This is a genomic window from Comamonas koreensis (assembly GCF_014076495.1).
GTDB lineage: Bacteria > Pseudomonadota > Gammaproteobacteria > Burkholderiales > Burkholderiaceae_C > Comamonas > Comamonas squillarum.
Genome location: NZ_CP043575.1, coordinates 1,531,342 through 2,441,801 on the forward strand (window position 1 = coordinate 1,531,342; position 910,460 = coordinate 2,441,801).

776 protein-coding genes, 19 tRNA genes, 5 pseudogenes and 2 riboswitches (2 of these 802 only partly in view) are annotated in these 910,460 nt (G+C 64.1%); of the genes and pseudogenes, 429 read left to right on the forward strand and 371 right to left on the reverse strand.

Annotated features, from left to right (window positions below; translation table 11 throughout):
- The 8 genes from F0Q04_RS06900 to F0Q04_RS06935 all read left to right on the forward strand — a co-directional run.
- A protein-coding gene (locus tag F0Q04_RS06900) for an ABC transporter substrate-binding protein (protein ID WP_182345029.1) crosses the window boundary here: on the forward strand, positions 1–152 show its 3' portion. 1,429 nt of this gene lie to the left of the window's left edge; the window shows 152 of its 1,581 coding nt (coding positions 1,430–1,581); its start codon lies beyond the left edge, outside the window; its stop codon occupies positions 150–152.
- Between the two features lie 181 nt (positions 153–333).
- Positions 334–1,314: an ABC transporter permease gene (locus F0Q04_RS06905; RefSeq protein ID WP_116924570.1), complete on the forward strand. Its 981-nt coding sequence runs from the start codon at positions 334–336 to the stop codon at positions 1,312–1,314.
- Between the two features lies 1 nt (position 1,315).
- Positions 1,316–2,533, forward strand: a complete 1,218-nt coding sequence (locus tag F0Q04_RS06910) for a M20 aminoacylase family protein (protein WP_021025744.1) — start codon at positions 1,316–1,318, stop codon at positions 2,531–2,533.
- Positions 2,534–2,583: 50 nt separating this feature from the next.
- Positions 2,584–4,158: an ABC transporter substrate-binding protein gene (locus F0Q04_RS06915; protein ID WP_182345030.1), complete on the forward strand. Its 1,575-nt coding sequence runs from the start codon at positions 2,584–2,586 to the stop codon at positions 4,156–4,158.
- Positions 4,159–4,211: 53 nt separating this feature from the next.
- Positions 4,212–5,123 carry an ABC transporter permease gene (locus F0Q04_RS06920; protein ID WP_116924572.1) on the forward strand — a complete coding sequence of 304 codons (912 nt, stop codon included), beginning with the start codon at positions 4,212–4,214 and terminating at the stop codon, positions 5,121–5,123.
- Positions 5,124–5,158: 35 nt separating this feature from the next.
- Positions 5,159–6,157 (forward strand): ABC transporter ATP-binding protein, encoded by a 999-nt coding sequence (locus F0Q04_RS06925; RefSeq protein WP_182345031.1) that lies wholly within the window; start codon positions 5,159–5,161, stop codon positions 6,155–6,157.
- A 5-nt stretch (positions 6,158–6,162) separates the two neighbouring features.
- Positions 6,163–7,215, forward strand: a complete 1,053-nt coding sequence (locus F0Q04_RS06930) for an ABC transporter ATP-binding protein (RefSeq protein ID WP_232539649.1) — start codon at positions 6,163–6,165, stop codon at positions 7,213–7,215.
- A 213-nt stretch (positions 7,216–7,428) separates the two neighbouring features.
- Positions 7,429–9,309, forward strand: coding sequence for a bifunctional metallophosphatase/5'-nucleotidase (locus F0Q04_RS06935; RefSeq protein WP_232539650.1), 1,881 nt, complete (start codon positions 7,429–7,431; stop codon positions 9,307–9,309).
- Positions 9,310–9,380: 71 nt separating this feature from the next.
- On the opposite strand, the gene F0Q04_RS06940 is transcribed toward F0Q04_RS06935, so the two are convergent.
- Both F0Q04_RS06940 and zwf read right to left on the reverse strand, forming a co-directional pair.
- A complete protein-coding gene (locus tag F0Q04_RS06940) occupies positions 9,381–10,226 on the reverse strand; it encodes a MurR/RpiR family transcriptional regulator (protein ID WP_116924574.1) in 846 nt (281 codons plus the stop codon).
- A gap of 28 nt (positions 10,227–10,254) precedes the next feature.
- Positions 10,255–11,724 carry a glucose-6-phosphate dehydrogenase gene (gene zwf / locus F0Q04_RS06945; RefSeq protein ID WP_182345033.1) on the reverse strand — a complete coding sequence of 490 codons (1,470 nt, stop codon included), beginning with the start codon at positions 11,722–11,724 and terminating at the stop codon, positions 10,255–10,257.
- A 183-nt stretch (positions 11,725–11,907) separates the two neighbouring features.
- Between zwf and tal the strand changes: the two genes are divergently transcribed.
- The 8 genes from tal to F0Q04_RS06985 all read left to right on the forward strand — a co-directional run bounded on the left by tal (position 11,908) and on the right by F0Q04_RS06985 (position 22,914).
- A complete protein-coding gene (tal, locus tag F0Q04_RS06950) occupies positions 11,908–12,855 on the forward strand; it encodes a transaldolase (RefSeq protein WP_182345034.1) in 948 nt (315 codons plus the stop codon).
- 53 nt (positions 12,856–12,908) lie between these two features.
- Positions 12,909–14,516 carry a glucose-6-phosphate isomerase gene (gene pgi, locus F0Q04_RS06955; protein ID WP_182345035.1) on the forward strand — a complete coding sequence of 536 codons (1,608 nt, stop codon included), beginning with the start codon at positions 12,909–12,911 and terminating at the stop codon, positions 14,514–14,516.
- A 264-nt stretch (positions 14,517–14,780) separates the two neighbouring features.
- Positions 14,781–15,671: a transporter substrate-binding domain-containing protein gene (locus tag F0Q04_RS06960; protein ID WP_116924577.1), complete on the forward strand. Its 891-nt coding sequence runs from the start codon at positions 14,781–14,783 to the stop codon at positions 15,669–15,671.
- Positions 15,672–15,962: 291 nt separating this feature from the next.
- Positions 15,963–17,336, forward strand: coding sequence for a VOC family protein (locus F0Q04_RS06965; RefSeq protein ID WP_182345036.1), 1,374 nt, complete (start codon positions 15,963–15,965; stop codon positions 17,334–17,336).
- 3 nt (positions 17,337–17,339) lie between these two features.
- Positions 17,340–18,788 carry an FAD-binding oxidoreductase gene (locus tag F0Q04_RS06970; protein WP_116924579.1) on the forward strand — a complete coding sequence of 483 codons (1,449 nt, stop codon included), beginning with the start codon at positions 17,340–17,342 and terminating at the stop codon, positions 18,786–18,788.
- 69 nt (positions 18,789–18,857) lie between these two features.
- Entirely contained in the window at positions 18,858–20,066 is a 1,209-nt protein-coding gene (locus tag F0Q04_RS06975) for a PLP-dependent aminotransferase family protein (protein ID WP_116924580.1), read from the forward strand.
- Between the two features lie 292 nt (positions 20,067–20,358).
- Positions 20,359–21,330, forward strand: coding sequence for a Bug family tripartite tricarboxylate transporter substrate binding protein (locus F0Q04_RS06980; protein ID WP_165841114.1), 972 nt, complete (start codon positions 20,359–20,361; stop codon positions 21,328–21,330).
- An 87-nt stretch (positions 21,331–21,417) separates the two neighbouring features.
- Positions 21,418–22,914, forward strand: a complete 1,497-nt coding sequence (locus tag F0Q04_RS06985) for an N-acyl-D-amino-acid deacylase family protein (RefSeq protein ID WP_182345037.1) — start codon at positions 21,418–21,420, stop codon at positions 22,912–22,914.
- Positions 22,915–23,056: 142 nt separating this feature from the next.
- Here the strand turns inward: F0Q04_RS06985 and F0Q04_RS06990 are convergent, their stop codons facing one another.
- The 3 genes from F0Q04_RS06990 to F0Q04_RS07000 form a co-directional block, all read right to left on the reverse strand.
- Positions 23,057–25,462 (reverse strand): TonB-dependent siderophore receptor, encoded by a 2,406-nt coding sequence (locus F0Q04_RS06990; protein ID WP_182345038.1) that lies wholly within the window; start codon positions 25,460–25,462, stop codon positions 23,057–23,059.
- 113 nt (positions 25,463–25,575) lie between these two features.
- Positions 25,576–26,727, reverse strand: a complete 1,152-nt coding sequence (locus F0Q04_RS06995; protein WP_232539534.1) for a FecR family protein — start codon at positions 26,725–26,727, stop codon at positions 25,576–25,578.
- A 7-nt stretch (positions 26,728–26,734) separates the two neighbouring features.
- Complete coding sequence (locus tag F0Q04_RS07000; RefSeq protein ID WP_182345039.1) at positions 26,735–27,274, reverse strand: sigma-70 family RNA polymerase sigma factor; 540 nt, start codon at positions 27,272–27,274, stop codon at positions 26,735–26,737.
- A 656-nt stretch (positions 27,275–27,930) separates the two neighbouring features.
- Between F0Q04_RS07000 and F0Q04_RS07005 the strand changes: the two genes are divergently transcribed.
- The 5 genes from F0Q04_RS07005 (at position 27,931) to F0Q04_RS07025 (ending at position 35,073) form a co-directional block, all read left to right on the forward strand.
- Positions 27,931–29,292 (forward strand): NAD(P)-dependent oxidoreductase, encoded by a 1,362-nt coding sequence (locus F0Q04_RS07005; RefSeq protein ID WP_182345040.1) that lies wholly within the window; start codon positions 27,931–27,933, stop codon positions 29,290–29,292.
- A gap of 41 nt (positions 29,293–29,333) precedes the next feature.
- Positions 29,334–30,656, forward strand: coding sequence for an NAD-dependent dihydropyrimidine dehydrogenase subunit PreA (gene preA / locus F0Q04_RS07010; RefSeq protein ID WP_182345041.1), 1,323 nt, complete (start codon positions 29,334–29,336; stop codon positions 30,654–30,656).
- Between the two features lie 126 nt (positions 30,657–30,782).
- A complete protein-coding gene (locus F0Q04_RS07015) occupies positions 30,783–32,288 on the forward strand; it encodes an NCS1 family nucleobase:cation symporter-1 (protein ID WP_116924587.1) in 1,506 nt (501 codons plus the stop codon).
- Between the two features lie 45 nt (positions 32,289–32,333).
- Positions 32,334–33,800, forward strand: coding sequence for a dihydropyrimidinase (gene hydA, locus F0Q04_RS07020; RefSeq protein WP_182345042.1), 1,467 nt, complete (start codon positions 32,334–32,336; stop codon positions 33,798–33,800).
- Positions 33,801–33,816: 16 nt separating this feature from the next.
- The gene (locus F0Q04_RS07025) at positions 33,817–35,073 is read left to right on the forward strand and encodes a Zn-dependent hydrolase (protein WP_116924588.1); all 1,257 of its coding nucleotides are present in this window, start codon (positions 33,817–33,819) and stop codon (positions 35,071–35,073) included.
- A 186-nt stretch (positions 35,074–35,259) separates the two neighbouring features.
- Here F0Q04_RS07025 and groL read toward each other — a convergent pair whose 3' ends face one another.
- The 13 genes from groL to F0Q04_RS07090 form a co-directional block, all read right to left on the reverse strand.
- A complete protein-coding gene (gene groL, locus F0Q04_RS07030) occupies positions 35,260–36,903 on the reverse strand; it encodes a chaperonin GroEL (protein ID WP_116924589.1) in 1,644 nt (547 codons plus the stop codon).
- Positions 36,904–37,071: 168 nt separating this feature from the next.
- The gene (locus F0Q04_RS07035; protein WP_021025779.1) at positions 37,072–37,362 is read right to left on the reverse strand and encodes a co-chaperone GroES; all 291 of its coding nucleotides are present in this window, start codon (positions 37,360–37,362) and stop codon (positions 37,072–37,074) included.
- A 380-nt stretch (positions 37,363–37,742) separates the two neighbouring features.
- Positions 37,743–38,423, reverse strand: a complete 681-nt coding sequence (locus F0Q04_RS07040; protein ID WP_232539535.1) for a TetR family transcriptional regulator C-terminal domain-containing protein — start codon at positions 38,421–38,423, stop codon at positions 37,743–37,745.
- Positions 38,424–38,771: 348 nt separating this feature from the next.
- Entirely contained in the window at positions 38,772–39,650 is an 879-nt protein-coding gene (locus F0Q04_RS07045) for a hypothetical protein (protein ID WP_182345043.1), read from the reverse strand.
- A gap of 194 nt (positions 39,651–39,844) precedes the next feature.
- The gene (locus F0Q04_RS07050; RefSeq protein ID WP_182345044.1) at positions 39,845–40,972 is read right to left on the reverse strand and encodes a ribonucleotide-diphosphate reductase subunit beta; all 1,128 of its coding nucleotides are present in this window, start codon (positions 40,970–40,972) and stop codon (positions 39,845–39,847) included.
- Between the two features lie 58 nt (positions 40,973–41,030).
- Positions 41,031–43,934, reverse strand: coding sequence for a ribonucleoside-diphosphate reductase subunit alpha (locus tag F0Q04_RS07055; protein WP_182345045.1), 2,904 nt, complete (start codon positions 43,932–43,934; stop codon positions 41,031–41,033).
- Positions 43,935–44,466: 532 nt separating this feature from the next.
- Positions 44,467–45,105, reverse strand: a complete 639-nt coding sequence (gene ampD / locus F0Q04_RS07060) for a 1,6-anhydro-N-acetylmuramyl-L-alanine amidase AmpD (RefSeq protein ID WP_116924592.1) — start codon at positions 45,103–45,105, stop codon at positions 44,467–44,469.
- A 12-nt stretch (positions 45,106–45,117) separates the two neighbouring features.
- On the reverse strand, positions 45,118–46,632 hold the full coding sequence (locus F0Q04_RS07065; protein ID WP_116924593.1) for a sigma-54-dependent transcriptional regulator: 1,515 nt from the start codon (positions 46,630–46,632) through the stop codon (positions 45,118–45,120).
- Positions 46,629–48,326 (reverse strand): ATP-binding protein, encoded by a 1,698-nt coding sequence (locus F0Q04_RS07070; RefSeq protein ID WP_232539536.1) that lies wholly within the window; start codon positions 48,324–48,326, stop codon positions 46,629–46,631. Before F0Q04_RS07070 ends, F0Q04_RS07065 begins: the two co-directional genes overlap by 4 nt.
- A gap of 3 nt (positions 48,327–48,329) precedes the next feature.
- Positions 48,330–48,566, reverse strand: coding sequence for a PP0621 family protein (locus F0Q04_RS07075; RefSeq protein WP_116924594.1), 237 nt, complete (start codon positions 48,564–48,566; stop codon positions 48,330–48,332).
- Between the two features lie 6 nt (positions 48,567–48,572).
- On the reverse strand, positions 48,573–49,379 hold the full coding sequence (locus F0Q04_RS07080) for a cytochrome C assembly family protein (protein WP_116924595.1): 807 nt from the start codon (positions 49,377–49,379) through the stop codon (positions 48,573–48,575).
- 110 nt (positions 49,380–49,489) lie between these two features.
- Positions 49,490–50,416 (reverse strand): diguanylate cyclase, encoded by a 927-nt coding sequence (locus F0Q04_RS07085; protein ID WP_116924596.1) that lies wholly within the window; start codon positions 50,414–50,416, stop codon positions 49,490–49,492.
- A 43-nt stretch (positions 50,417–50,459) separates the two neighbouring features.
- The gene (locus F0Q04_RS07090; RefSeq protein ID WP_116924597.1) at positions 50,460–54,329 is read right to left on the reverse strand and encodes a response regulator; all 3,870 of its coding nucleotides are present in this window, start codon (positions 54,327–54,329) and stop codon (positions 50,460–50,462) included.
- 384 nt (positions 54,330–54,713) lie between these two features.
- Here F0Q04_RS07090 and ffh point away from each other — a divergent pair, with 384 nt between their 5' ends.
- Positions 54,714–56,093, forward strand: a complete 1,380-nt coding sequence (ffh, locus tag F0Q04_RS07095) for a signal recognition particle protein (protein WP_021026457.1) — start codon at positions 54,714–54,716, stop codon at positions 56,091–56,093.
- Between the two features lie 400 nt (positions 56,094–56,493).
- Here the strand turns inward: ffh and selD are convergent, their stop codons facing one another.
- Positions 56,494–57,561: a selenide, water dikinase SelD gene (selD, locus tag F0Q04_RS07100; protein WP_116924598.1), complete on the reverse strand. Its 1,068-nt coding sequence runs from the start codon at positions 57,559–57,561 to the stop codon at positions 56,494–56,496.
- Positions 57,562–57,853: 292 nt separating this feature from the next.
- Here selD and F0Q04_RS07105 point away from each other — a divergent pair, with 292 nt between their 5' ends.
- Positions 57,854–58,792, forward strand: coding sequence for an acyltransferase family protein (locus tag F0Q04_RS07105; protein ID WP_116924599.1), 939 nt, complete (start codon positions 57,854–57,856; stop codon positions 58,790–58,792).
- Positions 58,793–58,900: 108 nt separating this feature from the next.
- The gene (locus tag F0Q04_RS07110; RefSeq protein ID WP_116924600.1) at positions 58,901–60,025 is read left to right on the forward strand and encodes an acyltransferase family protein; all 1,125 of its coding nucleotides are present in this window, start codon (positions 58,901–58,903) and stop codon (positions 60,023–60,025) included.
- A 272-nt stretch (positions 60,026–60,297) separates the two neighbouring features.
- Here the strand turns inward: F0Q04_RS07110 and F0Q04_RS07115 are convergent.
- The 7 genes from F0Q04_RS07115 to fdnG form a co-directional block, all read right to left on the reverse strand.
- Positions 60,298–60,393: transfer RNA gene (locus F0Q04_RS07115), tRNA-Sec, on the reverse strand.
- Positions 60,394–60,482: 89 nt separating this feature from the next.
- Positions 60,483–62,408: a selenocysteine-specific translation elongation factor gene (gene selB, locus F0Q04_RS07120; protein ID WP_182345047.1), complete on the reverse strand. Its 1,926-nt coding sequence runs from the start codon at positions 62,406–62,408 to the stop codon at positions 60,483–60,485.
- Positions 62,405–63,832, reverse strand: coding sequence for an L-seryl-tRNA(Sec) selenium transferase (gene selA / locus F0Q04_RS07125; RefSeq protein ID WP_182345048.1), 1,428 nt, complete (start codon positions 63,830–63,832; stop codon positions 62,405–62,407). The genes selB and selA overlap by 4 nt, the downstream gene beginning before the upstream one ends.
- A 110-nt stretch (positions 63,833–63,942) precedes the next feature.
- Positions 63,943–64,908, reverse strand: coding sequence for a formate dehydrogenase accessory protein FdhE (gene fdhE / locus F0Q04_RS07130; protein ID WP_182345049.1), 966 nt, complete (start codon positions 64,906–64,908; stop codon positions 63,943–63,945).
- A 121-nt stretch (positions 64,909–65,029) separates the two neighbouring features.
- The gene (locus F0Q04_RS07135; RefSeq protein WP_116924604.1) at positions 65,030–65,692 is read right to left on the reverse strand and encodes a formate dehydrogenase subunit gamma; all 663 of its coding nucleotides are present in this window, start codon (positions 65,690–65,692) and stop codon (positions 65,030–65,032) included.
- On the reverse strand, positions 65,689–66,630 hold the full coding sequence (fdxH, locus tag F0Q04_RS07140) for a formate dehydrogenase subunit beta (RefSeq protein ID WP_116924605.1): 942 nt from the start codon (positions 66,628–66,630) through the stop codon (positions 65,689–65,691). Before fdxH ends, F0Q04_RS07135 begins: the two co-directional genes overlap by 4 nt.
- A 9-nt stretch (positions 66,631–66,639) precedes the next feature.
- Complete coding sequence (gene fdnG, locus F0Q04_RS07145; protein ID WP_182345050.1) at positions 66,640–69,702, reverse strand: formate dehydrogenase-N subunit alpha; 3,063 nt, start codon at positions 69,700–69,702, stop codon at positions 66,640–66,642.
- Between the two features lie 238 nt (positions 69,703–69,940).
- On the opposite strand from fdnG, the gene F0Q04_RS07150 reads away from it, so the two are divergent.
- Complete coding sequence (locus tag F0Q04_RS07150; protein WP_116924896.1) at positions 69,941–70,522, forward strand: C40 family peptidase; 582 nt, start codon at positions 69,941–69,943, stop codon at positions 70,520–70,522.
- A gap of 61 nt (positions 70,523–70,583) precedes the next feature.
- Here the strand turns inward: F0Q04_RS07150 and F0Q04_RS07155 are convergent, their stop codons facing one another.
- The 8 genes from F0Q04_RS07155 to F0Q04_RS07190 form a co-directional block, all read right to left on the reverse strand.
- Positions 70,584–71,249, reverse strand: a complete 666-nt coding sequence (locus F0Q04_RS07155; RefSeq protein WP_182345051.1) for a DUF1266 domain-containing protein — start codon at positions 71,247–71,249, stop codon at positions 70,584–70,586.
- Positions 71,246–72,403: a hypothetical protein gene (locus tag F0Q04_RS07160; RefSeq protein ID WP_182345052.1), complete on the reverse strand. Its 1,158-nt coding sequence runs from the start codon at positions 72,401–72,403 to the stop codon at positions 71,246–71,248. Before F0Q04_RS07160 ends, F0Q04_RS07155 begins: the two co-directional genes overlap by 4 nt.
- A gap of 8 nt (positions 72,404–72,411) precedes the next feature.
- A complete protein-coding gene (locus F0Q04_RS07165; RefSeq protein ID WP_182345053.1) occupies positions 72,412–74,709 on the reverse strand; it encodes a hypothetical protein in 2,298 nt (765 codons plus the stop codon).
- 167 nt (positions 74,710–74,876) lie between these two features.
- Positions 74,877–76,205 (reverse strand): tRNA (N6-isopentenyl adenosine(37)-C2)-methylthiotransferase MiaB, encoded by a 1,329-nt coding sequence (miaB, locus tag F0Q04_RS07170; protein ID WP_116924897.1) that lies wholly within the window; start codon positions 76,203–76,205, stop codon positions 74,877–74,879.
- Between the two features lie 171 nt (positions 76,206–76,376).
- A complete protein-coding gene (locus tag F0Q04_RS07175) occupies positions 76,377–76,817 on the reverse strand; it encodes a hypothetical protein (protein WP_116924610.1) in 441 nt (146 codons plus the stop codon).
- Between the two features lie 100 nt (positions 76,818–76,917).
- Positions 76,918–77,817 (reverse strand): DMT family transporter, encoded by a 900-nt coding sequence (locus F0Q04_RS07180; RefSeq protein WP_182345054.1) that lies wholly within the window; start codon positions 77,815–77,817, stop codon positions 76,918–76,920.
- 7 nt (positions 77,818–77,824) lie between these two features.
- The gene (locus F0Q04_RS07185; protein WP_182345055.1) at positions 77,825–78,808 is read right to left on the reverse strand and encodes a bifunctional helix-turn-helix transcriptional regulator/GNAT family N-acetyltransferase; all 984 of its coding nucleotides are present in this window, start codon (positions 78,806–78,808) and stop codon (positions 77,825–77,827) included.
- A gap of 94 nt (positions 78,809–78,902) precedes the next feature.
- Positions 78,903–79,745 carry a DODA-type extradiol aromatic ring-opening family dioxygenase gene (locus tag F0Q04_RS07190; RefSeq protein ID WP_116924613.1) on the reverse strand — a complete coding sequence of 281 codons (843 nt, stop codon included), beginning with the start codon at positions 79,743–79,745 and terminating at the stop codon, positions 78,903–78,905.
- A gap of 88 nt (positions 79,746–79,833) precedes the next feature.
- Here F0Q04_RS07190 and F0Q04_RS07195 point away from each other — a divergent pair, with 88 nt between their 5' ends.
- On the forward strand, positions 79,834–80,739 hold the full coding sequence (locus F0Q04_RS07195; protein ID WP_116924614.1) for a LysR family transcriptional regulator: 906 nt from the start codon (positions 79,834–79,836) through the stop codon (positions 80,737–80,739).
- Here F0Q04_RS07195 and alkB read toward each other — a convergent pair.
- The 7 genes from alkB to F0Q04_RS07230 form a co-directional block, all read right to left on the reverse strand.
- Positions 80,736–81,401 (reverse strand): DNA oxidative demethylase AlkB, encoded by a 666-nt coding sequence (gene alkB / locus F0Q04_RS07200; protein WP_116924615.1) that lies wholly within the window; start codon positions 81,399–81,401, stop codon positions 80,736–80,738. The genes F0Q04_RS07195 and alkB overlap by 4 nt on opposite strands.
- 66 nt (positions 81,402–81,467) lie before the next feature.
- A tRNA-Met gene (locus F0Q04_RS07205) sits at positions 81,468–81,544 on the reverse strand.
- 138 nt (positions 81,545–81,682) lie between these two features.
- Positions 81,683–81,759, reverse strand: a tRNA-Met gene (locus tag F0Q04_RS07210).
- Positions 81,760–81,892: 133 nt separating this feature from the next.
- Positions 81,893–82,672, reverse strand: coding sequence for an enoyl-CoA hydratase (locus tag F0Q04_RS07215; RefSeq protein WP_021025456.1), 780 nt, complete (start codon positions 82,670–82,672; stop codon positions 81,893–81,895).
- Positions 82,673–82,819: 147 nt separating this feature from the next.
- Entirely contained in the window at positions 82,820–84,655 is a 1,836-nt protein-coding gene (locus tag F0Q04_RS07220; RefSeq protein ID WP_116924616.1) for a M61 family metallopeptidase, read from the reverse strand.
- 110 nt (positions 84,656–84,765) lie between these two features.
- Positions 84,766–85,479, reverse strand: coding sequence for a DsbC family protein (locus tag F0Q04_RS07225; RefSeq protein ID WP_021027301.1), 714 nt, complete (start codon positions 85,477–85,479; stop codon positions 84,766–84,768).
- Between the two features lie 216 nt (positions 85,480–85,695).
- Positions 85,696–86,853, reverse strand: a complete 1,158-nt coding sequence (locus tag F0Q04_RS07230; protein ID WP_182345056.1) for an FAD-dependent monooxygenase — start codon at positions 86,851–86,853, stop codon at positions 85,696–85,698.
- Positions 86,854–87,018: 165 nt separating this feature from the next.
- Between F0Q04_RS07230 and F0Q04_RS07235 the strand changes: the two genes are divergently transcribed.
- The 5 genes from F0Q04_RS07235 to F0Q04_RS07255 all read left to right on the forward strand — a co-directional run bounded on the left by F0Q04_RS07235 (position 87,019) and on the right by F0Q04_RS07255 (position 92,384).
- Entirely contained in the window at positions 87,019–87,900 is an 882-nt protein-coding gene (locus tag F0Q04_RS07235; protein WP_182345057.1) for an MOSC domain-containing protein, read from the forward strand.
- A gap of 91 nt (positions 87,901–87,991) precedes the next feature.
- Complete coding sequence (gene ychF, locus F0Q04_RS07240) at positions 87,992–89,086, forward strand: redox-regulated ATPase YchF (protein WP_116924619.1); 1,095 nt, start codon at positions 87,992–87,994, stop codon at positions 89,084–89,086.
- 322 nt (positions 89,087–89,408) lie between these two features.
- A complete protein-coding gene (locus tag F0Q04_RS07245; RefSeq protein ID WP_232539653.1) occupies positions 89,409–90,320 on the forward strand; it encodes an NUDIX hydrolase in 912 nt (303 codons plus the stop codon).
- A 150-nt stretch (positions 90,321–90,470) separates the two neighbouring features.
- Positions 90,471–91,340, forward strand: coding sequence for a carboxylating nicotinate-nucleotide diphosphorylase (nadC, locus tag F0Q04_RS07250; protein ID WP_182345058.1), 870 nt, complete (start codon positions 90,471–90,473; stop codon positions 91,338–91,340).
- A 51-nt stretch (positions 91,341–91,391) separates the two neighbouring features.
- Complete coding sequence (locus F0Q04_RS07255) at positions 91,392–92,384, forward strand: tripartite tricarboxylate transporter substrate binding protein (protein ID WP_182345059.1); 993 nt, start codon at positions 91,392–91,394, stop codon at positions 92,382–92,384.
- A 34-nt stretch (positions 92,385–92,418) separates the two neighbouring features.
- On the opposite strand, the gene F0Q04_RS07260 is transcribed toward F0Q04_RS07255, so the two are convergent.
- The gene (locus tag F0Q04_RS07260) at positions 92,419–92,952 is read right to left on the reverse strand and encodes a YqaA family protein (protein ID WP_182345060.1); all 534 of its coding nucleotides are present in this window, start codon (positions 92,950–92,952) and stop codon (positions 92,419–92,421) included.
- A gap of 307 nt (positions 92,953–93,259) precedes the next feature.
- On the opposite strand from F0Q04_RS07260, the gene dusB reads away from it, so the two are divergent.
- The 5 genes from dusB (at position 93,260) to F0Q04_RS07285 (ending at position 97,692) form a co-directional block, all read left to right on the forward strand.
- On the forward strand, positions 93,260–94,333 hold the full coding sequence (gene dusB / locus F0Q04_RS07265; RefSeq protein ID WP_116924633.1) for a tRNA dihydrouridine synthase DusB: 1,074 nt from the start codon (positions 93,260–93,262) through the stop codon (positions 94,331–94,333).
- The gene (locus F0Q04_RS07270; protein ID WP_021027292.1) at positions 94,330–94,563 is read left to right on the forward strand and encodes a Fis family transcriptional regulator; all 234 of its coding nucleotides are present in this window, start codon (positions 94,330–94,332) and stop codon (positions 94,561–94,563) included. The genes dusB and F0Q04_RS07270 overlap by 4 nt, the downstream gene beginning before the upstream one ends.
- 78 nt (positions 94,564–94,641) lie before the next feature.
- Positions 94,642–96,240, forward strand: coding sequence for a bifunctional phosphoribosylaminoimidazolecarboxamide formyltransferase/IMP cyclohydrolase (purH, locus tag F0Q04_RS07275; RefSeq protein ID WP_116924903.1), 1,599 nt, complete (start codon positions 94,642–94,644; stop codon positions 96,238–96,240).
- Positions 96,241–96,345: 105 nt separating this feature from the next.
- Positions 96,346–96,834, forward strand: coding sequence for a c-type cytochrome (locus tag F0Q04_RS07280; protein ID WP_116924634.1), 489 nt, complete (start codon positions 96,346–96,348; stop codon positions 96,832–96,834).
- A gap of 147 nt (positions 96,835–96,981) precedes the next feature.
- Entirely contained in the window at positions 96,982–97,692 is a 711-nt protein-coding gene (locus F0Q04_RS07285) for a Bax inhibitor-1 family protein (RefSeq protein WP_116924635.1), read from the forward strand.
- 88 nt (positions 97,693–97,780) lie between these two features.
- Here F0Q04_RS07285 and hemL read toward each other — a convergent pair whose 3' ends face one another.
- Both hemL and thiD read right to left on the reverse strand, forming a co-directional pair.
- On the reverse strand, positions 97,781–99,079 hold the full coding sequence (hemL, locus tag F0Q04_RS07290; protein ID WP_116924636.1) for a glutamate-1-semialdehyde 2,1-aminomutase: 1,299 nt from the start codon (positions 99,077–99,079) through the stop codon (positions 97,781–97,783).
- 105 nt (positions 99,080–99,184) lie between these two features.
- Positions 99,185–100,099, reverse strand: a complete 915-nt coding sequence (thiD, locus tag F0Q04_RS07295; protein ID WP_232539537.1) for a bifunctional hydroxymethylpyrimidine kinase/phosphomethylpyrimidine kinase — start codon at positions 100,097–100,099, stop codon at positions 99,185–99,187.
- Between the two features lie 305 nt (positions 100,100–100,404).
- Here thiD and F0Q04_RS07300 point away from each other — a divergent pair, with 305 nt between their 5' ends.
- From F0Q04_RS07300 to F0Q04_RS07335, 8 genes are all read left to right on the forward strand, one after another.
- Positions 100,405–100,791, forward strand: a complete 387-nt coding sequence (locus F0Q04_RS07300) for a response regulator (RefSeq protein ID WP_021027286.1) — start codon at positions 100,405–100,407, stop codon at positions 100,789–100,791.
- Between the two features lie 9 nt (positions 100,792–100,800).
- Entirely contained in the window at positions 100,801–101,166 is a 366-nt protein-coding gene (locus tag F0Q04_RS07305; protein ID WP_021027285.1) for a response regulator, read from the forward strand.
- A gap of 3 nt (positions 101,167–101,169) precedes the next feature.
- Positions 101,170–101,697, forward strand: a complete 528-nt coding sequence (locus tag F0Q04_RS07310; RefSeq protein WP_021027284.1) for a chemotaxis protein CheW — start codon at positions 101,170–101,172, stop codon at positions 101,695–101,697.
- Between the two features lie 38 nt (positions 101,698–101,735).
- Positions 101,736–104,003 (forward strand): methyl-accepting chemotaxis protein, encoded by a 2,268-nt coding sequence (locus tag F0Q04_RS07315; protein ID WP_232539538.1) that lies wholly within the window; start codon positions 101,736–101,738, stop codon positions 104,001–104,003.
- Positions 104,004–104,049: 46 nt separating this feature from the next.
- Positions 104,050–110,457 carry an Hpt domain-containing protein gene (locus F0Q04_RS07320; protein ID WP_182345062.1) on the forward strand — a complete coding sequence of 2,136 codons (6,408 nt, stop codon included), beginning with the start codon at positions 104,050–104,052 and terminating at the stop codon, positions 110,455–110,457.
- Between the two features lie 123 nt (positions 110,458–110,580).
- Positions 110,581–111,189 carry a YqgE/AlgH family protein gene (locus F0Q04_RS07325; protein WP_116924639.1) on the forward strand — a complete coding sequence of 203 codons (609 nt, stop codon included), beginning with the start codon at positions 110,581–110,583 and terminating at the stop codon, positions 111,187–111,189.
- Positions 111,186–111,635, forward strand: coding sequence for a Holliday junction resolvase RuvX (gene ruvX, locus F0Q04_RS07330; protein ID WP_116924640.1), 450 nt, complete (start codon positions 111,186–111,188; stop codon positions 111,633–111,635). Before F0Q04_RS07325 ends, ruvX begins: the two co-directional genes overlap by 4 nt.
- Before the next feature lie 17 nt (positions 111,636–111,652).
- Positions 111,653–112,408 (forward strand): lysophospholipid acyltransferase family protein, encoded by a 756-nt coding sequence (locus F0Q04_RS07335; RefSeq protein WP_182345063.1) that lies wholly within the window; start codon positions 111,653–111,655, stop codon positions 112,406–112,408.
- Positions 112,409–112,472: 64 nt separating this feature from the next.
- Here F0Q04_RS07335 and F0Q04_RS07340 read toward each other — a convergent pair whose 3' ends face one another.
- On the reverse strand, positions 112,473–113,516 hold the full coding sequence (locus F0Q04_RS07340; protein WP_182345064.1) for an ABC transporter ATP-binding protein: 1,044 nt from the start codon (positions 113,514–113,516) through the stop codon (positions 112,473–112,475).
- A 253-nt stretch (positions 113,517–113,769) separates the two neighbouring features.
- Between F0Q04_RS07340 and F0Q04_RS07345 the strand changes: the two genes are divergently transcribed.
- The 5 genes from F0Q04_RS07345 (at position 113,770) to F0Q04_RS07365 (ending at position 119,431) form a co-directional block, all read left to right on the forward strand.
- Positions 113,770–115,404, forward strand: coding sequence for an ABC transporter permease (locus F0Q04_RS07345; protein ID WP_116924643.1), 1,635 nt, complete (start codon positions 113,770–113,772; stop codon positions 115,402–115,404).
- A gap of 349 nt (positions 115,405–115,753) precedes the next feature.
- Positions 115,754–117,139, forward strand: a complete 1,386-nt coding sequence (locus tag F0Q04_RS07350) for an ATP-binding cassette domain-containing protein (protein ID WP_232539540.1) — start codon at positions 115,754–115,756, stop codon at positions 117,137–117,139.
- A gap of 51 nt (positions 117,140–117,190) precedes the next feature.
- Positions 117,191–117,595, forward strand: a complete 405-nt coding sequence (locus F0Q04_RS07355) for a hypothetical protein (RefSeq protein ID WP_116924645.1) — start codon at positions 117,191–117,193, stop codon at positions 117,593–117,595.
- A 13-nt stretch (positions 117,596–117,608) separates the two neighbouring features.
- Positions 117,609–117,968 (forward strand): arsenate reductase (glutaredoxin), encoded by a 360-nt coding sequence (gene arsC / locus F0Q04_RS07360; protein ID WP_116924646.1) that lies wholly within the window; start codon positions 117,609–117,611, stop codon positions 117,966–117,968.
- Positions 117,969–118,027: 59 nt separating this feature from the next.
- The gene (locus tag F0Q04_RS07365) at positions 118,028–119,431 is read left to right on the forward strand and encodes a phospholipase D-like domain-containing protein (protein WP_182345067.1); all 1,404 of its coding nucleotides are present in this window, start codon (positions 118,028–118,030) and stop codon (positions 119,429–119,431) included.
- A 51-nt stretch (positions 119,432–119,482) separates the two neighbouring features.
- Here F0Q04_RS07365 and F0Q04_RS07370 read toward each other — a convergent pair whose 3' ends face one another.
- Positions 119,483–120,607 (reverse strand): IPTL-CTERM sorting domain-containing protein, encoded by a 1,125-nt coding sequence (locus tag F0Q04_RS07370; protein ID WP_182345068.1) that lies wholly within the window; start codon positions 120,605–120,607, stop codon positions 119,483–119,485.
- 358 nt (positions 120,608–120,965) lie between these two features.
- Here F0Q04_RS07370 and F0Q04_RS07375 point away from each other — a divergent pair, with 358 nt between their 5' ends.
- The 3 genes from F0Q04_RS07375 to F0Q04_RS07385 all read left to right on the forward strand — a co-directional run bounded on the left by F0Q04_RS07375 (position 120,966) and on the right by F0Q04_RS07385 (position 122,345).
- The gene (locus tag F0Q04_RS07375; RefSeq protein ID WP_133248063.1) at positions 120,966–121,376 is read left to right on the forward strand and encodes a hypothetical protein; all 411 of its coding nucleotides are present in this window, start codon (positions 120,966–120,968) and stop codon (positions 121,374–121,376) included.
- 1 nt (position 121,377) lies between these two features.
- Positions 121,378–121,596: a helix-turn-helix transcriptional regulator gene (locus F0Q04_RS07380; RefSeq protein WP_116924650.1), complete on the forward strand. Its 219-nt coding sequence runs from the start codon at positions 121,378–121,380 to the stop codon at positions 121,594–121,596.
- Positions 121,597–121,808: 212 nt separating this feature from the next.
- A complete protein-coding gene (locus F0Q04_RS07385) occupies positions 121,809–122,345 on the forward strand; it encodes a Dps family protein (protein ID WP_182345069.1) in 537 nt (178 codons plus the stop codon).
- Positions 122,346–122,391: 46 nt separating this feature from the next.
- On the opposite strand, the gene F0Q04_RS07390 is transcribed toward F0Q04_RS07385, so the two are convergent.
- Entirely contained in the window at positions 122,392–123,036 is a 645-nt protein-coding gene (locus F0Q04_RS07390) for an IPTL-CTERM sorting domain-containing protein (protein ID WP_182345070.1), read from the reverse strand.
- A gap of 210 nt (positions 123,037–123,246) precedes the next feature.
- On the opposite strand from F0Q04_RS07390, the gene F0Q04_RS07395 reads away from it, so the two are divergent.
- Positions 123,247–123,594, forward strand: a complete 348-nt coding sequence (locus F0Q04_RS07395; RefSeq protein ID WP_116924653.1) for a PRC-barrel domain-containing protein — start codon at positions 123,247–123,249, stop codon at positions 123,592–123,594.
- Positions 123,595–123,803: 209 nt separating this feature from the next.
- Here F0Q04_RS07395 and F0Q04_RS07400 read toward each other — a convergent pair whose 3' ends face one another.
- Together F0Q04_RS07400 and F0Q04_RS07405 are read right to left on the reverse strand one after the other, a co-directional pair.
- Positions 123,804–125,270, reverse strand: a complete 1,467-nt coding sequence (locus F0Q04_RS07400; protein ID WP_182345071.1) for an IPTL-CTERM sorting domain-containing protein — start codon at positions 125,268–125,270, stop codon at positions 123,804–123,806.
- Between the two features lie 805 nt (positions 125,271–126,075).
- Positions 126,076–127,440: a chloride channel protein gene (locus F0Q04_RS07405; protein ID WP_182345072.1), complete on the reverse strand. Its 1,365-nt coding sequence runs from the start codon at positions 127,438–127,440 to the stop codon at positions 126,076–126,078.
- A gap of 412 nt (positions 127,441–127,852) precedes the next feature.
- Between F0Q04_RS07405 and F0Q04_RS07410 the strand changes: the two genes are divergently transcribed.
- Positions 127,853–129,253: an IPTL-CTERM sorting domain-containing protein gene (locus tag F0Q04_RS07410; protein WP_182345073.1), complete on the forward strand. Its 1,401-nt coding sequence runs from the start codon at positions 127,853–127,855 to the stop codon at positions 129,251–129,253.
- A gap of 183 nt (positions 129,254–129,436) precedes the next feature.
- On the opposite strand, the gene F0Q04_RS07415 is transcribed toward F0Q04_RS07410, so the two are convergent.
- Both F0Q04_RS07415 and F0Q04_RS07420 read right to left on the reverse strand, forming a co-directional pair.
- A complete protein-coding gene (locus tag F0Q04_RS07415) occupies positions 129,437–129,814 on the reverse strand; it encodes a c-type cytochrome (RefSeq protein WP_116924657.1) in 378 nt (125 codons plus the stop codon).
- A 59-nt stretch (positions 129,815–129,873) separates the two neighbouring features.
- Positions 129,874–130,677 (reverse strand): AraC family transcriptional regulator, encoded by an 804-nt coding sequence (locus F0Q04_RS07420; protein ID WP_182345074.1) that lies wholly within the window; start codon positions 130,675–130,677, stop codon positions 129,874–129,876.
- Between the two features lie 105 nt (positions 130,678–130,782).
- On the opposite strand from F0Q04_RS07420, the gene F0Q04_RS07425 reads away from it, so the two are divergent.
- Positions 130,783–131,589 carry a sulfite exporter TauE/SafE family protein gene (locus tag F0Q04_RS07425; RefSeq protein ID WP_182345075.1) on the forward strand — a complete coding sequence of 269 codons (807 nt, stop codon included), beginning with the start codon at positions 130,783–130,785 and terminating at the stop codon, positions 131,587–131,589.
- A 157-nt stretch (positions 131,590–131,746) separates the two neighbouring features.
- Here the strand turns inward: F0Q04_RS07425 and F0Q04_RS24170 are convergent, their stop codons facing one another.
- Positions 131,747–132,916: a hypothetical protein gene (locus tag F0Q04_RS24170; protein ID WP_182345076.1), complete on the reverse strand. Its 1,170-nt coding sequence runs from the start codon at positions 132,914–132,916 to the stop codon at positions 131,747–131,749.
- Positions 132,917–133,122: 206 nt separating this feature from the next.
- Positions 133,123–134,352: a DUF6923 family protein gene (locus F0Q04_RS07435; RefSeq protein ID WP_420093977.1), complete on the reverse strand. Its 1,230-nt coding sequence runs from the start codon at positions 134,350–134,352 to the stop codon at positions 133,123–133,125.
- On the opposite strand from F0Q04_RS07435, the gene F0Q04_RS07440 reads away from it, so the two are divergent.
- Complete coding sequence (locus F0Q04_RS07440; RefSeq protein ID WP_182345078.1) at positions 134,249–134,503, forward strand: hypothetical protein; 255 nt, start codon at positions 134,249–134,251, stop codon at positions 134,501–134,503. The genes F0Q04_RS07435 and F0Q04_RS07440 overlap by 104 nt on opposite strands.
- 840 nt (positions 134,504–135,343) lie before the next feature.
- Here F0Q04_RS07440 and F0Q04_RS07445 read toward each other — a convergent pair.
- Positions 135,344–137,260 carry a DUF11 domain-containing protein gene (locus tag F0Q04_RS07445; protein ID WP_182345079.1) on the reverse strand — a complete coding sequence of 639 codons (1,917 nt, stop codon included), beginning with the start codon at positions 137,258–137,260 and terminating at the stop codon, positions 135,344–135,346.
- Positions 137,261–137,613: 353 nt separating this feature from the next.
- Between F0Q04_RS07445 and F0Q04_RS07450 the strand changes: the two genes are divergently transcribed.
- The 3 genes from F0Q04_RS07450 (at position 137,614) to F0Q04_RS07460 (ending at position 141,395) form a co-directional block, all read left to right on the forward strand.
- The gene (locus F0Q04_RS07450; RefSeq protein WP_269780261.1) at positions 137,614–139,197 is read left to right on the forward strand and encodes a THxN family PEP-CTERM protein; all 1,584 of its coding nucleotides are present in this window, start codon (positions 137,614–137,616) and stop codon (positions 139,195–139,197) included.
- A gap of 260 nt (positions 139,198–139,457) precedes the next feature.
- Complete coding sequence (locus F0Q04_RS07455; RefSeq protein ID WP_182345081.1) at positions 139,458–139,838, forward strand: hypothetical protein; 381 nt, start codon at positions 139,458–139,460, stop codon at positions 139,836–139,838.
- A 1,290-nt stretch (positions 139,839–141,128) separates the two neighbouring features.
- Positions 141,129–141,395, forward strand: a complete 267-nt coding sequence (locus tag F0Q04_RS07460) for a hypothetical protein (RefSeq protein ID WP_182345082.1) — start codon at positions 141,129–141,131, stop codon at positions 141,393–141,395.
- Positions 141,396–141,771: 376 nt separating this feature from the next.
- Here the strand turns inward: F0Q04_RS07460 and F0Q04_RS07465 are convergent, their stop codons facing one another.
- Together F0Q04_RS07465 and F0Q04_RS07470 are read right to left on the reverse strand one after the other, a co-directional pair.
- A complete protein-coding gene (locus tag F0Q04_RS07465; protein WP_182345083.1) occupies positions 141,772–143,427 on the reverse strand; it encodes a sensor histidine kinase in 1,656 nt (551 codons plus the stop codon).
- Between the two features lie 1,212 nt (positions 143,428–144,639).
- A tRNA-Arg gene (locus F0Q04_RS07470) sits at positions 144,640–144,714 on the reverse strand.
- 207 nt (positions 144,715–144,921) lie between these two features.
- Between F0Q04_RS07470 and F0Q04_RS07475 the strand changes: the two genes are divergently transcribed.
- Positions 144,922–145,623: an MOSC domain-containing protein gene (locus tag F0Q04_RS07475; protein WP_182345084.1), complete on the forward strand. Its 702-nt coding sequence runs from the start codon at positions 144,922–144,924 to the stop codon at positions 145,621–145,623.
- A gap of 129 nt (positions 145,624–145,752) precedes the next feature.
- Here the strand turns inward: F0Q04_RS07475 and F0Q04_RS07480 are convergent, their stop codons facing one another.
- Genes F0Q04_RS07480 through F0Q04_RS07490 form a run of 3 tightly spaced genes read right to left on the reverse strand, consistent with a single transcriptional unit; the run spans position 145,753 to position 153,230 of the window.
- Positions 145,753–150,150 (reverse strand): translocation/assembly module TamB domain-containing protein, encoded by a 4,398-nt coding sequence (locus F0Q04_RS07480; protein WP_182345085.1) that lies wholly within the window; start codon positions 150,148–150,150, stop codon positions 145,753–145,755.
- 3 nt (positions 150,151–150,153) lie between these two features.
- Complete coding sequence (locus tag F0Q04_RS07485; protein ID WP_182345086.1) at positions 150,154–152,040, reverse strand: autotransporter assembly complex protein TamA; 1,887 nt, start codon at positions 152,038–152,040, stop codon at positions 150,154–150,156.
- Between the two features lie 2 nt (positions 152,041–152,042).
- Entirely contained in the window at positions 152,043–153,230 is a 1,188-nt protein-coding gene (locus tag F0Q04_RS07490) for a vWA domain-containing protein (protein ID WP_021025348.1), read from the reverse strand.
- 73 nt (positions 153,231–153,303) lie between these two features.
- Here F0Q04_RS07490 and F0Q04_RS07495 point away from each other — a divergent pair, with 73 nt between their 5' ends.
- Positions 153,304–153,897 carry a hypothetical protein gene (locus F0Q04_RS07495; protein WP_182345087.1) on the forward strand — a complete coding sequence of 198 codons (594 nt, stop codon included), beginning with the start codon at positions 153,304–153,306 and terminating at the stop codon, positions 153,895–153,897.
- Between the two features lie 19 nt (positions 153,898–153,916).
- Here the strand turns inward: F0Q04_RS07495 and F0Q04_RS07500 are convergent, their stop codons facing one another.
- Genes F0Q04_RS07500 through F0Q04_RS07510 form a run of 3 tightly spaced genes read right to left on the reverse strand, consistent with a single transcriptional unit; the run spans position 153,917 to position 155,609 of the window.
- A complete protein-coding gene (locus tag F0Q04_RS07500; RefSeq protein ID WP_116924673.1) occupies positions 153,917–154,510 on the reverse strand; it encodes a GNAT family N-acetyltransferase in 594 nt (197 codons plus the stop codon).
- 9 nt (positions 154,511–154,519) lie between these two features.
- Complete coding sequence (locus F0Q04_RS07505; protein ID WP_021025345.1) at positions 154,520–154,747, reverse strand: hypothetical protein; 228 nt, start codon at positions 154,745–154,747, stop codon at positions 154,520–154,522.
- 7 nt (positions 154,748–154,754) lie between these two features.
- Complete coding sequence (locus F0Q04_RS07510; RefSeq protein ID WP_021025344.1) at positions 154,755–155,609, reverse strand: AAA family ATPase; 855 nt, start codon at positions 155,607–155,609, stop codon at positions 154,755–154,757.
- Between the two features lie 103 nt (positions 155,610–155,712).
- On the opposite strand from F0Q04_RS07510, the gene F0Q04_RS07515 reads away from it, so the two are divergent.
- Positions 155,713–156,393 (forward strand): c-type cytochrome, encoded by a 681-nt coding sequence (locus F0Q04_RS07515; RefSeq protein ID WP_182345088.1) that lies wholly within the window; start codon positions 155,713–155,715, stop codon positions 156,391–156,393.
- Between the two features lie 28 nt (positions 156,394–156,421).
- On the opposite strand, the gene F0Q04_RS07520 is transcribed toward F0Q04_RS07515, so the two are convergent.
- Together F0Q04_RS07520 and kefC are read right to left on the reverse strand one after the other, a co-directional pair.
- Positions 156,422–156,856 (reverse strand): DUF1841 family protein, encoded by a 435-nt coding sequence (locus F0Q04_RS07520; RefSeq protein ID WP_021025342.1) that lies wholly within the window; start codon positions 156,854–156,856, stop codon positions 156,422–156,424.
- A 73-nt stretch (positions 156,857–156,929) separates the two neighbouring features.
- Positions 156,930–158,804, reverse strand: a complete 1,875-nt coding sequence (kefC, locus tag F0Q04_RS07525) for a glutathione-regulated potassium-efflux system protein KefC (protein WP_182345089.1) — start codon at positions 158,802–158,804, stop codon at positions 156,930–156,932.
- A gap of 253 nt (positions 158,805–159,057) precedes the next feature.
- Here kefC and F0Q04_RS07530 point away from each other — a divergent pair, with 253 nt between their 5' ends.
- Entirely contained in the window at positions 159,058–159,696 is a 639-nt protein-coding gene (locus tag F0Q04_RS07530; RefSeq protein ID WP_116924678.1) for a LysE family transporter, read from the forward strand.
- Positions 159,697–160,006: 310 nt separating this feature from the next.
- Here the strand turns inward: F0Q04_RS07530 and trmL are convergent, their stop codons facing one another.
- Together trmL and F0Q04_RS07540 are read right to left on the reverse strand one after the other, a co-directional pair.
- Positions 160,007–160,492: a tRNA (uridine(34)/cytosine(34)/5-carboxymethylaminomethyluridine(34)-2'-O)-methyltransferase TrmL gene (gene trmL, locus F0Q04_RS07535; RefSeq protein ID WP_182345090.1), complete on the reverse strand. Its 486-nt coding sequence runs from the start codon at positions 160,490–160,492 to the stop codon at positions 160,007–160,009.
- 64 nt (positions 160,493–160,556) lie between these two features.
- Positions 160,557–161,324, reverse strand: a complete 768-nt coding sequence (locus F0Q04_RS07540; RefSeq protein ID WP_232539541.1) for a ComF family protein — start codon at positions 161,322–161,324, stop codon at positions 160,557–160,559.
- Positions 161,325–161,374: 50 nt separating this feature from the next.
- Between F0Q04_RS07540 and F0Q04_RS07545 the strand changes: the two genes are divergently transcribed.
- The 7 genes from F0Q04_RS07545 to F0Q04_RS07570 all read left to right on the forward strand — a co-directional run bounded on the left by F0Q04_RS07545 (position 161,375) and on the right by F0Q04_RS07570 (position 167,798).
- Positions 161,375–162,283, forward strand: coding sequence for a biotin synthase (locus F0Q04_RS07545; protein WP_182345091.1), 909 nt, complete (start codon positions 161,375–161,377; stop codon positions 162,281–162,283).
- Between the two features lie 310 nt (positions 162,284–162,593).
- Positions 162,594–164,213, forward strand: coding sequence for a cytochrome c oxidase subunit II (gene coxB / locus F0Q04_RS07550; RefSeq protein ID WP_182345092.1), 1,620 nt, complete (start codon positions 162,594–162,596; stop codon positions 164,211–164,213).
- A 39-nt stretch (positions 164,214–164,252) separates the two neighbouring features.
- Positions 164,253–165,899 (forward strand): cytochrome c oxidase subunit I, encoded by a 1,647-nt coding sequence (gene ctaD / locus F0Q04_RS07555; protein ID WP_116924682.1) that lies wholly within the window; start codon positions 164,253–164,255, stop codon positions 165,897–165,899.
- Complete coding sequence (locus tag F0Q04_RS24005; RefSeq protein ID WP_021026279.1) at positions 165,896–166,003, forward strand: cytochrome oxidase small assembly protein; 108 nt, start codon at positions 165,896–165,898, stop codon at positions 166,001–166,003. The genes ctaD and F0Q04_RS24005 overlap by 4 nt, the downstream gene beginning before the upstream one ends.
- Before the next feature lie 18 nt (positions 166,004–166,021).
- Entirely contained in the window at positions 166,022–166,648 is a 627-nt protein-coding gene (locus F0Q04_RS07560; RefSeq protein ID WP_116924683.1) for a cytochrome c oxidase assembly protein, read from the forward strand.
- Positions 166,648–166,860 carry a DUF2970 domain-containing protein gene (locus tag F0Q04_RS07565; protein ID WP_021026277.1) on the forward strand — a complete coding sequence of 71 codons (213 nt, stop codon included), beginning with the start codon at positions 166,648–166,650 and terminating at the stop codon, positions 166,858–166,860. The genes F0Q04_RS07560 and F0Q04_RS07565 overlap by 1 nt, the downstream gene beginning before the upstream one ends.
- A 56-nt stretch (positions 166,861–166,916) precedes the next feature.
- Positions 166,917–167,798, forward strand: a complete 882-nt coding sequence (locus F0Q04_RS07570) for a cytochrome c oxidase subunit 3 (RefSeq protein ID WP_182345093.1) — start codon at positions 166,917–166,919, stop codon at positions 167,796–167,798.
- A gap of 26 nt (positions 167,799–167,824) precedes the next feature.
- Here the strand turns inward: F0Q04_RS07570 and F0Q04_RS07575 are convergent, their stop codons facing one another.
- A complete protein-coding gene (locus F0Q04_RS07575) occupies positions 167,825–168,043 on the reverse strand; it encodes a DUF2909 domain-containing protein (protein ID WP_116924685.1) in 219 nt (72 codons plus the stop codon).
- Positions 168,044–168,246: 203 nt separating this feature from the next.
- On the opposite strand from F0Q04_RS07575, the gene F0Q04_RS07580 reads away from it, so the two are divergent.
- From F0Q04_RS07580 to F0Q04_RS07600, 5 genes are read left to right on the forward strand one after another with little or no spacing between them, the layout of a single operon-like run.
- Positions 168,247–169,071, forward strand: coding sequence for an SURF1 family protein (locus F0Q04_RS07580; protein ID WP_232539542.1), 825 nt, complete (start codon positions 168,247–168,249; stop codon positions 169,069–169,071).
- Entirely contained in the window at positions 169,004–169,744 is a 741-nt protein-coding gene (locus tag F0Q04_RS07585; RefSeq protein WP_182345094.1) for an SCO family protein, read from the forward strand. The genes F0Q04_RS07580 and F0Q04_RS07585 overlap by 68 nt, the downstream gene beginning before the upstream one ends.
- Before the next feature lie 12 nt (positions 169,745–169,756).
- Positions 169,757–170,887: a COX15/CtaA family protein gene (locus tag F0Q04_RS07590; RefSeq protein ID WP_116924687.1), complete on the forward strand. Its 1,131-nt coding sequence runs from the start codon at positions 169,757–169,759 to the stop codon at positions 170,885–170,887.
- A 33-nt stretch (positions 170,888–170,920) separates the two neighbouring features.
- Positions 170,921–171,820, forward strand: a complete 900-nt coding sequence (gene cyoE, locus F0Q04_RS07595; RefSeq protein ID WP_116924688.1) for a heme o synthase — start codon at positions 170,921–170,923, stop codon at positions 171,818–171,820.
- Between the two features lie 7 nt (positions 171,821–171,827).
- On the forward strand, positions 171,828–172,436 hold the full coding sequence (locus F0Q04_RS07600) for an SCO family protein (RefSeq protein WP_116924689.1): 609 nt from the start codon (positions 171,828–171,830) through the stop codon (positions 172,434–172,436).
- 38 nt (positions 172,437–172,474) lie between these two features.
- Here the strand turns inward: F0Q04_RS07600 and F0Q04_RS07605 are convergent, their stop codons facing one another.
- Positions 172,475–173,305: an urease accessory protein UreD gene (locus F0Q04_RS07605; RefSeq protein ID WP_116924690.1), complete on the reverse strand. Its 831-nt coding sequence runs from the start codon at positions 173,303–173,305 to the stop codon at positions 172,475–172,477.
- A 264-nt stretch (positions 173,306–173,569) separates the two neighbouring features.
- Between F0Q04_RS07605 and F0Q04_RS07610 the strand changes: the two genes are divergently transcribed.
- The 8 genes from F0Q04_RS07610 to ureG are packed head-to-tail and all read left to right on the forward strand — an operon-like array spanning position 173,570 to position 179,020.
- Positions 173,570–173,872, forward strand: a complete 303-nt coding sequence (locus F0Q04_RS07610) for an urease subunit gamma (RefSeq protein WP_116924691.1) — start codon at positions 173,570–173,572, stop codon at positions 173,870–173,872.
- Positions 173,873–173,903: 31 nt separating this feature from the next.
- Positions 173,904–174,512 (forward strand): HupE/UreJ family protein, encoded by a 609-nt coding sequence (locus F0Q04_RS07615; RefSeq protein ID WP_182345096.1) that lies wholly within the window; start codon positions 173,904–173,906, stop codon positions 174,510–174,512.
- A gap of 14 nt (positions 174,513–174,526) precedes the next feature.
- On the forward strand, positions 174,527–174,835 hold the full coding sequence (locus F0Q04_RS07620; RefSeq protein ID WP_116924693.1) for an urease subunit beta: 309 nt from the start codon (positions 174,527–174,529) through the stop codon (positions 174,833–174,835).
- A 43-nt stretch (positions 174,836–174,878) separates the two neighbouring features.
- Complete coding sequence (gene ureC / locus F0Q04_RS07625; protein WP_182345097.1) at positions 174,879–176,597, forward strand: urease subunit alpha; 1,719 nt, start codon at positions 174,879–174,881, stop codon at positions 176,595–176,597.
- 14 nt (positions 176,598–176,611) lie between these two features.
- Positions 176,612–177,094, forward strand: a complete 483-nt coding sequence (locus F0Q04_RS07630; RefSeq protein WP_182345098.1) for a GNAT family N-acetyltransferase — start codon at positions 176,612–176,614, stop codon at positions 177,092–177,094.
- Between the two features lie 11 nt (positions 177,095–177,105).
- Entirely contained in the window at positions 177,106–177,660 is a 555-nt protein-coding gene (gene ureE, locus F0Q04_RS07635; RefSeq protein WP_182345573.1) for an urease accessory protein UreE, read from the forward strand.
- A complete protein-coding gene (locus F0Q04_RS07640; protein ID WP_182345099.1) occupies positions 177,657–178,364 on the forward strand; it encodes an urease accessory protein UreF in 708 nt (235 codons plus the stop codon). Before ureE ends, F0Q04_RS07640 begins: the two co-directional genes overlap by 4 nt.
- Complete coding sequence (ureG, locus tag F0Q04_RS07645; protein ID WP_116924697.1) at positions 178,361–179,020, forward strand: urease accessory protein UreG; 660 nt, start codon at positions 178,361–178,363, stop codon at positions 179,018–179,020. Before F0Q04_RS07640 ends, ureG begins: the two co-directional genes overlap by 4 nt.
- A gap of 18 nt (positions 179,021–179,038) precedes the next feature.
- Here the strand turns inward: ureG and F0Q04_RS07650 are convergent, their stop codons facing one another.
- The 7 genes from F0Q04_RS07650 to rpoH form a co-directional block, all read right to left on the reverse strand.
- On the reverse strand, positions 179,039–179,542 hold the full coding sequence (locus F0Q04_RS07650) for a gamma-glutamylcyclotransferase family protein (RefSeq protein ID WP_182345100.1): 504 nt from the start codon (positions 179,540–179,542) through the stop codon (positions 179,039–179,041).
- Positions 179,543–179,564: 22 nt separating this feature from the next.
- The gene (locus F0Q04_RS07655; RefSeq protein ID WP_182345101.1) at positions 179,565–180,488 is read right to left on the reverse strand and encodes a DUF6999 family protein; all 924 of its coding nucleotides are present in this window, start codon (positions 180,486–180,488) and stop codon (positions 179,565–179,567) included.
- Entirely contained in the window at positions 180,485–182,428 is a 1,944-nt protein-coding gene (locus F0Q04_RS07660) for an iron-containing redox enzyme family protein (protein ID WP_182345102.1), read from the reverse strand. The genes F0Q04_RS07655 and F0Q04_RS07660 overlap by 4 nt, the downstream gene beginning before the upstream one ends.
- Positions 182,429–182,434: 6 nt before the next feature.
- Positions 182,435–183,298, reverse strand: a complete 864-nt coding sequence (locus F0Q04_RS07665; protein ID WP_182345574.1) for a fatty acid desaturase — start codon at positions 183,296–183,298, stop codon at positions 182,435–182,437.
- Positions 183,299–183,401: 103 nt separating this feature from the next.
- Positions 183,402–184,166, reverse strand: a complete 765-nt coding sequence (locus F0Q04_RS07670) for a sterol desaturase family protein (protein WP_182345103.1) — start codon at positions 184,164–184,166, stop codon at positions 183,402–183,404.
- Positions 184,163–185,134 carry a Bug family tripartite tricarboxylate transporter substrate binding protein gene (locus tag F0Q04_RS07675; protein WP_182345104.1) on the reverse strand — a complete coding sequence of 324 codons (972 nt, stop codon included), beginning with the start codon at positions 185,132–185,134 and terminating at the stop codon, positions 184,163–184,165. Before F0Q04_RS07675 ends, F0Q04_RS07670 begins: the two co-directional genes overlap by 4 nt.
- A gap of 172 nt (positions 185,135–185,306) precedes the next feature.
- A complete protein-coding gene (rpoH, locus tag F0Q04_RS07680) occupies positions 185,307–186,284 on the reverse strand; it encodes an RNA polymerase sigma factor RpoH (protein WP_052329887.1) in 978 nt (325 codons plus the stop codon).
- 336 nt (positions 186,285–186,620) lie between these two features.
- Between rpoH and cutA the strand changes: the two genes are divergently transcribed.
- On the forward strand, positions 186,621–186,983 hold the full coding sequence (cutA, locus tag F0Q04_RS07685; protein ID WP_232539545.1) for a divalent-cation tolerance protein CutA: 363 nt from the start codon (positions 186,621–186,623) through the stop codon (positions 186,981–186,983).
- Between the two features lie 26 nt (positions 186,984–187,009).
- On the opposite strand, the gene F0Q04_RS07690 is transcribed toward cutA, so the two are convergent.
- From F0Q04_RS07690 to ftsY, 3 genes are all read right to left on the reverse strand, one after another.
- Positions 187,010–187,789 (reverse strand): DeoR/GlpR family DNA-binding transcription regulator, encoded by a 780-nt coding sequence (locus tag F0Q04_RS07690; protein ID WP_116924703.1) that lies wholly within the window; start codon positions 187,787–187,789, stop codon positions 187,010–187,012.
- A 147-nt stretch (positions 187,790–187,936) separates the two neighbouring features.
- Positions 187,937–191,107 (reverse strand): metallophosphoesterase family protein, encoded by a 3,171-nt coding sequence (locus F0Q04_RS07695; protein WP_182345105.1) that lies wholly within the window; start codon positions 191,105–191,107, stop codon positions 187,937–187,939.
- Between the two features lie 154 nt (positions 191,108–191,261).
- Complete coding sequence (gene ftsY / locus F0Q04_RS07700; RefSeq protein ID WP_182345106.1) at positions 191,262–192,476, reverse strand: signal recognition particle-docking protein FtsY; 1,215 nt, start codon at positions 192,474–192,476, stop codon at positions 191,262–191,264.
- Positions 192,477–192,504: 28 nt separating this feature from the next.
- On the opposite strand from ftsY, the gene F0Q04_RS07705 reads away from it, so the two are divergent.
- From F0Q04_RS07705 to coaD, 4 genes are all read left to right on the forward strand, one after another.
- The gene (locus F0Q04_RS07705; protein WP_182345107.1) at positions 192,505–193,950 is read left to right on the forward strand and encodes a M16 family metallopeptidase; all 1,446 of its coding nucleotides are present in this window, start codon (positions 192,505–192,507) and stop codon (positions 193,948–193,950) included.
- A 101-nt stretch (positions 193,951–194,051) separates the two neighbouring features.
- Positions 194,052–195,395 (forward strand): M16 family metallopeptidase, encoded by a 1,344-nt coding sequence (locus F0Q04_RS07710; protein WP_182345108.1) that lies wholly within the window; start codon positions 194,052–194,054, stop codon positions 195,393–195,395.
- The gene (gene rsmD / locus F0Q04_RS07715; protein WP_182345109.1) at positions 195,395–196,108 is read left to right on the forward strand and encodes a 16S rRNA (guanine(966)-N(2))-methyltransferase RsmD; all 714 of its coding nucleotides are present in this window, start codon (positions 195,395–195,397) and stop codon (positions 196,106–196,108) included. Before F0Q04_RS07710 ends, rsmD begins: the two co-directional genes overlap by 1 nt.
- 104 nt (positions 196,109–196,212) lie before the next feature.
- Complete coding sequence (coaD, locus tag F0Q04_RS07720) at positions 196,213–196,710, forward strand: pantetheine-phosphate adenylyltransferase (RefSeq protein ID WP_043339436.1); 498 nt, start codon at positions 196,213–196,215, stop codon at positions 196,708–196,710.
- 18 nt (positions 196,711–196,728) lie between these two features.
- Here the strand turns inward: coaD and F0Q04_RS07725 are convergent, their stop codons facing one another.
- From F0Q04_RS07725 to F0Q04_RS07745, 5 genes are all read right to left on the reverse strand, one after another.
- Entirely contained in the window at positions 196,729–197,853 is a 1,125-nt protein-coding gene (locus F0Q04_RS07725; protein WP_116924708.1) for a zinc-binding metallopeptidase family protein, read from the reverse strand.
- Positions 197,854–197,981: 128 nt separating this feature from the next.
- On the reverse strand, positions 197,982–198,302 hold the full coding sequence (locus tag F0Q04_RS07730) for a BON domain-containing protein (protein ID WP_116924709.1): 321 nt from the start codon (positions 198,300–198,302) through the stop codon (positions 197,982–197,984).
- A gap of 93 nt (positions 198,303–198,395) precedes the next feature.
- Positions 198,396–198,782 carry a hypothetical protein gene (locus F0Q04_RS07735; RefSeq protein WP_021026245.1) on the reverse strand — a complete coding sequence of 129 codons (387 nt, stop codon included), beginning with the start codon at positions 198,780–198,782 and terminating at the stop codon, positions 198,396–198,398.
- Between the two features lie 111 nt (positions 198,783–198,893).
- On the reverse strand, positions 198,894–199,055 hold the full coding sequence (locus F0Q04_RS07740; RefSeq protein WP_021026244.1) for a DUF1328 domain-containing protein: 162 nt from the start codon (positions 199,053–199,055) through the stop codon (positions 198,894–198,896).
- Between the two features lie 265 nt (positions 199,056–199,320).
- Positions 199,321–200,658, reverse strand: a complete 1,338-nt coding sequence (locus F0Q04_RS07745) for a CHASE3 domain-containing protein (RefSeq protein ID WP_116924710.1) — start codon at positions 200,656–200,658, stop codon at positions 199,321–199,323.
- 109 nt (positions 200,659–200,767) lie between these two features.
- Between F0Q04_RS07745 and F0Q04_RS07750 the strand changes: the two genes are divergently transcribed.
- Positions 200,768–201,400, forward strand: coding sequence for a response regulator transcription factor (locus F0Q04_RS07750; protein ID WP_021026242.1), 633 nt, complete (start codon positions 200,768–200,770; stop codon positions 201,398–201,400).
- A gap of 88 nt (positions 201,401–201,488) precedes the next feature.
- Here the strand turns inward: F0Q04_RS07750 and F0Q04_RS07755 are convergent, their stop codons facing one another.
- The 4 genes from F0Q04_RS07755 to gpmA form a co-directional block, all read right to left on the reverse strand.
- The gene (locus F0Q04_RS07755) at positions 201,489–201,875 is read right to left on the reverse strand and encodes a response regulator (RefSeq protein WP_021026241.1); all 387 of its coding nucleotides are present in this window, start codon (positions 201,873–201,875) and stop codon (positions 201,489–201,491) included.
- A 153-nt stretch (positions 201,876–202,028) separates the two neighbouring features.
- Positions 202,029–202,784 (reverse strand): HesA/MoeB/ThiF family protein, encoded by a 756-nt coding sequence (locus F0Q04_RS07760; RefSeq protein WP_116924711.1) that lies wholly within the window; start codon positions 202,782–202,784, stop codon positions 202,029–202,031.
- A 97-nt stretch (positions 202,785–202,881) separates the two neighbouring features.
- Positions 202,882–204,396 carry a S41 family peptidase gene (locus F0Q04_RS07765; protein ID WP_116924712.1) on the reverse strand — a complete coding sequence of 505 codons (1,515 nt, stop codon included), beginning with the start codon at positions 204,394–204,396 and terminating at the stop codon, positions 202,882–202,884.
- Between the two features lie 334 nt (positions 204,397–204,730).
- Positions 204,731–205,471 carry a 2,3-diphosphoglycerate-dependent phosphoglycerate mutase gene (gene gpmA, locus F0Q04_RS07770; protein WP_116924713.1) on the reverse strand — a complete coding sequence of 247 codons (741 nt, stop codon included), beginning with the start codon at positions 205,469–205,471 and terminating at the stop codon, positions 204,731–204,733.
- A 250-nt stretch (positions 205,472–205,721) separates the two neighbouring features.
- Here gpmA and F0Q04_RS07775 point away from each other — a divergent pair, with 250 nt between their 5' ends.
- The 4 genes from F0Q04_RS07775 (at position 205,722) to F0Q04_RS07790 (ending at position 208,212) form a co-directional block, all read left to right on the forward strand.
- Positions 205,722–206,129 carry a rhodanese-like domain-containing protein gene (locus F0Q04_RS07775; protein WP_116924714.1) on the forward strand — a complete coding sequence of 136 codons (408 nt, stop codon included), beginning with the start codon at positions 205,722–205,724 and terminating at the stop codon, positions 206,127–206,129.
- An 89-nt stretch (positions 206,130–206,218) separates the two neighbouring features.
- Complete coding sequence (gene grxC / locus F0Q04_RS07780) at positions 206,219–206,476, forward strand: glutaredoxin 3 (protein WP_116924715.1); 258 nt, start codon at positions 206,219–206,221, stop codon at positions 206,474–206,476.
- 153 nt (positions 206,477–206,629) lie between these two features.
- Positions 206,630–207,091, forward strand: coding sequence for a protein-export chaperone SecB (gene secB / locus F0Q04_RS07785; protein ID WP_116924716.1), 462 nt, complete (start codon positions 206,630–206,632; stop codon positions 207,089–207,091).
- Positions 207,092–207,210: 119 nt separating this feature from the next.
- The gene (locus F0Q04_RS07790) at positions 207,211–208,212 is read left to right on the forward strand and encodes an NAD(P)H-dependent glycerol-3-phosphate dehydrogenase (protein WP_116924717.1); all 1,002 of its coding nucleotides are present in this window, start codon (positions 207,211–207,213) and stop codon (positions 208,210–208,212) included.
- Positions 208,213–208,234: 22 nt separating this feature from the next.
- Here the strand turns inward: F0Q04_RS07790 and F0Q04_RS07795 are convergent, their stop codons facing one another.
- Positions 208,235–209,131 carry an NAD(P)-dependent oxidoreductase gene (locus F0Q04_RS07795; protein ID WP_409935214.1) on the reverse strand — a complete coding sequence of 299 codons (897 nt, stop codon included), beginning with the start codon at positions 209,129–209,131 and terminating at the stop codon, positions 208,235–208,237.
- 117 nt (positions 209,132–209,248) lie between these two features.
- Positions 209,249–210,535: a hydroxymethylglutaryl-CoA reductase, degradative gene (locus F0Q04_RS07800; protein ID WP_116924718.1), complete on the reverse strand. Its 1,287-nt coding sequence runs from the start codon at positions 210,533–210,535 to the stop codon at positions 209,249–209,251.
- Positions 210,536–210,679: 144 nt separating this feature from the next.
- Between F0Q04_RS07800 and F0Q04_RS07805 the strand changes: the two genes are divergently transcribed.
- Positions 210,680–212,089, forward strand: coding sequence for a PLP-dependent aminotransferase family protein (locus tag F0Q04_RS07805; protein WP_182345110.1), 1,410 nt, complete (start codon positions 210,680–210,682; stop codon positions 212,087–212,089).
- Here the strand turns inward: F0Q04_RS07805 and lysA are convergent, their stop codons facing one another.
- Entirely contained in the window at positions 212,090–213,340 is a 1,251-nt protein-coding gene (lysA, locus tag F0Q04_RS07810; RefSeq protein ID WP_116924720.1) for a diaminopimelate decarboxylase, read from the reverse strand.
- Positions 213,341–213,473: 133 nt separating this feature from the next.
- Between lysA and F0Q04_RS07815 the strand changes: the two genes are divergently transcribed.
- The gene (locus tag F0Q04_RS07815) at positions 213,474–214,463 is read left to right on the forward strand and encodes a LysR family transcriptional regulator (RefSeq protein ID WP_116924721.1); all 990 of its coding nucleotides are present in this window, start codon (positions 213,474–213,476) and stop codon (positions 214,461–214,463) included.
- 33 nt (positions 214,464–214,496) lie between these two features.
- A complete protein-coding gene (locus F0Q04_RS07820; RefSeq protein ID WP_182345111.1) occupies positions 214,497–215,549 on the forward strand; it encodes a purine-nucleoside phosphorylase in 1,053 nt (350 codons plus the stop codon).
- Positions 215,550–215,640: 91 nt separating this feature from the next.
- Here F0Q04_RS07820 and F0Q04_RS07825 read toward each other — a convergent pair whose 3' ends face one another.
- Both F0Q04_RS07825 and F0Q04_RS07830 read right to left on the reverse strand, forming a co-directional pair.
- Positions 215,641–217,170: a M20/M25/M40 family metallo-hydrolase gene (locus F0Q04_RS07825; protein WP_182345112.1), complete on the reverse strand. Its 1,530-nt coding sequence runs from the start codon at positions 217,168–217,170 to the stop codon at positions 215,641–215,643.
- A 108-nt stretch (positions 217,171–217,278) separates the two neighbouring features.
- Positions 217,279–217,935 carry a tRNA-uridine aminocarboxypropyltransferase gene (locus F0Q04_RS07830; RefSeq protein ID WP_232539546.1) on the reverse strand — a complete coding sequence of 219 codons (657 nt, stop codon included), beginning with the start codon at positions 217,933–217,935 and terminating at the stop codon, positions 217,279–217,281.
- Positions 217,936–217,986: 51 nt separating this feature from the next.
- On the opposite strand from F0Q04_RS07830, the gene F0Q04_RS07835 reads away from it, so the two are divergent.
- Together F0Q04_RS07835 and F0Q04_RS07840 are read left to right on the forward strand one after the other, a co-directional pair.
- Positions 217,987–219,831 (forward strand): chorismate-binding protein, encoded by a 1,845-nt coding sequence (locus F0Q04_RS07835; protein WP_182345113.1) that lies wholly within the window; start codon positions 217,987–217,989, stop codon positions 219,829–219,831.
- Between the two features lie 243 nt (positions 219,832–220,074).
- Positions 220,075–221,643 (forward strand): TerC family protein, encoded by a 1,569-nt coding sequence (locus F0Q04_RS07840; RefSeq protein WP_116924912.1) that lies wholly within the window; start codon positions 220,075–220,077, stop codon positions 221,641–221,643.
- 117 nt (positions 221,644–221,760) lie between these two features.
- On the opposite strand, the gene F0Q04_RS07845 is transcribed toward F0Q04_RS07840, so the two are convergent.
- The 3 genes from F0Q04_RS07845 to F0Q04_RS07855 form a co-directional block, all read right to left on the reverse strand.
- Positions 221,761–222,123: a 5-carboxymethyl-2-hydroxymuconate Delta-isomerase gene (locus tag F0Q04_RS07845; RefSeq protein ID WP_116924726.1), complete on the reverse strand. Its 363-nt coding sequence runs from the start codon at positions 222,121–222,123 to the stop codon at positions 221,761–221,763.
- A gap of 70 nt (positions 222,124–222,193) precedes the next feature.
- Positions 222,194–223,057, reverse strand: coding sequence for a segregation and condensation protein A (locus F0Q04_RS07850; RefSeq protein ID WP_116924727.1), 864 nt, complete (start codon positions 223,055–223,057; stop codon positions 222,194–222,196).
- Between the two features lie 63 nt (positions 223,058–223,120).
- On the reverse strand, positions 223,121–223,327 hold the full coding sequence (locus F0Q04_RS07855) for a DUF3460 family protein (protein WP_021026491.1): 207 nt from the start codon (positions 223,325–223,327) through the stop codon (positions 223,121–223,123).
- Between the two features lie 44 nt (positions 223,328–223,371).
- Between F0Q04_RS07855 and F0Q04_RS07860 the strand changes: the two genes are divergently transcribed.
- Positions 223,372–223,866, forward strand: coding sequence for an outer membrane protein assembly factor BamE (locus F0Q04_RS07860; RefSeq protein WP_116924728.1), 495 nt, complete (start codon positions 223,372–223,374; stop codon positions 223,864–223,866).
- 162 nt (positions 223,867–224,028) lie between these two features.
- Entirely contained in the window at positions 224,029–224,703 is a 675-nt protein-coding gene (locus F0Q04_RS07865; protein WP_116924729.1) for a YitT family protein, read from the forward strand.
- 21 nt (positions 224,704–224,724) lie between these two features.
- Here F0Q04_RS07865 and F0Q04_RS07870 read toward each other — a convergent pair whose 3' ends face one another.
- The 4 genes from F0Q04_RS07870 to F0Q04_RS07885 form a co-directional block, all read right to left on the reverse strand.
- The gene (locus tag F0Q04_RS07870; protein ID WP_182345114.1) at positions 224,725–225,102 is read right to left on the reverse strand and encodes a hypothetical protein; all 378 of its coding nucleotides are present in this window, start codon (positions 225,100–225,102) and stop codon (positions 224,725–224,727) included.
- Between the two features lie 5 nt (positions 225,103–225,107).
- Positions 225,108–227,258, reverse strand: coding sequence for a methionine--tRNA ligase (gene metG, locus F0Q04_RS07875; RefSeq protein ID WP_182345115.1), 2,151 nt, complete (start codon positions 227,256–227,258; stop codon positions 225,108–225,110).
- 123 nt (positions 227,259–227,381) lie between these two features.
- Positions 227,382–228,647: a patatin-like phospholipase family protein gene (locus F0Q04_RS07880; protein ID WP_116924914.1), complete on the reverse strand. Its 1,266-nt coding sequence runs from the start codon at positions 228,645–228,647 to the stop codon at positions 227,382–227,384.
- A gap of 83 nt (positions 228,648–228,730) precedes the next feature.
- On the reverse strand, positions 228,731–229,309 hold the full coding sequence (locus F0Q04_RS07885; RefSeq protein ID WP_116924731.1) for a restriction endonuclease: 579 nt from the start codon (positions 229,307–229,309) through the stop codon (positions 228,731–228,733).
- A 109-nt stretch (positions 229,310–229,418) separates the two neighbouring features.
- Between F0Q04_RS07885 and apbC the strand changes: the two genes are divergently transcribed.
- The 4 genes from apbC to F0Q04_RS07905 all read left to right on the forward strand — a co-directional run bounded on the left by apbC (position 229,419) and on the right by F0Q04_RS07905 (position 234,178).
- Entirely contained in the window at positions 229,419–230,510 is a 1,092-nt protein-coding gene (gene apbC / locus F0Q04_RS07890) for an iron-sulfur cluster carrier protein ApbC (protein WP_116924732.1), read from the forward strand.
- Positions 230,510–231,481, forward strand: coding sequence for a LysR family transcriptional regulator (locus tag F0Q04_RS07895; protein ID WP_182345116.1), 972 nt, complete (start codon positions 230,510–230,512; stop codon positions 231,479–231,481). Before apbC ends, F0Q04_RS07895 begins: the two co-directional genes overlap by 1 nt.
- A gap of 118 nt (positions 231,482–231,599) precedes the next feature.
- Entirely contained in the window at positions 231,600–233,891 is a 2,292-nt protein-coding gene (locus F0Q04_RS07900) for an FdhF/YdeP family oxidoreductase (protein WP_182345117.1), read from the forward strand.
- Positions 233,891–234,178, forward strand: coding sequence for a hypothetical protein (locus F0Q04_RS07905; protein ID WP_133248069.1), 288 nt, complete (start codon positions 233,891–233,893; stop codon positions 234,176–234,178). Before F0Q04_RS07900 ends, F0Q04_RS07905 begins: the two co-directional genes overlap by 1 nt.
- 31 nt (positions 234,179–234,209) lie before the next feature.
- On the opposite strand, the gene F0Q04_RS07910 is transcribed toward F0Q04_RS07905, so the two are convergent.
- Complete coding sequence (locus F0Q04_RS07910) at positions 234,210–235,235, reverse strand: sensor domain-containing diguanylate cyclase (protein WP_116924736.1); 1,026 nt, start codon at positions 235,233–235,235, stop codon at positions 234,210–234,212.
- A 287-nt stretch (positions 235,236–235,522) separates the two neighbouring features.
- Between F0Q04_RS07910 and F0Q04_RS07915 the strand changes: the two genes are divergently transcribed.
- From F0Q04_RS07915 to F0Q04_RS07930, 4 genes are all read left to right on the forward strand, one after another.
- Positions 235,523–238,039, forward strand: coding sequence for an ABC transporter permease (locus tag F0Q04_RS07915; protein ID WP_116924737.1), 2,517 nt, complete (start codon positions 235,523–235,525; stop codon positions 238,037–238,039).
- A 108-nt stretch (positions 238,040–238,147) separates the two neighbouring features.
- Positions 238,148–238,546, forward strand: a complete 399-nt coding sequence (locus tag F0Q04_RS07920; protein ID WP_116924738.1) for a group II truncated hemoglobin — start codon at positions 238,148–238,150, stop codon at positions 238,544–238,546.
- A gap of 214 nt (positions 238,547–238,760) precedes the next feature.
- Positions 238,761–239,354, forward strand: coding sequence for a LemA family protein (locus tag F0Q04_RS07925; protein WP_116924739.1), 594 nt, complete (start codon positions 238,761–238,763; stop codon positions 239,352–239,354).
- Between the two features lie 66 nt (positions 239,355–239,420).
- Positions 239,421–240,536 (forward strand): M48 family metalloprotease, encoded by a 1,116-nt coding sequence (locus tag F0Q04_RS07930; RefSeq protein WP_182345118.1) that lies wholly within the window; start codon positions 239,421–239,423, stop codon positions 240,534–240,536.
- A 169-nt stretch (positions 240,537–240,705) separates the two neighbouring features.
- Here F0Q04_RS07930 and F0Q04_RS07935 read toward each other — a convergent pair.
- Positions 240,706–241,365 (reverse strand): annotated as a pseudogene (locus F0Q04_RS07935) (Smr/MutS family protein); the annotation flags it as partial.
- Positions 241,362–242,060, reverse strand: coding sequence for a RadC family protein (gene radC / locus F0Q04_RS07940; RefSeq protein WP_116924741.1), 699 nt, complete (start codon positions 242,058–242,060; stop codon positions 241,362–241,364). The gene radC and the pseudogene F0Q04_RS07935, both read right to left, overlap by 4 nt.
- A 277-nt stretch (positions 242,061–242,337) precedes the next feature.
- On the opposite strand from radC, the gene F0Q04_RS07945 reads away from it, so the two are divergent.
- The 3 genes from F0Q04_RS07945 to serS all read left to right on the forward strand — a co-directional run bounded on the left by F0Q04_RS07945 (position 242,338) and on the right by serS (position 245,242).
- Entirely contained in the window at positions 242,338–242,823 is a 486-nt protein-coding gene (locus tag F0Q04_RS07945) for an FKBP-type peptidyl-prolyl cis-trans isomerase (RefSeq protein ID WP_232539547.1), read from the forward strand.
- 2 nt (positions 242,824–242,825) lie between these two features.
- Positions 242,826–243,809 (forward strand): 4-hydroxy-3-methylbut-2-enyl diphosphate reductase, encoded by a 984-nt coding sequence (gene ispH, locus F0Q04_RS07950; RefSeq protein WP_021026409.1) that lies wholly within the window; start codon positions 242,826–242,828, stop codon positions 243,807–243,809.
- Positions 243,810–243,925: 116 nt separating this feature from the next.
- Positions 243,926–245,242 carry a serine--tRNA ligase gene (gene serS, locus F0Q04_RS07955; RefSeq protein ID WP_182345119.1) on the forward strand — a complete coding sequence of 439 codons (1,317 nt, stop codon included), beginning with the start codon at positions 243,926–243,928 and terminating at the stop codon, positions 245,240–245,242.
- 66 nt (positions 245,243–245,308) lie between these two features.
- On the opposite strand, the gene F0Q04_RS07960 is transcribed toward serS, so the two are convergent.
- Positions 245,309–246,058, reverse strand: coding sequence for a type 1 glutamine amidotransferase (locus F0Q04_RS07960; RefSeq protein ID WP_116924916.1), 750 nt, complete (start codon positions 246,056–246,058; stop codon positions 245,309–245,311).
- Between the two features lie 263 nt (positions 246,059–246,321).
- Between F0Q04_RS07960 and yghU the strand changes: the two genes are divergently transcribed.
- On the forward strand, positions 246,322–247,158 hold the full coding sequence (yghU, locus tag F0Q04_RS07965; protein WP_182345120.1) for a glutathione-dependent disulfide-bond oxidoreductase: 837 nt from the start codon (positions 246,322–246,324) through the stop codon (positions 247,156–247,158).
- 25 nt (positions 247,159–247,183) lie between these two features.
- On the opposite strand, the gene F0Q04_RS07970 is transcribed toward yghU, so the two are convergent.
- The 3 genes from F0Q04_RS07970 to F0Q04_RS07980 form a co-directional block, all read right to left on the reverse strand.
- A complete protein-coding gene (locus F0Q04_RS07970) occupies positions 247,184–247,669 on the reverse strand; it encodes a ribosomal protein L7/L12 (protein WP_182345121.1) in 486 nt (161 codons plus the stop codon).
- A gap of 100 nt (positions 247,670–247,769) precedes the next feature.
- Positions 247,770–248,684, reverse strand: coding sequence for an NAD(P)-dependent oxidoreductase (locus F0Q04_RS07975; RefSeq protein WP_116924917.1), 915 nt, complete (start codon positions 248,682–248,684; stop codon positions 247,770–247,772).
- A 70-nt stretch (positions 248,685–248,754) separates the two neighbouring features.
- Entirely contained in the window at positions 248,755–249,648 is an 894-nt protein-coding gene (locus F0Q04_RS07980; RefSeq protein ID WP_116924746.1) for a LysR family transcriptional regulator, read from the reverse strand.
- Between the two features lie 72 nt (positions 249,649–249,720).
- Here F0Q04_RS07980 and F0Q04_RS07985 point away from each other — a divergent pair, with 72 nt between their 5' ends.
- Positions 249,721–249,891, forward strand: a complete 171-nt coding sequence (locus F0Q04_RS07985) for a hypothetical protein (protein WP_165841120.1) — start codon at positions 249,721–249,723, stop codon at positions 249,889–249,891.
- Here F0Q04_RS07985 and F0Q04_RS07990 read toward each other — a convergent pair.
- From F0Q04_RS07990 to F0Q04_RS08000, 3 genes are all read right to left on the reverse strand, one after another.
- Complete coding sequence (locus F0Q04_RS07990; RefSeq protein WP_182345122.1) at positions 249,888–251,534, reverse strand: ABC-F family ATP-binding cassette domain-containing protein; 1,647 nt, start codon at positions 251,532–251,534, stop codon at positions 249,888–249,890. The two genes, F0Q04_RS07985 and F0Q04_RS07990, sit on opposite strands and share 4 nt — an antisense overlap.
- 226 nt (positions 251,535–251,760) lie before the next feature.
- Positions 251,761–252,369: a M17 family peptidase N-terminal domain-containing protein gene (locus F0Q04_RS07995; protein WP_165841121.1), complete on the reverse strand. Its 609-nt coding sequence runs from the start codon at positions 252,367–252,369 to the stop codon at positions 251,761–251,763.
- 72 nt (positions 252,370–252,441) lie between these two features.
- Complete coding sequence (locus F0Q04_RS08000; RefSeq protein WP_182345123.1) at positions 252,442–253,431, reverse strand: LysR family transcriptional regulator; 990 nt, start codon at positions 253,429–253,431, stop codon at positions 252,442–252,444.
- Between the two features lie 81 nt (positions 253,432–253,512).
- Here F0Q04_RS08000 and F0Q04_RS08005 point away from each other — a divergent pair, with 81 nt between their 5' ends.
- The 14 genes from F0Q04_RS08005 (at position 253,513) to F0Q04_RS08070 (ending at position 266,091) form a co-directional block, all read left to right on the forward strand.
- The gene (locus F0Q04_RS08005; protein ID WP_116924750.1) at positions 253,513–254,148 is read left to right on the forward strand and encodes a DsbA family protein; all 636 of its coding nucleotides are present in this window, start codon (positions 253,513–253,515) and stop codon (positions 254,146–254,148) included.
- 17 nt (positions 254,149–254,165) lie between these two features.
- Entirely contained in the window at positions 254,166–254,561 is a 396-nt protein-coding gene (locus F0Q04_RS08010) for a nuclear transport factor 2 family protein (protein ID WP_116924918.1), read from the forward strand.
- On the forward strand, positions 254,558–254,851 hold the full coding sequence (locus F0Q04_RS08015; RefSeq protein WP_232539548.1) for a hypothetical protein: 294 nt from the start codon (positions 254,558–254,560) through the stop codon (positions 254,849–254,851). Before F0Q04_RS08010 ends, F0Q04_RS08015 begins: the two co-directional genes overlap by 4 nt.
- A 66-nt stretch (positions 254,852–254,917) precedes the next feature.
- Positions 254,918–255,868 carry an MBL fold metallo-hydrolase gene (locus F0Q04_RS08020; protein ID WP_182345124.1) on the forward strand — a complete coding sequence of 317 codons (951 nt, stop codon included), beginning with the start codon at positions 254,918–254,920 and terminating at the stop codon, positions 255,866–255,868.
- Positions 255,869–256,024: 156 nt separating this feature from the next.
- The gene (lepA, locus tag F0Q04_RS08025) at positions 256,025–257,833 is read left to right on the forward strand and encodes a translation elongation factor 4 (RefSeq protein WP_021026425.1); all 1,809 of its coding nucleotides are present in this window, start codon (positions 256,025–256,027) and stop codon (positions 257,831–257,833) included.
- Positions 257,834–257,859: 26 nt separating this feature from the next.
- On the forward strand, positions 257,860–258,828 hold the full coding sequence (lepB, locus tag F0Q04_RS08030; RefSeq protein WP_182345125.1) for a signal peptidase I: 969 nt from the start codon (positions 257,860–257,862) through the stop codon (positions 258,826–258,828).
- A 25-nt stretch (positions 258,829–258,853) separates the two neighbouring features.
- Positions 258,854–259,222 carry a DUF4845 domain-containing protein gene (locus F0Q04_RS08035; protein WP_043339557.1) on the forward strand — a complete coding sequence of 123 codons (369 nt, stop codon included), beginning with the start codon at positions 258,854–258,856 and terminating at the stop codon, positions 259,220–259,222.
- A complete protein-coding gene (gene rnc, locus F0Q04_RS08040) occupies positions 259,223–259,906 on the forward strand; it encodes a ribonuclease III (RefSeq protein ID WP_116924753.1) in 684 nt (227 codons plus the stop codon).
- 100 nt (positions 259,907–260,006) lie between these two features.
- Complete coding sequence (era, locus tag F0Q04_RS08045; RefSeq protein ID WP_116924754.1) at positions 260,007–260,990, forward strand: GTPase Era; 984 nt, start codon at positions 260,007–260,009, stop codon at positions 260,988–260,990.
- 114 nt (positions 260,991–261,104) lie between these two features.
- Entirely contained in the window at positions 261,105–261,866 is a 762-nt protein-coding gene (gene recO, locus F0Q04_RS08050; protein ID WP_116924755.1) for a DNA repair protein RecO, read from the forward strand.
- Positions 261,863–262,633: a pyridoxine 5'-phosphate synthase gene (locus F0Q04_RS08055; RefSeq protein ID WP_027010795.1), complete on the forward strand. Its 771-nt coding sequence runs from the start codon at positions 261,863–261,865 to the stop codon at positions 262,631–262,633. Before recO ends, F0Q04_RS08055 begins: the two co-directional genes overlap by 4 nt.
- Positions 262,634–262,657: 24 nt before the next feature.
- Complete coding sequence (gene acpS, locus F0Q04_RS08060) at positions 262,658–263,050, forward strand: holo-ACP synthase (RefSeq protein WP_116924757.1); 393 nt, start codon at positions 262,658–262,660, stop codon at positions 263,048–263,050.
- Positions 263,051–263,105: 55 nt separating this feature from the next.
- Entirely contained in the window at positions 263,106–264,191 is a 1,086-nt protein-coding gene (nagZ, locus tag F0Q04_RS08065; RefSeq protein ID WP_182345126.1) for a beta-N-acetylhexosaminidase, read from the forward strand.
- Between the two features lie 142 nt (positions 264,192–264,333).
- Complete coding sequence (locus tag F0Q04_RS08070) at positions 264,334–266,091, forward strand: ABC transporter ATP-binding protein/permease (RefSeq protein ID WP_182345127.1); 1,758 nt, start codon at positions 264,334–264,336, stop codon at positions 266,089–266,091.
- A gap of 92 nt (positions 266,092–266,183) precedes the next feature.
- Here the strand turns inward: F0Q04_RS08070 and F0Q04_RS08075 are convergent, their stop codons facing one another.
- The 4 genes from F0Q04_RS08075 to lysS form a co-directional block, all read right to left on the reverse strand.
- Positions 266,184–266,357 carry a DUF1328 domain-containing protein gene (locus F0Q04_RS08075; protein ID WP_021026435.1) on the reverse strand — a complete coding sequence of 58 codons (174 nt, stop codon included), beginning with the start codon at positions 266,355–266,357 and terminating at the stop codon, positions 266,184–266,186.
- Positions 266,358–266,485: 128 nt separating this feature from the next.
- Entirely contained in the window at positions 266,486–267,109 is a 624-nt protein-coding gene (locus tag F0Q04_RS08080) for a mechanosensitive ion channel domain-containing protein (RefSeq protein WP_116924760.1), read from the reverse strand.
- A gap of 90 nt (positions 267,110–267,199) precedes the next feature.
- The gene (locus tag F0Q04_RS08085) at positions 267,200–268,213 is read right to left on the reverse strand and encodes a hypothetical protein (protein WP_182345128.1); all 1,014 of its coding nucleotides are present in this window, start codon (positions 268,211–268,213) and stop codon (positions 267,200–267,202) included.
- Positions 268,214–268,320: 107 nt separating this feature from the next.
- The gene (lysS, locus tag F0Q04_RS08090; protein WP_182345129.1) at positions 268,321–269,862 is read right to left on the reverse strand and encodes a lysine--tRNA ligase; all 1,542 of its coding nucleotides are present in this window, start codon (positions 269,860–269,862) and stop codon (positions 268,321–268,323) included.
- A gap of 266 nt (positions 269,863–270,128) precedes the next feature.
- Here lysS and F0Q04_RS08095 point away from each other — a divergent pair, with 266 nt between their 5' ends.
- Complete coding sequence (locus tag F0Q04_RS08095; RefSeq protein WP_116924762.1) at positions 270,129–270,686, forward strand: YggT family protein; 558 nt, start codon at positions 270,129–270,131, stop codon at positions 270,684–270,686.
- 103 nt (positions 270,687–270,789) lie between these two features.
- Here F0Q04_RS08095 and accD read toward each other — a convergent pair whose 3' ends face one another.
- From accD to F0Q04_RS08155, 12 genes are all read right to left on the reverse strand, one after another.
- The gene (accD, locus tag F0Q04_RS08100; RefSeq protein WP_021026440.1) at positions 270,790–271,662 is read right to left on the reverse strand and encodes an acetyl-CoA carboxylase, carboxyltransferase subunit beta; all 873 of its coding nucleotides are present in this window, start codon (positions 271,660–271,662) and stop codon (positions 270,790–270,792) included.
- Between the two features lie 60 nt (positions 271,663–271,722).
- The gene (trpA, locus tag F0Q04_RS08105; RefSeq protein WP_116924763.1) at positions 271,723–272,532 is read right to left on the reverse strand and encodes a tryptophan synthase subunit alpha; all 810 of its coding nucleotides are present in this window, start codon (positions 272,530–272,532) and stop codon (positions 271,723–271,725) included.
- Entirely contained in the window at positions 272,529–273,797 is a 1,269-nt protein-coding gene (gene trpB, locus F0Q04_RS08110; protein ID WP_021026442.1) for a tryptophan synthase subunit beta, read from the reverse strand. Before trpB ends, trpA begins: the two co-directional genes overlap by 4 nt.
- Positions 273,790–274,512, reverse strand: coding sequence for a phosphoribosylanthranilate isomerase (locus tag F0Q04_RS08115; RefSeq protein WP_116924921.1), 723 nt, complete (start codon positions 274,510–274,512; stop codon positions 273,790–273,792). Before F0Q04_RS08115 ends, trpB begins: the two co-directional genes overlap by 8 nt.
- A 22-nt stretch (positions 274,513–274,534) precedes the next feature.
- Entirely contained in the window at positions 274,535–275,353 is an 819-nt protein-coding gene (gene truA, locus F0Q04_RS08120) for a tRNA pseudouridine(38-40) synthase TruA (RefSeq protein WP_182345130.1), read from the reverse strand.
- Between the two features lie 81 nt (positions 275,354–275,434).
- Positions 275,435–278,212, reverse strand: a complete 2,778-nt coding sequence (locus F0Q04_RS08125) for a FimV/HubP family polar landmark protein (RefSeq protein WP_182345131.1) — start codon at positions 278,210–278,212, stop codon at positions 275,435–275,437.
- Between the two features lie 336 nt (positions 278,213–278,548).
- Positions 278,549–279,661, reverse strand: coding sequence for an aspartate-semialdehyde dehydrogenase (asd, locus tag F0Q04_RS08130; RefSeq protein WP_116924766.1), 1,113 nt, complete (start codon positions 279,659–279,661; stop codon positions 278,549–278,551).
- A 488-nt stretch (positions 279,662–280,149) separates the two neighbouring features.
- Positions 280,150–281,217 (reverse strand): 3-isopropylmalate dehydrogenase, encoded by a 1,068-nt coding sequence (gene leuB / locus F0Q04_RS08135; protein ID WP_116924767.1) that lies wholly within the window; start codon positions 281,215–281,217, stop codon positions 280,150–280,152.
- A 79-nt stretch (positions 281,218–281,296) separates the two neighbouring features.
- Complete coding sequence (gene leuD, locus F0Q04_RS08140; RefSeq protein WP_116924768.1) at positions 281,297–281,959, reverse strand: 3-isopropylmalate dehydratase small subunit; 663 nt, start codon at positions 281,957–281,959, stop codon at positions 281,297–281,299.
- Positions 281,960–282,022: 63 nt separating this feature from the next.
- Positions 282,023–282,148: an entericidin A/B family lipoprotein gene (locus F0Q04_RS08145; protein WP_182345132.1), complete on the reverse strand. Its 126-nt coding sequence runs from the start codon at positions 282,146–282,148 to the stop codon at positions 282,023–282,025.
- Between the two features lie 16 nt (positions 282,149–282,164).
- Complete coding sequence (leuC, locus tag F0Q04_RS08150) at positions 282,165–283,589, reverse strand: 3-isopropylmalate dehydratase large subunit (protein WP_182345133.1); 1,425 nt, start codon at positions 283,587–283,589, stop codon at positions 282,165–282,167.
- A gap of 50 nt (positions 283,590–283,639) precedes the next feature.
- Positions 283,640–284,638, reverse strand: coding sequence for a LysR family transcriptional regulator (locus F0Q04_RS08155; protein ID WP_182345134.1), 999 nt, complete (start codon positions 284,636–284,638; stop codon positions 283,640–283,642).
- 244 nt (positions 284,639–284,882) lie between these two features.
- Here F0Q04_RS08155 and F0Q04_RS08160 point away from each other — a divergent pair, with 244 nt between their 5' ends.
- A complete protein-coding gene (locus F0Q04_RS08160) occupies positions 284,883–285,872 on the forward strand; it encodes a DUF4349 domain-containing protein (RefSeq protein WP_182345135.1) in 990 nt (329 codons plus the stop codon).
- Positions 285,873–285,974: 102 nt separating this feature from the next.
- Here the strand turns inward: F0Q04_RS08160 and dnaJ are convergent, their stop codons facing one another.
- The 4 genes from dnaJ to grpE all read right to left on the reverse strand — a co-directional run bounded on the left by dnaJ (position 285,975) and on the right by grpE (position 290,204).
- Positions 285,975–287,105, reverse strand: a complete 1,131-nt coding sequence (gene dnaJ, locus F0Q04_RS08165; RefSeq protein ID WP_021028340.1) for a molecular chaperone DnaJ — start codon at positions 287,103–287,105, stop codon at positions 285,975–285,977.
- Positions 287,106–287,129: 24 nt separating this feature from the next.
- Positions 287,130–287,471 (reverse strand): DUF7709 family protein, encoded by a 342-nt coding sequence (locus tag F0Q04_RS08170; protein ID WP_116924773.1) that lies wholly within the window; start codon positions 287,469–287,471, stop codon positions 287,130–287,132.
- A 157-nt stretch (positions 287,472–287,628) separates the two neighbouring features.
- Positions 287,629–289,557, reverse strand: coding sequence for a molecular chaperone DnaK (gene dnaK / locus F0Q04_RS08175; RefSeq protein WP_182345136.1), 1,929 nt, complete (start codon positions 289,555–289,557; stop codon positions 287,629–287,631).
- A 110-nt stretch (positions 289,558–289,667) separates the two neighbouring features.
- The gene (gene grpE / locus F0Q04_RS08180) at positions 289,668–290,204 is read right to left on the reverse strand and encodes a nucleotide exchange factor GrpE (protein WP_116924775.1); all 537 of its coding nucleotides are present in this window, start codon (positions 290,202–290,204) and stop codon (positions 289,668–289,670) included.
- Between the two features lie 253 nt (positions 290,205–290,457).
- Between grpE and rpsF the strand changes: the two genes are divergently transcribed.
- The 5 genes from rpsF (at position 290,458) to dnaB (ending at position 293,476) form a co-directional block, all read left to right on the forward strand.
- The gene (gene rpsF, locus F0Q04_RS08185; protein ID WP_021028344.1) at positions 290,458–290,832 is read left to right on the forward strand and encodes a 30S ribosomal protein S6; all 375 of its coding nucleotides are present in this window, start codon (positions 290,458–290,460) and stop codon (positions 290,830–290,832) included.
- Positions 290,833–290,843: 11 nt separating this feature from the next.
- On the forward strand, positions 290,844–291,140 hold the full coding sequence (gene priB, locus F0Q04_RS08190) for a primosomal replication protein N (RefSeq protein WP_116924776.1): 297 nt from the start codon (positions 290,844–290,846) through the stop codon (positions 291,138–291,140).
- A gap of 11 nt (positions 291,141–291,151) precedes the next feature.
- Positions 291,152–291,433, forward strand: a complete 282-nt coding sequence (gene rpsR, locus F0Q04_RS08195; RefSeq protein ID WP_021028346.1) for a 30S ribosomal protein S18 — start codon at positions 291,152–291,154, stop codon at positions 291,431–291,433.
- Positions 291,434–291,444: 11 nt separating this feature from the next.
- A complete protein-coding gene (gene rplI, locus F0Q04_RS08200; RefSeq protein WP_116924777.1) occupies positions 291,445–291,897 on the forward strand; it encodes a 50S ribosomal protein L9 in 453 nt (150 codons plus the stop codon).
- Between the two features lie 166 nt (positions 291,898–292,063).
- A complete protein-coding gene (gene dnaB, locus F0Q04_RS08205) occupies positions 292,064–293,476 on the forward strand; it encodes a replicative DNA helicase (RefSeq protein WP_021028348.1) in 1,413 nt (470 codons plus the stop codon).
- Positions 293,477–293,509: 33 nt separating this feature from the next.
- Here dnaB and F0Q04_RS08210 read toward each other — a convergent pair whose 3' ends face one another.
- Positions 293,510–294,412: a LysR substrate-binding domain-containing protein gene (locus F0Q04_RS08210; RefSeq protein WP_021028349.1), complete on the reverse strand. Its 903-nt coding sequence runs from the start codon at positions 294,410–294,412 to the stop codon at positions 293,510–293,512.
- Positions 294,413–294,696: 284 nt separating this feature from the next.
- Here F0Q04_RS08210 and F0Q04_RS08215 point away from each other — a divergent pair, with 284 nt between their 5' ends.
- Complete coding sequence (locus F0Q04_RS08215; RefSeq protein ID WP_182345137.1) at positions 294,697–296,229, forward strand: aldehyde dehydrogenase family protein; 1,533 nt, start codon at positions 294,697–294,699, stop codon at positions 296,227–296,229.
- Positions 296,230–296,590: 361 nt separating this feature from the next.
- Positions 296,591–298,282 carry a thiamine pyrophosphate-binding protein gene (locus F0Q04_RS08220; RefSeq protein ID WP_182345138.1) on the forward strand — a complete coding sequence of 564 codons (1,692 nt, stop codon included), beginning with the start codon at positions 296,591–296,593 and terminating at the stop codon, positions 298,280–298,282.
- 107 nt (positions 298,283–298,389) lie between these two features.
- Here F0Q04_RS08220 and F0Q04_RS08225 read toward each other — a convergent pair whose 3' ends face one another.
- The 3 genes from F0Q04_RS08225 to F0Q04_RS08235 form a co-directional block, all read right to left on the reverse strand.
- Positions 298,390–300,171, reverse strand: a complete 1,782-nt coding sequence (locus tag F0Q04_RS08225) for a PhoH family protein (protein WP_182345139.1) — start codon at positions 300,169–300,171, stop codon at positions 298,390–298,392.
- Positions 300,172–300,460: 289 nt separating this feature from the next.
- Positions 300,461–300,949 carry a peroxiredoxin gene (locus F0Q04_RS08230; RefSeq protein ID WP_021025569.1) on the reverse strand — a complete coding sequence of 163 codons (489 nt, stop codon included), beginning with the start codon at positions 300,947–300,949 and terminating at the stop codon, positions 300,461–300,463.
- Positions 300,950–301,103: 154 nt separating this feature from the next.
- Positions 301,104–301,484, reverse strand: coding sequence for an Mth938-like domain-containing protein (locus tag F0Q04_RS08235; RefSeq protein ID WP_116924781.1), 381 nt, complete (start codon positions 301,482–301,484; stop codon positions 301,104–301,106).
- Between the two features lie 196 nt (positions 301,485–301,680).
- Between F0Q04_RS08235 and F0Q04_RS08240 the strand changes: the two genes are divergently transcribed.
- The 7 genes from F0Q04_RS08240 to F0Q04_RS08270 all read left to right on the forward strand — a co-directional run bounded on the left by F0Q04_RS08240 (position 301,681) and on the right by F0Q04_RS08270 (position 310,647).
- Positions 301,681–302,976 (forward strand): pyridoxal phosphate-dependent aminotransferase, encoded by a 1,296-nt coding sequence (locus F0Q04_RS08240; protein WP_116924782.1) that lies wholly within the window; start codon positions 301,681–301,683, stop codon positions 302,974–302,976.
- Positions 302,977–303,055: 79 nt separating this feature from the next.
- Positions 303,056–304,390 carry a homoserine dehydrogenase gene (locus tag F0Q04_RS08245; RefSeq protein WP_182345140.1) on the forward strand — a complete coding sequence of 445 codons (1,335 nt, stop codon included), beginning with the start codon at positions 303,056–303,058 and terminating at the stop codon, positions 304,388–304,390.
- A 244-nt stretch (positions 304,391–304,634) separates the two neighbouring features.
- Positions 304,635–306,815, forward strand: a complete 2,181-nt coding sequence (locus F0Q04_RS08250) for a M48 family metallopeptidase (RefSeq protein ID WP_182345141.1) — start codon at positions 304,635–304,637, stop codon at positions 306,813–306,815.
- Positions 306,816–307,022: 207 nt separating this feature from the next.
- Positions 307,023–308,447, forward strand: a complete 1,425-nt coding sequence (thrC, locus tag F0Q04_RS08255) for a threonine synthase (protein ID WP_182345142.1) — start codon at positions 307,023–307,025, stop codon at positions 308,445–308,447.
- Positions 308,448–308,519: 72 nt separating this feature from the next.
- Positions 308,520–309,080 carry a molybdopterin-guanine dinucleotide biosynthesis protein B gene (gene mobB / locus F0Q04_RS08260; protein ID WP_116924923.1) on the forward strand — a complete coding sequence of 187 codons (561 nt, stop codon included), beginning with the start codon at positions 308,520–308,522 and terminating at the stop codon, positions 309,078–309,080.
- Between the two features lie 60 nt (positions 309,081–309,140).
- Positions 309,141–310,373, forward strand: a complete 1,233-nt coding sequence (gene glp / locus F0Q04_RS08265) for a gephyrin-like molybdotransferase Glp (protein WP_116924924.1) — start codon at positions 309,141–309,143, stop codon at positions 310,371–310,373.
- A 13-nt stretch (positions 310,374–310,386) separates the two neighbouring features.
- Entirely contained in the window at positions 310,387–310,647 is a 261-nt protein-coding gene (locus tag F0Q04_RS08270; protein WP_409935135.1) for a MoaD/ThiS family protein, read from the forward strand.
- A 6-nt stretch (positions 310,648–310,653) separates the two neighbouring features.
- On the opposite strand, the gene F0Q04_RS08275 is transcribed toward F0Q04_RS08270, so the two are convergent.
- Both F0Q04_RS08275 and F0Q04_RS08280 read right to left on the reverse strand, forming a co-directional pair.
- Positions 310,654–310,992 carry a hypothetical protein gene (locus F0Q04_RS08275; RefSeq protein WP_116924786.1) on the reverse strand — a complete coding sequence of 113 codons (339 nt, stop codon included), beginning with the start codon at positions 310,990–310,992 and terminating at the stop codon, positions 310,654–310,656.
- Between the two features lie 26 nt (positions 310,993–311,018).
- Positions 311,019–311,270, reverse strand: a complete 252-nt coding sequence (locus F0Q04_RS08280; protein WP_182345144.1) for a hypothetical protein — start codon at positions 311,268–311,270, stop codon at positions 311,019–311,021.
- 199 nt (positions 311,271–311,469) lie between these two features.
- Here F0Q04_RS08280 and moaE point away from each other — a divergent pair, with 199 nt between their 5' ends.
- The 7 genes from moaE (at position 311,470) to F0Q04_RS08315 (ending at position 320,115) form a co-directional block, all read left to right on the forward strand.
- Positions 311,470–311,946 carry a molybdopterin synthase catalytic subunit MoaE gene (gene moaE / locus F0Q04_RS08285; RefSeq protein WP_116924788.1) on the forward strand — a complete coding sequence of 159 codons (477 nt, stop codon included), beginning with the start codon at positions 311,470–311,472 and terminating at the stop codon, positions 311,944–311,946.
- A gap of 235 nt (positions 311,947–312,181) precedes the next feature.
- Positions 312,182–314,788 carry an ATP-dependent chaperone ClpB gene (gene clpB, locus F0Q04_RS08290; protein ID WP_116924789.1) on the forward strand — a complete coding sequence of 869 codons (2,607 nt, stop codon included), beginning with the start codon at positions 312,182–312,184 and terminating at the stop codon, positions 314,786–314,788.
- Positions 314,789–314,938: 150 nt separating this feature from the next.
- Positions 314,939–315,280, forward strand: coding sequence for a hypothetical protein (locus F0Q04_RS08295; RefSeq protein WP_182345145.1), 342 nt, complete (start codon positions 314,939–314,941; stop codon positions 315,278–315,280).
- 46 nt (positions 315,281–315,326) lie between these two features.
- Positions 315,327–316,802 carry an aldehyde dehydrogenase family protein gene (locus F0Q04_RS08300; protein WP_260719002.1) on the forward strand — a complete coding sequence of 492 codons (1,476 nt, stop codon included), beginning with the start codon at positions 315,327–315,329 and terminating at the stop codon, positions 316,800–316,802.
- 386 nt (positions 316,803–317,188) lie between these two features.
- A complete protein-coding gene (locus F0Q04_RS08305; RefSeq protein ID WP_021025922.1) occupies positions 317,189–317,719 on the forward strand; it encodes a GNAT family N-acetyltransferase in 531 nt (176 codons plus the stop codon).
- Positions 317,720–317,858: 139 nt separating this feature from the next.
- Positions 317,859–319,079: a methyltransferase gene (locus F0Q04_RS08310; RefSeq protein WP_182345147.1), complete on the forward strand. Its 1,221-nt coding sequence runs from the start codon at positions 317,859–317,861 to the stop codon at positions 319,077–319,079.
- 28 nt (positions 319,080–319,107) lie between these two features.
- Entirely contained in the window at positions 319,108–320,115 is a 1,008-nt protein-coding gene (locus F0Q04_RS08315) for a tRNA dihydrouridine synthase (protein ID WP_182345148.1), read from the forward strand.
- Here the strand turns inward: F0Q04_RS08315 and F0Q04_RS08320 are convergent.
- Positions 320,112–321,947 (reverse strand): phospholipase D family protein, encoded by a 1,836-nt coding sequence (locus F0Q04_RS08320; RefSeq protein WP_182345149.1) that lies wholly within the window; start codon positions 321,945–321,947, stop codon positions 320,112–320,114. The two genes, F0Q04_RS08315 and F0Q04_RS08320, sit on opposite strands and share 4 nt — an antisense overlap.
- Before the next feature lie 247 nt (positions 321,948–322,194).
- On the opposite strand from F0Q04_RS08320, the gene F0Q04_RS08325 reads away from it, so the two are divergent.
- Entirely contained in the window at positions 322,195–322,446 is a 252-nt protein-coding gene (locus F0Q04_RS08325; protein ID WP_182345150.1) for a hypothetical protein, read from the forward strand.
- A 138-nt stretch (positions 322,447–322,584) separates the two neighbouring features.
- Here the strand turns inward: F0Q04_RS08325 and ribD are convergent, their stop codons facing one another.
- Positions 322,585–323,709: a bifunctional diaminohydroxyphosphoribosylaminopyrimidine deaminase/5-amino-6-(5-phosphoribosylamino)uracil reductase RibD gene (gene ribD / locus F0Q04_RS08330; RefSeq protein ID WP_182345151.1), complete on the reverse strand. Its 1,125-nt coding sequence runs from the start codon at positions 323,707–323,709 to the stop codon at positions 322,585–322,587.
- Between the two features lie 182 nt (positions 323,710–323,891).
- Between ribD and F0Q04_RS08335 the strand changes: the two genes are divergently transcribed.
- From F0Q04_RS08335 to F0Q04_RS08360, 6 genes are read left to right on the forward strand one after another with little or no spacing between them, the layout of a single operon-like run.
- Positions 323,892–324,470 carry a GspH/FimT family pseudopilin gene (locus tag F0Q04_RS08335; RefSeq protein WP_269780262.1) on the forward strand — a complete coding sequence of 193 codons (579 nt, stop codon included), beginning with the start codon at positions 323,892–323,894 and terminating at the stop codon, positions 324,468–324,470.
- A 3-nt stretch (positions 324,471–324,473) separates the two neighbouring features.
- Positions 324,474–325,169 carry a type IV pilus modification protein PilV gene (pilV, locus tag F0Q04_RS08340; RefSeq protein WP_232539549.1) on the forward strand — a complete coding sequence of 232 codons (696 nt, stop codon included), beginning with the start codon at positions 324,474–324,476 and terminating at the stop codon, positions 325,167–325,169.
- Position 325,170: 1 nt separating this feature from the next.
- The gene (locus F0Q04_RS08345; protein ID WP_232539550.1) at positions 325,171–326,070 is read left to right on the forward strand and encodes a PilW family protein; all 900 of its coding nucleotides are present in this window, start codon (positions 325,171–325,173) and stop codon (positions 326,068–326,070) included.
- Positions 326,067–326,858: a pilus assembly PilX family protein gene (locus F0Q04_RS08350; protein ID WP_232539551.1), complete on the forward strand. Its 792-nt coding sequence runs from the start codon at positions 326,067–326,069 to the stop codon at positions 326,856–326,858. Before F0Q04_RS08345 ends, F0Q04_RS08350 begins: the two co-directional genes overlap by 4 nt.
- Positions 326,859–326,867: 9 nt before the next feature.
- Complete coding sequence (locus F0Q04_RS08355; protein ID WP_182345152.1) at positions 326,868–330,527, forward strand: pilus assembly protein; 3,660 nt, start codon at positions 326,868–326,870, stop codon at positions 330,525–330,527.
- A gap of 11 nt (positions 330,528–330,538) precedes the next feature.
- Complete coding sequence (locus F0Q04_RS08360) at positions 330,539–330,967, forward strand: type IV pilin protein (RefSeq protein WP_182345153.1); 429 nt, start codon at positions 330,539–330,541, stop codon at positions 330,965–330,967.
- Positions 330,968–331,006: 39 nt separating this feature from the next.
- On the opposite strand, the gene F0Q04_RS08365 is transcribed toward F0Q04_RS08360, so the two are convergent.
- The 3 genes from F0Q04_RS08365 to F0Q04_RS08375 are packed head-to-tail and all read right to left on the reverse strand — an operon-like array spanning position 331,007 to position 333,576.
- Positions 331,007–331,453: an RNA-binding S4 domain-containing protein gene (locus F0Q04_RS08365; protein WP_116924799.1), complete on the reverse strand. Its 447-nt coding sequence runs from the start codon at positions 331,451–331,453 to the stop codon at positions 331,007–331,009.
- On the reverse strand, positions 331,419–332,888 hold the full coding sequence (locus F0Q04_RS08370; protein ID WP_182345154.1) for a sensor histidine kinase: 1,470 nt from the start codon (positions 332,886–332,888) through the stop codon (positions 331,419–331,421). The genes F0Q04_RS08365 and F0Q04_RS08370 overlap by 35 nt, the downstream gene beginning before the upstream one ends.
- The gene (locus tag F0Q04_RS08375; RefSeq protein ID WP_116924801.1) at positions 332,878–333,576 is read right to left on the reverse strand and encodes a response regulator transcription factor; all 699 of its coding nucleotides are present in this window, start codon (positions 333,574–333,576) and stop codon (positions 332,878–332,880) included. Before F0Q04_RS08375 ends, F0Q04_RS08370 begins: the two co-directional genes overlap by 11 nt.
- Positions 333,577–333,710: 134 nt before the next feature.
- Here F0Q04_RS08375 and F0Q04_RS08380 point away from each other — a divergent pair, with 134 nt between their 5' ends.
- The 4 genes from F0Q04_RS08380 to F0Q04_RS08395 all read left to right on the forward strand — a co-directional run bounded on the left by F0Q04_RS08380 (position 333,711) and on the right by F0Q04_RS08395 (position 338,060).
- A complete protein-coding gene (locus F0Q04_RS08380) occupies positions 333,711–334,670 on the forward strand; it encodes a Bug family tripartite tricarboxylate transporter substrate binding protein (RefSeq protein ID WP_182345155.1) in 960 nt (319 codons plus the stop codon).
- Positions 334,671–334,823: 153 nt separating this feature from the next.
- Positions 334,824–335,408: a tripartite tricarboxylate transporter TctB family protein gene (locus tag F0Q04_RS08385; protein WP_182345156.1), complete on the forward strand. Its 585-nt coding sequence runs from the start codon at positions 334,824–334,826 to the stop codon at positions 335,406–335,408.
- Positions 335,408–336,922: a tripartite tricarboxylate transporter permease gene (locus F0Q04_RS08390; protein ID WP_116924804.1), complete on the forward strand. Its 1,515-nt coding sequence runs from the start codon at positions 335,408–335,410 to the stop codon at positions 336,920–336,922. The genes F0Q04_RS08385 and F0Q04_RS08390 overlap by 1 nt, the downstream gene beginning before the upstream one ends.
- A 193-nt stretch (positions 336,923–337,115) precedes the next feature.
- Entirely contained in the window at positions 337,116–338,060 is a 945-nt protein-coding gene (locus F0Q04_RS08395) for a DedA family protein/thiosulfate sulfurtransferase GlpE (RefSeq protein ID WP_116924805.1), read from the forward strand.
- An 8-nt stretch (positions 338,061–338,068) separates the two neighbouring features.
- Here the strand turns inward: F0Q04_RS08395 and F0Q04_RS08400 are convergent, their stop codons facing one another.
- From F0Q04_RS08400 to F0Q04_RS08425, 6 genes are all read right to left on the reverse strand, one after another.
- Positions 338,069–339,316 carry a putative Na+/H+ antiporter gene (locus tag F0Q04_RS08400; RefSeq protein WP_182345157.1) on the reverse strand — a complete coding sequence of 416 codons (1,248 nt, stop codon included), beginning with the start codon at positions 339,314–339,316 and terminating at the stop codon, positions 338,069–338,071.
- Between the two features lie 230 nt (positions 339,317–339,546).
- Complete coding sequence (locus F0Q04_RS08405) at positions 339,547–340,590, reverse strand: transporter (RefSeq protein ID WP_232539552.1); 1,044 nt, start codon at positions 340,588–340,590, stop codon at positions 339,547–339,549.
- Between the two features lie 101 nt (positions 340,591–340,691).
- Positions 340,692–340,856 (reverse strand): hypothetical protein, encoded by a 165-nt coding sequence (locus F0Q04_RS08410; protein WP_021026986.1) that lies wholly within the window; start codon positions 340,854–340,856, stop codon positions 340,692–340,694.
- Positions 340,857–340,872: 16 nt separating this feature from the next.
- A complete protein-coding gene (locus tag F0Q04_RS08415) occupies positions 340,873–341,970 on the reverse strand; it encodes a YeeE/YedE thiosulfate transporter family protein (RefSeq protein WP_182345158.1) in 1,098 nt (365 codons plus the stop codon).
- An 83-nt stretch (positions 341,971–342,053) separates the two neighbouring features.
- Positions 342,054–343,013: a sulfurtransferase gene (locus tag F0Q04_RS08420; protein WP_116924808.1), complete on the reverse strand. Its 960-nt coding sequence runs from the start codon at positions 343,011–343,013 to the stop codon at positions 342,054–342,056.
- Positions 343,014–343,157: 144 nt separating this feature from the next.
- Positions 343,158–343,703, reverse strand: coding sequence for a DUF4256 domain-containing protein (locus tag F0Q04_RS08425; protein WP_182345159.1), 546 nt, complete (start codon positions 343,701–343,703; stop codon positions 343,158–343,160).
- A 106-nt stretch (positions 343,704–343,809) separates the two neighbouring features.
- On the opposite strand from F0Q04_RS08425, the gene F0Q04_RS08430 reads away from it, so the two are divergent.
- The gene (locus tag F0Q04_RS08430; protein WP_116924810.1) at positions 343,810–344,700 is read left to right on the forward strand and encodes a plasmid replication/partition related protein; all 891 of its coding nucleotides are present in this window, start codon (positions 343,810–343,812) and stop codon (positions 344,698–344,700) included.
- 12 nt (positions 344,701–344,712) lie between these two features.
- On the opposite strand, the gene F0Q04_RS08435 is transcribed toward F0Q04_RS08430, so the two are convergent.
- The 3 genes from F0Q04_RS08435 to hemH form a co-directional block, all read right to left on the reverse strand.
- Positions 344,713–347,520, reverse strand: coding sequence for an ATP-binding protein (locus F0Q04_RS08435; RefSeq protein ID WP_182345160.1), 2,808 nt, complete (start codon positions 347,518–347,520; stop codon positions 344,713–344,715).
- 92 nt (positions 347,521–347,612) lie between these two features.
- Positions 347,613–348,080, reverse strand: a complete 468-nt coding sequence (locus F0Q04_RS08440; protein ID WP_182345161.1) for a GNAT family N-acetyltransferase — start codon at positions 348,078–348,080, stop codon at positions 347,613–347,615.
- Between the two features lie 48 nt (positions 348,081–348,128).
- Entirely contained in the window at positions 348,129–349,178 is a 1,050-nt protein-coding gene (gene hemH, locus F0Q04_RS08445) for a ferrochelatase (protein WP_182345162.1), read from the reverse strand.
- A gap of 129 nt (positions 349,179–349,307) precedes the next feature.
- Here hemH and F0Q04_RS08450 point away from each other — a divergent pair, with 129 nt between their 5' ends.
- The 3 genes from F0Q04_RS08450 to F0Q04_RS08460 all read left to right on the forward strand — a co-directional run bounded on the left by F0Q04_RS08450 (position 349,308) and on the right by F0Q04_RS08460 (position 352,183).
- Positions 349,308–350,051 carry an HAD-IA family hydrolase gene (locus tag F0Q04_RS08450; RefSeq protein ID WP_182345163.1) on the forward strand — a complete coding sequence of 248 codons (744 nt, stop codon included), beginning with the start codon at positions 349,308–349,310 and terminating at the stop codon, positions 350,049–350,051.
- Positions 350,052–350,177: 126 nt separating this feature from the next.
- A complete protein-coding gene (locus F0Q04_RS08455; RefSeq protein ID WP_182345164.1) occupies positions 350,178–351,152 on the forward strand; it encodes a quinone oxidoreductase family protein in 975 nt (324 codons plus the stop codon).
- Positions 351,153–351,247: 95 nt separating this feature from the next.
- Positions 351,248–352,183: a LysR family transcriptional regulator gene (locus tag F0Q04_RS08460; RefSeq protein ID WP_116924815.1), complete on the forward strand. Its 936-nt coding sequence runs from the start codon at positions 351,248–351,250 to the stop codon at positions 352,181–352,183.
- A gap of 7 nt (positions 352,184–352,190) precedes the next feature.
- Here F0Q04_RS08460 and hpnE read toward each other — a convergent pair whose 3' ends face one another.
- Positions 352,191–353,507 (reverse strand): hydroxysqualene dehydroxylase HpnE, encoded by a 1,317-nt coding sequence (gene hpnE, locus F0Q04_RS08465; protein ID WP_269780263.1) that lies wholly within the window; start codon positions 353,505–353,507, stop codon positions 352,191–352,193.
- Positions 353,508–354,350, reverse strand: a complete 843-nt coding sequence (gene hpnD, locus F0Q04_RS08470) for a presqualene diphosphate synthase HpnD (protein ID WP_182345165.1) — start codon at positions 354,348–354,350, stop codon at positions 353,508–353,510.
- Positions 354,351–354,928: 578 nt separating this feature from the next.
- On the opposite strand from hpnD, the gene F0Q04_RS08475 reads away from it, so the two are divergent.
- The 5 genes from F0Q04_RS08475 (at position 354,929) to F0Q04_RS08495 (ending at position 361,342) form a co-directional block, all read left to right on the forward strand.
- Positions 354,929–355,612, forward strand: a complete 684-nt coding sequence (locus tag F0Q04_RS08475; RefSeq protein WP_116924932.1) for a response regulator transcription factor — start codon at positions 354,929–354,931, stop codon at positions 355,610–355,612.
- Complete coding sequence (locus F0Q04_RS08480; protein ID WP_232539553.1) at positions 355,609–356,946, forward strand: ATP-binding protein; 1,338 nt, start codon at positions 355,609–355,611, stop codon at positions 356,944–356,946. The genes F0Q04_RS08475 and F0Q04_RS08480 overlap by 4 nt, the downstream gene beginning before the upstream one ends.
- A gap of 130 nt (positions 356,947–357,076) precedes the next feature.
- Entirely contained in the window at positions 357,077–358,045 is a 969-nt protein-coding gene (locus tag F0Q04_RS08485) for a Bug family tripartite tricarboxylate transporter substrate binding protein (RefSeq protein WP_182345166.1), read from the forward strand.
- A gap of 7 nt (positions 358,046–358,052) precedes the next feature.
- Positions 358,053–359,702 carry a thiamine pyrophosphate-binding protein gene (locus F0Q04_RS08490; RefSeq protein WP_182345167.1) on the forward strand — a complete coding sequence of 550 codons (1,650 nt, stop codon included), beginning with the start codon at positions 358,053–358,055 and terminating at the stop codon, positions 359,700–359,702.
- Between the two features lie 92 nt (positions 359,703–359,794).
- Positions 359,795–361,342, forward strand: a complete 1,548-nt coding sequence (locus tag F0Q04_RS08495; RefSeq protein WP_116924819.1) for a DegQ family serine endoprotease — start codon at positions 359,795–359,797, stop codon at positions 361,340–361,342.
- A gap of 194 nt (positions 361,343–361,536) precedes the next feature.
- Here F0Q04_RS08495 and hpnC read toward each other — a convergent pair whose 3' ends face one another.
- Positions 361,537–362,421 carry a squalene synthase HpnC gene (hpnC, locus tag F0Q04_RS08500; RefSeq protein WP_232539554.1) on the reverse strand — a complete coding sequence of 295 codons (885 nt, stop codon included), beginning with the start codon at positions 362,419–362,421 and terminating at the stop codon, positions 361,537–361,539.
- A 207-nt stretch (positions 362,422–362,628) separates the two neighbouring features.
- On the opposite strand from hpnC, the gene F0Q04_RS08505 reads away from it, so the two are divergent.
- From F0Q04_RS08505 to F0Q04_RS08565, 13 genes are all read left to right on the forward strand, one after another.
- Positions 362,629–363,840, forward strand: a complete 1,212-nt coding sequence (locus F0Q04_RS08505; protein WP_182345168.1) for an efflux RND transporter periplasmic adaptor subunit — start codon at positions 362,629–362,631, stop codon at positions 363,838–363,840.
- Between the two features lie 9 nt (positions 363,841–363,849).
- Positions 363,850–367,095, forward strand: coding sequence for an efflux RND transporter permease subunit (locus F0Q04_RS08510; RefSeq protein WP_182345169.1), 3,246 nt, complete (start codon positions 363,850–363,852; stop codon positions 367,093–367,095).
- Between the two features lie 155 nt (positions 367,096–367,250).
- Positions 367,251–367,337, forward strand: a tRNA-Leu gene (locus F0Q04_RS08515).
- A gap of 490 nt (positions 367,338–367,827) precedes the next feature.
- On the forward strand, positions 367,828–369,141 hold the full coding sequence (gene tig / locus F0Q04_RS08520) for a trigger factor (protein ID WP_021027444.1): 1,314 nt from the start codon (positions 367,828–367,830) through the stop codon (positions 369,139–369,141).
- 155 nt (positions 369,142–369,296) lie between these two features.
- On the forward strand, positions 369,297–369,905 hold the full coding sequence (clpP, locus tag F0Q04_RS08525; protein WP_021027443.1) for an ATP-dependent Clp endopeptidase proteolytic subunit ClpP: 609 nt from the start codon (positions 369,297–369,299) through the stop codon (positions 369,903–369,905).
- A gap of 101 nt (positions 369,906–370,006) precedes the next feature.
- Positions 370,007–371,278 (forward strand): ATP-dependent Clp protease ATP-binding subunit ClpX, encoded by a 1,272-nt coding sequence (gene clpX, locus F0Q04_RS08530; protein ID WP_021027442.1) that lies wholly within the window; start codon positions 370,007–370,009, stop codon positions 371,276–371,278.
- Positions 371,279–371,472: 194 nt separating this feature from the next.
- Entirely contained in the window at positions 371,473–373,932 is a 2,460-nt protein-coding gene (gene lon / locus F0Q04_RS08535) for an endopeptidase La (protein ID WP_182345170.1), read from the forward strand.
- A 139-nt stretch (positions 373,933–374,071) separates the two neighbouring features.
- Positions 374,072–374,147 (forward strand) — tRNA-Gly (locus tag F0Q04_RS08540).
- A 40-nt stretch (positions 374,148–374,187) separates the two neighbouring features.
- Positions 374,188–374,261: transfer RNA gene (locus tag F0Q04_RS08545), tRNA-Cys, on the forward strand.
- A 50-nt stretch (positions 374,262–374,311) separates the two neighbouring features.
- A tRNA-Gly gene (locus F0Q04_RS08550) sits at positions 374,312–374,387 on the forward strand.
- 39 nt (positions 374,388–374,426) lie between these two features.
- Positions 374,427–374,502, forward strand: a tRNA-Gly gene (locus F0Q04_RS08555).
- Between the two features lie 39 nt (positions 374,503–374,541).
- Positions 374,542–374,617, forward strand: a tRNA-Gly gene (locus F0Q04_RS08560).
- Positions 374,618–374,921: 304 nt separating this feature from the next.
- A tRNA-Leu gene (locus F0Q04_RS08565) sits at positions 374,922–375,010 on the forward strand.
- Positions 375,011–375,152: 142 nt separating this feature from the next.
- On the opposite strand, the gene F0Q04_RS08570 is transcribed toward F0Q04_RS08565, so the two are convergent.
- Positions 375,153–375,635: a hypothetical protein gene (locus F0Q04_RS08570; RefSeq protein WP_182345171.1), complete on the reverse strand. Its 483-nt coding sequence runs from the start codon at positions 375,633–375,635 to the stop codon at positions 375,153–375,155.
- Positions 375,636–375,737: 102 nt separating this feature from the next.
- On the reverse strand, positions 375,738–376,838 hold the full coding sequence (locus F0Q04_RS08575) for a helix-turn-helix domain-containing protein (RefSeq protein WP_182345172.1): 1,101 nt from the start codon (positions 376,836–376,838) through the stop codon (positions 375,738–375,740).
- A 465-nt stretch (positions 376,839–377,303) separates the two neighbouring features.
- Here F0Q04_RS08575 and F0Q04_RS08580 point away from each other — a divergent pair, with 465 nt between their 5' ends.
- The 13 genes from F0Q04_RS08580 to F0Q04_RS08640 all read left to right on the forward strand — a co-directional run bounded on the left by F0Q04_RS08580 (position 377,304) and on the right by F0Q04_RS08640 (position 389,992).
- A complete protein-coding gene (locus F0Q04_RS08580) occupies positions 377,304–377,639 on the forward strand; it encodes a pilus assembly protein (protein WP_409935136.1) in 336 nt (111 codons plus the stop codon).
- Positions 377,640–377,972: 333 nt separating this feature from the next.
- Positions 377,973–379,772 (forward strand): hypothetical protein, encoded by a 1,800-nt coding sequence (locus F0Q04_RS08585; protein WP_116924826.1) that lies wholly within the window; start codon positions 377,973–377,975, stop codon positions 379,770–379,772.
- Positions 379,772–380,845: a hypothetical protein gene (locus F0Q04_RS08590; protein WP_133248072.1), complete on the forward strand. Its 1,074-nt coding sequence runs from the start codon at positions 379,772–379,774 to the stop codon at positions 380,843–380,845. Before F0Q04_RS08585 ends, F0Q04_RS08590 begins: the two co-directional genes overlap by 1 nt.
- On the forward strand, positions 380,842–381,624 hold the full coding sequence (locus F0Q04_RS08595; RefSeq protein WP_182345173.1) for a hypothetical protein: 783 nt from the start codon (positions 380,842–380,844) through the stop codon (positions 381,622–381,624). Before F0Q04_RS08590 ends, F0Q04_RS08595 begins: the two co-directional genes overlap by 4 nt.
- Before the next feature lie 72 nt (positions 381,625–381,696).
- Complete coding sequence (locus F0Q04_RS08600) at positions 381,697–381,846, forward strand: hypothetical protein (RefSeq protein WP_232539555.1); 150 nt, start codon at positions 381,697–381,699, stop codon at positions 381,844–381,846.
- Positions 381,840–382,856 carry a Flp pilus assembly protein CpaB gene (gene cpaB / locus F0Q04_RS08605; RefSeq protein WP_182345174.1) on the forward strand — a complete coding sequence of 339 codons (1,017 nt, stop codon included), beginning with the start codon at positions 381,840–381,842 and terminating at the stop codon, positions 382,854–382,856. Before F0Q04_RS08600 ends, cpaB begins: the two co-directional genes overlap by 7 nt.
- Positions 382,857–383,015: 159 nt before the next feature.
- On the forward strand, positions 383,016–384,608 hold the full coding sequence (locus F0Q04_RS08610) for a type II and III secretion system protein family protein (RefSeq protein ID WP_232539556.1): 1,593 nt from the start codon (positions 383,016–383,018) through the stop codon (positions 384,606–384,608).
- A gap of 30 nt (positions 384,609–384,638) precedes the next feature.
- Complete coding sequence (locus F0Q04_RS08615) at positions 384,639–386,306, forward strand: ATPase, T2SS/T4P/T4SS family (RefSeq protein ID WP_116924831.1); 1,668 nt, start codon at positions 384,639–384,641, stop codon at positions 386,304–386,306.
- On the forward strand, positions 386,303–387,160 hold the full coding sequence (locus F0Q04_RS08620; protein ID WP_116924832.1) for a type II secretion system F family protein: 858 nt from the start codon (positions 386,303–386,305) through the stop codon (positions 387,158–387,160). Before F0Q04_RS08615 ends, F0Q04_RS08620 begins: the two co-directional genes overlap by 4 nt.
- Before the next feature lie 3 nt (positions 387,161–387,163).
- A complete protein-coding gene (locus F0Q04_RS08625; protein WP_182345175.1) occupies positions 387,164–388,051 on the forward strand; it encodes a type II secretion system F family protein in 888 nt (295 codons plus the stop codon).
- 11 nt (positions 388,052–388,062) lie between these two features.
- On the forward strand, positions 388,063–388,371 hold the full coding sequence (locus F0Q04_RS08630) for a DUF192 domain-containing protein (RefSeq protein ID WP_232539557.1): 309 nt from the start codon (positions 388,063–388,065) through the stop codon (positions 388,369–388,371).
- Positions 388,372–388,383: 12 nt separating this feature from the next.
- Complete coding sequence (locus F0Q04_RS08635) at positions 388,384–389,553, forward strand: TadE/TadG family type IV pilus assembly protein (RefSeq protein ID WP_182345177.1); 1,170 nt, start codon at positions 388,384–388,386, stop codon at positions 389,551–389,553.
- A complete protein-coding gene (locus F0Q04_RS08640) occupies positions 389,522–389,992 on the forward strand; it encodes a hypothetical protein (protein ID WP_182345178.1) in 471 nt (156 codons plus the stop codon). The genes F0Q04_RS08635 and F0Q04_RS08640 overlap by 32 nt, the downstream gene beginning before the upstream one ends.
- Positions 389,993–389,997: 5 nt before the next feature.
- Here the strand turns inward: F0Q04_RS08640 and F0Q04_RS08645 are convergent, their stop codons facing one another.
- From F0Q04_RS08645 to F0Q04_RS08680, 8 genes are read right to left on the reverse strand one after another with little or no spacing between them, the layout of a single operon-like run.
- Positions 389,998–390,435 (reverse strand): hypothetical protein, encoded by a 438-nt coding sequence (locus F0Q04_RS08645; protein WP_182345179.1) that lies wholly within the window; start codon positions 390,433–390,435, stop codon positions 389,998–390,000.
- A 42-nt stretch (positions 390,436–390,477) separates the two neighbouring features.
- Complete coding sequence (locus F0Q04_RS08650) at positions 390,478–391,641, reverse strand: NADH:flavin oxidoreductase/NADH oxidase (RefSeq protein WP_182345180.1); 1,164 nt, start codon at positions 391,639–391,641, stop codon at positions 390,478–390,480.
- An 11-nt stretch (positions 391,642–391,652) separates the two neighbouring features.
- Positions 391,653–392,885, reverse strand: a complete 1,233-nt coding sequence (locus tag F0Q04_RS08655; protein ID WP_116924935.1) for an ABC transporter substrate-binding protein — start codon at positions 392,883–392,885, stop codon at positions 391,653–391,655.
- Positions 392,886–392,900: 15 nt separating this feature from the next.
- Complete coding sequence (locus F0Q04_RS08660; protein ID WP_182345181.1) at positions 392,901–393,926, reverse strand: Bug family tripartite tricarboxylate transporter substrate binding protein; 1,026 nt, start codon at positions 393,924–393,926, stop codon at positions 392,901–392,903.
- Between the two features lie 60 nt (positions 393,927–393,986).
- Complete coding sequence (locus tag F0Q04_RS08665; protein WP_182345182.1) at positions 393,987–394,724, reverse strand: SDR family oxidoreductase; 738 nt, start codon at positions 394,722–394,724, stop codon at positions 393,987–393,989.
- Positions 394,721–395,896 (reverse strand): acyl-CoA dehydrogenase family protein, encoded by a 1,176-nt coding sequence (locus F0Q04_RS08670; RefSeq protein ID WP_182345183.1) that lies wholly within the window; start codon positions 395,894–395,896, stop codon positions 394,721–394,723. Before F0Q04_RS08670 ends, F0Q04_RS08665 begins: the two co-directional genes overlap by 4 nt.
- Positions 395,893–397,590, reverse strand: coding sequence for an AMP-binding protein (locus F0Q04_RS08675; RefSeq protein ID WP_182345184.1), 1,698 nt, complete (start codon positions 397,588–397,590; stop codon positions 395,893–395,895). Before F0Q04_RS08675 ends, F0Q04_RS08670 begins: the two co-directional genes overlap by 4 nt.
- Before the next feature lie 10 nt (positions 397,591–397,600).
- Positions 397,601–398,683 (reverse strand): cyclase family protein, encoded by a 1,083-nt coding sequence (locus tag F0Q04_RS08680; protein WP_182345185.1) that lies wholly within the window; start codon positions 398,681–398,683, stop codon positions 397,601–397,603.
- 136 nt (positions 398,684–398,819) lie between these two features.
- Between F0Q04_RS08680 and F0Q04_RS08685 the strand changes: the two genes are divergently transcribed.
- The 6 genes from F0Q04_RS08685 to F0Q04_RS08710 all read left to right on the forward strand — a co-directional run bounded on the left by F0Q04_RS08685 (position 398,820) and on the right by F0Q04_RS08710 (position 415,440).
- Positions 398,820–399,611: an IclR family transcriptional regulator gene (locus tag F0Q04_RS08685; RefSeq protein WP_182345186.1), complete on the forward strand. Its 792-nt coding sequence runs from the start codon at positions 398,820–398,822 to the stop codon at positions 399,609–399,611.
- Between the two features lie 98 nt (positions 399,612–399,709).
- On the forward strand, positions 399,710–400,792 hold the full coding sequence (locus F0Q04_RS08690; RefSeq protein ID WP_116924845.1) for a TerB family tellurite resistance protein: 1,083 nt from the start codon (positions 399,710–399,712) through the stop codon (positions 400,790–400,792).
- 518 nt (positions 400,793–401,310) lie between these two features.
- A complete protein-coding gene (locus F0Q04_RS08695) occupies positions 401,311–409,380 on the forward strand; it encodes a hypothetical protein (RefSeq protein WP_182345187.1) in 8,070 nt (2,689 codons plus the stop codon).
- Between the two features lie 639 nt (positions 409,381–410,019).
- Positions 410,020–413,649 carry a choice-of-anchor P family protein gene (locus F0Q04_RS08700; protein ID WP_332839222.1) on the forward strand — a complete coding sequence of 1,210 codons (3,630 nt, stop codon included), beginning with the start codon at positions 410,020–410,022 and terminating at the stop codon, positions 413,647–413,649.
- Between the two features lie 518 nt (positions 413,650–414,167).
- Positions 414,168–414,806, forward strand: a complete 639-nt coding sequence (locus F0Q04_RS08705) for a DUF6806 family protein (protein WP_116924848.1) — start codon at positions 414,168–414,170, stop codon at positions 414,804–414,806.
- A gap of 85 nt (positions 414,807–414,891) precedes the next feature.
- Entirely contained in the window at positions 414,892–415,440 is a 549-nt protein-coding gene (locus F0Q04_RS08710; protein ID WP_182345189.1) for a YgjP-like metallopeptidase domain-containing protein, read from the forward strand.
- Here the strand turns inward: F0Q04_RS08710 and murI are convergent, their stop codons facing one another.
- Positions 415,441–416,292 carry a glutamate racemase gene (murI, locus tag F0Q04_RS08715; protein ID WP_116924849.1) on the reverse strand — a complete coding sequence of 284 codons (852 nt, stop codon included), beginning with the start codon at positions 416,290–416,292 and terminating at the stop codon, positions 415,441–415,443.
- A 66-nt stretch (positions 416,293–416,358) separates the two neighbouring features.
- Positions 416,359–416,733, reverse strand: coding sequence for a hypothetical protein (locus tag F0Q04_RS08720; protein ID WP_182345190.1), 375 nt, complete (start codon positions 416,731–416,733; stop codon positions 416,359–416,361).
- Positions 416,734–416,957: 224 nt separating this feature from the next.
- Between F0Q04_RS08720 and F0Q04_RS08725 the strand changes: the two genes are divergently transcribed.
- Positions 416,958–417,662, forward strand: coding sequence for a YebC/PmpR family DNA-binding transcriptional regulator (locus F0Q04_RS08725; protein ID WP_116924851.1), 705 nt, complete (start codon positions 416,958–416,960; stop codon positions 417,660–417,662).
- A 178-nt stretch (positions 417,663–417,840) separates the two neighbouring features.
- Positions 417,841–418,119 carry a PsiF family protein gene (locus F0Q04_RS08730; protein WP_021027750.1) on the forward strand — a complete coding sequence of 93 codons (279 nt, stop codon included), beginning with the start codon at positions 417,841–417,843 and terminating at the stop codon, positions 418,117–418,119.
- A 129-nt stretch (positions 418,120–418,248) separates the two neighbouring features.
- Here the strand turns inward: F0Q04_RS08730 and F0Q04_RS08735 are convergent, their stop codons facing one another.
- The gene (locus F0Q04_RS08735; protein WP_116924852.1) at positions 418,249–419,271 is read right to left on the reverse strand and encodes a porin; all 1,023 of its coding nucleotides are present in this window, start codon (positions 419,269–419,271) and stop codon (positions 418,249–418,251) included.
- Between the two features lie 293 nt (positions 419,272–419,564).
- Between F0Q04_RS08735 and F0Q04_RS08740 the strand changes: the two genes are divergently transcribed.
- From F0Q04_RS08740 to F0Q04_RS08785, 10 genes are all read left to right on the forward strand, one after another.
- A complete protein-coding gene (locus F0Q04_RS08740) occupies positions 419,565–420,182 on the forward strand; it encodes a Crp/Fnr family transcriptional regulator (protein WP_116924853.1) in 618 nt (205 codons plus the stop codon).
- Between the two features lie 217 nt (positions 420,183–420,399).
- Positions 420,400–422,466 carry a diguanylate cyclase domain-containing protein gene (locus tag F0Q04_RS08745; RefSeq protein WP_182345191.1) on the forward strand — a complete coding sequence of 689 codons (2,067 nt, stop codon included), beginning with the start codon at positions 420,400–420,402 and terminating at the stop codon, positions 422,464–422,466.
- 412 nt (positions 422,467–422,878) lie between these two features.
- Positions 422,879–423,826 carry a LysR family transcriptional regulator gene (locus F0Q04_RS08750; RefSeq protein WP_116924855.1) on the forward strand — a complete coding sequence of 316 codons (948 nt, stop codon included), beginning with the start codon at positions 422,879–422,881 and terminating at the stop codon, positions 423,824–423,826.
- Between the two features lie 62 nt (positions 423,827–423,888).
- On the forward strand, positions 423,889–425,481 hold the full coding sequence (locus F0Q04_RS08755; protein WP_116924856.1) for an ABC transporter ATP-binding protein: 1,593 nt from the start codon (positions 423,889–423,891) through the stop codon (positions 425,479–425,481).
- Positions 425,474–426,556 (forward strand): ABC transporter permease, encoded by a 1,083-nt coding sequence (locus F0Q04_RS08760; protein ID WP_021027744.1) that lies wholly within the window; start codon positions 425,474–425,476, stop codon positions 426,554–426,556. The genes F0Q04_RS08755 and F0Q04_RS08760 overlap by 8 nt, the downstream gene beginning before the upstream one ends.
- A complete protein-coding gene (locus F0Q04_RS08765; RefSeq protein WP_116924857.1) occupies positions 426,556–427,476 on the forward strand; it encodes an ABC transporter permease in 921 nt (306 codons plus the stop codon). The genes F0Q04_RS08760 and F0Q04_RS08765 overlap by 1 nt, the downstream gene beginning before the upstream one ends.
- A 78-nt stretch (positions 427,477–427,554) precedes the next feature.
- Positions 427,555–428,703, forward strand: a complete 1,149-nt coding sequence (locus F0Q04_RS08770; RefSeq protein WP_116924858.1) for a BMP family ABC transporter substrate-binding protein — start codon at positions 427,555–427,557, stop codon at positions 428,701–428,703.
- Between the two features lie 201 nt (positions 428,704–428,904).
- Positions 428,905–430,053 (forward strand): BMP family ABC transporter substrate-binding protein, encoded by a 1,149-nt coding sequence (locus tag F0Q04_RS08775; protein ID WP_182345192.1) that lies wholly within the window; start codon positions 428,905–428,907, stop codon positions 430,051–430,053.
- 149 nt (positions 430,054–430,202) lie between these two features.
- Positions 430,203–431,192, forward strand: a complete 990-nt coding sequence (locus tag F0Q04_RS08780; protein ID WP_182345193.1) for an aromatic ring-hydroxylating oxygenase subunit alpha — start codon at positions 430,203–430,205, stop codon at positions 431,190–431,192.
- 1 nt (position 431,193) lies between these two features.
- A complete protein-coding gene (locus F0Q04_RS08785; protein WP_182345194.1) occupies positions 431,194–432,237 on the forward strand; it encodes an adenosine deaminase in 1,044 nt (347 codons plus the stop codon).
- A gap of 65 nt (positions 432,238–432,302) precedes the next feature.
- Here F0Q04_RS08785 and F0Q04_RS08790 read toward each other — a convergent pair whose 3' ends face one another.
- Positions 432,303–432,773 carry an HIT family protein gene (locus tag F0Q04_RS08790; protein ID WP_116924937.1) on the reverse strand — a complete coding sequence of 157 codons (471 nt, stop codon included), beginning with the start codon at positions 432,771–432,773 and terminating at the stop codon, positions 432,303–432,305.
- A gap of 285 nt (positions 432,774–433,058) precedes the next feature.
- Here F0Q04_RS08790 and guaD point away from each other — a divergent pair, with 285 nt between their 5' ends.
- The 4 genes from guaD (at position 433,059) to F0Q04_RS08810 (ending at position 437,781) form a co-directional block, all read left to right on the forward strand.
- A complete protein-coding gene (guaD, locus tag F0Q04_RS08795; RefSeq protein ID WP_182345195.1) occupies positions 433,059–434,360 on the forward strand; it encodes a guanine deaminase in 1,302 nt (433 codons plus the stop codon).
- Positions 434,361–434,475: 115 nt separating this feature from the next.
- On the forward strand, positions 434,476–435,042 hold the full coding sequence (gene dcd / locus F0Q04_RS08800) for a dCTP deaminase (RefSeq protein ID WP_021027736.1): 567 nt from the start codon (positions 434,476–434,478) through the stop codon (positions 435,040–435,042).
- Between the two features lie 223 nt (positions 435,043–435,265).
- On the forward strand, positions 435,266–436,144 hold the full coding sequence (locus tag F0Q04_RS08805; RefSeq protein WP_116924863.1) for a neutral zinc metallopeptidase: 879 nt from the start codon (positions 435,266–435,268) through the stop codon (positions 436,142–436,144).
- Positions 436,145–436,329: 185 nt separating this feature from the next.
- A complete protein-coding gene (locus F0Q04_RS08810) occupies positions 436,330–437,781 on the forward strand; it encodes a DEAD/DEAH box helicase (RefSeq protein WP_116924864.1) in 1,452 nt (483 codons plus the stop codon).
- A gap of 60 nt (positions 437,782–437,841) precedes the next feature.
- Here the strand turns inward: F0Q04_RS08810 and F0Q04_RS08815 are convergent, their stop codons facing one another.
- Positions 437,842–438,684, reverse strand: a complete 843-nt coding sequence (locus F0Q04_RS08815) for a symmetrical bis(5'-nucleosyl)-tetraphosphatase (RefSeq protein WP_182345196.1) — start codon at positions 438,682–438,684, stop codon at positions 437,842–437,844.
- A 26-nt stretch (positions 438,685–438,710) separates the two neighbouring features.
- On the opposite strand from F0Q04_RS08815, the gene F0Q04_RS08820 reads away from it, so the two are divergent.
- The 5 genes from F0Q04_RS08820 (at position 438,711) to F0Q04_RS08840 (ending at position 448,163) form a co-directional block, all read left to right on the forward strand.
- On the forward strand, positions 438,711–440,018 hold the full coding sequence (locus F0Q04_RS08820; protein WP_269780264.1) for a hemolysin family protein: 1,308 nt from the start codon (positions 438,711–438,713) through the stop codon (positions 440,016–440,018).
- Between the two features lie 121 nt (positions 440,019–440,139).
- Complete coding sequence (locus tag F0Q04_RS08825; RefSeq protein ID WP_021027731.1) at positions 440,140–440,427, forward strand: H-NS family nucleoid-associated regulatory protein; 288 nt, start codon at positions 440,140–440,142, stop codon at positions 440,425–440,427.
- 487 nt (positions 440,428–440,914) lie between these two features.
- Complete coding sequence (locus tag F0Q04_RS08830) at positions 440,915–443,839, forward strand: aconitate hydratase (RefSeq protein WP_182345197.1); 2,925 nt, start codon at positions 440,915–440,917, stop codon at positions 443,837–443,839.
- A gap of 157 nt (positions 443,840–443,996) precedes the next feature.
- Complete coding sequence (locus F0Q04_RS08835) at positions 443,997–446,855, forward strand: putative bifunctional diguanylate cyclase/phosphodiesterase (protein WP_232539558.1); 2,859 nt, start codon at positions 443,997–443,999, stop codon at positions 446,853–446,855.
- Positions 446,856–446,954: 99 nt separating this feature from the next.
- Positions 446,955–448,163 carry an FAD-dependent monooxygenase gene (locus F0Q04_RS08840; RefSeq protein ID WP_116924868.1) on the forward strand — a complete coding sequence of 403 codons (1,209 nt, stop codon included), beginning with the start codon at positions 446,955–446,957 and terminating at the stop codon, positions 448,161–448,163.
- A gap of 46 nt (positions 448,164–448,209) precedes the next feature.
- Here F0Q04_RS08840 and F0Q04_RS08845 read toward each other — a convergent pair whose 3' ends face one another.
- Together F0Q04_RS08845 and kynA are read right to left on the reverse strand one after the other, a co-directional pair.
- Positions 448,210–449,481 (reverse strand): MFS transporter, encoded by a 1,272-nt coding sequence (locus F0Q04_RS08845; protein WP_182345198.1) that lies wholly within the window; start codon positions 449,479–449,481, stop codon positions 448,210–448,212.
- A gap of 307 nt (positions 449,482–449,788) precedes the next feature.
- The gene (gene kynA, locus F0Q04_RS08850; protein ID WP_182345199.1) at positions 449,789–450,649 is read right to left on the reverse strand and encodes a tryptophan 2,3-dioxygenase; all 861 of its coding nucleotides are present in this window, start codon (positions 450,647–450,649) and stop codon (positions 449,789–449,791) included.
- Positions 450,650–450,756: 107 nt separating this feature from the next.
- On the opposite strand from kynA, the gene ada reads away from it, so the two are divergent.
- The 3 genes from ada to F0Q04_RS08865 all read left to right on the forward strand — a co-directional run bounded on the left by ada (position 450,757) and on the right by F0Q04_RS08865 (position 453,754).
- Entirely contained in the window at positions 450,757–451,929 is a 1,173-nt protein-coding gene (gene ada / locus F0Q04_RS08855; protein ID WP_116924871.1) for a bifunctional DNA-binding transcriptional regulator/O6-methylguanine-DNA methyltransferase Ada, read from the forward strand.
- Positions 451,922–452,746, forward strand: a complete 825-nt coding sequence (locus F0Q04_RS08860; RefSeq protein ID WP_182345200.1) for a 2OG-Fe(II) oxygenase — start codon at positions 451,922–451,924, stop codon at positions 452,744–452,746. Before ada ends, F0Q04_RS08860 begins: the two co-directional genes overlap by 8 nt.
- 87 nt (positions 452,747–452,833) lie before the next feature.
- Positions 452,834–453,754, forward strand: coding sequence for a DNA-3-methyladenine glycosylase 2 (locus F0Q04_RS08865; RefSeq protein ID WP_182345201.1), 921 nt, complete (start codon positions 452,834–452,836; stop codon positions 453,752–453,754).
- Here the strand turns inward: F0Q04_RS08865 and F0Q04_RS08870 are convergent.
- Positions 453,748–455,280, reverse strand: coding sequence for an MFS transporter (locus F0Q04_RS08870; protein ID WP_198424350.1), 1,533 nt, complete (start codon positions 455,278–455,280; stop codon positions 453,748–453,750). The genes F0Q04_RS08865 and F0Q04_RS08870 overlap by 7 nt on opposite strands.
- 106 nt (positions 455,281–455,386) lie before the next feature.
- On the opposite strand from F0Q04_RS08870, the gene F0Q04_RS08875 reads away from it, so the two are divergent.
- On the forward strand, positions 455,387–456,295 hold the full coding sequence (locus tag F0Q04_RS08875; RefSeq protein ID WP_116924875.1) for a LysR family transcriptional regulator: 909 nt from the start codon (positions 455,387–455,389) through the stop codon (positions 456,293–456,295).
- Between the two features lie 27 nt (positions 456,296–456,322).
- Here the strand turns inward: F0Q04_RS08875 and F0Q04_RS08880 are convergent, their stop codons facing one another.
- Complete coding sequence (locus F0Q04_RS08880; RefSeq protein WP_182345202.1) at positions 456,323–456,904, reverse strand: helix-turn-helix domain-containing protein; 582 nt, start codon at positions 456,902–456,904, stop codon at positions 456,323–456,325.
- 66 nt (positions 456,905–456,970) lie between these two features.
- On the opposite strand from F0Q04_RS08880, the gene F0Q04_RS08885 reads away from it, so the two are divergent.
- A complete protein-coding gene (locus tag F0Q04_RS08885) occupies positions 456,971–458,404 on the forward strand; it encodes an L-lactate permease (protein ID WP_182345203.1) in 1,434 nt (477 codons plus the stop codon).
- Here the strand turns inward: F0Q04_RS08885 and F0Q04_RS08890 are convergent.
- From F0Q04_RS08890 to rtcR, 5 genes are all read right to left on the reverse strand, one after another.
- A complete protein-coding gene (locus F0Q04_RS08890) occupies positions 458,379–459,080 on the reverse strand; it encodes a PolC-type DNA polymerase III (protein WP_182345204.1) in 702 nt (233 codons plus the stop codon). The genes F0Q04_RS08885 and F0Q04_RS08890 overlap by 26 nt on opposite strands.
- 30 nt (positions 459,081–459,110) lie before the next feature.
- Positions 459,111–460,427, reverse strand: a complete 1,317-nt coding sequence (kynU, locus tag F0Q04_RS08895; RefSeq protein WP_116924879.1) for a kynureninase — start codon at positions 460,425–460,427, stop codon at positions 459,111–459,113.
- Positions 460,428–460,500: 73 nt separating this feature from the next.
- Positions 460,501–461,178, reverse strand: a complete 678-nt coding sequence (gene kynB, locus F0Q04_RS08900; RefSeq protein ID WP_182345205.1) for an arylformamidase — start codon at positions 461,176–461,178, stop codon at positions 460,501–460,503.
- Positions 461,179–461,192: 14 nt separating this feature from the next.
- Complete coding sequence (locus tag F0Q04_RS08905; RefSeq protein WP_021027717.1) at positions 461,193–462,560, reverse strand: amino acid permease; 1,368 nt, start codon at positions 462,558–462,560, stop codon at positions 461,193–461,195.
- Between the two features lie 850 nt (positions 462,561–463,410).
- Entirely contained in the window at positions 463,411–465,027 is a 1,617-nt protein-coding gene (rtcR, locus tag F0Q04_RS08910) for an RNA repair transcriptional activator RtcR (protein WP_116927230.1), read from the reverse strand.
- Positions 465,028–465,291: 264 nt separating this feature from the next.
- On the opposite strand from rtcR, the gene F0Q04_RS08915 reads away from it, so the two are divergent.
- The 4 genes from F0Q04_RS08915 (at position 465,292) to rtcA (ending at position 470,527) form a co-directional block, all read left to right on the forward strand.
- The gene (locus tag F0Q04_RS08915; protein WP_182345206.1) at positions 465,292–466,869 is read left to right on the forward strand and encodes a vWA domain-containing protein; all 1,578 of its coding nucleotides are present in this window, start codon (positions 465,292–465,294) and stop codon (positions 466,867–466,869) included.
- A 616-nt stretch (positions 466,870–467,485) separates the two neighbouring features.
- On the forward strand, positions 467,486–468,706 hold the full coding sequence (locus F0Q04_RS08920) for an RtcB family protein (RefSeq protein ID WP_182345207.1): 1,221 nt from the start codon (positions 467,486–467,488) through the stop codon (positions 468,704–468,706).
- Positions 468,707–468,748: 42 nt separating this feature from the next.
- On the forward strand, positions 468,749–469,405 hold the full coding sequence (locus tag F0Q04_RS08925; protein WP_182345208.1) for a zinc-ribbon domain containing protein: 657 nt from the start codon (positions 468,749–468,751) through the stop codon (positions 469,403–469,405).
- Between the two features lie 51 nt (positions 469,406–469,456).
- Positions 469,457–470,527: an RNA 3'-terminal phosphate cyclase gene (rtcA, locus tag F0Q04_RS08930; RefSeq protein WP_232539559.1), complete on the forward strand. Its 1,071-nt coding sequence runs from the start codon at positions 469,457–469,459 to the stop codon at positions 470,525–470,527.
- Between the two features lie 39 nt (positions 470,528–470,566).
- On the opposite strand, the gene F0Q04_RS08935 is transcribed toward rtcA, so the two are convergent.
- From F0Q04_RS08935 to F0Q04_RS08960, 6 genes are all read right to left on the reverse strand, one after another.
- The gene (locus tag F0Q04_RS08935) at positions 470,567–470,887 is read right to left on the reverse strand and encodes a YkgJ family cysteine cluster protein (protein WP_182345209.1); all 321 of its coding nucleotides are present in this window, start codon (positions 470,885–470,887) and stop codon (positions 470,567–470,569) included.
- A 104-nt stretch (positions 470,888–470,991) separates the two neighbouring features.
- Positions 470,992–472,005: a glycine betaine/L-proline ABC transporter substrate-binding protein ProX gene (gene proX / locus F0Q04_RS08940; protein ID WP_182345210.1), complete on the reverse strand. Its 1,014-nt coding sequence runs from the start codon at positions 472,003–472,005 to the stop codon at positions 470,992–470,994.
- A 234-nt stretch (positions 472,006–472,239) separates the two neighbouring features.
- Positions 472,240–473,295 carry a glycine betaine/L-proline ABC transporter substrate-binding protein ProX gene (gene proX, locus F0Q04_RS08945; protein ID WP_182345211.1) on the reverse strand — a complete coding sequence of 352 codons (1,056 nt, stop codon included), beginning with the start codon at positions 473,293–473,295 and terminating at the stop codon, positions 472,240–472,242.
- Between the two features lie 123 nt (positions 473,296–473,418).
- Positions 473,419–474,708, reverse strand: a complete 1,290-nt coding sequence (gene proW / locus F0Q04_RS08950; protein WP_116927238.1) for a glycine betaine/L-proline ABC transporter permease ProW — start codon at positions 474,706–474,708, stop codon at positions 473,419–473,421.
- Complete coding sequence (gene proV / locus F0Q04_RS08955; RefSeq protein WP_182345212.1) at positions 474,705–476,009, reverse strand: glycine betaine/L-proline ABC transporter ATP-binding protein ProV; 1,305 nt, start codon at positions 476,007–476,009, stop codon at positions 474,705–474,707. Before proV ends, proW begins: the two co-directional genes overlap by 4 nt.
- 850 nt (positions 476,010–476,859) lie before the next feature.
- Positions 476,860–477,462 (reverse strand): TIGR00645 family protein, encoded by a 603-nt coding sequence (locus F0Q04_RS08960; protein WP_027011086.1) that lies wholly within the window; start codon positions 477,460–477,462, stop codon positions 476,860–476,862.
- A 322-nt stretch (positions 477,463–477,784) separates the two neighbouring features.
- Between F0Q04_RS08960 and acs the strand changes: the two genes are divergently transcribed.
- Together acs and F0Q04_RS08970 are read left to right on the forward strand one after the other, a co-directional pair.
- On the forward strand, positions 477,785–479,785 hold the full coding sequence (gene acs, locus F0Q04_RS08965) for an acetate--CoA ligase (RefSeq protein ID WP_182345213.1): 2,001 nt from the start codon (positions 477,785–477,787) through the stop codon (positions 479,783–479,785).
- A 159-nt stretch (positions 479,786–479,944) separates the two neighbouring features.
- The gene (locus F0Q04_RS08970) at positions 479,945–480,409 is read left to right on the forward strand and encodes a LapA family protein (RefSeq protein WP_116927241.1); all 465 of its coding nucleotides are present in this window, start codon (positions 479,945–479,947) and stop codon (positions 480,407–480,409) included.
- A gap of 94 nt (positions 480,410–480,503) precedes the next feature.
- Here F0Q04_RS08970 and F0Q04_RS08975 read toward each other — a convergent pair whose 3' ends face one another.
- Positions 480,504–480,809: a c-type cytochrome gene (locus tag F0Q04_RS08975; protein ID WP_021027702.1), complete on the reverse strand. Its 306-nt coding sequence runs from the start codon at positions 480,807–480,809 to the stop codon at positions 480,504–480,506.
- 146 nt (positions 480,810–480,955) lie between these two features.
- Between F0Q04_RS08975 and F0Q04_RS08980 the strand changes: the two genes are divergently transcribed.
- A complete protein-coding gene (locus tag F0Q04_RS08980) occupies positions 480,956–481,198 on the forward strand; it encodes a TIGR04438 family Trp-rich protein (RefSeq protein ID WP_021027701.1) in 243 nt (80 codons plus the stop codon).
- Positions 481,199–481,443: 245 nt separating this feature from the next.
- The gene (gene ilvD, locus F0Q04_RS08985; protein ID WP_116927242.1) at positions 481,444–483,309 is read left to right on the forward strand and encodes a dihydroxy-acid dehydratase; all 1,866 of its coding nucleotides are present in this window, start codon (positions 481,444–481,446) and stop codon (positions 483,307–483,309) included.
- Between the two features lie 123 nt (positions 483,310–483,432).
- Here ilvD and F0Q04_RS08990 read toward each other — a convergent pair whose 3' ends face one another.
- The gene (locus F0Q04_RS08990) at positions 483,433–484,440 is read right to left on the reverse strand and encodes a zinc-dependent alcohol dehydrogenase family protein (protein WP_116927243.1); all 1,008 of its coding nucleotides are present in this window, start codon (positions 484,438–484,440) and stop codon (positions 483,433–483,435) included.
- 201 nt (positions 484,441–484,641) lie between these two features.
- Between F0Q04_RS08990 and F0Q04_RS08995 the strand changes: the two genes are divergently transcribed.
- The 5 genes from F0Q04_RS08995 to F0Q04_RS09015 all read left to right on the forward strand — a co-directional run bounded on the left by F0Q04_RS08995 (position 484,642) and on the right by F0Q04_RS09015 (position 490,242).
- Positions 484,642–485,010 (forward strand): winged helix-turn-helix transcriptional regulator, encoded by a 369-nt coding sequence (locus F0Q04_RS08995; protein ID WP_182345214.1) that lies wholly within the window; start codon positions 484,642–484,644, stop codon positions 485,008–485,010.
- Positions 485,011–485,071: 61 nt separating this feature from the next.
- The gene (locus tag F0Q04_RS09000; protein ID WP_182345215.1) at positions 485,072–486,082 is read left to right on the forward strand and encodes a Bug family tripartite tricarboxylate transporter substrate binding protein; all 1,011 of its coding nucleotides are present in this window, start codon (positions 485,072–485,074) and stop codon (positions 486,080–486,082) included.
- Between the two features lie 338 nt (positions 486,083–486,420).
- Positions 486,421–486,615 (forward strand): hypothetical protein, encoded by a 195-nt coding sequence (locus F0Q04_RS09005; protein WP_116927244.1) that lies wholly within the window; start codon positions 486,421–486,423, stop codon positions 486,613–486,615.
- A gap of 122 nt (positions 486,616–486,737) precedes the next feature.
- The gene (gene mgtA, locus F0Q04_RS09010) at positions 486,738–489,485 is read left to right on the forward strand and encodes a magnesium-translocating P-type ATPase (RefSeq protein WP_198424351.1); all 2,748 of its coding nucleotides are present in this window, start codon (positions 486,738–486,740) and stop codon (positions 489,483–489,485) included.
- A gap of 37 nt (positions 489,486–489,522) precedes the next feature.
- Complete coding sequence (locus tag F0Q04_RS09015) at positions 489,523–490,242, forward strand: MgtC/SapB family protein (protein WP_116927246.1); 720 nt, start codon at positions 489,523–489,525, stop codon at positions 490,240–490,242.
- Between the two features lie 9 nt (positions 490,243–490,251).
- Here F0Q04_RS09015 and F0Q04_RS09020 read toward each other — a convergent pair whose 3' ends face one another.
- The 6 genes from F0Q04_RS09020 to F0Q04_RS09045 all read right to left on the reverse strand — a co-directional run bounded on the left by F0Q04_RS09020 (position 490,252) and on the right by F0Q04_RS09045 (position 495,091).
- Complete coding sequence (locus F0Q04_RS09020) at positions 490,252–490,947, reverse strand: response regulator (RefSeq protein WP_182345217.1); 696 nt, start codon at positions 490,945–490,947, stop codon at positions 490,252–490,254.
- Positions 490,944–492,482, reverse strand: a complete 1,539-nt coding sequence (locus F0Q04_RS09025; protein WP_232539560.1) for an ATP-binding protein — start codon at positions 492,480–492,482, stop codon at positions 490,944–490,946. The genes F0Q04_RS09020 and F0Q04_RS09025 overlap by 4 nt, the downstream gene beginning before the upstream one ends.
- Before the next feature lie 133 nt (positions 492,483–492,615).
- Complete coding sequence (locus tag F0Q04_RS09030; protein WP_133248204.1) at positions 492,616–492,873, reverse strand: hypothetical protein; 258 nt, start codon at positions 492,871–492,873, stop codon at positions 492,616–492,618.
- 258 nt (positions 492,874–493,131) lie between these two features.
- A complete protein-coding gene (locus F0Q04_RS09035) occupies positions 493,132–493,677 on the reverse strand; it encodes a class I SAM-dependent methyltransferase (protein WP_182345218.1) in 546 nt (181 codons plus the stop codon).
- Positions 493,678–493,680: 3 nt separating this feature from the next.
- Entirely contained in the window at positions 493,681–493,854 is a 174-nt protein-coding gene (locus tag F0Q04_RS09040; protein WP_182345899.1) for a hypothetical protein, read from the reverse strand.
- Positions 493,855–493,867: 13 nt separating this feature from the next.
- Entirely contained in the window at positions 493,868–495,091 is a 1,224-nt protein-coding gene (locus tag F0Q04_RS09045; RefSeq protein ID WP_232539561.1) for an MFS transporter, read from the reverse strand.
- Positions 495,092–495,330: 239 nt separating this feature from the next.
- Here F0Q04_RS09045 and F0Q04_RS09050 point away from each other — a divergent pair, with 239 nt between their 5' ends.
- Positions 495,331–497,307, forward strand: coding sequence for a DNA topoisomerase IV subunit B (locus tag F0Q04_RS09050; protein WP_182345219.1), 1,977 nt, complete (start codon positions 495,331–495,333; stop codon positions 497,305–497,307).
- An 87-nt stretch (positions 497,308–497,394) separates the two neighbouring features.
- Positions 497,395–499,755: a DNA topoisomerase IV subunit A gene (gene parC / locus F0Q04_RS09055; RefSeq protein ID WP_182345220.1), complete on the forward strand. Its 2,361-nt coding sequence runs from the start codon at positions 497,395–497,397 to the stop codon at positions 499,753–499,755.
- Between the two features lie 79 nt (positions 499,756–499,834).
- Here parC and F0Q04_RS09060 read toward each other — a convergent pair whose 3' ends face one another.
- Positions 499,835–500,749, reverse strand: a complete 915-nt coding sequence (locus F0Q04_RS09060; protein ID WP_182345221.1) for a LysR family transcriptional regulator — start codon at positions 500,747–500,749, stop codon at positions 499,835–499,837.
- Between the two features lie 107 nt (positions 500,750–500,856).
- On the opposite strand from F0Q04_RS09060, the gene F0Q04_RS09065 reads away from it, so the two are divergent.
- Together F0Q04_RS09065 and F0Q04_RS09070 are read left to right on the forward strand one after the other, a co-directional pair.
- Positions 500,857–502,317, forward strand: coding sequence for an amidase (locus F0Q04_RS09065; RefSeq protein WP_182345222.1), 1,461 nt, complete (start codon positions 500,857–500,859; stop codon positions 502,315–502,317).
- 130 nt (positions 502,318–502,447) lie between these two features.
- The gene (locus F0Q04_RS09070) at positions 502,448–503,428 is read left to right on the forward strand and encodes a Bug family tripartite tricarboxylate transporter substrate binding protein (protein ID WP_182345223.1); all 981 of its coding nucleotides are present in this window, start codon (positions 502,448–502,450) and stop codon (positions 503,426–503,428) included.
- A gap of 39 nt (positions 503,429–503,467) precedes the next feature.
- Here the strand turns inward: F0Q04_RS09070 and F0Q04_RS09075 are convergent, their stop codons facing one another.
- The 3 genes from F0Q04_RS09075 to F0Q04_RS09085 form a co-directional block, all read right to left on the reverse strand.
- A complete protein-coding gene (locus F0Q04_RS09075; protein ID WP_116927255.1) occupies positions 503,468–504,616 on the reverse strand; it encodes an MBL fold metallo-hydrolase in 1,149 nt (382 codons plus the stop codon).
- Between the two features lie 124 nt (positions 504,617–504,740).
- Positions 504,741–505,202 (reverse strand): RidA family protein, encoded by a 462-nt coding sequence (locus F0Q04_RS09080; protein WP_116927256.1) that lies wholly within the window; start codon positions 505,200–505,202, stop codon positions 504,741–504,743.
- 124 nt (positions 505,203–505,326) lie between these two features.
- A complete protein-coding gene (locus F0Q04_RS09085; protein WP_021027680.1) occupies positions 505,327–505,788 on the reverse strand; it encodes a RidA family protein in 462 nt (153 codons plus the stop codon).
- 157 nt (positions 505,789–505,945) lie between these two features.
- On the opposite strand from F0Q04_RS09085, the gene F0Q04_RS09090 reads away from it, so the two are divergent.
- Genes F0Q04_RS09090 through F0Q04_RS09100 form a run of 3 tightly spaced genes read left to right on the forward strand, consistent with a single transcriptional unit; the run spans position 505,946 to position 511,206 of the window.
- A complete protein-coding gene (locus F0Q04_RS09090) occupies positions 505,946–508,630 on the forward strand; it encodes a DNA internalization-related competence protein ComEC/Rec2 (RefSeq protein WP_182345224.1) in 2,685 nt (894 codons plus the stop codon).
- A 59-nt stretch (positions 508,631–508,689) separates the two neighbouring features.
- Entirely contained in the window at positions 508,690–510,177 is a 1,488-nt protein-coding gene (locus F0Q04_RS09095) for a circularly permuted type 2 ATP-grasp protein (RefSeq protein WP_182345225.1), read from the forward strand.
- 54 nt (positions 510,178–510,231) lie between these two features.
- Positions 510,232–511,206 carry an alpha-E domain-containing protein gene (locus tag F0Q04_RS09100; RefSeq protein WP_021025531.1) on the forward strand — a complete coding sequence of 325 codons (975 nt, stop codon included), beginning with the start codon at positions 510,232–510,234 and terminating at the stop codon, positions 511,204–511,206.
- Positions 511,207–511,313: 107 nt separating this feature from the next.
- On the opposite strand, the gene F0Q04_RS09105 is transcribed toward F0Q04_RS09100, so the two are convergent.
- Together F0Q04_RS09105 and bfr (F0Q04_RS09110) are read right to left on the reverse strand one after the other, a co-directional pair.
- Entirely contained in the window at positions 511,314–513,449 is a 2,136-nt protein-coding gene (locus F0Q04_RS09105; RefSeq protein ID WP_116927258.1) for a TonB-dependent siderophore receptor, read from the reverse strand.
- Between the two features lie 435 nt (positions 513,450–513,884).
- Positions 513,885–514,361, reverse strand: a complete 477-nt coding sequence (gene bfr, locus F0Q04_RS09110) for a bacterioferritin (RefSeq protein ID WP_116927314.1) — start codon at positions 514,359–514,361, stop codon at positions 513,885–513,887.
- A gap of 409 nt (positions 514,362–514,770) precedes the next feature.
- Here bfr (F0Q04_RS09110) and ahpC point away from each other — a divergent pair, with 409 nt between their 5' ends.
- Both ahpC and ahpF read left to right on the forward strand, forming a co-directional pair.
- Positions 514,771–515,334: an alkyl hydroperoxide reductase subunit C gene (gene ahpC, locus F0Q04_RS09115; protein WP_021025534.1), complete on the forward strand. Its 564-nt coding sequence runs from the start codon at positions 514,771–514,773 to the stop codon at positions 515,332–515,334.
- 123 nt (positions 515,335–515,457) lie between these two features.
- Positions 515,458–517,029, forward strand: coding sequence for an alkyl hydroperoxide reductase subunit F (gene ahpF / locus F0Q04_RS09120; RefSeq protein ID WP_182345227.1), 1,572 nt, complete (start codon positions 515,458–515,460; stop codon positions 517,027–517,029).
- 120 nt (positions 517,030–517,149) lie between these two features.
- Here the strand turns inward: ahpF and argF are convergent, their stop codons facing one another.
- A complete protein-coding gene (argF, locus tag F0Q04_RS09125) occupies positions 517,150–518,070 on the reverse strand; it encodes an ornithine carbamoyltransferase (protein ID WP_182345228.1) in 921 nt (306 codons plus the stop codon).
- Positions 518,071–518,087: 17 nt separating this feature from the next.
- A complete protein-coding gene (locus F0Q04_RS09130; protein ID WP_182345229.1) occupies positions 518,088–519,290 on the reverse strand; it encodes an aspartate aminotransferase family protein in 1,203 nt (400 codons plus the stop codon).
- A 657-nt stretch (positions 519,291–519,947) separates the two neighbouring features.
- On the opposite strand from F0Q04_RS09130, the gene F0Q04_RS09135 reads away from it, so the two are divergent.
- Positions 519,948–520,319, forward strand: a complete 372-nt coding sequence (locus tag F0Q04_RS09135; protein ID WP_116927261.1) for a DUF3579 domain-containing protein — start codon at positions 519,948–519,950, stop codon at positions 520,317–520,319.
- Between the two features lie 254 nt (positions 520,320–520,573).
- Here the strand turns inward: F0Q04_RS09135 and rpsT are convergent, their stop codons facing one another.
- Positions 520,574–520,870: a 30S ribosomal protein S20 gene (gene rpsT / locus F0Q04_RS09140; protein ID WP_021025539.1), complete on the reverse strand. Its 297-nt coding sequence runs from the start codon at positions 520,868–520,870 to the stop codon at positions 520,574–520,576.
- 117 nt (positions 520,871–520,987) lie between these two features.
- Between rpsT and murJ the strand changes: the two genes are divergently transcribed.
- The 3 genes from murJ to ppk2 all read left to right on the forward strand — a co-directional run bounded on the left by murJ (position 520,988) and on the right by ppk2 (position 524,553).
- A complete protein-coding gene (gene murJ, locus F0Q04_RS09145) occupies positions 520,988–522,553 on the forward strand; it encodes a murein biosynthesis integral membrane protein MurJ (RefSeq protein ID WP_116927262.1) in 1,566 nt (521 codons plus the stop codon).
- An 88-nt stretch (positions 522,554–522,641) separates the two neighbouring features.
- Positions 522,642–523,562 carry a SirB1 family protein gene (locus F0Q04_RS09150; protein ID WP_232539562.1) on the forward strand — a complete coding sequence of 307 codons (921 nt, stop codon included), beginning with the start codon at positions 522,642–522,644 and terminating at the stop codon, positions 523,560–523,562.
- 82 nt (positions 523,563–523,644) lie between these two features.
- Positions 523,645–524,553 carry a polyphosphate kinase 2 gene (gene ppk2 / locus F0Q04_RS09155; RefSeq protein ID WP_021025542.1) on the forward strand — a complete coding sequence of 303 codons (909 nt, stop codon included), beginning with the start codon at positions 523,645–523,647 and terminating at the stop codon, positions 524,551–524,553.
- A gap of 465 nt (positions 524,554–525,018) precedes the next feature.
- Here ppk2 and F0Q04_RS09160 read toward each other — a convergent pair whose 3' ends face one another.
- Together F0Q04_RS09160 and purM are read right to left on the reverse strand one after the other, a co-directional pair.
- A complete protein-coding gene (locus tag F0Q04_RS09160; protein ID WP_116927264.1) occupies positions 525,019–526,137 on the reverse strand; it encodes an AI-2E family transporter in 1,119 nt (372 codons plus the stop codon).
- 95 nt (positions 526,138–526,232) lie between these two features.
- On the reverse strand, positions 526,233–527,282 hold the full coding sequence (gene purM / locus F0Q04_RS09165; RefSeq protein WP_116927265.1) for a phosphoribosylformylglycinamidine cyclo-ligase: 1,050 nt from the start codon (positions 527,280–527,282) through the stop codon (positions 526,233–526,235).
- A gap of 410 nt (positions 527,283–527,692) precedes the next feature.
- On the opposite strand from purM, the gene hda reads away from it, so the two are divergent.
- From hda to folK, 4 genes are read left to right on the forward strand one after another with little or no spacing between them, the layout of a single operon-like run.
- Positions 527,693–528,388 (forward strand): DnaA regulatory inactivator Hda, encoded by a 696-nt coding sequence (hda, locus tag F0Q04_RS09170; RefSeq protein ID WP_021025545.1) that lies wholly within the window; start codon positions 527,693–527,695, stop codon positions 528,386–528,388.
- Positions 528,389–528,420: 32 nt separating this feature from the next.
- Positions 528,421–529,119 (forward strand): HAD family hydrolase, encoded by a 699-nt coding sequence (locus F0Q04_RS09175; protein WP_182345230.1) that lies wholly within the window; start codon positions 528,421–528,423, stop codon positions 529,117–529,119.
- Entirely contained in the window at positions 529,116–530,732 is a 1,617-nt protein-coding gene (gene pcnB, locus F0Q04_RS09180) for a polynucleotide adenylyltransferase PcnB (RefSeq protein ID WP_116927267.1), read from the forward strand. The genes F0Q04_RS09175 and pcnB overlap by 4 nt, the downstream gene beginning before the upstream one ends.
- The gene (folK, locus tag F0Q04_RS09185; RefSeq protein WP_232539563.1) at positions 530,722–531,273 is read left to right on the forward strand and encodes a 2-amino-4-hydroxy-6-hydroxymethyldihydropteridine diphosphokinase; all 552 of its coding nucleotides are present in this window, start codon (positions 530,722–530,724) and stop codon (positions 531,271–531,273) included. The genes pcnB and folK overlap by 11 nt, the downstream gene beginning before the upstream one ends.
- Before the next feature lie 98 nt (positions 531,274–531,371).
- On the opposite strand, the gene F0Q04_RS09190 is transcribed toward folK, so the two are convergent.
- A complete protein-coding gene (locus F0Q04_RS09190) occupies positions 531,372–532,343 on the reverse strand; it encodes a Bug family tripartite tricarboxylate transporter substrate binding protein (protein ID WP_116927268.1) in 972 nt (323 codons plus the stop codon).
- 290 nt (positions 532,344–532,633) lie between these two features.
- Positions 532,634–533,689 carry a CDP-6-deoxy-delta-3,4-glucoseen reductase gene (locus F0Q04_RS09195; RefSeq protein WP_182345231.1) on the reverse strand — a complete coding sequence of 352 codons (1,056 nt, stop codon included), beginning with the start codon at positions 533,687–533,689 and terminating at the stop codon, positions 532,634–532,636.
- A gap of 195 nt (positions 533,690–533,884) precedes the next feature.
- Between F0Q04_RS09195 and F0Q04_RS09200 the strand changes: the two genes are divergently transcribed.
- Positions 533,885–534,895, forward strand: coding sequence for an NAD-dependent epimerase/dehydratase family protein (locus F0Q04_RS09200; protein WP_182345598.1), 1,011 nt, complete (start codon positions 533,885–533,887; stop codon positions 534,893–534,895).
- Positions 534,896–534,929: 34 nt separating this feature from the next.
- On the opposite strand, the gene F0Q04_RS09205 is transcribed toward F0Q04_RS09200, so the two are convergent.
- Genes F0Q04_RS09205 through F0Q04_RS09215 form a run of 3 tightly spaced genes read right to left on the reverse strand, consistent with a single transcriptional unit; the run spans position 534,930 to position 536,748 of the window.
- Positions 534,930–535,706, reverse strand: coding sequence for a DUF4124 domain-containing protein (locus F0Q04_RS09205; protein ID WP_182345232.1), 777 nt, complete (start codon positions 535,704–535,706; stop codon positions 534,930–534,932).
- Between the two features lie 39 nt (positions 535,707–535,745).
- A complete protein-coding gene (locus F0Q04_RS09210; RefSeq protein ID WP_182345233.1) occupies positions 535,746–536,198 on the reverse strand; it encodes a hypothetical protein in 453 nt (150 codons plus the stop codon).
- Positions 536,199–536,256: 58 nt separating this feature from the next.
- Positions 536,257–536,748: a hypothetical protein gene (locus F0Q04_RS09215; RefSeq protein WP_116927272.1), complete on the reverse strand. Its 492-nt coding sequence runs from the start codon at positions 536,746–536,748 to the stop codon at positions 536,257–536,259.
- A gap of 540 nt (positions 536,749–537,288) precedes the next feature.
- Between F0Q04_RS09215 and F0Q04_RS09220 the strand changes: the two genes are divergently transcribed.
- Positions 537,289–538,419, forward strand: a complete 1,131-nt coding sequence (locus F0Q04_RS09220; RefSeq protein WP_182345234.1) for a branched-chain amino acid ABC transporter substrate-binding protein — start codon at positions 537,289–537,291, stop codon at positions 538,417–538,419.
- A 56-nt stretch (positions 538,420–538,475) separates the two neighbouring features.
- Here the strand turns inward: F0Q04_RS09220 and F0Q04_RS09225 are convergent, their stop codons facing one another.
- A complete protein-coding gene (locus F0Q04_RS09225) occupies positions 538,476–539,009 on the reverse strand; it encodes a methylated-DNA--[protein]-cysteine S-methyltransferase (protein WP_116927274.1) in 534 nt (177 codons plus the stop codon).
- Between the two features lie 216 nt (positions 539,010–539,225).
- Positions 539,226–539,383, forward strand: a riboswitch (FMN riboswitch).
- Positions 539,384–539,473: 90 nt separating this feature from the next.
- Here F0Q04_RS09225 and F0Q04_RS09230 point away from each other — a divergent pair.
- Positions 539,474–539,995 carry a 6,7-dimethyl-8-ribityllumazine synthase gene (locus F0Q04_RS09230; RefSeq protein ID WP_182345235.1) on the forward strand — a complete coding sequence of 174 codons (522 nt, stop codon included), beginning with the start codon at positions 539,474–539,476 and terminating at the stop codon, positions 539,993–539,995.
- A 115-nt stretch (positions 539,996–540,110) separates the two neighbouring features.
- Entirely contained in the window at positions 540,111–541,325 is a 1,215-nt protein-coding gene (locus tag F0Q04_RS09235) for a sugar transporter (RefSeq protein WP_182345236.1), read from the forward strand.
- A 74-nt stretch (positions 541,326–541,399) separates the two neighbouring features.
- On the opposite strand, the gene F0Q04_RS09240 is transcribed toward F0Q04_RS09235, so the two are convergent.
- From F0Q04_RS09240 to F0Q04_RS09260, 5 genes are all read right to left on the reverse strand, one after another.
- Complete coding sequence (locus F0Q04_RS09240; RefSeq protein WP_182345237.1) at positions 541,400–542,788, reverse strand: PepSY-associated TM helix domain-containing protein; 1,389 nt, start codon at positions 542,786–542,788, stop codon at positions 541,400–541,402.
- Between the two features lie 12 nt (positions 542,789–542,800).
- A complete protein-coding gene (phnE, locus tag F0Q04_RS09245; protein ID WP_420093978.1) occupies positions 542,801–544,375 on the reverse strand; it encodes a phosphonate ABC transporter, permease protein PhnE in 1,575 nt (524 codons plus the stop codon).
- A complete protein-coding gene (locus F0Q04_RS09250) occupies positions 544,366–545,214 on the reverse strand; it encodes a phosphonate ABC transporter ATP-binding protein (protein WP_182345239.1) in 849 nt (282 codons plus the stop codon). The genes phnE and F0Q04_RS09250 overlap by 10 nt, the downstream gene beginning before the upstream one ends.
- 70 nt (positions 545,215–545,284) lie before the next feature.
- Positions 545,285–546,169, reverse strand: coding sequence for a putative selenate ABC transporter substrate-binding protein (locus tag F0Q04_RS09255; protein WP_021026973.1), 885 nt, complete (start codon positions 546,167–546,169; stop codon positions 545,285–545,287).
- Positions 546,170–546,744: 575 nt separating this feature from the next.
- Entirely contained in the window at positions 546,745–547,671 is a 927-nt protein-coding gene (locus F0Q04_RS09260) for a LysR family transcriptional regulator (RefSeq protein ID WP_182345240.1), read from the reverse strand.
- Between the two features lie 132 nt (positions 547,672–547,803).
- Here F0Q04_RS09260 and F0Q04_RS09265 point away from each other — a divergent pair, with 132 nt between their 5' ends.
- Entirely contained in the window at positions 547,804–548,463 is a 660-nt protein-coding gene (locus tag F0Q04_RS09265) for an NAD(P)-dependent oxidoreductase (protein ID WP_182345241.1), read from the forward strand.
- A 31-nt stretch (positions 548,464–548,494) separates the two neighbouring features.
- On the opposite strand, the gene F0Q04_RS09270 is transcribed toward F0Q04_RS09265, so the two are convergent.
- From F0Q04_RS09270 to F0Q04_RS09280, 3 genes are all read right to left on the reverse strand, one after another.
- Positions 548,495–549,301 (reverse strand): alpha/beta fold hydrolase, encoded by an 807-nt coding sequence (locus F0Q04_RS09270; RefSeq protein ID WP_182345242.1) that lies wholly within the window; start codon positions 549,299–549,301, stop codon positions 548,495–548,497.
- A gap of 50 nt (positions 549,302–549,351) precedes the next feature.
- Complete coding sequence (locus F0Q04_RS09275) at positions 549,352–550,884, reverse strand: glycosyltransferase family 39 protein (protein ID WP_182345243.1); 1,533 nt, start codon at positions 550,882–550,884, stop codon at positions 549,352–549,354.
- Positions 550,885–550,985: 101 nt separating this feature from the next.
- Entirely contained in the window at positions 550,986–551,471 is a 486-nt protein-coding gene (locus F0Q04_RS09280; RefSeq protein WP_116927282.1) for a nucleoside deaminase, read from the reverse strand.
- A gap of 139 nt (positions 551,472–551,610) precedes the next feature.
- On the opposite strand from F0Q04_RS09280, the gene F0Q04_RS09285 reads away from it, so the two are divergent.
- Entirely contained in the window at positions 551,611–552,348 is a 738-nt protein-coding gene (locus F0Q04_RS09285) for a methylated-DNA--[protein]-cysteine S-methyltransferase (RefSeq protein ID WP_182345244.1), read from the forward strand.
- 65 nt (positions 552,349–552,413) lie between these two features.
- Here F0Q04_RS09285 and F0Q04_RS09290 read toward each other — a convergent pair whose 3' ends face one another.
- Together F0Q04_RS09290 and F0Q04_RS09295 are read right to left on the reverse strand one after the other, a co-directional pair.
- Positions 552,414–553,652 (reverse strand): CaiB/BaiF CoA transferase family protein, encoded by a 1,239-nt coding sequence (locus F0Q04_RS09290; RefSeq protein ID WP_116927283.1) that lies wholly within the window; start codon positions 553,650–553,652, stop codon positions 552,414–552,416.
- Positions 553,653–553,884: 232 nt separating this feature from the next.
- Positions 553,885–555,075 carry an acyl-CoA dehydrogenase gene (locus F0Q04_RS09295; protein WP_021026966.1) on the reverse strand — a complete coding sequence of 397 codons (1,191 nt, stop codon included), beginning with the start codon at positions 555,073–555,075 and terminating at the stop codon, positions 553,885–553,887.
- Between the two features lie 216 nt (positions 555,076–555,291).
- Here F0Q04_RS09295 and F0Q04_RS09300 point away from each other — a divergent pair, with 216 nt between their 5' ends.
- The 5 genes from F0Q04_RS09300 to rimO all read left to right on the forward strand — a co-directional run bounded on the left by F0Q04_RS09300 (position 555,292) and on the right by rimO (position 561,090).
- On the forward strand, positions 555,292–556,224 hold the full coding sequence (locus tag F0Q04_RS09300; RefSeq protein WP_116927284.1) for a LysR substrate-binding domain-containing protein: 933 nt from the start codon (positions 555,292–555,294) through the stop codon (positions 556,222–556,224).
- Between the two features lie 149 nt (positions 556,225–556,373).
- Positions 556,374–556,916: a polyhydroxyalkanoate synthesis repressor PhaR gene (gene phaR, locus F0Q04_RS09305; RefSeq protein ID WP_021026964.1), complete on the forward strand. Its 543-nt coding sequence runs from the start codon at positions 556,374–556,376 to the stop codon at positions 556,914–556,916.
- A 440-nt stretch (positions 556,917–557,356) separates the two neighbouring features.
- Positions 557,357–558,307 (forward strand): RNA ligase family protein, encoded by a 951-nt coding sequence (locus F0Q04_RS09310; protein ID WP_182345245.1) that lies wholly within the window; start codon positions 557,357–557,359, stop codon positions 558,305–558,307.
- Positions 558,304–559,443: an AAA family ATPase gene (locus F0Q04_RS09315; protein ID WP_182345246.1), complete on the forward strand. Its 1,140-nt coding sequence runs from the start codon at positions 558,304–558,306 to the stop codon at positions 559,441–559,443. Before F0Q04_RS09310 ends, F0Q04_RS09315 begins: the two co-directional genes overlap by 4 nt.
- A 234-nt stretch (positions 559,444–559,677) precedes the next feature.
- The gene (gene rimO / locus F0Q04_RS09320) at positions 559,678–561,090 is read left to right on the forward strand and encodes a 30S ribosomal protein S12 methylthiotransferase RimO (protein WP_182345247.1); all 1,413 of its coding nucleotides are present in this window, start codon (positions 559,678–559,680) and stop codon (positions 561,088–561,090) included.
- An 83-nt stretch (positions 561,091–561,173) separates the two neighbouring features.
- Here rimO and F0Q04_RS09325 read toward each other — a convergent pair whose 3' ends face one another.
- From F0Q04_RS09325 to earP, 5 genes are all read right to left on the reverse strand, one after another.
- Positions 561,174–561,986 carry a PPK2 family polyphosphate kinase gene (locus tag F0Q04_RS09325; protein WP_182345248.1) on the reverse strand — a complete coding sequence of 271 codons (813 nt, stop codon included), beginning with the start codon at positions 561,984–561,986 and terminating at the stop codon, positions 561,174–561,176.
- A 98-nt stretch (positions 561,987–562,084) separates the two neighbouring features.
- Entirely contained in the window at positions 562,085–563,473 is a 1,389-nt protein-coding gene (locus F0Q04_RS09330; RefSeq protein WP_182345249.1) for an MATE family efflux transporter, read from the reverse strand.
- Positions 563,474–563,510: 37 nt separating this feature from the next.
- A complete protein-coding gene (locus F0Q04_RS09335) occupies positions 563,511–564,143 on the reverse strand; it encodes a DUF2239 family protein (protein ID WP_182345250.1) in 633 nt (210 codons plus the stop codon).
- Positions 564,144–564,362: 219 nt separating this feature from the next.
- Positions 564,363–564,917 carry an elongation factor P gene (efp, locus tag F0Q04_RS09340; RefSeq protein WP_021026959.1) on the reverse strand — a complete coding sequence of 185 codons (555 nt, stop codon included), beginning with the start codon at positions 564,915–564,917 and terminating at the stop codon, positions 564,363–564,365.
- Between the two features lie 166 nt (positions 564,918–565,083).
- On the reverse strand, positions 565,084–566,223 hold the full coding sequence (earP, locus tag F0Q04_RS09345; protein ID WP_182345251.1) for an elongation factor P maturation arginine rhamnosyltransferase EarP: 1,140 nt from the start codon (positions 566,221–566,223) through the stop codon (positions 565,084–565,086).
- Between the two features lie 94 nt (positions 566,224–566,317).
- On the opposite strand from earP, the gene F0Q04_RS09350 reads away from it, so the two are divergent.
- From F0Q04_RS09350 to F0Q04_RS09380, 7 genes are all read left to right on the forward strand, one after another.
- The gene (locus F0Q04_RS09350; RefSeq protein WP_182345252.1) at positions 566,318–567,532 is read left to right on the forward strand and encodes a CaiB/BaiF CoA transferase family protein; all 1,215 of its coding nucleotides are present in this window, start codon (positions 566,318–566,320) and stop codon (positions 567,530–567,532) included.
- 61 nt (positions 567,533–567,593) lie between these two features.
- Complete coding sequence (gene uvrC, locus F0Q04_RS09355) at positions 567,594–569,663, forward strand: excinuclease ABC subunit UvrC (protein WP_182345253.1); 2,070 nt, start codon at positions 567,594–567,596, stop codon at positions 569,661–569,663.
- 86 nt (positions 569,664–569,749) lie between these two features.
- Positions 569,750–570,316, forward strand: a complete 567-nt coding sequence (pgsA, locus tag F0Q04_RS09360; protein WP_116927291.1) for a CDP-diacylglycerol--glycerol-3-phosphate 3-phosphatidyltransferase — start codon at positions 569,750–569,752, stop codon at positions 570,314–570,316.
- 306 nt (positions 570,317–570,622) lie between these two features.
- A complete protein-coding gene (locus F0Q04_RS09365) occupies positions 570,623–570,895 on the forward strand; it encodes an HU family DNA-binding protein (protein WP_021026954.1) in 273 nt (90 codons plus the stop codon).
- A gap of 16 nt (positions 570,896–570,911) precedes the next feature.
- Positions 570,912–570,987, forward strand: a tRNA-Val gene (locus tag F0Q04_RS09370).
- 818 nt (positions 570,988–571,805) lie between these two features.
- On the forward strand, positions 571,806–573,719 hold the full coding sequence (locus F0Q04_RS09375) for a SurA N-terminal domain-containing protein (protein WP_182345254.1): 1,914 nt from the start codon (positions 571,806–571,808) through the stop codon (positions 573,717–573,719).
- Positions 573,720–573,779: 60 nt separating this feature from the next.
- Positions 573,780–573,855, forward strand: a tRNA-His gene (locus F0Q04_RS09380).
- Between the two features lie 510 nt (positions 573,856–574,365).
- Here F0Q04_RS09380 and F0Q04_RS09385 read toward each other — a convergent pair.
- Positions 574,366–574,800, reverse strand: a complete 435-nt coding sequence (locus F0Q04_RS09385; protein WP_232539565.1) for a hypothetical protein — start codon at positions 574,798–574,800, stop codon at positions 574,366–574,368.
- Positions 574,801–574,803: 3 nt separating this feature from the next.
- Positions 574,804–574,878, reverse strand: a pseudogene (locus tag F0Q04_RS24315) (zinc ribbon domain-containing protein); the annotation flags it as partial.
- A 685-nt stretch (positions 574,879–575,563) separates the two neighbouring features.
- Here F0Q04_RS24315 and F0Q04_RS09390 point away from each other — a divergent pair.
- On the forward strand, positions 575,564–575,887 hold the full coding sequence (locus tag F0Q04_RS09390; protein WP_116927294.1) for an FHA domain-containing protein: 324 nt from the start codon (positions 575,564–575,566) through the stop codon (positions 575,885–575,887).
- A 156-nt stretch (positions 575,888–576,043) separates the two neighbouring features.
- Entirely contained in the window at positions 576,044–576,529 is a 486-nt protein-coding gene (locus F0Q04_RS09395; RefSeq protein ID WP_116927295.1) for an acyl-CoA thioesterase, read from the forward strand.
- A gap of 194 nt (positions 576,530–576,723) precedes the next feature.
- Here the strand turns inward: F0Q04_RS09395 and F0Q04_RS09400 are convergent, their stop codons facing one another.
- From F0Q04_RS09400 to ybiB, 3 genes are all read right to left on the reverse strand, one after another.
- Complete coding sequence (locus F0Q04_RS09400) at positions 576,724–577,908, reverse strand: glycerophosphodiester phosphodiesterase family protein (RefSeq protein WP_182345255.1); 1,185 nt, start codon at positions 577,906–577,908, stop codon at positions 576,724–576,726.
- A 71-nt stretch (positions 577,909–577,979) separates the two neighbouring features.
- The gene (cobA, locus tag F0Q04_RS09405) at positions 577,980–578,876 is read right to left on the reverse strand and encodes a uroporphyrinogen-III C-methyltransferase (RefSeq protein ID WP_116927297.1); all 897 of its coding nucleotides are present in this window, start codon (positions 578,874–578,876) and stop codon (positions 577,980–577,982) included.
- A complete protein-coding gene (gene ybiB / locus F0Q04_RS09410) occupies positions 578,869–579,807 on the reverse strand; it encodes a DNA-binding protein YbiB (RefSeq protein ID WP_182345256.1) in 939 nt (312 codons plus the stop codon). Before ybiB ends, cobA begins: the two co-directional genes overlap by 8 nt.
- Positions 579,808–580,022: 215 nt before the next feature.
- On the opposite strand from ybiB, the gene F0Q04_RS09415 reads away from it, so the two are divergent.
- Together F0Q04_RS09415 and tsaD are read left to right on the forward strand one after the other, a co-directional pair.
- Positions 580,023–580,760, forward strand: coding sequence for a DUF937 domain-containing protein (locus F0Q04_RS09415; RefSeq protein WP_116927299.1), 738 nt, complete (start codon positions 580,023–580,025; stop codon positions 580,758–580,760).
- Between the two features lie 92 nt (positions 580,761–580,852).
- Positions 580,853–581,923: a tRNA (adenosine(37)-N6)-threonylcarbamoyltransferase complex transferase subunit TsaD gene (gene tsaD / locus F0Q04_RS09420; RefSeq protein WP_116927300.1), complete on the forward strand. Its 1,071-nt coding sequence runs from the start codon at positions 580,853–580,855 to the stop codon at positions 581,921–581,923.
- A 90-nt stretch (positions 581,924–582,013) separates the two neighbouring features.
- On the opposite strand, the gene F0Q04_RS09425 is transcribed toward tsaD, so the two are convergent.
- Positions 582,014–582,385, reverse strand: coding sequence for an Hsp20/alpha crystallin family protein (locus F0Q04_RS09425; protein WP_116927301.1), 372 nt, complete (start codon positions 582,383–582,385; stop codon positions 582,014–582,016).
- Here F0Q04_RS09425 and F0Q04_RS09430 point away from each other — a divergent pair.
- On the forward strand, positions 582,378–582,557 hold the full coding sequence (locus tag F0Q04_RS09430; RefSeq protein WP_133248206.1) for a hypothetical protein: 180 nt from the start codon (positions 582,378–582,380) through the stop codon (positions 582,555–582,557). The two genes, F0Q04_RS09425 and F0Q04_RS09430, sit on opposite strands and share 8 nt — an antisense overlap.
- On the opposite strand, the gene mltB is transcribed toward F0Q04_RS09430, so the two are convergent.
- The 4 genes from mltB to F0Q04_RS09450 all read right to left on the reverse strand — a co-directional run bounded on the left by mltB (position 582,544) and on the right by F0Q04_RS09450 (position 587,810).
- A complete protein-coding gene (mltB, locus tag F0Q04_RS09435) occupies positions 582,544–583,773 on the reverse strand; it encodes a lytic murein transglycosylase B (protein WP_116927302.1) in 1,230 nt (409 codons plus the stop codon). The two genes, F0Q04_RS09430 and mltB, sit on opposite strands and share 14 nt — an antisense overlap.
- 6 nt (positions 583,774–583,779) lie before the next feature.
- Complete coding sequence (locus F0Q04_RS09440; protein ID WP_182345257.1) at positions 583,780–585,864, reverse strand: transglutaminaseTgpA domain-containing protein; 2,085 nt, start codon at positions 585,862–585,864, stop codon at positions 583,780–583,782.
- A gap of 10 nt (positions 585,865–585,874) precedes the next feature.
- Positions 585,875–586,822 carry a DUF58 domain-containing protein gene (locus F0Q04_RS09445; protein ID WP_182345258.1) on the reverse strand — a complete coding sequence of 316 codons (948 nt, stop codon included), beginning with the start codon at positions 586,820–586,822 and terminating at the stop codon, positions 585,875–585,877.
- A 67-nt stretch (positions 586,823–586,889) separates the two neighbouring features.
- Entirely contained in the window at positions 586,890–587,810 is a 921-nt protein-coding gene (locus F0Q04_RS09450; protein WP_116927305.1) for an AAA family ATPase, read from the reverse strand.
- A gap of 43 nt (positions 587,811–587,853) precedes the next feature.
- Between F0Q04_RS09450 and F0Q04_RS09455 the strand changes: the two genes are divergently transcribed.
- The 8 genes from F0Q04_RS09455 (at position 587,854) to F0Q04_RS09490 (ending at position 596,748) form a co-directional block, all read left to right on the forward strand.
- Positions 587,854–588,807, forward strand: coding sequence for a histone deacetylase family protein (locus F0Q04_RS09455; RefSeq protein ID WP_232539566.1), 954 nt, complete (start codon positions 587,854–587,856; stop codon positions 588,805–588,807).
- 23 nt (positions 588,808–588,830) lie between these two features.
- Positions 588,831–589,610, forward strand: coding sequence for an enoyl-CoA hydratase (locus tag F0Q04_RS09460; protein ID WP_182345259.1), 780 nt, complete (start codon positions 588,831–588,833; stop codon positions 589,608–589,610).
- Between the two features lie 139 nt (positions 589,611–589,749).
- On the forward strand, positions 589,750–591,024 hold the full coding sequence (locus F0Q04_RS09465; RefSeq protein ID WP_182345260.1) for a mechanosensitive ion channel family protein: 1,275 nt from the start codon (positions 589,750–589,752) through the stop codon (positions 591,022–591,024).
- Positions 591,025–591,226: 202 nt separating this feature from the next.
- On the forward strand, positions 591,227–591,976 hold the full coding sequence (locus F0Q04_RS09470) for an electron transfer flavoprotein subunit beta/FixA family protein (RefSeq protein WP_116927872.1): 750 nt from the start codon (positions 591,227–591,229) through the stop codon (positions 591,974–591,976).
- Positions 591,977–592,019: 43 nt separating this feature from the next.
- Complete coding sequence (locus F0Q04_RS09475; RefSeq protein WP_182345261.1) at positions 592,020–592,952, forward strand: electron transfer flavoprotein subunit alpha/FixB family protein; 933 nt, start codon at positions 592,020–592,022, stop codon at positions 592,950–592,952.
- Positions 592,953–593,127: 175 nt separating this feature from the next.
- On the forward strand, positions 593,128–594,921 hold the full coding sequence (locus F0Q04_RS09480; protein ID WP_116924939.1) for an acyl-CoA dehydrogenase: 1,794 nt from the start codon (positions 593,128–593,130) through the stop codon (positions 594,919–594,921).
- A 106-nt stretch (positions 594,922–595,027) separates the two neighbouring features.
- Positions 595,028–596,017 carry an NAD(P)H-dependent flavin oxidoreductase gene (locus F0Q04_RS09485; protein ID WP_116924940.1) on the forward strand — a complete coding sequence of 330 codons (990 nt, stop codon included), beginning with the start codon at positions 595,028–595,030 and terminating at the stop codon, positions 596,015–596,017.
- Between the two features lie 86 nt (positions 596,018–596,103).
- On the forward strand, positions 596,104–596,748 hold the full coding sequence (locus tag F0Q04_RS09490) for a DUF1439 domain-containing protein (RefSeq protein WP_182345262.1): 645 nt from the start codon (positions 596,104–596,106) through the stop codon (positions 596,746–596,748).
- On the opposite strand, the gene F0Q04_RS09495 is transcribed toward F0Q04_RS09490, so the two are convergent.
- Together F0Q04_RS09495 and F0Q04_RS09500 are read right to left on the reverse strand one after the other, a co-directional pair.
- Complete coding sequence (locus F0Q04_RS09495) at positions 596,745–597,230, reverse strand: hypothetical protein (protein ID WP_182345263.1); 486 nt, start codon at positions 597,228–597,230, stop codon at positions 596,745–596,747. The two genes, F0Q04_RS09490 and F0Q04_RS09495, sit on opposite strands and share 4 nt — an antisense overlap.
- 1 nt (position 597,231) lies before the next feature.
- Positions 597,232–597,816 carry a GbsR/MarR family transcriptional regulator gene (locus tag F0Q04_RS09500; protein ID WP_182345264.1) on the reverse strand — a complete coding sequence of 195 codons (585 nt, stop codon included), beginning with the start codon at positions 597,814–597,816 and terminating at the stop codon, positions 597,232–597,234.
- A 209-nt stretch (positions 597,817–598,025) separates the two neighbouring features.
- Between F0Q04_RS09500 and F0Q04_RS09505 the strand changes: the two genes are divergently transcribed.
- On the forward strand, positions 598,026–599,210 hold the full coding sequence (locus F0Q04_RS09505) for an acyltransferase family protein (RefSeq protein WP_332839223.1): 1,185 nt from the start codon (positions 598,026–598,028) through the stop codon (positions 599,208–599,210).
- A 34-nt stretch (positions 599,211–599,244) separates the two neighbouring features.
- On the opposite strand, the gene rnk is transcribed toward F0Q04_RS09505, so the two are convergent.
- Entirely contained in the window at positions 599,245–599,658 is a 414-nt protein-coding gene (rnk, locus tag F0Q04_RS09510; protein WP_116924943.1) for a nucleoside diphosphate kinase regulator, read from the reverse strand.
- A gap of 275 nt (positions 599,659–599,933) precedes the next feature.
- On the opposite strand from rnk, the gene F0Q04_RS09515 reads away from it, so the two are divergent.
- Entirely contained in the window at positions 599,934–601,127 is a 1,194-nt protein-coding gene (locus F0Q04_RS09515) for a PA0069 family radical SAM protein (RefSeq protein ID WP_420093983.1), read from the forward strand.
- Here F0Q04_RS09515 and F0Q04_RS09520 read toward each other — a convergent pair.
- The 8 genes from F0Q04_RS09520 to F0Q04_RS09555 form a co-directional block, all read right to left on the reverse strand.
- On the reverse strand, positions 601,124–602,983 hold the full coding sequence (locus F0Q04_RS09520; RefSeq protein ID WP_182345267.1) for a phosphoethanolamine transferase: 1,860 nt from the start codon (positions 602,981–602,983) through the stop codon (positions 601,124–601,126). The two genes, F0Q04_RS09515 and F0Q04_RS09520, sit on opposite strands and share 4 nt — an antisense overlap.
- Before the next feature lie 123 nt (positions 602,984–603,106).
- Positions 603,107–604,417, reverse strand: a complete 1,311-nt coding sequence (locus tag F0Q04_RS09525) for a citrate synthase (RefSeq protein WP_182345268.1) — start codon at positions 604,415–604,417, stop codon at positions 603,107–603,109.
- 20 nt (positions 604,418–604,437) lie between these two features.
- Complete coding sequence (locus F0Q04_RS09530; RefSeq protein WP_116924947.1) at positions 604,438–604,731, reverse strand: succinate dehydrogenase assembly factor 2; 294 nt, start codon at positions 604,729–604,731, stop codon at positions 604,438–604,440.
- A 15-nt stretch (positions 604,732–604,746) separates the two neighbouring features.
- A complete protein-coding gene (locus F0Q04_RS09535) occupies positions 604,747–605,451 on the reverse strand; it encodes a succinate dehydrogenase iron-sulfur subunit (RefSeq protein WP_021026927.1) in 705 nt (234 codons plus the stop codon).
- Between the two features lie 31 nt (positions 605,452–605,482).
- Positions 605,483–607,288, reverse strand: coding sequence for a succinate dehydrogenase flavoprotein subunit (sdhA, locus tag F0Q04_RS09540; protein ID WP_182345269.1), 1,806 nt, complete (start codon positions 607,286–607,288; stop codon positions 605,483–605,485).
- A 22-nt stretch (positions 607,289–607,310) separates the two neighbouring features.
- Positions 607,311–607,676, reverse strand: coding sequence for a succinate dehydrogenase, hydrophobic membrane anchor protein (sdhD, locus tag F0Q04_RS09545; RefSeq protein WP_133858580.1), 366 nt, complete (start codon positions 607,674–607,676; stop codon positions 607,311–607,313).
- Positions 607,677–607,719: 43 nt separating this feature from the next.
- Entirely contained in the window at positions 607,720–608,154 is a 435-nt protein-coding gene (sdhC, locus tag F0Q04_RS09550; RefSeq protein ID WP_182345270.1) for a succinate dehydrogenase, cytochrome b556 subunit, read from the reverse strand.
- 135 nt (positions 608,155–608,289) lie between these two features.
- Positions 608,290–609,084 (reverse strand): GntR family transcriptional regulator, encoded by a 795-nt coding sequence (locus F0Q04_RS09555; protein WP_021026923.1) that lies wholly within the window; start codon positions 609,082–609,084, stop codon positions 608,290–608,292.
- Positions 609,085–609,361: 277 nt separating this feature from the next.
- Between F0Q04_RS09555 and F0Q04_RS09560 the strand changes: the two genes are divergently transcribed.
- From F0Q04_RS09560 to F0Q04_RS09585, 6 genes are all read left to right on the forward strand, one after another.
- The gene (locus tag F0Q04_RS09560) at positions 609,362–610,348 is read left to right on the forward strand and encodes a malate dehydrogenase (RefSeq protein WP_116924951.1); all 987 of its coding nucleotides are present in this window, start codon (positions 609,362–609,364) and stop codon (positions 610,346–610,348) included.
- Positions 610,349–610,364: 16 nt separating this feature from the next.
- Positions 610,365–611,153, forward strand: coding sequence for a trans-aconitate 2-methyltransferase (gene tam, locus F0Q04_RS09565; RefSeq protein WP_116924952.1), 789 nt, complete (start codon positions 610,365–610,367; stop codon positions 611,151–611,153).
- 12 nt (positions 611,154–611,165) lie between these two features.
- Positions 611,166–612,152 carry an HpcH/HpaI aldolase/citrate lyase family protein gene (locus tag F0Q04_RS09570; RefSeq protein WP_116924953.1) on the forward strand — a complete coding sequence of 329 codons (987 nt, stop codon included), beginning with the start codon at positions 611,166–611,168 and terminating at the stop codon, positions 612,150–612,152.
- 53 nt (positions 612,153–612,205) lie between these two features.
- Complete coding sequence (locus F0Q04_RS09575) at positions 612,206–612,799, forward strand: hypothetical protein (RefSeq protein WP_116924954.1); 594 nt, start codon at positions 612,206–612,208, stop codon at positions 612,797–612,799.
- A 70-nt stretch (positions 612,800–612,869) separates the two neighbouring features.
- Entirely contained in the window at positions 612,870–615,455 is a 2,586-nt protein-coding gene (acnB, locus tag F0Q04_RS09580) for a bifunctional aconitate hydratase 2/2-methylisocitrate dehydratase (RefSeq protein ID WP_182345271.1), read from the forward strand.
- A gap of 225 nt (positions 615,456–615,680) precedes the next feature.
- Positions 615,681–616,130, forward strand: coding sequence for a hypothetical protein (locus F0Q04_RS09585; RefSeq protein WP_182345272.1), 450 nt, complete (start codon positions 615,681–615,683; stop codon positions 616,128–616,130).
- A gap of 284 nt (positions 616,131–616,414) precedes the next feature.
- On the opposite strand, the gene F0Q04_RS09590 is transcribed toward F0Q04_RS09585, so the two are convergent.
- Entirely contained in the window at positions 616,415–616,708 is a 294-nt protein-coding gene (locus tag F0Q04_RS09590; RefSeq protein WP_182345273.1) for a hypothetical protein, read from the reverse strand.
- 269 nt (positions 616,709–616,977) lie between these two features.
- Here F0Q04_RS09590 and F0Q04_RS09595 point away from each other — a divergent pair, with 269 nt between their 5' ends.
- Positions 616,978–617,655 (forward strand): 7-cyano-7-deazaguanine/7-aminomethyl-7-deazaguanine transporter, encoded by a 678-nt coding sequence (locus tag F0Q04_RS09595; RefSeq protein WP_116924958.1) that lies wholly within the window; start codon positions 616,978–616,980, stop codon positions 617,653–617,655.
- Positions 617,656–618,097: 442 nt separating this feature from the next.
- Here the strand turns inward: F0Q04_RS09595 and bfr (F0Q04_RS09600) are convergent, their stop codons facing one another.
- A complete protein-coding gene (gene bfr / locus F0Q04_RS09600; RefSeq protein ID WP_116925234.1) occupies positions 618,098–618,562 on the reverse strand; it encodes a bacterioferritin in 465 nt (154 codons plus the stop codon).
- Positions 618,563–618,770: 208 nt separating this feature from the next.
- Here bfr (F0Q04_RS09600) and F0Q04_RS09605 point away from each other — a divergent pair, with 208 nt between their 5' ends.
- On the forward strand, positions 618,771–619,589 hold the full coding sequence (locus F0Q04_RS09605) for a nucleotidyltransferase domain-containing protein (protein WP_232539567.1): 819 nt from the start codon (positions 618,771–618,773) through the stop codon (positions 619,587–619,589).
- Here F0Q04_RS09605 and F0Q04_RS09610 read toward each other — a convergent pair whose 3' ends face one another.
- Complete coding sequence (locus F0Q04_RS09610) at positions 619,590–620,498, reverse strand: LysR family transcriptional regulator (RefSeq protein WP_182345275.1); 909 nt, start codon at positions 620,496–620,498, stop codon at positions 619,590–619,592.
- 180 nt (positions 620,499–620,678) lie between these two features.
- Between F0Q04_RS09610 and F0Q04_RS09615 the strand changes: the two genes are divergently transcribed.
- The 3 genes from F0Q04_RS09615 (at position 620,679) to F0Q04_RS09625 (ending at position 624,632) form a co-directional block, all read left to right on the forward strand.
- Entirely contained in the window at positions 620,679–622,385 is a 1,707-nt protein-coding gene (locus tag F0Q04_RS09615; RefSeq protein WP_116924961.1) for an acyl-CoA dehydrogenase family protein, read from the forward strand.
- An 82-nt stretch (positions 622,386–622,467) separates the two neighbouring features.
- The gene (locus F0Q04_RS09620) at positions 622,468–623,463 is read left to right on the forward strand and encodes a Bug family tripartite tricarboxylate transporter substrate binding protein (RefSeq protein WP_116924962.1); all 996 of its coding nucleotides are present in this window, start codon (positions 622,468–622,470) and stop codon (positions 623,461–623,463) included.
- Positions 623,464–623,489: 26 nt separating this feature from the next.
- On the forward strand, positions 623,490–624,632 hold the full coding sequence (locus F0Q04_RS09625; protein ID WP_182345276.1) for a CaiB/BaiF CoA transferase family protein: 1,143 nt from the start codon (positions 623,490–623,492) through the stop codon (positions 624,630–624,632).
- 75 nt (positions 624,633–624,707) lie between these two features.
- Here the strand turns inward: F0Q04_RS09625 and F0Q04_RS09630 are convergent, their stop codons facing one another.
- Both F0Q04_RS09630 and F0Q04_RS09635 read right to left on the reverse strand, forming a co-directional pair.
- On the reverse strand, positions 624,708–625,418 hold the full coding sequence (locus F0Q04_RS09630) for a DNA/RNA non-specific endonuclease (RefSeq protein WP_182345277.1): 711 nt from the start codon (positions 625,416–625,418) through the stop codon (positions 624,708–624,710).
- A 94-nt stretch (positions 625,419–625,512) separates the two neighbouring features.
- Complete coding sequence (locus F0Q04_RS09635) at positions 625,513–626,448, reverse strand: LysR family transcriptional regulator (RefSeq protein WP_182345278.1); 936 nt, start codon at positions 626,446–626,448, stop codon at positions 625,513–625,515.
- A 197-nt stretch (positions 626,449–626,645) separates the two neighbouring features.
- On the opposite strand from F0Q04_RS09635, the gene F0Q04_RS09640 reads away from it, so the two are divergent.
- Positions 626,646–627,446: an IclR family transcriptional regulator gene (locus F0Q04_RS09640; protein ID WP_021027677.1), complete on the forward strand. Its 801-nt coding sequence runs from the start codon at positions 626,646–626,648 to the stop codon at positions 627,444–627,446.
- A gap of 42 nt (positions 627,447–627,488) precedes the next feature.
- On the opposite strand, the gene F0Q04_RS09645 is transcribed toward F0Q04_RS09640, so the two are convergent.
- Together F0Q04_RS09645 and mutS are read right to left on the reverse strand one after the other, a co-directional pair.
- Positions 627,489–628,313 carry a proteasome-type protease gene (locus F0Q04_RS09645; RefSeq protein WP_116924966.1) on the reverse strand — a complete coding sequence of 275 codons (825 nt, stop codon included), beginning with the start codon at positions 628,311–628,313 and terminating at the stop codon, positions 627,489–627,491.
- Positions 628,310–630,901: a DNA mismatch repair protein MutS gene (mutS, locus tag F0Q04_RS09650; protein ID WP_182345279.1), complete on the reverse strand. Its 2,592-nt coding sequence runs from the start codon at positions 630,899–630,901 to the stop codon at positions 628,310–628,312. The genes F0Q04_RS09645 and mutS overlap by 4 nt, the downstream gene beginning before the upstream one ends.
- 539 nt (positions 630,902–631,440) lie before the next feature.
- Here mutS and F0Q04_RS09655 point away from each other — a divergent pair.
- A complete protein-coding gene (locus F0Q04_RS09655; RefSeq protein WP_116924967.1) occupies positions 631,441–631,833 on the forward strand; it encodes an RcnB family protein in 393 nt (130 codons plus the stop codon).
- Positions 631,834–631,916: 83 nt separating this feature from the next.
- Here F0Q04_RS09655 and F0Q04_RS09660 read toward each other — a convergent pair whose 3' ends face one another.
- The gene (locus F0Q04_RS09660; protein WP_116924968.1) at positions 631,917–632,828 is read right to left on the reverse strand and encodes an inositol monophosphatase family protein; all 912 of its coding nucleotides are present in this window, start codon (positions 632,826–632,828) and stop codon (positions 631,917–631,919) included.
- A 162-nt stretch (positions 632,829–632,990) separates the two neighbouring features.
- Between F0Q04_RS09660 and F0Q04_RS09665 the strand changes: the two genes are divergently transcribed.
- Both F0Q04_RS09665 and cysE read left to right on the forward strand, forming a co-directional pair.
- Entirely contained in the window at positions 632,991–633,803 is an 813-nt protein-coding gene (locus F0Q04_RS09665; RefSeq protein ID WP_182345280.1) for an RNA methyltransferase, read from the forward strand.
- Between the two features lie 39 nt (positions 633,804–633,842).
- Complete coding sequence (gene cysE / locus F0Q04_RS09670) at positions 633,843–634,622, forward strand: serine O-acetyltransferase (RefSeq protein WP_116924970.1); 780 nt, start codon at positions 633,843–633,845, stop codon at positions 634,620–634,622.
- 28 nt (positions 634,623–634,650) lie between these two features.
- On the opposite strand, the gene F0Q04_RS09675 is transcribed toward cysE, so the two are convergent.
- On the reverse strand, positions 634,651–635,082 hold the full coding sequence (locus F0Q04_RS09675; RefSeq protein ID WP_116924971.1) for a winged helix-turn-helix transcriptional regulator: 432 nt from the start codon (positions 635,080–635,082) through the stop codon (positions 634,651–634,653).
- Positions 635,083–635,177: 95 nt separating this feature from the next.
- Here F0Q04_RS09675 and F0Q04_RS09680 point away from each other — a divergent pair, with 95 nt between their 5' ends.
- Positions 635,178–636,440, forward strand: a complete 1,263-nt coding sequence (locus tag F0Q04_RS09680; protein ID WP_182345281.1) for an MFS transporter — start codon at positions 635,178–635,180, stop codon at positions 636,438–636,440.
- Here the strand turns inward: F0Q04_RS09680 and F0Q04_RS09685 are convergent.
- The 4 genes from F0Q04_RS09685 to gdhA all read right to left on the reverse strand — a co-directional run bounded on the left by F0Q04_RS09685 (position 636,437) and on the right by gdhA (position 641,529).
- On the reverse strand, positions 636,437–636,979 hold the full coding sequence (locus F0Q04_RS09685) for a DUF2867 domain-containing protein (RefSeq protein ID WP_116924973.1): 543 nt from the start codon (positions 636,977–636,979) through the stop codon (positions 636,437–636,439). The two genes, F0Q04_RS09680 and F0Q04_RS09685, sit on opposite strands and share 4 nt — an antisense overlap.
- A gap of 15 nt (positions 636,980–636,994) precedes the next feature.
- On the reverse strand, positions 636,995–638,020 hold the full coding sequence (gene miaA, locus F0Q04_RS09690; protein WP_182345282.1) for a tRNA (adenosine(37)-N6)-dimethylallyltransferase MiaA: 1,026 nt from the start codon (positions 638,018–638,020) through the stop codon (positions 636,995–636,997).
- Between the two features lie 159 nt (positions 638,021–638,179).
- Positions 638,180–640,051: a M48 family metallopeptidase gene (locus F0Q04_RS09695; protein WP_182345283.1), complete on the reverse strand. Its 1,872-nt coding sequence runs from the start codon at positions 640,049–640,051 to the stop codon at positions 638,180–638,182.
- A gap of 131 nt (positions 640,052–640,182) precedes the next feature.
- Positions 640,183–641,529: an NADP-specific glutamate dehydrogenase gene (gene gdhA / locus F0Q04_RS09700; protein WP_182345284.1), complete on the reverse strand. Its 1,347-nt coding sequence runs from the start codon at positions 641,527–641,529 to the stop codon at positions 640,183–640,185.
- 378 nt (positions 641,530–641,907) lie between these two features.
- Between gdhA and F0Q04_RS09705 the strand changes: the two genes are divergently transcribed.
- The 4 genes from F0Q04_RS09705 to F0Q04_RS09720 all read left to right on the forward strand — a co-directional run bounded on the left by F0Q04_RS09705 (position 641,908) and on the right by F0Q04_RS09720 (position 646,988).
- Positions 641,908–642,516, forward strand: a complete 609-nt coding sequence (locus F0Q04_RS09705; RefSeq protein ID WP_182345285.1) for a MarR family winged helix-turn-helix transcriptional regulator — start codon at positions 641,908–641,910, stop codon at positions 642,514–642,516.
- Entirely contained in the window at positions 642,513–644,057 is a 1,545-nt protein-coding gene (locus F0Q04_RS09710; RefSeq protein ID WP_182345286.1) for an efflux transporter outer membrane subunit, read from the forward strand. The genes F0Q04_RS09705 and F0Q04_RS09710 overlap by 4 nt, the downstream gene beginning before the upstream one ends.
- A gap of 80 nt (positions 644,058–644,137) precedes the next feature.
- On the forward strand, positions 644,138–645,376 hold the full coding sequence (locus F0Q04_RS09715; RefSeq protein WP_116924979.1) for an HlyD family efflux transporter periplasmic adaptor subunit: 1,239 nt from the start codon (positions 644,138–644,140) through the stop codon (positions 645,374–645,376).
- A gap of 43 nt (positions 645,377–645,419) precedes the next feature.
- Complete coding sequence (locus tag F0Q04_RS09720; protein ID WP_021027661.1) at positions 645,420–646,988, forward strand: DHA2 family efflux MFS transporter permease subunit; 1,569 nt, start codon at positions 645,420–645,422, stop codon at positions 646,986–646,988.
- A gap of 79 nt (positions 646,989–647,067) precedes the next feature.
- On the opposite strand, the gene mutL is transcribed toward F0Q04_RS09720, so the two are convergent.
- A complete protein-coding gene (gene mutL / locus F0Q04_RS09725) occupies positions 647,068–649,173 on the reverse strand; it encodes a DNA mismatch repair endonuclease MutL (protein WP_182345287.1) in 2,106 nt (701 codons plus the stop codon).
- Positions 649,174–649,365: 192 nt separating this feature from the next.
- Between mutL and F0Q04_RS09730 the strand changes: the two genes are divergently transcribed.
- A complete protein-coding gene (locus F0Q04_RS09730; protein WP_116925236.1) occupies positions 649,366–650,010 on the forward strand; it encodes a VTT domain-containing protein in 645 nt (214 codons plus the stop codon).
- A 72-nt stretch (positions 650,011–650,082) separates the two neighbouring features.
- Here F0Q04_RS09730 and F0Q04_RS09735 read toward each other — a convergent pair whose 3' ends face one another.
- Both F0Q04_RS09735 and tsaE read right to left on the reverse strand, forming a co-directional pair.
- Positions 650,083–651,591, reverse strand: a complete 1,509-nt coding sequence (locus F0Q04_RS09735; RefSeq protein ID WP_232539658.1) for an N-acetylmuramoyl-L-alanine amidase — start codon at positions 651,589–651,591, stop codon at positions 650,083–650,085.
- A gap of 89 nt (positions 651,592–651,680) precedes the next feature.
- Positions 651,681–652,172 carry a tRNA (adenosine(37)-N6)-threonylcarbamoyltransferase complex ATPase subunit type 1 TsaE gene (gene tsaE, locus F0Q04_RS09740; protein ID WP_420093979.1) on the reverse strand — a complete coding sequence of 164 codons (492 nt, stop codon included), beginning with the start codon at positions 652,170–652,172 and terminating at the stop codon, positions 651,681–651,683.
- Positions 652,173–652,256: 84 nt separating this feature from the next.
- Between tsaE and queG the strand changes: the two genes are divergently transcribed.
- Positions 652,257–653,330, forward strand: coding sequence for a tRNA epoxyqueuosine(34) reductase QueG (queG, locus tag F0Q04_RS09745; RefSeq protein WP_232539659.1), 1,074 nt, complete (start codon positions 652,257–652,259; stop codon positions 653,328–653,330).
- Positions 653,331–653,339: 9 nt separating this feature from the next.
- Here the strand turns inward: queG and F0Q04_RS09750 are convergent, their stop codons facing one another.
- Entirely contained in the window at positions 653,340–654,014 is a 675-nt protein-coding gene (locus tag F0Q04_RS09750; RefSeq protein WP_182345290.1) for a GDSL-type esterase/lipase family protein, read from the reverse strand.
- Between the two features lie 40 nt (positions 654,015–654,054).
- Complete coding sequence (locus F0Q04_RS09755; protein WP_182345291.1) at positions 654,055–654,984, reverse strand: AEC family transporter; 930 nt, start codon at positions 654,982–654,984, stop codon at positions 654,055–654,057.
- A gap of 503 nt (positions 654,985–655,487) precedes the next feature.
- Here F0Q04_RS09755 and F0Q04_RS09760 point away from each other — a divergent pair.
- The 3 genes from F0Q04_RS09760 (at position 655,488) to xerD (ending at position 658,681) form a co-directional block, all read left to right on the forward strand.
- Positions 655,488–656,453 carry a tripartite tricarboxylate transporter substrate binding protein BugE gene (locus tag F0Q04_RS09760; protein WP_182345603.1) on the forward strand — a complete coding sequence of 322 codons (966 nt, stop codon included), beginning with the start codon at positions 655,488–655,490 and terminating at the stop codon, positions 656,451–656,453.
- 217 nt (positions 656,454–656,670) lie between these two features.
- A complete protein-coding gene (locus tag F0Q04_RS09765; RefSeq protein WP_027011016.1) occupies positions 656,671–657,651 on the forward strand; it encodes a tripartite tricarboxylate transporter substrate binding protein BugE in 981 nt (326 codons plus the stop codon).
- Between the two features lie 67 nt (positions 657,652–657,718).
- Positions 657,719–658,681 carry a site-specific tyrosine recombinase XerD gene (gene xerD, locus F0Q04_RS09770; RefSeq protein WP_182345292.1) on the forward strand — a complete coding sequence of 321 codons (963 nt, stop codon included), beginning with the start codon at positions 657,719–657,721 and terminating at the stop codon, positions 658,679–658,681.
- A gap of 46 nt (positions 658,682–658,727) precedes the next feature.
- Here xerD and F0Q04_RS09775 read toward each other — a convergent pair whose 3' ends face one another.
- The 5 genes from F0Q04_RS09775 to mfd all read right to left on the reverse strand — a co-directional run bounded on the left by F0Q04_RS09775 (position 658,728) and on the right by mfd (position 666,366).
- Positions 658,728–659,750 carry a hypothetical protein gene (locus F0Q04_RS09775; RefSeq protein WP_182345293.1) on the reverse strand — a complete coding sequence of 341 codons (1,023 nt, stop codon included), beginning with the start codon at positions 659,748–659,750 and terminating at the stop codon, positions 658,728–658,730.
- A 100-nt stretch (positions 659,751–659,850) separates the two neighbouring features.
- Entirely contained in the window at positions 659,851–660,639 is a 789-nt protein-coding gene (locus F0Q04_RS09780; RefSeq protein ID WP_116925240.1) for an SOS response-associated peptidase, read from the reverse strand.
- 127 nt (positions 660,640–660,766) lie between these two features.
- On the reverse strand, positions 660,767–661,918 hold the full coding sequence (gene argE / locus F0Q04_RS09785; protein WP_116924986.1) for an acetylornithine deacetylase: 1,152 nt from the start codon (positions 661,916–661,918) through the stop codon (positions 660,767–660,769).
- Between the two features lie 185 nt (positions 661,919–662,103).
- Positions 662,104–662,817 (reverse strand): phosphoserine phosphatase SerB, encoded by a 714-nt coding sequence (gene serB, locus F0Q04_RS09790; RefSeq protein WP_182345294.1) that lies wholly within the window; start codon positions 662,815–662,817, stop codon positions 662,104–662,106.
- A 63-nt stretch (positions 662,818–662,880) separates the two neighbouring features.
- A complete protein-coding gene (gene mfd / locus F0Q04_RS09795) occupies positions 662,881–666,366 on the reverse strand; it encodes a transcription-repair coupling factor (RefSeq protein WP_182345295.1) in 3,486 nt (1,161 codons plus the stop codon).
- Between the two features lie 302 nt (positions 666,367–666,668).
- Here mfd and F0Q04_RS09800 point away from each other — a divergent pair, with 302 nt between their 5' ends.
- Together F0Q04_RS09800 and ispF are read left to right on the forward strand one after the other, a co-directional pair.
- The gene (locus F0Q04_RS09800; RefSeq protein WP_116925241.1) at positions 666,669–667,433 is read left to right on the forward strand and encodes an IspD/TarI family cytidylyltransferase; all 765 of its coding nucleotides are present in this window, start codon (positions 666,669–666,671) and stop codon (positions 667,431–667,433) included.
- 106 nt (positions 667,434–667,539) lie between these two features.
- On the forward strand, positions 667,540–668,025 hold the full coding sequence (ispF, locus tag F0Q04_RS09805) for a 2-C-methyl-D-erythritol 2,4-cyclodiphosphate synthase (RefSeq protein WP_116925242.1): 486 nt from the start codon (positions 667,540–667,542) through the stop codon (positions 668,023–668,025).
- 70 nt (positions 668,026–668,095) lie between these two features.
- Here ispF and F0Q04_RS09810 read toward each other — a convergent pair whose 3' ends face one another.
- The 4 genes from F0Q04_RS09810 to F0Q04_RS09825 form a co-directional block, all read right to left on the reverse strand.
- Positions 668,096–668,491 (reverse strand): GFA family protein, encoded by a 396-nt coding sequence (locus F0Q04_RS09810; protein ID WP_116924989.1) that lies wholly within the window; start codon positions 668,489–668,491, stop codon positions 668,096–668,098.
- 91 nt (positions 668,492–668,582) lie between these two features.
- Positions 668,583–670,100, reverse strand: coding sequence for a sensor histidine kinase (locus F0Q04_RS09815; protein ID WP_116924990.1), 1,518 nt, complete (start codon positions 670,098–670,100; stop codon positions 668,583–668,585).
- Positions 670,101–670,261: 161 nt separating this feature from the next.
- Positions 670,262–670,993, reverse strand: a complete 732-nt coding sequence (ompR, locus tag F0Q04_RS09820; RefSeq protein ID WP_021027409.1) for a two-component system response regulator OmpR — start codon at positions 670,991–670,993, stop codon at positions 670,262–670,264.
- A gap of 312 nt (positions 670,994–671,305) precedes the next feature.
- On the reverse strand, positions 671,306–672,094 hold the full coding sequence (locus F0Q04_RS09825; RefSeq protein ID WP_116924991.1) for a 3-hydroxybutyrate dehydrogenase: 789 nt from the start codon (positions 672,092–672,094) through the stop codon (positions 671,306–671,308).
- A 113-nt stretch (positions 672,095–672,207) separates the two neighbouring features.
- On the opposite strand from F0Q04_RS09825, the gene F0Q04_RS09830 reads away from it, so the two are divergent.
- The 3 genes from F0Q04_RS09830 (at position 672,208) to F0Q04_RS09840 (ending at position 675,580) form a co-directional block, all read left to right on the forward strand.
- Positions 672,208–673,143, forward strand: coding sequence for an alpha/beta fold hydrolase (locus F0Q04_RS09830; protein WP_232539569.1), 936 nt, complete (start codon positions 672,208–672,210; stop codon positions 673,141–673,143).
- Positions 673,144–673,179: 36 nt separating this feature from the next.
- Positions 673,180–675,420, forward strand: a complete 2,241-nt coding sequence (locus F0Q04_RS09835) for a RelA/SpoT family protein (protein WP_182345296.1) — start codon at positions 673,180–673,182, stop codon at positions 675,418–675,420.
- A gap of 83 nt (positions 675,421–675,503) precedes the next feature.
- Positions 675,504–675,580, forward strand: a tRNA-Val gene (locus F0Q04_RS09840).
- A gap of 162 nt (positions 675,581–675,742) precedes the next feature.
- Here the strand turns inward: F0Q04_RS09840 and F0Q04_RS09845 are convergent.
- The 4 genes from F0Q04_RS09845 to F0Q04_RS09860 all read right to left on the reverse strand — a co-directional run bounded on the left by F0Q04_RS09845 (position 675,743) and on the right by F0Q04_RS09860 (position 679,967).
- Entirely contained in the window at positions 675,743–677,083 is a 1,341-nt protein-coding gene (locus F0Q04_RS09845) for a serine hydrolase domain-containing protein (RefSeq protein ID WP_116924993.1), read from the reverse strand.
- A gap of 380 nt (positions 677,084–677,463) precedes the next feature.
- Positions 677,464–677,760 (reverse strand): DNA-directed RNA polymerase subunit alpha C-terminal domain-containing protein, encoded by a 297-nt coding sequence (locus tag F0Q04_RS09850; protein WP_165841128.1) that lies wholly within the window; start codon positions 677,758–677,760, stop codon positions 677,464–677,466.
- Between the two features lie 159 nt (positions 677,761–677,919).
- Positions 677,920–679,295 (reverse strand): IS3 family transposase gene (locus tag F0Q04_RS09855; protein ID WP_182345607.1). Its coding sequence is split into 2 segments (ribosomal slippage): positions 677,920–678,806 and positions 678,806–679,295, totalling 1,377 coding nucleotides; the frame shifts between segments, so codons are not numbered across the junction.
- A 447-nt stretch (positions 679,296–679,742) separates the two neighbouring features.
- Positions 679,743–679,967, reverse strand: coding sequence for a hypothetical protein (locus F0Q04_RS09860; RefSeq protein ID WP_182345297.1), 225 nt, complete (start codon positions 679,965–679,967; stop codon positions 679,743–679,745).
- A gap of 278 nt (positions 679,968–680,245) precedes the next feature.
- Here F0Q04_RS09860 and F0Q04_RS09865 point away from each other — a divergent pair, with 278 nt between their 5' ends.
- The 5 genes from F0Q04_RS09865 (at position 680,246) to F0Q04_RS09885 (ending at position 683,756) form a co-directional block, all read left to right on the forward strand.
- On the forward strand, positions 680,246–680,455 hold the full coding sequence (locus tag F0Q04_RS09865; RefSeq protein ID WP_116924995.1) for a CsbD family protein: 210 nt from the start codon (positions 680,246–680,248) through the stop codon (positions 680,453–680,455).
- A gap of 106 nt (positions 680,456–680,561) precedes the next feature.
- Positions 680,562–681,062 (forward strand): MgtC/SapB family protein, encoded by a 501-nt coding sequence (locus tag F0Q04_RS09870; RefSeq protein WP_116924996.1) that lies wholly within the window; start codon positions 680,562–680,564, stop codon positions 681,060–681,062.
- A 132-nt stretch (positions 681,063–681,194) separates the two neighbouring features.
- On the forward strand, positions 681,195–681,800 hold the full coding sequence (locus tag F0Q04_RS09875) for a lipocalin family protein (RefSeq protein ID WP_182345298.1): 606 nt from the start codon (positions 681,195–681,197) through the stop codon (positions 681,798–681,800).
- A gap of 257 nt (positions 681,801–682,057) precedes the next feature.
- Positions 682,058–682,915: a siderophore-interacting protein gene (locus F0Q04_RS09880; RefSeq protein WP_182345299.1), complete on the forward strand. Its 858-nt coding sequence runs from the start codon at positions 682,058–682,060 to the stop codon at positions 682,913–682,915.
- A gap of 193 nt (positions 682,916–683,108) precedes the next feature.
- Positions 683,109–683,756 (forward strand): LysE family translocator, encoded by a 648-nt coding sequence (locus tag F0Q04_RS09885; RefSeq protein ID WP_182345300.1) that lies wholly within the window; start codon positions 683,109–683,111, stop codon positions 683,754–683,756.
- 100 nt (positions 683,757–683,856) lie between these two features.
- Here F0Q04_RS09885 and F0Q04_RS09890 read toward each other — a convergent pair whose 3' ends face one another.
- The 5 genes from F0Q04_RS09890 to F0Q04_RS09910 form a co-directional block, all read right to left on the reverse strand.
- Positions 683,857–684,831, reverse strand: coding sequence for a hypothetical protein (locus tag F0Q04_RS09890; RefSeq protein ID WP_182345301.1), 975 nt, complete (start codon positions 684,829–684,831; stop codon positions 683,857–683,859).
- The gene (locus F0Q04_RS09895) at positions 684,828–685,400 is read right to left on the reverse strand and encodes a sigma-70 family RNA polymerase sigma factor (protein WP_232539570.1); all 573 of its coding nucleotides are present in this window, start codon (positions 685,398–685,400) and stop codon (positions 684,828–684,830) included. The genes F0Q04_RS09890 and F0Q04_RS09895 overlap by 4 nt, the downstream gene beginning before the upstream one ends.
- Before the next feature lie 91 nt (positions 685,401–685,491).
- The gene (locus F0Q04_RS09900; RefSeq protein WP_182345302.1) at positions 685,492–685,842 is read right to left on the reverse strand and encodes a hypothetical protein; all 351 of its coding nucleotides are present in this window, start codon (positions 685,840–685,842) and stop codon (positions 685,492–685,494) included.
- A 13-nt stretch (positions 685,843–685,855) separates the two neighbouring features.
- Positions 685,856–686,437: a hypothetical protein gene (locus tag F0Q04_RS09905; protein ID WP_182345303.1), complete on the reverse strand. Its 582-nt coding sequence runs from the start codon at positions 686,435–686,437 to the stop codon at positions 685,856–685,858.
- A 151-nt stretch (positions 686,438–686,588) separates the two neighbouring features.
- Complete coding sequence (locus F0Q04_RS09910; protein ID WP_027010617.1) at positions 686,589–687,800, reverse strand: ABC transporter substrate-binding protein; 1,212 nt, start codon at positions 687,798–687,800, stop codon at positions 686,589–686,591.
- Between the two features lie 212 nt (positions 687,801–688,012).
- Between F0Q04_RS09910 and F0Q04_RS09915 the strand changes: the two genes are divergently transcribed.
- Together F0Q04_RS09915 and F0Q04_RS09920 are read left to right on the forward strand one after the other, a co-directional pair.
- Positions 688,013–688,291, forward strand: coding sequence for a hypothetical protein (locus F0Q04_RS09915; protein ID WP_182345304.1), 279 nt, complete (start codon positions 688,013–688,015; stop codon positions 688,289–688,291).
- Positions 688,275–690,311: a VC_2705 family sodium/solute symporter gene (locus tag F0Q04_RS09920; RefSeq protein WP_182345305.1), complete on the forward strand. Its 2,037-nt coding sequence runs from the start codon at positions 688,275–688,277 to the stop codon at positions 690,309–690,311. The genes F0Q04_RS09915 and F0Q04_RS09920 overlap by 17 nt, the downstream gene beginning before the upstream one ends.
- A 100-nt stretch (positions 690,312–690,411) precedes the next feature.
- Here F0Q04_RS09920 and F0Q04_RS09925 read toward each other — a convergent pair whose 3' ends face one another.
- From F0Q04_RS09925 to dnaG, 5 genes are all read right to left on the reverse strand, one after another.
- Positions 690,412–690,765, reverse strand: coding sequence for an FKBP-type peptidyl-prolyl cis-trans isomerase (locus tag F0Q04_RS09925; RefSeq protein WP_116925004.1), 354 nt, complete (start codon positions 690,763–690,765; stop codon positions 690,412–690,414).
- A gap of 113 nt (positions 690,766–690,878) precedes the next feature.
- Positions 690,879–691,184, reverse strand: coding sequence for a winged helix-turn-helix transcriptional regulator (locus tag F0Q04_RS09930; RefSeq protein WP_027010615.1), 306 nt, complete (start codon positions 691,182–691,184; stop codon positions 690,879–690,881).
- Between the two features lie 318 nt (positions 691,185–691,502).
- Positions 691,503–692,333, reverse strand: a complete 831-nt coding sequence (gene fdhD / locus F0Q04_RS09935; RefSeq protein ID WP_182345306.1) for a formate dehydrogenase accessory sulfurtransferase FdhD — start codon at positions 692,331–692,333, stop codon at positions 691,503–691,505.
- 140 nt (positions 692,334–692,473) lie between these two features.
- Positions 692,474–694,939 carry an RNA polymerase sigma factor RpoD gene (gene rpoD / locus F0Q04_RS09940; protein WP_182345307.1) on the reverse strand — a complete coding sequence of 822 codons (2,466 nt, stop codon included), beginning with the start codon at positions 694,937–694,939 and terminating at the stop codon, positions 692,474–692,476.
- A gap of 351 nt (positions 694,940–695,290) precedes the next feature.
- The gene (gene dnaG, locus F0Q04_RS09945) at positions 695,291–697,354 is read right to left on the reverse strand and encodes a DNA primase (RefSeq protein WP_232539571.1); all 2,064 of its coding nucleotides are present in this window, start codon (positions 697,352–697,354) and stop codon (positions 695,291–695,293) included.
- A gap of 136 nt (positions 697,355–697,490) precedes the next feature.
- On the opposite strand from dnaG, the gene F0Q04_RS09950 reads away from it, so the two are divergent.
- Positions 697,491–699,137, forward strand: coding sequence for an acyl-CoA synthetase (locus F0Q04_RS09950; RefSeq protein ID WP_182345308.1), 1,647 nt, complete (start codon positions 697,491–697,493; stop codon positions 699,135–699,137).
- A gap of 77 nt (positions 699,138–699,214) precedes the next feature.
- Here the strand turns inward: F0Q04_RS09950 and F0Q04_RS09955 are convergent, their stop codons facing one another.
- Entirely contained in the window at positions 699,215–701,032 is a 1,818-nt protein-coding gene (locus tag F0Q04_RS09955) for a glutamine--tRNA ligase/YqeY domain fusion protein (RefSeq protein WP_182345309.1), read from the reverse strand.
- A gap of 207 nt (positions 701,033–701,239) precedes the next feature.
- Here F0Q04_RS09955 and F0Q04_RS09960 point away from each other — a divergent pair, with 207 nt between their 5' ends.
- The 8 genes from F0Q04_RS09960 to gsiD all read left to right on the forward strand — a co-directional run bounded on the left by F0Q04_RS09960 (position 701,240) and on the right by gsiD (position 709,937).
- The gene (locus tag F0Q04_RS09960) at positions 701,240–701,587 is read left to right on the forward strand and encodes a hypothetical protein (protein WP_232539573.1); all 348 of its coding nucleotides are present in this window, start codon (positions 701,240–701,242) and stop codon (positions 701,585–701,587) included.
- A gap of 156 nt (positions 701,588–701,743) precedes the next feature.
- Positions 701,744–702,205, forward strand: coding sequence for a type II 3-dehydroquinate dehydratase (aroQ, locus tag F0Q04_RS09965; protein WP_182345310.1), 462 nt, complete (start codon positions 701,744–701,746; stop codon positions 702,203–702,205).
- A gap of 8 nt (positions 702,206–702,213) precedes the next feature.
- Positions 702,214–703,095: an alpha/beta fold hydrolase gene (locus tag F0Q04_RS09970; protein ID WP_182345311.1), complete on the forward strand. Its 882-nt coding sequence runs from the start codon at positions 702,214–702,216 to the stop codon at positions 703,093–703,095.
- A gap of 53 nt (positions 703,096–703,148) precedes the next feature.
- Entirely contained in the window at positions 703,149–704,168 is a 1,020-nt protein-coding gene (locus tag F0Q04_RS09975) for an isoaspartyl peptidase/L-asparaginase family protein (RefSeq protein ID WP_182345312.1), read from the forward strand.
- Between the two features lie 328 nt (positions 704,169–704,496).
- The gene (locus F0Q04_RS09980; RefSeq protein ID WP_182345313.1) at positions 704,497–706,401 is read left to right on the forward strand and encodes a dipeptide ABC transporter ATP-binding protein; all 1,905 of its coding nucleotides are present in this window, start codon (positions 704,497–704,499) and stop codon (positions 706,399–706,401) included.
- 101 nt (positions 706,402–706,502) lie between these two features.
- Positions 706,503–708,035 (forward strand): glutathione ABC transporter substrate-binding protein GsiB, encoded by a 1,533-nt coding sequence (gsiB, locus tag F0Q04_RS09985; protein WP_182345314.1) that lies wholly within the window; start codon positions 706,503–706,505, stop codon positions 708,033–708,035.
- A gap of 3 nt (positions 708,036–708,038) precedes the next feature.
- Positions 708,039–708,959, forward strand: coding sequence for a glutathione ABC transporter permease GsiC (gsiC, locus tag F0Q04_RS09990; RefSeq protein WP_116925015.1), 921 nt, complete (start codon positions 708,039–708,041; stop codon positions 708,957–708,959).
- Between the two features lie 15 nt (positions 708,960–708,974).
- The gene (gene gsiD, locus F0Q04_RS09995; protein ID WP_182345315.1) at positions 708,975–709,937 is read left to right on the forward strand and encodes a glutathione ABC transporter permease GsiD; all 963 of its coding nucleotides are present in this window, start codon (positions 708,975–708,977) and stop codon (positions 709,935–709,937) included.
- Between the two features lie 103 nt (positions 709,938–710,040).
- Here the strand turns inward: gsiD and F0Q04_RS10000 are convergent, their stop codons facing one another.
- The 3 genes from F0Q04_RS10000 to gloB form a co-directional block, all read right to left on the reverse strand.
- Positions 710,041–710,364 (reverse strand): tetratricopeptide repeat protein, encoded by a 324-nt coding sequence (locus F0Q04_RS10000; protein WP_182345316.1) that lies wholly within the window; start codon positions 710,362–710,364, stop codon positions 710,041–710,043.
- Between the two features lie 113 nt (positions 710,365–710,477).
- Positions 710,478–712,025 carry a transglycosylase SLT domain-containing protein gene (locus F0Q04_RS10005; protein ID WP_116925018.1) on the reverse strand — a complete coding sequence of 516 codons (1,548 nt, stop codon included), beginning with the start codon at positions 712,023–712,025 and terminating at the stop codon, positions 710,478–710,480.
- On the reverse strand, positions 712,025–712,798 hold the full coding sequence (gene gloB, locus F0Q04_RS10010) for a hydroxyacylglutathione hydrolase (protein WP_116925019.1): 774 nt from the start codon (positions 712,796–712,798) through the stop codon (positions 712,025–712,027). The genes F0Q04_RS10005 and gloB overlap by 1 nt, the downstream gene beginning before the upstream one ends.
- Here gloB and F0Q04_RS10015 point away from each other — a divergent pair.
- Together F0Q04_RS10015 and rnhA are read left to right on the forward strand one after the other, a co-directional pair.
- The gene (locus tag F0Q04_RS10015) at positions 712,797–713,660 is read left to right on the forward strand and encodes a class I SAM-dependent methyltransferase (protein ID WP_182345317.1); all 864 of its coding nucleotides are present in this window, start codon (positions 712,797–712,799) and stop codon (positions 713,658–713,660) included. The genes gloB and F0Q04_RS10015 overlap by 2 nt on opposite strands.
- 106 nt (positions 713,661–713,766) lie before the next feature.
- The gene (gene rnhA, locus F0Q04_RS10020; protein WP_116925247.1) at positions 713,767–714,216 is read left to right on the forward strand and encodes a ribonuclease HI; all 450 of its coding nucleotides are present in this window, start codon (positions 713,767–713,769) and stop codon (positions 714,214–714,216) included.
- Between the two features lie 184 nt (positions 714,217–714,400).
- Here rnhA and F0Q04_RS10025 read toward each other — a convergent pair whose 3' ends face one another.
- From F0Q04_RS10025 to F0Q04_RS10035, 3 genes are all read right to left on the reverse strand, one after another.
- Entirely contained in the window at positions 714,401–715,114 is a 714-nt protein-coding gene (locus tag F0Q04_RS10025) for a Crp/Fnr family transcriptional regulator (protein WP_021025131.1), read from the reverse strand.
- 332 nt (positions 715,115–715,446) lie between these two features.
- Positions 715,447–716,325 (reverse strand): DMT family transporter, encoded by an 879-nt coding sequence (locus F0Q04_RS10030; protein ID WP_116925021.1) that lies wholly within the window; start codon positions 716,323–716,325, stop codon positions 715,447–715,449.
- 235 nt (positions 716,326–716,560) lie between these two features.
- Entirely contained in the window at positions 716,561–717,196 is a 636-nt protein-coding gene (locus tag F0Q04_RS10035; RefSeq protein WP_116925022.1) for an FMN-dependent NADH-azoreductase, read from the reverse strand.
- A gap of 191 nt (positions 717,197–717,387) precedes the next feature.
- Between F0Q04_RS10035 and F0Q04_RS10040 the strand changes: the two genes are divergently transcribed.
- Together F0Q04_RS10040 and F0Q04_RS10045 are read left to right on the forward strand one after the other, a co-directional pair.
- Complete coding sequence (locus F0Q04_RS10040) at positions 717,388–718,314, forward strand: LysR family transcriptional regulator (protein ID WP_021025134.1); 927 nt, start codon at positions 717,388–717,390, stop codon at positions 718,312–718,314.
- A 90-nt stretch (positions 718,315–718,404) separates the two neighbouring features.
- A complete protein-coding gene (locus F0Q04_RS10045) occupies positions 718,405–719,091 on the forward strand; it encodes an RBBP9/YdeN family alpha/beta hydrolase (protein ID WP_182345318.1) in 687 nt (228 codons plus the stop codon).
- A 249-nt stretch (positions 719,092–719,340) separates the two neighbouring features.
- Here F0Q04_RS10045 and F0Q04_RS10050 read toward each other — a convergent pair whose 3' ends face one another.
- The 3 genes from F0Q04_RS10050 to F0Q04_RS10060 form a co-directional block, all read right to left on the reverse strand.
- The gene (locus F0Q04_RS10050) at positions 719,341–719,538 is read right to left on the reverse strand and encodes a CsbD family protein (RefSeq protein WP_021025136.1); all 198 of its coding nucleotides are present in this window, start codon (positions 719,536–719,538) and stop codon (positions 719,341–719,343) included.
- 173 nt (positions 719,539–719,711) lie between these two features.
- Positions 719,712–720,938 carry a GNAT family N-acetyltransferase gene (locus tag F0Q04_RS10055; RefSeq protein WP_116925024.1) on the reverse strand — a complete coding sequence of 409 codons (1,227 nt, stop codon included), beginning with the start codon at positions 720,936–720,938 and terminating at the stop codon, positions 719,712–719,714.
- A 43-nt stretch (positions 720,939–720,981) separates the two neighbouring features.
- Positions 720,982–722,055 carry a threonine aldolase family protein gene (locus F0Q04_RS10060; protein ID WP_116925025.1) on the reverse strand — a complete coding sequence of 358 codons (1,074 nt, stop codon included), beginning with the start codon at positions 722,053–722,055 and terminating at the stop codon, positions 720,982–720,984.
- A gap of 195 nt (positions 722,056–722,250) precedes the next feature.
- Here F0Q04_RS10060 and F0Q04_RS10065 point away from each other — a divergent pair, with 195 nt between their 5' ends.
- From F0Q04_RS10065 to glnK, 4 genes are all read left to right on the forward strand, one after another.
- The gene (locus F0Q04_RS10065; RefSeq protein WP_116925026.1) at positions 722,251–723,906 is read left to right on the forward strand and encodes an NAD+ synthase; all 1,656 of its coding nucleotides are present in this window, start codon (positions 722,251–722,253) and stop codon (positions 723,904–723,906) included.
- A gap of 45 nt (positions 723,907–723,951) precedes the next feature.
- Positions 723,952–724,116 carry a hypothetical protein gene (locus tag F0Q04_RS10070; protein ID WP_182345319.1) on the forward strand — a complete coding sequence of 55 codons (165 nt, stop codon included), beginning with the start codon at positions 723,952–723,954 and terminating at the stop codon, positions 724,114–724,116.
- Between the two features lie 117 nt (positions 724,117–724,233).
- The gene (locus F0Q04_RS10075) at positions 724,234–725,691 is read left to right on the forward strand and encodes a SulP family inorganic anion transporter (protein ID WP_182345320.1); all 1,458 of its coding nucleotides are present in this window, start codon (positions 724,234–724,236) and stop codon (positions 725,689–725,691) included.
- Between the two features lie 144 nt (positions 725,692–725,835).
- On the forward strand, positions 725,836–726,174 hold the full coding sequence (gene glnK, locus F0Q04_RS10080) for a P-II family nitrogen regulator (RefSeq protein WP_116925027.1): 339 nt from the start codon (positions 725,836–725,838) through the stop codon (positions 726,172–726,174).
- Between the two features lie 84 nt (positions 726,175–726,258).
- Here the strand turns inward: glnK and F0Q04_RS10085 are convergent, their stop codons facing one another.
- Entirely contained in the window at positions 726,259–726,873 is a 615-nt protein-coding gene (locus F0Q04_RS10085) for a helix-turn-helix domain-containing protein (RefSeq protein WP_182345321.1), read from the reverse strand.
- 199 nt (positions 726,874–727,072) lie between these two features.
- On the opposite strand from F0Q04_RS10085, the gene F0Q04_RS10090 reads away from it, so the two are divergent.
- Positions 727,073–728,041: an ornithine cyclodeaminase family protein gene (locus tag F0Q04_RS10090; protein WP_182345322.1), complete on the forward strand. Its 969-nt coding sequence runs from the start codon at positions 727,073–727,075 to the stop codon at positions 728,039–728,041.
- Between the two features lie 73 nt (positions 728,042–728,114).
- Entirely contained in the window at positions 728,115–729,410 is a 1,296-nt protein-coding gene (locus F0Q04_RS10095) for an MFS transporter (protein ID WP_182345323.1), read from the forward strand.
- 113 nt (positions 729,411–729,523) lie between these two features.
- Here F0Q04_RS10095 and F0Q04_RS10100 read toward each other — a convergent pair whose 3' ends face one another.
- The 6 genes from F0Q04_RS10100 to F0Q04_RS10125 all read right to left on the reverse strand — a co-directional run bounded on the left by F0Q04_RS10100 (position 729,524) and on the right by F0Q04_RS10125 (position 733,197).
- Positions 729,524–730,120 (reverse strand): TIGR00730 family Rossman fold protein, encoded by a 597-nt coding sequence (locus F0Q04_RS10100; RefSeq protein WP_116925031.1) that lies wholly within the window; start codon positions 730,118–730,120, stop codon positions 729,524–729,526.
- The gene (locus F0Q04_RS10105) at positions 730,117–730,563 is read right to left on the reverse strand and encodes a diacylglycerol kinase (protein ID WP_116925032.1); all 447 of its coding nucleotides are present in this window, start codon (positions 730,561–730,563) and stop codon (positions 730,117–730,119) included. The genes F0Q04_RS10100 and F0Q04_RS10105 overlap by 4 nt, the downstream gene beginning before the upstream one ends.
- Before the next feature lie 127 nt (positions 730,564–730,690).
- Positions 730,691–731,260, reverse strand: coding sequence for an RDD family protein (locus F0Q04_RS10110; RefSeq protein WP_260719193.1), 570 nt, complete (start codon positions 731,258–731,260; stop codon positions 730,691–730,693).
- A gap of 10 nt (positions 731,261–731,270) precedes the next feature.
- A complete protein-coding gene (locus tag F0Q04_RS24175) occupies positions 731,271–732,206 on the reverse strand; it encodes a DUF3106 domain-containing protein (protein ID WP_182345324.1) in 936 nt (311 codons plus the stop codon).
- Positions 732,203–732,637 carry a DUF3619 family protein gene (locus tag F0Q04_RS10120; protein WP_021024894.1) on the reverse strand — a complete coding sequence of 145 codons (435 nt, stop codon included), beginning with the start codon at positions 732,635–732,637 and terminating at the stop codon, positions 732,203–732,205. Before F0Q04_RS10120 ends, F0Q04_RS24175 begins: the two co-directional genes overlap by 4 nt.
- Entirely contained in the window at positions 732,634–733,197 is a 564-nt protein-coding gene (locus tag F0Q04_RS10125) for an RNA polymerase sigma factor (protein ID WP_182345611.1), read from the reverse strand. Before F0Q04_RS10125 ends, F0Q04_RS10120 begins: the two co-directional genes overlap by 4 nt.
- Before the next feature lie 305 nt (positions 733,198–733,502).
- Here F0Q04_RS10125 and F0Q04_RS10130 point away from each other — a divergent pair, with 305 nt between their 5' ends.
- The 7 genes from F0Q04_RS10130 to F0Q04_RS10160 all read left to right on the forward strand — a co-directional run bounded on the left by F0Q04_RS10130 (position 733,503) and on the right by F0Q04_RS10160 (position 743,262).
- Positions 733,503–735,293 carry an acetolactate synthase 3 catalytic subunit gene (locus F0Q04_RS10130; RefSeq protein ID WP_182345325.1) on the forward strand — a complete coding sequence of 597 codons (1,791 nt, stop codon included), beginning with the start codon at positions 733,503–733,505 and terminating at the stop codon, positions 735,291–735,293.
- A 142-nt stretch (positions 735,294–735,435) separates the two neighbouring features.
- On the forward strand, positions 735,436–735,927 hold the full coding sequence (ilvN, locus tag F0Q04_RS10135) for an acetolactate synthase small subunit (RefSeq protein ID WP_182345326.1): 492 nt from the start codon (positions 735,436–735,438) through the stop codon (positions 735,925–735,927).
- A 353-nt stretch (positions 735,928–736,280) separates the two neighbouring features.
- On the forward strand, positions 736,281–737,297 hold the full coding sequence (ilvC, locus tag F0Q04_RS10140) for a ketol-acid reductoisomerase (RefSeq protein WP_116925035.1): 1,017 nt from the start codon (positions 736,281–736,283) through the stop codon (positions 737,295–737,297).
- 206 nt (positions 737,298–737,503) lie between these two features.
- Positions 737,504–738,391, forward strand: coding sequence for a CDP-diacylglycerol--serine O-phosphatidyltransferase (gene pssA / locus F0Q04_RS10145; RefSeq protein ID WP_116925036.1), 888 nt, complete (start codon positions 737,504–737,506; stop codon positions 738,389–738,391).
- Positions 738,392–738,613: 222 nt separating this feature from the next.
- Positions 738,614–740,338, forward strand: a complete 1,725-nt coding sequence (gene leuA, locus F0Q04_RS10150) for a 2-isopropylmalate synthase (RefSeq protein WP_116925037.1) — start codon at positions 738,614–738,616, stop codon at positions 740,336–740,338.
- A gap of 143 nt (positions 740,339–740,481) precedes the next feature.
- The gene (locus F0Q04_RS10155; RefSeq protein ID WP_182345327.1) at positions 740,482–742,020 is read left to right on the forward strand and encodes a 2-isopropylmalate synthase; all 1,539 of its coding nucleotides are present in this window, start codon (positions 740,482–740,484) and stop codon (positions 742,018–742,020) included.
- Between the two features lie 117 nt (positions 742,021–742,137).
- Entirely contained in the window at positions 742,138–743,262 is a 1,125-nt protein-coding gene (locus F0Q04_RS10160) for a serine hydrolase (protein WP_182345328.1), read from the forward strand.
- A 69-nt stretch (positions 743,263–743,331) separates the two neighbouring features.
- On the opposite strand, the gene F0Q04_RS10165 is transcribed toward F0Q04_RS10160, so the two are convergent.
- The 8 genes from F0Q04_RS10165 to F0Q04_RS10200 all read right to left on the reverse strand — a co-directional run bounded on the left by F0Q04_RS10165 (position 743,332) and on the right by F0Q04_RS10200 (position 746,830).
- Positions 743,332–744,129 carry an IclR family transcriptional regulator gene (locus F0Q04_RS10165; protein ID WP_182345329.1) on the reverse strand — a complete coding sequence of 266 codons (798 nt, stop codon included), beginning with the start codon at positions 744,127–744,129 and terminating at the stop codon, positions 743,332–743,334.
- A 54-nt stretch (positions 744,130–744,183) separates the two neighbouring features.
- On the reverse strand, positions 744,184–744,942 hold the full coding sequence (locus F0Q04_RS10170; RefSeq protein ID WP_182345330.1) for an arginyltransferase: 759 nt from the start codon (positions 744,940–744,942) through the stop codon (positions 744,184–744,186).
- Positions 744,935–745,735: a leucyl/phenylalanyl-tRNA--protein transferase gene (gene aat, locus F0Q04_RS10175; protein WP_409935143.1), complete on the reverse strand. Its 801-nt coding sequence runs from the start codon at positions 745,733–745,735 to the stop codon at positions 744,935–744,937. The genes F0Q04_RS10170 and aat overlap by 8 nt, the downstream gene beginning before the upstream one ends.
- Positions 745,736–745,866: 131 nt before the next feature.
- A tRNA-Asn gene (locus tag F0Q04_RS10180) sits at positions 745,867–745,942 on the reverse strand.
- Positions 745,943–745,990: 48 nt separating this feature from the next.
- Positions 745,991–746,066, reverse strand: a tRNA-Asn gene (locus F0Q04_RS10185).
- A gap of 47 nt (positions 746,067–746,113) precedes the next feature.
- Positions 746,114–746,189, reverse strand: a tRNA-Asn gene (locus F0Q04_RS10190).
- 46 nt (positions 746,190–746,235) lie between these two features.
- A tRNA-Asn gene (locus F0Q04_RS10195) sits at positions 746,236–746,311 on the reverse strand.
- A 75-nt stretch (positions 746,312–746,386) separates the two neighbouring features.
- A complete protein-coding gene (locus F0Q04_RS10200) occupies positions 746,387–746,830 on the reverse strand; it encodes a YbaN family protein (RefSeq protein WP_182345331.1) in 444 nt (147 codons plus the stop codon).
- A gap of 140 nt (positions 746,831–746,970) precedes the next feature.
- On the opposite strand from F0Q04_RS10200, the gene def reads away from it, so the two are divergent.
- On the forward strand, positions 746,971–747,510 hold the full coding sequence (gene def, locus F0Q04_RS10205; protein ID WP_116925040.1) for a peptide deformylase: 540 nt from the start codon (positions 746,971–746,973) through the stop codon (positions 747,508–747,510).
- A 19-nt stretch (positions 747,511–747,529) separates the two neighbouring features.
- On the opposite strand, the gene F0Q04_RS10210 is transcribed toward def, so the two are convergent.
- Positions 747,530–750,148: a [protein-PII] uridylyltransferase gene (locus tag F0Q04_RS10210; RefSeq protein ID WP_116925041.1), complete on the reverse strand. Its 2,619-nt coding sequence runs from the start codon at positions 750,146–750,148 to the stop codon at positions 747,530–747,532.
- A gap of 222 nt (positions 750,149–750,370) precedes the next feature.
- Positions 750,371–751,186: a type I methionyl aminopeptidase gene (gene map, locus F0Q04_RS10215; RefSeq protein ID WP_021024879.1), complete on the reverse strand. Its 816-nt coding sequence runs from the start codon at positions 751,184–751,186 to the stop codon at positions 750,371–750,373.
- Positions 751,187–751,368: 182 nt separating this feature from the next.
- Here map and purL point away from each other — a divergent pair, with 182 nt between their 5' ends.
- Positions 751,369–755,379 carry a phosphoribosylformylglycinamidine synthase gene (purL, locus tag F0Q04_RS10220; RefSeq protein ID WP_182345332.1) on the forward strand — a complete coding sequence of 1,337 codons (4,011 nt, stop codon included), beginning with the start codon at positions 751,369–751,371 and terminating at the stop codon, positions 755,377–755,379.
- Positions 755,380–755,447: 68 nt separating this feature from the next.
- Here purL and F0Q04_RS10225 read toward each other — a convergent pair whose 3' ends face one another.
- On the reverse strand, positions 755,448–756,149 hold the full coding sequence (locus F0Q04_RS10225; RefSeq protein WP_116925044.1) for a glutathione S-transferase family protein: 702 nt from the start codon (positions 756,147–756,149) through the stop codon (positions 755,448–755,450).
- A 3-nt stretch (positions 756,150–756,152) separates the two neighbouring features.
- Complete coding sequence (locus F0Q04_RS10230; protein ID WP_182345333.1) at positions 756,153–756,941, reverse strand: SDR family NAD(P)-dependent oxidoreductase; 789 nt, start codon at positions 756,939–756,941, stop codon at positions 756,153–756,155.
- Positions 756,942–757,283: 342 nt separating this feature from the next.
- Between F0Q04_RS10230 and F0Q04_RS10235 the strand changes: the two genes are divergently transcribed.
- The 13 genes from F0Q04_RS10235 to F0Q04_RS10295 all read left to right on the forward strand — a co-directional run bounded on the left by F0Q04_RS10235 (position 757,284) and on the right by F0Q04_RS10295 (position 774,100).
- Positions 757,284–757,859, forward strand: coding sequence for a sigma-70 family RNA polymerase sigma factor (locus F0Q04_RS10235; RefSeq protein WP_182345334.1), 576 nt, complete (start codon positions 757,284–757,286; stop codon positions 757,857–757,859).
- Positions 757,860–757,877: 18 nt separating this feature from the next.
- A complete protein-coding gene (locus F0Q04_RS10240) occupies positions 757,878–758,678 on the forward strand; it encodes an anti-sigma factor (protein WP_182345335.1) in 801 nt (266 codons plus the stop codon).
- A gap of 219 nt (positions 758,679–758,897) precedes the next feature.
- Positions 758,898–760,211, forward strand: coding sequence for a sigma-70 family RNA polymerase sigma factor (locus tag F0Q04_RS10245; protein ID WP_116925047.1), 1,314 nt, complete (start codon positions 758,898–758,900; stop codon positions 760,209–760,211).
- Between the two features lie 126 nt (positions 760,212–760,337).
- Positions 760,338–762,683: a TonB-dependent receptor gene (locus F0Q04_RS10250; RefSeq protein ID WP_232539576.1), complete on the forward strand. Its 2,346-nt coding sequence runs from the start codon at positions 760,338–760,340 to the stop codon at positions 762,681–762,683.
- Positions 762,684–762,800: 117 nt separating this feature from the next.
- On the forward strand, positions 762,801–763,529 hold the full coding sequence (locus F0Q04_RS10255) for a cobalt ABC transporter substrate-binding protein (RefSeq protein WP_182345336.1): 729 nt from the start codon (positions 762,801–762,803) through the stop codon (positions 763,527–763,529).
- Positions 763,526–763,852, forward strand: coding sequence for a DUF3649 domain-containing protein (locus F0Q04_RS10260; RefSeq protein ID WP_021027639.1), 327 nt, complete (start codon positions 763,526–763,528; stop codon positions 763,850–763,852). Before F0Q04_RS10255 ends, F0Q04_RS10260 begins: the two co-directional genes overlap by 4 nt.
- Positions 763,849–765,585, forward strand: coding sequence for a PepSY-associated TM helix domain-containing protein (locus F0Q04_RS10265; RefSeq protein WP_182345337.1), 1,737 nt, complete (start codon positions 763,849–763,851; stop codon positions 765,583–765,585). The genes F0Q04_RS10260 and F0Q04_RS10265 overlap by 4 nt, the downstream gene beginning before the upstream one ends.
- Positions 765,582–765,869, forward strand: a complete 288-nt coding sequence (locus tag F0Q04_RS10270) for a DUF3325 domain-containing protein (protein WP_116925050.1) — start codon at positions 765,582–765,584, stop codon at positions 765,867–765,869. Before F0Q04_RS10265 ends, F0Q04_RS10270 begins: the two co-directional genes overlap by 4 nt.
- 127 nt (positions 765,870–765,996) lie before the next feature.
- A complete protein-coding gene (locus tag F0Q04_RS10275) occupies positions 765,997–767,409 on the forward strand; it encodes an SWIM zinc finger family protein (RefSeq protein ID WP_182345338.1) in 1,413 nt (470 codons plus the stop codon).
- The gene (locus F0Q04_RS10280) at positions 767,406–769,127 is read left to right on the forward strand and encodes a DUF5691 domain-containing protein (protein ID WP_182345339.1); all 1,722 of its coding nucleotides are present in this window, start codon (positions 767,406–767,408) and stop codon (positions 769,125–769,127) included. The genes F0Q04_RS10275 and F0Q04_RS10280 overlap by 4 nt, the downstream gene beginning before the upstream one ends.
- 43 nt (positions 769,128–769,170) lie before the next feature.
- Positions 769,171–770,253, forward strand: coding sequence for an ATP-binding protein (locus tag F0Q04_RS10285; RefSeq protein ID WP_182345340.1), 1,083 nt, complete (start codon positions 769,171–769,173; stop codon positions 770,251–770,253).
- Positions 770,254–770,300: 47 nt separating this feature from the next.
- Positions 770,301–772,862 (forward strand): DUF5682 family protein, encoded by a 2,562-nt coding sequence (locus F0Q04_RS10290; RefSeq protein WP_182345341.1) that lies wholly within the window; start codon positions 770,301–770,303, stop codon positions 772,860–772,862.
- Positions 772,863–772,978: 116 nt separating this feature from the next.
- Positions 772,979–774,100, forward strand: coding sequence for a VWA domain-containing protein (locus tag F0Q04_RS10295; protein ID WP_232539663.1), 1,122 nt, complete (start codon positions 772,979–772,981; stop codon positions 774,098–774,100).
- A gap of 81 nt (positions 774,101–774,181) precedes the next feature.
- Here the strand turns inward: F0Q04_RS10295 and F0Q04_RS10300 are convergent, their stop codons facing one another.
- Entirely contained in the window at positions 774,182–774,916 is a 735-nt protein-coding gene (locus F0Q04_RS10300; RefSeq protein ID WP_021027627.1) for an aspartate/glutamate racemase family protein, read from the reverse strand.
- A gap of 15 nt (positions 774,917–774,931) precedes the next feature.
- Positions 774,932–776,464: an NCS1 family nucleobase:cation symporter-1 gene (locus F0Q04_RS10305; protein WP_182345342.1), complete on the reverse strand. Its 1,533-nt coding sequence runs from the start codon at positions 776,462–776,464 to the stop codon at positions 774,932–774,934.
- A gap of 421 nt (positions 776,465–776,885) precedes the next feature.
- Positions 776,886–777,048: riboswitch (yybP-ykoY riboswitch) on the forward strand.
- 20 nt (positions 777,049–777,068) lie between these two features.
- Between F0Q04_RS10305 and mntP the strand changes: the two genes are divergently transcribed.
- From mntP to F0Q04_RS10320, 3 genes are all read left to right on the forward strand, one after another.
- On the forward strand, positions 777,069–777,638 hold the full coding sequence (mntP, locus tag F0Q04_RS10310) for a manganese efflux pump MntP (protein WP_116925055.1): 570 nt from the start codon (positions 777,069–777,071) through the stop codon (positions 777,636–777,638).
- A 442-nt stretch (positions 777,639–778,080) separates the two neighbouring features.
- Positions 778,081–779,082, forward strand: a complete 1,002-nt coding sequence (locus tag F0Q04_RS10315; RefSeq protein WP_116925056.1) for a DUF808 domain-containing protein — start codon at positions 778,081–778,083, stop codon at positions 779,080–779,082.
- A gap of 235 nt (positions 779,083–779,317) precedes the next feature.
- Entirely contained in the window at positions 779,318–779,929 is a 612-nt protein-coding gene (locus F0Q04_RS10320; protein WP_182345343.1) for an OmpW/AlkL family protein, read from the forward strand.
- Positions 779,930–780,027: 98 nt separating this feature from the next.
- On the opposite strand, the gene F0Q04_RS10325 is transcribed toward F0Q04_RS10320, so the two are convergent.
- Together F0Q04_RS10325 and F0Q04_RS10330 are read right to left on the reverse strand one after the other, a co-directional pair.
- Positions 780,028–781,311 carry an O-acetylhomoserine aminocarboxypropyltransferase/cysteine synthase family protein gene (locus tag F0Q04_RS10325; protein ID WP_182345344.1) on the reverse strand — a complete coding sequence of 428 codons (1,284 nt, stop codon included), beginning with the start codon at positions 781,309–781,311 and terminating at the stop codon, positions 780,028–780,030.
- A gap of 118 nt (positions 781,312–781,429) precedes the next feature.
- Positions 781,430–782,521 (reverse strand): YeiH family protein, encoded by a 1,092-nt coding sequence (locus tag F0Q04_RS10330; RefSeq protein WP_182345345.1) that lies wholly within the window; start codon positions 782,519–782,521, stop codon positions 781,430–781,432.
- Between the two features lie 168 nt (positions 782,522–782,689).
- On the opposite strand from F0Q04_RS10330, the gene F0Q04_RS10335 reads away from it, so the two are divergent.
- Complete coding sequence (locus F0Q04_RS10335; protein ID WP_182345346.1) at positions 782,690–783,589, forward strand: LysR substrate-binding domain-containing protein; 900 nt, start codon at positions 782,690–782,692, stop codon at positions 783,587–783,589.
- Positions 783,590–783,607: 18 nt separating this feature from the next.
- On the opposite strand, the gene F0Q04_RS10340 is transcribed toward F0Q04_RS10335, so the two are convergent.
- The 7 genes from F0Q04_RS10340 to cyoA all read right to left on the reverse strand — a co-directional run bounded on the left by F0Q04_RS10340 (position 783,608) and on the right by cyoA (position 790,537).
- Positions 783,608–784,150 (reverse strand): response regulator transcription factor, encoded by a 543-nt coding sequence (locus tag F0Q04_RS10340; protein WP_021026719.1) that lies wholly within the window; start codon positions 784,148–784,150, stop codon positions 783,608–783,610.
- Entirely contained in the window at positions 784,113–785,471 is a 1,359-nt protein-coding gene (locus F0Q04_RS10345) for an ATP-binding protein (protein ID WP_232539577.1), read from the reverse strand. The genes F0Q04_RS10340 and F0Q04_RS10345 overlap by 38 nt, the downstream gene beginning before the upstream one ends.
- Before the next feature lie 106 nt (positions 785,472–785,577).
- Positions 785,578–786,333, reverse strand: a complete 756-nt coding sequence (locus tag F0Q04_RS10350) for an SURF1 family protein (RefSeq protein ID WP_116925059.1) — start codon at positions 786,331–786,333, stop codon at positions 785,578–785,580.
- A 69-nt stretch (positions 786,334–786,402) separates the two neighbouring features.
- Positions 786,403–786,831, reverse strand: a complete 429-nt coding sequence (gene cyoD / locus F0Q04_RS10355) for a cytochrome o ubiquinol oxidase subunit IV (RefSeq protein WP_116925060.1) — start codon at positions 786,829–786,831, stop codon at positions 786,403–786,405.
- Entirely contained in the window at positions 786,832–787,455 is a 624-nt protein-coding gene (cyoC, locus tag F0Q04_RS10360) for a cytochrome o ubiquinol oxidase subunit III (RefSeq protein WP_021026722.1), read from the reverse strand.
- On the reverse strand, positions 787,448–789,451 hold the full coding sequence (gene cyoB / locus F0Q04_RS10365) for a cytochrome o ubiquinol oxidase subunit I (protein WP_116925061.1): 2,004 nt from the start codon (positions 789,449–789,451) through the stop codon (positions 787,448–787,450). The genes cyoC and cyoB overlap by 8 nt, the downstream gene beginning before the upstream one ends.
- Before the next feature lie 30 nt (positions 789,452–789,481).
- The gene (gene cyoA / locus F0Q04_RS10370; RefSeq protein ID WP_116925062.1) at positions 789,482–790,537 is read right to left on the reverse strand and encodes a ubiquinol oxidase subunit II; all 1,056 of its coding nucleotides are present in this window, start codon (positions 790,535–790,537) and stop codon (positions 789,482–789,484) included.
- 187 nt (positions 790,538–790,724) lie between these two features.
- On the opposite strand from cyoA, the gene F0Q04_RS10375 reads away from it, so the two are divergent.
- Positions 790,725–792,077, forward strand: a complete 1,353-nt coding sequence (locus F0Q04_RS10375; RefSeq protein ID WP_182345347.1) for an MFS transporter — start codon at positions 790,725–790,727, stop codon at positions 792,075–792,077.
- Positions 792,078–792,211: 134 nt separating this feature from the next.
- Here the strand turns inward: F0Q04_RS10375 and F0Q04_RS10380 are convergent, their stop codons facing one another.
- Together F0Q04_RS10380 and F0Q04_RS10385 are read right to left on the reverse strand one after the other, a co-directional pair.
- Positions 792,212–794,215, reverse strand: a complete 2,004-nt coding sequence (locus F0Q04_RS10380) for a peptidase U32 family protein (protein ID WP_182345348.1) — start codon at positions 794,213–794,215, stop codon at positions 792,212–792,214.
- A gap of 115 nt (positions 794,216–794,330) precedes the next feature.
- A complete protein-coding gene (locus F0Q04_RS10385; protein WP_116925065.1) occupies positions 794,331–795,059 on the reverse strand; it encodes an NUDIX hydrolase in 729 nt (242 codons plus the stop codon).
- A gap of 139 nt (positions 795,060–795,198) precedes the next feature.
- On the opposite strand from F0Q04_RS10385, the gene F0Q04_RS10390 reads away from it, so the two are divergent.
- From F0Q04_RS10390 to F0Q04_RS10415, 6 genes are all read left to right on the forward strand, one after another.
- Positions 795,199–795,789 carry an RNA 2'-phosphotransferase gene (locus F0Q04_RS10390; protein ID WP_116925262.1) on the forward strand — a complete coding sequence of 197 codons (591 nt, stop codon included), beginning with the start codon at positions 795,199–795,201 and terminating at the stop codon, positions 795,787–795,789.
- A complete protein-coding gene (locus F0Q04_RS10395; RefSeq protein ID WP_182345349.1) occupies positions 795,786–796,400 on the forward strand; it encodes an HAD family hydrolase in 615 nt (204 codons plus the stop codon). The genes F0Q04_RS10390 and F0Q04_RS10395 overlap by 4 nt, the downstream gene beginning before the upstream one ends.
- 108 nt (positions 796,401–796,508) lie before the next feature.
- Positions 796,509–797,444, forward strand: coding sequence for an ADP-ribosylglycohydrolase family protein (locus F0Q04_RS10400; protein ID WP_182345350.1), 936 nt, complete (start codon positions 796,509–796,511; stop codon positions 797,442–797,444).
- A 32-nt stretch (positions 797,445–797,476) separates the two neighbouring features.
- Entirely contained in the window at positions 797,477–797,722 is a 246-nt protein-coding gene (locus F0Q04_RS10405; RefSeq protein WP_182345351.1) for a hypothetical protein, read from the forward strand.
- 5 nt (positions 797,723–797,727) lie between these two features.
- Positions 797,728–799,233: a tRNA adenosine(34) deaminase TadA gene (gene tadA / locus F0Q04_RS10410; protein ID WP_182345352.1), complete on the forward strand. Its 1,506-nt coding sequence runs from the start codon at positions 797,728–797,730 to the stop codon at positions 799,231–799,233.
- Between the two features lie 58 nt (positions 799,234–799,291).
- Positions 799,292–800,533: a PLP-dependent transferase gene (locus F0Q04_RS10415; RefSeq protein ID WP_116925069.1), complete on the forward strand. Its 1,242-nt coding sequence runs from the start codon at positions 799,292–799,294 to the stop codon at positions 800,531–800,533.
- A gap of 63 nt (positions 800,534–800,596) precedes the next feature.
- Here the strand turns inward: F0Q04_RS10415 and F0Q04_RS10420 are convergent, their stop codons facing one another.
- On the reverse strand, positions 800,597–801,214 hold the full coding sequence (locus F0Q04_RS10420; protein WP_116925070.1) for an arylesterase: 618 nt from the start codon (positions 801,212–801,214) through the stop codon (positions 800,597–800,599).
- Positions 801,215–801,290: 76 nt separating this feature from the next.
- Between F0Q04_RS10420 and F0Q04_RS10425 the strand changes: the two genes are divergently transcribed.
- From F0Q04_RS10425 to F0Q04_RS10445, 5 genes are all read left to right on the forward strand, one after another.
- Complete coding sequence (locus F0Q04_RS10425) at positions 801,291–802,004, forward strand: ABC transporter ATP-binding protein (RefSeq protein WP_116925071.1); 714 nt, start codon at positions 801,291–801,293, stop codon at positions 802,002–802,004.
- Positions 802,005–802,132: 128 nt separating this feature from the next.
- Positions 802,133–802,729, forward strand: coding sequence for a phosphatase PAP2 family protein (locus tag F0Q04_RS10430; RefSeq protein ID WP_182345353.1), 597 nt, complete (start codon positions 802,133–802,135; stop codon positions 802,727–802,729).
- 3 nt (positions 802,730–802,732) lie between these two features.
- Positions 802,733–804,349, forward strand: a complete 1,617-nt coding sequence (locus tag F0Q04_RS10435) for an ArnT family glycosyltransferase (RefSeq protein WP_116925073.1) — start codon at positions 802,733–802,735, stop codon at positions 804,347–804,349.
- Between the two features lie 114 nt (positions 804,350–804,463).
- A complete protein-coding gene (locus F0Q04_RS10440; protein ID WP_116925263.1) occupies positions 804,464–805,021 on the forward strand; it encodes an NADPH-dependent FMN reductase in 558 nt (185 codons plus the stop codon).
- A 131-nt stretch (positions 805,022–805,152) separates the two neighbouring features.
- Positions 805,153–805,821 carry an alpha/beta hydrolase gene (locus F0Q04_RS10445; RefSeq protein WP_182345354.1) on the forward strand — a complete coding sequence of 223 codons (669 nt, stop codon included), beginning with the start codon at positions 805,153–805,155 and terminating at the stop codon, positions 805,819–805,821.
- A 9-nt stretch (positions 805,822–805,830) separates the two neighbouring features.
- Here the strand turns inward: F0Q04_RS10445 and F0Q04_RS10450 are convergent, their stop codons facing one another.
- From F0Q04_RS10450 to F0Q04_RS10470, 5 genes are all read right to left on the reverse strand, one after another.
- The gene (locus F0Q04_RS10450) at positions 805,831–806,655 is read right to left on the reverse strand and encodes a zinc-dependent peptidase (RefSeq protein ID WP_116925075.1); all 825 of its coding nucleotides are present in this window, start codon (positions 806,653–806,655) and stop codon (positions 805,831–805,833) included.
- 4 nt (positions 806,656–806,659) lie between these two features.
- Positions 806,660–807,520, reverse strand: a complete 861-nt coding sequence (locus tag F0Q04_RS10455) for a UDP-2,3-diacylglucosamine diphosphatase (protein WP_182345355.1) — start codon at positions 807,518–807,520, stop codon at positions 806,660–806,662.
- A 17-nt stretch (positions 807,521–807,537) separates the two neighbouring features.
- Positions 807,538–808,044, reverse strand: coding sequence for a peptidylprolyl isomerase (locus F0Q04_RS10460; protein ID WP_182345356.1), 507 nt, complete (start codon positions 808,042–808,044; stop codon positions 807,538–807,540).
- Positions 808,045–808,112: 68 nt separating this feature from the next.
- Complete coding sequence (locus F0Q04_RS10465) at positions 808,113–808,697, reverse strand: peptidylprolyl isomerase (protein WP_116925078.1); 585 nt, start codon at positions 808,695–808,697, stop codon at positions 808,113–808,115.
- Between the two features lie 155 nt (positions 808,698–808,852).
- The gene (locus tag F0Q04_RS10470) at positions 808,853–809,419 is read right to left on the reverse strand and encodes a tetratricopeptide repeat protein (RefSeq protein WP_232539580.1); all 567 of its coding nucleotides are present in this window, start codon (positions 809,417–809,419) and stop codon (positions 808,853–808,855) included.
- A gap of 315 nt (positions 809,420–809,734) precedes the next feature.
- Between F0Q04_RS10470 and cysS the strand changes: the two genes are divergently transcribed.
- The 6 genes from cysS to F0Q04_RS10500 all read left to right on the forward strand — a co-directional run bounded on the left by cysS (position 809,735) and on the right by F0Q04_RS10500 (position 815,411).
- On the forward strand, positions 809,735–811,120 hold the full coding sequence (cysS, locus tag F0Q04_RS10475) for a cysteine--tRNA ligase (RefSeq protein ID WP_182345358.1): 1,386 nt from the start codon (positions 809,735–809,737) through the stop codon (positions 811,118–811,120).
- A 102-nt stretch (positions 811,121–811,222) separates the two neighbouring features.
- Positions 811,223–811,828: a DNA-3-methyladenine glycosylase family protein gene (locus F0Q04_RS10480; protein ID WP_232539581.1), complete on the forward strand. Its 606-nt coding sequence runs from the start codon at positions 811,223–811,225 to the stop codon at positions 811,826–811,828.
- Between the two features lie 77 nt (positions 811,829–811,905).
- A complete protein-coding gene (locus F0Q04_RS10485) occupies positions 811,906–812,880 on the forward strand; it encodes an acetyl-CoA carboxylase carboxyltransferase subunit alpha (protein ID WP_116925082.1) in 975 nt (324 codons plus the stop codon).
- 83 nt (positions 812,881–812,963) lie between these two features.
- Positions 812,964–813,935, forward strand: a complete 972-nt coding sequence (tilS, locus tag F0Q04_RS10490; RefSeq protein ID WP_182345359.1) for a tRNA lysidine(34) synthetase TilS — start codon at positions 812,964–812,966, stop codon at positions 813,933–813,935.
- A gap of 77 nt (positions 813,936–814,012) precedes the next feature.
- A complete protein-coding gene (locus F0Q04_RS10495; protein WP_116925084.1) occupies positions 814,013–815,293 on the forward strand; it encodes an aspartate kinase in 1,281 nt (426 codons plus the stop codon).
- Between the two features lie 25 nt (positions 815,294–815,318).
- A tRNA-Ser gene (locus F0Q04_RS10500) sits at positions 815,319–815,411 on the forward strand.
- 348 nt (positions 815,412–815,759) lie between these two features.
- Here the strand turns inward: F0Q04_RS10500 and F0Q04_RS10505 are convergent.
- Both F0Q04_RS10505 and proP read right to left on the reverse strand, forming a co-directional pair.
- Positions 815,760–816,728 carry a tripartite tricarboxylate transporter substrate binding protein gene (locus F0Q04_RS10505; protein ID WP_182345360.1) on the reverse strand — a complete coding sequence of 323 codons (969 nt, stop codon included), beginning with the start codon at positions 816,726–816,728 and terminating at the stop codon, positions 815,760–815,762.
- Between the two features lie 284 nt (positions 816,729–817,012).
- The gene (proP, locus tag F0Q04_RS10510; protein WP_182345361.1) at positions 817,013–818,584 is read right to left on the reverse strand and encodes a glycine betaine/L-proline transporter ProP; all 1,572 of its coding nucleotides are present in this window, start codon (positions 818,582–818,584) and stop codon (positions 817,013–817,015) included.
- 184 nt (positions 818,585–818,768) lie between these two features.
- Between proP and F0Q04_RS10515 the strand changes: the two are divergent.
- Positions 818,769–819,260, forward strand: a pseudogene (locus F0Q04_RS10515) (beta-ketoacyl synthase N-terminal-like domain-containing protein); the annotation flags it as partial.
- A gap of 129 nt (positions 819,261–819,389) precedes the next feature.
- On the opposite strand, the gene F0Q04_RS10520 reads toward F0Q04_RS10515, so the two are convergent.
- Entirely contained in the window at positions 819,390–819,758 is a 369-nt protein-coding gene (locus F0Q04_RS10520) for a VOC family protein (RefSeq protein WP_182345363.1), read from the reverse strand.
- A gap of 202 nt (positions 819,759–819,960) precedes the next feature.
- On the reverse strand, positions 819,961–820,884 hold the full coding sequence (locus F0Q04_RS10525; RefSeq protein WP_182345364.1) for a LysR family transcriptional regulator: 924 nt from the start codon (positions 820,882–820,884) through the stop codon (positions 819,961–819,963).
- Between the two features lie 493 nt (positions 820,885–821,377).
- Between F0Q04_RS10525 and F0Q04_RS10530 the strand changes: the two genes are divergently transcribed.
- Genes F0Q04_RS10530 through F0Q04_RS10540 form a run of 3 tightly spaced genes read left to right on the forward strand, consistent with a single transcriptional unit; the run spans position 821,378 to position 825,314 of the window.
- Entirely contained in the window at positions 821,378–822,130 is a 753-nt protein-coding gene (locus F0Q04_RS10530) for a 2Fe-2S iron-sulfur cluster-binding protein (RefSeq protein ID WP_198424367.1), read from the forward strand.
- Positions 822,117–823,109 (forward strand): FAD binding domain-containing protein, encoded by a 993-nt coding sequence (locus F0Q04_RS10535; protein WP_182345366.1) that lies wholly within the window; start codon positions 822,117–822,119, stop codon positions 823,107–823,109. Before F0Q04_RS10530 ends, F0Q04_RS10535 begins: the two co-directional genes overlap by 14 nt.
- 18 nt (positions 823,110–823,127) lie before the next feature.
- A complete protein-coding gene (locus F0Q04_RS10540; protein WP_182345367.1) occupies positions 823,128–825,314 on the forward strand; it encodes a xanthine dehydrogenase family protein molybdopterin-binding subunit in 2,187 nt (728 codons plus the stop codon).
- Positions 825,315–825,365: 51 nt separating this feature from the next.
- Here the strand turns inward: F0Q04_RS10540 and F0Q04_RS10545 are convergent, their stop codons facing one another.
- The 3 genes from F0Q04_RS10545 to F0Q04_RS10555 form a co-directional block, all read right to left on the reverse strand.
- Positions 825,366–826,337, reverse strand: a complete 972-nt coding sequence (locus tag F0Q04_RS10545; protein ID WP_182345368.1) for an XdhC family protein — start codon at positions 826,335–826,337, stop codon at positions 825,366–825,368.
- Positions 826,324–826,929: a nucleotidyltransferase family protein gene (locus F0Q04_RS10550; RefSeq protein ID WP_182345369.1), complete on the reverse strand. Its 606-nt coding sequence runs from the start codon at positions 826,927–826,929 to the stop codon at positions 826,324–826,326. Before F0Q04_RS10550 ends, F0Q04_RS10545 begins: the two co-directional genes overlap by 14 nt.
- A gap of 318 nt (positions 826,930–827,247) precedes the next feature.
- Positions 827,248–828,189 carry a LysR family transcriptional regulator gene (locus F0Q04_RS10555; protein WP_409935144.1) on the reverse strand — a complete coding sequence of 314 codons (942 nt, stop codon included), beginning with the start codon at positions 828,187–828,189 and terminating at the stop codon, positions 827,248–827,250.
- 104 nt (positions 828,190–828,293) lie between these two features.
- Between F0Q04_RS10555 and F0Q04_RS10560 the strand changes: the two genes are divergently transcribed.
- The 4 genes from F0Q04_RS10560 to F0Q04_RS10575 all read left to right on the forward strand — a co-directional run bounded on the left by F0Q04_RS10560 (position 828,294) and on the right by F0Q04_RS10575 (position 833,552).
- Positions 828,294–829,430, forward strand: a complete 1,137-nt coding sequence (locus F0Q04_RS10560; RefSeq protein WP_182345370.1) for an iron-containing alcohol dehydrogenase — start codon at positions 828,294–828,296, stop codon at positions 829,428–829,430.
- Between the two features lie 112 nt (positions 829,431–829,542).
- Entirely contained in the window at positions 829,543–830,874 is a 1,332-nt protein-coding gene (locus tag F0Q04_RS10565) for an MFS transporter (RefSeq protein WP_182345371.1), read from the forward strand.
- Between the two features lie 134 nt (positions 830,875–831,008).
- Complete coding sequence (locus F0Q04_RS10570) at positions 831,009–832,601, forward strand: aldehyde dehydrogenase (NADP(+)) (protein ID WP_182345372.1); 1,593 nt, start codon at positions 831,009–831,011, stop codon at positions 832,599–832,601.
- A gap of 465 nt (positions 832,602–833,066) precedes the next feature.
- Positions 833,067–833,552: an ASCH domain-containing protein gene (locus F0Q04_RS10575; protein ID WP_232539582.1), complete on the forward strand. Its 486-nt coding sequence runs from the start codon at positions 833,067–833,069 to the stop codon at positions 833,550–833,552.
- 314 nt (positions 833,553–833,866) lie between these two features.
- Here the strand turns inward: F0Q04_RS10575 and F0Q04_RS10580 are convergent, their stop codons facing one another.
- Both F0Q04_RS10580 and F0Q04_RS10585 read right to left on the reverse strand, forming a co-directional pair.
- Positions 833,867–834,358 (reverse strand): hypothetical protein, encoded by a 492-nt coding sequence (locus F0Q04_RS10580; RefSeq protein ID WP_182345373.1) that lies wholly within the window; start codon positions 834,356–834,358, stop codon positions 833,867–833,869.
- A 295-nt stretch (positions 834,359–834,653) separates the two neighbouring features.
- Positions 834,654–835,403: an SDR family oxidoreductase gene (locus F0Q04_RS10585; protein ID WP_182345374.1), complete on the reverse strand. Its 750-nt coding sequence runs from the start codon at positions 835,401–835,403 to the stop codon at positions 834,654–834,656.
- 130 nt (positions 835,404–835,533) lie between these two features.
- Between F0Q04_RS10585 and F0Q04_RS10590 the strand changes: the two genes are divergently transcribed.
- The gene (locus F0Q04_RS10590) at positions 835,534–836,451 is read left to right on the forward strand and encodes a LysR family transcriptional regulator (protein ID WP_182345375.1); all 918 of its coding nucleotides are present in this window, start codon (positions 835,534–835,536) and stop codon (positions 836,449–836,451) included.
- 85 nt (positions 836,452–836,536) lie between these two features.
- On the opposite strand, the gene F0Q04_RS10595 is transcribed toward F0Q04_RS10590, so the two are convergent.
- On the reverse strand, positions 836,537–836,833 hold the full coding sequence (locus F0Q04_RS10595) for a hypothetical protein (RefSeq protein WP_182345376.1): 297 nt from the start codon (positions 836,831–836,833) through the stop codon (positions 836,537–836,539).
- Between the two features lie 50 nt (positions 836,834–836,883).
- Between F0Q04_RS10595 and F0Q04_RS10600 the strand changes: the two genes are divergently transcribed.
- The 7 genes from F0Q04_RS10600 (at position 836,884) to F0Q04_RS10630 (ending at position 843,563) form a co-directional block, all read left to right on the forward strand.
- A complete protein-coding gene (locus F0Q04_RS10600; protein ID WP_182345377.1) occupies positions 836,884–837,195 on the forward strand; it encodes a hypothetical protein in 312 nt (103 codons plus the stop codon).
- A gap of 184 nt (positions 837,196–837,379) precedes the next feature.
- Positions 837,380–838,417 (forward strand): aliphatic amidase, encoded by a 1,038-nt coding sequence (locus F0Q04_RS10605; protein ID WP_182345378.1) that lies wholly within the window; start codon positions 837,380–837,382, stop codon positions 838,415–838,417.
- Positions 838,418–838,490: 73 nt separating this feature from the next.
- The gene (locus F0Q04_RS10610) at positions 838,491–838,973 is read left to right on the forward strand and encodes an AmiS/UreI family transporter (protein ID WP_021027504.1); all 483 of its coding nucleotides are present in this window, start codon (positions 838,491–838,493) and stop codon (positions 838,971–838,973) included.
- 5 nt (positions 838,974–838,978) lie between these two features.
- Positions 838,979–839,821 (forward strand): CbbQ/NirQ/NorQ/GpvN family protein, encoded by an 843-nt coding sequence (locus F0Q04_RS10615; RefSeq protein ID WP_269780265.1) that lies wholly within the window; start codon positions 838,979–838,981, stop codon positions 839,819–839,821.
- Between the two features lie 14 nt (positions 839,822–839,835).
- Positions 839,836–841,638, forward strand: a complete 1,803-nt coding sequence (locus tag F0Q04_RS10620; RefSeq protein ID WP_232539586.1) for a nitric oxide reductase activation protein NorD — start codon at positions 839,836–839,838, stop codon at positions 841,636–841,638.
- A 153-nt stretch (positions 841,639–841,791) separates the two neighbouring features.
- Positions 841,792–842,937: a transporter substrate-binding domain-containing protein gene (locus F0Q04_RS10625; protein WP_182345380.1), complete on the forward strand. Its 1,146-nt coding sequence runs from the start codon at positions 841,792–841,794 to the stop codon at positions 842,935–842,937.
- Between the two features lie 2 nt (positions 842,938–842,939).
- Positions 842,940–843,563 carry an ANTAR domain-containing response regulator gene (locus F0Q04_RS10630; RefSeq protein ID WP_232539590.1) on the forward strand — a complete coding sequence of 208 codons (624 nt, stop codon included), beginning with the start codon at positions 842,940–842,942 and terminating at the stop codon, positions 843,561–843,563.
- A 142-nt stretch (positions 843,564–843,705) separates the two neighbouring features.
- On the opposite strand, the gene F0Q04_RS10635 is transcribed toward F0Q04_RS10630, so the two are convergent.
- A complete protein-coding gene (locus tag F0Q04_RS10635) occupies positions 843,706–844,263 on the reverse strand; it encodes a GNAT family N-acetyltransferase (protein WP_182345381.1) in 558 nt (185 codons plus the stop codon).
- A 29-nt stretch (positions 844,264–844,292) separates the two neighbouring features.
- Positions 844,293–845,294 (reverse strand): LysR family transcriptional regulator, encoded by a 1,002-nt coding sequence (locus tag F0Q04_RS10640; protein WP_182345382.1) that lies wholly within the window; start codon positions 845,292–845,294, stop codon positions 844,293–844,295.
- Positions 845,295–845,690: 396 nt separating this feature from the next.
- Between F0Q04_RS10640 and F0Q04_RS10645 the strand changes: the two genes are divergently transcribed.
- From F0Q04_RS10645 to F0Q04_RS10700, 12 genes are all read left to right on the forward strand, one after another.
- Positions 845,691–846,629: a dihydrodipicolinate synthase family protein gene (locus F0Q04_RS10645; RefSeq protein ID WP_182345383.1), complete on the forward strand. Its 939-nt coding sequence runs from the start codon at positions 845,691–845,693 to the stop codon at positions 846,627–846,629.
- A gap of 315 nt (positions 846,630–846,944) precedes the next feature.
- On the forward strand, positions 846,945–847,919 hold the full coding sequence (locus F0Q04_RS10650; RefSeq protein ID WP_182345384.1) for a Bug family tripartite tricarboxylate transporter substrate binding protein: 975 nt from the start codon (positions 846,945–846,947) through the stop codon (positions 847,917–847,919).
- Positions 847,909–848,607 carry an SDR family NAD(P)-dependent oxidoreductase gene (locus F0Q04_RS10655; protein WP_116925117.1) on the forward strand — a complete coding sequence of 233 codons (699 nt, stop codon included), beginning with the start codon at positions 847,909–847,911 and terminating at the stop codon, positions 848,605–848,607. The genes F0Q04_RS10650 and F0Q04_RS10655 overlap by 11 nt, the downstream gene beginning before the upstream one ends.
- 35 nt (positions 848,608–848,642) lie before the next feature.
- Positions 848,643–849,809: a mandelate racemase/muconate lactonizing enzyme family protein gene (locus F0Q04_RS10660; protein ID WP_182345385.1), complete on the forward strand. Its 1,167-nt coding sequence runs from the start codon at positions 848,643–848,645 to the stop codon at positions 849,807–849,809.
- A gap of 448 nt (positions 849,810–850,257) precedes the next feature.
- Positions 850,258–851,481: an ABC transporter substrate-binding protein gene (locus F0Q04_RS10665; RefSeq protein ID WP_232539591.1), complete on the forward strand. Its 1,224-nt coding sequence runs from the start codon at positions 850,258–850,260 to the stop codon at positions 851,479–851,481.
- The gene (locus F0Q04_RS10670; RefSeq protein ID WP_198424353.1) at positions 851,481–852,311 is read left to right on the forward strand and encodes an SDR family NAD(P)-dependent oxidoreductase; all 831 of its coding nucleotides are present in this window, start codon (positions 851,481–851,483) and stop codon (positions 852,309–852,311) included. Before F0Q04_RS10665 ends, F0Q04_RS10670 begins: the two co-directional genes overlap by 1 nt.
- A gap of 52 nt (positions 852,312–852,363) precedes the next feature.
- Complete coding sequence (locus F0Q04_RS10675) at positions 852,364–853,347, forward strand: Bug family tripartite tricarboxylate transporter substrate binding protein (RefSeq protein ID WP_182345387.1); 984 nt, start codon at positions 852,364–852,366, stop codon at positions 853,345–853,347.
- 63 nt (positions 853,348–853,410) lie between these two features.
- Complete coding sequence (locus F0Q04_RS10680) at positions 853,411–854,589, forward strand: acyl-CoA dehydrogenase family protein (protein WP_182345388.1); 1,179 nt, start codon at positions 853,411–853,413, stop codon at positions 854,587–854,589.
- A 3-nt stretch (positions 854,590–854,592) separates the two neighbouring features.
- Complete coding sequence (locus tag F0Q04_RS10685) at positions 854,593–855,747, forward strand: acyl-CoA dehydrogenase family protein (protein WP_182345389.1); 1,155 nt, start codon at positions 854,593–854,595, stop codon at positions 855,745–855,747.
- An 11-nt stretch (positions 855,748–855,758) separates the two neighbouring features.
- Positions 855,759–857,885 carry an acetate--CoA ligase family protein gene (locus F0Q04_RS10690; RefSeq protein ID WP_182345390.1) on the forward strand — a complete coding sequence of 709 codons (2,127 nt, stop codon included), beginning with the start codon at positions 855,759–855,761 and terminating at the stop codon, positions 857,883–857,885.
- The gene (locus tag F0Q04_RS10695; RefSeq protein WP_182345391.1) at positions 857,882–858,457 is read left to right on the forward strand and encodes a nuclear transport factor 2 family protein; all 576 of its coding nucleotides are present in this window, start codon (positions 857,882–857,884) and stop codon (positions 858,455–858,457) included. The genes F0Q04_RS10690 and F0Q04_RS10695 overlap by 4 nt, the downstream gene beginning before the upstream one ends.
- Before the next feature lie 206 nt (positions 858,458–858,663).
- The gene (locus F0Q04_RS10700; protein WP_182345392.1) at positions 858,664–859,857 is read left to right on the forward strand and encodes a porin; all 1,194 of its coding nucleotides are present in this window, start codon (positions 858,664–858,666) and stop codon (positions 859,855–859,857) included.
- A 73-nt stretch (positions 859,858–859,930) separates the two neighbouring features.
- On the opposite strand, the gene F0Q04_RS10705 is transcribed toward F0Q04_RS10700, so the two are convergent.
- The 14 genes from F0Q04_RS10705 to F0Q04_RS10770 all read right to left on the reverse strand — a co-directional run bounded on the left by F0Q04_RS10705 (position 859,931) and on the right by F0Q04_RS10770 (position 877,897).
- Complete coding sequence (locus F0Q04_RS10705; RefSeq protein ID WP_021028140.1) at positions 859,931–860,578, reverse strand: TetR/AcrR family transcriptional regulator; 648 nt, start codon at positions 860,576–860,578, stop codon at positions 859,931–859,933.
- 588 nt (positions 860,579–861,166) lie between these two features.
- The gene (locus F0Q04_RS10710; protein ID WP_021028139.1) at positions 861,167–861,940 is read right to left on the reverse strand and encodes an enoyl-CoA hydratase/isomerase family protein; all 774 of its coding nucleotides are present in this window, start codon (positions 861,938–861,940) and stop codon (positions 861,167–861,169) included.
- 1,044 nt (positions 861,941–862,984) lie between these two features.
- On the reverse strand, positions 862,985–866,980 hold the full coding sequence (locus tag F0Q04_RS24015; RefSeq protein WP_182345393.1) for an RNA-directed DNA polymerase: 3,996 nt from the start codon (positions 866,978–866,980) through the stop codon (positions 862,985–862,987).
- Positions 866,981–867,101: 121 nt separating this feature from the next.
- Entirely contained in the window at positions 867,102–867,650 is a 549-nt protein-coding gene (locus F0Q04_RS10720; RefSeq protein WP_182345394.1) for an ATP-binding protein, read from the reverse strand.
- A complete protein-coding gene (locus tag F0Q04_RS10725) occupies positions 867,647–868,114 on the reverse strand; it encodes an ASCH domain-containing protein (protein ID WP_182345395.1) in 468 nt (155 codons plus the stop codon). Before F0Q04_RS10725 ends, F0Q04_RS10720 begins: the two co-directional genes overlap by 4 nt.
- Positions 868,074–869,423, reverse strand: a complete 1,350-nt coding sequence (locus F0Q04_RS10730) for an N-acetyltransferase (RefSeq protein WP_232539593.1) — start codon at positions 869,421–869,423, stop codon at positions 868,074–868,076. Before F0Q04_RS10730 ends, F0Q04_RS10725 begins: the two co-directional genes overlap by 41 nt.
- Before the next feature lie 657 nt (positions 869,424–870,080).
- On the reverse strand, positions 870,081–870,905 hold the full coding sequence (locus F0Q04_RS10735) for an SDR family NAD(P)-dependent oxidoreductase (RefSeq protein ID WP_182345397.1): 825 nt from the start codon (positions 870,903–870,905) through the stop codon (positions 870,081–870,083).
- Positions 870,906–870,907: 2 nt separating this feature from the next.
- Positions 870,908–871,918 carry a branched-chain amino acid ABC transporter permease gene (locus F0Q04_RS10740; protein ID WP_116925130.1) on the reverse strand — a complete coding sequence of 337 codons (1,011 nt, stop codon included), beginning with the start codon at positions 871,916–871,918 and terminating at the stop codon, positions 870,908–870,910.
- 64 nt (positions 871,919–871,982) lie between these two features.
- Complete coding sequence (locus tag F0Q04_RS10745) at positions 871,983–872,864, reverse strand: branched-chain amino acid ABC transporter permease (protein WP_021028133.1); 882 nt, start codon at positions 872,862–872,864, stop codon at positions 871,983–871,985.
- 17 nt (positions 872,865–872,881) lie between these two features.
- Complete coding sequence (locus F0Q04_RS10750; protein WP_182345631.1) at positions 872,882–873,574, reverse strand: ABC transporter ATP-binding protein; 693 nt, start codon at positions 873,572–873,574, stop codon at positions 872,882–872,884.
- Positions 873,575–873,629: 55 nt separating this feature from the next.
- On the reverse strand, positions 873,630–874,403 hold the full coding sequence (locus tag F0Q04_RS10755; RefSeq protein WP_116925133.1) for an ABC transporter ATP-binding protein: 774 nt from the start codon (positions 874,401–874,403) through the stop codon (positions 873,630–873,632).
- A 14-nt stretch (positions 874,404–874,417) separates the two neighbouring features.
- Positions 874,418–875,170, reverse strand: a complete 753-nt coding sequence (locus F0Q04_RS10760; protein WP_116925134.1) for an SDR family NAD(P)-dependent oxidoreductase — start codon at positions 875,168–875,170, stop codon at positions 874,418–874,420.
- 44 nt (positions 875,171–875,214) lie between these two features.
- Positions 875,215–876,135 carry an SMP-30/gluconolactonase/LRE family protein gene (locus F0Q04_RS10765; RefSeq protein ID WP_182345398.1) on the reverse strand — a complete coding sequence of 307 codons (921 nt, stop codon included), beginning with the start codon at positions 876,133–876,135 and terminating at the stop codon, positions 875,215–875,217.
- Between the two features lie 97 nt (positions 876,136–876,232).
- On the reverse strand, positions 876,233–877,897 hold the full coding sequence (locus F0Q04_RS10770) for a long-chain-fatty-acid--CoA ligase (RefSeq protein WP_182345399.1): 1,665 nt from the start codon (positions 877,895–877,897) through the stop codon (positions 876,233–876,235).
- Between the two features lie 254 nt (positions 877,898–878,151).
- On the opposite strand from F0Q04_RS10770, the gene F0Q04_RS10775 reads away from it, so the two are divergent.
- From F0Q04_RS10775 to F0Q04_RS10790, 4 genes are all read left to right on the forward strand, one after another.
- On the forward strand, positions 878,152–879,816 hold the full coding sequence (locus F0Q04_RS10775) for a flavin-containing monooxygenase (RefSeq protein ID WP_182345400.1): 1,665 nt from the start codon (positions 878,152–878,154) through the stop codon (positions 879,814–879,816).
- Positions 879,817–879,940: 124 nt separating this feature from the next.
- A complete protein-coding gene (locus tag F0Q04_RS10780) occupies positions 879,941–882,046 on the forward strand; it encodes a 3-hydroxyacyl-CoA dehydrogenase NAD-binding domain-containing protein (RefSeq protein WP_182345401.1) in 2,106 nt (701 codons plus the stop codon).
- Between the two features lie 42 nt (positions 882,047–882,088).
- Entirely contained in the window at positions 882,089–883,273 is a 1,185-nt protein-coding gene (locus F0Q04_RS10785; protein WP_182345402.1) for an acetyl-CoA C-acyltransferase, read from the forward strand.
- A 177-nt stretch (positions 883,274–883,450) separates the two neighbouring features.
- The gene (locus tag F0Q04_RS10790; protein WP_182345403.1) at positions 883,451–885,298 is read left to right on the forward strand and encodes an acyl-CoA dehydrogenase; all 1,848 of its coding nucleotides are present in this window, start codon (positions 883,451–883,453) and stop codon (positions 885,296–885,298) included.
- Between the two features lie 141 nt (positions 885,299–885,439).
- On the opposite strand, the gene F0Q04_RS10795 is transcribed toward F0Q04_RS10790, so the two are convergent.
- Positions 885,440–885,880, reverse strand: coding sequence for a hypothetical protein (locus F0Q04_RS10795; protein ID WP_116925141.1), 441 nt, complete (start codon positions 885,878–885,880; stop codon positions 885,440–885,442).
- A 172-nt stretch (positions 885,881–886,052) separates the two neighbouring features.
- Positions 886,053–886,247: a hypothetical protein gene (locus F0Q04_RS10800; RefSeq protein ID WP_182345404.1), complete on the reverse strand. Its 195-nt coding sequence runs from the start codon at positions 886,245–886,247 to the stop codon at positions 886,053–886,055.
- 560 nt (positions 886,248–886,807) lie between these two features.
- On the opposite strand from F0Q04_RS10800, the gene F0Q04_RS10805 reads away from it, so the two are divergent.
- The gene (locus F0Q04_RS10805) at positions 886,808–887,062 is read left to right on the forward strand and encodes a hypothetical protein (protein WP_133248085.1); all 255 of its coding nucleotides are present in this window, start codon (positions 886,808–886,810) and stop codon (positions 887,060–887,062) included.
- A gap of 91 nt (positions 887,063–887,153) precedes the next feature.
- Here F0Q04_RS10805 and proX (F0Q04_RS10810) read toward each other — a convergent pair whose 3' ends face one another.
- Positions 887,154–888,164: a glycine betaine/L-proline ABC transporter substrate-binding protein ProX gene (gene proX / locus F0Q04_RS10810; RefSeq protein WP_182345405.1), complete on the reverse strand. Its 1,011-nt coding sequence runs from the start codon at positions 888,162–888,164 to the stop codon at positions 887,154–887,156.
- Positions 888,165–888,786: 622 nt separating this feature from the next.
- On the opposite strand from proX (F0Q04_RS10810), the gene F0Q04_RS10815 reads away from it, so the two are divergent.
- Positions 888,787–889,977 carry an ankyrin repeat domain-containing protein gene (locus F0Q04_RS10815; RefSeq protein WP_182345406.1) on the forward strand — a complete coding sequence of 397 codons (1,191 nt, stop codon included), beginning with the start codon at positions 888,787–888,789 and terminating at the stop codon, positions 889,975–889,977.
- A 397-nt stretch (positions 889,978–890,374) separates the two neighbouring features.
- On the opposite strand, the gene F0Q04_RS10820 is transcribed toward F0Q04_RS10815, so the two are convergent.
- The 8 genes from F0Q04_RS10820 to F0Q04_RS10855 all read right to left on the reverse strand — a co-directional run bounded on the left by F0Q04_RS10820 (position 890,375) and on the right by F0Q04_RS10855 (position 899,834).
- Positions 890,375–891,391, reverse strand: coding sequence for a response regulator (locus F0Q04_RS10820; RefSeq protein WP_116925145.1), 1,017 nt, complete (start codon positions 891,389–891,391; stop codon positions 890,375–890,377).
- Positions 891,388–892,395 (reverse strand): chemotaxis-specific protein-glutamate methyltransferase CheB, encoded by a 1,008-nt coding sequence (gene cheB / locus F0Q04_RS10825; RefSeq protein WP_182345407.1) that lies wholly within the window; start codon positions 892,393–892,395, stop codon positions 891,388–891,390. The genes F0Q04_RS10820 and cheB overlap by 4 nt, the downstream gene beginning before the upstream one ends.
- Positions 892,392–894,614, reverse strand: a complete 2,223-nt coding sequence (locus tag F0Q04_RS10830; RefSeq protein ID WP_182345408.1) for a hybrid sensor histidine kinase/response regulator — start codon at positions 894,612–894,614, stop codon at positions 892,392–892,394. Before F0Q04_RS10830 ends, cheB begins: the two co-directional genes overlap by 4 nt.
- A 55-nt stretch (positions 894,615–894,669) precedes the next feature.
- Positions 894,670–895,356, reverse strand: coding sequence for a chemotaxis protein CheW (locus F0Q04_RS10835; protein WP_182345409.1), 687 nt, complete (start codon positions 895,354–895,356; stop codon positions 894,670–894,672).
- A complete protein-coding gene (locus F0Q04_RS10840) occupies positions 895,340–896,599 on the reverse strand; it encodes a CheR family methyltransferase (protein WP_182345410.1) in 1,260 nt (419 codons plus the stop codon). Before F0Q04_RS10840 ends, F0Q04_RS10835 begins: the two co-directional genes overlap by 17 nt.
- Positions 896,596–897,078: a chemotaxis protein CheW gene (locus F0Q04_RS10845; RefSeq protein ID WP_182345411.1), complete on the reverse strand. Its 483-nt coding sequence runs from the start codon at positions 897,076–897,078 to the stop codon at positions 896,596–896,598. Before F0Q04_RS10845 ends, F0Q04_RS10840 begins: the two co-directional genes overlap by 4 nt.
- A 2-nt stretch (positions 897,079–897,080) precedes the next feature.
- Entirely contained in the window at positions 897,081–898,718 is a 1,638-nt protein-coding gene (locus F0Q04_RS10850; RefSeq protein ID WP_182345412.1) for a methyl-accepting chemotaxis protein, read from the reverse strand.
- Positions 898,719–899,312: 594 nt separating this feature from the next.
- On the reverse strand, positions 899,313–899,834 hold the full coding sequence (locus tag F0Q04_RS10855) for a hypothetical protein (RefSeq protein WP_232539594.1): 522 nt from the start codon (positions 899,832–899,834) through the stop codon (positions 899,313–899,315).
- A 224-nt stretch (positions 899,835–900,058) separates the two neighbouring features.
- Here F0Q04_RS10855 and F0Q04_RS10860 point away from each other — a divergent pair.
- Positions 900,059–901,417: pseudogene (locus F0Q04_RS10860) on the forward strand (TonB-dependent siderophore receptor).
- A gap of 232 nt (positions 901,418–901,649) precedes the next feature.
- Here F0Q04_RS10860 and F0Q04_RS10865 read toward each other — a convergent pair.
- Entirely contained in the window at positions 901,650–901,982 is a 333-nt protein-coding gene (locus tag F0Q04_RS10865) for an excalibur calcium-binding domain-containing protein (protein WP_165841148.1), read from the reverse strand.
- Between the two features lie 1,006 nt (positions 901,983–902,988).
- On the opposite strand from F0Q04_RS10865, the pseudogene F0Q04_RS24320 reads away from it, so the two are divergent.
- Positions 902,989–903,342 (forward strand): annotated as a pseudogene (locus F0Q04_RS24320) (hypothetical protein); the annotation flags it as partial.
- Positions 903,343–906,138 (forward strand): DUF5979 domain-containing protein, encoded by a 2,796-nt coding sequence (locus F0Q04_RS10870; RefSeq protein WP_232539600.1) that lies wholly within the window; start codon positions 903,343–903,345, stop codon positions 906,136–906,138. It begins immediately after the preceding pseudogene.
- Positions 906,139–906,281: 143 nt separating this feature from the next.
- On the opposite strand, the gene F0Q04_RS10875 is transcribed toward F0Q04_RS10870, so the two are convergent.
- Positions 906,282–907,304, reverse strand: a complete 1,023-nt coding sequence (locus F0Q04_RS10875; protein WP_116925160.1) for a DNA topoisomerase IB — start codon at positions 907,302–907,304, stop codon at positions 906,282–906,284.
- Between the two features lie 1,092 nt (positions 907,305–908,396).
- Between F0Q04_RS10875 and F0Q04_RS10880 the strand changes: the two genes are divergently transcribed.
- Positions 908,397–910,460, forward strand: the 5' portion of a protein-coding gene (locus F0Q04_RS10880; RefSeq protein ID WP_182345415.1) for an IPTL-CTERM sorting domain-containing protein. It continues 1,881 nt past the right edge of the window; the window shows 2,064 of its 3,945 coding nt (coding positions 1–2,064); the start codon lies at positions 908,397–908,399; its stop codon lies beyond the right edge, outside the window.

The following is a 910,460-nucleotide window of genomic DNA, read 5'->3' on the forward strand; positions in this document are numbered from 1 at the left end:
GCATGCTGACCGAGGGTTTGCAGCTGTCCAACGACACGGTCTCGCACCTGCCGCTGTATGACCAGGTGATCCCCTGGGCGATGAAGAAGAACATCGACCTGGTGCACCGCGCAGACAACCGGGTGGACATCAAACTGGTGACGGTCCGTTAACCAACGGCGAGCGGTGCGCAGGCCGGCTGCCCGATGCGGCAGCCGGCCATTTCATAAAAAGCGAAAGAAGAATAGGCAGACAACACGGGTGCCAGGAACGCTCTGCAGAACCCTCACCAACTGGGTTTTGCAGAGAGTTCCTAGGGCACCTTCCCTCTGTTTGTCACGATGAGAGTCAGCCATGTTTGCATTCATATTGCGCCGATTGATACAGGCGGTGATCGTGATGATCGCCGTGGCGTTCATTTCCTTCATGTTGTTCCAGTATGTGGGTGACCCGGTCACCTTCTTGCTGGGCCAGGATGCCACCCCACAGCAGATTGCCGAGTTGCGCAGTGCGCTGGGGCTGGACAAACCGTTTTTCGTGCAGTTCTGGCACTTTTTGCTCAACGCTGCCCAGGGCGAATTCGGCATCAGCCTGCGCCAGGGTGCCAAGGTCTCGTCCCTGATTGCCGAGCGCTTCCCGGCGACCTTTGAGCTGGCTATGGTGGCTGCGTTGCTGGCCTTGGTCATCGGTGTGCCGATGGGCGTGTATGCCGCGCTGCGGCGCGGCAGCTTCATGAGCCAGGTGTTCATGACCTTGTCGCTGCTGGGTGTGTCCCTGCCCACCTTCCTGATCGGTATCTTGCTGATTTTGATCTTCTCGGTGCACCTGGGCTGGTTCCCGAGCTTTGGCCGTGGCACGACGATGCAGCTGGGCTTTTGGAGCACCGGCTTGCTGAGCGCCAAGGGCTGGCACCACATCATCTTGCCGGCCATCACCTTGGCCGTGTTCCAGCTCACGTTGATCATGCGCCTGGTGCGCGCCGAGATGCTGGAGGTGCTGCGCACCGACTACATCAAGTTCGCCAAGGCCCGGGGCCTGAGCAACCGTACGATCTACTTTGGCCACGCCCTCAAGAACACGCTGGTGCCGGTGATGACCATCACCGGTCTGCAGCTGGGCGGCCTGATTGCCTTTGCCATCATCACCGAGACGGTGTTCCAGTGGCCCGGCATGGGCCTGCTGTTCATCCAGGCGGTGACCTTTGCCGATATCCCGGTCATGGCCGCCTACCTGTGCCTGATTGCGCTGATTTTTGTGGTGATCAACCTGGTGGTCGATCTGTTGTATTTCGCTGTCGACCCGCGCCTGCGCGTCGAAAAATCGGGAGGGCACTGAGATGCCACGTCTGCCTTATAGCGCGAGCTCGCGCGCCTTTTCTCACCTGGCCCAGATCCATCCGGAGCTGACGGCCTTCCGCCGTGACCTGCATGCCAATCCGGAGCTGGGTTTTGAAGAAAAATACACCGCTGCTCGCGTGAGCGAGGCGTTGCGCCTGTGTGGTGTCGATGAGATCCACCAGGGCATCGGCAAGACCGGCGTGGTCGGTGTGATCCGTGGCCACAAGCACGGCAGCGGCCGCATGATCGGCCTGCGCGCCGATATGGATGCACTGCCGATCACCGAGCAGGGCAACTGCAGCTGGCGCTCGGGCAAGCAGGGGCTGATGCATGCCTGCGGCCATGATGGCCACACTGCGATGCTGGTGGGCGCGGCGCGCTATCTGGCCGAGACGCGCAATTTTGACGGCACCGCTGTGCTGATCTTCCAGCCCGGCGAGGAGGGCTATGCCGGCGCGCGCGAGATGATCCAGGATGGCCTGTTCGAGCGCTTCCCGGTCGATTCGGTCTATGCGATGCACAACTGGCCTGCGATGCGCCAGGGCATGATCGGCATCAACCCCGGCGCGATGATGGCCGCGGCCGACCGCATCCAGATCAATATCACGGGCAAGGGCGGCCACGGCGCCCATCCTTACCAGACCAATGATGTGGTGCTGGCGTCGGCACACCTGATTACGGCGATCCAGTCCATCGTCTCGCGCAATGTGCGTGCCATCGACTCGGCCGTCATCAGCATCTGCGCGCTGCAGTCGGGGGACCTGGCTGCGTTCAGCGTCACGCCGGGCTCGTCGACCTTGGTGGGCACGGTGCGCACCTTCAACCCCGATGTGCAGAACATGGTCGAGCGCCGCCTGGGCGAGCTGTGCCAGGCGCTGGGCCTGGCCTTTGGCGTGAACGCGCAGCTGCAGTACGAGCGCTCCTACCCGGCGACGATCAACACGGCCGAAGAAGCGGTGTTTGCCGGCGATGTGGCCTCTGACCTGGTGGGCGAAGCCCTGGTGGTGCGCAACATGGACCCGAGCATGGGCGCTGAGGATTTCTCCTTCATGCTGCAGCAAAAGCCCGGGGCCTATCTGCGCCTGGGCCAGGCCGTCGGTGACGACATCATTCCGCTGCACAACAACCGCTACGACTTCAATGACGATGTGCTGCCGCTGGGTGCGGCGCTGCACGCCGGCATTGTCGAGCGTGGCATGCCACTTGCTTTGGGCTAAAGCCTCCGCACCCGGCCCTTGCGGGCCGGACTTCAGAAAAGGGGAAAACGATGAAACACACGATGAGCAAGACCTTGTTGGTATCGATGTTGGCGGCCGCCTATGTTTGCGCCGGCGCGCAGACGGTGCGCATCGGTTCCCAGGGCGACGCCCTGTCCATGGATCCGCATTCCTTCAATGAGACGGTGCAGCTGAGTGTGACCGGCAATGTCTACGAGCCGCTGGCCGGCCGCAACAAGGACCTGAGCCTGCGCCCGGTGCTGGCCACCAAGTGGGAGCAGACCTCACCGACCGTCTGGCGCTTTACCTTGCGCAAGGGCGTGCAGTTCCATGATGGCACGCCGTTCACCGCCGATGATGTGGTGTTCTCGATGATGCGCACGCAGCTCGAAGGCTCGGACATGAAGTCCTACACCAACCCCATCAAGGAGACGCGCAAGGTCGATGACTACACGGTGGACATCGAGACCAAGGACCCGGCCCCGATCCTGCCGAGCATGATCTCGCAGGTCTACATCATGAGCAAGACCTGGTCCGAGGCCAACAATGCCGTCAACCCGGTGGACCGCCGCAAGGGCATCGAGAACACCGCCTCGTTCAAGGCCAATGGCACCGGCCCCTACCGCGTGCGCGAGCGCCAGCCCAATGTGCGCACCGTCTTCAACCGCAGCGCCAACTACTGGGACAAGGTCGAAGGCAATGTGCAGGAAGTGGTCTACACGCCAGTGGCCAATGATGCGACCCGTGTGGCCGCGCTGCTGTCGGGCCAGGTCGATGTGATCGACCCGGTGCCGGTGCAGGATCTGGACCGTGTCGCCAATACCGGCGGCACCCGTGTGGTGTCCGGGCCTGAGCTGCGCGCCATCTTCATGGGCATGGACCAAAAGCGCGATGAGCTGCTGAACTCCAGCGTCAAGGGCAAGAACCCGTTCAAGGACAAGCGCGTGCGCCAGGCCTTCTACCAGGCCATCGATATCGAGGGCCTGCACAAACAGGTGATGCGCGGGGCCTCGGGCAATCTGGCCACCTTGATCGGCAAGGGCGTCAACGGCTACACCGACGACATCAAGCGCCTGCCCTACGACCCGGCTGCGGCCAAGAAACTGCTGAGCGAAGCGGGCTACCCCGATGGTTTCTCGCTGACCTTGAACTGCTCGAACGACCGCTATATCAACGACAGCCGCATCTGCCAGGCGGTATCGGCCAACCTGGCCAAGATCGGCGTCAAGGTGCAGCTCAATGCCGAGACCAAGGGCACCTATTTCCCGCGCATCATGCGCCATGAAACGGCCTTTTACATCCTGGGCTGGACGCCGTCGACCTACGACGCCCACAACCCGCTGCTGGCCTTGATGAACTGCAATGACGGCAAGGGTGCTGGCGCGTTCAACTACGGCAACTACTGCAATCCCAAGGTCGATGCCTTGACCCGCCAGGTGCAGTCGGAGACCGACACCACCAAGCGCAACCAGGCGATCCATGAGGCGCTGCAGACCGTGGCCGACGATGTGGGGTACCTGCCGCTGCACCAGCAGTTCATGAACTGGGGGGTGAGCAAGAACGTCGAGCTGGTGCAGATGGCCGATGGCTTCATGCCCTTCAAGTGGATGACCGTGAAGAAGTAAATGCCCCGGGCCGCTGCGCTGCAGCGGCTGGCGACTAGAGAGAGAAGATGACGATGAAAAACCGAATCAGGCGCTGGATGGACAGCGATGTGGGCTACAGCTTTCGCAATTCGCCCACAGCCATCGTGGCCGCCCTCATTGCGGCGGTCTGCGTGTTTTGCGCGCTGTTTGCCGGCTGGGTGGCGCCGCACAACCCCTTTGACCTGACCACGCTGGAGCTGAGCGATGCGCGCATCCCGCCGGTGTGGAGCGAAGAGGGCGGCTGGAAGTACATCCTGGGCACCGATGACCAGGGCCGCGACATTCTGTCGGCGCTGATGTATGGCGCGCGCATTTCGCTGATCGTGGGACTGGCCTCAGTGGCCCTGTCCGTGGTCGTCGGGGTGGGTCTGGGCCTGCTGGCTGGCTTCAAGGGTGGCTGGATCGATTCGGTGCTGATGCGCCTGTGCGATGTGATGCTGTCCTTCCCGGCCATCCTGGTCGCCTTGCTGATCGCCGGTGTGGGCCGCGCGGTGTTTCCCAATGCCAATGAATCGCTGGCCTTTGGCGTGCTGATCATCTCGATCTCGCTCACCGGCTGGGTGCAGTACGCACGCACGGTGCGCGGCTCGACGATGGTCGAGCGCAACAAGGAATATGTGCAGGCCGCCCGCGTCACCGGCGTGGCGCCGCTGCGCATCATGGTCAAGCATGTGCTGCCCAATGTGCTGGGCCCGGTCATGGTGCTGGCCACCATCCAGGTGGCCACAGCCATCATCACCGAGGCGACCCTGTCTTTCCTCGGCGTGGGCGCGCCGCCCACGTCGCCCTCGCTGGGCACCCTGATCCGCGTGGGCAATGACTACCTGTTCTCCGGCGAATGGTGGATCACGATCTTCCCGGGCCTGATGCTGGTGCTGATCGCGCTGTCGGTCAACCTGCTGGGCGACTGGCTGCGCGATGCGCTCAACCCGCGCCTGCGTTGATGGTGCGGACACAAGACGAACAAGGAACAACCACGATGTCATTGTTGGAAGTTAAAAATCTGGTGGTCGAGTTTCCCAATCGCTATGGTGTGCTGCGGGCGCTGGACAACATCTCCTTTTCCATCGCCCCCGGCGAGATCCTGGGCGTGGTCGGTGAATCGGGCGCGGGCAAGTCGCTGACGGGCGCGTCCATCATCGGCCTGCTCGAGCCGCCAGGCCATGTGGCCTCGGGCGAGATCGTGCTCGAAGGCGAACGCATCGACAACCTGTCCGCCGACAAGATGCGCCATATCCGGGGCCGCCGCATTGGCGCGATCTTCCAGGACCCGCTCACGTCGCTGAACCCGCTCTACACCGTGGGGCGCCAGCTGATCGAGACCATCCAGACCCACCTCAAGCTCTCGGCCTCGGAGGCGCGCCAGCGCGCGATCGAACTGCTCAAGGACACCGGCATTCCGGCAGCCGAAGAGCGGATTGACCACTTTCCGCACCAGTTCTCCGGCGGCATGCGCCAGCGCGTGGTGATTGCGCTGGCCCTGGCGGCCGAGCCCAAGCTGATCGTGGCCGACGAGCCCACGACGGCGCTCGACGTATCGATCCAGGCGCAGATCATCAGCCTGCTCAAGAACATCTGCCGCACCCGGGGTGCGGCGGTGATGCTGATCACCCATGACATGGGCGTGATTGCCGAGACCTGTGACCGGGTCGCGGTGATGTACGCCGGCCGTGTTGCGGAAATCGGCCCGGTGCATGAGGTGATCAACCACCCCGCGCACCCCTACACACGCGGCCTGATGGCGTCCATCCCCGATATGGAAGCCGACCGTGAGCGCCTGAACCAGATCGACGGCGCCATGCCCCGGCTCAATGCCATCCCCAAGGGCTGCGCCTTCAACCCGCGCTGCCCCCAGGTGTTTGACCGCTGCATGGAGCAGCGCCCCGAGCTGATGGCCGCGGGCGCCACCCAGGCCGCCTGCTGGCTGCATGCAGCCGATTACCAGCCCCAAGTGGCTGCCACCGAGGACACGGTATGAGCGAGATGGCAACCATGACGAACAAGGACACAGCAGCGCTGCAAGGCGCGGGCGACAAGCAGCCCCTGGTGCAGGCGCGTGACCTGGCCAAGACCTTTGATGTGTCGGCGCCCTGGCTCAACCGGGTGCTGGAGCGCAAGCCGCGCAGCCTGCTGCGCGCCGTCGATGGCGTGAGCTTTGACATAGAAAAGGGCAAGACCCTGGCCTTGGTGGGCGAGTCCGGCTGCGGCAAGAGCACGGTGGCGCGCCTGTTGGTGGGCCTGTACGGCCCCACGCGCGGCACCTTCACCTTCGATGGCCAGGACGCGCATGCCGCATTCCGCGACCCGAATGCGCGTGCGATGCGCCGCCGCGTGCAGATGATCTTCCAGGATCCCTATGCCAGCCTGAACCCGCGCTGGTCGGTCGAGCAGATCATTGGCGAGCCGCTCAAGGAGCATGGCCTGATCACCAACACCGAGCAGCTCAAGGCGCGCGTGGCCGAGCTGCTGGTGCAGGTGGGCCTGGCGCCGATGGACATGATCAAGTACCCGCACCAGTTCTCGGGCGGGCAGCGCCAGCGCATCTCCATCGCCCGCGCACTGGCGACCGAGCCGGAGTTCCTGGTCTGCGACGAGCCCACCTCGGCGCTCGATGTGTCGGTGCAGGCCCAGGTGCTCAACATCATGAAGGACCTGCAGAAAAAGCGCGGTCTGACCTACCTGTTCATCTCGCACAACCTGGCCGTCGTGCGCCATGTCAGCGACCAGGTGGGGGTCATGTATCTGGGTAGGCTGGTAGAGCTGGCCGATAAGCAAACCCTGTTTGCCAAGCCGCGCCACCCCTACACGCGCATGCTGCTCGATGCCATCCCGAAGATGCACGACACCGGCAAGGCGCGCACCCCCGTGCAGGGCGAGGTGCCCAATCCACTGAACCCTCCCACCGGCTGCGCTTTCAACCCGCGCTGCCCGCTGGCCAATGAACGCTGCCGCAGCGAGCGTCCACAGCTGCTCGACGATGGCGGCGTGAAGGTGGCCTGCCATGCGGTGCAAGAGGGGCGCATCCCCGTTGTGTGATGCACTGGCGACCGCCTGCGCTGTGCGCGGGCAGCCCTCCAAACCGGCGTCCTGGACGCCGGTTTTTTCTTGGAGCGGATGCCTTGACAAGCCCCTTGGCTATTACAGAAAGTCACACCTACGTCATCTGGCGGACAAACCATAGAGCTCTTTGTCAAAACGGAGAGAGCAGAAATGGTTGCATTGTCAGTGCGAGAGGGTGCACGTCAGGTGATGGTTTGGACCGTGTGCGGCGTGGCAGCCGCCGTGTTGATGGCTTGCGGTGGAGGCGGCTCCAGCGACAACGACAGCGAAAAAGACGATGTGCTGACGATCCTGCACATCAACGACCACCATTCCACCTTGGCCAGCAAGACGGCGACGCTGCAGTTGCCGGTGGACGGCAAGACCACGGCCGTCACCGTGGACGCCGCAGGTTTCCCCCGCGTGACGGCCGCCATCGAAGCGATCGCTGCGCAGTCGACCCATGTGCTCAAGCTGCACGCCGGTGATGCGGTGACCGGTACCTTGTACTTCAACCGCGCAGGCGCCGATGGCGAGGCCGACATGGCCATGCTCAATACCGTGTGCTTTGATGCCTACACCTTGGGCAACCACGAGTTCGACAAGGGCGACACGGGCCTCAAGGGCATCCTCGATCGCCTCAAGAACGGCAAATGCACGACCCCGGTGCTGAGCGCGAACGTGCAGTTCGGTGCCAGCTCGGCGCTGAACCCCAGCCGCGCACCGAACATGGTCTCGCCCTCCACCGTGGTCGAGCGTGGCGGCCAGAAGATCGGCATCGTCGGCCTGACCATTGCGCAAAAGACCAAGGCCTCGTCCAGCCCGGACAAGGACACCTTGTTCGAAGACGAAGCCCTGGCGGCCCAGCGTGAGATCGACAAGCTGCAGGCCCAAGGCGTCAAGCGCATTGTGCTGCTCAGCCACATCGGCTACGACAACGACCGCACCCTCGCCAAAAAGCTGCGCGGTGTGGATGTGATCGTCGGCGGTGACTCGCACACGCTGCTGGGCCCGGATGCGATGAAGACCATTGGCGTGGGCACGCCAGGCGGCGCCTACCCCACCAACACCACCGACCTCGACGGCAAGCCCGTCTGTATCGTGCAGGCCTGGGAATACTCGCAGGTCGTCGGTGAGCTCAAGGTCAAGTTCGACAAGGACGGCGTGGTCAGCCAGTGCGAAGGCACGCCACACGTGCTGATCGGCGATGACTTCAAGATCGCAGGCACTGCCGCGACTGAAGCGCAGCGCACGTCCATCATCAGCAGCGTGAACGCCGCCGGCTTCCTGCGCATCACGTCGCCGTCTGCCCAGGCGGCCGCCGTGCTCAAGCCTTTCACCGAAAAGGTCGCCAGCTTCAACGTGACCAAGGTGGCCTATGCCCCGCAAGAGCTGTGCTCGCGCCGGGTGCCGGGCGGCGAAGGCAGCACCGACTACAGCCGCTCCAGCGCGGCCTGCAATGCCGAAGGCAGCGTCAGCCTGCGCGGTGGCGATATCCAGCAGCTGGTGGCCCAGTCCTACCTGGAAGTGGCCAACGCGCACTACGGCGGTGCCGACATCTCGCTGCAAAGCGGCGGTGGCGTGCGCATTCCGCTCAATGGTGAAGTGACCGCGGCCAATGCGATCCAGGTGCTGCCGTTTGGCAACATGCTGTTCCGCCTGGATGTGACCGGCGCGGAAGTCAAGGGCATGCTTGAAGACGGCCTGGAAGCTGTCTACGGCGCAGGCGGCTCGACGGGCCCTTACCCCTACACCGGCGGCATGCGCTTTGATGTGAATGCCAAGGCCGCCTTTGGCAGCCGTGTCACCGGCATCGAAGTGCGCGACACCACCAGCGGCCAATGGACTGCGCTGGACCAGGGCAAGACCTATCGCCTCTTTGTACTGAGCTTCAACGCCAACGGCGGTGACGGCTACAAGACCTTGGCCTCGGTGCCAGCAGCGCGCCGCCTCGATATCGGCGTGCTCGATGCCGATGTGTTCTTCAACTACATCGAATCGCAGCCCAAGGATGCCACCACCGGTCTGCCAGCGCTCAAGCGCCTGTCCACCGACCTGTACAGCACCAAGAGCTTTGTGGATGTGCGTTAAACACTGACGCCGCATGACGAAGGGGCAGCCTAGGCTGCCCCATTTTTCGTTCCGGCCAGGCAAAAACGCCGTCAGGTATAGCGCTTGGCGTGCAGGTTGTCCTTCATCTGCTGCAGCACCGGCTGCAGCGGCTCGCCGATGCGCAGCGCCACGCTGGTGGCCAGCACATCGAGAATCAAGAGGTGCAGCAGGCGCGAAACCATGGGGCTGTAGCGGTCATAGCCTTCGGGGTGGTCGGCGGCCAGGTGGATATTGGCCGCGCGTGCCAGCGGCGAGCCGCTGGCGGTGATGACAATCGTCGTGGCGCCATTGCGCTTGGCAATGTCGGTGGCATCCATCAGGTCGCGCGTGCGGCCGGAGTTGGAGATAACGATAGCGCAGTCGCCCGCACCCAGCATGGTGGCGCTCATCACCTGCATATGGCCGTCGCTGGTCGCCAAACTGGTAACGCCCAGGCGGAAAAACTTGTGCTGCCCATCCTGCGCGACGATGCCGGAATTGCCCACGCCATAGAACTCGATGCGCTTGCCCGCCTGCCAGGTCGCCACGATGGCGCTGGACGCGGCCTCCAGCGCCGTGGTGCTGGCAGCATTGCGGTAGGCCAGAAAGGCCGCGACCGAGTTGTCCACCACCTTGACCAGCACATCGCTGGTCTTGTCATCGGCATCGACACTGCGGTGGATAAAAGGCACGCCTTCGCTGACGCTGCCAGCGAGCTTGAGCTTGAAATCGGCCAGGCCGTCATAGCCCATGCTGCGGCAAAAGCGCACCACGGTGGGCTTGCTGACATGGGCGAGCTCGGCCAGCTCGCGCACCGGGCGCGAGGCAAAGGCGCGCGGGTCGGCCAGCACCAGGCGGGCCACGCGCTGCTCGGCCGGTGCCAGCGAGGGGAGAGAAGCGGTGATGCGGTCTAGCATGGGGATCCCTTGTGGGTGGTAGCGGTGCTCAAAACTCTTCCATCCAGCTGTGGCCGTCGCGCGCGACCAGTGCGCTGGCAGCGCCCGGGCCCCAATGTCCGGCCACATAGGGGCGCGGGCTTTCGCCGCGGGCATTGGCCTGCTGCCAGGTCTCCAGAATCGGCTCCACCCACTGCCAAGCGGCCTCCTGCTCGTCGGCACGCACAAACAGGTTCAGGCGCCCAGCGATCACGTCGAGCAGCAGGCGCTCGTAGGCGCCCACGCGCTCGGTGCCAAAGCGCTGGTCAAAGTCCAGATCCAGCGCGGCGGGCGACAAGGTCTGCACACCGCCGGTATCGGCCTGGCTTTGCGCAGCAGCCATCAGCTGCAGGGTCAGGCCATCCTTGGGCTGCAGGTGGATGGTGAGGCGATTGGCCGCGCCCAGCGGCGTGCGGTAGATGGCATGGGGCACCTGGCGGAAATGAACGACGATCGAGGCCTCGCGCCCGGCCAGGCGCTTGCCGGTGCGGATGAAAAAGGGCACACCGGCCCAGCGCCAGTTGCTGATCTCGGTGCGCAGCGCGACAAAGGTCTCGGTCTGGCTGGTGGGCGAGACGCCTTCTTCCTGGCGGTAGCCCGGCACCGGCTTGCCGGCAATCTGGCCTGCCGCGTACTGGCCGCGCACCACGTCGCGGCTCACCGTCTCCGGTGTCCAGCGCTTGAGTGACTGCAGCACCTTGAGCTTTTCATTGCGGATCGCATCGGCGTCAGCGCTGATGGGTGGCTCCATGCCAATCGCGCACAGCAGCTGCAGCGCATGGTTTTGCACCATGTCGCGCAGCGCGCCGGTACTTTCGTAGAACTCGCCGCGCTTTTCCACGCCCAGCTGCTCGGCCATCGTAATCTCGATGCTGGCAATGTTCTCGCGCCGCCACAGGGGCTCGAAGATGGCATTGCCAAAGCGCAGCGCCAGCAGGTTCTGGACCGAGGGCTTGCCCAGGTAGTGGTCGATGCGGAAGATCTGCGCCTCGGAAAACACCTCGCGCACCGCTGCATTGATCGCGCGGTTCGAGGGCAGGTCATGGCCCAGCGGCTTTTCCAGCACCACGCGGGTGCGCTCGGTGGCCAGGCCCGCTGCGCCCAGCTGCTCGCAAACGGTGGTGAACAGCGAGGGAGCGGTAGCCAGGTACATCACGACGGTGTCGGCATCGCGCGCCTGCAGCAGCTCGCGCAGCGCGGCATAGTCGGCCGGTTGCGACAGGTCCATGCGCAGGTAGTGCAGGTGCTGGGCAAAGCGGGCAAATTCCGCGTCGCTGGGCCGCTTGTCGGCCTCGACCTCGGCCAGCCGCTGGGCGATCAGCGCGCGGTACTCGTCGTCACTCATTGCCCCTCGGCCCACGCCGATGATGCGCCCGCCCGCAGGCAGGCTGCCGTGGCGGAAAGATTGAAACAGCGCGGGCAGCAATTTGCGCCAGGCCAGATCGCCGGTGCCGCCAAATAAAACCAGATCAAAACGCATGAAACTTCCTGAACATCAAGGCAGGGATTAATGTAACTCAGTTTCATGTTCGGGGAGAAGACGTAGAATGCATCCACCCCTCAACCGCACATAAGTTCGGTTAAGCTTGAGCGCCCCCCGTGTTGGCTGCAACGCGTAGGGGCAGACAAGCACGGCTAACCGGATATGGACCAAGAGCAGACCATGAACCAACTCGATGCACTCAAAGCGCTGACCACGGTGGTGGCAGATACCGGTGACTTTCACCAGCTGGCGCAGTTCCAGCCGCAAGACGCGACGACCAACCCGTCCCTGATCCTCAAGGCTGTGCAGAAGGCCGAATACGCGCCGCTGCTGACGGAGACCGTGCAAAAGTTCCGCGGCAAGCCGCTCGATGAGGTGATGGACCGCCTGCTGGTGCGCTTTGGCGCCGAGATCCTGTCCATCATCCCGGGCCGTGTGTCGACCGAGGTCGATGCCCGCCTGTCATTCGACACAGACGCGACAGTGGCCCGTGCCCAGCGCATCATCGCGCTGTACGAGGCCGAGGGCGTGCACATCGACCGCGTGCTGATCAAGATCGCCTCCACCTGGGAAGGCATCCAGGCGGCCAAGGAGCTGGAAGCGCAGGGCATCCACACCAACCTGACCTTGCTGTTCGCCCAGTGCCAGGCCATCGCCTGCGGCCAGGCCCAGGTGCAGCTGATCTCGCCGTTTGTCGGCCGTATCTACGACTGGTACAAAAAGCAGGCTGGCAGCAACTGGGACGAAGCTGCGATGGCCGGTGCCAACGACCCGGGTGTGAAATCGGTCAAGGCCATATTCGATTACTACAAGCATTTCGGCATCACGACCGAAGTGATGGGCGCGAGCTTCCGCAATATCGGCCAGGTCACCGCGCTGGCGGGCTGCGATCTGCTGACCATCTCGCCCGAGCTGCTGGCCCAGTTGGCCGCCGCTGACGCACCGCTGCAGCCCGCGCTGAACGCCGAAGCGGCCAAGGCGCTGTCGCTGGAGCATGTGCAGTATGACGAGGCGGGCTTTCGCTTTGCACTGAACGAAGACGCGATGGCCACCGAAAAGCTGGCCGAAGGCATCCGCGCTTTTGTCGCCGATGCCATCAAGCTCGACAAGTTGTTGCAATCGGCCTGATCGGGTGGCTGCCAGCCCGCCTGGCAGCCCCGTGCAGCCATTTACACTGCCCTATGAACCGAGAATGTGCGACACAGCGCAAGCGCTGCGATGAAACCCCCGCGTGGCAAGAACTGCAAAAATACTACGACGCTGAGGGCCGAGGCCAGGACCTGCGCGCGGCCTTTGCCGACGATGCGTCCCGACTGGACCAGTTCAGCCAGCAAGCGCCCCATCTGTTTGCCGACCTGTCCAAGAACCTGATCGACCGCCACAGCCAGCAGCTTTTGCTGCAGCTGGCGCGCGACTGTGACCTGGAGAAGGCGCGCGATGCGATGTTTGCTGGGGCAGAGGTCAATGCCTCCGAAGGCCGCGCCGCCATGCACTGGCTGCTGCGCCAGCCCGCCCAGGGCCTGGAGAACTGGCTACCGGGCAGCTCCGCCGAGGTGCATGCGGCGCTGGCCGATGTGCACAGCAGCCTGACCCAGATGCTGGCGTTGGCCGAGCAGGTGCGTGCCAACCCGCAGATCACCGACATCGTCAACATCGGCATTGGTGGCTCGGACCTGGGCCCGGCCATGGTGGTCAATGCGCTGGAGGACTGGCGCATTGCCGGCAAGCGCTTCCACTTTGTCTCGAATGTGGACGGGCATGAGCTGGGCCATGTGCTGGCGCAGACCCGGCCCGAGAGCACCTTGTTCCTGGTCGCATCCAAGTCTTTCACGACCCTGGAGACCATGGTCAACGCGCATTCGGCGCGCGACTGGTTCATTGCGCAAGGCGGCAGCGAGGACCGCAGCGCCGCGCTGTCGATCTCCAAGCACTTCTGGGCGCTGACCACCAACACCGAGGCGGCCGCTGCCTTTGGCATCGACACCACGCTGGGTTTCTGGGACTGGGTCGGCGGGCGCTATTCGCTGTGGTCGGTGATCGGCCTGCCGATTGCGATTGCGGTGGGGGCCGAGTCCTTCCGTGCGCTGCTGCAGGGCGCGCATGACATGGATGTGCACTTCAAGACCGCGCCGCTGGCGCAGAACCTGCCGGTGCGCCTGGGCCTGCTCGATGTCTGGTACCGCAACTTCCACGGCTTTGCCACACGCTGTGTAGCGCCCTACAGCCATGGTCTGCGCCGGCTGTCGGCCTATTTGCAGCAGCTGGAGATGGAGAGCAACGGCAAGGGCCGGGATGTAGACAACCAGCCGCTGCCCTATGCAACGTCGCCGGTGGTCTGGGGCGAGCCCGGCACCAATGGCCAGCACGCCTTTTTCCAGATGATCCACCAGGGCCGCGATGTGATCCCGGTGGAGTTCATCGCCGCGCGCGAGGGCGGCAAGAACCTGGCCAGCCACCAGAACAACCTGGTGATCAATGCGATTGCGCAGGCGCAGGCGCTGCTGGTGGGGCGCACCGAAGAGCAAGGCCCCAAGTACTGCCCGGGCAACCGCCCCAGCAGCTTCTTGCTGATGGACAAGCTCACCCCCACCTCGCTGGGCGCGCTGATTGCTTTGTACGAGCACCGCGTGTTTGTCAGCGGTGCCCTTTGGGGCATCAACAGCTTTGACCAGTGGGGCGTGGAGCTGGGCAAGCAACTGGCCAAGGACCTGTTTGCGCGCCGCGACCAGGGTGACTGGCAGGGCGTGGATCCCTCGACCGTGGCGCTGGTGAGCCGGCTGGCGCCCTGACGCTGCTCGCCAGGCACTGCCGTGTGGAGATACGGCAGTGCAGCACGGTGTTTCCAAAACAGCAACACATGCTTCTAAATACGCGCTAGGGATTGGCGCGACTCTCTGGAATACTCGGAGGCTGGATGCGCTGGCGCAAAACCGGCGCATCCTTTTTGTTTTAAAGCGCATGTGCAGCGCACCAAGACCAGCGCAATCGCAAAGCTGGTGAGGCATCTTGGCCCGGTGCCGGGATACCCGTTCGTTCATTCCAAGGAGTACACAATGACATTCAGCATCAAGATGGTGGCTGCGGCGGTGGCTTTTGCCGCAGGCGGCGCGGCGTTTGCGCAAAGCACCTTTGACAAGATCAACAGCACTGGCAAGGTGGTGGTGGGCGTGCGCGAGAGCTCGGCCCCGATGGCCTATGCGATTGGCTCCAACCAGACCTTTGGCGGCTACCACGTTGAGCTGTGCGAGCGCGTGCTCAAGGAAATCGCGCCCAAGGCCAAGATCGAATACATGGCGCTGACGGCGCAGAACACGATGCCGCTGGTGCAAAACGGCACCGTGGACATTGGCTGCGGCCCCACCACCAACAACCTGAGCCGCCAAAAGCAAGTGGCTTTTGCCGTGACCACCTATGTGAGCCAGGTGCGCGCAGCCGTCCGTGCCGATTCGAACATCACCAGCGTCAAGCAGCTCGATGGCAAGACGGTGGCGGCCTCGGCCGGTACCACCGCCGTGCAGCTGCTGCGCAAGTTCGCCAAGGACAACAGCATCAACCTGCCCACCACCTTGGGCAAGGACCATTTCGAGAGCTTCATGCTGCTCGAATCAGGCCGCGCTGACGCCTTTGTGCTCGACGACAACCTGCTCGCTGGTGTGATCGCGAACTCGGCCAACCCGGCTGGCTACAAGATCGTCGGCGAGGCGCTGGGGTCGGAGCCCATTGCGCTGCTGTTCCGCAAGGACGATCCGGCCTTCAAGAAGGCCGTGGACGACAGCCTGACCAAGATGATGAAGTCCGGCGAGCTGGCCAAGGTCTATGACAAGTGGTTCATGCAACCCATCCCGCCCAAGGGCCAGGCGCTGAACCTGCCGATGAGCGATACCCTGAAGAAGCTGCTGCAAGAGCCCAACGACAAGCCACTGGAAGCCTACGCGGACCAGTAAGCCGCGCGCTTGCACCCTGCACCCCACCCAGCCCCGGCTGGGTTTTTTTATGCCCGCAGGCCGCGCCTATCAGGCAGCGATGGCTGCGCCAAACATCGCATTTTTCATCGCAGGCACCGGCCCCCGCCATGTTGTGCGTAATTGGAATAATTTGCCGCGCTATTGTCGTTTGACCTGGCACAAGGCTCTGCCTAGCATGACGCGCAGTGTTGTCTTGGTGCCCAGCCGCTTTTTGGCCGGCCGCCAAGGCCCGGTTTTCCCGTTTTATTAGCTATTGATCTGGTACCCACGATGACCCACTTTGTGCACCCCGATGAGGTTCGTTCGCGCTTCTCCCGCGCCATGTCCGATATGTACCGCGACGAAGTGCCGCAATACGGCAACTTGATGGCGCTGGTGGCCCAGGTCAATGCTGAAGTGCTCAAGGCCCAGCCCGCACTGGCCAATGCAATGGCGCAGGCCGACGAGCTGGACCGCCTGGATGTGGAGCGCCATGGCGCCATCCGCGTGGGCACCAAGGAAGAGCTGTCCACCCTGCGCCGCCTGTTTGCCGTGATGGGCATGGAGGCCGTGGGCTACTACGACCTGTCGGTGGCGGGCGTGCCGGTGCACTCCACCGCCTTCCGGCCGGTCTTGGGCAGCTCGCTCAACCGCAACCCTTTTCGCGTGTTCACCTCGCTGCTGCGCCTGGACCTGCTCGCCGATGAAGCGCTGCGCGCGCAAGCCGCGGAGATTCTGGCCCGCCGCCAGATCTTTACCGAACGCGCGCTGGCGCTGATCGCCCAGTGCGAAGCCGCTGGTGGCCTGAGCGATGCAGAGGCCGACGAGTTCGTGCGCGAAGCGCTGGAGACCTTCCGCTGGCACAGCGAGGCGACCGTGGATGCCGCCACCTACGACAAGCTGCACAAGGCGCACCGCCTGGTGGCCGATGTGGTCTGCTTCAAGGGCCCGCACATCAACCACCTGACGCCGCGCACCCTGGATATCGACGCCGCCCAGCTGGGCATGCCCGTCCATGGCATGGATGCCAAGGAGGTGGTCGAAGGCCCACCCCGCCGCGCCTGCCCGATCCTGCTGCGCCAGACCAGCTTCAAGGCGCTGCAGGAGCGCGTGAACTTCCCCGGCAGCGGCGACCAGGGCACGCACACCGCCCGCTTTGGCGAGATCGAGCAGCGCGGCGTGGCCCTGACCCGCAAGGGCCGCGCGCTGTACGACAGCCTGCTGGCCAATGTGCGCAGCATGGGCAATGCCGGCAGCGCCAGCGCCAACTACCAGGACCGCCTGGAGTCATCGTTCGCCGCCTTCCCCGACAGCCATGACGCCATGCGCCAGCAAGGCCTGGCCTTTTACCGCTATGTGCTGCAGCAGCCGGTGGGCGATGCCTCGGCCGATATCGAGACCCTGATTGCCGATGGCGTGGTGCGTGCCGAGCCCATCGTGTACGAAGACTTTCTGCCAGTGAGCGCGGCCGGTATCTTCCAGTCCAACCTGGGCGGCGAAGAGCAAAAGCACTACGAGGCCAACCAGGCCCAGCAGGCCTTCGAGGCCGACCTGGGTGCCCAGGTGCATGACGAGATCGCGCTGTACCAGGCGATGCAGGATGCATCCTTGCAAGCGGTGCGCCAGGCCCTGGCGCAAGCCGACGTGGCAGAAAGCGTGGCCTGAGCGATGGCCGCCTCTGACCTGGACATCCGCGACAACAGCGAACTGCTGAGCGCGCTGCACGCCATCGTGGGCGAAGTAGGGGTGCTGCAAGGCGCCGATATGGCCGCTTATGAAGAAGGCGCGCGCTACGGCCAGGGCCGTGCGCGCCTGGTAGTGCGCCCTGCCGATGTGGCGCAGGTGCAGGCCGTGGTGCGGCTGTGCGCCGAGCGCGGCATTGCGCTGCTGCCCCAAGGCGCGAACACCGGCATGGTGGGCGCCAGCACGCCGGACATGAGCGGCAGCCAGCTGGTGCTGAGCCTCTCGCGCCTGCGCAGCCACTGCGCGGTCGATGTGGCCAACCGCAGCGTGGTCGTCGATGCCGGCGTCACCCTGCAAGAGCTCAATGACCAGCTCGAAGCCCATGGCCTGTGGTTTCCGATCGACCTGGGGGCCAACCCCTCGATCGGCGGCATGGTGGCCACCAACACCGGTGGCACGCGCCTGATTCGCTACGGCGATGTGCGCTCCAACCTGATGGCGCTGCAAGTGGTGCTGATGGACCCGCCCGGCGAGGTGGTGGAGCTGGGCCGCGCGCTGCGCAAGAACAATACCGGCGTGGACTGGAAGCAGCTGTTTGTCGGCGGCTCTGGGGCCGGCGCCATCGTGACGCAGGCCACCCTCCAGGTGCATGCCCGCCCGGCGCAGCGCGCCACGGCGCTGGTGGTTCCGGCCTCGGACGAGGCGGTGATGGAGCTGCTGCAGGCCTTTGAGCGCGACCTGGGCGATTGGCTTGCCGCGTTTGAAGGCATCTCGGGCAACGCGATGCAGGCGGCCATTGACCATGTGCCCAACCTGCGCAACCCCTTTGCGCCCGACGATGCGCCCGAGTTCGCCATCCTGGTCGAGCTGGAGGCCAATGCCGCTGCCAAATACAGCCAGCTGGATCTGCAAGAGGCGCTCAACAGCTTCTTGGAAGACCAGTTCGAGGCGACCATCGTCAACGCAGCCTTGGGCAATGCCACCGAGCTGTGGCACCTGCGCCATAGCATCAGCGAAGGCGCGCGGGCGCTGGGCAAGCCCATTGCGTTTGATGTGTCGGTGCCGCGCTCGCGCATCATGGAGTTCTGCCGCAAAGGCCGCGAACTGGTGGCGCGCGACTACCCCTTCCTCACGGTGGTGGACTTTGGCCATATCGCCGATGGCGGTGTGCACTTCAACGTCATCTGGCGCAAGGATGCCCCCGAACAGTACGACCCGGCCGTGGTGCAGCGCCTGCGTGATGCCATCTATGGCATGGTGGTGCAGGACTTTGCGGGCAGCTACAGCGCCGAGCATGGCGTGGGCCCCCACAACCTGGCCTATTACCAACGCTTTACGCCGCCGCTGCTACAGCAATGGGCCGATGGCTGGCGCGACCGGCTAGACCCCCAGCACCTTTGCGGCACCGTGGATTTGGGCACGGCCAAAAACTAAGACCCTGGCCATGCCTGCGTTGGCAGACATGGCCAACAACAACCAGAGACAACCCAGCGAGACAAGGCCATGTCCTTTTTTCAATTCACTCCCGCATTCGCCAACCCCCAGGGCTCGCCCATCCGCGAGCTGTTTCCCTACCTGAGCCGCCCGGGCATGATCTCGCTGGCGGGTGGCTATCCCTCGCCCAGCCTGTTTGACCAGGAAGGCCTGGCAGCGGCGGCCGCGCAGGCGATGACCACCGGCGCCACCGCGCTGCAGTACGGCGCCACCGAAGGCTCGCCCGCGCTGCGCGAGCAGCTGGCAGCCCAGTGCCAGGCCCGGGGCATCCGCTGCACAGCGGCTGACATGCTGGTGACTACCGGCTCGCAACAGGGCTTTGACCTGCTGCTGCGCGTGCTGATTCAGCCCGGCGATGCCGTCTGCGTGGAGACCCCGGCTTACCCCGCCACCCTTGCGGCGCTGCGCCAGGCGGGCGCCAGGATGCTGAGCACGCCGGTCGACGGCGATGGCCTGGATGTCGAAGCGCTGGCCGCCATGCTGGCTGCGCTGCCGGTGGCCGAGCGCCCCAAGCTGCTCTACACCGTGCCCAACTTCTCCAACCCCTGCGGCACCTTGCTGACACAACAGCGCCGCGAGCGCCTGGTGCAGCTGGCGCTGCAGTATGGCTTTGTCGTGGTCGAGGACGATCCTTACGGCGAGCTGGCCTTCACCGACGCCCGCCCAGCCCCCGTCTATGCCGCAGCCCAGCAGCAAGTGGGCGAGGCTGAGAACCCGGTGGTCTACCTGTCGAGCCTGTCCAAGACCGTGGCCCCCGGCCTGCGCGTGGGCTGGATGGTGGCCGACCCGGCCGTGCTGCGCCGCTGCACGGTGGCCAAGCAGACCAATGACCTCTGCACCTCGCCGCTGGCGCAAGCCGTGGCCGCCAGCTACCTGCAGTCGGGCCGCTATGGCCAGGCCGTCGCCAAGGCCTGCGCTGAATACCAGCGCCGCATGCTGGCCTTGACCCAGGGCCTGAAGGCGCGCCTGGGTGACCTGGTGCAGTTTGTGCAGCCCGCTGGCGGCATGTTTGTCTGGTTGACGTTTGATGCCCGCATCGATCCGCAAAAGCTGTTTGATGCCGCCGTCGCCGCCAACGTGATCTTTGTGCCGGGCAAAGCCTTTTATGCCGACAACGCCCATCTGCATTCGATGCGCCTGTCATTTGCCGCGCCCGATGTGGCGCAGATTGAGCAGGCGGTCGATAGGCTGGCAGAAGCATTTGATAAAGCCGGCTAATCGCTAGGCAAGCCATAGCACCCGAGCCCGTTGGCATCGAAGCTGACGGGCTTTCTTATTGACGTTTTGTGCTTGGCGCTGAGGCTGTCAGCCATGCGTTTCTGCATTCCGCAGATGTTGCTTTGGTATGTTGCTGTTAATTCAGGAGATTTTGGCAAGAATGCCGAGCAGAATGGCACTGTCTTGGACGCTATGCCGTGCAGGACTCAAGGCTCAACCGGGGGCGTGTGAGGGATCGGTCGGCATACCAGCCTGTTCTTTCGCCTGTACTCCGATCTTCTGGAGAAACGCCATGGCTGCTGCACTGTTTTCACGTCGTTCGCTGATGGTCGCTGCGGGCTTGCTGGCTTATAGCGCGCACGCGGCCTACCCTGATAAACCCATCAAGATCATTGTGCCCAGCGTGGCTGGCAGCAGCCCCGATGTATTGGTTCGCTTGGTCGGCAATGCGCTGTCGCTGCAGTTGGGCAAGCCGGTGGTGATCGAGAACAAGGGTGGGGCGGGGGGCAATATCGGCATGCAGGCGCTCGCCAACGCGGCGCCCGATGGTTACACGCTTGGCTACGGCAACAATGCGACGTTGACAACCAATGAGTTTCTGTTCAGCAGGCTGCCCTATGACCCGCGCAGCCTGGTGCCGGTTGGGGGCATTGCCACGACCAGCAGTTTCTTGCTGGTCAACAACCTGGTGCCCGCCACATCGGTGACGGAACTGGTGACCTATATCAACAGCTCGGATGCGCCGGTGCATTATGGGTCCGGCGGCATTGGTACCACCAGCCATCTGGGCGCGGAGTGGTTCAAAACCAAGATGGGGCTGCAATCGGCAGTGCACGTCCCGTACAAGGGCTCACCTCAGGCACTGAACGATTTGGTCGGTGGCACTTTGCAGTTTTACTTTGAAAACATCGTTACCGCTGCGCCGCAGCTGCAAGCGGGCAAAGTACGCGCGTTAGCCGTGACAAGCGCCGAGCGCTCCCCCCAGTATCCAGACATACCGACTATGCAGGAAGCGGGTGTCCAGGGATTTGTAATGAACGCATGGGGAGGGTTGCTGGTACCACCGGGCACACCGCAGAAGGTGCTGACGCGGCTGAACACGGCATTGAACCAAGTGCTCCAGATGCCCGAGATCAGGGCGCAGCTGGAAAAGATGGCCTACATCCCGCTGGCGGGGGCTCCTGAGGATTTCGGGGCGCTGGCCGACTCAGAGCGTGCGCAATGGGGGGCCGTGGTGAAAGCAAGTGGTGCCAAGGTGGAATGAGGTCGCGCCTGTCTACTGCATTCCGTTGGTGCAGGGAATCCATCCATCCTCTTTGGGCGAGCAAGCATCTTTGGGCGAGCAAGCAAGATGAAGACGCAGGCATTTGATGTGGTAATCCGAGGCGGTGTGGTCATCGACGGCAGTAACTGCCCCCGCTACAGAGCCGATGTAGGCATTCGAGGCACGATGATTGCCGCCATGGGTGACCTGTCCTCAGCCACCGCCCATCGGGTTATCGACGCCAACGGCAAGATAGTGGCACCCGGCTTTATTGATGCGCACTCGCATGACGACCAGGCGCTGCTGCTGCAGCCGCAGATGGAGTGCAAGCTCTCACAAGGGGTGACGGCAGTGGTGACCGGCAACTGCGGTATTAGCGCTGCGCCGCTCTACCCGGATTCGCCGATGCCCGCGCCGCTGAACCTGCTCAGCGATGCTGCCATGCGGTTCACGACCTTTCAAGCCTATGCGCAGACGCTGCGCACATCACCGCCTGCGGTGCATGTGATTCCGCTGGTGGGCCATACCAACCTGCGGGTGTTGGCAATGGCAGACCTGAACCGGGCGGCCACTGCGGAAGAAATTGTTCAAATGCGGGCATTGCTGCGTGAGGCGCTGGTGGCTGGAGCAGTGGGGCTGTCATCGGGCACCTATTACCCGCCCGCTGCAGCTGCGACCATGCAAGAGGTGTGCGATGTAGCCCAACCCTTGGCCGAATTTGGCGCGCTGTATGTGAGTCATATGCGTGACGAGGCTGTGCACAGCCAGCAGTCGATTGATGAGACCTTGCAGATTGGACAGCACGCGCAGGCCGCCGTCGTCATTTCGCACCACAAGCTGCAGGGTCAGGCCAACTGGGGGAATTCGGCGCAGACATTGCCGCAGATCGAAGCGGCCATGCACTGCCAGTGCGTGGCACTTGATTGCTATCCCTACCACGCCAGCTCCACCATGCTGCACCTGCAGGAAGAGCGCTTGTCCGGCAAGATCGTGATAGCCGACAGCGGACCTCATCCCGAACTGCAAGGCAAGGAGCTGGGCGACATCGCCAGGGACTGGCAGGTGTCTCGCGCCGAAGCCTCCAACCGCCTGCAACCGGCCAGCGCCATTTATTTCAACATGGATGAGGGTGATGTGCAGCGCATTTTGCAGTTTGCTCCCACCATGATTGGCTCAGATGGCGTGCCCTCCAACGAGCGACCGCACCCGCGCCTGTGGGGTACCTTCCCCCGCGTGCTGGGGCACTACAGCCGTGATCTGGGCCTGTTCCCGCTGGAGACCGCCGTCTGGAAAATGACGGGCCTCACTGCCCAGGTCTTTGGTATCGAAAAGCGAGGTGTGTTGGTCGAAGGCCATTACGCAGACCTGTGCGTGTTTGATCCCCAGGCCGTGCGTGATACCGCTACCTATGACGATCCGAAACAGCCCGCTGTCGGCATCGACTGTGTCATTGTCAATGGCGCCATCGCCTACGAGCAGGGTGCTTACCAAGGAAGTCGGACGGGCACCGTGTTGCGGCGCACGTTGCCTGCCAAGACAAGCCCAGGCTTGCAGATACTGGCTGAGCCAGGGAGCCGCCTGTAAGCCGTACCTCGGTCGCTGACATCGCCTTCGAAAACCATGGCACACCATCGCGCCAGAGCCCACAGAATGTGGGCTGTGGCATTTGTCACCAAGATGGGCGCAATGGTTGGCCACCCGGCCCAGGTACCGCTATGGTGACCGCTTAGAAGTCGTAACGCATGCCCACATTCACGCTGCGCGGCGCTCCCCAGGTGTAGTACAGGCCAATGGCGCTGAAGTTGTTCACACCCGCTTTGTAGTGCTTGTCCAGCGCGTTGTTGACGTTCAGGCTGAAGGACAGTTGCTTGTCGACCTGGTAGCGGGCCATCAGGTCCAGCACCGCGTAGCTGCTTTGTTCCAGGGTAGCAGCGCTGTTGCTGACGGAGGTCTTGTCCTGCCAGCGGGTGGAGGCACCGACGGTCAGGCCACGCAGCGCGCCTTCGTCAAAGCGGTAGGTGCTGCCCAGCTTGAACTGGTACTCGGGGTACTGGCTGGTGTTGCTCAGCGAGCTGTTTTGCCGCACCAGGCTGCCCTGGGCCTGCCAGCCGCGCGCCAGCTCGCCCGACAGCTCCAGCTCCCAGCCGTGGCGGGTGGCAGAGGCGACGGAGCGGTAGGCGGTGTCGCCACCAGGGGTGAGGCCACCGGTTTCCTCGGCGGTATTCTTGGTCTTGATCCAGTAGTGGCTGATGCTGGCGTTGAGGCGCTTGTCAAAGAACTCGCCCTTGATGCCGACCTCATAGGTGTTGCCTTCTTCGGGCTTGAGGGTGCGGCCCTGCTCGTCCTGCGAGGTCTGGGGCTGGAAGATGCTGGCGTAGCTGGCGTAGGCCGACATGTTGGGGTGGAAGTCGTAGACCAGACCGGCGTAGGGCGTGTAGACCGCGCTCTCGTTCATGTCGTAGTTCCACCAGTAGGGGGTGATGTCGCGCTCCTCGAACTTGGTCACGCGCAAGCCGGCAATCAGCTGCAGCGGATCGCTGAGCTGAAAGCGGCCAGCCGCATAGGCGTAGCGCTGTTTTTGGCTGAAGCGGTTGTTGCCATAGGTCCAGCTGCTGGTGTCGGGCTCGGGCAGGTAGGCGCCGCCCTGGTCGTAGCTGGTGCCCAGGCCATCGAGCGGCAGCAGGGTCAGCGCGTTCAACGGCAGCTTGACGCTGCTTTGGAAGCGCGAGATACCGATGCCGGCGAGCAGCTCATGCTGGCGGCCCAGCAGACTGAACAGGCCCTTGATGTCCAGGTTCACGGTCCAGTTGTCGTTGCGCATGTCCAGCCAGCGGCCATAGTTCAGCCGGTCCTGGTCGTAGAGGTAGCCGGCAAACATGTCATCCATGCGCACCTGCTGGTGCGAGAACTTGAGGCTGGTGGACCAGCCATTGCCCAGGCGCTGCTCCAGGCTGCCGAAGAGGTTGAGCGCGTTCTGGTCATAACCGCCCCAGGGCGCGCCGGTGTTGAACGAACGCGGACGGTCGGGCGTTTTGACACCGGCGCGGGTGTAGCCCTGGATGGGTTGGGTGGTGCCGATGCCGTTGGCCGCACGCTGGCGGTAGGTAAAGCCGACATTCAACAAGGTGTCCGGGCTGAGGTCCGCTTCCAGGGTGCCGAACAGCATCTTGCTTCTGCTGTCTTCATGGTCGCGAAAGCTGCCCGCATCGGTGGCTGAGGCGACCAGGCGGCCACGCAGGGTGCCCGCCTCGTTGAGCGGGCCGCCGATATCGGCCTGCGCGCGGTAGCTGTCCCAGCTGCCGGCGCTGGCCTGCACGCTGGCCTGGAAGGTCCGTGTGGGGCGCTTGCGCACCATGTTGACGGTGGCGCCGTATTCGCCCTTGCCAACCACCAGGCCCGACGAGCCCTTGAGCACATCGATGTGGTCGATCTCGGCCATGTCGTCGAGCGAGAACAGGGTGCTGGTCAGGTAGTACCAGCCGCTGCGCACTTGGGCCATGCCATCGGTCTGCAGGTTGACCGAAGTGCCGCGCGCCTGGAAATCGGTGGCATTGCCCTGGCGGTAGGTGCCGATGCCCGGGGTCTGCTCCATCACATCGGTCAAGGTGTCGAGCTTGAAGTCGTCCATGCGCTGGCGCGTCATCACGCTGACCGACTGCGGGGTTTCGCGCAGGCTCAGGCTCAAGCCCGTGGCGGTGGCGCTGGGGCCGCGCTGGGTATAGCTGCCCGTGCCTTCGGTGGCACCATCGCGCTGGGCATCGGCCGTCACGGTGACGGTCGCCAGGGTCGCGCCTTCTTCCCCCACCGAGGCGGCCTTGATCACCACCGCCTGGCCTTCCACCGTGGCCACCAGGCCGGTGCCGGCCACCAGGCGGTCCAGCGCCTGGTTGGGCGTCAAGGTGCCGACGATGGCTGGTGCCCGCTTACCGGCGACCAGGCCTTGCTGGGCAATCAGCTGGATGCGCGTTTGCCGCGCCCAGTCGTTGAGCGCCTCGGCCAGCGGCTGTGCCGGGATGCTGAAGGCCAGTGGGGTGGTCGGCAGTGCGGCGCTTTGCGCATGGGCTGCTACGGAGCCCAAGGCCAGGGCCATGGCCAAAGCCAGCGGAGCGGGACGCAGAAGGGGGTACGACATGGAGGTCCTCAAAGTAGTCAATGCAAATCATTCCTACTGAGGTAGACGCACGAGTTCCGAGAAATACGGTAGTCAGCGCGAAAAATATTAAAATTTTCTGGGGCTTGGCGACGTCAACGCAGCGCGCGTATTTCCAGTCCGCCCGCCACCTGCTGCAGTCGCACCGGCAGCGCATGGGGCAGCACCTTGCGCAAGGTCTGGGTATCGCTGGGGTCAAAGGTGCCGCTCAGGCGCAACGCGGCCACGGCCGGGTCGCTGATTGTCAGGCCCGTGCTGCCATAACGCTCAAACTCGGCCAGCGCCTGCGCAAGCGGCGTGTTGACAAAGCTGATGCGGTGCTCGCGCCAGGCGGCAATGCCTTCGGCGGCGACCGCTTGGATGGGGCTCAGGCCACCTTCGGGGTTGGCGCTGATCTGCTGGCCGGCCACCAAGGTCTGGGCTTCGGGGAGCTGCGTCAGCGCGGGGCCGGGCGCGCCATCGCGGCGTACCACGCGCACCTTGCCTTCTTCGACGGCCACGCGCACGCCATCGCTGTCAGCCAGACCCGGTGTATAGCGTACCGAAAACCGGGTGCCCACCACGGTGATGCCGACCGGGCCGCTCAGCACATGGAAAGGGCGCTGCGGAGCGGCCTGCACGCTGAACAGGGCCTGGCCTTCGTGCAGCAGCACTTCGCGGCGGTCGCGGTAGTAGGCCACCTCCAGCCGGGTGGCGGTATCGAGGCGCAGCTCGCTGCCATCGGGCAGCTGTACCTGCAACTGCTGGCCGCGCTGCGAGGCATAGGCCTGTTTGAACACGGGTTGCGCCTGCCAGTGCTGCCAGGCCAGCAGGCCCGTGCCGCTGGTCATCACGATCGCAGCGGCCATGCCCAGCGATGGCAACAGCCAGCGGCGGCGCAAGGCTGGCAGGGCTGCGGCAGGCGCAGGCGCAGACGCTGCTGCGGCCGGGCGCGGCGTGGGGGCAGCAGCGGCCGTGGCGCTTGGCAGCGCCTTGTCATGCGCCAGGTTGCGGCGCAACTGGGCGATGGCATCGGCTGGCATGGCATCGATCGCGCGCCAGTGCTGCTCCCACTGCACATAGGCGGCGCGGTGCGCGGCATCGGCCGCCAGCCACTGCTGCAAGGCCTGCTCTTCCGCCGTGCTCCAGCTCTCGCGCTGGCGCCGGACAAACCAGTCCAGCACCTGCTGGCGCAGGCCGGCGGTGTTCTCTGGTGGCAGGGGCGATGCGTTCATCTCGTGGTCAATTCTGGAGTCGGAGGCGGGCATGGGCGGCTCATGGCTTGGCGCGTCCATGGCGGGCATGTGCAGCACCGTCGAGCCGGTCCTGGCAACGCCAGCAGGCCTCCATCGCGATTTGCAGCTGCATCTCGACCGTGCGGGTGGAGATGCCCATGTGCTCGGCGATCTGGGCATAGCTCAGGCCGTCGAACTTGTAGAGCATAAAGGCTTCGCGGCAGCGCGGGGGCAATTGGTCGATGGTGGCGACCAGGGCCGCCAGACCTTCGCGCGAGGCCAGGATGGTCTCGGGCTCCAGGGTGCGCGGGCCCGGCAGGTGCTCCAGCGCCGGCTCATCGCCGGCTGCGGGCGCTGCGGTCTCCAGCTCGGCGCGAATGCTGCTGCGCCGGTGCTGGTCGATGACCAGGTTGCGGGCGGTGCGGTAGAGCAGCGCGCGCGGGTCATGCACGGCCTGGCCGGTCTGCTGGGCCGCCAGCACGCGGGCATAGCTCTCCTGGGCCAGATCGGCCGCCGTGTCGCGGTCCTGTACCGATCGGGACAGAAAGTTCAGCAGTTCGCGGTAGTAGCGCTCAAACACCAGGCGGCCGTTGCAAAAAGGGAAAGAGGGGACTTCGCAACCGGTGGACGCCGTCGCCGTGGCCAGGAACGCAGTCCTGCCATATACGCAAATGGGAATTGTTATCATTATCGCTGATTGCTGGCCCCGCTCCACCAATGCCGCTGGGCTTGGAGGGGGATGGCGCACGCTTATCCCAAGGGACTGGATTTGCGCCGCCAGCCACATGCAGATCTTCCGCTGGCACTGCTTGCTGCGCGGGTGATGGCGCCTGGCAGATCGGCGCATGCGCCGATGGATCGCCCCTTCATGGCAGGCCAGCTTTGCGCACTTTCGCAAAAGCCCAGAACGCCAGGTTCGCGCCAGGCCAGCCCCGCCTCGTGGCCGGACTGAAGCGTCAGTCGTAGCGTTTGCCTAGTGTTTTTACCAGTGCGTAAAACTTTAATCGGGCATTTAATGGTTCCCTAAGTGCTGCGGCAACAGCAGCACAGGACAGATCAAACACCCACGATGAGGGCCTGATGAACCCTCCCTGGTTGGTGCAGCTTTGGCGGTGAATGGATGGCGCAGCCATGCCATTGGCCGGACTTGTTGTAGAGGCAGTGGCGCGGTCGCAGGCGGCATGGTGATGGAGCCGTTCGCACTCGCGCTGGTAACCCAGTCGAGGAGGATGAGTCATGAACGGACCCACAGGATGCGGTGTGCGCGCAGGACGGCTTGGCGCGGACCAATACGCTGAAAATTTCTCGGATGCGCACCCGCCGCTGACATGGGCGCAGGCATCGATCGAAGCCGAGCGCTGTTACTACTGCTACGACGCGCCCTGCGCCACGGCCTGCCCGACCAGCATCGATGTGCCCAGCTTCATTGCCCGCATTGCGCAGGACAACATCCGGGGCGCGGCCAAGACCATTCTCGAATCGAACCCGCTGGGGGGCATGTGCGCCCGGGTGTGCCCGACCGAGGTGCTGTGCGAGCAGGCCTGCGTGCGCAACACCCATGAGGACAAGCCGGTGGAAATTGGCGCGCTGCAGCGCTATGCCACCGACCGCTTCATGGCAGCGGGCGGCGCGCCGCTGTTCCAACGCGCCGAGCCCACCGGCAAGAAGGTGGCCGTTGTGGGCGCTGGTCCGGCCGGGCTCGCCTGTGCGCACCTGCTGGCCTTGCAGGGCCATGATGTCAGCCTGCTCGATGCCAAACCCAAGCTCGGCGGCTTGAACGAGTACGGCCTGGCCAGCTACAAGACCACCGATGATTTTGCGCAGCGGGAAATTGACTGGCTGCTGTCGGTGGGTGGCATTGCCCCGCGCAACAACCAGCGGCTGGGCCGCGACTTTAGCGTGGACAGCCTGCTGGCCAGCCATGATGCGGTGTTTCTGGGCCTGGGCCTGGCAGGGGTCAATGACCTGGGTATTGCCGAGCCCGCCGCCCAGGGCCTGCGCAATGCGGTCGATTTCATTGCCGATATCCGCCAGGCGCCCGACAAATCCACGGTGCCGGTAGGCCGGCGTGTGGTGGTGATTGGCGGGGGCATGACGGCCGTGGACGCGGCCGTCCAAGCGCGCCTGCTGGGTGCCCAGGAAGTCACCATCGTCTACCGGCGTGGTCAGGATGCGATGTCGGCCTCCGCGGTGGAGCAGCAATGGGCGCAGACCCATGGCGTGACGATCCGGCTGTGGGCGGCGCCGCAGGAAGTGCTGGTGGACAACGGTGCCGTCAGCGGCATCCGCCTGGCGGCCACGCAGCAGGTCGATGGCAAGCTGCAAACCACCGGCGAGACCGAGGTGCTGGCGGCCGACATGGTGCTCAAGGCCATCGGCCAGAGCTATATCGCCGAGCCCGCCGGCGCACGTATCGCCCTCAAGGCCGGGCGAATCGAGACGGACGAAGATGGCCAGACCAGCCTGGAGCGGGTCTGGGCGGGAGGCGACTGCCGCTGGGGCGGCCGAGACCTGACGGTGGAAGCCGTGGAGCACGGCAAACGCGCCGCAGCGGCCATGCACCGCATGTTGATGCGCGAAGTGGGTGTCAGCGCCTAAGCGCACGCCCAGCCCTCTTTCCACCGAACCTAGGAGTCGCCATGGCCGATATTCGCAGCAATTTTCTGGGCATCCGCAGCCCCAACCCTTTCTGGCTGGCCTCTGCGCCGCCGACCGACAAGGAGATCAACGTCACCCGCGCCTACGAGGCGGGCTGGGGCGGTGTGGTCTGGAAGACGCTGGGCGAGGACCCGCATGTGGTCAACGTCAACGGGCCGCGTTACTCCACCTTGATGTCGCAGGACCGGCGGGTCATGGGCCTGAACAATATCGAGCTGATCACCGACCGCCCCTTGCAGATCAACCTGGAGGAGATGACCCGGGTGAAGCGGGCCTGGCCCGATCGCGCGCTGATTGCGTCGCTGATGGTGCCCTGCGTCGAAGAGAGCTGGAAGCGCATCCTGCCGATGGTGGAGGACACGGGTGCCGATGGCATTGAGCTGAACTTTGGCTGCCCGCACGGCATGAGCGAGCGCGGCATGGGCGCTGCGGTGGGTCAGGTGCCCGAGTACATCCAGATGGTCACCGAATGGTGCAAGCACTACAGCCGGCTGCCGGTGATTGTGAAGCTCACGCCCAACATCACCGATGTGCGCTTTCCGGCGCGCGCGGCCAAGGCGGGCGGGGCGGATGCGGTGTCGCTGATCAACACCATCAACTCGGTGATGGGCGTGAACCTGGACACCTTGGTGATGCACCCCAGCACCGATGGCAAGGGCTCGCACGGCGGCTACTGCGGCCCGGCAGTCAAGCCGATTGCGCAGAATATGGTGGCCGAGATCGCCCGAGATCCGCAAACCGCTGGCCTGCCGATCTCCGGCATTGGCGGCATCACCACCTGGAAGGATGCGGCCGAATACATTGCGCTGGGCTGCGGCACGGTGCAGGTCTGCACCGCTGCGATGGTCTATGGCTTCAAGATCGTGCAGGACATGTGCGATGGCCTGTCGCATTACATGGACGCGCATGGCTTCAAGACCATCGAAGACTTCCAGGGCCGCGCCGTGCCCACCGTCAGGGACTGGAAGGACCTGAACCTCAACCACATCGACAAGGCCGTGATCGACCAGGACAGCTGCATCCAGTGCGGGCGCTGCCATGTGGTCTGCGAAGACACCTCGCACCAGGCCATCTTCTACCAAAAGGGTGCGGCCGGTGAGCGCCGTTTTGAGGTGAACGAGGCCGAGTGCGTGGGCTGCAACCTCTGCGTGTCGATCTGCCCGGTGCCCGACACGATTTCGATGCGCAGTCTGCAGCCCGGCGAGGTGGATGCGCGTACCGGCAAGACCGTCACCGGCGAGTATGCGAACTGGACCACCCACCCCAACAACCCGTCACGGGTGGACGCGCAGATCTCCCCTTGAGCGGCGAGCGCGCCATCCGTTGTGGTGGCGCGCTTTTTGCATGACCCGATGTGCTACAGGATGGAAACCAAGACTTTGGATTTGGACGCTTAGAACCTATCGATAACACCTCTCAAGGAGTGAGCAATGTCCCATGACGCGCAAGCAAGGGGTGCCGCCGGCAGCGAAGCCGGTGGCCTTTGGAACGACGACCTCGCACCCACGCAAGCCTCGCAGCGAACGTGGACCTGGTACCACTTCACGGCGTTGTGGATAGGCATGGTGATGTGCATTCCGGCCTACACCTTGGCCGCCAGTCTGGTCGAAGGCGGCATGTCGGCGTTCCAGGCGGTCATGACGGTGTTTCTGGCCAACCTGATTGTGCTGGTGCCGATGCTGCTGATCGGGCATGCGGGCGCCAAATACGGCATCCCCTATGCGGTGCTGGCCCGCGCCTCCTTCGGCACCCGGGGCGCCAAGCTGCCTGCAGTGCTGCGCGCGCTGGTGGCCTGCGGCTGGTATGGCATCCAGACCTGGTTTGGCGGCCTGATGATCTATACCTTGCTCGGGGTGATCCTGGGCCATCCGCTCGAGAGCGAGAAGATCTCCTGGCTGGGCATCAATGTGGCGCAGTTGGTCTGCTTCCTGGTCTTCTGGGCCATCCAGTTCTACTTTGTGGTGCATGGCATCGAGTCCATCCGCAAGCTCGAGACCTATACGGCGCCGGCCAAGATCGTGATCTGCTTTGTGCTGCTGTGGTGGGTGTATGACAAGGCGGGCGGCTTTGGTCCGATCTTGAGCAAGCCGTCGGCCTTTGCGGCTGGCGAAGCCAAGGCCGGCCAGTTCTGGGGCACCTTCTGGCCGTCGCTCACGGCCATGATTGGTTTTTGGGCCACCTTGGCGCTGAACATCCCCGACTTCACCCGCTTTGCCCGCTCGCAGCGGGACCAGATCGTGGGCCAGGCCATTGGCCTGCCGGTGCCCATGGGCCTGCTGGCGGCCCTGGCGGTGATCGTCACCTCGGCCACCGTGGTCATCTATGGCAAGGCGCTGTGGGACCCCGTGGATGTGGCCGCGCGCATGACCGGCGCTGCAGTGCTCATCGCCCTCATCGTGCTGCTGGTCGATACGGTGAGCGTCAATCTGGCGGCCAACCTGGTGGGCCCCGCCTACGACTTTTCTGCGCTGAACCCCCAACGCATCAGCTACCGCACCGGCGGCTACATCACCGTGGCGATTGCCATCCTGATGATGCCCTGGAAGATTCTGGAGTCCACCCAGGGCTATATCTTCACCTGGCTGATCGGCTACTCGGCACTGCTCGGCCCGATTGCCGGGATCTTGATGGTCGATTACTTCCTGATCCGCCGCACCCAACTCGATGTGGACGAGCTCTACCGCGAGGGCGGCAAATACAGCTATTCCGGCGGCTGGAACTGGGTGGCTGTTGCCGCATTTGCCTGCGGCGTGGCGCCCAATATTCCGGGCTTTCTCAATGCCGCGTTTCCTGCCAGCTTCCCCGATGTGGCAGCGATCTTCAAGGACCTGTACGCTTATGCCTGGTTCATCGGTCTGTTCATTGCCGGTGTGGTGTACCGCATCGGCATGGCCAGCCATGTGGTGGCGTCGCAGGCCATGCTGCGGCGCGCTTGAGCGCAGCAGCCGCCGTTTTTGTGATTTGAACCAAGGAGAGACATGATGAGCACAGCCAGCCACCCCCTTCTGATCCGTGGTGGTACCGTCGTGAATGCGGACCGTGAAGAGCGCGCCGATGTGCTGCTGGTGGACGGCAGGATTGTGGCCGTCGGTGAAGGGGCTGCGGCCCAAGCACCGGCCGGCACCGAAACGCTGGATGCCAGCGGCCAGTATGTGATGCCCGGTGGTATCGATCCGCACACCCATATGCAGCTGCCCTTCATGGGCACGGTCACCGCTGATGACTTCTTCACCGGCACTGCCGCGGGCCTGGCCGGTGGCACCACCAGCATCATCGACTTTGTGATTCCCGCGCCGCAGGAGCCGCTGATGGACGCCTACCGCAAGTGGCGCGGCTGGGCTGAGAAGTCGGCGGCCGACTACTCCTTCCATGTGGCGGTGACCTGGTGGAGTGAGCAGGTGCGCGAGGACATGGGCGTGCTGGTGCGCGACGAGGGCATCAACAGCTTCAAGCACTTCATGGCCTACAAGAACGCCATCATGTGCGATGACGAAACCCTGGTCAACAGCTTCCGGCGCGCGCTGGAGCTGGGTGCCATGCCCACCGTGCATGCCGAAAACGGCGAGCTGGTCTACCTGCTGCAGCAGGAGGTGGCGCGCATGGGCATCACCGGACCGGAAGGCCATCCGCTGTCGCGCCCGCCGATGGTGGAGGCCGAGGCCGCCAACCGGGCGATTGCGATTGCCGATGTGCTGGGCGTACCCATCTATGTGGTGCATGTGAGCTGCATCGAGGCGGCCGACGCCATTGCCCGTGCCCGGGCGCGCGGCCAGCGCGTCTACGGCGAGGTGCTGGCCGGCCATTTGACGATTGACGACAGCGTGTACCGCCATCCTGATTACGCGACGGCCGCTGCCTATGTGATGAGCCCGCCGTTCCGCCCCAAGGAACACCAGGAAGCGCTGTGGCGCGGCCTGCAGGCCGGGCATCTGCACACCACCGCCACGGACCACTGCACCTTCTGCGCCGAGCAAAAGGCCGTGGGCAAGGACAATTTTGCCAAGACACCCAATGGCACCGGTGGCGTCGAAGAGCGCATGGCCGTGGTCTGGGATGCCGGGGTAAACACCGGGCGCCTGACGCCCAGCGAGTTTGTTGCGATCACCTCGGCCAACACGGCCAAGCTCTTCAATGTCTATCCGCGCAAGGGCTTTATCGGCGTGGGCGCCGATGCCGATGTGGTGATCTGGGATCCGAAGGCGACCAAGACCTTGTCGGCCAAGACCCAGCACTCGAAGGGCGACTTCAACATCTTTGAAGGCCGGCAGGTGACAGGCCTGCCCAGCCACACCATCAGCCGGGGCCGCGTGGTGTATGCGAACGGCGACCTGCGCGCCGAGAAGGGCGCAGGCCAGTATTTCAAGCGGCCGGCCTTCGGCCCCAACTTCCAGGCAGTGCAAAAGCGGGCGCAAGAGACGGCGCCCACGGCCGTGGCCCGCGCGCAATGAAACAAGGAGACCAAGCATGGACACGAAAGTGAAGACCGATACCAGCCAGCTGCGCATCAATGGCGACCGGCTCTGGGCATCGCTGATGGAGCTGGCCCAGATTGGTGCCACCGCCAAAGGCGGCGTGTGCCGCCTGGCCCTGACCGACCTGGACCGCCAGGGGCGCGACCTGGTGACACGCTGGGCCCAGGAGGCGGGTATGACGGTCACCATCGACAAGATCGGCAATGGCTTTATGCGCCGCCCAGGCCGCAACAACAGCCTGCCGCCGATCATGACCGGCAGCCATATCGACACCCAGCCCACGGGCGGCAAGTTCGACGGCAACTATGGCGTGCTCGCCGGCATCGAGGTGGTGCGCACGCTCAATGACCATGGCATTGAGACCGAGGCGCCCATTGAGGTGGCGTTCTGGACCAACGAGGAGGGCTCGCGCTTTGTGCCGGTGATGATGGGCTCAGGCGTGTTTGCCAAGGCCTTCAGCCTGGAGCATGCCTATGCGGCCAAAGACACCGACGGCAAAAGCGTCAAGGACGAGCTTGCGCGCATCGGCTACATCGGCCCGCAGGAGCCCGGCGACCACCCTATCGGCTACTACTTTGAAACCCATATCGAGCAGGGCCCGGTGCTGGAGGACCATGACAAGACGATTGGCGTGGTGACCGGGGTGCTGGGAATCCGCTGGTATGACTGCACCGTCACCGGCATGGAAGCGCATGCCGGCCCCACGCCGATGGCGCTGCGCAAGGATGCGCTGCAAGTTGCCACCCGGGTGATGCAGGAGGTGGTGGCCTGCGCGCACCGCCACCCGCCGCACGGGCGCGGCACGGTCGGCATGGTGCATGTGCATCCCAACAGCCGCAATGTGATTCCGGGCGAGGTGAAATTCAGCATCGACCTGCGCAATGCCACCGACGCCGACTGCGAGGCCATGGACCAGGATATTCGCGCGGTGGCCGCGCGCATCAGCCAGGAGACGGGGCTGACGATCAAGATCGATCTGGTGTCCAGCTACACCGCGCAACCTTTCAACCCCGATTGCATCGATGCGGTGCGGCGCGGCGCGCAGATGCTGGGTTACTCCCACATGGATGCCGTCTCGGGCGCGGGCCATGATGCCGTCTACATGGCGCGCCTGGCGCCAGCGGGCATGATCTTCATCCCCTGCAAGGATGGCATATCGCACAACGAGATCGAAGACGCCAAGCCCGAGCACATCACGGCCGGCTGCAATGTGCTGCTGCACGCGATGCTGGAGCGCGCAGGCCGTTGAGCCGGTGAGAGGCTGCGCGGCGGGTCTCCACCGCGCTGCAGCAGTCCCACCGCAAGGCGCTGTGAGCCTGAGGCACAAGCCATAAAAAAACCCGGCCACCTTGACGGTGCCGGGTTTTTTGGTGTCTGGCCCCAAGCCCGCAAGGGGTCTTGCAGGCTTGATGGTGCGCTATGACAGCCGGGGCAATTACATGCCCATGCCGCCCATACCACCCATGCCGCCCATGTCGGGCATGGCAGGAGCGGATTCAGCCTTGGGGGCTTCAGCGATCATGCACTCGGTGGTCAGCAGCAGCGAAGCCACGGACGCAGCGTTTTGCAGCGCGGTGCGGGTCACCTTCGTTGGGTCCAGGATACCCATTTCCAGCATGTCGCCGTAGGTGTCGTTGGCAGCGTTGAAGCCGAAGTTGCCCGTGCCCTTGAGCACGGCATCGACCACCACCGATGGCTCGCCACCAGCGTTGGACACGATTTCGCGCAGAGGCGCTTCGATGGCCTTCATCACCAGCTTGATACCAGCGTCTTGCTCGGCATTGCCGGTAGCCAGCGCGCCCACGGATTGCTTGGCACGCAGCAGCGCCACGCCACCACCGGCCACGATGCCTTCTTCCACCGCAGCGCGGGTCGCGTGCAGGGCGTCTTCCACGCGGGCCTTCTTTTCCTTCATCTCGACTTCGGTGGCAGCGCCCACCTTGATCACGGCAACACCGCCGGCCAGCTTGGCCACGCGCTCTTGCAGCTTTTCACGGTCGTAGTCGGACGTGGCTTCTTCGATCTGAGCGCGGATTTGCTTGACGCGGGCTTCGATTTCAGCAGCTTGGCCAGCACCGTCGATGATGGTGGTGTTTTCCTTGCCGATTTCGACGCGTTGGGCTTGGCCCAGGTCTTCCAGGGTCACCTTTTCCAGCGACAGGCCCACTTCTTCAGCGATCACCTTGCCGCCGGTCAGGATGGCGATGTCTTCCAGCATGGCCTTGCGACGATCGCCAAAGCCTGGAGCCTTCACAGCCACGACCTTCAGGATGCCACGGATGGTGTTGACCACCAGCGTTGCCAGTGCTTCGCCTTCGACGTCTTCTGCAATGATCAGCAGAGGACGGCCGGCCTTGGCCACAGCTTCGAGCGTAGGCAGCAGGTCACGGATGTTGCTGATCTTCTTGTCGAACAGCAGCACGAAGGGGTTGTCCAAAATAGCGGCTTGCTTTTCTGGGTTGTTGATGAAGTAGGGCGACAGGTAGCCGCGGTCGAACTGCATGCCTTCAACGACGTCGAGTTCGTTGTCCAGCGACTTGCCTTCTTCCACGGTAATCACGCCTTCCTTGCCGACCTTGTCCATCGCGTCAGCAATGATCTTGCCCACGGATTCGTCGGAGTTGGCGGAGATCGAGCCGACTTGGGCGATTTCCTTGGAGGTGGTGGTGGCCTTGGATTGCTTCTTGAGCTCTTCCACCAGGGCGGCGACAGCCTTGTCGATGCCGCGCTTCAGATCCATCGGGTTCAGACCAGCGGCCACGTACTTGGAGCCTTCGCGCACGATGGCTTGGGCCAGCACGGTAGCGGTCGTGGTGCCGTCACCAGCGATGTCGTTGGTCTTGGAGGCCACTTCCTTCACGAGCTGGGCGCCCATGTTCTGCAGCTTGTCCTTGAGTTCCACTTCCTTGGCCACGGACACACCGTCCTTGGTCACGGTAGGGGCGCCGAACGAACGCTCGAGCACCACGTTGCGGCCCTTGGGGCCCAGGGTCACTTTGACTGCGTTAGCCAGAATGTTCACGCCTTCAACCATGCGTGCACGTGCTTCACCGCCGAATACTACGTCTTTTGCTGCCATTTTTGGCTCCTAAATACTTGAAAACTTGAAATGAGAATGAATGCTCGGGAGAGAAAGCGTAGCGAGCAGGTGTCAGGCTAGGCGCACGGATCGCAGCAACCGGAACGTACTTGGGTACGTGAGGATTGCGAGCACCGCGCAACGACGCCTGGCGCCTGCGCAGTAGCTTTATTTCTCGACGACGGCGAAGAGGTCTTCTTCCTTCATCACCAGCAGTTCATTGCCGTCCACCTTGACCGATTGGCCAGAGTACTTGCCGAACAGCACGCGGTCGCCGACCTTCACACCCAGGGTGATGGACTCGCCCTTGTCGTTCTTCTTGCCTGGGCCGACGGCCAGCACTTCGCCTTGGTCTGGCTTTTCAGCAGCGTTGTCGGGGATGTAGATGCCCGAAGCGGTCTTGGTTTCGTTTTCCAGACGCTTAACGATCACGCGATCGTGCAGAGGACGCAGGTTCATAACAACTCCTTCAATATCAATACCAGGTTTTGATGAAAGATGGCCCGGCAGATGCCGCGCCAAATACGCAAAAATGTCTGAGAAGTGGTGGTTTTAGCACTCTACCCCTTCGAGTGCTAATAATAAGGTCATTTGATGACAGTTCAAGACTGCGGGGGCTAAAAAATCGATCCAGGGGCACTGCCCGATCACGATACCTCTGCGCAAGAATCACGAAAGCGCTGGTGGGGACTGAAGATGCTGCTATTGAAAGAGGTGCATCTCATGGCGGCAGCCGATCCCGCGCAGCGCACCCATGCTGCGAAGCCCGCACGGGGGCCCGGGCCAGATCACCGCAGCTGGAACTTCCATGCATGGGCCTGGAGGCGGCATGCCCCGGGTCAGTCCGGCAGCTCGATCTTGAGCGTGGCCGACAGCATCTGCACCAGCAAGGCCTCGGCCTGGGCGAAGTCACCCGCGTCCAGCGCGGCCTTGTTTTGCAGCAGCGCAAACTGGGTTTGCTGGTCGACATAGCCTTGGGTGATGGCCCAGATGCTGAACATCAGGTGCTGGAAATTGACGGGCGCAATCAGGCCTTGTTCGGCCCAATGCGCAAACGCTGCCACATTGGCTGCCAGCAACGGGGCGATGCGCTCGCGCACGGCCGAGGCGGCAAAGGGCGCGCCAGCAATCATCTCCTTGGTGAACAGCTGGCTGCCATAAGGGCGGGTGCGTGCAAATTCGAACTTCTCGCGGATGTACTGGCGGATCTGCTGGGCCGGGTCGCCGTCCTTGGACAGGCCTGTCATATGGCCCAGCCAGTCGTCGATCACCGATGCCAGCACGGCCTGGTACAGCGCCTCCTTGCTGGGGTAGTAGTACAGCAGGTTGTGGCGGCTAAAGCCGGCATCCTGCGCGATCTGCTCCAGCGGAGCACCTTCAAAACCCAGCAATGCGAAATGCCGCTCTGCCGAGCCCAGGATCAGGTCAATCTTGCGCAGACGGGCCGCACTGGGTTTGCGTGCCATCTCTGCAGTGGCTGCCTGCGAGAGCGCTGGCGGTGTGGGAAGGGCATCATTCATGAGCCTGTATTGTCTGGCATTTGCGATCGCCGATGGCGCGGCTGCATGAAGAACCTGCTGGTCGCGGGCGATTTCCTCGCGCTGTGACGCTGTCCTGGTGGACTGTCTGGCAGACCCGTCTGCTGCCTTGCTCACCGAGCCGGCTTGGATGACGCATCCATCGAAGGCGTGGGCAACGATGCGCGCTCTGGACCGTGGCAACTGGGAGCGGTTGTTGCGGCGTCATTGGCTTTTTTGTGCGCACCAAGCAGCGGACACCAGGCATAAAAAAAGGCAACGCATTGTGCGTTGCCTTGGATGCCAAGCGGTGCCTTGCGGCACCCGGGCATGCTGCCCGGCTTGGGGTAATTATTGTGGGCGGCTGTTGGTTGGGAAAGGCCATGCCGCATTGGTGCTGAGCACGGTCTTGACAGGCTCTGCAGCAGCAGGCGCAGCAGCTGGGGCCTTGGCAGGAGCAGCAGCCTTCTTGGCGGGAGCAGCCTTCTTCGCAGGTGCTGGAGCCTTGGCAGCAGGGGCCTTGGCAGGAGCAGCGGCCTTCTTGGCGGGAGCTGGAGCCTTGGCAGGAGCAGCAGCCTTCTTGGCAGGAGCAGCGGCCTTCTTGGCGGGAGCAGCGGCCTTCTTGGCGGGAGCTGCAGCCTTTTTGGCAGGAGCGGCAGCCTTCTTAGCTGGAGCAGCGGCCTTCTTCGCAGGAGCGGCCGCCTTCTTAGCTGGAGCTGCAGCCTTCTTGGCAGGAGCAGCGGCCTTCTTGGCAGGAGCTGCGGCCTTCTTCGCAGGAGCAGCAGCCTTCTTGGCGGGAGCTGCGGCCTTCTTGGCAGGAGCAGCAGCCTTCTTCGCAGGAGTGGCAGCCTTCTTCGCAGGAGTGGCAGCCTTCTTCGCAGGAGTGGCAGCCTTCTTCGCAGGAGCGGCAGCCTTCTTCGCAGGAGCTGCAGCCTTCTTCGCAGGAGCTGCAGCCTTCTTAGCTGGAGCAGCGGCCTTCTTCACGGCAGTCTTGGCAGCTGCGGTGGATTTGGTTGCGGGCTTGGCGGCGGCCTTCTTGGCGGCTGGCTTAGCAGCGGCCTTTTTGGCGACGGCCTTAGCAGCAGGCTTTGCCGCTGCCTTGGTGGCGGCTGGCTTGGCAGCGGCCTTGGGCTTTGCAGCTGCCTTGGGGGCGGCTGCCTTGGTTGCAACTGCCTTCTTGGCAGTTGCCTTGGTGTCAGCAGTTTTCTTGCTTGCTTTGGACGTTGCCATGCTCTTCTCCTTCGGTCAATTTAGAAAGCAGACTTCATGCCTGATTGAATTCGACACGAAGTTTTGATAGCAAACTGAATTGTGCATCAGCTGCTAGCAACTGGCATAGTGCAAACCTCAATAAAGACGCCAAATTTCACAGTTTTCTCTCAGGAAAACCACATTCTGACGAGGTTTGCACATCAAGGTCGGCGTCAATCCCAGGAAAGCGCGCCACCGGACTGGTATTCGATGACCCGTGTCTCGAAGAAATTTCGCTCCTTTTTCAGGTCGATCATCTCGCTCATCCACGGGAAAGGGTTGTCCTCGTTGGGGTACAAAGCATCCAGGCCGATCTGCGTTGCGCGGCGGTTGGCGATGTAGCGCAGGTAGCCTTTGAACATCGATGCGTTCATGCCCAGCACACCTCTTGGCATCGTGTCTTCGGCGTATTGGTATTCAAGTTCGACTGCCTGAATAAACAAGGCCTTGATCTCGTCCTTGAACGCGCTGGTCCACAGCTGCGGGTTCTCCAGCTTGAGCTGGTTGATCAGGTCGATGCCGAAGTTGCAGTGCATGGACTCGTCGCGCAGGATGTACTGGTACTGCTCGGCTGCGCCCGTCATCTTGTTCTGGCGGCCCAGCGCCAGGATCTGCGTGAAGCCGACATAGAAGAACAGGCCCTCCATCAGGCAGGCAAAAACGATCAGGCTTTTGAGCAAGGTCTGGTCGGTCTGCGGCGTGCCGGTCTGGAAGTGGGGGTCCATGATCGCCTCGATGAAGGGGATCAGAAACGCATCCTTGTTGCGGATCGAGGGAACCTCGTTGTAGGCGTTGAAGATCTCGGCCTCATCCAAGCCCAGCGACTCCACGATGTACTGGTAGGCATGCGTGTGGATGGCTTCTTCAAAGGCCTGGCGCAGCAGAAACTGGCGGCACTCCGGCGCAGTGATGTGGCGGTAGGTGCCCAGCACAATGTTGTTGGCGGCCAGCGAATCGGCGGTGACGAAAAAGCCCAGGTTGCGCTTGACGATGCGGCGCTCGTCCTCGGTCAGGCCATGGGGCGATTTCCACAGCGCGATGTCGCGCGTCATGTTTACTTCTTGAGGCATCCAGTGGTTGGCGCAGGTGGCCAGGTATTTCTCCCAGGCCCATTTGTATTTGAAGGGCACCAGCTGGTTGACATCGGTCTTGGCGTTGATGATTCGCTTGTCGGCGGCATGGACGCGCTTGAATGTGGCGGCTGGGGATGCGGCAGGCGATGCAGAGGGCGAGGCCGCAGAGGTGGCCGGCGCGGCTGGTGTGGCCAGCGCGTCCATCGAATCTTCTTCAAAGCTCAACATGAATGAATGCTCCTGGTGGGGGCCGCGGCTGCGGCCAGGTTCAGACGGTTAGCAGCTCTTACTGGCAGGCTTCGCAGCCGGGGTCATCGATGGCGCAAAAGCGGATGTCGGTGCCGGGCGCGGCGGACTGCGATGCAGCAGCGGCGGCGTGGGCGACAGCCTGGGCGACGGGCGACGCATAGCTGCTGGGCACGGCATTGAGCACGCGGCTTTGGATGGTGGATTTCTCGGCCTGCGTGGCGCTGGTGGTGCGCAGGTAGTAGGTGGTCTTGAGGCCACGCACCCAGGCGAGCTTGTAGGCATCGTCGAGCTTCTTGCCCGAGGCCCCTGCCATATAGATATTGAGGCTTTGCGCCTGGTCTATCCATTTCTGGCGCCGGGAGGCCGCTTCCACCAACCAGACGGGGTCGACCTCAAAGGCTGTCGCATACAGGGCCTTGAGTGCGTGGGGCACGCGGTCGATGGGGCGCAGCGAGCCATCGAAATGCTTGAGGTCCATGACCATCACATCGTCCCACAGGCCCAGCGCTTTGAGGTCGCGCACCAGGTACTGGTTGATGACGGTGAACTCGCCCGAGAGGTTGGACTTGACCGAGAGGTTGCCAAACGAGGGCTCGATCGAGGCATCGACACCGACGATGTTGGAGATGGTGGCGGTGGGCGCAATGGCCACGCAGTTGGAGTTGCGCATGCCGTCCTGCGCGATCTTGCGGCGCAGCGCCTCCCAGTCCAGGCGCATGCTGCGGTCGACCTGCACATAGCCGGCCTGGCCGCGCGCCTGGGCGAGCAGGTCCAGTGTGTCCAGCGGCAAGATGCCTTGGCTCCAGAGCGAGCCGGGGTAGCTGCTGTAGACGCCGCGCTCGCGCGCCAGCTCGGTCGATGCCCAGTAGGCGTAGTAGCAGACGGCTTCCATCGAGGTGTCGGCAAACTGCACGGCCGCATCGCTGGCGTAGGGGATGTGCAATTGGTAGAGGCTGTCCTGAAAGGCCATGATGCCCAGGCCCACCGGGCGGTGGCGCAGGTTGGAGTCGCGTGCCTTGCCCACCGCGTAGTAGTTGATGTCGATGACGTTGTCGAGCATGCGCATGGCCGTGGCGATCGTGCGCTTGAGCTTGTCATGGTCAAGCGCCAGGCCGCCTTGGCCGTCGTCCTTCAGGTGGCGTGCCAGGTTGACCGAGCCCAGGTTGCAGACGGCGGTTTCCGTGTCGCTGGTGTTGAGCGTGATCTCGGTGCAGAGGTTGGACGAGTGCACGACGCCGGCATGCTGCTGTGGGGAGCGCAGGTTGCAGGCATCCTTGAAGGTGATCCAGGGGTGGCCGGTCTCGAACAGCATCGACAGCATCTTGCGCCACAGATCGACCGCGGGCACGGTCTTGCTCAGCGCCAGCGCGCCGCTGGCCGCCTGGGCTTCGTAGGCGGTATAGGCGCGCTCGAAATCCTGGCCAAAGCGGTCATGCAGATCGGGCACATCGGAGGGGGAGAACAAGGTCCACATGCCTTTTTCCATGACCCGTTGCATGAACAGATCGGGGATCCAGTGGGCGGTGTTCATGTCGTGGGTGCGGCGGCGGTCATCGCCGGTGTTCTTGCGCAGCTCCAGAAACTCCTCGATGTCCAGATGCCAGGTCTCCAGGTAGGCGCAGACGGCGCCCTTGCGTTTGCCGCCCTGGTTGACGGCCACGGCCGTGTCGTTGACCACCTTGAGAAAGGGCACCACGCCTTGCGACTCGCCATTGGTGCCCTTGATGCGGGCGCCCATTGCACGCACCGGCGTCCAGTCATTGCCCAGACCGCCGGCAAACTTGGACAGCAAGGCGTTTTCGCGGATCGCATCGTAGATGCCGCCCAGGTCATCGGCCACCGTGGTCAGGTAACACGACGACAGCTGCGAGCGCAGGGTGCCGCTGTTGAACAGGGTGGGCGTGGATGACATGAAGTCAAAGGACGAGAGCAGGTCATAGAACGCGATGGCGCGTGCATTGCGGTCGTCCTCCTTCAGCGCCAGGCCCATGGCCACGCGCATGAAGAAGGCCTGGGGCAACTCGATGCGCTGCTGGCGTACATGCAAAAAATAGCGGTCGTACAGGGTCTGCAGACCCAGGTAGTCAAACTGCAGATCACGCTCGGGCTGGAGAGCGGCGGCCAGCCGGTGCAGGTCAAAGTCCAGCATCTCGGGGGCGAGCAGTTCGTGCTCAACCCCTTGCGCGACAAAGCCGGGGAAGTAGCTGCGGTAGGCCGCGCCCATATCGGCACTGCTGACGTCCTGGCCGATCACTTCGCGCGTGATGGTGTGCAGCAGCAGGCGCGCGGTGACAAAGCTGTAGTCCGGGTCCTTTTCGATCAAGGTGCGGGCAGCCAGAATGGAGGCCTTGAACACCTCGTCCATGTGGACGCCGTCATAGAGGTTGCGCAGGGTCTCGCTGAGGATGGGCGCGGGGTCGACGTCCTGGCCCAGGCCCTGGCAGGCTGCGGCAATGCGGTCATGGAGTTTTTTGACATCAAGCACCACCTGCTGGCCCCGGTCCTGCACATGCAAGCTGGCATGGGCCGGCGTGTGCTGGGCCTGGAGCTGGGCACGCTCCTGGTTGCGGCGCTCGCGGTACAGCACATAGGCGCGTGCCACCTCATGGTTGCCGCCGCGCATCAGGCCCAGCTCGACCTGGTCCTGCACATCTTCGATATGGAAAGTGCCGCCGCCCGGGCGCGAGCGCATCAGCGCGCGCACCACCGTGTGGGTCAGGTTCTCGACCACTTCGCGCACACTGGCCGATGCCGAGCCCTGGCTGCCATGCACGGCCAGGAACGCTTTCATGATGGCGGTGGTGATCTTGGGGGGCTCGAAAGGGACGACTGCTCCGTTGCGCCGCATGATCTGGTAGTCCGGCAGTACGGTAAATCCATCCAGGGTGCGCGAGCTGGCGGCCGGTGCGGCTCGTTGCTCGGAAAGCGAAGCAGCGCTCATGATGTCCTCTCTGTGGTGCGTGAAAAGCCGGAGAAACAGCGCTGTGCATGCCGGTATCACTGAGCCGCTGGATACCACCTCACACTACATATAGTGTTTTATTAAGCGCTGGACACTACCTGTAGTGTATGGCGCAATGCATGGTTTGTGTGTAGTGCCGATGACCATGCTGCGCAGCAAAACGGCGGCTACTGCGCATGGCGTCGTGGTTTGCGCCTGCAAACCACCACTGTGCGTGTGTTTCTGCGCCATCTGCGTTGCAGAGCCTGCGTAAAACTTAGGCATTGCATCTGAAAAAAAATTTTTCAGATGTGGGGAAATTGCTGTGTTTTTGAAGTGCGCATGCCATCAGCTGCATGCGGATGCGTGAAAAATGCAGGCTGTTTAGAGGGTTGGCCTATAGCCTGATTTAGAGCTGCCAATACGGGCCAGCAAACCAACGGTTTGCGGTTGGAACGAGGCACACCGCCGCAGGCCGTACAAGCGTAGGGCAAGGTGGGGCAACGACGATCAAGGGGGGTGTTGCTGGCTCTCAGAGATGCAGTGAGGCAGGAAACATGGATGCCGGCCAGGCCAGATCCTGCTGCAGCTGGGGCCACAAAAATCCTGGGCCCGGGTCGTTCTTGCGGCCTGGCGCAATGTGTTCGTGGCCGGCGATATAGGCGATCGCATACTGGGCGCGGATCTGCTGGCACAGCTGCACCAGACTGTGGTACTGGGCGGGCTCGAAAGTCTCGCCCTCCAGGCCTTCGAGCTCGATGCCGATGGAGTCGTCATTGCAGCGCGGCCGGCCGCGCCAGAACGACTGGCCGGCATGCCAGGCGCGCTGGTCGGCGCTGACAAACTGCCACACCACGCCTTGGCGCGTGATGAAGAAATGCGAGGACACCTGCAGGCCCCGGATGCTCTGGAAGTAGGGGTGCGCATCCCAGTCGAGCTGGTTGGTAAAGAGCCGCTGCACATCCCCCGTGCCGTAGATGCCCGGCGGCAGGCTGATCGAGTGGACGACCACCAGATCGATGCATGCCCCCTCGGGCCGGGGACTGTAATTGGGCGAGGGGCAGTGCGTGGCCGTGCGCAGCCAGCCTTTTTGCCAGAGCGCAGCTTGCGGCGCGGTGGCAGCGTGGGGAGCGGGGGCGCCGGGCGGCGTCTCGGGCAGATCTTGGGGCATGGCGTTGGGCCCCTAGGGCTGCACCCCATCGCTGGGGTCATGGATCTGCAGCCGCTCCATGCGGTAGCGGATCTGGCGCAGGCTGATGCCCAGGCGGTTGGCCGCTGCGGTGCGGTTAAAGCCAAACTCCTGCAGCGCGCGCACGAGGATGTCGCGCTCGATGCCATCGAGCCAGGCCTGCAGATCGGCGGGCAGATCCTGTGGCGGCGCAAAGCCGTGGAGGCGCTGAGGCGCGACGGCTGCGGCCTTTGGCGCGGGCGTGGGCTGCTCATAGGCAGGGGCCGGCTCTGCAGCCTGGCTGTGCACGGGCGCCGGATGCGCGGCATCGGCCCGGGCCGGCTCCACATCCAGAAACGCGCCATCGCTCAAGGCGACCGAGCGCAGCAACAGGTTTTCCAGCTCGCGCACATTGCCCGGCAGTGCATGGCCTGCCAAGGTGTGCAGCGCCTGGGCGCTGAGCTGGGGCACCGGCTGGCCGCTCTCGCTGGCGATGCGCTCGAGCAGCGCCTGGCACAGCGCAGGCACATCTTCGCGGCGCTCGCGCAGCGGCGGGATGAAGATGTCAATGACGTTGAGCCGGTAGTACAAGTCCTGGCGAAAGCGCCCGGTCTGCACGTCGGCCGCCAGGTCGCGGTGGGTGGCACTGACGATGCGCACATCGACCGCTTCTTCCTGTTGCGAGCCCAGGGGCCGCACCTTGCGCTCCTGGATCGCACGCAAGAGCTTGGCCTGCATCGACAGCGGCAGCTCGCCGATTTCATCGAGGAAGAGGGTGCCACCATGGGCTGCCTGGAAAAAGCCTTCGCGGTCCTGGTTCGCGCCGGTGTAGGCGCCTTTGCGGGCACCAAAGAACTCCGCTTCGAGCAGGTTCTCGGGGATGGCGCCGCAGTTGACGGCCACCATCGGCCCGCTGGCCCGCTGGCTGTTGCGGTGCAAGGACTGGGCCACCAGCTCCTTGCCGGTGCCCGATTCGCCGCGCACCAAAATGGGCGCCATGCTGCCGGCCACCTTGGCAATGCGCTCGCGCACCTGCTGCATCACCAGCGACGGGCCGATCAATTCGCGCTGGGCCGGGGGGGCAGGCCGGGTGGGCGTGCCGGGCTGCGGCGCCGCTTGAAAAGCGGACTGCGCCGGGGCCAGCGCAGCGGCATCCTGCAGCCCCTGGCAGGCGGACGCCACCACCTGGCGAAACTGCTTGAGGTCCACCGGCTTGGTCAGGTAGTCAAACGCGCCTTCGCGCAGGGCCGCGACGGCATTGTCGGCCGAGCCATAGGCGGTCATGACGATGGCGCGCTCGCTGCGGCCCTGGCTGCGCAGGTCCTGCAGCAGCTCCATGCCCAGGCCATCGGGCAGGCGCATGTCGGTGATCAGAATCTCGAAGCGGCGCTGCTGCAGCTGGGCGCGCGCTTCCTGCACCGAGCCGGCCGTGTAGACCCGGTAGCCTTCGCGCAGCAAGGTCAGCTCATAAAGGGTTCTGAGGTCGGGCTCATCGTCCACGACCAGAACAGTGGTGTTTTCAAAACTCATGCCTGGTGGATCAAATCAGTCTGCTGGGGATGCGCGGGGCTGGCGGCCCGGCGAAACTGCACTATGAAGGCATTGCCCTGTGCCAGCTCGGGCAGCGCTGCGCTCTGCCTTTCATAGCGGATCATAGCGCCATGGCGGGTGCACAGCTCGCGGCAGATGTACAGGCCCAGGCCGCTCGATCGGCTCTCGGAGGAGAAGAAGGGCTCGAACAGATGCTTTTCGATGGTCGGCTCGATGGGCGCGCCATCGCTCCACACGACCAAGGTGGTGGTGCCCGTCAGGCTGCTGTGCGTGCTGACACGCAAGGAGTCTGCACAGTCCCGGCGGTAGCGCTGGCCGTTGTTGAGCAGGTTGTAGAGCAGCTGGCGCAGGTGTCCGGTATCAAAGGCCACCAGGCTGTCCTCGGCACTGAGCGACAGCGCCACGGTGTGGGCGGCGGGGGCCAGCGCCATCCAGTCATGGCAGATGTGCAGCACGGTCTCATTGAGGGCAATGGAGTCGCCATCGCCGGGCTGGATCTGGTTATGTACGCGGGCAATGTCCAGAATATCTTCGGCAATGCGGCCCAGGCGCTGGGCATTTTGCTCGACCATGTAGGTCAGGCGCTTCTGGCCCGGGTCGGTCAGCTCCTCATCGAGCAGCGCATTGGCCTGGGTGATGGCCGTCAGCGGGTTGCGGATTTCATGGGCCACGGCCGCGGACATACGCCCCATTGCCGCCATTTTCTCGGTGCGCAGCCGCGCCTCTATCTCACGCAGGTCATGCAAGAACACCAGGCACAGCGGGTCATTGTCATTGCTGCCAATGTTGCCGAAGGTGGGCAGCGGGTGGGTCAGCCAGGTGCGCACATGCAGGCCAATGGGGGCCATCTGCGGCGCGGTCAGCGCCAGGTCTTGCGAGAAGGGCTTTTGCTCTGCAAAGGTCTGGGTGACCTGCTCGACCACACCGCGCCAGGCGGGCAGCTGCGCCAGCGCCAGTGGCAGGTGAGGGTGACCCAGCAAGGTCATGGCGGCCGGGTTGGCAATACGCACCTGCAAGGCCTGATCGGCCACCAGCACGCCATCGGGCAGGTTCTGCAAGATGAGCGCATTGATTTGCTCTTGCTGGTTGGCCGCAGCGGCATTGCGCAGGCCCTGCAAGGTCTCGCGCTCCACCCGCGAGGCGAGCAGCCGCACGAGAATGCCCACCAGAAAATAGGCCGCTCCGGCGAGCCCGGCCTGCACGGTGTTCTGCGTGCCATCGGGGTCAAACACCGACAGGCGAAAACTCAGCGACTCGACAATCAGGAAAATCGTGATATAGGCGCAGCTGCCCAAGGTCACCAGCCAGCCACCCAGGGTCCCGGCAAACAGCACCGCCAGGCCGAACATCGGCGTCAAGGTGTAGGTGCCGGTTTTGGTCACTTCCAGCAGCGAGATCAGCAGCAGATCCATGCCGATCGTGGGCAGCCAGGCGTAGACGCGGCGCTGCGGTGGCGGCTGGTGGCTGAGCGCGGCATACAGCATGGCCGAGATGCCATAGGCGGCCAGCAGCGCCAGCTGCGACAGCAAGGGGCCCGATTGCGCCGGCGTGATGGCCATGGCCCCCAGAGCCAGCAGCAGGGCCACGAAGACGCGGGCCACCAGGTAGCCGCGCCACAGGCGCTTGAAGGGGGTTTCCATCAACGCCAGCGCGGCCATCGTGGCGATGCCCAAAGCCTAGCGCTGGCCAGGCGGCAGCGCCTGGGCGAGATGGGCTTGCGAGCAGTAATGCGCGCCCTGGTAGCCGATGGCATCGGACTGCGGCAGGTGCACGCCGCAGTGCGCGCAGTGCACCATGGGCTCAGGCTTGCCCAGGCCTTTTTTGGGCGGTGGCGGCGGCGCGTTCTTGACCCGTTGGCTGCGCCACATGTGCCAGCCCACGGCCAGCACCAGCAATACCAGCAAATACTTCATGGCAGCTCAGTGTTTCAAGATGACTTCAAGGACAAAGCGCGAGCCCACGTAGGCCAGCAGCAGCAAGGTGGCGCCCACATAGAGCATGTTGACGGCGCGCTGCCCGCGCCAGCCAAAGCGCTTGCGGCCCACCAGCAGCACGGCAAAGGTCAACCAGGCGAGCAGCGAGAACACCGACTTGTGGTTCCAGACCCAGGCCTTGCCGTACAGCGCCTCGCCAAACCACCAGCCGGCCAGCAAGGTTGCGGACAGCAGGATGAAGCCGGCCGTGACAAAGCGGAAGGTCAGGCGCTCCAGCGCCAGCAGCGGCAGGCCGCCGTCGTGGCTGCCATCCTGGCGCATCTGGCGCTCGGCCCGGGTCATCAGTGCGGCATGCACGACGGCTGCGGCAAACAGGCCATAGGAGGCAATGCCCAGCGCCAGGTGCAGCGGCAGCCAGGGCGAGGCATTCACATGCAAAGGGCTGCCGGGGTAGACGCCGGCCAGCAGGACCGCGATGCAACCCATGGCCGACAGTGGCCAGCGTGAGCGCAGCTGCGGGTAGAGCTGCTGCTCGACCACATACACCGTCAGCACCAGCCAGGCGGTGACGGACAGCGCCGGCGCAAAGCCGAAGTGGGGCATGTCACCGATCAGGCTCCAGGCGATGGCCGCCAGGTGCAAGGCCCAGGCCGCGCGCAAGCCCAGCCGCGCGCTGGGCTCCTGCAGGCGTCGGGCCGCAAGTGCGGGAATGGCGTAGGCAATAGCTGCAGCAATGGCCAGTGCCCAGCCGATGGGGCTGGTGCTGGCTGCGGCAAAGGCGGGAGAGAGCATGCCCGCTATCATAGCGGCGGCGAAAGGCCTGTGTGGTCTGCGCGGGCGCTAGCGCCTCGCCATCTGCTGGCTATTGCCGGCAATAGGCCGCAGAGGCTTCCTGGGGTGCGCTACAGGCCGATGCTGGTCGCGCAGACCCGGTTGCGGCCGCTGGTCTTGGCCTCGTACAGCAGTTCATCGGCCCGGCGCAGGCAGTCCTCCAGGCCGTCGGTCTGGCCGCAGTGGATGGTCAGCACCCCGCAGCTCACCGTCAGCTCAGGCGCCGTGGTGGAGGCCGCATGGGCAATCGCCATCTTCTGCACTTCCTGGCGAAAGCGCTCCACCACGGCCACGGCATCGGCGTGGCCGGGCAGGATCAGTGCAAACTCCTCACCGCCAAAGCGGGCGGCCAGGTCATAAGGGCGGCGGGCATGGCGCGCCAGCGTACCTGCTACTTGCTTGAGCGCCTCATCACCTTGCACATGGCCGTAGTGGTCGTTGTACAGCTTGAAGTGGTCGATATCGATCAGCGCCAGGCCCAGCGGGTCGTGCCTGCGCAGGCACAGGCGCTGGCTGCGCTGCAGCATGTCATCAAAATGCCGGCGGTTGGCCAGGTTGGTCAGGCCGTCGACCTGCGCGAGGCGCTGCAAGGCTTGGCGCTGCAGCGCCAGGTCGATCTGGTTGCGTACCCGCACACTCACCACTGCCGGGCGGATGGGCTTGGAGACATAGTCGGCCGCGCCCAGGCGCAGGCCATACTCTTCGGCCGCGGCATCGCTCTGGCCGGTGATGAAGATGATCGCAATGCCGGCCGTCGCCTCCTGTTTTCTCAGCTGGGTCAGCACCTCGTAGCCATTCATGCCGGGCATGCTGACATCGAGCAGCACCAGCAGCAGGCGGTGCGATTCGCGCGCGGCGATCGTGAGCGCACTGGGGCCGTCCTTGGCCAGCAGCACGCGGTACTGCTGGCCGAGCAACTCGGCGAGCATGGAGCGGTTGACGCGCTCGTCATCCACAATCAGGATGGTGGGTTGGTCGTTATCGGGCTCAGCTTGCATGGTGCGATGGTAAGGGGTCTCAAGGGGGCTGGCAGCCAGATGGTCAGGGCAGTATGTGTTCGAGCCGCTCGATCGCCGCCAGCGCGGCGTCGCCGTCCAGGTCTTCCACATGCTGCAGGATCTGCTGGAGCAGCGGCGTCCAGCGCGCCGCCGGGCTGGCCAAGAGCATCCGCTCGAGCTCGCTGACAGCCGCATAGTCGCCGTCAGCCACCAGGCGCTTGAGGTGCTTGAGGTCCTGGCGCAGGCTGGCAGCGGCAGGCGGGTTGGCCGCAGGCGGCGCGTCCAGCGCTGCGCTCGGCGGGGCCGGTGCAGGCTGGCGCGTGGCCAGGCCTTGCAGCAGCGTCTGCAACTGGGCGGCAAACTCGGCCGTCTCGGTATGCAGCAGGCGCTGGGGCTGGGGGGCGGGCGGTGGGGCCTGCATCCACTCCCGGGCCTGGTTCTCGATGGTTTCGGCCGCCTGTACCAGGGAGGTGGCATCGAGGTAGCCCAGTGCCCCCTTGAGCGAATGGGCGAGCATGGACAGCGGCTCCCAGGCCGACTGCTGCACATGCAGCACCAGGGTCTGGGGGGCATCGGCAAAGTCGCGGTAAAAGCCGGCCAGCACCCGGTCGACCCGCTCGGCATTGCCGTGGAAGCGCTGCAGCATCTTGGCGTGGTTGATGCCGGGCGTGGCTGCCACGCGGGCCTCGTCGCGCAAAAATTCGGACTCGGGTGCATCCAGTGCTTCGGCACTGTTGCCAGGGCCTGCGATCCATTCGCTCAGCGTTTCGTACAGCTTGCGCTCATCAATGGGCTTGGTCAGGTGGGCATTCATGCCCGCCTCTTCAATGGCGCTGCGGTCTTCGACGCGGGCCTGTGCGGTCAGCGCAATCACCGGCAGTTGCTGCAGATGGGGCAGCTGGCGCAGCGCGCGGGTGGCGTCCAACCCATCCATCTGCGGCATGTGCACGTCCATCAGCACGGCGTCGAAATGGTGGTGCTCGAGCATGCTGAGCGCTTCGGCGCCATTGGTGGCCAGGCTCACCTGCACGCCCACGAGGCTGAGGAAGTCGGCGGCCACCTCGCGGTTGAGGGCATTGTCATCGACGACGAGCACATTTTTGCCATGCAGCTGGGGATAGAGCTGGATCGGGTTGCTGTGAACCACCTGCGGTGGGCCCGAGGCACCGGGCAGTGCGCGCCGCGAGATGCTGCTGCCTTGCGACTGCAGCGCTTCCAAAATGGCATTGAACAGCACGGACTGTGTCACCGGCTTGATCAGCAGGCCTTGCAGACGCAGCTCCTCGGACCTGCGCATGACCTCGTCACGGCCGTAGGCAGTCACCATCAGCACTGCCGGGGTGGCCGAGAGATGCTCTTCCTCGCGGATGCGGCGCGCCACCTCCAGCCCGTCCATGCCGGGCATGCGCCAGTCCATCAGCACCAGGCCATAGGGCGTGCCTACGCGCGAGGCGAGCTGCAGATCGAAGAGGGCTTGCTCGCCGGAATCCACCGTGTCGGCGCGCATGCCAAAGCCGCGCACCATCTCGGCGAGGATGTCGCGTGCGCTGGCGTTGTCGTCGACGATCAGCACGCGGTCGACCGGCGTGCCGTGGTAGCGGGCCGGCTTGGGCGCCTGCTTGAGTTGCGCGGGGTGCAACTGCACCGAGAAGTAGAAGGTGCTGCCCAGTCCCGGGTTGCTCTCGACCTTGAGCTCACCGCCCATCTGGCCCACCAGGCGCTGGCAGATGGCCAGGCCCAGACCCGAGCCGCCATAGCGCCGCGTGGTCTGGCTGTCGGCCTGCGAGAAGGGGCGAAACAGCTGGCTCATCTGCGCCGGGCTCATGCCGATGCCCGTGTCCTTGACGGTGACCTCCAGCCCGATCTTGCCAGGGGCCACGGGGCGGTTGCCGGCGGTCTCGGTGGTCTGGATGCTGATGACCACCTCGCCCAGGTGGGTGAACTTGATGGCATTGCTCACCAGGTTGTTGAGCACCTGGCTCAGGCGCAGCGGGTCGCCGCTCAGCTGCCGGGGCACATCGGGCGCGACCGAGTAGACCACCTCGATGCCCTTTTCCTCGGCGCGCAAGGTGGTGACGGCCGAGACGGTCTCGAGCACATCGTCCAGCGCGAACTCCACGTTCTCCAGGGTCAGCATGCCCGCCTCGATCTTGGAGAAATCCAGGATGTCATTGATCACCGACAGCAGTGCGTTGGCCGACAGCTCCACCTTCTCTAAGTAGTTGCGCTGCTTGGGCAGCAGCGGGGTCTGCTGGATCAGGCGCGTCATGCCGATGACGGTGTTCATCGGCGTGCGGATCTCGTGGCTCATCGTGGCCAGGAACTCGGACTTGGCGCGCTCGGCCGCTTCGGCCATCTCCTTGGCTTTTTGCAGCGCCAGCTCTGCCTCGCGCTCGCGGGTGATGTCAAGCATGATGCCGTCCCAGATCGTGCCCGCTTCCTGGCGGCTGGGTGCCGAGCGACAGCGCAGCCAGCGCAGTCCGCCATCAGGGCGGATGATGCGGAAGCTGCAGTCAAACAGGCTCAGGCGCTCCAGCGCTTCGCGCTGGTGCTGCCGGTACATCGCCAGATCTGCCGGGTGGATGGTTTTGATATAGGCATCGTTGTTGGCCATGATGGCCTGCGCGCTCACACCGATGAGCTTTTCAATACCGGCGCTGATGTAACTCATGCGCAAGGTCGTGGCTGAGCCTTCAACGCGGTAGATCGCGCCACTGGGGAGGTTGTCGGCCAGAGCTTCCAGCCGCTGGCGCGCCTGTTCACGCTCGGACAGATCCTGCAGCGTGCCGCTGAGGCTGACGATGCGGCCACTGCTGTCATAGTCCGCCTGGCCCAGGATGCTGGCCGGGAACTGGCCGCCATCGGGCGTGTAGTGGGTCACATCAAGCCGGTAGGGCTGGCCGGTCTGGGCGCATTGCGCAATGGCCGCAGTCACCTTGGCATAGTCCTGCGGCGGCATCATGTGGGCTATGTTGTCCTGGGTCAGCTTCGGCCCCTGCGGGTCCAGGCCATTCATCTCGTACATCATCTCCGAGGCCTCGATCTCACCGCTGGCCAGGTCCAGCGTCCAGCTGCCGATGCGCGAGAGCCGCTCGGCGCGGCGCAGCGAGTCATAACTTTGGCGCAGCTGGTTTTCCGACTCGCGCATCTGCGTCATGTCACGCGAAATACCCAGAAGGCCGATGACCTCACCGTTCTCGTTGCGGTACTGGCTCTTGATGGACTGGAAGCTGAGCCGGCGCCCATCGATCAGTGCGTGCGACTCCGACACCACGGGCGTGCTGCTCCGATAAACGGCGGCATCGTCCTCGGCAAAATTGTTGTGTCCGCCAAGGATTTCGGCGTCGGTCTTGCCAATCAGCCCCCCGGGCGGCATCTTTGTGATGGCCTCGGCCGCAGGGTTGGCAAACACATAGCGGCCCTGCCTGTCCTTGACAAAGACGATGTCCGAGGTGCCGCGCATCACTGCATCGAGCAGATGGGTGGAATGGCGCCACTGCTGGGTGCTTTTCTCGACCTGCTGCTCGAGCGCGGCGTTGAGCAGCTGAATTTCCTGGTCGCGGCGCACGCGCTCGGTGATGTCGTGGGAGATGGTGAAAAAGCGCTTCTCGCCCTCGACCAGCTGGCAGGTGATGTGCACCTCCACGGGGAAGCAGGAGCCATCCTTGCGCTGGTGCGTATTGGTGGCCACGGTGTGTTCACCGGGCTCCATTTTCTGCCACAGGGCCAGCAATTCATCGCGGGTGTAGTCCAGCGCAAAATCGGCCACGTTCAGGGCCATCAGCTCTGCCAGGCTGTAGCCCATCTCCCGGTAGGCCTGGCTATTGACATCCAGGATCCGGCCTTGCGTATCGGTCACAAAGAAGGCGTCCGAGAAATGGTCTAGCAAGTGGCGATACGGCGTATCTGGCATCGGTGATCCTGGTCAAAGAAAGCGCCACCTCAGGGTGGCGGGCAGGGCTTTGGCATTGCGGGAGGCCATGCAAGCGCGGGCACGCCCAGGCCGCGGGTGCATTGTCGCGGCTTCGGGCAGGCATTTGCGCAGCCTCAAAGGCTAAATTCGTTTGGCGCTTTACGGGCAAACATTTACCTATTGTAGGAAGCGGGCCATAGTTTCTTGCGCTGGCGGGAGAGCTGCCAGCCCTGGTCCCGCGTCAGTTTTGGGGCGAGCGGGTAGAATCAAAGGTTTGCAGGGCTGTGGCTTACAGCCCCTGGCGCCAGCCGTTTTTAGCCCGGGCTCCGGCTAGCGGCTACACCTGGGCGCCTCCTTTGCCACGATTACTCAAGACTCCACCCTATGGCTTCCGCACTGACCGATAAACTCTCGCGCCTCGTCAAGGAAATGCGTGGCCAGGCCCGTATCACCGAATCCAACGTCCAGGACATGCTGCGTGAAGTGCGCATGGCCCTCTTGGAGGCGGATGTGGCCTTGCCCGTGGTGCGTGACTTCATTGCCCGCGTCAAGGAAAAAGCGCTGGGCCAGGAGGTTCTGGGCAGCCTCAAGCCGGGCCAGACCCTGGTGTCGATCGTCAACAAGGAGCTGGCCGCCACGATGGGCGAGGGCGTGGCCGACATCAACTTGCAGGCCCAGCCGCCTGCGGTGATCCTGATGGCCGGCCTGCAAGGTGCCGGTAAGACGACCACCACGGCCAAGCTGGCCAAGCACCTGATCGAGCGGCGCAAGAAAAAGGTGCTGACCGTCTCGGGTGACGTCTACCGCCCCGCCGCTATCGAGCAGCTCAAGACTGTGACCCAGCAGGCGGGCGCGGAATGGTTCCCCAGCACACCCGACCAAAAGCCGTTGGATATTGCCAACGCGGCGCTCGATTACGCCAAGAAGCACTACTTTGATGTGCTCCTGGTCGATACCGCCGGGCGCCTGGCCATCGACGAAGTGCTGATGACCGAAATCCAGCAATTGCATGCGGCCTTGAAACCGGTCGAGACCTTGTTTGTCGTCGATGCGATGCAGGGCCAAGACGCGATCAACACTGCCAAGGCCTTCAAGGAGGCACTGCCGCTCACCGGTATCGTGCTGACCAAGCTAGACGGCGACTCGCGCGGCGGTGCGGCGCTGTCGGTGCGCCAGATCACCGGCGCGCCCATCAAGTTTGCCGGTGTGTCCGAAAAACTCGACGGCCTGGAAGTGTTCGACGCCGAGCGCCATGCGCAGCGCGTGCTGGGCATGGGCGATATCGTGGCCCTGGTCGAGCAGGTCTCCAAGGGCGTGGACATGGAGGCGGCCCAGAAGATGGCCGAGAAGATCAAGTCCGGCGACGGCTTTGATCTGAACGACTTCCTGGGCCAGCTCCAGCAGATGAAGCAGATGGGGGGCCTGTCGACCCTGATGGACAAACTGCCCTCGGAGCTGGCGGGCAAGGCTGGCAAGGTCGACATGGACAAGGCCGAGCGCGAAGTGCGCCGCAAGGAAGGCATCATCTGCTCGATGACCCCCTATGAGCGCGCCAAGCCCGAATTCATCAAGGCCACGCGCAAGAAGCGCATTGCCGCTGGCGCTGGCGTGCAGGTGCAAGAGGTCAACCGCCTGCTCAACGAGTTTGGCCAGATGCAGCAGATGATGAAGAAGATGAAGGGCGGCGGCCTGATGAAGATGATGAAGAAGATGGGCGGCATGAAGGGCATGATGGGCGGCGGCATGCCCAAGCTGCCGTTCTAAGAACCTGTTCAAAGTCTCTACGCAGCCGCGTTGGAGTGCAATCGGGATGAGTTCGAAGGGGTGGAGCGCAGCTTGCACCGGGGTGCAAGCAAGGGCCAGCGCGAAGAAATCGCCCGATTTCACGCCAACCCATAGTGACAGTGGCTTTGCGCTACCCGGGAAGGGGCGCCCGGCGAGGGCCGCCCGGGCAGGGGCGGTCTGCGTCGTTGCAAATCCTCGCAATAGCATGGCTATTGCTGCGGTATTGCGCGGCTGGGCGCCCCCTCGCATCCCATCTCGCAAAGACACTGTCGCGGCGCGAGGAGACATTGAACAGGTTCTAAGCCCATACCGGCTTTATCGCGGCCCCAACCACAACGCCTGCATCCAGCAGGCGTTTTTGCATCCAGGCGCTGCGGTGTTACGACACCACGACCTGCGCCTCGCCGGCCTGCATATGGCCGACTACGCAGGCATCGGCAAAGCCCTGTGCTTTGAAGAGTTCGAGCACCTGACCGGCAGCCTCCGGCGCGCAGGAGACCAGCAGGCCGCCGGAGGTCTGCGGGTCGGTCAGCAGGCTGCGCATCGCATCGGGCACTTGCGCGCCCATTGCCACATCATGGCCGTAGGACGCCCAGTTGCGGCCCGATGCGCCGGTCACCACGCCTTGCTTGGCAAGATCGAGGACGCCAGGCAGTAGCGGCAGCGCCTGGCTGTCGATCACGGCTGTGAGCTGCGCGCCGCGTGCCAGTTCCAGGGTATGGCCCAGCAGGCCAAAGCCAGTGACATCGGTCAGCGCATGCACATCGGCCAGTTGCGCCAGAGCAGCGCCAGGCCGGTTGAGCTGGGTGGTGGTGCGCACCATGCTGGCGTAGTCACTGTCGCTGAGCAGGCCTTTTTTCAAGGCCGCGGACTGGATGCCCACGCCGATGGCCTTGCCCAGGATCAGCACATCGCCCGCCTGGGCATCGCGGTTGCGCTTGAGCTGCGCTGGGTTGACGATACCGATGCCGACCAGGCCATAAATGGGCTCGACCGAGTCGATCGAGTGGCCGCCGGCCAGCGGAATGCCGGCATCGCGGCAGACGGCCTCGCCGCCTTCCAGAATCTTGGCAATGACGTCGTGGGGCAGCACATTGATCGGCATGCCGACAATGGCAAGCGCCATCAGCGGCGTGCCGCCCATCGCGTAAATGTCCGACAGCGCATTGGTCGCAGCAATGCGGCCAAAGTCATAGGGATCATCGACGATAGGCATGAAGAAATCGGTGGTCGCAACAATCGCCTGCGTGTCATTGATCTGGTAGACCGCCGCGTCATCCGCTGTCTCGGTGCCCACCAGCAGCTGTGCATAGAACTGCTTGGGCACCGCACTGCGGCTCATCAGATCGGCCAGCACCCCAGGGGCAATCTTGCAGCCGCAGCCGCCGCCATGCGACAGCGAGGTCAGGCGTGGCGAGGTGGGCAGGGTGGCGGTAGGGGCATTCATACGGGCATCCTCAGGGCTAACAGACTGGCGAGAAAAGCGGTGCCGCCCATGGCGGCCCACCATTATCGGCATTTGGCGGGCAGGCGTGCGCCATGCTGCATTGCGCGTGAGGGGCAAAGCGGCAGCACTCGCCGATGGGGCCAAAAGTGGCTCCGATGAATTCAGTGCCACCTTGGCTGTGGCAACCAGACAGCTTAAAAGCCGAGCATCGATAGTCGTCAGGGAAGCGCTGACCCGTGTCGCATCGGGTATGCTCTCGGATTTTTCTGCGGGATCCTATTGAGGCAGGGGTATGCGAGAGAATAACTTTGACCTGCTGCGACTGATGGCGGCCCTGGGCGTTTTCTGGGCCCATGGCTCGCTCTTCTACGACCTGCAGATCACCCCATTTTTCAACAATACCTACAGCATGGGCTCGCTGTCGGTCTATGTCTTTTTCTTCATCAGCGGCTATCTCAATGTCCAAAGCTGGAGCCGAACGGCGCAATGGACTGCGTTTGGCATCAAACGGGCGCTGAGAATTTTCCCTGGGCTGCTGGCGGCAGCCTTCGTATCCGTGTTTGTCATTGGTGGGCTCATGACGACGCTGGACCTGAAAAGCTTTCTGTCTTCGGGGCAGACCTGGGGGCTGTTTGTCAACTATGGAACAGGCCTTGCGACACTCAATGACCTCCCCGGGGTGTTTGCGCACAATCCAATTCAGAACGCGGTAAACGGCTCGTTGTGGACGATCAAGTACGAGGTCTTGATGTATGTGCTGCTGGTTTTATTCGGCATGACGCTAGGGCTCTCTCGCCGGATTCTTGTGCTAGTAGTGGCCGTGTCGGCCGCTGCTTTTCTGTTGGTGAAAATCCCCGCGCTGGATGAGGGCGCGATCAGCTGGCGAGATTTCTGGCAATTCGCCACGATGTTCTTCGCAGGAGCCGCTTTTAACTACATCCCGGTGGACCGCAGGCTATGGCTGGTACCGCCAATGCTGGTGGGCTTTGTCATTGCTTGTACCAGCACCACCCTGGCGATCGTTCAGGGCAGTGTCTTCCTTTGCTTGCCCTGTGCCGTTTTTCTGCTTGCCTATTGGAAGCCTTTGACCCGCATTCGGCTGGACCAAGATCTGTCCTACGGCATCCACATTTATGCATTCCTGGTGCAGCAGGCCATCACCGAGATCAGTCAAAGGCATGGGATTTCCAAACCGATATATATATCGTCGTGGCGCTGGTCATCGTGTTGATGCTGGCGCTGGCTTCCTGGGTCTTTATCGAGCACCCGGCCATCGCCTGGTCCCGGCCTCTGGTGCCGCCTACGCGTCGGTCCTCACATCCCCATGTAAAACCGTGAAATGATTAAACAGATACAAATACTCCGGCTGATGGCAGCCCTCTGGGTAGTAGTTTTTCATGGTGCAATACTCGGTATTTTTTCGGATGCGACACCTTGGGTGGCTGCTGTCATCAACTTTGGCTATGCCGGGGTGGATGTTTTCTTCGTCATCAGTGGCGTGATCATGGCGCATTCCACCAAAAATATGGGCCATGGGCCACGCACTGCCACTGCATTTTTGCTGGCTAGATTTTCAAGAATCTATACAGGCTGGTGGCCGGCCATGCTGCTCTATGTCATTTACTTAAAACTAACGCAGCAACTCGATCCCCACATTCAGCTGCAAGCATCTTTTTTTCTCTACTTTTCCGATCTTGCAGGCCTTGTCAGTATTGCCATCTGGTCACTGATGTTTGAGCTGTATTTTTACGTGGTCTTGTCACTGGTCTTGTTGTTTCCGAAATGGCATCGCCAGCGCTTTATTAAAACTCTGTTTGCGGCACTCGTTGTGCTCAACCTCTACTTGTTGGCGCATCGCTCTGCCGCAGATGGAGGCATCGAGCAAAACTGGATTCGGCTCTTTTATGTGGCTCCCCTTGTGGCAGAATTTTTCATGGGCTACTTCCTCTACCAGTACCTGCAACGCCCTTCGCGCGCATCATGGAAGTTTTGGGCCTTGCTGGCTGCAGCATGGATTGCCTTGATTGTCTATTTCATGCCCCATTTTGAAGATTATCCCTATGGTTTGGCCAATTTTCACTATTGGCCTGAGCGCGCAGTATTGATGGGCGGCGCAGCAATGGCGATCGTAGGCATGGCGTTGAAGCTGCCCTCTCCGCGCAGCCAGATCGCACTGGCGCTGGCAAAATTTGGTGACTATTCTTACGCCATCTATTTGCTGCATATCCTGGTATTCAGCATGATGTTGACGCTATTGCCTTGGCACAGCTGGCATAGCCAGGTGCAGCTTTTGATTGTCGTTGGTGTCCTCGTTGCATTGCTACTGGTGTCAGCCGCTTACTACCACTGGGTGGAGCGGCCGGTCTACATGTTTTGCCGCCAAAAAATCAACCACTGGTTGCACCCCACTGTCCCTGCCCAGCCTGTTCTTCAACCACTCTACAAAAATCAACAGCTGCGATAACGCATTTGCAGAGGGTCCTTTGCATAGCCCTCGCCATGCGGGTTGGATGCGGATGGAGATAAGACGCAAGGCGTCTTTTGACGGTGGAGCCGTGGGTAGCTATTGCGGAGGAATGCGTCCCTAAGGTGCATGAAGCCAGAAAACTTGCCTTGGATTTGAGAAATTCCCGGCGCAAGCATCAGGACTAGGAGCCATGCGCTGCAGTGCTCATAAGCGGGGGATCAGAAGAGCGCTACCTGACTGAGCGCATACCACCTGTACGGAGACCGAGATGGCGGAAGACAGCTGGAGTCGAACCAACCCAGGAGTGGCTGACACCCCTCACCGGGTTTGAAGCCCGGCCGCGCCACCGGGCACGATTGCCTTCCCTGCAACACGTGCGTGTTGGGCAAGATGGCCGATTGTAGCGGCTCTGCGTGGCGCCTGCGGCTGGCGCTGCCGCAGACCCTTGGGTGGCTTACGAGGTTGCGCCCGCCTGCCAGCGCACACCCGGGCGCAGCACATGCGTATCGCGCACGCGGCGGGTATAGCCCACGCGGTCGAAGAACTCCAGGATCTGGATGGCGCGCTTGCGGCCCAGGGCCGTGGCATCGCGGAAGGCATGGGCCTGCACTTCGCCGCGCTCGGCCTGCTGGGCAAGCTCTGCGGTGAGTGCCGCCAGCGCATCCATGGAGGGGGCGGCATAGAAGAGGTCCTTGACCACCTGGAACACGAGGCCCTGGCGCGAGAGCTTTTTGAGCAGCTGGCGCACCAGCTCCTCCCCGGCGCCATGGTCGCGGGCCAGGTCGCGCACCCAGGGCGGGTCAAAGCGGCCTTCGGTGATCGCTGGCATCAAGCGCTGGGCGAGGGCCTGCTCGGCCTCGCTCAGCTGCACCTGGTGGCCGGGCAGGTGCAGCCAGGCGCCGCTGCTGGCGATCTGGCCGGCGGCGATCAGCGCATCGAGCAGGCCGTGGTAGAGCGCATCGTGCGGGCCATGCTGCAGCGCGGGCAGGGCCATGCGGCGCAGCCGGGCTGCGTTGATGCCGTGCTCATCGGGGGCGACTTCATGAAAGCGGTGCAGCGCCTGCAGCAGCTGGTCTTGCAACGTCTGCCAGGCCTGGCTGTCTACCAGCAGCGCATCGCCATCGGGCAGCGGCAGGTGGGTGCAGTGCTCGGCCACGACCGGTGTCGCCGTGCCAGTCAGCCGTACCAGCAGTGAGCGGGCCAGGCCCAGCGGGGCTTCGGCCAGCAGCGGACCGGTGTCGGCGGTATCAATCCAGTGCGCCAAGGCGGCCAGGTAGGCCATGCGGCTGTCGCTGCGGCGCTTGCGGGCGGGCGCATAGGGATCGAGCACCATGGCGCCGGCAATGGTACGGCTGGCCTGGGCATTGCGCACGATGACGCGGTCACCCGGCAGCACCAGGGCGGGGGCATCCAGCACCAGCTGGGCCAGCGCTTCGGTGCCCGGGGCCAGGTCGCCATCTTGCAGCAAGGCGATATGGCCGGTGCAGCGCATGGTGCCCAGGTGCAGGTGCACAGCCGACCACTGCGCCAGCGGCGCTGCATCGGCGAGCAGATGCAGGCGCACATCGATACGCTGGGTGGGTTGGCGCAGGCGCGCGTCCATGATCCAGTCGCCGCGCGTGATGGCCTCCTTGGCAATGCCTGCCAGGTTCAGCGCGCAGCGCTGGCCGGCCAGGCCGTGCTCGCTCGCCTGGTTCTGCGCATGGATGCTGCGCACGCGTACGGGCGCGCCGCTGGCCGAATGCACGAGGCTGTCGCCCACGGCCACCTGGCCATTGAAGACGGTGCCGGTCACCACCGTGCCCTGGCCGGGCAGGCTGAAGACCCGGTCCACTGCCAGGCGGAACAGCCCGCTGTTGGCGCGCTGGGGCATGGCCTGGGCCTGCTGGTGCAGGTGCTGGCGCAGCGCCCGCACGCCCGGGTCATCGGGCAGCGCGGCTGCGGTTTCAAAGACGGGCGCATCGGCCAGATTGCTGCGGGCCAGGATGGCGGTGATCTCGTCCCGCACCTCATCGATGCGGTCGCGGGGTACGCGGTCGACCTTGGTGAGCGCCACCGTGCCCTGGCGGATGCCCAGCAGCTGCAAAATTTCCAGATGCTCCAGGGTCTGGGGCATCACGCCGTCATCGGCAGCCACCACCAGCAAGGCATGGTCAATGCCGACGGCGCCGGCGGCCATCGTGTGCACAAATTTCTCATGGCCGGGCACATCGATGATGCCCAGCACATCGCCATTGGCCAGCGGGGTGTAGGCGTAGCCCAGCTCGATCGAGATGCCGCGCGCCTTTTCTTCCTTCAGGCGGTCGGTCTCCACGCCGGTGAGCGCGCGCACCAGGGTGGTCTTGCCATGGTCGATATGGCCTGCGGTGCCGATGATCATGCCTGACCGTCCGCTGGGGTGCTGCCCAGGGCCAGCTGCTGCAGATTGGCGGCAAAGTCGGCCTGGTCAGCGGCTTCGAGGCAGCGCAGATCCAGCCAGAGCGCATCGTCGCGCAGCCGGCCGATCACCGGGCGCGGCAGCTGGCGCAGCGCGGCTTCGAGCTGCTGCAGCAGGCGCCCGGCGCGTTTGCGCTCTTGGGGGCGCACGACCAGGCCGTGGCTGGGCAGGCTCTCGACGGGCAATGCGCCGCTGCCGATCTGGCTGGTCATCGCGGCGTGCTCCACCCGATAGTCCGGCCCCAGCAAGCTTTGCAGTGGCGCCTGCAGCGCGATCGCTTGCTGCTCCATGGCAGCGGCCGGGCGGGTGAACAGGCGCAAGGTGGTCAGGCGCTCGGCCAGTTTTTCCGGGTGCAGATAGAGGCGCAAGGTCGGCTCGAGCGCAGCCAGGGTGAGCTTGCCCACGCGCAGTGCGCGCTTGAGCGGGTTCTTCTTGATCTGGGCGATCAAGGCCTTGCTACCGACGATGATGCCCGCCTGCGGGCCGCCCAGCAGCTTGTCGCCGCTGAAGGTCACGACATCGGCGCCAGCCTCGATGGTCTCGCGCACCGTCACCTCATAGGGCAGGCCCCAGTCGCGCATGTCGACCAAGGTGCCGCTGCCCAGGTCCACGATCAGCGGCAGCTGGCGCGCATGGGCGATGCGCGCCACATCGGCTTCGGCCACCGACTTGGTAAAGCCGCTGATCGCGTAGTTGCTGCAGTGCACCTTCATCAGCGCAGCGCTGTGCTCGCCCAGCGCGGCCTCGTAGTCTCTCTCATGGGTGCGGTTGGTGGTGCCTACCTCCACCAGGCGGGCGCCGGCGCGCGTCATCACATCGGGGATGCGGAAGGCGCCGCCAATCTCGACCAGCTCGCCGCGGGAGACCACCACTTCCTTGTCGCGTGCCAAGGTGGACAGCACCAGCAGCACGGCTGCCGCATTGTTGTTGACGATGGTGGCGGCTTCGGCGCCAGTGAGGCGGCAGACCAGGTCTTCGACCAGGTCATCGCGGTCGCCCCGGCCGCCGTCGGCCAGGTCGTATTCGAGATTGCTGGGGGTCGCCAGCGCCTGCACCACCGCGTCAATAGCCTCTTGCGGCAGCAGCGCGCGGCCCAGGTTGGTGTGCAGCACCGTGCCGGTCAGGTTGTAGACCGCCTTGAGGCGCGGCGCAAACAGCTGCTGGAGCTTTTGCTCGGCAGCGTCCAGCAAGGCATCGGCACCCTCTGCGTTGCTGCCCGCCTCTGCCAGCCAGCGGCTGCGCGCCTCGCCCAGCGCTGCGCGGATGGCCTGCGTGCACTGGGTCTTGCCATAGCTGTCCACCAGCGCAGCGGTGCGCGGGTGCTGCAGCAGCTTGTCAACAGAGGGCAGGTGGGACGGTGCGTTCATGGGCAAACAAGCTCAAACAAGGGCTGAAACAAAAAAACGATGGGCTGCAGCGGGCAGCGCCATCGTCCAGTATGGCATGGTGCCAAAACGTTCAGGTGCTCGGCACGCGCTCAGTGCAGATCGGGCACGCTGCCATCGGCATCGGCCGCTTGCGGCTCGGCCACGGCGACAAACAGCAGCGGGTTGCCGCTGGCGCGCGAGAACGCGGTCTGCTCGCTCATCAAGAGGTCCAGCATCAGGCTGGCCAGGTCATCGGCCAGCGGCTCGGCCAGCGGGTCTTTTTCCTGGTTGACCAGCTTGCGGTAGCTGCCGCATTCGGTGCAGGTTTCGGCCAGCACCACATCCTTGCCACCTTCCAGGCCCTGGTAGCGCACGCCCTTGGTCGATTCGCAGTGGCTGCATTTGACGCGCACCATATGCCATTCGGTGGCGCAGCAGCCGCAGTGCAGGTAGCGGTGGCCGGCCATCTTGCCGCCAATGCGTACCACGCCGGCGACCGGCTCGCTGGCGCAGACCGGGCAGATGGTGGCCGGGTCGGTGAAGGGGATGTCGGCCAGGCGCAGCTGGCTGGCGCGGGTGGCAAACACCACTTGCAAGGCCGCCATGACAAAAGGTGCCAGGCCCACATCGCGCGCGGCCAGCTCCTTGGTCAGCAGGCGCTTGGCCAGCGCATTGCGGTCGTCGGTGTTGCAGCGCTGCAGCTCGCCAATCAGCGGCTGCAAGGCCTCGGGCAGGCCATCGGCACTGGCCAACTGGGCGAGCATGCCGTCCAGCACCTGGTGCCAGATGGGGTCCAGGTGGTCAGCGGCCGGCAAGAGCGGCGACGAGTACTGCTGAGCCTGGGCGATGGCCGCTGCATCGGGGGCAGCCACCTGCAGGCCCTGGGCTGCTTTGTGCTGGGCATCCACCAGCTTGGCGATGAACAGCAGGTAGTCTGCAATCGGGTTGCCGTCGGCCAGTTGGCGAATACGCTGCGCACGGTCGAGGAAAAGACTGCTGGTATTGGGCAGCAGCACGCGTGGAAAACTGGTGTGGTCGAGCGACTCGATCTCACCGGGTTGAAGAATGCGTTGCATACGGGGATTTTCTCAAAAATCAACGCCGATAGACCTGGCGGGGCTATCGGCGTTGGGGAGCAGGGAGGGCCTGGCCCGGCGCAGCGCTGGGCTGCTCGCCGGGGCATGCCCAGGGGGCGCATCAGGCGCCGTGCTTGTGGCTGGCGGGCTTGTCCAGGTCCGCCGTGTCACCCGTCATGCGGCGGTACCACAGCGGGTGGTGAAAGCGCGCCCAGGCGCGGGTCACCGTGCCGCGCGTCATCGCGCGGATCGTGCCCTGGGTCCAGATGGCCGCGTAGATGTGGGCGATGATCAGACCGATCAGGCCGAAGGCCGACAGCGCATGCAGCAGCGCCGCAGCGCGCACCACGTTCACCGGCAGGTTCCACCAGGCGCGCCACATCAGCACGCCGGTCACCAACAGGCCCGCCATGCACACCACCAGCATCCAGAACAGCACTTTCTGGCCGCCGTTGTACTTGTCCACCGGTGGCATCTTCTCGTGCTCGCCGTTGACCAGCGCGGGCACATTCCTGAGCCACTCGACATCGTTCTTGCGGATGATGTTGAGCTGCCAGAAGCGGAAGAACATCAGCACGAAGCCGACGGTCATCACCAGACCGATGTAGGGATGCAGAATGCGGGTCCAGGGGCCGCCACCGAACAGGTTCGTCATGAAGAAGAACGAGGGGTGGAAGAACGCTAGGCCCGACAAGGCCAGCAGCACAAAGCTGATCGCGACCACCCAGTGGTTGACGCGTTCGCCAGCGGTGTAGCGTTGGAGATCACGGGTCTTGCTTTTCATCGTCCAGACTCCTCGTGGTGGTCGGCGCCCTTGTCCGCGCGCGCCTTGGCGGCCTCTTCCTCTTCCAGCTCCTCGGGCACTTCGATCGGGCCCTTGGTGATGTAGTGGAAGAAGCTGCCGACAGCGGCCACGCCCAGCGCTGCCAGCGCCAGCGGCTTGGCCACACCCTTCCACAGGCTCACCATGGGGCTGATCGATGGATCATCGGGCAGGCCGTGGTAGAGCGAGGGCTTGTCGCCATGGTGCAGCACATACATCACGTGGGTGCCGCCCACGCCTTGCGGATCGTAGAGGCCAGCCTTGTCAAAGCCGCGCTCCTTCAGGTCGACAATGCGCTCCTCGGCACGCTCTTGCATGGCGGTCTTGGTGCCAAACATGATCGCGCCGGTCGGGCAGGTCTTGACGCAGGCGGGCTCCTGGCCCACGGCCACGCGGTCCGAACACAGCGTGCACTTGTAGGCCTTGTGGTCCTTTTTGGAGATGCGCGGAATGTTGAACGGGCAGCCGGTCACGCAGTAGCCGCAGCCCACGCAGTTTTCCTCCTGGAAATCCACGATGCCGTTGGTGTACTGCAAGATCGCACCGGGAGAGGGACAGGCCTTGAGGCAGCCCGGGTCTTCGCAGTGCATGCAGCCGTCCTTGCGGATCAGCCATTCGAGGTTGCCGGTGGCTTCGTTTTCGTACTCGGAAAACCGCATCACCGTCCAGGAGTTGGCCGTCAGGTCGGTCGGGTTGTCGTACACCCCGGCCGCTGCCGTGCCCACATCGTCACGCAGATCGTTCCACTCCATGCAGGCGGTCTGGCAGGCCTTGCAGCCGATGCACTTGGAGACATCGATCAGCTTGGCCACCTCACCGCCATGCGGGCTGCGCACGCTGGGCGATGGGGTGGTGGTGGCGGAGCGGCGCTTGATATCCAATGATTGAAGAGATGACATCGCTGCTCCTTAGATCTTCTCAACCTTCACGAGGAAGGTCTTGAACTCTGGCGTGTTGCTGTTGCCATCACCCACAAACGGGGTGAGGGTGTTGGCGAGGAAGCCAGGCTTGGTCAGGCCCTTGAAGCCCCAGTGGATAGGGATACCCACGTGGTGCACCGTCTTGCCTTCGATCTGCATGGGCTTGATGCGCTTGGTCACCACCGCAGCGGCCTTGATGTAGCCACGCTTGGAGCTGACCTTGACCATCGCGCCCGTCGCGATGCCGATCTCCTTGGCCAGCGCCTCGCCGATCTCGACGAACTGCTCGGGCTGGATGATGGAGTTGAGCAGCGCGTGCTTGGTCCAATAGTGGAAGTGCTCCGTCAGGCGGTAGGTCGTGCCCACATGCGGGAATTCGTCTGCCTTGCCGAAGGTCTCCCAGATGGCCGGGAAGACGCGGGCGGCCGGGTTGCTGACCGCCTTGTCGTTCTTCGGGTACATCGGGTTGTAGCCCAGCGGGTTGTCGAATGCCTCGTAGTGCGTCGGGAACGGGCCTTCGTTCATGCCCTTGCGGGCAAAGAAGCGTGCCACCCCTTCGGGGTTCATGATGAACGGGCCGGTGCCGGTCTCGGGCTTGATGGTCGGGCCGTAGTCGGGCACGTCCGCGCCGCCCCAGGTCGAGCCATTCCACTTGACCAAGGTGCGGTTGGGGTTGAAAGGCTTGCCTTCCAGATCCGCCGATGCGCGGTTGTACAGCACGCGGCGGTTGGCCGGCCAGGCCCAGGCCCAGTTCAGCGTGTTGCCGATGCCGGTCGGGTCGCTGTTGTCGCGGCGGCCCATCTGGTTGCCCGCCTCGGTCCAGCTGCCCGTCCAGATCCAGCAGCCACTCATCGTGGAGCCGTCGTCACGCAGCTCGCCAAAGCCGGACAGCTGCTGGCCGGCAGGGCGCAGCACCTTGCCATCGGGCGCCGTCAGGTCGGTCAGTGCGCGGCCGTTGTACTCCTTGGCAATCTCTTCGGACGAAGGGTGCGCGGGCTGTGCATATGGCCACCACAGGTTCTGGATCGGATCGGGGAACTTGCCGCCGTCCTTTTGGTAGGCCGCCTTCATGCGCAGGTGCAGCGCCGACATGATCGCGATGTCGGTCTTGGCCTCGCCTGGGGGCTCGGAGGCCTTCCAGTGCCACTGCAGCACACGCGAGGAGCTCACGACGGCGCCATCTTCTTCTGCGAAGCAGGTGGTGGGCAGGCGGAACACCTCGGTCTGCACCGATGCGGTATCGATGTCGTTGTACTCGCCGTAGTTCTTCCAGAACTCCGAGGTCTCGGTGGCCAGCGGGTCCATCACGACCAGGAACTTGAGCTTGGCCAGCCCGTTGCGCACACGGCTCTTGTTGGACAGCGCCGCCAGCGGGTTGAAGCCCTGGGCGATGTAGCCGTTGACCTTGCCTTCGTTCATCAGCTCGAAAATCTGCAGCATGTCGTACTGCTTGTCGAGCTTGGGCAGGTAGTCATAGGCCCAGTTGTTGTCCTTGGTTGCAGCCGGTCCCCAGAAAGCCTTCATCAGGCTGACGTGGAACTTGGGGTAGTTCTGCCAGTAGCTCATCTGGTTGGCACGCAAAGGTTTTTGCGTGCGCGCGTCGATGTACTTCTGGTAGTCCTGCTCCCCTTGGTTGGCCAGCGTCAGGTAGCCGGGCAGTGCGTTGGACAGCAGGCCCAGGTCGGTCAGCCCCTGGATGTTGGAGTGACCGCGCAAGGCGTTCATGCCACCACCGGCGACACCGATATTGCCCAAGAGCAGCTGCACCATGGCGCCGGTGCGCAGGATCTGCGCGCCGATCGAGTGCTGGGTCCAGCCGAGGGCATACAGGATGGTTGCCGCGCGGCCCGCTTGTGCCGTCGATGCGAGCTTTTCGCAGACATGCAGGAACTTGGCCTGGGGCGTGCCGCAGACGCTCTCCACCTTCTCAGGCGTGTAGCTGGCGTAGTGGCGCTTGAGCCATTGGTAGACGCAGCGCGGGTGCTGCAGGCTCGGGTCGGTCTTGACGTAACCGTCCTCGCCCAGCTCGTAGTCCCAGCTGGCCTTGTCGTAGGTGCGCTTTTCCGGGTTGTAGCCCGAGAAGATGCCTTCGTCGAACGCAAAGTCTTCCCGCACGATGAACGTGAAGTCGGTGTAGTTGCGCACGTACTCGTGGTGGATCTTGTCGTTCGTCAGCAGGTAGTTGATCACACCGCCGAGGAAAACAATGTCCGAGCCGGAGCGGATAGGGGCGTAGAAATCTGCCACCGATGCCGAGCGGTTGAAGCGCGGGTCGACCACCATGAAGTGAGCCTTGTTGTGCTCCTTCGCCTCGGTCACCCATTTGAAGCCGCAAGGGTGGGCTTCAGCGGCATTGCCGCCCATGATCAAAATAACGTCCGCGTTCTTGATGTCGACCCAATGGTTCGTCATCGCTCCACGGCCAAACGTCGGGGCAAGACCTGCCACCGTCGGGCCGTGTCAGACACGGGCTTGGTTATCGAACGCCAACATGCCCCAAGAGCGGGCCACTTTGTAGGTGATGTAACCGGCTTCGTTGCTGGAGGCCGAGGCGGCCAGCATGCCGGTCGAGGTCCAACGGTTCACCGTCAGGCCATCATCGGTCTTCTCGAGGAAGTTCGCGTCGCGATCGTCCTTGAGCAGCTTGGTAATGCGGGTCAGGGCCTCATCCCAGGACAGGCGCTTCCACTCATTGGAGCCGGGCGCGCGGTATTCGGGGTAGAGCAGGCGGTTGGGGCTGTGGACGATGTCCAGCAGCGATGCGCCCTTGGGGCACAGGGTGCCGCGGTTGACGGGGTGGTCGGGATCGCCTTCGACGTGGATCACCGAGAGTTTGGCGTTCTTGCCGCCATCGCCCAGCGAGTACATCAAAATGCCGCAGCCAACAGAGCAATACGTGCAGGTTTGCCGTGTCACTGTGCTGCCGACCAGCTTGTACTGACGGACTCCGGCAAGCGCAGTGGCGGGCGAGAAGCCCATCACTGCCAGGCTGGAACCCGCCAGAGTCGAACCAGTCACTTTCATGAACTGGCGTCTGGAGAATTGCACCATGGGGTGTCCTTTCAATGAAGGATGCTTGTTTTCTATGCTTACGACACAAATTGTAGTCTTCTCCCTCTGAAAGCAGAATAGTTGGGCATTCCGGGTATTCAGCACGTTTGACAAATTGGTAAAAATACGAGTGGGACCATCTGTCAGCGAGAAATACCAATACATTTCACAAACTTGCATGAAATTGTGAATAATATGCTTTATGAATTTTTTGCGGCCTGAATCCAAGGGGGAGACCATGGACCACGAAGACGCGGCTGCGCGCCGTCCCTTTTTGCTCTGGGCGCTGTCGGCATCGGCATCGGCATTGCTGGCGGGCTGCGGCTCGTCGCCGCCGCGCAGCGCCCGGCGAGAGAGTGGCCAGCGCACGGCAGGTGGCGCGGGGTCCTCGCCCCGGGTGGACACCGGCGTGGTACCCGTCAACCTGGGCTTGAGCGGCGAGCTGCGCGAGGCGCTCTATGCACGGGTCATGCTGGTGGTCAACACGCCCTACACCTATGGCGGCAATACGCCCGAAGGTGGCTTTGACTGCAGCGGTCTGATCCAGTACGCGATCCAGGGCATCACCACGCGCCGCTTGCCCCGCACCACGGCGCAGTGGGCGGGCGTGAGCGCCGAGATCGACCGGCGCGACCTGCAGCGCGGCGATTTTGTGTTCTTCAACACCATGGGCGGGCGCTACTCGCACATGGGCATTTATGCCGGCAACAACCAGTTTGTCCATGCGCCGTCGAGCGGCGGCGTGGTCAAGACGGTGAGCCTGGACAATCCCTATTTCTCACGCCGCTTCACCGAGGCACGCACGATTTTTGACGCATGAGAATATTCATCGGCTGAATAAAACAAGAGGCAGCGCGCCCAAAACGGCGGCAAAGGCGGGGTCAGCGCCAGGCATAGGCACTCCAGGGATGCGAGGCATCCTGCAGCCATTGCTGCAACTCCTCCGGGTCCAGGCTGCGGCCCAGCGCGTCCGAGCGGCCCTTGGCTACCCATTGCGCCCGGCCCTGGACATAGGCGGTGCCCAGCTCCTGCCAGCTGCCAAAGCAATCGCGGGCGCGCGCGGCATTGAGCTGCAGCAGCTGCCACTGATGCTCGGCGCTGAGCCAGCCCAGCATGGCGGCGGTACGCACAAAAAAGGCAGTCCGGACGCAGGCAAAGGCCATCGCGGCGCGGGCGTCATCCCCCGCCTGCAGCCGCTCCACATCCAGGCACCACCAGCGCGTGCGCATGCGCTCGGGCAACTGCTCGCGCACCTTGGCATCGTCCAGGTCGGTGCGCAGGCCAAAGGCATGCAAGGCCATGGGCCGCAACGATGCTGCCAGGCCGGTGGTGGGCGACGGCATCGCGCTGTCGGCAAAGCCATCCTTGAGCGCATGGAAGGCCATCGGGTGCGCCAGCGCCAACGCCCAGTTCTGCTCGGGCGTGAGCCGGTAGTGCCCCAGGGGGCCCGAGGGCGCAGGCGCCTGGCTGCCCCATTGGCGGCGAAAGGCCTGCACGCATTGCCACACCAGCCACAGCCCGATCGCTGCCACCACGATCTGGATCATCGCTGTGCCTCCGGCTGCATGCCCGACGGCATGTTGGCGGGCGCCCTGCCCGCTTGCGCCAGGCTGTAGGCCAGCGCAGGGGGCAGCTGCTGGCCGGCCAGCAGGCTGCTGTCGTGCGCGGCTGCCAGCCATTGCACCAGTGGTGAGGCCTGGGGCACATGGGCCAGCAGCCTGGGCTGGCGCTGCCACAGCTGCAACTGCTCGGCCTCGCTGAGCAAGCTCTCCACCGCATGCCAGCCCGCCTGGGCACCGGTGGTGCGCAGCAGGCGCATGCCCAGTGCATCGTCTGGCGTGTCCTCGCTGGTGTTCAGCTGGTTCAAAAAGGCAATGACGTCAGCGCGGTAGCGGTCCACCGGCGGGCGGTTTTGCTTGCCCTTGATCTGGTCGATGCGCAGGCGCCCATCGGGCTGCAGCCAGGCATTGATGGTGATGCGCGGCTGGCCCTGGCCGGTGCGGTAGCTGAAGATGCGCATGCGGCCTTGCTCGCAACCCTCGGCATAGTGCTCGCCATAGCCGCCGCTGAGCTGGCGGCGGTTGGCAAACTGGCCCAGGCAGTGGCGCATCATCTGGCTCTCGTAGGCCATCTCTTCGCGCAGCACGCCGCTGCCGGGCAGCAGCTCGACAAATGCGCCCTGGCTACCTTGCCAAACCGTCTGCACCGCATGGGGCTGGTGCTGGCGCCAACCGGCCAGTTGCTGGGCCTCGAAAGCCTGGTGCTCCTGCGCCCAGCGCTCCAGCGCCTGCGGGCAGTTGATGCGGGCGAGCTTGCCCTCCAGCGAGGTGCCCTGGCGCGACTGCAAGAACTCCAGCAGCTGGCGCTCCAGTGCCAGGACACTCTGATGGGCAGGGCTGATCCACCACAGCGCCGTGTCTGCCGGCGCAGCCTCAGGCCCGGGTTTGCGCGCCAGCAACGCGAGCGCCCAGGCCGGCGCACCGGCGGCATAGCGCTGCTGCAGTGCCTCGGTCGTGGGGATGGCCTGAACGGCCTCGGGCGGCGACTGAAGATTGCCCACCAGGTAGCGGTAGAAATGGTTCTGCAGCCAGGCGGCGATCTCGGGCGTGTCGCCGCGCTCGCGGCTGCGCGCGATGATGCGGGCCTTGAGCTCGGGCGCGTTGACCACATTGCGCGCCAGGTACACCGTGCTTGAGCGCATGAACGGGCTTACCAGAACTTCCACCAGGGCCTGTCGCCCGCGCCAGGCGCAGCGGTGATCAGCTGGGCATGGAGCTTGTCGATCGTGGTCTGCAGCTTCTCGCGCTCGGCCGCGTCATCGGCAGGCGCGCAGGCCAGCGCCTGCTGGTAGATCTGCAAGGCCTGCTGGTCTGTGCCCGAAGTCTGCATCGCGTCGCCCGCGCGGCGCAGCAGGTAGGGGTTCTGGCGCTGCTCCAGCTCGGGCAGCAGCGCTTGGAGGCGCGGCAGCACCTCGGCGCCATGCGTAGCCGAGTAGTAGTCGAGCTGGTTGAGCAGGCTGCGCAGGTAGTCATAGCGCTCGCTGCGCTGCTCGTCTTCGTCCAGCTGGCTCCACCACTCGTCCAGGCGCTCCAGCCAGATGCTGTTTTCCACATTGCGGTCTTGCTGGTAGAGCGCGTAGGCCACCTTGGGGAAGTAGTCGCAGGGGCTGTGTCGGCTGTAGCCATTGTCCTGGCTGTAGTGCCACAGCTGCTCGGCGGCGCCGATAAGCTGCGCGTAGTTGTCGCTGTCGATATGGGTCGAGACGATGCCGTTGTAGTGCTCGGCAAAGGGGCTGGTCGCAATGCCTTTGGCATGCAGGGCCAGCGCGCCGTCGTAGTTCTCGTCGTTGTAGCGGTACTTGATGGCCAGGTTGTTGCACAGCATTGAGTAGTCGTGCAGGTTGCCATCCTTGTAGCTGCCCTGGCCAGTGGCAAACCAGTGCTCGAAGCGGGCCTGGCCAGTCTCGTAGTAGTGCTTGATCCAGCGCAGCAGCTCGTCGTAGGGCCAGTCGGCGGGCAGCTCGTCACCTTCACCGCCAATGGCCTTCATCAGCTCTTCGTCGTCATCCAGCTGCACGCCCATCGCATAGCACCAGCTGCCGCTGTCGCAGCGGATATAGGGCGACTGCAGCGCGCTGGCCAGGCCCGCCACGCGGGCGCGGCAGACAAACAGGCGGTAGGCGAGTTCGCCATTGGCGCACTGGGGGCGCTCGGCCAGGGTTTCCAAGAGCGGCAAGGCCTGCGCATAGTCCTGCTGTTCAAACAGATGGTTGCCCTGCAGCAGTCGCCACATCGGGTGGTTCAGCGACTGCTGCTGCACCAGCGCGCTGTAGTGGGCAAAGGCCTGCTCGGCGTCCATGTCGGCAGGCAGGAATTCGGCCAGGTCCTCGTCCTGGGCTGCGGCCATCAGGGTCAGCGCCCAGTACGGCGCACCGCCCGGCTCACCCAGGTGGGCCAATGCCTGGCGGCAGGCAGCTTCGCGCGATCCGGGGCGGCTGTGCAGGGTACTCTCAAAGCACATGTGGGCCGCCTCGGGCAGGCGCGCTGCCTGCACCAGCCAGTCGATCAGCAAGGCACTGCTGCGGTCGTCGCTGTCGCGCACCAGCGCAAAGCGGCCTTCCTGGCCTTTGCTGATCGCGGCATCGAGCGCGCCTTGCTGGTGCAGGCTGCCAGCAGCCAGGCGCGCGAGCTGGGCGCGGGTATCGCGCCAGGCGGCGGGCGAGGCGGTGCTGGGCAGGCTCGCCAGCGTCAGCTCGCTGTGCTGGGCCAGCGCATCCGGGGCCAGCGCAATGATGTCCTCGCCCAGCAGCAGCCAGTCATCGGTGTCGATGTCCTGGCCCGCTTCGGCGCGCTGGAGTTTTTGCAGTGCGTAGTGGCCCAGGTCGCGGGCTGCAGCGCTGTTGCCCCTGGCCGCTTCGATGCGGCCCAGGCGCGTGGCCAGCATCGCATCGTCCCAGGCGCGCAGATGGGCGCGGTCAGCCTGCTGGCTTTTGTAGTGGTGCTGCTTGCGGGTGATCTGCTCTTGCAGGTCCAGCGCCTGGGCCTGGTGGGCATGGCGGGCCAGATGGCGCCAGGCGCGGTCCGGATCGCCCAGGTCACCGGCCTGGTCCACGGCAGCCATGGCCTGCGCGATTACCGCGCGGTACTGTTCGGGGGGGAGGTCGGGCACATCCTCGGCGGCATCGGCTTGCAGCATCGCCATCGTGACGGCGGCGTCGCGCTGGGCGTCGGCGGTCAGCTCCTGCAGCAGGCGGGCCTGGTGCTGCTGCACGGCGGCCAGGGCCTGGGCGGGCTGGCCGGCCATGCTCCACAGCCGGTAGAGGCGGCGCAGCTGGTCCAGGTCTTCGGGCTCCAGCGCGCGCGATGCGAGCTGCTGGGCGGCAGCGGCCTGGCGGTCAGGCCACTCCTGCGTCTCGTCCTCGGTGTTGAAGAGGGCATCAATATGGTCCAGAAAGGCGTCAAGCGCCTCGCTGCGCAGTGCGGTGGACGGGTCGGACACGGATGCCATGGTGATGATGCCTTTCTGGTGATGGCGCATCCCTCATGCGCCCCCTGCATGCTAACGGGCCCCAAGGCAGATATGGCCTTTGCGGGCCACAAAAGCAGGGCAGAGGGCTATTTTCACCGTGTTTGCTGCGGCTGACCAGCGCGGCATCAGCCGACCGGCTCTATGCCTCAATGGGTGATCAGCACTTCGCCGCGCAGCGTATAGGTCATCGTCTCGGTAATGCGCACATCGACCATCTGGCCAATCAGCCGCTCCTGGCCGGGGAAGTTGACCACGCGGTTGCACTCGGTGCGGCCCATCAGCTCGCCGTTGTCGCGCTTGGACTTGCCCTCCACCAGCAGGCGCTGGACGGTGCCCAGGCGCTCTTCGCTGATGGTCTTGATGTTGTGGTTGATGACAGCTTGCAGATCCTGCAGGCGGCGCAGCTTGACCTCGTAAGGCGTGTCATCGGGCAGGTTGGCAGCGGGGGTGCCGGGGCGCGGGCTGAAGATAAAGCTGAACGAGTTGTCAAAGCGCACGTCATCGATGAGCTTCATCATCTTCTGGAAGTCTTCTTCGGTCTCACCGGGGAAGCCGACGATGAAGTCGCTGCTCATCGCCAGATCGGGGCGAATGGCGCGCAGCTTGCGCACCGTGCTCTTGTACTCCATGGCGGTGTAGCCGCGCTTCATCGCCATCAGGATCTTGTCGCTGCCGTGCTGCACCGGCAGGTGCAGGTGCGAGACCAGCTTGGGGATCTTGGCATAGGCCTCGATCAGGCGCGGCGTGAACTCATTGGGGTGGCTGGTGGTGTAGCGGATGCGCTCGATGCCGGGGATCTCGGCCACGTATTCGAGCAACAGCGCGAAGTCGGCAATCTCGGCCGTATCGCCCATCTTGCCCAGGTAGGCATTCACGTTCTGGCCCAGCAAGGTGATTTCCTTGACGCCTTGCGCGGCCAGGCCTGCGACCTCGACCAGCACGTCCTCAAACGGGCGGCTGACCTCTTCCCCCCGGGTGTAGGGCACCACGCAGTAGCTGCAGTACTTGGAGCAGCCCTCCATGATCGACACAAAGGCCGAGGCACCTTCGACGCGGGCAGGGGGCAGGTGGTCGAACTTCTCGATCTCGGGGAAGGAGATATCGACCTGCGGTTTGGCCTTGGCCGCGCGGGCATTGAGCAGTTCGGGCAGGCGGTGCAGAGTCTGGGGGCCAAACACCACATCCACATAGGGCGCGCGCTTGATGATCTCGGCGCCTTCCTGGCTGGCCACGCAACCGCCCACGCCAATCAGCACGCCTTTTTCCTTCAGGTGCTTGATGCGGCCCAGGTCGGAGAACACCTTCTCCTGCGCCTTCTCGCGCACAGAGCAGGTATTGAACAGGATCAGGTCGGCCTCGTCCATGTCCTGCGTGGGTTCATAGCCCTGGGCGGCGCCCAGCACATCGGCCATCTTGTCCGAGTCGTACTCGTTCATCTGGCAGCCGAAGGTTTTGATAAATACTTTTTTGGACATGGTGCAAATCTCGTGGGGGCCCGGGGCTGCCATCGCAGGCCTGGGTGAATACAGCAATACGGCAACAAGCCAGGCGCCCGGCGGGCGCACTGCTGCTGATGGGTGTCGATGCGCGGGCGCCGAGCCGGGCTTGACCGGTGCGGTCAGGCCATACGGCGGCGCTGGGGCGCGTTATTTAAAGAGTCCGCTCCAAAAGCCGTTGTCGGCGCGGTCGCGCTTGAGGGCGGCTTCTTCGCTGTTCAAGATCCAGGCGGCATGCACACGCCCGCTGGTTTTCTCGATCACATAGTTCACCGTCAGCCGCTCGTTGAGCACCGTGCCGGGGCGTATCGTGGTGTTGCGCGGGTTGTAGAGCTTGAAGGCGGGAGCGAGGCCCACGGTCTGGCCATCGATCGTGGCCTGGCTGGTGCTGGTGACCACCAGGTTGCCACGCAGGGCCTGTGGAGGAAAGGCGCGGACGGGGCCTTGGAACGGGGCAAAGGTGGCGGTCTGGGCCAGGCTGGGCAGGGCACTGATGCCGCCCAGTGCCAGCGCCAAGGCTGCAAGGCTGGCGCGGGCCGTGCGTCGCAGGCGATGGTGGTGGGATGTGTGGGGTGTGGTGCAGCGGTTCATGGTGTATATCCAGGGGCTGGAGGCCGCATTCTACAAACACTGGCGGTGCCACAGTCCAGCACTGGGGCAAGGCTGCAGCTTGAGGGCGCCAAGGCCGGGCTTAGCGCGCTGCTGCCTGGGTGCTCACGACCAGGCCCGCCAGCACCAGGACCAGGGCGGCCAGCAGCGCAGGCGATGGCAGGCGCTGGTGCAAGGCCAGCTCCAGCAAGGCCGCAGTGACAGGGCCCAGCGCCTGGAAGGCAATCACCAGCGATGCCTGCAGCCGGCCCAGCGCCCACAGCAGGCAAAAGTAGCCCAGGCCGCTCGACAGCCCGACAAAGACCATATGGCCCCACTGCGTGGCAGAAAACACCGGCCACAGCGGCTGACCCTGCCAGCTGCAGTAGAGCGCCAAAAACAGCACCGATGCCGCCATGGCCAGGCCGCAGGTGGGCAGCGCCGGGTAGCGCCGCATATAGGGACCGTAGAGAATGCTGGTGGCCGCACCCACCAGCGTTGCGGCGAGCAAGGCCGCCATGCCGCTGCCGCCCAGCAGGCCCAGGCTGCCTGCGCCACCCCCGCCGCTGGCAGCGCGCGCACTGCCGAGCAGCAGCACGGCGACGCCGCCGACGGCCAGTGCCAGGCCCGCCAGCCGGCGGCGGCTCAAAGGCTCGCGCCCCGACAGCGCCGCCAGGCACCAGGTAAAGAGCGGCATGGTGGCGAACACCAGTGCGCAGGTGGAGGCGGGCAGGCGCGCCAGTGCATGGTTGAGCAGCAGGATCAGCAGCGCAAACTGCGCCACGCCAAGCAAGGCAATGGCCAGCGCATCGCGGGCGCGGTAGCGCGGCCAGGTGGCAAGCAGCGCAGGGCCCGCCAGGATCGCCAGCCCGATGGCATAGCGCAAAAACGCCAGGCTGGCTGGCGAGGCAGCCGATGACAGCGCACTGGTGGAGACCATGGCCGCGCCCACCAGCATGCCGGTGGTAGCGGCCGCCCACAGCGCTGGCTGGTGCGCCTGCATCGCGCACCTAGGCGCCGTGCCGGCGGCGGCTGAACTGCTGCTCGACCACGGCCGAGCCCCATTGCTGGCCGGTCTCTTCATGCACCAAGGCAAAGCCCAGCGATTCATAGAGCTTGCGTGCCGCATCCAGCCCCTGGAAGGTCCAGAGCTCGGTGCTGGCAAAGCCGCGCTGGTCGCAAAAGGCGAGGGCCTGCGTCAGCAGCTGGCGGCCCACGCCGCCACCGCGGCAGCCATCATCCAGAATGAACCAGCGCAGATGCGCCTGGTTGTTGCCCAGGTCCTGGCCGTCAATCGCGACGGAGCCGACGATGCGCTCGTTGTGCACCGCCGTCCAGATCTGGTTGCAGGGCTCGCCCAGGCGGCCGCTGAATTCGGCAAGGCCCGAGGCCACCTTGCTTTCAAAGAAGGCGCCAAAGCCCCAGTGCCGGGCATAGAACACGGCATGCATCTCGGCCACGCGGCCGATGACGCCGGGCCGGTAGCCGCTGTGGATCTGGATACTGGTCGTGGCCGAGGTGGCAGCGCTGTCCTGGCCCGCCGCGCTGCCCAGCCGGTGCGCCTGCAAGGCCTGGGCATAGGCCATCAAGCCCTGCACCACGGACTGCTGCAGCGAGGGGTTGAGCTGCGCCAGCGCACTGCGCACCTGGGCCTGGCCGTAGGCGTGGATGCCTGCGACGGTGCGTTGGCCTTGGGCCGTTAGCAGCAACTGCTTGGCGCGGGCATCGTCTGCGCAGGGCTCTTCTTGCAGCTCGCCGTTGGCGATAAGCTTGGCGAGCATGCGGCTGACGCTGGATTTGTCCAGCCCCAGATACTCTGCCAACTGGGCGGCGGTGACCTGGCCATGCGTATCGATTTCCAGCAGCGCATGGACGGCAGAGGCGGAGTAGGGCGTACCCGCCAAGGTGCTCGCCATAAAGCCCAGCTCCCGCACCATGGCGCGAGAGGCGCTGCGGATGTCGTTGACCAAGGGGGTGTCGGTAGCGGCTGCCATGCGTCTCTCCAGTATTTGGTTGCAATATACAACTTTTTGGTTGTATGGTGCAACTTTTTTGGACAGGGAGCCAGCATCCCGCCCTCAGCAGCGCTTAGGCGGCATCCAGCCGGTAGCTCGACACGGCGAGCCCGCCCATGAAGTTGTCTTCATGGTACACACGCACGGCGCGGTCAGCCTCGGCGGCGCCGACCGCCACCATCAGCGGCAGCAGATGCTCTTCGCGCGGGTGCGCAATGCGTGCGGCGGGGGCGTCTTCCCAGTCCAGCAGGCGCTGGCTGCGGCGGGCGCTGTCCGCCTGCAGCATGGTCTCGGCCAGCCAGTCGTCAAAGGCTTTGGAGGGCACGCGCGCCTGGGGCCCAAAGGCACGCAGGTTGTGGTACGACAAGCCGCTGCCAATGATCAGCACATCCTCATCGCGCAAGGCGGCCAGCGCCCGGCCCAGCGCCAGGTGCTCGGCCGGGTCCAGGCCCCGGCGCAGCGACAGCTGCACCACCGGCACATGGGCCTCGGGGTAGATCGCGGCCATTGGCGAGAACATACCGTGGTCATAGCCGCGCTCGGCGTCCTGCTGCACCGCAATGCCGGCCTGGGCCAACAGGCCAGCGACCCGCTCGGCCAGCGCAGGCGATCCGGGCGAGCGGTAGTGGATCTGGTAGGTATGGGCCGGAAAACCGCCGTAGTCATAAATCATGCCGGGCTGGGGCGTGGACTGCACCGTAAACGTATCGGCCTCCCAGTGGGCCGACACCATCAGGATCGCGCGCGGTGTGCGGCCGATCTGGCGCGGCATATCGGCCAGCGACGCGGCCAGCTGCGCATAGTGGTCGTGCATCTCGGGCATCCATGGCCAGGGGCCGCCGCCGTGCGAGATGAAATAGACGGGCAGGCGGCTGCTGCTGGTGCTGACGGGGGTGGTGGTCGTCGTCGTGGTCATATGGAAAACTCCTTGTCTCCAATGTAGTAGCTGCCTAAAAGGAAACCAAGTAGCTAAAATGCAGCAATTGATTTCCTACTAAGAAACTATGGACCAGCTCACCAGCATGCAGGTATTCCAGGCGGTGGTGGATAACGGCAGCTTTGCGCAGGCTGGCGAGCGCCTGGGCATCTCGGCCCCGATGGTCAGCAAGCATGTGGCCCAGCTCGAGCAGCGCCTGGGTGCGCGCCTGCTCAACCGCAGCAGCCGCCATGTCAGCCTGACCGAGGCGGGCCAGCGCTGGTATGCGCAAAGCAGCCTGGCGTTGGAGATGCTGGACGCTGCTGCCCAGGAGATCGGCCAGCACCACCAGGCCCCCAGCGGTCAGCTCAAGATCAGCGCGCCGGTCTGGTGCGCTACCCCGCAGATGGCGCGCATCCTGGCGCGCTACCGCGCCCGTTATCCGCAGGTGCTGGTCGATATCCACCTGGACAACCACAAGATCGACCTGGCCACCGCCGGCTATGACATGGCCATGCGCGCCTCGTCCGACCCCGCCCCGCATCTGATTGCCCGCCCGCTGTGCCAGGTGCCGTTCTACCTGGTGGCCAGCCCCGCTTACCTGGGGCAGGCTGGCCCGCCCCAGCAGCCTGCCGACCTCGCCCAGCACCCTGCCGTGTTGCCCAGCTATGTATCGCTCAGCCCCTTGCAGCTGAGCCAGCCCGGCGCACGCAGCGCGCCGCTGCACCTGCAGCCGGCCCTGCTGTCCGATGATTCCAACCTCAGCCTGCATGCGGTGCGCGCCGGCATGGGCCTGGGCTTTTTGCCATCCTGGTTGGTGGAGGACGACCTGCGCAGCGGCCAGCTGCAGCGGGTGCTGCCCCAGTGGGAGGCGCTGACGGTGACCCTGTATGCGATCTACACCAGCCGGCGCTACCTGGCGCCCAAGGTGCGCAGCTTTATCGATTGCCTGTCGCAGGAGCTGGGTGGCGCGGCCCCTGAGCCAGCGGTCTAGCTTGCGCGGCGGAAGGTCAGGTTGATTCTTTGGCCATCGAGCAGCGGATGCGCCACAGCGCTCACCCCATCCTTGACCGGCATCACCCCGTGGTAGCGCATGCGGTCCACGCCACCCCAGACCACCACATCGCCATGCTGCAGCGGCAGCTTTTGCGTGGCATCGGCGCGGGCATCACCACCCCACAAAAAGATGGCGGGCAGGCCCAGCGATACCGACACGATCGGGTGGCGGGCATCACCTTCGTCCTGGTGCAGGGTCAGGCGGGTGCCGACGCTGTAGCGGTTGATCAGGCAGGCATTGGGGGCAAAAGGCGGCAGCTCGGCTGCCTGCGCCGCCTGGGCGGCCAGCGCTGCGAAGGCGGGTGGCATGGCGGGCCAGGGCTGGCCGCTCAAGGGGTCGGTGGCGCTGTAGCGGTAGCCGTGCTGGTCGCTGTACCAGCCAAATGCGCCGCAGTTGCTCATCGCCACCTGCATAGGGCGCCCGCCGGGGGTGCGCAAATGGCGAAACGGCGCCTGCTGCACGATGGCCTGCACCTGGCGCAGCAAGTCATCCTCCCAGCGCAGCGCAAAGCCGCGCAGCACACAGGCCTGGCGGCCAATGGCAATGCGCTCCCAGTGCGTCTGGTCATCGTTGGCGGCGGGGCTGAACAGGTCTTGCATGGGGCTATTGTGCCCCTGTGGGCATAAAAAAACCGCAGGGCCTGTGGCAGGCACTGCGGTGGGATGTGGTGGTCGTAGTGGGACTTGAACCTACGACATCAGCATTATGAATGCTGCGCTCTAACCAACTGAGCTATACGACCGGCAGACTCCATTGTAGGGGCGGATGGGCGGCGTACCGGCTGCTGGCTGCGACTTTTTCGGCGCGACTTGCAGCCATCAAAACGGATGCGCCAAAGAGAAAAGCCGCAGTGATCATGCAATCACTGCGGCTTGAAACCTGGTGGTCGTAGTGGGACTTGAACCTACGACATCAGCATTATGAATGCTGCGCTCTAACCAACTGAGCTATACGACCGGCAGAACGAAATTATATACCGAAAATTTGGCTCGGCGATCAATGTCGCCAGGTTTTGTCAAAAACAGTCATTTTGCGTGGCGGGTGCTGGCAAGGACCATGGCCCCTGCACCAATGGCACCGTAGCGCCTGATCAGCTGTTGCTGAACTGGGCCGGGCGCTTGTTGACGAAGGCGTCCATGCCTTCTTTCTGGTCATTGGTCGCGAACAGCGCGTGGAACAGGCGCCGCTCGAACATCACGCCGTCGTTGAGGCTGCCCTCGAACGCGCGGTTCACCGATTCCTTGGCGGCCATCACGGCCAGCTGCGAGAAGCCGCTGATGATGATGGCCGCGCCCAGCGCCTCTTCCATCAGCTTGTCCACGGGCACCACGCGGCTGACCAGGCTGGCACGCTCGGCCTCGTCGGCGTTCATCATGCGGCCGGTGAGGGCCAGGTCCATGGCCTTGGCCTTGCCCACGGCGCGGGGCAGGCGCTGCGTGCCGCCGGCGCCGGGGATGACGCCCAGCTTGATCTCGGGCTGGCCAAAGCGGGCGTTGTCGGCGGCGATGATGAAGTCGCACATCATGGCCAGCTCGCAGCCGCCACCCAGTGCGTAGCCGCTGACGGCGGCAATGACGGGCTTGCGGATGCTGCGGATCGCTTCCCAGTTGCGGGTGATGTAGTCGCCGCCATAGGCATCGGCAAAGCTGTACTTGGCCATGGCGCCAATGTCGGCGCCCGCGGCAAAGGCCTTTTCGCTGCCGGTGATGATCATGCAGCCAATGTTCTTGTCGGCGTCAAAGGCCTTGAGCGCCTCACCCAGCTCGTTCATCAGCTGGTCGTTGAGCGCGTTCAGCGCCTTGGGGCGGTTGAGCGTGATGATGCCCACTTTCTCGGCTTCGACGCGCACTTCGATCATTTCATAGGCCACGGTCTATCTCCTTGGGTTGTGGGGCAGCAGCGGCCTGCTGGCGCCCGCATGGTCGACAGGCATCCTACACCAAGCGGGCTGTTGCGGCGTAGCGAGCTGCGCAAGATGGCGCTTTTTGGGTGCAGGTGGGCGGGTCACTGCCCGCGATCAACGCCCGTCCAGCCAGAGATTGACCAGATTCGCATCGGTGACAGCCAAGGTGACGGTGTCGCTCTGGCTGGCAGTTTTTGGGGCTTTCTTGCGGCCTTTTGCAGGGGCGGCGTCTGCGCGGGCTGGCAAGGCCAGCGGCAGGCGCAGCAGGCGCTTGTCCCGGGCTACCAGGGCCAGCACCTGCTGGGCATCCCCGGCGTAGAGCAGCAGGTCGTCGAGCTTGTGCAGGCGCCAACCGCCGCTCTGGGCACTGGCCTGCAGCGGCTCGATGCCGATCCATTCGTCGCCCGCCATCATGCCGGCGGCCTCGGCCGCGCCGCCGCGCAGCACCACCTTGATGCTGATGCCCGCAGCGCCCTCGGCCACGCGCAGGCCCAGCTGCTGGGCGATCTGGGGCTTGTCGGGCTGGCAATCGACGCCATGGGCCTGGAGCAGGGCGGCCACGGGCAGATCGAGCTTGCCATGCACCCAGGCGCTGATGTCGGCGGCCCAGCTGCGGTCCGTCAGCTCGTGCAGCACATCGAGCAGGTCCTGCTCGCGCATCGGGCCGGCCTTGCAGCGCCGGTACAGTGCCCGCATCACCCCATCAAGCCCGCTGTGGCCTGCGCGGCGCAGGCTCAGGTCCAGGCACAGGGCCACCAGCGAGCCCTTGGTGTAGTAGCTGACGGTGGCGTTGGGCGTGTTCTCGTCCTGGCGGTAGTACTTGACCCAGGCGTCATAGCTCGCCTCGGCCACGCTTTGCAGATGGCGGCCCGGCGTCTGCAGCACCTGGTTCAAGGTCTTGTTGAGCAGCTTGAGGTACTGGCTGTTGTCCAGCAGGCCGGCGCGGCGCAGGACCAGGTCGTCGTAGTAGCTGGTAAAGCCCTCGAAGAACCACAGCAGCTCGGTGTAGTTCTCGCGTTCGTAGTCGTAGCTGGCCAGCTCCATCGGGCGCAGGCGCTTGACGTTCCAGGTGTGGAAATACTCGTGGCTGATGAGACCCAGCAAGGTGATGTAACCGCTGCTGGCCTGGGCCTCGCCCTTGCGGGGGAGGTCGCGCCGGCTGCAGATCAGGGCGGTGGAGTTCTTGTGCTCGAGGCCGCCGTAGTTGTCGTCCATGGCGTTGAGCATGAACACATAGCGCTCGAAAGGCGGCCTGCCCCGGGGGTGCCAGAGGCGGATTTCGGTCTCGCAGATCTTTTGCGTATCGGCAATGAGGCGTGCGCCATCAAAACTGGGCGGTGCGCCGGCCACCACAAAGCGGTGCGCCACGCCGTGCGCGCTGAACTCGGCGCTCCAGAATGGCCCCATCTCCACCGGGCAGTCCACCAGCTCATCATAGCTGCTGGCATGGTAGCGGCCAAAGCCTTGGGGGTTGGTCTGCGCGGCCAGGAGGCCGGTGGCCACCTGCCAATGGGGCTGCTGGGCCGGCGGCTCGATGTGCAGCACCTGCAGCAGGGCCTCGCTGCCATGCACACGCAAAAATACACTGGTGCCGTTGAAAAAGCCGCGCTGGCTGTCGAGCCAGGCAGTGCGCACCGAGCTGTCATAGGCGCAGATCTGGTAGCTCAGGGTCAGCGGTTCCGCTGCGCTGCAGTCCACCACCCAGGTGTTCTTGTTCTGCTGCTGGATATCGACCAGCTGCGCGCTTTGGCTGGCGCTCAGGCCCTGCAGCGATTTGGAGAACTCACGCACCAGGTAGCTGCCCGGGATCCAGACCGGCAGCGACACGGTCTGCATCGCCTTGGGCCGGGGGATATTGAGCACGACCTGGTAGAGGTGGGCGTGCAGATCGATGGGCGTGATGGTGTACTGGATGGCATGGGGTGCCGTGGCGGCTGCGCTTTGGGTCATAGCCCGCAAGCGTAGCCCCAATTGCATGGGCGCGTGCCGACCCAGGAATTCAGCGGGCACAAAAAAGGCCCCGAAGGGCCTGATGGAATGCGGGCAGCAAGCTGCCTGGCTTACTTGACGGCCTTGAGGCGCTTTTCCAGGTCGTCCGAGCCGATTGCGCCGGGAACGCGCGAGCCATCGGCAAAGAAGATCGTCGGCGTGCCGGTGATCTTGTACTTGCGGCCAAATTCCATATTGCGCTGCAGCGCCGTCACGTCGCAGCTCGATGCGGCGGCGGGGGCATCGGTGCCCTTGAGCATGTGGCTGGCCCATTCCTTGGCCGGGTCCTTGGCGCACCAGATGTTGCGCGACTTCTCGACCGAGTCGGGGCTCAGGATCGGGTAGAGGAAGGTGTAGACCGTCACGTCCTTGACGTTTTGCAGGTCCTTCTCGAAGCGCTTGCAGTAGCCGCAGTTGGGGTCTTCAAAGACGGCAATCTTGCGCGAGCCATTGCCCTTGACGGTCTTGATCGCGTCCTTCAGGTTCAGGCTGTTGAAGTCCACTGCCGTCAGCTTGTTCATGCGGTCTTCGGTCAGGTTGCGGTGTGCCTGGGTGTCGATCAGCTCGCCCTGGATCAGGTAGTTGCCCTTGGCATCGCTGTAGAACAGGTCGGTGCCCACGCGCACTTCATAGAGGCCCTGCATCGGCGTGGCGCTGACTTCGTCAATCTTTTGCAGCTGGGGGATACGCTCTGCCAGCGCCTTGCGGATCGCGTCTTCTTGTGCACTGGCGGAGAAACTGGCCGCGATGGCAGCACTGGCCAATACGGTAGAGAGAATTCGCATGAGAAACCTTTTTTTGAATCTTGATGGTGAAAAGCCCAGGCACTGGCAGATACCAGTGCCTACAAGCCGCTTGACCGCACTCCGACGTCTGTCTTCGAAGCAAGCATGTGCCCCGGGACCCCTCAGGCCCGGGCCAGCGCTAAGCCCTCGCAACTATTAACATTTTGCTACCTGCAAGCGGCTTCAGGCCGAGCACAGCTTTGTACCAGATGGGCGCTAAAAGTTCACTCCCATGGCCTGGCGGGTGACCCAGGATTTCAGCGGGCCGCTGCTCTCAAAGCCGCGCATGCCCCAGTTTCTCAGGCTTTGCAAAGGCGTCTCGGGCCTGGTAAACAATTGTTGAATGCTGTCCATCGCCAAGCCGATGGGGGCCAGGCGTGCCTTGCGCTCGCGCTCATAGCGGCGCAGCAGGCGCAGGTCCGACAGGCGGCGCCAGCGCGCATCTTCGCTGGTTAGCAGGCGGGCCAGCGCGGCGATGTCGGCCATGCCCAGGTTCAGGCCCTGGCCGGCCAACGGGTGCACGGCATGGGCACTGTCGCCGGCCAGCACCCAGCTCTTGGCGCGGGCGCTGTCTTGCAGGGCGCTCCCCGGCAGGGGGCCGCACCACTGGCGCGCCACCGACTGCTGCAGCGGCCAGGCGGCGCGCTCGGCGCAAACAGTGAGCTGGCCCAGCATGCCCTGGCTGGCCGATTCCAGCGCCATCGCCAGGCCGGCATCGTCGAGCGCCTTGACGCCTTCGACCTGGCTGACCGGCAGCGACCAGACGACGGCCACCTCATGGCCGTCCGGGCCGCCCAGCGGCAAAAAGGCCAGAATGTCGCCGGCTGCAGAAAACCACTGGCGCGCGGCCTGGCCATGCGGGCGCTCGCAGCGCAGGCGGGTGGCGACGGCTGTCTGGTGGTAGGGGATCGTGGCAAACTCCACGCCAAATTCTTCCCGGGTGCGGCTGTGCTTGCCCTCGCAGACCACTGTCAGGGCGGCATCGACCGGGCTGCCTACCGTCTCGACCATCGGCTGGTAGCGCACGGCAGCGGCCAGTTGCGCTTCCAGCGCCGGCACATCGACGATCCAGTTCAGCGCCTGGGTATGCTGCTGAGCCGCATCAAAATGCACCTCGCCGCCCTGGTCGCCATAGACATCCATGCGGGTTACCGGCGTGGCGTGCTGGGCCTCGGGCCAGCTGCGCACCGACTGCAGCACCTCGCGCGAGAGCTGGTTGAGCGCATAGGCGCGCACATCGCCGTGGCCGCTGTTGCTGGGTGCAGGCGCCGTGTCCACCAGCGCCACGCGCATGCGCTCGCGCGCCAGCAACAATGCCAAGCTGCGGCCCACAATGCCCGCGCCACGGATACAAACGTCGAATTCAGAAGCCATAAGCGATCTATTGTAGTGGGGCACCATGGCAGTGCAGCGCGCAGGTACGACTTGGCGCAGGGGGCTGGCCACCGTTGGGCGCTCAGCAGGCGGTCCCCAGATGCAAGGCGGCCATTTACTCGTTACAGTGTGGTTTGCCCAGAATCAACCCAGGCGCAGAGCAGCATGGCAAATAGCGAATTTTTTGATGTCACCGGCCATATTGGCCAATTGTGGGTTTTTCCCATCAAATCCTGTGCCGGTATCGCCGTGCAAAGCGCACGCCTGTTGGCCACAGGCTTGGAGCATGACCGGGCCTTCATGCTCGTCGATGGTCGGGGCGAATTCATCTCGCAGCGCGAAATCGCCCGCATGGTGCTGGTGCAGCCGGCCATTGCCGATGGCGTGATGACGGTCACCGCCCCGGGCATGGACCCGCTCCAGGTGGACATGGCCTTTAGCGGCCCCGAGCGGGCGGTGCGCGTCTGGGACGACCAGGTGACGGGCCTGCAGGCGCCCGATGCCGTCAATGCCTGGTTCAGCGCGTTCCTGCAGACCGAATGCACTTTGGTGCGCATGGCGCCGCAGGCGCTGCGGCTGGCGAGCAAGAAGTGGACAGGCGGGGCCGATGCGCCCACGCAGTTTGCCGATGGCTTTCCGGTGCTGGTGGTCAGCCAGGCCTCCGTCAATGAGCTCAATGAGCGCCTGCGCCAGGCGGGCGACGCGCCGGTGGTGGCTGAGCGCTTTCGCGCCAATATCATTGTCGAAGGCTTTCAGTCGCATGACGAAGACCGCATCGAGAGCCTGTCGGTGCAGCAGGGCGGCCCGGGCAGCCAGCAATGGGCCGATCTGCCGCTGGTCAAGCCCTGCGCACGCTGCCCGATCCCCGATATCGACCCGGCCACCGCTGCGAGCGGTACCAGCGTGACCGACACCTTGCAGACCTACCGTCACGATGAGCGCCTGGACGGCGCCGTCACCTTTGGCATGAATGCCTATGTGCCGGCAGGTACGGGCGGGATATTGCGGGTGGGTGATGCGGTCGGCGGTGCCTTACAGTTTGATTGAGGCTTTCCGTTGAAATACGCCTGGATTCGCGATTGCCATGCAGTCGGCTTAAAATGCCTGGTTTGTCCGAAAGAATAGAGAAAGCACTGCCATGAGCCTCAAATGCGGCATCGTCGGTTTGCCCAATGTTGGCAAGTCCACCCTTTTTAATGCGTTGACCAAGGCAGGGATTGCCGCCGAAAACTATCCTTTCTGCACGATCGAACCCAATACCGGCGTGGTGGAAGTGCCCGATCCGCGCCTGGACCAGCTGTCCAAGATCGTCGAGCCCGAGCGCGTTGTTCCGGCCATCGTGGAGTTTGTCGACATCGCCGGCCTGGTGGCAGGCGCCTCCAAGGGCGAAGGCCTGGGCAACCAGTTCCTGGCCCACATCCGCGAGACCGACGCCATCGTCAACGTCGTGCGCTGCTTCGAAGACCCGAACGTGATCCACGTGGCCAACAAGGTCGACCCGATTGCCGATATCGAAGTCATCCAGACCGAGCTGTGCCTGGCCGACCTGGCCACCGTCGAAAAAGCGCTGAACCGCTACAGCAAGGCGGCCAAGTCGGGCAACGACAAGGAAGCGGCCAAGCTGGTCTCGCTGCTGACCCCCATCCAGGCCGTGCTCGACGAGGGCAAGCCCGCCCGCATCGTGCCCGTGTCCAAGGAAGACGCGCCGCTGCTCAAGCAGTTCTGCCTGATCACCGCCAAGCCCGCGATGTTTGTCGGCAACGTCAGCGAAGACGGCTTCGAGAACAACCCGCTGCTCGACAGCCTCAAGGCCTATGCCCAAGCGCAAGGCGCGCCCGTGGTCGCCATCTGCGCCAAGATCGAGGCAGAAATGTCCGAGATGGGCGACGAAGACCGCGACATGTTCCTGCAGGAAATGGGCCTGGAAGAGCCTGGCCTTAACCGCCTGATCCGCGCCGGCTTCTCGCTGCTGGGTCTGCAAACCTACTTCACCGCCGGTGTGAAGGAAGTGCGCGCCTGGACGGTGCCCGTGGGCGCCACCGCACCCCAGGCCGCTGGCGTCATCCACGGCGACTTCGAGCGCGGCTTTATCCGCGCCCAGACCATCGCCTTTGATGACTACATCCAGTACAAGGGTGAGCAGGGTGCCAAGGAAGCGGGCAAGATGCGCGCCGAAGGCAAGGAATACATCGTCAAGGATGGCGATGTGTTGAACTTCCTGTTTAACGTCTGACCGTTTCGGCAACAACACTGCCCGCAGGCATTCGCTGCGTGCTGGCCGTCAGAACCCCCAAGCCCGCTGCAGGTCAGCGGGCTTTTTCGTGCTGCACTGCGCTCATGCGCATGGGGCAGCGCGATGGCAGAGCAACGCTGCAAGCCGTTATAAGATAGCCGCTGCTTGCGACGTAGCGCCCTCTTGGCTGGCACTGCAAGCGCCGCCCCGTCCATCGATTTTTGAAAGCCCCCCTTTGGTGACCCCACCTGCCGCGATCACAAAAACCACTGCTGCGGATGCGCCCCTTGCGCAAAACGCCGCCGAGCGCGAGCAGCATTCGGTGCAGGCCGATCTGGTGGCGGTGCTGGTGGCGGTGACGGGCGGGCAGCCGCGCATATTGACCACGCAAGCGGGCGAGACGCTGCCGGCCGGGCCTTTTACCGCCAACCACCGCTCGCTGCAGGCCAGCCTGCGCGCCTGGGTGGAGACGCAGACCCACCACCCGCTGGGCTTTGTGGAGCAGCTCTACACCTTTGCCGACCGCGACCGCTCGCAGGAGCTGGGCATGCGGGCGATCTCCATCAGCTACCTAGCATTGACGCGCGAGTTGGACGATGCCGGCCAGGCCCAGCGGGGCTGGCAGGACTGGTACCGCTATTTCCCCTGGGAGGACTGGCGCAGCGGCGCGCCGGCGATGCTGGGCCAGCGCATTGCGCCTGCCTTGCAGGCTTGGAGTGAGCAGGCGGCGGACAAGGCGGCAGCCAGCGCGCGCTGGGAGCGGGCCTGTGTGAGCTTTGGCCTCGAAGGCAGCGATTGGAACGAAGAGCTGGTGCTGCAGCGCTACGAGCTGCTGTTTGAAGCGGGCCTCGTGGCTGAGGCCTGGCGCGATGGCATGGCGGCCCCCCAAGGCCAGACTTTGCTGGGCACGGCGATGCGCAATGACCACCGCCGCATTCTGGCTACTGGCATGGCGCGGCTGCGGGCCAAGATCAAGTACCGCCCGGTGGTGTTCGAGCTGATGGCCGACAGTTTCTCGCTGCTGCAGCTGCAGCAGGCGGTGGAAGCGCTGGCCGGGCGCAGCCTGCACAAGCAGAATTTTCGCCGCCTGATCGAGCAGCAGGCACTGGTCGAAGACACCGGCGAGATCAGCAGCCAGGGCGCAGGCCGCCCCGCCAAGCTGTTTCGCTTCCGCCGCAATGTGCTGGTGGAGCGGGCAGTGGCAGGCAACAAGCTGCCGCTGGCACGCGGCTGAGTACCCCAACCCCTTTTTGAAGGCCTGAGCGCAGGTGACAGGTCCCAGGGCTTCAGCGCTTGACAGTATTTATGCTCAGGTTTAGCATAAATACCCGTGCGACTGGTACAAGGCTGGTGCGCCCCTTTTTTTACTCCATAAATACTCAAAATGAGCATTAATCAAACGGCTGCGCTGCCCGTTCCTCCTCTGCCCGATGTGATGCTGGAGCCGCTGGTGCGAATGGCGCTGCTCGAAGACCTGGGCCGCGCCGGTGACCTGACGACTGACACGATAGTGCCAGCTGACGCCAGGGACAGCCTGCGCCTGGTGGCGCGGCAAGCGGGGGTGCTGGCGGGGCTGGATCTGGCGCGGCTGGCGTTCCATCTGCTCGACAGCGGCGTCGTGTTTGAGCCGCTGTGCGGCGACGGCACGGTGCTGGCGCCGGGCATGGAGATCGCCCGCATCCATGGCAAGAGCCGGGCGATCCTGACGGCCGAGCGCACGGCGCTGAACTACCTCTGCCACCTGAGCGGCGTGGCCAGCGCCACCTATGCGATTGCCCAGGCCATCCAGCCCTATGGCACGCGGGTGACCTGCACGCGCAAGACCATGCCGGGCCTGCGCGCGCTGCAAAAGTATGCCGTGCGCGTGGGTGGCGGCAGCAACCACCGCTTTGGCCTGGATGACGCCGTGCTGATCAAGGACAACCACATTGCGCTGGCTGGCGATGTGGCCACCGCCGTGGGCCGCGCCCGGGCGGGCGTCGGCCATATGGTCAAGATCGAGCTCGAGGTGGACACGCTCGCGCAGCTCGATGCCGCATTGCAGCTCGGGGTGGACGTGGTGCTGCTGGACAACATGGACCTGGAGACCCTGCGCACGGCGGTGGCCATGTGCCGGGGCAAGGCGGTGACCGAGGCCTCGGGCCGCATCACGCCCGAGACGGCGCCCCAGGTGGCCGCCACCGGGGTGGACCAGATCGCAGTGGGCTGGCTCACGCACAGCGCCAAGTTGCTCGATATTGGCCTGGATGCCTGAGCTGGCCCTCTATTACCCGAACACCTGGCATAACCTGGAAGGAGGCCTGTGATGCCCCGAGTTTTCCAACGCTTTTCCTGGTGGTGGGTCGCAAGCGCCACTGTGGCCTGCATTGCAGCTGGCCTGTGGCTGGGCGGCAGCAGCATGGCGGCGGCCCGCTTTGACAAGCTCATCACCATCGTCGTGACCTTTCCGCCCGGCGGCGGCACCGACCTGCTCGCGCGCAAACTGGGCGCCGCCTTGCAGCAGCGCACCGGCCAGACCGTGGTGGTGGAAAACCGCCCCGGGGCCAGCGGCAATATTGGCGCGCGCCATGTGGCACAGGCCCCGGGCGATGGCAGCAGCTGGCTGATGGTGAACAGCTCGTTCGCGATCAACCCCGCCGTCTACCGCCAGCTCGATTTTGACCCGCGCCAGGATTTCAAGGCCGTGTTCAATGTGGGCACGATCGCGTCGGTGCTGGTGGTGCCGCAGGGCAGCGCGCTGCGCAGTCTGGCCGATGTACGCGCTTCGGCGCAGCAGCTGCAGCTGCCGTTTGCCTCTTGCGGCAATGGCACGCCACAGCACCTGGCCGGCGAAATGCTGGCCCAGGCCGCGCAGCTGCATTGGCAGCATGTGCCCTACAAGGGCTGCGGGCCGGCCATCACCGCCGTGGCCGCCGGCCAGGTCGCCATGGGCATGGTCACCGCCAGCAGCGCTGCGCCACTGATCGAGGCGGGCCGCGTGCGCGCCATTGCCATCACCGCGCCCCAGCGCCTGGCGCAGTGGCCCCAGGTTGCCACTGTGGCCGAGCAGGGCAGTGCCGGCTTCAGCGTGGAGCAGTGGCATGGTCTGTTGGCGCCTGCCGCCACCAGTGATGCCGTCGTGCAGCACATGCATGCGGAGCTGGCGCAGATTCTGGCCGAGCCTGCGATGCAGCAGTGGCTGCGCGAGCAAGGCTACACGCCGATGCAACAAAGTGCGGCCGAGTTTGGGCGGGTGATCGCCAGCGACATCGACCGCTATGCGGCCGTGGCGCAGCAGCTGGGCCTGCGGGTGGATTAGTGCGGCAGAGGTGGGCACCAGCCTCAGCGCGACTTCACGAGGGCCAGAAATGCAAAATGGTGGCCGTCATTACCAAATAGCGCAAAAACTTGCCCACCGCCATATAGAACACGCAGGGCCAGAACGGCAGGCGCAGCCAGCCGGCCACAGCGCAGAGCGGATCACCGACGATGGGCAGCCAGCTGAGCAGGCAGGCCTTGGCGCCAAACTTGCGCAGCCAGATGCGGGCCATGCGCTGGTGGCGGCTTTGCTTGTTGGGTGGCGCAGGGGGCTGGCTGGGGTCGGCGAGGTCAAGCCCAACCTTACGCAGGCTGCGGGCCTTGTACCAGGCGGTGCGGGCGAGCGCGCCGGTCCACCAGCTGATGGCGCCGCCCAGGGTATTGCCGGCGGTAGCCACCAAGATGGCCTGCCAGAACAGATCGGGGTTCAGGTGTAGCAGGCCGGCCACAGCGGGCTCGGAGCCCAGCGGCAGCAAGGTGGCCGATATCAGGGCCACGATAAAGACCGTGCTGAGCCCGAACTGCGGCAGGGCCAGCCATGTCAGCAACTGTTGAATCCAAGCTTCCATGGCTGCCAGTGTAGCGGCTGGGGGGCGCCCGTCAGCGGCGCTGCGGGCCGCTGCCGTGTCAGCCAAGAGGCCGAAAAATCCCATCTGGACAAGCGCTTGCGGCAGCGGCGCTGGAGCGCCCACTGCGGCCGCCAAGTGCGTTGTTGGGACCTGGCCAGCGGGCGTCCCGTCGCCGATTTTTTGGGCATTCCCAAATGTCAAGCGGGTAGATTGGATGTTTGCTACTTTTTTAAGCAGTACAATCTGCCCCTTCCCCTCACCACAACAACCAGCACTTCGGTGGCGAAGTGCTCGCTTTTTGCATTCCATGTCCGTTCGCATCGGTCCCTACACTCTGGCCAACAACGTGTTTGTGGCGCCCATGGCGGGCGTGACGGACCGGCCTTTTCGCCAGCTGTGCAAAGCGCTGGGGGCGGGGTATGCGGTCAGCGAGATGGTGACCAGCCGCAAGGACTTGTGGGACAGCCTCAAGACCAGCCGCCGCGCCAACCATGCCGGCGAACCCGGCCCGATCTCCGTGCAGATCGCAGGAACCGACGCGCCGATGATGGCGGAGGCGGCGGTCTACAACATTGAGCGCGGCGCGCAGATCATCGACATCAACATGGGTTGCCCGGCCAAGAAGGTCTGCAACAAATGGGCCGGCTCGGCGCTGATGCAAAACGAGCCGCTGGCCGTCGAGATTGCTGCAGCCGTGGTGGCGGCTGCCGCCCCCTATGGCGTGCCGGTGACCTTGAAGATGCGCACCGGCTGGAGCGATGACCACAAGAATGCCGTGCAGCTGGCGCGCCAGTTCGAGCAGGCGGGCATCCAGATGCTTACCGTGCATGGCCGCACGCGCGAGCAGGGCTACCGGGGCCTGGCCGAGTACGACACGATCCGTGCCGTCAAGCAGGCGGTGTCGGTGCCGGTGGTTGCCAATGGCGATATCACCAGCCCGGCCAAGGCACGCGATGTGCTGGCCTTCACTGGTGCGGACGCGGTGATGGTGGGACGGGCGGCCCAGGGCCGCCCCTGGATTTTTCGCGAGATCGTGCATTTTCTGCAGACCGGCGAGCTGCTCGCGCCACCCTTGGTGGCCGAGCTGCGCCGCCATCTGCTCGAGCACCTGCAGGACCACTATGCGCTGTACGGCGAGAGCACGGGCGTGCGCTCGGCGCGCAAGCACATCGCCTGGTATGTGCGCGATCTGCCGGGGGGCGATGCGTTTCGGCGCGAGATGAATGTGATTGACAACAGTGCGGCGCAATGGCAGGCCGTAGCCGATTACCTGTTAGCCCTGGGGCAACAGATGGACCGGCTGCCTGGCATGGCTCCAGCACCAGAGGCCAGCGGGAGTGCGATGGCCCAAGCAACAACAATGAGTGATGACTTTGTATGAGTAAGACGACGATTGAGCAGTCCGTGCGGGACAGCCTGCAGACCTATTTTCAGGATCTGGAAGGCGAGGTGCCGGACCGCGTGTACGAGATGGTGGTGCGCATGGTGGAGCGCCCGATGCTGGAGGTGGTGATGAACCACGCCGACAACAACCAGTCGCGGGCCGCCGAGTGGCTGGGCCTGAACCGCAACACGCTGCGCAAGAAGCTGGTCGAGCACAAGATGCTCTGACTCGCGCCCTGATTTCAGTGCTGCTTGCGCCCGCTGCGCATGCGGCACAAGCCTGTTTCTATCTTTGAAGTGATTGACATGAAAGCCCTGATTTCCGTTTCCGACAAAACCGGTATTGTCGAGTTTGCCCAGGCCCTGCATGCGCTGGGTGTGCACCTGCTGTCCACCGGCGGCACCGCCAAGCTGCTGGCCGACAAGGGCCTGCCCGTGACCGAAGTGGCCGAGGTCACCCGCTTCCCCGAAATGCTCGACGGCCGCGTCAAGACCCTGCACCCCATGGTGCACGGCGGCCTGCTGGCCCGCCGCGACCTGCCCGAGCACATGGCTGCGCTCAAGGAACACGGCATCGAGACCATCGACCTGCTGGTGGTGAACCTCTACCCCTTTGAAGCGACCGTTGCCAAGGCCGGCTGCACCTTGGCCGATGCGATCGAGAACATCGACATTGGTGGCCCGGCGATGGTGCGCTCCGCTGCCAAGAACTGGAAGGATGTGGGCGTGATCACCGCCGCCGACCAGTACGACGCGGTGCTCGCCGAGCTGAAGGCCGGCGGCAAGCTGAGCAACCAACTTCGCTTTGCACTGTCGGTTGCCGCTTTCAACCGCATCAGCCAGTACGATGGCGCGATCAGCAACTACCTGTCGTCGGTTACCTTCGAAGACGAAAAGCTGTCGGAAGAATACGTGCCCGAGCGCGCCGCCTTCCCCGGCCAGAGCAACAGCCAGTTCATCAAGATCCAGGACCTGCGCTATGGCGAAAACAGCCACCAGCAAGCGGCCTGGTACCGCGATCTGTACCCCGCACCCGGCTCGCTGGCCACGGGCGTGCAACTGCAAGGCAAGGAGCTGAGCTACAACAACATCGCCGATGCCGATGCCGCCTGGGAATGTGTCAAGAGCTTCGAAGTGCCCGCTTGTGTGATCGTCAAGCACGCCAACCCCTGCGGCGTGGCCGTGGGTGCCGATGCGTTCGAAGCGTACTCCAAGGCCTTCCAGACCGACCCGACCAGCGCTTTTGGCGGCATCATCGCCTTCAACCGCGCCGTCGACAAGGCTGCAGCCGAAGCCGTGTCCAAGCAGTTCGTCGAAGTGCTGATGGCCCCGGACTTCAGCGCCGAGGCGCTGGAGATCTTCAAGTCCAAGGTCAATGTGCGCCTGATGAAGATCGCACTGCCCGCTGGCGGCAACACCGACTGGGAGCAGGGCCGCAACGCCATTGAATCCAAGCGCGTGGGCTCGGGCATCCTGCTGCAATCGGCCGACAACCACGAGCTGCAACTGGCGGATCTGAAGGTCGTGACCGTCAAGCAGCCGACCCCGCAAGAACTGCAGGACCTGCTGTTTGCCTGGAAGGTGGCCAAGTTCGTCAAGTCCAATGCCATCGTGTTCTGCAAGAACGGCATGACCATGGGCGTGGGCGCGGGCCAGATGTCGCGCCTAGATTCGGCCCGTATCGCGTCGATCAAGGCGGAGGCGGCCAAGCTGTCGCTGCAGAACACCGTTGTGGCGTCCGATGCCTTCTTCCCCTTCCGTGATGGCCTGGATGTGGTGGTCGATGCCGGCGCCACCTGCGTGGCCCAGCCTGGTGGCTCGATGCGCGACCAGGAAGTGATCGATGCCGCCAACGAGCGCGGCGTGGCCATGGTGTTCACCGGCGTGCGCCACTTCCGCCATTGATGGCACGGGCGGCGCCTGTGAGGGCGCTGCCGCTTTTCACCCAGGGCCGCGAACCTGCGCGTTCGCCGGCCCGTTTCCAGCGCTGGCCCCCGGGCCGATTCCAGCATGAGCGATTCGCAGCAACCAGACCCGCACCTCCATCCCGATTCAGAGACCGAAGCCCCGCGCCGCTCGCGCTGGCTGGGCGTGCTGATCGTGGCATTTGCGCTGGTGGTGGGCCTGGGCATGTTCAATATCGGGCGGCTGATCATCCGGCCCAAGCCCGAGGTGACGGCCGCTGACCGCCTGATCGAGGCCAGCCCGCAGCTGCAAAAGGGGCGTGAGCTGGTCACCCGCAGCAGCGACTGCATGCGCTGCCACACGATGGAGCTTGACGTGGTGGGCCCCGGCTTTCGCAATATCGCCAAGCGCTATGCGGGCCGTGACGACGCCGTTCCCTACCTGGCCGGCAAGATCCGCGAAGGCAGCGTGGGCGAATGGGGCCGCATCGTGATGCCGCGCCACCCGCAGATCACGCAGGAGCAGGCCGAGCTGATGGCCGGCTGGCTGATGGCGCTCAGCCCCGCCAAGACGCCCGCTGCCAGCCCGCCTTGATGGCCTGCTGCACCCACGCTCTGGAGCCCGCTGTGACTGCGGGCTTTTTTGTGCCCGGCGGCAATGCCCGTAGGCAGGGCCTGGAAAGGCCCAGCTTTGTAAAGCAAATCTGCGATACTGCTCCGACATAGACCTGAAGGAGGACGCATGAACTTTCCCGAATACGCCGGACACGGCGGAGGCCTGGCCGAGGCAAACAGCCGTGGCCAATTTATCAAGGCGGCCTACAGCCATCTGGCCGTAGCCATCTTGGCTTTTGCCGTGCTGTCGTTTGGCCTCTACGCCAGCGGCGCATCGTTTGCGATGCTCAAGATGCTGGGTGTCAGCAAATGGGGCTGGCTTGCGGTGATGGGCGCGTTCATGGTGGTGGGCTGGCTCGCCACCAACGCGGCGGACAATTCGGAAAGCACCGGCGTGCAGTACCTGGCGCTGGGTGGCTTTGTGTTCGCCGAGTCGCTCATTTTCGCGCCGATGCTGGCGATGGCCAGCATCATTGCGCCGGGCTCCATCCAGGCGGCATCGATCGCCACCCTGGCACTGGTCGCGGGCCTGACCTTCACCGCTTTTACCAGCAAGAAGGACTTCTCCTTCCTGGGCGGCTTCTTGAAGATCGGCGGCCTGGTGGCGATCGGCATCATCCTGGCCGGTGTCGTGTTCGGCTTCAAGCTGGGCATCTGGTTCTCCGGCGCGATGGTGCTGTTTGCCGGCGCTTGCGTGCTGTATGACACCTCGCAGATCATGCGCCACTACCCCGCAGACCGCCCCGCTGGTGCGGCCCTGCACCTGTTCGCATCGGTGGCGCTGCTGTTCTGGTATGTGCTGCGTCTGATCATGCAACTGGGTGGCAGCGACGACTGATCGCCTGCGACAGACCACAAAAAAACCTCGGCATGCCGAGGTTTTTTTTATGCCCGCCAGAAGCGCTGGCAGAGGAGGGGGACGTGGCTTACAAGGTCTTGAAGACTTCGCGGGCCGCGTCGATGGTGGCTTCGATGTCGGCATCGGTGTGCGCGCTGCTGACAAAGCCGGCCTCGTACAGTGCCGGCGCAAAGTAGTGGCCGCGCGCGAGCATGCCGTGGAAGAACTTGTTGAACAGCGGCTTGTCGCTCTTCATCACTGCCTCGTAGTGGCTGGGCAGCTCGGGCAGCAGGAAGAAGCCGAACAGGCCGCCCTGGTGGTCCACGCTGAAGGGGATGCCGGCGGCATCGGCCTCGGCCTTGAGGCCGGCCATCAGCTGGCCGGTCTTGGCATGCAGCGCTTCATGGAAGCCCGGCTGGCTGATCAGCGCCAGGGTCTGCAGACCGCAGGCGGTGGCAATGGGGTTGCCCGACAAGGTGCCGGCCTGGTAGACCGGGCCCAGCGGCGAGAGCTTTTCCATGATCTCGCGGCGCGCGCCAAAGGCGGCCATCGGCATGCCGCCGCCAATCACCTTGCCCAGGACCGTAATGTCGGGTTGGAAGCCGGGGATCTGCTGCGCATACAGGCTCTGCGCGCTGCCCAGGGCCACGCGGAAACCGGTCATCACCTCGTCGTAGATCAGCAGCGCGCCATGTTCCTTGGTCAGCTCGCTGATGCGGCGGGTAAACGCGGTGCTGGCGCGCACAAAGTTCATGTTGCCGGCAATGGGCTCCATGATCACGCAGGCGATCTGGTCGTCGTACTTGGCAAAGGCCTCTTCCAACTGGCCGATGTCGTTGTACTCCAGCACGATGGTGTCCTGCACCACATGGCTGGGCACACCGGCCGAGGACGAGGCGCCAAAGGTCGCCAGGCCCGAGCCGGCCTTGACCAGCAGCGCATCGGCGTGGCCGTGGTAGCAGCCGTTGAACTTGATGATCTTGTTGCGGCCGGTAAAGCCGCGCGCCAGGCGGATCGCGCTCATGCCCGCTTCGGTGCCGGAGCTGACCAGGCGCACCATGTCCATCGAGGGCATCAGCTTCAAGATGGCTTCGGACAGCGCGATCTCGCGCTCGGTTGGCGCGCCGAAGGAGAAGCCTTCGAGCAGCGCGGCCTGCACGGCGCTCAGCACCTGCGGGTGGCCATGGCCCAAAATCATCGGGCCCCAGGAGCCGATGTAGTCCACATACTGCTTGTCATTGGCATCGAACAGGTGCGCGCCCTGGGCGCGGGCAATGAAGGCCGGCGTGCCGCCCACCGCATTGAAGGCCCGCACGGGCGAGTTCACGCCACCGGGGATCACCTGGCGGGCACGTTCAAACAACTGGGCGTTTTTATCGATCGTCATAAGGGGCTCACATCTACACTGGCCTTGGATTGTCGGCCAAGCGGGCGCTTGGGGCTGTCAATCCGGTATTCACTGCACTGGAATGCGCAGGCTTTTGAACAGGTTTTAGAGCGGGCGGGTATCGATACCGCCACCCTCATCGGCCGCTTCGCTCTCGTCTTCTTCTTCGTCATCGGCATGCACCCAGAAGAGGCGGTCGGGCACAGTCTTGCCCATGCCGGGGCGCAGGCCGCCTTCGAGGCACTTGTCCAGGTAGGTCATCGCTTCGGCGGTGGCGTCGCTCAGCGGCACCTCGGTGGCCAGCAAGGCGGTGAGGGCGGCGCTCAAGGTGTCGCCCGCACCGATGTATTCGGTCTCGAACAGTTCGAACTCGCCGCTGCCGTAGATGGTGTCGGCCGAGGCGAGGACGTTTTCCACATGCTGGTCGTGGGCGGGGATGCCGGTGACCAGCACAAAGGGCACGCCGTGGTCGGCGGCGGCTTTGGCAATGTCACGGGGGCTGGGGCGGTGCTCGGAAGTGCGATCGGGCAAAAGCCAGCGCCACAGCAGGCCATAGGCACCCACCAGTACGGTCACCTGGGGCAGCAGCAGCTCTTGGTAGGCGTCCAGGTAGTCGTCGATCAGTTCGCTGTCCCACCAGGCCATGCCGGCCACATAGGCCACCACCGGAACATCTGGGTAGTCGTTCGTTACTTCTGCACACACCCTGATGTTTTCGATCGAGCCCAGGAAGCCCAATTTGATCGCGCGGATGGGAATATCCTGCAATATGGTCTGCGCCTGTTTTTGTACCGCATCATCAGAGAGCGGATAAAAGTCGATGGTGTCGAGGGTGTCACGGATCAAGGCACCGGTGACCACGGTGCAGGGGTGGCCGCCCATGGAGGCCACGGCCAGCGCATCGGCATTGGTGCCGCCTGCGCCACTGGGGTCATTGGCGTTGATGCACAGGATACTGGCGGTATCGATCGTGGCGGCCAACGTGCTCTCACTCGGGCTGGATTCTGGCTGGTTTGTCAAGGAGGATGTCATAGGTCAACGAGATAAGGCACATTGGTACGGGAATCACCGTTAAATCTGTGTTGAAAAGCTACAATCGTTGCATTCTATGTAAAGCCTCTGTAAGCTTTTCAAAATTAGGAGCAGGGACGACGGATGCAGTGTACGCGCTGTGGTGCAAAATGCATCTCCAGCACATGCGGATTCGTCGAAAGAAAAATTGCCATAGGGCGTATGTGTTCAATGCAAACGGGTGGGAGGGGCTTTGTCAGCCTTGGCTGCCGCGTGCATTCACATTTCATGACATGCAATGAGGAGGGTGGCCGGTGACAGTTTCCGCAGACAACTTCAAGGTATTGGTGGTCGACGATAGCAATACCATTCGCAGAAGTGCTGAGATTTTTCTCAAGCAGGGCGGCTATGAGGTGCTGCTTGCCGAAGACGGCTTCGACGCCCTCTCCAAAATCAACGATTTCAAGCCGGACATGGTGTTTTGCGACATCCTGATGCCAAAACTGGACGGCTACCAAACCTGCGCCATCGTCAAGCGCAATGATGCTTTTGCATCGACACCCGTGGTCATGCTGTCGTCCAAGGACGGCGTCTTTGACAAGGCCCGGGGACGAATGGTGGGGTGTGAAGACTACCTCACCAAGCCATTTACCAAAGATCAATTACTGGAAACCGTCGGACGTTTCGTTGCCGAGCGTTAAGGAGGGGTCGTGCCTATTCAAAAAGTTCTTATCGTTGATGACTCAAAAACTGAATTGATGTTTTTGAGCGATCTGCTTGTACGCCAGGGTATGGTGGTGCGCACTGCGCAAAACTCGGACGAGGCGATGCTGCGCCTGTCGGAAGACCGCCCTGACCTGATTCTGATGGACGTGGTGATGCCCGGACAGAACGGCTTTCAGCTGACCCGTCTGATCACCCGCAGCCCCGAGTATGCGGATATCCCGATCATCATGTGCACCAGCAAGAACCAGGAAACCGACCGGGTCTGGGGCATGCGCCAGGGCGCGCGTGGCTATGTGACCAAACCGGTGGATCCGGCCGAACTCAAGGCCAAGATCGAGGCACTGGGATAAGGCATGGCACAGCGCGAAGACTTGCGAGAGCTGCAAACCCGGCTGGCCGATCGTCTGAGCCAGGCACGCAACCAGACCGCAGTAGGTGCCTCGTGGTTGGCCGTCAAGATCAGTGGCAAGAACTTTCTGCTGCCTTTGAGCCAGTCTGGCGAAGTGCTGGGCTGGAGCGGGGTGGAGCCTGTACCCTACACCAAACCCTGGATGCTCGGCGTGACCAGCATTCGGGGTATTTTGTTGACGGTGGTGGATTTGGCCCGCATGCTGGGCCTGCCCGTCGCGCGCAGTGAGCAGGTGTTTGCCGGGGCCTCGGTGGTCGCGCTCAATCCCATGATGGGCGTCAATGCCGCACTGTTTGTCGAGCAGCTCGAAGGCTTGCGCGGCAGCAATGATTTTTCGCAATCCAAAGACAAACCGGCCGATGCGCCGGAATTTTTTGGTGCGTTGTACCTATCCGCCAATGGCGAGCAGTGGCAGGAACTCAACCTGCAGCTGCTGGCCAATGCGCCCGATTTTCTCGATATCACGGTTTAGTGCGGGGCTTCCGCGGCTTCATCCTTTTCGGTATTTGTATGTTCAACAAATTATTCAAACGCAAAGAAGACGTGGCAGACCCAGGTGTCAGCATCTTCCCAGATGGTGACCAGGTAATGCTCTCCGAAGGCTCGACCGGTGACGGCGTGCCGCCCGCCAAGACGGCGGCAAGCGCCTCGGGCGCTGCGGTGCAGGATGACTACATGGCCCAGCTGGTCGAAGGCGATACCGCCAGCGAAGACCTGGTGACCTTGCCCATTCTGGGCGCCGCGCCGGCTGCCAAGCACCAGAAGACCTTGCTGACCATCGTGGTCGTCGGTCTGGTGGTGTTCTTTGGCCTGGCGGTGTGGGCGATTTTGCAGTCGCGCACCACTGGTGGCCAGCTGGCCGCGACCGGCCAGGCTCTGACCCAGTCGCAGCGTCTGGCCAAATCGGTGGGCCAGGCCGTCAACGGTAACGAGCAGGCGTTTGCCGAAGTGGCAGAAGCCTCGTCGATTCTGAAAAAGAACATCGACGGCCTGAACATGGGCTCGGACGACCCGGCCATCAAGGCGCTGGGCAGCTCCTACGCCGATGTGCTGGCGCCGCTGGTGGAAGCCTCTGACCGTACCGCAAGCAAGAGCGATGCCGTGGTCAAGCAAAAGGCCTCGCTGGTCGCGATGAACAAGGACTTGCAGGCGATTCACAAGAACACCCAGACCCTGCTGGAGCTGAGCGAGGCGGTGGTGAGCCTGAAGCTGCAGCAAGCAGCACCGACCGCTGAAATTGCCGCCGCCAGCCAGCTGGCCATGCTGACCCAGCGTATCGGCAAGTCGGCCAACGACTTCCAAAGCGCCTCCGGTGCCAATGCCGAAGCGGTGTTCCTGCTGGGCAAGGACTTGAACACCTTCAAGGAAATCGTCGCCGGCCTGCTCAACGGCAGTGCCGAGCTGCGCCTGAGCCCCGCCCGTGACGGCGCCGTGCGCGACAAGCTGCTGGAGCTGTCGACCCAGTACGACATCACCTTGAAGGACGGCTCCTCGGTGCTGAGCAACCTCAAGGGCATCTCGGAGGCCCGTGAGGCCGAAGTCTCGATCCAGTCGGCCAGCGATCCGCTGCGCAAGGGCCTGGAAGTGTTGCAGGCAGATCTGAACAGCTGGTCCGACCGCGTCTGGCTGTACCTGGTGGGCATTGTGCTGGCCGCCTTGCTGGTGGGCCTGGGTGTCTGGGGCCTGGTGCGTCTGCAGCTGGCAGACAGCTTGAACCGCCGCCGCTCTGCCGAATCGCTGCAGCAAGAAGCAACCCGCCAGGAGCAGGAGGCCAAGCGCCTCAACGACGCCAACCAGGCGGCTATTTTGCGCCTGATGAACGAGTTGCAGTCCGTCGCTGAAGGGGATCTGACCCAGGAAGCGACCGTGACCGAGGACATCACCGGCGCGATTGCCGACTCGGTGAACTACACGGTGGAAGAGCTGCGCATGCTGGTGGGCAGCGTGCAGAACACGGCGACCCGCGTGGCGCAAACCACGTCGACGGTGGATGCCACCTCGACCGAACTGCTGGCCGCCTCGACCGAGCAGCTGCGCGAGATTCGCGAAACCGGCAAGTCCATTTTGGACATGGCAACCCGTATTAACCTCGTGTCCTCGCAGGCGCAGGAATCGGCCTCGGTGGCGCGCAAATCGCTGATGGCTGCCGAGTCCGGTCTGCAGGCCGTGGAAAACGCGATCGGTGGTATGAACTCTATCCGTGACCAGATCCAGGACACCTCCAAGCGTATCAAGCGCCTGGGCGAGTCCTCGCAAGAGATTGGTGAAATTACCGACCTGATCTCGGACATTACCGAACAGACCAACGTGCTGGCGTTGAACGCGGCCATTCAGGCTGCGTCCGCAGGTGAAGCCGGTCGCGGCTTCTCGGTGGTGGCCGAAGAAGTGCAGCGCCTGGCTGAACGCTCTGCGGATGCAACGCGCCAGATCTCGGTGCTGGTGAAGGCGATTCAGACCGACACCCAGGACGCGGTGGCCGCTATGGAACGCTCGACCCAGGGTGTGGTGGAAGGGGCCCGTCTGTCAGACAGCGCCGGTACGGCACTGGCGGAGATTGACCGTGTGTCGCGTGAGCTGGCAGATCTGATTCAACAGATTTCGCGTTCCGCGTCCGATGAAGCCGTTCAGGCCAATGATGTGGCGGAGAATATCCAGCATATTTTTGCGGTGACGGAGCAGACCAGTGATGGCACCCGTACCACGGCGCAGCAGGTGCGTGAGCTGTCGCAAATGGCCGAGGAGCTGCGCCAGTCGGTGTCTCGGTTCAAGATTGCCTGACCCCATGCCTGCTGTTTAATTTTGACCCGCAATCGGGGACTGTTGCATGTCTATAGCTATTGAAAATAAAGCGGAAAACGCACAGCCAACAGAAGAGAGGGATCTCGGGCCATTGGCGTGGATCAATGACGAGGTACGCCGGTCATTGGAATCCACGGTCAAGGCATTGCTTCGCTACAGCCGGGATGTGGAAGCGGCCAAGGTATCGGATCTGGAGGCTATCGACACCACCGGTATCCGCGTGGCCAAGCAGTACCTGCACCAGGTCAAGGGTGCCTTGCAAATGGTGGGTGTCGACCAGGCCGCCGAGCTGGTGGGTTTGATGGAGGTGGCCGCGCAGCGCTTTGCGGCCAAGCCCCATCTGTGCACCGAGAAATCGGTGGCGCTGATGGAGAAGACCTCGTTTGCGCTGTTGGAGTACCTGAGCCATGTGCTCAAGGGCCGCAACGTCTCCTTTGTGGCCTTGTTTCCGCAGTACAAAGAGATGCAGGCCTTTGCCGGCGTGGAGCGCGTCCACCCGGCCGACCTGTGGCATGGCGACCAAGCGCAGCAGGAGCCGCTGACCCCGGCCGTGGCCGCGCTGCCGCTGGACCGCAGCGCGCGTGAGCGCCTGGACTCGGACATGCTGCAGATCATCAAGTCTGCCGACAGCCGCGCTGCGCAGGATTTGACAGCCGTCTGCCTGGGCCTGGCCCAGGGCCAGACGCAAAAACCCCTGAAGCTGTTCTGGAAGGTGGCCGCAGGCTTCTTTGACGCGCTCGCGTACAAGTTGCTCGACCCCGACCTCTATGTGAAGCGCTCGGCGTCGCGGGTCATCATGCAGTTCGCAGCGCACGCCAAGGGTAGCAGCGATGTGGACCAGGGCCTGCAGCATGAGCTGAATTTCTTCTGTGCCGTGGCCCAGGGCCCCGATGAGGCCAAGGCGGCGGTGCTCCAAGCGGTGCGCGTCAGCCTGCAGACGGAAGCACTGCAAGGCGTCAACTACGGCCAGGAGCGGTTTGGCCAGTATGACCCGGCCGTGCTGGCGCAGGCGCGCAAGCGCCTGGAGTCCGCTGCCGAGCTGTGGTCGTCGCTTGCCGATGGCGACCGCTACAAGATCAAGCCGGTGGCCGACCAGTTCCACCTGATCCGCGAATCGCTGCACAAGCTGCATATCGGTGCCGACGAGCTGGGTGCAGCGCTGGGCCGCGTCACCGAGCGGCTGGTGAGTACCAGCACGCCACCGTCGACGCCGATGGCCATGGAAGTGGCCACGGCCGTGCTGTACCTGCAGGCCAATCTGGAGTCGCTCGATGTCAAGCCCGCGCTGATGCGCGAGCGCGCCGACCGCCTGGCGCAGCGCCTGGACCATGTGCTGGCCGACCAGCCACCCGAGCCGCTGGAGACCTGGGTCGAGGAGCTGTACCGCCGCGTCAGCGACCACCAGACCATGGGCAGCGTGGTCGATGAACTGCACTCCACCTTGGCCGAGGCCGAAAAGCACCTGGACCAGTATTTCCGCAACCCCGACGATGTCTCGATGCTGGGCACCGTCACCGGTTCGCTGTCGCAGATGCGCGGCGTGCTGTCGGTGCTGGGCCTGGACCAGGCCGTTGCTGCCACGCAGCACCTGCGCACCGTGGTGGACCAGCTCGCGGCCGGCCAGGTGGCCGACGAGGACAAGCCGGTCGTGTTCGAAAAGCTGGGCAACAGCCTGGGCGCGCTGGGCTTCCTGCTCGACATGCTGGGCTACCAGCGCACCTTGGCGCGCAAGCTCTTTGTGTTTGATGCGACCAGCGGCGAGCTGCGCATTGTGATGGGCACGCAAAAGGCCGGCGATGTCGCACCTGCCCCTGTGCCTGTGGCAGCAGCGCCGGTCGCAGCGCCTGCGGTGCCTGAAGAGCCGGAAGACGATTCCGTCTACTTTGCGCCCACCATTCCGGCGCCGCTGTTCGATGCCAGCCCCGCTCCGGCGCCCAAGGCGCCTGCGGTGCTCGCGCCCGATCTGCAGTTTTTTGCGCCCACGCCGGTGCATGCACCAGCGCCGGCGCCCGCGCCGGTGGTGGTCGCTGCAGCACAGCCAGAGGCATCGGATGAATCGCTGGACGAAGAGCTGCTGGAAATCTTTTTGGAAGAAGCCCAGTCGGTCGTGCAGACCGGCGGCCAGGCGCTGCAGTCCTTGCGCCGTAACGCGGCCGATGCCGAGGCGCTGACGACCCTGCGCCGCGCCTTCCACACGCTCAAGGGCAGCTCGCGCATGGTCGGGCTGGTCCAGTATGGCGATGCCGCCTGGTCGATGGAGCAGGTGCTCAACAGCTGGCTGGCCGAGCACAAGCCGGCCAATGCGCCGCTGCTGGCGCTGAGCGCCGAGGCACTGACCGGCTTTGGCCGCTGGGCCGAGGACATTGGCGCGCAGCGCCAGTCCACCTGGAACCCCGAGATCTTCCGCATCTCGGCCGATGCCATGCGCATCGATGGCCTGCACCTGCCACTGGTGGTGCCCGCCGAGCCAGGCCAGGCCCCCGAGGCCGAGGAATGGCCCCACGATACGCAGCAAATGGCGCTGGAGGCCGATGCCCCTGACGCGGTAGAGACTGCCCAGGCCCTGGCCGAGCTGGAGCTGCCGGTGGAGGACGATGCCCCCGCGCTTGTGGCCCAGGCCGAGGCAACGCCCGCGCTGGTATGGCCGCTCGACGGCATCGACCTGGAGCTCAATCCACCCGCTGCACTGGCGCCCGCGCCGGAACTCACCACGCCTTCGGGTCTGGTGCCGCTGGCCATGGCGCCCGAAAGCGCCGAGGAAGTGGACTTCTCCGAGTTCGCGCAGGCCATGGCCAGTGCCGAGGCCAAGACTGCCCCTGTGCAGGCCCCCGAGTCGCTGCAGCCCCATGACAGCGCGCTGGACTTTGTCTCGATGGATGCCGGCCTGGAGTTTGTGGCCGAGGACGAGGCAGCCAAGCTCGATCCCGCACCGACCCGCTTGCCGCTGGAGCTGCCTTCGCTGGATTTGACGGGGCTGCCCCTTGCCCCTGAGTCATCTGCGCCCTCCGCGCAGCCTGCCGCCACCGCTTTCGACTCCATAGAGTTTGCAGACACCATGCTGCCCGAGCTGGAAGCGCTGCCCGAAGAACCTGTGGCCGAGCCCCAGACCTGGCTGGAAGTGCCCGCCGACCTGGTGCTGCCTGCAGTGGCCACGGGCGCGGTGGAAACCCCGCTCGTTGCACAGCCCGAGCAAGCGCAGCACGTGGACACCGCGGCAGAAAGCCTGGGCGAAGCGCTGGCCCCTGCCGCTGTGCCGGAGCCTGAGGCGGTGCTGCAGCCCGAAGCCGTCGCCGAGCTGGAAGCACCCGCCGAACCGGAAGCCCCTGCCGAAGTGCCTGCAGCGCAGGAAGCACCCGAAGTGCCTGTGCAGCCAGAGGCTTTGGTAGAAGCGCTGGCGCCGGATGCCGCTCCGACAGCCCCGGCCGTGGCGGACAACGAGGAGCCTGCCGAGGTGGCCAATGTGCTGGGTGTCAGTACCGCGCTCTTCAATGTCTACCTGGCAGAGGCGGAGAACTGGTCGCACAACCTGGAGAAGGTGCTGTACGCCTGGGCCCAGGCGCCCAACCGCAACTTCCCCGAAGATGCGATTGCCTATGCCCATTCGCTGGCGGGCAGCTCGTCCACGGTGGGCTTTGGCTCGCTGTCCGAGCTGGCACGCGCGCTCGAGCATGCGCTCTCCCATATCCACAACTTCTCCAACCCGGAGGTCTCCTGGCTCAATACCTGTCAGGCGGCGGGCTCGGAGATTCGCAAGCTGCTGCACCAACTGGCAGCCGGTTTTGTCAAACCTGCCAGCGAGATCGTCGTGCAGGACCTGGTCGATATCGCCAACCAGGAAGTCAACTCGCAGCTGCATCCTCCTTACGGCATGGCCGAGTTCGACGCCGAGCCCTCGGGCCTGGCCGAGCTGCGCGAGCACGCACCTGCGGCGGCCGAGCCGGTGCGCACGTTTGCGCCTGCAGCGGTATCCTCAGCCGCCTTGCCCGATATGCTGGAGCTGCGCAACGACGATGCGATCGAAGTGGTCGACGTCATCGACCCGGACCTGTTCCTGATCTTCGAGGAAGAAGCGCAGGAGTTGCTGCCCAAGCTAGGCGCGGCCTTGCGGGAATGGTCGGCCGACGCGCAGTACCTGCCCCCGCGCGGCGAAGTGCTGCGTCATCTGCACACCCTCAAGGGCAGTGCACGGCTGGCGGGCGCGATGCGCCTGGGCGAGATGTCGCACCGCATGGAGTCCGAGGTCGAGGACATTGGCACGGAAAACCTGACCAGCCAGGACATCGAGATTCTGTTGGCGCGCTATGACGGCCTGCAGCACGAGTTTGTCGGCCTGCAAGAGCGTGGCAACCAGGTGCTGGCAGAAGGCGCCTTGCCCCAGCAGGTACCACCCGCGACCGAGATGGGCGAAGTGGTGGCCGAAGTGGCCGCCAGCACGCCAGCCGCCCAGGAAAGCGCTGGTGCCGAGCAGGCTGCGCAAGCGGCAGATACGGCCGACGCAGGCGCTGGTGTCCAGCACAAGCCGCTGATGCTGCGCATGGCGCCGGTGCGCGCCGCGGCCGGCCAGTCGGTGCGTGTGCGCTCGCAGCTGCTCGACCGCCTGGTCAACGAGGCAGGCGAGGTGCTGATTGCACGCTCGCGCCTCGATATGCGCCTGAGCAACATCCGCTCGTCCATCAAGGACATGTCGAGCAACCTGGAGCGCTTGCGCACCTTGCTGCGCGATGTGGAGATGCAGGCCGAGTCGCAGATGCAGTCGCGCATGGCGCTGGCAAAGGATTCGGACTCGGGCTTTGACCCGCTGGAGTTCGACCGCTTCACCCGCGTGCAGGAACTCACCCGCATGATGGCCGAGTCGGTCAACGACGTGGGCACCGTGCAGCGCAATCTGCAGCGTACGGCCGAAGGCGCCGAAGACGATCTGATTGCCCAGGGCCGCCAAGCCCGTGAGCTGCAGCGCGACCTGCTGCGCACGCGCATGGTGGAGTTCGACTCCATCTCCGAGCGCCTGTATGCGATCGTGCGCCAGATCTCCAAGGAGCTGGGCAAGCAGGTCAAGCTCGACATCACCGGCGCCTCGATCGAGATCGACCGGGGCGTTCTGGACCGGGTGACCCCGGCGTTCGAGCACTTGCTGCGCAACAGCGTGGCGCACGGTATTGAGTCGCCCGAGGAGCGCAAGGCCCAGGGCAAGCAGCCGGTGGGCACCATCGCCATCGATGTGCGCCAGGAAGGCAACGATATCGCCGTGTCCATCCACGACGACGGCGCCGGCCTGCAGCTCGATGCCATTCGCCGCAAGGCGGTGCAGTCGGGCCTGATCACGGCCGACGAGCCGCTCGATGTGGACCAGGCCGCGCAGCTGATTTTTGCGCCCGGCTTCTCCACCGCCTCCGAGGTGTCCGAGCTGTCGGGCCGGGGTATCGGCATGGACGTGGTGCGCACCGAGATCCAGTCGCTGGGTGGCCACATCGTGACCACCTCGGAGACGGGCAAGGGCACGCGCTTCCAGATGGTGATGCCGCTGACCACCGCCGTCACCCAGGTGGTGATGATGCGAGCGGGCGACATCAAGTTCGGCGTGCCGGCCAACCTGGTGGAGTATGTGCGACGCGTGCCCAAGGCCCTGATCGAGCAGGCCCATGCCAACAGTATCTACACCGACAACGAGCAGGCGCTGCCGTTCTACTTTGCCGGCGCGCTGCTGCAGGGCAACCTGCGCAGCAACGAGGAGCCGGAGAAGACCAGTGCGGTGGTGATCCTGCGCTCAGCGACCAAGCGGGTGGCGGTCCACGTCGATGAAGTGCTGGGCAACCAGGAAGTCGTGGTCAAGAACCTGGGCCCGCAGCTTGCGCGTTTGCCAGGTCTGGCAGGCATGTCGGTGCTGGCATCGGGCGCGATTGTGCTGATCTACAACCCGGTGGCTTTGTACACCGTCTATGGCGATCAGATCGCCGAGCGCATTGCCCAGGCGGCCGTGCACCCCGAGGTGGCCAAGGCACCGGTGCGCGAGCTGGCCGAGCAAGTGGTGCAGACGCCGTTGGTGCTGGTGGTCGACGACTCCATCACCGTGCGCCGCGTGACGCAGCGCCTGCTGCAGCGCGAAGGCTACCGGGTGGCACTGGCTGCCGATGGCCTGCAGGCACTGGACCGTCTGCGCGAAGAGCGCCCGGTCATGGTGCTGTCGGACATCGAGATGCCGCGCATGGACGGCTTCGAGCTGGTGCGCGAGATCCGTGCCGATGCGGCGATGAAGGACCTGCCGGTGGTGATGATCACCTCGCGCATTGCCGACAAGCACCGCGAGCATGCCGCCAGCCTGGGCGTGGACCACTACCTGGGCAAGCCCTATGCCGATGAGGTGCTGCTGTCGCTGGTACGCCAGTGCGTGCTGGACGATGAGATCAAGGCGGCCGACGCCGGTTCGCTGCACTGATCGGTTGCATGGCTCCGGCCAAAAGGGCTGCCTGCGGGCAGCCCTTTTTTATGGCACGTCCCGCAGCCCATGCAGACAGCCGTGCCGGTAAAAGGTCGGCAGCCTGCCCGTACAATGGTTCCCATGAGCGCTGAGATCGACACTTCCGGGACCATGAACCTCACCCACCACTTTCTGATTGCGATGCCTGGCATGCAAGACGAGATGTTTGGCCGCAGCGTGGTCTATGTGTGTGAGCACAGCGAAAAAGGCGCGCTGGGCATCATCATCAACAAGCCCTCGGACATCACGATGGGCAAGCTGTTTGACAAGGTCGACCTGCCGCTGCGCCGTGAGGACCTGGAGCTCGAGCCCGTGTTCCAGGGCGGCCCGGTGCACACCGAGCGCGGCTTTGTGCTGCACGACCGGATCGTGATCGAGTCGGGCGCCGCCGATGAGTCGGCGTACTCGGCCACCCTGACCATTCCTGGCGGGCTGGAGATGACCACCTCGCGCGATGTGCTCGAAGCGCTGTCCACCGGCGCCGGCCCGCACCGGGTGCTGGTCTCGCTGGGCTATTCGACCTGGGGCGAAGGCCAGCTGGAGTCGGAGATCACCGAAAACGCCTGGCTCACGGTGCATGCCGATGCCGGAGTGATTTTTGACACGCCCGTGGCCGAGCGCTATGACACCGCGCTGGCGCTTTTGGGCGTGCAGCCCTGGGCGCTGTCTGCCGCCGCAGGCCGCGCATGACGGACGCGGCCACCAAGCCTTTGCTCGCCGAGGCGGCGCGCATGCAAAGCTTTATCGCCTTTGACTTTGGCATGAAGCGCACCGGCGCTGCCTTTGGCACCCGCATGCTGGGCACGGCCCGGCCGCTACCGACGATCCATGCCGAAGGAAAAGCCCGCTTCACCCCGATGGAGAGCCTGATTGCGCAGTGGCAGCCCGATGCGCTGGTGGTCGGCATTCCCTTTCACCCCGATGGCGCCGCCCATGAGAACACGGCGCTGGCGCTGCGTTTTGCGCGCCAGCTGCGGGGGCGCTTTGGCCTGCTGGTGTTCGAGGTGGACGAGCGCTACAGCACCACCGAAGCGCTGGCCAACGGCGCGCGCGACGCCGATGCGGCCTCGGCCTGCATCATTCTTGAACAGTTCATGCGCAGTCTGGATGTGCCTGACGTGGGCCACCCGAACTGAGCCGCTATAGACCCTCCATGCCCGTACTGACTCGCTCCCTCATCGGCCTGTGGCGTCTTGCGCGCATGGGCGGGCATATCACCACCGGGGTCATCACGATCTGGCTGAAATTTGGCCGCATGGGCCATGAGGAGCGCAACCGCGCGGTGGAGCGCTGGGCCGGCAAGCTCATGCAGCTTTGCGGCATCGAGCTGCGCGTGCTGGGCGCCGTGCCCCAGCAGGGCCCCTTGCTGATTGTTGCCAACCACCTGTCCTGGCTCGATATTCCGGCCATCCATGCGGCCCGGCACTGCCGCTTTGTCTCCAAGTCCGACGTCAAGGCCTGGCCGGTGATTGGCGGGCTCGCCAGCGCTGCGGGCACCTTGTTCATCGAGCGCAACTCCCGGCGCGATGCGATGCGCACCGTCAGCCGCATGGAAGAGGCCATGCGCAACGGCGATATGGTCGCCGTGTTTCCCGAAGGCACCACCGGTGATGGCCAGCAGCTGCTACCCTTCCATGCGAACCTGCTGCAATCGGCGATTGCCGCTGAGGCCCCGGTGCTGCCGCTGGGCCTGTGCTTTTACGACAAGCACAGCGGCCGCATGAGCAGCGCCCCCAGCTATGTCGGCGATGAGAGCCTGCTGGGCTCCATCTGGCGCACGGTGACGGCCCCGCCGCTGGTGGCCCAGCTCAACTATGGCGAGCCGCAAAGCAGCGCAGGCCGCAACCGGCGCGACTGGTCGGCCGAGCTGCAGGCGGCAGTGGACCAGTTGCGCCAGGTGCAGCGCTGATACGGACGAGATTTGTTGGGCTTGAGACCCGCGCGTAACGGGGCTTGAGTCATTGAACAGGTTCTCAGTGCTCGGGCGCAAAGCAGACCAGGTGCTCGGGCTGGGCGCGCAGGCCAATGCTCTCGCCCAGCGCATGCTGCAGCTGGCTGGAGACCTGGGCGTAGACCAGCTGCTGGCTGGGCAGCTGCAAGGTGTACAAAAACTGCGATCCCCGAAACGACTTGCGCAGCAGGGTTGCCCGGTAGGGCGATGCCGGGTCAAACACCACCTCGCTGGCGCGCAGCAGCACATCGCAGGCCTCTGGGGCCTCAGGCGTGGCAATGGAACCGAGGGGGGTGTCCAGCTGCCAGCCCTGTGCAGAAGGCAGCGGGCTGGCCGGCAGCAGGCTGCCATGGCCAATAAAGTTGGCCACAAAGCGGCTCGCCGGCTTTTGGAACAGGGTCGTGGCATCGGCCCATTGGTGCAGATGGCCGCTTTCCATCACGCCGATCTGGTCGCCAATGGCAAAGGCTTCGAGCTGGTCATGGGTGACGAAGAGGGCGGTCGCCCGTGCGGCCTTGAGGATGTCGCGCAGCTCATGGGCCAGGCGCTCGCGCAGATCCACATCGAGGTTGGAGAAGGGTTCATCGAGCAGCATCAGCTGCGGCTCGGGTGCCAGCGCCCGGGCCAGCGCCACGCGTTGCTGCTGGCCGCCCGAGAGCTCATGCGGGTAGCGCGCAGCGCTGTTCTCCAGCCCCACCAGGCGCAGCACCTCTTGCACGCGCGCTTGTTGCTCGGCCTTGGGCCGCTGGTGGATGCCAAAGGCCACATTCTTGCCGACGCTCAAATGCGGGAAGAGGGCGTAGTCCTGGAACACCATGCCGATGCGGCGCTTCTCAGGCGGCAGGCTGGTGCTGGTGCTGCTGACCACCTGGCCTTGCAGCCGGATCTCGCCGCCGCTGATGGGCTCCAGCCCGGCCACGGCGCGCAGCAAGGTGGTCTTGCCGCAGCCCGAGGGACCAATCAGCACCCCGATATCGCCAGCTTGCAGCTGCAAGGACACCTGCGCCACGGCAGGCTGGGGGCGCCCGGCGTAGCGCACATTCAGTTGGGAGACCTCAAGAAACATGGCGGCATTGTAGAGGGCCGCCCAATGGCAAGGGCATAAGGATGCTTTGCATAACCCTCGCCCGATGGAATGGACGCGGATCGGGATGAGCCGCAAGGCGTCTTTCGCAGTGAATAGCCGTAGCTATTGACAAGGGAGACAACGCAGCGGATCGCCCGAGACCGCGTTCAGGCCATGGCAGGGATTTATGCAGAGGATCCTTCGCAAGGGCGCAGGTAGAATCGCCAGCTTTTGGCCCGTCAGTGATTCGCATTTGCAAAACCTTGCCCGCTTCCGTCGTCAGCTGCTGCTCGTAGCCATTGCCCTGGTGTTGGTGTTGCCAGTGCTCACGGTCTTTAGCGCCTGGCTGCCCGGGGCGGGCAATGACGCCGATGCCTTTGCCGTGGTGCGGGAGATGTTTGCCACGGTGCTGCCCGGCTATATCCGCACAACGGTGGCGCTGGGCCTGATGGTGGCGCTGGGCGCGGCGGTGCTGGGCAGCTTGTGCGCGGCGGCTGTGACCTTGTTCGATTTTCGCGGCCGCAAGACCCTGGAGTGGCTGCTGCTGCTGCCGCTGGCGATGCCGGCCTACGTGACGGCCTATGCCTATACCGACTTTCTGCAGTTCAGCGGGCCGCTGCAGGTGTGGATGCGTGCCAGCTTTGGCTGGGAAGGGCGCTTGCTGCCGGAGGTGCGGTCGCTGGGCGGCGCCGTGCTGGTGTTTGTGGTCTCGCTCTACCCCTATGTCTACCTGCTGGCGCGCACGGCGCTGAGCGAGCGCGCCGCGCACCTGATGGAGGCCGCGCGCCTGCTGGGCGCGTCGATGCCGCGCCGCATCTGGACGGTGGCCTTGCCGATGGCGCGACCTGCCGTGGTGGCCGGGGTGGCGCTGGTGATGATGGAGACCCTGGCCGATTTTGGCGTGGTGAGCTACTTTGGCATCCAGACCTTTACCACCGGCATCTACAAGGCCTGGTTGGCGATGGAAAACCGCAGTGCTGCCGCCCAGCTGGCCACGATGCTGCTGGTCCTGGTGCTGGTGGTGCTGCAGCTGGAGCTGCGCGCGCAGCGGCGCATGCGCTTTGTCACCAGCGGGGTGGGGCGCGCCTCATCGGCCGAGGCCCAGCCCTACCGCCTGCAAGGCGCGCGCTGCCTGGCTGCCTGGCTGGTCTGTGGTCTGCCGGTGCTGCTGGGCTTTGTGCTGCCGGTCCTGTTCATGCTGCGGCCTCTGGCGGCCGATTGGTCGGTGATTCCGCTGGACCGCTTTGTGCAGTGGGCGGGCAACAGCATCCGCTTTGGCGCCATCACCGCCGTGCTGGCGGTGGCCATTGCGATGCTGGCCGCCTACGCTGCACGCCGCAGCCAGGACTGGGTCACACGCAGCACCGTGGGCCTTATCAGCCTGGGCTATGCGGTGCCTGGCGCGGTGATTGTGGTGGGCTTGCTGCTGCCCGTTGGCTGGGTGCAGCAGGCGTTTCCGCAATGGGGCTTTCCGGCGCTGATCACCGCCACCTCGACCGGCATCATCTGGGCCTACCTGGTGCGCTTTACCGCCATTGCGCTGCAGGCCTTGCAAAGCGGCTACACCCGCATTCCCAAGAGCCTCGATGAATCGGCGCGCATGCTGGGCGTGGGCAGCGCCGGCCTGCTGGCCCGCGTGCATGGTCCGCTGCTGCGCCGCTCGGCCTTGACCGCTGCCTTGCTGGTGTTTGTCGATGTGATGAAGGAGCTGCCCGCGACGATGGTGCTGCGGCCCTTCAACAGCGACACCTTGGCCGTCGTCGCCTACCAGCTGGCACGCGATGAGCGCCTGGGAGAGGCGGCGCTGCCATCGCTGGCACTGGTGCTGGTGGGGCTGGTGCCGGTCATCTTGCTGATCCGCACCATGCGCAGCTCGGCTGCGCGCTGAGAGTCCTCGGCTCCTGGGTCTTTGCCTGTCTGTTGACGCAGCGGGCAGGTCCGGCTATACGCTTGCCATGTGCTGTCGACCCACAGCGCGCTGTGGCCGCAATAATTGGCAATTCTGTGGTGTTCTCGCCGGATCCATAGCGGACCTATATCGCATTTGATCTGGATCAAACAATCACTTCGGGTTTCCCCCTAAACTTCATTTTTGAAACATTAATTGACTATTGGTGTTTCGTTTTTTGAATCACCGGGATGGTCACCATCCGCTCGGTCGGATGGCAGGCGCGCTGAGGTCGTGCCCGGCTTGGCTCCCTGTCCACCTCCCACTGCCGCCCAGCGGCTCCCATCGCGTGCAAACACCAACACCCGTTCTGGAAACAGACAACTGGGGCGTGGCCTATGGCGACAAGGTCATCCTCTCCGGCTTGCAACTGCAGATTGCGCCCTGCGCCGTGACAGCCCTTATGGGGCCGGTGGGCGGGGGCAAGTCCACCGCGCTGCGCAGCCTGGCCGGTCTCAATGACGAGAACCCGCGCTTTGTGCAATGGGGGCAGCTGCGCTATGCCGGCCAGCCGCTGGCAGGCACGCACCGGCCCCAGCTGGTGCGCCAGCATGTGCGCCTGATGCAATCGAGCGTGCTCGATTCGCTGACCGAACTGCTGCAACACAGCCATCCGCGCTCCGGCCTGGACCGGCGTGCCTGGTGCGAGGCCTATCTGGAGCGCATGGGCTTTGCCGATATCCAGCCGCTGCTGGCGCGCACGACGATCGAGCTGTCGGCAATGCACCAGCGCGCCATTGCCATCTTGCGCGAGGCCGCGGCCGAGCCTGCGCTGCTGATGTGTGACGAGCCCACCGCCGACCTGCAGGACTACGACAGCTACCTGCTGCTGGAGCTGCTCAAGCGCATTTCCCAGGAGCGCGCCGTGCTGCTGGTGACCCACAACCAGCGCCACGCCCAGCGCGTGGCCGACCATGTGCTGCTGCTGGCCGGCGGCGCGGTGCAGGAGACGAGCCGCGCCGAGCGCTTTTTCTCTGCGCCTTATTCACCCGCCGGCCAGCAGTTTGTGCGCAGCGGCAGCTGCGCGGTGGTGGCCCCGCAGCGAACGGTGCAAGAGGCCATGCAGGCCGAGCCAGCCCCTGTCACTGTTGCCGCGCCGGCGCCCACCGCTGCGCAGGCCGCACGCCAAAGCCAGCGCGCGGTATTGCCCGATCTGGTGCTGGCCAATCCGGTGCTGGCGGCCGAACATTTTGTGCCTGGCGCACGCGGGCCGCGCGGCTTTGCCTGGCTGGTGCCCGGCAAGCTGGCGGGCACGCCGCTGCCAGGGGTGGTCAACGACGCCGATGTGGACATGCAGGCCTTGAAGCGCTGCGGCATCACCGTGCTGGTGTCGCTCACCGAAAACGACATCGACCAGGCGGCGCTGGCGCGCAACGGCCTGCGCAATGTGCATCTGCCCGTGCATGACCGCGAGCCGCCCTCGGTGTCGCAGCTGCAGATGCTGATGCTCAAGATGAAACGCCTGCTGCTGGCCGGTGACGTGCTGGCCGTGCACTGCCTGGCAGGCCTGGGCCGCACCGGCACCGTGCTGGCCGCCTGGCTGGTATTTGAAGGCGTCACCGCCGAAGAAGCGCTGCGCCGTGTGCGCGAGATCGAGCCGCAGTACGTGCAGTCCGAGCAGCAGGAGAGAGCGCTGCTGGCGTACGAGGAAATGCTGCTGGAAAAAATGGGCTGATCGCCGTTTGGCGTCGGCCCTTGACCTACCCACTTTGAAGGAACACAACTCATGTCCATGGATACCGTTTTACAGAAAGTCGCCACCTTTGTGCCCGAATGCCTGGCTGCCGGCTATGTCGACGTGGCCACCGGCATGCTGCTGGCCATTCGCACGGTGGATTCGCACCCGCGCGAGGTGATCGACCTGGTGGCCGCTGCAACGGCCGACCTTTTCAACGGCCCCAATGTCTCGATGATCGAGCGCATGTTCAAGAAGTCGCGTGGCCTGCAGGACGACGGCCACCACTACTTCCAGGAGATCATCGTCAACAGCGACAACCTGATCCACATCTTCATGCGCGGCAAGACCAACCCCGAGTATGTGGCCGTGCTGGTCTGCCGACGCACTGCCAATCTGGGCATGGCGCTGACCAAGGCGCGCATCATCATGCCCGAGCTCGAAGCCTCTCTGTAATAAGATCGGGGCCATGGCCCCAGAAGACACGATCACCATCTACCACAACCCGCGCTGCAGCAATTCGCGCGGCGCGCTGGCGCTGATTGAGGCGCGCGGCATCCAGCCCCGGGTTGTTGACTACCTCCATGCCCAGCTCGATGCCGCCCATCTGGCGGCGCTGATCGCCCAACTGGGTTTGCCAGTGCGCGAGGTGATGCGTAGCAAGGAAGCCATTTACCAGGAACTGGACCTGGGCCTCGAAGGCCTGAGCGATGCCGAGCTGATCGCGCAGATTGCCGCCCACCCCGAGCTCCTCAACCGGCCGATTGTGGTGAGCGCCAAGGGCGCCCGTTTGTGCCGCCCGCCCGAGCGGGTGCTCGATCTGCTCTGATGGGCCCGGCCACCTGCCTGCCAAGCCGCAGCCCTGCACCAGCAGACGGGGGCTAGCAGATGCTGCGCGTGACCGTCCTGTCCGGCCTGGGCCACACGATTGCGGTGATGGTGGCGCTTTTGGTCTACACGCTGGTCACACGCGCCGGCCACCAGCGCCGCCACCCGGCATCGGCCATTGGCTGGGTGCTGGGCATGGTCACCTTTCCCTATCTCTTTTTGCCGCTGTTTCTGGTGTTCGGGCCGCGCAAGGCGGTGCGGCCCCCGGCGCATGCGGTCATCCCCAACAGCGGGCAGCGCCGCAGCAGCGTGCCCAAGCAGGTGCCGGCCTGGGCCGGCCAGCTGCTGGCGAGCATGGAGCTCGATGCCGCCCAGCCCAATGCCAAGGTGGTGTTTCACCAGGATGGTTTGCAGGCCCTGCAGCAGTTGCTGCGTCTGATCGAGCAGGCCCAGCGCAATCTGGACCTGTGCACCTATGTGTTTGCCGACGATGTGGTGGGGCGCCAGATTGGCACGGCGCTGCAGCAGGCAGCGGCGCGCGGCGTCAGGGTGCGCTTGCTGCTCGATGGCGTGGGCTGCTGGCGCCTGCTGCCGTCGCGGCTGCGCCAGTTGCGGCGCTCGGGCGTGCTGGTGCGCCGTTTCATGGTGCCGATGCTCCAGCCCATTCGCGGCGGCAGCAACCTGCGCAACCACCGCAAGCTGGCCGTGGCCGATGGCGTGCATGTCTGGAGCGGTGGGCGCAATCTGGCCGATGAGTATTTTTTGCCCAGCAGCGCCGGGCACCCGGCCTGGGTGGACCTGAGCTTCAACGTGCAAGGGGCCTTGGCCGGTGTGGTGACGGCGCAGTTCGAGGCGGACTGGCGTGCAGCCCGAGGGCGGCGCCGCCCAGTGTGGCTGTCGCCGGCGATGGCGCTGGGTGGCGGGGACCAGGCCTGGGCGCAGTGGCTGCCCAGCGGGCCCGACCATGCCGACGACACCTTGCATGCGCTCTACCTGGCCAGCGCCTTCCATGCGCAGACCTCCATCACCTTGGTGAGCCCGTATTTTGTGCCCGATGACGCGCTGATCGAAGCCTGGTGCCTGGCCTGCCGGCGCGGCGTGCACCTGCGCGTGGTGGTGCCCCAGCGCTCCAACCACCGCCTGGCCGACTGGGCGCGCGAGCGCGCGTTGCGCGCCTTGGTGCTGGCGGGGGCAGAGGTATTTTGCTCCCCCCACATGGTGCATGCCAAGGTGGTGGTGGTGGACGACCGCATGGGGCTGTGCGGATCGGCCAACCTCGACGGGCGCAGCCTGTTCTTGAACTACGAGGCGATGACCGCCTTCTACAGCGCCCCCGACATCGCCTGGCTGCAGCAGTGGTCTGAGCAGCAGATGGCGCAAAGCTCCCCCTACGCCTACCGCGCCCCTGGCTGGTGGCGCGATGTAGGGGAGGGGCTGGTGCGCGCAGTCGCCTTTCAGCTCTGAGGCGCAACGCAGCGCCAGCGCCACCACAAAGCCACCCGCAGGTGGCTGGCATCAGGCCTGCGGTCGTTTGCGTGCACGCGCCAGGCCCCATCCGGCAACCAGGCCCGACAGACCGAGCAAGGCCCAGATATCGAGCAGCGGAACTGCCTTGGGCGTGGCCGGTTGCGGCGGCGTCGTGGTCTTGATCGGCCCAAAGGCGGCACTGCAGACCTCGGCACCCACCAGGGTGCCACGCTGGGCCACGGGGGTGACGCAGTAGTACAGATAGGCCTTGTCGTCGGCCGCTTGCGTGGTGTAGGTCACGGTGCCCGATGCGCCCATCGTGTTGCCTGACTGCAGCACCGTACCCTGGGCCGCCTGGGTCAGGTCGGCATTGGCACTGCGCACCCATTGGTAGCGCGTACCTGCCGTGCTGCCATCTTCAGGGTCGGTTTCGGTGTCGGCATAGCTGTAGCTGCCGGTCAGCGTCTGGCCGACCTCGGGCTGGCCATTGACGGCAGGGATGACGCTGGGCGCCTCATTGGCGGTACAGGCATTGGCCCCTGCGATGGCGGCGGCAAAGCCCATGGCGGGGTTGCCGCTTTTGACATAGACCGTGATGGTGTTGGCCCCTGCCTGCCAATCGGGCGAGGCCATCGCAATGGTGAGCCAGCGAGAGCTGCCAAAGCCGTTGTAGCCAAACTGGTTGGCGCTGCCCGCTTGGGGCAGACCCCAGGTTCCCGCACCGCGTGCCAGCTGCGATTGGCCGTTGATGAAGATATCCACCACCGAGTTGTCGGCGCTGTAGGTCATCGAGGGCTGAAAGCTACCCAGAGACACGCTGGGGTCGAGGTTGAACTGCACCTGGAACAGCCCATCGATATTGCCAAAGTTGGCGCCATCGATGTAGGGCTGGCCGCCCCAGGCATTGAGGCCAATCCACTGCGCGGTGCTGCTGTTGGCTGGCGTGCTGGTCCAGCTCGCGTTGCGGCTGGTGACGATGGCTGCATCACCAAAACTGCCCCAGTTGGCAGGCGAGCTGCCCGCGTAGGCCGCCAGGTACTGGAAGCGCCAACGTCCGTCGATGGCTGGGTTGGATGCACTGGGCTGGCCGGTGTTGAGCTGCGCCAGCGAGTTGGGGCTGCAGTCGATGGTGACGGGGCTCTGGGCTTGCGCCGGCAGGGCACAGACGGCCATGGCTGTCGCCAGCAGCGAGCTGGCAAGCCAGGCTTGGGGCTGTGGTGTGGACCGGAAAAACATCGTAAATGACATCCAAGAATTCAATTGATTTTTTATTATTCCAAATCGGATTGTCCGCGTCTGTTACCAACGCTGCCCAGGGATGCCTTTTGATAATTGTCCACAGAGTTGTGGCATTTTGCTGCTGCTCCGGTGCGGGCAGGCTGCCTGCAGTGGCCTTGTCAACGGTGGAGGGTGGGGTGGGCGTGGCTTGCGGCTGCACCGAAGGTGTGGTCTGCGATGCAGGCAGCCATTGACAAGTAAACCTGACATTTGCTAAAGTCAGGTTTACTTTACATCTCGCTTTATCCTGACCATGCATAACGCTCTTCCTCCCCCTTACCCCAGCCCCAGCATGCGCGCCTACTTCCTCCGCACAGCGCTGTGGATGGGCCTGTACTGCGCCCTCCATGCGCTGGTCATCGTGGGCGTTTTTGATGCCATCCTTGGCACGCCCGCGGCCTGGCTGCTGGCGCTGGCCGTTGCGCTACCGATTGCCGCGCAGCTGCGTGCGTCCTTGCAGTGGATACAGGCAGCGGACGAGTACCAGCGCGCGCAGGCCGTCCGCAGCGTGGTGATCGCCTGCGGCCTGGTGCTGATACTGTGCAGCGTCTGGGGCTTTGGCGAGAGCTATGCCGCAGCGCCCCATGCACCGGCCTGGCTGGTGGTGCCGCTGTTCTGGCTGGTCTGGGGGCTCGTCACTGGCGTGATGCGGCTGCGCAGCTGAGATGGACAACCATCTGCGTACGCTGCGCGCCCAGGCCCAATGGACCCAGGCCGATCTGGCGCAGCGCCTGGGGGTATCGCGCCAGGCCGTCAACGCGCTGGAGACGGGCAAGCACGACCCGTCGCTGGACCTGGCCTACCGCATCAGCGTGGTGTTTGAGCTGCCGGTCGAGGCGATCTTTCAGAACCCTTACCGCAGCGCGCCGGGCTTCGATCGCTGATCTGTGTCAAGCATGGGCGTGCATAGCCCCCTATCGTCGGCATTGGCTGACAGGGTTTTCTCTGCTTTGGTATGAAGCTAGTGGCTCTCTGAATAAGAGAGCTGAACAACATGCGCGCCGCCATCTGGCTGCCATCATCGGGCCAGATACTGGCCGCTGGCGCCACTCGCTCTCGCTTCGTTTGTCTTCAATGCTTGTTTGAAAGGTACACCATGGCCAAATCTGAACGCAGCACGAAAACGGATATCAAAGCCCGCCGCAAGGCCCCGCTGGCAACGCCCAGCGATCTGGATGCCGGGGCCACCAAGGACATCAGCGCGGCCCTCAACGGCATCCTGGCCGATGTGTTTGCGCTCTACCTGAAGACCAAGAATTTCCACTGGCACATGAGCGGCCCGCACTTCCGTGACTACCACCTGCTGCTCGATGAACAGGCCGACCAGCTCTATGCGATGACCGACGCGATTGCCGAGCGCATCCGCAAAGTGGGCGGCACGACCTTGCGCTCCATTGGCCACATCGCGCGCCTGCAGCGCATCAGCGACAACGATGCCGACTATGTCGATCCGCTCGATATGCTGGCCGAGCTGCGTGAGGACAACCAGCAGCTCGCCGCCCGCCTGCGCGAAGCCCACAACGTGACCGACGAGCACCGCGATATTGCCTCGTCCAGCCTGCTGGAAAACTGGATTGACGAGACCGAGCGCCGCACCTGGTTCCTGTTTGAATCCAGCCGCAACGCGGGCTAAGCGCCCCAGGCTATCCCCGTTGCAGTAGCCGGGGACCGTGCCTGGCTCAGCGCCGCGCTGGCTTTGCCACTGCGCGTTGGCGGCGTTGCTGCATCCAGGCGATGGGTGCCAGCACCAGCGACAGCAAGGCCAGGCTCCATGGGGCCAGGGTGGGCACCGGGGTGGGAGCCACGGCAGGCACTACCACCGCACGACCGACCACCTCACCCGAGGCGATAAATCGCATGGCGCCTGGGCCTGAACAGGTGGCATCGGGGCAGAAGGTGGAAAAGGCCTTGTTCCGTAGTGCCACCGTGACTGCCGCTTCTGCTTCAGGCGGCTTGATCGCAATCGTGCCACCGGCATCCGTCATCGGGCTTTGCAGGTCCAGCAAAATGACTTGCTTGCCCGTCAGATCGCTGGTGTCAGCAGGCACAAAGATCATGTTTTGTGCCGGGTCGGGCAGGTAGGCGTCGCAGTTGGAGCCATCGCAGGTATTGCTGAAGCTGGCAGCCGGTATGCCCTCCGTGCTCGTGGCGGTCACATTGATGGCGCTAAAGGTCTGGGTGGTGGCATCAAACACATAGGAGCCAGAGGCGGTGCCGCCATCGACAAACTTCACGTCTGTCAGGGTCCACTGCACCAACGCCGCATTCGCGGCCGAGGCAAAGCCCCCGATGGCCAGGGCGCCGGCGCACAGCAATGTTTTCATCGCAATCTCCATGTGTGTGGAATGCAAACAAATGTATCGCATTTGCAAGTATTTACTATCCCGTATTCTGGGGATTTCATGGGCGTTGAAGCTGTGTTAGACGCTATTGTCAGACGCCATGCCTTTTTGCTGAGAGTTGGCCTGGCGAGGGCACCAGTGCACGTAAAGATTGCTACAGTTTGAGCCTGCATCAATTTTTGTGGTGGATCTATGGATAACCAAGAAACAGTCACCATCCATACACCTTTTGCGATCTCGCCCCGGGGGGCTGAGGTTCTGGCAACGGGTTGGAGCGTCAGGAAAGAGTTCATCGGCGAGCCGGTGCACGATACCAACGGCCAGGAAATTGGTACCGTGGATGATGTGATCGTCGGCAAGGAAGACAATCTTATTTTTGCCATTGTCGGCATTGGCGGCTTTATGGGCCTGGGCACCTACGATGTCGCCATTGAGTTCTCGCGTTTCAAAGTGGGCAAGTACGGCTTGCTGCTCCCCGATGCGAGCAAGGAGACCTTGCAGGGCCTGCCCCAGTTTGTGTATCCGAAGGCCACTGCTTAAGGTCGATCATGTCGCGCAGAGCGCCGTGTGCTGTGCAACACAGCTCCGGCGCTTTTGCCTTGGTGGTCTTTGGGTCAAGGTGCCTGCGCCCGACCAGAAACTACCCGCAAAGGAACATGCGGGCTGAGCCAGCCGCCGGCACATCTGCCCAGCATGCGTGGACATGAAAAAGCCACCTTGCGGTGGCTATCCGTGATCGGCGATGGTATTTAGCCGATGTGCTTGCGCTGGCGCCGGATCCCCAGCAGGGCGATCAGCGGTGTCAAGCCCATGAGCGCCCAGGGGCCCAAGCCTGGCACCGGTGTAGGCGCCTGCTGCACCACGCGGGTGGTGACCGGCCCTACAGGGCTGGTGCACACCTCCAGCCCAGGGCTTGCACCGGTTTGCGCGGCAGGCTTGACGCAGAAGAAGACATATTGGTTCAGGTCTGCGGCTTGCAGGGTATAGGTAGGCGTCTGGCCTGCCCCCCCGGTGGTGCCGCTCGCTACTACTGTGCCGTCGCTGGAGCTGCTGATGCTGGGGTTGGGGCTGGTCACAAACTGGTAGGTGGTGCCGCTGGGGTTTTCAACGTCGCTGTTGTTGTCCGCATAGGTGTAGCTGCCGGTCACGGTGGAGCCGACCTGGGGTGTGCCGGTGATCGACGGGACGGCCGTGGGCACCACATTGGGTGGCAGCTCGGTCACCGGGCCCAGCGCGGTAGTGCAGACCTCCAGCCCGGGGGTTGCGCCGGTTTGTGCATCTGGCCTGACGCAGAAAAAGATATTTTTATCCTGGTCCGCTGGCTGCAAGGTGTAGGTGGGCGTCTGGCTTGCACCTCCGGTTGTTCCGCTCGCCACTACCGTGCCGTCGCTGGAGCTGCTGATGCTGGGACTGGCGCTGGTCACAAACTGGTAGGTGGTACCGCTGGGGTTTTCAACGTCGTTGTTGTTGTCCGCATAGGTGTAGCTGCCGGTCACGGTGGAGCCGACCTGCGAGGTGCCGGTGATCGTCGGCTCGGCAATCGGTACGGTGTTCGGTGGTGCGCGTTCGATCAAGGCCACCATGTGCTGGTAGGCAGGATCGCGATTGCGAAACAGGTCCATCGTGTAGGTGCCGGACCGGTAGGAGGTACGCAGCGTCGGCAGACTGGCCTTCATGGCGTCGTACAAGGAGTTGTACGCGCTTACAAATGCGGCTTGGTCCGAGCCGCCATACTCAATGACGTTCTCTGAAGCAGGACGGGATGCGCCTGCACTGATGTTGATGCTGGCGGCGCTTCCGTCGTAGTCGTTGCCAAGCTCCCACAGTGCATACTGGAGGGCTCGCCGCTGCTCCACGCTCCCATTCTTGTAATAGCTGAGGTAGTACTGGTCGAGCAGCCAGTAAATCGCTGCCTCGCCCGCCGCTCCTGAGGCGCCCTTGATGGCGCTGGCGCCCGCTTCCGTGTCAAATTGGGCTTGGGGGACGGGTGTGGCGGCGTTGGCAAAAGGCGGTTGTGTGGAATGGTCAATGCAAATCAGCAGTACTGACTCATCGCTATACAGCGCCCCATTGGCATCGTATCTGAGCTCTTCCGAGGTCCCGGAATAGATCGAACTGAAGTTGTAATTCACCGCACCAGAAACGAACGCGGCGCTGGACAAGCCAGGCACCGCCATCGCAAGCGCTGCAGCAAGGGTCTGCATTTGTTGTCGCATGATTCAATTCCATTCTCCAGGGGAGGCGAAAATATGCCTCGGTTGAGAAAAATACCCACCATTCATTCAATGCGGCAGGGTATGGGGCTGCCTCTATGGCCGCACAACCAGATAACCCGGGTGGAGATAATTGCCTGATAACTGCTGGCTAATAGGTCAAGACCCATATATTTGACATGAATGTGCAGAAAGTTATGGGTTCATGTCTCTTAAGGGCTTGGCGGCAAAACAAAACTTACAGTTGGAACTGTACAACGCAATACCATTCAGGCATCTTTGGTTTTATTTAAAGAAGTTTGTTATTTATATTTTTGGGCGGGCGAAGGTATAAATAGCGATGGAAATTAATATTGTTCACAATCAACGCAGCTTTTATTCAATGGCAAGATAAATCAAAACAATTAATAATGGTTGTTTAATAATTGTCTGACCGTTGGTATGAATAAGGCCCTGAACCGGTTGCTCATCGATAGAGCCCGCGCGTGCTCACTGAGGATGCTGCTTGAGCAGGTGGCCATCACGAAGATGGCCGTAGGTGTGACCTTGGGGCTGCGCCGTCCGTCCCATTGTTTGGCAGGCCGCCAGCCCGCTCTAGCGGTGTCAGCCGCTGATCGGGCCAAAGCGATGTGCGGCCATCGTGGCTGTGCGCAGCCCATAACCCCAGGCGCTCGCGCAATACAAAGCGCAGCTGGCACCTGTGCATGACCTGGCGCGGGTCACAGTGACGCTGGAGCGCGGCAGTGGCAATGGCACCACCGGGATGGACAGCGCTACCTATGGGCCTGGGCCAGGGCGATCTGGATGATCAGGATGAAGCGGCTGGCTTTTGCACGGCCTGCTCCGCTGGCGGAGGCTGCGTGCTCTGCACCTGGCTGAGCATGTAGTTGGCCAGCGTCTCATACAGCGGCCTGGCGATCATGCGCGAGACCAGGCTGGCCAGCATCGCAGCGGCCATCAGGCTCAGCACCATCGAGTGCCCATCGACCATCTCCATCACGATGATGAAGGCCGTGAGCGGCGCTTGCGTAACGGCGGCCAGGAACGCGGCCATGCCCATCGCAATCAAGGCGGGGGCGATGTCGCTGCCCAGCATCAGCGAGACGTTGTGGCCCACACCTGCGCCAATCGACAGCGAGGGCGCGAAGATCCCGCCAGGCACGCCCACCCAGGCAGACAGCCAGGTGGCGATGAATTTGAGCGTCACATACAGCGCAGGCAACTCGGCCTCTCCCGCCAGCATGTGCTTGACTTCTTCCGAACCGGCGCCAAAGGTGGCGCCGCTGGTGGACAGGCCGATGACGGCAATCAGCAAGCCGCCAGCAGCTGCAAAGCGGATGGGATACTGCGCGCGCAGGCGGTTGAGGCGCTCTGGCGCGCCGGTCAGGGACGCGGCCATGAGCTTGGCAAACAGGCCCCCCAATACGCCGCAGCTCAAGGCCACACAGATTCCGGGCAGCAGTGCGTGCCAGTTGAGGCTGGGCACCTGGATGCGCCCAAAATAGTTCAGGTTGCCAAATGCGGAAACGCCCATCAGACCGGCCAGCACGATGGCGGCAATGATCAGGCCGCTGGCGCGAGATTCCAGCTTGCGGGACAGCTCCTCAATGGCGAAAACGATCCCTGCCAGCGGCGCATTGAAGGCGGCTGCAATGCCCGCTGCACCGCCTGCCACCAGCAGCGCATGGCTGGTGATGCCCGAGCGCGGACCAAACCAGCGCTTGGCATGGTGCATGACGCCGGCGGCCACCTGCACGGACGGCCCTTCGCGGCCAATCGACAGCCCCGCCAGAAACCCGAGGCCAGCCAGCGCAATCTTGCAGGCGGACAGCCACAGCGAGACAAAGCGGCTGCGCTGCTGGTCATTGAGCGCCGTCTCTTGCGCGGCCATGACCTGTGGAATGCCCGAGCCCGCAGCGCCCGGCGCCCAGCGGCGTGTGGCCCAGACAATGGCTGCCGTCAGGCATGGCGTCCACAGCAGTACCGCCCAGCCACCTTGCCAGTGGTAGATGTGCATGAACCAGTCAAAGGCCTTCTCGGCCACCATCGTGAAACCGACCACGCACAGGCCCGCTGCGGCGGCATAGGCCAGCACAATGCAACGCTCCACCCAGCGCCATCCATCCCCGAATTCTTGCCTCAGGTTCTGTACAAAATCGGGTTCTTGCTGCATTGCGCCCTCATGGAGTGAGGGTGCCAGTCTAGTCAATTCGACTGTGGCCAGTCAGGCCGCCTTCCAACCCGTGACCATAACGCTCAGGTTTTTGGGGCGAAAACGGATGTGTATGTAAAGGAAGCCTGACATGCGTCATTCAGTCCCTGACTCCCATCGCGCTTCGGATGCGCTGGTCGGCACAACGCGCCGCGATCCAGGCATGAAGTGGGGCGCAATGTACGCCACCGCGGTTGCAGGCGCGCTGAGCGTGCAGCGAACAAACCTTTTGGGAGGCGGCAGCGGCAGCCCGCGCGCTGAACTGCAGCAAAGGTGCCTGTCGCTCTGTGGCTGTTTAACAGCAACTATTAAAAGTATTTCCACATAGCTTGTTTTTTGTTACATTGCGGGTGCTCATTACAGAGAAACATTTATGTACATAAAACGCCTTCTGTTTCCTTTGGTCATTGCGGCAGTAGCCGCCACTAGCAGCTTCGCCCAAACAGGCATTTTTACCAATGGCACGCTGAGCTCTGACCTGTCATTCAAAGACGAACTGGCCAGCACCTCGATGACGCTGGCGTATGACGGTAGCCATTACTGGTCTTCTTCAGGCGGCAGCGCAAGTGGCGAACGGCTGGCGCAGTACAGCAGTGCCGGTGCACTGGTCGCCAAGTTTGCCTCCGGACTGGACTTTCGGTCGGTGTTCACGCAAGGCGCAAACCTGTACGCGAGGCAATTCAACGACGCGACTATTTACCAGCAGGCGGCTGCCGGCACATTTGCACCACTTGTCACTCTGACGGATCTGACGGAGCAGCAGGTGGGGGTGGTGCTGAACGGCGCCGGCAACGAATACATTGCACTGGTAGAAGGAAACGTCTATCGTTGGAGCCTCGCGGGTAGTCCGTTGGGCAGCGTTGCCTTGGTTGGCTTTGGCACCCAACCGGGCGAGAACGAGTATCCCCAAAACCGAGGCATCAGTGCATCGGGGAGTTACTGGTTTACCTATTCCCAGGGCGTTGTATCGGCTTGGGATGCTGCGGGGCAGCGGGTTGGCCAGACTTCCCTGGCTGGTGCGGGCACCTCTTTTGATTCCCATTTCAGCTTTAGTTTTGCCAATGGTCGCTTCTGGGTCGTAGACCAAGCCGGTGCGGCCTGGCGTGGCTATCCCCTGGTGGTGTTGGCGATTTCACCGGCGAGTTTGCCCGCCGGCAAGATCGGCGTGGCCTATAGCAGCACGATGACTGCAGGTGGGGGGACTGCTCCTTATACCTGGTCGGCCAGCGGATTGCCGGCAGGGTTGAGCATCGGCGCCGAGACGGGAGTTATCAGTGGTGTGCCGTCGGAGGCGACCACTGCGGAGGTCACCATTTCGGTGGTTGACAGTGAGAACCGGGACAAGAGCACAAATATCACGCTCGTCATTGATCCACTGGATCTGACCGTCAACCCCAGCTTGCCCAATGGTCAAGTCGGCAAGACGTACACCGCCAGTATTGGGGTTTCAGGGGGCGTGGCGCCCTACCACCTGGTGCTCGATGGTGAACTGCCAGAGGGCTTGAGCCTGGATCTGACAACGGGAGCGATCACAGGCACACCCACAAAGACCCAGATCAGTACCTTTAGTGTCACGGTGTCGGATAGCACGGCCATCAGCTTGGCTAGCGCGACCAAGGCTGCCGTCAACAGCGTGACGCAGAGCTATACGATCACCATTTCCGCGCAGGCTGCCCCTGCTCCGGTGCCAACACTGGGCGCATGGGGCTTGGTGTGCCTGTCGTTGCTCTTAGGGGTGGTGGGCAGGGGCCGAAGCAGCAAGCGCACCGCGTAGGTTAACGGCAAGCTGGGAGCTTCCAAGGTCCGCAAGACCGAGTGGCGGCTCTTTTCGCATTCTGCATTGCGCGGGCCTACAACATGGCTCGCTGCAGGCGCCCATGCAGCAAGATATGGCCCGTACCGGGGCACAAACCGCGTCCACCGAGCGGAAAGCTATGAACTTCAGGTCGTGTCTGCGTTAGCGCCTTTTCGCGATCTCGGCGCCCATGTACTCGTTCAAGTCCCGCAAATCCTTCACCCGCCAGGCAAAGGCTGGCAGCTTGACGCCGTTCTCGCGCAAGGTTTTCGGAATCAGATCGCCGTTGGGCCGGAGCACCACCGGTGAGACGATGACACCGGGGTAATCGTGCAAGCGCTTTTTGAAAGCTGCCGTGGTGAGATCGGGTGTGGGCGGGTTGCTTTTGCGCGCCAGCGGCCCGCTGCCTTGGAGGTCAGCGCCATGGCACATGGCGCAGCGCTGCACAAAGATATTTTTGCCATTGCTGTTGTCTGCCTGTGAGCAGGTGGCGTGTGCCAGCAGCAGAAGGCCGAGCGAGGCGAGGACGGTTTTATTCATGGGGTGTTATCGAATTTGTAGCCCGCGATATTGTGTCGCAGGCCGCAGGCGTTCTGCTGTCACTGGGCGGTGCCCGGCGGATTTTCGTTGCCAGATGACGCGGCCCGCATAAAGCCACTGGGCGCCCTGCCCAAGCGCTTGCGAAACATGGTCGAAAAAGCACTGGGGCTGTCATAGCCCAGATCAAGAGCGACCTGGGTGACCGACTGCCCGCCCGCCAGCCGGGGCAGGGCCGCGAGCAAGCAGGCTTGCTGCCGCCAGGCGCCAAAACTCATGCCGGTCTGCTGCCGAAAATGCCGGTTAAAGCTGCGCAGGCTTTTGTGCAACTGAGCAGCCCATGCCTCAGGCGCGGCCCGGATCTGTGGCGCCTTCAAGAAGGCCTTGCACCGCGCAGCCAGCAGCGGGTCCTGAGGGATGGGGGCGAACAAGGGCATGGTGGGCGCCTGGCGCACTTCGTGCATCAGCAGCTGGGCCAAGGCGCCATCACGCCCTTGTTCGTCATACAGCGCCTCCATCGTGATCGAGGCCAGCAGCAGCTGGTGCAGCAGCGCGCTGACCACCAGCGCTTCGCAATGCCGGCCCTGGCGGGGCGCAGCGGCGGGCTCGATATACAGGCTGCGTGTGCTCACGCCCTGCATGCGCACCCGGTGGGGCTTGCCAGCGGGGATCCAGACACCGCTAAAGGGCGGGATCACCCAGGCGCCATCGTCCGTTTCCACTTCCATCAGGCCGCTCATGCCGTACAGCACCTGCGCGCGCCGGTGGCTGTGGGTGTCCAGCAGGGTGCCGGGTGCATAGTCGGTGCTGATGGCCAGGAGCGGCCGGGCCACGGCATCTACCGATGCAAGAGGGATGTTGTGCATCGGCCGATTTTGGCCTAAATGCAAGGATGCTTGGCTTTTTATCGAAAGCCAGCCGCAGCTTGGCGCTCTATCGTGGCGTTTTGCAACCGTTGATGGTCCCTGTCCATGTATTTGCTGCTGCTGTGTTTTGGGGTTCTGGCTGGTGTGACCACCGTGCTGTTTGGTTTTGGCGGCGGCTTTGTCGTCGTTCCGGTGCTGTATGCGGTGCTGGTGGGGGTGTATGGCGCAGACAGTGCGCAGGGGCTTGCCGCCATGCACATCGCGGTGGCCACATCCACCTGTGTGATGGTCTTTGGCGCCGGGCTGGCCAGCTGGCGGCACCACCAGGCCGGCACGGTGCCCTGGGGCCAGGTGCGGCCGCTGCTGGGCTATGTGGCGCTCGGGGCCATCCCTGGGGCGATGGCTGTGCTGGTGCTGAGCGGCGGCTGGATCCGCTGGGCGTTTGTCGGCTATCTCGCGTTGACGATTCTCGACAGCCTGCTGCGGCCCGGTTTTACCCAAGAGCGCAGCAGCCGGATGCGCCCATTGGCCAAGCCAGCGGCCGCTGCGCTGGGGCTTTTTATCGGCGCAATCGCCGCCTGCCTGGGAGTCGGCGGCAGTGTCATGACCGTCCCGCTGATGCGCCGGCGCGGCGCTAGCATGACGGCCGCTACTGCGGCAGCCAATCCGCTGTCATTGCCGATGGCCATCGTGGGCACCGCCACCTACGCGCTGCTGGCGTCCAACACGGCGCCGTTGGGCGCATGGCATCTGGGCTACATCGATGTGCGCGCCTGCCTGGTGCTGGTGGCGGGCTCCTGGTTGGGCATCCGGCTGGCGTCGCGCTGGATTGGCAAGATCCCGGACCGTATCCATGCCAAGGTCTATATCGCCTTGCTGTGTGCGGTGCTCTTGGCCATGGTGGTGCATTGACGGCCGCTGGATGATGGGCGCCGGGGGAGGGGTTGCTCAGCCATGGGGCTGCGCAAACCAGCGTAAAAAGCCAGCGGGAAAGCTCTTCATACCTTGGGATCCTTTGCCTCACCCGCGCCTGCGTTTAGACCACAGCAGACTGTGTTGCAAAGGGTTCCTAGACCTTGCTGCGCCTCGAGAATCCCAAGAAGCCAGCCAGACCCATGATGGGCGAGAGCGCGAGCAGGCCCCAGGCTGTCATCGTGGGCACGGGGGTGGGCTCCACGGGCGTTGTCGGTGGATCCGGCTCCACGACAAAAGTCATGCGGACCATACCGGCCTGCCCCGGTTGCCCACCGTCGCCGCCAGCGCCGGCCCCGACGTTGACTCCTCCGGCAGCGCCGCCGCTTGCCCCCGATCCATTGGCGCCTGCGATGCTTTCTCCTTCGCATGCTGCAACGGCCAATGGGCCTGTCAGGATCAGGCCGTCTGCTCCCGGCATGCCGGGAACTCCAGGTACGCCATTGGTACCTATGTTTCCGTAGCCATAGCCGGGAGAGCCCGAGCCACCGTTTCCACCATGGCCTTCGTAGCCCGCCTGTCCGCCAGCGCCGCCTATCCCAGCTATGGCACCGTCGCCGCCGTTACCGCCATCCCCGCCATTGCCGCCGTCCGTCCCATTTCCTCCGGGTATGCCGGGCCCTTCCCAGCTGCCATCCCAATCAGGTGCGCTACTTCCGTCCACTCCATTGGCGCCATTGCCACCTGCGCCACCCGAGCCTCCGATGGAGCCAGCGCCTCCGCCTCCGCCCAGGCCGCCAGGGCGCCCCAGGAAATTGGCCCCTCCAGCACCACCGGTGCCGCCACGGATTGCGGTCGCACCTTCCCCCGGTAAGCCGCGTGCGCCATCGTAATAGTTGAGGTCCACGGTGCTGCCGCCGCCACCGCCGCCGCCATTGGCAGTCACACCGACCACACCGGGCCCCGTCACTGCAGAGAACCCGCCTCCCGTGCTGTGCGTTCCGGTGGCTGTCCAATCTGCGCTGTTGACCAAGCCAGGCGTGCCGCCGGCAGCGACGATGACCAAGAGCTCGTTGCCTGCAGTCACTGCAAGACGGGCTTTGCAATAAGCCCCGCCGCCGCCACCGCTGCCGCCCCCTGCGATGCCGTTCCAGCCCTGGTCATTCGAGCCGCCACCCCAGGCCTCAAAGCTGATGTGGGTCACCCCTGCAGGCACCGTGCAGGTGCCCGCCGCATTGACGCCATTGACGCAATCTGCGGCTATGGCGTGGCCCGCAACCCCGAAGCAGGCCACGGTTGCTAACTTTGCAAGTAATGGATTTTTCATGTTTTTCCAGTGAAAGCATGGGAGAAGGCCGGCCCATTGAGCAGGGGTGGTGCAGAGAATCCCGCATGGGTATTGCTGCGTGATCGAAGGCCTTGAAGCTTTCCGCTGCACGAGCTCCAAAAAAAAGAGCCTCGCTGGGGCCAATAAGGCACTTACGAAGCTCTTTTGTCGCAGCAGGGCCCAGCGTGTACGCCCATATGCGGTGGTCAGACCTTGCGGCGACGAGACATGCCCATCAAGCCCGCCAAACCCATCAATGGAGACAGCACGAGCAGGCCCAGCGCGGTCATCGTGGGTACGGGGGTAGGTGCCGCAACGGGGGGAACAGTGGCAGGGGTATCGGTGTCCGTTGCCGTGTCGTTGGAGGGGTCCGGGTCGGGATTGGTATTGACTGCGCTGGCGCTGGAGCCATCGGCTTCGACGGTGGCGGTGTTCACCAGATTGCCCGTGAAACTGGCTGGGATGGCCATCGTCAGCGTATAGGTCGCGGTCGCATTCACCGCCAGATTGATGGTGTCATCAATGCCGCCTGCGCCACTGGCGGTGCAGCTTCCACCGGCCGAAGCGCTGCAGGACCAGTTGGCGGTGCTGATGCCGCTGGGCAATACATCCGTCACCTTGGCGCCGACGGCGGTGAACGGACCGTTGTTGCGCACGGTAATGGTGTAGACGACATTGGTGCCCGGCACATAGGTGGTTTGGCCGTTGGTTTTGGTGATGCTCAAATCCGCAGGAAACCGGATGGGCGCATTCGGGCAGTTGGCGCCATCGTTGGTGCCCGATCCGGGCGAGCCGGCAATGAGCGTTTTGACGCCGGTGAGCAGGTTGATCTGGTAAAAACCGCTGCCATTGTTGGCCGAGCCAAACATGCCGTTGGTGGCACCGAATTGCGCGCCAAGCACACCACCGGTGCCGTCTGGCGTACCCATGGCCGAGACGGCTCCAGTACCCACATCGATGGCATAGAGCTGGCCTGCGTCAGACACTGAATACAAGCCCCCGGAAGCGCCACCGACCCAGGCGATGTCCGAGGCCGTGAATGCCGTATCCAAGGTGATGGTGGTAGCCGTCAGTGCGCTCGTATCAATGGCATAAATCACCGAGGTGTTGCCAAAGGGTTTGACATAGTAGGTGCCATCGCTGCCCACCGTGCCCGAGTTGTAAGCGGGACTCGCTGGCAGCCCCGTCACAGCGCCCACAACGGTGACAGCGCCAGTGCTCTGGTTGACGCTCAGCAGATTATTGCCATTGGCATCGGTGCGCATGGCATAGATTTGGCCATCGGTGGGGGAATAGCCCAAGGCATTGTAGGAAACCGCAGAAGCCCCCCCAATGCCGGTAAACACCATCGGATTGGTATCCGTAGACACGCTGTTTAACGAGGTCGGTGCGTTTTGCGACAGAAAAAGCCGGCTATCGCAGGCGACTTGTGCCATCGATACGGCTGGTAATAGCAAAGCGGCCGAGATAAGCAGCTGCTTGAATGTCTTTTTAAGGTCGGGAGAATTCGTCAGTGGCGACGAAAATGCTGGAAAGGCTGAGCCAGGCGGCATTTTTTTAGAATCGGTCATATTCACCCTTTACTGAATTGAAGCGAATGCAGTAATAAAACAAAAATGCAAGTTCTCTTGGCTTTGAATGATGGAAGGATCACGATAGCGGAATCCTATGCCCTTCTATTCACTCGGTCACGCTGTTTACAATGCCACACACCTAAATCATGGTCAAGGCGCAGGTGGACATGGGCAGCATTTTTTTTTGTGAGCTGTTTCAAATCGGGTGGTGTGCAAATTCAAAACCTTTGCTTTTTATCCATTTTCTTTGTTTTTATTTAATTACCTTTGATTTTTTGATTTTTGTAGATAACTTGGGATTGGCCATTGTCAATACCCCTTTTCAACCAAGCGGGTGCGAATGATGGGGCGGTACGGTTTAACAGTGCAGCGGGAATGGGGTTATCCAGCTATTTTTTGAGGCAGATGGATGGTCCGCTGCGTGATGCGTGCCGAATACCGGTTCACGGCAGGGATGTGATATAGGCTGTGAGCCTTGGGAACTTCTGCACAACTCCCCGCCAAGGTCTGAACGTGCTCTCGGACGATCCAATCCCATGTCTTTCTCGGCAATACCTCCGGTTCGCCTTTAAGGGGCGCGTTGAGCGTTTTAACCCGATCGGTGTCCGTCGCGCTTGGTGAGGCTTGTGCAGAGGCAGCCCAAAGAGGGCGGTGTCTTGTCTGGCTAAAGCGCTTGGTCAATGTCTTGGCAAATGCCGCTCGTCATACCGGTTTGTGGGGGCGGCCTGTCAGCAATGGCCGAGTCGGCTGTTGGTATTGCATTGTCGAAAGGTCTTGGAATAAAAAAATCGCCTCCAGCTGGAGGCGATTAGTAGTAACTCGCTCAGTCTTCAGGCCCTGAGACTTCTAGCCCTCACTGGCTGCGTTGGCGGCGGCGCAGTGCCAAGGCACCGATACCGGCACTCAATCCGCCCAGCAGTGCCAAGCCAGCCAGGTCCAATGCGGGGACTGGGGTGGCAGAGCCAGGGGTGGCGATAACGCTGTTGGCGGTTGCACTGTTGTTGGCCGGAGTGGGGTCATCCATGCCCGCTGGAGCCGCGATGCTTGCCGTACTGGCCAGCGAACCGGTGGCATTTGCAGCGACCTTGGCGGTGACGGTGTAGGTCACGCTGGCGCCGACGGGCAGGTTGACCGTGTCGCTGATATTGCCGCTGCCCGATGCACTGCAGGTGCCGCCGCCTGCGCCCACACAGGTCCAGGCGGCATCTGTCAATGCGGCAGGCAGGGTGTTGGTGACCGTGGCGCCCGTGGCTTCCACCGGGCCGGCATTGCTGGCGGTGACAGTGTAGGTCACCGTTGCACCAGGTGCTACGCTGGTCGCGGCACTGGCGTTGGTGATGGACAGGTCGGCACTTGGAGGCTCACCCGTGCAGGCTGCGGTGACATAGAAGTCAGCAATGGCACCCAACGCACAAGTGCCGCCGGCGCAATCGTTGGTTTTTTGACCGCCATCCAGGCGGAAGCCCACGGTGTTATTGCCGCGTGCAAAACCAAGCGCTGCGGACGTTGTATAGGTGGAGAATGCACCGTAGCCATTGGGCAGATACACGGGCCCCGCAGCAGATTCCGCACCAGCTGCAGGCTTCACATAGACGGAGCTTCCATAGTCATCAAAGGCAAACCGCCCGGTGAGCTTGATGCTGGCCAAATCGACATTGCTGCCAATATTGACAGGCTGGTTCATCACGAACGTGGAGCCGTCCTGGATGCCGCGTGACTGGCCGGTAGCCACTGGGTAAGGCACACCAGGAATGTCGCTGCTCGCAGGGTTTGTCGTTCCCGGGCTGATCCAGCGGGCGTCGGTAGCCGTTGCCAGCGATGCTGGATCGAAATAGCTGCGATACCGGTAGCTGTCAAACAAAGGCTGCTCGACGTTCTCCAGGGCGGTTCCTGCCGCATTCATGCGCTGCGTCCATTTCCAGTCTCTGGCGTTGGTGGTGAATGGGCCAACACGGACTTCATCACCAGCTTGGCTGCCGGCGGGGCAAGCCAGAATGGTGGCGGGCTGGGCGGGAGGCTCATCCTGGCAATCGGCCGTGATTTCAAAATCTGCAATGAGGCCAGTTGGATTTCCAGAACTGGCGGTGGTCGATGCAGTGTTATACACCACAAAACCGATGGTGTTGTCTCCATAATAGAAACCCAGACCGTTGTCATTACCGTCCAGATTAATAGTTCCTGGAGAACCATAACTCATTCCCAGATTCTGCATCTGCAACCAGGTCGTGCTGCCAGAAGGCGGGCTAGCGGGGCGAACAACAAATTCCGAGCTGTCATCTACTCCGCCACTACCGATGATCTTGATACTGGAAAGCTTGATATTGCTGGGAATGGTGATAGGCTCGTTGTAGTAGAAAGTAATTCTGTTTTCAACCCAGGCACCATTTGCCACCACACCGCGCGCATTCACTTCCGGATAGGGGCCGACACCCGTTGTCGCACCTGCGCCCGTTGGGTATTGGGCATCGCCAAAAGAAATCCAATCCCCTTGGAGCGGAGTCCCGGCAAGATCGCCTGCTCCGCTGGTATGCACCGCAGTCGTTTTATCAAACCAGCCGCGCCATTTGTAGTCGTCCACAATGGCTGCTGCACCTGTGGCGGTGCCGCTTGGAGGAGGTACGTATTGGGCATCCGTTGACCAGGTCGCCTTAGCGGTGTGAATGCGTAAGGGCGCACCACAAGCCAATGTCGCAGCCTGTACGCCAGCAGCAGCCGTCAGCCCTGCAAGCGACACTGCAAAAAGAGCAGCCTGTCTGTGAATTAGTCTCATCTTGAAAACTCCATCCCAATTGAAAAATATCCCATATGCACCTGCAAGATAAACTAAATCAATTGAATATTATCTAGCATAACTTACATCTATCGTGTATATGCGAACCGCAAAACAGGGAGAAATCTAGCAGATGGTTTCAAACTGCATCTTTGCTTAATTTAAATATTTTTTGGATTTATTGAGATTTCTTTAAATCCTCCATTATTTCGTTTGATAGCTTTGTGTTTCTGATTGTAATTTTTAAAAATTAACATATCCCGATGGCGAACCCACTACATTGCATGTAGATTTTCTTGATTCATTTTTCGTTGTTGAAAAATGAATATCAAAAGTTCGTTGAGGGGTTCAATATGTTGCATCGAAGAATAAGCGTCACCGTCCTGGGTTTGCTTGGCGCCTTGTTCATGGGCAGCGCCACTGCCGCGCCGGTGGAATGGGACTACACCGTCTCGGCCCGGTTTGTGACGACTACGGGTGCCACCACATTCAATGGCGCGGGCCCAGGTTCCGCCAATGGCTGCGAACTGGTCTTACCCACTGATATCACCTGGGGAGCATGTCCCAGCGGGCCTGCTGGGACCGGGCGCAGTGGTATCGGTGTCTCAGCCAGTGAGCAGACGGGTACCTTGGTGGCCAATGGCGCCGCGCAATATGCCAATGTCTACACCCATACCAACAATATCGTGGCTTCAAGCTATGCCACCTTGGCCAGTGCCACGATCAGTACCACGCTCGGTCTGAGAGCCAAAGGCAGCAGTGATCCCTACACCTATGAGAACTTCATCTACACCATCAAGTTCTCTGAAACTCCTAACGGCAGCGACCCGACCCTCTGTGTGGTGCCAGGCGGCGTGCCCTGCAGCGACATCTGGGTGCTCGACGGTTCGGTCAACCGCACCGTGGTGATGAACGGCCAGGAGTTTACTTTCAGCTTTTTCCCTGAGCCTGCAGCCATTCCGCTGGATCCGGAGATTTGCGAGGCGGCAGGCGCGGAGGTCGGCTGCATCGGCTTTACCACGCAGGAGAACATGGTCAACGCGATCCCCTTCATGATGAACCTGACCCAGGTGGCCAATGTCTCGGGCCGGGTATATGCAGAGGGTAGCGACCCCGCCAACACGCAAGACGATGGCAACGGCCTGGATGCCGGTATGGCCGTGGCCGTGTCTTTGCTGTGCACCGGGCCGGATTACAGCGCAGGCCCGGTGGATGCGGCAGCCGATGGCAGCTTCAGTTTTGAGAATGTACCGACCGGTGCAGACTGCGCTATCACGACGACGCCGCCCGCTGGTTACCAGATGGCCTATACCCAACAGGGCACGACCGGAGAGAGTGGCGCGCCAGGCGCGCTCAACACCAGCGTGGCGGGTAGCACGGGTGTGCAAAGCATTGCGATCAGCGTGCCGCCCGATGGATCGAGTGGCAATCTGTTTGCGCTGCGCGCTGTGACCGATATGCTCAGCACCACGGTATGCACCCCGGGCACGGCAGCGGCCGGTGCCGCTGTCAGCTGCACAACCACCTGTACCAATGCCGGCAGCGCCGCTGCACTGCAGGCTTTTTGCGCCATCCCCAACGCCGCCAGCTTGCCCGGCAGCCCCACGCCTGTCTGCAGTGCGCCCGCTGATCTGCCGCCCAATGGCACGCTCAGCTGCACCCTGAGCTTTACAATGGCCGGCAACGCCAGCATCACGGTCGTGGGCGGGGCTGGTGCGGACAATGACAGCAATGGCGGGGGCGATGCAGCGGGGGGCAACAATGCATCGAGCGCGGCGGTTGCCCCGCAGGTCACGACGCCGACCAACCCTACGAATCCCAGCAACCCCACCCCCGTGCCTGGTCTCGGAGGGTTTGCGCTGGCGGTGCTGGCGGCCTTGATGGGGCTTGTGGTGTGGCGCCGACCACGGCTTGTGGCAGGCGGCCGCATGCGATGAGCGCGGCAGGGCAGTGCGCGAGGCTGCCTCCGTGCTATGCGCTCGCGGTTCGGGCCCTGATGATGGGTCTAGAGCCATGGCAATGGGTCTGTCTACGACAGTCGCCGGTTGGCCAGGAGCAGTCGCTGGATGAACGCTGTCCAGACCGATTCATCAACCCCAATGGCAGTTCAAATGGACGATGTGCAGCGCAGCACTTGAGGGTTGCTTTTGCGGGCCCTAACCGGCTTATTTCGATGAAGTCTGACGCCATTTGAGCCATGACTTGGCTGGGTAGACCGAAGCAGGTGTTCTATCGCTGTCTATGGATGCGTTGCATTCTCGACACCCCGCGATGCCAGCGTATGTATGCCGGAAAAATCGAAATTCTCCAGCATGTCTTTGACGAGGACAGTCATGGCTCCTGGCGAACCTCAAGACAGGCGTTGATTTTGATGAGCGTGCTAGGCTTGCGCGTGCTGAGCGCCTGCACCGCAACACCGACAGTCGAGCCGCCACTTATCGCGCGCAAGCCCAAGCCGACGCCGCTGCCCGCGGCGATCTTGCAGATAAAGCCGCAGCCCTCGACCGACAGCTTGCAGAAGGCCTCGGTGTGGTCGCAAGCCTCGGAGGCGACCTTAAGCGACGAGACGCCGAAGTAGCCGCGCTGTGCGACCAGGTGCAGTTTCTGCCTCGTACAAGCGCATCAAGAGCGAGGCACTCTTGGCACAAACCATCGCTGAAATGGAGCGAGCAACGTTGTCGCCAGGATAGCAAGCGTGGCCGTGGAAGGTCCAAAATCTAGACCTGGTGCCGTGTCGCCAGGAGAGTCGTCCTGCCAATCATCTGCTGTCACCCGATATATTTGGCCCACAGTCAACCCAGACATGTTGCGGCGCATCTCACCTCTGGCGCGAGACGTAGCCGTAACACTGTCAAAAGAGGCTTCGTTTAGCCAAGCCGCTTTAATGCGCCACCTGGAAACACAGTGGCTCCATGTGGTGTGACAAGGTAGGAAGCGCCATCGAACGCCCAGGTGCCTCCGCATGTCGGCTGTCCATACTCTGCCGCTGGCTCAGCACGAGGGTAGAACATGTTCGCGGGGCCGATACCAGTTGCCATGGGAGATGCGCGGTTCAATCCCACAGTGCAGAATTGCAGCTGATCTAAGAAGGCGAGCGTTTGCGCTTTGACTGGCTGGATGGAACCGATTGCTGCAAAAAACATAACACACAGCAGCTGGCGCATTGGCCGAAGAAATCTTGAGGGCATAAATCACTAACTTTGTTCTTACGCGTTTACGCACAATCAGCACGAAATCATCAATCTTAAACAACTGATCTTTTATGTAAATTTGGAGGATTATGTTCCCTCAACTGAGTGTTCCAATTTGTATTATTCATTCGCCTGCAGTTGCATTAGAGGTTACACCTTCCAACCTACTTATGTAGCCTCCTACTAACCAGGTTTTGAGCAAAGTCAGCCTGTTGCAATAGCACCCGTGATCTGCTTATAGCGTGGTTGAACGGTGGCTGCGGCAACCAGGCCTGCAGACAAAAATAGAAATAGCCTCCCCGGCGCCACTACGGCACTGGCGAGGCTATTTTTTTGTTTGGGGGCCATTGCACCTTGGCTAAACTGTATTTTATCCAGTGATAAGGATGACCCTATGCAGATCGATCAGGTTGCCATCGCGGTGCTAGGTACAAGTGCCGCTTGGCTGTCGCAAGCCCGCGCTGAGAGCTTCCCGCGCTGGGCGTGCATCTTCGCATGCCGGGCCAGCCGTTCTGGTTCTACGGCTCTTGGAAGTCCGAGCAATAGGGAATTTTCGCAGTCAGTGTGCTCTATGCGCTGGCCTGGATGAAGGGGCTGTGGATCCATTGGATTTGGCCTACAGCCAGCACCGTGGCGGTGGAGAAAATAAGCTCCGTTGATCCAATCCGGAGTAACAAATGATCCAGAGCCTGCACATCGAAAAAAGCGCGCCCGGTCAGTATCTGGCCAGGGTCATGAATGAGTATTCAGAGGCCTTGAGTTTCACCGCCAGCTCAATCGCTGGAGCGATAAGGGACACCGCTCAGATGCTGCCCAAGGCTCGCGCCTTCCACATTTGGTATGAGCATGTGAGCATTGGCACAACCCCTGTGATGCACATGCAGCATGATCCCGAAACGCTGGCCTCCCGGCTGAAGCTGTTGCATGTGCAGTTCTGGGGCTGAACATTGACAAACCCGCATTCTAGATTGACAAAGCCCTGTTCTGGGTTGACACACTGAGGTTCGTACAGGGTTGTCCTCAACCGGTGGTTTGCACAGAATCGCAAACCGGCACTATCGAGCCTGACTCGACACCCCCATGTTGCTTTTTCCCGCCTACACTGGAGGTCAAGGAAATCAATATCCGGCTGCAAACGGACAACACCAGTTCTTGAATGCAACCTTTCCTGAGGTTCCATTTTAGCACCCTTGCTGACTGATAATTGAAAGGCCTAGCACTTCGACGACCGCTTTGCGCGTAGCTCGTTCATCTCGATAGAGCCGGTCGAGGCTTGAGCAATGGCAGTCTGGATGACCAGGGCTTTAAATTGCAGATGCGCTATGGCTGTCTTTGAGTGCATTCCTGGACTCGCAATGCCAGCGTATGTATACCGGAGAAATCGAAATTTTCCAACATTCCTCTGAGCTGGGTTATTAATGGGGCGCAGCTAGGATCTTGGCTATGGAATTCGACCCAGTTTTCAATATCCGTTAGACGGCCATGCAATGCTAGGCTGGCGAGCTCATCCAGGGCTGCATCCTCCGGTAGAGCCTGCTTGGACCAGTCCATATCTTGCAGCACGTCGCTATAGCCTGTCTTGCTTGGTGGGACAACAGACCAACTCGATTCAGTGTCTTCTATCTCAAGCATGGGCAATGCAAATGAAAACGTGGAACCTTTACCAACGCGGCTGGACACACGCAAGGTACTGCCCATGGCCGAAAGAATGCGCTGCGCAATGAACAAGCCCAACCCTGTGCTTCCGCTTGCTGCTTGGATCTGCTGAAAAGCCCCAAATATATCGATGTTTGAAGTCAAATCAATCCCAATTCCTGTGTCGCTTACCGCGAAATGCAGATAGCGACCTCCTTCATTAGAATCCAGAGTTACCGATAGCGTTACGACCCCATCATGCGTAAATTTCGCTGAGTTAGAAAGTAAATTAAGGAGTACTTGACGCAGTCGATTGCCGTCCACATCAATCAATGTCGGAACTCTTGATGGAAGTTGACAATGGAAGCAGTTCTTCTGTCTTAAACATAAAGCAGTAGCATATTCTGAAATATCTTCCAACAAAGGAAGTAAATAGGTTAATTCGGATATCAGGGCTAGTGGCTGCAATTCAAGCTTCGAGTAGTCCTGTAGCTCATCGATCAAACTTAATTGATATTTAATATTATTTTGAATAGATATCAGAGATTTTCTTTGTGCATCGGTAGCATCATTGAGTAGTAGCTCGGTATATCCAGAAATAGTAGCCAGGGGCGCACGAAGATCGTGACTGATAAAACCTAAAGTTTCTGTTTTTTGTTGATTTTTAACTTTGGCATCAACAATAGTTTTTTGCTGAAGTAAATAGTTCCCGTTGATCATCAAGCAGATGGCGGTGATTGGCATCACTGCGCAAAAAACAAAAACGTAAACAATTTGAATATAAGAAGATTCCCTTGGATTAGAGGGTATTAGGTCAGGTATAAATAAAGTGACAAATCGAATCAAATAAACCAAGCTTTCGATGGCAAGCGAGGTGGTAAGTAAGCGGTTAACGAAAGACTTTTCACCATATCTAATAACGGTGAGGAATTGAATGAAAACAAATACAAACAAAAAAGAAGTAAAGCTCATCAGTCTATACTGATAATTTGCATTACCCCACATAAACCAAAGAACCAAGACCTCGGAAATTAGCATGCAGGGTATGATAAAATACCCTATCAAAGGCCGGTCATAAAACCTCCTGATACCAAGGGTTTGCACGGCCACACCTAGCGTCAACAAGCCATTTCCAGCAGAAGAGTAAATTGTTGGATTATCACCAAACCAGCCGACATACAAGCACACTGCTAAAGTAGCAATTAAAAAACCAAGTGTGTATAGTCCAATTCTCTTAACACCAATTTGGCGAGTATGGTTGGACAAAACCAGAGGAATAAGTGCGAGCCCTGAAACGAAGGCGGACGTGGCAAAGAATAAATTGTAGTTAATCGCGATCATCTTGAGCTCGTTATCAGACCACCCTCAACACAACTTAATAATGCCAATAGTTATCAACGGGCGCATGGAGTCCATGCCAAGTATGAAATTGACACCGACTATGCGTCGTCACCAGACATGCACAGGGGCTGCCACACATCGGCTTTGGATGCTCTCATCAAGACTTCTGATGGAAACAATAGGAATCCTTGCCATTGGTGCAGTTGGATGGATGGCTGCTTAGCGATCACGAGGGTCACAACTGTTCTTATTGCTAGCAGCATCACATTGTGGCTTGGACGATGCAGCCTGCATAAATGGGCATTCCCTTACTGAGCTTGTAGTGACAGACATACAACGCGGGGGGGTATCGCTAAGCCCGCTGATGAAGGCTCCGTGGTGGCGTGTCATGCCATGACTATGGAACGGTCACGCGTCAGGGAAGTGAGATGTGAGTTACATCTAGAAGGCGACCGTTCAACGCAAGTCATGTCCCTGATAGCCGTAGGGGCTATGCATCAAGGATGCATTCAGGAATCGACTGCCACTTGCAGGTAACGATGCAAAGCAAGCATTGACTAGCGAGCCGCGAACGATAGCAACGTTTCGGTAGCGCCTGCACGGCGATAGCGGCATCTAGCAGACACTTGGAGTGCCCTGATGGCCAGCGTCGGCTACTTCGCTGAAAGCAGTCACTGGTTCGGCTCGAACCTCGGTACTCGGATGACCGCTATGAGTTTATGACCGAACGCACACGATGCGGCCATGGGAGGCAGCAACCGCTGCGCATCAGACATTGGCATCAAAGGTGTGAACGAGAGCAGCGGGTCGATAGCCGTCATCCTTAACTTCAGTGGCTCGGTCCAAGATACAAAAAATCCGCAAAAAGCCGGATAACGCAGGTCAGATCTTTCAAGCAATTTGGCCCAGGTCAGCCAATCAATGCAAAGGGTGGGGCTCGCCGGGTTTGGGCAACAGGCGCGCCTCGCTCTAGAGCCGCGCCGGAGCGACTATAGCCTTGCGCTGGAGCCAGTAGTGGGTGGCAGCGAACAATGGTCTGCGCCGGCCGGCTTTCGCCGCCCCAGACAAAGACGAGCGCAGGAATGCAGTACGCACCAATGAAAAAACCAGCTAACGACCTGCCGAAATAGGTCTAATTAGTCTGGTTTTGTCCCGGTCTTGTCCCGTTGGTGTTTTTATAGCGCTTATGTGCTTGATTCCATTGCAGAATCTTGGTCCCCCCGACAGGAATCGAACCTGTATCTAGCGCTTAGGAGGCACTCGTTCTATCCATTGAACTACGGAGAGGGACAGCGGTGTATTGTAGAGGACTTGCAAAGCTCCCAAGCCAATCTGCGACCTCACGACGCTGGTGCCTTCCGTTTCGACATGGTTGGGGCGCGGGGGCTCAGCGCCGCCTGCCGCGAGAGCGTCTCTGCACCGCTGGCCATTCCCAGCATGGGAAGTGCAAAATGGCAGCGCATGTTCCCCGTTCATCCCATCCCACTTCCCTCCTTGGCCGACCTCCAAGACAGCTGGCAGCCCATGGGTACGCTGCAGGCGCTCTACGTCAGGATGGGCCAGGAGCCTGAACCCCGTTCAGTGGCCGAAGTTCAGGCCCTGGGAGGCTATGGGCTGGCGGGAGACCGGCATGCTTCCTCGTTATCCCCCCGGCAGTTGCTCGTCGCCGGCACCGATGCCTACCAGCGCTGGGGCTTGGCGGAAGGCTCGCTCCGAGAGAATATACGGGTGGATTTCTCCACCAGCGAGCTGGCCTCCGGTGATCTGTTGCGCATGGGCAGCGAGGTCGTCATCGCGATCACCTTCCTCTGTGAACCTTGCCGGTTGCTGGAGCGCAGGTGCTCGGGGACGCTGGCTTCGATCGGCCGAGACAGAGGCATGCTCGCTCGCGTGTTGAGAGGCGGAACCATTCGCCGTGGTGCCGGGGTATCGCTGTGCCGAGCCAAGGGGCCAGCCTTTAGCGACCAGTGGCAGGAGAGGGTTCAACACGTGGCCTGCGCGGTGCCGGAGGGTTCCTGGATCAGCTATCGGCAGCTCGCTGAGATGGCAGGCGTGCAAACGGCCTACTGCAGAGCTTTCCCCAAGGTACTGTCCCAGCTCCCAGAGCGCATGGCCGCCAGAGTGAGGAGCCAGCGCGATGCGCCGGGCGTTGCGCCGTGGTCCGGTGCTGGATTCTTCGATATGGGCATGGATTGATGCCTATGCTGCCAGCGCAACGCTGAGCCCAACGTCTGCGGAACCCCTGGCAAACAGGCCCCCGCCGTTTGGCAACTGCAGGGGCCTGTCATAGGTCACATCGCGCATGGCACGCGCTCATGGGCTCCATCAGTCATAGCGCAAGGTATAGATCAGGTCCAGCGCGCTGGTCGTACCGGCTGAGCCGCGCAGCTGCAGGTTGCGTGTGAAGTCGTAGAAGATGTACAGCGCACCCAAGGTGCCGGCCAGGCCCGCTTCGTAGGTCACGTACAGGTCTTGCGACAGGCGCTTGCCGACGGACAGGCTGGCGGAATCGCGGTCGGTGCCGCCGATGCCGATCTCGTCAAAGCCCAGGCTCTTGGCGATATTGCCGGTCACGCTCTCGCCCGAGCCTCCGCTCAGCAAAGCCAGTGCGGCCTGCTGTATCAGCGCACTGCTGGCGCCACCTTGGCCAGGATCACGGCCCATGACCACCCAAGAGATCTTTTCCGCATCGGGCATCTCCGGGTTGGAATACAGGCTCACGCGCGGCGCCTGCGCCGAGCCGCTGACCTGCACGCCGGCCTTGACGGCGATATTGGGGCGCAGCGCCAGAATATCGAGTGAGGGGTTGTTGTAGGGGCCGTTGAAGCGGATCAGGCCGGTTTCCACATTCAGCACCTGGCCCCAGGCGCGGTAGCGGCCTTCTTCCGTGCTGATGACGCCGGTGATGCGCGGCATGCCGATGCCGGCGCTGCCGCTGCTTTGCACATTGAGTGTGCCAGTGAGGCGCGTGGTGATTCCATAGCCTTGCAGCGCAAAGTCACGGCCCATGTCCAGCTTGATATTCAGGATCAGCGGCTTGGCGGGCTCGACCCGGCCGGCGGGGGCATCGAGCTTGGCCTGCGCGGCCTTGGCCGCTTCTTGCTTGGCTTTTTCTGCGGCGGCTGCGCGGCTGGCCTTGGTGCTGACCACCACATCGCTGCCCAGCTTGGGCGAGGATTCATCGGCCAGCATGATGCTGGCGCGGTCCACCTTCAGGTCGCCAGTGATGCTGAGCTGGCCCTGCTGCAGCTGGCTGCGCACCTGGCCCGAGACGCTGACCTGGCGGTCGGCGCGCACCAGCACCTGCAGCGCCTTGGCCTGGGTGCGGATGTCCATGCGGATATCGGGCGCGGCGCCGTTTTGCGGCATGGTCCAGCTGATGGTGCCGGTGGCATCGAGCGTGCCGCCGCTGGTGGGCGCGGCCGTCAGGTTGCCGCTGTAGCCGGCAATGCGCGCGCGGCTGCCTTCGCCGCCGTCAAAGTGCAGGCTTTGCAGCTCCAGCGTATTGCCGTTAAGCTGGGCGCGCAGGCTTCCGTTGCGCAGGTCCACGCCATCCAGTTGCGACTGGATATGCATCTTGTCTGCGGTGATGGTGCCGCTCCAGCGTGGGTCTTGCAGGTTGCCCGCCAGCTGCACATTGGCCGCCAGGCTGCCGGCCACGCGCCAGCCCGGTGGGGCAAAGCTGGCCCAGATGCCCAGGTCAGGCATTTGGGCCTGCACGTTGCCGGACAGCGGTGCATCGGGGGCCACGGTGGCGCCCAGGTAGTTCTTGCCATCGTACTGCAGCGCGGTTTGCACATCGGCCGTGAGCTGGCCGGCGTTGACCGAATCCCATTGCACGCGGCTGCGCACTTGGCGGTCCTGCACGGTTAGCTCGACCTTGGCGGTGCGGATGCGGGCGATGATCGTCTGGCCTTCGGCCGAGAAGGCCTTGGAGACCGCGCCTTCCTTGCCGCTCGAGTGGAAGGTGACGTTTGTGGGCGCGCTGCCCTGGGTGTGCAGCTGCAGATCGCCGCTGGCGCGCTCGATCTCGACCTTGGCGTTGAGGCCGTTTTGTGTGTTGACATCCCAGCGGCCCTGGACCACCAGGTCAGAGTCAAAAGGGCTGTGCTTTTGCGCCTGGCTGGGATCGGGCTTTTGGAAGGCACGGATCCAGCGCAGGGGCAGGCCTTGCAGGCTGCCGGTGCTTTGCAGCTGCACGGCCTGGTCGGCACCTTGGCTGAACTGCAGGGGGTTCCATTGCAGGGTGACCGTGCCGGGCTCGGGCCCGGTCAGCTGCAACTGGCTGGCGCCGGTGCTGGCGCGCAGTGGCTGGTTGCTGGCGGGCAGCTGCAGTTTGAAGTCCAGCGGCTGCTGCAGCTGCACCTGCCACGGCGCCTTATTGGGCGGCAGCGTGGCGCGCGCCTGCAGCTTGCTCAAGGCGCCGCTCCACTGTTTGGCCGCCGTGCTGTTGGCGGCCAGGCTGACCTGGGCGGCCATCTGCTGCTCGCCATGCTGGGCTTGGGCACGCAGATCAAGCTGCACTTTTTTGAGGTTGCCGACCAGCGCCAGCTCGGTATCGCGCAGCTGCCACAGGTCCGCGGCATCGGCGCTGGTGCGCACGCTCAGCTGCGGGGTGGTGATGTTGGCATCGAGCGCAAAGGGCTGGCCGCCGGTGGGAATGCCCGCAGGCAGCTGGGCCAGCAGCCCCGCTTGCTGCAGCTGGCGCAGCGCATCGCCATAGCCGCCGCTAAAGCGCAGCTTGGCGTCGAGGCTGCCCTGGGCCAGCATGCCGTCGGGCAGCGTCTGGGCCATGCCGGGCAGCTTGCGCAGCCATTGCAGCAGTTGCTCGGCACTGCTCAGACGCAGTGCGATGGTGCCCTGGCCTTGCTGGGGCGCGGCCTGGGCCTTGGCGTCCAGGTTGGCACCGGGCGCCTGCACCGACAGCTCGCCCGCGCCACTGCGCTGGTCGATGTTGGCGGTCAGCTGCTTGGCGCTGATGTGGGCGCCCAGCGCATCGATCTGCGCGCTTTGCAGCTCCAGCTCGGGCGCTTTCCACTGGCCCTTGGCGATCACGCGGTCGATCGGCAAGCTGGTGCTCGCTGCTGTGGCCTTGGCCGGTGTGCGGCGGTCGGACGTGATGTTGGCGTCAAACACAATGGCGTCGTTTTGCGACTGGGCCGACAGGCTGCCAGACAGCGGTGCACTGTCGATGCGGGTGTCGACCAGCGCCGGGTTGATCGCGCGCAGCGCCGCCTGGATGCCGGCATGGTGGTCCGCCAGGCGGTAGTGGCCTTGGGCACTCAGGCTGCCGCTGCCCAGTTGCACCTGGCTGCCGCCTAGCACATCAACACGCTGGCCATCAAACAGCGCATGGGTCTGCACGGCGCTAACGGGCAGGTGCTGGTGGTTGATAGGGCCGGGCAGGGCGTTGCTGAGGTCGATCTGGATATCGAGCGGCACCGGCAGCAGCGCAGGGGGCGCGGCGGGCTTGGTATCTGAGGTGTCTGAACCTGCTGGTGCAGCGCTGCTGGTGGCCATGGGGTCCACCGGCACATCCAACAGTGCGGGCGCTGGATGGGCGGCATGTGTGCTGCTGAGCAGATCAGCGGCCGCCTCCGTCACAGTCAGCTGGCCATTGAGCAAGGTGGTGGGCAGGCTGGGCAAAAAGGCAGCCAGGTTGACGCTTTGCAGCTGGGCTTGCGCGGGGCCCAGCGGCCAGGGGCGCCAGGGGTAGACGGTGGCATCGACGTTGGCCTGCATCGGCGCGGCGCCCGCCAGCGCCTGGGCGGAACGGGCGGCCTGGGCCTTGGCGGCTTTCTCTTGTGCCGACGGCGCCTTGGCGGCCGTCTTTTTGCGGGCGGCAGTGGGTGCCGGTGCATCGGCCGCCGTGGGCTTGGCGGCCACTGCTTCAAACTGCGGCTTGACCTGGGCCTGCACGCGCAAGGCGGCATCCAGGCCGGACAAGGTGCCGGTCACTTGCACACCGGCATCGGCCAGGATGGCGGGCAGGGTGTCGGTGGCTGGCTGGTCCAGCAGGGCTTTCAGATCGGCAGCGATCTGCATGGGCGCCAGTGCATCCACATCGGCTTTGAGCTGCAGGCGGCTGTTGAAGGCCTCGACCTTGTCGATCTGCAGCTGGTGCTTGTCAGCGGCATAGCGGTAGTGGCCCTGCAGTTGCGTGACGGTGATGGGCTTGGGCGCAGCCCAGACGATCTCGTCCACCGAGAAGGGCACCTCCAGCACGCGCAGAGGCAGGGGCAACTGCTCCAGTGGCTGGCTGGGTTCCTTGGGCTTGTCGATGCCCGAAGGGGTGAGGGTGACCTTGGCGATATGGATGGGCGCCAGGCGTAGCTCGCGGTCCCAAATCTTGTCCAGGCTCCAGCCAATGGTGGCTTGGTCCACCTGTACGCTGATCGACGGATTGCTCCACTGCAGCTGGCCAATGCTGCCGCCGCCGCGCAGGCTGCCTTGTACATCCTGGGCTTGCAGCTGCATGTCGGCCGGCAAAAAGCGCTGGGCCAGGGTGATGGTGCGGGCGAGCGAGTCGTTCTGCCCGCTCCACCACCAGGCGCCGCCCACGAGGGCGGCCAGCAGCACGATGAGGGCAATGAACAACCACAGCAGTGCGCGCGCGGCGCGCCACAGGCCGCTGCGCTTTTTTGGGGAGGAAGGGCCGCTGGGCGGCGACGCCGCCGGCTGCGCTGCGCTGGCGGTGGGTGCGGTTGCGTGTGTATCTGCCATGTTTTAGAAGCTGTATCCCAGACGCAAATGCAAGCGGAAGCGTTCGTCTTTCAAGCCATAGGCCACATCGGCCTGCAGCGCGCCCACGGGGCTGCGCCAGCGCAGGCCCGTGCCAATGCCCCAGTAGGGCGACAGATCACCGGCCTTGTCGGCGACCGAGCCCACATCGGCAAACACGGCCGATTCCCAGGCGCTGATCTCGCCATTGCGCACCAGGGGGCGCTGGTACTCGACACTGCCCACATACATGTAGCGGCCGCCATAGACCTGGTCATCGGCCACGCGGGTGCCGATCTTCTTGTAGCCGTAGCCGCGCACGGTGGTGTCACCACCGGTGATGAACAGCTGGGTGGCCGGGATCACCGCAGAGTCCTTGGCCAGGATGGCGCCGCCTTCGGCCCGCAGCGCAATGCGGGCGCTGCGCGAGCTGCCGTTGGGTGCGGTGACCTTGCCCGCTGGCACAAAGCCTTGCCAGCGCAGCAGGCTGCGCACAAAGGGGTCGCGGTCCGGCGTGATGGTGTAGCCCGCGCCCAGCTCGGCGGCAATGCCGTAGCCGCGCGTGGGGTCGGTGTTGTTGTTGAAATAGCGGCCCGTCCAGCCGTAGTTGACGCTCAGGGCGCTACTGGACGGAATCTTTTCCTGGCCCTGCACCGACGAAAAGTCGTACTGCAAGAACGCGCTGCGGTCGATATGGTCGCTGCTTTTTTTGTGGCCGCCGCGCAGCTGCATGGAGTTGACGGTGAAGTCGCCATTGAGCTCGCGCTTGACCTCGCCCGCGCCAAAGTAGGCCCAGCCACTTTCCTTGGGCAGATCGGTCCATTCGGTGGACAGCAGCTTCTTGTCACGCTCGAAAGAGAACTTGCTCACCGCCCGCCAGCCCAGCCAGGGCATCTTGTTGTGCGTGTGGTCCAGGCTCAGGCGCGGCCCGGTGTCGGTGGACATACCGATACCGAACACCACCTTTTGCATCTTGGCCTCGCGCACCTGGGCGATCACCGGTGCTTCCTTGGGGTTGGCGGTGTCGGTGTCCAGCGTCAGAAACACCGAGTCGTAGTAGCCGCTGCCCGCCAGCCGGGTCTGGGCGTCGAGCATGTCGGCCTCACTGTAGTTCTGGCCGCTGGGCAGGCGCGCAATGCGGGCTATGCCTTGGGCGTCGTAGCGCTCGGCGCCTTCGATGCGCAGCGGACCAAACTTGTAGAGCGGGCCGCTGTCGTAGCCCACCGAGAGCTTGGCCTCGTTGGTATCACCATCGATATTGGCCTGGCTGTTGCTGATCTTGGCCGTGGGGTAGCGGTTGCGCTGCAGGCTGCGCAGGCCCTCGGACTTGGCGCTGCTCCATTCTTTCTGGGTAAAGCCCTCGCCGGGCTGCAGATCCCAGTTGCGCTCAAAGCGCGCGCGGCGTGCGGGAAAGTTCTTCTCCTGGGTCACTTCGCCGCTGTAGTCCAGTTCCACCTCGGTCACCTTGGTCTGCGGGCCGGGTTCGACCTCAATGACCAGCTGCGGGCGCGCCTGGCTGTTTTCTGCCGATATGCCGCTGTCGGCGGGAGCCGCTCCGGTGTCATAGGCATCGATCTTGATCTCGGGGCTGAAGTAGCCCAAGGTGCCCATCAGCTCACGCACATCTTCATCGGCGCCGCCCAGCAGGCGCGTCATCTCCGTCATTTGCAGGCCGGGAAAGTTGCGGTAGCGCTTGAGCTCCACATACTGCTCCAGGTATTCGCGCACCTTCTTGGGGGCCTTGACGGTGATATCAAACGCGGGCTCACTGCTGGCATGCGTCGCGGAGTCGTCCGCGTCATCGGCCTTGGGAGTGCTGCTGCAGCCTGCGAGCAGGGCAGCAGTAAGAATAAAAAACGCCGGCAGAACCGGCGTTGTCAGACGGTGTCGCATGGTCACTTTGACAGCAAGCGCATGGTGTCCTCCAGCCCTTTGAGTGACAGAGGGAACATACGATCGCCTACGAGTTGTTGTATCAGGCTGATGCTTTGGCGATATTGCCACACGCCTTGCGGCTCCGGATTGATCCAGGCGTGTTTCGGAAAGGCATGGGTCAATCGCTTCAGCCACTCGGCCCCAGGTTCCTCATTGTTGTACTCAACAGAGCCCCCGGCTTGTAGGACTTCGTATGGACTCATTGTGGCATCGCCCACAAAGATGAGTTTGTAATCTTTGTTATATTTTCTGATGATGTCCCAGGTGGGGAATTTCTCAGCGTAGCGGCGTTTATTGTTCTTCCACATATAGTCGTAGACGCAATTGTGAAAATAATAAAACTCGAGGTGCTTGAACTCGCTTTTGACGGCGCTGAATAATTCCTCGACGCGTTGAATATGGTCGTCCATGGTGCCGCCCACATCCATCAGCAGCAGTACCTTCACATGGTTATGGCGCTCGGGCACCATCTTGATATCGAGGTAGCCGGCATTGGCGGCGGTCGCGCGGATGGTGTCTGGCAGGTCCAGCTCCAGTTCATTACCTTCACGGGCAAAGCGGCGCAGGCGGCGCAGTGCCACCTTGATATTGCGGGTGCCCAGCTCCTGGGTGTCGTCGTAATCGCGGTAGGCGCGCTGCTCCCAGACCTTGACGGCGCTGCGGCTCTTGCCCGGGCCGCCAATGCGCACGCCTGCCGGGTTATAGCCACCATGGCCAAAGGGGCTGGTGCCGTTGGTGCCAATCCATTTGTTGCCGCCTTCGTGCCGGCCTTTTTGCTCTTCCAGGCGTTTTTTGAGCGTCTCCATCAGCTCGTCCCAGCCCATCGCCTCGATGGCAGCCTTTTGCTCGGCGCTGAGCTCTTTTTCCAGCACCTGCTTGAGCCAGTCCTCGGGCAGCTCCTTCTTCCAGTCGGTGAGCATCTCCATGCCCTTGAAGTAGGCGCCAAAGGCCTGGTCGAACTTGTCGAACAGCTTTTCATCCTTGACCAGGCATAGCCGGGCCAGAAAATAAAAATCGTCCAGGCTCCAGGCGTCCTCGGAGCGGGGCCCGGCCAGGCCCTTGTCCAGGGCTTCGAGCAAGGTGAGCAGCTCCTTGACAGACACTGGCAACTTGGCCGCGCGCAAGGTGTAGAAAAAGTCTATCAACATGGTCTTGTAAACAATCCGTAACAGTTTGGCGCTAGCCTTTCCAGTCTAACGGGTACTCAAAAGGCAAGCTGTCATGGTGATGATCAAAACGGACAAGGCACGCCAGGCGTTGCGTGACCGCGGCAGCCTGTCCGTGCAGGAGCGCCAGATTCTGATCTTGTGCGATGGCAACCGCTCGCGTCAAGAGATCGCGCGTTGGGTCGGGGACAGCGCTGGCAGCGTGCTCGATGCCTTGGTCACGGCAGGTTATCTGGCGATGCAGCAGCCACCCGCTCCACCACCTCCGGCTCCCGCACCGCCACCGCCACCGCCTCCCGTCGCAGCACCTGCGCCCGTGCCTGCGCCAGTGCAGGTGGCGCCCAGCCCGGCCGCCGCGCCCGTGTATGTCGAGCAAACGCGAGCCAGCCAGGGCAGCAAACGCTCGCTGGCGGGCTGCAAGATGTATGCGGTGGGGATTTTGCAGATGCAGCGCAGTGCCGATGCAATGGCGCTTGCCGTGCGGGTGCAGCAGGCCAGCGACGAAACCGAGCTGCTCCTGGGCCTGGTGGATATGGTCACCTTCCTCGAGCAGATGACCAACACCGGCTATGCCGACAATGTCAAAACCCATCTGCGCCAGATTCTGCCGGAGCAGTACCTGGGCGTGCTGAACCTGCAGACGGCTTAAATCAGCCGTTTCTTTAATCTCAGCGCGGCTGGTTCAGCAGGTACAGCAGCTGCGCCTTGGCCTCGGGCCATTCACCGGCGAGCATGCTGTAGAGCACGGTGTCGCGCACGGTGCCATCGCGGCGCGGTGCATGGTGGCGGATGACGCCGTCCTTCTTGGCGCCCAGGCGCTCAATCGCCCGCTGGCTGGCAAAGTTGTAGTTGTCGGTGCGCCAGCCCACGACGGCGGCGCCCAGCGTCTCAAAGGCATGGGTCAGCAGCAGCAGCTTGCAGGTGGTGTTGACATGGCTGCGCTGCACGCTGCGGGCGTACCAGGTGTAGCCAATCTCCACGCGTTTGAGCGCCGGCACGATGTCGTGGTAGCTGCTGGTGCCCAGCAGCTGGCCGCTGGCCTCGTCCACCACCGCAAAGGGCATGCGGCTGCCCGCTTCGCGCATCGCCAGTGCCTGCTCGATGTAGGCGCGGGTGTTCTCGGGCTCGGGCACCGAGGTGACGCGGATGTTCCACAGCTCACCGTCTTGCGCGGCGGCGCGCAGGCCCGCCTCATGCGCCAAGGTCAGCGGGGTCAGCAGCACGCCACGGGCGCGCAGTTCGGTGGGTTCTACAAAGGCCATTGCCTCGTCCTATTCAGTGTGGTTGTTGCGGCGGATGCGCCAGCGCCGGGCCAGTTGCAGGCCGGCGCCGCCGCCCAGGCCCACCAGCGCAATGGCGGCGATGCTGCTGGCGCCATAGCCTTCGGAGAACAGCTGCCAGCCCAGCAGTGCGCCAATGCCCCAGCCCAGCAGCGCGCCGGCGAGAAAACCGGCTGCATCGCTCAGCCCTTCGATCAGCAGTTGCTGTGGGGTGGCCATGGCGGTTTTAGCGGTTGCGCTGGTTCATGAACACCAGCTTTTCAAACAGGCTCACATCCTGCTCGTTTTTCAGCAACGCGCCCACCAGCGGCGGGATGGCGATTTTCTGGTCGGCCGTCTGCAGCACTTCGGGCGGAATGTCCTCGGCCACCAGCAGTTTGAGCCAGTCGATCAGCTCGCTGGTGGAGGGCTTTTTCTTCAGGCCAGGCAGGTTGCGGATGTCAAAGAACACCTTCATCGCCGCCGACAGCAGCTCCTGCTTGAGCGCAGGAAAGTGCACGGCCACGATCTGCTGCATGGTCTCGGCATCAGGGAACTTGATGTAGTGGAAAAAGCAGCGGCGCAGGAAAGCGTCCGGCAGCTCCTTTTCGTTGTTCGAGGTGATGACCACCAGCGGGCGGTGCTTGGCGCGGATCATCTGGCGCGTCTCGTAGCAGTAGAACTCCATGCGATCGATTTCGCGCAAGAGGTCATTGGGGAATTCGATATCCGCCTTGTCGATCTCGTCGATCAGCAGCGCCACCGGCGCGTCGGCCGTGAAGGCCTGCCACAGCACGCCTTTGAGGATGTAGTTGTTGATGTCCTTGACGCGGGCTGCGCTCTCGGGGTCGGCGAGCTGGCTGTCACGCAGACGACTGACCGCATCGTACTCATACAAACCCTGCTGGGCCTTGGTGGTGGACTTGATATGCCACTGCAGCAGCGGCATGCCTAGCGCCTGTGCAACCTCCTCCGCCAGCATGGTTTTCCCTGTCCCTGGTTCCCCCTTGACGAGAAGCGGTCTTTGAAGGGTAATTGCCGCATTGACCGCCAGCATGAGGTCATTGGTCGCGACGTAGTTCTGTGTGCCTTGGAATTTCATGGAAGTGGATGCAGAATCGTGATGACGGGGCCAGTACAGCGTTGACTATAAACCCAGATCTCCGCATCACTGCGGCGGCCTGAACCACACGATTGTGCGCACAATGAATAAAAGATGGACCACGATATTTGCCTTGCTTGTCGCCTCAGCGACCGGCGCAGTCTGCGCGCAGGAGATCAAGGGCAATGCCAAGGCGGCTGAGGGCAAGGTGGCGATGTGCATCGGCTGCCACGGCATTGTGGGCTACAAGGCCAGCTTCCCCGAGGTCTACCAGGTGCCCAAGATTTCGGGCCAGAGCGAAAAATACATCGACGCTGCCTTGCATGCCTACAAGAAGGGCGACCGCAAACATCCGACGATGCGCGCCATTGCCGATTCGCTGAGCGAGCAAGATATTGCCGATCTGGCCGCCTACTACGCGCAGCACACGGTGGGCGAGACCCAGCTGGCGGATAAACCGTCCAAGGTGCCCAGCGCCGAGGTGGCCGAACTGCTGAAAAAGGGCACCTGCGTGAGCTGCCATGGCGACAACTTCTCCAAGCCGCTCGATCCCTCGTACGCCAAGCTCGGCGGCCAGCATCCCGACTACCTCTACGCGGCACTCAAGTCCTACACCATCGAGAAAAACGCCCGCATCGGCCGCAACCACCCGATCATGGTGGGCATGGCCAAGCAGCTGACCCACGCCGAGATGAAGGCGCTGGCCAACTACATTGGCAGCCTGGATGGTCCGCTGCAAATCGTGCCCGAGTCGCGTTTTCGCAGCAAGCAGGCCTCCAACTGACACCTGAGTCTGGCCAGTGGTTGGCCGCTCAGTCTTTGGTGGCCTGGCGCTGCACGGCCGCCACATAGGCATTGCCGTCCGGTGGGCGGCCCGAGCGCTGGCTCTCCCACAGCATCGTGCCCAGGCATTCCATGGCCACATGGTGGGCGTCGTGCAACGAACCCAGGCGCTTGGCCAGCAGCTCCACCGCCTGGCGAATGCCGCGCGGCTGGTCAATGCTGCACTGCTCGCTGATCGACAGGTGCATCGACAGGTGCAGGAAGGGATTGGTCTTTTCCGGCGTGAGGTCGTAGTTGCGGGCAATGGCCGCGTCCACATCGCTCAGGTCTTCGCGGTATTCCGGGTGCTCATCGATCCACAGGCTGGCCAGGGTTTCGATGGCCTCCATCGGCTGGCCCGCCTGGTGCTTGGCATAGGCGGCGCAGAAAAATCGCCGGACATCGGCTTGGGAGGGGTTGAACATAGGGCGCACAGCGTAGCATGCGCTTGGCAGCGACGCTGGGCTGTGGTTAAGGCGGTGGGGGGATGGCCGGCGCTCAGATCTGGCTGTGCGGGTCTTCGGGCGGCGGCGGGTAGGGGCTGCTCGGTGCGTCCTTGGCTTCCTGCACCTGCTCTTGCCTTTCCTGCCGCTCGCGCGCCATTTGCTCGACCAGTTGTTCACGTCCCTGCTTGGCAACGGCGAGCATGGTTTCGCGGTCATGGTGGTGTTCGTACATCTTGTCCGACAGCTCGATGTTGTGCGCGCGGAACACCGTCACCACGTACTGGGCGTCTTCGGCGCTGTAGCCCATCAGCTCCAGCGCCTTCTCGGCCGTCTGCAGGCTGGAGTCAAACACCTCGCGGTCGACATGGTGCACGCCCATGTCGCGCAGCGCATACCAGTGCGCCACATCCTTGGCCCGGGCGACGATCTTGAGGTGCGGAAAATGCTGCTGCACCAGGCGCACGATCTGGTTGGTCTGCAGCTCGTCATCCACGGCAATCACCATGACTTCGGCCTTCTCGGCGCCGGCAATACGCAGCAGGTCCTGGCGCGTGGCATCGCCGTAGAACACCCGGTAGCCAAAGTTCTGCGCCACTTCCAGCATCTCCACGCTGTGGTCGAGGATCACCGCCTTGATGCCCTGGCTCAGCAGCACGCGGGTGACGATCTGGCCGTAGCGGCCAAAACCGGCGATCAGCACGGTGGCCTCCTGCTGCTCACTCAGCTCAGGCGGCACATCGTCGCCCTTGGCCAGGTTGGCAAAGCGGGGCATCAGCCAGCGGTCCATCGCCGCCACGATGAGCGGCGTGGCCACCATCGAGATGGCGACCGAGCCGATCAGCAGGGACGACTGCTGGGGCGTCAGGATGCGCTGCGCTTGAGCCGCGCTGAACACCACAAAGGCGAACTCGCCGCCTTGGGCCAGCAGCAGGGTAAACAGCGGGCGCTCCTGCACCGGCATGCGCAGCAGCTTGGCCAGCCCATAGATGACCACGGACTTGATCAGCAGGAACATCAGCACCAGCACCAGCATGGTGAGCGGCGCCTGCAGGATGACCGCGAAATCGATGCTCATGCCCACCGCGATGAAGAACAGGCCCAGCAGCAGGCCCTTGAAGGGCTCGATATCGGTCTCGAGCTCGGCGCGGAACTCGCTGTCGGCCAGCAGCACACCGGCGAGAAAGGCGCCCAGCGCCATCGACAGGCCAATCTGTAGCATCAAAAAGGCAATGCCCACGACCAGCAGCAAGGCGGTGGCGGTCGATATCTCGCGCGACTCGCTTTGCGCAATCCAGCGCAGCACCGGGCGCAGCAGGTAGCGGCCCACCAGAATCACGGCCACGATGATGGCCAGGGTCTTGCCGATCTCCAGCAGGATGTTGCCGTCGTTCTGCGCCGCCTGGTGGCCCACGGCCAGCAGCGGAATCATGGCCAGGATCGGGATGGCGGCCACGTCCTGAAACAGCAAAATCGCAAAGCTGGTCTTGCCGCTGGTGGTGGACATCAGGTTGCGCTCGGCAATGCTTTGCAGTGCGATCGCGGTCGATGACAGCGCCAGGCCCAGCGCTGCAATCAGCGCCAGATGCCAGTCATAGCCAAAAGCCAGGCCCGCTGCAAAGAGCCCGGCGGTGCACAGCAGCACCTGGGCGGTGCCCACGCCGAAGATGGGCCGGCGCATGCTCCACAAGCGGCTGGGCTGCAGCTCCAGCCCGATCAGGAACAGCATCAGCACGACGCCGAATTCGGAGAAATGCAGGATGTCCTGCACATTGCTGACCAGCTGCAGGCCGCTGGGGCCGATGATGATGCCCGCGACCAGGTAGCCGATGATGGTGCCCAGGCCCAGCGCGCGGGAGATCGGCACCGCGATGACGGCTGCGGCCAGGTAGAGAAAGGTATAGGTAAGCCAGGCGGGAGCGTGTTCCATGCTTGCGTTTTGTTATCGGTGTTTTGTCGTTGCGGTGCACAGATTACTTTTATTTGCCGGGTCACGGTAATTTATTGCAATGTTTTGCGGTTGGCGCAGGTGGGTATTGCCGCCTTAGCTATCAAAAAGGGATGTGCGGATGCTCGGCAATGGCAGCGGCGCCCACGGGCCTGGCCGGGCCGCGCGATAATCGCCGCTTTGCCCCGCAGGGGCTGCGTTGGTGGCAGACGGCTCTGCTGCCTCAGGATGGACCATGGATTTGCATACTTGGATGGCGTATCTCGTTGCGGCTTGCATCATTGCCGTATCTCCCGGATCGGGCGCCGTGTTGTCAATGAGCCACGGGCTCTCGTACGGCGTGCGCAAGACCAGCGCCACCATCCTGGGCCTGCAATTGGGCCTGCTCCTGATCCTGCTGATTGCCGGGGCCGGTGTCGGCTCGCTGTTGATCGCTTCGGAGACGGCTTTCAATGTCGTCAAGATCGTCGGGGCCTGCTACCTGATCTATATCGGCTTTTCCCAGTGGCGCGCCAAGGGCGGCATCATGGACACCCAGGCCGAGCAGCCCGCCAGCGGCAGCTGGCAAAAGCGGGCGCTGAGCGGCTTTTTGACCAATGCCACCAACCCCAAGGGCATCATCTTCATGGTGGCGGTGCTGCCCCAGTTCATGACCTCCGAGCGGCCGCTGTGGCTGCAGTTGCTGATTCTGGCGGCCACCACCTTGGCCGTCGACACCGTGGTGATGCATGGCTACGCGGGCAGCGCCAGCGTGCTGCGCCGCCTGCTGCGCGACAGCCGCGCCATGCGTATCCAGAACAAGGTGTTTGGCGGCCTGCTGATGCTGGTGGGCATGGGCCTGTTTTTCGTCAAGCGCTCGCAAAGCGCGGCTTGAGCCTAAGAACCTGTTTAAAGTCTCCTCGCGCCGCGACAGTGTCTTTGCGAGATGGGATGCGAGGCACAGCGCGCAGCCAATAGCCAGCTATTGGCAAGCGCTGCAACGAAGCAGACCGCTCGCAAAGCCACTGTCCCTACGGGTTGGAGTGAAATCGGGCGATTTCTTCGCGCTGGCCCTTGCTTGCACCCCGGTGCAAGCTGCGTTCCATCCCTTCGAACTCATCCCGATTGCACTCCAACGCGGCTGCGAAGAGACTTTGAACAGGTTCTCAGACATGCCCCGCTGAGGTTGCGGGGCAGGTGGGTAGTTACTGCGCTGGCGTGCCGTCCGGCATCGCAAAGCCATTCTGGCGCCAGGCCTCGAACACCGTCACCGCCACCGCATTGGACAAGTTCAGGCTGCGCTGGCCCGCCACCATCGGCAGGCGCACGCGCTGGCTGGTGGGAAAACCCTCGCGCAGCGCCACTGGCAAGCCCCGGGTTTCACAGCCAAACACCAGCCAGTCGCCGGGCTGAAAGCGCACATCAAACGCCGGGCTGCTGCCATGGGTGGTCATCGCAAACATGCGGTCGGCGGCAGGCTGCATGCGTTCGATAAAGGCGTCCCAATGGGCATGGCGCTGGGTGGCGGCGTACTCGTGGTAGTCCAGGCCGGCGCGGCGCATCAAGCGGTCTTCCATCGAAAAGCCCAGCGGCTCGATCAGGTGCAAGCGGCTGCCGGTATTGGCACACAGGCGGATCACATTACCGGTGTTGGGAGGGATTTCGGGTTCGACCAGGACGACGTTGAACATGGCAAATGCGCAAAAACAAGGGCGCCAGTGTAGCGGCCCCGCCAAACAAGGGTGGACCGCTGCGCTATTGGCCGGGCGCCGGCGTTCTGGCAAACACCAGCGCCTGCACCGCTGGCGCGCCTTGCGCCTGCAGCAGCTGCGCCACCGCGCCCAAGGTGGCGCCGGTGGTCATCACATCATCGATCAGCAATGGGCACGCACCCAGATCCTGCGCTTGCAGGCCCGGGCGCAGCGCAAAGGCATGGCGCAGGTTGCGCAGCCGGGCAGCGCGCCCTAGGCCGGCCTGGGCGGGCGTGTCCACCAGACGCTGCAGGTAGCGCGGCTGCACGGTTGCCAGTCGCAGCGAGACAGGGGCCTGGCGGCGCAGTGCCTTGGCCAGCAGCAGTGCCTGGTTGTAGCCGCGCTCGCGCATGCGGGCAGCAGACAGCGGCACGGGCAGGATGACGCTGGCCTGCTGCAGACTGGCCAGCACCCCCGGCGTGTGCAGCAGCAACTGCGCCATGCGGTTTGCCCATGCCAGCTGCTGGTGAAATTTGAGCCGCAGCACCAGGGCATCCCAAGGCGGGCTATAGTCCACGGCGGCATGGCAGCGCTGCAACAGCGGCGCATCGCGCAGGCAGCCGGCGCAGACCTCGGTGCTGGCCGGCAGCGGCAGTGCGCAGCGGCTGCAGCGGCGCAGACCCGGCTGCCAGCAGACGCTGGCGCAGGCCGTGCAGATCCAGTCACTGGGCCAGCTGCGGCAGACTAGGCACTGGCTGGGCCAGTGGCCCAGCACCTGGGCCGCACGCTGCCACAGGCTGGGCCGGTGTTTCTCGGGTGTGGCTGCTGTCATCGCTTTAATACCAATCAATAATCTGCGCGCCAAAGCGCAGGTGTTCCCCCATGGCTGAATTTACCGCACCTCCGTCGATCGACCCCAACGCCGCCCATGCCTGGCAGCGGCGCGCGCCTGCGCACAGCCCCTGGCTGCACGAAGAGGTGGGCCGTCGCATGCAGGACCGGCTGCAGTGGATCGTGCAAAAGCCCGAGGCCTGGTGCAGCTGGGAGCCCGTATACGGCGGGCTGGAGGCGCACCAGCAGGTGGCAGAGCGCTACCCGGCGGCCGATATCCATATCGTGGAAAGCCGCCCGGCCCATGCCGCGCTGCTGCGCAGCCAGCTGGACAAGCCCTGGTGGGCGCTGAGCCGCTGGCGCCAGGCCAAGCTGCACTGGGGCCTGCCGGCGCCCGGAAGTGTGCAGATGCTCTGGGCCAATATGGCGCTGCACCAGCATCCCAACCCCCAGCAGCTGCTGCAGACCTGGCACCAGAGCCTGGCGGTCAACGGTTTTGTGATGTTTTCCTGCTTCGGGCCCGATACGCTCAAGGAGCTGCGTGCGGCCTATGCCAGCCAGGGCTGGCCCGCTGCCAGCCATGAGTTTACCGATATGCACGACTGGGGCGATATGCTGGTGCAGGCCGGCTTTGCCGAGCCGGTGATGGACATGGAGCGCATCACCCTGTCGTACTCAGGCGCCGCCCAGTTGCGCGCCGAGCTGCGCGAGCTGGGCCGCAACCTGCACCCGGCCCGCTTTGGCGGCCTGCGTGGCCGCCAGTGGCGCAACCAGCTCGATGCCCTGCTGACGGCCAAGCTGGCCGATGCCCAGGAGCAGGGGCGCCTGGTGGTCTCGTTCGAGATCATCTACGGCCATGCCTTCAAGCCCACGCCGCGCATGAAAGTGCAGGGCGAGAGCAGCATCAGCGTACAGGACATGCAGCAGATGCTGCGCCAGGGGCGCCCAGGTGGCGCCTGATGGCTGGGGCCGCTGCCGGCTCTGCTGATGTGTTGTGCGCAGGCGATTGGGTGATTCAGCAAACCACCTAACATATGGGCGCGCTGTCCAGTGGTGGACAGCTGCTGTTGTCAATCTCCTATGATCCCGGGATTGCATGGGTTGCAATCTTGCGCGGTTGCGGCCATGCTCGCTGTAATGACCAAGTGGCATGGGTGCAAGCGGAGATGCACCCGGCGGTGTCTGCACCACGCGGCTGGATGTCTTCCCCCCACAGGACACCCCAGCCTGCCCTACATAACGATGAGAAGATGAGAAGTAAGTGACAACTATGAAAAGTGATTCTCATAAGCTGGCTTCTTGGCTGCTGCTGGTGGCATCTGGCCTCACCTCGGCAGCACATGCGGTGCAAAGTCTTCCCGGCGGCCCGGCCGTTGGGCAGATGAACCTGGCGCCCCCCGTCACCCGAATTGCCCAGGAGCAGCACACGCTGCACTGGATGATGCTCTGGATCTGCACCATCATCTTTGTCGGTGTGTTCGCGGTGATGTTCTATTCCATCTGGAAGCACCGCAAATCCAAGGGGGCGGTGCCCGCCACCTTCCATGAATCGGTCACGGTCGAGGTCACCTGGACGGTGCTGCCCTTCATCATAGTGATCCTGATGGCCTTGCCGGCGACCAAGGTGCTGGTCGCACAAAAGGACACCACCAATGCCGACCTGACGGTGAAGGTGACTGGCTACCAGTGGAAATGGGGCTACGACTACCTGACCGGCGAAGGCGAGGGCCTGAGCTTTATCTCTACGCTGGACAGCGGCCAGCGCGCGATGTCCAACAGCGGCGATGTCTCCAAGGCGCCCAATGACTACCTGCTGCGCGTCGACAAACCTTTGGTCGTGCCCGTTGACAAGAAGGTGCGCATCATCACCACCGCTGCCGATGTGATCCACTCCTTCATGGTGCCGGCCTTTGGCATCAAGCAGGATGCGATCCCCGGCTTTGTGCGCGACACCTGGTTCCGCGCCGAGAAAACCGGCGACTACTATGGCCAGTGCGCCGAGCTGTGCGGCAAGGAGCATGCCTACATGCCCATCCATGTGAAGGTGCTGTCGGCCAGCGATTACTCCGCATGGGTCGCCGAGCAAAAGAAACTGCTGGCCGCGCAGGCCGATGACCCCAACAAGGTCTGGGAGCTGGCCGCACTGGTGGCCCGGGGCGAGAAGGTCTATGCCGCCAACTGCGCCGCCTGCCACCAGGCCAATGGCAAGGGGGCCGGCCCCATCAAGGCCTTGGATGGCAGCCCGGTGGTGCTGGGCCCCACGGCCGACATGATGCACACGGTGCTCGAAGGCCGCGCCAATGGCGCCATGCCGTCCTGGAAACAGCTGAGCGATACCGACCTGGCAGCGGTCGTCACCTTTACCAAGAACCACTGGAGCAACAAGACCGGCACCATGGTGCAGCCAGCCCAGTTTGTCGCGGCACGTACCGGAAAATTCCCGGAAGGCGGAGGCTTAGCAGGTGCTGCGCCGGCTGCAGCCCCCGCCGCGGCCCCTGCGGCGTCTGATGCCGGCGCTGCTGCAACCGCTGCGCCTGCTGCGCCTGCTGCGGCATCGGCATCGGCCACCGCAGAGGCGCCGATCTCCCAGGTGCTGTTTGCCAGTGGCAAGAGTGAGCTCGACAGCCAGGCCCAGGAGGCCGTGAAGAAAGCCGCCACCACGCTGGCCGGCCAAAGCGGCAAGGTGGCGTTGTCCGGTTTTGTCGATGGCACCGGCAATGCCGACCAGAATGCCGAGCTGGCCAAGAAGCGCGCGCAGGCCGTGGCCGAGCTGCTGGTGGCCCAAGGCGTGGCAGAGGCGCGTATCGAGATGCGCAAGCCGCAGACCATAACCGCAGGTGAGGGCGCTGACAGCCAGGCGCGCCGTGTCGATATTGTTGCTGCACCCTAAGGCGTGCAAGCCCTAGAAGAGCCATCGGAGTCAAGATTTATGAGCGCTGTTCTCCCCACAGACCCCAGCCATAGCGACCACGGCCACGCCGACCATGCCCACGACGACCACCACCATGGTGCGCCCACGGGCTGGCGGCGCTGGGTGTTTGCCACCAACCACAAGGACATCGGTACGCTCTACCTGCTGTTCTCGTTCACCATGCTGATGGTGGGTGGCGTGCTGGCGCTGCTGATCCGTGCCGAGCTGTTCCAGCCCGGGCTGCAGCTGGTCAACCCCGAGCTGTTCAACCAGCTGACGACGATGCACGGGCTGATCATGGTGTTTGGCGCGATCATGCCGGCCTTTGTCGGCTTTGCGAACTGGATGCTGCCGCTGCAGATTGGCGCGAGCGACATGGCCTTTGCGCGCATGAACAACTTCAGCTTCTGGCTGATGATCCCGGCCGGCCTGATGCTGGTGGGCTCGTTCTTCATGCCCGGCGGCGCGCCCGCTGCCGGCTGGACCTTGTACGCGCCATTGACCCTGCAAATGGGTCCGTCGATGGACACCAGCATATTTGCGATGCACATCATGGGCGCCTCGTCCATCATGGGCTCGATCAACATCATCGTCACTATTTTGAACATGCGCGCGCCAGGCATGACCTTGATGAAGATGCCGATGTTCGCCTGGACCTGGCTGATCACCGCCTACTTGCTGATTGCCGTGATGCCGGTGCTCGCTGGCGCAATCACGATGACCCTGACCGACCGCCACTTCGGCACCAGCTTCTTCAACCCCGCTGGCGGTGGTGATCCAGTGATGTACCAGCATATCTTCTGGTTCTTCGGCCACCCCGAGGTCTACATCATGATCTTGCCGGCCTTTGGCATCATCAGCCAGATCGTGCCGGCCTTCAGCCGCAAGAAGCTGTTTGGCTATGCCTCGATGGTCTATGCGGTGGCAGCGATTGCGATCCTGTCCTTTATCGTCTGGGCGCACCATATGTTCACCACCGGCATGCCGGTGACCGGCCAGCTGTTCTTCATGTACGCAACCATGCTGATCTCGGTGCCGACGGCGGTGAAGATCTTCAACTGGGTGGCGACGATGTGGCGCGGCTCGATGACCTTCGAGACGCCGATGCTGTTCTCGGTGGGCTTTATCTTTGTGTTCACGATGGGGGGCTTCACCGGCCTGATCCTGTCGATGGCGCCCATCGACATCCAGCTGCAGGACACCTACTACGTGGTGGCGCACTTCCACTATGTGCTGGTGGCCGGTTCGCTGTTCTCGATGTTCGCTGGCTACTACTACTGGGCGCCCAAGTGGACAGGCGTGATGTATTCGGAGTCGCGCGGCCGCATCCACTTCTGGGGCTCGCTGATCTTCTTCAACATCACCTTTTTCCCGATGCACTTTCTGGGTCTGGCCGGCATGCCACGCCGCTATGCCGACTACCCGATGCAGTTTGCCGACTTCAACATGATCGCCTCGATCGGCGCCTTCGGCTTTGGTCTGATGCAGGTGTATTTCTTCGCCTTTGTGGTCTGGCCCGGCATGCGCCACCGCGGCGAGAAGGCTCCGCAAAAGCCCTGGGAAGGTGCCGAGGGTCTGGAGTGGGAGGTGCCATCGCCCGCGCCATTCCACACCTTTGAGACCCCGCCCAAGCTGGACGCCACTGCGACCAAGGTGATTGGATGATCACGCCGGCGCAGCGCAAGGCCAACCGGCGACTGGCATGGATTCTGGCGTCGATCGCGCTGGCGTTCTTCATCGGATTTCTCGTAAAAATGACGGTGCTCTAGCAGCACAGGGAGCAGCAGGTGAGCAGACACGCAGACAACGCGAAGATGGTGGGCAAGCTGGCCGTGGTCGCCTTTGGCATGTTTGCCTTCGGCTACGCGCTGATCCCGCTGTACAAGCGCATCTGCGAGGTCACCGGCATCAACATCCTGGCGCTGACTGAGCGCGATGTGCCGGGCAACGGCACGGCCGGCAAGAACGTCAAGCTCAACAGCCAGGTCGACGAGAGCCGCACTATCACCGTCGAGTTCGACGCGAATGCGCGCGGGCCCTGGAGCTTCAAGCCGGCGGTGCGCTCGATGCAGGTGCACCCTGGCGCGCTGAGCACGGTGATGTACGAGTTCCGCAACGAGCAGGACCACCGCATGTCGGCCCAGGCGATTCCCAGCTATGCGCCCAAGCAGGCCGCACCGTATTTCAACAAGCTCGAATGCTTCTGCTTCAACCAGTACACCTTGGAGCCGGGCGAGCGCAAGGAATGGCCGGTGGCCTTTGTGATCGACCCCAAGCTGTCCAAGGATGTGACGACGATCACCTTGTCCTACACCTTCTTTGAGGTCGGTGGCCGCATCCCGGCGGCACCTGCATCGACGGCGGTGCTGGCGCCTGCGGTGCAGGGTGCTGGCGCGCCGGCAGGGGCATCCTGATGGCCAGCGCGCCCGGCCCGCAACCGCCGCGCAAGGGCAATCTCTGGCGCACGGTCAAAGCCGTGGCCTGGTCGTTTTTGGGCGTGCGCAAGGGTTCGGAATGGCAAGAGGATGGCGTGCAGATCACGCCACTGCAGGTGATCGCCGTGGGTTTGGTGGCGATCTTCCTGTTTGTGCTGGGGTTGATGGCCCTGGTGCAATGGTTGGTTTGATGCCAGTATTGGCATAGCGGAAGAATGAATCAATAAACGAAATACCAGGAGCAGCGATGAGTGCGACTTCCCATGGCACCACACCGTACTACTATGTTCCGGCCGAGTCCCGCCACCCGGTGATGGCGGCCATTGGGCTGGGCTTTGTTATTGCCGGCGCCGGCAACTGGGTCAATGGCCACACCTGGGGCATGTACCTGCTCTTTGTCGGCATTGCCTGGTGGCTGTGTGTGCTGTACCAGTGGTTTGGTGATGCGATCCGTGAAAGCGAGCAGGGCCTCTACAGCCACCGCATCGACCTGTCCTACCGCTGGAGCATGAGCTGGTTCATCTTCTCGGAGGTGATGTTCTTTGGCGCCTTCTTCACCGCGCTGTGGTGGGCGCGTGCCCATTCGCTGCCGGCGCTGGGCAGCCTGGACAATGCCATTCTCTGGCCCGACTTCAAGGCTGTATGGCCCAGCGTGGAAATGGGCGCGACCGCCTCGCCAGCGGGCATCGTCGAGCCGTTCCAGACCGTGGGGCCCTTCTGGCTTCCCACCATCAATACCGCGCTGCTGCTGACCTCGGGCGTTACCTTGACCATTGCCCACCATGCCTTGCAGGCCGACCAGCGCAGCAAATGCATCCGCTTCATGTGGATGACCGTGGTGCTGGGCATCGTCTTCCTCTGCGTACAGGGCTACGAGTACTTCCACCTCTACACCGAGCTGAACCTCAAGCTCAACTCCGGCACCTACGGCTCCACCTTCTACATGCTGACGGGCTTCCACGGCTTGCATGTGTTCATCGGCATGCTGATGCTGCTGGTCATCACCTTGCGGCTGCAAAAAGGCCATTTCACCGCCAAGAAGCACTTTGGCTTTGAGGGTGCTGCCTGGTACTGGCACTTTGTCGATGTGGTCTGGCTGGGCCTCTATATCCTCGTGTACTGGATGTAGTTGGGGTGGGGGTGCTGCCGAGGGCCTCAAGCCCCCAGCGGTATGCCATGGGGCTGCAGGTAGCCCAGCTTCCAGGCCAGCAAGATGCCGGCAAACACCAGCACCGACAGCGCAATGCGCAAGGTCAGCGCCCAGGCCATGCGCTTGCTGCCGGCGCCGGACTGGTTGCCGCGCAGCATGAAAATCCCGGCCGCTGCCAGGCAGGCCAGTATCACGACAAAGGCGAGTGCGATGAGCAGATGCATGGTGCTGTCCTCAGGGTGGTCTCGGTGTTCTTGGAGTGCGCTGCGAGTCGCTTCGAACGGCTCTCTGGCGCCCGGCGCAACAAACCCATTGTGCGGCAGCGCCAGACGGGGCGCTATCGGCCTGCACCCCAATAGCCTCTCCTCGCAGCATTGTGGCCAGCGTGCTGCTGGCTGCCGCGCTCTGCACCGGGTATAAGCAGCGTATGCCCGCGCCTTCTGCTTCCTCCTCCATCCCCAAGACCCCTACGGAGCGCCGCGCCCAGCTGCGTTTTGTGCTGATCACCGTTGCGGCAGCAGCCTCGATGCTGCTGACCGCCTCGCTGGGGTTCTGGCAGCTGCGCCGCGCCGATGAGAAGCTGGCCTACCATGCCCAGCTCGATGCGCGTGCAGCCCTGCCGGCGCTGGACGGGGCCAGCCTGTTGCAACCCATGAATGAGGCCGAGCGTTCCAGCCTGCAGCACCGCCAGGTGGTGCTGCGAGGCGAATGGCTGCCACAGTACTCGGTCTACCTGGACAACCGCCAGATGCAGGCGCGCCCCGGTTTTTATGTGCTGACACCGCTGCGCCTGGCCGGCTCGGTAGCGCCAGGCCAGCCGCAGACCGTGCTGGTGCAGCGGGGCTGGGCGCCCCGCAATTTTGAAGACCGCCTGGCGCTGCCGCAGGTGCAAACGCCTGGCGGTACCGTGCAATTGCAGGGCCGGGTGGCGGGCCAGCCGGCGCGCCTTTTGGAGCTGCAGACGTCCGCCGCGCAGCCAGGGGTTTCCCGAATCCGGCAGAATCTCGACACCGATGCTTACGCGCAGGAGACCGGACTGCCCTTGGCAGCACTGACCGTGGTGCAGACCGGGCCGGCCAGTGAGGGCCTGCTGCGCGACTGGCCCGTAGTAGGCAGCGGCGTGGAAAAGCATTATGGTTATGCATTTCAATGGTTTGGTCTGTGTAGCCTGATTGCGATCCTCTATGTCTGGTTCCAAATTGTCCGACGTGTCCTTCGACGCCGCAGCCACCCAGGCGCCGCCGCCCGCTGACGAGGCGCTGCTGGGCCTGACCGTGCATGGCCTGCCGCCTGCCGAGCAGGCGGAAGCCGCACTGGAGGAGGCCGAGCGCTCGCGCAGTGGCCGCCTCAAGATGCTGCTGGTGCTGCTGGTCTGTGCGGCGCCGGTGATCGCGTCCTACTTCACCTACTACGTGATCCGTCCCGAAGGGCGGCGCAATTTTGGCGAGCTGGTGGGCCAGCAGCCGACGATTCCGGTCGCGCAGGTCAAGACCCTGGACGGCCAGCCCTTTGAGCTGCAAAGCCTCAAGGGCCAGTGGTTGCTGCTGAGTGCCTCGGGCGCGGCCTGCGACGAGGTCTGCCAGAACAACCTCTACCTGCAGCGCCAGCTGCGCGAGAGCCTGGGCCGTGAGAAGGACCGGCTGGACTGGGTCTGGCTGGTGACCGATGACGGCGAGCCGCCGCCAGCCTTGCGCACGGCACTGGACCAGGCCACCGTGCTGCGGGTGCCCCAGGCGCTGGTGGTCCAGTGGCTGCAGCCGGCGGCCGGCCAGCAGTTGGGCGAACATTTGTACGTGGTGGACCCGCTGGGCCACTGGATGATGCGTTTTCCCGCCCAGCTCAGCCGCTCCGATGCGGCCAAGGCGCGCAAGGATCTGGAGCGGCTGCTGCGTGCGTCGTCGAGTTGGGACAAGGAAGGGCGGTAGTGGATAGCTAGCATGACATCGCAGGATTTATATGATTTCGCGCCGCTGGCGCGTGTGTTGCTGACCGGGGCCATCATTGCGCTGGGCCCCATCGTCTGGATTTGGTGGCGCCACCGCGGTGCCACGCCGCTCAAGCGCCTGCAGGTGCTCGCGGTGCTGACCCTGTTCCTGTCCTTTGACCTGGTGATGTTTGGCGCGTTCACGCGCCTGACCGATTCGGGCCTGGGCTGCCCGGACTGGCCGGGCTGCTACGGCAATGCCAGCCCGATTGGCGCGCATGCCGAGATCTCTGCCGCGCAGGCGGCGATGCCGACCGGCCCGGTGACCCATGGCAAGGCCTGGGTGGAGATGATCCACCGCTACCTGGCCACTGCGGTGGGCGGCCTCATCATTGTGCTGACAGCCAGTGCCTGGCTGCAGCGCAAACGCGGCGGGCCGCAGCCGATCAGCCCCTGGTGGCCGACGGTCACCCTGGTCTGGGTGCTGATCCAGGGGGCCTTTGGCGCGCTCACGGTGACGATGAAGCTGTTCCCGGCGATTGTCACCTTGCACCTGCTGGGCGGCACCGTGCTCTTGATGCTATTAACCGTGCAGGCAACGCGCCACACGCAATTTGCCGATAATCTAGGGTTAGTCCCAGTGCCGCGCCTGTTGCGCGGCCTGGTGGCGGTCACGGCGCTGCTGGTGTTTGCGCAGGTGACCCTGGGTGGCTGGGTCAGTACCAACTATGCGGTGCTGGCCTGCACCAGCTTTCCCATGTGCAATGGCGCGTGGTGGCCGGCGATGAACTTTGACGGGTTCCAGATCTGGCGCCCGCTGGGCTTTCTGGCCGACGGTGCGCATATCAGCTATGAAGCGCTGGTGGCCATCCACTACATGCACCGGCTGTTTGCCTACCTGGTGATTGCCGCCTTGCTGTGGCTGGGCTGGGCCCTGCGCACGGTGCCGCTGCTACGGCAGCAGCGCCGCTGGCTGGTGGGCCTGACGCTGCTGCAATTTGCCACGGGACTGTCGAATGTGGTGCTGGACTGGCCGATGCTGGCGGCCGTTTTGCACACCGGGGGCGCTGCCGCCATCATGGTGGTGCTGACCTGGATCTGGTGTACTGCGGGCCCTGAACCTGCCCGCAGTGCTGCGAGTTGATGACGCTGTATGGAACAAAGACTGAGTGCCCCGATGACCGAACTTGCCGCAACGCCAATGCCGAACCGCTTTGCGCAGTTCTATGCATTGACCAAACCCAAGGTGGTGCAGCTGATTGTGTTTTGCGCACTGATCGGCATGGTGCTGGCCGTGCCCGGTGTGCCCACCGGCGCCGAGCTGCTGCGCATGGCCGTCGCGTGTGTGGGCATCTGGCTGGTGGCGGGGGCCGCTGCCGCCTTCAATTGCCTGGTCGAGCAGAGCATCGATGCGCGCATGAAGCGCACCGCCTGGCGCCCCACAGCGCGCGGTGAGCTGTCCAACCTGCAGACCCTGATGTTTTCTGCCGGGCTGTGCATCGCCGGCTCGGCCATTCTGATCGTCTGGATCAACGCCATCACGATGTGGCTGACCTTTGCGACCTTTGTCGGTTATGCCGTCATCTACACGGTGATCCTCAAGCCGCTGACACCGCAGAACATCGTGATCGGTGGCGCATCGGGCGCGATGCCCCCCGTGCTGGGCTGGGCCGCGATGACCGGCGATGTCTCGCCCCAGGCGCTGCTGCTGTTTTTGATCATCTTCCTGTGGACGCCGCCGCACTTCTGGGCACTGGCGCTGTACCGGGTCGAGGACTACCGCAAGTCCGGCCTGCCGATGCTGCCGGTCACGCATGGGAACTATTACACCCGCGTGCAGGTCTTGCTCTACACCGTGGTCTTGTTTGCCGCCGGCCTGCTGCCCTTCATCATCCAGATGAGCTCCTGGATCTACCTGGTGGCCGCAGTCGTGCTGGGTGCCGGGTTCTTTGGCTATGCCTTTGCGCTGTGGCGCAATTACTCCGACGCGCTGGCGCGCAAGACTTTCCGTTTTTCGCTGGTCTACCTCAGCCTGCTGTTTGTGGCGCTGCTGGTGGACCACTATGTGAGCTGGTAAATCTGCAATGAACAAGCGCAATGCCCTTCGCTGGCTGGCGGGCTCGGCCATGCTGGCCTCGGCCGCCGGTGTCCTCACCGCCTGCAAATCCAAGGCCGATTTCAACGCCATCGACCTGACGGGCAGCAAGGAGTATGGGCAGGATTTCTCCATGCCCGACCAGCATGGCCAGCGCCGCAGCATGGCCGACTTCAAGGGCAAGGTCGTGCTGGTGTTCTTTGGCTTTACCCAGTGCCCCGATGTCTGCCCGACCACTTTGGGCGACCTGGCCGCCGTCAAGCAAAAGCTCGGCGCAAAGGGTGACAAGCTGCAGGTGATCTTCGCCTCGGTCGATCCATCGCGCGACACGCCCGAAATCTTGCAGGCCTACCTCGCCAACTTTGACCCCAGCTTTCTGGCGCTGCGCGGCAGCGACGAGGAAACGGCCAAGATGGCCAAGGACTTCAAGGTCTACTACAAGCGGGTCGAGGGCCAGACCCCGGGCAGCTACACGATGGACCATACCGCTGGCGACTACATCTTTGACCCGCAAGGGCGCCTGCGCTTGTACAGCCGCTATGGCACCCCCGTTGAAACGCTGGCCAAAGATATCGAGCAGCTGATCGACGGCGCTTAAGCGCTTACACGCTTAACAGCGCTGGGCAAGCGCTGCACTCACATCGACCAGATACGCGGCCGCTGCGCCGGCAGGCCCCAGAGGCTGCTGCGCCAGTGGCCCCAGACCGTCTTCCACAGCTGCATCGCCGGCTCCACCACGGGCGCCAGGCCACGCAGCACCAGCATATGCTCGTTCGGCGCGGTCACCCCGGCCATCAACCCCGCTGGGCCTGCGTCCAGCAGCTGCTGGGTGCTCTCCAGCAGCGCTTCGCGTTGCGCGCGGTTGATGGGCGAGCCGCTGGCGTAGATCAAACTCCCCAGGCAGCGCTGGCCCGCCAGGCCCAGCTGTGCGTTGAGCAGCAGCCCATCATCGGCCCGGATACGGCCGCGTTCCAGAAAATGCCCCGGCCATGCGATGTGCTGCGAAAACACGCCCTGGGTAAAGGGCTGACCCGCCAGCGGCAGGCCCAGCGCGGTGATGTCCCAGGTCAGCAGCTCTGCATCCGGTGCCAGTTCCATCTGCAGCTCATTGGCCGCATCGCAGGCGTTGTAGGCAATGGCTTCCAGCGGCAACCATTCCAGCCGGGCGCCGGCCTGCAGTTTGAGGCGGGTGCGCTGCAAGGCCGGCTGGCCATTGCTCTTGTAAAAGCGCGTTGCGCCCGGCGTGGTGACGAGCGCATGGGCGCCTGCCGCCACCTCGACCGAGATATCCAGCATATCGCCACCCACCAGGCCGCCGGGCGGGTGCACCAGCACGTTGTGGCAAATGCCCGGGCCTTCGGGGTAGAGGCTTTTGAGAATGCGCAGCGGGCCATCGTGGCTGAACTGCACCGACGTCTTGCCGGCTTGCTGGCCGTAGCGCAGGTCTAGTTGGGCATGCCAGCTCATGGCTGCGGCGGGCGGTGGGTGCCTGGCGGGCAGCAGGGCGCAAGGGCCGGGATCGGGAGCGGGAGCAGGGGGACGAAAGACATGCGTGGGCTTTTGCAAGCCACGTGCCAGGAACTGCACTGCTCTGGGGTGTGGTCTGTGCCGAATTGGTGCATGCGCGGCTGCTGTGCATGCATGTGGTGCAAGGCGGGCGGGTGGCGGCACGGAAAGCGTGCATGCCCAGCCGTTGTAGCCCCTTGGCATGTGCCTTGCTTTGCACTAGGTATGGAACTGACACCTCGCGAAAAAGACAAGCTGCTGATCTTTACCGCCGCCTTGCTGGCCGAGCGGCGCCTGGCCCGGGGGCTCAAGCTGAACTACCCCGAGGCGGTGGCGCTGATCAGCGCCTTTGTGATGGAGGGCGCGCGCGATGGCAAGACCGTTGCCCAACTGATGAGCGCCGGCCGCACGGTGCTCACGCGCGCCGACGTGATGGAGGGCATTCCCGAGATGATTGCCGATATCCAGATCGAGGCGACCTTTCCCGATGGCACCAAGCTCGTCACCGTGCATGAGCCCATTGTCTGAACCTCCCATTTTTCTCGCGCACTCGACCACTATGAACTTCAAGAAATTCTCTGCCGCGCTGGCCACCGCCGCTGCGGCTTTGCCGCTGTCAGCCATGGCCCATGTGGGCGCCGATGGTGGCGGCCACCATGGCCTTTTGAGCAGCTTTGGCCATGCCTTTGCCCATCCGTTTACTGGCGCCGACCATATGGCCGCGATGTTGGCCGTGGGCGCCTGGAGTGCGCTGACGGTGACGCCCGCCTGGCGCGCACCGGCCGCCTTTGTGGCCCTGCTGGTGGCGGGGGCGCTGGCAGGTTTTGCCGGTCTGTGGGTGCCCGGCGTGGAGCCGATGATTGCCGCATCGGTGCTGGTGTTGGGCCTGCTGGTGGCGGTGCAAAAGCAGATGCCCTGGGTGCTGGCCGCTGCGCTGGCCGGGGTGTTTGCGTTTTTCCATGGCGCGGCCCACGGCTTTGAGCTGGCAGCAGATTCGGCGTTGGCATCGGCGGGCGCGCTGGCGGGCATGGCGCTGGGCTCGGCCTTGTTGCATGTGGGCGGCATGGTGCTGGGCAAGGCCCTCATGCAGCGCCACCGCTGGCTGGCCAAGCTGGCGGGCGGGGCCACCGCGGTCTTGGGCGCGGCCATGCTGACGCGCCTGGCCTGACGAGGAGCGGCACCATGATCCCAGGTGAACTGCTGCTGGACGAGGGCGAACACACGCTGAACCCCGGGCGCCGTACCACCACGCTGGTGGTACACAACGCGAGCGACCGGCCCATCCAGGTAGGGTCGCACTACCACTTTGCCGAGACCAATGCCGGCCTGAGCTTCGACCGCCAGGCGGCGCACGGCATGCGACTGCATATTGCCAGCGGCATGGCGGTGCGCTTTGAGCCCGGCCAGCAGCGCACGGTGGAGCTGGTGGATGTTGGCGGCGAGCGGCAGATCTACGGTTTTCGCGGCCTGGTGCAAGGGGCGCTGGAATGAAGCCCGGCATGCTGTGCCAGCGTTCTAAGACAGGATGGTTCTGATGGCAACAATGGACAGACGCGCATACGCAGAGACCTATGGGCCCACGGTGGGTGACCGCCTGCGCCTGGCCGATACCGAACTGGTCGTGCAGGTGGAGCAGGACTTCACCCTGCGTGCGGGCGGCTACGGCGAAGAGGTGAAGTTTGGCGGTGGCAAGACCATCCGTGATGGCATGGCGCAAAGCCAGCGCAGCAGTGCGCAGGGCGCGATGGACACGGTGCTGACCAATGCGCTGATCATCGACCACTGGGGCATCGTCAAGGCGGACATTGGCCTGAAGGCCGGCCGCATTGCCGCGATTGGCAAGGCCGGCAACCCGGACACGCAGCCGGGTGTGGACATCATCATTGGCCCGGGCACCGAGATCATCAGCTGCGAAGGCATGGTCGTGACCGCTGGCGGCATCGACACGCACATCCACTTCATCGCGCCCCAGCAGATCGAAGAGGCGCTGACCAGCGGCGTGACGACGATGATTGGTGGCGGCACCGGCCCGGCCACCGGCACCTTTGCGACCACCTGCACGCCCGGCGCCTGGAACATGGAGCGCATGCTGCAGGCGGCCGATGCCTTCCCGATGAACCTGGGCTTTCTGGGCAAGGGCAATGCCAGCCTGCCGCTGGCCCTGCATGAGCAGATCGATGCCGGCGCGATTGGCCTCAAGCTGCACGAGGACTGGGGCAGCACGCCGGCGGCCATCGACAACTGCCTGGATGTGGCCGAGCTCACCGACACCCAGGTGGCGATCCATACCGATACGCTCAACGAAAGCGGCTTTGTCGAAGACACGGTGGCCGCGTTCAAGGGCCGCACCATCCACACCTTCCACACCGAAGGGGCGGGCGGCGGCCATGCGCCCGATATCTTGAAAGTGGTGGGCGAGGCCAATGTGCTGCCCAGCTCGACCAACCCGACGCGGCCCTACACGATCAACACCTTGGATGAGCATGTGGACATGCTGATGGTCTGCCACCACCTTGATGCCGGGATTGCCGAGGACCTGGCCTTTGCTGAAAGCCGCATCCGCAAGGAAACCATTGCGGCCGAGGATATCCTGCACGACATTGGCGCCATCAGCATGTTCAGCTCCGACAGCCAGGCCATGGGCCGGGTGGGTGAGGTGATCCTGCGCACCTGGCAGACGGCGCACAAGATGAAGCTCCAGCGCGGCGCCTTGCCCGGCGACAGCGAGCGGCATGACAACTTCCGCATCAAGCGCTACATCGCCAAGTACACGATCAACCCGGCCATTGCCCATGGCATCAGCCATGAGGTGGGCAGCCTCGAAGTGGGCAAGTGGGCCGATATCGTCATCTGGAAGCCGGCCTTCTTTGGCGTCAAACCCAGCTGCATTCTCAAGGGCGGCTTTATCGCGATGGCGGCCATGGGTGACCCCAATGCCTCGATCCCGACACCCCAGCCGGTGCACTACCGCCCGATGTTTGGCGCCTTTGGCGGGGCGATTGCCAGGACCTCACTGACCTTTGTCTCGCAAGCGGGCTTGGCTGCCGGCATTGGCCAGCGCTTTGGCCTGGCCAAGACCTTGTCGGCTGTCAAAGGCATACGCGGCTTGCAAAAGCAGCACATGGTGCACAACGACCTGGCGCCGCACATGGAGGTCGATGCCCAGACCTATGCGGTGCGCGCCGATGGCCAGCTGCTGACCTGCGAGCCAGCGAGCAGCCTGCCGATGGCCCAGCGTTATTTTCTGTTTTGAACCGGTAAGGACCCATGGCAAGCCCATTGATTTTCAAGCTGGACCCCGTGACCGACGCGCGCGTGCTGGCCTTTTTGGAAGCGCACCTGAGCGATATGCGCCGTATCTCGCCGCCCGAGAGCGTGCATGCGCTCGACCCCGCGCAGCTGCGCGCGCCCGGGCTGCAGCTGTGGACCGGCTGGACCGCTGCGCAGGAGCCCAAGGCCTTGGTCGCCACCTGCGCGCTCAAGACCCTGGATGCCGGCCACCTGGAGCTCAAATCGATGCGGGTGGAGGCGGCGCAACGCGGCTCAGGCGCCGCCCAGCAGGTGCTAGACCATGTGCTGGCCCAGGCCCGCGCGATGGGGGCCAGGCGCATCAGCCTGGAGACGGGTACCGAGGCCTTTTTTGCACCGGCGCGCCGTTTTTACGCGCGCAATGGCTTTGTCCCCTGCGCACCGTTTGGCAGCTACCAGCCCGATCCGAACAGCTGCTTTATGCGCCTGGAGCTGCCATGACGGACGGGGCGATGCTGCAAGTCTCCAAATGCCTGCCCGCTGGCCAGGGCCTGGCACCGGCCCTGCGCAAGCGCGCGAGCTTTGTCGAGCTGGACTGGGATGTGCGCCAGAAATCGCGCTTTTCGGCCACCGACAGCAGCGGCCGTGCGCTGGCGATTTTTCTGCCACGCGGTCAGGCCGTGCGCGGAGGCGATGTGCTGGTGGCCGAGGACGGCTCGGTGATTCTCGTGCAAGCCGCGCCGCAAAAAGTGCTGCATATCAGCGCTTGCGCGCAGCATGGCTCGGCTTTTGACCTGATGCGCGCCGCCTACCACCTGGGCAACCGCCATGTGCCCATCGAGCTGCAGCCCGACCACCTCAAGATCGAACCCGACCATGTGCTGGCCGACATGCTGCGCAGCATGCATATGACCGTGGTCGAGGCGGAACTGCCTTTTGAGCCGGAAGGCGGCGCCTATGGCGGGCATGTCACCAACGATGGCCACAGCCACCATGGGCATGGCCATGGGCACAGCCATGACCATGGGCATGGCCATGCCCATCCGCATCCGCACCACCTCGGATGAGCACGCCGCTCCTCACCCTCTCACCCGCCAGCTTTTTGCAGCTGATGTGGCTGGCTTCGCCGGCTTTGCCGATCGGCGGCTTCTCCTATTCGGAGGGGCTGGAGGCGGGCGTGAATGCCGCGCTGGTGGGCAACGAGGCGCAGGCGGCCGACTGGATTGCCGAGCAGCTGCAGCTCAGCCAGGCCCGGGGCGATATGGCGGTGCTGGCCCAGGCCATGCAGGCCTGGCACAGCGATGAGCGTGGGCGCCTGGTGGCACTCAACGCCTGGGTGCTGCAGACGCGCGAGAGCAGCGAGCTGCGCCTGCAGACCGAGCAGATGGGCCGCTCGCTGGTGGCCTGGTTGCAGAACCGCTATGCCGATGATGGCGAGGCGCTGGCCCGGGTGGCCTGGCTGGCTGGCCAGGATGCAAGCTACCCGCTGGCCTTTGCGCTGGCCGCGCACCTGGCAGGCGCAGGCGCGCGCGATGCGCTGCTCGCCTATGCCTTTGGCTGGGCCGAGAACATGGTGCAGGCAGCGATCAAATCCGTGCCGCTGGGCCAGAGCGCCGGCCAGCGCATTCTGGCGCGGCTGGCAGAGGCGATACCGGCGGCGGCCGAGCATGCGCTGGTGCTGGGCGATGACCAGCGCCAGGCTTTTTCCCCGATGCTGGCCATTCTTTCGGCCCGGCATGAACACCAATACTCACGGCTTTTTCGATCATGAGCACTGCACTGCACCACATCCCCCACCGCAGCAAAAAGCTGCCTCCGCTGCGCGTTGGTATCGGCGGGCCCGTGGGCTCGGGCAAGACCACCATCTTGGAGATGCTGTGCAAGGCCATGCGCGACAAATGGGACCTGATCGCCATCACCAACGACATCTACACCAAGGAAGACCAGCGCCTGCTGACCGTCAGCGGCGCGCTGCCAGCCGAGCGCATCATGGGGGTGGAGACGGGCGGCTGCCCGCACACGGCGATCCGCGAAGATGCCTCCATCAACCTCGAAGCCATCGACCGCATGCTGGGCCAGTTTCCCGATGCCGATATCGTGTTTATCGAATCGGGCGGCGACAACCTGGCTGCGACCTTCAGCCCCGAGCTGTCGGACCTGACCATCTATGTGATCGATGTGGCGGCCGGCGAAAAGATTCCGCGCAAGGGCGGCCCGGGCATCACCAAGAGCGATCTGTTTGTGATCAACAAGACCGATCTGGCCCCCTATGTCGGTGCCAACCTGGAGGTGATGCGCAGCGACACCGAACGCATGCGCAGCACGCCCAAAGGCACCAAGCCCTTTGTGATGACCAACCTGAAGACACTGGACGGCCTCGATGAGGTGGTGGCCTTTATCGAAAAGCAGGGCCTGCTGCTGGGCTGAGTTGCCGTACCGAGGGCATCAGCGCTGGGGCGTATTGAGGCTAAAAGCCGTATCGGGGTGCTCGCGGCCCTGCTGCGTAATCCAGGCCAGCCAGTCCTGCGCCGTGATCTGCGTGCGGCCTTGCAAGGCCGGGGGCAGGGCCTCGTAGACCAGCACCTCCAGCGGATGTTGGCCGCCGCTGGTCAGCGCGACGTCCAGCGTCAGCACGCGCTTGGTGTATTCACCCACATCCTGCGGCCAGATGCCTTCGATGCGGTCCATGGCCTGCTCCAGTGCATCGTTCAAGGGGTAGACCTCGGCGAGCACCAGGCTGCTGCCCTGCAACTGCAGGCCCGGGTACCAGCCCAGGTCATACAGCGTACCCGTCAGCAAGCTGCGGCCCAGCAGGGCGATGCCAGGCTGCAGCCGGGCAATGTCGTTCACGCCCCCGGCGCGCAAGGTGCCATAGACGGCGACATGGCCCGCGCCACAAGGGCGCCAGGGCGGGTCGGTGATAGGGTGTTCTGGGGGGGGAGTCTGCATCGAACGCTCGGGTGGAGATGGATCAGCCGGCCTGCGCAGGCCGGCCCGCCGCTTGCCGGGTCTTGGCAATTTCGCGGCTGGGTAGCGGGGTCTCGCCGGTGGCCATGCGCATCAGCAGGCAGTGCAGCATCTCGGTGGACAGGCCATGGAGCACCAGGCGGTGGCCAGCGCGCAAGGTGGACAGGGGTACCAGCGGGTGCTTGTTGTTGAGCATCACCAGGTGCTCGGGCGAGGACAGGATCTTGGCCGCATAGATGGCGACGGTCTCATCGAGCTGCAGCGAATTGCTGGCGCGCCAGAAATCGTTGTCGGTCAGCAGCAGCTGGTAGACCGGCGTGTAGATCTCGATGGCGCTTTGCAGATCGAGAATGTTGAGCCGGCCATGGGGCATCGCGGCCAGCTGCAGCGGTGGGTCGCAGAGCATGCCAAAGTCGGGCTCGGCCACCGGGCCCATGTGCTGGCCGTGGCTGCGCAGCGTGGTGTTGAGCCGGATGACAAAGTTGAACAGGTTCAGGTCGTGCTTCAGGAACAGCTCGTCCTTGATGTCATCGATCTCCATCGGGGCCAGCGGCTTGGTGGGCACGGGCGTGGGCGCATTGGCGCCGATAAAGCTCAGGATCTGCGAGCCCAGGTGGAAGTGGCGCATGATGAGCCAGTTCGCCTCGGGCGAGACAAAGCGGTTCATGCTGAAGGCCAGGGTGCGGTGCAGCAGCTTGGAATGCGCCCAGCGCTTGGGCAGCAGCACCTTGAGCACCTGGATCAGAATGATGCTGATGCGCGCAATCGGCCGGATGAAGGGCAACAGAAACTGGCGCGAGCGGCTGCTCGAATCCTTGAGCCAGGCGGCCTTGACATGGTCGGGCAGCGGCGTGCTGTCGTCCAGGTAGAGCGCGAGCCAGGGGTTGGGGTCGCGCTCGTCGTGGGGGATGTCCCGAAAATCGGTCATCGTGCGCGCTCCGAGGCCGTGGCTTCCAGAATGTGCCGGAACTGCATCAGGTAGAGCGCAGAGGTATGGCGTGCGGTCGCGGCAATCGCTGCTGCGGCGGTGCCGGTCTCGTCCAGCGCCATCACCATCTGCACCGCCAGCAGCCAGCGCTCCAGGTGGTCTTCGTCATTGGCGCCGTGGTACTCCAGAAAGCGGAAGCACTCTGGGCCCAGCGCCAGGTGCTGGCGCAACAGCGGCAGCAGGCTGGGAACGATGCGCTGGCCCGTACCTTCAATGATGTAGATGGCGCCCAGGAGGCCAATCGGGTTGGGAGTGGCTGCCAGGCTGTGCAGGTAGCTGTTGAGCGCCTCGCCGCCGGGGTTGCGGCGCAGCTGCTGGATGTCGGTTTCGGTGCCCCCGGCATTCAAGTAGTCCTGGTGCAGGATCTTGAAGTCGTTCTGCTCCTCGCTGGCATGCACGCCCATCAGCGCAGCCAGCTCGGCATAGGCCCCTGTGAGCGAGGTGGCACCTTCGCGCATCCACAGGCTGCCTTCGCGCACCTGCGGCACCCATTGGCTCATCCAGCGCACATAGTCGGCCTGCTGGATCTGGCCGCTGTGGATGCGGTGCACCAGCGGCGTGCGCCAGACCTGGGAGCGGTAGTCATGCCAGATGCTGGCCAGCTCGGTCAGCAAGGGCGCCAGGCCCGCTGGGGCTGCGGCCGGATCATGGGGCGGGGCGATCAGCGCGCTTTCTGCAGCGGCTGCGGCCTGGGGCGCGCGTTGGGCCGGGGTGCTGGCGCTGGTGGCAGACGTGCCAGCAGGCGTGCTGCGCTCCACCTCCAGCAGCATATAGCCAGCGGTAAAGCGGCCGGACTCGGGCACAAAGCACAGCATGGTGTCGCCGGGTTTCAAGCGCTCATGCTGGGTCTGCAGGTATTCGGCGATCATCACAAAAATCGAGGCCGCGCCGGTATTGCCGCGCCAGGCCAGGTTGCTCCACCAGCGCTCCCGCGGGATCGACAGCTGCGCCTTGTTCAGCAGCTCATCGACGACGGGAATGAATTTCTCGGACGAGTAGTGGCACAGAAAATGGTCAATGCCGCGCTCGGGCAGCCAGCCCTGGTGGGCGATGCGGGCGTACTCGTGGATGCAGACATCGAAGAGGTGGGGCAGCAGGCGGATGTCCTGGCGCAGGGACAGCGCGCCTGCGGCCTCGGCCTCGGCCCAGGAGGGGAAATCGAGGTGGCTGCGCTGGCGGTCATGCGTGAGGCCCAGCTGCATGCACACCGGGTAGTCGCCGGCAAAGCTGCGCTGGTGGGTCCAGCGCAGTTTGAGGCGCAGGTCGGGGCGCTGGGGCAACGCGGCGCCCTGGCCCAGCAGCACGGCGCCGGCGCCATCGCTCAGCATCCAGCGCAAAAAGTGCGCATCGAAATCGGTGTTGTAGTCCTGGCCCGCGTAGCGCGAGCGCTTGAAAAGGCGCGAGGGCATCTCGCTGGCCACCGCCAGCGCATGGGCATGCGTGCCGTGCTCCACCGCCAGCGCCGCGCTTTGCAGCGCACCCACGCTGGCCGCGCAGACGCCCTGCACGCTGAGCAGCTCCATCGGCGGGGCGGCCATCTCGCCCTGGATCATGCTGGCAAAGCCGGGCATCAGCGCGTCGCCGCCAGAGGACCCGCTGGCCAGAAAGCCAATGTCGGCCAGCGGCCGCGCGGCCTGCGCCAGGGCCGCTTCGATGGCGCCCTTGGCCATTTGCGCATTGCTGTAGCGGGTGCTGCCATCGGGCGCAATCGCGTAGTGGCGCTGCTGGATGCCGTTTTCCGCCAGGATGCGGCGCTTGATGCGTTCGGACAGGCGGTTGAGTGGTGCGACATAGGCATCCATGCCGTCGTTGGCAATGGGGGCGCCGGGCATGAAGTGACCGGCGGATTCGATATAGACCTGCGAATAAGCGACTGGCATAGATGACTACTTTTTCTCCATAGGCGGCATCAGCGACCGGCTGCGGGCCGATCGGCAAACCATCCCTCCAACAAAGACCCGTGCCATATAGGGCAACAGGCCTGCCTCATTGAGCGCCGGGTGGACCCGGTGTCGGTATTCTTCAGCATGCAAACGGGTCAACGCGGACCAGTGGGCATGCGGGCATTCATGGTGGGCGGTGTGCAGGCCAATATTAAAGAGCAGCGGGTTGACCCAGCCTTCAAAATTGCGCGCGTAGTTCAGCATGCCACCGTCGGTATCGTTTTTGGACTTTGGGGACTTGCGGCCATCGGCATGTGCATGCTGCAGGTAGTTGGTGGCCAGCAGCCAGTGCAGGCCATGGAGCTGGGGCAGGATGACAAAGACCAGCGCCTTTTTCCAATCCAGCGCCAGCAGCCCCGCCCAGCTGCCCAGCCACAGTGCGTACTGGCCCATGCAGTAGCGAAAGGCGCCGGGCTGGCGCCGGCGCAGCCCCGCCAGCCAGCGGATGAACAGCGGGTACAGCACCCAGGCCGCCTGCAGCGGGTGGAGCAGGTAGCCCCATAGGTGGTTGCTGTCACCGCCAAAGCGGTAGGTGCGGGCGATGTCCTGCTCGCCATGCTTGTAGCGGTGGTGGTTGGCCACATGGGCGGGCCAGAACACAAAGGTAGGGTGGCCCTGCAGCAACGTCAGCGCATAGTCGGTGGCGCGGTTGGCCCAGCGGCTGTGCGGCCCCGTCCACATGCGCAGGTGCGTGTGGTTGTGGTGGATGACGCCGATGCCCAAGGTCAAAAATAGCTGGACCAGATAGAGCCACCAGACCAGGCCATGCTGCCACTGCCAGGTGGCGATCAGCGGCAGGGCCAGCATGTAGAGCAGCGATTGCCAGTCACGCCAGTGGCGCAGCCGGGGCAGTGTGCGGGAGGCGGTGGCGGGCAGGGGCGGGCTGTCGTCGCGGGTCATGCCAACCGGGTCAAGCAGCGGGGCGGCCTGGGGCCGGGCGTGGAGGGCGCGGGGGCAGCGGGTCTGCTTCGCTGCGCATCAGGCGGTCCATAAAGGCCAGTGCAAAGCCATAGTTGCCGGCGGGCCGGGCATGGTGCAGGTGGTGGCGGCGGCTGGCAGCCAGCGGGTGGCGGGGCCCTACGCGCGGGAAGAAGTCGTAATTGGCATGGCCTACGGCGTTCAGGAAGATGCTGAACACCGGCACCGAGGCCAGCGACCAGAAGGCAAAGTCATGCAGCACCATCGGCAGCAGGATCACATTGCCCAACATCATCGCCTCGATGGGGTGAAAGCTGTAGGTCGACCAAGGCGTGACGACGACCGAGCGGTGGTGGTCGCCATGGAAGCGCTTGAACCAGCGCGTGTGCAGCAGGCGGTGGTTGATCCAGAAATGCACATCGTTCCAGATCAGCAGCACCCAGATCTCGATGGCGATTTGCCAGCCGCTGGGCGCCACTGCAAAATGCGCCCAGCCCAACTGCACGAAGCCCCAGGGCACGACCATGCCCAGGCCAAACACCAGGATCGAATGGAAAGACTGGCGCCACTCGCGCCGCAACTGGTCGGGCTTGAGCGGCCGGGTATCGAGCACCTGGCCGATGCCGCGTCGTTGTAGAAAGCCGGTGAGCGCCGTCATGCCCAGGCCACCCGCCACATACAGGACACTGAAAAATGCCAGGCCCCAAGCCATCACCTGCCAGGCGCTGAGGTCGGAGAAGACTTGGGCGGCCGTCATTGCGCGCGGATGTTCTGCTCTTTGATGATGGCGCCCAGCGCCTTCACATCGGCATCAATGCGGTTTTTCAGGCCTTCGGGCGAGCTGCCCACCGCCTGCCAGCCCTGCAGGGCGAGCTTTTGGCGCATCTCGGGGCTGCGCACGATCTCGCCCACGGCCGCAGCGAGCTTGTCGACATGGGCCTTGGGCATGGCCTTGGGGGCGGCCACGGCGTTCCAGATTTCCATGTCGTAGTTGGCAATACCCAGCTCCTTGAGGCTGGGCAGGCCGGGAGCCAGCGGGCTGCGGGCGGCCGAGCTCACGCCAATGCCGCGCAGCTTGCCGGCCTGGATCTGGTTCATCGCCAGTGCTGGTGGCAGCATCGAGAGCTGCAGATCGCCGCCCTGGATGCCGTTAAATACCTGCGGGTAGCCGGGGTAGGGGATGTGCTCGGGCTTGATCTTGGCACGGCTCTTGAGCAGCTCCATGCCCAGGTGGCCGATGGTGCCCACGCCAGGTGAGCCATAGCTCCAGCTGCTGCCCGCCTGGCTGGCGGCCTCGAAAAAGGCCTTGCCCTCCGGGGCCTTGGCCGGGGCGACCAGCACCAGCGGGGCCACGCCAATCAGGCCGACAGGCTGCAGATCGGTCAGCGGGTCGTAGCGGATCGCGGGGTTGAGCAGCTTGGCAATCGTCATATTGCCGTTGATCATCACGCTGAAGGTGTAGCCGTCGGTGGCGCGCGCCACGTATTCGGCGGCGATGTTGCCGCCAGCCCCGACCTTGTTCTCGACGATGATCGGTTGGCCCAGGGCCTTTTCCAGCGGCTCGGCCAGCGCGCGGGCGGTCAGGTCAGGCGAGGATCCTGCCGGGAAGCCCACGATCAGGTGCAGGGGTTTACTCGGCCAGTTGTCCGCAGCCAGGGCGCCGGTGCTGGCGAGGGTGGCCAAAGTGGCTGCCACCAGGCAGCGGCGGGACAGGGAAAAATGCATAAAAGCTCCAGATTCGCATGGCTGCCCGCATGGGTGGAGGTTTATCCGTCTGTACGTCCGCCGGGCTCATACGGGCCATAAAAAAAGCGCACAGGCCGGAGGCATGTGCGCTTTGATTATCGCCAATTGCGATATGGATGTGTGCTGCGATAGCAGATCGTTGCAATACGGCTTAAGCGTATTCGGCCAAGGCCTTGCGCATCTTCTTCATCGCTGCCGATTCGATCTGGCGAATCCGCTCGGCGCTGACGCCGTAGACAGCGGCCAGGTCGTGCAAGGTCATGCCGCCCGAGCCATCGTCGTTCACCTTGAGCCAGCGCTCTTCCACAATGTGGCGGCTGCGCTCGTCCAGGGTGGCCAAGGCTTCCTGAATGCCATCGGTGGCCAGGTAGTCGCGCTGGCGCGACTCGATCATCGCGGTGGGCTCATGCGAGGCGTCTGCCAGATAAGCGATCGGGCCATAGGCCTGCTCGCCGTCATCGGAGGGGCTCGGATCGAGCAGCACATCGCCGCCCGACAAGCGGGTTTCCATCTCGATCACGTCTTCGCGCTTGACATTCAGGTGCGCGGCCATCGCGTCGATTTCGCTCTCGGAGAGCGTCTCGCGCTGCATCGCGCCGTCTTCCATGCCCGCTTCGGCCTTGAAGCCCTGCTTCATCGAGCGCAGGTTGAAGAACAGCTTGCGCTGGCTCTTGGTGGTGGCCACCTTGACCATGCGCCAGTTCTTCAGAATGTATTCGTGGATCTCGGCCTTGATCCAGTGCATGGCGTAGCTGACCAGACGTACGCCCTGGTCCGGGTCAAAGCGCTTGACGGCCTTCATCAGACCGACGTTGCCTTCCTGGATCAGATCGCCGTGCGGCAAGCCGTAGCCCATGTACTGGCGGGCAATGGATACCACCAGGCGCAGGTGCGAGAGCACCAGGCGGCCGGCGGCCTCTACATCACCGTTTTCCTTGAGTTTCTTTGCATAGCCCAGCTCTTCCTCGGGGGTGAGCATGGGGATGCGGTTGACCGCAGTGATGTACGCGTCCAGATTGCCCAGGGGTGGCACCAACGACCATGGGTTTGCAGGAGCCAATGCGGTAGAAATGGTGGCGGCTCCAGAATGAGTTGTCACGCTAGAAGTCCTTTCGTCTATGCGATACATAGTAACACCGGTAGGAGTCCCTTGATGCTGTGGGAGTTCCCATGCTGCAGTGCGGTAATCTCGGGTTTAAGTTCTGACTAAGAATGGCGAGGATTGGCGTAGATAAAGAATAGCTTGCTCCTGATTTTGATGCTATTCACATTTCTTTATCGCGGCCATAGCGGCTGGCGGGGCGCTGTCTGACACCCGTTTCCGCTTTCAGGGCAGTTGGAGTGGGCAGTCTGTGGATAAGTTCCCTACTGGCGGCTAAAAATCTGGATATATTCTCAGTGGTTGGGGTGCTGTCAAGCAGCCTTCCAAATGCAGCGTGTTTGATAAAAATCATGGAGTTGAATAATGCATCCCTTGGCCATGAACCCCGGCCCGGCCGGCCACTACCTGGTGGCATGGGCCAGCACGACGGTGGACAGTGAAACGGCGGCCCAGGCGCTGGCCCAGGCGGGCGTGAAGGCCCGCCTGGCGGCCTGCGCCCAGGTCGAGAAAATCCATTCGCACTACTGGTGGGACGGTCAGTTGCAGCAGACCGATGAATGGCGCATTACCTGGAAGACCACGCCCCCCAGCCTGCTGGCCTTGCAGCGTTTGCTGCTGCCGCTGCACCCCTATGCGCTGCCGCAGTGGCTCTGGGGTGAGAGCGCGGCCAGCCCCGCCTATGCGGCCTGGGTCGCGGCGGAAGTGGGCTCTGCGCTGCAGGTGTGAAGGGCTACGGCGTCTGGTCAGCCTTATCAGACGGGCAGCACAGCCACGCCCTGGGCGCCGAGCGCTGCCAAGGCCTCGGTGTTGGCGGGGTGGGCATTGGTGATCAGCGTCTGCTGGGTGGGTGGGCAGGCGACGGCGTAGCGGCTGCGCAGTCCTATCTTGCTGTAGTCGGCCAGCACCAGCATGGACGAAGACTGCTCGGCCATGGCGCTGGCCAGGCTCGCTTCATGCTCGTTGCCAAAGGTCACGCCATCGTGCGCGCTGATGCCCACCGGCGAGAGCAGCGTGACATCGGCGCGGTAGCGGCGGATCTCATTGAGGGTGACCTCGCCATAGGTGCAGGGGATCTCGGGGTTGGTATCGCCGCCCAGCAGCACCACGCGCATGCGGTTCGCCGTGCCAGCGGGCGCCTGGGTGCCAGCGAGCTTGAGGGCCACGGTGATGGAGTTGGTGACCACGACCAGGCGGCTGATCAGGCTGAGCTCTTCGGCCAGGATGGCCGTGGTGGTGCCGGCATCGATAAACACCATCTGGCCCGGTTGCAGACGCTTGACCGCCGCCTTGGCGATCGCGCGCTTCTCGGCCACGCGCAGCGCCTGGCGTTGCACAAAAGGGGGCTCGTCTTGCGTGACGCGGGCGACGCCGCCATGCACGCGCCGCACCAGGCCCATGGATTCGAGCGCCAGCAAATCCTGGCGCACCGTTTCGCGGGAGACCTGCATGTCCTGGATGAGTCTTTCGGTGCTGAGCCGGTCGATCGAGGCGAGCAGCGACTGGATGCGGACAAAGCGGTCTTCTTGCAGCATGGATGCGTTTCCTTCAAGGGCAGTCCGGCAGCGCGGCCTGCGCTATTTTGCAGTAGCGGCCTGGACGGCCGTGTGTAATCAAAAAGGCCCCCTGCATGACCCATGCCCAAGGGCAGAAGGTGGTGCAGAGGGCCCGGAGGCTGCCAATCAGCGTTGACGACGTGCGAGCGCAGCGCCTGCCATCAGCAGCATCGACACCAGCAGCAGGGCCAGCGGCTGGTTGGTGGGCACGGGCGTTGCCGCTTGCGATGGCGGCACCACCACATCGGCAGGCACGGCGACCAGCATCGGATCGACGATGGCGCCGTTGACCAGGCCGTCTTCGTCGAGCGGGCCGCCGTCGGTCACGGTATAGCGGACCACGCCGCCGGCCATGCTGGCGCCGGCGATCTCGCTGACCTGGCGCTTGCCGTCTGCTGCGGTATGCACCTTCATCACGCGGCTGTTGGCGGGCAGGTCGGCGGGCACCTCCAAGCGGACCTGGGCGCTGAAGCCTTCATGGGCGCAGCCCGACAGCGTGAAGGACAGCAGACCGGTGGCGGCTTTCAGGCCGGCGGGCAGCAGGTCGGCAGGCACTGCGCTGACGCTGGCGTTGGACTGGTCGCAGCGGGTGGCGGCCTGGATGTTCAGGGCCATCGCGGGCAGGTTGCCGCCGGGCGTGGGCAGCTGGGTGTCGATGAGGTCCTGCACCGGTGGCTCGGGCTCAGGCGCAGGGTGGCCCAGCTCGAAGGAGCCGGTGGCGCTCCAGTCGGACCAGTTGAGGTGCGTATCGCGCACGCGCACCCGCCAGTACCAGCGCTCATCCTGGCCCAGCTGCAGCACCTGCGGGGCCTGGCCCTGGAAGGGGTCCCAGGCCGAGCCCTTGCTGCCATCGGCCTTGGCCAGCTGCGCATAGCACTGGCGGCCGCCCTGGCGCTCAGCGCCGCTGTCACCGTCTTCATCCCACTTGTAGCCGCAGCTCCAGCGGTCACGCAGGCTGTTGCCGCCGGCAATGATGGCGCTGGTGAGCTTGCCGCGCTCCGTGCCCGCATCCACATTCGGGTAGACGCGCTGGGGGTTGGCCAGCAGGTAGCCCAGCGGCAAGGTCGCAATATCGGCATCCTTTTGCGTGTTGACGCGCACACCATTCAGGTAGGTCCAGTTCTCGCTGCGGGTGTCGTTGCCCCAGACGTCGTAGACCGGTTGGCCGGCGGCAAACTGCGGGTCCTTGGAGACCTGCCATTGCGCCTCATAGAGCGCCGGGCCTGCGCCTGTGCGGTAGGCGAGCTTCAGGCTGGCCGGGTCGACCTGGCCGAGCTTGGCCTGGACCAGCTCCGGCTGGAAGGACCAGGCCTGGCTGGTGATCGCGATGCTGTCGTCGGGCGTGCTGCTGGTGGTGGACGCACCCAGGTCGTAGCGCTTCCAGGTCAAAGCCGGGGTGGCGCTGCCAAAGCTGGCTTCCAAGGTGCCGTAGCCAAAGCTGAGCTTGGTGTTGGCGATGACGTCCAGGTCGCTGTCATCGCTTTGCTTGGCGCCTTCGAGCGCGCCGCTGCCCGAAGCCACATTCAGCCAGAGGTGGCGGCTGTTCATCGAATTGCCGCGCTCGTAGAAGTGCACATGGCCGTTCAAGTTGGCGGTGATGGCGCCGGTCGTGCGGCCATAGTCTTCCATCTGGGCGATGAAATCGCAGGTGGCCATCACCTCGCCTTGGCGCCATTTTTCGCTCAGGCAAGGGTGGTGGTTGAGCAGCACCATATAGGGCTTCTTGTCCACACGGGTCTGGGCCATCAGGCCGGTAAACCAGTTCAGGTGCTCTTGCATGTAGTCGGCGCGAAAGAGCCCGCGGCCGTTGTCGTAGCCGGTCCAGCCGCCGGTGTTGTGCATGGCCGAGGCGGGGTTGAAATCGCTGCCGACAATGCGCATGCCCAGGTAGTCCAGCTGGTACCAGTGCAGCGGGTGCTTTTGAGAGCCATTGGCGGGCATGCGGTTGAAGTACTTGCGGTAGGTCTTGGCCCAGCTTTTCTCGCTGCCGGCGCTGGCCTGCTCGCCGCCAAAGTACTCGTGGTTGCCGGGCGAGGGGATCAGCGGCACATAGGCCGTGATGGCGGCGAGCGGGCCGAAGAACTGGTCTTTCCAGTTGCTGCGCGTACCGCCCGATCCGACCAGGTCGCCGGGCACCATGAAGCCGGCCAGGCTCTGCGCGCACTGGGCAGCAGAGCCCGCGCAGTCGTTGTTGATCACGCCCAGGGTGATGTTCTTGAGGCGGTTGGCCAGGCCATCCTGGGTGTCCGAGACCACGGCGAACTTGGCGCTCGCAACGCCATCGCCCTCGCGCGGCCAGGTCTTGAACTGGAAGGGGCCGGCCAGCTTGGGCGCTGCACTGGTGCCGGTGACCACCGCGTACTCATAGAGCGTGTTCGATTGCAGGCCGGCAATATCGGCAAAAAATATGCTGCTGTCAGCAAAGTCACCCACCGGGTTGATGGCGGGCGCCAAGGTGTAAGGCCCGCTGCTGCCGGCCAGGCGCCACCAGATGGTGGGGGCCGGTTCGCTGGTCTCCAGCATCACCGCCATGTGGTCGGGGCCGGGGTTCTGCAAGGTGGGGCCCACGGTCAGCGCGGGCGCGTTGGCAGTGCTGGGCAGCTTGGCGGGGTCAAAGGGCTTGGGTGGTTCGCTGCTGGTTTGCGTCAGCACCACATCATCGAGGCCCCAGTACCAGTTGTTGTCGGTGTTCAGGTAGCTAAAGCGCAGGCTGACTTTTTTGGCGCCGGCCGGGGTACTGAAGGCCAGGCTCTCGGTCTGGTTCAGGCGCGAGGCACTGGTCTCATGCAGCAGGGTCTGCACGGAGCTGTCATCAAACACGGCCTCGACCTTGATGCTCTCCTTCTTGGTCGAGCCCATCTGGAAATGGTTGAGAAAGCCCAACGCGTAGCTGCCGCCGCCCAGCACCGCAATGCTGGGGCTTTCCATCACGGTGTTGAAGAACAGACCGCTGTTGGGCCGCAGGCCATCGGATTCGGCCACCGCGATCTTGCCGCTGGCCTTTGTCAGCTTGGCGCGATCGCCGCCCGAGACCTGCGCGGTCCAGTAGGCGGGCGTGACAAACTTCCAGCCCAGCCAGGGCAGTTTGGCGGCGGTGGAGCGGCCACTGGTGGCCACTGTCTCGGCATTCTCTAGGCGCATTGTCCAGCCAGCTGGCCCGGTCGTGCCCAGGCCGCTGGGTGCATCGGCGCCCGCCGCATTGAAATTCTCGCTAAAGACCACCGTTTGGGCCAGGGCCAGTCCGCTGACTGCCCAGAGCCCGGCGGCACACAGCTGCCGCAAGCTTGCTATTTTCATGAAACCTCCTGCCGTCAAGGCCGATGTGGTGAATGCATGTCGTCACCAGGAAGTGCAAAAAATAACAAGATTGCATGAAACTACAATGACGCGGGCGCAAAAAAGCCCTGCGCCAGAGGGCAGGGCTTGGAACTGCGATGGGGCTGCTGGGCGATCAGGCGAGCAGCGCCTGGGCAAATTCCTTGGCGCTGAAGGTCTCGAGGTCTTCGACCTTTTCACCCACACCGATGAAGTACACAGGGATGGGGCGCTCCTGCGCGATGGCGGCCAGCACGCCGCCCTTGGCCGTGCCGTCGAGCTTGGTGACGATCAGGCCGGTCAGCTGCAGTGCATCGTCAAAGGCGCGCACCTGGTTGAGCGCGTTCTGGCCGGTGTTGCCATCAATGACCAGCAGCACCTCGTGCGGCGCGCTGCCATCGGCCTTGGTGACGACGCGTTTGATCTTCTTGAGCTCTTCCATCAGGTGCAGCTGCGTGGGCAGGCGCCCGGCGGTATCCACCAGCACGACATCCTTGCCCCGGGCCTTGCCGGCGGTCACCGCATCAAAGCTGACGGCCGCGGGGTCGCCGCCTTCCTGGCTGATGATCTCGACGGTGTTGCGGGTGGCCCAGACGCCCAGCTGCTCACGCGCCGCAGCGCGGAAGGTGTCGGCCGCTGCCAGCAGCACGCTCTGGCCGGCATCGGCCAGGTGCTTGGTCAGCTTGCCGATCGAGGTGGTCTTGCCAGCGCCGTTGACGCCAGCCACCATGATGACCGTGGGGCTGTGCTCGCCAATGACCAGTGGCTTTTCCAGTGGCGCGAGCAGATCTGCCAGCGCGCTGGCCAGCAGGTCCTTGACAGCGGCGGGGTCGGTGGTCTTGCTGTCCTTGACGCGCTGCTTGAGGTCTTTGAGCAGATGCTGGGTTGCCTTGACGCCGGTATCGGCCATCAGCAGCGCCTCTTCGAGCTCTTCGTAGAGCTGCTCGTCGATCTTGGTGCCGGTGAAGACCGTGGCAATGCTCGAGCCGGTTTTGCGCAAACCGCTCTTCAAGCGGTTCATCCAGCTGTCGCGGCTGCTGGCGGGCTCGGATGCTATAGTGATAGGAGCTACCGGAGCCTGCGGAGCTTGTGTAACTGGGTTTTTCGTGACCGTTTCTGCAGCCGTGGGTGCCGGGGCTGCGGCCTTGCCGCCCATGCCCAGGCCACGCAGCCAGCCCGTCTTGGTGGGCTCGGCAGCCACAGGGCGGATCGGGGTCAGCGGCGCGCTGGGCACCTGGGGTGCGGGCGGCGGGACATCGGCCGCTGGAGCGGGCGCAGGCGCTGGCTCGGCGGCGGAAGGGCTGGGGGCTGCGTCGGCAGCGGGAGATTTTTTCTTGAAAAAACTGAACATTGTGCGCTACGTAGAATCAGCCTATTTTATGAAACGTTCCACCATTTTGCTGGCCTTGATGGCCTCCCTGGGCGCTGGGGCTTCTCCAGCCTGGGCCGCATCGCCTATGCCCACCACTGCCATCGCCTCCAATTCTGCTGGGGCCCAGCAGTTCAAACTGTCCAATGGCATGGACCTGATCGTACAGCCTGACAAGCGCGCGCCCACGGCGGTGCACATGGTCTGGGTGCGCGTGGGCTCGATGGACGAGGTCGACGGCCGCTCGGGCCTGGCCCATGCGCTCGAGCACATGATGTTCAAGGGCACGGCCACCGTAGCGCCCGGCGATTTTTCGCGCAAGGTCGCAGCGCTCGGCGGGCAGGACAATGCCTTTACCAACCGCGACTACACCGGCTACTACCAGCAGATTCCGTCGGGCAAGCTCGAAGAGGTGATGCGCCTGGAGTCAGACCGCTTTGCCAACAACCAGTGGCCCGACAGCGAGTTCAAGAAAGAGATCGAGGTCATCAAGGAAGAGCGGCGCATGCGCACCGACGACAACCCGCGCGCCAGCCTGATGGAGCAGCTCAACGCTGCGACCTGGCAGGCCTCGCCCTACCACCGCCCGGTGATTGGCTGGATGGGCGACCTCGACTCCATGCACCCCGATGATGCCCGCGCCTTCCACAAGGCCTGGTATGTGCCGGAGAACGCGGTGGTGGTGGTCGCTGGCGATGTGGATGTGGACAAGGTGCTTGCGCTGGCCGAGAAATACTACGGCAGCATTCCAGCGCGTGCCTTGCCGGAGCGCAAGCCCCGGCCCGAGCCACTGCAAAAGGGCGAGCGCCGGCTCGACTACAAGGCGCCTGCCGAGCAGGCCTATGTGGTGATGAGCTTCAAGGTGCCCGACCTGCGCAACCTGGTCGAGCCCAAGGACAGCGACAAGGATGCGATGGCGCTGTTGATGCTGGGCTCTGTGCTCAGTGGCTATGACGGCGCGCGCCTGGACCGCCAGCTGACCCAGGGCCCCGGCCGCGTGGCTGACGCCACCTTCAGCGGTGCCAGCGTGGTCAACCGGGGGCCTTCCACCTTCTTGCTGGGCGGCGTGCCATCGCAAGGCAAGACCGCCAAGGACGTGGAGGCGGCTTTGCGTGCCGAGGTGGCCCGCGTTGCCAAGGAAGGCGTGGGCGAGGCCGAGCTGGAGCGGGTGCGCACCCAGTGGCAGGCCTCTACCGTGTATGAGCGCGACTCGGTCTTTGGCCAGGCCAATGACCTGGGCTCCAACTGGGTGCTGGGCTTGCCGCTCGATGCCAATGACAAGCTGCTGGCGCTGATGAAAACGGTGACAGCCGCGCAGGTGCAGTCGTTGGCTGCGCGCTATTTTGGCGATGACCAGATGACAGTGGCGACCCTGGTACCCCAGCCGCTGACCGATGCCGACCGCGCCGCGCAAAAGCGTAGCGGTGCCGCGACCAAGGACGGGGCGGTGCACTGACCAAACCCCGTGGCGGATGCACTGTTTGACGCACCCGCCAACGATTGTTTTTACCAGGACCTGCCGCAGATGGCAGCGGGCCCTGGCTAGCAGAGATACCCATGCGAACCTCTTTTTGCAAAACACTGGTCGGCGGCGCAGCCGCCTTGCTGGCCTGCCATTCGGCCTGGGCCTTGCTGCCCATTGAGCACTGGACCCAGGACAGCGGCGCCCAGGTCTGGCTGGTCAACAGCCCCACGATCCCGATGGTGGATGTGCAGCTGAACTTTGATGCTGGCAGCCGGCGCGACCCGGCGGACCAGGCAGGCCTGGCGAGCGCCGCGGCCATGATGGCCTCCAAGGGCGTCAAGGCGCAGGGCAGTGCGCCTGCGCTTGACGAGAACGCGGTCGGCGAAGCCTGGGCCGATCTGGGTGCCAGCTTTGGCGCCGGCGCCAGCAGCGATGCGCTGACCTTCTCCTTGCGCTCGCTGACCGATGGCAGCCTGCTGGGCCGCGCCGCTGACCTGGCGGCCCGCCAGATGGCCCAGCCCAGCTATGACGATGCCGTCTGGCAGCGCGAGCGCGAGCGCTGGAATGCCGCGATCAAGGAGGGCAATACCCGCCCTGCGGTGGTGGCGGGCCGCGCCTTCAACCAGGCCGTGTTTGGCAGCCACCCTTATGGGCTGCGTGCCACTGAAGAGACCCTGGCCCGGATCAGCCCGGCGGTGATGCAGCAGTACCTGGCGCGCTCGGTCGACGCCTGCCGCGCCAAGGTGACGCTGGTGGGCGCGCTGGACAAGACCCAGGCCGATGCGCTGGTCAAGCGCCTGCTGGCCCAGGTGCCGGCCACGCCCAAGGCGCAGTGCGCGGCGCCCGCTGAGGTGCCGGCCGTGCAGCCGCTGGCCAAGGCCGATGACATCCAGATCGCGTTTGACTCGGCCCAGGCCCAGGTGCTGCTGGGCCAGCCCGGCATCCGCCGCGCCGACCCGGATTTTCTGGCCGTGCTGGTGGGCAACCATATTCTGGGCGGCGGCGGATTCGCGTCGCGCCTGATGGAAGAGGTGCGCGAAAAGCGCGGCCTGGTGTATGGCGTGTACTCGTCGTTCAACCCGGGGCTGGATGCCGGTGCCTTCCAGATCGGATTGCAGACCCGGCCTGACCAGGCAGCCGAGGCGCTCAAGGTGACGCGCGAGGTGCTGAGCGATTTCATCGCCAAGGGCCCCACCGCCGAGGAACTGCGCGATGCCAAGGACAACCTGATTGGGGGCTTTGCGCTGCGCGTGGACAGCAATGCCAAGCTCTTGGGCAATGTGACCAATATCGCCTGGAATGGACTGCCTCTGGACTACCTGGACCACTGGACGGACCGGGTCGAAGCCCTCAGCGCCGACGATGTGCGCAAGGCCATGGCGCGCATGGTGCAGCCCGACAAGCAAGTGACCGTGGTCTTGGGAGCAAAACCATAATGGGACGCAGTGCCATCAAAAGCGAGGGCGCGCTGCGCGCCCTGGTGCAAAAGGCAGCCGCTGCGGCCGACGCCGCGCCTGACGCGGCGCCCGCCCGCAAGCGCGGCACTACTGGAAACTCGGGCAATGCCGCCCGCGTGGCAGCGTCCGCTGCCGGAGAGATCCGCATCATTGGCGGCCAATGGCGCCGCACCAAGCTGGCGGTGCTGACCCGCCCCGATCTGCGGCCCACGCCCGACCGCGTGCGCGAGACCTTGTTCAACTGGCTGGGCCAGGACCTGGCTGGCTGGCGCTGCCTCGATGCCTTTGCGGGCACCGGCGCGCTGGGGCTGGAGGCTGCATCGCGCAACGCGACCCAGGTGCGCATGGTCGAGTCCGATGTGCAGCTGGCCGCGCAGATCAAGCAGCTGGCGCAGAAGCTGGGTGCCACGCAGGTGGAGGTGAGCCGGGGCGATGCGCTGGCTGCGCTGCAGGCCTACACCGCGCACTGGGATCTGATCTTCCTCGATCCACCATTCTCCGGCCAGCTGTTTGTGCCAGCGCTCAAGGCGGCGCAGGCGGCGGTGACGGCGCAGGGCTTTATCTACCTCGAAGCGCCCCAAGCCTGGAGCGACGAGGCCCTGGCCGAGCTGGGCCTGGTGCGCCACCGCTACCTGAAGGCGGGCGCCGTGCATGCGCACTTGCTCAAGAGGGCTGAGGACGCAGCCGGCTGAACGGGAATGCCTGCCCGCTGGCAGGGTGGTGGCAGAAATGGTTTATGCTGCGCTGCAATGTGCCAGGAGACTGGCACAACGATGATGCTTTGCAGGAGACAGACATGACACTGGCCATCTACCCAGGCACCTTTGACCCCATGACCCTGGGCCACGAAGACGTGGTGCGCAGGGCTTACCAGCTGTTTGGCAATGTGATTGTGGCCGTGGCCGAAGGCCACCACAAGAAGACCATGTTCTCGCTCAAGGAGCGCATGGACATGGCGCGCGAAGCGGTCAAGCACTACCCCAGCGTGCGGGTGGAGAGCTACTCGGGCCTACTGCGTGATTTTGTCGTCGCGCAAGGCGGCAATGCGATTGTGCGCGGCCTGCGCGCAGTCACCGACTTTGACTACGAGTTCCAGCTCGCTGGCATGAACCGCTCGCTGATGCCCGATGTGGAAGCCGTGTTCCTGACGCCCAGCACCCGCTACCAGTTCATCAGCAGCACTTTTGTGCGCGAGATTGCGATGCTCAGCGGTGAGGTCGACAAGTTTGTCTCGCCCTATGTCGCGCAGGAGCTGCAGCGCAAGGTGGCGCAGCGCCGGGCCGAAGAGGCCTGATGGCCGCGCGCAACCCGCTCAGTGCTGGTGCATGACAGGGGGGCGACCACTCTCGAGCGGGTGGGGCCGCCGCACAATGTCATGCACATAGCGCAGCTTTTGCAGCGCCCCGGCCGATAGCGCAAAAGGATAGGCGTCCTGCTGGCCCAAGCTGCGGTTGAGGCTGTTGAGCAGCAATGTCACCGGCACCCACTGCGCCACCATGTCTTCAAAGCGGGGGGGCGGCTGGACAAAGGGGTCGCTGATGGTGACCGAGGGGCGGCCTTCGGCCATTGTCAAATCGGTTTGGTAGCTGGCTGCGGTCTCCAGCATGTCGACCATGTGCAGGTAGTGGGCCCAGGATTCGGCCCAGTCTTCCCACGGGTGTGCGCTCGCATAGGCGCTGACGAATTGCGCACTCCACTGCGAGTAACCCGGCGGGTTGGCATAGTAGTCTTGCAGCGCTTGCGGATAGCTTTGGCGCTCATCGCCAAAGAGCTGGCGAAAGCTGTCGAGCTCGCCGCCATCGCGCACCAGCTTGTCCCAGAAGAAATGACCCGACTCATGGCGCAGATGGCCCAGCAAGGTGCGATAGGGCTCGTGCAGGGCCACGCGGCGGCGCACGCGCTCGTCATCGTCGGCCTCTGCGATGTTGATGGTGATGAGCCCGTTGGAATGGCCGGTGATCACCGGCTGGTCGGGCACATCGGCGAGAAACTGGTAGTGGGGCGTCCAGTTCGGCTGATCGGGGTGCAGCCCCAGGCGCGCCAACGTAACGTACAGCCGCCGCTTGGCGTTCTCCAGCTTTTGCCAGCGCAAGGTGTTGCCGCTGACAGAGAGATCGGGCAGCACCAGCGTCTGGCGGCAAGAGCTGCACAGCCTGTTGGGCTCGTCAGCAGGGATCGCAAAATTGCAGGCTTGGTATTGGTCGCGGTTGGCACACATGCGGTAGCGCTGGCTGCTGTGCGTCGCCTTGGAGGGAATGCGTTGCCACAAAGCGGCTGGCCCGCCGTCTGCAGATGCCGTGCCATCGGTGTTCACGGCTGCCATGGCCCCGACATCGTCGCAGTCCGGCAGGTAGGCCAGCGTTGCGCCGCAGTTGACGCAGTGCACGCTTTCAAAAAATACCAGGTGACCGCATTGGTCGCAGTGGAAAAGGCGCATCGGCCAAGCTTAACGCATCGCCGGTCAATTGACCATGGCCTTCAAGTCGGACACGAACGGGTGTACATGCGAAAAAAAACCAGCCGGCATGCACCAGCTGGTTTTTTGGCGAGCCAGGCTCACGCCGCTTATTGCTTGACGATCAGGCTGTTGCGCACTTCGGTCACGCCCTTGACGCCACGAGCGATCTGACCGGCACGGTCCTTTTCCATTTGCGACTTGGCAAAACCGGACAGCTGAACAATGCCGCCGTCCATGGTCTTCACATTGATGGAGCTGGCCGAGGTTTCCTTGTCTTCAGCCAGCTTGGCCTTGACAGCGGTGGTCACAGCGGAGCCATCGATGTATTCACCCACGGTTTCTTGCTTGCGAGCCACGGAGCAGCCAGTGGCCATCACCAGGGTTGCACCAGCGAAAGCAGCGATAGCGATAGTACGGGAGAGTTTCATTTTTGTTTCCTCGCAAAGTGTTGTTAGGGTGCTTGAAAATCGATCGGCATCTGCACCGCACTTATCCGTTATATGCCGATAGATACTTGAAAATCAGTCGCGACGGCGGGTCGCCATGATGACCAGGGTTGCCAATGCGGCACCTGCTGCCATGGCAATCGCCATCGACTTGCCCGGCTGGTCAGAGACGTACTCGTTGGCACGCTCTTGGGCACGGTAGAACTGCTCACGGGCACGGTGCGAGGAGTCAGCGGCGAGGCCAATGCCGCGCTCTGCCCAGTCCTGTGCACGGGAGGCAATGTGATCGATGGAATGGTTCTTTTCATGGCCGTATTCATCGATCGCACGCTCGGCCTTGTTGGCCGCGGACTTCACGGCACGGCGCGTGTGGCCCACCGCCTTTTCAGCGCCATCGAGCACGTCGTTGGCGGTGTCTTCTACCTTGTCCACAGCGTCCTTGGCAATTTTTTCGGTATCCATGAAATAGCCTCTTTCTATGATGTTCAATGAAGATCTTGCAGTGTACGTTGACCTGCGCGTACCGGATAAATGTATCGTGTGGTGAGCACAGGTTCAAGGGTTGTCAAAGCGCTACTTCTTCAACAATCCCATCAGGAACGATGCGACAGCGAGCACGATGAAAATCACAAACAAGATCTTGGCAATGCCGACCGCACTGGCCGCAATACCACCGAAGCCGAAGACGGCCGCAATCAGTGCGATGACCAGGAAGACAACAGCGTAATGCAGCATATTTTTTTCCTCATGTTGTTTGCTGTGCAAGAAGGTGCGAGCAATGACTGCATTCTGGCCGCTGCCCGCATGCAGCCTTGCCAGTAGGTGCGAAGAACAGGTGTAGGACAGCTCCCGCGATGTGTGGATGCGCGGCGGCGAAGACGCGGTTTGCAGGGGTGCAGCAAGGGCACCGCGCGTGGCTTTCGCGCGGTGTTTGGTGGACTGCTGTGCGGATGGCGAGGGAGGGGAGAGGACGCCAGGCTGCTGGCCGCAGCCCGGGCCCTTAGTTCTGCGGCAGATTGGCCGAGATGGTGGTGCCTTGCTGCGGGGCAGAGGCGATGTGCAGCCGGCCGCCACTGGCCTCGATACGGTGGCGCATGCCCGCCAGGCCGTGCGAGTTGGGGTGGGCCTGGCTGGGGTTGAAGCCGACGCCGTCATCGCGCACCTGCACGAACACATGCTTGGGGTGGCTTTGCAGGCTGATGAGCACATTGCGCGCCTGCGCGTACTTGCCGATATTGGTGAGCGACTCCTGGATCAGGCGGTAGATGCTCAGCTGCATGGCTTCGGGCACATTGATCTGCTCCAGACTCAGCTCGACGGCCACATTGCTGCTTTCGGAAAACTCCTTGGCCAGGATCTCCAGCGAGGCGGTCAGGCCCAGGTTGGACAGCGATGAGGGGCGCAGGTTTTCGATGATGCGGCGCTTGAGCGCGATGCCGCTGTTGAGGGTCTCGATCAGGTGCTTGATGCGCTCTTGCACATCGGGCGCTGCCATGTCGATCTTGGATTTGAGGCGCGCCACATCGAGCTTGGCCGTGGTCAGCAAGGCGCCCAGCTCGTCGTGCAGCTCGCGCGCCAGATGGGCGCGTTCGTCTTCGCGCACCTGCTGCAAGTGGGTGGCCAATTCGCCCAAGGTGGCGGTGCGCTGGCGCACCTGCTTTTCGAGCTGATCGCGCTCGTCCTCGAGCATGCGCTGCTCGCGCAGCATCAGGCCGGTGAGGCGGTTGGATTGGCGCAGGTACAGGTAGAACGCGAGCAGGCCCACGATACTGACGATGGCAATGCCCAGGCGTGCGAGGGTCAGGGACTTGAGAATCTCGGCCTCGTTGTGCATGCGCCGCTCGTTGCTGTGGATCACCAGCTCGTTGCTGAGCCTGCGCATGCTGTCCATCGTGGCCTTGGCTTCCGGGCTTTTGACCAGGAAACGCCAGGCCTCTTCCAGGCCCTCGCGCCGCAGTGCAATGCCCGTATCCATCTGGGTCAGGCGTTTGGCCACTTCACGGCCCAGCATCGACGAGGTCTGCAGGTCCTCGGGGAAGACGCTGTAGATGGCGCGCAGCTCATCGACCGCGTTGTTGACGTTGGTGCAGGCCTGCTGGTAGGCCGTCAGATTGCTGTCTTCGCCACTGAGCAGATAGCCGCGCGCATGGGTTTCTGCATCCACGACCTGCTGCATCAGCTTGTCCAGCGTGGTGCGCGTCTGGTAGGTGACCGTGAGGTTCTGCAGCGAATCGTGCGAGCGGTAGTAACCAGCTTCGTTGATGCCGATCAGCACGGCAGCGGCCAAAAAGGCGGCTGGCAAACTGATGGCCCATTTGCGCAAGCGAGACCAACGCATGGAGCTTCCTTTTTTGATGGTTTTTGGTTTATGCGAGTGATAATAGAGCAAACTTCGGGCAGCGCCAGCATGGGGCCGGTGCTGCAGTCTGCGCTGCATGAGGGGATATATGATTAAAGTTGGTATCGTCGATGACCACGCGATTGTGCGCTCGGGCCTCAAGCAATTTTTGGCCGAGCATGTCGATCTGCGCGTCGTAGGAGAGGCGGCCAACGGCCGTGAAGCCATTGACCTGGTGCGCAAGGAAGAGATCGACGTGTTGATCATGGACCTGTCCATGCCCGGCCAAAGCGGTATTGATGCGCTGGCCATGCTGCGCGCCAAGGCGCCCGACATGGGCATTCTGATCCTGAGCGGCTACCCCGAGGCCCATTATGCGATCAACCTGATCCGCCAAGGCGCCAGCGGCTACCTCAACAAGGAGTGCGACCCATCCGAGATTGTGGAGGCGCTGCGCACGATTTCGCTGGGCAAGCGCTACCTGACGCCGGCAGTGGCCGATCTGCTGGCCCAGCAGCTGCATCGCAAAGAGGATGCGCCCCCGCACGAGCAGCTCTCGGAGCGCGAATTTCAGGTGTTCTTGAAGCTGGCCAAGGGTGAGACGGCCGGCAATATTGCCGACCAGCTCTCGCTCAGCGTCAAGACCGTGAGCACCTACCGCACGCGTTTGATGGAGAAGATGGGCCTGGCATCGAACAGCGACCTGACCTACTACGCGCTGAAAAACGGGCTGATCGACTGAGCGCGCAGCGCCGTGCAAAACCAGCGGCCCATTTGGGCCGCTTTTTTGTGGTTGTCTGCAGGGCCAAATGGTGGGCCTCATGGTGGCGTCACTGCAGCTGGGATGTACGCTCCACGCAGTAGTCGATCAGCGCATCGATGTCTTCGGATTTGTCGAAAACCCGGTTGGCTCCAAGCTGGGCGCAGCGCTCGCGCATACTGGGTGTGGCGTAGTTGCTGAGGATGACCAGATGCTGGTGTGGCGCGCGTTCCTGGAGCTTTTCCAGAACACCCAGGCCACTGCCTTCGAGCAAGAAGATATCGACCACCGCCAGATCCCAGTCGGTCGAAGGGTTGCTGAGCCAGCTGGTGGCGTCAGATTCGGTGCTGGCATGCCCCACGGTCTCCACCTGGGCCAGGTCTTCCAACGTGGCTATCAGGTTGTCGCGGATGGTCTTGTTGTCTTCAACCAAATAAGTTTTCAAACGGCGATGCATATACGGCTACACGGGTGTGTCTTACCGTAACAATGATAGCAACAAGCCGTAGGCACGCCATCGGTCTGAAAGGATGGCCTAAGTAGGACAAGGCCTCGTAGGTTTATTGTTTGTCTATTATTGTATACATAAAACAAATAATAAGCTGAGATATCAAAGGTGTTGCTCACCGCAGACGGGGCATTGCGGGTTGCGGCTGACCCGCATCGTGCTCCATTCCATGTCCTTGAGCTCGAGCATCATCAGACGCCCATCGAGGCTGCGGCCAATGCCGGCAATGAGTTTGAGCGCTTCTGCAGCCTGCATCGTACCGATAATGCCCACCAAGGGTGCAAATACCCCCATTGTCGAGCAGCTGGCTTCCTCGAACTGCTCTTCGGGCGAGAACAGGCAGGCATAGCAGGCAGCGCCTTTGTGGCGCCTGTCAAACACGCTGATCTGGCCATCAAAGCGGATGGCCGCGCCGCTGACCAAAGGCTTGGCCAGCGCCACGCAGGCGGCATTGATGGCCTGGCGCGTGCGGTAGTTGTCGGTGCAGTCCAGCACCACGCTGGCATCGCCCACCAAGGTCTGCAGCCGCTTGGCATCGACCCGCTGCTGCACCGTATGGATCTGGACATGCGGATTGATGGCCTGCAGGCTGGCTGCGCAGGAGCTGACCTTGGCCTGGCCCACGCGCTCGGTCGTATGGGCAATCTGGCGCTGCAAATTGGTCAGGTCCACCGTGTCGTCATCGACCAAGGTGATGCGGCCCACGCCGGCCGAGGCCAGGTACATCGCTGCCGGGCTGCCCAGGCCGCCCGCGCCAATCACCACCGCATGGGCGGCGAGGATGGCCTCCTGGCCTTCGATGCCGACCTCATCCAGAAAGATATGGCGGGAGTAGCGCAAAAGTTGCTCGTCGTTCATGGGCTTATTGTCGGAAAAAACAAAGGCCGCAGCAGGAACTCTGCTTGCGGCCTTTTGACGCAGCGCAACGAAGGTTGGGCGCTACAGCTTGACGGCTTTACTTCTTGGGCTCGCTAGCGGGCGGCAGCTTGGTGTCGTCCGTGGTGGACTCTGCGGGCTTGTCGCTCGTGCTGGTCTTTTCCTCGTCCTTTTTCTCGGCCGGGCGCTCGGTCTTGGTCTGGCTCACCTGCACGGGCTCACCCTTGAGCTGGTGCAAGGCCTGCTGCAGCTGGAAGTCCTTGTCCGAGCCGAACTCGGGCGGACGGCGCTCGGAGGCGGGCTTCTTGCTCTCTTCGTCCAGGCGCTTGAGCGCCGCTTCACGGGCCTTCTCGCGGGCTTCGTCCTTGACTTCGGGGCCTTGGCCGCTGGAGAGGTGCTTTTCCAGATCCGCTTCGCGGGTGCGCAGCGCGGCAAACAAATCGCCTTCGGCCGACTCGTCGACCATGATGTCGGGCACGATGCCCTTGGCCTGGATCGACTTGCCGCTTGGCGTGTAGTAGCGCGCCGTGGTCAGCTTGATGCCGGTGTCCGGACCGAGGGGGCGCACGGTCTGCACCGAGCCCTTGCCAAAGGTCTGGGCGCCCATGATGGTGGCACGCTTGTGGTCCTGCAGCGCGCCCGAGACGATCTCGGAGGCCGATGCCGAACCTTCGTTGACCAGCACCACCAGCGGAATGTTCTTGATGGCAGCGGGCAGCGACTTGATCGGGTCACTGCCGCGGCGCGCGTAGAACTCGGGCGATGCGCGGAAGATCGCCTTGCTCTCGGCCAATTGGCCATCGGTGGTCACCACGGTCACATTGGGCTGCAGGAAGGCCGCCGAGATGGCCACGGCCGCATCCAGAAGGCCACCGGGGTCATTGCGCAGGTCCAGCACCAGGCCCTTCAAGTTCGGGTCCTGTTTGTACAGGTCATCGACCTTGCGCACGAAGTCGTCGACCGTGCGTTCCTGGAACTGCGAGACGCGCACCCAGCCGTAGCCCGGCTCGATCATCTTGGCCTTGACCGACTGGGTCTTGATCTCGGTGCGGGTGATCGTGACGGGGAAGCTGCGGCTCTCGTCCTTGCGCAGAATCGTCAGCACCACCTTGGTGTTGGGCTCGCCGCGCATGCGCTTGACCGCATCGTTGAGCGACAGGCCCTTGACCGCCGTGTCATCGATCTTGGTGATCAGGTCGTTGGTCTTGAGGCCGGCCAGGTCCGCCGGTGAGCCTTCGATGGGCGAGACGATGCGGATCAGCCCGTCTTCCTGGGTAATCTCGATGCCGACGCCGACGAACTTGCCGCTGGTGCCTTCCTGAAACTCGCGGAAAGACTTCTTGTCGAAGTACTGCGAGTGGGGATCGAGCCCGGAGACCATGCCCGAGATGGCATCGGTGATCAGCTTTTTGTCATCGGCCGGCTCGACATAGTCGGTCTTGATCAGGCCGAACACCGCCGACAGCTGCTGGATTTCTTCCAGTGGCATGGGCGACATCACGCCCCTTGCGACCGTCTGCAAAGACACAGTGGTGAGCGCGCCGGCGACCACGCCCAGTGAAACCCAACCGGCAATCTTCAATTTTTGGCCCATATGCTCGCAACTTTCTATAGCGTGCCAATATACACCCAAGCGCCTGCGCTGGTGCGGCGCAGCAGCGGTTTTCGGGTGCTAAGACAAGTATTTACTTTCGCCGGCCGCCCGCTGGCGCGGGCAAGCGGCATCGGCTGACACCAAGAACTTCTGCGCGCCTGCCGATCAGGGCGGGGGCCCGATCTGGTTCGGCGGCGCTGGCATTTTTTGCCGCGATGGGGGCTGCGTGCCCCGCCTGTCTACCGCACCGACGCTGCCTGGCTCGGACTCCAGGCATGGCCAGTAGTTCCCGGCGGGGCCTACGGGGCCGCCCTTGGGTGGGCTGCCCGTCGGATCAGGCCTTGCCCTGGGAGGCGACTGCAGCAGCGGCCTTGGCGGCAGCTTCGGCGTCACCCAGGTAGTAGTGGCGCAGCGGCTTCAAGCTGGCGTCCAGCTCATAGACCAGCGGGATGCCGTTGGGGATGTTCAGGTTCACGATGTCGCTGTCGGAGACGCCATCGAGGTACTTGATCAGCGCGCGGATGGAGTTGCCGTGGGCGGCGATCACCACCCGCTCGCCGCGCTGGATGGCTGGCGCAATGGCTTCGTTCCAGAACGGCACGACGCGCTCGACCGTGTCCTTGAGGCATTCGGTCAGCGGCACCTGGTTGGCAGCACCGGCGTAGCGGCGGTCGGTTTTCTCGCTGCGTGGATCGGTAGACTCCAGCGCGGGCGGCGGGGTGTCATAGCTGCGGCGCCAGACCAGCACCTGCTCATCGCCAAACTTCTTGGCGGTTTCGGCCTTGTTCAGGCCTTGCAGCGCGCCATAGTGGCGCTCGTTGAGCTGCCAGCACTTTTGCACCGGCAGCCAGGTGCGGTCCATCTCGTCCAGGGTGTGCCACAGCGTACGGATGGCGCGCTTGAGCACGCTGGTGTAGGCCACATCGAAGTCATAGCCCTCGGCCTTGAGCAACTGGCCAGCCTGCTTGGCTTGCGCCACGCCGGTGTCGGTCAGGTCCACATCGGTCCAGCCGGTGAAGCGGTTTTCCAGGTTCCAGGTCGATTCACCATGGCGAATCAGGACAAGCTTGTACATGCAATCCTCGTGCGATAGTCAAAAATCGGTGCGTGTCGCTGGCGGGTGGCGCTAGAGGGGCCTGGGCAGCCCGCCGCATTCACAATGGCGCCGATTGTAGAGGCAGGCTTAAATCCCAGGGCGCTTGCAGAGCTTGCCAGGCAGCGCCTGGTGCGCGTTGGGGGTGGTGCTAAAGGCTTTTGCCGCGCAGCGGCATGGTGGCCCTTTTAGAATGTGCGGCTGTTTGAGCATTTTTTGACAAGGGACTTGTGTGAACTTTCTGATCGACAACTGGTATCTGATCGTGCTGGTACTGGGCTCGGGCGCGATGCTGATGATGCCCGCCATGAAGAACATGGGAGGCGGCACGCTCAGCCCCGCCAACGCCGTGGCACTGATCAACCGCGAAAAAGCCGTGGTGGTGGATGTGTCGGACGCGCAGGAATTCGGCGCCGGCCATATCGCCAATGCCAAGAATGTGCCGCTGGACCAGCTCGAAGCGCAACTGCCCTCGGTCGTCAAGAACAAGGCCTTGCCGCTGATTCTCGTTTGCGCACAGGGCCAGCGCTCGCAGCGTGCCGTGGCCGTGGCCAAGAAGCTGGGCTACACCAATGTGCAGGCCCTGGCCGGTGGCATGAAGGGCTGGCGCGCTGCCAGCATGCCGCTCAAGAAGGCTTGATTTTTGGGGTTCATGGCCCCAGATACTGGCTTTAGACACCCACTACAGAGCTGGCGGCCTTGTGCAGGCCGCCGCCGCAGGACACTCCGATGCAAGCTGTAAAGATGTATACCACCGCCGTCTGCCCCTACTGCATTCGCGCCAAGCAAGTGCTCAAAGCCAAAGGCGTGGAGCAGATTGAAGAAATCCGCATCGACACCGATCCGGCCCAGCGTGCGGTAATGATGGAGACGACCGGCCGCCGCACCGTGCCGCAGATCTTCATTGGCGAGACCCATGTCGGCGGCTGCGATGACCTGATTGCGCTGGACCAGCGCGGCGAGCTGACCCCCTTGCTCCAAGCCTGAGCCCGCGCATCCCTTCACTGGCCGGCGGGCGCCCGGGCTTTTCCATGCTGACACTTTGCCATTGCATAATGGCAGGCTGCATGCGAGGGGCGCACACACCGGGCGGCATCGCAGCTGCACTCCATTCCTTTTTCTAGCGAAAGACAGACAACCATGGCGGATCAAGAAAATCCCGTGTTCCAAATTCAACGCGTGTACCTGAAGGACGCGTCGCTGGAACAGCCCAACTCGCCAGCTATCTTGCTGGAGCAAACCCAGCCGAGCGTGGACATCCAGCTGGGCGTGGAAGCCACCCCGGTGGCCGATGGCATTTTCGAAGTGGCGGTCACCGCCACCGTGCAGACCAAGATCGAAGACAAGACCGTGTTCCTGGTGGAAGCCAAGCAAGCCGGTATTTTCGAGATCCGTGGCATCCCTGACGACCAGATGGGGGCCGTGATCGGCGTGGCTTGCCCACAGATCGTCTACCCTTACCTGCGCGGCAACGTGGCAGACATCGTGACCCGCGCCGGCTTCCCGCCTGTGCACCTGGCGGAAATCAACTTCCAGGCCATGTACGAACAGCAACAAGCCCAGGCCAATGGCGCTGGCGCAGGTGCCGCACTGGCCCAGTAATCGCTTGCTGCCAACGCAAGGGCCTTGCAGTCTCGGTTGCAAGGCCTTTGTTGTATCTGCTGGGTAAGCAGCTGCAGGCAGCGCCACCGTTTGAGTTGATGTAAGAAGGGGTTGTGGCTATGAAGATCTTGGTGATTGGCGCCGGTGCCTGGGGAACGGCTTTGGCCATGCATGCTGCCGCACGCCACCGCGTGCAGCTGTGGGCGCGCGATGCGCAGCAGGCGGGCCAGTTGCAAACCAGCCGTGAGAACCAGCGCTATTTGCCAGGCATCCGCTTGCCCGATGCCTTGGAGGTGACGAGCGGCGATCTGCAGCCCCTGGTGGCCCAGGCTGAATTGATCGTGCTGGGCACGCCGATGGCGGCACTGCGCGGCGGCCTCACGATGCTGCGCGACTGCCAGGTGCCGGTGGCCTGGCTCAGCAAGGGTTTTGAAGCCGTGCCCGCCGATGCCCCTGCCGGCAGCCATGGGCTGCTGGGCAACGAGGTCTGCGCCCAGGTGGCCCCCGCGCTGCATGCCGGCGTGCTGAGTGGCCCAAGCTTTGCGCAGGAAGTGGCCCAGCACCAGCCCACGGCCCTGGTGGCGGCCAGCCGCCATGGCGATGTGCGCGATGCGCTGGTCGCGGCCTTCCATGGCGACAACCTGCGCGTCTATGCCAATGAGGACATCAGCGGGGTCGAAGTGGGCGGCGCCGTCAAGAACGTGCTGGCCATTGCCACAGGCTTGTGTGATGGCCTGCACCTGGGGCTGAATGCCCGCGCCGCGCTGGTGACGCGCGGCCTGGCCGAGATGACACGTCTGGGTGTGGCGCTGGGCGCGCAGACCGATACCTTCATGGGGTTGTCGGGCCTGGGCGATCTGGTGCTGACGGCGACTGGCGATCTGTCGCGCAACCGCAAGATCGGCCTCTTGCTGGCGCAGGGCCAGAGCCTGGAGCAGGCGGTGCAGTCGCTCGGCCATGTGGCCGAAGGCGTCTACAGCGCCCGCACGGTGCTGCAGCGCGCCCAGAAGCTGGGCGTGGAGATGCCGATCACGGCCGCCGTCGTGGCCTTGCTCGACGGCAGCCTGTCAGCCCCCGATGTGGTGCAGGCGTTGATGGGGCGCGAGCCCCGCGCTGAATAAGCGGGGCCCTGAACAACGCGCTTCAGGCCTTGGCCAGCAGACCGATCAAGGCCGGCAGCATGGCATCGCCATGCCGGGCCTGGACCTGGTCCTGCAAGGTGGTCGCAGCCGCATCGGCAATCAGGCTGGGCGCCTGCGCATCGTGGGCCATCGTGGCGTAGTAGCTCAAATCCTTGGCGGCGTTGGAGATCGAGAACGCAATGCCCGAGGGGTCATCGGCCAGGATATAGGACTGCAGCCGGTCCAGCGCCACGCCCGCGCCGCCGCCCGCAGCCAGTACGCTGTGGAAGGCCTGCATGTCCATGCCCTGCTTGCGCGCGCAGGCGGTGGCCTCGGCCAGCAGGCTCATCTGGCCCACCGAGACAAAGTTGTGCAGCAGCTTCATGCGGTGTCCGTCGCCCAGTGCACCGACATGGGTGACCTGGCTGGTGAAGGTGGCCAGCACCGGTTGCACCTGGGCCAGCACGGCCGCATCGCCACCGACGAGCAGATTGAGCTGGCCGTCATGCGCCTGCTTGGAGGTCTTGGTCATCGGTGCATCGATGAACTTGCCGCCAGCAGCCTGCACGGCCTGGGCCATGCGCACCGTCGATGCGGGCACGGCTGTCGAGCAATCGATCACCACGGTGCCGGGGCGCAGTGCCGACAGCAGGCCTTGCTCGCCAGTCAGCACGGCTTCGACCTGGGGCGAGCCAGTCACGCAGAGGATCACCACATCGCAGTGGCTGGCCAGTTCGGCCGGGCTTTGGCAGGTGCGTGTGCCCAGGCTGAGCAGCTCAGTCAGCGGCTGGTTCCCAGGATGCTCCAGCACATAGAGTTGAAAGCCTTTGGCGGCGACATTGCGGGCGATGCCGTGGCCCATCAGGCCGACCCCGATCAGGCCGACGACGGGCTGGGCTGTTTGCGATGACATGGAAATCTCCTGGCGGTGCGCAGCAATGCGCAAAGGCTCCCAGCGTACCGCAAGCCCTGTGCGCCAGGGGGGCTGCGGGCGCGGCCGCAGTCAACTTGGTGACCGGCGGGACCGCAGCCCGATTCAGCGCGCGCGCAGTTCGGCCAGCACCTCCAGCGCGCGGTCGGTGCGCACATCGTGCTCGGCGGCCAGGCGCTTGGCGACCTGGTCGACCTCGGCACCCACGGCCCCGGCCACCAGCGCGATATTGCGGGCATGCAAGGCCATGTGGCCGCGCTGGATGCCTTCGGTGGCCAGCGCCCGCAGCGCGCCCAGGTTTTGCGCCAGGCCGACGGCCGCGGCAATCTCGCCCAGCTCCTGGGCCGATTTCACATCCATGATCTTCAGCGCCAGGCGCGCCAGCGGATGCGTCTTGGTCGCGCCGCCCACCAGGCCCACGGGCATGGGCAGCTCGATGGTGCCCACCAGCGCGCCGCTGCCGTCTTTCTCCCAGGTGGTCAGCGAGGTGTAGCGCCCGTTGCGGCTGGCATAGGCATGGGCGCCGGCCTCCACCGCACGCCAGTCGTTGCCGGTGGCGACGATGACCGGGTCGATGCCGTTCATGATGCCCTTGTTGTGGGTGGCGGCGCGGTAGGGGTCGATGGCGGCAAAGGTGTAGGCATCGAGCACGCCCTCGATGATTTCTTCGCCGCTGCGCTCGGCAGTCGCCAGCGTCTTGGGCGTCAGGCGCACGCGGGCCCGGGCCAGGCGCAGATCGGCCAGGTTGGACAGAATGCGCAGCCGCACCGCGCCGCCGGTGATCTGCTCGACCAGCGGCGAGACCGATTCGGCCATGGTGTTGACGGTGTTGGCGCCCATCGCATCGCGCACATCGACGATCAGATGCATGACCACCATGGGGCCCCGGGGTGAGTCGGGGAAGACATGCACCTCGATGTCCTTGCAGCCGCCGCCCAGGCCGATCAGCACCTTGTCGCGGCTGTTGGCCAGCGCCAGGATCTGCTCGCGCGCCTGGTACAGCGCCAGCCGCACGCCATAGGGGTCCTGGATGCCGACTATCTGCACCTGGGCGCGCATCAGCGGCTGGGTGCTGGAGGTCTGAAACCCTCCGTCCTCGCGTGCCAGCTTGGCCATGTACGAGGCCGCCGCGATGATCGAGGGTTCTTCGACCGCCAGCGGCACCAGCACATCGCGGCCATTGATCTGGAAATTGCTGGCCACGCCCATCGGCAGCTCAAAGGTGCCGATCACGTTTTCGATCATGCCGTCGGCCACGTTCGTGGGGAGGGCCCCTGGCTGGGCCAGCAGCGCGTGGTCTTCGGCGCTCAGCTGGCAGGCCTTGGCGATGACATCCCAGCGCTGGGCGGGGCTGAGGGCGCGGAACTGCGGCAGACGGGAATCGGTGGCCATCGGTGTCTCCTGGTGATTTTTTGAGGAATGCGAAACGCAGAGCCACCAATCTACCTAAACTGTACCCTTCTAGACAGGTACAGTTTGCCGGGACAGTGCTGCTGCATTGCAGCATCGGCGCCTGGTCTTCCCCAAGGAGCGCCCATGCCCCCAGCCTCTGGCCGCAAGGCCTCGATTGCAGAAAACCTGGCCGCGATGCTGGGCCGGCAGATGGCCGATGGCGTGCTGCGCGCGGGTGACAAGCTGCCGTCACTGCGCGCGTTGGCGCAGCTGCATGGCTATGCCAAGAACACCGTGGTGGCGGCCTTTGAGCTGCTGGTCTCGCGCGGCCTGGTCGAGGCGCGGCGGGGATCGGGCTTTTATGTGCTGGCCCAGCGCCCGGTGGCAGCCGTGCCTGCGGCCGAAGACAGCGCCCCGCTGCAGCGCGCGATGGATGTGGTCTGGCTGATGCGCGAGCAGCTCAAGACCCAGCCCGATGCGCTGGCGTTGGGTGATGGTTTTCCGCCGGTGGACTGGCTGGCCGATATGCGCCTGGACCGTTACCACCACCAAGTGGTGCGTACGGGGCTGGGCGCGCTGTTCCGCTACGGCAGCCGCCTGGGCTATGCGCCGTTGCGGGACAGCCTGGTGCGCAAGCTGGGCATGTTCGGCCTGGCGGTGACGCCCCAGCAGCTGCTACTGACCCAGGGGGCCAATGACGCGCTGGACCTGGTCATCCGCCACTGGGTGACGCCGGGCACGACGGTGCTGGTGGACGACCCGGGCTACTACCTGCTGTTTGGCAAGCTCAAGTTGGCCGGCGCGCGCGTGCTGGGTGTGCCGCGCCAGGCCGATGGCCCGGATGTGCTGGCGCTGGAGCGGCTGCTGCAGACCGAGCGCCCGCGCCTCTTCTTTACCCAGTCGCTGGCGCACAACCCCACGGGCTCGGACCTGAGCGCCGCCAAGGCCTGGCGCATCTTGCAGCTGGCCGGCCAGCAGCAGATGCTGATCGTCGAAAACGACCCGCTGGCTGATTTCAAACCAACTTCGGCCACACGCCTGTCGGTGCTGGACCAGCTGGCGCGCACGATCTACATCGGCAGTTTTTCCAAGTCGTTCTCGGCTGCGCTGCGGGTGGGCTTTATCGCCTGCCATCCCGATCTGGCCAGTGACCTGGCCGATCTGCGCAGCCTCATCCATGTGAGTGGTTCGGAGTACTGCGAGCGCATGGTCGATGTGATGCTGCGCGAAGGCCAGTACGAGCGGCACCTGGTGCGGCTGCGCGGGCGCCTGGGCCAGGCCACGGCGCAGGCGCTGGCCTGGATGGACCGCCAGGGCTGCGAGGTGTTTGCGCGCAGCGAGCAGTCTCTGTATCTGTGGGCGGCCTTTCCCGGCTGCGAGGATTCCGCGCAACTGGCCGAGCAACTGCGGGCCCGGCAGGTGACGATGGCGCCGGGCCGGGTGTTCAGCCTGGACAGCAGCGCGACCTCGCGCTGGTCGCGCTGCAACGTCGGGGCCATGCAGTCCCCGCGCCTGGACGCGGCAATGGCGCCATGGCGCGCGGCCCCGCGCTGATCAGAGGCCCAGTTCCAGCGCCAGCAGCTCTTCGACCGTCTGGCGGCGGCGGATAAGGCGCGCCTGGCCGTTGTCGACCAGCACCTCGGCGGCCAGTGGGCGGCTGTTGTAGTTGCTGGACATCGAGGCGCCGTAGGCGCCGGTGTCGTGGATCACCAGCAGATCGCCCACCTGCGCATCGCCCAGCGGACGGGGCAGCACCACGCCGGCCTCGCCCTGGGTGAAGACATCACCGGATTCGCACAGCGGACCGGCGACAACGGCCTCGCGCTGCACAGGCAGCACGCCGGCGCCACGGCGCTGCACATGCATCGCGTGGTAGCTGCCGTACATCGCCGGGCGCATCAGCTCGTTGAAGCCGGTATCGACCAGCACAAAGTGGTTGCTGCCGGCATCCTTGGTCGCGCGCACCGTGCCCAGCAGCACGCCCGATTCAGCCACCAGGTAGCGGCCCGGCTCCAGCTCCAGGCCCAGGTGGTGGCCCACCAGCGCCTCAGCCTGCTTGCGCGCCGCATCCCAGAGGCCAAAGTAGTGCTGGGTGTCGATGGTGGCGTCACCGTCCTTGTAGGGGATGGACAGGCCGCCGCCTGCCGAGATGGCCTGCAGGCGGTGGCCGGCGGCGTGGGTGCGCTCGACCAGCTGCACCATCGCGCCGCAGACCTCTTGCAGGTGGCCGTAGTCCACGCCCGAGCCGATATGCATGTGCAGGCCCACCAGCTGCAGGCCGCGCTCGGCGATCACCGCCAGCGCCATCGTCAGGTCGCTGTGCCAGATGCCGTGCTTGCTGTGCTCGCCACCGGTATTGGTCTTGTTGCTGTGGCCATGGCCAAAGCCGGGGTTGATGCGCAGCCAGACCGCATGGCCGGGCGAGGCCTGGCCCAGCTGGTGCAGCATGTCGATGGAGCCGGCATTGACGGGGATCTGGTGCTCGACCACGGTGGCCAACGTGGCCTCGTCCATCACATCGGCGGTGAACACGATGTCGGAGGGCTCGCCAAAACCGCCCTGGTAGCCGGCTGCCAGCGCGCGCAGCACTTCGCCGCGCGAGACCGCATCAACCTTGACGCCTTGCGCCCGCATCAGCTGCAGCACATGGATGTTGGAGCAGGCCTTTTGCGCAAAGCGCACCGTGTCGAATGCCTGGAGCTCGGCGATGCGTTGGCTGATGGTGGCCGCGTCATAGACCCACAGCGGGGTGTTGAAGTCATCGGCCAGCTGCCACAGCAGATCGGGGGAGAAGGGGTTGCTCATAGTCGGTGTGCCGGAAGGCGTGGAATCGGAAAAACAGCTTGCCAGTGTGCCTGGGGCAGGGTATTTGGTCTAATGCTTATTTATCGGGATGTCATTCATAATGGATATGTCTTTCTCGAGTTGCCCAGCCGCCATGCCCCGTCCGCCAGCCCCGGTCCCATCCGCTTCCGATCTCCATCCGGAGCCCAGCCCCTCAGCGCCGCGGCTGCAGCACCGCCATATCGAGGTGTTCCGCGCCGTCATGCTGGCCGGGGGCGTGACCGGCGCGGCGGGACTGCTGTTCAGCTCCCAGCCGACGGTGAGCCGCGATCTGGCCCGCATGGAGCAGCTGCTGGGCTACCCGCTGTTTGAGCGGGTGCAAGGCAGGCTGCGGCCCAATGCACGCGCCTTGGCGCTATGGGAAGAGGTGCAGCGCAGCTGGCAGGGGCTCGACCGGGTGATTGACCGGGCAGTGGCCCTGTCGCGCCCGCAGGCGGCGCGTATCAGTGTGCTGAGCATGCCTGCGCTCAGCCATGCGCTGCTGCCGGCGGCGCTGGCGCGCATGCAGCAGGCGCAAGGGCCGGTGGCGGTCAGTGTTGCCACCCAGGAGGCGCCGCTGTTGCAGCAGTGGATGGCCGCCCAGCGCTATGACCTGGGGCTGACCGAGCAGGGCGAGGCGCCAGCGGGCACGCGCGCTGTGGCGCTGCCGGCGGTCGATGAGGTGGCCGTGCTGCCCGCAGGCCACCCGCTGGCGCGCAAGAAGCGGCTGCAGCCCGCCGACTTCGCGGGCCAGGCCTTTATCAGCCTGGCCGAGGGCGATCCTTACCGCATCCAGATCGACCAGGTGTTTGCCGATGCCGGCGTGGGCCGGCAGATGCTGCTGGAGACGCACAGCGCAGTGGCGGTATGCGCGATGGTGCAAAACGGTCTGGGCCTGGCGATCGTGAACCCCTTCACCGCGCAGGCCTGCATGGGCCAGGGCCTGGTGCAGCGGCCGCTGGCTTTTTCGATTCCGTTCCGCACACAGGTGCTGCTGCCGCTGCACCGGGCAGCGGTCCCCGAAGTCGATGCCTTGCTGACCGCGCTGGCCCAGGCTGCAGCCAGCCTGCCGGCCTACAATGCGCAGCATGCCGGGCCGCAGTGATAGGCCGGTGATCTGACCCAGGAGAAATGCCCCATGTCCCGTGCCCCGCTTCGCTCTCTCGCCCGTCCGCTGTGCGCCAGCGCCTTGCTGCTGGCGCTGCTGTCCGGCTGCGCCAGCACCGGCCGCAGCGCGGCCCAGACCGCGCAGGCCGCGCCGCCGGTCCAGGTCAAGGTGTTTGTCGCGGCCATGTTCGAGATCGGTGCCAACACCGGTGACCGGGCCGGTGAGTTCCAGCACTGGTACGAGCGCTATTTCCGCGATGCCCGGCCTATCCAGGTGCCCGGCGCGCTGGGGCCGGTGTTCTGCAATGCCGATGGGGTTTGCGGCAGTGTGCTGGGCATGGGCAAGGTCAATGCCTCGGCGTCGATGCAGGCCATCGTGCTGAACCCGCAGTTCAATTTTGACCGAGCCTACTATGTGATCAGCGGCGTGGCCGGCACCCCGCCTTCGCGCGGCACCATTGGCGATGTGACCTGGGGCAGCTGGCTGGTTGACTACGACTTGGGCCACCGCTGGGCGCCCGAAGAGGGCCAGGCCGGTGCGCCAGTGTTCATGCCACGCAAGGGCTATGAAGACTACCGCCGCTTTGCGCTGAACCCGGCCCTGACCCAGGCCGCCTATGCGATGAGCCGCGCCGTGCCGTTGCAGGACAGCGATGCAGCCCAGCGCTACCGCTTGCGCTACCCCGATGCGGCCGCGCGCAAGGCGCCCAGCGTGCATGTGGGCACGCACATGACGGGCGACACCTTCTTCCACGGCCCTGGCCTGTCCCAAGAGGCGCAGTACATTGCCAAGCTCTACGGTGCGGACGACTATGTCGCCACCGAGATGGAGGCCGCCGCCATTGCGCTGGTCTTGAAGCGCAGCCATGGCACGGACCGCGTTCTGAGCCTGCGCGGCTCGGTCAATTTTGACCAGGGCAACCCGCAGGAAACCACCCAGGCCCACCTGGACCCCAAGCCCGGCGAAACCGCGGGCGGCTTTGCCGAGACGGTGGCCAATGTGGCGGCCGTCGGCGGCGTCTTTGTCGACACCGTCGTCAAGGACTGGCCGCAATGGAAGGATGGCGTGCCGGCCCAGCGCTGATCAGAGCGGGGTTGAGCTGGATTGAGCTGGGCTGAGCGCCCCGGCCCGGTACCGCAGGCCCCCCATGCACTTGGGGGGCCTTTTTTTGTGCTTATTTCCAGGGCTGGCTCAGGATGGACGCCAGGCTCTTGACGCCATCGAAGTAGTTGCCCAGGCGCATGTTCTCGTTCTTGCTGTGCTGGTTGTTGTCGGCATTGACCATGGGCACGATCACAAAGGGCACCTTGAGCGCCTGCACCGCTGCGCCGGTGGGGACCGTGCCGCCCATCATGCGGATCTGCACAGGGGCCTGGCCCCATGCCTGCTGCATGCCTTGGCGCAGCCAGTCGCCAATGGGAGCGTTCAGATCGGTGCGCACGGCGCTGGACGAGGCAGACACGCCGCCCATCTTCAGGCTGGCGAGCTTGGGGTGTTGGGCGCGCTGCTCGGCGCTGGGCTCGCCCTCGATCAAGGTAAAGCCCTGGCCTTCGATATGGGTCTTGAGCAGCTGCAGCAGGCGCTCGGGTGGGGTCTCGGGCACCGTGCGCAGGTCCAGCTCGGCAATCGCCTGGGCGGGCACCACGGTGCGGGCCTTGGCGCCTACATCGGCGCTTTGCAGGCCGCGTACATTGAGCGAGGGGTACTGCATCGACTCCTGGTAGTTGTTGCCCACCTTCTCGGCCTGGGCAATGCCCAGGCGCTTGCGCAGCGCGGTCTCGTCATCAGGCACGGCCTGCATCACGGCCTGGGTGGGGGCATCAAAGCGGATGCCATCGTAGTAGCCCTTGACGAGCACGCGGCCATCGGGCGCCTTCATCGAGGCGAGCAGCTGCGCCATCGTGAACGCGGGGTTGGCGGCATAGTTGCCATAGTGGCCGCTGTGCAGATCCTGGCTCGGGCCATAGATGGTCAAGGTGGCCTGGGCCACACCCCGGTTGCCAAATACCAGGGTGGGGCGGTTGCTGGCATGCATGGGGCCATCGAGCACCAGCAGTGCATCGGCCTTCAAGGCATCCAGGTTCGCATTGATGACACCGCCCAGCGATGGCGAGCCCTTTTCCTCTTCGGAGTCGAGCAGGATCTTGATATTGGTGCTGGGCGCCAGGCCCTGCTGCTTCAGCGCATCGAGGGCGGCCATCAGCATGATGATGGGGGCCTTGTCATCGGACGAGGAGCGGCCAAACACACGCCACTCGGGGTTGGGCTCGGCGCCGTAGAGCTGGTCGAGCGCAATCTCTTTCCAGGATCCATCGGCCTGACGTTCCTTGAGCACCGGCTTCCAGGGGCTCTCCTGCTGCCATTCGGCCGGCGTCACCGCCTGGCCATCCATATGGGCGTAGAACAGCACCGTCTTGGTGGCGCCGGGCACGGGCGGCAGGGTGGCCAGCACCATGGGCTTGCCCTGGTTGGGCAGCAGCTGGGTCTGGAAGCCGCGCTTGTCCAGCGCCGCCTTGAACCACTGCGCATTCTTCTCGATGTCGGCCGCCACATTCGAGTCATTGGGCAGCGCCAGCACCTCGATCCATTCGCGCAGGCTGGCGCTGCTGGCCTTTTGCACGCTGGCATCCGAGGGGGCAGCGGCCTGTGCCAGGCCGGCGGCGCACAGCGCAGCGCTGAGCAGGGTGAGGGTCGAGAACTTCATGCAAGGGCTCCGTCAGAGATAAAAAAACAGCTTGGTCTGGAGTATGTCCGAGTGCGCGTTCACCCACGGGGGCGCAGGCGGGCGCATTGTCGCCAGGGCGCCAATCGCTCAGTGTGCCGTGCGCAGGCGTTCGTATTGTGCGATCAGCCCGTCAAAGGACTGCTGCAGCGCCTGCAGCGGCGGCGCGCCACCGGGCCAGGCCTCCAGCTGCTGCAGCGCCAGCGCGGCGGCCTCCAGGGTCGACAATTGGCCCGCGCGCGGCGCCTTGCGGATGCGGTAGCCGGCCGGCCCGGTGTCCGTCAGCGCCAGGCGGGGCAACTGGGCCAGCAGCGGGTTGGCGTAAAGCATCTTGCGGCTTTTGCGCCAAGTGCCATCGATCAGTACCAGGCGCCGAATGCCTGCTGGCGCATCGCTGCCCGCCGCCGGGCTCAAGGCGGCGGGCTGGTCGGGCGTCTGGGGGTAGAGCAGCAGCGTTTGCTGCGGTGCCTGCGCGCCCGGCCAGGCGCCATGCAGCCATTGCTGCAGCTGCCCAGGGTCAAAGGCCTCGCCCACTACCAGCTGGCTGCCCGGCAGGCACAGGTGCAGCAGGCGCGCGGTGCCCTTGGCCTCTTGCAGCTCCAGCGGGTGTTGCAGGATCAGCACCTGGGTGGCAGCCTGCACCGGTTGCGCCAGCGCGCAGATGCAGGCGCTTAGCGGACGCAGGCAGTTGGGGCATTGGGCGCGGCGCGGGGCGGAGGGCACAGGTGTGGCGTGAGAAGCGGACAAGATGGCTATTGTGCTGCAAGGACAAGGCCAGGCCGCTATGCTGGCGCCCCTATGACAGCGCACAAGCCCTTTTCTGCCCGCATCGACATGGGCCAGCCTTTGTCTGGCGAACGGGAGAGCCTGCGCCTGAGCCTGACGGGTCCCGACCGCGTGCTGGAGGCGCAGGATGCGCCATCGTTGCGCGCCTTGCTGGATGCCGTGGAGCAGGCCGCGCGTGCTGGGGCCTGCTGCGTCGGTGGTCTGCGCTATGAGGCCGCCACCGCGCTGAACCCCTATCTGCCGACACAGGCCGCGCCCAGCGGCGAGCCCCTGGCCTGGTTTGCGGTGTGGGATGCGCCAGCTGCTGACATCGCGCAGCTGCCTGAGGCAGAGACGCATGCCGTGCAGGTGCAATGGCGCAGCACGCTCGCCCGCCCGCAGTTCGATATGCAGATGGCACGCATCCATGCCGATATCCGCGACGGCGCTTATTACCAGATCAACTACACCCAGCAGCTGCAAGGCGATAGCGCCTTGCCTGGCGGCGGCGATGTGGACGGCGCCGCGCTGTTTGCCGCGCTGCAGCAGGCCCAGCCCGGTGGCTATGCGCTGCATATCGACCGGGGTGAGGAGCAACTGCTGTCGGTGTCGCCCGAGCTGTTTTTCGACTGGCATCAGCCGGAGGCGGGCGCAGGCGACATCCTCACCCGCCCGATGAAGGGTACCGCCGCACGGGGCGCCAGCCCCGCGCAGGACGAGGCCCAGGCCCAGGCCTTGCGCGCATCGGCCAAGGAGCGCGCCGAGAACGTGATGGTGGTCGACCTGCTGCGCAATGATCTGGCGCGCATCGCCGAGCTGGGCAGTGTGCAGGTACCCCAGCTGTTTGCGCTGCAGGCCCTTCCCACCGTCTGGCAGATGACCTCGGACGTGCGTGCCCGCCTGCCCCAGGGCACCGGCCTGGTCGATGTGCTGCAGGCCTTGTTTCCCTGTGGCTCGGTCACCGGCGCGCCCAAGCGGGCGGCGATGCAGGCGATTGCTGTGTTGGAGACGGAGCCACGCGGCTGGTACTGTGGCGCGCTGGGCGTGGTGCGCTCCGATGGCGCAGAGGGCATACGCGCTACTTTCAATGTACCGATCCGCACCGTGGCCTTGCGCGGCACGCAACTGCAATGCGGTATTGGCAGCGGCATCACTGCCGATGCGACGGCCGACGGTGAGTGGCGCGAATGGATGCACAAGCGCGCTTTTCTGGAGCGGGCCAGCATGCCCTTTAGCCTGATCGAGACCTTGGCGCTGGACGGTGGCCAGCTGCGCCATGCCGCGCTGCACCTGGAGCGCATGGCCGCTGCGGCCGCGCATTTTGGCTACCGCTGGGATGCGGTGGCCGCGCAAGCGGCTTTGGACGCGCTGGCTGCATCCCACCCGCAAGGCCTGTGGCGCCTGCGCTTGCTGCTTGATGCCCAGGGCACTTTCCAGGCCGAAGCCTTTGCATGCCCGCCATCGCCCGCGCAGGTGGTGCTGCAATGGGCGCCTGCGCCACTGGCCGAGGCGCATGGCGAGTTTGTGCGCTTCAAGACCAGCCGCCGCGCGCACTATGAGCGCTGGGCGCCGCAGGACAGCAGCGTGTTCGACACCCTGCTGTGGAACGAGGCTGGCGAGATCACCGAGACCACCCGGGGCAATATCGCCATGCAACTCGATGGCCGCTGGGTCACCCCCGCGCTGCATTGCGGCTTGTTGCCCGGTGTAGGGCGCCGCCTGGCGCTGGAGGCGGGTCAGGTGGTGGAAGCGGTGGTAACACTGAGCGATGCGCCGCGTGTTGAGGCCTGGGCTTTTCTCAACAGCCTGCGCGGCTGGATACCGGCTCGGGTGTTGGGTGAGGCGCCGGTGGGGCCGCAGGCCGGAATGGCTGGCTGAGCCCGGCAAAAAGGCCGGTGCCTGCAGAATCACAGCATGTCGCCACCGTGACGAATGGGCCAGAGGCCCAGGGTTTTTTTGCCGCACGCTACCATGGAGGCTGTTTAGCAACCCTTCGGATTTTATGCCCGACAACCCGGACCCTGAGCCTCTCCCGTGTGCGACCACGCTGTCGCTGTTCTTTCGTTCTAGCCCCAGTACACCGCTGACGGTGTCTCTGCCCGTTGAAGGGAGCGCCGCATGATCGAGCTGCTCTCCGACCCGCAGATATGGATTGGTCTTCTCACCTTGGTGGTGCTGGAGATCGTTCTGGGCATCGACAATCTCATCTTTATCGCGATCCTGGCCGACAAGCTGCCGCCCCACCAGCGGGACAAGGCGCGTGTCATCGGCCTGTCGCTGGCCCTGGTGATGCGCCTGGGGCTGCTCACCGCCATCTCCTGGCTGGTCACGCTCACGCAACCGCTGTTTTCCGTCGGGCCGCTCAGTTTTTCGGGGCGCGACCTGATCTTGCTGCTGGGCGGTTTGTTCCTGCTGTTCAAGGCCACGACCGAGCTGCATGAGCGCATGGAAGGCGTGAGCATGAGCAAGTCCAGCAGCACGGTCTACGCCAGCTTCTCGGCCGTGGTCGCGCAGATCGTGGTGCTCGATGCGGTCTTCTCGCTCGACGCGGTAATCACGGCCGTGGGCATGGTCAACAACCTGGGCGTGATGATGGCAGCGGTCATCATCTCGATCGGTGTGATGCTGTTTGCCTCCAAGCCGCTGACCCGCTTTGTCAATGCGCACCCGACCATCGTCATTCTCTGCCTGAGCTTCCTGCTGATGATCGGCTTCAGCCTCGTGGCCGAAGGCCTGGGCTTCCATGTGCCCAAGGGCTATCTGTACGCCGCCATTGGTTTCTCGATCCTGATCGAGACCTTCAACCAGGTGTCCTCGCGCAACGCGATCCGCCATGAGCAGCGCGTGCCGCTGCGCGAGCGCACGGCCCTCAAGGTGTTGTCGCTGATGGCCGGGCGCAGTGGCAATGCCCAGGCCGAGCATGCGCAGGACGACCCGGCCGCCGCCGAGGCCGAGCTGACCTTTGCGCCCGAAGAGCGCATCATGGTGAGCGGCGTGCTGGCGCTGGCAGACCGCAAGGTGCGCTCGATCATGACGCCAGTCTCGGACGTGGACTGGGTTGATTTGGATGACGATGCCGAGGCCATCCAGCGCTCGCTCGCTGACAATCCGCACAGCCATTTGCCGGTGTGCCTGGGCCATGTGGACCAGCTCCAAGGGGTGGCGCGCGCCAAGGACATGCTGATGGACCTGATGCGGCATGGCGCCATCCAGCCGGCCACCATCCGCAAGCCGCTGATGGTGCCCGAGGGGGCTGGCGTCATCGCGCTGATCAACGACCTGCGCCAGTCCAAGGGCCATATGGTCATCGTGATCAACGAGTTCCATGTGATGAGCGGCGTGGTGACGCCCGTCGATGTGCTCGAGGCGATTGCCGGCGAGTTTCCCGACGAGGACGAGAGCTTCACGATCCAGGCGGTGGACGGGGAGCCCGACACCTGGATTGCCAGCGGCGCAGCCGATGTGCACATGGTGCAGCAGCTGCTGGGCTCCAGTGAGCTGGTGTCGTCGGCCGATGCCTTCACCACCTTGGGCGGGTTGCTCACCGAGTTCAACGGCGCGCTGCCCCAGCAAGGCGATGTGGTGGTGATCGATGGCTGGCAGTTTTCCGTCACCGAGGCCACCGATGGCGTGATGCGCAAGATCCGCATCGAGAAGGAAAACAAGGGCCAGATGCCTCTGGAGCACTGACCCCTGCGTAGGCGGCTGCCTGGCACCGCCTCTGCATGAATAAGGCCTGCCGTCTTCAGAGAGACGGCAGGCCTTTGTATTGGCGGTGCCGCGAAGCTCGCGGCCCCTGAAGGCTGCTTACAGCGTGCCCTTGTAGTACGCGCCCCGGTCCATGTCGACAATGTCCACGCTCAGCTGCACCAGCATGCCTTCGGGGTGGGGCGTGAACTCGCGCAGCACCGCGCCGATGCGGTCGGACAGGTCACGCTTGGCCTCGGGCGTGCGGCCGGCCAGCAGGCGCAGCTCGGCATGCACAAAGCCGCGCAGGGCGGTGGGGTCGGCGCCAATGACGAACTGCTCGGTGCGCACGGTGCGGCTCTTGAGGTCCTGCTCGTTCTGCACCTGGCCGCTGGCGATGACGGCGGCGTTGAGGGCATCGAGCAGATGGGCCTCGGGAAAGTTCTCCAGGTTGCTGGTGTATTCGATGACGAGATGCGGCATGGTGTGTCTCCGATGGAATAAAGGGCAGTGAAAAGGGGCTTGGGCAGCGGCTCGGTCCGATCCCGCCGTGCTAGACGGGCGTATAGGACAGCCGCACATAGATGGGCGCAAAGGCTTCTGCCTGGGTGATCTCGATCAGCGTTTCCTTGGCCAGCTCCAGCAGCGCGATGAAGGTCACCACCAGCACGGTGCTGCCTTTTTCCGGCTCGAAGATGTCCTCGAACTCAACAAAGCGCCGCCCTTGCAGTCGCTTGAGGATCGCGCTCATGTACTCGCGCACCGAGAGCTCCTCGCGGGTGATCTTGTGGGTCTGCACCAGCTTGGCGCGTTTGAGGATGTCGCGCCAGGCCTCTTGCAGCTCGGACATCTCCACATCGGGAAAGCGCGGCTGCAGCGCCTGCTCGATAAAGACCTGGGCCTTGATGAAGTCGCGCCCATACTGCGGCACGGCACCCAGGCCCTGGGCGGCGAGCTTCATCTGCTCGTACTCCAGCAGGCGGCGCACCAACTCGGCACGCGGGTCTTCGGCCTCTTCGCCCTCGGCCTGCTTTTTGGGCGGCAGCAGCATGCGCGACTTGATCTCGATCAGCATCGCGGCCATCAGCAGGTACTCGGCGGCCAGCTCCAGGTTGCGGCTGCGGATCTCGTCGACATAGCTCAGGTACTGGCGGGTGACGCTCAGCATCGGGATGTCGAGGATGTTGAAGTTCTGCTTGCGGATCAGGTAGAGCAGCAAGTCCAGCGGGCCTTCAAACGCCTCCAGGAACACCTCCAGCGCATCGGGCGGGATGTACAGGTCGGTGGGCATGGCAAACAGCGGCTCGCCGTAGAGCCGCGCGAGCGCGACCTGATCCACCACCTCGGGCATGGCGGCAGCCCCAGCGGCGGGGCGCACGTCGTCCTCAGCCTGGGTCAGGTTGCCGGGTGTTGCCATGCGCGGGGGCTATGCGGGATCGAAAGCCGCTGCGGGCCAGGCGGCCGGCAGCGGGCAGGGCGATCAATCGTGGTTGGTTTGGTACACGTAGGGCTTTTGCGCCACACGTGCGGTTTGGTACTCGGCTTGCTGCTGGCGGTCCAGATCCTTGTCCCAGAGCAGGGCACGGCCTTCGCGCTGGCCTTGTTCCAGCTCGGGCTTGTCGGCCTTGAGCTTGAGCAGGAACTGGGTGGTGTCGGATTGGTAGTCGGGGCGGCGGAAGAAAGACATAGCGTATATTTACCTCTTGTGCCTGGATTCTACCGAACCTGACCATGTCCTTCTTCACCAAGCTTGCAATCGCCACCTCTGCGCTGGCCGTTTCCGTGTTTTTGGCGGGCTGCGACCAGCAGCGCATCAAGGAACTGGAAGAGCACGTCTCCACCGAGCAGGACGTGCGCGACCGCTTTGGTGAGCCCAACCAGATCTGGGACGAGGCCGATGGCTCGCACACGCTGGAGTACACGCGCCAGCCCGCCGGTGCGCAGAACTACATGATCACCATTGGCACCGACGGCAAGATGAGCGCGCTGCGCCAGGTGCTGGCCCCTGCCTACTTTGCCAAGGTGCAGCCGGGCATGGATCAGCAGCAGATCCGCCGCCTGCTGGGCCAGCCGGCCAAGCGCACCAGCTATCCGCTGAAGAACGAGGCCGAATGGGACTGGGGCTGGATCGACCCGCCCAGCACCAAGATGCTGTTCACCGTGGTGTTCGACGCCCAGGGCAAGGTGCTGCGCAGCAACAGCACCCAGGTGGTGAATAGCCGCTGAGCGCTGCCTTCATTTGCACTGAAGGGCCCTGAACTGTTGCGGATATGCCTAACCGTAACGGGCTGAAACTCTTTAAAATTCGGGTTTATACCTAGCATTACCCATGCCAGGCAGCCCCGCGCACCACCCTTGTGCGGGCATGAAACTTGCTGTCAACCCGACATGTCCTCACCGCTATCCCGCCCTGATGGCCCCACGGCCCTGCCTGGCCCTGTCGCCGCTGCGCCCGCGTCGCTTGGCCCTGCGCTGCGCCATGGCCGCTTTGAAGATGCACAGGCGCTGTTCACCGGCTCGCTGTTTGTCTCGATCACACTGGGGCTGTTTGCGCAGGCCGGGCTGCTGACGGGCAGCACGGCAGGCTTGGCGTTCTTGCTGCACTACGCCACAGGCCTGCCGTTTGGCGCGATTTTCTTTGCGATCAATCTGCCCTTTTACTGGTTCGCCTGGACGCGCATGGGGCCGGAGTTCACGATCAAGACCTTTGTCTCGGTGGCGCTGCTGGCGCTGCTGGTCGATATCGGGCCGCGCTTTATCCATATCGATTACCTCAACCCGCTGTATGCCGCGATTGCCGGAGGCCTGTTGATGGGCACCGGTTGCCTCTTCCTGGCGCGCCACCGCTCCAGCCTGGGCGGCGCCACCATCGTGTCGCTCTACCTGCAGGACCGCTATGGCATCCGCGCCGGCAAGGTGCAGATGGTCATCGACTGCACGGTCGTGCTGCTGGCGCTGTGGGTCGTGCCCCTCGAGCGCGTGGCGTACTCGGTGCTGGCCGCCATCGTGATGAGCGTGTTCCTGTGGATCAGCCACCGGCCCGGGCGCTATGCCGGTAACTGACCCGGCCTGAGCCCGCGCCATTCAGGGCCCGCTGGGGATGGCTCTTTCTGGGGGCATGGCCGGTGGCGCTGGCTGTGTGGGTGCTGGCAGCGGCTGGGCCTGCTGCTGCGGCGGGAAGGTCTCGCCCGGCCTGGGCTCCCGGTAGCGCACGGTGATGCCGCTGTTGTCCTGCTCCTCGCCGGTGGCCATGTCATAGGCCTTGCCGACGCCTTTGCCCACCACCTTGGCCGTGCCCACAGCTGCATCGGCCGCCAGCCCCACGGCAGTGGCGGTCACGCTGACGGCAGCGGCGCCCACGGTCACCACGCTGCAGCCGCCCAGCAGCGATGCGCAGATGCAGTAAAAAGCCCCTGCGGCTAGGGAGCGCAGGGGCTTGCAGCGGGGGCGGTCAGCAGCCATGCAGATCAATGGATGCGCATGCCGGGCAGCGCGCCGGGGAAGGGCTCGAGCACATAGATGCCGGGGTGGGCCTTCTCATCGGCGTGGCTGGCGGCCAGCACCATGCCTTCGGAGATGCCGAACTTCATCTTGCGCGGCGCCAGGTTGGCCACCAGCACGGTGAGCTTGCCTTGCAGCTGCTCTGGCGTGTACATGCTGCTGATGCCGCTGAACACATTGCGCATCTTCGGCTGGCCGTCATCGCCCTTTTCGCCGACATCCAGGGTCAGCTGCAGCAGCTTGGTCGAGCCTTCGACGGCCTTGCATTCGACAATCTTGGCGATGCGCAGGTCGATGCGGGCAAAGTCGTCAATGCCGATGGTCTCGGCCAATGGCTCGCCGCCGGGGGCGTTCGGGTCCACCACGGCCTCGGCTTTTTTGTCTGCCTTCTTGGCCTTGGCAGGCGCTGCAGCGGCGGCGGCCTTTTCCTGGCTGGCAGGGGTCTCGAACAGCGCCTCGAGCTGCAAGGGGTCCACGCGTTGCATCAAATGCTGGTAGATGCCAATCTGGTGGCCGGCGCCCAGCGCCTTGTCTACGTCGCCAAATTGCTCGGGCGGCACGATCAGGAAGTTCGCCACTTCGGCGGCGACGCCCGGCAGCATCGGCTTGAGGTAGATGGTCAGGATGCGAAAGGCCTCGATGCAGACCGTGCACACGTCGTGCAGGCGCGCCTGCATGTCGTCCTTCTTGGCCAGCTCCCAGGGCTTGTTGGCATCGACATAGCTGTTGACCTTGTCGCACAGCAGCATGATCTCGCGCGCGGCGCGGGCGGTGTCGCGCACCTCGTAGGCGGCCACAATCGCCTCCTTTTGCGCGCGCAGCACGGCCAGCAGCTCCTGGCCATCAGCGCTCACTTCGCCCAGGCGGCCTTCAAAGCGTTTGCTGATAAAGCCAGCGGCGCGCGAGGCGATGTTCACGTACTTGCCGATCAGGTCGGAGTTGACGCGCAGCATGAAGTCTTCGGCAGTGAAGTCGATGTCCTCGTTCTTGCCATTGAGCTTGGCGCCCAGGTAGTAGCGCAGCCACTCGGGGTTCATCTTGAGGGCCAGGTACTTGAGTGGGTCCAGGCCCGTGCCCCGGCTCTTGCTCATCTTCTCGCCGTTGTTCACCGTCAGGAAGCCATGCACGCAGATCTTGGTCGGGGTCTTGCGGCCGCTGAACTTCAGCATCGCCGGCCAGAACAGGGTGTGGAAGGTGATGATGTCCTTGCCGATGAAGTGGTACTGCTCGAGCGCCGGGTCGGCCATGTAGGCGTCGTAGTCTTCGCCGCGCTGGGCCAGCAGGTTCTTGAGCGACGCCAGGTAGCCCACAGGCGCATCCAGCCAGACGTAGAAGTACTTGCCCGGCGCATCGGGGATCTCGATGCCGAAGTAGGGCGCATCGCGCGAGATGTCCCAGTCGTCCAGGCCTTCGCTGGTCGAGCCATCGGGGTTGGTGCGCACGCCAAACCATTCCTTGATCTTGGCGGCCACCTCGGGCTGCACATGCTGGCCGTCCTGGGTCCAGCTGGTCAGGAACTCGACCGCGCGCGGGTCGGACAGCTTGAAGAAGAAATGCTCCGAGCTCTTCATCACCGGCTTGGCACCAGACAGCGCCGAGTAGGGATTGATCAGATCGGTGGGCGCATACACCGAGCTGCAGACCTCGCAGTTGTCGCCGTACTGGTCCTTGGCGTGGCAGCGCGGGCATTCGCCCTTGATGAAGCGGTCAGGCAGGAACATGTTCTTCTCAGGGTCGAAGAACTGCTCGATGGTGCGCGTCTCGATAAAGCCGGCTTTTTTCAGGTCCAGGTAGATCTGCTTGGACAGCTCGTGGTTCTCGGGGCTGTCGGTATTGCTCCAGTTGTCAAAACCGATGTGGAAGCCGTCGAGGTACTGCTTGCGGCCGGCGGCGATGTCGGCCACAAACTGCTGGGGCGTCTTGCCGGCTTTTTCGGCGGCAATCATGATGGGCGCGCCATGGGCGTCATCAGCACCGACAAAGTTGACCGCATTGCCCTGCATTCGCTGCGCACGCACCCAGGTATCGGCCTGGATGTACTCCATGATGTGGCCGATGTGGAAGTTGCCGTTCGCATACGGCAGGGCGGTGGTGACGAAAATCTTTCGTTGAGACATAGGGTTGCGGAACTTTCTAATCACAGAGAGGACGCAGGCCAGCGGCCGTTGCGGATTCTGGTCACAGGCAGGGCGGCGCGCGGCCAGCCCTCGCGCCCGCGGGCGCTCCAGAACCGAGCAATTCTAGGCGCTTACGGGGCCAGCTGGCGCGACCAGGGGTTTGGCGGGGCCGGTGGGGCGGCTGCCCCAGCCAAAAAAGGCACAGACCTCGTCGCGCCGGGCCATGGTGTCGGCTCGGCCCAGCGCCATCAGTGCCCGGGTGTAGCCCGGCTCGAACAGCAAATAGCTGGCCAGTGCTGCGCTGCCCACGTTCTGGCTGTGCATGGACACGCCCATCGCGCCCAGCAGCGTGCGCACCGGCGTAGGGAGCTCTTGCAGGTGGGCCAGCGCCAAAGCGTCCAGCGACTGCGACGGCGTGATTACCAGCAGGTCCAGCGGACGCAAGGCACTGCGGGCGCGCTCGGCCTCGGGGATCAGGCTCAAGGTGTGGTTGATGCGCTGGGCCCGCTCCACATCGACCGACAGCGCATCGAGAAAGATGGTGGACAGGGCGTGGCCGGCCACCTGCGCGAGCGAGGGGTACGGCGGGTGTTCGCCCTGGGGCAGGTTCAGCACCTCGTGTGAGCGGCCGACGCCGACGACAACGATGCGCTGGGCGCCCAGGTGCACGGCTGGGGCGAGCGGCGCGGTCTGGCGCATCGCACCATCGCCCAGGTAGTTGTACTGGCCGCGCAGCATCAGCTCGGCGGGCGCAAAGATGAAGGGGATGGACGAGGAGGCCATCAGGTGCTGGTGGCTGATGCGGTCCTGGATGGCGCGGCGCTGCGTGCGCGACCAGGCGGGCACATGCGGGCCGGCTTCATAGAAGGTGATGTGCTCGCCTGTGGTGTAGCTCGATGCGGTGATCGCCAGCGCCGACAGCTTGCCGCTGTGCAGCAGGTGCGGGATTTTCTCCAGCGGCAGCTCGGCCTTGAGCAGCTCCAGGAGCGGCGCGTTGTCCAGCAGCGAGCGCGGTTTGCTATGGTGCCAGCGCGTCAGCGCCCAGCCCAGCGTCAACAGGCTCAGCCAGCGCGCGCCGCTGCGCATCACGCCAAAGGCATCGGCACGGTAGACCTGGCTGGTGGAGAAATTGCGCCACACCCGCGAGAGGCGCTGCACGGCCAGGTCGAAATGGTCAGCGCCGCAGGCAAGACCTGCGGCATTGATCGCGCCGGCCGAGGTGCCAACCGCGATGGGAAAGGGCGTTGGTTCATGGTCGGCCCCGGCGTTCTGGCGCAGGCGCGAGAGCGCCTGCAGCACTCCCACCTGGTAGGCGGCACGCGCGCCGCCGCCGGAGAGCACGATGGCGGTGGCGGCGGAATGGGGGCTGTAGTGCAGAGCGGGCGACATGGCCTGCACCATAGCCGAAACTGCAGGCCTTCGCCAAGCGGCCCTGTCGCTCAATCGCTACTGCGGGCGCAGGCGGTGCAGCATCAGCGCGCCGCGCCCTTTTTCAGCAAGGTCGCCAGCTCCAGATTCTGCAGCAGCACGATTTTTTGGTCACGGGCAAACAGGCGGGCATTGTCGCTCAGCTCGCCTTGCAGCAGCACATAGACGCTGGCGGCGCCGGCCTGGCTGGCCGCGTCATGCAGCGCGCGCAGCGGCTCGATGCCGTGCACGCCGGCCTTGCTGCGCTTGGTCTGCACCAGGGTCGTCTGGCCGTTGCGTGCCAGCTGCAGATCGGCCGCGCCTTGCTGCACGGGGGTGACAGCGTAGCCCTCGGCCTGCCAGGCGCGGCTGAGCCAGGCCTGCAGATCGCGGCTGGACATGGCGCCAGCTTGCGCGAGCAGCGCCTCGGTGGCCGCAGCGCTGGGCTGGCTCCACTGGCGCTTGGCGGCCATGGCGCCGATCACGAGGAAAGGCAGGCTGCCGGCAGCGCCGACAAAGCGGATGTCCTTGGGCAGCAGCGCCAGGCACAGCACCACGATGATGGCTCCGACCACCACACTGATCCACCACGACGAGCGCAGCAAGATTGCAAACACGGAGTTCTCGGCCATTTTCAGTTTCACGGGTGCAGGTCTTTCAAGAGGTGCAGGGGCAAAAGCCCAGATTGTCGCTGGTTCGCAAGGGCAAGCGCGGTTCGCTAGACTTATTGCTGTCTCAGGAATAGAAAACACGATGACAGTGACCGAACCAACGATACTGGCCGCGCTGGCCAGTGTTCAAGACCCGCATACGGGCAAAGATTTTGTCAGCACGCGTGCCGTGCGCAACCTCCAGATCAACGGTGGCGACGTCGCCTTTGAGGTGGAGATGGGCTATCCAGCCAAAAGCCTGGTGCCGCAGCTGCGCAGCCAGTTCGTGGCCGCTGCCAAGACGGTGCCGGGCGTGGATAACGTCTCGGTGAGCATCAGCAACAAGGTGATCTCGCATGCGGTGCAGCGCGGTGTGCCGCTGATACCGGGCGTCAAGAACATCATTGCGGTGGCATCGGGCAAGGGCGGCGTGGGCAAGAGCACTACCACCGCCAACCTGGCGCTGGCCCTGGCGGCCGAGGGCGCCAGCGTCGGCGTGCTGGACGCCGATATCTACGGCCCCAGCCAGACCATGATGATGGGCGTGGACGGCAAGCCCGAGAGCAGCGATGGCAAGACCATGGAGCCCAAGCTCAACCATGGCGTGCAGGTGATGTCGATCGGCCTCTTGGTCGACCAGGACCAGGCGATGATCTGGCGCGGGCCGATGGCCGTGCAGGCGCTCGAGCAAATGCTGCGCCAGACCAACTGGGCTGGGCTCGACTACCTGTTGATCGACATGCCACCGGGCACCGGTGACATCCAGCTGACCTTGAGCCAGCGCGTGCCGTTGACCGGCGCGGTGATCGTCACCACCCCACAGGACATTGCCTTGCTCGACGCGCGCAAGGGCATCAAGATGTTCGAGAAGGTGGGCGTGCCGATCCTCGGCGTGATCGAGAACATGGCCATGCATGTCTGCACGAACTGCGGCCATGTGGAGCATATCTTTGGCGCCGATGGCGGCAAGCACATGGCAGCCGATTACAAGCTGGACTACCTGGGCGCGCTGCCGCTGTCGATGCAGATCCGCGAGCAGGCCGACAGCGGCACCCCCACCGTAGTGGCCGCGCCCGACAGCGAAGTGGCCGCCATCTACCGGCAGGTGGCGCGCAGCATTGCGGTCAAGATTGCGCAGCAGGCCAAGGATTTCTCGTCGAAGTTCCCGACGATCTCCGTGAGCAGCAACACCTGATGAACCTGCTCGCTGCCATGCGCTACCTGGCCGCGCTCCATGCGCATGGCCATTTCGCGCGGGCAGCCCAAGCCTGCCACATCACCCAGCCGGCGCTGTCCAATGCGCTGCGCGCGCTGGAGGCCGAGTTTGGCGTGGCCATCGTGCGCCGGGGCCGGGTGTTTGCCGGCTTTACGCCCGAGGGCGAGCAGGTACTGCAAACCGGGCTGGAGATGCTGCAAAGCGAGGCGCGCCTGCGCCAGCGCCTCTCGGCCCAGGCGGGGCAGTTGCAAGGGCAGCTGCGCATGGCGGCCGTGCCCACGGCCATGCCAATGCTGCTGCGCTTTGCCAGTCTGCTGCGCCAGCAGCACCCGGGCCTGGTGCCGGCGCTGCATGCGATGAGCTCGCCCGACATCGAGCGCGGCCTCGAAGAGCTGAGCCTGGACCTGGCGCTGGGCTACAGCGACCGCATCCGCCGCCCACGCACCCACTGCGCGCCCCAGTACCAGGAGCACTACTACCTGCTGCAGTCCGCGCCAGCACCAGCCTGCGTGGCCGATACCCTGCATGCGGCCGAGCCCTACACCTGGGTGCAGGCTGCGCAGCAGCCGCTGTGTCTGCTGACCCCCGATATGCACAACCGCCAGATCGTGGAGCGCAGCTTTTTGGCCGTCGGCGTGCTAGTGCAGGCGGCGATGGAGACCAACTCGGTCCAGGCCTTGCTGCAGGCGGTGGGCGAGGGCCAGATGGCCAGCATCGTGCCCGGGGCGGTGCTGGCGACCGTGCGCCATACACCAGGTCTGCGCGCCTGGCCTCTGGTGGAGCCAGTCGTCGAGAGCGAAGTCGGCTTTCTCTACCAGCAATCCCAGCAGGCGATGCCCGCTATGGAGGCGGCGCGCGCGCTGATGGCGCTGGATGAATGGCAGCAGCAATGCCTGCAGCATGCCGGGGCTTTGCAGGCCTTGGCAGCTGCGCCGCCACCCCAGCCATAGTTTGTCGAATGCCGGCATTGCCGCATTGAATTTGACGGCCAGCGGGCAGCGGGTTGAAATGCAGGGCTGAGAACGTGTTCACGATCTCTACGCAGCCGCGTTCTAACCAGTCCCTGCCATGCAAGAACAGAAAATCGCCTTCTACAAAGGCCCAGCCGGTGGCTGGGGCGCTTTGAACAGTGTCAAGAACACGCTGCTGCACCACGACATCGCGCTCAAGGGTGCCAAAACGCTGCTGTCGGCCAACCAGCCCGATGGCTTTGACTGCCCGGGCTGCGCCTGGCCCGACCGCAACCATGCATCGACCTTCGAGTTCTGCGAGAACGGCGTCAAGGCCGTCGCCGCCGAGGCCACGGCCCGGCGTGCGGGCCCCGAGCTGTTTGCCCGCTACAGCGTGCGCGAGCTGGCCCAGCACAGCGACTTTTGGTTGGAGGACCAGGGCCGGCTGACGCATCCGATGGTCTATGACGCGGCCAGCGACCACTACCTGCCCATTGCCTGGGACGATGCCTTTGCGCTGATTGCCCAGCACCTGAACGCGCTGCCCAGCCCGGACCAGGCGGTGTTCTACACCTCCGGTAGGGCGAGCAACGAGGCGGCTTTTCTCTACCAGCTGTTTGTGCGCGAATACGGCACCAACAATTTCCCCGATTGCTCGAACATGTGCCACGAGCCCAGTGGCTCGGCGATGCGCGAGCAGATCGGCGTGGGCAAGGGCACGGTGACCCTGGACGATTTTGAACAGGCCGATGCGATCTTCATCTTTGGCCAGAACCCGGGCACCAACCACCCGCGCATGCTGGGCGAATTGCGCGAGGCGCACAAGCGCGGCGCGCGCATTGTCAGCTTCAACCCCTTGCGCGAGCGTGGGCTGGAGCGCTTTGCCGATCCGCAGGACAAACTGGAGATGGCGACCCTGGGCTCCAGCCCCATCAGCACGCACTATTTTCAGCTGCGTGTGGGCGGCGATCTGGCAGCGCTGCGTGGCATGCTCAAGCATGTGCTGGAGCAGGAGGCGGCGCGGGGCGGCGTGCTCGACCATGCGTTTATCGCCGCGCACACCACCGGTTTTGAGACGATGGCGCAAAGTCTGCAGGCTGAAGACTGGGCGCTGCTGGTGCAGGAATCGGGCCTGAGCGAAGCGCAGATGCGGGCGGCGGCTGATGTCTACCTGGGCGCGGACAAGGTGATTGCCTGCTGGGGCATGGGCATTACCCAGCATGCGCATTCGGTGGCCACCATCCAGATGATTTTGAACCTGCTGCTGCTGCGCGGCCATATCGGCCGGCCAGGAGCGGGGCCGTGCCCGGTGCGCGGCCACAGCAATGTGCAGGGCGACCGCAGCATGGGCATTTGGGAAAAGCCGCCGGCGGCCTTGCTCGACCGGCTGCAGGAGGTCTATGGCTTTGCGCCGCCCCGCGCCCACGGCATGGACACGGTGGACGCCATTGCCAGCATGCGCGATGGCCTGGCCCAGGTGTTTTTTGCGCTGGGGGGCAATTTTGCCGCCGCCACGCCCGATACCTATGAAACCTGGAAAGGCCTGCAGCGCTGCGCGCTGACCGTGCAGGTCACCACCAAGCTCAACCGCAGCCATGTGGTCCATGGCCGCGAGGCCTTGCTGCTGCCCTGCCTGGGCCGCACCGAGATCGATCTGCAAAACGGCCAGCCCCAGGGCGTGACGGTCGAGGATTCGATGAGCATGGTGCACCTGTCGATGGGCATGAACCCGCCCGCCTCGGCCCATCTGCTGTCCGAGCCGGCGATTGTGGCGCGCCTGGCCCATGCCACCTTGGGCGCGCGCAGCCGGGTGGACTGGCTGGCGCTGGCCGCCGACTACGCGCTGATCCGCGACGAGATCGCCAAGGTCTTCCCCGATTTTGCCGACTTCAATCAGCGGGTGGCCGTGCCCGGTGGCTTTCGGCTGCGCAACACCGCCAGCGAGCGCATCTGGGCCACGGCCAGCGGCAAGGCCAGCTTCCACGCCCATGCGGTGCCGGTCGATACCCCCACGCACCGGGCGCGTGTGCGGCTGCGTGACCAGCAGGTGTTTACCTTGCTGACCACCCGCTCGCACGACCAGTACAACACCACCATCTATGGCATGGACGACCGCTACCGGGGCGTGTTTGGCCAGCGCCGGGTGGTGTTCATCCATGCCGATGACATCCGCGCGCTGGGCCTGGCCGATGGGGACTGGGTGAATATCCGCACCGTTTGGGACGACGGCCAGCAGCGCTGTGTCGAGGGCTTCAAGCTGGTGGCCTATGACATTCCGCGCGGTAACCTGGCTGCCTACTACCCGGAGACCAATCCGCTGGTGCCGCTGTCGGCCGTGGCGGCCCATGCCGGCACGCCCACCTCCAAATCGATCCCCGTGGTGCTCGAGCCCGGCCAAGCACCGCAGTGATGGGGACGTTGAGCACCGCCCCGGCCCTCTCGCCGCTGGCGCAGCATCTGCTGACGGCTTTGGCGCAAGAGCAGGCCCGCACCGGGCAGGCGGTACCGCTGGTGCGCATCGCCAAGCGCCTGGATGCCCCTGCCAGCAGCCTGCTGCGCGAGCTGGCGATGCTCAACCTGCTGTTGGAGCAGGCCCAGCAGCCTGCCTGGGTGCTTGCCCAGGCGGTGGATGGGCGCTGGATGCTGGCGCTGACGGCGGCCGGCGCAGCGGCTGCGGCGCAGATCGGCGAGGCTTGATCGCCGCCTCAGGGTTTGCTGAGGCGTTGGATCAAGCGGCGACCGGATGGCGGGCTTTACGCGCCTGCTTGGTCTGGTACATGGCCAGATCGGCCTGCTGCAACGCGGTATCGGCATGGGTGCCCGGCGTGACGGCCACCAGGCCCACACTGGCGCCGGTGTAGTTCAGGCTCACGCCCTGGCCCAGGCACAGCGACTCGGCCCGGGTGCTGGCAAACAGGCGCGCCTGTGTCTCGCTCAAAGCCGGCGCAATTGGCTCATGCAGGTGGGGGCCCAGCCCGGCAAAAACGAACTCATCGCCGCCCTGGCGGGCGATCAGGTCCGAGCCGCGCATCGCCTGGCGCATCTGCTCGGACAGCAGCTGCAAGAAGCGGTCGCCCGCTTCATGGCCATAGCCGTCGTTGATGGCCTTGAAGCCATCCATGTCGATCATGCCCACGAGCACATAGCGCTCCTGGCGGCGGGCAATGGCCTGCAGCTGGTCGAGCTGCTCGATCAGTGCGCGGCGGTTGGGCAGGCCGGTCAGCGCATCGGTGCGCGCCAGGCGCTGCAGCTCTTCGTTTTGCACCTGGATCTGCACGAGCAGCTGCTCGCGCTCGACCTGCTGGCCCAGGAACTGGGCAAACAGGCGCATCACATCCCGTGTCTCGGGCAGCAGCGGTTTGCGCGATGCACTGGCGCCGCACAGGGTGCCGTAGAGCATGCCATCGGACAGGTGCACCGGCGTGCTGGCATAGGTCTGGATGCCCAGCGCCTGCGCGGCCTGCGAGTCGCCCCAGAGGTGGCTGACATCGTCGGTGTAGAGGCAGTTCTCATCGATGGCGCGTTTGCACAAGGTGTCTTCCCAAGGCACGCTCAGGTTCTCGGGAATCTGCAGGCTTTGGGTATTGCGCGCGAACAGCACCTGCTGGACACGCTGGCCCAGGTCAATGCGTGTGAGGTAGGTGGATTCCAGACTGGTGACTTTTTGCAGCATCTCCAGCAGGGGGCGCGTCAGCTCCTCCAGACTGCGAGCTTTAGCAAACGTCTGGCCCAATTGTGAAATCAAGGCATTCATAGGATGGCTCGTTGGGAGATTGTTGTTTCATATCGTAACTCGCAATCGACTGCTTGGGGATGATCTCTTTCAATGGGGCCGGTAGGGTGCGTCTACAAAATCTGCTGGCACGGGTCTGCAGGGGGCAGGGTAGGTGTTGTGCCAGCGTAGGCAGTGGTGCTTCGGGCAAGCGCTTTTGCCACTTTGACTCTGCTTGCAGCATGCCCCTTGGTGGCGGTGGCGGCCGCCGGGCTGCGGGGAAATCCGGCAAGGGCTGGGGGTAAACGCGCATCAGTTATGTTTGCTGCATGAAACACAACTTTTTTGCGTTGGGCTGGCGCCAATTGCTGCGCGACTGGCGTGCCGGTGAGCTGCGGCTTTTGTTGGTTGCGGTGGCGCTGGCGGTGGCCGCGCTGACCTCGGTGAGCTTTTTCTCGGACCGCCTCCAAGCGGGGCTGCAGCGCGATGCCAGCCAGCTGCTGGGCGGCGACGTCGTGGTGGTGAGCGACAACAGCACGCCAGCGGCCTTTGCCGACAAGGCCCGGTCGCTGGGTTTGCAGGGCGTGACGACAGTCACCTTCCCGACGATGGCGCGCTCGGACGATGCCGATGGCGGTGAATCGCGCCTGGTGGGCCTCAAGGCGGTGCAGGCCGGTTATCCGCTGCGCGGCAGTCTGCGCACGGCCGCCGCTGCCGGCCAGCCCGATGCGCCGACCCGCGACATTCCAGCGCGCGGCGAAGTCTGGGTGGACCCGAGCCTGATCGAGGCGCTGGGCCTCAAGACCGGCTCGGTGCTGTGGCTGGGCGACAAGCGCTTCACCATTGGCCGCGTGCTGACGATCGAGCCGGACCGGGGCGCCGGCTTTCTGGGCTTTTCTCCGCGCGTGATGCTGGACTGGAGCGACCTGGCCGCGACCGGCCTGGTGCAGCCGGCCAGCCGCTTGCTCTACCGCTTTGCCGTCGCCGGTGAGCCCGCTGCAGCGGCGCAGTTTTTGCAATGGTCCGAGACCGAAGTGGCCCAGCCCCACAGCCATGGCGTGCGCATCGAGTCGCTGCAAAGCGGCCGGCCCGAGATGGAGCAAACCCTCGAGCGCGCGCAGAAGTTCCTGAACCTGGTGGCCTTGCTGGCCGCGCTGCTGTCGGCGGTGGCCGTGGCCTTGGCCGCCCGCACCTTTGCCAGCGCCCACCTCAATGGCGCGGCATTGCTGCGCGTGCTGGGCCTGGCCCAGCGCGCCATTGCCGGCGCCTATGTGGTCGAGTTTGTCATCATCGGTCTGGCCGCCAGCCTGCTGGGCGTGGCGCTGGGCTATGCGATGCACTATTTGTTTGTCTGGCTGATGGCCGGCCTGCTGGCCGTCACCTTGCCCGCTGCCAGCGGCTGGCCCCTGGTGCTGGGCGTGGGCATGGGCATGACCTTGCTGCTGGCCTTTGGCCTGCCCCCTGTGCTGCAGCTGGCCCAGGTGCCGCCGCTGCGCGTGCTGCGCCGTGATCTGGGTGCGCTGCGCCCGGCCTCGGCCTCGGTGCTGCTGCTGGGGGTACTGGGCTTTGCGGCGATGCTGCTGCTGGTCAGCGGGGATGCCAAGCTTGGTGGTATTGCGGTGGGCGGTTTTGCGATGGCGATCGTGGTGTTTGGCCTCTTGAGTGCTGCGGCCATCACGCTGCTGCGGCGCATGGTCAATGAGCGCACGGCGCCGCGCTGGTTGCTGCTGGCCACGCGCCAGGTCGCCGCCCGGCCCTGGTTTGCCGTGGTGCAGGTCAGCAGCCTGGCGGTGGGCCTGATGGCGCTGGTGCTGCTGGTGCTGCTGCGCACCGACCTGATCCAGACCTGGCGCCAGACCACGCCGCCCGATGCGATGAACCGCTTTGTCATCAACATCCTGCCCGACCAGGCCGATGCCTTCCAGCAGCGCCTGCGCCAGGCCGGCATCGACAAATGGGACTGGTACCCGATGGTTCGCGGCCGCCTCATCCAGATCAATGGCAAGGATGTGGGGCCGGGCGACTACAGCGAAGACCGCGCCAAGCGCCTGGTCGACCGCGAGTTCAATATCTCCCACAGCGATGTGCTGCAGGAGCACAACCAGATCGTGCAGGGCCAGTGGACCCCAGGCGAGGCGGGGGGCGTCAGTGTCGAAGAGGGCATTGCCCAGACGCTGGGCCTGAAGATGGGCGACCGCCTGCTGTTTGACATGGGCGGCGTGCAGCACGAGAGCACGATCACCAGCCTGCGCAAGGTGGACTGGGGCTCGATGCGCGCGAATTTCTTTGTCATGTACCCGGTCGCGCAGATGAACGATGTGGCCGTCACCTACCTGGCCGCCTACCGCGCGCCCGATACGGCGGGCTTTGACAATGGCCTGGTGCGCGAGTTTCCCAACATCACCAATGTGGACCTGCGCGCCACGGTCGCCCAGCTCCAGCAGGTGCTCAACCAGGTGATCCGCGCGGTGGAGTTCCTGTTTGGGTTTACCTTGGCCGCGGGCCTGGTGGTGCTGTTTGCCGCGATCACCGCCACGCGCGAGGAGCGCGCCCGCGAGTACGCGATCATGCGGGCCGTGGGCGCGCGCAGCCAGTTGCTCCAGCAGGTGCAGCGCGCCGAGCTGGCCGGTGTGGGCCTGCTCGCCGGTGTGCTGGCCAGCGTGGTGGCCATGGCCATTGGCTGGGCGCTGGCCCAGTTTGTGTTTGACTTTGCCTGGGTGCCGCGCTGGTGGGTGCCGCTCGCTGGCGGCGCCTGTGGCGCCTTGCTGGCGCTGGTGGCCGGCTGGTGGGGCCTGCGCGAGGTGCTGCGCCGCCCGGTCGTCGTGACCTTGCGCGAAGCGGTGTGAATGCCGCGCCATAGAGCGGTAATATCGCGGGTGGCAGGACCGTGGGCGCTGTGCAGGCGCAGCGCCCGCTGCCTGATCCTCTGCCCCTGCGTACCCTGAGAGCCCTCTATGCACATCGAAGAAAAGCCCCCGTTTGACACCCCTTTTGACTGGATAGGCGGCGAGAGCCAGGTGCGGGCGCTGGTGGACCGCTTCTATGACCTGATGGACCTGGAGCCCGGCTACAAGGAGTTGCGTGACGCCCATGGCAGCACTTTGCAGGATGCGCGCGACAAGCTGTTCTGGTTTCTCTGCGGCTGGCTGGGCGGCCCTGACCATTACCAGCAGCGCTTTGGCCACCCGCGCCTGCGCATGCGCCATATGCCGTTTTCGATCGGCATTCTGGAGCGCGACCAGTGGCTGGCCTGCATGGACCAGGCGATGGGCGATGTCGGCGTCGATGAGAAACTGCGCAGCCGCCTGGGCCAGAGCTTTTTCCAGACTGCGGACTGGATGCGCAACCGCTGACTCCAGCCCGAGCCGCTGGTGGGTTGCGCAGGCATTCTGTGCAGCGCCCCGTCTGCGGCGGGAGGCTTGCCGCCCATTACCTGATTTCTTGACTTCTGTCATGCACCAGGTTCGCAAAATGCAACGTCCACGCTGGTTTGCATTCCCTATGGGGGCGCCGCAGCGCTTTGGCCCATAATCAAGCCACTAAAAACGATGAGGGTGGATGAGGGTTATGAATACCAATTTGATGGTGGTCTCGGCGGTGGTTGCTGCCTTGCTGGTCTGGGGCGTGCTGGTCTACAACCGCTTGATGGCCTTGCGCAACCGCACCAGCAATGCCTTGGCGCAAATCGATGTGCAGCTCAAGCGCCGCTACGACCTGGTGCCCAACCTGGTGGCGGTGGCCAAGAAATACCTGGAGCACGAGTCCCAGACCTTGGAGGCCGTGATCCGCGCGCGCGGCCAGGCGCAGGCTGCAGCCAGTGCGCTGCGCGCAGCCCCTGGTAAACCCGAGGTGGCGGACGCCATGGTGGCCGCGGAAGGGGCGCTGGGCGGTGCCCTGGGCCGCTTGATGGTGCTGACCGAGAGCTACCCGGACCTCAAGGCCGATGACACGATGCGCTCGCTCAGCGAAGAGCTGGGCAGCACCGAAAACCGCATTGGCTATGCGCGCCAGGCCTATAACGACCAGGTGCTGGCGTTCAACAACGCTTCGCGCGCCTTCCCGGCGATTGTGGTGGCCTCGATGCTGGGCTTTCATGCGATGCCGATGCTGCAGTCCACGCAAAATGCCCAGGAGCGCGACACCGTCCGCGTGCAGTTCTGAGCCGATGAAGGCCGCAGCCCGCGACCATGGCCACGCGCTGCGCGGTGAGCCTGCAGCGGCGCAGCCATGAACTTCTGGGATTTCCAAGCCAGCGCACGGCGCCGCACCTGGGGCCTGGTGGCCGCTTTTGCGCTGCTGGTGCTGGGCATTGCGGTGGGCGTGCACCTGGTGCTGGCGCTGGTGTTCTGGACGCCGGCGCTGGTCGCAGTGCTCTTCAGCCAACTGCGGCTGGAACAGGTCGCAGTGCATTACCCGGCCGGCTTTCTGGCCACCAATATCGGCATCGTCAGCCTGATGGTGCTGGGCGGCGCCTGGATCAAGCGCAGCAATCTGCTCCAGGGCGGCCTGCACCTGGCTAGGCAGCTGGGCGCGCGCGAACTGCGCCCATCGGTGTCTCATGCCGAGCAGCAGTACCAGAACATTGTCGATGAGCTGTGCATTGCCGCCGGTGCCCAGCGGCCCCAGGCCATGGTGCTGCCACGCGACCGCTCGCTCAATGCCTTTGCCGCTGCCTGGGAGGCCGAGGATGCGGTGATCGTGGTGTCCATGGGCGCGCTGGAATACCTCAGCCGCGATGAGCTCAAGGGCGTGGTAGCGCATGAGCTGTCCCATCTGCACGAGGGCGATACGCGGCTCAACATGGAGTTGGCCGGCTATGTGTTCGGGCTGGAGATGCTGTTCAACTATGGGCGCGACTGGGTCGAGCGCGGCGTGTCGCTGTTTGGCCGGCCGCTGATGGCCGTGGGCTGGCTGGGCTGGTTGGCGGCGCAGGCGCTCAAGGCTGCCGTATCGCGCCAGCGCGAATACCTGGCCGATGCCCGCGCCGTGCAGTGGACCCGCAATCCCGATGGGCTGGGCCGCGTGCTGCGCAAGGCGCTGTGGCAGCAGGACTACCCGTTGCAGGCCGATGCCCTGCAGCCCCGTGGCGGCGCAGCCGGGGCCTATTCGCCGCTTGTGGAGCACATGCTGCTGCTGGAGGTGCACAGCATCGAAGAGATGCATGACTTCTGGCACCTGGGCGGCGCGCGCTGGCTGGCCAGCCACCCCAGCCTGGAAGCGCGGATCGCCCGCATCTATGGCGAAGACGAAGCGCGCGAGGCGCTGCCGCTGCAGGACCCGGACCAGCGCTGGGTAAACCCTTTCAGCGCTCCCTTGCCGCAGGGCAAGCCCGGGGCTTCTTAAGGCCTGTCAATCAGCGCTTGGGCTTGTCACTGCGGTACTGCGCCGCCCAGGATGCGACCTGCTGGGCCACCGGGTCGGGTGCCGGCACGGCCGCTGCCTGCTGGGCCAGTGCCTGCATCTGCAGCAGCGCATCGGCCACATTGACGGCGCTGGCCGCCATCGATGCGGCACGCAGCAGCACCACCAGGGCGCCGGCGCCACCATCGGCCGGGCGCGCCTGTACAAAGGCCAGCACCTCGTTTTTCTGCACCAGCCAGCTGTGCACCCGGCCTTTGAGCACCGGCATGCGCCCGGGTGAGCCCAGGCCCTTGCCATGCACCACGCGCACGCAGCGCAGCCCCTGGCGCTGCGATTGACGGATAAAGCTGCCCAGCGCCTGACGCGCCTCGTCGGTGCGCAGGCCATGCAGGTCGATCTGGCGCTGGATGGTCCAGTGCCCGGCGCGCAGCTTGTGGACCACATCGCGGCCAATGCCCTTGCGCCGAAAGCTCAGCTGGTCGTCGGTGTCGAGCAGGGTGCTGGCGTCGAACTCATCGCTCATCGCTTCGAGCAGCACACGCTGCTCGTCGGCCCAGTGCTGCAGCGGTAGCGGGTCGGGCGGGGGCGTTTCGGCGCTGATCTGGCCGCTGCTGGGCAGCGGGCGCACGGCGCCTACGGTCTGGCGAAACAGCTGGCGGTCGCGCTCGCTCTGGCGCAGCGCCTGCTGGCGGGCGGCTTCTTGCAGCTGGCGCTGGGCTGCCTGCTCGGCCTGCAAGGCCGTCAGCGCCTTGCGCAGCTGCTTGAGCTCCCGCAGCGATGCCACGCTGCCGGTTTTGTCCTGCTTACTCACATCTCACCTTCCTCGGCCATCGACAGTGCTGCTCCGGGCCCAACAATAATATGGTCCAGCACACGCACATCGACCAGGGACAAGGCGGCCTGCAAGCTCTGCGTGAGTTGCTGGTCCGCCTGGCTGGGCGTGACCTGGCCGCTGGGGTGATTGTGCGCCAAGATCACCGCTGCAGCGTGGTGGTGCAGGGCCCGCACGACCACTTCGCGCGGATAGACGCTGGCCTGGCCCAGGGTGCCGCGAAACAATTCCTCCAGCGCAATCAGCTGGTGCTGGCTGTCGAGAAACAGCACGGCAAACACCTCATGGTGCTTGTGCGCCAGGTGCAACTGCACATAGGCTTTGACAGTGGAGGCACTGCCAAGCAGGCTGCGCTGCTGCAATTGCTGGGCCATCGCGCGGCGGGCCAGCTCCAGCACCGCGATCAGCTCGGCGCGCTTGGCCGGGCCCAGGCCCTTGACCTGTGCGAGCTCGGCGCTGCTGGCCTGCAGCAGGCCGTTGATGCCGCCAAAGCTGCCTGGGGCATCGGGCTGGCGCGGGGCCAGCAGTTCAGCGGCCCATTGCAGCACGCTCTTGCCGGCCATGCCGGTGCGCAGCAAGATGGCCAGCAGCTCGGCATCGGTCAGCGCGCCGGCGCCCTTGGCGAGCAGTTTCTCGCGCGGCTGGCAGTCGGTAGGGATGTCTTTGAGGGGCATGGCGTCCTCTCAGTGCAGCTGGCCCGGCAGCGGCTGGGCGCGAGACGGGCAGGGCAGGGGCCGTGCATGCCTTGCGCAAGCGCGGGCAGCGGCAGGGGCAAGGCAGCAAAGATGGGTGTTCATAGGCACTCCTGGAGGTTCGCTGTCGGCCGGTGGCCTGGGGACCGGGCAAAACCACTGCCTGGGGCGCGGGCTCTGCCTGGGATCTTTTGATGCAGGTTGCATGCAGGGGTTTCACCCTACAACCTACAATACACCCCAGTTTATAGGGATTTGCATGACTACTCCGATGGCCCCCGTGACGCCGCTGCCTGCCGATGCGCCAGTGGTACAACCCGGATCGTTTCTGACCTTGCACTACCGCCTGGCTGGCCCGGCGGGCGATGTGATCAACACCTTTGAAGGCAAACCCGCGACCCTGTCGCTGGGCATGGGTGAGCTGTCGCCGTCGGTCGAGAACCTGCTGCTGGGTCTGCCCGAGGGCACGCATGCGACCTTCCACGTTCCCGCCGGCGAAGCCTTTGGCGAGCGCAACCCGGACATGGTGCAGTGGGTGGCGCGCCGCCTGCTCAATGAGCTGGGCGATCCGATGGAGCAGTACACCCTGGGCGATGTGGTGCAGTTCCCCACCCCCGATGGTGCCAGCACCTATGCCGGTGTGGCGATGCAGGTGCGCGACGATGGCGCAGTGCAATTTGACTTCAACCACCCGCTGGCCAGCCAGCCGGTGACCTTTGAAGTCCAGCTGATCGGGGTGCTCTGAGCATGTTGCGGCCCCAGGAAATCGTATTGGCCGAGCCGCGCGGCTTTTGTGCGGGCGTGGATCGGGCGATCGAGATCGTCGAGCGTGCGATCGAGAAATTTGGCGCGCCCATCTATGTGCGCCACGAGATTGTGCACAACACCTATGTGGTCAACGACCTCAAGGCCAAGGGCGCGATCTTCATCGAAGAGCTCGATGACGTGCCGCCCGGCGCCACCTTGATCTTCTCGGCCCATGGCGTGAGCAAGGCCGTGCAGCTGGAGGCCGAGCGCCGAGGCTTTAGCATTTTCGACGCCACCTGCCCGCTGGTGACCAAAGTCCATGTGGAAGTGGCCAAGCTGGCCAAAGAGGGCTATGAGTTCATCATGATCGGCCACAAGGGCCACCCCGAGGTCGAAGGCACGATGGGCCAGCTGTCCGAAGGCATCCACCTGGTCGAAGAGGTGGGTGATGTGGCCCATGTCCACCCCAGCCAGACCGACAAACTGGCGGTGGTGACCCAGACCACGTTGAGCGTGGACGATGCCGCCGAGATCACGGCTGCCGTCAAGCTGCGCTTTCCGCAGATCCGCGAGCCCAAGCAGCAGGACATTTGCTATGCGACGCAGAACCGCCAGGATGCCGTCAAGGTGATGAGCAGCCAGGTGGACCTGGTGATCGTCGTGGGCAGCCCCACCAGCTCCAACAGCAACCGCCTGCGCGAGCTGGCCGTCAAGTTGGGCACGCCGGGCTATATGGTGGACAACGCTGACGAGCTCCAACCCGAATGGTTTGACGGCATCGCCCGCGTGGGCCTGACGGCAGGCGCCTCGGCCCCCGAGGTGCTGGTCAAGCAGGTGATCGAGCGCATCAAGGTGCTGGGCGCGACCTCGGTGCGCAAGATGGATGGCATCGAAGAGACCGTGAAGTTCCCGCTGCCCAAGGGCCTGAAAATCGATGTCGGCGGGCTGGAGATTTCTGCACGATCTCCGGAGACGGGTCGCTGAACGAGGCCTGGTGGCCTGGCGGCTCGTCCACTCCCGTTGATCGCGGTGGGCAGTGCCCACCCCCACCCCCTTTCATTGGGCAGGCCTAGGCGCTGCCCCACCCCAAGAGGTAATTCATGCTTGATATTTTGTTGCTACGCAAAGACCTGGACTCGGTCATCGCCCGTTTGCAGACCCGCAAGAGCCCCCAGGCGTTTTTGAATGTCGAAGCCTTCAAGGCCTTGGAGGCCGAGCGCAAGACCATCCAGACCCGCACCGAAGAGCTGCAGGCCAAGCGCAACCAGCTGTCCAAGCAAATTGGCATGCTGATGGGCAAGGGCGAGAAGGACGCGGCCGAAGCGGCCAAGGCCGATGTGGCCGCGATGAAGACCGAGCTGGAACAGTCGGCCACGCGCCTGGATGAACTGCAGGCCGAGCTGCAGGCCATGCTGGTGGCCGTGCCCAACCTGCCGCACGAGAGCGTGCCGGTGGGCGAGGACGAGTCGGCCAACGTCGAAGTGCGCCGCTGGGGCACGCCGCGCAGCTTTGATTTCGAGATCAAGGACCATGTCGATGTCGGCATGCCGCTGGGCCTGGACTTTGAGGCTGGCGTCAAGCTGACCGGCTCGCGCTTTACGGTGATGAAGGGCCCGATCGCCCGCCTGCACCGCGCGCTGGCGCAGTTCATGATTGACCTGCAGACCGAGCAGCACGGCTACACCGAGTGCTATGTGCCCTACATCGTCAACAGCGACTCGCTCAAGGGCACGGGCCAGCTGCCCAAGTTCGAGCAGGACCTGTTTGCCGCCAACAAGGGCGGCCAGGATGCCGAGCCGGTGCACGATACTGCGGCGCTCTACCTGATCCCGACCTCGGAAGTGCCGCTCACCAATCTGGTGCGGGACGAAGTGCTGAGCGAAGACCAGCTGCCCATCAAGCTGACGGCGCACAGCCCTTGCTTCCGCTCGGAAGCGGGCTCGGCCGGCCGCGACACGCGTGGTCTGATCCGCCAGCACCAGTTCGACAAGGTCGAGATGGTGCAGGTGGTGCATCCGGACAAGAGCTACGAGGCGCTCGAAGAGATGACGCGCCATGCCGAAGACGTGCTGCAGCGCCTGGGCCTGCCGTACCGCGTGCTGGCGCTGTCGACCGGCGACATGGGTTTTGGCGCTGCCAAGACCTATGACCTGGAAGTCTGGCTGCCCGCGCAGAACACCTACCGCGAAATCAGCTCGGTGAGCAACTGCGAAGCCTTCCAGGCCCGCCGCATGCAGGCCCGCTTCAAGAACGCGCAAGGCAAGAATGAGCTGGTCCACACCTTGAACGGCTCGGGCCTGGCCGTGGGCCGCACCCTGGTGGCCGTGCTGGAGAACTACCAGAATGCTGACGGCTCGGTGACGGTGCCAGAAGCGCTGCAACCTTACCTGGGCGGCGTGGCCGTGCTGAAGGTCTAAGCTTTTTAGGCTTTCCCTCGTCCAAAGCCGGTGCAGCAATGCCCCGGCTTTTTTGTGGGTGCCGGCTTATGCCAGCGCCAGGCGCGCCTCTCCCCACACCGGCATATAAAACAGGCGCGGGCGCGGCAGTTGTGCCGTCCAGGCGCTGTAGCTGCGCGCGGCAATCTGGTGCAACTGGCGGATGTGCTGGGGCAATTGCGCCAGGATCTGCGCCCGGCTTTGCACGGCGGGGCCAGCTGCGCTGCGCAACTCGGGCGCACCTTCATCGCACCAGTCGCGCACGCTTTGCGCGGTGACCTCCAGATGGCCTTGGAAGGCCCAATGGCGTCCATGCACAAAGCCCTTGTTCAGGCAGTGGCGGCCGTACATGCTGCGGCTTGCGCCTGGCGGAATCTCAAAGCTGTCGTAGTGCCAGTTGAAGATGGTGGCCTCGGCGGGCAAGTCCATCTGTTCTTGGGCTTGGGGCGTGACCCAGACGCGACCCCAGCCGATGTTGGCGCAGGGGTTGCGCCAGACGCGCGCGCCCATCGCACGGGCCAGCATCTGCGCGCCAAAGCAGTGGCCGAGCACGGGCACGTCCGCCGCCAGGGCGCTTTGCAACAGGCAGCGCTCCTGCTCGATCCAGCGCAGCTGCTCATTGGCGCAATGGTTGCTGCCCAGCACAATGATGCCGCGGTAATCACGCGCGCGCATGGCTGCGATGCCCTCGTTGCAGGGCCTGATCAATGCATAGGGGATGCCGTGCTGCTGCAAATGCGCGAGCAGCACGCCTGGGCCCTGCGAGGTTTCATGCTGGAGGATGGCGACAGGTTTCATGGAGGCTGGCTTGCAGGTCAAGCCCTGGGTGGAGAGGCCTCCACTGTAGAAAGCCTGGCATTGAGCGCATATCTAGACTGCGTGGGCTGGCATCAAGATGGCGTCAAGGGGCCGCAACCTGCGTTGTGGTCTTTTTCGGCACTGCTGCAGCGCGCTGGGCTCCTCTCTATGATCGGCAGCAGGTGGCCTTACCGCACTTGCGCCCGCACCCCGCCGGGCCGCAGCGGTGGGCCCCAGCCCTACACAGAAAGCTGAGGTAAAGCATGTCGGATCAAGCCTACCAACCGCCCAAGGTCTGGACCTGGGACAAAGGCAATGGGAGCGCATTCGCCCATATCAACCGCCCCGAAGCGGGCGCCACGCATGACAAGCTGCTGCCGGTGGGCAAGCACCCCTTGCAGCTGTATTCGCTGGGCACGCCCAATGGCGTCAAGGTGACGATCATGCTCGAAGAGCTGCTGGAGCTGGGCATTGCCGAGGCCGAGTACGACGCCTGGCTGATCAATATCGGCGAAGGCGACCAATTTGGCAGCGGCTTTGTCGAGGTCAACCCCAACTCCAAGATCCCCGCGCTGCTCGACCGCAGCGGCAGCACGCCTGTACGCGTGTTCGAGTCGGGCTCCATCCTGCTGCACCTGGCCGAGAAGTTTGGCCAGTTCCTGCCCAAGGAGGGCGCAGCCCGCACCGAGGTGCTGAACTGGCTGTTCTGGCAGGTGGGCAGTGCGGCCTTTCTGGGCGGCGGCTTTGGCCACTTCTATGCCTATGCGCCAGAGAAGATGGCCTACCCGATCAACCGCTATGCGATGGAGGTCAAGCGCCAGCTCGATGTGCTCAACCGCCAACTGGCCGAGCAGCGCTTTATTGCTGGGCAGGATTACAGCATTGCCGACATGGCCGCCTGGCCCTGGTATGGCGCGCTGCTGAACAACGAGGTCTACAACGCGGCCGAGTTCCTGGATGTCGAGTCCTACCAGCATGTGCGCCGCTGGACCGATGAGATCGCGCAGCGCCCTGCGGTGCAACGCGGCCAGCGGGTCAACAAGGTGCGCGGTAGCTCGCCGATGCCCGAGCGGCACAGCGCAGCGGACTTTCTGCGCTGATTCAGAAGCTGGCGTGCTGGGCCGATCAGGCGCGCCAGAAGTACCAGCCCGCCAGCACCAGGGCCAGCACCACCACGAATACGGCCGTCCAGGCGCCCGAGCTTTGCACCCGGCCGGGTTCATGGCCGGGGGCCATCCAGGCTGCGGTACCTGCGGGCGCGGGCGCTGGGTGGCTGGGGGTGTGGGGCAAATGGGCCTCGACCAGCCATTGCTGCGGGTCGCCCGATTCAATGCGGTCCTTGGCGTCCTTCAAGCCGATGCCGGTCGCATCCCGCAGCAGCTTGATGGCGACGATCTTGTCGCCCCGGGCCAATGCCGTCTCGATGGCAGTTCGCAGCGCGGCACCCTCGCGTGGCGGCTCATGGCCGTCGCCGCCATCCAGCTGTGATTCCAGCGCATGCTTGGCTTCTGCCAGGCCCATGCCGGTTTCTTCGCGCAGGCGCTTGATGGCGGCAATCTTGTCGTTATTGCGCCAAAGCGACGCGATATGGGCAGGGATGGGAGCGGACATGGGCAAGGCTGCGGATGGTGGAGCAGCAGCCTTTGTACCCCGTTTGCGCGGCTGCGGCCATAGGACGGAGGCTGACATTACCGCCTCCTGGGTGGGCGCCTTAGCCCGGTGTCCATCCCTTGGGTACGCGCGGCTTGTCAATGCCGGCCAGGCCGCAGAGCACATCGGCCATGCCTGAAAAATCGAGACCGCCATGCTGGCTGGCGCGGGCCAGGCTGTAGGACTCGTGCACGGCCGCGGCCACCGGCATGGGCACCTTGCTGGCATGGGCGGCAGCGACGACCAGCGACATGTCCTTGTGGGCCAGGTCGATCGTGAAGCCCGGCGTGGTGTCACCCTGCAGCACCTTGTTGGCAAAGTTCATGCGCAGCTGGCCATTGGTGGCCGAGGTGCCCAGCAGCACCTGCAAGGTCTTGGTGATATCGAGGCCAAAGCGCTGCGACAGCGCCAACGCCTCGGCATTCACCTGGGTCAGGGTGACAGCCAGGTAGTTGTTGACCAGCTTGGTGCGCCCGCCCGTGCCCACCGGGCCGCAGTGGTGCGTGGTGGTGCCCATGGCGTCGAGCAAGGGCTGCACGCGGGCCAGATCGGCGTCGCTCGCGCCCACCATGAAGAGCGACTCGCCCCGGTCGGCATGCTCGGCCAGGCGGCCCACGGGCGCATCCACCATCGTCAGGCCCTTGGCAGCGGCCTGCTGGGCCAGCCGGTCGGTCGCTAGCGGGTCGATGGTGCTCATGTCCATCAGAATGCTGCCGGGCTGGGCATGCGCAAAGATGCCGCCATCGCCCAGCGCCGTCTGTTCCACCTCCACCGACGAGGGCAGCATGGTGACGATGATGCTGCAGTCGCGGGCCAGCTCGGCCACGCCGGCGCTTTGCGCGCCCATCGCGACCAGGTCCTTGACCGCTGTCGGGTTCAGGTCATGCACAACCAGTGCAAAACCCTTTTTGACGAGGTTGGCGGCCATGGGCTTGCCCATGCGGCCCAGGCCGATAAAACCGATCTTGTCTGCCATGCATGTCTCCTTGTTGGTATGCAGCCATGATGGCAGGCGTGAGGTGCTGCCCCCTGTCAAACACAGGACATCAGCGGGGTAGTGCAAAAGCGGCCAGCACCTCCAGCACTGCAGCGGCTGCCGGGTTGTGGCTGCCATCGCGGCGGTGGGCCACGGCCATGGGGCGCATCAGCCGGGGCCAGAGCTGGCGCACCTGCACGCCAGGCAGGTGCAGCTGGTCTTCCACCTCTTCGAGCGGCAGGATCACCGCACTTTGGCTGGCCGCTGCCAGGCTTTTGAGGGCGCCGGGGTAGCTGAGCGTGAGAAATGGCCGGGGGTGGTGGCCTGCCTGGCCGAACCAGCCGGCAATCAGCCCATGCATTTGCGTGGCCGGCGCAAACGAGGCCCAGCGCTTGTCCGCCAACCAGTCCGGCGTCACCCGCTTGGGCGCCTTCCAGGCCGCGGGCAGCAGCACCACCATCGGGTCATTGCGCCAGGGCGTGAGCACAATCTCGGCGCTGCTGGGCTGGGGGCTGGCCACAATCGCCACATCGAGCGATCCCGCGCGCAGGCGCTGCATCGCATCGGCCGAGCCCACCGCTTCGAGCTTGACCTCGACGCCCGGGCTGCGCTGGCTGAGTTGCTCGAGCATCATCGGCAAGAGGCGTGTGCTTACCCCTGCCGAGACGCCCACCTTGACCAGGCCTTCGCGGCCACTGGCGCGGCGCTGCACCAGGTCGATCAGCTCATCGCTGGCGTCGAGCAGTTGGCGGCCCTGGGCCACCAGCACTTCGCCCGCTGCCGTAAGCACCGCCTGGCGCCGGCCGCGCAGCAGCAGGGCCGTGTCCATGCGCGCCTCCAGCTCCTTGATATGCAGGCTGATCGCCGGTGGCGACAGGTGCAGCGCTTGCGCGGCTGCGGCAAAGGTGCCCAGGTCGGCGATGGCGACCAGGGTTTGCACCTGGTCGAGGTTGAGGTTTCGCATCAGTTTTTCTGAAGTGAATGCATAGGAAATTCAACTTTACAGAAGTCTGGCCGGCGCCGAGCATCGGTGTCCATGCAAAACCCTCGACCACTCCCCGATTCCAGGCTCCAGCAGCCGCCACCTATAGCTGCCCAGCTGCCGCTCGGCTGGCTGGCCAGGCGCTGGCGCCGCTGGCTGGATCTGTGCCAGCGCGCCGAGCAGCGCATCAGCGAGAACTTCCGGGTACCACCAGGTGGTGGCTAAATGGGTGCATCGTTTCTCCATGGCGCCATCTGCCAGCGGTCGCTATCGAGCGCCAGCTGGTGCGTCAGCGCCAGCGCATCAAGCAGCGCCTCATCGTGCGAGACAACAACCAGGCAGCCCGGGTAGCTGCGCAGCATGTCCTCCAGCGCTTGCAGTGCGGACAGGTCCAGGTGATTGTCCGGTTCGTCCAGCAGCAGGAGCTGCGCGGGCGCATCGCGGTACAGCGCGCAGGCCATCGCAGCTTTGAGCCGTTCGCCACCGCTCAGCTGGCCGCTGGGCTGCAGAATGCAGCGCGCATCGAGCCCCAGCTGCGCCAGGCGCATGCGCAGCACGCCTTCCGGTGTCTGGCAGTTGCTTTGCTGCAGCTGGGCGAGCAGGCTTTGCGCCGGGTCCAGCCCGCTTTGCTGCTGGTCCAGCATGGCCCAGGGCACATGCACTTGCCGCTGTCCGGCGCTGGGGGCCAACTGGCCGGCGAGGATCTGCAGCAGGCTGCTTTTGCCGCTGCCATTGGGCCCTGTGATGGCCAGGCGCTGGCCCGCGCGCAGCTGCAGGTTCAGGGGCTGCGCGCCGGGCAGGCGCGGTGACTGCAGCGCCTGCAGCTCGGCAACGATGGCATCGCTGCTGCGGCACCGATCAAAGGCCTCGGGCGGCAGCTGCCAGTGGATGGGGCCGGCCTGCCAGTCGATGGCCTGGGCCGCTTCGCTGACGCGGGCGTTCAGCGCCTCGCGGGCAGTGGCATGCTGGGTCAGCAGTTTGCCTGACGATGCCTGGGCGCGCTGCTTGGCGCCGCCCAGCAGGATCTTGGCCTGGTTGGCTTGCTTGCCCTCTTTTGCGCCTCTGGCCTGCCTTCGCTCCTGCCGCTCTTGCTGCGCGCGCAGCGCCTGCTCGCCGCGTTTGCGCTCCTGCTTGCTGCGGGCCAGCGCATCCGCCGCCAGTTGCGTGCGCTGCTGCTGGGCCTGCTGGTGGCCGCCAAAGGAGCCGCTGTACAGCTGCAGTCCCTGGCTGCTCAGCTCGGCAATCGTCTCCATCTGCGCGAGCAGGCGCCGGTCATGGCTGATCAGCAGCAGGCCGCCGGGCCAATGCCGCAGGCGCTGCGCCAGTGCGGCGCGGCCCGCGGCATCGAGGTGGTTGCTGGGCTCGTCCAGAATCAGAAAATCGGCCTGGGCCCGTTGCGCGCCCAAGAGCGCCAAGCGCATCGCCTGGCCGCCGCTCAATGCGCTGGCCGGGGTCTCTGCGGGCAGCGCGGGCAAGCCGCTGTCTTGCAGCAGGGTCTGGAACTGCTGGCGCAGATCCCAGCGCTCGGCCACCAGGGCAAAGTCCTGCGGGTCGCTGCTGCCTTGCTCGATGCGCTGCAAGGCCGCCAGTGCAGGCGCCAGCCCAGCCAGCGCGGCAATGCTCTGGCCGGGGTGCTGCACCAGCAGGTTCTGCGCCAGGTAGTGGATGCGGCCTGCGCGGCTGATGCGGCCACGCGTCGCCTCGAGCTCGCCGGCCAGCAGCCGTGCCAGCACCGTTTTGCCCACGCCATTGCGGCCGACCAGCGCGGTGTGCTGGCGGTCAAAACGGGCGTGGAGATCGGAGAAAAGCGGCCGGCCTTGCGGCAGCGAATAGGAGACGCCATGCAGCGCCAAATGTGTGTCTGTCATACCCGTGCGATGTCATCGATGCCGAACATCCCCGCGCCATGGCTGGTGAGCCTGCAGCCTTGGCGCCCGTTAGACAGGGCAGCCGCTGCCATCAAGGGGCGGGACGTGGGGCCGTCAACAAGACGGCAGCATCAATGGCGCATGGGTAGAAGACCTCGCACAGGTAAAGAAGCGGCCCATTGTAGGCCGCATGCCGCAGCGGTCAAGGCTGCGGTTTTGCAGACCCTCAGCCCATCATGGATGCAAACGCTTGCTGGTACTGCTGCAGCTTGTGCGGGTAGTGGGCGGCACCGGTGTCAAACACCCAGTGCCCGATCGCAGGCGCGGGCGCCAGCCCCAGGCTGTGCAGCTGGTGCAGCGCATCGAGCTGGGTCTTGAAGCCATGCAGCATGGGGCCGTTGACGTCTTCATCGGAGTGGATGCCGGTGTCCAGAATGCTGGGCGCGATCGCAATGCTGCGGGCATTGCGCAACTGGCCGACGCGCAGTGCGCAGGCCACGGCCGCTGCGCTGGTCGCCGGGCTCCAGTCTTCGGGGTGGCCCATGCCGATGACCAAGATGGCAGCGGCTTGCGCGGCGCCCGCAGGCGGGGTGATGAGCAGCGTCTCGAGCGGCTGGGCGCGGAAGGCGCCATCGCGCCGGGCCTGGGCCAGCTGGCCGCCCAGGGCGGCATCGAGGTTGGCCAGGCCGCCTGCCAGGGGCTGGTGGTCCACTTCATGCGTGAACATGCAGGCGCAGGAGAGGTCGACCTGCGCCCCGGTGGCGTCCACCGTGACAAGTTCTATCTTTACGCCACGGTACTGGCCGATCTCGCCACGTTCTACTGCTGCTGCCATGCTGGGGTCTCCTGTCAAGCGGGGTTGCACTGCGGCCCGGTGCCGCAGGCGTGATCGATCGTACCCAGCTCCTCAATGGGGTGCAGCGGACGGCCCATTTTTCGGAGTGTGGGGGCCTTCGTCATGGGTCTCTTGCTGCGCCAGCTGCTCTTGCAGCAGTTCGACAAAGGCACGCACCTTGACTGGGCGAAAGCGCGCGGCAGGGAACACCGCATGGATGCCGCCCGAGGGCAGCTTCCAGTCGGGCAGCACCTGCAGCAGCCGGCCGCTGTGCAGGTCGTCCGCCACCGCATAGTCGGGCAGCACCGACAGGCCCGCGCCGTGGCGCACTGCCTCGCGCACGGCCATCGTGGCGTTGAGCGACAGCACCGAGGGCATATTGACATTCTGGCGCTCCAGCGCGCTGCGCGAAAAGCTCCAGTGCAGCGGTTCGCGCAGCGCCGTGTTGGCAACAAAGGGCAGGGCGCGCAACTGCTGGGGCTCCTGGATGCCAGCCAGCTGGCTGCGCCAGGCAGGTGCGGCCACCAGCAGCTGGCGAAAGCTGCCGATCTGGCGCGCCTGCAGATGCAGCTCGGTGAGCCAGCCCACGCGGATGGCCAGCTCCACCTGGCCGTCCATCAAATCCAGCGACTGGTCGCTGAGCGACGCATCGACCTTGCACTGCGGGTAGCGGCGGCAGAACGCGGTAATCGCCGGCACGATGGCCGCGATGCCGTAGTCGAGCGGGGCGGTCAGCCGCAAGGTGCCCGAGGGTGCCTGGGCCGACTGTGACAGTTCATCAAAGGCGTCTGCGGCTTCCTTGAGGATCAGTGCGCAGCGCTGGTAGAAGGCCTGGCCCGCATCGGTGGGGGCCACCTTGCGCGTGCTGCGGGTGAGCAGACTGGTGCGGAAGTCCGCCTCCAGCCGGGCCACCTGCTGGCTGACCACGGCCTTGGTGATGCCCAGGCGCTCGGCGGCGGCCGTGAAGCTGCCGGTCTCGACCACCGCACTGAAATAGGCCAGGCGCTTGAGGTTGGAGAAGTGGCCAAGGCTGGTATCGTTCACATTGTTTGCTTTTTGCATACGAATTATCTATTTGATATCTATTTATTTGCCAATCCAAACCACCTACTATGGCGGCATTGCATCCGATATGGAATAGATATGAAACGTCTGTACTACCTTTTTGACCCCCTGTGCGGCTGGTGCTATGGCGCGGGCCCGCTGCTGGAAACCCTGGTGCAGCGCAGTGGCGAGCAGCTGCAGCTGCTGCCCAGCGGCCTTTTCTCGGGCGAAGGTGCCCGCCCCATGGATGAGGCCTTTGCGGCCTACGCCTGGAGCAATGACCAGCGTATCGAGCGCCTGACCGGCCAGCCCTTTAGCCAGCGCTACCGCAGCGAGGTGCTGGACAAGCCCCAGCAGATGTTTGACAGTGGCCCGGCCACGGTGGCGCTCACTGCCGTGCACCTGACCGCGCCGCAGCGCGAGGCCGAGGCGCTCAAGGCGATCCAGCATGCGCGCTATGTCGATGGGCTGGACAACACCGCCATCGCCGTGTTGCTGGAGTTGCTGCGCGGCCTGGGCCTGGATGACGCGGCCGCCCGGCTGGCGCAGCCCGATGCCGCTTTGCTGCAAGCCAACAGCGCACGCGTGGCGCAGGCCCGGCAGCTGATGCGCGAGCTGGGCGCCCAAGGCGTGCCCAGCTTTGTGCTGGAGCGCGATGGCCAGCGCCAGCTGCTCAACGCAAGCACCGCTTTTTCCAACCCCGAAGCCTTTGTGGCGCAATGGCTGGCCGCCTGAACCTGTACGGAGACTGTATGACCACCAGCAACCTGGACACCATTGCTGCCACCTATGAAGGCAGCCCCGAGGACAACGCCCGCCATTTGATGGCCGCGCTCGCGCCCGAGGTGCTGTGGATCGAGGCTGCAGGCTCGCCCTATGCGGGCCAGTATGTTGGCGCGGCGCAGATCGTGGAGGGCGTATTTGCGCGGATTGGCAGCGACTGGGCGGTGTTCAGCGCTCAGGTACATACCTACCTGGCCGATGGCGACCGGGTCGCCGCTTTTGGCCGCTACACCGGCACGCACCGCGCCAGCGGCAAGGCCATGGTGGCGAGCTTTTCGCACCTGTACCAGCTGCGCGATGGCCAGATCATCCGCATGGAGCAGGTGGTGGACAGCGCCCCCATGCTGCAAGCGATGCAGCCATGACGGCCATGTACAGCGCCGACGAACTGCGCGAGCTGCAAGTGCTGGCGGCCCGGTTGCAAGCGGGCGACTGGCATGCCGCCCACGATGGTGTGCAGCGCTACTCCGGCCTCATGGCCGCCTGGCTGCATGGCATCGTGCATTTGCAAGAAGGCGATCTGGAAGACGCCGAGAACTGGTATGAGCGCGCGGGAAAGCGCTTTCGCCAGCGCGAGAGTCTGGCCCGGGAGCTGGAAAAACTGCAGGCGGCGATTGCGCAAGCTATTGCAGAGCGCATCGCTGCCGATGTCTGAATCCCTGGGGTGCAGCCTCGCCTGCGCCCACCTTTTTTCACTTCTCTTTTGAAAGCAAACACGACCATGAAACAACACTACTACACGCTGTCGGCCTGCGCACTGGCCGCCGCCCTGTTGGCCGGCTGTGAGCGCAGCAGCACGGCATCGGCGCCTGCTGCGCCAGCCGCCAGTGCGCCGGCAGCCCCCGCGCCGGCCGACACCCAGCAAGTTGCGCTGACCACCGAGGTCTTCAACCCGGGCGAGCAGGCGATCTTTGCCGTGTCCTCGGTGCTGGTGCAGGGCAAGAGCGAGGTGCTGCTGATCGATGCGCAGTTCTCGGCCGAGCAGGCGCGCAAGCTGGCCGACAAGATCAAGGCCACCGGCAAGCGCCTGACGACGATCTATATCAGCCATGGCGACCCGGACTTCTACTTTGGTCTGGACACCCTGCAGGCCGCGTTCCCCGAGGCCAGGATTGTGGCCACACCGCAGACCATTGCCCATATCGAGGCCACCAAGGACGCCAAGCTCAAGGTCTGGGGGCCGCAGCTGGGTGAGAACGCGCCCAAGCAGCTGGTGGTGCCCCAGCCGCTGCAAGGCGACAGCCTGCAGGTGGATGGCCAGGCCTTGCAGCTGATCGGCCTCGATGGCCCGACACCGGACCGCACCGTGGTGTGGATTCCGTCGATCAAGACCGTGGCCGGTGGCATCCCGGTGCTGGCCGGTGAGCATGTCTGGATGGCCGATACCCAGACGCCGCAGTCGCATAGCGACTGGCTGGCGATGCTGGCGCGCATCAAGGCATTGAACCCGGAGGTCGTGATCCCCGGCCACTTTGCCGGCGTGATGCCCGCTGGCACGGCGGCGCTGGACTTCACCGCTGACTACATCCGCGCCTTTGACGAAGAAACGGCCAAGGCCAAGGATGGCGCGGCGCTGGAAGCGGCGATGAAGCAGCGCTTCCCCAACCTGGGCGGCCTCGAAAGCCTGGCGCTGAGCGCCAAGGTGGCCAAGGGCGAGATGCAGTGGCACTGATGAAGGCGGAATAGGTCGCATCGAGTGGCACCCTGGCGGGATCGAGCCATCCCCGCCGGGGTGCATTGCTTTTTGCCTACAATGCGTGTTTTGGCTGGAATCTCCAGCCCCTTTGGCGTGCGCGCCAGATTCCAGGCCTTTTTCCGTTGTTTGTTAATGCAGCACATTCGTAATTTTTCCATCATTGCCCATATTGACCATGGCAAGTCGACCTTGGCGGACCGCCTGATCCAGTATTGCGGAGGCCTGGCTGAGCGCGACATGGAGGCACAGGTGCTGGACTCGATGGACATCGAGAAAGAGCGCGGCATCACGATCAAGGCGCAGACGGCGGCCTTGCAGTACAAGGCCAAGGACGGCAAGGTCTACAACCTCAACCTGATCGATACCCCCGGCCACGTGGACTTCTCCTATGAAGTCTCGCGCTCGTTGTCGGCCTGCGAAGGCGCGCTGCTGGTGGTCGATGCCTCCCAAGGTGTCGAAGCGCAGACAGTGGCCAACTGCTACACCGCGCTGGACCTGGGCGTGGAAGTGTTTGCCGTGCTCAACAAGATGGATCTGCCCAATGCAGACCCGGACAATGCCAAGGCCGAGATCGAGGATGTGATTGGCATTGATGCGAGCGATGCGATTCCCTGCTCGGCCAAGACAGGCATGGGCATTGAAGAAATTCTGGAAGCCGTGGTGGCCAAGGTGCCGCCACCCAAGGGCGAGCCCGAGGCACCCCTGCGCGCGATGATCGTGGACAGCTGGTTTGACCCCTATGTGGGCGTCGTGATGCTGGTGCGCGTGGTCGACGGCCAGCTCAAGAAGAACGAGCGTTTCAAGATGATGGCCACCGGCGCGGCCTATGAGGCCAACAGCCTGGGCGTGTTCACGCCCGCCAACGAGTCGCGCGATGTGCTCAGGGCCGGCGAGGTGGGTTACATCATTGCCGGCATCAAGGAGCTGAAGGCCGCCAAGGTGGGCGACACCATCACCCTGGAAAAGAAGCTGCCCAACAACCTGGGCCCGGCCAGCGCGCCGCTGCCGGGCTTCAAGGAAGTCAAGTCCCAGGTGTTTGCCGGCCTGTATCCGACCGAAGCGTCCGAGTACGACCAGCTGCGTGATGCGCTGGAAAAACTCCAGCTCAATGATGCGGCGCTGCACTACGAGCCCGAAGTCTCGCAGGCGCTGGGCTTTGGCTTTCGCTGCGGCTTCCTGGGCCTGCTGCACATGGAAATCGTGCAGGAGCGTCTCGAGCGCGAGTTCGACCAGGACCTGATCACCACCGCGCCCAGCGTGGTCTACCAGGTGCTCAAGGCCGATGGCGAACTCGTCGATGTGGAAAACCCCTCGAAGATGCCAGATGCCGGCCGTCTCGAAGAGGTGCGCGAACCCATCGTGACCGTGCACCTCTACATGCCCCAGGACTATGTCGGCCCGGTGATGACCCTGGCCAACCAGAAGCGCGGTGTGCAGATGGACATGGCCTACCACGGCCGCCAGGTGATGCTGACCTATGAGATGCCACTGGGCGAGATCGTGCTGGACTTCTTTGACAAGCTCAAATCGGTCTCGCGTGGCTATGCCTCGATGGACTACGAGTTCAAGGAATACCGGGCCTCCGACGTGGTCAAGGTCGACATCCTGCTCAACGGCGAGAAGGTGGACGCGCTGTCCATCATCGTGCACCGTTCGCAGTCGGTTTACCGTGGCCGCGCCGTGGTTGCCAAGATGCGCGAAATCATCAGCCGCCAGATGTTCGACGTGGCGATCCAGGCGGCGATTGGTGCCAACATCATCGCCCGCGAAACGGTCAAGGCCATGCGCAAGAACGTGCTGGCCAAGTGCTATGGTGGCGACATCACGCGTAAGCGCAAGCTGCTGGAAAAGCAGAAGGCCGGCAAGAAGCGCATGAAGCAGATCGGCTCGGTGGAAGTGCCCCAAGAGGCGTTCCTGGCGATTTTGCAAGTGGACGATTAAGAAGAGAAGAAGCCAAGAACAACGCTATGCAACTCCTGACAACACTGATTCTGGCCGCTTTTGTGGCCTATATGGGCGCCTGGTACAGCGGCGCCATCGAAGGCAATTTTGCACTGCTGCTGTTTTTGGCCACGGTGATCACCGGCGCCTACTGGCTGGCAGAGCGCTTTTACTTCTTCCCCCGGCGCCAGGCGGCCGCTGCCCAGCTCGAGGTCTCGGCGGCCGAGCGGCGCCGCCAGCTCGATGCCCAGGGCATCGACAAGGTTGACGGCGACGATGTGCAAGAAGGCAAGGCGCGCCTGTTGATGCAGCCCTGGTGGCTGGATTGGACCGCGGGCCTCTTTCCGGTGATCGCGGTGGTCTTCATCCTGCGCTCTTTCCTGTTTGAGCCCTTCAAGATTCCGTCGGGCTCGATGATTCCCACCTTGCAGGTGGGCGACCTGATCCTGGTCAACAAGTTCACCTATGGGGTGCGCCTGCCGGTGATCAACAAGAAGATCACCGAAGGCACGGCGCCCAAGCGCGGCGATGTGATGGTGTTCCGCTACCCCCCGCAGCCGAGCATGGACTACATCAAGCGTGTGGTGGGTGTGCCCGGTGACGAGGTGGCCTACATCAACAAGCGCCTGACCATCAATGGCAAGGCGGTGCCGACGACCAACCAGCCCGATTACTTCGAGCAGGATGCGATGCGCTACTTCAAGCAGATTGAAGAGCAGCTGGGCGACAAGCCGCACCGCTCCATCATCAACCCGGACGTGCCCAACTTCGTGCAGGGCGTGACGGATTTCAAGTACAAGGACAACTGCCGCTACAGCGTCGAGGGCGTGACCTGCAAGGTGCCCGAAGGCCATTACTTCATGATGGGTGACAACCGCGACAACTCGTTGGATTCCCGTTACTGGGGCTTTGTGCCGGATGCCAATATTGTCGGCCGGGCCTTCTTTGTCTGGATGAATTTCGGTAACATCAAGCGTATCGGACCGTTTAACTAAAAAAGTTTTCTAAGAGGGATTGACTATGCAGGCTATGAAACAAGCACCCCGGCAGCGCCAGCGCGGCATGTCGTTCATCGGTGTGGTGCTCTGGGGTTTCATCATCGTGGCCCTGGCCATTGTGGGCAGCAAGGCAGTCCCGATCGTGATCGAGAACATGAACATCAAGAAGGCCGCCGTCAAGGCTGCCCGCCAGGGCACGACGGTGCAGGAAGTGCGCGCCATCTATGAGCGCTCGCAGGCGATTGATGACATGACCTCGGTCAATGCCAAGGATTTGGAAGTGACCAAAGACACGGACGGCAAGATTGTGGTGTCCTACAGCTACGAGCGGGACATCCCCTTGTACGGGCCAGCCTTTCTGGTCTTCCGTTTTAACGATAGTGTGAAGTAGGTGGAATCAGAACTCAGTCGATTGCAGGAACGCCTGCAGTATTCTTTTGCGAACGGTGCGTTGCTGCAGCGAGCGGTAACGCACCGTAGTTTTTGTGCGGATCACAATGAGCGCCTGGAGTTTCTGGGCGACTCGGTGCTGGGCCTGGCGGTATCGACGATGCTGTTCCAGAAGCTCAAGGGCACCCCGGAGGGCGAGCTCTCGCGCATGCGCGCCAACCTGGTCAAGCAAGACACCTTGCACCAGATTGCGCTGCGCCTGCAGCTGGCCAAGGTGCTGCGCCTGGGCGAAGGGGAGTCTAAATCGGGGGGGCGTGAGCGCCCCTCGATACTCGCCGATGCGGTCGAGGCGATTATTGGAGCGGTTTACTTGGATGCCGGCTACACGCGGGCCGAGGCGATCGTGCATCATCTCTATGAGCGTGTCGAAATCTCGCAGCACATGCCCGCCGCATCCAAGGATGCCAAGACGGCGCTGCAGGAGTGGCTGCAGGCACGCAAGAAATCGGTGCCGGAGTATGTGGTGACCGGCACAACCGGGGCTGCGCATGCGCAGACCTTCCATGTCGACTGTGTGGTGCCGGCCTTTCAGGCCCGCAGCGAAGGCGCTGGCGCATCGCGCCGTGCGGCCGAGCAGGCGGCAGCTGCCATCATGTTGCAACAACTGCAGACCCAGCATCGCTAAGCTTTTTATGACCTCGAAAAAACCCCTATCTCCAAGCGCTGCTGGCCAAGACCCTGCAGAGCTGTTGCCTTCGGGCCAGACCCTCTCTGACCTGGATGCGATGCTCGCGGCCGCCAAGCCCGGCGCGACTGTGGCACGCGTCAGCGCCCCCGATGCCGACCAGGCCGAGGCGCCTGCCGCGCCCACCGGCCCGCAGCGCTGCGGTCTGATTGCCATCGTCGGCAAGCCCAATGTGGGCAAGTCCACGTTGATGAATGCCCTGGTCGGCCAGAAGATCTCGATCACCTCGCGCAAGGCGCAGACCACACGCCACCGCATCACCGGTATCCGCACAAAGGACAACACCCAGTTCGTGTTTGTCGATACGCCGGGCTTTCAGACCCGCCACTCGCGCGCCTTGAACAAGTCGCTCAACAAGACGGTGATGGGCGCCATCGGCGATGTGGACCTGATCCTGTTTGTCGTGGAGGCGGGCAGCTTCACCTTGGCCGACGCCAAGGTGCTGTCGCTGTTCAAGCCCGGCATTCCCACCTTGCTGATCGCCAACAAGCTCGACACCGTGCACCGCCGCCACGAGATTGCGCCCTGGCTGCGCGACATGCAGGAGCGCCACCCCTTTGCCGAATTCGTGCCGATGTCGGCCAAGAACAAGGGCGATATCGAGCGCCTGTTCGGCATCTGCGAAAAGTACCTGCCCGAGCAGGCCTGGTTCTACGGTCCTGAAGAGCTGACCGACCGCAGCGAGAAGTTCCTGGCGTCCGAGACCGTGCGCGAGAAGCTCTTTCGCTTCACCGGTGATGAGCTGCCCTACACCTCGACCGTTGTCATCGACAAGTTCGACGAGGAGCCCAGCAAGACGCATGGCCGCTTCATGCGCATTGCAGCGACCATCGTTGTCGAACGTGATGGCCACAAGGCCATGGTGATTGGCGAGAAGGGCGAGAAGCTCAAGCGCATCAGCACCGAGGCACGCCAGGAGCTCGAAAAGCTGCTGGGCGCCAAGGTGTTCCTGGAAGTCTGGGTCAAGGTCAAGTCCGGCTGGGCCGATGACGAGGCCCGGGTCAAGTCCTTCGGCTACGAATAAGCGCAAGCCTGGCGCATACCGGCCCACCGCCTGCTGTGCCCGGTCGGCGCCCAGTGCGTGATACCCGATCTCTTCTCTGGCCCCAACGGGGTCACGTACTGCACCCCCTGAGCCATGGCTGTCAAGCGCGTCAATGAAGAACCGGCCTACATCCTGCACCGGTATGACTGGAGCGAATCCAGCCTGGTGCTGGAATGCTTTACACGGCACCGGGGACGCGTAGCCCTGGTCGCCAAGGGCGTTAAAAAACCCACGTCCAACTTTAGGCCGGTGCTGCTGGCCTTGCAGCCGCTGCGCCTGTCCTGGGGCATCGCGGGCGAGGGGGCCTCGGACATCCATACGCTCAAAAGCGCCGAGTGGGTAGGCGGCCACACGATGCCGGTGGGCGCGGGCCTGCTCTCGGGCCTGTACCTCAATGAGCTGCTGATGCGGCTGCTGGCGCGCGAAGACCCGTTTGCCAACCTGTTCGACATCTATGCCGGTGTGGTGCGGGTGCTGGCCACCGACCATGGCGAGGTGCTCGAGCCCGTGCTGCGCGCCTTTGAGCTGCTGCTGCTGCGCGAGCTGGGGCTGCTGCCATCGCTGGCGGCGCAAACCCTGTCGCTGCAGCCGCTCCAGCCCGCCACCCGCTATGTGCTGGTGCCCGACGCCGGCCTGCGCGAGGCCCATGGGCAGGACAGGGCGGGGCTAAGCGGTGCACAATGGGAGGGCTTGGAGCAAGCGCTGTCCGCTGCAAACCCCTATCCCGCAGTGCTCAGGGCTTGCGTGTTGTGCGCCGCAGAGTTAAAAGTTCAGTTGCGTACGCTGCTGCAACACCATTGTGGTCAGCCGGTATTGCGTACGCGCCAGTTGATGATGGATATCCAATCACTATGACTACCCCCGTGAAAACTGCCCTGTCTATCAACCTCAACAAGGTGGCACTGGTGCGTAACACCCGCCACCTGGACATCCCCAGCGTGACGCGTGCGGCACGTCTGTGCCTGGAAGCGGGCGCGCAGGGGATCACCGTGCACCCGCGGCCGGACGAGCGCCATATCCGCCCGGGCGATGTGGAGCGGCTGGCCGATGTGATCGCCACCTGGCCGGTCAAGCGCGAGTACAACATCGAAGGCAATCCTTTCCAAAATCTGATGACCTACGTGCGCCAGTACCGCCCGCACCAGGCCACCTTTGTGCCCGATGGCGAGGACCAGTTCACCAGCGACCATGGCTGGAACTTTCCGCAAGACGCCGAGCGCCTCAAGCCGCTGGTGGACGAGTGCAAGGCACTGGGTGTGCGCGTGAGCCTGTTCATGGACCCGATCCCCGAGCAGATGGCCGCTGCCAAGGCGGTGGGCGCCGACCGGGTCGAGCTCTACACCGAGCCCTATGCGGCCGCCTTTGGCACGCCGGAGCAAAGTGTGCAATTGGCGCGCTACGTGGCCGCGGCCAAGGCGGCGCAGGCTGTGGGCCTGGGCGTCAATGCCGGCCATGACCTGAGCCTGCGCAACCTCACCCCCTTTGTGACCCATGTGCCCCAGGTGCTGGAAGTGTCGATTGGCCACGCCTTTGTCACCGATGCGCTGGAGATGGGCTACGCCGAAGCCGTGCGTGCCTACCGCCGCTCGCTCGATGCCCGCGCCGATGGCGTGCTGCTGTAACCGCACGCCCAGGTCTGTGACAGCATGATCTACGGTATTGGCACCGACATCTGCGATATCCGCCGCATCCGCGCTACGTTGGAGCGCCAGGGCGAGCGCTTTGCCCACAAGGTGCTCGCCGAGGGCGAGCTGGCCGTCTGGCGCCGCCGCAGCGAGCGCTGGCCTGACCGGGGCGTGCGCTACATGGCCACCCGCTTTTCGGCCAAGGAGGCCTTCAGCAAGGCCGTGGGCCTGGGTATGCGCATGCCGATGACCTGGCGCAACTGCGAGGTCATCAACCTGCCCAGCGGCAAGCCGGGCATCCGGCTGCATGGCGAGCTGGCCGCCTGGTTCGAGGCGCAAGGGCTGACGGCCCATATCACCGTGACCGACGAGGTCGACTATGCCGCGAGCTTTTGCGTCGTCGAAAAGCTCTGATTCCCGCTCCCCGGGCCCTGCCAGGGCCCGTTTTTGAATTGTCCGCATCCCTCCCATGCACGCTCCTCTGATCATTGATATCGCCGGCAAGGCCCTGACCGATGCCGACCGCGCCCGCCTGGCCCACCCGCTGGTGGGGGGCGTCATCCTGTTTGCCCGCAACTGGGAGAGCCGCTCGGCGCTGGTGCAGCTGTGCGCGCAAATCAAGGCCATCAAGCCCGATTTGCTCATTTGTGTGGACCATGAGGGCGGGCGCGTGCAGCGCTTCCGTACCGATGGCTTCACGCACCTGCCATCGATGCGCCATTTTGGCCAGATGTGGATGGACGACGGCCAGGGCCGCCAACACCGCATGGGCAGCGGCGCGATGCGCGCGATGAATGCCGCCACTGCAGCGGGCTATGTGCTGGGTGCCGAGCTGCGCGCCTGCGCGGTGGATTTCAGCTTTACCCCGGTGCTGGATCTGGACTATGGCGAAAGCTCGGTGATCGGTGACCGCAGCTTTCACCGCGACCCGCGCGTGGTGGCGATGCTGGCCAAGAGCCTCATGCATGGCCTGCTGCAGGCGGGCATGGGCAACTGCGGCAAGCATTTCCCCGGCCACGGCTTTGTGAAAGCCGATTCGCATGTGGATATTCCCGTCGATGGGCGCAGCCTGACTGCCATCCTGGCCGAGGATGCCGCGCCTTACCCGTGGCTGAGCAGCGTGCTGACGGCCGTGATGCCCGCCCATGTCATCTACCCCAAGGTGGACAAGCGCCCGGCCGGCTTTAGCGAGAAATGGCTCAAGGATGTGCTGCGTACGCGCCTGCGCTATGACGGCGCGATCTTCAGCGACGACCTGAGCATGGAAGGCGCGCGCCGCATCAATGGGAGCTTGATCAGCTACACCGAGGCCGCGCTGGCCGCCTTGTCCGCCGGCTGCGACATGGTGCTGCTGTGCAACCAGAGCCTGGGCCTGGGCGCCCATGTCGATGAGCTGCTCGATGGCATGGACGACGCGCTGCGCAGCGGCCGCTGGCAGCCCGACGAGGATTCGGAATCGCGCCGCCTGGCGCTGCTGCCCGAGACCGTCCCCCAGCCCTGGGATGAGCTGATGCGCCAACCCGCCTACCAGGACGCGCTGGACCTGCTGGGCTGAGCGGGTAGGGCCACCCGGGGAGGGCTGCCCGGGTAGGGCCACCCGGGGAGGGCCGCCCGCATTGCTGGCTGCGGCAGCGGTTTAAGCCTCGCCTCAGCCCCGTCCTCTAGATTGCTCTTATCCCCTAGATGGCTGAGAGCATATGCCCCTTCACAACCCCTTGCGCCGCGTGGCGCTGGCCGGCCGCGAGGCCCTGACGCTGACGCGGCCCTATTTTGTCTCCGAGGAAAAGCTCCGCGCCTGGGGCCTGCTGGCCGCCATCGTCGCGCTCAACCTGGCAGCGGTGTTCATGCTGGTGCAGATCAACAGCTGGAACCGGGTGTTCTACGACGCGCTGCAAAACAAGCAGGCCGATGTGTTCTGGCACCAGCTCTGGCGCTTTTTGTGGTTGGCGCTGGTCTACATCGTCATTGCGGTCTACAAGTTCTACCTCACCCAGCTGCTGCAGTGGCACTGGCGGCGCTGGCTCACCGAGCACCTGCAAGGCCGCTGGCTGGCCCACAAGGCCTTCTACCGCATGGAGCTGGGCCGCTACAGCAGCAGCGAGCAGATGCCGGACAACCCCGACCAGCGCATCCAGGAAGACATCAACCTGTTTAGCAGTTATACCGTGGCGCTCAGCATGGGGCTGTTGAACGCCCTGGTCACCTTTGTCAGCTTTGTCGGCATCCTCTGGGGGCTGAGCGCGGCGATGGATCTCAGCCTGCCTGCTGTGCTGGGTGGCGGCAGCCTGCATATTCCCGGCTTTATGGTCTGGATGGCCGTCGTGTATTGCCTCGTGGGCAGCGCCCTATCGCTTTGGCTGGGCAAGCCCCAGGTGGGCCTCAATATCGCGCAGCAGCGCCTGGAGGCCGACTACCGCCACCACATGGTCCGGGTGCGTGAGCATGCCGAGGCCATTGCGATGGACGGCGGCGAGCGGGTGGAGGGCGCGCAGCTGCGCCTGCGCTTTGGCGATGTGCTGGGCAACTACCTGCAGCTGATCCGGCAGCAAAAAAAGCTTGCCTGGTTCACCAATTTCTTTGGCCAGGCCGCCGTGGTGTTTCCCTTCATCATTGCGGCGCCGCGCTTTTTCAGCGGCGCCATCCAGCTGGGCCAGCTGATGCAGATTGCCTCAGCCTTCAACCAGGTGCAGGACTCGCTCAGCTGGATCGTCAACAACTACAGCGATATAGCCGCCTGGCGCGCTACCACGCGGCGTCTGGCCAGCTTTGAGGCCGGTCTGCGCGCCCAGGCCCAAGCCCAGGGCCCGTCGCTGGAAGCGGCCGACCATCTGCAAACCCAGGGCCTGCAGGTGGCGCTGCCGGGGGGCCGGGTGGTGATCGAGGATTCGGCCTTGCAACTGGCCGCCGGCCAGGATGTGCTGATCAGCGGCCGCTCGGGCAGCGGCAAGTCGACCCTGCTGCGCAGCCTGGCCGGCATCTGGCCGTTTGCGCGCGGCCGGGTGCAGCGGCCGCTGGACAGCATGTTCATCGCGCAGCGCCCTTATTTTCCCGATGGCAGCCTGCGCCAAGCCTTGGCCTACCCGCAGCCTGCTAGCGACTATGGCGATGGCCAGCTGCAGGCAGCCTTGCGTGCAGCGCAGTTGGCGCCGCTCATGGAGCGGCTCGATGAGGTTGCCGCCTGGAACGCCGTGCTCTCCGGGGGCGAGCAGCAGCGCCTGGCGATTGCACGGGTGCTGCTCAAACGCCCGGCCTGGGTGTTTGCTGATGAGGCCACCAGCGCGCTGGACCAGGCGACCGAAGCCGAGGTCTATGCGCAGCTGGTGCAGCTGGTACGTGAGCGTGGTGGATCGCTGGTGTCGGTCGCCCACCGCGACAGTGTGCAGGCCTTCCATCGCGGGCGCTGGCAGCTCGATCCAGCGCAGCGTGCGGTAGTGCCAGGTTCCGTCACGCGCTAGCCTGGATCGCCTTCAGCTCTCCAGCTGCGATGGGCCAAAAAAATGCCTGCACAAGGCAGGCATTTGTCAGTGTCAAATGGTTAATGCACAGGTCAGGCGACGGCGCCCACACCCAGCAGGGCAATCACCAGGAAGATCACCGTGATGGCAATGAAGATGAAGAACAGGATCTTCGCAATACCCGCCGCGCCCGAGGCAACACCGGTAAAGCCGAAAACGCCGGCCAGCAACGAGATCACCGCAAAAATAATGGCCCACTTAAGCATCGAAAACCTCCTGTTGTCATGTGATGGTTCATCTTAAGCAGGGGGCCCGGTACCTGCCGTGGGCCGAAGATGTAAGTAGCGGTAGGCTGGCGCTGACAGCGCTTGGTGGGCGCCTCACGGGGGCTGTATCAGGGAGCGGCCGGCCTATCGGCTGGCACAGCGGGGCTGGCTTCAGGGGGTTGCTGCGGTGGCGGATCATCGGTCCAGCGGCGCACCACCTTTTGGAAGATATGGGTGTTAGGAATCTGCAGCACCACGCTCTGGCTGCGGTCGGCTGCGAAGTCTTCGATGGTGGTGTAGAGCATGTTGATATCGACCACGCGGCCCTTGGCCCCGGGCTTGTCCAGGCCATCGAGCACCTCGATGTAGTCGCCCAGCCGGTAGGGCCGCACGGTGAAGATCAGCACCGCACAGAAGAAGTTGGACAGCACGCTCCAGGCGGCGAAGAAGGCCACAGCGCCAACGGCGGCAAAGCCCGAGAACGCCGTCCACAGCACGGTGGCGCTCACTCCCAGGCGCTCCAGAATCAACAGGCAGGTGCCGCCAATGATGAGCCAGCGCACCAGGCCCTTGATCGGCACGGCCAGTTCCAGCGGCCAGTGGTAGTGCTGGGCCACGCGGGTGATGAGCTTGCGGGTGACATAGTTGAGCGTGATGGCCAGCAGCAGGATCAAGGTGATCTGCATCGCCGGCACGATGATGTCCACCCATTCGGTGGCCCAGTCAGGGATCAAGAGTTTGAGTCGGTTCATGGCAGGCGTCGGGAGCGCAGCGGGTGCAAAGCAGCCCGTGGTGGTGGATGCGCCGATTATCGGCGACGAGGGGCCGCGTTGGGGCCGCGTTCAGGCCAGCGGCAGCTGGCTTTCTTCGGCCCGGCAGGCCTCGTCATGCCAATCGACCAGCGCCTGGATATCCATCGCAATGCGGGCCTGGCCCAGCTGCGCAACGAAGCGGCAGGCGCTGTACTGCGCCGCTTGCTTGTCGTAGACATGCGTCCAGTCTGCGCGCGCTGCCAGCTGGTTGGCCGCGACCGGCCAGCGCCGCACCTGCGGGCTGGGGCCGGACATGCCCATGCGCCAGGGCTTACCGGTGACGCGGGCGCGAAAGCACTGCTGCTGCAGGCACAGGCGCTGGTAGATCGGATCGACCTGCAACGCAGAGAACAGGTCCTGCACTGCGCTGTCGCTGGGCGCCATGGCCTCATGGGTGACGATGATGCGCAGGCCCTTGGGTGTGCTGTAGACGCGCAGACCCCAGTCGGGGTGCTGCTGGCTGAAGGCGGTGACCCGCTCCAGCGCCAGCTGCCGGGGATCGGCGCTGCCGGCCTGCTTCTGCCGCGCATTCAGCAAGCGCCGGAGCCACAGCGCCATCACCACCACCGTGCCTGCCAGCACCACCATTGCGGGCAGCGCGCCGCCCTGCGCAAAGATGACAAAGCAGGCCGCCAGCGCAAAGAAAGCCGCGATCAGCAGTGGTGCCGCGCTGGGGGGCTTTGGCTGCGGCGGGAAGTCCATGTCGGCAATGGCGACATCGGGGGTGTTGAGGCAGTGCGCGCCGTAGCTGTTGCGCGTCATCACCGCCCGGCCGCGCTGGCCCAGAATCTCTTCGCGGATGGGGGTCTGGTCGTTCAGTCCGTATTCGCCGAGCCGCTCCATGCGCTGAAAGCGGGCATCGAGGTTGCGCGCCTGCGGGGCGCTGAGCACCTGGTCGAGCGCGGCCTGGGCGCGCTGCTGCGCATGGGCTTGCGCGGCATCGGGGCTCTGGTCGGACCAGCCCCAGCGCTGGACGGTGGCGCCATGGCGGGGGCTGGTTTCATGGCGCAGGCGCGCTTGCGCCCAGTAGCGAGGTATCTGCATGCAGGCCAGTATATCGGCGGCAACTGGCCATGAAAAAAGCGGCACAGGCTCTGGGCAGAACCTGTGCCGCTGGGCGCAGTTGGCAGGCCGGGGGCCTGCGGGGCGCTTTATTGCTCCCGGCGCAGTGCGGGGAACAGGATGATGTCGCGGATGCTGGCGCTGTCGGTCAGCAGCATCATGAAGCGGTCGATACCGATGCCGCAGCCGCCGGTGGGGGGCATGCCGTACTCGAGGGCGCGCACAAAGTCGTGGTCGTAATACATGGCTTCGTCATCGCCGCCATCCTTGGCAGCGACCTGGGCGTTGAAGCGCGCGGCCTGGTCTTCGGCGTCGTTGAGCTCCGAGAAGCCGTTGCCGAACTCGCGTCCGGTGATGTAGAGCTCAAAGCGCTCCGTCACTTCGGGGCGGTCATCGTTGGCGCGGGCCAGCGGGCTGATCTCGGTCGGGTGCTCCATGATGAAGGTGGGGTTCCAGAGCTTGTCCTCGACCACTTCCTCGAAGTACAGCACCTGCAGGCTGGCCAGCGTGCGGCCAGCCAGCTTGTCTTTCTCCTCCTTCATGCCCAGCTTCTTCAAGGCATTGGTGAGCCATTCGCGGTTGCCCACGTTCTCGCCGGCATCGGTGTACTTGACGATGGCTTCGGTAATCGTCAGGCGCTCGAAAGGCTTGCTCAGGTCCACCGGCTTGCCGCCATAGGTCAGCTCCAGGGTGCCCACGGCCTTCATCGCCGCGTCGCGGATCAGTGCTTCGGTGTAGTCCATCAGATCGCGGTAGTTCCAGTAGGCCGCGTAGAACTCCATCATCGTGAACTCGGGGTTGTGGCGCACCGACACCCCTTCGTTGCGGAAGTTGCGGTTGATCTCGAACACGCGCTCGAAGCCGCCCACGATCAGGCGCTTGAGGTAGAGCTCAGGCGCAATGCGCAGGTACATCTCCTGGTCCAGCGCATTGTGGTGGGTGATGAAGGGCTTGGCATTGGCACCACCGGGGATGGGATGCAGCATGGGGGTTTCCACTTCGAGGAAGCCGTGCTCGACCATGAACTCGCGGATGCCGGAGACCGCCTTGGAACGGGCCACAAAGCGCTTGCGGGCCTCTTCGTCGGTCATCAGGTCGACATAGCGCTGGCGCACCTTCTGCTCCAGATCGGCCATGCCGTGGAACTTGTCGGGCATGGGGCGCAGGCTCTTGGTGAGCATGCGGATCTGGGCCACCTTGATCGACAGCTCGCCGGTCTTGGTCTTCATCAGCTGGCCTTCGGCACCGATGATGTCGCCCAGATCCCACTTCTTGAAATCTGCGTACAGCTCTTCGCCCACCGCATCGCGGGTGACGTAGAGCTGGATGCGGCCGGTGGCATCCTGCACGGTGGCAAAGCTGGCCTTGCCCATCACGCGCTTGAGCATCATGCGGCCGCCGACGCTGACGGTCAGCGCAGCCGCGTCCAGGTCAGCGGCGTCTTTTTCGGCATGGGCCGCAATCAGGTCGGCAGCGCGGTCGGCGGGCTTGAAGTCATTGGGGAAAGCCACACCTTTGCCTTGGCGCTGTGCTTCGCGCAGGGCTTTGAGTTTTTCACGGCGCTCGGCAATCAGTTGGTTTTCGTCGTGCGCAACCGGCGCGGTCTCGGGAGTGGTGTGGTTTTCAGACATGAAGAGGCCAGCATTGCGCTGGTAAACGGCCAAAACCTGTCATTTTAAGATTTTTAGCGCACCCCTTGCCGGCAATTGCCGTAGTGTCCGACTGCTGCACCGCTTTTCGTCCCTGGCCGCCAGGGGGATTTGCGGCCACTGGCGCACACTGCGAGCCTAGAATAACTGCTTCAAGCCCTTTGCAATGGGCCTGTCAGCTTCATTTTTAATAGCAAATTCAATAGCAAATTTTGCGCAATCGGGACCGATCCCGACTGGAAACACCGATGCTTTTTCAAATCCTGTCCCTGCTGCTCAATATTGCAGGCGGTCTGCTGACCGGCGCATGCCTGCTGCGCTGGTACATGCAGTACCAGCGCATCTCCTTCAACAACCCGCTGGGGCAGCTGGTGCTGGCGCTGACCAGCTGGATGGTGCTGCCCTTGCGCAGGATCACCAAGGGGCTGCCCGGTGGCGACTGGGCCAGCATCCTGGGTGCCTGGCTGGTGCAGGTGGTCCAGTTTGTGCTGCTGTGGCTGGTCTCGGGCGGCCTCGCATCACTGCTGTCGGTGCTGGTGGTCGCCACCATTGGCGTGGCCAATATCGCCATCTCCACGATGGTGGTGGTGACCCTGGTGCACGCCGTGCTGTCCTGGCTGTCCTCGGGCAATGCAGTGATGAATGCCGTGTTCCACCAGCTCACCGCGCCGCTGCTGCGCCCCTTGCGCAAGGTCATTCCGCTCATTGGCGGGGTCGATCTGTCGCCCATCGTGCTGCTGGTGGGCTTGCAGATCATCTCCATCATGCTGGCCCACCTGCAGTCGCGCCTGTTGATGGCGGTGTGATACGGTAGTGGGGCCGGAGCCCAGACGCAGAAAAACCGCCAGAGGCGGTTTTTTTGTGGGTGTTTAGCGCCCCAAGCGGGGCCACTGGGCCGCGCCGGGCCGATCAGGCCACCGCGTCAGCGGGCAGGCGCTGCAGCATGGCCAGGCTGCTGGCAATGCGGTCGCGCAGCTCGCGGCGGTCGACAATCATGTCCACGCCACCCTTTTGCTGCAGGAACTCGGCGCGCTGGAAGCCCTCTGGCAGCTTGACGCGCACGGTGTTCTCGATCACGCGCGGGCCGGCAAAGCCGATCAGCGCCTTGGGCTCGGCCATGACGATATCGCCCATGAAGGCAAAACCGGCAGACACGCCGCCCATCGTCGGATCGGTCAGCACGCTGATGTAGGGCAGGCCCTTCTTGGCAAATCGGGTCAGCGCGGCATTGGTCTTGGCCATCTGCATCAGGCTGAGCAGGCCCTCCTGCATGCGCGCGCCGCCGGTGGCGGTAAAGCACACAAACGGCACCTTTTGCTCGATGGCGGTTTCAACGCCGCGCACAAAGCGCTCGCCAACGACCGAGCCCATCGAGCCGCCCATGAATTCAAACTCGAAGCAGGCGACCACCAGGTTGATGCTCTTGACCGAGCCACCCATGACGACCAGTGCATCGGTCTCGCCGGTGTTTTCCAGAGCTTCCTTGAGGCGCTCGGGGTACTTGCGGCTGTCCTTGAACTTCAGCGCATCGACGGGCAGCACTTCCTGGCCAATCTCGTAGCGGCCTTCGGCGTCGAGGAACTGGTTCAGGCGCGCGCGCGCCGACATGCGGTGGTGGTGGCTGCACTTGGGGCAGACATTGAAGTTGTGCTCCAGGTCGGCCTTGTACAGCACGGCTTCGCATGCAGGGCACTTGATCCACAGACCTTCGGGCATCTGGCGACGCTCGGCCGGGTCGGTGTGCTGGATCTTGGCGGGTAACAGTTTCTCTAGCCAGGACATGGTTGTTTTCCTTTGCTCTCGCACTCAAGGGGCTGCGCACGGCGCAGCCCAGGAGGCGCATTATGCGTCAAGCGCCTTGCGGATGCCACGCAAAAAATCGGAGACCAGCGCCACGACTTTCTCGTGCGGCTGGTTTTCGATCAGCTGGATGATGCGGGTGCCGATCACCACGGCATCGGCCACCTTGCCGATGGCCTGGGCCGTCTGCGCATCGCGAATGCCAAAGCCCACGCCCACAGGGATGTGCACATGCTGGCGGATCAGCGGCAGCATCGCCTCGACGGCGCCGGTATCGAGCGTGCCCGCACCGGTGACGCCCTTGAGCGAGACGTAGTACACATAGCCACTGGCCACGCGCGCCACCTGCTGCATGCGCTCTTGCGTGGAGGTGGGCGCCAGCAGGAAGATGAGGTCCATGCCATGCGCACGCAGATCGGCCGCAAAGGCTTCGCATTCTTCGGGCGGGTAGTCTACCACCAGCAGGCCATCGACTCCGGCGGCAGCGGCATCGCGCACAAAGGCGCCCTTGCCATGCAGCTGGTCATAGCGCTCGACCGGGTTGGCGTAGCCCATCAGCACCACAGGGGTGGTGTTGTCCTTGACGCGGAACTCGGCCACCATGGCCAGCACCTGCTTCATGCCGATGCCCAGCGACAGGGCTTTTTCTCCGGCCTTCTGGATGACGATGCCATCGGCCATCGGGTCCGAGAAGGGCACGCCCAGCTCGATCACATTGGCGCCGGCATCGACCATGCCATGCATCAGCGCAGGCGTGATGTCGGCAAACGGAAAGCCGGCAGTGACATAGGGGATCAAGGCCTTGCGGCCGGCCAGTTTCAGCTGGTCAAAAGTTGCGGCGATACGGCTCATTTGGTGTAGCTTCCCTTGACGGCCACGCCGCGGCTGGAGGGTTGGGCATAAAAGTCGACGCCCGAGAGGTCGGCCACCGTGCCAATGTCCTTGTCGCCCCGGCCTGACAGGCTCACGAGGATGGACTGGTCGGCGCGCATGGTCTTGGCCAGCTTCATAGCATAGGCCACCGCATGGCTCGACTCCAGCGCCGGGATGATGCCCTCGGTATGGCACAGGTAGTGGAAGGCGTCAAGCGCCTCCTGGTCGGTGATGCCGACATACTGGGCGCGGCCGATTTCCTGCAACCAGGCGTGCTCGGGGCCCACGCCGGGATAGTCGAGACCTGCACTGATCGAATGGGTTTCGGTGATCTGGCCGTTGTCGTCCTGCAGGATGAAGGTGCGGTTGCCATGCAGCACGCCAGACGAGCCGCGCTGCAGCGACGCCGAGTGCTTGCCGCTGTCCAGGCCTTCACCGGCCGCTTCCACGCCGATCAGGCGCGTGTTCTCATAGGGGATATAGGGGTAGAAGATGCCCATCGCGTTGCTGCCGCCACCCACGCAGGCGATCACGGCATCGGGCTGCTCGGCAGCCATGTTCTGTTCCTTGAACAGCGCCGGCATCTGGGTCAGGCACTCGTTGCCGATCACGCTCTGGAAATCGCGCACCATCATCGGGTAGGGGTGGGGGCCAGCGACGGTGCCGATGATGTAGAAGGTGTTGTCCACATTGGCCACCCAGTCGCGCATCGCTTCGTTGAGAGCGTCCTTCAAGGTCTTGCTGCCCGACTCGACCGGCACCACGGTGGCGCCCAAGAGCTTCATGCGGTAGACGTTCGGGCTTTGGCGGCGCACGTCTTCGCTGCCCATGTAGACCACGCATTCGAGGCCATAGCGGGCGCAGATGGTGGCCGTCGCCACGCCGTGCTGGCCGGCGCCGGTCTCGGCAATGATGCGCGGCTTGCCCATGCGCTTGGCGAGCATGGCCTGGCCGATCACATTGTTGATCTTGTGGGCGCCGGTGTGGTTGAGGTCCTCGCGCTTGAGGTAGATCTGCGCGCCACCCATCTCGCGCGACATGCGCGCTGCGTGGTAGACGGGCGAGGGGCGGCCGACATAGTGGGCCAGCTCGTACTGGAATTCACGCAGGAACTCCGGATCATTCTGGTACTTGTCATAGGCCTCGCGCAGCTCGACCAGGGCGTGGGTCAGGGTTTCGCTGGCAAAGCTGCCGCCATAGGGGCCGAAATGGCCCGCGGTATCGGGTTGCTGGTATTCAAACATGGAAGGGATTCTTGGCAAGTAGTGTGTCAGCGGCACGCACGGCAGCGACAAACTGTTGGATTTTTTCGGCGTCCTTGGTGCCCTTGATGGGTTTGCCATCGGCACCAGTCATCTCAACGCCGGAGCTCACATCCACCGCGAGCGAGATGCAGCGCGGTCTGACTTGCACAATGCCATCGGTCACGTTTGCAGGCGTGAGTCCACCAGACAAAACGAGATGAGAGGCTACGTTTGTTGGAAGCAGTGACCAATTGAATGCTTTGCCGCCGCCGCCGAACCCCTCGACATGGGCGTCGAGCAGGATGGCCTTGGCGTGTGAATATCGATGGGCATATTCTACGAGGTCGAACTGCACCGCAGCGTCGCCAAGGGGTATGCGTGCGGCGCGCAAAAAGCTGCGCTCGCCGCCGCCCGTCGACGCCAGGCATTGCTCCGGGCTCTCGTCGCCATGGAACTGGGCGATGGCGCCGGGCACGCGGGCGCAGGCAGCCATTACCTGGGCCGGGGTCTCGTTGACAAACAGCAGCACGGGGGTGACGAAGGCGGGCAGGCGGCGAGCCAGCTCAGCGGCGCGCTCGGCGGTCACGGCCCGGGGGCTGGCGGGGTAGAGCACAAAGCCGATGGCATCGGCGCCGGCGGCCACGGCCGCGTCCACATCCTGTTCGCGGGTCAGGCCACAGATCTTGATGCGGGTGCGGCCCGCAGTTGCTTGCATGGCGGTCAATGGAGCTCCTTGTTCAGGCAAACCAGTCAAACGATATGGCCTCGCTGGGCAGGCCCCAGTGCGCATCGTACTGCGGGCCCAGAAAGTACAGGCCATCGGGCGAGAAGGTGGGGGCGGCGGTCTCGCGGCTGCGCGCGTCGAGCACCTCTTGCATCCACTCTGGCGGCTTGGTGCCCTGGCCAATCACGACCAGGCAGCCCATGATGTTGCGGATCATGTGGTGCAGGAAGGCGCTGCCCTGGAAATCAAAGCGCCAGTAGCAGGACGGCACGCCATCGCGCGAGGCACTGGCGCGCTGGGCGCTGCGGCCAATATTGATCGCATACAAGGTCTTGACGGGCGACTTGGCCTGGCAGCCGGCGGCGCGGAACGAGGAGAAATCATGCTCGCCCAGCAGATACTGCACCGCGCGCTCCATAGCCTGCAGATCCAGCGGCTGGAACACCCAGCCGACCCTGCCATGCTCCACGCTGGGGCGCACCGGCGACTGCAGCAAGGCATAGCCATAGCGGCGGGATGTAGCGCAGGCGCGGCTGTGGAAGGCATTGGGCACGTTGCGCGCCCATTGCACGGCTATATCCTTGGGCAAGAAGGTGTTGGTGCCACGCACCCAGGAGGCCTCGCTGCGCTCGACAGGGGCGTCGAAATGCACCACCTGCATGAGGCCGTGCACACCGGCATCGGTGCGGCCAGCGCAAATGGTGGAGAGGGGGGAGGCGGCAAAGCGGCTCAGCGCCGCTTCTAGATGGTCTTGGACAGTGTTGCCGCTGGGCTGGCTTTGCCAGCCCTGGTAGGCCTGTCCGTTGTAGGTGATGCCCAGGGCGATTCGCATGGCGCCATCATAAGGCTGCCGGCCCACCCGGCCATGAAAAAGCCCCGCAGAGCGGGGCTGGTGCCAAGGAGCGGCTGCGGGTCAGCGGCTTTGGTCCAGCAGGCGCTGGGCCTGGGCCTTGACCGTGGCGCTGGACGACTCGGCCATGACTTCTTCGGCCAGCGAGCGCGCGCCTTCCTTGTCGCCGATGGCCAGGAATTCCTGGGCCAGGGTCAGCTTGGTGGCCAGCGGATCGCTGTCATCGATCTCCAGACCGGCCATGTCATCGGCCAGGGTGACCGGATGGGTGTGGTCGGGCTCGCCGCTGCTGGGCAGGTCCAGCGACAGCGAGGTCATGTCAAAGTCCATCGTCGGCATGCTCTTGTCGCCAATGGGCATCTGCGCCGTGCTTTGGCTGTCGAAGTCGCTCAACTGGAAGTCTAGCGAGCCAGGCTGGGTCTCCAGGCTCTGCGCGGCGCTGTGGCTGGCACTGGGCGAGAGCTCGGACGGAATGCTCAGCGCTTCGGCCAGCTGGCGGTCAAAGTCTTCCATTGACAGCGCAGGCTTGCCTGCGGCAGGCGCCAGCGCTTCAAAAGCCAGGCCCGCATCAGCGGCCGGCGCAGCTGGCGCGGCTACCGGGGCAGCAGGCGCTGCCGGTGCCTGGAACTGCGAGGCGGCATCCGGGGTCTCGGTCAGCTGGCTGCTCATCGCGAAATCCAGACCGGTGGAGGGGCTGAATGCGCTGGCAGGGCTGGAGGCCGCCATCGTCGTGGGCGGTAGCGTGTTCTCGAATGGAATCGGCTCGGCGCGCGCAGCAGCGGCGGCGGCGGCCAGCGCGGCAGGCGTGGCGATCTCGGCCGCAGAAGGCACCGCAGCGGTGCTGTTCTGGTAGATCGGGTTGGCCGCGTCCAGCTCCTGGCCCAGCGCGGCGATGCGCAACCAGTCGGGGCCGGTGCCACCGGTCAGCTGGCGGGCATCCTTGGCGATGCTCTCCAGCGCCAGGCGGTCCTTGCGCTTGGCGTAGATCTCGGCCAGCTTGGCATGGAGCGCGCTGCGGGTTGGGCTGGTGCGCAGCGCTTCCTTGAGGATTTCCTCGGCCTGCAGGTCACGGCCGTAGGCCAGGTAGACATCGGCTTCGGCCACCGGATCGACATCTCCGGCATCGAGCTGGCTGGGGGTGTAGGCCAGCGAGGAGTTGCCGGTGGTCATCGCGCTCACCGAGGTGTCGATGTGCTGGCCACCGCTGGCGCCAAAGAACGAGTCCTGGGCCAGGCTGCTCTCGAGCACCGAGTCGGTCGCGGCGTTGACGCCTTCGTTGCGTTTTTTGTTGCGGTACCACAGGCCGCCGAGCAGCGCGAGGATGGCCAGGCCGCCAGCCACGGGCATCAGAGGGTTGCCCAGCAGCTCATCGACAAAGCTGGGCTCTTCGACCGGCGCGGGAGCTGGAGTGGGCTTGGGTTTGGGTGCCGGGTCAGGAGCGGGCGCTGCTGCAGGCGCAGCGGTGTCACCGGTGCCAGCAGCAGGCGCTGCGGCGGGCGCGGTAGCGGGGGCTGCTGCCGGTGCTGGGGCCGTTGCCGCAGGCGTTGCGGGTGCAGCAGGTGCAGTCGTGCCTGCAGCAGGCGCCGGCGTAGCACCAGGTGCAGTGGCTGCAGGCCCATTGCCCGTGGCAGCAACGGTGGCCGTAGCGGCAGGCTTGGCGTCTGCCGGGACGCCCGCGGATGTCGCCGAGGCTGCGGTGCCCGCAGCGGCTTGCTTGAGCTTGTTGAGCTCTTCGATGTTCTTGTTCAGCTCGGAGCTGCGCTCCTGGGCCGCATTGGCCTGCTGGGCGCTGGCGACGCTGGCTTCGGCCGACTTCGTGCCCTTGGCCGCTTCCTTGCTCAGCTTGAGCTGGTCCGGTGCCAAGCTCTGGGGCTTCTTGTCGTCCACCGAGGCCTCGACCTTGCCGCTGGCAGCGCGCGTATCGGTGGCGATCTGGGCGGGCGCGGCCTTGGCCGCGAGCTGGCTGCGGTAGCTGTTGAAGTCGCGGCTTTGTGCGGCCACCATCTGGCGCGCCTGGCGGGGCGATACCGCGCGGGCCTGCTCGGCCGTCGGCATGGTCAGCGTGACACCTGCCTTCATGCGGTTGACGTTGCCACCGACAAAGGCGTGCGGGTTGCTCTGCACCACGGCGATGAGCATCTGGTCGAGCGAGATATCAGCGGGCTTGTTCTGCGCGGCGATGCGGCCCAGCGTGTCACCCCGTTGGGTGCGCACGGTGTCGCCACCGCTGTTGTTGCTGGCGCTGGGCGGAATGTTGGCGCGTGGTGCTGGTGCAGGGCGTGGTGCTGCAGCACTGCGGGTGGCCGGGGCAGGCGCTGGCGTGGCCGATGCCAGGGGTTCTTCGATCACGCGCACAGGTGGCGCCGGTGGGCGCGCTGCTGGGGCGGCGGCTGCGCTCAGCTGTGGGGCCACCGTTACGGCGGGTTCGGGCTTGCGCAGGTTGGGCGGGTCGAACAGCATGGTGTAGCTGCGTACGACCTGGCCGGAATTCCAGTTGGCGTCGATCACATAGTCGACAAAGGGGTCGTTGACCGGCCGCTGCGTGGTCAGCACGATCACGGCTGTGCCATTGGCGCGGCGCTGCAGCTGGGCGCGCACGGCGCTGGCCGTGCCCGAGTAGTCCATGCCCTGGGTGCGGAAGACGGCCGACGAGGCCGTCTTGACCTGCAAGGTATCGGCCTCGGCGTCGGTGATCTGCGGAACTTCGATTTCCGCGCGCAGGGGCTCGCCCAGCGCGGATTTCACATTGATCTTGCCCAGCGCGAGCGCTGATGCTTCCCCTGTGTACAGGCCAAAGGCTGCCATGGCGGCGGCAAGCGCAGTGATTTTCCAGCGATGCATAGTGCTATTTGATTGAATAGTAGAAGCGCGCGGGGTTGTTTTTGTACCCATGAGAAAGCCCTCCCCCTAAGACGCGAAATCGGTAATTATCAGTAAAAAGAACCTTAACAGTAATGTGTTGGGGTGACAAGTTAAGGAATGGGCATCTCATTTGATAGGGTGCTTGGGCTCGCTCCGGCCTGTTCGATTGTTGTTCCGGAGCAACTCTCCAGAAGGCGGGCGCCGAGCAGCGCCGTGCCTGAGGCCTGCGCCAACGCACTATGAAAAACACCTTCCAGCTGCTGGGAGCAGATCCGGAAGGTGGGATGGTTGGGCTGCTGACGAATCAGGCGGGCATCAAGCGGCCAGCAGGATACGCAGCATGCGGCGCAGTGGCTCGGCAGCGCCCCACAGCAGCTGGTCACCGATCACGAAGGCCGAGACGTACTCGGGACCCATGTTCAGCTTGCGCACACGGCCGACGGCCACTTCCAGGCCACCGGTCACGGCAGCCGGGGTCAGTTCCTGGACGGTCACGGCGCGCTCGTTGGGCACCCACTTGACCCAGTCGTTGCCGCCCTTGATCAGTGCTTCGATCTCGGCCAGCGGCAGGTCCTTGTTGAGCTTCAGGGTCAGCGCCAGGCTGTGGCAGCGCATCGCGCCAATGCGCACGCACAGGCCGTCGACGGGGATGGTGGCATCGGTGCCCAGGATCTTGTTGACCTCGGCCTGGCCCTTCCACTCTTCCTTGGACTGGCCGTTGTCCAGCTGGGCATCGATCCAGGGGATCAGGCCGCCGGCCAAGGGGGCGCCAAAGAATTCGGTGGGCACATCGCTGCGGATGGTTTGGGCCACCTTGCGGTCGATCTCCAAAATGGCCGATGCGGGCGTGGCCAGCTCATCGGCAACGGCAGCGTGCACCACGCCCATGCCCTTGAGCAGTTCGCGCATGTGGTTGGCGCCGCCGCCGGACGCGGCCTGGTAGGTCATCGACGAGACCCATTCGACCAGACCGGCGTTGAATAGGCCCGACAGGCCCATCAGCAAGATGGAGTTGGTGCAGTTGCCGCCAATCCAGTTCTTGCCGCCAGCGGCCAGCTTGCGCTGGATCAGTGCGTCATTGACCGGGTCGAGCACGATGACGGCATCGTCTTGCATGCGCAGCGAAGAGGCGGCATCGATCCAGTGGCCATTCCAGCCGGCAGCGCGGATCTGGGGGAAGACTTCCTTGGTGTAGTCGCCGCCTTGGCAGGTGATGATGATGTCGCACTTGGACAGCTCGGCAATGTCATTGGCATCCTTGAGCTGGGTGTGCACGGTCGCCATCGCCGGGGCCTTGCCGCCTGCGTTGGAGGTCGAGAAAAACACCGGCTCGATCAGCGCGAAGTCACCTTCTGCCTGCATGCGGTCCATCAACACCGAGCCGACCATGCCGCGCCAGCCCACCAAACCTACCAATTGCTTGCTCATAAAACGCCCTTGTGTACCTAAAGGAAATACCACGTGGGGCTGAGGGCCTGGCTCGTCGGCCAGGGGGAGGCGCACGACGAACCAGGCTGGATCAGCCGGTAATCTTCGTGGTGGTTGTGAATGTGTATGCGCGCGCAGCCATACCCGCCTCAATGGGGGTGATGGGGTTCAGCCAAGAAATAGGGCAGTGCGCAGACATAGGAAGCTATTCTAGCGCCAAATTTTAAAACCTGTGCAGAAATTTTTATAAATTTCGAGTGCTGGCGCATCGAAGCGCATGCATATACGACATTAAAAACTATTTTTCGACCATTTATGGTATTTTATTTCGTCGAAATGACTAAAGTCGAAAGCGTGCCGTGCTTCTGTCGTCGTTTTGGTGTTGAAACGGGGTGGCTACATGCGTTGTCGAAGCGCTTCATTGTTCTGCAGGCACAAAAAAAGCGACCCGCAGGTCGCTCTTGGAGAGGCCTTGTGAAGACGGTTGCTTACAGAGCGGCCACCACGGCGTCGCCCATTTGCTGGGTGCCGACCTTGGTCGTGCCTTCGCTGTAGATGTCTGGCGTGCGCAGGCCCTGGGCCAGCACCTTTTGCACAGCCGCTTCGATCTTCTGGGCAGCGGCTTCCTGGCCCAGGCTAAAGCGCAGCATCATCGCCGCAGACAGGATGGTGGCCAGCGGGTTGGCAACACCCTTGCCGGCGATGTCCGGTGCCGAGCCGTGGCTGGGTTCGTACAGGCCTTGCTTCTTGTCGTTGAGGCTGGCCGAGGGCAGCATGCCGATCGAGCCGGTCAGCATCGAGGCTTCGTCGCTCAGGATGTCGCCAAACATATTGCCGGTGACGACCACGTCAAAACGCTTGGGTTCCTTGACCAGCTGCATCGCGGCGTTGTCCACATACATGTGGTCCAACTGCACATCAGGGTACTGCTTGCCCACGTCGGTCATCACGTCCTTCCACAGCTGGAAGGTTTCCAGGACATTGGCCTTGTCCACGCTGGTCACGCGCTTGCTGCGCTTTTGCGCGGCCTGAAAGGCGACATGGCCGATGCGCTCGATCTCGGGGCGGGTGTAGCGCATCGTGTCGAAGGCTTCTTCGGCGCCGGGGAAGTGACCGTCCGGTGCGCTGCGGCGGCCGCGCGGCTGGCCGAAATAGATATCGCCGGTCAGCTCGCGGATGATCAGGATGTCGAGGCCGGACACCAGCTCGGGCTTCAAGCTGGAGGCGTGGGTCAGCTCCTTGTAGCAGATCGCGGGGCGGAAGTTGGCAAACAGGCCCAGCGCCTTGCGCAGGCCCAGGATCGCCTGCTCGGGGCGCAGCGCGCGCTCGAGCGTGTCGTACTTCCAGTCGCCCACGGCGCCAAACAGGATCGCGTCCGATGCCTTGGCAAGCTCCAGCGTGGCGGGTGGCAGCGGGTGGCCGGAGGCCTCATAGGCGGCGCCACCGACAGGTGCGCTTTGCAGGTGCAGGTCGAGCTTCAGGGCGTCGAGCACCTTCACGGCTTCTGCAACGATTTCTGGACCAATGCCGTCTCCGGGCAATACAGCGATTTTCATGGTTTTTTCTCAGTCAGGATGGCAGGGCTGCGCCCGGGGGGGCGCAGCGGGGATGGCGTGAAAGGGATGCGCGCGGCGCTCAGGCCTTGGCTTGCACCAGGCTGTGTGCCAGCCAGGGCTTGGTGGCCAGGCGGTTGGCTTCATAGGCCTGGATCTTGTCCTTGTGGCGCAGCGTCAAGCCAATGTCATCAAAGCCGTTGAGCAGGCAGTACTTGCGAAAGGCGATCACATCGAAAGGGATGGTTTCGCCACCGGGGCGCAGGATGACCTGCTGGTCCAGGTCGATGGTCAGGCTGTAGCCGGGATGCACCGCGACTTCGTTGAACAGCATGTCGATCGTGGCCTCGGGCAGCACGATGGGCAGCAGGCCGTTCTTGAAGCAGTTATTGAAGAAGATATCGGCAAAGCTGGGGGCGAGAATGGCGCGGAAGCCAAACTGGTCCAGCGCCCAGGGCGCGTGCTCGCGGCTGGAGCCGCAGCCAAAGTTCTTGCGGGCAATCAGGATGCTGGCGCCCTGGTAGCGCTGCTGGTTGAGCACAAAGTCCGGGTTGGGCTTGCGGGCGGACTCGGGCACGCCTGGCTGGCCGGGCTGGTCCAGGTAGCGCCATTCGTCAAAGGCGTTGACGCCAAAGCCGGTCTTCTTGATCGACTTGAGGAACTGCTTGGGGATGATGGCGTCGGTGTCGACGTTCTCGCGGTCCATGGGTGCCACGAGGCCGGTGTGGATGGTGAATTTTTGCATGTTCAAGCCTTTGGGCTGGCCACGTTCATGGGCTGAGCGTGGCCAGCGGTGTATGGGATGGGGTTAGCGTGCTGCGCGCGAGATGGCGTTGCCCGCCCCCTGCACGTCCTGGCCAATGCCGTGGACAGTGTTGCAGCCCGACAGCAGCGCGGCGAGCGCGATGGTGAAGAAGGCAAAACGGTTTTTCATCGCATAGCTCCTGGGGTCATGCAAAACGGCGGATGTCCACAAAGTGGCCGTGCACGGCAGCGGCTGCAGCCATCGCGGGGCTGACCAGATGGGTGCGGCCCCCGGCGCCCTGGCGGCCTTCGAAGTTGCGGTTGCTGGTCGATGCGCAGCGCTCACCGGGCTCGAGGCGGTCGGCGTTCATCGCCAGGCACATCGAGCATCCGGGCTCGCGCCACTCAAAGCCGGCGGCGGTGAAGATCTGGTCCAGGCCCTCGGCCTCGGCCTGGGCCTTGACCAGACCCGAGCCCGGAACCACCATCGCCAGCTTCACATTCTTGGCCACTTTCTGGCCCAGTTTCTTGACCACGGCAGCGGCTTCACGCATGTCTTCGATGCGGCTGTTGGTGCAGCTGCCGATGAACACCTTGTCGACGAAGATGTCGTTGATCGGCTTGCCTGGCTCCAGGTTCATATACGTCAGCGCGCGTTCGATGGCGCCGCGCTTGTTCGGGTCCTTTTCCTTGTCCGGATCGGGCACGGTGGCATCGACACCCAGCACCATCTCGGGGCTGGTGCCCCAGGTGACCTGGGGAACGATGTCTTCGGCGCGCAGGGTGACCACGGTGTCGAACTTGGCATCGACGTCGGAGTGCAAGGTCTTCCAGTAGCTGACGGCCTGGTCCCATTCGACGCCGGTAGGCGCCAGCGGGCGGCCCTTGACGTAGTCGATGGTCTTGCTGTCCACCGCGACGAGCCCTGCGCGGGCGCCGGCTTCAATGGCCATATTGCAGACCGTCATGCGGCCTTCGATGGACAGGTCACGGATGGCCGAGCCGGCAAACTCGATGGTGTAGCCGGTGCCGCCTGCGGTGCCGATTCGGCCGATGATGGCCAGCACGATGTCCTTGGCGGTCACGCCGGAGGCGACCTTGCCGTCCACCTTGATCAGCATGTTCTTGGCCTTCTTGGCCAGCAGCGTCTGCGTGGCCATCACGTGCTCGACCTCGGAGGTGCCGATGCCGTGGGCCAGCGCGCCAAAGGCGCCATGGGTGCTGGTGTGGCTGTCGCCGCAGACCACGGTCATGCCGGGCAGGGTGGCGCCTTGCTCGGGGCCCATCACGTGGACGATGCCCTGGCCCTTGTCCATGAAGGGGAAGAAGGCGGCGGCGCCGAACTCGCCGATGTTGTCGTTCAGGGTGACGATCTGTTCCTTGCTGATCGGGTCCTCGATACCGTCATAGCCGCGCTCCCAACCGGTGGTGGGGGTGTTGTGGTCGGCGGTGGCGACCACGGAGCTCACGCGCCAGAGCTTGCGGCCCGCCATGCGCAGACCTTCAAACGCCTGAGGGCTGGTGACTTCGTGCACCAGATGGCGGTCGATATACAGCACGGCGGTGCCATCCTCTTCGGTGTGGATGGTGTGCTCGTCAAAAATCTTGTCGTAGAGGGTGCGTCCGGTCATCGTGGTTCTCTTTGGGTCAAGGGTCTCATCAAGGGGCTAAATGCTGGATATCAAAGATGCGCAAAGGTCTGCAGGTGCACGGCCAGGTCCGCGTCCTGCTGGTCGGTGGCCTGGGCCTCGTCGGCGGGCCGGGGGCTCAGGTGCTCGACCAGCAGGCGGGCGGTGACCGGCAGCGCCTCAAAATCACGCGCCATCAGCCGCAGCTCGCGCTGCGCCCAGGCGTCGGCCAAGCGGATGCCGCGCAGGTTGCCCACGCCATGCATCAGCGCAAAGGCGCGGTCGGGCAGCAGGCCGATGCCCAGGCCGTTGTCGATCATGCGGCACATGGCGTCCAGGCTCGTGACCTGGATGCGCTGGCGCAGCGGCCGGCGCAGCTGGGCCGATGCGGTGCGCATGGCCTGGCTGATGCTGCTGCCCGATTGCAGGCCGACAATGTCCCATTCCAGCGCTTCTTCAAAACTGATGCTGTTGCGCTGGGCCAGTGCATGGTCCAGCGGCACCACCAGCATCAGGTGGTCGCTGCGGTAGGGGCGCGACTGCAGATCGAGCTCGGCGGTGTTGGCAACGGCATCGGGGTTGCAGATGCCCAGGTCGGCCGTGCCTTCATGCACGGCCTGGATCACCTGCGCACTGAGGTGCTCCTGCAGGTCGATCTTGATCTGGCTGTGCGCGCGGGCAAAGCTGCCCAGGTCCTCGGGCAGAAACTGCACGATCGCCGAAATATTGGCATGGATGCGCACATGGCCGCGCACGCCATCGGCGTATTCGCTCAATTCGCCCTGCATGCGCTCCAGCCCGAACAGCACATTGCGGGCATGGTGCAGCAGGCTCTCTCCCGCTGGCGTTAACGTCACACCCCGGCTGTGGCGGTACAGCAGCTGGGTGTCGACGGCCGTTTCCAGGTCGGACAGGCGCTTGCTGACGGCCGAGGCCGCGATGAACTCCCGCTCTGCCGCCCGGCCAATGCTGCCCAGCTCGCACACCGCCACAAACAGCTGGAGCGAGGTCAGGTCAATGCGGCGCGCAAAACTGCGCTCTGAGCTTTTCATGGCGGGGGAGGTATCGTGTTTTTAGAAATCAGCAGCCATTTTATCGCCAAATATCGCGTTTGGTATCGCGGATGGCGATGGCTGATGTGTCATTTGCATGAAAACATAGCCGCTTGCGCCAACAACGGCCTTCACCAATCTGCGCTGAATGTGTTCGTTTTTGTAAAGGCATCACCCCATTGGGCAGTCTCACCGCGATTGAGCAGACATCGCAAGCAGCGATGCTCTAGAAACGGAATCACCCATGTTTTCTCGCTCCCCTTCTGTTGGCCTGTTCAATGCGCGTCCTGGTGGCCTGGCGGCCGTTGCCATCGCGGTGGCGGCCCTGCTGGCCGGCTGCTCGCCAGATGCCGGGCAGGGCGCATCGACGGCCGAGGCCCACATGGCCACCCCGGCTGCGCCCGCGCCGGTAGCGCCTATGGCGGCCCGCTCCATGGCCAAGATGGCGACGATGGAGGCAGCGCCCGCTGCCGATATGGCCATGGGCCAGGGCGGGGCGGCCGCGCCCAGCGAGCGCTTCTTGGCGATCAGCCACCGCATCCAGGTGGAGACGCCGGCGGCCGATCTGGCCGCGCTGTGGGAGGAGGTCAAGGCGCGTTGCGAGCGGCTGGACTGCTATGTCGAGGGCTCGCAGCTGCGCCGCGAAACCCCGCAGTCGGCGGCCGAGGCTATGCTGGCGATGCGGGTCAGCCCTCAGGACTTTGCTGCGCTGACCGCGTCGCTGGGCGCTGGGGCCCGCGTGCTCAACCACCAGACCACGACCGAGGACAAGACCTATGAGGTGGTCGATGTGGAGGCACAAATCAAGAACCGCACGGAATACCGCGACAGCCTGCGCGCGCTGATGCTGGAGAAGAATGTCAAACGCAGCCTGCAGGACCTGATGGCCATCCGCGACACGCTCTCCCAAGTGCAGGCCGAGATCGATGCGTCCAACACGCACCGCGCGCTGCTGCAGCGCGATACCGCCAAGCAGTTCGTGCAGATGCGCTTCCAGCCCACGCGCGCCATCGTCAGCGGCACCTACAGCCCCTGGCAGCAAACCTGGCAGCGCAGCTGGGATGGCCTGACCCGCAGCGTGCAGTCGCTGATTCTGACTGCGGCGCAGTCGCTGCCCTGGCTGCTGGCGCTCGCGCTGGTGGTGCTGCTGCCGCTGCGCTTCGCCATCCGGCGCTGGATGCGCCGCAGCGCCGCGCGGGCGCAGCGTGCAAACCAGGCAGAAAAGCAAGACTGACAAGCGCAGCGGCCATGAAAAAAGCACCAGCGAGGCGGGTGCTTGGCTAGGCTTGGCGAAGGAAGGAGGCGCCGCATCGGATGGATGCGGCGTTTCTTTCTATCAGGTGAACAGGTTCTTCAGACGGTCGGCCCAGGACTGGTTGTTGGGCGTGTGCTTGGCGCCGCCCTTTTTCAGCGATTCATCGAGTTCCTTGAGCAGCTTGCGCTGGTGCTCGGTGAGCTTGACGGGGGTCTCGACGACGATGTGCACATACAAGTCACCAGGGTAGCTGGCGCGCACGCCCTTGATGCCCTTGCCGCGCAGGCGGAACTGCTTGCCGGTCTGGGTGCCTTCGGGGATGTCAATCGCAGCCTTGCCACTGAGCGTAGGCACTTCGATCTCGCCGCCCAAGGCAGCGGTGACCATGCTGACCGGCACTTCGCAGTGCAGGTCATCGCCATCGCGCTCGAACACCTCATGCTTGCGCACGCGGATCTCGATATACAGATCGCCGGGCGGGCCGCCATTTTGGCCAGGCTCGCCGTCACCGGTGGAGCGGATGCGCATGCCGTCGTCGATGCCGGCAGGGATGCTCACTTCCAAGGTCTTTTGCGACTTGGTGCGGCCCTGGCCGTGGCAGCTGGTGCAGGGCTCGGGGATGATCTTGCCGGTGCCCCGGCAGTGCGGGCAGGTCTGCTGCACTGCGAAAAAGCCCTGGCGCATCTGCACCTGGCCGCTGCCGTGGCAGGTGCTGCAGGTCTTGACCTGGGTGCCGGGCTTGGCGCCGCTGCCGTGGCAGGTATCGCACTCGTCCCACGAAGGAATCTTGATCTGCGCGTTCTTGCCTGCGGCTGCCTCTTCAAGGCTGATGTCCATCGCGTAGGACAGGTCGTTGCCACGGTAGACCTGGGGGCCACCGCCGCCACGGCGCCCACCGCCAAACATCTCGCCAAAGATGTCGCCAAACGATTCGGCAAAACCACCAAAGCCCTCGCCGCCCATGCCCGAGCGCATATTGGGATCGACCCCGGCGTGGCCGTACTGGTCGTAGGCGCCACGCTTTTGGCTGTCGGAGAGCATTTCGTAGGCTTCTTTGCACTCCTTGAACTTCTCTTCCGCTTCCTTGGCCTTGTCGCCCTGGTTGCGGTCGGGGTGGTACTTCATGGCCATCTTGCGGTAGGCCGTCTTGATTTCGACTTCCGTGGCGGATTTGCTCAGGCCAAGGACTTCGTAGTAATCACGTTTGGACATGGTGTTCTTGAATTCTGTGGGGGGTCAACCAGCGGCGTTCAGGTACGCCCGGGCATGGGTGCCCACAAAGCTGCGGCCGGGATTGTCGCCGTCAATCCATTGCTGCGGTGGAAATAACTCAAACAAGCCCACCTTGAACAAGGTGGGAATCGCCATCTTCAGCTCTTGTTCAACAGCGCCGCGCTCACCGGCATTGTAGAGCGCGATGTTGTAGAGCATGGTGGCCACGGTGCCGGTCTGCACCCGGCTGCCGTCCTTGAGCGTGACGGCGGGCAGGTCTGCTGCGCCATCGGTGATCTTCTGGTTGACACGGCTGAGCTCTGCAACATGCAGTGCGTCGCTCGCAGGTGCTGTAGTAGATGTCATCGTGTGCCTTTGGATGCTTGCGTGAAAGGGAGACTGGGCCTGCAGCCCACTGACCGGAGCTACGTGCTACAGAAGAAAGAGCGACTCTGTAGAAAAGCCATGCCGGAGTGCGGCAATGCGAACTCCGGCATGGGTGCGTGGGCCAGTCGGAAGGCGATTAGTCCTTCTTGACTTCCTTGACTTCGGCGTCGACGACATTGTCATCGGCTGCCGCAGCGCCGGCCGCGCCAGCTGCTGCACCGGCGGCTCCGGCCTGTGCAGCCTGGGCGTCGGCATACACCTTCTCGCCCAGCTTCTGGCTGGCGGTCATCAAGGCCGTAGTCTTGGCTTCGATCGCGTCCTTGTCCTCGGTCTTCAGTGCTTCTTCCAGCGCTTGAACCGCGCTGTCGATGGCCGACTTCTCAGCGGCATCGAGCTTGTCGCCATGCTCGCCCAGGCTCTTCTTGACGCTGTGGACAGCGGCTTCGCCTTGGTTGCGGGCCTGCACCAGCTCGAGCTTCTTCTTGTCGTCAGCGGCGTTCAGCTCGGCGTCCTTGACCATCTTCTGGATCTCGTCCTCGGACAGACCGGAGCTGGCCTTGATGGTGATCTTGTTTTCCTTGCCGGTGCCCTTGTCCTTGGCAGAGACGTTCAAGATACCGTTGGCATCGATGTCGAAGGTCACCTCGATCTGTGGCGTGCCACGGGGTGCGGCTGGAATGCCTTCGAGGTTGAACTCGCCCAGCAGCTTGTTGGCGCTGGCGATTTCACGCTCACCCTGGAACACCTTGATGGTCACGGCAGGCTGGTTGTCCTCGGCGGTCGAGTAGGTCTGCGCGAACTTGGTCGGGATCGTGGTGTTCTTCGTGATCATCTTGGTCATCACGCCGCCCAGGGTTTCGATACCCAGGGACAGAGGCGTCACATCCAGCAGCAGCACGTCGGAGCGGTCACCGCCCAGCACCTGGCCTTGCACGGCAGCGCCCACGGCCACGGCTTCGTCAGGGTTCACGTCCTTGCGTGGGTCCTTGCCGAAGAATTCCTTGACCTTCTCTTGCACCTTGGGCATACGGCTCATGCCGCCCACCAGAATCACGTCGTCGATGTCGGACACAGCGATGCCTGCGTCCTTGATCGCGGTGCGGCAAGGGGCGATGGTGCGCTCGATCAGCTCGTCGACCAGGCTCTCGAGCTTGGCGCGGGTGAGCTTGATGTTCAGGTGTTTGGGGCCCGAAGCGTCAGCGGTGATGTAGGGCAGGTTGATGTCGGTCGCTGCCGAGCTCGACAGCTCGATCTTGGCCTTTTCAGCCGCTTCCTTGAGGCGTTGCAGCGCCAGCACATCCTTGGACAGGTCCACGCCTTGCTCTTTCTTGAACTCGGCAATGATGTATTCGATCACGCGTTGGTCGAAGTCTTCGCCGCCCAGGAAGGTGTCGCCATTGGTCGACAGCACTTCGAACTGCTTTTCGCCGTCCACATCGGCAATTTCGATGATGGACACGTCAAAGGTGCCGCCGCCCAGGTCATACACGGCGATCTTGCGGTCACCCTTGCCGCCCTTGTCCAGGCCGAAGGCCAGGGCTGCAGCGGTCGGTTCGTTGATGATGCGCTTGACTTCCAGACCGGCGATACGGCCAGCGTCCTTGGTGGCCTGGCGCTGTGCGTCGTTGAAGTACGCAGGCACGGTGATCACCGCTTCGGTCACGGGCTCGCCCAGGAAGTCCTCGGCGGTCTTCTTCATCTTGCGCAGCACTTCTGCGGAGATCTGTGGCGGGGCCAGCTTCTGGTCACGCACTTGCACCCAGGCGTCGCCGTTGTCAGCCTTGACGATCTGGAAAGGCATCAGGTCGATGTCCTTTTGCACTTCCTTCTCGTCAAACTTGCGGCCGATCAGGCGCTTGGCAGCGTAGATCGTGTTCTTGGGGTTGGTGACGGCCTGGCGCTTGGCAGAAGCGCCCACCAGGATTTCGCCGTCTTCCTGGTATGCAACGATCGAAGGCGTGGTGCGTGCACCTTCGCTGTTTTCGATCACGCGGGTGGTGTTGCCTTCCATCACGGCCACGCAGCTGTTGGTCGTGCCCAAATCAATACCGATAATCTTTCCCATTTCTCTACTCCTGTATTTGTTGGGGCGGCTCAGCCGCCCTGATTGACTGTTATCTGTGGCTTTTTGGCCGTTGTTCAAGTGCGCAGCGCAAAAAAGCCGGGAGCTGCGTTTTATTGTGGTGCCGCAACGGTCACCAGCGCCGGGCGCAGCACGCGCTCGGCAATGGCATAGCCCTTTTGCAGCACGGCGACCACGGTATTGGGGTCCTGCGCCGCAGGCACGGCCGAGATCGCCTGGTGGTGGTGGGGGTCGAACTTGTCGCCGGCAGCCGGGTTGATCGCGACCACCTTGTTGCGCTCCAGTGCGGAGACGAGCTGGCGCAAGGTGGCGTCCGAGCCTTCGCGCAGTTGCTCGGGGCTGGCGTTCTGGATCGCCAGCGCGGCATCGAGGCTGTCGATCACCGGCAGCAGGCTCTCGGCAAAGCTCTCGACGCCGAACTTGCGGGCCTTGGCCACTTCGTCATCGGCGCGGCGGCGCGCGTTTTCAACTTCTGCCTTGGCGCGCAGGTACTGGTCGGCGAGCTCGGCATTCTTGGCCTTCAACTCCGCCAGCTCTGCTTCCAGTTGCGACTGGTTGGCAGCGGCAGCGGCTTCCAGCTCTTCGGCGGACATGGGGTTTTGGCCTTCGGGGTGGAGGTTGTCTGACATGGTGCTGTTCGTATTTCGTTAACAAAAAGGACTCTTGTCGCCGCACCTGGGGGCATTTCCTTGCTTTTCAAGGGGCTTATTTGGCATTTCCGCTTGGGAAGATGCACGCCGAGGCGTCTGCAGCGGCCCGTGTTTATAAACCATGTTTGACGGTTTTTGAATTGGTTTGTATAATCGTTGGTTTCCCTTGCCACACCGCGCTGTATTTGCAATCAAGTGCACTAGCGGGTGGCGCAATCCACAAGGAGTTTGCATGCGTCACTATGAGATCGTGCTGCTGATCCACCCCGATCAGAGCGAACAAGTTCCAGCTATGCTGGAGCGTTACAAAGGCATGATTACCGCCGGCGGCGGTAAGATCCACCGCGTTGAAGACTGGGGCCGCCGTCAACTGGCCTACATGATCAACAAGCTGGCCAAGGCCCACTATCTGTGCCTGAATATCGAAGCCGACCAGGCTGTGATGGCTGAACTGGAACACGCGTTCAAGTTCAACGACGCTGTGCTGCGCCAACTGACTGTGCAGAAGAAGAAGGCTGACACCGCTCCTTCGGCCATGATGAAGACCGTGGAACGCGAAGAAGCGCGCAAGGCCAACCAGGCTGAGCACGCCGCTGCAGAGCGTTAATCACACAGGAGGTGGAGAACCGCGTACTTGTCACCGCCGTCATCGCTGAAATCAAGATTTTGCGATACACGCCGGCTGGGCTACCTGCTGTAGATGTTGTGCTGGAGCACCGCTCCACCCAGACCGAAGCAGACCAACCCCGACAAGTCAATGCCGTGCTCAAGGCGATTGCCTTTGGTGCACTGGCAGAGCGAATCGCTCGGCAGGCTGTAGGGAGCACCTGGACATTCCAGGGCTTTTTGGCCACACCGCGCAACAGCAAATCGCTGGTTCTGCACATCCAGGATATTCAACAAGATACTTATTGAGAGGTCCGAAAATGGCCACGTTCAAGAAATTCAACAAAGACAAGCGCCCAAAGCGCAACACCCAGTCGCTGCTGTTCAAGCGCAAGCGTTTCTGCCGCTTCACCGTGGCTGGCGTCGAAGAAATCGACTACAAGGATGTCGACACCCTGCGTGACTTCGTTGCTGAAAACGGCAAGATCATTCCCGCTCGTCTGACCGGCACCCGCGCCATCTACCAACGTCAGCTGAACACTGCCATCAAGCGCGCTCGCTTCCTGGCCATGGTTCCTTACTCTGACCAACACAAGATCTAAGGAGCACGAACATGCAAATCATTCTGCTCGACAAGGTCGTGAACCTGGGCAACCTGGGTGAAATCGTGAAGGTCAAGGACGGCTACGCACGTAACTTCCTGATCCCTTCGGGCCGCGCACGCCGCGCTACCGAAGCTGCCAAGGCTGAATTCGAAGCCAAGCGCGCTGAGCTGGAAAAGGCTGCTGCTGAAAAGCTGGCTGCTGCCCAAGCACAAGGCGAGAAGCTGTCCGGCCAGACCGTGAAGCTGACCCAAAAGGCAGGTGTGGATGGCCGTCTGTTCGGCTCCGTCACCAACCACGACATCGCTGATGAACTGGGCAAGATGGGCTTCCAAGTGGTCAAGTCGCAAGTGCGTCTGCCCAACGGTCCTATCAAGACCGTGAGCGAGACCGCTGTGGAAGTGGCTCTGCACACCGACGTGGTGGTGGAAGTGAATGTGTCCGTCTACGGCGAACACGTTTAATTCCTGCGCTCTGCGTTGACAAGCCGCCCTCGGGCGGCTTTTTCGTTCCCGGCCGCAGCGTTTCCGGGATGCGGGTTTTGTTTGTCGCTGCCAGCCTTGCGCGGCATCTGCGCTATTCTTGCGGATTGCTGGCTGCCGGGCCAGCGTTTGCTCATTTGGATTTCCCATGTCAGAGACCTTTCCCCCCCTGGATGACACTGCCTTCATCACCCCCGACAAGCAGGTGGCGCAGCTGCGCATTCCGCCGCATTCGATCGAGTCGGAGTCCAGCGTGCTGGGGGGGCTGCTGCTGGACAACAACGCCTGGGACCGGGTGGGCGATGTGCTGGCCGAAGACAACTTCTACCGCCATGAGCACAAGCTGATCTTCGCGGCCATGGCCAGCATGATCAATGCCGGCAAGCCCGCCGATGTGATCACGGTCTATGAGCACCTGCAAAGCATCGGCAAGGCCGAAGAGGTGGGCGGACTGGCCTACCTGAACCAGCTGGCCCAGTATGTGCCCAGCGCCACCAATATCCGCCGCTATGGCGAAATCGTGCGCGAGCGCTCGATCCTGCGCAAGCTGGTCACCGCCAGCGACGAGATCGCTACCAATGCCTTCAACCAGCAGGGCAAGACGGTGGACCGCATTCTGGACGAAGCCGAGCAGAAGATCTTTGCCATTGGCGAAGAGGGCTCGCGCATGAAGCAGGGCTTCCAGTCGCTGGACAACCTGGTCGTGGATCTGCTCGACCGGGTGCAGGAGATGGCGGACAACCCGGTCGATGTGACCGGTGTGCCCACCGGCTTTGCCGACCTGGACCGCATGACCAGCGGCCTGCAGGCCGGTGACCTGGTGGTGCTGGCCGCGCGCCCCTCGATGGGCAAGACCTCGTTCGCGGTGAACATTGCCGAGCATGTGGCGCTCAATGAAGGCCTGCCGGTAGCCATCTTCTCAATGGAAATGGGTGCCGCCCAATTGGCGGTGCGTATCGTCGGCTCGATTGGCCGGGTCAACCAGGGCAATCTGCGTACCGGCAAGCTGACCGATGAGGAGTGGCCGCGCCTGTCCGAGGCGATCGAGCGGCTGCGCACGGTCTCGCTGCACATCGATGAGACCCCGGGCCTGACGCCGTCGGAGCTGCGCGCCAACTCGCGCCGCCTGGCCCGCCAGTGCGGCAAGCTTGGCCTGATCGTGGTCGACTACCTGCAGTTGATGAGCGGCTCGGGCTCGGCCGCCAGCTCGGACAACCGGGCGACGGAGCTCGGTGAAATCTCGCGCGGATTGAAGATGCTGGCCAAGGAGCTGCAATGCCCGGTGATTGCGCTGTCGCAGCTCAACCGCTCGGTCGAGCAGCGTACCGACAAGCGCCCGATGATGTCCGACCTGCGCGAATCGGGCGCCATCGAGCAGGATGCGGACATCATCATGTTCATCTACCGCGATGACTACTACAACAAGGAGAGCAATGAGCCCAATGTGGCCGAGGTCATCATCGGCAAGCAGCGTAACGGCCCGACCGGCACGGTCAAGCTGTTCTTCCAGAAGAACCAGACCCGCTTTGAAAATCTGGCGGTGGGCGGCGACGACTATTGATGCACGCCAGCGCCGGGCAGGCTGGGGTGGGGCTCAGTCCTGCTGCCCCTGGCTTTGCTGGAGCACCCATTGCTCAAAAGCCTGCAGTGCGGCCGACGGTTCGCGGTAGGTGGGGTAGCTGAACCAGTAGCTTTGCGTGCCCGGCAAGGTCTGGGTATGGGCGGGGATCAGCTGGCCCGCATCAAGCGCCGGTTGCACCAGCACCTCGGGCACCAGGCCCACGCCCAGGCCGGCGGCGGCCGCCATGATGACCATCGAGAACAGCTCATAGCGCGGCCCGCGCGAGGCCTGCACCGAGTAGTCCCAGCCCAGGCCGTTGTACCAGTCGCGCCAGGCAGCGGGCCGGCTCTCCAGCCCGATGTGCACCAGCGGCTGCCAGTCCTCCTGCGTGGCCAGCGCATGCTGCGCTGCAAAGGCCGGGCTGCAGACGGGGATGCAGGCGCCATCGCGGGCAATGCGCTGCCCCTGGGTCTTGGACCAGAGGCCGTCGCCCGAATAGATGGCTCCGTCAAAACCGCTTTCCTCGAACGCAAAAGGCTCGGAGCGCACCGACAGGTGCACATGGATGTCCGGGTGCAGCTGCGCAAAGGCCGGCAGCCGGGGCACCAGCCACTGCGTGGCAAAGCTGGAGACGACGGCCAGGTGGATGGCATAGCCCTGGGCGCGGCTGTTGGCGATCTCTTGCGTATCGCGCTCCAGGCCGTTGAGGTGCACACGCACACGCTGCGCATATCGTTTACCCGCATCGGTCAGCATGACGCGGCGTTTGTGGCGTACAAAAAGCGGCACCCCCAGCCGGTCCTCCAGCGCCGCGACATGGCGGCTGACGGCACTGGCGGTCAACGCTAACTCATTGGCAGCGCGGGAGAAATTGCCGTGCCGGGCCGAGGCTTCAAAAGCCATCAACAGGCCGATATTGGGAATCGCGTTGCGCATGGGTGGGGACTTTGTTCAAAAAACGCACTATGTCTCACCATTTTCTCATTTTGTTGTTCCTGATAGTTCACATAGTATTTTTAAGTTTGGTGCTTCTGCCCCCGCCGCGCACTGCCGCAGGCGGGCCCTGTGCAGCCCTGTCACGGGCAGGGTGTACAAAGCGCTGTGCCCGTGTCCGGGCGCGCAGCGCTTTAAGCTGCGATGGCAGCACCCCCCATCATGGTCCGGGCCTGCACTGAGGGCCGGACAGTTTCTGTTGTGATAGTGAATAGGAAAGACGAGCGATGACGCAATCCACCCAACGTTTGAACGATATTCTCAAGGCGCTTGCGCTCGACCTCCAGCCCCTGGCAGGCCAGGACATCACCAGCCGCTCGCCCGCCGACGGCGCCACCCTGGCCGTGTTGAAGGCCCACAGCGCGCAACAGGCGCAGGACGCCATTGCCGCCGCCCACCAGGCCTACCTGCAGTGGCGCACCGTGCCCGCCCCCGTGCGTGGCGAGTTGGTGCGCCGCTTTGGCCAGACCCTGCGCCAGCACAAGGCAGCACTCGGCGCCTTGGTGTCGATTGAAGCGGGCAAGATCACCTCCGAAGGCCTGGGCGAAGTCCAGGAAATGATCGATATCTGCGACTTTGCCGTTGGCCTGTCGCGCCAGCTCCATGGCCTGACGATTGCCAGCGAGCGCCCCGGCCACCGCATGATGGAAACCTGGCACCCGATGGGCGTCGTGGGCATCATCTCGGCCTTCAACTTCCCCGTGGCCGTCTGGTGCTGGAACAGCGCTTTGGCGCTGGTCTGCGGCGACGCGGTGGTGTGGAAGCCTTCCGAGAAGACCCCGCTGACGGCCGTGGCCTGCCAGCACCTGCTGGAGCAGACGATGGCTGCCTTCAACCAGGAGCAACCCGGCGCCGTGCCAGCGGGCCTGGCCCAGCTGCTGATTGGCGCCCGTGAAGTGGGCGAAGTGCTGGTGGACAGCCCGCTGGTGCCCGTGGTCAGCGCCACCGGTTCGACCCGCATGGGCCGCCAGGTCGGCGTCAAGGTGGCCGAGCGCTTTGGCCGCTCCATCCTGGAGCTGGGTGGCAACAACGCGATGATCGTCACGCCGTCGGCCGACCTGGAGCTGGCCGCCCGCGCCATCACCTTTGCAGCCGTCGGTACTGCCGGCCAGCGTTGCACCACCTTGCGCCGCCTGATCGTGCACAAGTCGGTGGCCGACCAGCTGGTGACACGCCTGGAAAAGATCTACGGCAGCGTCACCGTGGGTGACCCGCTGACCGACGGCACTTTGGTGGGTCCGCTGATCGACAAGGCCTCGTTCGACGGCATGCAGGCCGCACTGGCCCAGGCCAAGGACGAGGGCGGCACCGTCATCGGCGGCCAGCGCGAGCGCGAAGACCTGGGCCAGGACGCCTACTATGTGCGCCCGGCTCTGGTGAAGATGCCTGCGCAGACCAAGGTGATGGAGCACGAAACCTTTGCGCCCATCCTCTACATCGTCACCTACGAAGGCAGCGCCGACGACGCGATCGCGGTGCAGAATGCGGTGCCCCAGGGCCTGTCGTCCGCCATCTTCACCAGTGACCTGCGCGATGCAGAGCGCTTCATGTCGCCCGCCGGCAGCGACTGCGGTATTGCCAACGTCAATATCGGCACCTCGGGCGCGGAAATCGGTGGCGCCTTTGGTGGCGAGAAGGAAACGGGAGGCGGCCGTGAATCGGGCTCGGACGCCTGGAAAGGCTATATGCGCCGCGCCACCAACACCATCAACTACAGTGGCGCGCTGCCACTGGCGCAAGGCGTGCGCTTTGACGTGTGATGAGTGGGCAGCCGCAGGCTGGCGCCGTGGGCATGCTGCCCGCTGCCCGGGCCTGCAGGTTTCGCCACCGGGGCGGCCACTGCGCCGCCCGGTGTGTGCTGCCAGCGCAGGCCACTGATATGCGGGTGCCCCATGCGGCTTCCCACCCAGACAGGGGCTTGACGCTCCTGTCTCCAACCCCACCAGCATCTGCCAAGGGCTGGCCTGCCACCGTTGCAGGCCAGCCCTTGTTGCATCCGATGCTGCCGTTATTTGTGGCGCTGCGCAGCCATTTGCTGCGCTGGCGCAATGTGTAGCCAGGCCAGATCGGGTCCAATGCCCCGCTTCTGGCGCATCGATGACAAGACCAAGGAGACAAGACATGGCAGACAAGCAAGCAACACGCACCGGTGGCCAGCTGGTGGTGGACCAGCTGCTGGTGCACGGCGTGCAGCAGATTTTCACGGTGCCGGGCGAGAGCTTTCTGGCGGTGCTCGATGCGCTCTATGACGCGCCCATCGAGACGACGATCTGCCGCCAGGAGGGCGGCGCCGCGATGATGGCCGAAGCCCAGGGCAAGCTCACGGGCCAGCCGGGGATCTGCATGGTCACGCGCGGGCCAGGTGCTACCAATGCCTCGGCCGGCTTGCACATTGCGATGCAGGACTCCACGCCGATGATCCTCTTCGTCGGCCAGATCGAGCGCTCGGCGCGCGGCCGCGAGGCCTTCCAGGAGCTGGACTACCGCGCGGTGTTTGGCAGCATGGTCAAGTGGGCGACCGAGATCGATGATGCGGCGCGCATCCCCGAGACCATTGCCCGTGCCTTTGCCGTGGCCACCAGCGGCCGCCCCGGCCCGGTGGTGATTGCGCTGCCCGAAGACATGCTGCGCGACACCGTCAGCGTGCCCGATGCGCGCCGCTACCAGCCTGCGCCCGCCCATGCGGCCGATGCCGATGTGGCTGCCGTCGTGGCCCAGCTGGCCGCCGCGCAAAACCCCATCATCATTGCCGGTGGCTCGCGCTGGACTGCGCAGGCCCATGCGGATATCGCCGCCTTTGCCGCCGCCCATGCCGTGCCGGTGGCTTGCTCCTTCCGCCGCCAGATGGTGTTCCCCGCCCACCACGGCAACTATGCCGGCGATGTGGGCCTGGGCGTGAACCCCAAGCTGATCGAGCGCATCAAGCAGGCGGATCTGGTCGTGCTGCTGGGCGGTCGCATGTCCGAGGTGCCATCGCAGGGCTACAGCCTCTTGGGCATTCCGGCCAGCAGCGGCCAGCGGCTCATCCATGTGCATCCGGATCCCGATGAACTGGGCCGGGTCTACCAGGCTGACCAGGCGGTGGTGGCGGCGCCCGACTCCTTTTGCGCAGCCCTGGCACGCCAGCCTGCCGCCGCGCCGCGCGCCGAGCGCCAGGCGCTGGTGCAGCAGGCCCATGCCGACTACCTGGCATGGAGCAATCCTGCGCCCATCCAGGTGCCTGGCGCGCTGCAGATGGGCCAGCTGATGGCCCATCTGCGCGAGGTGCTGCCGGCCGACACGGTCTGGTGCAATGGCGCGGGCAACTTTGCCACCTGGGTGCACCGCTTCTGGCCGTTTACGCACTACGGCAGCCAGCTCGCTCCCACCAGCGGCAGCATGGGCTATGGCTTGCCGGCCGCCGTGGGCGCCAAGCGCCTGGACAAGCGGCGCAGCGTCGTCTGCATTGCCGGCGATGGCGACTTTCTGATGCATGGCCAAGAGTTTGCGACCGCCGTGCAGTACCAGTTGCCGGTCATCGTGCTGCTGATCGACAACGGCATGTACGGCACCATCCGCATGCACCAGGAGCGCGACTACCCCCATCGGGTCAGCGCCACCGAGCTGCGCAACCCCGACTTTGTCGCCTATGCCAAGGCCTTCGGCGGCAATGCCGCCCTGGTCGAGAAGACCGAAGACTTTGCGCCCGCGCTCGCTGCCATGCGCAGCTGGGCGGAACAGCACCAGCTGCCGGTGATCCTGCACTGCAAGCTCGATCCGCAGGCGATCACGCCGGCGCGCAGCCTGGACCAGATCCGCGGCACCGGCGTTTAAACGCAGGCTGAAGGCACGAAAAAAAGGCACCGAGTGGAGACTCGGTGCCTTTTGTGCTTAGGCGCGTTGGCAGCGGCTACAAAGCCCCCGCTGCAACCTAAAGTGGTTTACAGCACATCGCTGGCAAAGTCGGCCAGGCGCGAGCGCTCACCGCGTGCCAGCGTGATGTGGCCGCTGTGTGGCCAGCCCTTGAAGCGGTCCACCACATAGGTCAGGCCCGAAGAGCCTTCGGTCAGGTAGGGCGTGTCGATCTGGGCCAGGTTGCCCATGCAGATGATCTTGGTGCCGGGGCCGGCACGGGTGATCAGGGTCTTCATCTGCTTGGGGGTCAGGTTCTGCGCCTCGTCGATGATCACGTACTTGTTCAGGAAGGTGCGGCCGCGCATGAAGTTCATGCTCTTGATCTTGATGCGGCTGCGGATCAGGTCATTGGTGGCAGAGCGCCCCCATTCACCGGGGTTGCCGCCGTCGCCCTTGGCCAGGAACTCCAGGTTGTCATCCAGCGCGCCCATCCAGGGGCCCATCTTCTCTTCTTCGGTGCCGGGCAGAAAACCGATGTCCTCGCCTACGCTCACGGTGGCGCGGGTCATGATGATCTCGGTGTAGCGGCGCTCGTCGAGCACCTGGTTCAGACCGGCGGCCAAGGCCATCAAGGTCTTGCCGGTGCCTGCCGTACCAGCCAGGGTGACAAAGTCCACATCCGGGTCCATCAGCAGGTTCATCGCGAAGTTCTGCTCACGGTTGCGCGTGGTCACGCCCCACACATTGTTCTTCTGGTGGCCGTAGTCCTTCAGCGTCTCGAGCACGGCGGTCTTGTCGCGGATCTCGATCACGCGGGCAAACAGGCTGTTCTCGCCCGGTGCCTCGTAGAAGACGAACTGATTGATGTGCAGCTGCTGGGTGATGGCGCCGCTGATGCGGTAGCAGGTGGACGCACCCGACTGCCAGCTCTCGACCTTCTTGCCGACCTTGGCCCAGAAATCCAGCGGCAGCTGCAGCATGCCGGTGTAGAGCAGGTCGCCGTCTTCCAGCGTCTTGTCGTTCTGGTAGTCCTCGGCCTCCAGGCCCAGTGCGCGCGCCTTGACGCGCATGTTGATGTCCTTGGACACCAGCACGACGGGCCGGTCAGGGTGGCGCTGGCGCAGGGCCTCGACCACGCCCAGGATCTGGTTGTCGGCCTTGCCCTGGGGCAGGCTCTGGGGCAGCTGGTAGTTCAGCGGCTCGGTCTGGAAGAACAGGCAGCCGCTGGCGCCCTTCTGGCCGGTGGCATCGAGGCGAATGCCCTGGGCCAGGTGCGCTTCCTGGCTGGCCACCAGCGCGTCGAGCGTGCGGCTGGCCTGCCGGCCGTTGCGGGCCACTTCGGTCATGCCCTTCTTGTGGCCGTCGAGCTCTTCGAGCACGATCATCGGCAGGTAGATGTCGTGCTCTTCAAAGCGGAACAGGCTGCTGGGGTCATGCAGCAGCACATTGGTGTCGAGCACAAAGAGCTTGGCCTTGTCGCTGCGCGGCTTGGTGGCCTTGGCAGGTTTGCTAGCCAGCACCGGGCTGGCTTCGGCCACGGCAGGGCTGCGGGCCGGTTGCGCAGGCTTGGCTGCTGCTGGCGCCTTGGCGCTTGCGGCCACGGGCGCTGGGGCTTGCACGGGAGCAGGGGCGGCCGCCGCTTTCTTGCTGCGGCTGCTGGTCCTGGGCGCGGCAGCGGCTTGCGTGCCACGGCGCGGCGCAGGGCTTGCGGCCACGGTGGCGGGCGCCGTGTCCAGGTCTAGAAGATCGTTGTCTTGTTCATCGCGCGCAGCGGCCGCGGATGCACGGGATGGGGTGTTGGTCTTGGCGGAAAAGTCACCAGCGGATAGCTGGCTGCCACGGCGGGTAGGTGCGGGAGGCAAGGGCATGGAGCTCGGGGCCTTTATCTAAACACTCGCCAAATGGGCGAACTCACTCCGAACGCCTGCCACCCCGGATGCAAAAAAGGCCATCTCGCAAGCAAGACAGCCTTTTTCATGGGGAATGACAGAACAATCCGGACTCACATACATATGGAGCCCATTATGCACATTCTGGGCGTCCCGAAACCAGCAATCGCAGTCATGGATCGCGGTGTCGGCCCAGAAAGACGGAAACAGCAACGGCGCGCATCCGCAGATCGCGCGCCGCCGCACGGTCGCCGCCTGGCGCAGCGGCTTAGGCAGCCTTCTTTTGCGCAGCCTTCATCGACTTGACGGCCTTGAGCACTTCTTCGACATGGCCCAGCACCTTCAGGCCGCGCCATTCTTGCACCAAGATGCCATCAGGGCCGACCAGGAAGGTCGAGCGCTCGATGCCCTTGACCTTCTTGCCGTACATGATCTTGTTCTTGACGACGCCGAACATGTGGCACAGCTTCTCTTCGGTATCAGCGATCAGCTCGAAGGGCAGTTCGAGCTTTTCCTTGAAGTCGTCGTGCGACTTCATGTTGTCGCGCGACACGCCGAAGACGGCTGCACCAGCCTTGACAAAATCCGCGTACTTGTCGCGGAACTGCATGGCTTCGGTGGTACAACCGGGGGTGTTATCCTTGGGGTAGAAGTACAGCACCAGAATTTGCCCCTGATGCGACGCATTGGAGACCTTCAGGCCTCCCGTCGCTTGTGCTTCAAATTCTGGCAAGGGTTTGTTGACAACAACAGCCATAGCTCTCTATTTTCTCCGGAGTAATCGCAAAAAGGCCGCAGGAATCAAAGTATTCATCTAGTTGTTATTCAGGCCCGCGGCCGCAAGCGAGTATTTTAACCCGAATCGAAATATTTATCGAGCCCCACTGATAAACACAGGCTATCGATTGTGGTTATAGCGCAGGAGCCTCCAGCAGCACAGCCAGCAAGACCTTGCGTCCTTCACCAGCCAATACGTTGTAGGTACGGCATGCAGCGGGCGTATCCATGGTCTCGAAGCCGATACGTTTTGCAATCAGCGGAGCGAGCCAGGCCGGCGAAGGAAAACGTAACCGATTGCCACTGCCGAAAATGACCGTTTCAACATCGGCCTCCGCCAGCTGGGCGAAATGGGCGGGCCCCAGGTCTTCGAAGCGCGCGCAATCCCAGCGCTGCAAGGTACCGTTGGAGCCGACCACCAGGCTGTATGCGTAGGACTGCTGGTCCACGGCCAGCCAGCCCGGGCCATAGCCTGTGATGGTCAAGGTGTCGGATTTATCTGGCTGGAACTTCATGGCGCGGGCTTTCGGCAAACGGGGCAAGGACAGGGCAGGGCCCGGTGCCGCAGGCACTGGGAGCCACTACAGGGCGATCAACGCAAGGATCTGTGGTCAAATTATAGTTTTCACCTAGTTGGGTTGTGGGTTCGAGGTATTGGCATGGTTGCCAGCCGGCTGCAATCCCGTGTTTTCAGAGGTAGTGGTTTCTGTCATGAAGACGATTCAAAAATCCGCCAAGCTGGCCAATGTGTGTTACGACATTCGAGGGCCGATCATGGACGCGGCGAAGCGGATGGAGGACGAAGGACAGAAGATCACCAAGCTCAACATCGGCAACCTGGCGGTGTTCGGCTTCGATGCCCCTGAAGAGGTGCAGCAGGACATGATCCGCAACCTGCCCAACTCGGCAGGCTACTCCGACAGCAAGGGCATCTTTGCCGCGCGCAAGGCGGTGATGCACGAAACCCAGCGCCTGGGCATCAAGGGCGTGGGTCTGGACGACATCTACCTGGGCAATGGCGCCTCCGAGCTGATCAGCCTGGCCACCAATGCGCTGCTCGATACCGGCGACGAAATGCTGCTGCCGGCCCCCGACTACCCGCTGTGGACGGCCGCCACCAGTCTGTCGGGCGGCACCCCGGTGCACTACCTATGCGACGAGGAAAACGGCTGGATGCCCAACCTGGCGGACATCCGCGCCAAGATCACGCCCCGCACCAAGGGCATCGTGGTCATCAACCCCAACAACCCCACCGGTGCGCTGTATTCCGACGCACTGCTGCGTGACATCGTGCAGATCGCGCGTGAGCATGGCTTGGTCATCTTTGCCGATGAGGTCTATGACAAGGTGCTGTATGACGACGCCAAGCACACGCCGATGGCTTCGCTGTCGCAGGATGTGCTGACCATCACCTTCAATTCGCTCTCCAAGGCCTACCGCAGCTGCGGCTACCGCGCAGGCTGGATGGTGATCTCTGGCGACAAGAGTGGCGCTGCCGACTATATCGAGGGCTTGAACATGCTCTCGAACATGCGCCTGTGCGCCAATGTGCCCGGCCAGTGGGCCGTGCAGACCGCGCTGGGCGGCCACCAGAGCATTGACGAGCTGGTGCAAGAGGGCGGGCGCCTGCGCAAACAGCGTGACCTGGCCTGGGAGCTGATCAATGCCATCCCCGGTGTCAGCTGCGTCAAGCCCCAGGGCGCGCTCTACATGTTCCCCAAGCTCGACCCTGCGGTCTACCCGATCGAGGACGACCAGGAATTCTTCCTGCAGGTGCTCAAGGAGACCCGCGTGATGCTGGTCCAGGGCACCGGCTTCAACTGGCCACGGCCTGACCATTTCCGCATTGTGTTCCTGCCCCATGAGGCGGACCTGCGCGAAGCGATCAACCGCCTGGCCGCCTTCCTGGCCAAGTACCGCCTTCGCCACGGAACCGAGCAGCTTGCGCAAGCCCATAAGGCCGATATCAAGCTGGTCAAGACCAAGGCAGAAAAATCCGCTGCCTGAGTCGCCGCTTTTCCTATCTGACAACAACAGGCGTCCGGCTGGGCGCCTGGTTGGTTATTCAACGTATCCAAGAGAATTTATGAAACCGATCCAAGTAGGCTTGTTGGGCATCGGCACCGTCGGTAGTGGTGTCTTCAACGTGTTGCAACGTAACCATGACGAGATTCGCCGCCGCGCTGGCCGTGATATTGCCGTGACCATGGTGGCCGATCTGGACGAAGCCCGTGCCCGTTCGGTGGTGGGTGACCAGGCCGTCGTTGTCAAGGACGCGCGCGAGGTGATCGCCAATCCCGACATCGATGTGGTCATCGAGTTGATCGGTGGTTACGGCATTGCCAAGGCCCTGGTGCTGGAGGCCATTGCCGCGGGCAAGCATGTGGTGACGGCCAACAAGGCCTTGCTGGCCGTGCATGGCTCGGAGATTTTCAAGGCAGCGGCCGACAAGGGCGTGATGGTGGCCTACGAAGCGGCCGTGGCCGGTGGCATCCCGATCATCAAGGCGCTGCGCGAAGGCCTGACCGCCAACCAGATCCAGTGGATTGCCGGCATCATCAACGGCACCACCAACTTCATCCTCTCCGAGATGCGCGACAAGGGCCTGGACTTTGACGTGGTGCTCAAAGAGGCGCAGCGCCTGGGCTACGCCGAAGCCGACCCGACCTTTGACATCGAAGGCGTGGACGCCGCCCACAAGGTCACCTTGATGAGCGCCATCGCCTTTGGCGTGCCGGTGCAGTTCGACAAGGCCTATGTCGAGGGCATCACCAAGCTGTCGTCGGTCGATATCCGCTATGCCGAGCAGCTGGGCTACCGCATCAAGCTCCTGGGCATCACCAAGCGCACCGACAAGGGCATCGAGCTGCGGGTGCACCCCTCGTTGGTGCCCACCAAGCGCCTGATCGCCAATGTGGAAGGCGCGATGAATGCCGTGGTGGTGCATGGCGATGCCGTGGGCACGACCCTGTACTACGGCAAGGGTGCAGGCTCCGAGCCCACCGCCTCGGCCGTGATCGCCGACCTGGTCGACATTGCCCGCCTCGAAGGCGCCGATGTGGCCCACCGCGTGCCGCCACTGGCCTTCCAGAGCAGCACCTTGCGCGAAGCGGGGCAGGAGCTGCCCGTGCTGCCGATGGCCGATATCACCACCAGCTACTACCTGCGCATGCGCGTGGCCGATGAGGCTGGCGTGCTGGCCAAGGTCACCGGTCTGCTGGCGGGCGCCGGCATCAGCATCGATGCGGTGCTGCAGCGCGAAGCCGACGAAGTCGGTGGCGAAGGCTCGACCCAGACCGACCTGATCATCCTCACGCACGACACGCGCGAAGGCGATATGGACAAGGCGCTCGCCGAAATCCAGGGCCTGCCCACCGTGCTGGCGCCGATCACCCGTATCCGCAAGGAAGAGCTGAACTAAGCCGAGCGCTAGAGCCGCTGCGGCCGCAGGTCGCACCGCCCGGCGCCTGCCGCCTACCCAACCGCCTGTGGCCGATTCGGCCCAGGCGGTTTTGCCTTTTTGGGCCCAACGGCTGCGAACACATCCGCATCATTCTGTTACTTGTGGGTATTTGTTCACGTCATTATTTTTCTAAATAATGGCCGCTCACAAATGCAGCGCCCCCGGGGGCTGCAGATCGATAACAAAGACGGGGAGTTGCACTATGTCGGACACCGACAAGAAATGGCTGGCGCTGGCCAAGCGCTGGGGGGTGTTGTTTGGGATTCCGCTGCTGATGCTGGCCATTGGCATCTGGCAATGGTCGCGGGCAGATACGCCGGTCTCGGATGTGGGCGCGCAGATCGCCCAGTACCAGCAGGTGGTGCGCCAGCTCGAGGCGATCGAGGCCGAAAAGCCCGGCCGCCGTGCGACGGTGCGGGACAGCGAGGGCAAGGAATACCCGGTCTGGAAGGTCAAAAACGAGTACCTGATGACCATCCAGGACCTGCAAAACCAGGGTCTGAATGTCACCACCCGTAACTTGCAGCCGGTGCTGGCGGGCTGCACCATCGCCTTCAGCGTGCTGGCACTGCTGTGGTCGGCGCTGGGGGTGGTGTACCAGCGCGGCATGGGCGCCAAGGCCCTGCAATCGCGCGAGCAGCTGCTCGCGACCTTTCAGAAGGGCCGCAAGCTGTTGCCGACCTATATGGTGGTCATGGTGCTGCTGCTGTTCGGTGCGGCCATCCCGCTGCTGGTCTACGAGATGATGCCCATCCTGCGCCACCGCAACTACAGCAAGGGCGACATGAAGCTGATGTTCATCCTCGGCGGCCTGGCGCTGTTCCTGCTGTACTCGGGCTGCAAGGTGCTGATCGATGTCTGGAAGGCATCGCGCAAGCCGCTGGAGAACGCGCCCATCGAGGTGATGGGCCAGACCGTCAGCCGCCAGCAGGCGCCCGAACTCTGGGCCTTTGTGGACCGTGTGGCCGCCAAGACCGGCGCCGGCATGCCCGATGCGTTGGTCGTGGGCCTGAACGAAGGCTTTTTTGTGACCGAGCACCCGGTGCAGCTGGCCAGTGGCGCCTTGCTGCCCCAGGGGCGGGTGCTGTACCTGCCCTTGCCCTATATGGCCTTTCTCAATGCAGGCGAGGTCGCTGCGGTGATCGGCCACGAGTTGGGTCACTTCATCGGCGAGGACACGCTCTACAGCCAGCGCTTCTCACCGATCTACAGCGCCACCCTCCACCACCTGGTGGCCATCAGCGGCGGTGAGCGCCATGAGGGCTCCTGGATGGACATCCTGCGCCGGCCAGCCACCTTGTTTGGCGAGATGTTCTTGGACAGCTTCCACGAAGCGGTGCGCTATTGGAGCCGCAAGCGCGAACTGGCCGCCGATGCGGTGGGCGCGCAGGTCGTGAGCCCACAGGCCGTTGCGTCGTCCTTGCTGCGCATCAGCGCGCTGGCCCCGCTGGTGGATGAGGCGCTGCAGGCCAACTGGGACCGGGGCGAGACGGTCGCAGGCGGCGTGCTGGGCCATGTGCGCCAGCTGGTCGCTGCCAAGGGCATGGCCGACCCGAGCGAGCACCTGGACCAGCGCCAGGCCCACCCGACCGACACCCACCCCGAGCTGGCCGAGCGCCTCGCTGCGCTGGGTGTACCCGTCAGCCCCGAGCTGCTGGCCCGGGCGATGGATGCCCAGGGCAGCCAGCTGCTGCAGGAGTTTGGCCTGGAGCAGGGCGCGCCCGCTGCCGACAGCCGCACCCTGGCCGGGGCGGTCGCACCGGCCCCGGTCGCCGATCTGAATGCCGCCTTGCAAAACGAGCTCAGCAGCGCAGCCGCGGCCAACCGCAGTGCCAAGCTGGCCGAGCTGCGCGAGATCGCGGCGCTGGCTGCGCCCGAGACGGTGATCCATGAGCGCTCGGCCTTCATGGTGGGCTTGTTCGGCTTTCTGGCCCTGGCCTGCTTTGGCGGCGCGGTGGCCTTGTTCATGGCGGGTCTGCACATGGCGGTCGGTGCAGGTGTGCTGGCCGGTGGTCTTGTCTGCGTATGGGTGGCGTGGCTGTTCTGGCGCGACAGCCAAAGCCCGGCGATGGTGCTGCAGCCCGCGGGCCTGCGCCTCTTCAATGCGCAGGAGCTGCTGCCCTGGTCGGCGATCGATGATTTCGAGTTCAACCAGGCCAACCACATGCTCACCGTCATCATGGCCCTGGAGCCCGGTGTGCAGCCGCCCGCAATGGGCGTGGGCAAGCGCCGCGCCCAGTTCCAGAAGAAAAAGCAGCGTGTGGTCGTGATGCTCAAGGGTGTCAAGAAGATGAAGAACCAGGCCTTTGCCGAGCTGGTGCTGAACCAGTGGCGCGCCTACTACGCCCGCCAGGAACTGGCGCGCATGGGAGAGCAGGTCTAACGGCTGCTCCACAACCCAGCCAGGCCTCGGACCCAGTCCGGGGCTTTTTTATGCCAGCGGCTGCCATCGGTGTCGCAGCCTGGCCGCTGCTGCTGGCTGCTGCGCCCCACATTCCTGCGCAAGCTGTGCCAGTACTGGCGACTGCAGGATAATAAGCAGTTGCTCCTTGCCCGTGCGCGGGCTGTGTCCACTTATTTCGCACCCTCCATGCTGTATCTCTCCACGCGCGGCCATGCCGAACAAAAACGTTTTTGCGACATTTTGCTCGAGGGCCTGGCGCCCGATGGCGGTCTGTACATGCCGGTGCAGTACCCGCAGATTGACGATGCCAAGCTGACGGCGCTGCGCGAGACGCTCAAGAGCAAGGGCTATGCCGCGCTGGCGTTCGAGATCCTGTCGCTGTACATCGACGACATCCCCGCCGAGGACCTGCGCGCGCTGTGCAACAAGACCTACACCGAGGCGGTGTTCGGCACGGCGGCGATTGTTCCAGTGCGCCAGCTCGAAGGCCCGCTGATGATCGAGGCGCTCTCCAATGGTCCCACCTTGGCCTTCAAGGACATGGCGATGCAGCTGCTGGGCAACCTGTTCGAGTACGAACTGGCGCGCCGCGGCGAAGAGCTCAATATTCTGGGTGCCACCAGCGGCGACACCGGCAGCGCGGCCGAATACGCGATGCGCGGCAAAAAGGGTGTGCGTGTGTTCATGACCAGCCCGCACGGCCGTATGAGCCCCTTCCAGCAGGCGCAGATGTTCAGCCTGCAAGACGAGAACATCCACAACATCGCCATCGAAGGCGTGTTTGACGACTGCCAGGACATCGTCAAGGCGGTCAGCAATGACCACGCCTTCAAGGCGCAGTACAAGATCGGCACCGTCAACTCCATCAACTGGGCCCGTCTGCTGGCCCAGGTGGTCTACTACTTTGCCGGCTACCTGCAGGCCACCAGCCAGAACAGCGAGAAGGTGAGCTTCACGGTGCCCAGCGGCAACTTCGGCAATGTCTGCGCCGGCCATGTGGCGCGCCAGATGGGCCTGCCGATTGCCAAGCTGGTGGTGGCAACCAACGAAAACGATGTGCTGGACGAATTCTTCCGCACCGGTGTCTATCAGGTGCGCGGCGCTGCCCACACCTTCGAGACCTCGAGCCCCTCGATGGACATCTCCAAGGCCAGCAACTTCGAGCGCTTTGTGTTCGACCTGGTCGGCCGCGATGGCGCCCGCCTGCAACAGCTGTTTGCGCAAGGCGTGGCCCAAGAGGGCCGCTTTGACCTGCAGGCTGATCCGGCCTTCCAGGATGCGGCCGGCCGCTACGGCTTTGTCAGCGGCAAGAGCACGCATGCCGACCGCCTGGCCACGATCCAGGACACCTTCCTGCGCCTGGGCCAGATGATCGACACCCATACCGCCGATGGCGTGAAGGTGGCACGCGAGCACCTGGGTGCCGAGCCGATGATCGTGCTGGAGACGGCCTTGCCGATCAAGTTTGCCGCCACCATTGAAGAGGCGCTGGGCCGCACACCCGAGCGCCCGGCCAAGTTTGACGGCATCGAAGACCTGCCCAAGCGTGTGGTGGTGATGCCCGCCGATGTGGACCAGGTCAAGACCTATATCAAGGACCACTGCCGCTGAGCCGGCTAAGCTGCCGCTACCGCCGCGTGTCTGGGTGCCTTGGCGGGCCGTGGAATCATCAAGGAGGCGGGTATGCAGGTCGTGTGTTTTGCAGGCTATTCGGGCAGTGGCAAGACGACCTTGATCGAGCAGGTCATCCCCGTGCTGATCGCGCGCGGCCAGCAGGTGTCGGTCATCAAGCATACCCATCACCGCTTTGACATCGACACCCCTGGCAAGGACACCTGGCGCCACCGCCAGGCCGGCGCCTTTGAGGTGCTGGCTGCCTCCGACCAGCGCGTGGTGCTGATGCGCGAGCTGCCAAAGACGCAGGAGCCCGATGTGCATGCGCTGATCGCCCAGCTCGACAGCCGGGTGGACTGGGTGCTGGTGGAGGGCTTCAAGGACTGCGACCTGCCCAAGCTGGAGGTGCTGGCCAATGCGCCAGAGGCCAACGGCAAGGCACCGCTTTATCCGCAGGATGCGGCCGTGCAGGCCGTGGTGCTGTCACCCGCCCGCCAGCTGCTGCCCGCCACCGCCCTGCCGCAGCTGCCCCGCGATGCACCCGCTGCCGTGGCGCAGTGGCTGCTGGTGCACAGCGCCCGCTTTGCCTATACCCCGCCTTGTGTATTTGCAACCGATACCGCCGGGTGAGCGGGCCGTTGCGATGGTCGGCCCGATTGCAGGCGGCCGATAACCGAAGGAATGATTGAGATGAACAGCCAGCCCCGTCCCCCCCTGAAATCCCTCGATGCCGCCCTGGCCGAGCTGCTGGCCCATGCCCAGCCGCTGGCGGGCCATGAGCTGCTGGACACCTTTGATGCTGACGGCCGCGTGCTGGCGCAGGACCTGGTCGCTGCCTTGCAGGTGCCGCCTTTCGACAACAGCGCGATGGACGGTTATGCGCTGCGCGCGGCCGACCTGAGCGGGCCCGCACTGGCCCTGCCGGTTAGCCAGCGCATTCCAGCGGGCAGCATCGGCGAGCCGCTAGCTGCCGGCACCGCCGCCCGCATCTTTACCGGGGCAGCGGTGCCTGCGGGCGCCGATGCGGTGGTGATGCAGGAAGAATGCACCGTGCTGGACGATGGCCGGGTGCAGATCAACACGGCCGTCCAAGCCGGGCAGAACATCCGCAAAAGCGGCGAAGACATGCAGTTGGGCAGCACGGTGTTGGCGGCCGGCACGCGCCTGGGCCCGGCCGAGCTGGGCCTGGCTGCCAGCATGGGCTGCGCCCGCCTGCCACTGGCCCGGCGCCCGCGCGTGGCCTTGTTCTCCACCGGTGACGAGCTGGTCATGCCCGGCGACGTGGCGCCCCAGGACCTGCCCTTGGGCAGCATCTACAACAGCAACCGCTTCTTTTTGCGCGCCATGCTCCAGCGCCTGGGCTGCGAGGTACGCGACCTGGGCATCGTGCCCGACAGCTACGAGGCCACCGTCGCTGCGCTGCAGACCGCCGCGCAGCACAGCGACCTGGTACTGACGAGTGGTGGTGTGTCGGTGGGTGAGGAAGACCACGTCAAGGCGGCCGTGCAGGCCTTGGGCAGGCTTGACCTGTGGGCGATTGCCGTCAAGCCGGGCAAGCCCTTTGCCTATGGGCGCGTGGGCCAGGCCCATTTCATCGGCCTGCCAGGCAATCCGGTGTCCAGCTTTGTGACCTTTGCGCTTTTGGTGCGGCCTTTTCTGCTGCGGCTGCAAGGCGTGCAGGCGCTGGCGCCGCAGGCGATCGATATGCGTGCCGATTTTGACTGGCCGCGAGCCGACAAGCGCCGCGAATTCTTGCGCGTGCGCGTCAATGCGCAAGGCGGGCTGGACCGTTTTGCCAATCAGGGCTCGGGCGTGCTGACCTCGGCCGTCTGGGCCGATGGCCTGGTCGACAACCCGCCCGGCCAGACCATTGCGCAGGGCGATACCGTGCGCTTTGTGCCCTTTGCCCAGCTGCTGGGCTGAGGAGGGCGAGGAGATGACGATGAAGACTTTGCAACTGCGCTATTTTGCAAGTATCCGCGAGGCCATTGGTAGCGGCAGCGAGGCCTTTGCCACCGAGGCCGGCACCGTCGCAGAGCTGCGCGAGGCCCTGCTCGCGCGCGGCGAGCCCTATGCCAGCTGCCTGGCGCGGGGGCGCGCGGTGCGCACCGCCGTCAACCAGGTGCTCAGCGACGACAGCGCGGTGCTGGAGGCGGGGGCCGAGGTGGCGTTTTTTCCGCCGGTGACTGGCGGTTAGGAATCCTTAAGCAGCGCCATCTTCTGCGGGGTTGGGCAGCAGTAGCTCGGGCGCTTTCCATTCCAGCAGTTCGGCCAGGCGCAGCACCACCCAGCGCGCTTCCTCCGCGCTGACGCCCGCGTCTGGCGCCTGCAGGCCGCTGTAGATGGTCTGCAGGATGGCGCTCTCGGAGGGCGCACTTTGGTGGTAGAGGATCTGCGCCTGCTCGACCAGCATCTGCGCCAGGTCTTCGCACAGCTCATAGCGCTGGGCGATGTCAGCGAGCGGCTGGCGCAGGCGCTGGTTGCGGCCCTGGAACAGGGCGATGAAGGAATCAGGGACAAAGATTTGGCTGCCGTCTTGCATGGGTATCCATCAGGTGAGGTGCGCGTTCAGGGCGCAAAGCGCTTTTCAAAGCGGGCCACATCTTCTTCCAACTCAAAGGTCACGACCTGGCCCATTTTCCGGTCGCTCTCGCGGCAGGCGGCATAAACGCTGGTCTTGCCGACCAGGTCCATCGCCGGGATGTCGATGATCGCGTAAGGGTAGGGCACGAACACGTGGTGCTCAAACACAATGCGGTGCTGGTTGCGCGGATTGGGGTAGAGCAGGAAGCCGTGGGCATTCAGGGTCTGACTGGGCATGGAAAGCATCCAAAGAGAAAACAGGTCCTGCAAGCGTGCGGGCAGCCGGTGGAGCGTGGGCATTCCAGCAGCCCAAAGCTTGCAGAGGGCCACCAGTGTGCCGCAATCGCGAAGCTGGGGTGGCCTGCCATGGTTTGTGGCAGGGCCCGGTGGGCATGCTAGGCTTCGGCCTTGATGCTTTTTTCGCCGAGATACCGCCATGCTGCACACCCATATCGCCGTCCAGACCGCTGACTTTGATGTGAGCGAGGAGCTGCGCCTGCTGCGCGCCGCCGATGGCCGCATCGGCGCGGTCTGCAGCTTTGTCGGCACGGTGCGCGACCGCAATGCGGGCAGCGAGGTGGCGACGATGGAGCTGGAGCACTACCCGGGCATGACGGAAAAATCGATCGCCCAGATGGTTGAGGCCGCCAGCCAGCGTTTTGACATTTTTGGCGCCCGCATCATCCACCGCGTGGGGCTGCTCGCGCCTGGCGACCAGATTGTGCTGGTCGCCGTCTCCTCGGCGCACCGGGGCGAGAGCTTCCAGGCCTGCGAGTTCTTGATGGACTACCTCAAGACCGAAGCGCCATTCTGGAAGAAAGAAGACACGCCCCAAGGCGCGCGCTGGGTCGATGCCCGCGTCAGCGACGAAGCGGCGATGGCGCGCTGGGGCCTGCCCCAGCACCAGAGCTAAAAAACGGGCCCCATTGCAGCGGCATTGACCGGGCGCAAGCTTTCTCAGCCCTATAGCTGCTGCAATGGGTGCGGGGAGCGTGGCCGCCTCGCTGCGATGTCCGCAGGGCGTAGGAGGCGGCGCACAGCACTTGGCGACGTGGGCCGACAGAAGCTATATGTGCGGCGAGGTTCTTGAAAATACGGCGTCCAGCGCAAAATATTCCCCAGTAACAATTGTTGAGTGGGGAACATTCATGCGAATCGACAAACTGACAACCAAATTTCAAGAAGCGCTGGCCGACGCCCAATCGTTGGCCCTGGGCAATGACAACGCCTATATCGACCCGGTCCATGTGCTGGCAGCCATGCTGCGCCAGCCCGATGGCCCCAAATCGCTGCTGGCGCGCGCAGGCGCCAATGCCACGGCGATGAGCACGGCGGCAGAACACGCGATCAAGCGCCTGCCGCAGGTGCAAGGCCAGGACCAGGTGACGGTGGGGCCCGATCTGCAGCGCATGCTGCAGGCCACCGAGAAGGAAGCCATCAAGCGCGGCGACCAGTTCTATGCCAGCGAGCTGTTCTTGCTCGCCCTCACCGATGACAAAGGTGAGGCCGGCCGTATCGTCAAAGAGGGTGGCCTCAGCCGCAAGGCGCTGGAGGCGGCGATTGACGCCGTGCGCGGCGGCCAATCCATGGACAGCGCTGACGGCGAAAGCCAGCGCGAAGCCTTGAAGAAATACACGCTGGACCTGACCGAGCGCGCCAAGCTGGGCAAGCTCGACCCGGTCATTGGCCGCGATGACGAGATCCGCCGCACCATCCAGGTGCTGCAGCGCCGCAGCAAGAACAACCCTGTGCTGATCGGTGAGCCTGGCGTGGGCAAGACAGCCATCGTCGAAGGCCTGGCCCAGCGTATCGTCGCAGGCGAAGTGCCCGACACCTTGCGCGACAAGAAAGTGCTGGTGCTGGATATGGCCGGCCTGCTCGCTGGTGCCAAGTACCGGGGAGACTTTGAAGAGCGCCTCAAATCCGTGCTCAAGGAAGTGGCGCAGGAAGAGGGCCGGGTGATCCTCTTCATTGACGAAATCCACACCATGGTCGGCGCTGGCAAGGCCGATGGCGCGATGGATGCGGGCAATATGCTCAAGCCCGCGCTGTCGCGCGGCGAGCTGCACTGCATTGGCGCGACCACCTTGGACGAGTACCGCAAGTACATCGAAAAGGATGCGGCGCTGGAGCGGCGCTTCCAGAAGGTGCTGGTCAACGAGCCCTCGGTGGAAGACACCATTGCGATCCTGCGCGGCCTGCAGGAAAAGTACGAAGCCCACCATGGCGTGGACATCACCGACCCGGCGATTGTGGCTGCGGCCGAGCTGTCGGCGCGCTATATCACCGACCGCTTCCTGCCTGACAAGGCCATCGACCTGATCGACGAGGCGGCTGCCAAGATCAAGATTGAGATCGACTCTAAGCCCGAGGTGATGGACAAGCTTGAGCGCCGCATGATCCAGCTCAAGATCGAGCGCGAGGCGATGAAGAAGGAAAAGGACGAGGCCTCGCAAAAGCGCCTGTCGCTGATCGAAGAGGACCTGTCCAAGATCGAGCGTGAATACGCCGACATGGAAGAGATCTGGAAGGCCGAGAAGGCCGACGCGATGGGCTCGGAGCAGCTGCGCAAGGAGCTCGACCAGGTGCGCTTCCAGATCCAGGAAGCCACGCGCAGCGGTGACTTCAACAAGGTCGCCGAGTTGCAGTACGGCAAGCTGCCCGCCCTGGAGAAGCAGCTGGCCGAAGTGCAGGCCGACGAGAAAAGCGAAGGGGCCAAGGACAAGGGCCACAAACTGCTGCGCACGCAAGTGGGCGCCGAAGAGATTGCCGAGGTGGTCAGCCGCGCCACGGGCATTCCGGTCTCCAAGATGATGCAGGGCGAGCGTGACAAGCTCTTGCGCATGGAAGACAAGCTCCACGAGCGTGTGGTCGGCCAGGATGAGGCGATCTCTGCTGTGTCCAACGCCATCCGCCGCTCGCGCTCGGGCCTGTCCGATCCGAACCGGCCCACCGGCTCCTTCCTGTTCCTGGGCCCCACGGGCGTGGGCAAGACCGAGCTGTGCAAGGCGCTGGCGGGCTTTTTGTTTGACAGCGAAGACCACCTGATCCGCATCGACATGAGCGAGTTCATGGAGAAGCACTCGGTCTCGCGCCTCATTGGTGCGCCTCCAGGCTACGTGGGCTATGACGAGGGTGGCTACCTGACCGAGGCCGTGCGCCGCAAGCCCTACAGCGTGATCTTGCTCGACGAGGTGGAAAAGGCCCACCCCGATGTGTTCAACATCCTGCTGCAGGTGCTCGACGACGGTCGCCTGACCGATGGCCAGGGGCGCACGGTGGACTTCAAGAACACTGTGATCGTGATGACCAGCAATATCGGCTCGCAACTGATCCAGGCGATGGTCGGCGAATCGTATGAGGATGTAAAAGACGCGGTCTGGGGGGAACTGAAAAACCATTTTCGGCCCGAGTTCCTCAACCGCATCGATGAAACCGTGGTGTTCCACGCTCTGGATGCCCAGCACATCGAGTCGATTGCACGCATTCAGCTGCACCAGCTCGAAAATCGCTTGGCGAAGATGGACCTGCACCTGCAGGTGTCCGATGCGGCCATGGCCGAGTTGGCCAAGGTGGGCTTTGATCCGGTGTTTGGTGCGCGGCCGCTCAAGCGGGCGATCCAGCAGCGCATCGAGAACCCGCTGTCGCGCTTGCTGCTTGAAGGTGTCTACCCGCCCAAGAGCCGTATCCCGGTGACAGTGGATCCGGTGCAGGCACCGGGCGAGTTCCATTTTGGCAAGGCCGAGGTGCAGTAGTACCCTTGGCGGTGGGCCATGCATAACCATGCATGACCCACCATCTTTACGCTGCGATATGCTTGTTGACAGTGCAAGGGGCTTGAAAAAGCCTGCCATCGGCATAACATGGGTAACAAGCGCTGTCATACAGCGATGAAAGGAAGTGCGTTGAACGAGTTGTTGGCAACTGTGGTGAGCTGGACTTTGCGAATTGCGATGGTGCTGGCTGGTCTGGTGTTTTTTGTCAGCCTGATGGTGGTGGCCGCAATCGCTGCCATGCTCTGGGCTGTGCGCCTGCTCTGGGCCAAAGTTACCGGCAAACCTGTGGCGCCTTTTGCGTTCAAGATGAACCCCGCGTCGGGCTGGACCACGGTCTACCGCAGCACGGCGCGCTGGTCTGCCAACAAGGGCGCACGCGCTGCTGAATCGGCCGCCAGCCCCTCGGGCATGCGTGCTTCCGTGATCGATGTGACGGACGTGGAGCCTCGTGAAATCCGTTCACAACACTGACTGACCTGATGCAGGCTGCGGCCTGCCTTGTGTACAAAGCCCGGTTGTGCCTGATGCAGACCGGGTTTTTTTATGGGGCCATGCTATGGATGTGAGCGAGTTGCACAGCCGTTTTGAGGCCATGCGCGCGGCCAGCCGCGCGCAGGCCGATACGCCGCTGCTGCTGCGGCGCGAGCGCTTGCTGCGGCTGCAAAAGCTGCTGCAGGACAACGAGGCGCGGCTGTGCGCCAGCGTGCAGGCCGATTTTGGCCAGCGCTCGGCGCGGGTGACGACCTTGACGGAATTGCTGCCGCTGCACAGCCAGCTGCGCCAGGCGCTGGGCGCTCTGCGGCGCTGGGCAGCGCCCCGGCCTGAGGCCACGCCCTGGCATTTGTGGCCTGCGCGCGCCTGGGTGCAGGCGATGCCGCTGGGCGTCATCGGGGTGATCGCTCCCTGGAACTATCCCCTGCTGCTGTCCTTGGGGCCGCTGGTCAGCGCGCTGGCTGCGGGCAACCGCGTGATCATCAAACCCAGCGAGTACACCCCGCAGACTATGGCGCTGCTCGCCCAGCTGCTGCCCAGCTATTTCGCAGATGACGAGGTGGCGCTGCTGGCGGGAGACGCCGGCGCTTCGGCCGAGCTCGCGGCTTTGCCGCTGGACCACCTGCTGTTCACCGGCTCGGCCGCCACTGGCCGCAAGGTGGCGCTGGCCGCTGCCAACCAGCTGGTGCCCACCACCTTGGAGCTGGGCGGCAAATCGCCCTGCCTGCTGGAGCAAAGCTGCGATATCCAGGACGCGGCCAGCAAGATTGCCCATGCCAAGCTGCTCAATGCGGGCCAGACCTGCATTGCGCCCGACTATGTGCTGCTGCCACGCAGCAGCGCTGCCGCCTTTGTCGAGGCCTATACCCAGGCCGTGCAACGCATGTACCCACAGCTGCAGGGCAACCCCGATTACACCTCGGTCATCCATGCCGCCCATGCCAGCCGGCTGCTGGGCATGCTGGCCCAGGCCGAGCAGGCCGGCGCCCAGGTGATTCGGCTGCAAGGCGGCGGCGCGGAGGTCTCCCAAAGCCGTATCGGTGATGGCATCAGCCGCCAGCTGGTGCCGGCGCTGGTGCTGGGCGTGGGCGCGCAGATGCAGCTGATGCAAGAGGAAATCTTTGGCCCGGTGCTGCCGGTGCTGCAGTACGACGACCGCGAGGAGGCGATTGCGGCCATCAACCACGGCGAGATACCGCTGGCGCTGTACTGGTTTGGCCAGGACCGCCGCCAGGGCCGCGATGTGGCGCAGCGCGTGCGGGCTGCTGGCATGTGCATGAATGACTGCCTGCTGCAGTTTGCCCATGGGGCCCTGCCGTTTGGTGGCTGGGGCAAGAGCGGATGGGGCGCACTGCATGGCTACCATGGATTCATGCGCTTTTCTCATGCCAAGCCTGTGCTGCGTCAAGGCAGCTGGTCGGGTGCGGCCTGGCTCTATCCGCCTTATGGCCGGCGCTTTGATGGGCTGATGCGGTGGTTGGCTCGCAGCTTCATGCGCTAAGACCTTGATTTATAAGCAGGGGTGTACTTCGGGTAAACGCCTAGCGCAAATGCAGTCATTTGCAAACCCCTGCACAAATTGACCTACAAGCCTATTGTGGGGCTACCCAAATGATGTCAGGAGTGAGACAATGGCGGGCTTTCGCGCACCATACTCTCTAGCGCGCTGTTCACGCGCTGACTCTTCCATATGCCCTTAAAAAAGCCTTCAGCAGTCCCTTGTTGCCTGCTGATGCTGCGTGAGCCATGGTGTGTTGCAGGTGGGTGGATGTTGAGCCTCAGGGTGCTCCATCCCCACTTGACACCCGGCCGGGCGTGATGGTCGCAGTGTACGACGAGATATACGTGCTTTTTGGTTAATTCATTGATTTTTGTTTTCGGTTATCCATGTCTGAAACTATCCAGGTTCGTCCCGCAACTCTCCGTGATGCCAAAGCCATTGCCCAAATCCATGCCGCCGCTTCGGTGGAGAGCTATCGCGGTGTTTTGCCCGATGACCAACTGAAGTCCATCTCTTCCGTCGAAAAGCGCCAGGCTTACTGGCGCGAAGCCATCGAATACTGTGAGCCGCAGGTGCAAGTGGCCGTTGAAAACGACAAGATCGTCGGTTTCATCGGTTTTGACCGCTCGCGCGATGCCAAGACCCGCCCCACGACCGGTGAGATCTGGGCGATCTATGCTGCGCCTACCCACTGGGACCAGGGCGTAGGCGTGGCGCTGTGGGATGCCGCGCGTGATGGCCTGTCCGAAGAAGGCTGCACCTCGGTGACCGCCTGGGTGCCGCTGCGCAATGAGCGCGCACTGCGTTTCCACGAGTCTGCCGGTTTCAAGCGCGAGATGTCGACCGCCAAGACGGCGACGGTGGGTGCCATCAAGATCGAAGAAGTGCGCATGCAGCGCTCCTTGATGAACCGCTGATCCTTGCTGGCCGGGCATGCACCGGCCCTGCGTTGGCAGGGCGGGGCAGCCTTGCTCTCAAGAGGCCGTCTTGGACGGCCTCTTTGTTTTTCCCCCTTGGCAGCTGGCGCCTTGCCGCTCTGCCCCAGAAAGCATTTGTATGACCACTGCCCAGCCAGAGAGTTTTCCCACCATCCACTGGGAGGAAGGCGGCGAGCCCCGCAGCGCCCGCTGGCGCTGCGAGCGCGGCACTGGGCCTACTGCCCGTGTGGTGCTGGCCGATGACACCATGCCCGCCGATGTGGCCTACCGCCTGGCCTGCGAGGGCTCGGCGCTCTTGTGGCGCGGTGACTTTCAAAATGCCCGCATGCTGCTGCAGTCGCTGGCCCGCCGTCTGGACAAGACCGGCGAGCGCAAGGCCAAGAAAAAGCCTGCCGCAGCCAGTGCCACCGGCATGCCCACCCCCCAAGTGGCTTTGCCCTTCCACCAGCAGCGCCACCTGCAGGCGCAGCGCGCCCGTGTGCTATCGATGGTGCTGATCGAGCTGGACCCGCAGTATGCAATCAGCCTGCGTCGCGCGCCGCAGGTGCAGGCCGCTTGTGTGGATGCCTGGGGCGAGCCCGCAGGCGACCTGCCCCAGGTGGTGTCCCTGCGCGAGCTGCAGGCCCTGGTGGGCGCGCATGAGTGGCGCAAAAAAGGCGTGGAAATTCCCGCGCTGGCCAAGCTTGCGCCCAAGGCCTATGACCGCATCCACCCGCACTACGGCGTGTTCTCGCCAGTGCGCGGCGAGTATGTCGACCTGATTGCCCAGGCACCGTTGCCCACCGCGCTGGCCAAGCAGTCGTTGGCCTATGACATCGGCACCGGTACCGGCGTGATCGCAGCGGTGCTGGCGCGCCGCGGCATCCAGAAGGTGCTGGCCACCGATACCGACCCGCGTGCCCTGGCCTGTGCCAAGGAGAACCTGCAGCGCCTGGGCGTGGACCAGCGCGTGGAGCTGGCGCAGACCGATCTGTTCCCGGAGGGCAAGGCCGCGCTGGTGGTCTGCAACCCGCCCTGGGTGCCGGCCAAGCCCAGCGCGCCCGTGGAGCGCGCCGTGTATGACGAAGGCAGCCGCATGCTGCGCGGCTTTCTGGCCGGGGTGCCCGCCCACCTGGTGCCCGGTGGCGAGGCCTGGCTGATCCTGTCCGACTTTGCCGAGCACCTGGGACTGCGCAGCCGCGAGGAGCTGCTCAGCTGGATCGCCGAGGCCGGCTTGCAGGTGGTGGGCAAGAACCAGATCCGCCCGCGCCACGCCAAGGCCCAGGATGCGGCCAACCCGCTGCACCAGGCCCGCGCGGCCGAGATGACCACGCTGTGGCGCCTGCAGGTGGCCTGGTGATCGGCCCGATGGTCTGAACGGGGCCCACATGCGCTTGTTGCTCGCGCCCATGGAGGGCCTGCTCGATTTTGTGCTGCGCGATGTGCTCACCAGCATTGGCGGCGCCGACCGCTGCGTCTCGGAGTTCATCCGCATCACCGGCAGCTTGCTGCCCGACAAGGTCTACCTGCGCACCATGCCGGAGTTGCGCAACGGTAGCTACACGGCAGCTGGCACCCCGGTGCGCGCCCAGCTGCTGGGCAGTGATGCCGCCAGCATGGCGGCCAATGCGGTGCAGCTGGCGGCGCTGTCGCCCGAGGGGATCGATTTGAACTTTGGCTGCCCGGCCAAGGTGGTCAACCGCCATGGCGGCGGCGCCGCCTTGCTGCAGGACCCGGTCGCCATCCATGCGGTGGTCAGCGCGGTGCGCGGCGCGGTGCCTGCGGCCATGCCGGTGTCGGCCAAGATGCGCCTGGGCTTCAACGACCGGGCGCTGATGCTGGACTGCGCGTTGGCGATGCAGGAGGCCGGCGCCTGCGAGCTGGTCGTACATGGCCGCACCAAGCTCGATGGCTACCGCCCGCCCGCCTACTGGGACCAGATTGCGCGCATCCGCGAGGCCGTGCGCATCCCCGTCGTGGCCAATGGTGAAATCTGGACCGTGGAGGATGCCTTGCGCTGCCAGGCCGAATCCGGCTGCCAGGACCTGATGCTCGGCCGCGGCATTGTGGCCGATCCGGGCCTGGCCTGGCGCATCCGCAAAGCGGTGGCCGAGCGCGATGGTCTGCCGCTGCCCGCCGGCATGCGCGATGTGCAATGGCCGGACCTGCTGCCCGCCTTGCTGCGCTTTTGGCAGCTGGTCTGCGAGGACCTGGAGCCACGCCAGCGCGCTGGCCGCTTGAAGCAGTGGCTCAACCTGATGCGCCGGGCCTTCCCCGAGGCCGAGGACGCCTACCAGCATGTGCGGGTGATGACCGACCAGGCAGCGATCACCGTGTGGCTGGATGACTTGCAGCGGCAGACGCTGCTGCAAGCGCCTGTTTATGGCAGCGTTTAAAGCAAAGAGTCGGGCGTAAAGGGGCTGATGATCTTGAGCATCAGCCGCAGCGGCAGACTGGCATCGGGCTCGGTGGTCTGGTCTTTCAAGCGGCTGTTCTGCGGCGCCTGCCACAGCAGCTTGCCGTCTTTGAGCACCACATGCCAAGCGGCGCTCTCCAGCCCCTTCTCGATCATGCCGGCAGCCTGCCCCGAGAGCTTGCGGCTGCGCACCAGCACGGCGATTTCGGTATTTTGCAGCTTGGAGCGCTGGTCCAGGTTCATCGACCCCACCACCAGCAACTGGCCATCGAGCACCAGCACCTTGCTGTGCAGCATCACACGCCGCCCTTCGCGAAAACTGTTCTGGCCGCTGCCCAGGCCAAAGGCGGCGCGCAGATCGCTCTCGTCGCTGACCAGCTCGTACAGCTCCACGCCATCGCGCAACAGGTTCTCGCGGTGGCGGGCGTAGCCGATATGGGCAATGGGCGCGTCGTTGGACGACAGCGAGTTGGTCAGAATGCGCACGCGCACCCCGCGCTGCACGGCATCCTTGAACGCCTGGCGCATCGATTCGCCGGGTACAAAGTAAGGCGAGACGATCAGCAAATCCTTTTTGGCATAACCTAGCAGCTGCACCAGGCCGTCCACCACCGAATCGGCACTGGGGCTGTGGCCAGGGTTGCGGGTTTCAGCCAGCGCTCGCAGCTGCGCCAGGCGCTTGTTGTCCAGCACGCCGGGCGCGGCGCTCAGCGCGTTGGTCTGGCCGTCGGAATCGACCGCCGGTATCTTGCTGGGCGCATCGGCCATCACCACCGAATGGGCCCAGACCAGCGGGACGGTCTGGAGGTCCACTGGCTGCATGTCCCAGGCGCGCTCGCGCTGCTCGTCGGAGATGGCGCCGCCCGGGCGGGGCTCGCCATCGGGCGGCGAGGGCAGCGCGCCGCCGCTGCTGGCGCTGCGGGCAGCGGGCTCGGATGCCGCATTCGTCGTATCGTCATCGCCCCCTTTGCCGGGGCGGGCATGGTAGGCCTGCTGCATATCTTCCAAGGTCTTTTTGCTGATCAGCGACTGCACCGGATAGGCGCGCTCGTTGTTCCAGTAGCTGTCAAAGCTGCTCGACAAGTCCTGCACAGCGGGTCCCATGACGAGCACATCGGTGTCCAGGAAGTTGGAGCTCTCGTCGTTGTCGAAATAGGCATCACCCAGGTTGCGCCCGCCCATGATGCCCATCACATTGTCGGCCAAAAACAGCTTGTTGTGCATGCGCTGCTGCGCGCGCTGGAAATCGGTGGCCGCGTTCCACATGCGGCTGATCGGCGAGTCGCGGTCACCGGGCAGCGGGTTGAACATGCGCATCTCGATATTGGGCTCAAAGGCCAGGCGCATCACCTGGGCATTGCGCCCGGTGCCATGGAAGTCGTCGAGCAGCACGCGCACGCGCACGCCCCGGCGCGCGGCATTCACGACGCTTTCGAGCAGGCGCGCGGTGCTGGCATCGGCATGGATGGCGTAGTACTGCACATCCAGCGTGTGCTTGGCGCCTTGCACCAGCGCCAGGCGCGCGCCGTAAGCGGCTTGCGCACCGGCCAGTATCTCGAAGCCCGACACCCCGGGCCCCGCCTTGCTCTCGGCCTTTTGGCGCTGCTGGCTGATCTGCACCAGCGGGCTGCTGGCCGCTGGCGGCTGGGCCGATGAGACCGGCCTGTCGACCTGGGTGGGCAGCTTGCTGGCGCAGCCGGCGAGCAGCACGGCCGCACACACCATCACCAGCCCGCGCCGCAGCTTGGGCCAGGATGTTATCTCAGGGGGGCGTAATGGAGACTGGGCAGAGGTTGGCAAAGCAGTCGGCATGGCGGCAGGTTCAATCAGTGGGCTGGCGCTATTGTGCGTGAGCGCAAGCCCTTGCGGTGGCCGCGTGGCTGCTTTGGCGGTGCTGTCGTACAGCCAGATGCTGCTCCTGCGTCGTGGCGCAGCAACGCTGCAGCAAGCGGGGTGGCTGCTCAACAGGGTTTGTGCCTGGGCCGTTGCTGCAGGCCTGCCGCTAGGATTGCTGAAAACATTCGAAAATATTTTATCGATAGCCAAAGGAGGCCTGCTTATGCTGCGATCACTGCGCTTTTCCACACTGGTGCTGCTGCTGGCGGCCATGGCCATGCCGCCCGAGAACGCCTGGGCCGCGCGCAAGAAAAAGACCGAGGCCACGCAGGCGGCCAAGAAGCCGGCCAGAGTCAAGGTCAAACGCCAGCGCAGCAGTGCCGAAACCCTGGCCGAGCGCGACCGCCGGCTGCTGCGCGAATGCAAGGGGCTGCCCAATGCGGGCGCCTGCCTGGGCTACGCCAAGAGCCCCTAACACCACCCTTGATACGTCGTTACCTGGCCGGCCGCACAAAGCCTTGTCGTACGCCTGCACTGCCTGCGGCTTGGCGCCTCGTCTCAACCGCAAACCTTCGGTTTGCTGGGTCGTGTGAGAGGCTCTAATGCGCTTGAATCAGAAAGCGCCATGGCCCTGGATCCGGGCGAGCACGCGCAGGTCGGCGCCCAAGGGCTCGATCGAGCGAATATCCAAGGCGGGCGCCTGATCTAGCTTTTGCAGCGCCATGCCGGCAAACGCGGGCAGGCCCTGGCCGAGCAGCTTGGGCGCCAGGTAGAGCAGGCACTCGTCGACGAGGCCTGCCTGCAGCAGCGCGCCATTCAAGATGCCGCCCGCTTCGACATGCAGCTCGTTGACTTCCCGTTGGCCCAGGTCTTGCATCAGGGCGGCCAGGTCGATGCGGTGGGCAGGGCCTGCGGCGTGTGGAGGCGGTAGGCGCACGATGGTGGCGCCCACGGCTTGCAGCGCCGCCTGGCGCGCGCTGTCTTCGCTGTGGGTGTAGACCAGCACTTCGCGCTCTGCGGCAAAAATGCGGGCCTGCGGGGGGGTGCGCAGCTGGCTGTCCAGCACCACCAGGCGCGGTTGCCGAGGCGTCTGCACATAGCGCACATCCAGCGCCGGATCATCGGCCAGCACGGTGCCCACGCCCGTCAGGATGGCGCAGGCCCTGGCGCGCCAGTGGTGGCCATCGGCCCGGGCTGCTTCGCCGGTGATCCACTGGCTGCTGCCATCGGGCAAGGCGGTGGCGCCATCGAGCGACATGGCGGCCTTGAGCCGCACCCAGGGTTGCTTGCGCACCATGCGGCTGAAAAAGCCGATGTTGAGTTCGCGCGAAGCCTCGCCGCCGTCCTCGGGCGCGCAGACCACGACCTCCACCCCCGCTGCGCGCAGACGCGCAAAACCCATGCCCGCGACCAGCGGGTTCGGATCGGTGATGGCGCCCACCACTTTGGCAATGCCGGCGGCGGCCAGCGCATCGCAGCAAGGCCCCGTGCGGCCGTGGTGTGCACAGGGCTCCAGGGTGACATAGGCGGTCGCGCCTGCGGTGCTGTGGCCGCGAGCGGCCGCATCGCGCAAGGCCATGATTTCTGCGTGCGGCCCACCCGCGCGCTGGGTGTGGCCCTGGCCGATCACCTGGCCGTCTGCGGCGACCAGCACGCACCCTACGCGGGGATTGGGCGAGGTAATGAACAGGGCGCTGGCAGCCAGTTCCAGCGCGGTTTGCAGGTGTGGATCAGTCATGGAGCTTGGTCGCAATAGGGCTGGTACGGAGGGGCAGGGCATGGAGGGTCAGGCCCGCTCGATGATTATCGGCGCAACACCGCGCCGGCTCTGCATTGGCACTGCTGTCAGCCCCAGCGCATTTAATTTTTAAATCGAAAAAAGACTTTACGCCGTCGTGTGAAGCATAAATAATCAATCACATGAATTCAATAGTTTTAATTAATTTATTGAAACATCAACGCGGGTGCCGGCACAGCGGGCTGACCGCGGTCGAGCTGATGGTAGTGGTCAGCGTGCTGGCCATTATCGCGAGCCTGGCCGTGCCCAGTGCGAGCGGGCTGCTGCAGCGCTGGCGCGTGCGGCAGTCGCTCGAGGCCATGCATTCTGCGGTATTTCTGGCGCGCTCCGAAGCCATCAAGCGCAGTGGCCTTGTGGCCTTGCAGAGGATTGCCGACAGCGGGCATTGCCGGGCACAAGCCACCAGCAGTGACTGGAGCTGCGGATGGCAGGTCTGTGTGCATGCGCTGGGCCAGCAGCAGTGCGCCGACGATGCACCGGTAGTGCAGCGCTTTGAAACGCCGCCGGGCCTGCAGGTGCAGCGCAACAGCCTGGGTGAAGGTATCCGCTTTGACCGCTGGGGCATGCCGGTGGCAGGTTTTGCCTTTGCGCTGCTCCCCGAGGGAAAAACGCTGGAGCACCCAGCCGCCAAGGGCCTGTGCACCAGCCGGGGTGGGCGTGTGCGGGTTGTCGACGGCCCCAGCTGCAGCCCCAGGAGCTAGGCGATGCGCATCTTCGTGCCCACCCACCCGCAGGCCTCCCTCTCACGTGGCATCAGCTTGCTGGAGTCACTGGTGGCCATGGTGGTGCTGGTGTTGGGCGTGTTGGCGATGCTGGCCATGCAGCTGCGCACGCTCGCCGATGTGCAAACCAGCACCCGCCGTGTACAGGCTATTCGTTTGATCGAAGACCTGGGCGAGCGCATACGCGCCAACCCCCGTGCCTGGGACCAGCTGGAGCACTATCTGAGCGATTGGCAGCATGCTGCGGCAGCGCCGCCCAGGTCCTGCAGTGCGCAGGCTTGCAGCGCCGCTGAGCTGGCGCAGCATGAATTGGCGCAATGGCGCCTGCAGGTGGCGCGCAGTTTGCCACTGGGGCAGTCCCGGATTTTTCTGGCGCCCGGCGAAGCGGTGGGCGCCAACCGGCGCCAGCTGGGCGTGATGGTCCGCTGGCGTGACAGTACGCATGCCCCCTTGGGTGCCTCCGATCCGGCGCTGTACTGGGACTTGGTCGATGCCACCCGCCGAGTGGGCGAGGGAGGGGGCGCAGATGCAGTGGAGGAACGCGGCGGCGAGGTAGTCTGCCAGGATGGCGATGGCGGTCTGCGCTACAGCTGCCACCTGCAGTACCTGGCCTTGAACGCACGCTGCACGGCAGAGCGCATGGGCAGCGCCGTGCACTACCACTGCGGAGGGACTTGATATGCTGGACCAGCGTCATTCCGCATGGGCCTTCGATCTGATCGGCACGCGGCGCCGCGCCATGGATCGCGGACAGCATGGCTTTAGCCTGGTCGAGCTGATGGTGGGCCTGGCGCTGGGCCTGCTGGTGGTGGCCGCGGCCAGCGTCGCCTTGCTGACCTCGCGCAGCCTGGCAGGCACCGTGAGCGAAGCCAGCCATCTGCAGCAGCAGGCCAGTTATGCCTTGCGCGTCATCGGCCAGCAATTGCGCCCATCGGGCAGCCTGTACCTGAACCTGCAGCTGCCCGCAGGTGCGGACCCCACGCTCAGCGCCGCGTTGACGCCAGCAGCTTTTGAGACGGCAGCCCCGGCGGTTGGCAGCGCCCGCGGCTATGCGCCGCGCGCCGATGCCTTGCGGGGCAGCGATAGCAGCCTGGCGGCCGGCTTGCGGCGCTACAAGCAGCCTGTCTTTGCCCAGGCCGGCCTGGCTGCGCAAGCGCGCAACTGCCTGGGCGGGCCGGTGGATGCCAGCGCCGATCTGCGGCTGGAATCGCGCTTTAGCCTGCGTGGTCAGGTGCTGCGCTGTGGTGGCAACGATACCGCTGCATCGCCGCAGCCCTTGGTGGACAACGTCGCGGCCTTTCGCCTGCGTTATTTGCGCATGCAGGCGGCGGGCGCGGCGCAGCCGCAGCTGCAGTACGTCAATGCGCAGCAGGCAAGCGGCGATTGGTCGCAGGTTGTTGCGGTCGAGGTCTGCCTGGTGCTATTTGGCCGCCAAGCTGGCCCACTGCCTGCCGGCAGCGGCTACACCGGTTGCGACGGTGAATGGGTGGAGCTGGCCGACCTGCCCGGCGCGCGCCAAGGGCGCATGCACCGCAGCTTTCGCAACCTGTTCCAGCTGCGCAGCCAGGGCAGCCTATGACAAGGCCCCGCCACGCCCGCTATTGCCATGGCCGTCACCGCGCCCGGGGCGCAGCCTTGCTGACGGTGCTGGTCTTTGGCATGTTGTCGATGCTGCTGGTCCTGTGGTCGGCGCGCACGGCCTGGTATGGCGAGTTGGTGGCCGGCAACGATGCCGATTACCAGCGGGCGTTCGAGGCGGCAGAGGCCTTGCTGCTTGATGCCGAACTGGATATCCGTGGCGAACGGGCCGATGGCCGGCCCTGTGCCTATGGCGGCCTGCCACGAGGCGCTTCAGCCAGCGTTTGCCGCAGCGGCGGCACCACCCGTGTGCCGTTGGAGAACGCCGACGTGCCGGTGTTTTTGGCCCAGCTCAGCGCCCAGCCGCAGCGCTGCATCGACGCGCTCTGTGCCAAGCGGGTCGGCCGCCAGGATATCTGGAATGCGCCGGCAGCGGGCACAGCAGCCCGTCGCGCGGGCGAGCAGGACCTGTTTGCGCTGATGCGGGCCGGCACCGGCGCGCGCTATGGCCAGTACACCGGCGCGCAGCTGGGCGATGCAGACCACCCGGCCCATCCCATCCTGGCGGACAGGAGCGCGCCCGACACCGGCGGCTGGTACTGGATCGAAGTCATCCCCTATACCGACAGCAAGCCCGGGCTCATCAGCAATGCGCCGGCCCACCAGCTGGAACTTGCCGGGCTGACGCCGCATGTGGTCTACCGCATCACCGCGGTGGCCTTTGGCAGAAAGCCGGACACCCTGGTGGTGCTGGAGCAGAGCTACGCACGTCCCAGGCGCAAAGATTGAGAGGCAGATATGGATGGCACCAGAGCAAGCATCGTTGCACACCGCAAACCCCCAAACCAGCGGCAGGCCGCACTGGTCTGCCTGGCGCTGCTGCCCGCTGCTGCCTGGCCCTTGGAGCTGGCTACCGCGCCTGCCGGTGGTGCCAGCGTCTTTGTTGCGCCCAATATCATTGTCTCCATCGATGACTCGGCTGCGATGCAGCGCCGCTTGGGCAGCGCCGAGCCTGGAGTCGCCAGCATCACGGCGCCGGGTGGCGACGGCCGCTGGGATGCGCGGGCGCAGCGCATCGCCGTGCTGCGCCATGCCCTCAAGGAGGTGCTGGGCGATGGACAGCAACTGCCCGATGGCACCATCCGCCTGGCCTGGCAGGCGATGTGGAACCATGGCGCTGCGCCTGGTGGCGGGCCCGGTGGCATGGTGCAGGGCCAGCGGCGCAGGCCCGGGGCCAGCACGGTCAACAGCCCGCGTTTGGCCATCAATGGCATGCAGGCGCTGCAGGGCCGCCATCGTCAGCATTTTCTGGCCTTTGCCGATTCGCTCCGCACCGGCCACCGCAGTGACCTGCACCACCTGCTCGGCCAGGCCGATGCCTACCTGCGCCGGCCGCTCGGCCCGCAAGGGCCCTGGGCCAGCCAACCGGGCGCTGTCACTGCGGCCAGCAGCACCTACCTGGGCTGCCGCCGCAACTACCACATTGTGCTGGCGGGCAGCCGCTGGGCTGGCCCGGCCAGCGGCGGTGCGCAAGACGACCACACCCGCGCCAGAACCTTGCCCGACGGCCAGGTCTACGGCAGTGGCAGCGCCGCGCAAAGGGCTGCCACCCAGCTCTACAGCGATGCGGTTCCAAGCACCTTGGCGGACTGGGCGTTTCGCAGCTGGGCCGACCCTTTGCAGCGGGCAGGCCTGAGCGGCAGTCTGGCGCCTGACGCCGGTTACCGCCAGGCACCGCCCCGGGAGCGTTTTGGGGATGGAAGCGGCCGGAATGCCGTGCTGGAGCGCTACTGGAACCCGCGCTACAACCCCGCCAGCTGGCCCCATCTGCAGACCTACACGGTCGGCATTGGCCTGGATGCCAGCACCTGGCCGGGTGCGCAGCAGATTCTGGCGCCCACGCAGCAACTGCCATTGGGCTATGACGGCAGCTTTGCCGCGCTGGCCAGCGGCGACGTCCGCTGGCCCGATATGCAGGCGCAGGGCGAGGGCGTGCGTGCGCTGGATTTGTGGCATGCGGCGCTCAATGGGCGGGGCCGCTTTTATGCCGCAACGCATGGGCAGGATGTGGCCCATGCGTTGCGCAGTATTTTCAGCGAGATACAGGCCCAGCAGGCAGGCGGTGCGGCCGGCAAAGGTGCGGCCGGCCCAGGCGCAGTCACGGCCAGCACTGGTGCCGCCAGCGCCAGCCAGGCGATTGCCCAGGATGCCTTGCTGTTCAGCGCCAGCTATGACCCGGGCCGGGCCTGGTCCGGCGCCATCCAGGCCCAGGCCATGGGCAGTGACGGCCGCTTGCAGCCGGCGTCCGGATGGGGCGGGCAGACAACGGCGGACAAGCTCGATGCCATCGCCTGGCAGCAGCGCCTGGTGCTGACTTGGGGCGATGTGCAGCAGCGCGGCGTGCCTTTTCGCTGGGCGGCAGATGACATCTACTTGAGTGCGGCGCACAAGCAGGCCCTGCAAGGCCCTGCCGATAGCGCGCAAGGCCAGGCCAGCGGCGAGCAGCGCCTCCACTACCTGCGTGGAGAGCGCCGCCATGAAGTGCAGCATGGCGGTAACCTGCGCAACCGGCATTCGCGCCAAGGCGATATCGTGCATTCGCAGATCTGGTACCTGGGCAAGCCTTCGGCCCGCTACCACGAGGCGAGCTATCTGGACTTTGTGCTGCGCCACCAAAACCGCCTGCCCATGCTCTATGTCGGCGGCAATGACGGCATGCTGCACGGCTTCTCGGCCCATACGGGCGAGGAAAAAATAGCCTATGTGCCCCGGGGCGTGATCCCCAGCCTGCAGGGCTTGACCAGCCCGGCCTACGATGGCCAGCACCGCTATTTTGTCGATGGCTCGCCGCTGGCGGGTGACGCCAACCTGGGCAGCGCCAGCAGCCCGCGCTGGCGCAGCTTGCTGGCCGGCACCCTGGGCGCCGGGGGCAAGGGCTATTTTGTGCTTGATGTCACTGAACCGGAGACGGCCTTTGCCGAGGGGCAGGCGTCAGAGTTGGTGCTGATGGACCGCAGCTGGCATGCGACGGAATCTGCGCCGCGCTGCGATGCGGAGACGGGCGCCGCGCTGCAGGCTTGCACACAGCTGGCCGAGGCCTTTGCCGATATCGGCCATATCACCGCCAGCCCGTCCCGCGATGACATCGACCCGCAGCGCACAACGCAGATCGCACAACTGAACAATGGCCGCTGGGCGCTGGTGCTGGGCAATGGCTACAACAGCGCCAATGGCCGCCCGGTGCTGTTGATCCAGTACCTCGATGGCGGGCGTGAGCTGCTGCGCTTGGTGGCGACGGGCAATGCATCGGCGCAGGCCTGCAGGCAGCAAACGCCGCCCCAGGCGCATTGCAGCCAGCTGGAGGACAACGGCTTGTCTGCCCCGCGCCTGGTCGACATCAATGGCGACGGCCGCCCCGATGTGGTCTATGCCGGTGACAACCAGGGCAATCTCTGGAAGTTTCTGATCAGCTCGGACGATGACACGCAATGGGGTGTGGCGCAGTGGGGTGCACTGGCGGCAACGACCAGCAACCATGGCACTGCCGGCGTGCCACTCTACCAAGCCCGGGGCGGCGCGCGCAGCGCGCCTGGTCAGCGCACATGGCGCCAACCCATCAGCACGGCGCCCTTGGTGCGCAGCAATGACCGTCTGCGCACGCTGCAGCAGGCGGGCGGCCAGCGCCAGGTGCCTGTCGGTGGCTTGGTGGTCGCCTTTGGCACCGGCCGCAATGCCAGCCGCCAGGATCCGCAAGACGACCGCGTGCAGAGCCTCTATGCGGTGCTCGATACCACCCGCTACAAGCGCGTGGGCGAGCGCGGCGAGCGGGTGGCGGTCTGCGCGTCGGCGGCCGATGCGGATTGCCAGTCGGCGCTGGGCAGCGATGCCGATCTGCCCGGGCCGGTGGCGCACAGCCAGCTGCTGCAGCGCCGCATCAACCCCCGCCCCGTGCAGGCGCGCAGCAGCGACCGCCGCATGTTCTGGCGCACCGACGAAAGCGAAGGCGCCGATGCGCTGGATTGGAACCGCCACCGGGGTTGGTTTATGGATTTGCCCGAGGCAGGCGAGCGCCTGCTGCAGCCGCTGCGCTTTTACAGCGGCAGCAACCTGCTGGCGGTGATCAGCGAGGTGCCGGCGCATGCCAGCCATGGCGCACAGGGAGAGCCGGGCCAGGAGCGTTGCGAGCCGGGGCCAGGCACAGCGCAACGCCAGTTTTTCAGCCTGCTCAATAGCATCGATGGCCTGCGGCCGCGCTTGCAGCTGCTCGATACCGATGGCGATGGGCTCTTTGATCCGCAGGCCGATGGCCAGGCCTCGCGCATGTCACTGGGCGCGGGCGCGCATTCGATGCTCCGCGTGCGCGATGACGTGGGCCAGCAGCGCATCCGCATCGATGGCGAATCGCTGCGCGACCTGCCCGAAGTGCCAATACGGCCCACCTGGCGCCAAGCGCGATGAAAGGGGGAACCATGCGAAAACACCTTTTTACGGCGCGCGCAGGTTGGACCTTGGTGGAGCTGATGGTGGTGCTGGCCATCATCGGCATCCTGAGTGCGGTGGCCTGGCCCAGCTACAGCGAATATTTGCGCCGGGGCCACCGCACTGAGGCCCGCACGGGGCTTTTTCAGGCCGCGCAATGGCTGGAGCGTGCCGCGACGGCCAACGGCGTCTATCCGCTGGAGCTGCCCACCCAGCTTAGCTGGCAGGACCTGCCCGACAAGCGCTACACCATCGGCTTTGCCCAAGGCAACAGTGCTGCGCGCTATACCCTGGTGGCCACGCGCAGGCCCGGGGCGCAGCAGCAGGACCGCTGCGGCAACTACACGCTGACCCAGGACGGCCGGCAAGGCAATCTGCAGCTGGCGCAGGGCAGCAGCACGGCCGATTGCTGGCGCTGATCTGCAGCGCAGGTCACCGCATGCTGCGCATGCAGACGCTTATTGCGCGCTCCAGCGGTCGTTCCAGCTGCGCAGCTCCTGCATGTCGCGGCGGTCTTTCTTGGTGGGGCGGCCGGCTTGCAGGCTGTTGGCGGGCTCGGGCGCCAGGCGGCGCTGCTCGCTGAGCACTTCGCGCTGGCGGATGCTGTCGGCTGTTTCCTCGTACATCTGCTGGGCCACCGGGGCCGGGCCGCGTGTCGCCGCCATGCCCAGCACGGCTACGGTGCGCGGTGTCTGCGCCTGCAGCAGCTCGACGGTGTCCTGCGCGCGCACTTCCTTGGAGGGTTTGGCCACCGTGCCATTGACCTTCACATGGCCCTTGTGGATGGCCTCGACGGCAATCGCGCGGGTTTTGTAAAAGCGGGCGCACCACAGCCATTTGTCGATGCGCATCGTGGGAGTCTGTTCGGTCTCAGTGTGGGCCATCTTCGGCGGGTGGTTGGACATTCGGTTTGAACTCTACTACAGCATCGAAACCTTGGACAAGCCCCTGGTGCAGGCGGTTGTGCAAGGACAGGCGCGCGCCCAGCGCGGTGACGATGGAGTGGCAGATCGCCAGGCCCAGGCCCGAGCCGTCGCGCAGGTTGCCGCTGACAAATGGCTCGGTCAGGCGCGCCTGCATCTCGGCGCTGACGCCTGGGCCCCAGTCGCTGATGCGCAAGGTGGCTGCCGGGCCTTGCTGCACCAGCTGCAGCAGCAGTGGTGCGTCGGGCGGCGAATGCTGGATCGCATTGTGCAAAAGGTTGCGCACCAGCTCGCGCAGCATCCAGGGATGGGCGGCCAGCAGCACCTCGTCGCTTTGCAGCTCGAACTGCAGGTTCTTGTCGGCCAGCAGCGGCGACAGCTCAATCACCATGTCGCGCACGATGGCCGTCAGGTGGGCGGTCTGGGGGTGCTCGGACTGGTGCAGCTGCTCGACCTTGGCGAGCGACAGCATCTGGTTGGCCAGCAAGGTGGCGCGGTCCACGGTGGCGGCAATCTCGCGCAGCGCCTGCTCGGGCTCCACATCACCACGCTGGGCCGACTGCACCTGTACCTTGAGCACCGCCAGCGGCGTGCGCAGCTGGTGCGAGGCGTCGCGCACAAAGCGCTTTTGGTGCTGCACCAGGTGCGAGAGCCGCGCCATCACGCGATTGGTCGCATCGACCAGCGGCAGCACTTCCGAGGGCGTGGCCGCCGGGGTTTTGAGGGGCTGCAAGGCATGGTCGCTGCGCGCATTGAGCTGGTCGCTCAGCTGCAGGATGGGCAAGGTCGCGCGCCGCACCACGACTACCACCACGGCGGCAATGCAGCCAAACAGCAAGGCCTGCTGCACCAGCGTGCCCCAGAGAATGTCGCGCGCCAGCGATTCGCGGATCTCCAGCGTCTCTGCCACCTGGATCAGGGCCATGCCCCTGCCGGTGGCGCTGGCCACCGGCTGCAGCAGGGCGGCCATGCGCACCGGCATGCCCCGGAACTCGGCATTGTAGAAATCGACCAGTGCGGCATAGGGCGGCTGCTGGGCGATGCGCCCGCGCCAGATGGGCAGCTCGGCAAAGCCGCCGATGAGCTCGCCGCTCATGTTGGAGACGCGGTAGAACAGCCGCGACTGGTTATCGGCCTCGAAGGCCTCCAGCGCCGAATAGGGCACGGCCGAGTCGACAATCGCCAGGTCGTCATAACCGGCCACGGTCAGCTGCTCACCAATTACCTTGGCTGAAGCGAGCAGGCTGCGGTCGTAAGCGGTATTGATGGCCTGCAGCGACTGGCGGTAGAGGCTGCTGGTGTTGTAGATGATGAAGACCACCACCGGCAGCAGGATGCCCAGCAGCAGATTGCGGCGCAGCGAGCGTATGCGCGGCGCCTGGGATCGGCCGCTGGCCTTGCCGGTGTCAGGCGCCATCGGCGGCACCGGGCTTGAGCAGGTAGCCCAGGCCGCGCAAGGTCATCAGTTGCATATGCGTGGGCGCCAGCTTTTTGCGCAGGCGGTAGGCCACCACTTCCACCGCTTCGAGCTGCACATCGCTCTCGCCGGCAAAGACGGCGCTGAACAAACGCTCCTTGGTCACGGCCTGGCCCATAGGTTGGCTCAGCACGCGCAGAAATGCCACTTCGCGTGGCGTCAGCTCAAACAGCGTGCCGCGCCAGTAAAACGATTCGGAGGCCTTGTCATAGCGCAGCGCCATGCCGGAGGGGGGCGCGGCCGGCGCGGCGGGTTCGGCCACCAGTGGCTGCGCGCGCCGCACCAGCGCGCGGATACGGGCTTCGAGCTCGTCCAGGTCAAAGGGCTTGGCCAGGTAGTCATCGGCGCCTGAGTTCAGGCCCAGAATGCGGTCGCCGACGGTGCCGCGTGCCGTCAGGATCAAGGTGGGGGCGGCCAGGCCTTCGCTGCGCGCCTGGGCGATGATCTCCAGCCCGTCCATTGTCGGCAGGCTCAGGTCCAGCACCACCACATCGGGCTCGAGCTTGCGCCAGGCCGGCAGCGCTGCACCGCCATCGGTGATGGGCGTGACCTCCATGCCCCGCCGGCGCAAGGTGCGCTGCAAGGTGGTCTGCATGGTGGGGTCGTCTTCGATCAGCAAGAGGTGCATGGCGGGAGTGTGCACCAATTCGCCAGCGCCTCCGGGCTCGGTGTTTTCCCTAGCTTCGGACGGCCTGGCTGACAGCCATTTGACAGCTAGCGCAGCGATGATGCAAGCACTAACAACACGATCAGGAGACAACCATGCGCCGTGATGCGTTCCTCAAATCCATGCTCGCTCTGGCTGCTGCCGGCAGCTTGCCCCTGCACGCCTTGGCCGCCACCAATGTCAAGATGCTGCTGCCCGCCAACCCTGGCGGCGGCTGGGATACGACTGGCCGCGCGCTGGGCAAGGCGCTGCAGGATGCCGGCGTGGCTGGCTCCGTCACCTATGACAACAAGGGCGGCGCGGCAGGCGCCATCGGCCTGGCGCAGTTCGTCAATGGCAGCAAGGGCGATCCCAACGCGATGATGGTGATGGGCGCGGTCATGCTGGGCGGCATCATCACCGGCAAGCCGCCGGTGGACCTGAACCAGGCCACCCCGCTGGCGCGCCTGACCAGCGAATACAACGTCTTTGTGCTGCCTGCCAACTCGCCCTACAAGACCATGGGCGAAGTGGTCGCCCAGCTCAAGAAGGACCCCGGCTCGATCAAATGGGGCGGCGGCTCGCGCGGCTCCACCGAGCACATTGCTGCGGCAATGATTGCCCGCGCCGTGGGTGTCGATCCAGCCAAGATCAACTATGTCGCCTTCCGGGGCGGCGGCGAGGCGATTGCTGCGGTGCTGGGTGGCAATGTCACCGTCGGGGGCAGCGGCTTTAGCGAGTTTGCCGAGTACATCGCCACCGGCAAGATGCGCCCGATCGCGGTCACCTCGGCCCAGCGCCTTGAAGGCTCGACCGTGCCCACGCTCAAGGAGCAGGGCATCGATGTGGAAATCGGCAACTGGCGCGGCGTCTATGGCGCGCCCGGCATCTCGGCCGACCAGCGCGCGCAGCTGATTGCGATGCTGGAAAAAGCCACCAAGAGCGCCAGCTGGGCCGAGTCGATGAAGAAGAACGACTGGACCTCGGCCTGGCTTGCCGGCGACGCCTTCAGCCAGTTCGTCACGGCAGAGTTCGCCAATCTCAAGGACACCATGACCCGCGCAGGCATGGTCTAAGCGCAGCAGGCATGGCCCCTGGCGGCCATGCCGCGCGCGTTGCGCTCTCTATAGCAACCCGCCCGAGGAACCGGCCTGGCCCGGTGCCCGGCTGGGCTGTTGCCGCCCGCAGGGCGGAGGGGCGCCACGGTCATCTTTTTCAGGAGTTTCGATATGAGCAACACCGCAGATTCTTCGGAGCCGGCCGCCAACGGCGCAGCCGCGCCTGCGCCAGAGGCTTTCGAGCATGCGCACACGCCGCGTACCACCTCGCAGCTGCTGGTCGGCATAGCGGTCTTGGTCATCGCCGGCCTGTTGTCCTGGGGTGCTTTGCACATCCCCTCGCAGGCGGGCTACAGCGGCGTGGGGCCGGATTTTCTGCCCTGGCTGTCGGCCAGCGTGCTGGGCCTGTGCGGCATCTGGCTGTGCTGGGAGGCCCTGACCGGCGGTTTTCACCACCTCGATGCCCCCGATGGCGCCCAGCATGGTGACTGGGGCGCGCTCACCTGGGTGTGCGCGGGGCTGCTGAGCAGCGCGGCGCTGATCACCACCTTGGGCTTCATTCTCAGCTGCACCTTGTGCTATGTGCTGGCCACGCAAGGACTGCGCCGCGCCACCGGCCAAACGCAGGCGGGCTCGTTCAAGACCATGGGCAAGGACCTGGTCACCGGCCTGCTGATTTCTGCGCCCGTGTTCTGGGCCTTTACCCAATTCCTGGCAATCAACTTGCCTGGACTGACCGAGACAGGGTGGCTGTGATGGAAATTTTCAATGCACTGATTCAAGGCTTCATGACGGCGGCCACGCCGGTGAACCTGCTCTGGGCGCTGGTGGGCTGCGCCCTGGGCACGGCGGTTGGCGTGCTGCCGGGCATTGGCCCTGCGGTGGCGGTGGCCATGCTGCTGCCCATCACTGCCAAGGTCGAGGTGACCGCCTCGATGATCTTCTTTGCCGGCATCTACTACGGCGCCATGTATGGCGGCTCGACCACCTCGATCCTGCTCAACACCCCGGGAGAGACAGCGAGCATGGTGACCGCGATGGAGGGCAACAAGATGGCCAAGAGCGGGCGCGCCGGTGCGGCGCTCGCGACCTCGGCCATCGGCTCCTTTGTGGCCGGCACGATTGCGACCGTGGTCGTGACCCTGTTTGCGCCCACCGTGGCCGAGTTTGCCGTGCGCCTGGGCCCGCCCGAGTATTTCATGCTGATGGTGCTGGCCTTCACCACAGTGAGCGCGGTGTTGGGCAAGAGCAGCCTGCGCGGTCTGACCGCCCTGTTCCTGGGCCTGGCCGTGGGTTGCATCGGCATGGACCAGATCACCGGTGCGGCGCGCTACACAATGGGCAAGCCCGAGCTGCTCGACGGCATCGACATCGTGCTGGTGGCCGTCGGCCTGTTCGCCGTGGCCGAGGTGCTGTACTTTGCGCTCTATGAGGCCAAGACCCGCGATACGCAAAACACCATGGGCCGCGTGCACATGACACGCCGCGACTGGAAGCGCTCGGTGCCCGCCTGGATCCGTGGCACGGTCATCGGCACGCCCTTTGGCTGCATCCCTGCAGGTGGCACCGAGATCCCGACCTTTCTGAGCTATGCGGCCGAGAAGAAGCTGGCCAAGGGCGACGACAAGGCCGAGTTCGGCACGAGCGGCGCCATCGAAGGCGTGGCCGGCCCCGAGGCCGCCAACAATGCGACGGTGACGGCGGCGCTGATTCCGCTGCTGACCCTGGGCATTCCCACCAGCAACACCACGGCCGTGCTGCTGGGCGCATTCCAGAACTACGGCATCAACCCCGGCCCGCAGCTCTTTACCAGCTCGGCCACGCTGGTGTGGGCGCTGATTGCCTCGCTCTACATCGGTAATGTGATGCTGCTGGTGCTGAACCTGCCGATGGTGGGCATGTGGGTCAAGCTGCTCAAGATCCCCAAGCCGCAGCTGTACGCCGGCATTCTGATCTTCGCCACCGTTGGGGCCTACGGCATGCGCCAGAGCACCTTCGATCTGTTCCTGCTGCTGGGCATTGGCGTGCTGGGCGTGGTGATGCGGCGGTTTGACTTCCCTACCGCGCCGGTGGTCGTCGGCATGATCCTGGGGCCGTTGGCCGAGGCTCAGATGCGCAACGCGGTCGCCATTGGCGAGGGCAGCTGGACCATCTTCCTGCAGCGCCCCATGTCACTGACTCTGATCATCATCGTGCTGGCGGTGCTGATCGTTCCCCGGGTTCTGAAGTGGATGGGCCACAAAAAGGCGCTGCAGGCTGCAGCGGCCTGATGCCCGGCGCTGGCAATGCATCCTTCTCTTGGCACCCTGCGGGGTGCCTTTTTTATGGCGTTCGCTGCGCGAGCGTTCTAAAGCTGCAACACTGTATTGCCCATTTGCGGGCTAGGCAGCAGCTATTGCATGGCCTACCATCCATGCATCAAAAACTGTCGCTGCGCCTGCAGCATATGAGCGGCTTGTCTCCATGGATCTGATTGTCGCCCTGGTGCGCGAATACGGCATTGGCATCGTCTTTCTCAATGTGCTGATCGAGCAATTGGGCGCGCCCATTCCTGCCTATCCGGTGCTGATGGTGACCGGCGCCATCCATGGCCATTCGCTGGCGCAGCAGTTGCTGCTGATTGCAGTGGCCGTGCTGGCGGCGCTGATCGCCGATAGCGTCTGGTATGCCATGGGGCGGCGCTATGGCCGGCGTGTGCTTGCCAGGGTGTGCAAGGTCTCGCTCTCGCCCGATTCCTGCGTGCAGAACACCGAATCGCTCTATGGCCGCTGGGGTGCCAAGTCGCTGCTGATTGCCAAGTTTGTGCCCGGCTTTGCATCGATTGCCAGTGCGCTGGCCGGGGCCGTGGGCACGACGCCCGCCCGTTTTGTGCTGTTCGATGGAATAGGCGCGCTGCTGTGGGTGGGCTCGGCCGTGCTGCTGGGGGGGCTGTTCAGTTCCACGGTCGAGGACCTGTTGGCGGTGCTCGCGCAACTGGGCCAGTGGGGCTTGCTGCTGCTGGGGCTGGCGTTTGCCATTTTTATCGCGCGCCGCTGGTGGAGCCGGCGCCAGGTGATCCGTTCGCTGCGCATGGAGCGGCTCACGGTCGACGAACTCAATGACATGCTGGGCGGCGGCGATCTGCCTGTCATCCTTGATGTGCGTGCCGGCACCGCGTTCGAGGCATCGCATATTCCCGGGGCGCATTCCTATGACCCGCATGCCAGGGGGGCGCGGCTGCCGGCCATCGATCCCGACGCTGCGGTGATCGTGTACTGCGCCTGCCCCAATGAGGTCTCGGCAGCCCGTATTGCCCAGCTGCTGCGCCGCGCGGGCATCCAGCGGGTGCGGCCGCTGCTGGGCGGCATCGATGCCTGGATCGATGCGGGCTACCAGGTGCATGGCAAGAGCGCTGCCCCGGCCTTATAAGCCGAGCTTTATAAGCAGAGGAAGGCCAGCGCCGCAATGGCCGTCGGCAGCAAGGCGCCCAGCAGCAGGCCGCCAATGCTGATGGTTGCGTTGCTGAAGCCGTGCTTGAGCAGCGCCACACCGGCAGGGTTGGGCGCATTGGCGATCACCGTCAGGCCCCCGCCGGCGACGGCACCGGCCATCAGCATGTACTTGGCCGCATCGCTCATGCCTTCGATCTGCGAGCCCAGGTAGGTGAGGGCGGCGTTGTCGGTGATGGCGGTCAGCCCCAGCGCACCAAAGAACAGCGCGAGCGGCACCATGCTGGCCACCAGTGGCTGCAGCCACCAGCTTTGCAGGCCGCCCAGCACCACCAGGCCCGCCAGGAAAAAGCCCACCAGCAGCGCCTCCTTGAGGATCAGCGGGCTTTGGTACCTGGCATAGGCATGGGTGTAGCCCAGAAACAGCAGAAATACGCCCAGGAACAGCACCGGATGGTGGGCCAGCACCACCACGGCCGCCAGCAAGGCCGCATGCACGGCCACCACGCCCAGCGGCATGGACGCTTGCGCATCGCCGCTTTGCGGTGCTGCCGTCAGATGGCCGCGCATGCACCAGGTCGCAATGCTGGCGTTGATCAAGACGGCAATCACCGCTTTCCAGCCAAAGTGGCTCAGCATGAAGGCGCTGTCCCAGCCCCAGGTCGCAGCGACCATCAGCACCGGCGGCGCTGCGTAGGAGGTGAGCGTGCCGCCAATGGAGATATTGACGAAGAGCACACCCAGCGCCAGGTACTTGAGGCGGGTGGGCATCAGAGGGGTGAACACCAGCGGCGCCAGGGTCAGTGCGGCAATGGTCATCGCGGCCGGCTCGGTGATCAGCGAGCCCATCAGCGGCACGGCGGCCAGGCCCAGCCAGGCCAGGCTCAGGGCCGTGGGCAGCGGCGTGGCGCGGGCCAGCGCCGCCAGGGTGCGCTGCACCGTCATCACGATGGGGCGGGAGGCGGCCATGACCATGACGACAAAGACAAACAGGGGCTCGGTGTAGTTGCGCGATTCGGCGTAATCCACCGCCTGGGCCGGCCCGCTGGCAAACGCCATGACGCCGATCAGCACCATGGCCCAGAAACCGAAGACGATCTCGACCTCGCCCAGCAGATGGAAGACGCCCGCATGGCGCGGGTAGCGGTGCGACAGGCGCTCGAACTGCTTGGCAAGAAAGGTGTGGGCCAGCGCGATGGCAAAAATGCCAGCTGCCAAATGCTCGATGGCAAACATGGTGTGCTCCGATGCGAAGCATGCAGCCGTTTGCAGGCCATTGGGCGCGCACGGGGGTGTCAGCGCCCCGCAGGCCAAACGGTGCAGGCAACAGGGTTCCAGCGAGGCGGCCCGACCTTCGCTAACAACCTGCCGCTACACCCTATGTGACGACACCCAAGCCTTCTATTTTACAAAAAAATAATCAGTGATGGGTTTTCAATGTCTTTTTGCAGACGCTGAACAGCTTCTCAGGTCGGCGGGTTGCGGCGCTTGCTGCGCAGCCACCAGGCCGCGATCAACGAGAACAGCACGATCACCCCCACCAGCAGCCAAAAGCCCATCGGGTCCTGGCTGAGCGGGATGCCGCCCACATTCATGCCGAACAGGCCAGCCATCATGTTCACCGGCAGGGCCAGCACGGTGATCATCGTCAGCGTGTAGAGCGAGCGGTTGGTGTCTTCGTTGATGCCGGCGGCAATCTCTTCTTGCAGCAGCTTGATGCGCTCTTCGAGCGACTGCATGTCGCGCAGAAAAACGGAGAACTCTTCGCTGGCCGCGCGCAGCGCATGCAGGTCCTCGTCCAGCATCCACTGCGGGGGCATCTGCAGCAGGCGGAACATCGCCGAGGGCTCGGGCGCGAGCAGGCGCTTCAAGCGCACCAGCAGGCGGCGCAGCGCACCCAGCTGGCGCGGCTGCATGCGCGTGCGCCCGCCCAGCATGGTGTCCTCGATCTGGTCGACGCGCTGGGTCACATCGCGCACGATGCGCACCAGCACATCGGCCTGGGCGCGCAGCAGGCGTTCGAGCAGCTGGGGGCTGGAGCCGGGCGTGTCGCCCTGGCGAATCTGCTGGCGCAGCGCATCGACCGAGCGCAGCGGGTGGGCCCGGGCCGATAACACCCACTGGGGCGAGGCCTGGATCCACATCGTGTGGATATCGCTGGACTCGAACTGGAAGTCGAAATCGATGTCGTTGATGACGGCCAGCAGCGCGTCATCCATGCGCTCGATACGGGTTGAGGCCAGGCCATCGCGCAGCGCCTCAAAGTACTGCTCATCGAGCGCCGCATACTGCTGCAGCCAGCGCAGGCAGTGGGCATGCGAGAGGTTGAAATGCAGCCAGACAAAGCCGGTGCTGCTGGGCGGTGCGGCCAGCCAGGCCTGCGCTTGCTCGGCGGTCAGCGCCGTGGCGGGGCCCTGGCCGTCAAAGGCATAGCCCCAGATCAGGCCGCTGTTGTCATGGGGGGAGATCAGCGGGGCCGTATCAGGCTCGCGCGGCAGGGGTTCAGTCAAGATAGCACTCCGGGGACGGGCGGATGCCCCGCGCCAAACCCCGTATTTTTGGCAGCTACCGTGACTGTTTCATGACAAAGCCATGACGCGCGCGGGCGTGCTCAGTCGGGCATCGAGCAGTGGCCGCCGCTGGCATGCTGGCCCGAGCCCGCGGCGATCAGCGGCGCCTCGTAGCGCAGGTCCACGGGCTGGCTGTGGACGTAATCCCAGGCGATGAAGGCGACCAGCAGCAGCCAGAAGCTGCTGCGCAAAAGGGTGGTGTTCATGTGCGGCTCCTCGCGCTTAAAAACCAAAATGGCGGCGAATGCGCAGCCCGAAGATCGTGCCGGCAAAGGCGAGCGGCACCCAGATCCAGCCATGGATGCTGCCGGTGCTGATGCCAGACAGCATCGCGCCCACATTGCAGCCAAAGGCCAGGCGCGAGCTGTAGCCCAGCACCAGGCCGGCGACCAGGGCCACCAGCCACTGCGTGCCGGTCAGCGCCTTGGCAGCAGTCGGCTTGCCCGCAGCAATCCACAGCGCACCGGCCAGAATGCCGATGTTGGTGATGCTGGTGATGTCCAGCAGCACGGTCTCGTGCAGGCGCTGGGCATTGCCCGGCTGGCTCCAGAACCAGTTGCCCGCCAGGTCCACGATGCCGGCGCCATTGGCCACCTTGGCGGCCCAGAGGCCAAAGCCATAGACCACGCCCCAGGGCTGGCCGGCAATCACCAGGTTCAAGGTGGCGAAGATGGCCAGGCCAATGGCGCCCATCACCCACTTGCGCTGCCACAGGCCGGGCATGCTGCGCTGCTGCGCGGCATGGGCCTTGGCGCAATAGGCCTTGACCGCAAAGCCGATGACAGCCAGCGCCGCCAAGGTGGCGAGCAGCGCAGGCAGCCAGCCCCAGGTGCTGACCAGGCCGACTGCCGGCATGCGGCCCAGGTCCAGCCACCAGCCCAGGTGCAGCGACCCTAAGAAGCTGCCAATCGCAAACATCGGCAGGATGGCCGTGTTCATCGGGATGCCCATGCCCGCCTTGTACAAGGTGCCGCTGCCGCAGCCGTCAGCAATCTGCATGCACAGGCCAAACACAAAGGCGCCCACCAGCAGGCTGATGCTGGGCGGGCCCAGCGCGGCCGTCAGCTCCGGGTAGTGGCCCAGCAGCGGCATGGCCATCGCGGCGGCCAGTGCCAGCAGCAGCAGCTGGCCAAACACGCCGCGTGGGTCCTTGTCCTCGACCAGCATGCGCCAGCCGGTGGTAAAGCCAAAGCGCTGGCCAGCCAGGATGGCACCCAGGCCGATGCCGACCAGGAACAGCGCCGCCTGGCGCAGCGATACCGACCACAGCAGCCAGCCAAAAAAGGCCGCCATCAGGATCGACAGGGGAAGTCGTTTCATCACGATCACCGTTGAGAGTCAATACAACAAAAAGCTGCCAGCGCTTCTGCAGAAGTGCTGGCAGCCAAAGAACCGGGTCCGGCTTATTTGAACTTGCGCTGCCACCATTGCTTGGCGTCATAGGCCAGCGATTCGGCGCGGCCGGGCTGGTTCTCCATCGCCGGGGCGTCGGGCTGCTGGGTCCAGTCCACCATCGAGCCGGCATACAGCTTGACATTGGGCAGGCCGGCCATCTCGCTCAGGCCAAACCAGTCGGTAGCGGCCCAGTGGCCGGTATTGCAGAAGGCGACGGTGTCCTGGCCGTCCTTGCGGCTGACCTTCTGCGCAATCTGCCGAGCGGTGGCCGGGTCCACAAACTGGGCCGTGCCCTTGACGAACCACTGGTTGAAATCGAGCTGTTGCGCGCCGGGCAGGGTGCCCGAGAGCTTGGCCGCTGGCGCGCGGGTCTTGCCCTGGTAGAACGCATCGGGGCGGGAATCGACCAGCGCGGCATTGCTCAGGTCGACATGGGAGCGCACCTGGTCGCGCGTGGCGATCAGGCTCTCGTCCAGCACGGGCTGGTAGCTGCTGGCCTGCACCTGGGGCGTCTCGGTGCTGACGGGTTGGCCCTCGGCCACCCAGGTCTTCATGCCACCGTTGACGATGGACAGGTCCTTCAAGCCCAGCACCTTCAGGCTCCAGTAGACACGCGCCATCGCACCAAAATCGGTGGCATCGGCGCCGGTCGATACCACGACGGCATGCGTGGCAGGGGTCAGGCCCAGCGACTGCACCAAGGCCGTGAGCTTGGGCAGATCGGGCAGCTCACCGGGGTTGGTGGCCGGGCCGCGCCACTTGCCATAGGGCGCGTTGAGCGCGCCGGGAATATGGCCTTCGGTATAGAGCTTGGGCTCGCGGATATCGATGACGACAGGCGCGGCCGCGCTTTGTTGGGCGCTGGCCAACTCGGCCGGGCTCAAAAGGGGCTGGGCGGCATGGGCTGCCGTGAGCCAACTGCTGGCAAACAGGGCGCTGGCCACAGCCAGCTGGCGAAAGGTTGTCATGGCAATAGCGTGTGGGGGCAAATCAATGGGCCTATTGTCCCGCGATTGCGGTCTGCAAGCATGCTATGCGCGGATTGAATATATGGCGGTAAGGTTATATGCTCCCAGGGAATATGGATGGTGCTGCACCAACCCCTGCCTGTGTTAGACCCACAGGCCGGCGCGAAAGCCGCGCGCCGCGTAATAGGACTGCACGCCATTGTGGTAGGTGAACACGCGCTCATAGCGCCGGTCGCCAAACAGCGCGCCACCCAGGCGCCGCATCTCGTCAGGCGTGGCCAGCCAGCTGGAGGTCTTGCCGTCAAACGCGCCCAGGGTCTGCAGATGGCGGTACTGCGCCTCGTCCAGCAGCTGCACACCCATCGCATCGGCCATGCCCTGCGCACTGCCTGCGGGTTTGTTTTCCTTGCGCGCGGCCAGCGCCTCTTCGTCAAAGCACAGGCTGCGCCGCCCCGTGGGGCTTTCGGCGGCGCAATCGGCAAACAGCAGCTGGCCGCTGGCGCTGTCCTGCAAGATCACGTCGGGCTCGCCGCCGGTCGCCTCCATCTGGGCCAGCGCCTGGTGGGCGGCCGTGTTCTTGTCCAGGCGCTGTAGCACCAGGGCCCAGTCCAGCGACGGGTGGCGGGCGGAGTGGGCCTCAAAGCGGGCTTGGAGTACGGCGATCAATGCCTGCAGTTCGGTCTTGTTCATGGCTGTCAAATCCTTGTCAAGCGGCTGCCACTTTTGCGCACTTCTACAATCGGCGCAAGCTTTTTTAAGGATTACCAGCGGCGGCACCCTGCCGCCGCTCTGCATTATGGATATTGTTGTCAACGAAGAACTCAAGGCCTACATCGACCCACTGACCCCGGACGAGCATGCCTCGCTGGAGCGCAGCATTCTGGCCGAAGGCTGCCGCGATGCGCTGGTGCTCTGGGGCAATGTACTGGTCGATGGCCACAACCGCTACGGCATCTGCCAAAAGCATGGCCTGCCTTTCAACACGGTGCAGAACACCCAGTTCCAGTCGATGCAGGATGTCTACCTGTGGATGATTGACCAGCACCTGGGGCGCCGCAGCGTCTCCGATTTTCAGCGTGGCGTGCTGGCACTGCGCAAGCGCGAGATTCTGGAGCACCGCAAGCTGGAGAAGGCCCACCCGGTGCCCGCGCAACAGGCCGAAGGCGAGGCGCCAGCCGTCAGCAATGCCGATGATGCGTTCTCGCCGGTCGATGCGGCCGAGCTGGAAAAAGTAGCCACGCGCGAGGCGATTGCCAAGGCGGCGCGCTTGTCGAGCAGCCAGGTTGCGCAAATCGAGAAGATCCAGAAAAGCGCCGCGCCTGCGCTGGTCGAGGCTTTGAAGGCCGGCGATATCTCCATCAACGCCGCGGCCGTGGTCGCGACCCTGCCGCACGAAGAGCAGCAGGCCGCTGCCCAAGGCGGCAAGGATGGCTTGAAGCAGGTGGTCAAGCAGGTGCGCGAAGCCAAGCGCAAGCCCAAGGAAGAGGCGCCCGAGTCCGCCGAGCCGGCCAGCGCCCCCTCGGCCGCGCATGGCGCCGAGGCGGTAGATGCTGCGCTGGACAAGGCCCAGCAGCAGATCAGCGACTTGCGCGCCCGCGTGCAGGCGCTGGAGCTGGAAAACGCCCAGCTGCGCCTGCAGCTGGCGGCAGCGTCGTCACAGGACCTGCCCGTCCCGGACGAAGCCTGAACGACCCAGCGCTCAATCCAGCGGCGGGCGCTTGACGGGCTTGGGCATTTGCCGTTGGCGCGCCCGTTGGGCACGGGGCCGCGCCGCATCGGCACGCTGGCAGGCCAGGCGGTACTGCAGCAAGGTCGCCTCGGCCGCCTGTAGCACGGCGATCGGCAGGCGCTGTGCTTCTTCCACCGCGTGCGCGGCGTTGGCGGGCAGCTCGCACTGGCCCGTCAGCAAGGCCAGGCCCTGGCCCACATGCTCGGCCGTGTAGACATGGAACTGCCCGGCCTCGACGGCCTGCACCACGCGCTCGGCCAGCATCAGGTGGCGCTGGTTGCGCGCCGGGATCAGCACCCCATGGCTGCCGTCCAGGCCCTGCGCGGCGCAAAGGTCAAACCAGCCTTCGATCTTTTCATTGAGGCCACCCACCGGCAGCACCTCGCCATGCTGGTTGAGCGCGCCGGTCACCCCGATGCTCTGGCGCAGCGGCATGCCCGACAGCGATGACAGCAGCGCGTAGAGCTCGGCGCAGCTGGCAGAGTCGCCCTCGACACCGCTGTATTCCTGCTCGAACACCACCGAGGCATTGAGCGCCAGCGGGGCCAGGTGGCCAAACAAGGCTGTCAGATAGCCCTGCAAAATCAGCACGCCCTTGTCGTGGATGGGGCCGGACATGGCCACCTCGCGCTCGATGTTCATCACCCCTTCCTGGCCGGCATGGGTGCGCGCGCTGATGCGCACCGGCAGGCCAAAACGGTGGTCACCGGTGTCGATCTGCGAGAGCCCATTGATCTGGCCGACCTGGCTGCCGGCAAACGAGATCAGGTGCTCGCCGTCGGTGATGGCGGCATGCAGGTCCTGCTCCATCGCGTTGTGGCGCAGGCGCTGGGCGGCCAAGGCGGCCTCCACATCGGCGGCCTGCACCAGGCGGTGCTGGCCCGATGGCTGGCCGGATTGCCGGGCGCGCTGGGCGCTCTCCAGCAGCAGGGCTTCGAGCTGGTTCAAGCGGCCGCTTTGGCGCTGCTGGTCATCGGCCTCCCGGTGGGATTGCTCCAGCAGCCGGGCGACTGCGCCGGCGTCGCAGTGCGGCATCTGGTAGAGCTTGCAGCGCTGCGCCATCAGCGCCGCAGTGGCGCGGTAGGTGGCGAGCGAGGCCTGGAACTGGTCGGCAAAATCGACCTTGACGCGAAAGCGCCGGGCCATGTCCGGGTCGCTCTCCTGCAGCTGGTAGTAGGCCTCTTCGGAGCCGACCAGCACCAGCTTGAAGTTCAGCGCCAAGAGCTCGGGCAGCATCGCGCCGCTGCTGCTGGGGCCTTGCGCGGCATGCGCATCCTCAATGCGCAGCTGGCGCGTGCGCAGCACCCGGCGCAAGGCCTGCCAGCTGTCTTCGTCGCCCAGCAGATCGCGCAGGTGCAGCATCAAGAAGCCGCCATCGGCGCGCAGCACGCTGCCCGCGCGGATGCAGGAGAAATCGCTGCGGCGCTCGTCGTCTTCCGGCGGGTCGATGGTGCCAAACAGGTTGCGCAGGCTGGGCTGGTCCTCCAGCACCACAGGGGCATGGGCCTCGCCATGGTGGTCCACGATCAGGTTGAGCTGGCTGAGCGCGCGCAGCGCCTTGCGCTTGGCCTCCAGCAGGGCGCGGGCATCGTCGCGTGCGTCCTGGCTTTCGCCTTCGCCCTCGATGCTGTCGGTCTGGTCGAGCAGCGCATCGGCGTCTTGCGCAATGCTGCCCGGCACCCACAGCGCCATGTTCTTGAGCCACTCGGCCTGCATCTGCGACAGCCAGCGCTGCAAGGTGGCCCCATGCTCGGCGCTGGGCGTCAGGCCATCGAGCACCTGCGCGGATGCAGCCTGCCACAGCGGCGTGGCCAGCGATTGGTAGAACAGGTTGAGCGCCGCATCGCGCGCCATCTGTGCCTGCCGCACCAGGCCGCGGAACTGCGCCAGCTGCACACGCAGCTGGTATTCCAGATCTTCGGCGGGTGCCGTGGCACTGGGGGCGTCTGCGCCATCCTCGCCTTCTTGCTCTGCGCCTTCGCCAGGAGACAGCAGCAGGGCCGGGTCGGCCTCGGTGTCGGCTGGGGGCTGAGAGTCGCTTTGCAGCGCTGGCGGCAGCTGATTGGCGTCAGCGGCGGACGGCTCCTGCAGCCGCTCTGCGGCAGTCAACGCAGCAGGCGCATCGGCAGCGGGCTGTCCGGCGTCCGGGCATCCGGCATCCCCTGGGCCGGCAGGGCCGCTGTCCTGGCTCTCGACCACCAGCTGGCCCTCTTCACGGCGGATGCGCAGCCCGGAGCCCTGGGCCCAGTCGTGCAGCGTGCCAAAAGCGGCCTCTTCGGCCTGGCGGGCCTGGTTGTAGAGCTGCTCGATCTGGCTGCGGTGCTGCGCTTGCTGCACGGCCTTGTCGAGCTGCTCGGGCAGCTTGTCCACCATGGCCTCGATGCGGCGGCGCAGGCTGCGGCCCTGGCCGGCGGGCAGGCGCAGCGCCTGGGGACGCTCGGGCACGGCAAAGTTGTGCACAAAGGCGATGTCCTGCGCGGCGGGGCGGCGCTGTGCCTCGGCCTGCATGGCCTGGCGCAGCAGCGAGGTGCGGCCGCTGCCTTCTTCGCCCAGCACAAACAGGTGGTAGTCGGGCGGGTCCATCGCCAGGCCAAACTCGGCCGCCGCCTGCGCGCGCTGCTGGCCGATCCAGGAGAAGGGCTCCTGCACCAGTTCGGCCGTGCTGGCAAAGCCGAGTTGGGCCGGGTCAATGCGCAGGCGCAGCTCGTGGGCCTGCAGCAGCTCGGCGCAGAGCAAGGAGGCGGCAGGTGGGGAAGGGGTCAATGGCGTGTCGGACAAGGGAATCTTTTTTGGAAGGCGACAGGCGCGCGGGGCGCCAGGGGCCTTGTGGTGGGTCAATGTGGCTGTCTGGGCAAGGCGAAAGCGCTGCGTTACAGCGCCAGCCGCATGATGTGCTGTGGGCCGTAGCCGCCGCCCAGGTACAGCTCGCCGGTGTCTGCAAAACCGCACTGGCGGTACAGCGGGATGGCGGCGGCGTTCTTGCAGTTCACCGTCAGGAACACGGCTGTGGCGGCCATGCCTTGCGCCTGCAGGTAGGCGGGCAGCGCCTGCAGGCTGCGCTTGGCCAGGCCCATGCCCTGAAAGCGCTGGTCGACAAAGAAGCTGCGCAGGCCCACGCTGTCCGCCGAGGCAAAGGGGTAGCGCTGCGCGTAGTCCTGGTCGATTAGGAAAAAGCCGGCAATCTGCTCGCCATGGCCGATCAGGTGGGCGCTGAGCCCCGGGTGGAGCTCGGCCAGCGTCTGGGCCATTGGCGCGACATAGGGCTGCTGCGCCTCGTGCAGGGACAGGGCCAGCACGCGCTCGCGCTGCTCGGGCCGGTAAGTGGTGAGGAGGGTCATAGGCTACGGTCTCGGGCAGCGTGGGCGGGTGTTGTGCGGGTGGGCCGCTCAGCGCGGCTGGGGCGGCGGGGCGCTGGTGTCCCAGCCTTGCAGGTGCTGCAGGGCCAGCTCGCGCAGCGCCTGGATCCAGCGGGGCTGGTCGTTCAAGCAGGCAATGTAGTCGAACTGCTGGCCGCCTGCATGGACAAAGGCTTCGCGCACCTCCTGGTTGATCTCCTCGAGCGTCTCCAGGCAATCGGCGGGAAAGCCCGGGCACATCACCTGCACATGGCGCAGGCCTTGCTGGGCCAGCGCGATCAGGCTGGGCTCGGTATAGGGCTCCAGCCATTTGGCCTTGCCAAAGCGCGACTGGAAGGTCAGCAGGTACTCGCTCTCGGCCAGGCCTAGCTCGGCGGCCAGCAGGCGGGCCGTCTCCTGCGATTGCTGCTGGTAGGGGTCGCCCAGGCGCACATTGCGCTCAGGAATGCCGTGGAAGCTCATCACCAGCTTGGGCGCGCGGCCATCCATCTGCCACTGCTTCCGCACGCTCTGCGCGAGCGCCTGGATATAGCCCGGGTCGCGCTGGTAGCTGCGCACAAAGCGGATCTCGGGGATGTCGCGCGCGCTGGCGCACCAGGCGTTGACCGCATCGACCACGCTGGCCGTGGTGGTGGCCGAATACTGCGGGTACAGCGGCAGCACCAGCACACGGCGCACGCCCTCGGCCTTGAAGGCATCGAGCTGGCGGGCAATCGAGGGGTTGCCATAGCGCATCGCCGGCCGCACCAGCACCTGGTGGCCCGCTTCGCCCAGGCTGCCGCGCAGCAGTTTGGCCTGCTTGTCGGTCCAGACGGCCAGCGGCGAGCCCTCGGGCATCCAGATGCTGCGGTACTTGGCGGCCGACTTGGCCGGCCGGGTGCGCAAAATGACGCCATGCAGTATCGGCTTCCAGACCAGCGGCGGGATCTCGACGACGCGCTGGTCGCTCAGAAACTCGGCCAGGTAGCGGCGCGTGGCCGCTGTGGTGGGCGCATCGGGTGTGCCCAGGTTGCACAGCAGGATGCCGGTTCGGTCAGGGAGGGGTTGGCCAAGGGGCTCGGGTCGAAAGCGTGAAACCATGGCTAGGATTGTCGCAGCTTGGCGGCCGGCCCCGGTGCATACCCCTGGGCGCAGCGGGCCCGCGCGCGCTTGTCGGGCTGCGGACGGCTGCGGCGCGCCAGGCGGCCGCGATCCGCTATGCTGGGCGCCATGCTCGATCTCTCCCGAATCCGTGCCATCAGCCTTGACCTGGATGACACCCTCTGGCCCGTGCTGCCCACCTTGAAGGCGGCCGAGGCCGCACAGCACGCATTTTTGCTGGACCATGCCCCTGCCACTGCGGCGCTGCTGCAGGACGCGGCCGAGGCCCAGCGCATCCGCCAGTCGGTGCGCGATGACTTTGTACACCTGGCGCATGACATGACGCATTTCCGCCAGCAGTTCATCCGCCGCGCGCTGCAGCAAAGCGGTGGCGATGAAGCGCTGGTCGAGGCCGTTTTTGCCCAGTTCTTTGCGGCCCGCAACCGCGTGACCTGGTTTGCCGAAGTCGAGGATGCGCTGGTTTGGCTCTCCTCGCGCTACCCGCTGGTCGCCGTCTCCAACGGCAATGCGCAGCTGGACCTGGTGGGCCTGTCGCCCTGGTTTGTGGCCAGCACCAGCGCGCGCGAGGTGGGGGTGGCCAAGCCCGATCCGCGCATTTTTGCCGCTGCTGCCGAGCGCGCAGGTATCGATCTGCCGGCCTTTTTGCATGTGGGCGACGACGCCGAGCTGGATGTGCAAGGCGCGCTGGCCTGCGGCATGCAGGCCGCCTGGGTGCAGCGCCAGGAGCTGGACCACCACCAGCGCAGCGAAGCAGGCCTGGCCTTGCGCTGGCCCTTGAGCAGCCCCCCGCCCCAGGCGCTGGTGCGCAATCTGACCGAGCTGTGTGATCTGCTGGGGCGGCGCGCTGCCTGACAGCTCGGTAGCGCCACGGCGGTGATTGCTGCACCCACTGCAGCTATCTATTGTATGGCGCACTATTTATCCGTATCCATGCAGGCTCTAAGCTGGCGCCATCGACAAAACCGCAAGGAGTGATAGATGGCGCAAGTGATTCGTTTGGCAGCGGCCGGTGGCCCGGAATGCATGCAACTGCAGCAGCTGGATGTGGCCGCACCCGGCCCGGGGGAGGTCCTGCTCGCGCAGGAGGCGGTGGGCGTGAACCCGCTCGATGTGCTGCAGCGCAAGGGCATAGCGCCCATCCCGCTGCCATCGGGCCTGGGTCTGGAGGGCGCGGGCACCGTGCTGGCGCTGGGCGCCGGGGTGAGCCAGGTGGCGGTGGGCGACCGGGTGGCCTATGCCACCGGCCCCTTGGGCGCCTATGCCAGCGAGCGCCTCTACCCGGCCGAGCGCCTGGTCAAGCTGCCCGATAGCATCAGCGCCGAGCAGGCCGCCGCCGTGCTGTTCAAAGGCATTACCGCGCAGTACCTGCTGACGAGCACCTATGCCGTCGGCCCGGGCACCGTTGTGCTGCTCTATGGCGCATCGGGCGGTGTGGGCCAGCTGATGGCCTCCTGGGCCAAGCACCTGGGCGCCACCGTCATCGGCGTGGTCTCCAAACCGCAAAGCCAGGCGCGGGCGCTGGCTGCCGGTTGCGACCAGGCGCTGGTGTTCGATCCCCAGACCCTGGCCGCCCAACTGCGCGAGGCCACTGCCGGGCGCATGGCCGATGTGGTCTATGACGGCCTGGGCAAGCTGTCGTTTGCCGCATCGCTGGACTGCCTGCGCCCACGGGGCCTGATGGTGTCCTTTGGCGCCACCACCGGCGCGCCGCCCGCCGTCGAAATGGGCACGCTCAACGCCAAGGGCTCGCTCTACATCACCCGCCCCTCACTGGCCGCGCACACTGCCTCGGCGGCCGAGTACCAGCAGCGCGCCACTGCCGTGCTGCAGGCAGTGGCGCAAGGCATCCTCCAACCGGCCATTGGGCGCCGCTATGCGCTCGCCGACGTGGCTGCCGCCCATGCCGATCTGGAAGCGGGGCAGACACAGGGGGCGGTGGTGCTGCTGCCTTGAAGCCAGGCGGCTTGTATGGCGGCATGGCCGCCCAGGCAAGGGCCGCCACCGCGTCTTCGTCTATAGTGCGGACACCAACCACTCCGCCAGCGACCATGCCCCTGCTCGACAGCCAACACGCCGATGAACTCAGCGCCTTGCTGGCGGTGTTCGATGCCGGCTCGTTTGTCGCAGCGGCCGCGCAGTTGCAGCGCCACCCGACGGTGCTGTCGCGCCGGCTGAGCGCGCTGGAGGCGCGGCTGGGGATTCGGCTGCTGGAGCGCTCCACGCGCCAGCTGCGGTTTACCAGCGAGGGCCAGCATTTTGTGGCCCAGGTGCGCGAGGCGATGGCCTTGCTGGAACAGGCCCAGCGCCAGGCCAGCGAGGCCGCGGCGGTGGTGCGCGGGTCGCTGCGGCTGTCGCTGCCGGCCAGCATGGGGCGGCGCTGGCTCAGCCCCATGGTGGCGGGGTTTGCCAAGGCCCACCCGCAGGTGGTGCTGGATGTGGAGTATGCCGAGCGCTTTGTCGACATCATCGGGGAGCGTTTTGATGCCGCGATCCGTATCGGCTCGCTGGCCGACAGCAGCCTGGTGGCGACCCGGCTGTGTGACCACCGGCGCCTGGTCTGCGCCGCGCCCAGCTATCTGGCAGCGCAAGGCTGGCCGCAAACGCCGCAGGACCTGGCCAGCCACCGCTGCCTGGGTTTTACCGGGCTGCGCAGCTACCCGCAGTGGCAGTTCTCGCGCGCGGGGGAATCCTGCACGGTCAGCATCCGCGCCAGCATGGTGAGCAATGACAACGAGGCCTTGCTGGTCGCCGCGCGCCAAGGGCTGGGCATCATTGCGGGCGGCGACTGGTTGCTGGGCCCCGAGGTGGCAGCGGGCCATCTGCAGGAGGTGCTGCCGCAGTGGCAACTGCAGGCCGATGCCGGCATTTACCTGGTGCGGCCTTCCAGCCAGTGGCGCAGTGCCGCATCCAGCGCCTTGCGCGACTGGGTGATGGCGCATTTTGCGCAGGGCGCGCCCTGGCGCCAGCCAGAAGGCGCTGCTTGAGGAAGGGTCAGGCCAGCGCGTGGGCGGCGGCAATGCCGCTGCGCACGGCGCCTTCCAAGGTCGCGGGGTAGGGCCCGTCGATATAGTCGCCGCAGGCCAGCAGACCGGGTGCAATGGCCATGCCAGGGCGCTGCAGCCCAGGCGTGCAGGCAAAGGTGGCGCGCTTTTCCACAATGGTTTTGAGGGGCTGCAAGGCCAGGCCCAACTGGGCCTGTGCCTGGGCGATGACCTGCTGCTCGATCTCGGCGCGGTCGCCCTCGCTAGTACTGATGACAAAGGCCAGCAGGCCCGCCGGGTCACCCAGCTGGGCGCGGTCGAACACAAACTGCGCGGGCTGCAAAGGGCTGCTCTTTAGCGCCAGCCAGGGCGCAGTCAGGCTGTGGCCCTGGGCGTTGGGGGCCGGGTTCCAGGCGTAGACGGTGGCAATGGCGGTGTGTGCCAGGCGCTGGGCGTCGTCGGCCCAGGCCTGAGCCTCTGCCTGCTCGGGCGCTGACGGATCGGCAAAGGCCGCTTGCACCAGGCGCGCGGCCTCCCAGGCCGGGCAGGCCAGCAGAATCTGGTCATAACGCTGGCCGTTGACCCGCCAGCCGGACTCGGACCTGGCCAGCTGTTGCACCCGACCGCTCAGGTGGCAGTCATGGCCCCGGGCTTGCAGCCAGCTGGCGGCAGCATCGGGGAAGAGCCTGCCAAGGTCCACCAGCGGTAGCCAGAAATGCGAGCCTTTGTGGGTGGCAAACAGGCTGTCTTGCAGCACGCGCAGAAAGACCTGGCCGCTGGCTTCGTGCAGGGGCGTGTTCAGCGCCGAGATGCACAGCGGGTCAAAGAACTCTGCGAGCAGGCGCTGGGGCAGACCGGCGCAGAGATCGGCCACGCTGGCCTGCGGTGCGCAGCGAAAACCCTGGCGTTGCCAGGCGGCGGCGCGGCGCAGCAGTTGCAGGCGTTCGATCAGCGACCAGCCCCTGGCCGTGGCAATGCCGATCAGCGCATCCCAGGGCGGGGCGGTATCGGGAAACTGAATGCCCCGGCCGTCGGGGTAGCGCATGGCCAGTGGTCGCTTGATAAAGGACGCATCGGTGCTGACACCCACCCGCTCCATCAGCGCGCGGCAGGCGGTGTAGGCACCAATCAGAATGTGCTGGCCGTTGTCGATGGTGATCTCGTCGCCGCCGGGCAAGGCCAAGGCCAGACCGCGCGCGCGGCCGCCCCAGTGGGCGGAGGATTCCCAGACCGTCACCTGGTGGGCGCTGACCGCAGCGAGCTCGACGGCAGCGGCCATGCCGGCCCAGCCGCCGCCGATCACGGCGATACGTTGGCTGCGGTCCACTTACATGCGGCCCAGCGCTTGCATGCGCCAGGCCAGCCAGAGCTTGCGCAGGGGAGTCAGGCTCACGCGCTGGTGCAGCACCTGGAACTTGTCCTGCTCGATCTCGCGCAGCAAGGTGCGGTAGATGCTGGCCATCATCAGCCCGGGCTTTTGCGCGCGGTAATCGGCCTGCGGCAGCAGGGTCAGCGCCTCGTCATAGAGCTGGTGGGCGCGCTGGGCCTGAAAGCGCATCAGCGCTTCGAACCGGTCCGAGTACTTGCGGTTGAGCACCTCATGCGCCTTGACATCGAACTGCTGGAGCTCATTGACGGGCAGGTAGATGCGGCCGCGCATCGCGTCCTCGCCCACATCGCGAATGATGTTGGTGAGCTGGAACGCCAGGCCCAACTTGTGGGCGTACTGCGTGGTTTGCGGGCTGGTCTGGCCAAAGATGCGGGCTGCCACCTCGCCCACCACGCCTGCCACCAGGTGGCAGTAGCGCTGCAGGCCGGGAAAATCCAGATAGCGGGTTTGCTCCAGGTCCATCTGGCAGCCTTCGATCACCGCCAGCAGGTGCTCGGCCTGGATGGAGAAGGCGCTGGCATGGGGCATCAGTGCCTGCATGACCGGGTGGCTGGGCTGGCCGGCAAAGCTCTTGCGCACTTCGCTCTGCCACCAGGCCAGCTTGGTCGCTGCCACGCCCGGGTCGCTTACCTCGTCGACCACATCGTCGACCTCTCTGCAAAAGGCGTAGAAGGCGGTGATCGCTGCACGCCGGTCTTTGGGCAGGAAGAGGAAGGCATAGTAAAAGCTGCTGCCGGAGGCTGCGGCCTTGTTTTGAACATACTGCTGGGGCGTGGTCATAAGCGCCGTATTGTCCCATGGGCCGGATGCCCGGGAAGAGTACCCCAGCGACAGAGATGCAAGTCATCACGGCGCCTTGCCTGGCCTCCCTGTGAGCCCGAGCAAACCGGGCTGCACTGCCCCGATGGCGGGGGTGAGTGCTTGCACAGCTTTGTTGACAATGCCTGCCGGAGTGGCTGGGGTGCGAATAAAAGGGAAAAATTATAAATAAATTCAAAGATCTTTTTCCATATGGCGGAAAGGCAGGGTGCGGCGGGACGGCGGATCGAAGTCTTTTGTTGCAATAGTTGTTGGGTATTGACATGTCGCTCTCCATATAATCGCTGTCGCCATTGAGCACAAGGGGAGATGCATGCCGCCCGGGCACCAGGACCAAAGCCAACAACAAGTCCGGGATCCCACACTGACGGCGGCATGTGTGGAGGGACGCTGCAGGCACCACGATTGACGGGGTGCCTGTGGCGGATCTTTCTGTATTGGATCTAGCGGGTACGGGCTGAGCACCATTGAGGGGTTCAGCCCGTTTTCCTTCTGGGTCTGTCAGCCATCGCGTGATGGGCCGCTTGCATAATGCTGCCATGCGCATACTCCTGGTAGAAGATGATCAGATGATTGGCGAAGTGGTGCTCGATGCACTGCGTGCCGAATCCTGGGCGGTCGATTGGGTCAAGGACGGGGCGATGGCGCAGACGGCGCTGGCGACTGCCGGCTACGACTTGGTGCTGCTGGACCTGGGCCTGCCCAGGGTGGATGGACTACAGGTGCTGCGCGAGATGCGCGCGCGCCAGGTCCGCATCCCCGTGCTGGTGGCCACCGCGCGCGATGCCATTGCAGAGCGCGTCGCGGGGCTCGATGCCGGTGCCGACGACTACATCATCAAACCCTATGACCTCGATGAGCTGCTGGCGCGCATCCGCGCGCTGCTGCGCCGCGCCAGCGGCCGGGCCGAGCCCGAGTACTGCTGGGGCCAGGTGCGCCTGGTGCCCGCCTCGCGCGAGGCCTTTGTGGCCGGCCAGCCGGTGCAGCTGTCGGCCCGTGAGTGGGCGGTGCTCGAGCCCTTGATCGCCCGGCCCGGCCGCGTGCTCTCGCGTGCGCAGTTGGAAGAAAAGCTCTACTCCTGGCGCGATGACATCAGCAGCAATGCCGTCGAGGTCTATATCCACGGCGTGCGCAAAAAGCTCGGCGCCGATCTGATCCAGAATGTGCGCGGCCTGGGCTACCTGGTGCCGGTCGAGTCGCTGCCAAGCGGGGTGGCGCCTTGAGCCATGCGCTGCGGGCCGGGCGGCCTTTTTCGCTGCGCGCGCGGCTGATCTGGGCGCTGCTGGCCGTTGTGGTGGTGGCCGCGGGCCTGCAGGCTGTCAGCATCTACCGCACGGCGCGGGCGGAGACCGAGGCGCTGTTCGATGTGCAGATGCAGCGCATTGCGCTGGCGCTGTCGGCCGGGCTCGCGTCCGAGGTCGCGTCGGACGCGCTGGCCGATCCGCAGGCCAAGGCGCAGGACATGATTGTGCAGATCTGGCGCGCCGACGGCATCATGCTCTACCGCTCCAGCAACTCGCGCCTGCTGCCGCAGGTCGCCGTGCTGGGTTTCAGCGATGCGCGGGCGCACGGCGTGGCCTTTCGCATCTATGCGCTGCAGACGCCGACCCAGGTGATCCAGGTGGCGCAAGAAGCGGCATCGCGCGGCCAGATGGCGGGCAATGTGGCCTTGCGCTCCATCGTGCCGGTGCTGCTGTTGGCCCCGCTGATCATGCTGGTGGTGTGGTGGGTGGTGGCCCATACCTTGGCGCCGTTGGCGCGCACCCGCGCGCAACTGGCGGCGCGCCAGGCTGATGACCTCTCGCCGCTGGCCGATGCCGACCTGCCGCTGGAAGTGCAGCCCCTGGTGCAGGAGATGAACCTGCTGCTGGCGCGCTTGCAGGCGGCCTTTGATGCGCTGCGGCGCTTTGTAGGCGATGCTGCCCATGAGCTGCGCACACCGCTGGCGGCCTTGCGGCTGCAGGTGCAAGGCCTCGCCCGCGCGCCCGACGATGCCGCGCGGCGCGTGGCCAGCGAGCGGGTGATGGCCGGCATCGACCGGGCCACGCGCATGGTCGAGCAGTTGCTGCACCTGGCCCGCCAGGAGGCCGGGCAGATGCAGGCGGCGCCTGCGCAGCCGGTTGCGGTCGCTGCGCTATGCGAGATGGCGGTCGATGAACTGCAACCGCTGGCTCAGCAAGCCGGCTTGACCTTGCAGCACCAGCTGGACGACACCCTGGAGCCCGTGCAGGGCCAGGCCGATGCGCTGGGCCTGCTGCTGCGCAATCTGCTGGAAAACGCGCTGCGCTACACCCCCGCTGGTGGCCAAGTGCTGTGCCGCTGGTACGCCGATGCCGAGTGCCAGCGCGTGCTCAGCGTTGAAGACAGCGGGCCCGGTATCGCCCCCGAAGAGCGCGAGCGGGTTCTGGACCGCTTCTACCGCGTGCCCGGCACCACCGCGCATGGCAGCGGGCTGGGGCTGGCCATTGTCAGCGCAGTGGCGCGCCAACATGGTGCGCAGTTGCTGCTGGATGCATCTCCCAGCTTGGGTGGCCTGCGGGTGCGGGTGATTTTCTAAGCCCACACGGCGCAACTGATTCGTTGTAAATATCAGCTTATTCAATCTGCGAACTTCTAGGGTTAGCAGGGGGAGGGGGCTGTCGGTACCTAGGGGATAAAGGAGCGCACAAGAACCTCAGGAGACCGGCTTGAACCCGTGGAACATCGCGCTCAGTGCAGCGCTGTTGGGGGTGTGGGGCGCTGCAGCGCAGGCCCAGCCCAAGGCCTATCCGCAGCAGCCCATCAAGCTGGTGGTGGGCTATTCACCGGGTGGCTCGGTCGATATCGTGGCGCGCCAGTACGGGCAAAAGCTCTCCGAGCTTCTGGGCCAGAGCGTGATTGTCGAGAACAAGGCGGGCGCGAGCGGCACCCTGGCCGCCCATGCGGTCAAAAACGCAGCGCCCAATGGCTACACCCTGTACTTTGTGGCCAGCCCCACGATCAGCATCACGCCGGCGGTGACCAGCACCAGCTTTGACCCGGTGGCCGATTTCTTGCCCATCGGCTCGGTCGTCAAGTACACGAATGTGCTGCTGGTGGGCGCGCAGTCGCCGTTCAAGTCGCTGCAGGAGCTGGTGGCCTTTGGCAAGGCCCAGCCGGGCCAGCTGAGCTATGCCTCGGCGGGCAATGGCTCGTCCAACCACCTCTCGGGCGTGCTGCTGGCCAAGTACGCGGGCATCACGATGACGCATGTGCCTTTCAAGGGCAATGCGCCGGCCATGGCCGAGCTGATGGCCAACCGCGTCTCCATCCTGTTCGATCTGAACACGACGGCTGTCACGCAGGTGCAGGGCGGCAGCGTGCGCGCGCTGGCACTGACATCGCCGCAGCGCAACCCGCAGTTGCCCCAGACGCCGACGATGGCCGAGTGCGGCTATCCCGACTTCAATTTCGAGGGCTGGATCGGCCTCTTGGCACCGGCCAAGACCGCGCCCGAGGTGGTCGAGGCGCTGGCCCAGGCCAACCAGAAAATCCTGGCCGATGCCCGCTTTGTCGCCGACATGGAGCGCTCGGGCTATGCCATCGACCCGGTCAGTACCGCTGATCTGAAAAAACGCATTGCCAGCGACTACGCCTTCTTCAAGCCATTGGCCCCGGACGTTCAGGCCAGCCAATAAAACCACTATGCCCCACACCTTCAATATCGGCGACCTGGTCGCCCAGTTCCTGCACGCCATCGGTACCGAGCTGGTCTTTGGCATCATCTCCGTGCACAACATACCGATCATGGACGGCATCGCGCGCCAGGGCGGCATCCGTGTGGTGATGACGCGCGGCGAGATGGGCGCTGCCCATATGGCCGATGGCTATGCCCGCCGCAGCGGCAAGCTGGGCGTGCTGGTCTCCAGCACCGGGCCGGGCGCGGCCAATACCGTGTCGGGCTTGCTGGAGGCCTCGTTTGCCTCCAGCCCGCTTTTGCATATCACCGGCCAGGTGCCGCGCAAGTTCTTGGGGCGCGATACCGGCGCCACCCACAATGTGCGCGACCAGCTGGGCATGCTGCAATCGGTCTGCAAGGCCAGCTACCGCATTGAGCGGGCTGAAGACGCGCTGCGCATCTTGCAGCAGGCGGCCAGCGAGGCGCTGACGGCGCCGATGGGGCCGGTCAGCATCGAGATTCCGATCGATGTGCAAAAGCAGCCCATCCCGCAGGCCGATGCGGACACCAGCCTGGCGCTGCCGACCCTGCCTGCGCGCCCCCGGGCCAGCGATGCCGATATCGCGCAGCTGGCCGAGCGCGTGCGGGCTGCGCGGCGGCCCATGCTCTGGGTGGGGCGCGGCGCCATCGATGGCGGCGCAGCGCTGCAGCAGCTGCTGGACAGGGGCTTTGGCATGGCATCGAGCTGGGCCGGGCGCGGCATCGTGCCCGAGGACCACCCTTGCAATCTGGGCGGCCTCAACGGCACCGGCGCGCCGGAGGTGATTGACTTCTACAAGACCGTGGACCTGATGCTCGTGGTGGGCTCGCGGCTGCGCGGCCAGGAGACCGTGGACCAAAGCCTGGCCTTGCCCGGCCAACGGGTGCAGATCGACCTGGACCCCGCGGCCGAAGGGCGCAGCTATGACTGCGCGCAGTTTGTCTGTGGTGATGCCCGCGATGTCTTGGAGCGCCTGGTCGCGGCGCTGGGCAATTACCAGGCCGAGCCCGGCTACCGCGCGCAATTTGCCGAGATGAAGCAGCGTGCCCGCCAGGCCTTTGCCCGCACCCTGGGCCCCTATGCCGGCTTTGCCGAGCAGCTCCGAAGCCAGCTGCCGCGCAACGCCGTCTGGGCGCGCGATATCACCGTCGCCAACTCCACCTGGGGCAACCGTTTGTTCGAGGTCTATGGCCCGCGCGATGCGATGCACCCGGTGGGCGCCGGCATTGGCCAGGGCCTGCCGCTGGGCATCGGCGCGGCCTTTGCCGCTCGTGGCGCCAAGACCGTGGTGCTGAGCGGTGATGCCGGCTTCATGATGAATGTCTGCGAGCTGTGGACCGCCAGGCAGGAAGCGCTGGACATGCTGTTCATCGTCATGAACGACGCCGGTTACGGCGTCATCAAGCACATGCAGGATGCGAACTTTGGCGGCCGGCGCGTCTATGGCGATCTGGCGCCGCCGGACTTTGCGTTGCTGGCCCAGTCGGCGGGCATCGCCTACCGCAAGCTCAGTGAGGCCCATGGCTTGGCAGAGGCCGTGGCGCAGCTGGCGACGCAACCCGGGCTGGCATTGCTGGAGGTCGATATGCTGGCCATTGGCGAGGCACCGCCGTATTTCCCCTACCAAAAGTCCTGAGGCCGAAAGTGAGGCGCGTCTAAGTTTCTTCTAAGTCTGGGCAGGCACATTAGCTCCATCGACCTCATGCAAGTGGTATTCAGGAGTACAAAATGTCTGTTCCTTCTTTTCAACTCGGTTCGCGCAAACTGGTGGCTGCCTTGCTGACGGCAGGGGTGTTGGGCGGCGTGGGTGCCTCTGCGCTGCAGCATGTGCAGTGGAGCGCCCATGCCCAAGGCGCGCCTGCGGTCATCGCCCAGTCCGCCCCGGCGGCCGCGCCCATGGTGAGCCTGCCCAATTTCAGCGCCATCACCCAGCAGGCCGGGCCTGCGGTGGTCAATATCAGTGTGCGCGGCACGCGCAAGGTCTCGGACGATGAGGACGACGGCGATGATGCCGATGCCGCACCCTCGGCCAACCGGGGCCAGCAAATCGACCCCAATGACCCGATGCTGCAGTTCTTCCGCCAGTTCGGCTTTGGCGTGCCCCAGCAAGGCATGCCGCGCGGCTTTGGCCGCCAGGTGCCGCAAGAGGTGCCGATGGCCGGCGAGGGCTCGGGCTTTATCATCAGCCCCGATGGCACCATCCTGACCAATGCCCACGTGGTCAAGGGCGCCAAGACGGTGACGGTCAAGCTCACCGATCGGCGCGAGTTCAAGGCCAAGGTGCTGGGCTCGGACCCCAAGACCGATATCGCGGTGATCAAGATCGATGCCAAGGATCTGCCAGTCGCCAAGATCGGTGACTCCAAGGCCATCCAGCAAGGCGAATGGGTGCTGGCCATTGGCTCGCCCTTTGGCTTTGAGAACTCGGTGACCGCCGGTGTCGTCAGTGCCAAGGGCCGTGCGCTGCCCGATGACAGCTCGGTGCCCTTTATCCAGACCGATGTGGCGATCAACCCCGGCAACTCCGGCGGGCCGCTGATCAATGCGCGGGGCGAGGTGGTGGGCATCAACTCGCAGATCTACAGCAAGAGTGGTGGCTACCAGGGCCTGTCCTTTGCGATCCCGATCGACCTGGCGGTCAACATCAAGGACCAGATCGTCTCGCACGGCAAGGTCGACCATGCGCGCCTGGGTGTCGTGATCCAGGAGGTCAACCAGGCCTTTGCCGATTCCTTCAAGCTGCCCAAGCCCGAAGGCGCCTTGGTGGCCAGCGTGGAAAAGGGCGGCCCTGCCGACAAGGCCGGCCTGCAGCCCGGCGATGTGATCACCGGCTACAACGGCCAGGCAATTGTCTCGTCCAACGACCTGCCTGCGGCCATTGCCACGGCGCGTCCCGGTACCCAGGCCGAGCTGCAGGTCTGGCGCGGCGGCAAGGCCACCACCTTGCAAGCCACCCTGGGCGGCAATGTCAGCAAGGGCGAGCAGGTGGCCGGCAACGAGAAGGTCGGCAAGGGCAAGCTGGGCCTGGCGCTGCGCGAGCTGACGCCCCAGGAAAAGCAGGCCAGCGGCAGCCAGCAGGGCTTGATCGTCGAGCAAGCGGCCGGGCCTGCGGCGCTCGCCGGTGTGCAGCCCGGTGACGTGGTGCTGTCCGTCAATGGCGCGGCGGTGAAAGGGATTGAGGATCTGCGCAAGCAGGTCGCCCAGTCCGACAAGTCGGTGGCGTTGCTGATCGAGCGCAATGGCCAGAAGATTTTTGTGCCGGTGCAGCTGGGTTAAGAAAGTTGAGAAAGGCTAGACCATGACCAACGTATTGCCCACGTGGGCCAAGGATGGCTGAGCCCTGAGCCGCCTGGCCGCAAGGCCCGTAAACACTCTCCTCGGGGGTTCCCATAACCCCTTTAGGCCGGATCGCAGGATTCGGCCTTTTTTTGTGGGGGCGGCAAGGGGGCGAACAGCGGGCGAACAGCGGCTCACATGCGCCAGGCGCGCCACAGCATCAGCGGCACATCGCCCTTGCCAATGGTGCGGCGCTGCCACAGGCTCTGGCCTTGCAGGGCTTCCACCTTATCGAGAATACGCAAACCCCCTTGCACCACCAGGCGCAGCTCCCAGCCGGCGCGGCCGGGCACGCGGTGCACCAGCGGCGCGCCTTCTTCCATCAGGCGGCGCGCCCAGGCGGCCTGGTCCATCACCAACTGGCGCAGCGCCGGGCTGTCCTGGCGCTGCTGCATCGCGGCGGCGCTGATGCCGGCGGCCTGGCAGTCGGCATCATTGAGGTAGTAGCGGCCGCGAGGAATATCCACGCTCAGGTCCTGCCAGAAGTTGATCAGCTGCAGCGCGCTGCAGATGGCATCGCTCTGGGTCAGGGACTGGGCATCGTTCACGCCATACAGATGCAGCAGCAAGCGGCCCACTGGGTTGGCCGAGCGGCGGCAGTAGTCGAGCAGCTCGCTGCGGTCGGCATAGCGCGCGCCTTGGGCGGTTTTGTCGATGTCCTGCATGAAGGCGCTGATCAGGTCATCGAGCAGCGCCACCGGCAGCTGCCACTGCACGATGGCCGCCTGCAGCGGCGCGAACACGGCCTGCCAGCGCGCGAGCGGCGGTTGGCCCTGGGCGATATGGGCGAGCGCATCGCGGTAGGCCTGCAGCTCGGCCAGGCGGGCGGGGGCATCGGCATCGCCCTCGTCGGCAATGTCATCGGCCGTGCGCGCAAAGTGGTAGATGGCCGCAATGGGCGGGCGCAGCGCCGGTGGGCACAGCCAGGAGGCCACCGGAAAATTCTCGTAGTGGGTGACGGGCGTGGTCACAGCGGGCGTGGCGGCGGTTGCAGAAGGGGTGGGCGTGGAATCTTTCACAGCGCCGATGCTAGCGCATACCGCGCTGACCACAGGCAAGCATTGACAGCCGACATCGAACTGTCTAAATTAGTGACCGTTTGGTCATTAAGGATCCTCTGCACAGCGCTCCTCCGGAGTGTTTTGCAGAGGGTCCTTGCTGCGTCTCTCCCCTTTTTATCTGCCGGGCCAGGGTCTTCTTGGCCGCTTAACGCCCGATTGCACACCATGTCCCTACCTCTTCGAGCGCCCAGCGCACGTGCCGCAGTGCTGCTGCTGTCTATTGCTACCGTGGCCACATTGACGGCCTGTTCACGCCAGGAATCCCCGCCCGAGCCGATCCGGGCGGTCAAGCTGCAAACAGTGGGCGCGGCGCCCTTGCAGGCGCAGACGGCGTTTGCCGGCGATATCCGCGCCCGCACCGAGGCGCAGTTGGGTTTCCGGGTGGCGGGCAAGGTGCTCAGCCGCAACGTGGAGCTGGGTCAGGCCATCAAGCCCGGGCAGTTGCTGGCGCAGCTCGATGGCACCGACTACGCGCTGGCTGCGCAAGGCGCGCAGGCCCAGGTGCAGGCGGCGACCACGCAGCGGGACCTGGAGGCGGCCAACTACCGCCGCTTCAAGGAACTGCGTGACAAGAACTTCATCAGCGCCGCGGAGATGGAGCGCCATGCGGCAGCGCTGAAATCGGCCCAGGCCCAGCTCGACCAGGCCAAGGCCAATGCGGCCAGCCAAAGCAACCAGACGGCCTATACCCGCCTGGTGTCCGATGTGGCGGGCGTCGTGACCGCCGTGAATGTGGAGCCCGGCCAGGTCGTGTCTGCCGGCACCCCGGTGCTGCGTGTGGCCAAGGATGGTGCGCGCGATGCCGTGTTTGCCGTGCCCGAAGACCGCATTGCCCAGCTCAAGCCCGGCCAGCCGGTGCAGGTCAAGGTCTGGCCCGAGGAGCAGTCGCTGGGCGCCCATATCCGCGAAGTGGCCGCCAGCGCCGATGCTGCCACGCGCACCTACCAGGTCAAGGCCTCGCTGGATGCGGCGCCCAATGATGTGCTGCCCAAGCTGGGCGCCACCGTGACCGTGCTGCCGCCCGAGCGCGCTGCCGGTGCGGACAAGGCGAGCGATGTGATCAAGCTGCCGTTGTCGGCGCTGTGGGACAAGGCCGGCAGCAGCCAGGTCTGGGTGTTTGACCCGGCCAGCTCCACCGTGCAGCCCCAGGCAGTGGCGGTGGCGCGCATGGACGGCAATGACGCCGTGATCCAAAGCGGTCTGCACGCGGGGCAGCAGGTGGTGATTGCCGGCGTGCATGTGCTCAATGCCGGGCAGAAGGTGACGGTGTTCCAGTCCAAGTATGCGGCTGCTGCGCCTGCGCAAACCCAGGCCGATGCACCAGTGGTCAATGCGCCCGCCGCTGCGGATGCTGCGGCTCCTGCCGCCAAGCAGTAAGAGGTGGCCATGCAAACACCTCCGAACACGCCGCAAGGCGCTGCAACGCCCGCTTCGGCCCCCGAGCCCGATGGCGAAAAGCACAGCAGCAGCAAGGGCTTCAACCTCTCGCGCTGGGCGCTGCAGCATGTGCCGCTGACGCGCTACCTGCTCATCATGCTGCTGGTGCTGGGCATCGGTGCGTATTTTCAGCTGGGTCAGGATGAAGACCCGCCGTTCACCTTCCGCGCGATGGTGGTCTCGGCCGCATGGCCGGGCGCCACGGCCCAGCAGATGGCCGAGCAGGTGACCGACAAGGTCGAACGCACCTTGCAGGACGTGCCCAATGCCGACAAGATCGTCAGCTACTCCAAGCCCGGCGAGATGCTGGTCATCCTGAACCTGCGCGAAGACACGCGCCCACAGGATGTGCCACAAACCTGGCTGGCGGTGCGCAAAAAGGTGGGCGATATGCGCGCCAGCTTGCCCCAGGGTGTGCTCGGCCCCTTCTACAACGATGACTTTGGCGATGTCTATGGCGTGATCTATGCGCTGCAGGGCGAGGGCTACAGCTACGCCGAGCTCAAGGAATATGCCGACAGCGTGCGCCAGAGCCTGCTGCGGGTCAAGGACGTGGCCAAGGTCGAACTCTTTGGCGTGCAGGATGAGAAGCTCTATATCGAGATCTCGCGCAGCAAGCTGGCCCAGCTGGGGCTGGACATGAACCAGGTCATCGCCCAGCTCGGCCAGCAAAACGCGGTGCAAAGCGGTGGCGAGGTGCAGGCCGGCGCCGACCGGGTGCAGGTCGAGGTGACGGGCGAGTTCCGCCAGTTGGACGACGTCAAGGCCATGCCGATCCGGGGGCCCAACGGCAACCAGCTCAAGCTGGGCGATATCGCCGACATCTACCGCAGCTACCTGGACCCGGCCAAGACCAAGGTGCATTTCCAGGGCCAGCCCACGGTGGCCCTGGGCATCTCGATGCGCAAGGGTGGCGATGTGATTGCACTGGGCAAGCACCTGCATGAGGCGGTGGACAAGATTGCGCCCACCCTGCCGGCCGGCCTGAGTCTGGAGAACGTGCAGGACCAGCCCAAGGCCGTGTCCACCTCGGTCAACGAGTTTGTGCGCGTGCTGATCGAGGCGGTGGTGATTGTGCTGGCCGTGAGCTTTGTGAGCCTGGGCATGCATATACGCAAGGGCAAGGACCCGCTGTGGCGCCGCATCACGCTGGACCCGCGCCCCGGGCTGGTGGTGGGTATCACCATTCCGCTGGTGCTCTGCGCCACCTTCCTGGCGATGTGGTACTGGGGCATTGGCCTGCACAAGGTCTCGCTGGGCTCGCTGATCATTGCGCTGGGCCTGCTGGTGGACGACGCCATCATTGCCGTCGAGATGATGGTGCGCAAGATGGAAGAGGGCTATGACAAGCTGAGCGCGGCCACCGCCGCCTATGACATCACCGCCAAGCCGATGCTGACAGGCACCTTGATCACGGCGGCGGGCTTTATGCCCATTGGCATCGCCAAGTCCACCACCGGCGAGTACACCTTTGCGATCTTTGCGGTGACGGTGATTGCGCTGGTGATCAGCTGGGTGGCCTCGGTCTACTTTGTGCCCTACCTGGGCACGGTGTTCCTGAAGAAGCCCAGGCATGCGCCGCAAGAGAGTGAGGGTGGTGAGGGCGGCGAGCATGCGATGTTCGACACCCCCTTCTACAACCGCTTCCGCCGCACTGTCTCGTGGTGCGTGGAGCACCGCTGGCTGACGATTGGTGCCACGGTGCTGGTGTTTGCGCTGGGCCTGTTTGGCATGAGCCGGGTGCAGCAGCAGTTCTTCCCCGACTCCAACCGCACCGAGATTCTGATGGATGTCTGGCTGCCCGAGGGCTCGAGCATGGCCGCCAACGAAGAGGTGACGCGGCGCATCGAGCAGCGCATGCAGGCGCAGGACGGCATCGAGTCGGTCACCTCCTGGATTGGCTCGGGCGTGCCGCGCTTTTACCTGCCGCTGGACCAGATCTTCCCGCAGTCCAATGTGTCGCAGCTGATCCTGCTGCCCCACAACCTGGCCGACCGCGACAACCTGATGAAGCGGCTGCCGACCTTGCTGGCCCAGGAGTTCCCGGAGGTGCGGGCCCGCGTCAAGCTGCTGCCCAGCGGCCCGCCGGTGCCCTACCCGGTGCAGTTCCGCGTGATGGGCCAGGACCCCAAGCTGCTGCGCACGCTCGCCAGCGAGGTGCGCGCCAAGCTGGAGGCATCGCCCGATATGCGCGGCGTCAACGACAACTGGAACGAGTCCATCAAGGTGCTGCGCCTGGAGGTGGACCAGAGCAAGGCGCGTGCGCTGGGTGTGAGCAACCAGAGCATTGCCCAGGCCACGCGCACCCAGCTGTCGGGCAATACCATCGGGCAGTTCCGCGAAGGCGACAAGCTGCTCGACATGGTGCTGCGCCAGCCGGTGGACGAGCGCCAGGCCGTCACCGACGTGGGCAATGCCTATGTGGCCTCGAGCAGCGGCCAGGCCATCTTGCTGTCGCAGATTGCCAAGCCCAGCTTTGTCTGGGAGCCGGGTATTCTCTGGCGCCAGGGCCGGGAGTATGCGATCACCGTGCAAGGCGATGTGGCCGCCGGCCTGCAAGGCCCGACGGTGACGCAAAAGCTCTGGCCCGATCTGCAAAAGCTGCAGCAGGGCTGGGCCGACAAGGGCCTCAACCAATACCGCATCGAGATTGCCGGTGCGGTGGAAGAAAGCGCCAAGGGCTCGGATTCCATCATGGCGGGCATGCCGATCATGGTGTTCATCGTCTTCACCCTGCTGATGCTGCAGCTGCACAGCTTTAGCCGCTCGGTGCTGGTCTATATCACCGGTTTCCTGGGCATTGCGGGCGTGACGGCGGCATTGCTGCTGCTCAACCGGCCCTTTGGCTTTGTCGCCTTGCTGGGCGTGATCGCACTCATGGGCATGATCCAGCGCAACTCGGTGATCCTGATCGACCAGATTGAGGCCAACCATGCGGCGGGCCTGTCGACCTGGGATGCGATTGTCGAGGCCGCCACCCACCGGCTGCGCCCGATTGCGCTGACCGCTGCGGCTGCCGTGCTGGCGATGATTCCGCTGTCGCGCAGCATTTTCTGGGGGCCGATGGCCGTAGCCATCATGGGCGGCCTGGTCGTTGCGACGGTGCTGACCTTGCTGGCGCTGCCGGCGATGTATGCGGCCTGGTTCCGCGTGAAAAAGGAGCACAGCGAGGTGCCACTGTCGGCAGCGGTTTGAACCCGGTGTGGCAGAGGCCGGCCAGAGGCGGCCGGGCCCTTGCAACATGGACGGTTTTCGGCCGGTCTTGCTGAAAATGCCCATGCCTTGCATTAGAATCTTGGATTGACCTAAAAACAGGCGGGTTGGCTCACAAGCTGGCTGCAGCCGCAACCGCGCGGGTGGCGAAATTGGTAGACGCACCAGGTTTAGGTCCTGACGCCAGCAATGGTGTGGGGGTTCGAGTCCCCCCCCGCGCACCAAAATTTGATAGCAGAAGGTATAAGCACCATCTGCTTTTGCACTGAATATGAGCCGAATTTCCCGCAGGAGATTCGGCTTTTTTGTTGGTGTTTGGCGCCAGCGGCTGCCGGCATCCGGGTTCTGACCCTGCAGCAAGACGGTATTGGCAGCCAGGAAAAGAGCTGGCTTTATATATAATGTTCGGTTTCGGTCGATGGCGCCTTGCGCTGCACCGCTTTCGTGACAACGCTGGTTTTTGCCGCGTCACGCCTGGTGTTGCTTGCTACTGAATGCGCTGTCATCGTTTGATTTTTGGGTGTGCTGGGCTTAGGGCCAGTCGCCTATCTACTGGGACCCCAGGTTGTAAAACGGTGCCAATCCCCGTTGATGCCATCCCCGATGTGACACGGACAGTCCTCGCATCGGACGCAAGCTTTGCCGCTTGCAGGCTGGCTTGAATGGCGTTTGCACACCGTGGCCGGAAGGGTTCGTGCCTAACTAGGATTAACCATGGCAGTGAATGTTGAAACCCTTGAAAAGCTCGAGCGCAAAATTTCGCTGAGCTTGCCTCTCGCATCCGTGCAAACCGAAGTGGACAGCCGCCTCAAGCGCCTGGCCCGCACCGTGAAGATGGACGGCTTCCGTCCAGGCAAGGTGCCGATGAACGTGGTGGCACAGCGCTATGGCTATTCGGTGCAGTACGAAGTGCTCAACGAGAAGGTCGGCGAGGCTTTTGCCAAGGCCGCCAACGAAGCCGAGCTGCGCGTGGCCGGTCAGCCCAAGATCACTGAAAAAGAAGGCGCACCTGAGGGTGAGCTGGCATTTGACGCCGTGTTCGAAGTGTTCCCCGAAGTCAAGATCGGTGACCTGGCTTCCGCCGAAGTCGAGAAGCTGGCTGCCGACGTGGATGACGCTGCTATCGAAAAGACCATCGACATCCTGCGCAAGCAGCGTCGCACCTTCGCCCAGCGCCCAGCCGATACGGCTGCCGTGGACGGCGACCGCGTGACCGTGGACTTCGAAGGCAAGATCGACGGCGAACCCTTCGCTGGCGGCAAGGCTGAAGCCTTCCAGTTCCTGATCGGCGAAGGCCAGATGCTCAAGGAATTCGAAGACGCCGTGCGCGGCATGAAGACCGGCGAATCCAAGACTTTCCCCCTGGCATTCCCTGAGGACTACCACGGCAAGGAAGTGGCTGGCAAGACCGCCGACTTCCTGGTGACCGTCAAGAAGGTGGAAGCGGCCAACCTGCCCGAAGTGAACGAAGCACTGGCCAAGTCCCTGGGCATTGCTGACGGCTCCGTCGAAGGCCTGCGCGCTGACATCAAGAAGAACCTGGAGCGTGAAGTCAAGTTCCGCGTTCAGTCGCGCAACAAGCAAGCCGTGATGGAAGCCCTGGTGTCCAAGGCTGAGCTGGACCTGCCCAAGGCCAGCATCGACGCCGAAGTCGGCCGTCTGCTCGAAGGCGCCCGTGAAGAGCTCAAGCAACGCGGCATCAAGGACGCTGAAAAGGCGGAAATCCCTGCTGACGTGTTCCTGCCCCAAGCCGAGCGCCGCGTGCGTCTGGGCCTGGTGGTGGCCGAGCTGGTCAAGGCCAACAAGCTGGAAGCCACGCCTGAGCAGATCAAGGCCCACATCGACGAGCTGGCATCGAGCTACGAGAAGCCAGAAGACGTCGTGCGTTGGTACTTTGGCGACCGCCAGCGTCTGGCCGAAGTTGAAGCCGTTGTGATCGAAAACAACGTGACCGAATTCGTGCTGGGCAAGGCCAAGGTCAGCGACAAGACCGTGTCCTTCGACGAACTGATGGGCCAGCAAGGCTGATAGGACGCGCGCCGGGCGGCCATGGCCGCCAGCGCTGCCGCCAGCTACAAAACAGGGGCTTGTGCTTTTGGGCGCAGGCCCCATTTTATTGGGGTACAGTTAGCGCAGTCACAGTGCATTGACGCTAGCTTCCACCAATCCTGAACGGAGATGTAATGAGCGCACAAGATATTCAGAACTTGGGTTTGATCCCGATGGTGATCGAGCAATCGGGCCGTGGTGAGCGCTCGTTTGACATTTACTCGCGTCTGCTCAAGGACCGCGTGATTTTTCTGGTCGGTGAAGTCAACGACCAGACCGCCAACCTCGTGGTGGCCCAGCTGCTGTTCCTGGAAAGCGAAAACCCCGACAAGGAGATTTCGCTCTACATCAACTCGCCAGGCGGCAGCGTGACCGCTGGCATGGCCATCTATGACACCATGCAGTTCATCAAGCCGCAGGTCTCGACCATGTGCCTGGGCTTTGCTGCCAGCATGGGCGCTTTCCTGCTGGCCGCTGGCGAGAAGGGCAAGCGCTACTCGCTGCCCAACTCCAAGATCATGATCCACCAGGTGCTGGGCGGTGCCCGCGGCCAGGCCACGGACATCGAAATCCATGCCCGCGACATCATTCGCACCAAGGAGCAGATGAACCGCATCCTGGCAGACCGCACCGGTCAGCCTTATGACAAGGTCAAGGCCGATACCGAGCGCGACTACTTCATGACGGCGCCAGAAGCCCAGGAATACGGTTTGGTCGATACTGTGGTAGAAAAGCGCCCATAAGTAGGCTTTTCCGGATAAGCGGCCCCAACCCTACCGGTTGAGGCCGCTTTGTAGTTGGTTATCATTGTTTCCACATAGATTCGATTGAAGGCATTGCCCCCATGGCCGAGAAAAAAGGCTCATCCAGCGAAAAAACCCTGTACTGCTCCTTCTGCGGCAAGAGTCAGCACGAGGTGAAGAAACTCATTGCCGGACCGTCCGTGTTCATCTGCGATGAGTGCATCAACCTGTGCAATGACATCGTGCGCGACGAAGTGGCGGCAGAAGGCAAGGAGGGCGAGAAGGCCAAGGGCAATGATCTGCCGACACCGGCCGAGATCAAGGCCACCCTGGACAACTATGTCATCGGTCAGGATCCCGCCAAACGCACCCTGGCCGTGGCGGTGTACAACCACTACAAGCGCCTGGCGCACAAGGACAAGGCCGGCAAGGACGATGTGGAGCTGGCCAAGAGCAATATCTTGCTGATCGGCCCCACCGGCTCGGGCAAAACCTTGCTCGCCCAGACCCTCGCTCGCCAGCTGAACGTGCCCTTTGTGATGGCGGACGCCACCACGTTGACGGAAGCGGGCTATGTCGGCGAGGACGTCGAGAACATCGTGCAAAAGCTGCTGCAAAGCTGCAACTACGATGTCGAGCGTGCCCAGCGCGGTATCGTCTACATCGACGAAATCGACAAGATCACCCGCAAGGCGGACAACCCCTCGATCACCCGCGACGTATCGGGCGAAGGCGTGCAGCAGGCGCTGCTCAAGCTGATCGAAGGCACGATGGCCTCGATCCCGCCTCAGGGCGGGCGCAAGCACCCGAACCAGGATTTCCTGCAGGTCGACACGACCAATATCTTGTTCATCTGCGGCGGCGCCTTTGCTGGTCTGGAGAAGGTCATCGAGAACCGCTCCGAGGCCTCGGGCATCGGTTTTGGTGCCACCGTCAAGAGCAAGCAGCAGCGCTCCATCTCCGAGGCCTTCCGCGATATCGAGCCCGAAGACCTGATCAAGTTCGGCATCATCCCCGAGCTGGTGGGTCGTCTGCCCGTGGTCACGGCGCTGGCCGAGCTGTCGGAAGACGCGCTGGTGCAGATCCTGACCCAGCCCAAGAATGCGCTGGTCAAGCAGTACAACAAGCTGCTGGGCATGGAAGGCGTGGAGCTGGAAGTACGCCCGGACGCACTGACCGCGATTGCGAAGAAGGCGCTGGCCCGCAAGACCGGTGCCCGGGGGCTGCGCTCGATTCTGGAGCAATCGCTGATGACCACCATGTTTGACCTGCCCACCACCGACAACGTGGCCAAGGTCGTGGTCGAAGAAGCGACGATCAACGAAGGCAAGCCGCCCCTCCTGGTGTACCGGGAAGCGGCCAAGAAGGCCTGATGGGCCCGATGGCAGAGGCCGCTTGGACTCTGCCCTCTGTGTTTACCAGGATCGCCCGGCGCTGCCGGGCTGTATCCAAAGGGTTTGAGGGTGTCTTTCTGGCCTGCACCCGCCCTGGCCCCTGGTTTTTGATGGCCAAGGGTTGAAATATCGCTTTTACGGATCATCTTCGTAGAAGTTTCAAAAGGATTTTCATGTCCGACAACCAAACCCAATCCTCCCACCCCCTGGAATTGCCCATGCTCCCGCTGCGGGACGTGGTCGTGTTTCCGCACATGGTGATTCCGCTGTTCGTAGGCCGCCCCAAGAGCATCAAGGCGCTGGAGACGGCGATGGAAGGCGACCGCAAGATCATGCTGGTGGCCCAGAAGACGGCGGCCAAGGACGATCCCACCGTCAACGACATGTTCAGCGTTGGCTGCGTCTCGACGATTTTGCAGATGCTCAAGCTGCCCGATGGCACCGTCAAGGTGCTGGTCGAAGGCGTGCAGCGTGCCCAGGTGCAGGAAATCGCCGAAGGCGAGGACTACTTCACCGCGCAGATCGAGCCCGTGGAGCCCGGCGACAGCGCCGACAAGGCCAGCGAGATCGAGGCCTTGCGCCGCGCCGTGATGCAGCAGTTTGACCAGTACGTCAAGCTCAACAAGAAGATCCCATCCGAGATCCTGACCTCCATCTCCGGAATCGATGACGCAGGCCGCCTGGCTGACACCATCGCCGCCCACCTGCCGCTCAAGCTCGAGAACAAGCAGGCCGTGCTGGAGCTGCAAAAGGTGCAGGACCGCCTGGAAAACCTGTACGACCAGCTTGAGCGCGAGGTCGACATCCTCAATGTCGACAAGAAGATCCGTGGCCGCGTCAAAAAGCAGATGGAAAAGAGCCAGCGCGACTTCTACCTCAACGAGCAGGTCAAGGCGATCCAGAAGGAACTGGGCGAGGGCGAAGACGGCGCCGACCTGGAAGACCTGGAAAAGAAGATCAAGCTCGCCAAGATGACGCAGGATGCGCGCAAGAAGGCCGAGGGCGAGCTCAAGAAGCTCAAGCTGATGTCGCCGATGTCGGCCGAGGCCTCGGTGGTGCGCAACTACATTGAGACGCTGGTGAATCTGCCCTGGGGCAAGAAGACCAAGGTCAAGAAGGACCTGGTCATCGCCGAGGATGTGCTCAACGAAGACCACTATGGCCTCGACAAGGTCAAGGACCGCATTCTTGAGTACCTCGCGGTGCAGCAGCGCGTGGACAAGGTCAAGGCACCGATTCTGTGCCTGGTCGGCCCGCCTGGCGTGGGCAAGACCTCGCTGGGCCAGTCGATTGCCAAGGCGACCGGGCGCAAGTATGTGCGCATGGCGCTGGGCGGCATGCGCGACGAGGCCGAGATCCGCGGTCACCGCCGCACCTACATCGGCGCGATGCCCGGCAAGGTGCTGCAGAACCTGTCCAAGGTCGGCACGCGCAATCCACTGTTCCTGCTCGACGAAATCGACAAGCTGGGCATGGACTTCCGGGGCGATCCTTCGAGCGCCTTGCTGGAAGTGCTCGACCCCGAGCAGAACAGCAAGTTCGGCGACCACTATGTAGAGGTCGATTTCGACCTCAGCGATGTGATGTTTGTCGCTACCTCGAACTCGATGAACATACCGCCAGCCTTGCTGGACCGGATGGAAGTGATCCGCCTGGCCGGTTACACCGAGGACGAGAAGACCAATATCGCGATGCGCTACCTGCTGCCCAAGCAGATCGAGAACAACGGCGTCAAGGCCGGTGAACTGGAGCTGCGCGAGGACGCCGTGCGCGACATCGTGCGCTACTACACCCGCGAAGCCGGTGTGCGTTCGCTCGAGCGTGAGCTGTCCAAGATCTGCCGCAAGGTGGTCAAGAACATCCAGCTGGGCAAGGCGCAGGCACCGGTGCAGGTGACGGCCGACAACCTGCCCGACTACCTGGGTGTGCGCAAGTTCAGCTACGGCCATGCCGAGCAGAAGAACCAGGTCGGTCAGGTCGTGGGCCTGGCATGGACCGAGGTGGGCGGCGATCTGCTGACCATTGAAGCGGCTGCCATGCCCGGCAAGGGCGTCATCAACCGCACAGGCTCGCTGGGCGATGTGATGAAGGAATCGGTCGAAGCGGCCCGCACCGTGGTGCGCAGCCGGGCCCGTTCGCTGGGTATCCGCGATGACGTGTTCGAAAAGCGCGACATCCACATCCACGTGCCCGATGGCGCCACCCCCAAGGATGGCCCCAGCGCTGGTGCGGCGATGACGACGGCGCTGGTGTCGGTGCTGACCGGTATCCCGGTGCGTGCCGATGTGGCGATGACCGGCGAGATTACCTTGCGCGGTGAAGTCACCGCCATTGGTGGCCTGAAGGAAAAGCTGCTGGCCGCGCTGCGTGGCGGTATCAAGACCGTGATGATCCCGGAAGAGAATGTCAAGGACTTGGCCGAGATCCCCGACAACGTCAAGAGCGGTCTGGAGATCGTGCCGGTGCGCTGGATCGACAAGGTGCTGGAAGTGGCGCTGGAAGTCACTCCCACACCGTTGAGTGACAGCGATGTGCCTGCCGCCGAGCCGGTGCCCGTGGTGCCTGCTGTGGCCGTTGCGGCAACGGCCGCCAAGGCGGCACCTGCGCGCCGCTCGCGTGCCGTCAAGCACTAGATCGGCTACTGGTCTGCACGGAAAACCGGCCCGTCATCAAAAACGGGCCGGTTTGCCAAAAAGACCAAAAAATATGCGTTACAATGCATACCATCGCGGAGCCCGGTATATAATAGCGGACTTCCGGTAAAGCGGATACGCGGGAATAGCTCAGTTGGTAGAGCGATACCTTGCCAAGGTATAGGTCGACGGTTCGAACCCGTTTTCCCGCTCCAAATTGGCTGTGTTGATGGTTTCAGCATGGCAACAATCCATGGCGCGATAGCAAAGCGGTTATGCCCCGGATTGCAAATCCGGTTAGACCAGTTCGACTCTGGTTCGCGCCTCCAGGACATGCTTGTCAGTACGTTTTGGGTTCGTGGTGAAACGAACAATGTATGCGGGAATAGCTCAGTTGGTAGAGCGATACCTTGCCAAGGTATAGGTCGACGGTTCGAACCCGTTTTCCCGCTCCAGTTTTCAAAGCTGGTGTGGATCCGTTCATGCTAGTTTTTGCGGGAATAGCTCAGTTGGTAGAGCGATACCTTGCCAAGGTATAGGTCGACGGTTCGAACCCGTTTTCCCGCTCCAGTTTTCAAAGCTGGTGTGGATCCGTTCATGCTGGTTTTTGCGGGAATAGCTCAGTTGGTAGAGCGATACCTTGCCAAGGTATAGGTCGACGGTTCGAACCCGTTTTCCCGCTCCAACACATTGCGAAAAGAGCCTCAGGGCTCTTTTTGCTTTTTCGGCGCCGGTTTTTGCGTTGCGGGGCGTGCTGCTGCCTCTGCCAACGGGTCGCGCAGCCTCTGCATCGTCATCCCGTCTCTTTCACGTTTTACGCCCTCGGTAGTGCCCGCATGTCCGCATGGGAGTAGGGCGGATCTGCCTGGCGCGTCGCAAAGCGCCACCCCCCCATAGCCTTCATTGAACTGCAGCGTTGCCCAGAGCCACGATCCATGCCTGTCTTGCTCCAACAGCGCAGCGGGAGCAGCTAGAATGGCAGGCTGCGTGCCCCGATGGTGAAATTGGTAGACACCCGGGACTTAAAATCCCGTGCCGCGAAAGTGGCGTGCCGGTTCGATCCCGGCTCGGGGCACCACCACATGATGAATTTCAACAGAAATTCACGCGGCGGATTGCGTTGTGGGGCTCCAGAAGCATTCAGGGGCAGCGACAGCAGATGCAGCGCAGCGCCAAGACCACGCTGGGCATCCACTGTCCCATGTGCAGGCACCGGCACACTAGCGGTCTTTCTTGGGCGCAGACCGCTGCTCTGGAAAGAACACCCGCTCAATCTCTCGCAGCGTTCCAGTGCCAATCGTGCGAATCTTCAACAATTGGCGGGGATAGGCCTCGCGCAGCTGCTCGGGCGTCTTGATGCCTGCGCGGGCGAGTGCGCGCACCGTTACCAGCGGCAGCTTGCCATTCAATGATGAGTCGTAGGCATACCGGATCGCCGGCGCGGCAAAACCGGGCTCATAGCGCTGGCCGGGGAAGAGCGCCATCTCGATCCTGCGCAACCGCAGCATGCCTATGCCATGCATTCTGAGCAAGCCCAGCGGATAGGCTTGTCTGACGGCTTCGACCGAATCCACGCCATTTTTGGCCAGTATGCGGATGGTGCGCTCGGACAGCAGACCGTCCAGAGGCGTGTGAGACGGGATAGATTTGTTGTATTCATTCGACATCCGGCCAGATCGTAGTGGCTGGTATCGCGGGGCCATGACGGCCAACCCAGGGCAGATTCTGTAGGCGTTGGTAGACAGCAGATGCCAGTGCCCTGCCGCCGCTGCACAACAGGTAGAGGCCTGGCCTGCGCTTGTTGTTCAGCGGTCTTGCGGGCTTTGTTTCACTGCGCCAGTCTGTCTCTCCTGGTGCTCTGTCAAGTCTGTCCCTTCGAGCATATGCAGCGGCCCCATCCACCGAAAGGGCCTGCGGTGCGGGCTTTGCTGGCGGGCCAGCGCGTCGACCGATTGCAGCCACTGGGCGAGTTCCTGGGCGGGCATGGTGGCGCTGCGCTGGTCGCCCAGCCGGCGCAGAAAGCGGCCCAGTTCCTGGTGCCAGGCGGCATAGTCACCGCAGCCATGGGTGCACCAGTGCGGGCGCATGCCCAGCCAGGCTTTGATGCTGGGGTGCTGGCTCAGCGCGCTGGTGTCCAGGATGCAGTGCACATCCATATGGGGCGGCAGCATGGCGTCGACCTCGCGCAGAAAAACCAGAAACTCCTGGTGCCGCAGGCGCGGCTTGCACTGCAGGGCCGGGCTTTTGCAGGCGGTGCTGAGTGCCTGGCAGAGTGCGGCCGATAGCGGGTGCTGGCAGCCCTCGTTGCCGGAGATGCGCTGGGGCTCGCTGGCTTCTGCGGGCGCAGCGGGCAGGCTCAGCGGGCTCTTGGTGTCCAGGCAAATGACCAGGGCCTTGTCGCTGCCGCTCAGGTAGAGCGCTGCAGGTGCCTGCAACTGCTCCATGAGGAGCGGGTCGCTGAACAGCGCAAAGTGGGGGCGGGACTTGGTTTTTCCCAGCAGCTGCAGATAGCGGGCCACGCTGCTTTTGGACATGCCCGTGCGTGCGGCCAGCGCGCGCACGCTGCCCTGGGGCGTGTCTGCGGACACCAGCGCTGCTTTGGCGCTGGCAGCGATGGCTTGCAGCTGGCGCTCATCAATGGTGCGGGGTTTGCCCGGGCGCATGCTGTCATACAGGCCCACCACGCGGTGGCTCGCAAAGCGTCGGCGCCACTTGCCGACGGTTGCCTGGGTCAGCGCCATGCTGTTGGCGATGGTGACGTTGCTGTCGCCTTCCACGCTGCGCAAGATGATTTTGGCGCGGGTGGCGATGTGGCCGTGCTGGTCGGGGTTGCTGGCCAGGTCTTCGAGTTGCTCGCGTTCCCGCGCACTCAGCGTAATCCCTGATTTCGGTCTTCCTTTTTCCATTGTGTTTTCTCCGTCGCCCGCTATGTATTGGGGCAGCAATTAATGCTGCATATTTATTGGACAGATGAAATGATTACTCGCTACTTATGGCAAGTTATTCTGGGACGGCATCGAATATCGATTGCATATTTATGTTGTGTAGTTATGGGACGGGTGGTGGGTTGGCTGCTTTGGGTCATGATTTATATGAAATTATTGTGGAATCTGTGCATCTCTGCCTAGGATTGTTCAATAACCCATGGATGTCATCAATATGACAGTTGAAAAATTTCATCTAGCAACAAATAAATTTTGACAAATAAGCTTATTCAGTCTATTTAGGATAAGAAACACTTTGTTAACATTTTAATGAAAATGGCATGTACATGGGCAAAACAGATAGATACCATTGCGCCGTTCAGTAATTGCGCTGCGCGGTCGCATGGCATGGTTTCTGAAATCACTGAATTTTCTTCTGAATGATCCATGAATGAGGAGCTAGCCTTGACTATGACAAATCACACCAATTCCCATAGTGCAACTATTGCCAAGCCTGTTGCCCAGCGCAAATCGCGCGGCCAGGGTATGACGGAATACATCATTATCTTGGGCCTGATTGCGATTGCCGCGATTGCCGCTTTCAGCTTTTTTGGCCAAACCGTTCGCAGCCAGGTCGCAGGTATGGCCAAGGAAGTGGGCGGTGAATCGGGCAAGGAAGGTATTACTGCTGCACAGGCTGCTTCGGGTAAGGCGCTGACCAATGCCCAGAAGAATATGAATATGTCGACCTATACCGAAGGCGGTAACGACGGCGCCAAGTAAGAGCCGCTATCGCAACCCCGAAACCTTGCTGCCAAGTCGCAGGCACCTGGTATTTCCTTGCGCTGCCAGGGTCTGTGACGGTGTGCCGCATATGCAGTGCATACCCTGGGGTGTGCGGGGTTGAGATAATGGCTTGAGGTTATCCATGGGAGGGAGGGCCTCCGGAATTCAACGAATTACATAACAGTGGCCATCATGCATAAACCATCTTCGTATCGGTCTGGCGATCGCGTACAAAAAGGGCAGGTGATTGTCTATTTGTTGGCCATCATTCCGGTGGTTTGTCTCAGCATATTTCTGGTCTATAACACGGCCATTGTTGCGCGAGACAAAATGAAGCTGCAAAACAATGCCGATGCGATGACCTATAGCGCATCCACGGTATTTGCGCGGCAATTGAATTTTCTGGCCTATACCAATCGGGCCATGGCCGCGAATGAAGCGGGCGTGGCCATGCTGGCCAGCTTTCAGACATCGATTGGCATGGTGGTCAGCACGGCGGCCAATATACAAGTGGCGCGGGTGGAGATCGAAGGCCAGAAGGGCGTGTGGAACCTGGCCCAGGCATCGGCAGCGGCTGCGCGTTATGACTTCATCAGCGCCATCAATTACCTGGTCAAGTGGGGCCGCAATGTGCAGGCCGCGGCCAAGTACCAGCGCCAGGCCAACAACATCGCCAAGGCGATCGAGCCTTCGGCCCGGCCGTTCCAGATCATGGTCGATGCACTGCGGGTGCTCAACACCGCCATTTCGCTGGCCCAGGCGGCCACCACCGGTGTCAGCATTCCCGAGGCCATCGTTGTCGCCAAGGATGTGCTCAACGACAACGACGACAAGGCCTATTTGCCGGTGGCGGCCAATGCACCGCTGATTGCCAGCTCGTCGCTGGAGTTTCTCAACTTCATCAAGCTCTACAGCACCACGTCGGACCGCCGCAACGACGACGACGATTTTTTTGATGCGATGCGCTTTGCCCATGCGGCCCAGGCCACGCGCGATGATTTCACCAAGGACCGGCGCATTTTCCCGGGCCTGATCGGTCAGGGCATCAGCGGTATGCAGAACGATGGCTCGAGCTTTGACCTCTCCAGCGGTCCGATTGCAACCGCCATGCAGGAGCTGCTCAAGGGCACGGTGTCCTGGAAGGGCGGCACCGAGCTGGTCGCCACCCAGGGCTCGGACCTGGCCGCTGAGCGTGGCCGCATCCGCTGGCAATCTGCTGATTCGGTAAACATTTTCGGCGCCGGGGTGCTGCTGGGCGAGCGCTTTGTCGGCGACTTCGGGCTGGGCGCGGCCGCTGCCACGGGCGGCTCCGGCTATGCGGACAAAGGCTGGTCCGGCAACCGCCTGGCCTTGCGCTCCTATGACAAGAACTTCAAGCCGCGCAATGTCGACCCCGAATACCAGAGCGATGAAAAGCGCAACTACGGCAAGCTGACCTCAGACGGCCTGTCCGACAGTGCCATCTACGCCGCAGGCCGTGACCGCGATGGCAACAATTTGCTGGTGCCTTATGCCGTGCTGCAGTTCAACTCGGCCTACAAGTACAAGCCGCGCACCGACATTGGCCTGGTCACCAAGAATTTCTCCTTGCCCCGCTACTGGGATGTGCGCCAGCTGCGCACGCTCAAGGGCCGGGACCAGGACAAGTGGTATGGCGACCTGTCGATGACCAGCATCAACCCGCGCAAGTGGGGCAGCCTGACCGACAAGGGACCCACCATCTCGGTGATGGTGGCGCGCCGGGGCAGCGATGTGCGCACCGGCGAGCAGGCGGGCTTTGGCTATGCCAAGGATGACTACAGCATTGGCCTGCGCGACCGCATGTTTGGCGGTGACATGAGCGCGCTGTCGTCGGCCCAGCTGTATTTCAAGCGGCCGCAGGACCGCTGGCAGCGACGCGACATGACCAAGGACCAGTACAAGTCGCTGCAGATTGCCGGGCGCACGATCAAGGTCGGCTTTACCGGCGGCTATATCGAGCACAAGAACCTTTTCTCACCGTACTGGCAGGTCCACCATGTCGAGCCCTCCATCTGGGCGCGTGGCGTGGCCGTGGCTGGCTCGGCCCTGGGCGGGTCGGACGGCCTGTTCGGGGGCGGTGAGCCCGACAACCAGGATGCGGCGCAATGATGTCCCAGACTCCCCCGATGAAGACCCTGCGCCGCCGTGCCCGGCGCCGCGCGCAGCAGGGCAGTGCGCTGGTCGAGGTGACCTTGATCAGCGGTTTTGCGGCATTGCTGATGGCGGCTATCCCCTTGATCGCCGACTACGGCCAGGCACGCATGCAGGTTACCGCAGCGGCCAAGCTCAATGCCTGGCAGCGCTCGGTCTGGTTTCCTGCAGCGACGGAGACCGAGGTCATGTCGGCCGACCAGTACAAGGGCGCGAGCGGGTCCATCCGCAAGTCCGATGCCGAGCTGAGCAATGACTTGCGCCGCCATGTGTTCCGTGATCCGGCGCAGGACACCGACACCGGCGTGCATGGCGAGACCGTGTCCGAGTTCACGTCGGGCCAGGCGCGTATGCCCGACTTCAACGAGTCGCTCACGGCCAAGACCACGGCCGCGCCGCTGCCTTCGGTCGCCGCCTTCATGGACACCATCTTCTCCAAGGTCGGTGAGGTGCAGAACCTGGCCAAGGGCGAGTCGATCGCCAAGTTCCGCTTTGTCACCCAAGGCTATATGCGCACCGAGGTGGCGCTGGAGCGAGGTGCCGGTTTTTCTGCCGAGCGCTTCCCAACCGAATTTGGCAAGGTGGAGTCGGCCTTGCACAAGAACGACACGCCGCTGCCGCTCAAGCTGCAGATCAAGGACCATGTGACCATGCTGTCCGAGCCCTGGAGCGCCGGCGGCACCAACCGCGAGGAATCCAAGATCCAGGGCCTGGTGCCGATGAAGCTGCTGGACCGGCCCGAGTACCAGGATTTCCGCGCGCCACTGGGGCAGCTGGGCAGCACGCTCAAGTGGCTCTGGCCCACCTTCGACCACAACCTGCTCACCATGGGCCTGGCGCCAGGCGATGCGCAGGAGAAGTCGGTACCGCTGGATCGCTACGAGTGGCTGCAGAAGGTGCCGGCCGACGACACCTACAACGACAACCCGGGCGCGCATGAGTGCGGGCCGTTGGAGAAGCCCGACGGCAAGGACTGCTTCCGCTTCTACCGCGCGTTCCCGCCGCCGCCGGTCGTCAACACCTTGCCATGACGATGATGCTGTTGCACCGGCGCACACGGGGAGCGCTGGCAGCCCGCCGGCCAGCAGGGCTGTGGGGCCCATTGGCCTGGTTGCTGTTGACCGCGCTGGCTGCCGCGATTCCGCTGGCAGCGCGCGCTGCACCCGCCAGCGCCATTGCCTGGCCGGCCATCCTGTTTCCCGAGAAGAACCTGTCGCCCTACTGGGTGGCCGAGCTGATCGTGCAGAACAAGATTCCGATGCAGATCCAGGCCTTCGATGTCGATGGCGACACCCGTAAGGCCCAGCGCTTCTACCAGGAATGGCTGGGCGGCAAGGCCGATTTTTCAGAGACCACGCTCGACGGCATTCCGATCCTCGGCGCGCGTGACGGTAATTTCCGCATCACGGTGGAGTTCCGGCCCCTGCCCAGCGGCAAGCAGCAGGTGCGCATCTCCTCGGCCTGGCTGCACGGCGCGGTGCCGCAACTGGTCAGCGACCAGCTGCAGCGCCGCAGCCACCTGGCCGTGCCGATCGGCAGCGATGAGTTCTCCGACACCTTTTCGTTCGATGCAGACCGGGTCAACCGCACCAGTGTCTGGGGCAATACCTTGAGCGTCGAGGCCAATGAGCTCTACATCCGCGAGCAGGCGCTGGTGGTGGGCTGGACGGTGCTGAGCCGCAAGACCATCAAGGGCGGCACGCGCGCCCAGGTGGTGCTCCGGCGTGGCGGGCAGGAGGCGGTGATCGCCATCACCCACAACGGCGTGGGTTGCTCCATCGTCATCAGCAACACCTTGCCGCAGGCCTAGCCGCGTCCCTCTATGCCGATACCCAAGCACCTCACCCCTGTTCCTCGCGCCAGCCGGCAATCCGGGCAGATCATGACCGAGTACGTGATCGTTGCCGGCGTGCTGGCCGCCGTTTTTTTTGCACCGATGCCGGGTGCCGACAAGTCTTTGTTTCAGCTGCTGATTGATGCCTTTCGCGCAGCCTGGGCTTCCTATTCCTACACGATCTCTTTGCCATGGTGACCCCAAACTCTCCCAAACCGAATCGTTTCTCACGGCTGGCCAATGGCTCGCGCCGTGCCGCCCCGCTGATCGCCGCCATCACCCTGGGTGTGGTGGCCGCGGGCCTGGGCTGGTACTACCTCAAGACCTCCGAGGCCGAGATCCAGGCCAACCTGGAGTCCGAAGCCGAGCGACTGCGCACCGATGTGGTGGTGCCGATCCAGAACATTCCCGCCGGCACCGCGCTCTTGCCCGAGATGGTGGCCAAGCGCAGCGTGCCCTCGGCCTATGTGCATGCCGATGTGCTGACGCCGGACATGATCGACGGCTTTCTGGGCCGCCAGCTGTCGGTGGACATCAGTGCCGGCAAGCCGTTGCTGGCCAACTTTTTTGTCACGCCACGCAAGCTGTTCTCCGAAGAGCTCGAAGCGGGCGTGCGCGCCGTGACCATTCCGGTCGATGAGGTCAGCACCATCTCGGGCATGCTGCGCGCGGGCGACCATATCGACTTTCTGTTCATCGCCGACAAGGATGGCGGCACCCAGGCCGAAGACGCCATCGTCGTGCCGCTGTTGCAGGACGTGGTCGTGCGTGCCACCGGCCAGATCACCTCCGAGCAGTTCTCCGAGCTGCGCAAGCGCCCCGACATTGCCAACACCGTCGATCCCTACCGACAGCGCAGCTACACCACGGTGACCGTGGGGCTGCCGCCCGTCGATGCCCAGCGCCTCATCCTGGCGCAAAAGCTCGGCAAGATCGTTGCGGCCCTGCGCAATGCCGATGACCGCCAGAAGCTCGACACCGGCACCAACGCCCAGCAGCTGGCCAGCTATATCGACAGCTTCCGTCCCCAGCAGCCCGTCGTGCGCGCAGCGCCCACCCGCGCACCGGCGATGGTCGAGTACATCGTGGGCGGTGGCGGGGTCAAGACCCAGATGCAAACCCCGCTGGCGGCCTTGCTGGGCGCCGCGGCCGTGCCTGGCGCTACGGTGCCCGCGCCCCAGGCGCCTGCCGTCACCGGCTCCTACTGATTCCCACCCCGTCCTGCATTCTTCCCCGGCCACGCTGCGCCATTCGCTCCATAGAGTTGGTAGACCATGAATTCCTCGATGATCTGTATGCCTCGTCCCCGCCCAGCCGTCCCGACCTTGGGGGCAAGGGCCTGCGTTGCGCTCGCCCTGGCCTTGCCCATGGCTCCGTTGCTGGCCGCGCAGGCCTCCACGGGCACCAGCTCGCCCACCGCGGGCGGCGCACTGGGCGATATGCTTCGCGCCGCGCAGCGCGCGTCGCTGCAGGCCGAGGCCGAGCAGCGTGACGGCGATGGCAGTGATTTCGCCCGCGATACCGAGGGGGGCGCGGCGCCTTCCGCATCGCCGGGCTTTCGCACCTTGCCCACTGTCAGCGTCAACACCCAGCCCGCCTCCGATATATCGGGCATCGGCGGTGTGCAGCCCTTGGTCATCAAGCACCTGCCCACGTCGCTGTCGCTCTATGTGGGGCAGATGACCTTGATCGAGCTGCGCGACGTCGTGCGGGTGGCCGTCGGCAACGGCAAGGTGATGGAGGCGCGGGTGGTGGACCAGAGGAGCCTGCTGCTGACGGCGCTGGACGCCGGCGAAAGCACGGTCCATATCTGGCGCAAGGACGGCCAGGTCAGCAGCCTCAAGGCGCGCGTCAATGTGGTCGATCTGGACCGCATCGAAAGTGAGATATCGATGCTGACCGCCGGTATCACCGGTGTGAGCGTCTCCCGCGTGGGCGAGAAGATCATCCTTGATGGCGCCAACCTTGACCCGGCGGCGGTCTCGCGGCTGCGGGAGATTGCGCGCATGTACGGCCCGGCCGTGGTGTCCTTCGCCACCTCCGAGCGCCTGCGCGTGGACCGCATGATCGAGATGGATGTGCGCATTGTCGAGTTCTCGCGCTCGGCGCTGGACGACCTGGGCATGAAGTGGGACACCACGGGTGGTGGCTTCAACTTTGGCCTGTTCTCCGATATCGCCTCCAACGGCGGCTACCGCATCCTGCCGGAGAACTCGCCCTTTCTGAACATGGACAGCGGCTACGGCCAGGGCTTTTTGGACCAGCGCCGGCGCAAGGCGCGCTACTACTTTGGCCTGAGCACGGCGCTGACCTCGGCCATCAACTTGCAGGTGCAGCGCGGCAATGCGATGCTGCTGGCATCGCCCAAGCTCACCACCCGCAGCGGCGGCGAAGCGCGCTTCCTCTCGGGCGGTGAAATCCCCTTGCCCGCGATGAGCGCGCTGGGCACCGGATCGGTCAACTACAAGCCCTATGGCCTGCGCCTGCATGTCAAGCCGATGGCCGATGGCGCGGGCAATATCTCCGGCTCGATCCTGGCCGAGGTCAGCAACATCGACCAGTCGGTCTCGGTCGATGGCATCCCGGGGCTGCTGACGCGCCGCACCGAGAGCGAGTTCAATGTCGATGACGGCGACACCATCATCCTCTCGGGCCTGCTCAGCCGCCAGTCCTCGCGCGCCACTGATGGCCTGCCGGGCCTGCGCAATGTGCCGGTACTGGGCTGGGCCTTCAAGAACAACAACGACAGCGACACCCAGATCGAGACCGTGGTGTTCATCACCCCGCGTGTGGTGACCGCGCGCGATTCGCGCCCCCGCCTGGAGCGCACGCAGCAGATGGAAGAGCAGATCTCCAACGGCTTTACCGACCTGACCGAAGACCTCTACCGCAACTCCAAAAAGGCCGAGCTGCCCCTGCCCGAGCGGGGTCTGGACCCCGAGAGCTATTCGCACAACTGATGGCTGCGGCCGCTGATCCCGGAGAAGACCGTGCATAAGTTACTAGTCAATTCGCCCCGCCAGAAGGCGCAGGAGTTCGAGCTCGGCGCCGAGACCTTCACCATCGGCAAATCCAGCGACCGCTCCTTGCACCTGACCGGCTGGAACGTGGCGCGCGACCATGCGGTGGTGATGCTGCATGACGGCGACGTCTTCATCGAAGACCGGGGGAGCCTGTTTGGCACCTGGGTCAACAACGAGCGCGTGACCCGCTATGGCCCCTGCCGAGGGGGCGAGGAAGTGGTGGTCGGCGGGCATTCGATCATCGTTGTGCTCGATGACAAACTGGGCGGGCAGCGCGAAGAAGCGCACAGCCCGGGCCAGACAGCGCAGCCCGCGCTGGAGCACCAACGCCCCACGCGCAACGAGCCGCGCCCCGAGGACCCGATGCTGCAGTGGCGCCGCCTGCTGCACCGCCAGTTGCTCGAGCAATTGGAAGCGCGCCGCATCGACACCATCAAGATGAAGGACGATGAGCTGCGCTCCAACGTGCGCGCGCTGATTGCCGAGATCATCCGCGACACGCCCAACCTGCCCGAGACCATTGACCGGGCCGAGCTGAGCCAGCAGCTGCTCGACGAGGCCATTGGCCTGGGCCCGCTGGAAGTGCTGCTGCAGGACGATTCGGTGACCGAAGTGATGGTCAACCGTTTTGACGAGATCTGGATCGAGCGGCGCGGCCGGCTGGAGCGCACCGATGTGTCCTTCACCAGCGATCTGGCGGTCAATGGCGCCATCGAGCGCATCGTGACGCCGCTGGGCCGGCGTATTGACGAGAGCTCGCCAATGGTCGATGCGCGCCTCAAAGACGGCTCGCGGGTGAACGCCATCATCCCGCCGCTGGCGATTCGCGGCCCCAGCATCACCATCCGTAAGTTTCCGAAGAAGCGCATGGGCGCCGAGGGCATGGTGCAGTACCAGTCGATCTCGCAGGCCATGGTCGATTTCCTGCAGCTGGCCGTCGAGAACAAGCTCAACATCGTGGTCTCGGGCGGTACCGGCACCGGCAAGACCACCTTGCTGAACATGATGTCCAACTTCATCCCCAACGACGAGCGCATCCTGACGGTGGAGGATGCCGCCGAACTCTCGCTGAACCAGCCCAACCTGGTATCGCTCGAAGCACGCCCGGCCAACGTCGAAGGCAAGGGCGCGGTGTCGATCCGCGACCTGGTCAAGAACTCGCTGCGGATGCGCCCGGACCGCATCGTCGTCGGTGAGTGCCGAAGCGGCGAGGCGCTGGACATGCTGCAGGCGATGAACACCGGCCACGATGGCTCGCTCACCACCTTGCACGCGAACTCGCCGCGCGATGCGGCAGCCCGTATGGAGGTGCTGGTGACCATGGCGGGCATGAACATCCCTGTTACCGCGATCCGCGAGCAGATCGCCTCGGCCATCCACCTGATGGTGCAGCTCACCCGCTTTCCCTGCGGCAGCCGCAAGATCACCCAGATCACCGAGGTGCTCAACTGCACCGATGGCGTGATCCAGATGCAGGATATTTTTGTCTTCCGCAAGACCGGGCTGGATGCCGAGTTCCGCACCCAGGGCCGCTTTGAGGCGACCGGGGTGATCCCGGACTTTGTTGCCAAGCTGGTTGAGCACGGCGTGCCGGTGAACATGGAGGAATTGTTCTTCCAGGGAGAGCCGGCATGAAGAACTGGCAGTTCCTCGGCTTTTTGCTGGCCGCCGCCGGCTTTGTGGTGCTCTCGGGCTGGCTGGTCTACAGCCGCATGGGGGAGTGGCGCGACAAGTCCAATGTCTACCTGCGCGGCCGTGGCCTCCGGATTCTGGGCATCTCGGAGTTCCATGCGCAAAAGGCGCTGACCCTGGCGACCGGCCATGTGGCCATGGTGGTCGTGGCCGGCATCATCACCTACCTGATTGCGCGCAACTGGTTGCTGGTGGTGGTGGTCTGCGGCGCCGTGTACTTTCTGCCAGCGCGCTGGTTTGCTTGGCAGCGCAAGAAGCGGCGCGAGCGCATCGAGGCCGAGCTGCCCGACGCCTTGCTCTTCATTGCCAGCGCATTGCGCGCGGGCAGTGCGCTGTCGGTGGCGCTGCAGATTCTGGTGCGTGACCAAAAAGGCCCGCTGGGCGATGAGTTCGCGATCGTGCTCAAGGAGCAGCGCATTGGCCTGTCGTTTGACGACGCGGTGCAGAACATGTCGCGGCGCATCCAGATTCCGGATTTTCTGCTGGTGGTGGTGGCCTTGCGCGTGGCCAAGGAAGTGGGCGGCAACCTGTCGGAGCCCCTGCAGCTGCTGGCCGAGACCCTGCGCAAGAAAGCGATGCTGGAGGGACGCATCAAGGCGCTCACGGCCCAGGGCCGCATCCAGGGGCTGGTGATGACCATGTTCCCGGTGGTGCTGGGCGGCATTCTGTACCTGATGCAGCCGACCATGCACCTGCTGTTTGTCACGCCCATCGGCTGGGGGGTGCTGGCCGTGATGGTCGTGATGCTCACCTTGGGCTATATGTCCATCAAGAAAATTGTCGCCATCGACATCTGAGCCATGAAAAACGCCATTCTGCTTGCCGCCATTTTTCTATCCGCTGTGATGGCCGGCATCATCTTGCTGTACTTCGTCGCCATCGTGCGCAAGGCCCGGCCATCGGTGCGCGAGCACATGGACCCGCTGCCCTGGGGCATTCGCCTCATCTGGCCAGCGGTCAACGTGCTGCAGTTCCATGTCTCGGAGATTGCGCCCACCTCCAGCCTGCTGCGCTGGAAGCGCAAGCTGCAGCTGGCTGGCCTGGAGTATGTGCTCAAGGCCGAGGAGATCATCGCCGTGCGTGTGATCTCGATGGCATTGGTGGGGCTGGCCTTTGCGGGCGCTGCGATGGCGCTGAAGATCGATGGCCAGTGGGTGCGCCTGGCCTGCCTGGCAGGCCTGCTGCTGGGCTGGATGCTGCCGGCGATCTGGGTCAATGACCGCAAGAAGCGCCGCGACAAGGAAGTGCTGCGCACCTTGCCCGGCTACCTCGACCTGATCACCCTGTGCTGCCAGGCGGGGCTGGGTTTGACGGCCGCGATCTCGCAGGCGGTGCAAAAAGGCCCCAGCGGTGCGATGCATGAGGAGCTTGAGCGCCTGCTGCGCGAGATGCGCACCGGCATGAGCCGTATGGATGCGTTCAACGCCATGGCCGAGCGCATGGACAACAAGCATGTGCGCGGCCTGGTCTCCAACCTGACGCAGGCCGAATCGCTGGGTGCCAGCGTCACCGATACCCTGGTCGCCATCTCCGAGCAGCGCCGTACCGAGCGCTTTCAGCACGCCGAGAAGCTGGCGATGGAAGCGCCCGTAAAGATGCTCGGCCCGCTGGTGATCTTTATCTTTCCGGTCACCTTCATGGTGATCTTTTTTCCACTCGCGGTGCAGATGTACCAGACCTTGAAATGAAAGGGCCGGGCATGCCCGCAGTCAAAGTACAGCTGGCCCGGCGCTTTTCCGAGCGCGCCTTTGGCCTGATTTTTCGCCCGCCGCCGGCCAGCGGCGAGGCGCTGGCGTTTGATCGCTGCGCGGCCGTGCACACCTGCTTCATGCGCTATGCGATCGATGTGGTGTTTGTCGATGCGCAGCAGCAGGTGCTGCGCATCAGCGCGGGCCTGGCGCCTTGGCGCATGGCCTGGTGCCGGGGTGCCAAGCGCGTGCTGGAGCTGCGCAGCGGCGAGGCCGCGCGCCTGGGCCTGGCGCCGGGCCAGCGGCTGCAACTGTGTTGAAGGAGCTTTGCCATGTTCTTGAAGAAAGCCAAGCCAGCGCGGCAACGCGGGGTGTCGATGACCGAGACCTTGATCGCGCTGCCGGTGGTACTGGTGTTCACGCTGTCGCTGATCCAGTTTGCGCTGATCTACCGCGCCAGGCTCACCTTACAGTACGCCGCCAACGAGGCCGCGCGCGTGGGCTCGCTCAACAATGCGCTGCCGCTGCCCTATGACCTGCGCATTCCGCTGGCCAAGAAGGGCATGCTGGCCGATGTGAGCCTGGGCAATGTCAAATCGGCGCTCACCAAGGGCAGCGTCTGGCAGGGCTTTGTGCGTGGCATGATGCCGCTCTATGTGGCAGAGTCCAGCGTCTCTGGCCTGCTCAAGGGCTGGGTCAATACCAACACCGACCTGATCCAGGGCAGCTGTATCGAGTACGTCAACCCCACGCAGAACACCTTTTTGGACTGGGCCATGGTGGAGAACTATGGCGAGTCGCGCGGCATCGTGCGCATCCCCAACGACAGCCTGCGCTACCGCAAGCCGCTGCCTTATGAGCGCGATGCCCGCACGGGTGCCACCGACACCTACAACGGCGACACCCCGAACCTGGAAGACACGCGGCTGCGCGGCGCGGTCTCCAACAAGACCTTGGGCGAGACCAATATCCTGCACCTGCGCGTGCACTATGGCTACAAGCTCAGCGTGCCGATTGCCGGGCCCATCATCATCAAGGCCATGCAGGGCTACCGCTATGTCTCCAAGCACATCGGCTCGGTGCTGACCACCGGCGACGATGTGCTCGGTGCCGAAGCCACTGACCTCTCGGCCATCGATGCCTTCTTTCTGGCGAGCGACCGCTTTCCGCTCACGCAGGAAGCCTCGGTGGGCATGCAGTCCTCGCTGTACTGGCATCCGTTCTATGCCTTTGGGCCGGCGCGCGATACCTCGGACCTCAATGCCAGCTTCAAATGGGACGTGGCCGACGGCAACAGTGGGCTGGGCGACTACGCCACCCTGGTGCCGGATCTGGTCGGTAATATCCGCAACGGAGCGCAGTGGGTGACCGCCCATGTGGGCAATGCAGCCATGGATGGTCTCAAGGATGTGGTGGGCCTGCGCAATGCTTTTTGCCCCGCGATCTGGGCCAATCCGATGGGGGTGGAGAATGTTCCCAATCCATTCGATGCGGCGCCTTGATAGGTCACTGGCTGCTGCGGCCGCGCTGCTGCTGGTAGCACTGGGCGGCGCCCCGGCCTGGGCGCAGACGGTGTGCAAGAGCGAGGGCGTTGAATACATTCTGGGCGGTGCCGCTGCCGCCGGACCTGGCTGCAAGGCCGCAGCCGCCGCTGCACCGCCAGCACGCCGCACCTTGCGCACGGCCGCATCCGCACCCGCCCCAGCGCTCACCCCGTCGCAAGGCCCGCGCCCGCGTGAAGGCGCAGATTTTGGCCAGGACGAGCGCCGCCTGATCCTGGAGACCGAGCTGAAAAAGGCCCAGCAGGTGCTGCAGGGCTTCTCGCAGGCGCTGGGCGGTTCAGCCGGCAGTGCGGCACCGGCAGACAAGAGCCGTGCGCTGGCCGATGTGCGGGCCCTCACGGCCGAGCTGGCCCGGCTGCCGCCGGTGGCAAGCCGCTGAGCGCATTAGTCTTGCTCCTCCAGCGATTGCAGCAGCGCGTCCGCGTTCGCATAGCCCGCGGCCTTGGACCGTTGGGCCCAGAACCGTGCGCCGGCCGCGTCATGGGTGTAGATGGCGATTTGCGCCAGGTTGTAGGCGGCGGCGCCATCGCCCAGGTCCGCAGCCAGCACCAGCCAGTCCCGCGCCTGGGCGTCATCGTTGTCTACGGAACGCAGGTGCTGGTAGACATTGAGGGCGGCGCGCTTGTCGCCCGCCTGCGCCAGGCGCTTTTGGCGCAGCAGCTCAGATTCCGACATGCGGGCAATGCCGGCGCTGTTGGCACCGGGCTCATAGCGGATGCCGGTCGGCGGGGCGGGCAGCGGCGCATAGGGGATTTGCTTGCAACCGGCGCTGGCCAGTAGCGCAAGCAATGCCAAGGGGAGGGCGGTGGAGGACAGGCGCATCGCTGCATTGTGGCATTGCGCAAGCCGGCACCGCCAACGCCCTCAGCGCACAAAGGTGGAGGGCTGCAGATCCGGTGTGGTCGCCTTGCGCCGCTCCAGCCAGAATGCCTCGTTTTTTGTCAGCATCTGGAAGTCCTGCGCATCCTGCAGCTTTTGCGCCGCATCCATCGGCCAGTTCGGGTTGTAAATCAGCTCACGTGCCAACGCCACCAGGTCCGCGTCGCCGTTGCGCAAAATGGCCTCGGCCTGCTGCGCATGCACGATCAGACCCACGGCCATCGTGCGCGCGCCGGTGGCAGCCTGGATGGCCGAGGCCAGTTCGACCTGGTAGCCATAGCTGGCAGATTGGCCGCTGCGCAGCGGCGAGCCGGCAATGCCGCCCGAGGAGCAGTCGATCACATCGACACCCAGCGGCAGCAGGCGTTTGACCAGCGCGATGCTGTCCTCCAGCGTCCAGCCCCCGGGCGCGCCGTCGGTGCAGGACAGGCGCACAAAGAGGGGCAGGGCTGCTGGCCACACGGCGCGCACCGCATCGACGACGGTCAGCAGCAGCCGGCAGCGGTTGTCCAAGCTGCCGCCCCAGGCATCGCCGCGCTGGTTGGCCAGTGGTGACAAAAAGCTGTGCAGTAGGTAGCCATGGCCGGCATGCAGCTCCAGCACCTGGTAGCCCGCCTGCGCGGCGCGGCGGGCCGCAGCGGCAAAGGCCTCCACCACCTGCTGGATCTGCTGCAGCGACATGGGCAGCGGCGTTTCGAGGCCCTTGCCTGCGGGGATGGCGCTTGGGCCCATCGGCATCCAGGCATCCCAGTCGGCGATGTCCGGCTGGTAGGGCAGGGGCCCCCGGCCCTGCGCGGGTGTCAGCTGCCGGGCCTTTCGGCCGGCATGCATCAGCTGGATGCCCGGCGTGGTGCCGCAGTCGCGCATCAGCTGCACGATGCGCTGCAAGGGCGCGACCATGTCGTCCTGCCACAGCCCTATATCGCCCAAGGTGCCGCAGCCGCGCCGCTCCACACCGGTGCCTTCCTGGAACACCAGGCCGCTGCCGCCGGCGGCCAGGCGCCCCAGGTGCATCAGATGCCAGTCCTGCACCTGGCCGTGGCGGCCCTGGTACTGCCACATGGGGGCGGCGACGATGCGGTTCTTGATCACCACATCGCGCAGCTGCAGTGGGCTGAAAAGCTGGTTCTGGGTTTCGCTGTGGGGCATGTTGCTGCCGCCTACTTCTTGACCAGCGGGCAGGCCGATTCGGACAGCGGCAGGAAGGCCTTGTCGGCCGGCACCGTGCTGATGACCTTGTAGTAGTCCCAAGGTGCCTTGGACTCCTGCGGCGACTTGACCTGGAACAAGTACATGTCGTGCACCATCATGCCGTCCTCGCGCAGACGGCCGTTCTTGGTGAAGACATCGTTGATGGGCATCTCGCGCATCTTGGCCATCACCGCCTTGGCGTCCGTGCTGCCGGCCGCCTCCACGGCCTTCAGGTAGTGCTTGACCGAAGAGTAGGCGCCCATCTGGCTCATATTGGGCATGGCGTTGACCTTGGCGAAGTACTTCTTCGAGAACGCGCGCGTCTCGTCATTCATGTCCCAGTAGAAGGCCTCGGACAGCAGCATGCCCTGCGCAGTGCGCAGGCCCACCGAATGCACATCGTTGATGTACATCAGCAGCGAGGCGAGCTTTTGCTTGCTCTCGGGGGTGATGCCGAATTCGCGCGCAGCCTTGATCGAGTTGACCAGGTCATTGCCGAAGTTGGCCAGGCCGATCACATCGGCCTTGCTGGCCTGGGCCTGCACCACGGCCGATGAAAAGTCCGAGCCATTTAGCGGGTGCCGGGTCTCGCCGATCACCTTGCCGCCCACGGTGGCAATGGCCTGGGTGGTGGCCTTGACGATGTCATAGCCGCCCGAGTAGTCGGCTGTCAGAAAGTACCACTGCTTGCCGATCTTCTCGGCCGCCGCCTTGCCCACGGTATTGGCCAGCGCGTACGAGTTGTAGGCCCAGTGCGCGACGGTGGGGCCACACATGTCACCGGTGATGCGGTCGCTGGCCGGGCCGCTCATCACCAGCACCTTGCCTTTTTCCTTGGCGATGTTGAGCACCGCGAGCGCGGCCGCGGAGCCGCCCACGTCCTGGATCGCGTCGACGCCGTTGTCATACCATTCGCGCGCCTTGGCCGCTGCCGAGTCGGCCTTGCTCTGGTGGTCAAAGGTCAGCAGCTCGACCTTGCGGCCCAGCACCTGGCCGCCGGCCTCATCGAGCGCCATCTGGGCAGCGGTGATGCTGCCCTTGCCGGTGATGGCCGAGTAGACGCCCGACTGGTCAACGATCAGGCCGATGCGCACCGGCGGGCCCGATTGCGCGATGGCGCTCAATGATAGGCACAGCAGCGCTGCGGCCAGGCCCAGCGGTTTGACGGGTGCGCGCAGCGCGGGGAGGTGAGAAATACGCATGGTGGTGTCTCCTGTTCAGCTTGTTGTCAGTACCTGGGATTCGCGGATCATGTGCTGCCAGCGCAGGCGCTCGGCCTGCAAGAATTTTTCATAGGCCTCAGGGCCCTGGGCGGTGACCGAGACGCCTTGCTTTTCCAGCAGGTTCTTGAGCTCAGGCGCCTGCAGCTGGGCCACGGTGGTGCGGCCCAGGCGCTCTACAACCTGGGCACTGGTCTTGCGCGGCACAAAAAAGCCGTTCCAGATCGGCGCGGCATAGCCGGGGTAGCCCAGCTCGGCGACGGTGGGGATCTCGGGCCAGGAAGCCATGCGCTGCGCGCTCAAGGTGGCCAGCACGCGCAGCTTGCCCGACTGCACCTGCGGCCGGGTAAAGAGCGCCGTCATCATGCCCATGTCCACGCGCTGCTGCAGCAGGTCCGGCAGGGCCGGGGCCTCGCCCTTGTAGGGCGCATGGATCATTTGCGCGCCACTGAGCTTGCCCAGGTACTCCATCGCCACATGCAGCGGGCCCAGCGGCCCGGTGGACATATAGCGCAGCTTGCCCGGTGTCTTCTTCGCATCGGCCAGCAGCTCGCCCAGGGTCTGGTAGGGGCTGTCTTGCGCCACCACGAGCACATAGTCCACATTGCAGATCGAGGCCACCGCCGCAAAGTCGCGCTGCGGCCGGTAGCCCAGGTCGGGCATCGTGTGCTCGAGCACGATATTGGTGCCCACGCCGCCCATCAGCACGTTGTAGCCATCGGGTTCGGCATGGGCCACCTGGGTCGCGCCGATGGCGCCGGCTGCGCCCACCTTGTTGTCGACCACCACCGGCTGGCCCAGGCCCGGCTCCAGCGCCTTGGCCAGCAGGCGGCCGAGCACATCGGTGGCGCCGCCGGCGGCAAAGGGCACGACCAACCGCACCGGGCGCGACGGGTAGGGGCTCTGCGCCCAGGCGTGCTGGCCGGCCAGCAGGCTGGCTGCGCCCCAGGCTGCATTGCGCAGCAGCCAGCGTCGCCGGTCCCGGTTGGCGGGTGTTTGGGTTGGGGAAAGTTGGTCGTTCATGGCATTGTCTCCGTGTCCTTTTTGTGGTGTTGCCGTGTCCAGAGGCCCCTTTTGAGAAAGCTATAGCCGGGTTGCGCTGATCGTGAGCCCTCCGTCGATGTGCAAGGTCTGGCCGGTGATGTAGCCCGCCAGCGGGTGCAGCAAGAAGTCGATGGCATGGGCGATCTCCACCGGCTCGGACACCCGCTGTAGCGGCACGGCGGCGAGCAACGCCTCGGTCTGCGGCGCGCCGGGCGGACTGGCGGTCTTGAACAGCTCGGTGGCGACGGGCCCGGGGGCAATCACATTGACCGTTATCTGGTCCGGGGCCAGCTCCAGCGCCCAGGTGCGGCTCATGCCGATGACGGCGGCCTTGGTGGCGCTGTAGGCGGTGCGGTTGGGCTTGCCCAGCGCTGCGCGCGAGGAGATATTGACGACCCGGCCCGCGCGCGCCTGGCGCATGCCCGGCAGCAGCGCCTGCATGCAGACCAGGCAGGCGTTCACGTTCAGCGCCATGGCCTCGTTCATGTCGGCCACGCTGGTGTGCGCCAGGTCGGTGGTGTGGGCGAGCGCCGCGTTGTTGACCAGGCCATAGAAGGGCGCCTGCGCGGCCAGGTCGCTGACCAGCGCCCGCGTGCCTTCCAGGTCCATCAGGTCACAGGCGATGAACTGCTCATCGGGCCGCGCGTCGGCGGGGATGCTGCGGGCCAGGCCAATCGTCTGGTAGCCCTTGTCGGCGAGGTAGCGCATCGTGGCGCGGCCAATGCCCCGGCTGGCGCCGGTCACCAATACGCGGGGTTGGCGGGAGCTGTCTGTCATGCCTGGCCTTTCAATAGTTGTCGACCGATGATGGTCTTTTGCACTTCGGTCGCACCTTCGTAGATGCGCATAGGGCGCACTTCGCGGTAGAGGCGCTCGACCACGCTGCCGCAGGTGATGCCCATGCCGCCCCACAGCTGCACGGCGGCATCGACCACCTGGAAGGCGGCCTCGGTGCCCTGCATCTTGGCCATCGCCGCCTCGGTGCTGATGCGGCGCTGGCGCACATCGCGCAGCCAGGCGGCCTTGTGCACCAGCAGGCGTGCGGCTTCCAGCTGGGTGGCCATATCGGCCAGCTTGTGCTGCACGGTCTGCATCTCGGCCATCGCCTGGCCATAGAGCTGGCGCTGGCTGACCCGCGCCAGGGTCTCATCGAGCGCGCGCTGGCCCATGCCCAGCGCGGCGGCCCCCACCGAGCTGCGGAAGATATCGAGCACGCCCATCGCCACCTTGAAGCCTTCGCCCGGCTGGCCAAGCAGGCGGCCCGCAGGCACCTTGCACGCGTCAAAATGGATCTCGGCGAGCGGGTGGGGCGCGATGATGTCGATGGCGCGGTGGATGTGGAGGCCCGGGGTGTCGGCATCGACCAGCAAGGCCGACAGGCCGCTCGCGCCCCTGGCCTCTTCGGTGCGGGCGATGACCACATAGAAGTCGGCGATGCCGCCGTTGGAGATATAGGACTTGGCGCCATCGAGCAGGTAGTGGTCGCCCTGCAGCACCGCCCGCGTCTTGGTGGCGGCCACGTCGGAGCCGCCATCGGGCTCGGTCAGCGCAAACGCTGCCACCTTGCGGCCCTGGCTGCAGGCCTGCACATAGGGCGCCACCAGCTGCGCATCACCCTTTTGCCATAGCGCTGCACTGCCGATGCCCTGCATGCTGAAGACAAAATCGGCCAGCGGCGCGTAGTAGCCCAGGCATTCGCGCACCAGGCAGATGGCGCGCAGGTCCACCGCTGGCGGCAGACCATCGGCCATTGCCGGCGCCGCATATTCGAGCAGGCCATGCTGGGCGAGGCTGTGCAGCCAGTGGGCGCATTCGGCCTGCAGGTCCTGCGGGGTTTCATCGGCCAGGCGCGCACGGTTGTGGCTGATCCAGTCGTTGAGCCGGGCGATGACCTCGGCATGCCGGTCGTCAAAAAATGGCGTCTCGGCCAGGGTCCAGCTGTGCTTCATGCGCTGGCCTCCTGGGCGAGCAGGCTGTGGGCCAGGTCGCGCAGCTCGTTGCGTTTGACCTTCTTGCCATTGGGCCCCATGGTGTAGGGAAAGGTCTCGACCCGGAAGATGCGGATGGGCACCTTGTAGCGCGCAATCTGCTGCTGCAGCTGGGCCTTGATCGCCTCTTCGTCCCAGCGTTGGTCGGTGTTGTCCCGGGGCTCCAGCACAAAGGCCACCGGGCGCGAGCTGCCCGAGGCATTGACCGCGACCACCTGGCAGGCGCTCGCCCCGCAAAGCGCCATCACCGACTCCTCAATCTCGGCCGGGTTGACCAAAAAGCCGCCGATGCGCAGCACATCGCCCAGGCGCGAGATATGCGTGAAGCCGCCATCGCCATTGAGGTAGCCCAGATCGCCCGAGCGCAGGAAGCCGTCATCGGTAAAGGCCTGCTGCGTCGCCTGCGCGTCGTGCAGGTACTGCTGCATCAAGGTGGGGCTGTAGAACTCCAGCTCACCGGGCTCTTGCGCCTCGGCGATGGCGCCGGTCTCCAGATTGCGCACGCGCACCCGTGCCTGCGGGCAGACCGGAAAACCGCCGGACTGGGCGCGCCGGGGCAGAGGCGCCGCCGGGTCCTGGTGGGCAAACAGCGCAAAGGTCTCGCTCATGCCAAAGCAGCCGACCATCGGTATGCCGTACTGCAAGGCACGGGCGGGCAGCGCATCGAGCCCGGGCACAAAATTGGCATGGCCAAAAAAGCGCAGCGCCTGCGGCTGCCAGCCCGAGGGCAGCTCGGCGATGAGTTTGTCGACCATGTCGTTGGTGCCAAACATATGGGTGATGGGCTCGCGCTGCAGGCAGGCCGCTGCACGTGCGGTATCGAATACCTCGTGCAGCACCAGGCACGCGCCAGCTGCCAAGGTGGCCATCGCCGCCGTGTAGCCAAAGGCCCCGCACAGCGGCAGCGCCAGCAGGCTGCGGCAGCCGCTGTCGATGCCAAAGCCGGGTGCCACATCCTGTGCATGCTGGGCCACGCTGGCCTGGCGGTGCACGATCAGCTTGGGCTGGCTGGTGGTGCCCGAGGACGACAGGATGATGCAGGTCTGCGCGCCCTGGCAGTTGCTGCTGTGCGGCGTTGTTGCGGCTGCGGCCATCAGCGCCTGCCAGGGCTGGATCTGCAGCACGCCGCCACCGGCCTGCAGCGGGGCAGAGGCAGCGGTGGCCGGGCTCAGGCTGGCATCGATCAGGCACTGCAGGCTGCCGCCTTGCTGCGCCAGAATTTGCTCGAGGCTGTTGCCCGGAAGCAGGCTGGCTGCGCTGGCGGCAGCGCCATTCATCACGGCCAGCGCATTGGCGGTGGTGCGGTCAAAGGCCAGCGCCTTGCAGGCGGAGCGGTCGATAAATCGGCTGATCTCCTTGACGCCCAGCTTGAGGTTGAGGCTCAAGCTGGTGATACCCAGCTGGGCGCAGGCCAGGTGCAGCAGCAGCCAGTGCGGCGTGTTGGGCAGCCACAGGCCCAGCACATCGCCGGCCACCAGGCCTTGCTGGCGCAGGCCGTGGGCGCATTGCTGCACCTGGCTGCGCAGCTGGGCATAGCTGTGGGTGCTGGCGCCAAACTGCAGCGCGGGCGCATCGTCCGCGCCCAGCGCCAGCAGGCTGCGCACATCGTTTGCCCGCGCGCTGGGGGGCGCGCTGGCCATCGTTTGGGATGTCATAGGTCGGCCTTTAGACGGTGGCCACGGGGGTGACAGGCGAGCCCACGGCGCCGGGCAGGCGCAGCGCAGGGGCCGTGAGCATGAAGCGGTAGCGGCCATGGGCCTGCAGCCACTGCGCCAGCGGGTGCAGGTACCACAGCTCGCCAAAGGGCATGCCGAGCTTGAACAGGCACAGCTCATGCAGTGGCAAAAAGGCGCAGCTGCCATCGACGGGCCGGCCGGGCACCGATTCGATGCCGTAGTTGTCGGCCACCAAGGTGGTGATGTGGCTGTCGATGATCCACTGCTGCAGCTCGGGATCACGCCCGTCGAGCACCGCGCCGACGGTCTCGGGCATATCGGACTTCGGCGGGCCATCGCAGGCGAGCAGCAACTCGCTAAAGCCGGTGTAGAGCGCGACGATGTCGCCACGGGTCACCTCGATGCCATCGGCCTTGAGCACCTCCTTGAGCATCTTGCCCGAGACGAGGGTGTGGCCGTCGCCAAAGTGGCGGCGCAGGTTGACCAGCACGCCCCGGCCCTGGATGGCCTGCTCGGCCAGGCGCTCCACCCCCAGCGCCTTGGCGCGGGACTGGCCACCCATGTCCGGCAGGTCATCGGGCGCCAGAATGTCGATACCGGCCTGGAAGCCGTTGTAGTAGACCAGCTCGTCGACGCCATCGCCGTTGATGTCGAAATGGCTGCCCACGTGGGAGAGCGCATCCCACTGCGTCGAGTACTGCAGGTAAATCTCGGCATAGTCGTCGCTGACCACATCGGTGTAGTTCGGGTTCTCACGCGAGAGCGCAAAGTTCAGGCCTGGGCCCAGCGGGCGGCGCGAGGGCTTGATGATCGGCGGGTGGCGGCGCGGGTTGAGCGCATTGCCGCCGGGCTTGTCCAGCGGCAGGCTCAGGCAAAAGCGCTCGCCGGTCTGTATCTCCTGCGCCGCTTCCTTGACCTTGTCCGCCGTCAGGTAGTTCAGGCGGCCGAGCTGGTCATCGGGGCCAAAGTCGCCCCAGTTCGATTGCGCGGGGCGCTGGGTCCAGCGCGGCGAGCCGGCGCTGCCGACAACAGGGGCAAGGTGCGGGGCATGTACAGGGCGGTAGGCGTTCATAGGGTTTTCCAGATAACGGGGGAGACAGCGCGCAGCGGCGATCTGCCGTAGCTTGTGCGCACCTCAAGAGGTACCGAGCAACTATGAGACGGGATGTGCCGGGATGGCAAAAGCTGGCAGCACGGATGTTCACGATATGAACTCAGGTTTTCCCGGGGCGCAAAGCCCTGCGCGCTTGGTCAAGGTGCTGCGGCTGCTCACGCGCCACCATGTGCAAGGCCTGTCGATTGCGGAGTTGACCGCGCAGTCGGGGCTGGACCGCTCGACCGCACGGCGCTTGCTGATGGTGCTGGCCCAGTCTGGCTATGCGGCCAAGGATGCAGTCACAGGCCGCTACCGCTTAGGCGTCGAAGCCATGCTGACGGGGCTGGCGGCGATGGCCAAGCCGCCCATCTTCGAGGTCTGTCACCCGGTGATGGTCAGCGTGGCCCGGCGCAGCGGCGACACGGTGTTTCTGATCATCCGCGTGGGCGACTTTGCCCACTGCCTGCATGTGCAGCCGGGCAGCACGGTGCTGCATGCCCACAGCCTGATGACCGGGCAGATCCGCCTGCTGGGCCAGGGCACGGCCAGCCTGGCGCTGGCCGCCAGCCTGCGCGACGCCGAGCTGGAGCAGATCTACCAGCGCCGCCGGCTGGACTACGAGGCCGCCGGCATCAGCCAGGAGCGGCTGATGGACATGGTGCGCCAGACGCGCAAACGCGGCCATGCGCTCAGCGTCAACCTGCTCACCTCGGGCGCCACCGGCGTGGGGCTGGCGATCGAGTTCCAGACCGCCCATAGCGCGCACATGGCCGCCATCAGCGTGGCCAACCACGACGCGCAGATGGATGCGCTGCACCAGGCGCAGGCGCTGCAGGTGCTGCGCGAGGAGTTGGCCCAGGCGGGTATTGCGCAGGTGGGCGGCGGCGATCGCGTAGGACGGTAGCGCAGAGTGGCCGCTGGCAAGCCAGGGAGCGGAACCTGGGCCGTGCCCTGGGCTCCAAGTGCGTTCTTTTGTGCACTTTTAACGCGGAGCCCTGATACATGACGACTGAAGAAATTCGTGCCACTTTGACCCTGTGCCTGCTCGCCTCGTTCGCCGATGGCGAGAAGCACGAGCGCGAGCGCGAGCAGATCCGCCAGGTGGCCGAGGGCCTGGCGGCCGACCAGCAGATCAACCTGCCCCACCTCTACCAGGATGTGCTGCTGCGCCGTGTGCAATTGGGCGATGTGCTGGCCCAACTGCAGACCACCGAGGCGCGCCAGCTCGCCTATGAGATGGCGCTGTGCGTCTGCGAAGCCGATGGCAGCACCAGCCCCAAGGAAGCGGCCTTTTTGGCGCAACTGCGCGAGGCTTTTGGTACGGCAGGGCAGGCGCCCACCGCGCCCGGTCCTACCGCAGCGCCTGCAGTGGCTGCCGCGACGGGGATGGCTGCAGCGGCAGCGTTGGCCACGCCGCCCGCGCAGGCGCTGGCCGGCAACCTGGTCGATGCGCCATTGAACGCCGCCTTGCCCGACACCCCGCTGGCGCTGACGGAGCCCGCGCCCCATCCGGCAGCGGCCGACCCGCTGGTGCCGGCGCAGGCCGAGCGCCGGCCCTCGAGCTTGTCGGTGGAGGCCATGGACCAGAAGATCCTCAAGGCCTCGATTCTCAACGGTGCGATCGAGCTGCTGCCCGAGAACCTCTCGACGCTGGCGATCATTCCGCTGCAGATGCGCCTGGTCTACCAGATCGGGCAGAACTATGGCTACGAGCTGGACAAGGGCCACATCAAGGACCTGCTGGGCGCGCTGGGTGTCGGCTTGACCTCGCAGTACCTGGAGCAGGCGGGGCGCAAGCTGCTGGGTGGGCTGCTGGGCAAGGCCGGCAAGGGCTTGCTCGGCGGCCTGGGCCGGCAGGCCGTCAGCAGCGGCATGAGCTTTGCCTCCACCTATGCGCTGGGCCATGTCGCCAACCAGTACTACGCCGGCGGGCGCCAGCTGTCGACTGACATGCTGAAGAACGCCTACCAGCATGTGATGCAGGATGGCCGCCAGCTGCAGTCGCGCTACCAGGCGCAGATGCAGGAGACCGCGAGCGGCCTGAACACCGCCAAGATCCTGTCGATGGTGCGTGGCGGTCAGTAGCGATATTTCTAAATGTAACTATCGCTGTAGGTCAAATGCTTGAATAAATGCAGGACGACACCGGCAAGGTTGTCAAAATGCATGAATAGTCGCTTGGTGATTTTGCGATGGGGTTCTGCCCAGCCCGCCATTTTGGCGGGCTTTTTTGTCTGACGTCTGCGCGACAAAAAATCATACAAAAACGAGCACTTATCCTATATTTCTCCTCTGAGTTCTGGCGGAGAAAGACCCGAAGTGCACGGCATATTCTGTCGCTCAAGAGGGCGAGGGCGGTAACCCGCACAGGCGGTTTGACCCGCTGGCGCAGCCCGCTTTGGTTATAGACCAGAACTAGCTGCGCTTATAGATTCTTTCAATAAATTAATTTTAGATTTACCAAAGGTTCGCAGTACGGTTGCCCTTGTGAATCGTTGTGTTTGCATGAGTAATCAGCGGCACCTGTCCTCGACCGCCGGGGGGTATGGCCTGGGTTTATCCCACCCATCCTGGCGTCCTGGCTTGGTGCCCAAGGAGACGCTATGAACCCGATTGGTGCGCAGAGGACCCTCCGCCATCTGCTCTACGGGGGGCTCGCGAGCCTGGCCCTCATCTGCAGTTCCGCCGTCCAGGCGGCCTCGGCCGGATCCGGCCGGGCCTATGGCCTGCAGGTCACCGCCGATGTGGTGGGTGTGGGACTCGGTGTCCCGATTGCCGATACCGGCCAGAAAACGGCACCACCGGATTTCAATACCCCCACCTCGGTCGTCAGTGCGTCTGTCGCTGCAGGCGTAGGCAATTTGCTGACCGTGCGTACGGGCGTGCTCAACGCCGCCACGCAAAGCAAGCTGGCGCAAAACAGTGTGGTGTCTTCGTCCTCCGTCAACGGCTTGGCCCTCAAGCTCGCGGGGCTGGCGCTGGGGGCTGACACCATCAGTTCGCAAGCCAAGATGTCGTGCGACAACGGGGTGCCCAAACCAGAGGGCAGCGCACAAATCCTCGGGGCGACGGGATCGCTCGTGGGGGTGAGTGTGGCGGCAAATACCCAAACCAATCTGACGATTGGCGTGCCCACGCTCGGAACCATGGTGGGGGTCGTCCTCCACACCAATGAGCAAATACTGAGCAACCAGGGCAAGACACTGAGCGTCAATGCGCTGCGTGTGGAGCTGGTCGCCTCTGCGCTGGGCGCGCGGTTGCTCGGTGCATCCGTCGTGGTAGGCAACTCCTCTGCAACCCTGTCCGATTGCGCGCCCACGGTCACGCTGGCGCCCTTGCCGTTGATTACCACCAGCAACCAGGCGGCTATATCCGTTAGCGGAACCTGCAGCGCCGGCAGTGGCAATGTGGCCATCAGCTCTACGCCCACCGGCGTGAGCCAGTCGCTGCCTTGCTCTGCCACTGGCAGCTATTCCGGTTCGGTGGACACCACAGCGCTGGCCGATGGTCCCGTGACGCTCACGGCATCACAGAGCCCCGCAGGGCCGACCAGCTCGTCGAGCCAGTCCACCACCAAGAACACGGCCCCGGTCTTGCAACCGCCAGTCGTGACGGTCGTCTCTGCGCCGCCTATCACCGCAGCGAACCAGGCGTCCTACAGCGTCTCGGGCACCTGCTCGGCCAATGGTGCATCGGTCTCCATCCTGGTCGGGGTAGTGCCCGCATCGGCACAGTGCAGCGGCGGCCTCTGGTCCGCCTCCGGCCTGAATGTCACAGCCGTGCCCAATGGGGCGGTCACGGTCATGGCCTCGCAAACTGTCAGTGGTCTGCTCGGCTCGGGCAGCTTGACGACCAGCAAGGACGCCGCAGGGGTTCTGCCCGTGGTGGTCGTTACGTCGGCACCGGCGATCACCGCAGCGAACCAGGCCTCCTATACCGTCTCGGGCACATGTTCGGTGAACGGCACCAACGTTTCCGTCGTCATCGACACTGTCAATGCCACGGTGCCCTGTACTGGCAATATCTGGGCCGCCGCAGGCCTGGATGTCACGGCCTTGCCCAATGGGGCTGTCACGGTCACTGCGTCGCAAACCGTTGGTAACCAAACGGGATCGGGCAGTCTGGGGACCACGAAGGACTCGGCCGGTGCTATCCCCGTCGTGACCATCAGCCTGGCTCCCGCCATCACGCTGGCCAACCAGGCGGCCTATACGGTTTCGGGCAGCTGCTCGGTCAACGGCAGCAACGTGGCCGTGCTGGTGGGCTCGGTCGCTGCCTCTGCGCTGTGTGCGAATGGCAGCTGGTCCACGGCCGGCCTGGATGTCAGTGGCTTGCCCAATGGGGCCGTCACGGTCATGGCGTCGCAAACGTTGGGCGGCCAAACCGGATCGGCCAGCCTGGTGACCAGCAAGGACGTGACGGGCGCCGTGCCCGTGGTAGCGGTGACCTCGGCCCCCGCGATCACGGCAGTGAACCAGAGCTCTTACACGGTATCTGGTACCTGTTCGGCCAGCGGCACCAACGTGGCCGTGCTGATCGGCTCCATCTCGGCTGCGGCGCCTTGTAACGGCGGCATCTGGTCCACCGCAGCGGTGGATGTCGGTAGCCTGCTCGATGGCGCGGTCACGGTGACGGCGTCGCAGACGGTGGGCGGCCAGACGGGATCGGGCAGCCTGCAGACCAGCAAGAACACGGTGGTGGACGCCCCCGTGGTGACCATTAGCTCGGCACCCGCCATCACGGCGCTCAATGAGGGCGCCTATACCATCTCGGGCACCTGCTCGGCCAATGGCACGAATGTCGCTGTGCTGGTCGGCTCCGTGGCGGCTTCGGCGCCCTGTACGGGCAACATCTGGTCCAGCTCAGGTCTCGATGTCAGCGGCTTGGCGGATGGGCCGGTGCTGGTCTCCGCCTCGCAAACGGTAGGCGCGCAAACGGGGTCGGGCACGCTGGTGACAGCCAAAGACACGGCGGGTGTCGCACCGGTGGTGACCATCAGCGCTGCACCCGCCATCACGGCGCTGAACGAGGCAGCCTATACCGTCTCGGGCACTTGCTCGGTCAACGGGTCCAACGTCAACGTCCTGATCGGCTCCATCTCTGCATCGGCGACCTGCGATGCCGGCCTCTGGACCACCCCGGCGCTGAATGTCGCTGCTTTGCCGGATGGCGCGGTCACCGTGACCGCTTCGCAAACCGCCAATGGCCAAACCGGATCGGGCACGCTGGTGATCGCCAAGGACACGGCGGGAGTCGCTCCTTCCGTGGCCGTCACCTCGGCTCCCGCCATCACGGGTTCCAACCAGGCGTCCTATGTCGTTTCGGGCACCTGCTCGGCCAACGGCAGCAACGTGGCCGTTCTGGTCGGCTCCATCGCTGCCACGGCACTGTGCGACGGCGGTGTCTGGGCCACGGCAGGCCTGGATGTCAGTGGCTTGCCCGATGGCGCGGTCACGGTCACGGCCACGCAAACCGTCGGTGACCGAACGGGATCGGGCAGCCTGGTGACGAGCAAGAGTTCGGCCAGCATCGCTCCTGTGGTGAGCATCACCTCGGCGCCTGCGATCACGGCAGCGAACGAGTTGTCCTATACCGTCTCGGGCACCTGCTCGGTCAACGGCACGGGTGTTGATGTGCTGGTCGGCACCGTCGCTGGCTCGGCGCCCTGCAGTGGCGGCATCTGGTCCACCGCAGGCCTCAATGTCAGTGGCTTGCCCAATGGACCCGTCTCGGTCGTTGCCTCGCAGACGGTGGGCGGCCTGACGGGCTCGGGGAGTTTGGTGATTGGAAAGGACTCCGAGGGAATCGCCCCGGTGGTCACCATTACCTCGGCGCCCGCGATCACCGCGGCCAACCAGTCGGCCTATACCGTATCGGGCACCTGCTCGGAAAACGGCGTGGTGGTAACGGTGCATGTCGGTGACGTTGCAGCGGTGCCGCAGCCTGTGTGCAACGGCGGCATCTGGTCGACCGCAGCGATGGATGTCAGCGCCTTGCCCGATGAGATGGTGCTGGTGACGGCTTCGCAGACGCTGAACGGCCAAACCGGATCGGGCAGCCTGGTGACCGCCAAGGACACGGCCGGCATCGCGCCGGTGGTGGCCATCAGCTCGGCACCGGCCATCACGGCTGCCAACCAGTCTGACTATACCGTCTCGGGTACCTGCACGGTGGATGGCAGCAACGTGGCGGTACTGGTCGGCTCGGTTGCGGCTTCGGCCCCATGCAGCGGCGGCAACTGGACCAGCGCAGGGCTGGATGTCAGTGGTTTGCCCGATGGATCAGTCACGGTGACGGCCTCGCAAACGGCCGGTGGTTTGACGGGATCGGGCAGTTTGGTGACCGCCAAGGACACGGCAGGCGTTGCCCCGTCGGTGTCCATCACTTCGGCAGCGGCGATCACGGCGGCCAACCAGTCGGCCTATGTCGTATCGGGCACTTGCTCGGTCAACGGCACGGATGTCTCCGTTCTGGTGGGCCAGGTCGCTGCAGCGGCGCCTTGCAGCAGCGGTACCTGGGTTACCGCTGGCATGGACGTGAGCGGCTTGCCCGCTGGCGCGGTCACGGTCATGGCATCGCAAACGGCGGGTAGCCAAACGGGATCGGTGAGCCTGGTGATCAACAAGGAGCCGGTGGGGATCGTGCCCGTGGTGGCCATCACCCTGCCACCTGACATTACCGTATCTAACCAGGCGGCCTACACCGTCTCGGGCACCTGCTCGGTGGCCGGTACCAACGTGGCGGTTCAGGTTGGATCCATCGCCGCATCGGTGGCATGCGACGGCAGCAGTTGGACCACGGCTCCGCTGGATGTCAGTGGCTTGCCGGATGGATTGGTGACGGTGACCGCCTCGCAGACCGTGAGTGGCGGCTCGGGATCGGCCAGTGTGGTGGTCAACAAGACTGCGGCCGCTACTGCGCCTGTGGTGACCATTGGCTCTGCTCCCGCCATTACGCTGGCCAACCAGGCGTCCTACACGGTCTCGGGCACTTGCTCGGCGAGCGGCATCAGTGTCGCCGTCCAGGTCGGCAGTGTCCCAGCGTCTGCGACCTGTGACGCGGGAGCCTGGACTGCGTCGGGTCTGAATGTCAGTGCCTTGCCTGACGGGGTGGTCGTCGTGACCGCGGAGCAAATCGTTGGCGGCTTGTCCGGGTCGGACAGCGTGGAGACCACCAAGGCCACTGCAGCGATTGTTCCTGTGGTGGTCATCACCTCCGCACCTGCAATCACCGCCTTGAATGAGGCCGCCTATACCGTCTCGGGCACCTGCTCGGTCAACGGTGAAGTGGTGACGGTACTCGTCGGCTCGATACCCGCATCGGCAACCTGCAGCGATGGCATCTGGGCCACCGAGCCCATCAATGTCAGTGGGCTGGCTGATGGACAGATTACGGTGCAGGCCTCGCAAGACGCCGGTGGCCAGACGGGAACAGTCAGCCTGGTGATCAGCAAGGACTCTGCCGGAGCTGCGCCCGCCGTGGGTGTGGTCTCGGCACCGCCGATCACGGCAGCGAACCAATCGGCTTACACCGTCTCGGGTACCTGCTCAGTCAATGGCGCAGCGGTGGCTGTTCAAATCGGCTCGGTTCCTGCATCGGCGCAGTGCAATGCCGGTATCTGGTCGAGCACGGCCGTGGACGTCAGTGCCTTGCCCGATGGCCCGGTCACCGTGACAGTTTCGCAAACGCTGGGCAACCAAACCGGCACGGGCAGCCTGGTGACCACCAAGGATGCGGCCGGAATCGTACCCGTGGTGAGCGTGACGTCGGCACCTGCGATCACGTTGGCGAACCAGGCAGCCTATACCGTCTCGGGCTCTTGCTCGGTGGGCGGCAGCAACGTGGCGGTCCTGGTCGGGTCGGTATCGGCGTCGGCAGTGTGCAATGCGGGCATCTGGTCCACAGCAGCTGTTGATGTCACTGCCTTGCCTGATGGAGCAGTCACCGTCATGGCCTCGCAAACTGCCAGTGGTCAAACGGGATCGGGCAGCTTGGTGACCAGCAAGGAGACGGCAGGCGCCGCCCCAGTGGTGACCGTCAGCTCGGCACCCGCCATTACCGCAGCCAACCAGGCGTCGTATACCGTCTCGGGCAACTGCTCGGCCGACGGCATCCCTGTCGCGGTTCAGGTCGGTTCGGGGGCTGCAAGCGCGCCATGCGCGGCTGGCAACTGGTCCGCCGCTGGTCTGGATGTCACTGGCCTGGCCGATGGACCGGTCACCGTAACTGCGGCGCAGACCGTCGGCAGTGTGCTGGGCTCGGGTAGCCTGGTGACCCTCAAGGACACCGCTGGTGTCGTCCCGGTGGTGACCGTTACTTCGGCTCCCGCCATCACGGCTGCCAACCAGGGCTCGTATGTCGTCTCGGGCAGCTGCTCGGTCAACAGTACGACGGTGGCTGTACAGATCGGCTCGGTGTCGTCATCGGCGCCATGCGCCGGAAACCTCTGGACCATCCCCGCGGTGGATGTCAGTGGTCTGCCCGATGGATCGGTCACGGTGACCGTTGCGCAGACGGTTGGCGCCCTGCAGGGATCGGGCAGCCTGGTGACAAACAAGAGCACAGGTGGTGTCCAACCCGTGGTGACGATTACCTCGGCTGCGGACATCACGGCAGCCAACCAGTCGGCCTATAGCGTCTCGGGAACCTGCTCGGTCAACGGTACCAATGTGGATGTGCTGGTCGGCTCGGTGTCCGCATCGGTGCCCTGCACCAGCGGCAGTTGGATGACCGCAGCGTTGAATGTCAGTGGCTTGCAGGACGGCACGGTCACTGTGACGGCTCAGCAAACGGTGGGGGCCCTGGTGGGGTCGGCCAATGTGCAAGTCAACAAGGGCACTGGCGTAACTACACCCGTGGTGACCATTACGTCGGCACCTGCCATCACGGCAGCCAACGCATCGGCGTACTCCGTCTCGGGCACTTGCTCGGTGGGCGGCAGCAATGTGGATGTGCAGGTCGGCTCGGTGTCTGCAACGGCGCCGTGCATGGGTGGCCTCTGGGCGACCGAGGGCATGGATGTCCGTGGTCTGCCCGATGGAGCAGTTGCCGTGACGGCATCGCAGACGGACCAAGCCGGCAACACGGGCAGCATCACCCGCGAAGTCTCGAAGTCGACGGGCTCTGGCGGCGAGCTGCCCGAGCCTCCCGTTGCCCGGATTGCGCCCCAGAACGGTACCTGGATCATCAGCGATGAGCTCAATGGCGAGCCAGGCCGCGGCATGGGTATCGACATCCAGGACGGCGTGCTGTTCATGCAGGTCTACAACTACCGCCAGTCGGGGGAGGCGACCTTTCACACGGCACTGGGCACCTTGCGCGACAACAAAGTGACCGCTCCGCTGTACTTCTACGAAGGCGGGCGCTACTTTGGCAGCGAGCAACGCGATGGCCATGCGGCCGGCAGCCCTGGCAATGTGGTCATCACCTTCACCAGCCGCAGCACCGGTACGATCCAGTTCCCGGGCGAGCCGGTAAAGGCCATGCACCGCTTTGACTATGAGGGCACGCCCGCTGGTGTCTTCTCCGATCCGGCCTTTGTCGACCGCTGGGCCATGGTCGAGCTCAACAGCAGCAACCAACCGGTGCGCAGCTGGTGGGCCGATATCGGCACGAGCGAGCAGGTCTCGATGAGCGAGGATTGGGCGGCAGCAGCGATGGGCTGGCCATACCCACCTACCGTGGCAACGGCGGTCCATGGCTTTGGCGGCACCTTGTCGGGCCATGTGGTGGCGCAATGCAGCTACGGCGGCCGGGGTCTGGTGTTCAACTGCTCGGGCAACCGTGCGGGGGCTAACGGTGCGCCGGTGATCGCGATGACGATGCAGCGTGGTGTTGACCAGCTCAGCGGCACGGTGAAGGAGGGCGGTGGAGACACCCGGCGCCTGGTGGGCTTCCGCGTGGCCCGTGCTGCCTACTCCTGGCAGGACAACCAGAGCGTGCGCACCAGCTACTACGCGCCAGGCTACCTGCCTGAGTCGGGCACCTGGGTCGTCAGTAGCGAGTTGCGGGGCCTGCCAGGTCGCGGTATTTCCATCGAGCTGCAAAAGCCGCTGAACCAGGAGGAGCATCTGTTGTTCATGTCGGTGTACGACTACCAGAGCGACGGCAAGGCGACGTTCCACAGTGTGCTTGGCGCGCATGACGCATCGACCACACCAGAGCCCAACACCCCCGATCTGCCCACAGTGCAGTACCAGGGCGGGCGTTACTTTGGTGGCCCGGCTGCGAGTGCTCGCTTCAACGCGGATGCGGGACCGACCCGATCGATCCACTTCAGCGCGCCATCGGTGGGAACGCTGGCCTTCCCCGGCGAGCAGCCTTTGCAGATAGAGCGTTTCTACTATGGCGTCAACAAGGGCTCGGCCCAGTCGCTGCGCGGATCCTGGTCGGTGCTGTCTGCCACGGATGCGATGCCAAGCCGGATCTTCCGCTTCCAAAAGCGCGACGAGAACTCGGTCATCGATACCGACTCGGGCTATGTCTGTGTCGCCGAAGTGCTGCGCCAGTACAACTTCCGCTGCACTGGCCCTGCGGGCACACCGGCCTTCCGTTTTGTTGCCGGATTCTATGGCGCCAGCTCCGGCATTGTGGGAGACGCCGAAGATGCCCCAGCCATCACCGTGATGCGGGTGACGGATCCGAACGGCGAGATGGTGCAGGCAGGCGACTGAGGCCAAGGAGCCACCGCGGGCCGGCCAAGGCGCAGCGGTGGCAACTGAGCCGGGTTGCGGTCCAGATAAAGCATCTACTTGCGGGGTGAAGGCTATGGCGCTGTTGCCAAATCGGCATCGAATCTATGCCAGGATGTAACCGCCGCTGTAAGCCGAGGCCTTGATTTGACGGTAGAAGGCGCTGTCAGATATGTCAGACGGAGCAGAGTTGAGACGGCTCCCGGGGGCTATGTACCTCTCCGCCGCACCTGGCCCACCGTGATTGGGGGGCACTTTGGTGACTGCGAGGGCTGCGAGCGACCTTTGCAAAAAAATGCATTTATGCGCGATTTCTCCTCTGTAAATCCGCAGTGCAGTAGCAAGGGTGGGTCCGACATGGGCGGATTGGACAGGTCTGCTCCCCCTGTGCTGTGCGGCCCGTAAGAGCCGGGGCTGTTGTAACCAGCTATTGGGGGGAGATGGTTGTGCTTATAAGTGTGCTCAATAAAATAATTTACCGTTTACCAAAGATTCGCAGTACCTTTGCGCTTGTGAGTAGTTGTGTTTGTATGAGCAATCAGCAGCACCTGTCCTCGGCCGGTTGGTGGGGTCTGAGTGGATCACCCCAACGGGCGTTATGGCGGTGCAGAAGGAGACGCTATGAACCCGATTGGTGCACAGAGAACTATCCGCCGTCTGCTGTACGGGGGGCTTGCAGGGCTGGCCTTCGTCTGCAGCACTTCCGCCCTGGCGGCATCCTCAGGATCCGGGCGGGCCTATGGCCTGCAGGTCACTGCCGATGTGCTCGGGGCAGGGTTGGGAGTCCCATTTGCGGATACCGGCCAAAAAAGTGCACCACCGGATTTCAACACGCCTGTTTCTGTAGCGAGTGTGGGCGTGACCGCCGGAGCCAATCTGCTGAGCGTGGGCACGGGTGTCATCAACTCCTCCACCCAAAGCAATCTGGCGCAGAACAACGTGGTATCCAACAGCTCCGTGGACGGTTTGAACCTGACGCTGGCGGGGTTGTCTCTGGGTGCCAATACCATCAGCTCTCAAGCCCGTATGGCCTGCGTCAACGGCGTGCCGCAAGGCTCGGGCGATGCCCAGATACTCGGCGGAACCGGCGCGCTCAGCGGAGTCAGCGCAAGCCTCAATGGTCTTGTAAACCTGACGATCGGGGTGCCAACCATTGGCACGGAGGTGGGTGTCAAGCTCTACACCAATGAGCAAAGCCAAAGTGGCACCTCCATGAGCGTGACCGCGCTGCGCATTGAGTTGGTGGCCAAGGCCTTGACCCTGCCTTTGCTCAACGCCTCGGTGATCGTGGGCAACTCCACCGCATCCATGCCCGATTGCAAGCCCACGGTGACCCTGAATCCTCTGCCGCCGATCAACGCGGGCAACCAGGCGTCGGTGCCCATCAGCGGCAGTTGCAGTGCCGGCAGCGGCAATGTGGCCTTCAGCTCCAACCCAGCAGGCGTGAGCCAGTCGCTGCCCTGTGCAGCAGACGGCACCTATTCGGGCTCGGTCAATGCACAAGGCCTGCCCGATGGCACGGTGACGATCACCGCGACACAGACGGTGTCCGGACAGCCCCCTGGCTCGGCGAGCCAGTCGACCACCAAGAGCACGGGCGCGGTACCCCAGTTGCCGGTGGTGGCCGTCGTTGCGGCGCCCCAGATCACGGCAGCGAACCAGGCCTCGTACACGGTGTCGGGCACCTGTTCGGCCAATGGTGAGGCGGTGGCCGTCATGGTTGGATCGGTCCCGGCATCGGCGCTGTGCGGCGGCGGTGTCTGGTCGGCCTCGGGCATCAATGTGAGCGGTTTGCCTGATGGATCGGTCACGGTGACGGCCTCGCAAACGGTGGGCGGTCAGACCGGCTCGGGTAGCCTGGTGACCGGCAAGGACGCGACCGCCCCCGCGGTGGCGATTACCTCGGCACCGGTGATCAATGCGGCCAACCAGTCGTCGTATGGCGTGGCGGGCAGCTGCTCTGAAAACGGGGCGGCGGTCACGGTGCGCGTGGGGACCGTGGCTACTGTGCCGCAGCCTGTGTGCAACAGCGGTATCTGGTCTGCCTCGGGCATGGATGTCAGTGGCTTGCCTGCGGGCTCTGTCACGGTGACTGCCATGCAAACCGATGCCGCAGGCAATACCGGCAGTGCCAGCCGCGCAACCAGCAAGGAGAGCACGGCCGCTGCTGTGACCGTGGTTGTCGCGCCTCGCATCAACAGTGGCAATCAGGCCAGTTATGGCGGCGTCTCCGGTGCCTGCAGCGCCTCTGGCGGTGGGGTGACGGTGGCGATCGGTAGTGTCAGCAGCTCGGCGGCCTGCAATGCCGGCAACTGGGTGGTGAGCGGTGTCGACGTGCGCAGCCTGCCAGAGGGCACGGTGGTGGTGAAAGCCTCGCAGACGGTGGCAGGCACTGTCATCTCCGGCTCGCTCAACACGGTGAAGGACACGACGGCGCCGGCGGTCTCGATCAGCACCGCGCCGACCATCGACACCTCCAACCAGAATTCGTACAGCCCAGCGGGAACTTGCACCAGCGGCGATGGTGCGGTAACAGTGAGCGTCGGTGCGATCAAGGTGACGGTGGCTTGCGTCAACGGTAACTGGACTGCACCCGGTATGCAGGTAGGGGCCTTGCCCAAGGGCTCGGTCACGGTGACGGCATCGCAGACCGATGACGCGGGCAATACCGGCAGCAGCACGCGACAGGTCTCGAAAACCTCCGACGCCACCGGCGAGTTGCCCACCACCCTGATTGCAGCCCAGAGTGGCACCTGGATCATCAGCGATGAACTCAATGGCGAGCCAGGGCGTGGCATGGGCATCGACATCCAGGATGGCGTGCTGTTCATGCAGGTCTACAACTACCGCCAATCAGGTGCGCCGACCTTCCATACCGCACTCGGTATCTTGCACGACAATACGGTGACCGCTCCGCTGTACTTCTATGAAGGCGGGCGCTTCTTTGGCAGCGAGCAACGCGATGGCCATGAAGCGGGCAGCCCTGGTAATGTCGTGATCACGTTCACCAGCCGCAGCAGGGGCACGATCCAGTTCCCCGGCGAACCTGTCAAGGCCATGCAGCGCTACGACTATGAGGGCACGCCAGCCGGGGTCTTCTCCGACCCGGCCTTTGTGGATCGCTGGGCCATGGTCGAGTTCAACAGCAACAACCAGCCGGTGCGCAGCTGGTGGGCTGACATTGGCAGCAGCGAACAGGTCGCGATGAGCGAAGCGCTGACCACCGCCGCGGTCACCTGGCCCTATCCTCCAACCGCCGCGACCACTGTGCACGGCTTTGGCGGTACCTTGAGCGGCCATGTGCTGGCGCAGTGCAGCTATGGTGGCTCGGGGGTGGTCTTCAACTGCTCTGGCAACCGAGCAGGGGGTGCGGGTAGCGGTGGCCCAGTGGCGCTGACCTTGCAGCGTGGTGTCGACCAACTGAGCGGAACCGTGCGCGAAGGCGGCGACGAGGCACGGCGCCTGGTAGGCTTCCGCGTGGCGCGCGCCGCCTACACCCGGCAGAACAACCAGAATGTGCGCACCAGCTACTACGCGCCAGGCTATGCGCCGGAATCGGGCACCTGGATCGTCAGCAGCGAATTGCGCGGCCTGCCCGGACGGGGTATTTCGATTGAGCTGCAAAAGCCCATGAACGCTGAGGACCATATGCTGTTCATGTCGGTATACAACTACGAAAGCAATGGCCTGGCGACCTTCCACAGCCTGCTGGGCGCGCACGATGCCTCCACCACGCCAGAGCCCAACACCCCCGATCTGCCCACGGTGCAGTACCAGGGTGGGCGCTACTTTGGTGGCCCGGCAGCGGTGGCGCGCTTCAAGGCGGATGCGGGACTGACCAAGTCGATCCACTTCAGCGCGCCATCGGTGGGAACGCTGGTCTTCCCCGGTGAGCAAGCGGTACAGATCGAGCGCTTCTACTACGGTGTGAACAAGGCCTCGGCCCAGTCGCTGCGCGGATCCTGGGTGCTGCTGTCGCAAACGGATGCGATAGCCAGCCGCAGCTTCCGCTTCCAGACACGCGATGCCAACTCGGTGATCGATGCGGCCTCGGGCTATGTCTGTGTCGCCGAAGTGCTGCGCCAGTTCAACTTCCGCTGCACCGGCCCATCAGGCTCCCCAGCCTTCCGCTTTGTGGCCGGCTTCTATGGCGCCAGCACCGGCATTGTGGGAGACGCCGAGGATGCGCCGGCCATCACCGTGGTGCGGGTGACCGACCCGAACGGCGAGATGGTGCAGGCGGGCGACTGAGGAGGGGACACATCGCTGGCCCGGCCTTAGCCGGCCGGGCCGGACCTGGCCTCCCCAGGCCGGGCACAGCGGTGGCTACTGACCCTGCGGGACAGGTCCGGGGCCAGACCTGTTAAAATACCTGGGCGCCAAGCACTACTGAGCAACGGTTTCGCAGAAAACGCCTGCAAACCGTTGTTTTTTATTGCCTGCGCCACAGGCGCTGGCCGGGCATTGCGAAGACATGCTGGCAGCGACGACGACCGTTTCGCATCCCCGGCCTGTGCTGTCTGGATGCGGCTCGCGAGCCAGCAGGCATCCTGCTGGCTTTTTCTTCGTCTGTGGTCGACAAACCGGGCACAATGTCCGATATTGAAGATATTGCGCCGCTCGGGTGGGTGGCGCATGGAGAGTCGCCAACCTGGCCCCGCATCGGTGGCTGTGCTGGCGCCTTGTGCAGAGCGATGCGGCGTGCCGTGTCATCAGGCGTGGGGTTGGCGAGCGCAAGCGGGCAGCCCCCATTTAGGAAGGTACAGAACATGCCCAGTTACAACCCACCCTTTGAGATCCATGTCCACGGACAAGTGCTGCTGCGCGCCGATGTCGGCTTTGACCAGCTGCAAGAGGCCTTGAAACCGCTGTGGGGCTATGCGGGCGCCAAGTCCCTGGTCGATGGCGCGGAGAGCGCTTACGAGGAAGAGCCCGGCATTCTGTTCGAGCCCAAGGACCATATGCTGCAGATGTGCTGGACGGTGCGCGGCGATGATGATTTTCGCCAGTCGCTCGACGACATGTGCATGAACCTCAATGAGCTGGCCGACCAGGGCGCGGCGATCGAGGTCACTTTCTATGACGCCGAGTTTGACGATGAGGAGCAGGACCGCAGCGCCGAGTCGCGCGATGACTTCATGATGCTGTTTGTGGGCCCGACGCCTGCGGCCATCATGCAGGTGCAGCGCGACATGCTGGTGCAGGACGTGGTGAGCACGATGGAGCGCCACTTCGATGCCGGTGAACTCGTCGGTGTCGTCGGTGAGATCGACAAGCTGTTCAGCCAGCGCTTTGATGCGCTGGTCGATTCACTGGAGATCGGCAAGCCGCCTCGCGGCACGGGTGGCACCGGCGGCCCTGGTGGTGGCCACGGCGGCGGCGGTCGCCGCCCGCGCCACCTGCACTGAAAATAAGGCTGCGCGCGCCCCAAGCGCAGCGCATGTTGTTTATCCCAAGGCAGCCGCTGTGCTGCCTTTGTTGTTTGCTCGCGCCATGTCCAGCCCTGTCCCGCTTCCCTATTTGCAGTCCTACCCCGCCAGCTTGCAGCAGCAGGCCGCAAGCCTGGTGCAATCGGGCCTGCTGGGTCAGTGGCTGCTGCAGCGCCATCCGCAGCCGCACCAGATGCGCTCGGACAAGGCCTTGCATGCCTATGTGATGGGCCTCAAGGGCGAGCACATGCGCAACAGCGCAGGCCTGGCCAAGGTGGTGTATGACAGCAAGCTGCAGCTGGTCTACCAGGCGCTGGGCATCCATGTGCGCAGCGGCAAAAACCATGGCGGCAAGACCCAGTCGCGCCACGAGATCCGCATTGGCAGCCTCTTCAAGCATGCGCCCGAGGCCTTTTTGCGCATGATTGCCGTGCATGAGCTCGCGCACCTGCGCGAGTCCGACCACAACAAGGCCTTCTACCAGCTGTGCGAATACATGGAGCCGTCCTACCACCAACTGGAGCTGGAGGTGCGCCTGTACCTGACCTGGCTGGACCAGGGCGGCCACCGGCTGTGGCAGCTGGGTGCTGAATCGGCGGACGGCGCCCGCTGATCAGCCAGCGGCCTGGCAGCGCTGCGGCGGCAGCCCCAGCCACTGCGCGGCGGCGTATTGCAGCGCCGCCAGCTCGCCGGTGGTCACCAGGCTGCAGGCCTCGTCAAGGCTGGGCGCCTGCGCCGGCTTGCGCAGCATTCCGGTGGCGTGCAGCAGGCTGAAGGTGCGGCGGGCCACGGGCGTGGCCGTGTCGAGCAGTTGCACCTGCTCGCCCACCAGCGCGCGCAAGGTGTCGGTGGCAAAAATGTAATGGGTGCAGCCCAGCACCAAGGTGTCGATCTGGCCGGGCTGCGCGCCAAAGCGGCCCATGGCGGCCAGGTAGGTCTGGCACAGGTCCTGGATTTGCGCGGCATCGGCGGCTGCATCACGCCCGGGGCGGGTGCTGTCTTCAATCGCCCGTGCCAGCCCATTGCAGGCCTGCACCACAAAGCGGGTCTGGGCCGCATGCGCCGTCTGCAGGGCGGCAAAGCGGCTGCTGCTGACGGTGCCCTGGGTGGCGATCACGCCCACCACATGGGTCTGGCTGTGCTGGGCGGCGGGCTTGAGGGCAGGCTCCACCCCGATGATGGGCAGGCCCGGGTGCTGCTCGCGCAGGCCCTCAATCGCCGCTGCGGTGGCGGTGTTGCAGGCAATCACCAGCGCCTTGATGTCGTGGCGCTCGCGCATCTGCTGCGTGATGTGGGCGCAGCGCTGCTGCACAAAGGCGTCGCCACGCTCGCCATAAGGGGCATTGCCGCTGTCGGCCACATAGACGAACTGCTCATGGGGCAGCACATCGCGCAGCGCGCGCAGCACACTCAGGCCGCCGATACCGCTGTCAAAAACACCAATGGGGGAGAGAGGGTGGGGCATGGGGGCGAGCAAGGTCAAGGCTGAGAAAAAGGCGCGGGCGCCGTGATTGTAGGCAGGCTGCAGCTTTTATGCATCGACCGCTGCGAGCAGCATCAGGCTGGTACAGACAATGCTGAGGAGCCAAACCCCGAGCACGACGCCCAGCACATGGGGCCAGCGCGACAGGCCCGGCCAGCAGCGCCGCAGCAGGCAGTGCAGCGGCGTGATCAGCAAAGCCTGCAAAAAGCTCGCCGAGATCAGGATGGGCCAGAGGCTGTCGCCATGGATGGCCTGGAGCAGCGCGCCATCGCCCGCCCAGACAAAGAGCTGCTCGGCCGGCACGTAGCTGGCAAAGCCGGGTAGGCCCAGCAGTACCAAGGACAGCACGAGGCCGCCCAGGCTCCAGAGCAGGGGGGTGCGCTGGGCCTGGGTCCAACGCCAAAGTCGCTGCAGAACATGCATGGCGGTATTGTGCCTTTGAACGGCAGGCGCAGCCCGTGCTGCGCCGTCGCCCCAGCGTCGCCTGGCCGCTGCGATGCCCCAGGTTTTTTGGCAAGAATTTCCCCTTATAGCCAGCACAGCCTTGGGCGGCAGTGTATAAATTTGCCCTGTCAATCTGGGCTTTGCCCGGCATTGTTGCCAGCAGCGACCGCTGCTGCCCAACCAACAACTAGGAAAACGCAGCCATGGGCGCGCAATGGAAAGCAAAGGGCAAGGCGCTGGTCGCTGATGCCAAGGGAAAACTCTTTGGCAAACTGGTCAAGGAAATCACGGTCGCGGCGCGTTTAGGCGGGGGTGACCCGGCCAGCAATTCGCGCCTGCGCATGGCTGTGGAAGCGGCCCGCAAGGCCTCGATGCCCAAGGACACCTTGGAGCGCGCGATCAAGAAGGGCTCGGGCGCTGGCGCCGATGCCGTCAACTACTCGACCGTGTTGTTCGAAGGCTATGCACCCCACCGCGTGCCGGTGATGGTCGAGTGCCTGACCGACAACCCCAACCGCACGGCGCCCAATATGCGCGTGTGCTTCCGCAAGGGCCAGCTCACGGCCGTGGCCTGGGATTTTGACCATGTGGGCATGGTCGAAGGCGAAGCGGAGAACGGCGCTGATGTGGAGCTGGCCGCGATCGAAGCGGGCGCGCAGGATTTCGAGCCCGCCGAAGAAGAGGGCGTGACCCTGTTCATCACCGAGCCCTCGGATTTGGATACCGTCAGCAAGGCCTTGCCCGACCAGGGCATCAAGGTGCTGTCGGCCAAGCTGGGCTACAAGGCCAAGAACCCCGTCAGCATGGGCAGCCTGCCCGCCGAGGCGCAGGAAGAAGTGCAAGCCTTCCTGGCCGGCCTGGAAAACGATGACGACGTGCAGAACATCTATGTGGGCCTGGTGGACTGATCGCAGTCCCTGCCAACCCTCTTGAGAACGGCCGCGCAGGCCGTTTTTTCATGGGCGCTTGTGAGGCCGTCGTAGGCAGTTTGCGCTTCTTCATCATCTGCCCATTGACAGGGCGGGCCAGATATGCAGAAATTCGCTTGCGCTGGTCGTCGGCGCAGTTTAGATAAGAGCCCATACCATGAAAAAACTCATCGTCCTTGCCAGCATCGCGCTGGCATCCCAGTTTGCGCTGGCAGCCGACAAGACCCCCACGGCCCAGCAGCAGCTGATGGGTACGTGCAACACCGAGGCCAAGACCAAGGAGCTCAAGGGCGATCAGCGCAAGGCGTTCATGTCCAGCTGCTTGTCTGATGGCCGCAAGCGCCAGCAAGAACGCATGAAGACCTGCAACGTCGATGCCACTGGCAAGAAGGGCGACGAGCGCAAGGCCTTCATGAGCGAGTGCCTGAAGAAGTAAATACTTCTTTCGATCCGGCGCCAACGTGCTGGGTCTGCCGAACCGGCAGGAAAAAACGCCAAGCATGCACACATGCTTGGCGTTTTGCGTGGTGGGCCCGAAGGCCGCACAGATCGCTACAGAAACCGTTTAGAAGCGGTGGCGCACGCCCACTCCAAAGCTGGTGCCGTTGCCGAAGTTCTTGACCTTGTCGTACATCACGATCGCGTAGCCATCGGTGCGCTTGGAGAAATCGTAGTTGTAGCCGACCGAGACGGTATCACGCTTGGAATCGCTGTCTTGCAGCTTGCTGTGGGCCCAGGCGGCGAGGATGCGGCTGGTGGCGCCCAGTGGCACGGTCGCGCCCAGGCTGGCGGTCTTGATCTTGAAGTCGGTGTCCTTGCCAGTGGTCTGGCCGTAGGTCGCGTAGGCCTTGGCAAAACCGGCGTCATAGCTGGTGCCCAGCATCCAGTTGCGGTGGTTCTCGGGCAGCACCACGGACACGGGGTTGCTCAGGTCCACGTCTTCGTAGAAGCCGGTGATGGCAAAGGGGCCGCTCGCGTAGGTGGCGTTCAGGCCGATGTTGTTCTTGCCGCCTTGGCCAGCCTGTTCACCAAACTGGTAGTGCAGGTTGCCGCTGAAGCCGCCGACCTTGGGCGTGCTGTAGATCACCTGGTTGCCCCAGCCGGTGTCGGAGGGGTTGCTGCTCTGCCAGCCGCTCTTGTTGAACAGCGACACGTTTTGGTGCAGCACCAGCGGCGAGAAGGTGAAGGAATCCCCAAAGGGGTTCATCGAGATCGTGGGCACAAAGTTGGGCGCCACGGTGCGGCCCAGGGTGACGGCGCCGAAATCGCCTGACAGCGACACCAGCGCATCGCGCGACCAGAAGATATCGCCGTTGAAGCGGCCGGGTGTGCCGGTGTCTGCGCGCATGAAGCTGGTCAGCACAAAGCTGGCCTTGAGGCCGCCGCCCAGGTCTTCCGTGCCCTTGAAGCCGAACCAGGAGGTGGTCATGCCACCGCTGCCCAGCGTGGAGGTGCGGCCATCATCGCCAGGAGCTTTCATCGAGCCGATATACATATCGACCAAGCCGGTGGCGGTCACCGACGATTGGGCCTGCGCCGCGGAGGCGCAGACGGCCATCACGGCCAGGGCGAGCAGTTTGTTGTTCATGGCATTCCTTTGTTACAAGCGTGTGAATTTGTGATAGCGGTGAATTGTGAAGTCAGTGCCGACCGCTCTGAGCAATATGTGTGCCAAAAGCTAAAAAAACCGCTGGTAAAGACCCGAGGTGTGGCGTGTACGCCGCATATTGGGGGTATATGGTTTTTGCATGGACTTAGCCGCTGTTGCCAGATGAGCACGGTGGATCAGGGCTGAAAGCTGCCGTGGTGGCGGGGCTGATCGCTGGCAAGGATTGATGTAGCTCAATGTGCGCAGGCGTCAATCGGGGCAAAGTGCGGCCCATGCCTGACTTACTCTGCCTGGATGAATTCGCCCCCCACAGCGCCGGCGCCGGTGCCTTGCTGCGCCAGCGCCACCAGCACTTGCTGGATGTGCTGTACCTGGAGCGGGGCTCGGTCGCCTTCGGGGTGCAGGAAGAGGGCCGCATGCGCCACCTCCTCGGGGTCATGGAGGGGCCCTGCTGGCTCGATGCCGCGCCGGCACTGGCCGAGCAGCCCTGTGCGGTGGACATGGTGGCGCGCACCGCCGTGCAATGGCGGGCGGTGCCCGTAGTGCAGCTGCGCAGTTACCTGCTGCAGTGGCCGGCCGAGGCCCAAGGCCTGGTGGCCAGCATGGCCCAGGGCTACTGCCAGCAGGCTGCGCTGGCAGTCAGCCGGGTGGCGCAGGACGCTGTGGCGCGCTGCGCCGAGTGGCTGCTGCAGCATGCCGAGCCCGGCGACCAGGGGCTGCGGGTGCAACTGGCACAATCGAAACGCCAGATTGCCGCGCACCTGGGCATTGCGCCCGAGACGCTCTCGCGCGTGCTGCGCCAATTGCGCGACCAGGGCCTGCTTGACGGCCTGGGAAAGAACCTCTGGCTGCCGCAGCCCGAGTCGCTGCGCCAGCTCGCCAAGTCCTAGCCAACCCTATCGGGCCCTGCCCAGCATGGGCCAGCCCATCGGTGACCCGGGTTTTCTCCGTCCGGTCTTTTCCCGATACCGGCGCCGGACCTAAACAGCGAACATGTGCGCAGCTGAAAGGAGGCGCCGCATGCCAGAGTCTGTTATTTGCTATTGCCGGGCCGACTCGGGCGTTCGCTGCCGCAGGCCATGGGCCATGCAGGTCAGGTAGCGCGGCATGGATGACAGGAAGGTGCATTGGCAGCCAGATCCCCCACCCCCGGTCGACGGCCTGCGCGATACGGCCGGGCCCTGGCTGTGGCGCCTGTGGGTGGTGGTGCCCTTGATGGTGCTGCTGGGCACGGCGCTGGTGCAGTGGCTGGCGATCCATGCCAGCCAGCAGACGGTGATCACCCAGCTGTCGGCCCAGCAGGCCGACGAGACCGAGATGCTGGCCAGGCTGATGGGCAGCAAGTTCGAGCAAAGCCAGAAGGTGCTGGGGGCCCTTGCCGAAGCGGCTGCGCCCTGGGTGCAAGGCCCCGCGTCCCAGCCGCCCCCGCTGCTGGAGCAGGGTCTGGCGGCCACGCGCTACTTTGACAGCCTGGTGTTTGCGCGCGGCACCCAGGTCTTCAGGCGCCATGTGCGCGATGCGGGCGAGGGCGACGAGGCCGTCGAGCCAGCCGAGCGCGATGTGCTGCGCCGCGTGATGGTCGATGGCAAGCCCCTGGTGTCCGAACCTTTCAAAAGTGCGTCCGGCGGGCCCAGCATTGCGCTGGGCATTGCGCTACGCGACAAGCAAGGTGCAGTGCAAGGCGCCATGGCCGGGGTGCTGCGGCTGCAGTCCCAGAGCCTGTTGCCGGTATCGCTGGCAGCCACCCCGCCGGACAGCGGACAACTGGTGCTGATGACGGCAGCGGGCGTGCTGGTCTCCCACCCCGACCCGACGCGCATTCTGGGCACGACCGAAGATGACGCCTTGTTGGCCCCGGTGCTGCAACGCTGGCAGGAGCGCGCTGCCCGTGGCGGCGCCCAGACCGCGCAGTCCTGGTGGCTGGCGCCCAACCTGGTGAGCGTCGCGCAGATGCCTGCGGCCCGCTGGCTGGTGGTGCGCGTCATGCCCCATGACCAGAGCCTGCAAAGCTGGGGGCGCCAGTGGCGCAGCTGGTGGTGGCTGCTGCTCATGCCTGTGGCCCTGGCAGCGCTGACCTGCCTGTGGCTGTGGGCGCACAGCCGGCGCTTCAAGCAATTGGTGGCGCAGACACCGCTGCCCGCTGCACCCACCCCGGTGCTGGCACTGGCCTCGGGGCCGGTCCAGGTGGCCGACCCTGCCAGCGGCCCGCCGCCCGACGAGATTGACCGCATGGGCATGCACCTGCAAGAGCTGGGCCAGCAGCGCGAATCGCTGGCCGAGCAGTTGCGCCAACAGCAGCAACTGGCCGAGAGTGTGCTCGCGCATGCGCGTTTTTCCTTTTTGCTGCTGCAGCGCGATCAGATTCAACAGGTCTCCCAGGCGCTGGCCCATTTGCTGGGCTACAGCCGCCAGGACCTGCAAGGCCAGCCGGTGCGCATGCTGGCGATGGCCGACCAGGACTTCGACCAGGCCTGGGAGCAACTGGCCCCGGATCTGGAGCGCCTGGGCAGCGCTGAGACCAGCGTGGTGCTGCGCCACCAGTCGGGCGCGCCGGTCATGGTCAGCCTGCACCTGGTGAACATTGCGCAGGCGGGGCCGGATCTGCGCTGGTGCTTTGTGCGCGCCGGCCAGGCCCGCGTGGCCGCGCAGTCGCCCAGCCGCATGGACAAGCTCACCCTGCTGCCCAACTACGAGGCCTTGCTGCTGCACCTGACCGCCCTGCTGCAGGCTAGGCGCGAGGGGCTGGACCAGTCCTCGCCCAGCGCGCCGGTGCTGTTCTATGTGAATGTCGACAATATGTCGGCCATCAATGCACTGGCCGGCCATGCACAGGGCGATCTGGTGCTGCAGCATGTGGCGCGCCAGCTGCAGCTGCTGCAGCCTTTCCAGGGCTATGCGGCGCGGGTGGCGGGCGACAAGTTTGCGCTGGTGCTGCGCCAGTGCAGCCCGGAAAAGGCCCATGAGCTGGCTGCCCAGCTCTGCGACACCCTGCAGAACTGGCAGCCCCAGCTGCGCAGCAAGCATTTTGTGGTCACCGTCAGCATCGGTCTGCTTCAGATGGATGCCTCGTTTTCCGATGCGCTGCAGGTGGTGCGTGCCGCCGACATGGCCAGCTACAGCGCTAAGCGCCAGGGCGGCAACCGGGCCTGCTGGCGTGAGGCCAAGGTGGCCTGAAGGCCAGGGGCTGAGGGACATCCGCCACAGCTTGGGGTAACAACCGGGATAGGCTGCAGCCCCCGGCTGATAAGCTTGAATGTCCTCATTTTGAGAACGTATTTACGACTTCCTCACGCCGCGACAGTGTCTTTGCGGGATGGGATGCGAGGCGCAACACCGCAGCAATAGCTCAGCTATTGCGAGGATTTGCAACGACGCAGACCGCCCCTGCCCGGGCGGCCCTAGCCGGGCGCCCCTTCCCGGGCAGCGCAAAGCCACTGTCCCTACGGGTTGGAGTGAAATCGGGCGATTTCTTCGCGCTGGCCCTTGCTTGCACCCCGGTGCAAGCGGCGGACCATCGCTTCGAACTCATCCCGATTGCACTCCAACGCGGCTGTGTAGAGATCGTAAACACGTTCTAAACACCCGCATGCGCGACCAAGCCCTGTTTGACAAGATTGACCTGCACCTGATCCGGGTGCTGCACACGGTGCTGACCGAGCGCAGCGTCTCGCGGGCGGCCTTGCGCCTGGGCATGTACCAGCCGGCGGTGTCGGCCGCACTCAAGCGCCTGCGCGACCTGGTGGGCGACCCTTTGCTGGTGCGCTCGGGCGCGGCGATGATGCCCACCGACAAGGGCCAGCGCATGGTCGAGCCGGCCGCTGCCATCCTGCGCGCTGCCGAAGGCCTGTTCAGCGATGCCCGCGATTTTGACCCGCAGACGGCGACCCGCACTTTCCGCATTGCAGCGAGTGATTACTTCGATCCGCTGTTCCTGCCCGCGCTGGTCGCGCGCATCAAGTCCGAGGCGCCGCTGTGCGTGGTGGAGATCTACCCGCTGTCGTCCGAAACCCACTACCACGCCCAGCTCGCCCAGGGCGATATCGATGTGGTGGTGGGCAACTGGCTGCAGCCCACCGGTGACCTGCACATGACCAGCCTGATGAGCGATGAGGTGGTGAGCCTGGTCAGCCGCCGCCACCCGGCCGTGCGGCGGGGCTGGGATGTCGAGGCCTGGCTGCAGGCCGAGCATATTGCGCCCACTGCCACGCACCCGGGCGCGCGCGGCATCATCGACGCCCGGCTTGATGCACTGGGGGTGGAGCGGCGCATCATGGCGCGCTGCGCCCACTTCAGTGCCATTCCTGCCATGGTGGCATCGAGCTTGCTTGTGCTGACCACGGGGCGCCAGTTCTGTGAGCGCTTTGTCGACACGCATGCGCTGGCCATTTTGGACTGCCCGCTGGCGCTGCCGCCGCTCGATTACTACCTGCTGTGGCACGCCCGGACCCATGCCTCTGATGCGGCCATCTGGCTGCGCAGCTGCCTGAAAAAAACCGCGCTCTCGCTGCGAAGCCCGGCGGGCTATTCGCCGTGAGTGAGCGCATCTTCGCGTTTTATCCCGCGCTCGGGTAACAATTTGAGGGACAATTGCCGCCCATGAAAGAACAGACCCCGACACCGACGACCGATGGCGCGGCCGCGCCCCGGTTACAGCTGATCGGCATCACCAAGCGCTACCCAGCGGTTGTAGCCAATAACAAAGTAGCGTTGACTGTACGCGCCGGGGAAATCCACGCCGTGCTGGGCGAGAACGGCGCGGGCAAGTCCACGTTGATGAAGATCATCTACGGCTCGGTCAAACCCGATGAGGGACAGATCCTGGTCGACGGCCAGCCAGTGCAGATCCGCAACCCCCAGGAGGCACGCCAGCTGGGCATCAGCATGGTGTTCCAGCATTTCAGCCTGTTTGACACCTTGACGGTGGCCGAGAACGTCTGGCTGGGTCAGAACAAGCGGATGTCGCTCGCGGAAGTGACCGCCCGCATCACCGAGGTGGCCAGCGAGTATGGCCTGGACATCGATCCGCAGCGGCCGGTGCACAGCCTGTCGGTGGGCGAGATGCAGCGGGTGGAGATCATCCGCGGCCTGCTCACCCGCCCCCGCGTGCTGATCCTCGATGAGCCGACCTCGGTGCTCACGCCCCAGGCGGTGGAAAAGCTGTTTGTCGTGCTGCGCAAGCTGGCCGCCGAGGGCTGCAGCATTCTCTATATCAGCCACAAGCTCCATGAAATCCGCGCGCTGTGCACCGCCTGTACGGTGCTGCGTGGTGGCGAGGTGACCGGCGAGTGCGACCCGCGTGAGCAAAGCAATGCCTCTCTGTCGCGCATGATGATTGGCGCCGAGCCGCCGATGCTCAAGCTGCGCCCCAGCCAGGCAGGGGCCACGGTGCTGAGCGTGCAGCAGCTGCGCCTGGCCAAGCAGGACCCGTTTGGTGTGGACCTGGATGGCATTTCGCTGCAGGTGCGGGCCGGCGAGGTGGTGGGGATTGCCGGTGTCTCGGGCAATGGCCAAAAGGAGCTGCTCTATGCGCTCTCGGGCGAAGACATGCGCGCCGAGCCGCAGGCCGTGCTGATGGATGCCACGCCGATGGGGCGCATGGGCCCGGGCCAGCGCCGCGCGCTGGGCCTGCATTTTGTGCCCGAGGAACGCCTGGGCCGGGGCGCCGTGCCCAGCATGAGCCTGGCGCACAACCTGGTGCTGACGCGCAATGAGATGCTGGGCGCCGGCGGCTGGCTGCGCATGGGCCAGCTCGACCAGATGGCGCGGGGCATCATCGCGCGCTTTGGTGTCAAAGCTGGTGGCCCGCAGGCGAGTGCGCAGTCGCTCTCGGGCGGCAACCTGCAAAAGTTCATCGTGGGCCGGGAAATCGATGCCCAGCCCCGCCTGCTGATCGTCTCGCAGCCCACCTGGGGGGTGGATGTGGGCGCGGCAGCGCAGATCCGCGGCGAGATCCTGGCGCTACGCGATGCGGGCTGCGCCGTGCTGGTGCTCAGTGAGGAGTTGGAAGAATTGTTTGAAATCAGTGATCGCCTGCATGTGATTGCCAAGGGCCGCCTGTCGCCATCGGTGGCGCGGGCCGATGCCTCGGTGCAGTTGATCGGCGAATGGATGAGTGGCCTCTGGGAAGGCCGCAATGCCGCCCCGGCTGCCGCTGCTGCCGCTCTCGCCGAGGAGGGCCGCCATGCTTAAGCTAGAGCAACGCCCCCAGGCCTCGCGCTTTTGGACTTTTGGCTCGCCGGTGCTGGCCTTGCTGATCACCGTGCTGATCGGCGTGGGCCTGTTTGTGCTGCTGGGCAAGGACCCGGTCAAGGGCCTGCAGGCCTTTTTCTGGGAGCCGATCAAGTCTGGCTACGCGCTGGGCGAGCTGACGATGAAGGCCACGCCGCTGCTGCTGATTGCACTGGGCCTGGCCGTCTGCTTTCGCTCCAATGTCTGGAACATTGGTGCCGAGGGCCAGTTTGTCATTGGCGCCGTGGCCGCGGGCGGTATGGCCTTGCTGGCTGACAAGAACACCGGGCCCTGGATCGTGCCCGTCATCCTGCTGGCTGGCATGCTCGGCGGCATGGTCTGGGCCGGCATCGTGGCCTGGCTGCGCGACCGCTTCAATGCCAACGAGATCCTCGTCAGCCTGATGCTGGTCTATGTCGCCACGCTGGTGCTGGGCTACCTGGTCTACGGGCCCTGGAAAGACCCGATGGGCTACAACTTTCCGCAGACCAAGAGCTTCGAGAAAATCACGCAAATCCCCAAACTGGTGCAAGGCATGCGCATGAACATCGGCGTGCTGATTGCGCTGGCCGGTGCTGCGCTGCTGTGGGTCTACCTGTTCCGCACCCGCGCCGGGCTGGCCCAGCAGGTGGGGGGCCTGGCGCCCTCGGCGGCCCGCTATGCCGGCTTTTCGTCGCGCAAGGCCTTGTGGACGGCGCTGATGATCTCGGGCGCCACTGCCGGCCTGGCCGGCGCACTGGAAGTGGCCGGCCCCCTGGGCCAGCTCACCCCCTATGTGCCCGCCGGCTATGGCTTTGCGGCCATCATCGTCGCCTTTGTCGGTCGCCTGCACCCGGTGGGCATGGTTTTCTCCGCGATTCTTATGAGCATGTTCTATATCGGCGGAGAGCTGGCGCAGTCGCGCCTGGGCCTGCCCAAGGCCCTGACCGGCGTCTTCCAGGGGCTGCTGCTGTTCACCTTGCTGGCTTGCGACACCTTGGTGGTCTACCGCCTGCGTTGGGTGGCATCGCGCGCCGCAGTGAAAGGAGGCCTGTGATGGAATCCTATGCACTGCTGTTGGGCGCCACGCTGAGCGCTGGCACCGTGTTGGCGCTCGCCGCACTGGGCCTGCTGATCAACGAGAAGGCCGGCATCGTCAACCTGGGCGCCGAGGGCATGATGCTGTGCGCAGCGATTGCCGGTTTTGCCACCGTCGTCCACACCGGCAGCACCTGGCTGGGCTTTGGCGCGGGCATGCTCGCTGGCGCCGTGTTGGCCGCCATCTTTGGCGTGCTGGTGATCTGGCTCAACACCAACCAGTACGCCACGGGCCTGGCACTGTCGCTGTTTGGCGCCGGTTTCTCGGCTTTTGTCGGCCTGTCCTACGTGCAGGCCAAGCTGCCCAGCCTGCCCAAGTACGCGATTCCGGGCCTGGCCGATATCCCGCTCTTGGGCCCGGCGCTCTTTAGCTTGCACCCGCTGGTATATGGCGCCATGGCGCTGGTGCTGGTGATGATGTGGTTCCTCTACCGCACGCGCGCAGGCCTCGTGCTGCGTGCCGTCGGTGAATCGCCCACATCTGCCCATGCGCTGGGCTACCCGGTGCGCCGCATCCGCCTGATGGCGGTGGTGTTCGGTGGCGCGATGTGTGGCCTGGCCGGTGCCTATATCTCGACCGTCTATACGCCGCTGTGGGTGGAGGGCATGGTCTCGGGCCGGGGCTGGATTGCGCTGGCGCTGACCACCTTTGCCACCTGGCGCCCCGCGCGGGTGCTGCTGGGCGCCTACCTGTTTGGCGGTGTGACCATGCTGCAGTTCCACCTGCAGGCCAGCGGCGTGCAGCTGGCCAGCCAGCTGCTGTCGATGCTGCCTTACCTGGCCACCATCGTGGTGCTGGTGCTGATCTCGCGCAATCCAACCTGGATTCGCGCCAATATGCCGGCCTCGTTGGGCAAGCCTTTCTATCCCGGGTCATAAGCGCGTGTCAGCACGCGCCCATCACAATAACAGCGGCCCGCTTTTTGTCCGTTCTTTATAAAAACCAAGGATTCATCCATGCAAACCATGCGCAAGCGCTCCGTGATCAAGTTGATCGGCCTGTCGGCCCTGTCGTTGGCGACCCTGGCCGCCTGCGGCAAGAAGGAAGAGCCCGCCGCCCCGGCAGCTCCTGCGCCGGCTGCCGCCGCCCCTGCTGCCGACAAGCTCAAGGTCAGCTTCATGTATGTGAGCCCGATTGGTGACGGCGGCTGGACCTTCCAGCACGAGCTGGCACGCAAAGCGATTGCACAGAAGTTTGGCGACAAGATCGAGACCTCGATGGTCGAGAGCGTGCCCGAGTCGGCCGATGCCGAGCGCGTGCTGCGCGACATGGCAGGCCAGGGCAACAAGCTCATTTTTGCGACCAGCTTTGGCTACCAGGAATTTGTGCAAAAGGCCGCTGCCGACCTCAAGGATGTGAAGTTCGAGCACGCCACCGGCTACAAGCAGGCCGACAACGTGGCGGTCTACGACACCAAGACCTTTGAAGGCGCCTACCTCGCCGGTATCGTGGCCGGCTCGATGACCAAGACCAAGACCGTCGGTGTGGTCGCCTCGGTGCCGATTCCGGAAGTGGTGCGCAACATCAACAGCTTTGTGCTGGGCGCGCAAAGTGTGGACCCCAGCATCCAGGCCAAGGTGGTCTGGGTGAACGAATGGTTTGCACCGCCCAAGGAGTCGGAAGCGGCCACCAGCCTGATCAACGGCGGCGTGGATGTGATGTACCAGAACACCAACTCGCCCGCCGTCCTCAAGACCGCCGAAGAGCGCGGCGTCTACGCCTTTGGCAAGGACGGCGACATGAGCGCTTTTGCACCCAAGGCCCACCTGGGCTCGGCCGTGATCGACTGGACGCCTTACTACAGCAAGGTGGTCGAAGACACCTTGGCCGGCCAATGGCAGTCGGGCAACTTCTGGTGGGGTGTGAAGGAAGGTGCGATGGACCTGGTCAAGATTGCCGACCAGGTGCCCCAGGACGCCAAGGACAAGGTCGAAAAGGCCAAGCAAGGCATGAAGGACGGCAGCTTCGCCGTCTGGACCGGCCCGATCGTGGACAACAAGGGCCAGGAAGTGCTGGCCAGCGGCACGGTGGGCGATGATGCCTTCCTGCGCGGCATCAACTTCTATGTCAAGGGCATCGAAGGCGCAGTGCCCGGCGCCAAGTAAGCCGGCTGCAGCGCCAGGTCGGGACTTGGGCGCCCGGCCGGGCCTGCTGGCAAACAAACAACAGTGCCGCGCGGCGGGCCGGGCGGCACTTGGAACCTGGCCCGATTTATGCATATATTGGCCGGGCGATGTTCTACCCGCTGCAGGCCGGCATGGTGGCTTGTAGAGCTCGGCATTCCAACAACATTCGAGGACACACAGATGACTGATTTCCGTAAGCGTTCGCTGATCAAGGTGGCCGCGCTCTCCGCGCTGGCTGCTGCCGCCGTCGTGGGTTGCAGCAAGAAGGAAGAGGCGCCAGCGCCTGCACCCGCTGCTGCCCCGGCAGCCGCAGCCCCTGCGGCCGATCCGCTGAAGATCGCCTTTGCCTACGTGGGCCCGGTGGGCGACGGCGGCTGGACCTTTGCACATGACCAGGCGCGCAAGGCGCTGGAGAAGGAATTTGGCGACAAGATCCAGACCAGCTTTGTCGAAAGCGTGCCCGAAGGCGCGGACGCCGAGCGCGTGCTGCGTGACATGGCCACCCAGGGCAACAAGCTGGTGTTTGGCACCACCTTTGGCTATATGGACGTGATCCAGAAGCTGGCGCCCGAGTTTGCCGATGTGAAATGGGAACACGCCACCGGCTACAAGGTGGCCGGCAATGTCAGCACCTATGACAGCCGCACCTACGAAGGCGCGTACCTGGCCGGTATCATCGCCGGCTCGATGACCAAGTCCAACACCTTGGGCGTGGTGGGCTCGGTGCCGATCCCCGAGGTGATCCGCAACATCAACAGCTTCACCCTGGGCGCGCAAAGCGTCAACCCCAAGATCAGCACCAAGGTGGTCTGGGTCAATGAATGGTTCAGCCCTCCGAAGGAAACCGAAGCGGCCACCAGCCTGATCAATGGCGGCGCGGACATTCTGTTCCAGAACACCGACTCGCCGGCCGTGCTCAAGACCGCTGAAGAAAAGGGCAAGCGCGCCTTTGGCTGGGATTCGGACATGACCGCCTACGGCCCCAAGGCCCACCTGGGCTCGGCCATCATCAACTGGGCGCCATACTACATCGACACCACCCGCAGCGCGCTGGAAGGCAAGTGGACCAGCCGCCAGACCTGGTGGGGCGTGAAGGAAGGCACCATTGATCTGGTGTCCATGGCTGACGATGTGCCGGCCGAGACCAAGGCCAAGGTCGAAGAAGTCAAGAAGGGCCTCAAGGACGGTACGTTCAGCATCTGGAAGGGCCCCATCCTGGGCCAGGACGGCAAGGAGATCCTGGCAGCCGACAAGGTCGCCGACGACGAGTTCCTCAAGGGCATCAGCTTCTACATCAAGGGCGTGGAAGGCCAGGTTCCTGGCAAGTGATGCGCGGGCGCTGCGCCGGTGCTCGACGCCCGGCGTTCGATGTCCGTTCTAAACGCGAGTGGCAGCGGTGCTTTTGGCTCCGGTGCTAACATTGCGACCAAAGGCTGCCCCAGGGCAGCCTTGTCATTTATACCAAGAGATTTCCCCCGATGATCGAAGCCCAACAATGGCACCCGGTTGCCTTGTCTGATGTGGTGGTGGATGCCCCGCTGCCGGTGCGCCTGCTGGACCAGGAGCTGGTGCTGTGGCGCGATGCGCTAGGCCAGGTGCAGGCCTTTGTCGACCGCTGCCCGCACCGTGGCGCCCGCCTGTCGCTGGGCCGCGTGCAGGATGGCCAGCTGGAGTGCCCCTACCACGGCTGGCAGTTTGCCAGCGGCGGCCAGTGTGTGAAGGTGCCAGCGGTGCCCGCCTTTGTGCCGCCCGCCAAGCACTGTGTTGCGTCCTATGGCGTGCAGGAGGCCCATGGCCTGGTGTGGGTGCAGCTGGCGCCGGCGGCCGAGGGCCAGCCCGCCACGCCGCTGCCGGTGTTCGAGGCCGAGGCCGATGCGCGCCTGCGCAAGCTCAACTGCGGCCCTTATGATGTGGAGGCCAGCGCCCCGCGCATCATCGAGAACTTTCTCGATATGTCGCACTTTGGCTTTGTGCACGAGGGCTGGCTGGGCAGCCGCGATGCAACCGAGATGTCCCACTACGAGGTCGAAGCCACCGAGCGGGGCGTGAAGGCCACCGGCTGCAAGGCGATCCAGCCCCAGTCGAACCTGCACTCCACCAAGCCGGCTGAAGTGGACTACAGCTACGAGGTGACCGCCCCCTACACCGCCTTGCTGACCAAGGTGCCCGAGAGCGGATCGAGCAAGCAGGGCTGGCGCGAGGCGATTGGCCTATTTGTCTGCCCGGTCACGCCTGAGCGCAGCCGCGTCTGGTTCCGCCTGGCCGTGGCGGATTTCGACAGCTCGGACGAGCAGCTGCAGCAGTTTCAGCATACGATCTTTACCCAGGATCAGCCCGTGCTGGAGTCGCAGATGCCCAAGCCGCTGCCGCTCGATGCCAAGGCAGAGCTGAACTCACCGGCCGACCGCATGTCGGTGGCCTACCGCCGCTACCTCAAGGCCAGTGGCGTCACTTTTGGAGTGTGTTGAGATGTACACCGTCCCCCAGATCGAAGCGGCCCGCCTGCCGGGCCTGCTGCGTGCCATGCCCAAGGCCGAGCTGCATATGCACATCGAAGGCTCGCTCGAGCCCGAGCTGATCTTTGCGCTGGCCCAGCGCAATGGCGTGGTCTTGCCCTATGCCGATGTCGAGAGCCTGCGCGCCGCTTACGCCTTTACCAACCTGCAGAGCTTTCTCGATATCTACTACGCAGGCGCCAGTGTCTTGCTGACCGAGCAGGACTTCTACGACATGGCCATGGCCTACCTGGAGCGCGCCGTGGCCGACAATGTCGTGCACACCGAGATCTTCTTTGACCCGCAAACGCACACCGCCCGTGGCGTGGCGATGGCGAGCGTCATCCAGGGCCTGCACAAGGCCTGCGTGGATGCGGAAAAGCGCTGGGGCATCAGCGCGCAGTTGATTCTGAATTTTCTGCGCCACCTGAGCGAAGAAGAAGCGCTGCAGACCCTGGGTGAGGCCTTGCCTTACCGCGCCTATTTCAGCGGGGTGGGTCTGGACAGCAGCGAGGTCGGCAACCCACCGGAGAAATTTGCCCGCGTGTTTACGCGCTGCAAGGATCTGGGCCTGCGCCGCGTGGCCCATGCCGGCGAGGAAGGGCCACCGGCCTACATCTGGGGCGCGCTGGATGTGCTGCATGCCGAGCGCGTGGACCATGGCGTGCAAGCGGTGCACGATGCCGCGCTGATGCAGCGGCTCAAGGACGAACGCATTCCCCTGACCGTCTGCCCGCTGTCCAACCAGAAGCTGCAGGTGTTCCCCGACCTGGCCGACCACAATATGCCGCAGCTGCTGGCTGCGGGCCTGGTGGCCACGGTCAACTCGGACGACCCGGCCTATTTTGGCGGCTATATCAACGAGAACTTTGTACAGCTGTTTGCAGCCACCGGCATGGGCTCGGACGAGGCCTACCAACTGGCGGCCAACAGCTTTGAAGCCAGCTTTGTGCCGCAGACGCGCAAGCAGGCCTGGCTGGGCCAGCTGCAGATGGCCTTTGCCGAGGCAGCCCGTTGAACTGAAACGCTAAAGCAAACAGGGCGCCGCGAGGCGCCCTGTTTGCTGGCAGGTGAGCGGCGACGTTAAGCGGCGGCTGCTGCGGGCACCGACTCCGACAGCATGGCATTGCGCAGCTGCAGCGCATAGCCTTCGAGCACCGCGCCGCCAGGCTCCTTGCGCGGCCAGCTGAAGCTCACGCCGTCGTCGGCATGGCGCGGCACGACATGCAGGTGGAAGTGCGCGACGGTCTGACCGCCTTCGACGCCATTGGCCTGCAGCAACGTGAGGCCTGCGGGCTCGAAAGCGATCTTGGCGGCCAGTGCCACCTTGCGCGCCGTCTGCATCACCGCAGCCGATTCTTCGTCGGTGATCTCGAAAATATTGGCTGCGTGGCGCTTGGTTGCGACCAGCACATGGCCGGGGTTGACCTGGCCCAGGTCCATGAAGGCGATCGTCAGCGCATCTTCATACACCTTGGCCGAAGGGATTTCTCCTTGCACCAGTCGGCAGAAAATGCAGACACCGGCAGGGGACGGATCAACAAAATGCGGCATGGGCCAAGCCTCCTCCTTGGGCTTTGGCAGCGGCTGCTGTCTGTGCAGTGCCACTACCAGTGGATTTAACCAACAGGTAAAACAAACACTATAGACCGCAGATATGACCCGCGTATACATCTGAGCCTGGGGTTTTCCCTGGTTAACCATCGCGCTGCTGTCAGCCTACAGCCCGAGTTGCAGCGCGGTCAGCAGCCGGCACTGCCGACAGCGCTGCTGCGGCGCATAGAAACTATTGCCAGGTCCATATAACGGCAGACCTTGGCAGACGCTAAGCTTGGCAGCATGCATATTTACCGATCCGCCCTGTTGCGCTTTGCCGATGACGGCCAGGCGCTGTATGAAGAAGATGGCCTGCTGGCCGTGGCCCCGGGCCCCGATGGCCGCGAGCGTGTGCTGGCCGCAGGCAGTTGGCAGGCGCTGTCGGCCCAGCTGCTGGCCCAGGCGGGGGCCGATGCCGTGGTCGAGCAACTGCCCGGCCGCATCATCGCGCCGGGTTTTGTCGACATGCACATCCACTACCCGCAGACCGATGTGATCGGCTCGCCCGCCAGCGGCCTCCTGCCCTGGCTCAATGACTACACCTTTCCCCATGAGTCGCGCTTTGTCGATGCCGCCTACGCGGCAGAAGTGGCGCAATTCTTTGTCGATGAGCTGCTGCGCAATGGCGTGACCACGGCGTTGACCTTTGCAACCTCGCACCCGGCATCGGCCGATGCGCTGTTTGCCCAGGCGCACAAGCGCCAGATGCGGCTGATCACCGGCAAGGTGCTGCAGGACCGCCATTCGCCCGACGGCGTGCGCGATGAGACCGAGCAAAGCCTGGTCGACACCGAAGCGCTGATCCGCCGCTGGCATGGCGTGGACCGCCTGGGATACGCGATCACTCCGCGCTTTGCGCCCACCAGCAGCGAGGCCCAACTGCGCGGCGCCGGCGAGCTGGCAGCGCGCTACAGCGATGTCTGGATCCAGTCGCATGTGGCTGAAAACCTCGACGAGATTGCCTGGGTGCGCGAGCTGTTTCCGGACAGCCGCAGCTACCTGCAGGTCTATGCCGACCGGGGGCTGATGCGTGAGCGTGCCGTCTATGCCCATTGCATCCACCTCGATGCACGTGACCGCGCGCTGATGCACGAAACCCGCACCGCCGCAGCGGTGAGCCCTACCAGCAACCTTTTTTTGGCCAGCGGCTTTTTTGACTATGCCCAGGCCGACGCCGCGCAGATGTTGTACGGCCTGGCCAGCGATGTGGGCGGCGGCACGAGTTTTAGCCCGTTTCGCACCATGCTGGCGGCCTACTTTGTCGGTCGCGAGGGGCGCGACAAGCAGGGCCTGTCGCTCGCGCCCAGCCATCTGTGGTGGCAGCACACGGCCGGTGCGGCGCAGGCGCTGGGCCTGGCCGGGGTGGTCGGCAACCTGCAGCCGGGTTGCGAAGCCGACTTTGTCGTGCTCAACCCGCAGGCCACGCCGCTGATCGCCCGCAAGACGGCGCAGGCCCGCAATCTGGAGGAGCTGCTGTTCAGCCTCATCGTGCTGGGCGATGACCGCCTGATCGAGCGCAGCCGGATTGCGCAGAAGCAGGGCTGATCCTGGTGCAGCGGTAGTGCAGCGGTAGTGCAGGGGCAGGCCTCGGGACGGCTGCAGATGCCGCCCGCCGGGGCAATGCCTTTCGCTACAATGCCGCCTAGGAGTTATTTCAGACATGAGCATTCAAAGCGACAAGTGGATTCGCCGCATGGCGGAACAGCACGGCATGATCGAGCCCTTCGAGCCCGGTCAGGTGCGCCAGGTGGATGGCAAGAAAATCATCAGCTACGGCACCTCCAGCTATGGCTACGACATCCGCTGCGCCCGCGAATTCAAGGTGTTCACCAACATCCACAGCACCGTGGTCGATCCCAAGAACTTCGATGAAAAAAGCTTTGTCGATTTTGAAGGCGACTACTGCATCATTCCGCCCAACAGCTTTGCGCTGGCCCGCACCGTCGAGTACTTCCGCATTCCGCGCGATGTGCTGACCGTCTGCCTGGGCAAGAGTACCTATGCGCGCTGCGGCATCATCGTCAATGTGACGCCGTTCGAGCCCGAGTGGGAAGGCTATGTAACCCTCGAGTTCTCCAACACCACGCCGCTGCCGGCCAAAATCTATGCGGGCGAGGGCTGCGCGCAGGTGCTGTTCCTGCGCGGTGATGAGCCCTGCGAGGTGAGCTACAAGGACCGCAACGGCAAGTACCAGGGCCAGCATGGCGTCACCTTGCCAAAGGCCTGACAACGCCGCGCTGAGCCCCACAGCCACTCCCGTTTTGGAGTGGCTTTTTTACTGGAGGGTGGCAGCGTCGCCAGGGCCTTTGCAAATTTTCTTCAATGGGGGCGCTGCGGGCCCATTTTCTGCGCGCTCGGGAGCCGGTCTTACGCGCTGGGCCACCGCAAATGCGCTACTGTAGACGGATCAATAACAGAGGCAGTGCCAGGGCACTGCAAGGAGAGCGACCATGAAATGGGAAGGCAACCGCGAATCGAGCAATGTGGAAGACCGCCGCGGCAGTGGTGGCGGGGGCGGTGGAGGCTTTGGCCTGGGCGGGCGCAGCATCGGCATTGGCACCGTGGTGCTGGCGCTGATTGGCTGGGGGGTGTTTGGCATCAACCCGCTCACCACCATCGGCGTGCTCTCGGGGGGGGGCTCGCCCGCGCCCACGCAGCAAGGCCCGGCCAAGGCGCCACCGGCCAATGACCAGGGGGCCAAGTTTGTCTCCACCGTGCTGGCCTCGACCGAAGATGTCTGGAGCGATATCTTCACCAAGGGTGGCGCCCAGTACCGCGCGCCTCGCCTGGTGCTGTTCACCGGCGTCACGCGCACCGCCTGCGGTACCGGCCAGTCGGCGATGGGTCCGTTCTACTGCCCCGGTGACCAGAAGGTGTACCTGGACATGGATTTCTTCAACACCATGAGCCGCCAGCTGGGCGCGCCCGGTGAGTTTGCGCGCGCTTATGTGGTGGCGCACGAGGTGGGCCACCATGTACAGAACCTGCTGGGTATCTCGGGCAAGGTCGATGCGATGCGTGGCCGCATCAGCGAGCGCGAGCAAAATGCGCTGTCGGTGCGGCTGGAGCTGCAGGCCGACTGCTATGCCGGCATCTGGGCCAACCATTCCCAGCAGGCCAAGAGCTGGCTGGAGCAGGGCGACATTGAATCGGCCGTGAATGCCGCTCAGCAGATCGGTGATGACAAGCTGCAGCGCGAAGCCACCGGCACCGTGCGCCCCGACAGCTTCACCCACGGCTCCAGCGCCCAGCGCGTGCGCTGGTTCACGCAGGGCTACAAGACCGGCAGCGTCCAGTCTTGCGATACCTTCCAGGCCGGCAGCCTGTGATGCACTTGGCCCCGGCCGCTAAAAATCGGGCTGGGCCGATCCGCTGCGGCCTTCCGCTGCAGGCTGGCGGCGCCCGTTTCTACGCTGGCCAGCCAGGATTTTCAGGGGCCGCGTGCGAATCCGTAAGGCAAGACAGGGTTAAGCCAAGCGCCGATTTGTCTGCAGTGCGACAATAGGGGGCTTACATGACAAATTCTTTCTCCAACCTTCATCTGGCCGAGCCCCTGGCCAAAGCCATCTCCGAGATGGGCTACGCATCCATGACTCCCATTCAGGCACAGGCCATCCCTGTGGTGCTGACTGGGAAAGACGTCATGGGTGCTGCACAAACTGGCACGGGCAAGACAGCTGCTTTCTCATTGCCGCTGCTCCAGCGGATGATGGTGCACGAAAACAGCTCGGCATCGCCCGCGCGCCATCCGGTGCGTGCGCTGGTGCTGCTGCCTACGCGTGAACTGGCCGACCAGGTCGCCCAGCAGATTGCCCAGTTCGCCAAACACACCAAGCTGCGCAGCACCGTGGTGTTTGGCGGCATGGACATGAAACCGCAAACCCTGGAGCTTAAAAAGGGTGTGGAAATCCTGGTGGCGACCCCCGGTCGCCTGCTGGACCACATCGAGGCCAAGAACGCGGTGCTCAACCAGGTGGAGTACGTGGTGCTGGACGAGGCCGACCGCATGCTCGACATTGGTTTTCTGCCCGATCTGCAGCGCATCCTGTCCTTCCTGCCCAAAAAGCGCATCACCTTGCTGTTCTCGGCCACGTTCTCGCCCGAGATCAAGCGCCTGGCCGGCAGCTACCTGCAAGACCCGGTCACGATCGAGGTTGCACGCCCCAACGAAACCGCGTCCACCGTCGAGCAGCGCTTCTACGCTGCCTCTGACGATGACAAGCGCCGTGTGCTGACCAAGGTGCTGCGCGAGCGCAAGATCCGCCAGGCCTTTGTGTTCGTCAACAGCAAGCTGGGTTGCTCGCGCCTGGCGCGTACGCTGGAGCGTGAGGGCCTGCGTGCCGCAGCGCTGCACGGCGACAAGAGCCAGGATGAACGCCTCAAGGCGCTCGAAGCCTTCAAGCAAGGCGAAGTCGATCTGCTCGTCTGCACCGATGTGGCCGCCCGTGGTCTGGACATCAAGGATGTGCCCGCCGTCTTCAACTTTGATGTGCCCTTCAATGCCGAAGACTATGTGCACCGCATTGGCCGCACCGGCCGTGCTGGCGCATCCGGTCTGGCCGTCACGCTGGTCTCCCATGCCGATGCCCGCCATGTGTCGGACATCGAGAAGCTGATCAAGAAGAAGATCGACGTCGAGAACTTTGCGCTGGACGAGCAGCCCCAGCGCGAGCGCTTCAACGATGGCAACCGCGAACGCCGTGAGCGTGAAGCTGGCCGTGAGCGCGACAGCTCGCGCAGCCGCGACCGCCGCGCGCCGCGCGAGGACGACGCGCAGGACCGCCGTGAGCGCTACCGCCCGGCACCCGTCTCGCGTGATCCGTTCTTTGACAAGCCGTACGAGCCCAAGGCCGCTGAGCCCGCTGCCTGGGATGCGAACGCCAAGCCGGCGCCAGCACGTGGCCCCGGCATCAAGCCACGCCGCAAGGTCGCTGCGCTGTTCAAGCCTTCGCCAGCATCTGAATAATCTCGGTAACGACGATGGACCAAGGCCTCAGCTAACCGCTGAGGCCTTTTTTTGTCGCGCTCATCCCGGCTGCTGGGCCTGCTCGCAATCGACATGGATCAGCTCGCGCTCGGCCAGCGTATTGCCAAAGCGCATCGCGCTCAGGCAGCCACCCCAGACGCAGCCGGTATCGAGCGCCAGCAGATGGGGGCGCTGCAGATCGCCCAGGGTGGACCAGTGGCCAAAGGCAATGGTGGTGTTGGCAGTGGCGCGCCCGGGCAGGTCAAACCAGGCGGTCAGACCTTCGGGGGCATCGGCCAGGCTCTCGGTACTGTCAAAGTCCAGGCTGCCATCGGCATGGCAAAAGCGCATGCGCGTGAGCACGTTGGTGATCATGCGCAGACGCTCCATGCCCGTGAGCTCCGGATCCCATTGCGCAGGGATATTGCCGTACATGGCTTGCAAGAAGCTGGTCAGCTCTTCGCTGCGCAGCACCGCTTCCACCTCGGCCGCATAACGCAGCGTGTCGGCAGCATTCCAGCTGCGGTGCACGCCGGCATGCACCATCAGCAGTTTTTCACCCGCCACTGTGTGCGTACGCGCCAGCGGCTGCTGGCGCAGCCATGCCAAGAGCTGTGCGGCATCGGGTGCCTGCAGCACTTCCAGCAAGGTGTCGCGCCGGGAGAACTTGCGCCGGCCATGGGCAGCCGCCAGCAGGTGCAGGTCATGGTTGCCCAGAAGGGCCTGGATGCTGCCGTCCGCGTCTATGCAGCGGCGCAGGGTCTGGGCCGATTCGGGGCCCCGGTTGACCAGGTCGCCCAGCAGATAGACCGTGTCGCGGCTGGGGGAGAAGTCGATTTTGGCCAACAGACGGCCCAAAGCGCTATCGCAGCCTTGGATATCGCCGATACAGTAAAGTGACATGCTTGTTGAACTACCTGTGAACTATTTTGTTAGACGTACTCTTGATCGCGCTTTTGACCTTGCTCAACGGGGTCTTTGCCATGTCCGAGCTGGCGCTGGCCAGCAGCCGCAAGTCCCGTTTGCTGGCCATGGCCGAAAGTGGCGACAAGGGCGCCAAGGCGGCGCTGGATCTGCTGAGCAATCCTACCCAATTTCTGTCCTCGATTCAGGTGGGTATTACCTCGATCGGCATGCTCAACGGCATTTTTGGTGAAGCGGCCTTCAGCGACGGGCTGGCGCAATCGCTGATCACCTGGGGCATGCCGGCCTCGTTTGCGTCGGTGGTGGCCACCACCACGGTGATCATTGTCATTACCTTCATGACCATTGTGTTTGGCGAGCTGGTGCCCAAGCGCATTGGACAGATGTACCCCGAGGCGTCGTCGCGCCTCATTGCGCTGCCGCTCACCTGGGTGTCGCGCATCGCCAAGCCTTTTGTCTGGCTGCTGGCCATTTCTGCACAAGGCGTGCTGCGCCTTCTGCGCATCAAGGATGAATCGGACCGCACGGTGACCGAAGAGGAAATCGTCGCCAGCCTCGATGAAGGGCGAGACGCGGGCGTGATCGAGCACCACGAACACCAGATGGTGCAGAACGTGTTCCATCTGGATGACCGCCCACTGATCTCGATGATGGTGCCCCGGGGCGATGTGGAATGGCTCGATGCCAATCTGACCGTGGCCGAGGCCTTGCATGCGGTGCGTGCCTCCAGTGGCAAGGGGGCGCATTCCTGGTATCCCGTCTGCCGCGAATCGCTGGACAACGTGGTGGGCCTGGTCAGCGTGGCACACCTGCTCGACGTCGTCGATACGCACAACACCGCGATTGCGAAGGTGGCCTTGGCGGCCAGCTACGTGCCCGAAACGCTCAGCGGCTTTGAACTGCTCGAGCAGTTCCGCGCGCGCGCGGGCCGCATGATTTTTGTTGTCGATGAATACGGGGTCGTGCAAGGCATCATCACGCCGCGTGACTTGCTCGAAGCGATTACCGGCGAGCTTAAACCCGGGGCCGCCAGCGAAGCCTGGGCGGTACAGAACGACGATGGCTCCTGGTACCTTGATGGCCTGATGCCGGTATCCGAATTGAAGGCGCGTTTGGAAATCAAGGAGTTGCCCGATGAGGACAAGGGCCGCTATAACACCTTGGCTGGCATGTTGATGGCCGAATCGGGCCATCTGCCGCCGTTGGGTGAAAAGATTTATTGCGCGGGTTGGGTATTTGAGGTTCTGGCGCTGGAAGGCAAGCGCGTCGACAAGGTAATCGCCAGGCTGGACGTGATGGCACTCGATTACTGAAAGTTACAGGTAGGGGGATCCAGGTTTACCATTCCTTTAAATAGAAAAATGTGTGGACTTACTTGGTTATTGCATTTTTAGGTATACTGCAAACGTTAACCGAATTGAATGGATATTAAACATGCCTACTTTGAAGGAAATCGATGCCCAACTGGCAGCACTGCAACAACAGCGTGAAGAAGTTCGTCGCAACGAACTGAAGACCGCTGTCGACCAGGTGCGCAAGCTTGTGGCAGATTACGGCCTGACCGAACAGGATGTATTCCCTCCTGCACGTGGCCGCTCGGCTTCCGCAGGCTCTAAAGTCGCTCCCAAGTACCGCGACCCAGCAACGGGCGCTACCTGGACGGGCCGTGGCAAGGCGCCAAAGTGGATTGAAGGCCAGGATCGTGAAAAGTTCGCGATTTAAGTGGGGCGTCCTTCAAAGAAAAAACCTGCTTCGGCAGGTTTTTTTTCGTTGCGGGGTCGACTTGTCGGGCAGCTTTATAAAAATTCCTACATCTCTTCTTCATTTCTCCTATTTTTGTAGGAGTGGATTGTTGCTAACTATCCGTTGAGCGATCCATCATATCTGAGCGATGCTAAATGTATGCAATTGCTCATAGTGCCTTGCTATAATTGCATTTGCTAATCTATAGGCTTATTCATTTTTTTTACGATTTTGTAGATTTTATGGAGGCCTGGCAGCGGATTGGCAGTTTGCGGAGTGGGTCGCATTTCGATGCCCATGGTGTCCGGTATGGATGGTTAATGGGAATGCGCAAATCGCATTGCGATCACTCCTGCGATTGCACCTGGGATTGCAGGGCTTAGCCTTTGGATGACATATGCAGGACCAGGCCCGGGAGTAGACTGTTTGCAGCGTTCCGTCTAATACGCGTAAAACAGGAGTCACGATGAAATCAGGTGATCATGAGGCAGCGCAACACGCCTTCGCCTCGACCCTCCAAGCCCTCTCGATCCCTTCGTCCAAGAAGTCTGGCAAAGGTGGCAAGGCCAAGTTCTATTCGCTGCCCGAGCTGAGCAAACAATTCCCCAATATCCAGCGCCTGCCGATGTCCCTGCGCATTGTGCTGGAGTCGGTCTTGCGCAACTGCGATGGCCAGCGCGTGCTGCCCGAGCATGTGGAGCAGCTGGCCAACTGGAAGCCGCAGGCCGAACGCACCGAAGAGATTCCCTTTGTCGTGGCACGCGTGGTGCTGCAGGATTTCACCGGCGTGCCGCTGCTCGCCGACCTGGCTGCGATGCGCAGCACGGCCGAGCGCATGGGCAAGAACGCCAGCGCCATCGAGCCGCTGGTGCCTGTCGATCTGGTGGTGGACCACTCGATCATGGTCGATTACTACGGCAGCAAGAACGCGCTGGACCTGAACATGAAGCTGGAGTTCGAGCGCAACAACGAGCGCTACCAGTTCATGAAATGGGGCATGCAGGCCTTTGACACCTTTGGCGTGGTGCCGCCGGGCTTTGGCATCGTGCACCAGGTCAATCTGGAATACCTCGCGCGCGGCGTGCACCAGGACAAGCACCATGTCTACTACCCCGACTCGCTGGTGGGCACTGACAGCCACACGACGATGATCAATGGTGTGGGCGTGGTGGCCTGGGGCGTGGGCGGTATCGAGGCCGAAGCTGCGATGCTGGGCCAGCCGGTCTACTTCCTCACGCCTGATGTGGTGGGCTTTGAGCTCTCGGGCAGCCTGCGCGAAGGCGTGACCGCCACCGACCTGGTGCTGACCGTCACCGAGATGCTGCGCCGTGAAAAGGTCGTGGGCAAGTTTGTCGAGTTCTTTGGCGAGGGCACGCGCAGCCTGTCGGTGCCTGACCGCGCCACCATCGGCAACATGGCGCCCGAGTATGGCGCCACGATGGGCTTCTTCCCGGTCGATGACAAGACCATGGACTACTTTGAAGGTACGGGCCGCAGCAAGGCCGAGATTGCCGCCTTTGAAGCGTACTTCAAAGCCCAGGGCCTGTATGGCGTGCCCCGGGCGGGAGACATTGATTACTCCCAGGTCGTGCGGCTGGACCTGGGCACGGTGGCGCCCAGCCTGGCGGGCCCCAAGCGGCCCCAGGACCGTATCGAGATCGGCCAGGTGGCTGCCAAGTTTGACATGCTGTTCAGCGCGCCGGGGGCCCAAAACGGCTTCAACCTGCCTGCAGACCAGCTTGCCCGGCCCGTCAAGGTGCGCATCAATGGCGCGGGCGAGACGGCCGAGCCGTCCACCAAGCCCTTGCCGGCCGGCTCGCCGCGCAATGCCGAGGAGATGGTCGCCAACAAGCCCGCGGTGGTGGATGAAGAAGCCAGCCTGGATGCGGCCGATGCCCATGCCGAGCGCATCGAAGGGCGCGATGTGGACCTGCACAACGGCGATGTGCTGATTGCCGCCATCACCAGCTGCACCAACACCTCCAACCCCAGCGTGATGCTGGCTGCAGGCTTGCTGGCCAAGAAGGCCGTCAAGGCTGGCCTGCGTGTGCAGTCGCACATCAAGACATCGCTGGCTCCTGGCTCGCGCCTGGTGACCTTGTATTTGACCGAGTCGGGTCTGCTGCCCTATCTGGAGCAACTGGGCTTCAATATCGCCGGTTATGGCTGCACCACCTGCATCGGCAATGCTGGCGATCTGCTGCCGGAATTCAACAGCGCCATCCAGCACCATGACCTGGTCTGTGCGGCCGTGCTGTCGGGCAACCGCAACTTCGAGGCGCGCATCCACCCCAATATCCGCGCCAACTTCCTGGCCAGTCCGCCGCTGGTGGTGGCCTATGCGATTGCCGGCAATGTGCGCAAGGACCTGATGACCGAGCCGGTGGGCCAGGGCAAGAATGGCCGCGACGTCTACCTGGGCGATATCTGGCCGACGACCGACGAGGTGCAGAAGCTGATGAAATTTGCGATGAACGGCAAGGCTTTCCGCGCCAACTACGAAAAGGTCAGCAGCGAGCCGGGCAAACTCTGGGAAAAGATCAAGGGCGTGACCGGCGCCACCTATACCTGGCCGCAGAGCACCTATATTGCCGAGCCCCCCTTTTTCAAGGACTTCTCGCTGGCAGCGCCCGAGCCGCGTGCCGAGCAGCGCGACAATGCGGTGCGCAAGGCCAGAGTGATGGCTTTATTTGGTGATTCGATTACCACTGACCATATCTCGCCCGCTGGATCGATCAAGGACAGCTCGCCCGCCGGCCAATGGCTGCTGGCCAACGGCGTCAAGAAGAGCGACTTCAACAGCTATGGATCGCGCCGCGGTAACCATGAGGTGATGATGCGCGGCACCTTCGCCAATGTGCGCATCAAGAACCTGATGCTGGCGGCCAAGCCGGACGGCTCACGCGAAGAGGGTGGCCTGACGCTCTACCAAAATCCGGGCGAGGAACAAGGCAGCAAGCTCTTCATTTACGATGCTGCCATGCGCTATATGGCAGCGGGCACGCCCACCGTGGTGTTTGCCGGGGAGGAATACGGCACGGGTTCGAGCCGCGACTGGGCGGCCAAGGGCACCCAGTTGCTGGGTATCAAGGCAGTGGTGGCGCGCAGTTTCGAGCGCATCCACCGCGCCAATCTGGTGGGTATGGGCGTGCTGCCGCTGCAGTTCAAGCAAGGGGAAAGCTGGGAGAGTCTGAACCTGCGCGGCGACGAGCTGATCGACATCGTGCCCGACCCGTCGCTGGCGCCGCGCAGCAAGGCCAAACTGGTCATCCAGCGCGCCGATGGCAGCGTTACCGAAGCCGAGCTGGTGTTGCGTATTGACACGCCTATCGAGGTCGAATACTACAAGGACGGCGGTATACTCCCCTTCGTTTTACGCCAATTGCTGTAAGAGTTGACCTACACGCGACTGACACGGGCCTTGTTACGACGAGGCCCGTTTGCATTTGTTGACCGTTACTGGTCAAATAGATGGACGTTAGTTTACTTTTAATTACATTTAGCCAACTATGGCCCATCCCTACACCCCCTTGTCGCTAGGCAGGCGCATGCACGAGATCCACACGCGGATCATGTGGTGTCTGCTCGCTGGCGGGGTGCTGTTGGCGGGGCTGGTGTCTACCGATGCGCAGGGCGTGGGCTTTGCCCGGGCGCTGCAGACCTGGATACAGGTGCTGCTGCTGCTCGCAGCTCTTGCCACCTTGGGTTGGGGCGGGCGCCTGTTGCTGCAGGGCACGGCCGGCAGTGCATTCATGGGCCGGCCGCTGTGGGTCTGCAGTGCCGTCGCGCTGGGCGGCTTTGCGGTGTTGCTGGCGCTGCCGCTGCGGCTGTCTGAACACGGCAGCCGGCCGGCCTTGTGGCTGGAGCTGGCGGTCAATATTTTGCTATCAATATGCCTATTGATAGTCTCCATAGATTTATTGTCGTCTGCGCGGCGCAATAGCCCGGGCGCCGTGCCCCGAGCCAGCCATTGGTTGCACCTGCAAAGCAATGGCGCGGTGCTCACGGCGCTGGCGCTCTTGGTGGCGGTCACGGCAGGGGTAGCGCAGGGCCTGGTCGATCTGGAAGGCATGCGCCGCTATGTCTTGCCGCTGGGCATGCTGGCCTGCTGCGCCTGGGCTGCGCTGCAGAGCCGCCATTTTGCGGGCCAGTCCGGCCGCTGGACGGTGTTGAGACTCGCGGCCGCCTTGGCCGTGGGCGCAGCAGCCATCTTGCTGGGCGCGGGCAGCCACTGGGCCATGCTGCTGGAGCAGGCGGCTTGGTGCTATGCGTTGTCGGTGCTGGCCCTGGTGCTGGTCATGGCCTCGCTGCGCCACAGCCTGGTGGGCTGGGCCTCGGCCCATCCTGCGCGCCTGCAAGGTGAGGAGTGGCTGGAGCAGGCCCCCATTGGTGTCGTGCGGGTCGACGGCTCGGGCGCCATCGTCCATGCCAACCGCACCCAGCTCGACTGGCTGGGCGTGCCCAGCCTGGTGGACCAGCCCTGGACCGAAGCGCTGGCGCCTAGCCTGCGCAACCAGGCGCCCGATTGGCTCGCACGCTTGCGCGCGGGGCAGTCGCTCGCCTTTGAGCAAAGCATGGATACGCCCCAGGGCCTGCGCCACTTCCAGACCGATATCTTGGTCGCCCCGCAAGGGCGCGATGCGCATGCCTTCATGCTGCTCTCGCACGATGTGTCGATGCAAAAACTGATGGTCGGCCGCGTGCAGGAGCAGCAGTCGCAACTGGTGTCGCTGGTCAGTGCCATCCCGGACCTGGTCGTGCTCAAGGGGGCCGATGGGCGCTTTTTGCACTGCAACCAGGCCTTTGAGCGCCTGGTGGGCCTGGCACACGCGCAGATCATCGGCCGCACGACCTCGGACCTGGGCCTGCAAGGGCGCATGCCCTCCGATTGGGAGACTGATCTGCGTGCGCGCAATGCCGACACGCCGGTGGTCTATGAAGAGACCTTGCAGTTTGCCGACAATGGCTACCAGGGCCGTTTCGAGATCACCAAATCGGCCATCCGTGCTGCCAATGGCGAGGTCACCGGACTGCTGTGCATCTGCCGCGATCTGGCCGAGCGCAGCCGCGCCCGCAAGGAAATCGAGCGCCTGGAGTTCTTCGATGTGCTCACTGGCCTGCCCAACCGCCGCATGCTGATGGACCGGCTCGAATGGTCGATCATCGCCTGCAAGCAGCGCGGCACCTATGCGGCGCTGCTGTTCATCGATCTGGACAATTTCAAGGACCTCAATGATTCGCTGGGCCACCAAAAGGGTGACCGGCTGCTGTGCGAAGTGGGCAAGCGCCTGATTGCCAGCGTGCGCAGCGGCGATGTGGTGGCGCGCTTTGGCGGTGACGAGTTTGTCGTGCTGGTCGAGAACCTGGGCGCCGAGCGCGTGCAGGCTGAAGCCCATGTGCGCTCGGTGGTCGAGCATGTGATCACCCGTTTCAAGCAGCCCTTTGTGCTCGACGGCCAGTCCCACCACAGCACGCCCAGCATTGGCGTGACCGTGTTTGGCGACCAAGAATCGCTGACGGTGCAGGAGCTGCTCAAGCGCGCCGACCTGGCGATGTACGAGGCGAAATCGGCCGGCCGCAACACGCAGCGCTTCTTTGATCCGCAGATGCAGGCCATCGTCAATGCACGCGCCAATCTGGAAAGCGACCTGCGCCAGGCCATCCACGACGGCGAGCTGCAGGTTTACTACCAGCCGGTGATGAATGGCAGCGGCAGCCTGGTGGGCGCGGAAGCCTTGGTGCGCTGGCGCCACCCGGCGCGTGGCCTGGTCATGCCGATCGAGTTCATCGACCTGGCCGAGCAGACCGGGCTGATTGTCGACCTGGGCAACTTCGTGATGCGCACCGCCTGCGAGCAGCTGGCGCTGTGGGCCGCCAGCCCCTCCACCCAGGCGCTGACCATGTCGGTCAATGTGAGCCCCCGGCAGTTCCATAACCAGGGCTTTGTTGACGAGGTGCTGGGCATTGTCGCGCAGACGGGTGCCAACCCCGCACGCCTGAAGCTGGAGCTGACCGAGAACCTGCTGCTGGGCGATGTCAATGAAACCGTCAACCGCATGCGCCAGCTCAAGGAGCGCGGCGTGGGCTTCTCGCTCGATGACTTTGGCGTCGGCTACTCGTCGCTGTCCTACCTCAAGCGCCTGCCGCTCGACCAGCTGAAGATCGACCGCAGCTTTGTCAGCGATGTGCTGAGCGACGTCAGCGACGCGGTGATTGTGCGCACCATCCTGGCGCTGGCCCACAGCCTGGAGCTCGAAGTGGTGGCCGAAGGCGTGGAGAACTCCGAGCAGGTGGATTTCCTCGTCAGCAACGGCTGCAAGCGCTTCCAGGGCTTCCACTTTGGCCGCCCGGTGCCGATTGGCGAGTTCGAGCGCCTGCACGGCTTCGCCAGCTACCGGCCTGCTTGAGCCCCACGGCCGACACAGTTGTGTGGGCTGCTGCAGCCAGGCGCGGGGCAGTTGCGCTAGCGCACAAGGCAGGCCCTGCAATCTGGGCACAATGGCGGTATGCATGAACAGATTTTGATCGCCGGCGGCGGTATCGGCGGCCTGGCTGCTGCGCTGGCCGCCCTTCGCGCGGGCACTGAGGTGCGCCTGTTTGAGCGCGCTGCGCAGTTCAGCGAGGTGGGCGCCGGTGTGCAGCTGGGCCCCAACGTCGTGCGGCGCCTGCAGGCCTGGGGCCTGCAAAGGCCGCTGCAGGCGGTGGCAGCCTTTCCGCAGGCGCTGGTCTCGCGCAATGCCATCAGCGGCCAGGAGCTGGCCCGGCTGGACTTGGGTGCACACGCGGTGGCGCGCTACGGCGCAGCCTACGCCACCATCCACCGCGCCGACCTGCACCAGCTGCTGCTCGATGCGGTGCGGCCCAGCGCCGATCTGCACCTCAACCTGGACAACGCCGTGGACTACCACGAGGACAACGGCCGCGTCGTCACCCTCACCACCAAGCAGGGCAAGCAGATCGAGGGCGATGCGCTGGTGGGGGCCGATGGCATCTGGAGCCGCACGCGGCTGCGCCTGCTCCATGATGCGCCCCCGCGCGTGACCGGCCACCTGGCCTACCGGGCGCTGGTACGCCAGAGCGATCTGCCGGCGGCCCTGCGCACCGACGTGGTCAGCGCCTGGATGGGGCCGCGCTTTCATGCAGTGCAGTACCCCGTGCGCGGCGGCGACATGCAGAACCTGGTCATCATTGTCGAGGGCGCCGCGCCCGATGACCTGGAGCACTGGGACCATGCCGGCAACGGCGCCGATCTGCTGCGGTGCCTGGCCGGTGCGCATCGCCAGTTGCTGGGGCTGGTGGAAGCGGTCAGTGCCACAGGCGCTGCCTGGCGCCTCTGGCCGCTGGCTGATCGCGCACCGATGACCGGCCCCCAGGAGATGGCGCAAGGCCTGGTCGCGCTGCTGGGCGATGCCGCCCACCCGATGCGGCCCTACCTGGCCCAGGGCGCCGGCATGGCGATTGAAGATGCAGCCGAGCTGCAGCGGGCCTTGACCATGCACGACCTGGAGATGCCACTGCGCCTGCGGCGCTATGCGCTCAACCGCTGGCAGCGCAATGCCCGGGTGCAGGCGCGGGCGATCCGCAATGGCGAGATTTTCCATGCACGCGGCCTGGTGGCCCTGGGGCGCGATACGGCGCTGCGCGCGCTGGGCGCCAAGCTGATGGATGTGCCCTGGCTGTACCGGGGCGATGGTTCATCGGCCTCGGTGCTGTAGTGCGGGCTTGCCAAGCCGCGCAAACCGCGCAAGTCCCGATGGGGCCTTAACTGCGCGCCGACGCCTGCTGCGCCAGCAGCGGCGACTGCGGCAAAAAGCGGAAGGCCAGGCAGCCGAGCATCAGCATGCCCGCGACAAACAGCATCACATACTGGTAGATCTCGCCGCCGTGCTGCTGCGCGTACGACGCGACGATGCCCGAGAGCCACTGCATCAGCGCCACACCCAGGAACATCGCCATCGTGTAGACCGACAGCGCGCGGCCGGTGGTCTCCTTGGGGTAGGAGGAGCGCACATCGGCGTACTGCAGCACCGAGTAGCCCGAGGCCAGGCCCATGAACATGATCAGCGCCACGGTGGCCGCCGCATGGTGCACAAAGGCCAGCGCGCAGAAGGTGCAGGCCATCACCGCCGCCCCGGCGATGATGCGGCGCCGGCGCCGGGCCGGGCCCGGATCGAGCCGGCCAAAGACCGAGGGCGTGAACAGCGAGATCATCGAGACGATCAGGGCCACGTTGCCAGTCGCCACCAGCGAGAAGCCATAGCGGTCGATCAGCATGGGGCTGAGCCAGAGCCCGCGCACCGTCAGAAACGAGGCATAGCCCACCATACCCATGATGGCGATCGCCCAGGTGTGCGGCACCAGCAGCAGGCCGCCAAAACCCTTGACGGCGGTGAGCCAGCTGGGCTTGGGCAGGTCATCGCTGGGCAGGTGCGGCTCGTGCACGCGCAAAAAGATCGCTATCCAGGACATCGCGCAGAGCACCGCCAGCAGGCCAAAGCCCCAGCGCCAGCCGTAGTGCTGCACCAGCCAGGCCAGCGGCGTGCCGGTAAACAGCAGGCCCAGGCCGCCCACGCCCATGCCGACGCCAGACATGAACGCAAAGCGGTCGCTCGGGAAATGGCGCGCAATGAACATCGTGCAGGCCAAAAACGCCGGCGAGCAGCCAATGCCGATCAGCAGCTGGCCCAGCATCAGCCCGTGGTAGCTGGGCGCAAGCGCCGAGATCAGCGAGCCGGCAATGGCCAGCGGGAAGGCGGTGAGCACGGTCTTGCGCAGGCCATACAGGTCCATGCCCACGCCCATGAACAGCTGCGTGACGCCAAACGACAGGCCGAACAGCCCGGCAAAGGCGCCCAGCGACTCGGCCGACAGCCCGAAATCGGTGCGCAGCCCATCGGCAATGATGGAGGTGACGGTGCGGAAGGCCTGGCTCAGCGAGAAGGCCGACAGCAGGGTCAGCAGCATGGCCCAGAGCAGGGTGGACGAGGGTGCCGCGGGGCGCCCGGTGGGGGAGGGTGTAGGTGGAACCGGCATGGCTGAGAGTGAGCGAAACAAGCCAGGGCCAGAAGGTGCCGGTCCTATTGGAGTCGCTAACATAACCCTTGATACGCCGCTCTCAAGCTTTGCCGTACGTTTGTACTGTCTGCGGCTTGATGCCTCGTCTCAACCGCTAACCTTCGGTTTGCTGGGTGATGTAAGCGCCTCTTAATATGCGCCATTGGCCAGCAGGGGGCTGGCGCGGCTTGTTATATGCGCCTGTCACTATAGAGGACTCTGGCCGGCTCTGCACGGCGCGGTGTCACTTGGGGCAACCCTGGGTGGACTGGCGGGCCGCCGTGCCTCAGAGGTGGGTGCGCAGCGTCCAGATCTCGGGGAAGAGCACGACGTCGAGCATTTTCTTCAAGTAACTCACGCCGCCGGTGCCGCCGGTGCCGCGCTTGAAGCCGATCACGCGCTCGACGGTGGTCAGGTGGCGGAAGCGCCAGAGCCGGAAGGCATCCTCGATATCGGTCAGCTTCTCGCCCAGCTGGTACAGATCCCAGTACTTGTGCGGATCGCGGTAGACGGTGATCCAGGCCTGCTGGACCCCTTCGCTCTCGGCGTAGGGCTGGGTCCAGTCGCGCTGCAGCGCCTCGGCCGGCACGGCAATGCCTTCGCGGGCCAGCAGCTGCAGCGCAATGTCGTAGAGCGAGGGCGACTCGTAAGCCGCCTGCACCTGGGCCAGCAGGTCTGCCCGGTGTGCATGGGGCTTGAGCATGGCGGCGTTCTTGTTGCCCAGCGAGAACTCGATGCTGCGGTACTGCGCGCTTTGGAAGCCGCTGGAGTTGGCCAGGTAGGGGCGCATGGCCGTGTACTCGGGCGGGGTCATTGTCGAGAGCACGGTCCAGGCATTGACCAGCTGCTCCATGATGCGCGAGACGCGCGCGAGCATCTTGAAGGCCTCGGGCTTGGTATTGTCTGCCGGATTGGCCATGGCCTGCATGGCGGCGCGCAGCTCATGGAGCATCAGCTTCATCCACAGCTCGCTGGTCTGGTGCTGCACGATGAACAGCATCTCGTCGTGCGCGGGCGACAGCGGGTGCTGGGCGTTGAGGATCTCGTCCAGGTGCAGGTAGTCGCCATAGCTCATGTCTTTGCTGAAATCGAGCTGGGCGCGCTCTTCATGCACAATGGATTCGGGCTTGCTGGGGGTGTCTCGCATAGTGTGTGGGGCAGTGCAAGCGGCGTCAATTGCAGCGCAAGAATGGCACTGCACAACCGGGCCGCAAGGCCTAAAGTGGCTGCATCGATTGTACTGAGGTGATTCGCATGAAACCGTCTGTCCCATCCACACCCAGCGCCACTTCTGACACCCCTGCGGCGCGCGGTGCTGCCGCGTTAGCTGCCTCCCGCGCGCAGCAAACCCTGGCCGATCCGCGCTGGGCCGATGTACAGGGCCGCCAGGCCGCAGCCGATGGCCGCTTTGTCTATGCGGTGCGCAGCACCGGCGTTTTTTGCCGGCCCTCCTGCAGCTCGCGCCTGGCCAAGCCCGAGAACGTCAGCTTTTTCGACACTGCAGCGCAGGCCCAGGCCGCCGGCTACCGCGCCTGCAAGCGCTGCCAGCCCGAAGCGGCGGCCAAGCCCGGCCATGCGGCGTTGATGGCCCAGCTCTGCGACTGGATCGCCAGCGCCGAAGACGAGCCCAGCCTGGCCGAGCTGGCCGAGCGCGCCGGCATGAGCCCCTTCCATCTGCAGCGCGTCTTCAAGGCGGCCGTCGGCGTATCGCCCAAGGCCTATGCCAAGGCCCAGCGCCGCCAGCGCCTGCAAACGGCGCTGGGCGATGCGCAAGAAGCGCCCCGCGTCATCGATGCGATCTTTGATGCCGGCTTTGCCAGCACCGCGCAGCTCTACCGCGACAGCCAGGCCGTGCTGGGCATGACCCCGCGCCAGTACCGCACAGGGGGCGCCGCGCAGCAGATCCGCTTTGGCGTGGCCGAATGCAGCCTCGGCCCCATCCTGGTGGCCGCCACCGCGCAGGGCATTTGCGCGATCTTGCTAGGCGACGATGCCGATGCGCTGGTGCAGGACCTGCAGCAGCGTTTTCCCAAAGCCCAGCTGGCCGGGGGCGACGCAGCCTTTGAGCGCTGGATGGCCCAGGTCATCGGCTTTGTCGATGAACCCACGCGCGGCCTGGCGCTGCCGCTGGATGTGCGCGGCACCGCGTTTCAGCAGCAGGTCTGGCAGGCGCTGCGACTGATTCCCGTCGGCAGCACCGTCAGCTACAGCGAGCTGGCGCGCAAGCTGGGCATGCCCCAGGCCAGCCGCGCCGTTGCTGGCGCCTGCGCGGCCAATGCGATTGCCGTGGCCATTCCCTGCCACCGCGTGGTGCGCAATGACGGCGGCCTCTCCGGCTACCGCTGGGGCGTGGACCGCAAGCGCGCGCTGCTGCAGCACGAGGCCGAGCTGGCACCGCAGGCGCCACGGGTGGCGCGCCATGGGTAAGCGCACGGCCAGCGCTGCACAGGTTGCATTGCCGCTGGATGCCGAGGCCAGCGCGCCGCTGTTGCAGCCCACCGCCCCCGCAAAAGCCGACGCGGATGGCGCAGATGCAGCGGGTGAAGCCGCCCTGCAGCGCTATGACTGGGCCGCTGTGGGCAGTGAGCTGAACCGCCAGGGCTGGGGCCTGCTACCCGGTTTGCTGGATGCCGCGCAATGCCAGCAGATGGCCGCGATGTATGGCGAAGCGGCGCATTTTCGCAGCCGCATCCAGATGCAGCGCCACGCCTTTGGCCGGGGCGAGTACCAGTACTTTGCCTACCCGCTGCCAGCGCTGCTGCAGGCTCTGCGCACGGCACTCTATGCCCGCTTGCAGCCCGTGGCGGAGCAATGGCGCGCGCAGCTCGCAGCCGCCGCGCCGCCTTGGCCTGCGCAGCATGCGGCCTTGCTGGCGCAGTGCCATGCAGCCGGCCAGCGGCGGCCCACACCGCTGCTGCTGCGCTATGGCGCGGGCGATTACAACTGCCTGCACCAGGACCTGTATGGCGCGCTGGTGTTTCCGCTGCAGGTGATTGTGCTGCTGTCGCAGCCGGGCGAGGATTTTGACGGGGGCGAGCTGGTGCTGACCGAGCAGCGCCCCCGCATGCAGTCGCGCGTGCAGGTGCTGCCGCTGCAGCGCGGTGATGCGGCCATCATTGCGGTGCGCGAGCGGCCGGTACGAGGCACGCGCGGCAGCTACCGGGTGCAGCACCGGCATGGGGTGTCCACGGTACTGCGCGGGCAGCGCCACACGCTGGGCATCGTGTTCCACGATGCGGAGTAAACACTGAAACAGCCCTGACTTTATCGCCCGCAGTCCATCCTCTATAGTGGGGATCCACGGCAGCCGCCGCTTTCTACCGACCCCGCCATGCCCCTGGTTCTGCGCACCCAAGTCGCCCTGCCTGCCAACTACCGCCCGCAGGACATGCTGGCCCTGCATGCCCGCGATGCCTTGCAGGCGTCCGAGAAGGTCGAAGGGTTGCGTGTCAGCAAGGGCTTGGTCTGGCAGGGGCAGCCTGCGCTGCTGCAGCTGGAGATGGTGGACGGCGCGTCCCGCGCGGTCGCCAGCTTGGCAGTCGATGGCACTGCGCCTACTGGCAACGACCCCGCTGCACTCGATGCGATGCTGGCGCGCATGCTGGGCCTGGGTGATGGGGCGGACCAGCTGGCACTGCAGCATGGCCAGCACCCGGTGCTGGGCCCCTTGCTGCTGGGCCAGATGGGCTTGCGTGTGCCCGCCAGCAGTAGCCCGTTTGAGGCGCTGATCTGGGCCATCACCGGCCAGCAGATCAGCGTGGCAGCGGCCATTGCGCTGCGCAGGCGCCTGATTGCGGCAGCAGCGGTGCAGCACAGCAGTGGCATGCTCTGCCACCCCGATGCCGCCGCGCTGGCGGCGCTGACGCCCGAACAACTGCGCGCGGCGGGCTTTTCGGTCAGCAAGATCGCTACCCTGGAGCGCGTCTGCGCCGCTGTGCTGGATGGCAGCCTGCCACTCGATGCCTGGGCCGCCCAGCCCTTGCAGGCGCAAGATGCCCAGGCGATTGAAGATGCGCTTTTGGCGATCAAGGGCATTGGCCCCTGGACGGTGCACTACGCCTTGCTGCGCGGCTTTGGCTGGCTGGATGGCAGCCTACATGGCGATGTGGCGGTGCGCAATGCGCTGGCCCGGCTGCTGGAGGTCCCCAGCGTCTCGCAGCGCGAGGCCGAGCAGTGGCTGGGTGCGTTTGCACCCTGGCGGGCGCTGGTGGCGGCCCACCTCTGGGCCAGCCTGTCGGCCAAAAGCTACTGAGGACTGGCCGCAGCCACCTGCAGCGCATCGCCACTGGCCGGGCGCAGCAGGCCCAAAACCACCAGGGCCGAGACCGTGGCTATCGCCGCCAGCACATACATAAGCTGTGCAAAGGCCTGGCCATAGGCCTTTTGCAAATCTGCTGCCGCACCCGGCTGGGCGGGCAACCGGGCCAGCGCCTGGCGCAGCTCGCCCATCGCCAGCTGCTGGGCGGCCGTTTGCAGGCTGGCCCCATCCAGCGCCGCGGGCAGATGCGGGCTGATCAAACCGGCCAGCAGGGCGGTCACCATCGCCAGCGCTATGCCTTCGCCGGCCACCCGCACGGTGCTGAAAATGCCGGTGGCCATGCCTGCGCGCTCCTGGGGCACCAAGCTCACCGACAGCCCATCCATCAGGCCCCAGGGCAGGCCCGCACCGCAGCCGATCAGCAAGAGCGGCAGCACCCGTGCCATGCCACCCGCATCCACAGGCACCTGCGCCAGCCACACCAGGCCGCCAGCCGCGATCAGCAAGCCAGCGGCCGAAATAGGGCCGGCGTGGAACCAGCGCGTGAGCCAGGCTGCGGCCAGCGGCACCACCAGCATCGGGGCCGACAGCGCCAGCATCCACCAGCCCGCCGCCACCTCGCTGTAGCCGGCAATGCCGATCAGCTGCAGCGGCAGCAGCACCAGCAGCACCACATAGCAGTAGCAGGTCGCAATGGGCAGCACCTGCACACCGATAAAGCGCGGGTAGCGGAACAGGCTCGGGTCCAGCATGGGCCGGGCCACGCGCCGCTCCACGGCGATAAAGAGCAGCAGCGCCGCGATGGATGCCAGCAGCAGTGCGATGACCTGCGGACTGCGCCAGCCCAGCGCGGCGGCCTGCACCATGCCCAGCGTCAGCAAGGCCAGCATGCTGGTGAACAGCAGCACACCGGGCCAATCCAGCCCCTGGGCCTGCGGGTCGCGCGACTCGCGCATCGCCCCCATGCCCACCAGCAAGGCGACCAGGCCCAGGCCAGCGCAGAGCGCAAAACCGGCCTGCCAGCCGGCTTGCTCGATCAGCCAGCCCGTCAGCAGCGGGCCAAAGGCCAGGCCGGTGCCGAAGGTGGTGCCCAGCAGGCTAAAGGCCTGGGCGCGCTGGGCCGGCGCAAACTCCTGCGCCAGCGCGGCCGTGCCGCCGGCCAACGTTGCAGCTGCGGCCACGCCTTGCAGCGCACGCAGCAGGTCAATCTGCCAGACGCTGCGCGCCAGCACCAGCGCCAGGCCGGCCAGGCAGAAGGTCGACAGGCCCAGCAAAAAGAGCCGCTTGCGCCCCCACTGGTCGGCCAGCGCGCCGGCGGCCATCAGGCAACTGCCAAAGCCCAGCATGAAGGCATTGGTGATCCAGCCCAGGCTGGTGGCGCTGCCGCCCAGTGCGCGGCCAATTGCCGGCGTGGCCACGGCCCCGCCAGAAAAACTCAGCGGCAGCACCAGCGCTGCCAGACAGACGGATGCCAGAACCATCCAGGGCCCGCGCCAGGCGGCGGGTAAAACACGGTGCATAGCCAACTCCTGCAAAAACACGCTGTGGAGCTTAATGAGGAATGAATCGCCGATAAACAGGCCAATCGTTGTTTGATTAACAACCAAAATTCCGTAATATGCGCGCATGGACAACCTCAACCACATCGCCGCCTTTGTGCAGGCGGCCGAGCGCCGCAGTTTTGTGGCCGCCGCCCGCGCCCTGGGCATCTCCGCGTCTGCCGTTGGCAAAAGCGTGGCCAAGCTGGAGGCGCAGCTGGGCACGCAGCTGCTGGTGCGCACGACGCGGCGGGTGTCGCTGTCGCATGAGGGCGAGCTGATGTACACGCACTGGCGCCGCATTCTGGATGACCTGCAGGATGCACAGGCGCTGCTGTCGAGCACCCAAAGCAGCCCCCGGGGCCTGTTGCGCATAGGGCTGCCCACCATTGGCTACCGCTTTTTGCTGCCGGTGATTCCAGACTTCCGTGCGCGCTATCCGGACATTGAGCTGGACCTGGACTTCAACGACCGGCTGGTGGATGTGGTTGAGGCGCGCCTGGATGCGGTGATCCGCAGTGGGGTGCTGGCCGACTCCAGCCTCAGCGCCCGGCGCCTGGGCCTGTTCCGCTTTGTGCTCTGCGCATCCCCCGCCTATCTGGCGCAGCGCGGCCGGCCCCAGCGGCTCGAGGACCTGGCGGCGCACGACTGCCTGCGTTTTCGTTTTCCCACCTCGGGCAAGCTGCAGCCCTGGCAGATGGGCGGTGACACGGCCGAGGCACAGCAGGATGCCGCAGCCCACCCGCCGGCGCTGACCTGCAACAACATGGAGGCCTTGCGCGGCGCGGCGATCGCCGGCCTGGGCATCGCCTATATGCCCGATTTTCTGGCCCGCGACGCGCTGGCCGATGGCAGCTTGCAGACGGTGCTGGACGACTGTCTGACCTATTCCGGTCAGTTCAGCATCCTCTGGCCTTCGGGCCGGCTGATGTCGCCGCGCCTGCGCGTGTTTGTGGACTTTGTGGCCGAGCGGCTGTTCCAGCCACCGTCGCCATAAAGCCCATCGAGGCCAGGCGCAGGGGCATCAGCCGCCGTGTGCCGGAGCTGCCACCAGCAGGATGAAATGCGCAACGCCCCGGCCTTCGTTGGCAAAGTGGTGCTCGGTGTCCATCGCCAGCTGGGCGCTGTCACCCGCCTGCAGCAGCACCGAATCAGTACCGGTGAAGACGCGCAGGCTGCCGGTCTCGACATAGAACACCTCGCGTGTGCCCGGGCGGTGCGGCGCGAAGTGGCTGGAGCTCTGGCCGGGCGGCACCGCATAGTGCAGCAGCTCGAGCCCCGGCAGCGGGCGGGCCAGCGCCAGGCGCACGATGCCGGTGTCCTCATGCACAAAGCGCGCATGGTCGCCCGCGCGGGTGATCTGCGCCGGGGCAGGGCTTTGCACCAGGTCGCTCAGCTCGCAGCCCAGGCCGCGCGCAATGGCCATGGCGTTGCGCAGGCTCACGCTCAGTAGCCCCCGCTCCACCCGGGACAGCGCCCCGGAAGTTACGCCACTGGCCTGGGCCAATTGGTCCAGGGTGATGGCCAGCTGGGCGCGGCGGGCGCGCACCGCCAGGCCGAACTGCAGGTCGGAGTCCGCGCTGGGTGGGGAGTTTTCAGTCGACATGGATTGACGATATTTCGTGTAGGAAATATTATTTACCTATATGCAATTTCAACAAGAGCTCTCCCAATGTACCTGTTATTGAGTGCGTCGCCGGTCCTGGCCGTTATCGCCGGGTTGCTGCTGAGCCTGCGCTCGCTGTATGCGGCGCTGATCGGCGTGGCGTTGGCGCTGGTCGGCTGTGTGATGGCGTTTCCGCTCAGCGCGCCGGCAGCGCTGCAGGCCCTGGCCAGCTGGATGCCGGTGCTGGTCGAGGTGCTGCTGATTGTTGGCGGGGGCCTCTTGCTGTCCGAAGTGCTGCGCGCCGCCGGCGCGCAAAAGGCGCTGGCGCAATGGGTGATGGGCCGCACCGGCGAAGGCATGGGTGCGGTGTTGCTGGTGGTGCATGGGGTCACGCCCTTTGCCGAATCGCTGACCGGCTTTGGCATTGGCATCACGATTGGCATTCCACTGTTGGTGCACAGCGGTTTGCCGGCGCGCAAGATTGCGCTGATTGGCCTATTAGGCCTGTGCGCCGTGCCCTGGGGTTCGATGGGCCCGGGCACCTTGGTTGCCGCGACGATGGCCGGGCTGTCATTTGACGCGCTGGGCGTGGCCTCGGCGGCAGTGAGCGTGATCCCGATGGTGGTCGTGGGTGTGGCCGCCGCAGGGCTGGCCAGTGCGCCGGGCCGGCGTGCGGGGGCTATGCTGCAGGGCGCGCTGTCGGGCCTGTTGCTGGCACTGGCCATTGGGCTGAGCAATGCGGTGGTAGGTACCTCAGCCGCCGGAGCGCTGGGCGCCTTGCTGATGACCGTGCTCTGGCTTTGGTTGGGCCGGCGGGGCGCAGGCGCTTTTGCGGGCGATGCCGCTGCGCCGCTGGGCCCTCTGGGCTGGCGCGCGCTGGCCGCCTATGGCTTGCTGCTGCTCGGTGTGCTGGTGGCAGGGGCCGTGCTGCGGGCCTTGCAAGCTGCGGGCGCCTGGCATCTGCTGGCGTCACCGGCCTTGTGGCTGTTTGTGGCGGCGGCCTGGTTTGCGCGTGGCCTGCCAGCGCCCAGCAGCCTGCAGCGGGTGTGGCAGTCCTGGCGCCAGGTGGCGCCCGTGACGGGGCTGTTCATCGTGCTGGGTGTCGTGATGGCGGTATCTGGCATGGCCGCGCAACTGGCCCATGCCTTGGCCCAGGGCGGCAGCGCCTATGTGTTTGCTGCGCCTTTTGTCGGCGCGCTGGGCGGCTTTGTGACCGGCTCCAACACGGGGGCGAATGCGATGTTTGCCGCTACCCAGGCCGAGATTGCGCAGGCCTTGGGCGTCGCGGTGCTGCCCTTTATGGCGGTCCACAATGTCAGCGCGGCGCTGCTGCTGATGGCATCGCCCGGCAAGGTGGAGATGGCCTGCCAGCTGGTGTCCGGGACGGCACAGACTGAGCGCGCCTGGGTGCAGTCCCAGGTGCTGCTGGTCACCGGGCTGGCGGTGCTGCTGATGGCGGTGCTGAATGTGCTGCTCAGCGCCGTGCTGCAGCAGCCTTAGGCGCCAGTGTGGCCACCAGTTCGGGCAGCTGTGGCTGGGTCTGGCGTGCGGAGGTGTTGCTGAGCCAGCGGCCCAGGTGCTTGCGCTGGCAGACCTGCAGCTCGCTCAGCAGTGCATGGCTGGGGTCGGGGATATGCCAGCGGCTGCGCAGATCGGCCTGCATGCGCAGCAGCAAATGGGCGGTCATCTCGGCATCGGCCAGCGCCCGGTGGGCCTTGTCGGCCGGCGGCAGTTGCAGATGGCGCACGATCTTGCCCAGCGAGTGGCTGGGCGCCTCGGGGTAGAGGCGGCGCGACAGCAAGACCGTGCAGGCAAACAGGCTGCCGACAGGCGCCGCGGCCGGGCTGGCCGCGCAGCCTGCGCGCTCGAGCTCATCCAGCCAGAACTTGCTGTCAAACGATGCGTTGTGTGCGACCAGCGGCGCCGTGCCGACAAAGTCTGCTGCCTCGCGCATCACCTGCTCAGCGGGCGCTGCCGCCTGCAGCATCGCTGTGGTGATACCGGTCAGTTGCGTGATAAAGCTGGGCATGCGCTGGCCGGCATTCATCAGGTTCTGGTAGCGGTCCACAATGCGGCCGTTCTCGACCATGACAATGCCGACCTCGGCCGCACGCGCGCCATGCGCCGGGCTCATGCCGGTGGTTTCAAAGTCGAGAATGGCGATGCGTTCGGACATGGCGGGGCGGGTGCTGGAGGTGCTCGGCAATCAGGTCACCGCATGGATGCGGTTGAACTCGGGCTTTTGCCATTCGCCCGATTCCAGCACCTGGCGCAGGTGCTCGACCGCGTTCCACACGTCTTCAAAACGGGTGTAGAGGGGGGTGAAGCCAAAGCGCAGAATGTCCTTGTGCGGGCCGTTGCCGCCGTCGCCCTTGCGGAAGTCACCGATGACGCCCCGGGCAATCAACGCCTGCACGATGGCGTAGGCGCCGCTGCCCTGGCCGTCCACGCCCGCGCCGTCGTCGCGCGTCAGGCACACCTGCGAGCCGCGCGCAAAGATATCGCGCGGCGTGGCCAGGCCCAGGCCGTAACCGGCGCAGCGGGTCTCCACCAGCTCGATGAACAGGTCGGTCAGCGCGATGGACTTGCGGCGCAGCGCCGTCATGCCGCCGTATTTCTCGGCTTCGGTAAAGATGTCCAGGCCGCACTGCAGCGCCGACAGCGCAATCATCGGCTGGGTGCCGCACATATAGCGGCGGATGCCGGCAGCTGGCTGGTAGTCGCTGGTAAAGGCAAACTGCTCGGCATGGCCAAACCAGCCCGACAGCGGCTGCCAGAACTTGTCGGTATGGCGCGCATGCACCCAGACAAAGGCCGGGGCGCCGGGGCCGCCATTGAGGTATTTGTAGCTGCAGCCCACCGCGTAGTCGGCGTTGGCGGCGTTCAGGTCCACCGGCACGGCGCCGGCGGCATGGGCCAGGTCCCAGACGGTCAGCACGCCCTGCGCATGCGCATCGCGCGTGACCTGGGTCATGTCGTGCATATGGCCGGTGCGGTAGTTCACGTGGCTGAGCAGCAGCACGGCGACGTCGGTGGTCAGGCAAGCGGGCAGCTCTTCGGGCTCGATCAGCACCAGCTCCAGGTTGTGCTGCTTGCACAGTGACTCGGCGATGTACAGATCGGTGGGGAAGTTGCTGCGCTCGCTGATGACCTTGGTGCGCGGCGCCGGGTCGGAGAACTCCTGCTGCGACAGGCGGATGGCCGCGCTCAGCACCTTGTAGAGGTTGACCGAGGTCGTGTCGGTGAACACGACTTCGCCGGGCTTGGCGCCTATCCAGGGCGCAAACTGGTCGCCCAAACGTTGGGGCAGGTCGATCCAGCCGGCATCGTTCCAGCTGCGGATGAGGCCCTGGCCCCATTCACGCTGCACCACATCGGCCACGCGCGCGGCCGTGGCCTTGGGCAGCGGGCCCAGCGAGTTGCCGTCCAGGTAGATCACGCCGTCGGGCAGGTCGAACAGATCGCGCAGCGGTGCCAGCGGCTCTTGCTGGTCAACGTCGCGGCAGGCTTCCAAGGTGGTCATGGCTATGTCTCTTTGTCAATGGTGGCGGGCAGGCGCTGGTGGGCCAGGCGCCTGCCGCAAGGGATGGGGTGGTTCAGACCGAGGCCTGATTGTAGGTGCCGGGCAGCGCGCGCAGCACGGCGCGCACCGGCGAGGCATCGGCCTGCACGAGCTTGAGCGGCAGCGCGATCAGCTCGTAATCGCCCTCGGGCACGGCGTCCAGCACCAGGTTCTCCAGCACACGCATGTCGTGGCGGCGCACGGTCTGGTGGCTGGGCAGGGCCTTGCTGTCGGCCGGGTCGATGCTGGCGGTGTCAATGCCGATCAGGCGCACGCCCAGCGCAGCCAGACGCTCCACGGTCTCGGCCGCGTAGCCGGTGAGGCCCGCATCCCACTGGGTTTGCGGCATCTGGTGGTAGGTGCGCACCAAAACGCGCGCAGGCAGGGCGTCGCTTATCGCGTGTTCGATGTGCTGCCACTCGATCAGCGGGCCGCAGCCAATCGCATGGACCACGCGGCAGCGGCCCAGGTAGGGCGCCAGATCAACCTGGCCGATGGTCGCGCCATCGGGGGCGTAGTGCAGCGGCGCATCGGCGTGGGCCCCTGCATGCGGGGTGCTGGTGATGCTGGCCACATTGACCGGACAGCCCGGCCCGATGCTGGCCACCCATTGCTGCTGGTAGGGCGTGTCGCCGGGGAACACCGGCATGCCGACGTAGACGGGCGGCGAGATGTCCCACAGGGTTGGCGCGGAGTGAGGCGTGTTTGGCATAGCTATGCAATGTATCAGCGCTTGCGGTACCAGATTAGGTAGACGGCGGTCATTACCAGCAGCATGGGCACGCCGATCAAGGTGGTCATGTGGAACACATCGGTGAAATACGTGGTGATGATGACGGCCAGCATCAGCACCGCGCCCAGCAGGGTTAGCACCGGAAAGCCCCACATGCGGAACTGCAGGCGCTCGCCCGGATGCTCGCGCTGCCAGCGGCGGCGGAAGAAGAGGTGGGTGACAAACACCATGAACCAGGCAAACATGGCGCCGAACATCGAGATCGACATCATCAGGGTGAGCGACTCCTCGGGCTTGAGCACGTTGAGCACCATGGCGACCGCCATGCCCAGGCAGGAGATCGCAATTGCGCCCATCGGCACGCCCCGGCTGTTGACCTTGCCCAGCGCCGCCGGCGCATAGCCGCCGCGCGAGAGGCTGAACATCATGCGCGAGGTGACATAGAGCTGCGCATTCATTGCCGAGAGGCTGGCGACGAGCACCACAAAATTGAGCACGCTCGCCGCGCCGGGAATGCCGACGATCTCCATCACCTTGACGAAGGGGCTCTTGTCGGTGCTGGCATGGCTCCAGGGCACGATGGCCAGCATCAAAGCCAGCGACAGCAGGTAGAACAGCACCAGGCGCAGCACCGTGGTCTTGAACGCCGAGGTCACCGCCTGGCGCGGGTTCTGCGCCTCACCGGCGGCAATCGCGATCGACTCCAGGCTGAGGTAGCTGAAGATGGCGATGATCACCCCCACCCAGGTGCCCCACCAGCCATTGGGGAAAAAGCCCCGGTCCGCGGTGTAGTTGGAAAAACCCACACCTTCGGGCCGCGAGCCGAACACCACATAGGCGCCGATCAGGATAAAGGCCACGATGGCCACGACCTTGACCATGGAGAACACATACTCCATCTGCCCAAAGGCCTTGACGCTGGTGGCATTGACGGCCGCCAGCACGACCGAGAACAGCGCCACCCAGACCCATTGCTCCACCTCGGGGAACCAGTACTTCATGTACTTGCCAACCGCGGTGACCTCCATGCCCACCGCCAGCACCACGGCCGCCCAGTAGGCATAGCGCACCACAAAGCCGGCCAGCGGGCTGAGGTAGTGCTCGGCATAGGCGCCAAACGAGCCGCTGGTCGGGTGCGCGACGGTCATCTCGGCGAGGCACCCCATCAGCAAGAGGCCAATGAGCGCGCCGATGGCGTAGCTGATGAGCACGCTGGGCCCGGCAAAGCCGATGGCAAAAGCGCTGCCCATGAAGAGGCCGGTGCCGATGGCGCCGCCAATGGCGATCATCGTCATTTGGGCTGCAGTGAGTTGCTGCAGCAGCCCGCGTTCGCGGCGGGCAATCGATTCAAAAGGGGACACGGGTTTTTGCTTGTTGTGGCTGGGGTGGCGCTGGGGCGGCTTTGCGGGCCGCTGGTGCGCGGGGAAGGTGGGGATTTTAGGATTTGTGGGAAATCCATGTCGCTTGTTTGTGCCATGGCTGTTAGATGGGCATTTATCTTTGCAAGTTATTGCTGGCCGGGTTTCGCCCCGGCGGGCGAGGTACTTTTCTTGCGCTGCCAAGAAAAGTACCCAAAAGAAGGCTGCCCCTGCTGCTTGCGACCCTTCGCTTTGCGAAGGGCAACCTGTGTCGTGGCGTTTGCGGGGTGTGCCGCGAAACTCACTACGCGCCGTAGGCGCTCCGTTCAAACAGACGCGGCAAGCTAGTTGACGATGCACTGGCACTCTGCGGTGCCAGCGCCACCCCGCAAACACCACGCCCCAGGCGCATGCAAAAGGGGGAGGGCGAACACCCCAGCAGTCAAATACCATTAGGCCATCGCTGCGCTCGGCCGGGTTTGGGTGCCGAGCGCAGCGATGGCACACGTCTGCTCAGTTTCCCTTCTGAATGCGCCGAGGAGCACAGGGTATGGGCTGGGCAGTTGCACCGCAGAGTGCAACTGCATCGTGAACTGGCTCACCGCGTCTGTTTGAACGGAGCGCCTCTGGCGCGTAGTGAGTTTCGCGGTGCAGCCCATACCCGAGCACCACAGGTTGCCCGTAGCGAAGCGAAGGGACGCAGTCAGCAGGGCGACCTTCTTTTGGGTACTTTTCTTCGGCCGGCGATCCGGGGTCGCCAAGAAAAGTACCTCGCCCGCCGGGCGAAATCTGGCCAGCAAAATTCAATCAAACAGCAGTCGCTAAAAAGTATCAATAAAGCAGAGCAGCCAGCTCAACGAGCACCACAAACCACATCCCAACTCAACCCAAACTTCTGCAAATACTTGCGCAACCGATCCGCATCATTGACCACCGCCCGCTGCGCCCGCGAAGCCTGAAACAACTGCCTCCCCGCTTCTGACAAACTGCCAGATGAACGACACACCCGCACCACTGACGCCAACTGCATCCGGTCAAACAAATCCATGGCCTCGATGGCATCGCCAGGCAACAAGGCCTCCAGCGCTACTTCAGCAGAACCATCGACAGACGAGGCCACAGCCTCCGGCCGCTGCCACAGCCACTGCAAGCGCCTAATCTCCGCCTCCACCTGATCCTCGGTGATACGACCACTGGTCGACAAGGTGGCCAGCCGCGTCACGCTCGCGTGCAGATCGCGAAAATTGCCGCTCCACAGCGCTTGCGGGCTCTGGGCGAACTGCAGGTAGCGTTTGCGCGCCTCGGCGTTGAAGCGCTCGGTGCGGTGGGTTTGCTGGGCATGCTGCACCAGCAGGTGGTCGATGTTGGGCTCGATGTCTTCGCTGCGCTGGGCCAGGCCGGGCAGGTTGTAGGTCCAGAGGTTGATGCGGGCAAACAGGTCTTCGCGAAAGCGGCCGGCGCTCACCTCCAGGCGCAGGTCGCGATTGGTGCCTGCGATCAGCTGGAAGTCGCTGCTCACCTCCTTGTCCGAGCCCATGGGATAAAAGCGCTTTTCCTCGATCGCCATCAGCAGCATGGCCTGCTCGTCAGCGCCCAGCTCGCCGATTTCGTCGAGAAACAGCAGGCCCTGGTCTGCGGTGCGCAGCAGGCCGGCGCGCTCGGTGGCAGCGCCGGTGAACGCCCCTTTCTTGTGGCCGAACAAGGTGCTGGCGGCGCTGTCGCCGCGCAAGGTGGCGCAGTTCACTTCGACAAAGGCGCCGCTGAGCTGGTGGCGTGCCTTTTTCAGCTCGTACATGCGGCGCGCCAGGAAGGACTTGCCCGCGCCCGTAGGCCCCACCAGCAGCATGGGCGCCTGCGAGCGGCCTGCCACCTGCTCGATCTCGGCGATCAGCTGGTTGAAACGCGGGTTGCGGGTGGGGATGTGGCTTTTGAGAAAGGCCACCGCATCCTGCTGGGCCTGCGCATGGCGGGTGGCCAGCGCGTCGTAGCGCGACAGGTCCAGGTCGATCAGCGCATAGTTGCCCGCCGCGCCATCGATCTGCCGCTTGGGCGGCGAGGCCTGCAGGATCACGCCGGGGATCGTGCGCGATTCGGCCAGCAAAAACAGGCAGATCTGCGCCACATGGGTGCCCGTGGTGATGTTGAGCCAGTACTGGGCCTGGTCGCTGTCGAAGTGGTAGCTGCTGGTCCAGTCGTAGAGCGCGCCATAGACCTCTTCAAAGTCCCAGGGGTCGTGGATCGGCAGCTCCACCAGGTGGACTTCGGTCTCGGGGCTCACGGTGGCGATGTCCTTTTGCACCAGCCGCGCCAGGTCCACATGCGCGCACGTGTAGAGCAGCTCCATGCGGGCCACCACCATGTCCTCATGCTGCGTGATGGCCACCGAGGGGCGCCATTTGCTCCAGCGGCCTGCGCCGCGGCCACTGTCGAGCTGGGTGCCGAGAAAGCCGATGACGGTGATGGGTTTCATGCGAGTGCGATCTTGAAGACGATTCCATATTCTAAATAGATTAGATAAAAAGATAAAAATAGCGAGACGATGGTGAAGTGGGAATTGGTGGTGGTATGAAAATTTATATTTAAATCAATAAGTTAATTTCGTGCGAGTGCTGGATATAAAAGTTGGCACGCTTTTGGCAATAAACCTAACAAGCGCCACGTGGCGTGCGTTGGGGAAAGCAGAGCAGGGTCTCTGCTTTCCCGAGGCGTTGAATGAACAAGAAAGAAGAACACCATGGTCAACCTGCAACTGTTTCAAACCTACAAGGGCTCCCAGCTGGCAACGGCGGATGCCACCAACCAATCGGGTATGGCGGCCTATGCATTTGGCCCGCAGCACCAGCTGGCGCAAATGGCGCTGACCGGTTGCCTGGGCCAGACTTTTTATGCCAGCCCGCAGGACCAGCTCTCGCAACTGATGGACGTGCTGGCCAAGGTCGAAGCGCCTTTTATTGCCAAGACGGCCATCTATGCCCGTGAGCGTGGCTATATGAAGGACATGCCTGCCACCTTGGCGGCGGTGCTGGCCGTGCGTGATGTCGAGCTGCTGGCACAGATCTTTCCCCGCGTGGTGGACAACGGCAAGATGCTGCGCAATTTTGTGCAAATCCTGCGCAGCGGAGTGCTGGGGCGCAAGTCGCTCGGCACCCGGCCCAAGAAGCTGGTGCAGCAGTGGTTGCTGACGGCGACGGAAAAGCAGTTGCTCAACGCCGCCATCGGTAACCAGCCCTCGCTCGCCGATGTGGTCAAGATGGTGCACCCCAAGCCCCAGGAGGCCTGGCGCGCCGCTTGGTTTGCCTGGCTGATTGGCAAGTCGTATGACGAAGCCAGCCTGCCACCCATCACCTTGGCGTTCGAGCGCTTCAAGCGTGCCGTGGCCCAGGGCCAGATGCCCGAGCAGGTGCCGGAGGTGCCGTTCCAGATGCTGACCGCGCTGGGCCTGGGTGCGCAGCAATGGGCGCAGATTGCAAGCCAGGGTTCGTGGCAGATGCTGCGGCAGAACCTGAACACCTTGGCACGCCATGGTGTGTTCGAGCTGCCTGGTATGGCTGAGCGCGTGGCCGCCAAGCTGCAGGATGCGGCAGCCGTGGCCAAGGCCCGTGCCATGCCTTACCAGCTGCTGGCGGCCTACCAGGCTGCGGGCCAGCAGGTGCCGGCTGCCGTGGCAGAGGCGCTGCAGGATGCGATGGAGCTGGCAACGGCCAACGTGCCGCAATTTGCGGGCCGGGTCGCCGTCTGCCCTGATGTCTCTGGTTCCATGCACTCGTCGGTGACGGGTTACCGGGCCGGTGCCACCAGCGCGGTGCGCTGCATCGATGTGGCTGGCCTGATGGCGGCTGCCGTGCTGCGCAAGAACCGCGAGGCGCGCGTGCTTCCCTTTGAATGCAAGGTGGTGCCGCTGTCGCTCAACGGCCGTGATTCGGTGATGACCAATGCCAGCCGCCTGGCGGCTGTGGGCGGAGGCGGTACGAATTGCAGTGCGCCGCTCAAGCTGCTGGCCGATGAAAAGGCGGCCGTGGACCTGGTGATCCTGGTCTCGGACAACGAGTCCTGGGTGGATGGCAAGCGCTCGGGTGCGACGGAGACGATGCAGCAATGGGCGCGCATCAAGCAACGCAACCCCGCTGCCAAGCTGGTGTGTATTGACATCCAGCCGTATGCGACGACGCAGGCGCAGGAGCGTGCCGATATCTTGAATATCGGTGGTTTCAGCGATGCGGTATTTGATGTGGTGGCCCGTTTTGCCGAAGGCAAGCTGGGTGCCGCACATTGGGTGGGCGAGATCGAGCAGATCGTGCTGCCCGCCCAGTAAGCTGTGTTTTATCTGCTGTTGGCGAATGCCGGTGTGACTATATTCCAAAACTGTTGCGTCACACCACCTTCTGGTCGCCAACGGTGGATACCGACAATGAATAAGGTTTAAAAGGTTTGGGTGGCTTGCGGCGAATGCCGGTGAAATTACAGCCTTTAACGCTCGAGGGAGCAGGTTCGAGTCCTGCCAACGCAAGTTGTAGCTCATGGGTAGAGCACGAAAAATATTTCACCTTTTTAGTCGCTGCAGGTGGCCCATCTGTACAAGATTTTTGGTTTGCGCGAATGCTGGCAAGACTACATCCGGAACGCCGGGGGTTCGAATCCTCAGCCGGGAAACCGGTGTGGCAGTTGTCTTGCCGACCCTGGTCGCGCTTTTGTTGGGATAGTGTTTTTGGGAAGGTTTGCATCGCTGGCTGCGAATGCCGGTGGAACTACATTGGAATCCGGCGATGCGGGTTGGAATCCCGCCAGGTTCTTTGAACCTGTAGCTCAGTGCCTGAGCTCCGGAAGTGTTTCACCAAACCCTGGTCGCAGCCCAGAGGTGCTCACCGTGTCACCCCTACCAAGTCATCGCTGTCATACAGCGGTGTGAAGATAAAGAAGAGAGCTAAGAGATGTCGCAATACAACGAAATGCAAGTGCCTAATGGCGTGCCCGTGAAGATGTGGACCAATGGCGTGCCGGTCGAGGCCGAAGCGCAGAACCAGCTGGCCAATATCTCGCGCCTGCCGGTGGTGTTCAAGCACGTGGCGGTGATGCCTGATGTCCACTTGGGGATTGGTGCCACCATCGGCTCGGTGGTGCCTACGCTCAAGGCCATCATCCCGGCGGCGGTGGGGGTGGACCTGGGTTGCGGAATGATGGCCTGCAAGACCACGTTGACGGCCAGCGATCTGCCCGACAACCTGGCGCCGATCCGCGCTGCGATCGAGCGGGCAGTGCCGGTGGGGATGACGCCCAAGCGCTATGGCCGCGACAAGGGAAGCTGGGAGACGCCGCCTGAGGAAACCGATGCCGCCTGGACGGGCCTGGTCAAGGAGTTCGACGAGATCTGCGAAGCGCACCCGCGCATGAAGAACACCAACAACTACAAGCACCTGGGAACCCTGGGGTCCGGTAACCACTTCATCGAAGTCTGCCTGGACGAGAACCAAGCCGTGTGGATCATGCTGCATTCGGGCTCGCGCGGGGTGGGAAACGCCATTGGCACCCACTTCATCGAGCTGGCCAAGAAGGATGCCGAGCTGCACCAGCGCAACCTGCCCGATAAGGACCTGGCCTACTTTGAAGAAGGCGCCGCCTACTTTGGCGACTATGTCAAAGCGGTGGGTTGGGCGCAGAAGTTTGCGCGTGCCAACCGCGAGGTGATGATGGTTCGCGTGATCCATGCCTTGAAGAAGGTGATCAGCAAACCGTTCGAGACGCACCTGGAAGCGGTGAACTGCCACCACAACTATGTGCAACGCGAGACGCACTTTGGCCAGGAGGTGTTTGTGACCCGCAAGGGCGCGGTGAGCGCACGCCAGGGTGAGCTGGGCATCATCCCGGGAAGCATGGGGGTCAAGAGCTTTATCGTGCGCGGTAAAGGCAACCCCGAGAGCTTCAACAGCTGCAGCCACGGTGCCGGTCGCACGATGAGCCGGACCAAGGCCAAGAAGCTGTTCACCGTCGAGGACCAGATGCGCGCCACCGAAGGCGTGGAATGCCGCAAGGACGCCGAGGTGATCGACGAGATCCCCATGGCCTACAAGGATATCGACGCGGTGATGGCGGCGCAAAGCGACCTGGTGGAGGTGGTGTACACGCTCAAGCAGGTGGTGTGTGTGAAGGGGTAAAAAGGGGGCGGCCATGGGGCCGCAACCCTGAGGAGAAGGGTGATGAAGAGCAATAAGCAACGTCGACACGAGATCAAGCAGCGCCGTTGGGCGCGCATGGAGGCGCAGCGTGAAGCAGCGTTACGCCCAGCCATGCCGCATGGCGCCTTGGCTGCTGATGTGCAGCGCCTTGAACTGATCCACGGCGCGCCTTTTTGGCTCCCCGGTTACTACGTCGATATCAGCTACCGCTGCTGTGATTGCGGCGCCGCCTGTGTCTGGACCGCGCAGGACCAGAAATGGTGGTACGAGCAAGTGCAAGGCAGCCTGTATGCCAGTGCCAGCCGCTGCAAGGACTGCCGTGCGCGGCACCGCGCCTGGCGCCAAAGCCATTGCGATGCGGCCGAGATGGCAGCCTTGCGTGCGCTATGGCGTGCCCGCCCCGATGCGTCTGCCCGTGCCCGTGTGTATGCCGCCTTGCAGTCCAAGGCGCCGGATCTGCGCAGCCTGGCAGCGCAGGCCCTCGCCTGGTGGTGGGTGCAGTTTGGTGACAAGCCCGCGCATGCGCAGCTGGAGGCGCTGAGCCTGGAGCGCAGCTGGGCGCCGCGTATCGACCGCATCTTGCGGCGCCAGGTAGAGCTGCGTCCCGGTGTGCATCGCGTCTGCCGAGTAGTGGCCTATCCCCGCGTGACCATGGGCGCTGCGCTGTCCGGTCACTGAGCCAGCGCAGGTAAATCAGAAGAAGAAAACAGAGAGAGGGAAACGATTCCAATGCAAATCGCAAGCCAATCCATAGAAAAGGGCCTGGTCGAGATCGACGGCTCGCAAGGCGAGGGCGGTGGCCAGATGCTGCGCACGGCGCTGGCGCTGTCGGTCATCACGCAAAGGCCGCTGGCGATGCACAGCATCCGGGCCAGGCGCTCCAAGCCGGGGCTGATGCGCCAGCACCTGGCCTGTGTGCAGGCCGCGCAGACCATCAGCGATGCGCAGCTGTCGCCCATCGCTGCGGGCGTGACGGAGCTGCAGTTTGCGCCGGTGACGCTCAAGGCCGGGGACTACCGCTTCCCGATCTCGGGCGCGGGCAGCGCCATGCTGGTGCTGCAGACGGTGCTGCCGGCGCTGCTGATGGCCGATGGCGCGAGCACGGTGCAGCTGGCGGGCGGCACGCACAACCCGCTGGCGCCCAATTTCCACTTCATTGAACGCGCCTATGCGCCCTTGGTGGCGCGCATGGGGGCAGGCCTGGATATGCGGCTGCGCCGCTTTGGTTTTTACCCGGCGGGTGGTGGCGAGGCGCTGGCCTGCATCAGCCCGGCAGCGCAGGGTTTGCAGCCTTTTGACCTGCTGGCGCGCGGCATGCTGCAGCATGTGTCGGTGGAGGCGGTCTGCGCGGCCGTGCCGCGCGGCGTTGCGATGCGCGAGTTTGATGAGCTGGCGCGGCTGACCGGTTGGGACCGGCGCGCGATGGAGCTGCTGCCGGTGGACCAGGAGGAAGGCCCGGGCAATCTGCTGCAGGCCACCTTGCGCTATGACCATGTCACCGAGCTGTTCTGGTGCCTGGGCGCGCATGGCGTCTCGTCCGAAGCGGTGGCGCGCAAGCTCTGCCAGGACCTGCGCGATTACCAGAAAAAGCCCGATGCTGCCGTTTGTGCCTACCTGGCCGACCAGCTCTTGCTGCTGCAGGCGCTGGCCGTGTGGCAAAGCGGCCAGCCCGCTGCCTTTAGCTGCAGCGAGGCCAGCGCGCACCTGTACAGCAATATGGCGGTGATTGCGCAGTTTCTGCCGCTGCGCATGTCGATTGAAACAGCCAGTGCGCCCGTGGTGCGGATCGCTCCGCTCTAGCGCCGCTGTAGCGCAACGCATCGGGCGGTGGGGGGCTGGCTAGTACAGCCCGCCTTCCAGCGCCGGCATACCATGGCGCAGGCGTGCCTTGTTGCAGGCCTCGCTGCCGGCGGCAAACTCCCGGCAGGGCGAGGGGCGCCATTCATAAATGCCGCAGGCGGCTTGCTGGCCGATGGTGCCGGTCAAGGCCGCGCAGCGCGGGCGGGCATAGTCGGTGCCGCGCATGCGGCTGGTGGTGTCGTTGACCTCTTCGGCCAGGCCCGAGGGCACACGCCCCCCGTTGCTGTCGCATTCATGGACCGAAAAATCAACGCGAAAGCTGGCGCAGCAGGCGCCGCAACTGAGGCAGGGATGGGACATGGGGCATGGGCGTTGTTTGGCGGCTATTGTAGTTTTGCGCCGCTGAACGCCACAAAAAAGCCCGCTGGGTGAGCGGGCTCGGGTGGGCACGGCGAGTGCCAAACTTATTTGGCGGCCAGCGCTTGCTTGATCCAGCCATCAAACTTGGCCTGGTTGTTCTTGATCCAGCTGTCCACATGGCGCTGGATATCGGCAGTCTTGTTTTCGCCGTTGCGCATCAGCAGGTTCTGGGCGGTGATGTCTTCAATGGGCACCTGCATGGTGGCAAACAGCTTGGCGGCGGCCGGGTTGGCGTCGGTCCATTTTTTGTTCGCGAGGATGTACTGGTTGTTCACTTTGAAGCCATAGTTCTTGCCGTTGGGCAGGCGGGTGTCGTCATCGCCCTTGGCATTGGGGATATTGGGCACCTGCAGCCAGACGACATCCTGGCCGGGCTTGAGCACGCCGTTGACCCAGTAGGGGGTCCAGACATAGTAGAGCACCGGCTTGCCCGATTGGTAGCGGGCGATGGTGTCGGCAATCAGCGCCGCATAGTTGCCCTGGCGGTGGGTCACGCTGCCTTCCAGGCCCAGGCCCTTGAGGTGCTTGTTGATCGCCAGCTCGCAGCCCCAACCGGGGTTGCAGCCGGTCAGATCGGCCTTGCCATCGCCATCGGTGTCAAACAGCCTGGCGATCTTGGGGTCCTTGAGCTGCATGATGTCGGTGATCTTGTACTTCTCGGCCGTGGCTTTGTCGATCAGGTAGCCCTGGGCTGCATTGGTCGAGAACATGCCCTCACGGTAGAAGACCTTGGCGCCGCCATTGCGCTCATAAAACTCCTGGTGCAGCGGAATCCAGTGGTTGGCCATAAAGGTGGCATCGCCCTGGCCGACCACCACGTGCTCGGTGCCGTTCTCCAGCCCCTTGGGGTCCTTGACGGTGTAGCCCAGCTTTTCCAGCGCGCGCGAGACGATCAGGGTCTGGAACATCTCTTCATCCACGGTGCCCAGCAGCGGCAGCACATCCTTGCCCTTGCCGGGCAGGTCTTGCGCCTGGGCGAAGGGCCCCCAGGCCATCAAGGAGATGGCGGCGGCGCAGGCCAGGTGGATGGGGCGATTGAAGCGGTTTTTATCAGTCATGGTCTTCTCCTTGGATGGATACGCGATGCACCAGAGGTGCACCGAGAGGGAACATGGGCAGCCCTGGGGCAAGACGGCGCCCGGGCCGGCCGGTGGTGCCGGGTGGTCTGTGTGCAGCTTGCGGGGGGCTTGGGGCGGGGCAGCGCTGGCGCTGCAGCGGTGGGCATGGCGGCATGCCCCTGGGGGAAGGCACCGGCCCGGCAAGATCCTGCCAGGCTGGTGTTGCCAGCTGGCTTATTGCGCCTTGGCGGCGTCCAGCGCCGTCTTGATCCAGCCGTCAAACTCGGCCTGGTGGGCCTTGATCCAGCCGTCGGCATGGCGCTCGATATCGGCAGGCTTGTTCTGGCCGTCCTTCATCGCCAGGTTCTGCGCGTTGATGTCCGCGACCGGCAGCTTCATGATTGCAAACAGCTTGGCGGCCGCTGGGTTGGCTTCGGCGAACTTCTTGTTGGCGACGATCTTCTGGGTGTTGAGCGGGAAGCCGTAGTTCTTGCCGTTGGGCAGCGCAGTCTTCAGATCGGCCTGGTTGCCGGGCAGTGCGGTGAACGGCACTTGCAGCCAGACAACATCACGGCCAGGGCGCAGCTCGGCGCTGACCCAGTATGGCGTCCAGGTGTAGTAGAGGATGGGCTTGCCGGACTTGTAGCGGGCGATGGTGTCGGCCATCAGCGCGGCATAGGTGCCTTGCACATGGGTGACGGTATCGCGCAGCTTGTAGGCAGTCAGCTGATGCTCGATTGCGCCTTCGCAGCCCCAGCCGGGGGTGCAGCCGGTCAGGTCGGCCTTGCCGTCCCCGTCGGTGTCAAACAGCTTGGCAATCTTGGGGTCCTTGAGCTGCTCGATATTGGTGATCTTGTGCTCATCGGCGGTCTTCTTGTCGATCAGATAGCCCTGCACGGCGCTGGTCGAGTACTCGCCTTCGCGGTAGAGCTTGTCGGCGCCGCCGGCATTCTTGTAGAAGTCGGCCTGCAGCGGATCCCAGTGGTCGGCCATGTAGGTGGCGTCGCCGTTGCCGATCGCCACGTGGGCGGTGGCATATTCCACTTCGCGGATGGGCTGCACGTCATAGCCGAGCTTTTGCATGGCCTTGTTGACCAACAGGGTCTGGAAGGTTTCTTCGGCGATCGAGCTTTGCAGCGGCTGGACCTTGATGTCCTTGCCGGGCAGGTCCTGGGCCATCGCATGGCCGGCGGCGGCGAGGCCAGCGGCCAGCAAGCTGGTGGTCAGCAGGCTTTTGACCAGGCGGGTGGGGGCGGCGAAGGCCTGCCAGGAATGGGCGGTGGATGTCATGGATGCTCCTTGTTTGGGGTTCGGCGGGCACGCGCTGCGTGCCGCCGATCAATGCACAAATGGGGGGCCAAGAGGGCGAGCAGGGCAGCCTTGGCCAACGGGTGTGGGCTGCCCCGCCTGGGCTTAGGCGGCAGGTACGGCGTCCTGGCCGGGCTGCGTGGCTGCCTGTGCCTGCTTTTGGGCCGCTGCCTGGGGCAGGGGCTTGGGCGCAGGGCTGGCTTCAGGCTTGTGCAGGGCGCGGGCGATGAGGCCGGCCGGGCCGGTCTGCCACCAGTGGCGCACGCCGCGGCGTGGCTGGCCCATGGCCTGGGTGATGCGGTCGAGCAAAATAGCCAGCAGCACAATGCCCAGGCCGCCAACAGTGGCCAGGCCCATGTCCAGGCGGCCAATACCGCGCAGCACCATCTGGCCCAGGCCGCCCACGGCGATCATCGAGGCAATCACCACCATCGACAGCGACAGCATCAGCGACTGGTTGATACCGGCCATGATCGAGGGCATGGACAGCGGCAGCTGCACCTTCCACAGCAATTGCAGTGGCGAGGCGCCATAGGCACGGCTCGCTTCGATCAGGTCAGGCCGGACCTGGCGGATACCCAGGTTGGTCAGGCGCACCAGCGGTGGCAGTGCAAACACGATGGTCACCACAACGCCTGGCACATTGCCAATGCCAAACAGCATCACCACCGGCACCAGGTAGACGAAGGCCGGGGTGGTCTGCATGGCGTCCAGCACCGGGCGGAAGAACTTCTGCGCCCGGTCGCTGCTGGCCAGCAAGATGCCCAGCGGCAGACCGATGATGATGCAGAAGGCCAGCGAGGTCAGCACCAGCGACAGGGTGACCATGGCTTCGTGCCAGATGCCCAGCATGCCGATGATCAGCAGCGACACCACGGCCCCAATGGCCAGGGCGCCGCCGGCAAATTGCCAGGCGATCAGCGCCAGGATCGCCACCATCGCGAGCATCGGGATGGCGGTCAGAAAATGCTCCACACCGGTGAGCGTGGCGTCAATCGGCGCGCGCACGGTCTGGAAGAAGGGGCGGAAATTGGCCACCACCCAGGTCAGGCCACTGTTGATCCAGTCCTGCACCGGCAGGCTGCCGTCCCAGAGCTGGCTCAGGTGGAAACCGCTGTCATGGGCGGCCTGCGCATGCTGCGCTGCGGCCTGGGCGGCATCCGCGGTCTGGCCCACGGCGTCGGGGCCGCCCAGCCAGTCGGTGTTGCCCGAGACATTGCCCACGGCAACCCAGGGGTCGTCCACCGGTGCGGCCTGGGCGGGTGCTGCTGCCGCGTCAGTAGCGTCGGTGGAGGTCCATGCGGTGGCCGCGCTCGAGCTGGTCGATGCGGTATCGGCCCAAGGGTCGGCAGCGGCAGTGTTCTGGGCGATGGTCAGCGTGTTGTCGGTACTCATGCGGCACTCCTGTTGTCGTTGTTGCCGGTATTGGCGGCGTCAGCGGCAGCGGCCTCGGTGGCCGCTTGCATGGCGATCACCGCAGGGTCGGTGGGCGGCACGGGCGGCGTGTCGCGGTCCAAGAAGCGCAGCAGGGTGTTCTTGCTAATCGCGCCGACAAAGCGCCCATCGGCACGCAGCACCGGCAGCGGGCAGGGGGCCTGCGCGACCTGGCCAAACAGGTCGGCCACCAGCGCGTCTTCGGCAATGGGCTCGACCTTGTCCAGGTAGGCATGCTGCAGACCCAACGGGCCGACATGGCCTTTCAAGGCATTGCGCAGGGATTCGGTCGAGACAGTGCCCAGGTACTGCTTGCGGGGCGAGACGACATAGGCGAAATCCCGGTCTTCGTCCTGCAGCAGCTGCATGGCGGCGCGGGCGCCGCGCTGGTCGCTTTCCTTGACGACGGTGATGGCGCGGCGCGCGATATCGGCGGCCTTGAACACGGCTGCGGCATCCACGCCCTGGATAAAGGCGCGCACGTAGTCGTTGGCAGGGTTGCGCAAAATATCGTCGGGCGTGCCGACCTGCTGGACCATGCCGTCCTTCATGATGGCAATGCGGTCGCCGATGCGCATCGCTTCGTCCAGATCATGCGAGATGAAGACGATGGTGCGGCGCTTGATCTCCTGCAGGCGCATCAGCTCGGACTGCATCTCCGTGCGGATAATGGGGTCGAGCGCCGAGAAGGCCTCGTCCATCAGCAGGATCGAGGGGTCCGATGCCAGCGCCCGGGCCAGGCCCACGCGCTGCTGCATGCCGCCCGAGAGCTCATCGGGGTAGCTCGCGCCCCAGCCGGCCAGGCCCACCTGCTCGAGCGCTTGCTCGGCAGCGGTGAGGCGCTCTTCGCGGGCCACGCCGGCCAACTCCAGGCCGAACGCGGTGTTCTCCACCACGGTGAGGTGGGGCATCAGTGCAAAGGACTGGAACACCATCGAGATGTCCTTGCGGCGCAGTGCGCGCAGCTTGCTGTCGGACAGTTGGTTGATGTCCTGGCCATCGACGACGATGGCGCCGCTGGTGGGCTCGATCAGGCGGTTGAGCATGCGCACCAGCGTGGACTTGCCCGAGCCCGACAGGCCCATCACGACAAAGATTTCACCGGCTTCGATCGTGAAGTTGGCGTCAAACACGCCGATGGAGTTGCCGGTCTTCTCCATGACTTCTTGTTTGGTGGCGCCTTTGCGCACCAGCTCGAGCGCGGCTTTTGGGGAATCTCCGAACACCTTGAAGACGTGCTCGATACGGATTTGTTTGGCCATGTGTGGCTCCTCCCTAAGTTGTAGTGGCTACAACGCTGAAGACGCCCATGAAGGGCGTCGTCCAGCACGGGACCGTCAATCTCTCAACCCTGATGCCGATAGCTGCGCCTGGCTGTCGAAGCGACAACCATGGCAAGCCCTCGTGGGGTGGGCAGGCCACGCAATGTGACCAACAATTTCTGCCTGTACCGGGCGTGCATGCCAGCAGCGATGGGCTCCAGGGTCGAGCCGGGTACAGGGTCTCTCGTGCGCATTGAAACCCGATGGTTTCAATCACGCGAGCGCGGCGGACACTGTAAAAAGGCCACCACGCCGGGGCATCAGGGCCGGGAATATTCCGGCCTGTTGACGGACTTTGGCGCGACGCCAAAGACCCGACGGAGACGATCCGCACCTGTCAGAAAGGCACGGATTACCTGCGTTGCAGGTTGTAAAACATCCTTTAAGTATACGTATTGGAAATATAGAAGTCAAAAAAAGCGGGTTTCATCCGGGCGAATTTGGCGTTCTACACGGCCATTTGCAGCATCTGATTTCTGGATTGCTACTTTTTTAATAGCAATAAAAAACCAAATATGGTCGGATCAAGCGGTCAGGACTTTGCATGAACATGAAACATATAGTTTCAATTTTATGCGGAGCCATTGCCGAAAAGACCCCAATTTTAGCAATTGCGAACCGATCGCGTTGCTTGTGCTATGGATGCTGTCTTTTAAGGGTAAATGACTGCTGATATCTGAAAACCAAAGGTTGCCTTGTAGGAATTTCTCGCCAATACGGATCTCCAAAGCGCCCATGAAAAAGCCCCGCACGGGGGCGGGGCTGGAGGGGGCGCGAAGCGGCTGATGGATCAGTGACTGTCCTTGTGTGCAGGGCCTGCTGGGTGCAGGATGCGGTCGGTCCAGGCGATGGCCAGCGCAGACAGCAGGAACACCACATGGATGATGGTCTGCCACATCAGCACCTTCTCGCTGTAATTGGGTGCATTGATAAAGGTCTTGAGCAGGTGAATGGAGCTGATGCCGATGATCGACAGGCCCAGCTTGACCTTGAGCACCGAGGCGTTGACATGGCCCAGCCATTCGGGCTGGTCCGGGTGGCGGTTGAGGTGCATGCGGCTGACAAAGGTCTCGTAGCCGCCGACGATGACCATGATCAGCAGGTTGGAGATCATCACCACATCGATGAGACCGAGCACCACCAGCATGATGATGGTCTCGTTGAGCGCCGTGATCTGGACATCGGGCGAATATCCCACCGAGGTGACGAGGATGCGCAGCGCAGTATCGCTGCCAAAGGCCGCTTCAACCAGGTGCAGCAGCTCGACCAGGAAATGCCAGACATACACCAGCTGGGCAACGATCAGGCCCAGGTAGAGCGGCAGCTGCAGCCAGCGGCTGGCAAAAATCAGCGCCGGCAAGGGGCGCAAAGGAGCATTTTGAGGGAGAGACATGGTGGAGGGGGTAGTGGAGAGAGTGCCCTGCAGCAGGTTTGGAATCTGTGTTTCGGCCGTCCATCGCTGAGGTCCGTGCCAGCCTGTCCGGATGCTGGCTCAGCGCGTGCGGAAATGCCGCTAAAAAGAGCGTCGCGCATTGTAGCCAGCGCCCTGCGTCTGCAGTGTGGCGATTGGGAAAATTCCTCGCCTGGATCGGGTGGTTGGTTTTGTCTATCGCAAGCGGTGGCAGGCAGTGGAGCCTTGTCAGATGCCTGTAAGTGCGCCGGTCCACAGTAGCAGCGATTTTCATACCTACAATGTTTGCAAAGGAGACCCACCCATGACAGCCCCAGCCCAAGGAACCATTGAATCCGTTCTGGTCGAAAACCGCGTATTTCCCCCACCGGCCAGCCTGTCTGCCACGGCCCGCGTCGGCAGCATGGAGGCCTATGAGGCGCTGTGCGCCGAGGCCGAGTCCGACTTTGAAGGCTTTTGGGCCCAACGTGCCCGCGAGCATGTGCAGTGGACCAAGCCCTTCACCGAAGTGCTGGACCAGAGCACGCCGCCATTCTTCAAGTGGTTCCAGGATGGTGAGTTGAACGTCAGCGCCAACTGCCTCGACAAGCACATCGGCACGCCGGTGGAGAGCAAGACAGCGATCATCTTTGAAGCTGATGATGGCCAGGTGACCAAGATCACTTACCGTGAGCTGCTGGACAAGGTCAGTGCCTTTGCCAATGCGCTCAAGGCCCAGGGCGTGCAAAAGGGCGACCGGGTCCTCATCTATATGCCGATGACCGTCGAGGGCATTGTGGCGATGCAGGCCTGCGCGCGCATTGGTGCGACCCACTCGGTGGTGTTTGGCGGCTTCTCGGCCAAGGCGGTCAATGAGCGCGTCATCGACGCCGGCGCGGTGCTTATCGTCACCGCCAACTACCAGATGCGCGGCGGCAAGGAGTTGCCGCTGAAGGCCATTGTCGACGACGCACTGGCCATGGGGGGCTGCGACACCGTCAAGAAAGTGCTGGTGTTTGAACGCACCCAGACAGCCTGGAACAAGGTGGACGGCCGGGATGTGAGCTTTGGTGAGGCGCTGGCCGGCCAAAGCAAGGAATGTGCACCAGTGGCCGTCCATGCCGAGCATCCGCTCTTCATTCTGTACACCAGCGGTTCCACCGGCAAGCCCAAGGGCGTACAGCACGCCAGCGGCGGCTACATCCTTTGGGCCAAGATGACGATGGAGTGGACCTTTGATCTAAAGCCCAGCGATGTGTTCTGGTGCACGGCCGATATCGGCTGGATCACCGGTCACACCTATATTGCCTACGGCCCGCTGGCCGCTGGCGCGACCCAGGTGGTGTTCGAGGGCGTGCCGACCTTCCCCAATGCCGGGCGCTTCTGGCAGATGATCGAGCGCCATGGCGTCTCCATCTTCTACACCGCGCCCACGGCGATCCGCTCGCTGATCAAGGCTGCTGACTCGGACGACAAGGTGCACCCGCGCAACTGGAACCTCAGCAGCCTGCGCATTCTGGGATCGGTGGGCGAGCCCATCAACCCCGAAGCCTGGATGTGGTACTACCGCAATATCGGTGGCGAGCGCTGCCCGATTGTCGATACCTTCTGGCAGACGGAAAACGGCGGCCATGTGATCACGCCGCTGCCGGGCGCGACGCCGCTGGTGCCGGGCTCCTGCACCTTGCCGCTGCCGGGCATCATGGCCCAGATCGTCGACGAGACCGGCAAGGAGCTGCCCAACGGCACCGGCGGTATCCTCGTGATCAGCAAGCCCTGGCCGTCGATGATCCGCACGATCTGGAACGACCCCGAGCGCTTCAAGAAAGCCTATTTCCCCGAAGAGATGGGCGGCAGCATCTACCTGGCCGGCGACGGCGCGGTGCGCGATGCCAAGACCGGGTACTTCCGCATCACCGGCCGTATTGACGATGTGCTCAACGTCTCGGGCCACCGCATGGGCACGATGGAGATCGAGTCGGCCCTGGTGTCCAAGACCGACCTGGTGGCCGAGGCGGCCGTGGTGGGCCGGCCCGATGACATGACGGGCGAGGCGATCTGCGCCTTTGTGGTGCTCAAGCGCTCGCGCCCCACCGGCGACGAAGCCAAGCAGATTGCCAAGGAGCTGCGCGACTGGGTGGCCAAGGAGATCGGCCCGATTGCCAAGCCCAAGGACATCCGCTTTGGCGACAACCTGCCCAAGACCCGCTCGGGCAAGATCATGCGCCGCCTGTTGCGCTCGATCGCCAAAGGCGAGGCGATCACGCAGGACACCTCCACCTTGGAGAACCCGGCGATCCTCGACCAGTTGTCCGATACCCACTGATCGGTAAATGTCAACAAATGGCGCGCTGGATCCTTCCAGTGCGCCAAGCTGTTGTTAAAGCTGAAGAACTGGTAAGAAATTGCCAGCATTGGCTGACAAGCGCTGGTGCATAGATCGTGCTATGGTCTATGCATTCCACTCTTGCCATCAAAATCCACTATGCGCAGCATTCTTCTTCTCATCATCGCCGTGCTCATCGGCGGCCTGGCGGCCCTCAACTGGCAGGTGCTGTCCACCCCATCGGAAGTCAACCTGGGCCTCACGACCATCCACGCCCCGCTGGGAGTGCTGATGCTGGCGCTGACGGTGCTGCTGTGCGTGATCTTCGTTGCCTATGTGCTGTCCTTGCAGGGATCGGTCATGCTGGAGGCGCGCCGCCACAACAAGGAGATGACGGCCCAACGCGAGCTGGCAGACAAGGCCGAGGCATCACGCTTTACCGAGCTGCGCCAGGTGCTGGAGAGCCAGCATGCTGCCGGCCAGTCGGCACTGCTGGCCCGCCTGGCAGAGCTGGAAGCCCACCTGGTGGCCCGTGCCCAGGAGTCGGACAACAGCAATGCCGCTTACCTGGGCCAGATTGAAGACCGCATGCGCCATGTCGAGCCGCCGCGCAATACGTTCTAAAGGACGCACTTGCGCAGCCAGCAAAAAACCACCTCGCGAGGTGGTTTTTTCATCGGAGTGGGCCAGCAGGCCCGACCTGCATGCGAGGCGCTCTTTACTTGAGGGTCAGTACCCAGTCGGCCAGCTTCTTGGCATCGGCTTCGCTGACCTGGGTGTTGGCGGGCATGGGCACGGGGCCCCAGACGCCGGCGCTGCCCTTGATGATCTTCTGGGCCAGCATGTTGGATGCGCCGGGCTGGCCTGCAAACTTGGCGCCAATATCTTTGAATGCGGGGCCCACCACTTTCTTGTCGACCGAATGGCAAGCCATGCAGTTCTTGGATTGGGCCAATGCCTGATCAGCCCACGCAGGTGCGCTGGCCGACAAGGCCAGTGCCGTGGCAATCAGAATACGGTTCATCGTGTTATCTCCTTAGCGCATGAGGTACATTAATTCTAATGGCTCGCTGCGTAAGACTGCGGGGGCGCCAGTATGTTCCACAAGTTTGCATTCTTTACGGGCTTTACGCCACCGACATACAAGGGGCCAAAGCGGATGGAGAGACCATGTATTTTCTGATCCTGGGGATCATTCTGCTGTTGTTGAAGTACCTGGAGATAGGCCCGGTTGCGGCCTGGTCCTGGACTGCTGTGCTGGCGCCCTTTGGGCTGGCTGCGCTGTGGTGGGCCTGGGCCGACTGGTCGGGTTACACCAAGCGCAAGGCGATGGAGCAGGAGGTGCTGAAAAAAGAGCGCCGCCTGCAAAAATCCAAAGAAGCGCTGGGCCAATCGGCCCGCCGGCGCCGCTGACAGCGGCTGCTGGGGCACCAACCGCCGAGCAGGCGGTTTTTTTCTGCCCGGGCGCTGCCCCTACGGCCGTTACTGGCTGGAACCCGAGTGTCTCCGTCATTTGCCCAGCTGCGCGATAATCATCGCTCACATCGGCGTGCACTCAAGAGGTTCTCGCCAACTTGCCTGCTGGCCCTGGCGTATATCCAGGCCCGCACTATGCAAGACAGGCCGCATTCTTATTGTTTACTGATTCGTACACCACGATGCCCGCATACCGTTCCAAAACCTCTACCGCCGGTCGCAACATGGCTGGTGCCCGCTCCTTGTGGCGTGCCACCGGCATGAAAGACGACGATTTCTCCAAGCCCATCATTGCGGTGGTGAACTCCTTTACCCAGTTCGTTCCAGGCCATGTGCACCTCAAGGACCTGGGCCAGCTCGTCGCCCGCGAGATCGAAGCGGCAGGCGGCGTGGCCAAGGAGTTCAACACCATTGCCGTCGATGACGGCATTGCGATGGGCCACGACGGCATGCTGTACTCGCTGCCCAGCCGCGAAGTGATTGCCGATTCGGTCGAATACATGGTCAATGCGCACTGCGCCGATGCCATGGTCTGCATCTCCAACTGCGACAAGATCACCCCCGGCATGCTGATGGCTGCGATGCGCCTCAATATCCCCGTGGTGTTTGTCTCGGGCGGCCCGATGGAAGCGGGCAAGGTGCGCCTGGCCGTGCCGGCGGCTGACGGCAGCAAGACCATCCAGATCAAGAAGCTCGACCTGGTCGACGCGATGGTGATGGCCGCTGACAGCAATGTGAGCGATGCCGATGTGGCCGAAGTCGAGCGCTCGGCCTGCCCGACCTGCGGCTCCTGCTCGGGCATGTTCACCGCCAACTCGATGAACTGCCTGGCCGAAGCGCTGGGCCTGGCCCTGCCAGGCAATGGCACTGTGGTGGCCACCCACTCGGACCGCGAGCAACTGTTCAAGCGCGCAGGCCGCCTGATCGTGGAGCTGGCCAAGCGCTACTACGAGCAAGACGAAGCGACCCTGCTGCCACGCGCTGTTGGCATCAAGGCCTTCGAGAACGCGATGACCTTGGACATCGCGATGGGTGGCTCGACCAACACCATCCTGCATTTGCTGGCGATTGCGCAAGAGGCGGACATCGATTTCACGATGACCGACATCGACCGCATGTCACGCACCGTGCCGCAGCTGTGCAAGGTGGCGCCCAATACCAACAAGTACCACATCGAAGACGTGCACCGTGCCGGTGGCATCATGGCCATCCTGGGTGAGCTCGACCGCGCCGGCAAGCTGCACACCGATGTGCCCACCGTGCATGCCAAGACCATGAAGGACGCGCTGGACCAGTGGGACATCGTGCGTACCGAAGACGAGGCCGTGCGCACCTTCTACATGGCGGGTCCTGCCGGCATCCCCACCCAGGTGGCTTTCAGCCAAAGCACGCGCTGGCCCAGCCTGGATCTGGACCGCGCCGAAGGCTGCATCCGCTCCTACGACCATGCCTTCTCCAAAGAAGGCGGCCTGGCCGTGCTGCGCGGCAATATCGCGCTGGACGGCTGCGTGGTCAAGACCGCCGGTGTCGATGACTCGATCCTGGTGTTCGAAGGCTCGGCCCATGTGGTCGAGTCGCAGGACGAGGCGGTGGAAAACATCCTGAGCGACAAGGTCAAGGCCGGTGATGTCGTGATCGTGCGCTACGAAGGCCCCAAGGGCGGCCCCGGCATGCAGGAAATGCTCTACCCGACCAGCTATATCAAGTCCAAGGGCCTGGGCAAGTCCTGCGCACTGCTGACCGATGGCCGCTTCTCGGGCGGTACCTCGGGCCTGTCGATTGGCCACTGCTCGCCAGAGGCAGCGGCTGGCGGCGCGATTGGCCTGGTGCAAAACGGCGACCGTATCCTCATCGACATCCCCAACCGCACGATCAATGCGCTGGTGAGCGACGAGGAATTTGCCAAGCGCCGCGAAGCGCAAGATGCGCTGGGCTGGAAGCCTGCCAAGCCCCGTCCGCGCAAGGTGTCCACCGCTTTGAAGGCCTATGCCAAGCTGGTGACCTCGGCCGACAAGGGCGCAGTGCGCGATATCTCGCTGCTGGACTGAGCGTGCTTCGCCTTCCATGAAGAACCGCCCCAGGCGCAAGCCCGGGGCGGTTTTTTCATGAGGCCATTGGGGGCATAGGGGGCATAGGGGCAGGCGCCAGCGCGCTTGCCCCGCCGCCACCACTTACCAGTGCAGGCAGATCTTGCCAAAGTGCTGGGCGCTGATCTGGTGCGCAAAGGCATCGGCGATTTTCTCCAGCGGGTAGCTGCTGTCGATGATGGGGCGCAGCGCCAGCTGCTCGAGCGCGCGCACCAGGTCTTGCTGCTGCTCGCGGCTGCCGACGATCAGGCCTTTCAAGGTTTGCTGCTTGCGCATCAGCTCCACGGTGGGTACAGCGCCGGCAAAGCCGGTCAGCACACCAATCAGCGCAATATGGCCGCCAGGCGCGCAGGCGCGGATGGACTGGGGTAGGGTCGCAGGGCCGCCCACCTCCACAACGATATCGGCGCCGCGACCGCCGGTAGCCTGCAGCACCGCATCGCCCCATTCGGGCTGGTCGCGGTAGTTGATGACGGTGTCGGCGCCCAAGGCACGCAGACGCTCTGCCTTGGCGGCGCTGGAGGTGGTCGCAATCACCTTGGCGCCCATCGCATGGGCCAGCTGCAACGCAAAGATGGAGACGCCGCCCGTGCCCAGCACCAGCACGGTTTGCCCCGCTTCGATGCGGCCGTCAACCACCAGCGCGCGCCAGGCCGTGAGGCCGGCGGTGGTCAGGGTTGCGGCTTCTTCATGCGTATAGCCCTTGGGTGCATGGGTAAAGGCCGTGGCGGCCATCGTGACGTGCTCACGCGCAAAGCCATCCACGCCATCGCCGGGCACGGTGGCAAAGGTGGAGGGCACCTGCTTGCCCGATTGCCACAGCGGGAAAAAGCAGGACACCACGGCGTCGCCGACGGCAAACTCGGAAACGCCTTCACCCACGGCCGTCACCACACCGGCGCCATCGGCCATCGGGATGCGGCCATCGGCGGTGGGCGAGCGCCCAGCGGCAATGGCCAGGTCGTGGTAGTTGAGCGAGCTGGCATGCAGGCGCACCTGGATTTCGCCGGCGCGGGGCGCAGCAGGCGCTGGCAGGTCGACCAGCTGCAGGTGGTCCAGGCCACCGGGGGCGGCAACTTGTATGGCTTTCATGGCGTTTCTCTTTCCTGGGTTGCTATCACTTTGAAGAGCGGTTTAGGCTGCACGGCGCAGCCACCCGGCCATCATGCAAGCGCCGGGCTCAGAAAGCCAGAACCAACATATTTGTGGTCTAGTATTAAAAATGTAAGCAATGCATGGGCATTGGCTTGGCGCTAGGATGGCGCCCTGGCCGACTGGCTCGTTGGAGAGAATATGAAGCGTTTGAACAGCAAAAGTGGTTGCGCGGTGGAGGTGACCTTGTCTGTCATGGGCGGTACCTGGAAGCCGATTGTGCTTTTCCATCTGCTCCATGGCACCAAGCGCTTTAGCGAACTGTCCCGGGCCATTCCCAATGTCACCCAGCGCATGCTGACCCTGCAGCTGCGCGAGCTTGAAGAGGCCGGCATTGTTGCGCGCACCGTCTATGCGGAAGTGCCGCCGCGCGTGGACTATGCGCTGACCGACATGGGGCGCAGCCTCAAAGCGGTGCTGATTGCGATGCGCGACTGGGGCATGGACTATGCACAATCCCAAGGGCTGCAGGACGAGGCGCCAGGCGTGCAGGCCAGCTGCGCGGCCTAGTCCCAGTTTCCTGCTCGGGAGGATAATTCTCCTCTCTGATGTTGCGTGCCCACCTGCCATGATGTCCCGCTTTCCATTCCTGCGCGCGTTTGCGCTGCTGTCCGCGCTGTTTTGTCTGGGCCTGGCGTTGGCCGGCGCTGTGACGGCGCAAGCGCAGGAGCGGCGCGCCTACCCGAGCCAGCCGGTCAAGCTGGTGGTGCCTTTTGCGCCGGGCGGCTCGACCGATATCGTGGCGCGCCTGCTGGCCGATGCGATTCGCGAGCCGCTGGGCCAGCCGGTGGTGGTGGAGAACAAGGCCGGTGCCGCAGGCCTCATCGGCGCCGAGGCGGTGGCCCGTGCCCAGCCCGATGGCTACACCCTTGGCGTGGGGACCATCAGCACCCTGGCCGTCAATACGGTGATGCTCAAATCGGTGCGCCGCGATCCGCTGCAAGAGCTGGCACCGGTCATGGCACTGGCGCAGATTCCGTCGGTGTTCTCCACCCATCCCAGCCTGGGGGTACACGATCTGCAGGGCCTGGTGGCGACGTTGCGCGCCAAGCCCGACCACTACACGATCGGATCGGCGGGTGTGGGCTCCATCGGCCACCTGATTGCTGAGGCGATGAATGAAGCGCTGGGCGTACGCCTGCGCCACATCCCCTACAAAGGCCAGGGCCCGGTGATCAACAGTGCGCTGGCCGGCGAGACCCAGGTGCTGAGCGACCAGTACCCCTCGTCAAGCAGCCTGGTGCAATCGGGGCGGCTGGTGCCTTTTGCGGTGGCCGCGCCGCAGCGGTTGCCGGCGCTTCCGGGCGTTCCCACCCTGGCGGAGGCCGGCTACCCGGCGCTCAACCGCCTGGCCATTACCTGGTTTGGCCTGGTAGCGCCCGCTGGCACGCCGCCGGCCGTGATCGACACCCTCAACCGCGCAGCGCAAGAAGCTATGCGCCAACCGGCCGTGCAGGCGCGCCTGGCGCAGCTGGGTGTTGTGCCCATGGGCGGCAGCCCGCAAGCGTTTGCGCTGCTGATCAGCGATACGCGCGCCCAGATCCAGCAACTGGTGCAGCAGCGCAAGCTGGTGCTGGACTGAGGGTGCTGAAAAGCGCAGGTAAAGACTGCGTTGTGCTTTCCAAACCACTGGCGGTTTTGGGGGCGTTGGTCTACAATCCGCCCAGATTTTTTACTAGGAGTAACCCTGTGGACTTACCGAGTTGTTGGCCAGCGGCCAACCGACCACAGGCAAGGTAATCGCAAACGCCCCAGCTTTGCGCGCTGCCTTGCCCAACCAGGCGGGCAGCTGTCAGGCGCCGTAGTTTCTTAGACCTACGCGCCAACGGCATCCCATTCGATCTTCCAGTCTTGCCCCGTGGCGAGCGCCTTTGTTGCGCGCTGCCACGCCGGGTGTGGGAGCTTTTCATGCCACTGCGTATGTCTTCGCTGGCCCCCTTGCGCGCACTGCAGCGCAAGGCTGCGCCATGGGCCATTACGCCTTGCTGCGGCCTGGGCCTGCCCTGCCGCATGCAGCGCCAGCTCGCGACCATGCTGCGCCGCCGCGCTCCGGTGGGCAAGGGCGCAGCGCAGTCCTGCTCGGCATCGGCTGCGCTGGACCCCTTCAGTCGCTGACCTTTCTTCTGTCTGATGTGCATATGTGCCGCCGCACCGCAGCGGCGCGCAGTTGCACGCCTGTATTGCTTGCAGACGCCATGCGGCGCGGATCAGCCGCGCCCCTGGCTGGGAGATGGGTCATGTTGAACCTGCTGAAGAATGGATTCGTCAACTTTTTGCGCTCGCGCCACTGGGGCGTGCATTTCCGCCGCTTGCCCATGTTGGAGCAACTGGCCCACACGCCGGTGGATACCGGCATTTCCAAGGCCATGGGCGAGCGGCTGAGCGACGCCGCCCATGCCCCTGAACAGGCATTGCTGCACAGCCTGAACACCAGCCGCCAGGGCCTGGACGATGCACAGGTGCAGCAAGCCCGTGCGCAAGCGGGCTGGAACACCATTGCGCAGGACCAGGCGATGACCCGCACAGAGCACCTGTGGCTGTGCTTTCGCACGCCTTTCAACCTGCTCTTGACGGTGCTGGCTGCCGTCTCGTGGCTGACCGGCGATACCAAGGCCACGGTGGTGATCGGCAGCATGGTGGCGCTGGCCACCGGCCTGCGCTTTTGGCAGGAGGGCCGCGCCAACAAGGCCGCTGCCGGCCTGCAGGCCATGGTCTCCAACACCGCCGCCGTGCTGCGCCGCACGGCGCAGGATGAAGAAGGGCGGGAGCTGGATACGCCGCCCTCGCGCCTGTCGGCACTGCAGGCCGTACGCGAGCTGCCCGTGCGCGAGCTGGTGCCCGGCGACATCATCCAGCTGGCTGCCGGCGATATGGTGCCCGCTGACTGCCGCCTGCTGAGCGCCAAGGACCTGTTTCTGGCGCAATCGGCGATGACCGGTGAATCCATGCCGGTAGAGAAATTTGCCCAGCTGCCTGATGGGGCACAGCACAACCCGGTGGAGCTGTGCAACCTGGTGTTCATGGGCACGAACGTGGTCTCGGGCGCTGGCCTGGCCGTGGTGCTGACCACCGGCAACCACAGCTACCTGGGCGCGCTGGCCGGCAAGGTCTCGGCGATGGACCGCAGCCCCACCGCGTTCCAGATGGGCGTCAACAAGGTCAGCTGGGTGCTGATCCGTTTCATGCTGGTGATGGTGCCGCTGGTCTTGCTGATCAATGGCTGGACCAAGGGCGACTGGACCGAGGCGCTGCTGTTTGCGCTGTCGGTGGCCGTTGGCCTGACGCCCGAGATGCTGCCGATGATCGTGACCGCCACCCTGGCCAAGGGCGCGGTGTTTCTGTCGCGCAAGAAAGTGATCGTCAAGCACCTGGACGCCATCCAGAACTTTGGTGCGATGGATGTGCTGTGCACCGACAAGACGGGCACCCTGACCGAGGACCGCATCTCGGTCGAGCGCCACCTCGATGCCTGGGGTGATGTCTCGCACTATGTGCTGGACATGGCCTACTTGAACAGCTACTACCAGACGGGCCTCAAGAGTTTGCTCGATGTGGCCGTGCTCGCCCATGCCGAGCGCGCCCCGCTGGTCGATGCCTATGCCAAGGTCGATGAAGTGCCGTTTGACTTTGTGCGCCGGCGCATGTCGGTGGTGGTGAGCGACAGTGCCGGCATCGGCAAGATCATCACCAAGGGTGCGGTCGAGGAAATCCTGCAGGTCAGCAGCATGGTGCAGGCCGCAGGCGGCGTGCTGGACCTTGATGCGGGCCTGCGCAAGCGCATTGTGGCAACAGCCGAGGCGCTCAATGCCCTGGGGCTGCGCGTGGTGGCGGTGGCCACGCGCGAGACGCAAGCGGGCCAGAGCAACTTTGGCGTGGCCGATGAGGCCGGCATGGTGTTGTGCGGCTTTCTGGCCTTTATCGATCCACCCAAGGAAAGCGCTGCGCCCGCGCTGCAGGCGCTGGCCCGGCATGGTGTGCAGACCAAGGTGCTGACGGGCGACAATGCCGCCGTCACCGCCAAGGTCTGCGAGCAGGTGGGCATCAACGCGCAGCACATCGTGCTGGGCGGCGATATCGAGCAGATGGACGACCAGCGCCTGGCCCAGGTGGTCGAAGAAGCCCATATCTTTGCCAAGCTGAGCCCTGCGCACAAGGAGCGCATTGTGCGCATGCTCAAGGCCAATGGCCATGTGGTGGGCTTCATGGGCGATGGCATCAACGATGCAGCTGCGCTGCGCACCGCCGATATCGGCATCTCAGTGGACACGGCCGTCGATGTGGCCAAGGAAGCGGCCGACATCATCTTGCTGGACAAGAGCCTGATGGTGCTCGACCAGGGCGTGCAGGAAGGCCGGCGCACCTTTGCCAACATGCTCAAGTACATCAAGATGACGGCGAGCTCGAACTTTGGCAATGTGTTCTCGGTGTTGATTGCCAGTGCCTTCATTCCCTTCCTGCCCATGCTGCCGATGCAGCTGCTGGTGCAGAACCTGGTGTATGACTTCTCGCAATCGGCGATTCCGTTTGACCATGTCGATCCCGAGCTGCTGACCCAGCCCCAGCGCTGGAACCCCGCCGATGTGGGCCGCTTCATGCTGTTCTTCGGCCCCATCAGCTCCATCTTCGATATCACCACCTTTGTCGTGATGTGGAAGGTGTTTGGCGCCAACACGCCCGAGCGCCAGGCGCTGTTCCAGTCCGGCTGGTTTGTCGTGGGACTGCTCACGCAGTCGCTGATCGTGCACATGATCCGCACCATGCGCATTCCGTTTATCCAAAGCCGCGCTGCCTGGCCGGTGGGCCTGATGACCCTGGTGGTGGTCGCCATCGGCATCTACCTGCCCATGGGTGCGCTGGCCCCTTATTTCAAGCTCGAGCCCCTGCCTGGCCTGTACTTTGTGTTCCTCGTTGCCGTGTTGCTGGCCTATATGGGTCTTACGCAAGTCATGAAAAAGTGGTACATCCGTCGCTACGGCTGGCAATAAACAGCGTTAAAAATAATCATTTACAGAGGAGGGCGCCATGCTCGAAGCGCTGAACTACACACAACTCAATTCGCTGATCAACACGGCCATCAGCCTGGTCACGGCCTTTGTGCTGGGCACGGTCATTGGCCTGGAGCGCCAGTACCGCCAACGCACGGCCGGGCTGCGCACCAATGTGCTGGTCGCCGTTGGGGCGGCCATCTTTGTCGACAGCGCCAACACCATTGCCGGGCCGGATGGCGCGGTGCGTGTGATGGCCTATGTGGTCTCGGGCATCGGCTTTCTGGGCGCCGGTGTCATCATGCGCGAAGAGGGAAATGTGCGCGGTCTGAACACGGCTGCGACACTGTGGGGATCGGCCGCAGTGGGCGCTGCGGCAGGCGCCGATCTGATCGTGCAGGCGGCCTTGGGCACCGTGCTGGTGCTGGCGGCCAATACCTTGCTGCGGCCGCTGGTCAACGCCATCAACCGCAAGCCGCTGGATGTGGCCTCCGCCGAAATGACCAATGCCGTGTTTGTCGTGGCCGAGCGCCTGCACCAGCGGCTGGCGCTGGCCATGCTGCAGGATGTGCTCGAGCGCGGCGGCTACCCGCCCGGCGACATCGACATCCAGCCCTTTGGCGAGGCCGAGGTCGTCATCGAAGCGACCTTGGCCGCGCAATCGGTGGAGGGCGACGAGCTCGATGCGATGGTGCAGCAGCTGGCGGCCAAGCCGGGCGTGCGCCAGGCGTTCTGGAGCCCCAGCACGCGGGATTGAATCGTGGCTTTAGCCTTCAAAGGCAAAGCCGACGCCATAGATCGAGCGGATGCAGTCCGCGTCATCGCCCATGACGGTGCGCAGCTTCTTGCGCAGGTTCTTGATATGGCTGTCGATCGCGCGGTCGCTCACCTCCAGCGCATCGGCATAGGCCAGGTCCAGCAGCTGGCTGCGCGGGTAGATCTTGCCGGGGTGGCGCTGCAGGATGTGCAGCAATGCAAACTCGCGCCGCGTCAGGCCCAGGTCCTGGCCGCGCCAGCTCGCCTGGCTGGTGGTCTCGTCCAGCTGCCAGTCGCTGGCGGCCAGGCTGGCTGGCGCACCAGGGGCGGGCGGCGCATGGCGGCGCAAGATCACCTTGACGCGGGCAATCAGCTCGCGCGGTGAAAATGGCTTGCAGATGTAGTCGTCGGCGCCCATCTCCAGGCCCACCAGGCGGTCCACTTCTTCGACCTTGGCAGTCAGGCAGATGACGGGGCAGATCTGGCGGGCGCGGCATTCGCGCAGAATGCTCAGGCCATCGGTGCCGGGCAGCATCAGGTCAAGAATGGCCAGCTGCGGCGGGCGTGCGCGCAGCGCCGCCATGGCCTGGCTGCCATCGGCAAAATGCTCGACCTCGAAGCCGGCATGGTGCAGGTAGTCGATGACCACCGAGGCAATATCGGCCTCGTCTTCGGCGTACAAAATGCGGGGTTTGGCAGTGTTCATGCAACAGGGTGTATCAAGGGCAGGATCAAGGTAAGGCGCAGCCCGCCCAAGGACGAGATGGAGGCCTGCAATTGTCCTCCATGGGCTTGCACAATGCTTTTGCAAATCGCCAGCCCCAGGCCCGAGCCGCCGCTGGCGCGGCTGCGCGAAGTCTCTACGCGGTAAAAGCGTTCAAAAATGCGGGGCAGCTCTGCAGGCGGCACGGAGGGGCTGCTGTCATCGAGGTGCAGCTCCAGCCAGCGCTGGCCCGACTCGGGCGCGGGCCCGTGCAAGCTGGCGCTGATGCTCAGCCGCCCGGGGGCATCGGTGTAGCGCAGGCTGTTTTCCAGAATATTGCTCAGCACCTGATGCAGCTGCTGGGCATTGCCCTGCACCCAGGCGGGCGGCAGCGCATGCAGCAGCTCTTGCGCCGTGGGCAGTGCGATGCCGGCCTGGCCAAAGCGGATCTGCACGGCTTCCACGGCCTCGATGGTCAGCGCCCGCATATCGAGCGGGCGGGCCGTGGCGGGCAGGTGGGCGGTCAGCTGCAGCGCGGGGGCGGCCTCGGGCGCGTGCACGACCAGGGCCGTGGGAATGGTGGCGCGCATGTCGCTGACCAGCTGGGTCAAGCGCAGAATCTGGCGGTGCAGGCGCGCAGCGGTTTGCGAATCAAAGCTGCGGATGCCGTCTTGCACTGCCTCGATCTCGGCCCGCACTGCGGCCAGCGGCGTGCGCAGCTCATGGGCCACCTGGGTCAGCCATTCATGCTGCTGGGCCTGGGCCTGGGATAGCTGCTCGGCCATGTGGTTGTAGCGGTCGGCCAGCTCCACCAGCTCGTCGTGGCCTGCGACTGCAATGCGGTAGTCGAGCTGGCCGCTGGCAAAGGCCTTGGCGCCTTCGCTCAATGCCTCGATGGGGCGAATCCAGCGCCGGCTCAGCCACCAGGACAGGGCCCCGGCCAGCAGCAGGCCCAGCAGACCGGTGATGGCCAGGAACACCAGGTGCTCCTTCAAAAAGGCACTGTCGATCTGGTTTTTCAGGTCTTCGGGCTGGTTCAGCGTCAAGGTGCCGATCAGCATATGCTGGCTGTCGAACAGCGGGTTTTTGGCGCTGCCTAGTGTGGGCGGCACACCGGCCAGCAGCTTGCCCTGGTTGTCGAGCAGGCCCAAACGCTGGGAGAGGGGGTGGCGTTCAATGGGGCGCAATTGCTGGGTCAGCATGGGGCCAATCGTGGCGCGGCGCGGCGCCTCGCTCTCCGCCGGGGGCGAAACGGGCACGGCCGCCTGGCTGCCAAAGCGGGTCAGCGCATTCCAGCGCTCCGACGTCAGCGAGACCCAGTGCGGATCCTTGGCATACTCGCGCCGCAGCTGGCTCTCCAGGTACTCCAGCCGGCCCAGCTCGATCTGCGCCACATAGCCGCCCAGACCGCGCTGCAGGCTCCAGTACGAAAAGCCGAAAAACCCCAGCAGCAGGCCCAGCAGCAGCAGCACCATGGCCAGCAGCACCCGCGTTTGCAGACGGGTAAAGCGAAACAGCTGAAGTCGGGGTGTGGTCACAGAGGGCGGGTGGGGCAATGGCGGTGTGGGCACAAACTGCAAAACGGGCAGACGCAATGCCTGCCCGGCTATTCTCTTACACAGTGCGTGGGTGTGTAAAAGGGTTGCTTGATCAGGACGTCATCACCGGCCCTTAGGGCCCGATGGAGGCGCCGCGCTGCGCCACCAGCTGCTTGCCGACCATGCGGCAGGTGGCTTTGGCTGTTTTTCCGTTGTCCAGTGTCAGTTGCACGGCTTCGCCGGCCTTCTTGCCCTGGCAGGCCTCAATGGCTTGCTTGGACGGCGCGGGCTTGGCGGGGCTGGCCGCGTAAGCCTGGGCGGTGGCGATCCAGAGGGCTGCAGTCACGGCGGTGCTGCACAGCAGACGGTGGCGAAGTGGTTGAGAACTCATGGCATTCCTTTGTAAAAAGAGGCTCTGCGGCCAGGCCGCGATCTGGTGTGGGACAGAAAGAAGCGGGTGAAACAGAGAAACTGGAGTGTGTTTACGCCTCTCCGCAGAGCCCATGACTGAACTATAGGAGCCAAATGTGGAGGAAGTTGGGCCAGCTTTGTGGCAGGTGTGACAAAGCGAAAACCGCATGCCTATTGGCTTGGCGCAGGAGCGGGCGCCATTGCGTGCGCCGCAAAGTTATGCAAAGCGGGCCGGGGCTCAGGCCAGCAGCGCAGCCGGGATGGGCGCCCCGTCCAGCGGGCGGCGTGCCGCAATCCGCTGCACCACCCGGTCCGGGTTGCGCAGCAGCCCTGCCTCATAGGCGATGACAGACCAGCTGGCACAGACTTGCAGCAGCTCGCCGGGCTGCAGCAGGAAGTCGGGCCGGGAAGGCTTGCCATAGGCGGCATTGCCTTGGGCAAAGGTCTCGTACAGCAGCAGCCCGCCGGGCGCCACACTGGCCAGAATGTGCGGCCATAGAGGGCGCCACAGATAGTGGGTGACGACCACCGCGTCGAACGCCCGGCCTTCCAGCGGCCAGGCCCCGTTTTCGACATCGGCCAGCAGCCATTCTCCCGCCGTGTCCGCCTGCAGCGACTGCAGCGCCGCGCCATCGCGGTCAACGCCGGTTACCCGCAAGCCCTGGGCCTGCAGGTAGCGGGCATGGCGGCCCTGGCCGCAGGCCAGGTCCAGCACCTGGGCGCCTGCAGGTATCAGTGGCGCAAAGCGGGTGATCCAGGGCGAGGGGGCGGGGCTATGGGGCATGCGCTAGAAACAGGCCCAGACATGGTCAGCCATCTGCACCATGAATTCCGGTTGCGCGTAGAGCATGAACACCAGCGCCAGCAGCACCGCCACCAGTAGCCAGATGGCGGCGCGCTGCCAGCCGCGCAGCGGCGCGGCGCCAGCAGTGGGGGCGGTGGGTGGTGCAGGCTGTTGCATGAAAGTTCGGTTATCAGGCCGCCAGCGGCAGCCGCTGCACGGGCTCTTCCTTGACCGGCAGATTGACCAGGCCGGCGAATACGCCCAGGCCAATGGCCACATACCAAACCACATCATAGCTGCCGGTGCGGTCATAGAGGTAGCCGCCCAACCAGATGCCCAGGAAGCTGCCGATCTGGTGGCTGAAGAACACAAATCCGCTGAGCATGGACAGGTGCTGCACGCCAAAGATCTGCGCGATGGCGCCGTTGGTGAGCGGCACGGTGGACAGCCACAAAAAGCCCATCACTGCGGCAAAGACATAGACCGACCAGGGCGACAAGGGCACCAGCAGGAAAACCACGATGGCGATGGCGCGGATGAAATAAATGCCCGAGAGCAGGTAGCGCTTGGCCATGCGCTGGCCGAGCGACCCGGCCAGGTAGGTGCCAAAGATGTTAAAGAGGCCGATCAGCGCCAGCGAATAGCTGGCCACATGCGGCGGCAGGCCGAAGTCCTTCAGGTAGCTGGGCATGTGCACGCCGATGAACATCACCTGGAAGCCGCAGACAAAGTAGCCTGCGGTCAGCAGCAAAAAGCTGGGGTTGCGAAAGGCCTCTGCCACAGCCTGGGCAATGGTTTGCTGCGCGCCACCGGCAGCACTGTGCTTGAGCGCGTGGAAATTGGGCTCGCGCAGCGCAATGGCCAGCGGCACGATGGTGAGCACCAGGATTGCGCAGACCAGCAGCGCGTTCTGCCAGCCCAGGCTGGCGATCAGCTGGCCCTCGACCGGCACCATGAAGAACTGGCCAAAGGAGCCCGCGGCCGCGGCCACCCCCATGGCCCAGGAGCGTTTCTCGGCTGGCAACTGGCGCCCGATGACGCCATAGATCACCGCATAGGTGGTGCCCGTTTGCGCCATGCCGATCAAAAGGCCGGCGGTGAGCGCAAACATCAGCGTATTGGGCGCCCAGGCCATGCCGGCCAGGCCCAGCGCGTACAGCAGCGCGCCGCAGACCAGCACCTTGCTGGCGCCAAAGCGGTCGGCCAGCATGCCGGTAAAGATGCCGATCAGGCCCCAGCTGAGGTTTTGCACCGCCAGCGCCAAGGCGAAGGACTCACGCGTCCAGCCCATCTCCTGGGTGATCGGCTGCAGCCAGAGGCCAAAACCGTGGCGGATGCCCATGGACAGGGTCACTACGGCGCCGCCACACAGCAGCACGCGGGCCATGGACAATCGTTGTGCGTTGTTTTGCATAGTCAGGGGATGTGTCTCGTTATTTAAGAACGTGATTGCGGTCTCTACGCGCGGGGAGATCGTAAGCACGTTCTAGAAATTGTTACTCCAACGCCAAAAACCGGCTGTCGCCCGCATATTGCCCGGTGGCTGTCCAAGCCCATTGCAGGCTTTTGCGGCCAAGCGTCGTGAATCGTCAACAAGTTCCACCTGTTTATCTATACAGCTATTTACAATGGCAGCCGCTAGAATGGAAAGTTATGGCAAGCAAAAACACGTCTACCAGTGAATACGCAGAGGGCTCGATACGGGTTCTCAAGGGGCTTGAGCCGGTCAAGCAGCGCCCGGGCATGTATACCCGTACCGACAATCCGCTGCACATCATCCAGGAGGTGATCGACAACGCGGCCGACGAGGCCCTCGCCGGCTTTGGCAAGAAGATCCGCGTCTATCTGCACACCGATGGCTCCATCAGTGTCGAGGACGATGGCCGGGGCATTCCGTTTGGCATGCACCCCGAAGAGCATGCGCCGGTGGTGGAGCTGGTGTTCACCCGCCTGCACGCGGGCGGCAAGTTCGACAAGGGCCAGGGCGGCGCCTACAGCTTCTCGGGCGGTCTGCATGGCGTGGGGGTTTCGGTGACCAACGCCTTGGCCACCCGCATGGAGGTGACGGTGCACCGCGATGGCTCGGTCGCCACGATGGCCTTTGCCGGTGGCGATGTGGTCGAGCCTCTGCAGGTGCGCGCGATGGTCAGCGGGGACCGCAAGCAGGGCACGACGGTGCGCGTCTGGCCCGATGCCAAGTATTTCGAATCCAGCCACCTGCCGATGGGCGAGCTGGTACACCTGCTGCGGAGCAAGGCCGTGCTGATGCCCGGCGTGAGCGTGCAGCTGACGCAGGACAAGAGCCGCGAGACGCAGACCTGGCAGTACAAGGGTGGCCTCAAGGACTACCTGCTGCAGACCCTGCCGGTCGACCCGATCATCCCCGTGTTCGAGGGCGAGGGTTTTGCCGGCCGCAGCGATGACCATTTTGCCGAGGGCGAAGGGGCATCGTGGTGCGTGGCCTTTACCGATGAAGGGCAGCCGGTGCGCGAGAGCTATGTCAACCTGATCCCGACCACGGCGGGCGGCACGCATGAAAGCGGGCTGCGTGATGGCCTGTTCCAGGCCGTGAAGAGCTTTATCGAGCTGCACTCGTTGCTGCCCAAGGGCGTCAAGCTGATGCCCGAGGATGTGTTTGCCCGTGCCAGCTATGTGCTCTCGGCCAAGGTGCTCGATCCCCAGTTCCAGGGCCAGATCAAGGAGCGCCTGAACTCGCGCGATGCCGTACGCCTGGTCTCGGGCATGGTGCGGCCAGCGCTGGAGCTGTGGCTCAACCAGAACGTCGAATACGGCAAGAAGCTCGCCGAGATCGCGATCAAGGCGGCGCAGACGCGCCAGCGCGCCGGCCAGAAGGTGGAAAAGCGCAAGGGCAGCGGCGTGGCCGTGTTGCCCGGCAAGCTGACCGATTGTGAAAGCCGCGACCTGGCCTATAACGAGGTGTTTCTGGTCGAGGGTGATTCGGCCGGAGGCAGCGCCAAGATGGGCCGCGACAAGGAAACCCAGGCCATCCTGCCGCTGCGCGGCAAGGTACTCAACACCTGGGAAGTGGACCGCGACCGCCTGTTTGCCAATACCGAAATCCACGATATCTCGGTAGCCATTGGCGTGGACCCGCATGGCCCCGATGACGAGGTGGACCTGAGCGGTCTGCGCTACGGCAAGATCTGCATCCTGAGCGATGCCGACGTGGACGGCTCGCACATCCAGGTGCTGCTGCTGACCCTGTTCTTCAAGCATTTCCCGCAGCTCATCGACAAGGGCCATGTCTGTGTGGCGCGGCCGCCGCTGTTTCGCGTCGATATTCCTGCCCGGGGCAAAAAGCCTGCGGCCAAGGTCTATGCGCTCGACGAGGCCGAGATGCATGCCATCTTCGACAAGGCCGCCAAGGATGGTGTGCCGCGCGAGAAATGCCAGGTCAGCCGCTTCAAGGGCCTGGGCGAGATGAATGCCGAGCAGCTGTGGGAAACCACGCTGAACCCGGACACCCGCCGCCTGCTGCCGGTGCGTCTGAGCCAGACCGATGTGCTGCAAACCCGTGAGGTCATGACCCAGCTGATGGGCAAGGGCGAGGCTGCGGCCCGCCGCGACCTGATGGAGCTGCACGGCCACGAGGTCGAAATTGATATCTGATGTCCTGCTGCCCACGCCGCTGAATAAACAATCGAACCCAAGCCAGCCGCGCGCAGCCGTGCCACAAGCAAAGAAAGCTGAACCCCTATGAGTGAAGAGAACGGTCAGGACCTGCTGTCCAACCCGGTGCCCGAGGACGGCGACAGCCTGGACCTGGGCAATTACGCGCAGCGCGCCTATCTGGAATATGCGCTGTCGGTGGTCAAGGGCCGCGCACTGCCAGACGTCTGCGATGGCTTGAAGCCCGTGCAGCGACGCATCCTGTTTGCGATGGAGCGCATGGGCCTGGGCTACAGCGGCCCCAACCGCGCGACGGCGGCCAAGCCGGTCAAAAGCGCCCGTGTCGTTGGTGATGTGCTGGGCCGCTTTCACCCGCATGGCGACCAATCGGCCTATGACGCGCTGGTGCGCATGGCCCAGGACTTTGCCCAGCGCTACCCGCTGATCGACGGCCAGGGCAACTTTGGCAGCCGCGATGGCGATGGCGCAGCGGCCATGCGTTATACCGAGGCGCGCCTGTCCAAGATCACCAGCCTGCTGCTCGACGAGATCGACATGGGCACGGTGGACTTTGTGCCCAACTACGACGGCTCCACCCAGGAGCCCAGCCAGCTGCCGGCGCGCCTGCCGTTCTCGCTGCTCAACGGCGCCAGCGGCATTGCGGTGGGCCTTGCCACCGAAATCCCCAGCCACAACCTGCGCGAGGTGGCCGATGCCTGCGTGGCGCTGATCAAGAAGCCGGCGATGACCGACTTCGACCTGCAGCAGATCATCCCCGGCCCGGACTTCCCCGGTGGCGGCCAGATCATCAGCAGCGACAAGGACATTGCCGACGCCTACCGTACGGGGCGCGGCTCGATCAAGGTGCGTGCGCGCTGGACCATCGAAGAGCTGGCGCGTGGCCAGTGGCAGCTGGTCGTCAACGAGCTGCCGCCGGGCGTTTCCTCGCAAAAGGTACTCGAAGAGATCGAGGACCTGACCAACCCCAAGATCAAGACCGGCAAGAAGACCTTGACCCAGGAGCAAAGCCAGCTCAAGGCCACGGTGCTGTCATTGCTCGATGTGGTGCGCGACGAGTCGAGCAAGGATGCGGCCGTGCGCCTGGTGTTCGAGCCCAAGACCGGCAAGACGCCGCAGTCCGAGCTGATCACCTGCCTGCTGGCGCACACCAGCCTGGAGAGCTCCTCGTCGGTCAACCTGACGATGATCGGCATCGACGGCAAGCCCACGCAAAAGTCGCTGCGCCTGATGCTGGAAGAGTGGATCGAGTTCCGCCAGACGACGATCACGCGCCGCTCCGAGCACCGGCTCGCCAAGGTGCTCGACCGCATCCATATCCTGGAAGGCCGGCAGACCATTCTGCTCAATATCGACGAGGTGATCGCCATCATCCGCGCCAGCGACGAGCCCAAGGCCGCGCTGATGGCGCGCTTTGACCTGAGCGAGCGCCAGGCCGACGACATCCTGGAAATCCGCCTGCGCCAGCTCGCCCGCTTGGAAGCGATCAAGATCGAGCAGGAGCTGAGCGAGCTGCGCGCAGAGCAGGGCAAGCTCGAAGACATTCTGGCCAACCCCGCCTCGCTCAAGCGCCTGATGGTCAAGGAGATCGAAGCGGACGCCAAGCAGTTCGCCGATGCGCGCCGCACCTTGATCCAGGAAGAGAAAAAGGCGGTTGCCGAAGTCAAGGTGGTCGATGAGCCGGTCACCGTCGTCGTGTCGGAAAAAGGCTGGGTGCGCGCGCGTACCGGCCACGGCCATGCGGCCGACAGCTTCAGCTTCAAATCGGGTGACAGCCTCTATGGCACCTTTGAATGCCGCACGGTCGACCAGCTGCTGGTCTTTGGCAGCAACGGCCGGGTCTACTCGGTCGCCGTGGCCAACCTGCCCGGCGGCCGCGGTGATGGCCAGCCGGTGACCACCTTGATGGAGCTGGAAGCGGGCACCCAGATCCAGTACTACTTTGCCGGTCCGCTGTCGGCCCATTTGTTGCTGGCCAGCAGCGCGGGGTATGGCTTCACGGCCTTGGTGGAAAACATGGTCTCACGCCAAAAGGGCGGCAAGGCCTTTGTCAGCCTGGACGAGGGCGACACGCTCTGCGCCCCCTCGCATATCTCGGGCAGCAGCGGTAGCCAGCCGCTGGCCGATGCCAGCCACGTGGCCTGCGCCTCGGTGGGTGGCCGCATCCTCACCTTCGAGATCGGCGAGCTCAACCACATGGCCAAGGGCGGCAAGGGGCTCAAGCTCATTGACCTGGAAGACAAGGACCGCTTGGCCGGTGTGGCCGTCTACACGCGCAGCATCCGCATCGAAGGCTTGGGGCGCGGCGGCAAGGCCCGTGAGGAAACCCTTGAGATCCGCAGCCTCAACAACGCCAAGGCCGGACGCGCCAAGAAGGGCAAGCTCGCAGACCTGGGCTTCAAGCCCAGCGCCGTGTTCCGCGTCGAATAAAGCGCGCGGTCATGCACGACCAAGCCCTGCCCGGCATTGCCCGGCAGGGCTTTTTCATGGCCCGCCGTTGCAGCGCCGATCAGCGCGGCGCGGGCAACAGCGCCCGCAGATGGTCGACAAAAGCGCGCACGCCCCGGGGCAGGTTGCGGCCCGTCAGCGTTTGCAGCTCGATGGAGCGCGCATGCATGCCGCGCTCGCGGATGGGCACGGTGTGCAGCAGGCCCCGGCGCACATACTCGCGCACGGTGACCTCGCCGCCCAGGGTGAGCCCGCCGCCGTGCAGCACAAAGCGCACCAGCGCATCGAACTGCCCGCTCTCGAGCACCGGGTCAAACACCAGGCCGCGCTGGCCGCTGGCAATGTCAAACAGCTGGCGCGCGGTATTGCCGTCGTCCAGCAGCGCGAGCGGGTAGGGCTGCATCTGCGCCAGGCTGACGCTGGCAAAACGGGCCAGTGGGTGGCCGGGTGGCATGATCAGGATGACCGGCGAATTCTGGCGGTGCTGCACATCGATATCGCGCACGGCGGCGCGGCTGTAGGTCAGGCCCACATCGGCCTCGCCATTGCGCACCGCCTGGGTCACCTGGGCGGGCGAGGCCGAGACCAGCTGGAACTGCATGCCCGGGTGCTGCTCGCGAAACGTGGCCATCGCGAGAGGCAAAAACTCAAACGCAAAGCCGGCCGATGCGCAGACCCGCACCTGGCCCCGGCGCAGGCCTTGCAGTGCCTCGATATCGGCCACCACGCGCTCGGCATCCAAGGCATGGCGCTTGGCATGGGTGGCCAAGAGCTCACCGGCCGCACTGGCGACCATGCCGCGCGGGCGGCGCTCGAACAGCGGCACCTGCAGCACTTCCTCCAGCGATGCGATCTGGCGGCTGACGGCCGAGGCCGAGACATTGAGGCGCAGTGCGGCCTCGCTCACCGAGCCGCTGCGCACGACTTCCAGAAAGTAGCGGATGGCGGTGTCCTGGAGGTGCTGCGAGGGAGTCATGGTCTGCTTTGCAAAAAACGCAACGATAACCGCAAAAAATTGTGATTGTCGAAATAGGCCGCATTGCCTATGCTGGATTTTTCTGACATCCAAGAGACATACATTCCATGCCATCCCAGCCTGTTCCTGCCGACCACAGCATCGTCGAGTTGAGCGCCGTGGCGCTGTCGGCAGCCATCCAGCGGCGCGAGTTGTCCTGCACCGAGGTGCTGCAGGCCTTCTGGGGCCAGATTGACCGGTTGAACCCCCAGGTGAATGCGCTGGTCGCGCCCATGCCGTGCGAGCCGCTGCTGGCCCAAGCCGCACAGCTCGATGCCGAACTGGCCCAGGGCAAGAGCCGCGGGCCGCTGCACGGTTTTCCGCAGGCGCCCAAAGACATTTCGCCGGCCGCCGGCATGGTCACCACCAAGGGCTCGCCGATCTTCCAGGGCCAGGTCAGCAGCAGCGATGCGGTGATTTTTGAGCGCATGCGCGCGGGCGGAGCGCTCTTTGTGGCGCGCAGCAATTCACCGGAATTTGGCCTGGGCGGCCACACCTACAACCCGGTCTACGGCACCACCCGCAATGCCTTTGACCAGAGCCGCTCGGCCGGTGGCAGCAGCGGCGGTGCAGCCGTTGCGGTGGCCTTGCGCATGCTGCCCGTGGCAGATGGCTCGGACATGATGGGCTCGCTGCGCACGCCGGCGGCCTTCAACAATGTCTACGGCCTGCGCACCTCCGTGGGCTGCGTGCCGCATGGCCCGGGCGATGAGGTGTTCTTCCAGCAGTTCAGCGTGGCCGGGCCCATGGCACGCGATATTCCCGATCTGGCCTTGCTGCTGTCGGTGCAGGCGGGCTTTGATGCGCGCTTGCCGCTCACGCGCCGCAGCGAAGGCGCGCAGGACTGGGGCCAGGGCCTGGAGCGCGATTTCCGGGGCCGCAAGATCGCCTGGCTGGGTGACCTGGGCGGGCACCTGCCCACCGAGCCGGGCCTGCTCGAGACCTGCCGCGCGGCGCTGGGCGCCTTTGCCGACATCGGCTGCACGGTCGATGAGGTGCTGCCCGACTTTGACCTGGAGCAGCTGTGGCGCGCCTGGATTGATCTGCGCAGCTTCAGCGTGGCAGGCGCCAATGCGGCGCTGTATGACGACCCGCAAAAGCGTGCGCTGCTCAAGCCCGAGGCGCTGTGGGAGATGGAGCGCGGCCGCGCGCTGTCGGGCATGGATATCTATGCCGCCGCCAAGGTGCGCAGCAGCTGGTACGAGGTGCTGCGCCGCCTGTACGAGCGCTATGACTTTGTCGTGCTGCCCGCTGCGCAGGTGTTTCCGTTCGACGCCGAGCTGGACTGGCCCCATGCCGTGGGCGGCCGCAGCATGGACACCTACCACCGCTGGATGCAGACGGTGGTGGGCGCCACGATGGCGGGCTTGCCGGCCTTGTCGGTACCGGCCGGGTTTGGCCCCAACGGGCTGCCTGCCGGCCTGCAGATCATCGGGCCCACGCAGTCGGACAAGGCGCTGCTGCAAATCGGCCATGCCTATGACCAGGCCAGCGGCCATGCCCGGGTGCGCAGCCCTTTGCTGGGCTGACAGCACGCTGTAGATCGTTGACCCGGCGCGTCTTCTAAGGCTGCGCTCCCACCCAGGAAGGCGTTGCTGCAACGCCTGTCTGATCCCTCCCTTGCCCTCGTTTTCCGCAAAAAAGGTAGATCCCATGTCCATGCCGATATCCCGTCACCGCTTTTTGACCTACCTGGCCGCAGGCGCTGCCGGCCTGGCATGGCGCCCAGTGCTGGCGCATGGCTACCCTGACCGTGCGATCAAGCTGGTGGTGCCTTTTGCACCCGGCGGGGCCACGGATATATTGGGACGGCTGCTGGCCTCGCAGCTCAGTGACAAACTGGGCCAGTCGGTGTTTGTGGAGAACCGGCCGGGGGCAGGCACGGCCGTGGCGGGCGGCCAGGTGGCCAAGTCGGCTGCCGATGGCTATACCTTGTTTCTGGGTGCCAGCTCCACCTTGGCGATGAACCCGGTGGTGCGCAAGGCGCTGCCCTATGACCCGATGCGCAGCTTCAGCATGCTGGGCCTGGTGGCTGACATGGGTCTGGTGCTGGTGGCGAACAATGCCGTCAAGGCCACGTCGTTGCAGGACCTGGTGGCGCAATCGAAGGCGGCGCCGGACCGCTTTTCCTACGGCTCCTTCGGCCCGGCCTCGTCGGTGCACTTTGCCGGCGAGATGCTCAAGACGGCAACCGGCATGCGCATGCTGCATGTGCCCTTCAACGGCAGCACACCGAGCCTGACCGCGTTGATGGGGGGCCAGGTGCAGTTGGCGGTGGACACCGTGGTGGCGACCACGCCGCTCATCAAGGCCGGCAAGATCAAGCCGATTGCCGCGCTGGGCGCCCAGCGCCTGGCCTTGCTGCCCGAGGTGCCGACCGTGGCCGAAAGCGGCTACCCTGGTTTTGACATGAGCACCTGGTTTGCGTTCCTGGCGCCTGCTGGCCTGCCCGAGCCGGTGCGCGCCAAGCTCGAAGCTGCCTTGGCCGATGTGATGGCCCAGCCCGCTACCCAGCAAAAGCTCGAAAGCATTGGCCTGACGCCCGCCTGGGGCAATGGCCGTGCGCTGCAGGCCCGGGTGGAACGCGAGCTGCCGCTGATGCGCGATGTGGCGCAGCGCGCGCAGATCGAGGTGGAGTAAGTCTTGGGCGAGCGGTGCTGACGTAGGGAAAAAAAGCGCTTAACGCAGCGCTTCCCACCACTGCTTGTTGCTGCGCGGCTGGCCCACGGTCAGCACCTCGCCGATTTCTGGCGTGGCCAGTTGGATGCCCTGCTGCTGCGCCAGCGCCGCGAGCCGGTCCAGCGGCTCACGCCAGCCGTGCATGGCCAGCGCAAAGGTGCTGTTGTGCACGCTGTAGAGCACCTGGCCGCGCACATCGGTAAAGGCCTGGATGGTTTCTTCCGGTGTCATGTGCACGGAGGGCCAGTAGGCGTCGTAGGCGCCGTTTTCCATCAGCGCGAGGTCCATCGCGCCAAACTTGTCGCCAATCGCCTTGAAGCCGGGAAAGTAGCCGGTATCGCCGCTGTAGTAGATGCGCTGGCCGCCGGTTTGCAGCACCCAGGATGCCCAGAGCGTGCTGTTGCGGTCATTGAGCGTGCGGCCCGAGAAATGCTGGCTGGGCGTGGCGGTGACCTCGACACCGGCGTGTTGCTCCTGCTGCCACCAGTCGAGCTCGACAATGCGCTCGGACGCCACACCCATGTCGCGCAGGCGCGCGCCCACGGCCAGCGGCACAAAGTAGCGCTCGACCTTGCCCAGCAGGAACTTGATCGTCGGCTCGTCCAGGTGGTCGTAATGGTCGTGCGACAGGATGAGACCGGCAATCGGCGGCAGGTCCTGCAAGGGCAGCGGCGTGGGGTGGAAGCGCTTGGGGCCGATAAAGCTGAACGGCGATACGCGCTCACCAAACACCGGGTCGATCAGCCAATACTGGCCCTGGAGCTTGAGCAGGTGCGACGAGTGGCCGAGCCGAATCACATGGTTGGCATCGGTGGGCAGCGCTTGCAGCTGCGCCGGGGTGACGGTGTGGACCGGAATACTGTCCTGCGGAGTGGTGCCGCTCTTGTCGCCAAACAAAAAGCGCGACCAGATCTGAAAGCCGCCGGCATGGGGCTTGGCCGCCGGGTTGGGCGGGTTCTGAAAGCGCTTGTCGGCCGAGGAATACTGGGGCGATGCCTGGTAGCGGCGCTGGCTGTCCTCGTCGGGGGTGGAGGCGCAGGCTACCAATGAGCAGGCAGTGGCCACCAGCCAGCCGCTGCGCAGGCGCTGAAAGCCGCCGTTGCCGCGGGTGGTGTTGCTGGAGGAGGACGCGGGGTGGGGCTCTTGCATGGGGTGTGTCAATCAGGCAGGGGAATGCGGTAAGCGATTGCCATGATACGGCGCCCATAAGAAAGCCGCATGGCTGCGGCTTTTGTAGGGATTTAGCGAAAAATCTATTGATTAATCAACAGATTTATTCCACTTCGGCGATGAGTTCGATCTCGACACAGGCGCCCCGGGGGACCTGGGCGACGCCAAAGGCGCTGCGGGCATGCGCCCCCTTGTCGGGACCAAACACCTGGGCCAGCAATTCGCTGGCGCCGTTGGTGACCAGATGTTGCTCGGTGAAGTCTTCCGTGCTGTTGACCAGGCTCATCAGCTTGACAATGCGCTTGACCCGGTTCAGATCGCCACCGACTGCTGCTTGTAAGGTGCCCATCAGGTCGATGGCGACCGCGCGCGCTGCCTGCTGGCCTTCGGCGGTGTCCATGGTCTTGCCTAGCTTGCCGGTCCAGGGCTGGCCGTTCTTGCTGGCCGTGTGGCCGCTGATAAAGACCAGTTGGCCGGTTTGTGCAAACGGTGCGTAAGCCGCAGCCGGTGTGCGCACGGGCGGCAGTTCAATGTTCAGTGCTTTGAGTTGGTCGTAGATGCTCATGCCGGTGTTGTCCTTGCTGGGTAGAAGACAGGCATCTTAGAGGCATGGCCGACTGCGGTGGCATGCAAAAACAATGCGGCGCCATACCCGCAGGGCATGGGCGCCGCATCGCGTGGTGCAGGTGTCAAGCGAGTTCGGCGATCAGCTCGATCTCGACGCAGGCGCCCATCGGAATCTGGGCGACGCCAAAGGCGCTGCGGGCATGGGCACCCTTTTCAGGGCCAAACACTTCGGCGAACAACTCACTGGCGCCATTGGTCACCAGGTGCTGCTCGGTGAAGTCACCGGTGCTGTTGACCAGGCTCATCAGCTTGACCACGCGCTTGACACGGTTCAGATCACCACCGGCGGCATGCTGCAAGGTGCCCAGCAGGTCGATGGCCACCGCGCGGGCTGCGAGCTTGCCTTCTTCGGTGTTGATGTTGCGGCCAAACTGCGCCACCCAGGGCTTGCCATCCTTGCGGGCGATATGGCCGCTCAAAAACACCATGTTGCCGGTCTGTACATAGGGCAGATAGGCGGCAGCGGGCACCGCCAGTGGCGGCAGGCTGATGCCGAGGGCCTGGAGTTTGTCGTAAACGCTCATGGAGTCCTTTCAAAAGTGGAGGCGGGGCAAAGCGCCCAGTGTGGCACAAATGCCCTGCCAGGGCGCCGTTTCCCATGTCGCCTGAGAGGGGCGCCGGCGAACTCTAGGGCAAGCCCTGATCGGACCTGCAGGCAGCGCTGCCTAGCATGTGGAGATGATGGAGACCTCTTCCTGCAAGCGGGCAGTCCAGCGCAGTGTGGGGCCGGGCTGGGCGGGCTACTGGCGACCGGCGGCCTGGCTCTGGGGCATCCTGGCGGGTACGGCCCTGCAACTGCAGCAGGCCAGCTTGGCGCCTGTCTGGCAGTACGCGGCATTGGCGCTCTTGGGGGCCGTGGCCAGCTTGCTGCTGAGCCGCTGGCGCGGGCCGCTGCCGTGGCTGGATCGCGCGCTGTGCTGTCTGGCTGCCGCTGCGCTGGCCTTGGGCCTGGCGGGCATGCGTGCCGCCCATCAGGCGCAAAAGCAGCTGCTGCCAGCGTTGGAAGGGCTAGACCTGCAGGTCGAGGGCGTCATCGTCGCCATGCCTTTGCCGATCACCGGCGGCCAGCGCTTTCGGCTCAAGACCGGGCAGGCTTGGCAGGTTGGGCAAGGCGGGCAGAAGGGTGCGCCGGTGGCAGTGCCGCCGCTGATCGACCTGTCCTGGTACCGTGCCGACCACCGGGCTTTTTCGGGTGTGGCGCCCGAGCCGCCTGCGTCGGCAGACGCTGATCTTCCGCTGCTGCAGGCGGGGCAGCGCTGGCGGCTGCCGCTGCGTTTGCGTGCCCCCCATGGCAGCCTCAATCCGCATGGTTTTGACTACGAGATGTGGATGTGGGAGCAGGGCGTGCAGGCCACGGGCTATGTGCGCCACGGCCAGGCCCAGGGGCCGCAGCTGCTGGCCTCCGGCCAAGGCCATGTGGTAGAGCGCTGGCGGCAGGCGGTGCGTGATGCGATGGTGCAGCGCCTTGCCCCGCCGGGCCAGGCGCAGGCGGCAGAGCAGGCGCGCATCGCCGGCGTGCTGGTGGCGCTGGTGACCGGGGAGCAGCGTGCGATTGACCGCGAGGACTGGCGCGTCTTCCGCACCACCGGCGTGGCCCATCTGATGGCGATATCGGGCCTGCATATCACCTTGTTTGCCTGGGTGGCGGCGGCGCTGATCCGCATGGCCTGGCGGCGCAGCCCGGCGCTGTGTCTGTGGCTGCCGGCACCCCATGTGGCCTTGTGGGGCGGGGTGCTGTGTGCGGGGCTCTATGCGCTGTTCAGCGGCTGGGGCATTCCCGCGCAGCGCACGGTGCTGATGCTGGTGGTGGTGGCCGTGCTGGCATCGACTGGCCGGCAATGGCCCTGGCATATGCGCTGGCTGCTGACCTGTGTCTGCGTGGTGCTGGCCCAGCCCATGGCCTTGCTGCAGGCGGGGTTCTGGCTGAGTTTTCTGGCAGTCGGTATCTTGTTTGCATCAGACCGAGGGGGCAGCAGCCGCAGCGCTGCGCTGCCCGAGCAGGGCAGGGCGCAGCGCGGCCTGCGCGGCGCCTGCGCTGCCGCCGCCAAGCTGCTGCGCGAGCAGTGGGTGGTGACCCTGGCGATCACGCCCTTGTCCCTGCTGCTGTTTGGCCAGGTGTCGCTGGTCGGCTTTGTGGCCAATCTGCTGGCCATCCCCTGGGTGACCTGGGTGGTCACGCCGCTGGCCTTGCTGGGCGCCGTGCTGCGGCCGTTGTGGACGGCCGCAGCCTGGGCGCTGCAGCCCTTGATGGTGGCGCTGCAGTGGCTGGCCAGTTGGCCCCATGCCGCGTTGTGGCTGGCCGCAGCGCCGGGCTGGGCAGCGTTCGTTGCCGTGCTGGGGGGCATCTGGCTGGTGCTGCCCTGGCCTTGGCGCCTGCGGCTGCTGGGCCTGCCTTGCCTGCTGCCCGCGTTGTTCTGGCAGCCGCTGCGGCCGCCCCATGGCCAGTTTGCGCTCTGGGCGCTGGATGTGGGCCAGGGCCAGGCGGTGGTGGTGCAGACGGCCAGGCACAGCCTGCTGTATGACGCGGGCCCGTTGTACGGGTCTGGCAGCAATGCAGGCGACCGGGTGGTGGTGCCGGCAATGCGGGCGATGGGCGTGCGCGGGCTGGACAGCGGCCGGCTCGATCTGCTGGTGCTCAGCCACGCCCATGTGGACCATACGGGCGGTGCCCAGGCGGTGGTGGAGCAGCTCCAGCCGGTGGGCGTGCTGGGCTCGCTGCTGCCCTATGAGCGGCAGCGCCTGGGCATTGCCGAAGCGCCCTGGCAAGACTGTGCTGCGGGCCAGACGTGGACCTGGGATGGAGTGCATTTCAGCGTTCTGTTTCCGGGGGCGCAGGAGCTGGGTGCCACAGACAGTTCCATTCCAAGGGATAGCTCGGGCAATGCCCACAGCTGCGTGCTGCGCATCGAGGCGGCCGCGCGTGGCGGCCATGCGGCCAGCGCCTTGTTGCCCGGCGATATTGAGCGGGCCCAGGAGGGGGCGCTGGTGCAGCGCTATGCGGGCGAGCCGTCGGTGTTGCGCGCCGATCTGATGCTGGCTCCGCACCACGGCAGCAACACCTCGTCCACGCGACCGCTGCTGGAGGCGGTGCTCCCGCGCTGGGTGGTGGCACAAACGGGCTACCGCAACCGCTTCAGGCACCCGGCTGCGCGGGTGCAGCAGCGTTACCAAGAGATGCAGATTGTGCTGCGCAACACGGTCCATTGCGGTGCGGCGCACTGGCGCTCCGACCAGCCCCAGACGCTGCTGTGCGAGCGGCAAAAGCGGCCGCGCTATTGGCGCCACCAGGCTGCCCAGCAGGGCCAGACAAGCGGCATATTGGATATTAACAAAACAAATCAAGCACTAATTCTTGATGAAGGTTAGTACTTAGTTTTGGGTGGCGCGAAACTTGCTAAGCTGCTGGTGCCAGAAAGGATTTTGCGATGCAAAAGTTCGATGAGATGTACCAGGGCCTGCCTTATGCAGCAGGTGCCGAAAGAGCGCACTACCAAAGCTATGCCAAATGGCTGCAGCTGCAGCCCTTCGAGAAGATGCAGGCCCTGCGCGAGGAGGCCGAGCTGATATTCCGCCGCGTAGGGATCACCTTTGCGGTTTATGGCGAAAAGGACGAAGACGGCTCGGGCACCGAGCGCCTGATTCCCTTTGATCTGATCCCGCGCATCATCCCCTCGCAGGAATGGGCCCAGATGCAAAAGGGCCTGGTGCAGCGCGTGGCCGCCCTCAACCGCTTCATCCACGATGTCTACCACGACCAGGAAATTCTGAAGGCCGGCATCATTCCGCGCGACCTGGTGCTGGACAACAGCCAGTACCGGCCCGAGATGCGGGGCGTGCATGTGCCGCTGGAAACCTATGCGCATATCGCCGGCATCGATATCGTGCGCGCAGCCGAGGTGGACGGCAGCGGCACATACTATGTGCTCGAAGACAACCTGCGCGTGCCTTCGGGCGTGTCGTACATGCTGGAAAACCGCCGCATGATGATGCGCCTCTTTCCCAGCCTGTTCAGCAGCCATGCGGTGGCGCCGGTGGCGCATTACCCGGATATGCTGCTCGACACCTTGCGTGCCAGTGCGCCCAACCAGGCGGCCAACAACCCCACGGTGGTGGTGCTGACGCCGGGCATGTACAACAGCGCCTACTTTGAGCATGCCTTCCTCGCCCAGCAGATGGGCGTGGAGCTGGTCGAAGGCCAGGACCTGCTGGTGCGCGATGATGTGGTCTACATGCGCACCACGCAGGGTCTGCAGCGGGTGGATGTGATCTACCGCCGTGTCGATGACGACTTTCTTGACCCCACCGTTTTCCGCTCCAGCTCCACCCTGGGTTGCGCCGGCTTGATGCGCGCCTACCGCAAGGGCAATGTGGCCATCTGCAATGCAGTGGGCACGGGCGTGGCCGATGACAAATCGGTCTACCCCTATGTGCCGGCGATGATCCGCTTCTACCTGGGCGAAGAGGCCATCCTGAAGAACGTGCCGACCTGGATGTGCCGCAAGCCCGATGACCTGGCCTATGTGCTGGACCACCTCGATGAGCTGGTGGTCAAGGAGGTGCATGGCGCTGGCGGCTACGGCATGCTGATCGGCCCGGCCTCCACGCGCGCCGAGATCGAGGCCTTCCGCGCGGTGCTCAAGGCCAAGCCCAATGGCTATATCGCCCAGCCCACTTTGAGCCTCTCGAGCAGCCCCACCTATGTGGAAAGCGGCATTGCGCCGCGCCACATCGATCTGCGGCCCTTTGTGCTGAGCGGCAAGGAGGTGCAGATGGTGCCCGGGGGCCTCACGCGCGTGGCGCTCAAGGATGGATCGCTGGTGGTCAACTCCTCGCAAGGCGGGGGCACCAAGGACACCTGGGTGCTGCGCGGCCCGGAGGACGATTACAGCGAATGGGATGGCATGCAGCAGTGAACCCGGAGGTTCTTGTTTGAAAGCCATCCATCTGCCTAGCGAAAGAATGTCACTATGTTGAGCCGAACCGCCGATCACCTCTACTGGATGTCCCGCTACACCGAGCGGGCAGAGAACACAGCCCGCATGCTCAATGTGAGCTACGAGACCTCCATGCTGCCGCAGTCCGCGACCGCAGCGACCAAGGCCTGGCAAAGCGTGCTGTCCATCAGCGAGCTGCTGCCTGCCTACTATGAGCGCCATGACGAGATCACCCTCGATGGGGTGCTGCACTTCATGGTGCGCGACGAGACCAATACCTCATCGATCTACAGCTGCCTGCTGGCCGCGCGCGAGAACGCGCGTGCCGTGCGTGGCGCCTTGACCACCGAGGCCTGGGAGACGCAGAACCTGACCTGGCTCGATATGAACCGGCTGTTCAAGGCCAAGAAGTTCGAGACCGATCCGGCCAAGTTCTTCGAGTGGGTCAAGCACCGCTCGCACCTCTCGCGCGGTGTGGTCTCGGGCACGATGCTGCAAGACGATGCCTTTTTGTTCTTGCGCCTGGGCACCTTCATCGAGCGGGCCGACAACACGGCCCGCCTCCTGGATGTGCGTTTCCATGCCGTCAAGAACGACTACCACGGCTCCTACCAGCCGGGCAAGGGCAGCCAGCCCTCGGACTTCTACCACTGGAGCGCGATCTTGCGCAGCGTCTCGGCCTTCGAGGTCTACCGCAAGGTCTACCGCAATGTGATCACGCCCGAGCGTGTGGCCGAGATGCTGATCCTGCGGCGCGACATGCCGCGCTCCTTGCATGCCAGCATGTACGAGGTGGTGCAGATTCTGCAGGCCGTTGCCAACGACCACTCGGCCGAAACCCAGCGCCAGGCCGGCCTGCTCCTGGCCGAGCTGCAGTATGGCCGCATCGATGAGCTGCTGGCCACCGGCCTGCATGCCTTCCTGGTGCGCTTTCTGGAGCGCGTGCATGCGCTGGGCGGCCGCATTGGCCAGGATTTTCTGGCGACCACGGAGCCGGTGGCTGCCTGATGGTCCGGCTGGCCAGAAAGGCAAAAGGCTGCGGTTGTCATCGCAGCCTTTTTTGCATCCACCGCGCGGGCATTTTGCTGCCCGCGATCCAGGGTGATCGGTGGTGATCAGTAGCGGTAGGTCGCAGTCAGCAGGAAGTTGCGGCGCTCGCCGTAGAAGCAGTCGCCGCGTGAGAGGCACTGTGTGATCACGACCTTGTCAGTCAGGTTGTTGGCATGGAAGGCCAGGCGCCAGTCACCGCTGTCATAAGCCACCATCGCATCGGTCAGCAGCGAGGAGGGCGTGTCGATGGCGCTGGTGCCCGACCACTGCGAGCCGGTGTAGCGCATGCCCGCGCCCACACTCCAGCCGCCGCGCCCCTGGCTGGCAAAGCGGTGCATCAGCCAGCTCGATGCCATGTGGCGCGAGACGGCAGCCACGCGCTGGCCCTGGTCGCCCGCATTGCTGCGGCTGATCTTGGCGTCGGTATAGGCATAGGCGACGGTCCAGTCCCAGCTTTTGGCCAGGCTGGCGGTCATCTCGGCTTCAAAGCCCTGGGTCTTGACTTCACCCAGCTGCAGGCTGTTGAGCGGGTTGGCCGGGTCATTGGTCTTGCGGTTTTGCTCGCGCAGGCTGTAGACGGCCGCATAGCCCGAGATGCCCCGGCCTTCGGGAATCCACTTCACACCGGCTTCGACCTGCTTGCCGCGCTGCGGTTTGTAGGGCGTGCCGTAAAAGTCCACGCCGCCCAGTGGCTGGAAGGACTCGGTATAGCTGACATAAGGCGCCCAGCCGCCGCCGGCCTGGTAGGTCAAGCCTACGCGCTTGGTCCAGGCCGAATCGTCGGCAGCGGCTGCGGGCCGGCCTTCGGTCTCGGTCTTGGCATGGTCGCGGCGCAGGCCCGCCGTGGCGCTCCAGTCGCCCCAGCGCAGCTGGTCCTGCAGGTAGAAGCCCAGCTGGCGCTGCGACACATTGGGCGCCTGCACCAATTGCGATGCCGTGGGCGGCGTGAACGAGCCGTAGACCGGGTTGTAGACATCGAGCGGTGTGCCCAGCGCGCGCCAGCTCGCCTGGCTGGTGGTATTGCGCTGCCAGTCCATACCGGCCAGCAGCGTGTGCTGCACATCACCGGTCTGCAGCTTGCCTTCGAGCTGGGTATCGACCAGCAGCATGCGGCCGCCATTGACCTGCCAGACGGCATCGCGCTGCACGGTGCGGCCATCGGGATCGAACACCGGCCGGGCAGGGCGGCCCGCTGCGGCGTTGGCGGCAAAGCTGGTGTAGAGCGTGCGGTAGTCCACCTCGCTGGTGGTGCGGCGCAGGTTCTGGCGCAGGGTCCAGCTGTCGTTCAGCTGGTGGCTGAACAGGTAGCCAAAGGACTTGTTCTCGGAATCGTACTTGTCAAAGTTGGGCTCGCTGATGAAGGTGTTGGTCGGAATCTGGCCGTAGGGGCTGGACAGGCGCGTGCCTTGCCAGGGGAAGAACTGGGTGATCGAGCCACTCTTGTCCTTGTGGTACATGGCCTGCAAGGTCAGCGAGGTGCCGGCAAAGGGCTTGAAAGTGAGCGACGGCGCAATGACCAGGCGGTCGTCCTTGACATGGTCGACCTGGGTGTTGCTGTCACGGCCCACCGCCACCAGGCGGTAGAGCCAGCGCCCGTCGTCGTCGATGGGGCCGGTGATATCGCTGGCAATCTGCTTGCGGCTGTGGCTGCCCAGCTGAACCTGCAGCTCGCGCTGGGGCTGGTCCAGCGGGCGTTTGCTGGTCAGGTTGAGCACGCCGCCCACGCTGCCCTGGCCATACAGCACCGAAGAGGGGCCGCGCAGAAACTCGACCCGCTCCAAGGTATAGGGTTCGACCTTGATGTTGTTGTAGGTGCCATAGGTGCGCAGCAGGCCATCCTGGTACTGGCTGACATCGCCGCCGCGCGCCTTGAAGCTGTCGACGCGGTTGTCGAAATAGCTGGAGTTGATGCCCGCTGCATAGCGTGTGGTCTCGCGCAGGGTCGTCACGCCCTGGGCTTCAAACTGGTCGCGCGTCACCACGCTGATCGCTTGCGGGGTCTCGATCAGCGGGGTGTCGGTCTTGGTGGCCGAGATGGCGCGTTTGGCGACAAAGCCTTTGACCGGGCCGGTGGCTGTCTCGGCCTCGGTCTCACCCTGCACGGTGATGGGGGCGAGCGTGGTTTCTGCCGGAGTAGCAGTTACCGGTTGCGTGCTTTGTGCCAATGCGTTGCCGCCCCAGCAGGCCAGGGCAGCCCACATGGCCGTGTGTAAAGCGGTGTGCAGCGCACGCGGCGCGGCTGATGGGATAGCGGTGTCAGACATGGTAATCGGGTGTTGAACGCGGAAAACGGCGCGCTGAAAGGGTCAGCACTTGAGCTTTACCGGGCCTGACCGCTGCCATGCAGGGAGGCTGCGCTGTGGATGCAGGTGCTGGCATCCAAGGCGTCCAACTGCGGCCTGTAGACCGCGAGGCGAAGGGATAGTCGTGCACGCAGCATGGCAGTGTGGGGTGACCCGGTGCGCTGGCTGGCATCGGTAAACAAACGATGCTGGCGTGCGAAGAAAGATGAACGCGCAGTGTAATAGAAGTTTTGAATGATTATTGTTTAACCATCAATGCAAGCAGGTTTGTGCGGCAGATACAACAAAAAGGACCCGAAGGTCCTTTTTGCGTGGCGTTGCTGGAGGCGGGGCTTATTCGACCTCGCCCATGATGGACTGCAGGTAATTCTGGATGCCGACCTTGTCGATCAGGTCCAGCTGGGTTTCGAGAAAATCGATGTGCTCTTCGGTGTCGTCCAGGATCTTTTGCAGCAGGTCGCGCGAGACATAGTCACGCACGCTTTCGCAGTGGGCGATGCCATCCTTGATGGTGGCTTGGGCGGCTTGCTCCAGGCGCAGGTCACAGGCCAGTGCCTCCGGCACGTCTTCACCGATCTGCAGCTTGCCCAGGTCCTGCAGGTTGGGCAGGCCGTCGAGCATGAAGATGCGGTCCATCAGCCAGTCGGCATGCTTCATCTCGCCAATGGATTCCTCGTATTCCTTCTTGGCCAGCTTGTCCAGACCCCAGTGCTTGTACATGCGGTAATGCAGAAAATACTGGTTGATCGCGGTGAGTTCGTTTTTCAGCTGCGCTTGCAGAAAACCGATGGCTTTGGGATCGCCTTTCATGGTGGGCTCCTTCTCTTGTGTCATTAACGGGTGTTGGGGCTATTGTCCTTGCGAAAGGTCAAGCAACCAAACCCAGCGGTGCTTATCCCCCGTGCTTTTGCTCTGGCTGCGTGTAAGGCTGAGTCGTGTTCTCATTTGACGCAGCCCGTCCCTTGCTTGCATGATGCGGCTTGCTGCAGCGCAACTGCGCTGTCATGGCGCTGTGCTAAGTTGCAGCGAACAAGGCGTGCTGCACTGCGCAGGCTTGCAAAATAGGCACCAGCCCGCATATAGCTATCTGCCTTGGGTCAGTGCTTGAATAATAGCTTGTTTAAATCTAAATGATTGTATTAATTGAATTGCTCAATTATGAAGATCTTTCTACACTGACCCCTGTCAATCGTTTTTTACTCAACAGAAGGAAACCACCATGTCCGTACTCAACAGCAAGATCAAGCCTTTCGCGACGCAAGCATTCAAGGATGGCAAGTTCATCGAAGTGACCGAAAAAGACGTCCTGGGCAAGTGGGCTGTGTTCTTCTTCTACCCTGCTGACTTCACCTTTGTCTGCCCCACCGAACTGGGCGATGTGGCCGACCACTACGCTGAGCTGCAAAAGCTGGGCGTGGAAGTCTATTCCGTCTCGACCGACACCCATTTCGTGCACAAGGCCTGGCACGACACCTCGGACACCATCGCCAAGATCAAGTACACCATGCTGGGTGACCCAACCTGGCAAATCAGCCAGAACTTCGACTGCCTGCGCGAAGGCCAAGGCCTGGCAGACCGTGCCACCTTCATCGTTGATCCAGAAGGCGTGATCCAGGCGATGGAAATCACCGCTGAAGGCATCGGCCGCAATGCAGAAGACCTGCTGCGCAAGATCAAGGCTGCCCAGTACGTGGCATCGCACCCCGGTGAAGTCTGCCCTGCCAAGTGGCAAGAAGGCGAAAAGACCCTGGCTCCATCGCTGGACCTGGTTGGCAAGATCTAAGCTGTTAATCACTGCTGCAATTCCAACGTAGTAGACGCCCGGGTGCCTGGCGCCCGGGCTTTGTTTTTTTGAAAAGTGCTGCAACGCCCCAAGGCGGGCCACGAGAAGTTTGAAGGAAGTCCCATGCTCGACAACACCATGAAAGCCCAACTGAAAGCCTACTTGGAGCGCTTGACCAAGCCCGTCGAGCTGGTGGCGACCCTGGATGACGGTGACAAGTCGAAGGAAGTGCGCCAGCTGCTGGCCGATATCAAAGAACTGAACGACAAGATCACGGTGGTCGAAGACAATGCGGCCGATGTACGCAAGCCGTCTTTCCTGATCACCAACCCGGGCACCGATGTCGGCGTGCGTTTCGCCGGTGTGCCGCTGGGCCATGAATTCACCTCGCTGGTGCTGGCGCTGCTGCAAGTGGGCGGCCACCCCTCGAAGGAGTCCGCTGAGCTGCTCGAGCAGGTCAAGAACATCGACACACCGCTGCACTTCGAGACCTTCTACTCGCTGTCCTGCCACAACTGCCCGGACGTCGTGCAGGCGCTGAACCTGATGTCCGTGCTCAACCCCAAGATCACGCACACCGCGATCGATGGCGGCCTGTTCCAAAAGGAAGTGCAAGAGCGCGAAATCATGGGCGTGCCCACCGTGTTCGTCAACGGCCAGCGTTTTGGCCAGGGCCGCATGGAGCTCGCCGAGATCGTTGCCAAGGTCGATACCGGCGCGGCAGCCCGCGAGGCGCAGAAGATTTCGGCCAAGGACGCCTTTGATGTGCTGATTGTCGGCGGTGGCCCCGCAGGCGCAGCCGCTGCGATCTATGCGGCACGCAAGGGCATCCGTACCGGCATTGCCGCCGAGCGTCTGGGCGGCCAGGTGCTCGACACCGTGGATATCGAAAACTTCATCTCCGTGAGCAAGACCGATGGCCCCAAGTTTGCGGCCGCGATGGAGAGCCATATCCGCGACTACGAAGTCGACATCATGAATCTGCAGACTGCCAAGTCCCTGACGCCCGCAGCGCAGGAAGGTGGCCTGATCGAGATCGAGACCGAATCGGGTGCCAAGCTCAAGGCCCGCACGGTGATCCTGTCGACCGGCGCGCGCTGGCGCAACATGAATGTGCCCGGTGAGGATACCTACCGCACCAAGGGCGTGACCTACTGCCCGCACTGCGATGGCCCGCTCTTCAAGGGCAAGCCCGTGGCGGTGATCGGTGGCGGCAACTCCGGTGTCGAGGCGGCCATTGACCTGGCCGGTGTGGTCCAGCACGTGACCTTGCTGGAGTTTGCCGCCGAGCTGAAGGCCGATGCCGTGCTGCAGCGCAAGCTGCGCAGCCTGCCCAATGTGACGGTCATCCTGAATGCGCAGACCACCGAAGTGAACGGTGACGGCAAGAAGGTGACGGGCCTGACCTACAAGGACCGCACGAACGACGAGATCAAGACCGTCGCGCTCGAAGGCATCTTTGTGCAGATCGGCCTGCTGCCCAACACCGGCTGGCTCAAGGGTACCGTGCAGCTGACCCCGTTTGGCGAGATCGAGATCGACGCCAAGGGCCACACCAACCTGCCCGGCGTGTTTGCCGCTGGTGACTGCACCAATGTGCCGTACAAGCAGATCGTCATCGCCGCAGGTGCCGGTGCGACTGCCGCGCTGAGCGCGTTTGACCACCTGATCCGCACCACGGCTCCGGCTGCCTGATCTGCCGGATCAGCGCTGAAATAACAATGCCCCGATACCGAAAGGTTCGGGGCATTGCTACATCTAGAGGGGCCGAGGTGGCTCAGCCAGTCCAAGCAGGGCTAGCGGTGGCGTGGCGGTTTAACCCTGCTTGCCGATGAGGAGGTACTCCATCAAAGCCTTTTGCACATGCATGCGGTTTTCGGCCTCGTCCCAGACGACCGACTGCGGGCCGTCGATGACCTCGGCCTGCACCTCTTCGCCCCGGTGGGCGGGCAGGCAGTGCATGAAGAGGGCGTCCTTCTTGGCCACGGCCATCATGTCGAGGTCCACGCACCAGTCGGCAAAGGCCTTCTTGCGCTTTTCGTTTTCCTCTTCATAGCCCATGCTGGTCCAGACATCGGTGGTGACCAGGTCCGCGCCCTTGCAGGCCTCTTGCGGGTCGCTGAACAGCTGGTAGCAGTCCTTGTCGTAGGCGCGGCCGCTGAAGGCCAGTTGCTCGTCGATGCCGTAGCCGCTGGGCGTGCTGACATGGACCTTGAAGCCCAGCAGGTTGGCTGCCTGCAGCCAGGTGTTGGCCATGTTGTTGCCATCGCCCACCCAGGCGACCGTCTTGCCCTGGATCGAGCCGCGGTGCTCGATAAAGGTGAAGATGTCAGCGAGGATCTGGCAGGGGTGGAACTCGTTGGTCAGGCCATTGATGACCGGCACGCGCGAGTGCGCTGCAAAGCGCTCGATCTTGTCCTGGCCGAAGGTGCGGATCATCACCAGATCGGTCATGCGGCTGATCACGCGCGCGCTGTCCTCGATGGGCTCGGCGCGGCCCAGCTGGCTGTCGCCGGTGGTCAGGTGCACCACCGAGCCGCCCAGCTGGTACATGCCGGCCTCAAAGCTCACGCGCGTGCGCGTGCTGGCCTTCTCGAAGATCATCGCCAAGGTGCGGTCGGCCAGGGTGTGGTGGGTCACATAGCCCTTGAACTTCTGCTTGATCAGCGCCGCGCGCTTGAGCAGGTATTCGTATTCGTCAGCCGTGAAATCCTGGAATTGCAGATAGTGTTTCATTGCGTTCTCTTCTGGCCTTATTGGCCTGCCAGGAAGGATTTGACCAGCGGTACGAGCTTGGCGACGATCTCATCGGCCTCGGCTTCGGTCAGGATCAGCGGTGGCACGATGCGGATCACGGTGTCGGCGGTCACGCTGAACAGCAGGCCGGCTTCTTGCACGCCGCGCGTGATCAGCTCGCCGCAAGGCTTGTTCAGCTCCACGCCGATCATCAGGCCCTGGCCGCGCACTTCGACAAAGCCGGGCGTGCCCGCCAGCGCCTCGTTCAGCGCGGCCTGGAGGTAGTCGCCCACCTTGGTGGCATTGGCCAGCAGGCCTTCTTCTTCCATGATGGCAATGGTTTCCACACCGGCGCGCATGGCCAGCGGGTTGCCGCCAAAGGTGGTGCCGTGGTTGCCTGGCTGCAGCACCTTGGCCGCCTTGGGGCCGGCGACGACCGCGCCGACTGGCACGCCCGAGCCCAGGCCCTTGGCCAGCGACATCACATCGGGCACGATGCCGGCCCACTGGTGGGCAAACCACTTGCCGGTGCGGCCCATGCCGGCCTGGATTTCATCGACAATGAACAGCCAGTCCTTGGCGTCGCACAGCGCACGCACTTGCTTCATGAAGTCGGCGCGCATTGGGTGCAGGCCGCCTTCGCCCTGGATGGGCTCCATCATCACGCCGACAATATTGGAGTTGCCTTCGGTCGCTTCCTGCAGCGCGACGAAGTCATTGGCCGGCACGCGCAGAAAACCGTCGAGCAGCGGGCCAAAGCCGTTGCGAACCTTGGGGTTGGCAGTAGCGCTCATCGTGGCAATCGAGCGGCCATGGAAGGCATGGTCGAACACGACGATCACCGGCTTTTCGATGCCCTTGTCCACGCCGTACTTGCGCGCGATCTTGATCGATGCCTCGTTCGCTTCCAGACCGGTGGAGCAGAAAAAGACATTGGTCATCTTCGAGCGTTCGACCAGCAGGGCTGCGAGCTTTTCCTGGCCGGGCACATAGTAGTAGTTGCTGGTGTGGATCAACTTGGTCATCTGGTCGTGCAGCGCGGCGACCAGCTTGCCGTGGTTGTGGCCCAGCGTGTTGACGGCGATGCCGCCCAGCGCATCGAGGTATTCCTTGCCGTTGACATCCCACACACGCACGCCCTGGCCTCGCTCCAGTGCGACCGGCACGCGGCCATAGGTAGTCATCACATGGGGCTCAGAAGGCTTGACGGTGTCTTGCATGGAAATCTCCGGAAAAAAGAAACAGAATCAAAAAATCCGCCATGGCCCCACGCCCCTATGGCATGGCACCAGCGGAAGTCCCATTCTAGGGGCTGCGTAGCGACAGACTAGTGAAGAATGCGCATCACAGAATCGCAGTGGAGCCAGAGCGCGGGCGAGGCCCAATCTCGGCAAGCTAGACTACGCAGCGCTAAGAACCTGGTCAAAGTCTCTACGCAGCCGCGTTGGAGTGCAACCGGGATGAGTTCGAAGGGCTGGTCCGCAGCTTGCACCGGGGTGCAAGCAAGGGCCAGCGCGCAGAAATCGCCCGATTTCACTCCAACCCGTAGGGACAGTGGCTTTGCGGCCGCCCGGGCAGGGGCGGTCTGCGTTGTTGCAAATCCTCGCAATAGCTGAGCTATTGCTGCGGTGTTGCGCCTAGCATCCCATCCCGCAAAGACACTGTCGCGGCGCGAGGAGACTTTGAACAGGTTCTATGGCTTGGGCATATCCGCTGCGGCGGCCCTGGCATGCTGCGCAAAGTTATGCACTTCTTGCATTTGATGATGTTTTGAACTTATGCCTTGCGCGTGCGTATCTCTTATATAAGAGTTAAAATACGGGTTTGGCCTGAGGCAGTGATCCTGTGCTCAGGCGTCTATCAGAGGCTTCCATCCCATGGTTTCTCCCACATCTCAAGAAGTTTTCATTCTGGGCCTGACCCAGAATGGCAAGACCTTTCGCCCCAGTGACTGGGCGGAGCGTCTGGCGGGGGTGATGAGCCAGTTTCGTCCCGGCGGCATGCGCCGTGGTGGTCATCTGGGCTATTCGCCCTGGTGTGTTCCCACGACGATGAATGGCGCCAAATGCGTGATCGTCAAGCGGGAGTTGCAGGTGCACGAGCCGATGGCCTGGGACTTTGTGATGAACTTTGCGCGCGACAATGGCCTGCAGACCACCGATGCCTGCCTGATTCCGGAGGCGCCAGGCCACACTGGCGGCCCCGCCAGTCCGGCCGGCAGCACCGGCAACACCACCACCAAGGCCTGAGTTTTCAGGCCTTTTTTGCGGGCCGGTATTTGGCTTGGTGCGCGTGCCAGCGGTGCATCGGCTGCCCCATGGGCGCTATGCATGGGCGCCTAGTCTGCTGGGCTGGGCGCAGGGTGGCCCTTCTTACCCGGCGCTGCAAAGAAACGGCAGGTACAACGAAAAAAGCCGTCTTGCGACGGCTTTTTAGTTCACTGAGAGCGCACCCGTTACAAACGGCGGGCAGGGGATCCTGCCCGTGCGATTGCCTAATGGGCTTAGGCGGCCAGTGCCAGGGCCTTGACCTTGGCAGCAATGCGGCTCTTATCGCGAGCAGCCTTGTTCTTGTGGAAGATGCCCTTGTCGGCGATCGTGTCCAGCACGGATTGCGCCTTGGCAAACAGTTCGGTGGCCTTGGTCTTGTCGCCAGCGGCAACAGCCTTTTCCACGTTCTTGATAGCGGTACGGTACTTGGAACGCAGCGAGGTGTTGGCGGCGTTCAGCTTGATGGTTTGGCGGGCGCGCTTGCGGCCGGATGCCAAACGGGGGTTCTTTTTGACTGGCTTAGATGCCATGATGAGTGTCCTTTGAGTCTGCGGATGTTTTCAGTGAATCGGGCATTATAGCCGCTGTTTACTCAGAAATCCAGATTGCCGCCAATTTCCCGCCAGCGGCGCGGCTACACTGCCCGGGTGTCACTGTTCAAAGCCGCCTCCACCGTCTCCCTGTTTACGCTGCTCTCGCGTATCACAGGGCTTGCCCGCGATCTGCTGATGGCCACCATGTTTGGTGCCAGCGCACTGACCGACGCGTTCAACGTTGCCTTTCGCATTCCCAACCTGTTCAGGCGCCTGTTTGCAGAAGGGGCCTTCAGCCAGGCCTTTGTGCCGGTGTTGGCCACCACCCTGACCAAGGAAGGCGAGGAGCGCACACGTGACTTGGTGCACAGCGTGGCCACGGTGCTGTTCTGGATCTTGGCGCTGACCTGCGTCATCGGGGTGGTGGCCGCGCCCGCGTTGGTCTGGCTGCTGGCCAGTGGCCTGCGCCAGAACCCGCACAGCTATGACGCTGCCGTGCTGATGACGCGCTGGATGTTTCCGTATATCGGCTTCATGTCCCTGGTGGCGCTGGCCGCGGGCGTGCTCAATACCTGGAAGCGCTTTATCGTGCCGGCCTTCACGCCGGTGCTGCTCAATGTCAGCATGATTGTGGCGGCGTTGGCGCTGACGCCCTGGATGCGCAGCCATGGTCTGGAGCCCATCTATGGCATGGCCGTTGGCGTGATGGCCGGCGGCGTGCTGCAGCTGGTCGTGCAGTTTCCTGCGCTGCGCCGCATCGGCATGCTGCCGCGTATTTCGTGCCGGCCCTCGGTCATCAGGCAGGCCTGGTCCGATGCCGGCGTGCGCCGCATCCTGTCGCTGATGGCACCCGCCCTGCTGGGCGTGGGCGTGGCCCAGATCTCTTTGATGATCAACACCCAGATTGCCTCCTACCTGGCGCCGGGCAGCGTCACCTGGCTGTTCTACGCTGACCGCCTGATGGAGTTCCCCACCGCGTTGCTGGGCGTGGCGCTGGGGGTGGTGCTGACGCCGCAGCTGTCATCGGCCAAGGCGGCCGGTGATGATGAGCGCTACGGCGCCATGCTCGACTGGGGCCTGCGCATTGTGGTGCTGCTGGCCGCCCCTTGTGCCGCCGGCCTGCTGGTCTTTGCCAAGCCCCTGGTGGCTGTGCTGTTCCACTACGGCGCGCTCAAGGGCTCGGACGTGAGCCAGATTGCGCTGGCGCTGCAAGGCTATGGCGTGGGCCTATTGGCCATGGTGGCCATCAAGGTGCTGGCGCCTGGCTTCTATGCCAGCCAGGACATCCGCACGCCGGTGAAGATTGCCATCTGTGTGCTGGTGCTGACGCAACTGTTGAATCTGGTGCTGGTGCCTACGATGGCCCATACCGGGCTGGCCTTGTCGATCGGCCTGGGTGCGGTGGTCAATGCGCTGTGGCTGCTGGTGGGCTTGATCCGGCGTGGCAGCTTCCAACCCCGGCCGGGCTGGTGGATCTTTCTGGCCCGGGTGTCGCTGGCCGTCGCGCTGCTGGCCATCTTTCTAGCCTGGGGCGCGCAGATGACCGATTGGGTCGCGCTGGGCGCGCAACGCCTCGAGCGCGTGGGCCTGCTGGCGCTGTGGATGCTGGGGGCCGTGCTGCTGTACTTTGGCGTGCTGGCCTTGTCCGGCCTGAAGCTGCGCGCTATGTTGCGCCGCTGACAGAATAGTTCCCTCTATTAGGGAATATGCGGCTTTTGCGTGATTTCCATCACGCAGACCCTGCTGGCCAGCCCATCTGGTGGTATACATGGAAACCATGGCACTGGCAGCGCCCGAGAGTGCCAGCGATGTATGCGAAGGCGCTGTAGTTGGGATGTGTATGGACTTCCGCTTTTCTATCCCCACACCGTTGGAGCATTTCGAATCGCTGGTCAGCAGTGACGATGGTTTTCCGCTGCTGGAAGCGGCCGCTGCCGTTGCCTGCATCGAATACCCGCAGTTGGACACCCAGCAGGTGCTGCACGAGGTCGACAAGCTGCTGGGCCAGCTGATGGAGAGCCGCGATGCCAGCAGCCGCAGTGCGCTGACGCGGCTCAAGGCGCTCAACCACCGCTTTTATGCCGATTGGGGTTTTCAAGGCAATCCCAATGACTTCTATGCGCTCGACAACAGCTGCCTCAATGCCGTGCTGCACCGCCGGCGCGGCATTCCGGTGTCGCTGGCGGTCATCTGGCTGGAGCTGGCCACCGCTTTGCAGCTGCCCGCGCATGGCATCTGCTTTCCCGGCCATTTTCTGCTCAAGGTGAGCGTGGCAGAAGGGCAGATCGTCCTGGACCCGCTGTCGGGCCAGTCGTTTTCCAGCAATATGCTCGCCGAGATGCTCGAGCCCATGCAAAAGGCGTTTCACCGCGTCGATGAAGACGATGTGCCACTGGGCCTGTATTTGCAGGCCGCCACCCCGCGCGACATCATTGCGCGCATGCTCTCCAACCTCAAGGAGGTCTACCGCAGCGACAAGAACTGGGCCAAGCTCATTGAGGTACAAAACCGGTTGCTGGTGCTGCTGCCCAGCGAATGGACGGAGTTGCGCGACCGGGGCCTGGCTTATGCAGAGCTGGGCGTGCATGACCGAGCCCGGGAAGATCTGCAAACCTACCTGAACCAGACCGGCAATCCAGAAGATGCGGCCTATATACGTGCGGCTTTGTTAGATTTGCAACGAATGTAACGTATGGCGTAGTTTTGACATTTCTTTGTCATTCTGTCGTCACACAATTTCGGCAAGATAGCGGCACTAGGGATGCGCCACTATGAAAGATCGATTGGGAATTTCACCAGAAGACGTCATGCACAAGATTGCGCGTGATGTGATGGATGATTACGACGAGTCTCTGGAGCTCGAGATGGAAGACGGAATGCTGGGCGCGCCGTTCGCCGCAGGGATGACGGAGCATGACTACCAGTACTTCCGCGAGCTCTTGAGGCTGCAGGGCGAGCTGGTCAAGCTGCAGGATTGGGTGCAGCACACCGGCCAGAAGGTGGTGGTGCTGTTCGAGGGGCGCGATGCCGCAGGCAAGGGCGGTGTGATCAAGCGCATCACCCAGCGCCTCAACCCCCGCGTGGTGCGCGTGGCAGCCTTGCCGGCCCCCAACGACCGCGAGCGCACGCAGTGGTACTTCCAGCGCTATGTGGCACACCTGCCCGCCGCTGGCGAGATCGTGCTGTTTGACCGCAGCTGGTACAACCGCGCTGGTGTCGAAAAGGTCATGGGCTTTTGCACCAATGACCAGTACGAAGAGTTCTTCCGCACCGTGCCTGAGTTTGAAAAGATGCTCGTGCGCTCGGGGATCTTGCTGGTCAAATACTGGTTCTCGATCAGTGACGAAGAGCAGCACCTGCGCTTCCTGGGGCGTATCCATGACCCGCTCAAGCAGTGGAAGCTCTCGCCGATGGACCTGCAAAGCCGCGTCCGCTGGGAGGAATACACCAAGGCCAAGGAAGTGATGCTGGAGCGCACCCACATTCCTGAGGCACCCTGGTGGCTGGTGCATGCCGATGACAAGAAAAAAGCGCGCCTCAACTGCATCGCGCACTTCCTGGCCCAGGTGCCCTACACCGATGTGGACCATGAGAATGTCGTGCTGCCCGACCGGATCCGCCATCCGGACTACAGCCGCCTGCCCGTGCCCGCTTCCATGTATGTTCCGGAAGTCTATTAAGAGCCGGCAACACGACCCAGCAAACCGAAGGTTTGCGGTTGAGACTAGGCGTCCCCGACTAGGCGTCCTGCCGCAGGCAGTACAGTAGTACGACAAGGCAGGGCGCGGCCGGCGAGGCAACGACGTATCAAGGGTTGTGTTACGGCTCTAATTAAGATTTCGGATCATTCAACACAAAGAGCCTCGGTTTTATCACCGAGGTTTTTTTACGCCTGTGTTGTGCCGATACTGGCAGAGCGCCCATCGGTTATCGACGGCATGGCCGTAGGGAAAGTTGGCCGATCCAGCTGCTGGTCACATGGGGGGCGCCTGCAGGCGGCGAAGCCGTGTTGAGGAGATACCGTCGTCCAGCAGCATCTCTTGCGCATGGGGGGCTTGAAGGTGCCCGGCGCGGTGCTTGTGGCGAAGAGAGCGTGGGTAGGCATCCGCACCCCGTTCAAAGATGCAACGCCACAGAGGCGGGTGTTAGATCAGCCGCGCCGCAAACAGCTCTTTTTTCAGATAGGCGTAAAAGAGTGGCGCCGCCACGAGCCCGGCAGGGCCAAAAATGGCCTCGGCAACAAACATCACCGACAGCAACTCCCAGACGCCCATATGCGTCTTGGCGCCGACGACCTTGGCATTGATCAGGTACTCGGCCTTGTGGATCAGCACCAGGAAAGCCAGGCAGGCGACGGCGGTCAGCGGCGAGACTGACAGGCCCACGGTGGTGATGACGGCATTGCAGACCAAGTTGCCGACGATGGGGATCAGGCCACCAAAAAAGGTCAGCATGATGAGCGCGCCGCTATAGGGCAGGCGCATATTGATCAGCGGCAGAATGCCCAGCAGGAAGATGGCGGTCAGCACCGTGTTGAAGAGGGCGATCCAGAACTGGGCTGCGACAATCTGGCGGAATGCATCGCCAAAGCGCTGCACGCGCAGCTGCAGCTGGTAGGCCAGTGGCGCGTGGGAATGGCGGCTGTGGCGCACGGCGGCCAGCGCGCCAATCAACAGGCCCACAAACACATAGAGCAGGCCGGTGAGCCAGAGCCGGCCCATATTGGCAATGGCACCTGCCTTGGTGCCCAGGTATTCGGCAGCGCGCTGCTGCAGGTCCTGTACCCCATCGGGCAGCACATTGGCCAGCTCGGGCGGCAGCTTGCTGCGCAGGTCCAGCAAGGTCTTGGCCATCGAGACCAGCATCTCGCGGTACTGCTGCGGTGCGTTGAGCAGATAGCCTTGGGAGTGGATCAGGCCCAGCGTGACCAGCACCACCGGCACCACCAGCACGATGGTGACGGCCAAGTATTCCATCCACAGGGGAGGGGGCGTGTTCAGCGAGGTGGGCAGGCGGCTCAACTCTCGGATCTTGTGCACCAGAAACAAGGTGAAGGTGTAGCCGGCGCAGGCGGCCAAGAGGCCCACGAGCAGGCCATTGAGCATGATCAGCAGCAAGGCCGCAGCCATCAGCACATAGGAGGCCACCCTGACGCCCCAATGCGCAGGAGGCGGCCGCCAAACATGCGGCTGGTCCCCAGCGCCGCTGGCCGGCTGGCCGGGTGCGGGGCTGTTGGACGGGGACTTTGCGGAATCCGGTTGCATGGTAGGCCATCCATCTGAGCGAGTCGGAAGGCCAGAATCTGGCCCTTGCTGCGCGCAGGGCAGACGGCTTGGTGCGCCTGCCCTGCCGGGGAAGCTTAGCGCACCGTGACCGCAGCCTCAGCGCCACGGGGGCCGATGCTGCCAATCGTCCACACTTGTTCACCAAGGGCGGAGAAGGCGTCCTTGACGGCCTGCTCGCTTTCTGCGGGAACGACCACCACCATGCCGATGCCGTTGTTGAAGGTACGGTTCATCTCGATGTCATCGATGCCGGCGGTCTTTTGCAGCCAGGCAAACAGCTCGGTCTGCGGCCAGCTGCCCTTGACCAGCTGCGCGCCCAGGCCTTCGGGCAGCACGCGGGGAATGTTCTCCAGCAGGCCGCCGCCGGTGATGTGCGCCAGCGCCTTGATGGGCTGCGCGGCCAGCACCTTGAGCACATTGAGCACGTAGAGGCGCGTGGGCTCCATGATGGCGTTCTTGAAGGGCTTGCCGTCCAGCGTCTCGGGCAGGCCGCCTTGGCTTTGTGCGCGCTCGATGCACTTGCGCACCAGCGAGAAGCCGTTCGAATGCACGCCATGCGAGGCCAGGCCCAGCACCACGTCGCCGGCTTGCACATTCTGGCCGGTCAGGATCTTGCTTTTCTCGACCGCGCCGACGGCAAAACCGGCCAGATCGTATTCGCCGTCCGGGTACATGCCGGGCATCTCGGCGGTTTCACCACCGATCAGCGCGCAGCCCGACAGCTCGCAGCCCTTGGCGATACCGCCCACCACGGCCGCTGCCGTGTCCACATCGAGCTTGCCGCAGGCAAAGTAGTCGAGGAAGAACAGGGGCTCGGCGCCTTGCACCAGCACGTCGTTGACGCTCATGGCCACCAGGTCGATGCCCACGGTGTCATGCATATTCCATTCAAAGGCCAGGCGCAGCTTGGTGCCCACGCCGTCGGTGCCGGACACCAGCACCGGCTCCTTGTAGCGCTTGGGCACTTCAAACAGCGCGCCAAAACCACCGATACCCGCCATCACGCCTTCGCGCATGGTTTTCTTGGCCAGGGGCTTGATGCGCTCGACCAGCGCGTCGCCAGCGTCAATATCAACGCCAGCGTCTTTGTACGAAAGGGGGGTGGAGGAATTGGAAGAGCTCATGAGGGACTACAAAGGCAATAAAGCTGACAAGCTGACCCAACGGGGGCCAGAAACGCCGATTTTATGTCGCAAGCCATACCCGAGGGGGCAGAATGCCCGTCCGGTGTGCACTGTTACCGCCAAAGCGCGCAGGGGCGGCCTGCTTTGTGGCCGATTTCATGCATAAATGGGGCAGAGGGGCCTTTTGTGTCACACAGCCGTGACTACCGACTAAAATCAACGGGTTTGCATGTAGGGCCCTGGCCACTGCATAACCGAGCAGGGGCGCCCCAAGTTGGCGCGCATCGCGCCAACCACACTGAACGCTTTCTTTCATTGAACGCAGCCATGCGTGAGATTTCCTTTTATCTGATGACCCACAACGCAGTGCATGTTGCACGGCGGGCTTGGGCGCGGATAGGAGTTGGCGCATGAAGCAAATGGCATTGGATCTGGGTTTGGCGCCAGCGCCAAGCCTGAACCGGTTTTTTGCGGGCTCCAACCAGGCAGCGCTTGCGCATTTGCATGCCCAGGTCAATGAAGCCTGGGACGCGCCGCGCTCAACGGTGCCCACTTACCTGTGGGGCGAGATGGGCTGCGGCAAGACCTATGTGTTGCGCGCGGTGGCCGAAGCCTTGCGTGAGCAGGGCGCGCCGGTGGGCTGGCTCGATGCGAGCACCCGCTTTCCCAGCGCTTTCAACGAGCGCTGGTCGGCCGTGATCCTCGACGAGGTGCAGTTCTACAACCCGGTGCAGCAGGCGGCGGCCTTCAACTGGTTCGTCAACGCTACCAGCCCGGCCACCGGTGCGCGGCGTTGGGTGCTGGCCGCTGGCGATGTGCCGCCGTCCGACCTGAAACTGCGTGACGACTTGCGCACCCGGCTGGGCTGGGGCGAGATCTACCAGCTGCACCTGCTGAGCGAAGCGCAGCGCAGGGATGTGCTCAAGGATGAAGCCAAACGACGTGGCCTGGTATTGACCGACGATGTGATGGATTACATGCTCAAACGCTTCTCACGCGATTTGGGCAGCCTGATGCAACTGTTGGACCACCTGGACAATTTTGCCTTGCGCAACAAACGGGGCCTGACGATCCCCTTGCTCAAGGACATGCTGGAGACGGAGTAAATGGTCTTGCAGCTACAACCGAGATTTTTTGAATGAATAACTCTGCTGGCACAAGCACAAGGCTTGCGCTTTTTGACCTGGACCACACTTTGCTGCCGCTCGATTCGGATTACGAATGGGGGGAGTTCACCTTGCGCAAGGGCTGGTGCGACAAGCAGGAGTTTGGCAGCCGCAATGCGGCCTTTTTTGCCGATTACCAAAAAGGCACGCTCGATATCCATGCCTATGTGCGTTTTGCCACCGAGGCCATTCGCAAGCTCGGCCCTGAGGCCGCCGATGAAGCGCACCGCGCCTTCATGCAGGAAGTGATCACGCCGCATATCCAGCCGGCAGCGCTGGCGCTGCTGCAGCAGCACCGCGATGCGGGCGACACCCTCGTGATCGTCACCGCCACCAATGAATTCGTGACCCGCCCGATTGCCCAGGCCTTGGGCGTCGACCATCTGCTGGCCGTCAACCTGGCGCGCGACGCTTCTGGCTGGATCACCGGCGAGATCGACGGTGTGCCGACGATGCGCGCCGGCAAGGTCACCCGCATGGAAGCCTGGATGGCCGAGCGCGGCCTGAGCTGGGACAGCGTAGACAGCATCTTCTACAGCGACTCGATGAACGACGTGCCGCTGTTGGAAAAGGTGGATACTGCCGTGGCGACCAACCCCGACGCGCGCCTGCGCCAACTCGCCGCCGAACGCGGCTGGCGCATCCTGGACCTGCTGGAGCCTCACGCATGATCAAGACCATCATCGATAAATTGCTGGGCAAGGCAACGGCCGCCAGCAAGACCAAGAACCCCTTTGGCAAGCGCGAGGAAGTGGGCGTTGATGTGCACAACATCGACCCCAAGCTGGTGGACCGCCGGGCGCTGGACGTGTGCAGCACCTTGAAGGAAGCGGGCTTTGAGGCCTATATCGTCGGCGGCGCGGTGCGCGATCTGGTGCTGGGCCTGCGCCCCAAGGATTTTGACGTGGCGACCAATGCCACGCCCGAGCAGGTCAAGAGCCTGTTTCGCCGCGCCTTCATCATCGGCCGGCGTTTTCGCATCGTGCACGTGGTCTATGGCCGTGGCCGCGAGAACGAGGTCATCGAAGTGACCACCTTCCGCGCCTTTCTGGACAGCTCCAAGGCCGAGCAGGTGCAGGGCAATGAGAAAACCAGCAAGGCGGCGCTGGCCGGCATGAAGCTGGCGGTCGACGAAAGCGGCCGCGTGCTGCGCGATAACGTCTGGGGCCCCCAGAACGAGGATGCGGCGCGGCGCGACTTCACCGTCAACGCCATGTACTACGACCCGCAGACCCAGATCGTGGTGGACTACCACAAGGGCATCCGCGACTCGCAAAAGCATGTGCTGCGCATGATTGGCGACCCGGCCACCCGCTACCGCGAAGACCCGGTGCGCATCATCCGCGCCGTGCGCTTTGCCGCCAAGCTCAGCAAGAAGGGCTTCACGCTCGACCCCAAGACCGCCAAGCCGCTGGTCGAATGCGCGCAGCTGCTGCAGGAAGTGCCGCAAAGCCGCATGTTTGACGAGATGCTCAAGCTGTTGCAGACGGGCCATTCGCTGGCCTCGATCGAGCAGCTGCGCCTGCTGGGCCTGGCCAAGGGCATCTACCCGCTCTTGGATGTCGTGGTGGACCGCGCCGACCTGCCTTTCGTGCAGGCCGCGCTGATGGACACCGACCGCCGCGTGGCCGAAGGCAAGAGCGTGGCGCCGAGCTTCCTGCTCGCCTGCGTGCTGTGGCAGGACGTCAAGGCCGGCTGGGACAAGCGCATGCTCAAGGGCGAGCACCCGCACCCGGCGCTGCAGGATGCGATCGACGATGTCTTCCACCACCGCATTGGCGATGTCTCCGGCCGGGGCAAGCTCGCCGCCGACATGCGCGAGATCTGGGTGATGCAGCCGCGCTTTGAAAAGCGCACCGGCAGCACGCCGTTTGGCATGATTGCGCAGGCGCGTTTCCGTGCCGGCTTCGATTTTCTGCGTTTGCGCGCCGATGTCAGCGAGGTCGACGAAGCGCTGGCCAACTGGTGGCAGGAGTTCCAGCAGGCCGATGAGGCCCGCCGCGAAGACCTGATCGCCCAGGTGCGCGAAGAGCAGCGCGCCAAGCCCAAGACGGGCGCGGCCAAACCCAAGCGTGCACCGAGAAAGCCGACTGCGGCCTCTGAGGCGCAAGAGGATTCCAGCCTGGACCAGGTGGCCCAGCAGGCCATGGACAGCGACAGCGCAGGCAGCGCCGATGCGCCAGCCAAAAAGCGCCGCCGCCGCCGCCGCAAACCCGGTGGCGCGGACGCCGGCGCTGCTGCAGCTGGCGGCAACGGCGCCGATGCCGCCGGCCATGGTGACTGACGTGCCGGGCCAGGCCGAGCGCCTGGCCAATGGTGATGCCGCACCGCCCGCCGGGCAGACCTTGCGCGCCTGGATAGGCCTGGGTGCCAATTTGGGCGACCGGGGTGCTGCGATGGCGCAGGCCTTGCAGCAGTTGGCCCGCAGCACGGGCGTGGCGGTGCAGGCGGTCTCGTCGCTCTATGCCAGCCGGCCAGTGGATTCCTCAGGGCCCGATTACCTGAACGCGGTCGCAGAGCTGCGCACAGCGCTGTCAGCGCACCAGCTTTTGCTGCTGCTCCAGCAGCTGGAGCTGGCCGCCGGCCGCGAGCGCCCCTACCGCAATGCCCCGCGTACCCTGGACCTGGATGTGCTGCTGTATGCGGACATCGACACCTCGATCGCGATGCCCGATCTGGAGCTGCCCCATCCGCGCATGTGGCAACGGGCCTTTGTGCTGGCGCCGCTGCAAGAGCTGCAGCCGGCCTGGGTCAGCGATGCGCAGTTGCAGCCGCTTTTGGCGCAGGGCGTGCAGCGCAGCCAGGGGCCGGACTGGTGGCGCTGAGCGAGCGAGAAAGAGACTCCACCCCACAAGAACAAAGCCCCGCAGCAGCTTCGCTGGCGGGGCTTTTTGCTGGGCGCTAGGGATGCGCAGCGCGGCGCTTAGTCGACCTTGGCGCCAGAGAGTTTGACCACCGATTCGTACTTGTTGCGCTCGGAGGCCATGAACTTGTCAAACTCGGCCGGCGTGGTGGGCACGGGCTCGGCCATCAGGCTGGCAAAGCGGGTCTTGGTGCTCGGGTCCTTCAGCGCATCGGTGAAGGCCTTGTTGAGGCGGTTGATCACATCAGGCGGGGTGTTGGCCGGTGCCACCAGGCCCCACCAGGTGTCGATCTCGAAACCCTTGAGCGTGTCGGCCAGCGGTGGCACGCCTGGCAGCATGGGGCTGGCATGCAGGCTGGTGACAGCCAGAGCCGTGAGCTTGCCGCTGTGGATGTTGGCCGAGGCGGCCGCCAGGTTGTCGATGTTGAAATCCACCTCGCCCGACAGCAGCGCGAGCTGGGCCGGATTGGCACCACGGTAGGGCACGTGCACGGCAAAAATGCCGGCCTGGCGCTTCATCATCTCGCCGGCCAGGTGGCCGGAGCTGCCGTTGCCGCCGCTGCCGAAATTGAGCTTGCCCGGGTTTTTCTTGGCGTAGGCGATCAGGTCCTGCACATTGCTGATGTGCAGCGACTTGGCGCGCTCGGTGTTCATCACCAGCACATTGGGCACACGCACCATCTGGGTGATGGCGCTGAAGTCCGTGGCGGCGTTGAAAGGCATCTTGGTGTAGAGCCAGGGATTGACCGCGTGCGTGGCGGTGGCCGACAGGCCGATGGTCAGGCCGTCTGGCGCGGCCTTGGCGACGATGTCGGCACCGATGTTGCCGCCAGCGCCTGCCTTGTTGTCGATCACCACGGTGCCCAGCTGGTCGCGGACACGTTCGGCCAGAATGCGCGAGGTGACATCCAGTGGGCCACCGGGCGCGTAGGGCACGACCAGGCGGATCACCGGATCGGCCGCAAATGCGGCCGGTGCTGCAAAGGCGGTGGCAGCCAAAACGGTGGATAACAGGATATTTCTGCGTTGCATGCTTGTGTGTCTTCTTGAGGAGAGTGAATAACGACGCAGCGCCTGCGGTGTGCAGGTACTACCCCCTGAGTGCCGCCAGCACAGCCCAGTCAACCAAAGGTTTGCGTTGGAGGCTGGGCACCCAGCCCTGGGCCGTACAAAGGTAGGCCAAGACGGGGCAACCACCCACCAAGGGATGTGTTCGCGGCTCCAAACTTTCTAGTGTAGCGGCTGTGCCGTGTAGCTGCTGTGACGCGGCAGTCGGACAGGGGCGCGATTGCGCCATGTCAGGCATTGTGCGGCGCAGCTGTTCAGACGATCTGGTTTTGCTTGTCCGCTTCGGTCACAAAGGCATCGGCAAAGAAAGCGTCTTCGGGCAGGCCGCGCTGGCTGGTAAAGCTGGCACGGGCCGAATCCACCACGATCGGCGCGCCGCAGGCATAGACCTCGTGGCCCGACAGATCGGCAAAATCATCGAGCACCGCCTGGTGCACAAAGCCGCTGCGGCCTTGCCAGCCGTCTTCGGCCAGGGCGTTGGAGACCACCGGCACATAGCGCAGCTGGGGCATCTCAGCGCTGCGCTCCAGCATCCAGTCGTGCATGTACAGGTCTTGCGGGCGCCGGCCGCCCCAGTACACCACCACCGGGCGCTGGATGTCGTGGTGCTGCAGATGTTCGATGAGGGCCTTGATCGGCGCAAAGCCGGTGCCCGAGGCCAGAAAGACCATGGGCTTGTCGCCCTCGTGCAGATAGAAGCTGCCAAACGGGCCTTCAATGCGCAGGATCTCGCGCTCCTTCATCGCGCCAAACACATGGTCGGTAAAAAGACCGCCTGGCGTGTGGCGGATATGCAACTCCAAGCCGGGCGCGGTCTCCTGGTGGTGTGGCGCGACGGCCATCGAATATGCCCGGCGCACACCGCCGGCGAGCAAAAACTCGATGTACTGGCCCGCGTGGTAGCGAAAGCTGTCGGCGGCCGGCAGCTGCAGGCGCAGCTTGACCACATCGGGCGAGAGGCGCTCGATGGTCTGTACGCGCACCGGCATTTTCTTGATAGGAAAGGCGCTTTCATCGGTGACATGGCGCGACTCGATCACCACATCACTGGTGGGCACGGCGCAGCACGGCAGGATCATGCCGTCGGCCTCTTCCTGGGGGCTCAGCGCGCGTTCGCTGTGCGGACCATGCACGACCGTGCCACTGAGCTTCTTGCATTTGCAGGAGCTGCAGGCGCCATCCTTGCAGCCATAGGGCAGGCCCACGCCGCTGCGGATTGCAGCGGTGAGGATGGCCTCCGAGGCCTGGGTGGCAAAGGCGCGTCCGCTGGGCAGGACCGAGATGTGAAACGCGCTGGACGAAGAACTCATTGCACCAAAATTCCTTATCGACACAAAACAATGGCGCTCATCGGCGCCTGGGCTTGCATAAGTGGGGGGTGGGCAGCCGTTTGCAAGCAGCTTGAGACGCTAGACTGCAGTGTGCGCCCCCGCCCATTTGAACCACGAAAGCTTATTGTGCCTTTAAACCAAAGCCCGCGAAGCGGGCCCCGACAGCGCTGCGCCATCGCAGCAGGCCAGGCCTTGCCGGCGCGTTTTCGGCGCCAGCGGGTGTTGATCGTGGGTTGTGGCGATGTCGGCCAGCGGCTGCTGCGGCTGTGGCAGCGCCCGGGCCAGGATGCACGGGCGGCGCGCGGCCCGCTGGTGCGGGCGCTGAGCTCATCGCCGCAGCGCTTTGAGAGTCTGCGCGCCCTGGGCGCTACCCCTTTGCTGGGCAACCTCGATGACCTTCGCAGCCTGCGCCGGCTGGCGGGCCTGGCCCAGCGCGTGGTGCACCTGGCGCCACCTGCCCAGCCCGCTGCTGGAGCTGCGCCAGCGGCGGCTTCGCGTGATCTGCGCACCTGCCACCTGCTGCGCGCGCTGGTGGGCCGTGCGGGCCAGGCGCCGCAGCTGGTCTATGGCTCCACCAGCGGTGTCTATGGCAACTGGGATGGGGCCTGGGTCACGGAGACCCATCCGCTGCGTGCCAGCACCGCCCGGGCGCTGCGCCGGGTCGATGCCGAACGCCAGCTGCGTGCATGGGCGCTGCGCTTTGGGGTCAGTGGCGCGGCGGTGCATGTGCTGCGCATCCCCGGTATCTATGCCGGCGACCGCGAGGGCGGAACCCCGCTGGGGCGGCTGCAGCGCGGCACGCCGCTGCTGCGGCGCGAGGACGATGTCTACACCAGCCATATCCACGCCGATGATCTGGCGCGTGCCGTCGAGCGGGCGCTGTGGCGAGGCCGGCCCCAGCGCATCACCAATGTGGCCGATGACTCTGCGATGCCGATGGGCGATTATTTTGACCTGGCTGCTGATCTGTGGCGCCTGCCGCACCCCGCGCGCATCAGCCTGGCCGAGGCCGAGCAGCAACTGAGCCCCACCTTGCTGAGCTTTATGCGCGAGTCGCGTCGCCTGAGCAATAGCCGCATGCGGCATGAGTTGGGTGTGGTGTTGCGCTACCAGACGGTGCACCACGGCTTGCAGGCGGCGGTGTATCTGGTGGGGCCTGGCGCAGCTCAAGGCCCAGACGCCTGAACACAGGCAGAATGCAGCCGCTACCAGAGGGCAACTAGCAGGGCGCGGTGCCGCCCTGGCTGCGGCAGCTGCGCGGGTTGGCACTGGGGCTGGGGGGCCGCACGGTCTCGCCAATCTGGCCCCGGGGGTGTGAGTAGCCCTGGGCATCCACGCACTTGAACACATCGCAGCGGGTGATGCTGGGTGCCGGGGCTGGAGGGGTTACCACCGGAGGGCGGGGCGGCGGGCGGCCATAGGGGTAGCGGTCCCAGTAGGGATCGGCGGGCAGCACGGCGCTGGGAGCGGGGCGGCTCGCTTCGAGCCGGCTGTAGGCCTCGGGGCCCAGGCAGTCGAGTTCCATCTGGCGCTTGGCCGCTTCGAGCTGCGCACTGCTGCCCATGGCCTTGTCAGCCGCGGCGTCGGAGGCAGCGCTGTAGCGCTCCCGCGATTGCTGGCAGGCGGCGGACTGTGCGGGGTTGCTGCGCGAGGGGCGGTTGGCAGCCCGTTGCGCCAAATCGTCAGCGCGTTCATCGGCCTGCAGCCTGCGCTGGACGAGCTCCTGCTCGCGCCGCTCGGCCTTGGCCTGCAGCGCCTCCTGCTCGCGGGCACGGTCCTGGGCAAGCTCCTCGTCGGTTTTGCGCCGCTCGATCTCGGTCGCACGCGCGCCGCTGGCGCAGGCGCCATCGGTATAGGTCACCTTGCCCGTGCCCGGGTCCACGCAGCGGGTAACCTGCGCCTGGGCGATCGGCGCGGCCAGTGCGCAGGCGCACCACAGGCCCAGCCATGCGCCGAGGCGGAAGCGGGGCTGCCGGGGTTGTGGCGTATGGCGCATCGGAAGGGCCCGTCGTTGCACAGGGTCTAGGCGCCGCGGTTAGCGCTGAAACTGCCCGCCAAACCGGCCGCCGTTGGGGCGCGAGGCGGGCGCTGCAGGGCGGGGGCCAGAGCCGTAGGGCCGGCCAAAGTTGGAGCCGGTGCCGGGCGCGAGCTGCTGCGGGCGTGAGGGTGGGCGGCTGCTGCCGCCATGCCCTGGGCGGTCATAGCCACCGCCGGGGCGGTAGTAGCCGCCGCCAGGCCGGTAGTAAGGCCGGCCACCACCATACACATAGGTTGGCGAGCTTTGGATCACCAAAGAGCTGCTGCCGTAGTAGGGGTAGCTGTTGTAGCCGTAACCGTAACCCCCATAGCCGTAGCCATAGGTCGGGGTGGAATAGGTCGAGTAGGCATCGCCGTAGTACACGCCGTCTGCGGGTGCGACCACGCAGCCGCCCAAGAGCAGGGCGCTGGCCGCGGCGATGGCCATCGTGCCGAGACGAATGGTACGCATGGTGGAAACTCCTTGTTGGATGGGCCCGCGCGCTCAGCACGTGGGCCGCTCAGCGGTATCAGCGGCAGGGGCGGCTGGGGGTCAGCACATTGTCGCTGCCCGCTGCATTCTGGCGTGCAGCCGCGGCGCATTCCTGCTGGTGGCGGCTCTCGCCAAAGCGGTTGCGGTCACGCTCACGGTTTTGGCGTTCACGGTCTTGTGCCTGGCGCTCCAGCGCGCGGCGGCGGTCTTCGTCACGGGCGCGCTGGTCGCGGTCGCGTTCACGCGCCTGGCGGTCACGGTCCCGATCACGCTCGCGTTCACGCGCTTCACGCTCGCGGGCCGCACGGTCGCGATCACGGTCACGCTCGCGGTAGTAGCGGTCGTCGTTGTAGCGATCCTGCACATAGATGGTTTGCGAGGGCTGCTGGTAACCATAGCCGTAACCGCCGCCATAGCTGCCATAGCCTGCATCGCTGTAGTAGCCGTCGCTGCCGGTGGCAACGCAGCCGGTGGTAACCAGCGCGCCTAGCGCGATGGTGGCAATGCTGAGCAAGTGACGATGGTTCATATCTGAGCCTTTCTGGTTGTGTGGTGGCATGGACTAGCGTTGATGCCATAAGGCCAGCAATCGCGATTCCCAATGCTAACCGTTACACCCTCAATACCGGAGACTTGGGCCCATGTAGGTAAAGACGTTTTTCCGGCCTCGAGGGTTGACGGCTGCATCACAGTCCTGCGTTATTTTTCCAATCTTTACAGACACGCTGGCGTCGCATGCAGGAGACATCCCTGAACACCAGGGCTATCTTCTTAAGAGTCAGTATCGAGAAATTTGGTTCATTACCGGCCACAGCCTGTCGATTGATGCAATGCAACAATCGCTGGAATGTGTTGCACGCTGGCGCTTATATGCGATTTCAAACCCACTGTGTCGCTATTTTTACAGGACTTGTCCTAATACCGTCGTAGGCCCAGGTAGATAAAAAATCTCACTCACGCTATCGAGTTCGATGATGTACTAGGTGTGCTGCCCCCATTACAAGTGGGCGAGGCGGCACACGCCGGTACCGGTGGCGCTTAACAGACGCTTTTGATGGAGTACGACGCAATGGATAAAAGTATCAAGGCCGCAGTGGCCATGCTGGTGGCAGGTGTGGCGGTAGCTGCCAACGCACAGGAGGTGGTGAAGATCGGTACGATGAGTCCGCTGTCCGGACCTCAGGCGCACTATGGCAAGGACAACGTCACGGGCGTGCGCTTTGCCGTGGAAGACCTCAACACCCAGGGTGTGACCATCGGGGGCAAGAAGATCAAGTTCGAAGTGGTGGCCGAAGACGATGCGGCGGACCCCAAGCAAGGCACCGCCGCTGCGCAAAAGCTTTGCGATAACAAGGTCGCTGCGGTCGCCGGTATTCTGAACTCGGGTGTGGCGATTCCCTCGTCCAAGATCTTCAATGACTGCGGTGTGCCTTTCATCACCGGCGCGGCCACCAACCCTGAGCTGACCCGCCCCGGCTACCCCGGCGTCTTCCGCATCATTGCCAACGACAACGCGCTGGGCGCTGCACTGGCTGGCTATGCGGCCGATACCTTGAAGCTCAAGAACGTGGCCGTGATCGATGACCGCACCGCCTACGGCCAAGGCCTGGCCAATGTGTTCAAGAAGGATGCGGGCGCCAAGGGTGTGAACATCGTGGCGTCGGAGTTCACCAACGACAAGGCCACCGACTTCATGGCCATCCTGACCTCCATCAAGGCCAAGAAGCCCGATGCGATCTTTTACGGCGGCATGGATGCGCAAGCGGGCCCCATGCTGCGCCAGATGGTGCAGCTGGGCATGACCAATGTGAAGTTCTTCGGCGGCGACGGCATCTGCACGGCCGAGCTGGCCAAGCTGGCTACGGGCACCAAGACCTTGGGCAATGTGGTCTGCGCCGACGGCGGTGCATCGCTGGCCAAGATGCCTGGCGGCACCGAATGGAAGAAGCGCTACGACGCCAAGAACCCTGGCGTGTTCCAGGTCTACAGCCCTTACTTCTACGACGCGACCATGCTGATCGTTGACGCGATGAAGCGTGCCGATTCCACCGATCCCAAGAAGTACCTGCCCGAGCTGCGCAAGTCCGAGTACAACGGCGTGACCGCGAAGATTGCCTTCCAGGAAAACGGCGAGCTGAAGGTGCCTCTGTACACGCTGAGCCACTACATCGACGGCAAGAAGACGCCTATCGGCGAGTAAGCTGCCGCTGGCTCTGGGCACCTGCAAGGGTGCCGATCCCAAGCCCCCGAGCCCGCCTAGGCGGGCTTTTTGCTGTGCCTCGCTTCATGCGCCAGCAGCCACTGCTTGCGCGCCAGGCCGCCTGCGTAGCCGGTGAGCGACGCATCGCTGCCGATCACCCGGTGGCAGGGCAGCACGATGCTGATGGGATTGGCGCCATTGGCCATGCCCAGCGCCCGCACTGCGGCCGGCCGCCCGATCTGCGTGGCCAGGCTGGCATAACTGCGTGTGCTGCCCGCCGGGATGGCGCGCAATGCCGTCCAGACCTGGCGTTGGAAATCGGTGCCGCCCAGTGCCAACGCCAGGCGATCGAGCGCCCGCAGCTCGCCATCAAAATACGCGGCCAGGGCATCTGCCACCGGCGCTGGCGCTGCCGCGCTGCTGTGCATCTGCACGGCATCGCGCGGGTACTGGCGGCGCATCAGCAGCGCCATGCGCGCTTCATAGCCCTGCCAGTCGAGCGCGCGCAGGCGCTGCTGCTCGTCGCAGAGCAGCAAGATGGGGCCTTGTGGGCTGGGGATGTGAGAGAGCACGAAGTTCAGCGGGGCCATGGTGGGGATGGGGGATGAGGGGGGCGTAGGTACCGCAGTGTAGAGCGCTGGCGCCTTAGTGGAGGCGGGCAGGCTAAAGCGGTAAAACTACACGTATAACAAGTTACCTGCGCATCAAAAACCTGGGTGACGGTGTTTGTATCGCAGCCCCTCTACAATCGGCCGGCGAGCTGCAGCAGGCTGGGTCCATTCCGGGCCTTGCCGGCAGCGGCTCAGCGTTATTCTCAGGGCGGGGTGCAATTCCCCACCGGCGGTATCTGGCTTTGAGGAGCCAGGAGCCCGCGAGCGCTTGCAAGGCCTACGGCCGGGCAAGGTCAGCAGATCTGGTGCGATACCAGAGCCGACGGTCACAGTCCGGATGAAAGAGAATCGCGCAAAGCTTATAGCTGCCCTGCGCCGGTGCGCGCAGTGCTGCCATGGGCTTGCGCGCGCCCTGATTCAGGTCATTGAAGGACAGCAAAACCATGAATCAGCATTCCAGCATTTCCCACTCCATCACCAAGGCCGCACGTCTGGCGATTGTCAGCGCGCAATGGCATTCGGACATCGTGCACCAGGCGCGCGATGCCGCCCTCGCCGAGTTGGCCCAGCAAGGCTGGCCCGCCGACCAGATCGACCTCTACGATGTGCCCGGTGCCTTCGAGATCCCGCTGCTGCTCAAGCGCCTGGCCCAAAGTGGCCAGTACGCCGGTCTGATGGCCTGCGGTCTGGTGGTCAACGGCGGCATCTACCGCCATGAGTTTGTGACCACCGCCGTGATCGATGGCCTGATGCGCGTGCAGCTGGACACCGGCGTGCCGGTGTTCTCGGCCGTGCTGACGCCGCGCGACTTCCATGACTCGCAAGAGCACCATGAGTTCTTCCACCAGCATTTCGTGAAGAAGGGCGCCGAGCTGGCCCGCGCCTGCGCCACCACCGTGCAGCTGCACCGCAAGCTCGAAGAGCAGCAATTGCAGCAGCTGCAACCGCAAACCTTGGCGGCCTGACCGCCTCCAACAGCGTGAACTAAAGGGTTTTCCCTGGCCATCATGGGCAGCTAACTGTTTTTTGGCACACTGGCGAGCCGCTCTCCGTTTTGGAGTTGCGGCTTTTTTTATTGCAATGACCGATTCCGCATCTTTGACCCGCCGCCAGGCCTGGCTCGGCGTGATCGCCCTGGCCATGGGCGCCTTTGTTTTCAACACCACCGAGTTTGTGCCGGTGGGCCTGCTCAGCGACATTGGTGGCAGCTTTGGCATGGGCACCGAGCAGGTGGGCCTGATGCTGACCATCTATGCCTGGATCGTTGCGCTCACCTCGCTGCCCTGCATGCTGATGACCAAGAATGTCGAGCGGCGCAAGCTGCTGATGGGCGTGTTTGCGCTGTTCATCGTAAGCCATGGCCTGTCGGCCATCGCCTGGAACTACGCCACCTTGCTGATCAGCCGCATGGGCATTGCGCTGGCGCATGCGGTGTTCTGGTCGATCACCGCATCGCTGGCGGTGCGCATTGCGCCGCAGGACAAGCGCCCGCAGGCGCTGGGCCTGCTGGCCACCGGCACCACCTTGGCGATGGTGCTGGGCGTGCCTCTGGGCCGCATGGTGGGCGAGGCGCTGGGCTGGCGCACGACCTTCGGCATCATCGGCGTGCTGGCGCTGGCCGTCATGCTGGTGCTGTGGCGCATGCTGCCCCTGCTGCCCAGCGAGAATGCCGGTTCGCTGCGCAGCATTCCGGTGCTGTTCAAGCGCCCGGCGCTGTCGGCCACCTATGCCTTGCTGATCCTGATGGTGACAGCCCAGTTCACCGTCTACAGCTATATCGAGCCGCTGATCCAGCGCGAGGCGGGGCTCAACAACCAGGTCACCACCTGGGTGCTGCTGCTGTACGGCGGCATGGGCATCGTGGGCAGCATCCTGTTCAGCAGCTTTGGCATGCGCTGGCCGCGCGGCTTTTTGCTCGGTGCGATGGCGGTGCTGACAGCCTGCCTGTGGCTTTTGCTGCCCAGCACGCGCTGGCCGCCTGCGCTCTACCTGGTCTGCGCCGTGTGGGGTGTCGTCATGCTGTGCATGGTGCTGCCGCTGCAGGCCAAGGTGCTGCGCCTGGCCTCGGACGCCACCGATGTGGGCATGTCGCTGTTCTCGGGCATTTTCAATATCGGCATTGGCGCGGGCGCCTTGCTGGGCAGCCAGGTGGGCATGCATGCCGGACTGCACTACCTGGGCCCCGTGGGCGGCAGCATTGCCGTGCTGGGGGTGCTGTGGTGTGCCTTTGCCGGCTGGAAGTGGCGCAGCAGCTTTGCCCCCGCAGGGGCGGAGGCGCGCATTGTGCCGCACTAACTGGCCAGCGAAGGAGCGTCCCTAGCACCATCCACCTGCCCGGCACCACCTGTGTGCCGGGCATTTTTTTGGGCTTACCGTTTTGTGGCTTGGGGCGATCGGCGCAGGTAGATCCAGGCATCCAGCGCCAGCAGTGCCAACAGGCTGCAGCCCAGCACCGGCAGCAGCCAGCCCAAGGCGACTGCCACCAGCAACAGAGCCAACGCTGAAACACGCGGCAACTGGCGCCATTGGTGGACCAAGGTCAGCTGGCCATGCAGCCACTCGCGGCTGCGGCCCGGGCGCTTGCGCCATTGCAGCCAGCCAGTCACTGCCATTGCGACAATGCCGGCGCCCAGCAGCACCAGCACCGCCTGGTTCAAAACACCCCAGCTGCCCATGTGCAGGTCAATGCCCCAGCGTGTCAGCTTGGAGGCGAGTGGGTAGTCGCTAAAGCGCTTGTGGTCCAGCACCTGGCCGTTCGCCAGGTCGATCGCCAGCGCATCCACTTCGGTGGGCCAGGAGCGGTTGATTTCGGTCACCGTCCAGGCCTTGTTGGCGGCGGCCGGGGGCCGGATCTCCAGCTTGGCCGATGCCAGGCCGTGCTGGCGGGCGAGCGCCAAGGCGGTACCAAAGTCTTCGGGCATAGGCAGCCTATCGGCTGGCGCCATCGGGGCGGCCTGGTGCTCGGCATGGTCCGCATGCGGGTCGGCCGCGTGCTGGTGCGCATGCGTGCCATGGTTTGCTGTGTCCAAGCTGGTGTTCAGGCGTGGCGTTTGCCAGCCCATCTGCTGCAGCGCCTGGCCAAAATGGCCGCCGGCCCAGCGCGACCAGGTCAGTCCCGTGGCCGACAGGAACAGCAGGCCCACCAGCAGCCACAGGCCCAGCCCATGGTGCCAGCGGCGCAGCGGAGGATGAGTCACCTGGGCGCCGGCCCGCTGCGGGCGCGACAGCCACCACAGTGCCACACCGCCCAGCGCAGCCACCCACAGCCAGGATGCTGCCAGCTCACTGTAGGTGCGGCCCCATTCGCCCATCAGCAACTGGCGGTGCAGCAGATCGAGCTGCTTGCGCAGCGGCAGCACGCCGCTGGTGCCATAGACCGTCAGGTCGCCTTGCAGCGCCAGGGTATAGGGATTGACAAAGAGGCTGCGGTACTCGGAGGGGCCCAGCGCCGCATCGGCCACCATCACGCGGGTGCTGCTACGCGCATCGGGCGCCGGGCGCACAGCGACCACGGCTGCCGGAGTGGGCAAGGACTGTAAGGCGGCTTGCACCTGAGCGGACAGCAGCTGCGCCTGGGCGCCAGGTACCGATTCGGCCTGCAGCGCGCTGCGGTAGAGCTGGTTTTCCAGTTGGGGCGTCAGTGCATATAGCAGGCCGGTCGCGGCGGCCACGACGATGAACGGTGCGACCAGCAGGCCGATATACAGATGCAGTCTGCGGATCAGCAGCTGCCAGATTTTGCGGGTGGAGGGAGACATCCAGGATCGTGGTTAGCGCATTGCGCGGCGCAGTGCAGCACTGCTCCAGTCCACCGCCATGCTCAAAAGCAGCATGGCGATGATGACGGTGCTGGCCTGCGCATAGTGGAACAGCGAGAGTTCGAAATACAGCAGCTGGCCCAGGCCGCCAGCGCCGACAAAGCCAAGGATGGCCGCCATGCGGATGTTCATCTCCCAGCGGTACAGGGTGTAGGCCAGCAGCTGCGGCGCGGCCGCTGGCAGCGTGCCATAGCAAAAGGCCAGCAGGCGGCTGCTGCCGGCCAGGCGCAGCGCCCGGGCCGGGGCTGCAGGTGTGTTCTGCAAGGCCTCGGCATAGAGCCGGCCCAGCACCCCGGCCGTGTGCAAGGCCAGCGCCAAGGCGCCCGCAAACGGGCCCAGGCCCACGGCCAGCACGGTGATCGTAGCCCAGACCAGCTCGGGCACCGAGCGCAGCAGGTTGAGCAGCGCGTTCCAGGGCGTGCGCCAGCGCGGCAAGGCCAGCAGCAGCCCGGCCATTGCCGCCAGCAGGCTGCCGATGACGGAGATCGCCAAGGTCTCCCACACGCCCTGGGCCACCTTGCGCAGCCAGGCGGCGCTCAGGTCGGGCGAGAAAAAGCCGGCCACAAAGCTGCCCATCGACTGCACAGCATCCCGGCTGAAGAGCGCAGACCAATCGATGTTGAGCAGCCAGAAGCTAGCCCACAGACCAGCAGCGCCGAGCAGCAGCAGCGCCGCACTGCGCCAGCCAAAGGGCAGCGCACGGGCTGCCGGCGGCGTATCGAGCGCGCGGCGCAGCCACCAGGACAGCAAATCGGCCAGCGCCACCAGCAGCATAAAGGCCAGCAAGATGCTGGCGACCTCGCCGCCATTGAGCATCTTCATCGCCTGGTCCATCAGCTGGCCCAGGCCACCGGCACCCACAAAGCCCATGACGACCGAGGCGCGGATTGCGCATTCCCAGCGGTAGACGCTGTACGAGGTCAGCTCGCGCGCCGCTTGAGGCAGCGCGCCGTAGAGCAAGGCCTGCAAGCGGCCTGCGCCGCTCGCGCGCAGTGCGCGGGCTGGCGCCGGGTCGGCCGATTCGAGAATCTCGGCATAGACCTTGGCCAGCATGCCGCCATAGGTCAGGCCCAGGGCCAGCACGCCAGCGGCGGGGCCCAGGCCAAACACCCGCACAAACACCAGCGCCCAGACCAGCTCGGGCACACCGCGCAAAATGGTCAGTACGCTGCGGGTGATCGGGTTGAGGCTGACCTTTTCGCGCGCAGCGCCGCTCGCCAGATAGGACAGCGGCAGCGCCAAAACCAGCGCCAGCGCCATGCCGGCGGTGGCAATGGCCAGCGTCTCCAAGCTGGCCTGGCCCAGGTAGCCTAGAAACTCCGGGCGGGTTTCGGGCGGCAGAAACTGGGCCATAAAGCCGCCGACCACTTTGAGGTTGTTGCTGTCAAAAAACGGCGCCAGTGAAAAGCCCGAGGTCTGCAGCATGGGCCACAGCACCAGCAGCGCCAGCAGCAGCGCGATAAGGCGCCCACGCGCTGCCGGGTCGCGGCGGTGCGTGTGGGTGGCAGCAGCTGGCATCAGCGGCATGTGATCACGTCAGCCGCCGGGCTGGCTGCCACCTGCGGCGCGGCACTGGCCATGCTGCCCAAGGTGGGTAGCGCAGCCGCACTGCCATCGGCATGGGCGTACAAGGCCTGGAGTTGTGCCTGGCGCACCTGCGCGGCGGGCAGGTCAAAGGCAATCCGGCCATCGCGGATACCGACAATGCGTGCAAAGCAGCTGAGCGCCAGGTCCACCGCATGCAGGCTGGCGACCAAGGTGGCTTGGCGCGCGGCGGCCTCTTGCACCAGCAGCTGCACGGTGGCGAGCGACAGCGCGGGGTCGAGCGCCGAGACCGGCTCATCGGCCAGGATCAACCGGGCCTGCTGGTAGAGCACGCGGGCAATGCCCACGCGCTGAAGCTGGCCGCCCGAGAGCTGGTCGCAGCGCGCAAAGAGCTTGTCCTCCAGCTGCACGCGGGCCAGCGCCTCGCGGGCACCGGCCATGTCTTGCGGGTAAGCGAGCGACGCCAGCGCCTTCCACAGCGGCCACTGGCCCAGGCGGCCGGCGAGCACGGCGGTGACCACGCGCTGGCGCAGCGCAATCGGGGCGCTCTGGTGCACGGTGCCGATGAGGCTGCGCAGCGCCTTGAGCTGGCGCGCCGTGGGGCTGGCAGGCGCGCTGGGCAAGGCCTGGCCCAGCACCTGCATGCGGCCGCTGCTGGGCAGGTGGGCCGTGCCGATCACCGTCAAGAGCGAGGTCTTGCCCGCGCCGGACGGGCCGATCAGCGCAATGCTCTCGCCCTGGGCCGCAGACAGGCCGATGCCCGAGAGCGCGACAAAACCATTGGTGTGGGTCAGGCCCACATCGTCAAGCACAAAGCTCATGGATCAAATGCTGGAAAAACGCCGCAGAGGCGGCATGGGCACTGCACCAGCGCCCATGCCAGGCGGCCACTTACTTGAGCAGACCGGCGGACTTGGCGGCCGCTTCGGTGCCGGCATAGTTCTCGGGCTTGGTCGGGATGAACTTGGAGGCGCGCTGCAAATCCATGATGGCCTTGTGCTCGGGCTTGGCTGGGTCCAGCGCCAGGAAGGCATCGGTCAGTTTCTTGGTGATGGCTGGGTCCAGGTCGCCGCGCACGGTCCAGTTGTAGTCAAAGTAGGTGGGGGTGGTGGCAAACACGCGCACCTTGCTGGTGTCGACCTTCTTGGTCTCGACCAGCTTGTCCCAGACCGAAGTGTTGAGCACACCGGCCTCTGCCTTGCCGGCCGCCACAAAGGCCACGGTCGCATCATGCGCGCCCGAGTAAGCCACGGTCTTGAAATCCTTTTCCGGGTTCAGGCCGTCTTGCAGCAGAAAATAGCGTGGCATCAGGCTGCCCGAGGTGGACGAGGGCGCGCCAAACGCAAAGGTCTTGCCCTTCAAGTCAGCCAACGTCTGGATGCTGGGGTCGGCGGTGATGAACTTGCTGGTGAAGACTGCGTCTTCGGCGCGCTGCACGATCGGGATCGCCGTGCCGTTGGTGCGGATCTTGGCCTGCACATAGGTAAAGCCGCCCAGCCAGGCCAGGTCCAGCTTCTTGGTGGCCAGGGATTCGACCACCGCCGCATAGTCGGACACCGGCGTGAACACCACCTGCATGCCCGTGGCCTGCGACAGATACTCGCCCAGCGGCTTGAACTTGCGCTGCAGCTCCGTCGGCGCCTCGTCGGGGATGGCCGATACGCGCAGCACCGCAGGGGTGTCTGCATGGGCGCTGAAAGTTGCCAGGCTGGAGAGGGTCAGCGCGGCCAGCGACAGGCCACGCAGCGCCGAGCGGCGAGCGGTAGAGTGGGTCATAGAGCTTCCGTTTTAAGAACGTGTTTAGGATCTCCTCGCGCCGCGACAGTGGTTTTGCGGGATGGGATGCGAGGCGCAACACCGCAGCAATAGCCATGCTATTGCGAGGATTTGCAACGACGTAGACCGCCCCTGCCCGGGTGGCCCTAGCCGGGCGCCCGCAAAGCCACTGTCCCGAAGGGTTGGAGTGAAATCGGGCGATTTCTGCGCGCTGGCTCTTGCTTGCACCCCGGTGCAAGCTGCGTTCCACCCCTTCGAACTCATCCCGATTGCACTCCAACGCGGCTGCGTAGAGATCATAAACACGTTCTCAAAGCCACCGCCGTCCGGATAACACGGCGATTTAATAGGCCACGCGGATAACGCGGCGATAGGAAAGTCTTCATGGTTTCGATGCGAAGAGACCATCAATACCTTCACAGGACCAAGGCAGTACACCGACCACCAAAGCGGATTCTTGCTTATTTGGCAAAACCACCGCTGCTCCTCACGTTCTTTTTTGGCCACAGCGGCATGCAAGCCCTCACTGGTGCCAGCCATCGCCATTCAAAGCTGCGCTGGTGCAGCGCTTGGGGTTAGGACAGTGCCAGCGGCGCAAAGTGGGCTTGCAGCGCGGCCAGCGCCAGCCGCACCCGCGCAGGCAGCGCCTGGCGCTCGGGGGTCAGTGCAGAGATGCGCAGGCTGCCGCAATCCCAGTCGGGCAGCAGGCGCAGCAGCTGACCGCTGTGCACCTGGTCGGCCACCTCGAGCGAGAACAGGCGGGCGAGACCCAGCCCCTCGCGGCACAGCTGCTGCAGCGCGTACTGCTGGTTGCTGATGATGCGTGGCGTGGTGTGCAGCACCACCAGCTCGCCGCTGTGGCGGTGCTGCAGCTGCATGCTGGCGCTGGCGCTGGTGCTGTTGTTGTTGTTGTTGGTTGTGCCGATATTGCGCGCCATCCAGGGCCAGGCTTGCAGGGCCTGCGGGTTGCTCGGCCAAGGCCTGCCTTGCGCCAGCGCCGGGGCGGCGCATATCCACCAGGGCAGGGTGCCCAGCGTGCGCGCGACCCAGTGGGAGTCGGGCAGCTCGCCCAGGCGAATGGCGATGTCCACCCGCTCTGCGACCAGATCGCTGTGCGAATCATCGAGCAGCAGTTGCAGGCGCAGTTGCGGATGGGCATGCAGCAACGGAGCCAGCGCCCGGCCCAGCGGTGCGGCCAGGCCCAGCACGGCGGCAATGCGCAGCTCGCCCACGGGTTCGTCGCGCTCGGCATCGAGCTCGGCGCGGGCCTGGCGTGCGGCCTGCAGCATCACTGCGCACTGCGCATAAAAGCGCTGCCCGGCGTCGGTCAGACTGAGCCTGCGCGTCGTGCGGTGCATCAGCGGCAGGCCTGCCTGGGCTTCCAGCTGCCGCACCTGCTGGCTGACGGCCGAAGCACTCATGCCCAAAATGCGTGCAGCAGCCGTCATCGAGCCTTGCTCGACCACGGTGGCAAAAATAGCCATGCGCTTGAGGTCTTCCATCGGCTGATTATGAAGCACAGCTTCAAAGAATTGCTTCAAATAGAGGGATTATCAAATCAGCTCCCCAGCCCTACAGTGTGGTCATGGCGTGGCGCAAAGGCTGCCCGCCGATGTTCATGCAAAGGAAATACGATGAAAGTCACCCTGATTGGATCGACCGGTTTTGTAGGCGCCGCATTGCTCGATGAATTGCTGCAACGCGGCCACGACGTGGTGGCCCTGGTGCGCGACCCCGCCAAGCTGGCGCCCCGCCCGCACCTGCAGGTGCTGCAGGGCGATGTGATGGATGCGGCCGTGGTGCAAAAGGCCGCTACGGGCAGCGACGCGGTACTGTCGGCCTACAACGCAGGCTGGACCAACCCGAATATCTACGAGGATTTCCTCCAGGGCTCGCGCGCCATCGAGGCCGGCACCCGCGCAGCTGGCGTGGCCCGCTACCTGGTGGTGGGCGGTGCGGGCAGCCTGTATGTGAACGGCCAGCAGTTGGTGGATTCGCCCGAGTTCCCCGCTGCGATCAAGCCTGGTGCCAGTGCGGCCCGCGACATGTATACCGCGCTGCAAAAAGAGACAGCCCTGGACTGGACCCTGCTGAGCCCGCCCGTGGGCTTCCATGGCGGATCGGCTGCACAAAGCCAGGGCCGCACCGGCCAATACCGCACCGGCAAGGATGAGCCGCTGTGGCAGGCCGATGGCAGCCCTGGCGATATCTCGGCAGCGGATTTGGCCGTGGCCCTGGTCGATGCGCTGGAGCAGCATCTGCACAGCAAGGCGCGCTTTACGGTCGCCTATTAAAAGAACAGGCCTGCTGGCGCAGACCGGGGACTCAGTCCGCCTGCGCCAGAAATGTCTGCACCCGGCCAAGCACCTGCTCGGCCATTTCGCGATGCGGCACATGGTGGGCGCCGGCGATGATGGCGGTCTGGCCGCCAGCCCCCGCCTGGCGGGCAATGCGTTCAGGGTGCGCGGTGCTGCCGTATTCATCGAGCTCACCATGGATAGCGAGCAGGGGGCATTGCAGGCGGGGCAGCCAGGCGTCCACGCTCCAATCGCTAAACGCGGGGCTGAGCCAGGTTTCCGTCCAGGCATCGACTACCCAGCGTGCCTTGCTGCCGTGGTATTTGGCCAGGCGCTCCAATTGCTCCGCGTCCTGGAACAGCGCGCGGGCCTCGACAATGCCCGCCCGCGTGCGGTCTTCGACAAAGGCCTGGGCGGCGATGGTGACCAGGGCCGTGCATTCCTGGCCCGCACCGGCCGCAATGGCGATACCCATGCCGCCGCCCACGCTATGGCCCAGCAAGGCAAAGCGCCTGAGCCCCAGATGCTGGCGCACAATGGGAAAGTAAATCTCCGCTTCTTCGCCGACAAACTGCGTTGACAGCGTGTCGCCGCGCGCGTCGGACTGGCCAAAGCCCAGGCGGTCATAGGCGATCACCTGCCGGCCCGTGACCTGGGCCAGCTGCGCCGGAAAATCGCGCCATAGCGCGACCGACCCCAGTGAGTCATGCATCAGCACCAGCGGCGCTTTATGTGCGGTGCTCGGGGTCCAGGTTTTGGCATACAGCCGGCCCTGCTGGGGCAGGCCGATCCAGTGTTCTTGGGCGATGGCGGCGGTGTCGGAGATGGCGGTCATGGTCTCGGCGGCGAGGGAGATGACCGCATCTTAGTGGCGCCGGGCAGTGATTATCTGCCCGCTGGAGACACCACAAAGTTCATCTGCATCTGCGCACGTGCCGGGTCGGTCCAGCGGTAGGGCAGCTCGGTCTCCTGCACCTGCAGCATCGCATCGACCGGCCAGGCCGCCCACCACCAGGCATCGGGCGCCGGGTCCTCGGTGGAGATTTGCAGCCAGGGCAGCTGCTGGCGGCGCGCGCTTTCGGCGGCCTGCCAGGCGCAATCCTTATGAAAGCCCGGCTCGTCCGCATCGCAGACCACGATCTGGGCCTGCGGAAACAGAATGCGCATCACGCCGCCAGTGGTGTGGTGCTCGGCGAGCACCATGCCTTGGCCCTGGTAGCCTGCCTGGCGCAAGGTCTGGGCGATCAGGTCCAGCTGCCAATTGAGGCGGTCACCCTTGCCGCGCTTGGCATCGCGCAGCGGCGCCAGCAAGGCCAGCGACCACACCAGCACCAGCATGCCCAGGCAGGCCAGCAGGTAGCGCTGGCGGCTTTTGTCCGATGCGGCAAGCGCCGGGCAGCGGGCCAGCATATAGAGCGGAAAAATCAGCAGCAGCGGCTGGATCCAGCGGCCATCGAACTTGGCCGCGCCGGCCAGCGCCATCAGCGCGAGCGACCCCGCCACCAGCGCCATATAGCGGCCCAGCAGCGGCACCAGCCAGTCAGGCGTGGGACTGGTATGGACGGCGCCGTTGGCCGCAGCGGGCTGCTGCCAAAAGCGCCCACTGGTCCAGCGTGCCATCAGCAGCCAGGGCAGCACGGCCAGCAGCAAAAAGGCCAGCAGATCGCGCAGGCCCTGGGCCAGGCCGCTGAGGTAGGAGCTGGTTTCTGCCGGGTGCAGCTTGTCCAGCGTGGCGCCGCTGGCCGCTTGCCAATGCTCCAGCACCCACCAGGCATGCGGGGCCACCAGCGCGATGCTGATCAGCGGCGTGAGCCACCAGCCGCGCGAGAGCAGCGCACGGCGCGTGCTGCCCAAGCTCAGGCAGGCCAGCAGCAAGGTCACGGCCACCAGCAGGTAGCTGTATTTGGAGAGCATGCCCCAGGCCACGACCAGGCCCAGGTAGACAAAGCCCAGCGGTCGCGGCTGGCGCAGCTGGCGCAGCAGCAACCACCAGGTCGCGCAGATCGCGCAGGTCAGCATCACCGTGTGGGTCTGGTCGCGCAGCAACTGCCAGGCAATGCCGGGAAGCCAGGCCATGCCGGCAGCGGCCGGCCAGGCCTGGCGGGCAGGCAGCACCTCGCGCGCGGCCAGCAGCATAAAGACAAAGCTCAGCGCAATCAGGCTGTTTTTGAGCAGCACCACGGCGACGGTGCTGGGGCCGAGCACCCCCACCAGGGCCCATTGCAGCCAGGTGTAGAGCGGCGGCTGGGGCCCGTAGCCCAGTGCCAGTTGCTGCGACCAGACCAGCTGCTCGTTCTGGTCCCAGGACACCCCGTGCGAGGCCAGCAGGCGGCTGGCCATGACCAGCACAAACAGCGCTGCAATCCAGCGCAGGGCTTGGCGGTCAACGGCAGGGGGCTGGGTAGGGAGCGGGGTCATGCAAGCGGCAAGAAGGGCGGCATGGCCGCCAAAAAAACTGCCCGATCATAAAGGGCAGACGTAAAGCCAACGCAAAGCGCGAAGGCGGTTTGCTGTGATTTTTAGTCTGCGCTGGGCCAGGGCGCATCGCCATAGAGCTGCGCTGCGCTGATGCCCAGATCCAGCCGCTGGATGGGCAGCGGCGGCGGTTGCAGCTGCAAGCCCAGGCGCTGGTAGACGCCTTCGCTCGACAGCCCGTAAGGCGCCGCATCGGCATTGTCAAACGCAAAAAACACCTGCTTGGCCTGGCCCGCCACGATTGCGGCCAGGCACATGGGGCAGGGGTGGCCGGAGGCATAGACCGTCAGCCCCTGCAGGTGCGGCAGCTGGCGCTGGTGGCAGCAGTCGCGGATGGCTTCCATCTCGGCGTGGCCCGTCATGTCCTGCGTCTGGCTGATGGTGTTCACGCCCCGGCCCAGGATGCTGCCCGCATCATCGGCAATCGCTGCGGCAAAGGGGCGGCCTTTTTGCAGATGGCGGTTGCGGTGGGCGCTGGCTAGCACCTCGCGCAGGATGGCGGTGTGCTGGGCGTGCAGGGTGTCGGTCATGGGGCGCTTCTTATTGTGGAACACCTGGCCGATTGTGCTGTCAGCCTGTGGGCCGGTGCCGCCTGGCCGGCAAAGACTGACAGTGGCACTGCGGCACTGGGACTGGTGGGGGCTGCGCAAACTGGGGCAAGATGCAGGCATGCATACCGCCCCCGTATCCTCTCCTACTGTGCCCCGCGAAGGCTGGGACCCTGCACAGACCGGCCATGCCTTGTTCCGCACCCGGCTGGGTGTTTGCGGCATTGCCTGGGGTGCGCAGGCCGTGGTGGCGCTGCGGCTGCCCGAGCCCAGCCTGGAAGCCACCCAGATGCGCCTGCTCGAGCACGCACGCCAGCGCCGAGAGGGCCTGTGGCCGCAGGTCCAGGTGCCGGGTGATTTGAGTGCGCAGGCCTTGCAGGCGGTGGCCGGCGTGCAGTGGCTATTGGCTGGGCGCGAGGGTGGCTCCGACCCGGATGACAGTGCGCCCTGGCCCGATGCACCCGCCCCGGTGCTGGGTGATTTGCGCAGCCTGCTGACCCTGAACCGCTGGTCTGCGCGCAGCGGCCTGCCGCTGCTCGATGATGTGGTGCTGGACTGGCATGGCGTGCCGGATTTTTCGCGGGCGGTCTACCAGCTGGCACTGGCCATTGAGCCGGGCCAGACGCGCAGCTATGGCGACCTGGCGCAGGACCTGGGTGGCAAGGGCTTGGCGCGTGCCGTGGGCCAGGCATTGGGCGCCAACCCTTTTGCGCCGGTGGTGCCCTGCCACCGCATCCTGGCGGCGCAAGGCGCGGGCGGCGGCTTCTCGGCCAATGGCGGCACGCGCACCAAGCTGCAACTGCTGGAGTGGGAGGGCGCAGCGCTGGGCGATGGCAGCAGCCTGGGGCTGTTTGATTGAGCGCTACGCCAATAACCAAAAGGGCCGCAACAGCGGCCCTGGGTACATGGCGATAGCGCCCCGCCTCAGACCACGCCTTCGCTGTGCAGCTGCGCAATCTGCGCGGGCGAGCGGCCCAGCTCGGCCAGGATCTCGTCGGTATGCTGGCCCATCGCGGGGGGCGGGCGGCGCACCACCGGCGGCGTAGCAGTCAGCCGCATGGGGCTGGCGACGGTGCTGATGCTGCCGATCTGGTCGCCAGCGTCGCGCGGGATCTGCACATGCAGGCCGCGTGCAATCACCTGCTCATCCTCAAAGGCCTGGGCGATGTTGTTGATGGGGCCGCAGGGGACGGCCTTGTCTTCGAGCAGCGCAATCCATTCGGCGGTGGTGCGGGTCTTCATCAGCGGGTACATCAACTCCTGCAAATCCTTGCGGTGGATGATGCGGCCCGAGTTGCGGGTAAAGCGCGGGTCCTGCGCCCAGGCCTCGTTGCCGGTCGCGGCGCAAAAGCGGGCGAACTGGCCGTCGTTGCCAATGGCCAGCAGCACATTGCCGTCCTTGCTGGGAAAGTCCTGGTAGGGGCCGACGCTGGGGTGGATATTGCCTGCGCGCTGCGGAATATCGTCTGCATTCAAATAGCCCACCGCCTGGTTGGCCAGCACGGCCATGCCCACATCCAGCAAGGCCATGTCGATGTGCTGGCCCTCGCCGGTCTGGTGGCGCGCCTGCAGCGCGGCCAGGATCGAGCAGCAGGAATAAATGCCGGTGAACACATCAGTGACCGCAACGCCCACCTTGAGCGGGCCGCCACCGGGCTCGCCATCGGGGTGGCCGGTGATGCTCATCATGCCGCTCATCGCCTGCACCATCAGGTCGTAGCCGGCGCGGGGCGCGTAGGGGCCGGTCTGGCCAAAGCCGGTGACCGAGCAGTAAATGAGGCGCGGGTTGATCTTGCGCAGGCTTTCATAGTCCAGGCCATAGCCCTTGAGGCCGCCCACCTTGAAGTTCTCGACGAGGATGTCGGCATCCTTGGCCAGCTCGATGATCAGCGCCTGGCCCTGGGGCGAGGCCATGTCGATGGTGATGCTGCGCTTGTTGCGGTTGCAGCAGGTGTAGTAGCTGGCCTGCTCGGTCTTGGCGCCGTCATCGGTGTGCAGGTAGGGAGGGCCCCAGTGGCGCGTGTCGTCGCCAGCCTCGGGGCGCTCGACCTTGATCACCTCGGCGCCCAGGTCACCCAGCATCTGTGCGCACCAGGGGCCGGCCAGCACCCGCGACAGATCCAGAACTTTGATGCCGTCCAGCGGCGCGATGCTTGCGGTCATGGTGTCTCCAAATTTGATAGCTGCCCATGCATGTGCAACAGGCGCTGCAGCAAGAAATTTCTGCAAAACTCGCCGATGGTACGTGCGGCCTCAGGGCGGCGCCATTCGCATCCGGCAAGGGGGTGGTTAAGCGATCACAAAACACCACAACCCACCCACGCAGCGCCTGCAGTGAAGTGGGTTGTGGGTGGGCATGCAGCAGCTGCTGCATGCGATGGGGCTCAGGCGGTGCTTAGTTGGCGAACGCAGCGATGCCGGTCTGGGCGCGGCCCAGGATCAGCGCGTGCACATCGTGCGTGCCTTCGTAGGTGTTGACCACTTCCAGGTTCACCAGGTGGCGCGCCACACCGAACTCGTCGCTGATGCCGTTGCCGCCCATCATGTCGCGGGCCAGGCGGGCAATGTCCAGCGACTTGCCGCAGTTGTTGCGCTTGATCAGCGAGGTGATCTCGATCACGTTCTGGTGCTCGTCCTTCATGCGACCCACGCGCAGCGCCGCTTGCAGGCCCAGCGTGATTTCGGTCTGCATGTCGGCCAGCTTTTTCTGGATCAGCTGGTTGGCGGCCAGTGGGCGGCCAAACTGCTTGCGGTCCATCGTGTACTGGCGGGCGGTGTGCCAGCAGAACTCGGCCGCACCCATCGCACCCCAGGCAATGCCAAAGCGGGCGCTGTTCAGGCAGGTGAAGGGGCCCTTCAGGCCGCGCACTTCGGGGAAGGCGTTTTCTTCGGGTACAAACACATCGTCCATGACGATCTCGCCGGTGATCGAAGCGCGCAGGCCCACCTTGCCGTGGATCGCGGGAGCCGACAGGCCCTTCATGCCCTTTTCCAGCACAAAGCCGCGGATCTGGCCGACGGCGCCGCCTTCGGAGACTTCCTTGGCCCAGACCACAAACACATCGGCGATGGGGCTGTTGGTGATCCACATCTTGCTGCCCTTGAGCTTGTAGCCGCCATCCACCTTGTAGGCGCGGGTGGCCATGCTGCCAGGGTCGGAGCCGTGGTCGGGCTCGGTCAGGCCAAAGCAGCCGATGAACTCGCCCGATGCCAGCTTGGGCAGGTACTTCTGCTTTTGCGCTTCGGTGCCGAATTCGTTGATCGGCACCATCACCAAGGAGGACTGCACCGAGGCCATCGAGCGGTAGCCCGAGTCGATGTACTCGATCTCGCGCGCCACCAGGCCGTAGCTCACGTAGTTGAGGCCAGCGCCACCGTATTCGGTGGGGATCGTGGGGCCCAGCAGGCCCAGCTCGCCCATCTCACGGAAGATGCTGGTGTCCACCGATTCCTTGCGGAACATCTCCTGCACACGCGGTGCGAGCTTGTCGCGGCAGTAGGCGCGGGCTGCGTCGCGGATCATGCGCTCGTCTTCGGTGAGTTGCTCGTCGAGGTGGAAGGGGTCTTCCCAGGTGAATTGCGCCATGTCTTGCTCCTTGGATCTGTATTCGCTCATCGGAAGGCAGGCCGGGCGCAGAAGCGCGGGCCTGCCAAAACAGCCGCCATGGTAGGCCTGCCGCAGCGCAGGGGCAAACGATTGTTTATCATCCAGATATGCGCATTACGCATTTATACACATGCCGTCGCAGTGCAGTCGCAGAGAAAAAAGGAGTGATTGCATGCGTCACACAGGAGACAAGATATGCGCCGAATGATTCCTTCGACCCAGGCGCTGGCCTGCTTTGAGGCGGCTGCCCGCCACGAGAGCTACACCCGCGCTGCCCAGGAGCTGGCGCTGACGCAAAGCGCCGTCTCGCGCCAGATCATTGCACTTGAAGAGCAACTGGGCGTGCAGCTGTTCAAGCGCTCGCGCCATGGCATGGTGCTGACGGCCGCAGGCCACCAGTACAGCCAGCAGGTGGCGCAGTGGTTGCAGGGCATCGAGCGCGGCACGCTGGACATCATGGCCCACCAGGGCGCGGGCGGCGCGATCAGCATTGCGGCCGTGCCCACCTTTGCCACCCGCTGGCTGCTGCCGCGCCTGCCGCAGTTCCTGCAGCAGCACCCGGGCGTCGTGGTGCATATCGATGTGCAGACCCGGCCCTTTGCCTTTGCCGAGCGCCAGGTCGATGCCGCCATCTATGCCGGCACGGCCGAGCAGGCGCGCCAGTGGCCGGGCACGCAGGCCGCTTGGCTGATGGACGAGCTGATCGTGCCGGTCTGCAGCCCGCGCCTGCTCGAGGGCGCCACCCAGCGCGGGCGCGGCCGTGCCTACCTGACGGTATCGCCCCAAGTGCTGGCCCAGCTGCCGCTGCTGCAGCAAAGCACCCGGCCGGACGGCTGGCGCAAATGGTTTGATGCCGCTGGCGTGCAGGCGCCCCATGCGCTCGATGGCCCGCGCTATGAGCTGTTCTCGATGCTGGCCGTCGCTGCTGCGGCCGGTATGGGCGTGGCGCTGATCCCGCCAATGCTGATCGAGGATGAGCTCGCCCGGGGCGAGCTCGTGGTCGCCTGTGAGCAGCCTTTGACCGGCAGCCGCGCCTATTACTGGATGACCCCGCTGGCCACCGAGCCCCTGCCTGCCCAGCCCGCGCTGCAGGCCTTTGCCAGTTGGCTCAAAGGCCGGGCCGCCTAGTGGCCTAAGGGTAAGTGCTGCAGCGCAACAGGCCCCAGGCATCACTACAATCTAAAAATTGCCTTAGAGGTAAAAACCGCCGTCCCAGAGACTAGGATGGACGGTATTCCCATAACGCCAGCCGTTGGCGAGAGACACAGGAGATCCGCGTGCCGGAAAACACCCCAGGAACAGCCACCGCGTCCGAGCGCGTCGTCAAGAAATACCCCAACCGCCGTCTGTACGACACCCAGACCTCTGCCTACATCACCCTGGCCGAGGTCAAGGCCCTGGTCATGCAAAACGAGCCCATCGTTGTGAAGGACGCCAAGACCGGCGAGGACCTGACGCGCAGCATTCTGCTGCAGATCATTCTGGATGAGGAAGCCGGCGGCGCGCCGATGTTCACCGAGGCCATGCTGGTCAACATCATCCGCTTCTACGGCCATGCGATGCAGGGCTTTATGGGCTCCTACCTGGAGCGCAATGTGCAGCTGTTCACGGAGATGCAAGGCCGCTTTGCCGACCAGATGAAGGGCGCGACGCCCGAGATGTGGCGCAATTTTCTGGGTATGCCGATGCCCGGCGTGCCAGGCATGCCCGATGCGAGCAACTACCAGGCGCAGTCGCAGCAGTTCTTCCAGCAGATGCAGGAGCAGATGCAGAAGCAGACCGAGCAGATGCTGACGGCTTTTGGCATCAAGCGGCCTTGATGCAGGGAATGGCTTGGCGCTAGCTGGAGGGGCCAAGCCATGTTGCGCGCCTGCTGTCTGACGCGTGCATGCCACGTGCGGCATGAGCAAACGGGCGATGTCGATGCTGCGTTCTTGAACGCAGCGACTGCATATGCTATAACCTCCAATCCTTCAATTTTTGCCTTTTCGGAGCCTTTCATGTCCCGCCTGTTCGTCACCCGCTAATCGCCGACGACTGCATTTGCAGCCTCGTGCGGCGCAAGTCTGCGCCACAGCTGGCTGCGGTACTGGCTCCGAGCTCCCTACGCCTGCCATGAGGCGGCGGGAGCGCTGAATCCCCCGCTTCCCCTGCGCGACGACCTCTTTCCTTTTTTGGGTAAGAGCGGTCGACCTGCGCCTCACGTTCGTTGGCTTTCCCTGTCCTGCCGGACAGCGAGACGCTTCTCGCTGCAACGAACATGAATCCCCACACGCTTTCGATATTCAAATACCCGCGCACGCCTCACCTGGAAGGATCGCGCTTGCAAGCGGGCGACGATGCCAGTGACCAGGTGCCCCTCAAAGCCCTGGCTGGCCAACACGTCGTCATCGAGGAAAAACTCGACGGCGCCAACGCCGGCATTTCCTTTAGCGGCGCCGGCGACCAGCTACTGCAATCCCGAGGCCACTACCTGGTGGGCGGCGGCAGTGAGCGCCAGTTCAATCTATTCAAAGTCTGGGCCGCTGCCCACGAAGCGGCCTTGCTCGAACGCTTGGAGGACCGCTTTGTCGTCTATGGCGAGTGGACCTATGCCAAGCACTCGGTTTTCTACGACCAGTTGCCGCACCACTTTCATGAGTTCGACATGTTGGACCGGGAGACGGGTCAGTTTCTATCGACCCCGCGCCGCCATGCCTTGCTGCAGGGCTCACCGGTGCTGTCCGTGCCGGTTCTGTATGAGGGGCTGATGCCGACAGACCCCGCCTTGCTGTGGGCGCTGGTGCAGCCGTCCCTGGCCAAGAGCCGCGCCTGGCGCCAGTCGTTTGACCTCACAGTCCAACGAGAGGGTTTACCGCCCCAGCTGTGCTGGCAACAGACGAATAACTCGGACCTCGCAGAAGGCCTGTATCTGAAGGTGGAAGCGGACGGCCAGGTGGTGGCGCGCTACAAGCTGGTCCGGCAAGACTTTCTCCAGACAATTTTGGACAGTGGCTCACACCACAGCCAGCGGCCAATGATTGCCAATGGCCTGGCGCCAGGTGTGGACCTCTATGCGCCGCAGCCTTCGGTGAGCTGGGAAGACTTGTCCCTGCACACCATTCGCTCGCTGGATGCATTGAAAGCTTTGGCGCGAAGCAACCGGGCAGCTGGGCCGGATGGTGCCCGCCGAGTATTGGGAAGAAGCTCTCCCGGAAAGGACTGTGTATGAACTGGTCAACGATTGCGGGCCTGGTGCCCGCGCCGGGCGCCGCCCCGGATTTTGAGGCCTGTCTTGCGGCCTTCCCCGTACTGGAGCGGGCCAAAACGACGGTGCAGGACCCCCGATTTCACGCCGAGGGTGATGTCTGGACGCACACCCAAATGGTGGTGCAGGAGCTGCTGGCGCTGCCGGACTACCTGCAGGCGAGCCCGCATGACCGCATGGTCTTGTTCCTCGCGGCCTTGCTGCATGATGTGGCCAAATACCGGACCACGGTCATCGACCCACAGACCGGGGCCATCGGCCAGCCTGGCCATTCCCGCAAGGGTGCCGTGGAGGCCCGTGTGCTGCTCTGGGACGCGGGTGCGCCACTGGACCTGCGGGAAGCGGTCTGCCGCCTGATTGCAGTCCACCAAGTGCCATTTTTCGCGTTGGCTGGGTCTCGGTCTGGCAAGACGCCCGAGCGCATTGTGCGAGAGGGGTCCTGGCAGGTGAATCTTGTCCACTTGGCCGCTTTGGCCGAAGCAGATATGCGCGGGCGTGTCTGTGTGGACCAGCAGGCGGTGCTGGACAACATCGAACTCTTTCGGGAACTGGCGCGGGAAGAGGGCTGCTACGGGAGTCCTCGGCACTTTGCGGATGCCCACACCAGGCTGAGCTACTTCCGGGGCGCTGACGTCCACCCGGACTATGCGCTTTTTCAGGAACCTGGATCGCGCGTGACCGTGATGTGTGGCCTGCCCGCGTCGGGAAAGGACAGCTGGCTGGCGCAGCACCGGCGCGGCTTGCCGGTGGTGTCTTTCGATGATGCAAGAGAAGCGCTGGACCTGAAGCATGGTGAGAACGAGGGCGCCGCTGCGCACTTTGCCCATGACAAGGCCCGGGAACTGCTGCGCAAGAAGGCGCCTTTTGTCTGGAGCGCCACGCATCTGAGCCTGCAGATGCGAACGCGCACGCTTGATCTGCTGTTTGCCTACGGTGCCGAAGTGGAATTGGTCTACCTGGAGCAGCCACGTGCCGAGCTGCTGCGGCGTAACAGCCGCCGGGACTCGACCCTGTCCAACAAGGCGCTGCAGTCGCTGCTGAACCGCTGGGAGCTGCCAACCGAGACGGAAGCCCATGCGCTGCGCATTGAGCAGCCCTGAGGCGGCGTTGGCGGCCTTGGCAGTCTCCGCAACACAAGCTGGCCCGGTGTGGCCAGGTTGTGTTGTTTTCGGCGCTGGCGCTGCAGCCTTCCCCACGCTTTTCCGCCTATCTCCCACCTGAATGCACGTTCTCCAGGCTCCCGCCTGCGGGTCTATACCCCAGGGACGGAGCCTGTCAGGGCGCCTGCTTTAAAATACCGCCCAGATTAGTTGCCAGGTTCCCCTGCAAGAAAAATGAATACCGATACCCACGCTGCCACTGCGACGCTCGACGCCAACCGAACCCCCAAGGTGGGGTTCGTCAGTTTGGGCTGCCCCAAAGCCCTGACCGACAGCGAGCTGATCCTGACGCAGTTGAGCGCCGAGGGCTACCAGACCTCCAAGACCTTTGAAGGTGCCGATCTGGTGATCGTCAACACCTGCGGCTTTATTGACGATGCCGTGCGCGAGAGCCTGGACACGATTGGTGAGGCGCTGGCCGAGAACGGCAAGGTGATCGTCACCGGTTGCCTGGGCGCCAAGATGGGTGACGGCGGCGGCAACCTGGTCAAGCAGATGCACCCCAGCGTGCTGGCGGTCACGGGCCCCCACGCGACGCAAGAGGTGATGGATGCGGTCCACACCAACCTGCCCAAGCCGCATGATCCCTTCATTGACCTGGTGCCCGGCAGCTTTGGCGAGGCGGGCATCAAGCTCACGCCCAAGCACTATGCCTACCTGAAGATCTCCGAAGGCTGCAACCACCGCTGCACCTTCTGCATCATCCCCTCGATGCGCGGGGACCTGGTCAGCCGCCCGATTGGTGATGTGCTCAAGGAAGCCAAGGCGCTGTTTGCCGGTGGCGTCAAGGAGCTGCTGGTGATCAGCCAGGACACCTCCGCCTATGGCGTGGATGTGAAGTACCGCACCGGTTTTTGGGACGGCAAGCCGGTCAAGACCCGCATGCTGGAGCTGGTCGAAGCGCTGGGCGAGCTGGCCAAGCCGCATGGCGCCTGGGTGCGCTTGCACTATGTGTACCCCTACCCGACGGTGGACGCGATTTTGCCGCTGATGGCCCAGGGCCTGGTGCTGCCGTACCTGGATGTGCCGCTGCAGCACAGCCACCCCGATGTGCTCAAGCGCATGAAGCGCCCGGCCAGCGGTGAGCGCAATCTGGAGCGCATCCGCGAATGGCGCGCGATCTGCCCTGAGCTGGTGATCCGCTCGACCTTTATTGCCGGCTTCCCTGGCGAGACCGAGGAAGAGTTCGAGCACCTGCTGGACTTTATCCGCGAGGCCGAGATTGACCGCGCAGGCTGCTTTGCCTATAGCCCGGTCGAGGGCGCGACTGCCAACGAGCTGCCCGGCATGCTGCCCGCTGAGGTGCGCGAGGCGCGCCGCGCCCGCTTTATGGAAGTGGCCGAAGAGGTCTCCGCCAGGCGCCTGGAGCGCCGTGTGGGCCAGACCATGCAGGTGCTGGTGGACAAGGCCATCGGCCTGGGCAAGAAGGGCGGTATTGCCCGCACCTACGCCGATGCGCCCGAGATCGATGGCGTTGTGCACCTGCTGCCGCCCGAGAAGCTCAGCAAGACCTACAAGGTCGGCGAGCTGATCAAGGTGCGCATTGTGCGCAGCCAGGGCCATGACCTGGTGGGTGTGCCGGTTTAAACACTGGATCGCATACAAAGCAAGGGGCCTTGCTGTTGCAGCAGGCCCCTTTTGTTTGGTCGTTGCGCTTTGGGAGCTTGTGCTTATTCCACCTGCAGACCAACGAGCTCCGGATAGTCCACCGGGTACTGTGGCTGCATATCCAGCAGGCAGTGGTTGAGCAAGGTGTTGACCATCAGGTTGCGGTGCAGCTTGTTGTCGGCGGGCACCACATACCAGGGCGCATGGGCGGTGGAGGTGGCTTCGAGCAGGTCCTCATAGGCCTGCTGGTAGGCATCCCACTGCTTGCGCACGGCCAGGTCATCGAGGCTGAACTTCCAGCGCTTTTCCGGCACATCGATGCGCTCTTGCAGCCGGATGCGCTGCTCGTCCTTGCTGATGTGCAGCATGCACTTGAGGACGGTGGTGCCGTTCTCGGCCAGCAGGCGCTCGAAGTCGTTGATCTGCGCATAGCGCTGCTTGGCGACCTGGCGCGTGATCCAGCCGTTGACCAGGGGCACCAGCACATCTTCGTAGTGGCTGCGGTTCCAGATGCCGATCTCGCCTTTGGCCGGCGCCACGGCATGGCAGCGCCAGAGGTAGTCGTGCGAGAGCTCTTCCTTGCTCGGACTTTTGAAGGTGGCCATGCGCAGGCCCTGCGGGCCGGTGGTCTTGAAGACGCCGCGCACGGTGCCATCCTTGCCGCTGGTGTCCATGCCCTGCAGCACCAGCAGCACCGAGCGCTTGTTCTCGCCCTGCAGCGGCCGCATCAGCTGGGCCAGCTGCTTGTTGAGCATCTTGAGGTCTTTTTCCTGGGCCTTGATGCTGCCATGCGCAAACGGTGTGGCGGCCGGGTCGTAGTCGGCCAGATGGACTGCGCCCTTGACGGGCACGCGGTAGTTCTGGGGATTGGGCATATCAGGCTAAAGGGTGTATCGGGCAGGCGGGATGCAACGGGCCATGATTTCAGCTTTTGGCAGACTTGTCACCTGGGGCGCCACGCCTGCAAGGGGCTTCACACCATCTTGCGGATCGGGCGCTTCTTCCAGATCGCCTGGTAGTACCAGGTCTGCAGCGCCAACGTCAGGCCGTAGGAGACGGGGAAGGCCATCCAGATGCCCACCAGACCAAAGTGGCGGCTGAACAGCCAGGCCAGTGGCAGCTCCAAGGTGGCGATCACGCCGATGGTGATCAACGTGGGCACCAGGACATCGCCGCTGGCACGCATCAGTGCTGCCAGCGAGGCAAAGGCGCCAAACAGCAGGCCACTCCACAGCACAATGCGCAGCAGCTCCACGGCCACGTGCAGCACCTCTTGATCGGTGATGAAGATGTACAGCAAGGGCCGGGCAAAAATGCTGCCCAGCAAGGCCGTGGCGCCACCGATGGCCATGTTGATCTGCATCGCAGTACGCGCAATGGCGGGCAGGCGCTCGCTGCGGCCTGCGCCAATCGATTGGGCCGCCAGGATGGACGCAGTGATGGCCACAGAGATCAGCGGGAACTGGGCAAAGGCATTGATCTGGTTGACGGCGCCGTAGGCGGCTGTGGCATCCGAGCCAAAGCCATTGATCAGCGATAGCACGACGAGGCCGGCCAGCGAGGTGGCGATCATCAGCACGCCAGTAGGGATACCCACACGCAGCACGGCGCGCAACAAGGTCCAGTCCAGGCGCATGGCGCGCAGCAGTGCGCGGTTGGGGGCCAGCACACTGCGCTTGCGGCGCAGCTGTATGGCCAGCCAGACCAGGGCCACGCTAAAGCCCAGAATCATCGACACCCCGGCGCTGGCCACGCCCAGGCGCGGCAGGCCACCCCAGCCGGCAATCAGCGCCGGCGTGCTGACCAGGCCGATGCCGGTGGACACGATCAGCGACCACATCGGCGTGAGCGTGTCGCCCACGCCGCGCAGCAGTGAGGTGAACAGCAAAAAGATGAACAGCCCTGGCATGCCCAGCAGCACGATGCGCGAGTAAATGGTGGCCTGCTCCAGAATATCGGCCGGCGTGCCCAGCATGCGCATGATGGGCTGGGTAAACAGGCCGCCAAACAGCGCCACGGCCGCGCCCATGGCCAGCCCGGCGAGCAAGGTGGTGCCGGCAATGGCGCGTACCTTGTCAGGTTGCCCGGCGCCCCAGGCCTGGCCGATGAGCACCGACGCACCAGCCCCCAGACCAATGACAAAGGCGATAAAGACAAACATGACCGGAAAGAACGCCGCAACAGCAGCGAGCGCCTTGACCCCCATCATCTGGCCCAGGAACATGCTGTTGAGCGTGCCCGAGAGGGACTGCAGGATATTGGACAGCAGCATGGGGCCCAGAAACACCATGAAGACTTGCCACAGGGGGCGAACAGGCGGGGCGGAGGGCGCCGCCTGGGGTGCGGGTATGGACGAAGACATGGGAGGGTGTGGGGTCAGGGTGCTGCGGGTAGGGTGCTTACACCGGCCAGATGGGGCGGCTGAGCTGGTGCAGATAAGCTTGTACATCATCGGGCCAGGCCTGGGTCTGCAGCAAGAACGCCGATTGCTTGTGGGCAAACAGCGCGCGGCAGGCCTCATCAAAGCCGGGCAGATCCCCCGCCATGGCCTGCATGAACTGGTAGGTGGCCTCGGTCGCTGCGCGCTGCGAATCCTGCTGCGCATGGGCATTGCGGGCGTCATCGATCAGGCGGCGCAAGGCCGCTGAGGCGCCGCCGGGCTGGCGGTTGAGCCAGTCCCAATGGCTGGGCAGCAAGGTTACCTCGCGCGAGACCACGCCCAGCTTGGGGCGGCCAACGGCACGTGCAGAGCGGCTGTGGGCTGCTGCTTCAACAGGTGCTGCGGGTGCTGGGGCTGCGTCGTCGTCCAGCTGGGCAGCGGGCTGCGCTGCCGGGGTCAGCTCCGAGCGCCAGTTCAGATCCAGGCGCCGTCCGGAGAGGTCATCAAACACCCACAAGGGGGTGAGGCTGCCGCCGGGGTGGAGTTCGTCATGGTTTTGCAGATAGCGCAGCACCGTCAGGCGGTCGGCTTGCAGCAGGCGCTGGTGACCCTGGAAGATGGTCAGCCGGCTGGTCAATGTCTCGGTAGTCATGGCCACTTGTTCGTTGTTCTCTTAATGAGTAGGTCATTTTACCGGGGCAAAAATATTTGGCTATTTTTAATGGGTAAAAATATGTATCTGGATGCGCACAGCGGCAGATGGCCTGTGGCAGCTGCTGTTAGCGCGGTGAGGCGGTGGCGCGGAGGTCGAAAAAAAACCTCCAGCGCGGGGCATGGAGGTTGTTCTGGCTGGAGCCTTGTGGCCCAGTCATTACACGCGCTTGCGGTATTCAGCAGTGCGGGTGTCGATTTCGATCTTGTCTTCCTGGCTCACGAAAAGCGGCACAGCGATTTCAAAACCGGTAGCGATCTTGGCAGGCTTGAGAACCTTGCCGGAGGTATCGCCCTTGACAGCAGGCTCGGTCCATGTGATTTCGCGCACGATGGTGGTGGGCAGCTCGACCGAGATGGCCTTGCCGTCATAGAACACCACTTCAGCGGTCATGCCGTCTTCCAGGTAGTTCAGCGCGTCAGCCATGTTTTCGGCTTCCACTTCGTACTGGTTGAACTCAGGGTCCATCCAGACGTACATGGGGTCGGCGAAATAGGAGTACGTGCAGTCCTTCTTTTCCAGGATCACGTTGTCGATCTTGTCGTCGGCCTTGAACACGTTTTCCGTGCCGAAGTTGCCGATCAGGCTCTTGAGCTTCATGCGCACGGTTGCAGCGCCACGGCCGCCACGTGCGTATTCGGTCTTCAGAACGATCATCGGGTCTTTGCCGAACATGATCACGTTGCCAGCGCGGATTTCTTGAGCGATTTTCATAGCAGTAAGTGCCTGTGTTGGGGCCGCTCAAACTACTACGGGCGGCGCGCAAGTGTCGTTGGACGGGCTGTGCTGCGCCGTAGCATGTTCCGCGGCGTTGTGCGCATCCATCAAACCCGGCTGCCTGCAGGCGCTGGGTGCGCGGATAAGCGCAAAGACTGCAATTCTAACATTTTTCGCCCGCAAATGCCATCAGCTGCTCGGCAAGGCTGGGCTGCCTGTGCAGAGTGTTGCGCGCGGCCAGCACGCAATGGGCCCATTGCGCCAGCAGCGCTGGCGTGATGGCGGGCCATGCAGGGACGCTGCCGCCAGCCCCTGGGATGCCATTCCAGGCCGCATGGGCTTGGCGCAGGCTGCCCGGCGCGTCCAGCCAGTCCAGAAAAGCCTCCAGCTTGGCATGGTGGGCATTGTCGCCCTGCGGGTAGATCTGCCAGACAAAAGGCTGGCCGGCCCACAGCGCCCGTACCAGTGAGTCTTCGCCGCGCACAAAGTTGAGGTCGCAGGACCAGAGCATCTCGTCAAATTCCGGCTGGCTGCAGGGCAGCAGCAGCTGAACCTGGCTGGGCAGGGGCTGGGGCAACAGCTGCTGCACCAGCGCCGCCGCGCGGCCCGGGGTGACCAGCCACTGCGTGGCCGTGCCAGCGCTGGCAAAGGCGGGCAAAAAGGCCGGGGGCTCATAGCAGAACAGCGAAACCACCTGATCGCTGCCCTGCAGGCCATGCCGGGCGCGCCAGGCGCTGCGGTCAAAGTCCGCCTGGCGCTGGGGCAGATCGGCTTCGCGCAGCAGGCCGCCGGTGCCGGTGCTGAAACCCGGGTAGAAGAACCAGCGCGTAAGGCCTGCCGCGGGGCCGCTCATCAGGCGCGAGGGCAGGCGGTGGCAGCGCTCGACATAGTCTTCGGCAGACAGGTACTCCAGGTTGATCCAGACGCTGGCTTTCTGCGTTGGGGATTGCGCACGCGCGGCCAGCGCCTGCTGGAAGGCAGGCGGAATCTCGCAGCCAAAGGCCTCGACCACCACATCACCGACCCCGCTGGCCGGCGCCGCATCGGGCCAGGGCTGCACCGTCACGCCAGGCGCGCCCTGCGGCGCCATCCAGGCCAGGGCGCTGCCATCGTCCACCCACAGCCGCACCTGGCAGCCGCGCTGGGCCAGGTCGGCGGCCAGGCGCCAGCACACGCCGATATCGCCAAAGTTGTCGATCACCTGGCAAAAAATATCCCACAGCGGCGCTGGGCTGCGCTGCGCGGAGGCAGGGGATACGGTGGAGGATGTGGCGGTGGGGGTGGAAGCAGGGGAGAGGGTCATCACCCGCGCGATGATAGTGCAGTCCCGGGCTTCACTGACTGGCGCTGCCTCCTGGGCCACAATAGCCTTCAGTTGATCAAGCATGGAGACAGACATGAACCCCCACACTGCAACCCCCGGGCCGATGGCTTTGCAAGACGTCAAGGTGGTCGAGATGGGCCAGCTGATTGCCGGGCCGTTCTGCGGCAAGACCTTGGGCGAGTTTGGTGCCGAGGTCGTGAAGATCGAGGCCACCGGCGCGGGCGACCCGCTGCGCAACTGGCGGCTGCTGCAGGATGGCACATCGGTGTGGTGGCAGGTGCAGTCGCGCAACAAGCAATCGCTGGCGCTGGATTTGCGCCAGAAGGAAGCGCAGGACATTGCCCGCCAGCTGATTGCCGAGGCCGATGTGCTGGTGGAGAACTTTCGCCCCGGCACCCTGGAGGGCTGGGGCATGTCGCCCGAGGAGCTGCATGCGATCAACCCGGGCCTGGTGATGCTGCGCATCTCTGGCTATGGGCAGACCGGCCCCTACCGCGATCTGCCCGGCTTTGGCGTGATTGGCGAGGCCATGGGTGGCTTGCGCCACCTGACGGCCGAGCCCGGGCGGGTGCCGGTGCGCGTGGGGGTGTCGATCGGCGACACCTTGGCGGCGCTGCATGGCGTGATCGGCGTGATGATGGCGCTCTACCACCGCAAGGTGAATGGCGGCAGCGGCCAGGTGATCGATGTGGCCTTGCACGAGGCGGTCTTCAATGTGATGGAAAGCCTGATCCCCGAGTACAGCGCCTTTGGCACGGTGCGCGAGGCGGCGGGCAGCGCCTTGCCCGGCATTGCGCCATCGAACGCCTATGCCTGCCAGGATGGCTGGGTGCTGGTGGCCGGCAATGGCGACAGCATCTTCAAACGGCTGATGGACACCATTGGCCGGCCGGACCTGGGCCAGGCACCGGACCTGGCCAGCAATGCGGGCCGGGTGGCGCGCATTGAAGAGATCGATGCCGCCATCAGCGCCTGGACGCAGCCGCGCGCCATCGCGCAGGTGATGGATGCGCTGGCTGCTGCCAGGGTGCCAGCCGGCAAGGTCTATACCGCCAAGGACATCAGCGAAGACCCGCACTACCGCGCGCGCCAGATGATCCTGCCGCAAACCACGCGCGACGGCCATACGCTGGAGGTGCCGGGCATTGTGCCCAAGCTGTCCGCCACACCGGGCACGATCCGCAGCAGCGCGCCGCACCTGGGCGATGACACCGATGCGGTGCTGCAGGGCCTGGGCCTGAGCGGCGCGCAGATTGCGGCGCTGCGTGAGCGCGGCATTGTGCAGTGAGCGTGCACGGGTGATGGGCCGTTTCGCTGCGGGCGGGGCGAACGCATAAGACAATAGCGCCATGCCCACCCACGTGCACTCTCCCGAACTTCTTGCCCAGGTCGCTGGTTTGCCAGCCATGCCTGGCGTCTACCGCTATTTCGATGCCAGCGATGCGCTACTGTATGTGGGCAAGGCCATCAACCTCAAGCGCCGGGTCTCGAGCTATTTCCAGAAGGACCATGGCGGCACCCGCATCGGCCACATGGTGGGCAAGATCGTGCGCATGGAGACCACGGTGGTGCGCTCCGAAGCCGAAGCGCTGCTGCTGGAAAACAACCTCATCAAGACCCAGCACCCGAAATACAACATTCTTTTTCGGGATGACAAGAGCTATCCGTACCTGAAGATCACCGGCATGGCCATCCACGATGGCGACATGCGCACGCCCCCCAGCCAGTGCTACCCGCGCGTGGCCTATTACCGGGGCGCGACCGACAAGCGCCAGCGCTATTTCGGCCCTTACCCCAATGCCTGGGCGGTCAAGGAAACCATCTTGCTGCTGCAAAAGGTGTTTCGCCTGCGCACCTGCGAGGACAGCATTTTCAGCAACCGCACCCGGCCTTGTCTGCTCTACCAAATCAAGCGCTGCAGCGCCCCCTGCGTGGACCACATCAGCCCCGAGGACTACGCCGCCGATGTGGCCCATGCCGAGGCCATGCTGCGCGGCGAGACCGACACGCTGCTCAAGACGCTGGAGGCGCGCATGTTGGCACACTCGGACAAGCTGGAGTTTGAGCAGGCGGCCGACATCCGCAACCAGATCAAGGCGCTGGCCAGCATGCTGCACCAGCAGAGCATCGAGACCATCGACGACCGCGATGTGGACATGCTTGCCGTGCAGGTGCAGGGCGGCAAGGCCTGCGTCAACCTGGCCATGGTGCGCGGTGGCCGGCATCTGGGTGACCGCGCGTATTTCCCCGTGCATGTGGAAGACAGCGCCGCCATCGCCAGCATGGAAGAGGCCGAAGAAGCCGAAGTAGCCGCAGACCAGGCGGGCGCCCAGCCTGATGAGGCCCAGCCCGGTGGGGCCCAGCCCGGTGGTGCCCAGCCCGGTGGTGCCCAGCCCGGTGGTGCCCAGCCCGGCGTGGTGCGGCCCGCCAAAACAGTGGAGCAGCGCGTGCTGGAGGCCTTTGTGGCCCAGCACTATCTGCAGGTGGCGCCGCCCCCGGTGCTGGTGGTCAGCGTGGCGCTGGAGCCCGCGCTGCTGGAGGCCTTGTCGCAGCAGACCGGCACGCGCATTGCGGCGGTGTCGCAGCCGCGTGAGGAGCGCCGCGTCTGGCTGGAGATGGCGCAAAAGAATGCCCAGCTGCAACTGGCCCGCCTGCTGGCCGAAGAGGGCTCGCAGCAGGCGCGCACGCGCGCTTTGGTCGAGGCGCTGGATTTGCCGCAGGACGATATCGACCAGCTGACCATCGAGTGCTTTGACATCTCACACACCTCGGGCGAGAACACCCAGGCCTCTTGCGTGGTGTTCCACCACCACAAGATGCAAAGCAGCGAATACCGGCGTTACAAGATCGACGGCATCACCGGCGGCGATGACTATGCCGCCATGCGCCAGGTGCTCACGCGCCGCTACAGCAAGGTGGCCGAGGCCCAGCGCGATGCCGGTGGCGCCGAGCTGGGCAAGGGCGCGGCCCGCTTGCCAGACATCGTGCTGATTGATGGCGGCAAGGGCCAGGTCGGTGTGGCACGCGAGGTCTTTACCGAGTTGGGTCTGGACCTCTCGCGCATCGTCGGTGTCGAAAAAGGCGAGGGCCGCAAGGTCGGGCTGGAAGAGCTGGTGTTCTGCGATGGGCGCGACAAGGTCTACCTGGGCCGCGACTCGGCCGCGTTGATGCTGGTGGCGCAGATCCGCGACGAGGCGCACCGCTTTGCCATCACTGGCATGCGCGCGGCGCGCGCCAAGGTGCGGGTAGGCGGCAGCCGGCTCGAAGACATCCCCGGCGTGGGCCCCAAGAAGCGCGCGCGCCTGCTGCAGCGCTTTGGTGGTGTGCGCGGGGTCGAGGAGGCGGGGGTCGATGACCTGATGACGGTCGATGGCATCTCGGCTGCCTTGGCAGAGGACATCTACAAGGCCTTGCATTGACGGGGTGGCACGGGCCGTGCAGCAACGGTCACACAGGCAATAGTGCGGTTCACTGAATTTGCACCGTTGCGTGCCACAATAGCCGCATGTTCTTTACGATCCCCACCATCATGACCTGGACGCGCATCGTCGCGATCCCGCTCATCATCGGCGTGTACTACTCGCCTCTTGATATGGCCACCAAAAACCTGTGGGCCACCGTCATGTTCGTGGTGTTCGCCTTCACCGATTGGCTCGATGGCTTTCTGGCGCGCAAGCTCAACCAGACCTCTTCCTTTGGCGCCTTCCTCGATCCCGTCGCCGACAAGTTCCTGGTCTGCGCCTCGCTGCTGATCCTGGTCTACCTGCAGCGCGCCGATGTCTTTGTCGCGCTGATCATCATTGGCCGCGAGATCGCCATCTCGGCGCTGCGCGAATGGATGGCCCGCATTGGCGCGAGCAAGAGCGTGGCCGTACACATGGTGGGCAAGCTCAAGACCACCGTGCAGATGGTGGCCATTCCCTTTTTGCTCTACGACGGCAAGGTGGCCGGCATCGATACCGGTGTCTGGGGAACCTGGCTGATCTGGGGCGCTGCCGTGCTCACGGTCTGGTCCATGATTTATTACCTGCAAAAGGCCTTGCCCGAGATCCGGGCTAGGGTTGATTCTTAGTCGAGCGCCACAGGTTTGGGCGTAGACTGCATCTCGCCTGTACAAGGAATTCAGGCTACAGGGCCCGTGATGCTTGGCTTTTGCAAGGCAAAGCGGGTGCTGGTCAGCGAAAAAAAGTGATTTTTTGCCTGAGCCCCCAGAAATTCCGTCTAGAATTCATCTCATTCCAGAGGCGCTGGGGTCGAGATGAAAATTTCGTGCCAGTGGTGTTGTTTTTGAATCTGTGACAGTTGTACGGCGTACAAACTGCTCATAATGGGATGAAACATACACTTCCTTAACTCTCTTGATTAATAGAGGCTGCTTGTGAATAAAACTGAACTCATTGAGCACATTGCTAACAATGCTGATATCTCCAAGGCTGCTGCCGCTCGTGCGCTGGAGTCCACCATTGATGCAGTGAAGAAGACCTTGAAAAAAGGTGGTACAGTCTCTCTGGTAGGTTTTGGTACCTTTGCCGTTGGTAAGCGCGCTGCTCGTACCGGCCGTAACCCACGTACCGGCGCTGCGATCAAGATCAAGGCAGCCAAGGTGCCTAAGTTCCGTCCAGGCAAGGCATTGAAAGATGCGCTGAACTAATTTCGGTTATCAGGTGGGGTGCTTAGCTCAGTTGGTAGAGCGGCGCCCTTACAAGGCGTAGGTCGGCGGTTCGACCCCGTCAGCACCCACCACATTAACCAAGAAAATAAACCCCTTAGAGTGATCTAAGGGGTTTTTTCTTTGTCCATTCGCCAACTGAAATGGACGCAAAGGGCGCCTCAGCCGACCCAAAAACGCCATTTGCCACCCGTGCGATTCCTTGAAACGGTGCAGGTCTGCATGCATGGCACCGATAAGGCTTGGCCGACTTGGGTTAAAGGGGCGGTGGAATAAGCCTGCCCACATGCATGGGGTAATCGCTGCCTTGTTGGCGATAATGCCATTGGCATCATTCGGGCAAAACGGATGCATTGGTGCGGTCCCTCCAGGCTTCTCCGAGCCGCGCGGAAGTTTCTAGGTCTCGCATCTCATTTGGATGGATAGCAAGCCAAGGAATGTGGTTCTGGTGCGTTGCTGGTGTTGCCCTCAAACGCCTAGGATGGCTGGCCTGGCTGCGGTGTAGCTGATGAACCGGCATCCTGCGCCTGACGATGGCACGGCAGTGAGGGGGCGGCCGCATCGATGCCATTTCGGCCCTCTGAACCGTCAAAAATCCCGTATTCCCTAACGCGCCCCTGGCCCTCATAGGGATCAAAAACTCTTTCGCTGTACACTTGCTGTTTCGACGTTCGTGCGTTGCCAAGACGCATGTTGCACGCCCTATTTGACAGGGGGTGGGTTGTCTCCGTTGGTTGAGGCTGTATCTGATTGATTTGCAATGAGAAATCATCCATTGCAAGCCATGGGTAGGCGCTTCGGACCAGGCAGCAAGCCCGCGCCACCTAGTGAAAACCGAATAAAGGCGCGAATGAGGGTTCGCCTTTTTTTTTGTCCTCAGGAAAGTTAGACGATGTTTGAAACCATCCGCAAGTACTCCAAGGTGCTGATGTATCCGCTGTTCTTGCTGATCATTCTGTCTTTTGTTTTGGTGGGAGTGAACCAGAACTACTTCACCGAAAAGAGCCCGGTGGTCGCCAAAGTCAATGGCAAAGACATTACGCAGATGGACTGGGACAATGCACACCGTGTTGCCTCGGACCGCATGCGCCAGCAAGACCCCAACATGGACGCCAAGTGGATGGATGGCCCCGAGGCCCGCTATCTGACCTTGGAGCGCATGGTGCGTGACCAGGTGATCGATGCCGCGGTGCAAAAAATGCACCTGACGGTGGACAATGCCTCGCTGGTGCGCGCGCTGCAGGAGATTCCGCAGATCGCCGCGCTGAAAAAGCCCGATGGCTCGCTCGACGTGGATGCCTACCGCGCGCTGGTGGGTGCGCAAGGCATGACGCCCGAAGGCTTTGAAGCGGGCATGCGCCGCGATATCGCTGCGCGCCAGGTGCTGGGCGGTGTGTCCAACACGGCCTTTGCGACCGACGAGCAGACCAAGCTGGCGGTCGATGCGCTCTACCAGCAGCGTGAGATCCAGCTGGCCCAGTTCGCCGCCAAGGACTATGCGTCCCAGGTCAAGACCACGGATGCCGATGTGGAAGCGTTCTACAAGAGCAACCAGGAGCTGTTCCGTCAGAAGGAGCAGTCCACGATCGAATACGTGGTGCTGAACGCCGAAGCCGTCAAGGGCATGATCAAGCCCAGCGAAGACGACCTGCGTACCTACTACAAGGAGAACCTGAGCCGCTTCATGGACAAGGAGCAGCGCCGCATCAGCCACATCCTGATTGATGCGCCCGCTTCGATGTCGGCAGCGGACCGTGACAAGGCCAAGCAACGCGCCCAGGAGCTGCTCGCCCAGGCCAAGGCCAATCCTGCGCAGTTTGCCGATCTGGCCAAGAAGAACTCGCAAGACACCGGCTCGCGTGACAGCGGCGGCGATCTGGGCTGGGTCAAGCCTGGCGATATGGTCAAGCCGTTTGAAGACGCCGCCTTTGCGCTGAAGTCGGGTGATATCAGCGACCTGGTGAGCACCGAGTACGGCTTCCACATCATCAAGATGGGTGAAGTGAAGACGCCTCGCACGCCCAGCTTTGAAGAGCTGCGCGCCAAGATCGAGACCGAAGTGCTGGCCCAGCAGGTGCAGCGCAAGTACGCCGAAGTGGCCGAGACCTTCTCCAACATGGTGTTCGAGCAGTCCGACAGCCTGCAGCCCGTGGCTGAAAAGCTGGGCCTGAAGATCCAGAAAGCCGAGCATGTCACCCGCACGGCTGCGCCAGGCGCGACCGGCGCCTTGGCCAACCCGACCTTCCTGGAAGCGCTGTTCTCCAGTGATGCGTTGCAGAACAAGCGCAACACCGAAGCCATTGAAGTGGCCCCCAGCACCCTGGCCTCGGGCCGTGTGGTGGAGCACTTCGATGCCCGCATCCTGCCGTTTGAAGAAGTCAAGGCCAAGGCCCATGACCTCTTTGTGGCCCAGAAGTCTGCCGAGCTCGCGCGCCAGGATGCACAAGCCAAGCTCGAAGCCTGGAAGGCCGATGCTGCGGGCGCCAAGCTGGCGTCCCCCATCGTCGTGTCGCGCCAGGATGCCAAGGGCCAGGTGCCAGCCGTCCTCAATGCCGCCATGCATGCCAAGATCGGCGACGCCGCATCCTGGGTCGGTGTGGACCTGGGCAACGATGGCTACACCGTTGTGCGCGTAAACAAGGTCGTACCGCGCGGCGAAGACTCTGCCGAGCTGCGCCTGCGCCAAAAGCAGGAGTTTGAGCGTTACCAGGCCAATGCCGAGACCCTGGCGTACTACGAAATGCTCAAGGAGCGTTTCAAGGTACAGATCAAGGTGCCACGCCCCGCGGAAACAAAAATTTCATAAAAACGGAGATTTCATGAGAGGGGCCAAATTTCTGGCTATAATCATGTCTTCCCCAACACGGTGGCTGTAGCTCAGTTGGTAGAGTCCAGGATTGTGATTCCTGTTGTCGTGGGTTCGAGCCCCATCAGCCACCCCAAATTGAAACCCTTGCAAGTGAATAACCTGCAAGGGTTTTTCAATTTCTGCTCGCGCCTTGCTTCCGCTGCTGGAAAGTTGCAGTTTTGGGCCATAAAGCGTTCGAGTTTGGCCTGTTCCAGGCTCCCGTGCTCACTTGGAATAGGACGATAGAAATGCATTCCACGGAATGCCCCTTCTGTCTGCTGCGTTCGGCCAGGTGCCAGCCGTGAGCTGCTCAGTAGGGCATCTCTGGCGGGGTGGGTCAGGACAAACGGATCTTCCCCGACGTTCAGGAAGGCCTGGAAGACCAAGGCTGGGCGAAGCTGCTATGGCGGCGCGCGGGCTAAAAGGCCTGCAGGATAGGCGCCATGCGCAGCACCGATGCGGGCTGGGGTTTTCGACCAGCCACAAACACTTCAACCGGTAGACATGGAGCGCCAGCTGAACTGTGCGGGCCATGAACAGGGATGCCCCGACCAACAAAACAACAAAAAACCGCCCGGAGGCGGTTCACTTGGAGATTTGCACGTCAGAAGATCGTTTTGCCATCGACTGAGAGGGAGGTCATATTCTTTTTGGTGTGGCTGACCTTGCATACGGCTGGTACGCCAACCTCAAGCCCAAGTCCATTGCGTAAGCGCGTGAGCTTTGTTTGCGGCCCCCACACAAACACATATTCATCACCAGAGCCAACGTTGGACACCAATGGAACCTCGGCTTTCTCTGGATCCCTGGACACCTGCTTTATCGCGTGTTGGCACAAGAATATGGCTTCGTTTGCGTTGAACTCACGCGGGGTATTGCTCGTTTTGCCCCCGCTCATGCAACTGATTGCGACAACGACAACGAATGTTCCGTAGAGGATGTACTTGAACGTCGACGGATTTTTGACCGTCTCTGCAGCCAAGGATGTGGCGGCTACTGATGGTGCTGCTACTGATGGCGCTGCTGGATTGCCTGCCACGGGCGCTCCGCAATGAGGACAGCTAGACGCCTGGTCGCTAATCTGCTTGCCGCATTCGTTACAGTTAATCAATGCCAAGTCATCCTGCCCCTTTTTCTGAATGGGTTGTGATCGCCACGAGATGCGCCGCGTTTAACCTGAAGATTTTACGGTGGCGGGGTGACGTTCCACTGCGTGTTCGACATATCAAAAAGGAAAAACGGCCTGAGGGAGGTGAAGGGCGATCAGCAGGCATATGCGTCATCAGCGGTCGAGTTAGGGGCATGCGGAGCTCCCTGGGATGGACAGCGCTCTCCAAATGGATAGACGCACTGATGTCTATTCTCTGGCGCATTTTGCTGTGTGTGTTCGATGTTCAGCGCCCGGTGCGCTTGCCAAAGCTGCCATCGACAAATGACATGGCGGCGCCAAGCATGCGCAGCATCGCCTCATCTTCGTCGCTACCGGTTCTGGCGACTCACGCCTGAGTGCTGCCGCCACCTAGCCGGTCGCAGCGGCCGCATCCCAGCCATCAAGGCGCGTTTTATGTCAGCGGGTGTGTCGTGCTGGCTGCTCGTGCCATGCCTTCTTGGCTGCAAAAAGTACGTCTTGCCAGGCGATAGAGAAAATTGATACCTCGGGATATTCCCTAGCGCTTCGTGCTATCCATCCGGGTTGTAATTTATTATCAATCTATTCTTATAAATCGATTGATAATTTGTTCTAGCTACATGCTGGGATTGCGGTGCCGACCGGTGATCCGGTCGGACGGAGGAGGTGGAATATGTTGCCCGAAGTCCTTGTTTTCATCACGCACAGGGTGGTGCTTCATTCGCTGATTTTGAAAAGCGGTTACACGACCTTTGGCCGAGGCGCTGGCAATGCCATCTGCCTGGACAACCCTGCGGTCAGCCGCGACCACGGCGCCTTCTACTACCGCGCGGGCGTGCTGTCGGTAGAGGACCACCACAGCATGAACGGCATCTTCGTCAATGGCATGCGCATGCGCCGCAAGGTGCTCTACTCTGGCGATTACGTCCTCATTGGCTGCTACAAGGTCTTTGTAAAGCATGGCTCTGAGCAACCGCGCAATGCCTATGCCGGATGAGTGCGGCGCGCTGGGCTGGCGTTGGCATGCGCGAGGTCCAGCCCGGTATGCAGCTTGCATCGCGATGGCAGACCGGGTGCGCCGCATTTCCGAGTGGGCTCAGGGGTTTGCAACCGCTGCATTCCGCTGTCTGCTGCGCTGCCTACAATCGTCCCCATGCGTTTACCTCACCACCAACTCACGATGACGGTGCTGATGTCTCCGGACATGGCAAATTTCTCGGGCAATGTGCACGGCGGCGCCATTTTGCGCGAGCTCGACAACGTGGCCTACTCCTGCGCAAGCCGCTATGCGGGGCGCTATGTGGTGACCTTGAGCGTGGACCAGGTGATGTTTTTGGAGCCCATCCATGTGGGCGAGCTGGTGTCGTTCTACGCCAGCGTCAACTACACCGGAACCTCGTCGATGGAGATCGGCATCAAGGTGGTGGCCGAGAACATCCGTGAGCGCAGCGTGCGCCATGTCAACAGCTGCTTTTTCACGATGGTGGCGGTGGACGACCAGCGCAAGCCGGTGCCCGTGCCGCCGTTGCAGCCGGAGACCGATGATGAGAAGCGCCGCTGGGACGCAGCGCTGACGCGCAAGGAATTGCGCAAGGAGCTGGCACGCCGTTTTGCGCAGACAACGCGCCAGACCGGCTGACGCCTGGCCCCTCGGCCCGTATCGCTGCGAGGCGTTGGGCCCGGTTTTGCTGGGCGATACGCAACGGTTCCATGGAAAAAGGCAAGGGTTGAACCTTGCCTTTTTCTCTTTCCTGGTGGGCAGCGCCACTGAGGGACAGCCTGCAGCGGATGGATCAGGTCCTGTCAGGTCTTGATCCGCGCCGGCTACGCCGCTTAGCGTGCCTTGTTGGCGTCGCTGGGGCTGTCGCTGAACACGCCATCCACGCCCACTTCATAGAACAGCTTGTACTCGGTCGCCACCTTGCCCTTGAAGTCGCTGGCCAGCAGGGTGGCGTCGTTGCGGTAGGCCCAGGGGTGGACAAAGAGCTTGGCCGCGTGCGCCAGCGTGACCAGGTTGGTAGGCGGCATCATTTCGCGGTCGCGGTAGTCCCACAAACCGTCATTGTTCAGGTCATCGGGCTGGCCGTCGCCATTCTTGTCCAGGTTGCGGGCGGAGATGACGTAAGGCTTCCACGGCGAGATGCCGTTGGCATAGGTCTTGATCTGGGCCAGGCCGTCCGCAGTCACCATCTGGGCGTAGGTGGTGGAGATGCCGGCCACCGTGAAGTCATAGGGCTGACCGTAGGGGAGGGTCATGAGGATCTGCCCGTCGCGTCCGAGTGTGGGATCGCCATTGATCATCTGCACCAGCCGAACCTGGGTTTTGGCGCGCAAGGTCTTGAGGTGGGCGACTTCCAACGAGCGCACGATCACCGGTGCCGTTTCCTGGGTGTAGCCTGCGGCGGTGAAGGCTGCCAGCAGCTTGTCTTCCATCGCCAGGCCCAGCTGGCTGTGGTAGGTGGGGTTCAAGGTCTGCAGATAGAGGCCGACCGTCTTGCGCTGGCGCTTGGCGTAGGCGATCACATCATTGAGAGACAGGATGCGGCCATTGTTGGCGCCGACCGGTGGCGTGGTGGATGCAGGCAGTTTGGCGCGCAGGCTTTGCAGCTCCACCAGGGTGAAGTCGGAGGCAAACCAGCCCTGGCGCGACTGCCCATCGATCAGGCGCAAGGTCTTGCGGTTGGCATAGACGCTGCGGCTGGAGACGTCGGTGATATCAGTGATGTCGGGCGAGGCCAGGGCGACCAATTCGCCGTCCTTGCTCATCACCAGGTCGACAGCGATGAAGTTGGCATCCTGGGCGACGGCGGCGTCAAAGCTCTCGGTGGTATTGGCGGCCTTGCCGTCGATGCTGCTGAGGGAAAAGCTTTGCGGTGCATTGCCGTCGAGCGTGGGATAGGGCTTGGGATTGGGGTCGGTGCCACCACCGTCGCCCGGGCCCAATTCGGTCTTGCAGGCGGTCAGTGCGGTGATCGCCAGGGCCGCGGCGCACAGGCGCCAGGTACGTTGTCTTTGCATATGCTGGGTGCTCCTCGTCTTATGGTTGGGACGTGGAGAAACAATCTGTGCATATGTAAAGATCAATTACTTTACGCTATGGATGCCCTGTCTTCCACGCTCGAATGGCTATCGTATCCGCAAATCTCGGAGAAATCTCGGTGGCCTGCTGGACCGATGGTACGGCTTGCCTGGGCGGCCAGTGCCACGCACTGCACCACATCGCCCACGACGATGATGCTGGGACTGGCCAGCTTGTCGCGGGCCATCGTGGCGGGCAAATGTGCCAGGTCGGTGATTGCATGGCGCTGCTGGGGCAGGCTGGCATGCTGCACGATGGCCACCGGCGTATCGGCAGGCAAGCCGCTGCCCAGGCCCTGGCTGATCGCCTCGGCACTGGCCACACCCATGTAGATCACCAGGGTCAGGCGTGCATCGTGCGCCGTGCGCGCCAGTTGCGCCCAATCGGGGCCTTGTCCGCCTGGCTTGGCGTGGCCCGTGATGAACACCACGCCCTGCGCATGGTCGCGGTGGGTCAAGGGGGCGCCCAGGCTGGTCAGCGCGGCGAGCCCGGCGGTCACGCCATTGATGATGCGCGGCTCGATGCCGTGGGCGCGCAAAAACTCCACCTCTTCACCGCCCCGGCCAAAGATAAAGGGGTCGCCGCCTTTGAGCCGCACCACGTTCTCACCGGCTTGCACTTCCTGCAGCATCAGGCGCTGGATGAAGGCCTGGGGCGTGCTCTGGCAGCCGCCGCGCTTGCCCACATGGACGATGCGGGCACTAGCGGGCGCCCACTGCAGCACGGCATCATTGACCAGGTCGTCCACCAACAGCACGGTGGCGCGCTGCAAAGCCTTGGCGGCAGCGATGGTGAGCAAGTCCGGGTCGCCCGGGCCGGCACCGACCAGGGTGCACTGGCCCTGGCCTGGCAATGGCGCATCAGCCGGCGGGCGTGCAGTAAGAGAGGGCAGGCTGCTGTCAGTCATGGTGGGAGGCTTGGGGAGCTGGTTGTGTTTGTTGGGCGATGGCCAGCACATGTTCCACTTGCTGGGCCAAGGCGGCGGGCACCGGCAATTGGCCGGCCAGCACGGCCTCGGTGTAGCGCGCGGTGGTGTCCGCATCGCGCTCGCTGGGCAAGCCGGGCACCTGGCTGTCGGTGCCGCTGCTGCGTGCCTGCAGCAAATGGTGCTGGCCTGCGACAAAGCCGTCGTACTGGGGGCTGCGGCGCGGGTCGGCGCAGACTTCGCCCTCCAGCCCGCGCGAGAGCAGGGCATTCGTCTGCAGCTCGGCCAAGGTGGCTTGCAGCATCGGCAGGTATTCCGGGTGCGTGTAGCTGCCCAGCAAGACGGCCGGTCCTTGCACTGGCTGCAGCAGCTTGGCAATGCTATGCCCCGGGTTGCGCAGGCCGATGAGCTGGCGCACCGCCAGCAGCTTGGCCAGCGCGGGCAGCAAGGTGGCGGTGTGCACCAAGGCCACTTCCGCTGCGGCAATGGTGCCAGTCTGCGCGCGGGGCACTAAACCCAGGCGCTCGAACACCGCAAAGGCCGAGATGCGGCTCGCTTCAGTCTGCATGCCATGCACCAGCACCGGCAGGCCTTCGCGCGCCAGGAGCAAGGCCAGCAGCGGGGTCAAGGTGGGCAGGCGGCGCGCGCCGTTGTAGCTGGGCAGCACCACGGTGGGCAAGGCGGCTGGGCTGTGAAAGCGGGCGATGCGCGCATGCACGGCATCCCAGAGGCCGCACATCTCTTCGGCCGTTTCCCCTTTGATGCGCATGGCAATGCAAAAGGCGCCGATTTCATAGTCGCTGACCCGGCCATCGAGTATCTGCGCCATCACATCGCTGGCCTCGACGCGGCTGAGGGCTTTGGCGCCGCGTGCGCCGCGCCCGATTTCCTTGATGTAGTGCTGTATGGCCATGGCAGTAAAAAATGCGTTCACCCATTATTTTAGGTTTTATATATACGGAAGTAATAAGAAAAATCAGCCCATCCGGCATCTCGGGTATGCCGAGCCTGCGCCAGCAGATGGTTCCGGTTAACGAAGATTTGCGCCCCTGTGTATTGCACGGCCATGCTGAACGTCTACTATCTGCATTCTGTGCCACGCCCTTTGGGCTTTTGAAAGGAAAGAACATGTCCGCATCTCCCTCTATGGTCGATGAGCTCCTCGCGCAACTGCAGGGCGCACCGATCCAGCAGATGGCCCAAAGCCTGGGCCAGAGCGAGGCCCAGACCGAGCAGGCCGTGCAGGCGGCCGTGCCGATGATGCTGGGCGCACTGGGCAACAACGCGCAAAGCGCGGGCGGCGCCAGTGCCTTGTTCGAAGCACTGCAGCGTGACCACGGCGCTGCAGGCGGTGCTGGCGCAGGCCCTGACCTGGGCGGGCTGCTGGGCTCGCTGTTGGGTGGTGGCGGTGGGGCGCAAGCCGGTGGCATGGGCGGTTTGGGTGGCATGCTGGGCAGTGTGCTCGGTGGCGCTTTGGGCGGCGGCGCTGCTGCGGGCTCGGGTGCCGGTTCCGCATCGCCTGCGGCTCTGGATGGCGCCAGCATTCTGGGCCATATCTTTGGCGGCCAGCAAGACCAGGCCTCGGCCAGTCTAGGCCAGGCCACAGGCTTGGGGGCCAATGCCGGCAACCTGCTCAAGATGCTGGCACCGCTGGTGATGTCGTTCCTGGCGCAGCGCGTCATGTCGGGTGGCCTCAACTCCTCGCAGCTGGGCAATGCGCTGGGCCAGGAAAAAGCCCAGGTGCAGCAGCAAGGCGGCCTGGGTGGCGGCTTGCTGGGCTCGCTGCTGGACCAGAATGGCGACGGCAAACTCGATGTCAGCGACCTGATGAAGATTGGTGGCTCGCTGCTGGGCGGCAAGCGCTGAGCCCATTGCCCAAGCGGCAAACCCTGGCGGCCCGCCAGGGTAGCCCCGCCCCCGGGCGCAAAAGCGGCCCAGAGCGCCTACACTTTGGGCCCATGACTGAGCTGATATTGGGGATCGAATCCTCCTGTGATGAAACCGGCGTGGCCCTGGTGCGCACCCGTGGCCCAGGTACGGTGCCTGAGTTGCTGAGCCATGCGCTCTACAGCCAGATCGAGATGCACCGCGCCTACGGCGGTGTCGTGCCTGAGCTGGCCAGCCGCGACCATATCCGCCGCGTGCTGCCGCTCACACAAAAAGTGCTCGATGACGCGGGCTGCACGCTCGCGCAGATCGATGCGATTGCCTTTACCCGTGGCCCGGGGCTCGCGGGCGCCTTGCTGGTGGGCTCAGGCGTGGCCTGCGCCATGGCTGCTGCGCTGGACAAGCCGGTGCTGGGCGTGCACCACCTCGAAGGCCATTTGCTCTCGCCGTTTTTGAGCGAAGACCCGCCCGAGTTCCCCTTTGTGGCCCTGCTGGTTTCTGGGGGGCACACGCAGCTGATGCGCGTGGACGGCGTTGGCCGCTACCAGATTCTGGGCGAGACCATCGATGACGCAGCAGGCGAGGCCTTTGACAAATCGGCCAAGCTGCTGGGCCTGCCATACCCCGGCGGGCCCGAGCTGTCCCGCCTGGCGCAGGGCGGCGACCCGGAGGCCTTCAAGCTGCCGCGTCCGCTGCTGCACAGCGGCGATTTGGATTTCTCCTTTGCTGGCCTGAAAACCGCCGTGCTGACCCAGGCCAAAAAGCTCGGCGATGGCCTGGAGGCACGCAAGGCGGACTTGGCCGCATCGACCCAGGCGGCCATTGTGGATGTGCTGGTGAAAAAGACCCTGAATGCGCTGAAGGAGACCGGCATGCAGCGCGTGGTGGTCGCCGGCGGCGTGGGGGCCAACCGGCTGCTGCGCGAGCAGCTCAACGACGCCTGCCGCAAGCGTGGCATCCGCGTGCACTACCCCGAGCTGCACCTGTGCACTGACAATGGCGCGATGATTGCGATGGCGGCTGCCATGCGCATCGAAGCGGGGCAACAGCAGGCCGAGAAGGTCTATGCCTTTGACGTCAAGCCGCGCTGGCCGCTTGATGCCATCGTGCAGCAGCCGCCGGCTCCCGCCACTGCGGCATAGACGGTCACTGGCGCTGGTCATGTACCGGTGACGCAATCAAAAGGGGCCTTTTCAGGCCCCTTTTGCTCGGTGGGTGTGCTTGCGCTGATCTTATGCAATCGCCAAGGTTTGGGTCGCTGGCTGGGTGGTGCTCAGCACCAGGGTCAGCACGCCGTTTTCCAGGCTGGCCTTGGACGCTGCGGCATCGATGCTGGCAGGCAGCTTCCAGGCGCGCTGGATGCTGCGTGGTGCGCCTTCGATGCTGGTCAGCCGCACGGTCTTGTCCTGCAGCTCAATGCGCAGCTGTTCGCGCGACAGGCCGGGCACATCGATGCCGATGCTGAACACGGAGCCGTCTTGCTGCACGGTGTCCTGGCTCGTGGTGCCCGTGGTAGTGGCTTGCAGAAAACGCTGCAAGGCGGCATCCATCGCGGATGGGGAGACAGCGTAGGCCGAGCGGTGCATCAGAGGGGTCATGATCATCTTCAATCCTTGTGAAACAGGGCAGCGGGTTTGCTGCTCGATGACTGATAGTTGGATGAAGAAGCCGCAATTTCAAGAGAAAATTGCTGGCTTTTATTTTTGCAATGCAGGCCTTGAAAGCCTGCAGATCACGTCCATATGGATTGCCCGGCCAGCGATCAAGGTGCGCTGAAATTGGCCGGGTCGGGCGTGCGCTGCTGGCGCGCCTTGCTGCGCAGATAGGCCTTGGCGGCCGCTTCGGCAGTCGGGGAGTTGCTGGTCTCGCTGCTCGGCTCGGGCGTGCCGGGCTCGCTGTCCGTCGCTGCGGGCGCACCGCTGCGCGCACGCGCAATCGCCTGACCCAGCTCAACCACCGACATCGCGTAAAAGCTGGACAGGTTGTAGCGCGTGATGGTGTAGAAGTTGGGCGTGCCCACCACGTACTGGGTCGCAGCGCTCGCGTTGGGCAGCTCGATCAGCGCCAGCGGGCCTGTGTGCTGGTCGCCTGGCGCCTGGATGCGCAGGCCCAGCGCGGCCATCTCGGCGGCGCTGAAGCTGGGTTTGATATCCGGCGCGAGCAAGGTCTCCAGCTGTGCCGGTGTGCTGTTCACCTGCACATCGTAGTAAGCCGGCATGCCGCGTTGCCAGCCATGGGCGACAAAGTAGTTGGCCACCGAGCCGATCGCATCGGCCGTGCTGCCAAACAGGTTGATCTTGCCGTCACCATCAAAATCGACCGCGTAGTTGGACCAGCTGGTTGGCATGAACTGGGGCATGCCCATGGCGCCGGCATAGCTGCCCACCGTATCGAAGGGGTTGCTGTCAGTGAGGTAGGCCGTGGCAAGAAACTGCTCCAGTTCGCCCCGGAAATACTTGGCCCGGTCGGCCGCGCGCGGGTGGCTGGCGGGATAGTCAAAGGCCAAGGTGGCCAGCGCATCGACCACGGTAAAGTTGCCCATCTGCTGGCCATAGATGGTCTCGACCCCGATGATGCCGACGATGTACTCAGCCGGCACCCCATAGGTCTGCTCGGCACGGGCCAGCGTGGCGGCGTTCTCGTTCCAGAAGCGCAGGCCGGCGCGTATGCGGATCGGCTCGACAAAGCGGCTGCGGTAGCCGCGCCAGTTCTTGACGCCAGCGGGCCCCGTGCGCGGCGTCATCAGGCGCTGCACGGTGGCGTTGAAGCGGGCTTGCTTGATGCTGGCGCGCAGCCAGGCCTCATCGATATGGCGGCGCTCGGCGACTTCGCGGACAAAGGCTTCGGCCTCGGGCCGGTTGGCATAGCTGGATGCGGTGGGGGCGGAGTCAGCGCTGCGGGCCTTGTTGGTCGTGTTCTTTTGTGCGTAGGCGCCCGTTGCGCACAGGCCGGCGCAAAGCAGGGCCACAGTGGTCTGAAGAATTCGGTGCATGGGGTTTTATACCTTGTTTGCCAGGGCCCGCAGGCGGGACCAGGGCAGAAGTCGTAATTGTTTGCGAAGCGCTGCCAGCTCGGCCTTGGGCGCTGACTCGCCGGTGGCATGCGCGTAGCGCTGGCGCTCCATGGCCTTGAGCCATTGGCCAAAGGCGGGTGCCACCTCGGGTGCCTGGGCGTGCAGCATGCGGGCCAGCGCGCGTGGCGTGGCCGCATGGCCCTGCGCAGCCTCGGGCAGGCCGGCCTGGCGCAGCCGTTTGCGCGCCAGGCCCAGCAGGGCCAGCCAGGGGTCTGTGCGCCTGCGCTGGTACTGCAGGGCCAGCACCACGATGATGGCCGCCGCCAGCACCAGGCCACCCAGAATGCGCACCAGATCCATCCAGTTGGGGCTGGACAGGCCCAGCTTGCTGAGCATGTCCATTTGCTCGCGCTGGGTGTAGTTCAGCACCCACTGGTTCCAGCTGTTGTTGACCGCCTCCCAGACTGCGCGCATGCGCTGCAGCCCGTTGATGGTGGCGGCATTGCTGACACTGAACCCCATGAAGTTGGGGGTGTTGAGGCGCTGTGCAGCCCCGACACGGCCGGGGCTCACTGCGCCGGTTGGATCAAAGCGCACCCAGCCTTGTTCTTCGCCCAGCCACACTTCAGCCCAGGCATGGGCATCGGCCTGGCGCACGGTCCAGTAGCCGTCGACGCTGTTGGCTTCGCCCCCTTGGTAGCCGGTCACAATGCGCGCGGGCACGCCGGCGCTGCGCAGTGCAATCACAAAGGCGGCGGAAATATGCTCGCAAAAGCCTTCTTTGCGGTCGAACCAGAACTGGTCGGCCGCCTGGCCTGTGTAGACGCCCGGGTCCAGCGTATAGGTGTAGCCGCCGCTGCGCAGCTGCCCCAGCAGGCGCTGCACCAGTTGGGCGCTGCGGTCGGGGCGCTCGCCCACCTCGGCGCTCAGCTGCGCCACCCAGGCCTGGGTGCGCGGGTTGCTGCTCGCTGGCAGCCGGCGGTTGAAGGCCAGCTCGCGCTTGCCCGCCTGCATGCCAAACTGGTAGCGCGTGTGGCTCTCCACCGCGATGCGGGTCACCTCGGTGATGGGCCGGTTGCTGAGCCACTGCAGATCGCCGGTGCTGTAGGCGCGGCCGCGTGGCAGCACGGGCGCCTCTCGGGTCAGGTCCAAGGTCAGCAGCCAGGGCTTTTGGTGCGGCTCCAGGGTCAGCTCGTAGCGCAGTGCCTCGCCTTCGGTGCGGATGTCGGCAAACATCCGGTCATCGGGATTGCGAAAGCTGGGCGTCGCGCGCCAGGTTGTGCCATCGAAATCGGACAGCACCGGCCCGCGCCAGTACAGCTGGTTGGCGGGGGGCGGCCGGTTTTGCGGTGTGTCGAACTTGACGCGAAACGCAATGCCCTCGTCCTGGGCCAGCGATGCCACCGAGCCCACGGTCATCTCATCAGACAGGCCGGTCTTGGCCGTCGGATTCTGGGGCACCCCCCAGAGCGGCGCCATGCGCGGGAAGAGCACAAACAGCGCCAGCGTGAGTGGCGCGCCAATGGCCACCATCTTGAGCGACAGGCCCGCTGCAAACTTGAGCGATGGTTGCCCCACGGGCATATGCGCATGGACTAGCGCGGTGAGCAAGCCCACCAGGCCCATGGCAATGGCCAAGGCTGTCAGCAGCGATTGCGAATGCAGGAAATTGGCAATCAGCGCAAAAAAGCCCAGGAAGAAAATGACCATCGCATCGCGCTTGGCACGCAGCTCCATGGTCTTGAGTGTCAGCAGCATGCTGACCAGCGTGACGCCGGCATCGGCGCCCAAGATGGTGCGGTAGCTGAACAAGGTCAGACCAACGACCAGCACCAGCAAGGCCAGCAGCTGCCAGCGGCCGGGCAGCGGTTTTTGCAAAAGCGCAATGCGGCCGCGCCAGGCGAGCAAGGCATAGGCGAGCGCCGAGGCCCACAGCGGCAAGGTGGCCGTCAGCGGCAGCAGTATCCAGCCCACAACGGCCAGCAAAAAGAGGGTGTCGCGCGCCTCGCGTGGCAGGCTGGACCAGCGGCTCGCGCCTGCGGTGTGGGCAGGGTTGAAAACAGAGGGCATCGTGCTGCTCCTAGGCCAGCGCCAGTGCGCGCAGGCAGGCCTGGCGGTGGGCGGGACCGCTGTCAGCGGCTTGCTCGGCATTGGCCGCTCCCAACCGCAGTCCGTAGCGCAGGCCTTGCTGGTCGGCCATCAGCACCCAGGCGGTCAGGCGCGAGAGCTGGGCCTCTCGCTCTGCCAGGCCGCAGTGGCTGGCATCGAGCCACAGGTCCTGCTGCGCCTGGTGCTGGTTGTCGCGCACGACGAAATGGCCACTGCCCGTGGCCAGCGAGGTCGCCGCTTTCTTCCAGACCACCAGCTTGAGCGGGTCGCCGCGCCGGTAGCTGCGCACGCCATCGAACTCCCCACTGCTGGCCCGCAGGCTGGTGCTGCTGCCGCTGCCGGCATCGGCCAGGCCCAAAGGCAAGGGGGGCGGGTGGGATTCGGGGCTGGGGTAGACCAGCGCTTTTTCAGTGGTTCTAAAGACGGTCCACATGCGAAAGACGCCGAGTGGAAAGCGGGTCTCGACCAGCACCGCAGGCAGGCTTTGGTAGCCGCGCTGCTGGGTCTGCGTGCTCAGTTGCATGGGGGTGGTGGCTTGGGGCGGGGCGTCCACCAGGCTCAGTTCATGGCCTTGGTAGTGGCGTATGCCCAGTGCATAGCGGGCGCGCCGGCTGGGGTTGTCCAGGCGCAGATCCAGACGCAGCGGCTGACCGGCAAATTGCGCCTCTGGGGCATGCAGCTCCAGCTGCAGACCCAGCAGATTGCGGTAGCCGATACCCACCGACACCAGCGCCGCGCCGGTGAGCATGAAGGTCAGCAAAAAGCCCAGGTTGAGCTGAAAGTTGATGCTGGTCACCAGCAGCACCAGCAAGGTGAGCGCCAGCATCCAACCGGCACGCGTGGGCAGCAGGTAGAGGTTGCGGCGGCTGATGGCATGGCGGCTGGCGCTGGGCAACTGGGCCAGCCACCACTGGCGCATGCGCTGGCCAAGCCGCTGAACAGGGCGGTTGCGGGGCTGCCCTGAAGCCGCTGGGGGCGCACTCACGCTACTGCAGCGCCACGCTGTCCATCATCGCGCGCACCTGCTCGACCGCGCTGCGCCCCGAGGTGCTGACCGGCACCAGCCGGTGTGCGGTGGTCTGCGGCAGGATCGCCTGCACATCATCGGGCGCCACATAGTCGCGGCCCTGGATCAAGGCCTGCGCCTTGGCGGCCCGGATGAGGCCAATGCCCGCGCGCGGGGACAGGCCTTGCACAAACCACTGGCCCGAGCGCGTGGCAGCGATCAGCGCCTGCACATAGTGGATCAGTGCATCGCTGGCGCGCACGCTGGTCACTTCCTGCTGCAGGAACTTCAGCTCGACGGCCGAAGTGAGCGCAGGCAACTGGTTGGCGATGTCGCGGTGGCCCTGGCCGGCCAGCAGCTGGAACTCTGCCGCCTGGTCGGGGTAGCCCAGCGAGATACGCATCAAAAAGCGGTCGAGCTGGCTCTCGGGCAGCGCATAGGTGCCAAGCTGATCGAGTGGGTTCTGCGTGGCGATGACAAAGAAAGGCTGGGGCAGTGGGCGCGTGGCGCCTTCGACCGTGACCTGCTTTTCTTCCATCGCCTCCAGAAGCGCGCTTTGCGTCTTGGGGCTGGCGCGGTTGATCTCGTCGGCCAGCAAAACCTGGGTGAATACGGGGCCGGGATGAAACACAAAGGCCTGCTGCTCGCGCTCATAGACCGATACGCCGATCAAGTCGCTGGGCATCAGGTCTGCAGTGAATTGCACCCGCGCAAACTGCAGCCCCAAGGTGCGGGCCAGCGCATGCGACAGCGTGGTCTTGCCCACGCCCGGTACGTCTTCAATCAGCAGATGTCCTCCCGCCAGCAAACAAGTCAGACAATCCTGAACCTGCGCCGGTTTCCCCACAATCACCGTGTTAAGCTGAGTCAATAATTTTTGTATGGTGTGCTGTGTCTGCATACCAGCACAATAAACGACAAAGGCAGTTAAGGAGACGAAAACTGTGTCCAAGACAGGTTATTTCAGCCACCGTGACTGTTGGCTGCACGACATGGGGCCTGCCCACCCGGAATGCGCTGCACGCCTGGATGCGATTGAAGACCGCTTGCTGATCACTGGGGTGGGGGATGCGTTGGAGCGGCGCGACGCCCCCAAGGCCAGCATGTCCGATCTGGAACTGGGCCATGAGCGCCTGCATATCGCATCGATACGCGGCCTGTCCGAGATGGCGGCCGATAACCAGGCCATTGGCGGCCCCGCAACCTTGATGCTGGACACCGACACTGCCGTCAACGGTGCCACCTGGAATGCCGCGCTGCGGGCCTGCGGCGCAGCGTTGGCGGCCACCGATGCGGTCATCAGCGGCGAGATGGAAAACGCCTTTTGCGCCGTACGCCCGCCGGGCCACCATGCCACGCGCAAGCAGGCCATGGGCTTTTGTTTTTTCAACAATGTCGCGGTGGCTGCCAAGTATGCGCTGATGCGCCACCAGCTCAAGCGCGTGGCGATTGTCGACTTTGATGTGCACCACGGCAATGGCACCGAAGACATCTGCGCAGGCGACCCGCACATTCTGATGGTGGGCATATTCCAGCACCCGTTCTACCCGCATTCGGGCGACAAGGACCCGGCGGCCAATATGCTCAATGTGCCGGTGCCGGCATACACCAAGGGCATGGACATCCGCGAGATTGTCGAGACCTACTGGATCCCGCGCCTCGAAGAGTTCAAGCCCGAGATGGTCTTCATCAGCGCCGGCTTTGATGCCCACCGCGAAGACGACATGGGCCAGCTGGGCATGGTCGAGGCCGACTACGCCTGGATCACCCACCGCATCAAGGACATTGCACGGCGCTTTAGCAAAGGCCGCATCGTCTCCTGTCTGGAAGGCGGCTATGTGATGACGCCGCTGGCAGCCAGTGTGGAAGCCCACATCCGCGTGCTCGCCGATCTGTAAACACCTTTTGAGGACCCGGACCCATGACGGACAGCAACTTGCTTGTGCACAGCCGCGATGCGCGCGGTGTGGTGACCTTGTGCATGAATGATGCGGCGCGCTTCAATGCGCTGGGCGATGAGATGCTGGCGGCCTTGCGCGCCGCGCTGGCGGCCATTGCGCAGGATCCATCGGTGCGGCTGGTGGTGCTGGCCGCGCAGGGCCGGGCCTTTTGCGCGGGCCACAACCTCAAGGACATGGCGGCCCACCCGGACCGCGCCTGGTACCAGGACCTGTTCAACCGCTGCAGCCAGGTGATGATGGCGATCCAGAAGCTGCCGGTGCCCGTGATCGCACGTGTGCAGGGCATGGCGACTGCAGCCGGCTGCCAGTTGGTGGCGCAGTGTGACCTGGCCGTTGCCAGCAGCGAGGCGAGCTTTGCCACCAGCGGCATCCAGTACGGCCTGTTCTGCGCCACGCCCAGCGTGCCCCTGGTGCGCAACATGCCCATCAAGCAGGCGATGGAGATGCTGCTGACGGGCGAATTCATCAGTGCCGAGCAGGCGCTGGCCCAGGGCCTGGTCAACCGGGTGGCCGCGCCCGAGCAGCTCGATGCCGAGCTGGAAAAGCTGGTCGCGGCCATTGTCAGCAAACCCGCTGCGGCCGTGCGCATGGGCAAGGCCCTCGTCTACCAGCAGCGCGAGCTGGGCATCGAAGCGGCCTACCAGGTGGCGAGCCAGTGCATGGCCTCCAACATGATGGACAGCAACGCGCAGGAAGGCGCGCAGGCCTTTGCGCAAAAGCGCAAGCCGGTCTGGTCCTGAATCCCGCACGCATCCGGCAGGGCCAAGTCCGTCTAGGATGTCGGCCGGTCCTACAAACGCCAGCGCGCCATCGGTGATAGGGTACGAAACCAGCATATGCTCGCGCCTATGCTTTTTTTTGACTCTATGAGACCGGCGCATGGATATCTTTGATCGTTTACTACAGGACTTTGAACAGGCCAGCACCTGGCAGGAGCTGGCTGTTCTCGTGATTTGCCTGGGCCTGGCCTGGTTGCTCACGCGCAGCTTTTACCGCCACCGCGACGATGGCAAGCCTTCAGTCTGGTTTGGCAAGACGGCCTGGGGCGGGGCGCTGTTTCCGCTGATGGCATTGCTGATGACGGCCGCTGCCCGCATGGTGGTGGAGCATTACCAGCCGGTGTTTTTGCTGCGGCTGGCGGTGCAGATTTTGCTGTCGCTGGCGGTGATTCGCCTGGTGGCCCGGGTGCTGGCCAAGACCTTTCCCAACTCCACCTTGGTGCGCCTGATCGAGCGGATTTTCTCGTGGCTGGCCTGGGGTGTGGCGGTGCTGGGCATCCTGGGTGTGCTGCCGCAGGTGATGGCCCAGCTCGATGCCGTGCAGTTCGCCTTTGGCAAGACGTCGATATCGGTGCTGGAGCTGTTCCAGGGGGCGATATCGGTGGGCATGGTGATGTTGGTGGTGCTGTGGATTTCGACCACCTTCGAGCAGCGCGTGATCGATGACATGGTCAAGGACCTGTCGATGCGCAAGATGGCCGTCAACCTCACGCGCATGCTGCTGATCACGGTCGGCCTGCTGGTGGCGCTGTCACTGGTCGGGGTCGATCTGACGGCGCTGTCGGTGCTGGGCGGTGCCTTCGGGGTCGGCCTGGGCTTTGGCATGCAGAAGATCGCCTCCAACTATGTCAGCGGCTTTTTGGTGCTGATCGAGCGCGCCTTGCGCATTGGCGACAACGTGCGCGTTGACGGTTTTGAAGGCCGCATCACTGACATCCGCACGCGCTACACGGTGATTCGCGCATCCAACGGGCGCGAATCGATTGTCCCCAATGAGACCTTGATCACCCAGCGGGTGGAAAACCTCACCGATGCCGACCAGAAGTTCAATCTGACCACCCAGATTGTCGTGGGCGCAGACAGCGATGTCGCGCAGGTGCGCGAGGTCTTGAAGAGCGCAGCACTGGCGCAGGCCCGGGTGCTGGAAAAGCCCGAACCCTCGGTGTTTCTGGTGAATTTCGCGCCCGACGGGCTGGAGTTCAGCCTGAGCTTTTACATCAACGATCCGATGAACGGCCAGGCCAATGTGAAGTCGGCGGTCAATATCGCCGTGCTCGAGGGCCTGCGCGCTGCCAGCATCGAGATTCCGTTCCCGCAACGTGTTTTGCATATCCAGAACAATAGCGGCGGTGCAATACCTGCCAGCCAGGGCTGATGAACCGCCAACTTGTGCGGAAAATGGAGGCTGCTGCGCAGCGATGCGCCGATAATTGGTCGTTATGGCTCGTCTGGTCATAAAAAAGCACGACCGTGCTGTTTTTGTGCGATGATGGCCTGATCCATGCCCATGGCTGAGTGGCCGCGCCAACGCGCCGCCACTGGCGCAAACCTATTGAACAACTCAGGAGTCGAGGTTTATGAAAGTACTGGTACCCGTCAAACGCGTGGTGGACTACAACGTCAAGGTGCGCGTCAAGAGCGATGGCTCGGGAGTGGACATTGCGAACGTGAAGATGTCGATGAACCCCTTTGATGAAATCGCGGTGGAAGAGGCCGTGCGTTTGAAGGAAAAGGGCGTGGTCACCGAGATCATCGCAGTGAGCTGCGGCGTGACCCAGTGCCAGGAGACGCTGCGCACGGCGATGGCCATTGGTGCGGACCGCGCCATCCTGGTCGAAACGGCCGAAGAGCTGCAGCCGCTGGCGGTCGCCAAGCTCCTGAAGGCGCTGGTGGACAAGGAGCAGCCGGGCCTCGTGATCTGCGGCAAGCAAGCGATTGACGACGACGCCAACCAGACCGGCCAGATGCTGGCAGCGCTCGCTGATCTGCCCCAGGCCACGTTCGCCTCCAAGGTCGAGGTCGCTGGCGACAAGGTGAGCGTCACGCGCGAAGTGGACGGCGGTCTGGAGACCCTGTCTCTGTCCATGCCCGCTGTCATCACCACCGACCTGCGTCTGAACGAGCCGCGCTACGTCACCTTGCCCAACATCATGAAGGCCAAGAAAAAGCAGCTCGACACCGTCAAGCCCGAAGACCTGGGTGTGGACGTGAGCCCGCGCCTGAAGACCTTGAAGGTGCAGGAACCCGCCAAGCGCGGCGCCGGCGTGAAGGTCCCCGATGTGGCGACCCTGATCGACAAGCTCAAGAACGAAGCCAAAGTCATCTGACCTTGACCCGACACCTGACACATTGAATGGAAAGACGATAGACATGACCGCTCTCGTTATTGCAGAACACGACAACCAAACGATCAAGACCGCCACGCTCAACACCGTCACCGCAGCCCTGGCTTGCGGCGGCGATGTGCATGTGCTGGTAGCGGGCGAAGGGGCAGCAGCCGCAGCCCAGGCCGCAGCCCAGATCGCAGGCGTTGCCAAAGTCATCCTGGCCGATGGCCCGGCGCTGAAAGACGGCCTGGCCGAAAACCTGGCCGCGCAAGTGCTGGCCATTGCCGGCAACTACAGCCACATCCTGGCGCCAGCCACCGCCTCGGGCAAGAACGTGGCGCCACGCGTGGCAGCCAAGCTCGACGTCGCCCAGATCAGCGACATCACCAAGGTGGTGAGCGCCGACACCTTCGAGCGCCCCATCTACGCGGGCAATGCCATTGCCACCGTGCAATCGATCGATGCCACCAAGGTCATCACCGTGCGCGGCACCGGCTTTGACGCCGCAGCGGCCACCGGCGGCTCGGCCTCGGTCGAGAACGCAGCAGCCGCCGCTGACAGCGGCAAGAGCAGCTTTGTGGGCCGCGAAGTGACCAAGAACGACCGCCCGGAACTCACGGCAGCGAAGATCATCGTCTCCGGTGGCCGGGCGCTGGGCAGCGCCGAGAAGTTCAACGAAGTGATGACCCCGCTGGCCGACAAGCTGGGCGCGGCCATTGGCGCGAGCCGCGCAGCGGTGGATGCGGGCTACGCGCCCAACGACCTGCAAGTGGGCCAGACCGGCAAGATCGTCGCGCCCCAGCTGTATGTGGCAGCGGGCATCTCGGGCGCGATCCAGCATCTGGCCGGCATGAAGGACTCCAAGGTGATCGTGGCGATCAACAAGGACGAAGAAGCGCCGATCTTCAGCGTGGCCGACTATGGCCTGGTGGCCGATCTGTTTGAGGCTGTGCCCGAGATGGCCAGCAAGCTGTAAAAACGTGCCTGCAACCACCCCACGCCGCCACAGCATCCCGCTGACGCTGGATGTGAGGGGCAGCGTGGTGGTAGGCAAAAGCACATCAAGGCATCCCCTGGGGGATGCCTTTTTTTGTGTGTGCGGCGCACCCGAACCACGAGCAATGACAAGACGATAAGACGAGGAGACAACGATGAGCTACAAGGCACCTGTCAAGGACATGCTGTTTGCGATGGAGCACCTGGCCCGCATCGACCAGGTGGCACAGATCCCCGGTTTTGAAGAAGCGGGGCTGGAGACGGCGCAGGCCGTGCTGGAGGAATGCGCACGCTTTAACGAAGAGGTGGTGGCGCCGCTGAATGTGGTGGGAGACCTGCAGCCCTCGACCTGGAAGGATGGCCAGGTCAGCACCACGGCGGGGTTCAAGGAGGCCTTTGCGCAGTATGTGCAAGGCGGCTGGCAGGGCCTGCAGCACCCTGTGGATGCCGGCGGCCAGGGCTTGCCCAAGACGATTGGCGCGGCCTGCGTGGAGATGCTCAACAGCGCCAACATGAGCTTTGCGCTCTGCCCCTTGCTCACCGATGGCGCGATTGAGGCCTTGCTCACCGCCGGCAGCGATGCGCTGAAAACGACCTACCTGGACAAGCTGGTCTCCGGCCAGTGGACCGGCACGATGAACCTGACCGAGCCCCAGGCCGGCTCGGACCTGGCGCTGGTGCGCACACGTGCCGAGCGGCAGGGCGATGGCAGCTACCAGGTCTTTGGCACCAAGATTTTCATCACCTACGGTGAGCACGACATGGCCGAGAACATCGTGCACCTGGTGCTGGCCCGGGTGGTGGGGGCGCCCGAGGGCGTCAAGGGCATCAGCCTGTTTGTGGTGCCCAAGTTCCTCGTCAATGCCGATGGCACGCTGGGCGCGCGCAACGATGTGCACTGCGTGAGCATCGAGCACAAGCTGGGCATCAAGGCCTCCCCCACCTGTGTGCTGCAGTATGGCGACCACGGTGGTGCCACCGGCTTCTTGGTGGGCGAAGAGAACCGGGGCCTGGAGTACATGTTCATCATGATGAACGCGGCCCGCTATGCCGTGGGCCTGCAGGGCGTGGCCATTGCCGAGCGGGCCTACCAGCAGGCAGCGGCCTTTGCCAAGGAGCGTGTGCAAAGCCGCCCGGTCGATGGCAGTGTGGCCGGCAGCGCCACCATCATCCACCACCCCGATGTGCGCCGCATGCTGATGACCATGCGCGCCTACACCGAAGGCTGCCGCGCGATGGCCTTGACGGCAGCTGCCGCCTTTGATGCCGCCCATGCCCATCCCGACCAGCAGGTGCGCCAGGACAACCAGGCGTTCTACGAATTCATGGTGCCGCTCATCAAGGGCTACAGCACCGAGATGAGCCAGGAGGTGACCAGCCTGGGCGTGCAGGTGCACGGCGGCATGGGCTTTATCGAGGAGACGGGCGCCGCCCAGCACTACCGCGATGCCAAGATTTTGACCATCTATGAAGGCACGACCGCCATCCAGGCCAATGACCTGGTGGGCCGCAAGACCGCGCGCGACGGCGGCCAGGCTGCGCGTGGCATCGCCAGCCAGATTGCGCAGACCGAGCAGGCGCTGAAGGCCAGCAGCTCGGGCGCTGCCCAGGCTTTTGTGCGTGCGCTGGCGCAGGCGCGGCAGGACTTTTTGGCCGTGGTCGACTACGTGGTGGCCGGCAGCAAGACGGCGCCCAACGATGTGTTTGCGGCCAGCGTGTCGTATCTGATGCTGGCGGGCAATCTGGTGGCCGGTTGGCAGATGGGCCGGGCCTTGCTGGCAGCCGAGCAGCAACTGAGCCAAGGCGCGGGCGACAAGGCGTTTCTCGAAGCCAAGGTGACAACCGCGCATTTCTATGCCACGCATATTTTGGTAAAAACCTCGGCATTGCGTGAAGAAATCCTGCATGGTGCGGCCCCGGTGATGGCGCTGCCGCAGGACAGCTTCTGAGCGCCATGCCCCCACACAAAGCCCCCCGTGCGCCTGGGCCAAGGTGCACGGGGTCTGCGCCGCCCAAGCGACGCAGCAGGCTTTTGCCCTTTGAAGGAGACCTTGTATGTCCAAACTTCCCGGCGCGTTGCAGAACGTGCCTTTCCCGGTCATCGGCTCGCCGCTGTTCATCGTCAGCAACCCGCAGTTGCTGATTGCGCAGTGCAAGGCCGGCATCGTCGGTTCCATGCCGGCGCTCAATGCCCGCCCGGCCGAGCAGCTCGATGACTGGCTGGCCGAAATCACCGAAACCCTGGCCGCGCACAACCGCGCCCACCCAGACCAGCCCGCCGCGCCATTTGCCATCAACCAGATCGTGCACCGGACCAACGAGCGTCTGGAGCATGACATGGCGCTGTGCGAAAAGTACAAGGTGCCCATTTTGATCACCTCGCTGGGTGCACGCGAGGACGTGTTCCAGGCCGCCCATTCCTGGGGCGGTGTGGTGATGCACGACATCATCAACAACAGCTTTGCACACAAGGCCATCGACAAGGGGGCCGATGGCCTGATTGCCGTGGCCGCTGGTGCCGGTGGCCATGCGGGCATCAAGAGCCCGTTTGCGCTGGTGCAGGAAATCCGTGAATGGTTTGACGGCCCGCTGGCCTTGTCGGGCAGCATTGCCCATGGCCGTGCGGTGCTGGCAGCCCAGGCCATGGGCGCCGACTTTGCCTATATCGGCTCGGCCTTTATCGCCACCGATGAGGCGCGCGCCGTCGAAGAGTACAAGCAGATGATCGTCAGCTCCAACTCGGACGACATCATCTACAGCAACCTGTTCACTGGCGTGCATGGCAACTACCTGAGCCCGTCGATCCGCGCAGCTGGCATGGACCCGGACAACCTGCCGGTCTCCGACCCCAGCTCGATGAGCTTTGGCAAGGAGCGCAAGGCCTGGAAAGACATCTGGGGCAGTGGCCAGGGCATCGGCGCCATCAAGCAGGTGGTGCCCGCTGCCGAGCTGGTGGCCCGGCTCAAGCGCGAGTACTTCGACGCCCGCGACGCGCTGCTGGCTGGCGGCCCGAGCCGCGCGTCAGCCCCTGCACAGGCGGCGTAACGCGCAGATACCTACACCGGCCGCCTGGGCTGAACTTTGGCCCTGCGGCGCTGTCCAACCGCGCTTGACGGCTACGGTGTGATGCGATGGAGAATCAGTTTTTTGCCCAGGGTGCCCCCCAGCCGCTGCAGCGCCGCCGCTGCCTGGTATGGGCTGCCGCTGCCTTGGTGGCTGGGGCTGGCCTTATGACCAGCGTGGCGCAGGCTGCCGATGCCAGCCTGCCTGCCGGTGCACGCAGCATCCGCATCAGCCAGGCGCAACTGCAGCAGGCAGTCGCTGCGAAGTTTCCGCTGGCCCGCTCCTGGCAGGGCATTGTCGTCATCCAGCTGCAAAAGCCCAGCGTGCAATTGCTGGCAGCCAGCAACAGCCTGCGAGCCGCCTTCGATATCTGGGTGACCGAGAAGCTGATGGGCAACGAATACCCTGGCCAGATGACCCTGGATTTTGGCCTGGCCTTCGATGACGCCGACGCCAGCATTCGCCTGCACAACGTGCGTGTGCAGCAGCTGCAGATGCAGGGCGTGCCTGCTGCCTACCAGGGCATGTTCCAGACCTATGCGCCCCGCCTGGCCGAGCAGGTATTGCAAGGCCTGCTGGTCTATGAGCTGCCGGCCAGCCAGCGCATGCTGCTGCAAGGCCTGGGCTATACGGTCGAGCGCATGGAGGTGCAGGAGCAAGGCCTGCGCATTGTGCTGGCGCCCAAGACAGCCACTGCTGTGCCAGCGCGTTAGGCCAGCGTGTAGGGGTAGTGGGCGGATAAGCCTGGTGCCAGTTGCTCCATCAGCGCCAAGGCTTGCAGTACCACATCCTGCCCCTGGTCCAGCCCCTGGTCTTGCGCAGCTTCGAGCTGCGCCATCAGATTGGCCAGTTGCAGCCATTGCCCGGCATCGATACCCAGCGGCTGGGGCAGGGCATCAGGCCCGGCAGCGTGGTCCAGAAAGGCAACGGCCTGCTGCTGGTCACGGCTCAGCAGCCAGGCGTCACCGGTGCCCGAGCAGGCAAACACCCACCAGTCCTGGCCCAGCATGGCCAACGGGGCGTCGCGCCCCCAGGTCTCTTGGGCCGCGGCCAGGTGGTCCAGCAGCACAAAATCGCCGGCGATCTCGGTCGTGGGCAGGCCATGACCGGGCATCAGGCCAGGCACCACAGCGGGCCAGGTGCTGCCGGGCCAGAGCCGCTCGGCAATGGCAGCCGGCGCTTGCAGGGCCAGCATCTCAGTCGTTGCCTTCCTTGCGGGCGGGCGATTTTCCGGTCAGCCGGTCCTTGAGGGTCAGCACCCGGGTGACGGCGCTGCCCATGCCCATCAGCTGCAGGGCGGTGTCGGGGTTGAGGCGCTGCACATCGTCAAACCAGGTCATCAGCTTGTCGATCAGGTCGTACATCTCCTGCATGCGCTGCTGGGCGTACTGCTCATCGGCGGAATGGGTTTCCTGCAGCAGGGCCGAGCGCAGCATCGACTGCGTGGGTTCGATCTCGCGGCGGCGGCGCTCTTCGGCCAGGGTGCGAAAGATCTCCCAGACATCAGCCGGCGCTTCAAAGTATTCGCGCCGGTCGCCCGGCTGGTGGCGCATATGCACCAGGCGCCAGGATTGCAGCTCCTTCAAGCCCATGCTGACATTGGAGCGCGAGAACGACAGGCCCTCGGCAATCTCGTCGGCATTGATCGGCTGGGGCGAGAGAAAGATCAGCGCGTAGATCTGGCCCACGGTGCGGTTGATGCCCCAGCGGCTGCCCATCTCGCCAAAATGTGACACGAATTGGCGGGTGAGCTCGGGCAGCGGCGTTGGGGCTTGTTTCATGGCTGTGATTATCGGTTTTTTCTGGAAGCACTGAAATGCCCAGGCCGCCGCCACCCGGCCAACCACCCGGCGCCGTGTAAAGAAGGCAGATTTCGCTCGATCAGCGGGGCGGCAGCGTCAACGGGCGCGGATCCCCAGGCGTTACACAGGCAGTGGCACTGCGCGCGCGGTGCCACACCTTTGTCAGAACATTGCCAGCCTGCGCTGCCATGGCTTGCCCATTGTGGTGTCGCTGGCCAGAGACTATCTTGCCTACCACAACAACCCATAACAAACGAAATCTGTGGCTGGACATGACCAAAGGGGCTTGCTGTGCTGCCATCGTCTGGCACCACCTGGCTTTCTACGGCCCGATGTCGGATGTCGCAGCGCAAGTCACCCCCGGCATCATTGACTGGCTGGCGGAATATGCGCGCATTGCCGTGCAGATTTTTCTGGTCATGGGCGGCTTTCTGTCGGCGGCCAGCCTGGCCCCGCAAGGTGTGGCCCGCTTTGGCAGCCCACTGGCCAAGATCGGCCAGCGCGCGCTGCGCCTGCTCGCGCCTTACTCCGTCGCGCTGTTGCTGGCCGTGCTCATCGCAGCGCTGGTGCGGCCCTGGTTTGCCCACGACTCCGTCCCCGCCGAGCCTACCTGGCAGCAGCTGATCGCCAATGCGCTGATGCTGCAGGACATCAGCGGCGAAGATGCGCTGTCGGCCGGCGTTTGGTACGTGGCGATTGACTTCCAGCTGTTTGCCGCCGTCACCTTGCTGTTTGCATGGAGCCGCCGCTGGGCCCGCCAGTGGCTGGGCCTGCAGCTGGGTCAGTGGGTGGTTCTGGCGCTGACGGCCATGTCGCTCCTGGTGTTCAACCGCCACAGTGAGCTGGACATGTGGTTTGTTTACTTTATCGGTGCCTATGGCATGGGCATGCTGGCCTTCTGGGGCAGCCAAAGCGCCAAGCCCTGGTCCTGGACGGCCTGTCTGCTGGCGCTGGGTCTCGTGTCACTGGAGGTCGATTTCCGCCTGCGCATTGCGGTGGCGCTGTGCGGCGCCGTCGCGCTGCTGTGGCTGATGCGCCTGCCGCACGACAGCCGCCTGGTCGACTGGCTGGGCCGCCAGGCGCCCGTGCGCTGGCTGCAGTCGCTCGGCCAAATGGGCTACTCGGTGTTTCTGGTGCACTTTTCCATCGTGGTGCTGTGCAACGCGGTGGTCTCGCATGTCTGGCCCAGCCAGCCCTGGCTCAACTGGCTGGGCATGGGCCTGGCCTTTGCGCTGTCGCTGCTGGCCGGGCGCGCGCTCTACCTGGGGGTGGAGGCGCGCACGCCCAGCCTGCGCTCTGTGGCTCGCTGGGAGCTGGGCCTGGTCGGCGGCGGTCTGCTGGTGACCCTGGTGGGCGCACGCTTGTCGATGTAAGCACGCCCTTTGCCGGCTCTGGTCTGTTGGCCGCTCAGCGGTGCAGATCGCCAGCGCGCTCGGGCTGGTAGCTGATGCCGGTCACGCGCACGGTCATGGTCTTTCCTCCCACGGAGGGCCAGGCCAACTGGTCGCCAATCGCCAGGCCCAGCAGCGCACTGCCCACCGGTGCAAATACCGAAATCTTGCTGCTGGTGTCGTCCAGGTCCTTGGGGTAGACCAGGGTCAGCTGGAACTGCTTGCCCGATTCGGCAATGTCGAAGTTGACGCTGGAGTTCATCGTCACCACATCCGGCGGAATATCGCTGGGCTCCACGATATCGGCTCGGGCAATCTCGGCCTCCAGATCCGCCTTGCCGGGGAAGGCACTGGCCGGCATGGCCTCCAGCAGCGCTTCAAGGCGGTCCACATCCAGGGATGACAGGATGAGTTGGGGTTTGCGAGACATGAAAACTTCCTCCGGAGTATGTAATCCCCGAATGTAGGCTATGCCCCATTTCGCACCAAAACGGTGCGAATAGCCCTGGTGCAGGCGGCGCTTGCAGAGGCTGCCGGGATGGCGGACAATGCATGAAATACTGTATATAAAAACAGTCATAATCCGTTAGTATGCCTGCCCGCCATCCCTCCACCCACACCGTTGACTCTGCCCCGTTTGAAGACGCACAGACCCTGCACCGCTGCGCGGACGAGCTGGATGGGCCTGTGCCGGTGCGTGTGCCACTGCCGGTGGCCCGCAAGGGGCGCGGCGCGGTTGGCACGCCCCGCCACCGTTTTGCCAGCGATGTGCGGGAATGGGCCGACGATGGCTGGACCCCAGCAGCTGCTCAAGCGGCCGTCGGCGCTGATCCAGAATTGGATCTGGAAGAAGGCGCCTGGTGGCAGCAGGACGCCGAGAGCCTGCCGACCCAGGTGCACGCGGAGCGGGCGCGCAGCGCGATCCAGAAAAACGACTCACCCGATATCTTCTTTGATCACTCGGTCAACCCCTACCGGGGCTGCGAGCATGGCTGCATCTACTGCTATGCCAGGCCGTACCACAGCTACCTGAACCTCTCGCCGGGGCTGGATTTTGAAACCCAGCTGTTTGCCAAGACCAATATTGCCCAGGTGCTCAAGGCCGAGATCAGCCGCCCGCGCTACCAGCCGGCCTCGCTCAATATCGGCTCGGCCACCGATTGCTACCAGCCCATCGAGCGGGAGCTGGGCCTGACGCGGCAGCTGATCGAGGTGCTCAGTGAGGCCGAGCATCCTTTTTCACTGATCACCAAGAGCAGTGCGGTGGAGCGCGATATCGACCTGATCGCCGCTGTAGCGCGCAAGAATGCGGCGGCCGTCTACATCACGATCACCAGCCTGGACCCACAGCTGACCCGCCTGCTCGAGCCCCGGGCTGCGGCGCCGCACCGGCGGCTGCGCACCATACGCCAACTGGCGGAGGCCGGCATTCCGGTCGGGGTGAGCGTCGCACCCCATATTCCGTTTTTGACCGAGGACATGGAAGAGGTGCTGGCGGCCGCGCGCGAGGCCGGCGCCACCACGGCCTTCTACACCGTGCTGCGCCTGCCTTGGGAGCTCAACGGCGTGTTCCAGCAGTGGCTGCAGGCCCATTACCCGCAGCGCGCAGCCCGGGTAATGCAGCGGGTGCGCGACCTGCACCAGATCAGCGAGGCCGACCGGCTGCGCGGCAAGAGCTATGACAGCCAGTCGTTCAGCCGCATGAAAGGCCAGGGCCTGTGGGCCGACCTGGTGCGCCAGCGCTTTGTGCGGGCCTGCGCGCAGCTGGGCTATGGGCGCGAGCGGCAAGAGATGGATTGGCGCGGTTTTGAGGCCTGGCGCGCCCAGCAGCTGCAGCAGACAGTGCGCCAGGCGGGCGCCGCGCAGGCGCCGCACCCGGGGCAGGGCACGCTGTTTTAGCCGCGCTTGCGTGCAGCAGCGACCGTGGTCGGCGGCTGCGCTGCAACGGTTGCTGGAGCAGAGGCAGACGCCAGGTGCGCCAAAGTGGCGGGCGGTGCAGAGCGGCCCTTGCAGCTGGCAAAAATATCCAGATCGGGCTGGTGCAGCGCGGTCTGCACATCGGTGAGGCCCAGCATCGAGTGGAACAGGTTGTCGTGGCTGATGCGGGCAGTGCCCACGGCCTGCTGCAGGCAGCTGGTGCTGATGCCCATGCGTTGCTGCATCGCGGGCGAGAGCCAGGTGATCCAGGGCACATGCTTTTGGACATCGGGTGCGACGGAGTAGGGCAGGCCGTGCAGGTAGATGTTGTTCTCGCCCAGCGATTCGCCATGGTCGGCCACATACATCATCGCCGTGGGCTGGCGCTGGCCCTTGCTGGCGAGCCAGTCGATCAGGCTGCCGAGCATGCGGTCGGTGGCAACGACGCTGTTGTCATAGGCATTGATCAGCGATGCGCGGTCGCAGGACTGTAGGTTGACGTTGTTGCACTCGGGGCTGAAGCGCTTGTCCTGGCCCAGCGAACGCTTGAAATAGGCCGGGCCATGGCTGCCCATCTGGTGCAGCACCACCACCACGCCTTTGGCGCGTTGCTCGGCGGGCAGCGCATTGATGCGTTCATCGAGGCCTTCGAGCAGGGCCATGTCCACGCATTCGCCGTCCTGGCACAGCGCCTTACGGGCCGCGGCGGGCAGGTCCGTCTCGGTATTGGCGTTGTGCACGCGGGCGCAAACGCCCTTGCAGCCCGATTGGTTCTCGACCCAGAGCACAGCCAGGCCGGCGCGCTGCAAGACATCGAGCAGGTTTTCATAGGATTTGTTGCTGTCCTGGCTGCTGCGCCCCAGGTGGGAGAACATGCAGGGCACCGACACGGCGGTGCTGGTGCCGCAGGACCAGGCGTTGGTGGCGATGGCGAGGTCCTGGCGGGCGGACAGCAAAGGCGTCGTGGGACGCTCATAGCCATTGGTCGCAAAATTGCCGGCGCGGCCGGTCTCGCCGACGACCAGCGCATAGATCGGGAAGCTGGTCTGGCCAGCATAGCTGGCACCCAGCTTGGCATCTTCGCCAATCGGGTACAGCGTGGTGTCGCGGTGGTGAATTTGCTGGGCCACCAGGTTGCCTGCGGCGTAGACGGTGGACAGCGGGTTCATCATGTAGCGCAGGTTGGTGTGGTTACGCATGGCTGACGAGATGGGGCGAAAACCCGCCACCACCACGACGGCCATGGCCAGGACCGCCAGCAGCACCATGCCCAGCTGCTGGAGCACTGGGCGCCAGCCCTTGCGGTGGGGCAGGGTCTGGCGCCAGATCCACCAGGTGGGGGGAATAGCGATGGCGCCCACGGTGACCACCAAGCTCCAGTGCAGCAGGTCGGCCGCTTCCTTCACATCGGTTTGCAGCACATTGACGAGCATCGAGGCATCGATGGCAATGCCGTAGTTCAGCATGAAGCAGGCAGCAAACGCGGCGATCCAGCACAGCGCGATCATCACCGGTTTGGCGGCGCGGCCCCAGCTGAGCAGGTTCAAGAGGGCCCAGCAAGCGCAGGCAATGGCCAGGCCCAGGCTCAGGCCCAGCACCCACTGCTGGGCGCTGCTCAGGCCGTCTGCCTGCGAGAGGGCCTTCCACAAGGCCAGATTGCCCACGCTGGCCAGCCACAGGCTGACGACCAGGCTCCACAGCCACACGGGACGTGCGGGCGGGCTACTGCTGGTTGTGGCCAGGTCGGCGCTGAAGGGCAACGCGGCCGAGTGGGGCGGAAACGCCGCGGTGTCGGCGGCCTTGCCTGTGGGGGTGATAAACCGGGCAAAGAAATTCATCCCGCCATGGTCGGCTGGCTAGCTTAACAAGTGATTAATAGGACCAGCGCCATAAAAAAACCCGCCGAAGCGGGTTTTTGGAGAGGGTCTGGTGCAGGGCCAGGCAGCGCCTGGCCGGTGCTATCAGCGCTTGGCGATAGGTTGCACGTCGCGGACCACCGAGCCAGTGTAGAGCTGGCGTGGACGGCCAATCTTGTACTCGGGATCGGCCATTTGCTCGTTGAGCTGGGCGATCCAGCCGACGGTGCGGGCCAGCGCGAAGATGCCGGTGAACAGCTTCACAGGGATGCCGATGGCGCGTTGCACGATGCCCGAATAGAAGTCCACGTTCGGGTACAGCTTGCGCGAGACGAAGTAGTCGTCTTCCAGAGCGATCTTCTCGACTTGCTTGGCCAGTGCGAACAGCGGATCGTTTTCCAGGCCCAGCTCGGCCAGGATCTCGTTGCAGGTTTCCTGCATCAGCTTGGCGCGTGGGTCGTAGTTCTTGTAGACGCGGTGGCCAAAGCCCATCAGCTTGACGCCGCTGGACTTGTCCTTGACCTGCTCCATGAACTCGCCGACCTTGGCGATGCCGCCGTTGGCCTGGATGTTTTCCAGCATGTTCAGACAGGCTTCGTTAGCGCCGCCGTGGGCAGGGCCCCACAGACAGGCAACGCCGGCGGAGATGGCCGCAAACGGGTTGGTGCCCGAGGAGCCGCACAGGCGCACGGTCGAGGTCGACGCGTTTTGCTCGTGGTCTGCGTGCAGGATGAAGATGCGGTCGAGCGCGCGCTCTACCACCGGGTTCACCACATACTCTTCACAGGGGTTGCCGAACATCATGCGCATGAAGTTGCCTGCATAGGACAGGTCATTCTTCGGGTACATGTAAGGCTGGCCCGTGCCGTACTTGTAGGCCATGGCCACCAGGGTTGGCAGCTTGGCGATCAAGCGGATCGCAGCGATGTTGCGGTGCTCGGGGTTGGTGATGTCGGTGCTGTCGTGGTAGAAGGCCGACATGCCACCCACCAGACCCGTCAGAACGGCCATGGGGTGCGCATCGCGGCGGAAACCACGCAGGAAGAACTGCATCTGCTCGTTGACCATGGTGTGCTTGGTCACCGTGTCTTCGAACTCGGCCTTCTGCGTGGCATTGGGCAGCTCGCCGTACAGCAGCAGGTAGCAGGTTTCGAGGTAGTTGCAGTTCTTGGCCAGTTGCTCGATCGGGTAGCCGCGGTACAGCAGCTCGCCCTTGTCACCATCGATATAGGTGATGGCCGACTGGCAGGCAGCCGTCGAGAGGAAACCGGGGTCGTACGTGAACATGCCGGTCTGCGCGTACAGCTTGCGGATGTCGATGACATCCGGGCCGATCGAGCCCTGGTAAACCGGAAGGTCTACGCTTGCTGCGCCGTTGCTAAACGATAGCGTGGCTTTGTTGTCTGCTAGTTTCATAAAACTGGTTCCTTCTCGAGTTAGTCCGCAAGAGATGCACGTGGTTTTCGGCTGCGCAGCATCTCCAGCACTTCATGAACATCTGGCGTGTCGAGGTCGCCTGTTGGTTCCTTGCGCTTGAGCATCAAGTCCAGCAGGTCGTTGTCCGACAGGTTCATCAAAGTGGTCAGCCCTTGCGCCTGGCGGACATTCAGGCTTGCTCCGTATGTGCGGAAGAACTGCTCGACGAAGATGTCGTTCTCCACCAGGCCTCGGCGGCTACGCCAGCGCAGCAGATCGCGCGCACGTTCATCCAGCAGTTCGTTTTCCATCATTGCTCAATCTGGTTCTTACACCGCACGGCGAACCATCAATTCCTTGATCTTGCCAATCGCCTTGGTGGGGTTGAGGTGCTTGGGGCACACGTCCACGCAGTTCATGATGGTGTGGCAACGGAACAGACGGTAGGGGTCTTCCAGGTTGTCCAGGCGCTCACCGGTGTGGTCATCGCGGCTGTCGGCGATGAAGCGGTAGGCCTGCAGCAAACCGGCGGGGCCCACGAACTTGTCGGGGTTCCACCAGAACGAGGGGCAGCTGGTCGAGCAACTGGCGCACAGAATGCACTCGTACAGGCCGTTGAGCTCTTCGCGCTCTTCGGGCGACTGCAGGCGCTCCTTCTCGTTGGCGACAAAGCTGTCGGCCATCAGGTAGGGCTTGATCGAGTGGTACTGCTTGAAGAACTGGGTCATGTCCACGATCAGGTCGCGGATCACGGGCAGACCGGGCAGGGGCTTCAAGACGATGTCACCCTTGAGGGTGTTCATGTTCGTCAGGCACGCCAGACCGTTCTTGCCGTTGATGTTCATCGCGTCCGAGCCGCACACGCCTTCGCGGCAGGAGCGGCGGAACGAGATCGATGGGTCGAGTTCCTTGAGCTTGACCAGGGCGTCCAGCAGCATGCGCTCATGACCGTCGAGCTCCACCTCCACCGTCTGCATGTAGGGCTTGGCATCTTTATCGGGATCGTAGCGATAGATTTTGAAAGTACGCTTCATTTTGGGATGTTCTTTCGTGGGCTGCGTGGATTTAGAAGGTACGGACCTTGGGCGGTACCGACGGCACGGTCAGCGGCTTGAGTTGCACTGGCTTGTACTCCAGGCTGTTGGCAGCGCTGTACCACAGGGTGTGCTTGAGCCAGTCGATATCATTGCGGCCCAGTGGGTACTTGGGGTCATCGGCAGGGTGCTCGTAGTCATCCACGGTGTGGGCGCCACGGCATTCCTTGCGGGCGGCGGCCGAGACCATGGTGGCTTGCGCCACTTCGATCAGGTTGGCCACTTCCAGCGCTTCCATGCGAGCGGTGTTCCAGACCTTGGACTTGTCCTTCAAGGTGACGCCACCGACGCGGGCGCGGATGTCGGCAATCTTCTTGACGCCTTCGTCCATGCTCTTTTGCGTGCGGAACACACCGGCGTGCAGCTGCATGCAGGCGCGGATGTCGTTGGCCACGTCCTGCGCGTATTCGCCGCTGGTCGACTCGTCGAGCTTGTTGAGGCGCGACAGCGAGAAGTCCGATGCGTTCTCAGGCATCGGCTTGAATTCGCCATAGCCATTGACGTAGTTGACGATGTGCTTGCCGGCCGACTTGCCAAAGACCAGCAGGTCCAGCAGCGAGTTCGTGCCCAGGCGGTTGGCGCCGTGCACCGACACGCAGGAGCATTCGCCCACAGCGTAGAGACCGTTGACCACTTTGTTTTCTTGACCATCCCAGACAACGACCTGGCCGTTGATGTTGGTGGGAATACCGCCCATCTGGTAGTGGATGGTGGGCACCACAGGAATCGGTTCCTTGGTGATGTCCACGTTGGCGAAGTTGTGGCCGATCTCTTCCACCGAAGGCAGGCGCTTGCGGATGGTATCTGCACCCAGGTGGGTCATGTCCAGCAGGATGTAGTCCTTGTTCGGACCGCAGCCACGGCCTTCCTTGATTTCCTGGTCCATTGAGCGCGAGACGAAGTCGCGTGGCGCCAGATCCTTCAGGGTTGGCGCATAGCGCTCCATGAAACGCTCGCCATCGCTGTTGCGCAGAATAGCGCCTTCACCGCGGCAGCCTTCGGTCAGCAGCACGCCCGCGCCGGCCACGCCGGTGGGGTGGAACTGCCAGAACTCCATGTCCTGCAGCGGGATGCCTGCGCGTGCAGCCATGCCCAGGCCGTCGCCGGTGTTGATGAAGGCATTGGTCGATGCCTGGAAGATACGGCCTGCGCCGCCGGTGGCCAGCAGAACCGCCTTGGCGTGCAGCTCGTACAGGTCGCCGGTTTCCAGCTCGATGGCGGTCACGCCGATCACGTCACCGGATTCGTCGCGGATCAGGTCCAGCGCCATCCACTCGACGAAGAAGTTGGTCTTGGACTTGACGTTTTGCTGGTAGAGCGTGTGCAGCATCGCGTGGCCGGTACGGTCAGCCGCTGCGCAAGCGCGTTGCACGGGCTTTTCGCCATGGTTGGCGGTGTGGCCGCCGAAGGGGCGCTGGTAGATCGTGCCATCGGGGTTGCGGTCGAAAGGCATGCCGAAGTGTTCCAGCTCGTACACCACCTTGGGTGCTTCGCGGCACATGAACTCGATCGCATCCTGGTCACCGAGCCAGTCCGAGCCCTTGATGGTGTCGTAGAAGTGCCATTCCCAGTTGTCGGGCGACATGTTGCCCAGCGAGGCGGACACGCCACCTTGCGCTGCCACGGTGTGCGAGCGGGTGGGGAAAACCTTGGACAAGGCAGCCACGGACAGGCCAGCCTTGGACAGTTCCAGCGCAGCGCGCAGACCGGAGCCGCCTGCGCCGATGATGACGACATCAAACTTGCGCTTGGTGATGTTCTCTTTTGTATAGCTCATTGTTCTCTTTCAATCGCGGGTATCACAGACGCCACAGAACCTGCAGGCCCCAGCCGAGGCAGCCCACCAGCCAGACCAACACAAAAATCTGCAGCACCAGGCGCAGGCCGACGGGCTGGACGTAGTCCATGAGGATTTCACGCATGCCCACCCAGGCGTGGTAGGCCAAGGCCACCAGGGTGCCCACCGTGATGAACTTCATCCACTGGTGGGAGAAGATGCCTGCCCACTGTTCGTAGCCGATGGGGCCCTTGATCATCAGCACCTGGGCCAGCAGGGCCACGGTGAACAAGGCCATCAGCAAGCCGGTGATGCGCTGGGCCAGCCAGTCGCGCAAACCGTAGTGCGCACCGGTCACGACGCGTTTGGAGCCGTAATTGACGGACATGGGGAATCCTTTCTTATTTATCAGTAAATGCAGTCGCGGGCGATCAGTACAGGCCAAACAGCTTGGCACCCAGGATGGCGGTCAGCGCCAGGCTGATGGCAAAGCAGACTATGGCCGAGCTCTTGCCGAATTCCTTGTTGACCGACTTGTGCGAGACATCCATCCAGATGTGGCGCAGGCCAGCGCAGAAGTGGTGCAGGTAGGCCCAGATGAGCGCCAGCACGGCCAGCTTGATGAACCAGCCCGCAAAAATACCGGCGCCGGTGTTGAAGGCGGCGGTGAAGCGGGCGTAGGAGAATTCGGAGGAGATCGAGGTGTCGAGCAGCCAGACCACAAAGGGCAGCAGGAAGAACATCACCAGGCCGCTGGCGCGGTGCAGGATCGACAGCTTGGCTGCTACCGGCAAGCGGTAGGTGGTGAGGTCCGAAATGGGGTTGATATTGCGAAACTCAGGCCGCTTCTTCGTGGTATCTGTCATGGTGTGAAATCTTTCGTGGATGTAACTGCTATGTAATCGCTAGGCTCAAACCTGCAAAATTTTATTGCAATGCAGCGCGCAGGTCTAAGGGTTTCTCTTTAACCCCGTGGTGACTACTCAGACTTGACCGGTGCATTAGCTCAGGGTATTGCTGTAATGGTGGGTGTCCGTCCGATAAAGACCTCGTCGTAATTCCATGGGAACATCGTTATAGGTGTAAGCGACACGCTCGACGCTCAGCAGGGGGGTCTGGCCGTCGATATCGAGCAATTGGGCCTGTGCCGCATCGGGCAGCACGGCACGCAGCTTTTCCTGGGCGCGCACCATGCGCACGCCGTACTCCACCTCGAACATCGCATAGGTGGCGCCGGGGTAGTCGCGCATCTGCTCGGCCGTCAGGCCCTTGAAGCTGCTGCTGGGCAGCCAGATGTCTTCGACAATCGTGGGAATGCCGGCAAACACCAGCACGCGGCGCACATGGATCAGCGACTCGCCCGTGGGTACCTGCAGCAGCTTGCAGATCTCGCTGGCGCCCTTGATGCTGCGGCAGGAGATGATGTTGCGCTGTGCCGGGCCTTCTTCGTTGAGGTCGCCGCTGTCCGGAAGCAGACGCAAGAAGCGGTACTGCACATTGCGCTCGGCATGGGTGGCCACAAAGGTGCCCTTGCCCTGGCGGCGCAGCAGCAGGTTGTCGGCAGCCAGCTCGTCGATGGCCTTGCGCACGGTGCCTTGGCTGACGCGGTAGCGGGCGGCCAGCTCCATCTCGCTGGGGATCATCTCGCCCGGTTTCCAGGCGCCGGCCTCCAGGCTTTGCAGGATCAGGCCCTTGATTTGTTGGTAGAGGGGGCTGAATGCCGGGGTCGCACCACCCACGCTGTCGCCAGCGGACGTGATTCCGGTGTCGTTTGCATTGGGGGTGGAAGATGTCATGCGCTTGTCTTGGGAGAGATTCAATCTCTCAGGTGTCACAGTGGATGTGACATCCAACGGTTCAAATTTACAGCGCGCATTGTATAGCGCATCCGGGGTCAATCATATCTTATATAAGACATAAGACAAATTGACTGAGTGATCTGTTCAAGAGTACACTTACGCGCTGTTTACAGACCTGCCATCGGGGGATCCCGATCGCTGATTCCAGTCGTTTGACACCCTCTCCGATGCTGGCCTGCTTGGACACCTCATTTCTATTTTCTGGAGTTTTCCCATGAGCAAGAAGCCCGTACGTGTCGCCGTCACCGGTGCCGCTGGTCAAATCGGTTATGCCCTGTTGTTCCGCATCGCTTCGGGCGAAATGCTGGGCAAGGACCAGCCTGTCATCCTGCAACTGCTGGAAATTCCTGACGAGAAGGCACAGAACGCGCTCAAGGGCGTGATCATGGAGCTGGAAGACTGCGCTTTCCCGCTGCTGGCCGGTATCGAAGCCCACAGCGATCCGCTGCAAGCCTTCAAGGACACCGATTACGCGCTGCTCGTGGGTGCCCGTCCTCGCGGCCCAGGCATGGAGCGTGCTGACCTGCTGGCTGCCAATGCCCAGATCTTCACCGCCCAGGGCAAGGCCCTGAACGCTGTCGCTTCGCGCAACGTCAAAGTGCTGGTGGTCGGCAACCCTGCCAACACCAATGCCTACATCGCGATGAAGTCGGCTCCCGACCTGCCAGCGAAGAACTTCACCGCCATGCTGCGTCTGGACCACAACCGCGCTGCCTCGCAACTGGCTGCCAAGGCTGGCTTCAAGGTCGGCGACATCCGCAAGCTGACCGTCTGGGGCAACCACTCGCCCACCATGTACGCTGACTACCGTTTCGCGACCGTGGACGGCAAGTCGGTCAAGGACGCGATCAACGACCAGACCTGGAATAAGGACGTGTTCCTGCCTACCGTGGGCAAGCGTGGCGCCGCCATCATTGCCGCTCGTGGCCTGTCGTCGGCTGCATCGGCAGCGAATGCCGCCATCGACCACATGCGTGACTGGGCCCTGGGCTCGGCGGGCGAATGGGTCACCATGGGCGTGCCTTCGAACGGCGAATACGGCATCCCAGCGGGCATCATCTTCGGCTTCCCCGTGACCACCGAAAACGGCGAATACAAGATCGTCGAAGGTCTGGAAATCGACGCGTTCTCGCAAGAATGCATCGACAAGACCCTGGCTGAGCTGCAAGGCGAGCAAGACGGCGTCAAGCACCTGCTGTAATCCAAGGCCGATCCGCATGCTTGCATGGAATGCCCAGCTCTACAGCCGGTTCGAGGACGAGCGCACGCGCCCGGCCGCCGAACTGCTGGCGCGCGTGGCCCTGCCCAGCGATACCGCCTATGTGGTGGATCTGGGTTGCGGGCCGGGCAATTCCACCGAGCTGCTGGCCCAGCGCTTCGTGCAGGCACGGGTGCTGGGTATCGACCAGTCGCAAGACATGCTGGCCGCTGCGCGCCAGCGTCTTGCGCAGGTGCATTTTGAGCAGGGCGACATCGCCCACTGGCAGGCTCCACTGCACAACGGTCGTTTGCCCGACCTGATTTTTGCCAATGCGGCCCTGCAATGGGTGCCGGGCCACGCGCAGCTGCTGCCCCGCTTGATGGGCATGTTGGCCCCCGGTGGTGTGCTGGCCGTGCAGATGCCCGACAACCGCGATGAGCCCACCCACCGCCTGATGCGTGAGGTGGCAGCGCTGCAGCCCTGGGCTGCAGAAATCGGCGATCCGCATGCCTTGCGCACGGATTTGCTGTCTTTGAATGATTACTACGATGTGTTGGCCCGTGGTGCGCAGGTGGATGCCTGGCGTACGGCGTACCAGCACCCAATGGACAGTGCGGAGGCGATTGTCCAATGGGTTCGTGGCACGGGTCTGAGACCCTTTCTCCAGCCTCTGCGTGCCGAGTTGCAAACCAGCTTTGTGGCCGAGTACACCCGCCGCATCGATGCCGCCTACGGCCTGCGCAGCGATGGCCAGCGCCTGCTGGCCTTTCCCCGCTTGTTTTTGGTGGCCAAGCGCCCCATCTGACGATTAGTAGCCATGAGTGTCTCCGCCATCCATCCCGCACAGGTACTGCTGGGCGCCCAGTCTGGGGCCCTGGCACTGCCGGTCTGCGACCACTACAGCGGTGTGGAAGACCGCATGCGCAAAAGCCTGGCCTTGCAGGCACAGATGATGCAAGAGTTTGGCCGCTGCGTGTTCGATGTGACCTTGGACTGCGAAGACGGCGCGGCCGTCGGCCAGGAAAAGGCCCATGCCCGGCTGGTTGCGTCGCTGGCCAAGAACGCCGCGCCCGGCGCCCGGGTTGCTGCCCGCGTGCATGCGGCCGACCACGCCGCGCTGGCCGAAGATATCGCCACCATCGCCGGTGAGGCGGGCGAGCAGCTCTGCCACATTATGGTGCCCAAGGTCGAGTCGGTCGATGACATCGACCAGGTCGACCGCTTGCTGCAAGCGGCCACCAGCACCCCGGTGCCGCTGCATGCGCTGATCGAGTCGCCCCAGGCGGTGCACCGCGCTTTCGAGATTGCGGCCCACCCCCGCGTGCAAAGCATCAGCTTTGGCCTGATGGATTTTGTCTCTGCCCATGGCGGCGCCATCCCCTCGAGCGCGATGGGCGTGCAAGGCCAGTTCACGCATCCGCTGGTGCTGCGCGCCAAGCTGGAGATCGCAGCCGCCTGCCACGCCTACGGCAAGGTGCCCTCGCACTGCGTGGTGACCGAGTTCAAGAACCCCGATGCGATGGAGCAGGCGGCCCGCCGTGCCTACGGCGAGCTGGGCTACACCCGCATGTGGAGCATCCACCCCGCGCAGATCCGCCCCATCCTGCAGGCCTTCGCGCCCACGCAGAGCCAGGTCGATGAAGCGGCCCGTATTGTGCGGGCGGCGGCGGACGCGCAATGGGCACCGATCAGCGTCGACGGCGTCTTGCATGACCGTGCAAGTTATCGTTACTTTTGGCAAATTTTGGAGCGTGCCGCGCAGACGGGTTGTCCGTTGCCGGGTACAGTGCGGGAGTGGCTGTAACCATCCGGGTCCAGCCCTTTTCCTGTTTCTTGCGTTGTATCGCGGGAGTTGTTATGAAAAATCGCGTGATTTCTTTGTTGGTCCTGGTGCCTGCGCTGACGTTGTCCATGGGCAGCGTGCAGGCGCAAGAGAAAAAGGCGGCCAAGCCAGTGGCTGCCAAAACCACCGCCGCCAAGAAGGCACCGGCCAAAAAGGCCCCTGCCAAGCGTGCGTCCACCGCCAAAAAGGGCGCAGCGGTTGCCGCTGGTGCCGGCGCAGCCGCTGCGGCCGCGTCCATTCCTGCCCAGCAGACCCTGACCCCCGCCGAGCTGGCCATTGCCGAGCAGGTCTACCAAGGCCGCATCAGCTGCGAGCTGGGTGCCTCGATCAATATCGCTAAGGACTCGGTCAACCCCGGCTACTTCTTCGTTGAAGGCAAGGGCTTCAAGTACCACATGGCTCCCGTGGCCACCTCGACGGGCACCATCCGCCTGGAAGACCAGCACGCTGGCGCCATGTGGCTGCAAGTGGCCAACAAGTCGATGCTGATCAACCGCAAGCTCGGTCAGCGCCTGGCCGACGAATGCATGAGCCCTGAGCAAAACCAGGTTGCCGAAGCCATCAAGAAAAACCCACCTGCCGCACTGTTTGAAGGCAACGGCCGCTGATAAGAACAGCGGCGCGGCTGCCCGAGGCCTTGCGAGCGCCCCACCATTGAAATAGAGAACCGGAGAACGTATGTTGAAAGCCTACCGCGACCATGTGACTGAGCGTGCCGCTCTGGGCATCCCCCCACTGCCGCTGGATGCCAAGCAGGTCGCTGACTTGATCGAGCTGATCAAGAACCCGCCTGCCGGTGAAGAAGCATTTCTGCTCGATCTGCTGACCCACCGCGTGCCGCCAGGCGTGGACGATGCCGCCAAGGTCAAGGCTTCCTTCCTGGCAGCCGTGGCACATGGCGACCTGAAAGTGGCGCTGATCTCCAAGGCCAAGGCCACCGAGCTGCTGGGCACCATGGTGGGTGGTTACAACGTGCATCCGCTCATTGAGCTGCTCGATGACGCAGAAGTGGCCGCCGTGGCTGCCGATGCGCTCAAGAAGACGCTGTTGATGTTCGACTTCTTCAATGACGTCGCAGACAAGGCCAAGGCCGGCAATGCCAAGGCCAAGGAAGTGATGCAAAGCTGGGCCGACGCCGAGTGGTTCACCTCGCGCCCCGCAGTCGACAAGAAGATCACCGTCACCGTGTTCAAGGTGCCCGGCGAGACCAACACCGACGACCTGTCGCCTGCGCCAGACGCCTGGAGCCGCCCCGACATTCCTCTGCACTACCTCGCGATGCTGAAGAACACGCGTCCTGACGCGGCCTTTAAGCCTGAAGAAGACGGCAAGCGCGGCCCGATGCAGTTCATCGACGACCTGAAGAAAAAGGGCCACCTGGTGGCCTACGTCGGCGACGTGGTCGGCACCGGTTCTTCGCGCAAGTCGGCAACCAACTCCATCGTCTGGGCCACCGGCCAGGACATTCCCTTTGTGCCCAACAAGCGCTTTGGTGGTGTGACCCTGGGCGGCAAGATCGCTCCGATCTTCTTCAACACCCAGGAAGACTCGGGCTCGCTGCCGATTGAAGTGGACGTCTCCAAGCTGGAGATGGGCGACGTGATCGACGTGCTGCCCTACGACGGCAAGATCCTCAAGAACGGTGAGACCGTTGCCGAGTTCCAGCTCAAGAGCGATGTGCTGTTTGACGAAGTGCGCGCCGGCGGCCGTATCAACCTGATCATTGGCCGCTCGCTGACCGCCAAGGCCCGCGAAGCGCTGGGCCTGCCCGCATCGACCGTGTTCCGCCTGCCCCAGGCGCCTGCCGAATCCAAGGCCGGCTTCACCTTGGCGCAGAAGATGGTCGGCCGCGCTGTCGGTCTGCCAGAAGGCCAGGGCGTGCGCCCAGGCACCTACTGCGAACCGCGCATGACCACCGTGGGCTCGCAAGACACCACGGGCCCGATGACCCGCGATGAGCTCAAGGACCTCGCTTGCCTGGGCTTCTCCGCCGACATGGTGATGCAGTCCTTCTGCCACACGGCCGCCTACCCCAAGCCCGTGGACGTCAAGACCCACCGCGAACTGCCCAACTTCATCAGCAATCGTGGTGGCGTGGCCCTGCGTCCTGGTGACGGCGTGATCCACAGCTGGCTCAACCGCCTGCTGCTGCCTGATACCGTGGGTACCGGCGGTGACTCGCACACCCGTTTCCCTATCGGCATTTCCTTCCCCGCAGGCTCGGGCCTGGTGGCCTTCGGTGCTGCCACCGGCGTGATGCCTCTGGACATGCCTGAATCGGTGCTGGTGCGCTTCAAGGGCGAAATGCAGCCGGGCGTGACCCTGCGCGATCTGGTGCACGCGATTCCGCTGTACGCGATCAAGGCCGGTCTGCTGACCGTCGCCAAGGCCGGCAAGATCAACGAGTTCTCCGGCCGCATCCTGGAGATCGAAGGCCTGCCAGACCTGAAGGTCGAGCAAGCGTTCGAGCTGTCCGACGCGTCCGCCGAGCGCTCTGCCGCTGGCTGCACGATCAAGCTCAACCCCGAGCCGATCAAGGAATACCTGACCTCGAACGTGGTTCTGATGAAGAACATGATCGCCGACGGTTATGCCGATGCCAAGACGCTGCAGCGCCGTATCGAGAAGGTTGAAGCCTGGCTGGCCAAGCCCGATCTGCTCGAAGCCGACAAGGATGCCGAATACGCGCACATTATCGAGATCGACCTGGCCGACATCAAGGAGCCTATCGTTTGCTGCCCCAACGACCCGGACGACGCCAAGTTCCTGTCCGAGGTGGCCGGCACCAAGATCGATGAAGCCTTCATCGGCTCGTGCATGACCAACATCGGCCACTTCCGCGCTGCAGCCAAGCTGCTGGGCGGCCAGCGTGACATCCCCGTCAAGCTGTGGGTGGCACCACCTACCAAGATGGACCAGAGCGAGCTGATCAAGGAAGGCCATTACGCTGCCTTTGGTACCGCCGGTGCCCGCACCGAAATGCCCGGCTGCTCGCTGTGCATGGGCAACCAGGCCCAGGTGCGCGAAGGCGCGACGGTCATCTCGACCTCGACCCGCAACTTCCCCAACCGCCTGGGCAAGAACACCAATGTGTTCCTGGGCTCGGCCGAGCTGGCCGCGATCGCATCGCGCATCGGCAAGCTGCCCACCAAAGAAGAGTACCTCCAGGAAATGGGCGTGATCGATGCCGACAAGGCCTCCGTCTACCGCTACATGAACTTCAACGAAATCTCGGAATACGCCGAGGTTGCCGAGAAGATCTAAGCCTTTTGGCCTGCGTGCAGGGGTTTGCAGCCTCTGCCCTTGCAACCCGCTTCGGCGGGTTTTTTTACGCCATTTGCGTGGGGTATGCATGCTGCGTCGTGCAGAAAAAACTGAGGTATGCACAATGTTCGCTGGCCGCAGGCTGGCGCCTGTGCGCCCGCGGGCCTGGCTGCGCCAGGTTTGCGCGCCCAAGTTTTGAAATGCCCGACTGGAGAAATGAGTCCGATGACGATGTGGAAATATGTGGTGGCGCTGATGGTGCCTGGTGTGATGGCCAGTGCCAGCCTGGCGCAGGTGCAGAGTGGCGCCACGGACAGCGCAGCCTCTGCCGAGGTGACAACTGCGCAGGCGACGCCTTGCGACGGCGCGGTGATGTATGCGCTGGACAACTGGTACCAGGTGCAGCGCTGCGAAAGCGCGGGCTTCTTGCTGCCCGAAGACATTGCCCAGAGCAGCGCCGATTTTCTGGCCGCGCACCAGGGCATCGAGCAGGACGTGCGCAGCCAAAGCCCGCGCGCGCAGCAAGCGCTGGCCTTTGCCGGCACCAGCCCCTGGGACTGGAATGACCCGGGCAACCGCAGCACCCTGGAAAACCTCTGCCGCGATACCTTGCAGTCGCAAAAGCGCATGGTGACGGAGCCCAGCTGGCGCGAATCGCTCAGCTGCGCGCGCTGATAGAGCGGAGCGGGCAGGGCGCTCAAACTCCAAACGTCCAGCCTTTGTGGGGCTAACCAATCTGAAGCCTTGCAGCAGCCTGTAAAGCCAGGCTGCCCAGGCCGCCAGGGCCGTGTCGCCAAAGGATCCTCTGCAGAACCCTCGCCAAGCGGGATGGGCGCGGATCGGGATGAGACGCAAGGCGTCTTTTGAAGGCAATAGCCGTAGCTATTGCCGAGGAAGGCAACGCAGCGGATCGCCCGAGACCGCGTTCAGACCACGGCAGGGAGTTTTGCAGAGGGTCCCTAGCCCAGGCGCACGTCGAAGTACGCCTCTTCCACGCCAATCCCCTGAAAGCCCGCCTGCCGCGCCTTGTCAAAGGCCTTGAGCCAGGCGCGTGCCAGCACCTCTTGCTGGGCGGAGATCTCACCGCCTTCGGCGGCATCGGTAAATGCACTCAGGGCTTCGAGCATGTCTTGTTGATCGGGGAAAAACTTGCCGATCTCTCTGGCAAAGCGCGCTTCTGCGCGGTGCTTGAGGGCGGGATCAATGCCGTGGCAATCCTGCAGGCTGATGGCGATCGGGGTAGAGACTTCCATAGATTAGGGTGACTGTTTAAATAAACAGTGTCTAGTATCCCTGCTAACTGTTTATTTGTACAGTTTTTTTATCGCGATAGTCATTGAATGTGTGTGTCGGCTGCGCTGCGCTGGCAAAGCGGGTGGGGCGGCCTTGGGCCCAGTGGCCACCCGGGTTTGCGCAGCGCGTATACAATACGGGCCCCTTGTGCCTGGGAACGCCGCATTGTTCCTGGGCCACTTTTCGTAGCCATGGGTTCCCTCGCCCCCATTGACCAAAAAGGAATGTCATGAACTCCGCTCATGCCGTGCAGACCCCTGTCTCGCGCGTGCCCTTCTATCTCTCCTTGCTGGTGGCCTTCCATATCGCCATCGTCATTGCCAGCAACTACCTGGTGCAGCTGCCCATCTCGCTGTTGGGTTTTCACAGCACCTGGGGGGCTTTCAGCTTTCCCTTTATCTTCCTGGCCACCGACCTGACCGTGCGTCTGATCGGCAAGGCCGAGGCGCGCCGCGTCATCACCCGCGCCATGCTGCCTGCGCTGCTGGTGTCCTATATCGTTGGCGTCATCTTCCATGAAGGGCGCTTCAACGGCTGGGAGGCGCTGCAGACCTTCAACAGTTTTGTCTTCCGCATTGCGCTGGCCAGCTTTGCTGCCTATGTGCTGGGGCAGTTGCTCGACATCCAGGTGTTTGACCGCATTCGCCAAAAGAGCCACGCCTGGTGGATGGCACCCGCTGCCGCCTCGGTGTTTGGCCAGGCGCTCGATACTGCTGCCTTTTTCTCCATCGCCTTCTGGCGCAGTGCCGACCCCTTCATGGCCGCCAACTGGGTGGAGATCGCACTGGTGGACTATGTGATCAAGCTGGCGGTGAGCCTGCTGCTGTTTGTGCCCGCCTATGGCGTGGTGCTGGCCGCGCTGGTGCGCTCGATGCGCATGCCGGCGGCGCCTGCTGCGGCATCCTGAGAGCCTTTGGCAGGTGCCAGCGCCTGAGGGGGCTCTAAGAACCTGTTCAAAGTCTCTACGCAGCCGCGTTGGAGTGCAATCGGGATGAGTTCGAAGGGATGGAACGTAGCTTGCACCTGGGTGCAAGCAAGGGCCAGCGCGCAGAAATCGCCCGATTTCACTCCAACCCGCAGGGACAGTGGCTTTGCGCTGCCCGGGAAGGGGCGCCCGGCTAGGGAGCGGTCTGCGTCGTTGCAAATCCTCGCAATAGCCGGGCTATTGCTGCGGTATTGCGCGGCTGGGCGCCCCCCTCGCATCCCATCTCGCAAAGACACTGTCGCGGCGCGAGGAGACTTTGAACAGGTTCTAAGCTACATGCCGCAATAACAAAGGCCGCCAGAATCAAATCTGGCGGCCTTATGCATGGGGCGGTGCGCTTTGGTGGCGCACGGCGCCGTACCAATCAGGTCTGGCTTTGCAGGTAGTTGGGCAGGCCCATCATATGGATCAGGCCGAGTTGCTTTTCCAGCCAGTAGGCATGGTCTTCTTCGGTGTCGCGCAGCTGGGCCAGCAGAATGTCGCGGCTCACATAGTCGCTGTGCTTCTCGCACAGTTCCATGCCCTGGCGCAGGCCGGCACGCACTTCGTATTCGGTGTCCAAGTCCTTTTGCAGCATCTCGGGCACGGTCGCGCCGGGCGTGAATTCCTTGGGGCGCATATCGGGGCGGCCGCCCAGCATCAGGATGCGGCGCAGCAGTGCGTCGGCATGCTGGGTCTCTTCCTGCATCTCATGGTCCAGGCGGGTGAACAGCTTGGTAAAGCCCTGGTCTTCGTAAATGCGCGAGTGGGCAAAGTACTGGTCGCGTGCGGCCAATTCGCCACGCAGCAGGTCCTTGAGGTAGTCGACGACGTCGGGATGGCCTTGCATGTTCTTGTTCTCGGGTGAGTTTGCGAAGCCTGCAGTATCGCGTGTCTGCGTGCGCTTGGTTGCGAAAGCAGCCAAATGCCCATGTAGCACCGCTCTGGATGCGGGCTGTAAGCAGATGCATTCGCATTGCCTATGCAGCCAGTGCGGCTCGGGTCAGGGCTGGGTCGCACCGGTTCTGGCAAGATCAACGGTTTTGAAGGGAGCGAGCGTGAACCCATCCGAAGCCTGGCAAGAGCAAGTGCACCCCATCGACCCGGCAGTGCGCGCCGACATCGAAGCCAAGCTGGCGCAGATCGAGATCGAGCACCAGGTGCGCATTCTGTTTGCCTGCGAGTCCGGCAGCCGGGGCTGGGGCTTTGCATCGCCCGACAGTGACTACGATGTGCGCTTTATCTATGCACCGCGCCTGCCCTGGTACCTGAGCGTGAGCGAGCAGCGCGATGTGATCGAGCTGCCTATCTCCGATGTCTTCGATGTCAATGGCTGGGAGCTGCGCAAGGCGCTGGGCCTGCTCAAAAAGGGCAATGCCACCTTGATTGAATGGTTTGATTCTCCCGTGGTCTACCAGGCCGATCCGCTGTTTGTGGCCGACATGCGCGCCGCCATCGAGCGCGTGCACCTACCCGAGCGCACGCACTACCACTACCTGCACATGGCGCGCAAAAACTACCGCGAGTACCTGCAGGGCGAGACGGTGCGGCTCAAGAAATACCTCTATGTGCTGCGCCCGCTGCTGGCCTGCCTGTGGCTGGCCGAGGGCCGGGGCGTGGCACCGATGCGCTTTCAGGATCTGGTCGATGGCACGGTCGCTGACCCGGCCGTGCTTGACGCGATTGCGGCGCTGCTGGTGGTCAAGCGCGCGGCCAAGGAATCCGAGCATGGTGCCGCGATGCCGGTGCTCAATGCCTTTATCGAGACGACCTTGGCGCAGCTGGAAGCCGCCCCCGCGCCGCAGACACCGAGCGTGGACTTTGCGCCGCTCGATGATTTGCTGCTGCGCACCGTGCTGAGCGGCCACACGGGTTGATCAGGCGCCTGGGTCAGGGGCTTGCACGGCCTGCACGGCGGATTGCAGGCTGAGCAGCAGCTTGTGCACCAGCGGGTTGTCTGGCTGGCTGCGCCAGACCGCCAGCAGCTCGGACTGCGGCTGCTCGCCCAAGAGCGGAATAAACACCACATTGGGCATGCCCACGCGCTGCAGCGCGGCGGGCACAATGGCCGCGCCCTGGCCCAGCGATACGAGCGACAGCACCGACAACCAGTGCCGCACCTCATGCCGCACCTCGGGCGCAAAGCCATGGGCCATGCACATCTGGTAGATGCGCTGGTGGTAGAGCGGCGAGACAGCGCTGGAGAACAGCACCAGGCGCTCGTGCTTGAGCTGCGCCAGATCGAGCGCGGCATGGCCCGCCAGCGCATGCGGGCGCGGCAGGCAGGCCACAAAGGGCTCTTGCATCAGCAGCTGGCTGCGCAGGCCTTCGGGCAGCATCACCGGATGCACCAGGCCCATGTCCAGCTCGGCCTGCTGCAGGCCCAGCAGCTGCTCGGCGCTGTTGAGCTCGCGCATGTCGATGCGCACCTGCGGATGCGCGTTCTGAAAATGGGCCAAAGCCTGGGGCACGCCCCGGTAGAGCGCCGAGCCGACAAAGCCCAGGCGCAGATGGCCGCGCACGCCCTGGCCGACATCGCGCGTCTCCTGCGCCGCCTGCCCGGCCAGCGCCAACAGTTGGCGCGCGCGTGGCAGCAGGTGGGCGCCGGCAGCGGTCAGGCGCACGCCCTTGCTGCTGCGCTCAAACAGCGCAGCGCCAATTTCTTCTTCCAGCTGGCGGATGGCGACCGACAGCGGCGGCTGCGAGATGGACAGGCGCTGGGCCGCCCGGCTGAAGTGCAGCTCTTCGGCCAGCGTTGCAAAGTAGTTCAGCAGCCGCAGCTCCATGGGGGCTCCTATCTATATTTAATACGTATCGATAAAGATTTTAATAATATTTGACGCGAATAGCGCTGGCTGCTGAAATGGCGCAAAACCTCGCGACCCGAGCGCGAACCCGCGCACAAAACACGCCTAACCATGCGAGCCGGCAGAGCATCGCCGCCAGCCCGCCATCAGGAGACCCGCATGTCCGCACCGGACCCATCCCAGCGCAGCGCCATGGCGCAGGTGGCGCAAGCCCATGCCCACCCCGTGCCCGATCGCCACGGCAGCAATTTCTACAGCACCGACCCGGCTTTGCAGCAGCTCTTGCAGCTCTACCTGCCCGCCGATCTGCTGGCCCATCTGCAGCCCTATCTGCAGCGCATGGGCGAGCTCGCAGGCGGCCGCATCGATGAGCTGGCCAGCATTGCCGACAAGAACCCGCCCACGCTGGAGCACCGCAGCCGCGCCGGGGAAGACCGCCAGCGCATCATCAAGCACCCGGCCTATGAAGAGCTCGAACGCATTGCCTATGGCGAGTTCGGCCTGCAGGCGATCTCGCACCGCGACGACATGCTGGGCTGGCAGGGCAAGATGCCGCCCATCGTCAAATATGCGCTGACCTATCTGTTTGTGCAGTCCGAGTTTGGCCTGTGCTGCCCCTTGTCGATGACCGATTCGCTCACGCGCACCTTGAAGAAGTTCGGCGCGCCGGAGCTGGTCGCCAAGTACCTGCCGCAGCTGCTGTCGCTGGACTGGGACAGCCAGGCCCAGGGCGCCATGTTCATGACCGAGCAGGCCGCCGGCTCCGACATCTCCAACACCCAGACCCTGGCCCAACCGCAGGCCGATGGCAGCTGGCGCGTGACGGGTGACAAATGGTTCTGCTCCAACCCTGATGCCGAGTTTGCGATGGTGCTGGCCCGTGTCGAAGGCGCGCCCGCTGGCATGAAGGGCATCTCGCTCTTTTTGCTGCCGCGCAAGCTCGATGACGGCAGCCAGAACCACTACCGCATCATTCGCCTCAAGGACAAGCTGGGCACCAAGTCGATGGCCAGCGGCGAGATCCGCATGGAAGGCGCCACGGCCTACCTGATCGGCGAGCAGGGCCGGGGCTTTGTGCAGATGGCCGACATGGTCAACAACTCGCGCCTGTCCAATGGTGTGCGCTCGGCCGGCATGATGCGCCGCGCGGTCGCCGAGGCCGAGTTTGTCGCCAGCGAGCGCGTGGCCTTTGGCAAGCGCCTGCAGGACATGCCGCTGATGCAGCGCCAGCTCGACAAGCTGCGCGTGCCCGCCGAGCAGGCGCGCTCCATGGTGTTCCAGACCGCGCAGACCCTGATGCGCTCGGACGCGGGCGACAAGGAGGCCTATGCGCTGCTGCGCATCCTGACGCCGATGATCAAGTTCCGCGCCTGCCGCGATGCGCGCAAGGTCACAGGTGACGCGATGGAAGTGCGCGGCGGCTGCGGCTACATCGAGGAATGGACGGACCCGCGCCTGGTGCGCGATGCCCACCTGGGCTCCATCTGGGAAGGCACCAGCAATATTGTCGCGCTCGATGTCGTGCGCGCCATCCAGCGGGAAGGCTCGCTGCCGGTGCTGCAGGCCTATCTGCACGGCCTGCTGGCGCATTGCAGCATCAGCGCAGGCTACCGCCAGACGCTGGATGCCGCTCTGGCCCGCGCCAGCGCGCTGGCCGAGCGTGCCGCGCAAGACGGCGGCGCGGTGCTGGCCCGCCAGGCTGCCACCGGTCTGTACAACTGCACCACCGCCATTGCGATGGCCTGGGAAGCCGGCCAGATCGACTCGGCCGAGCGCCTGCGTCTGTCGCAACTGGTGCTGCTGCACCGCGTGTTGCCGCGCGACCCGTTGGCGAGCGACGCCATTCCCGCCGATTGGCTGGACTGAATAACAGATACGCAGACCGGCAGAGACACCCCCATCAATACGCAGGCAGCAGACCTGCATCCCTCAATACATGGAGACAAACATGCAAAAATTTTCCTTGAACACGGCGGCGCTCGCCCTCGCATGCCTGGCCGGGCTGGGTGGCGTGGGCATCGCCTCGGCGCAAGCCGCTGACAAATTCCCCGACCGCCCGATCATGTTCACCGTACCCTTCCCACCGGGCGGCCCCACCGATGCGATGGCCCGCATTCTGGCGACCGAGCTGACGCGCGAGCTGGGCCAGAGCGTAGTGGTGGAGAACCGCGCGGGCGCAGGCGGCAATATCGGCGCCGAGTATGTGGCGCGCGCCAAGCCCGATGGCTACACCATCATGTTCGGCACCTCGGGGCCGCTGGCGATCAACAAGAGCTTGTACAAGTCGATCAGCTACGACCCGCGCACCAGCTACGCGCCCATCATCTATGTGGGCTACCTGCCCAATATCCTGGTGGTGAAGGCCAGCCTGCCAGCCGACAACGTGCAGGGCCTGATCGCGCTGGACAAGGCCCAGCCCGGCAAGCTCAATTTCGCGTCATCGGGCAATGGCGCTTCGTCGCACCTGGCCGGGGTCATGTTCAACAACCTGGCGGGCACCAAGCTGCAGCACATTCCCTACAAGGGCACGGGCCCGGCGCTCAATGATTTGCTGGCGGGACAGGTCGACATGAGCTTTACCGATATCCTGACGGCCATGCCCTATATCAAGGCAGGCAAGGTCAAACCGCTGGGCGTAGCCACCGCGCGCCGCTCCAGCGCCTTGCCCGACATTCCCACCGTGGCCGAGCAGGGCATGGCCGGGTATGACGTGGGTGTTTTCTTCGGTGTCGTCGCCCCCAAGGGCACGCCGCCCGAGCGTGTGCAGGTGCTCAACCAAGCCTTCTCCAAGGCGCTGGATTCGGACAGTGTGAAAAAGGCCTTTGCCGCGCAGGGCCTGGAGGCATCACCGGACCGGTCGCCCGCCTATCTGGGGCGCTTTATCGGTACTGAAGTAGACAAATGGCAGGCAGTGGTGCAGCAGTCGGGTGTGACGCTGGACTGATACAACGGAAAACGGAAAAACGGACCATGACAACAACACAGGCGGCCCAAGCAGGCGCTTTGCAGGGCATCAAGGTGCTCGATCTCTCGCGCATTCTGGGCGGGCCGCTGTGCGGCCAGATCCTGGGCGACCATGGCGCCGATGTGCTCAAGGTCGAGCCGCCGCAAGGCGACGATACGCGCAGCTGGGGCCCGCCGTTTCGCGAAGGCGTGGCCTCGTACTACCTGGGGCTGAACCGCAACAAGCGCGTGCAGTTCATGGACTTGGCGAGTGCCGAAGGCCAGGCCCAGGTGCGCGCTTTGATGGCGCAGGCCGATGTGGTGGTCGAGAACTTCAAGACCGGCACGATGGAGAAATGGGGCATTGGCTACGAGCAGATGCAGCAGCAGTTTCCGCACCTGGTCTGGTGCCGCGTCACCGGCTTTGGCGCCGATGGCCCGCTGGGCAGCCTGCCCGGTTATGACGCGGCCATTCAGGCCATGGCCGGGCTGATGAGCATCAATGGCGAGGCCGACCGCGACCCGCTGCGTGTGGGCCTGCCGGTGGTCGACATGGTCACCGGCCTCAATGCCGTCATTGGCGTGCTGCTGGCGCTGCACGAGCGCGGCCGCAGCGGCCTGGGCCAGCTGGTCGATGCCTCGCTGTACGACGCGGGCATCTCGCTCTTGCACCCGCATGCCGCCAACTGGTTCATGAACGGCAAGATCCCCGGCCGCTCCGGCAATGCCCACCCCAATATCTACCCCTACGATGTGGTGAACACCGGCAAGGCGCCAATCTTTCTGGCCGTGGGCAATGACCGCCAGTTCCGCCTGATGTGCCAGCACCTGGGGCAGGAGGCCCTGGCCGATGACACGCGCTTTGCCACGGCCGGCCAGCGCTCGGTCAACCGCGATGTGCTCAAGCCGCTGCTTGAAAAAGCCTTTGCCGCGCATGACGGCGTGCAACTGGCCCAAGACCTGATGGCCATTGGCGTGCCTGCCGCGCCGGTGCTGAATGTGGAGCAGGCCTTGCAAGCCCCGCATACCGCGCACCGCGAGATGGTCGTGAAGATGGGCGACTACACCGGCCTGGGCGCCCCGGTCAAGCTCAGCCGCACGCCCGCGTCCTACCGCTTTGCGCCGCTGAGCGAAGGCACGGCGTTTTTGGATGCGGCCAACGACCACTGAGCCGCACCATTCACCCGCGAAGGCCCATGTCTGCGCATTGCAGCATGGGCCTTTTTTCTGAGCCAGGGACTGTGCTCAGTCCAGCAGGCGAATGCCCGTGCGCTGCACAAACTCCGCGTAGCTGAGGGGCTTGCCCGCCTTGGCCGATGGCTGGTTGTCCTGCAGATGCACCCAGCGCTGGCCGGTCGCTGGGTCGTAGACCATCTTGAACACGGCATCGGGCACCCAGACCTGGCCGTCACCGATGGTGCGGTGTTGCTTGCCAAAAACCGGGCCAGTGATGACAAAGACATCGCCCTTGGCGCGGCGGATATAGCGGCGCGTGTCCTGCTCGATCTGCGACCAGGGCTTGCCGTTTTGCGTCGGGTCCTGCGGCACCATATTCGCCAGCGAATAGCTTTGGGCCTTGCCGAACTTGGTGCTCATGTCACCGGCCGCAGCCATATGGCCACGGCTGAGGCCCGAGCGCCGGTAGTCCGACAACTGCGCGCGTTCGCGCGCGGGCAGACGGGCTTCTTCGTAGAACTTGTCGCTGCGCTTCAAGTCCTTGGCCTGGTCCAGCATGCGGGCGTTCAGGCGCTGGGCCACAAAGATCGGCGTCTTGGTCTGGCCCGAATGCAGCACGGCAAACTCTTCAAAACACAAAGGACGCAATTGGCCGTAGGCACTGGTGCTGGGCGGCTTGCCCGAGAAGAACTGCGGGCAGTCATCAAAGCCTGCAGCCAGGGCAGGGGCGGCGGCGCACAGCAGCGCTGGCGCCAAGTAAACAGAGAGGCGGGAAAACATAAGCGCGCAAGTGTTGCACAAGATGGGCCCGCCGGGGACAAAGGCCGGGCAGGCCGTCGGCTATGCGGGCCGTGGATGGCGCTCGCTGCAATGCCTAGTGGGCCGCTTCCTGCAGAAAGGTCCATAGCTGCAGCGCGTGGGGCGGCAGCTGGGCGGGGTCGCGGCAGGCCAGCACCAGCTGGCGTGCGGCCCAGTCGGCGCTCAGCGGCTGCAGGCGCAGCCGGGCCTGGGGCCAGCGCAGGGTGGCGCATTCGGCAGCGGTGCGCGGCACCAGCGCAGCGCCCAGGCCCATCGCGACCCAGTCGCACAGGGCTTCGAGGTGCGGGGCCAGCGCGCGGTAGCGCAGCGCCACGCCCGCCTGCAGTGCCTGCGCGGCCATCAGCTGGTGCAGCGCATGCTGGGGCAGCAGGCCCAGGAGCGCAATGTCCTTGAGGTGGTGCAGTTGCACATCCTGGGGCAGGGCGGCCAAGAGGCGCGTCGTGCCCAGCAGCACCAGCGGGTCATCGCGCCAGACCTGGGTGTGCAGGCTGCCCGCAGGTACGGCGTTGGAGAGCACGCCCATATCCGCCTCACCGGCCATCAGCGCGCGCGCAATCGCATCGCTGGTGCATTCGCGCAGCTCCAGGCGCAGCTGCGGGTTGGCTTGCATAAACGCGCCCAGCGGCGCAATCAGGTGCTCGCTGATCGCTGAGGTGTTGGCCAGCAGCTCAATGCGCGTGCCCAGGCCCTGGCCAAAGGCCTGCATGTCGCCGGCGAGCTGCTCCATCTGCAGCAGCATGCGGCGGGCATGGGGCAGCAGCACGGCCCCCGCCTCGGTCGCTGTGACCCCGCGCTTGCTGCGGTGGAGCAAGGGCGCGCCCAGCACCGTCTCCATGCCGCGAATGCGCTCGCTGGCCGATGCCAGGGTGATATGGCAGCGCTCTGCCCCCTGGGTGATGGTGCCGGACTCCAGCGTATGGACAAAAAGGCGCAGGTCTTGCAGGTCAAAGCGCATGGCGGGCGGGAAGCGGTGTCGTGGGGGATGCGCCATGGTAGCGGTCTGCCGCGATGCTGGCTATGGATTTTCCATATTGATCATTCGGAAGGCATCACCGTTGAAGGGATGGAACCGCATTCCTATGGAAAAGAAGAATGCTTTGGCCTCTGTATGCGTCGAATGGCAGGAGAGCGCGCAGTGCATGCAGCTGGCGACCCTGAACCCTCTTGCGCTGGGGTATGCTACGGCGCATGGCTACTTCGTCTTCTGAAAGCAGTGTTGCCGGCACGGCAGCGTTTTCCAAGTTCATGCGCGTGCTGCAGCTGGTGGCAGATGGCAGCGAGCCGCTGGGCATTGCCGAGATGGCCAAGGCAACAGGTTTTCCGCGCCCGACGGTGCACCGCATTGTGGCGGCGCTGCAGGCCGAGCGCATGTTGGTGGAAGTGGGGAGCACGCGCTGCTGGACCCTGGGCCCGCGCCTGGTACAACTGGCCAGCCGCAGCTGGAGCCGCTCGGGCCTGCGCATGGCCGCTACCCAGGCGTTGCGTGATCTGCGCGATGCCACGCAGGAGACCATCCATTTCGCCGTGCCCTCGGGCCACAGCATGGTCTATATCGAAAAGCTCGAGAGCGACAGCGCCGTGCAGATGTCATCGCGCATTGGCACCAGCGTGAACCTGTACTCCACCGCCGTGGGCAAGGCCTACCTGGCCGCGCTGCCTCCCGGCGATGCCAGTGCGCTGATGGCAGAGCTGAGCTATGCGCCGCTGACGGCGCAGACGGTGGGCGATGCGCAGGCGCTGCAGCAGCAGGTGGACGCAGTGCGCCAACGCGGCTGGTCCACCGATGCGCAAGAAAATGAAGAGGGCATTTACTGCTTTGGCGCTGCGGTGCTGGGGCCGGACGGCAGCCCCGTGGCCGCCATCAGCGTCAGCACCTTGCTGTTCCGCCAGCGCGAAGATGTGCAGGCCGCCTATATCCAGCCGCTGCTGCGCACCTGCCGTGCGATTGCCCAGCAGCTGGCGCAAAACCCCAATCTGGTGCATGGCTGATAGTTTGTGCGCAGGCTGGCGCACTCCGCACCAACTACCGCTTTAGAGCATCACATTTGAATTGGTGATTTTTTTGACCGGCCGGATGGCGCTGTTGTCCGGCTGGATCGATGCGGCCGTATCACCGCTGTCCCAGTGCGGGTCGTCGATGCTGTCAAAGGCCTGGCGCAGCTTGTCACCCCAGGTGTTGCGCACCATGCGGAAGTACTGGTTGAACTCGTCGATGCAGGCGATGTTGTCGCAGGCGAGCTGGTCGGTTTCGTAGACTACCAGGTCCAGCGGCAGGCCCACCGACAGGTTGGATTTGAGCGTGCTGTCCATGGAGACGAGCGCGCATTTGGCCGCTTCATTGAGGGGGGTCTTGGGCGTCAGCACGCGGTCGAGAACGGGCTTGCCATACTTGGCCTCGCCAATCTGGAAGTAGGGGGTCTCGGCCGTGGCCTCGATGAAGTTGCCGGCCGAGTAGACCTGAAAGAGGCGCGGGCTCTCGCCAGCGATCTGGCCGCCAAACACCAGGCTGCAGTTGAAGTCGACGCCAGCGCGCTCGAGCGCCTTGCCATCGCGCTCCTGGATATGGCGCACGGCAGCGCCCAGCACGCGGGTGGCATCGAACATGCTCTTGGCGTTCCAGATGGTGATGGGCGGGCCGCCGTTCTCGTCTTCGAGCTGCTGGGTCTGCAATATCTCGCGCACCGATTGCGAGATCGACAGATTGCCGGCAGACAGCAGCACCATGAAGCGCTCGCCGCGCTTCTCATACACCATCATCTTGCGGAAGGTGCTGATATGGTCCAGGCCCGCATTGGTGCGGGAGTCGGAGAGGAACACCAGGCCGGCGTTCAGCTTGATGGCTACACAATAGGTCATGACTTGTCAGCGAGTCGCTTGAGTGAATACAGTAGATCGAGGGCGTCGCGCGGTGTCAACGTATCGGGTTGCAGCTCGCGCAATTGCGCCTCGACGGCGCTGGGAGTGGGGGTCTCGGCCGAGGCCGGCTGGGCAAACAGGTCCACCTGGGAGTCGCCCGCCTGCTGGCGCGCTTCCAGCGCGGCCAGTGCATGGCGGGCATGGCTGAGCACGGGCGCGGGCATGCCCGCGAGCTTGGCCACCTGCACGCCATAGCTGCGGCTGGCCGGGCCCGGTTGCAGTTCATGCAAAAACACGATGTCGCTGCCCGCTTCGGTCGCGGCCACATGCATGTTGATCGCATGTTTGGCCTTGGCCGGCAGCTCGGTCAGCTCAAAGTAATGGGTGGCGAACAAGGCCAGGGCCTTGGTCTTGTCATGCAGATGCGTGGCAATGCCGCTGGCCAGCGCCAGGCCATCAAAGGTGCTGGTGCCCCGGCCGATCTCGTCCATCAACACCAGGCTGTTGGGGGTGGCGCTGTGCAGGATCTGCGCGGCCTCGGTCATCTCCAGCATGAAGGTGGACTGGGCATTGGCCAGGTCATCGGCCGCGCCGATGCGGGTGTGGATCGCGTCGATGGGCCCGAGCAGGCAGCGCGTGGCGGGCACATAGCTGCCCATGCTGGCGAGCAGCGCAATCAGCGCCACCTGGCGCATATAGGTCGATTTACCGCCCATATTGGGGCCGGTGATGATCTGCAGGCGCTGCAGGCTCGACAGCCGCGTGTTGTTGGCGATGAAGGAAGCGTTGGAGGTTTCGGCCAGGCGCGCTTCCACGACCGGGTGGCGGCCGGCATCGATGTCGATGCAGGGCTCGGGCACAAACTGCGGCGCGCACCAGTTCAGGGTCAATGAGCGCTCGGCGAGCGCACACAGCGCATCGAGCGAGGCAATCGCCTGGCCCACACGCGTGAGGGCGCTGACATGCGGCTGCAACTGGTCGAGCACCTGCTCGTACAACCATTTCTCGCGCTGCAAGGCGCGTTCCTGGGCCGACAGCGCCTTGTCTTCGAAGGTCTTGAGCTCGGGCGTGATAAAGCGCTCGGCGTTCTTCAAGGTCTGGCGGCGGCGGTAGTCGTCGGGCACCTTGTCCTTGTGGCTGCTGGTGACCTCGATATAGAAGCCATGCACCTTGTTGAACTGCACGCGCAGGTTGCTGATGCCGGTGCGCGCTTTTTCGCGCGTCTCCAGGTCCAGCAAAAAGGCATCGCAATTCGTCTGGATCGCGCGCAGCTCATCCAGCTCGGTATCAAAACCGTTTGCAATCACGCCGCCGTCGCGCACCAGCGCTGCGGGCTCGGGATCGATCGCACGGATCAGCAGCTCCATCGCCTCCAAGGGCGGCTGCAGCGCTTCAAAAATCTCGCCCAGCAGTGGCGCGGGCGCAGCGGCATTGCGCGCCAGCTGCTGGGCCTTTTGCAAGGTCAAACCCAGCGCTACCAACTCGCGCGGGCGCACCTGGCGCAGGGCGATGCGGGCGGTGATGCGCTCCACATCGGAGACACCCTTGAGCTCGGTGCGCAGAATCTGCCACGGCGCTGCCGACAGCGTGTCGCTGTCGCCGCGCAGCACCGCGATGGCGCCCAGGCGCGCACGCGCATCGCTGCGGTCGCGGCTGGGTTCGAGCAACCAGCTCTTGAGCAAGCGGCTGCCCATGCCGGTCTGGCAGGTATCGATCAGCGAGAACAGGGTCGGGCCGTCCTCGCCGCGCAAGGTCTTGACCAGCTCCAGATTGCGGCGGGTGGTCGCAGGCAGGTCGATCAGTGCATCGTCGCGCACCACATGGATGGTCTGCACATGAGGCAGGTTGCGGCCCTGGGTGTGCTCGGCATAGGTCAGCAGCGCGCCAGCGGCCGCATGGGCAGCATACAAGGTCTGCGCATTCCAGGCCTGCAGGCTGGCCGCGCCCAGTTGCTCGAGCAGCTTGCGCTCGCCCAGCTTCTCGTCAAACTGCCAGTCGGGGCGCAGCGCCAGCGGGCAGGTCAGCACGCCGCTGCTGCGCAGCTGGTAGAGCGATTGCTCAAAGCGCTGCGAGGCACCGGCGCTGTAGGCCACTTCGCTGGGCGCAATGCGCGCAATCCAGGCGGGCAGCTCTTCATGCGTGCACTCGGCCAGAAAAATCTTGCCCTGGGTGACGCTGAGCCACGCCAGGCCACAGCGGGCGCGCTGGGCCTGGTGCACCACCAGCAGCATGGCCTCGGCCTTGTCGCTCATCAGCTCGCTGTCGGTCACCGTGCCGGGCGTGACCACGCGCACCACCTTGCGCTCGACGGGGCCCTTGCTGGCCCCCACTTCGCCCACCTGCTCGCAAATCGCCACCGATTCGCCGAGCTTGAGCAAGCGCCCCAGGTAGTTCTCCAGCGCATGGAAGGGCACGCCCGCCATCGGAATCGGCTGGCCGGCCGACTGGCCGCGCTGGGTCAAGGTGATATTGAGCAGCTGCGCGGCCTTCTCGGCATCGCCATAAAACAACTCGTAAAAATCCCCCATGCGGTAGAACAGCAAGGTGTTGGGGTGGTCAACTTTAGCAGCATGGTATTGCTGCATCATGGGCGTATGCGATGAAAAATCGGCTTTTGTCAGCGTTGGATTTTCCATTGGGTTTGAACTCATCTATTGGTATGGGTTGGTATGCATCCAACTTGGCATGGCATGGGTGATGGGGTTAGCACCGGGCTCATAAAGGCGGGCACCACCGGCGGTGCATCAGGGGGCAGGGTGGCTGCGCCTGTGTGCGTCTGGCCGCTATGCGCATCATACAAGGCTGGCTGGGGGGCGATTGGCCTGGGCGGGGTGAGCATATTAACGCAATTGGCGAATAAAGTTGGCGGTCACTCGCATGCAGCGCATGGAAATATCTGGCAGATCTGCCATGCAAGGAGTTCTCGGCGCGGGCGGACGCCGCAGCGGCAAGCGCCGCTATCTTTGAAGAGATTTAACACCCCGATGCGAATGTAAAGCCCATCGCACCGCCTCGAAAATCTCGGTAAAGCTGCCCGATTCCTACCACCTTGCCCTCAGGCTTGCGCCATCATGGGTTGCAAGCAAGGCGGTTCTGCCTTCTGCTCTACAAGGATAGGAGGTCCTCAATGACAAACGCAACGACAACATGGATGAGCCGTATCGCCGCCGCTGCACTGGTGGCTACGATGGGGGCTGGAGCAGTCGGCGTGCAAGCGCAACCGCGCCCGCCGCAGGAGGTGCACCGCCATGATGACCGGGGTCGTGCGCAGCCCGATCGCCGCCATGATGCGCACCGGCCCGATGCGCGCAACCACCGCGGTGCGGGGCCGGACCACCGCTGGGTCAAGGGCTCGCGCGTGCCGCCCCAGTACCGGGCGCATGGCTATGTGGTCAATGACTGGCGCGGACACCGCCTGAGCTCGCCCCCGCGCGGCTACCACTGGATCCAGAATGGCGGTGACTACCTGCTGGTGGCCATTGCGTCTGGTGTGGTTGCGCAGATCGTGTTTGGCAACTGACAGACAGAGGCGGTTTTCTGATCGCCCAAAGACAAAGCCCACAGGCCTGGCCTGTGGGCTTTGTCGTAGGAGAGTGCGGAAATTTACTCGGCTTGCTCGGCGTCGGGCTCGGCCGGGGTGTCCGCAGCGGGCTCGGCGCCGTCGTCGTTCAGCGCCTGGCGCACGGCAGCCTTGTCGCCCGCGCTGGCAAACTTGCTGTACTTGGCGAGGATGGGCACCAACTGGCCGTAGATGCGGGGCGTGCCGGCCAGCACTTCGCGCTGCTCCAGGAAGTCAGCTTCACCGGTGAAGTTGCCGACCAGGCCACCGGCCTCGGTCACCAGCAGCGAGCCCGCTGCCACGTCCCAGATGCTCAGGCCCGTTTCAAAGAAACCATCGCTGAAGCCGGCGGCCACATAGGCCAGGTCCAGCGCCGCTGCGCCGGGGCGGCGCACGCCGCTGGTGCGCTGCATCACATCGCCGAGCATGGCCATGTACTGCTTGAAGTTGTCGCCCGGACGGAAGGGGAAGCCGGTGGTGATCAGTGTGTCGCGCAGCTGGGTGCGCTTGGACACGCGGATGCGGCGCTCGTTCAGGAAGGCGCCACGGCCACGGGTTGCGGTGAACAGGTCGTTGCGGGTGGGGTCGTACACCACGGCTTGCTCGACGCGGCCGTTCACGGCCAGCGCGATGCTGACGCAGTAGACGGGGAAGCCGTGGATGAAGTTGGTGGTGCCGTCCAGCGGATCGATGATCCAGATGTGGTTGGAGCGGGGGTTGCCGTATTCGTTGCCCGATTCTTCGGCGAGGATGCCGTGGTCCGGGTAGGCGGTCAGCAAGGTCTCGATGATCGCTTGCTCGGAGGCCTGGTCCACTTCAGTCACAAAGTCGTTCACCTGTTTGGTCGATACCCGCACCGATTCCACGTCAAGCGCGGCACGGTTGATGATGGCGCCAGCAGCGCGAGCGGCCTTGATGGCCATGTTGAGCATGGGGTGCAGGGAGGAGGACGACATAAATTGTGTGGGCGTAAGTGGGGCAGCAAAAACGCTGCGAAACGCTGGGGCAAGAGCGGCAAGTAGACCGCGGCCGGCGATGCGGCAGCGACAATAGGGGCTAGATTGTACCTGCGGTCGATTTTTTTCGCTGGTGCATGTCCATTTTTGCTCGACCTGTCTATGAAAACCCGTTTTGTTCTGATCGAAACCAGCCACGCCGGCAATGTGGGCGCCGCCGCCCGCGCCATCAAGACCATGGGTTTCGATGACCTGGTACTGGTGCGCCCGCGCTGGAGCAATGTGCTGCGCAAGGAAGAAACCATCCAGCGCGCCAGCGGCGCACTGGATGTGCTGGCCAACTGCCGCATTGTGGCCACCGTGGAGGAAGCGCTCGATGGCATGAGCCACCTGTGCGCCACCGCGATGACCCCGCGTGACTTTGGCCCGCCCGCGCGCACGCCGCGCGAGCACTTTGCGCTGCTGCTGCAAGGTGCGCTGGCCGCCCAGGCCGGGCCGGATCGGCTGGATGAAGACACCACCCCCGCAGCCAGCGACGCCGCAGCCGCCAACCCCAGCGGCGAGAGTGGCGTGGCCTTTTTGTTTGGCTGCGAGCGCTATGGCATGGCCAATGAGGATGTGTACCGCTGCCATGTGGCGCTGTCGATTCCGACCAATCCGGATTTTGGCTCGCTCAACTTGGCCTCGGCCGTGCAGGTGGTGGCCTATGACTGGCGCCAGGCACTGGGCGGCTATGGCGTGAGCGATGTGGCGGCGCGGGGCGAGCGGGCCGATGCGCAGCAGGTGGCGGGCATGCTGGCGCACTGGCAGCAGGCGCTGGCCGAGATCGGCTTTCTGGACCTGGATGCGCCCAAGAAGCTGATGCCCCGGCTCAACCAGATGTTCAACCGCGCGCAACTGACCCAGGAGGAAATCCATATCCTCAGAGGTGTTGCCAAGGCCATGCTGCGCACGGCCGAGGCCACAAAACGCTAGACTGGCGGGCCCTCGAATACTTATATAACCATTGTTTCCATGCTTGACCGCCTGCGCTCCGATATTCAGTGCATCCTCGACCGCGATCCTGCTGCCCGCAGCCGTTGGGAGGTCATCACCTGTTATCCCGGTCTGCATGCGATCTGGATGCAGCGTCCTGCGCACTGGTGCTGGAGCCATGGATTCAAATGGACGGGCCGTTTCATCTCGCACATGGCCCGCTGGCTGACCGGCATCGAGATCCACCCCGGCGCGCAGATTGGCCGCAATGTCTTTATTGATCACGGCATGGGTGTCGTGATTGGCGAGACCGCGGTTGTCGGCGACGGCTGCACCATCTACCACGGCGTCACCCTGGGCGGCACCACGCTCTACAAGGGCGCCAAACGCCATCCCACCTTGGGCAAGAACGTGGTGGTGGCTGCGGGTGCCAAGGTGCTGGGCGGCTTTGAGGTGGGCGACGGCGCCAAGATCGGCAGCAATGCCGTGGTCATCAAGCCGGTGCCTGCGGGTGCCACCGCCGTGGGCATCCCCGCGCGCATCATTGCCTCGCGCCAAGGCGCCAGCGCCGATGTGACCGAGGCCCAGCCTGAGCAGAAGTTTGCCGCCTACGGCGTGACGCAGGAAGACGATCCTCTGTCCAAGGCCATGCGCGGCATCATCGACAGCGCGGCCGGCCATGAGCAGCAGATCACCATGCTCTGGGCTGCCATCGAGAAGCTGTCGCTGCAAAGCAAGCTGGGCGATTGCGTGCCTTGCGATGCGCAGCGAGAGACAGAATTTGAAGCCCAGAAGCTGAGCGACCTGGTCGGCAAGTAAGGCCCTGGCCTGTCTTGCTAATAAGCGGCTAGCCCAGCTTGCGCACCATGGCGGCGCTGGGCGCCAGCACCTGGCCATCGGCGGTTTGCGGCTGCATGCGCGCCACGGGTTTGCCGCTGGCTTTTTCCACCAAACTCGAATGCGCCTCGCCCGGCGCGAACAGCTGGTCCTCGCCCCATTGCCTGAGCGCCACCACCACCGGGAACAGGCCCAGGCCCTTGGCCGTCAGCGCATATTCCTGGTAGGCACTGCCGTCGGATGCGGGCTGCGTCTGCAGCACGCCCGCGTCCACCAACTTGCGCAAGCGGTCGCTCAGGATATTGCGCGCCATGCCCAGGTTGCGCTGCAAATCGCCAAAGCGCTGCACGCCGTCAAAGGCATCCCGCACGATCAAGAGCGACCAGCGGTCGCCAATGGTATCGAGCGCTCGCGCAACGGGGCAGGGCTCAGGCTGGGTCATGCGGTATCCTCCAAGTTTTCATTTGAGTTGCATTTTAAAACTGGAATGCCTAGAATTCATCTGGTTTTAAATTAAAACTAGATTGTGATGACTCGATGACTTCCTCTTCCTGTGTTGATACCCCGGGCCGGCAGGTCCAGCATCCTGTCGTGCCATCAGGCCTGGTGGGGCTGTTCGCCGTGGCCGCTGGTGCCAGCGTGGCCAATGTGTACTACGCCCAGCCGCTGCTCGATGCGGTGGCGCTGGACCTGGGCATACCGCTGGCTGCGGTCGGTGGCGTGATCACCGCCACGCAGCTGGGATCGGCCCTCGCCTTGCTGCTGCTGGTGCCCTTGGGCGACCGGGTCAACCGGCGCCCCTTGATGGCCTGGCAATTGCTGGCCCTGGTGCTGGCGTTGCTGGCCGTAGCCTGGGCGCCTTCTGCGCCGCTGTTGATGGGGGCGATGCTGGCGGTGGGCTTGCTGGGCACCGCGATGACCCAGGGCCTGATCGCCTACGCCGCCAGTGCAGCGCCGCCCGATGCCCAGGGCCGGGTGGTGGGGGGCGCGCAAAGCGGAGTTTTTATCGGCCTGCTGCTGGCGCGGGTACTGGCCGGGGCCGTGGGCGATGCCTGGGGCTGGCGCAGCGTCTATATGGCATCGGCGGCGCTGATGCTGGCGATGGCGCTGCCACTGTGGTGGTGGTTGCCAGTGCTGGCGCATCGGCCATCCACCCTGGGCTATAGACAACTGGTGGCGTCGATGGGCAGCCTGCTGCGGCGCGACCGGGTCCTGCAGGTGCGCGGGGTGCTGGCCTTGCTGATGTTTGCCGCGTTCAGCATTTTCTGGAGCAGCCTGGTGCTGCCGCTGCGCGCAGCGCCTTTTGGTTTTTCGCACACTGCCATTGGCCTGTTTGGCCTGGTAGGTGCCGCCGGCGCGTTGGCAGCGACGCTAGCAGGGCGCTGGGTGGACAGGGGCCAGGCGCAGCGCGCATCAATGTGGGCCTTGCTGGCCTTGCTGCTGGCCTGGCTGCCCTTGGCCGGTTTGGGCGGGCTGCCCGATCCGCGCTGGGCGATCACAGCCTTGGTGTTGGGCATTGTGCTACTGGATCTGGGGGGCCAGGCCTTGCATGTCAGCAACCAGGGCCTGATCTTTGCGCGCAGCAGCGATGCGCACAGCCGCGTGGTCGCCGTCTACATGCTGTTCTATGCAGTAGGCAGCGGCCTGGGCGCCATCAGCGCCACCAGCGTCTATGCCTATGCGGGGTGGCTCGGCGTGTGTGCGCTGGGTGCGGTGGTCAGCGGCAGCGCGCTGCTGTTTTGGCGGGCGACCTGCGACTGGATGCGTGCGGATCCTGCGAACGCCGCTGCGAACGCTTAGGCCGCTGCAGGTTGTGCCTGGCCCAAGGCGGCCAGCACCGCAGGTGCAATGCGCCGGTGCATCGGCGCCACCGGCAGCATATACAAGTGGCCGAGCAGGTTGTGGACATGCACCACCGTCGTGATGGTGATGGCGACCTGGTCCTGGCGGCCCGCCACAGGCGCGCGGTGGACGCTGAGCACCACGTTCAAATGCTTGTCGCTGTCGCCGATCAGTGCTTCACCTGCGCTGTTCTCTAACACCGTAAAAACGCCCACGCGCTCGCCAGGCTGGTAGGCGCTGGCGGGCCGCTGCGGGTCGATCTGGGAGAGGGTGCCCAGGTTCTTGAGCCCTACCAGCTGTCCAACCCGGTTGCGGGCCTGCATGCACCACTCAATCCAGCGCGGCGTGCGCGCGACTGCGGCCAGAAAATAGGCCAGCGCCGGCTCGCCGGTCTGCGCGGTGTGGATGCACCAGGCATCCTGAAAATGCGCGCCGGCTAGGCGCTCGGCGATGCGGCTGCCCGCAGGCGGCCGTGTTTCTTGCGGTTGGGTGGGCATGGTGTGGGCCCGCGTTTAGGCGCCAGCAGCGGCGAGCCGGGCGCTGGCGGCGCGCAGCCATTGGTCCAGCGCACCCGGCGCATCGCAGGCAATCGCTTGGCGGGCGGGCATGCTGCGCAGCCAGGTGATCTGGCGCTTGGCCAGCTGGCGCGTGGCGGCAATGCCTTGCTCGCGCATCTCGGCCCACAATGCGGGCGGCACGTCGCGCTCGGTGTGCACGGCAATGCCTCGCTCTGCGCAGCGGTCGAGCATCTCCCACATCTGGCGGTAGCCCACGCAGCGCATCGATGGCAGATTCAGCTGCAGATCGCCGCGCGCGCGCAGCTGCTGCACCTCGGCCAAGAATCCCTGGGCCAGCATCTGGTCGTAGCGCAGCGCAATGCGCGCATGCAGCCAGGCGCGGTCGCTGGGCTCCAAACTGAAGAGCTGAAAACCCGGTGCCAGCTGCAGCAGTGGCGACGGCCGCTTTTGCTGCGCATGGAAGTGCGACAGCGGCTGGCCGCTGATGCGCCAGACCTCCAGCGCGCGCTGCACCCGCTGGCTGTCGCCCGGCGCGAGGCGCTGCGCGGTCACCGGGTCAACCTGCGCCAGCAGCCCATGCATATGGGGCCAGCCATGGAGGGCGGCTTCGGCATCAAGCTGGGCGCGAACTGCCGGGTCGGCGGCGGGCATATCGTCCATGCCATCCATCAGCGCCTTGAAGTACAGCATGGTGCCGCCCACCAGCAAGCTGATGCCGCCCCTCGCATGGATTTGCGCGACCAGCGCCAGCGCATCGCGCACAAACTCGGCCGCGCTGTAGGCGTCCAGCGGGTCGCGGATATCGAGCAGGTGGTGGGCAATGCCGGCCTGCTCCTGCACGCTGGGCTTGGCCGAGCCAATGTCCATGCCCCGGTAGATGAGGGCCGAGTCCACGCTGATGATCTCGACGGGCCGCGCCGCGCCCAGTTGCTGCGCCAGCGCAATGGCAGCGCCGGTCTTGCCGGAGGCGGTGGGGCCTGCCAGGCCCAGGCAGAGAGGAGAGCTTGCAGCGGATGGCACGGTAAAGAAGCGGTGAGCTGGCCACGCAGGGACCCTATGCAGGCATGGGGGCTGGCGCAGACAGCTATCAATACAGGAGTGATGTCTGGCCGCCAGTGTAGGGCCAAAGCGAAGCCAACTGGCTGGGCGGGAGTTTTCGATGCAGGCCTGACGCTGGTTCTACAGAGTGGCGAGGTAAATGGGTTGGCGCGCGTGGCGCCTTGCCTCTTCTTCGCTGGCCGGCTCGCCCGGGCCCACGCACACCACCAGCAGCATGCCGGGCAGGTCGATATCGGCGTACAGCGCGCGGCGCAGCTCGCTGCGTTGCTCTTCATGGAGGCGAGGGGCCTGCACCAGCAGCAGATGGATGCGCAGCTCGGGCATGCTTGATTCTGGTTTGCTGAGCAGCCAGGCTTGGCTGATCGGCTTGAACAGGGCCAGCTCGCCGCGCAGATCGGCCAGCTCGAAGGCGCTCAGATCGTTCACGCGGGTGCCCTGGAACACAGGGGCCTGCTGCAAGCGGTCAAAAAATTCCTGCTGTTGCTGTTCGGCCTCGCGGGCGCGGTCACGCCACAGGCGCATGGCGGCAGCGTCGTAGCTGCTTTGCTTGGCCTGGGCCTCCAGCATGCCCACCATCGCCCGCGTGGCATAGGGACGGTAGCTCGGGGCGGTCTGCCACAGCGCCTCCAGGCATTTTTGCTGCAAGGCGGTATCGCTGGTGGGCAGGCAGGCGGACAGTCCGGCCAGCGCGCCGGGGTGCTGCGCATCACGGGCCAGCACCTGCTCGTAGAGCTGGCGCACGGGGGCCTGGCGGTCGATCTTGCGCTCAATGCGCGCGCGCTCGATCAGCTCTGCATTGCTGGAGTGGGCCGCATTGGCACGCAGCTGCTGGGCATGCTGCTGCCAGCGCGCCATGCGTGCATGGTGCTGCTTCCAGGTGCTGGCGTTGTCCTTGCACCAGCGGGCGTCGAACTGCTGCATCCATTCCGCAGCCTTGGGGCCCAGCAGGCTCACAGCGCCTTTGGTGGACCAGCTGGGCAGGCCAGGGCGCTCGCCACTGATGGCCTCCACGCGGTCGCGCAAGGCGGGATGGGTGTCGTCCACATCGCTGATCCGCGCGAGCGCCTGGCGCAGGGCCTGTTGCGCAAATGCCGGCTCGGGCTTGAGGCGCAGCAGGGCCTGCATGGCACTGAACGGCCCCTGGGGCAGCGGGTGCTGGGCTGCGCTGCGCCAGTGCTGGCCCCAGAAGGCATCGCTCAGCCAGGCGGCCTTGATCTCCAGCTCGGTCAGTGTGGCAGCCGCCACGTCGGCCCCCAGCAGCTGGGCGGCGATGCGGTCGGCCTCGTACTCGTCCTGCCGGGCCATCGCAAAGGTCTTGGCGGCAAAGCGCGGAAAGTACCAGTTCAGGAACGAGCGGGTGGCTGCGGCCATCGGGCCGTCATCTTCGCGCATGCTGTAGTAAAGCTTGAGCCAGGCGCGCCGCGAGCGGTACACCCAGGCACTGAGGCGATTATGGTTCTCGCGTAGATGGCCGTATTCATGGGCCAGCACGGCCATCACCCTGGCCTTGTCGAGCGCCATCAGCAGCGGCAGGCCAATTATCAGGTAGTTGACCGAGACGCCCAGCATGCCAAAGCGGGGCCGCTGCCAGATGGCGGCATTGAAGTCATCTTGCAGGTAGACGGCATCGATGGCCGGGCCCTTGACCTTGCGGCGTATGCGATCGAGCGCCTTGAACAGCTCCGGAGCCTCGGCCTCGGTAATGGCAATGCCTTCGGGCTCGTCGGCCGGGCCCGTCCACAGCGCTTTGAAGCTGGTCCACAGCAGGCCCAGCGCAAACACCAGCGCCAGCACATAGCCGCCGCGAAACTGGCCGCGCACTGCCTGGGCCACGACAAAGCCGAGGACGCCCAGACTGAGCACCAGGCAGCCCACCACCCAGAGGTAGCCCAGCAGCGCAAACCGGATGACACTGCGCCGGTAGGCGGCGCTGTCGTTGGCGCTTTCTATTTCGCTCTCGCGCACCAGATGGATAAAGTCCGCTTGCTCCATGGCCCGCCCCTCATACCTTGTCGTTGTGGTTGTCGTTGTGATGTTCTGGCGCGCAGCAAAAAGCCCCCAGCGCGCTGAACGATGGGGGCATTGTGCAGTGGGTGCTGACCGGGCGCTATGCCCGGGCGTTTTTACAACACGCCTTGGGCCAGCATGGCGTCGGCCACCTTCACAAAGCCGGCGATATTGGCGCCGTCGATATAGCTCATGGTGCCGTCGTCGCGCTGGCCGTACTTGACGCAAGCCGAGTGGATGCCTTCCATGATTTCAAAGAGGCGCTGGTCGACTTCGGCAGCGGGCCAGCTCAGGCGCAGCGCGTTCTGGCTCATCTCCAGGCCGGAGGTGGCGACGCCGCCGGCGTTCGATGCCTTGCCGGGCGCGTAGAGCACGCCGGCCTTTTCAAAGGCCTTGGCCGCTTCGATGGTGCAAGGCATGTTGGCGCCTTCGGCCACGCACAGCACGCCGTTCTTGATCAGGGTCTGGGCGTCGGCCAGTTCCAGCTCGTTCTGGGTGGCGCAGGGCAGGGCCACGTCGGCCTTGATGAACCAGGGGGTTTTGCCTTCGTAGTACTCCACGCCCGGCACTTGCTTGGCGTAGTCGCTCACGCGGCCGTACTGCTTGTTCTTGATGTCCATCAGCTTGACCAGCTTGTCACCGTCAAAACCGGCCGCGTCGTAGATGGTGCCCGAGGAGTCAGAAGCCGAGACCACCTTGGCGCCCAGTGCCATGGCCTTGTCGATGGCGAACTGCGCCACATTGCCCGAGCCCGAAACCGAGACCGTCAGGCCTTCGAAGCTCTTGCCACGGGTCTTGAGCATTTCCTGCGCAAAGTAGACGGTGCCAAAGCCGGTGGCTTCGGGGCGGATCAGCGAGCCGCCAAAGGCCAGGCCCTTGCCGGTGAACACGCAGTCGGCGCGGTTGGCCAGCTTTTTATACATGCCGGCCATGAAGGCCACTTCACGGCCGCCCACGCCGATATCGCCGGCGGGCACGTCAGTGTCCGAGCCCACATGGCGGAACAGTTCGCTGATGAAGGCCTGGCAGAAGCGCATCACTTCGGCATCGCTCTTGCCCTTGGGGTCGAAGTCCGAGCCGCCCTTGCCGCCGCCCATGGGCAGCGTGGTCAGCGCGTTCTTGAATGTCTGCTCAAACGCCAGGAACTTGAGCACCGACAGGTTGACCGAGGGGTGAAAGCGCAGGCCGCCCTTGTAGGGGCCGATGGCCATGCTGTGCTGGATGCGGTAGCCACGGTTGACCTGCACCACGCCCTGGTCGTCCACCCAGCTGACGCGAAAACTCACCACGCGCTCGGGCTCGACCAGGCGTTCGAGCAGGCTGTGCTGGGCGTAGCGGGGGTTCTTCTCGATGAAGGGCCACAGGCTTTCCATGACTTCGGTCACGGCCTGCAAGAACTCGGGCTGGCCGGGGTTGCGCTGTTCGACGTAAGCGAGAAACTGGGCCAGGGATTGGTGTTGCATGGACAAACTTTCAAGGTCTAAAGCCGGCTTGCACTGATTTTGTGCGAGGGCCGAAGTGTGCACAGCGATGGTGCGCCATCGCGCCGAAAACCGACATTATGCCGAATCCGCATGCATTAATGCATAAAACCCACATGGGATGACCCTGAACAATCAGCGGGTCGCACTGGTTTGGTGCTTTTTGAGGGCGCGAGCGGCTTTACGGGCCGGCTGCCATGCCCTGAAATGGGGCTGTGCGGGGGGCTGGCTGTCACCCCGGGCGCTGCAGTGCCACAAATCTGTGTGCCGATTGTGGTCTTTGCCTTTTCAACAATTGCCTAGGCAATGAATGATTGGATAATCATTGCCTTGTAAACCATTTCAGAAAGGGCCTGCGGCATGACCGATTCGCACCAGGAAAAACCCGCGTCTGCTGGCGAGGACCAAGAAGCGCTGGCGGGCGGCTTTCCCGAGATTGAAGCCATCCGGCCGGTGGATTTCCCCTGCTGGCTGATGCGCATCATCTCCACTGTGGTGCGTGCCGAGGTGGACCGCCGCATGGAGCCGCTGGGCCTGACGCAGGCGCAGTGGATTCCTGTGCTGCACCTGGCCAGCGGCAAGGCCCATACGGCGGCCGACTTGGCGCGCCGCACCTTGCAGACCCCGGGCGCGATGACGCGGCTCATCGACCGCCTGGTCGACAAGGGCATCATCGAGCGCGAACGCTCCACCGACGACCGCCGCGTGGTCAGCCTGTGCCTGACCGAGGAGGGGCTGGCTGCTGCAAGGCAGGTGCCCGATATCGTCAAAGGCGTCAACAGCGCCGCGCTCAGCCCCTTGTCACCCGATGAATTGACCCAGTTCCACGGTTACCTGCGCCGCATCTATGAGGCCATGCCCAACACCTTGTCGGTGGACATGTGCCTGCCCCCCGATGGCTGCGCCGGTGACGCCACCGACAACTCCGACAACACAGCACAGCAGCCCGGCAAGGAGAGGGCAGTATGACCAGCAGTTTTTCATTTGTGGGCGCCGACCGCCGGCTGGCCCTGTCAGCCATTGCGCTGGCGGCCAGCACGTTCATCGCCGGATGCGCCGATATGCGCGGCATCGATACCCATGCCCAGATGCGCTCGCCGCAGTCCGTCGGCTTGCTCACTGAGCCTTCAGCGGCAGACCAAGCCGCGACCGTGGCCCCGGTCGATGCGCAGTGGTGGAAGGCGCTGGGCGATGCGCAGCTCAATGCGCTGATCGATACCGCCTTGGCCGACAGCCCCAACCTGCAATCGGCGCAGGCGCGCATCCGCAAGGCCTGGTCGCTGGCGCAGGTCAGTGAGTCAGCAATGGGCCCGCAGGTCAATGGTCAGGCCAGTGCCGCGCGCAACCATGCGCCGGCCAATGGCATGATTCCGCCGCCCCTGGCGGGCAACAACTACAGCACGGCAGAGGCGCGTATCAATGGCAGCTGGTCGCTGGACCTGTTTGGCAAGCACCGCGCTGCGCTCGATGCCGCCGTGGGCTCGGCCCGCGCGGCCCAGGCCGACATGGACGCCGCCCGCGTGCTGCTGACCAGCTCCATGGTGCAGGCCTATGTGCAGCTGTCACGTCTGCAGGCGCAGGAAGAGGTGGCCATGCGCGCCATCGACCAGCGTGCCCACACCTTGCAGCTGGTGCGTGACCGCTATGACGCAGGCCTGGAGACCACGTTGGAAGTGCGCCAAAGCGAGAGCGGCGTGCCGCAAGCCAAGGTGCAGCTGCTGCAAGTGCGTGAGCAAAAGCAGCTGGCACAAAACGCGTTGGCCGCGCTGATGGGCCAGCCCGCACGCGCCCAGGAATTGGTCGCATCGCCTATCACACAACTGAGCCTGCCGCGTTTTCCGTCGCAGCTGTCATCCAACCTGCTGGGGCGCCGTGCCGATATTGTGGCCGCGCGCTGGCGCGTGGAAGCGGCCGAGCAGGGCATTCGCCAGGCCAAGGCCGAGTTCTATCCCGATATCAATCTGACCGCGTTCCTGGGGCTGTCGAGCATTGGCTTTAACAACTTTGCCAAGGGCAGCGCGCGTGAATGGGGCGTGGGCCCGGCGCTGAGCCTGCCGATCTTTGATTCGGGCCGGCTGCGTGCCAACCTGAGCGGCACATCGGCCGACTACGAGCTTGCCGTGCAGGCCTACAACCAGGCGGTGATCACGGCGGTACACGATGTGGCCGACCAGGTCGCCAGCGTGCGCGCCGCGCAGGCCCAACTGCCCGAGCAGCGCCGCGCTGCCGATGCCGCGCAAAGCGCGCTCGATATTGCCAACCAGCGCTATGCCGCAGGGCTTGGCACCTATTTGAATGTGCTGTCGGCCGAGACCAATGTGCTCACCCAGCGCCAGCAGATGGTGGATGTCGAGGCCCGCATTCTGTCGACCAATGCCGCGCTGGCCCAAGCTTTGGGTGGGGGCTACCAGCAGCAGACCCAGAGCAGCAGCAACAGCGACAGCAATGCCGAATTGGACGGCAACTTCCCCACCCAGACCAACGCCCCGATGGACAGCGCCAAGAGCTGACCTGCCCACCTCGCGTGCAACACACATAAGCAAGACCTTGAAGGCGACGCCTCTCGTCACATAACTCGCTACGCAATACCATGTCGAACAACAACACCTCCGCTTCTCCCTCCGCCGCGCCCGCTGCCCCTGAGGCACCGGCAGCCCAGCCGCGCAAAAAATGGCTGCTGCGCCTGACGGGCATCGTCATCGTGCTGGGCGCCGCCTACGGCATCTATGACTGGATGGTCAACAGCCACTTCGAAGAAACCGACAACGCCTATGTGCAGGGCAATCTGGTGCAGATCGCGCCGCAGACCGCCGGCACGGTGCAGTCCATCCTGGCCGATGACACCGACTATGTGAAGGAAGGCCAGCCGCTGGTGCGCCTGGACCCTGCTGATGCCAAGGTGGCCTTCGAGCAGGCCAAGGCCAACCTGGCCCAGGCGGTGCGCCAGGTGCGCACCCTGTATGTGAACAATGGCTCCTACACTGCGCAGATCGCGCAGCGCCAGGCCGAGGTGGCCAAGGCCAAGAACGACCTGGTGCGCGCGCAAAGCGACCTCAAGCGCCGCCAGGCTCTGACGGGCAATGGCGCCGTATCGAAGGAAGAGCTGAGCCATGCGCAAAGCCAGGTCGATGCCGCCCAGGCAGCGGTCAATGCGTCGCAGGCCGCCGTCAACACGGCGCGCGAGCAACTGGCCAGCAACCAGTCGCTGACCGAAGGCATCAGCGTGAACGACCACCCCAACGTGCTGACCGCTGCGGCCAAGGTGCGTGAGGCCTATCTGGCGATGCAGCGCAATGAGCTGGTCTCGCCCGTCTCGGGCGTTGTGGGTAAGCGCTCGGTGCAGGTGGGCCAGCGCGTGGCTCCCGGTACGCCGCTGATGACCGTGGTGCCGATGAACCAGCTCTGGGTGGAGGCCAACTTCAAGGAAAACCAGCTGCGCAACCTGCGCCTGGGCCAGCCCGTCAAGATGACGGCCGATCTCTACGGCAAGAAGGTCGAGTACAGCGGCACGGTTGAAGGCCTGGGGGTGGGCACCGGCTCGGCCTTCTCGCTGCTGCCCGCGCAAAACGCGACGGGCAACTGGATCAAGGTCGTGCAGCGCGTGCCGGTGCGCATTGCGCTCGATGCCAAGCAGGTGCAGGAGCACCCGCTGCGCGTGGGCCTGTCGATGCTGGTCGATGTGGACATCCAGAACCAGGACGGCAAGCTGCTGGCCGATGTGCCGCGCAAGGAGCCCCTGGTGCAGACCAATGTCTATGAGGTGCAGGACGAAGGCGCCGATGCGGTGATTGCGCAGGTCATCGCCAGCAACGCCGGCAAGAAGCTGTAATTTTTGACCAGGGGCCGCCCAGAGGGTGGCCCAAGGATGCGTTATGGCAACTTCCAATCCCTCGCTACCCCACCCGCCGCTCGAAGGCTCGGCGCGCCTCATCGGCACCCTGGCGCTCTCAGCTGCGGTGTTCATGAATGTGCTGGACACGTCGATCGCGAACGTGTCGCTGCCGGCCATTGCCGGTGACCTGGGCGTCAGCGCCAACCAGGGCACCTGGGTGATCACCAGCTTTGCCGTGGCCAATGCGATCTCGGTGCCGCTGACCGGCTGGCTGTCGATGCGCTTTGGCCAGGTGCGCTTGTTCATGCTCAGCGTGACCTTGTTCGTGATCTCGTCCTGGCTCTGCGGCCTGGCCCCAAACATGACGACCTTGATCGCGTTCCGCATCTTGCAGGGCTTTGTCGCCGGGCCGATGATTCCGCTGTCGCAGTCGCTGCTGCTGGCCAGTTACCCGCGCGCGATGGCGGGCACGGCCATGGCCTTCTGGTCGATGACGACCCTCATCGCGCCGGTGATGGGGCCGCTGCTGGGCGGCTGGATCACCGACAACATGTCCTGGCCCTGGATCTTCTACATCAATGTGCCGGTCGGCATGCTGTCCGTGGGCGCCACCTGGGCGATCTTCCGCAACCGGGATTCGGTCCGCAAGGCCTTGCCGATCGATGCGATCGGTCTGGGGCTGCTGGTGGTCTGGGTCTCGGCGATGCAGATCATGCTCGATATCGGCAAGGAGCACGACTGGTTCCAGTCGCCGATGGTGGTCGCCTGTGCGGTGATTGCGGTCGTTGGCCTCTTGTACTTCCTGATCTGGGAGCTGGGCGACAAGCACCCGGTGGTGGACCTGCGCCTGTTCAAGAACCGCAATTTCTGGGCGGGCACCCTGGCCATCTCGGTGGGCTATGGCCTGTTCTTCGGCAATGTGGTGCTGCTGCCTTTGTGGCTGCAGCAGTTCATGGGCTACACCGCCACCGATGCGGGCCTGGTGCTGGCGCCGGTGGGCTTGCTGGCGCTGGTGCTCTCACCGGTGGTGGGCAAGACCATCCACAAGGTCGATCCCCGGCGCTATGCGACGGCCTCGTTCATCGTCTTCGGTCTGGTGATGTGGATGCGTTCGCGCTTCAACACCCAGGTGGACCTGACGACCATCATGATCCCGACCATCGTGCAGGGTGCGGCCATGGCAGGCTTTTTCATCCCGCTGATGACCATCACCTTGAGCGATATCCCGCCCGAGAAAATGCCCAGTGCATCGGGCCTGTCGAACTTTGTGCGGATCACTGCCGGTGCCGTCGGTACCTCGGTCGCCACCACCCTTTGGGAGCGCCGCGCCACCTTGCACCATGCGCAACTGGTCGAGCACATCAGCCTGGGCGATGGCCCCACCGCGCAAGTGGTGCAAGGCCTGCAGGCCAGCGGGCTTACGCTGCAGCAGGCGCTCGCCCGGGTCGACCAGCTGGTCAACCAGCAGGCCTTTATGCTGGCGGCCAATGATATTTTCTGGGCCTCGTCGATGCTGTTCCTGCTGCTGATCCCGCTGGTCTGGCTGGCCAAGGGCCCCAAGAAGGGCCAGGGCGGCGGCGGATCGGAGGCAGCATCGGCTGCGCACTGATCCAGCACTGCACACGGCTGCATACATGGAAAAAGGAAGCCTCGGCTTCCTTTTTTCGGTCTGGGCGCTGGGGCGCGGTTTAGCGGCCGCGCAAGAACAGCGCGTCCAGCTCCTTCATGCTCAGCTGGCGCCAGGTGGGCCGGCCATGGTTGCACTGGTCCGAGCGCTCGGTGTGCTCCATATCGCGCAGCAGCGCATTCATCTCGTCGATGGTGAGTTGCCGGTTGGCGCGCACGGCGCCGTGGCAGGCCATCGTCCCCAGGATCTCGTTGCGGGCGCGCTGCACGACGGTGCTGGCATCGTGCTGGGCCAGCTCAGCGAGCACGCTGCGCGCCAGCTCTACCGGGTTGCCCTGGGCCAAGGTGGTGGGTGTGGCGCGCACGGCCAGGGTCTTGGGCGAGAAGGGCACGACCTCTAGCCCCAGCTGGGCCAGGGTCTCGCTGTGGTCTTCGGCGGTGGCCACTTCTTCGGGTGTGGCCGAGAAGGTCGCGGGAATCAGCAGCGGCTGGCTGGCAATGGCGCTGTTGGCATCGCCGTCATCGAGCTGGCTTTTGAGGCGCTCGTAGACGATGCGCTCATGGGCGGCATGCATATCGACAATGACCATGCCCTGGGCGTTTTCTGCGAGGATATAGACCCCATGGATTTGCGCCACGGCGCGGCCCAGCGGCCAGGGGTTGTCGGCAGATTCCGGAGGCAGGGTGGGCACCAGCGGCGCGCCGGCGGCCATCGCGCCGGCAGCGGGTTGCGGGTTCCAGCGCGGGCTCGCTTCCTGCACCTGCCAGGGCGTGGCATCGATGCTGGTCGCTGTGTTGCTGGACATGCCTGCCAGCGCTGCATCCGGCGTTGCAGCGCCCCCGCCCTGGCCCCAGAGCGCAGCCGTTTGCTGCAGCGCCTGCAGGCCGTTGACGCGGGGCGGGGCCTCAAAGCGCATCGCAGTCTGTGCCTGGGGGGCTGGCGCATAGGCCTGGCCGGGCAAGGCGGTGGGCTGGCCCGCAGCGGCGGCTGTGGGTGCGGCGGCCGCTGCATCCAGCAACTGCTGGGAACGCGGGGCGGCCAGCGCGTTCTCCACGCCATGCAGCACCGCCTGGTGCACCTCGCGGCTATCGCGAAAGCGCACCTCGATCTTGGTCGGGTGCACATTCACATCGACGCGCATCGGATCGAGGCTGATATAGAGCGCATAGACCGGCTGGCGGTGGCCGTGCAGCACATCTTCATAAGCGGCGCGGGCCGCATGGGTGAGCACCTTGTCGCGCACAAAGCGGCCGTTGACATAGCAGAACTGCTGGTCGGCACGCGAGCGAGCGGCATCGGGCAGACCCGCGCGGCCGCGCACCTGCACATGGCCAGCCTGGTAGTTCACAACAATCGATTGCTCGAGAAAATCGGGGCCCAGCACATCGGCCAGGCGCTTGTCCATCGCGCGCTGCTCCAGCTGCTGCCAGGCAGCGTCGTCGGGCTGGTCTTGATCGTTGCGGGGCGGCAGCGTGGCGCGCCATTGTTCCACCAGCTTGCCCTCATGCCAGATCGCAAAGCCCACGCCCGGGCGGGTGAGCGCATGGCGGCGCACGGCCTCGACGCAATGGGCGAGCTCGGTGGCATCGGTTTTCAGGAACTTGCGCCGCGCAGGCGTGCTGAAAAACAGCTCCTTGACCTCCATCGTCGTGCCGGGGTTGCGGGCGGCCGGGCGCAGCTCGCCACTGCGGGCATCGAGCAGGTAGGCGGACTCTTGCTGGGCGGGGCGCGAGAGCACGCTCATCTCCGACACCGAGGCAATGGCTGCCAGCGCCTCGCCTCGGAACCCCATGGTCGCCACCGACTCCAGGTCATGCAGGTTGCGGATCTTGCTGGTCGCGTGGCGGCGCAGCGCAATGGGCAGCTCTTCGCGCGGAATGCCGCAGCCGTCGTCTTCGACGGTGATCAGCCGCACGCCACCGGCGAGCAGGCGCACGGTGATGCTGGTGGCGCCCGCATCGAGCGCATTGTCGACCAGCTCGCGTACGACGGAAGCGGGGCGCTCGACCACCTCGCCGGCCGCAATCTGGCTGACCAGCTCATCGGGCAGATCCTGGATGGGTCGGCGCGCGGGCGCCGCGCTGCTGCCACTGTCGGCTGCAGGCGTCAGGGCGTCCTTGGGGGCGTCTGCCGGGTCAAGGGTGGCGGGTGCGGTATCAGCGGTCATGCAGGGATTTTAGGCAAAGCCGCCTGGCATTCGGGGTAAAGTGTGCAATCGCCACTTTGGGCTCTGGGGCTGTGCCTCTGAGGGCTGGGAGGGTGGCATCCAGATGGTTTGCCGCAGGGTCTCATGACCGCTGCGGTTTTTGTGTAGAGAGGTTGTGTTTTGGAATTCTTCAGCTGGTTCATCGATGCAGGCATGCATTTGATTGACTTCATCTTGCATGTCGACAAGTACCTGGAAGCTTTTGTAACGACCTACGGCATGTGGGTCTATGCGCTGCTGTTTCTGATCGTCTTTGTCGAGACCGGTGTCGTGGTGATGCCCTTCTTGCCCGGCGATTCGCTGCTGTTCATCGTCGGCGCCATGTGCGGCGCGGGGCTGATGAGTTTTCCGCTGGCCACCGGCTTGCTGTTTGCGGCGGCCTTCCTCGGCGACCAATGCAATTACCAGATCGGCCACCATTTGGGGCCCAAGGTGTTCAAGTGGGAGAACTCGCGCTGGTTCAACCGCAAGGCCTTTGACAAGGCCCATGCGTTCTACGAGCGCTATGGCGGCATCACCATCATCCTGGCGCGCTTCATGCCATTTGTGCGTACCTTTGCGCCCTTTGTCGCGGGCGTTGCCAACATGAACCGTGCCAAGTTCATTGCCTACAACCTGATTGGCGCGGCCATCTGGGTATTTGGCATCTGCGCGGCGGGCTACTTCTTTGGCAACCTGCCCTGGGTCAAGGCCAACCTGGAGAAGATCATCTGGGGCCTGATCCTGGTGCCTGGCCTGCTGGCCATCTTTGGCGCCTGGCGCGCCGGCAGGAACGAGAAGGCCGCTGGCGCCGTCTGAGCAGCGACTGCACGATGAGCAAGGGACCGCCGAGGCGGTCCCTTTTTTGTGGCTGCAAAGGTGGATCGAAGCTTATACCGTGCGGTTGCGCGCCAGCGGCGGGTTCTTCGCAAAGTAAGCCTGGATGCCGCGCATGATGGCATCGGCCAGCTGGTTTTGGTAGGCGGTGGTGCGCAGCTTGGCCTCTTCTTCGGGGTTGCTGATGAAGGCGGTCTCGACCAGCACGCTGGGGATGTCGGGCGCCTTCAACACGGCAAAACCGGCCTGCTCCACGCGGGGCTTGTGCAGGCGGGCGAACTGGCCCAACTGGCCCAGCACATGGGTGCCGAGCTTGAGGCTGTCATTGATCTGCGCGGTGGTGCTCATGTCCAGGAGCGCGCGCTGCACATGGGCATCGCTGCTGCCGACGCCGGCCACGTTCAGGCCACCCACCATGTCGGCCTGGTTCTCCTTGTTGGCCAGCCAGCGCGCGGCCGAGCTGGTCGCGCCGCGCTCGCTCAGCGCAAACACGCTGGCGCCGTTGGCCGATGGCTTGGTGAACGCATCGGCATGGATGCTGATGAACAGGTCGGCCTGCACACGGCGGGCTTTTTCGACCCGGGTGTTGAGCGGCACAAAGAAGTCGGCATCGCGTGTCATGAACGCGCGCATCGGGTTGCCGCCCACGCTGCTGTTGTTGATGCGCTCGCGCAGCATATGGCCGATCTTGAGCACAATGTCTTTTTCGCGGATACCGCTGGGGCCGGTGGCGCCAGGGTCTTCACCGCCATGGCCAGGGTCGAGCGCGACGATGATGAGGCGGTCGGTGCGCGATGCCGGGCGGCCGCGTGCGGGCGGTGGAGGAGGTGGCGGCGGCGGGGGCGGAGGAGGTGCTGCAGCCACGACGGTGGGCGGCGGCGCGACCGGTGCAACCGGGGGTGCCACCGGGCGGTTGCCACTCTTGGCAATCAGCTCGGCCAGCGGGTCAGCGGCTTGGGCGGCGGCTGCTGGCGATGGAGGGGTGGCGGCCACCACGGTGCCCAGTGCAGCGGGCGCGGGCGGGTCGCCGGCAATCGCAGCGGCTACCGACGGCGGCAGGCTGCCGCCGGCTGCAGGCGGGGGTACAGGGGCTGGCGCTGCGGCCACGGCGCTGTGGCTGTTTTCCATCATGCGCTCGGTGATCAGGCTCTCGAGCGGATCGCTGGGCTTGGCCGGGTACAGGTCCAGCACCAGGCGGTGCTGGTAGGGGGCGACCGGCTTCAACGTAAACACCTGGGGCTTGGCTTCCTGCTTAAGGTCGATCACCAGGCGCACGACATTGGGCGAGTTCTGGCCCACGCGGATGCCGGCGATATTGGGGTCGTCCGAGCGGACCTTGGCCACCAGCTCGCGCAGCGCGGGGTTGAGATCGATCCCTTCGATATCGACTGCCAGGCGCGGCGGCTCGGGCACAAAGCGCTGCTCGGTCTTGAGAGGGGTGTCGGACTCGATCGTGACGCGGGTGTAGTCCTTGGAGGGCCAGAGGCGAACTGCAACGATGCTGGCGCCAAAGGCCAGGTGGCTGCTGCCCAGCAGCAGCACCAAGCTGCCGCCGCGCAGCAGATCGCGGCGCGAGAGACCGTGGTGGCTGGCGGGCGCGCCGTCAGCGGTGGTGAAAGGGGCAGAGGCTGGGAGATATTGCGGGGTGTCGCTCACGCTGAAAACCCTTGGACGATGGCGGCACCTGCCGGGGTGAAGGCCTGCAGATGCACCTGGCGTTCTGATTCGTTGATTGCTTCAATACTGATAGCTACATCGGCAATGGGTGTTACCGCTGCAGCCTTCTGCGGCCATTCTGCCACTTTCAGGCCGGGGCTTGCAAAAATATCCCGGAAGCCGGCGTCTTCCCACTCGCGCGGATCGTCGAAACGGTAGAAGTCAAAGTGCCAAATGGGGAAGTCGCGCCCTTCATGGGGCTCGACCACCGCATAGGTGGGGCTTTTGATGCGGCCCTGCACGCCCAGCGCACGCAGCAGGTGGCGCACCAAGGTGGTTTTGCCCGCGCCCAGGTCGCCATGCAAAGTTAGGTAAACATTCGACAGCGCTGCCTGCGCGGCCAGGCGCGCGGCAAACACTTCCGTATCGCGCTCGTCTTTCCAGACCAGGTGGAGCGCGGGGTAGGAGGGGCTGGCAGTAGCGTTCAAAATGTCGTTCCCGGGCCGCGCGGGCCCTCAGGTTTTTTACAATGGCAGCACATGGACGCCGCTGATCCCACTTTCATTCAACAGATCAACGACTGGGCGCTGGAGCTGGGATTTTCCCAAATCGGCGTGGCAGGCGTGGATTTGTCGACGGCGGAAACTGGATTGATGCAGTGGCTGGAAAAAGGTTTCCATGGCGAGATGCATTACATGCAGGCCCATGGCCTCAAGCGCGCCCGGCCGGCCGAGCTGGTGCCCGGCACGCTCAGCGTGATTACAGCACGCATGGATTATCTGCCGCAAAACACCCCTGCCGACTGGCAGCGGCTGGAGTGGGAGCGCCATGCCAGGCCTGGCGAGGGGCTGGTGAGCGTCTACGCCCGGGGCCGTGACTACCACAAGGTGCTGCGCAACCGGCTGCAAAAGCTGGCCGAGCGCATCGATGCAGCGCTTGGCGAACACAACCTGGCGCACCGCGCGTTCACCGATTCGGCCCCCGTGCTAGAGGCCGAGCTGGCCAGCCGCAGCGGCCAGGGCTGGCGCGGCAAGCACACGCTGGTGCTGAGCCGCGATGCCGGCTCGATGTTTTTTCTCGGTGAGATCTTTGTCAATATCGCCTTGCCGGCGACTGCGCCGGTGACTGCGCATTGCGGCCAGTGCACGGCCTGCATCGATGTCTGCCCGACGGCGGCGATCGTGGCGCCGCAATCGGTCGATGCGCGGCGCTGTATCTCCTACCTGACGATTGAGCTTGATGGCGCCATTCCGGAAGAATTTCGCGCCCCCATGGGCAACCGCATCTACGGCTGCGATGACTGCCAGCTCGCCTGCCCCTGGAACAAGTTTGCCCAGCGTGCGGCGCTGCCCGATTTTGATGCGCGCGGCGCGCTGATGGACCAGCAGCTGCCCCATCTGTTTGCATGGGACGAGGCGACGTTTTTGCGCATCACCGAGGGCAGCCCCATACGCCGCATCGGCCATGCGCGCTGGCTGCGCAATATTGCCGTTGCGCTGGGCAATGCCTGGCGCCAGACGGGCGAGGCGCGCTATGCGCAGGCGCTGCACAGCCGCGCGGGCCACGACAGCGCCATGGTGCGCGAGCATGTGGCCTGGGGGCTGGGCCAGCGCACAGCGCCTGATGGCGCTGCGATCGGCGCTTAGAACAGGTTCTCAGGCGCTGAGAAAGCCCGAGGCCTTGAGCTGCGCGACCAGCAGTTCGGTAAAGCGCGCATAGCCCGCCGCATTGGCATGCACCTGGTCGGCGCGCATCGCGTCATTGGCGAGCACCTCGCTCCATGCCTTGGCGAGCAGGGGTACTTGCTCGTCCTTGGCCAGCGCCTCGTAGATCGGGTGGTCCTGGATGCGGCCGGTCAACGCGGCGCTCATGCTGAACTCGGGCACCGCCACCAGCAACACGGCAATGTGCTGGGCCTTGCATTGCTGCAGCATGCTGGCGATCTGCGCCTGGGCCGCTTGCGCGCTTTGGCGGCGCAGCCAGTCATTGCCGCCGGCGCAAACAATCACCAGGGCCGGTTGGTGGGTCTCCAACAGCTGCGGCAGGCGCTGCGCAATCTGGCTGCTGGTTTCGCCGGAGATGCCGGCGTTGATGACGTTCCAGCCGGTGCGCTCGGCCAGCAACTGGGGGTAGGACTGCGCGGCGCTGGCGCCGACGCCCTGGGTCAGCGAATCGCCCAATGCGAGCACCGTGGCGCCAGCGGGCAGCGCAGCGGCGAGTGGCGCCTTTTTGCTGCAGGCGGCCAGCCCGGCTGCAGCCAGGCCCAGAAAGGGGATGAGCGCCAGGCGCTGGAGGCTATGGCGGCGTGCGGAATCAATGGTTTTCTCCATAGCCGCCGAGCTTAACCGATGGCCTTGGCAGGCCGCGTTGTTAAACCGGCCACCAGCCCAGCAGGCTGAGTGCAAACGGCAGACTGGCCACGCCGCAGATGGTGGACAAGGTCACCAGCCCCGCGACATAGGCGCCGTTGTAGCCCATGCGGGCGGCCAGCACATAGCAGGTCGATGCGGTGGGCAGGGCAGAGAAGATCAGCAAAATGGCGGCCTGCTGGGCCGACAGCGCCAGCCAGTGGGCCATGCACAGCGCAATCAGCGGCGTGACAAAGTGGCGGATGGCCAGCACTGCGCCGCTGAGCAGCTTGCCGCGCGCCAGCAGCCCCAGCTGCATGCCGGCGCCCGCCGACATCAGTCCCAGCACAATGGAGGCCTGGCCGATGCGGGCGACGGTGGGCTCGACGATGGCGGGCAGGCGCAGCCCCAGCAGGTTGCAGATGAGGGCCGTGAGCGTGGCGACGATCAGCGGGTTGCGCAGCAGCTCGCGCATAAAGCCATTTTGCGAGCCCTTGGCCATCGGGTAGACGGCGGCAATATTGAACATGGGCACGCAGACGCCGATCAGCACCGAGATCAGTTGCAGGCCTTGGGGGCCGGCCAGCCGGTCGGCCAGCGCCAGGCCGATAAAGGAGTTGAAGCGAAACGCGATCTGCGCGCTGGCAGCGGCGTCGCGGCTGTCCACCCTTTTGCCCAGCCAGGGCCAGCGCGGCAGGGTGTAGGTCAGGGCCACCGCGACGAGGCCCGTGGCCACGCCGGCCAGCATCAGGTTGGAGGTGCCGTGCCAGTCGATCGGGCTTCTGATGATCGAATAGAACAGCAAGGTGGGAAAGAGGAAGTAGTACACCAGGCTTTCCACCGGCTGCCAGATGGCCCGGTTCAGCGCCGTGTAGCGGCAGACCAGGTAGCCGATCAGGATCAGCGAGAAATCAGGGAAAAGCAGTTGGGCGTAGTTCACCGGCGCAAGCATAGCGGAAGGGCGTTCGCTGCGGCCCAATCGCTGTCGCGGCGGTAAGAACCTGTTCAAAGTCTCTACGCAGCCGCGTTGGAGTGCAATCGGGATGAGTTCGAAGGGGTGGAACGCAGCTTGCACCGGGGTGCAAGCAAGAGCCAGCGCGCAGAAATCGCCCGATTTCACTCCAACCCGAAGGGACAGTGGCTTTGCGAGCGGTCTGCGTCGTTGCAAATCCTCGCAATAGCATGGCTATTGCTGCGGTATTGTGCCTCGCATCCCATCTCGCAAAGACACTGTCGCGGCGCGAGGAGACTTTGAACAGGTTCTAAGGACGCTGCCGGGTGCAAGCCCTGCCAAAGCAGTTGCCAATTGCGCTATCTGCCGCCCCGATGCGGGAAAACACGGGCCATCTGCGGCGCGCTTTGGGGCAGAACAGGCGGGCAACACCGCTAGCATGGTGGTTATATCCAAGCTGGCCTCAGCCGGCAATCCCAGATCCCGAGGAGACCTCCACCATGATGAACCGCCGACTGTGCCTGGCCATGGCACTGGCGCTGGGCAGCAGCGCTGCCCTGGCCGCTGATCCCTATCCCAACAAGCCCATCCGCCTGATCGTGCCGTTTGCCGCAGGCGGCACCACCGACATCGTGGCGCGCGTGATCTCGGAGCCGCTGTCCAAGGCCCTCGGCCAGCCGGTGGTGGTGGACAACAAGAGCGGTGGCGGCGGCACCGTGGGCGCGGCCGAAGCCGCGCGTGCCCAGCCCGATGGCTACACCCTGAGCATCGCGACGGTGTCGACCACGGCCACCAACCCGGCCGTCAACCCCAAGATGCCCTACAACGTGCAGCGCGATTTCACACCCATCATCAATGTGGCGGCGACGCCCAATGTGATTGCGGTGCACCCGAGCTTTCCGGCCACCAACTACCAGGAGTTCATTGCCGAGCTCAAGAAGAACCCCGGCAAGTACTCGTATGCAACGCCCGGCACCGGCAGCATTGCCCATTTGCTGATGGAAATGCTCAAGTCCGAAACCGGCGTGAACGTGGTGCACATTCCCTACCGGGGCGGCGGCCCAGCGCTGAACGACACGGTCGCCGGCCAGGTCAACATGATTTTTGACAACCTGCCCTCGGCCTACCCCTTTATCCGCGACAAGCGCCTGCGCGCCATCGTGGTCGCCGCGCCCAAGCGCGTGGCCGGGCTGGAGTCCATCCCCACGTTCACCGAAGTGGGCGTTCCCGTGGTCAACCGCAGTGCCTATTACGGCATCGTCGGCCCCAAGAACCTGCCCAAGGAGATAGTTGACAAAATCAACGCGGCCACCAAAAAGGCGCTGGAAGACCCGAACGTGCAAAAGCGCATCGCAGAGACCGGCTCGGACATTCTGGGCACGACGCCTGAGGTGTTTGCCCAGCAGATGAAGGACGAATACGCGGCCTACAAGGCGGTGGTGGACAAGCAGGGCATCCAGCTGGACTGATCCCCGTCCCTCGTCTGTTCTGCCTCAAAGCGCGTGCGCTTTTCTAGGGAAATCCTAGGGAAATCACGCGCTTTTTGTGCGGTTGCAGCACGGTTGCGGACGTATTAATCCGGTATAAACGCGCTGTGCTGAAAAAGCATTACGTGGCCGTGCGCCATGCGGGTCATCCACCGGCACGCGAACGACGGCCACACCATTTCAAATGAGGAGATTCATCATGCAACGTCGCTCTCTCGTGGGCCTGACCTTGATCGCTGCTGCCGCAGCCACCTTGAGCACTGGCGCTCTGGCCGATACAAAATACCCTAACAAGCCCATTCGCCTGATCGTTCCTTTTGCAGCTGGCGGCACCACCGATATCATTGCGCGCGTGATCGCTGACCCCCTGGGCAAGGAGCTGGGCCAGCCCGTGGTGGTGGACAACAAGGGTGGTGCGGGCGGCACCATCGGTGCGGTGGAGACGGTGCGCGCAGCGGCCGACGGTTACACCCTGGGCATTGCGACCGTCTCTACGGTGGCCACCAACCCGGCGATCAACCCCAAGATCTCCTACGACCCGATCAAGGACTTCACGCCCATCATCAATGTGGCGGCTACGCCCAACATCATTGCGGTGAACCCGAAGTTCCCAGCCAAGGACTACAAGGAGTTCGAGGCCGAGCTCAAGAAGAACCCCAACAAGTACGCCTACTCGTCGTCCGGCACCGGCGGCATCCAGCACATGCTGATGGAGCTGTACAAGAGCCTGACCGGCATCCAGATGACCCACATCGCCTACCGCGGTGCGGGCCCGGCACTCAACGACACAGTGGCCGGCCAGGTCAACATGATCCTGGACAACCTGCCCTCAACCCTGCCTTTTGTGAAGGACAACCGTCTGGTGCCTATCGTCGTGGCCGCGCCCGAGCGCCTGGCGGTGCTGCCCAATGTGCCGACCTTCAAGGAAGTGGGCCTGGAGCCGGTGAACCGTATGGCTTTCTACGGCATCCTCGCGCCCAAGGGCGTGTCCAAGGATGTGGTGGACCGCATCAATGCCGCCACCAAGAAGGTGCTGGCCGACCCTGCGGTGAAGAAGCGCATCGAAGACACCGGCTCGCTGGTGGTGGGCAACACGCCCGAGCAGTTCGCCGAGCAGATCAAGGCCGAGTTCGACGTCTACAAGGACGTGGTCAAGAAGCAGGACCTGAAGCTGGACTGATCCCGACTCATAAAGTCCCAAGCCGCCCGCGCAAGCCGGCGGCTTTTTTCATGCCATGATGCCGGGCATGGCAAGCGCTCCACGATCTGCAAAACCCCCGATAGCCCCTTCAGCTCCTGCCGCCGACCCGGCCCGCACTGCAGCGGCGCACCCGGTGATTGACCGCTTTATCGATGCGGTGTGGCTCGAAGACGGCCTGGCGCGCAACACCTTGGCGGCCTACCGGCGCGACCTGGCGCTCTACGGCCAGTGGCTGGCCGAGGAGCACCGCGGCCAGGCGCTCGAGCGCAGCGATGAGGCCCAGCTGCAGGCCTTTTTTGCCACGCGCATGGGCGACAAGGCCAGCACGGCCAACAGGCGCCTCACAGTGCTGCGGCGCTTTTTCCACTGGGCGCTGCGCGAGTCGCTGATCAGCGCCGATCCCACGTTGCGCATGCTGGCAGCGCGCCAGCCGCTGCGCGTGCCCAAGACGATGACCTCGGCCATGGTGGAGGCCCTGCTCGAAGCGCCCGACGCCGACAACCCGCTGGGCCTGCGCGACCGCGCGATGCTGGAGCTGATGTATGCCAGCGGCCTGCGCGTGTCGGAGCTGGTGGAGCTGCAAAGCGTGCAGCTCAGCCTGGCCGACGGCATCGTGCGCGTGGTGGGCAAAGGCAGCAAGGAGCGGCTGGTGCCCTTTGGCCAGGTGGCCCAGCAGTGGCTGGAGCAGTACCTGGCCGAGAGCCGGCCCGCCATTCTGGCCGGGCGGCAAAGCGCGGACCTGTTTGTCACCCAGCGCGGCAGCGGCATGACGCGGGTTGCGTTCTGGATGATCGTGAAGAAATATGCGCAGCGCGCTGGCATCACTGCGCCGCTCTCGCCCCACACGCTGCGTCACGCCTTTGCCACGCACCTGCTCAACCATGGCGCCGATCTGCGCGTCGTGCAACTGCTGCTGGGCCATGCCGACATCTCCACCACCACCATCTACACCCATGTGGCGCGCGAGCGCCTCAAGGTGCTGCACAGCCAGCACCATCCGCGTGGGTGATCGATCTGCGATCTTGGGCTTGCGGCAGTTGACGGAACCGCTGACGCTATTCCACGGAGGTCCACAAAGCAGGTTTAGGCTCCCAATCGGGCGATGGCTCCCGATCAAGCAGCGCACACACCAAGGCACCCAAGGCAATATCCAGGCAGTCGCTCGCCGCATGGGCGCCACCATCTTGCTGGTGGGCCTGCAGCGCAAAGTGGCGAAAGGCTGTCCAATCCGCCGCCAAGTGGGCCACCAGCAAGCGTGCCAAATCGTAGGACAGCTCGGTCGAGTCACCAGTTTGCGAGAACGATTGGCCATTCCAGAAGGACTGGATGCGCTCGGCATTCCAGAACGATTGGTGGCGTGCATGCATTTTGGGAAGGTCTGGGCGCATGCCTGCCGCCGGACTCAGGCGCTGCTCGGTATTGACGGCCAAGCCTTCGTTCAGCCAGGTAGGCAGCGGCAAGTGGTGGACGTAGGCATGGGTGAGTTCATGCACGATGACAGGCTCCAGCGCTTGGAGGCTGTCGGCCATGGTCACAAAATGCCCGCACCCCGCCTGGATGTACATACCGCTGCTTTCCGCATACTCACCCTCGTCCGGGTAATAGTGCGCGACATAGCGGTAATAGCTCTCCTTGTCCTGGAACACGATGACCAGATCATGGCCCCAGAGCGGTATCTCGGCCACGCCCTCCAGCACCTGCAGGATCCGCTGGGCGCTTTTATCGATGTAGCTCAGCATGGCCTTGGCGACCACCGGATCGAGGTTGGACAGCAGGAGCGCCGTGCCATATTCGCGCACCCGAAAGTCTGGCCCCAGCGCTATGGACAGATGGTCAAACCAAGCGCGCTCTGCCATGCTCCAGGCCTGGGCTTGGTCCTCAGTGTCTGGCAGATGCGAAACCCATTCGGACACCGCAGACCAGTCGAACAGGGGCAGCCCGTTGGCATCCTGCATGACGGAGGCCAAGACGAGTGGCTCGCCCTGAGACATGGCAATCTGGGCCGCAGCGACAGGCAGCCGGGCTGCCGTATCCGCAGCGGAGTTGGGTACAAGAAGAGAGGTCAGCCAACGAAACATGGAGAGCAGCATGTCATGGGAACTCTGCCAACTATAGGTTGCGCGGCTTGGCTTGAAGCTATTGGCGGGCTACAACGTTGTGAATGCGCCTGGCCATGCATCAAATCCCCAGCGGATTCTTGCGGCCCTTCTCGACCGGGTTGGCCAGCAGCTTTTGCGCGGGGTAGGCGCGCAGAAATTCCTTGGCCTTGTAGGCCGATGAACGCAGCCAGGCGTCATAGGCGCCTTCGTTGAGGATGGCGGGCATGGTCTTGTCGTTGCCGGGCTGCTGGTAGCGGTTCATCAGCGCATGGGCATTGGCGTTGACGGTAATGATCGCGTAGCTGAGCAGCTCGGTGCCGTTGTCGTCGGTCCAGCGGGACCAGATGCCGGCGACACCCATCGGCAGGCCGTCAACGCGGGCAATGCGCGTGGGCTTGGCCTTGCCGGTGCGGTAGTCGTCGGTGACAAAGGCCATCATCGGCACGATGCAGCGCTGGTTGTTCAGCCAGGCATCGCGAAAGGCGGTGCTGGTGGAGGCGTTGTCGGATTTGACATTCACCAGCTTGGTGGCGCGCAGCTGGCCATCGGAGGCCGATTTGACCCAGTGCGGCACCAGGCCCCATTGCGCGGGCACCAGCAGGCGGGGTGTGACCAGCGGCGCAGCAGCGGGCGCGGGCTCGGCATCGGCGGGGGCGCCGCTCGCTGCCGCTTCTGCAGCAGCCTGCTCGGCCAGGGCCGCCTTGCGCGCGGCGTTCTCGGCATCGGTGGCGCCTGTCAGGCTGGTGGTGATAAAGAAGCCGGGCCGGCGCGGCGTCATCTTGCGCTCGCCCATCTCTGCAGGGGGCTCTACCTGGAAGGCGCTGAGGTACAGCTCGGGGGCTTTGAGGGCTTCGTATTGGGTGCTCATGGGCGCAATGGTACGTGAAGGCTGCAGCAGCATTCGCTGGCGCCGGTTTCTGGCAGAAGATAAAAAGCCCACCCTGGGGCAGGGTGGGCTCGGTGGCAAGCCTTGCAGCCGCAGTGCGTATTTTAAATCAGAGCGACTGGCCCAGCTTGCGCAGGAAGCGCTCGCAGGCCTCGAGCTGGCTGATCTCGACAAACTCGTTGGGCTTGTGCGCCTGCTCGATATTGCCGGGGCCGCAGACGACGGTGGGGATGCCCAGGTTCTGGAACAGGCCTGCCTCGGTGCCATAGGCCACCTTGCGCGTGGCCTGGTCGGCGGTCAGCGCACGCACCAGCGCGGTGATGGCCGCTTGCTCGCTCGCTTCCAGCGCGGGGGCGGCGGGGCCGGTTTCGATGTCGATGCGGGCATCGGCAAACTCGCGGCGCATGCGCGGCAGCAGCTCGCCGGTCACATAGCTTTGCACCTTGGCCTGGATGCTCTCGGCCGTCATGCCCGGCAGGTTGCGGAACTCGTAGTTGAACTCGCACAGCTCGGGGATGGTGTTTACGGCGATGCCGCCCGAGATCTGGTTGGTGGTCATGGTCGTGAACGGCACGTCATAGAACTCGTCATAGGGGCCGTTGGCCTTGAACTGGTCGGCCACATCGCGGATATGGCAGATCAGGCGTGCGGCGTACTCGATGGCATTGCAGCCCTTGGGGGTCAGCGACGAATGCGCTGCCTTGCCATGCACCTTGCAGCGGTACAGGTTGATGCCCTTGTGCGCGACCACCACCTGCATGCTGGTGGGCTCGCCCACCACGCAGCCATCGGCCTGCTGACCGCGTGCCTTCAAGGCGCGCAGCATCACCGGGGCGCCTGCACAGCCCACTTCCTCGTCATACGACAGCGCCAGGTGGATGGGCTTTTTGCGCGGCATGGCGAGGAACTCGGGCACCAGCGCGACCGATGCGGCGATAAAGCCCTTCATGTCGGCGCTGCCACGGCCGTAGAGCCGGCCTTCCTTTTCGGTCAGGCTGAAGGGATCGCTGTCCCAGTTCTGGCCGTCGACCGGCACCACATCGGTGTGGCCCGACAGCACGATGCCGCCCTGGGTGCTGCCGTCATCGGCAGGCAGGGTGGCAAACAGGTTGGCCTTGTCGCCTTCGGGTGAGTGGATCAGCTCGGCCTTCAGACCCTGGAGGGCCAGTGCGTCACGCACGGTTTCGATCAGGGCGAGGTTGGAGTTGCGGCTGGTGGTGTCGAATGCGACCAGCTTTTCCAGCCAGGAGCGGGTGTTCATAGCGCTTCACTTGGTGTTACATGCAAGTGACTGAGTGTAGGGTGCTTGGGCCCTGGCGGCAGGGCGCGCTGCCTAAGCTGGGGTTGGGTGTTGGGGTTTTAGATGAGATGGCCCAGCGGCTGGGACAGAACGGAAAACGGGAGCACATGGCTCCCGTTGTTGTGCGGCCGGATCGGCCGGGGCTATCAGCCCAGCACTTCCAGCAGGCGATCGAGCCCGCCGGTGTTGATCGCCACCTTGGCTTCGGCGCGCACGCGCGGCTTGGCGTGGAAGGCGACCGACAGGCCCACGGCCCGCATCATCGGCAGGTCGTTGCTGCCATCGCCCACGGCAATCACCTGCTCGGGCGTGATGCCCATCAGCGACGCCAGGCCCAGCACGGTGCTGCGCTTTTCTTCACCGTCGCAGATATCGCCCCAGCTCTGGTCGATGAGGCCGCCGGTCAGCTGGCCGTCCTTGACCTCGAACTGGTTGGCGCGCACAAAGTCGATGCCCAGCAGGCTTTTGACATGGTCGGCAAAAAAGGTGAAGCCGCCCGAGACCAGCAGCACCTTGAGGCCGGCCGCATGCGCCGCATCTACCAGGGTCTTGGCGCCGGGGGTCAGGGTCAGGCGCTCTTGCAGCACGCGCTCGATCGCGGCCATGGGCACACCCTGGAGCAGGGCCATGCGCTGGCGCAGGCTGTCCTTGTAGTCGGTGATCTCGCCGCGCATCGCCGCTTCGGTGATCGCGGCCACCTCGGCCTTCTTGCCGGTGATGTCGGCGATCTCGTCGATGCACTCGATGGTGATCAGGGTCGAGTCCATGTCGAACGCGATCAGCTTGTAGTCGGACAGCTTTTGCGGCGTGGCCAGGTTCTGGATCGTCAGGCCAGGGGCGAATTCGGTAGAGGCACTCATGGGAGCTTTTGAGGGGTGAGGGTAGGGGAATGATAAACGGGCTGCGGGATGGGCAAAGGCCGCTCAGGCCGTGGCCACAGCGGTCGGAGCGGCCGAAACGGGCTTGCCCAGGCTGCGCACCACATCGCGCACCATCTGCACGCGGTCCTTGACCTCGGGCAGCGCGCGCTCGATGCGCAGCTTGTCGTTGCCCGCCAGCTTGATGGCCTTGTTCTTCTGGATCAGGCCGATGATGGTCATCGGCTCGATCGGCGGGTTGGGGTGGAAGGTAATGTTGATCACACCGGGCGCGGCATCGACCTTTTGCACGCCAAAGGGCTCGCAGAGCACGCGCAGGCGGTGTACATCCACCAAGGTCTGGGCCTGCGATGGCAGCTTGCCAAAGCGGTCCACGATCTCTTCGAGCAGGTGGTCGATCTGCTCGCTGGTCTTGGCAGTCGCCAGCTTTTTGTAGAACGACAGGCGCAGGTGTACATCGCCGCAGTAGTCGTTGGGCAGCAGCGCCGGGGCATGCAGGTTGATGTCGGTGGCAGCAGACAGGGGGCTGAGCAGGTCGGGCTCCTTGCCTTCCTTCAAGCTGCGCACGGCCTCGGACAGCATCTCGTTGTAGAGCTGGTAGCCGATCTCCATCATGTTGCCGCTCTGGTTGTCGCCCAGCACCTCGCCCGCGCCCCGGATCTCCAGGTCATGCATGGCCAGGTAAAAACCGCTGCCCAGCTCTTCCATCTGCTGGATGGCTTCGAGGCGCTGCGCAGCCTGCTTGGTCAGGCCGTCCAAGTCCGGCACCATCAGATAGGCATAGGCCTGGTGGTAGCTGCGGCCCACCCGGCCGCGCAGCTGGTGCAGCTGCGCCAGGCCAAACTTGTCGGCGCGGCTGATGATGATGGTGTTGGCGCTGGGCACGTCGATGCCGGTCTCGATGATGGTCGAGCACAGCAGGATGTTGTAGCGCTGGGCCACAAAGTCGCGCATCACGCGCTCGAGCTCACGCTCGGGCATCTGGCCGTGGGCCACGGCGATGCGGGCCTCGGGCAGGATCTCTTCGAGCTTCTGGCGGCGGTTCTCGATGGTCTCGACCTCGTTGTGCAGAAAGTAGCACTGGCCGCCGCGCTTCAACTCACGCAGCACGGCTTCGCGAATCACACCGGTGCCTTCGCTGCGCACAAAGGTCTTGATCGCCAGGCGGCGCTGCGGCGCGGTGGCGATCACTGACAGATCGCGCAGGCCATCGAGCGCCATGCCCATGGTGCGCGGAATCGGGGTGGCCGTCAGCGTGAGCACATCGACCTCGGCCCGCATGGCCTTCATCGCCTCTTTGTGGCGCACGCCAAAGCGGTGCTCTTCATCGATGATCAGCAGGCCCAGGTTCTTGAACTGGGTTTTTTCGGACAGCAGCTTGTGCGTGCCGACAACGATGTCGACGGTGCCGTCATCGAGCCCCTTGATCGTGGTGTTCACTTCCTTGCCCGAGCGAAAGCGCGACACCAGCGCCACCTTGATCGGCCACTTGGAGAAGCGGTCGGCCAGGGTCTGGTAGTGCTGCTCTGCCAGCAAGGTGGTGGGCGCGAGCAGGGCCACCTGCTTGCCCCCGGTGACGGCCACAAAGGCCGCGCGCAAGGCGACCTCGGTCTTGCCAAAGCCCACATCGCCGCAAACCAGACGGTCCATCGGCTGGGGCGAGATCATGTCCTGGATCACCGCATGGATGGCGGCGCGCTGGTCGGCGGTTTCCTCAAAGCCGAAGTCGTTGGCGAACTGCTCGTAGTCCTGCGGGCTGTAGCGGAAGGCATGGCCTTCGCGGGCGGCGCGGCGGGCATAGATGTTGAGCAGCTCGGCGGCGGTGTCGCGCACCTGCTCGGCGGCCTTGCGGCGGGCCTTTTCCCACTGGCCGCTGCCCAGCTTGTGCAAGGGGGCCTCTTCGGCCGACACGCCGGTGTAGCGGCTGATCTGCGCGAGCTGGCTGACTGGCACATAGAGCACGGCCTTGTCGGCATATTCCAGGTGCAGGAACTCCTGCAGCGCCGGTGTGCCATCGGGGTTCTTCTGGCCCACATCCATGTTGATGAGGCCATGGTAGCGGCCGATGCCGTGCTGGGCATGGACGACCGGGTCGCCCACCTTGAGCTCGGACAGGTCCTTGATCAGCGCCTCGACATCGCTGGCCTGCTCCTGGCGGCGCTTGCGGCGGGCGCCGCCGGTGGCAGCAAACAGCTCGGTCTCGGTGACAAAGTCAATGCCTTGCTCGGCCCAGCGAAAGCCCTTGGCGAGCGCCGCTGTGGCAATGCCGACGGGCTCATCCGTGGTCTGCTGGAACTCGGCCAGCGAATCAAAGGCTGGCGGGTTGAGGCCGCTGGCGCGGAAGAAGTCGAGCAGGCTCTCGCGCCGGCCATCGCTCTCGGCCAGCAGCAAGGTGCGGGCCTGGCGCTGGGCAATGTGCTGCTGCAGCTTGGCGAGCGGGTCCTCGGCGCCGCGCACCACAGCCAGGTCGCCCAGCTTTTGGAAGATGGCGCTGTGCTCCACGTCTTCCAACTGCGGACGCAGCGACAGCTGGGCCATCTGCTTGGCGGTGGCGTAGAACTGGTCGGGGCTCAGGAACAGGCTGTCGGGCGGTAGCACCGGGCGCTCGGGGTCACCCTGCACCAGGCGGTAGCGGTCGCGTGTGTCCTGCCAAAAGCGCTGGAAGGCCGGCTCGATATCGCCATGCAGCACCAAGGTGGCCTGGCTGCCCAGGTAATCAAACACGGTCGCGGTCTCCTCAAAGAACAGCGGCAGGTAGTACTCGATACCGGCCGTGGCCACGCCGTTGCCCATGTCCTTGTAGATGCGGCTCTTGGTCGGGTCGCCTTCGAGCATCTCGCGCCACTTGTTGCGAAAGCGCGTGCGGGCCTCGTCATCCATCGGGAACTCGCGCCCGGGCAGCAAGCGCACATCCTTGACCGGGTAGAGGCTGCGCTGGGTGTCGGGGTCAAAGGTGCGGATGGAGTCGATCTCGTCATCGAACAGGTCGACCCGGTAGGGCACGAGCGAGCCCATCGGGTACAGATCGATCAGGCCGCCGCGCACCGAGTACTCGCCGTGGCTCACCACCTGGGAGACATGGTTGTAGCCGGCCAGCGTCAGCTGGGCCTTGAGGCGCGCCTCATCGAGCTTTTGCCCAGCCTGGAACGCAAAGGTGTAGCCCGCCAAAAAGGAGGGCGGTGCCAGGCGGTACAGCGCCGTGGTGGCCGGGATCAGCACCACATCGGCTTCGGCCTGGCTGATGCGCCACAGCGCAGCGAGCCGCTCGCTGATCAGGTCCTGGTGCGGCGAGAAAGTGTCGTAGGGCAGGGTTTCCCAGTCCGGGAACAGGGCTATGCGCAGCTCGGGGGCAAAAAACGCCAGCTCGTCCTGCAAGCGGTGGGCATCGCCTGCGTCAGCGGTGATGATGGCCGTGACGCGCTGCGCTGCGGCCTCGTGGGTGGCCAAGGTCGCGAGCAGCAAGGCATCGGCGCTCCCCGGGGGCATGGGCAGTTGAAAACGTTTTCCGGCGTTGAGTTTGGGGAGTTCCATAGGGGTCCGAACCAGTCCATACACGGACGACAGCCCGGGGCGGCATGCCGCGCCTGGGCCTGTGCAGCCAAGGCCACCCCCTACAAGGGCGCCCCTGGGCGCTCAATAAACAGCAAAAGCACGGGTCTGGCTGACAGCACCGTGCAACCGCTCCATTCTAAAATACCCCCATGAACCAGACCACCCGCAACGAATTGATCCCTGCTGTACCCAGGGCTGCACCCGAGGTGGCTGCGCCGGTGACGGTGCCAGCAGCCGTCTTGCCGGCTGACCCGGGCGCCCAGACCCAGGCGCTGGGCGAGATGCGCCAGGAGGTGGTGGCCAAATTCTGGGCCTTTTTGCCATGTGCCGGCGTGGGCGCCCGTGCGGTGGATGCCGCGCGCCCCGCCCATCTGCCCAAGCAGTACCAACAGGTGGCGGGCTGGCCGCTGGTGCTGCATACCTTGGCCGCCTTCATGGCGGCCAAGCCGCTCTCGGGTGTGCTGGTCGGTGTCAGCGCGGGCGATGATTTTTTGCAGCGCTACCAGCGCCCGGGCTTTGCCATCAGCGCCTGCGGCGGCCCCACCCGGGCCGATACCGTGGCTGGCGGTCTGCGCAGCCTGCTGGGTGATTCGGGCCTGGGGGCCCAGCCCCATGACTGGGTGCTGGTGCATGATGCGGCGCGCTGCCTGATCAAGCCCGGCCAGATCGAGCAGCTGATGCAGGAATGTGCGGCCGATACGGTGGGGGGCCTGTTGGCACTGCCATTGCCCGATACACTCAAGGCCGCTGCCACCGATGCCCATGGCCAAAGCCGCGTCAGCAGCACCTTGCCCCGGGTGGACAAGTGGCTGGCGCAGACGCCGCAGATGTTCCGCATCGGTACGCTGCTCGAAGCGCTGGAGCGCTGTAACGATGTGACCGACGAAGCCAGTGCCATCGAGGCGCTGGGCTTGCAGCCCCGGCTGGTGCCGGGCAGCAGCTTTAACTTCAAGGTCACCTTCCCCGATGACTTTGCGCTGGCCGAGGCCTTGCTGCTGCAGCGCATGGCCAGCGGCGACAGCCAGGTGGCGGCACTTTTTGATTGAATCCCCGGCGACGCGCTGCACAGCCTCGGCTCCTTAGGCGGGCCTGTGGTGGCTCGCGTTGGGGTACGGATGTAAACGGACGAGATAAGGGATACACATGCTGCAAATGCGCATTGGTGAGGGTTGGGATATTCATGCGCTGGTGCCCGGCCGGGACCTGATTTTGGGCGGCATCCAGGTGCCGCACACCACCGGCCTGCTGGGCCATTCGGATGCCGATGTGCTGCTGCATGCGATCACCGATGCCTTGGTGGGCGCCGCTGGCATGGGCGATATCGGATCGCACTTTCCCGATACCGATGCCGCTTTCCGGGGTGCCGATTCGGCCGTGTTGCTGGCCGAGGCCATGCGCCGTGTGGCGGCCCAAGGCTGGCAGGTCAACAACGTGGATAGCACCGTCATTGCCCAGGCGCCCAAGCTGGCGCCGCATATTCCTGCGATGCGGGCCACTATTGCCAAGACCTTGGGCATTGATGAAACCCAGGTCAATGTGAAGGCCAAAACGGCCGAGAAGATGGGCCCGGTAGGCCAGGGTGCGGCGATGGAAGCCCGTGCGGTGGTGCTGCTGGTGCGGGCTGGCGAGCAGGCCTAAGTCAAGCGCTGGCAAGAAAGGATGACGGCCCGCGAGAGGCGGTCATCCTTTCTTGCCGTGAGGCACCAGCTCAGGTCTCTTCGTACTGCGCCAACACCTGCGCCCCAGTGAGCTTGGGGGTGTCATTGGCCAGGTCGTAATAGGCAGGCTTTTCGTCAATGAAGATCTGCGAGGCCAGCCGCATTCCGTCCTCGTCCTGGAACAGGCCAGCCGACAGAAAATGCTCGTTGGTGGCCAGCAGGCGGTAGAACAAATGCGTGCCGCAATGGCTGCAAAAGGCGCGCTCGGCCCAGGGGGAGGAGGCATAGCGGGTGACGGGGCCCGTCAACTCCACCTCGGTGCCGCCATGCAAGGTGAAGGCGGGGCCCTCGCCCCAGCGCCTGCACATGCTGCAATGGCATACATGGACATCTTGGACAGTCGGGGCAGTCACATGGACCGCACCGCAAAGGCACTGGGCTTGCATGTCAACTCCTAGGCGGGCAACGGGGTGCCTGCATTCTATGCACAGACGTGGCTTTGTGCCAGCGGCGCGTGCCGCTGGCAGGCGAGGGGGCTTATTGCAGATCGGCCAGGTTGGTAGGGGCTCCCGGCAGGTGCCGCTTGATCTGTGGGCGCAGCAGGCGGCGCTTGGGCTCCTTGCCGATGGCCTGGTCGGGCGCGCGGCGCAGGTAGATGCTGGTGACCAGGCCCGTGCTGCCATCCGAGGCATTGACCATGCTCAAGCGCCCGCCCATGCGCTGCACGGTTTTCTCGACGATCGATAGACCCAGGCCCGCACCAGCGGCTGCCGTGCGGGCTGTGTCACCCCGGTAAAACGGCTTGGTCAGGCTGCTCAGCTGGTCCTTGGAGACGCCCGGGCCATGGTCGCGCATGCGGATGGTGACGGTGCTTTCGCTGAACTTGACGGTGATGTCCACGCGGGTGTGCGAGGCGCCTGGCGTCTTGCCATAGCGGCGGGCGTTTTCCAGCACGTTGGACAGCACGCGCGAGAGCTCGATCTCATCGGCATTGACCATCAGCTCTTCGGGCACCTTCATGTGCACCTGCAGCTCCTGGTGGTCCTGCACGGCGTAGACGCAGGAGGACACGACGCCGTAAACATTGACCGGCGCGAGCTTGGCGGCATGGTCGGGGCGGGCGTAATCGAGGAACTTGTCGATGGTGGCATCGAGCTGCACGATGTCGGCCACCATGTGCTCGCGCGCGACCTGGTCGAACACGCTCATCTCGGTCTCCAGCCGCAGGCGGGCCAGCGGCGTGCGCAAGTCGTGCGAGATGCCGGCCAGCATGACCGCGCGGTCTTGCTCGAGCTTGGACAGGCGCTCGCTCATGCGGTTGAAGCCGATGTTCACTTCACGGATTTCGCTGGTGACGGCATCTTCGTCGAGTTGCGCGGCAAAGTCGCCTTCGCGCAGCCGGTTGGTGGCGCTGGACAGCTGCTTGAGTGGCCGGTTGATAAGGCCTGCGATCACCGCTGCACCAGCGAGCGACAGCGCTGCGGCCGTCAGCACCCACACCAGCCAGGTCTTGCCGCCAGCCGGGTTGAAGCGCGAGGGCTCGATCAGGAACCAGTTCTGGTCACCATCGATAGTGAAGCCCACCCACAGGCCTTCTTCGCCATTGACGCTGCTGGCCACGATGGTGCTGGGGCCCAGGCGTTTGGTCACTTCCTGCGTCAGGCGCGCGCCCAGCGGGGTGGAGTTGTCGATGGACTCGTACACATCCTTGGGCTCACGCGGCACAATGCGCACGCCTTCCTGGTCGGCCATGGTCTTGACGAGGGAGACGCGGGCGATGGCATCGGAGTGCATCAGCGCCGCACGGCTGAGGTTTACCAGCGAGGCGATCTGCTGGGCCGTCTGGATGGCGCGGGGTTCGGTCTCGAGCGAGCGCAGGGTCTGCACCCAGGCCAGGATGCTGCCGGTCAGCAAGATGGCGAGCAAAAAGAAAGTGCGCCAAAAAAGATTGAGGCCGACGCGGGTGCGCTTGTTGCTGTGCGCGGCCGCTGCGGCGCTGCCATCCAGAGGGGCCAGACCGGATTGGTCGGCGTCGTTAACAGGGGTGGGAGCCATGGCCGTGTGCGTGTAGAAAAGTCGGGTCAATAAAGGCCGGAAGTGCCTGTACATTCTCGCTGTAAAGCGGGCGGGACACCATGCTGTGCCCGGCAGTGGGGGTATAAAAAAACCGCCCCGCAGCCAAGCTGGGGCGGTTTTTGGGGCGCCAGGCTCAACAATCAGTTGGCGCCATCGGGTACGAACACATAGCCCACGCCCCAGACGGTCTGGATATAGCGAGGAGCTGCCGGGTCGACCTCGACGAGCTTGCGCAGGCGTGAAACCTGCACGTCCAGACTGCGGTCGAAGGGCTCGAACTCGCGGCCGCGCGCGAGCAGGGCCAGCTTTTCACGCGACAGCGGCTGGCGTGGGTGGCGCACCAGGGTCTTGAGCATCGCGAATTCGCCAGTGGTCAGGGGAAGCTCTTCGCCGTCCTTGGTCAGCACGCGGGTGCTCATGTCAAAGGTGAAGGGGCCGAAGTTGACCACCTCGTTCTCGCCCGATGGCGCGCCCGGCGCTTCTTGCGGTGGGCGGCGGCGCAGCACGGCGTGGATACGGGCCAGCAGTTCGCGCGGGTTAAAGGGCTTGCCGATGTAGTCATCGGCGCCGACTTCCAGACCCACGATGCGGTCCACGTCCTCACCCTTCGCGGTCAGCATGATGATGGGGGTGCGGTCGTTGCTGGCGCGCAGGCGGCGGCAGATGGACAGTCCGTCTTCACCGGGCATCATCAAATCGAGCACGATCAGATCCACGGTCTCACGCAGCAAGATGCGCTGCAGGCCCTTGCCATCCTCGGCAATCATGACTTCAAAGCCTTCATGCGACAGATAGCGGCGCAGCAGATCGCGAATTCGTGCGTCATCATCAACGACCAAGATTTTGTCGACGCGATTGGTTGCTGTAACCATGGGTGGAATCCTCCGGTTGATATGTAACTTTTACATTTTGACCGGTTTTTGCGAAAAATGCGCAACTGGCATCGCTTTTTTGACCCATGGTTACAAAGTTTGCGTTACATATGCAGTTTGGGAGGACGGTTCTTACGCCAAAAATCGACTTTTTCCTGCATTTTTTGCTGAGATTGCCTCTTTTATGGAAGGAGGAATGCTGTTTTTCAAAAATGTTTCATATCTATGCGTTTAATGCATTGGTGGCTTAGGGCCTGAAAAAAGGCGCTTTCGCGCCTTGTTGTGGCTGGGCTGGGCCGCCCAGACTGGAGATTATTGCGCTACCCAGCCGCCATCCATGTTCCAGGCCACGCCGCGCACATTGTTGGCGGCCGGTGAGCAGAAGAACACGGCCAGCTCGCCCAGCTCTTCGGGCGTGGTGAACTGCATCGAGGGCTCCTTCTCGCCCAGCAGCAGCTTTTTGGCCTCTTCATTGCTGACACCCATTTGGGCAGCTTTGGCATCGACCTGCTTTTGGACCAGGGGCGTGAGCACCCAGCCCGGGCAGATGGCGTTGCAGGTGATGCCGCTGGCGGCGTTCTCCAGCGCGGTCACCTTGGTGAGGCCCACAATGCCGTGCTTGGCGGCGACATAGGCGGATTTGCCGGCCGAGCCGACCAGGCCATGGACCGAGGCGATATTGATGATGCGGCCCCAGCCCGACTTTTGCATGGGCGGCAATGCCAGCCGGCTGGTGTGGAAGGCGCTGGTGAGGTTGATGGCGATGATGGCATCCCAGCGCTCGACCGGAAAGTCCTGTACGTTGGATACATGCTGGATGCCGGCGTTGTTGATCAGGATGTCCACCCGGCCAAAGGTCTGCGTCGCATAGGCAAACATGGCCTCGATGTCGGCAGCCTTGCTCATGTCGGCGCCGTGGTAGCCCACCCGAGCGCCGGAGCCGCTGCTGGTGATCACGTCCTGCACTTCCTTGATGGGCCCTTCTGCGTCGCCAAAGCCATTCAAGATGATGTTGGCGCCCTGGCGCGCCAGCGCCTTGGCAATCCCCAATCCGATACCGCTCGTCGATCCGGTGACGAGCGCTGTTTTTGCTTTCAACATCCAATATCTCCAGTTACTCGGTTAGTATTCATGCAAACGCATGCATCCATCCTAAGGCAAACCCCAGCCACGGTTCGCCCGGTAGCGCTGCGTTCTTCTATATAAGAGGGGCCATGTACCAAGATCCACGCTTGCAGTATGTCACCTGTGCGGTGGCGGGGAATACGGACACGGGTCGCCAGGGTGCCACGCACCGGATGGCCTATTGGGAGTGGAACGATACGGGCGATCTGCATCACCCGCATGTGATCGTCTGCGCCCATGGCCTGACCCGGCAAGGGCGTGATTTTGATGTGCTGGCGCGGCAGCTGTCGCTGCAGGCGCGGGTGATCTGCCCGGATGTGGTGGGCCGCGGCTACAGCGATTGGCTGGAAGACCCGGCCGGCTACCAGGTCCCCTTGTATGTGGCCGATATGCTGGCCTTGCTCCAGCAGGTGCACGGCGCAGCGCCCATTGGCAAGCTCGATTGGGTGGGCACCAGCATGGGTGGCCTCATCGGCATTGGCCTGGCCGGTGAGCCCAGCATCCGGCCCCTGATGCCCGCACCCATCCGCCGCCTGGTGCTCAATGATGTGGGGCCGACCATCGAGGCCTCTGCGCTGGCACGCATTGGCAGCTATGTGGGCCAGCACATGCTGTATGGCTCCGAGCAAGAGGCGGTTGCGTCCATGGGCCAGCTCTCCAAGGGTTTTGGCCCGCACAGCGATGAGGAATGGCTGGCGCTGTCGCGCCCGATGCTGCGGCCCGAAGCTGGCGGCAGTGTGCGCCTGCATTACGACCCGGCCATTGCGCAGCCCATGCAGGCGATGACCCCAGAGATGGCTGCCGCCGGAGAGCAACTGCTGTGGCACCTCTACGACCAGATCGAGGCTGTGACCTTGGTGCTGCGGGGTGCAGATTCAGACTTGCTTTCTGCGAAAACGGCCCAATCTATGGCGGAACGCGGCCCCAAGGCGCGGGTGGTGGAGTTCCCCGGTGTCGGCCATGCGCCCACCTTGGTATCTTTTGATCAAACGGCTGCCGTGCTGGCTTTTTTATGCGGTGCGTAGCGCACGCCCCGGAGGGGGTGTGATGGTGGTGACAACATGAAAAGTCTTACGGCAGTCGCTCAGCCCGCGCCAGGCGCGGAATATCTTCCCCCGGAGCCCGTCTCCCCGCTGGTGGCTGCCACTGCCAATGCCTTGCCGATGCAAGACAACGTGCTGGCCCGGGCGCGCGCTTTTTCCGTACCGCTGATCGCCGAGGAAACCCTGGATACGGGCGAGAACGCACTGCAGCACGCTGATGCCGTCGCTGCCATCCTCAAGCACATTGGTGGCTCCGAAGCGATGCAGGCGGCTGCCTACCTGGTACACACCAGTGAGCAGCTGAACAAGCCGCGCGAAGTCATCGGCAAAGCCTTTGGCGAGAGCTATGCGGTGCTGGCGGTGGAGACCGTGGCGCTGATGAAGGTGCAGGCGCAGGCGCGCCAAGCCGATGCCGGCCACCTGGTCGATGACCCGGCTACGCAGACCGAGAACATCCGCAAGATGCTGCTGGCGTTCTCGCGCGACTTGCGCGTGGTGATGCTGCGCCTGACATCACGCCTGCAAACCTTGCGCTGGTATGCGGCCACCAAGGGGCCGGTGTCGCCCGCGGTGGCGCGCGAGAGCCTGCAGGTTTTTGCGCCGCTGGCCAACCGCTTGGGTATCTGGCAGATCAAGTGGGAGCTCGAGGACCTGGCTTTCCGCTTTCTGGAGCCCGATACCTATAAGAAGATCGCCAAGCTGCTCGATGAGACCCGGGTCGAGCGTGAGCTCTATATGGTGGGCCTGCGCGAGCGGCTCGAATCCGACCTGCGCGCGCACAGCATCAGCGCGACAGTCGCTGGCCGCCCCAAGCATATCTACAGCATCATCAAGAAGATGCGCGGCAAGTCGCTGGGCTTTGACCAGCTCTTCGATATCCGTGCGCTGCGCGTGGTGGTGCCCACGGTCAAGGACTGCTATGCAGCCTTGTCCTTCGTGCACGAGGCCTTCAGCCCGGTGGAGTCGGAGTTTGACGACTACATCGCCCGGCCCAAACCCAATGGCTACCAGTCGCTGCACACGGTGGTGCGGGACGAGCACGGCAAGGCCATCGAGATTCAGATCCGCACCCAGGCCATGCACGACCATGCCGAAAACGGTGTGGCCGCCCACTGGGCCTACAAGGAAGCGGGCACCAAGGGCTATGCCGGCGTATCTGCCACCAGTGATTACGACGCCAAGATTGCGGTGCTGCGCCAGCTGCTGGCCTGGCGCAAGGACATGGTCGGCCAGACCCAGGACAGTGGCCTGTTTGACGACCATATCTATGTGCTGACGCCCAATGCCGCCGTCATTGAGCTGCCCCAGGGCGCTACACCGGTGGACTTTGCCTATTCGGTGCACACCGATCTGGGCCACCGCTGCCGGGGTGCCAAGGTCGATGGGCAGATGGTGCCACTCAACACACCGCTGCAAAACGGGCAGACGGTGGAGGTCGTCTCCGTCAAGGAAGGGCGGCCATCGCGCGACTGGCTCAATGCCGAGCTGGGCTACCTGGTCAGCTCGCGCGCCAAGGCCAAGGTGCGCGCCTGGTTCAATGCCCAGGTCATGCACGAGACGGTGAGCCGGGGCCGCGAACTGGTCGAGAAACTCCTGCAGCGCGAAGGCAAGACGGCGCTCAAGCACGATGACCTGGCCGACCAGCTGGGCTTCAAGACCGCAGAGGCACTGTTTGAGGTGGTGGGCAAGGACGAGTTGTCGCTGCGCACCATTGAGAACATCCTGCGCCCCCCGGAGCCCCTGCAGGCCGATGATGAAATGGTGCTGAGCCGCCCGCGCAAGGCCACCGAGGGCTCGGGCAAGGGCGGCGTGCTGGTGGTGGGCGTTGATTCGCTGATGACCCAACTGGCCAAATGCTGCAAGCCCGCACCGCCCGATCGCATCGGGGGCTTTGTGACGCGGGGCAAGGGAGTGAGCGTGCACCGCCACGACTGCAGCAACTTCCGCGAGATGTGCGCCCGCAATCCCGAGCGCAGCATTGATGTGGAGTGGGGCCTGCCCACCCATGGCCAGCGCTCGACCGAAGCGGTCTACCCCGTCGATGTGGCCGTGGAGGCCCACGACCGCCAGGGCCTGCTGCGTGACATCTCTGAGCTGTTCGCGCGTGACAAGACCAATGTGATCGGTGTGCAGACCCAGTCTGTCAAAGGCACTGCCTGGATGACGTTCACTGTAGAGGTGTCGGACTCGGGCAAGCTGGCCAAGGTGCTGGCCTCTGTGGCGACGGTATCGGGCGTGCGCTCGGTGCGCCGCAAATAGGGCCGAAAAGCACTATTTTCAAAAAAAGCCTCAACTTTCCATTTGGGCCGTTTTTTCTGGCTATAATTTGAGTCTTCAACGACAGGCGCGTAGCTCAGCTGGTTAGAGCACCACCTTGACATGGTGGGGGTCGTTGGTTCGAGTCCAATCGCGCCTACCAAATTTTCCCTCTGAAGAGAACCAGACTTCAGGATCACAGGGATTTGGTATGAAACCTCTCCAAGGTTTCTATTTTGAACAAACCGCCTTCTGGGCGGTTTTTTCATTCCTGGCCTCTTTTTGCAGAGGGTGGCAAGGTTTTCTCTACGAAATCTCAATATTCCTAACGCGGGTGTTTCTTCAAATGCCGCGCCAGCGCTTCAAACGCAGGCAATGACATCGGATCATTTGCCGCATTAGCAGCCACCGGGTGCGAGCCGTATCTCGCAATGACCATCTGCGCGGTCGGATCGATATAGAGCGCCTGCCCATGCACGCCGCGTGCGGCAATGGCGCCGTGGGCATTGTGCGTGACCCACCACATATTGCGGTAGCTCCAGCCCGGCAAGAGGGCGTAGCCGGCTTTGGCAAAGTCGGCAGGCTTGCCGCCTTGGCGGATGTCGGCGATCGCGGCTGCAGGGATGATTTGCTGGCCATTGAAAAAGCCGTTGTTGCGCACCATCTCGCCAAAGCGCGCCAGGTCGCGCAGGCCGGTGTTCAAGCCGCCGCCGGCAAACGGGGTACCGGTCGCGTCGACGGACATATAGGCATCCTGCTCGGCGCCGAGGCGGCTCCAGATGCGGCTGGACAAGAGCTGCGCGACGGACTGGCCGCTGGTGCGCGCAATGATCCAACCCAGCGCATCGGTATTGGCGGTGCGGTAGCCAAATGCCTCACCGTGCATGCCTTGCGGCTGGACCGTTTGCAAAAACTCATAGTAGCTGCGCGGGCCTGTGAAGTCCTTGGGCTTGGGCAGTGGATTGCCTGCGGCCGCATGGGCCCAGACCTCTGCCTGGGGGTCGGCATAGTCTTCGCTGAACCGGATGCCGGTGGTCATGTCCATCACCTGGCGCACCGTGGCGCTGCCAAAGGCAGACATGGCGAGTTCGGGCACATAGTCTGCGGCCTTGCGGTCGGGGTCCAGTGTTCCCTCTGCGACCAGCATCGCTGCCAAGGTGCCGACAAAGGACTTGGTGACCGACATCGCCGCATGCTGGCCATCGGGCTGGAGTGCGCCGGCATAGCGCTCGTAAACAATGCGGCCTTGGTGCAGCACGACGATGCCGTCGGTGTAGTTGGCGGCCAGTGAGTCCCGCCAGCGCATTGTTTCACCGGTATCGAGGCGCTTGAATTCCACGCCGTCAATATCATCGCGCAAGGCGCTGCGCAGCGTAGCGGCAGGCCGCAGTCCTCGCGAGATATTGACGGTCGGCATCAGCTCGCGAAAGTGCGAGACACTCCAGCGCATCGCCGGGAATTGGAAATACGAGCCGTCGTCAAACCGCAGAATGCGGTCTGCAGGCGGCGGCGACCCCACCATCCAGCCCAGTTTGACGGGGTCGCTGTCTGCAGCGTCGGGATAGGGTTGCGGAGGCGAAGCGGGAGCCGCAACGGCGTTGACCGCCCCCAAAAGCGATGCGGCGACAAGGCGTGATGCGCGATTCAACCATTGCGGTGCTGCCATGCTCTAGCTCCATGCAGATGTGTTTATCGCAGTATCTTACAGAGCACGATATGCTGATGGTTTCATCGCGCGCCATAAATACTTCCCCGACCGCATCCGAATACCGCAGCCATCAAGGGGGCGCATATTCAGCGTTTGGTGCGTTTTGCTGCAGCGAAATAGCCCCAGAGTGGGCGGCCTGTTGATCGCTGGGCGCATGTACATGCTGAGGCTGCGCTGGCGTCGGCGGTGCGGGGCTATGGGCCGCATGCGCTACAAGGCGCTGTCTCCTTGCGAGATGGCCGCTTCGTTGTTGAGCAGGTCAGCTTGGCCTGGGGCATGCAGCACACGCTGGCGCTGGCGCTGGCGATATGGGGATCGCATATCGGCCCGTCAGCGGCTCAGGCCGCCGTGGCCAGGCCCAAGGCAGCCAGCGGGGCGCCATGCATCTTCTTGGTGGGGCGTTGCCCATCTTTGAGTTCAGCCAGATAGCACTGACCTGGAAAGAAAACGGCCTCCACCTCGCGCAGGGACTGCAGGCCAAAGCCGGCCAGTTTGAGCAGCCGCTCGGGATAGGCGGCGATGACTTCTTCCACGGTCGTGATGTTGTGGCGGGCCAGGGCGTTGAATGCGCGGTTGGAGAGCTTTCCTGCAAGCGGAGTGGCGTGCGCGGCTTGCGCACCGTTCAGCGGAGACATCAGATAGAGACAGGGTTGTGTTGCGAGCCGCAATCCTAGCACCCGAGTCCTCATACAAGCTTACAACCCCGCGGGCTGCTGCGAGAAGCGGCGCATGCCGCGCTGTGCAAGAAAAAAGCCCTCCAATGAACTGACCCCAAGAAGTTGGACAGTTGGAAGCTAGGGACTGAAGGCCTGAATCCGGTATTGCACCGGACTCAGGCCTTTTAGTTTTAGCTTGATGCGTTGGTGATTGTAGTAATGGATGTAGTGGTGAAGACCTTCTTGAAGCTGCGCCACACTGCTGAACTTGTTGAGGTGGAAGAACTCGGACTTCAAGGTTCCGAAGAAGCTCTCCATCGCTGCGTTATCCAAGCAATTGCCCCGACGTGACATGCTTTGCACCAGGCCATGATCGGCCAGCAAGCGGCGATAGGCACGACTTTGGTACTGCCAGCCCTGGTCGGAATGCAGCAATGGTTTTTCCTCCCTGCCCAGCTTGCCTAGCGCCTTGCGCAACATGTCACCCACCATCTTCAAGCGCGGTTGCGTATTCATCTGATAGCTCACCACCTCGCCATTGAATAGATCCATGACAGGCGACAGGTATAGCTTTTTACCCAAGACGTTGAACTCTGTCACGTCCGTCACCCATTTCTGGTTAGGCTGCTCGGCCATGAACTGGCGCTGCAACACATTGGCCACGTCCGCGTGCTGCCCGGCGCGATAGGAGCGATATTTCTTGGGCCGAACCAGGGACTTCATCCCCATTACCTGCATCAGGCGCTGCACGCTCTTGTGGTTCACATGACAGCCATTGCGCTTGAGTTCAAGCGCAATACGCCGATAGCCATAGCGTCCTTTGTGAAGCTCGTAGACAGATCGGATCTGAGCCTTGAGCTCAGCGTATTTGTCGCCTCTCCTGTGCACTTGAGCCTGGTAATAGAAGGTGCTGCGCGCCAGCTTACCTGCCCGCAGCAAGTCCTTGAGGTCGTGATCTGGCCTTAGCTCAAGCACTATCCGCGCTTTTTCTGCGCAGCTTGTTTTTTCGCCTGAACCAAGGCCTCCAATTTTTTTAGGTACGCCACCTCCGCGCGCAGGTACTTCACCTCTTTGAGCAAATCTGCGTGCGAACGCGTGTCGTCCGCAGACATAACTGCTTGTGCCTGTGCGGGCTTGGCTGTGGGTGGGTTTGGCATCTTCTTGGAGCGTCCTCTTGGCCGGGGTGCAAGTGCTTGCGGCCCACCGTCGTGATATTGCAGCTCCCAGGCGCTGATGACACCCGTGCCACCCCGGATATCAAACAAGGTAATCGTCTCTCGTGCAGACAGATCATCTCGCCACATCCGCTGCAACACTGCCAGTTTGAAGTCAGCGCTGTAGCGACTGAACTTCTTGCGCAACCCTGATAGGCCATGCTGCTGGTAGCTCTTTACCCAACGTCGCACTGTCGCTTGGTCGAGACCGTGAGCATGGGCCAGTGCTCTGAACCCATGCTGCCCCTGCACGTAGCCCTGGACAACTTCCAGCTTGTAACTCTCGTCGTACTTCGCCATGAAAAACACCCCAAAGGTTGGATTGATGTCCAACTTTTGGGGTGCAGTTCACAAGAGGGCTTGCAAAAGTGGCAAGGGTGGGTGGAGGATCACCCGTCAACGGGCCAAGGTTTAGTGCACCAAAGGCATGGCGCTAAGAACCTGTTCAAAGTCTCTACGCAGCCGCGTTGGAGTGCAATCGGGATGAGTTCGAAGGGATGGAGCGCAGCTTGCACCGGGGTGCAAGCAAGGGCCAGCACGCAGAAATCGCCCGATTTCACTCCAACCCATAGGGACAGTGGCTTTGCGCTGCCCGGGAAGGGGCGCCCGGCTAGGGAGCGGTCTGCGTCGTTGCAAATCCTCGCAATAGCATCATGGCTATTGCTGCGGTATTGCGCGGCTGGGCGCCCCCCTCGCATCCCATCTCGCAAAGACACTGTCGCGGCGCGAGGAGACTTTGAACAGGTTCTAAGAGGGGATGGTCGGACTTGCCGAGCTGGCCAAGGTCACGATCATCTTGGGCTTTTGGCCCCGGTAACTGAGTTCATTGCCTTTGTACTCTGGCCTTTCTATCCAGGTGATACGGGAGTGGGGAACACCGTCGGGGTAAGAAATTCGGTCCTTTTCATAACGGGCTTGAATCTCTTCTTGGCTCAGTGCCTGAGCCGGAAGGGGTTTGGATGCATAAGTCATGGCTTTCAACTCCTTGAATATCGCTGGAATGCCGGTTCTATGCGAGGCCGCTCCTCGTCGCCACCCCCAGTATGCGCTTTACAAGATGTACTGGGTATGGAATGGCCATAGACAAAGCCATGCTCTGTTGTATAGGGGGCGCAAATCCGCCGTGTTCGCCACGCTGTGGGAGAGTCCCTACGGTAATGCTGCTTGCACGACTGCAATGCGGGGGCCGTGAGGGTGTGACACTGAAACCACACAAGCCGATTAACCCGCAAACCCGCAAGGAGTGACAGATGAACGAAGACACGATCAAAGGCAACTGGAAGCAATTCAAGGGCAAGGTCCAAGAGCAGTGGGGCAAGCTGACCAATGATGATCTGGACGTGGTCGACGGCAAGCGCGAGCAGCTGGTGGGCCGCATCCAAGAGCGTGAAGGTATTGCGAAAGATGCTGCCGAGCAGCAGGTCAAGGATTGGGAAACCAAGAACAATTACCGCTGGTAATTCAAGCAGCCTCCCTGGCTTTTGCGAGGGAGGTCTTTTTACTTTCTGCATGCAGGCGGCCATAGAACGTGGCCGCCTTGCTGCGTGATGCACCAAGGCCCGAGCCATGAATGCTTCTGACTCCGCGTTCCAAACCATCATTCACACCATCGCTGGCGAGCTGTCTGATCTGACCGATCTGGCGCAGGCCACGCGCATCATTTTCAAGCTGCTGCTTGCGGCCCTGCTGGGTGGCATGCTGGGCTATGAAAGAGAGGCCAGCGGCAAGGCTGCCGGCCTGCGCACGCACATGCTGGTGGCCATGGGGGCGGCCACCTTTTTGGCCGTGGCGCAACTGATGGGCATGACGCCGATGGACTCCAGCCGGGTGATCCAGGGGCTGATTGCTGGCGTGGGCTTTTTGGGAGCGGGCGCCATCTTGAAACCCGCCAAGGAAAACACCGAGGATGTGAAGGGCCTGACCACCGCCGCAGGCATCTGGTTCACCGCAGCGATAGGCATGGCGGTGGGCGCAGGTGAAGAGGCCGCTGCCATTTTGTGCACCTTGTTTGCGCTCTTTGTGCTGATGGTGCTGCCCAAGAATGTGGTGCCCAAAAAAGGCAATTGATGCGCCGCTGCAGGGCGCGCGGTGCAGACCCTGACGCCTTGTCGGAATGCACCTAGGCCGCTGCCGTGGCAAGGCCTACGCAGGCCGCTTGCCATCGGCGGTACAAAAGGGTTTGTTGGAAGGAACCCTCTTATGCGCCGCACACCTGAGGCATCGGCCTCCTCCAGAACCTCCTCCTTGCCGCTGGCCATGGCCTTGACAGCTGCAGTGTCTGCGCTGTGGTACACCGGCCAGCGGGTGAGGGTGCCCAAGAATGTTCGCCCTGTGCAGAACTTCGATGTCCGGCAGTACATGGGCCACTGGTATGAGCTGGCACGGATTGACTATGTGTTTGAGCGCGGACTGACCTCCTGCACCGCAGACTACTTGTTGCAAGACAATGGCACGGTGCAGGTCACCAATCGCGGTTTTGACCCGGAGCGTGGCCAATGGAAGTCGGCAACTGCGGTGGCCAAGCTGCTGTCCGGCCCGGAACTGGGCTCGCTGAAGGTGTCGTTCTTTCGCCCTTTATATGCCGGCTACCATGTGGTCTATGTCGACCATGATGCAGGACACGCCGTGGTGGTCGGTGATGCGGCCAAGTACGCCTGGATTCTGTCGCGCACGCCGAGCATCGATGAAGCTACCTACACACGCCTGGTGGCCATCGCCGCCAGCAATGGGGTCGATGCCCATCGGCTGATCCGGGTGCCGCATGGCGCGGCGCTGGAGATGGTCGAGAGCAGCAAGGCGGCGTAAGATCAGTGCATAGCTGGCTGCAAAGGCTGCGTGAAAGGTATGGGTATTAAATGATATTCATTCTCAACTGGTTTATGATCCCGCCATCGAGAGCGTCAGCCACAGCGCGGCTCTTTGCTTCCGTTTCATCGTGGGGCGACCCGGGACCTCAGCGTCTCCAAGGTCGTTTTTGCTAGCCACCGGCAGGCCCTTGCGGTCTGTCAGCCAGCCAAGCTCTTTTCTCCACGCACTCGATGGCCCATGCGGTCTGTGTATCGATGTCCCATTCCTCCGCTTCTCCCAACCCATCTTCCAGCCCAGTGGCCGCGCAGGCGCCTCGCGACCAGGAGCACCAGCGCGGACTGCACCAGATCGATGCCACCATCGTCTCGCTGCAGCGCCCGTCGCCCCACACCTTGCGGGTGGGCATGCATCTGGGCGATGTCGGCAACGACCCGGTCTGGGATGAGGCGAATGTGGCTTTCCGTGTGTACCCGGATCTTCAGGCACCTGCGGTCTCGCGCGTCTATACCGTGCGAAGCTTTGCGCCGCACAGCCGCTGCGCCGAGTTTGATGTGGTGATGCATGGCGGCGACAGCCCCATGATGCGCTGGGCCGCGCAGGCTGCCATTGGCCAGCAGGTACGGCTGACAGGCCCCCGCGTCAACATCGTGCTGCCCGACGCCAAGGGCCGGCCTGTGGCGCTGTTTTGTGATGATTCGGGCCTGCCCGCGCTCTACTCGATCTTGCAACGCTGGCCCGCAGGGCTGGGCGGCGTAGGCTGGATTGCCAGCGACGATCTGCATGGGATTGCAGAGCTGCCACGGGTGGCTGGCCTGCAGCTGCAGCGCTTGCCAGGGCATGGGCGCGACCCGTTGCTGCAGCAGGCGCGCCAGTTGGCGGGCGCAGCTGGCCATGTGATCTGGGGCGCGGGTGAGCGCGATGAGATGCGCGCGATGCGCAAATACTTCCAGTCGGAGCTGGGCATGGACAAGGCCGATGTGTCGATTGCTGGCTACTGGAAGCGTGGCGCGAGCAATACCGAAATCGATGCCGAACGCCAAAGCGCGTACCAAAAATTCACCGCCGCTGGCGGCAAGCTGGCGGACTGGGATGACCTGGGGATTGCGATTTAACGCCAGGGCGATGTAAGCACGCGCCAGCCGCATTCACCCACCGGGCGAGCGGCCCGGTTTTTTATCGGCGGATGGGCGCTGGCGCTGCTTGGCAAGTGACTGCCCAATACATTGAATTGCGCGGTGCTTCGCGGCACAATCGCGCTTTTTGCCCTGCACTGCAGGCGCGCGTTCTTCCCGCTCTCTGCTGCCCATGTCTGAACTCAATCTTTCGCTGGTGTTTCTGTTTGCGCTGTCGGTCATTACCTTGCTGATCACCCCGGGCCCCGTGACCTTGCTGGTGGCCCGAGCGGGCCTCGTGGGCGGCATGCGCCATGCGTTTGCCACCATTTGTGGCACCAACCTGGCATCGCTGGTGCTGATTTTTCTGTCGGCGCTGCTGATCAAGGGCTTGCTGGTTATCGATGAATCTGCGTTCAAGCTGGTGCGCGTGGCCGGCTGCCTCTACATTGTCTGGATTGCCTGGGGCATGATCCGCGACGCCTGGGTGATGGATGCCCAGCCCGGCAGGGCCATGACTGCGGAACCGGCCACCGGCAGCCAGCAAGGCGGCTTCAGCCAGGGCTTTATCCTTGGTGTCTCCAACCCCAAGGACATCATTTTCTTTGCCTCGTTCTTGCCTCAGTTCATGGGCGTGTTGCCTGCGCCCTCCCACAGCCTGGCGGTGCTGACCGTTGTCTGGATGGTGCTGGATTTCAGCATGCTGGGCCTCATTGCGCTCCTGGTGCGCAGCTTGATTTCGCCCGCCCGCGAAAAGCGCATCTTGCTGGTGGCCTCCTGCCTGCTGCTGGCCATTGGCGTTGCCGGGTTGGGCTATGGGCTCTATGACCTGCTGGCTTAGGTCTGCCTAAATCCTGCACCACTTCTTCGCTGATACCAAGCCAACAGGCCTGCTACATGCAGGCCTGTTTTTTTATGTCTGCACACTGCTTGGCGGGGACTCAGCGGCTGTCCACTGGCTGTGCAGGCTCTGCCTCATGGGCGGGCGCGGGGCGGCATACCGGCAGCGGTGCAGGTGCTGGCAAGCCAGCGGCCAAGGCCTTGTCATAGGCCTGGATGCGGCGGCGCTGCTCGGCCAGGGCCTGGGGGTCCAGATCGGCGCTGCATGGGGGCAGGGTGGGCGCAGCGGCCAGCGCGGAGGCAGCTTCTGATGCAGCCGGTGCTGCGGCTATCGGTGGCGCTGGCCGCTCGGCCGCGCGTTTTTCTTCGGCGGCCTGCTTTCTGGCAGCGGGTGAGACAGCAGGGTATGCGGGTGCAACGGCGGCTGTAGCGGGTGCCGCAGGTGCTGGCATCGGCGGCGCTACTGGCGTAGGCGCGGCTGCCGGCGGCATGCGGCGCTCTGCCTGCGGGGCGGGTGCGATGGCTGGCGCGGGTGCGGTATTGGCGCTGCTCGCGCCTGCGCCAGCAGAAGCGGGGGCAGGCGGGGGCGCCGCATCGGCGGCAGAGCTTGCTGCTTGGCCTATGGGCGCCACTTCGCTGCGCATCTTGGCGCTGTCGGGGCTCGCCGCCCTGTCGGCGGCGGTGGGTGCGGCGGGTGCGCTAGGTGGTGGAGGCGGTGCCGATGCAGCGCTGGGCGCGCTGTCCATCTGCGGCGCCTCCAGCTGCGGCGCGCCGGGCTCATTCAGGTGCTGCAGCGCCAGCCAGCTGACCAGGCCAATGGCAGCCAGGCTGCCCAGGGCCTGCAGCCACCAGCGGCGGTCATTGGCGGCCTCGCCCCGGAAGTGCTGGCCTGGCTGACCGGGGCTGTCCAGATCGGTAGGCGTAGCGGCTGGCCCGGGGCCCTGTGCGGCTTTGGCGCGCGCATGGGCCAGGATCTGCGCCGTGCTGGCGTCACTCGGGCCGGCGTCCTGCGCGCTGGCCTCGCAGTACAGGTCGACCAGGGCATCGGGCCGCTTGGGGTCTTGCGGTGTGTTCATGCGGTCACCTCGATGGCCTGGCGCAGTTTGGCGCGGGCATAGCGCAAGCGGCTTTTGGCGGTTTCCTGGGTCACCTGCGTAGCCGCGGCAATGTCGGCCACCGACATATCGGCCTCAGCCTGCAGCAAAAAGGCCTCGCGCTGTTCGGGCGGCAACTGGGCCAGGGCAGCGAGCAAAGCACGCGCCAGGTCCTTGCGGCCTTGCAGGCGCTCGGGGTCAAAGCCGGAGTTGGCAAACAAGGTCTCGGCCAGGCGCATGCCTTCGCTGTCCTCTTCATCGAGGCTGCGGTGGGCTTTGTGGCGGCGCCAGTGGTCCACCAGTTTGTGGTGCGCCAGGGTAAACGCCCAGGTCGTGAACTGCGCCTGGGGTTGGTAGCGCTGGGCGCCATCGACCACGGCAAACCAGGTCTCCTGCGCCAGGTCATCGGCGAGCGCAGCATTGCCGGTATTGCGGAAAAAATAGCGCCACAGGCGCTGGCTGTGGCGTTGGTAGAGCTGCTCAAACGCCGCGACTTGGCCGCCGGCGTAGGCCAGCATCAGCGCTTGGTCGTCTTGCAGTGCATCTACCATGCGGCAGATTATGCAAAAGCCTGCGCCCGCTGGTGGCCCATGTGGAGAAAATCGCACGCCGCAGCACGGCGATGCCTGCGGCTGCTGGCCCTCAATAGGCAGGCGGATCAGGTACATAGCCAGAGGGCGATGCCGGAAAGGGGCGGGGCGCCGGCTGCACGGCGGGCTGTGGCGCGCGGATGACGCCCTGGGCCACCAGGTTGGCATAGCTGTCGTAGCGGATGCGGATGATCTGCGCCGGGCTGCTGCTGGCGCTGTGGAACTCCGTGGTCCGCGTGGCGGAGCGCTCCAGCGCGCCATGGCCGGTGCCCAGGCGCGGTGCCACCGGCGTGGGCGCGGCGGCCGGCGCGCTGGCCTGGCGCGATTCTGCGGCGGCCGAGGCACTGAGGGCCGCAGATGCCGCAGGAGCGGCTGTGGGCGGCTGCACCGAGGCGCTGGGCATCGCAGGCGCTGCACTATCGGCGATGCTGGCTTCGGCAGCCGGTGCCGTGCTTTTTTGCGCGGCACTGTTGCGTGCGATCGGGGGCTGGGGCAGGGGGGCGCGCTCGCGGAACACCGCGACGCCGATCGATATCTCGCGGCCGGCCGGTGCGTGCGGCATAAGCGTCTTCGCTGTGCGAGAAATAGAAGGCCGCCACCTGCTGGTCGCTCTTTCGCCAGCCTGCAATGGCCCATTGCTGGCGGCTGCCCAGCACATAGCCATCGTCGGGCACGGCTGCGGCGGCCTGGCCGCTGATGGCGTTGATGCCATCAATGCTGAGCACGGCCAGGATGCGGCCCCGGCTGCGGTTGTTGATATCGACCGCATAGCTGCTGCCCGGCTGGCCCGCCACCCAGTATTCGCCCTGGTGGTAGTACAGCGGCAGGCGCTGGCCGCTGCTGCGGTCAATGATCTGCACATCGGCCAGCTGGCTGGCCTGTGCGGGCAGGCTGCCCAGCAGGATGCTGGCAAGCAGGGCCCATGCGGCCAGTGCGTGGAGGGTACGGGGCTTGCGTGCGCGGCACGAAGCAGGGGTGGGGGGGAGGATGGTGTGCATGGCAGGGCGCTGCAGAAGTGGTGGTCTGCCCTGAATCGCGCTGCCCGCCCGCAAGGGGTTAAAAGGCCCCGCCCGCAATCGTATTTATTTGTAAGTCGCCTTGGCAGGTGCTTTCGCAGGCGCTCCCACGGCGCCTGCGCTGCAACCGCGCTTACTTCTGCGTGACCAGCGAGCAGGTGCTCTTGGACAGCGGCTGGAAGGCCTGTTCGCCCGGGATGGTGTCGAGGATCTTGTAGTAGTCCCAGGGGCCCTTGGATTCCTTGGGGGTCTTCATCTGCACCAGGAACATGTCATGCACCATGCGGCCATCCTCGCGCACATAGCCGTTTTGCGAGAACATGTCGTTGATCTTCATGGTCTTGAGCTGCTTGGTCACGGCCAGGCCGTCGTCGGTGCCCGCCGCCTCGATGGCCTTGAGGTACTGGGTGACGGCCGAGTAGACACTGGCCTGGTTCATCGAGGGCATCTTCTTCATGCGGGCCTGGTATTTTTTGGCCCATTCGCGCGAGGCATCGTTGCGGTCCCAGTAGAAAGCGGTCGCAAAGGTCAGGCCCTGGCCCAGCTCCAGCCCCATCGCATGGGCATCGTTGATGTAGATCAGCTGGGGCACAAAGGTGAGGTTCTTGGTCATGCCAAACTCACGCGCCGTCTTGATGGAGTTGACGGTGTCCTGCGTGGCATTGGCCAGCGCGATCACCTGCGCCTTGCTGGCCTGGGCCTGCATCATGAAGGACGAGAAATCGCTGGCATTGAAGGGGTGGTAGACGGTGCCCAGCACCTTGCCGCCTCCTTCCTTGACGAAGTCGGTGACCGTGGCTGCCGTTACCTTGCCGTAGGCGTAATCGACGGCCACGATGTACCAGTCCTTCTTGCCCTGGGCCAGGATACTTTGCACCGCCGACTTGCCCAGCGAGTACGAATCGACCGTGTAGTGGATCGAGGTGGGGCCGCAGAATTCATTGGTCAGCCCGGTGGACAGTGCGCCCGTGCTGATGGCGACCTTGCCGCGCTCCTTGGCCATCGTGAACACCGCGCCGGCGATGGCCGAGTTGTTGATGTCGACGATCATGTCCACACCTTCGGCATCCCACCACTGGCGTGCCTTGGTGCCGCCGATATCGGCCTTGTTCTGGTGGTCGGCAAAGACCACTTCCACCGGCTTGCCCAGTACCTTGGCGCCAAAGTCTTCGACCGCCATCTTGGCCGCCTCGACCGAGCCTTTGCCGCCCGAGTCTGCGTACTGGCCCGACATGTCGCTGAGCACGCCGATCCTGACCTTGTCATCGGAGATGCCGGCGGCCTGGACGGCCAAGGTGGCGCATGCCAGCAAGCTGGCAGCAGCGGTGGATGTGCGAAGGGTCATGCTTGTCTCCTGTCTGTTTTTTGTCGTCGTTGGCAGTGCCCGGCTTTGCTGCAGCGCGGCCCAAGCCTGTGCAGGCATTATCAAAAGCGATGTCGCGGGCGATCACGGTGCTTCCCCTAAGGCGCTGGGCAAACCAGTCCCATCTGCGACAAAATGCAAGAATGCGGGCTGCAGCCTGCTGCTGTCTCAGTCATTCGGCTTGAAAGGCCCCGATGGATTCCTCGCACCCCAACCCTGCCCCTTTTGAACCCATGCCACTCAACGCGATGAAGCTGCTGGTCTTGCTGGTGCTGGTGCTCAGCACCTTTGGCGGCCTGTACTGGGCGCCCGAGATCGATGCGATCTGGGGCAATGGCACGGCCTACCTCTATGGGGCATCGGTGCTGCCGGTGCTGTATGTGCTGCTGGTTGCCGGCTACGCCTTGTACATGCACCGCCATCCGGAGAAAGACGTGCAGGTTGCCCGCAGTCACCATGGCACGAAACCATAAGTTCTTTGTGCTGTACCTGCTGGGCCTGGGCTGCTTCATCGGCCTGGTGGCCTGGGCCGAGCGCACCGGTCTGTCGCGCCAGTGGATCGGCCCGCTCTTTCTGTTTGTGCCGGTGATGATGTATGCGGCCATTGGCGTCTGGGGGCGCACGGCCGATTCGGAGGAGTACTACGTCGCGGGGCGCCGCATTCCGCCGCTCTACAACGGCATGGCCACTGCGGCCGACTGGATGAGCGCGGCGTCCTTTTTATCGCTGTCGGGCGCGCTGTATTTGCAGGGCTTTGCCGGCACCAGCCAGCAAGCCGGGGGGCTGGCCTACCTGCTGGGCTGGAGCGGCGGCTTTGTGCTGGTGGCGCTGCTGATTGCGCCGCAGCTGCGTGCGCTCAATCTCTACACCTTGCCCGATTTTTTCCAGCTGCGTTATGGCGGGCGCTGGCCGCGCGTGATTGCCGCTGTCGCTGCGGTGATGTGCTCGTTTTCCTATGTGGTGGCGCAGATCTATGCGGTGGGCCTGATCGCCTCGCGGCTGACCGGCGTGCAGTTCGAGATCGGCATCATGCTGGGGCTGGGCGGCGTGCTGGTCTGCTCCTTTCTGGGCGGCATGCGTGCCATCACCTGGACCCAGGTCGCGCAGTATGTGATGATCCTGCTGGCCTTTCTGATTCCGGTCTCCTGGCTGGCCTACCAGCGCCTGGGCAGCCCGGTCGCCGCCGTGGCCTACACCCAGGATCTGGGCAAGATCGCCGAGTACGAGAAGGGGCTGCTGAGCGATTCGGCCGAGCGCGATGTGGAGCTGGTGTTTTTGCAAAAGGGCATGCTGTATGAATCGCGGCTGCGCAATATTCCCGCCGCACTGGAGGCCGAGCGCACGCGCCTGCAGGAGAAGGTGCAGCAGCTGCGCATCAGCAATGCCGATCTGAACCAGGTGCTGGCCGCCGGGCGCGAGCTGGCGGCGCTGCCGCAGGACGAGACCAGCGCGCGCGAGCTGTGGACGGCGGCGATGCGCGAGAACTATGCCCGCGCCCAGCCGCTGGGCGGCATGCCGCAGCACACCTTGCCCTATGCGCCGATGCTGGGCTCGGAGCAAAGCGCGCAGGAGCAAGAGAGCCTGTCGCGGCGCAACTTCATGGCGCTGATGTTCTGCCTGATGCTGGGCACCGCCGGCCTGCCGCATTTGCTCACCCGCTACTACACCTTGCCCAGCCCGGCTGCCGCGCGCAGCTCGGTGGTCTGGACCTTGTTCTTTGTGGTGCTGCTCTACACCAGTGCGCCCGCGCTCGCCGCCCTGGTCAAGCTGGAGGTGATGCAAGGCCTGGTGGGCAGCCATTTCGATGCGCTGCCGGCCTGGATTGCGCAGTGGACACGCATGGACAACGCCTTGCTGTCGATCGAGGATGTGAACGGCGACGGCATTGTGCAGTGGGGCGAGATCCATCTGGGCGCCGACCTGATCATGCTGGCCACGCCCGAGCTGGGCGGCCTGCCATTTGTGGTCTCGGGCCTGGTGGCGGCCGGCGGGCTGGCCGCTGCGCTATCGACAGCCGATGGTCTGCTGTTGACCATCAGCAATGCGCTGGTGCGCGATCTCTACCTGGTCGAGCGGGGCAAGTCGGTCACGCCGCAGCAGCGCGTGATTCTGTCCAAGTTCACCTTGCTGCTGGTGGCGCTTGCGGCCGCGGCCGTCGCCTCGGTGCGCAGCTCGGGCATTTTGGTGCTGGTGTCGGCCTCGTTCTCGATCGCTGCAGCGGCCTTTGTGCCAGCCATGCTGCTGGGCCTGTACTGGCGCGGCGCTACGCGGCGGGGCGCTGTCTGCGGCATGGCTGCGGGCCTGGGCATCACCTTGTACTACATGGTCGTCAACATGCCGATCAACAGCCTGGCGCCCGGGGCGCAGGCCTCGGCCCATCTGTGGTGGGGCATCCAGCCCACGTTGGCCGCGGTGTTTGGCGTGCCATTGGGCGTGTTCGTGACCTGGGCGGTGAGCTGCTGCACCAGCCAGTCCGCGCCCCTCGCCAAATAGCCTCCACCAGGCGGGCCCGGATATGAAAAAACTGCACAGGCTGGGCGCCATGTGCAGTTTTTGGGAAGGTGTGGATCACAGGCCAGGGGGCCTGCGTCGCTTAGACCTTCAGCAGTTCCACATCGAACTTGAGCGTGGCGTTGGGAGGAATCACGCCGCCTGCGCCGCGTGCACCATAGCCCAGTTCAGCGGGGATGATCAGCGTGCGCTTGCCGCCCACCTTCATGCCCTGCACGCCTTCGTCCCAGCCCTTGATGACCATGCCGGCGCCCAGGGGGAACACGAAGGGGTCATTGCGGTCCTTGCTGGAGTCGAACTTGGCGCCTTGCTCGCCATTGTTGAAGAGCCAGCCGGTGTAGTGCACGGTGACTTGTTGGCCCTTGGCCGCTTCGGCGCCGGTGCCAACTTCCGTGTCTTCGTACTGCAGGCCGGAGGGGGTGGTGACGGTGGTCATGTAAATCCTTTGTGAGTGCTTTGCTACCAGCAGCGATCATACCCGCCTGCCAAACACAGAGCCCGCACAAGGCGGGCTCCAGGGGGCAAAAAAGGGCTTCGGCGGGCGGGAATTTACTTCTTGGTCTGCGCCGCCACCCAGCGCGTGGCAAAGGCCTGCACGTCGGACAGGCGCTTGAGCAGGTCTTGCCCGGAGGGGGTGACCGTGTAGCCATCGCTGTTGTGGTCGAGAAAGCCGGCCTCGCGCAGCTCCTTGATGCGGGTGTTGAGCGTGTTGGGCGTGATGCCGCCCACGCTGTCTTGCAGCAAGCGGAAGGTCTGGGGATGTCCGTCCCGCAATGCCCAGAGCACACGCAAAGCGTAGCGGCACTCCAACCGCTCGAAGAGCTGGTTGATGGCGGTGTTTTCCTTGGCGCTCATGTAAGGGTCTCCTTGCGCTGTGTTGAGGAGCGAGGCCCAGGCCTTCGCATGCAAATCCACTGAGAGGGTGCGATCGGCGTCGCGGCAACATCTGCTACAAGTTTAATAGCTCTTCAGCCACGATGTATAGGCGCAGCTGACGATTGGACCCAGGCGGCGGCGGAAGTGTTGTTCAATTGCTACGGTTTTTGAGTGTGCAAAGGCCGTCCGCAAGGCGCTGCCGCGCCGAAGTGGCACCGGTGCGCTGCCGGGCCAGCGCCCGGTTTTGCCGCTGTCTGGCACCCATCTGGTGCCTGTTTGGTACCTGTCTGGAACTTGTCAGAGGGTGCTGTAGCGCACCACACGCGGGCCCCGGCACAGGCCAAACAGGCGCATACCGGCCTGGTTGGCCACCTGGATGGCGAGCGTGGTGGGCGCGGAGATGGTGGCCAGCACCGGCAGGCCCATGCGGGCGCATTTGCGCACCAGTTCGTAGCTGGCGCGGCTGGTCATCACCACCAAGCCGGGCTGGCCCAGCATCTGCTGCTGCGCCATATGGCCCAGCAGCTTGTCCAGCGCGTTGTGGCGGCCTACGTCCTCCAGGACGACCTGCAATTGCCCGGCCGGCGTGGCCCAGCCAGCGGCATGGACGGCGCCGGCCTGCTGGTTGAGCAGCTGCTGCTGGGGCAGCTGAGAAAACGCCGTCTGCAAGGCCGCCAGGTCCAGGTGCTGGGCCCAGTCGGGCAGCTGCGGCAGTGGCTCGGGCACCAGATCGAGGGCGTCCATCGAATCGATGCCGCAGATGCCGCAGCCGGTGCGGCCGGTGAGGGCGCGGCGCCGCTCCTTGAGGCGCACAAAGCAGCGGCTGGCGATCTGCATCTCCACGCTGATGCCCGGTGCCTCCGGGTCCGTGCCGCAGGGCGCCAGCGGCTGCACCTCGATGCCGTAGCAGTCGGCTGCCTGGTCGATGATGCCCTCGGACAGCGCAAAGCCCAGCGCAAACACCTCCAGGTCCTGCGGGCTGCACATCATCACCGCATGCGAGATGCCATTGAACACCAGCGCCACCGGCACTTCGGCCGCAACCGCATCCAGCCGCAAAAGCGCGCCCTCAGGCGTGATCACGGTGGCGGGCAGGGGCTGGACGGCGCGGGGCAGATCGGAAGGCATGGCGCTGATTGTGACGCAAAGCGAGTGACGGCGTCTGCGCCGTGGGCAGTCTGCGCCCAAAAACAAACCCCGCCGAGGCGGGGTTGGGTGGCAAGACCTGGGTCTTGCGATCCGCAGGTCTTGCAGGGCTGGGCAAGCGCTTAGATGAAGCTGCGCAGCTTGTCCGAGCGGCTGGGGTGCTTGAGTTTGCGCAGCGCCTTGGCCTCGATCTGGCGGATGCGCTCACGCGTCACGTCAAATTGCTTGCCCACTTCTTCCAAGGTGTGGTCGGTGGACATCTCGATACCGAAGCGCATGCGCAGCACCTTGGCTTCGCGCGGGGTCAGGCCATCGAGGATGTCCTTGACCACATCGCGCAGACCGGCCTGCATTGCTGCATCGACCGGCGCCGTGTTGGCGCTGTCTTCGATGAAGTCACCCAGGTGGCTGTCGTCATCATCACCAATCGGCGTTTCCATCGAGATCGGCTCTTTGGCGATCTTCATGATCTTGCGGATCTTGTCTTCCGGGATCTCCATCTTCTCGGCCAGGATGGAGGCATCGGGCTCAAAGCCGAACTCCTGCAAGTGCTGGCGGCTGATGCGGTTCATCTTGTTGATCGTCTCGATCATGTGCACCGGAATACGGATGGTACGGGCCTGGTCCGCAATCGAGCGCGTGATCGCCTGGCGAATCCACCAGGTCGCATAGGTCGAGAACTTGTAGCCGCGGCGGTATTCAAACTTGTCCACGGCCTTCATCAAGCCGATGTTGCCTTCCTGGATCAGATCCAGGAACTGCAGACCCCGGTTGGTGTACTTCTTGGCAATCGAGATCACCAGGCGCAAGTTCGCCTCGATCATTTCCTTCTTGGCATTGCGCGATGCGCGCTCGCCGTCGTTCATGCGCTTGTTGATGAGCTTGAGCTCATCGAGCGGCACAACGACACGGGCTTGCAGATCGATCAGGTTCTGCTGCAGCTCTTGCACCGGCGGGATATTGCGGCCCATGATGGCGCTCCAGCTGTTGCCCGCTTGCGCTTCCTTCTCGATCCATTGCAGGTTGAGCAGGTTGGCAGGGAACAGCTGGATGAACTTCTCCTGGGGCAGACCGCACTTCTCGACAATGATCTTGCGCAGGGCACGCTCTTTCTGGCGCACGCTGTCGACCTGCTCGCGCAGCATGTCGCAGAGCTTTTCAATGGTCTTGGCGGTAAAGCGGATGGTCATCAGCTCGGCCGACAGCTGGTCCTGCACCTTGGTGTACTGGGACGAGCCGTAGCCGCTATTGTCATAGGCCGCGTGCAGTTGCTCGAACAGCGACTGCAGCTTGGCAAAGCGCGACAGCGCCTCGTTCTTGAGCTCTTCGAGCTTCTTGGTCAGCGCCTTGGAGCCGCCCTTGCCGTCGTCGTCGTCCTCTTCGTCGTATTCGTCGAAGTCTTCTTCGGCCACGTAGTCGTCGTTTTCGTCGGCGTCGGAGAAGCCGTCCACCACGGTGGAGATGACCACCTTGCCTTCGCGGATCTCTTCGCCCATTGCCAGAATCTCGGCAATGGTCGCGGGCGATGCGCTGATGGCCAGCATCATGTCCTGCAGGCCGCCTTCGATGCGCTTGGCGATTTCAATTTCGCCTTCGCGCGTCAACAGCTCGACCGTGCCCATTTCACGCATGTACATGCGAACCGGGTCGGTGGTGCGGCCGAATTCGGAATCGACCGTCGACAAAGCCGCTTCTGCTTCTTCTTCGGCTTCTTCTTCGGTGGTGGCCGATTGACCGGTGTTGTTCAGCAGCAGGGTCTCTGCGTCGGGCGTCTGTTCGTAGACGGCCACGCCCATGTCGTTCAACATGGAGATCACCACTTCCAGCGTCTCAGCATCGACCAGCTTGTCGGGCAAGTGGTCGGAGATTTCGGCGTTGGTCAGGTAGCCGCGCGTCTTGCCCAGCTTGATCAGCGCTTTGAGGCGCTGGCGGCGGGTGGACATTTCCTCTTCGGTCAGCACGGCTTCGTCGAGGCCGAACTCCTTCATCAAGGCGCGTTCCTTGGCCTTGGAGACCTTCATGCGCAGCGGCTTGACCTTTTCGGTCGGCGCGTCTGGCGATGCGGAGACCTCTACGACCTCTTCGCTGTCGCCCGCGATGTCCTCTTCGATGTCCGAGAAATCGGTATCGTCGATATCTTCATCGCCCTTGTCCTTGGCTTTGGCCTTGGTGGTCTTGGCGGCGGTCTTGCGCGGCGCCTTGGGCTTGTCGTCTTCGGCCTTGGCGGTCTTGGCCTTGGTCGCAGTCTTGGTGGCGGCCTTGGCCTTCACCGGGGTATCTTCTTCGGCGGCTTCGCTTTTCTTGGCGGCACGCTTTTTGGGGGCGCCTGCATTGAGCAGGGCATCGGCTGCCTTGAGCAGTTCGGCCTGGGACAGGCGTTGTTTTTCGGACACGGAGCTAACCTTCTTCGTCGCTGCCTTGGCTGGGGTGGGCGCAGCACTGGCTTTTACGGTTTTGCCTGCTGCAGCAGTCGCGCGTTTGGCCGCCGGTTGGGCGGCAGGGCTGGCTGCTGTAGCTTTGGCACTTTTGGCCGCGCTGGTGGTAGTGGACGACTTGACGGACGACTTCGCGGACTTTGTAGCTGGCATGGACACCCTCAGAGCAAAGAGAACACACAAAGAAAACTGGCAAGCGCCATCACCGGCGCATTGAAACTGCAGCGGTAAAACGCAACAAAATGTGGCGAATAACGCGGCTGCACGAGGCGCTAAGCCTCAAGGCAAGATGTGGGGGCGAACATTTGGAATGCAGTCCTTGCGGTATTTTGGGCACTTGCGCTGGTGGCAAATCGCATGATTCTTCATACGGGCCCGGTCCGGAGGTGCTGCTGTCGCTCTTGCCGATGTGTCAAATATTATACCTTTTTGGCCAATGTCAAGGGCCTGTACGGCAATCGGGGCAAATATTTTTATATGCCCCCTGGCAATTTGGAGCCGCGCCTATTTATTGACCTGGCGCTTGAGCAGGCCGATGCGGTGGAAATTGCTCTGGTAGCGGCGCAGCGCCTGCGGATCGGAGGCCTGGGTAACCAGCTGGCGGTTTTGCTCCTCGAGCTGGTCGAGCACGATGCGGCTGAGGGAGTCGCGCAGCTCGGCGCGGATCTCATCGAGCGGGCCATCAATCTGGGCATGCTGGCCCCGCATCAGCGCGGTGGCAAAGGCCTCGACCGCATGGCCTCGCAGGTGCTCGCGCAGCACGGCCCAGGACTGGGCGCCGTGGCTGAGGAACTGCTGCTCGACCCAGGCGAACAGCGGCCCATGGGGGGCGGGCAGCTGGGCAAGGGTGGCGGCGTCTTCGGGCGAGAAATTCTCCAAAAATGCCATGTGCGACAGCAGCAGGCGCGCGGCCTGGTCTTCGCGGGTCACCGCTACGCTGGGCATTGGCGGTTGCGGCTCGGGGCGGGGCTGCCAGCCGCCTTTGCGGCCCCCCTGGCCGGGGCGCCACTCGCCACTTCGCTTGGTGTAGCCGTTGCCGCTGCCATGGGCGCCGCGCGGCTCGCCAAAGCTGTCGTTGCGCTGGCCGGGGTAGCGGTCCATGGCCGTGTCGCTGCCCCAGGGCGGCGCATCGCCATAGGCGGGCATGCTGTCAGCGCCCACCGGCGGGGCATCCCAGGAGGGCGCGTGGCGCGGGCCGCTGCTGGCCGCAGCCTGGCCAGCGCCGCTTTGGCGCGCCTGCTCTTGCGCAGTGGCCTTTTGCCACAGGCCTTCCAGCTCGGCGGCGGGCAACTGGGCCTTGTCGGCGATCTCACCGAGCAACTGGCGCTTGAGGGCGCCATCGGGCAGCAGGTTCCACAGCGGGCGGGCGTTGCTGGACATGCGGGCCCGGCCTTCGGCCTGGCCCAGGTCGCACAGCTCGCTGGCCGCTTCGAGCAAGAAGCGCGACAGCGGCGTGGCGTCATGCACATGGCGGGCAAAGGCGTCGGCGCCATATTCGCGCACAAAGCTGTCCGGGTCGTGCTCGGCGGGCAAGAAGAGAAACTTGATGCTACGGGTGTCGCTGGCATAGGCCAGCGCGCCATCGAGCGCCTTGCGGGCCGCGCGGCGGCCGGCGGCATCGCCGTCAAAGCTGAAGACGACGGTGTCGGTAAAGCGGAACAGCTTGTGCACATGGTCGGGCGTGCAGGCGGTGCCCAGGGTGGCCACCGCATTCGGAAAGCCGAGCTGGGCCAACGCCACGACATCCATATAGCCCTCGGTCACCAGCACATAGCCATGCTCGCGGATGGCGGTGCGGGCCTCAAACAGGCCATAGAGCTCGCGGCCCTTGTGGAAGACCGGGGTTTCGGGCGAGTTCAGGTATTTGGGCTTTTCATCGCCAAACACACGGCCGCCAAAGCCGATGCATTCGCCCTTGATATTGCGGATGGGGAACATCACCCGGTCGCGAAAGCGGTCGTAGCGCTTGCCTTCGCCGTCGTCCGATTCAATCACCAGGCCCGCTTCGACCAGCTTGGGATCGTCATAGGCGGGGAAGATACTCGCCAGGCTGCGCCAGCCCTCGGGCGCATAGCCCAGGCCAAAGCGCTTGGCGGTGACGCCGCTGACGCCCCGGCCTTTAAGGTAGGCAATAGCCTTGGGCGACTGCGACAGCTGCTTGCGGTAGGCGTCACCCGCTTTTTCGAGCAGGTCGGTGAGCGAGGCCTGCTTTTCGCGCGCCTGCGCCGCGCGCTCGCGCTGCTGAGGCGAGACATCGTCCTCGGGCACCGGCAGGCCCACGCTCTGGGCCAGGTCGGTCACCGCTTCGCGAAAGCCCATGCCGGTGTGATCCATCAGAAAACCGATGGCATTGCCGTTTTTGCCGCAGCCAAAGCAGTGGTAGAACTGCTTGGAGGGGCTGACGCTGAAGGAGGGCGATTTCTCGCCATGGAAGGGGCACAGCCCCATGAGGTTGGCGCCGCCTTTTTTCAGCTGCACATAGCGGCCGACCACATCGACAACGTCGACGCGGGAGAGCAGCTCCTGGATAAATGACTGGGGGATGGACACCCGGCTATTGTCGCGCATGCCGGGCTGCGCCGCCGCAGCGCCACCCCAATCTGCCCCCGGGTCAATGGCAAATCCCGGCTATTGGTCACGTGACAGCGTGCAATGTTCGTGTCAGCCGCTTGTGGCACAGTGTTTGCCGAGGAGACACGCACTGATGAACAGCATTTTTGACACCGGGCTCGAGCAAAACGGGGCCAACCACACCCCCATGACCCCGCTGGGCTTTATCGCCCGCAGCGCCGAGGTCTACCCCGAGCGCCTCGCCATCATCCATGGCGAGCTGCGCCAGACGTGGGCGCAGACCTATGCGCGCTGCCGCCAGCTGGCCAGCGCCTTGCAGCAGCATGGCATTGGCAAGAACGACACGGTGGCGGTGATGCTGCCCAACACGCCGCCGATGGTGGAGGCGCATTTTGGCGTGCCGATGGCAGGGGCCGTGCTCAACACCCTCAACACCCGGCTCGATCCGCAGACGATTGCCTTCATGCTGGACCATGGCGAGGCCAAGGCGCTGGTCGTGGACCCGGAATACGCCAGCGTCGTGGCCAAGGCCTTGGCGCTGCGCCAATCGCAGGCGCCCATCCTGCTGGTGGATGTGGAGGATGCGCTCTACGGCGAGGCCAGCGAGCGGCTGGGGAACCTCAGCTACGAGGCCTTGCTGGCCCAGGGCGATGCCGGTTTTGACTGGCAGCTGCCCGGCGATGAGTGGGACGCGATTGCGCTCAACTACACCAGCGGCACCACGGGCAACCCCAAGGGCGTTGTCTACCACCACCGGGGCGCGGCGGTGAATGCCATCAGCAATGTGCTGGAATGGGACATGCCCAAGTTTGCGGTCTACCTGTGGACCCTGCCGATGTTCCACTGCAATGGCTGGTGCTTTCCCTGGACGGTGGCGCTGCGCGCCGGCGTCAATGTCTGCCTGCGCCGGGTCGATGCACAGGCCATTTTTGCGGCGATCAAGCACCATGGCGTGAGCCATTACTGCGGCGCGCCGATTGTGCACAGCCTGCTGGTCAATGCGCCGGCGGCCTTGAAGGAAGGCGTGCCCGCTGGCGTCAAATGCATGGTGGCCGGTGCTGCGCCGCCTGCGGCCATGATCGAGGGCATGGAGCAGCTGGGCTTTGACCTGACCCATGTCTATGGGCTGACGGAGGTCTATGGCCCGGTGATGGTCTGCGCCCAGCAGCCCGACTGGCAGGGCATGGATGTGGGTGAGCGTGCCCGTCTCAACGCCCGCCAGGGCCTGCGCTACCACCTGCAGCGCGATGCCCAGGTGCGCGACCCGGAGACGCTGGCGCCGGTGCCGCAGGATGGCCAGACCATGGGCGAGATCATGCTGCGCGGCAATATCGCGATGAAGGGTTACCTGAAAAACCCCGAAGCCACGCAGGAGGCGTTTCGCGGTGGCTGGTTCCACACCGGTGACCTGGCGGTGCAGGACCCCGATGGCTATATCAAGATCAAGGACCGCAGCAAGGACATCATCATCTCGGGCGGCGAGAACATCTCGTCGATCGAGGTCGAGGATGTCCTCTACCGCCACCCCGCCGTGCTGGCTGCGGCCGTCGTGGCCAAGCCCGATGCGCGCTGGGGCGAGACGCCTTGCGCCTTTGTCGAGCTCAAGCCTGGCGCCCAGGTGAGCGCCGAGGACATCGTTGCCCACTGTAAAAAGCATTTGGCCGGCTTCAAGATCCCGCGTGCGGTGGTGTTTGGCGAGCTGCCCAAGACCAGCACCGGCAAGATCCAGAAGTTCGAGCTGCGCAAGCAGGCGGGGTCTGCAGACGCGATAGACAGCTGATCCGGCCTGAACACCCATGAAAAAACCCGCCGCAGCTTGCTGGGGCGAGTTGGGGTTCAGCGGATCAGGCCTGGCGCTTACTTGCCCCAGGAATCCTTCAAACCGGTGATCTTGTTGAACACCGGCTTGTCGCTGCGGTGGTCATGGCGGTCGGCCACAAAGTAGCCAAAGCGCTCGAACTGGAACTTGTCATCGGGCTGCGCAGCCTTGAGCGAGGGCTCGACATAGGCGGTCACGACCTTGAGGCTATCCGGGTTGAGCAGGGCCAGGAAGTCCTTGCCGCCGGCATCGGGCTGCGGATCGGTGAACAGGCGGTCATAGAGGCGCACTTCGGCTTGCACGCCATCGGCCACGCCCACCCAGGTGATGGCGGCCTTGACCTTGACGCTGTCCGCACCAGGGGTGCCGCTCTTGGTGTCGGGCACCACGGTGGCCAGCACCTTGGTGATCACGCCATCGGCATCCTTCTCGCAGCCGGTGCATTCGATCACATAGCCGCCCTTGAGGCGCACCTTGTTGCCGGGGAAGAGGCGCTTGTAGCCCTTGGGGGGGACCTCGGCAAAGTCTTCGCGCTCGATCCAGACCTCGCGGCCCAGGCTGAAGTGGCGCTCAGGCGCGGCCTGGCCTTCTGCCGGGTGGGGCAGGGCGGGCAGGCTGCAGGCTTCGAGGTGCTCGGCACTGCCAAACACCTCGGCCCAGTTGCTCAGCTCCAGCTTGACCGGGTCCAGCACCACCATCGCACGGTGGGCCTGGTTCTCCAGGTCTTCGCGCAGGCAGCCGTCCAAGGTGGCGTAGTCGATCCAGGCGTAGTCCTTGGTGACACCAATGCGCTCGCAGAAATTGCGGATGGACGCGGGCGTGTAGCCACGGCGGCGCAGGCCGACGACGGTGGGCATGCGTGGGTCGTCCCAGCCGCTGACCAATTGGTTGTCCACCAGGTGCTTGAGCTTGCGCTTGCTGGTGATCACATAGGTCAGGTTCAGGCGCGAGAATTCGTACTGGCGCGGCTGGGGCGCATCGATCAGGCCGCCGCTGCGCAGGTGGTCCAGCAACCAGTCGTAGAAGGGGCGCTGGTCCTCGAACTCCAAGGTGCAGATCGAGTGGGTGATGTGCTCGTAGGCGTCCTCGATCGGGTGCGCAAAGGTGTACATTGGGTAGATGCACCATTGGTTGCCGGTATTGTGGTGCTCGGCATGGCGCACCCGGTAGATCGCAGGATCGCGCAGGTTGATATTGGGCGCCGTCATGTCGATCTTGGCGCGCAGCACGGCCGCGCCATCGGGCAGCTTGCCATCCTTCATGTCGGCAAAGCGCTGCAGGTTCTCGGCCACGCTGCGGTCGCGGAACGGGCTGTTGACGCCCGGGCGCGTGAAGTCGCCCCGGTTGGCGCGCATCTCTTCGGCCGACTGCTCGTCGACATAGGCCAGGCCTTGCTCGATCAGGTAGACCGCGCAACGGTACATGAAGTCGAAGTAGTTGCTGGCGTAGTAGAGGTTTTGCTCGCCGCTCGGGTCCTTCCAGTCAAAGCCCAGCCAGCGCACGGCATCGATGATGCCGTCCACATACTCCTGGTCTTCCTTTTCCGGGTTGGTGTCGTCAAAGCGCAGGTGGCAGACGCCGCCAAAGTCGCGTGCGAGACCAAAGTTCAGGCAGATCGACTTGGCGTGGCCCACGTGCAGGTAGCCGTTGGGCTCAGGCGGAAAGCGGGTGCGGATCTTGGCCTGGTCGATGGGGCCCTGCTGGTGGTGCTGGGCATCGCCAGGCGTACCACCCCAGTGGCGCTGGGCGTAGCTGCCTTTTTCGAGATCGGACTCGATGATTTGTCGCAGGAAATTGGTGGGTTTGACCACTTCGTCACTACCGTTGTGCGAAGCGCTCGGGGCAGGTGCATTCATAGTTGTGTATTCTAAGGGAGTACCCTGATGGCTGGAACGTATTGCGGTTTCTGGGGCTCTGACCCGAACTTGGGCATGCCATTTACGCTTTGCAACAGGATATCTTGTCTTGAAACCATAATTTGCAGAGCCTTTGGTATCTTTCTGCCTGCTTGCCGCGTTGAAAGTTCAATGACATTTTTCAGGGATTCTCGCAAGGAGATCAATATGCGCAATTCGATGCTGAAACAAGGCTCTCGCTGGGCCGCCGCTGCGGTGCTGACTGGCTTGGCGCTGATGAGCGCTGGCGCCAATGCCAGCCGGGTGTCCTGGTCGGTGGGTATCAACGTGCCCGCACCGGTGTACGTGGCCCCCGCGCCGGTGTACGCACCCCAGCCCGTCTATGTGGCGCCTACCCCTGTGTATGCACCCCAGCCGGTCTATGTGGCGCCGCCACCCCCTGCCGTGGTCTACCGCCCCGCACCCGTGTACCGCCCAGCGCCCGTGTACTACGGCCCACCTCCCGGCCGCTACTACCGCCACCATCGCCACGACCGCGATTACTACCGCTATTGAGCTGCATGGCAGCTTGCGCAACCGATGCCCTGGCCCGCCAGGGCTTTTTTATGGGTGCTTGCCGGGGGGCCCAACCGCCCAGCTGTCGCTTGGGCTGTGCGCTGGGGCGCCGAATGCTCGGATAATCCACAGCTGTTGTCCGTTGTGGAAGCTGAGATGAAAACTGTTTTTGTACTGAACGGCCCGAACCTGAACCTGCTGGGCCTGCGCGAGCCCACCATCTATGGTGCCCACACCTTGGCCGATGTCGAGCAGCTGTGTGCCCAGGCGGCCGCCCGCAACCAGCTGGCGCTGCGTTTTCACCAGAGCAACCATGAAGGCGCGTTGATCGACTGGCTGCACGAGGCGGGCCAGCTGCAGCGCGAGGGCCAACTGGCCGGCGTGGTGCTCAATGCCGCGGCCTACACCCACACCAGCGTGGCCTTGATGGATGCGATCAAGGGCGCGGCGCTGCCGGTGATCGAGCTGCATATCAGCAACGTCCATGCCCGCGAGGCCTTCCGCCACCATTCCTATATTGCGCCGGTGGCCAAGGCGGTCATCTGCGGCCTGGGGGTGCAGGGCTACAGCATTGCGATCGATGCGGTGACCCAGGTACTGCTCGGACAGACCGCGTGAGCGTTGCGATGTCGGATGTTCTAGACACCCGCACTGCGGGCTTGCTGCCGCTGCCGGCGCTCTACGAGACGCTGTTGGCCCAGGCGACACGGCGGACCACTGTTTTTGAAGGCCAGACTGTGGTCTGGCATAGCTGGGGCGAGCGCCGACCTGGCACGCTGCCCTTGGTGATGCTCCATGGCGGCAGCGGCAGCTGGACCCACTGGATCCGCAATATCGATGCGCTGCTCGCCCAAGGCTATGAACTCTGGCTGCCCGATCTGCCGGGCTTTGGCGACTCCGACCCGCCAGCGGTGGGTACCGACGCCGATGCCATGCTCGCGCCCTTGCATGCCGGCATGGCGCAGCTGGATCTGCTGCCTTGCCAGCTGATGGGTTTCTCCTTTGGCGGTATGACGGCGGCCATGCTGACCGCCGCCTACCCGCAGGCGGTCGAGCGCCTGGTGCTGGTGGGGGCCCCTGCCATGGGCGTGGTGCCGGAGAAGCAGTTCAGCTTGAAGGGCTGGCGCCATCTGAGCGACCCTGCCGAGCAGCAGGAGATGCACCGCTACAACCTGGGCGCGTTGATGCTCTGGGATGCCGCCAAGATAGACGACCAGGCCCTGGCCGTGCACCAGCACAATGTCGTTCGGGACCGCCTGCCGCGCCGGCGCCTGGCCAACACCGATATCCTGGCGCAGTCGCTGCCGCAGATCGCCTGCCCGGTCGCTGCGATCTATGGCGCCTATGACGCCCTGTACAAAAGCTATATGCCCGCGCTGGAGCACCAATACCGCGCGGTTACGCCCCATCTGCAGGCCTTTGTGCGGCTGCCCGACAGCGGCCATTGGGTGCAGTATGAGCAGCCCGAGGCCTTTATCGCCACGCTGCTGCCGCTGCTCTCTTCCTGATTGAACCACCTGGAACCGGCTGGCCGCGCAACGGCGCGAGCGGCCCAAGCACTATGACCACCTCTATCTCCTCCTTTCGCCCCGTGATCGCCATCCATGGCGGCGCCGGCACCATCACCCGCGCCTCCATCACCCCCGCGCAGCAGCAGGCCTACCGGGAGGCCTTGCGCGATGTGCTGCAAGGCGCGCAGCAAAAGCTGGCGGCAGGTGCGCCTGCCGAAGAAGTGGCCGTGGAGGCCGTGCGCCTGCTCGAAGAATGTCCGCTGTTCAACGCCGGGCGCGGCGCCGTGTTCACGGCCGATGCCACGCATGAGATGGATGCCTGTGTGATGCGCGGGCGCGACCTGGCCTGCGGCTCGCTCGCCGGGGTCAGCACCGTGCGCAACCCGGTGCGCGCCGCCTTGGCGCTGATGGAGGCGGGCGGGCCCGTGTTCATGATTGGCGAAGCGGCCGAGCGCTTTGCCCAGGCCCAGGGCTGCGAGATGGTGGCGCGCGACTGGTTCTCGACCGAGCAGCGCCTGACCCAGCTGCGCACCGTGCAGGCCGCAGCGCTGGCGTCGGGCCGCGAGCAGGTGGCGCTGGACCACACCGCGCAAAGCCAGACCCAGGCCCAGGCCGCGCCGCTCGATGAGCGCAAGAAGATGGGCACCGTCGGTGCGGTGGTGCTGGATGTGCATGGCCAGCTGGCTGCCGCCACCTCGACCGGTGGCCTGACCAACAAAAAGCCGGGGCGCGTCGGTGACTCGCCCGTGGTGGGCGCGGGCACCTATGCCAAGCATGGCGTGGTGGCTGTGTCCTGCACCGGCGTGGGCGAGGCCTTTATCCGGGGCTCGGCCGCCCACACGGTGGCCGCGCGCGTGGAGCTGCTGGGCGAGTCGGTGGCCCAGGCCACGGCCGAGGTCATCCACCGCGTGCTGCCACCGCTGGGCGGCGACGGCGGCCTGATTGCGGTGGGCGCCGATGGCGAAGTCTCGCTGTGCTTCAACTCCGAAGGCATGTACCGGGGCCAGATCGGCATCGATGGCGAGGCGCTCGTGGCCATTTATGCCAACGACGCCTTGGCTCCAGCGTGATCGTGCATCGCTGAGACAGGGGGCCACCAACGGGCCCTGACCCGACCCCGGCGATGACGGGGTGGCTTGCCTGCAACGGGCAAGCCGCCGCACCACGATGGTGCGCGCCTCTGCGGCAATTGCGTAGGTGAAAACCATAGGCCGTTTTGCCTCCAAACCCGCCCCCCGGCTTTCTACAATTGCAAACACTGTCACCCAGGTGAATATCTATGCCTCAGTGTTCTTGCCAACACGGGGATTTTTCTCAAGGATTTGTCCCAACCCGGGTGCCTGTCCTGCTTTACGGCTTGTGCCTTCTTCGCGAAGCCCAGCACTGCCCCTTCTACCTATGTCCAACCCCAGTTCTACTCCCGTCCACGATGACCTGACGCCGCCCGTTTTGCAGGTGCGCGATCTGTCCGTGAGCTTCAAGACCGAGCAGGGGCGGGTGCAGGTGGTCAAAAACCTGAACCTCGATGTCTACGCCGGCCAGACCCTGGCAGTGGTGGGCGAGTCGGGCTCGGGCAAGTCGGTCACGTCGCTGGCGCTGATGCGGCTGGTGGAGACCGGCGGGGGCCAGATCGACAGCGGCTCGATGCTGCTGCGCGGCCGCCATGCCGGCACGATCGACCTGGCCAAGGCCACCTCCGCCCAGATGCGCCAGGTGCGCGGGGCCGATATGGCGATGGTGTTCCAGGAGCCGATGACCTCGCTCAACCCGGTGTTCACCGTGGGCGAGCAGATTGCCGAATCGATTCGCTTGCACCAGGGCAAGTCCAACAGCGCGGCGATGGCCGAGGCGCTGCGCATGATGGAGCTGGTGCGCATTCCCGAGGCCCGCAATGTGCTCACGCGCCACCCGCACCAGCTGTCTGGCGGCATGCGCCAGCGCGTGATGATCGCGATGGCGCTGTCCTGCAAGCCCTCGCTGCTGATTGCCGATGAACCGACGACGGCGCTGGATGTGACCATCCAGGCCCAGATTCTGGCGCTGGTGCAGGAGCTGCAGCGCGAGATGTCCATGGGGGTGATCTTCATCACCCACGATATGGGCGTGGTGGCCGAGGTGGCCGACCGCGTGCTGGTGATGTACCGCGGCGACAAGGTCGAAGAGCAGGACTGCGTGCAGCTGTTTGCCAACCCGCAGCAGACCTATACCCGCAACCTGCTGGCCGCCGTGCCGCAGCTGGGCGCCATGCGCGGCAAGGATTTGCCCGAGCGCTTCAGTCTGCTGGGCCAGAGCGCGCAGGCCGAGACCACTGCGCCCGAGACATCGACCGTGCAAGCCGGTGAGCCGGTGTTGCAGGTCAACAAGCTCGTGACGCGTTTCCCGATCAAGGAAGGTCTGTTTGGCGGCGTCAAGCGCCAGGTCTATGCGGTCGAGCAGGTGAGCCTGAGCCTGCAGCCGGGCGAGACCTTGGCGGTGGTGGGAGAGTCCGGTTGCGGCAAATCCACCACGGGCCGCGCGCTGGCCCGTTTGATCGATTTCCAGTCCGGCGATGTGCAGGTGGCCGGGCGCGATATTGCCAAGCTGCAAGGCGCGCAGCTGCAGGCGCTGCGCCGCGATATCCAGTTCATTTTCCAGGACCCGTTTGCCTCGCTCGATCCGCGCCTGACCGTGGGCTACAGCATTCTGGAGCCCATGCTGATCCACAAGCTGCTGCCGCGCGAGCAGGCCGAGAAAAAGGTGGAGTGGCTGCTGGAGAAGGTCGGCCTGCCCCCGGTTGCCGCCAACCGCTACCCGCATGAATTCTCGGGCGGCCAGCGCCAGCGCATCGCCATTGCCCGCGCGCTGGCCCTGAACCCCAAGGTGGTGATTGCCGATGAGGCGGTCTCTGCGCTCGATGTGTCGATCCGCGCGCAGATCATCAACCTGATGATGGACCTGCAGCGGGAGTTTGGCATTGCCTTTTTGTTCATCTCGCACGATATGGCCGTGGTCGAGCGCGTCAGCCACCGCGTGGCCGTCATGTACCTGGGCCAGATCGTCGAGATCGGGCCGCGCCGCGCGGTGTTCGAGAACCCGCAGCACCCCTATACCAAGCGCCTGATGGCGGCCGTGCCGATTGCCGACCCGACGCAACGCCGCCAGCACACCTTGAATGTGGCCGAGATCCCCAGCCCTGTGCGCGGGGTGGACGACCCGCCGCGCGTGCTGCCGATGCGCGAGGTGGGCCCGGGCCACTGGGTGGCCCAAGAGATGCCGCAGCCCGCGGTGCCTGCCGGCCAGGTGCAGGATCTGCAGCCGGCTTGAGCCCGCGCAGGATTGCCCAGCCGAGTAACGCCAAGAATGTAGTGGGTCTGGTCGCCGCCGTGGTGGGCCAGCCGATGCAAAACCTGAAGAGGAGAGTTGATATGCAACGACGTTTGACTTCGATCGCCGCCGCCATGCTGCTGGCGGGTACTGCGTTTTCGGCCCATGCGGCCAAGGACGTGGTGGTAGCGGTGGCTTCCACCTTCACGACCACCGACCCCTATGACGCCAACGACACCTTGTCGCAGGCCGTGGCCAAGTCCTTCTACGAAGGCCTGTACGGCTTCGACAAGGACATGAAGATGGTCCCCGTGCTGGCCACCGGTTTTGAGGTGAGCAAGGACGGCCTGGTCTACACCTTCAAGCTGCGCAGCGGCGTGAAGTTCCACGACGGCACGCCCTTCAACGCAGAAGCGGTCAAGCAGACCTTCGAGCGCGTGATCAACCCGGACAACAAGCTCAAGCGCTACAACCTGTACAAGAACATCGCCAAGATCGAAGCGGTGGACGATCTCACCGCCAAGTTCACGCTCAAGGAGCCGTTTGCGCCTTTCGTCAACTCGCTCGCCCACCCCTCGGGCGTGATCATCTCGCCCGCTGCGCTCAAGCAGTATGGCAAGGACATCGTGCAGCACCCCGTGGGCACGGGCCCCTTCAAGTTTGTCGAGTGGAAGCCATCCGACTACATGAAGGTTGCCAAGTTTGATGGTTACTGGCAAAAGGGCCTGCCCAAGGTCGATTCGATCACCTGGCGCCCGGTGGTGGACAACAACACCCGTGCCTCGATGATGCAGACCAACGAAGCGCATTTCGCGTTCCCGGTGCCGCCCGAAGCCGTGGCCAATCTGGAAAAGAAGCCAAGCCTGGAAGTCACCAAGGCCCCGTCCATCATCCATCGCTACATCTCGATGAATGTGACGCAAAAGCCGTTTGACAACCCCAAGGTGCGTGAGGCGCTGAACTACGCGATCAACAAGGAAGCACTGTCCAAGGTGGCGTTTGCCGGCTCGGCCATTCCTGCCGAAGGCGTGCTGCCCAAGGGCGTGGAATTTGCCACCAAGCTGGGCCCCTGGCCCTACGATCCTGCCAAGGCCAAGGCCTTGCTGAAGGAAGCCGGCTACCCCAATGGCTTTGAGAGCACCCTGTGGTCGGCCTACAACCACTCCACCGCCCAGAAGGTCATCCAGTTTGCCCAGCAGCAACTCGCGCAGGTGGGGGTGAAGGTGACGGTGCGTGCGCTCGAAGCGGGCCAGCGCGTCGCTGAAGTGGAATCGGTGCAGGATCCAGCCAAGGCCGCAGTGCGCATGTACTACGTGGGTTGGTCCTCGTCCACCGGCGAGGCAGACTGGGCGATGCGTCCGCTGCTGGCCGGTGAGAGCGCGCCTCCACGGGGCTTTAACACCGCCTACTACAACAACGCCGAAGTCAATGCCGACATTGCCAAGGCGCTGGTGACCACCGACACCGCGGCACGCGGCAAGATCTACGCCGATGCCCAGCAAAAGATCTGGAAGGATGCGCCCTGGATCTTCCTGAACACCGAGCAACTGGTGTCTGTGCGTGCCAAGAACCTGTCTGGCTTCTACGTCATCCCTGACGGCAACTTCAACTTTGTTGACCTGGACCTGAAGTAATCCATGTATCGCTACCTGCTCAAACGCTTGCTCGGGCTGATACCGACACTGCTCATCGTGGCGGTGCTGGTGTTCGGTTTCGTGCACATGCTGCCCGGTGACCCCGCGCGCCTGGCTGCTGGCCCCGAAGCCGGCCCGGAGACGATCGAACTGGTCCGCAAGGACCTGGGGCTGGACCTGCCCCTGCACCAGCAGTTCGTGCGTTTCTTCAGCAATGCGTTGCAGGGCGATTTTGGAAAATCCATCCGGACCAAGCGCCCGGTCTCGCAAGAGATTGCCGAGCGCTTTGGCCCGACCTTCTGGCTCACCGTGATGGCCATGGCCTGGTCGGTGGTGCTGGGCATGTTTTTGGGCATTGTCTCGGCCGTCTGGCGCAACCAGTGGCCTGACCGGCTGGGCATGACCCTGGCGGTGTCGGGCATCTCGTTCCCGTCGTTTGCGCTGGGCATGCTGCTGATGCAGTATTTCTCGGTCAAGCTCGGTTGGCTGCCCACCGTGGGTGCGGACAGCTGGAAGCACTATGTGCTGCCGTCGCTGACCCTGGGCGCAGCCGTGGCGGCCGTGATGGCGCGCTTTACCCGCAGCTCCTTCATCGACATCCTCAAAGAGGACTATGTGCGCACCGCGCGTGCCAAGGGCTTGAAGGAGACCGTGGTCGTCATCAAGCATGGCCTGCGCAATGCGATGATTCCGGTGGTGACCATGATGGGCCTGCAGTTCGGCTTTTTGCTGGGCGGCTCCATCGTTGTCGAGGTGGTGTTCAACTGGCCTGGCATGGGCCGCTTGCTGGTCGACGCCGTCGAGATGCGCGACTACCCCATCATCCAGGCCCTGGTGCTGCTGTTCTCGCTGGAATTCATCCTGATCAATCTGGTGGTCGACCTGCTTTATGCCTGGATCAACCCCACCATCCGTTACCGCTAAGCAGGTGCTTTGGCCATGACTACTCCGAACGCTCCTGAATCTGCCGACCGCGCTGTGGCGGCGGCCCACACGGTCTCTACCGCCGGCGCTGCTGCGCCGTCCCTGCCTGCCAACCTGGCCGCATCGACGCGCATGCGCACGCCGATGGCCGAGTTCTGGCGCAAGTTCAAACGCCAGAAGCTGGCCTTGTTTGCTGGCGTCTTCATCATCGCACTGGTGCTGGTGGCCGTCCTGGCGCCCTGGATCGTGCCCTACGATGCCGAGAACTTCTTCGACTACGACGCGCTGAATTCGCCCCCCACGGCCAAGCATTGGTTTGGTGTCGATTCGCTGGGCCGCGACATCTTCAGCCGCATCCTGGTGGGCGCGCGCATCTCGCTGGCGGCGGGTTTTGTGTCGGTCGCCATCGGCGCGGTGATCGGTGCCATCCTGGGGTTGCTGGCCGGCTATTACGAAGGTTGGTGGGACCGCTGCGTGATGCGCATGTCCGACGTGCTGTTCGCTTTCCCCGGCATCTTGCTGGCCATCGGTATCGTTGCCATCCTGGGCAACGGCATGATCAATGTGATCATGGCCGTCGCCGTGTTCAGCGTGCCCGCTTTTGCCCGCCTGGTGCGCGGCAATGTGCTGGCGCTCAAGCAGCAGACCTATATCGAGGCGGTGCGCTCCATCGGCGCGCCCGACCGGGTCATCATGCTGCGCCACCTGCTGCCGGGCACCGTCTCGTCGGTGGTCGTCTACCTGACGATGCGTATCGGCACCTCGATCATCACGGCCGCCAGCCTGTCCTTTCTGGGCATGGGCGCGCAGCCGCCGACGCCGGAGTGGGGCGCGATGCTGAACGAGGCGCGCAGCGACATGCTCAATGCCCCGCATGTGGCGCTGTTCCCGAGCCTGGCGATCTTTGTGACCGTGCTGGCCTTCAACCTGCTGGGCGATGGCCTGCGCGATGCATTGGATCCCAAACTGGACAACTGACCTTCGGCACCTGGCAGGGTGCAAGCAAGGTAAAACAAAGAAACGGCAAGCGCCTTGGCGGCCTTGCCGTTTTTTTATCGGTGATCGCCACCGCTAAGGCTGCTTATTCAGCGGCTTTTTGCAGGCGTTTCAAGAACACCGTGAGCTCCTTGACGGTCTGCGTGTCACCCTGCTGCTCCGCCACCTGCAGGCCTTGCTGCCAGCTCGCCTGCGCTTGCATGCGGGCATCGGGCACGCCCGATTCCAGCTGGGCCTTGCCCAGCAGCTTCCAGGCGGCCGAGTACTGCGGATTCTGGGCGACGGCCTGCGCCAGGTGCAGCGCGGCGGCCGCATAGTCCTCTTCCTTCAAGCAGGCCTGGCCCAGGCCAAAGCGCAGCACCGCGCTGTCTTGCCCCTTGGTCAGCAGTTTTTCCAATCCTTCGCGCATGCCATCTCCTCTGTGTTGCGCCCAGCATAGTGCGAGGCCTTTGTCCGCAAAGTCTGTGCGCATAAAAAAAGACGCTCCGGGGAGCGTCTTTTGCTGGCGTGGCGCGGGCTGCCTCAGCGCTTTTTCTTCGTGGTGCTGGTGCTGCGCTTGGACGGGGCCTTCTTGGTGGCCGTCTGGCGCACGGCGGGCTTTTTGGCGTTGCTGCTGCGGCTGCCACGGGCTGCATGGCCGCCGCTGGGGGCGGGTGCTGCGCCTACGCGCACAGGCATGTACAGAACGACCTGGTGGCCCACCTTGAAGGCGCTCTTGACGCCGATATCGTTCCAGTCGGCCACCTGTGCGGCGGTGACGCGGTAGCGCTGGGCCACGCGCGCGACGGTGTCGCCCTTGCGGGCTTTGACGGTGGTGCGGCGGGTGACCACTTCCGGGGTCAGCGCGATGTGGGCGTTGTCGGCCAGGTGGCTGGAGACATCCTGCTTGACAGCGGCCGAGCGCGGCACCATCAGCGACGAGCCGCCCTTGACCATCATGCGCGGCGGAATATTGTTGACCGCGCGCAGGTCGTTCTCGCTCATGCCGACCATGCCAGCGGCCGTGGCCACGGTCATGGTGCTGGGCACGGTCCAGACCGTCCAGCTCGCGTACTGGCCTTTTTCATGGGCCTGCAGGTTGCGGCGGAACACATTGGCGTTGTCCCAGGGCAGCAGCACCTGGGGCGTGCCGGCCTTGAAGATCACCGGGCGGTTGAACGAGGGGTTGAGCGACTTCAACTCATCCATCGTGACGCCGGCCATCTCGGCTACCTGGGCGGTGTCGATGTCACGGTCCAGGGTCACGGCCTGGAAGTAGGGGTGGTTCTCGATGAGCGGCAGCTCGGCCTGGAAGCGCTCGGGGTGGGCAATGATGTTCTTGACCGCCTGCAGCTTGGGCACGTAGTTGCGCGTCTCATCGGGCATGCTCAGGTCGGTGTAGGCGCCGCCCAGGCCCTGCTTTTGGTTGCGTGCAATGGCGCGGCCCACGCTGCCTTCGCCCCAGTTGTAGGCGGCCAGTGCCAGGTGCCAGTCGCCAAACATGTTGTAGAGCTTTTGCAGGTAGTCCAGCGCCGCGCGGGTCGAGGCCAGCACGTCGCGCCGGTCGTCGCGGAACATGTTCTGCTTGAGGTCGAAATAGGTGCCGGTGGCGGGCATGAACTGCCACATACCGGCCGCCTTGGCGCTGGAGACCGCCTGCGGGTTGTAGGCGCTCTCGATGTAGGGCAGCAGGGCCAGCTCGGTGGGCATGCCCCGGCGCTCGAGCTCCTCGACGATGTGGAACATGTACTTGGAGGAGCGCTGGGTCATGCGCTGTATGTAATCGGGGCGGCTGGAATACCACTGCTCCTGGTTGCCCACCAGGTCGTTTTCCAGATCGGGCATCGCAAAGCCCCGGCGGATGCGGTCCCAGAGATCATCGGGCACGGCCAAGCTGGTGACGGCGCCATTGCCCTGCAGGCTGGCCGCATTGATGGGGCTCAAGGGGCCGCTGGGGTAGTTGGGGGTGTGCGGTACCGAGCTGATCTTCGGTGCATCGCCTGCTGCGGTGGGCGGGCCGCCGGTCTCGGTCGTGGCGCAGCCAGTCAGGGCGAGCAGGGCGCTGAGGCTCCACAGGTACAGATACTTCATCAGAATTGGTTCTTCCAGCGACGCAGCGCGGCAAAAACGGCGACCGGGTCGCTGCCAGGGGTGGAGGGATCAAACTGCTGCGCAGCGCGGGCCACGGTGGCCAGGCTGCAGCGCAGGAAAGGGTTGATGCGCAGCTCGTTGCCAAGTTGCGCGGGCAAGGTGGGCGCGCCGCGCTCACGCAGCTGCTCGCAGTGCGCCAGGTAGCGGGCGATGTCCGGGTTGTCGGGCTCCACCGCCTGCGCAAAGCGCAGGTTGGACAGCGTGTACTCATGGGCGGCGCAGACCCGCGTTTGGGCGGGCAGCGCAGCGAGCGCCGACAGCGATGCATGCATCTGCGCGGGTGTGCCTTCAAAAAGGCGGCCGCAGCCGCCTGAGAACAAGGTATCGCCACAGAACAGCACCGGCTGCCCGGCCACATCGGCGCAGTAATAAGCGATATGCCCGGCGGTATGGCCGGGCACATCGATCACCTGCCACTGCAGGCCCAGCAGCTCCAGCGTGTTGCCGCCCTGCATGGGCTGGCAAGGCTGGGGAATGTCCTCGGTGGCCGGGCCGTACACACGAGCGCCAGTGGCCTCGCGCAGCTCGGCCACGCCGCCGGTATGGTCGCCATGGTGGTGGGTCACTACAATGGCTTGCAGCTGCAGACCCAGGCGGCGCAGCGCGTCCAGCGCGGGCGCAGCCTGGCCTGGGTCGACGACCAGCGCGCGCTGTCCGTCGTGCAGCAGCCAGATGTAGTTGTCGTTGAAAGCGGGCAGAGGTAACAGATGCATGAATGACCAAATTATAGGCACGCAAAATTGGTGGCAGACGCCGCTGGGCAGCTACATGCTGTCTTGGGAGCAAACATGTTACGACGATGCCGTGGCCGATATTTTTGGCTTCCATAGCCTGCAGATCGGGCTTTTCCCGCTGCAGGGGCTGCGCAACAATCGCACGCCCCATCGTTGGCTCGCGCTCGACTCGACCGAGCAGGCCGCGCAGTGGCAACAAAGCCGCCTGGCAGATGTACAGAGCTTTGCACTGCCTTTACAAAGCGAGCCGGGTCTGCCCGCAACGCGGACAGAGCCTGTCACCGCGAGCTTGCTGTGTGATGCCCATGCACTGCCCTTTGGCCCCGATACCCTGGACCTGGTGCTGCTGCCCCATACCTTGGAGCTGAGCGCCGACCCCCATGCGGTGCTGCGCGAGGTGGCCCGTGTGCTGGTGCCCGAAGGCCGGGTGCTGATCAGCGGCATCAACCCGGCCAGCCTCTGGGGCATGCACACCTGGAGCCGCCGCATTCCGGGACTGCAAAAGCTCCCGCCGATGCCCGATGACCACAACCTGATCGGCTACGGGCGTTTGCGCGACTGGCTCAAGCTACTGGGGCTGGAGCTGCAAAGCGCCAGCTTTGGCTGCTTTCGCCCTGCGATGCGCAGCGATGCCTGGCTGCGCCGCTGGGAATGGATGGACAGGGTCGGGCCTACGGCCTGGCCGGTACTGGGCGGCGTGTATTTTGCCGAGGCGGTGAAAAAAGTGCCCAGCGTGCACAAATTGGCCGCACCGTGGAAGGCAGCGGCGCCCAGTGGCGTGGCGCGCCCTGCGGTGGCCGCCCGTGAGCGGCTGAGCGAAACGCAGCGCCGTGTGGAATGACACGGCCGTAAGCGGCTGCAGTCCGCCGCGCACAGGGGCCCAAAAATAGCCAGCAAATGCGCTTATAGTGGCCCTCTGTAATCGCGGCAAGTGCCAAGGAGTGGGTGTGAACCAAGTGGTGATTTATACGGACGGTGCCTGCAAGGGCAACCCTGGCCCTGGCGGCTGGGGCGCTTTGCTCAGCGCTGGCACTGCGCAAAAGGAACTGTTTGGTGGCGAGCTGGGCACGACCAACAACCGCATGGAGCTGATGGCGGTGATCCAGGCGCTCGAAGCCTTGAAGCGCCCCTGTGATGTGCAGCTGTATCTGGACAGCCAGTACGTTCGCAAAGGCATCACTGAATGGATCTCTGGCTGGAAGGCCAAGGGTTGGCGCACGGCCAGCAAGGAGCCAGTCAAGAATGTCGATCTGTGGCAGCGCCTCGATGCACTGGTGCATGGCGGCGAGCACCGCATCACCTGGCACTGGGTCAAGGGCCATGCCGGCGACCCAGGCAATGAGCGCGCAGACGCACTGGCCAACCGGGGTGTGGCGATGGCGCTGGGCCGAGGCTGAGGCAATTTAGCAATACAACCAGGGAGCGCGAGCTATGGGACGCATCATGGGGATTTTGGCAGTGGTCGGTGTGCTGGCCGCTTTGTATGTGGCCTACCGCTACGGGGTGTTTTAAGCCGGGCGTTGCGCCCGTGCTGTACAAGGCCCACCAGCCAGTGCGGGTGGTGGGCGAATGCGCATCTTTTTACTCGGAAGCGGCGATGCGGCGCAGCGCATTGCTGTCACGCACCGTCAGGCCCGAGGGCTCGATGCGGATGGAGGACTCGCGCTCCATCGATTTGAGCTCCTGGTTCACCCGCTGTCGCGAGGCGCCCAGCAACTGGGCCAGCTCTTCTTGGGCCAGTTGCAGGCCGATGCGGGTTTCGCTGCTTTCCTTGCCGGGCACGCCGTAGCTGCGCGAGAGGTGCAGCAGCTGCTTGGCCAGGCGCGCGCGCAGCGGCAAGGTGTTGAGGTCTTCCACCATGCCGTAGAGGCTGCGGATGCGGCGCGCATGCATGCGTGCCAGCGCCTGGTAGAACTCCACATGCGTCTGCAAGATGCGCTGGAAGTCGGCCTTGCTGACGCAGACCAGCGTGGTCTCGCCATGGGCATAGACATCATGGGTGCGGCTGTCGTCATCGAACAGGCCCACATCGCCAAACCAGGTGCCTGGCTCGACATAGGTCAAGGTGATCTGCTTGCCCGTGAGCGACGCCGAACTCACGCGGGCCGAGCCCCGGGCCACGGACACCCACTCTTCGGGCTCATCGCCACGGGAGAAGATCAACCCGCCATCCTTGAAACGCTTGACATAGGCACAGCGCAGAATGTCATGGCGCAAAGTCGGCGAGAGGGTGCTGAACCAGCGCCCCGTGTTGATGGCTTCGCGCTCTTCGGGGGTCAGGATTGGATCGTCCATGGCATGTCGTCTCGGTGACTGGAATTATGAATTTTGTCGCTTGTGCGACGGTCATCACCGAATGTATAGCATTGCCGCCAAATTGTTAATTGTCACCCGAGCCCCTCAGGCGTGCGGCAATCCAAGTTGTCCGTTTTTGCAACCTGAGCAGCAGCAAGGAATAGGCGCTATATGCTCATTGGGTTTGCATATATCGCTATCAATTTGATATTTGGGTTTCCCCGGTGTGCGCGAATGACGAAGGGGTACTTCTTCAATGGTGAAGCTGGTCTTAAATGCTGGGGTATTGGGCAGAGGCTCTGCGCGCTTTCCCTCTTGTTTCCGCTGGCTTTTTAGGCTGACAGGCGCTGGCGCAGGCGCTGTTGCCACACTTCCACCAGCACCACACCCAGGCCCGCGCAGCAGATCAAGGCCATGCCGGCAGCCGTCGCCGCATCGGGCAACTGGCCAAAAATCAACCAGCCCAAGGTGGTGGCCGAGACGATTTGCAGGTAGTTGAACGGCGCCAGCAAGGTCGCACTGGTCTTGCTGTAGGCAGTGATCTGCAGCCAGTGACCGACAAAGCCGGACAGGCCGGTGGAGGCCAGCAGCAGCCATTGCCACACCGTCAGATCGAGCTGCTTCCAGAAAAAGGGCAGCAAGGCGCTCAGTACCAGTGCACCAAACAGGCCCCCGTAGAGGTTGCTGGTGAGCGGGTCGTCTGCCGCCACGCGGCGCGTGCTGATCTGGAACAGCGCAAAGGTGCTGGCCGTCACCACGCCCCAGATGGCCCCTTCGGTGGACAGCTGCCCGCCCGGGCGGATGACCACCAGCATGCCGACAAAGCCCAGCAGCACGCCCGCCCAGCGGTGCCAACCCGGGCGCTCGCCCAGCAGCCAGGGCGCCAGCCCCATCACCAACAGCGGCGCCATGAAGTTCATCGCCGTGCCCTCGGCCAGTGGCACCATGCTCAGCACATGGAAGAACAGCAAGGTGGTGGCAATCATCAGCACCGAGCGCTGGACCTGGCGCGACAGCGACTGCGTGCGAAACAGCCCCAGCCCCCGCTTGGGCAGCACAAACACCCCCATCAGCACCACATGGCCGACATAACGGAACCAGGCCACCATCAGCACCGGCACCCCCGCCAGGACCAGCAGCTTGCCGCTGGCGTCCAGGCTAGAGAGAATCCACAGCCCGCAGACATGCAAGGCGATACCGAGTTGGCTCATGGGAGGCAGTTTTAGCGCAGCAGAGGCGGCCGATTGTAACCACGGGTTGAGCACTTTTCAGTCGCCGCATCAATAGGCTGATTCAGTGGCTTGCCTTGTCATGCAGACGCAAAAAAGCCGATCGGAAGGCTCTTCTTCAGATCGGCGATAAAGCTCGGCACTGGGTGGTGGGTGCCAGGCCGCAGTCGGAGGGGGCGTTGGGCTCCCGGCCTCCTGCTGTTCAGGTGCGCGGCAATCAGGCCGCGACGGCCTGCTGCATCGGCGTGGCCACGGCCTGGGCGATCTCGGCTTGGGCCTTGCTGATGGCAGCGGCGCGGGCTTCAGGGCCCATGGCCAGGCCTTCGGCGCGGGCAAAGTGCACATCGGTGATGCCGATAAAGCCGAAGATGGTTTGCAGGTAGGTTTCCTGGTGCTCCATCGCACGGCCGCCTTCACTGGTCGAGTAGATGCCGCCGCGCGATTCGACCACGATCACCTTCTTGCCACCGGCCAGGCCTTCTGGGCCGTTGGCGGTGTAGCGGAAGGTGCGGCCGCTTTGCAGCACACGGTCAATCCAGCTGCGCAGCTGGGTGGGGATGCTGAAGTTGTACAAAGGCGCGCCGATGACCAGCACATCGGCTTCGAGCAGCTGGCTCACGAGGGCCTCGGAGATCGCATTTTGCTCGCGCTCGGCTTCGGTCTTGGCTTCCTGGCCGGTGCGAAAGCCCAGTGCGTCAGCGCCCAGGTGGGGTGGGGTGTTGACGGCCAGGTCCAGGTACTCGACCTGGGTGTTGGGATGCACCGCAACCCAGGCCTTGACGGCTTCGGCGCTGAGTTGGCGGGAGACGGAGTTGGCGCCCAGGATGGACGAATCGATATGCAGCAGTTTCATGGTCAGTCCTTCAATCAGGTGACGGCTTTTGCTGCAGTCGCAGCATTTTTGCCAATGGCTGAATTCTGTCACTGCTGGCGGGCCCGATTGAGCGCTGGAATTGGGTTGGATTGTTCTATTTTTAGAACTATGATGGGCAGACTTTTTTGCCGCCTGTGCCCGCGCAGACCGCGCTAACGCTGCCTCTCACGATGAAATACGACCTCAACGACATGTACTACTTTGCCGAAGTGGTCGAGCGCGGCGGCTTTGCTGCGGCGGGCCGCGCGCTGGGGGTGCCCAAGTCGCGCCTGTCGCGCCGCATTGCCGATCTGGAGGCGCAGCTGGGCGTGCGGCTGCTGCAGCGCACGACGCGAAGGCTGTCGTTGACCGATGCCGGTGAGACCTTTTTGCGCCATGCGCAAACAGCGCGCGAGGCGGCGCAGAATGCGCAGGCCGAGATGGAGCAGACCCAGCGCGAGCCCTCGGGCACGGTGCGCGTGTCCTGCCCTGTCACCCTGGCCCAGGGCGCGGTGGGCAAGCTGCTGCCGGCCTTTTTGCGTACCTATGCCAAGGTGCGCATCGAGATGCTGGTGACCAACCGCACCATCAACCTGATCGAAGAGGGCATTGATGTGGCGCTGCGGGTGCGTGCCAACCTCAATGACAGCGGCAGCCTGGTCGTCAAACGCCTGGGCATGACGCGCCAGCGCCTGGTGGCCAGCCCCGAGCTGCTGGCCGTGCATGGCGTGCCGCAGACCCCGCAGGACCTGGGCAGCAAGATCCCGACGATGTCGCTGACCAGTGCCGATGGCAACAGCACCTTGCAGCTGGTGGGCCCCGAAGGCGAGCATGTGACCATCCACCACCAGGCTCGCTATGTGGCCGATGACCTGGTGACGCTGAAATATGCCGTGCTCGACGGCATTGGCGCCTGCTGGATGCCCGCGGCCATGGTGCGCGATGAGGTCGCCAATGGCGACCTGGTCGAGCTGCTGGCCGGCTGGAGCATCCCCGAAGGCATCTTGCATGCGGCCTTTGTCTCGCGCCGCAATATGGCGCCAGCGCAGCGCGCGTTTCTGGACTTCATGGGCGAGAACCTGCCGTTGCAGCGCATTGGCCAAACCGATGGGACCTGAATGCCTGGCGCTGCTTGATATTAGTTTTAGAAATAACAATACTAAAAAATAGTCGTTGTTGATCTAAAGGCCTGCTTTGACAATGCATGCATGTCCGGTGCCTGTCTTGTCACGATCAATCCCTCCCCCCCGCCACGCCCTGCGGCCATTGTGGTCGCACAGCGTAATGGCCAGCGGCCTGTGCAGCCGGGGTGGCGTGGAGAAGCCGAGACGGGTGCGCCGGTCTCGGTGGTGATCGTGCCGGGCTGGCGCAACTCCGGCCCCGGCCATTGGCAAAGCCTGTGGGCTGAACGGATTGCCGGCGCCTTGCGCGTGGAGCAGGAGGACTGGTTGCAACCGCACCGCAGCCCCTGGGTAGCCAGTGTGCAGGAGGCCATTGAGGCCGCGCCGCACCCGGTCATCCTGGTGGCCCATTCGCTGGGCTGCATCACCAGCGTGCATGCGGTCGAGCAACTAGGCAACCAGCAACGCGGCAGCATTGCCGGGGCCTTGCTGGTGGCACCGGCCGATCCGGAGCGCCGCGCGCTGTTTGAAGACTTCACACCCGTGCCCGCGAACCCGCTGCCCTTTGCCAGCATTGTGGCTGCCAGCAGCAACGACCCCTATTGTCCGATCCGCATGGCCAGCGCCTATGCCAAAAGCTGGGGCAGCACCTTTGTGCGCGTGCCTTCGGCCGGCCATATCAATGTGGAATCGGGCCATGGCGAATGGCCGCTGGGCTGGGCCTTGCTGGGTGCCTTGGCATCGTTGGCGCCGGTGCAAGCGCAAGCGGCCTGATTCGCTCCTGCCTGATCTCTTTTTCCGCGTCCATATCTGGCATCTCTGCACGGTTCGTGCAGGCGGTCTTCGCGCTGCCTGCACTTTTGCTGCGGGCAAAAAAATGCCAGCAACGAATGCTGGCCAAGGAGGGGTTCGGTTGAATCAATAGGCTTATATTGCCTTAAATTGAGTGCCTCAATGTCGGTAATTTGTATGTGTTAGTGACGTTCATCAAGGCCGCTGTTACACCCCGGAGGTCGATCAGGCTCAGAGGCGCTTCTTGGCCGCATCAGCGGCGTCCTTCAAGCTCTCTTTCACATCACCGGCCTTTTTCTGGATTTCGCCTTCGGCCTCCAGTGCCTTGCCCTTGGCGATCTGGCTGGGGCTGTTGATGGCCTTGCCGACACCGGCCTGTGCTTCGCCTGCGAGGTCCTTGATCTTGCCTACGACTTGGTCCTTGTTCATGGTGCCACTCCTTGCTTGGTTGAGGTGTAGCCATTGTGCGCAGCGGCCACGCCAGAGCCTGTCAGTGCGCAGTCGTGCTTGTTGTGCGGTATCGCCGACAGCGGTCACAGCGCCGCAACCACCGACAAGATTAATTACAACTTGGGCAGGGGATCAACCATCCGGGGCCGGGCTTATGGCCGGTGTTTGAGCGGGCTGTGGTCCTGCAGCGAACGCTGGTACTCGGCCATGCCCTGGGACTCGCGCGCCAGGTAGCGCTCTACCGCCTGGGCAAAGCCGGCATGGGCCAGCCAGTGGGCGCTGGGGGTGCGCACCGGCATGAGGGCGCGTGCCATCTTGTGCTCGCCCTGCGCGCCGCCTTCAAAGCACTGCAGGCCATGGCGTATGCACCATGCAATGGGCTGGTAGTAGCAGGCCTCAAAGTGCAGGCAGTCCACCCGCTCCATCGCACCCCAGTAGCGGCCATAGGCGTGGCGCGGCCCCGTGCCCGGCGCATCGATCGCGATCAGGCTGGCGGCGATGGGGCGGCCCTCGCGCTCGGCGATAAAGAGCAGCCAGTGCTCGGCCATCTGCGTGCGCATCGCGGCAAAGAACGCCGGGGTCAGGTAGGGCGCGTTGCCATGCTCCAGATAGGTGCGCTCATAGCACTGGTAGAAGAAGTCCCAATCGGCTGCGCTGATCTGCGCTCCACTGGCATGGCGGAACGTGACGCCAGCGGCCTGCACCTTGCGCCGCTCCTGGCGAATCTTCTTGCGCTTGTCCTGCTGCAGCTCAGCCAGAAAATCATCGAAGTCGGCGTAGGGCCTGGCGTCGCCGGTCTCGGCCGCATCGCGGTTGCGCCAGTGGAACTGCACGTTCTCGCGCTGCATCAGCGCAATGTTATCCGCCGCCTGAAGATCGGGCGCAGCGCCAAACAGTAGGTGCAGCGACGAGACCTGCTGCTGGTCGCAAAACTGGGTGGCGGCATGCAGCAACGGCGCGCGAAAGCTGTCATCGGCCACCAGCAGGCGGCTGCCGGGCACCGGGGTAAAGGGCACGGCAATGACCGCCTTGGGGAAGTAGTCCAGGCCATGCTCGGCATAGGCCCGCGCCCAGGCAAAGTCAAACACGTACTCGCCATAGGAATGGCTTTTGAGGTACATAGGGCAAGCGCCCACCAGCACGTCGCCCTGCCACAGGCTCAGGTGGCAAGGCTGCCAGCCGCTCTCCACGGTGGCGCTGCCGCTGTCCTCCAGCGCCTGCAGATAGGCGTGGCGCATGAAGGGGGTGGGGCGCTCTTGCAAGGCCAGCAGTCCATCCCAGGCGAGGGCATCGAACTCGGCGATGCTGGGCAGGATGCGCAGCTCCAGGCTGGGGCCAGGGTGGGGTGCGGGCGTGGGGTCAGCGGGCAGCGAGGTCATGGCCCGATTGTGGTCTGCCTGCTGCGCCGCTGCACGGGGCAGGTTATGCGGCTTGGCGCTGGTGGCTGTGCACCAGGTCCATCAGCGCGGCGATTTCTTCGTCGCTGCTGGACCAGGACGCGACAAAGCGCACCACCACCTCGCCCGCCTGCAGCTGGGTACCTGCCGGCAGGCTGCTGGCGTACCAGTCAGAGCAGCGCACGCCCTGGGCGCGCAGATGTTCATAGAGCGCAATGGGCATCCGCACAAACACTTCATTGGCCTGGGTGGGCCAGCTCAGGCGTACACCAGGCGTGGCGGCGAGTGCGGCCGACAGCTTGGCTGCCATCGCATTGGCATGGCGGGCCAGCTCCATCCAGTGGCCGCCCTCCAGCCAGGCGCAGAACTGCGCGCCGATGGTGCGGCTTTTGGAGACCAGCTGCCCGCTGCGCTTGATGCGCAGCGAGAAGTTCTGGGCCAGCGCCTGGTCGAAGAACACCACCGCCTCAGCCATCAGCGCGCCGTTCTTGGAGGCGCCCAGGCTCAGCACATCGACACCCGCGCGCCAGGTGATGTCGCCCGGGTGGCACTGCAGCGCGGCGATGGCATTGGCCAGGCGCGCGCCATCCATGTGCAGACGCAGGCCCAGTGCATGGGCCTGGGCGGCCAGTGCGGCAATCTCTTGGGGCTGGTAGACCAGGCCGTTCTCGGTCACCTGGGAGATGCTCAGGCCGCTGATCACCATGTTGTGGGGTGCGTCGTGGGGGGTGCGCTCCACAAACGCGGCCAGGTCCTCGGCGCTGATCTTGCCGTTGTCCGTGGCCATCGGCAGCAGGCTGGCGCCGCCGGTGAAGAGCGCCGGGGCGCTGTTCTCATCGACCGCGATATGAGCCATGTGGTGGCAGACCACGGCGTTCCAGGGCTGGGCGATGGTGGACAGCGCCAGGCAATTGGCCGCTGTGCCGGTGGTGACGAAGAACACTTTGACGGGCGCGCCAAAGGCCTCGCCCAGCATCTGCTCGGCGCGCTGGCTCCATTCGTCGTTGCCGTAGGCGGACTGGATGCCGCTGGCGGCCTCTACCAGGGTTTGCAGGATGCGGGGGGAGACGCCGGCTTGGTTGTCGCTGCCAAAGTTCATGGGACGCTGCAGGTGGTGGTGCAAAAGCCCGATTTTGCCCGCAAACCGCGCGCCAGCGGACCCGGACTGGCGGGATTTGCGTGCCGCTGCGCAGGCCTTGGGGTTTGTAGGCTAGACTCTTTGGCTGCGCCAGGCACGGGCCCTGCCCACTCTCCTTGTGGCCCTGGTGCACTGCTCACTGCCATCGAACCATCCATGTCCCATTTTTCCATTGCAAGCGCCCAGCTGAACTTTGTTGTGGGCGATATGCCGGGCAATGCCCGCAAGATCATTGATGCGGCGGCGCAGGCCGCGGCCCAGGGCACCCAGCTGCTGCTGACCCCCGAGCTGGGCATTTGCGGCTATGCCGCCGAGGACCTGTTCCAGCGCCCCTCGTTCCTGGCGGCCTGCGATGCCGCCGTGGCGCAGGTGCTGGAGGCCAGCCGGCAGTGGCCCGATCTGACGGTGGTGCTGGGCCACCCGCAGGCCGCGCAGCATGCGGCCCATGGCCGCTGCTACAACGCCGCCAGCGTGCTGCGCGCCGGCCAGGTGCTGGCCAGCTACCGCAAGCAGCTGCTGCCCAACTACCGTGAATTTGACGAGACCCGCTACTTTGTCGAAGGCACGCAGACCTGTGTGTTCGAGGTGGCGGGCAGCCGCATTGGCCTGCTGATCTGCGAAGACGCCTGGGCCAGCCAGCCCGCGCGGGCGGCCAAGGCGGCCGGGGCGCAGCTGCTGGCCGTCATCAATGCCTCGCCGTTCCAGATGGACAAGCCCGGCCACCGCGAGGCCCTGCTGGCCGAGCGCACGCGCGAGACCGGCTTGCCGCTGGTCTATGCACACCTGGTGGGTGGGCAGGATGAGCTGGTGTTTGACGGCCACTCGTTTGCGCTCAATGCCGATGGCCAGGTGGCCGCCCGCGCCCCGGGTTTTGACGCGCATCTGCTGACCGTGCAGGTCGAGGCCACGGCCACGGGCCTGCAGCTGTCCGGCCCCATCGCCCAGCCTGGCGACACCAACCAGCAACTGTGGCAGGCCTTGGTGGTGGCGGTGCGCGATTACCTGGGCAAGACCGGTTTCCCCGGAGCGGTGCTGGGTTTGTCGGGCGGTATCGATTCGGCGCTGGTGCTGGCCATTGCGGTTGATGCCCTGGGGGCCGACAAAGTGCGCACGGTGATGATGCCTTCGCCCTACACGGCCGATATCAGCTGGATCGATGCGCGCGAGATGGCCGAGCGCCTGTCCGTGGCCTATGAGGAGATCTCGATTGCGCCGCAGTTCGAAGCCTTCAAGGCCGCGCTGGCGCATGATTTTGCCGGCCGCGCCGAAGACACGACCGAGGAAAACCTGCAGGCCCGCATTCGGGGCACCTTGCTGATGGCGCTGTCCAACAAGTTTGGCTCCATTGTGCTGACCACCGGCAACAAGAGCGAGATGGCCACTGGCTACTGCACCTTGTACGGCGACATGGCCGGCGGCTTTGCGGTGCTGCGCGATGTGCCCAAGACCCGTGTGTTCGAGCTGGCGCGCTGGCGCAATGCCCATGACCCCTACGGAACCGGCCGCAACCCGATTCCGGAGCGCATCATTACCCGCCCGCCCAGTGCCGAGCTGCGCCCGGACCAGAAGGACCAGGACAGCCTGCCGCCCTATGAAGTGCTCGATGCGATCATCGCGCGCTATATGGAGCAGGACGCCGACATCGACAGCATTGTGGCTGCCGGCTACCCCCGCGCCGATGTGGAGCGGGTGGTGCGCCTGATCCGCATCAACGAATACAAGCGCCGCCAGGCCGCCGTGGGCCCGCGCCTGTCGGCCCGGGGTTTTGGCCGCGACTGGCGCTACCCCATCACCAACGGTTTTCGCGGCTGAGCGGCGGCGGCCACTGCCCGTGCCTGTGACCCACGCCTGCGGCCCATGCCCTTGATGCCCTTGATGCCCTTGATGCGCTGTGCCTGCCCGCCGTTTGCACCCAATGCGGGGCGGCTGGGGGCTGCGCGCTTTCAGAGCTTTGTGCGCGCACGCATTGCGCGCCAGGTCGCCACGCGCCAGTCGGGCTTCTCGCGGCTCAATCCGCCATAGCGCGGCGCGCCTTCCCTCGCTTTCGTTGATCGCGGCATCGCGCGGCCCGCCTGCGCCGCCGCATTACTTCCGTCTTTTTTGGAGCTGCACTCGGTGATACCGGGTGCGCGCTTTGCCATGTCCCCTTTTCTTCATTATTTCCGCGCCCAGTGGGCGCCGAGCGTGCCGCGCGAGCTGATGGCCGGCGCGGTCGCCACGTTTGCGCTGATCCCCGAGGTCATCGCCTTTTCCTTTGTCGCCGGAGTGGATCCATCGGTGGGCCTGTTTGCCTCCTTTGTCATCAGCATCGTCATTGCCTTTGCGGGCGGGCGGCCGGCCATGGTGTCGGCCGCTGCGGGCTCAGTGGCCCTGGTCGCAGCGCCCTTGGTGCAGGCCCATGGCCTGCAGTACCTGTTGGCGGCGGGCCTGCTGGCCGGCGCCATGCAGGTGCTGTTTGGCTGGCTGCGCCTGGGCGTGCTGCTGCGCTTTGTCTCGGGCTCGGTGCGCACCGGTTTTGTCAATGCGCTGGCCATTCTTATTTTTGCGGCCCAGCTGCCACACCTGGTGGGCGCCAATGGCGCGACCTGGGCCATGCTGGCGCTGGGCCTGGTGGTCATCTATGGCCTGCCGCGCATCAGCACGGCCATCCCGTCGCCGCTGATCTGCATTCTGGTGTTGACGGGCGCAGCCCATGCGCTGGATCTGCCGCTCAAGACTGTGGCCGACCTGGGCCACCTGCCCGATAGCTTGCCCAGCTGGGCGCTGCCCGATGTGCCGCTGTCCTGGCAGACCCTGCAGCTGATTGCGCTGCCGGCGCTGGCCATTGCGATGGTGGGCCTGCTCGAATCCTTGATGACCGCCAGCGTGGTCGATGAGCAGACCGACACCCCCAGCGCCAAAAACCGCGAATGCAGCGGGCTGGGCCTGGCCAATATCGCAGCCAGCTGCTTTGGCGGCATAGCCGGCTGCGGCATGATTGGCCAGAGCGTGAGCAATGTGCGCTATGGCGGGCGCGGCCGGCTGTCCACCTTGTTTGCCGGGGCCTTTTTGCTGGGCTTGATGGTGCTGCTCAAGCCCTGGGTGGCCCAGGTGCCGGTGGTGGCGCTGGTCGCGATCATGGTCATGGTGTCGGCTTCGACCCTGGACTGGGGATCGGCCCGCGCGCTGCTCAAACATCCCAAGCTGTCGAGCCTGGTGATGCTCGCCACGGTGGTGGTCACCATCGCCACCCACAACCTGGCCGCTGGCGTGGCGGTGGGCGTGCTGCTGAGCGGCGTGTTCTTCATGTTCAAGGTGTCCAGGCTGCTGCAGGTGCAGCGCAGCGGTGATGCCGAGTTGGTCTACGCCGTGCGTGGCCAGCTGTTCTTTGCCTCGGCCGATCTGCTGGTCGATGCCTTTGATGTGCGCGAGATCGAGGGCCGGCCGGTGCGCATCGACATGGCGCAGGCGCATCTGTGGGACATCACGGCCGTGCAGGCGCTCGCCAAGGTCTGCGCACGGTTGCGCAAGCATGGCAGCGCCGTGCAGGTGACAGGGCTCAACGCCCAGAGCCAGGCGCTGGCCGCCCGTCTGGACCTGCGGCTGGACGGCGTTTAGAGGGCGGATGGGCCATGGCTTGGGCTGCCATTGCCTGGAGATTTGGCCCCGGAGGTGCCGAAGCCGGAATCTTGACGCACAATAGCCCCAGTTGCTGCGCGCATCGCCTGCGCAGCGTGTATATGCCCATCCCAGGAGAGCTTTATGAAAATGATTACCGCCGTTATCAAACCTTTCAAGATGGACGAGGTGCGTGAAGCTCTGGCGGATGTGGGTGTGACCGGTCTGACGGTCAGTGAGGTCAAGGGCTTTGGCCGCCAAAAGGGCCATACCGAGCTCTATCGCGGAGCGGAATATGTCGTGGACTTTCTGCCCAAGGTGAAGATCGAAGTCGCCGTGAAAGACGAGGATGTGGACCGCTGTGTGGACGCGATCGTCAACGCGGCCCGCACCGGCAAGATCGGAGACGGCAAGATTTTCGTCACCGAGATCGAGCGCGTGATCCGTATCCGTACCGGCGATCTGGACGAAGCGGCGGTCTGATCCAGACAGTCCCCGCATCCGCAAAAGCGCCTTGGCCACCAAGGCGCTTTTTTCATCTCTGCCACCGATTGCTGGGCAGCGGGTTCAGGGCTTGATCGTGGTGTGCGAGCAGATCCACAGCACCTGCGCATCTTCATCGCCGCCCGAGATGCAGGCATGGCCCATGACGCTGTCGAAATAGCAGGAGTCGCCGGCGGCCAGCTCCAGCGGCGCGTAGCTGTCGGTATGGATGACCACGCTGCCGCGCATCACATACAGCATCTCCTCGCCATCGTGGCTGAGCAACTGCGGAAAGGCGCTGCGCTCATGGGCCTTGATGGTGGTGAGCAGCGGAATAAAGCGCTTGTCGGCCAGGTCGGCATGCAGCAGCTCATAGACATATTGCGGCGTGCGGTGCACCAGGCCATCGCCCTGGCGGGTGATGCTGCGCCGCGCGCGCAGGCCCGTTTGCTGCAGCGGGCTGAAGAGCTCGCCCACGTCCACCTCCAGCCCGCGCGCGAGCGCCGCGATTTTTTCATAGGTGGGCGAGAGCTGGCCGTGTTCGATCTTGGACAGTGCAGACGCTGAGATGCCACAGCGCTGGCTCAGCTGCTGCAAGGTCAGATCGGCATCGCGCCGCAGCAGGCGCAGCTTGGTGGCCAGCACATCGGTGGTGGCATCGGCGCCGGCGTTGTGGTGGGGCGGGGGGGCGTGGGGCATGGCAGGCTCTTGTGGTGCTCGCCAGTGTAGGGGGCGCTGCGCTGGCCCGTGGCACAGCGAAGCCGTGGCGGCCGCGTTTTAGGCCTAATTCTCGGGTAAACCCTAGACAGAAAGAACGGATTTAAGAAATTTATTGTCTCAAACTGCATTAAATTTCGTATACGAAAATTAATTCTCTTTAGTAGATTTATTGCGCCACATGCAGATCCTGGACTCCACCCACACCACGCAACACCTGCCCATGGCGGCCTTGATCGACTGTCTGGAACAGATGTTCATCGCCGGCTGCGAAGTGCCACTGCGCCACAACCACCAGATCGCCGGCCAGACGAGCGCTGAAGACGGCATCCTGCTGCTGATGCCCGCCTGGCAAACCGGCAAGCGCATGGGGGTCAAGACGGTGTCCATCTTCCCGGGCAACCAGGCGCGGGGCCTCCCGGGTCTGCATTCGGTCTTTATCCTGTACGACGCGACCACCGGCGCGCCGCTGGCGGTGCTCGATGGCGATGCCATCACCTCGCGCCGCACCGCTGCCGCATCGGCCTTGGCCGCGCGCTGGCTCAGCCGCCCCGATGCCCGCCGTCTGCTGGTGCTGGGCGCCGGCCGCGTGGCCAGCCTGCTGCCCGATGCCTACCGCTGCGTGCGGGATATCCAGGAGGTGCAGGTCTGGGACATCCGCCCCGAGGCCGCGCAAGCGATGGTGGCGCGCCTGCAGGCGCAAGGCCTGCAAGCCGCAGTCGCCACCGACCTGGAGCAGGCGGCGCGCCAGGCCGACATCATCAGCTGCGCCACCTTGTCCAACGCGCCCTTGGTGCGTGGCGAATGGCTGCAGCCAGGTGTGCACCTGGACCTGATCGGCAGCTTTACCCCGGCGATGCGCGAGAGCGATGACGCCTGCTTTGCCCGCGCCACCGTTTTTGTCGATACGCCCGAAGCGCTGATGAAGGCGGGCGATATTCTGGCGCCCATCGCCAGCGGCGCCTGGGAGGCCAGCGGCCTGGCTGCCACCTTGGAGCAGCTGTGCCGCAGCCAGCACGCGGGCCGCCGCAGCGCCGATGAGATCACGCTGTTCAAGGCCGTGGGCACGGCGCTGGAGGACCTGGCCGCCGCATCGCTGGCCTTTGACGCCTTTAGCGCTGCGGGCACCTCGGGCGCCTCGGCCACCTGATCTGCTGCGCCTGGCCCTGTGCGGGCCGGGCCAGTGTTCTCCCTTTCTTTTGCTATCTGTTCACATCCCTTCCATGCGCACCTCTTCGACCGAGCCAGCAGCGTCTGCGGCCACCAACAAGCGAGTACTGATTGCCAGTCTGATGGGCAGCTCCATCGAGTGGTTTGACTATTTCCTCTATGCGACCACGGCGGCGCTGGTGTTCGGGAAGGTGTTCTTCCCAACCACCGATCCGGTCGTGGGGCTGATGCTGTCCTACCTGACCTTCTCGCTGACCTTCTTCATCCGGCCGCTGGGCGGCTTTATCTTCTCGCACATCGGTGACCGCATCGGGCGCAAGAAGACCTTGGTGATCACCTTGTCGCTGATGGGCGGCGCCACGGTGCTGATCGGCCTGCTGCCGGGCTATGAGCAAATTGGCATATGGGCGCCGATCCTGCTGATCGTGCTGCGCCTGGTGCAAGGCCTGGGCATTGGTGGCGAGTGGGGCGGCGCGCTGCTGTTGGCCTACGAATACGCGCCCAAGAACCGCAAGGGTCTGTTTGGCAGCGTGCCGCAGATGGGCGTGACCATCGGCATGGTGCTGGCCACCTTGGCCATCACCGTGATGAGCACCTTGCCCGATGACCAGTTTCTGGCCTGGGGCTGGCGCGTGCCGTTCCTGCTGAGCGCCATCCTGGTGTTCCTGGGCCTGTGGATCCGCAAGGGCATTGATGAGACCCCTGCGTTCAAGCAGGCCAAGGCCAGCGGCAATGTCGCCAAGATCCCGCTGGTCGAAACCCTGCGCTACCACTGGCGCGCGGTGCTGGTGGCCGTCGCCATCAAGTTTGTCGAAACGGCGCCGTTCTATATCTTCTCGACCTTTATCGTCAGCTACGCCACGGCCACCTTGGGCTTTGAGCGCATCTCCGTGCTCAATGCGGTCACCATTGCCACCTTGCTGACGACCGTGATGATTCCCATCATGGGGCGCCTGTCCGACAGCATTGGCCGCAAGCGCATGTTTATCGCTGGCACCTTGGTGATGGCCGCCTTCACCTTCCCGTACTTCATGCTGCTCGAGCAGCGCACTATGACCAGCCTGGTCATCGCCACCGTCGTCGGTCTGGGTCTCGTCTGGGCGCCCATCACGGCCGTGCTGGGCACCTTGTTCTCGGAGATTTTCTCGACCCGCGTGCGCTACACCGGCATCACGCTGGGCTACCAGATTGGCGCGGCGCTGGCAGGCGGCACTGCCCCCTTGCTCGCCACCTGGCTGCTCAACCGATACAACGGCTCCTGGGTGCCGGTGGCCTGGTACATCGTGGGCACGGCGGTCATCTCGCTCATTGGCATTGCGTATGCCAAGACGGTGGCCGATAACGACTAAGGGCTCTGCCCCAGACACTGCTGCCGCCTCATCCACCGCGGCGGTGGTGGCCCACCAAAAGCCATCGGCCCGCTTATGAGCGGGCCGATGTTCTTGTGTCTGCGGGGCGCGGCTTAGATCACGGCACGCATCGCATCGCTTTGCTGCGACAGGCCGGCTTCTTCGACCAGTTGTGCGAGAAGCGCGGTATGGTCATCGCCACTCTTGATCAGGCCCATCTGCCAGTCGTCCATAAAGCCCTGGCCCACGCACTGCTGCAGGAACTGCAGCATGCCGTCGTAGTAGCCATGGGCGTTGAGAATGCCGATGGGCTTGTCGTGGTAGCCCAACTGGCGCCAGGTCCAGATTTCATACAGCTCTTCAAAGGTGCCGATGCCGCCAGGGATGGCGATGAAGGCATTGCTGCGCTCGGCCATCATGGCCTTGCGCTCGTGCATCGTGGTGACCACGTGCAGCTCGTCGCAGAGCTCATTGGCCAGCTCGCGGTCCACCAGGGCCTTGGGGATCACGCCGACCACGCGGCCGCCGGCCTCGCGCGTGGCGCGGGCCACCGTGCCCATCAGGCCGGATTTGCCGCCGCCATAGACCAGCTGGCCGCCGTGGCTGCCAATCCAGTGGCCCACGGCCTGGGCGGCCTGGCCAAAGGCGTCGGTCTTGCCGGGGCGCGAGCCGCAGTAAACGCACATCGAAAAGCTAGGGGAGTTGGTCATTTCAGCAATCTTTCATACAAGGCAGGCAGCCACACCGCCGCGCACAGCACCAGCGCCAGGAACACGGCGGCACTGCCCATGTCCTTGGCCTTCTTGGCCAGTGCATGCCACTGGGGGCCAAAGCGGTCCATCGCCATCTCGATGCCAGTATTGAGCAGCTCGGCGATCAGCACCAGAAAAACCGGGGTGATCAGCAAGGCCCAATCGCGCCAATCGCGCGCCAGCCAGATGGAGGCAGGCAGCATCAGCAGCGCGAGCATGGCCTCCAGGCGGAAGGCCTTTTCGCCCCAGCCGGCCCGCAGGCCTTGCAGCGAGTAGCCTGCGGCATGCCAGACGCGGGCCAGGCCCGTGCGGCTTTTTTGCGGGTTGGCGGCGTGGATGTCGGCCAGGCTGTGCGCTGGCGCGGCGGGCTCGGTGGGGGGGCGGGGATCGGGCTGGTTCATAGGGAGCGTGGTAGTCGCCCATCATGGCACAGCGCGGGCGACACAAAGCATATTATTGCACTGCAGCATTTGATCGGCGCGCTGCGTGGCGCTTGCGCCCAGCAGCGCTGGCGCAACAAGGGTCCATCTAGCCCGACCGATCAGGCGCCGTGTTTTTGGGCGCAGGGCGCTCGGCGCTGACCAGGCGGGTACCCGCGATCGCATCGTGCCAGAACTGCTGCAGCGGGTGCAGCCGGCTGGCCAGCGCCCAGAGCACGATCCAGCCGCTCAGCAGCACGACGATTTCGCCCACCGGCAGGCTAAAGGGCATGCTGACAACCAGCGGCGGCAGAAACCACAGCCAGCTGCAGACATAGCGCAGCAACGCGCGGCCCTGGGTCAGCGGCTGGCCATGGCGGTCAACGATGCGGATCTGCCAGGTCTTCATCGCCAGGGTCTGGCCCTTGTGCCAGAACCAGGTGAAGTAGATGCCAAAGATGATGAACAGGAACAGCTGCAGGCCATGGCGGTTGTCCATCGCATTGCGGGTCTGGCTCAGCGAGCTGTAGAGGTAGCCCGACATAAAGACCACGCCAAACATCAGCATGCCCTCGTACAACCAGCAGGCCATGCGCCGCGCCAGGCGCGGTGCGCGCAACAGGGCGCTGGTGGCGAGAGGGCCGGAAGGGAGCGCTGTTGTGCTGGAAGTGGTCTGCATGCGGACAGTATCAGGTCGGCGGGTGCACCGGGCTGTCGCTGTTGCGCGACTGCGATTCGCCCGCCGGTGGCCGGCTGGGGGCATCGAGCGGGGGCAGCGGCGAGGAGGTAACAGGCGCGGGCATTTGCACCGGGGCGGTCTCCACCACCGGGGCAGGCGGCAAGGCGGGGGACGGCGCCGGGGGTAGCGCGGGGGCTGGGGCGTGCGCTGTGCCGTTGGCGGCCGGGGCTGGCCCGCTGAGGGGGCCTACTTCGACTGGCGTCACCATGCCGCGCGACTGCACACGGATCTCGGGCGGCGGCAGGATCTTGGGCGGGTTGGCGCGGTTGGGGTTGATGGCGGCAGCGGGCACCTTGACCAGGCGCCCGGTGCTGCGGGCGGTGGGGCGGGGCGCGAGCGCCACGCCACCGTGGTAGAGCACGCCGCCCTGGGCCAGGCGCTTGCGCTCACGGGCGCTGAGTGCCTGGTAGTCTTCCCAGAGCTTGCGTTTTTCCTCGGCCGACAGGCTGCTGATGTTCGAGTAGTTGAGCCGGGCCTGGCTTTGGTCGGAGAGGCTGAACTTGGCCCATTCCTTCATGTGCTCGGCAATGCGCAGCTGCTCTTCGGGGGAGAAATCGTCAAAGCTGTCGGCGATCATTGTCCAGCGGCTTTTTTGCTGGGTGGTCAGCCAGTTCCACTGCTCTTCGAGCGGCGCCAGCACGGTGCGCTGGTCGTCATCGAGCGCCTCCCAGCTCGGGCCTTCATTGCGCGGGCTGCTCGAGCGCGTGACGCTGTTGGCGCTCACCAGATCGCTGGCGGCGCTGCCGTAGATATTGGCGGCCTTGTTGCCGGCGTAGATGCCCACAACAGCAAAAGCAGCCAGCAAAATACTGGCTGCCAGGGCGGGGATGCTCGAAGGGGCGGGCGTGCTGCCGGCTACCTCGTCGTTATCGTAATCGTGTCTCAACGCTTGTCAGTGGGCTGCTTTTGGGCAGCAATCTTCAGAAACTGGGTAAAACCAGGATCAGTATAGGCGCTTGGCGGCAGCTCGTCAGCCAGCAAGGTGGCATCGTACTCTGCCATTTCGCTGGCGCCTTCGTCCGCCTGAACACCATTGAAGAAAGCCAGGCCGGCCACCATCGCGCTTAGCGGCACGGCCGACACCACGGCGCGCCACCAGTTGCGTTTGCCAGAAGGTGCAGCTTCCTGCTGGGGCTGGCGTGCAATAGCGGGCACAGCCACCACCTTGCGGCGGGACAGCGCGCGCTCGCGGGCCGCTCGCAAACGTTCGCTGATGTCGTAGTCGAGATCAGCCTCGGCTTCGCTCAGCCGAGCGGTGACGCGGCGGGCAAAAATTTCAGCATTGACAACGGTTTGGGCGGTGTTTGAGCGGTTCATAGCACGATTCCTTTGGCCTTAAGCACTTTACTCAAGGTTTGGATGGCGCGAAAGCAGTGGGTTTTTACACTTCCCTCTGAGCAACCCATGGCTGCTGCAGTCTCTGCGATGTCCATCTCTTCCCAATAACGCATCAGAAACGCTTCGCGTTGACGCGCTGGCAACTGTTGTATCTCTTTTTCTATTAATGCAAGGGTTTGTTTGCGGTTGGTGTGGTCCTCGGCACTCTGCTCGGCCTCCCCATTGTCGGCGTTGTAGATATCGAGGAGGTTGAATTCCCCCTCGTCATCCGGGCCTTCGAAGTCGCTCATCGTCGTAAAGAGCGCGTTGCGCGTCTTTTGCCGGCGAAACCAGTCGAGCGTGCTGTTGGACAGGATGCGCTGGAACAGCATCGGCAGCTCGTTGGGCGGCTTGTCCCCATAGTGCTCGGCCAGCTTCATCATGCTGTCCTGCACGATGTCGAGCGCTGCTTCCTGGTCGCGCACATGAAAAAGCGAGCGCTTGAAAGCTCGCTTTTCAACGCTTTTCAGAAAGTCGGACAGTTCTCGTTCTGTGGCCAAATCGTACCCAACACCGTGGTTATTCAGAGATTTCTCGCTTTTTACCCGGGTAAATAAACCAAGTGTGGCAAAAAACACCGCATCAAGCCTTAGATTATCGCATCCTATCGAAAAAAAATCCGTAGCTTGTCGCAAAGCAATGCTGCAGTGCGATAATGTACAAGCATCAAAAAGCAAAAGGGTCACGGTCCGGCGTCGCAAGCATCTCGCCCATGTCCGTTGGCCTCAAGTTCCAAGCAGGCTCCACAAGAGCTGGGTGAGGAGCACCAGAGGTTTTTCGTTAGAGAAATTCACAAAGGTTGATCATGGAAATGTCCAAGGCCGAGCAGAACTCGGCGCAAGCGGCGCATCAGTCCGCGCAGAAATCCCAAGAACTCATGGGTGCTGAAGTGCTGGTCAAGGCACTGCAGGCCGAAGGCGTCAAGCAGCTGTGGGGCTACCCCGGCGGTGCAGTTCTCTACATCTACGACGCGCTCTACAAGCAAGACACCATCAACCATGTGCTGGTTCGCCATGAACAGGCAGCAGTGCATGCGGCAGACGGTTTTGCCCGCGCCACCGGTGAAGTGGGCGTGGCCCTGGTCACCTCCGGCCCCGGCCTGACGAATGCCGTCACCGGTATTGCCACTGCTTACACAGACAGCATCCCCATCGTCGTGATCTCCGGTCAGACATCCACGACCGCCATTGGCTCGGATGCGTTCCAGGAATGCGATACCGTCGGTATCACGCGCCCCATCGTCAAGCACAACTTCCTGGTCAAGGACGTGCGCGACCTGGCGCTGACGATGAAAAAAGCGTTTCATATCGCACGCACGGGCCGCCCTGGCCCCGTGGTGATCGATATTCCCAAGGACGTGTCCTTCAAGAAGGTGGCCTACAGCGGCTATCCCTCGACGGTCGAGATGCGCTCCTACAACCCGGTCAAGAAGGGTCACAGCGGCCAGATCCGCAAGGCCTTGCAGCTGCTGCTGTCGGCCAAGCGCCCCTATATCTATACCGGTGGCGGTGTGCTGCTGAGCGGCGCCGAGCAAGAGCTGCGCACCCTGGTGGACCTGCTGGGCTACCCGGTGACCCACACCTTGCTGGGCCTGGGCGCCTACCCGGCCAGCGACAAGAAATTCCTGGGCATGCTGGGCATGCACGGCACGATCGAAGCCAACAACGCGATGCAGAACTGCGATGTGCTGCTGGCCGTCGGTGCGCGCTTTGATGACCGGGTGATCGGCAACCCCAAGCACTTCATGTCGGTGGAGCGCAAGATCATCCATGTCGACATTGACCCCTCGTCGATCTCCAAGCGCGTCAAGGTGGATGTGCCCATCGTGGGCGACTGCAAGGAAGTGCTGACCGAGCTGATCGCGATGGTGCGCGAGAGCGTGGTCAGCCCCGATGCCGAGGCGCTGCAAAACTGGTGGAAGACCATCGAAGACTGGCGCAGCCGCGATTGCCTGCGCTATGACCGTGGCAACAAGGAGGTGATCAAGCCCCAGTTCGTGGTCGAGACGCTGTGGCAGATGACCCGCGATGCGGACTGCTATGTGACCTCGGACGTGGGCCAGCACCAGATGTGGGCTGCGCAGTACTACCGTTTTGAGGAGTCGCGCCGCTGGATCAACTCGGGCGGCCTGGGCACGATGGGCGTGGGCATCCCCTATGCGATGGGCATCAAGCTGGCCAAGCCCGATGCCGAGGTGTTCTGCATCACCGGCGAAGGCTCGGTGCAGATGAACATCCAGGAGCTGGCCACCTGCCGCCAGTACGAGACGCCGATCATCATCTGCGCGCTCAACAACCGCTTCCTGGGCATGGTGCGCCAGTGGCAAGAGATCGAGTACTCGGGCCGCTACAGCCACAGCTACATGGATTCGCTGCCTGACTTCGTCAAGCTGGCCGAAGCCTATGGCCATGCGGGCATTCTGATCGAGAAGCCCGAGGATGTGGAGCCCGCGCTGCGCGAGGCGCGGCGCATTGCCCGCGAAGAGCGCAAGAGCGTGTTCCTCGATTTCCGCACCGATCCGACCGAGAACGTCTTCCCGATGGTCCAGGCCGGCAAGGGCATCACCGAGATGCTGCTGGGCGCGGACGATCTGTAAACGCCTTTCTGGCTTGGCGCGCCTTGTGGCAAGCGCGCGTCCAGCCTTCCCTTGGGTTTTCCCTTTCTGACGAATCTATTGTCTACCGAGCCCAGCGCTTACCGGCGTTGGGGGAGGGTAGCGAAAAGAGGAATCTGTTCTTATGAAACACATCATTGCGGTTCTCCTGGAGAACGAACCAGGCGCCCTGTCGCGCGTGGTGGGCCTGTTTTCGGCCCGTGGCTACAACATCGAGTCGCTCACCGTGGCACCCACCGAGGATGCCTCGCTGTCGCGCATGACCATCACCACCACCGGCTCGGACGACGTCATCGAGCAGATCACCAAGCACCTCAACCGTCTCATTGAGGTGGTCAAGGTGGTTGATCTGACCGAAGGCGCCTACACCGAGCGCGAGCTGATGATGATCAAGGTGCGGGCCGTCGGCAAGGAGCGCGAGGAGATGAAGCGCATGGCCGACATCTTCCGTGGTCGCATCATCGATGTGACCGAGAAGAGCTACACCATCGAGGTGACCGGCGACCAGGCCAAGAACGATGCCTTCCTGGGCGCGATCGACCGGTCGGCCATCCTCGAGACCGTGCGTACCGGTGCCAGCGGCATCGGTCGCGGTGAACGCATCTTGCGCGTGTAATGCGCTGGTGTCACCGGCTGCGACGCCATGCCCGTCAGGCGGTGGGGGTGGTGCTGCTGCTGGTGGGGCTTGTGCTGGTGGTGGCCTGGGTGCAGACGGACGACCCTGATTGCAGTCTGTCCCAGGACCTTTTCACACAGCAGCGCTTGTGTGATGGCATCTTTGGCGAGCCCGACGAAAACGCTTCGAGGCGCACCAACCCCTGGCTAGTACTCATAGTAGGATTGGGCGCTTTTGTAGCGGGAGCTTATTTGCTGGCTTCAGGACCTGCGGCAAGGCCCCCTGACGATGCAGATTCTTGAGAATGTTTGTTTGAATTTCTGAATTTTTGACTGATACCAACGGAGCGAAGCATGAAAGTTTTTTACGACAAGGACTGTGACCTGTCCCTCATCAAAGGCAAGACCGTCGCCATCATCGGCTACGGCTCGCAAGGCCATGCGCACGCGCAGAACCTCAACGACAGTGGCGTGAAGGTCATCGTCGGTCTGCGCAAGTCTGGCGCTTCCTGGCCCAAGGCCGAGAAGGCCGGCCTGACCGTGATGGAAGTCAACGATGCCGTCAAGGCCGCTGACGTGGTCATGATCTTGCTGCCTGATGAAGACATCGCCAAGGTCTACAGCGACAACGTCAAGGACAACATCAAGCAAGGCGCTTCGCTGGTGTTTGCGCACGGCTTCAACGTGCACTACAACCAGGTCGTGCCCCGCGCCGATCTGGACGTGTGGATGGTGGCGCCCAAGGCCCCAGGCCACACCGTGCGCAACACCTACAGCCAAGGCGGCGGCGTGCCCCATCTGATCGCTGTGCACCAGGACAAGTCCGGCAAGGCCCGTGACCTGGCCCTGTCGTACGCGATGGCCAATGGTGGCGGCAAGGCCGGCATCATCGAGACCAACTTCAAGGAAGAAACCGAGACCGACCTGTTCGGCGAGCAAGCCGTTCTGTGCGGCGGTGCGGTCGAGCTGATCAAGATGGGCTTCGAGACCTTGGTGGAAGCCGGCTACGCGCCTGAAATGGCTTACTTCGAATGCCTGCACGAGCTCAAGCTGATCGTGGACCTGATCTACGAAGGCGGCATTGCCAACATGAACTACTCGATCTCGAACAACGCCGAATACGGCGAGTACGTGACCGGCCCTGAGGTGATCAACGAAGAGTCGCGCAAGGCCATGCGCAACGCTTTGAAGCGCATCCAGAACGGCGACTACGCCAAGATGTTCATCCAGGAAGGCCGTCTGAGCTACCCATCGATGACTGCCCGCCGCCGCAACACCGCCGATCACCAGATCGAGCAAGTCGGTGGCCAGCTGCGCGCCATGATGCCTTGGATCGCCAAGAACAAGCTGGTCGACCAGACCCGCAACTAAATCCCGGCGGCTGCCGCAGCCCTGTTGCGGCGCCGAGGTGATGTGCAAAGGACTGCTTTGGCAGTCCTTTTTTCATGGGCATGGCCGGCGGGGCCGCGCTGGCGAAAAGCTACACTGTAGCCCAAGCCCGGCGGGGCCAGAACCCGCTGGAAACTATAAAATAAGTAGCTGATTGCGCAGATATAGCTGGCGCTGGAGTGGATTGAATGCTGGACGAAAACGAAACCAAGCCCAAGGCCGCAGCGCATGCACTGCCGCCTGCGCAGCGCAAGTGGCGCAAGGGCATCTATGTGCTGCCCAACTCGTTCACCTTGGCCGCCTTGTTTGGCGGTTTTTACTCGATCGTGATGGCCATGAATGGCCGTTTCGAGGCGGCCGCTGTCGGCGTGTTCTGCGCGATGGTGCTCGATAGCCTGGACGGCCGCGTGGCGCGCATGACGCACACGCAAAGCGCCTTTGGCGAGCAGATGGATTCGCTGTCGGACATGGTGTCCTTTGGCGCGGCGCCTGCGCTCATTGCCTATGAATGGGCGCTGCGCCCGCTGGGCCGCTGGGGCTGGATCGCAGCCTTTGTCTATTGCTCCTGCGCGGCGCTGCGCCTGGCGCGTTTCAATGTGAACACCGGCGTGGTGGACAAGCGCTACTTCCAGGGCATGCCGTCGCCCGCTGCTGCCGCCTTGGTGGCAGGCTTTATCTGGCTGACCAGCGCGCTTTTGGTATCGCACCGCGATGTGCCGATTTTTGGCCAGGTGATTGCGCTGTTTGGCGGCTACCCGGCCAGCCGCGATGACCTGTCCTGGATCATGTTTGCCATCACCTTGCTGGCGGGTCTGACCATGGTCACCAATATCCCGTACTACAGCTTCAAGGATGCAGGCGCTGCCAAGAGCGTGCCCTTCATCTCCCTGGTGGTGGTGGTGCTGCTGCTGGCGGTGGTCAGCATCGAGCCGGCCACGATGCTGTTCCTGATCTTTGTGGTCTATTCGCTCTCGGGCTATGTGATCTATGCCTGGCGCCGCTTCAAGGGCCAGCATGTCTCGATCGTGGCGACCTCGACCGACGAGCCCGAAGAGCGCGGCTTGCACCACGATTGAGTTTTTTGCAGACACCAGCCCAAACCTGTGTTAGAGTGATTGCCATGCAAAACCTGTCCCTAGCTCTACTACTAGCATGTCCAACGGGCAGGTAGAGTAGCGCGCAGTTTTTCACCCCTACACCTCGGCCCGTTTGCACCAGCAACGGGCCGATTCTGTTTTTAGCAGGTTGCTGGTTTCCAACCCCGAACTTTTTGTTCCGATGAGAAAGACCAGACAACCATGTTGACCCAACCTTCCAGCAAGTACCGCGCTTTTCCAGCCATTGCGTTGCGTGACCGCACCTGGCCTGATGCCCAGATCACCCAGGCACCCATCTGGCTGTCCACCGATCTGCGCGATGGTAACCAGGCGCTGATCGAGCCCATGGACCTGGCGCGCAAGTTGCGCATGTTCGACATGCTGGTCAAGATTGGTTTCAAGGAAATCGAAGTCGGCTTTCCCGCGTCCTCGCAGATCGAGTTCGACTTTGTGCGCCAGTTGATCGAGGAAAAGCGCATTCCCGCCGACGTCACCATCCAGGTGATGACCCCCGCCCGGCCTGAGCTGATCACGCGCACGGTCGAGGCCTTGCAAGGCGCGCCGCGCGCCATCGTCCACATCTACAACGCGGTGGCCCCGGTCTGGCGCAAGGTGGTATTCGGCATGAGCGTGCCCGAGGTGATGGCCCTGGTCAAAGACCAGGTCACCCACCTCAAGACCTTGACCGATGCGCAGCCCGGCACCGAATGGGTCTTGCAGTACTCGCCCGAGACCTTCTCGCTCGCTGAGCTTGAGGTGTCCCAGCAGGCCTGCGAGACGGCGATTGCCGCCTGGGGCCCAGGCCGCGACATCATCCTGAACCTGCCCACGACGGTGGAGAACGCCACCCCCAACGTGTTTGCCGACCAGATCGAGTGGATGGTGCGCCAGTTTGCCAACCGCCCTGAGGTGGTGGTGTCTGTGCACCCACACAACGACCGCGGCACCGGCACGGCCAGCGCCGAGTTGGCGTTGATGGCCGGCGCCCACCGCGTCGAAGGCTGCCTGTTTGGCAATGGCGAGCGCACCGGCAACCTCGACATCGTCAATGTGGCCTTGAACATGTATGTGCAGGGTGTATCGCCCCAGCTCGATTTCTCGGACATCGACGCCATCCGCGCTGAAGTCGAGTACTGCAACCAGCTGCCCGTGCCGGCGCGCCACCCCTATGCCGGCGACCTGGTCTACACCTCGTTCTCGGGCTCGCACCAGGATGCGATCAAGAAAGCCTTTGCGGCCCGCCAGGATGCCGATATCTGGGAAATTCCTTACCTGCCGATCGACCCCAAGGACCTGGGCCGCAGCTATGAAGCGGTGATCCGCGTCAACAGCCAGTCGGGCAAGGGCGGCATCTCCTACCTGCTCGAAGAAGCCTATGGCCTGGCGATGCCACGCCGCTTGCAGATCGAGTTCAGCCAGGTGGTGCAGCGCGCGATGGACACGGCGGGCACCGAGTTCACCGCCAAGGACCTGTGGCAGATCTTCGAGCGCGAGTACCAGCTGGGCGCCAACCATGCGCTGGCCCAGTACCGCGTGGAATCGAACGACAGCGATGACGTGCGCATCAGCGGCAAGGTGCAGTGGGCCGGCCAGGCCGTCAGCATCGCCGGCCACGGCAATGGCCCGATCGATGCCTTTGTGCAAGCGGTCAGCAGCGCCATCGGTATCCCCGTTCGTTTGCTGGACTACAGCGAGCATGCAGTGGCTGCCAGCGATGCCCGCGGCGACAAGGGCGCCAATGCCACGGCCGCTGCCTATATCGAGCTGCGCGTGGGCGACAGCCAGAGCCTGTACGGCGTGGGCATGGACAGCAACAGCACCCAGGCGGCTTTCCGCGCGGTGATGAGTGCGGTAGCACGTAGCGGTGCTGTCGCCAGCGTGCAAACGGCAGCGCCACAAGCGGCTGCACAAGTGGCTACCGCCTAACCACAGGCGGAGCAAAGCACGTAAACTGTAGCGCGGTTGAAGCAGGCTGCAGCAGAGTGATGTGATCGCTCTCCTGCAGCCTGTTTTAGACAATCCACTCACCCACGGTGGCAGCGCAGGACCAATGCCATGGAGAACACACGATGAGCGACCAACTGATTATTTTTGATACCACCTTGCGCGATGGCGAGCAGTCGCCCGGCGCCTCGATGACCAAGGACGAAAAGCTGCGCATTGCGCGCCAACTCGAACGCCTCAAGGTGGACGTCATCGAGGCCGGTTTTGCCGCCAGCTCCAACGGTGACTTCGATTGTGTCCAGAGCATCGCCTCCATCATCAAGGACTCGACCATCTGCTCGCTGGCCCGCGCCAACGACCGCGACATCGCCCGCGCCGCCGAGGCCTTGAAGCCCGCCAACCGCGCGCGTATCCACACCTTCATTGCGACCAGCCCGCTGCACATGGAGAAAAAGCTGCGCATGTCGCCCGATGAGGTGTTCGAGCAGGCCAAGATGTCGGTGCGCTTTGCCCGTAACCTGGTGGGCGATATTGAGTTCAGCCCGGAAGACGGCTACCGCAGCGACCCTGATTTTCTCTGCCGCGTGATCGAGGCCGTGATTGCCGAAGGCGCCACGACCATCAACGTGCCCGACACCGTCGGCTACGCGATCCCTGAGCTCTATGGCCAGTTCATTCTGAACCTGCGCGAGCGCATTCCCAACAGCGACAAGGCCATCTGGTCGGTGCACTGCCACAACGACCTGGGCATGGCTGTCGCCAACTCGCTGGCCGGCGTCAAGATCGGTGGTGCACGCCAGGTGGAGTGCACGATCAACGGCCTGGGCGAGCGCGCGGGTAACTGCTCACTCGAAGAGGTGGTCATGGCCGTCAAGACGCGGCGCGACTACTTTGGCCTCGATGTCAACATCGACGCGCAGTACATCGTGGCCGCCAGCCGCCTGGTGAGCCAGACCACCGGCTTTGTGGTGCAGCCCAACAAGGCGGTCGTAGGCGCCAATGCCTTTGCCCATGCCTCCGGCATCCACCAGGATGGCGTGCTCAAGGCGCGCGACACCTACGAAATCATGCGTGCCGAAGATGTGGGCTGGAGCGCCAACAAGATCGTGCTGGGCAAGCTCTCGGGCCGCAACGCCTTCAAGCAGCGCCTGCAGGAGCTGGGTGTGGTGATGGACAGCGAAAGCGAGATCAATGCCGCCTTTGCCCGTTTCAAGGACCTGGCCGACCGCAAGAGCGAAATTTTTGACGAAGACATCCTCGCACTGGTGCACATGGAAGGCGCCGAGGCGCAGGCCGAAACCTACCGCTTTGTCTCGTTGTCGCAATCGAGCGAAACGGGCGAGCAGCCCAAGGCCAGCGTGGTGTTGATTGCCCATGGCCAGGAGGTGCGCGGCGAGTCTACCGGCAACGGCCCGGTCGATGCCTCGATGAAGGCAATTGAGTCGCAGGCGCGCAGCGGCGCCGAGATGGTGCTGTATGCGGTCAATGCGATCAGCGGCTCGACCGAGAGCCAGGGCGAGGTGACCGTGCGCTTGCAGATGGGTGGGCGCGTGGTCAACGGTGTAGGCGCAGACCCTGATATTGTGGTGGCGTCAGCGAAGGCTTACATCGCTGCGCTAAACAAGTTACAAAATCCTACGGAGCGAGTAGCTGCACAAGGTTGAGACTTCGGAATATAATTTCACTTAAATAATTGAAGAATCGCGTAAGTTAATGAATTTGCGCGATTTTTTAAATTCAAGTTTCCGCTGTCAGCTATCGTATTTGTAGGGAGCAGAATAATGGCGCTACGTCATCGCAGTGTTTTGCGTCGTTTTTCACATTTTTTTGCAATTTGTACCCTGGCCTTTGGTTTGTCCGCTCCCAGCGTGCAGGCCAGCGCCAAGAACAAGTCCGCTCCCAAGGCCCATGTGCAGGCCAAGGCTAGCAAAAAGCCTGCCGCCGTGGCCTCCAAGGGCGAGCGCAATGGCCGCCAAAAGCAAGCGGCTGCGCCATCGTCCAAAAAGGTCGCCGGCAAAGCCCCCAAGGGCAAGACCACGCTGGCCAAGGCAGGGCGCCAAGCAGGGCGCGCTGCCGTTGCCGCTGCCGTCATCATTCCCGAGCGCCAGTCCTTCGGCCAGATGGCCGGCCTGCATGATGTGACCGATCCGCTGGCACTCAAATCCAGCGTCGCTCTGGTGCTGGACCAGGACACCCATGAAGTGCTGCTGTCCAAGAACGACCATGCCGTGCTGCCGATCGCCTCGCTCACCAAGCTGATGACCGGCCTGATCATCTCCCAGGCCCAGCTGCCGATGGACGAGATGATCACCATCACCCAGGACGATGTGGACACCGAAAAGCACAGCAGCTCGCGTCTGCGTGTGGGCACCACCTTGATGCGCGGCGAATTGCTGCACCTGGCACTGATGTCCAGCGAAAACCGTGCCGCCCATGCGCTGGGCCGCACCTACCCTGGTGGCCTGCAGACCTTTGTCGGCATGATGAACATGAAGGCCAAGATGCTGGGCATGGCCGATACCCGCTATGTCGAGCCCACCGGCTTGTCGAGCTCCAACCAGTCCAGCGCCTTTGACTTGGCCACCTTGGTCAATGTGGCGCACTCCGATCCGCTGCTGCGCGATCTGACCACTTCGCCGTCCTACCAGGTCGAAGTGGGTGAGCGCATGCTGCAGTTCAACAATACCAACCGCCTGGTGCACAGTCCCGAGTGGAATATCGGCCTGCAAAAGACCGGCTATATCTCCGAGGCAGGCCGCTGCCTGGTGATGCAGGCCCAGGTGGCCGGCCGCAAGCTCATCATGGTGTTCCTGGATTCGGCGGGCAAGTTCGGTCGCCTGGCCGATGCCGAGCGCGTGCGCCACTGGGTGGAAGGCTCGGGCACGCAGCTGCTGGCCAAGCACTGAGCGCGCTGCGCCCACAAAAAAACCTGCCTCGGCAGGTTTTTTTGCGTGCGGTTGATGGCCTGCCCGGGCTCAGCGTGCGTTGCGCTGGCGGTGCTCGTCAAAGCCCAGCGCGGACGAGATCTCGCTAGCCGTGGCCTGCAGGCGCGTGGTCCAGGCGTCTTCGAGCCGGTCGGCAGGGGCGGACACCGACAGGCCAGCGACCAGGCGCCCCTGGTCGTCATAGATGCCCGCTGCCATGCAGCGCACGCCCAGCTCCAGCTCCTCGTTGTCGCGCGCCACGCCGTACTGGCGGGTCTTGGACAGCTCGCGCTCGAGTACCGCCAAATTGGTGATGCTGTTCTTGGTGTTGCCCGCCAGGCCCGTGCGCATCGCGTAGGCGCGTACGCGCTCGGGCTCGTCGTTGGCCAAAAAGAGCTTGCCGGTCGAGGTCAGGTGCAGCGGCGCATGGCCGCCGATGGCGCGCACCACCTGCATGCCCGAGCGCTCGCTGAAGCTGCGCTCCACATAGACGATCTCATCGCCCTGGCGCATGCTCAGATTGATGGCCTGCTGCGTGGCCAGGTGCAGCCGCCGCATCGGCAGCAGGGCCACTTCGCGCACATTGATGCGCGCCTTGACCAGGTTGCCCAGCTCCAGAAGGCGCATGCCCAGGCGGTAGCTGCCCGACTCGGGGCGGTCCACAAAGCGGCCAATGGTCAGGTCGTTCAAGATGCGGTGCGTCGTCGACGGGTGCAGGCCCGTGATCTCGCTCAGCTCCTTGAGTGACACCGCTTCCTCGCGCGTGGCCAGGACGTCCAGCAGCGTGAACATGCGCTCTAGCACTTGCACGCTGGGCTTGGTGACGGTGTCATGTATTGGTTTGGTCATGCGTAGACTGGCGCTCAAATAACAAAAAGAGAGGTGGCCGCTTGATCGGAGCGATCAAGGGGCGCAATGGTTGGCGAGCTGGCCCGGTTGCCAGCGCTGGTCGATATAGACCTCATAGGGCTGGTAATCGGCCTTGTATTGCATCTTGGGGCTGGCGGCAATCCAGTAGCCCAGGTACAGGTAGGGCAGGCCCATGGCCCGGCACTGATCAATCTGCCAGAGCACGTTGTAGGTGCCGTAGCTGGTGTGGGCCTCGGGCTCGTAAAAGGTGTAGACGGCCGACAGGCCGTCGTTGAGGATGTCGATGATCGAGACCATCTTCAGGGTGCCGGGCTGCTGGCCCTGCGCGGGCTCGCGAAACTCCACCAGGCGGCTGTTGACCCGGCTTTGCAGCATGAACTGCGAATACTGCTCGACGCTGTCCTCATCCATGCCGCCACCGGTATGGCGCGCCGACTGGTAGCGCAGGTAGAGCGCGTAGTGCTCACGCAAAAAGCCCAGCGGCAGCACCCGCACGTCCAGCGCCTGGTGCTGCTTGCGCGCGCGGCGCTGGTGGCGCTTGGGTTTGAAGTCCTGCACCCGCACGCGCAAGGGCACGCATGCCTGGCAGCCATCGCAATAGGGGCGGTAGGTGAACAGGCCGCTGCGGCGAAAGCCCTGCTGGATCAACTCGGAGTAGACATCGTTCTGGATGGCGTGGCTGGGCGTGGCTACCTGAGAGCGCGCCATGCGCGCTTCGAGATAGCTGCATGGGTAGGGCGCTGTCGCATAAAACTGCAAGCTGTGCAGCGGTAGTTCGTTCAGCCTACTCATCCGGATGCGGAGATGTCATTTCAGATAGTGGGATTATGTCAGTCCCATCGCCAGATGCAAACTCCCAGCGCATAGGGGGCAGCGCTATTTGCGTGCGCACATTCTCTAAAAACCGGCTGCGCGGCACTTCGGCAGCGCCCATGAAGGCCAGATGCCCGGTGTTTTGCTGGCAGTCGATCATCGGCACCTGCTCGCGCCGGCAGATCTGCACCAGCGCGGCCAGTGCGATCTTGGAGCCATTGGGCACGGTGGTGAACATCGATTCGCCAAACACCGCGCGCCCAATGGCCACGCAATACAGGCCGGCCACCAGCTGGCCGCCTTGCCACAGCTCCACGCTGTGGGCAAAGCCATCCCGGTGCAGCTGGGTGTAGGCGGCCTGGATGTCGTTGACGATCCAGGTGCCATCCTGGCCCGGGCGGTCCTGCTGGCCGCAGGCAGCGATCACGGCGGCAAAGTCGCTGTCGATGCGCAGCTCGCTGCTGGGATCCTGCGCAAACTTGCGTATCGCCTGCTTGAGCGAGCGGTGCAGGCGGAAGTGGGCCGGTTGCAGCACCATGCGCGGATCGGTAGACCACCACAGAATGGGTGAGCCCTCGCTGAACCAGGGGAAGATGCCCTGGCGGTAGGCCTGCTGCAGATGGGCGCTGTCGAGCACGCCGCCAGCGGCCAGCAGGCCCGGGTGCGGGGTGTGGGGCCCCCAGGCCATGTCCACGGGTGGAAAGTCGTCATCGGCTTGCAGCCAGGCTAGCGGGGGCGTGTGGTGGTTGGCGCTCATGGTGTTGCCTGCCATGGTAGCGGCCAAATGGGGCGCTGCTGGCCGCCCGTGGTACGCAGGGTGACAAATACGGCAGTTCGCTCCCGGCTGATGGGCTGCGGCCGCAAAAAACAAAAAAGCCTGCACGGTGGTGCAGGCTTTTTGAATGGCTCCTCAACCTGGGCTCGAACCAGGGACCTACGGATTAACAGTCCGGCGCTCTACCAACTGAGCTATTGAGGAATAAACAGTGAACAGGCTTTGTGCGATTGCAAAGCCAAAAAAATTCTTTGGCTCCTCAACCTGGGCTCGAACCAGGGACCTACGGATTAACAGTCCGGCGCTCTACCAACTGAGCTATTGAGGAACAAATTTTTGGTCAATGCCCTGAACGATTGCAGGGCAGATAAGTGATGGCTCCTCAACCTGGGCTCGAACCAGGGACCTACGGATTAACAGTCCGGCGCTCTACCAACTGAGCTATTGAGGAATATCGGTCAACAGGCTTTGTTCGATTGCAAAGCCGAAAAATTCCTTGGCTCCTCAACCTGGGCTCGAACCAGGGACCTACGGATTAACAGTCCGGCGCTCTACCAACTGAGCTATTGAGGAACAAGACTGCGATTATAGAACGAATTTTTGACCTGAAAAACGGACGAGGTCATTTTTTGCCGCGCAGGGCTGGGCTCATTGCGGTGCCGGGGGCTCGGGCCGGCACCACAGCCAGGCCAGCACGCAGGCCATGCAGCCAATCGACAGCAGCTTGGCCCAGCCGGGCGCTGGCACCAGCAGCATGATGACTGCGCACAGCGCCATCGTGATGCTGGCGCTCCACTTGGCCTTGCGGCTGACAAAACCGCCCGCCGCCCAGTTGCGCAGCATGCCGCCAAACAGCCGGTGGTGCCACAGCCAGGCATGCAGGCGCGACGAGCTGCGCGCCGCGCAGGCCCCGGCCATCAGCACAAAGACCGTGGTCGGCAGCCCCGGCACAAAAATGCCGACGATGCCCATCGCCAGGCAGGCCACAGCCGCCAACAGCAGCAGCCAGCGCAAGACCGGACTGCGGATGGGGCAGTAAGCCGGTGTCTGCACGTCTTGCAGCGCGGTGGAAGAGGCTCCGGGCTCGTTCATGGTCCAGCATTGTGCATCGCGCCGCATAACAGTGTCTTGATGCTGGGCAAGGGTGGTGGGCATCTTGCTGCGCTGCTGCGCCGGTGCTTTGGGTGGCAAAAGGCGCCAGACGGGCTTGCGCGCTGCGCTACCATGCCGGCATGGCGATCTATCCAATCTTGAAAATGGGCGATGCCCGTTTGCTGCGCACCGCGCAGCCCGTGACCGAATTTGACACCGATGCGCTGCACCAGCTCGTGCAGGACCTGCTTGACACCATGCGCGACGCCAACGGCGCGGGCCTGGCTGCGCCGCAGATCGGGGTGGATCTGCAGGTGGTGTTCTTTGGCTCGCCCGAGCGCAACCCGCGCTACCCGGACCGCCCGCTGGTGCCGCCCACGGTGCTGATCAACCCGGTGATCACGCCCTTGTCGGACGAGGAAGAAGACGACTGGGAGGGGTGCCTGTCGGTGCCGGGGCTGCGCGGCATGGTGCCGCGCTGGCGCAAGATCCGCTACACCGGCTTTGACCAGTATGGCGACCCGATTGACCGCGAGGCCGAAGGCTTCCATGCCCGCGTTGTGCAGCATGAATGCGACCACCTCTGGGGCAAGCTCTACCCGATGCGGGTGCGCGATTTCAGCCAGTTCGGTTTTACCGAGATTTTGTTTCCCGGCATCAGCGCGGCCGAGGACGACTGAGCCGGGTTCGCCTTAACGGTCAACCGGCCGCGCCGCTGCCCGTCGCGGCCAGTGCCCAGAGCAGCTCGGTCTCGATCGCGATCTGGCTCACATTGTTCTGCAGCTCCGGGCCCTGCAGCAAAAAGCTGTCTTCCACGCGCTCGCCCAAGGTGCTGATCTTGGCCAGCTCGACACTCAGCTGGTGGCGGGCCAGGATGCGTGCCACGGTGTAGAGCAGGCCTGCGCGGTCTGCCGCCGAGATGGACAGCAGCCAGCGCTGGCCTTTGTCATCGGGGCGCAGCAGCACGCGCGGCGCCACCGGAAAGCTCTTGACCCGGCGCGAGACGCGGCGCTGCGCGGGCTCGGGCAGCGGCTGGGCGGCCACCAGCACGCGCGTGAGCTCGCTCTCGACCAGGTTGATCAGCTCGCGGTAGCTTTGCGGTGCATCGGTCGCCACCACCTGGAAGGTATCGAGCGCATAGCGGTTAAGGGCGGTGTGCACGCGCGCGTCCAGAATCGAAAAGCCCGCCTGGTCAAAATAGCTGCAGATGCGGGCAAACAGATCGGGCTGGTCGGGCGCATATACCATCACCTGCAGGCCTTCGCCGGCCAGCGACTGGCGCGCGCGCACCAAGGTGGCCTTGCTGCCCACGGCGCGTGACAGGTGGCGCGTGTGCCAGGCGATATCGGCGGCCTCGTGGCGCAGAAAATAATCGAGGCCCAGCGTATCCCACAGCGCTTTTTGCGATTCATGGGGCTGGGCCGACAGCGCCAGCAGCACCAGCGCTTCGCGCTTGCGGATTTCCACCTGCGCGGCCACATCGGGTGCCCGCCCGCCCAGCACACGCAGCGTCGAGCGGTACAGGTCTTCGAGCAGCTTGCCTTTCCAGGCATTCCAGACCTTGGGGCTGGTGCCGCGGATATCGGCGACGGTGAGCAGGTAGAGGGCGGTGAGCCGGCGCTCATTGCCCATGCGCTGGGCAAAGGCGGTGATCACCTCGGGGTCGGACGTATCCTGCTTTTGCGCGACCTGGCTCATCGTCAGGTGCTCGCGCACCAGAAACTCGACCAGCTGCCGGTCTTCCTTGGCAATCTGGTGATCGCGGCAAAAACGCTTGACTTCCAGCGCACCGATCTCCGAATGGTCACCACCCCGGCCCTTACCGATGTCGTGGAACAGGGCGGCCAGGTACAGAATCCAGGGCTTGTCCCAGCCAGCGGCCAGCTGGGAGCAGAACGGGTACTCATGCGCATGCTCGGCCATGAAAAAGCGCCGCACATTGCGCAGCACCATCAGGATGTGCTGGTCCACCGTGTAGACATGGAACAGGTCGTGCTGCATCTGGCCCACGATGCGGCGGAACGGCCAGAGGTAGCGGCCCAGCACCGAGGTCTGGTTGAGCAGCCGCATCGCATGGGTGATGCCATGGGGCTGCTGCAGAATCTGCATGAAGGTGGCGCGGTTGACCGGGTCACGACGGAACTGGGCATCCATCAGCTGGCGCGCATGGTAGAGCGCGCGGAAGGTACGGGCCGACAGGTCCTTCAAGCCCGGCTCGGTCTCGTAGAGCAAGAAGGTGCGCAAGATCGCATGCGGGTTGCGCTGGTAGACCTCGTCGTCGGCCACCTCAATGAGGCCGGCCTTGTCGTAGAACTCGTCATCGATGCGGCGCAAGGTGTGGTTGCCCGGGTGCAGGCGCTCGTCCATGTTCAGCATCAGGATCTGCGTGAGCTGGGCCACCGCCTTGGCAGCCCAGTAGTAGCGCTTCATCAGCTCCTCGCTGGCGCGCTTGGGAAAGCGCTGGCCAGCTGGCGTGATGGTCTTGAAGCCAAAGGACTCGGCCACCGGCGTTTGCAGGTCGAACACCAGCCGGTCCTCACGGCGCCGGGCCACAATGTGCAGCCGCGCGCGGATGAGGCAGATCAGGTCCTCGTTGCGCTGCAGGTTGCGCACCTCGTAGACGGTGGCCAGCCCCTTGTCGGCCAGCTCCTTCCAGCGGCTGCCCAGGCCGGTAGCGCGGCCCAGCCACAGAATCAGCTGCAGATCGCGCAGGCCGCCGGGCGATTCCTTGCAGTTGGGCTCGAGCGCATAGACGGTGTTCTCGTACTTGTTGTGGCGCTGCTGCATCTCCAGCACCTTGGCCACGACAAAGGCATCGGGCTTGATGGACTGGGCCAGCGCGGCCTGGAACAGGTGGTAGAGGCGGGGCGAGCCAATGATGCGGCGCGACTCCAGCAGCGCCGTCTGCACCGTCACATCGGCCTGGGCTTCGCTGATGCACTGGCTGATGGTGCGCACGCTCGACCCTATCTCCAGCCCGGCATCCCAGCACGAGCCGATGAACTGCTCGATCGCGGTGCGCAATTCAATGTCCTGCTCCGGATCGGTGCCTTCGGGCAGCAGCAGCAGCACATCGATATCGGAATAGGGAAACAGCTTGCCCCGGCCAAAGCCGCCCACCCCCACCAGGTTCAGGCGCCCGGGCAGGCCAGCCAGGTGCCAGAGATCGCGCAGCAGCCCATCGGCCAGCTGCGAGAGCTTGCGCAGCTGGGTCTGTATGCCCCGGGTGCTGCTGCCCCCGGCCATGATGTCATCAAACAGGGCGCTGCGTTGCGCCTGGTACTGCTCGCGCAGCTGCGGAATGCGAGGATCGTTCATGGTGCCTAACTATGCTGTCGTTGGCAGTGTGCCATAGCAATCAACAGCAGCTGCGAGTAAGCACATTCCATGCCACTACGCACCAAATGGGGGCATGGCGGAGGCGGGACTGCCAGAAACGACCAAGGCGGCATGCTGGTTGCAATGCCGCCTTGGTGTGGGCAGGTGCCGGGCAGGCCCGGCACGCGCGCAGCGATTTATTCGTGCCGGATCAGCACCCGATCAGCACTTGGTGCTGGTCACAAAGCTGGGCGGCGTGGGCGAGCCCTCCGACCAGGTCAGCACTTCATAGCCGGTGTCGGTCACCAGCACTTCGACTTCCCACTGGGCCGAGAGGCTGTGGTCCTTGGTGATGACGGTCCAGCCGTCATTGCCCAGGTCCTTGATGTCCTTCTTGCCCAGGTTGAGCATGGGCTCGATCGTGAAGATCATGCCGGTCTTGAGCTCGACGCCGGTGCCCGGGCGGCCGTAATGCAGCACCTGGGGCTCGTCGTGGAACACCTTGCCGATGCCGTGGCCGCAATACTCGCGCACGACCGACAGGCCCTGGCCTTCGGCAAACTTCTGGATCGCATGGCCGATATCGCCCAGGTGGGCGCCATTCTTGACCTGCACGATGCCATGCCACATGGCTTCAAAGGTCAGCTGGCACAGGCGCTTGCCCGCAATCGTGCCTTCGCCGATCACGAACATGCGGCTGTTGTCACCAAAATAGCCTTCGGGCGTGATGATGGTCACGTCCACATTGACGATGTCGCCCTTCTTGAGCGGTTTGTCATTGGGGATGCCGTGGCAGACCACATGGTTGACCGACGTGCAGACATAGGCCGGGTAGGGCGTCATGCCTGGCGGCTGGTAGCCCAGGCAGGCCGATTTGGTGCCTTGCTTTTCCATCGCCTCGGCGCACAGCAGATCGATTTGCTTGGTGGTGATACCCGGTTGGATGTGGGGGGTGATGTAGTCCAAGACCTCCGAGGCCAGGCGGCCTGCGATGCGCATCTGCGCAATATCGTCTTCGGTATTGATTTTGATCGTCATAGCCCACGATTATCCCACTGCTGCCATTGGCCTGTTTTCCATGCGGCTACGTGTCCTGGCGCGGCACAGTAGAATCCCGGGTTATCCCGCCCTTGTCATGGTGCTGCCACGGTCCGCCCGTAGCAGTGGGCAAGGCGCATGCGTGCTTTCTTCCCATCCTCCTAGTCCACATAGGCTGCCACGTGACACTGCACCTGACTCAGCTACCAGGCGGTAACGCCCTCAGCTCCTTCCGCGCCCAACAACTGCAGACCGCATTGACGGCGATCCATCCAAAGATAACGGGCATTGCTGCCCGTTTTGTGCATCTGGTGGCCACCGAGCAGCCCCTGGCGGGTGCCCAGGCCGAGCGCGTAGCGGCCCTGCTGACCTATGGCGACCCCTATGAAGGCGGCAGCGATGGCCTGGCCTTCATCGTCACCCCGCGCATGGGCACCATCTCGCCCTGGGCTTCCAAGGCCACCGACATTGCCCGCAACTGCGGCCTGGCGCTGTTCCGCATCGAGCGCCTGACCGAGTACCGGATCGAGCTCAAGGCCGGCCTGCTGGGTGGCAAGCCCGAGCTGAGCGCCGAGCAGACCGCGCAGATCGCCGCACTGCTGCACGACCGCATGACCGAGTCGGTCTTCGCCACCCGCGCCGAAGCCGAGCAGCTGTTCTCCGCACTGCAAGCCCAGCCGATGGAGTTTGTCGATGTGCTGGGCGGCGGCCGCAGCGCGCTGGAAAAAGCCAACAAGCAATGGGGCCTGGCGCTGGCCGACGACGAGATCGAGTACCTGGAAAACGCCTTCAAGGGCCTGGCGCGCAACCCCAGCGATGTCGAGCTGATGATGTTTGCCCAGGCGAACTCCGAGCACTGCCGCCACAAGATCTTCAACGCCAAGTTCACCATCGATGGCGTGGCGCAGGACAAGAGCCTGTTTGGCATGATCCGCCACACCGAGGCGGTATCGCCCCAACACACCGTCGTTGCCTATTCGGACAATGCCTCCATCATGGAAGGCCACCAGGTCGAGCGCTTTGTCGCGCCGTTCAACACCCAGGCCGATGCCGTGACTGCGCCCAGCTACCAAAAGCACAGCGCCACCAGCCATGTGCTGATGAAGGTCGAGACCCACAACCACCCCACAGCCATCTCGCCTTTCCCCGGCGCCTCCACCGGCGCGGGCGGTGAGATCCGTGACGAAGGCGCGACCGGCCGGGGCTCCAAGCCCAAGGCGGGCCTCACCGGTTTCACCGTCTCCAAGCTCTGGGGCAGCGAGGTCGGCAAGCCCGAGCACATCGCCAGCCCGCTGCAGATCATGATCGAAGGCCCGCTGGGCGGCGCCGCGTTCAACAACGAATTCGGCCGCCCCAACCTGACCGGCTACTTCCGCGAGTACGAGCAGCAAGTCGGTGACATCACCCGTGGCTACCACAAGCCCATCATGATCGCCGGTGGCCTGGGCGTGATCGATGCCGAGCAGACCCAGAAGATCCTCTTCCCGGCTGGCACCTTGCTGATCCAGCTGGGCGGCCCGGGCATGCGCATCGGCATGGGCGGGGGTGCTGCCAGCTCCATGGCCAGCGGCACCAACGCGGCCGAGCTGGACTTTGACTCGGTGCAGCGCGGCAACCCCGAGATCGAGCGCCGTGCGCAAGAGGTCATCAACCACTGCTGGCAGCAGGGCGCGGCCAACCCCATCCTGGCGATCCACGACGTGGGCGCCGGTGGCCTGTCCAACGCTTTTCCCGAGCTGACCAATGACGCCGGCCGTGGCGCCCGCTTTGACCTGCGCAAGGTCAACCTCGAAGAATCGGGCCTGGCTCCGAAGGAAATCTGGTCCAACGAAAGCCAGGAGCGCTATGTGATGGCGATTGCGCCCGAGTCGCTGGCGCAGTTCACGGCGTTTTGCGAGCGCGAGCGCTGCCCGTTTGCCGTCATCGGCACGGCCACCGAAGAGCGCCAGCTGGTGCTCGAAGACCCGGCTGCGACCGCGGACGACCAGAAATTCCCGGTCGATATGCCGATGGACGTGCTGCTGGGCAAGCCGCCCAAGATGCACAAGGATGTGCAGACTGTGGCACGCAGCCTGCCGGCCATCGACCTGACCGGCGTGCCGCTGGAAAAGGCCGTGATCGACGTGCTGGCCCACCCCACGGTAGCCTCCAAGCGCTTCCTGGTCACCATTGGTGACCGCGCCGTCGGCGGCCTGACCCACCGCGACCAGATGGTCGGCCCTTGGCAGGTGCCGGTGGCCGACGTGGCCGTGACCCTGGCCGATTTCCAGGGCTTCAAGGGCGAAGCGATGGCGATGGGCGAGCGCACGCCGCTGGCAGCGATCAATGCTCCCGCCTCGGGCCGCATGGCGGTGGCCGAGGCCATCACCAATATGCTGGCAGCGCCCATTGCGCTGTCCAAGGTCAAGATGTCGGCCAACTGGATGGCCGCCTGCGGCGAGCCCGGGGAAGACGCCGACCTGTACGCCACCGTCAAGGCCGTGGGCATGGAGCTGTGCCCGCAGCTGAACATCTCCATCCCCGTGGGCAAGGACAGCCTGTCGATGCGCACGCAGTGGAGCGAGGGCGGCCAGACCAAGAAGGTCACCTCGCCCGTCAGCCTGATCATCACCGGCTTTGCCTCCATCGATGATGTGCGCAGCACCTTGACGCCCCAGCTGGACGCCAACGAGCCCGACACCACCTTGGTGCTGGTTGATCTGTCGCGCGGCAAGATGCGCATGGGTGGCTCGATCCTGGGCCAGGTGCTGGGCCAAAGCGGCAATGAAACGCCGGACCTGGACGAGGCCAAGGACCTGATTGCACTCGTTGACGCCGTCAACGCGCTGCGCGCCCAGGGCAAGATCCTGGCCTACCACGACAAGGGCGACGGCGGCCTGCTGGCCACCGTGGCCGAAATGGCCTTTGCCGGCCATGTCGGCGTGGCACTGAATGTGGACATGCTGATCACCGAAGGCGATGGCATCTCCGACAGCCGCATGGACAGCGGCGAAGGCAAGAACTGGGGCGCCCAGGTATCGGGCCGCCGCGAAGACCTGACTTTGCGCGCGCTGTTCAACGAAGAGCTGGGCGTGGTGCTGCAGGTCAAGACCAGCGACAGCGCCGAGGTGCTGCAGACGCTGCGCGAGCACGGCCTGTCCACCTGCAGCCACATCGTGGGCAAGACGCGTCCGGCCTCGTCCAGCATGGACATGGGCAAGGGCGAGCTGCAGGTCTGGCGCGATGCCAAGAAGGTGTTTGGCGCCAGCCTGAGCGATCTGCACCAGGTCTGGGATGCCGTGAGCTGGAAGATTGCCCAGCAGCGCGACAACCCCGCTTGTGCCGACAGCGAGCACGCTTCGGTAGGTGTGCCGTCTGACCCGGGCATGCATGTGCACCTGACCTTCGACCCGCAAGAGGTGGTGGCAGCCCCGTATGTGAACGTGGCAGCCAAGCCCCGCGTGGCGGTGCTGCGCGAGCAGGGCGTTAACTCCCACGTGGAGATGGCCTACGCCTTTGGCGAAGCCGGCTTTGAAGCGGTGGACGTGCACATGACCGACCTGCAGACGGGCCGTGCCCAGCTGCGTGACTTTGCCGGTATCGTCGCCTGCGGCGGCTTCAGCTATGGTGACACCCTGGGCGCCGGCATTGGCTGGGCCCGCTCCATCACCTTCAACGAGCCGCTGTCCGAGCAGTTCCAGGCCTTCTTCAGCCGCAAGGACACGTTCGGCCTGGGCGTCTGCAATGGCTGCCAGATGTTTGCCGAACTGGCCGATATCATCCCCGGTGCGCAAGACTGGCCACGCTTTACGCAAAACCAGAGCAACCGCTTCGAGGCGCGCCTGTCGATGGTCGAAGTGCTGGACTCGCCCAGCCTGTTCCTGCAAGGCATGGCTGGCTCGCGCCTGCCGATCGCCGTGGCCCATGGCGAAGGCTATGCCAACTTCCGCTTCCGTGGCAACGCCGATGCGGTGATCGCCGCGATGCGCTATGTGGACAACCACGGCCAGGCGACCGAGCAGTACCCGTTCAACCCGAACGGCTCGGCCGGCGGCCTGACCGCTGTGACCACCGCCGATGGCCGCTTTACCGCGATGATGCCGCACCCCGAGCGCGTGTTCCGCAACGTGCAGATGAGCTGGACCGACGGCGACCGTTCGGCCCACAGCCCCTGGATGCGCGTCTGGCGCAATGCCCGCCACTGGCTGGGCTGATCTGCGCAACGCCCATGACGAAGGCCCTGCACTGCAGGGCCTTTTTTCATGCGCCGCGGTTCAGTGGCTCAGAGCTTCATCACCACCGGGCCGCCCTTGGCAATGGCGCGCTGGTAGGCTTCGCGGGCCTGCATGCGCTGGCGGTAGGCATGCAGATGCGGCCAGTCGGCGGCATTGGCGCAGCGCGCCAGCGCGGCCTCGACGGCAAAGCCCATCTGAAAATCGGCCATCGTCAGGTGATCGCCGGCAAACCAGGGCTGGTGAGCCAAGTGGTGGTTCATATAGGCCATCGCCGCCTCCATGTGCGGCGCGATCAGCTGCTTGTGCACCTGCTGGCGCAGGCCGCGCAGCACCGGGCGCACGACGGGGCGCAGCAGCAGCGGCAAGCGCTTGGCCGCGATGCTGTCAAACACCAGCTGCAGCAGCAGCCAGTTCATCAGCGAGCCCTCGGCAAAATGCATCCAGTAGCGGCACTGCAGGTGCTCGGGGCTGCTGCGCGGCGGATCGAGGTGGGCCATGTCGGGCGGCGCCCAGGCGCCATAGCGCTCGGCCAGGTACTCGATGATGGCGCCGGATTCTGCAATCACCAGGCCCCGGTCGCAGAGGATGGGTGAGAGGCCCAGCGGGTGGATGCGCTTGAGCGCCGGCGGCGCTAGGCGCGTCTTGGCATCGCGCGGGTAGGTCTCCAGCGCATAGGGCAGGTTCAGCTCTTCGAGCAGCCACAGCACGCGCTGCGAGCGTGAGGTTTCCAGGTGGTGAAGGGTCAGCATGCTTCAGTTTCCTTGCATGCGGCGCACCCAGGCCACCAGACCGGATGCCGTCGATTTGTAGCCGGGGCGCCAGCTCAGCCGGGAGCGCCAGGGCACGCCCAGCAGAAAGTGGCCCCGGGCCCAGCCCTTAAGCATCGCGCTGGCCGCCTGCTCTGGCTGCGGCCAGACTGGCAGGCTGGCGGGGTGAGGCTCGGTGAAGAAGGCATCGCTCAGGCCGGGCTTGAGCACGGCCAGGCTGACGCCTACGCCCTGAGGCACCAGCTCGAGTTGCAAGGTCTCGGCCAGGTTGATGAGTGCCGCCTGGCTGGGCCCATAGGCCAGGTTGCCCGGCAGACCCCGCAGGCCGGCCACACTGGCCACCAGGCTCAGATGCGGTTGGCGCCCGGCGCGCGCCGCTGCCAGCAGGTGGGGCGTGACGGCCGCGATCAAATGCAAGGCCCCGGTCAGATTGACCTCGCGGTGCTGCAGCAAGCTGTTGAGGTCCAGGTCATCGGCCCGCATGGTCTGCCGCTCGCCTGCGCAGTAGCAGACCAGGTCCAGCGGCCCGTCCTCCAGCAGCTGCTGCACGGCGCTGACGACCGCATCGCGGTCCGTGACATCCAGCGGCAGCGGCAGACAGCCCGGGTGCTGCTCGGCGAAGCTGTCCAACACCTCCTGCCGGCGCGCGGACACGATCACGCGCGCGCCTGTGGCATGCAGCTGCTCGGCCAGCGCCAGACCGATGCCCGAGCTGGCGCCCACCAGCCAGACACGCAAGCCGTACCAGCGCGCAATGGGGGTGTTCAGTGGCATGGCTGCCTCCTGGCGCTGGCGCATGGGCACGATGGCTGGTAGGCGATGGTGGTGGTGGCGGTTGTCATAGGGTGTTCCGGTTGTCCGACCCTGTCTGGGCAAGGTCTACGCTTAGCACTACGCACCAGCAAGAGATTTGGATTCAATGCGCCGATTATTTTTTTGCATCGTTTTTTGCATCCAATGGAGGGCTTGCTGCGTATAGCGGCCAGATGCATGAAAGTTTTGGACGTGAGCGACCGCTGACCGCTAAGAGATTGGAGGGTTTGCCCGAGGCGCTTGCTGCTTGGCAGTAATACAACGGATACACCGGCTGCGCAGGCTTGGCTCCACAATGCTGGCATGCGCACACCTACCACTGACACTGAACTGATGCTTTTGTTAGACCGCATAGCCGCCCGCGAGGACAAGGCGCTCCGGCTTTTGTACGACGAGACCGCGTCCCGGCTGTATGGCCTGGCGCTGCGCATTCTGGGCAACCAAGCCTGGGCCGAGGATGTGCTGCAGGACAGTTTTGTCGCCATCTGGCGTAACGCGGGCAGTTACCGCGATTCGCTCAGCCCACCGCTGGCCTGGATGGGGATGCTCGTGCGCAGCAGGGCACTGGATTTTCTGCGCCGGCGCAAGGCCGAGCGGCTGGACCAGCATGCGCTGGTCGATGACATGGATGACTTGCCGCAGGGCGACGATGCACAAGGCCCCATGCAATCGGTGGAAGCCAGCGAGCAGGCGACGGTGTTGCACCAATGCATGGAGCGGCTGCAGCAGGCCCAGCGCCAGGTGGTGAGCCTGGCCTATTTGCGAGATTTGAGCCACAGCGAGCTGGCCAGCCACTTCCAGCTGCCGCTGGGCACCGTTAAAACCTGGATGCGCCGCAGTCTGGAGCAGCTGCGCAAGTGCATGGCCCGCCACGTGTAGGCGCAAAGGAGTGCTCTGATGAATCTGGTACAACACCCTGAACTGCTCGACCGGCTCGCTGCGGCCTATGCGCTGGGCACCTTGCGCGCCGGCGCCCGCCGCCGCTTTGAGCAGATGGCCCGCGCCCACCCGCAGGTGCGCTCGGCCGCCATGCTGTGGCAGGGCCGCTGGTCGGCGCTGTCCGAGCTGCAGTCGCCCGTGCAACCCGATGCCGCCGTCTGGACCCGCATCCAGAACCTGGTCGATGCCGACCAGGCTGGAATAGCGCTGGAGCGGCAGCGCGCTGCTGCCAACGCCCGCAGCCCCAAGGCGCTGGCCTGGTGGCGCTCGCTGGCGCTGACTGGCGCCGTGGCCACCGTCGCTGCCATCGGCATTGGCCTCTATGCGCAGCAAAATCTGCAACGCAGCGCAGGCCAGCAGGTGGCTGCCTTGCAGACCGAGCTGCAAAAGACCCAGACCGCGTTGCAGGCCGCCCCCCAGGTGCAGTATGTCGCGGTGCTGGCCGATGGCAAGGCGCAGGCCTCCATGCTGGTGACCTTTGATGCCCGCCAGGGCCAGTTGGTGCTGCAGCGCGTGGGCGGTTACCAGGAGGCCGCCGACCGGTCGCTGCAGCTGTGGGCCTTGCCCGCGCAGGGCGCGCCGCAGTCGCTGGGCGTCATGGGCGAGGGGCGCCTGGCGCAACTGCAGGCACAGCTGGCCCAGGTGCAGGCCGTCCCTGCGCTGGCCGTCAGCTTGGAGCCCAAGGGCGGCGTGCCCAGCGAGACGGGTCCGACCGGGCCGGTGCTGTTCAGCGGGGCTTTGATCAAGCGCGATTTGTAAGCTGATTTTCCCGCTCCCACGCCCTGAACCTGGCGGTACAGGGCGTTTTTATGGCGTGTTCCATCGCGGGAAATGCTTGCGCTGGCAGCAGTAACCGCCTCCACGGGCGGGCGATTTAACACCCTGTTTTCAAAGAGAATTTATATAACAAATGAGATCTATTCTCATTCGTAATATACTAGCGCGCCTTGTCCTCTTTACTGCTCGCCCGTCCCCGCCATGTCCGCCCTCCCGTTGGAAGCCTTTCGCGATAGCTATCGCGAGCTGATCGCCTTTGTGGCACGCCGTACCGGCAGCCGCCAATCGGCGCAGGACATCGTGCATGACGCCTGGCTGCGCGTGGTGGAAGCGGGGCCCATGGCGCAAAGCCAGCACCCGGCGCCACGCGCCTATCTGTACACGGTGGCCGAGCATCTGGTGATCGACCACCTGCGCCGGGCCGCGCGCAGCTCCGAGCGCTTTGACAGCAGCTTCCATGACAGCAGCGCCGGTGTGCAGGCGCTGGGCCAGGATGTGGCCGAGGCCAGCCTGCAGCGCGAGGCGCTGGTGGCGGTCGATGCCGCCATTGCCGCCTTGCCAGAGCGCTGCCGCCGCATGTTCCTGGCCGACCGGCTCGATGGCGAATCGCAGGCGGCGATTGCCGCTGCGCATGGCGTCTCGGTCAAGACAGTGGAGCGAGAGATCATGCGCGCCATGGATGCGATTGAAGCGGCCCTGCACGAATGGCGCGGCGATGGCGTCGTGCAGGCGCTGCCACGCAAGGGCCGGCGCCGCGCGCTGTCTGCCTTGCTCGGTGTGGCAGGCCTGGGCGCCAGCGGCAGCCTGGCCTGGCGCTTGTACCAAAGCCAGGTGGTGACCTGGCAGATCCAGCTGGGCACCGCTACCGGCCGCCAGCTGAACCAGGCCCTGCCCGATGGCAGCAGCATTGCGCTGGATGCGCAGACCCGCCTGGATGTGCGTTACTACGGCAGCCGCCGCTATGTGCAAATGCACCATGGCGCGGCCTTCTTCAGCGTGGCGCGCAATGCCGATGCGCCTTTTATCGTCGATGCCGGCCCGGCCCGCATCACCGTGCTGGGCACCCGGTTTGAAGTGGCCCTCGATAACCAGGGTGGGCTGCGTGTAGCCGTGGAAGAGGGCCGGGTGCGCGTGCAAGAGCGCGGCAGCGATGGCGATCTGGCCGATGCCGGCGATGGCTGGGAGCTGACGGGCAGCCAGAGCCTGGACTGGCAGCCAGGCCAGTCGCCCCGGCGCGACAGCAGCGCGGAAGAGGTGGCGGCCTGGCGCAATGGCTGGCTGGATTTCCGCCACGAGCCGCTGGGCCTGGCGGTGCAGCGCCTGGCCCGTTACTGCCCCGTGCCTCTGCAGGTGGCGCCGGATGCAGAACACCTGACGATTTTTGGCCGGGTGCGCATTGCCGATGCCCGCGCCTGGCTGCAGCTGCTGCCGCGCAGTGTGCCGGTGGTAGTGCGCGAAGAAGGCCAGGGCGCTGCGCGCCGCATCACGATTGCACGGCGCAAGGCGCAGAGTTGAGCGATGGCGTGCATGCACTATGGGCCGCTGACCGGCCATTTAAAAATACTTGCGCTGGCGTTGAGGGAAAACTGCGTCTCGTTCGTATTACCTCTTGTGAACCACATGAGGAAAGTACCCAACGCTATGTCGCACCCCTGCAAACGCCACCTGATCGCCCTGGCCATTGCCGCCTTGGCCGGCGCGGCCTCGGCCGCTGATTTTGATATTTCCGCCCAGCCGCTCGACAGCGCGCTGGCCCAACTGGCCCGCCAGGCCGGCCTGCAATTGATGGCGCCACCGGCGCTGGTGCAAGGGCGCCCCGGCGCCGCCGTCAAGGGCAGCATGAGCGCCCAGGATGCCGTGCGCCAGCTGCTGCGCAACACCAACCTGGTGGCCCGCATCGAAGGCACGACCCTGGTCATCGACAACGGCCAGACCGCGGGTGAAGTGGCCTTGAACCCGGTGGTGGTGACGGCACCCGCCACGCGCGCCGGTGACCGCCCCGAGGCCTATGCCGGTGGCAAGCAGGCGCGCGGCAGCCGCATTGGCATGCTTGGCGACCAGGATGTGATGGATACGCCTTTCTCCACCGTGGCCTACACCGCAGAAGCGGTGGCCGACCAGCAGGCACGCACCTTGGGTGAGGTGCTGGCCAACGACGCCTCGGTGCGCCTGACCACCGCCTCGCAGGGCTTTAGCGAAGACATCCAGGTGCGCGGCTTTGGCATCAGCGGTGGCGATGTGGGCCTCAACGGCCTCTATGGCCTGACTTCGGCCAGCCGCGTGCCGGCCGAGATTCTGGAGCGTGCCGAGCTGCTCAAGGGCCCGGGCGCGATGGTTGGCGGCATGCCGCCGGGCGGCAGCATTGGCGGCGCCATCAATGTGCAGACCAAGCGCGCGGGCGATGATCCGCTCAACCGCGTGGGCCTGCAGTACCTGGGCCGCGCGCAGTTTGGCAGCAGCGTCGATATCTCGCGCCGCTTTGGCGAGAACAAGGAGTGGGGCGTGCGCGTCAATGGCGCAGCGCGCGGTGGCGAGGCCAGCATCCGTGGTGGCGACCAGAAGCTGGGCGTCGGCGCGATCGCGGTGGACTACCGGGGCAGCAACCTGCGCTGGTCGCTCGACGCCTATGCGCAGCGCGAAGAGATGGAAGATTTCCGCCCGCAGATCGGCTTCAACCCGGCGCTCACGTCCTTGCCCAAGCCACCTAATTCGCGTAGCAACTGGTTCCCCGATACCGATCTGTCGCTGGACGACAAGGTCATCGCCTCGCGCCTGGAGGTCGATCTGAACGACCAGGTCACGGCGTTTGCCGGCATCGGCTACCGCAAGGGAAAGGCCCAGCAGATCTTCCCGACCACCACCACGTCGATGAATGCGGCCGGCGACTTCACGGTGCGCAGCAGCTTCTATGACTCCTACAGCGAGACCAGCAGCGCCGATGTCGGGCTGCGTGCCAAGTTCGCGACCGCGGGCATCAAGCACTCGCTGGTGGTCAGCGCCTCCGACCTGCGCCAGGAATCCGGCAACGCCTATGTGGCCGGCCTGACCACATCGCCCTCGAACATCTACAATCCCTCGCCCTTGCCACCGGTCGAAGGCGCGCGCACCGAGCCCAACAAGGCCTCCAAGGCGCACAACTACGGCATTGCGGTGACGGACACCTTGGCCTTGGCCGATGACCGCCTGCTGCTGACGCTGGGCCTGCGCCGCCAGACGGTGGACCTGCGCAACTTCAGCACCGCCACCGGCGCGCAGACCAGCCGCTACGCCAAGAGCGCAACCACGCCGCTGGTCGGCCTGGTGGTCAAGGCCAATGACCAGGTCTCCGTCTACGGCAACTACACGGCTGGCCTCTCGCGCGGTGCCACGGCGCCCAACACGGCCGTCAATGCCGGCGAGGTGTTTCCTCCGTTCAAGTCCAAGCAGTACGAAGCGGGCGTGAAGGTGGACTGGGGCCGCTTCATGACGACGGCCAGCCTGTTCCAGATCAGCCGCCCCAACAGCATGACCGACCCGAGCACCAACATCTACAGCTTTGATGGTGAGCAGCGCAACCGGGGCCTGGAGCTGGCCGCCTATGGCGAGCTGCAGCGCGGTCTGCGCTTGATGGGGGGCCTCACCTTCAACCGCGCCAAGGTCACCAAGGCGGCGCAGTACCAGGGCAACGATGCCTACGGCGTGCCCAAGCTCAATGCCAACCTGGGTGCCGACTGGGATGTGCCCGGCGCGCAGGGCCTGTCGGTCAACGGCCGTGTGATCCGTACCGGCTCGGCCTGGGCCAGCAATGCCAACACCCTCAAGCTCTCGGGCTGGACCCGCTTTGACGTGGGCGCGCGCTACCGCACCCAGGTCAGCGGCAAGGCGGTGGTGCTGCGTGCCAATGTCGAGAACCTGACGGGCAAGAACGTCTGGTTGATCAGCGGCAACAACTACCTGACCTTGAGCGCGCCGCGTACCGTGGTGCTGTCGGCAACGGTTGATTTTTGAGAACCTGCGGGTGGTCTCCGCGCAGTGGCGTAGAGACCGTCCACCGGTTCTGGGGAGTGGGCTGCGGGAGCGCACAAGGCGCCTGCAGCATGTTTATCAAAATAGGAGAGAGAGCATATGTTGAAGAAATCCCTGTCTGCCCTGAGCCTGGCCGTGCTGGCCATGTCCGCCCAAGCCCACCAGGTCTGGCTCGAGCCCGCCGGTGCAGACAACGCCGTGGTGCTGCGCTTTGGCGAGTTTGGCGACAACCTGCGCGAAGCGTCCCCCGGTCTGCTGGACCATTTTGGCAAGCCCCAGGGCGTGCTGATCAACGCCAAGGGCGAAGAGAAGGCCGCTGCCGGCAACAAGACCGCCAATGGCTTTGCGCTGCCTTTCAGCGTTCAGGCGGGCGAATCCATCGTGGCGGAGGACGCGAACTACCCGCTGTCCAAGTTCAAGCGTGATGGCAAGGATGTCACCAACTGGTACCACCCCGCTGCACGCCTGGTCACCGGCTTTGCCGCGCAAAAGCCCAAGCTGGCACTGGACCTGACCCCGACCGGCAAGGACGGTGAGTTCAAGGCCACGTTCAAGGGCCAGCCGCTGGCCAAGACCCAGGTCGCGCTGGTCACCCAATCGGGCTGGATGAAAGAGGGCCACACCGATGCCCAAGGCCTGGTGCATTTCGACCTGCCATGGCAAGGCCAGTATGTGGCCGAGATCAAGCACAACGACCGCACGCCCGGCGAGCGCGCTGGCGAGAAGTACGACGGCGTGAGCTATGTGACCTCGGTCACCTATGTGAAGCCGGACGGCGTGGCCCCTGTGGCGGCTGGCCCCGTGGCAACGCCTAACCCGGCCAAATGACCAGCCAGGCGCTGAGCGGCGCCTTGCGCGCCGCGCTGGCCAAGGCCTGCCGGGTTGGCCCGCTGCTCTCGCGCATCGTTGCCGCCATTGGCGGCGGCTATGCGCTGGCGGCGGTGGCCAGCGTGGCGGTGCTGGCCTTGCCCATGGCCAAACCCCAGGCGGTGCTCGCCGGCACCATGGCCAGCTTTCTGGTCTACACCGGCGCGGTGATCTGGGTGTTTGCCGTGCGTTCGGCCACCCGTGCCTGGGTGGGGCTGCTGCTGGCCGCTATACCGCTGCTGCTGGCCGCCTGGCCGGTATGGAATGGAGTGACTCCGGCATGACTGCCATTGATAAAAAAGATAGCAAACCGAGCAAGCCAGCCGTGCGCGGCATCCGCCAGACCATGTCCGACCTGCATATCTGGGCCGGGCTGCTGGTGGGCTGGATTCTGTATGCGATGTTTCTCACCGGCACGGTGAGCTACTTCAAGGAAGAGATTTCGCAGTGGATGCGGCCCGAGCTGGCCCACCAGGCCGTGGTGCCCGATGCCGCCGAGGTGGCCCCGCGTGTGGCGCAGGTGCTGGAGCAAGTGGCCCCTGGCAGCAACCAGTGGAGCCTGGCCATGCCCGATGCGCGCAACAACGTCGTGAGCGCGTTCTGGCGTATTGCCAAGCCCGAAAAGGGCGAGCGCGGCTTTGGCAGCGCAGTATTCGATCCCCAGACCGGCCAGAAGGTGGCCGGCCGCGAGACCGTGGGCGGTGAGTTCTTCTACCGTTTCCATTTTCAGTTCCACTACATGCCCGTGCTCTGGGCGCGCTGGCTGGCGAGTTTTTGCGCCATGTTCATGCTGGTGGCCATTGTCAGCGGCGTGATCACGCACAAGAAGATCTTTGTCGACTTCTTCACCTTCCGCTGGGGCAAGGGCCAGCGCTCCTGGCTCGATGCGCACAATGCGCTGTCGGTCTTTGGGCTGCCTTTCCACGCGATGATCACCTATACCGGCCTGGTCACGCTGATGGCGATGACCATGCCCTGGGCCAGCAGCGCTGCCTTCAAGACCCAGGCCGAGCGCCAGGCCATGCAAAGTGAGTTGAGCACCTTTATCCCCGCCGGCAAACCCAGTGGCGAGGCCGCGCCGCTGGCCCCCTTGGGCGATATGGTGCGCCAGGCCCAGCAGCGCTGGGGCGAGGACCGCATTGGCCGCGTCACCGTCAACAACGCAGGCGATGCATCGGCGCGCGTGATCGTCACCTATGGCGATTTCGAGCGCGTGTCGATCAGCCCCAAATACATGCTGTTCGAGGGCAGCACGGGCAAGCTGCTCGAGGTCAAGGACCAGGTCGGCGCGGCGGCCGAGACGCGTGGCGTGCTCTATGCCTTGCACCTGGGCCGCTTTGGCGATACCACCGTGCGCTGGTTGTACTTCCTCACCAGCCTGGCAGGCACGGCCATGGTCGGCACCGGCCTGGTGATGTGGACCGTCAAGCGCCGCACCAAGCTGCCCCATCCGGACAAGCCTTACTTTGGCTTCTGGCTGGTGGAGCGCCTGAACATTGCTGCGATTGCGGGCCTGAGCATCGGCATGGCCGCCATGCTCTGGGCCAACCGCCTGCTGCCGCTGGGCATGGAAAAACGCAGTGACTGGGAGATCCACTGGTTCTTCATCCTCTGGGGTGCCAGCTTGGTCTGGGCCATGCTGCGGCCTGCCAAGCGCGCCTGGGTGGAGCTGCTCTGGGCCGGTTGCGCGGCGCTGGCCTTGCTGCCGGTCCTCAATGTGCTGACCACCGACCGCCCGCTGTGGCGCAGCCTGATCGAGGGTGACTGGGTGTTCAGCGGGCTGGAGCTGACCTTGCTGGCGCTCGCTGCGCTGCATGCCTGGCTGGCGGTGCGCACCTGGCGCCACCAACCCAAGCGCAAGCCGCAGCGCCAGGCAGCGCCACGGCAAGCGCCTGCCGCCCGAGATGCTGACACGGGCGCGGTGGCCGCCAATGCGGTGGCCGTCAATACGGTGGCCGTCAATACGGTGGCCGCCAACGCTGCCATTGCCACCGATCTGCAGGAGGCCCGGCCATGAATCACCTTGCCATTCAGCTGGTGTCGCTGCCAGCGTTTGCACTGCTGGCGCTGGCCATGGACCGCCACCAGCTCGACCTGTTGGGCCGTGAACTACCAGCTGGCCAAACCCGGGGCCTGCGCCTGGCCGGCTGGCTGGCGCTGCTGGCCTCGCTGGCGATAGCCGTGGGGCTCAAGGGTTGGTCGCTGGGCCTGGTGACCTGGTGCGGCCATATCTCGCTCAGCGCCGCCATCGTCATCCTCACGATGGTGGCCTGGGAACGCCGCAAATCTGTAAAAAAGTGAGACGCCAGGCGGGTCGCAGGCCTGTCTTGCATCATTTCGTCTTGCGCCCTGCCTACAATCGTGCGATGCCGCTAGAAATAAATCTATAAAGCGGTTTACTAACAGATTGAATGGACGGGGAGGCGGTTTGTCACGTGTCTTAGCAACCGAAGCCGAGGTGGTGGCGCTGTCACCGGATGCCTCTTCCACCAAGGCGGCACAAGGGTTGAAGAACCCCAGCAAATGGCCCAGCCTGGGCTGCAATGAAACGGCAGCCTGGGGCGAATGCCAGGGCAGCGGCTCCAAGCCCTACCAGACCCAGGTCGATCTGAGTGGGCCATCCTTCAAGTGCTCTTGCCCGAGCCGCAAATTCCCCTGCAAACATGGCCTGGCGCTGATGCTGCTGCGCGCTGCCGGCCAGGTGGCCGACAATGCCGAGCCGCCTGCCTGGGTCAGCGCCTGGCTGGACAGCCGCGCTGAAAAAGCCGAGAAAAAAGAAGCCAAGGCTGCTGCCATTGCCGCAGCTCCGCCGCCCGATCCCGAGGCGCTGGCCAAGCAGCAGGCCAAGCGCGACGACAAGCGCTGGGACAAGGTGGCCGCTGGCATGCAGGAGCTGCAACTGTGGATGCAGGACATGCTGCGCAACGGCCTGGCCAACCTCTCGGGCGACCAGCAGGCGCGCCAGCACTGGAACACGATGGCCGCGCGCATGGTCGATGCGCAGGCCAGCGGCATGGCCGCCCGTATCAAGGAGGCCTGGGAGCTGGTGGACAGCCATCCGCAATGGTCGCGTGACCTGCTGGTGCAGCTGGGCCACTGGCAATTGCTGGCCGATGCGGTGGCACGGCGCGATACCCTCGGCGCCGAGACCCGCGCCGATGTGATGGCCGCGCTGGGCTGGCCCATGGACAAGGCCGAGGTGCAGGCGCGCGGCCAGGCGCTGGCCGATGACTGGCGGGTCGTAGGCCTGCGCCAGATCGAGCGCGAAGGCCGTCTGCAGGAGCGCCGCGTATGGCTGCAAGGTCTGCACAGCGGGCGCATCGCCTGGCTGCTCGATTATGCGCAAGGCGGCCGTGGTTTTGAGACCGCCTGGGTGCCGGCGCAAAGCTACCGGGGCAGTCTGCATTTTTACCCCGGCCAGGCGCCTCTGCGCGCGATTGCGGGTGCTGATATCGAGTTGCTGGCGCCTGGCGCCGGCGCGCCTTTGGGCGAGGCGGCATGGCGCGATGCCTTGGCGCAGCTGAGCCAGCGCATGGCCGCCAACCCCTTGCAGCCGGTGCAGCCGCTGTGGTGCGGCCAGGGGCGCTTGCAGATCAGCGCTGGCCAGTGGTATGCGGTCTGGCCGCAACAGGGCGAGGCCTCGGCGCTGGTGCCGCTGGCCTTAGCTGATGACCAGGCCTGGCAATTGCAGGCGCTCGGTGGCGGCGCGCCGATGGCGCTGTTTGGCGAATGGGAGGGCGGCCAGCAGCAAGGGCGTTGGCGCCTGCTCAGTGCCTGGCAGGCTAGCGATGGCCAGGCGCCATGGACCAACATCTGGCAGAACCGGGGTGACGTGCTGTGAGCCATGCAAATCTTTGGGCTGCCTTGCAGCAATCGGCGCTGGTGGGTGCCGAGCGGCTGGCGCTGCCAGCCATCTTTACCCAGGGCATCGACCGCAGCGCGCCCGCCAGCCAGCAGGCCCTGCAAGCGGCCTTGATGCAGCCGGCGGGCAGCCAGGCCGAGCAAGTGCTGCGCGCCACGGCCGTTGCTGCGGTGCTGGAGCGCGTGGGCTGGCAGCCCGGTGCATCGCAGCCGCAACTGCCAGCGGCGGCCGGCCCCGCTGCGGTGCCGCCACCGGCCCAAGAATCGCGCCCGGCACCGCAGGGCGAGCCACTGTTGCGGCTGCTGGGCGAGGTGCTGCAGGGCAATGCGCCCGAGCTGCTGGCGCTGGCCTTGGCCAGCCTTGATGAAGCCGGCCAGCGTCTGCCTTATGCGCTGCTGGTCGATGCCTTGCACCAGGGCCGCCAATCGGTGGAGCTGCGCCAATGGCTCACGCCGGTGCTGGGCGAGCGCGGCCGCTGGCTGGCCGCCCAGAACCCGCAGTGGGCCTATGCGCATGGCGTGCAAGAGACGGCCGATGCCGAGCAGATCTGGCAGGAAGGCTCGCTCGAGCAGCGTGTGGCCTTGCTGCAGCAGCAGCGCGCCACCGACCCGGCAGGCGCACGCGCGCGGCTGGAGGCCAGCCTCAAGGAGCTGAGCGCCCGCGAGCGCGCACCCATGGTGCAGAGCCTGGCGCGCGGCCTGTCGGCCGATGACGAGGCCTTGCTGGAAAAGCTGCTGGGTGACCGCAGCAAGGACGTGCGTGAATCGGCCGCCAGCCTGCTGGCACGCCTGCCCAACAGCCCGCACAGCCAGCGCATGGGCGCGGCGCTCCAGGCCATGCTGAGCCAGGATGCCAATGGCGAGTGGCAGATCGAGCCACCCCAGGAGGGCCACAAGGACTGGGAGCGCGACGGCATCACCCTGCAGCCGCCCGCCTATATCAAAGGCCATCGCGCCTGGTGGCTGCAGCAGCTGGTGGAGCTCACGCCCCTCGATTTCTGGCAGCAGCATCTGGGCAAGACGCCCGAGCAGCTCTGGGAATGGAGCCGGCGCAGCGACTGGAAGGGCGCACTGCGCCAGGGCTGGATCGCGGCGCTGCGTGCCCAGCGCGATGTGCGCTGGCTGCCGCTGATCCAGAGCATGGAGAGCGACTCGCGCAGCAGCGATGTGCTGCCGCTGCTGATGGCCGAGCTCAGCGCCGCAGAGCGCGAAACCCAGTGGCTGGCGCAGCTGCAAGCCAAGCTGGGTAAGAGCGCCTTTATCGAGGCCATCCACCGCATCGACGAAGGCATGGGGCGCGCAGAGTTGCTCTCGCCTGCGATGTCAAGCTGGTTGCTGGAGGCCTTGCTCAGCACCTTGCAGGCGCGCCAGCCTGCGGGCAACTGGCACAGCTGGCAGGCCGACCATGCCATTCTGGCCTGCGCCCGCCGTCTGCAGGTGGTTGATCTGGAGCGCTTTGCCCAGCTGTGGCGCGCGCCACGCGCGGCAGTGCCCGCCGAGCCTGTGCCCGCCGAAGACGACACCGCGTTGGTGGTGCCCGAAGGTGCTACCGAGGCCGAAGTTGCCAAGCTCAAGCAGGAGCAGCATGCGCGCCTGGAGCGCTCGCGTCTGCGCCCCTGGGACGACGAGCAGGTGCTCGCCGAACTCAACCGCATTGTCGATCTGCGCCTGGCGCTGCAAGCGGCCCAGCCCGCCTGATGGCGCCCACCCCGAACCTATTGATCTCTACCGGAAGCACACCATGAGCCAAGTACTACGCCAGCATGCCGAGCAGCAATTTGCCGAAGAACTAGATGCCCTGCAAAAGGCCGATGACCGCCCGCGTCCGCCCAACTGGAAGCTCTCGCCCTGGGCCGTGCTGCAGTACCTGATGGGCGGCACGCTGAGCAATGGTTTTGAAGTGAGCGCCAAGTACATCGGCAGCCCACGCCTGATGGAGATCGCGGTATCGACGCTCGCCACCGACCGCGCACTGCTGCTGTACGGCGTGCCCGGCACGGCCAAGTCCTGGGTGTCCGAGCACCTGGCAGCGGCCGTGAGTGGCGACTCGACCATGCTGATCCAGGGCACGGCCGGCACCAGCGAAGAGCAACTGCGCTACGGCTGGAACTATGCGCAGCTGCTGGCCCATGGCCCCTCGGAAAAGGCGCTGGTCCCCAGCCCGCTGGTGCATGCGATGAAGCTGGGCAAGATCGCCCGCATCGAAGAGCTGACCCGCATCCCCGCCGATGTGCAGGACACCTTGATCACCGTGCTGTCCGAAAAGACCTTGCCGGTGCCCGAGCTCTCGACCGAGTTCCAGGCCGTCGCCGGCTTCTCGGTGATCGCCACGGCTAACAACCGCGACAAGGGCGTCAACGAGCTCTCCAGCGCCTTGAAGCGCCGCTTCAACACGGTCGTGCTGCCCGTGCCTGCCTCGCAGGATGAGGAAGTGAAGATCGTCACCAAGCGCGTGGGCGAGCAAAGCCGCGCGCTGCAGCTGCCCGCTGAAGCCCCCGCGCTCGAAGAGGTGCGCCGCGTGGTGCAGATCTTCCGCGAGCTGCGCAATGGCCAGACCGAAGACGGCAAGACCGTGCGCATCAAGTCGCCCAGTTCCACCTTGTCGACCGCCGAAGCGATCTCGGTGATCAACAGCGGCATGGCGCTGGCCGGCCATTTCGGCGATGGCGTGCTGCGTGCGCACGATGTCGCCTCGGGCCTCTTGGGCGCCGTCATCAAGGACCCGGTGCAGGACAGCGTGGTCTGGAAGGAATACCTGGAGACCGTCGTCAAAGAACGTTCCGAGTGGAAAGACCTGTACCGCGCCTGCCGCGAGCAAATCTAAGCCGCTGGCGCCGTTTTTCTTCTGCCCCGACAACGCTGACCGAGCCCATGGCCACTTCTGCTGACAACGTCCATTTCTTTGGCATTCGCCACCACGGCCCAGGCTGTGCGCACAGCCTGGTGCATGCGCTGGCGCAACTGCAGCCCGACTGCCTGCTGGTGGAAGGCCCGCCCGAGGGCGAGGCGCTGCTGCCGATGCTGCGCAGTGCCGAGCTACGCCCGCCTGTCGCCATGCTGGTGTACATGCAAGACGAGCCCAGCCAGGCCGCGTTTTACCCCTTTGCCGAGTTCTCGCCCGAGTGGCAGGCGCTGCAATGGGCGAGCGAGCAAGGGGTGACCACGCGCTTTATTGACCTGCCCCAAACCCATGCGATGGCCCAGGACTGGGCGCAGCGCCAGGCGTTGAAAAAGCCGGAGCCCGCGCAGGATGTGGATGGGGAAGAGGGCGAGGACGATCCGGTGCAAGCAGTGGACGAGGCGCCAGGCAATGCCGCTGAGGCCAGTGCCGACACGGCCCCGGTGACGGATGTGGACAGCGATGCAACAGATACCACCGCCAGTCAGCAAGCGCCGGTGCGCGACCCGCTCGACTGGCTGGCCCATGCGGCCGGCTTTGAGGATGGCGAGAGCTGGTGGAACCGCCTGGTGGAAGAGCGCGGCGACAACGAAGCGCTGTTCACCAGTATCAACGAGGCGATGACGGCGGTGCGCAGCGAGCTGGGCGACGACGGCGAGGCCTGGCGTGGCCCGCACTACGCGCTGCGCGAGGCCCAGCGGGAGGCGCATATGCGCCAGTGCATCCGTGAGGCGGTGAAAGCCGGCTACCAGCGCATTGCGGTGGTCTGCGGCGCATGGCATGTGCCGGCACTGCAGCAAAGCACCACCGCCAAGGCCGACAGCGCCGTGCTCAAGGGCTTGCCCAAGGCCAAGGTGCTGGCGACCTGGGCGCCCTGGACCTACTGCAACCTGGCCAGCCGCAGCGGCTATGGAGCGGGCGTCACGTCACCGGGCTGGTACGCGCATCTGTGGCAGTGCTACCGGGCGGATGCGGCCTGGGCACAGCAGGCGGCGCAAGGCCATTCGATGCCTGCACGCAGCGCCCGCGATGCCGCCACCTTGCGCACCGCAGGCTGGCTCACCCGCGTGGCACGCCTGCTGCGCGACAAGGACCTGGACTGCTCCAGCGCCCACATCATCGAAGCCACGCGTTTGGCCGAAGGACTGGCTGCCATGCGTGGCCAGCCGATACCGGGGCTGCAGGAGATCAACGAGGCCATCGTCACCGTGGTCTGCATGGGCGAGACCGCGCCGCTGACCCTGATCGATGACGAGCTCACCATCGGCCATGTGCTGGGCAGCGTGCCCGCCGATGTGCCGCAGGTGCCGCTGCAGCGCGATATTGAGCAGCAGCAAAAATCGCTGCGCATGAAGCCCGAAGCGGCGAGCAAGCTGCTGGCCTTGGATCTGCGCAAGGAGACCGACCTGGCGCGCAGCCATTTTCTGCACCGCCTGCGCTTGTTGGGCATTGGCTGGGGCACGCGCGCGGCCGATGCGCAGCGCAACCGCGGCACCTTCCGCGAGAGCTGGCAGATGCAGTGGGAGCCGGAGCTGGCCGTGCGCATCATCGAGGCCAGCGTGCATGGCGCCACCGTGGCGCAGGCCGCCACCGCGCGGCTGCGCGCCAGCCTCTCGCCCGATACGCCCTTGCCCGAGATTGCGCAGGCGATTGACGACGCGCTGCTGGCGAACTTGCCGCAGCTGGTCGAGTCGCTGATTGCCACCCTGGCCGAGCGCGCGGCCACCACCGGCGATGTGGCCCAGCTGCTGCAGGCGCTGCCGCCGCTGGCCAATGTGTACCGCTATGGCAGCGTGCGCCAGACCGATACCGCCTTGCTGGCCACCGTTATCGATTCGCTGGTGCTGCGCGCCGCCATTGGCTTGCCAGTGGCATGCATGGCGATGGACGAAGAGGCCGCCGCTGCGATGAAGGGCAAGGTGCTGGCCGCGCATGAGGCGCTGCGCCTGCGCGGCAATGATGCGCAAGCCCAGGCCGCAGTCGACGCCTGGCGCGCTGCGCTGCGCAGCCTGGCGATGGGCGACGCCGCTGCGGCCTTGCTGCGCGGCATGGCCTGCCGATTGTTGCTCGATGAGCATCTGCTGGACAGCGCCGAGGTGGTGCTGCAGTTCAACCGCAACCTGTCCTTGGGTGCTGCGCCGCTCGATGTTGCTGCCTGGCTGGATGGCTTTTTGAACCAGCAGGCGCTGGTGCTGCTGCACGACGAGGCCATCTGGGGTGCCGTCGATGCCTGGCTGGCGGGGTTAGGTGAGGTGCAGTTTGCGCAGATCTTGCCGCTGGTGCGGCGCAGTTTTGCCAACTTCAGCAAGCATGAGCGCCAGAGCCTGGGCGACAAGGCCCGGCGCGCGCCGGTGGCTGGTGCTGCCGTGCCTGCTGCCGCCTTGGCGGCGGGCGATGAGGATGCCCCCTGGGACGAGGCGCGCGCTGTGCTGGCGCTGCCGCTGCTCAACACCCTGCTGGGGCTGGAGCTGCCGCCCGAGTTGCTGGCGCAGATTCCGCCTGCCGCCACGCCTGCTAACCAAGCCCTGGAGTGATGACGATGACCCATGCCGCCCATCCCGCGCCAGGCCTGGCGCAAGACGATGCACAAACCCTGCCGCCAGATGAGGCAGAGGCGCTGCAGCCCACCACCCGCTTGCAGCGCTGGCGCATGGTGCTGGGCAGCCCGGCCGATGCCAGCTGCGGTACCGTGGGAGGACGCCTGCAGGAGATGGACCAGGCGCTGGCCGCGCTCTACGAAGGCGACAGCCAGCTCGGTTCGCGCAAGGGCGGCCGGGGCAATTCGTCGCCCTCGGTGTCGCGCTGGCTTGGTGATATCCGCAAGTACTTCCCCAGCCAGGTGGTGCAGGTGATGCAGCGCGACGCGATGGAGCGCCTGCAGCTGCGCGAGTTGCTGCTGCAGCCCGAGATGCTGGAGAACGTGCAGCCCGATGTGCACCTGGTGGCCAACCTGATTTCGCTCGGCTCGGTCATCCCGCAAAACACCAAGGCCACCGCGCGCCTGGTGGTGCGCAAGGTGGTGGACGAGCTGATGAAAAAGCTCGAAGAGCCGATGCGCAGTGCCGTGGCCGGCGCGCTGGACCGCAGCCAGCGCAACCGCCGCCCGCGCCATGCCGAGATCGACTGGAACCGCACGATACGCGCCAACCTGCGCCACTGGCAGCCCGAGTACCAAACCATCGTTCCCGAGACCTTGATCGGCTACGGCCGCAAGGCGCGCCGCCCGCAGCGCGAGGTGATTCTGTGCATCGACCAAAGCGGCTCCATGGCCAACTCGGTCGTCTACTCCAGCATCTTTGGTGCGGTGATGGCCAGCCTGCCTGCCGTCGCCACCAAGCTGGTGGTGTTTGACACGGCCGTGGTGGACCTGACCGACAAGCTCGACGACCCGGTCGATGTGCTGTTTGGCGTGCAGCTGGGCGGCGGCACCGATATCAATGGTGCGGTGGGCTACTGCCAAAGCCTGATCAGCGAGCCGCGCAACACCATCCTGGTGCTGATCTCGGACCTGTACGAGGGGGGGGTGGAATCCGGCCTGCTGCGCCGCGCCAATGAGCTGGTGGAGTCGGGCGTGCAGTTCATCACCTTGCTGGCGCTGAGCGACGAGGGCGCGCCCGCCTACGATGCGGCGCTGGCCGCCAAGCTCGCCGCCTTGGGGGTGCCGTCCTTTGCCTGCACCCCGGATGCCTTCCCGCAGCTGATGGCCGCTGCGATCCGCCGCGATGATGTCGCGGCCTGGGCGGCAACCCAGGGCTTCAAGACCAGCCAATGAGGCTGCCAGGCAGCCATCCAGCCAGAAAAAAGCCCTGCGGTGCAGGGCGGTTGGAGTAAGCAGAGTGGGGTAGAAGTCCGGTTAGCGGCCCAGCGAATCGGGCAGCGGAAAGCCGGTGATGCGCTTGGCGCGCGGCGGCGCATAGGTGCGCACCTTGGAGGTCTTGAGGCCCAGGCGCACCAGCGATTCGGCGATCGTCACCGCTGCGGCCACGCCATCGACCACGGGCACGCCGGTGCGGCTGCGCACCTTGTCTTCGAGCTCGGCCATGCCGCCGCAGCCCAGGCAGATGACCTCGGCATGGTCTTCTTCAACGGCCTTGGCCGCCTGCTGCACGATAGCGTCGACCGCGCGCTCGGGCTGGCTCTCGAGCTCCAGCACGGCCATGCCGCTGGCGCGCACCGAGGCGCAGCGCGCATCCAGCCCGGCCAGCTTGAGCCGGTCTTCGATCAAGGGCACAGCGCGGTCCAGCGTAGTGACCACGGCGTATTTGTGGCCCAGGAACATGGCAGTCGATGCCGCCGCCTCGGTGATGTCGACGACGGGCACTTCCAGCAGCTCTTGCAGGCCTTCGCGGCCATGCTCGCCGTAGCCGGCCTGGATGACGGCATCAAAGGGCTGGTCATAGCGCATCACCGCATCCATCACGCCAACGGCGCAGAGGTAGCTCTCAAAATTGCCTTCCACCGATTCTGCGCCAAAGCGCGGGGTGAGGGCGACGATCTCGGTGCCCGGTGCGGCCGCCCGGCGCGCCTGGGCGCCGATGGCCTCGGTCATGCTCTCGGTGGTGTTGACGTTCACGATCAGAATGCGCATGCAAAAAACTCCGTCTCAATGTTGGGCATGGTTCACGGCAATGGCCTCGCCGTCCTGGTCTTCATAGTGCTGGCCCTTGGGGGTCAGCAGCCAGTAAAACAGGCCGCCGAGCCCGGCCGCAATAAACCAGGAGAAATGCGACACCGACTCGAGCGCCGGCAAAAAGGCGAACAGCAGCGCAATCAGCGCCGAGGGCACCAGGGCCTGGATGGCGCGGCGGTTGACGCCGTTTTCGTAATGGTAAGGGCCGTTGCGGTCATCGCTGTAGAGCGCCGGCACATGCACGCGCTGCTTGCGGATCAGCCAGTAGTCGGCCATCACGATGCCAAACAGTGGGCCGAGGAACGAGCCCAGACCGCCCAGGAAATACAGGATCACCAGCGGTGAGTCGTAGAGGTTCCAGGGCAGGATCACAAAGCCGAGGATGGCGCTGACGAGGGCCGCGCGGCGGAAGTTGAGCTGGCGCGGCAGCAGGTTGGCCAGGGCCAGAGCGGGTGCGACAAAGTTGGCCATCAGGTTGACGGCGATGGTCAGGATCAGCAGCGACAGGCTGGCGAGCACCAGCAAGGGCTTGTTGGGGATCTTCTCGACGATGTCGGTGGGGCTCAGGATCAGCGTGCCGTCAATCGCCAACTGGCCGCCGGTCAGCACGACGACGATCAGGCCGAAGATCAGCATGTTGATGGGGATGCCCCAGAAGTTACCCTTGACCACGGCGCTGCGTGAGGTGGCGCCCCGGGTGAAGTCACAGAAATTGAGCACAAAGGTGCCATAGATGGCGACCCACAGCGAGGCTGCGCCCATGATCTGCACCCACATCGCCGCACCGGTGCTGGGCTTGGGCGCCGTCCACTGGATCTTGCCGCCCGAGCTGTACAGCACCCAGCCGGCCAGCGCGATAAAGGTCACCAGAATCACCGGGCCGGCAAAGGCCTCGTACTTGCGGATGCTCTCCATGCCCCAGCAGGCAATCATCGTCTGCACCACCCACAGCAGGCTAAAGCTGATCCAGCCGAGCACCGGCAGGCCCAGCACCTGGTGCGCCAGCAGCACCTGCAGGCTGGGGAAGAGGGTGATCAACAGTACATCGAGCACCTTGGAGGCCAGGTAGGTCTGGATGCCGAACCAGGCGATCGCGACACCGCCCCGGATCAAGGCCGGGATCTGCGCGCCCCGGGTGCCAAAGCTGATGCGGCTCATCACCGGAAAAGGCACACCCGTCTTGGGGCCCATGAAGCCCGACAAGGTCAGCAGCACAAACAGCATGGCAGCGCCCATCATCAGCGCCGTCAGAGTCTGCCAGCCACCCAGGCCCAGCGCAAACAGGCCGATGGCAAAGGCGTAGTTGCCCAGGCTGTGCACATCATTGGCCCAGAGCGTGAACAGGCTGTAGGCACCCCAGGAGCGGCTGTCTTTCTTGGTGGGCGCGAGGTCTTTGTTGTAGAGCGATGGGCATACGCCGGCGGGCAATGCACCGGCCGCTGCGGGGCGCTGCTGTGCGGGGTTGAAGGCAAAGCCTGCGTTCTGGTCTGCTGCAAGATCGGTCATTGACATCCTTGGATCGGGCGCATCCAGCTGCGCCTTATTTGCGGCCTGGCGGCCGGGTTTGTCTCGTCATGTGCGCGGGTCCATGCATGGCATGTGCAGCACAAGACAGGCCTCAATGGCTATGCGTTGTGTGCACATATGCATACATTAAGTGTATACAAAACACCTGAAAATGAACTAGGGGCAACCCTGGGTGAAGTGCCACGCTGTTACTTGGGAGACGCCTTGGCTGCCTCTGTCAGAGGGTGCCAAGGGAGAGCTGCAATACATGAGCTTGCTCATGTTTCGGCTTGTAGCGGTTGGCGTTCTAGCTGGGCACCAGGCCGCAACAGCAAGACGGAAATACGATCCATTCCTAAAGAACTTGGCGCGGTTGGGGCCATGTGCTCCGAAGCGCTGCGCAGCGTTTAGACTGCGGCTTCCCTTGGGGAGTAGCCTGCTTCCGCGCTGGAAGCGTCTGCGTCAACATACTCGGCATTTCGCATGCTGTGGCGCAGACATCCGTTCTTCGGTTGGCGAGACCATCGGCATGCCAGCACGACCTCGGTCGGGCAGTGATGGCGTGCCGTTGTGCTCATGCCCGACTGTCCTAGAAGAACCTCCGATGAACGCTGCTTCCATTTCCCTGTTGGCGCTTGCCATGTCCACTGATGCCTTTGCTGCCGCGATTGGCAAAGGCTCTGCCCTAGTCAAACCCCGTTGGTCCGAGGCGCTGCGCACCGGCCTGATCTTTGGTGTCATCGAAGCCATCACGCCGCTGGTGGGCTGGGCGCTGGGCTATGCCGCGGCCGATTATGTGAAGGCCTGGGACCACTGGATTGCCTTTGTGCTGCTCTTGGTGCTGGGCGGCCGCATGGTGCTGGGTGCCTTCCAAAGTGCCGATGAGCCCGAGATGAGCCGGCCCGCGCGCCATGGCTTCTGGCTGCTGGTCGCCACGGGCTTTGCCACCAGTATTGACGCGATGGCGGTAGGCGTGGGCCTGGCCTTTCTGGATGTGAACATCACCGTCGTTGCGCTCAGCATTGGTTTTGCCACCTTTGCGATGGTGACCCTGGGCGTGATGGTCGGCCGCATTCTGGGCAATATCACGGGCCGCTGGGCAGAAGCGGTGGGTGGTGTCGTGCTGATTGCCATTGGCTCGCTGATTCTGTACGAGCACATGGTGGCCGTATAAAATCAAAGCCCTCCGCTGGCGTGGCAGAGGGCTTGGCTGCGTTTTGCGCTGTAGGAGCGTTGCTACAGGCAAAACAAAGCCCCGCAGAGCAGGGCTTAAGTGAGAGAGATCAGTGGGCTTGCAATTGCTGCGGGTGCCGGGTTTTTAGTTCTGGCTCAACCGCTTGCAGGCTGCGCTGGTATCAGAAGCGGGCAGGAGCACGCTTACGGTCACGTTCGTCTTCAGGCCAAATAGCAAACACTTCAGTCATTTCAGTCCTTTCACCTTTCTGGTGTAGATGGGTGTACAACGGGCCGCGCGCTGAAGTTGTTGACAAGGCCTGCATAAAGTTTTGTGAACAAGCTCCAACAAAACGTAGAAATCACCGTTTTATAGGGTCTGACACAGCATTGCACCGCGAAATCGCTATGATTTGCCACCGAATTTGGATTGGGAGTGCGTAATGGCTGGTGCTGGTTTGTTGATGTTGCTCGATGATATTGCGACCTTGCTTGACGATGTGGCGCTGATGACCAAGACGGCTGCGGGCAAGAGCACGGCCATCCTGGACGATGTGGCCACGCAGACCAAGGTGGCGGTGCAGAAGACCGCGGGGGTGCTGGGCGACGACCTGGCGCTGAACGCCGAGCAGGTGACTGGGGTCAAGGCCAACCGGGAGTTGCCGGTGGTCTGGGCGGTGGCCAAGGGGTCGCTCAAAAACAAAGTCATCTTGGTGCCGGCAGCGCTTTTGATCAGTGCTTTTGCGCCTTGGTTGATCACGCCGCTGTTGATGCTTGGCGGCGCTTTTCTGTGTTTTGAAGGGGTGGAGAAGGTGCTGAGCCTGTTTCACAAGCCCGGCAAACAGGCGCCCCATGATGCCGTCAAGGAGTCCGAGCAGGCGGCGCAGATGGGCGTGGCGCCATCATCCGTGAAGGCTGCCAGCGAGAAAAACATGGACCCGGTGGCCTATGAAAGAGCCAAGGTGGCGGGTGCGGTGCGTACCGATTTCATTCTGTCTGCAGAAATCATCGCCATCGCGCTGGGCACCGTGGCCAGCAAGCCGCTGTGGGAGCAGTTTGCGGTGCTGGTGGCCGTGGCACTGGCGATCACCGTGTTTGTCTATGGCCTGGTGGCCGGTATTGTGCGCATGGACGATGTGGGCATGTGGCTGATGCGCAAGACCAGTGCCGCAGCCCAGGCCCTGGGCCGGGGCCTGATTGCGTTTACGCCCTGGCTGATGCGTGGCCTGTCGATTGTGGGAACGGCTGCGATGTTCATGGTGGGCGGCAGCTTGCTGGTGCATGGCATGGGCCCGATCGAGCATTGGTTGGAGAGCACCGTAGCCCCGATGGGCGGTGTGGTGGCCATGCTGGCCCCAACGCTGGTGCACGTGGCCGTCGGTGCGGTCATTGGTGGCCTGGTGGTGCTGGCGGTAGAGGCCTGGCACAAGATGCGCGGCCACTGATCGACAGCAACCACGGATGGCTGCTGGCCGCGTCCCTCGGGCGCGGCGCTGCAAGAAGCAGAAGGCGGCATCGCAACAGCGGGCCGCCTTTTTTCATCGCTTGTTTTGTCGGGTTGATCTGGGTCAGGGCAGCCTGGCCCGCATGAGCAGAAGATGCTGAACATGGACGGCAGACAAGGGCCGGTTCCGCAACTTTTCAATCCATGCGAGCAAGATCGCAGCGAGGGCAATGACGATGAAAAAAATGATGTTGGCAGCGGCAGCTGTATATGCAATGGCGTCGGGCGCGGCGATGGCGCAAGAGGCGCAAAGCCCCTGGCAAGTGCGTGTGCGCGCCGTGCATCTGGACAGCGCCAACAAGGACTCCACCGGCCTGGGCCTGTCGATCAATGACAAGACGATTCCCGAAGTGGATGTGAGCTACTTTTTCACGCCCAATATCGCGGCAGAGCTGGTGCTGACCTACCCGCAAAAGCATGACCTGCGCTCGGACGGCGCCAAGATCGGCACGCTCAAGCACCTGCCGCCCAGCCTGCTCGCGCAGTACCACTTCACCAATATGGGCGCCTTCAAGCCCTACCTAGGCGCTGGTGTGAACTACACGCGCTTCTCGAACGTGAACTTTGCACCGGCTGTTGAGGCCGCGCTCGATCCATCGATCAAGAAGAACAGCTTTGGCCCGGCGCTGCAGATCGGCTTTGACTACATGCTGGACAAGCACTGGTCGATCAACGTCGACGTGAAGAAGGTCTACATCAAGACCGATGTGCGCTCGGCCGGCACCAAGGTGGGCACTTTTAAGGTGGATCCTTGGTTGCTGGGTGTGGGTGTGGGCTACCGCTTCTAAACAGGTCCTCATGCCCGCTCCTGGTGATCCAGGAGCCACAGAGCACTGTGTTTGAGCCGCTTGTTGAAAGCGGCTCTTTTTTTGCGTGCGACGGCCCCTCAGACCTTGGCCAGCGCCTGCTCCAGATCGGCCAGCAGGTCATCGACATGCTCGATGCCGACCGACAGGCGCACCATGCCTTCGCTCACGCCGGCTTTCTCCAGCTCTGCGCTGTCCAACTGGCGGTGCGTGGTCGAAGCCGGGTGCGTCGCCAGCGATTTGGCATCGCCAATATTGACCAGGCGGGTGAACAGCTGCAGCGCATCCAGAAAGCGGGCACCGGCGGCGCGCCCTTCGCCGTCTGCGGCATTGAGGCTGAAGGACAGAATGCCCGAGGCGCGGCCGCCCGACTGCTTTTGCAAGGTGGCATGGTCCGGGTGGTCCGGTAGGCCCGCATAGCGCACCCAGGCCACCTTGGGGTGCTTTTGCAGCGTCTCGGCAATCTTTTGCGTGTTCTCGCAGATGCGGTCCATGCGCAGCGCCAGGGTCTCGATGCCTTGCAGGATCTGGAAGGCGTTCTGCGGCGAAATGGCTGCGCCCATATTGCGCAGCGGCACGACGCGCGCGCGGCCGATGTAGGCCGCAGGGCCCAGCGCTTCGGTGTAGACCACGCCGTGGTAGCTCACATCGGGTTCATTGAGGCGCTTGAAGCGCGCCTTGTGCTCGGCCCAGGGGAACTTGCCGCTATCGACGATGGCGCCGCCCACGCTGGTGCCATGGCCGCCCAGGTACTTGGTGAGCGAATGGACGACGATGTCGGCGCCATGCTCGATGGGGCGCAGCAGATAGGGCGAGGGCACGGTGTTGTCCACGATCAGCGGCACACCATGGCGGTGGGCCACATCGGCGAGCGCGCGGATATCGGTCACATTGCCCAAGGGGTTGCCGATGGACTCGATGAACACGGCCTTGGTCTTGTTGTCGATCAAGGCGCCAAAGCTGGCCGGGTCGCGTGGATCGGCAAAGCGCACCTCAATGCCCTGCTGCGGAAAGGTATGGGCAAACAGGTTGTAGGTGCCGCCATACAAGGTGCTGGCCGAGACGATGTTGTCGCCCGCTTCGGCCAGCGTTTGGATAGCTGCGGTGATCGCTGCCATGCCCGAGGCCAGCGCCAGCGCGGCAATGCCGCCTTCGAGCGCGGTCACGCGCTTTTCCAGCACATCGGTGGTCGGGTTCATGATGCGGGTGTAGATATTGCCCGGCACCTTCAGGTCAAACAGGTCGGCGCCGTGCTGCGCGCTGTCAAAGGCGTAGGCCACCGTTTGGTAGATGGGCACGGCCGCAGCCTTGGTAGTGGGGTCGGGCGAATAGCCTGCGTGAACGGCCAATGTCTCGATGCGCATGGTGTTGGAATCCTTGTGTGCTTGGCGGAATGAATCGTTGGTTGTTGTAGCAGTTTTGCGCGCCGGGCCAACGATTTTTTGGGTATGAGCTTATGAGGCCGCAGAGCCCCGAGCCCCCTCAGAGCCAGGTATTGACCGCCAGCCCGCCCAGCACCAGCCAGACAAACAGCACCAGGGCCAGCAGCAAGGGCTTGATGCCCGCAGCCCGCACGGCGCGCACATGGGTGGTGAGCCCCAGGCCGGCCATCGCCATCGTCAGCAAGGCGTTGTCCCACTGCACACCGATGGCGAGCGCCTGCGCAGGGATGACGCCCAGCGAATGGATGCCTGCCACGGCCACAAAGCCCAAGGCAAACCAGGGAATCGTGATCTGGCGGGCCTGCACAGGGCGGTTGTCTGCGGGCTGGTTGGCGGATGCGTCCGGACCTGGACGTTTGGCCAGCCACAGCGACAGTGCAATCAGAAACGGGGCAAGCATCATCACCCGTACCATCTTCGCGACCACGGCGGTGTCGGCCGCGCTGCTGCTGATGGCGCCGCCAGCAGCGACCACCTGCGCCACCTCATGCACGGTCGAGCCCACCCAGAGGCCATAGCCGGCCTCGCTCATCTGCAGGCTGGGCGCGAGCCACTGGTAGAGCACCGGGTACAAAAAGGTGCCCACGGTGCCAAAGACCACCACGGTGGCGATGGCGACCGCCACATCATCGGCGCGCGCCTTGGCCACCGGGGCGGTGGCCAGCACGGCCGCTGCGCCGCAGATGGCGCTGCCCGCGCCCACCAGCATGCTGGTGCGGGCATCCAGCCCCAGCCAGCGCTGGCCCAGCCACTGCGCCAGCACAAAGGTGCTGCCGAGCATCAGCGCATCGATCAGCACGCCGCTGGCGCCCACGGCAGAGATGTCCTGGAAGGTCAGGCGCAGGCCATAGAGGATGATGCCCAGGCGCAGCAGCTGCTGCCTGGACAGGCCCACCCCCGCAGCCGCCGGCGCCTGCACCCAGCCGTAGACAGTATTTCCCACCAGCATGCCGATGACGATGGCCAGCGTGAGCGCGCTCAGCCCATGGCTGCCAAACCAGGGCAGGGCCGCGAGCGTGCTGGCCAGCCAGGCAATGGCCGCACACAGCAGCAGCCCCGGTGCCAGGCGTTTGGCGCCATCGAGCCAGTGGCCGTTGCGCAGTTGGGGGAGGGAGAGGGGGGCGAGTGACATGGGCGGTTCCAGAGGCCCTGGCAGGGCCAAAAGCGGTGGCCTGCCGGGCGATATGGAATCACTATAGAAATTATTCTTATATCTGTATAACTAATTGTTTGGTTAATATCTACCGATAAAATAGGTAGATATTTTTTTATCAACCCAAGCGCCTTGTGCGCCATCAATATGCTCCATCTCAGCCTGCGCCAGTGGGAGGTCTTCTGCGCCATCGCCCACAACGGCAGCACCGTCGCTGCGGCCCAGGCCATCGGCCTGTCGCAATCAGCGGTCAGCGCCGCCTTGCAGCAGCTGGAGGCGGGCCTGGGCGCGCAGCTGTTTGCGCGCAGCGGCAAGCGCCTGGTGCTCAATGATCTGGGGCGCAGCCTGTGGCCGCAAGCGCAAGGCTTGCTGGAGCTGGCCTTGCAGCTGGAGCAGGCCACGCAGCAGACCGAGCCGATGGCGCCCGTGGTGCTGCGGCTGGCGGCCAGCACCACGATTGCCAACCATGTGCTGCCGGCCATCCTGGCGGACTTCATGCAGCGCTATGCGCTGGTGCGGTTTGAGGTGGTGATCGGCAATACGCGCGAGGTGGCCGAGGCGGTGGGCGAGGCCAGTGTGGACCTGGGCTTTATCGAAGGGGTGAGCCACTGGCCGGCGCTGGAGGTGCAGCCCTGGCGCGAGGATGAGCTGGTGCTGATTGCCGCGCCGGGCCATGCGCTGGTGGCCGCTGCCGGCCACAGCCCTGTCAGCGCCCAGCAGCTGGGCGCTTGCCGCTGGCTACTGCGTGAAGAGGGCTCGGGTACGCGCGAGGCAGTGGAGTTCACCGTGCTGTCCCAGCTGCGGGAATGGCCGATTGCGGCGGTGCTGGGCAGCTCCGAAGCCATTTGCACGGCGGTGGCGCGCGGGGCGGGCATCAGCTGCCTGTCACGCGTCATTGCCCAGCCCTGGATCGAGCGCGGCGAGCTGGCCGTGCTGCACAGCCTGTTGCCGCCGATGCGGCGCCAGTTTTCGCTGCTGCAGCGCCAGGGCAAGCAGCGATCGCCGGTGCTGCAGGCCTTGGTGCAGGCCTGTATGGACGCTGTCTGAGCCCAGTTGAGCAGGTTCTTAACGAACGTGCTGCTTGTCGAGCTTGCGCGCCAGGGTGCGCCGGTGCATGCCCAGGCGGCGCGCGGTCTCGGAGATGTTGAAGCCGGTCTCGGCGAGGGTCTCGTGGATCTTCTCCCACTCCAGCGTCTTGATCGAGGTGGTGGCGGCGGTCAGATCGACCTCGGTGCTGCCTTCGACCCGGCTGAAGGCCGCCTCGATGTCGTCGGTGTTGGAAGGCTTGGCCAGGTAGTGGCAGGCGCCCAGCTTGATGGCCTCCACCGCCGTGGCAATGCTGGCGTAGCCGGTCAGCACCACAATCAGTGCCTCGGGGTTTTGCGCATGCAGCAACTGCACGCAGGACAGGCCCGAGGCGTGGCCGGCCAGCTTCAAGTCCATCACCGCGTACTGAGGGCGCTCGGTCTGCAAGAGTTGCGCCACTTCGTCGGCGCTGCTGGCATGGAGCACGCGGTAGCCACGTCGCTCAAAGGAGCGGCGCAGCGTGCGGGCAAAGGCGGCATCGTCTTCAACCAGGAGTAAGAGGCGTTCTTGGGTTGGCGTCATGGTGTGGTTCGTCATCCAGGGCAATGGAGGCCAGCGGCAGGCTGATGCGCACGGCCGCGCCGCCGCCCAGGTGCTGTTCGCGGTTGCGGGCCTCGACATGGCCGCCCAGCGAGCGGGCCACATTCATCACCAGGAACAGGCCCAGGCCACCGCCAGGGCGCTGTTTGGTGGACTGGTAGGGCTTGCCCAGGTGGGCCAGGATCTCGCTCTTGAAACCCGGGCCGCTGTCGGTCACCTGCAGCACCAGCTGGGCATCGTCCTGCGCGGGGCATTCCACCACGAGCTGGACAAAGCCGGGTGAGGCCTCTAGTGCATTGTCCAGCACATTGAAAATCATCTGTTGCAACGAGGTATCCGAGATGATCGGAATATCGCGCGCGACCTGCTTGCGGTAGACGAAGTTGCCGGGCTGGCGGTGGCTTTGCCACTGCGCGGCGACCCGGTCCATGAAGGTGACCAAGGTGGTGCTCTGCGGCGCGTCGCCGCGCGTCTCACCGGCCGACAGCAGCACGCCGGTGACGATGGATTTGCAGCGCTGCACCTGGTGCTCCATCTCGTGCAGGTCCTCCATCAGTTCGCTGTCTTGCGCGATCGAGGGCATGCGCTGCCAGTCGCCCAGAATCACCGCCAGCGTCGACAGCGGCGTGCCCAGCTCATGGGCGGCGCCGCTGGCCAGCAGGCCCATGCGCACGATGTGCTCCTCTTCGGCCGCGCGCTGGCGCAGGTCGGCCAGGCGCGCATCGCGCAGCTGCAGGTTGGACATGATGCGGTTGATGAAGGAGACCAGCAAGATCGCATTGAGCCCAAAGCTGATCAGCAGCCCCAGCAGGTACAGCGCATGCATGGCGCCACTGCGGTGGCTCATGATCTGCAGCGGCTGGTAGAAAAAGGCCAGCGCCACCGCGCAGCTGCCGGTGACCACCACAATGCCCCAGGCATAGAACGGCTTGAGCAGCACCGCCCCCAAGGTGACCTGGAGCAGGAACAAGGTAATGAAGGGGTTGTTGGCGCCGCCGCTCAGGTAGAGCTGCAGGCTGAGCGCCCCCACATCGGCCAGCAGCGCCACAAACAGATCGCTGGAGGAGATGTCGTGCTGGCGCCAGCGCAGCCACCAGACGCAGATCAGGTTGGTGATGACCAGGCCGGCCAGCACGGCAAACATCTCGTACAGCGGCAGGTAGATGTCAAAGCCCCAGCGGACCAGCGAGATGGTGACCACCTGGCCCACCACCGCCAGCCAGCGCAGCTGGATGAGCAGCTGCATGTTCTGGCGGTCAGTGGTGTGGGTGACCTGAAACGGGGAGGGGATGGACAGTGGCACCGTGCAATTGTGCCGCAGGACTGTGCCGCAGGAATGTGCGGCAGTCGGCAGGCCTTGCGCCTGCCAGTGTTACCGGCGCCGACGGGCGCCGGTAACTGCACCGTGGCTAACGCGCGCCCTTGCGTTTGCGAAGAACCAGCCAGGTGGCGCCCACCACCATCAGGGCCAGGCCATACCAGGTCAGCGCATAGACCAGGTGGTTGTTGACAAAGCGAACCTGCGTGAGCCCTGCGCGTGGCCACTGCTGGCCTTGCAGGTCGCTGGCGCTGCTGCGCTTTTGCTCGCCCACCAGCTCGGCGCTGCCATCGGGCAGGCCTTCGTCGATGAAGAACGGTGCCACCTGCGCCAGGCCCTGCGCCTGTGCAATGGCCTGCACATCGCGCGAGAACCAGCGCTGGGCTTGCGGGTCGTTGTCGCGCAGAAAGCCGCCCTTGGGCTCGGTAGCGCGCAGCAAGCCGGTCACGCTGACCTCGCTCGTGGGCGTCGCTGCTGTCAGCTGCGGGCCGCCTGCCCAGTCACGGCGCAAGGCGTCGGGCACAAAGCCGCGGTTGACCAGCACCTGGCTGCCATCGGCACGCTGCAGCGGCGTGAGCACCCAAAAGCCCGAACCCAGCGCCGTGGTGGCCTGGGTCAGCACGGTCTTGTCCGTCAGCCACTGGCCTTGCAGCTGGCTGGGCTGGTATTCCAGCGCCTTGGCGTCGAGCTGGGGCCAGCTGGCTACTGCGGGGACGGGTTGGGGCGCGCTGTGCACCCGGCGCTCGACCCGCTCGATGAGGTCGAGCTTCCACTGCAGGCGGTAGACCTGCCAGGTGCCCAAGGCGCAAAAGCCCAAGAACAAGGCGATGCCCACGGTTGCGAGCATCGCCTGAAAAAGTGCGGAATGCCGGGGCTGGCCCTGTGCATTCCGTTGCGTTTCGTTGGTCAAAACAGCTTAGTGGTTGGTGTGGCCTTCGCTGGCAGCAGGTTGCTGCTGGGTCACGGCGGCCGGGTTGTGGTTGTGGCCAGGCATCATGTTGGTATTCATGTGGTACATGACCCACAAGGTACCGGCCAGGGTCACGGCCACGAACACGATGGTGAAGATGGTGGACATCAGGGTCCAGCCGCCTTCGATCTTGCCGTTCATGTGCAGGAAGTAGACCATGTGCACGATGATCTGCACGACCGCGAAGAAGGCGATCACGACCACGGTGGTGGTGCGGTTCTCAAACACATCGCCCATCACCACAGCGAAGGGGATGGCCGTCAGGATGATCGACAGGAAAAAGCCGATCATGTAACCCGAGAAGGTGCTGTGTGGGCCATCGTCGTGACCGTGGTCATCGTGGCCGTGTGCTGCGTGGTTATGTTGTGCGCTCATTTACAGCACTCCCATCAAATATACGAAGGAGAAGACGCCGATCCAGACCACGTCCAAGAAGTGCCAGAACATCGACAGGCACATCAGGCGGCGGTTGTTCTCACGGGTCAGGCCGTGCTTGCCGATTTGCAGCAGCAGCACCACCAGCCACACCAGACCAAAGGTCACGTGCAGACCGTGGGTGCCCACCAGTGCAAAGAAGGCCGACATCGCAGCGCTGCTCTGCGGGCCAGCGCCCACATGGATCAGGTGGTGGAACTCATACAGTTCCACGCCCAGGAAACCGGCGCCAAACAGCATGGTGATGATCAGCCAGACGACGGTGCCCTTGACCGAGCCCTTTTGCTTGGCCAGCATGGCAAAGCCGAAGGTGATGGACGACAGCAGCAGCAAGGCGGTGTTGATGGCCACCAGGCTCAGGTCGAACAGCTCGGCGCCACCTGCACCGCCTGCATAGTTGCGGCCCAGCGCGCCATAGGTGGCGAAGAGGGCAGCAAAGATCAGGCAGTCGCTCATCAGGTAGAGCCAGAAGCCCAGAGCGGTGCCATTTTCAACGTGCGGTTCTTCCTTGAGGAAGTAGTCACGGGTACCGGTCGCGCCGGCGAGGGTGTTGTGATTAGACATGGCGGGCCAACAGTTGGGTACGTTCTTCTTCGGTGGCTGCTACTTCGCTTGCAGGGATGTAGTAGTCACGCTTGTAGTTGAAGGTGTGGATGATCGAAGCCAACACGATGCCGGCAAAGCTGATGCCTGCGATCCACCACATGTGCCAGATCATCGCGAAGCCGAAGACCAGGGCGATCATCGAGATCACGAAGCCGGCGCCGGTGTTCTTGGGCATGTGGATTTCCACGAAACCGTCGAGCTTGCGCTTGTAGCTGTGCTTCTTCATGTCCCACCAGGCGTCGCTGTCATGCACGGCTGGCGTGAAGGCGAAGTTGTACTGGGGAGGAGGCGACGAGGTGGCCCATTCCAGGGTACGGCCGTTCCAGCAGTCACCGGTCACATCACGCAGCTGGTCGCGCTTGAGGTAGCTGACGAACAACTGGATGAAGAAGCAGGCGATACCCAGCGCGATCAGCACGGCACCGAAGGCAGCGATGATGAAATAGATCTGCAGCGAGGTGTCTTCGTAGTGGTTGACGCGGCGGGTCACACCCATCAGACCCAGCACGTACAGCGGGGTGAACGCAACCCAGAAGCCGAAGAACCAGAACCAGAACGATGCCTTGCCCCAGAACTCGTCGAGGCGGTAGCCGAAGGCCTTGGGGTACCAGTAGTTGATACCGGCGAACACGGCAAACACGACGCCACCAATGATCACGTTGTGGAAGTGGGCGATCAGGAACAGCGAGTTGTGCAGCACGAAGTCAGCAGGCGGCACGGCCAGCAGCACACCGGTCATACCACCGATGGTGAAGGTCAGCATGAAGCCCACGGTCCACAGCATGGGCACGGTGAACTTGATGCGGCCACGGTACATCGTGAACAGCCAGTTGAAGATCTTGGCGCCGGTCGGGATCGAGATGATCATCGTCGTGATGCCGAAGAACGAGTTCACGCTGGCACCGGACCCCATGGTGAAGAAGTGGTGCAGCCACACCAGCCAGGACAGGATGGTGATACACACGGTCGCATACACCATCGAGGTGTAGCCGAACAGGCGCTTGCGCGAGAAGGTCGCAACGATTTCAGAGAACACACCGAACGCAGGCAGGATCAGGATGTAGACCTCTGGGTGGCCCCAGATCCAGATCAGGTTCACATACAGCATGGGGTTGCCGCCCAGCTCGTTGGTGAAGAAGTTGGTGCCGACGTAGCGGTCCAAGGTCATCAGCACCAGCACAGCGGTCAGGATCGGGAACGAAGCCACGATCAGCGCGTTGGTGCACAGCGAGGTCCAGGTGAAGATAGGCATCTTCATCAGGTTCATGCCAGGCGCGCGCATCTTGATGATGGTCACAATCAGGTTGATACCGGACAAGGTCGTCCCGACCCCGGCAATCTGCAGCGCCCAGATGTAGTAATCCAGACCCACGCCCGGGTGGTATTCGCCCAGACCCGACAGGGCCAGCCAGCCCAGCGTGGAGAACTCACCGACGAACAGCGAGGCCATCACCAGCACGGCGCCGGAGGTGGTCATCCAGAAGCTGAAGTTGTTCAGGAACGGGAAGGCCACGTCACGCGCACCGATTTGCAGCGGCACCAGATAGTTCATCAGGCCGGTCACAAAAGGCATGGCCACGAAGAAGATCATGATCACGCCGTGGGCGGTGAAGATCTGGTCATAGTGGTGCGGGGGCAGGTAGCCCATCGATTCACCGGCGGCCAGCGCCTGCTGGCCACGCATCATGATCGCGTCGGCAAAGCCGCGCAGGAACATGACCAGGCCCAGGATCATGTACATGATCCCGATGTTCTTGTGGTCGATGGAGCAGATCCAGTTCTTCCACAGCGGACCCCAAAGCTTGAACTTGGTGATACCGGCGACGACCACGAGGCCGCCCAGGACCACGGCGATGAAGGTCCACAACACGATGGGCTCATGCACCATCGGTATGTCATTCCATGTCAGCCGCCCGAGGAGCGGGTCATGGCTTACGTTTGTAGCTACGGACATATTGAGTCTCTTTGAAAATTCTCGATGGGGTTACTGCGCCACGGGGGTGCCAGGCGCTGGCTCGCCCAGGGAGGCGACCACGGCAGGGGCGTTGGCCACCGTGCACACGTCGTCCTCAGGGATCAGCGAAACACTCTTGCCTGCAGCTGCACGGGCCTTCATGTTGGCCATCGCATCCTTGGCCATGATCTCGTCCATGCACATCTTGCCCGCTTCAACGCAGCGGTTGAGCACGGCGTGGTACAGGGTGCTATCGACGGTGCTGAACAGGCGCACAGGATCGCGCTCGCTGGGCTTTTCCAGCTTCACGTATTCAGCACGGTCCAAGGTAGCGCCTTCGGTCTTGGCCTTTTGCACCCAGGCGTCGAAGTCACCATTGCTCAGGCCGTGGAACTTGAAGGTCATGCCGGCAAAGCCCGAGCCGCTGTAGTGCGAGCTCATGCCCTTGTACACGCCAGGCTTGTTGATCACGGCGTTCAACTGCGTCTGCATCGATGGCATGGCATAGATCATGCCGGCCAGGTCAGGCACGTAGAAGGCGTTCATCGTGGTGGTGGCGGTCAGCTTGAAGCGGATCGGACGGTCCACGGGCGCAGCCAGCTCGTTGATGGTGGCAATGCCTTGCTCGGGGTAGATGAACAGCCACTTCCAGTCCATGGCCACGACTTCGACTTCCAGCGGCTTGACGTCTGCAGCCAGTGGGCGGTTGGCGTCAATGCGGTCCAGAGGACGGTAGGGGTCGAGCTTGTGGGTGTAGATCCAGGTCAGGGCGCCCAGCGCGATGATGATCAGCAGAGGAACGGACCAGATCACCAACTCCAGCACCGTCGAGTGGTGCCACTCGGGATCGTAGTCGGCGGGCTCATTGCTTTCGCGGTACTTGAACGCGAACAAGAGGATCAGCACGATCACCGGAACGATGATGATCAGCATCAGCAACGTGGCGATGATCACCAGATTGCCGGACTGCGCCGCCACGTCACCCGCAGGGTTGAGAACGACGGTATTACAGCCTGCAAGGCTGGCGGCAACCAGTAACGCCGCAACGAGCCGTGAGGGCCCGCGAAGTTTGTTGAGATCAGGCATGCGAAAGGGCACGGCTAGCGCGCTTAGGTATAAACATGGATTGCAAAATCCCCCCAAATGTAAATGCTAGAGGCAGGCCTGTCGATTGGACATTTTGTCCTACGCCCTCTCAGAAAGTACCCAGCTAGGCTCCTGGTAAAGGTACGGTCTCAGCAGGCCGGTAACAGCTTGAGGAAGGAGCTTTTGTATGAGTAGTCTCGGTTACACAGCATCTCCTGTCGGCGGCACCCCCGGTGCTGATCCCCGTCCCCGTGCCCATTCTGAAGAAGATGTAACACCTGGCGAGATCGCGGTCGGGGTGATTATCGGCCGTTCGTCAGAGTATTTTGATTTTTTCGTATTTGGCATAGCGGCGGTCTTGGTCTTTCCAAGCGTCTTTTTTCCCAACTTTTCTCAGCTCAATGGCACGTTGCTGTCATTTGCGGTGTTTTCCATCGCTTTTGTCGCCAGACCGGTCGGCACCGCCATCTCGATGGCCATTCAGCGCCGCTGGGGACGTGCCGCCAAAATGACAGTGGCCCTGTTTTTACTGGGCGTTTCCACGGTTGGTATCGCCTTTTTACCCGGGTATGACGTACTGGGCCGCACCGCCATCTGGCTGCTGGCGCTGTTCCGCTTTGCCCAGGGTCTGGCGCTGGGCGGCTCCTGGGATGGGCTGCCGTCGCTGCTGGCGATGAACGCGCCGAGCAACCGCCGAGGCTGGTACGCGATGATCGGCCAGCTGGGCGCGCCACTGGGCTTTGTGCTGGCTGCCGGCCTGTTCGCCTACTTGTACAGCGCGCTGTCGAAGGCCGAGTTCCTCAGCTTTGGCTGGCGCTATCCGTTCTATGTCGCTTTTGCGGTGAACGTGGTGGCCCTGTTTGCCCGGCTGCAACTGGTGCTGGGCCAGACCTACACCCAGGCGATGCAGGAGCGCGAGCTGGAACCCGTCAGCGTCACCCGCCTGATCGACGAGGAGGGCAGCCATGTGGCGATCGGCGCTTTTGCCGCGCTGGCCAGCTTTGCGCTGTTCCACCTGGTCACCGTGTTTCCGCTTTCCTGGATTTCGCTCTATTCGGACCAGCCCATCACCCATGTGCTGGGGGTGCAGATTCTGGGGGCCTTCTGCGCGGCGCTGGCCATTGTGGCCTCGGGCAAGCTGGCAGACAGTTTTGGCCGGCGCAATACCCTGGGCGCGATGGCGGTGCTGATTGCGCTGTTCAGCCTGGCTACGCCCAAGCTGCTGTCCAGTGGCGTGACCGGTAACAATATCTTCATCATCGTCGGCTTTGTGCTGCTGGGCCTGTCCTACGGCCAGTCGTCCGGCACGGTCACCGCCAACTTCTCGGCGCGCTATCGTTACACCGGCGCGGCACTGTCTACCGACATGGCCTGGCTGGTGGGCGCGGCCTTTGCACCGCTGGTGGCGCTGGGCTTGTCAGCCAAGTTCGGCCTGATCGCTGTGTGCCTTTATCTGCTGTCGGGTGCCGTCTGTACCTTGGCGGCCCTGGGCATCAACCGTGCACTGGAGTCGCGCGAAAGCGCCGAGGCCAGCACCTGACCGGTTTTATCAAGGGACTGCCCATTGCGGACAGCCGGGACGAAGGATTGACCTGAGCTCCTGGGCCTTGGTGAAAAAAAAGCTGCAGAGCTTGGCTTCTGCAGCTTTTTTCTTGATGCGGGCGGCTGGCCTGCTCAAGTACGCACCACCGCAGGCCTGGTGCGGTAGAACTGCATTGGGAACTCCTGCATCTCCTTGGCATGCTGGTTGATGACCGAGCGCTTCATCTTGCCGACCACATGCATCTCGCAGGGCTTGCAGTCAAAGCGCAGGGTCAGCTTTTCCTTGCCATTGATCAGCTGCAGGGGCTCGGCCTTGATGGTGCCCTTGACGCCGATGACGCCCTTGGCCTGCTTGGGGCACAGGCTCATCGAGAAGCGCACGCAGTGCTTGGTGATCATCAGCGAGACTTCGCCTTCCTCTTCCTTGCTCTCGTAGGCCGCGTCGATCACCTTGACGCCATGCTTCACATAGAAGTCATGCGCCTTCTGGTTGAACACATTGGACAGATAGGTCAGCGTGTCCTCCGGGAAGGGCGCGGGTGGCTCCACCGGTAGCGCGCGCGGCAGGCGCACAAAGCCGGCCTCGCGGGCGGCTTCGAGCGCAGCCACGGCATCGCGGCGCAGCTGGTTCAGTGCGGATGCCGGGATGAACCAGGGCTGGTCCAGTTTCAGGCTGATGTCGTGCACCGAGAAAATGGTGGCGCCAAAGCGGCCCAGCTGGTCGCGCAGGGTGGCCTCGGCCCGCTCGCTGTCGGTGGCGGCTTGGTGCGGCTGCACCAGGCTCGCGCTGCCGACAAAGCCGTCGTCATCGGTCAAGGTCAATGCAAAGCCGTCCGGGGTTTGGCTCAGCTGGGCCCACAGGCCAATGCGGCGCTCGCTGGATTTCTTGTCCAGGGTGCGCACCCAGGCCATGTCGCGGTTGCGGTTCACTTCCAGGCCCTTGCGCAGGTCCTTGAAGCCGGCGATCGGGTCCTTGGGGAACACACGCCACAGCGATTTCTTTGCATCTACGGACTCGGCGCGGTTGATCTGCATGCCAACCAGTTCTTTTTGCAGGTCGTAGTAGCACAGGCCGTCGCCGTTGTGCAGCACGGTGTCGCCGCTGGAGGCTTCTAGCTCGACAAAGTTCTCCCCCACCTTCGTGACCCAGCCGATCGCGCGGCCCGGGGTCTTGGGGGTGTCAAAGGCGCCAATATCGTCCTTGCGGCCGTTGACAAAGTAATCGGTGAACTCGCGGTTGAAGTTCTGGTCCGGATCGGGCGTGAAGCTGAAGTTGGTCCGGCCCGAGGACGAGCGCGCCAGTGGCGCCTCGGAGAACTCGCGCTCTTCGATGATCTCGTCGAGCAGCTTGCGGTAGTGGGCGGTGATGTTCTTCACATAGCCCATGTCCTTGTAGCGCCCCTCGATCTTGAAGCTGCGCACCCCTGCATCGATCAGTGCGCGCAGGTTGTCGCTCTGGTTGTTGTCCTTCATCGACAGCACATGCTTTTCATGCGCAATGATGCGGCCCTGGGCGTCCAGCACCTCATAGGGCAGGCGGCAGGCCTGGTTGCAATCGCCCCGGTTGGCGCTGCGGCCGGTGTGGGCGTGGGTGATGTAGCACTGGCCCGAGTAGGCCACGCACAAGGCGCCATGCACAAAGAACTCAATCGTCGTGCGGGCCGGGTCGGTGGCGGCGCGCACGGCGGCGATCTGTTGCAGATCCAGCTCACGCGCCACCACGATCTGCGACAGGCCGGCATCCTGCAGAAAGCGGGCTTTCTCGGGTGTGCGGATATCGCTTTGGGTCGAGGCATGCAACTGGATCGGGGGCAGGTCCAGCTCCAGCAGGCCCATGTCCTGGATGATCAGCGCGTCCGCCCCGGCCTCGTAGACCTGCCAGGCCATCTGGCGCGCGCCTTCCAACTCATCGTCGCGCAAGATGGTGTTGAGCGTGATGAAGATGCGGCTGCCAAAGCGGTGCGCATGTTTGATCAGGCGCTCCAGGTCGCGGATGTCATTGCCCGCCGTGGCGCGCGCGCCAAAGGCCGGCCCTCCGATATAGACGGCATCGGCGCCATGGTTGATCGCTTCAATCCCGATATCGGCATCGCGGGCCGGGGAGAGCAGTTCGAGCTGGTGGGGCAGGAGGGACATAGGGGCAGGATTATCTCAGGTCGCTGCAGGAGGGCCGCTGCGCTCGGAGATAAGCTGACTGCAGTGCCAGCCCAAGCACCATGCAGACCCGGTTTAGTCCTTGGGTCAGCCCGGTTCAGCCGCGCGGGCTGAAGGTGCGCGGAAACACCACCGGCGCGCTGCGGTCGGCCAGGCGGTAGCCCATGGCCGGGCGGTTGGAGGGCCCCTCGACATGCCCAGCCTCCTGCAAAAATTGCGCTGCCAGCATGCGGGTGCGAAAGCCGCTCTTGTCTACCGGCCGTCCCAGCACTGTCTCGTACACCTGTTGGAGCTGGGGCAGGGTAAAGGGCTCGGGCAGCAAAAAGGCGGGCAGAGAGGTGTACTCGACCTTGCCGCGCAGTCGCTCGGCGGCAGCGCGCAGGATCTCGCTGTGGTCAAAGGCGAGAGGGGGGCCATCGCAGATGGCATCGACCTCGAACCAGGCCACATCGGCCGCATTAGCGCCCTTGGCCAAGGTCAAGGGCTGCGCAGCTATCAACGCAAAGTAGACATGGGTGGCCGACCAGCCACGCGGGTCCCGGCTGCGCCCGCCCCAGCTGCCCAGCTGCTCCAGGTAGGGGCTGGCGACATTGGTCTTCTCGCGCAGCTTGCGGTTGGCGCAGGCCTGCAGATCGCTGTCCTGCGCTACGTCGACAAAGCCCCCAGGCAGCGCCCACCGCCCGGGGAAGGGCTCGGAGCTTGAGACCGGCCGCTGCACCAGCAAGACCTTCAAGGCCCCGTCCACCACGCTGAAAATCACCACATCCACGGTGGTATAGGGCCGTACAAAATCAACGGGTTGGTGGCTGGCAGCGGTGGAGGCCATAGAAAAACCTTGACGGATAGGAAAGCGAGTTGTATTGTACAACTCATTTAAGTTGCTCAATACAACTTACAGTCTGAAGGTGTGGTGCAGGCTGGACGACTGCACTCTAATAGATGCATAACTACAAAAAGGATAGATGATGACTTTTGAACAACCAACCAAAGACACCCCGGTCGGCGAGCAGTCCACCACCATGACCCGCCGCAGCAAGCTGCTCAGCCTGGTGCTGCGCCACAGCCCGCAGACCATTGGCCTTGAGCTTGACGAGGCCGGCTGGGCGCATACGGACGAACTGCTCGCCTGCCTGGCCCGCAGTGGCAAAGCCATGAGCCCGGTGCAATTGCAGGCAGTGGTGGCAAGCTGCGCCAAGCAGCGCTTTGCCTTCAGCGAGGACGGCAAGCGCATCCGTGCCAACCAGGGGCATTCGGTAACCATCGAGCTGCAATTGGTCCCCAGCACCCCACCGGATGCGCTCTACCACGGCACGGCAACCCGTTTTCTTGACGCGATCCTGGCGCAAGGCTTGCAACGCCAAAAGCGCCACCATGTTCACCTGTCCGCCAGCATCGAGACGGCTGGCGCAGTTGGGCGGCGCCACGGCAAGCTGGCCTTGCTGCGGGTGGATGCGGCGGGCATGGTCGCCAATGGCCATGTGTTCTATTGCTCGGACAATGGTGTCTGGTTGACCGACGCCGTGCCCGTGACCTACCTGCAGAGGCTGGACGAATGAGCGGCCATCGCGTATTGGCGCTGGATGCCGATGGCGTGCTGCTCGACTACAACCTGGCCTATGCCACTGCCTGGCGGCGTGCTTTTGGCCGCTACCCTGACTTGCGCAACCCCCATGCCTACTGGGCGGCAGACCGCTGGGATGTGGAGCGGCTGAGCGGCGAGGCGCTGCACCGGTTTCGCGCAGGCTTTGATGCGCAGTTCTGGTCCGCCCTGCCTGCCGTACCCGGTGCGCTCGCGGCATGCCAGCAACTGGAGGCCGCCGGCTTTGAGCTGGTGTGCCTGACTGCTCTGCAGCCCCATTTTGCCCAGGCACGGCTTGGCAACCTGCAGGCCCTCGGCTTTCCGATTGGGCGGGTGATTGCGACTGGTAGCGATGCCAGTGGCGGCAGCCCCAAAGCCGCAGCGCTGGCCCAGCTTAAGCCGCTGGCCTTGGTGGATGACTATCTACCGAACTTTGCAGGGTTGCCCGAAGGCATCTATGGCGCACTGGTACTGCGCGAACCCGATGGCAGCCCCAACTGCGGACCGGCACTGCAACAACTGCATTCCACCCATGCCAGCCTGGCCGCGTTTGCGCACTCGTGGCTGGCTCAGAGACAAGAGAACTGATATGAAACACACCAACCACGTCCAACTGCCTGCGTTGGCGCGGCGCGCAGATAGCGTAGATGCGTTCGTCATGTTGGCGCGCGCGCAGCTGCCCACCGGAGGCCAGTGATGACGCCAACTCAGGACCGTTTTCAAGGCGCACTGCTGGGGCTGGCCTGCGGTGACGCGGTGGGCACCACGGTCGAGTTTCAGCCGCGCGGTAGCTTTGTGCCGCTGACGGACATGCTGGGCGGGGGCCCGTTCTCGCTGCGCGCGGGCCAGTGGACCGATGACACCTCGATGGCGCTGTGCCTGGCCGAGAGCCTGGTCACCAAGGGCGATTGCGACCCGGCCGACCAGATGGCGCGCTATGCCAACTGGTACCAGTGGGGTTACTGGAGCGCTACCGGCCATTGCTTTGACATTGGCATGGCCACGCGGGAAGCTTTGCAAAGGTTCTTGCTCACCGGCAATCCTCTGGCTGGCAGCACCGACCCGCACAGCGCTGGCAATGGCTCGATCATGCGGCTAGCACCTGTGGCGCTGCGCTTTTGCGGCGATGCGCAGCGCTTGCAGGACAAGGCGGCGCTCAGCTCGCAAACCACGCATGGCGCGGCCGAGTGCCTGGATGCCTGCCGCCTGCTGGCGGTCGCCATCGCCCGCGCGTTGCAGGGGCGGCCCAAAAACGAGGTGCTGGCGCTGTCGGATTTGCCACTGGCCAGCCCCCAGCTGCAGCAGATTGCACAGGGCCATTACCTGGCCAAAAGCCGGGACGACATCCACGGTTCGGGCTATGTGGTGCGTAGCCTCGAAGCGGCGCTGTGGTGCTTTGCCCGGCATGACTGCTTGGAGGACGCGGTGCTGGAGGCCGCGAATCTGGGCGACGATGCCGACACCACGGCGGCCATCACCGGCCAGATCGCGGGCGCTTTTTGGGGCGAGCAGGGCATACCGCGCCACTGGCTGCAGCGCCTGCACCTGGCCGATGAGATCCGGGCGCTGGCTGTGCAGCTGTGGCAGGCCAACCAGGGCTTGCCTGCCACTGGCTGCGATGCCGCGCGATAATCAGACCGCATACGGTATGGAGGGAGGATGCTATGCGTGCGGTATTGGGTTTGGCAGGCTTACTGGTGGTGATGGCGATTGTGGCGCTGCTGATGAAGCAGAACATGGGCGTGACGAAGGCGCCCGCGCCCGCCGCCGTCGAAGGCGTGCGCGTGCCGCAGATTGACACCAGCAAAGATGTGAATGCACAAAGCCGGCAGATCCAGCAGCAGGTGCAGGACCAGTTGAACCAGGCGGTGCAGCAGGATGCGCAGCGCCTGAAACAAGCCGAAGAGTGACGGCGATGGCCGACAGCCTCGTCCCCGCCAGCACCGGCGGCCAGTTGCCCCCCCAGCCTGTTGACGCGCACTGGATGCGCGCTGCGCTGGAGCAGGCACGTGCCGCCGCCGAGGCAGGCGAAGTGCCCGTGGGTGCCGTGGTGGTGCGTGACGGCCAGATCGTCGGCCGGGGTTTTAACCACCCGATTGGCGCGCATGACCCCAGCGCCCATGCCGAGATCGAGGCCCTGCGCGATGCGGCCAAGCGCCTGGGCAATTACCGGCTCGATGGCTGTGCCTTGTATGTCACTTTGGAGCCTTGCGCGATGTGCGCCGGTGCCATCTTGCATGCGCGCCTGGACCGCGTGGTCTGGGGCGCTGCCGAGCCGCGTACCGGTGCCGGGGGATCGGTGCTGGACCTGTTTGCGCAGGCTGCACTGAACCACCACACGGCGGTGACCGCGGGTGTGCTGGCGCACGAGGCTGCAGCCCTGCTCACCGAATTTTTTGGCAAGCGCCGCGTGCAGCAAAAGCAGCAGGCGCTGGCCAGCCACCCGCTGCGTGACGACGCACTGCGCACGCCCGATGCGCTGTTTGCGCCCGCATTGGACTGCGCCTGCCCCAGCTGCTTTTACAGCGAGTGGCCGGCTTTGGGCGGCCTGCGCCTGCATGCCAAAGACAGCGCGGGCCAAAACCCACCGCCAGCCGCCGCTGCCCGGCAATGGCTGCTGCTGCCCGGCCTGCCGGCGCAGCAAGGGCTGTTTCGCGAACTGGCCGCTGGCCTGGCCGCGCGCGGTGACCGCGTGGTGGCACCCGATTGGCTGGGCCTGGGGCGCAGCGACAAGCCCAAAAAGGACAATCGCCTGGGCGATCCCCAGCAACTGGCGATACTGCAAGACCTTGTCCACCAGTTGCATCTGGAGGGCGAACAGGGCCTGGTCGTCGTTGCCCATGGCGATGCCGCGCGCCTGGCCCAGGCGTTGGTGGCACAGCAGGCTGCGCTGGGCAAGCCGGTGCAGGGGCTATGGCTGATCAACCCGCCGAATCCCGCAGCGCCGAGCGCCGACTACCGCCTCTGGCTGGAGCAATTGGCGCGCAAACCGGCGCTGGGCATTGCCGCTGCGCTGGGCACCAGCGCGGTCGATGCTGCGATGGATGCGGACCGCCAGCAATGGGCGGCGCAGTTCCCCGACAAGGGCTACCGCGCAGGGCTGCGCGCCTGGGCACGCGATGCCTTGGCGGCGCTGGATGCGCCCGTTGTGATGCCAAGCGCATCAGCGCCAGCGCTTCCTGTGCTGGTCAGCCTGGGCGAGCAAGCCCGCTGGTGGCCGGCACCTGCGCAGGGACTGGAGGCCTGGCTGGCAGCAGTCGCTACAGCGGCAGGCGGCGCCGGGCCGCTGGCTTGGCAGCGCTGCGCAGGCGGTGACTGGCTGCCGCTGCAAAACAGCGCGGCACTGCTGCAGGCCAGCCGCTTCTTTGATGCGGGTGCCGAGGCCGCAGCGCTGGGCTTGGTGGCGGCGGCTTGGCGCTGAGCCTATCTGCTGCACAATAGCCCGCAGCTGTTCCGTTTTCTGACCGACTTTTTTTGCTATGAGCTCCACCCCCAAACACCAGGCACCGATCACCGGCATCATCCACCACCCCTACACCGCCGATGCGCCCTTTGCAGCGCCGCAGCCCGGCGTGTTCAAGGCATCGAGCGTGTTCTTTCCCAACGTGGCGGCAATGCGCAGCTGGGACTGGAAGGACAAGAGCGCCTTCACCTACGGCCTGCACGGCACGCCCACCACCTACATTCTGGAAGAGCGCATTGCCACCTTGGAAGGCGGCAGCCACTGCGTGCTGGTGCCCAGCGGCCTGGCATCGATCTCGGTGATTGGCCTGGCGTTGCTCAAGAGCGGCGACCATGTGCTGCTGCCCGACAACGTCTATGGCCCGAGCAAGGGCTTTGCCGAGAGCGAGCTGCAGCGCTTTGGCGTCAGCATCGGCTACTACGACCCGATGCGGGTGGACCATTGCGCCAGCCTGATCCAGGACAACACCCGCCTGGTGTGGCTGGAGGCGGCCGGCTCGGTCAGCATGGAATTCCCCGATTTGCTGGGTCTTGTGCGCCTGTGCAAGGAAAAAGGCATTGCCACGGCGCTGGACAACACCTGGGGCGCGGGCCTGGCCTTCAACTGCTTTGACCTGGATGGCGACGGCAGCTACCGCCTGGGCGTGGATGTGTCGGCGCATTCGCTCACCAAGTACCCCAGCGGCGGCGGCGATGTGCTGATGGGCTCCATCGTGTCGCGGGATGCAGCCGTGCACCGCAAGGTGCAGGCCACGCATATGCACCTGGGCCTGGGCGTGGGAGTGAACGATATCGAAACCGTGCTGCGCAGCCTGCCCAGCCTGGCGCTGCGCTACCACGCGCAAGATGCGGCAGCCCGGCAGTTGGCCGCCTTCATGGCCGAGCAGCCCGCCGTGGTGCAGCTGCTGCACCCAGCCTTTGCCGGCTCGCCCGGCCATGCGCATTGGCAGCAGCTCTGTGGCGCGGGCAGCGTGGCGGGCAAGCAGGGCGCAGCCGCAGGACTCTTTAGCGTGGTGATCGATCCGCGCTACAGCCAGCAGCAGATCGACCTGTTCTGCGAGAGCCTGCGCCTGTTCAAGTTGGCCTACAGCTGGGGCGGCCCGATCAGTCTGGTGGTGCCCTACAAGATCAGCAGCATGCGCGCGCTGGGCGAGTCCCAGCTGCAGCCGGGTACGGTAGTGCGCTTTTCGATCGGGCTCGAAGATGCCAACGACCTGCAGCAGGATCTGGCGCAAGCGCTGCAAAAAGCCTTTGGCTAAGAACCTGTTCTAAGGGGTAGGGCTAGCCGCATAAATGCCGCCAGCACCGCGCTGGCGGCATTTTTATTTCATCAGCTTTTGCAGCTCGGGCCAGACATTGGCCAGCAGCTGCGGGTGGGCGCTGGCCAATGGGTGGATGCGGTCGGCCTGGAAGTTCTTTTCCGCGTTGGGCACATCGGCCACGCCGTGCAGCAAGAAGGGCACGACAGCGGTTTTCTTCTCGCGCGCCAGGCTGGTGAAGACCTGGGCAAAGTCCGTGGTGTACTTGCTGCCGTAGTTGGGCGGCACCTGCATGCCCAGCAGCAGCACCTGGGCGCCAGCCTTTTGGGCGCTTTCCACCATCGCTGCCAGGTTGGCCCGGGTGCTGGCCAGCGGCAGGCCGCGCAGCGCATCGTTGGCCCCCAGCTCCAGCACGACGATGCCGGGCTTGTGCTGCGTCAGCAGCTGGCCAAAGCGGGCCCGGCCGCCGGCGGTGGTGTCGCCGCTGATGCTGGCGTTGTGCACCTGGTAGGCGCCTGCGTTTTTGCTTTGTTCGAGCTTGTCCTGCAGCAGCGCCACCCAGCCGGTGCCGCGGGCAATGCCGTATTCGGCGCTGATCGAGTCGCCCACCACCAAAATCGTGGCAGGCGCCTGTGGTGCAGCAGCCTGTGCTGTAAAACCTATAGCGATGGAGGTCATCATTGACAACGCTACGATGCTGCGCAGACACCGGCGTCGCGTGACGGGTGTTCGATCATTGGAGGAAAGATTGGTTGTCATGACAGATGCAGTGCTTTCTCAATCGCAGGCGCCTGAGGCGGTGTTGGTGGCCCAGGGCCTGGGTAAATCGGTCTCGGATTCGACTGGCAGTTTGACCATTCTGCGTGATGTGGACTTTAGCATCGCGCAGGGGGAAACCGTGGCGATTGTCGGTGCATCGGGCTCGGGCAAAAGCACCTTGCTGTCGATCCTGGCGGGCCTCGATACCCCCAGCGTGGGCACGGTGCGGATTGCTGGCCAGGACCTGTTTGCGCTGAGCGAAGACGACCGGGCAGCGCTGCGTGCGCGCACGATGGGATTTGTGTTTCAGAACTTTCAATTGATGGGCAATTTGACGGCGCTGGAAAACGTGATGCTGCCCCTCGAGTTGGCTGGCCAGCGCGATGCCCGCAAGCAGGCGACTGCCATGCTTGAGCGTGTGGGCCTGGGCCAGCGCCTCGCCCACTACCCCAAGCTACTGTCGGGTGGCGAGCAGCAGCGCGTGGCACTGGCCCGCGCCTTTGTCGTGCAGCCCGCTGTGCTGCTGGCCGACGAGCCCACCGGCAGCCTGGACTTTGCCACCGGCGAAGCGGTGATGCAGCTGGTGATGGACCTGAACCGCGAGGCGGGCACGACCCTGATCATGGTCACGCACGACCGCGCCATTGCCGCCCAGTGCCAGCGCGTGATCACTATCGCCGCCGGCGCCGTCGTGCAAGACAGCCGCATTTAAATTCTTTATCGTCTTTTTTTATGCATTAAGACATCGGTAAGCTCCGCCCGCCACAGTGCCCACCTACAGATTGCGCTGTTGCCGGGTGAACTCCCATCCAGAGCGGCCTTCTGCGCGAGGGGCTTGCGATGGATGCATTGAATCTGCAATGGTTTGCATGGATGGCTGGGGGCTTTGGGCCCACCGCCTGGGTGTTGGCGCTGGCCCGCTGGCTGGGCATGGACGGCGTGGCGCTGGCCGGGGCGGCGCTGCTGTGGCTGTGGTGGAAGCGGCCGGCGGACCGCCTGTACCTGCTGGGCAGCATGCTGTGCTGCGCCGCTGCCGTGTTGCTGGCGCACCGGCTCGCCGTCTGGCTGGGGCATCCCCGCCCCTTTGTGATGGGGCTGAGCCCCGCCTATATTGACCATGCCGCCCGGGGCTCACTGCCCAGCGCGCATGCCAGCGCAGTCTTTACCCTGGGATTTTGCCTGCTGTGGTTGCGGCAGTTGCGCCTGGGCGGCGCGGCCATCGTGGCCGTGGCGCTGGCGGTGAGCTGGGGCCGGGTGTACTGCGGCGTGCATTTTCCACTCGATATTGCAGCCGGCGCTGCGCTGGGCGGGGTGATCGCGCTGTTGTTCGGCTGGCTGTGGCGGCATGCCGGGCCGGTGGTGCAAGATCCTGCTGACCTGGCTCTGCAGGGCGCTGCAGCGCCACGCCCATCGCCGCTACCCGCATCGGTGGAATAAGGCATGAACAGTCTCGCTTCTGCGCGGGCCGTGCCTGCCCGCGTTGCTTGGTCGATCCAGGTCCGCATGGCACTCTTGCTAGCGCTGTGGCTGCTGGCGCTGGCCTGGCTGCGGCCGCTCAGCGATCCGGATGAGGGCAGGTACGCTGTGGCTGCCTTGCAGATGCTGCGCAGCGGCGACTGGGTGACGCCTGCGCTCAACGGCCTGCCGTTTTTCCACAAGCCGCCGCTGTACTACTGGCTCGCTGCTACGGGCTTGCAGGTCGCGGGCGTCCATGAATGGGTGGCGCGCCTGCCGTCGCTGCTGGGCGCATGGCTGGCGGCAATGTCCTTGTTCGCCCTGCTCAAACGCTATGCCAGCCAGTCGGTAGCCGTGGCTGCTGCCGTGGTGCTGGTGACCATGCCCTACACCTACCTGGCCGCGCAGTACGCCAATATGGACATGCTGCTGGCCGGCTGCCTGACGGCCTGCATCTGCAGCGCTGCGATGGCGACCCTGGAGGCGCGCCAGGCGTCGGGCCGCATCCGGGGCATGGCGTGGATGGGCTGGCTGGCTGCGGCCGGTGCCTGGGCCGGGCTGGGCTTTTTGGCCAAGGGCCTGATTGCGCTGGTGCTGCCCGGCATGGTCTGGGCCCTCTGGCTGGTCTGGGACCGGCGCTGGCGCCAATGGTGGCTGCCTTTGCATGCCGCGGCATGGCTGCCGGTGCTGCTGATTGCCGGCCCCTGGGTGTTCATGGCGCAAGAGCGCCACAGCGGCTTTTTCCACTACTTTTTTGTCACCCAGCACTTTCAGCGCTACACCGGCAGCAGCTTCAACAACCCCCAGCCCTGGTGGTTCTATGGTGCGGTGATCGCACTGGCCGCCTTGCCTTGGACGGGCTGGGCGCTGGCTGCTGGCTGGCGCAGCTGGAGGCGCAGGCGTCTGGACGGATCGGCTGCGAAGCCAGCAGCACGGCCGGCCGAGCAGACCTTGGTGCAAAGCCTGGACCGGCTGATGCTGGTCTGGTTTGCCGTCATCGTGCTGTTCTTCTCGGTGCCGCACAGCAAGATCGTGGGCTATGTGCTGCCTGCGCTGCCACCGCTGGCCTATGCGGTGGTGCGGCTGGTGCAAGCCGCTGGCTGGCAGCGCTGGGGCCGGCATACGGCGGCGTTGGCCGCGCTGTTGTGTGTGGCGCTGGCCGTGGCGCTGGGCACGGTGGCTGTGCCTGCCAAGGCCCAATGGCGCGCACTGCGCAGCCTGCCGGTGCAGTCGGCGGACCGCGTGGTGATGCTTGAGCACCTGTACTACGAAGTGCCTTTTTACCTGCCCGCCATGGCCGATCCGCTGGTGGTGGACGACTGGAGCACCGAGGACCAGCAGGCCGACAACTGGAAGAAGGAGCTGAGCGATGCTGCGCAGTTTGCGCCGCAGCTGGGCAGCCGTGTCTTGCTGGATGCGCAGAGCTTGCAAGCCTATGCCTGCGCGCATCCGCAGCAGCGCCTGTGGGTCGTTGGCAGCGCCGAGGCGGCCCAGCGCCAGATGCCGGCGCTGGCCACTGCCGCAGCGGCCCTGCATTTGGGCAGCACCCAGGTCTGGCAATTGCAGGCGGGCCAGGCCTGCGACCGAGGCACGGGCCGTTGAGTCACAGCGCGGCCATGGCCGCGCTGTTCGCGTTGGACTACATCGGTTGTCGCCAAGCAGGGGTATAACCAGAGGCTTTCCTATCCTCTGCATGTCCTGAAAGTGAGAATGACTGTGGCAAAACCCCAAATCGGCGTGATCGTTGGCAGCAACAGCAAGACCTCGATCAACAAGCAACTGGCGCATGGCCTGGTCAACCTGGTGCAGAACCAGGCGGACTTCGAGTTCCTGGACCTGAGCGCGCTGCCGTTCTACAACCGCGACGACGATGCCGACGCCTATCCGGCGGCATTTACCGCTTTCAAAGACAAGGTGCGCAGCAAGAACGGCATCCTGTTTGTGACGCCCGAGCACAACCGCTCGGTGCCGGCCTACCTGAAAAACGCGTTGGACGGCGCCAGCCGCCCCTATGGCAGTGGCGCATGGAACGGCATCCCCGCCGGCATCATAGGCACCTCGACCGGTGGTCCGGCCACCTCGATGGCCCAGCAGCATTTGCGCAATATTCTGGTGTTTCTGGACATGCCGGCGATGGCGCAGCCCGAGGGCTTTATCCGCTGGACCGATGGCCTGATCAGTGCCGATGGCAAGGTGGCCGAGGCCAGCGAAAAGTTTTTGCGCAGCTACATGGAGCGCTTTCTGGCCTGGGTGGCTCTGCACCCGAAGAAATAAGCCATCAGCGCTGGGTAGGGGGCTGCCGTCGCTGGCAATGGCGCCCACCGCAACGCGTTTTGCTGTGGTTGCCACCATGGTTGCCAGGGCTGCGGTACGATGCAGCCAAATTTTTTTTGACCAGGGCTGCCATGTTGAACCTTCCCCTTCACCACCTGTACCGCGCCGCTGCGGTGGATACCCCAGCACCTTGGCTGCTGGTGCTGATGCATGGCGTGGGCAGCAATGAGCAGGATCTGTTTGGCCTGGCGGGCATGGTGCCGCCGGCTTTCCATGTGCTGAGCCTGCGCGCGCCCTACACCTTGGGGCCCAGCAGCTATGCCTGGTTCCAGTTTGGCGTGAACCCCGACGGCAGCCGCAGCATCGACACCGCGCAGGAGAAAGCCAGCCGCGCGCTCGTCGCCCAGACCTGCGCCGAGGCGGCACAGGCCTTGCAGATACCGGCCCAGCGGCTGGTGGTGGGTGGTTTCAGCCAGGGCGGCATCATGTCGCTCTCGGCGCTATTGACCCAGCCGCAGCTGCTGCAGGCCATCATGGTGTGGCACAGCCGCCTGTTGCCCGAGATTGCGGCCGAGCAGGTCGCGCCCGCGCAACTGGCTGGCCATCAAGCCTGGATCAGCCATGGCACCGCCGACAATGTGATTCCACTGGCGCAGGCCCATGCGATTCGCGCGGCGCTGCAAGCTACGCCTGTTGACTTGGCGTACCACGAGTACCCCTGCCGCCATGAGCTGCACCCGCAAGAGCTGCAGGACAGCATGGCCTGGCTGCAGGCTCTGACGCAGGCGCAGCGCGGCTAAGGTCAGTATTTAGCCAGCGTCCGGCCGGAACAGCCCGGCCAGCATGCGGTCGAGCTGCGGCCATTCCTGTGCGAACTGGCTGCGGTTGACAAAGAAGGCCTCGCAAGCCACCGCAAAGAACTCGGCCGGGGCCGTGGCGCCATAGCTGTCCAGCCAGGGCGCGGGCTCGCCAAAGCGCTGGGATTTGGCAATCGCATGGCCAAAGGCCGCAAAGGCCGATGCCCAGGTGCGCTCCCAGGTCTGGCGTGCTTCGGCGGCGCTCGCCAGGCCCAGAAAATGGCCGGGCAGCGAGGGGTAGCCATCGGCACCGCCATTGCGCATATCGATCTTGTGGCAGAACTCGTGGATGACGACGCTGGTGCCGCGCGCGTTTTGCTGCAGCGGATCTTGCGCAATGGCTGCCCAGCTGAGCGTGACGGGGCCATGCTGCATCGCTTCGCCTTCGAGCATCATGCGCCGGTGCGATACCAGGCCCGCCTCGTCATGCATGTCGCGCGCAGCCACCATCGTGCCCGGGTGCACGACAATGCCGACAAAATCATCGTAGAGCGCGATGGCCTGCTGCGCCTCACCCCGGTGGAGCAGCGGCACGCAGGCCTGCGCGGCTATAGTCAGCGCCATCGCATCGCTCACCACCAGGCCATGGGCACCCGAGAATTGTTTTTGGCGCAGAAACAGTGCGCTCAAGGCGCGCAGCTTGGCTTTTTCTTCCAGCGACAGCGCCTCGAGGAACGGGTATTTTTGCAGCACCTGCAACCACAGGGCTGCGGGGATTTCGGGCACGGGGCGCGCCAGCGCGCGCAGGCGTGACCAGGTGCGGTGCAGCCAGGCCATGGGATCAGTGCGCGCCGGGCTGTGGAGGCCGGGCCAGGTAATCGGCCAGCGCGATGCGCTGCTGGCCGGTGGCGTCGATGCGCAGCACTTCGGCGCGGGCGGGTTCCAGGTCGGTGTCCCAGTCGCTCAGCACCAGGCGCTCGTGGCCCGCATCCAGCGCGTGGCGGGCAGGGCGGTGGGTGTGGCCGTGGATCAGTGTGGGCGCCTGGGCCTGTTGCAACCAGGCGAGGGCGGCCTGGGTATCCACATCGGCGGTGATCACTTCGCGCATGCGGCGCGCCTCGCTCTGGCTGCGCATGGCGCCAGCGAGCTGGCGGCGCTGGGCCAGCGGCTGGGCCAGAATCTGCTGCTGCCAGGCGGGGCTGCGTGCCACCGCACGAAAACGCTGGTATTCGGAATCTTCCACGCACAGCGCATCGCCATGGCTGAGCAGCCAGCGCTGGCCGAGAAAAGTGAGGCAGCTGGGATCGGGCAGCAATTGCATGCCGCTGCGCTCGGCAAACTGCGCGCCGATGAGAAAGTCGCGGTTGCCATGCATGAAGAAGACGGCGCGCTGGCCACTGGCCTCGCGCAGGCTCTGGGCGCAGGCCGCTTCAAAGCTGCCGGCCTCGTCCAGCGCATCGTCGCCGACCCAGGCTTCAAACAAATCGCCCAGCATGAAGATCGCATCTGCCGTACTGGCTTGCAGGTACTGCTGCCAGCTGTGCCAGGTCTGTGGCAGCTGGGGTTGAAGATGCAGATCGGAGATGAATTCGATGCTGCGCCAGGCGGGGGGCGCAGCGAAGGCATGGACTGCCGTGGTGGCCAACTGGGCGCGCAGCGCCTCATGAGTGTCTGCGGCGCGGGTGTCGGTCGGGCTGTCCATGCCAATGGTGGCGCCTATTACAGGGCCACAGCCTTTTCGATCAGCACTTCTTCCTTGGGCACGTCTTGGTGCATGCCCTTGGAGCCGGTCTTGACGGCCTTGATCTTGTCGATCACGTCGTTGCCCTTGACCACCTTGCCGAACACGGCATAGCCCCAGCCGCTAGGGGTGGGCGAGGTGTGGTTGAGGAAGTCGTTCTTGGCGACGTTGATGAAGAACTGGGCGGTGGCCGAATGGGGATCGCTGGTGCGGGCCATGGCTACGGTGTACTGGTCGTTCTTCAGGCCGTTTTGCGCTTCGTTCTGAATCGGCGCCTGGGTGGACTTCTGGTCCATGCCCGATGCAAAGCCGCCGCCCTGGATCATGAAGCTGTTGATCACGCGGTGGAAGATCGTGCCGTCATAGTGGCCGCTCTTGACGTAGCTCAGGAAGTTCTCGGTGGACTTGGGGGCTTTGTCTGCGTCGAGTTCCAGCGTGATGACGCCGTAGTCTTTGATATGCAGTTCAACTTGTGGATTGCTCATGGTGTGTTTCCTGTTGAGAAAGGTGGGAAGGGCGCCGCAGCCCGGTTGGGGGCCAGCGGCAGGGCCATTTACTTGACGACGGTAGCCGACTTGATGATGACAGGGGTCTTGGGCACGTTCTGGTGCGGGCCGGCATTGCCGGTTTGCACGGCCTTGATCTTGTCGACCACATCATTGCCGCTGACGACCTTGCCAAACACCGCATAGCCGTGGCCATCGGGGTTGGGGGCATTCAGCGAATCGTTGTTCTGCACATTGATGAAGAACTGCGCGGTGGCCGAGTCGGGAACCGCCGTGCGGGCCATCGCGATGGTATAGGTGTTGTTCTTGAGGCCGTTGTTGGCCTCCAGCGGGATCGGCGAGCGCGCAGGCTTTTGCTGCATATCGGGGGTGAAGCCGCCGCCCTGGATCATGAAGTTGCCGATCACGCGGTGGAAGATCGTGCCGTCGTAGAACTTGTCGTTCACGTACTGCAGGAAGTTGGCCACCGTCTTGGGCGCTTTTTCTGGATTGAGCTCGACCACGATGTCGCCCATCGAGGTCGCCAGCTTCACGCGGGGCTGGTCCGCTGCTTGTGCGGCGCTGGTCAGCAACATGCCGCCGGCCAGTGCCAGGCCGCCCAGAATGGAAAGAGTGTGTCGTTTGGAAGGCATCGGTTTCCTCTGTCGTTGTATACGGTAGATGTCCAGTGCAGGGCGCTGCGGGGTCCGCAAGACATCCTGCGCTGCGCGCAAATCTTGGGCGGTGCACGGTGTGCGTTTGCACCGAGTTGAGGGCCAACGGTGCAAGATTCAAGGCAAGGCCCTTACTATTTTGCGTCGGGCGCCGCTGCTGGGGCAGCCGGCGCGGCGGCAGCGGGTGCTGCAGCAGCGGCAGGTTGGGCCCTGGTTACCAAGAGGCGCAGGCTGCTGATCTTGGGCTGCAGCCTGGCTTGCTGGGCCGGCGCCAGCGTGCTGGCCTTGCTCAGCGACTGCTCGGCCAGGCGAATATAGATATCGCCCAGGTTTTCATAGGCGGTGGCATAGCCGGGGTTGGCCCGCACCGCATCTTGCAGCGCGCGGCTGGCTTTTTCCAGCTGGTTGTTCTGGGCGTAGAGCACGGCCAAGTTGTTGTAGGGCTCGGGCAGTTCGGGGTATTCCTGCACCAGCTTCTCGAACGTTGCCGTGGCCTCGTCACGCTGGCTTGCATTCATCTGGGCCACACCCTGCAAAAAGCGCCATTGCGGGTCACGCGGGGCTTGCTGGATCTTCGGCTCCAACTGCTCCAGTGCCAGGGCATTTTGGCCCGACTGGATCAGCTTTTCCACGGCCGAGTAATCGTCCGCATAGGCGGCGCCGCAGCTCAGCGCAAGCGCCAGCAAGGCGGCACGGGGCATCAGGGGGGAGAAAAGGCAACTGACTAACTTCATAGGGTTCGGGCGCGCTGGGCGCGTGCAAGTGGCCTGCAGGCTTATACTGCAGCGCATTGTAGCTGAGGGGGCTGGCGCCCCGGAACGACGGGCGGCCATGGTTTGCAGGGCATGGTCTCGGGCATCAGCTACCATACACGGTTCGGCGGTTCCTGCCGGGCGGCGGTGCCCAGGCAGGCGCTGCACAACCTGCGCCCAAGCCTCTCCCAGGGGGACGGGGGCGGACCGGGGTAGGGCGCCAGGCGCCTTTCCCTCTCTCAACCACAACCACGCTAATTTTTCATGAGTTTGCGCATCTACAACACGCTTTCGCGTGCGCTGGAGTCATTTGTTCCGATTGAGCAGGGCCATGTCCGCATGTATGTATGCGGTATGACGGTCTATGACCTCTGTCACCTGGGACATGCGCGCTCGATGCTGGCGTTTGATGTGGTGCAGCGCTGGTTGCGCGTCAGCGGCCTGAAGGTGACCTATGTGCGCAATGTCACCGACATTGAGGACAAGATCATCCGCCGCGCCATGGAAAACGGCGAGACCATCCGCAGCCTGACCGACCGCATGATCGAGGCCCTGCACCAGGATGCCGATGCGCTGGGCATCGAGCGCCCCACGCATGAGCCCCGTGCCACCGAATACGTGCCGCAGATGCTGTCCATCATCTCGCAGCTGGAAGAAAAAGGCCTGGCCTACCGCACCGAAGGCGGCGATGTGAACTATGCCGTGCGCAAGTTCCCCGGTTACGGCAAGCTGTCGGGCAAGTCGCTCGACGAGCTCAATGCCGGTGAGCGCGTGGCCGTGCAGGACGGCAAGGACGACCCGCTGGATTTTGTGCTGTGGAAGAGCGCCAAGCCGACTGAGCCCGACGAGGCCAAGTGGCAAAGCAGCTATGGCACGGGCCGGCCGGGCTGGCACATCGAGTGCTCGGCGATGAGCTGCGCGCTGCTGGGCGAGACCTTCGACATCCATGGCGGCGGCGCTGACCTGCAGTTCCCCCACCACGAAAACGAGATTGCCCAGAGTGAGGGCGCGCACGGCCAGCCGCTGGCCAAGATGTGGATGCACAACGGCTTCATCAATGTGGACAACGAGAAGATGTCCAAGTCGCTGGGCAATTTCTTCACGATCCGCGATGTGCTCAAGCGCTACGACGCCGAGACCATCCGCTTCTTTGTCGTGCGCACCCACTACCGCAGCCCGCTCAACTACAGCGATGTGCACCTGGACGACGCCCGCAATGCGTTGAAGCGCCTCTATACCGCGCTGAGCTTGGTCGCCGCCGAGCCGGTGGCCATCGACTGGAGCCACCCGAGTGCGGCGCGCTTCAAGGCGGCGATGGACGAGGACTTTGGCACGCCCGAAGCGGTGGCGGTCCTGTTTGAGCTGGCTGCCGAGGTCAACCGCAGCAAGTCGCCTGCGGTGGCTGGCCTGCTCAAGGCGCTGGCGGCCACGCTGGGCCTGCTGCAGGCCGACCCTGCCGCCTACCTGCAAGCGGGCGCCAGCGTGGATGCGGCCTATGTGGAGGCGCAGATTGCGCTGCGCGCCGCTGCCAAAGCGGCCAAGAACTATGCGGAATCGGACCGCATCCGCGCCGAGCTGCTGGCCCAGGGGGTGGAGCTCAAGGACTCTGCGCAAGGCACGACCTGGACGGTAGTCCAGGCGGGCGCCTGATGCGCGCTCTGGGTGGTGTGAACCCGGCATTGGCATTGAAGCCGAGCGTCTAGCCGTATGCCTGGTATCAGCAACAAGCCGCTGTCAGCGGAGGATTGGGCCGTGGCTTGCAAGCACCTGGCCCGCAAGGACCGGGTGATGCGCCGGCTCGCCCCGCTGTATGCCGGCGAGATGCTGCGCCGCGAAGCAGACGGCTTTGCGCTGCTGGTGCGCTCGGTGGTCTGGCAGCAGCTGTCGGACCACTCGGCGCGCCAGCTGTGGAAGCGGCTGGTGGCGGCGCTTGGGTCGGCTAGCCCCAAGGCCATGCTGGCCCTGACGGACGAGGCGGCCAAGGCCATCCGCCTGCCGCAGCGCAAGCTGGGCTATCTGCGTGATCTGGCTGCATGGTTTGTGCAGGAGCCCAAGGACGCGCTGTCCTGGGTGCATGTCGATGACGACGCAGTCATCGAGCAGCTGATGGCGCAGCGCGGGCTGGCGCGCTGGGGTGCGGAGATGTTTTTGCTGTTCCATCTGGGCCGGCCCAATGTGCTGGCCATTGATGATGCGGCGCTCCTGCAGGGCATCAGCGACCATTATTTTTCGGGCGAGGCCGTCAGCCGCAGCGATGCGCGCGAGGTGGCGCAGGCCTGGCAACCCTGGGCGAGTGTCGCGGCCTGGCTGATCTGGCGCTCCCAGAATGCCATGCCACTGGGGCAGGATGCAGATTGATCTGGTTTGGCCGCATGCGGTTACACTGTCGGTCGTTATGAGAAGGCTGCCTGCGGCTTTTCTCGAGGAGAATCATTTTGGCGAAAAGAACATTCCTGGATTTCGAGCAACCGATTGCGGAGCTGGAAACCAAAATTGATGAACTGCGCTATGTGCAAAGCGAAAGCGCAGTGGATATCTCTGAAGAGATTGATCAGCTCAGCAAGAAAAGCCAGCAGCTGACCAAGGACATCTACAGCGAGCTTTCCCCCTGGCAGATCACCAAGATCGCACGCCACCCCGAGCGTCCCTACACCCTGGACTATGTGAACGAGATCTTCACCGATTTCGTCGAAATGCATGGCGACCGCCACTTTGCCGACGACCTGTCCATCGTGGGCGGCTTGGCACGTTTCAATGGCAACCCCTGCATGGTAGTGGGTCACCAAAAGGGCCGTGACACCAAGGAGCGCACCTTGCGCAACTTTGGCATGAGCAAGCCCGAGGGCTACCGCAAGGCGCTGCGCCTGATGAAGACCGCCGAGAAGTTCAAGCTGCCGGTGTTCACCTTTGTCGACACACCCGGTGCCTACCCCGGCATCGATGCCGAAGAGCGCGGCCAGTCCGAAGCCATTGGCCGCAACATCTATGAAATGGCGCAGCTGGAAGTGCCGATCATCTCCACCATCATCGGTGAAGGTGGCTCGGGCGGCGCGCTGGGTATCTCGGTGGCCGACCAGGTGCTGATGCTGCAGTACTCGGTGTACTCGACCATCAGCCCCGAAGGCTGCGCCTCCATCCTGTGGAAGACCAGCGACAAGGCCCAGGAAGCGGCGGACGCCATGGGTATCACCGCCCATCGCCTCAAGGCCCTGGGCCTGATCGACAAGATCATCCACGAGCCCGTCGGTGGCGCCCACCGTGACCACAAGCAAATGGCGGCGCTGCTCAAGCGCGGCCTGAGCGATGCCTTCCGCCAGCTGGCTGATTTGAAACCCGCTGAGCTGCTGGACCGCCGCTACGAGCGCCTGCAAAGCTATGGCCGTTTCTCGGACACCAAGGCTGAGCACTGATACGCGCTGCCGGCCGCCGCTGATGCTGCGCCGTTGCTGCCAAGCCTCCCTTTGCGGAGGCTTTTTGCTGTGGGGCGCGGGCCATGGCTGAGCCCGCTATTGTTGCTGCGCTGAACGGCTGGCAGCCCGCACTGCCGCTGGCTGTGGCCTACAGCGGTGGAGCCGATTCCACCGCCTTGCTCTGGGCCTGCCTGCAGCGCTTTCCCGGCCAGGTGTATGCCCTCCACATCAACCATGGGCTGCAGGCCGCAGCCGCGGTATTTGAATCGCATTGCCGCGCCCAGTGCGCGGCCTGGGGCGTGACGCTGCAGGTGGTGGCGGTGAATGCCCATGCGCTGCCCGGGCAAAGCCCGGAGGACGCGGCCCGCATTGCGCGCTACCAGGCGCTGACCCAGGCCGTGCTGGCTTGCGCCGATGCAGGGCAGGGCCGTATCCAGACCATCGCACTGGCCCAGCATGCCGATGACCAGGTCGAAACCGTGGTGCTGGCGCTGTCGCGCGGCGCTGGGGTGGCCGGCCTGGCGGGCATGCGCCCGCAGTGGCAGCGCGCCGGTCTGCAGTGGGCGCGGCCTTATCTGGGCCTGGGCAGTGCGCAGATCCGCGCTGACCTGGCTGCGCTGGGCATCGCCTGGGTGGAAGACCCGAGCAACACCGACACCCGCTACACACGCAACCGCATCCGCCAGCAGGTGATGCCCGGCCTGGCGCAGGCCTTTCCGCAGATCGCGCAGACGGTGGCGCGCAGCAGCGCAAACGCGGCGCAGGCGGCCGAGCTGCTCGATGACCTGGCGCAGATCGACCTGCAGGCCACCGGCGCGCCGCCGCGCATCGGCGCGCTGCAGGCGCTGAGCGAGGCGCGCATGGCCAATGTGCTGCGCTACTGGCTGCGCACGGCCCATGACCAAACGCCGAGCGCTGCACAGCTGGCGCAACTGCAGCAGCAGCTGCAGCGCTGCACCACGCGGGGCCACCAAATCCATATAAAAGTGGGCCGTGGGTATATACAGCGCCACAGAGATGTCATCGATTGGTACAATCCGCCAGTTTTGGTCTGACTAATGTACGATTCCGACGGCGTGCCAAAACACTTTGCATCAACGCCGAGCTTCGTGTTTCGTCATCGTGATATTCAATGGCACTGATCGTTCATAAGTACGGCGGCACGTCGATGGGCTCTTCCGAGCGCATCCGCAATGTCGCCAAACGCGTCGCCAAGTGGGCAAGGGCTGGCCACCAGATGGTGGTGGTGCCCAGCGCCATGAGTGGCGAAACCAACCGTCTGTTGGGCCTGGCCAGCGAGCTGGCACCCAGCCGCGCAGACAAGTCCTATTACCGTGAGCTGGACATGCTGGCCGCCACCGGCGAGCAGGCCTCGTCGGCCTTGCTGGCCATTGCGCTGCAGGCAGAAGGCGTGCCCTCGGTGAGCTACACCGGCTGGCAGGTGCCGGTGCGCACCGACGACAGCTACACCAAGGCGCGCATTGAATCGATCGACGACCAGCGCGTGCGGGCCGATCTGGACGCGGGCCGTGTGGTGATCGTGACCGGTTTCCAGGGCATTGACCCGAACGGCAACATCACCACCTTGGGCCGTGGCGGCTCGGACACCTCGGCCGTGGCCGTGGCAGCCGCCATGAAGGCCGCCGAGTGCCTGATCTATACCGACGTCGACGGTGTCTACACCACGGACCCGCGCGTGGTCTCGGCCGCACAGCGCCTCAAGACCGTGAGCTTTGAGGAAATGCTGGAGATGGCGAGCCTGGGCTCCAAGGTGCTGCAGATCCGCTCGGTGGAATTTGCCGGCAAGTACAAAGTGCCAATGCGTGTGCTGTCGAGCTTCACGCCCTGGGATATTGCATTGGATGAAGAGGCCAAATCGGGCACTCTGATCACATTTGAGGAAGACGAAAAGATGGAAAAGGCCCTCGTATCGGGCATCGCTTTCAACCGCAGCGAAGCCAAAATCTCTGTCCGTGGCGTGCCTGACACCCCCGGCATTGCCTACCAGATCCTGGGCCCGGTGGCCGACGCCAACATCGATGTGGACGTGATCCTGCAAAACATCGGCAAGGACGGCAAGACTGACTTCAGCTTCACCGTCAACCAAGGCGACTTCAACCGCACGGTCGAGTTGTTGCGCGAAGAAGTGGTGCCCAAGCTCGGCGCTGACGAAGTCATCGGCAACCCCAACATCTGCAAGGTGAGCATCGTCGGTATCGGCATGCGCAGCCACGTGGGCGTGGCATCGACCATGTTCCGCGCGCTGGCTGAAGAGGGCATCAACATCCAGATGATCTCCACCTCCGAAATCAAGACCTCGGTCGTGATCGATGAGAAGTACCTGGAACTGGCCGTTCGCGCCCTGCACACTGCTTTTGGTCTGGATTCTGAAGAAGTTTCCAAATCGGCCTAAATTTTCAGGTTAGAATAGCTGTATTGGAAACGTGACCGAGTGGCCGAAGGTGCTCCCCTGCTAAGGGAGTATGGGGTGTAGAGCCTCATCGAGGGTTCGAATCCCTCCGTTTCCGCCAAGAATCAAACCCCTGAGTGTTCGCACTCAGGGGTTTTTCTTCGTCTGGGTGTGTGCTCTTCACTCAACGCTAAATTGTTTCTTGTCGGGGTGTGGCAAGGGGGGATCGCAGCCTCGAGTGCCGCACGTGTCCGTGACCAAGCGCCAATCCATGCTTACGCGGTTCGAGATGAATGACGCCATCCATGTGCGCTGGCTTGCCTTCAGGGCGGCAGCTACACAGCCTCAGGGCTGCGCGCTGCTCAGTTCCTTATCGACGCTATAGGCTGGATGGGAAGGTGGCCAGTCTGCACAAAAGCTGATGACGGCTCTGGCACTCACCCTGGCACCTGTCATTCTCAAGCGACTCTTACTCCAACCCGATGCTCTGCACAATCGCGCCTTCTTCGGCGAAGGCCTTCTTCGCGAAGGCGCTGTAATCTTGGGCATTGCGGTACTCCAGCCGTACGCCATAGTTTGCCGCCGCCTGCTGAAAGGCGGGGTCGTCCATGGCAGACTTCACGGCGGCTTCGAGCTTGCGCACGATTTCGGGCGGCAGGCCCCTGGGCCCGGCAATGCCCAACGGCGATGGCGTCACTACGTCATAGCCCTGTTCACGGAAGGTCGGCACATTGGCAAAGGCTGGCGGGCGCGTTTCTGACGCAATGGCCAGCGCACGCAGCTTGCCTGACTGCATATGCGGTAGCACCGTATTGCCAAACACCCCCGTCTTGGTGTGGCCCGCAATTAAGGCATTCACCGCCTCGGCATCGCCCTTGTACGGCACGTGGGTGAACTGTACACCCGCCTTCTTCTCCAGCAAGGCCATCAGCACGTGATTGGCCGAAAACTTGCCGGGTGTGCCGTAGTCAACCGAGCCGGGCTGCTTCTTAGACTGATCCACAATGTCCTTGACCGATTTGAATGGCGAATCCTGCGCCACGGCCAGCAGAAAGTCGTATGACATATAGGCCGCCACATAGGTCAGGTCGGCAATTGGATCGTAGGCCACCTTCTGGATATGGGGCTGCCGAAAGATAGCCACCGGGCTCAAAGTCAGCCGGTAGCCATCGGGCTTGGCATTCTTCATATCCATCACCCCCATCGACGCCCCGGCACCCGGCTTGTTCTCGATGATGATGGACTGGCCCAACTGCTTGCCCATCGACAGAGCCAGCGCCCGCGCCACCACATCGCTCACACCACCCGCCCCATAGGGCACGATCAGCACAATAGGCCGGTTAGGGTAGTCAGCTTGTGCCATGGCGGGCGCGGCAAAACCCGCAGCGCCTACAACGGCAATGCTGACTGCGACAGCGGCAAAAGTACGGCGTTGCATGGTTGTCTCCTTGCACGAAAGCTTGTTTGCACTGCAGTCTAGCGACGCCACCCCTCCGTACCCCCAACACGGGTGACAGCAGTATTGCGCCGGCGGCGGTGTCATCTTGGCGAATGGTAGTGCTCGCCGGATCTGGGTGGCAAGTACCCAGCTCTGGTGTCGCACTGGAGCCCGGGTGAGCGGTGAAAGCATGGTGAGCGGGTTCAGAAGAAACAAGGCCCTGCAAATAGGCAATTTGCAGGGCCTTGTGGTGCGATGTTGGTAGTGCCTAAGCGGTACGCTCCTCAATCCAGCCGAGGATGCAAATCAACATACTTCTGCTTGCGCAGCTCCAGCGCCGCGATCTGCTCTTGCAGCTTGGCGATCTCGGCGTCGATGTCGTCCACGCTTTGCTCGATATGGTCCAGTGTCTGGATCAGCAGCTCCTTGGCCTCTTGCCTGCTGGATGCCGCTGGCGTGGCGCCGCGCAAGGGGCGGTTGGCGGTTTCCTTCATGAAGATGCCGGTGATGATGCCGACGACTGCGACAAACATCAGGTAGTAGGCAGGCAGGTAGAGGCTGCCGGTGGAGTCGACCAGCGCAGCGGTGATGGTGGGCGTGAGGCCGGCGACGATGATGGCGATGTTGAACGAGGCGGCCAGCGCGCTGTAGCGGATGCGGGTCGGGAACATCGCAGGCAAGGTGGAGGCCATCACGCCGGTAAAGCAGTTCAGCACAATGGCCAGCATGAACAGGCCGACAAAGATCAGCGCGATCTGGCCGTTGATGATCAGCCGGAATGCGGGAATCGCCAGCACCAAGAGGCCGATCGAGCCAACGATCACAAAGGGTTTGCGGCCAAAGCGGTCACTGGCCAGGCCAATCACCGGCTGCACAAAGAGCATGCCGATCATCACCGCGATGATGATCAGCACGCCATGGTCTTCGGAGTAGTGCAGGTTGTGCGACAGGTAGCTGGGCATGTAGGTCAGCAGCATGTAGTAGGTGATATTGGTGGTCAGCACCAGGCCCACCGACACCAGCAAGGGGCGCCAGTAGCGCGTCGCGATTTCCTTGAAGGAGATGCGCGGGCGGTTCTCCACATCCTCCTGGTCGTCCTTTTCCATCTGGTCGAGCTGCTGCTGGAAGGCAGGCGTTTCTTCCGCCGCATGGCGCAGGTACAGGCCTACCAGGCCCAGGGGCGCTGCCAGGAAGAAGGGCACGCGCCAGCCCCAGTCGAGAAAGCGCGCCTCGCTCAGCAGGCTTTGCAGCAAGACGACGACACCCGCGCCCGTGACAAAACCGACGATGGAGCCAAAGTCCAGAAAACTGCCCAGAAAGCCACGCTTGCGGTCAGGCGCAAACTCGGCCACAAAGATGGCGGCGCCGGTGTATTCACCGCCGACCGAGAAGCCCTGCGCCAGCTTGCACAGCAGCAGCAGGATCGGCGCCCAGATGCCGATGCTCGCGTAGGACGGTATCAGGCCAATACAGAACGTGCTGGCCGCCATGATGATGATGGTGATCGACAGCACCTTCTGGCGCCCGAACTTGTCACCCATCACGCCAAAGAACAGGCCACCCAGCGGCCGAACCAGGAAGGGAATCGAGAAGGTGCCCAGCGCGGCAATCATCTGCACACTGGGCGATGCATCGGGGAAGAACACCTTGCCCAGCGCAAAGGCGACAAAGCCATAGACGCCAAAGTCGAACCACTCCATCGCATTGCCCAGCGCGGCGGCAGAAATCGCCTTTCTGAGCTTGACCTTGTCGACGATGGTGATGTCATGCAGCTCCAAGGTGCCGCTTTGGGTCGGGATCAGCGGCGGCGAAGGAGGCGTCGGATCGGCCGCTGTGTTGTTGTTGATGCTATCCATGCGGTTCCCCGGTAATTATCGGTCGCCATCTTCGCCAATCGCCGCCGGGCCGTCTGTAGGACGAGGGGGCTGCACGCTGCCGCCAAACTTCGCCGGCCACCCGTTATGGGTGGTTGGGTGATCTGGCTGCGCGCCTAAACTCTTCCCGAGCATCTTCTAGACAATGACGAGACAAAGGAGTCCCATGTCCGAAGCTTTTATCGTGGCGGCACAACGCACGGCCGGTGGCCGCCGGGGTGGCCAACTGGCCGGCTGGCATTCGGTGGATCTGGCCGCACAGGTCATCAATGCGGTGGTCGAGGGCGTCGATGCCGACCCGGCCGCTGTGGACGATGTGTTTCTGGGCTGCGTCAGCCAGGTGGGCGAGCAGTCCAGCAATGTGGCGCGCAATGTGGTGCTGGCCTCCAGGCTGCCCGAATCGGTGCCCGGCACCAGCATCGACCGCCAATGCGGCTCCTCGCAGCAGGCCATCCACTTTGCCGCGCAGGCGGTGATGTCGGGCGCGATGGACATGGAGATCGCCGCCGGCGTCGAATCGATGACCCGCGTGCCCATGGGCAGCCCGGGTGGCCTGGCGCAAAAGGCCGGGCTGGGCCACTACCACAGTCCCGGCATCGCCAGCCGCTATGGCGATACCGTCTTTAGCCAGTTTGTCGGTGCCGAGATGGTGGGGCGTTCAATATAGGCGGCGCTGGCCAAGTCCACGCAGCATGTGATGGTGTGCTGGGGGGCTAAATGTGCTCTGGCCTTTGCCATGGGCATCAGGCTGCGCCCCAGCCTGTGACAGGCGCCCAGCGCAGCGTATTCAGAGCACGGGCTGATGGCACACTGCCTCGATGTTATGGCCGTCGGGGTCAAGCACAAAGGCCGCGTAGTAGTTGGCGTGGTAGTGCGGCCGCAAGCCGGGAGCGCCGTGGTCACGCCCACCGGCCGCCAGCGCTGCTGCATAAAAGGCATCCACCTCCGCTCGGGTCTGGGCGGTGATGGCGATGTGCACAGGGGTCGGCTTCTGCGAAGACTCCGTCAACCAAAGCGAAGGCTTGCCGTTGCGGCCCAGACCGATGCTGCCGGGCCCCTCCATCGCAAGCCCAACGCCCAAAGGGAGCAGCGATGGGAGAAAAAAGGATTGGCTCACATTCAGGTTGCTGACACCGATGCCGATATGGTCAAACATCTCTTTTCCTCTGTTGTGATCATCAGAACGTGCGTTGCGGCAGGACCGCCTCGCAAGCCGGCAGTCTAGCGTTGTTGACGCGCTCTTGACTATAGGCGGGACTGCCAGCGGTCGGCACCAGGTCAAGATTGGCGGGGGATCGGGGCGCGAAGGGGTGCTGCGCCAGATGTGGCTGGCGACTGCGTGCAGACCATCGTCCCCGCTATGCTGAACCCGCAGCGATGGCAAGGGGTAGCGGTGTGACCCGCAGCGCATTGAGCACCAAAGAAAAGGCGAGTGAAGGCTGTCGTCGGCTGGGGTAGTACAAGTAGTATCCGGGGAAGGGTGGGCACCAGTCGTCCAGCACCCGTATCAAGCGGCCTTGCTCCAGGTGGGGGGCAAACTCGTCTTCGGGCAAATGCGCTATGCCCATGCCGGCCAGTGCTGCATCGACGATGCTGGGAGAGGTATTGAAGATGACCTGCCCGTCCACCCGAACGCTCAGCGGCTTGCCCCGGCGCTCAAAATCCCAGGTCCACAAGCCTCCTGCTGTCTGCATACGCATGTTGATGCAGTTGTGTGTGATCAGATCGCCTGGCGTCTTGGGCAGCGGATGGCGTTGGAAGTAGGCCGGCGATGCGGCGGCCGCCATGCGCAATGTCGGTCCGATGGGCACAGCGATCATGTCCTTGTCGATGGTGTTGCCAAAGCGCACCCCTGCATCGAAGCGGTCCGCAACGATGTCGCGCAATCCGTAGTTGACGTCGAATTCGACCTTGATGTCAGGGTACTGCAGCAGCAAGGGCGCCAGCTTTGGCACCAGTGTGGCGCGCGCGACATGCTCGCCACAGGTGATGCGCACCAAGCCGCTGGGCTTGTCGCGCATTTCGGTGAGCTGGTGCAGCTCGGCGTCGATTTCGTCAAAGCGATGGCCAATCGCGCTCAGCAGCCGATCGCCGGCGGCCGTGACCGACACGCTGCGCGTGGTGCGTGTGAGCAGGCGAATATGAAGCCTCGCCTCCAGACTGCTGACGGCCTGGCTGAGTGCCGATTGGGTCACTCCCAGCACCGAGGCCGCGCGCGTGAAGCTCCCCTCACGGGCGACCGTGACAAAGTACAGCAGATCGTTGAGGTTGCGTTTGACCATCGCGAAAGTGTCGCACGGGCAATTGATTAGCAAGGCTAATAAGGTCTAGAAGGTTTCATTAGCTAGTCAAAGAGGCCAGAGGATCTCAAGATAGGCCCATGGCCAGGTCTGGAAGCACCGGCGCCCGTGTACGACCACCCGCCGCACAAGCTGCGCTGCTGTCTGACTGGCGCGCCCAGCATCCAGCACTAGGATCTAACGGCTTGCGCTGCAGGTTGTCTGTTGCTGGGCAGTGGCGTCGCGCAAGCCCAGGTCGGACTCCAGCTCCATGTGCCGCTTGGGGCACTGGAGACCGGAGGTACCGCTTCTGACATCCGTTGCCCCGCAGCACGCCAAGCCCGCATGCGTCGCCAAGAACGTAGCCGCTTGGGGCCCGCCCTGCCGAATCGCAAGCGCCTCCCGGCGCGCAATCAAGGAAACCACGATGACACATTCCGATGATGCTGATTTCCCCGTCGAGCTGAGCGCCGACGAAGCAGCCTTGCTCCAAGAAATGCCGCAACTCCAGGGGGTGGGCCAGGCAAGGCGCAGCTTCATGATCCATTCGGCTGCAGGCAGTGTGGGGCTGTTTGCCGCAGATCTGCTGGCGCAGGAGGCCGCCCTGGCGCAGATGCCGCTGGCCGAAGGCGCGGCGGTGGCGCCCATCAAAGCGCAGAACGTCGTCAAGGTGGCTTTCCAGGTCAATGGCGTGCCGCAAACGCTGGAGCTCGATTCGCGGGTAGTGCTGCTGGATGCGTTGCGTGAGCGGCTCGCGTTGACGGGCTCCAAGAAAGGCTGTGACCAAGGGCAATGCGGCGCCTGCACGGTGCTGGTAGACGGCCAGAGGGTGCTGTCCTGCCTGACCTTGGCGGCGACGCTGGAAGGGCGCGAGGTGACCACGATCGAGGGCCTGGCCCAAGGCGATCAACTGCACCCAGTGCAAGCGGCCTTCATCAAGCATGACGGCTTTCAGTGTGGCTACTGCACGCCAGGGCAGATCTGCTCGGCCGTTGGCGTGCTCGCGGAGGCCCAACGCGGCCATGTCAGCCATGTCACAGGTGATGTGCGCAAAACCACGACCCGCCTGACGAACGACGAGATCAAGGAGCGCATGAGTGGCAACATCTGCCGCTGCGGTGCCTACCCGGGCATCGTCGCTGCCGTGCAAGAGGTCCATTCAGGCAGGCAAGCTGCCAAGACCTGGGGCTATGCCACGGAGACGCAAACCGCCTCGGCAGGCAAGGAGGATGGCCATGCGACCGTTTGAATATCTGCGGGTGGCCGATGCTGCCGCTGTTGCCTCCGCGATGGTGGGCGTGCCGGGAGCCAGGTTTCTCGCTGGCGGTTCCAATCTGGTCGATCTGATGAAGGAAGATGTGGAGCGGCCCACGCGCCTGGTCGACATCCGCCAGCTACCGCTTCGGCAGATTGAGCGCAGCCGCGCGGGTCTGTCTCTGGGTGCGTTGGCGACCAATACCGAGACGGCCAACCATCCGCTGGTCCGCGAGAACTACCCGCTGCTGACCCAGGCCATCGTGGCTGGCGCCTCGGGGCAGTTGCGCAATATGGCGACCAATGGCGGCAATCTGCTGCAGCGCACGCGCTGCAACTATTTCTACGACACCGCCACGCCTTGCAACAAGCGCGAGCCTGGCACAGGCTGCGGCGCGCGCGAAGGGCTCAACAAGATCCATGCCGTGCTCGGATGGAGCGATGCCTGCGTTGCCACCTATCCCGGCGATATGGCCAATGCGCTGGTTGCGCTGGATGCCAGTGTTCGGGTGCGGGCGACCGACGGGCGCGAGCGCTTGATCCCGATCACGGAGTTCCACCGTCTGCCAGGCGATACACCCCAGCGGGACAACAACCTGGAGCATGGCGAGCTGATTTTGGCCATTGAGTTGCCGGTCGCGGCTGCGCAATTTGCCCAGCATTCGCACTACCTCAAGGTGCGTGATCGCAGCTCCTACGCCTTCGCAATGGTGTCGGTGGCTGCAGCGCTGCAACTGGAGGGCGGCACCATCGGCCAGGCGCGCGTGGTGCTGGGCAGTGTTGCCCACAAGCCCTGGCGCAGCGCGGAGGCCGAGGCGGCCTTGGTGGGCCAGCGTGCCAACGAGGCGACCTTCGCCAAGGCGGCCCAGGCGGCGCTGAGCGGTGCCAAACCGCTGGCCCACAACGGCTACAAGGTGGAGCTGGCTCAACGTTCCGTGGTGCGCGCGCTGATGCGTGCTGCCAAACTCGGTTAAGGGCGAAGGAGAATCACCATGGCACGTTATCTAGGTAAAGAGACGACCCGCGTGGACGGGGTCGCCAAAGTCACCGGCAAGGCCAAGTACGCAGCTGAGTTCCAGGTGCCGCATGTCGCCTATGGCTTTGTTGTGCTCAGCACGGTGGCCAAGGGGCGCATCACCGCGATTGACACCCGCGCCGCCGAGCAGGCCGCAGGCGTGGTGCGCGTTTTTACCCACCTCAATGCCGGGCGGCTGGGCAAGGCGCCCGCTGCCGATGCCGCTCCGCAATGGGCCTGGCCGCTGCAGTCGGACCGGGTGTTCTTCAACGGCCAGCCGATCGCGCTGGTGGTGGCCGAGAGCTACGAGCAGGCGCGCTATGCGGCGCGGCTGGTCCAGGCCAGCTACCAGAGCGAGCCCCCTACCACCGCGTTGGAGACGGTGCTGGACCAGGCCAAGCCCTCGTCGGACAACACACCCCCACGCGGAGATCCGTCAAAGGCACTGCAGGCAGCGGCGGTTCAGGTCAACGCCGAGTACCACATCCCCATCAACCACCACAATCCGATCGAGCCGCATGCCGCGATCGCATTTTGGGAGGGTGACAAGCTCACCGTCTTTGACAAGACCCAGAACGTGTATGGCGTGCAAAAGCACCTGGCCGAAGGGCTGGGCGTGCCCGCAGAGAACATCCGCGTGGTGTCACCCTTTGTGGGCGGCGCCTTTGGTTCATCGCTCAAGCCCAATTACTACCCCTCACTGACAGCGATGGCGGCCCGCGAACTCAAGCGGCCAGTGAAGCTGGTGCTGACGCGCACGCAGATGTTCACCGGCCACGGCTACCGGCCACAGACGATCCAGAAAGTCAGGCTGGGTGCGGACGCTAACGGCAAGCTGCAAGCCATCATTCAGGAGGCCTTCCATAACACCTCCTCGTTCGAGGTGTTCTCGGACAACACCACCGGCTTTCTCAAGCAGGTGTATGCCTGCGAGAACCTGGACATGCCGCTGAAGGTGGCCGCCACCGATCTGGCCACCCCCACCTGGATGCGTGCGCCCGGCGCTGTCAGCGGAATGTTTGCGCTGGAGAGCGCCATGGACGAGCTGGCGTATGCGCTGAAGATGGACCCGATGGAGCTGCGCCTGGTCAACTATGCCGAGGTGGATCCGGTCAGCGGCAAGCCGTTTTCCAGCAAGGCGCTGCGCGAGTGCTACCGCCTGGGCGCCGAGAAGTTCGGCTGGAAGAACCGCAAGCCCGAGCCCCGCTCGATGCGCGACGGCAAGCTGCTGGTCGGCTGGGGCATGGCATCGAGCGTGTGGGGGGCCATGCAGATGCCCGCGAGCGCCAAGATCACCTTCCGCCAGGATGGGACGGCCACCGTGTCCAGCGCGACCAGCGATATCGGCCCGGGCACCTACACCGTGATGAGCATGATCGCTGCAGAGTTTCTGGGCCTGAAGCTGGACCAGGTGACCTTTGAGCTGGGTGACACGCGCCAGCCCCAGGCACCGGCGCAGGGCGGCTCCTGGACCACCTCCAGTGTCGGATCGGCCGTGCGCGGTGCGGCGCTGACGATCACCGCCAAGCTGCTGGATTTGGCCAACCGCGATGCCAGCTCGCCATTGCGGGGTGCCAGCGCTGACGACGTGGAGATGCTCGACGGCCGCTTGCGGCTCAAAAGCGATGCTGCGCGCGGGGTGGATATCGCCGATGTCATGCGCAGCACCGGTACGAGCGAAATCACCGAGGTCTACAAGTCAACACCGTCGCCCGAGCGTGACAAGTACGCATCGCTCGCCCATGGCGCGCAGTTTGTCGAGGTGAAGGTGGACCCTGATCTGGGAACCGTCAAGGTCACCCGGGTGATCGAGATCACTGCCTGCGGCAAGATCCTCAACCCCCTCGCTTCGCACAGCCAGGAGATAGGCGGTGTGGTCTGGGGCATTGGCATGGCGCTGGAAGAGGCGACCGAGGTGGACCACCGCACCGGGCGCATGATGACCGCTAATTTGCAGCACTACCATGTGCCGGTGAACGCGGACATCCACGCCATCGAGACGGTGTTTGTCGAAGAGGACGACACCATCGTCAACCCGCTCGGCGTCAAGGGCATGGGCGAGCTCGGCATGGTCGGCATCCCGGCGGCCATCGCCAATGCCGTCTACCACGCCACCGGCAAGCGCATCCGCAGTCTTCCGATCACCCCGGAAAAACTGCTGTAAGCGCAGAGGGTCGGGCCGTGCACCGGCTCGCTGCGGCCAACCTGGGCGCAGTCAGGCGCTGTGTCGCAAGATGCCGTTCTTGACTGCCAACACCTCTGCCATGGCGCTCACCGCGATCTCGGCGGGGGTTTTGCTGCCAATATGCAGGCCTACGGGAGAGTGCAGTCGCTGCAGCGCATCCTCTGTCGCGTCAAAATGCTCGCTGAAGCGCTGCTTGCGGCTGTGTGCGTTGCGCCGCGATCCGATGGCACCCACATAAAAGGCAGGGCTGTACAGCGCTTCAAGCAGCGCAAGGTCATCGAGCTTGGGGTCGTGGCTCAGCGCCAGAATGCAGCTGCGCGTGTCCGGCTGCATGCTGCGCACGGCGTCGTCCGGCATCTCGGTGCTGAGCTTGGCGCCTGCCACCGACCAGGTGTCGTGGTGCTCGATGCGCGGATCGCAGACCGTCACCTCAAAATGGTTGAACAGCGCCATCACGGCAACATACTCTGCCAGCGCGCCCGCGCCGATGAGCAGCATGCGGTACTGGGGCCCGAGCGTGACCGACAGGCTCGCACCATCAAAATGCACAGCCGCCGGCGATGAGGTCTCTGCCAGGCGGACCAGACCAGAGTGGCAGTCCACCGTGCGCTGCACCAGTTGCCCGGCATCGAGGCGCTGCACGAGGTCGTCCATCACCGAGAGCGCAGGCGCAAACTCGAGCAGCAATTCCAGGGTGCCGCCGCAAGGCAGGCCAAAGCGGTGGGCCTCGTCTGCCGTTACGCCGTAACGCACGAGCTCGGGCCTGGACTGCCGCATGCAGGCGTCACCATAGGCACTGGTGTAGCGATGGACCAGGTCGTCCTCAATGCAGCCGCCTGACACCGAGCCGACACACGGTCCGTCTTCGCGCAGGGCCATCATCGAGCCCACCGGACGGGGTGATGACCCCCAGGTTTTGACCACCGTGACCAGCATCACGCGGTGCCCGCTGGCCAGCCAGTCGCGCGCACTGCGCAACACCCGTGCATCAACGTTTTCCAAGGCTGGCCTCCTGCCCAAAGTTTCCGCTGGTCAGCAGCGCTTGTGCCCGCGCCAGGTCATCGCAGGTGTCGATATCGATGGCGATGCCGGGATCATCGAGCTGCAAGGTGTGCGCCGTTCCCGCTTGCCGATGGCTGCGCACAACGGCGCTGGCCCCCGTGTCGCCCTTCAGCTGCAGCAATGCCTCACGGCATGTTCTGTCAAAGCCGACCGGGTGACCTTGCTGCTGTCCGCATTGCGGCACCACCACTGGATAGGTGGCCAGGCTCAGCGCTACCGCCATCAGGCTCTGCGTGCGAACCAGGGGCAGGTCGCCGGGCAGGATAAGCCAGCCATTGGCGTCGGCAGTCGCTGCCACGCCGCGCGCGATGGAGTGGCCCATGCCATCGATGTGGGCAGCCGGCGGGGCCGCAGCGGGGCGCACGACATAGTAGGCAAGCCCCGATGCAACGACGCTGCGCAGCACCTGTTCCAGCACCGTCACGTCGCCGAGCATCGCGTCGAGCTTGTGCGTGGTGCCGCCCGAACGCGCAAAGCGCCGTCCTTGGCCTGCGGCCAAAACAAGGACCGTGGGGCGGAGGGGTTGCAGCATTTGGCTAGACCGCTGCATATCTGCGTGGCCTGGGCGGGGGGCTGACGGCCAGCCTCCCGGCCCAGCGCGGAGCGTTGAAATCATGCGGAGGCACAGGCAGCTCTTTCATCAGGTGGGCGCGATGCATGGCGCACCACAGGGGGTTTCTTCTGCTCAATTCTCAACGAAGCCATCGCTGCAACTCATTAGTGAAGCTAATAAGTGTATTAAGTGCACATGCGCCAGCAATCTCCTGTACACAGGCAATCTCTGTAAGACCCCATCGATAGGGGCGGGGTCGCGCTGTCTCATGGTTTGGCCCACAGGCTTAGGCGTCCGTCACGCCTCTGCCGCGCCGCCGCACAGCGCCTCCACCAACAGCCCCAGCGCGGCACTTTGGGGGGCGCCTTTGCGCAGCACCAGCTCATAGGGCTCGCTGCGCGATTGCAGGGTCAGATCGATGGTGCCGACCAGGCCATTGCGCGAGAAATAGGTCGCGATGTCGTCGGAGACCAGGGCCACCAGGTCGTTGTTGCGGCCGAGCATGGTGACGGTGGCCAGGGCCGACGTGGTCTCGATCAGGTGCGAGGGGAAGTGCAGCCCCGCTTCGTGGAACTCGCGCTCGAGCAAGCGTCGCATGGGCATGCGGGCGCGGTAGACCAGCCAGCGGCTGTCCTGCAGGTCCTGCAACTGCACGGCCTTGGCGCCCATCGCAGGGTGGCGCACGCTGGCGATCACCGACAGCGACTCCTGCTTGATGAACAGCGACTCATAGACCTCGGGCGTGCGGCTGACCGAGGAGCGGCAGATGGCGGCATGGATCTGGCCGCGCTCGATCATGCCCAGCAAGGTCTCGCTGGTGTCCTCGATGATCTCCACCGACATATGCGGCTGGCGCGCCAGCACGTTCGACAGCGCGTCGGACAGCAGCGGCACCGCGCCCATGATGGTGCCAATCGCCAGGTGGCCGCCCACGCCGCTGGCGATGGCATCGAGCTCAAAGCGCAGCTGGTTGATGTCCGACTGGATCAGGCGGGCAAAACGCAGCGCGCAGTGCCCGGCCTCCGTCGGGATTAACCCTCGGTTTGTGCGCTCGAACAGGTCCACCTGCAAGGTCGATTCCAGCTCGCGCAGCGCCTTGCTGGCGCCCGGCTGGGTGAGGCCGACTCTGTCCGCAGCGCCAAGCAGGGAGCCGCTTTCCTCGATGGCGATGAGCAGGCGCAGCTGCTTGGCATGCAGGCGCGACATGACGGAATTGAGGCTGGGGATGCTGCTGGCCATGAATAAAAGTTATATCGGTATGGGAAGCCGTCAGTGTACCGAATGGGCCGTGCTGCCTAGACTTCGGGCCTTCTGATAGCAATGGATATAACTGTTAAAACGTTATGGCTCTGATCAACTATGTGACTGAAGTGCGCTTTGGCGCCGGTGTGCTGGCGGAACTGAAGGAAGTGTGCGAGAAGCTGGGTATTACCAATCCTTTGATCGTGACCGACAAGGGTGTGGAGGCGGCCGGCATCATCGACCAGGTCAAGCAGGCGCTGGGCACGGCCCGGTTCGGCGTGTTCAACGGCACGCCGCCCAACCCGTCGGAGACGGCCGTGCGCGCTGGCGTCGAAGCGCTTAACAGCAGCGCCTGCGACGGCATCATCGCCGTGGGCGGCGGCTCGTCGATTGACCTGGCCAAGGCCGTGGCAGTATCGGCCCGCCATGAAGGCCCGCTGCGCCAGTTTGCGCTGATCGAGGGCGGCGCACTCAAGATCACCGCGGCCACCTTGCCCATCATTGCCGTGCCCACCACGGCGGGCACCGGCAGCGAGGTAGGGCGTGGCGCCATCATCATCCTGGACGATGGCCGCAAGGTCGGCATCCTTTCGCCCCATGTGATTCCCAAGGTTGCCATCTGCGACCCCAACCTGACCCTGGGCCTGCCCGCAGGCCTGACGGCCGCCACCGGCATGGATGCGATTGCACACTGCATCGAAACCTTTCTGGCGCCGTCCTTCAACCCGCCGGCCGATGGCATTGCGCTCGATGGCCTCTGGCGCGCCTGGCGCCATATCGAGGTGGCCTTCCGCGATCCCGCCGACGTGGAGGCGCGTACCAACATGATGAGTGCCTCGCTGCAAGGCGCGCTGGCCTTCCAGAAGGGCCTGGGCTGCGTGCACAGCCTCAGCCATTCGCTGGGCGGCATCAACCCCAAGCTGCACCACGGCACCCTCAACGCCATCCTGCTGCCGGCGGTGATCCGCTTCAACCGGGGTGCAGAGTCGGTGGTGCGTGAAGACAAGATCGCCCGCCTGGCACAGGCCATGGGCTTGGCCGAGGGCGTGTCGGTGGAGGAAGCCCTGGTCACCAAATCCCGCGCGCTGCAGCTGCCCACGGGCCTGGCCGAGCTGGGTGTGAGCGAGGACCTGTTTGAGCGCATCGTCAAGGGCGCACTGGCCGACCACAGCCACCGCACCAACCCGCGTGAGGCCAGCGCAGACGACTACGTCGAGATGCTGCGCCAGTCAATGTAATCCGGCTTTTTCTACAAAACAGACGCAAGCCCGGCCCGCCGCCGCAACGGCCGGCAGGCCGCAGGCTTGCGCACAGGCAGACATTCATAAATCAACAACCCGAGGTGGAGACATGGGCAGCAGCTCTCTGAATCACACGGCCACGATGGCCGACAAGGAAACCATGGTTCCGGATGCGGAACGCAAGCGCGCGCTGATTGGCAGCGCCGTGGGCAGCACCATCGAGTGGTACGACTACTTCCTCTACGGAACCATGTCGTCCATCATTTTTGCCAAGCAGTTCTTCCCCAGCGACAACGCGCTGGTCAGCCAGATGCTGTCGCTGGCCACGTTTGCGCTGGCCTTCCTGATCCGCCCGATTGGCGGCGTGATCTTCTCCCACATCGGCGACCGCATTGGCCGCAAGAAGACCTTGGCGATGACCTTGTCGATGATGGGCCTGTCAACCGTGCTGATGGGCCTGCTGCCCAACTATGCGCAGATTGGGATCTTGGCGCCCATCCTGCTGACGGTGTTGCGCCTGCTGCAAGGCCTGGCGCTGGGCGGCGAGTGGGGCGGTGGCGTGTTGCTGGCGGTCGAGTACTCGCCCCGCAAGAAGCGCGGCTTCTACGGCGCGGTGCCACAGACCGGTGCGGTGCTGGGCCTGGCACTGGGCAATATCATCACCTCGCTGCTGAGCGCGAGCATGAGCGAAGAGGCCTTCCTGTCCTGGGGCTGGCGCATTCCGTTTGTGGGCTCCATCGTGCTGGTGATGGTGGGCATGTGGATCCGCAATGCAGTGGGCGAGACGCCATCGTTCAAGAAAATCCAGGCCAGCCGCAGCAGCGCGCCCATTCCGATCAAGCAGACCCTGCAGTTCCACTGGCGCGAAGTGCTGATCGCCATCGGCGCCAAGGTGGTGGAGACCTCGACCTTCTTCCTCTACGCCACCTTCACCATCTCGTACATGATGGACCACGGCTTTGCCCGCGCGACGATCCTCAATATCGTGCTGGTCTGCGCGCTGATCGCCTTCCCCTGCATGCTGTTCTTCGGGCACCTGTCGGACAAGATCGGCCGCAAGAAAGTCTTTATCGGCGGCAGCATCGCCTTCATGCTCTGGATCTTCCCGTACTTCTGGCTGCTCGATCAAAAATCCGTCTGGGCAGCAGCGCTGGCCGTCGGTGTGGGCCTGGGCATCATCTGGTCCAGCTATGGCGCGATGATCGGCACCCTGTTGGCCGAGGCCTTCCCGCCGGACATCCGCTACACCGGCATGTCGCTGGGCTACCAGATTGGTGCAGCCCTGGTGGGCGGCCCGATGCCGCTGATCGCCACCGCGCTGATTGCTTACTACAGCGGCAGCTATGTGCCGGTGGTCATCTTCCTGGTGCTCTGTGCGCTGGTGTCCATCGTCGCCGTGGGCGTTGCCCGCGACCGCAGCGGCCTGCCGCTGGACGAGTGATGGCCTGAATGCCTGCCTAAGTGGCCGGACCTGCCGCAGCGCTGCTGGCCTGCGGTGGGTCTTGCCATGCTGGGCGCGCTACGCGCATCCCCTTCATCTTTTCCCCCAAACGCAACTTCTTGAGGAAACCCTCCATGCAGATCACTGGAGACATGGTCATTGGCTACCGCAGCCTGCGCGGCACCAGCGGCAGCCAACGCGCCTTCAACCCCACACTGAACGCACCCATCGCCGAGCCCGCGTTTGGCCTGGGTGGCAAAAACGAAGTCGAGCTGGCGGCCAGCCTGGCCGCTGCCGCTTTCGATCCCTACCGCCATCTGCCTTTGGCGCAACGCGCTGCCTTTTTGGAGGCGATTGCCGAAGAAATTCTGCAGCTGGGCGATGCACTGATCGAGCGCGCCCATGCGGAAAGCGGCCTGCCCATCGCCCGCTTGGCGGGCGAGCGCGGCCGCACCGTGGGCCAGTTGCGCCTATTCGCCCAGGTGGTGCGTGACGGGCATTTCTTGAGCGCCGCCATCGACACCGCCCAGCCCGATCGCCAGCCGCTGCCCCGTGCCGATCTGCGCCTGACCAAGATCCCGCTCGGCCCGGTGGCGGTGTTTGGTGCCAGCAATTTTCCGCTGGCGTTTTCGGTGGCCGGTGGCGATACCGCATCAGCACTGGCCGCTGGCGCACCGGTGATCGTGAAAGCGCACAGCGCACACCTGGGCACCTCGGAGATGGTGGCGCGGGCGGTGCAAAAGGCCGCGCAGCGCCAAGGCATGCCCGAAGGCGTTTTCTCGCTGCTGGTGGGCGCAGGCCGTGAGCTGGGCGAGGCGCTGGTGGCTCACCCCGAGATCAAGGCCGTTGGCTTTACCGGCTCGCGCCAAGGCGGGCTGGCGCTCTTGCGCATCGCCAACAGCCGCGCCGAGCCCATCCCTGTGTATGCCGAGATGAGCAGCATCAACCCCGTCTTCTTGCTGCCCCAGGCGCTGGCCGCGCGGCCCGAGGCCCTGGCCCAGGGCTTTGCCGATTCGCTGGCGATGGGGGCAGGGCAGTTCTGCACCAACCCCGGCCTGGTGCTGGCCGTCGACAGCCCTGCGCTCACGACCTTCATCAGTGCGGCAGCTACGGCCATCCGTGCCAAGGGCGCGCAAACCATGCTGACCGCCGGCATCCACCAAGCCTATGAGGCCGGCCGTGCGCAGGTGCAAGCCGCCGCTGGTGTGGAGCAGCTGGCCGCCGGCGTGGCCGCAGACCATGACAACGCAGCCCAGGCCGCGCTGTATGTGACCAGCGCGCAAACCTTGTTGGCGAATGAAGCCTTGCAGTCGGAGATGTTTGGCCCCGCCTCCATCGTCGTCAAAGCCAGCAGTGTGGAGGAGTTGCTGCAGGTCGCCCAGCAGCTGGAAGGCCAGCTCACCGCCACCTTGCACTTGGAGCAGGGCGACCACGACAGCGCCCGCGCCCTGCTGCCGGTGCTGGAGCGCAAGTGCGGCCGCATCCTCGTCAATGGCTTCCCCACCGGCGTCGAAGTGAGCCACGCCATGGTCCACGGCGGCCCCTTCCCCGCTACCTCCAACGCCATGTACACCTCCGTTGGCGCCAGCGCGATCGACCGCTTCCTGCGCCCGGTCTGCTACCAGGACCTGCCCGATGCGCTGCGACCGGTGGCTTTGCAAAATGACAATGCGTTGGGGCTGTGGCGCTTGGTGGATGGGCAGCCTAGCCAGGGGGCGGTGGGCTGAGGTGGGATTTTTGGGGAGCGGTGAGGGCTCTCTTGAATAGCAAGCCTGGCGTTCCATGGCATTCCACCGCATATGGGGGAGCCTGGCTTGTGCGGAGGCCGGACGCATCACTGCTTGCGCCTGTTGGAAGTTGTGAGAACTGCTTGGTGCTTCGGCTTTTTTGCAGTTGCGCCAGCTGGGATTACGCATATGAAGCGAAAAGCAGGCCGAGTCTTTGCGCGCGGGGAGCCCCTGCGTAGCGGCATCCGCACACCGGTGAATGCAAACGCCTGAAGTAGGGGTTCCGGGCTGCCCATGGTGGTTCTCGGTTTCGTTGGGCGCACGCGCTGGGCGGGACTATTTATACTCGGACGTTTGTACGTTCGTCCCGTTTCAAATCTGGCGCCTTTCAAGCGCCATCAGTCATCAGACTATGCCGTAGGTATTGCGGTTGGCACGGCGCTGCAGCGCACAACATCTAGCACCATGACCATCCCAGCTCACGTTCTCTCGATGTGGTCCGCATACTCTTTGGAGCAAGGCGGAATCCAGGAAGAAAGGTTCTACGAAGCCTTCGGCTTTGGCGACTCTCCGACATTGGCCGATGAACTCGGGCAGCTCGTGCTGTCCGGCATCAAGCGCGCCACTGCCGGATCCGTCTGGTCCTACGAGTCATCTGGCAAAGGTGTGCCCAAGCCCGGTGACTTGAGCGTCGTAACCGACTCCAATGACATCCCGCTGTGCATCATCGAGACGGTTCAAGTCGATATCGTGCCGTTTAGCGCTGTCACTGAGGAATTTGCAGCAACGGAGGGCGAAGGGGATGGCTCTCTGGCCTACTGGCGTGAAGCGCATTTTGCGTACTTCAGCAGAGAATGCGAAAGCACAGGTCGCTCGTTCGATGAAGACATGCTGCTGGCCTGCGAGCGATTCCGCGTGGTCTATCCACAAGTGGCACGCAGCACGGCCTGACCCTCTGCTCAAACGGCGTGCACAGGTTGGCCCTCTGCTTCACATCTGGCTCATCCCCCATCCGAAACAATCTCCGTCTCTGGTGTGCCAAAGCGGTCCAGCGGGATTTGCGTCTGGATGCCGGCTGCCATGGCCTTCATTCGATCGGGGCCAGGCCTAGCTTACGGTAGAGGGGACGTGCTGACAGCGCTGCGGCTCACGACGCGCACGCGCACGCCTTGGGTGCGCAGCTCGGCCGACGTGAGCCACCGAGGGTGGCATATGAATAAGCGCTGCCGACCCAAGCATCCGGGCGAGCTGGTGCGGCCTGAAGCTCATTCCTCGCCGGGACGCGGATAGCCTGCATCGGCCCAACGTTGCGCCGACGCTCGGCTGAGGCTATGGTCCGGCCTGACGCGAACCTTGGCCAACTCACTGCCATCCTCTGCGGTGGCGGTAAGGGTCGCGGAGGGATTGTCCTCGTCGGGCTCAATATCGAGAGAGATGGTCACGCGCGATCCATTCACCAAGATCTGGATGTCCTTGTGCAGCTGGGCCGCCAGGTGCTGCTCATGCCGCCGCATGACTTCGTGGGCAGTCTTGACGAGGGTGTTGAAAGCAGAAACGTCAAGCGGCTTGGGATTTTTCTTGTCGCGGCCCATCGTCCATGGCCCCACCAGGCTTGGCTCGGCCTGGCCGTCCTGGGTCATGGCAACCGCCCAGCCATCGTCGTCTTCATTCTTGATGACGCGGGCCTCCCAGCCGTTGTGATGCCAAAGGCGATCTTCGAAGACTGATGCAGCTTCTTGTTGGAGCTCTTCGGACATTTCTGGACCTTTGTGAAAACTACCAAGGTCAGAATTTTACTGTTTATTCATACAGTTTCGCGTGCATGGGTCTTTTCCGAAGTGAATCCACTTCTTTCAGCGGAGCGTCCAGCAAGGCTGGAGTTCAGAGTGGCGGACACCAACGATCCACGTAGCGCGGGTTGCGTCGATCGGTTGAATTCGCAGCCAGAAGCTGTCACTGGCCGCAAAAACTATAACTGCAACCTCTGGCTCAAGGTGGTTCTTGCGACGCAGCAGCTCCAAACCATCGCTCTGGAACCCACAGCCCCTCGCTTCACATCTGGCTCATGCCCCCATCCGCAATGATCTCGGTGCCCACAATAAACCCGGACTCCTTGGACACCAGGTGCAGCACGGTGGCGGCGATTTCTTCCGGCGTGCCAAAGCGGCCCAGCGGGATCTGCGTCTGGATGTCGGCGGCCATGGCCTTGGCCTGTTCGGGTGCCAGGCCCAGCTTGCCGTAGAGCGGCGTGCTGACGGGGCCGGGGCTCACCACATTCACGCGCACGCCCTGGGGCAGCAGCTCGGCCGACAAGGTCTTGGCCAGGGAGATCAGCGCGGCCTTGCTGGCGGCGTAGACGCTGGAGTTGGGCATGCCGATGTGGGCGTTGATCGAGCCGTTCAGCACGATGGATCCACCACGCGTCATCAGCGGAGCGAGGCGCTGGATCAGAAAGTAGGGGCCTTTGACATTGGTGTCAAAGCTGCTGTCCCACAGCGCTTCATCGATCTGCGGCAGCGGGCCGAACTTGGCCACGCCGGCGTTGATGAACACGCCATCGATCACGCCCATCTGCGTTTGCAATTCGGCCACCAGTGCGGCCTGGGCTGATACATCACCGGCTTCGCTGACCAAGGCCAGCGCGTTGGGGCCCAGCTCGGCCTTGACGCGGGCGAGGCTCTCGGCATCGCGGCCGGTGATCGCTACGCGGGCGCCTTCACGGGCAAAGGCGATGGCGGCTGCGGCGCCAATGCCACTGCTGCCACCGGTGACTAAAATATTCTTTCCTTCAAAGCGGTTCATGGTATTTCCTTCGGTTTTTTCGTTGATATCTTGCTGGGTTATCAGCCCAGTTGTTGAGCCGATGAATGAAGTATCTGACGATGGGTGGCGCTACAGACACCAGCATTTCGCTCGTGCAAAAATATCGAATATGTTGAGTCTGGAAGATTTACAGCTTCTCGAAGCGGTGCGCGCCACGGGCAGCTTGTCGCGCGCGGCCGAGCGCCTGGGCAAGGCTGCGTCCACCGTGTCCTATGCCGCGCGCCAGCTGGAAGAGCGGCTGGATGCCCTGCTGTTTGACCGTGCGGGCTACCGCATCGCGCTCACGCCAGCGGGCTTGCTGCTGGTGGAGCAGGGCGCGCAGCTGCATGCGCAGGCGCGGCGGCTGACGGAGCGGGTCAAGCAGGTGGCGCGGGGCTGGGAGTCGGAGCTGCGCATCGTGACCGACGAGCTGGCCAATACCGAGGCACTGCTGCCGCTGATCGCCGACTTTGATGCGCTCAACAGCGGCGTGCGCCTGCGCATTGCCCATGAGGTGCTGGGCGGCACCTGGGAGGCTTTGCTGGACCAGCGCGCAGATCTGGTGGTGGCTGCCACGAACGAGCCGCCCGCGATGGCGCATCTGCAATGGTTTGAGCTGGCGCAGCTCGAATGGGTGTTTGCCGTCTCGCCGCGCCACCCGCTGGCACGCAAGGCACAAGACGGGCGGCCCCTGTCGGTGGAGGCCATTGCCGCGTACCGCTCGGTCGTGGTGGCCGATACCTCGCGCCTGGCGGTCGCGCGCAGCTATGGCGTGCAGACGCACCAGGAGCGCCTGGCCATGCCCAGCATGCGCGCCAAGATCGCCGCGCAGGTCGCGGGCCTGGGCGTTGGCTGGCTACCGCTGGAGAAAGTGCGCGATCACCTGGCCCAAGGCAGCCTGGTGGCCCTGGCCACGCAAGACCCGCGCGAACCCAACCTGCTGTTTGTCGGCTGGCATTCGCACCGCGCGGGGCCTGCGCTGCAGTGGTGGGTGGACAAGCTGCGTGACCCGCGTCTGGTGGGGCCATTGCTGCATAGGAACTTTTGAGTTGGCCGCTTGGTACTGCAAAGATGAGGGCCAAGGCATGGTCAAGCGACGGTGTCAGCCCGGCTGCGCTCGGATGCCCGTGCCGTCATTCGTCTCGGAGCAGCTGCGCATATTTTCTGTATCCCCACGCGGCTGCAACGACCACGCCAATGCCGACGCCCCAACCCACAGGCACCCCCAAGCCGAAGATCAGCAGAAACATCAAACCAACGCAGACCAGGGCAATCCACAGCAAGCTGACGACATCAAAATGCGCGACCGCCATGGCGTCATCGGCGATGTCGCGCTTGGCATGGCCTCGCTTTTCGCGCTGGCGCCTGAGCACCAACACATCGGCGAAGAACTCCGCAACGCCGGCGAGAAGATCGGTGACAAGGCTCATGGTGGAAGAGATTCCCTTGCGATGCTATGGGGGGATGGTGCTATCGGCAGATGGTTGGCCAACTGCTGCTGGTCACGATCGCGAATGTAGCCGATAAACAAGAAGTCCGATGGGCTCGATGCGGGCCGTTGCACGAAGATGCGCCACGGATTTGTTCCAGGCTCGCATGGTTCTTGCCCATTTTCTCGCTGCGCGGCTCGCCAATTACCACCATCGCTCAAACGCTGCAACCGGTAGATGTTCTAGGCGGGTATGGCCACAATCGTTCTACCATTGTCTGGCGGCGGACAAACGCCACGCAGATTTCGTTGCAGATATTGACATCAGCTGCCAAGGTTGCCAGCGCAGATGTCCGGCAATAAAGCCCGAATCGATTCATTCCAGAGTCGATTCGGGCTTTTTTTTGTTCGTTTTTTGGTATTCCCGTTTTTCGGACCAGGCCTTTGGTCCGCTGGCGGAGCTTTGCCTACGCTGCTTTGAAACCCCTGCGCTGCGGCTGCCAGCCGGACAGGTCGCACTTTTTTCTCATTAACTTGGAGCACAGCCATGAGACACGGAGATATTTCGAGCAGCAATGATTGCGTAGGGGTAGCAGTGGTCAACTACAAGATGCCACGCCTGCACACCAAGGCCGAGGTTCTGGACAACTGCCGCAAGATCGCAGACATGGTGGTGGGCATGAAGCGAGGGCTGCCGGGCATGGACCTGGTGGTGTTTCCCGAGTACTCCACGCACGGCATCATGTACGACTCCAAGGAGATGTACGAGACCGCCTCTGCCATTCCCGGTGAAGAGACGGCCATCTTTGCCGATGCCTGCCGCAAGGCCAATGTCTGGGGGATTTTCTCGCTCACTGGCGAGCGCCATGAAGAGCATCCCAACAAAGCGCCCTACAACACCCTGATCCTCATGAACAACCAGGGCGAGATCGTGCAGAAATACCGCAAGATCATGCCCTGGGTGCCTATCGAAGGCTGGTATCCCGGCGATTGCACCTATGTCAGCGAAGGCCCCAAGGGGATGAAGATCAGCCTGATCATCTGTGACGACGGCAACTACCCGGAGATCTGGCGCGACTGTGCGATGCGCGGTGCCGAGCTGATCGTCCGCTGCCAAGGCTATATGTACCCGGCCAAGGAGCAGCAAATCCTGGTGTCCAAGGCCATGGCGTTCATGAACAACACCTATGTGGCCGTGGCCAATGCGGCAGGCTTTGATGGCGTCTACTCCTATTTTGGCCACTCCGCCATCATCGGTTTTGACGGCCGCACCTTGGGCGAGACCGGCGAAGAGGAGATGGGCATCCAGTACGCGGAGCTGTCCAAATCGCTGATCCGCGATGCACGCAAGAACGGCCAGTCACAAAACCACCTCTTCAAACTGGTGCACCGCGGCTACACCGGCACCATCAATTCTGGCGATGGCGACAAGGGCGTTGCCGCCTGCCCCTACAGCTTCTACAGCCAGTGGGTCAACGACCCCGAAGGGACGCGGGAGATGGTCGAGTCCTTCACCCGCACGACGGTGGGCACCCCTGAATGCCCGATAGAAGGGATTCCTCACGAAGCGCCCCAGCACCGCTAAAGCCGCATCCCCAGTGGGCATGGCCGCCCGGTATCGAGCAGCCATGCCATCCGATAAAAACAAGGAGACAAACATGCTGGGTATCGCACTTTTTTTCATTGGCATGGTGCTGATCGTCAACGGTATGGGCCTGAGCGGCCGCATCGACGCGCGGGACTCTGCGCCTGTCAATCTGCTCGTGGGTCTGCTGGCTTTGTTCATCAATGCCGTTGGCATTCTTCGTGCAGACACGGACCCTGACTATTTCGCTGCCGCAGGAGGCCTGCTTTTTGCTTTCACCTACCTGTACCTGGCGGTGGTGCAGTGGTGGGCGCTCAAAGGCGTGGGCCTGGGTTGGTACTGCCTGTTTGTGGCGGTCAGTGCGCTGGCCTTTGCCGCCGCTGCCGGTGATATCCGCGTCATCGCCATGTGGCTGGTCTGGGCGAGTCTGTGGTTTTTCTTCTTTCTTGCGCTGGGGCTCGGCAAGCAGCTGCGCTTTCTGGCGGCCTACACGGTGCTGGTGGGCATTGTGACCTGCTGGATTCCAGGTTTGATGTTGTTGATGGGGAAATGGTGAACATGATGAATGCAAAAGACCCGCTGCATGCCGCCCGCGGCGATGATCCGCTGGCCGGGTACCGCATGGCCAAAGAGCCGTTTTACCGGCCCGCCCGCAATGAGATCTCGCTGTACGAGCAGGCCTACCGCCACCGCATGCCGCTGATTCTGAAAGGCCCCACGGGCTGCGGCAAGACGCGCTTTGTCGAGCGCATGGCCTGGGCGCTCCAGCGCCCGCTCATCACGCTGGCCTGCAACGAAGACATGACCGCCTCTGACCTGGTCGGCCGCTACCTGCTCGACGCCCATGGCACGGCCTGGCATGACGGGCCGCTCACCATGGCGGTGCGCTACGGTGCCATCTGCTACCTCGATGAGGTGGTGGAGGCCAGGCAGGACACGACGGTCGTCATCCATCCGCTGACCGACGCGCGCCGCGTGCTTCCCCTCGACAAGAAAGGCGAAGTCGTGCATGCACATCCGGATTTTCAGCTGGTGGTCTCCTACAACCCGGGCTACCAGAGCAGCGCCAAGGACATGAAGCCCTCGACGCGCCAGCGCTTTGCCGCGCTGGAGTTTGACTATCCCGATGCCGCCACCGAGTCCGACATCGTCGCGCACGAAGCGGGCATAGCGCCTGCGCTGGCCGAGCGTCTGGTCGCGCTGGCCCACAGCACGCGCGCGCTCAAGCACCATGGCCTCGATGAAGGTGCCTCCACCCGCATGCTCATCTACGCCGGCTTGCTGATACGCGATGGCGTATCGCCCGCCGACAGTTGCGACATGACGATCACGCAGGCCTTGACGGATGACCCCGACACCTGCCAAGCGCTGAAGCAACTCGTGCAAGCCAAATTTGCAAGCTAAAAAAGCACAGCACCATGGCCCCATCATCCGCCTCCCGGTTCAGCGAGCGCGCCGCCGCAACCTGGATCGACGACGACACACGTAGTTTTGAACGCCTGGCCAGGCTCGCCTCCTGCCTGGCGTTGAGCCGGGTGCAAGTCCACCCCTTGCAGGCTGCCAGTCCGCATCAGGAGGCGGGGGGGCTGCTGGGGATCGCAGCGGCCAGGCCCGCCCCCGCGCAGCGTGCCATCTTGCTTGCTGCAGACGGTGGAGCAGCATCGAGCGCTGCGCGCTTGATGCTACCGCCGCTACTCGATCTGCCTGTGGCCGAGCGTGCCCACCGGCACACCGCCATGGTTGCGCACGCTGCGGCGCATCTGCTGCATTCACCCGCACGCCAGCCCAGCCAGGCCTTGAAGCCCATGGGCATGGTGCTGGTCTCGGCGATAGAAGATGCCCGCGCCGAACGCCTGTTGCTGCGCGACTACCCCGGCGTAGGCCCTTGGTTCCAGACGCAGATCGCGCCCGAGCCCGAGGCGGAAAACCTGGGCTTCGTCGCCTTCATGGCGCGGTTGGACCGGATCTTGCTGCTGGCGGATAGCCATAGCGCTAACCACTGGGTCAGCAAGGCGCGGGAGCTCTTTGAAGGCACGGTGCAAAAGCATGGGCTTGAAGACTATGCGGCATTCCGCGCCATCGCCTCCATCCTCGCCAATGACCTTGGCCAGATGCGGGTGCGCATGGACCCTCAGCACTACGCCGGGCCCACGCTCTACCGGGATGACAACAGCTACCTCTGGGCGCATCCCGAGTCGGAAGACAACCAGGACGAGGCCTTGCAGCTGCCCCAGACTGCCACGCAACGGCCACCGGCGCCTATCGGAAATGCGCAACAGCCGCCCAAGCCGGCGCAAACGCCCCAGGCTGCAGAAGAATTGGAGATCGCCCGCTTTCACTATCCCGAATGGGACTACAGGAGCGAGCACATGAAGGCCGATTGGTGCCAGGTGGTCGAAAAACTTCCCGCGTGGCAGGGCCTGAGCGAGGTCAGCAGTGCGCGCCTGTCCAGTACCACCAGGGTCGACAGCCTGGCGCTGCCCCATCCCCGCGTGCTTGACCGGCGCCATCGGCTTCGCCGCCAGTGGGAGGGCGATGCGCTGGACCTCAATGCGGCCATCGACGTGCAGGTGGACATGCGCATGCAGCTACGCCCTGACCCGCGCATTTTCATGCGCAGCGGTCAGGGCCCACGCCCTGCCAGCATGTTGGTGCTGCTGGACATCTCCGAATCGGTCAACGACATCGGCCCGCAGGGCCGGAGCCTGCTGGCCTTGGAGAAGCAAGCCGCGCTGATGCTGGCGCAGGCGTGCTTGCGCAGCGCCGAGCGTCTGGCCATCCATGCGTTCTCGTCCAACACCCGTGCCGAAGTCAACTACTACCGCCTGCTTGATTTTGGCCAGGTACACAGCCGCGCCACGGCAGCCATGGTCCAAGCCCTGCGCGGGCGCTATTCGACGCGCATGGGCGCGGCCCTGCGCCACGCCAGCAGCCTGCTGCGCAACGAGCCCGAAGGGCAGCGCAGCTTGTTGGTGGTCACCGACGGTGCTCCACACGACATCGATGTGCACGACAAGCGATACCTGATCGAAGATGCGCGGCATGCTGTTCAGGAGGCCAAGCGCGCAGGGGTGCAAGTTTGCTGTCTGGCCGTCGATGCACAGGCCGATGCCTATGTGCGCCAGATCTTCGGCTGGCGAGGCTACGACATCGCGGATGAGGCCGTGCAGCTGCTGCCGCGCTTGACCAGGATGGGCGCGCGCCTGGCCGCCGGGCGCTAGATGTGCAGGGTGTTGCCCAGCCCTGCACCGATGAGACCGGCCAGCGCCTGCTGCTGCGCTAAGCTGGCTGGCACGCTTTATGCATTTATGCATTTACCCCGCATCCGCCCCAATGCCCCAAGCATTGGAGTGGGATAGACCAGGAGACAGGTTTTGGCAAACAACGATCCCTTGCGTGTCGGCATTCTTTTTTCGGAAACGGGCACCACGTCCATCATTGGCCAGTCGCAACTGCAGGGCAGCTTGCTGGCCATCGACGAAATCAACAACGCCGGCGGCGTGCTCGGGCGTGAGCTGGTGGCCGTGCGCTATGACCCCGCGTCCAACCCTGCCGAGTACGCGCGCCTGGCCGAGCAGTTGATCATGCACGACCGCGTCAACACCATCTTTGGCTGCTATATGTCCAGCAGCCGCAAGGCTGTGCTGCCCGTGGTCGAGAAATGGAACAAGCTTTTGTTCTACCCCACGCTCTACGAAGGCTTCGAGTTCTCAGCGAACATCATCTACACCGGCGCGGCCCCTAACCAGAACAGCGTGCAGCTGGCCGATTTCATGACCAGCAGCTTTGGTGCGCGTGTGTACCTCATCGGCTCGGACTACATCTACCCCTATGAATCCAACCGCATACTGCGCGAGTTGGTGCTGCAGCACCCCGAGGGCGAAATCCTCGGCGAGCGCTACCTGCCGCTGGCGGCCACCGAGCAGGACTACCAAGTCGTCATGGAGGATGTACGCCAGAAACGCCCTGACTTCATCTTCTCCACGGTGGTGGGAGACTCCACCGCCAAGCTCTACCGCGCCTATGCCGATGCCGGCTTCAACACCAAAGAAATGCCCATCTGCAGCCTCACCACCTCGGAGGCCGAGATCGGACAAATGGGCTTTGATATCGCAGCCGGCCACATCACCTCGGCACCTTATTTTCAGTCGATCCAATCTGCCGCCAACCAGCGCTGCCTGGCCCACCTCAAGCGGCTGTTCGGCGATGACTGCCGCCCCAATCTGTGCTGGGAAGCCTCCTATTTTCAGCTGCATATGTTTGCCAACGCCTTTCGCCGCTCGGGCAGCGACACCATCAGCGAGTTGCTGCCTCACCTGCTGGGCAGCGAGTTTGATGCCCCCCAGGGGCGTGTGCGCATCGATCCCGGCAACCACCACACCTGGGTCTACCCCCGCATTGGGCGGGCCAATGCGCAAGGGGAGTTCACCATACTGCGCGAGGCCAAACGTGCCGTATCGCCGGATCCTTATCTGGTCACCCATTCCTTGGGCGACTGGACGGCCAAGATCGAGGTCTGAGCGTGAACCCGCAGCAGCCCCGCGCCACCTCGCAGCACCTCAAGGAGCTGCGCCAACTCAAAATCATCCTGATGCACCCCGAGGATGCCGATGGCTTGCTGCTGGCCCAGCAGCTCCAGCGCATTGGCTGCCAGGTGCGCAGCGTCTGGCCACCGGTGCAGCAATTGCCGGACGACCCGGATATCGTCCTGTTGGCGGTACGCCCTGATTTTCTGCACCTGCGCATGCCTTGGGCGAGCGGCGAGCAGGCGCCTGCGCTGGTCGCGGTGGTGAACTATGAAAACCCCACCATTGTGTCTGCCGTGCTGGAGCTCAAGGCCCAGGCCGTCCTGCCTTCGCCCATACGCTCCTTTGGCCTGCTCTCCACCTTGGTTGTCGCGCGCCAGATGCACAAGGAGCACCGGCAGATGCAGCAACATGTGCACAAGCTGCAAAACAAGCTGCTGGGCCAACGCCGTGTGACCGACGCCAAAGCCATCCTCATTGCCACCCACCAGGTCAGTGAAGACCGCGCCTACGAAATGCTGCGCGAGCAGGCCATGAAAAAGCGCGTATCCGTCGAAGACATCGCCCAGGCCATCATCAGTGCGAGCGAATTGTTGGGGATGAAAGGCAAGCCCGAGTAATTGCACACCAGGGTTGTGGTGGAGTGGAAGACCCTCGGTCTGCTGCAGACATGGCCGTGGGCGCATGGCACCTAGGCGAGGTTGACAGCCCGCAGCAGCCAATCTGCCCATCCCGCCGCCGGCCCATTACGGCACTCGCCGGCTACCGTGTAGAGGCATAGACACAGCCGTTCTTCAATTGCCCCGAAGGGGTGATGCGCTCATTTTTCATCACGCCCTCCAGCAGCATCCCCGCGCTGGCGCAGGTCGCGCGGCCGCCCGCGTTATCTTCATCGGTGCGCGCAAACACCCGCCGCGCTTTCAAACGCGTGAATGCCAAGTGCAGCACTGCCGTGACCGCTTCCTTCGCAAATCCGTTTCGGTGCATGCCAGTGCGCATCCAAAAACCCATCTCCCTGCTGGGAATGTCCCAGCGGATCGTGTGCAGGCCCACGCTGCCGACCAATCGCTGCTCGTGGTCCCACACCAGAAAGGCCAGGCCAGTGCCGTTTTCGCGATCGCGCATGCTCGCCAGGCAGAAGTCTTCGGAGGCGGATGCCGATGGCTCATACAGTGCCCAGGGCAGCGAGGTGGGCCAGGCGCGCAGGCTGGCCAGGCTTTCTACCACCGCTGCATAAACGGCCTTACCATCGCCGGGGCCGGCTAGGCGCAGGGTCAGGCGAGGCGTTTGGATGGGGATGTCGACACTGTCAGGGAACATGGGCGTTCTCGCTTGAATGCGGCGGGAGTTTAGGCGCCTGTGACGGGCTGGTGGTGGCTGCTGGAGGCTGAATTTTGCGCCTGAACCAGCGCCCACAAGGCTTCCGCCGCAGGCGCCATCTCCGACCGTTGGCGGTACAGGCGGATCTCCACCGGTACGTTCCAGCGGTCGTCGCCCGCGGGCACCAGGCTGCCGCTGCGCAGCTCTTCGGTGATAAGGCTGTGGGGCAGCCAGGCGACGCCTCGGCCTTCCAGGGCCATGGTTTTGAGTAAGGCCGCGTGGTGGGCGGTAAAGACGACGGCGACGCCCTGCGCCATACCGGGGGTGGGGGAGTGCACGGCGTCTGCGCCATCGGCAAACATGCCGCGCATGCGCGACCGCATGATGCGGCCCAGGCCCGAGGCTTCGCTGTAGGCGAGCACGGGTACAGCGCTGTCCTGGCCGATGCGGTGCAGCGGCTGGCCGGGGGCATCGGGGGCAGCGGCGCTGACCGGGCGTAGCAGGTCATCGGACAGGCGCAGCACGGGGTACTGGCCTTCGTCCAGGCGCCCGGGCACAGCGGCATGGCCGTGGCACAGCACAAACTGCACGCGCCGCTGCAGCATCAGGTCCTCGCAGGCAAGTGAGCTGTCGCTCATCGTCTGGATCGGACCCATGCGCAACTGCGCTTCCATGCCCACCAGCCAGCGCGGAAAGAAGGTGAGCGACAGCACATGGGTGGCGGCAAAGCGCAGGCTGGCGGCCGCTGTGTCGTGCGCGGCGCGGGCCTTGATGCGGGCGGCCTCCAGGTTGGCCAGCACGTTTTGCAGCAGCGGCAGAAAGCGCTGGCCGGCGGGGGTGAGCGCGGCGGGGTGGGCGCTGCGGTCAAACAGCTCCACGCCGACCCAGTCTTCCAGCGAGCGGATATGGCGGCTAAAGGCGGGCTGGGCGATGGCGCGGGCCTCGGCTGCGCGCGAGAAGTTGCCGGTATCGGCCAGTGCCATGAAGTCTTCGAGCCACTCCAGATCGAGCGGGCGGTTGCCGGGTCCCATGGGTTTCCTTGTTTGGAGTCTGCTAAGGCTATAGAACGTGTTTGCGATCTCTACGCAGCTGCGTTGGAGTGCAATCGGGATGAGTTCGAAGCGCTGGTTCGCAGCTTGCACCGGGGTGCAAGCAAGGGCCAGCGCGAAGAAGTCGCCCGATTTCACTCCAACCCGTAGGGACAGTGGCTTTGCGGGACGTGTGCGTTGTTCCAAATCCTAGAAATAGCATGACTATTGCTGCGGTATTGCGCCTCGCATCCCATCCCGCAAAGACACTGTCGCGGCGCGAGGAGATCGTAAACACGTTCTTAGATACATGTATGCGTTTCGGGTATTGGACAGCAGAGGCAGCCTGCGAAATGATGAACACCGTTGACCACTCGCACCCCTAACGGAGACAAAAACATGCCTGCCATCGCGAATTATCGTGGAATTATTCCCGCCATCTCTTGCCCTTTCACCCCTGACCATCGCATTGACGAGCCCGCGCTGCGTAAGCTCGCCTCCTGGCTAGCCGGCCACGATGGCGTGGTCGCGATCATGACCAACGGCCATACCGGCGAGGTGTTCTCGCTGACGCCCTCCGAGCGCGCTGAGGTGACGCGCATTGTGGCTGATGAGCTCAAAGGCCGCCTGCCGGTGATCTCGTCCATCGTCTGCGAAGGCCTGGCCGATGCGGCCGAACATGCCCGCGCTGCGGTGGAAGCCGGTGCCGTGGCGCTGGATGTCATGCCCCCGCACCACTGGCTGCGCTTTGGCTTCACCTCCGGCCATGCGCTGCAGTATTTCGATGCCATCCACAAAGCCGCCCCCCATGCCGACCTGGTCTGCCATGTCTACCCGGCCTGGACGCGTGCCTCCTACTCGTCGCAACTGCTGGCCGACCTGGCCAGGCTGCCGTACCTGCAGGCCTTCAAGGTGGGCCAGCGCGACATGAACAAATATGCCCGCGACATCCAGGCGATCCGCGAGGCCGATGCCTCCAAGGCCATCCTGACCTGCCACGACGAGTACCTGCTCGCCTCGATGGTGCAGGGCGTGGACGGCGCGCTGGTGGGTTTTGCGACGTTTATTCCGCAGCTGATCATCGACCTGTGGAATGCGGTGAAGGCAGGCGACCTGAAGAAGGCGATGGAAGTGCAGGCCATCATCACCCCGCTCAAGGATGCCGTGTATGGCGGGGGCGAGCCCACCGGCGAGGCCCATGCCCGTATGAAGGGTGGCATGTACCTGGCCGGCGTGATCGACGACGCCACCGTGCGCCCACCGACCGAAGCGCCCAATGCCAAGGAAGTGGAGGCACTGCGCGCGGCCGTCAAGCAAGCCGGGTTGCTCAAGCGCTAAACAGCCGTTGAAGTAGGGCAGGGGATTTTGAGCCCCTGCGCCCTGGGGTCCCGAAGATGGTGTTGACGATCTCCTCGCGCCTCGACAGTGTCCTTGCGGAATGACGTGATGCGTGCACCTCAAGACGGGATGTCCCCAAAGTCACTGTCCCTACGGGTTGACGTGAAATCGGGCGATTTCTTCGCGTTGGCTCTTGCTTGCACCTCGGTGCAAGCTGCGAACCACCGCTTCGAACTCATCCCGATTGCACGCCAACGCGGCTGCGTAGAGATCGTCAACACGTTCTAGAAAAAAACCGACAGGAGACAAGACACCATGCAACGCCAACCATTCATCCGTACCGCGCTACGCAGCGCCATCGGTGCCGCCGCCCTGGCCCTGGCCGCCAGCGGCTTTGCGCAGACCTACCCGGCCAAGCCGGTGCGCGTCGTGATTCCCTTTCCGCCGGGCGGCACGCTCGATGCGGTGGGCCGTATGCTGGGCCAGAAGCTCGCCGACCAGCTGGGCCAGCCCTTTGTCATCGAGAACAAGCCCGGTGCCAGCGGCGTGATCGGCGGTGAGACGGTGGCCCGCGCGCCGGCCGATGGCTACACCTTGCTGTTCAGTGCCTCCACGCATGTCACAGCGCCGCTGACGCTCAAGTCCGTGCCCTACAACGTCACGCAGGATTTTGTGCCGATTGCGCTGGTGGCCAAGGCCCCGCTGTCCGTGGCCATCAACAAGAACCTGCCGGTGACCGATATCAAGTCGCTCATCGCCTACGGCAAGGCCCACCCCGGCAAGATGACCTTTGCCGTGGGGTCGCTGGGCTCGGCCGGGCATCTGTCTACCGAGCTGCTCAAGCGCGCGGGCGGCCTGGACTACCTGATCGTTCCGTACAAGGGCACGGCACCGGCGTTCCAGGATTTGATTGGCGGCCAGATCGATGGCTTTATCGACCCGATCCTGGGATCCCTCCAGTACCACAAGGGCGGCATGCTGCGGGTGGTGGCCGTCACCTCGGCCGAGCGTGTGCCCAGCCTTCCGGATGTGCCTACCGTGGCCGAGACCATTCCCGGCTATGAGTTCTACAGCTGGTATGGCCTCTGGGCGCCTGCCAAGACTGCGCCCGCGCTGGTGCAGCGCCTCAACGCCGAGGTGAACAAGGCCCTGGTCGATATGGCGCCCAAGCTCAAGGAACAAGGCCTGCTGCCCACGCCCGGTAGCGCCGAGGACTTTGTGAAATTCCAGCGCAGCGAGATGGACCGTGCGCAAAAGATCGTGAGCGAAGGAGGCATCCGTGCAGACTGAGCTGGGCCATGTCGTCGTAACCGGAGCGAGCATCGGCATCGGCTGCGCCATTGCCGATGCGCTGCTGGCGGCGGGCTGGCGCGTCACGGGGCTCGATGTGGCGCAGGCCACCATCGTGCATGGCGGCTATGCGCATGTGCCGGTTGATCTGACGGACGGCGCCGCCATTGCGCGCACCGCTGCGGCCTTGCCCGCTGTGGATGCGCTGGTGCATGCCGCCGGCGTGCTGCGCGTGGGCGCGTTGGGCCAGCTCGACCATGACGGCGGCGCGCTGATGTGGCGCCTGCATGTGGATGCCGCCACGCGCCTGGCCGATGCCATCGTGCCCGGCATGGCGCAGCGCGGCCAAGGCCGGGTCGTGTTTATCGGCAGCCGGGTGGCGCAGGGCATGGCAGGGCGCGGCCAGTACGCCGCCACCAAGGCGGCCTTGATCGCGCTGGCGCGCAGCTGGGCGGCCGAGGTGGCTGCGCAGGGCGTGACGCTGAATGTGGTCTCGCCCGCAGCCACAGCGACTGGCATGTTGAACGACCCGGCCCGCGCCGGCAGTGCGCCGCGCCTGCCACCCATGGGCCGCTTGATCGAGCCGGCCGAGATCGCCGCCCTGGTGGGCTTTCTTTTGTCTCCGGCGGCGGCAGCCATTACCGGGCAGGACATCGCCATCTGTGGTGGCTCGTCACTGGCCCGCTGATATTTCATCCAACATTTTCACAACCGATGACCACCATGAAGATCGTCAACATCCTCGAATCCACCCGTCCCATCAAGTCGGACATCCGCAACGCCTACATCGACTTCTCCAAGATGACCTTGAGCCTGGTGGCCGTGGTCACCGATGTCATCCGCGATGGCAAGCCCGTCATTGGCTACGGCTTCAATTCCAACGGCCGCTACGGGCAGGGCGCGCTGATGCGCGACCGCTTTATCCCGCGCGTGCTCGAAGCCCAGCCCGGCAGCCTGCTGGACGAGACCGGCGAGAACCTGGACCCGCACAAGGTCTGGGCCCGCATGATGATCAATGAAAAGCCCGGCGGCCATGGCGAGCGCTCGGTGGCGGTCGGCACCATCGACATGGCCGTCTGGGATGCCACGGCCAAGATCGCCGGCAAGCCCTTGTTTCAGCTGCTGGCTGAGCGCTATGGCAATGGCACAGCCAACCCGCGCGTGTTTGTCTATGCCGCCGGCGGCTACTACTACCCCGGCAAGGGCCTGGAGGCACTTCAGCGCGAAATGGAAAGCTACCTGGCGCGCGGCTACTCGGTGGTCAAGATGAAGATTGGCGGAGCTACCCTGGCCGAGGACTGCGAGCGCATTGAATCGGTGCTGAAAATCCTGGGCCCGGGCCAGCAACTGGCGGTGGATGCCAATGGCCGCTTTGACCTGCAGACCGCCATCGACTACGGCAAGGCGCTGTCGCAGTACCCGCTGTTCTGGTACGAAGAGGCCGGTGATCCGCTGGACTACGAGCTGCAGGCCAAGCTGGGCGAAGTCTACAAAGGCCCCATGGCCACGGGCGAGAACCTGTTCTCGATGCAGGATGCCCGCAACCTGATCCGCCACGGCGGCATGCACAAGGACCGCGACTGGCTGCAGTTTGACTGCGCGCTGAGCTATGGCCTGGTGGAATACCTGCGCACCTTGGACATGCTCAAGGAATACGGCTGGTCGCCCAGCCGCTGCATTCCCCACGGCGGCCACCAGATGTCGCTGGCCATCGCCGCAGGCCTGGGCCTGGGCGGCAACGAGAGCTACCCGGACCTGTTCCAGCCCTATGGCGGCTTCCCCGATGGCGTGAAGGTGGACAACGGCTATGTCACGCTGCCAGCGCTGCCAGGCATCGGCTTTGAAGGCAAGTCCGACCTGATTGCGGAGATGCGGGCCCTGGCTTCCTGACCCGGTCTGGCCACAAGCGCTTGCGAATAGGGCGCTTGCGACTTTATTTTGAGAATCGGCAAGTGGTCGCGCCAGGCGACGCTTGCGACTGCCTCCCCCAGCGGCGCCTTATAGGCGCCTTTGCGCCTCTGCTTGTCTAAAGCCGAGGCGTTTTCTTTTTGGGCCATGGCTGCTTGGGCCTGCGCATCCGCCATTGAGAACGGAGCGCCTTCAGGTGATTTATCCCGCCTTTCTTTTCGGCCAGCACAGCCCGTGCATCGGTCTCCCAAGCCCCGTCCAGCAGGGGCAAAAACACACAGCTCCCAGCGACCAAGGGTTAGCACTGAAAGCTATTCAAGCTTTTTTTTGTACTATTTACCTGTCGGCAGGTATGTAGTCCAACACCAAGATCTGGACGGCCGGCCAAGACACGGTTCATCGCAAAAAAAGAGCTGATCAAGGAGACAACGTGAAATCTGTACGCCCGCATGCATTGCTTTTGTCGTTATTGGCGGCCATGGCCGCGCCGTCCGCTTCCTGGGCCCAGGTCAGTGATGACGTGGTCCGCATTGGTGTGATGGGGGACCAGACGGGGCCTTACTCGGGCAATGGCGGTCCCGGCCATGCGCTGGCCGTCAAGATGGCGGTCGAGGACTTTGGTGGCAAGGTGCTGGGCAAGCCCATCGAGGTGGTGGTAGCCGACGACCAGAACAAGCCCGACATCGGCCTGAGCATCACCCGCCGCTGGCTGGATGTGGAGAAGTTCGACACGATCGTCGGCAACTCCGCCTCGTCGATTGCGCTGACGGTGGCCCAGCTGATGAAGGAGCGCAGCAAGCCCTACCTGATCGCAGGCACCACGACGGCCGACCTGACCAACAAGGCCTGCTCGCCGATGAATTTCAATTTTGTCGCCGACTCCTACGCGATGCCCAAGGCGGGGGTGAAGGCGCTGATGAAGCAGGGCGTCAAGAGCTTCTACTTCATCGCGGTCGACTACGCCTTTGGCCAGGCCTACCTGGACGAGGCCACGCGCTTTATCAAAGAGGGTGGCGGCAAGGTGGCCGGGGTCACGCGCCACCCGCTGGGCACGGCCGATTTCTCGTCCTACCTGCTGCAGGCGCAGGCCAGTGGTGCCGAGGCGATTGTCATCATCAACGCGGGGCTGGACCTGTCCAACGCCCTCAAGCAAGCGGCTGAGTACCGCATTGCCCGCGGTGGCCAGAAGGTGGCGGTGTTTGGCATGACGATCAACAGCGTCACCGCCATGGGCCTGGATGTGGCCCAGGGCCTGCAGCTGGCGCTGCCCTTCTACTGGGACCAGAACGACGAGACCCGGGCCTGGTCCAAGCGCTTCATGGCGCGCTACAACAATGGCGCGCCCACCTACCTGATGGCCGGTGCCTACAGCGCCACCACGCACTACCTGCAGGCGGTGCAGGCCGCCGGCACCGACGAGGGCAAGGCCGTGGCGGCCAAGATCCGCGAGCTGCCGGTCAACGACTTCTTCTCCAAGCAGGTCAAGGTGCGGGCCGATGGCCAGGTGCTGCGCCCGCTCTATGCGGTGCAGGTCAAGACCCCGGCGGAGTCCAAGGCCAAGTTCGACTACTACAAGATCATCGGCACCATCGCGCCTGAAGAGGCCTGGCGACCCGCCTCCGAGAGCGCCTGCGACCTGCTCAAGGGGCAGTGATGGGCCGCACTCTCGTCACCGGTGCCGCACGCGGCATTGGCCGCGCCATTGCGCTGCGCCTGGCCCAAGACGCCCATGACCAAGCCGACCCAGCGCAACTGACCCTGCTGGACCAGCATGCGGCCGAGCTCGATGCGGTGGCCGCTGAGCTGCAAGCGCTGGGCGCGCAGGTCCAGGTGCTGGCGGGTGATCTGTCGGGGCTGGACTTTGCCGCCCAGGCGGTGGCCGCTGCCGTGCAGCACTGGGGCGGGCTCGATGGCCTGGTCAGCAATGCGGGCGCGGCTTTTCCCGGGGCCTTGAGCGACTACCCGGTGGCCGACTGGGACCGGACCTTTGCGCTCAATGCGCGGGCGCCATTGCTGCTGGCCCAGGCGGCCCTGGCACCGCTGCGTGCCAGTGGCGGCAGCATCGTGGTCATCACCTCGGTATCGGCCAGCCATGCCACACCACCGCTGGGCGCCTACAGCGCCAGCAAGGCGGCCGCGCTGATGCTGGTGCGCCAGCTGGCGACCGAGTGGGGGCCGCTGGGTGTGCGCATCAATGCGCTCTCGCCCGGCTTGATCGCCACGCCCGGTACCGCGCTGGCCTATGCCGATCCGGCAGCCAAGGCTCAGCGCGAGCAGCGCGTACCGCTGCGCCGCATTGGTGAGCCGGGTGACATAGCCGGTGCCGTCAGCTTCTTGCTGAGCGATGCGGCTGCGTACGTCAACGGCGCCGAGCTGGTGGTCGATGGCGGGCTGGCCCACACGATGATGGCCTCGCTGCCGCAAAAAGCCTGGCAGGACCAGGCGGCGCTAAGCCGCTTGCCCCAGGCCGTTGCCGCGCGTTAGGCGACTGCTGACCAGCCCATAGCAACAACGTATTTTGTGATGGAGACCTGCCGTGTCTATCTCTCAAAAATTCAAGCGGGCCGCCACCTGGGGCGTGTTCATCGGCGCCTGGGCCGGGGCCGTGGTGCAGGCGGCGGAGTTCCCTGACAAGCAGGTCACCATCGTTGTGCCCTATGCGGCCGGCGGCTTTACCGACCAGGTGGCCCGCGCCATTGCGCCGGTGCTGGCCGAGAAATGGGGCAAGCCGGTGGTGATCGACAACCGCCCCGGCGGCGGCACCACCATTGGCACGGCCCTGGTCGCCCGGGCCCCTGCCGATGGCCACACCCTGCTGCTGAGCAGCCTGGGTTACTTGACCAACCCGCTGATGATGCCCCGCCTGCCCTATGACCCGCAGGACCTGAAACCTTTGATGATGGTGTCCGAGTCGCCCAGCGTGCTCTATGTAGGCAAGCAGGTGCCCGCCAACAACCTGGCCGAGTTTGCCAGCTATATGCGCGCCAATGACGGCAAGGTGGCCTTTGCCTCGTCGGGCGTCGGCTCCAGCCCGCATATCTGCGCCGAGATGCTGGCCTCGGCCGTCGGCGCGCACATCATCCACGCGCCCTACCGGGGCAATGCCCCGGCCTTGAACGCCTTGATGGCCGGCGAGGTAGCGGCCTTGCTGGATGCGCCCAGCGCAGTGAGCTATGTGCAGGCCGGGCGCATGAAGGTGCTGGGTGTGGCCAGCGACAAACCCGTGCGCAGCGCACTGCCGCTGACCCCGTTCTCCCAGTCGTCCGCGCCTGAGCTCAAGCCCTACAGCTGCAGCAGCTTCTTTGGCTTCTTCATGCCTGCCAAGGTGCCCGCAGCACTGCAGCAGCGCATCTACCGCGATCTGCGCGCGGTGGTGGAAGTGCCCACGGTAGCCGAGGGCGTGACCCGCCCCGGCGGCGAGCTGCACCTGCTCGGCCCCGAAGACTTCACCGCCTACCTGGATGCCCAGCGCCCGCGCTGGGCCGCCGTGATCCGAGAAAAGCACATTACCCAGGAATGAGGGCCAGGGGCACCCAGCCCTTGCCCGCCCCTTGTCGTTTGATTTGACCTTGAACCCGGAAACATGACAGCAACCACCGATCCCTATGCCGATTTTCGACAAACCCTGCGCGACTTTGCGCAGCAGCACTGCCCGCCCGCGCTGAAAGCCAAGGTCCGCGCCAACGAGAAGCTGGGCCGCGCCGAGATGAGCGAGTGGGCCAAGATCCTGCAGCGCAAGGGCTGGAGCGCCCCCAACTGGCCGATCGAATGGGGCGGCACCGGCTGGGACATGCAGCAGCGCTATTTGTTTGAAGAAGTGATGGCGCAGGAAGACTGCCCGCCGCTCTACCACCATGGCATCGGCCACATCGGCCCGGTGATCATGCACTTTGGCACGCCTGCGCAAAAGGAGCGCTACCTGCCGCGCATTGTGGACGGCAGCGAATGGTGGTGCCAGGGCTATTCCGAGCCCGGCGCCGGCTCCGACCTGGCCTCGCTGCGCACGGCGGCGGTGCGCGATGGCGATGACTATGTCATCAACGGCCAGAAGATCTGGACCTCTCACGCGCAGGAGGCCGACATGATGTACACCCTGGTGCGCACCTCCAAGGAGGGCAAGAAGCAGGCCGGCATCTCCTTGCTGCTGGTGCCGATGGATGCGCCCGGCATTGAAGTGCGCCCCATCCCGACGATTGACCACTGGCACCATGTCAACGAGGTGTTCTTGCGCGATGTGCGCGTGCCCGTGGCCAACCTGATTGGCGAGGAGGGCGGCGGATGGGCCTGCGCCAAGTTCCTGCTCGACCGCGAGCGCCTGTCGCCCGCGACCGTGCCGCGCCTGGTGCGCCTGCTGGAACAAATCGAGCAGCCGCTGCGCGAGCGCGGCCGCAGCCAACAAGGTGCCAGCCAGCACATGCTGCTGGAGCGTTTGTTCCTGGCCCAAGCGGCCGTGGCCGGCGCCAAGGAGATGCTGATCAGCGCCATCGACGAAGAGATGCAGGGCACGCTGGCCTCGTCCAAATCCTCGGCGCTCAAGCTGTTCTGCTCCGACCTGGCCCAGCAGATCATCGGCATCGCCTTTGACATGAGCCCCGACTACGCGGCGCGCCTGATTCCGAGCCTGCCCGAGAGCAGCCCGGCTGATGTGGAGCTCAAGCGCGAGCTGATCCACACCTACCTCTTCTACCGCTCGCGCACCCTGGCCGGCGGTACCAGCGAAGTACAAAAAAACGTGATTGCACGCGATATCTTTGGAGCCTGACCCATGCCTTTTCAAGCCTCTCCCATGTTTCCGGGCGATCTGTACGACACGACGTTACGGGTGGCAGCCAATGCTGTGGCGGCCGATGCACAGGCGGTCAATGCCACGCTGGCCGAAGCCCAGGCCAGCGGCAGCTGGCAGCAGTTTCTGGAGCTCGGCTGGCAAGCCGTGCTGGTGCCCGAGGCCAGTGGCGGCGCGGGCTCGACCTTTGCCGATGTGGCGTCCATCGCAGAGGCCGCTGGCCGCTATGGCCTGACCACGCCGCTGGTCGCACGCTGCGCGGTGGTGCCAGCGGTGCTGGGCGCCATCCCCGGCCGGGACGATGTGGCCCAGATGCTGGGGCTGCTGGCTGCCGGCGAAGTCTCCATCGCCCCCGTGTTTGCGCATGACGGCAGCTGCAGCCTGACGGCAATGGTCGATGCCGAAGGCGTGCAACTGCAGGGCAGCCTGCGCGGCATTGACCTGAGCGAGCCCGCCAGCCATCTGCTCTTCCTGGCCCGCAGCGCTGCCGGCGAGGCCTTGCTGCTGTTGGCCAGCCGCGATCAATTAGGCGGCAGCCTGCAAAGCTGGGCTGGCCATGACAGCCGACTGACGGCCGACCTGAGCCTGAAGGCTACGCGCCTGCCCGCCAGCGCCGTGCTGCAACGGGGCCGGGCGGCAGTGGCTGCTGCCAAGCGCGCCAATACCGTGGGCGCGCTGGTCTGCTGCGCGCAGATCGTCGGCGCCATTGGCGCGATGGTCGAGCAGACCATTGAGTACCTGAACACGCGCCAGCAGTTTGGTGTGCAGCTTGCCACCTTCCAGGCACTGCGCCACCGCACGGTGGACATGTATGTGGCTTATGAGAGCGTGCGCGGCATGGTGCGCGAGCGTGTCGTGGCCTTTGACCAGGGCGACAGCGATGCGCATGCGGTGGCACTGCTCAAGCACTACCTGTCGATCGCGGCCCGCCAGGTGGGCGAGTCGGCGATCCAGCTGCATGGCGGCATCGGCATGTCGCGCGAGCTGCCTGCCGCCCGCCTAGCCATGCATGCGATTGGCTGCAGCCTGCAGTGGGGCGACCGCTACGAGCAGCTCGACAGCCTGGCAGCCGACATGGCCGCCGAGATCGCGGCTGAAGTCGCCGCTGAATCCGCCCCCACTGCCGCCCGCGCCTGAGAGGATCCGCCATGAGCCCAACATCTTCGTCCCTCGACGCCTTGTTCCACCCGCGCTCGGTGGCGCTGGTCGGCGCCTCGTCCGATCCCGAGCGCATTGGCGGCCGCCCGCTGCGCTTTATGCTCGAAGCCGGCTTTGCCGCGCCCATCTACCCGGTCAACCGCAGCGGCGCGCTAATCCAGGGCCTGCAGTCCTACCAAAAGGTGTCCGATATCCCGTTCCCGGTCGACCAGGCCATCATCTGCGTGCCGGTGGCCGGGGTGGAAGAGGCCGTGCGCGATGCCATTGCCAAGGGCGTCAAGGCCATCCAGGTGATGACGGCCGGCTTTGCCGAGATTGATGCGGCCGGCCGCGCGCTGCAGGACCGCATTGTCGGCCTGTGCCGCGCAGCCGGTGTGCGCATGCTGGGCCCCAACTCGCTGGGCCTGCTTAATGTGCCGGCGCGCTTTTTCTCGACCTTCTCCACCTTTCTCAACGGCGCCCAGCCCCAGCCGGGCTCCATCTCGCTGGCCACGCAAAGCGGCGCCTTTGGCTCGGCCGCCTATGGTCTGGCCACCTTGCGCGGCCTGGGTTTCAGCAAGATCATCGCGACGGGCAATGAGGCCGATGTTGATGTGGCCGAGAGCATTGACTACCTGGCAGGCGACCCGGACACGCGCATCATCTGCGCGGCGGTCGAATCCTGCCGCGACGGCAACCGCCTGCGCCGCGCCTTGCTCAAGGCAGCCAGCGCCGGCAAGCCGGTGCTGATCATGAAGGTAGGGCGCACCGAGCTGGGTGCCGCCGCTGCCTCCACCCACACCGGGTCGCTGGCCGGCAATGACAAGGTCTACGACACGGTGTTCCGCGAGTGCGGCGCCCTGCGGCCCGAGTCCATCGAGGAGATGCTGGACATCGCCTACCTCTATACCGTGAGCGGCGTGCTGCCGGCCAATGACGAGCTGGGTGTCTTCACCGGCTCGGGCGGCATCGGCGTGCTGATGGCCGACGAGGCGGGCGCCCAGGGCATGGAGCTGCCACCCTTGCCCGCCCCCGCGCGCGAGGCCACCCTGGCGCTGCTGCCTTTTGCGGTGGCCGCCAACCCGCTGGACATGACGGCCCAGGTCACCTCGGTGGCCAGTGGCACCGCGCGCACGCTGGGCGTGATGCTGGAGCACACGCGCTATGGCGCAGTGCTGGGCTACCTGGCCCATGTGGGCCTGTCGCCCGAGCGCTTTGCCAGCACCCAGCAAGAGATTGCGGAACTGGCTGCGCAGCACCGCGAGCGCCTGACCATCCTGGTGATGCTGGCCTTGCCCCAGGTGCGCAGCGCGCTGGAGAAGCAGGGCGTGGCCGTGTTCGAGGACCCGACCCGCGCCGTGCGCGCCGTTGCCGGCCTGGCCAAGATCCGCCAACGCTGGCAGGCGCTGTACCAGCTGCCCGGCAGCGCGCAGCCTGCCGCGCCCGCCTTGGCGCTGGACGATGTACATACCGAAAGCGGCGCCAAGCGCGCGCTGGCAGCCGCTGGCCTGCCGGTGCCGCCCGAGCACCTGTGCAGCAGTTCCGCACAAGCTGCCGCTGCCGCAGCGCAGGTGGGTTTCCCGGTGGTGGTCAAGATTGTCTCGCCCGACATTGCGCACAAGACCGAGGTCGGCGGCGTCATGCTCAATCTGCAAGATGCCGCCGCCGTCGAACGCGCCTTTGCGACCTTGATGGACCGCGCGCGCACAGCGCGGCCCGATGCCCGGCTGGACGGCGTGCTGATTGCCCCGATGCTGAGCGGCGGCGTGGAGGTGATCCTGGGCCTGCACCGCGACCCGACCTTTGGCCAGATGGTCATGTATGGCAGCGGCGGCACAGCGGTGGAGCTGTTCCAGGATGTGGCGCTGGCATCGGCACCACTCACCGCAGACCGCGCCCAGGCGCTGGTCGATGCGGTGCGCTCCAGCCAGCTGCTGCGCGGCTGGCGCGGCGGCCCGCAGTATGACGAGGCTGCGCTGGTGCAGGCGCTGTGCCGGCTGTCGGAGTTTGCGATGCAGCATGCTGACAGCATCCAGAGCGTGGACATCAACCCGCTGATGGTGCGCACCCAGGGCGCCATGTGCCTGGATGCGGTGATCGAGCTGCGCGCGCAGACGCAGCAGGTGGCACAGCCATGAGCAGCGAAGCCAGGCTGGCCCAACTGGAGGCGCAGTTCCAGGCGCTCTGCGACCGCGAGGCGATCCGCGAAGCACTCTACTCCTACTGCCGGGGCATTGACCGGGGCGACGAAGCGGCGCTGCGCGCCGCCTACTGGCCCGATGCCACGGACCGCCATGGCGCCTACCAGGGCAGTGCGGAAGGCTTTATCCAGGCGGCGCTGCCCCAGCTGGCCAAGGGGCGCTATATCCACAACATCGCCAATCTGTCGATCCAGCTGAATGGCGATGCCGCTGCGGTGGAGGCGTATTTTCTGGCCTACCAGACGGACAGCGATGCCGCCGGCGCACCACGCGCCACCTTCTTGTGCGGCCGCTATGTCGATCTGTTTACCTGCCGCGCCACGGCCACCGCCGCGCGCGAATGGCGGGTGGCCAAGCGCGTGGTGGTTTACGACTGGCAGGACATCTGGGCCGCGCCCACGCAGGACGAAGCCACGCGCTTTGGCCGGCGCCTGCCCCTAGGCGCCAGGGCGCCTGATGACCCCTGGTACGCGTTGATGCGCGAGGTGGCCATGCCCGCTAGCCCATAGCCGCGCCGCTCACCGCGCTCCATCTGGCGGATCGCGTCCGCCCCTTCTGCCCCTGCGTTTGACTGCAGGGACTCCCTTTCTCACTGCGCTTTCTAGCGCGGTGGGGATCTGCTCGGTCTAAAAAAAACAGCAAAGCGTTTTCACCGTGGTCGTGCATGGGGCCAGGCCCGACCACGTCTTTCCAAAACTACACCAGGAGACAAACCATGAAAGCCAACAAGCCCAGACTTCATCCGCTGCTCGCAGCACTCATCGCCTCTGCAGCGGCCGGGGGCGCGGCGGCGCAAACCGCGCAGACCCAGGAGCTCAAGCAGATCACCTCGCCGGCCGGGGGGCTGGCCTCGGGCGGCAGCAGCTCGGTGCAGGTCTATGGCCTGATCGACAGCAGCGTGGCCAGCGTATCGATGCAGGGCCAGCGCGCCACCAAGCTGGAGAGCGGCCACATGATGGGCTCGCGCCTGGGCTTCAAGGGCAGCGAGGACCTGGGCGGCGGCCTGCGGGCCAACTTCCAGCTGGAGATGGGTATCAACACCTCCAACGGCGCGCAGCAGCAAAACCAGGGCTTTGGCGCCAAGGCCTTTGGCCGGGGCTCGCTGATCAGCCTGACCGGCAACTTTGGCGAGCTGCGCATGGGCCGCACCCTGGCATCGCTGCCGACCGAGGTGCAGGCCGTCGGTGACCCCTTTGGCCTGGGTGGCGGTGGCAACCTGCAGGGCATCCAGCCCTCGCCCGGCCGGCAGAACAACAACATCCTCTACCAAAGCCCGTCGATCGGCGGCTTTATCGGCAAGGCGGCCTATACCATCAGCGAATACACGCGCCAGAGCATCGACATCGAGCACCGTGCCCACCAGTACACCCTGGCGCTGTTCTACAAGAACGATGCCTGGAGCGCAGCCGTATCGGCCACGCGCATGACCAACCCCACCGATGGCTCGGCGACGCGCTATTTCAACTCGGCGCTGGCCTATGACTTCAAGGCCTTCAAGCTGTTTGGCTCGTTTGCCACCTTCAAGAACCCGGGCGCCGCCATCACGCCCACGGTGAACACCGGCCTGGACAACAGCGGCCAGCTCGCCGGCTTCCCCTCCGTGGGCTACTACGAGGGCCAGGACGACCGCAGCTTCTCGATCGGCGCCTCCGTCAAGCTCGGCCCAGGCACCTTGCTGCTCAATGCCATCGACCTGAACGACACTGGCCCATTGAACCGCGATGCGCGCCAGTACGGCGTGGCCTACCTGTACCCGATGTCCAAGCGCACCACCTTGTACACGGACTACGGCTATGTGAAGAACAAGAACGGCGCCGGCTACACCTTGACCGGTGCGGTGACCGCAGCGGGCTTTACCAACAACGGCAACAGCAATGCCTACCGGGTGGGCATCATCCACAGCTTCTGATAGCTGAAATACGCCACAAGGCCCAGGCGTTTGCAGCGCCTGGGCCTTGTTTTATAGGTATCCCGTGTCTGGCTTAGCGAGCGGGATTGCTGGCGAGCAGCCCCTGGAAAATCATGTCAATGTACTGCTGCACCACCTGGCGGGCGCTGAGCCGCCCAGTGGGCGAGTGCCAGCGGGGCAGCTGGTTGAGCACGGCCAGCAGCATGCGGCTGGCAATGGTGGGGTCCACCTTCTGGAACACCTCGCTGTCCACGGCTTGCTTGATTGCATCGCGCAGCAGTTTTTCGTACTGGTCGCGCAGGGCCAGGTTCTCGGTGCGGGGCTTGGCATTGTCGCCAAACCAGAACATGTTGGAGCCGGCGATCCAGGAGTCGCGGTTGCGGTCCATGTAGTCGGCCGACGACAGCATGAACTCGCGCACCTTGCCCTCGGGGCTGGCCACCTTGCCCATGGCTGTAGACACATAGTTGACAAGGGTGCGCATGCCATCGACGAGGATGCTTTCGTAGAGCGCATCCTTGTTGGGGAAGTGGTAGTAGAGCGCCGCCTTGGTGATCTGGGCTTCGTCGGCAATGTCGCGCAGCGAGGTACCGTCAAAGCCCTTGCTGGCAAACAGCCGGACCGCTATCTCTATCAGTTGCTCTTTCCGGTCTTCCACACGCATGCGCGTGCTGCTGCCTTCTTCGGGGGCGTCGGAGGGTTTCGTCGTGTTTTTTTGCATAGTCACCAAAATTTGTTTGCCCTGATATCGGCCGGGAGACGGCCGATCCGCACCCGGCGGCTTGTGGCTTCTGGGCGGTGGCACCATCATAGTTCAACGAAAATCATCCATCCATCGGGCCCCGCCTGATGCTGTCTGGCGGCCGTTAAGGACCCTCTACAAAACTCCCTGCCGTGGTCTGAACGCGGACTCGGGCGATCCGCTGCGTTGTCTTCCTTGTGAATAGCTACGGCTATTCACTGCAAAAGACGCCTAGCGTCTCATCCCGATCCGCGTCCATCCCGCTTGGCGAGGGTTCTGCAGAGGATCCTAAAGGCTGCGCTGGCCGGGTTTTGTAGCCCAGGGCCAGCGGCAGCGATCGATGATTCTCGGCGCGTGGGACGGGGAGCTGTTAACAGCACCCAGCAAACCGAAGGTTTGCCGTTGAGGCTCGGCGCCCCCGACTTGGCGCCCCCAGCTAGGCGCCCCCAACTGAGCGTCCCTGACACGGCGTCCTGACGCTGTCAGTACAGACGCACGGCAAGTCAGGGCGCGGCACGCCAGGCGAGGACGTACCAAGGGCGTTGTAAGAGCGGCCCTTAGTAGCGCTTAGCGGCCCTTGTAGACCGGCTCGCGCTTTTCCAAAAACGCCTGCTGCGCCTCGCGCGTGTCTTCCGTCTTGGACAGTGCCACGGTGTTGCCTTGCTCATAACGGTAGGCATCACGCGTGGGCATCAGCAAGGTCATGCGCGCAGCTTCCTTGGCCAGGCGCAAAGCGATAGGGCTCTTGGATGCGATCTCGCGCGCCATCTCCATCGCATAGGGCATCAGCTGGTCGGCGGGCAGGCAGGCCTCGATCAGGCCCAGGCGGTACATCTCTTGCGCCGACACCTTCATGCCGGTAAAGAACATGCGGCGTGCACGCGACTGGCTGAAATAGCGCTGCAAGAACGTCACGCCCCCCGCCAGGCCCACATTGATTTCAGGCATCGAGAAATAGGCGTCTTCCGAGGCCACCCAGATGTCCGAAGCCATCACCAGCCCAAAGCCAGCCCCCAGCGCTGGGCCGTTGATCGCCGCAATGATGGGCTTGGAGCATTCCATGATCGCGTTGTTCGACTCGCGCACCAGGCGGTTGTGGCGGCCATAGGCACCGGGCTCTCCCGCCAAGTTGGGGCGTTCGCGAATGTCGGCACCGGCCGAGAACACCTTGCCTGTGCCCGTGAGCACGATGCAGGCCACATCGTCGCGGTCGGACAGCTCGTCAAACAGCTCCATGATCTCGTTGCGGAACTCCTTGTTCTGCGCGTTGACGGGCGGGCGGTTGAGGGTGACAACGGCAATCTTGTCCTTGATATCGACGATGAGCGTGTTGTAGGCCATGCAGGGTCTCCTGGTTGAATACTAGTAATTTACCGGTCGGCAAGTAAATATTAGCGAATAACGGCGGAGGGCTCAAGCGGGTTGGTACGGGGGAGGGGTGGGGGTGTCGCTCAGGTGATTGGGGAAGTGAGTCCAAGGGTCGCCGGGGTATGGTGCTGTGTATGCGGGTAGATGCCCATCATCGACAAGGTTAAACGTACTCGGAATAAAGCTCGAGCTTTTCGTAAGGACTTCGAGGCTCCGCGTAGATTGGACCTCCAGTCGGCAAGATAGGGATTGAATAATTCTGGTAACAGCTTAAAAAGGCGCTGATATGGGATAGCTGGATGCTCGGCGATACCTTGCACGAGATCGGCAAGCTCCTTGAACGGCTGCATACCTCGATCCGTCCCATGCTAAGTACAACAGACGTCCTTTTTCCCGCTGACCTAAAGCATCGACCCCGCTTAGCGTTAACGATGTCTGAGAGAGAAGAGATCTTCTAAGCATTAGCTGCTGTAGAATTGATTTGCTGCGTTGCCAAGTGCTTGAGAAGAGTTGGCTCCACCATTAGTTACGAGCTGCTGTGCTATGACGGAAGGACTTGCTACTGAGCGGCTAAGTCCGTTGCTGTATGCCTGGGAGCGTGCTAGTCGCCCCAAGGCATGCAAATTGGCATGTAACCCCGCAGTGGCTCAGATCTTGGCGGTTAAATTGCAAGGTCTATTGTCACCCTGAATAGATGGCGGGATGGCTCAAGCGAACTATCTGGACCAAAAGGTGTTGCAAGTGTCTCATGAAGCCCTTTGCCACACGCTATTCGTCCAACCACGTAGCGCATTGAACAAGGAGCTCCTGGAGCAGTCGTGCATACCAGAGGAATGCGTCGCTCAAGACACTACGAACAGTAAACTCCAATCTATGGTCGCATCGTCGATGCAGTGCCTATCTGCAAAGCCCCGCTAAATGCTGATGCTTAAATCAATGATGGTGCAGAGTTTTATTAAAAGGCCTTTTTCTAATTCAAAATATCATCATAGGTAATAATAATGGATTTGGGTATTTTCAAACCGGACGTCCCTTGTAGCCAGCCGGTGGTGACTTCTTCTCTTTATGTGCTTTAGCTGTTGCAGTTGACTTGAATAATGAAGGATCTATCTCGAAAACACTGACCGCGACTTGTTGATTGCCGTGTACGTGAGCGACGAGTCGATCATGCTTGGGCAAAGGAACCTGAGCCGTTGATCCTCCAAACTCTCCTGAGTTTGCCAGAATAACAGGCTGGTACATGTGGAAATGCAGTGCTGCGACCATATTGTCGAAGGTCTGAACATCTTGATTTAGAGCTGCAACTAGAAAAACGTCGGATCTGTCACGAAGATCGGCTACAAGGTCTAGGTCCGTGGCGTCGAAGCAAATCGCGGCTGCAACTCTCGTGCGAGTTTGTGCTCCGATAGGAAGCTCAACCAGTGTCATGTGTGGTCTATATCCCTTAATGCCCATTTTTGCTTCAAGTTTCATAGGATGCTTTTTCCCCTGCCATACATACTGGAACGTTCGGCCGTGTGCCTCAGATTCCTCGCGAATAATCCACAGGCCTTGATTGATAGTTCCTCCTGCACGCGGGGAATCAAAGAATGTGAGACCTGCGAAAATATTTGCTTTGAGATCATCCGACAGGCGTCTGAGGAGAAACGTGTGTTCAGGATGGATAGCTAGTTCGGGAAAAACAAGTAGATCCACGATAGGCTCAGAACTACTATCGTTCTCGAAATTTTGTGTGGCGCTGGCCCATGTCTTAAGCTTCTGATGTGTGAGCCGACAAACTTCTGCGAGATGCCTCCGATGTTCTGCAATAGCTTTCGGCGTCCAGTGCGTGGGATCCTTCATATTGAACTCATCAAGGCGTGGCCGCATAGGCTGAACAATAGCTACGCGGAGTGGACGATCTACCAAAGGTCGATGGTCGTCGACGGGTACAACATACATGGGCGTTCTGCTTCGAGGTCCAAACAAAGCAGCCTGAACGTGCATTCGCTTTTCGACATAAGTCAGAAGGTCTGTACGATTTTTCACGGAGAAAATCTCGTCCCGTCCATCCGCTCGAAAGTCCACGCCAGGCCATTGAAGAAGACAGGACAGAAGCCCAGAGAGCCAAGGGGAAACAGGGGCGGGTTCGTCGAATAACGCTCTTCCAGAGTTCATTAATCCGAAACGTCGCAGATACCATGTACTTCTCAGGCCTGAATAGCGACCAAAATCCTCTGTTACGAGATATCGACGCGAGGTAAAATCAATCTCGCCCGTAAGAGCCGACCGCAAGATTCTTCCTAAGCCATACAGCCACGCTTTATCATCATCGACCCACTCGGGTATCTCGCACAGCGGATCTGAACGGTCAGGTGAATCTATTTTTGAAACTAACAAATACTCTGAATCTATCGGAACAGCATGAAGTCCTGGCCATTCCTTGCACTCGAGAGTAATGTCGGCTACACCTAGCCCATTTGCTAGAAGCTTTTCAATACCCTCTTTCCTTAGTAGCGCTGCGGCAAGCATGAGTACTCCATTCTCTTGCGAGAAAGGGTTGCTCGGCTGCGCGATAATCATGGAAAGTGGGGCGGTGGTCTGCGCGCCATTCTCGATCGTCGTAGTGGCCCCTGCAACACGACTAGTTTCCATAAGCGAGCGAGGAATGTATTGCTTCCAATTCGTGGCTGCGCCACGCGCTTTCATAGCGCTTAAAATGAGATCTGGTCTATTTAGACATACCGTTTTGACTACACTAGATGTTATCTCCGGAGGCGCTGAACGAAGAACCTCTGTGAACCAGGTCCCAAACCGCTTAATATTGGGGTGCAGCTGTTGTGCCACTAGTGCGAATGGAAGAGCCTCCTGTACTTCGTTTGGCGTTACAGTCTGGAATTGTGCGACCTTCTGCAAGATAAAATATGAATCCAGTTGTTCATCCTTGACCTTTACCGCTCCTATAAAACAATAGTCATCCATTGACGATAAGTAAAGCATTGCCTGTTGAAGCACGTACCAAGGGAGCGTTGAGGACCTCTCTATAATACGTCTAGCAAACGCCGCTAGATCCTCGCGATAGCCATCCGAATCGATGCCATCAGGATAATCCTCGGATTGTCTAAATCCAGTCTCGATGGCCCCTGCACGAAAGATATCTGCAGTAATGTATTGAGCCGTCTTAATCTCACGACGCTGGTCAAGGGTAGGTTCGGCTGGAGGGTGAAAGAGTTTGATTTCCAATGCTTCAAGAATAGGGGATAAAAGACGAGGGTGAGGAAATAAATCCAATCCGCATCGAAGTAGTAGTGCCAGCGCAGGGTTCTGAGCCCAGCAATTAATGAGCTTTCTAGCAGATGACTCAAACTCATGGGAGAGAAGCTGCCCTAGAGTAACTTTGTCTGAGAGTGAGCTTCCACCCTTCACTAAACCTTCCCGATCAGTCATCGCGAGACGATGTCGTAATACCTGAGTTAGTCTAGATGCAACGAAGCGCTTAACAGTATCATCCCTGACATCGGTATTTGTCACCGCTATATTGGCTAACCCCATCCGCGAGCGACTCCGTTTTTCCTCTTCCTCATCTATTTGGTCTGACATCCAGAGAAGGCCGTCAAGGCCACCGGCAGCCTGAGTTAGCGACTCTAAGTCAAACGTTCCGCTAACCTCTCCCTTGAGTAGCTCCATCAATGCTGAAACATGACTTTGGGCTGCCATAGCTCGATAGGGTTTTGCATCTGACTTGTGAGAAGAGAATTCAAGTTTCTTTTCGGCTCCTAGTTTTTTGCAGTGGTCCTGAAGGAGTTTTCCAACTGTGCATTCAACCCGCTCTTTAATTGCCGTCAAGCTCTCGGGTGTGAGGCCTCCTCGCGCTTCAACGACGATTCTCATGTCATCAACATAGCGGCAGTAATCACGGATATGAATCTCAAGATTTTGATCGAGTAAGATTAGTGGGAAGTCCAACGGCGCGACTGCTAATGCTTTCTCTTGCATAATACGGTCAAAACGTACTAGGTAGGCATTTGCTAAGAACCCGGCCGCTACTAGCCCTTGAGGGATGCCTAATGGCAGTTCGGTGCAATTAACGCCGCCAATTAGGTCAGATTGGTCATGTTCGCTTTGCTGCCACTGCCATTTGAGAATTTTTTTAGCTGAATTCCAGAATTTTGCATCCGAAGATAGCTCTTGAGGCAGCCCTTTTCGATCTGCATGCTCTGCTTCGAGGACCTGTAGTTCTTTCACCAGCGCATTTTGATCAATGTTGTCGAAGAAAGATTTAATATCCAACGAAACCACAAAAAGCTCACGACGCACGCTTATCCGTGGAGAAAGTTCAGCACATACCTGTCGAGGTCTTGCGAGGAATGTCCGATAGTCCTGAAAATACTGGCGATAGGTTTTACCGTTACCCCAAGAAAAAGTAGCTTCATCTTCTCCGGTTTGCGACTTCACCCAAGAGCAATGAAGTCGGTTGCCATAGCTGACCACGAGGCGACTCATACGCCCCTCGTCGTCAGTTCCTGAGGGATTTCCTTGAGCGGTTTCCACTGCTTCTGCTAAGCAAGCCATAACCGCGGTAGCAAGTGTCTGATCGCGTACAGAAATATGTGCAAGTGGCCTAAGCTTCAGCGCGCCAGCCATATCGGAACTTTCTCCTATAAGAGTATCATTCTCCATTGCCACTCTGGGTCGCCACTCATTGAAGTGTGGACGGTTTATATCGTCCACCGCTTCATCAAGCAAAAGCTCGGATGGCGTCGGTGTTTGAAAATCCCATCGTGCATTTTTGGGAGCAGGAACTAATCGAAGGTCATCCGTCTTGAAGTTTCGCTTTTCAAGTTGTTTAGCCCATTCATTTAGGCGATCTTCAAGGTTCAGTGCAGAAGCATCGAGCTCAAGTACATCTGCATACCAATTATGCTGACGGATAAATGCGTGTGATTTCTTCCAGGCTTGGGAGAGAACTACTACATTTACAAGTCGATTCCATTGAGGAGGTAGCGCTTGAAACTGGCTTTTAATTATACTCATGTAGTGATTTGCTTGTTGTAGTTTGAGTTACTGTCGTACGGTGCAGGGTTTTCAATAAGTACGAGTCGCCCTGGGAGTTGTTGCATAACGGTTTCTTTAAATCTTTCAATCGACCTTGAAATTATCTAAAATGCCTAATCGACTCAATTTTAGAGACCTGTTTTAACCATGTCTCGACCTCCTGGGGGCTTGGCGAGTCGAGAGTCTTAAAGGGGATGCCCAAAATCTCAGTTACTTCAACGCTATGGCTGTCCTCAGCCTTATTGAAATCAGCAAGTTCAGCTTCAGACCAGCTCATGTCCTGCCTTGCATGCAGGCGCTCAAGCAAAACTGGCACCGGACTACGGATCAATAAGACAGACGAGCACTCCAGTGCGCGGAAAACGTCGATAGGCAGCCTTTCATGAATGCCTGGCGCTCGTCGAAGCACAAAGTGGCCGTCTATGACAAGTGTCGAGCCACTCGCGCGGATACGTCTGACGGCCGAGATGAGCGCTGCCTGGTTCCGGTCAACGTCAGACACCACCTTCATCCTGTCCCACGTGGCCTGTCCTCGCTCCTCTTGAATTAGTTGACTGGCCGTAGCATGCACCAAGCCTAGATTTTTACAGGCTGGCTTCGTGGCAAAGGTTTTCCCCGCGCCATGGACTCCTGCGACGAAGATGGTCATTTGGACTCCTCCGCTAGGCCGAAATGCTTGCCGATGCGGCGCAGTTCTGCTGTAGTCAAGTAGCGAAAGGACTGTGGTGGTCGGAACCCTTTAAACAGTGACTTTGGTCGAATCGGCCTTTCCGGACTGGTCAGCTTTCCGAGCAAGATGCCATAGGCTTGGCTCTTGTCTGCGAAATACTCCATTAGCTCCTTGCGTTCGAGGCCCGGTCCACGCACGCGGCATTTCGTCCAGACGGACGCAGGTGACGCGCTAATCGTCCCATCAATCTCCACGATTCCGACTAGACACTGGACCGGAGAGCTGGAATAAATGACAGCCAGCCCAACGGGCTCGGCAGCCCATGACCGACGAAACTCCACTGTTTTGGTTCCCGCCAATATCTGCTCGGCAAACCTTGGCTTGACGGAAAGCAGAACGGCCCTAGGCCCCTGCGGCTGCAAGCACTCTTGAAAACGCGTCATCGGAAATCTTGGTGATAGATTGAATGTTGCCGGCGACCACACCTTCTTTCAGAAGACGTTTGAGAGCGGGCGGTTCTGGGAAATGCTTTACGAGTCTAAAGAGGATGACCTTCGTTGGCCGAGTGGCCATATCTTCAATATCTTTGATGCTATAGACGGTGCGCCTACTGACCATGGCCGCGATGCTTGCTGCATCACTAAGCACTGCGAAACGATCTACTACGCCGAGCGAGGTCACTGCCTGCTCATCGGCTGACCTGTAGAACAGCAATACGTCGCCTGATCTAATCTGATTGGAGGCGGCATGGCAAAGGTAGGCCAGCTTGATGGCATTCCCTACGCTCCCTTGGGGTGTAAATAGTTCGGATCGAAGCGCCTGATAGTCGGGGAAAAGTAATCGATGGAAATCCTGCTGAATCGGTACTAGAAACTTCTGGACCTGTTGCCCGCTCTGGTAATGGGGGTAGAACCGTCGTACAAAGTCCAGTGCAGAGAACCCCTCTGTATCTGGAGCCTTGATTGGGTGCTGCTTCACGAAGACCCGGTCCGCCTCATATGAGCCCACATCATCAAAACCAAAGTCGACGAGGAGGTTGACGAGGTAGGCATGCTTTTCCACGTCAGCGTGGATGAATATGTGTTCGCAGGCATTTTCGGTTCCGTAGCGGAATGCAGCCTTCAGAAAGAGTTCGCCAATTTTTCGTCCACGGACACCTTGGCCGACCTTGAATGTGCAGAGTTTTAGTGCCTTTCCGTCAAGGCGCTTGCCTTCGCTGGTAACGACCTCATCAGTCTGAACATCGTATATGCAGATCGCACCTAGTACGCCTGACTCGTCTCGATAGGTCCAGGCCTTGCGATTCTCTCTTGCCTTTCTGCGGAACCAGCCATCGAAACCGTCATAACCCGCTCGTAAACTGTCGAAGAAGATGTTCGCAAGCTCTGGCGTCAAACTGTGCAGTGGTACGTCGTGAATATTCGGTAGCACGACTTCGTGTGGCTGATGTAGCCTTCGCAACCAATCTTCGGCAGTTTGGATATTGTAGGTTCGGTGAGCCAGACCGCGTGCTCGTGCCTTCGTCAGAAGGCCTTTGTCTTCCGTGACTAGCGCATGTGCAGCGTCGCACTCGAGAGCGTACAAAATTTCGTTGTCGCAGGCATCGTTCGGGCTCGTAGCGGAGGTGTTCCAGGGGCATTTGACTAGATGCTCTAGAGCTGGATACCGGCGGACATGCTCCAAATTCCTGCCGCGCCGGCCCAGATCTGCATCCCTTTCGAAGTCTTCGATGCTGGCGGGGTGGTAGACCAACTTGTGGCCTCCCACAAGCGCTAATCGATGGAAATTTGCTAGGTTGTCGTCTAGTACTGCATGCGAGTCTTGCAACGGTATCAGGACATTGGTGTCGAGTAGAAACGTAAGTTGCTTTGGCACAGAGCTCCTCCCTAGCCTCATGCGTGTCTCGGGCTGTGCGCACTGACCCGGATTTACCGCATCGAATGATTTACATTTTGCTGTCTTTGAAACATCTTACTGACTAATCTAACCTCTGAGATGATCTAAGGAATTATTTGCCGATTTTCGTTCTTGAATCATTGTTGCCGTTGTGCGCTCGCGCCATCTTGGCGATGCGCAGAACCATGGGGGTAGTAAATGAAGTGTCTAGGTGCCCACTTTTTGTGAATAAGCAGACTTTAGTGGAAATCAAAGGAGCGTCTGAATCTGCTGCATGGCGGCTCTCTAGCGTCCTGAATCGGACAACTATCAGGTCAATAGGAAGCTACCTCACCTAATCCAAAAACTAAGAAATCAGCGACGAAGACTGCACGAAGTGCAAAACTGAGCAAAACAAGATTTCGAGCCTTAACGCCCTAACCAGGATCCAACAGCCCGTCCTAACTCACCGCCAAGTTCAGAATCCTTTGCCGATCGCCACCAGCCAATCCCTTGTCTTTCCTCATTCGCCCCCTAAACCGCCAACGTCCCCCCATCCACCGGCAACGTCACCCCATTCACATAACTAGCCAACCCCGACACCAAAAACACCGCCGGCCCTGCCAGCTCTTGCGGCACGCCGATCCGCCCGGCAGGCGTCCGCTGGATAAAGCCTTGCAGGCGCTGCGGGTTGTTGCGGGTGGCTTCGGTCATGGGGGTGTGGATGACGCCGGGGGCCAGGGCGTTGACGCGGATGCCGTCGCGGCCCAGGTCGAGGGCCAAGGTTTGGGTGGCCATTTTTACGGCGCCTTTGGAGGCGGAGTAGCCCATGGCGTTGCCCTGGGCGATAAAGGCCGCGCCGGAGGCGATGTTGAGGATGCAGCCGCGCGTGGCGCGCAGGGCGGGCAGCCAGGACTGCACCATGTTGTAGAGGCCGAAGACATTGACGTCCATCACCTGGCGCAGGTGGCGCGATGCCTGGGGGTGGTCGATGCCTTCGCGGATCAGCAGGCCGGCGTTGTTGACGAGGGTGTCCACCGGGCCGATGTCGTTTGCGATGCGGGCGGCCAGCGCCTGGCAGGCCTCCAGATCGGTCACATCCAGCGCAAAGGCCCAGCCGTCTGTGCCTGCGGCTTTAACCTGGGCCAGGGTGCCCGCGCAGCGTGCAGTGTCCAGATCCGTCACGATGACGCGGGCTCCTGCCCTGGCAAAGCTGATGGCAATGGCCTGGCCGATGCCGCTGGCCGCGCCGGTGATGAGGGCCAGACGGCCTTGCAGCAAGCCGGGCGTCTCGGGGAAATGGCTGGGGGCCTGGGCTTGGGCAGGGGCTTGCGCGGATGCGGGTGTTGGATCAGTCATGCTCATGCTCCTTGTCCCGTTTGGCTGCGGCTTTGGCGCTCGGCCTGGCTTTGGGCCTCCTGCGGTGCCGCCTGGCGTGCCTGGCGGGTTTCCAGCCAGGCGTAGAGCTGGCCGATGATGCCCTTGCGGAACAGCATCACGACGACGACAAAGACGAGGCCCTGGATGATCAGCACCCACTCGGCCATGGCGACCAGGTAGTTCTGCATGCTGACGATGATGGCCGCGCCGATGACGGGGCCCAGCAAGGTCTGCAGGCCGCCGACGATGCAGATGAGCAGCGCCTCGCCCGAGGTGGTCCAGTTCACATCATTGAGGGTGGCCAGCTGGAAGGTGATGACCTTGAGCGCACCAGCCAGGCCGGCGAGCGCGGCCGACAGCACAAAGATCACCAGCTTGTAGCGCAGCACCTGGTAGCCCAGCGACTGGGCGCGCGCCTCGCTGTCGCGGATGGCGCGCAGCACCTGGCCGAAGGGCGAGTAGACGATGCGGTAGATGAGCCAGAAGGCGGCGGCGACCAGGGTGGCGGCAAAGTAATAGAGGGTGGTGTTGTCGGCCAGCGAGATAAAGCCAAACACCTCCGGCCGGGGCACGTTCTGGATGCCGTCCTCACCGCCGGTAAAGGGCAGGCGAAGCGCGAAGAAGTAGATGACCTGGGAGAAGGCCAAGGTGATCATCGAGAAGTAGATGCCATGGCGGCGGATGGCCAGCAGCCCGGTGACCACGGCCACGGCCATGGCGCAGAGCATGGCCAGCACGATGGCGGCCGAGCCGTCCCAACCCCAGACCTTGATGGCATGGGCGGCCGCATAGCCGGCCGTGCCAAAAAACATGGCATGGCCAAAGGACAGCAGGCCGGCGTAACCCATCAGCAGGTTGACCGAGGCGGCCAGCAGCGCGTAGCACATCAGCTTGATCAGAAAGACCGGGTAGGCCACTAGCGGCGCCAGCAGCAGGGCCACCAGCGCCAGCACCAGCAAGACGGTGTTGGTGCGTTGTGAGAAGAAATGCATGTTCAATCCTTGGGAAAGACAAGAGCTTGGGTGGAGACCCAGGGGGCAGGGCGGTGCGGGTGCATCAATGCGCTCTGCCAAACAGGCCGTTGGGGCGCACGGCCAGCACGATGATCATCACGATGAAGATGACCACGCCAGCGCCTTCGGGGTAGATGACGCGCGTCAGGCCCTCGATGGCGCCCAGCGCAAAGCCGGTGATGATCGATCCCATGATCGAGCCCATGCCGCCGATGACGACGACGGCAAAGACGATGATCATCAGGTTCGAGCCCATCAGCGGGCTGACCTGGTAGATGGGCGCGGCCATCACGCCGCTGAAGCCGGCCAGGCCCACCCCCAGCGCATAGGTCAGGGTCAGCATGCGCGGCACATTGATGCCGAAGGTGCGCACCAGGGGCGTGTTCTCGTTGGCGGCGCGCAGGTAGGCGCCCAGCTTGGTTTTTTCGATGAAGTACCAGGTCACCAGGCAGACGGCCAGGCCCGCCAGGATCACCCAGACGCGGTACATCGGCAAAAAGCTCAGGCCCACATCGATGCCGCCTTGCAGCGGGTTGGGGTAGGGCTGGCCGCTGACGCCAAACCACAGCCGGAACGCGCCCTCCATCAGGATGGAGATGCCGAAGGTGAGCAGCAGCGCGTAGACATGGTCCACCGCATAGAGGTGGCGCAGCATGGTGCGCTCCAGCAGGATGCCGAAGGCCGCCACCACCAGCGGCGCCAGGATCAGCGCCCACCAGTAGCTCAGCCCCAGGTAGTGCAGCAGGCCCCAGGCCACAAAGGCGCCTAGCATGTACTGCGCGCCGTGGGCAAAGTTCACCACATGCAGCAGGCCGAAGATGATCGACAGGCCCAGGCTCATCAGCGCGTAGAACGAGCCATTGATCAGGCCCACCACGAGCTGGCCGATCAGCGCGGCTGTCGGGATTCCGAAAAGAGTATCCATCGTATTGTCTCCGCCTGTCACAGTCCCAGCAGCGCTTCGATCTCGTCGCGCCGCGTTTCCAGCTCGGCGCGGTGGAAGTGGCTGGCCACGCGCCCTTCCTCGATCACGTAGAAGCGGTCGGCCACCGATGCGGCAAAGCGGAAGTTCTGCTCCACCATCAGCACCGTGTAGCCGCGCGCGCGGATCATCTCCAGCGTCTGGCCGATCTTCTGCACGATGACGGGGGCCAGCCCTTCGGTGGCCTCATCGAGCAGCAGCAGGCGTGCGCCGGTGCGCAGAATGCGGGCAATGGCCAGCATCTGCTGCTCACCGCCCGACAGGCGCGTGCCCGGGCTCTTGCGGCGCGCCTGCAGGTTGGGGAAGACCTGGTAGATCTCCTCCACCGTCAGCCCGCCGGGGTGCAGCACGGGCGGCAGCATCAGGTTTTCTTCGGTGCTGAGGCTGGCAAAAATGCCGCGCTCCTCCGGGCAATAGGCCACGCCCAGGTGGGCAATGGCCTCGGGCGGCAGGCCTTCGGTGGGTTGGCCCTGGATGCTGATCTGGCCCTCGCGCTTTTTGAGCAGGCCCATGATGGCGCGCAAGGTGGTTGTCTTGCCGGCGCCGTTGCGCCCCAGCAGGCAGACGACCTCGCCTTCGCCCACATGCAGGTCGATGCCATCGAGCGCCAGGGTTTCGCCATACCAGGCGCGCAGGTTCTGCACCTGCAGCATCTGGCGCGGTGCGGTGTTGCTGTTGCCGTTGTTGGCGTTAACGTTTTGGTTGTTCTCAGGCATGGGCGGCCCCTCCGACATAGGCTTCAATGACCCTGGGGTCGCGCGATACCTCGTCATAGCTGCCTTCGGCCAGCACCTGGCCGGCCTGCAGCACGGTGACGGTTTCGCACAGATGCGATATCACTTTCATGTTGTGCTCCACCATCAGCACGGTGCGCCCCTGCGCCACCTTGCCAATCAGCTCCACTACCGGCCAGATGTCCTCATGGCCCAGGCCCGCCATGGGCTCGTCCAGCAGAATCATCTCGGGCTCCATCGCGATCGTGGTGACCAGCTCCAGCACGCGCTTGCGGCCATAGGGCAGGTCGCAGGCCTTGACGTTTTTCCAGCGCGTCAGGCCTACGCTGTCGAGCAGGTCCATCGCACGCTCGTCCAGCGCGCCCAGCACCTTGACCGAGCGCCAGAAGGTGAACGTGCCGCCAGTCTTGCGCTGCAGCGCAATGCGCACGTTCTCCAGCACCGTCATGTGGCTGAAGACGGCTGCAATCTGGAACGAGCGCACCAGGCCCAGCGCCGACACGCTGGCCGGGTCGCTGCGCGAGATATCACGCCCGTTGAACAGCACCTGGCCCGAGCTGGGGCGCAAGAAGGTGGTCAGCAGGTTGAAGCAGGTCGTCTTGCCGGCGCCATTGGGGCCGATCAGCGCATGCACCGAGTGGCGCTTGACTTTCAGGTTCACGTCCTTGACGGCATAGAAGCCGCTGAACTGGCGGCAGAGCTGGCGCGCCTCCAGGATGGGGGCATCGGCCTCGGGGGGAGCAGTCATCGCGGCGCCTCCGATCAGATGAAGGACTGGGTGGCGCCGCCGTCGACCAGCATCGATTCGCCGGTGACAAAGCGGCTGTCGTCCGACGCGAAAAAGCAGGCGGCGCGGGCAATGTCCTGCACCGTGCCCAGGCGGCCCATCGGCGTCTTGGCGATGCGCAGCCGCACTTTTTCTGCATCCACGTTGATGCCCACGCCTTCGGTCGGGATGGAGCCAGGGCATACGGAGTTGACGCGGATGCCGCGTGGCCCGAGCTCCGCCGCTGCTGCGCGCGACAGGCCCAGTGCCCCGGCCTTGACGCCGCAGTACACCATGCCCTGGGGCATGCCGATAAAGGCGGCCGCCGAGGCGATGTTGACGATGCTGCCGCCGTCGTCCATGGCTTCCGCTGCCGTCTGGATGCCCCAGACGATGGAGTTGAAGCCCGTGCCCACCATGCGCTGCAGCGCCTCGGGCGTGATGTCGGCAATCGGGCCGTAGCGCACCCAGATGGCGTTGTTGACCAGGATGTCAAAGCGGCCGTAGCGGTGCTTGAGATCAGCAATCGCGCTGCTGAAACTGTCGCGGTCGGCCACATTGCCGCCATAGGCGTGGGCGCGGCCGCCCTGGGCCACGATGGCTGCGGCCACCTCGGCGGCCTTGTCCTCGGCGCGGTCCAGAATGCCGACGCTGCCGCCCTCATCCGCGATGGCCTGGACGATGGCGCGGCCGATACCCTGGGCGCCGCCGGTCACGAGTGCAACCTTGCCTGCAAAGCGTTGTGTCATGGTGTTTGTCTCCTGGTCAAAATAAAAATGAGGTCCGCCACGTCTCAGCGTGGGCTGTTGGTATCGTCAAAACGCGCTTCTTCCAGCCCCGTTGCGGCCAGGCCGTCGATGACAAAGACGGCCCCCGCATCCGGGTGGCTGGAGCGCAGCAGGTTGCCGCTGTTGCTGATCGAGGTGAGGTAGATGGTTTGCAGCGCCGGGCCACCAAAGGCCGGGCAGGTGACGTAGGCATCGGTGGGAAAATCCACCGTGCCGGCCAGCTCGCCACTGGGCGTAAAGCGGGCCAGCTGGCCGCTCAGCACCATGGCCACCCAGAGGTAGCCCTGGGCATCGACGGTGGCGCCATCGGGCGCCAGGCCCAGCGCGCCAGTGTCGATAAAGGCCTCGCGCGCACCGCAGGCGCCGGTGGCCGGGTCATAGGCATAGCGCCAGATCTGGCGCGCCGGGCTGTCGGCAAAGTAGAGCCAGCGGCCATTGGGGCTAAAGCAGGTGGCATTGGCCACCTGAAAACCCTGGTCCAGCTCGCGCAGGCGGCCATCACCGCTCAGCTGGTAGAGCTTGCCGGTAGGCGACTGCGGCGTCATGCTCATCGAGCCGACCACAAAGCGGCCGCCCCGGTCGCAGCGCCCATCGTTCAGGCGCATGCGCTCGCCCTGGTGTTGCACCTGCACGCCCATAGGGGTGATCCGGCCGCTGTCCGGGTCCAGAAAATGGAAGTCATCTTCCAGCGCCAGCAGCAAGCGCCCACTGCGGCACAGCGCGATCGAGCCGATATGGGCATGCAGCGCCCACTGTTGCTGCCGGCCGTCTGCCGGCCAGTAGCGGTGTACCCACTGGGCGCGGCCATCGATCCAGTACAGCGATTGCGTGGCCACATCCCACAGCGGGCATTCGCCCAGCAGATCGCGCTGGGGCAGCAATGGATGGATGCGCGCGGCCGCTGCCTGCGCGGTGAGGGCGTTCATGTCTTGTCTCCTGGTGCGGTCAGCCAAGGCGGTGCCCTGGCTGCTGCGGGTGCGCCGGCCTTTCTAGGGGGCCGTGCGCGTAGCGGGCGTGTTTAGGTTAGGTGGCGACGGGTGCCGAAGAGGTGGCCGCCGGCAGCCGGTAGCCTTTGAACTGCTCGCGCAGCCGGGTCTTGAGCAGCTTGCCGGTGGCGGTGTGGGGTAGCTCGTCAACAAACTCCACCGCATCGGGCAGCCACCAACGCGCCAGCCGGTCTTTCATAAAGTTCAGCAGCTCCTGGCCGCTGACCTCAGTGCCGGGCTTGCGCACGATGACCAGCAGCGGGCGTTCCTGCCAGCGCTCGTGGTGCACGCCGATGACGGCCGCCTCCTTGACGGCGGGGTGCGCCAGCGCCAGGTTCTCGATGTCGATCGACGAGATCCATTCGCCGCCAGACTTGATGACATCCTTGGCGCGGTCGGTGATCTGCACAAAGCCTTCTTCATCGATCCGGGCCACATCGCCGGTGCTGAACCAGCCTTGCGCATCCAGCGCCGAGCCAGCATCCTGGCCGTAATAGGCGGAGATGACCCAGGGGCCGCGCACGCGCAGCTCGCCGGGCGCTGGGTCGCCGGGCGGCAGCTGCTGGCCCTCGTCATTGAAGATGGCCACATCCACGCCATACATGGGCCTGCCCTGGCGGGCGTGCACATCGATGCGCGCGTCGCGGGCCAGTGCCTCATGCTGGGGCAGCAGGGTGCTGATGGTAGCCACTGGACTGGTCTCGGTCATGCCCCAGGCCTGGTTGGCGGTCACGCCCAGCAGGCTGTCGAACTGGTCGATCATCGCGCGCGGTGCGGCCGAGCCGCCCATCATGATGCGTTCGAGCTTCAAGGCCTCTTTGTCGGCAGCTGGCAGGCTCTCCACATGCTGCAAAAAGCCCATCCAGACGGTGGGAACGCCCAGCGAGAAGGTGCAGCCCTCGTCGCGCATCAGCTGGTAGAGCGCCTTACCGCTCAAGTCCGGCCCGGGCAGCACCAGCTTGGCGCCGCACATGGCGCTGGCATAGGGCAGGCCCCAGGCGTTGACATGGAACATCGGCACGGTGAGCAGCACGCAATCGCGGGCGCGCAGCGCCAAGCCATCGGCAGCGCAGACCACCCAGGAATGCAGCACGGTAGAGCGGTGGCTGTAGAGCACGCCCTTGGGGTTGCCGGTGGTGCCCGAGGTGTAGCACAGCGATGAGGCGCTGTCTTCGGCTAGCTCGGGCCAGTCAAAATCGCCCGCGTCCTCGGCCACCAGGTCCTCGTAGCACAGCAGCGGGGCGGGCAGGTCCATCGCGGGCATCTGGTCGGGTTTGCACAGCGCCACATAGGCCTTGACGGTTTTGAGGCTGGGCGCCAGCTCGGCCACCAGGCCGGCAAAGCTCAGATCGAAGAACACATAGTCATCGGCCGCGTGGTTGATGATGTAGCGGATCTGGTCGGCAAACAGGCGCGGGTTGACGGTGTGCAGCACTGCGCCGGCGCCCGATACGGCGTAGTACAGCTCCAGATGGCGGTGCGTGTTCCAGGCCAGCGTAGCCATGCGTGCACCGCTGGCCATGCCCTGGCGCAGCAGGGCGGCGGCCAGGCGCTGCGAGCGCTGGGACACGGTCAGCCAGTTCGAGCGCGTGAGCTCCCCGTCCGGGGTGCGGGAGACGACTTCCACCTGGGGATGAAAGCGTGCTGCATGTTCCAGCAAGCCGGAAATCCGCAGCGCGCGCTGCTGCATTAGCCCTTGCATGTTGCTCCTTGTTTTGTTTTATATACCTGTCGGCAGGTAAAAAGTTTAGCAGCCGCAGCAGCGTCGCAAGCCCGGGATTACCCTGGACTTGCTCCCTCCAAAACGCTTGCGGGGAAACCCTGTTGTTTACCGGTCGGCAAGTAGGCATGATGCAGCGAGAACAAGGTGGAGGCGAGCTGCCATCCCCTATCAAGCCGGTGCCCCACTGCGGTGTGGCGGGGCGGCCGGCACCAGCCAGCAGGAGACAAAGAGCAATGGACAATCACACAATCCACCAGGTGGATGCGATCATCGTGGGCGCCGGTTTTGGCGGTCTGTGCGCAGTGCACAAGTTCCGGGAGATGGGGCTGAAGATCCAGGCCTTCGAGGCCGGTGGCGATGTGGGCGGCGTCTGGTACTGGAACCGCTACCCCGGCGCGCGGGTCGATCTGCCCAGCATCGACTACAGCTTCTCCTTCTCGCCCGAGATCGAGCAGGAATGGACCTGGTCCGAGCAGTTTGCCGCGCAGCCCGAGCTGATGCGCTATTTCAACTTTGTCGCCGAGCGGCTGGACCTGCGCAAGCACTACCAGTTCAACACCCGCGTGGACAGCGCCCGCTGGGACGAGGCACGCCAGCTGTGGGTGGTGCGCACCAACCGGGGCGAATGCTATGAGGCGCGCTATTGCATCATGGCGACCGGCCCGCTGTCGGTGCCCAAGGAGCCGGAGATTGACGGCATTGAGCGCTTTGGCGGGCAGATCCTGCGTGCGGCGCGCTGGCCGCATGAGCCGGTGGACTTCAGCGGCAAGCGCGTGGGGGTGATCGGCACCGGATCGACCGGCATCCAGATCGTGCAGGAAGTGGGCAAGCAGGCCTGCGAGCTGTTCGTCTTCCAGCGCACGCCCAGCTTTACGATGCCGATGCGCAATGTGCCGCTGGAGCCCGAGTATGTCGCCGAAGTCAAGCGCCACTATGCCGGCATCCGCGAGCTGGCGCGCAACAGCAATGTGGGCGGCGTGCGGCCGCAGTCGAGCCGCCCGTTTTTCAGCGTGACGCCAGCGCAGCGCCAGGCGCTGCTGGAAGATGCCTGGCTGCAAGGCGGCCTGGCGATGCTGGGCACCTTTGCCGACCTGATGCAAAACGAGCAGGCCAACGAGGAAGTGGCCGAGTTTGTGCGCGGCAAGATTGGCGAGGCGGTAGACGACCCGGCCACCGCCGAGGCCTTGAAGCCGCGCGGCTACCCCATCTTTGCGCGCCGCCCGTGCCTGGACACCGGCTACTACGAAACCTACAACCAGCCCCATGTGCATCTGCGTGACTGCATCACGGACCCTATCGTGTCCATCACCGAGAAGGGTGTGCGCACGCAGTCGGGCGAGGTGGAGCTGGATGTGCTGATCTTTGCCACTGGCTACGACGGCCTGACCGGCGCACTGCTGGCTTTTGAGGTGGAAGGGCGCGACGGCCTGACGGTGCAGCAGAAGTGGAAGGAGGGTGCGACCTCCTGCCTGGGCATCATGATGCATGGCTTCCCCAACCTGTTCATGACCACCGGGCCCAATGGCCCCTCGGCCCTGGCCAATGTGGTGCGCACCAGCGAGAACGATGTGGACTGGACGGCCGCTGCCATCCGCCACATGCAGGCCCAAGGTTTCGGCAGCATCGAGCCCAGCGCGCAAGAGGAGCGGGCCTGGATGGAGCTGGTCCATTCGCTGGCGCCGCGCACCTTGCTGTCCAAGGCCAAGACCTGGTATGTGGGCGCCAATGTGCAGGGCAAGGCCCCGGGCCTGACCATGTTTACCGGCGGCTTCCAGAAGTACCGCGAGCACTGCCTGGCTGCCATCCAGAAGGGCTTTAGCGGCTACCACTTTGCGCAGAAGCGCGAACGCGAGCGCGCGGCAGACGCCAGCGCAACAGTGGAAAACGCCACGCACTGATAACCTGGGTCTCCAAGCTCCCTGGGCGTTGGAACAGCCTGTCTGCTGGCCGATCCGCCCTGGGGCTGTGCCTGCCTGCGCCCTGCAGCGGGGCATTTTTATCTTCCACCAAGAGCTGCCAGCCATGAGCAACGTCACCTTTCACAGCGCAGACGGGATAGGCCGTATCTGCATCTCCCACCCGCCGCTGAACCTGTTCTCGCACAGCCTGCTGACGGGGCTGAGCGCCGCGCTGGCGCAGTTTGAGGCCGATGCCTCGCTGCCGCTGCTGCTGATCTACTGCGAAGGCCCGTCCTTTGTGGCGGGTGCGGACATTGCCGAGTTCAACAACCCGGCGTTTTCTGCCGAGGCCATCAATGCGCTGCTGAACCGCATCGAGGCGCAGACGCGGCCGGTGGTGGTAGCCCTGCATGGCACGGTATTTGGCGCTGGCATGGAGCTGGCCCTGGCCTGCCACTACCGTGTGGCACAAAAGGGAACCAGGCTGGGCCTGCCCGAGGTGAAACTGGGCATTCTGCCCGGCGCCGGCGGCACCCAGCGCCTGCCACGCCTGGTGGGCGCCAGCTTGGCGCTGGACATGATGCTGAGCGGCCGGCCGGTGCCTGCGCAAGAGGCGCTGGCCAGCGGCATCGTCGATGCGGTGGAGGAGGGCGACCCGCTGGCGTTTGGACTGGCCTTTGGCCGCCAGTTGCTGGCCCAGGGGGGCCAGCCGCGCCGCTTGAGCGCGCAAAGCGCCCCGCCCGGCGAGCACAGCCAGGCGATTGCGGCAGCGCTGGAGGCTGCACGCCAAAGCCCGCAGTACCCCGCCAAAGAGGCCATCGTGCTCTGCGTGCAGCAGGCGCTTACCGCTGACTTTGCCAGCGGCGCCCGTGCCGAGGCCGAGGCCTTCAAGCGCTTGCTGCCGTCGGCGCAGTCGCGCGCACTGCGCCATCTGTTTTTTGCACAGCGCCGCAGCCGGCAAATTCCTGGCCTGGAGCGGCAGGTGCCGGCCGGCAAGATCGAGCAGGTGGGCATTCTGGGGGCAGGCACCATGGGCAGCGGCATTGCGATGTGCTTTTTGAACGCCGGCATCCGCACCGTGCTGGTGGATGCCGCAGCTGCGGGGCTGGAGCGCGGGCTGCAACTGATCCGCTCGACCTATGAGGCCCAGGTGGCCAAGGGCCGCATGGGGGCTGAGCAGCCCAGCGCGCGCCTGGCGCTGTTGACCTCGTCGCTGGACGACCAGGCGCTGGCGCCCTGCGACCTGGTGATCGAGGCGGTGTTTGAGGACATGGCCCTGAAACTGCAGGTCTGCCGCCGTTTGGGCGAGGTCTGCAAGCCCGGCGCCATCATCGCCAGCAACACCTCGACCCTGGATGTGGATGCACTGGCACAGGCCACCGGACGGCCTGCCGATGTGGTGGGCATGCATTTTTTCAGCCCGGCCAACATCATGCGTTTGCTGGAGGTGGTGCGCGGCGCTGAGACGGCCCCGCAGGTGCTCAAGACCGTCATCGACCTGGCCGGCAAGATCGGCAAGACGCCGGTGGTCTCGGGCGTCTGCTTTGGCTTTATCGGCAACCGCATGGCCGAGGTTTACCTGCGCGAGGCCGAGTTCTTGCTGATGGAAGGCGCAAGCCCCGCGCAGATCGACGAGGCGGTGCAGGCGCTGGGCCTGGCGATGGGCCCTTGCCGCATGCTGGATATGGCCGGGCTCGATGTGGGCGCCAAGACGGTCATCGAATGCGAGAAGGCCGGCGGCCTGCCGCCCGATGCCAGCTACCGCGCGGTGGTGCGCAAGATGTATGCACTGGGCCGCTTTGGCCAGAAAACCGGCCTGGGCTACTACCGCTACGAAGGCCGCAACGCGCTGTCTGACCCGGAGGCTGGCCGCATCGCAGCCGACCTGGCGCAGACGCATGGCATTGCCCAGCGCAGTGATATGGCAGCGCAAGAGATTGTCGAGCGGTTGCTCTACAGCATGGTCAACGAGGGCTGCAAGATTCTGGATGAGGGCATTGCTTACCGCGCCAGCGATATCGATGTGGTCTGGGCGGCGGGCTATGGCTTTCCGGATTTTCAGGGCGGGCCCATGTTCATGGCCGAGGAGATTGGCCTGGCGCAGATCGTTGCGCGGCTGGAGCACTATGCCGCCAGCCGGGGCAACCGCTATGGCTACTGGACAGTGTCGCCACTGCTGCAGCGGCTGGCTGCACAGTGCCAGGGCTTTGACAGCCTGCAAGCCGCCTGAGGGCCTGAAGGCCAGAACCCATCAACATTGAAGAGCACCGCCATGAAAGACGCCGTCATTGTTTCCACCGCCCGCACGGGCATCGGCCGGGCCTACAAGGGCTCGCTCAACCACACCCGTTCGCCCCAGATGATGGGCCACAGCATCGAGCACGCGGTGGCGCGCGCCGGGGTGGACCCGGCGGAGGTGGACGATGTGATCGTCGGCTGCGTGCTGACCGGGGGCACCGCCGGCATGAACCTGGCACGCAATGCCTTGCTGGCCGCAGGCCTGCCGATGAGCGTGGCCGGGCAGACGATAGACCGGCAATGCGCCTCCGGCCTGATGGCGATTGCCAGCGCAGCCAAGCAGGTGCTGGTCGATGGCATGCAGGTGGTGGTGGCAGGCGGCTGCGAGAACATCACCGCCGTGCAAACGTCTTATATGGAATGGGCCAGCCGCGAGCGCGATCCGGCCGTCATCGCCCGCGCGGCCCATGCCTATATGCCGATGCTGCAAACGGCCGAGCATGTGGCGCGCCAGTACCGCATCAGCCGCGAGGCGCAGGATGCCTATGCGCTGGAGTCGCAGCTGCGCACCGCGCGCGCCCAGGCCGCTGGCCTGTTTGACCGTGAGATCGTGCCCTTCAGCACCCAGATGGCGGTGACGGACAAACTCACGAAGGAAGTCAGCCTGCAGCAGGTGACCCTGGCCCGCGACGAAGGCAACCGCCCCGACACCAGCCTGGAAGGGCTGGCCGCCCTCAAACCGGTGATCGAGGGCGGCGTCATCACCGCCGGCAATGCCAGCCAGCTGTCGGATGGCGCATCGGCCTGCGTGGTCATGGATTCGGTACTGGCCGAGCGCCGGGGCCTGGAGGTGCTGGGCATCTACCGGGGCATGGCAGTGGCTGGCTGCGCACCGGAAGAGATGGGCATCGGCCCCATTTATGCGGTCCCCAAGCTCTTGGCCCAGCACGGGCTGCGCGTGCAGGACATCGGCCTGTGGGAGCTGAACGAGGCCTTTGCCTGCCAGGCGCTGTACTGCCGCGACCAGCTGGGCATCGATCCAGCCTGCTTCAATGTCAACGGCGGCGGCATCTCCATCGGCCACCCCTATGGCATGACGGGCGCCCGCATCGCCAGCCATGCCTTGCTGGAAGGCCAGCGACGCGGTGTGCGCTATGTGGTGGCCACTATGTGCGTGGGCGGCGGTATGGGAGCGGCAGCCTTATTTGAGGTTGCTTAAGAACGTGCTGACGATCTCCTCGCGCCGCGACAGTGTCCCTACGGGTTGGAGCGAAATCGGGCGATTTCTTCGCGCTGGCCCTTGCTTGCACCCCGGTGCAAGCTGCGTTCCATCCCTTCGAACCCATCCCGATTGCTCTCCAACGCCGCTGCGTAGAGATCCTCAACACGTTCTAACATGCAACTCGACTACGCCAGCATCCGCCAGACCCTGGATTTTTTGCTCTACGACTGGCTGGAGGTAGAGGCACTCAGCCGCCATGCGCGCTATGCCGGCCATGACCGGCAGACCTATGGCGCCGTGCTGGACATGTGCGAGCGCCTGGCTGCTGACAAGTTCGAGCCCTTCAACCGCCTGGTGGACCAGCAGGAGCCGCATTTTGACGGCCAGCAGCTGCATCTGCCTGACTGCACACCGGCAGCCTGCGCCGCCTATGCCGAATCGGGCATGCTGGCTGCGTCGCACGACTACGAGGTGGGGGGCATGCAGCTGCCCTGCGTGGTGGATATGGCGGCCAACAGCATGGTCTCGGCCGCCAGCATTGCGCTCAAGGCCTATTCGATGCTGACAGCGGCCAATGCCGGCCTGCTGCTGGCCCATGGCACGCCCGCGCAGCAAAAGGCCTTTGCGCTGCCGCAGCTGCAAGGCCGCTTTTTTGGCACGATGAACCTCAGTGAGCCCCAAGCCGGCTCCAGCCTGTCGGACATCACGACCCGTGCCGTGCCCGATGGTGACGCCTATGCCGATGACCCGCTGGGCCCGCGCTACCGGCTGACGGGCCGCAAGATGTGGATCTCAGGCGGCGAGCATGCGATGGGCGAGAACATCGTCCACCTGGTGCTGGCCAAGGTGCCCGATGACAGCGGCCAGCTACCCGCTGGCGTGGGCGGCATCTCGCTGTTCATCGTGCCCAAGGTCCTGGTCGATACCGAAGGCCAGGTGACCGGCGAGCGCAACGACATTGCGCTGGCCGGGCTGAACCACAAGCTGGGCTACCGGGGCACCGTCAACACCTTGCTGCATTATGGCGAGCAGGGCGGGGCCGTTGGCTACCGTGTGGGCGCGCTGGGCGCGGGCCTGAAGTGCATGTTCCACATGATGAACGAGGCCCGCATCCAGGTGGGGCTGGGCGCCACGATGCTGGGATACGCTGGCTACCTGCAATCGCGTGACTATGCCCGCCAGCGCCCGCAGGGCCGCCCGGTCGCTGCCGGCCAAAAGGTGGTGAAGAACGCGCAGCAGCCCCAGGTGCCGATTGCCGAGCATGCCGATGTCAAGCGCATGCTGCTGGCGCAAAAAAGCTATGCCGAAGGCGCGCTGGCGCTGCAGCTGTACTGTGCCAAGCTGGTCGATACGCAGCGCGCCGGCGCGCCGCAGCAGGCCGATGCCGCGCAGCTGCTGCTGCAGGTGCTTACCCCCATCGCCAAAAGCTGGCCCAGCCAGTGGTGCCAGGAGGGCAACAGCCTTGCCATCCAGGTGCTGGGCGGCTATGGCTATACGCGCGACTATGCGGTGGAGCAGCACTGGCGTGACAACCGGCTCAACATGATCCACGAAGGCACGCACGGCATCCAGGCCCTCGACCTGCTGGGCCGCAAGCTGCGCATGGATGGGGGAGCCGCCTGGGCCTTGCTGCAAGCCGAGATCGCGCAAACCGTCGCCACTGCCCGGTCGGTGCCCGCATGCGCCCCCTGGGCCGATCGCTTAGATGCGGCCACCCAAGCCCTGCATGCCGCCACCGACGCGGCCTGGGCCAGCGGCAACGCCCAGCTGGCCCTCGCCAACGCCACCGCCTACATGACCGCCTTCGGCCATGTCACGCTGGCCTGGTTGTGGCTGGACATGGCGCTCAAGGCGCATGGGCGCATGGCGGCCGCTGATGCCGGGCAGCAGGCCTTTTTGCAGGGCAAGCTGGATTGCGCGCGCTACTTTTACGCGTATGAGCTGCCGCTGGTGCAGGCCTGGCTGGCGCCGGTGATGGCGGGGGAGGCGCTGTTTATGGAGCTGGGGGGGAGTGGGTTTTGAGCCCTGGGGGAAAGGGCGGGGCAGGGTGCCGCAGGGCTTGCATCCGCGTTCAGCGCATGGTGCAGGTGCTGGCGGCGGGTAGGGCTCTATTGGTTGATGGGCCGCTCAAGCCTGCCAATAGGGCCTCTGCGGGCGGCGCACTCATACCTTGGCGAGGAAGGCCGCCGCATCACCCGCTTCACACTTCCAGTCTGCGAAGACCCCCACCAGATCGCATTCAACGCAGTGGCAAGCGATGTAGTACCAGCGCACATCATGCGTGCCCTGGTACACGGAGACGCCGGACACCAGCTCGAACACCTCGTTCTCGCACACGCAGGCGTGCCCCTCGGGGGTGGCCTCTTCCATGTAATCCTCGCTGTCGCCCATCAGGTGTTCCTGCCCGCAGTCGGAGCAGGTGCGGATGGCCACGCCGGCTTCTTCGTCGGTCTGCAGCGCAAAAGTCCGGGAGCCGCACTCGCATTTGGACGAGGCAAACCGGGTGGCCTCATGGCCATTGGCAACGCTGTAGCTGCGCAGCTCGGCTTGGGTGTCTCCCGACGTCGTCCCGTACATGAACTCGCCCTTTTTCGTCAGTGCCATTGGTGTTGTTCCATTCTTCAAAGTGGGCTTCCCAGCAGACCTGTGCCAGGCTTGCCCCAATCATCTGGATTTTGCCTGAATTGGCCGATCCCAGACGGTTGCAATGACACCTACCGGGACAGCAAGCACTGGCCGGATGTGTCGCGCTACAGGCTCGCTTTGCCGGCGTTTATCAATGCGGCCATGGCTTGGATGGCATCCTTCCTGAAGGTCTGCTGCCACTGCGCAGTCCATTTAGCCGTCCCTGCTCTTCCCATGCGGCCAGAGCCAGTGCATTCACGATCTCTGCATCCAGCCAGGCATCGGCATAGCGTGGATCCGTCGACAGATCTTCGGCCGCTGCAACAAACGCTGCGAAGGAGAACATACTCTCTGTTGCCCTCGTGGCGCGAGACTCAAAGGTGTTTAAATCCAACTTGTCCTCCAATGCCTGCTATGGGGCGGCCTTGCGCTTTTGACAGCATGACAATTGCACCATCTCAACGTGGAGACGATGGACGCGTATGCTATGCGCCCACCACCCGATGGAAATCGGACAATATGCGACGGATGGGTTCCTACCCATCGGATTCACTAAAAGGAAACAATGCCTGTGGAGCAATATCGCTTTGGGCCTATGCAAGCACGGCACCTTCCAGTGTTGCCTGAGGGCAGTGTGCAGCACCTGGCCGATCACTACAGCAGTGCCTGGCGCGGCACGGTCCTGCGCATGGGATGCAACGGACGCGCTGAATTTGGTGCTGGACTGGCAGCCAGACAGTACGTCCATGCGTTGCCTGGCATCGCGCGCAGCGGGTGTGGGCCAGCGAGATGCAGTAGTGCGGCATTCCTTTGCGAAGCCATGGGCCTTTGGGCCTTTGCCAAGGCAGTGAGCAGGTGATGGGCCTTCCGAACACCCCGAGCCGACGGCGACCGTGGCTGCAGTCGATGGCAGCCCTCGCCATCGCGGCCTTGATCGGCTGGGGTTGCATTATTGGCGCGACTGAAGTGGTGGAGAGCTTGCGCTCCGGGGTGCTCAACAACCGCAAAGGACCTGACATCCTTGCCGCTGAGCAGCCCGTCCTTTACTGGGCTTTGATCAGCTTCTACACGGCCGCAACCCTGACCGCCGCCGGCTTGGCGCTTTTGGTGATGGCCATAGCAGTGCGCGATCTGATCCGTGCACAAGGCGCTGACCAATGAGCGCGTGGTCGACGCGCCAGGCGGCCTGCGTGGGTGTTGCCGAGGTGTAGAAGCTGCGCGCCCATCGCCCAGCGTTCAGCGCTAACCCAGGTCAGCTTGCGGCGGCCTTCAGCGCTGTCTCGATCCAGCCATCAAAGGTATTTTGGTTGGCCTTGATCCAGCTGTCCGTGTGGCGCTCCACGTCCTGTTGGCGGTTCTCGCCGTCGTGCATCCGGCGGTTTTGCTCGCTGATGTCCCCGATGGGCAGCGTCATGATCTCAAACAGCTTGGCGGCGGCGGGGTTCTTTTCGACAAAGGTCTTGTTCGCCACGATGTATTCGTTGTTGACAGGAAAGCCGTAGTTCTTGCCGTTGGGCAATTGGGTGTCCGTGCCGGCCTGTACGCCGGGCATGGCCGAGAACGGCACTTCCAGCCAGACAACGTCCTTGCCCGAGCGCAGCACATTGCTCAACCAGTAGGGGGTCCAGGCGTAGAACAGCACCGGCTTGCCTTGCTGATAACGGGCCAGCGTGTCCGAGATCAGCGCAGGGTAGTTGCCCTGGGTGTAGTTCACCATGCCTTGCAGCTTGAAGGCGGCGAGCTGGTGGTTCACCACGGCTTCGCCACCCCAACCGGCGCTGGGTCCGACCAGATCGGCCTTGCCGTCGCCGTTGGTATCGAAGAGCCGGGCCAGCTTGGGGTCGCTGAGCTGGCTCAGGTGGGTGATCCCGTACTGATCGGCTGTCTTCTTGTCGATCATGTAGCCCTGTGCGGCGCCGGCTGCGTACACCCCCTTGCGCGACAATTTGGCGTCGCCCCCTACGCTTTTGTAGAACTCCGAGTGGTGCGGATTCCAATGGTTGGCCATGAAGGTGGCGTCTCCGCGGGCAACGGCCAGATGCGCCAGCGGGTACTCGACTTCCTTGATGGGCTGCACGTCATAGCCAAGTTTGGTCAGCGCACGCGTGACCAGCAGGGTCTGGAAGGTTTCCTCGGCCAACGAACTTTGCAGGGGCAGCACCTTGACGCCCTTGCCGGGCAGATCGCCAGCGTGGGTGGACAGTCCAAGGGCCAGCAGGGCGCTGGCGAGCAGGGTGCGGGCAAAGTGTCGGGTGTTCATCATGCGGTGTATTTCCTATACAAGCGGGTGGAGAAAGCAAGCTAGGCTCTTGGCGCCACGCAAGCGCCTGAGCCGAGCTCAGGGAGGTCTCTGGCGCCATGGCGGCAAGCCTGCGGCAATGCAATGCGATGGGCGATAGCCGCCCAAGCCAAGGCAGCCACGTTCCACAGCCGCAAGGCAGGCGCTAAAGACGGCGAGACAGACGGCGCAAGCAAGGCCTGCCGATCGTGGGATCAGCGTCCAGCGGGCGGGACAAGGCGTTGGTTGACGACGCAGGGCGGTGGGGGCAACAGCGCCCCACGCAAGAAAATAGGTACCGCGACGGGACGCAAGCTGGTCCGCGAGTAGTACCGAAGCGCCAACATGCTCTGTTGGCTTTAAGAAGCTAATAAATATAACTCCCGAGTCTAAAGCAGTCAAGGCTTGCGCGGCGTTTATCCGTTGCGCTGCAGGGCTCGGAGGGGGGCGGGGGAGGGGGACTGTCAGAGACGGGGTAAGTGCTCTCCGATTGGAGTTCCGGGCCCCGGCGCAGGGTTCTCTCAGCCCACATCACTCTTTCGTGGCATGGCACTAAACTTCCGATCCATCACTCCTTCGATGTGCGACTGGATCGCAGTTCCCTCCCATGCCACGGCTTGCCTCTGGAACCTCTATCCCTGGCTCAGCTGGCGCAGGCAACCAGGCCGCTGCGCGCGGCGATATCCGCACGTTGGCCGCGTTGGCCGAAGCGGGCGAAGACCTGTCGGCCCTGTGGAACATTCGCACGCCGCTGATCGAGGCCGTGATCGCCCAGCAGGCGGAGGCGGTCGGGTGGTTGCTGGCGCGCGGTGTGTCGCTCAACACCCCCGATGCCGTGATGGGCTGGACGGCCTTGGGCTGGGCTGCCAGCGGCAATGAGGCAGCGCTGGTGCAGGCCTTGCTCGCCGCCGGCGCCGATACCGAGCACCAGGCCGACGTGCATGGGCGCACGCCGCTGATGGCCGCCGCCCAGGCGGGTGGCGACGAGGCCGTGATCCTTTTGCTGGCCGCTGGCGCGCAGCTGGCTGCCCAGGACGGCCTGGGCGCCACCGCTGCCGACCTGGCGCGCCGCAACGGCTTCGAGGCCTTAGCCGCGCGCCTGGATGCCATGCTGCCCCCCGCGCTGCGTGCCGCTGCGCCGGCGCCGCCCAGCGGAACCTTGCCCTGGCCCGAGGAACCGCTGGCTGTGCTGCACTGGCCCGATGACTTTCCCGCGTTTCAGCAGCCCAATTGGCGGAGCCTGGCCAGCGGCGAGGACTCGTCGTTTGACAGCGCCTTTCACGCCGCGCTGGCCGACCGACTGATCCCCGCCTTTGCCAGCCCCACGGCGGCACTACGCAGCTGGGTGCAGGCCATGAACCACTGGGAGCGCGCGGCGAGTCAGACCATCGCTGGCGCCCGGGGCGCCGAGGCGCATCTGGACATGGGCGTGATGTGGCAGCAGCTGGCGGGTGCGATGGCCCTGCGCCAGGCCTATGCCACGCCGCGCCTGCGCAAGTACCCGCGCATCTCCATCAGCGCCAAGCCTGATTTGCCGCTGCACCTGGACCTGCTGGCGCTGGAGTGGCCAACTCCTGACCAATGCACCATCACCACCCAGCAGCGCATGCTCCCCGTCGATGAGCCCGAGTCGGCCGACACCCAGGCGGGCGCGACCACGCGCGGGGAATTATTCTCGAACCGCTGGCCCATCGTGGAGAGCCGCTTCACGTTGCTGCGCAAGGCCGGCCAGTGGCGCATCGACCGTTGGCAGCAGCGCTACCAGGGCAACAGTACCTGGGACAGCCAGGTCCTGTAAGCCCGCGCAGGCTGGGTCTCAGGGCGGTTTGACTTGATCTCAAATACCAGCAGGGCGCGTGATCTTCTCCAGCTACAAGCGTAGGCCGAGGTTCAACGGGGTGGGATTGTTTGCAGTCAGAGCCAGACACCGGGCCGCGCTGGCTAGAGCGCGTCGGGGCATGGTTCGAAGTTGCTGAGGGCGGCTTCAGGCTGGTTGCAGTCCGCCAACTCAATAAGTTGGATCACTGAGGCACCCAGAGCAGTCATTGCAAGGATCCGTCCTTGCAGGTCTGCACGACACCCTTGACGCACCCTGCGTAGACTTGCGGCCATCCAACGCTACCAGCGCTTTGGCGAGCCGGAGGAAGCCCATCCCCTGCTGATCAAGATCGCATCGAATCAGAAATTTACCGTACTCAGGCTACGCCGATGCGATTTCGACCACTTTCTTTGGCCTGGTACAGCCCAGTGTCTGCGCGCTGTATCAATGCAATGGGTTTGAGGTCTTGCTCAGGCACCATGGTGGCAACTCCGATAGAGACCGTCACTGTGGCATCGGCTACCGGTGCAACATGTGCAATGGCTAGTGCCTGGACTGCGCGCCGCACACTATTGGCGAGCGAGCATGCGCCGTCTTGCGAGGTATTGGGCAAAATGATAGCGAACTCTTCACCCCCATATCGGGCGACCAGATCACCGGAGCGCGAGCAAGATTGTGCAAGGACCTGGGCCACGCTGCGTAAGGTCTCGTCGCCCATCACATGGCCGAAACTGTCGTTATAGGATTTGAAAAAATCGACATCGATCATCAGTAGTGAGAGTTCAATTCTCTCTCGCCGTGCGCGTTTCCATTCCAGGTCCAGGTGCTCATCGAAATGCCGCCGGTTTGACAAGCCAGTCAAGCCGTCGAGCTTCGTCATACGCTGCAGCGCAAGATTGCTCTCCAGGAGTTGCTGTTGGCTCAGGCGCAAGGCTTGGTTCGCCAGGTCGCGTTGCTTCATCGCCAGATAGGCTCGGGAGTGGTATCGGAGACGTGCTATCAGTTCCACTGCATCTGGCAGTTTCACGAGATAGTCATTGGCCCCCACTGCAAATGCCTGGCTCTTGATCTTCGGGTCTTCCTTGGATGACAGAACGATGATGGGCAGGTCGCGTAATTTCTGATTGTTGCGATATTGGCTCACCAAGTCCAGACCATCAACACCGGGCATCACCAGGTCTTGCAGGATGACGGTCGGCTGGATGTGTTCCGCCATTTCCATGGCATTTTTCGGGTCTCCGCAGTAGTGGAAAGACACGCCGATCTCATGGCTCAGCATGCGGCGTACGGCCTCGCCGATGATGGCTTGGTCATCTACTAGTAAAACCTTGACTTCAAGCTCGCCAGGCTCCCCGGCAGAGGTGTTTTCATCCAGAGTTGGAATAGGAGTCATGAATTTCTCTTTACCGCCATCCAGCGGCATAGTTCGGCCAAGCGGTTGGCGATGCGGTCCAGAGGCAGGACTTCCGCTGCCGCATCGATAGCAACGGCGGCCTTGGGCATTCCCCACACCACGCTGCTGGACTGGTCTTGGGTAATGGTGGCAAAGCCTCGCTCGCGCATGGCCTTGAGCCCATCTGCCCCGTCTCGCCCCATACCCGTTAGCAACACACCGATGGCATCACCTCGCCATTGCTCGGCAATGCTTTGAAAGAAAATGTCGATCGACGGACGGTAAATTTGCGCATCAGGCTTGAGTGAATACTGCAGGTCGCCGCGGCGGCTCACCGTCAAATGCTCATTGCGGCCAGCCAGCAAGACCACGCCGGTCTGCGGTATCTCACCAGCCTGAACCAGGCGTACCGGAAGCGTTGATTCCCGCGCCAACCATTCAGCCATGCCCGCAGAGAACTTGTCGTCCAGGTGCTGAACCAGTACCACGGCGGCGTCAAGATCTTTAGGCAGTTCACGCAGCAACTGGTTGAGTGTGGCGGGCCCACCAGCGGAGGCACCGATGGCAATCAGGCACGCGCGTTTCGCGCTGGTGCGCGTGGCTCGTTGGGTAACAGGCTGCGGGGGCGTGGCCAGCCAGGCGATGTTCTGGATCTTGCGCAGCAGCAGCGCTGGATTGAAAGCGCTGCCGTTCGCCAATTCGGGCAGATGCACCACATCAAGGGCGCCGTGGCCCAAGGCATTGAATGCCCATTCGGTATGGAGCTCGGTTGCCAGATCCAGCAGCAGCAAAGGGCATGGCGCCTCATTCATGACACGTTGCGAAAAGGCCACTCGATCAGCTGTGCCCAGTTGCAGCAGCAGTAGCTCAGGGGGCATGTCACGACACAGGCGCAGGGCCTGCGTCTCGTCTTGTGCCACCCAGTGGATGTCGTGCAGCGGCTCCAAAGCGTGTTCGAGGCGTTGCGCCAACTCAGGGGTGTTAACCATCAGTCCAAGCTTCATCCAACAGCCTCGCCAATCAGCATGTGTACAGCCTCCAGTAATGTTTCATCGTGAAAGCTCGACTTAGCAAGGTAGTAGTCGGCTCCCGCATCAAGGCCGCGTCTGCGGTCTTCCTCGCGGTCTTTGTAGGATACAACCACCACGGGCATGGACTGCAGTTGTGCGTCGCGCCTTACCAGGCCTACCAGCTCAATGCCATCCATGCGGGGCATGTCGATATCGGTCACCAGGAGGTCATATTTTTCTGCACGCAGAATGTTCCAGCCATCGATGCCATCCACGGCCACGGTCACCTCGTAACCGCGCCCAATGAGCAGCTTGCGCTCCAGCTCACGCACGGTCAGCGAGTCGTCCACCACCAATACGCGCTTGCGCCGCAGTGACGGCCCTTCAGACAACTGTGCAACCCTTTCGACTTGGCCTGCACCCAAGAGCTTGTCAGCGGAGTTCAGCAAGTCATCCATATCCACGATAAGCACCGGACTGCCGTCATCGAGCAGGGCACCTGCCTCCACGCCGCGCAGCAGGCCTAGGCGGGAGTCGATGGGAACGACAGCCAGATTTTGCTCGCCAACAATCCTGTCTACCGCAATGGCAAGGCTTCGGTCGTGGTGCGGTAACAAAACCACTGGGAGGCCCAGCGGATCGGATTTGCCATGCGGCAGTTGCAAAAGCTGGTGGGCAGCGACCAGACCGATGGCGCGCTCGCGTACCCAGATATGTTGCTGGCCCTCCACCATGCTGATGGCGTCCGCCGGGATACGCAAAGTCTGCTCCACTTGCGCAAGCGGAAGCGCGTAGGCCTCACCGCCGATCTCCACCACCAAGCAGCGCAGCATCGACAAGGTCAGAGGCAGTTGCAGCTGGAACACCGTCCCTCGCCCCTGTTGCTGGCGGACGCGCACCGTACCGCGTAGTTGACGCAGCGTGTGCTGGACCACATCGAGGCCCACCCCACGGCCAGAGATCTCACTGACTTTCTCGCTCACGCTGAAACCCGGCAGGAACAGAAAAGCCAGCAATTCTTCCTCATGCATGTGCTGGGCCATCGTTTCGGTGGCCAGCTTGCGTGCGATGACTGCGGCACGTACGCGAGCGAGGTCAACGCCTGCTCCATCGTCTTCCAGCTCAAGGACCAGGAGCCCAGCAGCATGCCGAGCCCGCAGTACCAAGTTGCCTTGTGCCGGCTTGCCGCTGGCCAACCGTTGTGCGGGGCTTTCAATGCCGTGGTCCACCGCATTGCGCAGTAACTGGATCAGTGGTGCTTCCAATGTCTCCAGTACGTCGCGATCTCCTTGTACCTCTTCGCCTTCCAGATTCAGCCATACCTCTTTGCCAAGACTGCGACTGAGCTCACGCACCATGCGCGCCTTGCCAGCCATCAGATCCGCGCAGGGGCGCATGCGCGAGGCCAATACGGTGTCATACATGCGCTGGCTGCGCTGCTCAAAGGCCCAGCCAAAGCTGTCGAAAGCCGCTGTATGTTGTTGCAACTGGCTTTTGGCTTCCAGCGTCCAGTGGTTCACATCGGATAGCAAGGCCTTGGCACGAGGCGGTAGCTCCTGCCCCAGCAGCGCATCGCGCAACCCATGCAGGGATCGATCAATATGGTCTTGCAGGCGTTTGAGTTGTGCCAACTCCTGGCCCAGGGACTTGGTACGCTGTGCAGCCACCAGTGAGCGTCCCGCCAGATCGAGCAGATGGTCCAGGCGTTCGGCTGACACACGCAGGATACGGTCATGCAGTTCACCGGAGGGCTCGGGCTCGTTGGTCTCAATGGCGGAGACTTCTTCCGGCAAGGCCGGCCTGAAGTCCGGCATGGCATCGGGTACCGGCGCATCTTGCTGCGTATCTTCTGCCAGGATTGCTTGCAGCGCAGGCAGCCCTTGCACGCTGATCCCTTCACTCAACTGCCTCAATGCCTCTGAAGCGCGTAGCAGGGCGTCGATGCGTGTGCTGCTCAGGCGGACCTTGCCGCTCTGGGCACAGACTAGCAAGTCCTCCATCACATGGGCCAATGTCACAGCGACATCCAAGCCGACAATGCGTGCCGCACCTTTGAGTGAGTGCGCTGCACGCATGCAGGCCTCCAGCTGCGCGGGATCGGTAGGCTCACGCTCAAGTACCAGCAGGCATGAATCCATGACCTGGGTTTGTGCCTGCGCTTCTAGACGGAACAACTCCAGCATGGAGCTGTCTTTGTAGGCATCAAGGCTCATGGCTTGACCTTTGGTCCATACATCGCGAGATGTGCCAGCGGTGTTGCTTGTTGGATCATCTAAGGCTCCTGGACAAGGCTTGCAACAGGCGATCAGCATGGAGCACCGTGATGCTGTGCTGCCGCCACTGCATCACCGAAGAGGCTAACTGGCTGACCGCAAGGCCACTGGCATGACCCGTCTTTTGCAGCTTGGCAAGTGGAATCGCGTATATGCCCTCCACCGTCTGAACCTCCGTCACCAGTGGGCCACCAGGTGTGTCCAGTATCAGCATGTGGGGGCGGTCTTGCGGCGTGGTCTCGGTGGTCAGGCCCAATACCAGGTCAAGCGCCATACAGGGAACCAAGGTTCCCCGTACATTGCACAGTCCACGCAGTGAACGGTTGCGGGGGTAAGGCAGTCCGTGAACGGGCACGGGCAACGATACTTCTAGCAAAAGCGTTGAAGGCAGAGCCAACCAGTTTTGCCCAATGCGAAAGATCAGGACCGACAGTGTCTGGCCATCAGCCAGCGGGTCAGGTTGCTGATTCTCCGCGAACGAAGCCTCGTCCACCGTCTCCAGATCCAGCTCATGCCGATCGAGCAGCAGAGCGGCAGCCTCGGCATAGCGTTCGCAGTTATGGCAATGAACATGCTGGAGCAGCCTCTCGCAGGAGCGGTCGCCGCGAACACCAATGCGCTGCCAGCAGGCGTCAATAGCTGGGGGCTCTAGCGGGATATGGCGATCAGGACTTGCCGGCATCTTGGGTTTCTCTCTGCTTCAGCCGTTGCTGTAATCGTGCCGCACCGCTGTGGTCGCCTTGTGTCACCAGCAGGGCTGCCAGGTGTGCCAGGGCTCGGGTGTGGTAGGGCTCAAGGTAAAGCGCTTTGCGGTAGTGGCGCAGGGCAGCCTCGGCCTGGCCCGCACCGTCACATATCAAACCCCACCAGAAAAACAACTCGGCGGTCGGCCCATGCTGGGTCAACTGCTGTGCGCAGGCAGTGAGCGCCTCTGCGCTGCGTCCTGCATTGGCGAGCTCGGTGATTTTGCGCAGTCCAGCCGCTGCATCTCCCGTTGGCGGCGATTCACTTTTGGCAGCTGGTGAAGGCGCCATGCGGCGTACGGCCGAAATGGCACGCAATGGCAAAGGCGAAGGCGCGCGCGGCGTGACCGCCGCAGGCAATATGGGGCGCGCTGGCACTGGGGGGCATGGCAGGGTGCGGCGGCGGAACGCGAAACTGTGTGCGGCATCCAGCGATTCGAAGCCTTGTTGGCTTAGAACGCCTGCTTCGGCTGGCCCAGTGAACAGCAGTCCGTCGGCGCGCAGCCAGCGTTTGAGATTGGTCAGCGCCCGCAACTGCGTAGGTCGGTCAAAGTAGATCAGCAGATTGCGACAAAATACGATGTCGTAGTCCGTCAGCGAAGGCGGCATGGTGCTGCCGAGTATGTTCCCACACTGAAAGCGCACCACGGCGCGTAGCCTCTCATCGATGCGGTGGGAGCCATCCGCCTCACGTTGAAAATACCGCTCGCGGATGCCTGGATCATCGCCGCGAAAGGCATTCACGCCATATTGGCCAATGGTCGCATGCTCTATGACGCGCTGACTGATGTCCAGCGCATCAATCTGAAATTCGTGCGCTGCAAAATCGGCATCGAACATGGCGATTGCCATGGAGTAGGGCTCTTCTCCGCTGGAGCATGGCAAGCTGAGCAAGCGCAAAGGTTGCCCTACAGGGAGCCGGCGTTGTAGCGCTCGCGCTTGGGTGGTCAACAGCGAGAACGATTCAGGGTAGCGAAAAAACCAGGTCTCAGGAACCACCATGGCTTCGATCAGTGCGCGTTGCTCTGTCTGCGATTGGCGGATATGGCTCCAGTAGGCTTCTTCATCCATGGAGTTGGCCTTCAACCGTTGCCGCAGCGCACGCTCGACTGCCCCTCGGCCCAGCGTACTCGCGTCGAGTCCGATAAGCGATCGCAAGAGTTGTTCCAGTCGTTCAATCATGCTAGCTTGCCCTGGGGCGGGAACAGCAACCGGACCATATCCGGTGGCAACAGCCCTTCAATGGAGATGTGCTGAATCATGTCGCCCAAGCCTTGCGCCTGAACGGCGCCCAGGTAGGCGCCTCCTGCATCCAGCCCCGTCGGCTGTTGTGCGGGGCTAGGCAGGCGCATCACCTGATTGGCCTTCTCAAGGATCAAGCCAAGGGATTGGGTCGACGAATAGTGCAGCAGCACCATGCGGGTGTTGATGCTATGCCGAGCCTTTTGCCCAAATACACGCTGGCAAAGATCCAGTACTGGAATGATCTCCCCGTGGTAGGACAGCAAACCAGCCACCCAGGCGGGGGCCTCCGGCACATGCTTGAGCCTTTGCAGGGGCATGATTTTGCGAACCACGCTGGCAGGCAAGGCGTAACGATCGGCGCCCAGGTTGAACAGCAGGTGCAGCGGTGCGGGCTCCGTTGCTGGGGTCAATGCCACGATTAAACCTTGAAGCGGCTCACCCCGCTGCGCAGATTGTTGGCGACATCGCTCATGTTCTCAACTGCCATGCCGGCCTGGTGCAGTGACTCTACGGTTTGGCCACTGGCTTCGGTGAGTTGGCTCAAGGCCTGCTCAATTTGCTCGGCCCCGCTGGACTGAGTTTGCATGCCTTCACTGACCTGTTGCATCTGCGGGGCCAAAACCTGAATTTCGTGGATGATCTGTGACAGCTGGTCGCCAACTTGGGACATTTCAGTATTGCCGCGGCGCATCTCTTCGGAGAATTTTTCCATCCCCATTACGCCTGCGGACACGGCAGACTGAATTTCGCGCACCATCTGTTCAATATCGTAGGTGGCAACCGCAGTCTGGTCCGCCAGACGGCGTACTTCAGTGGCTACTACGCCAAATCCGCGGCCATATTCGCCCGCTTTCTCGGCTTCGATCGCAGCATTGAGAGACAGCAGATTGGTTTGGTCAGCGACTTTGACGATGGTGGTAACGACTTGATTGATGCCGCCAGCCTTTTCGTTAAGCAAGGCGAGTTTGGCGTTGACCATTTCGGAGGCACTGGTCAACTCCTGCATCACCTCGGCCATGCGTACTACGCCTCGGTGGCCCGACCCGGCCAGCGCTGCAGTTTGCTCGGAGTGGGCCGAGACATCACCCATGGTGCGCACCAGCTCCCGAGAGGTCGCGGCAATCTGGCGCGAAGTTGCGCCAATTTCGCTGGTGGTCGCAGCCGTTTCCGTGACGGTAGCTTGTTGTTGCTTGGTGGTTGCAGCGATCTCAGTGATGGACGTTGTCAGCTGAACCGATGAACGCTGCGCTTGTACCACCAGTTCGCGAAGCGAGGTGACCATGCCGTTGAAGCCTGCCTCAATGGCAGCGAATTCATCGCTACGGTTCAGACTGAGCTTGCTCGAAAGGTCGCCCGTACCCAGCGTTTTCATGGCCGCCAAGGTTGCTTGAATAGGACGTAGTATCGAGCGGTGCAAGAGCAGGCCGCAAATGATGGCCAGCACCAGAGCCAGCACCAGCGCACTGACTGCCAAGCGCTTGTTGGAGCTTGCGATTTCTTGAATCGTCTGCATGTCCTCCTCCACGGCATGTTGGTTCAAGTCAACGATGCGGCTGACCTGCTCCTGCGCCTTGCGCCATTGCGGCAGCATTTGCCCGCTGCGCAACTGCGCAGCTTCAGCGACCTGACCACGCTCCAATATTTCAACCAGCAGATGCGTATTTTTCTGATACGCCTCACGTGTACGCGCGAACTCCGCGGTCGCATCGCGATCTTCCTGGCGGGTGATGGTGTTGAGGTATTTGGCGTAAACCTTGTCCAAACTGGCTTCGATCGCGCTCAACTGCGCCTTGTTTTCGGCGAGCACGTCGCTGCTGCGACCGGCATTCGCCTCCGCATCCCGAAGTAGGTTGAGCGTCTGGTAAAAATGGAGGGTCAAATCCTGGCGCATCTGGCCAGCGAATCCCATGCCCGCGAGGTCGGAGGAGAGAACGTCGGCAGCCCGCTCATGGTTCGAATCCGCACGCATATAAAAGATGGCGGACATCCCGAACATCACCGCAATAATTAGTGCAAAGCTGGCGGATATCCGCTGGCTGACCGTTAGGCCCATCATCGTATGTCTTTCTATAGAACGTACTCAAATTGTATTGCCTTGTGAACTCCAAATCACATTTAATTACTGGGCATGCTGGTGCTGCCGAGCGCTGTTTGAGGCTGAAATCCAGCTAGGTCGTTGCGCTGCGCAGGCCGTTCTCCTCTCTGTAGATCCTTCGTAATCTCGCGAGAGTGCAAGCCAAAAATCCCTCTGCTTAATTGTTCTTTGTTCGCCTCAAATCTATAAAACAGGCGCAACGGATATGCGGCAAGCTATGGGATAGATGGTAGGTCGATGATGGTATCTATCGCGCGGATCTGGTGATTGGCTGGCACCAGCAGTTCTGGCCTGACCAGGGGCCGTCCAGCAGAAGCCCATTGAGTCCCCAAGGACCCTGCTGGCGTTGTGCAGACGCTCCAAGCGGTGTGTGTACGCATTGTTCCTTCAGCGTTGGGGTCACGCGTTCGACCATGCCGTTTTGCTGCTCTTGAGCCTCGTCCATCCACCTTGAAAAACATGGGCATGTTTTTGCCCGAAGCCCGGATCGGATGGCAAACCATGACTCTAGGTGGCTCGGTAGGTGACATGGGGGACATGGGCGTGCGTTCGCATTCAAGCCCGCAACGCAGTGCCCACGCTATGCAAATCCTGGCTGCACTGCCGCAAATGCGCCTGCATCTGCGCGACTGGCAGCACCATCGGCTCCAGTGCATGGCTGCAGGTATCGACCGCCGCAGCCAAAGCCACCTCTAGCTGCTCGCGCACAGCATTTTGCAAAGTCGCGTAAAGGGCATCAGGGCCCACAGTAGCCGGTGGCAACCCCAGGGTCGCTGGTTCTGCTTGCAGCGCAGGCAGTGCATAGCCACCGAGATGGCTGCGCAGCTGTTCCCTAATCTCACCTCGCACCAGCGCGGCAACCTCGGCAGACAGCACGTGCAACCGGTCCGCATACAGATCCAGCAACCCCGGCAGTGCCGGGATGGTCTGGCGCCATGCGGCGCGCAGCATCGCTGCCTTGCTGTGTTGCAGGCGCTCCTGCTCTTGGTCCAAAGCCACCTGCAAGCGCTGCAGCTGGGGCAGCAGTTCCGTATCGATGGCGCATTGCACGTTCTCTTCCAGGTGGTGCAGCAGCACCTCGGCTGGCTTGCGCTGTTGGTAGGCCTGGGCGGGGGCCAGTACCTTGGCGATGGCGGTGTAGAGGCGCAGCAGGCCGCATCCGGGGCCGTACGGTGCTGAGCTACCAAAAGGGCTACTCCTACTTTGACTACATCAGCCAGGAAAAGCCTTCGCTCTACGGTGTGCTGGAGGCCGACCTGACGGCCGACACCTTGCTGACCGTGGGCCGCTCCTACGGCAAGGTGCGGCAGAAGGGCGACTATGCCGGCCTGCCACGCTTTGCCGATGGCCGCAGCCTGGGCCTGCCGCGCAGCACGGCCTTCTCCAACCCCTGGGCCTACTTCCACTACGAGAACGACGAGATGTTTGCCCAGCTGGAGCACCGTTTTGACAACCACTGGAAGCTCAAGCTCAACGCCACCCATGCGCGCACCGAGCAGCAGCGCCGCTGGAGCACCTTGTCCGGCGCAGTAGACCCGCAAACCCTGGCCGGGCCGGTGTGGCGCGGCGGTGTGCTGGACTCGTCCAACACCCAGGACATGGTGGATCTGAACCTGAGCGGCCCGTTCTCGCTGCTGGGCCGCAGCCATGAGCTGCTCATCGGGGCTGATTGGCAGCGGGTGCGCAGCCGCTGGCAGAACATGAGCTATACCGACAGCGGCACGGTGGGCGGCATTGTGTTTGATATTCAGCCCTGGAACCCGGCATTTGACCAGTTCAACCTGAACCTCAGCGAGCGCTACGGCCCCTGGGGCCAGGAGCAGCTGGGCGCCTATGGCGTTGTGCGGCTGCACCCGAGCAACAAGCTGCATATGATTGCTGGCGCCCGCATGGCGCGCTATGAGTTCACGCAGACCATGTCCGACATCATCGACACCGCTGGCAACACCAGCCCCTGGTCCGCCAAATCGTTCAAGGAAAGCGCCAAGCTCACGCCCTATGGCGGTGTGATCTATGACCTGCACCCGCATTGCTCGGCCTACGTCAGCTACTCGTCGATCTTCAAACCCCAGGCGCTCAACCTGGCGGGCCCGCAGCCGGGCACGCCGCTGAACCCCATCAAGGGCAAGAGCTATGACGCGGGGCTCAAAGGCGAGCTGATGGATGGGCGCATGAACGCGACCTTCAGCGTCTTCAACGTGGAGCGCACCGGCACTGCGGTGCTCGATGAACGCTAGTCGGAGAACTACAGCTTGTGGGGCGCGAGCTGCTGCTACCTGCCCCAGGGCAAGGTCAGCAGCCGGGGCTTTGATGTGGAAGTGGGGGGCGAGGTCTCCAGCGGCTGGCAGCTGGCGGCGGGCTATACCTTCAACCGGACGCGGGACAAGACCGAAGGCACGGTCTTCAGCAGCATCACGCTCAAGCATTTGTTCAAGCTGTCCACCGTCTATACCTTGCCGGGTGTTTTGTCGAAATGGCGCGTGGGCGGCAGTGGCCGTATCCAGAGCACGCAGTATGTGAGCGGCTCTGTCACCAACAGCAGCGGCGAGAGCCAGCCCTACAAGTTCACGCAGGACGGCTATGCGACCTGGGATCTGATGCTGCAGTACCGCTTTGACCCGACCTGGACTTTGAGTCCTGAACCTGAACAATGTCTTTGACAAGACCTACTACCAGACCGTCAGCTCGGTCTACAACGGCAATATGCAGGCGCTGCCACGCAATGCGATGCTGACCCTGAACGGCAAGTTCTAGGGATGCTATGCAAAACGCTCGCCAAGCGGGATGGACGTAGATCACCCGAGACCGCGTTCAGACTACGGCAGGAAGTTATGTAGAGGGTCCCTAAGCCATCAGCGATGGAAAAAAGAGCCTGCAGCGCAGGCTCTTGGTTTATGGTCTTTTGTTGACGTTGCAGAGCTGCCGCTCGCAGGGAATGCCATCGTTGTCGCCATCCATCTTGGTGTCGGGGCAGTTCTTCAGAAAAAACTTGGCCTCTTTGCACGATGTCATCTGCGAGCAGTGGGTGCGGCCATCGCATTTGAACAGTGGGTTCGGCGCACTGGGCGCTGCTGCTTCAGGTGCCTCGGGTGGCTCGGGCTCGGAGAGAACCGGCTCGGAATCCCGCATCGATGCGGCCTGCTGCTGCTCATAGCGGCTGTAGACCGTCCACGCGGCTAATGCGATCAGCAGATAGATGACAGGCCTGAACACGGTCTCCTCCATTTTTTGGATGTTAATGAGTGTAACAACTCCATCCAAAGCCGAGTCAAGCCAGGGGCGCGGGAAAGCACTTAGCTGCTTGTCCCGGCAACAGCATGCGGTTCCTTCCCGCTGCCAGTTCGGGCTCTGAGCAGGTGCCGCTCAACCATGCGGCACGCAGTGCCGCGCACAGCGTCCAGATCGTACAGGCGCTGGCGAACCCGGCAGGCCGAGCCCAGCGCCAGGTCAAAGGCGCTGACTGCCAACCTATCTAACTGGAGTTGGTGGTAGAGCTTGGGGCAGGGCGCCACCAGGTTGCCCATGCTGCGAATGTACCCGTGGCAGCGCTGGGCGCCCCGGCTTTCACCTTTGGCGCGGTATGCCGCCTGGGCCCTATCAAGCCGGTGGACTTGAGCGCAGGGGCTCCACTGCCAAGTGGCTATGGCTGGCGCAAGGGTTTTCCCTGGCACTGTTTTCAGTCATTGACATTTAGTTACACGACCGGGATATTAGCGGCCTCTGCCCACCATCGCAGCGCTGACGCTCGGCCCACAAAGGGCTTCCTGGTGCTTGGGCTGACTCTTCGACGCTGGATGGCCAGCGCGGAGGGTGGATGGTCGCTGCCGGGCAGCCACAGGTTCCGGCGCTGCGCCAAGTCAGTGCCAATCAACTTATCAGCAATCTAGATGTGATCAGAGATTGTTCACAGTCTCAATGTCGTGTTTGAAATAAAATAGATTTCTTTGATTAATTCATATATTTATTAGAATTTTTCAATTGTTTGCAATCGCAGGTTGGTTGGAGATTGACTTCCTCATGGCCCTTGGCTGTGGGTAAAGGCCATGGCAGAAGAAGCCGCAGAGAGCGGCTTCATGCGATTTTGTGGGTGGTTTTGGGTAAACGCATTAACTCATTTCTTGCAGTTAATGATGGGTTGACGTCCTTTGATAAATTCTTTTAAAGATTTTATATGTCATTTAATTCTATAAAGAAGAGAATATCCAATTTCTGCTTCTTGTTATTCTCTTTTATGCTTTTGCCGGCGTTTGCGCAGGCGCAAACAGCAGATCTGCAGATTACCAAGACAGGGCCGGTATCTGCCAATGGTGGGGATGGGTTTTTGTATGTGCTGACCATTGATAACAACGGTCCAGGTGCAGCGGGTGGGGCCAGTGTGGTCGATAGCTTGCCGCCCAATTTGAGCAATGTTGCCGCTGTCTGCGTGTCTGCCATCAACGGTGCGGCATGCCCAAGCTCCATGGTGATCGACGCCTCGGGTGTGACGGCCACCATTCCCAGCTTTCCGTCTTTAGGGCGGGTGATCATCAACATCGCCGGGAATTTCCCCAGCAGTGGCCCTTCGAGTATCACGAACTCTGCCCGCGTGGACACCCCTGTGGGGGTGACGGATCCCGATCTGGCCACCAATACCAGCGTGGTGAGTACCGCCATGTCCTATAAAACGGATCTGGCCGTGACCAAGACGCAAAGCAGCAATGTGTTTGCACCGGGTGTTCCCATCACCTATACGATGACGTTGCAAAACAATGGACCGGCCAGCGCTGATGGAGCCCATATTCAAGACAGTCTGACCAATTTCGCCAATTACAACTCAGGCCCACCGTATGACTACCTGACGATTGCCAATACCTTTGTCAGCTGTACCGCCTCGGGCGGAGCGGTGTGCCCGGCCAGCTCCAATTTCAATAGCCAGTCTGCTACTGGCATTGACTACGTGTTGTTCAATACCCCCGTGCCCAGCTTGCCCTCGGGAGGTTCGATCACCATCGTCTACACCATGACGCCGACCATTACCGGTGCGCAGCGTTGCGGCACGGGCGCGGGATTTTTGCAAAACGAGTTCCGGGCATCGGTGCCAGCGGGCATGACCGACTCTGATTACAACAACAATGCTGCGCAAGTCAGCATCTCCACACCGCAATCGCCCAACTGCCCGCAGTCGGATCTGGCCGTGACCAAGACGCAGAGCACGGACACCTTTACCTCGGGTGTCCCCGTGACCTACACGATGACCCTGGTGAACAACGGCCCCAATGCCGCCGATGGCACCAATATCCGTGATTCCATTACCAGTTTTGCCAACTACAACGCGGGCGCTCCCTACGATTACATGAATATCGAAGCCAGCTTTGTCGACTGCTCGGCTTCTGGCGGCGCGGTTTGCCCGGATGGCCCGAATTTCAACAATATCTCGGCGACAGGTATTGATTACAACCTGTTCAACACGACGGTGCCCAGCCTGCCTGCCGGAGGTGCGCTCACCATTGTCTATACGATGACGCCCACCATTGTGGGCACGCAGCGCTGCAGCTCGGGCGCAGGATTCATCCAGAATGAATTCCGTGCCACCTTGCCCAGCGGCATGACCGATAGCAATTACGACAACAATGCTTCGCAGGTGAGCATTCAAACGCCGCGCGCGCCCGATTGCCCGCAAACCGATCTGGAAGTCACCAAGACCCAAAGCAGCGACGTGTTTGTGGCAGGGCAGCCCATTACCTATACGATGACCTTGCTCAACCACGGCCCCAATGCGGTGGACCAGGTGCAGATCACCGATTCGATCACCAATTTCGCGAATTACACCTACGGCGCGCCTTACCAGTACATCAATACCAGCACGGCCTTTGTCAGCTGTACTGCGGCGGGAGGCGCGGTGTGCCCCGATGCATCGAATTTTGGCAATCAATCCCAAGCGGGTATTGATGTGATGCTGTTCAGCACCGCCGTTCCCAAGCTGCCGGTGGGAGGCGCGGTGACCGTGGTTTACACGATGACGCCAACGGCGCTCCCGGTTCCGTCTTGTGGCAACAGCGCGTCGAGCTTTATCCAGAACACGTTTTCTGCCTCCGTTCCCGCAGGCTATATCGATCTGGGTCCGGCCAGCAATTCGGCGAGCGTATCGCTGCCTGTCAGCTGTGCGGATATTTCCGTGAACAAGAAGGTGGACCCGGTAACCACCAGCGTGAGCGGCTCCACCGTGGTGTACACCATTGATGTGGCCAATGCCACGGGCTCTGCTGCGGCGAACAACGTGGCTTTCTCGGACCCTCTGCCCAGCGGCTTTGTCTACGGCAATGCGGTGTGCGCTGCCCAGACGCCAAATGCCATTTGTGGTGCGGTGAACTACGACGCGGCGAGCCACACGGTGACCAGCACCATCCCTGCGCTTCCCGAAGGCGGCATCGTGCGCTTTGTCATCACTGGAGCGGCCGGCAACACCGCGGGTACCTATGCGAATACGGCCTCTGCCGCTGTGGCGCCAGGGTGGCTGGACCCCGTGCCCTCGTCGAACAGCAGCACGGTGAACTTCCAGATCTTCAATACCAGCTCGCCCATCACCGTCACGAAGAAGGTGCAAGGCTTGCCTGCTGCAGGCATGCCCGCAGCGATGACCTTTACCGGCACCATCACCTGCGGCGCGCAGGCACCGCAGACATGGTCGGCCACCGTTGCCGCTGGCGCCTTGAGCGCGGACAGCGCGGCACTGACTTTCTATGACAAGGACAGCTGTACGGTGACCGAAGATACGCCGCCCGCAGCGCCCAATGGCTACACCTGGGTGGGGACGGCGACCATTGCCCCGAACCCTACCAATGTGTTGGGGCCGGCGACGCCCCTGACGGTGGTGGTGACCAATACCCTGGCTGCACTGCCGCCTGGCAAGGTAACGATCGCCAAGCTGGCGCAAACCGCAACGGGTACCCCTGCCACGGGAACCGCCAGCTTCAGCTTTGCCGGCACCGGCACGGGTGTGCCCGCCACCATGGCGGTGGCGACCCAGGCTGGCTCCGGTAGCCAGACCATCGACAACCTGGCAGCCGACCAAAGCTACACCTGGACGGAAGGTGTTCTCTCCGGTTGGAAGCTCGCCAGCATTCAATGCACCGACCAAAATGGCGCCCCGCCGAAGAGCACGATCACCACCGATGTAGCCACGCGGCAACTGAGCGTTGCCCTGGTATCGGCCGAGGAGCTGGTTTGCACCTTTACCAACCGCCAAACAGAGACGTCCGATGGTGGCCCCACTGATCCCAATGGCCCGGGTACTCCTCAGCTCAAGAAAGTGCCGACCCTCGATCCATCCAAGCTGGTGCTGATGATGCTGGCAGTTGCAGCCATGGGCATGGCGGGCCTGCGCCGCGCACAACGACGCTGATCCGATTGCGCCAGGCATTGGGCCGCAACGCCGATATCGTGGAGATATCGGCGTTTTTTCTTTGTGCCAGGATTGGCGCCAGGCATCCGCATGCACGCTGCAGCAGCTGCCCAATGCGCTAAAGGAGAAGGCCCAAAGCCGTTTTATGGTTTGCGCCGCCGCTTGCCAGTCGCCAAAAACGCCATCAGCGTGCGCTCGGCCTCGCGCAATCCCGCGCTGCCGCGCAGCTTGCCCGCATAGGCATCGCAGCGCGCGCCGCCCTCGGGACCTTCGCAGACCTCCATCACCAGGGGGTGAATGTAGTACTTGCGGCAGACCGCCACGGTATTGCCCAGGTGCTGGGCGACCTGGCGGACGATATCGGGTGCCGTCAGCGGCGCATCGCTGCTGCGCGACTGCAGCGCCAGCGACAAGGCCAGCACGCTGGCATGCCAGGTGCGAAAGTCCTTGGCGCTGAAGTCCTCACCGGCGATCTCGTGCAGATAGGCATTCACATGCTCGGAGCGCAGCTGCTTGCGCTCGCCCGCATCATCCACATACTGGAACAACCGCTGGCCCGGCAGGTCCTGGCAGCGCCGCACGATGCGCGCGACGCGCGGGTCCTCCAGCTCCACCTGCTGCTCCACGCCGCTCTTGCCTTTGAACGCCAGCCGGATGCGCGATGCGCGCATCGTCACATGGCGGTTGCGCAGGGTCGTCAGCCCAAACGAGCCGTTCTCGCGCGCATAGCTGTCGTTGCCAATGCGCAGCGCCGTGGTGTCCAGAAGGCGGACTACCGCTGCCGCCACCGAGGTCTGCGTGGTATCCCCCGCTTTCAGGTCGCGCTGGATGCGCCTTCGAATCAGACCCAGCTTGGCCGCAAAGGCCGCCATGCGCTCGAACTTGGTCTGCTTGCGCTGCTCCTGCCACAGCGGGTGGTAGCGGTACTGCTTGCGCCCCCGGGCATCGCGGCCCGTCGCCTGCAGGTGGCCCTGCGGATCGGGGCAGATCCACACATCGGTGTAGGCGGGGGGAATGACCAAGAGGCGTATGCGCTCGAGCTGGCGCGGGTTGCGGATGGTCTGCCCGCGCTGGTTTTGGTAGACAAACCCGTCGCCGCGCTGGATGCGCTGCCAGCCGGGCGAGGCATCGGTGACATAAGCCAAAGGCTTTTGGGGTTTGACCATGTGGTGCTGCTCTTGTGGTTTTGAGAAATGCGCTGAGCGCGTCGCAAAAGCGTAGTGGGGACCACGGCAGCCCGCTGTCAGCGCGGGGCTTGCGCAGGCCTCCTGTTTTGGCGCATCTGCGCCTCAGACGGGGCTGCTGCGCAGATGCGGGGTAGATGCCGCATGGCTGTGGTCTTGGCAAAGCCGGGGCAGCCGGGACCGTGCTCGGCGGAAAAGTTCAATGCGCTGGCACGGGCACTCTGTAAGCGGAAATCGCTTCGTTATGTAGTTTTTGTAACGCCGGATAGATTTCATCAAATAAATAGGTAGAGTTAATTTTTCAAAGAAAATTGAAGAAAACCAAATGCCAGAACGTTCTAGCAACCTGCAGGATTTGGCTGAAAGATTGGCAGCCTTGAGGGAAGAAGGGGCGGAGTTGCTGGCCCGCAGGCCGGCGCCGGGCACCAGCGACCATGCGCGTTTGTCTTCAATCGATGCCCAGATAGAGGCGTTGAGCCGGCAGCTGCAGCAGGGGGCGGGTCAACCTTGAGCCTTGGACTCACGCGCGGCATGTTGTGCAGGCTGCACCAAGGTACCGGCTCTTATGGGGCCTTCGGCAAGCGCCATCGCGCGGAGGCCAACCGCTATTTGCCCTTGCATGAGCAGAAGCGGATGGCAGCATGCCAGGCATCTGTTCTGTATTCTTCCGCTTGGGCCAAGCCACACGATCGGTGACGCAGAGTAGCTCTGGGAAGCCTGGCGGCTGGACGCTGATAAGCAAGCGGACTGCATTGGCTTTCACCCGAGCGCTGACCATCGCCCCAGTGCCGCGCATGGGCCTCGATAGTCCCCACATCTCCCCTGGGCAGGCCCTGAAAGCCCGCCACCCGCAGCCGAATCACTAATTTACGGGATGGCAAAACCGGCTTACCCCTTTAGTCTGCGCTCAAGACAAGACTGGGGGTAACTATGGTTAGTTTTGGCAACGCCGGTAACGTCGACAGGCGGGCGCAATGCGGGAGAGTTGGGCTGGCAACGACCCTTGAGCGCACAGCGCAGGCAAGGGCCGCCGGGAGCCGCTTGCGGCAGCTGATCTTGCTGGGCAGTTTGGCATTGGCATCTGCACTGCCACTGGCGGCCCAGGCCAAAACCTATGTGGTCAATGCCGTAACCAGCGCTACGGTGAATGCGTCCGGCTGCGGTGCAGGCAATAGTGGCACTTGCACCCTCGGCAATGCGATTTTGGCGCTCAATGCAGATGCAGACAGCAGCGTTGCGGCGCGCATCGAGTTTGACGCGGGCCTGTTTTCGTCTCCGCAGACGATTGCGGTGAGCCAATTGGCTCCTCGTTACAGCGTGGACATTGCGGGCCCGGGTGCGCATCTGCTGACCTTGAGGGGCAGCAGCTCGCAGACCATGTTTGTGATGAATGCCGGCCAAGGCGCCAGCGGTACCGGAAGTACCTTGGAGGTTCGTCTCGCTGGGCTGCGCATCAGTGGCGCGCGCCAAGGTATCAACAGCGCTGCCAAGCTCACGGTCGACAGCTGCTGGATCGATGGCAACACCAACACCAGCACGAGCAATGGTGGCGGTATCCTCAACCGCGGCAGCCTCAGCTTGCTCAACAGCACGGTGGCCAACAACACGGCCAGCAACGCGTCGTTTGGCTACGGCGGCGGCATCCAGAATGATCCGACTGCCACGGCGCTGCTGATTCACAACAGCACCATTGCCAATAACCGCGCCATCCGGGGGGGCGGCATCAACAGCAGCTCTGGCGGCAGCGTGGTCATCCATAACAGTACCATCAGCGCCAACCTGGCCACGACCGGTTTTGGTGGGGGCTTCTATAAGGAGGGCAGCAGCGCGCCGTTGGTGGTCAACTCCATCATCCGTGGCAATACAGCACCCTCCAACAGCTATCCGGATGTCGTCGGAGGGGCCTCTTTCCTAGTCCAGAACAGCCTGGTCAATACCGTTCGGCTGGAGGATGCGGTGCAAGTGAGCATGGCAACTTTGGGCGCCTATGGCGGCACCATGCCCACGATGCCGCCCCTGGCGGGCTCGCCGGCACTGGGCCTGGGCCGCTACGCAGCAGGCGAGCAGGCGCTCGACCAGATCGGCGCACCGCGCCCAGCCACCGTGGGTGCGGTGATTGATGCAGGTGCTGTGCAAGGCCAGGCCTATACCCTGACGCTTGCCAGCCCTTCGCCTTTCCCCAGCCAGGTGGCGCCGGGCGCGGCGTTGCCGGTGACGGTGGATGTGCAAAGCGGCGGGCAGCCTCTGGTGGCGGTTACGCCGGCCTTGCTTGCCAGCGCACATGCGGGCCTGACTTCCAGCGCCAGCTGCGCGCCAAGCAATGCCAGCGGCCAGGCTGCTTGCACGGTCAGCTTCACATTGCCCGGTGGCGTTCCGGTCGCGGGCGTCAGCCTCAGTGCCTACCTGGGCGCAGCCTCGGTCAGCAGCGCGGCCTTTACCGTTGCGGCCCAGCAGCTGGGCGGCTTCGGTATCAGCCTGCCAGCGCAAGTGGCTGCGGGCCAGGCGTTCAACATCACCGTCAACGCGCTCGATACCGATGGCCATGCGATGCCCAGCTACAGCGGCACCGTGCATTTCAGCAGCAGTGATGCCGGGGCACAGTTGCCCGCAGACGCCGCGCTCTCCGGCGGCGCGGGCAGTTTCAGCGCCACCTTGGCCGCCACGGGCAGCCAGCAGATCACGGTGGCAGATGCGCTGTCCAACCCAGTGGCCAAAGGCTCGGCCAGCACGCAGGTGCTCTTGCTGCCGCCCACCGTCACCAATCTGGCGCCCGCCGTGGCCGATGCCGCAGGCGGCACGGTGGTGACGGTGAACGGCAGCCACTTTAATGCCACGGCCCAAGTGCAATTTGCCGGCTTTACCTATATCCAGCCTTTCGATGTGACAGCCACGTCGCTCAGCTTTGTGGCGCCAGCCGGCGCGGGCGGCAGTGATGCAGCGGTACAGGTGTTTACCCAAGGCTGCTATGTGGCCCCGCCCAACACCCATTGCATGAGCCCCATCACGCCCGCCAGCGTGTTGCGTTTCTTTGCGGCCAGCTATGTGGTCAACAACGCTGGCGACAGCGATGGCAGCAACCCACAAGCCTGTGCCCAGGGCAATGCCAACACCTGCACCTTGCGCGATGCGGTGCTGCAG

What these genes read in the sequence shown, in the direction of transcription:
- F0Q04_RS09335 (WP_182345250.1), bottom strand. Translation starts at nt 564,143, where the DNA reads ATGACTACCGAGACATTGACCAGCCGGCTGACCATCTTCCAGGGTCAC.
- selD (WP_116924598.1), bottom strand. Translation starts at nt 57,561, where the DNA reads ATGAATGCCCCTACCGCCACCCTGCCCACCTCGCCACGCCTGACCTCG.
- F0Q04_RS09190 (WP_116927268.1), bottom strand. Translation starts at nt 532,343, where the DNA reads ATGCAACGCAGAAATATCCTGTTATCCACCGTTTTGGCTGCCACCGCC.
- efp (WP_021026959.1), bottom strand. Translation starts at nt 564,917, where the DNA reads ATGAAAATCGCTCAAGAAATCCGCGCTGGCAACGTGATCATGTTCGGC.
- F0Q04_RS09035 (WP_182345218.1), bottom strand. Translation starts at nt 493,677, where the DNA reads ATGCCCCATAGCCCCGCCCCCTCGCCCTGGATCACCCGCTTTGCGCCA.
- map (WP_021024879.1), bottom strand. Translation starts at nt 751,186, where the DNA reads ATGACGATCAAAATCAATACCGAAGACGATATTGCGCAGATGCGCATC.
- F0Q04_RS08505 (WP_182345168.1), top strand. Translation starts at nt 362,629, where the DNA reads ATGTCCCTACCTCTTCGAGCGCCCAGCGCACGTGCCGCAGTGCTGCTG.
- groL (WP_116924589.1), bottom strand. Translation starts at nt 36,903, where the DNA reads ATGGCAGCAAAAGACGTAGTATTCGGCGGTGAAGCACGTGCACGCATG.
- F0Q04_RS07895 (WP_182345116.1), top strand. Translation starts at nt 230,510, where the DNA reads ATGAACCTGCTCGCTGCCATGCGCTACCTGGCCGCGCTCCATGCGCAT.
- F0Q04_RS08635 (WP_182345177.1), top strand. Translation starts at nt 388,384, where the DNA reads ATGTTCTTGAAGAAAGCCAAGCCAGCGCGGCAACGCGGGGTGTCGATG.
- F0Q04_RS10065 (WP_116925026.1), top strand. Translation starts at nt 722,251, where the DNA reads ATGTCCCATTTTTCCATTGCAAGCGCCCAGCTGAACTTTGTTGTGGGC.
- F0Q04_RS09500 (WP_182345264.1), bottom strand. Translation starts at nt 597,816, where the DNA reads ATGAAACAAGCCCCAACGCCGCTGCCCGAGCTCACCCGCCAATTCGTG.
- F0Q04_RS08710 (WP_182345189.1), top strand. Translation starts at nt 414,892, where the DNA reads ATGTCCAGCCCTGTCCCGCTTCCCTATTTGCAGTCCTACCCCGCCAGC.
- cyoE (WP_116924688.1), top strand. Translation starts at nt 170,921, where the DNA reads ATGACCGAACTTGCCGCAACGCCAATGCCGAACCGCTTTGCGCAGTTC.
- ilvC (WP_116925035.1), top strand. Translation starts at nt 736,281, where the DNA reads ATGAAAGTTTTTTACGACAAGGACTGTGACCTGTCCCTCATCAAAGGC.
- F0Q04_RS08320 (WP_182345149.1), bottom strand. Translation starts at nt 321,947, where the DNA reads ATGCCGACTGCTTTGCCAACCTCTGCCCAGTCTCCATTACGCCCCCCT.
- F0Q04_RS07465 (WP_182345083.1), bottom strand. Translation starts at nt 143,427, where the DNA reads ATGATCGCGATTAACTACAATTTATTCTTTGCCACGTCCGCCTTCGTT.
- tig (WP_021027444.1), top strand. Translation starts at nt 367,828, where the DNA reads ATGGCAGTGAATGTTGAAACCCTTGAAAAGCTCGAGCGCAAAATTTCG.
- F0Q04_RS10270 (WP_116925050.1), top strand. Translation starts at nt 765,582, where the DNA reads ATGAATCACCTTGCCATTCAGCTGGTGTCGCTGCCAGCGTTTGCACTG.
- F0Q04_RS07945 (WP_232539547.1), top strand. Translation starts at nt 242,338, where the DNA reads ATGACTACTCCGATGGCCCCCGTGACGCCGCTGCCTGCCGATGCGCCA.
- F0Q04_RS09505 (WP_332839223.1), top strand. Translation starts at nt 598,026, where the DNA reads ATGGCTTGCCCATTGTGGTGTCGCTGGCCAGAGACTATCTTGCCTACC.
- F0Q04_RS06995 (WP_232539534.1), bottom strand. Translation starts at nt 26,727, where the DNA reads ATGCCCGCCTCCGACTCCAGAATTGACCACGAGATGAACGCATCGCCC.
- F0Q04_RS08240 (WP_116924782.1), top strand. Translation starts at nt 301,681, where the DNA reads ATGAAGACGATTCAAAAATCCGCCAAGCTGGCCAATGTGTGTTACGAC.
- cyoC (WP_021026722.1), bottom strand. Translation starts at nt 787,455, where the DNA reads ATGTCTAATCACAACACCCTCGCCGGCGCGACCGGTACCCGTGACTAC.
- serS (WP_182345119.1), top strand. Translation starts at nt 243,926, where the DNA reads ATGCTTGATATTTTGTTGCTACGCAAAGACCTGGACTCGGTCATCGCC.
- rpoD (WP_182345307.1), bottom strand. Translation starts at nt 694,939, where the DNA reads ATGCCAGCTACAAAGTCCGCGAAGTCGTCCGTCAAGTCGTCCACTACC.
- F0Q04_RS09695 (WP_182345283.1), bottom strand. Translation starts at nt 640,051, where the DNA reads ATGGAGCAAGCGGACTTTATCCATCTGGTGCGCGAGAGCGAAATAGAA.
- F0Q04_RS08145 (WP_182345132.1), bottom strand. Translation starts at nt 282,148, where the DNA reads ATGAAAAACCGTTTTGCCTTCTTCACCATCGCGCTCGCCGCGCTGCTG.
- F0Q04_RS08785 (WP_182345194.1), top strand. Translation starts at nt 431,194, where the DNA reads ATGTACACCGTCCCCCAGATCGAAGCGGCCCGCCTGCCGGGCCTGCTG.
- F0Q04_RS08010 (WP_116924918.1), top strand. Translation starts at nt 254,166, where the DNA reads ATGACCACCAGCAACCTGGACACCATTGCTGCCACCTATGAAGGCAGC.
- F0Q04_RS08670 (WP_182345183.1), bottom strand. Translation starts at nt 395,896, where the DNA reads ATGAAGCACAGCTGGACCCTGGCCGAGACGCCATTTTTTGACGACCGG.
- F0Q04_RS09960 (WP_232539573.1), top strand. Translation starts at nt 701,240, where the DNA reads ATGCGCAATTCGATGCTGAAACAAGGCTCTCGCTGGGCCGCCGCTGCG.
- F0Q04_RS08225 (WP_182345139.1), bottom strand. Translation starts at nt 300,171, where the DNA reads ATGCCCTTGCCTCCCGCACCTACCCGCCGTGGCAGCCAGCTATCCGCT.
- clpB (WP_116924789.1), top strand. Translation starts at nt 312,182, where the DNA reads ATGCGAATCGACAAACTGACAACCAAATTTCAAGAAGCGCTGGCCGAC.
- F0Q04_RS10765 (WP_182345398.1), bottom strand. Translation starts at nt 876,135, where the DNA reads ATGAACGCCCTCACCGCGCAGGCAGCGGCCGCGCGCATCCATCCATTG.
- ilvD (WP_116927242.1), top strand. Translation starts at nt 481,444, where the DNA reads ATGCCCGCATACCGTTCCAAAACCTCTACCGCCGGTCGCAACATGGCT.
- F0Q04_RS10805 (WP_133248085.1), top strand. Translation starts at nt 886,808, where the DNA reads ATGGCAGCCCTCGCCATCGCGGCCTTGATCGGCTGGGGTTGCATTATT.
- F0Q04_RS08630 (WP_232539557.1), top strand. Translation starts at nt 388,063, where the DNA reads ATGCCCGCAGTCAAAGTACAGCTGGCCCGGCGCTTTTCCGAGCGCGCC.
- mfd (WP_182345295.1), bottom strand. Translation starts at nt 666,366, where the DNA reads ATGGAACTCCCCAAACTCAACGCCGGAAAACGTTTTCAACTGCCCATG.
- F0Q04_RS08690 (WP_116924845.1), top strand. Translation starts at nt 399,710, where the DNA reads ATGACGACTGAAGAAATTCGTGCCACTTTGACCCTGTGCCTGCTCGCC.
- trpB (WP_021026442.1), bottom strand. Translation starts at nt 273,797, where the DNA reads ATGTTTGAATACCAGCAACCCGATACCGCGGGCCATTTCGGCCCCTAT.
- F0Q04_RS08980 (WP_021027701.1), top strand. Translation starts at nt 480,956, where the DNA reads ATGTATTTTCTGATCCTGGGGATCATTCTGCTGTTGTTGAAGTACCTG.
- F0Q04_RS09720 (WP_021027661.1), top strand. Translation starts at nt 645,420, where the DNA reads ATGGCAACTTCCAATCCCTCGCTACCCCACCCGCCGCTCGAAGGCTCG.
- F0Q04_RS07255 (WP_182345059.1), top strand. Translation starts at nt 91,392, where the DNA reads ATGCCCCGAGTTTTCCAACGCTTTTCCTGGTGGTGGGTCGCAAGCGCC.
- F0Q04_RS09425 (WP_116927301.1), bottom strand. Translation starts at nt 582,385, where the DNA reads ATGATCATGACCCCTCTGATGCACCGCTCGGCCTACGCTGTCTCCCCA.
- F0Q04_RS09890 (WP_182345301.1), bottom strand. Translation starts at nt 684,831, where the DNA reads ATGAACACACCGCAAGACCCCAAGCGGCCCGATGCCCTGGTCGACCTG.
- F0Q04_RS08170 (WP_116924773.1), bottom strand. Translation starts at nt 287,471, where the DNA reads ATGACATCTACTACAGCACCTGCGAGCGACGCACTGCATGTTGCAGAG.
- F0Q04_RS07675 (WP_182345104.1), bottom strand. Translation starts at nt 185,134, where the DNA reads ATGCATTTTTCCCTGTCCCGCCGCTGCCTGGTGGCAGCCACTTTGGCC.
- F0Q04_RS09470 (WP_116927872.1), top strand. Translation starts at nt 591,227, where the DNA reads ATGAAAGTACTGGTACCCGTCAAACGCGTGGTGGACTACAACGTCAAG.
- F0Q04_RS06920 (WP_116924572.1), top strand. Translation starts at nt 4,212, where the DNA reads ATGAAAAACCGAATCAGGCGCTGGATGGACAGCGATGTGGGCTACAGC.
- F0Q04_RS08860 (WP_182345200.1), top strand. Translation starts at nt 451,922, where the DNA reads ATGGGTAAGCGCACGGCCAGCGCTGCACAGGTTGCATTGCCGCTGGAT.
- rpoH (WP_052329887.1), bottom strand. Translation starts at nt 186,284, where the DNA reads ATGTATCGCATAGACGAAAGGACTTCTAGCGTGACAACTCATTCTGGA.
- F0Q04_RS08735 (WP_116924852.1), bottom strand. Translation starts at nt 419,271, where the DNA reads ATGAACAACAAACTGCTCGCCCTGGCCGTGATGGCCGTCTGCGCCTCC.
- tadA (WP_182345352.1), top strand. Translation starts at nt 797,728, where the DNA reads ATGGCCGACAGCCTCGTCCCCGCCAGCACCGGCGGCCAGTTGCCCCCC.
- F0Q04_RS09430 (WP_133248206.1), top strand. Translation starts at nt 582,378, where the DNA reads ATGATCATCTTCAATCCTTGTGAAACAGGGCAGCGGGTTTGCTGCTCG.
- era (WP_116924754.1), top strand. Translation starts at nt 260,007, where the DNA reads ATGCTCGCGGCCGCCAAGCCCGGCGCGACTGTGGCACGCGTCAGCGCC.
- F0Q04_RS10705 (WP_021028140.1), bottom strand. Translation starts at nt 860,578, where the DNA reads ATGCAAAAAAACACGACGAAACCCTCCGACGCCCCCGAAGAAGGCAGC.
- F0Q04_RS08825 (WP_021027731.1), top strand. Translation starts at nt 440,140, where the DNA reads ATGCCTACTTTGAAGGAAATCGATGCCCAACTGGCAGCACTGCAACAA.
- F0Q04_RS09265 (WP_182345241.1), top strand. Translation starts at nt 547,804, where the DNA reads ATGAAAGTCACCCTGATTGGATCGACCGGTTTTGTAGGCGCCGCATTG.
- tsaD (WP_116927300.1), top strand. Translation starts at nt 580,853, where the DNA reads ATGACTGAGCTGATATTGGGGATCGAATCCTCCTGTGATGAAACCGGC.
- bfr (WP_116927314.1), bottom strand. Translation starts at nt 514,361, where the DNA reads ATGAAAGGCGATCCCAAAGCCATCGGTTTTCTGCAAGCGCAGCTGAAA.
- F0Q04_RS10435 (WP_116925073.1), top strand. Translation starts at nt 802,733, where the DNA reads ATGAACAGTCTCGCTTCTGCGCGGGCCGTGCCTGCCCGCGTTGCTTGG.
- gpmA (WP_116924713.1), bottom strand. Translation starts at nt 205,471, where the DNA reads ATGTACAAGCTTGTCCTGATTCGCCATGGTGAATCGACCTGGAACCTG.
- dnaB (WP_021028348.1), top strand. Translation starts at nt 292,064, where the DNA reads ATGTCAGAGACCTTTCCCCCCCTGGATGACACTGCCTTCATCACCCCC.
- F0Q04_RS09285 (WP_182345244.1), top strand. Translation starts at nt 551,611, where the DNA reads ATGCATACCGCCCCCGTATCCTCTCCTACTGTGCCCCGCGAAGGCTGG.
- F0Q04_RS10400 (WP_182345350.1), top strand. Translation starts at nt 796,509, where the DNA reads ATGACGCCAACTCAGGACCGTTTTCAAGGCGCACTGCTGGGGCTGGCC.
- F0Q04_RS10760 (WP_116925134.1), bottom strand. Translation starts at nt 875,170, where the DNA reads ATGACACAACGCTTTGCAGGCAAGGTTGCACTCGTGACCGGCGGCGCC.
- alkB (WP_116924615.1), bottom strand. Translation starts at nt 81,401, where the DNA reads ATGCAAGACCTGTTCAGCCCCGCCGCCAACGATGACCAGACGCACTGG.
- F0Q04_RS07520 (WP_021025342.1), bottom strand. Translation starts at nt 156,856, where the DNA reads ATGTTCAACCCCTCCCAAGCCGATGTCCGGCGATTTTTCTGCGCCGCC.
- F0Q04_RS10075 (WP_182345320.1), top strand. Translation starts at nt 724,234, where the DNA reads ATGTCCCCTTTTCTTCATTATTTCCGCGCCCAGTGGGCGCCGAGCGTG.
- glp (WP_116924924.1), top strand. Translation starts at nt 309,141, where the DNA reads ATGAACAGCCAGCCCCGTCCCCCCCTGAAATCCCTCGATGCCGCCCTG.
- F0Q04_RS07510 (WP_021025344.1), bottom strand. Translation starts at nt 155,609, where the DNA reads ATGAAATTCCAAGGCACACAGAACTACGTCGCGACCAATGACCTCATG.
- fdhE (WP_182345049.1), bottom strand. Translation starts at nt 64,908, where the DNA reads ATGCAACGCATTCTTCAACCCGGTGAGATCGAGTCGCTCGACCACACC.
- F0Q04_RS09665 (WP_182345280.1), top strand. Translation starts at nt 632,991, where the DNA reads ATGAAAACCCGTTTTGTTCTGATCGAAACCAGCCACGCCGGCAATGTG.
- F0Q04_RS09925 (WP_116925004.1), bottom strand. Translation starts at nt 690,765, where the DNA reads ATGACCACCGTCACCACCCCCTCCGGCCTGCAGTACGAAGACACGGAA.
- F0Q04_RS10430 (WP_182345353.1), top strand. Translation starts at nt 802,133, where the DNA reads ATGGATGCATTGAATCTGCAATGGTTTGCATGGATGGCTGGGGGCTTT.
- F0Q04_RS08400 (WP_182345157.1), bottom strand. Translation starts at nt 339,316, where the DNA reads ATGTTTGCCATCGAGCATTTGGCAGCTGGCATTTTTGCCATCGCGCTG.
- rplI (WP_116924777.1), top strand. Translation starts at nt 291,445, where the DNA reads ATGCAAATCATTCTGCTCGACAAGGTCGTGAACCTGGGCAACCTGGGT.
- F0Q04_RS06970 (WP_116924579.1), top strand. Translation starts at nt 17,340, where the DNA reads ATGGCCGCCTCTGACCTGGACATCCGCGACAACAGCGAACTGCTGAGC.
- apbC (WP_116924732.1), top strand. Translation starts at nt 229,419, where the DNA reads ATGACAGTGACCGAACCAACGATACTGGCCGCGCTGGCCAGTGTTCAA.
- hpnD (WP_182345165.1), bottom strand. Translation starts at nt 354,350, where the DNA reads ATGACCACGCCCCAGCAGTATGTTCAAAACAAGGCCGCAGCCTCCGGC.
- F0Q04_RS07380 (WP_116924650.1), top strand. Translation starts at nt 121,378, where the DNA reads ATGGACAACCATCTGCGTACGCTGCGCGCCCAGGCCCAATGGACCCAG.
- argF (WP_182345228.1), bottom strand. Translation starts at nt 518,070, where the DNA reads ATGAAACACTATCTGCAATTCCAGGATTTCACGGCTGACGAATACGAA.
- F0Q04_RS07055 (WP_182345045.1), bottom strand. Translation starts at nt 43,934, where the DNA reads ATGAGCGCTGCTTCGCTTTCCGAGCAACGAGCCGCACCGGCCGCCAGC.
- F0Q04_RS08920 (WP_182345207.1), top strand. Translation starts at nt 467,486, where the DNA reads ATGTCGCAATACAACGAAATGCAAGTGCCTAATGGCGTGCCCGTGAAG.
- F0Q04_RS09810 (WP_116924989.1), bottom strand. Translation starts at nt 668,491, where the DNA reads ATGCAAGCCCAGTGCCTTTGCGGTGCGGTCCATGTGACTGCCCCGACT.
- arsC (WP_116924646.1), top strand. Translation starts at nt 117,609, where the DNA reads ATGGCCCCAGAAGACACGATCACCATCTACCACAACCCGCGCTGCAGC.
- ychF (WP_116924619.1), top strand. Translation starts at nt 87,992, where the DNA reads ATGAGCCTCAAATGCGGCATCGTCGGTTTGCCCAATGTTGGCAAGTCC.
- F0Q04_RS09150 (WP_232539562.1), top strand. Translation starts at nt 522,642, where the DNA reads ATGGAAACCATGGCACTGGCAGCGCCCGAGAGTGCCAGCGATGTATGC.
- F0Q04_RS06990 (WP_182345038.1), bottom strand. Translation starts at nt 25,462, where the DNA reads ATGTCGTACCCCCTTCTGCGTCCCGCTCCGCTGGCTTTGGCCATGGCC.
- F0Q04_RS10695 (WP_182345391.1), top strand. Translation starts at nt 857,882, where the DNA reads ATGAGCAGCGAAGCCAGGCTGGCCCAACTGGAGGCGCAGTTCCAGGCG.
- F0Q04_RS10750 (WP_182345631.1), bottom strand. Translation starts at nt 873,574, where the DNA reads ATGCTGCAGGTGCAGAACCTGCGCGCCTGGTATGGCGAAACCCTGGCG.
- F0Q04_RS07530 (WP_116924678.1), top strand. Translation starts at nt 159,058, where the DNA reads ATGGATTTGCATACTTGGATGGCGTATCTCGTTGCGGCTTGCATCATT.
- F0Q04_RS09325 (WP_182345248.1), bottom strand. Translation starts at nt 561,986, where the DNA reads ATGCCCAATCCCCAGAACTACCGCGTGCCCGTCAAGGGCGCAGTCCAT.
- F0Q04_RS10015 (WP_182345317.1), top strand. Translation starts at nt 712,797, where the DNA reads ATGAATGACCAAATTATAGGCACGCAAAATTGGTGGCAGACGCCGCTG.
- F0Q04_RS09220 (WP_182345234.1), top strand. Translation starts at nt 537,289, where the DNA reads ATGGATAAAAGTATCAAGGCCGCAGTGGCCATGCTGGTGGCAGGTGTG.
- F0Q04_RS09130 (WP_182345229.1), bottom strand. Translation starts at nt 519,290, where the DNA reads ATGCAAGACACCGTCAAGCCTTCTGAGCCCCATGTGATGACTACCTAT.
- F0Q04_RS07005 (WP_182345040.1), top strand. Translation starts at nt 27,931, where the DNA reads ATGAACGGACCCACAGGATGCGGTGTGCGCGCAGGACGGCTTGGCGCG.
- proX (WP_182345405.1), bottom strand. Translation starts at nt 888,164, where the DNA reads ATGATGAACACCCGACACTTTGCCCGCACCCTGCTCGCCAGCGCCCTG.
- F0Q04_RS10250 (WP_232539576.1), top strand. Translation starts at nt 760,338, where the DNA reads ATGTCGCACCCCTGCAAACGCCACCTGATCGCCCTGGCCATTGCCGCC.
- F0Q04_RS10000 (WP_182345316.1), bottom strand. Translation starts at nt 710,364, where the DNA reads ATGCGCGAAGGATTGGAAAAACTGCTGACCAAGGGGCAAGACAGCGCG.
- F0Q04_RS07515 (WP_182345088.1), top strand. Translation starts at nt 155,713, where the DNA reads ATGAATAAAAGATGGACCACGATATTTGCCTTGCTTGTCGCCTCAGCG.
- gsiC (WP_116925015.1), top strand. Translation starts at nt 708,039, where the DNA reads ATGTATCGCTACCTGCTCAAACGCTTGCTCGGGCTGATACCGACACTG.
- F0Q04_RS08700 (WP_332839222.1), top strand. Translation starts at nt 410,020, where the DNA reads ATGAACCCGATTGGTGCACAGAGAACTATCCGCCGTCTGCTGTACGGG.
- F0Q04_RS10495 (WP_116925084.1), top strand. Translation starts at nt 814,013, where the DNA reads ATGGCACTGATCGTTCATAAGTACGGCGGCACGTCGATGGGCTCTTCC.
- ureE (WP_182345573.1), top strand. Translation starts at nt 177,106, where the DNA reads ATGCTGCAAGTCTCCAAATGCCTGCCCGCTGGCCAGGGCCTGGCACCG.
- F0Q04_RS07090 (WP_116924597.1), bottom strand. Translation starts at nt 54,329, where the DNA reads ATGCCAGATACGCCGTATCGCCACTTGCTAGACCATTTCTCGGACGCC.
- F0Q04_RS08665 (WP_182345182.1), bottom strand. Translation starts at nt 394,724, where the DNA reads ATGACAGACAGCTCCCGCCAACCCCGCGTATTGGTGACCGGCGCCAGC.
- F0Q04_RS08275 (WP_116924786.1), bottom strand. Translation starts at nt 310,992, where the DNA reads ATGCAAGACGGCAGCCAAATCTTTGTCCCTGATTCCTTCATCGCCCTG.
- F0Q04_RS10470 (WP_232539580.1), bottom strand. Translation starts at nt 809,419, where the DNA reads ATGCCCCGTGCCGCCTTGCTGGCGCTTGCGCTGAGCTGCGGCGCCGCC.
- F0Q04_RS07135 (WP_116924604.1), bottom strand. Translation starts at nt 65,692, where the DNA reads ATGAAAAGCAAGACCCGTGATCTCCAACGCTACACCGCTGGCGAACGC.
- F0Q04_RS10230 (WP_182345333.1), bottom strand. Translation starts at nt 756,941, where the DNA reads ATGCCACTGAACACCCCCATTGCGCGCTGGTACGGCTTGCGTGTCTGG.
- F0Q04_RS07980 (WP_116924746.1), bottom strand. Translation starts at nt 249,648, where the DNA reads ATGCGAAACCTCAACCTCGACCAGGTGCAAACCCTGGTCGCCATCGCC.
- earP (WP_182345251.1), bottom strand. Translation starts at nt 566,223, where the DNA reads ATGACCCTCTCCCCTGCTTCCACCCCCACCGCCACATCCTCCACCGTA.
- F0Q04_RS09880 (WP_182345299.1), top strand. Translation starts at nt 682,058, where the DNA reads ATGTCCCATTCCTCCGCTTCTCCCAACCCATCTTCCAGCCCAGTGGCC.
- F0Q04_RS09070 (WP_182345223.1), top strand. Translation starts at nt 502,448, where the DNA reads ATGCCGATATCCCGTCACCGCTTTTTGACCTACCTGGCCGCAGGCGCT.
- F0Q04_RS08020 (WP_182345124.1), top strand. Translation starts at nt 254,918, where the DNA reads ATGAAACAACACTACTACACGCTGTCGGCCTGCGCACTGGCCGCCGCC.
- F0Q04_RS09585 (WP_182345272.1), top strand. Translation starts at nt 615,681, where the DNA reads ATGACGATGTGGAAATATGTGGTGGCGCTGATGGTGCCTGGTGTGATG.
- F0Q04_RS09450 (WP_116927305.1), bottom strand. Translation starts at nt 587,810, where the DNA reads ATGCAGACACAGCACACCATACAAAAATTATTGACTCAGCTTAACACG.
- F0Q04_RS08725 (WP_116924851.1), top strand. Translation starts at nt 416,958, where the DNA reads ATGGGCGCGCAATGGAAAGCAAAGGGCAAGGCGCTGGTCGCTGATGCC.
- F0Q04_RS09685 (WP_116924973.1), bottom strand. Translation starts at nt 636,979, where the DNA reads ATGCCCACCCAACCGCAAGAAACACGGCCGCCTGCGGGCAGCCGCATC.
- F0Q04_RS08655 (WP_116924935.1), bottom strand. Translation starts at nt 392,885, where the DNA reads ATGCGTATTTCTCACCTCCCCGCGCTGCGCGCACCCGTCAAACCGCTG.
- F0Q04_RS09730 (WP_116925236.1), top strand. Translation starts at nt 649,366, where the DNA reads ATGCATTTGATTGACTTCATCTTGCATGTCGACAAGTACCTGGAAGCT.
- F0Q04_RS09640 (WP_021027677.1), top strand. Translation starts at nt 626,646, where the DNA reads ATGGCTACTTCGTCTTCTGAAAGCAGTGTTGCCGGCACGGCAGCGTTT.
- F0Q04_RS08080 (WP_116924760.1), bottom strand. Translation starts at nt 267,109, where the DNA reads ATGAACCGACTCAAACTCTTGATCCCTGACTGGGCCACCGAATGGGTG.
- F0Q04_RS10785 (WP_182345402.1), top strand. Translation starts at nt 882,089, where the DNA reads ATGAAAGACGCCGTCATTGTTTCCACCGCCCGCACGGGCATCGGCCGG.
- pilV (WP_232539549.1), top strand. Translation starts at nt 324,474, where the DNA reads ATGCGCATCTTCGTGCCCACCCACCCGCAGGCCTCCCTCTCACGTGGC.
- proV (WP_182345212.1), bottom strand. Translation starts at nt 476,009, where the DNA reads ATGGCCAAACAAATCCGTATCGAGCACGTCTTCAAGGTGTTCGGAGAT.
- F0Q04_RS08075 (WP_021026435.1), bottom strand. Translation starts at nt 266,357, where the DNA reads ATGCTTAAGTGGGCCATTATTTTTGCGGTGATCTCGTTGCTGGCCGGC.
- F0Q04_RS07760 (WP_116924711.1), bottom strand. Translation starts at nt 202,784, where the DNA reads ATGAACGACGAGCAACTTTTGCGCTACTCCCGCCATATCTTTCTGGAT.
- clpX (WP_021027442.1), top strand. Translation starts at nt 370,007, where the DNA reads ATGGCCGAGAAAAAAGGCTCATCCAGCGAAAAAACCCTGTACTGCTCC.
- F0Q04_RS08925 (WP_182345208.1), top strand. Translation starts at nt 468,749, where the DNA reads ATGAAGAGCAATAAGCAACGTCGACACGAGATCAAGCAGCGCCGTTGG.
- F0Q04_RS10775 (WP_182345400.1), top strand. Translation starts at nt 878,152, where the DNA reads ATGGACAATCACACAATCCACCAGGTGGATGCGATCATCGTGGGCGCC.
- F0Q04_RS09705 (WP_182345285.1), top strand. Translation starts at nt 641,908, where the DNA reads ATGACCGATTCGCACCAGGAAAAACCCGCGTCTGCTGGCGAGGACCAA.
- F0Q04_RS07665 (WP_182345574.1), bottom strand. Translation starts at nt 183,298, where the DNA reads ATGCTGGCCCTGCCGCTGATCGCCACCTGGCAGTGGCAGCATGGCCTG.
- F0Q04_RS09020 (WP_182345217.1), bottom strand. Translation starts at nt 490,947, where the DNA reads ATGAACACTGCCAAACCCCGCATTTTGTACGCCGAAGACGAGGCCGAT.
- F0Q04_RS07165 (WP_182345053.1), bottom strand. Translation starts at nt 74,709, where the DNA reads ATGGCATCCGTGTCCGACCCGTCCACCGCACTGCGCAGCGAGGCGCTT.
- rtcA (WP_232539559.1), top strand. Translation starts at nt 469,457, where the DNA reads ATGCAAATCGCAAGCCAATCCATAGAAAAGGGCCTGGTCGAGATCGAC.
- F0Q04_RS10235 (WP_182345334.1), top strand. Translation starts at nt 757,284, where the DNA reads ATGCGCACACCTACCACTGACACTGAACTGATGCTTTTGTTAGACCGC.
- cyoD (WP_116925060.1), bottom strand. Translation starts at nt 786,831, where the DNA reads ATGAGCGCACAACATAACCACGCAGCACACGGCCACGATGACCACGGT.
- F0Q04_RS07725 (WP_116924708.1), bottom strand. Translation starts at nt 197,853, where the DNA reads ATGCGCCTTTTCCACTGCGACCAATGCGGTCACCTGGTATTTTTTGAA.
- F0Q04_RS08375 (WP_116924801.1), bottom strand. Translation starts at nt 333,576, where the DNA reads ATGCACCTCTTGCTGATCGAAGACGACCCCACCATGCAGACCACCTTG.
- mobB (WP_116924923.1), top strand. Translation starts at nt 308,520, where the DNA reads ATGCAGGTCGTGTGTTTTGCAGGCTATTCGGGCAGTGGCAAGACGACC.
- F0Q04_RS07325 (WP_116924639.1), top strand. Translation starts at nt 110,581, where the DNA reads ATGAGCGCTGAGATCGACACTTCCGGGACCATGAACCTCACCCACCAC.
- F0Q04_RS07180 (WP_182345054.1), bottom strand. Translation starts at nt 77,817, where the DNA reads ATGCAGGCGCACCAGCCAGCGCTGTGGGCGGCCGCTACCACCGGCATG.
- F0Q04_RS10105 (WP_116925032.1), bottom strand. Translation starts at nt 730,563, where the DNA reads ATGAACCAGCCCGATCCCCGCCCCCCCACCGAGCCCGCCGCGCCAGCG.
- F0Q04_RS09300 (WP_116927284.1), top strand. Translation starts at nt 555,292, where the DNA reads ATGCGCCGAATGATTCCTTCGACCCAGGCGCTGGCCTGCTTTGAGGCG.
- F0Q04_RS07660 (WP_182345102.1), bottom strand. Translation starts at nt 182,428, where the DNA reads ATGCCAGTCGCTTATTCGCAGGTCTATATCGAATCCGCCGGTCACTTC.
- F0Q04_RS08935 (WP_182345209.1), bottom strand. Translation starts at nt 470,887, where the DNA reads ATGTCCCATCCCTGCCTCAGTTGCGGCGCCTGCTGCGCCAGCTTTCGC.
- F0Q04_RS09105 (WP_116927258.1), bottom strand. Translation starts at nt 513,449, where the DNA reads ATGTGGGCTGCCCTGGCCTGCTGGGGCGGCAACGCATTGGCACAAAGC.
- F0Q04_RS08305 (WP_021025922.1), top strand. Translation starts at nt 317,189, where the DNA reads ATGTCTGAAACTATCCAGGTTCGTCCCGCAACTCTCCGTGATGCCAAA.
- F0Q04_RS09495 (WP_182345263.1), bottom strand. Translation starts at nt 597,230, where the DNA reads ATGCTGGCCCTGCAAGCGCCGGCTGCCATTGCCGAGCGGCTCTGGCCC.
- F0Q04_RS07040 (WP_232539535.1), bottom strand. Translation starts at nt 38,423, where the DNA reads ATGAATGATGCCCTTCCCACACCGCCAGCGCTCTCGCAGGCAGCCACT.
- F0Q04_RS09390 (WP_116927294.1), top strand. Translation starts at nt 575,564, where the DNA reads ATGTTGCCCGAAGTCCTTGTTTTCATCACGCACAGGGTGGTGCTTCAT.
- F0Q04_RS09375 (WP_182345254.1), top strand. Translation starts at nt 571,806, where the DNA reads ATGTTTGAAACCATCCGCAAGTACTCCAAGGTGCTGATGTATCCGCTG.
- F0Q04_RS09065 (WP_182345222.1), top strand. Translation starts at nt 500,857, where the DNA reads ATGCCATCCCAGCCTGTTCCTGCCGACCACAGCATCGTCGAGTTGAGC.
- F0Q04_RS08390 (WP_116924804.1), top strand. Translation starts at nt 335,408, where the DNA reads ATGGAAATTTTCAATGCACTGATTCAAGGCTTCATGACGGCGGCCACG.
- F0Q04_RS07485 (WP_182345086.1), bottom strand. Translation starts at nt 152,040, where the DNA reads ATGCGACACCGTCTGACAACGCCGGTTCTGCCGGCGTTTTTTATTCTT.
- F0Q04_RS09680 (WP_182345281.1), top strand. Translation starts at nt 635,178, where the DNA reads ATGACTTCCTCTTCCTGTGTTGATACCCCGGGCCGGCAGGTCCAGCAT.
- F0Q04_RS09825 (WP_116924991.1), bottom strand. Translation starts at nt 672,094, where the DNA reads ATGTTGAAAGCAAAAACAGCGCTCGTCACCGGATCGACGAGCGGTATC.
- F0Q04_RS07490 (WP_021025348.1), bottom strand. Translation starts at nt 153,230, where the DNA reads ATGTTGATAGACTTTTTCTACACCTTGCGCGCGGCCAAGTTGCCAGTG.
- F0Q04_RS10755 (WP_116925133.1), bottom strand. Translation starts at nt 874,403, where the DNA reads ATGACTGCTCCCCCCGAGGCCGATGCCCCCATCCTGGAGGCGCGCCAG.
- F0Q04_RS08915 (WP_182345206.1), top strand. Translation starts at nt 465,292, where the DNA reads ATGGTCAACCTGCAACTGTTTCAAACCTACAAGGGCTCCCAGCTGGCA.
- F0Q04_RS07455 (WP_182345081.1), top strand. Translation starts at nt 139,458, where the DNA reads ATGACTTGGCTGGGTAGACCGAAGCAGGTGTTCTATCGCTGTCTATGG.
- F0Q04_RS07900 (WP_182345117.1), top strand. Translation starts at nt 231,600, where the DNA reads ATGCAAGAACAGAAAATCGCCTTCTACAAAGGCCCAGCCGGTGGCTGG.
- F0Q04_RS08350 (WP_232539551.1), top strand. Translation starts at nt 326,067, where the DNA reads ATGACAAGGCCCCGCCACGCCCGCTATTGCCATGGCCGTCACCGCGCC.
- F0Q04_RS10455 (WP_182345355.1), bottom strand. Translation starts at nt 807,520, where the DNA reads ATGGACAGCCCGACCGACACCCGCGCCGCAGACACTCATGAGGCGCTG.
- F0Q04_RS07975 (WP_116924917.1), bottom strand. Translation starts at nt 248,684, where the DNA reads ATGGCAGACAAGATCGGTTTTATCGGCCTGGGCCGCATGGGCAAGCCC.
- gloB (WP_116925019.1), bottom strand. Translation starts at nt 712,798, where the DNA reads ATGCATCTGTTACCTCTGCCCGCTTTCAACGACAACTACATCTGGCTG.
- F0Q04_RS09445 (WP_182345258.1), bottom strand. Translation starts at nt 586,822, where the DNA reads ATGCGCCAGTGGTGGCTGGCCCAGTTGCCCAGCGCCAGCCGCCATGCC.
- F0Q04_RS08585 (WP_116924826.1), top strand. Translation starts at nt 377,973, where the DNA reads ATGAAGCTGCAAAACAATGCCGATGCGATGACCTATAGCGCATCCACG.
- grpE (WP_116924775.1), bottom strand. Translation starts at nt 290,204, where the DNA reads ATGTCAGACAACCTCCACCCCGAAGGCCAAAACCCCATGTCCGCCGAA.
- F0Q04_RS07930 (WP_182345118.1), top strand. Translation starts at nt 239,421, where the DNA reads ATGAACTTCTGGGATTTCCAAGCCAGCGCACGGCGCCGCACCTGGGGC.
- ppk2 (WP_021025542.1), top strand. Translation starts at nt 523,645, where the DNA reads ATGAAAGATCGATTGGGAATTTCACCAGAAGACGTCATGCACAAGATT.
- F0Q04_RS08765 (WP_116924857.1), top strand. Translation starts at nt 426,556, where the DNA reads ATGGAATCCTATGCACTGCTGTTGGGCGCCACGCTGAGCGCTGGCACC.
- F0Q04_RS07320 (WP_182345062.1), top strand. Translation starts at nt 104,050, where the DNA reads ATGTCTATAGCTATTGAAAATAAAGCGGAAAACGCACAGCCAACAGAA.
- F0Q04_RS10550 (WP_182345369.1), bottom strand. Translation starts at nt 826,929, where the DNA reads ATGCTGCAACCCCTCCGCCCCACGGTCCTTGTTTTGGCCGCAGGCCAA.
- F0Q04_RS10690 (WP_182345390.1), top strand. Translation starts at nt 855,759, where the DNA reads ATGAGCCCAACATCTTCGTCCCTCGACGCCTTGTTCCACCCGCGCTCG.
- F0Q04_RS09900 (WP_182345302.1), bottom strand. Translation starts at nt 685,842, where the DNA reads ATGCCCAGCGCCTCGGTGCAGCCGCCCACAGCCGCTCCTGCGGCATCT.
- F0Q04_RS10680 (WP_182345388.1), top strand. Translation starts at nt 853,411, where the DNA reads ATGACAGCAACCACCGATCCCTATGCCGATTTTCGACAAACCCTGCGC.
- mutS (WP_182345279.1), bottom strand. Translation starts at nt 630,901, where the DNA reads ATGATGCAGCAATACCATGCTGCTAAAGTTGACCACCCCAACACCTTG.
- F0Q04_RS10095 (WP_182345323.1), top strand. Translation starts at nt 728,115, where the DNA reads ATGCGCACCTCTTCGACCGAGCCAGCAGCGTCTGCGGCCACCAACAAG.
- F0Q04_RS09715 (WP_116924979.1), top strand. Translation starts at nt 644,138, where the DNA reads ATGTCGAACAACAACACCTCCGCTTCTCCCTCCGCCGCGCCCGCTGCC.
- F0Q04_RS07855 (WP_021026491.1), bottom strand. Translation starts at nt 223,327, where the DNA reads ATGTCTTTCTTCCGCCGCCCCGACTACCAATCCGACACCACCCAGTTC.
- pcnB (WP_116927267.1), top strand. Translation starts at nt 529,116, where the DNA reads ATGATCAAGACCATCATCGATAAATTGCTGGGCAAGGCAACGGCCGCC.
- F0Q04_RS08450 (WP_182345163.1), top strand. Translation starts at nt 349,308, where the DNA reads ATGCTCGATCTCTCCCGAATCCGTGCCATCAGCCTTGACCTGGATGAC.
- F0Q04_RS09230 (WP_182345235.1), top strand. Translation starts at nt 539,474, where the DNA reads ATGAATCAGCATTCCAGCATTTCCCACTCCATCACCAAGGCCGCACGT.
- F0Q04_RS09465 (WP_182345260.1), top strand. Translation starts at nt 589,750, where the DNA reads ATGGATATCTTTGATCGTTTACTACAGGACTTTGAACAGGCCAGCACC.
- F0Q04_RS09520 (WP_182345267.1), bottom strand. Translation starts at nt 602,983, where the DNA reads ATGAATTTCTTTGCCCGGTTTATCACCCCCACAGGCAAGGCCGCCGAC.
- F0Q04_RS08235 (WP_116924781.1), bottom strand. Translation starts at nt 301,484, where the DNA reads ATGAAGTTCCAGCCAGATAAATCCGACACCTTGACCATCACAGGCTAT.
- rpsR (WP_021028346.1), top strand. Translation starts at nt 291,152, where the DNA reads ATGGCCACGTTCAAGAAATTCAACAAAGACAAGCGCCCAAAGCGCAAC.
- rtcR (WP_116927230.1), bottom strand. Translation starts at nt 465,027, where the DNA reads ATGAAACCCATCACCGTCATCGGCTTTCTCGGCACCCAGCTCGACAGT.
- F0Q04_RS08385 (WP_182345156.1), top strand. Translation starts at nt 334,824, where the DNA reads ATGAGCAACACCGCAGATTCTTCGGAGCCGGCCGCCAACGGCGCAGCC.
- F0Q04_RS08815 (WP_182345196.1), bottom strand. Translation starts at nt 438,684, where the DNA reads ATGTCACTTTACTGTATCGGCGATATCCAAGGCTGCGATAGCGCTTTG.
- F0Q04_RS10260 (WP_021027639.1), top strand. Translation starts at nt 763,526, where the DNA reads ATGACCAGCCAGGCGCTGAGCGGCGCCTTGCGCGCCGCGCTGGCCAAG.
- leuC (WP_182345133.1), bottom strand. Translation starts at nt 283,589, where the DNA reads ATGACCGGACGCACCCTCTACGACAAGATTTTTGACGAGCACACCATC.
- F0Q04_RS08210 (WP_021028349.1), bottom strand. Translation starts at nt 294,412, where the DNA reads ATGCGCAACGCGATTCCCAATATCGGCCTGTTGATGGCTTTTGAAGCC.
- F0Q04_RS07505 (WP_021025345.1), bottom strand. Translation starts at nt 154,747, where the DNA reads ATGGCCACCCCACAGCAACTGCTGATCGAAGGGCTGAGCGATGCAGCC.
- F0Q04_RS09275 (WP_182345243.1), bottom strand. Translation starts at nt 550,884, where the DNA reads ATGACCCCGCTCCCTACCCAGCCCCCTGCCGTTGACCGCCAAGCCCTG.
- F0Q04_RS10595 (WP_182345376.1), bottom strand. Translation starts at nt 836,833, where the DNA reads ATGAGCCTTGTCACCGATCTTCTCGCCGGCGTTGCGGAGTTCTTCGCC.
- F0Q04_RS10590 (WP_182345375.1), top strand. Translation starts at nt 835,534, where the DNA reads ATGTTGAGTCTGGAAGATTTACAGCTTCTCGAAGCGGTGCGCGCCACG.
- mltB (WP_116927302.1), bottom strand. Translation starts at nt 583,773, where the DNA reads ATGCACCGAATTCTTCAGACCACTGTGGCCCTGCTTTGCGCCGGCCTG.
- F0Q04_RS07445 (WP_182345079.1), bottom strand. Translation starts at nt 137,260, where the DNA reads ATGAGACTAATTCACAGACAGGCTGCTCTTTTTGCAGTGTCGCTTGCA.
- acs (WP_182345213.1), top strand. Translation starts at nt 477,785, where the DNA reads ATGACAGCCCCAGCCCAAGGAACCATTGAATCCGTTCTGGTCGAAAAC.
- F0Q04_RS10460 (WP_182345356.1), bottom strand. Translation starts at nt 808,044, where the DNA reads ATGAGCAATCCACAAGTTGAACTGCATATCAAAGACTACGGCGTCATC.
- F0Q04_RS07805 (WP_182345110.1), top strand. Translation starts at nt 210,680, where the DNA reads ATGCCCCCAGCCTCTGGCCGCAAGGCCTCGATTGCAGAAAACCTGGCC.
- F0Q04_RS08395 (WP_116924805.1), top strand. Translation starts at nt 337,116, where the DNA reads ATGGATCTGATTGTCGCCCTGGTGCGCGAATACGGCATTGGCATCGTC.
- F0Q04_RS10735 (WP_182345397.1), bottom strand. Translation starts at nt 870,905, where the DNA reads ATGACTGATCCAACACCCGCATCCGCGCAAGCCCCTGCCCAAGCCCAG.
- F0Q04_RS07825 (WP_182345112.1), bottom strand. Translation starts at nt 217,170, where the DNA reads ATGAAGTTCTCGACCCTCACCCTGCTCAGCGCTGCGCTGTGCGCCGCC.
- F0Q04_RS10320 (WP_182345343.1), top strand. Translation starts at nt 779,318, where the DNA reads ATGAAAAAAATGATGTTGGCAGCGGCAGCTGTATATGCAATGGCGTCG.
- F0Q04_RS07355 (WP_116924645.1), top strand. Translation starts at nt 117,191, where the DNA reads ATGTCCATGGATACCGTTTTACAGAAAGTCGCCACCTTTGTGCCCGAA.
- F0Q04_RS09100 (WP_021025531.1), top strand. Translation starts at nt 510,232, where the DNA reads ATGTTGAGCCGAACCGCCGATCACCTCTACTGGATGTCCCGCTACACC.
- F0Q04_RS08005 (WP_116924750.1), top strand. Translation starts at nt 253,513, where the DNA reads ATGAAACGTCTGTACTACCTTTTTGACCCCCTGTGCGGCTGGTGCTAT.
- F0Q04_RS10285 (WP_182345340.1), top strand. Translation starts at nt 769,171, where the DNA reads ATGAGCCAAGTACTACGCCAGCATGCCGAGCAGCAATTTGCCGAAGAA.
- cheB (WP_182345407.1), bottom strand. Translation starts at nt 892,395, where the DNA reads ATGAAGCTTGGACTGATGGTTAACACCCCTGAGTTGGCGCAACGCCTC.
- F0Q04_RS07880 (WP_116924914.1), bottom strand. Translation starts at nt 228,647, where the DNA reads ATGTCGCCCGCTCTGCACTACAGCCCCCATTCCGCCGCCACCGCCATC.
- F0Q04_RS10200 (WP_182345331.1), bottom strand. Translation starts at nt 746,830, where the DNA reads ATGAACGAGCCCGGAGCCTCTTCCACCGCGCTGCAAGACGTGCAGACA.
- moaE (WP_116924788.1), top strand. Translation starts at nt 311,470, where the DNA reads ATGCTGCACACCCATATCGCCGTCCAGACCGCTGACTTTGATGTGAGC.
- F0Q04_RS08875 (WP_116924875.1), top strand. Translation starts at nt 455,387, where the DNA reads ATGGACAACCTCAACCACATCGCCGCCTTTGTGCAGGCGGCCGAGCGC.
- F0Q04_RS10055 (WP_116925024.1), bottom strand. Translation starts at nt 720,938, where the DNA reads ATGACCTCGCTGCCCGCTGACCCCACGCCCGCACCCCACCCTGGCCCC.
- F0Q04_RS10600 (WP_182345377.1), top strand. Translation starts at nt 836,884, where the DNA reads ATGGTTGGCCAACTGCTGCTGGTCACGATCGCGAATGTAGCCGATAAA.
- F0Q04_RS07620 (WP_116924693.1), top strand. Translation starts at nt 174,527, where the DNA reads ATGATCCCAGGTGAACTGCTGCTGGACGAGGGCGAACACACGCTGAAC.
- aat (WP_409935143.1), bottom strand. Translation starts at nt 745,735, where the DNA reads ATGGCAGGCAACACCATGAGCGCCAACCACCACACGCCCCCGCTAGCC.
- rpsF (WP_021028344.1), top strand. Translation starts at nt 290,458, where the DNA reads ATGCGTCACTATGAGATCGTGCTGCTGATCCACCCCGATCAGAGCGAA.
- pgsA (WP_116927291.1), top strand. Translation starts at nt 569,750, where the DNA reads ATGTTCTTTACGATCCCCACCATCATGACCTGGACGCGCATCGTCGCG.
- F0Q04_RS10100 (WP_116925031.1), bottom strand. Translation starts at nt 730,120, where the DNA reads ATGACCAACTCCCCTAGCTTTTCGATGTGCGTTTACTGCGGCTCGCGC.
- F0Q04_RS10450 (WP_116925075.1), bottom strand. Translation starts at nt 806,655, where the DNA reads ATGGCCTGGCTGCACCGCACCTGGTCACGCCTGCGCGCGCTGGCGCGC.
- F0Q04_RS10800 (WP_182345404.1), bottom strand. Translation starts at nt 886,247, where the DNA reads ATGTTCTCCTTCGCAGCGTTTGTTGCAGCGGCCGAAGATCTGTCGACG.
- fdhD (WP_182345306.1), bottom strand. Translation starts at nt 692,333, where the DNA reads ATGCCTTCCGATCTGCCCCGCGCCGTCCAGCCCCTGCCCGCCACCGTG.
- murI (WP_116924849.1), bottom strand. Translation starts at nt 416,292, where the DNA reads ATGCCCCACCCTCTCTCCCCCATTGGTGTTTTTGACAGCGGTATCGGC.
- F0Q04_RS07910 (WP_116924736.1), bottom strand. Translation starts at nt 235,235, where the DNA reads ATGAATGCCTTGATTTCACAATTGGGCCAGACGTTTGCTAAAGCTCGC.
- F0Q04_RS09480 (WP_116924939.1), top strand. Translation starts at nt 593,128, where the DNA reads ATGAGCTACAAGGCACCTGTCAAGGACATGCTGTTTGCGATGGAGCAC.
- coxB (WP_182345092.1), top strand. Translation starts at nt 162,594, where the DNA reads ATGAAAAGTGATTCTCATAAGCTGGCTTCTTGGCTGCTGCTGGTGGCA.
- F0Q04_RS08600 (WP_232539555.1), top strand. Translation starts at nt 381,697, where the DNA reads ATGACCGAGTACGTGATCGTTGCCGGCGTGCTGGCCGCCGTTTTTTTT.
- F0Q04_RS07500 (WP_116924673.1), bottom strand. Translation starts at nt 154,510, where the DNA reads ATGGCCTTTGTAGAACCCACCGAACTGCGCGCCCGTGGCGTGCTGCTG.
- F0Q04_RS10560 (WP_182345370.1), top strand. Translation starts at nt 828,294, where the DNA reads ATGGCTCTGATCAACTATGTGACTGAAGTGCGCTTTGGCGCCGGTGTG.
- F0Q04_RS07050 (WP_182345044.1), bottom strand. Translation starts at nt 40,972, where the DNA reads ATGTTGAGCTTTGAAGAAGATTCGATGGACGCGCTGGCCACACCAGCC.
- F0Q04_RS10585 (WP_182345374.1), bottom strand. Translation starts at nt 835,403, where the DNA reads ATGAACCGCTTTGAAGGAAAGAATATTTTAGTCACCGGTGGCAGCAGT.
- F0Q04_RS10290 (WP_182345341.1), top strand. Translation starts at nt 770,301, where the DNA reads ATGGCCACTTCTGCTGACAACGTCCATTTCTTTGGCATTCGCCACCAC.
- cyoA (WP_116925062.1), bottom strand. Translation starts at nt 790,537, where the DNA reads ATGCCTGATCTCAACAAACTTCGCGGGCCCTCACGGCTCGTTGCGGCG.
- F0Q04_RS10670 (WP_198424353.1), top strand. Translation starts at nt 851,481, where the DNA reads ATGGGCCGCACTCTCGTCACCGGTGCCGCACGCGGCATTGGCCGCGCC.
- F0Q04_RS08775 (WP_182345192.1), top strand. Translation starts at nt 428,905, where the DNA reads ATGACTGATTTCCGTAAGCGTTCGCTGATCAAGGTGGCCGCGCTCTCC.
- F0Q04_RS07155 (WP_182345051.1), bottom strand. Translation starts at nt 71,249, where the DNA reads ATGATCCAGATCGTGGTGGCAGCGATCGGGCTGTGGCTGGTGTGGCAA.
- F0Q04_RS09095 (WP_182345225.1), top strand. Translation starts at nt 508,690, where the DNA reads ATGCAAAAGTTCGATGAGATGTACCAGGGCCTGCCTTATGCAGCAGGT.
- F0Q04_RS08095 (WP_116924762.1), top strand. Translation starts at nt 270,129, where the DNA reads ATGCTTTTTCAAATCCTGTCCCTGCTGCTCAATATTGCAGGCGGTCTG.
- F0Q04_RS07580 (WP_232539542.1), top strand. Translation starts at nt 168,247, where the DNA reads ATGCCCGCGCCTTCTGCTTCCTCCTCCATCCCCAAGACCCCTACGGAG.
- F0Q04_RS08885 (WP_182345203.1), top strand. Translation starts at nt 456,971, where the DNA reads ATGTACCTGTTATTGAGTGCGTCGCCGGTCCTGGCCGTTATCGCCGGG.
- F0Q04_RS08430 (WP_116924810.1), top strand. Translation starts at nt 343,810, where the DNA reads ATGGATATTGTTGTCAACGAAGAACTCAAGGCCTACATCGACCCACTG.
- F0Q04_RS07045 (WP_182345043.1), bottom strand. Translation starts at nt 39,650, where the DNA reads ATGGCAACGTCCAAAGCAAGCAAGAAAACTGCTGACACCAAGGCAACT.
- F0Q04_RS07920 (WP_116924738.1), top strand. Translation starts at nt 238,148, where the DNA reads ATGCACATCGAAGAAAAGCCCCCGTTTGACACCCCTTTTGACTGGATA.
- F0Q04_RS07610 (WP_116924691.1), top strand. Translation starts at nt 173,570, where the DNA reads ATGGAACTGACACCTCGCGAAAAAGACAAGCTGCTGATCTTTACCGCC.
- F0Q04_RS08115 (WP_116924921.1), bottom strand. Translation starts at nt 274,512, where the DNA reads ATGCAAGCAACTGCGGGCCGCACCCGCATCAAGATCTGTGGCCTGACC.
- F0Q04_RS09015 (WP_116927246.1), top strand. Translation starts at nt 489,523, where the DNA reads ATGCTCGAAGCGCTGAACTACACACAACTCAATTCGCTGATCAACACG.
- cysS (WP_182345358.1), top strand. Translation starts at nt 809,735, where the DNA reads ATGAGTTTGCGCATCTACAACACGCTTTCGCGTGCGCTGGAGTCATTT.
- F0Q04_RS07435 (WP_420093977.1), bottom strand. Translation starts at nt 134,352, where the DNA reads ATGGCACAAGTCGCCTGCGATAGCCGGCTTTTTCTGTCGCAAAACGCA.
- F0Q04_RS07105 (WP_116924599.1), top strand. Translation starts at nt 57,854, where the DNA reads ATGCGAGAGAATAACTTTGACCTGCTGCGACTGATGGCGGCCCTGGGC.
- F0Q04_RS07590 (WP_116924687.1), top strand. Translation starts at nt 169,757, where the DNA reads ATGACATCGCAGGATTTATATGATTTCGCGCCGCTGGCGCGTGTGTTG.
- F0Q04_RS08845 (WP_182345198.1), bottom strand. Translation starts at nt 449,481, where the DNA reads ATGCCGGTTCCACCTACACCCTCCCCCACCGGGCGCCCCGCGGCACCC.
- F0Q04_RS09755 (WP_182345291.1), bottom strand. Translation starts at nt 654,984, where the DNA reads ATGCTTGCGCCGGTGAACTACGCCCAACTGCTTTTCCCTGATTTCTCG.
- F0Q04_RS08495 (WP_116924819.1), top strand. Translation starts at nt 359,795, where the DNA reads ATGTCTGTTCCTTCTTTTCAACTCGGTTCGCGCAAACTGGTGGCTGCC.
- F0Q04_RS10325 (WP_182345344.1), bottom strand. Translation starts at nt 781,311, where the DNA reads ATGCGCATCGAGACATTGGCCGTTCACGCAGGCTATTCGCCCGACCCC.
- mntP (WP_116925055.1), top strand. Translation starts at nt 777,069, where the DNA reads ATGAACGCTGCTTCCATTTCCCTGTTGGCGCTTGCCATGTCCACTGAT.
- hydA (WP_182345042.1), top strand. Translation starts at nt 32,334, where the DNA reads ATGAGCACAGCCAGCCACCCCCTTCTGATCCGTGGTGGTACCGTCGTG.
- F0Q04_RS10060 (WP_116925025.1), bottom strand. Translation starts at nt 722,055, where the DNA reads ATGAACTTTGGCAGCGACAACCAAGCCGGCGTCTCCCCCCGCATCCTG.
- F0Q04_RS07710 (WP_182345108.1), top strand. Translation starts at nt 194,052, where the DNA reads ATGCGAACCTCTTTTTGCAAAACACTGGTCGGCGGCGCAGCCGCCTTG.
- folK (WP_232539563.1), top strand. Translation starts at nt 530,722, where the DNA reads ATGGTGACTGACGTGCCGGGCCAGGCCGAGCGCCTGGCCAATGGTGAT.
- trpA (WP_116924763.1), bottom strand. Translation starts at nt 272,532, where the DNA reads ATGAGCCGTATCGCCGCAACTTTTGACCAGCTGAAACTGGCCGGCCGC.
- F0Q04_RS08745 (WP_182345191.1), top strand. Translation starts at nt 420,400, where the DNA reads ATGGATGACAGGAAGGTGCATTGGCAGCCAGATCCCCCACCCCCGGTC.
- F0Q04_RS09075 (WP_116927255.1), bottom strand. Translation starts at nt 504,616, where the DNA reads ATGCAAGAGCCCCACCCCGCGTCCTCCTCCAGCAACACCACCCGCGGC.
- proX (WP_182345211.1), bottom strand. Translation starts at nt 473,295, where the DNA reads ATGACATCCACCGCCCATTCCTGGCAGGCCTTCGCCGCCCCCACCCGC.
- F0Q04_RS08995 (WP_182345214.1), top strand. Translation starts at nt 484,642, where the DNA reads ATGAAGCGTTTGAACAGCAAAAGTGGTTGCGCGGTGGAGGTGACCTTG.
- leuB (WP_116924767.1), bottom strand. Translation starts at nt 281,217, where the DNA reads ATGAAAATCGCTGTATTGCCCGGAGACGGCATTGGTCCAGAAATCGTT.
- F0Q04_RS10380 (WP_182345348.1), bottom strand. Translation starts at nt 794,215, where the DNA reads ATGTCCCTCCTGCCCCACCAGCTCGAACTGCTCTCCCCGGCCCGCGAT.
- F0Q04_RS08055 (WP_027010795.1), top strand. Translation starts at nt 261,863, where the DNA reads ATGACTACCCCCGTGAAAACTGCCCTGTCTATCAACCTCAACAAGGTG.
- F0Q04_RS08490 (WP_182345167.1), top strand. Translation starts at nt 358,053, where the DNA reads ATGCCCCACACCTTCAATATCGGCGACCTGGTCGCCCAGTTCCTGCAC.
- F0Q04_RS10530 (WP_198424367.1), top strand. Translation starts at nt 821,378, where the DNA reads ATGCCGCAACTCCAGGGGGTGGGCCAGGCAAGGCGCAGCTTCATGATC.
- F0Q04_RS10645 (WP_182345383.1), top strand. Translation starts at nt 845,691, where the DNA reads ATGCCTGCCATCGCGAATTATCGTGGAATTATTCCCGCCATCTCTTGC.
- F0Q04_RS07365 (WP_182345067.1), top strand. Translation starts at nt 118,028, where the DNA reads ATGCTGCGCGTGACCGTCCTGTCCGGCCTGGGCCACACGATTGCGGTG.
- F0Q04_RS07865 (WP_116924729.1), top strand. Translation starts at nt 224,029, where the DNA reads ATGTCCTCACCGCTATCCCGCCCTGATGGCCCCACGGCCCTGCCTGGC.
- F0Q04_RS09920 (WP_182345305.1), top strand. Translation starts at nt 688,275, where the DNA reads ATGGCACGAAACCATAAGTTCTTTGTGCTGTACCTGCTGGGCCTGGGC.
- F0Q04_RS07190 (WP_116924613.1), bottom strand. Translation starts at nt 79,745, where the DNA reads ATGACCACGACGACGACCACCACCCCCGTCAGCACCAGCAGCAGCCGC.
- F0Q04_RS07745 (WP_116924710.1), bottom strand. Translation starts at nt 200,658, where the DNA reads ATGCGTTGGTCTCGCTTGCGCAAATGGGCCATCAGTTTGCCAGCCGCC.
- F0Q04_RS10265 (WP_182345337.1), top strand. Translation starts at nt 763,849, where the DNA reads ATGACTGCCATTGATAAAAAAGATAGCAAACCGAGCAAGCCAGCCGTG.
- F0Q04_RS07800 (WP_116924718.1), bottom strand. Translation starts at nt 210,535, where the DNA reads ATGGCCACCGATTCCCGTCTGCCGCAGTTCCGCGCCCTCAGCCCCGCC.
- F0Q04_RS09315 (WP_182345246.1), top strand. Translation starts at nt 558,304, where the DNA reads ATGAACTGGTCAACGATTGCGGGCCTGGTGCCCGCGCCGGGCGCCGCC.
- F0Q04_RS10790 (WP_182345403.1), top strand. Translation starts at nt 883,451, where the DNA reads ATGCAACTCGACTACGCCAGCATCCGCCAGACCCTGGATTTTTTGCTC.
- F0Q04_RS10635 (WP_182345381.1), bottom strand. Translation starts at nt 844,263, where the DNA reads ATGTTCCCTGACAGTGTCGACATCCCCATCCAAACGCCTCGCCTGACC.
- F0Q04_RS08475 (WP_116924932.1), top strand. Translation starts at nt 354,929, where the DNA reads ATGCGCATACTCCTGGTAGAAGATGATCAGATGATTGGCGAAGTGGTG.
- F0Q04_RS10375 (WP_182345347.1), top strand. Translation starts at nt 790,725, where the DNA reads ATGAGTAGTCTCGGTTACACAGCATCTCCTGTCGGCGGCACCCCCGGT.
- F0Q04_RS07235 (WP_182345057.1), top strand. Translation starts at nt 87,019, where the DNA reads ATGGCAAATAGCGAATTTTTTGATGTCACCGGCCATATTGGCCAATTG.
- F0Q04_RS10820 (WP_116925145.1), bottom strand. Translation starts at nt 891,391, where the DNA reads ATGACTCCTATTCCAACTCTGGATGAAAACACCTCTGCCGGGGAGCCT.
- F0Q04_RS10745 (WP_021028133.1), bottom strand. Translation starts at nt 872,864, where the DNA reads ATGGATACTCTTTTCGGAATCCCGACAGCCGCGCTGATCGGCCAGCTC.
- F0Q04_RS08000 (WP_182345123.1), bottom strand. Translation starts at nt 253,431, where the DNA reads ATGCAAAAAGCAAACAATGTGAACGATACCAGCCTTGGCCACTTCTCC.
- F0Q04_RS10465 (WP_116925078.1), bottom strand. Translation starts at nt 808,697, where the DNA reads ATGCCTTCCAAACGACACACTCTTTCCATTCTGGGCGGCCTGGCACTG.
- zwf (WP_182345033.1), bottom strand. Translation starts at nt 11,724, where the DNA reads ATGCGTTTTGATCTGGTTTTATTTGGCGGCACCGGCGATCTGGCCTGG.
- ribD (WP_182345151.1), bottom strand. Translation starts at nt 323,709, where the DNA reads ATGACTGATCCACACCTGCAAACCGCGCTGGAACTGGCTGCCAGCGCC.
- F0Q04_RS10520 (WP_182345363.1), bottom strand. Translation starts at nt 819,758, where the DNA reads ATGTTTGACCATATCGGCATCGGTGTCAGCAACCTGAATGTGAGCCAA.
- F0Q04_RS08720 (WP_182345190.1), bottom strand. Translation starts at nt 416,733, where the DNA reads ATGCATGTTCTGCAGCGACTTTGGCGTTGGACCCAGGCCCAGCGCACC.
- F0Q04_RS07220 (WP_116924616.1), bottom strand. Translation starts at nt 84,655, where the DNA reads ATGACCCAAAGCGCAGCCGCCACGGCACCCCATGCCATCCAGTACACC.
- ftsY (WP_182345106.1), bottom strand. Translation starts at nt 192,476, where the DNA reads ATGTTCAGTTTTTTCAAGAAAAAATCTCCCGCTGCCGACGCAGCCCCC.
- F0Q04_RS10640 (WP_182345382.1), bottom strand. Translation starts at nt 845,294, where the DNA reads ATGGGACCCGGCAACCGCCCGCTCGATCTGGAGTGGCTCGAAGACTTC.
- F0Q04_RS07285 (WP_116924635.1), top strand. Translation starts at nt 96,982, where the DNA reads ATGAACTTTCCCGAATACGCCGGACACGGCGGAGGCCTGGCCGAGGCA.
- F0Q04_RS09310 (WP_182345245.1), top strand. Translation starts at nt 557,357, where the DNA reads ATGAATCCCCACACGCTTTCGATATTCAAATACCCGCGCACGCCTCAC.
- F0Q04_RS10445 (WP_182345354.1), top strand. Translation starts at nt 805,153, where the DNA reads ATGTTGAACCTTCCCCTTCACCACCTGTACCGCGCCGCTGCGGTGGAT.
- F0Q04_RS07315 (WP_232539538.1), top strand. Translation starts at nt 101,736, where the DNA reads ATGTTCAACAAATTATTCAAACGCAAAGAAGACGTGGCAGACCCAGGT.
- F0Q04_RS09610 (WP_182345275.1), bottom strand. Translation starts at nt 620,498, where the DNA reads ATGGAGCTGCGGCTGCTGAACTACTTTGCAACGCTGGCCGAAGAGCTG.
- F0Q04_RS07540 (WP_232539541.1), bottom strand. Translation starts at nt 161,324, where the DNA reads ATGACAGCAGCCACACCCGAGAAACACCGGCCCAGCCTGTGGCAGCGT.
- F0Q04_RS10830 (WP_182345408.1), bottom strand. Translation starts at nt 894,614, where the DNA reads ATGAGCCTTGATGCCTACAAAGACAGCTCCATGCTGGAGTTGTTCCGT.
- F0Q04_RS07440 (WP_182345078.1), top strand. Translation starts at nt 134,249, where the DNA reads ATGCCGGTAAACACCATCGGATTGGTATCCGTAGACACGCTGTTTAAC.
- F0Q04_RS09195 (WP_182345231.1), bottom strand. Translation starts at nt 533,689, where the DNA reads ATGAGTTCTTCGTCCAGCGCGTTTCACATCTCGGTCCTGCCCAGCGGA.
- F0Q04_RS08155 (WP_182345134.1), bottom strand. Translation starts at nt 284,638, where the DNA reads ATGAAAAGCTCAGAGCGCAGTTTTGCGCGCCGCATTGACCTGACCTCG.
- acpS (WP_116924757.1), top strand. Translation starts at nt 262,658, where the DNA reads ATGATCTACGGTATTGGCACCGACATCTGCGATATCCGCCGCATCCGC.
- F0Q04_RS06925 (WP_182345031.1), top strand. Translation starts at nt 5,159, where the DNA reads ATGTCATTGTTGGAAGTTAAAAATCTGGTGGTCGAGTTTCCCAATCGC.
- miaB (WP_116924897.1), bottom strand. Translation starts at nt 76,205, where the DNA reads ATGTCCAAAAAAGTATTTATCAAAACCTTCGGCTGCCAGATGAACGAG.
- F0Q04_RS10050 (WP_021025136.1), bottom strand. Translation starts at nt 719,538, where the DNA reads ATGAACAAGGACCAAGTCGTAGGCAAGATCAAGGACCTCGCAGGCGAA.
- F0Q04_RS09750 (WP_182345290.1), bottom strand. Translation starts at nt 654,014, where the DNA reads ATGGAGAAAACCATTGATTCCGCACGCCGCCATAGCCTCCAGCGCCTG.
- pssA (WP_116925036.1), top strand. Translation starts at nt 737,504, where the DNA reads ATGCTGGACGAAAACGAAACCAAGCCCAAGGCCGCAGCGCATGCACTG.
- lysA (WP_116924720.1), bottom strand. Translation starts at nt 213,340, where the DNA reads ATGAGCAACCCCTTCTCCCCCGATCTGCTGTGGCAGCTGGCCGATGAC.
- dcd (WP_021027736.1), top strand. Translation starts at nt 434,476, where the DNA reads ATGAGCATTCAAAGCGACAAGTGGATTCGCCGCATGGCGGAACAGCAC.
- F0Q04_RS09970 (WP_182345311.1), top strand. Translation starts at nt 702,214, where the DNA reads ATGTCGGATGTTCTAGACACCCGCACTGCGGGCTTGCTGCCGCTGCCG.
- F0Q04_RS07260 (WP_182345060.1), bottom strand. Translation starts at nt 92,952, where the DNA reads ATGGAAGCTTGGATTCAACAGTTGCTGACATGGCTGGCCCTGCCGCAG.
- F0Q04_RS07545 (WP_182345091.1), top strand. Translation starts at nt 161,375, where the DNA reads ATGGCTGAATTTACCGCACCTCCGTCGATCGACCCCAACGCCGCCCAT.
- F0Q04_RS09655 (WP_116924967.1), top strand. Translation starts at nt 631,441, where the DNA reads ATGACAAACGCAACGACAACATGGATGAGCCGTATCGCCGCCGCTGCA.
- F0Q04_RS08365 (WP_116924799.1), bottom strand. Translation starts at nt 331,453, where the DNA reads ATGTCCAACCACCCGCCGAAGATGGCCCACACTGAGACCGAACAGACT.
- hda (WP_021025545.1), top strand. Translation starts at nt 527,693, where the DNA reads ATGAAGCAAATGGCATTGGATCTGGGTTTGGCGCCAGCGCCAAGCCTG.
- nadC (WP_182345058.1), top strand. Translation starts at nt 90,471, where the DNA reads ATGAGCATTAATCAAACGGCTGCGCTGCCCGTTCCTCCTCTGCCCGAT.
- F0Q04_RS08570 (WP_182345171.1), bottom strand. Translation starts at nt 375,635, where the DNA reads ATGGCCCCGCGATACCAGCCACTACGATCTGGCCGGATGTCGAATGAA.
- F0Q04_RS09260 (WP_182345240.1), bottom strand. Translation starts at nt 547,671, where the DNA reads ATGGAAGACCTCAAGCGCATGGCTATTTTTGCCACCGTGGTCGAGCAA.
- F0Q04_RS07995 (WP_165841121.1), bottom strand. Translation starts at nt 252,369, where the DNA reads ATGGCAGCAGCAGTAGAACGTGGCGAGATCGGCCAGTACCGTGGCGTA.
- F0Q04_RS08325 (WP_182345150.1), top strand. Translation starts at nt 322,195, where the DNA reads ATGCTGCGATCACTGCGCTTTTCCACACTGGTGCTGCTGCTGGCGGCC.
- F0Q04_RS07870 (WP_182345114.1), bottom strand. Translation starts at nt 225,102, where the DNA reads ATGGCTGCTGACCGCCCCCGCTGCAAGCCCCTGCGCTCCCTAGCCGCA.
- parC (WP_182345220.1), top strand. Translation starts at nt 497,395, where the DNA reads ATGAGTGAAGAGAACGGTCAGGACCTGCTGTCCAACCCGGTGCCCGAG.
- F0Q04_RS07605 (WP_116924690.1), bottom strand. Translation starts at nt 173,305, where the DNA reads ATGAGCTGGCATGCCCAACTAGACCTGCGCTACGGCCAGCAAGCCGGC.
- F0Q04_RS09225 (WP_116927274.1), bottom strand. Translation starts at nt 539,009, where the DNA reads ATGGCCCCGCTGAACTTCGTGCTCTCTCACATCCCCAGCCCACAAGGC.
- F0Q04_RS10650 (WP_182345384.1), top strand. Translation starts at nt 846,945, where the DNA reads ATGCAACGCCAACCATTCATCCGTACCGCGCTACGCAGCGCCATCGGT.
- F0Q04_RS08610 (WP_232539556.1), top strand. Translation starts at nt 383,016, where the DNA reads ATGGCTCCGTTGCTGGCCGCGCAGGCCTCCACGGGCACCAGCTCGCCC.
- F0Q04_RS09330 (WP_182345249.1), bottom strand. Translation starts at nt 563,473, where the DNA reads ATGTCTTCGTCCATACCCGCACCCCAGGCGGCGCCCTCCGCCCCGCCT.
- F0Q04_RS08410 (WP_021026986.1), bottom strand. Translation starts at nt 340,856, where the DNA reads ATGAACACCACCCTTTTGCGCAGCAGCTTCTGGCTGCTGCTGGTCGCC.
- lysS (WP_182345129.1), bottom strand. Translation starts at nt 269,862, where the DNA reads ATGTCTGAAAACCACACCACTCCCGAGACCGCGCCGGTTGCGCACGAC.
- F0Q04_RS10390 (WP_116925262.1), top strand. Translation starts at nt 795,199, where the DNA reads ATGACTTTTGAACAACCAACCAAAGACACCCCGGTCGGCGAGCAGTCC.
- glnK (WP_116925027.1), top strand. Translation starts at nt 725,836, where the DNA reads ATGAAAATGATTACCGCCGTTATCAAACCTTTCAAGATGGACGAGGTG.
- F0Q04_RS08880 (WP_182345202.1), bottom strand. Translation starts at nt 456,904, where the DNA reads ATGTCGACTGAAAACTCCCCACCCAGCGCGGACTCCGACCTGCAGTTC.
- F0Q04_RS07310 (WP_021027284.1), top strand. Translation starts at nt 101,170, where the DNA reads ATGGCACAGCGCGAAGACTTGCGAGAGCTGCAAACCCGGCTGGCCGAT.
- kynA (WP_182345199.1), bottom strand. Translation starts at nt 450,649, where the DNA reads ATGCGAGACACCCCCAGCAAGCCCGAATCCATTGTGCATGAAGAGCGC.
- F0Q04_RS09250 (WP_182345239.1), bottom strand. Translation starts at nt 545,214, where the DNA reads ATGAGCTTTGTGCTTGACGATGTGGGCCTGACCCACACCAATGGTTTT.
- F0Q04_RS10605 (WP_182345378.1), top strand. Translation starts at nt 837,380, where the DNA reads ATGAGACACGGAGATATTTCGAGCAGCAATGATTGCGTAGGGGTAGCA.
- F0Q04_RS09215 (WP_116927272.1), bottom strand. Translation starts at nt 536,748, where the DNA reads ATGAACCATCGTCACTTGCTCAGCATTGCCACCATCGCGCTAGGCGCG.
- F0Q04_RS08510 (WP_182345169.1), top strand. Translation starts at nt 363,850, where the DNA reads ATGCAAACACCTCCGAACACGCCGCAAGGCGCTGCAACGCCCGCTTCG.
- dnaG (WP_232539571.1), bottom strand. Translation starts at nt 697,354, where the DNA reads ATGCGCGACAATAGCCGGGTGTCCATCCCCCAGTCATTTATCCAGGAG.
- ctaD (WP_116924682.1), top strand. Translation starts at nt 164,253, where the DNA reads ATGAGCGCTGTTCTCCCCACAGACCCCAGCCATAGCGACCACGGCCAC.
- F0Q04_RS09860 (WP_182345297.1), bottom strand. Translation starts at nt 679,967, where the DNA reads ATGACTTATGCATCCAAACCCCTTCCGGCTCAGGCACTGAGCCAAGAA.
- F0Q04_RS07615 (WP_182345096.1), top strand. Translation starts at nt 173,904, where the DNA reads ATGAACTTCAAGAAATTCTCTGCCGCGCTGGCCACCGCCGCTGCGGCT.
- F0Q04_RS06980 (WP_165841114.1), top strand. Translation starts at nt 20,359, where the DNA reads ATGGCTGCTGCACTGTTTTCACGTCGTTCGCTGATGGTCGCTGCGGGC.
- F0Q04_RS09030 (WP_133248204.1), bottom strand. Translation starts at nt 492,873, where the DNA reads ATGAGTTCTCAACCACTTCGCCACCGTCTGCTGTGCAGCACCGCCGTG.
- F0Q04_RS09895 (WP_232539570.1), bottom strand. Translation starts at nt 685,400, where the DNA reads ATGGTAGATGCACTGCAAGACGACCAAGCGCTGATGCTGGCCTACGCC.
- F0Q04_RS07740 (WP_021026244.1), bottom strand. Translation starts at nt 199,055, where the DNA reads ATGCTGCATTACGCTGTTGTCTTCCTGGTCATCGCACTGATTGCGGCC.
- F0Q04_RS07230 (WP_182345056.1), bottom strand. Translation starts at nt 86,853, where the DNA reads ATGGCTTCTGAATTCGACGTTTGTATCCGTGGCGCGGGCATTGTGGGC.
- F0Q04_RS09975 (WP_182345312.1), top strand. Translation starts at nt 703,149, where the DNA reads ATGACCACCTCTATCTCCTCCTTTCGCCCCGTGATCGCCATCCATGGC.
- F0Q04_RS09615 (WP_116924961.1), top strand. Translation starts at nt 620,679, where the DNA reads ATGTCCGCACCGGACCCATCCCAGCGCAGCGCCATGGCGCAGGTGGCG.
- rimO (WP_182345247.1), top strand. Translation starts at nt 559,678, where the DNA reads ATGAATACCGATACCCACGCTGCCACTGCGACGCTCGACGCCAACCGA.
- F0Q04_RS08215 (WP_182345137.1), top strand. Translation starts at nt 294,697, where the DNA reads ATGACGCAATCCACCCAACGTTTGAACGATATTCTCAAGGCGCTTGCG.
- F0Q04_RS10685 (WP_182345389.1), top strand. Translation starts at nt 854,593, where the DNA reads ATGCCTTTTCAAGCCTCTCCCATGTTTCCGGGCGATCTGTACGACACG.
- serB (WP_182345294.1), bottom strand. Translation starts at nt 662,817, where the DNA reads ATGAGTGCCTCTACCGAATTCGCCCCTGGCCTGACGATCCAGAACCTG.
- F0Q04_RS09980 (WP_182345313.1), top strand. Translation starts at nt 704,497, where the DNA reads ATGTCCAACCCCAGTTCTACTCCCGTCCACGATGACCTGACGCCGCCC.
- gdhA (WP_182345284.1), bottom strand. Translation starts at nt 641,529, where the DNA reads ATGCAACACCAATCCCTGGCCCAGTTTCTCGCTTACGTCGAACAGCGC.
- F0Q04_RS08865 (WP_182345201.1), top strand. Translation starts at nt 452,834, where the DNA reads ATGCCCCTGGTTCTGCGCACCCAAGTCGCCCTGCCTGCCAACTACCGC.
- F0Q04_RS09460 (WP_182345259.1), top strand. Translation starts at nt 588,831, where the DNA reads ATGACGGACAGCAACTTGCTTGTGCACAGCCGCGATGCGCGCGGTGTG.
- F0Q04_RS07735 (WP_021026245.1), bottom strand. Translation starts at nt 198,782, where the DNA reads ATGGATACCGAAAAAATTGCCAAGGACGCTGTGGACAAGGTAGAAGAC.
- F0Q04_RS09080 (WP_116927256.1), bottom strand. Translation starts at nt 505,202, where the DNA reads ATGAGCATCTACGACCAACTCAAAGCACTGAACATTGAACTGCCGCCC.
- proP (WP_182345361.1), bottom strand. Translation starts at nt 818,584, where the DNA reads ATGGATAGCATCAACAACAACACAGCGGCCGATCCGACGCCTCCTTCG.
- uvrC (WP_182345253.1), top strand. Translation starts at nt 567,594, where the DNA reads ATGCCCACCCACGTGCACTCTCCCGAACTTCTTGCCCAGGTCGCTGGT.
- F0Q04_RS08650 (WP_182345180.1), bottom strand. Translation starts at nt 391,641, where the DNA reads ATGCCCCACAGCGAAACCCAGAACCAGCTTTTCAGCCCACTGCAGCTG.
- ybiB (WP_182345256.1), bottom strand. Translation starts at nt 579,807, where the DNA reads ATGGCCATACAGCACTACATCAAGGAAATCGGGCGCGGCGCACGCGGC.
- F0Q04_RS08160 (WP_182345135.1), top strand. Translation starts at nt 284,883, where the DNA reads ATGTTTTCTCGCTCCCCTTCTGTTGGCCTGTTCAATGCGCGTCCTGGT.
- F0Q04_RS10160 (WP_182345328.1), top strand. Translation starts at nt 742,138, where the DNA reads ATGGCGCTACGTCATCGCAGTGTTTTGCGTCGTTTTTCACATTTTTTT.
- F0Q04_RS10090 (WP_182345322.1), top strand. Translation starts at nt 727,073, where the DNA reads ATGCAGATCCTGGACTCCACCCACACCACGCAACACCTGCCCATGGCG.
- F0Q04_RS08440 (WP_182345161.1), bottom strand. Translation starts at nt 348,080, where the DNA reads ATGACCCTCCTCACCACTTACCGGCCCGAGCAGCGCGAGCGCGTGCTG.
- F0Q04_RS10300 (WP_021027627.1), bottom strand. Translation starts at nt 774,916, where the DNA reads ATGCGCATTCTGATCGTGAACGTCAACACCACCGAGAGCATGACCGAG.
- F0Q04_RS07655 (WP_182345101.1), bottom strand. Translation starts at nt 180,488, where the DNA reads ATGACCGATTTTCGGGACATCCCCCACGACGAGCGCGACCCCAACCCC.
- pgi (WP_182345035.1), top strand. Translation starts at nt 12,909, where the DNA reads ATGAACCGAGAATGTGCGACACAGCGCAAGCGCTGCGATGAAACCCCC.
- F0Q04_RS06985 (WP_182345037.1), top strand. Translation starts at nt 21,418, where the DNA reads ATGAAGACGCAGGCATTTGATGTGGTAATCCGAGGCGGTGTGGTCATC.
- F0Q04_RS09845 (WP_116924993.1), bottom strand. Translation starts at nt 677,083, where the DNA reads ATGGCAGCACCGCAATGGTTGAATCGCGCATCACGCCTTGTCGCCGCA.
- aroQ (WP_182345310.1), top strand. Translation starts at nt 701,744, where the DNA reads ATGAAAACTGTTTTTGTACTGAACGGCCCGAACCTGAACCTGCTGGGC.
- F0Q04_RS08975 (WP_021027702.1), bottom strand. Translation starts at nt 480,809, where the DNA reads ATGAACCGTATTCTGATTGCCACGGCACTGGCCTTGTCGGCCAGCGCA.
- F0Q04_RS06905 (WP_116924570.1), top strand. Translation starts at nt 334, where the DNA reads ATGTTTGCATTCATATTGCGCCGATTGATACAGGCGGTGATCGTGATG.
- F0Q04_RS07370 (WP_182345068.1), bottom strand. Translation starts at nt 120,607, where the DNA reads ATGGCCGTCTGTGCCCTGCCGGCGCAAGCCCAGAGCCCCGTCACCATC.
- F0Q04_RS08380 (WP_182345155.1), top strand. Translation starts at nt 333,711, where the DNA reads ATGCGCCGTGATGCGTTCCTCAAATCCATGCTCGCTCTGGCTGCTGCC.
- F0Q04_RS07835 (WP_182345113.1), top strand. Translation starts at nt 217,987, where the DNA reads ATGACAGCGCACAAGCCCTTTTCTGCCCGCATCGACATGGGCCAGCCT.
- F0Q04_RS07600 (WP_116924689.1), top strand. Translation starts at nt 171,828, where the DNA reads ATGAACAAGCGCAATGCCCTTCGCTGGCTGGCGGGCTCGGCCATGCTG.
- F0Q04_RS09040 (WP_182345899.1), bottom strand. Translation starts at nt 493,854, where the DNA reads ATGCAACAGCCTGCACCACCCACCGCCCCCACTGCTGGCGCCGCGCCG.
- coaD (WP_043339436.1), top strand. Translation starts at nt 196,213, where the DNA reads ATGACACTGGCCATCTACCCAGGCACCTTTGACCCCATGACCCTGGGC.
- F0Q04_RS06935 (WP_232539650.1), top strand. Translation starts at nt 7,429, where the DNA reads ATGGTTTGGACCGTGTGCGGCGTGGCAGCCGCCGTGTTGATGGCTTGC.
- F0Q04_RS08355 (WP_182345152.1), top strand. Translation starts at nt 326,868, where the DNA reads ATGGATGGCACCAGAGCAAGCATCGTTGCACACCGCAAACCCCCAAAC.
- F0Q04_RS09575 (WP_116924954.1), top strand. Translation starts at nt 612,206, where the DNA reads ATGAAAAATCGCGTGATTTCTTTGTTGGTCCTGGTGCCTGCGCTGACG.
- F0Q04_RS10565 (WP_182345371.1), top strand. Translation starts at nt 829,543, where the DNA reads ATGGGCAGCAGCTCTCTGAATCACACGGCCACGATGGCCGACAAGGAA.
- F0Q04_RS08280 (WP_182345144.1), bottom strand. Translation starts at nt 311,270, where the DNA reads ATGCCCAGTCAGACCCTGAATGCCCACGGCTTCCTGCTCTACCCCAAT.
- xerD (WP_182345292.1), top strand. Translation starts at nt 657,719, where the DNA reads ATGGCAAGCGCTCCACGATCTGCAAAACCCCCGATAGCCCCTTCAGCT.
- recO (WP_116924755.1), top strand. Translation starts at nt 261,105, where the DNA reads ATGGCTGTCAAGCGCGTCAATGAAGAACCGGCCTACATCCTGCACCGG.
- F0Q04_RS08420 (WP_116924808.1), bottom strand. Translation starts at nt 343,013, where the DNA reads ATGACAACCTTTCGCCAGCTGGCTGTGGCCAGCGCCCTGTTTGCCAGC.
- F0Q04_RS07905 (WP_133248069.1), top strand. Translation starts at nt 233,891, where the DNA reads ATGGGGACGTTGAGCACCGCCCCGGCCCTCTCGCCGCTGGCGCAGCAT.
- F0Q04_RS07765 (WP_116924712.1), bottom strand. Translation starts at nt 204,396, where the DNA reads ATGGGCCAAAAATTGAAGATTGCCGGTTGGGTTTCACTGGGCGTGGTC.
- F0Q04_RS07420 (WP_182345074.1), bottom strand. Translation starts at nt 130,677, where the DNA reads ATGCACAACATCCCTCTTGCATCGGTAGATGCCGTGGCCCGGCCGCTC.
- F0Q04_RS06975 (WP_116924580.1), top strand. Translation starts at nt 18,858, where the DNA reads ATGTCCTTTTTTCAATTCACTCCCGCATTCGCCAACCCCCAGGGCTCG.
- ahpF (WP_182345227.1), top strand. Translation starts at nt 515,458, where the DNA reads ATGCTCGACAACACCATGAAAGCCCAACTGAAAGCCTACTTGGAGCGC.
- F0Q04_RS09595 (WP_116924958.1), top strand. Translation starts at nt 616,978, where the DNA reads ATGAACTCCGCTCATGCCGTGCAGACCCCTGTCTCGCGCGTGCCCTTC.
- F0Q04_RS10170 (WP_182345330.1), bottom strand. Translation starts at nt 744,942, where the DNA reads ATGAGTAGGCTGAACGAACTACCGCTGCACAGCTTGCAGTTTTATGCG.
- F0Q04_RS24170 (WP_182345076.1), bottom strand. Translation starts at nt 132,916, where the DNA reads ATGAAAAATCCATTACTTGCAAAGTTAGCAACCGTGGCCTGCTTCGGG.
- sdhD (WP_133858580.1), bottom strand. Translation starts at nt 607,676, where the DNA reads ATGTCCGTCAATTACGGCTCCAAACGCGTCGTGACCGGTGCGCACTAC.
- mgtA (WP_198424351.1), top strand. Translation starts at nt 486,738, where the DNA reads ATGTTGAACCTGCTGAAGAATGGATTCGTCAACTTTTTGCGCTCGCGC.
- F0Q04_RS08125 (WP_182345131.1), bottom strand. Translation starts at nt 278,212, where the DNA reads ATGCATCGCTGGAAAATCACTGCGCTTGCCGCCGCCATGGCAGCCTTT.
- F0Q04_RS09135 (WP_116927261.1), top strand. Translation starts at nt 519,948, where the DNA reads ATGGTTTCTCCCACATCTCAAGAAGTTTTCATTCTGGGCCTGACCCAG.
- F0Q04_RS09210 (WP_182345233.1), bottom strand. Translation starts at nt 536,198, where the DNA reads ATGCGTACCATTCGTCTCGGCACGATGGCCATCGCCGCGGCCAGCGCC.
- F0Q04_RS10385 (WP_116925065.1), bottom strand. Translation starts at nt 795,059, where the DNA reads ATGGCCTCCACCGCTGCCAGCCACCAACCCGTTGATTTTGTACGGCCC.
- F0Q04_RS07990 (WP_182345122.1), bottom strand. Translation starts at nt 251,534, where the DNA reads ATGACAGACACACATTTGGCGCTGCATGGCGTCTCCTATTCGCTGCCG.
- ahpC (WP_021025534.1), top strand. Translation starts at nt 514,771, where the DNA reads ATGTCCGTACTCAACAGCAAGATCAAGCCTTTCGCGACGCAAGCATTC.
- F0Q04_RS09530 (WP_116924947.1), bottom strand. Translation starts at nt 604,731, where the DNA reads ATGATGGAAAACGAACTGCTGGATGAACGTGCGCGCGATCTGCTGCGC.
- F0Q04_RS10030 (WP_116925021.1), bottom strand. Translation starts at nt 716,325, where the DNA reads ATGAGCCAACTCGGTATCGCCTTGCATGTCTGCGGGCTGTGGATTCTC.
- F0Q04_RS07400 (WP_182345071.1), bottom strand. Translation starts at nt 125,270, where the DNA reads ATGCGACAACAAATGCAGACCCTTGCTGCAGCGCTTGCGATGGCGGTG.
- F0Q04_RS07730 (WP_116924709.1), bottom strand. Translation starts at nt 198,302, where the DNA reads ATGAAACTCTCCCGTACTATCGCTATCGCTGCTTTCGCTGGTGCAACC.
- F0Q04_RS10610 (WP_021027504.1), top strand. Translation starts at nt 838,491, where the DNA reads ATGCTGGGTATCGCACTTTTTTTCATTGGCATGGTGCTGATCGTCAAC.
- F0Q04_RS09400 (WP_182345255.1), bottom strand. Translation starts at nt 577,908, where the DNA reads ATGCAAAGACAACGTACCTGGCGCCTGTGCGCCGCGGCCCTGGCGATC.
- purM (WP_116927265.1), bottom strand. Translation starts at nt 527,282, where the DNA reads ATGAGCTCTTCCAATTCCTCCACCCCCCTTTCGTACAAAGACGCTGGC.
- F0Q04_RS10165 (WP_182345329.1), bottom strand. Translation starts at nt 744,129, where the DNA reads ATGACCAAACCAATACATGACACCGTCACCAAGCCCAGCGTGCAAGTG.
- F0Q04_RS09830 (WP_232539569.1), top strand. Translation starts at nt 672,208, where the DNA reads ATGTACCAAGATCCACGCTTGCAGTATGTCACCTGTGCGGTGGCGGGG.
- F0Q04_RS10795 (WP_116925141.1), bottom strand. Translation starts at nt 885,880, where the DNA reads ATGGCACTGACGAAAAAGGGCGAGTTCATGTACGGGACGACGTCGGGA.
- F0Q04_RS07570 (WP_182345093.1), top strand. Translation starts at nt 166,917, where the DNA reads ATGAGTGCGACTTCCCATGGCACCACACCGTACTACTATGTTCCGGCC.
- F0Q04_RS08220 (WP_182345138.1), top strand. Translation starts at nt 296,591, where the DNA reads ATGGCAGACAAGCAAGCAACACGCACCGGTGGCCAGCTGGTGGTGGAC.
- F0Q04_RS09905 (WP_182345303.1), bottom strand. Translation starts at nt 686,437, where the DNA reads ATGCACACCATCCTCCCCCCCACCCCTGCTTCGTGCCGCGCACGCAAG.
- F0Q04_RS10240 (WP_182345335.1), top strand. Translation starts at nt 757,878, where the DNA reads ATGAATCTGGTACAACACCCTGAACTGCTCGACCGGCTCGCTGCGGCC.
- F0Q04_RS10575 (WP_232539582.1), top strand. Translation starts at nt 833,067, where the DNA reads ATGACCATCCCAGCTCACGTTCTCTCGATGTGGTCCGCATACTCTTTG.
- fdxH (WP_116924605.1), bottom strand. Translation starts at nt 66,630, where the DNA reads ATGTCATCTCTTCAATCATTGGATATCAAGCGCCGCTCCGCCACCACC.
- phnE (WP_420093978.1), bottom strand. Translation starts at nt 544,375, where the DNA reads ATGCCGCTGATGCCAGCTGCTGCCACCCACACGCACCGCCGCGACCCG.
- F0Q04_RS07495 (WP_182345087.1), top strand. Translation starts at nt 153,304, where the DNA reads ATGGTGATGATCAAAACGGACAAGGCACGCCAGGCGTTGCGTGACCGC.
- F0Q04_RS08830 (WP_182345197.1), top strand. Translation starts at nt 440,915, where the DNA reads ATGAAATCAGGTGATCATGAGGCAGCGCAACACGCCTTCGCCTCGACC.
- F0Q04_RS10850 (WP_182345412.1), bottom strand. Translation starts at nt 898,718, where the DNA reads ATGATGGGCCTAACGGTCAGCCAGCGGATATCCGCCAGCTTTGCACTA.
- F0Q04_RS10005 (WP_116925018.1), bottom strand. Translation starts at nt 712,025, where the DNA reads ATGAAGTATCTGTACCTGTGGAGCCTCAGCGCCCTGCTCGCCCTGACT.
- F0Q04_RS10405 (WP_182345351.1), top strand. Translation starts at nt 797,477, where the DNA reads ATGCGTGCGGTATTGGGTTTGGCAGGCTTACTGGTGGTGATGGCGATT.
- ompR (WP_021027409.1), bottom strand. Translation starts at nt 670,993, where the DNA reads ATGGTTACAGCAACCAATCGCGTCGACAAAATCTTGGTCGTTGATGAT.
- F0Q04_RS09630 (WP_182345277.1), bottom strand. Translation starts at nt 625,418, where the DNA reads ATGTTTTCCCGCCTCTCTGTTTACTTGGCGCCAGCGCTGCTGTGCGCC.
- tal (WP_182345034.1), top strand. Translation starts at nt 11,908, where the DNA reads ATGAACCAACTCGATGCACTCAAAGCGCTGACCACGGTGGTGGCAGAT.
- F0Q04_RS09915 (WP_182345304.1), top strand. Translation starts at nt 688,013, where the DNA reads ATGGATTCCTCGCACCCCAACCCTGCCCCTTTTGAACCCATGCCACTC.
- F0Q04_RS08070 (WP_182345127.1), top strand. Translation starts at nt 264,334, where the DNA reads ATGCCCCTTCACAACCCCTTGCGCCGCGTGGCGCTGGCCGGCCGCGAG.
- F0Q04_RS07395 (WP_116924653.1), top strand. Translation starts at nt 123,247, where the DNA reads ATGGATAACCAAGAAACAGTCACCATCCATACACCTTTTGCGATCTCG.
- F0Q04_RS10835 (WP_182345409.1), bottom strand. Translation starts at nt 895,356, where the DNA reads ATGCCGGCAAGTCCTGATCGCCATATCCCGCTAGAGCCCCCAGCTATT.
- F0Q04_RS10840 (WP_182345410.1), bottom strand. Translation starts at nt 896,599, where the DNA reads ATGATTGAACGACTGGAACAACTCTTGCGATCGCTTATCGGACTCGAC.
- ada (WP_116924871.1), top strand. Translation starts at nt 450,757, where the DNA reads ATGAAACCGTCTGTCCCATCCACACCCAGCGCCACTTCTGACACCCCT.
- dusB (WP_116924633.1), top strand. Translation starts at nt 93,260, where the DNA reads ATGTCCGTTCGCATCGGTCCCTACACTCTGGCCAACAACGTGTTTGTG.
- F0Q04_RS09535 (WP_021026927.1), bottom strand. Translation starts at nt 605,451, where the DNA reads ATGAAGCGTACTTTCAAAATCTATCGCTACGATCCCGATAAAGATGCC.
- F0Q04_RS10535 (WP_182345366.1), top strand. Translation starts at nt 822,117, where the DNA reads ATGCGACCGTTTGAATATCTGCGGGTGGCCGATGCTGCCGCTGTTGCC.
- F0Q04_RS09835 (WP_182345296.1), top strand. Translation starts at nt 673,180, where the DNA reads ATGAAAAGTCTTACGGCAGTCGCTCAGCCCGCGCCAGGCGCGGAATAT.
- F0Q04_RS10525 (WP_182345364.1), bottom strand. Translation starts at nt 820,884, where the DNA reads ATGGTCAAACGCAACCTCAACGATCTGCTGTACTTTGTCACGGTCGCC.
- F0Q04_RS09625 (WP_182345276.1), top strand. Translation starts at nt 623,490, where the DNA reads ATGACAACAACACAGGCGGCCCAAGCAGGCGCTTTGCAGGGCATCAAG.
- F0Q04_RS08685 (WP_182345186.1), top strand. Translation starts at nt 398,820, where the DNA reads ATGAACTCAGGTTTTCCCGGGGCGCAAAGCCCTGCGCGCTTGGTCAAG.
- F0Q04_RS09780 (WP_116925240.1), bottom strand. Translation starts at nt 660,639, where the DNA reads ATGAGCACCCAATACGAAGCCCTCAAAGCCCCCGAGCTGTACCTCAGC.
- thrC (WP_182345142.1), top strand. Translation starts at nt 307,023, where the DNA reads ATGCTGTATCTCTCCACGCGCGGCCATGCCGAACAAAAACGTTTTTGC.
- F0Q04_RS08760 (WP_021027744.1), top strand. Translation starts at nt 425,474, where the DNA reads ATGCTTAAGCTAGAGCAACGCCCCCAGGCCTCGCGCTTTTGGACTTTT.
- F0Q04_RS09765 (WP_027011016.1), top strand. Translation starts at nt 656,671, where the DNA reads ATGCAACGTCGCTCTCTCGTGGGCCTGACCTTGATCGCTGCTGCCGCA.
- F0Q04_RS10025 (WP_021025131.1), bottom strand. Translation starts at nt 715,114, where the DNA reads ATGGACGATCCAATCCTGACCCCCGAAGAGCGCGAAGCCATCAACACG.
- F0Q04_RS09045 (WP_232539561.1), bottom strand. Translation starts at nt 495,091, where the DNA reads ATGCAAAACAACGCACAACGATTGTCCATGGCCCGCGTGCTGCTGTGT.
- F0Q04_RS07565 (WP_021026277.1), top strand. Translation starts at nt 166,648, where the DNA reads ATGGCCAGCGCGCCCGGCCCGCAACCGCCGCGCAAGGGCAATCTCTGG.
- F0Q04_RS09395 (WP_116927295.1), top strand. Translation starts at nt 576,044, where the DNA reads ATGCGTTTACCTCACCACCAACTCACGATGACGGTGCTGATGTCTCCG.
- F0Q04_RS10350 (WP_116925059.1), bottom strand. Translation starts at nt 786,333, where the DNA reads ATGCTCGCAACCGTGGGCATCGCCTTGTTCTTGGGCTTTTGCGCCTTG.
- metG (WP_182345115.1), bottom strand. Translation starts at nt 227,258, where the DNA reads ATGTCTCAACGAAAGATTTTCGTCACCACCGCCCTGCCGTATGCGAAC.
- F0Q04_RS07065 (WP_116924593.1), bottom strand. Translation starts at nt 46,632, where the DNA reads ATGAGTTTTGAAAACACCACTGTTCTGGTCGTGGACGATGAGCCCGAC.
- F0Q04_RS09255 (WP_021026973.1), bottom strand. Translation starts at nt 546,169, where the DNA reads ATGACCCACTCTACCGCTCGCCGCTCGGCGCTGCGTGGCCTGTCGCTG.
- F0Q04_RS07630 (WP_182345098.1), top strand. Translation starts at nt 176,612, where the DNA reads ATGGCAAGCCCATTGATTTTCAAGCTGGACCCCGTGACCGACGCGCGC.
- cobA (WP_116927297.1), bottom strand. Translation starts at nt 578,876, where the DNA reads ATGACTGACAGCAGCCTGCCCTCTCTTACTGCACGCCCGCCGGCTGAT.
- F0Q04_RS07335 (WP_182345063.1), top strand. Translation starts at nt 111,653, where the DNA reads ATGCCCGTACTGACTCGCTCCCTCATCGGCCTGTGGCGTCTTGCGCGC.
- F0Q04_RS09050 (WP_182345219.1), top strand. Translation starts at nt 495,331, where the DNA reads ATGGCAAGCAAAAACACGTCTACCAGTGAATACGCAGAGGGCTCGATA.
- F0Q04_RS09760 (WP_182345603.1), top strand. Translation starts at nt 655,488, where the DNA reads ATGAACCGCCGACTGTGCCTGGCCATGGCACTGGCGCTGGGCAGCAGC.
- F0Q04_RS10085 (WP_182345321.1), bottom strand. Translation starts at nt 726,873, where the DNA reads ATGCCCCACGCCCCCCCGCCCCACCACAACGCCGGCGCCGATGCCACC.
- F0Q04_RS08345 (WP_232539550.1), top strand. Translation starts at nt 325,171, where the DNA reads ATGCTGGACCAGCGTCATTCCGCATGGGCCTTCGATCTGATCGGCACG.
- F0Q04_RS09620 (WP_116924962.1), top strand. Translation starts at nt 622,468, where the DNA reads ATGCAAAAATTTTCCTTGAACACGGCGGCGCTCGCCCTCGCATGCCTG.
- F0Q04_RS07035 (WP_021025779.1), bottom strand. Translation starts at nt 37,362, where the DNA reads ATGAACCTGCGTCCTCTGCACGATCGCGTGATCGTTAAGCGTCTGGAA.
- F0Q04_RS08015 (WP_232539548.1), top strand. Translation starts at nt 254,558, where the DNA reads ATGACGGCCATGTACAGCGCCGACGAACTGCGCGAGCTGCAAGTGCTG.
- rnk (WP_116924943.1), bottom strand. Translation starts at nt 599,658, where the DNA reads ATGTCTCGCAAACCCCAACTCATCCTGTCATCCCTGGATGTGGACCGC.
- F0Q04_RS09160 (WP_116927264.1), bottom strand. Translation starts at nt 526,137, where the DNA reads ATGCAACCGGATTCCGCAAAGTCCCCGTCCAACAGCCCCGCACCCGGC.
- F0Q04_RS10070 (WP_182345319.1), top strand. Translation starts at nt 723,952, where the DNA reads ATGCCCTTGATGCCCTTGATGCCCTTGATGCGCTGTGCCTGCCCGCCG.
- F0Q04_RS07425 (WP_182345075.1), top strand. Translation starts at nt 130,783, where the DNA reads ATGTATTTGCTGCTGCTGTGTTTTGGGGTTCTGGCTGGTGTGACCACC.
- F0Q04_RS09000 (WP_182345215.1), top strand. Translation starts at nt 485,072, where the DNA reads ATGTCCCGCTTTCCATTCCTGCGCGCGTTTGCGCTGCTGTCCGCGCTG.
- F0Q04_RS10295 (WP_232539663.1), top strand. Translation starts at nt 772,979, where the DNA reads ATGGTGCTGGGCAGCCCGGCCGATGCCAGCTGCGGTACCGTGGGAGGA.
- ilvN (WP_182345326.1), top strand. Translation starts at nt 735,436, where the DNA reads ATGAAACACATCATTGCGGTTCTCCTGGAGAACGAACCAGGCGCCCTG.
- F0Q04_RS07705 (WP_182345107.1), top strand. Translation starts at nt 192,505, where the DNA reads ATGAAACGTTCCACCATTTTGCTGGCCTTGATGGCCTCCCTGGGCGCT.
- F0Q04_RS08575 (WP_182345172.1), bottom strand. Translation starts at nt 376,838, where the DNA reads ATGGAAAAAGGAAGACCGAAATCAGGGATTACGCTGAGTGCGCGGGAA.
- acnB (WP_182345271.1), top strand. Translation starts at nt 612,870, where the DNA reads ATGTTGAAAGCCTACCGCGACCATGTGACTGAGCGTGCCGCTCTGGGC.
- secB (WP_116924716.1), top strand. Translation starts at nt 206,630, where the DNA reads ATGGCGGATCAAGAAAATCCCGTGTTCCAAATTCAACGCGTGTACCTG.
- F0Q04_RS07790 (WP_116924717.1), top strand. Translation starts at nt 207,211, where the DNA reads ATGAAGATCTTGGTGATTGGCGCCGGTGCCTGGGGAACGGCTTTGGCC.
- F0Q04_RS08835 (WP_232539558.1), top strand. Translation starts at nt 443,997, where the DNA reads ATGCACGAGATCCACACGCGGATCATGTGGTGTCTGCTCGCTGGCGGG.
- F0Q04_RS10555 (WP_409935144.1), bottom strand. Translation starts at nt 828,189, where the DNA reads ATGGCCAGCAGCATCCCCAGCCTCAATTCCGTCATGTCGCGCCTGCAT.
- mutL (WP_182345287.1), bottom strand. Translation starts at nt 649,173, where the DNA reads ATGACCGCTGATACCGCACCCGCCACCCTTGACCCGGCAGACGCCCCC.
- cysE (WP_116924970.1), top strand. Translation starts at nt 633,843, where the DNA reads ATGCTTGACCGCCTGCGCTCCGATATTCAGTGCATCCTCGACCGCGAT.
- leuD (WP_116924768.1), bottom strand. Translation starts at nt 281,959, where the DNA reads ATGCAAAAATTCACCATCCACACCGGCCTCGTGGCACCCATGGACCGC.
- F0Q04_RS09885 (WP_182345300.1), top strand. Translation starts at nt 683,109, where the DNA reads ATGTCTGAACTCAATCTTTCGCTGGTGTTTCTGTTTGCGCTGTCGGTC.
- F0Q04_RS10740 (WP_116925130.1), bottom strand. Translation starts at nt 871,918, where the DNA reads ATGCATTTCTTCTCACAACGCACCAACACCGTCTTGCTGGTGCTGGCG.
- F0Q04_RS09850 (WP_165841128.1), bottom strand. Translation starts at nt 677,760, where the DNA reads ATGTCTCCGCTGAACGGTGCGCAAGCCGCGCACGCCACTCCGCTTGCA.
- truA (WP_182345130.1), bottom strand. Translation starts at nt 275,353, where the DNA reads ATGCGAATCGCCCTGGGCATCACCTACAACGGACAGGCCTACCAGGGC.
- F0Q04_RS09005 (WP_116927244.1), top strand. Translation starts at nt 486,421, where the DNA reads ATGTCTTCGCTGGCCCCCTTGCGCGCACTGCAGCGCAAGGCTGCGCCA.
- F0Q04_RS07195 (WP_116924614.1), top strand. Translation starts at nt 79,834, where the DNA reads ATGGACCAGCTCACCAGCATGCAGGTATTCCAGGCGGTGGTGGATAAC.
- F0Q04_RS09240 (WP_182345237.1), bottom strand. Translation starts at nt 542,788, where the DNA reads ATGTCTCCCTCCACCCGCAAAATCTGGCAGCTGCTGATCCGCAGACTG.
- trmL (WP_182345090.1), bottom strand. Translation starts at nt 160,492, where the DNA reads ATGTTCAACGTCGTCCTGGTCGAACCCGAAATCCCTCCCAACACCGGT.
- hemH (WP_182345162.1), bottom strand. Translation starts at nt 349,178, where the DNA reads ATGGTTTCACGCTTTCGACCCGAGCCCCTTGGCCAACCCCTCCCTGAC.
- F0Q04_RS09440 (WP_182345257.1), bottom strand. Translation starts at nt 585,864, where the DNA reads ATGCCCTCTGTTTTCAACCCTGCCCACACCGCAGGCGCGAGCCGCTGG.
- F0Q04_RS07650 (WP_182345100.1), bottom strand. Translation starts at nt 179,542, where the DNA reads ATGCAGACTCCCCCCCCAGAACACCCTATCACCGACCCGCCCTGGCGC.
- F0Q04_RS07390 (WP_182345070.1), bottom strand. Translation starts at nt 123,036, where the DNA reads ATGAAAACATTGCTGTGCGCCGGCGCCCTGGCCATCGGGGGCTTTGCC.
- F0Q04_RS06940 (WP_116924574.1), bottom strand. Translation starts at nt 10,226, where the DNA reads ATGCTAGACCGCATCACCGCTTCTCTCCCCTCGCTGGCACCGGCCGAG.
- F0Q04_RS10540 (WP_182345367.1), top strand. Translation starts at nt 823,128, where the DNA reads ATGGCACGTTATCTAGGTAAAGAGACGACCCGCGTGGACGGGGTCGCC.
- F0Q04_RS09280 (WP_116927282.1), bottom strand. Translation starts at nt 551,471, where the DNA reads ATGACCGACACCCTGCACGCCCAGCACACCGCCATCCTGCGCGAGGTG.
- F0Q04_RS08780 (WP_182345193.1), top strand. Translation starts at nt 430,203, where the DNA reads ATGATCGAAGCCCAACAATGGCACCCGGTTGCCTTGTCTGATGTGGTG.
- F0Q04_RS07025 (WP_116924588.1), top strand. Translation starts at nt 33,817, where the DNA reads ATGGACACGAAAGTGAAGACCGATACCAGCCAGCTGCGCATCAATGGC.
- dnaK (WP_182345136.1), bottom strand. Translation starts at nt 289,557, where the DNA reads ATGGGAAAGATTATCGGTATTGATTTGGGCACGACCAACAGCTGCGTG.
- F0Q04_RS07150 (WP_116924896.1), top strand. Translation starts at nt 69,941, where the DNA reads ATGGACCACGAAGACGCGGCTGCGCGCCGTCCCTTTTTGCTCTGGGCG.
- F0Q04_RS07280 (WP_116924634.1), top strand. Translation starts at nt 96,346, where the DNA reads ATGAGCGATTCGCAGCAACCAGACCCGCACCTCCATCCCGATTCAGAG.
- F0Q04_RS07480 (WP_182345085.1), bottom strand. Translation starts at nt 150,150, where the DNA reads ATGGCAGATACACACGCAACCGCACCCACCGCCAGCGCAGCGCAGCCG.
- hemL (WP_116924636.1), bottom strand. Translation starts at nt 99,079, where the DNA reads ATGACGATCGATAAAAACGCCCAGTTGTTTGAACGTGCCCGCCAGGTG.
- F0Q04_RS10045 (WP_182345318.1), top strand. Translation starts at nt 718,405, where the DNA reads ATGTCCGGTGCCTGTCTTGTCACGATCAATCCCTCCCCCCCGCCACGC.
- F0Q04_RS10315 (WP_116925056.1), top strand. Translation starts at nt 778,081, where the DNA reads ATGGCTGGTGCTGGTTTGTTGATGTTGCTCGATGATATTGCGACCTTG.
- F0Q04_RS07850 (WP_116924727.1), bottom strand. Translation starts at nt 223,057, where the DNA reads ATGGCAACACCCGGCAACCTGACCCAGGCTGAGGACGACGTGCGCCCC.
- F0Q04_RS08370 (WP_182345154.1), bottom strand. Translation starts at nt 332,888, where the DNA reads ATGGCGCCTGACACCGGCAAGGCCAGCGGCCGATCCCAGGCGCCGCGC.
- F0Q04_RS08695 (WP_182345187.1), top strand. Translation starts at nt 401,311, where the DNA reads ATGAACCCGATTGGTGCGCAGAGGACCCTCCGCCATCTGCTCTACGGG.
- ruvX (WP_116924640.1), top strand. Translation starts at nt 111,186, where the DNA reads ATGACGGACGCGGCCACCAAGCCTTTGCTCGCCGAGGCGGCGCGCATG.
- F0Q04_RS07225 (WP_021027301.1), bottom strand. Translation starts at nt 85,479, where the DNA reads ATGCGAATTCTCTCTACCGTATTGGCCAGTGCTGCCATCGCGGCCAGT.
- F0Q04_RS07385 (WP_182345069.1), top strand. Translation starts at nt 121,809, where the DNA reads ATGGCCAAATCTGAACGCAGCACGAAAACGGATATCAAAGCCCGCCGC.
- F0Q04_RS10875 (WP_116925160.1), bottom strand. Translation starts at nt 907,304, where the DNA reads ATGGTCAAACCCCAAAAGCCTTTGGCTTATGTCACCGATGCCTCGCCC.
- F0Q04_RS08315 (WP_182345148.1), top strand. Translation starts at nt 319,108, where the DNA reads ATGCGCTTGTTGCTCGCGCCCATGGAGGGCCTGCTCGATTTTGTGCTG.
- radC (WP_116924741.1), bottom strand. Translation starts at nt 242,060, where the DNA reads ATGCCCCTCAAAGACATCCCTACCGACTGCCAGCCGCGCGAGAAACTG.
- lon (WP_182345170.1), top strand. Translation starts at nt 371,473, where the DNA reads ATGTCCGACAACCAAACCCAATCCTCCCACCCCCTGGAATTGCCCATG.
- F0Q04_RS10580 (WP_182345373.1), bottom strand. Translation starts at nt 834,358, where the DNA reads ATGTCCGAAGAGCTCCAACAAGAAGCTGCATCAGTCTTCGAAGATCGC.
- F0Q04_RS07575 (WP_116924685.1), bottom strand. Translation starts at nt 168,043, where the DNA reads ATGCATCTGCTCATCGCACTCGCCTTTGTCGTGATACTGGCCTGCCTG.
- F0Q04_RS07085 (WP_116924596.1), bottom strand. Translation starts at nt 50,416, where the DNA reads ATGCAAGCTGAGCCCGATAACGACCAACCCACCATCCTGATTGTGGAT.
- F0Q04_RS09930 (WP_027010615.1), bottom strand. Translation starts at nt 691,184, where the DNA reads ATGAGCGCCAAGGAAAACACCGCCATCAACCAGCTCTTCGAGCGGTTG.
- F0Q04_RS09950 (WP_182345308.1), top strand. Translation starts at nt 697,491, where the DNA reads ATGAACAGCATTTTTGACACCGGGCTCGAGCAAAACGGGGCCAACCAC.
- F0Q04_RS09270 (WP_182345242.1), bottom strand. Translation starts at nt 549,301, where the DNA reads ATGACCGCCATCTCCGACACCGCCGCCATCGCCCAAGAACACTGGATC.
- F0Q04_RS10155 (WP_182345327.1), top strand. Translation starts at nt 740,482, where the DNA reads ATGAGCGACCAACTGATTATTTTTGATACCACCTTGCGCGATGGCGAG.
- nagZ (WP_182345126.1), top strand. Translation starts at nt 263,106, where the DNA reads ATGCACGCTCCTCTGATCATTGATATCGCCGGCAAGGCCCTGACCGAT.
- ampD (WP_116924592.1), bottom strand. Translation starts at nt 45,105, where the DNA reads ATGCCCCAAGATCTGCCCGAGACGCCGCCCGGCGCCCCCGCTCCCCAC.
- F0Q04_RS08990 (WP_116927243.1), bottom strand. Translation starts at nt 484,440, where the DNA reads ATGAAAGCCATACAAGTTGCCGCCCCCGGTGGCCTGGACCACCTGCAG.
- dnaJ (WP_021028340.1), bottom strand. Translation starts at nt 287,105, where the DNA reads ATGTCCAAACGTGATTACTACGAAGTCCTTGGCCTGAGCAAATCCGCC.
- gsiD (WP_182345315.1), top strand. Translation starts at nt 708,975, where the DNA reads ATGACTACTCCGAACGCTCCTGAATCTGCCGACCGCGCTGTGGCGGCG.
- F0Q04_RS09675 (WP_116924971.1), bottom strand. Translation starts at nt 635,082, where the DNA reads ATGACCCAGCCTGAGCCCTGCCCCGTTGCGCGAGCGCTCGATACCATT.
- F0Q04_RS07075 (WP_116924594.1), bottom strand. Translation starts at nt 48,566, where the DNA reads ATGAAGTATTTGCTGGTATTGCTGGTGCTGGCCGTGGGCTGGCACATG.
- def (WP_116925040.1), top strand. Translation starts at nt 746,971, where the DNA reads ATGGCGATCTATCCAATCTTGAAAATGGGCGATGCCCGTTTGCTGCGC.
- F0Q04_RS07755 (WP_021026241.1), bottom strand. Translation starts at nt 201,875, where the DNA reads ATGCATCGCCGTTTGAAAACTTATTTGGTTGAAGACAACAAGACCATC.
- F0Q04_RS09175 (WP_182345230.1), top strand. Translation starts at nt 528,421, where the DNA reads ATGAATAACTCTGCTGGCACAAGCACAAGGCTTGCGCTTTTTGACCTG.
- F0Q04_RS07185 (WP_182345055.1), bottom strand. Translation starts at nt 78,808, where the DNA reads ATGGCAGCCGCTACCGACACCCCCTTGGTCAACGACATCCGCAGCGCC.
- rpsT (WP_021025539.1), bottom strand. Translation starts at nt 520,870, where the DNA reads ATGGCATCTAAGCCAGTCAAAAAGAACCCCCGTTTGGCATCCGGCCGC.
- F0Q04_RS24005 (WP_021026279.1), top strand. Translation starts at nt 165,896, where the DNA reads ATGATCACGCCGGCGCAGCGCAAGGCCAACCGGCGACTGGCATGGATT.
- F0Q04_RS09490 (WP_182345262.1), top strand. Translation starts at nt 596,104, where the DNA reads ATGGAGAATCAGTTTTTTGCCCAGGGTGCCCCCCAGCCGCTGCAGCGC.
- F0Q04_RS08580 (WP_409935136.1), top strand. Translation starts at nt 377,304, where the DNA reads ATGAATGAGGAGCTAGCCTTGACTATGACAAATCACACCAATTCCCAT.
- F0Q04_RS07375 (WP_133248063.1), top strand. Translation starts at nt 120,966, where the DNA reads ATGCATAACGCTCTTCCTCCCCCTTACCCCAGCCCCAGCATGCGCGCC.
- F0Q04_RS08360 (WP_182345153.1), top strand. Translation starts at nt 330,539, where the DNA reads ATGCGAAAACACCTTTTTACGGCGCGCGCAGGTTGGACCTTGGTGGAG.
- F0Q04_RS10255 (WP_182345336.1), top strand. Translation starts at nt 762,801, where the DNA reads ATGTTGAAGAAATCCCTGTCTGCCCTGAGCCTGGCCGTGCTGGCCATG.
- F0Q04_RS09590 (WP_182345273.1), bottom strand. Translation starts at nt 616,708, where the DNA reads ATGGAAGTCTCTACCCCGATCGCCATCAGCCTGCAGGATTGCCACGGC.
- proW (WP_116927238.1), bottom strand. Translation starts at nt 474,708, where the DNA reads ATGAGTACCGACAACACGCTGACCATCGCCCAGAACACTGCCGCTGCC.
- F0Q04_RS08620 (WP_116924832.1), top strand. Translation starts at nt 386,303, where the DNA reads ATGAAGAACTGGCAGTTCCTCGGCTTTTTGCTGGCCGCCGCCGGCTTT.
- F0Q04_RS08640 (WP_182345178.1), top strand. Translation starts at nt 389,522, where the DNA reads ATGTTCCCAATCCATTCGATGCGGCGCCTTGATAGGTCACTGGCTGCT.
- F0Q04_RS09290 (WP_116927283.1), bottom strand. Translation starts at nt 553,652, where the DNA reads ATGACCGCAAGCATCGCGCCGCTGGACGGCATCAAAGTTCTGGATCTG.
- F0Q04_RS07080 (WP_116924595.1), bottom strand. Translation starts at nt 49,379, where the DNA reads ATGCTCTCTCCCGCCTTTGCCGCAGCCAGCACCAGCCCCATCGGCTGG.
- guaD (WP_182345195.1), top strand. Translation starts at nt 433,059, where the DNA reads ATGCATATTTACCGATCCGCCCTGTTGCGCTTTGCCGATGACGGCCAG.
- F0Q04_RS08740 (WP_116924853.1), top strand. Translation starts at nt 419,565, where the DNA reads ATGCCTGACTTACTCTGCCTGGATGAATTCGCCCCCCACAGCGCCGGC.
- F0Q04_RS08590 (WP_133248072.1), top strand. Translation starts at nt 379,772, where the DNA reads ATGTCCCAGACTCCCCCGATGAAGACCCTGCGCCGCCGTGCCCGGCGC.
- F0Q04_RS08810 (WP_116924864.1), top strand. Translation starts at nt 436,330, where the DNA reads ATGACAAATTCTTTCTCCAACCTTCATCTGGCCGAGCCCCTGGCCAAA.
- F0Q04_RS08270 (WP_409935135.1), top strand. Translation starts at nt 310,387, where the DNA reads ATGACGATGAAGACTTTGCAACTGCGCTATTTTGCAAGTATCCGCGAG.
- F0Q04_RS09635 (WP_182345278.1), bottom strand. Translation starts at nt 626,448, where the DNA reads ATGGCGCATCCCCCACGACACCGCTTCCCGCCCGCCATGCGCTTTGAC.
- gsiB (WP_182345314.1), top strand. Translation starts at nt 706,503, where the DNA reads ATGCAACGACGTTTGACTTCGATCGCCGCCGCCATGCTGCTGGCGGGT.
- kefC (WP_182345089.1), bottom strand. Translation starts at nt 158,804, where the DNA reads ATGGAACACGCTCCCGCCTGGCTTACCTATACCTTTCTCTACCTGGCC.
- preA (WP_182345041.1), top strand. Translation starts at nt 29,334, where the DNA reads ATGGCCGATATTCGCAGCAATTTTCTGGGCATCCGCAGCCCCAACCCT.
- F0Q04_RS06930 (WP_232539649.1), top strand. Translation starts at nt 6,163, where the DNA reads ATGGCAACCATGACGAACAAGGACACAGCAGCGCTGCAAGGCGCGGGC.
- F0Q04_RS10720 (WP_182345394.1), bottom strand. Translation starts at nt 867,650, where the DNA reads ATGACCATCTTCGTCGCAGGAGTCCATGGCGCGGGGAAAACCTTTGCC.
- F0Q04_RS09415 (WP_116927299.1), top strand. Translation starts at nt 580,023, where the DNA reads ATGTCCGCATCTCCCTCTATGGTCGATGAGCTCCTCGCGCAACTGCAG.
- F0Q04_RS09800 (WP_116925241.1), top strand. Translation starts at nt 666,669, where the DNA reads ATGCGCCAGGAGGTGGTGGCCAAATTCTGGGCCTTTTTGCCATGTGCC.
- F0Q04_RS09525 (WP_182345268.1), bottom strand. Translation starts at nt 604,417, where the DNA reads ATGAAACTAGCAGACAACAAAGCCACGCTATCGTTTAGCAACGGCGCA.
- F0Q04_RS07960 (WP_116924916.1), bottom strand. Translation starts at nt 246,058, where the DNA reads ATGAAACCTGTCGCCATCCTCCAGCATGAAACCTCGCAGGGCCCAGGC.
- F0Q04_RS08705 (WP_116924848.1), top strand. Translation starts at nt 414,168, where the DNA reads ATGCCCAGTTACAACCCACCCTTTGAGATCCATGTCCACGGACAAGTG.
- leuA (WP_116925037.1), top strand. Translation starts at nt 738,614, where the DNA reads ATGTTGACCCAACCTTCCAGCAAGTACCGCGCTTTTCCAGCCATTGCG.
- F0Q04_RS10780 (WP_182345401.1), top strand. Translation starts at nt 879,941, where the DNA reads ATGAGCAACGTCACCTTTCACAGCGCAGACGGGATAGGCCGTATCTGC.
- proX (WP_182345210.1), bottom strand. Translation starts at nt 472,005, where the DNA reads ATGACTGATAAAAACCGCTTCAATCGCCCCATCCACCTGGCCTGCGCC.
- F0Q04_RS10415 (WP_116925069.1), top strand. Translation starts at nt 799,292, where the DNA reads ATGAGCTCCACCCCCAAACACCAGGCACCGATCACCGGCATCATCCAC.
- F0Q04_RS07015 (WP_116924587.1), top strand. Translation starts at nt 30,783, where the DNA reads ATGTCCCATGACGCGCAAGCAAGGGGTGCCGCCGGCAGCGAAGCCGGT.
- F0Q04_RS07410 (WP_182345073.1), top strand. Translation starts at nt 127,853, where the DNA reads ATGTACATAAAACGCCTTCTGTTTCCTTTGGTCATTGCGGCAGTAGCC.
- F0Q04_RS09485 (WP_116924940.1), top strand. Translation starts at nt 595,028, where the DNA reads ATGTCCAAACTTCCCGGCGCGTTGCAGAACGTGCCTTTCCCGGTCATC.
- F0Q04_RS08750 (WP_116924855.1), top strand. Translation starts at nt 422,879, where the DNA reads ATGCGCGACCAAGCCCTGTTTGACAAGATTGACCTGCACCTGATCCGG.
- F0Q04_RS09645 (WP_116924966.1), bottom strand. Translation starts at nt 628,313, where the DNA reads ATGACCTATTGTGTAGCCATCAAGCTGAACGCCGGCCTGGTGTTCCTC.
- F0Q04_RS08335 (WP_269780262.1), top strand. Translation starts at nt 323,892, where the DNA reads ATGAATTCAATAGTTTTAATTAATTTATTGAAACATCAACGCGGGTGC.
- F0Q04_RS08970 (WP_116927241.1), top strand. Translation starts at nt 479,945, where the DNA reads ATGCGCAGCATTCTTCTTCTCATCATCGCCGTGCTCATCGGCGGCCTG.
- F0Q04_RS07405 (WP_182345072.1), bottom strand. Translation starts at nt 127,440, where the DNA reads ATGCAGCAAGAACCCGATTTTGTACAGAACCTGAGGCAAGAATTCGGG.
- F0Q04_RS07450 (WP_269780261.1), top strand. Translation starts at nt 137,614, where the DNA reads ATGTTGCATCGAAGAATAAGCGTCACCGTCCTGGGTTTGCTTGGCGCC.
- F0Q04_RS09555 (WP_021026923.1), bottom strand. Translation starts at nt 609,084, where the DNA reads ATGACATCTTCCACCCCCAATGCAAACGACACCGGAATCACGTCCGCT.
- F0Q04_RS07640 (WP_182345099.1), top strand. Translation starts at nt 177,657, where the DNA reads ATGAGCACGCCGCTCCTCACCCTCTCACCCGCCAGCTTTTTGCAGCTG.
- F0Q04_RS07340 (WP_182345064.1), bottom strand. Translation starts at nt 113,516, where the DNA reads ATGTTTCTTGAGGTCTCCCAACTGAATGTGCGCTACGCCGGGCGCCCC.
- F0Q04_RS07585 (WP_182345094.1), top strand. Translation starts at nt 169,004, where the DNA reads ATGTCTGGTTCCAAATTGTCCGACGTGTCCTTCGACGCCGCAGCCACC.
- F0Q04_RS08425 (WP_182345159.1), bottom strand. Translation starts at nt 343,703, where the DNA reads ATGAACAAGACCGAACTGCAGGCATTGATCGCCGTACTCCAAGCCCGC.
- F0Q04_RS10335 (WP_182345346.1), top strand. Translation starts at nt 782,690, where the DNA reads ATGCTCCATCTCAGCCTGCGCCAGTGGGAGGTCTTCTGCGCCATCGCC.
- F0Q04_RS08675 (WP_182345184.1), bottom strand. Translation starts at nt 397,590, where the DNA reads ATGACATCCCAAACGATGGCCAGCGCGCCCCCCAGCGCGCGGGCAAAC.
- F0Q04_RS10815 (WP_182345406.1), top strand. Translation starts at nt 888,787, where the DNA reads ATGCCACGGCTTGCCTCTGGAACCTCTATCCCTGGCTCAGCTGGCGCA.
- kynU (WP_116924879.1), bottom strand. Translation starts at nt 460,427, where the DNA reads ATGACCACCTTGGAAGCCTGCCGCGACGTTGACCAGCAAGAGCCGCTG.
- bfr (WP_116925234.1), bottom strand. Translation starts at nt 618,562, where the DNA reads ATGCAAGGCCATCCCGACGTCGTCGACTACCTCAAGGACCTGCTGCGT.
- F0Q04_RS10660 (WP_182345385.1), top strand. Translation starts at nt 848,643, where the DNA reads ATGAAGATCGTCAACATCCTCGAATCCACCCGTCCCATCAAGTCGGAC.
- F0Q04_RS06965 (WP_182345036.1), top strand. Translation starts at nt 15,963, where the DNA reads ATGACCCACTTTGTGCACCCCGATGAGGTTCGTTCGCGCTTCTCCCGC.
- F0Q04_RS10110 (WP_260719193.1), bottom strand. Translation starts at nt 731,260, where the DNA reads ATGCAGACCACTTCCAGCACAACAGCGCTCCCTTCCGGCCCTCTCGCC.
- F0Q04_RS08755 (WP_116924856.1), top strand. Translation starts at nt 423,889, where the DNA reads ATGAAAGAACAGACCCCGACACCGACGACCGATGGCGCGGCCGCGCCC.
- lepA (WP_021026425.1), top strand. Translation starts at nt 256,025, where the DNA reads ATGCAGCACATTCGTAATTTTTCCATCATTGCCCATATTGACCATGGC.
- F0Q04_RS07670 (WP_182345103.1), bottom strand. Translation starts at nt 184,166, where the DNA reads ATGACGGCCGCCCAAGTCTTCTCCGACCTCAGCGCCTGGCAGGTGATG.
- F0Q04_RS09060 (WP_182345221.1), bottom strand. Translation starts at nt 500,749, where the DNA reads ATGACTCCCTCGCAGCACCTCCAGGACACCGCCATCCGCTACTTTCTG.
- F0Q04_RS08730 (WP_021027750.1), top strand. Translation starts at nt 417,841, where the DNA reads ATGAAAAAACTCATCGTCCTTGCCAGCATCGCGCTGGCATCCCAGTTT.
- F0Q04_RS09350 (WP_182345252.1), top strand. Translation starts at nt 566,318, where the DNA reads ATGAACCCCCACACTGCAACCCCCGGGCCGATGGCTTTGCAAGACGTC.
- F0Q04_RS07415 (WP_116924657.1), bottom strand. Translation starts at nt 129,814, where the DNA reads ATGAATAAAACCGTCCTCGCCTCGCTCGGCCTTCTGCTGCTGGCACAC.
- F0Q04_RS10420 (WP_116925070.1), bottom strand. Translation starts at nt 801,214, where the DNA reads ATGATGACCTCCATCGCTATAGGTTTTACAGCACAGGCTGCTGCACCA.
- ffh (WP_021026457.1), top strand. Translation starts at nt 54,714, where the DNA reads ATGGCTTCCGCACTGACCGATAAACTCTCGCGCCTCGTCAAGGAAATG.
- F0Q04_RS08645 (WP_182345179.1), bottom strand. Translation starts at nt 390,435, where the DNA reads ATGCGCCTGTCCTCCACCGCCCTCCCCTTGGCATTGCTTGCGCTACTG.
- F0Q04_RS10505 (WP_182345360.1), bottom strand. Translation starts at nt 816,728, where the DNA reads ATGCAACGCCGTACTTTTGCCGCTGTCGCAGTCAGCATTGCCGTTGTA.
- F0Q04_RS09235 (WP_182345236.1), top strand. Translation starts at nt 540,111, where the DNA reads ATGACCGATTCCGCATCTTTGACCCGCCGCCAGGCCTGGCTCGGCGTG.
- F0Q04_RS07915 (WP_116924737.1), top strand. Translation starts at nt 235,523, where the DNA reads ATGAAACACAACTTTTTTGCGTTGGGCTGGCGCCAATTGCTGCGCGAC.
- F0Q04_RS09205 (WP_182345232.1), bottom strand. Translation starts at nt 535,706, where the DNA reads ATGCGCCATACGCCACAACCCCGGCAGCCCCGCTTCCGCCTCGGCGCA.
- ispF (WP_116925242.1), top strand. Translation starts at nt 667,540, where the DNA reads ATGCGCATTGGTGAGGGTTGGGATATTCATGCGCTGGTGCCCGGCCGG.
- F0Q04_RS10035 (WP_116925022.1), bottom strand. Translation starts at nt 717,196, where the DNA reads ATGAAACTGCTGCATATCGATTCGTCCATCCTGGGCGCCAACTCCGTC.
- F0Q04_RS08625 (WP_182345175.1), top strand. Translation starts at nt 387,164, where the DNA reads ATGAAAAACGCCATTCTGCTTGCCGCCATTTTTCTATCCGCTGTGATG.
- F0Q04_RS10865 (WP_165841148.1), bottom strand. Translation starts at nt 901,982, where the DNA reads ATGGAGGAGACCGTGTTCAGGCCTGTCATCTATCTGCTGATCGCATTA.
- F0Q04_RS09775 (WP_182345293.1), bottom strand. Translation starts at nt 659,750, where the DNA reads ATGTTTCGTTGGCTGACCTCTCTTCTTGTACCCAACTCCGCTGCGGAT.
- F0Q04_RS08960 (WP_027011086.1), bottom strand. Translation starts at nt 477,462, where the DNA reads ATGTCTCTCCCTCAAAATGCTCCTTTGCGCCCCTTGCCGGCGCTGATT.
- F0Q04_RS09870 (WP_116924996.1), top strand. Translation starts at nt 680,562, where the DNA reads ATGAATGCTTCTGACTCCGCGTTCCAAACCATCATTCACACCATCGCT.
- F0Q04_RS07160 (WP_182345052.1), bottom strand. Translation starts at nt 72,403, where the DNA reads ATGCGCTCAAGCACGGTGTACCTGGCGCGCAATGTGGTCAACGCGCCC.
- F0Q04_RS06910 (WP_021025744.1), top strand. Translation starts at nt 1,316, where the DNA reads ATGCCACGTCTGCCTTATAGCGCGAGCTCGCGCGCCTTTTCTCACCTG.
- F0Q04_RS07925 (WP_116924739.1), top strand. Translation starts at nt 238,761, where the DNA reads ATGAATACCAATTTGATGGTGGTCTCGGCGGTGGTTGCTGCCTTGCTG.
- cpaB (WP_182345174.1), top strand. Translation starts at nt 381,840, where the DNA reads ATGGTGACCCCAAACTCTCCCAAACCGAATCGTTTCTCACGGCTGGCC.
- F0Q04_RS06915 (WP_182345030.1), top strand. Translation starts at nt 2,584, where the DNA reads ATGAAACACACGATGAGCAAGACCTTGTTGGTATCGATGTTGGCGGCC.
- F0Q04_RS07110 (WP_116924600.1), top strand. Translation starts at nt 58,901, where the DNA reads ATGATTAAACAGATACAAATACTCCGGCTGATGGCAGCCCTCTGGGTA.
- F0Q04_RS09560 (WP_116924951.1), top strand. Translation starts at nt 609,362, where the DNA reads ATGAGCAAGAAGCCCGTACGTGTCGCCGTCACCGGTGCCGCTGGTCAA.
- F0Q04_RS08595 (WP_182345173.1), top strand. Translation starts at nt 380,842, where the DNA reads ATGACGATGATGCTGTTGCACCGGCGCACACGGGGAGCGCTGGCAGCC.
- F0Q04_RS10725 (WP_182345395.1), bottom strand. Translation starts at nt 868,114, where the DNA reads ATGACGCGTTTTCAAGAGTGCTTGCAGCCGCAGGGGCCTAGGGCCGTT.
- F0Q04_RS07820 (WP_182345111.1), top strand. Translation starts at nt 214,497, where the DNA reads ATGTCCCGTGCCCCGCTTCGCTCTCTCGCCCGTCCGCTGTGCGCCAGC.
- F0Q04_RS10225 (WP_116925044.1), bottom strand. Translation starts at nt 756,149, where the DNA reads ATGCTGACCCTTCACCACCTGGAAACCTCACGCTCGCAGCGCGTGCTG.
- F0Q04_RS09660 (WP_116924968.1), bottom strand. Translation starts at nt 632,828, where the DNA reads ATGTCGTCCTCCTCCCTGCACCCCATGCTCAACATGGCCATCAAGGCC.
- F0Q04_RS08085 (WP_182345128.1), bottom strand. Translation starts at nt 268,213, where the DNA reads ATGCAGATACCTCGCTACTGGGCGCAAGCGCGCCTGCGCCATGAAACC.
- F0Q04_RS08230 (WP_021025569.1), bottom strand. Translation starts at nt 300,949, where the DNA reads ATGGCTGTTGTTGTCAACAAACCCTTGCCAGAATTTGAAGCACAAGCG.
- F0Q04_RS10620 (WP_232539586.1), top strand. Translation starts at nt 839,836, where the DNA reads ATGGCCCCATCATCCGCCTCCCGGTTCAGCGAGCGCGCCGCCGCAACC.
- F0Q04_RS07460 (WP_182345082.1), top strand. Translation starts at nt 141,129, where the DNA reads ATGATCCAGAGCCTGCACATCGAAAAAAGCGCGCCCGGTCAGTATCTG.
- selA (WP_182345048.1), bottom strand. Translation starts at nt 63,832, where the DNA reads ATGAACGCACCGTCCCACCTGCCCTCTGTTGACAAGCTGCTGCAGCAC.
- F0Q04_RS09475 (WP_182345261.1), top strand. Translation starts at nt 592,020, where the DNA reads ATGACCGCTCTCGTTATTGCAGAACACGACAACCAAACGATCAAGACC.
- asd (WP_116924766.1), bottom strand. Translation starts at nt 279,661, where the DNA reads ATGAGCAAGCAATTGGTAGGTTTGGTGGGCTGGCGCGGCATGGTCGGC.
- cyoB (WP_116925061.1), bottom strand. Translation starts at nt 789,451, where the DNA reads ATGTCCGTAGCTACAAACGTAAGCCATGACCCGCTCCTCGGGCGGCTG.
- F0Q04_RS07985 (WP_165841120.1), top strand. Translation starts at nt 249,721, where the DNA reads ATGCAAAACCCTCGACCACTCCCCGATTCCAGGCTCCAGCAGCCGCCA.
- F0Q04_RS07815 (WP_116924721.1), top strand. Translation starts at nt 213,474, where the DNA reads ATGCCCCGTCCGCCAGCCCCGGTCCCATCCGCTTCCGATCTCCATCCG.
- F0Q04_RS10330 (WP_182345345.1), bottom strand. Translation starts at nt 782,521, where the DNA reads ATGTCACTCGCCCCCCTCTCCCTCCCCCAACTGCGCAACGGCCACTGG.
- F0Q04_RS07690 (WP_116924703.1), bottom strand. Translation starts at nt 187,789, where the DNA reads ATGCTGCAAGAAGACCGCTTTGTCCGCATCCAGTCGCTGCTCGCCTCG.
- F0Q04_RS09710 (WP_182345286.1), top strand. Translation starts at nt 642,513, where the DNA reads ATGACCAGCAGTTTTTCATTTGTGGGCGCCGACCGCCGGCTGGCCCTG.
- selB (WP_182345047.1), bottom strand. Translation starts at nt 62,408, where the DNA reads ATGATCATCGGCACCGCAGGCCATATCGACCATGGCAAGACCACCCTG.
- F0Q04_RS08805 (WP_116924863.1), top strand. Translation starts at nt 435,266, where the DNA reads ATGAAATGGGAAGGCAACCGCGAATCGAGCAATGTGGAAGACCGCCGC.
- ureG (WP_116924697.1), top strand. Translation starts at nt 178,361, where the DNA reads ATGAGCACTGCACTGCACCACATCCCCCACCGCAGCAAAAAGCTGCCT.
- F0Q04_RS10710 (WP_021028139.1), bottom strand. Translation starts at nt 861,940, where the DNA reads ATGGCCTACAACACGCTCATCGTCGATATCAAGGACAAGATTGCCGTT.
- F0Q04_RS08245 (WP_182345140.1), top strand. Translation starts at nt 303,056, where the DNA reads ATGAAACCGATCCAAGTAGGCTTGTTGGGCATCGGCACCGTCGGTAGT.
- lepB (WP_182345125.1), top strand. Translation starts at nt 257,860, where the DNA reads ATGCAACTCCTGACAACACTGATTCTGGCCGCTTTTGTGGCCTATATG.
- F0Q04_RS10395 (WP_182345349.1), top strand. Translation starts at nt 795,786, where the DNA reads ATGAGCGGCCATCGCGTATTGGCGCTGGATGCCGATGGCGTGCTGCTC.
- F0Q04_RS10770 (WP_182345399.1), bottom strand. Translation starts at nt 877,897, where the DNA reads ATGCAAGGGCTAATGCAGCAGCGCGCGCTGCGGATTTCCGGCTTGCTG.
- F0Q04_RS08790 (WP_116924937.1), bottom strand. Translation starts at nt 432,773, where the DNA reads ATGCCGCATTTTGTTGATCCGTCCCCTGCCGGTGTCTGCATTTTCTGC.
- F0Q04_RS08455 (WP_182345164.1), top strand. Translation starts at nt 350,178, where the DNA reads ATGGCGCAAGTGATTCGTTTGGCAGCGGCCGGTGGCCCGGAATGCATG.
- F0Q04_RS10700 (WP_182345392.1), top strand. Translation starts at nt 858,664, where the DNA reads ATGAAAGCCAACAAGCCCAGACTTCATCCGCTGCTCGCAGCACTCATC.
- F0Q04_RS10120 (WP_021024894.1), bottom strand. Translation starts at nt 732,637, where the DNA reads ATGAACCGCTCAAACACCGCCCAAACCGTTGTCAATGCTGAAATTTTT.
- F0Q04_RS07845 (WP_116924726.1), bottom strand. Translation starts at nt 222,123, where the DNA reads ATGCCGCATCTCGTCATCGAATACACCAGCAACCTGGAGAACTTTCCC.
- F0Q04_RS09875 (WP_182345298.1), top strand. Translation starts at nt 681,195, where the DNA reads ATGCGCCGCACACCTGAGGCATCGGCCTCCTCCAGAACCTCCTCCTTG.
- F0Q04_RS07175 (WP_116924610.1), bottom strand. Translation starts at nt 76,817, where the DNA reads ATGAACCGCTGCACCACACCCCACACATCCCACCACCATCGCCTGCGA.
- F0Q04_RS10615 (WP_269780265.1), top strand. Translation starts at nt 838,979, where the DNA reads ATGAATGCAAAAGACCCGCTGCATGCCGCCCGCGGCGATGATCCGCTG.
- ureC (WP_182345097.1), top strand. Translation starts at nt 174,879, where the DNA reads ATGGCAACAATGGACAGACGCGCATACGCAGAGACCTATGGGCCCACG.
- F0Q04_RS08840 (WP_116924868.1), top strand. Translation starts at nt 446,955, where the DNA reads ATGCATGAACAGATTTTGATCGCCGGCGGCGGTATCGGCGGCCTGGCT.
- F0Q04_RS09955 (WP_182345309.1), bottom strand. Translation starts at nt 701,032, where the DNA reads ATGAATGCACCTGCCCCGAGCGCTTCGCACAACGGTAGTGACGAAGTG.
- purH (WP_116924903.1), top strand. Translation starts at nt 94,642, where the DNA reads ATGAAAGCCCTGATTTCCGTTTCCGACAAAACCGGTATTGTCGAGTTT.
- F0Q04_RS09865 (WP_116924995.1), top strand. Translation starts at nt 680,246, where the DNA reads ATGAACGAAGACACGATCAAAGGCAACTGGAAGCAATTCAAGGGCAAG.
- F0Q04_RS09570 (WP_116924953.1), top strand. Translation starts at nt 611,166, where the DNA reads ATGAGTGTCTCCGCCATCCATCCCGCACAGGTACTGCTGGGCGCCCAG.
- F0Q04_RS24015 (WP_182345393.1), bottom strand. Translation starts at nt 866,980, where the DNA reads ATGAGTATAATTAAAAGCCAGTTTCAAGCGCTACCTCCTCAATGGAAT.
- F0Q04_RS07270 (WP_021027292.1), top strand. Translation starts at nt 94,330, where the DNA reads ATGAGTAAGACGACGATTGAGCAGTCCGTGCGGGACAGCCTGCAGACC.
- F0Q04_RS09085 (WP_021027680.1), bottom strand. Translation starts at nt 505,788, where the DNA reads ATGAGCGTTTACGACAAACTCCAGGCCCTCGGCATCAGCCTGCCGCCA.
- F0Q04_RS07970 (WP_182345121.1), bottom strand. Translation starts at nt 247,669, where the DNA reads ATGTCCGCTCCCATCCCTGCCCATATCGCGTCGCTTTGGCGCAATAAC.
- rsmD (WP_182345109.1), top strand. Translation starts at nt 195,395, where the DNA reads ATGGGACGCAGTGCCATCAAAAGCGAGGGCGCGCTGCGCGCCCTGGTG.
- sdhA (WP_182345269.1), bottom strand. Translation starts at nt 607,288, where the DNA reads ATGAGCTATACAAAAGAGAACATCACCAAGCGCAAGTTTGATGTCGTC.
- F0Q04_RS10210 (WP_116925041.1), bottom strand. Translation starts at nt 750,148, where the DNA reads ATGAACGATCCTCGCATTCCGCAGCTGCGCGAGCAGTACCAGGCGCAA.
- cutA (WP_232539545.1), top strand. Translation starts at nt 186,621, where the DNA reads ATGCATCCCTTGGCCATGAACCCCGGCCCGGCCGGCCACTACCTGGTG.
- F0Q04_RS08310 (WP_182345147.1), top strand. Translation starts at nt 317,859, where the DNA reads ATGACCACTGCCCAGCCAGAGAGTTTTCCCACCATCCACTGGGAGGAA.
- F0Q04_RS08870 (WP_198424350.1), bottom strand. Translation starts at nt 455,280, where the DNA reads ATGCACCGTGTTTTACCCGCCGCCTGGCGCGGGCCCTGGATGGTTCTG.
- F0Q04_RS07695 (WP_182345105.1), bottom strand. Translation starts at nt 191,107, where the DNA reads ATGAAAATAGCAAGCTTGCGGCAGCTGTGTGCCGCCGGGCTCTGGGCA.
- F0Q04_RS09815 (WP_116924990.1), bottom strand. Translation starts at nt 670,100, where the DNA reads ATGGCTCCCACCCCTGTTAACGACGCCGACCAATCCGGTCTGGCCCCT.
- F0Q04_RS10570 (WP_182345372.1), top strand. Translation starts at nt 831,009, where the DNA reads ATGCAGATCACTGGAGACATGGTCATTGGCTACCGCAGCCTGCGCGGC.
- F0Q04_RS09910 (WP_027010617.1), bottom strand. Translation starts at nt 687,800, where the DNA reads ATGACCCTTCGCACATCCACCGCTGCTGCCAGCTTGCTGGCATGCGCC.
- F0Q04_RS08770 (WP_116924858.1), top strand. Translation starts at nt 427,555, where the DNA reads ATGCAAACCATGCGCAAGCGCTCCGTGATCAAGTTGATCGGCCTGTCG.
- F0Q04_RS10340 (WP_021026719.1), bottom strand. Translation starts at nt 784,150, where the DNA reads ATGACGCCAACCCAAGAACGCCTCTTACTCCTGGTTGAAGACGATGCC.
- accD (WP_021026440.1), bottom strand. Translation starts at nt 271,662, where the DNA reads ATGTCCTGGCTAGAGAAACTGTTACCCGCCAAGATCCAGCACACCGAC.
- F0Q04_RS10245 (WP_116925047.1), top strand. Translation starts at nt 758,898, where the DNA reads ATGTCCGCCCTCCCGTTGGAAGCCTTTCGCGATAGCTATCGCGAGCTG.
- F0Q04_RS08035 (WP_043339557.1), top strand. Translation starts at nt 258,854, where the DNA reads ATGCAGGCTATGAAACAAGCACCCCGGCAGCGCCAGCGCGGCATGTCG.
- sdhC (WP_182345270.1), bottom strand. Translation starts at nt 608,154, where the DNA reads ATGACAGATACCACGAAGAAGCGGCCTGAGTTTCGCAATATCAACCCC.
- F0Q04_RS08415 (WP_182345158.1), bottom strand. Translation starts at nt 341,970, where the DNA reads ATGAAACGACTTCCCCTGTCGATCCTGATGGCGGCCTTTTTTGGCTGG.
- ispH (WP_021026409.1), top strand. Translation starts at nt 242,826, where the DNA reads ATGTTGCGGCCCCAGGAAATCGTATTGGCCGAGCCGCGCGGCTTTTGT.
- F0Q04_RS08250 (WP_182345141.1), top strand. Translation starts at nt 304,635, where the DNA reads ATGTCGGACACCGACAAGAAATGGCTGGCGCTGGCCAAGCGCTGGGGG.
- tilS (WP_182345359.1), top strand. Translation starts at nt 812,964, where the DNA reads ATGGCTGAGCCCGCTATTGTTGCTGCGCTGAACGGCTGGCAGCCCGCA.
- F0Q04_RS10040 (WP_021025134.1), top strand. Translation starts at nt 717,388, where the DNA reads ATGAAATACGACCTCAACGACATGTACTACTTTGCCGAAGTGGTCGAG.
- F0Q04_RS07750 (WP_021026242.1), top strand. Translation starts at nt 200,768, where the DNA reads ATGATTAAAGTTGGTATCGTCGATGACCACGCGATTGTGCGCTCGGGC.
- F0Q04_RS07860 (WP_116924728.1), top strand. Translation starts at nt 223,372, where the DNA reads ATGTCCTTCTTCACCAAGCTTGCAATCGCCACCTCTGCGCTGGCCGTT.
- F0Q04_RS10425 (WP_116925071.1), top strand. Translation starts at nt 801,291, where the DNA reads ATGACAGATGCAGTGCTTTCTCAATCGCAGGCGCCTGAGGCGGTGTTG.
- F0Q04_RS08660 (WP_182345181.1), bottom strand. Translation starts at nt 393,926, where the DNA reads ATGAACGACCAACTTTCCCCAACCCAAACACCCGCCAACCGGGACCGG.
- tam (WP_116924952.1), top strand. Translation starts at nt 610,365, where the DNA reads ATGCTTGCATGGAATGCCCAGCTCTACAGCCGGTTCGAGGACGAGCGC.
- F0Q04_RS08680 (WP_182345185.1), bottom strand. Translation starts at nt 398,683, where the DNA reads ATGAACGCCTACCGCCCTGTACATGCCCCGCACCTTGCCCCTGTTGTC.
- kynB (WP_182345205.1), bottom strand. Translation starts at nt 461,178, where the DNA reads ATGCCAAACACGCCTCACTCCGCGCCAACCCTGTGGGACATCTCGCCG.
- F0Q04_RS08890 (WP_182345204.1), bottom strand. Translation starts at nt 459,080, where the DNA reads ATGTCCGAACGCATCGCCATTCTCGACTTTGAAACCACCGGCATGAGC.
- argE (WP_116924986.1), bottom strand. Translation starts at nt 661,918, where the DNA reads ATGAACACCCGCTCCTGGCTGGAAAAGCTGGTCGCATTCGACACCACC.
- F0Q04_RS10130 (WP_182345325.1), top strand. Translation starts at nt 733,503, where the DNA reads ATGGAAATGTCCAAGGCCGAGCAGAACTCGGCGCAAGCGGCGCATCAG.
- grxC (WP_116924715.1), top strand. Translation starts at nt 206,219, where the DNA reads ATGCAAGCTGTAAAGATGTATACCACCGCCGTCTGCCCCTACTGCATT.
- F0Q04_RS08460 (WP_116924815.1), top strand. Translation starts at nt 351,248, where the DNA reads ATGCCCCTGCTCGACAGCCAACACGCCGATGAACTCAGCGCCTTGCTG.
- F0Q04_RS09090 (WP_182345224.1), top strand. Translation starts at nt 505,946, where the DNA reads ATGGAGACCTCTTCCTGCAAGCGGGCAGTCCAGCGCAGTGTGGGGCCG.
- clpP (WP_021027443.1), top strand. Translation starts at nt 369,297, where the DNA reads ATGAGCGCACAAGATATTCAGAACTTGGGTTTGATCCCGATGGTGATC.
- F0Q04_RS09295 (WP_021026966.1), bottom strand. Translation starts at nt 555,075, where the DNA reads ATGGCGCAATTCACCTGGGAAGACCCCTTCCACCTCGACGAGCAACTC.
- F0Q04_RS06960 (WP_116924577.1), top strand. Translation starts at nt 14,781, where the DNA reads ATGACATTCAGCATCAAGATGGTGGCTGCGGCGGTGGCTTTTGCCGCA.
- yghU (WP_182345120.1), top strand. Translation starts at nt 246,322, where the DNA reads ATGTCGGATCAAGCCTACCAACCGCCCAAGGTCTGGACCTGGGACAAA.
- F0Q04_RS10305 (WP_182345342.1), bottom strand. Translation starts at nt 776,464, where the DNA reads ATGACCGATCTTGCAGCAGACCAGAACGCAGGCTTTGCCTTCAACCCC.